This is a genomic window from Streptomyces sp. KPB2, assembly GCF_003950055.1.
GTDB lineage: Bacteria > Actinomycetota > Actinomycetes > Streptomycetales > Streptomycetaceae > Streptomyces > Streptomyces salinarius.
The window spans coordinates 6,793,238-7,701,447 of the sequence record NZ_CP034353.1 but is presented as its reverse complement, the minus strand read 5'-3'; the positions used below and the strand labels follow the sequence as shown (position 1 = coordinate 7,701,447).

The window sequence follows — 908,210 nt, the reverse complement described above, 5'->3', positions numbered from 1 at the left end:
GACCCGGTTGTGACCGGAACGCCGGGGGCGCCTGAAGCGTGCGTCCGGGGCGGGCGGCGCCTCAGCCGAGGGCGCCGGTACGGGCCTGCCGCCACAGGTCGACGTCGCCGTCGACGACCGCGTGCCGGTCGATCTCGGCGAGTTCGTCCTCGCCGAAGGCGAGGTTGCCGAGGGCGGCCACGTTCTCCTCCAGCTGCTCGGGGCGGGAGGCGCCGATGACCAGCGAGGTGACGCGCGGATCGCGCAGCGCCCAGGCGAGCGCCATCTGCGCCAGGCTCTGGCCCCGGCGGGCGGCGATGTCGTCGAGGGCGCGCAGCCGCCGGACGGTGTCCTCGGTGAGCCAGTCGGTCGCGAAGGACTTGCCCTGGGTGGCGCGGGAGCCCTCGGGCACGCCGTCGAGGTAGCGGCCGGTGAGCAGCCCCTGGGCGAGCGCGGTGAAGCCGATGACGCCGAAGCCCTCGTCGGCCGCGGCGTCGAGCAGGCCCTCGGTCTCGATCCACCGGTTGAGCATGTTGTAGGAGGGCTGGTGGATGAGCAGGGGCGTGCCCAGGTCGCGGAGGATGGCGGCGGCCTGCCGGGAGCGTTCGGCGTCGTAGGAGGAGATGCCGACGTAGAGCGCCTTGCCCTGCCGCACCGCCGTGTCCAGCGCCGTCATGGTCTCCTCCAGCGGGGTGGAGGCGTCCAGGCGGTGGGAGTAGAAGATGTCGACGTAGTCGAGGCCCATGCGCTTCAGGGACTGGTCGAGGGAGGCGAGTACGTACTTGCGGGAGCCGCCGCCCTGGCCGTAGGGGCCGGGCCACATGTCCCATCCGGCCTTGGTGGAGACCACCAGCTCGTCGCGGTACGGCGCCAGGTCCTGCCGCATGATCCGGCCGAAGTTGATCTCGGCGGAGCCGTAGGGCGGGCCGTAGTTGTTGGCGAGGTCGTGGTGGGTGATGCCGAGGTCGAAGGCGCGCAGGGCGATCTGCCGCTGGGTCTCGAAGGGCTTGTCGTCGCCGAAGTTGTGCCAGTAGCCCAGGGACAGCGCGGGCAGGTCGAGCCCGGAGCGTCCGGTGCGGCGGTAGTGCATGGTGCCGTCGTAGCGGCTGGGGTCGGCGACGTGGCTCATGGTGCGTTCTCCGGTGTGCGGCGGGTCGGGCGGCCGCGGCGGCTTCGCGGGCCCCGTCAGTTTCTCACCGCCGCCGACCGCCCGATCCACCCGGTCCGCCCGCCCGGTCGCGCCGGGCGGGCGGTGGCTCAGGTGGAGATGGTGGTGACCGCGTCCACGCCGTAGGTGCGGGCGTAGCCGTTCTCGGTGCCGACGAGGAGGTCGACGACCTCGAAGTACCGGTCCCAGAAGGGGGTTTCGCGCAGGGCGTCGACGAGCCGCTGGTAGGCCTGGTGGTCGACCGCCTCCCAGACCCAGACGTCGGTGACGCGGGCGGAGTAGAACTCGGTGTCGTAGAAGCGTGAGCGGACACCGGTGGTCCTCGCCTCGACCACGGGGACGACCTCCGTGGTGAAGGCGTGGATCCGCTCCTCGACGGTCATGGCGAGCCATTCGGGTGTGGTCTTGACGAGCATGAACGCGGTGACCGGGGTTTCGGTGGTGTGTGCGGGCATGGTTGCTTCCCTTTCCGGGACGGTGTTCGGTCGGGGGTGGGGAGTCGCGGGTGGAGGTCAGGGCCGGAGCGCGGGGCCGAGGATCTGGTCGACCCAGTGCTCGAAGGTGGTCGGGGTGGTGGTGTCCGGGGTCCGGGGGACGCCCGCGTCGAGGCCGTCGTCCTTGGCCCGCTTCATGTCGACGACGCCCTGGGCGAAGGCCGGGTCGAGGCCGTAACCGAGGAGTGCGGCATGCAGTTCTTCGAGCGGCCGGCGTTCGTAGCGGACCGGGCGGCCGAGCCGTTCGGTCATGATGCGGGCCAGGTCGTCGGGTGACAGGTCGCACGGACCCAGCACCGGGACGCTGTCGTTGCCGGTCCAGGACCGGTCGAGCAGCAGGCCGGCGGCCACGGCCGCGATGTCTGCGACGGCCACGAAGGGGGCCTTGCGGTCGGCGGCCGTCGTGTCGGTGAAGCAGCCCTCGTCCCGGATGGCGTCGGTGTCCTCGAGGAGGTTCTCGAAGAAGGACGGGTTGGCCAGGGCCCGGTAGGCGACACCGGTCGCCGCGATGAGGTCGTCCATGGCGAGGGACGCGGTGACGAGTCCGGCGCGGCCGGCAACCGGGGTGCCGCGGCCGAGGGCGGAGACGCCGACGACATGGCCCACGCCGTGCGCGGCGAGCGCGTCGGCGGCGGGACGGGTGAACCCCCGGTAGGCGTCGTCCGGGGTGCGGGAGGAGTCCGGCGGGACGAGCCAGAAGACGGCGTCGGCACCGTCGAAGGCCCGGTCGACGACCGCGGGGTCCCCGTGCGAGCCGGGGACCACCTCGACGCGCTCGCGCACCGTGTCGGGGAGTCGTGCGGGGTCGCGCACGATCACGCGCAGTTCCTCGCCGCGGGCGGGGGCGGAGTCCAGGAGCAGGGGCATCAGCCGCCGCCCGATGTTCCCGGTCGGAGCAGTAATGACGATCATGAAAACCTCGTGGATCGTGCCGTTTCGGTACGGCCTCATCCTGGGGAGCCACAAGGTGTTGCCACAATGGGAACTTCAGCAAGGGATTGTTGCCTGGAACGGAATGACACTGGTGAACAGCACGGATCCGGTCGCACCGGTCATCGATGCCAATCTCGCGGTCGCCCTCGACGCCTTGCTCACCGAGCAGAGCGTCACCCGCGCCGCCGCCCGCATGCACACCTCCCCCGCGGCGATGAGCCGCACCCTCGGCCGCCTCCGCCGCATCCTCCAGGACCCTCTCCTGGTCCGCGCCGGTCAGGCCATGGTGCCCACGCCGAGGGCACTGGCCCTGCGGGAGGAGGCGGCCGCCGTGGTACGCGGGCTCGGCGCACTGCTGGCCCCGGCCACCGGCGTCGACCCCGCCACGCTGCGCCGCACCTTCAGCCTCCAGACCGCCGACCTGGTCGGCGCGGCCCTCGCCGCCGGTCTGCTGACGCTGGCCGGGCGGGAGGCGCCGGGGATCTCGCTGCGGTTCAGGGCCGAGGAGCTGGAGGCGGGGCCGGCCCTCCGCGACGGCCGGGTCGACCTGGAGGTCGGGGCGATCGAGCACGTGGATCCGGAAACCCGGGTCGAGGACCTGGTCACCCTGCAAATGACGGCGGCCGTCCGGCCCGGCCACCCGCTCACCGAGGGGCCCCTGACCCCGGCCCGGTTCGCCGCGGCCGAGCATGTCGCGGTCAGCCGCCGCGGCCGCTTCGAGGGCCCCGTCGACACCGCACTCGCCGAGCACGGCCTCGGCCGCCGGGTCGCCGTGGTCCTCCCGTCACACCTGGCCGCCCTCTCCCTCGCCGCCCGCACCGACGTCGTCGCCCTGGTCCCCGCCGTGCCGGACACCGCGGGCCTGCCTCCGAGCCCGCTCACCGAGCAGGCCTCGGCCCTCGGGCTGCGCCTCCTCGACGTTCCGCTCACGCTGCCGCCCGTGTCCATCGGCATGGCCTGGCACCCCCGGCACACCGCCGACGGCGCCCACCACTGGCTGCGCACCGCCGTCCGCCGGGTGCTCGCGCCCGGCGCCGCCTAGTGCGGGAAGGCGCGGGGCGGGCGGGTCACGACGGTCTCCCGGAACTCGGCGATGCGGGACCGCACTTGGCGCATCAGGTGGGTGTCCTCGATACGGTCCAGGTACAGGCGGCGGGCGGCGAGGCCCGGCAGGTCGAAGTCGGCGTTCCGGCGGGCCGCGAGCAGGGCGGTCTCGCGGCCGGTTCGGCGGGCGTGCCGCGTCCAGGGCCGCCGGTCGCGTCACCGCCGCCGCCCGCTCCGCTTGCGAGGGCCGGAAGGCGGCGGAGACTGATACGGACGACGGCACTCCGGAGGGTCCTGGACGGATGGGCGAGGGCGATTGCGCGGTGCGTTCCGGCACCGGGACCCGGCACGGTCCCCGGGCCGACGGGCCCCACCCCGGCCGGCCCCGCCCGGCGGGTCGCCGCACCCCGGCCGGAGCGGCGCGGCCGCCGCGGGGCACGCGTCCTGCGGAGTGCGCGTGAACCGCGGCCCCGGGCACGGCGCGGGCGTCGGCGGGGCCCCTTCGCCGGGCCGGGCGGTGAGGGCCGCTCCGTGTCCCGGGCGCGAGTCGCGCGGTCCCCGGACGTCAGCCACTCCCCCACGAAAGGCAGCCACATGACGGACACCCCGCCCGCCACCACCACGGACGCCGGCGCGCCGGCGGAGAGCGACGAACACTCGCTCACCGCGGGCCCGGCGGGCCCGATCCTCCTCCAGGACGCCTATCTCATCGAGCAGATGGCGCAGTTCAACCGGGAACGCGTCCCCGAGCGGCAGCCGCACGCGAAGGGCAGCGGCGCCTTCGGACACTTCGAGGTCACGCACGACGTGAGCGCCTACACCAAGGCGGCCGTCTTCCAGCCGGGCACCCGCACCGAGCTGGTCGCCCGCTTCTCGACCGTCGCGGGTGAGCGCGGCAGCCCGGACACCTGGCGCGACCCGCGCGGCTTCGCGGTGAAGTTCTACACCAGCCAGGGCAACTACGACGTGGTCGGCAACAACACGCCGGTGTTCTTCGTGAAGGACCCGATGAAGTTCCAGCACTTCATCCGGTCGCAGAAGCGACGGGCGGACAGCAACCTGCGCGACCACGACATGCAGTGGGACTTCTGGACCCTCTCGCCGGAGTCGGCGCACCAGGTCACCTGGCTGATGGGGGACCGCGGCATCCCGCGGAGCTGGCGCCACATGAACGGCTACACCTCCCACACCTACATGTGGATCAACGCCGCGGGCGAGCAGTTCTGGGTCAAGTACCACTTCAAGACCGACCAGGGCGTCGAGTGCTTCACGCAGCACGAGGGCGACCAGATGGCGGCGGCCGACACCGACTACCACACGCGGGACCTCTTCGAGCACATCCGTGACGGCGACTTCCCGAGCTGGACCCTGCACGTGCAGGTCATGCCGTACCAGGACGCCGCGGGCTACCGGTTCAACCCGTTCGACCTGACGAAGGTGTGGCCGCACGGCGACTACCCCCTCATCCCGGTCGGCCGCATGACCCTGGACCGCAACCCGACGGACAACCACGCCGAGATCGAGCAGGCGGCCTTCGCGCCCGCCAACATGGTCCCCGGCATCGGCCCGAGCCCGGACCGCATGCTGCTGGCGCGGCTGTTCTCGTATCCGGACGCCCAGCGCTACCGGATCGGCGCGAACTACCAGCAGCTCCCCGTGAACGCCCCGGTCGTCGACGTCCACAGCTACTCCAAGGACGGCCAGATGGCCTACCGGAAGAAGAGCGACCCGGTCTACGCGCCGAACTCCAAGGGCGGCCCCGCCGCCGACACCGAGCGGTTCGGCACCCCGCCCAGCTGGCAGACGGACGGGGCGATCACCCGCAGCGCCTACGTCGACCACGCCGAGGACGACAACTGGACCCAGCCGGGCACCCTGGTGCGCGACGTCATGGACGACGCCGCCCGTGACCGGCTCGTCGAGAACGTGGTCGACCACCTCCTCAACGAGGTGACCGAGCCCGTGCTCAAGCGGGCCTTCGAGTACTGGTCGAACATCGACAAGACCACCGGTGAACGCATCGAGCGCGGGGTGCGGGCGAAGGCGGGCGAGAAGGACTTCAAGGCCGCCGAGCAGCGCAATCCCGCCCGGCAGTCCATGCAGGGCAAGGCCTGACCCGGACCCTCCGCGGGATCTCCGGTCTCCGTCGACGCGGGGCGTGTGCCACACGGCGCACGCCCCGCGTCGCGTCTTCCGCATCGCGCCCCTCCCCCCACCATGACGACAGTGACTGACATCGCGTGCTACGGTCGATGACAGCGGCTGTCATCAATGGTCGGCCGCCCTTGTACAGGCATGACTGGAGGATTCTCATGCGCGTTTTCGTCACCGGCGCCTCCGGCTGGATCGGCTCAGCCGTCGTTCCCGAGCTCATCGGGGCGGGTCACCAGGTCGTGGGCCTCGCCCGTTCGGACGCCTCGGCCGACGCGCTCACCACGGTCGGCGCCGACGTGGTCCGCGGCACCCTCGACGACCTCGACGTCCTGCGGGGCGCGGCCGCCGACTCGGACGGGGTCGTGCACCTCGCCTTCAAGCACGACATCGCGTTCTCGGGGGACTTCAAGGGCGCGGGAGAGGCGGACCGACGGGCCGTCGAGGTGATCGGGGAGGCGCTCGCGGGCTCCGGCCGGCCGTTCACGATCGCGTCCGGAACTCCCGCGATTCCCGGACGGGTGGCGACCGAGCGCGACGGCCACGACCCGGATCCCGCCGCGGCCGCCCGGGGCGATGCCCAGCACGTCCGGGCCCTCACCGCCGAACTGACCCTGTCCCTGGCGGCCCGCGGTGTCCGCTCCTCGGTGGTGCGGCTGGCCCCGACCAATCACGGCGAGGGCGACAACGGGTTCGTCCCGGCCCTCATCGGGATCGCCCGCGAGAAGGGAGTCTCCGCATACATCGGGGACGGCTCCAACCGCTGGTCGGCCGCGCACCGTCTCGACTCGGCGCACCTGTTCCGCCTGGCCCTGGAGAAGGCTCCCGCGGGCTCGACGCTGCACGCCGTCGCGGAGGAGGGCGTGCCCGTCCGGGACATCGCCGAGGTGATCGGCCGGCGGCTGGGCCTGCCGGTGGTGTCGGTCCCGGCCGCCGAGGCGGGTGCCCACTTCACGTGGCTGGCGGGGCCGTTCGCGGACAACCGCGCCGCGTCCAGCGCCCTGACCCGGGAGCTGCTGGGCTGGCGGCCGCTCCAGCCGGGTCTCGTCGAGGATCTCGAGCAGGGCCACTACTTCAAGTAGCGCCCGGTCCGGGGCTCAGACCAGTTCGGGCTGCGGTTCCGCGGGGCGCGGCGGCTCCGGCTGCCGCACCGCCGCGGCCTCGGACTCCCACCGCCTGGTGGTCCGCAGGTATCCGAGGACCACGGAGGCCATCGCGAGGACGAGCAGCGGCCCGGCGACCCACGGGTACTCGGCCATCCGCTCCGGCAGGTAGCGGTACGACACGAGCAGTACGGCGAACACCGTGGTGCCGTGGGCGAGCAGCACGACGCCCGCGCGGTCCCAGCCCCGGGCGAACGAGCGCATCGCGGCCTCGACGGTGAGCGCGAACACCACGCCGGCGACGAGGTCGGCACCGTAGTGGTAGCCGAAGCCGAGCGTCGCGGTGAGCGTGGCGACCAGCCAGAAGGCGCCCGCGAACCGCATGGGCCCGGAACCCTTGCGGGAGTGGATGAAGAGCGTGGTGGCCCACGCCGTGTGCAGGCTGGGCATGCAGTTGCGCGGGGTGATGTCGTCGAAGGGGATCGCGTGCGGGGCGCCACCCGGCGGCGGCGTGTGCGGCCACAGGTCGGCCACCGCCCACTGGCCGCCGTCGGCGCCGTAGGCGAAGACCGGTCCGACCACCGGGAAGATCATGTAGACGGCGGGTCCGAGCAGGCCGATGACGAGGAAGGTCCGCACGAGGTGGTGGCTCGGGAAGCGGCGCTCGGCCGCCACGTGCCGCAGCTGGTACAGCCCGACGAGCGCCGCGGCCAGGGGCAGCTGACCGTAGACGAGGTGGAGGACGTGACCGCCGACCGGTTCGGTGGCCTCGACGAACCGGCCCACCAGCCAGGAGGGGTCGCCCAGTGCCCGGTCGGCGGTGGCCACGTACGGATCGAGCACCGCCTTGCGGGTCTCCGAGGTGATGAGCAGCCAGGTGTCGCCGGTCTTGTGCCCGGCCACCAGCAGCAGGCCCAGTCCCGAACCCTTCAGCAGCAGGGCCCGCTCGCCGCCCGTGCGGCGCGTCACGGCGACGACCGCACAGCCCAGGACCACCCACAGCGCGCCGTTGCCGAAGTTCATGTCGGCGCCGACCGCCCAGCGCACCAGCCAGAAGACGACGTCGATGCCGATCGCCGCACCCGCCGCGACCAACCGCTGGCGCCAGGTCAGCACCACCATCGTCAGGGCGAGCCCGGCGTACAGCAGCGGCCCCGAGTCGGGCGCGAAGATCACTTCTCGCGCCTGTGCGGTGATCGGACCCCGCTCGCCGTAGTGGCGGGCGGCGAACTCCAGCGCGACGAGGAACCCGAGGGTCACCACACCCGCCGCGGTCCACAGCACGGCCCGCGGCCGGCGCCGGGCGGCGGACAGGGGGCCGAGATCTCGGCGCGAGGATATTCGTGTGGGTGTGGTCTTCACTTGTTTGGCCCGTTTGCTAGGGGGTCGGACACATGGGTCACTCGTACGGCTCGTCCCGAGTTCGAACATGCTAACGGCACAGGTTGCCTAATCATGTTAGGAAAGTCCATAATCTTCCACGGATGCGGCGCAATCGATGCGGAGGACGGGTGTGGCGCGGGTAGGGCTGACGACCGAGGGTCTGATCAGGGCCGGGGCCGAGACGGCCGACGAGATCGGCTTCGAGCGCACCACTCCGACGGAGCTGGCCAGGCGGTTCGGGGTGAAGACCGCCAGCCTGTACTCGCATGTGAAGAACGCCCACGACCTCAAGACCGGGATCGCGCTGTTCGCCCTGGAGGAGCTGGCCGACCGGGCCTCCGAGGCGGTGGCCGGCCGGGCGGGCAAGGACGCGCTGATCGCCTTCGCGAACGTCTACCGCGACTACGCCCTCGAACACCCCGGCCGTTTCGCCGCCACCCGGTTCCCCCTGGACGCGGAGGCGGCGGCCTCCAGCGCGGGTGTGCGGCACGCCCAGATGTCGCGTGCGATCCTGCGCGGATACCACCTGGCGGAACCGCACCAGACGCACGCCGTACGGCTGCTGGGCAGCGTCTTCAGCGGATACGTCGGCCTGGAGACGGCCGGGGGCTTCAGCCACAGTGCCCCCGACTCCCAGGAGAGCTGGACGGAGATCCTCAACGCGCTGGACGCCCTGCTGCGGACCTGGCCGACCAGTTCCTGACCCGCGGGGCCCGACCCCGCCGGTCGACGGGGCCCGTGCCGGAGGTCAGGCCCGCGCCGCGGTGAGGGAGAGCGCGTACAAGGCCGTCGAGGCGAAGTCGTCCGCCGGTTCCACCGTCTGCCAGGCCCGCACGTCGTCGACGTAACCGGCGCCGCGGCCGTCGAACCGCGACCACGGTCCGCCCTCCGGGGCGAAGGAGCAGGGGCGGGCCCCGTCGAAGGTGTCCGCTTCCTTCAGCAGGTCCGCGTCGTTCGGACCGTTGACGACGGCGCCCCGCAGGATGTCGCCGCCGCCGGTGCGGCTCATGGCCAGGTTGGCGACCTGGTGCTGGAGGCAGTGCGGGTAGAGGTCGCCGGCGCCCACGACGAAGCTGGTGCCCCAGGCGTTGGCCCCGAAGACCCACGCCAGTTGCCGCGCGGCGAAGTCGTCGTACCGGTGGTCGCCGGTGACACGGGCGTACAGTTCGGCGGTCGCGAGCAGACCGAAGGTGTTCGGCACCGCGTCGAAGTCACCGGGTACGACGCCCGACCGGAAGGGGTCCGAGGCCGCGCGTTTCCTCCCCGTCTCCACCTGCCGCCGCAGCTCCGCCTTCAGCGCGGCCGCGAGGCCGGCGTCGGGGTCCGCCGAGGTGAGCACGTCGGCGTGGGCGAGGGCGCCGACGTCGGCGGGGCCCAGGGTGCCGCCCCGCTCCTCCCGCAGGGCCGCGCGGGCCCAGGCCGCCGCCTCCTCGCTCCACCGCGAGCGGCGCGCGTCACCCAGCGCGTCGGCGCCGCGGGAGAGTTCGACGGCCGCCCACTCCATGTCGTCGCGCCAGGTGCGCTCCTGGTAGTAGTCCGCGGGCGTGGTGGTGACCAGGGCTCCGCGGTCCGGGCGGGTGTCCGCCCGCGCGTAGACGGCGGCCGCCTTGTCGAGCCAGGCACGGGCCTCGGCGGGATGCTCGGCGGCCTCGGTCTGCGCGGCGAGGGCGAAGGCGGCACTCACCCGGCCCGCGAGGTTGGGGCTGATGGGCTCGCCGGGTTCGTTGGCCCGGAAGACGGGCCGGTACTTGATCAGGTAGTCGGCGTCCCCCGGCGCCACGGTGAGCCGGTCGTCCTCCTCGGGCAGCCGCCACACGTCGTGGTCGCCGCGGATCTCCTCGCCGCCGGACCCGAGCCCGACCTGTGCGTAGAGCGTGCCCGTCGCCCCGTCCCACATCCGGTCCAGCCACCGCAGGCCGTGGCGTGCCTCCTCCCGCAGCCCGGGCACCGAGGGGGTGTCGCGGACGGTGCTCAGCATCTGTGCGACCACGTAGGACGTCGTGTGCGTGAACTTCAGGAAGTCGCCGGCGTCGAACCACCCGCCCGACACGTCCACGGGGCCGGCGGCCTCGGCCGGTTCCGGGCCGGCCGTCGTCCCGTCGGCCGTCGTCCCGTCGGCCTCCGACCCGGTGCGCGGCGGCTCGTAGACGCGGGCCCGCTCGTCCGTCAGGTGCGAGGGCACCCGGCCGGTCGCGTCGGCCAGGACGTCCTCGCCGTCCCGCTGGGTGCCGAAGAAGCGCACGGTGTCCGCGCGCAGCGGGTCCAGCAACCGCCGGGCCGGCGCCACCCGGAAGCGGGTCTCCGCGCCGGCGTCCGCGCCGACCAGGCGCAGCCGGTAGGTGCCGGTGCGGTCGACCGAAGACAGGTCGATGGCTCGCACGGCGGTGTACGTGGTGTTCCAGCCCCCGAGTGAGGGGCCGAGGCGGCCGTGCCCGACCTTGTCCCCCCGCTCGTCCAGGACTTCGAACTCCGCGTCGGCCAGCTGCTTCCCGTCGCCCATGGCGTAGGCGAACTTCTTCTCGCCACTCACGTATCCGACCTGGTTCACGCGGACGGCCGCCGGTGCGTGGTCGCCGCCGGCCCCGGAGCACGCGGTGAGGCAGGAGGCCGCCAGCACGGCGGCGGTCACGGCCGGCACGGTGCGGGCCGACGGCGAGAAGAAGTGGTTCATGGCGGACAGTCTGGTCGACGGCACCACCCCGGTGCGGGCCGAGGCACCGATCCCGGGCCACGGGGCCACGAGAACGGACGTTCGGGCGGGATAGGCTCTGATTTGCCAGCCCACCCGGACCGTCACAGGAGGAGTCGGCCATGGGCCCACAGGACCCGCAGGAGGCACCGGCCGCCCAGGACACGGCCGTGCGACTCCGGGCGATCGGCGCCGAGTTGTCGGACCGCTTCCTCGAACGGGCCGACGTCGTAAGGACGTTGCTGGTGACGCTACTGGCCGGCCGGCACTCGCTGCTGCTCGGCCCGCCGGGGACGGCCAAGTCCGAACTGGCCCGGGAACTCACCGGCCGGATCGTGGGGGCGTCGTACTGGGAGATCCTGCTGTCCAAGTTCACCGCGCCGACGCGGATGTTCGGCCCCGTCGACGTCGCCGCGCTGGCGCGCGGGGAGTACCGCCAGGTCTACGAAGGCCGCGCCACCACCGCGCACGTCGCGTTCATCGACGAGATCTTCAAGTGCTCCACGGCGGCGCTCAACGAGACGCTGGGCTACCTCAACGAGCGGATCTACCACCCCGAGAGCGGTGGCGAGCCCGTCCACTGCCCCCTGATCGGGGCCATCACGGCGAGCAACGAGCTGCCCGACGGCGAGGACTCGGCCGCCATCTACGACCGGCTGCTGGTGCGGATCGAGGTCAAGTACCTCGAAGATCCCTCGAACTTCGCCGCCCTGGTCCGCTCGGCCGTCGACCGCCCGGCGCCGCCGAAGCGGACCACCGTGGAACTGGCCGCGCTGCGGCACGCCGTGGCCGAGGCCGTCCCCGCCGTGGAGGTGCCGGACGGCATCGTGGACGCGGTGTGCACCCTGCGGGCCGCCCTGCGCCGCAAGGAGCTGATCGCCTCCGACCGCCGCTGGCGGCAGGCGGTGCGCCTGCTCCAGGCGTCCGCGTTCCTCGACGGGCGGCCCGCGGTCGCCGAGAGCGACCTGTCGGTGCTGACCCACGTGCTGTGGGACTCCCCCGCCCAGCGCCCGACGGTCGAACGCGAGGTGCTGCACCTGGTCAACCCGGACGCCAAGGAGGCCCTCGACCTCGCCGACACCATCGACGAACTGGAGACCCAGCTCGACGCGATGGCCGGGCAGTCCCGCGAGGCGCTGAGCGAGTGGGTCATCAAGAAGGCCCACCACCAGCTGGCCACGGCGGGCAAGCGGCTGGAGCGGCTGCGCGCGGACGCGGTGGTCGCCGGCCGCTCCACCTCCGCCATCGACCGGGTCACCGGCCGCCAGCGCGCCGTCCGCGCCCGGGTCCTCACCGAGGCTCTCGGCGTGGACGCGAGCACGGTGCAGGCCCAGCTCTGAACGCGGGAGCGGACGGCACCATGGACGACGACGCGCACGCGCACCCGGACGCGGCCGAGGACGGGGCGATGGGCCGGCTCGACGAGCTGGCCGGCCGGGCCGGGACATGGCTGGCCCTGTCGGCCGCCGCTCCGGCACGCCACAGCGGTGCCGTGGTCGCGGACCGTTTCGACCGCATCACCTGGCACGACACCTACGAGCAGTCCGCCGCGCTGCGTGAGCTGGCCGGGGAGCTCGACGAGCGGCACGCGCACACCGCGGACCTCCTCACCGACGTCTTCCTGGCCGCGTACAAGGCCGCCCCGCGGCTGCGCGAGCCCGCCGAGATGGAGCACTCGCGGCTGGTCAACCACCGTGTCGTCGCCGCCCTGCTGGAGTCGCCGGGCTTCGCGGAGCTGCACCGGGAGACGGTCGGCGACCCGTACGCCGCCGCCCTGGCCGTGCTCGCGCAGGGCACCGCGCTGCGCAGGATGCTGGACGACGCCCGGCCCGCCCGGGCCCGGGACGAGCGGGCGGGCCGGGCGCGGCGGGACGCGGGGGACGCGGCGACCGACGTGGCCGAGACGCTGCGGCAGGCCGCCGACGAGGCCGACGAGGACGGCACCGTGCCGGGACCGGCCGCCCACGCCGTACGACGGGCGGTCGAGGCCGCGGAGGCCGCGGCACGCCGGGCCGACGACGAGTCCGGCCGGCCCCTCGCGGCGGCGGCCCCCGGCGTCCGAGCCGCCGCGCGGCAGGCGGTGGCGAGGTCGGCGGCGGCCGTACGGGAGGAGGCCGCGCTGATGCGGGCCTGGGGTGTCGGGTCCGGCGAGCTGGAACGGATGCCCTTCGACGAACGCGCCCGGCTGGCCGAGCGGCTGCGCACCGGCCGGCTCGCCGAGTGGGCCGAACTGATCGGCCGTTTCCGGCAGATGGCCGACGGGGAGCGGGCCCGCAAGGTGGAGAACGCCACCGGAGAGCTGATCGGGGTCACCCTCGGCAACGACCTCTCCCGGGTCGTGCCGTCCGAGCTGGCCAATCTGGGACTGCCGGAACTGCGGGCGGTGTTCGCCGCGCGGTACGCCGCCGGGGAGCTGATGCTCTACGACAGCCAGGGCGAGCAGGCCACCGGCCGGGGCGCCGTCATCGCGTGCGTGGACACCTCGCACTCCATGTACGAGGCGGGGCCCGGCGGCATCACCCGGGAGGCGTGGGCGAAGGCGTGCGCGCTGGCGCTGCTGGACCAGGCCCGCCACGCGGGGCGCGACTTCGTCGGCATCGTGTTCTCCGCCGCCGACAAGCTCCGGGTCTTCCGCTTCCCGGCCGACCGGCCCGCCGGTCTCGGCCGGACGCTCGACTTCGCGGAGACGTTCCTGGGCGGCGGCACCAGTTACCAGCGGCCGCTGACGGCGGCGGGGGAACTGCTCGAGGAGGAGTTCAACGCCGCCGCCCGTACCCGCGGGGACATCGTGATGCTCACCGACGACGACTGCGGCGTCACCGAGGAGTGGATGCGCGGCTGGAACGACGCCAAGCGCCGGCTGGGCTTCCGGGTCTTCGGCGTGGGCATCGGCGCCCCGCGCGTCGCGGCGGCCGGCTCGGTCCTCGATGCCCTGTGCGACAACCTCCGGTCCGTCGAGGACTTCACCGACGTCCACGCCGCGGCCGACCTGTTCCGCGTGATCTGACCGCCCTCCCGACCTGCGGGGCCGTCAGGGTTTGCGGGCGACCGCCCCGTACATCGCGATGTCCTCGTCCCGGATGCCCTGCTCGCCCGAGCCGTCCGGACGCCACTTGTGGACCTGGACGATGCCGGGTTCGGCGAGCTCCAGGCCCTCGAAGAACTCGTGGGCCTCGTCGAGGGTCCGCAGGCGCATCGGCATGTCGCGGGCGGCGTACTCGCGTGCGACCCGGCCCACCTCCTCGGGGGCGAACTCGGCGGTGCCGATGGTCATGGCCAGGTAGCTCCCCGCGGGCAGGGGCTCCAGGAGGCGGCGGACGATGCCGACCGCGTCGTCCTCGTCCAGGACGAAGTGGACGATCGCGATCACGGTGAGCGCGACCGGCTCGCCCAGGTCCAGGGTCTTGCGGAACTCGTCGGACTCCAGGACGGCTTCCGGGTGCTGGAAGTCCGCCTCGATGTACGTCGTGCGTCCCTCGGGCGTACTGGACAGCAGCCCCTGGGACAGGGTGAGGACGATCGGGTCGTTGTCCACGTAGACGACGCGCGACGCGGGGGCCACCGACTGCGCTATCTCGTGCAGGTTGGGCGAGGTGGGGATGCCGGTGCCGATGTCGAGGAACTGGCGGATGCCCGCCTCCTCGGCCAGCCATCGCACGGCGCGGTTCATCCAGTCCCGGTTGGCCCGCATGTGGACGGGCAGGGCGGGCCATTCCCGGGCCATCGCGTCACCCGCCTCGCGGTCGGCGGGGTAGTAGTCCTTGCCTCCCAGGATGTAGTCGTAGATCCGCGCCGAGTGCGCGTGCTCGGTGTCGATTCGGTCGGCAGGCCATCCGCTGTCGGACAACGTCCGCCCCTCTCCGTCGTGTGGTTGGTACGAGTGGGCTCCGGGTGGTGACCTCACAGCTCCTTGCGCAGCGCGCCGAGGAGTTCCTCGGTGCCCCGGGCCGGCACCGCCTGGGCGCCCAGGCGGTCCAGGGCTTCGCGGTAGACGAGCACGTCGTCGGGCTTGTCCAGGTAGACGGCGCCCACGAGCCCGCCGAGGTAGACGATGTCGGGGAGTTCGGGAGCCCGGAACCGGAACAGGTCGTACGCGCCGGCGCGCATGGCCGGGTGCGGGCCGCCCGCGAACGGCATGATCTGGAGCGTCACGTTGGGCAGCCGGCCCACCTCGATCAGATGGTCCACCTGCTGCCGCATCACCTCGGCGCCGCCGACGGGCCAGCGCAGGACCGCTTCGTCCATCACGACCCACAGCCGGGGCGGGAAAGGACGGGTGAGTATCTCCTGGCGCCGCATCCGCAGGGCCACCCGCCGCTCGGTGGCCGCGGAGGAGGCGTGCGGGTTGCCGGCGCTCAGCAGGGCCCGCGCATAGGCCGGGGTCTGCAGCAGGCCGTGCACGAACCCGGACTCGTAGGCGCGGATGTGCAGGGCCGCCTGCTCCAGGCTCAGGTACGCCGCGAACCAGTCCGGCATGACGTCGCGGTAGGTGTGCCACCAGCCTCTCTTGTTGGCCTCCCGCGCCGACTTCAGGAAGGTGTCGATCTCCTGCCGGTCGCGGACGCCGTAGGTCTGGAGCAGCTTCTCCACGTCGGGAAGGCGCAGCCGGGCCACCTTCGCCGCCTCGAGCCGGCGGATCGTGGAGTGGCTCACCCCGATGGCCTCACCGGCCTGCTCGAAGGTGAGTCCGGCACGGGTGCGCAGCTCCTCCAGCTGCCTGCCGAGGATCATCCGCAGCACGGAGGGGGCGCCGCCCCAGTCGGTCTCCGCGGTCACACTGTCACCCTTTCACCGTCCCGCGCCCGGGACCCGGCCCACGAGTCTGTCACGGAAGCCGCTGCCGCAGGAGCATGCATCCGGACAGCTGCAATTTTCAACTTGGCGGTTGCGCACGGTTGTTGAGGGGTGACACAGTGACGACACCGCCCTCTGCCTTCCTCGACCGACGACCAGGACCGTTCTGTTTCGGCCACCCGCCCGACCAGCGGGACGGTCGCGCATGACAACGTTTCCCCGCCGTCCGTCGCGGCCAAAGGACTCACCCCCCATGGACCTGCAGCCCGCCCGTGACCCACGTCCGTCCGCGGCCACCGTCCGCGACCGCTCCCGCCCGCCCGGCACCGCCGCCCGCCCACCCCGCCGACCCGCCCCGGGCCCCGCCTCGCTCCGTCTCCCGGCCGGTGTGCACGCCGGGCTCGGGCACGACGCCGTGGGCACCTCCGCCGCCCACGGGGAACACATCCTGGCCCACCTGCCCCGCGCCGGCTGCGTGTTCGCCGACGGGGAGCGCTGGTGGTGGATCGTCCCGTCCGGCTCCGACATCGGGGTCGTGTGGCCGTTCGGCAGCCACTACGTCGTCGGCGATCCTTCCTGGACACGGCCGCGGCCCGTGGGCGGGCCGACCGGTCCGCGCCTGATCCACGGCCCCGACGGCGACTCGCCCTACACGGCGCCGCTCCCGCTGTACTTCGTCGTCTGCCACCTCGCCGGTGTACCACCTCGCTGGTCCCTCGCTTCACCTTCCGAACCCGGAGGGTCTTCTTCCGATTGATCTCGTTCAACTAGTTGACATGTTCAGGCAACGGCTACGAGGCTGCAACTCCCCCCACACCAAGGAGGACCGTGTGCTTTCCCCACGCAAGCTGACGGCGTCCCTGGCCGTCGCGGCGTCGTTCGGTGCCGTCGCCGTCCTCGTCGGGCCGGCCGAACCGGCTTCGGCGGTGCCGGACACCATCCCTCTCACCCTGAAGAACGACTCGGGCAGTGCCGAACCGGTCTACGTGTACGTGATCGGCACCGAACTCGCCTCGGGGCAGCAGGGATACGCCGACGAGAGCGGCACCTTCCACGCCTGGCCCGCCGGCGGCGCCCCGCCGGTCCCGGCCCCGGACGCCTCGTTCACCGGCCCGGCAAACGGCGGGTCAAAGACCGTTCGGCTTCCGAAGTTCTCGGGTCGGGTCTACTTCTCCTACGGCGAGAAGCTGGACTTCCGGCTCGCCGAGGGCGGGCTCGTGCAGCCCGCCGTCCAGAACGCCGACGACCCCAACCACGACACGCTGTTCAACTGGACGGAGTACACGCTCAACGACTCCGGGCTGTGGATCAACTCCACCCAGGTGGACATGTTCTCGGCGCCCTATTCCGTCGGACTGACCGCGGGCGACGGCTCCACGAAGCAGACCGGTTCACTGAAGCCGGGTGGCTACAAGGCGGTCGTCGACGGCCTCACGCAGCAGGGCGGCGGCTGGCAGGGCCTGGTCCAGACCCGCGGCGACGGCTCGCCGCTGCGCGTCCTGGCCCCCGGGCACGGCATCGGCTCCGGCGATCTGCCCGCCGGCGTGATGGACGACTACATCGACCGCGTATGGCGCAAGTACGCCTCCGAGACGCTGACGGTGACGCCGTTCAAGGAGCAGCCGGACACGAAGTTCTACGGCAGGGTGAACGGCGACCGGATGGACTTCACCGACGGCGGCGGCGCCGTGGTGACGTCGTTCGAGAAGCCGGACTCCGACTCGGTCTTCGGCTGCTACAACAAGCTCGACGCCCCCAACGACCAGGTGCGCGGCCCCATTTCGCGGACGTTGTGCGCCGCCTACAACCGCTCCACGCTGCTCACCCACGCCGAGCAGCCCGACGCAGACGCCTCCGGCTTCTACCAGGACGACGTCACCAACCACTACGCCCGCCTGATCCACGCGCAGATGCGGGACGGCCGGGCGTACGCCTTCGCCTTCGACGACGTGGGCAACCACGAGTCCCTGGTGCACGACGGCGACCCCGAGGACGCCGCGATCACGCTCGAACCGTTCGCCTGACCGGTCCCGGCCGGCCCCACCCGCGCCCGGAACCGCGCACCTCTTCCCCCACCTCGGCGCCCGCTCCCCCACCGTGGGAGCGGGCCCACGAAACGGAGAGACATGGCCTCCCCACGACTGCTTCGCAGTTGCCTTCTCGCCACCCTGTCCGCCACGCTCGTAGCGGCCGCCGCCGTGACCCCCGCGCAGGCGGAGCACCGGCCGGAGTCCGCCGCGGCGGTGACGTTCTCCGACACCTTCGACGGACCCGCCGGATCGGGCGTCGACGCCGCCAAGTGGCAGTTCGAGACCGGCGACAACGTCGACAACCACGAGCGGCAGTACTACACGCCCGGCACCGACAACGCGAAGCTCGACGGCCAGGGCCACCTGGTGATCGAGGCACGGCGCGAGAACCCGGGCAACTACCAGTGCTGGTACGGCACGTGCGAGTACACCTCCGCGCGTCTGAACACCTCCGGCAGGTTCACCGCGACGTACGGCCACGTCGAGGCCCGGATGAAGATCCCGCGCGGGCAGGGCATCTGGCCCGCCTTCTGGATGCTGGGCCAGGACATCGGCGAGGTCGGCTGGCCCGCCTCGGGCGAGATCGACGTCATGGAAAACGTCGGCTTCGAGCCGTCGACCGTCCACGGCACCATCCACGGCCCCGGCTACTCGGGTTCGGACGGCATCGGCGCGGGCTACACGCTGCCGAACGGCGAGGCGTTCGCCGACGCCTTCCACACCTTCGCGGTGGACTGGGCCCCGGACAGCATCACCTGGTCGGTCGACGGCAACGCGTACCAGACCCGTACGCCGGCCGATCTGAACGGCGACGAGTGGGTCTTCGACAAGCCGTTCTTCCTCATCCTGAACCTCGCGGTCGGCGGCTACTGGCCCGGCGACCCCGACGGCTCGACCACGTTCCCGCAGCAGCTGGTGGTCGACGAGGTGAAGGTCAGCACGAGCGACGGCTGACGAACCCCGTCGGCACGCCGCGCGTCGCCCGGTCCGTGACCTGCCGGGTCTCGTGACCGGTCACGTACCGGGCGACGCGCGCCCTCCCCGTCTCGGAGAGAGGCCTCAGGGAGAGTCCTCAGAGAGAGGTCGTTCGAGCGACGTCGGCGGCCGGAGCATCCTCGTCCGGGGCCGCCGGAGGCGGAAAGATCAGGTCTTCGAGCGCGTCCGCGGCGAAGAGGAAGGCCATCATCACGACTGGTAGGAGCAGCGCGAGCAGAATCACAGGACCTCCCGGCGGGTCGGTCTGTGGGCTTCGTGGCCCGGCTTCAAGGATGGACCCGAATGGCGGAACTCGCACGGCGGGAGGGTCCCGGGCCCACGGGGAGGGGCCGACGGCCGTGGCCCGATCGAGGCACCGGCACCACCTGCGGTGATCCTTTGGCCAGTCGTTCACGCATATGCAGAACGAATGTGCGGCGCCACCTCGGCACTACCTCTGCCCAGGGCATGCCGTTGAGTACGTATGGAACCTCCCATCGAGATCAGCCACAGCGACGTCGGAGACTGGACGGTCGTGGAGATCCGCGGAGAGGTGGACGTGTACACCGTGCCGACGATCAAGCAGTTCGTGATCGAGCGGCTGGCCGACGGTCTCCGCCGGTTCGTCGTCGACCTGCGCGGCGTGGCGTTCATCGACTCCATGGGCCTGGGGGTGCTGGTCGGCGCGCTCAAACGGGTCCAGTCCGTGCACGGCGAACTGAAACTGGTCATCACCGACGCCAACACCAAGCAGCTCTTCGCCCTGACCGGCCTGCGGCACGTCTTCCCGATCTACGACTCGGTGTACCAGGCACGACGGACGTCGTAGCCGGGTGATGGCCGAAGACCCACCCGCGCCCGGCGGGGCCGTCTTGACTGGCTGCTCGCCCGCCCCCATTCTCACCAACACCCCGTCGACAACTCCCCAGAGGTGACCGTGAGAAGCCTCAGACCCTGGGCTGCCGTGTGCGCAGCCATCGCCCTCGCCCTTCTCACCACCACGCTCACCCCCAGCTCCTCCCCCGCGGCGGTCTCCCCGCCGGGCGGACCGGCCTTCTCGCCGCACTCCGCCAGGGCGGCACTCGCCCGCCTGCTGCCGCGGCACGCCTCGCAGATCACGCTGGTCCCTGCGCGCCGTCCGGCCTCCGGCGACTGGTTCGGTGTCTCCGGACGGGCCGGCCACGTCCGGGTCACCGGGACCAGCCCGGCCGTGCTCCTCAGCGGGGTCAACTGGTACCTCAAGTACACGGCCCGGGTGGACCTCGGCTGGCCCGGACGCAGTACGGCGAAGCTGCCGCGCACTCTTCCCGCACCGGACGGCACCGTCCGCCGGCAGGCTTCGGTGCCGCATCGCTTCGCGCTCAACGACACCGACGACGGCTACTCGGGTGCCTACCGCGACTGGGCCTCCTACGAGCGGCAGATCGACCTCCTCGCACTGCACGGGGTCAACGAGGTCTTCGTCCAGATGGGCGCCGACGCCGTCTACTACGCAACACTCCAGGAGTTCGGCTACTCGAAGAAGGAACTCAGGGCCTGGATCCCCGGCCCGGCGCACCAACCGTGGTGGCTGATGCAGAACATGTCCGGCTTCGCCGGCCCGGTCTCCGAGCGGCTGATCGAGGACCGGGCGGCGCTCGGCCGCAGGATCGCGAACCGGCTGCGCGAGCTCGGCATGACGCCCGTACTGCCCGGCTACTACGGGACCGTGCCGCCGGGTTTCGCGGAACGCAACCCCGGCGGGACGGTGGTCCCGCAGGGCCAGTGGGTCGGCTTCGAGCGTCCCGATTGGCTGGATCCGCGCACGGGAGTGTTCTCCAGGGTCGCCGCGTCGTTCTACCGCCATCAGCGTGAGCTGTTCGGCGACTCCGCGATGTACAAGATGGATCTGCTGCACGAGGGCGGCCGGCCGGGGGACGTGCCCGTCGGGGACGCCGCCCGGGCCGTGATGAACGCGCTCCAGACCGCGCACCCCGGCGCCGTGTGGACCCTGATCGGCTGGCAGAACAACCCCTCGACGCAGATCATCGACGCCGTCGACAGGAGCAGGCTCCTCATCGTCGACGGTCTGTCCGACCGCTACGACGGCCTCGACCGCGAGACCACCTGGCACGGGGCGCCCTACGCGTTCGGCACGATCCCGAACTTCGGCGGTCACACCACCGTCGGCGCCAACACCGCCGTGTGGGCCGAGCGTTTCGACCGGTGGCGCACCAAGCCCGGCAGCGCGCTCGCGGGCATCGCGTACCTTCCGGAGGGCACGGGCGGCAATCCGGTCGCCTACGAACTGTTCACCGAACTGGCCTGGCGCAGCGCCCCGGTGGACCACTCCGCCTGGTTCGCGGCGTACGCGGAACGCCGGTACGGCCGGGCCGACCCGCACGCGGCCCGGGCCTGGGAGCTGCTGCGCGCGGGCCCGTACAGCATGCCGTCCGGCAAGTGGAGCGAGGCGCAGGACAGCCTCTTCACCGCCCGCCCCCGGCTGACGGCCGCCTCGGCGGCCAGTTGGAGTCCCGGCGCGATGCGCTACGACCCGGACACGGTGCGCGAGGCGCTGGCCGAACTCCTCCAGGTCGCACCGGCGCTGCGGACGACCGACGCCTACCGCTTCGACCTGGTCGACGTCGCCCGCCAGGCGCTGGCCAACCGCAGCCGTTCGCTGCTGCCGGAGATCGAGGAAGCCTACGAGGCCGGGGATCTGCCCGGGTTCCGTGCGGGGGCCGCCGAGTGGAAGAGCGATCTGGCTCTGCTGGACCGGCTGCTCGCCACCGACACCCGCTTCCTCCTCGGCCCCTGGCTGGAGGACGCCAGGTCCTGGGGACGCACCGCGGCGGAGAAGGACGCCGCCGAGTTCGACGCCCGCTCCATCCTCACCACCTGGGGCGACCGGTCGGGCAGCGACGCGGGCGGCCTGCGGGACTACGCCAACCGGGAGTGGTCCGGGCTGGTCCGCGACTTCTACGCGATGCGCTGGACGACGTACCTCGACTCCCTCGACACCGCGCTGGTCACCGGACGGCCACCGGCCGCCGTCGACTGGTTCGCGCTGGAGAACGCCTGGAACCAACGGCACGACCGCTATCCCGTCGAGGCCTCCGGCGATCCCGTGGCGACGGCCGCCGAGGTGCTCGACGCGCTGCCCGCGACGGCGCCGGCGGCGTCCGGGGAGGCACGGTGAGGCGGGTGAGCGGCAGAGCCGCCGGGCTGGTCGTGGCCGTGCTGAGTGGTGTGGTGCTGGCGGTGACGTCGACGCCCGCGCAGGCCGCGACCGACGGCCCCGACGTCATCGCCCACCGCGGCTCCTCCGGCATGGCACCCGAGAACACCGCCGCCGCCATCGACCTCGCCGTCCGCCAACGCGCCGACCACGTCGAAATCGACGTCCAACGCACCAAGGACGGCACACTCGTCAACTTCCACGACTGCACCATGGAACGCACCACCAACGTCGAAGACCTCTACCCCGGACGCCCCAGCTACCGCGTCTCCGACTTCACCTGGAACGAACTGCGCCAACTCGACGCCGGCTCCTGGTTCCACGACAAATACGCCGGGGAGCGGATCATCACCCTCGACACCGTCATCCGCCACCTCCAGCACACCCCCACCGGACTCCTCGCCGAAATCAGCCCCTGCAGCCAATACGGCACCACCATCGCCACCGACCTCGCCCACAACCTCAACGCCAAACCCCGCTACGTCCGCAACGCCCTCGCCCACGACCGACTCGCCGTCCAGTCCTTCCAGACCGACGACGCCCGCACCTTCCACGACCTCATCCCCGACATCCCCATCGGCATCCTCGACGCCGACCGCCCCACCGACACCGAACTCGTCGAACTCAGCCAATGGGCCGACCAGATCAACCCCCAACACACCGTCACCGACCAAACCCTCGTCGACCGCATCCACCAACTCGGCATGACCACCAACGTCTGGACCGTCGACGAACCCGGCACCATCCGCAAAATGCTCAACCTCGGCGTCGACGGCATCATCACCGACTACCCCCAAACCCTCACCCAGCGGGGGTGACACCGCGCCGGCTGCCGCCCGCCGGCATGGTGTGGAATGACCGGATGAGTGATGACGCACCGCGCGCCGAGCGCCCCGAACGTGTCCGTCCCGCCGCGCAGAGCCTCACCGGCGTCGGTCTCGCCGTTCTCGATGCCGCCGGACGGGTGCTGCTGGGGCTCGGTCACGACGGGCGCTGGGAGCTGCCGGGCGGGAAGGTGGACGCGGGCGAGGATTTCGAGAGGGCCGCCGTCCGGGAGCTGGCGGAGGAGACCGGGCTCGTGGCGGCTCCCGCGGACGTGCGGGTGCTCGCGGTACTCGTCGACGGCGTGGGCGGGCTGACCCGGGTGACCGCCGCGGCCGTCACCGACCGGGCGACCGGTGCGCCCCGGGTCACCGAGCCCGACAAGATCGAGCGCTGGCAGTGGTTCGCCCGCGAGGCCGTTCCGTCGGCGCTCTTCCCGCCGTCCGCCTCGGTCCTGGACTGCGTGTGGCCCGGCTCGGAGCGGCGGGGCGCCGAAGGGGTCCGGCACTACGCGCTGGCCGGCCCCGGGGTGAACGGCAGCACGCGCCGTGACGGGGACGCCGGATCGCGGTAGCTCCGTCACCTCGTTCCTGGAGTCCCGGCGCCGGGCAGGACCGCCGCACGCATTGACATGGACGCGTCCTGGCGCAACGCTGAGAGCGCTCTCAGAATCGGTACGGACCAATTCCCCCACACCCGCACGGAGGTGGAGAGTGCTCTCCCGACTCAGACACCGTCTGCTCGCCGTGGCCGCGGCCGCAGGCCTGACCGGCGCCCTGCTCACGTTCGGTGCCGCACCGCCCGCGGACGCCGCGGTGCCCGCCACCATCCCCCTGAAGATCACCAACAACTCCGCCCGCGGCGACGCCGTCCACATCTACAACCTGGGCACCTCGCTGACGACCGGTCAGCAGGGCTGGGCGGACGAGAACGGCACCTTCCACGCCTGGCCCGCCGGCGGCAATCCCCCCACCCCCGCCCCGGACGCGTCCATCCCCGGACCGGCCGCCGGACAGACCAAGACGATCCGCATCCCGAAGCTGTCGGGACGCATCTACTTCTCCTACGGCCAGAAGCTCGACTTCCGGCTGACCACCGGCGGCCTGGTCCAGCCCGCCGTCCAGAACCCGAGCGACCCCAACCGCGACATCCTCTTCAACTGGTCGGAGTACACGCTCAACGACGGCGGGCTGTGGCTGAACAGCACCCAGGTCGACATGTTCTCCGCGCCCTACACGGTCGGCGTGCAACGCGCCGACGGCGGCGTGACCAGCGCCGGGCAGCTCGAGCCCGGTGGCTACCACGGAGTCTTCGACGCGCTGCGGGCGCAGCCCGGCTGGGGCGGACTGATCCAGACCCGGCCCGACGGGACCGTACTGAGAGCACTCGCGCCGCTGTACGGAGTGGAGACGGGGGCGCTGCCCGCCTCGGTCATGGACGACTACATCAACCGGGTGTGGCAGAAGTACGCGACGACCACGCTGACCGTGACACCCTTCGGGGACCGGCCCGACACCAAGTACTTCGGCCGGGTGTCGGGCAACGTCATGAACTTCACCAACACCTCCGGCACGGTCGTCACCAGCTTCCAGAAGCCGGACGCCTCCAGTGTCTTCGGCTGCCACCGGCTCCTGGACGCGCCCAACGACCAGGTGCGCGGGCCGATCTCCCGCACGCTGTGTGCCGGGTTCAACCGCTCGACGCTGCTGAGCAACCCCAACCAGCCCGACCCCTCGTCGGCCGGCTTCTACCAGGACGCCGTGACCAACCACTACGCCCGGATCATCCACGACCGCATGGCCGACGGGAAGGCGTACGCGTTCGCCTTCGACGACGTCGGCAACCACGAGTCGCTGGTGCACGACGGCAACCCGGTCGAGGCCCGGCTCACGCTCGCCCCGCTCGACTGACCCGCCGGCGGGTACGAGTCCGCCCCCGTCCCCCGCCGGTGCGGTGGAGGACGGGGGCGGTGCGGTGTCAGGCGCCGGGCAGTACGCCGGTGCGGGCGACCTCGGAGTACCAGCGGGCGCTGGCCTTGGGGATGCGGGTGCCGGTCGGGTAGTCGACGTAGACGGCACCGAAGCGCTTGCTGTAGCCGTGGGCCCACTCGAAGTTGTCCAGCAGGGACCACAGGAAGTAGCCGCGCACGTCCACGCCGTCCAGGATGGCCTGGTGGACGGCGGCCAGGTGGTCGCGCACGTAGGCGATCCGGGCGGGGTCGTTGACCTGGCCGGCCGGGTCGGCGTAGTCGTCGAAGGCGGCGCCGTTCTCGGTGATGACCAGCGGCAGCCTCGGGAAGTCGGCGGACAGCCGGCGCAGCAGGTCGTAAAGGCCGCTCGGGTCGACGGCCCAGCCCATCGCGGTGGTGTCGCCGGGCGGCTGGTGGAAGGCGACGCGGTCCGCTCCCGGCCAGGGGCTGTGGGCGCTGTTGCCGTGCCCGTCGGAGGTGTGGGTGGCGCTGCCGTCGGTCTCGGACACCACGGTGGGGGTGTAGTAGTTGACGCCGAGGAAGTCCAGCGGCTGGTGGGCCCGGCGCAGGTCGCCGTCCTGGACGAAGGACCAGTCGGTCAGCCCGGCGGTGTCCTTGAGCAGGTCCTCCGGGTAGGCGCCGTTCAGCATGGGGCCGGTGAAGACCCGGTTGGCGAGCGCGTCGATCCGGCGGGCCGCGTCGACGTCGCCGTCGCCGCCGGTGAGCGGGCGGACGTGGTGGACGTTGAGGGTGACGGACACCTGGGCGTCGGCGCGCACGCGGTCGCGCAGGGCCTGGACGGCCAGCCCGTGCGCCAGGTTCAGGTGGTGGGCGGCGCGCAGGGCGGCGACCGGGTCGGTGCGCCCGGGGGCGTGCACCCCGGAGCCGTAACCGAGGAAGGCGCTGCACCAGGGCTCGTTGAGGGTGGTCCAGGTCCGCACCCGGTCGCCGAGGGCGTCGGCGGCGAGGGCCGCGTACTCGGCGAACCGTTCGGCGGTGGCGCGCTCGGGCCAGCCGCCGGCGTCCTCCAGCTCCTGGGGCAGGTCCCAGTGGTAGAGGGTGGCGACGGGCTGGATGCCCTTCTCCAGCAGCTCGTCCACCAGGCGCCGGTAGAAGTCCAGGCCCTTCTGCACGGCGGGGCCGCGGCCGGTGGGCTGGATCCGGGGCCAGGCGAGGGAGAAGCGGTAGGCGCCCAGGCCGAGTTCGGCCATCAGGGCGACGTCCTGGCTGCGCCGGTGGTAGTGGTCGGTGGCGATGTCACCGGTGTCGCCGTTGCGGACCCGGCCGGGCGTGCGGGCGTAGGTGTCCCAGATGGACGGGGTGCGGCCGTCCTCCGCGGCGGCCCCCTCGATCTGGTAGGAGGCGGTCGCGGAACCCCACAGGAAGCCCTTGGGGAAGGTGCGGGCGGCGTGCGGGGCGGATGCGGTCTGCTGTGCTGCGGTGACCACGTAGGTCCTTTCAGTGGTGGGTGAGTGCGCGGGGCGCGCGCCCGACGAAGTGGTGTGCGGCCCGGACGGCGCGGGACCGGGCCGCACGGCGGCCGGTCAGCCCTTGACGGCGCCGGCCATGATGCCGCTGACGATCTGACGGCCGAAGACGACGAACATCGCCAGCAGCGGCAGGGTGCCGAGCAGCGCGCCGGCCATGATCAGCGACTGGTCGCGGACGTATCCCGCGCTGAGCTGGGTGAGCGCGACGGGGACGGTCGGGTTGGTCATGTCGAGGACCACGAACGGCCAGAAGAAGTCGTTCCACGCGTGCACGAACGTGATCATGAACAGTACGGCCATGGCGGGCCGCGCGATGGGCAGCACGATGCTGAAGAAGATCCTGAGCGAGTGCGCCCCGTCCACGCGGCCGGCCTCGACCAGCTCGTCCGGCAGCGCCTCCGTCAGGTACTGCCGCATGAAGAACACACCGACCGCGCTCACCAGCGTCGGGAAGATGACGGCGGGCAGCTGCTGCGACCAGCCGAGGTCGGCCATCATCATGAACAGCGGTACGACGGCGAGCTGCGGCGGCACCATCATGGTGCCGATCACCAGCATGAGCAGGGCGTTGCGTCCCTTGAACCGCAGTTTGGCGAAGGCGAACCCGGCGAGCGTGGCGAACAGCACGGTGGACAGGGCGATCACTCCGGCCACGATCAGACTGTTGATCATGGCCTTGCCCATCGCCGCCTCGTCCCAGGCCCGGGCGAGGTTGCTGAACAGGTTCGGGCCGGGCAGGAACGGGGGCGGGGTCTGGCTGACCCGGGTGTTGTCGGTGGACGCGGCCACCATCGTCCAGTACAGCGGGAAGATCGACAGGATCGCCATGATGGCGAGCAGCACATAGGCGAGGGGTCCGGCGTGGTGCTGGCGGCCCGCGCGCTGGCGCAGCAGCCGGCGGCCGCCGCGGCCGCTCGCCCTCACGGCGGGGGTCCGGTCCGGGGCTTCGGTCCGGGCCGGGAGACTTTGGGTGGTCATGACGGCTCCAGGTCAGGACGTACGGGAGCGCAGGCGCTTGACGACGCGCTGCACGACGAAGACGAGGACCAGCAGCATGAACATCGCCCAGGCGACGGTCGCGGAGCGGCCCATCTGGTAGTTCTTCCAGCCCTCCTCGTACAGCAGCAGGCCCAGCGTCTGGTACTGGTTGTCCGCGCCGCCGGTGACGCCGTTGGGCCCCTGGCCGAAGATCAGCGGCTCGCCGAAGAGCTGGGTGGCGCCGATCGTGGAGAGCACGATGGTGAAGACGATGGTGGAGCGGATCCCGGGCACGGTGACGTGGATGAACTGCTGCCACCGGGAGGCGCCGTCGAGGGAGGCCGCCTCGTACCGGTCGGCGGGGATGGCCTGCATCGCGGCCAGGTAGAGCAGCGCGTTGTAGCCGGTCCAGCGCCAGATGACGATCGTGGAGATGGCGATCTGGGCGGGCCACTTGTCGGCCTCCCAGTCCACCGGGTCGATCCCGACCGAGCCGAGCGCCCAGTTGATCATGCCGAAGTCGCGCTCGAAGATCATGGTGAAGACGAGGGCGGCCGCGGCGACCGAGGTGGCGTAGGGGACCAGGGAGGCGACCCGGAAGAACAGCGAGGCGCGCATCCGGTAGTTGAGCAGGTGTGCCATGCCGAGCGCCATCATGAGCTGCGGCACGGTGGAGATGACACCGATGGTGATGGTGTTCTGCAGCGCGTTCCAGAACCGTGAATCGCCCCACAGCTCCACGTAGTTGTCGAACGCCACCCACTCCATGACATCGAGGGTGGCCAGCTCCACGTCGTGCAGGGAGATCCACGACGTGTAGATCAGGGGGTAGAAGCTGAACGCGGCGAAGATGATGAAGAACGGCGCGACGAACGCGTACGGGGCGCCCTTGATGTCGAGCCGGTGCCAGAGCGCGCCGCGTCGCCGGGCGGTGCCCTCGCCGCCCGTCCGGGGGTTCGGACGCGGAGGCTCGTCCCCGGTCAGCGCCTTGGTGGTGGAGGTGGCCACCGGTCTTCCTTCCTGAGAGCGGATGGGTGGGCCTGGCGCCGGGCCCGCCGGCCAGGACCTGATCCTGGACGCGGGCGGGCCCGGTCGGCCTCGGGAGCGTGCGGTCAGCCGACCGCCTTCTCGATGCGCTCCCCGGTGGTCTTCCACGCCTCGTCACGCGTGGCGTCGCCCTGCTCGATCAGGGCCAGGCCCTGGGAGAAGGTGTCCTTGATGGTGCCGTCCTTGCGGCCGAGGACCTGCTTGTCCGGGATCTCCTGGGCGGCCGCTCCGAAGATCTGGCCGATCGGCGCGCCGCTGAAGTACTCGGACTTGGCGTTCTTCACCTCGGGGCTGTCCAGCGCCGTGCGCGAGGAGGGGATGTTGCCGATCTCCTTGAAGATGTGGGCCTGCTGCTCGGGCGCGGTCAGCCAGGCGACGAGCTTCTTGGCCTCCTCCTTCACCGGGCTCTGCTCGACCACACCGAGGAAGGAGCCGCCCCAGTTGGCGCCCTTGGGGGCCTTGGCGACGTCCCACTTGCCCTTGTTGGCGTCGCCGGCCTTCTCGCTGATGTGGCTGAGCATCCACGCCGGGCACACCGCGGTGGCGAAGGTGCCGTTGGCCAGACCCGGGTCCCAGCCCGGCTGGAACTGGCGGAGCTTGGCGGTCAGACCGTCCTCGGCCGCGTCGGCGGCGAGGTTCCAGGCCTCCTTGACGGCCGGGTTGGTGTTGTAGATCAGGTTGCCGTTCTCGTCGTAGTACTGCTCGGGGTAGCCGTAGACCATGGCGTTGAACAGACCGCTGGCCGCGTCCATGTAGGCCACGTCGCCGCCCTTGAAGCCCTTCTTGAAGGTGCGGCCGACCTCGACGTACTTGCTCCAGTCGCCCTCCCAGAGCTTGGCGACCTCCTCGCGGTCGGTGGGCAGGCCCGCCTTCTCGAAGTAGTCCTTGCGGTAGCAGACGGCCATCGGGCCGATGTCGGTGCCCAGGCCCAGCACCTTGCCGTCCTTGGTGGTGATCTGGGACTCCTTCCACGGCAGGAAGTGGTCGGTTCCCTCGACCTTGGAGAAGTCGGCGAACTTGTCCGCCTGGGTCTCGGTGATCTCCTTGGCGCGGCCGATCTCGATGCCCTGGATGTCCTTCAGGCCCTTGCCCGCGGCGAGCCTGGTCTGCAGCGCGGTGTAGTAGGTCTGCTCGTCACCGGCTATCTCGGCCTTGATGTCGACATTGGGGTTCTCCTTCTCGTACTGCTCGAGGAGGCCCGTCTCCTTGATCCCCATCACCCCGTACATGCCCATGGTGATGGTGACCTTGCCGTCCTTCTTGCCACCGCCGGTGGCCGAGTCGTCGCTGCCGCCGCAGCCGACGACGAGTGCCAGCGCGCCGACGGCCGCGGCCGTCGCCACCGCCCTTCTGCGCAACGAACCGAAAGTGCCCATGGATCTTCCTCCTAGCGACGGCGCTGACACATCGGAGTGACGAGTTCTGCGATGACTACTGCGATGGCTACAGCGATGAGAGACAGCGGCTCGAACACGGGATGGGAACGTTCCCAATTTTCGTGGGCACGTTCCCAACGACGCATCGAAGACTCATGGCTCCGGTGCCGATCTGTCAATGACTTGAACGCAAGTTCCCGCAGCCGTCCGCACGTCGCGTTCGCCTCCCGATGGGCCGGGGGTGCTCGGCCGGCCGCGGTGTCTGCAAGAATTGCCGCAGGTCACCTCCGCGGCAGGCACCCCCGCCGCGGCCGCCGAGGGGGGAGCACATGACCGGCAACCGCCGTCCAACGATCAAAACGGTCGCCGCCCGCGCCGGCGTGGGCCGCACCACGGTCTCCCGTGTCGTCAACGGCTCGGAGCTGGTCAGTGCCGATGCCCGGGAGCGAGTGCTTGCGGCGATCAAGGAACTGAACTACGTTCCCAACTCGGTCGCCCGGGGCCTGGTCACCAACCGCACCAACGCCGTGGCCCTGGTGATCCCGGAATCGGAGAGCCGGCTCGGCTCCGAGCCGTTCTTCGCCGCGCTGATCCGCGGGGTCAGCGGCGCCCTCGCCGAGAGCCGCACCCAGTTGCAGCTGATGCTCGTCCGCGACCAGGCCGAGCGTGACCAGCTGACCGAGTCGGTCGCGACCCGCCGGGTGGACGGCGTGCTGCTGGTCTCCGTGCACTCCGAGGACCGGCTGCCGGGCATGCTGGAGGAGATGGGCCTGCCCACCGTGCTCGCCGGCCGCCGCGACGCGGGCGAACGGCTGAGCTACGTCAACTCCGACAACGCCGGCGGGGCCGCCGCCGCGGTGCGGCATCTGCTGGGCAGCGGACGGCGACGGGTCGCCACCATCACCGGCCCGCTGGACATGGACGTCGGCCGCAGCAGGCTGGCCGGTTGGCGCACCGCGCACACGGAGGCGGGTGTTCCCGCCGCCGAACTGCTCGTCGAGGCCGGTGACTTCACCGAGGAGGGCGGCGCCAACGCCATGCGTTTGCTTCTTGAACGCGCCCCGGATCTGGACGCCGTCTTCGCCGCGTCCGACCTCATGGCCGTCGGCGCGCTGGCCGAACTGCGCCGGTGGAAGCGGCAGGTGCCGGGGGATGTCGCCGTCGTCGGCTTCGAGGACTCCGTCCTGGCCCGGCACACCAACCCGCCGCTGACGACGGTGCGTCAGCCGGTGGAGGAACTGGGCCGGACCATGGCCCGCATCCTCACCGACATCACGCAGCACGGCGCGCCCCGGCAGCAGACGACACTGCCGACGGAGCTGGTGGTGCGCGAGTCGTCGTAGGAACCGACGCCGTCACGACGCGGCCGGCTGCCGTCCGAGCCGCTCCAGGACCCGTCCGCGGAGCAGCTCGTACTCCTCGCGGAGTCTGCGGATCTCGGGCGGCCGGGGAACGACGGTGCCGCCGACGACGGTCTCGTGCGGACCGAACTGCTCGCGGGTCAGGTCGACTTCCAGGTCCGGGCCCAGCCGGTTCCACCAGTGGTAGTCGACCCGCTCGCCCTCGACGTGCACCTCGCCGCGGATCAGCTCGCCGCCCAGCAGGTCGTTGAGCACCATGGCGGTCACGCCGCACTGGTCCCTGGCCGGGTTGTCCGCGGTCCACTGCGACCGGAACTCGGGTGTGCACGTCTCGGCGCTCCAACTGTCGCGCACGGCCCGCTCGATGTCGACGAGAAGCAACGGTGTCATGCGGTCCATTGTGTCGGCGGGCACTGACAGTCGCCCGTGACGAGGACGGCCGGGCCGAGCCCGGGGCTCACGTGCCCGGGACGCAGGCCTCGGCGATGGACAGGCTGTTCTCGTAGAGGTGGTGCCGGGTGATCCGGCCGCCCTCGACGGTCAGGCGCAGCGCGAACGGCCCCTCGAAGGACTTGCCCGTCGCCCGTACGGTCCCGGACAACCGTCCCATCAGGACGGCGTCCGTGCCGTCGACGAGGAACGTGTCGACCGAGGCCCGCGCGTCCTCGGGCACGGTGTGCTCCGCCAGTTCCGTGAACTGGGCGGCCGCCTCGGCTCCGGTGGAGCGGGGCCGTATCCAGGGGACGGCGGGGTTCTCGGCGAGCAGCCAGTCGACCTCGTCGGCGAACAGCTCGACCAGTCGCCCGGTGTCGCCGGCCATACGGGCGGTGAGGAAGTCGCGCACGACGGAACGGGTGACCTCGGCGACCTGGTCCCCCGTGGGTGCGGTGCGGGTGTCGGACATGCTGTGCTCCTCGCTGCGGTGGGCCGTTCCGGCCGGTGTTGCCGTCGGTGTGTCCGATCCTGCCGGGACGGAGGGGTACGGTCGATTACCCGGCGGGTAAGGCGGGCGGCCGGGCCCCCGTCGGGGGTCGTGGCCCGGCGTGCACCCGACTGGCCCAGTCCGCGCCCGGCGGGCGTTTCCCCCGGGTCCTCCGGTCGTTGGGACGGGCATGATCAAGAAGCTCGCCTGTGTCTCCGTCATGGCCGGCGCTCTGCTGGTCTCCGCTCCGGTCGCCGAGGCGGCCCCGGAACCCGGGCCGTCCACGGGTGTTCCCGGTGGTCGGCTCCTCGACAGCCTTCTCGGCTCGCTGGAGGTGGGGCACCCGGCCACCTCCCCGCAGTCACTCCTGCCGCAGGGCATCCTCGGCCGCTGAAAGGCGTGAGGCGGGAGGGACGGTTGCGCGCAATCATCCCCTCCCGCCTCCGATGACCGGTTCGGCGCTCCGCTCCACCGGCCCATCCCGGGACAGCCAGACCGCGGCAGGCTTCCCGTAACCACGGTCCTGGAGCCTCCAGGGAGTCATTCGAACGCGGGAGGCTCCAGTGAAGTTTCCGAGCAAGAGGCGCGCCGGTGCCGTGGTGGCCGTGCTGAGTGGTCTGGCTCTGGCGGTGACGTCGACGCCCGCGCAGGCCGCGACCGACGGCCCCGACGTCATCGCCCACCGCGGCTCCTCCGGCATGGCACCCGAGAACACCGCCGCCGCCATCGACCTCGCCGTCCGCCAACGCGCCGACCACGTCGAAATCGACGTCCAACGCACCAAGGACGGCACACTCGTCAACTTCCACGACTGCACCATGGAACGCACCACCAACGTCGAAGACCTCTACCCCGGACGCCCCAGCTACCGCGTCTCCGACTTCACCTGGAACGAACTGCGCCAACTCGACGCCGGCTCCTGGTTCCACGACAAATACGCCGGGGAGCGGATCATCACCCTCGACACCGTCATCCGCCACCTCCAGCACACCCCCACCGGACTCCTCGCCGAAATCAGCCCCTGCAGCCAATACGGCACCACCATCGCCACCGACCTCGCCGACACCCTGCGCGGCAAGCCCGGTTATGTCCGCAAGGCCCTCGCCCGGAAGCAACTGGCCGTGCAGTCGTTCGAGACGGATGACGCCCGCACCTTCCACACCGCCCAGCCCGACATCCCCATCGGCATCCTCGACGCCGACCGCCCCACCGACACCGAACTCGTCGAACTCAGCCAATGGGCCGACCAGATCAACCCCCAACACACCGTCACCGACCAAACCCTCGTCGACCGCATCCACCAACTCGGCATGACCACCAACGTCTGGACCGTCGACGAACCCGGCGCCATCCGCAAAATGCTCAACCTCGGCGTCGACGGCATCATCACCGACTACCCCCAAACCCTCACCCAGCGCTGAATCCGACGCCGTCCCCGTCGTTGGCGCAGCGGAAGCCGAGGTTGCCGGACGAGGAGTCCGGGGTGTTGGAGGAGCGGGCGGCGACCCGGTAGCGGTTGCAGTAGGAGTCGTGGCACAGGTAGGAGCCGCCGCGCAGCACCCGCGCCGTGCCGGTCTCGGGACCGTGCGGGTCCGCTGCCGGGGACTCGGCGTAGTACGACGGCGAGAACCAGTCGGCGCACCACTCCCACACGTTCCCCGCGGTGTTCCACAGGCCGTGGCCGTTGGGGCGGTAGGACTTGACCGGTGCGGTGGTCAGGTGGCCGTCCTCGACGGTGTTGACGTGGGGGAAACGGCCCTGCCAGATGTTGCAGCGCCACCGGCCGCCCGGAGTCAGCTCGTCGCCCCACGCGTAGCGGCGGCCGGTCAGTCCCCCGCGGGCCGCGTACTCCCACTCGGCCTCGGTGGGCAGGCGCTTGCCGGCCCACCGGGCGTAGGCGGTGGCGTCGTTCCAGGAGACGTGGACGACCGGGTGGTTCTGGCGGCCGGTGATGTCGGAGCGGGCGCCCTCGGGGCGGCGCCAGTGGGCACCCCGGACGTTGATCCACCAGGGGGTGCCAGCCGCCTCGCCGAGGACGTCGGTGCCCGGCGCGGCGACCACGAGGTGGAAGACCGCCGAGGAGCCGAAGCGCTCGGCGTCGGTCACATGGCCCGTGGCCTTGACGAAGGCGGCGAACCGGGCGTTGGTCACGGCGGTCTCGTCGATGTGGAAGGGGTTCAGACGCACCGTGTGGACGGGTGTCTCGCCGTCGGCGGGGTAACCCTCCCCGAAGGCGTCCCCCATGGCGAACTCACCGCCCGGCAGGCGCACCTGGCCGCGGGTCGAACGCGGGCGGGCGGCGGACACCGGCGCCGGAGGGACATCGGCGGCCTTGGCGACGGGTGCTGTCGCGGGGGCGCAGCACGGGCGGTGGGCGCTGGTCATGGGGTCCTCGAATCGGGCTGCGGACGTGTCGGGTGCTACGCCTTGTACGTGGACTCGTCGAGCCCGCTGAGGGTCGGGTCGTGTCCCACCTCGCCGACGTCGTACATCGATGTCATCCAGTGGTAGAAGTTGTCGCCGCGCTCGCGCAGTACGTCGTACAGTCTGCGCATCATGCGGCCGCGGACCTCCGCCTGCTCGGGGTGGGCGTAGACGTTCTGCAGTTCGTCCGGGTCGGTGTGCAGGTCGTACAGCTCGTTGACGGAGTCGGGGTTGACGACGAGCTTGTACCGGTCCTCGCGCAGCATGCGCTGCGGGTAGGGGAAGTGGTGGCCGTGGAACTCGCAGACGATGTCCTCGTCCCACTCCACCGACTCGCCCCGCACCAGGGGCAGCAGGCTGCGGGAGTCGACGGCGGGTTTCGGGTCCAGGCCCGCCAGTTCGAGGATGGTGGCCGTGCAGTCGAGGAGGCTGACGAACTCGTCGCGCACCTGTCCGCCCGGCGCGCCCGGGACGCGGAGCAGGCCGGGGGTGCGGTAGATGTCCTCGTACATCGCGGGGCCCTTGTCGTGCAGCCGGTGGGAGCCGGTGAACTCCCCGTGGTCGCAGGTGAAGAACACCGCGGTGTCGTCGACGAGGCCGAGCCGTTCCATGGCGTCCATGACCCGGCCGATCTGCTTGTCGATGAGGGCCACGTAGCCCCAGTAGACGGCGATGAGCTTGCGGGTCGTCTCGATGGGCATGGTGTCGAAGGTCCAGTGCGCGCTGTAGTTGCGCTGGACCGGCGGCTTGCCCTCGAAGGTCTCGGACACCGACCGCGGCAGTTCCACGTCCGCCGGGTCGACCAGGTCGAAGTACTCGTCGGGCAGGATGTAGGGCAGGTGCGGGCCGAAGAAGTGCAGGGCCAGGAAGAAGGGCCGGTCGTGCTCGTGGGCGTCGGCGGCGTACCGCTCCAGCTGCTCGATGGCGCGGGTGGCCAGGTAGTACTCGAAGGTGGCTTCGACCGGCTGGTGCAGCCGGGCGGCGAGCAGGTTGCCCGGGCCGCCGTTGGGCAGGGTGCCGCGGATGCGGTCGCTGATCTCGTACGGGGGCAGTCCGTGCTCGGCGAGGTGGGCGAGGTAGTCGGGGTGGTCGACGGGGTTGTGCCAGCCGGGCAGGTCGGGCCCGTCGAAGCCGTAGTCGGCCGCGGTGCGCCGGTTGCCGGTGTGCCACTTGCCGAACAGGCCGCAGTTGTAGCCGTGTTCGCGCAGGGCGCGGGAGAAGGCGAACTGGTCCTCGGTCAGGTCCTCCAGGTAGCCGACGTTGCGTTCGTGGTTGGCGAGGAGCTTGTGGCGGAAGGGCGCCTGGCCGGTCAGGAGGCTGGCGCGGGCCGGGGTGCAGATGGCGGTGGGGGTGTACCAGCGGTCGAAACGGGTCCCCGTGGCGGCCAGTTCGTCGAGTACGGGGGTGTGGGCCAGCGGGTTGCCGTAGGCGCCGAGCGTGTCCGTGCGGTGCTGGTCGGTCATGAGGAAGAGGATGTTCTTCCGGGACGCGCCGGACGGGCCGCCGGACTTGCCGCCGGACTCTTCGCCGGGCCGGGGGGCTGTGCTGGTGCTGGACTGGGTCACTTGCCCGCTCCCGTGAAGAGGTCGCCGGTGTAGTAGGTCTTCGGGTCGACGGGCTTCTTCAGCTTGCCCGCGTCGACGAAGTAGTCGTTCATGCCCTTCAGCCACTTGACGACGGTGCCGTCCTCGGTCAGCTTGTCGAGTTCCTCGACGCCGAGCACCTTGTTGTTGGCGGCGTCCGCCTTCACCTGGTCGACGGGGATCTTCAGCTTGGCGGCGGTGAGTTCGATCGCCTCGTCGGTGTGCTCGGAGCGGAACGTCATGGCCTCGCGCAGCACGGCGAGGACCTTCTTGGTCTTCTCCGGCTGGTCGGCCACCACCTTGTTGCCCGCGACGAACGCGGTGGGGAAGGAGACGTCCTGTTCGAAGTCGGTGTTCTTGGCGAGTTCGACCAGGTCGGGAACCTGCTTCTTGATCGTCGCCGCGGCCGGGTACCAGAAGCCGGCGCCGTCGACCTGCCCGGAGGAGAAGGCGGAGACGATGGTGGAGGGGTCCATGGGGACGACCTTCAGGTCCTCCTTGGTCATCCCGGCCTTCTCCAGGGCGAGGGTGAGGATCATGTCGCCGGAGGTGCCCTCGGGTACGGCGACGGTCTTGCCCTTGAGCTGTTGCATCGACGTGATGCCCGGCTGGGCGAGCACCCGGTCGGAGTTGCCGAGGGTGTTGATGGCGACGACCTTGGCCTGGCCGGAGGCGGGCAGCCACATGGCGCCGGGGCCTATGTATCCGAAGTCGAGGTTGTCGGTGCCCAGCGCCTGGATCTGGAGCGGGCCGTTGGTGAAGACCGTGGCTTTCGCCGACAGTCCGTGCTTCTTCCACAGGCCCTTGGCCTCGGCGATGGCGATCAGGCTGGCGCCGTTGAAGTCGTTGATGTATCCGAAGCGCACCTCGTCCGAGGAGCCGCCGGAGGACGAGCCGCCGCCGCACGCCGCGAGCAGCGCCATGGCGGCCGCGCCGGCGAGGGTGGTGGTGAGGCTTCTGCGGGTGAGGACGGGTGGCATGGCGGTGGGTCCCTTCCGGGTCATGACGTGGAGGAGTGGGAACCGGAAAGGGCGGCGGTGCGGCCTTCCTGGTGGTAGACGGAGTGCCACACGCGGTTGCGCAGTGCGGCGAACTCGGGGCTGAGCCGGAAGGCCTCGTCGCGTACGACGGCGGGGTCGACCTCGACGACGTCGTAGACCCGGCCGGGACGGGCGGCCATCACGACGACCCGGTTGGCCAGGAACACGGCCTCGTCGACGTCGTGGGTGATGAACAGGACCGTGCGCCTGTCCTGGCTCCAGGTCTTCAGCAGTTGTTCCTGGAGCTTGACCCGGGTGAGCGCGTCGAGGGCGCCGAAGGGTTCGTCCATCAGCAGGATCGAGGGGTCGACGGCGTAGGCGCGGGCGATGGCGCAGCGCTGGCGCATGCCGCCGGAGAGGGTCTTGGGGAGCGCGTCGGCGAAGCGTTCCAGGCCGACCAGTTCGATGAAGTGCTCTGCCCTGGCCCGGCGTTCCGCCTTGGGCACGCCGGTGGTGCGCAGGCCGAACTCGACGTTCTGGCGCACGGTCAGCCAGGGGAAGAGGGCGTACTGCTGGAAGATGACGCCGCGTTCGGGTCCGGGGCCCGATACGGGGGCGCCGTCCACCAGGGCTCGGCCCGCGGTGGGTGTCTCGAGCCCGGCGAGGATGTTCATCAGGGTGCTCTTGCCGCAGCCCGAGGGGCCGACGACGGTGACGAACTCGTGGTTGGCGATGTCGAGGCTGACGTCGTCGAGGGCGGTGAAGGTCTCCCGGCCCAGCGAGAAGGTCTTGGTGACGTGCTGGACGGAGATCTTGGCGGGTGTGCTGGTCATCGGCGTTCCTGCCATCGGGTGAGCCGGCGTTCGGCGAGGAGGAGGACGCGGTCCATGAGGAGACCGAGGATTCCGATCGAGACGAGTCCGACGAAGATGGTCGGGAGGTCGTAGTAGAGCTGGGCGTTCTGCATGCGGTAGCCGAGGCCCTCCTGGGCGGCGATCAGCTCCGCGGCGACGAGGGTGGCCCAGGCGGAGCCGAGGCCGACCCGCATGCCGACGAGGATGAAGGGCGTGGACGCGGGCACCACGACGCGGGCGAAGATCGTGGCGTCGCCCGCGCCGAGCACCCGGGCGGCGTTGATCAGGGTGCGGTCGACGTTCACCACGCCCTGGAAGGTGGAGATCACGCAGGCCAGGAACGCGGCGAGGAAGATGACGAAGATCTTCGGTGTCTCGTCGATGCCCATGGCGACCACGGCTAGCGGGATGATCGCCAGCGGCGGAATGGTGCGGAAGAACTGGATCCAGGGTTCGATCAGTCCGCGCAGGATGCCGTACCAGCCCATCAGGAAGCCCACCGGGACGGCCACGGCCGTGCCCAGGGCGAAGCCGACGAGGACGCGGGTCAGGCTGGCGAGGGCGTCGTCGGCGAGTGTTCCGTCGCTGATCAGGGTGGCGGCGCGGTCGACGACCTCGGGCGGTGTCGGCAGTTTGAAACCGGCGGACGCGAGGGCCCACCAGACGGCGATGCCGAGCGCGACGGAGACGGCGTTCAGGGCGAGCGGCAGCCCGCGCCGCCTGTCGGAACGGGTGTGCCGCGCAGCGGACTTGGCGTCACCGTCCTTGGTGGCGCCCGCCGCGTCGTCGGCCGCCCCGGCGTCGGGTGAGGGCTCGGGCCGCGGGTGCCGCCGGTCGGCCCTCCGCTTGTCAAGGACGGACATGGGCGGCTCCTTCGGTGGCGGAGTCGGATGCATCGGAACGGCCCTTCACGTCGGCGGTTTCGGGATACCTCGCCAGGAGGGGTGAGCTGTGGAAGACCGCGGCGAGCGCGCCGATGGCGCCGTCGTCGTCGGAGAGCCGGGCCGCGGTGACGACGGGACCGGCCGAGGCGGTCGGGAAGATCTCGGCGGCGAGCGTGGCGGCGACCTGTTCCACGAGGACGGGTGCCAGACGGGTGATCTCGCCGCCGACGACCACCTTCGCCGGGTTCAGCATCATGGTCGCGGCGCCGACCACCCGGCCCAGCGCCCCCGCGGCCTCCCGCAGGACCCGGTCCACGACGGGGTGGGCGCGGCGCACGGCGGCGGCGAGGTCGTCGAGGGTCTCCAGGCGCAGGCCGAACTCCCAGCAGGCGGCGAGGATTCCGGGTACGGATGCCACGGTCTCCAGACATCCCCGCTTGCCGCACCGACAGGGCCGGCCCGCCGGTTCGACGGTCACGTGGCCCAGTTCGCCGGCCAGTCCGGACGAGCCGGTCACCAGCTGGCCGCCGACCACGAGACCGCCGCCGACGCCGTCCGACAGGCGTACGTACACCAGGTCGGCGACGCTGTCGGCGCCGCTGATGGCCTCGGCCAGGGCGGCCAGGCGGGTGTTGTTGTCGACGATCACCGGTGCGTCGAAGCGCTCGGCGAAGGCCACGTCGACGCTTTCTGGTGCCGGGCGGAGCACGGTGGTGCCCGCCGTGGCGCGGGGCCAGGCCGCGCCCTCCGGTGCCGGGTAGGGGCCGGGCACGCCGATGCCGATGCCCTGCAGGGCCCCGTAGTGGACGCCCGCCTCGCCGCTCAGCCGGTCGACGAGTTCCAGGGCCAGTTGGGTCCGGGTCTGCCAGGTGGCGGTGTCCTCGTAGCGGACGGAGCCCGAGACCATGATCTCGTGCGAGGCGTCGGCGACGACGACGTGGACCCGCCGGTGTCCGAAGTCGACGCCCATGAACTGCGCGGAGGCGGGGTCGAGCGCCAGCCGTTCGGCCGGCCGCCCGCTGCCCTCGCGCCAGGAGGCGTCGGTGTCCACGACGACGATGGCGCCCCGTTGCAGGAGGGTGCCGGTGATCTCGGACAGGGTGGTGCGCGACAGGCCCACGACCCGGGCGATCTCGCCGCGGCTCATGGCGCCGTTCTCCTGCAGCGCACGCATCACGCGCTCTTCGTGGGTGCGCCGGACCAGTGCGTGCACTCCGCTGGGCATCTGCATGCCGGTCAAGGTAGGGAGGCTCGATTATTCCGTCAACACTCCGACGGAAAGACGCAACGAAGCGTTCACAATGCCTGGTGGACCGGGCTGCCGGTGAGCGGCTCGGGGCGGATTATTCGTCCGACCTGTTGACGTAAATGTGCGGGCGTTCGCATGCTGTGCGCCATGCCCCCGTCGTGCGGCTCGTCCGCCGCCCCTCGGTTCCCGGACGGGGACGACGAAGGAGAACCCGACTGATGACCGATGCCGAGTACGGACTCCACCGACGATCCCTGCTGGCCGGCGCGGCCGGCGTGGGGGCGGCGTTCACGCTGCCCGCGAGCGCCGCGCAGGCGGCCCCGGCGACCGGCCCCGCCTCCTCCCCCGCGGCCGGGGCGTCACGGCGCCACCCGCGCAACTGGCCCGATCCCGAGCCCTACGGCGCCGCGGACACCCGGGTGGACCTGTGGCCGCGCGAGGACAACTCGTTCGTCCTGCCGCTGGAGTTGCGCCCCCGTGACGAGGAGCGCGGCACGGTGTGGATGCGCGACACCTACGTGAACTGCTTCGTCGTCGACGGCCGCCCGGTGTACGTCGCCACGGGCACCTCCCAGGTGCCCGGACTCGACGCCGCGGGCCCGTGGAACGACGGCATCTTCGTGTGGCTGGCCCCCTCCCTCGAAGGCCCGTGGCGGCTGGCCGACACCACCGGCATCCGGCCCGGAGCCGAGCGGGGCAAGGTGTGGTCGCCCGAGTTCGCCGGGGAGAACCGGCCCGGCCGGACGGTCGTCGCGCCCTGGCAGGAGTACTGGCACGACGAGCGGTTCGGCAAGCGCGGCCAGGCCTGGGCGCCCGAGCTGCACCACTTCCGGGGCACCTGGTACATCGTGGCGTGCATGGGCGACCACTCCCGCAAGGTCGGCTCGTTCATGCTGGTGAGCGAGGGCGGGGTCGAGGGCCCGTACCGGCTGATCGAGGGGAACCTGGAGAAGCCCTTCGGCGACTCGTTCATCGGGGGTCCGAAGTTCATCGAGCCCGGCGCCTACCACCACATCGACGGCGGTCTGTTCACCGAGGGCGACGACGCGTGGCTCGTGCTGCACAACGACCTGTACGCGAAGTTCCGGGACGACATGGAGGACATCGTCACGACGACGGACCTGCCCCGGTTCCGGCAGACGCCGTACGCGCCGGAGCCGTATCTCGAGGGCGCCTACGTGTTCAAGTACCGGGGCAAGTACCACCTCGTCCACGCCGCCTGGGACCGGACCTCCGTCAACGCGGACGGCACCGTCCGCCAGGCCTACGACGTGCCCGCGGCCGGCCGGGTGCAGTACCAGTACGACGCGATCGTCGCCGTGGCCGACCGGTTCGAGGGCCCGTACTCGAAGCGGTACACCGCGGGGGTCGGTGCCGGGCACAACAACTTCTTCGTCGATCACCGGGGCGGCCTGTGGGCGACGTACTTCCTCAACCCCGCCGCCGGCTACTGGTCCGACGCCGCACGCGTCGCCGAGTCCGCCGTACCCGGTGTCGTACGGCTGGAGTGGACCGGACCGGCGGACGGCCGGCTGTATGTGAAGCGAAGGCCGCAGGGACACGGCAGCCGGGACTGAGCGGCAGCGGCCGGTCCCCGCCCGCTACGCCCTCGCATGCCGTCGCGGCGGTACGGGCGTAGTGTCCAGATATGGGTGATGTTCGGGGTGGCCGGCGTCGGGCAGCCCTGTCGGCGCGGACGCGGACGGACGGCTGATGGACTCCGCGATGGCCGCAGTGGTGCGGGCGAGCGGTGCGTACGGAGGAATCCTGTACGTACTGCCGCCGGGCGAGGACGCCGTGTGGCAGGTGCTGATCACGGGGGTCCCGCAGGAGATGGCCGCTCCGTGGCGCCGGGTCGGGCTGAAGGACCCCATGCCCGTCGCGGACGCGGTGCGCGAACGCCGCCTGGTGTGGGCCGGCGGCCGGGAGGACATGGCCCGCCAGTATCCGCGGCTGGCGCTGGTCCTGCCCTACGAGTTCGGGCTGGCGGCCGCGCCGCTGGCCTCGGGCCCCACCGTCCGGGGCGGGCTGGTGCTGCTGTGGGCCGGAAGTCATCCGGCCCGGCTGAGCAAGGGTGAGCAGGACGCCGTCCGGGCGGGCTGCGGCCGTCTGTACGACAGCCTGGAGCGGGCCCTCGACCGCGGCGAGCCGCTGCCGCCGGACCGTCCCCACACCCTGCCGCCGCCGGCCCCGCGCCCGTCCTCCCCCGTCGAGGCGTCCGCGCTGTCCGCGTTCGTGGACCGCCTGCCGGGCGGTTCGTGCGCGCTGGACCTCGACGGACGCCTGACCCTCGTCACCCCGGGGGCGGCCGAGCTGCTCGGGGTCGACCGGTCCCTGCTGATGGGCGCGCTGCCGTGGGAGGCGCTGCCCTGGATGGACGTGCCCCACGTGGAGGACCGCTACCGGGCCGCGCTGGTCAGCCGCAGACCGCAGGCCTTCACGGTGCTGCGCCCGCCGAAGACGTGGCTGACCTTCGAGCTGTACCCGGACGCCACGGGGCTGAGCGTCCGTATCACCCCCGGCGGCCCGGACGCGGACGCGCCCCCGGCCCCGTCGGTGCAGGCCTCCGGGCCCAGCCGCGCCGCGGTGCTGTACCACCTGATGCACCTGGCCTCCACCCTGACCGAGGCTGTCAGCGTGCCGGACGTGGTCGAGCAGACCGCCGACCAGCTGATGCCCGCACTGGGCGCGCAGGGCATGGTGGTGATGGTCCCGGAGGAGGGCCACCTGAGGATCGTCGGACAGCGCGGCTACCGCCCGGAGCTGCTGAAGCAGTTCGACGGCATCCCGCTCTCCTCGGCCGTTCCCGGCGCCGACGTCATGGCGACGGGGGTCCCCGGTTTCTGGCCGACGTTCGAGGAGCTCCGAGCGGCCTATCCGGCCATGACGCACGAGGACGGGATGGCCGCCTGGGCCGTGCTCCCGCTGATCGCCTCCGGCCGGCCCATTGGCTCCCTGCTGCTCTCCTACCGGCGGCCCCATGTCTTCCCGCCCGGCGAGCGGGCCGCCCTCACGTCGCTGGCCGGTCTGGTGGGGCAGGCCCTGGACCGCGCCCGGCTCTACGACGCCAAGCACCATCTCGCCCACCGTCTGCAGTCCGCCCTGCTGCCCCACACCCTCCCGCGCGTGGCGGGGCTGGACGTCGCCGCCTGCTACCTCCCGGCGGCCCGGGGACTGGGCATCGGCGGCGACTTCTACGACGTCATCCGTCTCGACGAGCACTCGGCCGCCGTCGCCATCGGCGACGTACAGGGCCACAACGTCGACGCGGCGGCCCTCATGGGGCAGGTCCGCACCGCCGTGCACGCGCACGCCACCGTGGGCGCGCCCCCGGGCGACGTGCTGGCCCGCACCAACCGCCTGCTCACCGATCTCGACCCCGGTCTCTTCACCAGCTGCGCCTACGTCCACCTCGACCTCGCCACCCACCGTGCCTGTGTGGCCCTCGCCGGGCACCCCCCTCCCCTGCTGCGCCACGCCGACGGGCGCGTCGAGGCCCTGCGCGTCCCGCCCGGTCTGCTGCTGGGCATCGAGCCGGACACCGTGTACCCCTCGCTGGAGTTCCCGCTGCCGCCCGGTTGTGTGCTCGCCCTCTACACCGACGGACTCGTCGAGGCGCCCGGAGTCGACCTCGACGACGCGATCGCGGCCCTCGCCGGGCTGCTGGAGCACGGCGACCCCAGCGACCTCGACGCCATGGCCCACACCCTCATCCGGCACGCGCCCGCTCCGGGCGACGACATCGCCCTGCTCCTGGTCGGTCCCCGCGCCGCGGCGGGGCACTCCGAGGGCCGATCGATCGTTTTCACGGACAAGAAGGACGAACGCCGGTCCGCGCGGACCGGCAGCGGAGGGGAAGACGCTCGATGAAACACCAGAGGGTGCGCGATCTGATGAGCGACGCCGTGGTGCGCGTGCAGCACGGCACACCGTTCAAGGAGATCGCTCACCTGCTGCTGGAATACGACATCACGGCGGTGCCGGTGGTCGACGGGGAGAACCGCCCCGTGGGAGTGGTGTCGGAGGCCGACCTGTTGCAGAAGATGTGGGGCGGGGAGCCCGACGGTTCGCGCGAGCACGCCGAGTGGTCCCGGGCCTCGGCGGGCAAGGCGGACGCCACGGACGCGGCCGGGCTCATGACCTCGCCCGCCGTGTGCGCCCGGGAGAGCTGGAGCGTCGTGGACGCCGCCCGGGTGATGGCCCGGCACCGCATCAAGCGGCTGCTGGTCGTCGACGACGACGGGCGGCTGGCCGGGGTCGTCAGCAGAAGCGACCTGCTGCGGGTATTCCTGCGCACGGACCGCGCGATCCGCACCGAGATCATCGAGGAGGCCCTGGTGAAGGCGCTGGGCCTGGCACCCTCGTCGGTGCAGGTGGATGTGACACACGGCCACGTCGTGCTCAGCGGCCGGCTCCCGGACCATGTGTCCGCCCCGCTCCTCGAGGAGCACTGCCGGGGCGTGGACGGCGTCGTGGCCGTCGAGTTCCGGCCGGCCGGCGAGACCGGCGCGGAGGATTCGGCGATCGTCGGCTCCTGACCGAGGACCGCTCCGTCAACGGCGGTGGTCGCCGTCCCCGTGCCCGCGGGCCGGGTCCGGGGCGGCCAGGGCCTCGATCTCCGGGTGGTCGCGCAGTGCGGCGATCACCGCGTTCACCGCCGCGCGCTGCGGGGCTGCGCGCCGCACCACGACGGCGACGTTGCGGTGCACGGGCGGGCTCAGCCGGCGGGTGACGACGGCGTGGTCGGCCGTGACGGCGAGGGCGGGCAGCAGGGCGACCGACCCCGTGGTCTCGACGTGCCGCAACAGCATGAGGTAGTTGCTGAACCGGCAGGCCACCCGGGGTTCGAACCCGGCCTCGCGGCACAGCCGCACGGTCAGGTCCGCCATGTACGACTGCGGCCGGTCGCAGGCCCAGGTCTCCTCCTTGCAGGCGGCGAGGTCCACCGCGGTGCGGGCGGCCAGCGGATGCTCCCGCGGCAGCACCAGCACGACCGGGTCGCTGCCCAGCGACATGACCTCCAGGTCCGCGCCCGGGGTCAGACCGGCGTAGTCGGTGGTGGTGACGATGACGTCCGCGTCCCCCGAGCGCAGGGCGGGGCCGCTCTCGTGCGGCTCCATCTCGACCAGTTCCAGGTGCAGATGGGGGTGGGTGGTGGCCAGGCGGTCCGCGGCGGGGACGGCGAGGCTGTAGATCGCGCTCTGGAACACGCCGAGCCGGACGGTGCCGATGGGCTCGTCGTTCAGGGCACGCAGTTCGGCCTCGACGTCGGCCATCCGGTCGAGGATCTCCCGGCCCCTGCGGGCCAGGAGGAGCCCGGCCGGTGTCAGCCGCACCCGTCGGCCCGTCCGCTCGATCAGCCGGCACCGGGTCTCGGTCTCGAGGACCGCCAGTTGCTGGGAGACCGTGGAGGCGCTCAGGTGCAGCGTGTCGGCGACCGCGCGGACGGTTCCGAGCGTGTCGAGCCGGCTGAGCAGTTGCAGTCGTCCGGAGTTGAGCACGCGGCGATGGTACGACGACTCGCATCCGCACTGTACGTATCTGACGTACAGCGGCGTCGATTCTGTGCGATGGACGCGCGCAGCGTCCCGTCCCTACCGTCGGTCCCATGCCTTCCGAGACCGCCGGCGCCGACCTGGGGCGCCACCTGATCCGCTACTCCGGCCACGCACCCTTCTCGCCGGAGGTCGTCGTCCGCGCGGCGGGCACCTCCGTGTTCACCGAGAGCGGCCGCGAGCTCCTGGACTTCACGTCCGGCCAGATGAGTGCCATCCTCGGGCACTCCCATCCGGCGATCGTCTCGACGGTGCGCGAGCAGGTGGCCCACCTCGACCACCTGCACAGCGGGATGCTCAGCCGGCCGGTGGTCGAGCTGGCCCGCCGGCTGGCCGGCACCGTGCCCGAGCCGCTGGAAAAGGCGCTGCTGCTGACCACCGGGGCGGAGGCGAACGAGGCCGCGGTGCGGATGGCGAAGCTCGTCACCGGCCGCCACGAGATCGTCTCCTTCGCCCGGTCCTGGCACGGCATGACGCAGGCCGCCGCGAACGCCACCTACAGCGCCGGCCGCAAGGGCTACGGGCCCGCCGCGCCGGGCAACTTCGCGCTGCCGGTGCCGGACCGCTACCGTCCCTCCGTCGTGGACGCGGACGGCGAGCTGGACTGGCGCCGCCAGCTGGACCTGGGCTTCGAGATGATCGACGCCCAGTCGGTCGGCAGTCTGGCCGCGTGCCTGGTCGAGCCGATCCTGTCCTCGGGCGGCGTGGTCGAACTTCCGCCGGGCTATCTCGCCGCGCTGGCGGACAAGTGCCGCGAGCGCGGCATGCTGCTGATCCTCGACGAGGCGCAGACCGGGCTGTGCCGCACCGGCGACTGGTACGCCTTCGAGCACGAGGGGGTCGTCCCGGACATCCTCGTGCTGTCCAAGACGCTCGGCGCGGGTCTGCCGCTGGCCGCGGTGCTGACCAGCGCGGAGATCGAACAGCGGGCGCACGAGCGCGGGTTCCTGTTCTTCACCACCCACGTCAACGACCCGTTGCCGGCCGCCGTGGGCAACACCGTCCTCGACGTCCTGGTCCGCGACCGGCTGGACGAGCGCGCGCGACAGCTCGGCACGGCACTGCGCGAGGGCCTGGACAAGCTCGCCGCCCGCCACGACGTCGTCGGTGACGTCCGCGGCCGGGGGCTGCTGCTGGGCATGGAACTGGTCGGGGACCAGGTGCTGGGCGAGGGCGGCGCCGACCGTCTCGGGGCCGCCGTCACCCGGCGCTGCTTCGAGCTGGGGCTGCACATGAACATCGTCCAGCTCCCCGGAATGGGCGGCATCTTCCGTATCGCGCCGCCGCTGACCGCGAGCGACGAGGAGATCGCCCGCGGCGTGGCCGTCCTCGACCGGGCACTCGCCGACGCGGCCGGCGACCTGTAGTGCCGAAGGCCCCGGTGGCCTGGGGTTCCAGGTCACCGGGGCCGCGCGAGAGGTGTCGGGGGTGTCAGACTCCGGCCGTCTCCGGCTCGCGGGTCGGCTCCGGGGGCGCGGTGGTGTCGCCGAGTTCCCGGTGGAGCTTCTCGCCCTCGACGTCGACGTTGGGCAGGACGCGGTCCAGCCACTTGGGCAGCCACCACGCCTTGGTGCCGAGCAGGGCGAGCACGGCCGGGACGATGGCCATGCGGACCACGAAGGCGTCGAAGAGGACCGCGATCGCGAGGCCGAAGCCCATCATCTTGATCATGGCGTCGTTCTCCAGGATGAAGCCGGAGAAGACGCTGATCATGATGATCGCCGCCGCCGCGACGACCCGGCCGCCGTGGGTGAAGCCCGTGGTGACGGACTCGCCGGCGGACTGCCCGTGGACGTACGCCTCCCGCATGCGGGTGACCAGGAAGACCTCGTAGTCCATGGCCAGGCCGAAGACCACGCCGATCATGAAGATGGGCATCATCGACATGATCGGGCCCGGCTGGTCCACGCCGAACACGTCCGCGAGCCAGCCCCACTGGAAGACCGCGACCACCGCGCCGAGCGCCGCGGCCACCGAGAGCAGGAAGCCCAGGGCCGCCTTCAGCGGGACGAGGACGGAGCGGAAGACCAGCATCAGGAGCAGGAAGGCGAGTCCGACGACCAGGGCCAGGTAGGGGACGAGCGCGTCGTCCAGGGTCTGGGAGAAGTCGATCGTCATCGCGGTCGCGCCGGTGACCAGCATGGTCGCGCCGGTGTCGGCCTTGATCCCGCCGGACAGCGAGCGGATGTCGTGCACCAGTGATTCGGTGGCGGCGTCGCTCGGGCCGGTCCTGGGCACCACGGTGAGGACCGCGGTGTCGCCCTTCTCGTTGAAGGTGGCCGGGGTGACCGCGGCGGCCTTCCCCAGGTCGGTGATCTTCTCGCCGACGGTCTCGGCGGCGGCCTTCGGGTCGTCCGCGTCGCGCGCGTCGACGGCGATCATGAACGGACCGTTGAACCCGGCGCCGAAGGACTCGGACAGCATGTCGTAGGCCTTGCGCTGGGTGGTGTCGGGGGCCGAGCTGCCTTCGTCGGGCAGGCCCAGCTCCATGCCCGCGGCCGGTACCGCGATCACGCCGAGGCCGAGGACCGCGGTCAGCAGTACGGTGACCGGACGCCGCTGCACGAAGCGGGCCCAGCGCGTGCCCAGCTTGGGCTTGCCGGCGGCGGCCCGCACCCCGGCGGGCGCCTTGCGGTCCTTGCGGCTCAGCGCCCTCTTGCCGGCGAAGCCGAGCAGTGCCGGGGTGAGGGTGAGGGCGATCAGCACGGCGATGCCGACGGTGCCCGCGGCGGCCAGGCCCATCTTGGTGAGGATCGGGATGTTGACGATCGCGAGACCCGAGAGGGCCACGACGACGGTCAGTCCGGCGAAGACGACCGCGGAGCCCGCGGTGCCGACCGCGCGTCCCGCCGCTTCCTCGGGCGCCCGGCCCTCGGCTATCTCCGCCCGGTAGCGGGAGACGATGAACAGGGCGTAGTCGATGGCGACCGCGAGGCCGATCATCATGGCGAGGGTGGAGGTGGTGGCGGACAGCTCCAGCGTGCTGCCCAGCGCCCCGATGGCGGAGATGCCGATGCCGACGCCGATGATCGCCGAGAGCAGCGGCATGCCCGCCGCGACCAGTGAGCCGAAGGTCAGCAGGAGCACGACCGCGGCGACTCCGATGCCGATGAGTTCGGCGGTGCCGCCCATCTCCTGCTCGGCCACGACCGCGTCACCGCCGGTCTCGACGGTGTAGCCGCCCTCACGGGCGTCGTCGGTCGCGGCGGTGAGGGCGTCCCGGGCCTCGTCGGTCAGCTCCATCGCGTTGACCTTGTAGGTCACCGAGGCGTAGGCGGTGGTGCCGTCCTCGCTGACGGCGTTCGCCTTGAACGGGTCGTCCACCGAGGAGACCTGCGGGCCCGCGCCGAGCGCCGTCACCAGTTCCTCGACCCGGTCCTTGCCGGCCGGGTCGGAGATCTTCCCGCCCTCGGGGGCGCGGATCACCACACGCGCGGTCGCGCCCTCGGCGCTGGCGGCCGGGAACTGCTCGTCGAGCAGGTCGAACGCCTTCTGGGACTCGGTGCCCGGCATGGAGAAGGAGTCTTCGGGCGGGGCGGGCGCGACGGACGAGGCCGCGCCGGCGCCCACGAGTATGGCCACCCACAGCAGGGCGACGAGGCCGCGGCGCCGGAACGCCCTCCGGCCGAGTCGATAGAGAAACGTAGCCACCTTTTGGACCAATCCGTCGGGTTGCGGGCAGGACGAAGACCCGGCACATGGGGGGAAGGCGGAGGCGCTGACCGGGGTACACGTCCATGCTCGCCCGGTGTTCGGGGCGATTGATCCGCCCCTGGGTCTGGACTGGGGTACTGCGTCGGATGTAGTGGGCCCCCGGGTCCCGCTCCCCCGGGCGTAGGCGACGAAGATGGGTGTACTCCGCATTTCGTTGCCACGGGCAGCCGAATCCTGCGGCTCCGGTCCCGGGGGTCCCCCTCTTCACCGCGCCGTCCGCACCGTGGACGGCCGTTCCCGAGCCGCGAACCGGGCAGGGCCCGGTCGACGTCACACGTCTCGGGTCGGACGACGGCTGACGGGCCGACGGCTGACGGTGGTTGACCTTCACCTTGGGTCAGGCCACAGCATCGGTGTCACCGGGCGACCCGCCCGGTACGAGGAGGAGTGGGCATGGGGCTGCTGACCATCGGGGCGTTCGCGAAGGCCTCCCGGCTCTCGCCGAAGGCGCTGCGTCTCTACGACGAGTTGGGGCTGCTCCCGCCCGCCCACGTCGACCCGGTCACCGGCTACCGGCGCTACGCGCCGGAGCAGGTGGAGCGGGCCCGGCTCGTCGCCTGGCTGCGACGGCTGGGGATGCCGCTGGTCCGCATCCGGCACGTGTGCTCGCTGGACGAGGGGCACGCGGCCCAGGAGATCCGCAGCTTCTGGGCGCGGGCCGAGGCCGACTTCGCCGCACGGCGGGACCTGGTCGCCTTCCTCGTCGGTCATCTGGAACGAGAGGACCCCGCCGTGGCCACCACCGCGAGCCCCCTGAGCATCCGTTACGCCGCCGGTTCCGACGTGGGCCTGGTGCGCGAGGCCAACCAGGACACCGCGTACGCCGGGTCCCGTCTGCTCGCCGTCGCCGACGGTTGCGGCGACGGCGGCGCCCGGGCGAGCGCGGCCGCCGTCGAGGCACTCAAGTACCTGGAGACGGACGGCATTCCGGCGGGCGGGCTCCTCGACGTCCTGGCGGACGCCGTCGAGCAGGCCGAACAGGCGGTGGACGGCGCCGCCCGGACCGGTTCGGCCGCCGAGGGGACCGGAACGACGCTCACCGCGATGCTCTGGACCGGGTCGCAACTGGCCCTCGTCCACATCGGCGACTGCCGCGTCTACCTGCTGCGCGACGGCGACCTGTTCCGGATCACGCACGACCACACCGTGGTGCAGACGATGATCGACGAAGGACGCATCACCCCGGAGGAGGCCGCCTCCCACCCCCAGCGGTCGATGCTGGTGCGGGCCCTGGGCAGCGGTGCCGATGCCACCGCCGACCTGCGCCTGCACGACGCCGGGGACGGGGACCGCTACCTGCTCTGCTCCGACGGGCTGCCGACGGTGGTGCCGGACGGGGAGATCCAGCGGGTGCTCACCGACGCCCCGGAACCCGAGCGGGCCGTCCGGGAACTGGTCGCCCTGGCCAACGGGGCCGGCGGCCCGGACAACGTCAGCTGCGTGGTCGCCGACGTCGTCGCGGGCGCCTGACCCGGTCGGGACGGGCCGTCGCGGGTCGCCCCCGGCTCAGGACGGTGCCGTCCCGACCCGTACCCGGTCGCTCTCGCCGTCGGTGAGGAAGGACGCCAGGGCCCGCCCCTCCTCGGCGACCTCGGTGCGCTCCGGCCGGGTGAGCCGGCGCAGCGGGGTGACGGCCACCGTGCCGTCCGCCACGGTCCAGGTCGCGGCGACCCGGCCGTCGACCAGGACGAAACGGGCGCCGGTGACCGACAGGCCGCGGTGCGCGTCGTCGATGACGCGGCCGCGGTCCTGATAGCCGAGGACCGCGTTGTCGAACGCCGGCAGGAACCGCGCCGGGGCGGGGGTGCCGGGGTCGGGGCGCGGTGCGTCGGGAAGGTCGAGGAGTTCCCGGCCGCGCTCGTCGCGGAAGGCGACCAGTTCGCCGCGTACGGCGGCGACGGCGGCGGGCAGCCCCGCGAGCCCGCACCAGGCGCGCAGGTCCGCCGAGGCGGCCGGTCCGAACGCGGCGAGGTAGCGCCGTACCAGTGCCGCCCCGACCGGATCGGTGCCCGGTGGGGCCGGCGGGTCGACCGCGCGGCCCAGCCAGGCCGCGACCGGGGCGTTGCGGACCGGGGCCCTGACCCGCCACAGGCCGCGCGGCGGGAGTTGCACCGTCGGGATCAGCGCGGCGACCAGCATCTCCCCCAGCGGCCGCGATCCCACCCCGGGCCACCGCTCCGCCACGGCCCGGGCGAGTGCGGCCATCGAGCGGGGCTCGCCGTCGGCCAGTACGGCTCGGCCCGCCGCCGCGAGTTCGTCGAGGTCGACCCCCTCCAGCTCGCGGCGGTAGGTGCCGAGGACGCGTCCGCGCAGCATGGCGTCGTGGCGGGAGCGCCAGGCCAGGACGTCCTCGGCGGTGACGAGGTGGACGGTGCGGCGCATCAGGTGGGTGCGCACCACCCGGCGCCCGGTCAGCAGGTCGTCGAGCGCCCGCGGGGCGAAGTCGCGCAGCCGCGACCACAGTCCCACGAACGGTTCCTGCGGTTCCTGTGCCTGCAGGCCGCCGAGGTGCGCGACGGCGTCCGGGACGGGGAGGTCCGCGCGGTCGAGCAGCAACTGCCGGGCGAGGGCCGCGCGGTTCAGCGACCGGGAGTCGAGCACGCTCACGCGGTGTACTCGCTCACCACGTCGAGGACCCAGGTGACGCCGAACCGGTCCCGCAGCATGCCGTACAGCGGTGCCCACTGAGCGGCGCCCAGCGGCCGCAGTACGGTCGCGCCGTCGGTCAGCCTCTCCCAGTACGCGGTGATCTCCTCCGCGCTCTCGCCCCGGACGGAGACGAAGAAGGCGTTCTCGCCCTGGTCCCACGGCAGGTCCGAGGGCACGTCATAGGCCATCACGCACAGGCCGTCGGCGGTGGACACCTGTCCGAACATCACCTGCTCGGCCTCGGCGGGCTGCTGGACGTTGCCGGCGTCCTCGTACGTCACCAGCATCACGTCCCCGCCGAACGCGGCCTGGTAGAAGGTGAGTGCCTCGCGGGCGTCACCACGGAAGTTCAGGTGGGTCACGGCTTTGGCGGTCACGACGGGCTCCTTGCCTCGTGGAACGTGCGGAACGGAACGTGCGGAACTGCGGAACGGCCCACCGGAGCGGGCCGGCCGCGGGGCCGGTCCGGCCCCGCTGCGCCCACTCTGGTCGAGGTAGCGGTCAGGTTGTGGCCGCTATGTGCGGGAGCATGGGGGCATGCGGAAGACCTCGGCCCGGCTGCTGTCCCTGCTCTCGCTGCTCCAGGCCCGCCGGGACTGGCCGGGCGCGGTGCTGGCCGAGCGGCTGGAGGTGAGCCCGCGCACGCTGCGCCGCGACGTCGAGCGGCTCCGGGAGCTGGGGTATCCCGTCCTGGCGGTGAAGGGGCCCGACGGCGGCTACCGGCTCGACGCCGGAACGCGGCTGCCCCCGCTGCTCTTCGACGACGAGCAGGCGGTCGCCCTCGCCGTCGCGCTGCGGACCGCGGCAGTCAGCGGCGCCGGCATCGAGGACGGTGCGGGACGGGCCCTGGCCACGCTGCGCCAGGTCATGCCCGCCCGGTTGCGGCACCGGATCGACGCCCTCCCCGTCACCTCCGTCGCACCGTCGGCGCCCCCGACGGACACCGGTGTCCTCATGGCGCTCAGTGCCGCCGTCCATGCCCGCGAGGTGGTGCGCTTCGACCACGCCCCGGCCCGCCCGGGGGACGGCGGGCCCGGGGCCCCGCCGCCCTCGCGCCGGGTGGAGCCGCACCGTCTCGTCGCCCGGGGCGGGCGCTGGTACGTGGTCGGCTGGGACCTGGACCGCGAGGACTGGCGGGTCTTCCGCGCCGACCGGATCACTCCGCGCACCCCCACCGGTCCCCGGTTCGTCCCCCGGGAACTGCCCGGCAAGGACGTGGTCGCCTTCCTGACCGCCAGGTTCCGCGGCTCCGACACCTCTCCGGACTGGCCCTGCCAGGGCGAGGCCGTGCTCCACCTGCCCGCCTCCGCGGTGACCCCGCACGCCGGGGACGGGACCGTCGAGGAACTGGGCCCGGACCGCTGCCGGCTCACGCTGGGCTCCTGGTCGTGGCCCTCGCTCGCCGCCGCGTTCTGCCTCTTCGACACGGACGTCGAGGTCGTCGGGCCGCCCGCGCTCAGGGAGGCGTTCGCCGGGCTGGCCGACCGCTGTGCCAGAGCCGCCGCCGGGCCCGCGGACCGTTGACGGGACGCCCGGGCCGGGACGCGGGTCGGGCGGAAGGGGGCGGGGCGTGGGTCGGGCGAAGGGGGGCGGGACGTAGGTCGGGTGAAAGGGGGCGGGGCGACCGGATTCGAACCGGCGTCCTCCGAGATGCTGTCGCGGCGCACTACCTCTGTGCTACGACCCCGCCCTTGCCGGTGATCACATGCCGATCCCGCTCGAACGCCCGCTGGGCGTCCGGGTTACGGTCGGCGTCACACCCGCTGGGTTCGGTCCGAGCCCGCGGGCTCGGCGGCCAGGCCGCCCATCACGACGCGCGACCGGCCGTGCAGCCGCAGGGAGACGGCGACGAAGGCGATCGCGACCAGGGTCATCGCCCCGCCGGCCCAGGCCGTCGCGGCGTAGCCGAAGTCCGCGTCGATCACCGTGCCGCCGAGCCAGGGGCCGCCGGTGTTGCCCAGGTTGAACGCGGCGGTCGTGGTCGCGCCGGCGAGGGTGGGCGCGGCGCCGGCGACGTTGAACATGCGCGCGTTGAGCGCGGGCGCCGTGTAGAACGCGGAGACGCCCAGCAGCAGCGACAGGACGATCACGGCGGCGGGGCTGGAGGCGAACAGCGCGAGTGCGGCCAGCAGGACCGTCGAGGCGGTGATGCCGGAGAGCAGGACGCCGAACAGGTGCGCGTCGGCGACCCGGCCGCCGATCGTCGTGCCGATCAGCGCGCCCACGCCGAACAGCGCCAGCACGGTCGGGACCCAGCCGTCCGCCAGTCCGGCCACATCGGTGAGCAGCGGCGCGAGGTAGGAGAAGGCGCAGAACACGCCGCCGGCGGCGAGCGCGGTCACGACGATGGACAGCCAGACCTGGCGGTCCCGGTAGATCGCCAGCTCGCCGCGCAGCCGGGGCCTCCGCTCGGGCAGCGGAATGCGGGGGATCAGGGTGACCACGCCGACGAGCGCGACGGCGGACGCGCCGCCCACGGCCCAGAACGCGGACCGCCAGCCCAGGTGCTCGCCGAGGAAGGCGCCGGCCGGGACGCCGAGGACGTTGGCGATGGACAGTCCGCCGATCATCACGGCCATCGCGCGGGCCCGCGCGGTCACCGGCACCATGGCGATGGCCACGGCCGCGCCCACGGCCCAGAAGCCGGCGCAGGCGAGCGCGCTCACCACGCGTGAGACGAACAGGACTTCGTAGCTCGTCGCGAGCGCACCCGCGACCTGCCCCAGGCCGAACACCGAGATGAGGGCGACGAGCGTGGTCTTGCGCGGCAGTCGCAGGGTGGCGACGGCGAGCAGCGGCGCGCCGACCACCATGCCGATCGCGAACGCCGATATCAGCAGCCCGGCTTGCGGGATGGACACGTCCATGTCGTCGGCGATGGGCGGCAGCAGCCCGGAGAGCATGAACTCGCTGGTGCCGAGCGCGAAGACGGACAGGCCGAGGATGTAGACGGCGAGCGGCATGCGGCCGGCCGCGGGCCGTGGGGAAGAGTCGGGCATGACAGGTGTCAACGGAGCCGTGCTTCCCGCCATTCCCGCGACGGAATCCGTCTCGGCATGCGGCGCGGCCCGTCGCCACCGCGGGGCCCGTCGTCACGGCGAGGCCCGTCGTCACGGCGAGGCCCGTCGTCACGGCGAGGCCCGTTGTCAGTGGTGGGCGGCATGATTCCGTCCATGACTACTCCTGCAGCAGTGATCGTCGACGCCACCGCCTATGCCCAGGCGGTCGAGGACGCCGCGCGCGCGGCCGCCGCCTATTACGCGGGCGGCTCCTCGCCCCTGGACGACGACGCCTACGACCGGCTGGCGCGAGGGATCGCCGCGTGGGAGGCCGAGCATCCGGACGAGGTGCTGCCCGACTCCCCCACCGGGAAGGTCGCCGGTGGTGCGGCCGAGGGGGACGTTCCGCACACGGTGCCCATGCTCAGCCTGGACAACGTGTTCTCGCCGGAGGAGTTCACCGCCTGGACGGCGTCCCTGGCCCGGCGCGTCGACCGCGAGGTCACCCGGTTCAGCGTGGGTCCCAAGCTGGACGGCCTCGCGGTCGCCGCCCGCTACCACGAGGGCCGCCTCACCCGGCTGATCACCCGGGGCGACGGCACGGCCGGTGAGGACGTCTCGCACGCCATGGGCACCGTGGAAGGGCTTCCCGAGAAGCTGGCCGAGCCGGTGACCGTCGAGGTGCGCGGCGAGATCCTCATGACGACGGCCCAGTTCGAGCACGCCAACGAGGTGCGCATACAGCACGGCGGGCAGCCCTTCGCCAACCCGCGCAACGCCGCCGCGGGCACCCTGCGTGCGAAGGAGCGCGCCTACACGGTGCCGATGACGTTCTTCGGCTACGGCCTGCTGGCGCTGCCCGGCACCGACGCCGTGCTCGCCGAGCGGCTCGGGGAGCTGCCGTACAGCGAGCTGATGTCGACGGCCGCCGGTCTCGGCGTGCACACCAGCGCCGGCACCGCCGTCCCGGACGTGGTCGTCGAGACGCCCGAGCAGGTGGTGGCCCGGGTCCGGGAGATCGCCGCGCTCCGCGCGGAACTGCCCTTCGGCATCGACGGGATCGTCGTCAAGGCCGACCTCGCCGCCGACCGGCGGGCCGCCGGGTCCGGCTCACGGGCGCCGCGCTGGGCGATCGCGTACAAGCTCCCGGCCGTCGAGAAGATCACCCGCCTGCTGGACGTGGAGTGGAACGTCGGCCGCACCGGCATCGTCGCCCCGCGCGGCGTCCTGGAACCGGTGGTCATCGAGGGCTCCACGATCACCTACGCCACGCTGCACAACCCGGCCGACATCACCCGGCGCGGACTGCGCCTGGGCGACCACGTCATGGTGCACCGGGCCGGTGACGTCATCCCGCGCATCGAGGCCCCGGTGGCGCATCTGCGGACGGGCGAGGAGCGGCCGATCGTGTTCCCCGAGGCGTGTCCGCGCTGCGGGTCGGACATCGACACGAGCGAGGAGCGGTGGCGGTGCGCGCAGGGCCGCAACTGCCACCTGGTCGCCTCGCTCGCCTACGCGGCCGGCCGCGACCAGCTCGACATCGAGGGCCTGGGCACCACCCGCGTCGTCCAGCTCGTCGAGGCGGGTCTGGTCGCCGACCTGGCCGACCTGTTCACGCTCCGGCGGGAGCAGCTGCTCGCCCTGGAGCGGATGGGCGAGACCAGCACCGACAACCTGCTGGCCGCGCTCGCGACGGCCAAGGAGCAGCCGCTGTCCCGGGTGCTGTGCGCGCTGGGCGTCCGGGGCACCGGCCGGTCCATGTCCCGGCGCATCGCCCGGTACTTCGCCACCATGGACCACATCCGGGCCGCCGACGCCGAGGCCATGCAGCGGGTCGACGGCATCGGGGTGGAGAAGGCGCCGTCCATCGTCGCCGAGATCGCCGAACTCGCCCCGCTCATCGACAAGCTCGCCGCCGCCGGCGTCAACATGACCGAGCCCGGCGCCACCCCGCCCCCGGCCGCCGACGCGGAGGGCGCCGACGGCGCGGACGCGGCCACGCCCGCCGCGGCCGGGGCCGGCCCCTTGGCGGGCATGAAGGTGGTGGTCACCGGCGCGATGACCGGAAGCCTGGAGCGGCTCAGCCGCAATGAGATGAACGAACTCGTCGAGCGGGCCGGGGGACGTTCCTCGTCCAGCGTCTCCAAGAACACGACGCTCGTCGTCGCGGGCGAGGGAGCGGGCTCGAAGCGGGCCAAGGCGGAACAGCTCGGCATCCGGCTCGCCACTCCCGAGGAGTTCGCCGCGCTCGTCGCCGACCTGCTCGACTGAGGCACCGCGCACGAGCAGGAGTGTACGTTCGTACGCCTCGGCGGTAGGCTCCCTCGCATGACTGTTGACGTACTGCGCCGGCCCGCCCCGGTCGATCGGCGGGCCCGCCTGGCCGTCGCCGTGCTGTTCTTCACCAACGGGGCCCTGTTCGCCAACCTGTTGCCGAGGTATCCGCAGATCAAGGCGGACCTCGGGGTCGGGAACGCCGCCTACGGGCTGGCCGTGGCGGCGTTCCCGGCGGGCGCCGTCGTGGCCGGGCTCGCGGCCGGGGTCCTGGTGCGCCGCTTCGGCTCGGCACGGGTGGCGGTCGGCGGCACGCTGCTGACCGGAGTGGGCATCCTCGCCGCCGGACTCGCCGACTCGGTGGCGGTGTTCGCGGGGGCGCTGTTCCTGGCCGGGGCGATGGACGCGTTCACCGACGTCGCGCAGAACGCCCACGGGCTGCGGGTGCAGCGCCGTTACGGACGGTCCATCATCAACTCCTTCCACGCCATCTGGTCCATCGGCGCCGTCACCGGCGGTTCCATGGCCGCCGCCGCGATCGCGCTCGGCGTTGCCCGGGGTCCGCACCTGCTGTTCTCCGCCGTGGTGTTCGCGGTCGCGGCCTGCGTCGCCCTGCGGTACTGCCTGCCGGGCCCCGAGACCGACGCCGAGCCGGCCGGGGACGGGGACGGCGAGGACCGGGCTCCGGCACCGGCCCGGGGCCCGGCCACGGGTCTGCGGACCGGCTGGGTGCTGGCCGCGCTCGTCCTCATCGCCACGGCCGGCACCCTCGTCGAGGACGCGGGCATGTCCTGGGCCACCCTCTATCTCTCCGACTCGCTGCACGCGACCGCGGCACTCGCCGCCTCCGGGTATGTCGCCCTGGTCGGCGCGCAGTTCGTGGGCCGGATCGTCGGCGACCGGCTCGTGGACCGCTTCGGCCAGCGCGCGGTGGCCCGCTCCGGCGCCCTGATCGCCGCGGTCGGCATGGGATGTGCACTGGCCGTGCCGACGGTGCCCGGCACGGTCCTCGGGTTCGCGGCGGCCGGGTTCGGGGTGGCGACGCTGGTGCCGGCGGCGATGCACGAGGCCGACGAGCTGCCGGGGCTCAGGCCCGGGTCGGGGCTGACGCTCGTCTCCTGGCTGATGCGGCTCGGCTTCCTGCTCTCCCCACCGGTCGTGGGTCTGGTCGCCGACGCGACGAGTCTGCGGGTGGGGCTGCTGGTGGTGCCGCTCGCGGGGATGCTCGTCCTCGTGTGCGCCGGAGTACTCCGGCCCCGCCGGGGCTGAACCGGGCAATCGGCGACATGACCCGCGCGGGAGTGTACGTTCGTACGCTCCCGGGGTAGGATCGGGCGCATGCCGACGGACCACTTCGCGGGCGACTCCCGCACCAACCTCGAACGCATGCTGGCGGGCGACCTCTACATCGCCGACGATCCGGAGATCGCCCGCAGGCAGCAGCAGGCCGTGCGGCTGGCCGCCCGCTACCAGGCGGCGTACGCGGAGGACGCGGAGGCCGCGCGGCCGCTCCTCGCCGAACTGCTCGGCTCCCTGGGCACCGAGGCCCACGTACGGCCGCCGTTGTACGTCGACTACGGCAGCAACATCAGCATCGGGGCGCGCACCTTCGTCAACTACAACCTGACGGCACTGGACGTCGCGGCGATCACCATCGGCGAGGACTGCCAGATCGGTCCGAACGTCCAGTTGCTCACCCCCACGCACCCCCTGGAGCCCGGGCCCCGGCGGGACAAGCTGGAGGCCGCCCGGCCCATCGTCATCGGCGACAACGTCTGGCTCGGCGGGGGCGCGATCGTGCTGCCGGGCGTGACCGTCGGGGACAACGCCGTGATCGGCGCCGGCGCGGTGGTCACGAAGGACGTGCCGGCGAACGTCGTGGCCGTCGGCAACCCTGCCCGGCCGGTGCGGAACGTGTAAGTCTGCTCCCATGGCAACCGGACACACGGACCCGCAGCGGCGCGAACGCATCCTCGCGGCCACCCTCGACCTGATCGCCGAGGAGGGCATCGCGCGCGTCTCCCACCGGAGGATCGCGCAGCGCGCGGGGGTACCGCTCGGCTCGATGACGTACCACTTCAGCGGCATCGAGCAGCTGCTGCGCGAGGCGTTCGGCCGCTTCACCGACCACATCGTCGCGGTCTTCGACGAACACCTCGGCGCCGCGGCCGACCGCGACCAGGCCCGGGAGGCGGTGGCCGACCTCGTGCACGAGCTGTCCGAGGACAGCCAGCGGGACCTGGTGCTCACCCAGGAGCTGTACACCCTCGCCGCGCGGCAGCCGGCCTACCGGGAGCTGACCCACGAGTGGATGCGCCGCAGCCGCGTCCATCTGGAGAAGCACTTCGACCCGGACACGGCCCGCCAGCTCGACGCGCTCATCGAGGGCCTGACGCTGCACCGCGCCCTGGCCCGTGAGCCGCACGGCCGAGCCCTGACCCTGGAGGCCATCGCCCGGGTCACCGCGACGGAGCGGCGCGCGCCGCAGGGAAGCGGCACTCCTTAGCGGCGCCCTCAGCGGCCCGTGCGGCGCAGGCCTGACCCCTGTGCCGCACGGGCATCCCCCGTCAGCAGACGCCGTCGCCCGGCTTGGGGTTGCCCAGCCCGAACAGCGGCCGCAGCCTGAGGCCCACCCAGGTGCCGGCCAGCGCGAAGGCGCCCCACAGCCAGCCGCTGAGGCTGCCGGAGGCGATGCCCGCCAGGTAGGCGCCGATGTTGCAGCCGCCGGCCAGCCGGGCGCCGACGCCCATCAGTACACCGCCGAGCACGGCCGCGACCGCGGTGCGCCAGGGGATGCCCCGGTGCAGCGCCCAGGTGCCGCCGAGCGAGGCGGCGACGGCCGCGCCGATCATGATGCCGATGTCGGTGAGGCTGGTCTTGTCGGCGAGCACCGGGCCGGCCAGCATCTCGGCGTTGCCGGGCCGCTGCCACCAGGTCCAGTTCTCCGGGTGACCGCCGAGCGCGCCCACCAGCTCCGAGCCCCACAGGCTGAAGGCGCTGGTGACCCCCCAGGCACCGCCGGAGACCAGCAGGACGCCCGCGCCGAGCGCGGCCAGCGCCAGGGCACCGACGGCCAGCGGCCAGGAACCGCGGACGGCGCGGACCAGGGCCCGGCGCGCCGAGGGCACGGCACCCAGCGGCGGCGGGTTGCGGCGGGCCTGGACGCGGCGGCTGACCAGCACCACGGCGAGCAGCGCGGCGACGGTCACGCCCCAGGAGCCGAACCAGCCGATGTGCTCGGACAGCACGACGGGCTCCCAGGCGGGGAGGTCCTTCCACAGGTCGAACTGCCAGGCGGCCAGCGTGGCGCCGGCGACGAAGCCGCCGAGCGTCAGCACGATCGAGGTCTGTCCCGAGCCGACCGCGAAGAGGGTGCCCGAGGCGCAGGCCCCGCCGAGCTGCATGCCGATGGCGAAGAGGGCCGAACCGGCGAACAGGCCGACGCCGATCGGTCCGGCGGACGGCGCCGGCTGGGAGCCGAACAGTCCGGTCCCCGTGCCGATGAGCAGTGCGAACAGGGTGGCCGTGGTGCCGAGAAGCAGGGCGTGTGCCCGCAGCCCGGTCCCGTTGCCGACGGCGACCAGCTGCCGCCAGGCGGAGGTGAAGCCGAACCGGGAGTGGAAGAGGGCGACGCCCAGGCCGAGGCCCAGCAGGAGCAGCACACCGGGCTTGGCACCGTGCGCGGACCAGACGTACGCGGTGAGGGCGGCGGCGAGCAGCCCGGACACGGCGAGCGGCGTCCGCCGCACCGGGGGCAGGGGCGGCGCCTCGGGACGTCGCGAGGAGGTGGGCGAGGGGGCGAACAGCGGGGTGGACGCGCGCGGCGGCGCGGCCGGGGCGGACCCGGCCGGGGGTGCGGTGGTCACGGACGAATCTCCGGAGTGGTGTGCACGGGGACGGCGGACGCGGACGGACCGGCGGCGCGGGGAGCGCGGCCGGTCCGGGAGGTCAGCGGCGACAGAGGCCGTCGTCGACGCACCACGCCGAGCACGCGAAGAGCGCGAGGCACAGCAGCGGAGCCGATGCATACATGCGTACGAATATACGGAAGAGGCCGCTCCGGATGCCACGCCGTCTCGCCATGCGGATGACGGACGGCGCGGCATCCGGGCCCTGCCGGAGCCGCGTCCTTCCGGCCGGTTACAGGGTGCGCTCCAGGCGGTCCGCCATCAGCTGCACGAACCGGGCGGGCTCCTTGGGCCGGCCGCCCTCGGCGAGCACCGCGAGGGCGTGCAGCAGTTCGGCGGTCTCCGTGAGCTCCGCGCGGTCCCGCTGGTCGGTCCAGGCCCGGTTCAGGGTCTTCACCAGCTGGTGCTCCGGGTTGAGTTCGAGGATGCGCTTGGCGCTGGGCACCTCCTGCCCCATCGCCCGGTACATGTTCTCCAGGGCCGGCGTCAGCTCACCGGCGTCGGAGACGACGCAGGCCGGCGAGACGGTGAGGCGGGAGGAGAGGCGGACCTCCTTGACGTCCTCGCCCAGGTGCTCGGTCATCCAGCCGAGCAGCCCGGCGTACTCCTCGCCCTGCTTCTCCTTCTCGGCGTCGCTCTTGTCGTCCTCGGTGCCGGAGAGGTCGATCTCGCCCTTGGCCACCGAGCGCAGCGTCCTGCCCTCGTACTCCCCCACCGCGTCGACCCAGACCTCGTCGACGGCGTCGGTGAGCAGGAGGACCTCGACGCCCTTGGCCCGGAACGCCTCCATGTGCGGGGAGTTCTCGAGGGCCGTACGGGACTCGCCCGTCATGTAGTAGATGTCGTCCTGCCCGTCCTTCATCCGCTCCACGTAGTCCTTGAGCGAGGTGGGCTCGTCGGCGTCGTGGGTGGAGGCGAACGAACAGGCGGCGAGGATCGCGTCCCGGTTGTCGGAGTCGGTGACCAGGCCTTCCTTCAGCACCGCGCCGAACTCGCGCCAGAACGTGGCGTAGCGGTCCGGCGCCGACGTCCTGAGGTCCTTGACCGTCGAGAGGACCTTCTTCGTCAGGCGACGCTGGATCATGCGGATGTGACGGTCCTGCTGGAGGATCTCGCGGGAGACGTTGAGCGAGAGGTCCTGCGCGTCGACCACGCCCTTGACGAAACGGAGGTAGGGCGGCAGCAGTTCCTCGCAGTCGTCCATGATGAAGACGCGCTTCACGTAGAGCTGGACGCCGCGCTGGTAGCCCTGGGTGAACAGGTCGTGCGGGGCGTGCGAGGGCACGAAAAGCAGGGCCTGGTACTCGAAGGTGCCCTCCGCCTGGAGCCGGATCGTCTCCAGCGGGTCGCGCCAGTCGTGGGCGATGTGCTTGTACAGCTCGTGGTACTCGTCGTCGGACACCTCGTCGCGCGGGCGCGCCCACAGGGCCTTCATCGAGTTGAGCGTCTCGGCCTCGCGGGCCTCGGCGCCGTCGCCGTCCTCACCCGGTTCCGGCAGCAGGCGGACCGGCCAGGTGATGAAGTCCGAGTACCGCTTGACGATCTCCTTGATCTTCCAGGTGGAGGTGTAGTCGTGCAGCTGGTTCTCGGCGTCGGCCGGCTTGAGGTGCAGGGTGACCGCGGTGCCCTGCGGGGCCTCGGGAATCCGCTCCAGGGTGTACGTGCCCTCGCCCCGCGAGGTCCAGCGGGTGCCCTCGGTCTCGCCGGCGTGCCGGGTGACCAGGGTGACCTCGTCCGCGACCATGAAGCCCGAGTAGAAGCCGACGCCGAACTGGCCGATGAGCCCGTCGGCCCCGGCCCCGTCGCCGTTCCCGTCCCCGTCCTTGGACTCGCGCAGCTCCTGCAGGAACTTGGCGGTGCCCGAGTTGGCGATCGTGCCGATCAGCCGGGTGACCTCGTCGTACGACATGCCGATGCCGTTGTCCCGCACGGTCAGCGTGCGGGCGTCCTTGTCGACCTCCAACTCGATGTGCAGGTCGCTCACATCGGCGCCGGGGGCGTCGTCGCGGAGGGCGGCGAGGCGCAGCTTGTCCAGCGCGTCGGAGGCGTTGGAGACGAGCTCGCGCAGGAAGACATCCTTGTTCGAGTAGACGGAGTGAATCATCAGCTGGAGCAGCTGACGCGCCTCTACCTGGAACTCAAACGTTTCGGTCGTCATGGCTGGTGAGTACCTCACAGGTCCGTCGTGCGACTGGCGGAAGTCACTCTAAAACAGCCCCGGCCCGCCCACAGGCGTCCTTCGGTCAGACCTCCTGGGGTTCGGCGGCCTCGGCCCGCCAGTCGGCCAGGGCCGCGGGCGGGTTCAATCGCAGCGCACGCTCGTCGTTGCCCGGCTCGGACGGCACCTCGACCGTGACCACGACCGCGTCGCGGTCGCGGCCCCTGCCGAACAGGCCCTCGGCGTCCAGCCGGGCCACGGCCGTCTCCATCGCCCGCAGGCGCAGCTCGAACTCCGCGTCCGCCGCGTCGTCCGGCAGGTCGAAGAGGTCTCCCCGGGCGGCGAAGAGGGGCCGGACCGGCGCCAGGTGCTCTTCGCCGTAGCAGCAGAACGGGGAGTCAGCGTACGACCACTTGAGGTCGAGGGGCGCGCAGCCCTGCCGCTCCGACTCCGCCGCCAGGGCCTGGTGGGACCAGGCGGACAGCGCGGGTCCGTAGGCCTCACCGGAGGTCACGAGCGTGACGTAGTAGAACCGGTGACCGGGGTGGCCCCGGAACAGGTCGAGGAGGGCTGCGCGGGTCGCGCGGTGGACGGCATCGGCGAGTTCGGACTCGGTCGGTGGCATGGCGGCGGCTCCGGCGACGGAAGGGCGAAAGGGGCTGTGGAGTCCGGCGAGCATAGCGACGGGCACCGACAGCGCGGCTCGGGGCCGGTCCGTGCCCCGCCCACCTGCGACTCGGCGACTGCGAGAAGTTCCGTCAACAACGTTGACTTGCAGTCAACGGCACTGCACATTACTTAAAAGTAGAACCGCTCGGTAACTCCGCTCCCGCCCTCCCGAAGAAGAGAGAGCACATGCCGAAGCACGCCCTTCGCCGTGTCATGGCCGCGACAACCGCCGCCGTCGGCGCCCTCGCCCTCGGCCTCACGGACGCCACCGCGCACGCCACGCCCGCCACCCTCGACTACGTGGCTCTCGGCGACAGTTACAGCGCCGGATCGGGCGTCCTGCCCATCGACCTCACCAACCTGATCTGTCTGCGCTCGACGGCCAACTACCCCCACGTCATCGCGGACGCGACGGGCGCCCGGCTCAAGGACGTCACCTGCGGCGCCGCCCGGACGGCCGACTTCGCGCAGGCCCAGTACCCGGGCGTGGCCCCGCAGTTGGACGCGCTCAGCAGCGGCACGGACCTGGTCACGCTCACCATCGGCGGCAACGACAACAACACGTTCATCAACGCCATCACGGCCTGCGGCACGGCGGGCGTCCTCAGCGGCGGGCAGGGCAGCCCCTGCAAGGACAAGTACGGCACGTCCTTCGAGGACGAGATCGAGGCCAACACGTACCCCGCGCTCAAGGCCGCGCTGCGCGACGTCGGCGCCAGGGCGCCCCACGCCCGGGTGGCGGCCCTCGGCTACCCGTGGATCACACCGGCCACCGCCGACCCGTCCTGTTTCCTGCGGCTGCCCGTCGCCGCGGACGACGTGCCCTACCTGCGGGACATCCAGGCGCACCTCAACGACGCGGTCCGGCGTGCCGCCGAGGAGACCGGCGCCACGTACGTCGACTTCTCCGGCGTCTCCGACGGTCACGACGCCTGCGAGGCCCCCGGCACCCGCTGGATCGAACCGCTGCTGTTCGGCAGCAACGTCGTTCCCGTCCACCCCAACGCCCTCGGCGAGCGGCGGATGGCCGAGCACACGATGAGCGTCCTCGGGCTGAGCTGACCGCCGTACTCCCCCGTACGCTTCTGCCGTGTGCTCCTCCCGCCTGCGCCGCGTCGCCGTCCTCGTGCTCGAAGGGGCGAAACCCCTCGACGTCGGCATCCCGGCGCAGGTCTTCACGACGCGCGCGAGCATGCCGTACGAGGTGCGGGTGTGCGGCGCGGCTCCCGGCCTGGTGACCGGCGGGGACGGCCTGTCGTACCACGTCGCCCACGGTCTGGAGGCCCTGGACTGGGCCGACGTGGTCTTCCTGCCCGGTTACCGGTCGCCCGACGTCGACGACCCGCCGCCGGCCGTGGTCGAGGCGCTGACGGCGGCCCACGACCGGGGCGCCCGGCTCGCCGCCATCTCCACCGGCGCCTTCGCGCTGGCCGCCACCGGCCTGCTCGACGGCAGGCGGGCCACCACGCACTGGCACTACACGCGGGCGCTCGCGGCGAAGCATCCCCGGGTCCGGGTCGACGAGAACGTGCTGTTCGTGGACGAGGGCAGCGTCCTGACCTCGGCGGGCGCCGCCTCCGGCATCGACCTGTGCCTGCACATCCTGCGCGGCGACCTCGGGGTGGCCGCGTCCAACCACGCGGCCCGGCGCCTGGTGGCGGCCCCCTACCGCAGCGGCGGTCAGGCCCAGTACGTGCCGCGCAGCGTGCCCGAGCCCCTGGGCGAGCGGTTCGCCGCCACCCGCGAGTGGGCGCTGCGCCGGCTGGACGAGCCGCTCACCCTGGAGGCACTGGCCCGGCACGCGGCCGTGTCGGCACGCACCCTCTCCCGGCGCTTCGTCGAGGACACCGGGTACACACCGATGCAGTGGATCATGCGCGCCCGTATCGACATGGCCCGCGAGCTGCTCGAACGCTCGGAGCGCGGGGTCGAGCAGATCGCCGCCGACGTCGGGCTCGGCACCGGTGCGAATCTGCGGCTGCACTTCCAGCGCATCCTCGGCACCACTCCCAGCGAGTACCGGCGCACCTTCGCCCGGGGCGAGTAGCCGGGCGCCGCCGCCCCGTCACGGGTCTGGCGCGATCCTTGCGAACCATGGCTCTCGCGCCGCTGCCACGCCCCTACGTCCTGCGCGAGCCTGAGGGGGAAGGACCTGGTGGCGAACGAAGGGACACACCACTCATGACTCGCATCGGCATCAACGGCTTCGGCCGCATCGGCCGCAACGTGCTGCGGGCGCTGCTGGAGCGCGACACGAAGCTGGAGGTCGTCGCCGTCAACGACCTCACGGAGCCCGCCACCCTGGCCCGTCTGCTCGCCTTCGACTCGACCGCCGGCCGGCTCGGCCGTCCGGTGACCGTCGACGGGGACACCCTGGTCGTGGACGGTCACCGCATCAAGGTGCTCGCCGAGCGCGAGCCGGCCCGGCTGCCCTGGGCCGAGCTGGGCGTCGACATCGTGCTGGAGTCGACCGGCCGTTTCACCTCGGCCGAGGCGGCCCGCGCCCACCTCACCGCGGGCGCGCGCAAGGTCCTGGTCAGCGCCCCGTCGAGCGGTGCGGACGTGACGCTCGCCTACGGCGTGAACACGGACGCCTACGACCCGGCCGCCCACACGATCGTCTCCAACGCGTCCTGCACCACCAACGCCCTCGCGCCGCTCGCCGCTGTGCTCGACGAGCTGGCCGGCATCGAGCACGGCTTCATGACGACGGTGCACGCCTACACGCAGGAGCAGAACCTCCAGGACGGCCCGCACCGCGACGCGCGCCGCGCCCGCGCCGCCGGGGTGAACATCGTGCCGACCACGACGGGCGCCGCCAAGGCGATCGGCCTCGTGCTGCCGGGCCTGGACGGCAAGCTCTCGGGCGACTCGATCCGCGTGCCGGTCCCGGTGGGCTCGATCGTCGAGCTGAACACGACCGTCGCCCGCGACGTGACCCGCGAGGACGTCCTGGCCGCCTACCGCGCCGCCGCCGAGGGGCCGCTCGCCGGTGTGCTGGAGTACTCGGAGGACCCGCTGGTCTCCTCCGACATCACCGGCAACCCGGCCTCGTCGATCTTCGACTCGGCCCTGACCCGCGTCGACGGCCGGCACGTCAAGGTGGTCGCCTGGTACGACAACGAGTGGGGCTTCTCCAACCGCGTGATCGACACCCTCGGACTGCTCGCCACGCGCTGAACGGGCAGCCGATTCGGCATCACCGGGGGTCACACGCAACAATGGTGCGATGAGCAATTCCAAGATTTACTTCGACATCGACATCGACAAGCAGGACGCGGGCCGCATCGTCTTCGAGCTCTTCGAGGACGTCACCCCCAAGACCGCCAAGAACTTCATTGAGCTGGCCACCGGCGAGCACGGCTTCGGCTACGCGGGTTCCAAGTTCCACCGCGTGATCCCGGACTTCATGCTCCAGGGCGGCGACTTCACCGCGGGCAACGGCACCGGGGGCAAGAGCATCTACGGCGAGAAGTTCGCGGACGAGAACTTCCAGCTGAAGCACACCACCCCGGGTCTGCTCTCGATGGCCAACGCGGGTCCGAACACCAACGGCTCGCAGTTCTTCATCACCACGGTTCCCACCCCCTGGCTGGACGGCAAGCACGTCGTCTTCGGCAAGGTCGTCGAGGGCATGGACGTGGTGAAGAAGATCGAGGGCTACGGTTCCTCGCCGGCGGGCAAGACCTCCAAGGTGATCACGGTGCGCGCCTCCGGCAAGCTGTAAGGCCTGATCAGCCCCATTGAGGGGCGGAACCGACGGGGGTCCGCCGCACACGGTGCGGTGGGCCCCCGTTCCCGTCCCGTCTGGTGGGGTGCGCCGGGTGGTGCGACGCTGGGGTGGAGGAGCGTCCGAGGAAGGCAACCCCGGGAGGACCGATGGGACGGGACGTCCCGGCGCTGGTCTTCACCCGCGAGGACCGCCGCCGGTACCGGATCAAGATGCAGGAGTGCCTGGAGGCCTTCGCGCAGATGCTGCGCGAGTCCCGGTTCGAGACCGAGCGGCCCCAGGTCGGCCTGGAGATCGAGCTGAACCTGGTCGACGACCGGGGCGAACCCGCCATGCGCAACAGCGACGCCCTCGAAGCGATCGCGGACCCGGCCTGGTCCACCGAGCTGGGCCGGTTCAACCTGGAGATCAACATCCCGCCCCGGCAGCTGACGGCGGGCGGTCCCGACGCCTGGGAGACCGAGATCCGCGCCGCCCTGAACCACGCCGAGGACCGCGCCGCGTCGGTCGGTGCCCACCTGATCATGGTCGGCACCCTGCCCACGCTGCGCCAGTCCGACGTGGGCGAGGCGGCCCTGTCGGAGAACCCGCGCTACCGGCTGCTCAACGACCAGGTGTTCGCGGCCCGGGGCGAGGACCTGCACATCGAGGTGGACGGCGTCGACCGTCTGCGGACCTACGCGGACACCATCACGCCGGAGGCGGCGTGCACCAGCACGCAGTTCCACCTCCAGGTCGCCCCGGAGGAGTTCCCCGACTACTGGAACGCCGCCCAGGCCATCGCCGGCGTCCAGGTCGCCCTGGCCGCCAACTCGCCGTTCCTGCTGGGCAAGGAGCTGTGGCACGAGAGCCGCATCCCCTTGTTCGAACAGGCCACCGACACCCGGCCGCAGGAGATCAAGGCCCAGGGGGTCAGGCCGCGGGTGTGGTTCGGGGAGCGCTGGATCAACAGCGTCTTCGACCTGTTCGAGGAGAACCTCCGCTACTTCCCGGCGCTGCTGCCGCTGTGCGACGAGCAGGACCCCGCCGAGACCCTCGACCGGGGCGACATCCCGGAACTGGGCGAACTCACCCTCCACAACGGCACCATCTACCGCTGGAACCGGCCCGTCTACGCCGTCGCCCACGACAAGCCGCACGTCCGCGTGGAGAACCGGGTCCTGCCGGCCGGCCCGACCGTCGCCGACACCCTCGCCAACGGCGCCTTCTACTACGGGCTCACCCGCGCCCTGGTGGAGGAGGAGCGGCCGGTGTGGTCGCGGATGTCCTTCTCGGTCGCCGAGGACAACCTGCACACCGCCGCCCGGCACGGCATCGAGGCACATCTGTACTGGCCCGGCGTGGGCGAGGTGACCGTGCCCGAGCTGGTCCTGCGCCGGCTGCTGCCGCTGGCGCACCGGGGGCTGGAGCTGTCGGGCATGGACTCGGCGTGGCGGGAGCCGCTGCTCGGCATCATCGAGCAGCGGTGCGTCACCGGCCGCAACGGCGCGGTCTGGCAGAAGGAGATGTTCCACCACATCGACGCCGGCGCCCGGCCGGGCTGCCACGAGGCGCTGCGCCGGATGACCCAGCAGTACATGGACTACATGCACCTCAACGCCCCGGTCCACACCTGGCCGGTCGACTGACGTCCGGGGCGCCCGGCCACTAGGGAGGCGACGGAGCGATGTGCCGATGGCTCGCCTACTCGGGGACACCCGTACTCCTGGAGACCCTGCTGTACCAGCCCGAGCACTCGCTCATCGACCAGAGCCTGCACGCCCGCATGGGCGTCGAGACGACGAACGGGGACGGCTTCGGAGTCGGCTGGTTCGGGCCGGAGATGACGACGCCCGCGATCGTCCGGGAGGTCGGGCCGGCCTGGAGCAACCGCAACCTGCGGGAGATCGCGAGCCATGTCCGCTCGCCCCTGTTCTTCGCACACATACGGGCCTCGACGGGCAGCCCCGTGCAGCAGACCAACTGCCATCCCTTCCGCCACGGTCGCTGGATGTGGATGCACAACGGCGCCATCGCCGAGTTCCACCGGCTGCGCCGCGACCTCGCGCTGGCCGTCGATCCTCGGCTCTTCCTCGACATCGAGGGATCGACGGACTCGGAGATGATGTTCTACCTGGCGCTCACCCTCGGCCTGGAGAACGACCCTCCCGCGGCCGTGGCCCACATGGCGGGCCTGGTGGAGGAGATCGGCCACGAACACGGCGTGGAGTTCCCACTGCAGATGACGGTCGCCGTGACCGACGGACAGCGGCTGTGGGGCTTCCGCTACTCCAGCCAGGGCCAGTCGCGGTCGCTGTACTACAGCAGCCGGGTGGAGAGCCTGCGCGCGCTGCACCCCGGACTGCCCTTCCTGAAGGAGGCGTCCGACAACAGCCGCCTCATCGTCTCGGAACCGCTGGGCGACCTGCCCGGAGTGTGGAACAAGGTGCCCGAGAGCAGCTACGGCGTCGTCCAGCCGGAGGGCGACGACCTGCGCCCCTTCGTTCCCTGCCACCCCTGACCCCGTTGACAGGAACGAAAGAAGATCACACAATCGGTGGCATGACCACATACCGGTTCGGTACCACCGCGGAGTGTCCCCGCGTGCCCGAGCGCACCGGCTGTGAGCGTTCCGGCCTCTAACGGCCTTCTTCCCACCGACCGTTCGACGCACGTCGCGTCGTAACCCGTCGGACCTCTCTCCGGACCACGGCCCGGAGCACCCTTCACACACCTTCGCGTACCCGGCCACCCGGTGGCGCCTCGCGCGCCGCCGCGCCGGCCGGAGTTCCACGCGTACCCGCAACCCGCTGCCCAAGGGGAGGACTCCCATGACCGTCACGGCCGCCGGCCCGAACACCGTCCTGCGCGAAGCACGCATCCCGGCGGACGGAATGTACGAGGGCCGGCGCATCCTGCGCCGCCTGCCCGACGGGTGGGCGGACCGGCCCTACGCCCACTTCGAGGTCGTCCCGCAGGCCCGCACCATCGGCGCGGAGATCCGCGGCGTCGACCTCTCGCGCCCCCTCACTCCCGCGCTGCGCGAGGAGCTGAACCGCGCCCTGCTGGAGTGGAAGGTGCTGTTCTTCCGGGCGCAGCACCTCACCTCCGGGCAGCAGCGCGACTTCGCCCGCAACTGGGGCGAGTTGGAGACCAACCCCCTGCTCGCCGCCGGCTCCAGCGACGACGTCGTCCGCTTCGACAAGGGCGCCGGCGCCGCACCGACGTACGAGAACGTGTGGCACACCGACGTCACCTTCCGGGAACGGCCCGCGCTCGGTGCGGTGCTCCAGCTGCGCGAGGTGCCGCCGTTCGGCGGGGACACGATGTGGGCGGACATGGCGGCGGCCTACGACAACCTGCCGCAGGAGGTGAAGGACCGCATCGACGGCGCCCGCGCCGTGCACGACTTCATCCCGGGCTTCGCGCGGTTCTACGGCCCCGAGCGGCTGCTGCCGCACCAGGATCTCTTCCCGCCCGTGGAGCACCCGGTCGTGCGCACGCACCCCGAGACGGGGCGGCGCATGCTCTTCGTCAACACGTCCTTCACCACCCACATCACCGGCATGGACCGCGACGAGAGCGACCGGCTGCTGCGCCTCCTCTTCCAGCAGGCGCACGTGCCCGAGTACCAGGTCCGCTGGCGCTGGCAGGCGGGCGACGTCGCCTTCTGGGACAACCGTGCCACCCAGCACTACGCCGTGGGTGACTACGGGACCGAGCGCCGCGTCGCCGAACGCGTCGCCGTCGAGGGCGACCGGCCCTTCTGATCCCGGGCGGGGCCGGCGGCGGAACACCGCCTCCGGCCCCGCACCGGACCGGCCCTCAGTCCTCCGGCTCCTCGATGGCGGCCGGGCGCAGCTGGGCGGCGCGGACGCGGGCGACGTCGAGCTTCTCGCTCCGGTCGAAGCGGTAGATGCCGTTCTGTTCCTGGAAGACGTCGGTCAGCTGGGTGTAGCAGTAGCCGAACATGCCGCGGTCGCCGAGCAGGACCTCGGTGAGGCCGCCGAACCGCTCGTGGAACTCGTCCTCGTTGCGGACGCGTTCGCCGTAGCCCCAGGAGACGGTGCGGTCCTCGCCGGAACGGTCGGCGGCCGCCTCGGGGTCCCACCAGATGCCGCCGAACTCGCTGACGAAGTACGGCTGGCCGCGGTAGGGCTGGGAGTAGGCGGCGCCGCTCTCGTGGGCGTTGACGAACGGCGCGTCCTTGGCGAGGCCGGACATCAACTGCCGGAAGGCGGCGGGGTCCTGCTCGTAGTTGTGGGAGTCGTAGATGTCCGTCTCGGCGACCCGGTGGGCGTAGCCGGACGCGTCGACGACCGGGCGGGTGGTGTCCATCGCCTTGGTGGCGAGGAACATCGCGCGGGTCACGTCGTCGAGCCGGGTGATGCGGTCGTGCAGCTTCTGGTAGGTCTCGTTGAGCGGGCACCAGCCGATGATCGAGGGGTGCGAGTAGTCGCGTTCCAGCGCCTCCAGCCACTGGGCGACGTAGGAGGCGTCGGGCTTCTGGTTGTCGCCCGAGGAGCCGCCGGTCTCGCAGCCCCAGTCGCCGAACTCGCCCCAGACCAGGTAGCCGAGGCGGTCGGCGTGGTGGAGGAAGCGCTCCTCGAAGACCTTCTGGTGCAGCCGGGCCCCGTTGAAGCCGGCCGCCATGGCCAGCTCGATGTCCCGTACCAGGGCCTCGTCGGTGGGCGCCGTCATGAGTCCGTCCGGGTACCAGCCCTGGTCGAGGACGAGGCGCTGGAAGACCGGGCGGCCGTTGAGCAGGACGGCCTTGCCGCGCAGGCCCACGGCGCGCAGTCCGGCGTAGCTCTCGGCGCTGTCGACCACCTGCCCGGCGGCGTCGAGGAGTTCGAGGCGCAGGTCGTACAGGTGGGGGTCGTCCGGGCCCCACTCGCGCCGCCGGTCGTCCGGCACCGGCAGGTGCAGGCGCGGGGCGAGGTCGAGGTCGGCGCGTGCCTCGGCGCGGCTCACCTCGCCGTCGGCGTCGCGGAGGACGGCGCGGACCCGGTGGCCCGGGCGGTTGCCGGACAGGGGCAGTTCGAGGTGGAAGGCGGAGCCGGCCAGGTCGGGGGTGATGCGGGGGCGGCGCAGGTGCGTCTCCGGGACGGGCTCCAGCCAGACGGTCTGCCAGATGCCGGTCACCCGGGTGTAGTTGCAGTCGTGGTTGGCGTACTCGACCGCCTGCTTGCCGCGCGCCTGCGGCCCGGACTTGGGATCGCGGGCGCGCACGGTGATCACGACCTCCTCCCCCGCCCCGGCGATGTCCCCGAGGTCGGCGATGAAGGGCGTGAAGCCGCCGCGGTGCCGGGCGACCTCCTTGCCGTCGGCCCACACGGTGGTGTCGTGGTCGACGGCGCCGAAGTGCAGCAGGACGCGCCGTCCGGCCCAGGCGGCGGGCAGGGTGACGACCCGCCGGTACCAGACGGCCTCCAGGAAGTCGGTGTCGCCGATGCCGGACAGCTCGGACTCGGGCGGGAAGGGGACGAGGATCTCCTCACGCAGCTCGCGGTCGAGCAGACCGCGTTCGAGGCCGCTGTCCCCCCGGTCGGTCTCGAACTGCCAGGCGCCGTTCAGGTTGAGCCAGTCGCGCCGCACGAACTGCGGTCGCGGGTACTCCGGGCGCGGTACGGAGTGAGTGGGCACACATGCTCCAGTCGATCGGTGGGCCGGGCGCGCGAACGCCGGGTCCGTGGGTACGGCCGTGAAGGGTCAGGAACCGCCGAGGCCGGTGGTGGCGACGGAGTTGACGATGCGGCGCTGGAAGAGGAGGAAGACCACGATCAGCGGCAGCGCGGCCAGCAGGGCGGAGGCCATGGACTGCGCGTACTGGATGCCGTAGGCGTCCTTCACCGTGGCCAGGCCCACCGGGAGGGTCATCAGGTCGGGGTCGTTGGTGACGACGAACGGCCACATGAAGTTGTTCCAGGCACCGATGAAGACGAAGATCGCCACGGCGGCCACGATGGGCCGCGAGAGCGGCAGCACGATCGACCGGAAGACCCGGAACTCGGAGGCGCCGTCGATGCGGGCCGCCTCCTCCAGCTCCTTGGGGATGCCGTCGAAGAACCGCTTGAGGATGAACACCATCATCGGCGCGACGACCTGCGGCAGGATGACCGCCGCATAGGTGTCGACCAGGTTGAACAGGGTCATCTGGTCGAACAGCGGGACGACGAGCAGCTGCGGCGGGACCATGATGGCGGCCACGGTGACGCCGAGCAGCGCCTTGCGGCCGCGGAAGGTGCCGCGCGAGAAGCCGTACGCGGCGAGGGTGGAGACCGCGACGGTGATCAGCGTGACCAGGGCGGAGATCAGGAAGCTGTTGAAGGCCCAGAGGGTGACGTGGCCGCGTTCGAGTATCTGCTGGTAGGCGTCCAGGGTGAAGGCGCCCTTGAACGGGGACAGCCCGGTGGTGTTGATGTCCTCCTCGCTCTGCACCGAGGTGATGACCGCCCACACGAAGGGGAGCAGCCACAGGACGGCGAGGACGACGAGGGCGGTCCCGGCCAGGGCGCGGGGCAGCTTTCCGTGGCCGAGGAGGAGGGGCGAGCCGGCCGCTTCGCGGGGTGGACGGCGCCGGGGGCGGAGGGTGGTGGCGGTGGCGGACACGGTCAGTCCTCCCGGCGGAAGAGGCGGAGCTGCACGAGCGAGACGAGGACGATCAGGGCGAAGAAGAGGTACGAGACGGCGGATGCGTAGCCCAGGCGGTAGCCGGTGAAGCCGACGTCGTAGACGTACTCCAGGACCGGCCTGGTGGAGCCGTTGGGTCCGCCCTTGGTGAGGATGTAGATCTGGTCGAACACCTTGAGTGAGGCCAGCACCTGGAGCATGGCGACCAGGCCGGTGGTCCGGCGCAGTTGGGGCAGAGTGACGGACCACAGGCGGCGCCAGGCGCCGGCCCCGTCGAGTGCCGCCGCCTCGTCGAAGGTGGTGGGCAGGGACTGGAGTGCCGCGAGGTAGAGCAGGAAGTTGAAGCCGACCGTCCACCAGACGGTGAGGGCGGCCACCGACCACATGGCGACGGACTCGTCGGACAGCCAGCCGACCGGTGCCATGCCGAGGGTGTCGAGGAGCTGGTTGGCCATGCCCAGTTCGGGCTGGTAGAGCCAGGTCCAGATCATGGTCACGACGGTCACGGGCAGCAGGTAGGGCGCGAAGAACGACAGGCGCCACACCCACTGCCCGGCGAGCCCGCTGTGCACCAGGAGGGCCATCGCGAGCGCGACCAGTACGAGCGGGACGCTGGAGAGGACGGTGAAGAAGACGGTGTTGCCGAGGCTGCTCCACACGTCCGGATCACCGAACGCCTCGGTGTAGTTGTCGAAGCCGACGAAGCTGGTGTCGCGCAGGGCGAGCGAGCTGTCGGTGAAGCTCATCCAGAGCCCCTGCACGATCGGCCACACCATGAAGAGGCCGAACACGAGCAGGAACGGCAGGACGAACACGAGCCCGTTGCCGGTGCGTATGCGGCCCAGGGCGCTGCGGCGGCCGCCGGCGGAGGCAGGGGGTGGACTCGTCTGCGCCTCGGCGCCGAGCGGCGCGGTGGTGGACACGTCGGTCACTCCTTTCACCGGTCAGGCCACCGGGTTGGGCTGCCGCAGCAGCGTGTCGGCCTCGCGGACCATCTGCCGCACCGCCTTCTCGGGGGTGGTGTTGCCCAGCAGCGCCGACTGGAGCGGCTGGCACATCCGGTTCTGGAAGTTCGAGCCGGCGCCCGCGAACCAGTTGGGCGGGTCGAGCACGGCCACCTTCGCGGCGTCGGCGTAGGACGACTGGGGGTCGAGCGCCGCGTACTCGGGCTCCGCGAGGACCGGCTGGTAGGCGGGGATGTGGCCGGCGCCCGCCCAGGTGAGGCTCTGCTTGAGTATCTGCGCGACGTACCGGTGGGCCTCGCGGCGCCGGGCCGGGTCGGGGCTGTCCTGGTGCGGGAGGACGAAGCTGTGGCTGTCGGTGTAGACGGCCGGCTTCTCGAAGACCTGCGGGAACGGCGCGGCGCCCAGCTCCATGCCGGACTTCTTCAGCGTCGGCAGCTCCCACTCGCCGAGCATCGCCATGCCTCCGCGACCGCTGCTGAAGGCGGCCAGCGCGCCGTTGTAGTCCAGGTTGTTGGGGTTGGTCCTCCCGTCGAAGAGCCGCGTCATGAGGGTGACGACGCGTAGGGCGGCGTCGGTGTCGATCTTGGGCGGACCGCCGTCCGGCAGGTCGAACGCGGCGCCGGTCTGTGCGTAGAGCCCGGCGAACAGGCGCCAGTTCTGTGCCGTGTCGGTGACGTGGCCGAAGAGGATGCCCGCCTCTCCGGTCGCCTCGGCGAGGGCCCTGCCCGCCTCCAACAGCGCCTCGGGCGAGCCCATGGGGGCCAGTTCGCCGGAGGTGTCGAGGAGTCCGGCCTGCTCGGCGGCCTTCTTGTCGTAGAACACGATGAAGGGGTGGACGTCCAGCGGGATCGCGTAGACCGTCCCCTCGTGCCGGGTGCGCGACCACACGGCCGGGGCGAAGTCCTTCTCCGTCACGCCGTACTCGGCGAGCAGGTCCAGGTCGAAGGCGTCCACCAGGCCGCCCGGCGCGTAGCCGGCCAGCCGGGACAGATGCATGGCGGCCACGTCGGAGGCCCGTCCGCCGGCCGCGGACATGGCGAGTTTGGTGTAGTACGACGGGCCCCAGTCCAGGATCGTCCGGTCGATGTCGAAGCCCTCGGCTCCCCCGGCCCCCTTGGACACGGCCTCGATCATCTCGTCCATCAGCATGCCGTCGCCGCCCTGGAACAGGTCCCACACGCTCAGCGACGACGCCCCGGAGGCCGAGGCCGGCGAGACGCAGCCGGCCAGCGGGCCGGTGGCGAGCAGGGCTCCCGTCCCGGCCAGGGCGTTGCGCAGCAACCGGCGGCGGCTGGGGCGGCGGACCGGATCGGACACGGCCGGCACCCCCTGGGCAGGCAGACGGGAACTCATCGCGGACCTTTCGACGGCCGGAGCTCATGCGGTGGCTAGTTTTTACATCGATGTACATCGGCTGTAAAGAGCCGGGGCCACCGATCCGCGCTGGTGACGGAGGTGCGGTGCGGGCCTGCGCCGCCGTCCCGGTACCGCCGCCCTCTGCCGTACCGGGACATAGACTCGGGCAGCGCGAGAGAGGCAGGGAGGTCTCGGTGGCACGGCCCAGGATCAAGGACGTCGCACGTCATGCGGGCGTGTCGGAGAAGACGGTGTCCAATGTCATCAACGACTACGCCCATGTCTCCGACCGGACCAGGCAGGTGGTGCGCGAGGCCATCGAACACCTCGGCTACCGGGTGAATCTGGCCGGCCGTCATCTGCGCAGGGGCAGGACCGGCATCATCGCGCTCGTCGTCCCCGAACTGGACATACCGTACTTCGCGGAGCTGGCCCGGCATGTCGTCCGCGCGGCGGAGGAACGGTCCCTGACCGTCCTCATCCATCAGTCCGGCGCGGACCGGGCCCACGAGCTGGCGGCGCTGGCCGGCTTCGGCTCCACCTTCGTGGACGGGATCATCCTCAGTCCGCTCGCGCTGACCGCCGACGACCTGCGGGACCGCGCGGGATTCCCGCCCACGGTGCTGCTCGGGGAACTCCTGGAGGAGGGCGCCGACCATGTGGCCATCGACAACGAGCGCGCGGCGCGTGAGGCGACCCGCCATCTGATCGGGCTCGGACGTCGCACCATCCTCGCCGTCGGCGGGCGCGACGACGCGGGTCTCGGTACGGCCCAGGCCCGCACCCGGGGTTATCGGGCGGCGCTGTCGGAGGCGGGCATCGCCCACGATCCGGCCGCCCTGCTGCCGGTCGGCTCCTTCCGGATGCCCGACGGCGCGCGGGCCGTGGCGCGGGCGCTGTCCGCGGGTGCGCGGCCGGACGCGCTGCTCTGCCTCAACGACCAGCTGGCGCTGGGTGCGCTGCGCGCCCTGCACGAGCACGGGGTACGGGTGCCCGAGGACGTCGCCGTCATCGGCTTCGACGACGTGGAGGGCGGGCGGTTCAGCGTCCCGACGCTGACCACGGTGGCTCCGGACAAGGCGGCGGTGGCCAGGGTCGCCGTGCAGCTGCTCCAGCACCGCATCGAGGAGGCCACGGCGCCGGACGGTGCCGAGTCGGAGGCGCAGGCGCCCCAGGACCTGGTGGTGGACCACCGGCTCGTCCTGCGGGAGAGCACGGAGGGCCCCGGGCGGCACTGAGACGGCAGTGGCTCACAGGGCTGTCCACGGCTCCAAAAATGGTATTCCATTTGCCGCAGACCTCTTGACGGTGCGGTTTGGGCAAAACTACGTTCTGTTCACCGGAAAGCCGCTTCCGCTTTGTGAAAGCCTCCAACTCCCCGCACCTGATCCCAGGAGTCCCGTATGACTGCCCTGGAAGACCGCCGCTCGTCCGCACGGACCGGCGACACCGCCACCAGCTCCGGCCTCTACACCTACGACCTGGCCCCGACGAAGCGGGAAGGGCGCCGCTGGGGCGCCTACAACGTCTTCACGCTGTGGGCCAACGACGTGCACAGCCTGGGCAATTACGCCTTCGCCATCGGACTGTTCGCCCTCGGCCTGAACGTGTGGGGCACCCTCGCCGCCTTCGCGCTCGCCTCGGGCCTGCTGTTCCTCCTGCTCACGCTGTCCGGGTTCATGGGACACAAGACCGGGGTGCCCTTCCCCGTCATGAGCCGCATCGCGTTCGGCATTCGGGGAGCGAAGGTTCCGGCGGCCGTCCGGGGCGCCGTAGCCATCGCCTGGTTTGGTATCCAGACCTATCTGGCCTCCGCCGTACTGAGCGCTCTCCTGGTCGCCATGTTCCCCTCCCTGGCCTCCCTGGACGGGAACTCGCTGCTCGGCCAGTCGACGCTCGGCTGGATCACCTTCCTGGCGCTGTGGGCCCTCCAGGTGCTCATCGTCAGCTACGGGATGCAGATGATCCGCCGGTACATGGCCTTCGCGGCGCCCACCACCCTGCTCACGATGTGCGCCCTGGCGGTGTGGATGTTCGTCCGGGCCGACGGGTCGGTCTCCGTGTCGATCGACGATCCGCTCACCGGCGGCGCGATGTGGCTCCAGGTGCTCCAGGCAGCCGCCCTGTGGGTGGTGATCTACGGGACGTTCGTGCTGAACTTCTGCGACTTCACCCGGTCCGCGCGCAGCCGCGGCTCCATCGTGCGCGGCAACGTGATCGGCATCCCGGTGAACATGCTCTTCTTCGCCGTCATCGTGGCGGTCCTCAGCGGAGCCCAGTTCACCCTCGACGGGCACGTGATCACCAGTCCGACGGACATCGTCCGGACCATCCCCAACATGTTCCTGCTCGCCGTCGCCTCGCTGTGCCTCATCGCCCTGACGGTGGCGGTCAACCTGCTGGCCAACTTCGTCGCGCCCATCTACGCCCTGGTCGACCTCTTCCCGCACCGGCTCGACTTCCGCCGCGCGGGGCTGGTGAGCGCGGTCCTCGGCCTGGTCATCACGCCCTGGAACCTCTACAACAGCCCGGTCGTCGTCAACTACTTCCTCGGCGGGCTCGGCGCGCTGCTCGGCCCCCTGTTCGGCGTGATCATGGCGGACTACTGGCTGCTGCGCAGGTCCCGCGTGAACGTGCCGGCCCTCTACACCGAGGACGCCGGCGCCGAGTACCACTACCGTCGCGGCTACAACCCGCGCGCCGTCGCCGCCTTCGTCCCCAGCGCCGCGATCGCCGTCGTCGTCGCTCTCGTCCCCTTCTTCCACGCCGCGGCCGGGTTCTCCTGGTTCATCGGAGCGGTCATCGCGGCCGCGCTGTACGCGCTGATCGCCGACCGGGCCTCCCTGTTCCGCGACGTGGACGGCGAGTCCATCGCCGTCGCGGCGGAATAGCCCGGCACGCTCCTCCCCCGGCACGCTTCTCCCCGGCGCGCGCCTCCCCCGACCCGCCGCGTCGCGGAACCACCCCGTTCGAGCAGAAGGCCCAGGCCCCCATGCGCATCCTCGTGGTCAACGTCAACACCACGCAGTCCATCACCGACGCGATCGGCAAGCAGGCGGCCGGCGCGGCCTCCCCGGGCACCGAGATCGTGCCGCTGACACCGTCCTTCGGTGCCGAGTCCGTCGAGGGCAACTACGAGAGCTACCTCGCCGCGGTCGCGGTGATGGAGGCCGTCCGCGCCCATCCGGAGCCGTTCGACGCGGTGATCCAGGCCGGCTACGGCGAACACGGGCGCGAAGGGCTCCAGGAGCTGCTCGACGTGCCCGTCGTCGACATCACGGAGGCGGCGGCGAGCACCGCGCAGTACCTGGGCCGCCGCTACTCCGTCGTCACCACCCTCGACCGTACGGTCCCGCTGATCGAGGAGCGGCTGGAGGTGGCCGGGCTGAGCGCCAGGTGTGCCTCGGTGCGGGCCAGCGGGCTCGCCGTACTCGAACTGGAGCGGGACGAACAGGCCGCCGTGGACGCCATCACCGAGCAGGCCGCCCGCGCGGTCGAGGACGACCGGGCCGAGGTGATCTGCCTGGGCTGCGGAGGCATGGCCGGTCTCGCCGAGCGCGTGGTGGAGCGTACCGGTGTCCCCGTGGTCGACGGGGTGGCCGCGGCCGTGACGGTCGCGGAGTCCTTGGTCAGGCTCGGCCTGTCCACGTCCAAGGTGCGCACCTACGCCCGCCCGCGTCCCAAGCGGATCGTCAACTGGCCCCCGCGGGCGGGCTGATCCGGCCTCGCGCCCTCCGGCCCCGGCCGCCCGCGGCCCCCGGGGTATCCTGACGGGCCGCCCGACCGCCGCTCCGCACGGCGCGGTCGGCGTGCCGGGGAACGGGAACAGACGAGGGACGGCGATGGCTGCGTCAGAGGGCTTCATGCCCGAGTCCGAGCGGGTCACGCGGCAATTGCGCGACGAGATCATCGACGGTGTGCGGAGTCCCGGCAGCCGCCTGGTCGAACGGGAGCTGGCCGAGTCCCTCGGGGTGAGCCGGCTCCCGGTCCGCGAGGCCCTCAAGATCCTGGTGTCGGAGGGCCTGGTGACACCGAGGCCGCGGAGCTGGGCGGTGGTGCGGGAGTTCACCACGAGCGACATCGCCGACCTGGACGAGGTCCGCTCGGGCCTGGAGACCCTGGGGTTCCGGCTCGCCGCCCAACGGCACACGCGGGAGGGTCTGGAGCGGCTGCGCGCAACGGTGGACGCCGAACTCGACGCGGCCCGCGCCGACGACGCGGTCCGGGCCCGCCGGGCGGCCGCCGACTTCCACGAGACCGTCGTCTCGCTGGCCGCCAACGAGCTGCTCAACGAGCTGGAGCGGGTCCTGCGCAGCCGGCTGCGCTGGCTCCTGGGCCAGCACGACGACCTGCTCGCCGTCGCATTGGAACACGAGGCCCTCTACCGGGCGATCGCGGCCCGCGACGTGGACCGCGTCCAGGAGCTGGTCCTCCACCATCTGGCGACGAGCCGCACCGCGGCCCTGGGCCACCACGCGCAGGACCGGTCCTAGACCCGGGTGTCCGGTGCGCACGGCCGTTCACCCGGCCGACCGGCGGGGTCAGGCGATCACGGCCTCCCACGTGTCGACACCGAAGTGGACCGTCATGCCGTTGCGGCCGTAGAGCCGCGGGGCGCCCGTCGCGTTGGCGGTGTCGACGCCGAGGCCCACCGTGTCCCTGCCCCGCGCGGCGAAGTGCGCGAAGGCGTGGCGCAGCAGGAAGCCGCCGAGGCCCCGGCCGCGGGCCTCGCGCAATACGCCGATGCTGCGGATCCAGCCCATGGCCTCGCGGTCGTCCCGGGCCAGCAGGAATCCGGCGTCGCCCAGGTCGTCGGTCCCGGCGATCCACACCAGGGACCAGTCCAGCCCCGCGGCGTCGATGTCGGCCAGCCACAGCCGGTACTCGCGCGGCTGGAAGTCGAAGTGCTGGGCGAACGACCGCTGGTACAGCTCGTGCACCTTGAGGCGGTCCGCCTCAGTGGTGCACGCCCGCACCCGCACCCCGGCGGGAACCTCGGGCGGGAGGTCGGCCGTCGGGTCCAGCGGGCGACGCAGTACGTGGTGGGTGCGCACGACGCTCCAGCCGCGCCCGGTGAGCAGCGCGGTGTCGGTCGTGGGCCGGGCGTTGAGATGGAGGTGGACGACGGCACGCTCCGCGCCGTTCGCCCGTGCCGTGGCCAGGGCGCGGGCCTCCATGGCGACCAGCATGTCCAGCCCGGTCCGCTGGTGGTCGGGCAGCACGTAGTGGTCGATGTCGACGCGCTCTGAGCCGGACTCGTCCCACAGCAGTCCGTACGCCACCAGCCGGCCGTCGTCGAAGGCGAGCCACGAGTCCTGGGTGAGGTCCGTGCGCGGGTGCTTCAGATCGGCTTCGACGGTGTGCTGGTCGGTCTCGGGGCGGCCGATCTCGATCCGGTCTATCTCGTTGAGGAGTGCGGTGATGGCGGGCGCGTCGGCGAGCGTGGCCGGCCGCAGGTCGGCAGGGGGCATGAGGAGCAGGTTCGGGGACGGCGGCAGGTGACCGCAACGCAATTTCCGCCGGGCGCGGCAGAGTGCCCCGGCCCGCGATCGAACGCGCGAAGACACGACGCGAGGACGTAGGACGGCGAACCGGGGGCATACGAAGGGCCCGAGCCTTCTCCCCGCCGACCCACGGGAGTTCCCTGTGACGCCGAGTCTGCGCACCGCCCGTGCGTGCCGTGCCGCCGCCGTGCTCCTGCTCGGCGCCGCCGGATACGCGGCCACCCACCATCCCTGGCTCGCCCTGCCCGGCCTGTACGCCGCCGCCGTGTTCGCCTGGTGTGCGGCGCGCGAGGGCGCGATGCACCGGCGCGGTCTCCTCCTGGCGCAGCGGGCCGAGCGCCTGGCCCGCCCGGTCACCGCGCCCGTCCCCGCCCCCGTGAACTGCTGCGAGCGGTGGTGGACCTCTCTGGGTACGCGGCACGACGCGTCCTGCCGTCGGCACACCGGCGCTCCGGACCGGGGCCGCGCCCGCCCGGCACCCCAGTAGGGGCGGCGGGCGCGTGCCGTGGGGGCCCGCCGCCAGAGGGCCGCGCGGGCCCGCGGGGAACGGAGCGGTGGCCGCTCAGCCGACGACCGCGGTCGCCTCGACCTCGATCAGGTGCTCGGGCACGTCGAGTGCCGCGACGCCCAGCAGGGTGGCCGGTGCGGCCGGGGTCACCCCGAGCCTCGCGGCCGCCCGCGCGATGCCCTCCAGCAGGAGGGGCATCTTGTCGGGGGTCCAGTCGACGACGTGGACGTTCAGCTTCGCCACGTCGGCGAAGGACGCCCCGGCCGCGGCCAGGGCGGTGGCGACGTTGAGGTAGCACTGCTCGGCCTGCGCGGCCAGGTCCCCTTCGCCGACGGTGACGCCGTCTGCGTCCCAGGCGACCTGCCCGGCGATGAAGACCAGCTTGGCTCCGGACGCGATCGACACCTGCCGGTACACGTCGATCTCCGGCAACCCGCCGGGGTTCACCAGGGTGACGGCCATGATTTCTGCCTCCTTGCTCTCGCGCTCTCCTGTGGTTACTCGGAAACCGTAGGAGAGTGGGCGCGACCAGGGAAGAACGCACTTTCCGGTGACTCGGGAACCCGAAGGTGACCGTGCGGCTCACCGGCAAGTGGCCACGACGGCCTGGGCTTTGCCTTTCCTTTGCCTTTCGGGAACCCTGTGGTTCCCGGGCGCGTTCATCGTGATGACCGCGGGAAACGCGGCCGAGGACAGACCGATGCACAGCGACAGAAGCCGAGGTGGCACGAGTGGCGATGTGGGACAAGATCAAGGACCAGGCCAAGACCTTCCAGCAGTCCCAGGGCGCCCGGGGAGCGAGCGGATCCGGACAGGGATCGCACGGCGGTCCCCTGGGAGGCGGCAGGTCGGGCTCGTCCTCCGGCGGCTCCAAGGCCCAGCTGATCGGGATGTTCAAGTCCCAGCTCGCCTCCGCCAAGAACGAGCTCAAGAGCGGCGCCTACCGGGACGCCAGCATGGCGATGTGCGCGCTGGTGGCCGCCGCCGACGGGCGGGTGGAGCCGTCGGAGCGGCAGCGCGTGGAGGAGCTGATCGTCTCCAACGAGGTGCTGCAGAACTTCCCGGCGGACCAGCTCCGCCAGCGGTTCAACCAGCATGTGGACCGGCTCCTCGCCAACTTCGAGCAGGGCCGGGCCGAGGCCCTCCAGGTGATCGCCAAGGCCGCCAAGAAGCCCGCGGAGGCCCGCGCCGTCGTCCAGACGGGCATGGTCGTCGCCGGGGCCGACGGGACCTTCGAGCCGTCCGAGCAGTACGCGATCCGAGAGGCCTGCACCGCGCTCAACATCCCGCCCTCGGAGTTCGGCGTCTGATCCCGGCCGGCCCCGCGCCGCCGACGGTAAAGCGGTTGACGGCCGTCGGCGCCGAAGGGTCCGATGACGCCCATGAGTTCAGGGCAGACGCACCGGGGCCCGTACGACCTCGACGACCGCCTCGTACGGCGGCTGGTCGAGGGGCAGTTCCCGCAGTGGGCGGGGCTGCCCCTCGGACGCCACCCCTCCGGCGGCACGGTCAACGCGATGTACCGCCTCGGCGAGGACATGGTCGTACGGCTGCCGCTGGTCAGGGGCGGCGTGGCGGACGTGACGACGGAGCGGGAGTGGCTGCCCCGGCTGTCGCCGCTGCTGCCCACCGCCGTACCCGAGGTCCTCGGGGAAGGCGCGCCGGCCGAGGGCTACCCGTGGCCCTGGTCGGTCTACCGGTGGCTGCCCGGACAGCTCCCCGAGGCCGGAGGGCTGACGGGCCCCGAGTCGCTGGCGGTGGATCTGGCCGGGTTCGTGACGGCGATGCGCGGCATCACCCTGCCGAACGCGCCGAAGGCGTACCGCGGCGGGCCGCTCGCCACGCTCGACGCCTCCACGCGGGCCGCTCTCGGCGCGCTGCGCGGCCTGCCGGAGGAGGACGTCGACTGCGACGCGCTGACCGAGGTGTGGCAGGACTCGCTGCGCGCCCCGGCCTGGGACGGGCCGCCCCGCTGGCTGCACGCGGACCTGATGCCGGGCAACCTGCTGGTGACCGGCGGCAGGCTGTCCGCGGTGATCGACTTCGGGTGCATGGGCGTGGGCGATCCGGCCTGCGACCTCTTCCCGGCGTGGAACCTGCTGCCGGCCGGTGCGCGAGAGATCTTCCGCGAGGCGCTCGGCGTGGACGGGGCGACGTGGCGGCGCGGCCGGGGCCGCACCCTCTCCCAGGCGCTCATCGCCCTGCCCCACTACCGGAGGACCAACCCCGCGATGGCCGGCAACGCCCGCCACGTGATCCGGGCGGTGCTGAGCGAGAGCGGCTGACTAGGGCGCGATCCCCACGCCCTCGATCCTGCTCCACGCCCGCTCCTGAGCGGCCGTCATGGCCGGCCAGGCGAGGCCGCCCGGCCGGGGCCGCACCCGCGAGGCGTACGGGGAGGGGTGGAAGCCGGGGTCGTAGAAGCAGCCCTCGCCGTACGTGGCGTCGAAGGTGCCGCAGGAGGCGGCGATCGAACGCGGGCTCGGCCGGTGGCCGGTGCGCACCCAGGTGTCCAGCGCCGCCATGGAGTTGGCGTACTCGGAGTCGCTCAGCGAGCTGTGCTCGTGTTCCCGCGTGAAGGTCTGGACGAGGTTCCCCTCCCGGCCGGCCCCTCGGAGGGTGGCGCGGTAGGCCGCCTCGTGCTCCACGAAGGCCGTCGGGTCGTCGATGGCGTGCAGGGTGAGGACGGGCAGGGAGACCTTGCCGGTGAGGTCGCTGTCCCAGGACAGATCACGGCGTGCGGTGGGGTCGGCCGAGAAGCGCTCGACACCGGCGTTGAGCGCCTTGTCGTCGTGCGAACCCGTGTAGTGCACGCCCCGGTTGCCGAAGGGGTTCCGCCCGTCGAGCCGGTTGGTCACGATGTCCCGGAAGGTGAAGGTGGCGAACCGCAGATGTGACTCCAGGGTGCGCTCGGGGATGCCCGTGACGGCGAGGATGTCGTCGAGGTTGCGCTGCTGCCGCGCGGTCCGGTCGGCCGGGTCGGAGGCGTAGCCGGTGCACTCCTGGAGGCGGGCGCGCAGACCGGCGGTCGTCATGGTGGAGCCTGCGCGCAGGCCCTGCCACAGCGGGTACGACGGTTCGGTCGGACGCGGATGGTTGTGGCAGTAGTACTGGTAGACCACCCGCAGGTCCACGCGGTAGTCGTAGCCGCGCGAACCGCCGCCGAGCACACCGTTGGTCAGCAGCACCCCGTCGTAGGCGCCGGGCCGGCGACCGTAGGTCTCGGCGACCTTGGCGGCGACGTTCCCGCCCCAGGACTGGCCGTGCAGGTAGGTGTGTTCCGGCCGGCCGAACCGGTCGGTGAACAGGCGGCGCACGTTCTCGGTGTCGGCGGCCGCCATGCGGGCCCCGTAGCCGCCGCGCCGGTAGGAGGAGCCGGCCCAGGCGTACCCCTGGTCGACCATCACCGCCCAGCGTTCCAGGTCCTCGGTGCTGCGGGCGGGGTCGGAGGCGTCACCGAGGTCGGGGCCGCCGTGGGCGTGCACGACGAGCGAGCCGTTCCAGCGGTGGGGCACCGCCATCGCGTAGTGGGCGCCGTTGGCGTCCCGTCCGGTGTAGCAGGTGGCCTTCTTCGCGAGGGCGGGCGGGCAGTCGGCGGCCACCGGCTGCCCGGCCCCCGGCTCCGTCGCGGCCCGCGCGGGGGTCGCGGAGACGTTGCCGAGGGTGCCGAGGAAGACGGCGGCCAGTGCGGCGGCCACCACCGCCGGGCGGCTTCTGCGGTGGGTGCGCCCGGTGTCGTGCGCGGGAGCGTGGGGCGTGGGCAAGGTGCGGCTCCTGTGGGTGCTGCGCCGGTGCTGCGGACCGGCGCGAAGTTGCGCTGCGAGCCGGGATGTTAGGAACCCTCCGGAGCCGGAGCCACCCCTTCCGCCGTTGCGTTCATAGTGTTCGCCCGCTCCCGCCGGCCCTGGCCTTCGGACCTCCCCTGCGTGCCCTCTTGACGGCCCATTGGTCTCTACCTATCGTCACCGCCCAGTCGAACGTTCAGAACACCACTCAGCGTTCACATACTCGAACGGATGGACCCCCCACATGTCCTCTGCTCCGACGCCCTCTGCTCCGACGCACCGTCACCGCAGACACCGCACCGCCCTCCTCGCGACCGTCACCGCCGCGCTCGTCGGCGCCCTGCTGGCCGGCCCCGGGTCGACCGCTCCCCGCGCGGACGCCGCACCCGCTGCGTTCACGCACCCCGGGGTCACCGTCTCCCGGGGCCAGCTCGACTTCGCCCGTGCCAAGGTCGAGGCCGGGGCCCAGCCCTGGAAGGGCGCCTTCGACCGGATGATGGCGAGCAAGTACGCCGACCCGAACCGCGCCCCCAAGCCCCGCGCGGTGGTCGAGTGCGGCTCCTACTCCAACCCCAACCACGGCTGCACCGACGAGCGCGAGGACGCGATCGCGGCCTACACCAACGCGCTGGCCTGGTACATCACCCGTGACGAGCGCTACGCCCGCAAGTCCATCGAGCTGATGGACGCGTGGTCCGCCGTGATCCGGGACCACACCAACAGCAACGCCCCGCTGCAGACGGGCTGGGCGGGCTCCTCCTGGCCCAGGGCCGCCGAGATCATCAAGTACACGTACACCGGAACGTGGGCGAACTCCGGCCGCTTCGCCACCATGCTCCGCGACGTCTACCTGCCCGAGATCGTCAACGGGTCGAACCCCAACGGGAACTGGGAGCTGACGATGACGGAGGCCGCCGTCGGCATCTCCGTCTTCCTGGAGGACAGGGCGGCCTACGACCGGGCCATGGCCAGGTTCCGCACCCGCACGGCCGCCTATGTGTACCTGGAGTCCGACGGGGACCTGCCGAAGACCGTCCCGAGCCAGCACCTCGACACCCGGGACAAGATCGTCAGGTACTGGCAGGGCCAGTCCACCTTCGTCACCGGCCTCACCCAGGAGACCTGCCGGGACTTCACCCACACCGGATACGGCATCTCGTCCATCTCGCACGTCGCCGAGACCAGCCGGATCCAGGGACAGGACCTGTACGGCACCGACGTCGGCGAGCGGCTGCGGCACGCGCTCGGCTTCCAGGCCAAGTACGAGCAGGGCGCCGCGGCGCCGAGTTGGCTGTGCGGCGGCGAACTCGACCTCGGCCTGGGCCCGGTCACCGAGGTCGGCTACAACGCCATGCACAACCGCCTCGGCTTCGCCATGACCAACACCCAGGCCCTGACCGAGCGCACCCGCCCCTCCGGCACGAACAACCTCTTCGTCGCCTGGGAGACGCTCACCCACGGCGACAACCCCGCCTGAGCGGACGGGGTGCGACGCCCGGTCAGCTGTCGTAGTCCACGGTCAGCTTGTCGGAGACCGGGTACGACTGGCAGGTCAGGACGTAGCCCGCGTCGACCTCGGCCGCTTCGAGCGCGTAGTTGCGGCGCATGTCGACACTGCCGTCGGTGACCAGGGCCCGGCAGGTCCCGCAGACCCCGCCCTTGCAGGCGAAGGGCAGGTCGGGGCGGGTCTGCTGGGCCCCGTCGAGGATCGACCGCTCCCGGGAGAGCGGTGCGGTCGTGGAGCGGCCGTCCAGGGTGACGGTGACCTCGCTGACGGGGCCCTCGGGGCCGCTCTCCTCGTGGTGGACCTCCCGCACGGGCTCGTCGTCGGCGAAGAACAGTTCCCGGTGGACGCGCTCCGCCGGGACGCCGAGGCCGGCCAGCACCTGCTGGGCGTCGGCGACCATGCCCTGCGGGCCGCACAGCCACCAGTGGTCCGCGCTCCCCACGTCCACCAGGGACTCGACGAGGGCGGAGAGCCGACCGGCGTCCAGGCGCCCGGAGAGCACCTCGGCCTCGCGGGGCTCGCGGGAGAGCACGTGGGCGAGGTGGAAGCGGGTCGGGTGGAGGTCCTTCAGGTCGGCCAGCTCGTCGGCGAACATCACCGTGTCCGTGCGGCGGTTGCCGTAGAAGAGGGTGACGGTGGAGCGGTCGTCGGCGGCGAGCACCGACTCGGCGATGGACACCATCGGCGTGATGCCCGAGCCGGCCGCGATCAGGACGTGGTGGCCGGGGGTGGTCAGGTCGGGAGTGAAGAGTCCGGTGGGGGCCATCACCTCCACGGAGTCGCCCGGTCGCACGTCGTTGACCAGCCACGCCGAGAACAGTCCGCCCGGCACCACCCGCACCCCGATGCGCGGCGCCGCGCCGGCCGGTGCGCAGATCGAGTACGAGCGGCGCTCGTCCCGGCCGTCCACCTCGCGCCGCAGGGTGAGCGACTGTCCGGGCGCGAAGGCGAACTCCCCGGCCAGCTCGTCGGGGATCTCGAAGCTCACGGCCGCGGCGTCCGCGCACAGCCGCTCGACGGCGGCGACGCGCAGGGTGTGGAAGGCGGGCCGGCGGCGGGTGCGCACCGGGGCCGCCGGGACGGGGGCGGTCGGGGCCATCAGATCTCCTTGACGTACTCGAACGGCTCGCGGCAGGCCCGGCAGCGCCACAGCGCCTTGCAGGACGTGGCGGCGAAGCGGGAGGTCTCCTCGGTGTCCGCCGAGCCGCAGCGGGGGCAGGGCACCGCCGGCCGGGTGGGCGACAGGACGAGGGGGACGGGGCCGCCCCGGGGTGCGGCCCCGGGCGGGGCGATGCCGTGCTCGGCGAGCTTGCGGCGGCCGGCCTCGGTGATCCAGTCGCTGGTCCAGGGCGGGTCCAGGACGGTGCGGATCTCCACGCGCGCGTATCCCGCCTCCCGCAGTCGCGCGGCGACGTCCGCCCGCATCTCGGCCATCGCGGGGCAGCCCGAGTAGGTGGGGGTGAGCCCGGCGACCACGGTGCCGTCCTCGCCGACCTCGACGTCGCGCAGGACCCCGAGGTCGGCGAGGGTGAGCATGGGCAGCTCGGGGTCGGGCACCTGCTCGGCGACGTGCCGGGCGCGGCGGGCGGCGTCCAGGGGGGCGGGGGTGCCGGTCACCACGTCGCCTCCGGATGGGCGCGGGCGATGCCCTGCAGTTCGGTCAGGAGCGGCGCCAGGTGTTCGGTGTGCTCGCCGGCGCGGCCCGAGCCGGGCAGCGGACGGTACACGGGCAGGGTCAGTCCCGCCGCCTCCGTGACCTGGCGCAGGTCGTCGGCGACCTCGTCCCGCACGTCGTACGCCGTGTGCAGCTCGCCCAGGTACGGAGCGACCTCGTCCAGTGCGGCGCGCATCCTGCGGTGCGACTCGTCGGTGCCGTCGCCCAGGCGCACGCACCACTCGGCGGCGTACTGCCGGTGGTAGGTCAGCTCCTTGACGCCCTTGGCGGCGACCGCGGCGAGGACCGGGTCCGGGTGGGCCTCCAGCCGCCGGAAGTGGGCCAGCCGCCAGCTGGAGAGCACCAGCAGCCGCACGACCGCGAACGCGAAGTCGCCGCCGGGGAGTTCGGCCAGCCGGACGTTGCGGAAGTCGTCGGCGTCGCGGAAGTAGGCGTAGGCGTCCTCGTCCCGGCCGGTGCCGTCCACCTGGCCGGCCCGGGAGTAGAGCAGGCGGGCCTGGCCGAGGAGGTCGAGACCGATGTTGGCCAGCGCCACCTCCTCCTCCAGCTCCGGCGCCCGGGTGACCCACTCGGCGAGCCGCTGGGCGCTCACCAGGGCGTCGTCGGCGAGCGCCACGCAGTCCGCGGCCAGCACGCCGGCGTCGACGCCCTCGGGCACGGTGGTGTCGACGCCGTGCAGCGGGTCCTCGAAGCCGGTGCCGTAGGCCCAGCGGGTGTCGTCCTCGTGCCCCTCGGCCAGGGTGAGGTAGACGTGGTCGTCACTCATGCCCTGCTCCTAGATGTGGGGGACGTCGTCGGGGATGTCGTAGAAGGTCGGGTGGCGGTAGACCTTGTCGGCGCTGGGGGCGAAGAAGGGGTCCTTCTCGTCCCGGGTGGAGGCGGCGATGTGCTCGGAGCGCACCACCCAGATGCTCACGCCCTCGTTGCGCCGCGTGTAGAGGTCGCGGGCGTGGGTGAGGGCCATGGCGTCGTCGGCGGCGTGCAGCGAGCCGACGTGGACGTGGTTGAGGCCGCGCTTGCCGCGCACGAAGACCTCGTACAGCGGCCAGCCCTGCTTCCCGGACTGCTCGGCGCTCATGCCGCGGCTCCCTTCTGTGCACGGGCGGCCTGCTTGGCGGCGTGGGCGGTGGCCGCCTCGCGCACCCAGGCGCCCTCCTCGTGGGCGGTCCGCCGCCGCTCCATCCGCCGGTCGTTGCACGGGCCGTCGCCCTTGATGACGCGCATCAGCTCGTCCCAGTCGGGGGTGCCGAAGTCGTGGTGTCCCGCCTCCTCGTTCCAGCGCAGCTCCGGGTCGGGGAGGGTGACGCCGAGCTTCTCGGCCTGCGGGACGGTCATGTCGACGAAGCGGCGGCGCAGTTCGTCGTTGCTGTGCCGCTTGATCTTCCAGGCCATGGAGCGCGCCGAGTTGGGCGAGGCGTCGTCGGGCGGGCCGAACATCATCAGGGACGGCCACCACCAGCGGTTCACCGCGTCCTGGACCATCTCGCGCTGGGCGTCGGTACCGCGCATCATCGTCATCAGCAGCTCGTAGCCCTGCCGCTGGTGGAAGGACTCCTCCTTGCAGATGCGCACCATCGCGCGCGCGTAGGGCCCGTAGGAACTGCGGCACAGCGGCACCTGGTTGCAGATCGCGGCGCCGTCCACGAACCAGCCGATCACGCCGACGTCGGCGAAGCTGAGGGTCGGATAGTTGAAGATCGAGGAGTACTTCTGGCGGCCCTCGATCAGCCGCCGGGTGAGGTCGTCGCGGTCCGCGCCGAGCGTCTCGGCCGCCGAGTACAGGTACAGGCCGTGGCCGGCCTCGTCCTGGACCTTGGCGAAGAGGATCGCCTTGCGGCGCAGGGACGGCGCCCGGGTGATCCACTCGCCCTCCGGCTGCATGCCGATGATCTCCGAGTGCGCGTGCTGGGCGATCTGCCGGATCAGCGTCCTGCGGTAGCCGTCGGGCATCCAGTCCCGCGGCTCGATGCGCTGGTCGCGCGCGATCGTCGCGTCGAAGTGCTCCTGGAGTCCGTCCGGCACGTCCGGGGGCGGCGCCTCGGCGGCGTGTGTCGTGGTCATCGTCACCAGCTTCCCAACCGACCATTCGTTCGGCATCAGTGTGACGTGTTTCCGCGCGCCGGGCAAGAGCCCCGCATGGGCCGGTCACACTCTTGACAGCGCCGTCGCGTGGCTGGATTACTTGACCTTGCCGCGCGCTAACCGAATGGTCGGTCGGGAAACAAGGTGGTGGATATGGTGTCGCAGGCCACTGAGCAGACGCCCACGGAGGCGATGTTCTCCGCGGACGAGGCCTCCCGGGGGCTCGGCATCGAGCTGGTGGAGCACGGCGAGGGGACCGCCGTGGTCCGCATGACCGTGACCCCGGCGATGGTGAACGGCCACCGGATCGCCCACGGCGGCTTCGTGTTCCTGCTCGCCGACACCGCGTTCGCCTGCGCCTGCAACAGCTACGGACCGGTGACCGTCGCGGCCGGCGCCGACATCGTCTTCGTCGCCCCGGCGCACGAGGGCGACGTGCTCGTGGCCCGCGCCGAGGAGCGTGCCCGGTACGGGCGCAGCGGGATCTACGACGTGAGCGTGCACCGCGGCCAGGAGCTGATCGCGGAGTTCCGCGGGCGCAGCCGCAGCGCGCGGGACGACACGGCGCGCGAGGCGCCGGGCACGACGACGAAGGAGTCGCGATGAGCAGCGAGCCGACGACCGGGGCGGCCCCGGCACCCCGACCGGGCGAGCCCCTCCCCCACGACCTGCTCGACGACGCCGAGCGACTCTCCCGCGAGCAGCTCCGGGAGCTGCAGCTCGACCGCCTGCGCGCGACCCTGCGGCACGCCTACGACAACGTGGAGCTGTACCGCAAGAAGTTCGACGCCGCCGGGGTCGTGCCCGACGACTGCCGCAGCCTGGACGACCTGTCCCGGTTCCCCTTCACCACCAAGGCCGACCTGCGGGACACCTACCCCTTCGGCATGTTCGCCGTCCCGATGTCCGAGGTGCGGCGCGTGCACGCCTCCAGCGGCACCACCGGCCGTGCCACCGTCGTCGGGTACACGGACAACGACCTGTCCATGTGGGCGGACGTCATAGCCCGTTCGATCCGCGCCGCCGGCGGCCGCCCGGGCCACAAGGTGCACATCTCCTACGGTTACGGCCTGTTCACCGGCGGACTGGGCGCCCACTACGGCGCCGAGCGCGCCGGCTGCACGGTGATTCCCGCCTCCGGCGGCATGACGGCGCGCCAGGTGCAGATCATCCAGGACTTCCGGCCCGAGATCATCATGGTCACCCCGTCCTACATGCTCACCCTGCTCGACGAGTTCGAGCGCCAGGGCATCGATCCGCGCACGAGTTCCCTCGAGGTCGGCATCTTCGGCGCCGAGCCGTGGACCGAGGAGATGCGGCGCGAGATCGAGGAGCGCATGGACATCCACGCCGTCGACATCTACGGCCTGTCCGAGGTGATCGGCCCGGGCGTGGCCCAGGAGTGCGTCGAGACCAAGGACGGGCTGCACATCTGGGAGGACCACTTCTACCCCGAGGTGGTGGACCCCCTCACGGACGCCGTGCTGCCCGGGGGCGAGGAGGGCGAGATCGTCTTCACCTCCCTCACCAAGGAGGCGCTCCCGGTGATCCGGTACCGCACGCGCGACCTGTCCCGTCTGCTGCCCGGCACCGCGCGTCCCGCGTTCCGCCGGATGCAGAAGGTCACCGGCCGCTGCGACGACATGATCATCCTGCGTGGGGTGAACGTCTTCCCCACCCAGGTCGAGGAGATCGTGCTGCGCACCCCCGGCGTCGCCCCGCACTTCCAGATCCGCCTCACCGAACGCGGCCGCATGGACCACATGACCGTACGGGTCGAGGCCCGCCCCGACGCCGGTCCCGAGCAGCGCGAGGCCGCCGCGCGGGCGATCGGACAGGGCGTCAAGGACGGTGTGGGCGTGAGCGTCGAGGTGGAGGTGGTCGACCCGGAGACCCTGGAGCGCTCGGTGGGCAAGATCCGCCGGGTGTGGGACCTGCGGGGCAAGTGAAACGTGATCACCGACACGCCCGTTCCCCGGCCGTACTGGTGTGCACGGTAATGCGGATGGGCAGGAAGGGCTTGATCGGGGGAGGTTGAGTACATCCTGGGGGGACATCCCGTGCGTGTGTGTGTGATCGGTGCAGGCCTGTCGGGCCTGGCGGTGGGCCATGCCCTGAAGGAGCGCGGCATCTCCTTCGTCTGCCTGGAGAAGGCACCCGACGTCGGCGGGATCTGGCGTCAGCCGGGGGCCGGCGAGCGGGGCCCGGGCTACCGGACGCTGCACCTGAACACCGCCAAGCAGCTGACGGGCTACGCGGACTTCCCGATGCCGGACGCGTACCCGCTCTACCCCCGGCACAGCCAGGTCGCCGCGTACCTGCGGTCCTTCGCCGAGTGGGCGGGACTGCTCGACCACGTCGAGCTGCGGACCGAGGTGGTCTCCGTCCGTCAGGACGCGGACGGCCCGTGGACCGTCGTCAGCCGGGGCGCGGACGGCGCACAGGTCTCGCGCCGGTTCGAGCAGGTGGTCGTCGCCTCGGGACACCACAACGAGCCGGCCCTGCCCGACCCCCTTCCGGCCGGTGCCGATTCTTTCGCCGGAACGATTCTTCACTCCCTCGACTACCGCGACGGCGGCGACTTCGCGGGCCGGCGCGTCGTCGTGGTGGGCCTCGGCGCCTCCGCGGTGGACATCGCGGCGGACCTCTCCCGGCACGCCGAGCGGACCCTGCTGTCGGTGCGCCGGGGACTGCACATCGTGCCCAAGCAGCTCTTCGGGATGTCGGTCGACGAGATCGCCGAGGCCCCCTGGTGGAACGAGATGTCCTTCGACGAGCGACGCCGGTGGGTGGAGCAGGCCCTGCTGGTGGCGCGCGGCAGACTGTCGGACTACGGCCTGCCCGAGCCCGACCACCCGGTCTTCTCCTCCGCGACGACCCTCTCGGACGAGATCCTCAGCCGGATCCGGCACGGCGCGGTGACCCCGAAGCCCGCAATCGCCTCGTTCGACGGCGACCGGGTCGTGTTCACGGACGGCACTTCCGAGCCCGCCGACGCGGTCGTCTACTGCACCGGCTTCCACATGACCTTCCCGTTCCTGCCGGCCGGCTGCCCGGTGTCGGCGGACGGCTCGGTCGAGCTGTACCGACGGGTCGTCCCGGCGGACCGGCCCGGTCTGTACTTCGTCGGGCTGGTCCGCCCCGTGGGCGCGATCACCCGGCTGGTGGAGGCCCAGGCCGAGTGGGTGGCCCGCCTCGTCGACGGTGCCGCCGTCCTGCCCGCGGCCGATCAGATGCGCGAGGAGATCGGCACGTATCTCACCGGCATCGTCCAGCGCTACGGCCGGACGGAGGGCGCCTCGATCCAGGTCGACGTGGGCCCGTACCTGGCCGAGTTCCGGGAGTCGCTGCCCGTGTGAGCGTCCCGCCGGGCGCCGCCGCACGATCGCGGCGCACCCGGCCGCGTCCGTGACGAGGGCTCCCGGTGGATCGCACCGGGAGCCCTCGTCGTGTGCGGACGGCCGGTCAGGCCACCGGCACCGGTCGGCGGACGGTCTCCACGACCGGCGGCCGGACCGCGTACGCCTCCGAGGAGAGGTACGCCGTCACCCTCGGCGCCCGGTCCCGCTGGTGGGCCAGGGCCAGATAGGCGATCAGGCCCACCCCGTCCTCGGGCCGCCGCTCGGTGAGGGCCGCCAGGGCCCGGTCGAGCACGGAGGCGTCCATTCCGTGGTGGCGCAGCACCCGCGACGCCCGGACCAGGGCCTCCCCGTCGTGCCGGACGTAGTCCCTGACGGGGATGTGCAGGGTGAAGCCGCTAGGTCGTGCGGTGCGGGTGTCGGTGAAGGAGTGGCAGGACAGGCCCGGCCTCCCGCCGAGACCCGTCGCGTCCGGGCCGAGGCCCGCGGCCGCGCGGAAGAACCCCTCGACCGCCGCGGGCCCGGGGCCCGAGTCCATCCGGGACAGGCGCCCGGCCTGGCCGGCCGTGAGGTTGTCGTGCCGCACGTAGACCTTCACCCGGGGTTCCGCCCAGTCGCCGAGGTCCAGGGCGAGGAACGGATGTCCGGCGCCCCGGGGCAGACCGTCGTACGCCTGCCGGTGCCCGAGCCGGTGCAGGGCCTCGCGCACCGTCGCGGCGGAACGTTCCTCCCCTCGCGCCGCCGGGTTCAGATAGACCTTGACCCCGGGTGTGCCACCGGGCCGCAGCTCCAGCGCGCACCACAGGGCGAGGGGGCCCTGCGGGTCGGCCGGCAGGAACAGGTCCAGGAGTTCGTCGAGGACGTCGGTGGTGAAGTGCCAGCGCCGCGCCATGCTCCGGATCGCCTCTAGTCCGACGCGGCCGTTGTGAGCCAGGCTGTCTGCGCCGCAGCCGGGTTCGACGAGGACCCTCATGGAGGGTGCCGCGTCCGGTCGGAAGGAGAGGGAGAACTCCACCGGGGTGTGGTCGTCGGACAGGAAGGTGCGGGTGGGCGGCGGCAGGCTCAGCGGCCGCTCGGCCACCGGGCCCAGTGAGTCGGCCAGGACCCGTGCGTAGGTCTCGACGTCGGAGCGGGACAGGCCGGCGACCACCCCGAGTCTTCGCAGCTGACCGCCCGTGAGGGAACCGAGCGTCGGTGTGCTCCGCGGGTCCGTGCCCGTCGGTGCGGCGGTCACCGGCCCCTCCCCGGCCGGAGCCGCACAAAGCGATACCCGCCTCGGGGGGCGGGTATCAGGGGGTCCGGCGCCGGGAAAGCGGCGTTCGTGGATATGTGGTCCACGACACCTCCTTTGACTCGTAAGCAACTTGAGTACCGCGTTGCTCACTACCCGTGCCGTTCGATCATCATGCGAATGGGGCGGGTTGGGGAGGTGTTGCGCAGGTCACCGTGTGAGCCAGTTGAGGAACTGGCTCCACATTCCCTTCTGTTCGGCCGGGCGCGCGGCGTTCGCCGCCTGCTCCCGCTCGGCCGCCGCGGCGGCCTGTCCCGGTTCGGCACGCCGGACGGGGCGGACGGGGGTGAAACGGGCCGGCAGCGTGGCCAGCGCCCGGTTGAACGGCCCCGGACGCCACGTCAGGCTGTCCTCGGGGACGGCGAGTTCGACGTCGGGCAGCTCGTTGAGCAGGTGCTCGACGGCCGTCACCGTGATGTGCCGGGCCGGTTCCTTGGACGGGCAGGCGTGCGGGCCCGCGCTCCAGGCGAGGTGCGCCCGGTTGCTGCCCGCCTGGCGGGACGCCGTGAGGGCCGGGCCGGTGTTGGCCGCGGCGAAGCTGACCAGGACGAGGTCGCCCGCCTGCAGTTGGTGTCCGGCCAGCTCGGTGTCGGCGGCCGGGTAGTGCGGGGCGTAGTTGGCCATGGGCGGGTTCTCCCACAGCGTGTCGTCCAGCGCCTCGTCGATCAGGCCGCCCTCCCGGGCGTACCGCTCGTGGGTGAGCAGCCGGTGCAGGGTGTTGCCGAGGAGGTTGCGCAGCGGCTCGGCGCCGGCGCCGAGGAGCAGGGCGATCTGGTGGACCATCTCCTCGTCGTCGAGACCCGCCTCGTGCCGCATCAGCCAGGAGGTGACGTCGTCGCCGGGCTTGCGCCGCTTGAGCGCGACGAGCTCCCCCGCCGCCTGGAAGAGCACCGCGGTGGCCTTCTCGGCGTTGACGCCGTCGAACATGCCGGAGATGCCGAACAGCACCCGGTCGCCGATGTCGGCGGGGCAGCCGAAGAGTTCGTTGAAGACGAACAGCGGCAGCTGCTTGGCGTAGTCCCCGAGCAGGTCGGCCGAGCCGCGGGCGGCGAACTGGGAGATGAGGTAGCCCGAGATCTGCTCGGTGCTGCGGCTCAGGCGCCGGGTGTCCACCCGCGCCATGCTGTCGGTGACCGCCTGGCGCAGCCTGAGGTGGTCGGCTCCGTCGGCGAACATGCAGTTGGACCGGTAGGCCAGGAGGGGCGCGACCGGACTGTCCGGGCTGATCTTGCCCTCGTTGAACGCCCGCCAGCGGCGCGCGTCCTTGCGGAAGGTCCCGGAGTCCTGCAGCAGTTGGAGCGCCGCCGCGTAGTCCGTGACCAGGGTCGCCTCCACCCCCGGGGCCAGTTCGACGGGGGCCGCGGCCCCGTAGTGGCGCAGGTACTCGTAGTACGCCTGCGGGTCGGCGGCGAACTCCGGCCCGTGCAGCGGCACCCGGGCGCCGGAGCCGTGGGCCGGGCAGCCGGGCGGCGGCACCGGTGCGGTGTCGTGGGGGTTCATGTCTGCTCCCAGCTCCTAGCGGGTGCGGTCCAGCAAGTAGCGGACGAGGGTGGTCAGTGCGGCGGCCGAGGACTTCTCGTCGCGGGCGTCGCAGGTGACGACGGGGGTGTCGTCGAGCAGGTCGAGCGCCTCGCGCAGCGCCCGCTCGTCGCGCAGGGGCGTGCCGTCGAAGTGGTTGACGGCGATGGCGTAGTCGAGTCCGTAGTGCTCGATGAGGTCGATCACGGGGAAGGAGTCCGCCAGCCGCTCGGGGTCGACCAGCACCAGGGCGCCGAGCGCGCCGCGGGCCATGTCCTCCCACATCTGCACGAAGCGCTGCTGGCCGGGGGTGCCGAAGAGGTAGAGCACGACGCGGTCGCTGATGGTCAGGCGGCCGAAGTCCATGGCGACCGTGGTGGTGGTCTTGCCCTGGACGCCCTTGAGGTCGTCGACCGGCTCGGCGGCCTGCGTCATCGTCTCCTCGGTGGACAGCGGCTCGATCTCGGAGATGGAGCCGATGAGGGTGGTCTTGCCCACCGCGAAGTGCCCGACGACGAGGATCTTGACCGCCGTCTGGGTCGCTCCCTCGCGTACGTAGTCCCGCTCACCCAAACTTGGCGCGGAGCCCATGGAGCACCTCCTCCAGGATCTCTCGGTCCGCGAGGCGGGCGCGGGCCACCGGCGGGCGGGTCGTGAGGTGCCCGCCCTCCATCAGGGAGGCCAGCAGGATCCGTACGACGCCCAGCGGGAAGTGGGAGTGTCCGGCGATCTCGGCGACCGAGAGATAGCCGGCGGAGCAGAGGTCGAGCAGGCTCTGCTCCTCGGGGGACAGCCGGGCCGGCCGCTGCTGCTGTTCGGCGGAGGCGGTGACCAGGGTGATGAGGGAGAGGTCGCCGTCGTCGGGCAGGCCGCGCCCCTTGGTGATGACGTACGGCCGTACTAATTCGGGCGCCTCGGGCTGCCAGCCGTCCTGGCCGGTCACGAGCGGGTGCCCAGGTTCTCGCGCGGCGGTGTCGTCAGCCGCTTGCCCAGCTGGGCGACGAGTTGCTGCATCCGGAAGGTGATGTCCGCCATGTCGACCTCGGGGGAGGCGGAGACACCGAGGTAGGCGCCCTCGCCGGCGGAGATCAGGAAGACCCAGCCGCCGTCGAACTCGACCAGGGTCTGCCGCCAGGACTGGCTGGGGTCCTCACAGAAGAAGGCGAGGGTGCGGCTGAGCGACTGCACGCCGCTCATCGCCGCGGCGACCCGGTCGGCGTCGTCCTTGTCGAAGTCCTGCGTCCGGGCCATCAGCAGGCCGTCGGCGGATATCAGGACCGCGTGCAGGGCACCTGGAATCTCCAGGGCGCTGTCGAGCATCCATGACAGATCGTCGTTCACGAGACCTCATGTCCTTCGCTGCTTGCACCAGGTGTTTCGCTCGTCCGTCCGGCGTGGTCCGGGCGGTCCGGCTCGGTGACCCGGCCGGACTGCGTTCCGCGCTGGAAGGCGCCCATGACCTGTGCCTGTTCGGAGTCCGAGCGGCCCGTCGCGCGGGGGGTGGACGCGCTGCCGGGCACGATGGCCATCGGCCGCTTGCGGCGGCGCCGGGGCAGGCCGTCGCCGGTCTGGGAGGAGGTGACCGCGGCCTCCGGTCCGCCGTCGGGGGCCGGCCGGGTCGTGCCGCGGGTGGCCGGGGCGGGGGCGGGGGCCTTCTTCTCCGGCATCGCGGTGAGCAGTTCGTGCGGCAGCAGGACCACCGCCCGTACACCTCCGTAGGGGGAGGAGGAGTCCACCGACACCTCGAAGCCGAATCGTTCGCACAGCAGGCCGATGACGGCGAAGCCGAACTGCGGCGGGTTGCCGAGCCCCGCCACGCCCGAGGCGCGCTCGGTGGCGAGCAGCTTGTCGGCGCGGGTCCGCTCCTCGTCGCTCATGCCGACACCGGCGTCGTCGACCACGACGCAGATGCCCTTGGGCACGGTCCGGATGTTGATCTCGACGACCGTGTCCGGGCTGGAGTAGCTGGTGGCGTTGTCGAGGAGCTCGGCGAGGGCCAGGGCGACGGGCTCGACGGCCCGGCTGGTGATGCCGAAGTCGACCTGGGAGAGGATGTCCACCCGGCGGAAGTGCCGGATGCGGCCCTGGGCGCTGCGCACCACGTCGTACACCGAGGCGGTGTCGCGGCGCCCGCCGAGCCAGCCGTCGCACAGCACGGCGATGGACTGGGCGCGCCGGCCGAACTGCGAGTTGGTGTGGTCGATCTCCAGCAGGTCCTGGAGGAGGGCCGAGTCGCCGTACTTGTTCTGCAGCCGGGAGAGCACCAGCTGCTGTTCGGCCGCGAGGCCCTGAAGGGTCCGCATGGCGGACTTCAGCACCGTCTTCGTCTCGTCCTCGGCCCGTTCCTGGGCGGCCTGCACGGACTTCCCGTAATCGCTCTCCAGCTCGGTGTAGTGATCCCTGAGCCCCTGGATCTGCTGCCGCAACGCCCGGGCCGCCCTGCGCTGGCGGCTGATGAGCACGGCGGCGGCGACGAGGGCGACGAGGGCCACCCAGAGCAAGGGGTTCCCTGTGTATTCCGTCATAAGACTCTCTTCAGGCGACTGGCAGCCGGCTTGCTGAATTCCCGTCCGTGCGGGCGGTCCGGTGGACTGCCCGCACCGGGGGTAGCTGCCCGGGCTGCCCTTTACGTCGGGGATGCCGTCTTTCACCCATCCGCCCGCTCCGCAAACGCGGTGATCGTATCACCGCATGATCAGGTGAATTGACGTCAAGAAGCGCCTGAACGCGACTGGTTGAGACCGGCAAACACGCGACTCGGACCGGTGGGTACAGTCGGCCCCGTGAAAGATGCACAAGACACCTTCCGGCCGGGCGGGGGCCGGGTGCGGGGCGGCACGGGGTGACGCCCGAGGCCATGGCCGCGGTGTTCGCGGCCGGGGTCGGGGCCGGCGCCATCAACAGCGTCGTCGGCTCCGGCACCCTGATCACCTTTCCCGTGCTGCTGGCCACGGGGCTGGCGCCGGTCACCGCCACCGTGTCCAACGCGCTGGGCCTGATCCCCGGCTCGATCAGCGGGGCCATCGGCTACCGCGAGGAGCTGCGCGGCCAGCGCCGGCGCGTCCTGAAGTTCGGTTGTGGAGCACTGCTGGGCGGCCTCTCGGGTGCCACCCTCCTGCTGATGCTGCCCGCCGACGCCTTCGAGACGATCGTGCCGGTCCTGGTGGGCCTCGCCCTGCTGCTGGTGGCGTTCCAGCCGCAGATCGGCCGGCTGGTCCAGCGCCGCCGGGCCCGCACCGGCGCCTCGCCCCGCCGCGACGGCGGCCCGCTGCTCCTCGTCGGCCTGACCCTGGCCAGCGTCTACGGCGGCTACTTCACCGCCGCCCAGGGGATCATCTACCTGTCCCTGATGGGCATGCTCCTGGACGAACCCCTGCAACGTCTCAACGGCGTCAAGAACGTCCTCTCCGCCCTGGTCAACACGGTCGCCGCGGTCTTCTTCCTCTTCGCCGCGGACTTCGAGTGGACCGCCGTCGGGCTCCTCGCGGTCGGCTCGGGCCTCGGCGGCTGGGCCGGTGCCCGGGTGGGCCGCCGCTTCAGCCCCACGGTGCTGCGGATACTGGTCGTGACGGTCGGCACGGTCGCCCTCGTGCAACTGCTGCTCCGCTAGATCCCCTCCAGCCGCCCCGAACGCCGGCCGGCCCCGGCATAACACCGTGTTATGCGAAGCCGGGATTGTTCGGCCGGCGGCCGGGCCCGACATGCTGTGGGCGCCCCCACACATCAGCACGCGCCCGGCGCGCGTGTCGTCGGAATCGAGGAGCCTTGCGAACAACGAGACTCGTCCCCGCCCTGCTGGCCGCCCTCGTGGCCGCGCTGCTGTCCGCCCTGGCGCTCGCCCCCACCGCCTCGGCGGCCGAGCCCCGGCCCGGTGACGGCGGCCCCCAGCCGATCATCGGCGGCGGCTACGCGCAGAACGCCCCCTGGGCGGCACGTCTGTTCTCCAACGGGCAGCAGACCTGCACCTCGACCATCATCTCCCCCACCTGGATCCTCACCGCCAAGCACTGCGTCAGCGGCGGCAACCTCGCCTTCCGCATCGGCAGCCTCGACCAGGGCTCCGGCGGCACGGTGGCCAACGGCGTCCAGACCGTCACCAGTCCCTCGGCGGACCTCGCGCTGGTCCGGCTCGACCGCTCCGTCTCCGCCACCTACGCCCGGCTCGGTCAGCCGGGCACGGTACAAGTCGGCCAGACCGTACAGGTCTACGGCTGGGGCGCGACCTCCCGCTGCGGCTCGGAGATCAACTGCCAGTCCCAGTACCTGAAGGTCGCCAACGTGAGCGTCACCCGCGGCTGTTACGACGCCTACTACGGCCAGGCGATATGCGCCCGGCCCGTCGACGGCATCACCGCGGGCGGCGACTCCGGCGGTCCGATGATGGCCGGCGGCGTCCAGGTGGGTGTCGCCTCGACCAGCGACCGGCAGACCACCACGGCGTACACCAACGTGACCGCCTACCGTTCCTGGATCCAGTCGGTGGCGGGCGTCTGACTCCCCCGCCGCCCGGGTCCTGCGCCTGCCCCCGTCACCCCGGAGGCAGGCGCAGGACCCCGTGCTCGTCCCGGATGTCCGTGAGCACCCGCACGACCTGGGCGTCCCGGCCCGCGGGGTCCGAGGTCACCAGGGCGGCCAGGTCCCCGAGGCACCGCTTGCCGTCGGCGGGCGGCCGCGCGCAGAACAGCACGTAACCGCGCACCCGGTGCACGGTCCCCGGCTCCAGGCGCCACACCCCCATGCCGGCCCCGCCGCTCGTCACGGCGTCCGGGTACGTCGCGCGCAGCTGGGGCAGGACCGACGCGTCGATCCGCCGGGAGAAGGCCTGCCGCTCCTCGAAGGGCGACACGATCCTCAGCCGGACGGAGGCCACGTCGACGGTACGGCCGGGGTCGTCGCCGACCGGGTAGGCGGCCACGTAGTACGGCCTGCCCGCCAGGGCCGCGCGTCTCGGGCCGTGGGTGAACCGCAGGACGGTGGGCAGCGTGCTCTTCGCGGCCGGGAGGTCGTCGGCCGTGCCGGGGGCCGCGACGTTGACGGTCACCCAGCCCTGCGCCGCGCGGGGGTCCTGGTCCGCGCGGGCGGTGACCCAGCGCTGTGCGCAGGCGCCGAGGCGGGTGAGGACGTCGTCCAGCGTCTCGTCGGTCAGGCGTGCCTCGATCCACGGGGCCGTCAGCTTCTCGTCCGTGGCAAGGACCGGATGCCCGCAGCCGTCGAAGGCGTGGCGCATCGCGCGCAGCCGCCCGGCCTCCCGCCGGGCCCGGTCCACCGCCGCGCGGAGGGCGTCCGCGCAGTCCGGGCCGCCGTCGCAGCGGTCCTTGGCCGCGTCCACCCGGAACCTGACGGCGGCGTCCGGGTCGTCGACGACGGACAGGGTGACCTCCGAGCCGGTGGTCTCCGGGACCAGGGTCCGGGCGTCGACGACGTCGAGTTCGCCGGGGTACAGGTCGTCGGCGAGTTCCCGGGCCCGCCGTACGTCGTCGTCCGTGTCGAACACCGCGCAGCCGCCGACCAGCGCCCCCACCAGCAGTGCCACCAGGCCCGCGCCGACGCGCCCCGGCCGCCGCCGTCCGCTCCCCCGTGCCGTGTGCCGACGCCCCATGGCTCCCCCTCCGTCTCCCACCGACGCCGTCACGATAGGAGCCGGGCCAGGTGCCGCGGATGAGTACGGGAACTCATCCGCGCCCTGAGTGCGCCGCTGCCGGCTGCCGCCCGCGCCCCGCTCACCGTCCGCCGTCCGCCGTCCAGGAAGCGGACGGCCCGGCAGGCGTGTGGTGAGTACATCTACTGTGCGAGGTGACCGACCGAGGGTGTCCCGCGCGCGAAGGAGCCACCGCATGACCGGCCAGACTGCCGACTCCCGGGAGAGCGAGCACGGGGCGGCCGTGCTCCGGCTCCAGGACGTGAGCGTCCGCCGCTTCACCACGGACCAGTTGATCCTCGACGCCGTCGACTGGACGGTCCGGCCGGGCGAGCACTGGGCGCTGCTGGGGGCCAACGGCGCCGGGAAGACCACCCTGCTGCGACTGCTCGGCGCGCTCATGCACCCCACCACGGGCACGGTCGAGGTCCTCGGCAGCCGGCTCGGCCGGGTGGACGTCCGCGAGCTGCGGGCGCGCATCGGCCACGTCAACTCCGCCCAGCGGGTGCCGCAGGACCTCACCGCCCACGCGGTCGTGCTCACCGGCCACAGCGGCACGGTGCAGCCGTTGTGGCGGACGTACGACGAGGAGGTGCGCCTGCGCGCCCGCGACCTCCTGACCGAGCTCGGCGTCAAGGAGCTCACCGACCGGCCGTACGGCGTCTGCTCGGGCGGGCAGCGGGCGCGCGTCCTGATCGCGCGGGCGCTGATGGCCGACCCGGCGCTGCTCCTCCTGGACGAGCCGTTCAACGCCCTGGACCTGCCCTCCCGCGAGGACCTCGTCGAGGCGATGCACCAGCTGGCCGAGGGCAGGCCGCAGTTGGCCACCGTGACGGTCACCCACCACCTGGAGGAGCTGTTCCCGGCCGTCAGTCACGCCCTGCTGCTGCGCGAGGGCCGGATCCTGTCCCGGGGTGCGGTGGACGAGGTGCTGACCGACTCCCTGCTGACCGCGTGCTTCGGCCGGGACATCACGGTGGCCCGGCGCGACGGCCGCTGGTCGGCCTACTCGGGGCGGCGCGTTTCCGGAGCATGACCGGACCGCGAAGGTGTCATTGCGGTCCCGGCCGAAGGGGCCGATCCGCCTCGACCACCCATCACGCCCGCCGCGGAGCCCGTCGGCCCGGCGGCGACGGCGGCCCCGGGCGTATCGGCGTACGCAACGTCCGGGACCGCCACTCGGCTCCCCCGGTCGGGGCCTGCCCATCCGCCGCACGGGGGAAACGGGAGCGGCGGTGATCGGCCCCAGGTGCACACCCACGGGTTGGCCCGGTCAACCCGGTGCGGACGGCGCCGTTGTCAGGCGCAGCCCCAGGCACCCATCCCCTGCATGCGGGCCAGGCGTTCCGCCACGGCGATCTGCTCGGCGCGGCTGGCGAGGTCCGCGCGCGGGGCGTACTCGAGGCCGCCGGCCGCGACCCAGCTCGACGGCGCGAACTGCAGTCCGCCGTAGTAGCCGTTGCCGGTGTTCGCCTGCCAGTTGCCGCTGGACTCGCACGCGGCGATGGCGTCCCAGTCGGTGCGCAGGGGCGTCGACGGCGCGGCCACCGCCTGGCCGGTGGCGCCGAGGGCGGTGGCGGCGAGCAGTGCCGCCGCGGCGGTGCCGATCCTGCGGCCACGCGAACCGCGCACGTCGCTCTGACGATCACTTCGTCTACAGATCATAGGATGACTGTTACATCAGGTGATCGGTCATCGCCGCCCGGACTCACCCGTCTTGGGCCGGTCGGAGCACGAACCCGACGCCGCGGGGCCGACGACCGGACCAGGGGCGTGACCGACGCCGACTCGGCGCCGAGCACCCCTCGTTCGTGTGAAGAACCGCGATGGTGTCGTCCGGTCGGGTGACGGCCGGGCAGGTGCGTCGCCGCGCGCGCTTACGGTTTCGCGGTGACCTCGATCTCCACTGACCCGCGCCCCCTGCGAACCGCCGACCTCGGCACGCTCGTCATCATGTGCTGGAGCCGTGAGACGCCCGACGGCGACGTCCCCTTCCTGCTCGCCTGCTCCCTCGGCGACGGGGAGGGCGGCCCCGAGGCGACCCCGGCCGCCGTGGAGGGGCTGCTGAGCCGTTCCGGGCTCGCGGTGGGCGGCGACACGGTGCTCGACGGCACCGTCCTGCCCGACCTGCCGATCGGCCTGCTCGTCGTACCGGGCGCGGCGGCCCTCACCATGCCGGGCATCAACGCCCAGTTCGTTCCCACCCCGCGGTGGCGGGCGGCGGTGGACGAACGGCGGTTCGCCTGTCTCATCTTCGCCACCCGCCCCTGGGCCGGGGGCGAGACCGGCGACGGCGCTGCGGTCGCCGCCTTCGCCAACGACAAGGAGACGCTGGCCACGGCGGCGCAGGTCGTCCTGCCCGTGCGCAGCCTGCGGACCTGACGCCGGCGTCGGCCCCGCTCACCGCGCGGCGGCGGGGCGCCTCACGTCCACAGCTCGCCGCTGTCGCACACCCGGGCGCCCATGTTCCGCTCCATCATGCGCAGTGCCGCGTCCGCCAGATCGGCGTGGATGTGGGCGACCGCGTCGCGCGGCACGATCACCTGCAGATGGCGGATGTGGGCGTCCAGTGCCGAGTAGAGCACGCACTGCTCGGTCACCTGCCCGCACAGCACGAGCCGGTCGATTCCCTGCTGGTGGAGCAGATAGGTCAGCGGGGTCTCGAAGAAGACGGAGTGGCGTGCCTTGACCACGAAGAGGGAGGAGTCGTCGGGCTTCAGCGGCTCGACGAGCCGGGAGTGCGGCCCCGAGAGGGCCTTGTCGAGGATCTCGCCGTGGTGCGAGCGCCACTCCCCGAAGTTGTCGTTGACGTAGATCACGGGGACGCCCTGCCGCCGCGCCCGCTCCAGCAGGCCGGTGACCTGCGGCAGTACGGATTCCACGGCGGGGATCAGGAACTCGGCGTCCTGGTGGTCGTAGGTGTTGATCATGTCGATGACGATCAGCGCGGTCTTGCCCATGCCGCCCAGGTTGCCACCGCGCGGCGCGAAATCCCTGCTCCCAACGCCGACCGCGGGCGGACGGGCGGGCCGGCTCACCACACCGCCCGGTCGTCGAGCTCCACCCCGTCCCCGCCGGGTGGGGGCAGCTCCCAGGGCGCCGGTCCGCCTCCCTGACACCAGTCGCGCAGCCGCTCCTCGTTCACGCAGACTATGCCGCACCGCTCGGCGTAGTCGACCGCGGGTGCGGTGAACTCCGTGCTGGCGACCAGGACCGCCACGTCGGCCCCGTGGACCGTGAAGCAGGTGCCGCCGAAGCGCTGGAGGTCCTGGGAGCCGACCTTGTGGTCCTCGCCGTAGCGCTTGCACTGGATGACGATCCGCCGCCCGTCGGGCGTCACCGCCAGCACGTCGGCACCGAGGTCGCCCGCCCCGCCCACGACCTCGACGTCCAGGCAGCCGTCCCGCCGGCACAGGTCCGCTATCGCCTCCTCGAACTCGTCGGGGCCGAGTTCCTCGTACTCGGTGGTGAGGACCACGGTGGTCTCCTCGCCGCTCGCGCACCGCGCCGGCGCCGCCTCGTGGTCCTCCTCCAGCGCGTCCAGCGTCGTCGCCGTGGCCGCCGCCAGGGCGTCCGTCGTGCGCAGGGCCGCCCGCGCGGCGGTGTGCCGGCCCCGTGCGCGCCGGCCCAGGAGGACGGCCGCGATCACGCCGAGCACCAGGACGAACACCCAGACCGGTCGCCGCTGCGCCGTGTCGTACACCATGCGCACGACCCATCCCGCCAGGACCAGGGCGATGGCGGCGAGGCCGAACGTCACGGTGGTCGCCCGGAGGTCGAATCGCCGCCTCGCACGTCCGTCTCGGACACGGCGTTCAGGCACGGTCACGTTGGTCGCCCCTCCCCGGATGGCGTACATGAAGATCACGTACGCCTTGTGCCCACGAACCGCCGCTTCAGCGCCCGTTCATGACACGCCGTCGGATGGCGGATCCCTGCCATCGGGGAATATTTCAGGCATACCTTTCGGAATATGAAGAAATGCCATGTCGTGTACCTCGTGTGCACCGCAGCGATGATCGGAACGGGGCTCGGTGCGGCCCCGGCGTCCTCCGTCCCCATGACCCACGTGGTCCACCCCGGGCAGTCGATCCAGAAGGCGGTGGACGCCGCCGGCTCGGGCGACACCGTCCTGGTCACTCCCGGCGTCTACCACGAGAGCGTCAAGGTGAGCACCCCCGGGCTGACCCTGCGGGGCGTGGGCCGCAGTACGGTCATCATGCCCAGCACGAAGAAGGCGGCCGACAACACCTGTGCCGAGGGCGGCAACGGCATCTGCGTGATCGGCACGAAGGACGAGAACGTCAAGGGCATCACCGTCGCCGACCTGACGGTGACCGGGTTCACCCGTACCGGTGTGTTCTCCATGGCCACCGACGGGCTGACGGTCCGGAACGTGAACGCGGTGAAGAACGGCGTCTGGGGCATCGCCCAGGAGCGCTCGGTCCACGGCGTCTTCCGCGGCAACACCGCCCGCGACAACGGCGACGCGGGCATCTTCCTCGCCAACAACATCAAGGCCGAGGAAGGCGCCGCCGACACCGAGGGCACGCTCGTCGCGCACAACCGGCTCGAGGGCAACCGCATCGGCGTCACCGTCCGGCGCCTGCGCAACCTCGCCGTGGCGGACAACCACATCGCCGGCAACTGCGCGGGCGTCTTCGTCGTCGGCGACGAGAACACGCCCAAGGCCGGCGACCTGGTCGTGCGCGACAACCACGTCGTGCGCAACAACAAGTCGTGCCCGAAGACCGACCGGCTGGAGGCGCTCCAGGGTTCCGGCATCGTCCTGACCGGTGTCGAGAAGGTCCTGGTCGCCGACAACACGGTCGAGGGCAACGCGGGCAAGTCGTCGATGTCGGGCGGCATCGTCCTGGCCGCGAGCATGGTGGGCACCGCCAACTCGAAGAACGAGATCAACGGAAACCGGCTGAGCGACAACTCCCCCGCCGACCTGGTCAACGCCGGGACCGGTGACACCGCCAAGAGCAACACCTTCAGCGGCAACACCTGCGGCGCCTCCAAGCCCGCGGGCCTGTGCTGAGCCGGCCGTAACGACCGTGGCCCGAAGAAGGCCCATGGACCGAAGAAGGAAGGAAAGCGGCACATGACGACCGCACAGACTGCCCCACCCCCGCCCATGCGGCTGAGGGAGCTCGTGTTCGGGGCGGCATGTGCCGCCGCCCTCCGCGCGGCCGCACGGCTCGGCGTCGCCGACGCCCTCGGTGACGACCCGACGCCCGTGGAGGACCTCGCCGCCGCGGTGAAGACCGAACCCAAGCCGCTGCGCCGGCTGCTGCGCGCCCTGACCTGCTACGGCGTCTTCACCGAGCACAGGAACGGGACGTTCGCGCACACCGACATGTCCCGCCTGCTGCGCGAGGACGACCCGCACAGCCTGCGCAACATCACCCTGTGGTGCACCGAACCATGGACCTGGGACGCCTGGCCCCTGCTCGACGAGGCGGTGCGCACCGGCTCCAACGTCGTCGAGGGCCTGTACGGCAAGGAGTTCTTCACCTACCTCAACGAGGACGCACCCCAGTCCGCCGAGGTCTTCAACCGGGCCATGACGACGTCCAGCCGGCAGTCGGCCCAGGACGTCGCCGCGCTCCTCGACCTGTCGGCGAGCGGCTCGGTCGCCGACATCGGCGGCGGCCAGGGCCACGTGGTGGCGAGCCTGCTGGAGAAGTACCCGGCCATGCGGGGCACCCTGCTCGACCTGCCGCGGGTGGTGGAGAACGCCGACCCCCGGCTGCGCGAGGGCGGTTCGCTCGCGGACCGGGTCCGCATCGTGCCGGGCGACTGCCGCGAGGCCATCCCGGTGCGGGCCGACGTGTACGTCATCAAGAACATCCTGGAGTGGGACGACGACAGCACCGCCCGCGCCCTGCGCAACGTCATGGCGGCGGGCGGCCCGGGTGCCCGGGTCGTCGTCATCGAGAACCTCGTGGACGACTCCCCGTCGATGCGGTTCAGCACCGCCATGGACCTGCTGCTGCTCCTCAACGTCGGCGGTGCCAAGCACACCACCGACAGCATGGTCGGCCGGCTGACCGAGGCGGGCCTCGTCATCGACGACATCCGCCCGGTCAACCCGTACCTGCACGCCTTCGACTGCACGGTGCCGAAGTGAGCTGACCCCCGGACGCACGCGCGTCGGCCGCCGGACCGCCCGGAAGCGGTTGCGGCGGCCGACGCGCGTGCGCCCGTTCAGGCGTCCGGTGCCCGCCGGTCGGTGACCAGCTCCATCCGGGCGCCCTCGAGCGCGCGGACGAGTCCGCCGCCCGTCGGGGAACCGGCGTCCGTGAAGCCGTCCAGGAGGGTCGTCAGCTCGGACACCCGGCCGGGGTCCGGCAGGCCGAGCGTCACGGCGGGGTCGCCGTCGTGGAGGTCGCCCCGTACGTCGACCAGCCGCACGACGACGTCGTCGCGCTGGAAGATGGTGCTGCACAGGACGGGGCTGCGCGGGTCCCTGGCCGCCGCCTCGTCACGCTCGGCGAGCAGCTGAGCCAGCCGCATGCCGCAGCCCGGCCGCGCCGGGTACGACAGCGCGTGCCGCTGTGCCGCGCCGCTCACCTCGCCCGCGGTCACGTGGTGGACGGCGGGCAGCGCCGCCCGCGTGTAGAACACCCGGGCCGACTCCGGGTCGGCGAGGTCCCGGTCCTGCTCCAGGTACGGGTTGATGGCCTCCTCGACGGCCCGCACCTCCGGCTGCTCCGCGACGTGCCGCAGGGCCGCGAGCAGGTCGCCGCGCACCTCGATGGCCCGCACCACCCGGTTGCCGTGCAGGAACAGGGACGTACGGCACAGTCGCGTGGTGTCGTCGACCCGCGGCTCGGGCGAGGCGTAGTCGGCGAGGATCTTGCCGACCGCTTCCTCGCTGCCCGGCTTCACCGTGAAGGTGAGCGCGTGCCGGATGACACCGTCGCCGACGCGGGGCGCGGCCTGCAGCCCGCCCCGGGCCTGTTCTGCGCCGTCCTCCGGGCGGCCGGTCTCGCGGACCACGTGGAAACGGAGCGACCTGGTGTCCCGTACGCAGCTGTGCAGCGGCTTGACCATCCGCACGTGCTCCTCGCTGCTCACCCAGTTCAGGAACGGCGGCGCGCTCTCCCACTCGCTGGTGATGAGCCACTGGGAGGGGTTCTCGATGGACTGGCACAGCTGCTCGCCGATGTGCCCGGGGACGGACTCGACGTGGCTGCGCAGGTTCTCGTAGGTCTCGAGGAACTGCTGCTGGGCCCCGTCGTAGACCTCCACCAGGAGGACGACCCGCAGCCGGGAGCCGTCGAACACGGACTGGGAGACCTGGTGCGACAGCTGACGCGTCAGCGGTTCGGAGGCGGGCTGTTCGGAGGCGAGCTGTTCGGAAGCAGGGGTGGGCGTGGTGGTCATCCTGCGCACATCTCCTTCGCGGGGGCGGTTGGGAACGTCGGCCGCGGTGATGCGACGCCGGCTTGCCTCGATCCTGTGGCGGGCCCGGGCGGCGCGCGACTCGTGTGCGGTGCGCGGGTGACCGGCGCCGCGGAGGGCCGGCGGGCGCGGCCTCGGGCGGGTTCGTCGGGCGGATTCGTCGGGCGGGGTGCCTCAGGTGAGGTGTGCGAAGACGACCAGGTTGTCGGTGTAGTCCTTGACCTTGTGGTCGTAGTCGCCCGCACAGGTGATGAGGCGCACTTCCGGCCGGTCGGCGTCGCCGTAGACGCGATCGCTGGGGAACTCGTCCTTGGCGTAGGTCTCCAGGCTGTCCACCACGAAGGTCGCCTCGCTCCCGTCCGCGCGCTCGACCTGGAACTTGTCGCCCTTGTCGAGCTGGTCGAGGCGGGCGAAGACGGCGGCGGACGTCTTGGTGTCCACGTGGCCGGCGATGATCGAGGTTCCCTTCTCGCCGGGGGAGACGCCCTTGGCGTACCAGCCGACGAGGTTGGTGTTGCCGGCCGGCGGCGGTTCGAGCTGCCCCTTGTCGCCGATGGCGAGGTCGGTGAAGGGGGCGTCGACGGAGATTTCCGGGATGAGCAGGCGCACGGGCTTCGACCGGGGCAGGGCCGGCTCGTCCTCGTCGGCCCCATGGGTCGCGGGCGGGGCGGACGAGGCGGTCGTGCCGGGCTGTGCGGGCAGCGGGGGGCGGGAGGAGTCGGCGGACGTGTCGTTGCCGCCGACCAGGCTCACCGCGAGGATCAGCAGGGCCACGCCGCACAGCACCATCAGGCCGGAGCGGGAACCCTGGCCGGTCGTCGTCTCGTCGTCGGCGGGGGTGGGGGTGGAAGGGGGGACTGGCATCGGGGACGACCTCACTGGGGCACGGCGGCAGGGCGGACGGGTGAGCGCGGGCGAGCCGGGCCGCCCCGTGGTTCCTGGGTGGCGGCCCGGCTGCTATCGCGCCCGGCACGGCTTACGCCACTCCGTGAGCCGACTTCTTGCGTCGGACGGCGTACAGGCCGGTCGCGGCGACGGCCAGGACGGCCAGCCCGCCCGCGGTCGTGGTCGGCGTGGCCAGCGCGCCGCCGCCGGTGTGCATCCCGCCGCGCGGCTTCTCGTGGTCGCCGCCGCCCCGGGAGCTCTCGCCCTCGTCCTGCTGGTAGGTCTGCGAGCCGCCCTCCTTGGACTCACGGCCGCCGCCGTCCCAGTCGCCCTCGTTCACCGCGGCCAGCGCACCGCCGCCGGTGTGCATGCCGCCGCGCGGCTTCTCGTGCTTGCTTCCGTTGTCCTGCTCCTCGCCGGAGTCGTCGTGGTTCCAGCCGCCCTCGTCGACCGCGGCCAGCGCGCCACCACCGGTGTGCATCCCGCCGCGCGGCTCGTCGTGCTTGCTTCCGTTGTCGTGCTCCTTGCTGTAGGAAGAGTCGTCGTGGTCCCAGTCACCACCGACGGCCGCGTAGGCGCCGGGAGTGCCGAGGACGAAGACGGCCGAGGCCGCCGCCGTGGTCAGGAGCATGCGAGCAGAACGCATCTGAGGTTCCTTCCGTCACGGCCGGGCAGCTGGTGCTTCGTCAGCTGAGGTGACCCGGCCCCGACGTGAATTACCGTCAGCCCGCCGTCGGTCTCGCACCACTCAAGGCGATCAGCCGGGTGAACACCCCACCCGTCCGGGCGCCGGGGCAGCGGCGCGCCGAGGGGGTCAACGAATCCGAGCCGTATCGGAGTTGGGCCGACCGGACGGCCTGTCACCCGGGCCCACCCGTCTGCCGGAGCCGCTACTCCTCCGGGTCCGGGTGGGTGGGGTCCCGCACCTCGGCCTTCTGGCGGCGGGAGCCCGGAGCCGCGCGGTCGGGGGTGGCCTCGCTGTGCCCGGACTGGGGCGGCGGGGGCGGTTCGGTGTCGCCGGGGGCGCCCATGCCGGCGGCGGGCAGGCGCAGGGCGAGCAGGGCGACGTCGTCACCGCGGGGCGCGATCCGCGCGAGCAGCTCGTCGCAGAAGTCGTCGACGTTCCACCGGTCCAGCCGACGGACCAGGGCGGCGGCGTGGTGGCGGAGCGTGTCCATGCCCACGTCGATCGGACGGTCGCGGCTCTCCACCAGACCGTCGGTGTAGAGCAGGAGGATGCTCTCGGGCGGGAGGTCCTCGCGGGTGTCGGGCCAGTCCAGGCCGAGGCGCAGGGTGGCGCTCATGCCGATGAGCGGTCCGTGGCCGCCCTCCAGGAAGCGGGTCCCGCCGTCCGGTGTGATCAGCAGGGGCGGAGGGTGCCCCGCGTTGACCCAGTGCAGCCGCCAGGGGCCGCCCTCGGCGCCTTCGACGCGGGCGAAGACGAGGGTGGCCATGGGCGCGTCGCTGGTGTTGGTCACGGCCTCGTCCAGGCGCCGCATGATCACGCTGGGTGGCTCCTGGTGGTCCCAGGCGAGGGCGCGCAGCATGTTGCGGACCTCGGCCATGTGGGCGGCGGCCTGCAGGTCGTGCCCGACGACGTCCCCGATGACCAGGGCCATGACGCCGTCACCGAGGAGGAAGGCGTCGTACCAGTCGCCGCCGACCTCCATGGCGCTCTCGGCGGGCCAGTAGCGGGCGGCCATCCGGAGGTGGTCGACCTGCGGGAGCGGGGTGAGGAGCTGGCGCTGCATGGTCTCGGCGACGTTCTGCTGCTCGTGGTAGAGCCGTGCGTTGTCCAGGACCAGGCCGACGCGGCGGCCGATGTCGGCCAGCAGGGCGACCTCGGCCTCGGTGTGGGCGGGGTGCTCCCCCGTGCGGGCCACGGTGAGGATGCCGTAGGACCGTTGCCGGGTGCGCAGCGGGATGGCGACGGCCGCGTGACCGCCGAGCCGTTCGAACAGCACGCGGTGGGTCGCGGCGAGCGGGTGCTCTGGGTCCCGGCACAGTTCCCCAACCTCCAGCGGGACGGGCCGGTCGCCCTTGATGAGCAGGGTCAGCGCGGCGCGCGCCTGGTCGGGCAGCGCGGTCATCGGCCCGCGCAGTGACCGGGCGCGCTCCGGCCGGGTGCTGCTGCGGACGGCCACCCGTTCCAGTACGTCCGACTGGCCCTGGTACACGTCGACCGCGGCCCACTGGCCCAGTTCCGGCACCAGCAGCCGGACGAGTCGGCGCAGGGTGGTGGAGGGGCGCTCGGTGGGCACCAGCACGGTGGAGATCTCGGCGACCAGGTGCAGCTGGGCGGTGAGGGCCTCCAGGGCGGTGGTCCGCGCCTCGGTCTCCTCGGCGGCGCTGCGGTGGAGGCTGAAGTCGTGGAAGACGAGGACCAGCCCCTCCTGGCGTCCGTCGCGGACGAGAGGGGTGGTCGCCCAGATGATGGGGACCGTGGTGCCGTCGGCCCGCTGGAAGTACTCGTCGCTCCCCTCCTCGGCGGGCACGCCGTGCAGGGGGCTGCGCAGGGCGCACCGTTCGCGCGGCACGGGGCTGCCGTCGGCGTGCCGGTGCAGGAGGTCGTGCGCGTCGTGCCCGAGCATCTCCTGTTCGGTGCGTCCCAGCAGGTGCTCGGCCCAGGGGTTCACCGAGGTGATCCGGGCGGTGGGACCGAGGGTGAGGACGCCGGCGCCGAGGGCGCGCAGGACCGCGCCGGGGAAGTCGGGCTCGGCGGGCTCCGGTGCGCCGTCCACCTCGTCGTGCCCTGGTTCCTCGCCGTCCCGGTGGCCCGCCCAGCGTGACGTCACGACCCTCACAGCCTTCCGATGCCGTCCACCTCGCCAGGTTCCCCCGGCGGGCGCCGATGAACCGCTCCACGCGGCCGAAGGGGGGAGGGCCCGGGCGCGTAAACGGGTCGCTCCGTCCGGCCGGTTCCCGTACGTTCGCCCGATGTCCGTACTTCGCACCGATCGTCTCCTGCTCCGCGACTGGCGGGCGTCCGACCTGGCCCCTTGGGCGGCCATGAACGCCGACCCGGAGGTCCGCGCGTACTTCCCGGGGGTGCTCACGCCCGAGCAGAGCGCGGCGTCCGTGGCCGGTTTTCAGGCCGACCTGGACCGGAGGGGCTGGGGCTGGTGGGCGGTGGAGGTCGCCGCGACCGGCGAGTTCGTCGGGTTCGCCGGGCTGGACCCCGTGGACGAGGGCATGCCGTTCACCGGTGTGGAGGCGGGCTGGCGTCTGGCCCGGCCGGCCTGGGGGCACGGTTATGCCACCGAGGCCGCGCGGACGGTGGTGTCGCACGCCTTCGAGAGCCTGGGGCTGGCGGAGGTGCTCGCGGTGACCGCGGCCGGCAATCTGCGTTCACGGGCGGTGATGGACCGCCTCGGCATGACCCACGATCCGGCCGACGACTTCGACGACCCGGAGGTCCCCGAGGGCCCGCTGCGCCGCTCCGTCGTGTACCGGCTCCGGGCCGGGGGCACCGGTTCGGGGGGCGGTAGGCGCGGAGTGTCCGATGCCGTCGGCCGGGGTGGGTGACGGCTCCGCCGCCGACGCGGGCACGGTGGAGCGAAGCGGAGCGTCGGCAGCCTCCGTCGGTCGTCCCTTCACGCCTGGACTGCCGGGACGGCGGGCGCGTGCGGGAAACGGTGCCGACCGGCGCTTACGGCGAGGCGCGCGGCCCCCCGGCCGACCGGCGATGGGGTCTGTCGAGTGCTCGGCCGGTGCGGCACGGCTGTGGCGTCCGGTGACGGCATGGGCGGACGCAGGGCAGCGGCTCGGCGCAGCGGCGACGACGCCCCGGTGTACGCCGCCGCGCAGGGGGCCTGTCCTCGCGGGCCTTGGCGAAAGGTATCGGTACGGGGCTCGGTCGTCGCGGGGGCCGTTCCCGTCGGGCTGCGGACCGGGAAGGCAAAGTGCCCGTGCGGGGTCAGGCCGTGCGGTCGAGGGTGGCCGTGGTCCGCGGGTCGTCGGCGAGCCCGACCGCGGCCCTCATGCGCTTGCCGACCGTTTCCCTGTGCACCTCGAAGCTCTGGCAGACGGCCATGACTATCTCCAGCCCGTGCCGGCCGATGCGGTCGGGGTCGGGGGTGCCGGGTACCGGGAGCACCGGCTCGCTGTCCCACACCGTGACCTCCACCCGGTCCTCGGCGAGTTCGAGATCGACCGTCGAGGGGCCGGGCGCGTACTTGCAGGCGTTCGTCAGCAGCTCGCTGACCACCAGTTGCACCACTTCCACCGCGCGGTCGGACACCCGGGCCTCCCGCGCCGCCCGCACGCGTGCCAGGAATCCCCGGGCCAGCTCCCTGCCCCGGGCGATGTCGCCGGGAATGCCCTCGTACTGTGCCGAAACCCTGACCCGCTCGTCTCTCAGCCGGTCCCCGATGCGGGCAGCCCCGTCCATCCGATCCGCCCTCTTCCTGAGCCTTGACCGTTTACGCCAGCCCGTCTACCCCCGAATCCGGCAAACATCACCCGTCCCGGCACACGCCCCGAGTGCCGTCGGCGTCAGGCGTCGGTCGGGCGCAGGACCAGGCAGAGGAAGCCGAAGGAGTCCCGGTAGCCCCGCAGCCACCCGTCGCGGTGGGCGGTGGCCGCCTCGAGTGCCTGCGCGCGGTCCGGGTCGGCGGGGTGGTCCAGGGCCCACGCGGCCAGTGTGCCGGTCCAGGACCATTCGTAGGCGTCGAGTTCCCGGCGCGTGCTGATGTGCCCGCCCACGGGTGTCCAGCCGTCCGCGGCCACCCGGTCGAGGGTGGTCGGCAGGTCGGAGAGGTCACCGAGCATCTCGATGGCCTCGGGGGACGGCTCGCGTTCCCAGAATCCGTCGCCGACCAGGACGCGTCCGCCGGGTGCCAGGTGTTCGCGCGCGGCGGCGAGGGTGGCGGTCAGCCCGCCGAAGGCGTGCGTGGCGCCGACGCAGAGGACCAGGTCGAAGCGGTGCGGGGCGGAGAAGCGGGCCGCTTCCCGAGCGTGCAGGGTCAGCCGGTCCCCCACCCCGAGCCGGGCCGCCGCCGCACGGGCGTGGTCGAGCGCGCGCTCGGAGATGTCGACGCCCTCGGCCGTGAGGCGCGGATACTCGGCGAGGGCGCGCAGGAGCCATTCCCCGCCGCCGCAGCCGAGATCGAGGACCCGGGCCGTGTCGTCGGGTATCGCGCGGGCCAGGAGCCGTCCCACGGACTCGTCGTCGAGCGGGGCCGCGATCGGGTGGTCGGCATGGGCGAGTCGGGAGATCTGTTCACGTTCCACCGGCGGAGCCTCGCACGGCGGGGCCCGGCCGCGCACCCGGTTTCCGGGCCGCCGACGCGGACGACTCGGCGGTTTCGGGTCTGGTCGGCGCCGGGCATGTGGCCGATCCTGTTGACCACGTCGTGGAGCCGGGTGGCCACCGGGGCCGCGCGGCCGAGTTGGGGGTGGCCGGGTGACACGGGACGGACGGGTCTCCGCACGGAAGGCGGACCGGGGGCGGCCCCGGCCGGCGTGCCCGGTCGACCGGGCGGCGGACGGTACCTGGCAGGTGCGCGATTTCGCCGTCGCGCGGGCGCTGCTGCGCGCCCCGGGCACCGTGCAGGCGGGTCTCGGCGTCGAGACGGTGGAGAAGCTGCCGCCGCGCGTGCGCCGGCCGGTGCTCTACCGGGACGGCCCCGAGCACCGGGAGCACCGCAGGCAGACCGCCCGCTACTTCACGCCCCGCCGGGTGGACGAGCACTACCGCGAGCCGATGGTCCGGATCGCGGAGGAGCAGTTGGACACCCTGCGCGCGGCCGGTGAGGCGCCGCTCTCCGACCTCGCCTTCGGTCTGGCCATCGGCGTGGTGAGCGAGGTCGTAGGGCTGCGGTACGGCAGGCCCGGCATCCGCCGCAGACTGGAGAGGTTCTTCCCGGAGGAGTTCGGCGAACCGGGACTGACCAGTGTCCGGGGCCTGTACTGGCTGGTGCGGCAGAACACCAACTGGCTCCGCATCCATCTGGCCGACGTGCGCCCCGCGATCCGCGCGCACCGCCGCCGCGCGCACGACGACCTGATCTCCCACCTGCTCGCGGAGGGCTGCTCGGACGTCGAGATCCTCGGTGAGTGCCTGACGTTCGCGGCGGCCGGCATGGTCACCACCCGGGAGTTCGTGTGCCTGGCCGCCTGGCACCTGTTCTCGGACGCCGAGTTGCTCCACCACTACCGGACGGCGGACGAGGCGGGGCGCCTCGCCGTCCTGCGGGAACTGCTGCGGCTGGAACCCGTCATCGGGCGGTTGCGCAGGCGTGCCGTCGAGTCCGTGGAGCTGTCCGGCCCCGACGGTCCGGTGACGGTGTGCCCCGGCGAGTACGTCGAGGTCCACCTGGACGACGCGAACGCGGACCCGGTGGCCGTGGGCGAGGACCCGCTGCTCGTCCGTCCCGACCGCGCCGAGGCCGTCGGTGCGGGGCTCTCCTTCGGTGACGGGCCGCACCGGTGTCCCGGGGCGCACATCGCGCTGCTGGAGACCGACGTGTTCCTCAGTCGCCTGTTCGCCCTGGACGGCGTCCGGATGAGCGGGGAGCCGCGTGTCGCCTTCCAGGAGGCCATCGACGGCTACGAGATCCGGGACCTGACCGTGGCACTGTCCCGGGCCGGCCGCGGCTGACCGGCCCGGGGACCGGCGTACGGCGCCGGCGGTGGGGCGTCAGCCGCCGAGGGCGGCGAGGACGACCTCCTTCGCCTCGTCCTGCACCTGCCGGAGGTGGTCGGCGCCGCGGAACGACTCGCCGTAGATCTTGTAGACGTCCTCGGTGCCGGAGGGGCGGGCCGCGAACCAGGCGTTCTCGGTGGTCACCTTGATGCCGCCGATGGGGGCGCCGTTGCCCGGCGCCTCGGTGAGGACGCCGGTGACCGGCTCCCCGGCCAGGGTGTCGGCGGTGACCTGGGCCGGGGACAGCTTGGCCAGGCGGGCCTTCTCCTCGCGGGTGGCGGGGGCGTCGATGCGGGCGTAGGCGGGCGCGCCGAAGCGGGCGGTGAGCGCGGCGTAGTGCTCGGAGGGCGTCCTGCCGGTGACGGCGGTGATCTCGGAGGCGAGCAGGGCGAGGATGATGCCGTCCTTGTCGGTGGTCCACACGGAGCCGTCCCGGCGCAGGAAGGAGGCGCCGGCCGACTCCTCGCCGCCGAAGCCCAGGGAGCCGTCGACCAGCCCGTCCACGAACCACTTGAAGCCCACGGGGACTTCGACCAGCCGGCGGCCGAGGTCGGCGGCGACCCGGTCGATCATGCCGGAGGACACCAGCGTCTTGCCGACGCCCGCGTCGGTCGGCCAGTCGGTGCGGTGGGCGTAGAGGTGGGCGATGGCGGTGGCGAGGTAGTGGTTGGGGTTCATCAGGCCGCCGTCGGGGGTGACGATGCCGTGGCGGTCGGCGTCGGCGTCGTTGCCCGTGGCGATGGTGAAGCGGTCCCGCTGCTCGATGAGGGAGGCCATGGCGTGCGGCGACGAGCAGTCCATGCGGATCTTGCCGTCCCAGTCCAGCGTCATGAACCGCCAGGTCGGGTCGGCGAGCGGGTTGACCACCGTCAGGTCGAGGCGGTGCTGTTCGGCGATCCGGCCCCAGTAGGCGACGGAGGCGCCGCCCAGCGGGTCCGCGCCGATACGCACGCCGGCCGAGCGGATCGCGTCGAGGTCGAGGACGCTCGGCAGGTCGCGGACGTAGGCGTCGAGGAAGTCGTACCGGCCGGTCCCGGGCGCGGCGAGTGCCCGCGCCCAGGGGATGCGGCGTACGTCCTTCAGTCCCGCCGTGATGATCTCGTTGGCCCGGTCCTGGATCCAGGAGGTGGCGTCCGAGCCCGCGGGGCCGCCGTGCGGCGGGTTGTACTTGAAGCCGCCGTCGGCGGGCGGGTTGTGCGAGGGGGTGACGACCACGCCGTCGGCGAGGCCCGAGGTGCGGCCCCGGTTGTGGGTGAGGATGGCGTGGGAGACCGCCGGCGTGGGGGTGTAGCCGTCCGCGCCGTCGATGAGGACGGTCACGTCGTTGGCGGCGAACACCTCCAGCGCGGTGACCCTCGCGGGCTCCGACAGGGCATGGGTGTCGGCGCCCAGGAAGAGCGGGCCGTCGGTGCCCTGTGCGGTGCGGTACTCGCAGATCGCCTGGCTGGTGGCGGCGATGTGGTCCTCGTTGAACGCCGCCGCCAGGGACGAGCCCCGGTGCCCGGACGTCCCGAAGGCCACGCGCTGCCCCGGCTCGGCCGGATCCGGGTGCAGGGCGTAGTACGCCGTCACCAGCCGGGCGACGTCGATCAGGTCCTCGGGGCCGGCCGGCTTTCCGGCTCGGTCGTGCTGCATGCGCCCACTCCTCCGCATCGGTCGGGACTTCGCTCGCGGGTCCCATCTTCCCCTGTCCCGGCAGCGGCGGCGGCAGTGGCACGGTGTCTTCCGGCCGGTGTCAGATCCGGCCGCCGGTGAGACGGGTGAGGGGCCCCTGCGTGTGCCGTCCGGCGCGGCGGCCCACGGCGTACGACGCGGCGCTCACGGCGGTGAGGCCGGCGCCGACGCCGGCGGCGACGAGTTTGCGGTGGGCGAGGGCGGTCCACGCCGTCTTCGCCGTGGCCGCGACGTGGCCGGAGGTGGTGGCGACGGCCTGGCGGCCGGCCGCGACGCCCTTGGCCGCGGACTGCACGGCCCCGTTCGCGGCGTCGGCGGAACGCCGGGCACCGGCCTTGGCGGCCGACGCGGCGTCACCCGCCTTGCCCGCGGCGGCCTGCCCCGCCCGTGCGGCGGGCGCGGTCGCCTTCTGCGCGGTGCTCCGCGCCTTGGGCTCGGCGGTCCGCGTGCCGGTGTGCTTCTTGCTCGTGTCCTTGTTCGGATCGCTCATGGACATCGCCTTGCCCCTCACCGCGTCGGCAAACGCGGACGTCCCGCCCGAGTGGGCGACGGTCGAGCGGACGCTCAACGGGACTATGCCGCCGGGGTGTTGTGCCGTTCACCGACGCGGACCCGGCAGCGCGCGCGGTTCGATCCTCTCCTCCACCGCGGCGTCACCGTCGCGTACGACCACATAGGCTCCCTTGCCCGGAACCTCCGTGACGGCTTCGGCCAGTTCGGTGCCGCGGTAGACGAGGCCGACGCCGTCGTCCGTGCAGTGGGCCGTCGGGAGGGTGCCCTCGGCGACGAGGCGGTGGGTCAGGGGACGGCGGCCCGGGTCGACGTCGTAATGGACGCCGTTGCCGTAGGGCAGGAAGCCCAACGCGTCGGTGAGCGGGCGCAGTTCGGGCCCGAAGGAGTCGGTCGCCCCGCCCCGGAACCAGCACAGGGAACCAGCGCTCACGCCGCTGAGTACGACGCCCGCCTCCCAGGCCCTGCGCATGATCCGGTCCAGACCGTGCACGCGCCACACGGCCAGCAGGTTGGCCACCGACCCGCCCATGACCCAGACGACGTCCTGGGCGAGCACGGTCTCCTCGACGTCCTCGACGTTGGGCATGGGGAACAGGTGCAGGGGTGTCAGGTCGAACCCGGCGACGCGGGCCGCCTCCGTCATGCGGGCGGTGAAGTGCTCGGCGTCGCCTATGGCGGTGCCCACGTACAGGACGCGGGGACGCCGGCCGTGCGCACCCGAGAGGTCCACCGCGTGGTGGACCAGGGAGTCGAAGGACACCGTGGTCCGGCCGCCCGCGCGGTGGCCGCCCGACGTGGCGAGGATGGTGCGTTCCGGTGCCGTCATGGCGGTGAGCCTATCGACGGCTCGAGGGCGGCAGTTGGGCCACGCTCACCTGCTCGCCCAGCACCTCGGCCAGAAACTGCACCAGCCAGCGCTGCGCCGGGCTGCGCGAGGACTCGTGCCGTGCGTACAGGGCGATCTCGATGGGCTCGGTCTCGAACGGCAGCCGCACCAGCCGTACCCGGTGGGAGGCGGTGAAGACCTCGCCGACGTACTCGGGGACGATGGCCACCAGGTCGGTCTGTTCCAGCAGGTAGGGCAGCATCGAGAAGCGGGTGGCGTCCACGGCCACCCGCTCCAGGAGTCCGTGGGCGCCCAGCAGGGCCCTGGGCGTGACGTGTCCGCTCGGGCCGAACACCGTGGCGTGGTGCTCCGCCGCGAGGTCCGCCGCCGTGACCTCGTCGCCCCGCACCCGCGGATGGTCCGCGGCGACCATCAGGACGTAGCGCTCGCGGAAGAGCGGGATGCGCACGGTCAGGTGCGAGGTGATCACCGGTGTGGCCACGAACGCGTCGAGGTCGCCCCGGCGCAGCTGCCCCTCGGCGTCGTCCACGTCGAAGGGGCGGACGGTGAAGGACACCCCGGGCGCCCGCTCGCGCGCCGCCGCCACGAGCCTCGGCAGCAGCGTCGCCTCGCCGAGGTCGGACAGGGCGATGGTGAAGCGGCCCGACATCGTCCCGGCGTCGAAGACGTCGCCCTGGCGGACCGTCCCGTCGATCTCGGCCAGCGCGCGCTGGAGCGGCAGGTACAGGCGCCGGGCGCCGGCGGTGGGGGTCAGCCCGCGCCCGTTGCGGCGGAACAGCTCGTCGTCGAAGTGCCGCCGCAGCTTGCCCAGGCTGTAGCTGACCGTGGGCTGCGTGACGTGGAGCGTCTCGGCGGTGGCCGTGACGCTGCCGGTCTCGTAGAGCAGCACGAAGACGCGGGCCAGGTTGAGATCGAAGGTCCCCATATCGACGAACTCTATATCGGAGTGGCGAAACATCTATTGGTGCCCATGTCGCGGGGTGCCTAGCGTGTGCCGCGTCACTTCGAAAGGACTGTCCGTGCCATCCGTGCGTCGTGTCTCCCACGATTTCCTGGAGCGCCAGGGACTCACCACCGTCTTCGGCAATCCGGGCTCCAACGAGCTGCCCTTCCTCGCCGACCTGCCCGACGGCTTCCGTTACGTCCTCGGTCTGCACGAGGGCGCCGTCGTCGGCATGGCCGACGGGTACGCCCAGGCGACCGGCCGTCCGGTGCTGGTCAACCTGCACGCCGCCTCCGGTTCCGGCAACGCGATGGGCGCGCTGACGAACGCCGTCGCCTCCCGTACGCCGCTCGTGGTGGTGGCCGGGCAGCAGGTGCGCCCCGCCATCGGTCCCGAGGCCAACCTGGCCAGCGTCGACGCCCCGGCCCTGATGAAGCCGCTGGTCGGCTGGGCGGCGGAGCCGGCGTGCGCCGGGGACGTGCCGCGGGCGCTCGCCCAGGCCGTCTTCGAGGCGCGCCTCCAGCGCCGGCCGACGTACCTGTCCGTGCCGTACGACGACTGGTCGGCGGACGTGGACGACAACGCCCTGGCCGTGCTCGACCGGCAGGTGCTGCGGGCCTCGGCGCCCGGGGAGGAGCAGGGCCGGTGGCTCGTGGAGCGGGTCGCCTCGGCCGAGCGCCCCGCGCTGGTGCTGGGCGGCGACATCGACTCCGCCGGCCGCTTCGACGACGCCGTGCGGCTGGCCGAGCGGCTCGGCGGGCCGGTGTGGGCGGCGCCCTCGCAGTTCCGGCTGCCGTTCCCGAACCGGCATCCGCAGTTCCGGGGCGTGCTGCCCGCCGGGATCGCGCCGATCTCCGAGGCCTTCGAGGGCCATGACCTGGTGCTCGTGCTGGGCGCACCGGTCTTCCGCTACCACGAGCACCTGCCCGGCCGGTACCTGCCCGAGGGCACCCGGCTGATCCAGGTGACCGGGGACGCCTCCGCCGCGGCGCGGGCGCCGATGGGCGAGGCGCTGGTCGCGGACCCGGGCGCGGTCATCGACGTACTCCTGGAGTCGCTCGACGCGGCCGGTGCGCCCGCGGACCCCTACCGTCCCGTGCCCGTGCCGCTGACCGCGGAGGGACCGGGCCTGCACCCCGAGCAGGTCTTCGCCGCGCTGCGCGACGAGATGCCCGGGGACACCGCGTACGTCGTCGAGTCGACGTCGACCAACGCGGCGTGGTGGCGCCAGATGGACCTGCGCCGCCCGGGTTCCTACTACTTCCCGGCGGCGGGCGGGCTGGGTTTCGGTCTGCCCGGCGCGGTCGGCGTGGCGATGGCACAGCCCGACCGCCCGGTGGTCGGCGTGATCGGCGACGGCTCGGCCAACTACGGCATCACCGCCCTGTGGACGGCCGCGCAGCACCGCGTACCGCTGACCGTCGTCCTGCTGCGCAACGGCACGTACGGGGCGCTGCGCTGGTTCGGCGGGCTGCTCGGCGTGCCGGACGCGCCCGGCCTCGACATCCCCGGCCTCGACTTCACCCGTATCGCGGAGGGTTACGGCGTGCGGGCCCAGCACGTGGGCGGGGCCGCGGAGTTGCGCGCCGCGCTCGCCGAGCGACCGGAGGGTCCCCGGCTGATCCAGGTGGACACCGCGCTCACCACGCCCTCCTGAACCGACTCGCACGCGACCGGAAGACCGACCGAAGATCCCGACGAGAGGGAAGACGATGACACTCCTGGACAGCGACGTCTGGGGCGGGAAGTTCCACAGCGACGGCTGGCGGGACTCCCCCACCGAGCAGCCGGTGACCGAGCCCGCCACCGGCGACCGGCTCGGCACGGTGGGCCTGGCCACGGCCGAGGACGTGAACCGCGCAGCCGCCCGGGCCGCCGAGGCCCAGCGCGAGTGGGCGGCGACCTCGCCGCAGCGGCGGGCCGCGGTGCTGCGGCGGGCGGGCGAGCTGTTCACCGAGCACGCCGCCGAGATCGAGGACTGGCTGGTGCGCGAGGCCGGCTCGGTGCGCTCCAAGGCCGCCTTCGAGGCGGGGCTGGCGATCGGCGAGTGCTTCGAGTGCGCCGGGCTTCCCACGCATCCGCAGGGCGAGGTGCTCACCTCGGAGGACGCCCGCTGGTCGCTCGCCCGGCGCCGCCCGGCCGGTGTCGTCAGTGTGATCGCGCCCTTCAACTTCCCGCTCATCCTCGGCCTGCGGTCCGTGGCCCCGGCGCTGGCGCTCGGCAACGCGGTGCTGCTGAAGCCGGACCCGCGCACCGCGGTGAGCGGCGGTGTCGTCATCGCCCGGATCTTCGAGGAGGCGGGGCTTCCGGCCGGTGTCCTGCACCTGCTGCCGGGCGACGGGTCGGTCGGCCGGGCGGTCGTGGAGGCGCCCGAGGTGCGGGTGATCTCGTTCACCGGTTCCACGCCGGTCGGGCGGGCGATCGGTGAGCAGGCCGGGCGGCTGCTGAAGCGGGCGCACCTGGAGCTGGGCGGCAACAACGCACTGGTCGTGCTGCCGGGCGCGGACGTCGCGAAGGCGGCCTCGGCGGGCGCGTTCGGCTCGTATCTGCACCAGGGGCAGATCTGCATGACGACCGGCCGGCACATCGTGCACGAGTCGCTGGTGGAGGAGTACACCGCCGCGCTCGCCGCGAAGGCCGAGGCGCTGCCGGTGGGCGACCCGGCCCGCGAGGACGTGGCGCTGGGTCCGATCATCGACCGCCGGCAGCTGGAGCGGGTGCACGGCATCGTCACCGACAGCGTCGCGGCGGGCGCGAAGGTCGCCGCGGGCGGCGAGATCGACGGTGCCGGCTACCGCGCCACCGTGCTGACCGGCGTGACCACGGACATGCCGGCCTGGCGCGAGGAGATCTTCGGCCCGGTGGCGCCCGTCGTCTCCTTCTCCACCACGGAGGAGGCCGCGCGGATCGTCAACGACTGCGAGTACGGGCTGTCGGTCGGCATCCTCGGCGACGTCGGTACGGCGATGAAGCTCGCCGACCGGATCGACTCCGGCAAGGTGCACATCAACGAGCAGACGGTCAGCGACGAGCCCAACGCCCCCTTCGGCGGGGTCAAGGCCTCCGGGACCGGCTCCCGGTTCGGCGGCGCCGCCGCCAACGTCGAGGCGTTCACCGAGACCCAGTGGCTCACGGTCCGCCCGGACATCGCCGACTACCCGTTCTGATCCCTCCGGTCACCCGTACCGGTCCCTCCCGGCCGCCCCGGCCGGTCCGGCTCCGCTCACTCACACCCGTCCCCCGGGGGGAGAGTCATCATGGCTTCCACCACCACGTCCGGCGCGCCCGCGCAGACCGGCCGCGCCGTCGGCGGCACCTGGACGGTGATCCTTTGCTGGATCACCGTCCTGCTGGAGGGCTACGACCTCGTCGTCCTCGGCGCCATCATCCCCACCCTGCTCAAGACCCACCATCTCGGCATGACCGCGGGCGACGCGACCACCATCGCGACGCTCTCCCTCGTCGGCGTCGCCATCGGCGCGGTCTGCGTCGGACCGCTGGCCGACCGGCTGGGCCGGCGCCGCCTGCTCATCGGCTCGGTCGTGCTCTTCTCGGTCCTCACGATCGTGGTGCCGCTGGCGAACTCCGTCGCGATGTTCGCCGCGCTGCGTCTGCTCGCCGGTCTGGGCCTGGGCGCCTGCATGCCGGTCTCGCTCACGATGATGGCCGAGCACATGCCGGCCAGCCGACGGGCGCGGGCCAGCACGCTCACCATGACCGGCTACCACACCGGTGCGGTCATCACCTCGCTGCTGGCGCTCCAGGTGACCGACAACTGGGAGATCCTCTTCTACCTGCTCGGCGTCGTCGGTCTCGTGATCGCCGCGATCCAGTGGTTCAAGCTGCCGGAGTCGGCGGCCTTCGAGCGGGCCAAGCGGGACGGGGCGCAGCGGGTGCCGTTCACCGAGCTGCTCAAGCCGGCCCACCTGCGCGCGGGCATCGGCATCTGGGTCGCCTCCTTCATGGGCCTGCTGCTGGTCTACGGCCTCAACACCTGGCTGCCGAAGCTGATGAACGACGCCGGCTACCCCGTGCCGACGGCCGTCACCCAGCTCCTGGTGCTCAACATCGGCGGCGTCGTCGGCCTGGTCCTGGGCGGGTTCGTCGCCGACCGGCGGGGCATCAAGGGCACCACCATGGTGTGGTTCGCGGTCTCGGTGCTCATGCTGGGGTGCCTGAGCATCAAGATGGAGAGCGACCTGCTGCTCAACGTCGTCGTCTTCTTCACCGGCGTCTTCGTCTTCTCGGCCATGGTGCTCGTCTACGCCTACGTGACGCACTTCTACCCGGCGTCCGTGCGGAGCACCGCGCTCGGTTCGGCGTCCGGGATCGGCCGGATCGGCTCGATCGTCGGCCCGTCGATCACCGGCGCGCTGGTCGCCTCGGGGGTCGGTCACCCGTGGGGCTTCTACTTCTTCGCGGCGGTGGCGGTGCTCGGATTCCTGGCCGTGGCGACACTGCCGCGCGGCGGTGGGAAGGAGTCGGCCGAGGCCGTACCCGCGGCGCCCGCCGCACCGGCCGGGTGACGCCCCGACCCCACCATGAGGAACGGGAGCAGTGGGCCGCCGTGGCCCGCTGCTCCCGTCGGTGTCCGGGGGGGTCTCTCAGTCCTTGTCGACGCTCAGTCCTTGTCGACGCTCAGTCCTTGTCGACCTTCTGGCTCAGCACCTTGCCGTTGGCCGCGTCGACGACGACGGAGGTCTTGTCCCAGCTCTTCTTGTCGACCACGTCGACGTCCCAGACGACCTGCTGGTCGTCGTTGTCGCCGAGTTCGACATGGGTGACGGTGCCCTTGGCCTTCGCGGTGGCCGCCTTGACCGCCTGCTGCGGCGTCTGCTTGGCCTTGTCCAGCCACTCGGTGATCTGGGTCTTGTCGTCGGGGTCCTGGTCCGGGTCGACCATGGTGCGGAAGACCTTGCCGCTCACCGCGTCGATGTCGATGCGGTGCAGGGTGCCGTCCGACTGGGCGACCTTGGCCTCCCACTCCGGGGCGCCCTCACTGGGGGCGGGGTTCGGCGTGCTGAGACCCGGCGAGCCGGTCGGCGAGGCCGTCGGCGACGCGGTGGCATCGGCCTCCGTGCGCTTGAGTTCGAGGTCCACGAGCTTGCCCTCGGGGACCTCCTTGACGGCGGTGTCGGCGGCCTTGTCCCAGGTGACCTTCGCCTTCGAGACGAGGTCCTTGCGCTCGGTCTTGTCCTCGTTCATCGAGGCCGTCGGCGAGCCGGTGGGGGACGGGGACTGGGTATCGGTGGCGGTCGGGGACGGCGACTCGGTCTGAGCCGCCTCCGCGACGCTGGAACGGGTCGTATCGGCGTTGGTGCAGGCCGTCAGCAGCAGGGCGGAGGCGCCCAGGGCACCCGCGACGGCCAGCGAACGCACGGGGGGAAGTCGTCGTGCAGAGCTCATGATGCTGTCCGTAACCGCTTCGTCACGCAGACACACCGAGCCGGTATGAAAATCACCCTTTTGGCCGGAGGGTGCGACGCCCCTTGGTCACGCACCGGGGCGGCCTCAGCGGGCCCGCACGAACTCCACCCGGTCGCCTCCCCCGGCGGCCACCGGGCACCGGGGCAGCGTCCGGACCCCGCCCCCTTCCAGCCACTCCCGGTACGCCGTGGACTGGCGGGCGACCTCCCAGTACGCGTCCTCCAGCGCCGGGAAGACGGCGTCCAGCTCGGCCCGGGTGCGGGCGGCCAGCAGCAGGCGCACGCCGAGAGGGTCGCCGTACAGGCGCCGTACCGCCAAGTCGGGGCGGGACTGGGAGCTGGGCTGGCAGACGGTGACGACCTCGCCGGTGGCGACGAGGGAGGCGGCGGTGTGGTAGTCGCCGTGCAGTACACGGGGGTTGAGGCCGACGGCGCGGAGCATGCGGTGCACGCCGTCCCATTCGCCGTCGACGGTGGGGTCGATCATCCACCGGTCGTCGGCGAGGTCGGCGAGACGGACGACGGGCCGGGCGGCCGCGGGGTGGTCGGCGTGCAGCATGACGAACTGCGGTTCGCGCTCGACCAGGACGCGTACCCGCAGGCCCTCGGGGACGTGCAGGGGGCTCCCCTCGACCTCGTGCACGAAGGCCACGTCGAGCTGACCCTCGGCGACGCGGCGGAGCAGCGCGTTGGCGGAGACGTCCATCTGCAGGGTGGGTTCCAGGCCCGGCCGTCTGAGCCGGCGCAGCCAGCCCGCCAGGGCGCGGCTGGCCGTGGAGCCGACCCGCAGTCTGCTGTCGCCACCGGCCGCGGCGGCACGGGCCTCGCGGACCAGGGTGCTCATGTCGGCCAGCAGCGGACGGGCCCGGCCGAGGACCGTCCGGCCGAGCGGGGTGGGACGGCAGCCGGTGCGTTCCCGGACGAACAGCGGGCCGCCCAGGGCCTGTTCGATGCGGGTCAGCTGGGTGCTCAACGTGGGCTGGGCGACGCCCAGTTGGCGTGCCGCCCGGTGCAGGCTGCCGGCGTCGGCGATGGCGCACAGCGCGCGTAGGTGCCTCACCTCGAGCTCCATGCAGGGAGCGTAGGGCGGAACAGTTGGTTGCGCCAGGTGAACAAAAGGCGGCGGAACAGGGCGAGTTCTGCACTCTGGTCAAACTCGCAACGACTGGCCGGGCGGTGGGTGATAGCCCCGCCCTATCACCTCTTGCCATCATCACAGCGGGCTTCCGGGCGCCCCACACTCACCGGTGACGGCTTCTCCCCACTCCCCCACTCAAGGAGTCATCGATGCGTATCAGCCTGCCCCTGCTGTCCACCGCGGTCGGTCTCGGCCTGACGGCCGCCGTGCTCGGCACCGGCCCCGCCGCGACGGCCGCGGCGCCCCAGGAGCCGGTCCGGGCGGCCCAGGCGGCCCAGGTCGGCTACCTGCCCTCGGCCGGCTCGGGCGAGGACGCGGCCGCCAACCGCGCGTTCTTCGAGGCGGTCGTCAAGTCCGTCGCCAAGAAGCGCGCCGCCAACCCGTCGCCCTCGGCCGCCGCGGCCGTCACCGTCTACTACAGCGCCGCCAACGCGCCGAGCTTCCGTACCCAGATATCCCGCTCCGCGCAGATCTGGAACAGCTCGGTGTCCAACGTGCGGCTCGCCGAGTCGAGTTCGGGCGCGGACTTCGCGTACTACGAGGGCAACGACTCGCGCGGTTCGTACGCCTCCACGGACGGGCACGGCAGAGGCTACATCTTCCTCGACTACCGGCAGAACCAGCAGTACGACTCGACCCGGGTGACCGCCCACGAGACCGGGCACGTGCTCGGCCTGCCCGACCACTACTCCGGGCCGTGCAGCGAGCTGATGTCGGGCGGCGGCCCCGGCCCGTCCTGCACCAACCCCTACCCCAACTCCAACGAGCGCAGCCGGGTGAACCAGCTGTGGGCCTACGGCTTCCAGGCCGCCCTCGACAAGGCGCTGGAGAAGACCTCCCAGCGCTGACGTCGCGGTGAACGACCGTGCGGGCGGCCCGGCCGGGCCGCCCGCGCGCACGTCTGCGCTCGTCGCGCTCCGCTTGCGCAACGCCCTTGCGGGTACCCGCGGTTCACTGCGAAGTGGCGATTCCGAAGGGGTCGGACGTGGACGAGCGGAAGACAACGGTCGACGACGGTCTGGGCGATCTGGAGCCGGGGACGAGGCAGCGTGCGCAGTTGCGCGTCCGCGTCGCCGACATCGCCTGGACGGCCCTGTGCGTGCTGCTCGCGCTGTGGGCCGTGTGGAGTGCCGTCGATCTGGCGCGGGGCGCGACGGCGTGGGTGTACTGCGCCGTGGCCTGGGTGTTGCTCGCGGCGGCGCTGACCCTGCGTGTGGCGGCGGTCCGGCGCGGGACCTCGCTGTAGCGGCGAGGTCCCGGGCGTCACGGGGTGGAGGGCAGCGCGGCGCCCACGGCCCGGTGGACGGCGCGGGCCAGCCGGGCGCCCCACTCGGAGCGGGGGCCCGCGAAGGCGTGGACCTCGCCGCCGTCGCCCGGGGTTCTGGCGGCGACGCACACCGCGTCGGTCGGGGTGCCGGAGCAGTCGAGACCGTCGTCGAGCAGTGCCTGGACCTTGGCCTCCGTCGCCGTCATCACCGCATTGACGAGGGCGGCGTCACTTAGCGCGACGGGCAGCGCGACGACAATGTTGATCGTTCCGGGTGGTGCGGCCCCGGTGGCGCCCTGCTCGGGCACGGCCGCCCAGCCGCGCACCGAGATGCCGGCCGTCGCCACGGCCTCGACCCCGCCGTCCCGCGCGCGGCCGGGTGCGGTCACGTCGGCCGCCGTCATCAGGCCCACCCCCGGGCCGCCGGCCCCGGCGGCCCGGGCCAGGTCGGCGAGGTGGCGTGCGGGGTCGGTGCGCCGGTAGCCGTGGGCGACCTGGGCGTTGAGCACCCAGGCGCGATCCGCGATCCCGCCGCCCAGTACGGCGCTGCTGGCCATCCGCCAGCCCGGTCCCGGGCGCCACAGCAGGGCGTGCAGGCGTTCGCCGTCCTCCAGCCGGGTCAGGTGTTCCAGGTCCAGCAGGCAGGCGCCCCCGGCTCGGGGCGGAGGCAGGAGGGCGGGCACGTTTCGGGGGCTCCCAGCGGCGTTCGGCGGAGGTCGGAGGCGGACCGGACGATGGTACTCACCGCCCGTGTCGCGGCGGCCGGCCGCCCGGTCGGCCGCGGGGCGCATTGCGGACCCGGGTCCGGGCACCTTCACTGAACACAACTTCGCCACGAGGCGACGGATCGGAGGCCGCGATGCTGTCCCACACCCTGGAGCATGGGGTCCTGGTCATCACGGTGGACCAGGACCCGGGAGTCGACGGGCGGGCCACCCTGACCACGCAGATCACCAACCTGGTCGACGCCCATCGGCCGGCCCCCGTCGTCATCGTCCTGACCGAGCGGGCCGACGGCCATGCCGCGGTCAGTGCGGTGCTCCGGGCGCATCAGTGGTGCGGGCGGCTCGACGTCCTGATGTCCGTCGTGACCCACAGCGCGCCGGCCCGGCGGCTGCTGGAGAACAACGCCGACTCCTCGGGTCCGCGCCTGGTGGTGCACGCCCGCGTCGACACCGCGATCAGCACCGCGTTCACCGCGGCGGTCTAACGCCCCCGCGGGAGTTCCGCGGCGGCCGGGCTCCCCGCGCCCGGCCGCCGTCGAGCCACCGCTGCTACTGCTGTCCGAGCCAGAGGTCGGGGCCGAAGACCTCGTAGTGGACGGCCTCGGCGGGCACCCCTCGGCTCAGCAGGTCGCCGCGGACCGCGCGCATGAAGGGCACCGGTCCGCACAGGTAGGCCGTGAGGCCCTCGGGCAGGTCGAGGCCGGTGAGGTCGGCGCGGCCGGTGGACGCCTCCGGCGCCCCGTCACCGGGCTCCTCGTACCACAGGTGGAGCCGGGCGTCGGGCAGCGCCCGTATCAGGTCGAGCTGCTCCTGCCGGTGGGCGTGGTCGTCGGGGGTGCGGTCGGCGTGGACGACGGTCACCGGGCGGGTCGAGCCGCCGGCGGCCAGGTGGTCGAGCATCGCCAGCACGGGGGTGACGCCGATGCCGGCGGAGGCCAGCAGCAGCGGGCCGTCGTGCTCCGCCAGGGCCAGGTCGCCGAACGGGGCGGACGTGGTCAGCACGTCGCCCTTGCGGGCGTTCGCGTGCAGCCAGGAGGAGACCTCGCCGTCGGGCCGCCCGTCGCCCCGGACGCGCTTGACGGTGATGCGCAGGTCGGGCCGGCCGGGCGCGGCGGACAGGCTGTACTGGCGGATCTGGCGGGCGCCGTCGGGCAGTTCGACCTGGACGCTGACGTACTGGCCCGGACGGAAGGTGGCCGGGGCGCTGTCGTCGGCGGGGCGCAGGACGAGGGAGACGGCGTCGGCGCTCTCCTCGATCCGGTCGACGATCTCCATGGACCGCCAGACGTCGCCGGCCTCGACACCCGTCTGCGCGTAGAGCCGGGCCTCGAGGGCGATGAGCGCGTTGGCCATCAGCCAGTAGACCTCGTCCCAGGCGCGGGCGACCTCGGGGGTGACGGCGTCGCCGAGCACGTCGACGATGGCGGCCATGATGTTCTCGTGGACGATCTTGTACTGGTCGGGGGTGATGCCGAGCGAGGCGTGCTTGTGCGAGATGCGCGAGAGCATCACGTCGGCGCGCTGGTCCGGGTTCTCCAGCAGCATGCCGGCGAACGCGGCGATGGAGCCCGCCAGGGCCCGCTGCTGCTCTCCGTTGGCCTGGTTCCCGCGGTTGAACAGGTCCCGCAGCAGCTCGGGGTGGGCGTCGAACAGCTTGCGGTAGAAGACGTCGGCGATGTCACCGATGGCCGCCCCGACGGCGGGAAGAGTGGCTCGGACCACGGGAACGGACTGTTCGGAGAGCACAGCGACTCCTTAATTGGTAGATGAGATTCGTGTTTTGGGTCACAGCTCGGCGCCCCTTCGGGAGCGCCGCCCGTCACCCCGGAGGACGCTCCGTCAGGCCGATCAGGACCGGTCCGGCCGGCGAGGCCACCAGGTCGGTCACGGTCAGCGGGTCGAGCGCCGCGTAGAACGCCTCCTGGGCCTCGCGCAGCGCGCCGCGCAGTCGGCAGGCCCCGCGCAGCGGGCACGGGTTGTCGCCCTCGCAGTCGACCACCTCGGCCTCCCCCTCGAGTTCGCGGACCAGCCAACCCACCGAGGCGCGCCGCCCCAGACCGGTCAGCGTCAGCCCCCCGCCGCGACCCCGCCGCGCCTCCACCACCCCCAGGTGTTGCAGGCGGGTGATGGCCTTCGCGGCATGCGTGTACGGCACACCGACGACCTCGGCCACCTCTCGGGTGGCCATCGGTTCGTCACCGTCCCGCACCACGGCCAGGCGCATGACGGCACGCAGCGCCAGGTCGGTGAACTTCGTCAGCCGCATGCCGGAAAACTATCAAATGCGCATGCTAGATTCGCCTTTACCCGGGGTACGGGCCCTGTGCAGTGCGTCACTGGACCGGCCGCCCCGGAAGCGGACCGCCCAACAGGGCGGCGCACCGGCACGGTTGGGACAGGGATCGGCGGCATCTGATGGCAGTGCAAGACAGCGGCTCCTCCGACACGGCGGCGGACGCACCCCTCCCCCGGTTGCTGTGCGACACGGCGGAGCTCGTGTCCCTGGGCGGCGACGCGCCGGGCGGCGCCCTGTGGAAGCTGGCGGAACCGGGACGGCAGCTCGACGCCAACGTCGTCCGCCTCCCCGCCGGGGGACGGGTGGACACCCACACCGAGCCCGACCTCGACGTCCTGCTGCTCGTCCTCGACGGTGCGGCCCGCCTGGACTCCGCCGACGGCGGGCATCCCCTGCGCGCGGGCGTCCTGACCTGGCTGCCGCACGGTTCGACCCGGGCCGTGCTCGCCGGGCCGGACGGGGTGACGTACCTGACCGTGCACCGCCGGCGTCCCGGCATGCGCATCCAGCCCCCGGAGGCCGCCGACCGGCTGAGGCGGTCGCTCGACGGCGGCTGACCGGGGGCGGGCGGCGGTCACCGCGTCTCGGCGCGCAGCTCCGTGAGGGACCCGGCCGTCAGGGGGCGGGGCTCCGCACCGGGGTCGACGAGGACCACGGTGCAGGTGGCGGCGTGGGTGAGGGCGCTGGTGAAGCTGCCGTCGGCGAACTGGGTCAGCGGGCCGCGCGGGGAGCGGCCGACCGCGACCGTGCGGGCCCCCGCTTCGGCGGCATGCCGGGCCAGGGCGCGGCCCGCGGCGGCATGGTCTCCGACGCCGGTGAGGATCTGGCCCGTGGCGGCGACACCGAGGCCGCCGAGCCGGTCGAGGTGCGCGGTGACGGCGGCCCTCGCCTCCGCGTCGGTCTCGGTGTCGGCGGCCTGTTCCTCGACGACGGCGGTCTGCCGTACGTGGACGACCTCGAGCGGGCTTCCGGTGTCGCGGGCGAGCCGTGCCGCGGCGTCCACGACGGCGGCCGCCCCGCGGTGCGCGCCCACGGCCACGATGACGGGCGGCGTGCCGGTCGCGGCCGGGGAGCCGACGGGGGTGAGCGTCGGGGTCACGGGTTCTCCCTCGCCGCTGTCCGTCTCGGCCCGGCGGAGCAGTCGGTGACCACTGGCCAGGACGGGGACCGCCAGGAGGAAGGTGGCGGCGCCGAGGTAGAAGGGGACGCTCAGATCGGTGGCGTCGGCGAGCTTTCCGGCGACGTAGGGCGCCAGGCCGCCGCCGATGAAGCGCAGGAAGCCGTACGCGGAGGAGGCCACGGGACGCTCGACCGGGGAGACGAGCATGACGGCCTGGGTGGTGAGGGTGTTGTTGATGCCGATGAAGGCGCCGCTGACGACGACCGCGACGATCACGGTGGTGGGGTCGGTGACGCCGGCGGCTATGACGGCCATGACGACGGCGAGGCCGAGCAGGTTGGCGTAGAGGACGGGCGCGGTGCCGTAGCGGGCCTGGAGGCGCGGGGCGAAGAAGACGCTGAAGGCGGCCACCAGCAGGCCCCAGCCGGTGAAGACCAGGCCGAGCTCGTGGGCCTCCAGCTCCATCGGGTACGGGGCGTAGCCGAGCATGGTGAAGAAGCCCCAGTTGTACAGCAGGGCCATGATGCCCATGGTCAGCAGGCCGCGGTGGCGCAGCGCCTTCAGCGGGGCCAGGGGCGAGGTGACGCGCTTCGGCTTGGGCAGGTCGGGGACGAAGGCGAGGGTGGCGATCAGGGCGACGGCCATCAGGGCGGCGACGCCGAAGAAGGGGCCGCGCCAGCTGATGCCGCCCAGTTCGCCGCCGAGCAGGGGGCCGACCGCGATGCCCAGGCCCAGGGCGGTCTCGTAGAGGATGATCGCGCCGCTGAAGCCGCCGCTGGCGGAGGCCACGATGACCGCGAGCGAGGTGGCGATGAACAGGGCGTTGCCCAGCCCCCAGCCGGCCCGGAAGCCGACGATGCCGTTGATGGAGCCGGTGGCTCCCGCCAGGGCGGCGAAGACGACGATGACGGCGAGGCCGGTGACCAGGGTGCGCTTGGCGCCGATGCGGCTGGAGACCCAGCCGACGAAGAGCATGGCGACGGCGGTGACGATCAGGTAGCTGCTGAACAGCAGGGAGACCTGGCTGGGGGTGGCGTCCAGACTTTCGGCCAGTGCCGGCAGGATCGGGTCGACCAGGCCGATGCCCATGAACGAGATGACACAGGCGAAGGCGACGGCCCAGACCGCCTTGGGCTGCCGGAAGGGACTGGCGGCCTTTCCACGGGGTGCACTCATGCGCGGTCTTCCTCCGAGATTTCCTGACGGTTGTCGATGACCCGGGCCAGGGCCAGGAGCGCCGTGGTGGTGGCCTGCCGCTCCGGTCCGGTCATGTCCTCCATGAGCTGCTGGAGGGCCGCGGCACGCTCGGCGCGCCGCCGGGTCAGAACGTCGAGTCCGGTGGACGTCACCGCCACGAGCACGCCTCGGCCGTCGCTCGCGTCGGCGGTGCGCCGGACCAGTCCCGCCCGTTCCAGGCGCGTGACGAGCTGGGTCATGTTCGGCTGGGAGACGCCCTCGGCCCGGGCCAGCTCGGTCAGGCGCCGGGGGCCCTCACGGCTGAGCCTGGCCAGCGTCGAGGAGGCGGCGGTGCTCAGGCCTCCGGTCCGGGCGCTCTGCCGCACGTACCGGATCATCTGCTCCACGGCGACGATCAGGTCGTCGGGGCCCTCGGGCGAGGTGTCCATAAGCGCATTATGCATTTAGATGCAACGTGAAACAAGATGGACCGGGCGGCCCTTCCCCTGTTGCGTCCCGCCGTCTCAGGGCACTACTCCTGCAGAGAGCGAGGGAGGTACCGGCATGGACGACTGGCGCGGGTTCGCCGAGCAGATGGCCTCGTTGGCCCGTGATCTGCTGGCCCAGGAATCGCTGAACGACACCCTCGGGAGGATCACCGCTTCGGCGACGGAACTGGTGGCGGACTGCGACGCCGCCGGCATCCTCATCCTCCGCGGCAACCACGTGCAGTCGCTGGCCCCCACCGAGCAGGTGGTCGTCGACAGCGACGAACTGCAGGGCCGGGTCGGGGAGGGTCCGTGCTTCGACGCCGCCCGCAGCTCCACGGGGGAGCGGCAGTTCCGGATCGCCGACTTCACGGACGAGGCCCGGCGCTGGCCCAAGTACGTCCCCGAGGCACGCAAGCTGAACCTCGGCAGCATGATGGGCTTCCTGCTGTTCACCGAGGACGAGGACCTCGGCGCACTGAACATGTACTCCTACAGGCCCGGTGCGTTCACCGCCGCCGACGAGACGGCCGGCTGGCTGCTGGCCTCCCACGCGGCGGTCGCCTTCTCCAGTGCCCGTACGCACGCCCAGCTGCAGGAGGCCATCGGCACCCGGCACACCATCGGCGAGGCCATGGGCATCCTCATGGGCCGGCACCGCCTCGACGAGGACCAGGCCTTCGCCGCGCTGCGCCGGTACTCGCAGGACCACAACGTCAAACTGCGGGACGTGGCGGCGCGGGTCTGCGAACGGGGCGGCCTGCCCTGATGAGCGGGCGGCCAGCCCTGATGAGCGGGCGGCCAGCCCTGAACGAACGGGCGGGAAGATGCCGGAGTCTCGCCCGCGGGGCGTTTGCTTCCCGCCACTCGGGTAACTCCGGCATTCCGGACGCCGACCCCCGGGAGTCGCCATGTGGAAGCGCAAGGGCAGAAAGGGCCGTCGGACCGCCAAGCCGGTCCCCATGGAGCTGTGCGACCTGTGCGCCAGGGTCTTCCCCGAGGACGAGGCCGTGAGCGGCTACGTGCCGGACTCCTCGGCGGTGCACGCCACCAACGAGTGGTTCGACGGGCTCCGGCTCATCACCGCGTGCTCGGACGAGCACTTCGACGAGGTCAAGGCGGGATACACCGACCGCCCCTTCGTGGACGAGGAGCTGTGGGCGGCGAAGCTGACCCGGGCCCTGACCACCGGCCCGCCGGCCCTCTCCATGGACCAGCTCGGCTGCCGCACGGGACTCCAGGAGCCCCAGATACGCGCGGCCATCGCCTGGCACAACGAGCGCATGCGGGAAGCCCAGCAGCGCACCGATCCCTGAGGCCGGGACCTCGGCCGGACTCCGTCCGGGTGCACCGACGTTTGCCCGGGCACCGGCCGGGTCACTCAGTTCCCCGTCGCGAGCCGTCGAAAGGACGCCCGAGGAACACCGAGGAGCCCCCGTGAACCGGTTGTGGCGGCCGTTCCACCGTGCGTGGGACTGGTTGGCCGCGTCCGCGCTGGTCCGGCGCGGCCGGGACCTGGAACTGATGCACCGGGCCATGGGCTTCGCCACGCTCGCCCTGGTCACGCTGGCTCCGCTGCTGATCGTGGTGGCGGCGGCCGATCCGCTGGGGCGCGGGGGCTTCGCCTCCTGGCTGGCCGACGGGATGGGGCTGTCCGGACGGTCGGCCCGCGTACTGACCGACATCATCAGCCCACCGACCAAGATCGTCGGCACGACGAGCGTGTGGGGCGGAATCCTGCTCGGAGTGTTCGGCGTGTCCTTCGCGGCGAGTGTCCAGAACGGTTACGAGCGCATCTGGGAGCTGCCCTCGGGCCCGTGGCACCGCATCTGGCGCCAGATGACCTGGGTGATCCTGCTGACCGCCTACCTGTACCAGGAGGTGCAGACACGGACCGCGCTGCACGGCTCGGCGCGGATCGCGCTGTCGACCGCCAGCGGCATGCTGTTCTTCTGGTGGGGCCAGCACTTCCTGCTGGGCGGCCAGGTCCGCTGGCGCGACCTGCTGCCGGGCGCCCTCGCCACGATGGTGGGGCTGGTCGGGCTGCGCGGCTTCTCGTACCTCTTCTTCACTCCGCTCATCCTCGACAACGCGTTCAGCTACGGCGCGGTCGGCATCGTGCTGGTGGTGGAGTCCTGGCTGATCGGGGTCGGGTTCGTCGTCTTCGGCGGCGCGATGGTCGGGCACTGGTTCTGCGAGCACCACTGGTGGGCGCGGAACATCGACCGCAGACCGGACTGACCCGGCCCGGGCCCACCGCCACGAGGGCGGCCGACCGGGCGCGCTCGCGTGCGGTCGGCCGCCCCGGTCAGCAGCCGGCGCGCCCCCTCAGGGCGCCCGCGAGTGCCGCGGCGGCCGCGCCGGTCACGGCGGTGGCCAGGGCCAGCGGCCCGCGGTGCCGGGAGATCCAGAACTGGATGCTGCGCGGATGGGACTCGTCGTCGAAGATGCCGTGGGCACCGTAGTCGTCCGGGGCGGTGTCGTCCGGCGGCTTCCACAGGTTGACCGGCCGTGACGGGTCGACGGGCCGGTCGGTCTGCTGCCCGTCGTAGCCGGTGCGGGCCAGGTAGCGGTCCAGCAGCCCGGGGGCGAGCTTCTGGCCGAGGAGGGTGGCGACGGTGGAGCCGCCGACCCAGTACATGCGCCGCTGGGGGTGGTCGGCGGCGTACAGCACGGCCTCGGCGGCCACCTCGGGCTGGTAGACGGGGGCCACCGGGCGCGGGTGCCGGGGCAGGCGGGTGAGGACCCAGCTGAACTGGGGCGTGTTGAGCCCGGGCATCTGGACCATGGTCACCCGCACCCCGCTGCGGTCGTGCAGCAGTTCGCAGCGCAGCGACTCGGTGAACCCCTGGATGGCGTGCTTGGCCCCGCAGTAGACGGCCTGGAGCGGGACGCTGCGTTCGGCCAGGGCGGACCCGACCTGGACGATGGTGCCGCGATCGCGCGGTGTCATGCGCCGGAGGGCGGCCTGGGTGCCGTGCACGAAGCCGAAGTACGTCACCTCGGTGGCCCGTTTCAGCTCCTCGGGCCGGAGCTCCGCCACGGGCGCGAAGACGGTCGAGAACGCGGCGTTCACCCATACGTCGATGGGGCCCAGCTCTTCCTCGATCCGGCCGGCCGCCGCGTCCACGGCCTCCGCGTCGGCGACATCCACCACCAGGGGCAGTGCCTGCCCGCCGGCCTCGCGGATCTCCTCGGCCGCCCGCTCCAGCGCGTACTCGCCCCGCGCGAGCAGGGCCACCGCGGCCCCCTGGGCGCCGAAGGCCCGGGCTGTGGCCCGGCCCACGCCACCGGTGGCACCGGTGACGACGACGACCCGGCCCCGGCGGTGCGCGCCGCTCACTTCCTGCCCCGGCCGGGGAGGTGCTCGGCGTACTCGGTGAGCTTCTGGCGTACGCCCTTGGTGGCGATCCCGGTGGCCTGCGGGTCGTGCAGCGCGGCCTTGATGGCCTTCTTGCCCTGCTCCTTCATGATGTGCGGCGGGATCGGCGCGATCTCCGCGTCCACCTTGAACTCCAGCACCACGGGGCGGCCGGCGGCGAGCGCCTCGTCCCAGGCGGCGCCGACCTTCTTCGGGTCGTCGCAGACGATGCCCTTGAGGCCGAGCAGTTCGGCGTAGGCGGCGTAGGGCACGTCGGGGATGTCCTGGGAGCCCGGGTACTTCGGGTCGCCGGCCATGGCGCGCTGTTCCCAGGTGACCTGGTTGAGGTCCTGGTTGTTGAAGACGCAGAAGACGAACGGCGCGGGGCCGGACAGGCGGTCCAGGTACCGCTTGACGGTGATCATCTCGTTCATGCCGTTCATCTGGAACGCGCCGTCGCCCACGAAGGCGATCACCGGACGGTCCGGATAGGCGAACCGCGCGGCGATGGCGTACGGCGTCCCGGGGCCCATGGTGGCGAGCGTGCCGGACAGGGAGGCTCGCATGCCGTCGCGGAGCTTGAGGTGGCGGGCCCACCAGTTCGTGCCGGAACCGGAGTCGGCCGACAGGATCGCCCCGTCCGGCAGCCTGGACGAGAGTTCGGCGGCGACCGACTGGGGGTTGATGGTCTTGCCGAAGTGCTCACCGGCCCAGCGGTCGCACAGGTCGTTCCACTCCCGCACGTCCTTCTCGATCTTCTCCCGCCAGCCACGGTCCTTCTTGCGTTCGAGCAGCGGGATCAGCGCCTTCAGCGTCTCCTTGGAGTCGCCGACGAGGTGGGCGTCCATCGGGTAGCGGATGCCGATCATGCGGCCGTCGATGTCGATCTCGACGCCCTTGGCCTGGCCCTCCTCCGGCAGCCACTCCGAGTACGGGAAGCTGCTGCCGATCATGAGCAGGGTGTCGCAGCCCTGGATCATGTTGTCGCTGGCCTTGCTGCCGAGCAGCCCGATCGGACCGGTCACGAACGGCACGTCGTCGGGCAGCACCTCACGGCCGAGCAGAGCCTTGGCGACGCCGGCGCCGAGCAGTTCGGCGACCTCCACGACCTCGCTCTCCGCCTTGGCCGCGCCCTGGCCGACGAGGATGGCGACCTTCTCGCCCGCGTTGAGGACGTCGGCCGCCCTGCGCAGCTCGTCGGGGTCGGGCAGGACGCGGGGCCGGCTCCAGCCGACGCTGGAGAAGACCGAGCCGTGCTCCCTCGGCGGGGACGGCATCGCCTCCTCCTCCTGGATGTCGTTCGGGATGATGATCGTGGCGACGCCCCGGGTGGTCAGCGCGGTCTTGAAGGCCCGGTCGATGACGTGCCGGGCCTGCCCCGGGTGCACGATCATCTGGCAGAACTCGGACACGTCCGCGAACAGTTGGTCGAGGGCGATCTCCTGCTGGTAGTGGGTGCCGAGCGAGAGCCGCTTCTGCTGGCCCACCACCGCGACCACGGGCTGGTGGTCGAGCTTCGCGTCGTACAGGCCGTTCAGCAGGTGCACCGCACCGGGCCCGGACGTGGCGACGCAGCAGCCCACCTCGCCGGTGAACTTGGCGTGCGCGCAGGCCATGAACGCGGCCATCTCCTCGTGCCGGGCCTGGATGAACTCCGGGTCCCCGTCCGCCCGGTCGAAGGCGCCGAGCAGTCCGTTGATGCCGTCACCCGGATAGCCGTACACCCGCTTGACGCCCCACTCGGTCAGGCGCTGGAGGACGAAGTCGGCGACTTGGGTCATGGGGCTCTCCCGGACGTGTGGGGACAACGGTCGGGTTGTGGGGTTACCCTCCCGGCCGCCCCTAAACGGTCCGGTCCGTCCCCCTACGGCCGCTTCCCCGCCCCACCCGTCGGCTACGCGTGCGGCGGCGCCGTGCTCGCCCGGGTCACCAGCCGGGTCGGCACCAGGGTCGTGCCCCGCTCCGGGCCGGTCTCGCGCATCTTGCGCAGCACCGCCGCCACGCACAGCCGCCCGACCTCGGCGAAGTCCTGGTGCACGGTGGTCAGCGGCGGCAGGAAGGAGCCGGCCTCGGGGATGTCGTCGAAGCCGATGACGCTGACGTCCTCGGGCACGCGCCGGCCGCGTGCGTGCAGGGCGCGCAGCAGACCGAGGGCCATCTGGTCGTTGGCCGCGAAGACGGCGGTGCACTCCTCGCGGGCGGCGAGTTCGAGACCGGCCCGGTAGCCGGACTCGGCCGACCAGTCGCCCCGGACGAGGGGCGGCGGGGTGCGGCCGGCCTCGGTGAGCGTGCGCCGCCAGGCGTCGGTGCGGCGCTGGGCGGCGAAGGAGCCCTCGGGGCCCGCGAGGTGCCACACCGTGTCGTGGCCGAGGTCCAGCAGATGACGCACGGCGGCCCGGGAGCCGCCGGCCTGGTCGGTGTCGACGACCGTGTAGTGGTCGCCGGCGTCGGAGTCGACCACGACGACCTGGACGTGGGGCGGCAGGGTGAGGGAGGCCGCGTCCAGGAGGTGGACCTCCATGATCACGATGACCGCGTCGACGGCCAACTCCTCCAGCCGCGAGAACGCGCCGCGCACCTCGTCCTGGGTGGGGACGGCGACCGGCAGCAGCGTCACGGCGTACCCCTCGCTCGCCGCGGAGGTCGCGATGGCCTCCAGGGTGCGGACGTTGCCCGTGGTGGCCAGCGAGAAGGTGATGACGCCGATGGTGCGGAACTCACCGCGTTTGAGGGCCCGGGCCGCGCTGTTGGGCCGGTAGCCGAGTTCCTTCATGGCCGCCAGCACCTGCCGCCGGGTCTCCTCGGTCACCCCGGCGTAGCCGTTCGAGACGCGGGAGACGGTCTGCGAGGAGACGCCGGCCAGCCGGGCCACGTCCGCCATGGAAGCCGTGCGTTCCCGGCCGCGCCGGGCTCGCGCGGGCACGCTCGTCGGGACTTCCTCAGCCGTGCTCACTCGCCGTCAGCCGCCTCTCCGTCGCTGTCGGGCCCGCCGCGCAAGGACCCTTGACCGTCGTCCTCGGGGCAGTGTAGACATGCCGCCATCAAATGTTTACGTAAACATAGCAGCCCTCCCGCAGACCTCGACGGTCCCGTCCGGCGGGTGATGTTTACGCAAACATGAGGGGTCCCACCAGGCTCCGGAAGCTCCAGGACGTGACGAGCGAGGAACGACATGACGACGCTGCAACCGCCGGCCGCCGCCGAGCCGCGGCCTGCCCCGCCCCCGGTGCGGCGAGACCGCCGCTCCTGGACGGGGTGGGGCTTCCTCGGCCCCTTCGTGGCCGTGTTCGCCCTGGTGTTCCTCGCGCCGATCGTGTACTCGGTCTACCTCAGCCTCTTCCGGGACCAGCTCATCGGCGGGACCACCTTCGTCGGCCTGGACAACTACGCCGAGGCGCTGAAGGACGAGCGGTTCTGGGCCTCGCTGGGCCGGGTCTCGCTCTTCCTCGCCGTACAGGTGCCGATCATGCTCGGCATCGCGCTCCTGGTGGCCCTGGCGCTCGACAGCGGACGCCTGTACGGGCGGGACTTCTTCCGCATCTCCATCTTCCTGCCGTACGCCGTCCCCGCCGTGGTGGCCACCCTGATGTGGGGCTTCATGTACGGCACCCGCTTCGGCCTGGTCGGTGACATCAACGACGCGCTGGGCGTCTCGCTGCCCGACCCGCTCTCCCCCGACCTGGTGCTGGCCTCCATCGGCAACATCGTCACCTGGGAGTTCGTCGGCTACAACATGCTGATCTTCTACTCGGCGCTGCGGGTCGTCCCGCACTCGCTGTACGAGGCGGCCCAGATCGACGGCGCCGGCCAGATCCGGGTGATCACCGCGATCAAACTCCCCGCCATCCGCGGGGCCCTGGTGATCGCCACGATCTTCTCGATCATCGGCAGCTTCCAGCTCTTCAACGAGCCCAGCATCCTGCAGCCCCTGGCGCGCAACGCCATCACCACCGACTACACCCCGAACTACTACACGTACGCGCTGTCCTTCAACGGGCAGCAGCACAACTACTCCGCGACCGTCGCCATCGTCATGGGGCTGATCACCATGGTCATCGCCTACGTCGTGCAGCTGCGCGGCATGCGCAAGGGAGTGTGAGGCAGCGATGACCGGTCCCCTCGCCACCGTCCCCGACCGTCGCCCGGCCGAGCCGTCCGGCGCGTCGGGCCCCGCGCCCCGACTGCGCGCGTCCCGGCGCCGCCACTCCGCCGACAGGCCCCGGCGCAGCGTGCTGCTGACCGTGCTCACCTCACTCGTGCTGCTGTACAGCCTGGTGCCGCTGCTCTGGCTGGCCATCAGCTCCACCAAGACGCAGGAGGGGCTGTCCCGTTCCGCCGGTCTCTGGTTCGACGGCGACTTCGCGCTGTGGGACAACATCGCCGAGACGTTCACCTACGACGACGGCGTCTTCACCCGCTGGCTGCTCAACACCCTGCTGTACGTGGGGCTCGGCGCGGGCGGTGCCACCCTCCTCGCGGTGCTCGGCGGCTACGCGCTCGCCAAGTTCGACTTCCCCGGCCGGCGGGCCGTCTTCGCCGTCGTCATCGGCGCGGTGGCCGTCCCCGGTACGGCGCTGGCGGTGCCGACCTTCCTGATGTTCAGCAAGATGGGGCTCACCAACACACCCTGGGCGGTGATCATCCCGTCCCTGATCTCGCCGTTCGGCCTCTACCTGATGTGGGTGTTCGCCACCGAGGCCATCCCGACCGAGCTGATGGAGGCGGCCCGTATCGACGGGGCGGGCGAGGTGCGCACCTTCTTCCGGGTCGCCCTGCCGCTGCTGGCGCCCGGCATCGTCACCGTCCTGCTGTTCACCATGGTCGCCACCTGGAACAACTACTTCCTGCCACTGGTCATGCTCAAGGACCCCGACTGGTATCCGCTGACCCTGGGCCTCAACAGCTGGAACCAGCAGGCGGCGACCGCCGGCGGCGAGGCCGTCTTCAACCTCGTCGTCACCGGGTCGCTGATCACCATCCTGCCGCTCGTCGCCGCGTTCCTGCTGCTCCAGAAGTACTGGCAGTCCGGTCTCGCCGCCGGAAGCGTCAAGGAGTAGCCCCTCCCCCGCTCCCGTCCCCGTCCCCGTCCCCGTCCCTCACCGACAACCCCTCCCACCCTCAACCGGTGCCGGTTCCGGCCACGAAGAAGTGGAAGCACGCCCATGCCCACACACCTGACCAAGCACTCGCGCCGCCTGCTGCGCGGCACGGCCCTCCTCTGCGCGCTCGCCCTGGGCGCGACCGCCTGCGGCGGCTCCGACGACGGCGGATCGAGCGACAAGGCCGTCTCCGAGGCGGACATACAGGCGGCCCTCAAGGAGGGCGGCACCATCACGGTCTGGGCGTGGGAGCCCACCCTCAAGCAGGTGGCCGCCGACTTCGAGAAGGCCCATCCGGGCGTCAAGGTCGACCTCGTCAACGCCGGTACCAACAAGGACGAGTACACGGCGCTGCAGAACGCCATCTCGGCGAAGAAGGGCGTCCCGGACGTCGCCCAGATCGAGTACTACGCGATGGGCCAGTACGCCCTGACCAAGCAGCTCACCGACCTCGAGGCCTTCGGCGCCGACAAGCTCTCCGCCAAGTTCTCCCCCGGTCCGTGGAACGGGGTGAAGGCCGGTTCGGACGGCATCTACGCGCTGCCGATGGACTCGGGCCCGATGGCGCTGTTCTACAACAAGAAGGTCTTCGACAAGTACGACATCAAGGTGCCCACCACCTGGGCCGAGTACCTGGACGCCGCCCGCGACCTGCACAAGGCCGACCCGAAGGCGTACATCACCGCCGACAACGGCGACGCCGGGTTCGCCACCAGCATGCTCTGGCAGGCCGGTTCGCGTCCCTACACGGTCGACGGAACCAAGGTGAAGATCGACTTCTCCGACCAGGGTGCCAAGACCTTCACCGGCACCTGGCAGAAGCTCATCGACGAGAAGCTGCTCGCATCGGTCCCCGCCTGGACCGACGAGTGGTACAAGGGCCTGGCCGACGGCAGCATCGCCACGCTGGCGACCGGCGCCTGGATGCCCGCCAACCTCGAGTCCGGCGCCAAGGCGGCGTCCGGCGACTGGCGTGTCGCCCCGCTGCCCCAGTGGACCGCCGGCGGCAAGGTCAGCGCCGAGAACGGCGGCAGCGCGCTCGCGCTGCCCGAGCTGGGTGAGAACGAGGCGCTGGCGTACGCCTTCGTCGAGTACGCGAACGCCGGGGACGGCGTGCAGACCCGTCTGAAGAACGGCGCGTTCCCGGCGACCACGGCGGATCTGCAGTCCACGAAGTTCCAGGACACCGCGTTCCCGTATTTCGGCGGCCAGAAGGCCAACAAGATCTTCGCCGAGTCGGCCGCGAACGTCCCGGACGACTGGTCGTACCTGCCCTACCAGGTGTACGCGAACTCGGTCTTCAACGACACCGTCGGCAAGGCCTACGTCTCCGGCACCACGCTCGCCGAGGGCCTGGAGGCCTGGCAGGAGGCCTCGGTCAAGTACGGCGAGGAGCAGGGCTTCACCGTCGAGAAGTAGCGCACGCCCCCACCCCGGAAGGACCCCCATGATCTCCACCCTCCACTCCCGCACGCACCGCGGGGCGGACGGTGCCCCCGCCCCCCGTCTCGCCTACGGCGCCGACTACAACCCCGAGCAGTGGCCCCGGGAGGTGTGGGAGGAGGACGTACGGCTGATGCGCGAGGCCGGCGTGAACATCGTGTCGCTCGGCATCTTCTCCTGGGCCCGCATCCAGCCGGGCCCGGACACCTGGGACTTCGCCTGGCTCGACGAGGTGATGGACCTGCTGCACGAGCACGGGGTCGGCGTCGACCTGGCGACCGCCACCGCGTCCCCGCCGCCCTGGCTGACCACGGCCCACCCCGAGATCCTCCCGGTCACCGAGCGGGGCGAGACGCTGTGGCCGGGGGCGCGTCAGCACTGGCGCCCGACCTCGCCCGTCTTCCGCGAGCACGCCCTGCGCCTGGTGCGGAAGCTGGCGACCCGCTACGCCGAGCACCCGGCCCTGGTCGCCTGGCACGTCAACAACGAGCTGGGCTGCCACAACGTCTACGACTACTCCGACGACGCCGCCCGTGCCTTCCGTGCCTGGCTGCGCGCCCGGTACGGCACCACGGAGGCCCTCAACCACGCCTGGGGCACGGCGTTCTGGTCGCAGCGGTACGGCGACTGGGAGGAGATCCTGCCGCCCCGGCTGGCGGCCTCGCACCCGAACCCGACCCAGCAGCTGGACTTCAAGCGGTTCTCCTCGGACGCGCTCAAGGACCACCTGCGCGCGGAGCGCGACCTGCTGCGCGAGCTGACCCCCGACGTCCCCGTCACCACCAACTTCATGGTGATGCCCGGCACCAAGGGCATGAACTACGCGGACTGGGCCGGCGAGGTGGACTTCGTCGCCAACGACCACTACGTGGTGCCGCACCCGCAGGCCCGCGACGAGCTGTCGTTCTCGGCGAACCTCACCAGTGGCATCGCGGGCGGCAAGCCCTGGTTCCTGATGGAGCACTCCACGAGCGCGGTGAACTGGCAGCCCGTCAACCTGGCCAAGCTGCCCGGCGACATGGCCCGGGACTCGCTGACGCACGTGGCGCACGGCGCCGACGCGGTCTGCTTCTTCCAGTGGCGCCAGTCGGCGGCCGGCGCCGAGAAGTACCACTCGGCGATGGTCCCGCACGCCGGCGCGGACAGCGACCTGTTCCGTTCGGTCACGGCGCTCGGCGACACGCTGAAGACTCTCGCGCCGGTCGCCGGGAGCGAGCGGGAGCCCGCCGAGGTCGGCATCCTCTTCGACTGGGAGTCGCGGTGGGCGGCCGAGCAGGACTCGCACCCCACCTCGCTGCTCGACTACCACCAGGAGGCGCTCGACTGGTACTCGGCGCTGCTCTCCCTGGGCATCCGCGCCGACGTCGTCACCACCGGCGCCGATCTGAGCCGTCACCGGGTGCTGATCGCGCCCGTGCTGCACCTGGTCCCGGCCGAGCTGGCCAAGGAGCTGACGCGCTGGGCGGAGCAGGGCGGGCACCTGGTCACCACGTACTTCTCCGGTGTCGTCGACGAGAACGACCACGTGTGGCTCGGCGGCTACCCGGGCGCGCTGCGGGACCTGCTCGGCATCCGCGTCGAGGAGTTCGGCCCGCTGCCCGCCGGGCAGAGCGTGGAGCTGGACGACGACGCCACCGGCGGGCTGTGGACCGACCACGTCACCGTCACCGCCCCCGAGACCGAGGTCCTCGTCCGCTACCGCACCGGTGCGCACGCGGGCCGTCCCGCGGTCACCCGGCGCGGCGCGGGCAGCGGTTCGGCCGCCTACGTCTCCACCCGGCTCGGCGCCGACGGGCTCGCCGCGCTGCTGCCGAGGCTGCTGGAGCCGGCCGGAGTGACGAGCGAGCTGCCGGCCCCGGCCCGGGGGCGGGTCGAGGCCACCGTGCGCCGGGGCCCCGGCGGACGCTTCCTGTTCCTGGTCAACCGCACCGACGAGACCGTGACCGTCCCCGGGCTCGCCGGGGAGGTCCTGGTGGGCACCACCGGCGAGGACGGGGCCGTGGTCCTGGCCGGCCGGGCGGTCGCCGTCCTGCGCACGCCCACCGACTGATCCCCCACCCCCGACTCCCCGGAGCGGCACGCACCCGCTCCGAGGCCGTCCCCTCCTGTCCCGGGCCGGGTGGAGGGGGCCACCGCAGCGACCACACCTTTCCGTTGGGAGCACACGATGGCACGCCGTACCCGCAGCAGACGCCTCCTCGGAGCCGCTGTTCTGACCTCCCTGGCCACCGGGGCCGCCCTGCTCGGCGTTCCCGCCCAGGCCGCCCCGGACGCGGCCGCCGCCTCCGTCACGGTGCGGCCGGACCCGTCCTACCGGCAGGAGGCGTTCGAGGGCTGGGGCACCAGCCTGGTCTGGTTCGCCAACGCCACCGGCGACTACCCGCCCGAGATCCGCGAGAAGCTGGCCCGGCTGCTGTTCGGCGACGACGGGCTGGGCCTGAACATCGCCCGGTACAACATCGGCGGCGGCAACGCGCCGGACGTCGAGGACTACCTGCGCGCCGGTGGCGCCGTCGAGGGCTGGTGGAAGGCGCCCGCGGGCACCACGCGCGAGGACACCGACTGGTGGAGCGCCGACGACCCGGCCGACTGGAACGAGGACGCCGACGCCACCCAGCGCTGGTGGGTCCAGCGCATCAAGGACGACATCGACCACTGGGAGACCTTCAGCAACTCCCCGCCCTGGTTCATGACCGTCAGCGGCTACGTGTCCGGCGGCTTCGACTCCTCCGCCGACCAGCTGAAGCCCGAGTCGGTCGACGACTTCGCCGCCTATCTCGCGGGCGCGACCAGGCGGCTGGAGAAGGCCGAGGGCATCGAGGTCGACACCGTGGACCCGTTCAACGAGCCCAACACCCCGTACTGGGGCACTCGGCTCGGCGCGGACGGCGAGCCCGTCGGCGGCCGGCAGGAAGGGGCCCACATGGGTCCCGAGCTGCAGCGCGAGGTGCTCCGGGCCCTCGCCCCGGCGCTGCGGAAGGCGAAGGTCAAGGCGGACATCTCGGCGATGGACGAGACCAACCCGGGGACCTTCGCGAAGAACTGGAGCGCCTACTCCGAGGCCGACCGCGCCCTGGTCGGGCAGATGAACGTCCACACCTACGGAACGGGGCAGCGCACCACCGTGCGGGACCTCGCCAGGGCCGCGGACAAACCGCTGTGGATGAGCGAGGTGGGCGGCGACTGGGGCGACGGCCAGGACTTCGAGGACATGCGGCCGGGTCTCGGCCTCGCCCAGCAGATCGTCGACGACCTGCGTGAACTGGAGCCCCGTGCCTGGGTGTTCTGGCAGCCCGTCGAGGACTACGACAACATGAAGCCGGGCGGCGAGTCCGCGAAGGGCGGCAACTGGGGCAGCATCCAGCTCCCGTTCGACTGCACCGCCGGGGACACCCTGGAGACCTGCCCGATCCGGACCAACACCAAGTTCGACACCGCCCGCAACTTCACCCACTTCATCAAGCCCGGCGACCGGCTGATCAAGACGGACGACACCTCCAGCGCCGCCGCCGTCACCCGCGACGGCAAGGGCGCCTCCCTCGTCCACGTCAACCGCACCGCCGAGGCCCGCACGGTCACTATCGACCTGTCGAAGTTCCGTGACGTGAGCCGCCGGGCCACCGTCACCCCGGTCGTGACGAGCGCCGACGGCAAGCTGGAGCGGCAGGCCCCGATCCGGGTGAGCGACCGCACGGCCACCTTCACCGTGCCCGCCCGGTCCGTCACCTCCTTCTCGATCGAGGGGGTCTCGGGCGTCGCGAAGGACGCCGCCGAGCTGCGCAAGGGCCACACCTACACGCTGACCGGCGTACAGAGCGGCAAGGCGGTCACCGTGGCCGGGGACGGCACGAACCTGGTCCTCGGCACCGGCGCCGACGCGAGCGCCGAGCAGTGGCGGCTGAGCGCGGTGCGCCAGGACGGCGGCGCCCGCGACCGCTACGTCTTCACCCGGCCCGGGGACGGGACACGACTGGCCGTACGGGACGACGTCCCGGTGGCCGAGCCGGACACCGGCAGGCGCGACCGGGCCGCCGAGTGGATGGCGTCGAGCACCGGCGACGGCACCTGGACCCTGGTCAACGCGGCCACCGGACGGCTGCTCGAAGTCGGGGGCCAGGCGACCCACGCGGGCGCGGCCGTCACGACCTGGCCGCCCAACTCCGGCGCCAACCAGCGCTGGACGCTGACGGACGTGTCCGCCGGCTGACTCCCCCTCGACGGCGGCCCCGTCCGCGGCCACCCGCGGGCGCGGACGGGCCGCCGTCCATCGGTACGGACCCGAGGAGACCGTATGACCACCGACCCCCGTGAGCGGGAGGTCCGCCGCAGGATGGCGGCCCGGGAGCTCTACTCGGACGGCGCCCCGGGCCTGGAGGGCCTGGCGGAGGAGCGGCTGCGCGGCAAGGAGCTGGCCGACGCCTACAACCGGACCGGCGCGCGGGACGAGGAGGGGCGCCGGGCACTGTTGAAGGAGACGTTCGCCTCGGTGGGCACGGGGGTGTGGATCGAGCCGCCGCTGCACGTGGCCTACGGCAGCCGTACGCACCTGGGCGACGACGTGTACGCCAACTTCGGCCTCACCCTCGTCGACGACGTCGAGGTCTTCGTCGGGAACCGGGTGATGTTCGCCCCGCACGTCACGATCAGCACGACCGGCCATCCCGTCCACCCGGACCTGCGCGCGGACGGCACCCAGTTCTCCGCGCCGGTGCGCATCGAGGACGACGTGTGGATCGGGGCCGGCGCGCTGATCATGCCGGGGGTGACCGTCGGCCGGGGTTCGGTGGTCGGCGCGGGCAGCGTGGTGACGGCGCACGTGCCGCCGATGACGGTCGTCGCCGGTACCCCGGCCCGGGTGCTGCGCGAGATCACCGACGCCGACCGCGCGTGGTCCTACCGTCCGCCGCGCACCCTGCGCCACCGCACCGGGTGAGCCGAGGGGGACGGCAACTTCCCCCGTCGGCCGGGCACATGGCACGGTGACACGGCAGTACGATGATCGAAAACTGCGGCGGAGCGTCACCTCCCGGACCACGGAGCCTGCCATGACGACGGACCATTCCCAGCCTCCCCACATCGACACCGGCCGGGCCCACCCCGCGCGTGTCTACGACTGGCTGCTGGGCGGCAAGGACAACTACCCGGTCGACGAGGCGGTGGGCGAGACGCTGCCGCCCGAGGCGCGGGACGCGGCGCGGCAGAACCGCGCGTTCATGAACCGCGCGGTGGCGCACCTCGCCGCGCGGGGCGTCGACCAGTTCCTGGACATCGGCACGGGCATCCCGACCGAGCCCAACCTGCACCAGATCGTCCAGCGGACGGTGCCGACGGCCCGGGTCGTCTACGCCGACAACGACCCGATCGTGCTGCGTCACGCGGAGGCACTGCTGGTCAGCAGCCCCGAGGGGGCCACGGACTACATCCAGGCCGACGTCCGCGAGCCGGACGAGATCGTGCGGCACGCCCGCGGCATCCTGGACTTCGACCGGCCGATCGCGCTCTCGCTGATCGCCCTCATGCACTTCGTCCCGGACGACCAGGACGCCCACGGCATCGTCCGGGGGCTGGTGGAGACGCTTCCGTCCGGCAGCCACCTGGTCCTGTCGCACGCCGCGATCGACCTCTTCCCCGAGCTGGCGGAGCAGGTGATCGCCCAGTACGCCAAGGGCGGCATCCGGCTGGGCTTCCGCACCCGGGCGGAGGTCGCCCGCTTCTTCGACGGCCTCGACCTGGTGCCGCCCGGCCTGGTCACGGCCACCGAGTGGTCCGGCGACGGCGTCCGGCCGCCCGCGCCGGAGGAGTGCGGTATCTACGCGGGTGTGGCGCGCATCCCCTGACCGGTGCGGCTCTGATCCGCCGGCGGGCTCAGCGGCGGCGCCCGCGCGTCGCCCAGCCGCTGCCGATTCCGGCGACGTGCAGGGCCAGCAGGGCGAGGCCGAGGAGCATGACGTTGGTGGAGGTGAAGACGTCGTTGGTCGACACCTCCGCCGCGTTGATCAGCCAGGCGAGGAGGAACAGAACAGCCGCGACGATGGCGAGCACGGTGCACATCCCTTCGGATCGGCGGCACCGGGGCGGTGCCGTGCAGCACGTATGCCCCCGAAGGGCCGTGTGACACGGCCGGGAGGTGCCGCGCGCTTCGTACAGTGGAGGGAACGGACCGCGGCGGAGCCGCCCGGTCACTGCCGCGTCCTCGTCACGGAGCCCTCATGCACGACCCGTCCACCGCGCCGGACGACGGCTCCGGTGCCCTGTTCGGCCTCGACGCCCTGGTGTCCGGTCCGCCGGCCGCCGTACCCGCGGCCGGACCGTGCTTCCGGGACTCGGCCGCCGCCCGCAGGCTGCTGCCGGTGCGCGAGATCCACGCCGAGCCGGCGGCGGCCGCCTCCCCGCGCGGCCGGCAGATCCTCGCCCGGTTCCCCGGGGCCCGCGTGGTCGAGGTGGACTCCCACTGGGGCATCCCCGGTCTGCACGGCAACGAGGGCAACGTCGAGCGCTGGGTCCGGGTCAAGGGCGAGACGCTCGTCCTGGGCGAGCGCAAGACGCTGACCACGCGGCCCAACGGCCGCTCCGCGGACTGGATCGCGCCGGGCGCCTCCAACGGCTGCGCGCTGGCCTGCGCCTACTGCTACGTGCCGCGCCGCAAGGGCTACGCCAATCCGATCACGGTCTTCACCAACGTCGACCGGATCGTCGCCCACCTCGGCCGGCACATCGCCCGGCTGGGGCCCAAGCGCGAGCCGAACCAGTGCGACACCGAGGCCTGGGTCTACGACGTCGGCGAGAACGGCGACTGCTCGGTGGACGCCCTGATCTGCGACAACACCGCGGACCTGGTGCGTGCCTTCAGGCAGTGGCCGACGGCCAAGGCGTCCTTCGCGACCAAGTTCGTCAACCCGGATCTGCTGGCCCTCGACCCGCGCGGCCGGACCCGGGTCCGCTTCTCGCTGATGCCGCCGGACGACTCCCGGCTGCTGGACGTGCGCACCTCCCCGGTCGCGGAGCGGATCGCCGCGGCAGGCGACTTCCTGGACGCGGGCTACGAGGTGCACTTCAACCTCTCCCCCGTGGTGGTGCGGCCGGGCTGGGAGGAGGCGTGGGCGGAGTTGCTGCGGCACCTCGACGACGTCCTGCCGGACCGCGTCAAGCGGCAGGCCGCCGCCGAGGTGATCATGCTGACGCACAACCGGGAGCTGCACGAGGTCAATCTGGGCTGGCATCCGCGCGCCGAGGAGGTGCTGTGGCGGCCGGAGATCCAGGAGGCCAAGCGTTCCGAGAACGGCGCGCTCAACGTGCGCTACCGCGTGGACGTCAAGACCGAGGCGGTCGGCCGGCTCCGTGCTCTGGTCGCCGCTCACGCGCCCTGGCTGCGGATCCGTTACGCCTTCTGAGCGCGGTTCCCCCGGGTTTCCGGGGGCGACGCCCGGTGTTAGGTAAGGCGTACCTAAGATCAGAGCATGTTTAGTGTGCAACAATCACCGGAAGCAGACGCCGCCGGCGCTGCCAGTGAGGAGGGCTGGGTCGAGCTCGGCTCGCGCGAGCGACTGCGCGAACTGCTGGGCGAGCCCTGGCCCGTCGTCATCGACAAGGTCCACGACCGCCTCACGGACGACGACCGGGCCATCCTGACCCGCTCGCCCTTCTGCCTCCTGGCGACCTCCGACGCGGCCGGCAACTGCGACGTGTCGCCACGTGGCGACAGCCCCGGCTTCACCCACGTCCTCGACTCCCGGACCCTCGCCCTGCCCGACCGGCCCGGCAACCGGCGCGGGGACAGCTTCCACAACATCCTCGACAATCCGCACGCCGGCCTGCTCTACCTGATCCCCGGCGGCAAGGAGGTACTGCGGGTCAACGGCCGGGCCCGCATCCTCACCGACGCGCCCTTCTTCCACGCGATGACGCGGGACGGCAGGCGCCCGGACCTCGCGCTGCTCCTGGAGATCGACGAGATCTACCTCCACTGCCCGATGTCCCTGAACCGGGCCGGGCTGTGGAAACCCCAGTCCTGAAGGGCGAGTTGAGCCGTTCGGCCCGGCGAGGGGCGAAGGGGCGGAACGACCGCCGCGGGAGCTGTACGGGCCCCGCCCCCCTACCAGCAGTTTTTAGGTTAGGCTAACCTTCGTCACGTGAGATCAGCTGAAGACGCAGCCGGTACCCCGCGCCTGCGCGGTCATGAGTTGTCGGCGACGGGCGTGACCGTCGCGTACGACGGCGTGGACGTCGTGCACGACGCGGGAGTCAGGCTAGAGCCCGGCCGGGTGACCGTCCTGGTGGGCCCCAACGGCAGTGGGAAGTCGACGCTGCTGCGGACCGTCGCCCGGCTGCAGCGGGCCCGCAGCGCCAGGATCGACATCGACGGCGGCACCGACGCGCTGGCGCTGACGTCCCGTGAGTTCTCGCGGTACGTCGCCCTGCTGACGCAGGGACGGCCGACGCCGGGCGGACTGACCGTGCGGGACGTCGTCGAGTTCGGCCGCTATCCGTACCGGGGCCGCTGGGGGCGGCCCGATCCCGAGGGCCCGGCCGCCGTCGACCGGGCGCTCGCGCTCACCGGCGTCACCGAGCTCGCCGGCCGCGGCGCCGATCACCTCTCCGGCGGTCAGCTCCAGCGGGTGTGGCTGGCGAGCTGTCTCGCCCAGGAGACCGGCGTACTGCTCCTGGACGAACCCACGACCTACCTCGACCTGCGCTACCAGGTCGAACTGCTCGACCTGATCCGCGACCTGGCGGACGACCACGGCATCGCCGTCGGGGTCGTCCTGCACGACCTCGACCAGGCGGCGGCCGTCGCCGACCGGATCACCCTTCTCGAAGCGGGCCGGATCGTCGCCGACGGCCCGCCCGAGGACGTGCTGACGCCGGAGCGGCTGACCGCCGTCTACGGCATCCGCATCGACGTCGAGACCGACCCCCTCACCGGCCGGCTGCGCACCCGCCCGATCGGCCGCCACCACATACGAACCCCCGAAAGGCTCGGCACCACCTCATGAGACGCCTCCTGCTCACCGCGGCCGCCACCACCGCCGCGGCGCTCACCCTCGCCGCCTGCGGCACCACCGAACCCGCCGCCGACAAGACGGAGAAGAAGGCCTCCGAGGCGATCACGCTCAAGGACGGCAAGGGCACCGAGGTGAAGCTCGACGGGCCGGCCAAGAAGGTCGTCGCCACCGAGTGGAACGTCGTCGAGAGCCTCGTCTCGCTCGGCGTCGACCCGGTCGGCGTGGCGGACGTCAAGGGCTACAAGACCTGGGACAGCGCCGTTCCGCTGAAGAACGAGCCGAAGGACATCGGCACCCGCGGCGAGCCGAGCATGGACACCGTCGCCTCCCTCGCCCCCGACCTCATCGTCGCCACCACGGATCTCCCGCCGGCCGCCGTGAAGCAGCTGCGCGAGGTCGCCCCGGTGATCGAGGTGACCTCCGCCGACGGCACCGGTCAGATCGACCGGATGCTGGAGAACGTCGACCTCATCGCCAAGGCCACCGGCACCACGGACCGGGCGAAGTCGCTGCGCGAGGACTTCGGGGCCAAGGTCGCCGAGGGCAAGAAGGCCCTGGCCGACGCCGGGATGGCCGGCAAGGACTTCGCCTTCGCCGACGGCTACGTCACCTCTAACCAGGTCTCGATCCGCCCCTACACGGCCACCTCGCTCATCGGTGAGGTCAACGAGGCCATCGGCCTGAAGAACGCCTGGACGGTGAAGGGCGACGAGGCCTACGGTCTCGGCACCACCGACGTCGAGGGTCTGACCAAGCTGCCCAAGGGCACCCAGTTCGCCTACATCGGCAACGACGAGGACCCCAGCGCCACGCCGTTCACCGGTGAACTGGCCAAGAACGCGGTGTGGAAGTCCCTGCCGTTCGTGAAGGCCGGCGACGTGCACCGGCTCGACGACGGCATCTGGATGTTCGGCGGTCCCGGGTCGATGGAGGCGTACATCGACGCCGTCGTCGGCGCCCTGACGAAGTAGCGGGGTCATGACCGTCACCGCAACCGAACCCACCGCCGCCACCGCGGCGACGGTCCCCACGTCCCGGTCGGGCGCGGCCGCGGTGACGGCCGGAATCGTCCTGCTGGTCGCCGTCCTGGCCGTCGTCGACATCACCCAGGGCACCGCCGCCGTCGGTCCGTCCGAGGTCTTCAAGGCCCTGACCGGGCGGGCCGACCCGGACGACGCGTCCGTGGTCGTCGCCTCGCGGCTGCCCCGGATGACCGCGGGGCTCCTGGTCGGCGCCGTCCTCGGCATGGCCGGCGCCGTGCTCCAGGCGGTCAGCCGCAACGTGCTCGCCTCCCCCGACACCCTCGCGGTGAACGCCGGTTCCTACCTGGCGCTGGGAGTGGCCGGTGCGACCGGCGTGTCGCTGCCGATGCTCGCCTCGTCCGGCGTCGCCTTCGTGGGCGGACTCGCGGCGGCCGCCGTCGTGCTCGGCCTGTCCGGTCTCGGCACGGGCACCGTCCGGCTGGTGCTGGCGGGCACCGCGCTGATGCTGGGCCTCAACTCCATGACGGAGGGCCTGCTGCTGCTCTTCCCCGAGCAGACCGAGGGCCTCTACGCGTGGAACCAGGGCAGCATCGCCCAGAACGGCTTCGACGGCGTCCTGCGGATGCTGCCGATCGCCCTGGCCGGGCTGGCCGGGCTGATGCTGACGGCCCGCCGGGTGGACGCGCTGGCCCTCGGCGACGACGCGGCGCGCGGTCTCGGCGTCCCGGTCCGGGCCACCCGGGTCACGGTCGTCGTGCTCGCGGCACTGTTGTCCGCCGCCGCGGTCACGCTCGCCGGCCCCATCGGCTTCGTCGGCCTGTGCGCGCCCGCCCTGGTGCGCCCGCTCGCCCGCAGGTTCCGCGGCTTCACCCGCTCCCGCGGCGCGATGCCCGCGGCCGCCCTCACCGGCGCGGCCCTGGTGCTGGGTTCGGACGTGCTGCTGCGGGCCCTGGTCGCGGGCGAACGCGCGGTGTCCGTGCCCACGGGCGTGGTCACCAGCCTGGTCGGCGCCGTGTTCCTGGTCGCCATGGCGCTGCGGGTGCGGGACACCGCCGGGGCCGGGGCGCCGGACCGGCTGCGCACTCCCGGGCGGGGAGTGTTCCTGGCCACGGTCACGGTCCTCGTCGTGGTCCTGGTCGGGCTCGTGATCGCCGCCGTGCTGGTGGGCGACACCAAGCTGCTGCTCGGCGACGTCGTCAACTGGGCCCAGGGGCGGGCCGGGCGGGCCGTCTCCTTCGTGCTGGACACGCGGGTGCCGCGGGTGCTCGCCGCGCTGGGCGCGGGTGCGGCGCTCGCCCTGGCGGGCACGCTCGTGCAGGCCGTCACGCGCAATCCGCTCGCCGAGCCGAACGTCCTCGGTGTGACCGGCGGTGGCGCGCTGGGTGCGGTGATCTTCGTGACCACGGTGCCGGCCGCCGGCACGTGGGGCGTCGCGGGCGCCGCGTTCGCGGGGTCCGCCGTCACCGCCGTCCTCGTCTTCGGGCTCGCCGCCCGGGGCGGTTTCCGGCAGAACCGGCTGGTCCTCGTCGGGATCGGCGTGGCGTCCGGGACTGCGGCGCTGATCAGTCTGCTGATCGTGCTCACCGACCCGTTCAACGCGACCAAGGCGCTGACCTGGCTGTCGGGTTCGACCTACGGGCGGACCATGCCGGACGTCGTGCCGGTGGCGCTGGCCCTGGTCGTCGGCATCGGTGTGGCCGTCGCCCGGCGCACCGAGCTGGACCTGATCTCGCTGGACGAGGACACGCCGCGCCTGCTCGGCCTGCGGCTGGCTCCGGGGCGCCTCGGCTTCCTGGTGATGAGCGTCGTCCTCAGCGCGACCGCGGTGGCCTGCGCGGGCACCATCGGGTTCGTCGGGCTGGTGGCTCCGCACGCGGCGCGCGCCCTCGTGGGCCGGCGGCACGTGCGGGTCGTGCCGGTGGCGGTCCTGCTGGGCGCCGTCCTCGTCTGTGCCGCCGACCTCGTCGGCCGCACGGTCATCGCCCCGGCGCAGCTCGGCGCGGGCCTGATGACGGCCGTGATCGGTACGCCGTACTTCCTGTACCTGCTGGTACGGAGCCGTCGCTAGGGAGTCCGCGGGCGGAAAACCGGGTGCCCCCGGATCCGTGCCCCCCGTACGGTGCCGCCATGGACCGGCGCGGCGCGGACGGGGGCCACGCGGGCCTGCTGAACGTCATCGATCTCGAGGCCACCTGCTGGGAGGGGCAGCCGCCGCCCGGCGCGGTGAGCGAGATCATCGAGATCGGTCTCGCGGTGGTGGACCTCGACGCCCGGGAACGGGTGGCCCGGCACCGGATCCTGGTGCGGCCCACCCGCTCCCGGGTCGGCGCGTTCTGCACGGAGCTGACCGGTATCACCCAGGGCGAGGCCGACCGGGGCGTGAGTCTCGCCCGGGCCTGCGACATTCTGGTGCGGGACCACGGCGCCGGCGTACGGCCCTGGGCGAGCTGGGGCGACTACGACCGCAAGCAGTTGGTCCGCCAGTGCGCGGCGGACGGGATCGCCCACCCCTTCGGCCACCCGGCCGAGCGCGCGCACACCAACGCCAAGGCGGTCTTCGCCGAGGCCCACGGGCTGCGCAGGCGTCCCGGCATGGCGCGGGCCCTGGGGATCGCCGGGCTGCCGCTCGAAGGGCGGCACCACCGGGGCGTGGACGACGCCTGGAACATCGCGGCGCTGGTTCTCCGGCTGGCCGGTATGGGCGCCTGGCCCGGCTCTTGTTAGACGCGACGTCAAGTTACTGAACCGTAATGAGTCAGGTGCTACCCCTGGTAACCCCTGTCCGGTTACGGTCCCGTAACCCCACAGGAGCAGCGCGGCCACGGCCCTGACCCCACGGGACCGCGGACGACCGGATCCGGCCCTTCCCCAGGAGGTTCGCGATGCCCCCACGTCCACGCATGCTCGCCGCGGCGATCACCGCCGCGCTCGCCGTCGGCGCCCAGGCCGTCCCGGCCGCCGCGGCCGACGGCGCGGCCACCGGCCCGTCGGCCACCACGTCCCGCGGCGTCGAGATACCCGCCTTCTACACCCCGCCGTCCGAACTCCCGGGCGCCGACGGGACGGTGATCCGCAGCGAGCCGCTCCCCCTGGCGCTGAGCCTGCCCGGGATCGACGGCCCGCTCCCCGGCCGGGCGACCCGGCTGATGTACAAGTCCACCGACGCCAACGGCGAGGCCGTCGCCGTCACCGGCGCCTACATCGAACCGGCCGCGAAGTGGCGCGGCGACGGGCCGCGCCCCCTGGTCGCCGTCGCGCCCGGCACGATGGGCCAGGGCGACCAGTGCGCCGCCTCGATGGCCCTGGAGCACCCGTTGCGGCTCAACGGCCAAACGGTCTCCGTCGGTTACGAGGACCTGTCGGTGTACCGCCTCCTGCTGCGCGGCGTCGCCGTCGTCGTCACCGACTACGTGGGCCTCGGCACCACCGACCGGCTGCACACCTACGTCAACCGCGTCGACGGGGCCCACGCCGTGCTGGACGCCGTACGCGCCGCGCGCTCCCTCGACTCGTCGTCCGTCACCTCCGAGTCCCGGGTGGGGCTGTTCGGGTACAGCCAGGGCGGCGGAGCCACGGCGGCCGCGGCCGAGCTCCAGCCCTCCTACGCCCCGGACGTCGAGCTGTCCGGCACCTACGCCGGTGCCCCGCCCGCCGACCTGACGGAGGTGACGGAGGCGATCGACGGCGGCGACCTGGCGGGCGCGCTGGGCTGGTCGCTGAACGGCTTCCTGCAGACCGAACCGGCCCTGCGGCCCATCGCCGACCGGTACGTCAACGAGGCGGGCGAGAAGGCGCTGAAGGACCTGTCGACCATGTGCGTCGGCGACGCCCTCTTCGCGTACGGTGGCCGGAGCAGCACGGACTGGACGAAGACCGGGCAGTCCCTCGGCGACATCATCCGGGCCGAGCCCGCGCTCCAGGCCTTCCTGGCCGAGCAGCGCATCGGCTCGCGGAAGCCCGGCAGCCCCGTGCGCGTGGCCACCGGCACCAGCGACGACCTGGTCCCCCACGCCCAGGCCCGGCGACTGGCCGTCGAGTGGTGCGACAAGGGCGCGAAGGTCACCTACGTCCCCGTGGTCCTGCCGGGCGTGGGCAGCGGCCTGCTGAACCACTTCGCCCCGTTGCTCGCCGATCAGGGCAACGCCATCTCCTGGCTCACCGACCGGCTCTCCGGCAGGCCGGCCGGCTCCAACTGCTGGAGCATGCCGGTACAGCCCTGAGCCGTACCGCACCGCCGCTGCCCGGGGCAACCGCGCCGCCCCGGGCAGCGGCTCCGGCATGCGCCCCTCCCCGGTTGCGGCACAGAATTCGCTCAGGCGAACCGTGGCGGAGCGACAGGAAGGCAGCGGCGTGGTCGACGCGAAGCCCGACGGCGGGTCCGGTCCCCCGGGCGGGGCGAAGATGCCGAGTACGGTCGCGCGACTGCCGCGGCAGGTGCGCGAGGAGCTGGCCCGCCGGCTCCGCCGCACCAGGCGGGCCTTTCGCGAGGAGGACGTCCAGGTCGTCGAGGCACCGCTGCTCAAGCGGGCGGTCGGGGCCTCGGCGCTCGGCAACTGCATGGAGTGGTTCGACTTCGGCGTCTACAGCTATCTGGCCGCCACCATCGGCAAGGTGTTCTTCCCCGGTGCCTCCCCCGCCGCCCAGGTGATCTCCTCCTTCGCCACCTTCGCCGCGGCCTTCGTCGTACGCCCGCTCGGCGGCCTGTTCTTCGGCCCGCTCGGGGACCGGGTCGGACGGCAGAAGGTGCTCGCCACCACCATGATCATGATGGCGCTCGGCACCTTCTCCATCGGCCTCATCCCCAGCTACGCCACCATCGGCATCGCCGCCCCGATCCTGCTGCTGCTCGCCCGGATGGTCCAGGGCTTCTCCACCGGCGGCGAGTACGGCGGAGCCACCACCTTCGTCGCCGAGTACTCACCCGACCGGCGGCGCGGCTTCCTCTCCAGCTGGCTCGACTTCGGCACCTTCGTCGGCTACGCGCTGGGCTCGGCGCTGGTCACCGTCCTGAACCTGTCGCTGACCGACGATCAGATGCTGCACTGGGGCTGGCGGCTGCCGTTCCTGATCGCGGGCCCGCTCGGCATCATCGGCCTGTACATGCGGCTCAAGCTGGAGGAGTCGCCCGCCTTCCAGCAGCAGCTCGACGAGCACGAGAAGGGCCTGGCGCAGGAGTCGGCGGGCAGCGAGTTCAAGACGATCGTGCGCGAGCACTGGCGCCCGCTGCTGATCTGCATGGGCCTGGTGCTGCTCTACAACGTCACCAACTACATGGTCACCGGCTATCTGCCGACCTACCAGACGGAGACCCTGGACCGCTCCAGCGGCTTCGCGGACGTGCTGGTGCTGATCGGCATGGTCTGGATCGTGCTGCTGATCACCTTCCTCGGCCGGCTCAGCGACCACGTCGGCCGCCGCCCGCTGTACGCCGTCGGCGCGGCGGCGATGATCGTCCTCGCCGTCCCGGCGTTCCTGCTGCTCAAGTCGGACGGCGTCTGGGCCCCGGTCCTCGGGGTGCTGCTGCTGTCCACCCTGCTGGCGTGCTTCGCCGCGCCCAGCGCGGCCACCCTGCCCGCGCTGTTCCCGACCGCCGTGCGCTACGCCGCGATGGCCATCGGCTTCAACTTCGCCGTCGCGGCCTTCGGCGGCACCACACCGCTGGTCGCCGAGGCGCTGGTGAGCATCACCGGCGACGACCTGATGCCCGCGTACTACCTGATGGCCGCCGGCGCCATCGGGCTGGTCACCGTGCGGTTCCTGCCGGAGAGCGCCCAGGTGCCGCTGCACGGCTCGCAGCCCATGGTCGGCTCCCAGCAGGAGCAGCGCGAACTCATCACGACCTCGAAGGACCTCTACAGCTTCTCCAAGGACCGCTCGAAGGCCTCCTGACGCCCGGCCCCGGCTCGCCGCCCGCGCGCAGGCGGCCGCACCGCTCCCGACCCGACGGCGACCCCGGCGAAGACCAGGGCGCTGCCCACGGCCTGCGCCGCGCCGTAGGACCCGGTGCCGACGAGCGGGGCCGTGCAGGCGGCGGCGACCGGGATCAGTCCGGAGAACAGGGTGGCGCGCTCGGCCCCGATCCGCTGCATGCCCATGTACCAGCACACGAACCCGACGACGGTGACCACCACCGCCTGCCACAGCAGCGCGCCCGCCTCCACCGCGTCCGGCCGGGGCAGCCACCCGGTCCCGTCGGCCAGGACGCCGACGACCGCCGACTCGGCCGCCGCGACGCCGCACACCACGGCGGACAGCAGCCGCGGTCCCAGCGGCCGCAGTACGGGCACGGCCAGCACGGCGAACCCGACCTCCCCGGCCAGCGCGCACACCGAGAAGGCGATGCCCGCGCCGTCGGTGCGCCCCCAGCCCTGGACCGTGAAGGCGCCGACGGCCACGAACAACGCCCCGTACAGGACGACCCGTTGCGGTCTGCGCCCCGCCAGGAGGGGAACGACGACGGCGACGACCACGGGCGCGCAGCCCACGAAGACGCCGGGCACCGCGGGTTCCGCCGTGCGTTCCGCGGCGAGGACGGCCAGGTTGAAGCCGACCATGCCCACGGCCGCGAGCAGCGCGAGGCGCACCCACCGGCCGGCGCCGAGCGCGCGCAGCCGGGCCGTGGCGCCGGGGCCGGCCAGCGGCAGGAGCAGCAGGAGGGCCAGGCCGTAGCGCAGGAACTGCCCGCCCGCGTACGGGTAGTCGCCGAGCAGGCTGTTGGCGGTGAAGGACCCTCCGACGAGGACACAGGCGAGCGCGGCGAGCAGGGCCCCGCGCGTGGTGGTGGCGTTCATGCCGACGACGCTAGGAAACGCGGCGGTCCCTTACGGGGTCCACTCGGGGGGCGTCATCGGGGACCAATCGCCGAGCGCTCACCGGTTTGGCGGCCGTCACCGGTCGCCGTTTCCCGGGCCGTCGCGCTCCCGGTCCGAACTCGGCCACACATAGGGCAGGTCGTCCGGGACCCCCGGGAACAGCTCGGCGTACACGGCGGGCTCCTTGCGCACCAGGGCCGAGCGGTGGCTGCGGTGGAAGGCCTCGTCACCGAGCCAGGGCGGCAGTTCCCCGGCGTCGGCCAGCTCCCGCTGGTCCCGCACCGGCTCGCCCGGACGGTACTCGGCGAGCCCCGCGACGAGTGAGGCGGCGCAGCTGTCCTGGTGGCCCTGTTCGCGCCAGACCCGGCAGACGTCGAGGCCGTAGCGGACGAGTGCCTCCTCGTAGCCCGTCCACATCCGCACCGCGGGGTGCCGGCGCCAGCCGTAGCCGGGGACGGTGAGTCCGCGCAGCACCTGGAGCGCCTCCACGCGCTGTTTGCCGAGGCGGCGCCGGTCCAGGGTCAGTGCCGAGTCCCGGAAGCCGGGGTGGGGAAGGAAGGTCTGCATCGCGGTGCCGCTCCGTTCAGCCGGGGAAGAGGCCGCGGGCGCGCAGCCGTGCGCGGCGTTCGGCGTAGGTGAGGTCGTCGCGCCACAGGCGGCCCGCGGCGGCCCGCATCAGTGGCCGCAGCGCCGGTGCCAGGCGGCGGGCCAGGGGGAATCCGGGCCGGTCCGAGGTGGCGAGCACCGCCTCGACGACCGCGGTGCGCGGCCGGCCGTGCGGGTCCGGGCCGAGCGGCGTGGCGTGGCTCTCCACGACGGAGCCGGTGCCCTCGCCCTCGGTGATGCGCATGACGACGGTGCGGGGTCCGGGCACGGTGCACTCGGCCCGGACGGGACGACGAGCCGGCCGGTCAGCCGGAAGGAGATGTCCGCCGTGGTCGACCGTGCTGCGTGGCATCGCGGATCCTCTCGTACGGGTCGGCCCCATGCCTTCCCCCTCGGCCTCCGGCGCGACGCCGTGGGGGCGGGTTCCCGCCCGGCAGTCACCCGCCCGGCGGTATCGCGTCCCCCGGCGGGTACCCGTCTCGCGCCGTCCAGCGCGCCGCACGTCGCACGGACGACGCCGGGCGGAATACTCCGCCGGACCGGACCGGACCTGGCCGGACCGGCGGACGGAAGGGAAGGAGGCGGGCGTGCTCGACGCGGACATCGTGGTCGTCGGCGCGGGGGCGGCGGGTCTCTCCCTGGTGCACCGGCTGGCGGCCGACGCGCGGCCGGGTGCGGCGCCCTCCGTCGTCCTGGTCGATCCGCCGCCGGGTCCGCTGCGGCCCCCGCGGCGCACCTGGTGCTTCTGGGAGGCCGGGGCCGGCCGCTTCGACCGGGCGGCGACGGCGTCGTGGGAGTCGCTGCGGGTGCACGGACGGGACGGCACGGCTGTCCGGCGGCACATCGCGCCCGCCCGCTACAAGATGATCCGCTCGGACGACTTCGAGGCCCTGGTGGAACGGGACCTGAAGGACCGTCCGGGGGTGCGGCGTGTCGAGGCCACCGTCGGTGCCGTGACCGGTCTGCCGGACGACACCGTGCGGGTGGCGGCCACGGACACCGCCGGGGCGGCGGTCGACCTGCGCGCCCGCTGGGTGTACGACTCCCGTCCGCCCGGCCGGCTGCCGGCCGCCCGCACCCGGCTGCTCCAGCACTTCCGGGGCTGGTTCGTCCGCACCGACCGGCCGGTCTTCGACCCCGAGGTGGTCGACCTGATGGACTTCCGCACCGCGCAGCCGCGGCGGGGCCTGTCGTTCGGCTATGTGCTGCCGACCGGTCGGCACACCGCGCTGGTCGAGTACACGGAGTTCGGCCCGGCGCCCCTGTCGACCGAGGCGTACGACGGCGCGCTGGAGGACTACACGCGCCGCGTCCTGCGCACCGGCCCCCCTGGAGGTGCTGTCGACCGAGCAGGGGATCATCCCGATGACCGACGCCGTCTTCGAGCAGCGTGCCGAGGGCGGCGACCGGGTCTTCCGGATCGGTGTCGCGGGCGGCGCGACCCGGGGGTCCACGGGCTACACGTTCGCCGCCGTGCAGCGGCAGTCCGAGGCCGTCGCGCGTGCGCTGCGGGCGGGCCGCCGCCCGGTGCCGCCGCCCCCGCATCCGGCGCGGGCCCGGTGGATGGACGCGGTGCTGCTGCGGGCCCTGGACACGGGCCGGGTCGACGGTCCCGACCTCTTCTTCCGGCTGTTCGACCGCGTCCCCGCCGGGCGGCTGCTGCGCTTCCTCGACGGCCGGTCCCGGCCGTACGAGGACCTCGCGGTCGGGGTGCGCGTCCCCGTCCTGCCGATGCTGCGCACGGCGGCCGAACTGCCGTGGGTGCCGCGCCGCCACCTGTCCGTCCGCTGAGCTCCGACCCACCCGGGAGTCCCCGATGCCCCTGCCGCGCGACGCCGCGCCGACCGCCGGCTCCGACCACGGGCCGGGCCAGTGGACGGTGCCCGACCGGGGCCGCTCCGCGCCACTGCGGGCCCTGGCACGCCGGTTCGGGGCGCCCTGACACCGGCGGGTCACCGAGCCACGGGCCCCGGAGCACGCTCGGGCCGACCGGCCGCGGCGGCACGGGACGCGGCGCTGTGGTTTGCCCGCGGCACTGCGTCCCCCGACACACCGGCCCGGAGCACACGCAAGCCAACCGGCCGCAGCGGCACTCGACGCGGCGATACGGGCACGCGACGCCGCGTCCCCCGACGCACCGGCCGGGAGCGCACCCAAGCCGACCGGCCTCGGCGATACCGGACGACGCACCGACACGGGCGGGCCACAGCGCCGCGGGCACCGGCGCGCCGGTTCGCAGTCCGTTCAAGCCGACCGGCCGCGGCGGCGCGGGACGCACCGACACGGGCAGCCCGCGACGCCGCGTCCCCCGACGCACCGGCCGGGAGCGCACCCAAGCCGACCGGCCTCGGCGATACCGGACGACGCACCGACACGGGCGGGCCACAGCGCCGCGGGCACCGGCGCGCCGGTTCGCAGTCCGTTCGAGCCGACCGGCCGCGGCGGCACGGACCGGGCCCGGTGGTGCCGGGCGCACGGCCCCCGGGGCGCCTCGGGGCCGGGCGGCAGGCCTCGGTGGGGCGGTGGCTACTCCCGCGTGTCGGCCGCTCGGTCGGCCAGGCCGCCCGCGCCCAGCGGGCCGGTGTGGCCCAGCGAGCCCTCGGCCTCCATCCGGGGCAACTCGTGTCGGGACAGCCGTACGACGGCGGGCGGCAGTGTCACGCGTCCCCACTGCACCAGGCGCAGCCAGCCCGGCACGTACACGGCGGTGCGGCGGCGCTCCACGGCGCGTACCAGCCGGGCGGCGACGTCCTCGGGCGGGAACGTGCGGCGGGCCGGGGGCGGCATGTGGGCGCGCAGTTCGCGCAGGACCGGGTAGCGGTCGGCGTCGCGGATCATGTCGGTGTCGATCCAGTTGAGGTAGGCGATGCCCACGGCGACGCCCCGGTGGGCCACCTCGGCGCGCAGCGAGTGGGCGAGGGCCTCCACGCCCGCCTTGGAGGCGCAGTAGGCGCTCATCAGGGGCGCGGCGCCGAGCGAGGCCAGCGAGGCGACCTGGAGGTGGTAGCCCGCCGTGTCGAGCAGGTCCGGCAGGAAGGCGCGGGCCGTGTGGGCGCTGCCGGTCAGGTTGACGTCGACGACGCGGCGCCACTCGGCGGGGTCGGACGTGGCGAACGGGCCGCCGTGCGCCACCCCGGCGTTCGCCACGACGACCGACGGCCTGCCCAGACGCCGGCGGGTCTCGTCGGCCGCGTCGGCCAGCGCGGCGGGGTCGGTGACGTCGGTCTCGACGGCGAGCGCCGGGGTCGGCAGGTCCGCCGCCAGGGCGTCCAGGCGCGGCTTCTCGAGGCCCAGGAGGGCGAGCCGGGCGCCGCGGCGGGCGCAGGCGCGGGCCAGTGCGGCGCCGAGGCCGCGTGCGGCGCCGGTCACCACGACGATGCGGTTCTGGAGGGGACTGTCTGTCACCGGTCGGCCCTTTCCTCGGAGTCGTCACGGGATGCGCGGGCGCTCTCCCGCGCTCAGCACCGGTCGCCGGCCCGGTCCCGACGGGTCAGGGCCCGCTGCACCCGGGCGAGGGCCGCGAACCGGTGCTGGCGCAGGGCGGCTCGCGCGGCGTTGGCGCCGGGTGCTCCGTGCACCCCGCCTCCCGGGTGGGCGCCCGCGGAGGCGAGGAAGAGACCGGTCACCGGCGTCTCCGGCCGTCCGGTGCCGGGCACGGGCCGGAAGACGAGTTGCTGGTGCATGGCGGTGGTGCCGCCGTTGATGGCGCCGCCCTCCAGGTTGGCGTTCATGGCCTGCAGCGTCGGCGGGGCGAGCACGCGGCGGGCCCGGACCAGCGCGCGGAAGCCGGGCGCGAACCGTTCCACCTGGCGTTCGACCCGGTCGGCCATCAGCTCCTGTTCCCCGGCGTCCCAGCTGCCGGTGATGCCCTCGTCGCCCGCGTCGGCACGGATGTCGTGCGGGACGTGGGTGTAGGCCCAGGCGGACTCGGTGCCGCTCGGTGAGCGGGTCGGGTCGGTGGTCGTCATCTGGCCGAACAGCGCGAAGGGGCGGTCGGGGACCTGCCGCATGGCGATCTGGGCGGCGAACCGGGTCAGCTCGTCGAGGCCGTCGGCGAGGTGCACGGTGCCGGCCCGCGCCGCCTCCTCGCACCGCCAGGGCACGGGTCCGTCCAGCGCCCAGTCCACCTTGAAGGTGGCGAAGTCCCACTGGAAGTGCCGCAGGTCGGTGCGGACCTGGTCCGGCAGGTCCGCCGGGGGGACGAGCCGGCCGTAGAGGGCGGGGACGGAGACGTCCGCGAGGACGGCGCGGCGGGCGGCGACCGTCTCCCCGTCGGCGGTGCGCACACCGACCGCGCGCCGGTCGCGGACCAGGACCCGGTCGACCCGCCGCCCGCAGTGCAGGGTGCCGCCCCGGGCGCGCAGCCGGTGGACCAGGGCCTCGGTGAGGGCGCCGGAGCCGCCGACCGGGACGGGGAAGCCGTAGGTCTGGCCGAGCATCGACATCAGCCAGCCGAAGCCGCCGCTGCCGGCCGCTTCGGGGGCGAGGTCGGCGTGCAGGGCGTTGCCGGCCAGGAGCAGTTTGCCGCCCTCGCCCCGGAACTCCTCCTCGCCCAGGCGGCGCACGGGCAGGACCAGGGTGCGGGCGAGCCTGAGTCCGCCCGCGCCGCGCAGCCGCAGGGCCAGCCTGGCGCCGGCGCGCACCGGCGGGAAGGGAGTGAACAGGGCGTCCACGATGTCGGACCGGTAGCGGTCCCAGACCCCGTGGAGGCGTTCCCAGGCGGCGCCGTCCCCGGGTGCGAAGGCGTCGAGCGAGGCGGCGGTGGTGGCGACGTCGCGGTCGAGGACGGCGCAGGTGCCGTCGGTCAGGGGGTGGGCCAGTACGTGGGGCGCGTGGGCCCAGCGCAGCCCGTGGTCCTCCAGCCGCAGACCGCGCAGGATCGGAGAGGCGGCGGCGAGCGGGTAGAAGGAGCTGAACAGGTCGTTGACGAAGCCGGGGGCGACCGCGTCGTCGTGCCGCACGGCGCCGCCCGGCTCGGGCTGCTCCTCCAGGACCGTCACGCTCCAGCCGGCGTCGGCCAGCAGGTTCGCCGCCACCAGGCCGTTGGGCCCGGCTCCGACCACGACGGCGTCCACGGCGTCAGTCACGGCCGGTTCCCCATCGGTAGTTCACGGAGCCCACGGCGTCGGGCGGGTCGGGCCGGCACTGGTCACCGGCGCGGGACTCGCACAGCTTCGCGAGCCTGGCGAGCATGGCGCGGTGCCGCACCTGGATCAGCGCCTCGACGCCGACGTTGTGCACCAGACCGCCGGGGCCCCGCAGGGGGTGCTCGTCCACGATCACCAGGCACTGCTCGCCCCAGGGGCGCAGTTCGACGGCGATCCGGGCCGTGCCGAGCCGGCCCGCCTTGGCCTCCAGCTCCAGTTCGGAGCCCTCCACGCAGCGTCTGACCACCGTCTCGTTGTGCAGCAGCAGCGGCCCGAGCCGCACCTCGTACGCGATCGTGGCGCCGACCTGCGGCCACTGCCCGGCCTTGGGGACGACCTCGGAGGGACCGACCACCCATTCCACGTATCTGTCTCCGTCCGCGAGGACGTCCCAGACGGCCTCCGGGGTCGCCTGGATCAGCCGGTGCCGAACCGCCATGTGTGCCTCCCACGTCCTGTGGCCGCCGCCAGGGGGTTGTCATTGCCGGGACGGAGCCTGAGTGCCCCGTCGGCGACCGGCCAACCGGGGCGAACGGGTCGGGACGCCGGGGCGAACGGGTCGGGGCGCCGGGGCGCGGAGACCGGCGGCACGGAAACCGGCGGCACGGAAACCGGCGGCGCGGAAAGACGCTGCATTGGCATGGACCTGATGACACAGGCTGGCTAAGCTCGAAGCGACCCGATGAGAGCGCTCTCAAACCGCGGTTGTTCCATGCCATCTGTTCCACCCCCACCTTGCTGGAACGACGAAGGGCAACTCCCGTGAGACGCAGCAGACTCAGGCACCTCGGCCTGGCCGGCCTCCTCGTGCTCGGCAGCCTCACCGCGGTCGGCACCCTGCCGGCCTCGGCGGCCGACGCCCCCTCCGCCTCCCCCTCCGCCAACGAGCAGCCCGCCTCCGCCGGCCTCCTGGAGGCCATGCGGCACGACTTCGGCCTCACCCGGGCCGAGGCCGAGCACCGGCTCGCGGCCGAACGCGACGCCACCGCGCTGGAACCGGTGGCACGCCGGGCCGCCGGAAACGCCTTCGGCGGTTCGTGGTTCGACGCCGACGCCGGGAAACTGACCGTGGCCGTCACCTCGGACGCCGCACCCTCGACCCTCCGCGCGGTCCGCGCGACCGGCGCACAGGTGCGCACCGTCGAGCACAGCGCGCGGCAGCTGGACGCGGCCAAGGCACGCGTCGACCGCCTCGACGCACCCGCGGGCGTCAGCAGTTGGCGCGTGGACCAGAGCGCCAACACCGTGGTCGTCGACGTGGTCGCGAGCGACCGTGCTGACAACGATGTCCAGGACTTCCTGAAGCAGGCCCGCGAGGCGGGACCGGTCACCGTGCGCTCGGTGCCGTCGGCCCCGCGGACCTTCGCCGCGGGCACCGTCGGCGGCGACCCGTACTACACCGGCAACGTGCGCTGCTCCATCGGCTTCTCGGTGCACGGCGGGTTCGTCACCGCCGGGCACTGCGGCCGGGCCGGCGCCGGTGTGAGCGGCTGGGACCGCTCGTACATCGGCACGTTCCAGGGCTCGTCCTTCCCCGACAACGACTACGCGTGGGTCAGCGTGGGCAGCGGCTGGTGGACGGTGCCGGTCGTGCTCGGCTGGGGCACGGTCTCCGACCAGCTCGTGCGCGGTTCGAACGTGGCACCCGTGGGCGCCTCGATCTGCCGCTCCGGCTCCACCACGCACTGGCACTGCGGCACCGTGCTCGCCCACAACGAGACGGTCAACTACAGCGACGGCTCGGTGGTGCACCAGCTGACCAAGACCAGTGTGTGCGCCGAGCCCGGCGACTCCGGCGGCTCCTTCATCAGCGGTGACCAGGCGCAGGGCGTCACCTCGGGCGGCTGGGGCAACTGCTCCAGCGGCGGGGAGACCTGGTTCCAGCCGGTCAACGAGATTCTGAACCGCTACGGCCTGACCCTCCACACGGCCTGATCCGGCGGGGTGGGGAGGGGCGGGCCGTTCTCCGGTCCGCCCCTCCCCGCCCCGGTTCCCGGGGGCGTCCCGCCACGGCCCGGCACTCGGGCGGCTCAGACGTCGCCGGGACCGGCCTCCGGCTCCGGTGCGTCGCGGACCGTCGCCGTGGTCAGCCGGCGGTAGGCGGCCCGCGCGTGGACCAGGCGGGCCAGCGCCGTGCCGACGAGGGTCGCGCCGAGCAGGCAGGCCAGCCAGAACGCGTCCCGCCGGCCGGCCCAGGTGAGGACACCGGCCGGCGGTATGGCGAAGCCGTTGAGGGACAGCCAGCACAGGACGGCCGTCCCCGGTGCGGCCGTGAACCGGGCACAGAGTCCGAGCAGGGCCGCCAGCAGGGAGAGCACGACCAGGGCGAGACCCGGACGTCCGGAGCCCACGGTGCCGTTGAGGAGCGCGACCAGGAACAGGGCGCCGCCGAACGCTCCCGCCCACACCAGGGGAGCCGCGACCGGTCTGGGAACCGGTCTGGCACCGCTGCCCAGGGGCACCCACTCGATCATGCTGACGGCTCCTTCCGGTCCCGGACGCGTCCGACCACGGCGTCGTGACTACGGCCCTGTGGGCAGATTGTCCCACCGGGACAGGCGGTGCCCTTCGTCCGGGACGACGACCGGCCACCTGCGTGACATCGCCAGGACACCTCTTTCGGCCAACCGCTCCGCCGCCGCGCGCGGACGACGAGCGTTCTACCGCTCCGCCTCCGCGTGCTCCGAGGAGGGCGAGGAGACGGACGAGGAGGAGGCTCCGGCCGGCACCGGCCCCCTGTCCGCCGCCGTCTCCTCGCCGGTCCCGCCACCCGGCACCGCGACCGGTGCCGTCGTCCCGGGCAGCAGCCGGCCGGCGGCCCGCAGCGCGCCGGCGAGCAGGTGGGCGCGTCCCGCGACGACGGGTCCGAGGACGGCGAGGACGAGCACGTATCCGGCGATGAAGGGCGCGAGCCGCGCGTCCAGTCCGGCGCCCGCGGCCATGGCGGCCAGAATCAGCGCGAACTCCCCTCGCGCGACCAGGGTGGTGGCGATCTCCGCGGCCGGTTCGCTGCCGTAGCGGTACACCCGGGCGACGCACAGTCCCGCGACGACGTTCATGACGACGGTCAGGGCCGCCGCGGCGGCGACCGGACCGGCGACGGAGGCGAGGTCGCCGGGGTCGATGGCCAGCCCGAAGGCGAAGAAGAAGATGGCCGCGAAGGCGTCGCGCAGCGGGTGCACCAGTTCGCGGATCCGCGGCCCCGAGGGAGTGCCGGCGAGGATCAGGCCGACCATGAAGGCGCCGATCGCGTCGGCGACGCCGAGGACTTCGGAGACCCCGGCGACGAGCACCGCGGCGCCGAGGAAGCTGATGACGAGCAGTTCGCTGTCCCGCGTGTCGATCAGGCGGCCCACGAGCCGGGTGCCGTAACGGGCCGCGGCGGCCAGGACCAGCAGGAAGCCGAAGGCCTTGCCGGCCTGCAGCGCCGTGTCGGCCACGCCGTGCGCGCCCGAGACGACCGGTTGCAGGGCGGCCAGGTACAGCGCGAGGAAGATGTCCTCCACGACGATCACGCCGAGGATCAGCCGGGTCTCCGGGCGGCCGATCCGGCCCAGGTCGATGAGGATCTTGGTGACGATCGCGGACGAGGAGATGCCGAGCACACCCGCCAGCACCAGCGCCTCGCGCACACCCCACCCGAGGACGAAGCCGAAGCCGAGCCCCGCGCCGACGTTCAGGAGCAGATAGACGCCCCCGGCGGTGAGCAGTCGTTTGCCTCCGCTCCTGAGGTCGTCGAGGTGGAACTCCAGCCCCAGGTAGAAGAGCAGCAGCACCAGTCCGAGCGCGGAGAGCATCTCGAAGTCGTGCGCGTCCTCCACCAGGACGAAGCCCGGTGTGTGCGGGCCGAGCAGGATGCCGGCGAGCATGAACAGGGGGATCGTCGGAAGTCCGATCCTGCCGCCGAGGCGGGCGAGGAACGCGGCGGCCACGAAGGCACCGCCCATGGCGAGCAGGGTGTCAGCGTGTCCCACGGGTCACCGCCTTCACCCGCGCGGAGGGTCGGGAGGGCTTCACTTGACGGGGATGGATGCGCATTCTCCTTCGTCGGTCGTGCGTCGTCGGGATGTTCGTCAGAAGTCGGTTGTTGTGGAGTCGGTCGTTGCTGGGTCGGTCGTTGCGGGGTCGGCGGCTGCGGGGTCGGTCGTCGCGAAGTCGGTCGTCGTCGGGTGGGGCCCCGTCGGGGATGGGCCACGAGCCGGCGCGGCGCGCACCCGTACGCGGGCCGCGTCCGCTGCCGTACGCCACCACGACCAACCGCCGCCCCGGCACCCCGGGTGCGCACGGCACCCGGCACCCGCACACCGCACCGAACCGTGCGGAAACGCCGGCGAACGGGCCGGACAGGGCTTTCCCGAAACGTCCCCCGGCCCCCGCCCCGAAAAGACCCCCGGGGCGCGGCGTCGGTCCACGGTCACACGCAGGATGGCCGGGCGGCCATCGGGGACGACACCCAAATGGTCCGACGGCCGACACCCATCGGCCGGCCGGACAGGACAGCCCGCGGGGCGGCCCAAGGAGGAGGCACGCCCAAGGAGGAGGCGCCGCGGCCGACTCGGGGATCCCGGCCGCGGCGCGCCCTGCCGCCCCGGGCGCGGGAGGACGGCGCGCGGCGGGGCATGACCGGCGTCTTCCCCCGCTCCCCACCACGACACTGCACCAACCGAGTGATCGTCAGGGACCGCGCTCCGCCTCCCTGCTTCCCGGCCGGCCCCGCCGGGCCGCGGAGGCCCACTGACCCCCCGGAGTCAACCTCGGTGGCGGCGCCCTCCTTTCGACTGACACCCGCCACCGGCTGGCCGGTCTTCCGGCACGTCCCGCGTGTCCGGCGTGGAACTGCCGTCCGCCCCGCCGCGGGAGGCGACGGGGCGGACGGTTTGCGGACGGTCCGTCAGCACGGTGTGGTTGCCATCAACTTCTCGAAGGAAGCCATGCAGTCCGGGCAGTGTCGCGCCCGTTCACCGTCGGATGCTTCTCTGCGTTCGCGGAGCTGCTGTCCGCAGAGTGTGGCCGCGGCCTGTTTGGCCAGTACGTGCCACACCAACGCTCCGCCCGCCTTCTCCGGGCCCACGCACATTTCGTACATGATCGGCCTCCCAGCCTGGACGCCGCTGACACTCTCCAGGAGACACCGGTTCGGCCGTGACCAGTAGCGTGCGGGGGCCATTCGGGTGATGACCGCTTCCGCCGCCCGGGGGCGGCCGCACACCCGGACGACTGCAAACGATCAGCCAACCGGTCCTGCACGGGTGCGCGTGACGTGTCGTCAGGGTGCGCGTACGCCGGTGACGACGAAGCCGCTGCGGGGGCGGGTCGGGATGCGGCGCAGCGGGATCCGCAGGTCCTGCTCGGGGACGGTGCAGTCCAGGCGCGCCAACCGCACGGCCAGCGCCTGGAGCAGGCCGACGGTGATGCGCTCGCCGGGGCAGCGGTGACCGCCGGCGGGGTCGCCGCCGCCCTGCGGGATCAGCTCGTCGGGGCCGGGGGGCCGGTCCAGGAACCGTGCGGGCCGGAAGGAGTACGGGTCGCCCCAGAGGTCCTCGTCGTGGTTCTGCCCGTACACGTCGAGCAGCAGGATGCCGCCGGCCGGGACGGACTCGCCGTGCCAGGACAGTTCGGTGACGGTCCGCGCGCCGAGGAACGGGGCGAACGGGTAGAAGCGGCGGACCTCGTGCGCGAAGGCCGTGGCGAAGGCGTCGTCACCGGTGCGCAGCCGCTCGCGGTGGGCCGGCCACCGGTGCAGGGCGTGGGCGGCGAACGCCACGAACCAGCTCACGGCGACGGTGGGGCGCAGGACGTTCAGCAGTTCCACCGCCGCCGTCCGGGAGTCCAGCGGGCCGTGCGCCGCGTCCTGGTGCCGTGCCACCCGTTGGAGGACCGAGTCGGCGGGGGCGGCGACCGTGCCCGCCCTGACCTCCTCGACGAGGCGGGCCGTGCGGGTCTCCTGGCGGGCGCGGGCGCGGCGGGCCCGCAGATGGCGGGGGCCGGGGGTGGCGAAGCCGTCGACCATCGCGACGAGGTCCCGGGACAGGGTGTCCGCGTCGACGGCCCCGGGCGGGACGCCCGCCCAGTCGCACACCCCGCGGGTGAGCACGACGGCCGCCTCGTCGAACAGCACGACCCGGTCGCGCTCGCTCCAGGCGCGCACGGCCTCGTCCCAGGCCCCGGTGACGTGTTCGGTGAGGCGGGCGACACGGCCGGCGTCGAGCAGCGGCAGGAACAGTTCCTTGCGCGTGCGGTGGGCGGCGCCGTCGAGGGTGTGGACCGCGCCCTGCCCGAACAGGGTGTCCAGGATCGGTGGCGGGATCGCGCCGTGCCGGTGGACGTGCGACTCGTCGTAGAAGAAGCGCACGGCTTCGGGTCCGCGTACGGCCAGCGCGGGCCTGCCCAGCAGCCGGGTGCGCAGTACGGCGCGGGTGCTGTCGCGCATGCGGTTGGGCAGCCAGGCGTAGCCCTCGGTGAGCAGGGCCGGGGTGCGGTCCAGCAGCGGGCGGCGGTGAGCGTCCATGGCGGGTGGGTGCCCCGGGAGTCCGGGCGGACACCCGGGCCGGGGTGGTGCCCGGGCCGTCCGCCGCCCGTTCGGTGCGGCTGGTCGACGGCCCTGCCCGTGGTGGCCCCGAGACCGGCCGGCCGGGGTACGGCGGCAGGTCGGACGGTTCCTGGAAGGCGGGCCTCCCCGGGGCCGGCGCTGGTTCAGCCGGCCGCGTTGTCGGTGCGCATCCTCACCTGCTCCTCGAGGCGCCGCAGGCTGCCGTCGAGCGCCTCGGCCACCGACCGCTCCCCCGGGTCGTGGCTGTCGTCGAAGAACGACAGGTGCACCGTGACCTCGCTGGCCCCGCTGTCGAGCCCGGCGACCTGCAGCCAGCCGGCGTAGCTGCCCTGCTCGCGGGTGCCCCACTCGAGCCGCATCTGCTCGGGCCGGGCGCTCAGCAGGGCCGAGGTGTCCTGGTCGGTGCGGTCCTCGTGCACGGTGACGGCGGGCGGCTCCTCGGGCTCCACGTGCAGGTCCCGGGGCAGCCAGGTCTCCAGCTGTCCGACGTTCGCGGCCTGGTCGAAGACCTGCTCGGGCTGGGCGGGCATGGTGCGGGAACGCTCGTACTCGGTCATGCGGCTCCACTCCTAGGGGGTGTCGTTCGGATCTTGCCGGGGTCGCGGGGCCTGGCACGCACACGCATCGGCGGCGTTGTCGTCACTCGCCGACGCTCGGGGTCGTACGTGGTGACGCGTGCCCCTTCTGCCGGAACCGAAGCGCCGTACGGGCGACCGGCCCGACGGGCGGGGCGGGAAGCCGGGTGCCACCGACGGGCGGGGCGGGGAGCCGGGTGCCAGACTGCTGGGCAGCATCACCCGCCGCGGCGGGCTCCCGACGAGAGGGGACGAGGTGTCCACGGCGGATCCGGGCGACGCGGCGCTGCGGAGGTTCCTCGCCGATCCGGCCCACCTCACCCTGGACCTGCGCACCGCCACGGCGCGGGCCGCCAAGGCGCTCGGGCTGCGGCACGCCGTCGTCTACCTCGTCGACATCCAGCAGCGCCGCCTCGTCCCCCAGACGGCCGTCGCGCCGACGCTCCCGGTGGACGACTCCCTGGCGGGCTGGGCGTACCGCACGCAGTAGTTGCGGGTGGAGGAGTCCGCGGCGGGCGGCGGCATCACCGCCTGGTTCCCGCTCCTCGACGGCGCGGAGCGGCTCGGTGTGCTGGCCGTCGACGAGACCTCCCTCACCGCGTCCTCGCTGAGCCGCGGCCGGGCGCTCGCCTCGCTGCTCGCCATGGTGATCACCTCCAGGCGCCTGTACGAGGACTCCTTCGTCCGGCACACCCGCACCGAGCGGATGCGGCTGCCGGCCGAGCTGCTCCGCGCCCTGCTGCCGCCGCGCACCATCGGCGACGGCAACGTCGTGTCGACGGCCGTGCTCGAACCCGCCTACGAGATCGGCGGCGACGCCTTCGACCACGCGCTCACCGACACCACACTGCACGTGGCCGTGCTGGACGCCATGGGGCACGACCTGGCCTCGGGGCTCACGAGCACCGTCGCGCTGGCGGCCTGTCGCAACGCCCGGCGAACCGGCCTGAACCTCCCCGAACTCGTGCGGAGCGTGGACGAGGCGCTGTCCAGCTGGCTCCCGGACAAGTTCTGCACGGCGGTCGTCGCGCAGCTGGACCTGGTCACCGGCGTGCTGCGCTGGGTCAACTGCGGTCACCCGGCGCCCATCCTGATCCGCGACGAACGGTTGCTCATCGACGCCATGGAGCGCGACCCCGACCCGCCCATGGGCCTGCCGTCCCTGCTCACCTCCCAGGCACGCCGGACGCACGAACTGGCCCTGAAACCCGGGGACCGGGTGCTGATGTACACCGACGGCGTCGTGGAGGCCCGGACCCGGGAGGCCAAACTGCTGGGCCTGGAACGCTTCGCCTACTACGTCATCCGGGCGACGGCCGGGGGAGAACTGGCGCCGGAGTCGTTGCGCCGTCTGATCCACTCGATCCTGGACACGCAGGAGGGGAAGCTGCGGGACGACGCGACGTTGCTGATGTTCGAGTGGCGCCCGCCCCCGAAGGCCGGGCCGGCGCACCCGCGCCCGATCCCGCCGGGCTGACGGCCGGCGGAACGGAGCGGGCCGGGGCGGTGCCCGGCCTCCCTCACACGGCGTGCCCCCGCGCGCGGAGCCAGGCGTGGACGGTGTCCTTGTCCGAGGGCGTGATCCGGACGGCTCCCGCCACGTAGGGGCCCTCGTCCTCGGTGAACCCGGTGTCCGTCACCCTGGCGGTGACCCAGGTGGCCAGGTCCTGCGCGGCCCGTTCGGACAGCGCGCCCCGCTCCCATCCGTCCCGCGCGTGGCCCGCGGCCTCGGGGTCGTGCCGTTCGGTCTCCGCCAGCCACGCCGCCACCAGCCGGGCCACGGTCCGGCGGCCGTCCGGGCCGTTCTCCTGTCGTTCGCGCTCGTCGCTCATGCCGGCCGAGTGCCCGCGATCCCCACACCCCGCACCCCCTCCCGGCGCACCGCGCACCGCGCACCGCGCACCCGGCGACGGACCGCGGTGTCGGCGGTACGGCGCCGGGTACCCGTTCGCGCAGGGTCGGGCCGGTCCGTTCCGCCCGTGACGCGGCGTCGGCCCGGGAAGGGGAGAGCGATGAGGCAGCCCGCCGACGACCACGCCCGGGACAGGCGCGCCGGCGTCTCCGAGCTGCGCCCGGCCGCCGGCGACCCGGGCCCCGGCCGTCCCCGGCACGAGGCACCCCACGACGACCTCCCCCTCGACCGCAATCAGGCGATCCTCCAGGCCGCCAAGCAGGTGGGCTCGATCCTCAAGAAGGCGGAGCACCCCTTCGCGCTGGCCGGCAGCGTCGCCGTGTACGCGCACGGCGGCACCCAGAACCTCCAGCACGACGTCGACTTCTGCATCCGGCCCGAGGACGCGGACGCCGTCGCGGCGACGCTGCGGGAGGCGGGGCTGGTGGTCTACACGCCGCCCGAGGACTGGCTGCTCAAGGCGGACTGCCTGGGGCAGCAGGTCGACCTCATCTTCGAGCTGGCGCACGAACCCGTCACGACGGAACTGCTGTCCCGCGCGCGGGAGCTGTCGGTCGACTCGGTGCTGATGCCGGTCCTGGCGCCGACCGATCTGCTGCGCGGTCTGCTGGCGGCCTTCTCGGAGCACCACTGCGACTTCGGTGCGGTGCTGCCGATCGCCCGCACACTGCGCGAGAAGATCGACTGGGAGGCGCTGCGCCGTGACTGCGGCGACGCCCCGATGCCCGCCGCCTTCTTCTTCATCCTCGAACGGCTGGAGATCATCCCCCCGGCCGGTCCCGCGGCCACCGCCCCGAAGGAGGAGCAGCCATGAGCGACCCCGTCGGACACCAGGGCCCCGCCGCCGGTGGCCCCGCCTCCGCGGGCGGGAGCCCCGAGACGCCCGAGATCCCCGAGAACGTCGAGTACCGGGTGGCCCACCTTCAGGAGCGGCTGGCCGCGGAGGAGCTCGGTGAGCTGGGCGTGCGGGCCGAGATCCGGGCCGGGGCGGTCGCGGTCACGGGCACGGTGCCCTCGGCGCGGTGCCGGGAGACCGTGCTGCGCGTGGCCCGTGAGGAGCTGGCCGGGCTGACCGTGCACACGGACGTCGTGGTGGCGGAGACCAGCAGCCCCGACCACGCCGAGGAGCTGTGATGATCCGCGTCGCCGCCGTCGGGGACATCCACATGGGACCCGACAGTCAGGGGCTGCTGCGGCCCGCGTTCGAGACCCTGCCCGACTGCGCCGACCTGCTGCTCCTCGCCGGGGACCTCACCCGGCACGGCACACCCCAGGAGGCACGGGTGGTCGCCCGGGAGGTACGCGACCTGCCGGTGCCGGTGGTGGCCGTCCTCGGCAACCACGACCACCACGACGAGCGGCCCGAGGAGGTCACCGCCATCCTCCGGGAGGCCGGCGTGACGGTGCTGGAGGGCGAGAACACCGTCCTGGACTGTGCCGGGGGCCGGGTGGGGATCGCGGGCGTCAAGGGGTTCGGCGGCGGGTTCGTCGGCCGCAGCGCGGGCGAGTTCGGCGAACCCGTGATGAAGGAGTTCGTGCGCACCACCCGCCGCTCGGCGGACAGCCTGCACGCCGCCCTGAAGGAACTGGACGAGGCGGACTGTGCGGCGCGGGTGGCCCTGACCCACTTCTCCCCCGTCGCCGACACGCTCGCCGGGGAGCCGCCGGAGATCCATCCGTTCCTCGGCAGCTATCTGCTGGCGGAGGCCATCGACACCGCCGGCGCCGACCTGGCCGTGCACGGTCACGCCCACCTGGGTGCGGAGCACGGGATGACGGCGGGCGGGGTCCGGGTGCGCAACGTGGCGCAGCCGGTCATCCGCCGGGCCTTCAACGTCTACCGGCTGGGCGCGGCCTGACCGTCCCGCCGCCCGTCAGGCCCGGGCCGGGGCCGTGTCCTGCGTCGTACGCCCCAGGCAGGTGACGTCCGCCGGGTCGAGCCCGGCCGCGGCGATCTCGTGGAAGCCCAGCCGGTCGTAGAAGGCCCTGGCCGGTGTGTTGGCCGTGGCCATGACGAGGTGGACGGCGGGGACGCCGCGTTCGCGCAGGGCGCGCCAGAACGTCCGCATCAGGGTCCGGCCGTGGCCCTGCCCCTGCCAGTCGGGAAGCAGGTCGATGTGCAGGTGGGCCGGGTACGCGGCCAGCTCGGGGACGATCATGCGCTCGGGGTCGTGCAGCAGCCCGGCCATGACCTCGTCCGGGGTACGGGTGCCGGGCGGGCCCTGCGGCGCCGGATAGCGGTCCGCCACCCGCGGCAGCCACTCGGTCCGGAACTCCTCGGCGAAGCGCGCGGTGTCCGCCGTACCGAGGATGTAGCCGACGGCGCGGCCCTCCCCGTCGTCCAGCACGAAGGCCAGGTCCGGGTCGAGGTGGACGTAGGGGGCGGCGAAGATGGCGGGGAGGACGGCGGGGTCGGCGTACACGGGCCGGCTGTCCCGGCCGTTGTGCGCGGTCCGGACGCAGATGTCGTCGAGGGCCGGGGCGTCGGCGGGGCGATAGGGGCGCACGGAGGCAGTCGGTGTCACCGCAGCATCCTGCCCGCCTGGGAGCGCTCCCACAAGTGGTTCGCTTCGGTCGGTCGTCCCCGGGCACTGCGCCAGATGCGCTGGACCAACATCATGGTCGAGAACTTGCCGCCCCGGATTCTCACCAGTCTGTGACCTGGTGTTCCCCCTCCGGCGCGGTGCCGGCGGACACCGGGGCCGCGCCGGGCGCCGAATGGCGCCGACCGTCGGGGGCACCTGATGATCCCAGTGGGGCCACACCCCGCTGATGCCCCCTGTCGACCCTGACACCCCCTCGGAGAGAGCGAGACAGCGTCATGAGTCTTCTGCGTCTGGCCGGCCGGCCGATGCTCGCCTCGATGTTCGTCGCGGGCGGCCTGCAGTCGCTGCGCAGGCCGCAGGACGTGGCCCCGGCGGCCGAGCCGATCGTGCGGCCGGTGGCCGACCGCGTGCCGGTGCTGCCGGACAGCACCGAGCAACTCGTACGGCTCAACGGCGCCGTTCACGTGGTGGGCGGCCTGATGCTCGGGCTCGGCCGCTGTCCGCGGCTGGCCGCGCTGGCCCTCGCGGTGACGCTGGTCCCCACCACGCTGGCGGCGCACCGCTACTGGAACGCGGAGGACCCCTCCGACCGCGCCCAGCAGCGCATCCACTTCCTGAAGAACCTGTCCATGATGGGCGGGCTGCTGATCGCCGCCGACGACACGGGCGGCGCGCCGTCGCTGCTGTGGCGCGGCCGGCACGCCGCCCATGACCTGCGGCACGACGCCCACTTGGTGCACCGTTCGGTCCGCGCCACGGCCGGGCCCGCCGCCCGCGCGGGCGGCGTCCGCGCCAGGCTGGGCGCCTGAACCGGGCGTTAGCCCACCGCGCACGGGGGGACCCGGTCGTCCGAATGCTTCCGTGGCGGATCGGTCCCGCGACCGCCACGACCCTCTGGAAGGTGGAACATGGGACACGGAGGAAACGTCATCGACGAGCTGACGACCGATCACCGCGAGGTCGAGGAGCTCTTCGGCAAGATCGAGGCACTGCCGTCCGGTCACAAGGACCGCAAGCTGTACGCCGATCAGGCCACGATCGAGCTGGTCCGGCACTCGGTGGCGGAGGAGGCGTACCTCTACCCGGCCGTTCGGGAGCACGTGGCGAACGGCGGCGCCCTCGCGGACAAGGAGCTCGAGGACCACGCCGAGGCCGAGCAGATCATGAAGGACCTGGAGGGCTGCGCCGCGGACGACGCGGAGTTCGACCGGTTGATCGGCAAGCTGATGAGCGAGATCCGTGCGCACGTCGCCGACGAGGAGGGCAATCTGTTCCCGAGGCTGCGCGAGGCGTGCCCCGCGGACGCCCTGGACCAATTGGGTGAGAAGGTCCGGCAGGCGAAGAAGACCGCGCCGACCCGGCCGCACCCGTCCACCCCGGACAAGCCCCCGATGAACAAGCTGCTCGCCCCCGGTGCGGGCATGGTCGACCGGGTGCGGGACGCGCTGTCGGGGCGGGGCAAGTCCGGCTGAGCGGCCAACGCCCTCACCCGTTGTGAGGGGCCCGTCGCCGTGGCGACGGGCCCCTCGCACGCGCCGGGTGACGACGCCCGTTCCTACGCCCGCCACTCCCCCGTCCGCTCCCGCGCCGGCTCGCCGGTCGCCGTCGGCAGCGGATCGGGCCGTTCACGCAGGGCGGCGACGGTGCGTTCCAGGCCGTCCCGCCAGGTCACGCTCGGCAGCCAGCCGAAGATCTCGCGGGCGAAGCCGGTGACCGGCCGGGGCTCGGCCCGTCCGTCCCCGGTGTCCTCGACGAACTCCAGCGGCGAGTCGGAGCCGGTCAGCTCGATCACCAGCCGGGCGATCTCCGCGGCCGTGGGCTCCTCGTCGCCGCCGATGTCCACCGGCCGCACGGAACGCCCGGCCGCGACCAGCAGGATGCCGTCGACCATGTCGTCGACGTAGCACAGCGGGTGCCTGCGGCCGCCGTCCCCGGGGACGGTGACCGGCCGCCCGGCCAGCGCCTGTTCGATGGCGGCGGCCGGCGTCCCCCCGCCGTCCGTCCGCATGCCGGGTCCGTAGCCGGTGAACAGCCGGACGATCCCGGCGTTCGCGCCGGGGGCGCCCGCGTGGGCGGCGACCAGGGCCTCGGCGAACCGGACGGCGTCGGCGCAGGCACGGTGGGGCCCGACCGGGTCGGCGTCGTCCGGTACGCCGTCGCCGCGGGCGTCGGGGCACAGCGGCGGCGAGGAGGCGAGCAGGAACCGGGCGCCGTCCCGGCCGGCGACGGACAGTGCGGCACGGGTGCCCAGGCTGCCGGCGTCGAGGACGTCCACGGGCCGCTCGGGCCGGGCGGCCGGGGAGGCGGGGCCCGCCAGGTGCAGGACCAGGTCGTACGGGCCGGGGAGCAGGTCCGCGCAGCCGGGTTCGGAGATGTCCCGTTCCAGGAAGCGGAACCCCGGGCGGCCCGCCAGGTGTGCCACCTTCTCCGCGCGCCCGGTGGAGAGGTTGTCCAGGCAGTCGACCTCGGCGCCCGCGTCGAGCAGCCGGGTGCACAGGTGGGAGCCGAGGAATCCGGCGCCGCCGGTCACCAGGACCCGGTCCCAGGGCGCGCGGGACTCCCCCCGTGGGCCGAACGCCGCCGTCGGCATCATGAGGACGACCCTCCTTCCTCGTCGAGGCGCCGCGTGAGCGACGCGGTGTGCGTCCGCGATGTACGTCCACGGTGTGCACACCGCGCGCTCCCTGAGCGCCGAAACGTGCCCCGAGTGCCCCACCGGGGCGCTCACATGCGCCGACGCCCGGCCGCCGGGTCCCCTGGCCGTGACCGCGGTCACGGCCGAAGGTCCCGCCCCGCGGCACCCGGCGCCGCGGTCGAGTGCTGTGATCAAGCCCACTCGGTCCGCCAAGTGCGGCGCGGACGGCGACGGTTGGCCCGCCCGGAGGCCGGGCCGGAGTGCGCGGCGGCGACGACTCGCCGGTCCCTTCTGCCACGATGGTCGGCGCCGTCTCCGGCTCAGTGGAACGGCCGTGCAGCGCAGCCGGCCTACTCGTTCCCGTCCGTATCCCCCTCCGGGTCCCGTGACCCGCCTTCGAGTGGCGCCCTGTGTCTTCTTCCTCCCTCTCCGCCCCGCCGCCTCCCGCCCCCGCGCCGTCCGGGCCCGCGAGCACCTCGCCGTGGCGCTCCCTGAGGTACCGCAGCATGCGCTGGTGGTCGGTCGCGAACTTCGTGTCCAACGCCGGTACGTGGATGCAGCTGACCGTGCAGAACCTGCTGGTCCTGCAGATCACCGGGTCGGCCGCCGCGACGGGCCTGTCCATGTCGGTCCAGGCCGCGCCGGCCCTGTTGATCAGCGTGTTCGGCGGTGCGGCCGTCGACCGCTGGCCGCGCAGGCTGACGGCCGCGGTCAGTCAGGCGCTGCTCGGAACGGTCGCCTTCGTGACCGCGCTCATGGTGGCGCTGGACCGGCTCGACGTGACCTCGCTGATGGTCCTGGCGGCGGTCACCGGTGTCATCGCCACCGTGGACGGCCCGGCGTGTTCCCTGCTGGGCAACGACCTCGTCCCGCGCGAGGACGTGCCCTCCGCGATCGGGGTGGGCGCGCTGGTGCACCAGGCGGGCCGGCTCACGGGCGCGGCGCTCGCCGGCGTGACGGTCGGCTTCCTCGGCACGGCCGCCGCCTACGCCGCCAACGGGCTGTCGTTCCTGTTCGTGGCCTCGGTGATCCCCTTCCTGCGACCGGTGCGCGGTGCGGCCGGGCACGCGGCCGGGCACGCGGCGAAGGCGAAGGACGGCGGTACGGGGGACACCATGAGCGTGCGGGAGGGACTGGCCTTCTTCGCCCGCCGGCCCCGGCTGCTGGCGCTGGCGGGTGTCACGGGGGTGAGCGCGGTCTTCGGGCGCAACTACCAGCTGACCCTGGCCGTGCTGGTCACCGGGCCGCTCGCGGGCGGCGCCGGGTCGTTCGGCACGGTGTCCACGGTGCTGGCGGTCGGCGGCATCGTCGGCGCCGTCCTGGGTGCCCGGCTGCGCCGCCCGTCGGTACGGGTGGTGGGCGCGCTGGCGGCGGCGGGCGGGCTGCTGCAGGTGGTGGCGGGCATGTCGCCGTCGCTGGCCGTCCTGCTGGTGATGGTGCTGCCGATGGCCGTCGTGGAGTCCGTCTCCGACACGGCCGGTACGGCGGTGCTGCAGACCGACCCGCCCGCGCACATGCGGGGCCGGGTGCTCGGCGTGTGGGGCAGCATCGGCACGGTGTGGAGCCTGGGCGGGCCGCCCGCGCTGGGCCTCCTGATGGAGCTGGCCGGTGCGCGCGGCGCCCTGATCGCGGGCGGGCTGATCATCGCCGGCGCCATCGGTGCGGGCCACCTCCTGCGCGAACGCCGGACGACGGTGCCCCGGGTCTCCCCGGTGGCGAACCTGGAGACGGCTGCCTGAGGTCGCTCCCCCCGCAGTCTCCCCCGTCGGGGGGCGCCGTGGCCCCGGCCGGGCTCGCGGTCGCGCCCCGTCCCCGGTCAGGTGGGTGGCGCGCCGGTCCCCCGGTCAGGTGGGGCGCCGTACCCCGGCCGGGCCCGGCTCAGGCGACGAGGGCCTGGCCCGGATCCAGCCGGGCCACGAGCTGGGCGTGGTGCAGGGAGGCGACGGGGGCGACGAGGTCCGGGTGGCGCAGCAGGGCCGCCGCGCGGCGGTCGGCCTCGTCGGGTGCGAGCAGGCGCCGGAACTCCACCGCAGTTCCGGCCGAGGGGCCGCCCTCGGCCAGCGCGACGACGGCGGGCCCGGCCAGCGCCGGGTCGGTCAGCAGACAGGCCGCCCAGCTGGCGAGGACCTCGTCCACCCAGGTCCGCCAGGCGTCCGCGTCCGGGTCGGCGGACGTCGCGCCGTCGGCGCCGGTGATCCAGTCGAGCCGGGCGGACCCGCCGGGGCCCGCGACGCCCAGCAGGGCCACGTCCATCGGGGTGGGATAGCGCAGCCGGGCCGCGACCGTCACCGCCTGCCGGGCCTGCGCCTCGCACAGGGCGTCGGCCAGCGCGCCGCCGGACGCCGGGTAGGCGCGCAGGAGCCACTGTGCGGTCGCCGCGATGACGGGGGAGAGATCTGTGTGCACTGCCGGGCCGTCCGAACTGCTCGTCGTGGGGAACACGGGTCCGTGGAAACGGTAGCCCGCGGCGCACCCGGCGGGACATGGCGCGGCTCTCGCGCGCGGCGTGGCCTCGGCCACACCCCGTCCTGCCGACCGGTGCCCCGGCCCGGGGTGCGACCCTGTACCCCGTTCGCCGATCACCGGGTTCCCGCCCGGCTCACCGGTGTGGAGGAGAAGTCCTGAGTACCGCCGTCCTCTCCGAGGCCGTCCCCGTCGCCCTGCTGCTGGGCGTCCTGGCCTTCGCCGTGCTGCGCCCCCGGGGGCTGCCGGAGGCGGTGGCCGCCGTGCCCGCCGCCGTGCTGGTGGTGGCGCTCGGCGCGGTCACCCCGCACCAGGCGTGGGAACAGACCCGTACGCTGCTGCCGGTCGTCGTCTTTCTCGCGCTGGTGCTGATGCTGGCGTACCTGTGCGCGAAGGAGGGCCTGTTCGAGGCGGTCGGCGCGGCCGTCGCCCGCCGGTGCGGGGGAAGTCCGCGGCGGCTGCTGGGCGGGGTGTTCGCCGTGGCCTGCGTGGTCACCGCCGTGCTCAGCCTGGACGCCACCGCGGTCCTGCTCACGCCCGTCGTCCTGGCCACCGCGTCCCGGGCCGGCGCCCGGGCCCGCCCGCACGTGTACGCGACAGCGCACCTGGCGAACTCCGCCTCGCTGCTGCTGCCGGTGTCGAACCTGACCAACCTGCTGGCGTTCGCGGCGAGCGGGCTGACCTTCACGCGGTTCGCCGCGCTGATGGCGCTGCCCTGGCTGGCCGCGATCGCCGTCGAGTACGCCGTGTTCCGGCGCTTCTTCCGCGCGGACCTGGCCGACCCCGTGTCCGTCGCGCCCGCGCGCGTGGGCCCCGTGCCCGTCACCGGCGCGCGTGGCGGCCCCACGCCGGCGAAGGAGCCGGACGACGCCGCCGGTGCCGGGCCGCCCGCGCCGCCCGCGCCCACGGTGCCCCGTTTCACCGTGGTCGTCGTGGCCCTCACGCTGGCCGGGTTCGCCCTGGCCTCGCCGGCCGGGGTGGAACCCGCCTGGGCGGCGCTCGGGGGCGTGCTGGTGCTCGGTGTGCGGGCGCTGGCCCGGCGCCATGTCACGCCCCGGGAGCTGGTGGGCGCGGCGGCACCGCTGTTCTGCCTGTTCGTCCTGGCCCTCGGCATCGTGGTGCAGGCGGTGGTGGTGAGCGGCCCGGCCTCGGGCCTGGGGCGGCTGCTGCCGGACGGGGACTCGCTGCCGGCGCTGCTGGGGGTGGCGGCGGTCGCCGCGCTGCTGGCCAACCTCGTCAACAACCTGCCGGCCGTGCTCGCCCTGCTCCCGCTGGCCGCGCCCGCCGGTCCCGCCCAGGTCCTCGCCGTACTGATCGGTGTGAACCTGGGCCCCAACCTGACCTACGTCGGTTCGCTGGCGACCCTGCTGTGGCGGCGCATCCTGCACCGGCACGGCATCGAGGTGGAGCTGGGCCGGTTCACCCTGCTGGGGCTGCTCACCGTGCCGGCCACGGTCGCCGCCTCGACGGCTGCCCTGTGGGGGGCGCTGCGCGTCATCGGCGCCTGACGCCCGCGGCCGGGCTCAGCGCCGGGCGGGCGCTCACTGGGTCGCGACGACGAGGCAGCGCCTCAGTTCCGCCACGGCCTCGGGAGCGCCCTCGACGCTCACGCCGCCGTCCCCTTCGTCGCCGGCCCGGTTCCAGAGCGACCTCAGCACGCTCTGGGGGGAGCCGCTCAGCGTCACGTCGGCCGTGCCGTCGCCCGCGCCGTCCGTGACGGTGAACTCGCCCGGACCGGTCCGCACCCGCCACGCCGCGTCGTCGCCGGCCCGCACCAGGAAGGTACGTCCCGGCGAGCCGTCCAGGATCTCGGTGAAGTAGTCGCCCCACTCGGTCACGGCGTACGCCGCGAACACCTTGAGCAGTTCGTCGATCCCGTCCACGGCGAGGTCGTCGGGTACGGCGGTGACGGGACGGCCGGTGGCGAGTTCGGCGTCGATGCGGTGGACGACGGTCTCCTGCGCCATCCGCCGGATCCAGAAGCCGACGCTCTGGTCGGGGCCGTACCAGGTGGCGGCCGGGTCCTCGGGGGCCCGGGCGGCGAACTCGGCGCGCAGCGCGGTGTAGCCACGGTCGAGCAGTGCCGTCGGCGCCTCGTCGGCGAACTCCTTCGGCGGCCAGGGTTCGGGCTCCGCTCCGTCGCGCATGGCGGCGGTCTTGTGCAGGTAGACCTCGCCGACGTGGCGAGTCAGATCGGCCACCGTCCAGCCGGGGCAGGTCGGCACGGGGGCGTCGGCGTCGCTCTCCACGACGGCCCGCAGCCGGTCGTGGTCGGCCGCGAGGCAGTCGAGGAATCGGGTGTACTCCATGGCGTCCGAGCCAAGCACACGTTCAGGGCCGGGGCACGGTGTTTTCCGCCGGTTCGGCGCTCACCAGGCCGGGTTGGGGACCGCTGGGCGGCGGACCGCCTCGGCCGCGTCGCGCAGATGCAGGGCGACGGTGATCAGGGCGCGCAGCGCGGAGGGCCGCAGGCTCTGGGCGCTCTCGGCGGCCAGCACCAGCAGACAGCCCGCGGCCTGCTCGACGACGGGGACGGAGAACGCGAAGTCGTCACCGTCGGCCCCGCGGAACGCGCGCCACGGCGTGGCGGCGCCGTCGATGGCCTTGTGCACCGCCTGCTCCAGGTGCTGAGCGGCCTGTCGGCACACGGGGGCGGGCAGGGTGATCGTGCGATGAAACGCTGAACTGGTCATAGTCCCATTGCTCCCCCGTCTCCGGGGTGCCCGATCGGCTCACCCAGCGCTTTTCACCGTGACGGCGGGCAGCCGCACCACGCTCCGACCGAGGCCCGCACCTCGCCGGGCCACGGCACGACCCCGGCCGGAGCCGACGCAGTCCCGGCCCACGCCGGCCCGGAAACGACCCGACCCCGGGCCCACCACGTCCCCGCCGCACCGAGCACCACGGCACTGACCCCACCCAACACGGCACGAGTCGGTCCGAGACGCACAACCGAGCCGGAGACACACGCAACAGCCAGGTCACGGCACACGTCCGGCCGGACCCGACGCAGTCCCGGCCCACGCCGGCCCGGAAACGGCCCGACCCCGAGCCCGCCGCGACCCGGCCGCACCGAGCGCCGCTGCACGGCCCCGCCCAACACGGCACGAGTCGGTCCGAGACGCACAACCGAGCCGGAGACACACGCAACAGCCAGGTCACGGCACACGTCCGGCCGCAGCCGACGCCCTCCCGGGCCCACAGCAGCCCCGGAAGCGACCCGACCCCGGCCCGCCACGTCCCCGCCGCACCGAGCGCCGCGGCACGGGCCCCGCCCAACGCGGCACGGCCCAGCCGGAGGCGGCCGGGACACCCTTGTCCCGGGCGCGCTCCTGGCCCGTCGCGAGACGGCGTCGTGGCGTGGGCCCGCGCGGCCGGGGTGCGGTCCTAGGCTCGTGGCATGGGTTCCCCCAGTACGTCCTCGGCCGCCGCGGCGGCCCGGTTCACGGGTCGGGCGGTGACCGGTGAGCGCCCGCTGTCCGGGGCGCTCACCGAAGTCGGCCTCGACGACGGCCGCACGGTCGTGGTCAAACGCGCGGACGCCCCGGGCGCGGCGCGGGCGGAGGCGGCGGGACTGCGCTGGCTGGCCGACGCGGGCACGGTGCGGGTCCCGGTGGTGCACGGCGTGGACGGGCGCCGGCTGGTCTGCGACCGGGTGGCACAGGGACCGGCGAGCGCGAGCGCGGCGGCGCGGTTCGGCCGGGATCTGGCCGGGCTGCACGCCGCCGGGGCGCCGGCGTTCGGTGCCGCGCCGCCCGGCGGACCGGAGGAGGCGTACATCGGGCTCGCCCCGATGCGCAACGTCACCGGGGACGACTGGCCCCGCTGGTACGCGGCGCATCGTGTACTGCCGTATCTGCGCCGCGCGGTCGACGCCGGCACCCTCCGGGCGGGCGAGGCGGCCGACGTCGAGCGCGTCTGCGAGCGGCTGCCCGAACTGGCGGGGCCCGCGGAGCCGCCGGCCCGGCTCCACGGCGACCTGTGGAACGGCAACGTGCTGTGGGGCGCCGACGGGCACGTCCGCCTGATCGACCCGGCCGCGCACGGCGGGCACCGGGAGACCGACCTGGCGATGCTGCGCCTCTTCGGCTGTCCCCACCTCGACCGGATCCTGGCGGGTTACGAGGAGGCGGCTCCGCTCGCCGAGGGCTGGACCGGCCGGGTCGCCGTGCACCAGCTCTTCCCGCTGCTGGTGCACGCCGTGCTGTTCGGGCGGGGTTACGCCGAGCAGGCCGGCACGGCGGCGCGCGCGGCGTTGCGGCAGGCGGGGTGAGACCCGCCGCGGGCCCCACGGCGGGCCACCCTTCACCCACCCACGAAATGTCCCAGCGGGTCACATGTCCCACTGGGACATTTCCAGGTGTACGCTCGGAGGCATGACGGCAACGAAGCCCTCCCGCACCGCCGAGGACCCCATCGAGGACCGGCGGCAGCGCAAGGCGCGGCAGACCCGCGACGCGCTGGCCACCGCGGCCTGCGACCTGATCCTGGAGCGCGGGTCGGCGGCCACCACGGTGGAGGCGATCGCCGAGCGGGCGGACGTCACGCGCCGCACGTTCAGCCGGCACTTCGCCGGGAAGGAGGACGCGGCGCTCGACTTCGTCCGCCGGGACGGCGACCGGATCAACGCGCTGCTGCGGTCCCGCCCCGCCGGGGAGCCGCCCCTGCTCGCCTACCGCAGGGCCGTGCGGGACTGGCTGACCGACCCGGAGGACCCGGCCTGGCACGTGCGCCCCCGGATGCGCCGCCTGCTGGCCCTGGCCGGCACCGAGCCCGAACTGTTCGCCGCCTACCAGCGCATCCGGGTCGACGCCCAGGAGGAGTCGATCCGCATCGTCGCCGGCCGGCTCGGCATCGACGACGCCCGGGACGTGCGCCCGGCCGCCGTCGTCGACGCCGCCGCCGGAGTCCTGATCGCCGCCCTGCGCCTGTGGGCGCGCGGGGACGAGCGGGACTCGGGAGCCGCAGACCTCGCCGCCCTCGTGGAGCGGGCCTACGACGCCCTGACCTCGGAGGCCGCGGCCGCGACCCCCGACAGCACCACCGAAGAGTGAGAACAGCACCATGAGCACCACCGACACCACCCCCGCCCCCACCGAGTACGCCGCCGAGTTCGCCGGCCGTACCGCCCTGGTCACCGGCGCCGCCTCCGGCATCGGTCTGGCCACCGCCCGCCGGCTCGGCGCCGGCGGCGCGAACGTCGTCGTCGCCGACTTCAACGCCGAGGGCGCCGAGAAGGCCGCCGCCGACCTCACGGAGCAGGGCGTCCGCGCCGCCGCCGTCGAGCTGGACGTGACCCGCCCGGAGTCCGTGGAGGCGGCCGTCGCCTTCGCCGTCGACACGTACGGCGGCCTGGACCTCGCGGTGAACAACGCCGGCATCGGCGGCCCCAGCGCCCCGACCGGCGAGTACGACGTCGAGGCCTACCAGCGCGTGATCCGCACCAACCTCGACGGCGTCTTCTACTCGATGCGCTACGAGCTGCCCGCCCTCCTCGCCACGGGCCGGGGCGGCGCCGTCGTCAACGTCGCCTCCATCCTCGGCTCGGTCGGTTTCGCCGGCTCCCCCGCCTACGTCGCCGCCAAGCACGGCGTGGTCGGGCTGACCAAGGCGGCCGCCGCCGAGTACGCGGCCCGGGGCATCCGGATCAACGCGGTCGGCCCGGGCTTCATCGACACCCCGCTGCTGAAGACGATGGACGAGGCTGCCTACCAGGGCCTGGTCGCCCTGCACCCGGCCGGCCGCCTCGGACGGTCCGAGGAGGTCGCCGAGCTGATCGCCTTCCTGCTGTCGGACCGCGCGTCCTTCGTCGCCGGCAGCTACCACCTGGTCGACGGCGCCTACACCGCCGTCTGACCACCGGTCGTCCACCCCGGGGGGAACGAGAACAAAGGAGTTCGGTCCATGAAGGCACTGCAGTACCGCACCATCGGGGCCCCGCCCGAGGTCGTCACGGTCCCCGACCCGGAACCCGGCCCCGGCCAGGTGCTGCTGAAGGTGACCGCGGCCGGCGTCTGCCACTCCGACATCGCGGTGATGGGCTGGCCCGCCGAGGGCTTCCCGTACGAGCTGCCGCTCACCCTGGGCCACGAGGGCGTCGGCACCGTGGCCGCGCTCGGCGCCGGGGTGACCGGTCTCGCCGAGGGCGACGCGGTCGCCGTGTACGGGCCCTGGGGCTGCGGCACCTGCGCCAAGTGCGCGGAGGGCAAGGAGAACTACTGCCTGCGCGCCGACGAGCTGGGCATCCGCCCGCCGGGGCTCGGGCGTCCGGGTTCGATGGCGGAGTACCTGCTGATCGACGACCCCCGGCACCTGGTCCCGCTGGACGGGCTCGACCCGGTCGCGGCGGTGCCGCTCACCGACGCCGGGCTGACGCCGTACCACGCGATCAAGCGGTCGCTGCCCAAGCTGGTCCCCGGCTCGACCGCGGTGGTCATCGGCACCGGCGGTCTCGGTCACGTCGCCATCCAGCTGCTGCGCGCCCTGACGTCCGCCCGGGTCGTCGCCCTCGACGTCAGTGAGGAGAAGCTGCGGCTCGCCCGCGAGGTGGGCGCGCACGAGGCGGTGCTGTCGGACGCGAAGGCGGCGGAGGCGGTGCGCGAGCTCACCGGCGGCCTCGGCGCCGAGGCCGTGTTCGACTTCGTCGGCGTGGCGCCCACCGTGAAGACCGCCGGAGCCGTCGCGGCCGTCGAGGGCGATGTCACCCTGGTCGGCATCGGCGGCGGGTCGCTGCCCGTCGGGTTCGGCATGCTGCCGTTCGAGGTGTCGGTCAACGCGCCGTACTGGGGCAGTCGCAGCGAACTGATCGAGGTGCTGAACCTGGCCCGCGCCGGCGCCGTGTCGGTGCACACCGAGACGTACTCGCTGGACGACGCCCCGCTCGCCTACGAGCGGCTGCACGAGGGCAGGGTCAACGGCCGCGCGGTGATCCTGCCCCACGGCTGACCGGCCCCCCCGGGGGGCGCGACCGGTCCCCCGTTCCGGTCGTGCCCCCTGCCCGTCGAACCTACGTGGACGGCTCCGCCGTTGTGAATCGTGCCGGTGCCCGCTGCCGGGCCCGGAGGACTCAGTCGTGCACAGGTGAGTCCGGATGGCCCGGTTTCGTCCCGTGCAGGGGCGGCTGGTCGAGGTCGCCGGTCGCCAGGTGGGCCAGCACGACCTCGTACAGGTCGCTGCCGGCGGCGAGCAGCTCGCGTTCGAGGACGGGTTCGGCGCTGCGGACGTGCTCGCGGACGGTCTGCGCGTGCATGCCGAGCTGGTGCGCGGCGCGCTCGGCGTTGCCGCCGGCGGCGATCCAGGTGCGCAGGGTGCGCCGCAGGTCCCGGCCGTCGGGGTCGAGCCGGCCGAGCAGGTCGTCGGCCCAGGCGCGCAGCGCGGGCCCGGAGAGCAGGTCGGCGAGGCGGGCGGCACCGGTCCGCCGGCCGGCGCCCGGCGGGTTCTCGGCCAGCCCGACCTGGGAGTTCAGCGCGAGATGGACGGCGGCCCGGACGGTCAGGTCGGCGAAGTCGGTGCGCAGCAGCGACTCGACCCGGTCCATCCGGGCACGCACCGTGTTGCGGCTGACGCCGAGGACCTTGGCCGTGTTGACCGCGGTGAACTCCAGGCCGAGCCGGGTGGTGGCGAGCAGTTCGGCGCGCGTGTGGTGCGCCAGGGTGTCGAGCGGGCTCAGCACACCGGCCGTCCAGTCGTGCAGTTCCGCCGGGTTCATCAGCAGCTCGGGGCGGGTGCGCTCGGCGTACAGGGCCGCCTGCTGGGGCCGGAACCGGGCCACGGCCAGGGCGCTGACGGCCTGTCCGTAGGCCGCGGCGGTGCGGGCGAGGCCCTGCCGGGCGCTGCCGCCGAGGAAGACGCCGGGTCGGCGGCGGACGAGTGAGCGCAGCTCCTGCCCGGCCGCCTCGCGCGGCGCGAGGACGATCACGTGTGCGTCCACCGCAGGGCACCGGACGACCAGCGCCCGTTCCCCCGTCGCCGACACGCACTCCTCGGCGAGACGGTCCCGTTCGGCGGGGCTGCTCTCCACGACGTACACGCAGGCCGTGTCGGTGTCCAGGAGGCCGGGCCAGAGTCCGGCGGCCACGCGGCGGGCGGCGACGGTGTCCTCCACCATCAGCAGTTGCAGGATGGCCAGGCGCAGGTCGGAGGTGGCGCGCCGCAGCCGGTGTCCGGCCGCGGTCGACTCGTGGCCGGCCAGCAGCAGTTCGACCACCTGGGCGGTGTGCGTGACGATGTCGGAGACGCGCCGGTCGAAGGGCGCCTCGCGCGCCACCGTCAGGACGGCGGCCCGAGCCGGCTGGGACCGCTCCACCCGGACGAGCCGCAGATGACGGCCCCGGTCCTCCAGCGCGGCCGACGCGATCCGGCCGGAGGTGACGTCGGCGAGCAGTCCCTCGTCGAGCGGGACGCGGGTGCCGGCCAGCAGCCGGCCGGTGCCGTCCTGCAGCGACACGGTGGCGTGCGCGGTGCCGGCGAGCCAGGCCACGACCCGGTTCAGGTCGCGTCCGGCCGGACGCAGGTGCTCGAGCAGTTCCCGCGCCCAGCCCGCGTGCTCACCGGCCCCGGGTGTCCGCTGCCGTTCCGCGTCCTCTCGGCCCGCCACGTCGCCCTTCTCCTCGTCTCGCCCGGTTCCCGCCCCAGGTCGGGGACGTTACCTCATGGCTCTGTGCCCGGGCCCCGTCCCGGCGTCGGCGGCCGGCGACGCCGGGCCTGCCGGGCGGGGCGGCCGAGCGGGCATAAGCTCGGTGAATGGCGAAGTACTTCGACGTGCACCCCGACAACCCCCAGCCGCGCAGCATCGCCCAGGTCGCCGACAGCGTCCGGTCCGGCGCGCTGATCGCGTACCCGACGGACTCCTGCTACGCGCTGGGCTGCCGACTGGGCAGCCGCGACGGCATCGACCGCATCCGGTCGATCCGGCACCTGGACAACCGGCACCACTTCACCCTGGTCTGCCAGGACTTCGCGCAGCTCGGCCGGTTCGTGCAGATCGACAACGACGTGTTCCGGGCGATCAAGGCGTCGACCCCCGGCAGCTACACCTTCATCCTGCCCGCGACGAGGGAGGTGCCGCGCATGCTCCAGCATCCGAAGAAGAAGACCGTGGGCGTGCGCATCCCCGACCACGTCGTCACCCAGGCCCTGCTCGCCGAACTCGGTGAACCGCTGCTGTCCAGCACGCTGTTGCTGCCCGACGAGGAGGAGCCGATGACGCAGGGCTGGGAGATCAAGGACCGGCTCGACCACGTGCTGGACGCGGTCGTCGACTCCGGGGACTGCGGCACCGAGCCGACCACGGTCGTCGACTTCTCCGACGGCGAGGCGGAGATCGTGCGGCGGGGCGCCGGCGACACGAGCCGGTTCGAGTAGCCCCGCGCCGCACGGCACCGCCCGCCCGAGTGAGCGACCGACCGCCGCGACAACCGAGAGAGAGGCACTCCCCCCGATGACCGCCGTAGCAGGAACCGCCGTGGACATCCCCACCGACGACGGCACCGCCGACGCGTATCTGACCCACCCGGCCGACGGGGAACCCCGTCCCGCGGTCCTGCTGTACATGGACGGCTTCGGGCTGCGCCCGTCCCTGCGCGCCATGGCGGACCGGCTGGCCGGGGCCGGCTACACCGTCGTGGTGCCCAATGTCCTCTACCGGGAGGGCCGGGCACCGGTCGTGGACCTGCCCGAGTTCATCGACCAGGCGTCGCGGCCGAAGATCTTCGAGCGCCTCGGACCGATGATGCGGGCCCTCACGCCGGAGCGGGTGGAACGGGACGCCGACGCGTATCTGCGGTGGCTGACCGGTCGCCCGGAGGCGGCCGGCGGCCCGGTGGCGGTGGTCGGCTACTGCATGGGCGCCGGCCTCGCCCTGCGCACCGCCGGCGCGTATCCCGACCGGGTCGCGGCGACGGCCGGCTTCCACGGCGGAAACCTGGCGACCGAGGCACCGGACAGCCCGCACCGGGTGGCCGGGCGCCTGAGGGGCGAGGTGTACTTCGCCCATGCCGACCGGGACCCGGGCATGCCCGCCGAGCAGCAGGAGCGGCTGGAGGCGGCCCTGACCGCGGCGGGCGTGACCCATCGCTGCGAGGTCTACGCCGGGGCGCACCACGGCTACACCCAGGTGGACACCTCCGCCTACGACGAGAAGGCGGCGGAACGCCACTGGGAGGCGCTGCTCGACCAGCTGAACCGGACGTGGTGACCCCGACGCCCACGAGAACGCCCACGAAAACGCCCGCGCCGGGCCGGACTTGGCGCTCCGGCCCCCGTCCGGGCCCCGGGCCGGGCGTTGTTACCGTGCCCGGGTGTCCAACTCCTCACGTGATTCCGCCGAAGGCGCCGGCTGGGGCTCCGCCGAGCCCGGCGCCTACCGGGCCCTGATGCCGCAGCGCACCGAGAAGCTGTCCTGGCTGAACCCGAGAACGCTGTGGGCCGCCCGCAACGGCGTGCTGGCCTCCTGGTTCGGGGACCCCACGGGCAACACCCGCGCCCGCTGGGTGGCACAGCGGGCCGCGGCCGGCGCACCGGCCGACAAGATGATCCGGCGCGACGACCCCGACCGGTTCTCCTTCCTGGTCGTCGGCGACACGGGAGAGGGCGACGACCCCCAGTACGCCGTCGTGCCCGGGCTGTTGAAAGCGGGCGGCGACACCCGGTTCGCGGTCCTCGCGAGCGATGTGATCTACCCGGTGGGCAGCGCCGACGACTACGGCACGAAGTTCTTCCGCCCCTACCGCGACTACCGGGCACCCATATACGCGATACCGGGCAACCACGACTGGTACGAGGACCTCGGCGGCTTCATGCGCGTCTTCTGCGACGACGCCCCGCCCCTGCCGCCGGATCCGGCGCCGCGCCCGTTCACCCCCGCATGGCTGCGGTCCCTGCTGTGGCACCGGCCGCGCCCCGACGACGGCCGGCACCTGGACGAGGCGCGCAAGCTGCGCCCGTCCCCCGCCCAGCAGGCCGTCCAGCCGGGGCCGTACTGGGCCGTCGACGCCGGCCCGGTGCGGATCGTCGGCATCGACACGGGGCTGCTGGGCACGGTCGACGCCGAGCAGGGCGCCTGGCTGCGCGAGGTGTCGGCGGGAGACCGGCCGAAGATCCTCGTCACCGGCTCGCCCCTGTACGTGGACGGCGAGCACCACCCGTGCCCCATCGAGGGCGGCGGCACGGTCGACGAGATCGTGCGCGATCCCGCCCATCGCTACGTCGCCGCGATCGGCGGCGACATCCACAACTACCAGCGCTACCCGGTCGACGTGGACGGCCGCACCGTGCAGTACGTCGTGGCGGGCGGCGGGGGCGCCTTCATGCACGCCACCCACACCATTCCGCGTGTCTCGGTGGCCGGGGTCACCGAGGACGACTTCCGCTCCTACCCGCTGCGCGGCGACTCGCTCGCCTTCTACAGCGCCCTGTACGGACGCCGGCTGCGGCTGCGCCGCTTCTTCACCCTCACGGAGGCCGAGGCGACGGCCGTGATCGCCGAGCGCCTCGGCATCCGCACCGGCCGTGCCCCGGGTGGCGAGGCGCGGGTCACCCGGCGCGTCCGGCTGGTCGCCGGGCTGCTGGGCACGGCACGGCGGCCCGAGCGCCGCAAGCGGTTCCGGCTGCCCGTGCGCAAGATCTACACGCAGTTGTTCTCGCCCGGTTCGGCGACGTACAGCCCGCCCTTCTTCAAGTGCTTCCTGCGCCTGGACGTGACGCCGGAGGCGGTCCGGCTGCGCTGCTACGCGGCCACCGGCAACCGGGCGCAGGAGGAGGACCCGCCGGTCGAGGACGAGGTGACGATCCCGCTCGGGTGAGGAGGTCCCCGCCGTCCGGTTGATCACCCGTCCCGGCGTGGGCGAGGCTGGGACCGGGCGGCACACCGCCGCGCACAGTCGAGGGAAGGTCCCACGGTGATCAGCATCCCGGCGTACACACTCAACGACGGCACCACGCTCCCCGCCCTGGGCCTGGGCACCTGGCCGATGAAGGACGACGAGGCGGAGCGGGCGGTCCGCGAGGCCCTTCGGGCGGGGTACCGCCTGATCGACACGGCGACGAACTACCGCAACGAGACCGGCGTCGGCCGCGGGGTCGCGTCCGCCGGTCTCCCTCGCGAGGAGATCGTCGTGACCACCAAGCTGCCCGGCCGGCACCACGGCTACGAGGAGACCCTCGCCTCGTTCGAGGAGTCCCGCGCCCGTCTCGGCGTGGAGTACGTCGACCTGTACCTGATCCACTGGCCGCTGCCGCGCGTGGACAAGTACGTCGACTCCTGGAAGGCCATGGTGAAGCTGCGCGAGGACGGTCTCGTGCGGTCGGTGGGCGTCTCCAACTTCACGGCCGAGCACATCGAGCGGCTGGAGAAGGAGACGGGTGTCCTGCCGTCCGTCAACCAGATCGAGCTGCACCCGCTCTTCCCGCAGGACGAGCTGCGCGCCTACCACGAGCGCAAGGGCATCCGCACCGAGAGCTGGAGCCCGCTGGGCCGGGGCAGCGACCTGCTGGACGACCCGGCCGTCGCCGCGGTCGCCGAGGCGCACGGGGTGACGCCCGCCCAGGCGGTCCTGCGCTGGCACACCCAGCTGGGCGCGGTGCCGATCCCCAAGTCCGCCGACCCGGCGCGGCAGCGGGCCAACCTGGACGTCTTCGGCTTCGAACTGGACGCGGAGCAGATGCGCACGGTGGCGGACCGCGCGCGGCGCCGGATCGGCGGCGACCCGGAGGTGCACGAGGAGTTCTGAGCGGGGTACCCGTTCCCGGTCGGGGGATCTCCCGGATTTCCGATCTCCCGATCTCCCGATCTCCCGATCTCCCGGAAGGAGCGTCAGGTGGGCGGCGAGAGCGACGGGCTGCGCGAATACCACGGCAAGCGGGACTTCGGCCGGACCGGTGAGCCGGCGGGGGAAGGGACGCCCGGCGAGGGCGGCGAGCCCCGCTTCGTCGTGCAGATCCATGACGCGAGCACCCTGCACTTCGACTTCCGGCTGCAGGTGGCCGACGTGCTCAAGTCCTGGTCGGTGCCGAAGGGGCCGTCCGCGGACCCGAGCGACAAGCGGCTCGCGGTGCCCACGGAGGACCATCCGCTGGAGTACGAGGAGTTCGAGGGCGTGATCCCGGCGGGTGAGTACGGGGGCGGCACGGTCATCGTGTGGGACCACGGCACGTACGAGCCGCTGAGCCACGACCGCCGGGGACGGCCGGTCGACTTCGCCGAGTCGCTGGCGCACGGGCACGCCCGGTTCCGGCTGCACGGGGCGAAGCTGCGCGGCGAGTACGCGCTGACCCGCTTTCGCGGTGGGCCGGACCGCAGCGCCGGTGAGGACGCGGCGTGGCTGCTGGTGAAGACGGCCGGCGGCGGGCGCGGGCACGGCACCCCGGACCCCCGGCGGGCCCGGTCCGCGCGCACCGGTCGCACACTGGCCCGGGTGGCGGCGGAGGACGGCCGGGAATAGCCGGGCGTTCACTGCGCGGGCAGCGGCTGTTCGGCCCAGATGGTCTTGCCGGTGTCCGTCTGGCGGCTGCCCCAGCGCTGGGTGAGCTGGGCGACCAGGAGCAGTCCGCGCCCGCCCTCGTCGTAGGCGTGGGCGCGGCGCAGGTGGGGGGAGGTGGAGCTGGCGTCGGAGACCTCGCAGATGAGGGCGGTGTGGCGGATGAGGCGCAACTGGATGGGCGGCTCGCCGTACCGGATGGCGTTGGTGACGAGTTCGCTGACGACGAGTTCGGTGACGAAGGCCGTGTCGTCCAGTCCCCACGCCGTCAGCTGCTCGCCGACGGACCGTCTTGCGGCCGCCACGCCGACGGGGTCGGGGACGACGTCCCAGGTGCGCACCCGGTCCTCGCCCAGCGCCCGGGTGCGCGCCAGCAGCAGCGCGACGTCGTCGCCGGGCTCCTCGGGCAGTACGGCCTTGAGTACGCCGTCGCACAGGGCGTCGAGCGAGGTCGCGGGCGCGGTGAGGGCCCGGCACAGTTCCGCGGTGGCGTGGTCGACGTCGCGGTCGCGGTCCTCCACCAGTCCGTCGGTGTAGAGGGCGACGACGGAGCCCTCCGGCAGTTCCAGCTCCGTCGCCTCGAAGGGCAGCCCGCCCACCCCGAGCGGCGGCCCGGCGGTCATGGTGACGATCCGGGTGGTGCCGTCGGGCAGGAGGAGGGCGGGTGCGGGGTGACCGGCGGCCGCCAGGGCCAGCCGCCGGGACACCGGGTCGTACACGGCGTAGAGGCAGGTGGCGCCCAGTTCCGCGATCTCCGCTTCGCCCTCCTGCGGGCCGACGGCCGCGAGGTGGGTGACGAGGTCGTCGAGGTGGGTGAGGAGCTCGTCGGGGGGCAGGTCGACGTCGGCGAGGGTGCGCACGGCCGTGCAGAGCCGGCCCATGGTCGCCGTGGACGGGATGCCGTGGCCCACGACGTCGCCGACGACGAGGCCGACGCGGCTGCCGGAGAGCGGGATCACGTCGAACCAGTCGCCGCCGATGCCCGCCGCGGACGCGGAGGGGAGGTAGCGGTGGGCCACCTCGACCGCGGCCTGTCCGGGCAGGTCCCTGGGGAGCAGGCTGCGCTGGATCGCCAGGGCGGTGGAGCGCTCGCGGGCGAAGCGCCGGGCGTTGTCGACGGAGACGGCGGCCCGGCCCGCCAGTTCCTCGGCCAGTACGGCGTCCTCGACGGCGTACGGCTCCCGGGGCGCGGTCCGGACGGCCAGCGCGACGCCCAGGGTGGTGCCGCGGGCCCGCAGGGGCACGGCCAGGACGGAGCAGACGGCTTCGCGGAAGGGGCGGTTGTGCGGGGCCTCGGCCTCGCGGGTGCGCATCCACCGGTCGAACTCCGGGTCCCCCGGACCGGTGAGGACGACACGGCCCTCCCGTATCGCCCGGGCGGGCGGGCTGTCGGTCGGGTGGACCTCGTGTCCGCCGAGGTGCACGGCGGGGGTGGGGAAGTTCTCGGTGGCGGAGGTGTGGGCCACCCGGCGCAGTTCGGCGTGCTCGGGCGGCTTCGCGAGGGGTTCGTCGTCGCCGAGGACCCAGTCGAGCAGGTCGACGGCGGCGAAGCCGGCGAACCGCGGCACGAGGAGCCCGACCAGTTCCTCGGCGGTGCGGACGACGTCGAGGGTGGTGCCGACGGTGGCGGCCGCGTTCAGCAGGGCCAGCCGCTCGCGGGCCCGGTGCTGTTCGGTGCTCTCGAGCGCGGCCAGGGCGACGGCGGTGAGCGCGCCGGACGCGTCGTGGACCGGCCAGATCTCCACGGTCCAGGCGTGCAGCCGGGTACCGGCCGGCGCGGGCCCGTAGCTCTCGTACTGCACGCGCCGTCCGGTCTCGACGACGACGCGCAGGTGGTGCAGGAAGGAACGGGCGTCGCCCTCGAAGTCCGCCAGCGTGTCGGACAGGCGGCGGCCGATCAGTTCGTCGGCCGGCCGGCCCATCATCCGGCACGTGGCCTCGTTGACGTGCACGAAGCGCAGGCCGGGGTCGAGGACGGACATCGACAGGGAGGCCTGCCGTACGGCGTCGTCGACCAGGGTGGGAGCGGGGCCGCCGGGCGGGTCGGCGGTCACCGCCCAGCCGCCCGGTGCTCCGTCGTCGCCCGGCAGCGGACCGGCCCGCAGCCGCAGGCTCACCGGGCGGCCGTCGCGGTGCCGGATCACGGCGGTGCCGGACAGGGTGGTGCCGGCCCGGGTGCCGGAGGGGGCGTCCCGCGCGAGCAGGTCCCGCGCGGGACGCCCCACGACCTCCTCGGCCGTGTATCCGGTCAGGCGCCGCGCGCCGTCGCTCCATCCCGTCACCAGGCCGCGGGCGTCGACGATCACCGTGGCGGAGGAATCCTCCATGCCGTCCAGGATCATCCCAGGACGATGCGGTATCAACCGGGACGGGGCGCGAGTGGCTCGGTCACCGCCGATGGGCGCGGAGCGCGGCGAGCGCGCGGTCGGCGTGCGCGTTCATCCGGATCTCGCTGCGGACGACCTCCAGCAGGGTGCGGTCCTGCCCGATGACGAAGGTGACCCGCTTGGTGGGAGCCAGGGCGAACCCCCGCTTCACCCCGAACCGCTCCCGGACCGCGCCGTCCGCGTCGGACAGCAGCGGCATGCCGAGGGTGTGGCGTCCGGCGAACTCCTGCTGCCGGTCGACGGGGTCGCCGCTCACACCGACCGGCCGCGCGCCGACCGCGGCGAACTCGCCGGCCAGGTCGCGGAAGTGACAGGCCTCCGCGGTGCAGCCGGTGGTGAGGGCGGCCGGGTAGAAGAAGAGGACGACGGGTCCGTCGGCGAGCAGTTCGGACAGGCGGCGCGGGGTGCCGGTCTCGTCCGGCAGGGTGAAGTCCTCGACGGTGTCGCCCACGGCCGGGGCCTGGCTCACGACCGGCCCTCGCTGCCCCGGGCGACGCCGCGCGCCCACAGCACGAGCGGCACCTGCACGGGCAGCCGTCCGAGGGCGGCGGCCTTCTGCGGGGTGGGGCGGTGCCGCCAGTCCCAGGCCATCTTGGCGTTGGCCGGGAACACTCCGACGAAGAACGCGGCGGCACTCAGTGCGGCGGCCCTGCGGGTGCGCGGCACGGCGAGTCCGGCGGCGAGCGCGAGTTCGGCGACGCCGCTGGCGTACGTCCACGCCCGGGGTGTGCCCGGCAGGGAGCGCGGCACGGTGGCGTCGAAGGGCCGGGGCCGGGCGAAATGGGCGACGCCCGCGGTGGCCAGCAGGCCGGCGAGCAGCAGGGGTGAGCGTTCGGACCGTGACACGGTTCCTCCTCATGGGGGCCTGCCGCGCGATATTACTCGACGGTAAGGACGTCGGTGTCCACGTCACTTCCCGCTTCGGGGCGTGACGGGCGCCAGCCACATGCCCACGATCGCGTCGACGAGGCCGTCGGCCGCCTCCCGCCAGCTGGTGCGCGGGGTGGGGCGGTTCTCGGCGAGGGCGCGCTCCCGCTCCTCCGCGGTGTGCACGATGAGGTGGCGGGCCATGTCGCCCCGCTCCGCGACGACCTCGGCCGGCAGCGCCGGCATGCACAGGTTGCGGCCCTCGATGATCGCCCGCAGGGAGACGGAGGCGCGGGACTCCTCGGTCATGATCTGGCGCAGCGCCGGGTCGGTCATGACCTGGGCGCAGAACCGCGCGTACCAGGTGGGGCTGCCCAGCGCCGCCAGGTGGTCGAACTGGGGACGGACCAGGCAGTCCACCCAGTCCCGGAGGTCGGGCGCGTCCCCGAGGGCGGCGAGCTGCCGGGCGCGCAGTTCCTCGACCCGCTCCGAGTGGCGCTGTGCGATGGCCCGCACGAGGTCCGCCTTGGTACCGAAGTGGTAGCCGACGGCGGCGTTGTTCCCCTGCCCGGCGGCCTCGCTGACCTGGCGGTTGGAGACGGCGTACACGCCGTGCTCGGCGAAGAGCCGCTCGGCGGTGGTCAGGATCAGCTGCCGGGTCGCGTTGGCCTGTTCCGTCCGGACCGTCCTGCTCGCCATGATCACCACCGCGCCGGGACCCGCTCCGTACCGCCCACGACGACCGGTCCCTCGAGTCGTCGCAGGTCCGCCGCCGTACGGCGGGCTGTCACGGAAGCCTACGGGGCGGCCGCGCCGGGCCGCCGCCCGGCCCGGACGGGCGTCCCCTCTTCACACCCCTTAGGATACTTCAAGCGACTGACTTAAATGTTCGCGCTCGGCTCTCCCACACACCGCATCACCCGTCGACACTCATCGCTCGAAAGGCTCTTCCATGCCCGCTTCTCCCGCCGCACCGCGGCCGAACGCCGTGGTGGCGGTACTGGCCCTGGCCGGGATCGTCGTCGCGCTCATGCAGACGCTGGTCATTCCGATCATCCCGGAGCTGCCGAAGCTCCTGGACGCGTCGGCCTCGGACGCGGCCTGGGCGGTGACCGCCACGCTGCTCGCCTCCGCGGTGGCCACCCCGGTCGTCGGCCGGCTCGGCGACATGTTCGGCAAGCGGCGGATGCTCCTGCTCAGCCTGGTGCTGCTGATCGGCGGCTCGGTGGTCTGCGGACTGAGCGACGCGCTGGTCCCGATGGTCGTCGGCCGCGCCCTGCAGGGCCTGTCCGCCGCCGTGATCCCGCTCGGCATCAGCATCATGCGCGACGAGCTGCCGGCCGAGCGGCTGGCCGGCGCCACCGCGGTGATGAGCGCCTCCCTCGGGGTCGGCGGCGCGCTCGGCCTGCCCGCGGCCGCGCTGATCGCGGACAAGCTGGACTGGCACATGCTGTTCTGGCTCTCCGGCGCGCTCGGCGCCCTCTCCCTGGTCCTGGTCCTGGCGCTGGTGCCGGAGTCGGCCGTGCGCACCGGCGGCCGGTTCGACCTGCTCGGCGGCGTCGGCATGGCCGCCGGCCTCGCGAGCCTGCTGCTGGCCATCTCCAAGGGCGGCGACTGGGGCTGGTCCTCGGGCACCACCCTCGGTCTGTTCGCGGCGGCCGTCGTGACCCTGCTGGTCTGGGGCTGGTGGGAGCTGCACACCCCGGAGCCACTGGTGGACCTGCGCACCACCGCCCGCCGTCAGGTGCTGTTCACGAACCTGGCGTCCGTCGCGATCGGCTTCTCGATGTTCGCGATGTCCCTGGTGCTGCCGCAGCTGCTGCAGTTGCCCGAGGCCACCGGTTACGGACTCGGCCGCTCCCTGCTGACCACGGGTCTCGTGATGGCGCCGTCCGGCCTGGTGATGATGGCCTTCGCCCCGGTCTCCGCGAAGGTGTCCCGGTCCCACGGCCCGAAGGTGACGCTGATCATCGGCGCCGTGATCGTCGCGGCCGGCTACGGCCTGAACATCGTGCTGATGTCCGAGGTCTGGCACCTGGTCCTGGTCTCCTGCGTGATCAGTGCGGGCATCGGCTTCGCCTACGGCGCCATGCCGTCGCTGATCATGGGCGCGGTGCCGCCGAGCGAGACGGCCGCCGCCAACAGCCTCAACACCCTCATGCGGTCCCTGGGCACCTCGGTCGCCAGCGCCATCGCCGGTGTCGTCCTGGCCCAGATGACCGTCGACCTCGGCGGCTTCGCCCTGCCCTCCGAGAACGCGTTCAAGGCGGTCATGGCCATCGGCGCCGGCGCTGCCCTGCTGGCCGCCGCCATAGCGACCTTCGTCCCCCGGCACCGCCCCGCCGGCCCGGCGGCCCCGGCGCCCGCCGACGGTGCCGCGGCGGAGCCCGCCCCGGTGCGCTGACCGCGACGGCGCCGGCCCCGCCCGGGACCGGCGCCGTTCGGGCGAACCTCGCGGGCAACGCGCGTGCCGACGTCCGGGCCCGTCGAGAACTGACCCGTGGAGCTGCCCCTGATCCCTCCGATGCTCGCCACCCCCGGCACCCTGCCGCCCGCCGCGCAGGACGCGCGCTGGGCCTACGAGACCAAGCAGGACGGCCAGCGCGTCGTGGTCTACCTGCCCGGCGACGGAAGCGTCCTGCTGCGGGCCCGCTCCGGCCAGGACATCACCGCCGCCTACCCCGAGCTGGCCCCGCTCGCCGCCGCGCTCGGCGACACTCCCGCCGTACTGGACGGCGAGGTGCTGGCCCTGGACGAACGGGGCCGCGCCGACTTCCAGTTGCTTCAGTCCCGGATGGGCCTCGCGCACGCCCCGGGCCGGGCGGCGCACCGGGCGGCGAGGGTCCCCGTCCACCTGGTGCTGTTCGACGCCCTGCACCTGGCGGGCCGCTCCCTGCTGCGCACGCCCTACGCCGGCCGCCGCGAGCGGCTGACGGACCTCGCCCTGAACGGGCCGTCGTGGTCGACCCCGGCCGCGCTGGTCGGCCACGGCGAACAGGCCCTGCGGGCCACCCGCGAGCACGGCCTGGAGGGGCTGGTGTGCAAGCGGCTGGACTCGGTGTACGAGCCCGGGTCCCGCTCCCGGGCCTGGATCAAGATCCGCAACATGCGCAGCGAGGACGTCGTGGTCGGCGGCTGGCTGCCCGGCAAGGGGCGGCTCGGCGGCCTGCCCGGCGCCGTGCTGGTCGGCCAGCGCGCCGCGGGCCGGCTGCGCTACGTCGGCGGGGTCGGGACCGGCTGGAGCGAGGGCGAGCGCGCGGAGCTGGCCGGGCTGCTGGCGGCCGCCGCGAGCGACGTCTGTCCCTTCGACCCGGTGCCGAGGGTGCCGGGGGCGCGCTGGGTCGTGCCCCGGCTGGTCGGCGAGGTCCGCTACAGCACCCGCACCCGCGAGGGCATGCTGCGCCAGCCGTCCTGGCTCAGGCTGCGCCCGGACCTGACGCCCGAGGAGTCGGCCGCGGACGTCCCGGACGACCTGGTGTGAGCGGCTGACCGGCTCTCAGAAGTTGGGCCGCCCTTCACCGCGGGGACGCCCGGGCCCCCTTGGCGCGGGAGTGAAAAGAGAGGACCCTGAACTCCCCTTCCCCCCACAGCCGTTGGGCTGCCCGGCCTGAGGAGGACGCGATGCGCTCGCGTACCGCCGCAACGTCCCGCCAAAGATGGCTCACCGCACCGCTCGGTGCCCTGGCTCTCGTCCTCGCCTTCCCCGCCACCGCGTTCGCGGCCCCGCCGCCGGGGCTGCCCGGCAACGCCGACACCCTGGAACGGACGTACCAGCCCGCCTACGACTACGACACCGACGGCTGCTATCCGACCCCGGCGATCGGCGCCGACGGAGCGGTCAACGGCGGACTCAAACCGACCGGCGCCCTCAACGGCAACTGCCGCGACGCCTCCGACCTCGACAACACCAACGGCTACTCGCGTGCCAAGTGCGACGGCGACTGGTGTGCCTACATGTACGGGCTCTACTTCGAGAAGGACCAGGCGCTGCCCGGCAGCAGCCTCGGCGGCCACCGGCACGACTGGGAGCATGTGGTGGTGTGGGTGAACAACGACACGGTGCGGTACGTGTCTACGTCCAACCACGGCTCGTTCAGTGTGCACGAGCGGTCGGCCGTCCGTTTCGAGGGCACCCACCCGAAGATCGTCTACCACAAGGACGGCATCGGCACCCACTGCTTCCGCCTGGCGACCTCGGGCGACGAACCGCCGGAGAACCACAAGGGCGCGTGGCAGTACCCGACCCTGGTGGGCTGGAACGGCTACCCGGCGGGCCTGCGCGACAAGCTCAGCGCCTACGACTTCGGCAGCGCCAACTTCGGCCTGAAGGACGCCGGCTTCGCCTCCCACCTGGCCGCCGCCAAGCCCGCGGGCATCGCCTTCGACCCGTACGCGTGAGACGGAGGGCGAAAACGGGCCGTTCGGGCGGAGCTCGGCCCGTGGACGCCTCCTCGCGCACTATCGTGTCCGCATGTCCGCCCCCGAACTGATCCGCATCGTCTCCCGCGACTCCCCCATGGCGCTGGCTCAGGTCGAGCGCGTCCGGGCCGAGTTGGCGGCCCTCCACCCCGGCGTGCGCACCGAGGTGGTACCCGTGAAGACGACCGGCGACAAGTGGCTCGGTGACCTGTCGCTGGTGGAGGGCAAGGGAGCGTTCACCAAGGAGGTCGACGCCGCGCTGCTGTCGGGCGAGGCCGATCTCGCGGTGCACTGCGTCAAGGACGTGCCCGCCGACCGGCCGCTGCCCGCCGGCACGGTGTTCGCCGCGTTCCTGAAGCGGGACGACGTGCGGGACGCGCTGGTCCACCCGGACGGGCTCACCCTGGACGAACTGCCGGAGGGGACGCGCGTCGGCACGTCCTCGGTGCGCCGGGTCGCCCAACTGGCCGCCACCCACCCGCATCTGCGGTGCGTACCGTTCCGCGGCAACGCCAACCGGCGGCTGGCGAAGCTCGCCGCGGGCGAGGCGGACGCACTGCTGCTCGCGGTCTCCGGCCTGGAGCGCATCGGCCGGGCCGACGTGATCAGCGAGGTCCTCTCCACCGAGGCGATGACGCCGCCGATCGGCGCGGGCATCCTGGCCCTGCAGTGCCGCGAGGGCGACAGCGCCCTGATCGACGCGGTGAGCGGCCTCGGGCACCCCGCGACGCACCGGGAGGCGACGGCGGAGCGCATGTTCCTGCACGTCCTGCAGGGGCACTGCAACAGCCCGATCGCCGGGCACGCGCACGTGGACCGGAGCGGTGAACTCTCGCTGCGGGCCTGTGTCTTCACCCCGGACGGCAAGGTCCGGCTGAACGCCCACGAATGGGCGGGCCGCCTGGACCCGGCGACCCTCGGCACCTCGGTCGCCGTGGCGCTGCTGCGGCAGGGCGCCCGGGAGATCATCGACGGCATCGCGCACTGAGCGCCGGGCTCCCGCGCGGTCGCCCGGCGGATCAGGAGGCGGAGCCCTCCTCCGACTGGCCCCGCAGGAAGGCGCTCACCTGGTGCGCCACACCGTCGTCCCGCACCGTGCCGCAGGGGACGGCGCCGGCCCCGTCGGGCAGCCCGAGGGCGCCGCTCCACAGCCGCCGGTCGGCCCACTCCTCGTCCACCCTCAGCTGCACCTGGACGTCCACCTGGCTCAGGCTCGCCTCCGGACCGGCTCCGTAGAGCACGGCGGTGGCCCGGCGCAGCGGGTAGACGTCGAAGCCCTCGACGAACTGGGAGTTGCGCCAGTCGAGGAAGGCGCTCTCCCCGTCGGGGCCGATCCGCACGTCGATCTGGCCGTCCTCCAGGTGGATGCCGAGAGGGCGCGCGCCCCGGTTCTCGACGGTCACCCGGACCCGGAAGTAGGTCAGCCCCTCGGCGGCGTCGTCACGCCCACGCGGCGGCTCGGCCGGCTCAAGACGGTGCACACGGACCCGCAGGCCGGCGTGCTCGTCGTACTCCTGCCAGTCCCCGACCACGTTCGGCTCGTACACGGTGCCCCTCTCGACCTCTCGACGCTGCTTCCTATCTGTGCGCCGATCGCACTGTCAAATGAGCGGAATGCGCTGTGGCCAGCACCTTCGCCCCTTTTGATCGATGATCAAGCGTTGCGCAGGGACGATCCGCCGGCACCCCTCCGGGCGATCACCCGGAGCGTGCCGCACATCACGTCCCGCGACCGGGCGGCCGCCCGGTCACCGGTATGCAGCCGTTCGAGTGGCCGTTCGGGGCATTCGCGCTCAGTATCCATATATACGAGGACTTGCCAGCTCCCCTGCTGAGGGAGGTGCGCGTGATGCGTGTCGCCGGCAGAACCCAGCCCCACCCGCACGACGACGCCCCCGACACGGCCGCGGCGTTCGACCGGCTCGCCGGGCTGCCCGAGGGACCGGAGCGCAAGGCGTTGCGGGACGAACTCATCCGGGTCTGGCTGCCCATGGCGGAGCGGATCGCCGTCCGCTTCCGGGGCCGCGGCGAGAACCTGGAGGATCTCTATCAGGTGGCGGCCCTGGGCCTGGTCAAGGCCGTCGACCACTACGACCCGGAGCGCGGCCACGCCTTCGAGGCGTACGCGGTGCCGACCGTGACCGGCGAGATCAAACGGCACTTCCGCGACCACATGTGGACGCTGCACGTGCCGCGCCGGATCCAGGACCTGCGCAACCGGGTCCGCAAGTCGGCGAAGGAGCTGGCGCAGACCACACCGGGCCGTGCCCCGACCGTCGAGGAGATCGCCGAGCACGCGCAGCTGACCACGGTCGAGGTGCGGACCGGCATGGAGGCCCTGGAGTGCTTCTCCGCGCTGTCGCTGGAGGCGGAGATGCCCGGCACCGACGGGTACGCCCTCGGCGACGCGCTGGGCGGCCCCGATCCCGCCTTCGACGCGGTCGTGGACCGGGTGGCGGTGCGGCCCTGTCTGGAGGCGCTGCCCGAGCGCGAGCGCACCATCCTCTACCTGCGGTTCTTCGGGGGGATGACGCAGAGCCGCATCGCCCAGCAGCTGGGCATCTCCCAGATGCACGTCTCCCGGCTGCTCACCGGCTGTTTCGACCGGATACGGGAGGAGATCCTGCAGGAGGCCCGCTGAGCGGGCGCCCGCCGCACACGGGCCGCCCCAGGCGGTCTTCCAGGGCGGCCAGGATTTCCGGCGGCATCACTCCGGTGCGCCCCCAGATGAGTATCGTTTCCGCCACATTGCGGAGTTTGATGTTCGTATGCTGGGAAACTTCCTTCAGGACGATCCACCCCTCGTCCGGCGTCACCCCGCCGAGGACGATGATCACACCGATCGCCTGGTCGACGACGGCGTGCGAGACGACCGCCTCCTTGAGCTGCCGGACCTGCTCCTGCAGCCGGAAGATCTGGTCCGAGTCGGCATCCGGGTCCGGGCGGGGGCCCGGGCGCGTGCCGGTGGGGCGCACGGTCGTCACGGGGCCTCCGTTTCGGTACCCCGTCCGGGGTACTCGCCAGGCGCCCGCCGCACTCCCGGCCGGACACTGGTGTCGAGCCGGTGGCTGCCGGTGGACGAGACCAGGACGCGACTGCCATGAACCACGACACGACCTCCTCCACCCGCAAAGAGGGCCTGCTGTCCACGCACTCCGTGTACGGCGCCCCCTGCTGGGTGAGTCTCACCAGCCGTGATGTGAAGGCCACCGAGGAGTTCTACTCCGCCGTGCTGGGCTGGCAGTGGCGGCCCGTCCGGCTGGGCGAGCCCTTCCGGATCGCCCTGGCCGACGGGGTGCCGGTGGCCGGCATCGCGGCCGTCGCCGCGATGTGGCAGATGGCGGTGGCCTGGACGCCGTACTTCGCCGTCCGCAGTGCCGACGAGGCCGCGTCGCGGGCGCAGGAGCGCGGCGGCACGGCGGCGGTCGGGCCGATCTCCCTGCCCCCGGGGCGGGCGGCCCTGCTCGCCGACCGGGACGGCGCGACGTTCGGGGTCTGGGAGGGCGAGCTGTTCTCGGACTGGGACGCCTGGCGCACCAAGCGTCCCGCCTTCATCCGGCTGCACACCCGTGACGCCTTCGACGCCGCGATCTTCTACGGCGAGATCTTCGAGTGGGCGTCGGGGCAGGGCTGCTGCGAGGTCCGGTACGAGGGCGACGAGGTGGTCCTGCGCCACGAGGGCCAGGTCGTGGCCCGCATCGAGTCGGGGGCGCTGGGAGCGGCCCCGGACCCGGCCGTGCGGCCGCACTGGCAGGTGCACTTCGCGGTCGAGGACGTCGCGGCGTGCGCCCGCGCCGCGGAGCTGCACGGCGGCAGCGTGCTCTCCCTGGACGCGGACGAGGCGGTACTCCGCGACGCCGACGGCGCGCAGTTCACGGTGACCGCGCGCCGCCTCGGCAGCTGACCTCACCGGCTCACCGGCCGGTGCGGGACGGCCGGGAGAGCAGCACCAGGCTGCGCTGCTCGACGGTCAGCCTGGTGCCCGCCTTGTGCTCGGCCTCGTCGGGGACGCCCTCCGGGTCGGCGGTGTCGACCAGGGTCGTCCAGCGTTCGCCGTAGGTGACGTCGGGCAGCCGGAAGTCGGCCGGCTCCCAGTGGCTGTTGAGCAGCAGCAGGAAGGAGTCGTCGACGACGGCCCGACCCCGTGGGTCGGGTTCGGCGATGGCGTCGCCGTTGAGGAACACGCCGACGGTGTGCGCGTCGGAGCGCCGCCAGTCGTCGTCGGCCATTTCCCGCGCGTCGGGCAGCAGCCACACCAGGTCGGGCAGCGGCTGGTCCGCGTGGGTGAGGGTCTCCCCGCGGAAGAAGCGGCGCCGGCGCAGCACCGGGTGGTCGGCGCGCAGGGCGATCAGCCGCCGGGCGAAGTCCAGCAGGGCGCGCTGTTCGTCGTCGAGCCGCCAGTCGATCCAGGAGATCTCGTTGTCCTGGCAGTAGGCGTTGTTGTTGCCGCGCTGGGTGCGGCCCAGTTCGTCGCCGTGGCAGATCATCGGGATGCCCTGGGAGAGCAGCAGCGTGGCCAGGAAGTTGCGCTGCTGCCGGCCGCGCAGCTCCCGCACGGCCGGGTCCTTGGTCTCGCCCTCCGCGCCGCAGTTCCAGGACCTGTTGTGGCTCTCGCCGTCCCGGTTGTCCTCGCCGTTGGCCTCGTTGTGCTTGTCGTTGTACGAGACGAGGTCGCGCAGGGTGAACCCGTCGTGCGCGGTGACGAAGTTGACGCTGGCGCGGGGGCGGCGACGGCTGTGCTGGTAGAGGTCGGAGGAGCCGGTCAGCCGGGAGGCGAACTCGCCGAGCGTGTGCTCCTCGGCGCGCCAGAAGTCCCGTACGGCGTCGCGGTACTTGCCGTTCCACTCGGACCACAGCTGCGGGAAGTTGCCCACCTGGTAGCCGCCCTCGCCCACGTCCCAGGGCTCGGCGATCAGCTTGACGCGGCTGATCACCGGGTCCTGCTGGATGAGGTCGAAGAACGCGGACAGCCGGTCCACCTCGTGGAACTGCCGGGCCAGGGTGGCCGCGAGGTCGAAGCGGAAGCCGTCGACGTGCATCTCGGTGACCCAGTACCGCAGCGAGTCCATGATGAGCTGGAGCACGTACGGGTGGCGCATCAGCAGGCTGTTGCCGGTGCCGGTGGTGTCGTAGTAGTGCTGCCAGTCGCCGTCCACCAGGCGGTAGTACGAGGCGTTGTCGATGCCGCGGAAGGAAAGGGTGGGACCCTTCTCGTTGCCCTCGGCGGTGTGGTTGTAGACGACGTCGAGGATCACTTCGAGGCCGGCCTCGTGCAGGGTCTTGACCATCGACTTGAACTCGCTGACCTGCTGGCCGCGGGTGCCGAGGGCGGCGTAGCCGTTGTGGGGCGCGAAGAAGCCGATGGTGTTGTAGCCCCAGTAGTTGGCCAGGCCGCGGTCCTGGAGCACCCCGTCGTGGACGAACTGGTGCACCGGCATCAGCTCCACGGCCGTCACGCCGAGGGACGTCAGGTGCTCGACGACCGCCGGGTGCGCGAGGCCGGCGTAGGTGCCGCGCAGTTCCTCGGGGACGCCGGGGTGGGTGCGGCTGAGTCCGCGGACGTGGGCCTCGTAGATGACGCTCTCCGAGTAGGGGCGCCTGGGCGGGCGGTCGTCGCCCCAGTCGAAGAAGGGGTCGGTGACCACGCCGAGCATGGTGTGCCCGGCGCTGTCGCCCGGGTCGGCCTTGCCCCGGGCCCGCTCGAAGAGGGAGGCGTGGTTGTCCACCAGCCCGTCCACGGCCCGGGTGTACGGGTCGAGGAGCAGCTTCGCCGGGTTGCAGCGGTGACCGACGGCCGGGGCCCACGGGCCGTGGACCCGGTAGCCGTAGCGCTGTCCCGGGCCGACGCCCGGCAGGTAGCAGTGCCAGACGAAGCCGTCCACGTCGGGCAGCGGGACGGTGCTGTGGTTGCCGTCGTCGTCGACGAGCACGAGGTCGACCCGCTCGGCGACCTCGCTGAACAGGGCGAAGTTGGTGCCCTGTCCGTCGTACGAGGCCCCCAGGGGGTAGGGGAGCCCGCTCCACACGGGCGCCCCCTTCCAGTTCGGCCTGGCGCGGGTCACCGGGCCTCCTCCAGCACGCCCTCGCCCGTACGTGCCCAGCCGGCCGCCCGGGCCACCGGCATGATCTCGCGCGGCACTTCCAGCCCCTCCTGGGTGATCGGCTCGGGATCCGTCGCGACCAGCGGGACGCGCTCGCCGGCGCGGGCGCGGCGCGAGAACCAGATGACCTTCGAACCGGTGTCGGTGGCGCAGCAGCCCCAGCCGTCGCTGTTGGCGGCGAGGTGCTGCAGACAGGTGCGCAGGTCCTGGTCGGGACGGAGCGCCTGGTCGTTGCCCCCTACGGCCGTGATGAGGTGCTGGCGGTTCCACCACATCTCGATCGACGTGTTCTTGTCGCTCGCGTGCTCGTCGATCGCCAGCAGCAGCATCTCGGCGCCCGAGCAGACGGGTTCGACGAGGTTCTCCAGGTCCCAGAACCGGAGGTGAGCGGCCAGGATGCGCCTGACCTGTCCGACCCGTTCCGGGCTCACTTCCACGTCGAGGTGGTAGTAGCAGGGCACTGCGGTCTTCATCGTCGTGGCTCCTCACCGCGAGGGCTCTCGCTCCTCCGCGTCCCTTGGGGGACGGGCTCCCCGATCACGAAGCGTGAGCGCTGATCGCTTCTGAGTCACTCCAGAGTGGGAGCGGTAGTCCATTCGTGCAACACGAGCAGCTCGGGGCGGGGATCGGGGCCGGGTTCGGGGCCGGAGCGGGCCCCCGGCAAGCAGTTGAAGATCCAACAAGACGGGGTGTCACCGTCCATGCACCATGTGTGAAGAACTCGATCGTCCGTACCACCGGACCGTCCGGAAGGTGACCGGCCATGCTGCTCCCCGCGAAGAGCGAAGTCGCCCGGCAGCTGCGGCATTACCGCGCCTGGGAACGCTCGATGCTGGCGTCCCCCACGGACGTCACCGTCCGGACCACCTTCGAGGACTCCGGATACACCCTCTGCGTGCTGATGGGGAAGCGGTGCGCACGCGAGGCCGCGGACGCCGCCGAAAGGTATCTGCGGTCGAACCTCGTCACCCATGCGCAGGAGCAACCGGAGCGGTTCGCCCCGTCGGGGCACAAGACCCCGTCCGGCGCGGCCTGACCCGATCGGCCCCACCCGATCGGCCCAACCCAATCGGCCGGGCCCGCGCCCGGCCCCGAGCACGGCGGAGGTGAGACGCGGATGAGTGCGACCGTGGGGATCGGACGTATCCCGGTGCGGGACGTCCATCCGGTGGTGGACAACGGCAGGCGCCCGGCGAAGGCGGTGACGGGGGAGACGTTCGAGGTCACCGCGACCGTGTTCCGGGAGGGGCACGACGCGGTGGCCGCCAACGTCGTCCTGAAGGATCCCGAGGGCCGGCCGGGTCCCTGGACGCCGATGCGGGAGCTGGCCCCGGGCAGCGACCGCTGGGGTGCGGAGGTCACTCCGGGGGCACCGGGCGACTGGACCTACCGGGTGGAGGCGTGGAGCGACCCGGTCGCGACCTGGCGGCACACCGCGCGGATCAAGGTCCCGGCCGGCATCGACACCGGGCTCGTGCTCGAAGAGGGGGCCGAGCTCTTCCGGCGGGCCGCCGCGGGCGTGCCGGCGGACTCCGGGCGGGCGGTGGTGCTGGAGGCCGCCCAGACCCTGCTGGACGAGGAGCTACCGGTGGCCACCCGGCTGGCGGCGGCGTTGACGCCGGAGGTGGACGCGGTCCTGGCCCGGCATCCGCTGCGGGACCTGGTCACCTCCTCCGAGCCCCTGCCCCTGCTGGTCGAGCGGGAACGCGCCCTCTACGGCGCCTGGTACGAGTTCTTCCCCCGCTCCGAGGGCACCCCCGACACCCCCCACGGCACCTTCCGCACCGCCGCCCGACGCCTCCCGGCGATCGCCGCGATGGGCTTCGACGTCGTCTACCTCCCCCCGATCCACCCCATCGGCACCACCCACCGCAAGGGCCGCAACAACACCCTGTCCGCCACCCGCGACGACGTCGGCGTCCCCTGGGCCATCGGCTCCCCCGAAGGCGGCCACGACAGCATCCACCCCGCCCTGGGCACCCTCGACGACTTCGACCACTTCGTGCGTGAGGCCGGCCGCCACGGCCTGGAGATCGCCCTGGACTTCGCCCTCCAGTGCTCCCCGACCACCCCTGGGTCCACAAACACCCCGAGTGGTTCCACCACCGCCCCGACGGTTCGATCGCGTACGCCGAGAACCCGCCCAAGAAGTACCAGGACATCTACCCCCTCGCCTTCGACACCGACCCCGACGGCCTCCACACCGAAACGGTGCGGATCCTGCGGCACTGGATGGACCACGGGGTGCGGATCTTCCGCGTCGACAACCCCCACACCAAACCCGTCGCCTTCTGGGAACGCGTCATCGCCGACATCAACCGCGCCGACCCCGACGTCGTCTTCCTGGCCGAGGCCTTCACCCGCCCCGCGATGATGCACACCCTCGCCCAGATCGGCTTCCAGCAGTCCTACACCTACTTCACCTGGCGCAACACCAAACGCGAACTGACGGAGTACCTCACCGAACTGTCGGGGGACGCCGCCTCCTACATGCGGCCCAACCTCTTCGCCAACACCCCCGACATCCTCCACGCCTACCTCCAGCACGGAGGACGCCCCGCCTTCGAGACCCGCGCCGTCCTCGCCGCCACCCTCTCCCCCACCTGGGGCATCTACAGCGGCTACGAACTGTGCGAGAACACCCCCCTGCGCGACGGCAGCGAGGAATACCTCGACAGCGAGAAGTACCAGCTCAAACCCCGCGACTGGGCCCGCGCCGAACGCGAGGGCACCACCATCGCCCCCCTCATCACCCGCCTCAACACCATCCGGCGCGCCCACCCCGCGCTGCACCGGCTGCGAAACCTCCGCTTCCACCACACCGACAACGACGCGCTCATCGCGTACAGCAAGCGCGTCGGGTCCGACGTCGTCCTGGTGGTCGCCAACCTCGATCCGCATCGCACCCAGGAGGCCACGATCTCGCTCGACATGCCGCAGCTCGGCCTGGACTGGCACGAGTCCGTGCCGGTCCACGACGAACTCACGGGACGGACCTACCACTGGGGCCGGACGAACTACGTGCGCCTCGAGCCCGGCCGGGCTCCCGCCCACGTCTTCCACGTCCGGCGGCCGTCCGCCGGCGCGCCGCAGAACGGAGGGGCAGGAGCCTCATGACCGTCAACGAGCCCGTGCCGGACACCTTCGAGGACACCCCCGCGGGGGAACGGCACCCGGACTGGTTCAAAAGAGCCGTCTTCTACGAGGTCCTCGTCCGCTCCTTCCACGACAGCAACGGCGACGGCGTCGGCGATCTCAAGGGCCTGACCGCCAAACTGGACTACCTGCAATGGCTGGGCGTGGACTGCCTGTGGCTCCCGCCCTTCTTCAAGTCGCCGCTGCGCGACGGCGGCTACGACGTCTCCGACTACACGGCCGTCCTGCCGGAGTTCGGCGACCTCGCCGACTTCGTGGAGTTCGTGGACGCGGCGCACCAGCGCGGCATGCGCGTGATCATCGACTTCGTCATGAACCACACCAGCGACCAGCACCCGTGGTTCCAGGAGTCCCGCAAGAACCCCGACGGCCCCTACGGCGACTACTACGTCTGGGCCGACGACGACACCCGGTACGCCGACGCCCGGATCATCTTCGTCGACACCGAGGCCTCCAACTGGACCTACGACCCGGTACGCGGCCAGTACTACTGGCACCGCTTCTTCTCCCACCAGCCGGACCTCAACTACGAGAACCCGGCCGTCCAGGAGGAGATGCTGGCCGCCCTGAAGTTCTGGCTGGACCTGGGGGTGGACGGCTACCGTCTCGACGCCGTGCCCTATCTGTACGCCGAAGAGGGCACCAACTGCGAGAACCTGCCCGCCAGTCACGCGTTCCTCAAGCGGGTCCGCCGGGAGATCGACGCGCTCTACCCGGACACCGTGCTGCTGGCGGAGGCCAACCAGTGGCCGGAGGACGTCGTCGACTACTTCGGCGACTACGCCACCGGCGGCGACGAGTGCCACATGGCCTTCCACTTCCCGGTCATGCCGCGCATCTTCATGGCGGTCAGAAGGGAGTCCCGCTACCCGGTCTCCGAAATCCTCGCCAAGACCCCGGCCATCCCGTCCGGCTGCCAGTGGGGCATCTTCCTGCGCAACCACGACGAGCTGACCCTGGAAATGGTCACCGACGAAGAGCGCGACTACATGTACGCGGAGTACGCCAAGGACCCGCGCATGCGCGCCAACATCGGCATCCGCCGCCGGCTCGCCACCCTGCTGGACAACGACCGCGACCAGATCGAGCTGTTCACCGCCCTGCTCCTCGCCCTCCCGGGATCGCCGATCCTCTACTACGGCGACGAGATCGGCATGGGCGACAACATCTGGCTCGGCGACCGCGACGCCGTGCGCACCCCCATGCAGTGGACCCCGGACCGCAACGCCGGCTTCTCGACCTGCGACCCGGGCCGCCTCTACCTGCCCACGATCATGGACCCGGTCTACGGCTACCAGGTGACCAACGTCGAGGCGTCCATGGCCTCGCCCTCGTCCCTGCTGCACTGGACCAGGCGCATGATCGAGATCCGCAAGCAGAACCCCGCCTTCGGCCTCGGCACCTACACCGAGCTGCCCTCCTCCAACCCGGCGGTGCTGGCCTTCCTGCGCGAGTACGAGGACGACCTGGTGCTGTGCGTGAACAACTTCGCGCGGTTCGCCCAGCCCACCGAGCTCGACCTGCGCGAGTTCGCCGGACGCCATCCGGTCGAGCTGTTCGGCGGGGTCCGCTTCCCCGCCATCGGTGAACTGCCGTACCTGCTGACCCTCGGGGGCCACGGCTTCTACTGGTTCCGGCTCACCCGAGTCGCATCCCGCATCGGCCGCCGCGCTTGAGCGTGGGCCGAGGAAAGGACGCGTCACCATGCCGAAGACCGCACCCCTGCGCCCCAGACGTGGGCAGCTCGCCGAGCCGATGGCGTCGCTCGGCGAGTTGCTGCGCCAGTGGCTGCCGCGCCAGCGCTGGTTCGCGGGCAAGGACCGGCCCGTGGCCGAGCTGGGTCTGCTGTCGATGACCGAGCTGTTCCCCGGCTGTCTGCACCTCCTGGTGCACACCGGGCAGGGTTCCGTGCCCTCTCCCGGCGGCACTCCCCCGGCCGGGGACTGCTACCAGCTGCTGCTCGGCGTGCGCGAGCAGCCTTCGCCGCGCCTGGGCCGGGCGGTCATCGGGCAGGTGCAGGACGGTCCGCTGGCCGGGCGGACGGTCTACGACGCGCTGCACGACCCGCGCACCGCGCAACTGCTCCTGGAACGGCTCCGGCATCCCGGCAAGGCGGGCCCGCTGCGCTTCGAGGCGGACCCCGCGCGCCCGGTGCCCGGCGGGCTGGCGCCGCGGCTGCTGGACGCCGAGCAGTCCAACTCCTCGCTGATCTACGGCGACGAGTTCATCCTGAAGCTCTTCCGGCGCGTCCAGCCCGGCGTCAACCCCGACCTGGAGGTGCCGGACGCGCTGGCCCGGCAGGGCTGCGGCCGGGTCCCCGCGCCGGTGGCGTGGATGCGCACGACCCATCCGTACGGGGCGACGCTGGGCGTGCTGCAGCCGTTCCTGCCGGGTGCCTCCGACGGCTGGACCCTGGCCCTGAACGCGCTCGCCGCCGGGGACGAGTTCACCGTGCAGGCCCACGAGCTGGGGCGGGCGATGGGCGACGTCCACCTGGCGCTCGCCTCCGCCTTCCCGGTCGGCGCCCCCGGCGAGAACGGCCGCACGGCGGCGGCGATGACCGAGCGCCTCACCGCGGCCGCGCACTGCGTGCCCGCGCTGCAGCCCTTCGTCCCGGGGCTGCGGGCGGCCTTCGCGGCGCTGTCCACCTGCGACTCGGGTCCGCCCGCCCAGCGCATCCACGGCGACCTTCACCTGGGGCAGGTGCTGCGGGCCGGCCGGGACTGGTTCGTCATCGACTTCGAGGGCGAACCCTCCCGTCCGCTCGCCGAACGGCGCAGCGCCCACTCCCCCGTCCGCGACATCGCGGGCATGCTGCGTTCCTTCGACTACGCCGCCCGGCAGCGTCGCCCGTGGCGCCCGGAGTGGGCGCGCCGCTGCCGGGAGGCGTTCTGCGCGGGCTACGCCGCCCGCGCCGGATGGGACCCCCGCAAGAAGCACGGCCTGCTGCGCGCCTACGAGACGGACCGCGCCGTGTACGAGGTGCTGTACGAGGCCCGGCACCGCCCCGACTGGCTTCCCGTACCCATGGCGGCGATCGAACGACTCGCCGTGAGAGGAGACTGACCCGTGGCCCTCCGCGACACCTCGATCCCCGAGCCCTCCGCCCCGGCCCCGCACGCACCCGGTGCGAGCGCGACCGCGCCGCCCCTGGACCCCACCGACCGCGGACGCCTGCTGGCGGGCGCCCACCACGACCCGCACGCCCTGCTCGGCGCCCACCCGGTGCCCGGCGGCATCGCCTTCCGGGCGCTGCGCCCCTTCGCCCGCGAGGTGGGCGTGGTCGTGGACGGCGAGCGCCACGCCCTCGTGTCGGAGGGCGACGGCCTGTTCTCCGCCGTCCTGCCGCTGGCCGCCGTCCCGGCGTACACGCTGGTGGTCGCGTACGAGGACGGCGAGCCGCGGGAGACGCACGACCCCTACCGCTTCCTGCCCGCCCTCGGCGAGCTGGACCTGCACCTGATCGGTGAGGGCCGGCACGAGCAGCTGTGGCGGGCGCTGGGCGCGGAGCCGATGACGCACGAGGGGGTCACCGGCACCCGGTTCACGGTGTGGGCACCGAACGCGCAGGGCGTGCGGGTCGCCACCGACTTCACGCACTGGGACGGCACCGCGTTCCCGATGCGCTCGCTGGGTTCGTCCGGGGTGTGGGAGCTGTTCCTGCCGGGCGTCGGCGAGGGCACCCGGTACAAGTTCGAGATCCACTCCCGCTACGGGCACCGGTTCCTCAAGGCCGACCCGATGGCCCGCGCCGCCGAGGAGCCGCCGAACACCGCGTCCGTGGTGACCGCCTCGCGCTACGAGTGGGGCGACGCCGAGTGGATGCGGACCCGCTCCGAGACGCCGGTGCACGAGGCGCCGTTCTCCGTGTACGAGGTGCACCTGCCGTCCTGGCGGCCGGGGCTGACCTACCGCGAGCTGGCCGAGGAGCTGCCCGCGTACGTGAAGGACCTGGGCTTCACGCACGTCGAGCTGATGCCGGTCGCCGAGCACCCCTACGGCCCGTCCTGGGGCTACCAGGTCACCGGCTTCTACGCCCCGACCGCGCGCCTGGGCACCCCCGACGACTTCCGGTACCTGGTGGACGCGCTGCATCGGGCCGGACTCGGCGTGATCATGGACTGGGTGCCGGCACACTTCCCGAAGGACGACTGGGCGCTGGCCCGCTTCGACGGGGACCCGCTGTACGAGCCCGGGGACGACCGGCGCGCGACCCACCCGGACTGGGGGACGTACACCTTCGACTTCGCGCGGACCGAGGTGCGCAACTTCCTCGTGGCGAACGCCGTGTACTGGTGCGAGGAGTTCCACATCGACGGGCTGCGCGTGGACGCCGTCGCCTCGATGCTCTACCTGGACTACTCGCGCGACTCCGGCCAGTGGGAGCCCAACCAGTACGGCGGCCGGGAGGACCTGGCGGCGATGGCGTTCCTCCAGGAGATGAACGCGACGGTGTACCGGCGCTGCCCCGGCGTGGTGACCATCGCGGAGGAGTCCACCGCGTGGGGCGGGGTGACCCGGCCGACCGACACGGGCGGGCTGGGCTTCGGCCTGAAGTGGAACATGGGGTGGATGCACGACTCGCTGGAGTACGCCGCCCACGAGCCGGTGCACCGCAAGTACCACCACCACGAGATGACGTTCTCGATGGTGTACGCCTACAGCGAGAACTACGTGCTGCCCATCTCGCACGACGAGGTGGTGCACGGCAAGCAGGCACTGGTGTCGAAGATGCCCGGCGACTGGTGGCAGCGGCGCGCGAACGTGCGTGCGTACCTGGGCTTCATGTGGGCGCACCCGGGCAAGCAGCTGCTGTTCATGGGGCAGGAGTTCGCGCAGGGCGCCGAGTGGTCGGAGAAGCAGGGGCCCGAGTGGTGGCTCCTGGACGAGGGGTACCACTCGGCGGGCGACCACCGCGGGGTGCGGGACCTGGTCCGCGAGCTCAACACCCGCTACGCGCGCACTCCCGCGCTGTGGCAGCGCGACACCGACCCGGCCGGTTTCCGGTGGGTCGCGGTGGACGCGGCCGAGGACAACGTCTTCGCGTTCCTGCGGTACTCCGCGGACGGCACCCCGCTGCTGGCGGTGTCGAACTTCTCCCCCGTCGTCCGGCACGACTACGGGCTCGCCGTCGGCGACGAGGCGGTGGCCTGGCAGGAGGTGCTCAACACCGACGCCGAGGAGTACGGCGGCAGCGGCGTGGCCAACGCGGACCCGGTCAAGCCGGAGGACGGGAGCATCCGGATCACGCTGCCTCCGCTGGCGACGGTGTGGCTGATGCCGTACGCCGGGTGAGGCGACCAGGTGTCCGACCGGCTGCACGGGGCAGTCGGTCGATGGCACCGGCCCTCGGAAAGGCGGCATCACGTTGCGCACCGTCGGAGTGGAGGAGGAACTCCTCCTGGTCGATCCCGCGACCGGGGAGCCGCGGGCGCTGTCCGCCCCCGTGCTCGCCCGGGCCTCGCTCGACGACGCCGAGCAGGACGTGTTCGAGAAGGAACTGCACGAGCAGATGCTCGAGTTCGCCACGCATCCGCAGGCGGACATGGAGCGGCTGCACACGGAGATCGTCCGCTGCCGTGAGGAGGCCGGACGGCACGCCGGGGGCACCGGATGCGCCGTCGCCGCGCTCGCCACGTCACCGCTGCCGGTGACGCCGTCCATCGGCGTGAACCGGCGCTACGAGTGGATGGCCGAGCAGTACGGCGTCGTGGTCCACGAGCAGCTCGTCCTGGGCTGCCACGTGCACGTCTCGGTCGAGTCCGACGAGGAGGGCGTCGCGGTGATCGACCGGGTGCGGCCCTGGCTGCCCGTGCTGGCCGCGCTCAGCGCGAACTCGCCGTTCTGGCAGGGCCGGGACTCCTCCTACAGCAGCTATCGCAGCCGGGTCTGGCAGCGCTGGCCGTCGGCCGGTCCCACCGAGCTGTTCGGCTCGGCGGAGCGCTACCACCGGCGGGTCGCGGACATGCTCGCCACCGGGACGATCCTCGACGACGGGATGGTCTACTTCGACGTCCGGCTCTCCCCGCGGTACCCGACGGTCGAGTTCCGGGTCGCGGACGTGTGCCTGGACGCCTCGACGGCCGTCGTGCTGGCCGCGCTGGCCCGCGCGCTGGTCGACACGGCCGCCCGGGAGTGGCGCGCGGGTGCCGAGCCGGCCGACGTCAGTGTGAGCCTGCTCCGCCTCGCGGCCTGGCGGGCCGCCCGGTCCGGGCTGACGAGCGAGCTGCTGCACCCCGCGACGATGCGGCGGATGCCCGCGGAGCGGGTCGTCCGGGCACTGCTGGAGCACACCCGGGAAGCCCTCGCGTCCTCGGGCGACCTCGACCGGGTGCGCGAGGGTGTCGACGCGCTGCTGCGGCACGGCAACGGCGCGCGCGTGCAGCGGGAACTGCTGGCGCGCACGGGCAGTCTGCGGGAGGTCGTCGCCGCGTGTGTGCGCCGCACCCAGGCGGTCTGAGAGGTCAGTAGATCAGGGCGAGGGCGTAGCCCAGGAGACCCACCGCGAAGATCAGCACGACCGCGAGGATCAGGGTCATCGGGCCCTTCGACCAGCCCTTGGCCGGATTGCTGAGCAGGTCCTGGGGGCCGGCCTCCGGCATGCTGCTCTCGGCCGGCGGGGTCTCTCCGGGCGGCACGCCTCCGCCGGGCTCCAGACCGGTGCTGAGTCGGGGTTCGGGATCGGGGTTCACGTAGCTCATGTCCCCCCGGGTCCCCCGATCGGGCCGAATCACCGGGCGGGAACACTTCCGCCGTCCCGGCCCCCCGCCGCCTGCGGCTGGGCTAGCCTCCGAGCACCGTCGGCCACGGTACTCGTCGACGGCGTCACCTTCCGTACACGTCAGGAGCCGGCGCATGCGCGAGACCGCACTCGCTCCCGGGGCCGTCCCGCCGCTGGCCGGCGGGCTCGCCGACAGCCTCTTCGAGACCGCCGCCCGCACCCCGGCCCTGCCGATGCTCGCCCGCCGCCGTGGCCCCGGCTCCCAGGCCTGGGACGAGGTGACGGCCGCGGAGGTCCGCGACGAGGTGGTCGGCGTGGCGAAGGGCCTGATCGCCAGCGGTGTCTCGCCCGGCGACCGGGTGGCGATCCTGGCCCGCACCCGGTACGAGTGGACGGTCTTCAGCTACGCCCTGTGGACGGTGGGCGCCGAGGTGGTGCCGGTCTATCCGACGTCCTCCCGCGACCAGGTCGAGTGGATCCTGCGGGACGCGGGGTGCGTCGGCGTGCTGGTCGAGGACGAGCAGAGCGTGATGACCGTCGGCTCGGTGTGCGCGTCGCTGCCCGCCCTGCGCCACGTCTGGCAGCTGGACGCGGGCGCGCTGGACACGCTGGTGGAGCGCGGCGCGTTCCTGCCGTTCGCCACGGTCGACTCCATGCGCCGCATCGTGCTGCCGGACTCCACCGCCGTGGTCGCCTACACCTCGGGCACCTCCGGCCGCGCCCTGGGCTGTGCGCTGAGCCACCGCGGTCTGGCCGGCCCGTGCGACACGCTGCTCGCGGGCTGGGGCCACACGGTGGCGCCGCCGGGCGAGCAGGCAGCGGTCCTCGCCTTCCTGCCCTTCTCCCACGTGTACGGGCTGATGATCCAGAACCTGTGCGTCCGGGGCGGGTTGCTCATGGCGCACGAGCCCGAGATGACCGCGGACGCCCTCTCCTCGGCCCTGCGTTCCTTCCGGCCGACGTATCTGTACGCCGTCCCGTCGGTCCTGGAGAAGATCTACAAGAATTTCCTGCGCGCGGCTCAGCAGGCGGGGCGGGGCGCCCTGTTCGAGCGGGCCGCGGACACGGCGCGGGACTTCGCCGCCGCGCTGGAGCGCCGGCGCCTCGGCCTCGGCTCCGGGCCCGGCTTCGACCTGCGTCTCCAGCACGCCCTGTACGAGCGGACGGTGTACCGGCGGCTGCGCGACGCGCTCGGCGGCAGGGTGGGCCGGGCGACGTCGGGCGGCTCGCCGCTCAGCCGCGAGCTCTCCCTCTTCTACGAGGGCATCGGTGTCTACGTGCACGACGGCTACGGCCTGACGGAGACCAGCGGCGGGCTGACGATGCAGCCGTGGGGCCGCGAGAAGTCGGGCACCGTCGGGCAGGTGCTGCCCGGCATGGAGATCCGGGTGGCCGACGACGGGGAGATCCTGGTGCGCGGGCCCTGGCTGTTCCAGGGGTACGTCGGTGACGAGTCCGCCACCCGTGAGGTGATGCGCGGCGGCTGGCTGGCCACCGGCGACCTCGGGCACCTGGACGACGAGGAGTACCTGGCGATCACCGGCCGCAAGAAGGACGTCATCATCACCAGCGGCGGCAAGAGCGTCGCCCCGGCCGCCCTGGAGCAGCGGCTGCGGATGCACCCGCTGGTCCACCAGGTGGTGGTGGTGGGCGACAACCGGCCCTGCGTGGGGGCGCTGATCACCCTGGACCCGGAGTTCCTGGCGCACTGGCGGGCGGCCCTGGCCCTGCCGGGCGACGCCCCGGCCCGGGAGGCACGCGAGGAGAACGCGCTGCGGGAGGAGATCGCGCGGGCCGTGGCCGCGGCGAACAGCGCCGTGTCGCGCTCGGAGTCCATCAGGGTCTTCCGTGTCCTGCCCGCCCCCTTCGACGTGGCCGGCGGACTGCTCACCCCGTCGATGAAGCTCCGGCGGGACGAGATCGTACGGACCCACGCCCTGGAGATCGACGCGATGTACGAGGCCCGGTCGCACCGCCGGCCGGCCGGGACGGCGCCCGGGGAGCCGGCCGCCTGGGACGACGCGGACAACGTGTTCCTGCGCTGAACCGGCGTCCGTACCGCTCCTGGCCAGGTGGTCCCGGACGCGACTAGGTTCGGTCGGCACGGGCACTTACAAACGGAGGGAAGGCGAAGGAGAAGGTACGGCGCCCGGCCGGTGCCGGGCCGGGAAGGCGCAATGGCAGCCGAGTCGCGTTGGGACAGGACACTGGCTTCCGAGGAGATCACGAACCGCACCGCCAGCTTCACCGGGGAGCTGCACAATGTGACCGGTGCGCGGCTGGTCGCGGAGGAGTTCCTCTACGACCTGGCCCGTGCGGCGCCGCCCGCGGCGCCCGAGTACTGGGACGACATACTCCTCGTCGTCACCGAGCTGGCGGCCAACGCCGTGCAGTACGCCCCGGGACCGTTCCAGCTCCGATTGCGCCGCACCTTCGACGGCGTGCACGTGGTGATGCACGACACCAGCACGACGGAGCCCGCGCCACGGCCCTTCCATCCCAGCAAGGGGGGCGGCGGCATCGGCTGGCATCTGATCCACACGCTGTCCGACCAGGTGAGCGTCGTCACCGGGGAGCAGGGCAAGGACATCCACGTCTTCCTGCCCTGGTGACCTCGGCCGTCACGGGGCGTCCGCGGCGCGCAGGGGCACCAGCGCGCTGATCGTCTTCCCGCCCCCCGGCCGGGGTTCGACGGCGATGTCCCGGGCGAGGCGGGCGACGATCGGCCAGCCGTATCCGCCGCCGGGATGGGCGGTGGGGAACGCGTGGACGTATTCGGGCACCACCGTGTTGTTGTCGTGGACGGCGATCCACAGTCCCTCGTCCGTGGGCCGGACCTCGAAGCCGGCCAGCCCGTCGCCGTGCCGGATCGCGTTGGTGACCAGTTCCGACACCACGAGCAGCAGGTCGGCGACGTCCTCCTCGCGCGCCACGCGGCCCGGGCCGCCCCACCGCGTCCGCGCCACCGACTCCGCGTACGCCCTCGCGGCCGCCGCGCCCGCCCCGGCGCCCGGCGCCGGTGTGCCGGCGGGCGCGACGTCGGGCGGTGCCGTGACGGCCGTGACGGGCGTGGTGATGCGGTCGGTCGGTCGCATGTCGGTGGTTTCCCCGGTTTCCGCGTGCTGTCGTTCGGTCCGGTCAGGTCGCGGGGCGCTCCCGCGACGGCAGCCGGTGGTAGTAGTCGCCGACGGACGCCAGGTAGTCGCGGTCCATCGTCTCGCTGTCGGTCCGGAACCGGGGCGCGGCCTTGACCTGGGCCCTGGTGCAGTTCAGCGTGACGGTACGGGCCTCGGCGTCGATGCCGCGGACCAGTCCGACCGGCACGAGGACGCTGCGGCCGAACACCCAGACGCCGGTGTCGACGACGAGGTGGCGCATGCCGAAGTGCTCGGCCTGCCGGTCCACGTGCCCGATGGTGCCGTCGTCGGCGACCACGGTGCAGCCCGTCAGGTCCGCTCCGGCCTCCAGGCCGCTGTCCGCCGCGTACGACCAGATGTTCTCCCTCGGCACGCTGTCCTTCCCTCCCGTGTCGGTGACGGCGTCGGGGCCGGGCGGACGCAACGGGCCGGACCGGCTCCACAGCAGCGGATACCCGGCCGGGGCCGCCGCATTCGGGCTCCGGTGGGCCGTGCGGTGGCACTTTCCGCGAACCGTACGGCGGCGGGCTCGGGCCGCTCGCGCCGGGCGCCGCCCGCTCGGCGTGACCCGTCCGGGGGTCCGCCTTCGGCCGGGTGACACATCGCTTTGTCCGCGCCCGGGACCTGGGTTAGCCTCTGACGTATTTTTCTGCTGGGGGAATCCGTGAACTGCGCAGACGCGGACACGGAAGCCGGAACGCGCCCGCGCGGTCCGGAGGGGGTGGTGAGTCCTCGCCGCGAGGACTCCCGGGGAGCGGAACGAGGGTACGCATGACCAGCGACAGCACCGGATCCGTCGACGCGGTTCCGGGCGATCAGGAGTTGCGCCGTCTCCTGGCGGGCCTGACGTCCGTGCGGGACGGCGACTTCGGCACCCGTCTGCCGGACGACGCGGACGGGCTGATGGGCGACATCGCCAAGGTCTTCAACGGCATGGTGGACCAGTTGTCGGTGTTCACCTCGGAGGTCACGCGGGTCTCCCGCGAGGTCGGCACCGACGGACGGCTCGGCGGCCAGGCGCGGGTGCCCGGGGTCTCGGGCACCTGGGCCGACCTGACGGACTCCGTCAACGCCATGGCGGGCAACCTCACCACCCAGGTCCGTGACATCGCCCAGGTGGCCACGGCGGTCGCCCGGGGCGACCTCTCGCAGAAGATCGACGTGGACGCCCGCGGCGAGATCCTGGAACTGAAGAACACCATCAACACCATGGTCGACCAGCTCTCCGCCTTCGCCGACGAAGTCACCCGCGTCGCCCGCGAGGTGGGCACCGACGGACGGCTCGGCGGCCAGGCCGACGTCCAGGGCGTCAAGGGCACGTGGCGCGACCTCACCGACTCGGTGAACTTCATGGCGGGCAACCTGACCAACCAGGTCCGCAACGTCGCCCAGGTGGCCACCGCCGTGGCCAAGGGCGACCTCTCGCAGAAGATCACCGTGGACGCCCGCGGCGAGATCCTGGAACTGAAGAACACCATCAACACGATGGTCGACCAGCTCTCCGCCTTCGCCGACGAGGTCACCCGGGTGGCCCGCGAGGTCGGTACGGCCGGCAACCTGGGCGGGCAGGCCCGGGTGCGCGGGGTGTCGGGCACCTGGAAGGACCTCACCGACAACGTCAACGTCATGGCGTCCAATCTGACCGGCCAGGTCCGCTCCATCGCCCAAGTGGCCACCGCGGTGGCCCGGGGCGACCTGTCGCAGCGGATCACCGTGGACGCCGAGGGCGAGGTCGCGGCGCTGGCCGACGTGATCAACACGATGGTGGACACGCTCTCCGCGTTCGCCGACGAGGTCACCCGCGTCGCCCGCGAGGTCGGCACCGACGGACGGCTCGGCGGCCAGGCACACGTGCCGAACGTCGCCGGGACCTGGAAGGACCTCACCGACAACGTCAACTCGATGGCCAACAACCTCACCAACCAGGTGCGCAACATCGCGCTGGTGACGACCGCGGTGGCCCGGGGCGACCTGTCGAAGAAGATCGACGTCGACGCGCGCGGCGAGATCCTCGAACTCAAGACGACGATCAACACGATGGTCGACCAGCTCTCCGCCTTCGCCGACGAGGTCACCCGGGTGGCCCGCGAGGTCGGCACCGAGGGCCGGCTCGGCGGCCAGGCCGAGGTGGAGGGCGTCTCCGGCACCTGGAAGCGGCTCACGGAGAACGTCAACGAGCTGGCCGGCAACCTCACCCGCCAGGTCCGCGCGATCGCCGAGGTCACGTCCGCCGTCGCGGAGGGCGACCTGACCCGCTCGGTCACCGTGGAGGCGTCCGGCGAGGTCGCCGAGCTGGGGGACAACATCAACGCCATGGTGGAGTCCCTGCGCGAGACCACCCGGGCCAATCAGGAGCAGGACTGGCTCAAGACCAACCTCGCCCGCATCTCCGGCCTGATGCAGGGCCACCGGGACCTGCCCGTCGTCGCCGAGCTGATCATGGACGAGCTGGTGCCGCTGGTGTCGGCCCAGTACGGCGCCTTCTACCTGGCCGAGGACGGGGACGACGGTCCCGAGCTGCGGCTCGTCGGCTCCTACGGCTACCCGGAGGACACGGCAAGACCCACCCGTATCGCCTTCGGCCGCACCCTGGTCGGCCAGGCCGCGCGCAGTCGGCGCACCATCGTGGTGGACGAACTGCCGCCGGGCTACCTGACCATCTCCTCGGGGCTGGGCGAGGTGGTGCCGGCCGCGCTTGTGCTGCTGCCCATCGTGGTCGAGGGGCAGGTGCTCGGGGTCATCGAGCTGGCCTCGGTCACCCCGTTCAGCCAGATCAACCGGGACTTCCTGGACATGCTGATGGAGACCATCGGCGTGAACGTCAACACGATCGTGGCCAACGCCCGTACCGACGAACTCCTCGCCGAGTCGCAGCGGCTGACCGCCGAGCTCCAGGCCCGTTCCGCGGAGCTGCAGACCCAGCAGGAGGAGTTGCAGCACTCCAATGCCGAGCTGGAGGACAAGGCGTCCCTGCTCGCGGCGCAGAACCGGGACATCGAGGCGAAGAACCTGCAGATCGAGCAGGCCCGCCAGGAGCTGGAGGCACGCGCCCAGCAGCTGTCGCTGGCCTCGAAGTACAAGTCGGAGTTCCTGGCCAACATGAGCCACGAGCTGCGCACCCCGCTCAACAGCCTGCTCATCCTGGCCCAGCTGCTCGCCCAGAACCCCTCGCGCAACCTCACCCCGAAGCAGGTCGAGTACGCGGGCATCATCCACTCGGCGGGCTCGGACCTGCTGCAGCTCATCAACGACATCCTGGACCTGTCGAAGGTCGAGGCGGGGAAGATGGACGTCTCCCCCGAGCGCGTGACGCTGCGCCAGCTCATCGAGTACGTCGAGGCCACCTTCCGGCCCATGACCGGCCAGAAGGGCCTGGAGTTCACGGTCACGACGGCCCCCGGGGCCCCGGCGGACCTGCTGACCGACGACTCCCGGCTGCGTCAGGTGCTGCGCAACCTGCTGTCCAACGCGGTGAAGTTCACCGAGCGGGGCGGCGTGGAGCTGTCCGTCGAGCCGGCTCCGGACGACGAGGTGCCCGCCGGTGTGGTCCGGGGCGGGCCCGTGGTCGCCTTCCGGGTGAAGGACACGGGCATCGGCATCCCCGAGCAGAACCTGGAGTCGATCTTCGGCGCCTTCCAGCAGGCGGACGGCACGACGAGCCGCAAGTACGGCGGCACCGGGCTCGGCCTGTCCATCACGCGGGAGATCGCCCAGCTCCTCGGCGGCGCCGTCACGGTGGACAGCACGCCCGACCGGGGCAGCACCTTCACGCTGTACCTGCCCGTGGCCCGGCCGGACTTCGAGGACCTGCTGGCGCGCGGCCCCGGGCACCTCCCGGCCGACGCGTCCGCCGACGTCCTGGACCGTCCGGTGCCGATGGCCGAGCTGACCGGCGGCCACCGGCAGCGGCCGCGGCGCCTGCTCGTCGTGGAGGAGCGTCCGCGCGGCCTGCTCACCCTGGTCGCGGAGAGCGTGGTCGCCGATCTGACGCACGGGCGCGACGACGCGGGCGACCGTCCTCCGCTCGACGTGATCACGGCCGTGGGGGCCGAGGAGGCCGCCGGCGCGCTGGCGGCCGAGCCGTGCCACTGCGTCGTACTGGAGCTGGGCATGCCGGACGGCGAGGCCTCCCGCTTCCTGGACGCCCTGCGGGGCGACTCGGCGCTGGCGAGCGTGCCGGTGCTCGTGCACAGCGGGCACCGCGCGGACGCCGCCGTGGAGGAGGACCTGCGCTCGGGCTCGGCCGGCCGGACGCTGGAGTTCCTGGCCGGCCTCGACGAGCTGCGCGAGCGCATCGCCCTGCACCTGGCCGCCGAGGAACCCGGGGACGTGCTGACCCTGGTCCGGCCGGAGGAACCGCCGCGCCCGGCCCCGCGGGCCGGTGAGGATCCGCCCGCGGGGCGCACCGTCCTCGTCGTCGACGACGACGCGCGCAACCTCTTCGCGCTCAGCGGGATCCTGGAGCTGCACGGGTTCCGGGTCCTGCACGCGGAGAACGGCCGCCGGGGCATCGAGACGCTCGTGGACCACCCGGACGTGGCGCTGGTCCTGATGGACGTGATGATGCCGGAGATGGACGGGTACACGGCGACGGCCGAGATCCGCCGGATGCCGCGGTACGCCGAGCTGCCGATCATCGCGGTCACGGCGAAGGCGATGCCCGGCGACCGGGAGAAGAGCCTCGCCTCGGGCGCCAGCGACTACGTCACCAAGCCCGTCGACACCCAGGACCTCATCGCCTGCGTCCGACGGTGGCTGCCGGCATGAGCGGGTCCGAGCGTCCCGGCGGCGGTGACGTCCGGCGGGAGGAGGCCGATCCGGTCGGCATGACCCCGCTGTCCCCCGTGGGCAGGCTGGCGGCCACGGTCGACCGGCTCAGCCGCGAGGTGCGGGCCGCGCAGGCCGAGGCCGAGGGCCGGGCGCTGGTCGAGCTGGCCAAGGGCATCCTGGTCGCGCGGCTCGGCTGCGGTCCGGCCGAGGCCGCCCGGCAGCTCGCGGAGCTGGCCGAGCAGTCCCGGGCGACGCCGCTGGAGTTCGCGGTCGACGTCATCAACCAGGCCGCCCGCGACCGCATGTCGGAGGTGACGGCGGCGTTCCTCGCGGCCACCGCCGCCGTGCGGGCCACGCCCCCCGACGACGGCGCGGAGGGGGCGCGGGGGGCGGACGCCGCCGAGGCCGGGGAGGCGGCGGCCGAGTCGGCCGCAGTGCGCCTGCGGGCCGCCGAGAGCGGCGCGCTGGCCGCGGACGACACCCAGGCCGTCGCCGACGCGCTGCTGGAGCAGGCGCTGCGCCCGCTCGGCGCGGTCGCGGTGGCCATCTGGGCGGCCGGGTACGACGGGTCGCTCACCCTGGTGGGCAGCGCGGGGTTCCCTCCGGCCGAGGCGGCCCGTTGGCGCTATGTGCCGCCGGACGTGGCGACGGTGGCCCGGTGCGGTCTGACCGAGCGTTCGGGGCAGTGGTTCGCCTCCCTCGCGCGGACGGGGCTGCCGAGTGTGGGCCGGCACCAGTACCCGGACGGCGGCAGGGTCGCCGTGCCCGCCGGCACCGGGGGGCGCATCCACGGCGTGCTGGAGATCGCCTGGCCGGCGCCGCTGGCCCCGCAGCCGCCCCAGGTCGTCCGTCAGGTGGAGGCCCTGGCCGAGCTGTGCGCGCACACGCTGGAGTCGTACACGCCGCCGCGGGAACCCGGGCAGGGCCCTCGGGTCGTCCCGGACGCGGTGGAGCTGATGGACCTGGCCGACGGGCTGCACGACCCCGCCCTGGTCCTGGTGCCGCACCTGGACGCGGCCGGGCACCTGGCGGACTTCCGCATCCAGCACGTGAACAACCGCTTCATGGACCCGGCCGGGCGGCCCCGTGCCGTCGTGGGCGGCGCGCTGCTCCTCGAGGCGTACCCGATGGCCGCCGGGGACAGCGAGCTGTTCCAGAACGTCGAGCGGGTCTACGCCACGGGCGAGCCGTTCCGGGCCCGGCACATGAACCTGACCGCCCTGGTGGACCAGGTGCCGCTGTCGGCGGTGGCGGACATCAGCGTCAGCCGGCACGGCAACGCGGTGCTGCTCATCTGGCGCATCGAGGACGAGACGGCCCGGCTGGCCAGCCTCCTCCAGCACGCCCAGCGGCTCGGCCGCATCGGCGGCTTCGAGGAGAACCTGCTCACCGGCGAGATCACCTGGAACGGGCAGCTGTTCGACCTGTACGGGCGCCCGCACACCAGCACGCCGGTGCCGCTGGAGGAGCTGGCCGCCCACGCCCATCCGGACGACGCCGTCGCCATCGGGCGGTTCCTGCGCACGCTGCTGCACCACCGGCGGCCCGCGTCGGCGGCGTTCCGGCTGCGGCGGCCCGACGGGGTGACCCGGCACGTGCGGGTGGTGGCCGAGCCGGTCCTGGACACCGACGACCGGCTGCTCCTGGTCCGGGGCGCCTGTCAGGACATCTCGGCCCAGCACTGGACGGAGGTGGCGCTCGCCGCGACGCGCGACCAGCTGGCCCAGACCGAGCAGCAGGCCGTCGAACGTGCCCGGCTGACCCTGCAGTTGCAGCACGCCATCATGCCGCCCGCCCAGACGCCCTTGCGGGTGCCGGACCTCCAGGTGGCCGTCCGGTACCGGCCGGCGGAGACGGAGCAGCTGGTGGGCGGTGACTGGTACGACGCGGTGATGCTGCCGAGCGGTCGAGTGCTGCTGTGCGTGGGGGACGTCGCCGGGCACGGGATAGAGGCGGCGACCAGCATGGTGGTGCTGCGCAACGCGCTGCGCGGTCTCGCGGTGACCGGGGCCGGCCCGGGGCAGCTGCTGTCCTGGCTCAACATCGTGGCGCACCATCTGACGGGCGGGGTCACCGCCACGGCGGTGTGCGGCCTGTACGACCCGGCCCGGCGTACGCTGCGCTGGGCCAGGGCGGGACATCTGCCGCCGGTGCTCGTGCGGGGGCCGGGGGCCGCGCCGCTGCCACTGGTCAGGGGCATGCTGCTGGGGGCGGTGGCGGAGGCGGTGTACGAGGAGGCCGAGGCGGAGCTGGCCGCCGGGGACACCCTGCTGATGTACACCGACGGTCTGATCGAGCGCCGCGACCGCCCGGTGGAGGAGGCGCTGACCCAGCTGCTGAGCACGGTGCGTCCGACGCCCCACACCCTGGACCAGCACCTGGACCGGCTGCTCACCTACAGCAGGTCGGACACGGACGACGACACGTGTCTGGTGGGCATCCGGGTCGGCTGACGACACCCGCGCGAGCCGGGCCCCGGTCGGCAGGTGTGAGGTCGGGATTCGGGGGTAACCGCCCGGCGCGGTGGGCCACACGACGGTCCGCCGCGCCGCCGCTTTGTTGGAGGTACACGTGCCCATAGCCCAGAACCCGCTGTCCGTCGAGGTGACGCTGCCCCGGGAGGACGTCGCGCTGCTCAAGGTGGAGGGCTACCTGGACGTCGACACGGCGACCGAGTTCCAGCACCATCTGGCCAACCAGCTCCACCACGGCCGACGGCACTTCCTGCTGGACCTGTCGGAGGTGCCGTTCATGGACTCGTCCGGCATGAACATCATCCTGCGCGTCTACCAGGAGGCCCGGGACCTGCCGGGCAGCGTGCACATCATCTCGCCGGCCCCGGCGGTGCTGCGTGTCCTGGACCTGACGGGGGTGAGCATCACGGTGCCGGTCTCCGGAAGCGTCGAGGAGGCGCTCTCCCGCGTCGACGCGCACCCGGAGGGTCCGCGGGTGCCCGACGCCTGATCACTCCCGCCCCGCGTCTCATCCGGACCGGTCGTGCGGAAGCGGGTGCCGTGCCAGGTCGGCGGGTGGATACAGTTGTCGCCCGGCAGAGTCACGTCGCCGGCGCGTCGCCCCGTGGGGGGTGAGGTGCGGCGCAACGCGGATGAGGAGTGGGACAGGTGCCGGACCAGGCGGAGGGAACGGCGGCAGCGCCGACGCATGAGATCAGGGAATTTCTGCGGCGCCGTCGTGAGCAGATCGCCCAGCGGTGGGCGGACGAGCCGGTCTTCCGGACCGTGTTCACCGTCTCGCGCGACGAGGCGGTCGAGGCGGGCAAGGCCGTCGTGGACGCGCTGGCACAGGTCGCGGACGCGGCGCGGGTGGAGGACCCGGACGCCGCCGGATTCACCACGGTCCGCGAGCAGTTGGCGCGGATGGGCGCGGCCCGCTCGCGCGCCGGGCTGAGCACCGCGCAGGTGTCGAGCGAGCTGGCCGCGCTGCGTCCCCCCGTGGAGAACCTGCTCGTGGCCGACCTGCCGGAGGACGCCTCCGCGGAGCACGTCCGGGCCTGCGTCACCACCCTGAGCGTGCTGATGGGGACCCTTCGGGTCGTGGTCATGCAGACGGCGCTCAGCGAGGGACAGGCGCTCATCGACCGCCAGCGGCTCCAGCTGCTCGAGGTGGCCACGCCGGTCATCAAGCTGTGGGACGGCATCGTGGCCGTGCCGCTGATCGGCACGCTGGACAGCGCGCGCAGCCAGGTGGTGATGGAGACCCTGCTGGAGTCCATCGTCGAGCAGCAGGCGCGCTACGCGATCCTGGACATCACCGGTGTTCCGACCGTCGACTCGCTGGTGGCCCAGCACCTGATGAAGACGGTCGCGGCGGCCCGGCTGATGGGCGCCGAGTGCATCGTCTCCGGTATCCGGCCCGCGATCGCCCAGACCATGGTCCATCTCGGTCTGGACCTGGGCACGGTGGTCACCCGGGCGAGCCTCGCCGACGCGCTGGGGTACGTGCTGCACCAGCTCGGGGTCGGCATCGTCACGCCCGGCACGAAGGGTGCGGTCGTACGGTGAGCCAGGCGTTTCCCGGGGCCCAGGGGGCTCCGGTGACAGGGCATGTTCCGGTGCTCCGGCTCGGTGAGGTGCTTCTGGTCACGCTGCAGGGGGACCTGCACGACAGCACCGCGCAGCAGCTCCAGGAGGACCTCGCCGAGACCATCGTGCGCAGCGGTGCCACCGGTGTGGTCATCGACGTCTCCGGCGTGGAGATCGTCGACTCCTTCCTCGGCCGGATCCTGGCCGAGATCGCGGGGCAGACCGGCCTGCTGGCCGCGCGGACCGTGCTGGTCGGCATGCGGCCGGCGGTCGCCATCACGCTGGTGGAGCTCGGTCTGACGCTGCCGGGCGTGCACACCGCGCTCAGCACCGAGGTGGCCATGGAGCTCCTCAGGCAGCAGGCCCCGTCGTCCCGCTTCGGCGGCCTGCGCCAGGAGAGTCAGTGATGCACACCGCCGCGGGCTCCCAGGCCCGCCTGCCGATCCGCTCGGACATGGATCTGGTGTGGGTACGACAGCATGTGCGGCAGGCCGCCGCCCAGCTCGGCTTCGGTCTGGTCGACCAGACCAAGCTGGTCACCGCGGCCAGTGAGCTGGCCCGCAACACGCTCGTGTACGGCGGTGGCGGCACGATGGAGACGGAGTCGCTGGTCGAGGGCACCACGCACGGGCTGCGGCTGACCTTCAGCGACGAGGGGCCCGGAATCCCGGATCTGGAGCAGGCGCTCAGCGACGGCTTCACCTCCGGCGACGGTCTCGGCATGGGGCTGGGCGGCGCGCGGCGCCTGGTGCACGAGTTCGGGATCGAGAGCGCCCCGGGCGCCGGGACGACCGTGCGGGTGACGTCCTGGGTGGGCCGGCCGCCGCGCCCGCGTGAGGAGTCCTGATGCCGCGTGTGTGGGACGTCCCGGTGCACGACTCGACCCGGGTGCGGGACGCCAGGGTGGCCGCCGAGCACGCGGCGGCCCTGGCCGGTCTCGACGAGCAGCGGACCTCGACGGCGGCGCTGGTGGCGACCGAGCTGGCCACCAACCTGCTCAAGCACGCCGGGGGCGGTCAGGTCCTGATCGACGTGGTGGCGCCGCCCGTCCTCGCGGCCGGCCGGGAGGCGACGCCGCGCGTGCAGATCGCCGCGGTCGACCACGGTCCCGGCATCGCCGACGTGGCCGCCGCGCTGCGCGACGGTTTCACCACCACGGGCTCCCTCGGTGCGGGGCTCGGCACCTGTGCGCGCCTCGCCGACGACTTCGACCTGCACAGCGTCCCCGGCCGGGGCACGGTGGTCGTCGCCCGGGTGGGCGCCGTACCCGAGGTCCGCGCCGCCGATGCCGGGCCGGCGGGCCGGCTGCGGGCCGGCGCGGTGAACGTGCCGTTCGGCGGCGCCGAGTACTCGGGCGACGCCTGGGCCTGGGTCCGGGACGGAGACCTCGTCACGCTGATGCTGGCCGACGGTCTCGGCCACGGCCCGGAGGCGGCGCATGCTTCGACGGCCGCCGTGGAGACGCTGCGCACCTCGGCCCACCTGCGTCCGGCCGAGGCGGTGCGGCGGCTCGACCGGGCGTTGTCCGGCACCCGCGGCGCGGCCGTCGCGGTGGCCCAGGTCGACGCGCGGGCCGGGGTGCTCCGCTTCGCCGGTGTGGGCAACATCGGGGCACGGCTGTGCGAGGGCGGCACCTGGCGGCATCTGGTGTCGCGCCCCGGCATCGTCGGCACCCACCGGCCCACCACGCTGCGCGAGGAGGAGACGGCCTGGGCGGACGACCGGGTCCTGGTGCTGCACAGCGACGGTCTGCCGAGCCGGTGGTCGCCGACGCCCGACACGTGCCGCACCGCGACCGACCCGGCGGTGACCGCCGCCGTGACGGTCCGTGATGCCAGCAGCCCGGCCCGGCCCGTGCGGGACGACACCGCCGTCGCCGTGCTGGCCCCGACCCCGCCGGATGGCCCATGACCCGAACCTGGCAGATCAGCGACGTCACCGAGGCGGCCCGGGCGCGCATCGCCACCGCGCGGCTGGCGGCGGCCTACGGCGTGCCGCCGGTGGAGCGCGCGCGGCTGACCGCCTCGCTCGGTGCCCAGCTGCGGTCGTGCCTGGCCAAGGGCGGCACCTGGCGGCTCACCCTGGAGACGGGCACCGCGTCCCGCGCCGACGCGAGGGCCGGCGAGGAGGTGCTGCACGCCGTGGTGACGCCGTCGCCCGAGGCCGCCGCGGCCGGGCAGCCGCCGTGGCGGGTCACGGTGCCGTGCCCCGAGGCGGTGGCGGACGTCGGCGTCGGTGCCGTCGCGGACGACCCGGCGGAGCTGGCCCAGGCGCTGCTGTGTGCCGACGAGGACACGACGCTGGTCCTGGAGAGACTGGCCGAGCAGGAGGGCCTGGTCGACTTCCACCGGGAGGAGCTCCAGCAGACGAACCAGGGCGTGGTGGCGCTGCACGCCGAACTGGACGCCGCCGGCCGGGCCCAGCGCGAGGCGTTCGCGGCCGAACGCAAGGCGCGCACGGAGGCGGAGAACGCCCGGCGCCGGCTGACCTTCCTGGCGGACGCGAGCGCGGTGCTGACGGCGTCGCTGGACCACCACGAGATCGTGCGCCGGCTGCCGGAGCTGCTGGTGCCGGAGTACGCGGCGAGTGTCGACGTCTGGCTGTTCGACCAGGACGGCGACCGGCCGGGCCCCGCCCACGCGGCCGCCGCGGTGGTCGCCGCGCGCACCGGACGGCCGCAGTACGCCGCCGCGCACCCCGGTGGCCTGCCCGGCGTGGACGACCAGCCGCCCTCGGCGCTGGCCCCGGACCGGCCGCTGCTGTGCATCCCGCTGCCGACCCGGCAGGCGCCCCTGGGTGTGGTGACCCTGTCCCCGCCCGGGGAGCGCTGGGACCCGGACGACGCCGTGATGCTGGTCGAGCTGACCCGTCGGGCCAGCATCGCGATCGACCACGCCCAGCGCTACCAGCACAACCGCGACATCGCCGAGACGCTGCAGCGGGCCCTGCTGACCGAGTTGCCGGCCCCGCCCGGGCTCACGCTGGCCGCGCGCTATCTGCCGGCCACCCACGGGCTGAACATCGGCGGCGACTGGTACGACGCGTTCCGTCAGCCGGACGGCGGTGTCATCGCGGTGGTCGGTGACGTCACCGGGCACGGGCTGCGCGCGGCCGTGATGATGAGTCAGCTGCGCACCGCCCTGCGCGCGTACGCGGTCGACGGCGGCAGCCCCGGGCAGTTGCTGACCCGGCTGCACACCTTCCTGCACCACCTGCAGCCCGACCTGTTCGCCACCGCCGTCATCGCGCGCTTCCACCCCGACGACCCGACCGTGACGTGGGCGGCGGCCGGTCACCCGCCGCCGGTGCTGCGCACGCCGGACGGAGGGGTTCGGACCCTGGACGCCAAGCCCGGTGCGATGCTCGGCATCCCGCTGCGGCAGGAGATCGCGGACCACACGGTGCCCATGGCGCCCGGGTCGACCCTCGCGCTGTACACGGACGGTCTGGTGGAGCGTCGCGCCCGGGGCATAGACCCGGGCATCGCGCGGCTGGCGGACGCGCTCGGCTCGTTCGGCCCGGCGGAACTGGACGCGGACCTGGAGGGTTCGGCGGACGGCATCCTGCGTCCGATGCTGAGCGACTCCGAACGCGACGACGACGTGTGTCTGCTGCTGTGCCACCTGAGCGGTACGGACTGACTCACGGGACCGCGGGAGAAAAGTCCACGCGGTTCGGTCCCGCCCGGTGCGCCGCGGGCCCGGGCGGGGCATGGTGGTGATCAGGGACCGTCGCCTGCCTGCCGCGTCCGGCTGGCCGAGCCCGTGCGGGCACGGTGGGATGGGCGAGGTGCGAAGCGGCGATCCTCGGGCAGGCGAATGGCGTTCGCGGCGGACCGCCGCCCCTGAGCCGCAGAAAGGGATGAACACCGTGACACGACCCAGGATCCTGGTGGTCGGCGCAGGCTTCGCCGGCGTGGAGTGCGTCCGTCGTCTGGAACGCAGGCTCTCGCCGAACGAGGCCGAGATCACCTTGGTGACACCGTTCTCCTACCAGCTCTATCTGCCGCTGCTGCCGCACGTCGCCGCCGGGGTGCTCACCCCCCAGTCGATCGCGCTCTCCCTGCGCCGCAGCAGCAAGTACCGGACCCGCATCATCCCCGGCGGTGCCATCGGGGTGGACCTGAAGTCGAAGGTCTGCGTGGTGCGCACCATCACCGACCGGATCGTCAACGAGCCCTACGACTACATCGTGCTGGCGCCCGGCAGCATCACCCGCACCTTCGACATCCCGGGGCTCACCGACCACGCGTTCGGCATGAAGACGCTGGCGGAGGCCGCGTACATCCGCGACCACGTCATCTCGCAGCTGGACCTCGCCGACGCGAGCCAGGACCCCGTGGAGCGTGCCTCCCGGCTGCAGTTCGTGGTGGTGGGCGGCGGCTACGCGGGCACCGAGACCGCGGCCTGTCTGCAGCGGCTGACGCACGCGGCGGTCAAGCGTTACACGCGGCTGGACCCGGCCCTGATCAAGTGGCATCTGATCGACATCGCGCCGAAGCTGATGCCGGAGCTGGGCGAGCAGCTCGGCCGGGACGCGCAGCGGATCCTGACGCGGCGCGGCATCGAGATCTCCCTGGGCGTCTCCATCGCCAAGGCCGGGGAGGAGGAGGTCACGTTCACGGACGGCCGGGTGGTGCCCACCCGCACTCTGATCTGGACGGCGGGCGTGGTCGCGAGCCCGCTGATCGCCACGCTCGGCGCGGAGACGGTCAAGGGGCGGCTCGCGGTCACCGCGGAGATGTGCCTGCCGGACCACGACGGGGTGTTCGCGCTCGGTGACTCGGCGGCCGTGCCCGACCTCGCCAAGGGTCAGGAGGGTGCGGTCTGTCCGCCCACCGCCCAGCACGCGATGCGGCAGGGCCGGCACGTCGCCGAGAACCTCATCGCCACCCTGCGCAACCAGCCGATGCGGCCGTACGTGCACAAGGACCTCGGTCTCGTCGTCGACCTCGGCGGCACCGACGCGGTCTCCAAGCCGATGGGCGTCGAGCTCAAGGGTCTGCCCGCGCAGGCGGTGGCCCGGGGCTACCACTGGTCGGCGCTGCGCACGGGCGTGGCCAAGGCGCGGGTGGCGGCCGACTGGGCGCTCAACGCCGTCGCGGGGGACGATTTCGTCCGCACCGGCTTCCAGGCCCGCAAGCCGGCCAAGCTGAAGGACTTCGAATACACCGACGCGTATCTGACGCCGGAACAGGTGCGGGAGCGGGTGGAGGGCGCGGACCGGGCTCAGTTGTGATCCCGCCCCCGCGTTGCCCGTGCCGGACCGGGGCATGACATGCTGAGAAGTGGATCTCGGCGTGAACCGGCCGGGACATGGCTGGAACCGGTCGTGAGGGCCGGCGGTGAATCGGGAGAGTGTACGGCGGCGTGAAGGCAGCGGGACGCTCGGGTCGGACACGGCTGCGGGACCGCGTCGCCGCGTCCGACCCGGGGCTGTTGCGGCTGACGGCGGGCTTGCGGACGGTCGGCGCCATCGCGCTGACGCTGGGCGTGCTCGCCGCGTTCGGTGTGGACGTCAAGCACCTGGTGGCGGGCGCCATGACGGCGATGGTCGCGACCTTCGCCATCCGGGAGAAGGAACCGGGCCCGCAGGCCGTGACCCTGGCGCTGGGTCTGCCGGTCACCCTGGCCTCGGTCTCGCTGAGCACACTGCTCGCCTCGCGGGTCGTCGTCGGCGACGCCTTCTTCGTCGTGCTGATCTTCTGCGCGGTCTTCGTCCGCCGGTTCGGCGACCGGGGCACGGCGCTCGGGCTGATCGGTTTCCAGGTCTACTTCGTGTCGCTGTTCGTGGGCGCGAAGGTCTCGGGGCTGCCGGGGCTGTGGGCCGCCGTCGCCGTGGCGTTCGCGTCCAGCGCGGTGGTGCGCTTCGCGGTGGTCCCGGCGACGCCCGCGCGCATCCTGCGCCTGCTGCGGCAGGCCTTCCGGGCCCGGCTGGCCCAGCTGATCGCCACCCAGATCGAGTTGCTGGACGCCGGTCCCGACGCCATCGACAAGACGCTGGAGCGTCTGCGCGACGGCACCGCGCGCCTGCACGAGACGGCCCTGCTGATCCAGTCCCGGCTGGACGAGGGCACGCCCGACGCGTCCACGGCGCGCCTGGTGCAGCGGCGCATCGCGGACGCCGAGATCGCCGCCGAGCGCCTCGGCCTGCTGCTGCTGACCGCGCGCAGCGCCGAACGTGCGGACACCCTGACCCTGCATCTGCCGGGCGCGCCGGCCCCCGCGGTGGGCCACTCCCCCGCGCCCGGCGAGGCCACGGAGACCCTGCGCCGCGATCTCATGGCGCTGCGCACCCTGGTGCTGCGCCCGCCGGCGGAGGCGCGCGGCACCGCGCTGTCCCATCTGCGCAACCGGCTGCTCGGCTACCGCGACGAGGAGAACCTGCCCGAGGCGACCGCCGCCGTCCAGGACGTCTTCCGCGGCATCGGTGAGACGGCGCGGGCGGTCATGGGTCTGAGGATCGCGCTGGACGGGCCGCAGGACGAGTCGGACGACTCACCGGCCACGGCCCGTTCCCGGGAGGAGCTGGACGCCGAGGACGCGGCCATCGACGCCGGTGAGGAGGCGGCGCTCGAGGAGGAGCAGACCGGGCTGCGGCGGCCCACCACGCGTGCCGCGGTGCAGGTGGCCGTGGGGTCCTCGCTGGCCATCGTCGGCGGCGAGTTCCTGTCCACGCAGCGCTGGTACTGGGCGGTGCTCACCTGCTGGATCGTCTTCATCAACACCGCCTCCACCGGTGAGATCCTCGTCAAGGGCTACCGGCGCCTGCTGGGCACCGTGCTGGGCGTGGTGGCGGGCATCGTGCTGGCCGGCCTGGTCGGCAACCACACCTGGACCGCGTTCGGGCTCGTGCTGGTGCTGATCTTCGCGATGTTCTACACCGCGCCGCTGTCCTACACGCTGATGTCGTTCTTCGTCACCGCGATGCTCGGGCTGCTGTACACGCTGCTGCACACCTACAGCATGTCGGTGCTGCTGCTGCGGGTGGAGGAGACGGCGCTGGGCGCGGCCTGCGGGATCGTGGCGGCGGCACTGGTGCTGCCGATCCGCACCGACCGGCGTACGAACGAACTGCTCGGCACGGTGCTGGAGCGGCTCACCGACGTGACGGAGGGCGCCATCGACCAGCTCAGCGGCGGCCCGGAGGCCGACCTGCTGGACACGGCGCGGGAGCTGGACCAGGCGCTCGGCGATCTGCGCGGCGCCACCCAGCCGCTGACCCATCCGATCACGCCGCTGCGGGCCCGGCGCGACACGGCCCAGTACGTGGTGGCGCTGCTGGAGACCTGCGCCTATCACGCGCGCTCGCTCGCGGCGACCGCCGAGCTGCTGCCCACCCATCCGTCGATCGCGGCCGACCCGCGGCTGCGCGGCGCGGTGCGGCGCACGGTGCGCAACATCGAGGCGATCGCCGCCCGTGTCGCCGACGACGACGCGCGGACGGAGGTGGAGACCGGGCCGAGCATCGCCTCGCTGCTGGAGCCGGACGCCGCCGGAGTGCCGCGGTACGGCCGCATCACGGGCCGGGTGCTGCGGCACCTGGAGCGGCTGGACGAGGCGGTGGTCGGCCTCGCCCGGCCGCTGGGTGTTCCCGTCAGGGCGCCGCAGCGCTGACGGTCCCACCGGGGTGGTGAGGGTCAGAAGTCGCTGGGCAGACCGCTGGCCTCGGCGATGCCGCGCAGTTCCTCGTTCTGCTGGTGGCGTTCCTTGAGGTAGTCGGCGATCTCGCCGAGGCGCTCGGGGTCGGAGGCGGTGGCCGCGTCGGTGACGACCCGGACGGGGCCGGTCTCGTCGGTGTCGATCTCGACGACCTCGTTGTCGAGACGTCCGGTGACGGCGGTGGCGATGACGAGTGCGGCCTCGTCCCTGATCTCCTGGGGCAGCGCCTCGGCGCTGTCCCCGTCCAGGGAGAAGTCGATGGTCGGCATCTGCTGCTCGTCGATGGCCCGGAGGACCGGTTCCACCACGCTGAGCAGCAGCTGATAGGCGTCGTCCGGCATGCGGACGCGCAGGAGGTCGAGGTAGACGTCCACGGGACGTCCGTCCGGCGGAGGAATCTCGTGTTCGTTCATTCGCCCCGTGTTCCCCGTGCCGGACCGCTCAGACCCTCCGCCAGCGGGCGAGCGTGAAGGAGAACACGCCGAACAGCACCAGGCCCGCCGCGACGCCGACCAGCAGCCAGGGGCCGAGGGGCGTGTCGGCGAAGGAACGGAGGGTGTCGTCCATCCCCTTGGCCCGGTCGGGTTCGTACTCGACGGCGGCCCGTACCGCGAAGGCACCCGCCCCGGCGAAGACCAGGCCGCGGGCCGCCCCACCGGCGACGCCGGTGACGTCGACCAGCCGCCGGACCCGGGGGCCCAGCGCGCCGAGCTTCATCTTCTTGTGGAAGGTGCGGCGGGCCGCCTGTACGCCGATCACCACTCCGGCGACGACGATCGCGGCGCCGGCGACGCCCACGAGCCAACGGCCCGCGGGCATCTCCATCGCCCTGGCCGTGACGTCGCGGGACTGCCGGTCACTGGAGCCGCCGCCTCCGGCGCCGGCCGCGAAGGCCAGTACGGAGTAGGCGACGAACGCGTAGAACACGCAGCGGGCGGCGGCCGGCAGGCGCTTCCTGGCCGTGTGACCGTCCTTGCCCGTGACGCCGAAGAGCGCCTCGGACAGTCTCCACAGGGCCATGCCGACGAGCCCGGCGCCCAGCGCCCACAGCAGTACGGCGCCGAACGGCTTGTCCGACAGCTCGGCCAGGGCACCGCTCCGGTCGGCCTGCCGGCTCCCGGTGCCGAAGGCGATCTGGAGGGCCAGAGCGCCGACCAGGAGGTAGATGACGCCGCGGGCCGTGAGCCCGGCCCGTGCTGCCCCCTTTGCCGCCGATCCGTTAGCGGCCCGCCGGGCGTTCGCGTGGCCGGTACCTGCAAGGACACGTGCGTTCATGTGGATCCCCTCCCCGATTCCAGCTGCCCCGGTGCGGTCCGGCGTCCGCCCTGCGTCAGTCCGCCACGCCCGCGTGCGCGCCGCCGGGCGCGGGCGTCGGCTCCAGCGCGTCCGCCAGCTGGCGCCGGGCCGCCTCCAGGGCCCGCCGCACGTCACGGGTGCCGGTCGACACGCACAGCGTGTAGGCCAGGTCCCGGGTCCGCGGGCCCGGTTCTCCCGTCGTTCCGGCGGGCTCGTCCACCGCGGCGGCCTCGTACTCCGCCAGGAGCCTGCGCAGTACCTCGGGGTGTGGCATCAGCATCCGTCTCGTCCCTCCCTGGTCCCCTGTCCGTCCGGCGTGCCGTCCGTCCGCGTCATCGGGTCCGCACCGCGTGGCCGGGGCGGGCGGCCCGCTCCCCCATCGCCTCGTCGCGCACCCGGGCGCAGCTGCGGTTGATGAGCCGCGAGACGTGCATCTGCGAGATCCCCAGGCAGTCGGCGATCCGGCTCTGCGTCATGTCCTCGAAGAAGCGCATGTAGAGAATGGCGCGCTCACGCTCGGGCAGCCGGCGCAGGCCCGCCTTGGCGGACTCACGGTCGATCACGGTGTCGTACGAGGTGTCGGCGGCGCCGAGGGTGTCGGCGAGGCTGTAGCCGTCGTCGCCGGCCGACAGTTCGGCGTCCAGCGACAGGGTGCTGAAGCTCTCCAGCGCCTCCATCCCGGCGCCGACCTCCTCCTCGGTCAGCCCGGTGTGGGCGGCGAGGGCGGCCACCGAGGGCTCGGGGCTGCCCGGGCTCTGGGCGAGTTCCCGGCGGGCGACGCGCACCTTGTTGCGCAGTTCCTGGACCCGGCGGGGCACCCTCAGGGCCCACATCCGGTCACGGAAGTGGCGCTTGACCTCGCCGGTGATGGTGGGCACGGCGTAGCTCTCGAAGGCTCCCCGCTCCGGGTCGAAGCGGTCGATGGCCTTGACCAGGCCGAGCGCCGCCACCTGGCGGAGGTCCTCGAGGGACTCGCCCCGGTCCCGGAACCGCCCGGCGATCCGGTGGGCCATGGGCAGCCAGGCCGTGACCAGTTCGTCGCGGACGGCGTCGCGTTCGGGCCCGTCCGCCAGCCCGGCCAGCCGGCCGAAGAGGGCCATGGTGTCGGGGGCGTCGTCGTGCCGGCGGCGGGCCGGCGTGGCGGAGGGTTCGGCGGGCTGGGGGGTGGTACCGGGACGGATGGTGGGCGTTTCTATGAGCATGCGGATCCGCTCCTGAACGGTGGTCTCAGGGGACTTTCCGCGGGAACGGCGCTGTCCGGGTCGCCCCGGCACAGCCGGAGTACCGAAACAGCCGTACCGCTCCCGCTGCTGCGCCTCCGGTCCGAAGCACGATTCTGCGACTGCCCCTGCCCCGGTGGAACAAACTCCGCTTTTCCAAAAGTCATCAGGACAGCGGAACGACCACGGTGATGCACTTGCCTCCCGAGGGAAGATCTGCCACGCGCACCTCCCGGGACAGCCGGCAGACGATGGGCCAGCCCCGGCCGCCCAGGCGCCGGCGGCCGCGGTCGTCGGTGGGCGGCACGGCCACCGGGAGGTCGTGGCTGCGGTCGCACACCGACAGCCGTACGCCGGGCCGCACTCGGGGTCCCACGACGTCGACCCGGAAGTCGGTGACGCCGCCGCCGTGCAGGATGGCGTTGGTGGTCAGTTCCGAGGCCACGAGCACGGCGTCCGACAGGGCGCCCGCGTCGCACGTCGCGGCATCGTGGAGGCCGGCGCACGCGGTGACGGCGTGCTCGACCGCTTCGCGCGCGTCGGCGGGCCGGCACGGCCGGTGGTGGCGGTGCGGGTCCGTGCCGTGCTCTTCGACGGGCGGGGTCGTGTCCCTCTCGCTCATCCGTCGGCTCCCCTGGTCGGTGGACGGTTCGGTCGGGCCGTGCGCGCCGTGCGGCCCTGTCACTCCCGGCTCACCTCTGCCGGTACCGGCAAACCTCCGGTCCTCCTTGCGGCCCAAGGGCCATCCGGCCGCCGTGCCGGGGTACGCGGAGTGCATGACGGATGTTGTGGACTCGGACGAACTGCTGCGTCGCATGCACCGCGCGAGGGCCTGCGCCCTGGAGGAGGGACGGAGCTGGCGGGCGCGCAGCGAGGCGCTGCGCGCGACCGACCCGGAGGGCTCGCGGGAGGCCGCGGTGCGGACGATGGCCTACGAGGCCGTCCTGCGGGTGCTCGACGAGGTGCTGACCCCGGGCCGGAGGGCGCGGTGAGGGACGGCGGCCCGGATTGACGCGCCGCCGGTGGGGAAACCGGGCGGCATGACAGCCGACCACCGCCGCGCACCCGTCCTGGAAGCCCTCGTCGAGTACCGCCGCGAGGGGCGGCTGTCGTTCACGCCGCCCGGACACAAGCAGGCGCGCGGTGCGGACCCCGCGGTGCGCGAGGTGCTGGGCGACGCCGTGTTCCACGGTGACGTGCTGGCGACGGCGGGGCTGGACGACCGGCTCACCCGGGGCCGGGTGCTGCAGCGCGCCCAGGAGCTGATGGCGGACGCCGTGCACGCCGATCACACGTTCTTCTCGACGTGCGGGAGTTCCCTGTCGGTGAAGGCGGCGATGCTGGCGGTCGCGGGGCCGCACGAGAAACTGCTGATCGGCCGGGACGCCCACAAGTCCGTGGTCTCGGGGCTGATCCTGTCCGGCATCGAACCGGTCTGGGTGGAACCGCGCTGGGACGCCGAGCGGCATCTGGCCCACCCGCCGGCCCCGGAGGCGTTCGAGGAGGCGTTCACCGCCCACCCCGACGCCAAGGGCGCCCTGGTCACCAGCCCGACGCCGTACGGTGCGAGTGCCGATCTGCGGGCCGTCGCCGAGGTCTGCCACCGGCGTTCGAGGCCGCTGATCGTCGACGAGGCGTGGGGCGCGCACCTGCCGTTCCATCCCGACCTGCCGTCCTGGGCGATGGACGCGGGCGCCGACATCTGCGTGACGAGCATTCACAAGATGGGCAGCGGTCTGGAGCAGGGCTCCGTGTTCCATCTGCGCGGCGACCTGGTGCAGCCGAAGCTCCTCGGCATGCGCGCCGACCTGCTGAGCACCACGAGCCCTTCGGTCCTGATCTTCGCCGGTCTCGACGGCTGGCGCCGTCAGATGGCGCTCGGCGGGCAGGAGCTGATGGGCGGCGCGCTGGAACTGGCGGCCGACGTGCGCGCGGCGATCGAGAAGATCGACGGCATGCACGTCAACGACCGCGACGACTTCTGCGGCCCCGGCAGGGCCCACGGCTTCGATCCGCTGCCGGTCGTCGTCGACCTCGACGGGCTCGGCGTCTCGGGCTTCCGGGCGGCGGACTGGCTGCGCGAGCACCGCGGCGTGATCGCCCACATCACCGACCACCGCCGCATCGGGGCGCAGATCACCCACGGCGACGACCGGGACACCGCGGACGAACTGCTCACCGCCCTGAAGGACCTCGCCCGCGCCGCCCCCGGCCTGTCCCCCGCTCCGCGCGTCGAGGTGCCGTCCCCGGCGGAGTTGCGGATGCCGCAGGTGTGCCTGCCCCGGGACGCGTTCTTCGGTCCCACCGAGGACGTGCCCGTCGACCGGGCGGCCGGCCGGATCGCGGCGGAGATGATCACGCCGTATCCGCCGGGTATTCCGGCCGTCCTGCCGGGTGAGCGGCTGGCCGAGCCGGTCCTGCGCTATCTGCGCAGCGGCCTGGAGGCCGGGATGTACCTGCCCGATCCGACCGATCCGGCACTGGAGACGATCAGGGTCGTCGCGGAGCGTGACGACTGAGGCGTGCGCCCGGAGGGCGCGAGTGAAACGGGTCACTCGCCCCGGTACCGGATTTCGCGGAACACCCGGAGATGGTTTAGCGTTCATCCATACGTGGCGACGGAGTCGACCGAAACGTCCTCCGCGGTCACCGCTTACGGCCCTGGCCGGCCTCCCCCGTCCGGCCAGGGCTTTTTCACGCCCTTCTCCCCTCCTCGCGCCTCCGTCCCCGGTTCCCGCACGGAATCCGTACGGGATCCGTCGTCCGCCGAGGTGCTCAGGGCGCCGGCAGCGACTGAAATGGGCATAGGGAAAGCCCCGGATCCGAATCGCCGGCGAGGAGCCCCGTGCCATGACCAAAGCGATCAAACTCCTGACCGCCCTCCCCCTCCCCCAGCGCGCGCGGCTGATGGAGCTGGCCCAGGAGGTCGTCTTCCCGGAGGACCACCGGATCTTCGAGGCGGGAGGCAGGGCGGACCGCTTCTGGGTGGTCCGCTCCGGCGCGGTCTCCCTGACCCAGCGGGTGACGTCCCTGCAGCGGGTCACCGTGGCCAGCCTCGGCGTGGGTGACCTGCTCGGCTGGTCCTGGCTGTTCCCGCCCTACGAGTGGGACTTCGGCGCCGAGGCGTTCAGCCCGGTGCGCGCCTACGAGTTCGAGGCGGCCGCGGTGCTCGACCTGTGCGAGCGGGACCCGCAGCTGGGCATCGTGCTGGTGCGCTCGGTCGCGGAGATCCTCGCGCACCGGCTGGAGAACACCCGGGGCCGGCTCATGGAGCACTACGCGCTGCACGGCCGCGGCGCCCTGTGAGCTGCCGTCAGACGCGGTAGCGGCGCAGCGCCGGCATCGCGGCGGCCAGGGCCAGCATCACCGCCACCACCAGCAGACCGCCCCCGGCCACGGCCTCCCGGGCACCGACGGCGGAGCCCGCCCCGCCGTGCAGGACGTCGGCCAGCCGCGGACCGCCCGCCACGACGACGGTGAACACGCCCTGCATCCGCCCGCGCATCTCGTCGGTGGCCGCGGACAGCAGGATCGCCCCCCGGAACACCATGGAGACCATGTCGGCGACTCCGGCCACGGCCAGGAACGCCACCGCGAGCCACAGGCTGCCGCTCAGCCCGAAGCCGGTGATGGCGGCGCCCCACACCACGACCGCGCCGATGACCATCCAGCCGTGCCGGCAGGCCCGTGAGAAGGTGCCGGAGAACAGCCCGCCGGCCACCGCGCCGATGGGTATCGCCGCGAACAGCAGGCCCAGCGCGAGCCCTTCGCCGTAGGACGCGTACGTCTCGGCGGCGAGCTGCGGGAACAGGGCGCGGGGCATGCCGAGGACCATGGCGACGATGTCGGCCAGGAAGGACAGCAGCAGCACCTTGTGCCCGGCGATGTAGCGGAAGCCGGCCACGACCTCGCGCACGCCCGCGCGCCGCACGGCGGTGCCGGTCAGGGGCGGCAGGGCGGGCAGCTTGTAGACCGCCCACACGGTGACGCACAGGGCCAGGGCGTCGATCAGGTACAGCTCGGGCAGTCCGATCAGCGGGATCAGCGCACCGGCGAGCAGCGGCCCGACCACCTGCCCGGTCTGCATCACGGTCGAGCCGAGCGCGTTCGCCGCGGGCAGCTCGTCCTCGGGCACCAGGCGGGCGATGGAGGCGTTGCGGGCCGGGGCGTTGAGGCCCCAGAAGGCCTGCTGCAGGGCGAGCAGCAGCATCAGGGCGGCGACCGACTCCATGCCGGTGACCGCTTGTATCCAGAAGAGCAGCGAGGTCACCGCGATGCCGGTGTTGGTGATCAGCAGCAGCTTGCGGCGGTCCATGGTGTCGGCCACCGCGCCGCCCCACAGCGCGAACACGATGAGCGGCAGCAGGCCGGCGAGGCTCGCGGCGCCCACCCAGGCGGAGGAGCCGGTGATGTCGTAGATCTGCTTGGGCACGGCGACCGCGGTGAGCTGGCTGCCGACGGCGGTGACGATGGTCGAGGACCACAGCCTGCGGTAGGCGGGGCGGCGCAGCGGGCGGGTGTCCATGGCCCAGCGGCGCCACCCCCGCCGGCGTGTTCCGTCCGGCGCGGGATCCTTCGCCGGTGATTCGGTGCCGCTCCCGCTGCTGCTCTCGCTCGTGTCCACGCGCTTCCCACATGCTCGATACATCTTTCGACTGCGGGGATCACTATCGCAGGCCCGTTCGAGTCCGCCCGGACGCGTGTGGCCGGATCCGGCCGCGGTCAGGCTCCGGCGACCAGGGAGACGCCGAGGACGATCATGGTGGCGGCCACCAGGCCGTCGAGGACGCGCCAGGCCGAGGGCCGGGCCAGGAAGCGGCCGAGGTAGCGGGCGCCGAAGCCGAGCGCGGCGAACCAGACCAGGCTGGCGAGAGCGGCACCGAGGCCGAAGGTCCAGCGCAGCGGCCCCCGGTCGGCGGCGACGGAGCCCAGCAGGAAGACGGTGTCCAGGTAGACGTGCGGGTTGAGCCAGGTCAGCGCCAGGCAGGTGAGCACGGCCCGGCGCCGTGAGCCCGCGGCGTCGCCGTCCGCCCGCAGCGCGCCCGCCGGACGCAGCACCCGCCGGGCGGCCAGGGCGCCGTAGCCGAGCAGGAAGGCGCCGCCGATCCAGGCGACGGCGGTCAGGGCGCCCGGCCAGGCCACCACCACGGCGCCGACCCCGCCGACGCCGAGGGCGATGAGCACGGCGTCGGACAGCGCGCAGATGCCGACCACGGCGAGCACCGCGTCGCGGCGGGCCCCCTGCCGCAGGACGAAGGCGTTCTGGGCGCCGATGGCGACGATGAGCGAGAGTCCGGTGCCGAAGCCGGCGGCGGCTGCCGTGAGGGCGTTGTTCATGCCCCCGACGCTAAGCGGACGATCACAGGACGTACAGCTAAAGATTCTTACGTATCATTAGTGAATGTGACGACGACCTTCGCGGATCTCCCGCTGGACCATGTGCGCACCCTGCTGGCCGTCGTGGACGAGGGCACGTTCGACGCGGCGGCGGCCGCCCTGCACGTGACGCCGTCCGCGGTCAGTCAGCGGGTGAAGGCGCTGGAGCAGCGCACCGGCCGGGTGCTGCTGCTGCGCACCAAGCCGGTGCGGGCGACCGAATCCGGCGCCGTGCTGGTGCGGCTGGCCCGCCAGGTGGCGCGGCTGGAGCGGGACGCCTCGGCCGAGCTGGGCCTGCGGGCCGAGGGTGAGCCGACCCGGGTGTCGGTGGCGGTGAACGCGGACTCGCTGGCCACCTGGTTCCTGCCCGCCCTCACCCGCCTCCCCCGGGAACCCGCCCTCTGCTTCGAACTGCGCCGCGAGGACGAGGGCCACACGGCGACGCTGCTGCGGGAGGGGGCGGTGATGGCGGCGGTGACGTCGTCGCCCGAACCGGTGCCGGGCTGCACGGTGCGGGCGCTGGGCCGGATGCGCTATCTCCCCTGCGCCGCCCCGGACTTCGCCGCCCGGCAGCTGGCGGGGCCGCCGCAGGAGGTGGTCGCCGACGCTCCCGTGGTGGTCTTCGACCGGCGGGACGACTTCCAGGACGCCTTCGCCAGACGGCTCGGTCACGGCGGCGCGAGTGCCGCGCGGCACTACGTGCCGACCTCGGAGGGCTTCGTCGAGGCGGTCGCCGCCGGGCTGGGCTGGGGCATGGTCCCGCAGCCGCAGGCGGAGCCCCTGCTGCGCGGCGGCCGGCTCGTCGGCTTCGCCCCGGACCTGGCGGTGGACGTCCCGCTGTACTGGCAGCAGTGGAAGCTCGACTCCCCGGCGCTGGCCGCGGTGGCGGACGCGGTGGTGACGGCCGCCGGGTCGGCGCTGCGGCAGTAGGCCCGGGGCCCACCGGGGGGAGCCGCACCGGTTTCGGCCCGCTGTCGACAGGTCACCCGCAACGGAGTAAGCCATGCACGAGGGCGCGAACGATACCGATCGCAGGTGACTTTGATGGACAACTGGCGAGAGCACGCCGCATGCCGGACGGAGGACCCCGACCTGTTCTTCCCGATCGGCACGACCGGGCCGGCCGCACTGCAGACCGAGCAGGCGAAGGCGGTCTGCCGGACCTGTCCGGTCCAGGAGCAGTGTCTGCGCTGGGCGTTGGACACCGGACAGACCATCGGCGTGTGGGGTGGGACCAGCGAGCTGGAACGCCGGGCGCTGAAGCGGCGCGAGGCGGCGCGCCGCAGGTCCGGCTGACCCGGGCGCCCGCGCCGGACGTAGGCGCGCGAGAGCGTCGTCGGCCACGGGAGAACCCTCATGAGCCTGTGGGTGCGCTGCATCCACGAGCCGCCGCTGGTAGCACGCGGGCGAGGGCTCCCACGAGGAATTCGCACGGCGGTACGAGGCCGAGCCGGCCGCCCCGGTGGCGGCCGGACTCCTCGACCGCGTACGGCAGTCGGCGGGCGAGGGGGACGTGACGCCGCTGACCGCGTCCAGGTCCCCCGACCGGAGCCACGCCGCCGTGCTGCTCCGCCTCCTCGGGCGGCGGTGAGAGGGGCGCAGCGGCCGGCGGCGCGGGCCTGCGTCGCTCAGGCGGTCTGCCGTGCCGCGGCCCGGCCCGCCGCCCGCCCGGAGAACAGGCAGCCGCCGAGGAAGGTGCCCTCCAGCGCGTTGTACCCGTGCACCCCTCCCCCGCCGAAGCCGGCCACCTCTCCGGCCGCGTAGAGGCCCTCGACCGGGGTGCCGTCGGCGCCCAGGGCGCGGGAGTCGAGGTCGGTCTGGATGCCGCCGAGGGTCTTGCGGGTGAGGATGTGCAGTTTGACGCCGATCAGCGGGCCGGCCGCCGGGTCGAGGAGGCGGTGCGGGGTGGCGACGCGGCCGAGGCGGTCGCCGATGTAGCGGCGGGCGTTGCGGATGCCCTGCACCTGGGCGTCCTTGGCGTACGGATTGGCCATCTGCAGGTCCCGCGCCTCGATCTGGCGCCGGAGCGCCGCGGCGTCCAGGAGGGGCTTGTCGGTCAACGCGTTCATCCTGTCGACCAGTTGCTCCAGGCTCGGCGCGGTGACGAAGTCCGCGCCGTGTCGCAGGAACGCGTCCACCGGCCCCGGGGCTCCCTTGCCCAGCACGCGTTCGCGCAGGAAGCCGGCGCGGTCCTTGGCGGTGATGTCGGGGTTCTGCTCGGAGCCGGAGAGCGCGAACTCCTTCTCGACGATCTTCTGGGTGAGGACGAACCAGGAGTGGTCGTGTTCCGCGAGGCCCTCGGCCGTGCGCAGGTGGCGCAGGGTGCCCAGGGTGTCGTAACCGGGCAGGCACGGCGCGGGCAGCCGGCGGCCCAGCGCGTCGAACCACATCGACGACGGTCCGGGCAGGATGCGGATGCCGTGGCCGGGCCAGATCGGGTCCCAGTTGCGCACGCCCTCGGTGTAGTGCCACATGCGGTCGCGGTTGACCAGGCGGGCGCCCGCCTCGGCGCTGATGCCGAGCATCCGTCCGTCGACGTAGGCGGGGACGCCGGTGGCCATCTCGGCGGGCGGCGTGCCCAGGCGCTCGGGCCAGTGCCGGCGGACGATGTCGTGGTCGGCGCCGATGCCGCCGGAGGTGACGATCACGGCCTGGGCGCTGAGTTCGAACTCCCCGGCCGCGTCGCGGTTGGAGGCGACGCCGCGCGGTGAGTCGTCCGGGGCGAGGACGGTGCCGCGCACCCCGCGCGCCGTGCCGCCCTCGACGACCAGGTGGTCGACGCGGTGGCGGTGGTGGAAGGTGAGCAGCCCGTCGCGCACGGCCTGCTTCGCGTACCGCACGAACGGCTCGACGACCCCGGTGCCGGTGCCCCAGGCGATGTGGAACCGGGGCACGGAGTTGCCGTGGCCGCCGGCCCCGAGGTCGCCGCGCTCGGCCCAGCCGACGGTGGGCAGGAAGGTGATGCCGTGCCCGGCGAGCCAGGACCGCTTCTCCCCCGCCGCCCACTCGACGTATGCCCGCGCCCAGCGCACCGCCCAGGAGTCCTCGTCGTCGGTGCGGTCGAAGGCGGCGCTGCCCTGCCAGTCGTTCCAGGCCAGGTCGAAGGAGTCCTTGACGCCGAGGCGGCGCTGCTCCGGGGAGTCGACCAGGAAGAGGCCGCCGAAGGACCAGAAGGCCTGCCCGCCGAGGTTGGCCGCGTTCTCCTGGTCGACCAGGGCGACCCTGCGGCCCCGGCTGGTCAGCTCGTGGGCCGCGACCAGGCCCGCGAGACCCGCTCCGACCACGATGACGTCGGCATCCATGGCGACCGTCCCTTCCTGTTGTGTCGGTGACCCTCGGGTCAGTGACGCGTGCTGCCGTCGGTGAGCAGCGCGGTGAGCAGCTGTCCCAGCCAGACCCGGGCGCGGACGACGTCCCGGTCGAGGAGCAGCTGGGTGGTGACCCCGTCGTACGCGGCGACCACGGCGTGCGCGGCCCCCTCGACGTCGCCCAGCACGGCGGGCAGGGCGGTGTGCCCGCGGGCCCGGGCGAGCCGGTCGGCGATCGCCCGCCTGAGGCGGGCCCGGTGCTCCAGCAGGGTCCGGGCGACCTCCGGGTCGCGTGCGGCGTGCACCAGGAAGTCCGTCTTCACCAGGAGCCAGTCCCGGTCCAGGAGCAGCACCTCGGTCACGCGGTCCACGGCGGCCGGTACGTCCGGGCCGGGGCCGTCGGAGGCGAGGGCGGCGGCCACCTGTTCCGCGATCAGGGCGGCCCGTTGCTCGTAGAGGGCGAAGAACAGCTCGTCGAGGCTGTCGAAGTTCGAGTAGAAGGCGCCCCGGCTGTACCCGGCCGCCTCGCAGACCTCCTCGATCGACACCCGTCCGAACCCCTTGGCGGCGAACACGGCGAACGCGGCGTCCAGGAGGTTGGCGCGGGTGTGCGCGCGCCGCCTGGTCACCCGCCCCCCGGTCGCCTTCGCCGTCATGCCGGCCCCCTCGCTCGATTCGATGCGTGAATGTATCGGATGCACCGGTGTATCGAAAGGGGTGGAGAGGGGTGGAGACGGGAGACCGCAGGAGTTCGCGGTCCCCCGCCGACATGAATAGAACACAGTTTCGATACAGGAGTACGCTGGTCCCATGACCACGCATCTCCAGGGCTCGCTCTTCGACCAGACCGACGAGGTCCGGCTGGGGCCGCTCGACGGGCTGCGCCGCACCCACCTCGGGTCCGGGGCCTGGATCGACCTGCTCCCCGGGTGGCTGAGCGGGGCCGACGCGCTGTTCGAACGGCTGGCCGCCGAGGTCCCCTGGCGCGCGGAGCGGCGCGAGATGTACGAGCGCGTCGTCGACGTGCCCCGGTTGCTGGCGTTCTACGGCGCGGCCGATCCGCTCCCGCACCCGCTGCTGACCGAGGCGCGCGACGCCCTGTCCGCGCACTACGCCGAGGAGCTGGGCGAGCCCTTCACCACCGCCGGTCTGTGCCACTACCGCGACGGCCGGGACAGCGTCGCCTGGCACGGCGACCGGATCGGACGCGGCGCGCGCCGGGACACGATGGTCGCGATCCTCTCCGTCGGCGCACCCCGCGACCTGTTGCTGCGCCCGGCGGGCGGGGGCGGCGAGACCGTGCGCCGCCCGCTGGGTCACGGCGACCTGATCGTGATGGGCGGCTCCTGCCAGCGCACCTGGGAGCACTGCGTCCCCAAGAGCACCCGCGCCGCCGGGCCCCGGATCAGCGTCCAGTTCCGCCCGCACGGCGTGCGCTGAGGGCCGGGCAACCGTCCGCGCCCCGTTTCTGGTTGGCTGTCCCCCGCTGGCGCAGCCAACCTGAATCGCGGGAGACCATGAGCGCGGACGTACGGCAAGTGGCCGACGGCACCTACCTGGTGCACGGCGGCAACACCAACTGGGTCATCCTCACCGACGGCGACGCGGTGACGCTCGTCGACACCGGCTACCCCGGCGACCGCCGGGCGCTGCTCGACTCCCTGGCCGCCGTGGGGAGTTCGCCCGAGGCGGTGGCGGCGGTGCTGATCACCCACGCCCACAACGACCACCTGGGCTCGGCCGAGTACCTGCGGGCCACCCACGGAACCCCGGTCCTCCTGCACGAGGCCGAGGTCCCGCACGCCCGGCGCGACTACCTCCAGCAGGTGTCGGTCGGCACCGTGCTGCGCAACGCCTGGCGGCCCGGCGTACTGCCGTGGATGCGGCACGTGCTGCGCACCGGCGGCACCGAGCAGCACCCGGTGACCGCGCCCGCGGCCTTCCCGGCGGACGGCGCCCTGGACCTGCCCGGCCGTCCCGTACCGGTGCACACCCCCGGGCACACCGACGGCCACTGCGTCTACCACCTCCCGGACGCCGGGGTGGTGATCTCCGGGGACGCGCTGGTCAGCGGGCACGCCATCTCCCGGATCGAGGGACCGCAGCTGCTGCCCGACCTGTTCCACCACGACCGTACGCGCGCGATCGCCTCGCTCGACATCGTCGCCGGCCTGGAGGGCGACCTGCTGCTCCCCGGCCACGGGCCGCTCCACCAGGGGCCGGTGAAGGACGCCGCGGACCTGGCCCGGGAGCGGGCGCTCTAGAGTCGGGGCATGGCCTTGCAGATCAGTGCCACCAATCCGGAGCACCCCGCGCTCCTGCTCGAACTGCCCTGGCAGCTGCCGCTGGAGCAGTGGCCCGAGGAGTACCTCGTGCCGCTGCCCCGCGGCATCTCCCGGCACGTGGTGCGCTACGCGCGCGCCGGCGACGAGGTGATCGCGGTCAAGGAGCTGGCCGAACGGCCCGCGCTGCGCGAGTACCAGCTGCTGCGGGACCTGGACCGGCTCGCCATCCCGGCGGTGGACGCGCTGGCCGTGATCACGGGGCGCACGGACGCCGCCGGCGGTGCGCTGGAGCCGGTGCTGGTCACCCGGCACCTGGGCGGCTCACAGCCGTACCGGTCGATGTTCGAGACGACGCTGCGTCCGGCGACCATGCACCGGCTGATGGACGCCCTCGCGGTGCTGCTGGTGCGGCTGCACCTGGCCGGGTTCGCCTGGGGGGACTGCTCACTGTCCAACACGCTCTTCCGGCGCGACGCGGGCGCCTACGCCGCCTATCTGGTCGACGCCGAGACCGGGGAGCTGCACCCTCGGCTGAGCCCCGGGCAGCGCGACTACGACCTCGACCTGGCCCGGGTCAACATCAGCGGCGAACTGCTCGACCTGGAGGCGTCCGGGGCGCTGCACCCCTCCGTCGACCCGGTCGACTTCGGCACGGAGATATGCGCCCGCTACCGGAGCCTGTGGGAGGAGCTGACCCGCACCTCCGTCTATCCGGCCGGCAAGTACCACTACATCGAGCGCCGGATCCGGCGCCTGAACGACCTCGGCTTCGACGTGGCCGAGATGCAGATCGAGCACGCCTCCAACGGCGACTCGGTCACCTTCGTGCCCAAGGTCGTCGACGCCGGTCACCACCAGCGCCAGTTGCTGCGCCTGACCGGCCTGGACGCCGAGGAGAACCAGGCCAGGCGGCTGCTGAACGACCTGGAGTCCTGGATGGCCACCCAGGACGACTACGCCCCGGGCGACCCCCTCGGTGCCCGCCCCGAGGTCCTCGCCCACCGCTGGGTGCGCGAGGTCTTCCGGCCCACCGTGCGCGCCGTGCCGGTGGAGCTGCGCGGCGCGATGGACCCGGCGGAGATCTACCACGAACTGCTGGAGCACCGCTGGTACCTCTCCGAGCGGGCCCAGCACGACATCGGCCTGGACACGGCGGTCGAGGACTACATCGTCAACATCCTGCCCAGGGCGCGGGAGACGCTTCAGCCCACGGCGGACTGAACGGCGTCCCCCGCCGGGTCCTCACCGGTGCGGGACCACCGCCACCGGGCACTCGGCGTGGTGGAGCACGCCGTGCGCCACCGAGCCGATCCGGGCCCCGACGGCGCTGCGCCGGGCGCGGCGGCCGACGACCATCAGCTGGGCGCCCCCGGACACCGACAGCAGCACCTGGCCGGCGCTGCCCATCTCCACGTGCTCAACCACCGGGACGTCGGGGAAGCGCTCGCGCCACGGTGCGAGCGCCTCGCCGAGCGCCTTGCGCTCGTACTGCTCCAGGCCCCCGGCCTCGTCGGCGAGCGCCATGGAGCCCGGGCTGTAGGTGAAGACGGTCGGCAGCGCCCAGGCCCGCACGGCACGCACGGTGGCGCCCCGCGCGGCGGCGGCCTCGAACGCGAACCCGATGACGTCGGCGCTGTCCTCGGGCTCGCCCTGCTGGCCCACGACGACCTCGCGGCCGGCCGCCTCGGAGCTCGCCTCGTCCCCGGCCCGCACGAGGACGACCGGCCCGGGCGCCTCGGCGATCACCTGCCGGCCGACCGAGCCGAGCAGGAAGCCGACGACCGGCCCGTGGCCGCGCGAGCCGAGGACCAGTGTCTCGGCCTCGCCGGCGGCGGCGAGCAGGGCCGCGACGGCGTCGCCCTCGCGCAGGTCGGTGGTGACCGTGAGGCCGGGGTGGCGCTCGGCGACGGTGCCGACCGCCGAGGCGAGGGCGTCCCGCGCCCACCCCTCCTGGGTCTCGCGGGTCACCGTGCCGGCCACGCCCCGGTCCTGGAACCGCCAGGCGTGCACGGCGTGGAGCGGGGCATCGCGGCGGACCGCCTCCCTCGCCGCCCAGGCCAGTGCGGCCAGGCTCTCCTCCGAACCGTCCAGGCCGGCCGTGATCGGGCGCGTCATGCGGGTCCCTCCCTGTGTCGCGGTCACGTCGTTCATGACGCCCAGTCTTCCCCACGCCGTCCCGGTCGCCGCGCAGGGGAGCCGGTCGGCACCGGTGCCGCTCCGCTGCCTGAGCGGGGCGCGGCGATCGAACATACGATGGGCTGCAGGCCGGTGCGGTGACGGGGACGCCGTGCCGTGAACCCGGCCGCTCGACGTGGGGGACGTATGGCACAGGCCGACGGGGAGACACGGACCGTCATCATGACCGTGGACGACGATCCGGGGGTGTCCCGTGCCGTCGCCCGCGACCTGCGGCGGCGCTACGGCGCGACGTACCGGATCGTGCGCGCGGAGTCCGGGGAGTCGGCGCTCGACGCCCTGCGGGAACTGAAGCTGCGCGGCGACCTGGTGGCCGTGATCCTGGCCGACTACCGGATGCCGCAGATGAACGGCATCGAGTTCCTGGAACAGGCCCTCGACGTGTACCCGGGCGCCCGGCGGGTGCTGCTGACGGCCTACGCGGACACCAACGCGGCGATCGACGCGATCAACGTCGTCGACCTGGACCACTACCTGCTCAAGCCCTGGGACCCGCCCGAGGAGAAGCTCTATCCCGTCCTGGACGACCTGCTCCAAGCCTGGCGCTCGGGCGACCACCGCCCGGTGCCCAGCACGAAGGTCGTCGGGCACCGCTGGTCGGCGCGGTCCTCGGAGGCCCGGGAGTTCCTGGCCCGCAACCAGGTGCCGTACCGGTGGTACTCCTCCGACGAGCCGGAGGGGCGGCGGCTGCTGTCGGCGGCCGGGCAGGACGGACAGCGGCTGCCGGTGGTGATCACGCCGGACGGGACGCCGCTGGTCGAGCCGGAGGCGCCCGAGCTTGCCGCCCGGGTGGGGCTGGCGACCACGCCGACGGCCGACTTCTACGACCTGGTGGTGATCGGCGGCGGCCCGGCCGGGCTCGGCGCGGCCGTGTACGGGGCCTCGGAGGGGCTGCGCACGGTGCTGGTGGAGCGGTCGGCGACCGGGGGTCAGGCCGGGCAGAGCTCGCGCATCGAGAATTATCTGGGCTTCCCCGACGGCGTCTCCGGCGGCCAGCTGACCGAGCGGGCCCGGCGGCAGGCGGCGAAGTTCGGCGCCGAGATCCTCACCGCGCGCGAGGTGACCGGCCTGGAGGCGAACGGCGCGGCGCGCGTCGTGCGGTTCTCGGACGGCTCGGCGATCGCCGCGCACAGCGTCATCCTGGCGACCGGTGTGTCCTACCGGCAGCTGACCGCGCCGGGCACCGAGGACCTGGCCGGCTGCGGGGTGTTCTACGGCTCGGCGCTGACCGAGGCGGCCTCCTGCCAGGGTCACGACGTGTACATCGTGGGCGGGGCCAACTCGGCCGGGCAGGCGGCGATGTACCTGGCCCGGGGCGCCAAGTCGGTGACGCTGCTGGTGCGCGGCGGCTCCCTGGCGGCGTCGATGTCGTACTACCTGATCCAGCAGATCGAGGAGACGCCCAACATCCGGGTGCGCTGCTCCACCGTCGTCGAGGGCGCGCACGGCGACGGCCACCTGGAGCGTCTCACGCTGCGCGACGCGGTCAGCGGCGCCACCGAACTCGTCGACGCGCAGTGGCTGTTCGTGTTCATCGGCGCGGCCCCGCTGACCGACTGGCTGGACGGCACGGTGCTGCGCGACGAGCGCGGGTTCATCCTCGCCGGGCCCGATCTGACGCCGGACGGGCGGCCGCCGGCCGGCTGGGAGCTGGACCGGCCGCCGTACCACCTGGAGACCAGTGTCCCGGGCGTGTTCGTGGCGGGCGACGCCCGCGCGGAGTCCGCCAAGCGGGTCGCGTCCGCCGTTGGAGAGGGAGCCATGGCCGTGATGCTCGTCCACCGTTACCTGGAGCAGTCGTGACCGGCCGGCCGATGCCGTGCAGCCCCGCGGAGATCGGGCAGCTCTTCCTCTTCGAGAAGCTGACCCCCGAGCAGCTGGGCCGGCTGTGCGCCGAGGGCCGGGTGGAGCTGTTCGAGCCCGGTCCGGTGTACACCGAGGGCGAGGACGCCACGTGCTTCTACGTGATGCTGGAGGGTTCGGTCGTGCTGTCCCGCCGGGTCGGCGCGGACGACGTGGAGACCAACCGCACCTCGCAGCCCGGGGTGTACGCGGGAGCGATGCAGGCGTACGTCGGCGACCGGGTGCCGCAGGTCTACACCAACTCGATGCGGGTCACCGAGCCGACGCGGTTCTTCGTGCTCCCGGCGGACACGTTCGCGGCCGTCATGCGGGAGTGGTTCCCCATGGCGGTGCACCTGCTGGAGGGGCTGTTCTTCGGGTCCAAGAACACCCAGCGCACCATCGGGCAGCGCGAGCGGCTGCTGGCGCTGGGCTCGCTGTCCGCCGGGCTCACCCACGAGCTGAACAACCCGGCGGCGGCCGCCGTGCGGGCCACCTCGACGCTGCGGGAACGGGTGGCGAAGATGCGCCACAAGCTCGCCGTGATCGCCGAGGGTCCGTTCTCCCGGGACGCGCTGGCGGGGCTCATCGAGATCCAGGAGCGCACGGCGGAGCGGGTCGCCAAGGCGCCCTCGCTCAGTCCGCTGGAGGCGGCCGACCGGGAGGACGCCCTCTCCGACTGGCTGGAGGACCACGGGATCGAGCAGGGCTGGCAGTTGGCGCCGACCTTCGTGCAGGCCGGCCTCGACACCGAGTGGCTGGAGCAGGTCGCGGCGGCCGTGGACCCGGAGATCCTGCCCGGGGCCGTCGGCTGGCTCAACTACACGGTCGAGACCGAGCTGTTGATGAACGAGATCGCCGACTCCACCGCCCGCATCTCCCATCTGGTGGACGCGGCCAAGCAGTACGCGCAGCTCGACCGGGCGCCCTACCGGACGGTCGACGTGCACGAACTGCTCGACAGCACCCTGCTGATGCTCTCCGGCAAGATCGGCCCGCGGATCGAGGTCGTCAAGGAGTACGACCGCACGGTGCCGCGGATCCCGGCGTACCCGGCGGAGCTGAACCAGGTGTGGACCAACCTGATCGACAACGCGGTCGCCGCGGTGAACGACGCGGGCGGCGAGGGGACGCTGACCGTGCGGACCGCGCTCCACCACGACCGGCTGCTGGTGGAGTTCCGCGACACCGGCACCGGGATCGCCCCGGAGGTCCGGGAGCGGATCTTCGACCCGTTCTTCACCACCAAGCCCGTGGGCGAGGGCACCGGGCTCGGCCTGGACATCTCCTGGCGGATCGTGGTCGACAAGCACCACGGCAGCCTCCATGCCGAGTCCGAGCCGGGCGACACCCGTTTCCAGGTGCTCCTGCCGCTCACCGCCGAGCAGTCCGATCCGACCGATCCAGTCGACGCCACCGAGGAGCCGGTATGACCAGCGACACCGGAATCGACCCCACCGTCCCGCCGAGCGGCACGGGCTGCGCCGAGTGCGACGCGGCCGGCGGCTGGTGGTTCCATCTGCGGCGCTGCGCTAGCTGCGGCCACGTCGGCTGCTGCGACAGCTCCCCCGGGCAGCACGCGACCGGCCACTACCGGTCCACGGGCCACCCGGTGGTGCAGAGCTTCGAACCGGGCGAGGACTGGTACTGGGACTACGCCACCGACGAGGTGCGCGCGTCGGGCCCGGACCTCGCCCCGCCCGCCAGCCACCCGGACGACCAGCCGTCACCCGGCCCGGCGGGCCGGGTCCCGGCCGACTGGGCGAGCGCCCTGCACCGCTGACCCGGCCGCGGGCCCGGGAAACGGGGAGGCCCGCTGTCCGACCCGCGTGTCAGGATGGCGGCGTGCCGCTGACCTCTCTCACCAGCCCGCTCGTCGGCCGCGAGGACGAACTCGCGCGTCTCACCGGCGTACTGGACCGCGCCCGCGCCGGCGAGGCCCGCGCGGTGCTCGTCGCCGGGGACGCCGGGGTCGGCAAGACCCGGCTCCTGGACGAGGTCGCGGGACGCGCCGCCGCGGCCGGGACGACCGTGCTCACCGGTCACTGCGTGGACCTGGGCGACGTGGGCCTGCCGTATCTGCCGTTCACCGAGATCCTGGGCGTGCTGGCGGCCGACGAGCGGTTCGCCTCCGTGCTGGCCGGCCATCCGGTGGCCGAGCGGCTGCTGGGCGGCGGCCCGGACGACGCGACGGACGCCGCGCCCTCGCGGCTGCGGCTCTTCGAGGGCGTGGCCGCCCTGCTGACCGAACTGGCCGACACCGCGCCCCTGCTGCTGGTCCTGGAGGACCTGCACTGGGCCGACCAGTCCTCCCGGGACCTGCTGAGGTTCCTGCTCAGCCGGGGAGTGCTGCAGCGGCCGGCGGGCGGGACGCCCGGCCACCGCCTCGCGCTGTTCGCCTCCTACCGCGCGGACGACCTGCACCGCCGCCATCCGCTGCGCCCGCTGCTGGCGGAGCTGGTGCGCCTGCCCTCGGTGGAGCGGCTGGAGCTGCGTCCGCTCCCGGACGCCGACGTGGCCCGGCTGGTGCGTTCGCTGCGGGAGCAACGGCTGCCGGACACCACCGTGCGCCGGATCGTGGAGCGGGCCGAGGGCAACGCCTTCTACGCCGAGGAACTGGTCGCCGCCACCGACGCGCCCGCCCCGGGGGTGCCCAGCGGGCTGGCCGACGTGCTGCTCATCCGGTTCGAGCAGCTGTCCGAGACCGCCCAGCAGGCGCTGCGCACCGCGGCCGTCGCCGGGCGCCGGGTGGGACACGACCTGTTGCGCGACGCCGTCGGGCTGCCCGAGGAGGAACTGGAGTCGGCGCTGCGCGAGGCGGTGGAGCGCCAGTTGCTGGTGTCCGGCGACGGGGACACCTACTCCTTCCGGCACGCGCTCGCCCGGGAGGCGGTCTACGCCGATCTGCTGCCCGGCGAACGGGCCCGGCTGCACGGCGCGTTCGCCCGGCTGCTCGCCGGTCCCGACCGGCGGCCGGACAGCGCGGCCGAGCGCGCCCACCACTACCGCGAGAGCCACGACCTGCCCGAGGCGCTCGCCGCCTCCCTGGAGGCCGCCGACCACGCGCAGCGGATCGGCGCGCCCGCCGAGGAGTTGCGGCACGTCGAGGCGGCCCTCGACCTGTGGACGGCGGTCGACGCGACCGCGCGCCCGGCCGGACCGGACGCGGTGACGCTCACGCTGCGCGCCTCGGCGGCCGCCGTGCACGCCGGTGAGCTGCACCGCGCGGTCTCCCTCACCCGGTCCGCGCTGGCCGGCCTGGGCCAGGACGCGGACCTGGAGCTGGCCGCCCGGGTCCGCTACACCCTCGCGGGCAATCTGCTGGAGGTCGACAACCTGGAGGCCGCGTACGCCTACAGCAGCGAGGCGCTGGGCCTGATCCCCGCCGAGCCGCCCTCCGCGACGTGGGTGTGGGCGGCGGCCACGCACGTGTCGACGGCCCGCCAGGTCGGGGAGCACGAGACGGCGCGGCGGGTGGCCCGACGGGCGCTGCGGGCCGCCGAGGCGCTGGGGGTCACCGACGCCCGCGCCGATCTGCTGATCTCCCTGACCAGCCTGGAGGGCCACAACCGCGCCACCCCCGAGGGCCGGGAGCGGCTGCTCGAGGCTCGCGAGCTGGCGCGGCGGGCCGGCAACGCGCCGGTGGAGCTGCGGGCCCTGTTCAACCTGGCCATCGGCTGCTTCGAGTCCGGCGACCTGGAGGAGTGCCTGCCCTGGACGTCGGAGGGACTGGACCGGGCCCGCCGCGCCGGGCTGCTGTCCTCGCCGTATCCCCGGGAGATGCGGTATCTGCGGCTGCTGGTGCGGTACACGCTGGGCCACTGGGACGAGGTGCTGCGCGAGTCCGCCGAGGACGCCGGGGAGGGCCGGGCCGTGGACGGCCACGCCCTCGGGCCCGGGCTGTACGTGGCGCTGGCGCGCGGCGACCTCGGGGCGGCCGAGCGGGCCAGGGACCTGCTGAAGGGGCCGTTCGACTGGATGGCGCGGATGGTCGCGGCCGTCGTGCTGACCGACGCGGCGGCGCTGCGCGGGGACGCCGAGGACGCCGTGCGGTGGATGCGGTCCAGCGTCGAGGCGCTCACCGAGGCGGGCACGCGGCCCGCCGTGACCCTCCGGCTCGCCACCCTCGCACTGGCCGCGGTCGCCGACACCGTGTCCGAGCTGCGCCGTGCCGGGGACACGGCCGGGGTGGCCCGCTGGACGGACACGGCGGCCGAACTCCTGGCCGACGCCCGCTGGTCCGCCGAGCACGGTTACGACGACGCCCCGCAGGGGCCGGAGGGCCGGGCCTGGCTGGCGCGGGCGGAGGCCGAGTGGTCCCGGGTCGGCGCCGGCGCACCGGATCCGGCGGCGTGGGAGAGGGCGGTGGCCGCCTTCGCCCACGGCGACACCTACGAACGCGCGCGGTGCCGGCTGCGGCTGGCCGAGGCGCTGCTCGCGGCCGACCGCCGCCAGGAGGCGGCCGCCGAGGCGGACGCCGTACGCCGGGAGGCCGACCGGCTCGGCGCGACGGTGCTGCGGGAGCGGCTCGACGACCTCACCCGCCGCGGCCGCCTCACGGACCCGGCGCCGGCCGGGGCGGGCGCCGCGGTGCTGACCGCCCGCGAGCGGGACGTGCTGCGGCTGCTCGCCCTGGGCCACAGCAACCGGCGGATCGGCGAGGAGCTGTTCATCAGCGCCAAGACGGCGAGCGTCCACGTGTCGAACATCCTCGCCAAACTGGACGCGGCGAGCCGCACGGAGGCGGTCGCGGTCGCCCACCGGCGGGGACTCGTCGCCCCGGAGGCCACGTCGCCGTAACCGGGTCCCGCCCGATCTTGGCGGAATGGAACGCTCCGGGTCAGGATGCCGTCATGAAGGGTGACCTCTTTTCCAGCGAGCACATGGTGCAGCCCGCCACGGCGCCGGGCATGACCGTCGAGAACTCCAAGTGCATCCGGTACGCGGTGAACGGCGAGATGCTCGCCCGGCAGGGCGCGATGATCGCCTACCGGGGCAGTCTCCAGTTCGAGCGCAAGGGCCAGGGCGTGGGCGGCATGCTCAAGCGCGCGGTCACCGGGGAGGGGCTGCCGCTGATGGCGGTGCGCGGACAGGGCGAGGCCTGGTTCGCCAACGAGGCCCAGAACTGCTTCATCGTCGAGGTCGAGCCGGGCGACGAGTTCACGGTCAACGGCCGCAACGTCCTGTGCTTCGACGCTTCGCTGTCGTACCGCATCGCCACCGTGAAGGGATCGGGCATCGCCGGCGGCGGACTGTTCAACAGCGTGTTCACCGGCCACGGCAGGCTGGGCCTGGTGTGCGAGGGCAACCCGCTGGTCATCCCGGTCTCGCACCAGTACCCCGTCTACGTGGACACGGACGCGATCGTCGGCTGGTCCGCGGGGCTGGCGACCTCCCTGCACCGTTCGCAGTCCATCGGCTCGATGCTGCGCGGCGGTTCGGGCGAGGCGGTCCAGCTGGTGCTCCAGGGCGAGGGCTTCGTCGTCGTACGGCCGAGCGAGGCGACGCCGCAGAAGACGCAGCAGCACTGAGCCCTCCCCGCCCCGGGGACTTGTTGACCTTGGGGGCCGCGCGCGAAAGGCTGCGAACGGGCGCGGATCACCGCCCGCGCCGGAAGGAAGACTGCCTTGATCGCGATCACGGAGATCGAAGCCGCGGCCGAGCGGATCGCCGGACATGTCGTGCGCACCCCGACCGTGCCCAGCCCGGGGCTGTCCGCGCTGCTCGGCGTGCCGGTCACCGCGAAGCTGGAGCTGCTCCAGCGGACCGGTTCGTTCAAGGCGCGCGGCGCGACGGCGAAGCTGCTGTCGCTGACCGGGGCCGAGCGGGCCGCCGGTGTCGTCGCGGTCAGCGGCGGCAACCACGGCATCGCGGTGGCGGTGATGGCAGCCGCTCTGCACGTGAAGGCCACGGTGGTCATGCCGCGCACGGCGCCGGCCCGTTCGGTGGAGATCGCCGAGGAGGCGGGCGCCGTGGTGCGCCTCACCGACGGCATGGACAGCGCCTTCGCGCTGGTCACCCGGCTGCGCGAGGAGGGGCTGACCCTGGTGCACCCCTTCGACGACCCCGTGGTGATCGCGGGCCAGGGCACCGTGGGACTGGAGTTCGCCGAGGACGCGTCCGACCTGACCGACGTGCTGGTGAGCATCGGGGGCGGCGGGCTGATCGCGGGCGTGGCGGCGGCGCTGCGGGCGCTGCGGCCGGGGGTGCGGGTCTGGGGCGTGGAGACCGAGGGCGCCGAGGCCATGTCCCGGGCGCTGGCGGCGGGCGGGCCGCTGGCGGTGCCGCTGTCGTCGGTCGTCACGACGCTCAGCGCGCCGTCCGTCTCGCAGCTGACGTACGCCCATGTGGCGGAGCTGGTCACCGAGGTGCTCGTGGTGCCGGACCGGGAGGCGGTCCGGGGTTCGCTCGCGCTCGCCGAGCACGCCAAGGTGTGGACCGAGCCGGCCGCCGGCTGTCTGCTGCCGGCGGCCCGGCGGGTGGTGGAGCGGGTGGGCGAAGACGCCCGGATCGGGCTCGTGGTGTGCGGCGGCAACGCCACGGTGACGGACATGGCGGGGTGGGCGGACCGCTTCGGACTGCGCTGACGCCGGGGCCGGGGCCGCGCGCCGAGACGCCCGCTTTTTGAAGAAGGGTCAGAAAGCGGGCCGGACGGCGCGTTCGCTGAACGCACCCCGGCCCCCTCGACGTACCCCTGGTCGAGCCGAGAGCCGACGGTGCGAACGAGGGATGGCCATGGTCAGGGCGCACGTCTCCCCACACGAGCTGGTCGCCGGGCGCTACCGCCTGTTCGAGGTCGTCCTGCGCGAGACGAACCGCGTCTGCTGGTCCGGCGAGGACGCCACGACCGGCCGTCCGTGCCTGGTCACGCAGATCGCGCTGCCTCAGGACCGGACGGGCGAGACCGGCCGACGGGCTCCGGGCCGGGTGATCCGCACCGGTGAGGCCATGGCGTCGCTGTGCCCCGGGCGGATCGCGGCGGTCTCGGACGCGGTGGTCGTGGACGGCACGCTGTGGACGGTGTCCGAGTGGGTCGGCGGTGTTCCGCTCGGCGACCTCCTCGACCGCCGGGGCGCGTTCGGCCATGCCCGGGCCGCACGCGTCGGCCTGGAGCTGCTCGCCGTGCTGGAGGCGGCGCACGCGCACGGCGTGACGCACGGCGAGCTGAGCCCGGGGCAGGTGTTCGTGCGCGAGGAGGGCTCGGTCGTCGTCACCGGTTTCGGGCTGGCCGGCGCCACCCTCGCCCCCCGGCTGACGGCGCCCGCGTACGCCTCGCCCGAGCAGGCCCGCGACGAGCGGATCGGGCCCGCGGCCGATCTGTGGACGCTGGGCGCGATCCTCTACACGATGGTCGAGGGCCGTCCGCCGTTCCGTGACCGGGGCCGCCCCGAGGCGACGCTGAGGGGCGTGGACCGGCTGCCGCTGCGCACGCCGGTGCGCGCGGGTCCGCTCACCGAGGCCGTGCAGGGGCTGTTGCGCAAGAACTCCCGGGAGCGGCCGACCCGCCCGGTGGTGCGCGCGGCCCTCGTCCGGGCGCTGGCGGAGGATCCCGAGGCGGCCGCGGGCGAGGCGATCCCGCCCGGGCCGCGCGGCCGGTACGCCGTCGCCCGGAGCGCGGGCGGCGACCGGCCGCGCGGGACCGTCGTCGCCGGGATCGCCCTGGCCCTCGTCACGGTCGCGGTCACCGTCCTCGCCGTCACCGGCCGGCTCCCCGGCACGGGCGGCGACGACGCCACCGGCGCCGGCACCGGGCAGCGCCCCTCCTCCCCCACCACCGGCACCGGCACCGGGCAGCGCCCCTCCGCACCCGCCGCCCCGCCCACCGGTTCCGCGTCCTCCTCCCCCACCGGCCCGCCGGGCACGAGCGCCTCGCCCTCGCCGCCCGGCTCCCCACCACCGGCCGGATTCCGCCGCTACGCCGCTCCGGAGGGCTTCTCCGTCGCCCTTCCCGAGGGCTGGCGGCGGCTGGACACCGCACGGGTGCCGGACGGCGCCTACCGGGTCGTCTTCGGTGCCTCCGGCGACCCGCGCACGCTCGCCGTCACCTACAGCAGGCGCGCGGGCGACGACCCGGTGGCCGTCTGGCGCGACGACGTGGAGCCGGGCCTCGCCCGCTCCGGCGGCTACCGGCGGATCGGCGACATCCGCGCCACGACGTACCGGGGGCGCGAGGCGGCGGACATGGAGTGGCTGGCCGGGGACGACGGCGCCCGGGTCCGCACCTTCGGCCGCGGCTTCCTGCTCGGCGGGGGACGCAGCTTCTCGCTGCGCTGGACGACGCCGGCCGGTGACTGGGGCGACACCGGGAACGAGCGGGCGCTGGCCGCCTTCCTCGGCACCTTCCGGGAGGGCGGGAGCTGACCTCTTCCGCCCCGTTTCCTCCGGTTTTCCCTCGCGCCCCGCGGGGACTCGGCCGCCATGGCACACATCGGATACACGATGATGACCGAGCAGGCCGGCCCGCGAGAACTCGTCGGCCATCTGGTGCGCGCCGAGGAGGTGGGGTTCGACTTCTCGGTGACCTCGGACCACTACTTCCCCTGGCTGCGCTCGCAGGGCCACGCGCCGTACGCCTGGAGCGTGCTGGGCGCCGCGGCGCAGGCCACGTCCCGCATCCCGCTGATGACCTACGTGACCTGTCCGACGTTCCGCTACCACCCGGCGGTGGTGGCACAGAAGGCGGCGACGCTGCAACTGCTGTCCGAGGGCCGCTTCCGGCTGGGTCTCGGCAGCGGCGAGAACCTCAACGAGCACGTGGTGGGCGGCGGCTGGCCGTCGGTCGACGTGCGGCACGAGATGCTCCAGGAGGCGGTGGAGATCATCCGCGCGCTGTTCGGGGGCGGCCATGTGAACCACCGCGGCGCGCACTTCGACGTGGAGTCGGCCCGGCTGTGGGACCTGCCGGACAGCCCGCCGCCCATCGGCATCGCCGTCTCCGGGGAGCGCTCCGCCAAGCTGGCGGGCGAATTGGCCGACCTGGTGATCGCCACCGAGCCGAAGGCGGGACTGCTGGAGGCCTTCGGCCGGCACGGCGGCGAGGGCAAGCCGCGCGTGGGCCAACTGCCCGTCTCCTACGACCCCGACCGGGACACGGCGATCAAGCGGGCCCACTCGCAGTTCCGCTGGTTCGGCAGCGGCTGGAAGGTCAACTCCGAACTGCCGCACCCGGACTCCTTCGAGGCCGCCACCCAGTTCGTGACGCCCGACGACGTCGCCGAGTCCATCCCCTGCGGCGACGACCCCGACGCCTTCGTGGCGGCCGTACGCCCGTACGTCGAGGCCGGGTTCACCGAGATCGCCCTGGTGCAGATCGGCGGGGAGTCCCAACCCGCCTTCCTGGACTGGTCGGAGAGCACCCTGCTGCCCGCGCTGCGCGAGGCGTTCGGCCGCGACTGAGACCGGCGGCCGAAACCGACGGACGGTCGAATCACTCGAACGACTGAGCATCTTGCGCGTGAACCGGGTACTAGAGGGCTCTACGTCCGTACCCCTGGAGGCATTAGTGAACACCGTCGTGCACAGGACCATGGTCGTGCAGCTCCAGGCGGGCGACGCCGCCGACCGGTTCCCCGTCCTCGCGCACCTCGGATACGACGCGGCGGACCCGTTCGCCCTCACCGTGGTCTTCAGCCACGACGGACGGGTGCTCGCCGAGTGGACGCTGGACCGGGAGATGGTCGCCGAGGGCCTCACCCGCCCGGTCGGCGTGGGCGACGTGCGGATGCGGCCCGAGTCGCGGGGCATGTGGGACGAGCTGCGCATCGAACTGCTCGGCGACGACCGGGCCGACGGCGAACGCCACCGCGCCGTGGTGTTCGTCTGGGCCGCGGCCGTCGAGGCGTTCCTGCGCGAGACGCACACGGTGGTGCGGCCCGGGGAGGAAGAGGTGCGCGTCGACGACTTCCTCGCGGCGCTGACCGCCGAGGGCTGAGGGCCCCCGCCCGGGCCGCCGGGAGCCGGTGCCTCAGCGGGCCGTGTGGCGGTGCCGGGTCCACAGCGGGATCCCGAACCAGCACAGCAGGTACCAGAGCACCACGCCGGTGACGAGGTAGGGCACGAAGCCGTCGTGGGTCGCGACGCGCAGGATCAGCAGGAGCGAGCAGGCCGTCGTGGCGAGCAGCAGCACGAGGCCGAGCAGCGTCAGCCGGGACGCCCACCGCACCGCCTGGGGTTTAACCCGCCGCCCGGAGACGAGGCGGTGCAGGGACACCGGCCCGATCAGGGCGCCGGTCGTCACGGCCCCGAGGACCACCGTGACCAGGTAGATCGTCTGGTCGGTGTCCGAGAGGGTATCGTACTTGGGCTGGAACACGACGGTGAGCAGGAAGCCGAACAGGATCTGCACGCCCATCTGCGCGACGCGGACCTCCTGGATCAGCTCCGTCCACATCCGGTCGGCCCGCTCCTCCTCGGTCTCGTTGCGCCCCCTGCGCCGGGCCTGTCCCCCGGCCGATCCCGAACCCGAGTCCGAGTGCGTCACGTCTTCCTCCCGTCGACCGCCGCCTGCGTCTCCCTCCCTGTTCCCGGGATCCTCGTACTCAGGCGCCGGTCCGTGCGGGCGACGCCCGGTTTGGGTGATCGGGGGACGGTTACACGGGCCGGGAACGACCCCGGCGCGGCAAGGAAGGCCAAGATGTCCGACACTCAGCTCACCGTGACGTTCGACGGCGGCGGCATCGACGACGCGCGGGCGATCGTCCGCGCACTGGAGGGCGTCTTCGGAGCCCCCGGCGATCTGCCCGCGGACGAGGGGGCGACGGTGCGTACCGCGACCTTCGACGCCCAGGACGCCCCGCGGGCGGCCGCCGCCCCGGCGGGCGGGTCGCTGTCGGCGCCGGTGACGGTCACCGTGCAGGGCACACCGCAGGCCGTGGAGGCGGCGAGCGAGACGCTGGCCCGTGCCTTCGGCGCGCGGGACGAGGGGGCGGCCTCCGGCGACCAGGAGCGGGAACGGCAGTTGCTCCTGGTGCCGTGAGGGACACGGGCCGCCGCCCGGCGGCCCGCTACCAGCGGCTCTCGACCTGGTCCTTGATACGGCGGTCGTAGAGGTCGCGGATCGCCGCGAGGGTGTCCCCGGACAGCTCCGGCAGCCGGGCGGCGTCCGTGTTGGCGCGGGCCTGCTCGGGCGAACGGGCGCCGGGGATCACGCTCGTCACGCCGGGCTGCTGGACGATCCAGCGCAGCGCCAGCTGGGCCGGGGTGTATCCCTCGGGGGCGAGCGCGGCGAACTCGGCGGCGGCTTCCACTCCTGTGGCGAAGTCGACGCCGGAGAAGGTCTCGCCCTGGTCGAAGGCCTCGCCGTGCCGGTTGAAGTTGCGGTGGTCGTTGGCCGCGAAGACCGTGTCCCTGGTGTACTTGCCGGTCAGCAGGCCGGACGCCAGCGGCACCCGGGCGATGATGCCGACGCCGGCCTCGCGGGCCGCGGGCAGGACCTCGCGCAGGGGCTTCATGCGGAACGGGTTGAGGATGATCTGCACGCTGGCCACGTTCGGCCGGGCGATCGCGGTGAGGGCCTCCTCGCACGTCTCCACGCTGACTCCGTACGCGGCGACGCGCTCCTCCTCGACGAGGGTGTCCAGGGCGTCGAACACCTCGTCGCTGGAGTAGACGGGCGTCGGCGGGCAGTGCAGCTGCACCAGGTCGAGGCGGTCCACGCCGAGGTTGCGGCGGGAGCGGTCGTTCCACTCCCGGAAGTTGTCCAGGACGTAGTTCTGCGGGATCTGCTCGACCCGGCGGCCCATCTTGGTGGCGACCAGCACGTGCAGGTCGGGCCTGCTCGCGAGGAAGGTGGAGATGGTCTGCTCGCTGCGGCCGTCGCCGTAGACGTCGGCCGTGTCGAAGAAGGTCACCCCCGACTCGGCCGCCGCCTCCAGTACCGCGAGGGCTTCCTTGTCGTCCACGTCTCCCCAGTCGGCGCCCAGTTGCCAGGTGCCGAGGCCGATCACCGACGCGTGCTGATCCGACCTGCCGAAAGTGCGCTCGTCCATGGCGTCAGTCTGTCATCCGCGGTGGGCCGGCACCGCGTCGGGACGCCCGGCGGCACCAGGCCGTTCCCCTGTGGCGAGCCTGCGTGCCTGGACCGTGCGCGCGAGCACGGGCCCCAGCCGGCGCTTGAGCCGGCGCAGCGTCTCCAGCCGGCCCACCGCCCGGTCCACCCGGTAGTAGAGGCGCGGCGGGAGGTACGGCAGCAGCGGCGAGTGCCGCTGGCCGAGCAGGGCGAACATCTGCTCCGGGGGCAGGTGGATGTAGCGGGGCAGGTTCTCGTACCACTGGGCGCTGAGCCGGGCCGCGCTCTGCACCGGCAGCAGGGCCGCCCGGCGTTCGCGCTCGTAGCGGGCGAGGGCGTCCGGGAGTGTGCCCGGCTCGCGCAGTGCCGTGGCCAGCGCCATGGCGTCCTCCAGCGCGAGCGTGGTGCCGGCGCCGACGGAGTAGTGCGTGGTGTGGGCGGCGTCGCCGAGCAGGACCAGGTTGCCGCGGGACCAGGTGCGGTTGGTGAGGGTGCGGAAGACGGGCCAGGCGGCGCTCGCCCGGCCGGAGGACCGCGCCGTGAGCGGGTGTCCGTCCAGCACGTCGGCGAAGAGCTTCTCCAGCAGGATCAGGCCCTCGGCCTCGTCGGCACGGTCCAGGCCGAGGCCGGTCCAGGTCTCGGGCGCGCACTCGACGACGCAGGTGCTGCCCTCGGGGCCGTAGCCGTAGCCGTACGCCCAGATCCATCCGTGGCCGGTCTCGGCGAAGGCGAAGGTGAAGGCGTCGAAGACCTTGGGGGTGCCGAGCCACACGTAGTGGTTGCGGCCGCCGGTGATCTCGGTGCCGAAGTGGCCGGCGTGCCGGCCGCGCAGGGCGCTGCCCGCGCCGTCGGCCGCCACGACGAGGTCGGCGGCGGGCGGGTTCGCGCCGGTGACCGGGTGCTCGAACTCCAGGCGTACGCCGAGGTCGCGGGCGCGTGCGGCGAGCAGCGCGAGGAGCCGGTGGCGGCCGATGCCGAAGCCCTCGTCGCCGTGGTGCCGGGTGGTCAGGTCGCCGACGTGGGCGACGCCGTCCCGCCAGCGCACGGAGTGCTCCTCGACGGCGCGCGCCGACTCCGGGTCGTGCTCCCGGAGCCGGTCGAGCAGTCCGCGCCAGTAGGTGACGCCCCAGCCGTAGGTGGAGCCCTCCGGGTCGCGTTCGTACACGGTGACGTCGTGGGTCGGGTCCTGCCGCTTCAGCAGGATCGACAGATAGAGTCCGGCGGGTCCACCGCCGACGCAGGCGACCTTCACACACACCCCTGGTATGCACTCATAACGGTCATTCGGGACCGCAGGGTAACAAGGGGAGGGTGGTGGGCCGCCGCTACGCGGCCGTGGCCGGCGCGGATTACCCGGCGGCCGCCGTGCGGCACTCCGGGTGGCCCCAGCCCTGGTCGTTCTTGGCGATGGACTCGCCGGCCGCGTAGGAGCGGCCGCACAGGCAGCGTCCGGGGAACTTCGCCTTGATGGTGCGGGAGGAGGAACCGCTCTTGCGGGCCGCGCCCGACCCGCGGCGCGGCGCCTTGCGGGTCGCCGGGACATCCGGGGCGGGCGGCGGCTCGGGCGAGCCGAGCATGCTGCCCGCGGCTTCCTGGACGACGGCCGCCTGGCTGGCGGCGCGGTCGGCGAAGTCGTTGAGCCGGTCGCCGTCGACCTGGTGGGCGGGCACGTAGCGGAAGTCGACCGAGCGGCCGTCGAGCAGCTCGTCGATGCGCACGACCAGCTCCTGGTTGGCGACCGGCTTGCCGGCGGCCGTCTTCCAGCCGTTGCGCTTCCAGCCCGGCAGCCAGGTGGTGACGGCCTTCATGGCATACTGCGAGTCCATGCGGACCTCGAGCGGCACGTCGGGGTCGGTCGACGCCAGCAGCCGCTCCAGCGCGGTCAGTTCGGCGATGTTGTTGGTGGCCCTGCCGAGCGGGCCGGCCTCCCAGCGGACCGGGGTCTCCGACGCGTCGGCCACCACCCAGGCCCAGCCGGCCGGGCCCGGGTTTCCCTTCGAAGCCCCGTCGCACGCGGCCACTACACGTTCACGCATGCGCTCGATCATGCCATGGTCCGACGGGGCCCCGGGACGTGGTTCAGGGGACCTCCGCGACCTCCGGCATCTCCCCCTCGGTCGTCGTGACGTCGATCACCGAGAAGGAGGCGCCCTGCGGGTCGCTCAGCGCCGCGAACCGGCCGAACGGGGTGGTCATCGGGCCGAACCGCAGGATCCCGCCGAGCTTCGTGGCGCGGGCCACGGCGTCGTCGCAGTCGGCGACGGTGAAGTAGACGTTGATGTACGGCGGTACCTCGGGCGGGAAGTCCTCCGTCATGACCATGCGGCCCAGGACCGGGTCGCCGCCGAGGTCGAACAGGCGGAAGTCCACCTGGTCGTCCCGCATCTGCTTGGCCCCGTAGGAGAAGACCGCTGGGAAGAAGGCGTCCGACTTCGCGGGCTCGCGGGTGAAGACCTCGGCCCAGCAGTACGCGCCGGGCACGGCCGTCGCCTCGAAGCCCTCGTGCTTCTCGCCCTGCCAGACGCCGAAGACGACGCCGCCCGGGTCGCGGGCCAGGCACATGGTGCCGAAGTCGCCTACCCGCATCGGCTCCAGGAGCAGCTCTCCGCCGGCCTCGCGGATCCGGCCGGCGGTCGCCGCCGCGTCCGGGGAGGCGAAGTAGAGGCACCACTGGGACCGGTCCTCGTGACCGGGCGGGGGCGGGACCACGGCGGCCACCGCCTTGCCGTCGGCGTAGCACTGGGTGTAGTCGCCGAACTCGGTCGACGACTCGCCGAAGGTCCAGCCGAGGACGTCGCCGTAGAACCTCTTGGCTCCCTCGACGTCCGTGAACATCGCGTCGGCCCAGCAAGGGGCCCCTTCCGGTGATACGGCCATGTCTGCCGCCTCCTCAGCGAACGTGGGTGTGGGTCGGGTGCGGGCGAGTGGTCACTCCCCGGCGTACGCCTGTTCCAGCGCGGCGATGTCGAGCTTGCGCATCGACATCATGGCCTTGTTGGCGCGGGCCACCTTGGCGGGGTCGGGGTCGCGGAACATCTCCTCGAGCCGGCGCGGGACGACCTGCCAGGACACGCCGAACCGGTCCTTGAGCCAGCCGCAGGGGCCGTCCTCTCCGCCGCCCTCGGTGAGCGCGGTCCAGTAGTGGTCGACCTCGTCCTGGTCCTCGCAGGTGATCTGGAAGGAGATCGCCTCGTTGAACTTGAACTGCGGGCCGCCGTTGAGGCCCACGAACTTCTGGCCGTTGGCGGTGAACTCGACGGTGAGCACCGAGCCGGCGGGCTGCGGCGCTCCCTCGGGATAGCGGGTGACGGCGCCGATGCCGGAGTTCTTGAAGACGGAGACGTAGAAGTGCGCGGCGTCCTCGGCGTCGCCGTCGAACCACAGGCACGTGGTGAACCCGTCGGTGCTCATGACTACCTCCTGGGGGCGGAACACGGTCACCAGTACCGACCGGTGCGGACCGCCGGACTCATCGCTCTGCCCGTGGCGAATCTGCCGCGGGCAGAGAAATGCCCGGCGGGGGCCGCGGCGGGCCGACAGTGGAGGAACCGCGGTGCCGTCGGCCGCGCACCGCTCCCCCACCACTACCACCCCTCACGACTGGCTACGACTCGACAAGGAGTGCCGATGTCTCCACTCATCGCAGGCCCCGCCCCCGCCGCACCGCCCAGGGCCGAGGACGGCGACACCCCCGCGACCCGTTTCGACGACCGGCTCGCCGAGCAGTTGCTGGACCAGCGGATCGTGCTGCTGGGCACCCAGGTGGACGAGGTCTCCGCGAACCGGGTCTGCGCCCAGCTGCTGATCCTGTCCGCGCAGGATCCGCGCACCGACATCAGCCTGTACGTCAACAGCCCCGGCGGCTCCGTGCACGCGGGGCTCGCCATCTACGACACCATGCGGCTGATCCCCAACGACGTCTCGACGCTCGCCATGGGGTTCGCCGCCAGCATGGGGCAGTTCCTGCTGAGCGTGGGCACGGCGGGCAAGCGCTACGCCCTGCCGAACGCGCGGATCATGATGCACCAGCCGTCGGCGGGCATCGGCGGCACCACGGCGGACATCGAGATCCAGGCGGACAACCTGGAGTTCACCAAGCGGACGATCGAGCGGATCACCGCCGAGCACACCGGGCAGAGCCCGGAGACCATCTCCCGGGACGGCGACCGCGACCGCTGGTTCACGGCCGAGGAGGCCAGGGAGTACGGAATGGTGGACCGGGTCGTGCAGTCCCTCGCGGACGTGCGCCCGGCCGCCACCCGGCGACGGATGGGGCTGTGACATGGGGAGCTACACGATTCCGAACGTCGTCGAGCGGACCCCGCAGGGCGAGCGGTCCTACGACGTGTTCAGCCGGCTCCTGTCGGAGCGGATCATCTTCCTGGGGACCGAGATCGACGACGGCGTGGCCAACGTCGTGATCGCGCAGCTCCTGCATCTGGAGTCGTCGGCCCCGGAGAGCGAGATCGCGATCTACATCAACTCCCCCGGCGGCTCGTTCACGTCGCTGATGGCGATCTACGACACGATGACCTTCGTGCAGGCGCCGATCTCGACGTTCTGCGTCGGGCAGGCGGCGTCCACGGCGGCGGTGCTGCTGGCGGGCGGGGACCCCGGGCGGCGGTTCGTCCTGGAGCACGCCCGGGTGCTGCTGGGGCAGCCGGCCAGCGGCGGCCGGCAGGGCACGGTCTCCGACCTGGCGCTCCAGGCCAAGGAGATGGTGCGGATCCGCTCCCAGGTGGAGGAGGTACTGGCCCGCCACACCCGGCACGACGTGGCGACGCTGCGCGCGGACATGGACCGCGACAAGGTGTTCACCGCCGAGGACGCGGTGGCGTACGGACTGGCCGACGAGGTGCTCGTCCGGCGCCTGGCGCGGGTGTGAGCGCACGGGCCGGTGCCCCGCTCCGGGCGGGGCGCCCGGCCCGTGCGCGTCCGCGCGCTCTCAGGCGGCCAGGCACATCCCGTCGAACCGTGCGCCGGACGCCGGCGTGGACCGGCGCGCTCCCGCGCCGGTGTGCCGGGAGGTGAGGCGGACCAGCTCGCCCTGGGCGCGGGCCAGCAGGTCGCCGAGGCCCAGTCCGAGGGCTCCGGCGGCGGCCGCCAGCACCTCCGAGGACGCCTCCTTGCGGCCACGCTCCACTTCCGACAGATAGGGCATGGAGATCCGGGCGGCTTCCGCGACCTCCTTCAGGGTGCGCTCCTGGTCGAGGCGTTCCCGCCGCAGGACGTCCCCGACCAGGTCCCGCCACAGGGGCTCGCGCACGGTGGGCGGCCTTCGCTCCGGGGGCACCGGTGGGGCGGCGGGACGGGCCCCCGGGCGCGCGGCCTGCGGGCGCAGCGGAATGACGCGGGCTTCGTTCGGCACGTGGCTGGTCACCTCCTCAGCCTAGGGTTCCGGACGGATCACGGAAGGGGGCGACGTTCCGCCCTCAGGGAAATCCGGTGCCCTCGGGATTCCCGGCTCCCCGGAGCGTCCCGGATGGCCGTGGACCGTCGGCGGGACTACGCTCGACAGAAACGGGGGCATGAGTCGTCGCGACCCGGGTACCCGCAAGCGCGAAAAGCCTAGGGAGACGTCGAACCGTGACTTTCGTGGGAGAGGCAATGGAGACCGCCGTGGTCCGGCCGGAAACACAGGACGCCGTGGACACCCGCACCGTGGATCCCCGTACCGTGGCGCCGCGCGACGCGCGGCAGCTGTCCCGCCAGTTCTTCCGGCGCCTGACGGAACTCGAAGAGGGCACGCACGAATACCAGTACGCGCGCAACACGCTCATCGAGATGAACATGTCGCTCGTGCGGTTCGCCGCGGGCCGCTTCCGCGGTCGCGGGGACGACATGGAGGACATCGTCCAGACCGGCATGATCGGCCTGATCAAGGCGATCGACCGCTTCGAGCTGTCGCGCGAGGTCGAGTTCACATCCTTCGCGCTGCCGTACATCGTCGGCGAGATCAAGCGCTTCTTCCGTGACACGACCTGGGCGGTGCACGTGCCTCGGCGTCTTCAGGAGCTGCGCGTGGAGCTGGCCAGGGCCCGCGAGGAGCTCTCCTCCCGCCTGGACCGCGAACCCACGGTGGCCGAACTCGCCACGCTGATGAACATCGGCGAGAACGAGGTGATCGAGGGCCAGATCGCGTCCAACGGCTACAACTCCTCCTCGCTGGACGCCGCGCTGACCGGGGACGGCCCCGAGAACGGCGAGTCGGTCCTCGCCGACTTCATCGGCGTGGAGGAGGACGGCCTGCGGCTCGTGGAGGACTTCCACTCGCTGGCCCCGCTGATGGCGGAGCTGAGCGAGCGCGACCGGCAGATCATCCACCTGCGGTTCGTGGAGGAGGCCACGCAGGCGGAGATCGGCGAGCGGCTCGGCTGCTCGCAGATGCACGTGTCCCGGCTGATCAAGCGGATCATCACCAGGCTGCGCGAGGGAATGCTGGGCGAGCTCGGCTGCGCCTGAGCCCCGGCCCTTCCAGCGACGGTGCCCTTCACCCTTCGGTGAGGGGCACCACGGCGCGTACGCGCTTGCCGACCGGGACGCGTTCGACGTCGACCGTCTCCACCAGGGCGTGCACGATCTCCAATCCGTGCCGTCCGATGCGCTCGGGGTCCCGGGGGAAGCGCTCCGGCACCGCTCCGCTGCTGTCGTAGACGGTCACCGCCACCGAGGCGCCCGTGCCCTCCAGCTCCAGGATGTACGGCCCTTTGCTGTGCCGGTCGGCGTTGGTGACCAGCTCGCTCACCACGAGGAGCACCGCGCCGTCGGCGCGGGGACCGATGGTGGCGCACCACTCGGTCCTGAGCTGGTCGAGGAAGAGCGAGGCGAAGGAACGTGCCTGCGCTATGCATCCCGGCTCACCGGAGTAGTGCGCCGCCCGCCTCAGCGGTTCAACGGGTACGTCGAAACCAGTCGGTATCACTGCCCCGTCCAGATACTCGGTCATGCGTTTCTCTCTCGGACGCCGGACTGGCCGGACTCTGCTGCACCTGTCCTCGTACCCCGAGCCGCGCATCGCAGTCCCCGTCTCTTCGCAGTGCGGGCATCGTCACAGTCGTGCGGGGAACCCGTGAGTGCGAGAAGGGTGTGCGAGCGGGTGGGGAAGGGTGTGCGATGAACGAACTGATGGCCGCACGAAGCCTCACCACCCGGCCGGTGGTCACCCTCGGCGGCGATGCCGTCGCCCATGTCAAGGACACCGTATGCGACGCCGCCGCGGGCCGGATCACCGGTTTCACCCTGACCGGACGGGGCCTGCTGTCCGGCCCGCTCAAGGAGGGCCTGCCGTGGCAGGCGGTGTACGCGCTGGGCCACGACGCGGTGATGATCCGGGACCGGCGCGGCCTGGTGAACGCGGCGGCGATGACGGCGCACCAGCAGAACCTGCGGGCCCGGTTGCTGGGGGCCAGGGTGCTGACCGAGGCGGGGAGGGAGATCGGTACGGTGCTCGACGTCGTCGTGGAGGGCGGCACCGGTGGACGGGTCGTCGGCTTCCGGGTGGCGGCCAGCCGGCGGTTCGTGCCCGGGTCCACCCGGCACCGGAGCCGGGTGTACGTGCCGCGCGGCGAGACGCTCACGGTGAACGGCCGTGCCCTGGTCCTGCCCGACGACGCCGTCCGGCACGTCGCGGACGACCTGCCCGGCTTCACCGCCCTGGTCGGCGGTGTGCCCGGCCCCTGGAAGGGCTCGCTGCCGTGATGCTGTTCACCGAGGTGCGCGGGCTGCCGGTGCTGGTGCCGGACGGCGGCGGACCGCTCGGCACCGTGACGTCCCTGACCGTCGACGTCCGGTCCGGTTCGGTCAGTCGTGTCCGGTTCCGCGACGGCAGGTTCGGCCGGGAGAAAGAGGTCTCCTGGGACACGGTGGAGACCGTCGGACCGGGCGCCGTCCGCCTCCGGTCCGCCGCCGACCCCGAGCCGGCGCCGTCGTCCCACCACGAGCTGCTGGGCCACCGGGTCCTCGTCGACACGGGCACCGAGCACGGCACGGTGCTGGACGTCGCGTTCGACACCCGGACCGCCCGCCTCCTCGCGCTCTTCACCACCCGCGGCGAACTGCCGGCCGGCCGGCTGCTCGGCCTCGGCGACTACGCCCTGGTCGTGCGGGCGGACTGAAACCTCGGCCGGTCCAGGACGGCGGCCGATCCAGGACAGCGGCCGATCCAGCACGGCGGCCGATCCATGACGGTCCGTACGCCGCCGACAGGGGCCGTCTCCCGGCGCGGACGGCCCTGTCGGCGGGCGGGCCCGGCGGGCGCTGCTTAGCGTGGCAGCGTGAGTCCGCACCCCCCGTCCGTGCCCCCCGTGCCGCCCGTACCTCCCACGTCTCCCGGACCGTCCGGCCGGGCGGTCGCCCGTCACGGCTGGGCGCAGGCCCTGGGCACGGTGCTGGCCGGGCTGGTCGCCATGGGGGTCGTGGCCGCGCTCGGGCTGTGGGCGGCCGGTGCCGCGGACCTGCCCGACAACGCCTTTCCCCGGGTCGTCGTGGCGACCGTCGTCACCGCCGTGGGCGGCGCCCTGGAGTTGTCCGGCGACGCGGGCGAGCTGGCCGCCACCGACGCGGGGCTGACCGTGATGCCGCTGTCCGTCACCCTGACCGGCGCGCTGGTGATCGCCTGGGGCTTCCTGCGGCCGCTGCGCCGTCGGGCCGTGACCGGCGTCCCGGAACTGGCCGGCTGGGCCGCGCGGATCGCCGTCCTGTGGCTGCTCGCCCTCCTCGGGACGGCGTTCGCCGCGCGGCAGACCTTCGAGGTCTCCCTCGGGGAGGGCCTGCTGAGCGACCTCGGCGACCTGTTCGGCATCACCCCGACGGTCGGTTTCACCACCGACGTACCGCTGACCGTCCTCTTCGGGCTGCTGTGGCTGGCGGGAGTGCTCGTCCTCGCCCTGCTGGTCTCCCCCGGGGCGCCGCTGCCCGGAAGGCTGCTGCGGCTGCGGACGTCGGTGCGGCCGGCCGCCTACGCGATGGTCGCGCTGCTGCTCGCGTACGTGGTCGTCGGCGTCGTGGTCGCCCTGGTCACCGCCGGGACACGGGGCCATCCCGCGGACACCTTCGCCGTCCTGCTGCTCGGGCTGCCGAACCTGGCCTGGCCCGCGCTCACGATCGGCCTCGGAGCGACCTGGAACGGGCGGGTGGAGGGGCCGTTCGGGCTTCCGATGCCGCACGTGCTCGACGAGGTGCTGCGCACGCCCGACGTCTCGACCGTGAACGTGGGGACGCTCGCCGAGCAGGATGGGCGGATGTGGTGGCTCCTGGTCGCCGCGGCGGTGCTGATCCTGGCGGCCGGGTTCCTCATGGCGTCCCGTTCCCCGGCGGAGGTGCCGGCCTGGCTGCTCGCCGTGCACATGGCGATCGCGCTGGGGCTCACGGTGCTCATGATCGGCCTGGTCGGCCGGATCTCCGCCCACTACGGGCTGTCGGTGATCGGCATCGGCGACCTGAGCGGCGGGCTGGCCGGGAAGCTGTTCCTGCGGCCGCGTCTGTGGGGCGCGGTCGGTCTCGGGCTGCTGTGGGGGCTGGTCGCCGGGTTCCTGGGCGCGCTGCTGGCACGGTGGGTGCGCGGACGGTCCGGCCGGGCCGGGTCCTGAAGCGTGGCGGTGCGGCGTCGCGGAGGTCAGGCGACGGGGACGACCAGGAGCGGGGCGGCCCGCTGCATGCGCAGCGCGTCCACGGACTCGGCCATCAGCTCGTACTCGGTGGTCTCGTCGCTGGTCGCGACGCGCACCAGATGCCCTGCGGCCAACTCGTCGGCGACCAGCTCCTGTTGTACGTCGTCGGCGCACCAGGTGCGCAGCATGCGCGGCACGTCGGGCGCGTCGTCGGCGACGGGAGTCAGGGCGCCGCGCGGTAAGTGGGGGGTGTCGGGCTGCGGATCCAGCCGCTGGGCGATCCACGACGCCCGGTCCCGCAGCCACCACAGGGCCAGGGCGAGGGTGGGCGCCCGGTAGGTGCCCAGGGGGACACCGATGCGCCGGCCGTCGCAGACACCGTAGGCCGTGACATGGCACAGGAACTCGTCGTGCACTGCTGCCCTCCCCCGTCACCCAGCGCGCCTGCCGGTCCGGCATGACGTCCGTGCGGCTCGTGTGCTGTGCGTGAGGGCGCTGTCGCGTGGTGTGAGAGGCCCTAGTGGTGAGTATGTTCACGACTGAACCACTGTCACCATGAATTTCCGGCCAGTCTCCTGGCATATTCACGGCGCTGTTTGGCCGAAATGGCGCGCCGACGCCATGACTTGGGGGGTAATCGACGCCGCCCCGCGGGGGCGGCAGGGTGGTCGCACCGGGTCACCGGGACCCGGTCCCGGCCGGCACACCCACCCCATTGGAGGCTGATCGCCATGTCCGCACCCACCCGTCGCTACGAGGACGCCGTCGCCCGCTACTTCGAGGCCTGGAACGCGGCCCCGGACGCGGTGGCCAAGGCGGTCGCCGCTGCCTGGGCCAAGGACGGGGGCTACACCGACCCGCTGGCCGACGTGCGCGGCCACGCGCAGATCGCGGCCGTGGTGGCGGCGGCGCACGAGCAGTTTCCCGGCTTCACCTTCCGGCTGTCGGGCGCCGTCGACGGGCACCACGACACGGCGCGGTTCTCCTGGGAGCTGGTGAGCGAGGCCGACGGTTCGGCGCCGGTCGCCGGCTTCGACGTGATCACGCTGGACGGCGAGAACCGCATCCGGTCGGTGTTCGGCTTCCTGGACCGGGTGCCCGGGGGAGCGTGAGGAGGCCGGGACGCACACGCCCGCGAGCCGGGTCCGGAGGCGGCGCCACCGCCTCCCGGCCCGGCTCGCATCCGTTCGAGCGGTCCCTCAGCCCTTGACGATCTTGTCGATGCGGGCCAGTTCGTCGGCGTCGAAGTCGAGGTTGCCGACGGCCGCGACGCTGTCCTCCAGCTGCCGCGGGCTGCTCGCGCCGACCAGGGCGGAGGTCACCCTGCCCTGCCGCAGCACCCAGGCCAGGGCCATCTGGGCCAGCGACTGTCCGCGGGACCCGGCGATCTCGTGCAGGGTGCGCAGCTTGCCGACCAGTTCCTCGGTGACCGCGTCGGAGTTGAGGAACGGGCTGTCGCTCGCGGCCCGCGAGTCCTCCGGGATGCCGTTGAGGTAGCGGCCGGTCAGCAGACCCTGCTCCAGCGGAGAGTAGGCGATGGAGCCGACCTGCAGTTCGTCGAGGGCGTCCAGCAGTCCGCCGGTCTCGGGGCGGCGGTCGAGCATGGAGTAGCGCGGCTGGTGGATCAGCAGCGGGGTTCCCAGTTCGGCGAGGATGCGGGCGGCCTCGCGGGTCTGCTCCGCCGAGTAGTTGGAGACGCCGACATAGAGCGCCTTGCCCTGCTGCACCGCCGTGTGCAGGGCGCCCATCGTCTCCTCCAGGGGAGTGTCCGGGTCGGGGCGGTGCGAGTAGAAGATGTCGACGTACTCCAGGCCCATCCGGGACAGGCTCTGGTCCAGGGACGACAGCAGGTACTTGCGCGAGCCCCACTCGCCGTACGGGCCGGGCCACATCAGGTAGCCGGCCTTGGTGGAGATCACCAGCTCGTCGCGGTAGGCCGCGAAGTCGGCCCGCAGGGCGTCGCCGAGCGCGGACTCGGCCGAGCCGGGGGGCGGGCCGTAGTTGTTGGCGAGGTCGAAGTGGGTGACGCCGAGGTCGAAGGCGCGGCGCAGGATGGCGCGCTGGGTCTCGACGGGGCGGTCCGGGCCGAAGTTGTGCCACAGGCCGAGCGAGAGCGCGGGGAGCTTCAGGCCGCTGCGTCCGGTGCGCCGGTAGGGCATCTCCGCGTAGCGGTCGGGGTGTGCGGTGTACAACGCGACTCCAGAGGGGTTGGCCCCCGAGGGACGGGGCTTGGGCGGAACCGTCCCCCACTCTCCCGTGACCTGCGGGCAGTGGTCCAACAGAAGAATCCGATGGGATTGCGCGGTTACGCTTCTCAATCATGGAACTGCGTCATCTCCAGCACTTCGTGGCGGTCGCCGAGGACCAGCACTTCACCCGGGCGGCGGAACGGCTGCTGGTGTCCCAGTCCGGGCTGTCGGCGTCGATCCGGGCGCTGGAGCGCGAGCTGCGGGCGCCGCTGTTCGTGCGTACGACCCGCCGGGTGACGCTGACGGAGGCGGGGCGGGCGCTGCTGGTCGAGGCGGAGCGGATCCTCGCGCAGGTGCGGTCGGCGCACGAGGCGGTCGCCGCGGTGCAGGGGGTGCTGCGCGGGACGCTGTCGCTGGGGGCCGAGCAGTGCATCGCCGGGGTGCCGGTGGCGGGGCTGCTGGCCGGCTTCCGGCGGCGCCATCCGGACGTGGAGATCCGGCTGCGGCAGGCGGGCTCCGGGGAGCTGGCGGAGGAGGTCACGGCGGGGCGGCTCGACCTGGCCTTCGCCTACCGCACCCAGGCGGACACGGACCAGCTGCGGTCGGTCTCGCTGGCGGGCGAGCCGATGACCGTGCTGTGCCACCCCGACCACCGGCTCGTGGCCGACGGCGCGGTGCTGACCCCGCACGACCTGGCCGACGAGGTCTTCGTCGACTTCCACCCGGACTGGGGTCCGCGCCGCGTCACGGACGCCGTCTTCGCCGCGGCGGGCGTCCGGCGGACCGTACCGCTGGAGGTGAACGACGTGCACGGGCTGCTCGACCTGATCGACGAGAACCTCGGCATCGCGGTCGTCCCGCGTCACTTCCGGCACAAGCGCGCCGCGCTGACCTCGCTCCCGCTCAAGGACGCGGACGGGACGGAGTACGAGACCGTCGCGCTGCTGCCGCCCGCGCAGGCCACCAGCCCGGCGGCGCGGGCACTGATGGAGCTGTTGGACGCGGGAAGTGTGTGAACGGGGCGCGCGGACGGGCCGACTGCGCGATGGTGGACGTATGCATGCGAAGGACATCCTCATCGAGGGCCACGGCCGCATCCGGGAAGAAGTCCACGCCGCCGTCGAGGGCCTGGACCCGGACGGCCTGAACGCCCGCCCCACCGCCGACGCCAACTCCGTCGCCTGGCTGGTCTGGCATCTCACCCGCGTACAGGACAACCACGTCGCCGACGCCTTCGGGCTCGACCAGGTGTGGCTCACCGGGGAGTGGGAGAAGCGGTTCGGCCTCGACCTCCCCCGCCGGACCACCGGGTACGGTCACGGTTCCGCCGAGGTCGCGAAGGTCCGGGTCGACTCCGGCGACCTGCTGACCGGCTACTACGACGCCGTGCACGAGCAGACGCTCACGGCCCTGCGCTCCCTGACCTCGAAGGACCTGGAGCGGGTGGTCGACGACAGCTGGGATCCGCCGGTCACCCTGGCGGTGCGGCTGGTCAGCGTCCTGTCCGACGATCTCCAGCACGTCGGACAGGCCGCCTATGTGCGCGGGCTCGTTCAGAGCGCGGACGCGTAGCCCGGGAGGACCACGTCCTCGATGAGGGCCTTGCGCTCGTCGAACGGGACGAAGGCGCTCTTGAGGGCGTTCACGGTCACCGTGCGCAGGTCCTCGACGCTCCAGCCCGCCTGCTCGACCAGCAGGGACATCTCGCGCGTCATCGTCGTCCCCGAGACCAGGCGGTTGTCGGTGTTGAGGGTGACGCGGAAGCCGAGGTCCTTCAGCGCGGTGATCGGGTGCTCGGCGATCGAGGTCGCGGCGCCGGTCTGGAGGTTGGAGGTCGGGCACATCTCCAGGGCGATCCGGCGGTCGCGCACCCAGGCGGCGAGCCGGCCGAGCTTGCCGGCGGCGAGGTCGGGGATGTCGTCGGTGATGCGGACGCCGTGGCCGATGCGCTGGGCGCCGCACACCTGGAGGGCCTGGTGGATGCTGGGCAGCCCGTGCGCCTCGCCGGCGTGGATGGTGAAGGGCACGTTCTCGCGGCGCAGGTGCTCGAAGGCGTCGAGGTGGTCGGCGGGCGGGAAGCCGTCCTCGGCGCCGGCGATGTCGAAGCCGACGACACCGGCGTCCCGGAAGGCGACGGCGAGGTCGGCGGCCTCCCGGACCCGGTCGAACATCCGCATGCCGCAGAGCAGGGTGCCGACCCGGACGGGCGTTCCGGCGGCGGCGGCCTTGGCCATGCCGGTGGCTAGCCCCTCCTGGACGGTCTCCACGACCTCCGCCATCGACAGCCCGCCCGCGGTGTTCAGCTCGGGGGCGTAGCGGACCTCGCCGTAGACGACGCCGTCGGCGGCGAGGTCGAGGACGTACTCCTCGGCGGCGCGCAGCAGGCCCTCGCGGTTCTGCAGCACGGCGAGGGTGTGCTCGAAGGTGGCGATGTAGCGCACCAGGTCACCGGAGTTGGCGGCCTCGTAGTACCAGGCGGCCAGCTCGTCGGGGTCGGTGGTGGGCAGGGTGTGTCCGACGCTCTCCGCCAGCTCGACGACGGTGGCGGGACGGAGGCCGCCGTCGAGGTGGTCGTGGAGGACCGCCTTGGGGAGGCGTCGGAGGGTCTCGGCGTCTATGCGCGTAGATGACATGTGCGGTGGTTCCTCGGCGGTTCAGTGCGTGGATGCGGGGACGGGTTCGGGCGGGGACGATCAGGGGGCGGCGGGCTGGAGCAGGTCCCAGCGGTTGCCGTACAGGTCCTGGAAGACGGCAACCGAGCCGTAGGGCTCGTGACGGGACTCCTCCAGGAAGGTCACGCCGGCCGCGGTCATGCGGGCGTGGTCGCGGGCGAAGTCGTCGGTGTACAGGAAGAAGCCGACGCGCCCGCCCGTCTGGTCGCCCACCCGGGCACGCTGGGCCTCGCCCTTGGCGCGGGCCAGCAGCAGGGCGGTGCCCGCGCCCGGGTCGCCGGGTTCGACGACGACCCAGCGGGAGCCGTCGGGCCGGGGCGTGTCCTCGGCGAGGCGGAAACCGAGGGCCTCGGTGTAGAAGCGGATCGCCTCGTCGTAGTCGTCGACGACGAGGGCGACCAGGGCGATGCGACTCATCGGCACCTTCCGGGACGGGCGATTGACGGGAGAGGTTATACGTAAAACCCACCGGACGCCAAGTCCCCGCCCGCGGGACCGGGCCGGTGCGGCGGAGGGTCAGCCCGTACGCGCTCCGTCGAGCCGCGCCAGTTCCTCGTCGGTGAGGCGCAGGGCGCCCGCGGCGACGTTCTCGGCGAGGTGTTCCGGGTCGCCGGTGCCGGGGATGGCGAGGACGTGGGGACCCTGGTGCAGGGTCCAGGCGATCCGCACCTGGGCGGGGCTCGCACCGTGGGCGGCGGCGACCGCGCGGACCTCCTCCTCGTGCGCCGCACCCGCGCCCCGCGGACCGGCCTCGCCCGCGATGGCGTAGAAGGGGACGAAGGCGATGCCCTGGGCGCCGCACTGGGCGAGGAGCGCGTCGGTGGCGGGGTCGTGGAAGCCCAGTCCGTACCGGTTCTGGACGCTCACCACCGGTGCGACGGCCTGCGCCTCGGCGAGGTGCCGTGGCTCCACGTCGGAGAGGCCGAGGTGGCGGATCAGGCCGGCCTCGCGCAGCTCGGCCAGGGCGCCGAAGTGCTCGGCGATCGAGTCCTGGCGCATGCGGCGCAGGTAGACGACGTCGAGGTGGTCGCGGCCGAGCTGGCGCAGGTTCTCCTCGACGTGGGCGCGCAGGTCCTCGGGGCGGGCGGAGGTGCCCCACTCCCCCGACCAGTCGCGGTAGGGCCCGACCTTGGTGGCGACGACCAGGTCGTCGGCGTAGGGCGCGAGCGCGGTGTTGATCAGTTCGTTGGCGGAGCGCAGGGAGGAGAAGTAGAAGGCGGCGGTGTCGATGTGGTTCACGCCGAGTTCGACCGCCCGGCGCAGGACGGCGAGGGAGCGCTCGCGGTCGCTCGGGGTGCCGAGGTGGAAGGCGGCACTGCCCGTCAGCCGCATCGCGCCGAAGCCGACGCGGCGGACGGGCAGGTCGCCGAGGCGGAAGGTGCCCGCGGACTCCGCGGTGATCGTTTCCGAGGTCATCGGCGGAGTTTCGCACACCGGGGGTGGGTCAGCAGTACAGGTTTCCGCCCGGGGAGACGCCGAGGATCTGGGCGAACTGCTGGTACTTGGTGACCCGGCTCTGGACCTGCGCGGGGTTCTTGCCGTCGCACTCCAGCGAGCCGTTGATGGAGCGGATGGTCTGGCCGAAGCCGGCGCCGTTGACCATCGCGTTGTGCGGGGTCATGGTGCCGGGCCCGGACTGGGTGTTCCAGTACCACAGGCCGGTCTTCCAGGCGACGGCCGCGTCGTTCTGCACCAGCCAGGGGTTGCCCAGCAGGTCGATGCCGAGCGCGTCGCCCGCGGCCTTGTAGTTGAAGTTCCAGCTGAGCTGGATCGGACCGCGCCCGTAGTAGGCGGCCTGGCCGGCCGGGCAGCCGTAGGGCTGGTTCCAGTCGCAGTAGTGGGGGTAGTTGGCGGTGTTCTGCTCGACGATGTGCACCAGGCCGCCGGTCTCGTGGCTGACGTTGGCGAGGAAGGCCGCGGCCTCCTGCTTCTTGGTGGTGTCGCTGCCGGTGTTGGCGAAGCCGGGGTAGGCGCTGAGCGCGGCGGTGAGGCCGCTGTAGGTGTAGAAGGAGTTCCGGTTCGGGAACATCTGGTTGAACTGGGCCTCGCTGACGACGAAGTTGCCGACCGGCGTCTGCGATCCGCCGCCGTCGCAGGCGTACGGGTCCCAGTACCAGGTGCTGATGAGCGGGTCGTAGCCCGGGTTGGCGTGCTCGGCGATGTAGGCCTTGCCGTCGGTGTAGCGGACGACGTCGCCCGCGTTGTAGTTCGCGTCGGCCGACCAGGCGGGGTAGCTCGAACACGCGGCGGCGGAAGCCTCGCCCGCGGGCATGAGCAACGGCACTGCGCCGGCGAGGGCGAGAGTGGTCACCAGTGCGGATATACGGCGCCTCGACACAGGTTGTCTCCTTCTGCGGAGCACGGCCGCTCCTGTACCGGGGCAGGGCGGAGCGGAACCTGGTGCGCACGTGCCGGCCGGGCCGGCCACGGCGTGGGGGCGGCCGTGGAGGGGGGTGTGGAGGCACACTCAACCGCTTTGGTCTGTACCAGTCAAGGGTGTAGACCAGTCCAACTCCGCCGACCGGGACGCCCGGTCGACCTCCGCGCGGTGATCACCCGACCGGAACGGACCACCGGGCACCGAACATCCAGCACGAGGCCGCCGGCACTACACATAAGGGAGAAGTAAGAGCAGAATGGACTTATGCGGCGCTACCGCACACCGCACCAGAAGCGGATGGCCCTGCAATTCGAAGGAGGCGACTTATGGCCAACGTCTCGCACCCCCGTGGTGACATCACCAGCCACCCGGATGCCCCGGAAATGCAAGCGCGCTACGCGCGCATGCTCGGTGGTCGTGACGTGGCACTCGTGGACGGGCCGGTGTTCCTGCTCGGCCTCTACTGTGCCGTGTCCCCGTGGATACTCCACTTCACCACCAGCCAGCCGCCACTCGTGGCCCACAATCTGATCGTGGGCATCGCCATTGGCCTGCTGGCCCTCGGATTCACCCGCGCCCCGGAGCGCATGTACGGCCTGAGCTGGGCCATGTGCGCGATCGGCGTCTGGATGATCATCTCGCCATGGATCGTCGGCTCGAACCCGGACGCCGGCGTCATCTGGAACAACGTGGTCATCGGCGCACTGGCCGTGATCCTGGGCATGGTCTGCGCCGGTACGGCGGCGCGGAGCGCCCCCCGCAGGCACTAGACGCACCGGAAGGAGACGGCACGGGCCGGTCCCGCCACAGGCGGACCGGCCCGTCGCTCTCGCCCCGGCACCCAGCCCTCCGGCTCCCCGCCCGTCCCGGCCCCCTGCGACTGCCGTCCGTCGGGCCCCCGCGCGTCCGGCCGCCGGCGGACTGCATCCGCCCGCAGCGGGCAGACGCACCGGTGCGGGGCCTTGACCAAAAGGGGTGGAGATGGAGATCGACGGAATAATCAGTGCCATCGTCATCGGTGTCGTCATCGGCGTACTGGGCCGGCTCGTCGTTCCGGGGCGGCAGCGCATCGGTGTGCTGTGGACGATTCTCGTCGGCATCGTCGCCGCGTTCATCGGATCGTGGATCGCGTCGGCGTTCGACGTGGCCGACACCGACGGCGTCGACTGGGTCGAGTGGCTCATCCAGATCGGCCTGGCCGCGGTCGGCGTGGCCGCGCTGGACCGGTCCCGGCCCCGGTCGGGCCGTCGGGGCAGGGCCTGACGGTCACCGGCTGCGGAGCCACGCCTCGTACCAGGCGACGGTCGCGTCCACGGTGTCCTCGAGCGGCGTCGGGGCGACCCCGAAGAACCGCTCGAAGGCACTGGAGTCCATGATCTGCGGCTCCGTGTGCTGGTAGAACATCTCCTCGTACTCGGCCATCATCCGCGCGTCGAACGGGCCGAAGGGGCGGGGCCGTTCGAGCACCACGACGTTGAGCGGACGGCCCACCCGCCTCTCCACCATCGCGTGGATCTCGCGCGTGCCGACGGCGGGTGCGGTCGGCAGGTGCCACACGCGGCCGTCGCCGTCGGGACGCTCACCGAGCGTGGCGAGGCCGGCCGCCACGTCGGCTATGGCCGTGTAGCTGTGCGGCAGATCGATGTCGCCCATGGCCACGACGTCCCCTCCGGTGAGCGCTCCGGGGAACACGGCCGCCCCCAGTGAGGAGTTGAGGACGCCGGGCCCGACGAAGTCGGCGCTGCGCCCGAGGACCACGCGGGCGCGGCCGGACCGGTGGGCGGCGAGATAGCGCTCGTCCAGCTCGGCGCGCATCCGGCCCTTCCTGCTGGTCGCCTTCCAGGGGCTCTCCTCGGTCATCACCGCTCCCCCGGTCTCGCCGTACGGGTAGAGCGTGTCGAGCACGACCAGCCGGGCGCCGCTCGCCCCGACGGCGGCCAGGACGGCCTCCTGGACCCGGGGCATCACCTCGACCTGCAGGTGATAGGCGACGTTGACGCAGTGGTACACGACGGCGGCGTCACGCACGGCGGCCACGGCGCCCTCGACCGTGCTCACGTCGGCGGCGAACCGCTCGACGCCGTCGATCTCGGGACCCGCGGCCCTGCGGTCCACCAGCCGGACGGGGTGCCCCCTGCGCACCAGCTCACGAGCGAGCGCGGTGCCGGCGGGGCCGGACCCCAGGACGGTGTGCGGGGCCTGCGGCTGCGGGGTTGCGGTGGACATGGCGCTCCTCTGCCTCGACGGGCTATTGCCACTCTCTTTCGTTAGAAACTCTAACGCCAGCGATGGGCGATAGCAAGAGACGTCGGATCGCGGAGACATAGGCTGGGTGGAAACGATCACGTCACGAGGAGGACCGCACCATGGTCGTGAAGGACGCCGAGCTGCCCCACCTGCGCCGTTGCGTGGAACTGGCGGCCGAGGCGCTGGAGGCCGGGGACGAGCCGTTCGGGTCGGTGCTGGTGGGCGGGGACGGCACGGTGCTGGCCGAGGACCGCAACCAGGTGGCCTCCGGCGACCGCACCCGTCACCCGGAGTTCGCGCTCGCGCGCTGGTCCGCCGCCCGGCTGAGCCCCGAGGAGCGGGCCGCGGCCACCGTGTACACGTCCGGCGAGCACTGCCCGATGTGCGCCGCCGCCCATGCGTGGGTGGGCCTGGGGCGCATCGTGTACGTCGCTTCTTCGGAGCAACTGACGGCGTGGCTCACGGAGTTGAGTGTCCCGGCGCCTCCGGTGCTGCCGCTCCCGGTGCGGGAGGTGGCGCCCGGCGTGATCGTGGAGGGCCCGGTGCCGCAACTCACGGAGGAGATCCACGCCCTGCACCGGCGGTTCCACACGGGACGTGTCTGACCCGGGGCGCCCGGCCCGGGGGCGCCCCGATCGGCGGGCTCAGCCCTTGGCGCCCGGACGGAAGCGCCGGTGGAGGGCGGTTCCGCCCAGCACGAGTGCGGCGGCACCGGCGAGGGCCGGCAGGGTCGCGTCCGCCCCGGTGTGGGCGAGGGAGACCTGTTCCCGCGGCGGGGCGGCGTGCGGGGGCGCTTCGGGCCCGGCGCGCTCCTCCTCGGGGGCGGACGGCTCGGGCCGGGCCGGGGGCCGTGCGGGCTCCGGGTGGTCGCCGGAGTCGTTCACCGACTCGTTGCCTACGGCCGGGTTGCCGATGCCGACCACGTTGACGCTGTTGCCGCTGACGTTGACCGGGAGGTGCACCGGCAGCTGCACGCCGTTGCCGGAGAGCACGCCCGGCGAATCCTGTGCGCTTCCCTCGGCCACCGCGCCGCCCGACGCGCCGCCGGAGGCGCTCCCGGACGTGGCGTCCGAGGTGTCCGGCGCGTGGTCCGCCGCGCCCGAGCGCGGCGCCTGCTTCTCCCCGGTGTTGGCGCAGCCGTTGCCCGCGGCCGGGTTGAGGAGCCCCACCACGTTCACCGTGTTGCCGCACACGTCGACCGGCACGTCCACCGGGAGCTGTACGGTGTTGCCGGAGATCAGCCCGGGGGAGCCGGCCGCGGATCCGTCGGCGCCGGCGCCGTCGGACGCGAACGCCGCGTACGCCGGCATCGCCACGGCGAGCGCGCCTGACGCGGCGACGGCGAACACACCGTTTCGGGTAACCCTTCTCATGAGGTTCCCTGCCTTCCAGACATGGTCGCGGGCGTTCGCCCGCACCGGTTAAACCGCGGGCGCACCATCCGAGTTATGGCTTATCGGTCTTTCACCCCATCGAGTGGGCGGTTCATCGAACAAGCGGTGTCCCGACCGGTGTCCCGTCGCCCGGAGGCGCCGGGTGCGAAGCCCGCTTATGGTGAGCGAGGGCGCCGGCCACCGGTCCGCGACGGGGCGCCCGGGAGGCATCGATGCAGGCCAAGCTGGAGACTCGGCGTTCGGTCCGGCGCTGCGCGGTCACCGGAGCGCTCGGCCTGGCCCTGCTGGGCACGGGACTGCCCACCGCGAACGAGGCGAACGCCGCGATCCTGGTCGACTCACCGGCCGTGCGGGACGCCGGATCCGGTCTGTCCCGGTTCTACGACCAGAGGATCAAGTGGTCGGCGTGCGACGGCACGGAGATGCCTAAGGACCTGCAGTGCGGCAAGGTCACCGTCCCCGTCGACTACGCGCGCCCCAAGGGAAGGACCCTCGACATCGCCCTCGCCCGCTACCGGGCGACCGGCGACTCCCGGGGCTCCGTCCTGCTGAACTTCGGCGGCCCCGGCGGTTCCGGCGTCAACGAACTCGCCGTCGGCGGCAAGGAGTTCATGCACCTCACCAACGGCTACGACGTCGTGACCTTCGATCCGCGCGGCGTCGGCCGCTCGTCGCCGGTCTCCTGCGGACCGGCCACCCTGAAGATCATGGAGGCGACGGACACCGACGAGGGAACGGCCGAGCCGGAGGAGGCGCTGGACCGGCTGCGGGACGCGGCGGCCGAATGCGTCAAGTACTCCGGCCCCGTGCTGCCCCACATAGGCACGGTCGACGCCGCGCGCGACATGGACGTGATGCGCGGGGCGCTCGGCGACGACCGGCTCAACTACCTGGGCTTCTCCTACGGGACGCGGCTGGGGGCGGTGTACGCGGCCCAGTTCCCGGACAAGGTCGGCCGGATGGTGCTCGACGGCGTGGACACGCTGACGGAACCGCTGACCGAGCAGGGGCTGGCCGGCGCACGGGGGCAGCAGACCGCGCTGGACAACTTCCTCGACTGGTGCGTCGAGGACGTCGCCTGCCCGTTCGGCCAGGACGCCCGCAGCGCCCGGGACCAGGTCGTGCGGCTGGTCGGCTCCCTCGACTCCGACCCGGTGCCGTCGGCGTTCGGCGAGCCGTTCACCGGGCAGGACATGGTCGGCGCGATCGGTCAGGCGCTGTACAGCCGGGAGCTGTGGCCCTCGCTGGAGCGGGCGCTCGCGCAGTTGCTGGAGGCCGGTGACACCGGCGGCCTGGAGAGCTTCTCGTCCGGCGGCGTCACCTTCCCGGTCCGCACATCGGGACACGCACCGGTCCGCGCACCCGCCCCGCAGGACAAGGGCGGCGCCGGACTCACCGACGAGGAGGACGTCCCCATGGACAACCTCCCGGCCGCCCTGATGGCGATCAACTGCGCGGACGACCCCGACCGCCCCACGGCCGCCCAGGTCACCGCGTCCCTCGGACGACTGCGCGCCCGGTACGAGGAGGCCTCGCCGGTCTTCGGCCGGTACCGGCTCACCCAGGTGCTCATGTGCTACGGCCGGCCCAAGGGCACGGACTACATCCGGGACGAGGTGAAGGACCTCGACACCGCGAAGATGCTGCTGGTCGGCACCCGCGGCGACCCGGCCACGCCGTACCGCTGGACGACGGAGACGGCCGACCGGCTCGGCCCCTCCGCCGTCGTCCTGGACAACCGGGGCGAGGGCCACACCGGCTACGCGTCCTCCGAGTGCGTGCACCGCAAGGTCGACGACTTCCTGCTGTACGACTCCCTGCCGCCCGACGGCAGCTCCTGCGGACCCGAGTCCGCCGCCGAGGGGTCGCACTGATCGGCGGCCCGCTCCGAATGCCCGATATGCCCATGCGGCCTATCGTGCTGACATGGAGCACGATCTGAGTCCCGCCACCCTCGCCGAGCTGCGGCGCCCCCGCCCGTACCCGGCCGTGTCCGTCCTGACGCCGACGCATCGCCGTGAACCGGACAACGCCCAGGACCGGGTCCGGCTGCGCAACGCGGTCGCCGCCGCCAAGAAGCAACTGGAGGAGGATCCGTCGGTCAGCCGCGACCGCCGCGCGGAGGTGTCCCGCGAACTCGACCGGGCCATGGCCGAGGTCGACCTGACGTACGCCGAGGACGGTCTGGCCATCTTCGCCGCCCCCGGCGAGCACCAGGTCTGGACCCTGAGCCGTTCCGTCCCCGAGCGGGTGGTCCTCTCGGACACCTTCCTGACCCGCAACCTCGTCGCCGCGCAGGCCGCCGAGCGGCCGTTCTGGGTCCTGTCGGTCGCCGCCGACCGCGTCAAGCTCTGGAGCGGCGGCGCGGGCCGGGTCGTGGAGGAGCACCTCGGCGGCTTCCCGATGGACCGGCCCGCGGAGGACTTCGACCCCGAGCGCCAGGAGCGGATCGGCGACGCGCCGAGCACGTTCCGGGACGAGGGCACCCGCAGGTTCCTGCGCGACGCCGACGCGGCGATGGACAAGGTGCTGCGCACGCACCCCCGGCCGTTGTACATCACGGGCCCCGAACCGGCCCTCTCCCTGTTCGACGAGGCGGGCGCACTCGCCGCACACTCGGTGCTCGTCCCGCACGGCGGGCTGGCGCACGGCAGCGCCGAGGCGGTGTGGCAGGCGGTGCGGCCGGTGCTCGAGGACGAGGCGCGCGGAGCGGTCCGGGCGGTGGCCAGGGAACTGGACGCGGCTCGCGGCCGCAAGGACTTCGCGGCCGGGGTCGACGAGTTGTGGGAGAGCGCCCACACGGGCCGCGTCCGGCTGCTGGCCGTGGAGGAGAACTTCAAGGTGACGATGCGCGACGACGGCGAGCACCTGCTCCCTGCCGAGGACGGCGATCTCGACGCCCGCGGGGACATCGTGGACGAGATCGTCGAGCAGTGCCTGGAGACGGGCGCCGAGGTGCGCTTCGTGCCGGACGGCACCCTCGGGGACGTGGACGGCATCGCGGGGGTGCTGCGGTACTGACGTCCGCCGCCGCATCCGGGAACCGGCCCTCCCGCGGCTCTTGACGGGCGTGAAAGCCTGTTCGCCGTACACGTACCCGCTGCTCGCGGGTGTGCGGCGGACGGCGAAGGAGCGGGTGCGGCGTGAGTGAACTTCTGGGCGTGGCGGTCCTGGGCGCGGGCCACATGGGCGCCGACCACGTACGACGACTCGACCGGGTGGTGAGCGGCGCCCGGGTCGCCGCGGTGGCGGACCCCGACGCCGAGCGGGCGAAGGAGGCCGTGGGCGGCATCGACGGGGTCGTCGTGCACACGGAGGCCGAGGCCGCGCTGGACGCGCCGGGCGTCGAGGCCGTCCTGATCGCCTCGCCCGGCGAGGCGCACGAGGAGGCGCTGCGGGCCTCCTTCGCGCGGGGACTGCCGGTCCTGTGCGAGAAGCCGATGGTGCCGGACTCCGCGGGCGCGCTGCGGGTGGTGGAGGCCGAGGCGCGCCTGGGCAGGAGGCTGGCGCAGATCGGGTTCATGCGGCGGTACGACGCCGAGTACGTGCGGCTCAAGTCCCTCCTGGACGGCGGGCGGCTGGGCCGGCCGCTGATGCTGCACTGCGTGCACCGCAACGTCTCCTCTCCGCCGCACTTCACCTCGGCGATGCTGATCAACAGTTCCGTCTCGCACGAGATCGACGCGGCCCGCTGGCTGCTCGGCCAGGAGATCGGCGCGGTCACGGTGCTGCGTCCGCGCCCGTCGGCCGGTGCGCCGGGCGGCCTGCTCGATCCTCAGTTCGTGCTCTTCGAGACCGAGGGCGGCGCCGTGGTGGACGTGGAGATCTTCGTCAATTGCGGCTTCGGCTACGAGGTGCGGTGCGAGGCCGTCTGCGAGGCGGGCAGCGCCCGGATCGGCCAGGCGCACACCATGGTGGTGACGGCGGCCGGCGACGCGCGGGAGGAGGTGCCGCAGGACTACCTGGTGCGGTTCGCGGACGCATACGACCGCGAGGTGCAGAGCTGGGTGGACGCCACCCGGCGGGGCCAGGTCACCGGGCCCAGCGCCTGGGACGGTTACGCGGCCGCCGCGGTCGCCGAGGCTGGGGTGGAGGCCCTGGAGACGGGAGCGCGCACGCCCGTCGACCTGGCGCCCCGCCCGGCCCTCCACACTCCGACATAGAACACGGGTCCGTCGAACTCCGGGGCGACGATGCTCCCGGGCCCGAGCCTTCCTCAAGTCCCGTAGCGGGTCTACGACTTGCGCCCGGACCCGGGCATGCCGAATACGTAGGCGCGTCACTCCGGGAAGACTGTGGCATATGCCGGAAGCACCACCGTATCGTGTGTTGCCAAATCACTTACGGGGCGTGGCGGGCTGTGCAACAGTCATAACGGTCCTTCCGCCAGCCTCGGTTCCGCCTTGGTCGTACCGTCAGCACATCGGAGTGCGTCATGTCGTCCCATCTCTCCGCGGACCACCCGGCCGCCCAGCCACCGGAGAACGACTCGGTCGAGGCGCTCATATCGCAGGCGCGGCGGCTGCGGGGCGACGTGGACGCGGTGCGGCGGGACAGCCAGGAGGACGCGGCCGACGCCCGGGGACGCTGGCAGCGCGCCCTGTACGATCTGGCGCTGCACCAACTCACGGACCTCGACGCGCACTTGGCCCAGTTGCGGGACGGCCCGGCACCCGCACCGCGCCCCGGTTCGCTGCTCAGCCGGGTCGGCAGCGCGGAGTGGAACCTGCTGACCGACGAGGCCGAGTGGTCCGGGGAACTCTTCCACATCCTGGGCCGCGACCCCGCGTCCGTCCCGCTGAGCCTGGACGAACTCCCCTCCCTGGTCCTGGCCGAGGACCGCCCGAAACTGACCGCGATGGTCACGGACTGCCTCGTCGACGCCCGCCCCATCGACGGCGAGTTCCGCGTCGTGCACCCCGACGGTGCCGTACGCACCGTGCACATGATGGGCGAACCCGTCCTCGACGCCGACGGCAGCACCGCGTCGATGTGGGCGGTACTGCGGGACGTCAGCGAACTCCGCCGCAGCCAACGGGCGGTGAGCGAGACCCGTGACTCGCTCCGGCACCCTCCGCCGCCGCCCTGGCACGGGCTCCTGCGGTTCCCCGACGAGGGGCGGCCCGGACTGGACCTGGCCGCCGCCCACTTCCCGTCCGCATCGGCGGTGGCCCCGCGGTCCCGGTACGGGGGCTGGTACGACGCGTGTCCGCTCGGCGCCGACGGCGAAACGCTCCTCACCGTGGGCGACTTCGAGCACCCGGGGGCCGAGGCGCACGGTCCCGCGGTGGTCATCGGCGCCCTGCGCGGCCTGGCGCTGGCCGGCGTCCGACCGGCGGGGCTCGGGGACCGGCTCGGCGCATGGGGCGGGGCGACCGCCCTGCCGCCGGTGCGCGCCGGCGTGTACTGCGGCTACCGGCCGCTCACCCGCACCCTGACGTGCGCCCACACCCGAGGCCCCGCCCCGCTGCTGTTCCGCGGCGGGACGGGGCGTGAGCTGCCCGGGCAGGACGGGCCGTCCGGGCAGGCCGAGGCGCCCCTCGAAGCGGGCGACCTGCTGCTCCTGCGCACCGAGGCACTCGAGCCGGACGCCGTGGAGCGCCTCCTCTCGCTGGCCCCCCGCCTCACCGGGGCGGACTCGGCACGGGACGCCGTACGGATCGTGACGCGTGAACTCGGTGAATCGCCGGGACGCCGGGACGTCTGCGTCCTGGTGGCCCGGGTGACGCCCTAGGCGGGCGCGACGGTGCCGTCCGGTCCCTTCCCCCTCGGCGACCTGGCCTTGGGCAGTGCCAGTTTGATCTCCTCGCGCAGCTCCTGGATCTTCGGATAACCGGCGTACTCGGCGGTGAGCCGGTACATCTGGCGCAGCCGGTCCCAGGTGCGCTGGGAGGAGTTGGACCCCATCGAGACCAGGGCGAGGCGGGCGTACCGATCCGCCTGTTCGGGGTCGTCGGCGATGAAGCAGGCGGAGGCCATCGACAGATAGTCGAAGATCTTCGACCGCTGCCGGCCGTCGATCCTCAGGGCCAGGGCCTTGTCCGCGTAGTGCTGTGCGTGCGCGGCGGCCCCCGGCTCGAACTCGGCGAGCGTCCGGTAGGCCAGGGCCTGCATGCCGTACAGGTCCTCCTCCTTGAAGGTCTGCATCCAGTCCGGGGGCGGTACGTCCGCCTTGTCGGAGACGAAGAGGTCCTCGGCCCGTCCCAGGGTGCGGCGCATCGCCTGGCCCTTGCCCATGGAGGCCTGCGCCCAGGCCTCGATGGTGTAGAGCATGGCCTTGGTGCGCGGCAGCACCTGCTCGCCGGAGCCGGACTGGGCGAGCTTCATGAGGTCGAGGGCCTCGTCGGGCTTGCCCAGGTGCACCATCTGACGGGCCGCCCGGGACAGGGCCTCGCCCGCCCGGGGCCGGTCGCCGCCCTCGCGCGCGGCGTGCGCGGCGATGACGAAGTACTTCTGGGCCGTGGGTTCCAGGCCGACGTCGTGCGACATCCAGCCCGCGAGGACGGCGAGGTTGGCGGCGACGCCCCACAGGCGCCGCTGGAGATGGGGTGGGTGGTGGTAGGCGAGCATGCCGCCCACCTCGTTGAGCTGGCCCACCACGGCCTTGCGCTGGAGGCCGCCGCCGCGGGCGGCGTCCCAGGCGCGGAACACCTCGACCGAGCGCTCCAGTTCCTCCACTTCCTGCGACCCGATGGGGGCGGCCTCGTAGCGGTCGAACCCGGCGGGGTCGGCGTGCAGGGGTTGGTGAGGGTCGGGGGCGTCGGCCGCGAGGGCCGGGTCGGTGTGCAGCCAGTCGTGCATGGCGCTGCTGAGTGCGGAGCCCGCGGCGAGCGCGGCGCCCGCGCCCACCAAGCCGCGTCGGTTGAGCATGAGGTCCATTCCCGTGAATTCGGTGAGGACCGCCGCAGTCCGCTCGGGCGCCCACGGCACACCGTCGGGATGCTCTTCACTCCCGCCCTGTGGCCGTTTCCCCGCACGCCCGTGCCGGACCAGACCGAGGTCCTCGATGGTCACGACACGGCCGAGACGCTCGGTGAACAGAGCTGCCAGCACCCGCGGCACCGGATCGCGCGGGATCTCTCCCATGTCGATCCACCGCCGCACCCGCGAGGTGTCGGTCGCCAGCTGGGGGTGGCCCATGGCCGCCGCCTGCCGGTTGACCAGCCTCGCGAGTTCGCCCTTGGACCAGCCGGCCAGGCCGAACAGGTCCGACAGACGGGTGTTGGGTTCTTTGCTCACGTCAAGCCCCCAGGTTCTCGGCTGAGTTGACAGTAGCCCCGTGCGGGTTGCCGGGCGACTATTCGCCACCGTTCGCCAGGGTGCGCCAGATGGTGTGCCACGGGCGGCCGGGTGTCAGGTAGGAATGCGCCACCCCGACCCGGTCGCCGCGGGGACACTCCCCAGGGTGGCCCCGGACGGCCGGTCGGGAGGCGCGACGGCTTTCGGAAGGCGTGCCCCGGCACCGAACGGAACGGTCGGGCACCGCTCTTCAGGCAGGCACAGCAGGCACACGAAGGGATCTGTCTCGCCCATGTACGCAGCATCGTCCTCCGTGTCCGCCCCGCAGCGCTCGCTGCACCCCCGTCCGACGGCGGGCGGCGGCCCCTATCTCGCCCCCGCGCGTCCGGCGGCCCCGGTGCTCGGGGCCGGCAGGGCGCGGCTCGGCGCGGGGCCCGGCACACAGCCGCTCAGCGGAAGAATCGACCTGTCCGGCCCCCAGGGGGCCCAACTGCGCACGGCCATCGCCGCCGTGCACCGGATCTGCCCGGAGTTCTCCCCCGTGCAGGTGCTGCGGCGCAGCGGGCGGTCCGTGCTCCTGGTCGGTACGACCGGGCGCAGCACGGCGGTGGCCAAGTGTTTAGTGGACCACTCCCCCGCGTGGGCGGAGCGCAGCCGGCACGAGATAGGGGCATACCGCTCGTTCGTCCGGCAGCGCCCTCCGGTGCGGGTGCCGAGGCTGATCGCGGCGGATCCGGACAACGGCACACTGGTGATCGAGCGGATGCCCGGGCGGGTGGCGGCCCTGCAGCGCCACCCCCTGGAGGCCCCGCCCCGGGCCGACATCAGGGCGGCGATCGGAGCGGTCTGCCGGCTGAACGCCTGGCGGCCGCCGGCCGGCACCTTCGACGCCCCGCTGGACTACGCGGCCCGGATCTCCCGCTACCACGAGCTGGGGCTGCTCACCGACCGGGACCTGGGCGACCTGCAGAAGCTGCTGCACGGCATCGCCCACGCGGGCGGACGCCAGGGCATGGGCCAGTTCTGCCACGGTGACGCGCTGCTGTCCAACGTCCTCATGTCCCCGGCCGGTCCGGTGCTGGTGGACTGGGAGCACGCGGGCTGGTACCTGCCGGGCTACGACCTGGCGACGCTGTGGGCCGTCCTCGGCGACGCCCCCGCGGCCCGCCGTCAGATCAGCCAGATCGCCCAGGCGACCGGCACGGCGGCGCGCGACGCGTTCCTGGTGAACCTGATGCTCGTCCTGACCAGGGAGATCCGTACGTACGAGACGGCCGTGCAGCGTTCGATGCACGACACGGTCGCGGCGGCGCCGACGCCGGCCCATCCGGGTGCCGCGCCGACCGGCGAGGAGCAGCGGCTGCTGCTGCGCCGGCTGCACGACGACTGCCAGCTGGCCCGGCGGGCCGTGCGGGCGGCGGTCGGCACGCGCTGACGGCAGCCGGCGAGGACGACGACGGTCCGCGGTGCGCCCCCTCGGGAGGGGCGCACCGCGGTTTTCGTGTTCCGGCGGACCGGTCCGCCGGGAGCCATTGGTGTGAGCCACTGACGCCGCGCAGGCCCGTGGGCCGCCGCCGCGAAACTCGCCACACCCCTCGCTGACGTGGGAAATCGCCACTGTGACGGCATGATTGACGGATCGTCGGACCGCCGGGTACCACTGACCCACGCCCGGCCCCGCACGTTGCGCCACGCCCCGTCACGCCCGACCGTCACAGGAGGCCGTTTTGCGAGGATCCCCCGTCGTGCCCGCCCTGGCCACCGCGGCGTTGCTGCTGCCGCTGCTCGGCGCGGCACCGTCCGCCGCCGCGCCCCCGGACGCGCCGCCCGCGCCGGACCGTCTCCAGCGGGCGTTCGCCACCGCGGCGGCCAAGTACCACGTGCCGCAGAGCGTCCTGCTCGGCGTCTCCTATCTGCAGTCCCGCTGGGACGCCCACGACGGCGCGCCGAGCGTGACCGGCGGCTACGGCCCGCTGCACCTCACCGACGCCCGCACGGCGCTGGCCGGGGCGCCCCGGTCCCACCACGGCGAGGGCTCGGAGGACCCGCGCGGCGACGACGCGCGCGCCCCGCTGCACCCGGCGGAAGAGGCCGCGCCGCCGTCCGCCGACCTGCCGGCCCGGCTGACCACGCTGCCGAGGGCCGCCGAGCTGACCGGGCTGAGCCCCGAGGCGCTGCGCACCGACCCGGCCGCGAACGTGTCCGGCGGTGCCGCCCTGCTCGCCGCCGCCCAGCGGGAACTGGGCGAGCCGCTCAGTTCCGACCCGGCGGACTGGTACGCGGCGGTGGCCCGCTTCTCGGGCGCGGAGGACTCCGCGACGGCGGCGGCGTACGCGAACGACGTGTACGAGGTCATCCGTACGGGTGAGCGGCGCACCACGGACGCCGGCCAGCGGGTCACCCTGACCGCCCGCCCCGACGTGGCACCGGACACCTCCCGGCTGGAGGGCGCGGGCCTGCGCACGGCGTCCGCCGCGGGCACGGAGTGCCCGAGGTCGGTGGCCTGCGAGTGGATCCCGGCGCCGTACGAGGAGTTCGGCGACGGCGACTACGGCAACCACGACCTGGGTGACCGGCCTGCCGCCCAGCGCATCCGGTACATCGTCGTGCACGACACGGAGGGCACCTGGAACGGCGTCCTCAACATGGTCCAGGACCCCACCTACGTGTCCTGGAACTACACGCTGCGCTCCACCGACGGCCACATCGCCCAGCACGTGAGGGCGAAGGACGTCGCCTGGCACGCGGGCAACTGGTACGTCAACGCCAAGTCGATCGGCCTGGAGCACGAGGGCTTCCTGGCGGAGCCGGACGCCTGGTACACGGAGGCGATGTACCGGTCGTCGGCGCGGCTGGTGAAGTACCTGGCGAAGAAGTACGACATCCCGCTGGACCGGCAGCACGTCCTCGGCCACGACAACGTGCCCGGCACCACCACCGCGACGATCCCGGGCATGCACACCGACCCGGGGCCCTACTGGGACTGGCGGCACTACTTCCAGCTGCTCGGCCGCCCCTTCGAGCCGACCGCCGGCAAGAACTCCTCCCTGGTGACGATCCGCCCGGCCTACGACGCCAACCGTCCCGAGTACACCGGCTGCGAGACGGCGGGCGAGCCGTGCGCCGCCCACGGTTCCAGCGAGGTGCGGCTGTACTCCGACCACGACGTGAACGCGCCGCTGATCAAGGACATCGGTCTCGGCACCACCCCCACGACGGGGGTGAACGACCTGTCCTCCCGGGTCTCCACGGGCCAGCAGTACGCGGTGGCGGACCGGTGGGGCGAGTGGACGGCCATCTGGTACCTGGGCCAGAAGGCCTGGTTCCACAACCCGCGGAAGAGCCCGGCGGCGGTCCCCGCGTCGGGACGCGTGATCACGCCGAGGAAGGGCCTCACGAGCGTCCCGGTGTACGGGCGCGCGTACCCGGAGAAGGCCGCCTACCCGGCGGGCGTGCCCGCCCAGGCGGTGTCGCCGCTGCCGTACACGCTGCCCGCGGGGCAGAAGTACGTGGTGGGTGAGAAGGTGCCGGGCGAGTACTACTACGCGGTCACCTTCGACGAGGCGTCCCACCGGGTGGTGACCGGCAAGGACCAGTACTACGAGATCCAGTACGGCCACCGGGTGGCGTACGTGCGCGCCGCCGACGTGACGGTCTCGGCCGCCCGCTGACGGCCGGCCTCAGCCCTGCTGGAAAAGCTCCGCCGGGAGCGGCTTCAGCAGGGCGTACAGGTCGTCGGTGATGGGGCGGTCCCAGGCGGCGATGGTCACGAGGACGCCGTCGCTGCGGTCGAACTGCACGCAGGAGATCCGGCTCTCGGAGAGCTTGAGGCGGCGCACGATCAGCAGGTTGTCGCCCTGCATCACGGGGACGTCCTCGGCGCCGACGACGGTGATCTCCTCGTCGTTCTCCAGGGCGAGCAGCAGCTGGGCCACCTCGAAGGGGATCTCTCCCTCGGGGACCTCGCGGGCCGGGGAGCCGTCCGGCAGATTGCCGATGATCATCGCGGGGCCGCGGCCGCCGAACAGGTCGTAGCGCAGGAAGACGCCCTGACAGCTGCCGTCGGGCGCGGGCAGCAGGCCGGCGCCGAGGTTTCCGGGCCAGTCGCCCGGGTCCATGGCCAGTACGTCGAAGTCGGGCCCGGCGGGCGTGGCGCTGCGGCGGCGGAGGAACGACATGCCGCCATGGTACGTGGCCGGACCGGGTGAACGGCGTGCGGGCGGACGCCGACCGGGCTACCCGGCCCGGCGGTGCCGCTCCTGATGGCGGGCCACCCGCGCCCGGTTGCCGCAGGAGGGCTTGCACCACTCCTGACGCGGGTGCTCCTTGAGGAAGTAGCGCACGCAGCGCGGTGCGTGGCAGGCGCGCAGCCGCTGCCGGTCGGGGCCGGCGAGGAAGCCGATCACGGCCTGTGCGAGGACGGCGGCGAGGTCGGTCCCGACGCCCTGCGCGGGTACCGAGCGTACGACGGGGCCTGCGGCGTCGCCCCAGGCCAGCACGGGGACCGTCGGGGTCCGGGCGGCCGCCTCGTTGAGCCGCCCGAGGGCCTCCGGCACGGGCAGCAGCCGGCCGGCGTCGGCGGGGCTGGGCTCGCCGGGGCGTACGGCGCGGGCGAAGAGGGAGCGGGCGGCGGCCCGTACGTCCCGTACGGCGGCCAGGGTGGACGCGTCGGCGGTGAAGGGCTCGCCGTCCGGCACGATCCCGGGGTGATTCCCGGCCCAGGCGGTGAGTCCGGCGAGGTCGGCCAGGTCGTCGGCGACCGAGCCGTGTCCGTCGTGCCGGACGGTCAGCACGAGGTCGAGCGCGATCCGGGAGTCCGCGCCGGGCAAGTCCTGCATGGGCCCGATGATAGGCACCCGGGGACGACTGAGGCTTGGGCGGGCGCCCCCGGCGGCGGGCACCCCGGGAACGGCCACGGACGCGCCCCCGCCCCGAACCGCCGAATGCGCGCGAGGGCAACGGGTACGGGCGAGCACACCAGGCCCGGGACGGGCCCACCGACCGACGCCGTCACCCCACCGGCGGCGCGGGGAACACCACCGGCACGCGGAGACGGACGGGAACCGGGCGGGCATCCCGGGAACGGCGCGGAGGGGGCCCCGCCGCGAACCGCCGAATGCGTGCGAGGGCGACGGGTACGGGCGAGCGCGCCTGGCCCCGGACGGGCCCGCCGGACGGTGTCGTCACTCCTCCGGCGGCGCCGGGGGCACGACGGCGACCGGGGACGCCGCGTGCAGCAGGACGGCGTGGGTGACCGAGCCCATCATGCGGGCCGGGGCCAGCAGGCGCCGACGGTGGCGGCCGACGACGACCAGGTCGGCGTCCCGGGAAGAGGCGACCAGGTGTCCGGCGGCGTCGCCCGGCGCGACGTACGGGTCGGCCCGGACGTCGGGGTGGCGTTCGCGGTAGGGGGCGAGGAAGCCGTCGGCGAGGACCCGGGTCTCGCTCTCCAGGGACACTTCGTCGATCACCGGGGGCACGATCTGACCGGCGGCGGCCCAGGTCTGCACCGGCCACGGGTAGGCGGCGACCACCTGGAGGCGGGCGCCGCGCAGCTCGGCCTCGGTGAAGGCGAAGGACAGGGTGGCGTCGTCGGGGCTGTCCACGTGCAGGCCGACCACCACCCGGGGCCCGGGTTCCTCCGGTGCCTCGCCGTGGACCTCGCGCCCGGGGCGGGGCACCACGACGACGGGGCACTCGGCGTCACGGGCGGCGGCCATGCCGTTGGAGCCGAGCAGCAGGCCGGTGAAGCCACCCCGGCCCCGGGAGCCGAGGACCAGCAGCTGGGCGTCGGCGCCCAGTTCCGGCAGCAGGGCGCCCGGTACGCCCTCCATGCCGACGTACTCCGTCGGCACCGCGTAGGCCCGCCCCTGAAGGTGCGCGCGGGCCTGGTCGAGCGCCGGGTCCTCGGCGGTGTCCGGCGGGCCCGCGACCAGGACGTCGGTCTGGGCCCAGGCGGCGTACTGGCGCACGTGCACCACCCGCAGGGGTGCCTCGCGCCGGTGGGCGGCGTCGAGCGCCCAGTCCAGGGCGCGCAGGCCGTCGTCCGAACCGTCGACCGCCGCGATGACCGGCAGGGTGCTCATGGGTCCTCACCTCCGGAGTACGGACTTCCCCCCGGCGGCGGACCGAACACCCCGGTTCGGCCGGTCGGCGCACCCGCGGTCGCCCCGCGGCTGTCCCGCGGTCGTCCTACGTGAGGTCGAACTCCCCTTCTCGTGCTCCGGACACGAAAGCCCCCCATTCGGCCGGGGTGAAGATCAGGGAGGGGCTTTCCGGGCTGCCGCTGTTGCGCATGGCGATGAACCCCTCGACGAAGGCGATCTGGACATCCCCCAGGCCTCGGCTGCTGGACTGCCACTGCGCGTTGCTGAGATCCAGCTCCGGCTTGTCCCAGCCCATGAGCGGGCGCTGGTGGGTGGTGCTCTCGGCCACGTCCGTGCTCCTCCCGGTGTCGTCTTGCGCGGCCAGCCTAGCGATCCGGTCCGACCGCCGACAGGCCGTCGCGGCGTCAGGAACCGGCGAAGCGGTCCCGCAGCTCGCGCTTGAGGATCTTGCCGCTGGCGTTGCGCGGCAGGGCGTCCACGAACCGGACCCGCTTGGGTGCCTTGAAGGCGGTGAGTTTCTCGCGGGCGTGGGCGATCAGTTCGTCCTCGGTGACCTCGCCGCGCGGGACGACGACGGCGGTGACGGCCTCGATCCACCGTTCGTCGGGCAGGCCGACGACCGCCACCTCGGCGACGGCGTCGTGCGTGTAGAGGGCGTCCTCGACCTGGCGGGAGGCGACCAGCACGCCGCCGGAGTTGATGACGTCCTTCACCCGGTCGACGATCGTGTAGTAGCCCTCGGCGTCCCGTACGGCGAGGTCGCCGGAGTGGAACCAGCCGTCGCGGAAGGCGGCCCCGGTCTCCTCGGGCTTGTCCCAGTACCCCTCGCACAACTGCGGGGAGCGGTAGACGACTTCGCCGGGTGTGCCGTCGGGCACGTCCTTGCCGTCCTCGTCGACCACGCGCGCGTCGACGAACAGGACGGGGCGGCCGCAGGAGTCCATCCGGCCCTCGTGCTCGTCGGGGCCCAGGACGGTGGCGAGGGGGCCGATCTCGCTCTGGCCGAAGCAGTTGTAGAAGGCGAGGTGCGGGAGGCGTGCGCGCAGCCGCTCCAGGACCGGCACCGGCATGATCGACGCGCCGTAGTAGGCCTTGCGCAGGCCGTCGAGGTCCCGGGTGGCGAAGTCGGCGCGGTTGGCGAGGCCGATCCACACGGTGGGCGGTGCGAACACGCTGTCGACGCGGCCCGCCTCGATCAGGTCGAACAGCCGGTCGCCGTCCGGTGCGTCCAGGACGATGTTGGTCGCGCCGACCGCGAGGTAGGGCAGCAGGAACACGTGGGTCTGCGCCGAGTGGTAGAGCGGGAGCGCGTGCACGGGGCGGTCGCCGGCGCGGAGGTCGAGGGCGGTGATGGCGCTCAGGTACTCGTGCACGAGCGCGCGGTGGGTCATCATCGCGCCCTTGGGCAGCGCGGTGGTGCCGGAGGTGTACAGGAGCTGCACCAGGGACTCCGCGGCCGGTTCGGGTCCGTCGTACGGGGGCGCCGACGCGAGGCGGGCGAGGAGCGAGTCGTCGGCGTCGCGCAGCGGCAGGGTGCGGGTGCCGCCGGGGAGCCGGGCGGCGAGGCCGGGGTCGGTGAGGACGAGTGCGCTGCCGGACTGGGTGACGAGGTAGGCGAGGTCGTCGCCGGTGAGGTTCTGGTTGACCGGGACGTGCACCAGGCCGGCGCGGGCGCAGGCGAGGAAGGCGATCAGGTAGGCGTCGGAGTTGTGGCCGTAGGCGCCGACCCGGTCGCCCGGGGACAGCCCTTCGGCCAGCAGGACGCTCGCCGCGCGCGAGACCGCGGCGTCGAGTTCCGCGTACGTCCAGGTGCGGTCGCGGTACTCCACCGCGACGCGGGCCGGAGTGCGTCGGGCGCTGCGCCGCAGCACCCCGTCGACCGTGCTGCCGTGTCCGGGCGTCATGACATGATCCTCGGCCGGTCGCGTGGGCGGGTCAAGCCGTGTGCGATGGTCCGCCGGCTGCTCGTGCCGGGTGCGCACGCCCCATTGACACAGCCCGGCACTGACAGGAAAGTTTCAGTCCGCACGGCGATCCGGGAAAGATACTTTCAGCTTCGGCGGCGGGAGGCTCTTCGATGGCGGGTCAGGCGACGAACGGATGGACGCGGCGTCAACTGGGCGCCGGGGCCCTGGCCCTGGGCGGCGCCCTGGCCATCGCCCCGTTCGCGGCGGGTCCGGCCGCGGCCGTCTCGGACAAGGGCCGCCGTCCCACTCTCCGGCGCGGGTCGGCCGAGCGCGCCGGACTGCTCCCGGGCCATCTGCGCCGGCTGGTCACCGACGCCGAGACGTTCCTCGCCCCGTCGCCCCAGCACCCCTGGTACGCGGGGGCCGTGCTGCTGGCCGGCCGGGGCGGCACGGTGGCGCTGCACGAGCCGATCGGCATGGCGGTGCGCTACCGGGCCTACGACGAGAAGACCGACACCGGTGTGGAGTTCCCCGCGGGGCAGCAGATCCCGATGGCCGAGGACACGGTGTTCGACCTCGCGTCGATCTCCAAGCTGTTCACCTCGATCCTCGCCGTGCAGCAGCTGGAGCGGGGCGCGCTGGAGCTGGAGGCGCCGGTCGCCTCGTATCTGCCGGACTTCGGACGGGCGGGCAAGCAGGGCGTGACGATCCGTCAGCTGCTCACCCATACCTCGGGCTTCCGGGCCTGGATCCCGCTGTACAGCGCGCCCACGTACGAGGAGAGGGTCCGGCTCGTCTACGACGAGGCGCCGGTGAACGACCCCGGCACGGCGTACCTGTACTCGGACCTGAACATGATCTCGCTCCAGCTGGTGCTCGAGAAGGTCACCGGCCGCACCCTGGACGTGCTGCTGCGCGACGGGATCACCCGGCCGCTCGGCCTCGACCGCACCCGCTACAACCCGCCCGCCTCCTGGCGGCCGGGGATCGCGGCCACCGAGGACGCCCGCCTGCCCTGGTCCGGCCTGGACCGCGGCCTCGTGTGGGGCGAGGTGCACGACGAGAACGCCTTCAGCCTGGGCGGGGTGGCCGGTCACGCGGGGGTGTTCTCCTGCGCGTGGGACCTCGCGGTCCTCGGCCGTACGCTCCTCAACGGCGGCTCCTACGGCCGGGTCCGCATCCTGCGGCCGGAGTCGGTGGAGCTGATGTTCACCGACTTCAACACCGATTTTCCCGGCGACGAGCACGGCCTGGGCTTCGAGCTCTACCAGCACTGGTACATGGGCGCGATGGCGACTCCGCGCACGGCCGGGCACACCGGCTTCACGGGCACCTCGCTGGTGCTGGACCCGACGACCGACTCGTTCCTCGTCGTCCTCGGCAACTCCGTCCACCCGGTCCGCAGTTGGCGTTCCGGCTCGGCCCCCCGGGTGGCCGCGGGCACGAACCTGGCGCGGGCGGTGCCGGTGCGGCCCGCACACGGACGCACCGCCTGGTTCTCGGGGACCGCGAGTTCCACCACGGCCACACTGACGCTGCCCGCGCTGGACACCTCGGCCGGAGGGGCGCGGCTGCGCTGCTCGCTGTGGTGGGACACCGAGCCCGGCTCGGACGCCCTCGTCCTGGAGGCCTCGACCGACGACGGAACCTCGTGGCAGCCGGTGCCCTTCACGACGTCCCGGCGGGGCGAGGAGCCCCGGGAGCATCCGGCGGGCTCGGCCACCGGCTGGTCGGGGCGCGTCTGGCACCGGCTGAGCGCCGGCCTCCCGGCCGCACGCGGCCTCACCCTGCGCTGGCGGTACACGACCGACCGGCTGTACGTGGGCCGCGGGGCGTACGTGGACGGGGTGCGCGCGGAGGCGGGCGGCGACGTCCTGTTCCACGACGCGCGCCCGGCGGACGCGGCGCGCGTCGAGGCGGTGGGCTGGTCGGCGTCGGCCGACTAGGACCGGCGTACGACGGACCGCGCGGGTCCGCTAGCCGTTGAAGACTGCCTTCTGCACCTCGTTCGGACCGTCGAAGCTGTTCTCCTTCAGTCCGTCGAGACGGCTCACGACCTTGTCGTCGGCCTTGTTCCTGCGGGCGCGTTCGACGAGCGCCTTCTTGTCGGCCGGGTAGTCCATGCCGTTGAGGGCCTTCTGCAGGTCGATGGGGCTGAGGTCCGCCATGACGGGCTCCTTGTCGTGCGGGGGTGACATGCGAAATGTCCGTTGTGTCGCGGTACCCCGCCCCGTCCCGGGCATGCGCGCCCGACCGTCAGCTCCCGGTCCCCTCCAGCACCGCCATCGCCGCGTTGTGCCCCGGCACCCCGCTCACCCCTCCCCCGCGCACGGCGCCCGCGCCGCACAGCAGGACGTTGGCCCGGCCGGTCTCCACGCCCCAGTGGCCGGTGCCCTCCTGGGCGTGGGGCCAGGACAGTTCGCGGTGGAAGATGTTCCCGCCGGGCAGGCGCAGGTCGCGGTCGAGGTCGAGCGGCGACCTGGCCTCGATGCAGGGCCGCCCGTCGGCGTCGGTCGCCAGGCAGTCCGCGAGGGGCTCGGCGAGGTGGGCGTCGAGCTGGGCGAGGGTCGACTTCAGCAGTTCGTCGCGTACGGCGTCGTTGTCCCGGGCGAAGAGGCGGGCGGGCGTGTGCAGGCCGAACAGGGTGAGGGTGTGCATGCCCTGCGCGGCCGGGTCGGGACCGAGGATGGTCGGGTCGGTCAGCGAGTGGCAGTAGATCTCGGAGGGCGGCGCGTCGGGCAGTTCACCGGCGGCCGCCCGGGCGTGCGCGGCGGCCAGTTGCCCGTAGCCCTCGGCGATGTGGAAGGTGCCGGCGAAGGCCTCGCGCGGGTCGGCGTCGGGGTCGCGCAGCCGCGGGAGCCGGGTCAGCAGCATGTTCACCTTGAGCTGGGCGCCTTCGGCGGGCGGGGGCGGCGCCTGGCCGGTGAGCGCGGCCAGCTCCCGCGGGGAGGCGTTGACCAGGACGTGGCGGGCCGCGCTCACGTGCTCGCCGTCGGCCGAGCGGTGGGTGACCTCGGCCGTCCGCCCGTCGGCCTCGATCCGTACCGCCTCGTGTCCCGTGGCGAGCACGGCACCGGCGGCCCTCGCCGCGTCGGCCAGCGTGTCGGTGAGGGCGCCCATGCCGCCGACCGGCACGTCCCAGGCGCCGGTGCCGCCGCCGATCACGTGGTAGAGGAAGCAGCGGTTCTGGATCAGGGAGGGGTCGTGCGCGTCGGCGAAGGTGCCGATCAGTGCGTCGGTGAGAGCGACGCCCCGGACCAGGTCGTCGGCGAAGTGCTCCTCGATCGCGATGCCGACCGGTTCCTCGAACAGGGCCCGCCAGGCCGCGTCGTCGTCGACCCTGCGGCGCAGTTCGTCCCGGGTGGGCAGCGGTTCGGTGAGGGTCGGGAAGACCCGCTGGGCCACGTGGCCGGTCATGGCGTAGAACCGCTGCCAGGCCGCGTACTCCCGGTCGGAGCCGGTGAGCCGGGCGAAGGACTCGCGCGTGCGCCGCTCGCCCCCGCCGACGAGGAGCCCGGTGGGCCGCCCGCCTCGCTCGACGGGCGTGTACGAGGAGACGGTACGGGTGCGCACCCGGAAGTCCAGGCCGAGGTCCCGCACGATCTTCCGGGGCAGCAGGCTGACCAGGTAGGAGTAGCGCGACAGCCGGGCGTCGATCCCGGCGAACGGACGCGTGGACACGGCCGCTCCGCCGGTGTGGTCCAGCCGTTCGAGCACCAGCACCGACCGGCCGGCCCGGGCCAGGTAGGCGGCGGCGACCAGACCGTTGTGGCCGCCGCCGACGATGACGGCGTCGTAGCTGCGGGAGGTGCGCGCGGTACTGGGCGGGGTCGTCATGGCTCTTGGTAACACGGGCCTGTCGGGGGCGGCCAGCCCGCCGTCGGTCACCGTCCGGCGCCGGCGCCGGCGTCCTGGGCCGGCGTTCCGCACCGGTGTGCCGCCGCCCCGCGCACTCCTGCGACCCTGCGGTACAGCTCCGTGGCCTCGGCGGCGCGGCCGAGTTGTTCCAGGCAGTGGGCCTCGTCGTCGCGGGCGACGAGGGTGTCGGGGTGGTCGGGGCCGAGGGCGCGTTCGCGGGCCGCGGCGACCAGGCGGTACTCGGTGAGGGCGGCGGACCAGCGGCCCAGCCAGCCCAGGGCGACGGCGACCTCGCGGCGGCTGACCAGGGTGTCCGGGTGGCCGGGGCCGAGGACGCGGTCACGGATCGCGCGGACCTCGCGGGCCTCGGCGAGTGCCTCCCCCCAGCGGCCCAGCCTGCCGAGGTTGACGCCCAGGGCGTGCCGGGCGCGCAGTGTCTCGGGGTGTTCGGCGCCCTGGGCGCGCGTCTGGTCCTCGATCAGCTCGGCGTACTCGGTGAGTGCTTCGGCGCAGCGGCCGAGGCGGCCCAGGGCGATGCCGGTCTCGTAGCGGGCGGCGAGGGTGTCGGGGTGGTCCGGGCCGAGCGCTCTCGCGCGGGCGGCGGCGACCTCGCGGTAGGTCGCCAGGGCCTCGTGCCAGCGGTCCAGCCGCCCGAGTTCGTAGGCGACCTCGTAGCGGGTGACGAGGGTGTCGGGATGCTCGGGGCCGAGCACGCGGGCCCGGGCCGCGGCCACCTCGCGGGCCGTCCGGTGGGCTTCCTCGGTACGGCCGAGCCGCCCGAGGTTGAAGGCGAGGTTGTGCCGGCAGCGCAGGGTGTCGGGATGGTCGGGGCCCATCGTGCGTTCACGGGCGGTCAGGACCGACGCGTACACCTGGTGGGCGTCGGCGTACCGGCCCAGCCGGCCCAGGGTGTAGGCCATCTCCTGGCGGACGGCGAGGGTGTCCGCGTGGTCGGCTCCCAGCATCCGGATCCTCGCCTCGGCGACGCCCTTGTACGCGCGCAGGGCGTCGGCGGCGCGACCGGTGCGGCCGAGGACGAAGGCGGCCTCGTAGCGGCTGGCGAGCGTGTCGGGGTGGTCGGGGCCGAGCAGGCGCTCGCGTTCGGCGGCGACCGCGCGGTGCACCTCGCCCGCCTCCGCCCAGCGGCCGAGCCGACCCAGGCTCAGCCCCGCCCTGTGCCGTCCGGCCAGCCTGACGACGGCCTCGGACGCCGGTGCCGGCCGTCCGGCCGGGACGGGTCCGGCGGGCCGGTTCCCGGCGGCCCGGACACCGGCGTCGCGGTCCACGGAGGCCGACGTCTCGACGGTCCGGTCCCCGACGCCACGGTCCACGGAGGCCGACGTCTCGACGGTCCTGCCTCCGGCGCCACGGTTCACGGAGGCCGAGGCTTCGGCGGTCCGGTCATCGGCCGCCGGGGCGGGGGCGGGACGCGGGATCCACTCGCCGGACAGGCCCGCCGCGGGGTCCGGGGGTGTGGTGCGCGGGCCGGTGCCGGTCGCCTTGGGGCCGGCGGTCATGGAGCGGGTCCAGGACGGCAGCGCGGCGCGGCGGCCCCCGGCCGGCTCACGCGCCGGCGTCCGGAACGTCGGCGGAGCGGGCACGGACGCCGGTCCCGCGCGGCCCGTGCCGATCCGGCGGGCCAGTTCACGGGCGTCGTCCGGGCGCTGCTCGGGCCGTTTCGCCAGCAGGTCCAGGATGATCCGGTCCAGGTAGGCGGGTAGTTCAACGCGGTGGGTGCGGGGTGGTGCGGGCTCGGTGTCGCGGTGGCCGACGAGGATCGCCCAGGCGTCGTCGAGGTCGAACGGCGGGGCGCCGGTGGCGATCTCGTAGAGCACGCAGCCCAGGGAGTACAGGTCGCTGCGCCGGTCGACCTCGTCGCCGCCGATCTGTTCGGGCGACATGTAGTGCGGGGTGCCCATGGCGATGCCGGTGCCGGTGAGCCGGGCGGTGAATCCGGCGTCGTGACCGAGCCGGGCGATGCCGAAGTCGCAGATCTTCACGGTGCCGTCGGCGGTCCGCACGATGTTCGCGGGTTTGAGGTCGCGGTGGACGATGCCCTGATCGTGGGTGTAGGCGAGCGCGGCGGTGACCTGCTCGGCGATGTCGACGACGTCGGGGACCGGCAGTGGGTGGCCCTTGTTGTCCTCCAGGAGCCGGCTCAGGTCGTGCCCCTCCAGCAGCTCCATGACCAGGAAGAGCACGCCGTCCCACTCGCCGAAGTCGTGGACGACGGTCACCCCCCGGTGCTGGAGCGCGGCGGCCACCCGCGCCTCGCGCCGGAACCGCTCCCGCAGGACGCGGGTGAAGGAGTGGTCGTGCTGCGTGCCGAGTGGTTTGAGGCACTTGACGGCTATGCGACGGCCCAGTGACTCGTCCCGTGCCCGCCACACCTCGCCCATGCCGCCGCGCCCGATCTTCTCGAGCAGCCGGTACCTGCCCTGGATCAGCGTGCTGTCCCCCATGACTTCGCCGCCCCCGTGGTTCAGTCCGCCGCGCCCTCCCCTGGCGGGTCCAGTATGGCCGCTTGTCGTCCGATTTTGTATGGCGCGGGGCGGGCGGCCGGGCCGAGCCGGTCCATGGCCCGAAGGATGTGCTTGGGCGGCAGTTGCCAGCGCAGCCGGGCGGGGATCGCGCGCAGCACGGCGCCGGTGGCGCGGAGCCGGCGGGTGACGGTGGCGGGCGGGGGCGCCGGCCGGCCGTAGAGCTCGTGCGCGTACGGCGGCAGGGAGTCGTAGGCGAGAGAGGCGACCCGCCGCCACAGCAGCTCGCGGGCCGGGACCAGGAGGGGGTGCGTGGGCGGGCGGCGCAGGAAGTCGTCGACCTCGTGTGCCTCCGGCCCGGCGGCCAGCTCGGGCCGTACACGCGCGAAGTAGGCGGCCAGCTCGGCGCGGTTCGCGGGTACGGAACCGGGGTCCAGGCCGACGAGGCGGGCGCTGTGCCGGTGTTCGGCGAGGTAGCGGTCGGCGTGGGCGGCGGTGAGCGGGAAGCCGGAGCGGCCGAGGACGTGCAGGTAGGAGCCGATCTCGGCGCAGTGCACCCACAGCAGCAGGGCGGGTTCGTCGACGCCGTAGCGCTCGCCCGTGTCGGGGTCGGTGGCACCGAGCATGCGGTGGATCTTCCGCACCCGGGCGCCGGCCCGCTCGGCGGCCTCGGTGGTGCCGTACGTGGTGGTGCCGACGAAGCCCGCGGTGCGCATGAGGCGGCCCCAGGCGTCGCGCCGGAAGTCGCTGTTCTGCATCACACCGCGCACGGCGCGCGGGTACAGGGCCTGGAGGTAGAGGGCGCGGACGCCGGCCACCCACATCATCGGATCGCCGTGCGCCTGCCAGGTCACGGAATCCGGACCGAAGAGCCCCGGATCGCCGCCGGTCCGCGTCGCCGCCATACGGGCAGGCTAACGCGGCGCGGGTCCCGCTCCCAGGCCTCAGCGCAGGGTGGCCAGGAACTCTCCGCAGGCGCGGGCGCAGTCGCGGCAGGCCTTCGCGCTCTCCTCGGCACCCGGGTGGCCGTCGAACACGTGGGCGCTCTCCAGGCACACCTGGCGGCACCACTCCAGCTGGTCGCGGATGACGGCCTCGTCCACCTGGTTCTGTTCGGACAGCACCCGGCAGGTCGCGTCGCAGACCTCCGCGCACATGATGCCCTTGCGCCGCACGAGCTCCTGGTTCTCGGTCCCGTCCGGATCCACGAGGCTCGCCCGCAGGGCGCAGGCCCGGGCGCACTCGGTGCACGCCTGCGCGCACGCGAAGCGGTCCTCGAGGAAGCGGAACAGTTCCTGCTGGGAAGTCGTCGTCGATGTCACACCGGGCGGGTTGCCGCGGGCGGCGGTGCCCAAACCGCCGGACCCGTCGGCGCCAGGGGCTCCGGGCCGTTTTCCGGGCGGGGCGCAGGGGACCCGTGGACCGCCCCCGCGACGGGTGGGGGTGATGCGGCCGAAGACGTACGGAGGTGCACGGACATGCCGGGACGACAGGAACTGCCGTCGACCCTGGAGCGCTCCCCGCAGGAGGCCCGGCGCACCTGGATCAAGGCCCACGACTCCGCCGTCGAGGAGTACGGCGAGGGCGAGCGGGCCCACCGGGTGGCGTACGGGGCGCTCAAGCACAAGTTCGAGAAGGTCGGCGACCACTGGGAGCGCAAGGAGGGCGGTCGCAAGGGCCCCTCAGACCCCCAGTCCGGTCGGCCCCGCGGACGGGGCGGGCGCAGCGGCGAGGGTGTCGACGAGAAGGCCTCGAAGGAGCACCTGTACGGCGTCGCCCGGCGCCTGGGTGTCGAGGGCCGGTCGAAGATGTCGAAGGCGGACCTGCTCGAGGCGATCAGGAAGGCCAACCGTTCGCGGACGCGGGCGTCGCGGTCGGGGTGAGCGGGTTGGTGCCGGGGGCCGCGGGTACCCGCGCTCCATGACCAACGCATGGATGGACCTGGCCGCGGGCTCCGGCGGTTTCCCCGTCTGGCTGATCGTCGCGGCCGTCGTGGTGGTGGGTGTGCTGATCGGCGCGTTCGCGTTCGGCAGCCGGCAAAAGCGCCGCGAGCCCCCGCCGCCGACGGCCGAGGAGCAGCCCCGTCTGCCCGACGAGGGGCCGGTCCACGAGACGCGGGAGCGTCGGGAACCGAACGAGATGCCGCGCACTGACACACGCACGCTGCCGCACGAACTCGGGCACCAGGGCAGCCGGACCGCATCCGATCAGCAACGGCCCCGCTGGGACGAGGGCAGCAGCGGTTCCTTCGGCGGCGGCGGCCCGGGCGCACACTGACGCGCGCCGCGGGATGCCGAAGGGTGACCGGACCCGGTCGGTGCGTAGTTTCCGGCACGGACCTCGGGGAACCCATGCGCCGTGCTGTTGATGCAGAGGAGAAGGGCCCGCGCCGGTGCGCGGGCCCGTCACGCGGCCGAACACACCGTCAACTGGGCCGACGGGCGGCTCCCCGTCTCCGAGGGCGGGGGGCTGCTGCGCAAGGCCTTCCCCGAGCACTGGTCGTTCCTGCTGGGCGAGATCGCCCTGTACAGCTTCGTGGTGCTGCTGCTGACCGGGGTCTGGCTGACGCTCTTCTTCAAGCCCTCGATGACGGAGGTCGTCTACGACGGCTCGTACGAGCCCCTGCTGGGGGTGAGCATGTCGGAGGCCTACCGCTCGACGGTGGACATCAGTTTCGACGTGCGCGGCGGGCTGTTGATCCGGCAGGTGCACCACTGGGCGGCGCTGGTGTTCCTGTCCGCCATCGGGGTGCATCTGCTGCGGATCTTCTTCACCGGGGCGTTCCGCCGGCCGCGTGAGGTCAACTGGCTGATCGGTGTCACGCTGTTCATGCTGGCCCTCGTCGAGGGCTTCGCCGGCTACTCCCTCCCGGACGATCTGCTGTCCGGCACCGGGCTGCGCATCGCGCAGGGGATCATCCAGTCGATCCCGGTCGTGGGGACGTATCTGACCATGTTCGTGTTCGGCAGCCAGTATCCCGGCCACGACATCGTGCCGCGGCTGTACTCGGTCCACATCCTGCTGGTGCCCGCGCTGCTGGTGGCGCTGGTCACGCTCCATCTGATCCTGGTGTTCTACCTCAAGCACACTCAGTGGGCGGGCCGCGGGCGCACCAACCGCAACGCGGTGGGCAAGCCGATGTTCCCGCAGTTCATGACGAACTCCTCGGGCCTGTTCTTCATGGTCTTCGGCGTTCTGACGGTGCTGGCGGCGGTGGCGCAGATCAACCCGATCTGGACGTACGGCCCCTACCGCCCCGACATCATCTCCTCCGGTTCGCAGCCGGACTGGTACGTCGGGTTCCTGGAGGGCTCGCTGCGGCTGATGCCGCCGTTCGAGACGGATGTGGCGGGCCACACGATCATGTGGAACGTCCTGGTGCCCGCGGTCGTGCTGCCCGGCGCCCTGTTCGCGGTGCTGTACGCCTACCCGTCGCCGACGCCGCGGCGGCCGTGCCCGTCGCCGACGGGGCGGCCGGCCCCGCCTGCTGTGGCCGGGCCTCGCGGCCGGGGCCGTCCTGGTGCTCGCCGGCGGTCTGGCGCTCAAGCAGGGCACGGAATCCACCGGCCACTCCACCGGCTCGGCCGGTGCGTCCTCGGTGACGGAGACCGGTGGGACGGAAGCGGCGCGGAAGGGCCCCTCCACGCCCGAGCCGGAGAACGAGGAGAAGCCGGAGAAGGAGGAGAAGGAGGACGCAGGGAAGAAGGACGCCGACGCGGGTGGCGGGGAGGCGGCGGGCGAGAAGCCGGACCCCGACTCGATACCGTCGTCCGGGCCCGGGACCTTCGCCACCGCCGACGGCGGCGGCGACCGGGTCGGCGGCAGCGCGCGGACGCTGACCTATGTGGTGCAGGTCGAGGACGGCATCGGCATCCCGGCGCGGGACGTCGCCGCCGAGGTCGAGCGCGTCCTCGCCGACGAACGGGGCTGGACGGCCGACGGGAAGGTGGGCTTCCGGCGGGTGGCGGACGGCTCGTCCGACTTCCGGGTGCGGCTCGCCACGGCGGGCACGGTGGACGACATATGCGGCCGGTACGGCCTGGACACCGGCGGCGAGGTCAACTGCAACGTGGGCCAGGACGTCATGGTCAACCTCAAGCGGTGGCTGCTGGCGACGCAGTACTACGCGGACGACGTGACGTCGTACCGGGCGCTGATCATCAACCACGAGGTCGGGCACTTCCTCGGCCACGGCCACGAGGGGTGCCCCGGGGCGGGGCGCCCCGCGCCGGTGATGATGCAGCAGATCAAGGGCCTGCACGGCTGCCGGACCAATGTCTGGCCCTACGACGCCGACGGCCGGCCGATCACGGGGCCGGCCGTCGGCTGAGTGCTCACGCGGCGTGGCCCTCGGGGGGCACGCCGTTGGCCCGGGCCGCGTCGGCGAGCGCCTGGGCTGCGGCCTCCGCGGCCTGTGCCGTGTCGCTGGCCGCCTGGGCGGCCCCGTCGTCCGACGGGTGCTCACGGGTGGCCGGCGACTGCGGCAGCGCCTCGGTGAAGGCCCGGGACACTCCCTGGAGCGCGGAGGTGACCTCGCTGGGGATGACCCAGAAGGTACTGCCCGAGCCCTGTGCCAGCTGGGGCAGCACCTGGAGGTACTGGTAGGCCAGCAGTTTGGGGTCCGGGTCGTTGCGGTGGACGGCCTGGAAGACCTCGTCGATGGCCCGGGACTGGCCCTCCGCCTTGAGGATCTCGGCGGTGCGGTTGCCCTCGGCGCGCAGGACGGCGGCCTGCTTGTCGCCCTCGGCGGTGAGGATCTGCGACTGGCGCTGCCCTTCGGCGCCCAGGATCGCGGCCCGCTTGTCCCGCTCGGCCCGCATCTGCTTCTGCATGGCGTCCTTGATGGTCTGCGGCGGGTCGATCGCCTTGATCTCCACCCGGTTCACCCGCAGTCCCCACTTGCCGGTGGCCTCGTCGAGCACACCGCGCAACTGGCTGTTGATGGTGTCGCGCGAGGTGAGGGTCTTCTCCAGGTCCATGGATCCCACGACGTTGCGCAGGGTGGTGACGGTGAGCTGCTCGACGGCCTGGAGGAAGTTCGCGATCTCGTAGAAGGCCGCACGCGGGTCCGTGACCTGGAAGTACAGCACGGTGTCGATCTCGACGACGAGGTTGTCCTCGGTGATGACCGGTTGCGGTTTGAAGGAGACGACCTGTTCGCGCAGGTCGATCACCGGATAGACGCGGTCGATGTACGGGATGACCACGCTGAGTCCGGGTTTCAGGGTGCGGTGGTAGCGGCCGAGCCGTTCGACGTTGCGGGCTCGGGCCTGCGGCACGATGCGCACCGCCCGCACCACGGTGAAAACGGCGAGAAGCGCGACGATCACACCGGCGATGAGGAACGCCGAGGCCTCCATGGTCACTCCCGGGGATAGACGAATGCGGTGGTGCCGCTGATCTCCAGAACGTCGACGGTCGCACCCCGGGGAATCACCAGCGTCTCGTCGTAGGAACGGGCGGTCCATTCCTCACCGCCGATGCGGACCCGGCCCTCCATTCCCGTCACGTCGGAAACGACGTAGGCGGCCTGGCCGACCAGGGCGTCCACCCCGAACCGCTCGGTCTGGGGCTGGTGGAGGTGGCGCACCGCGACGGGGCGCAGGAAAAGGAGGGTGACCGCGGAGACGACCGTGAACACCAGGAACTGAAAGGGCGTGGAAAGGCCGGCCGCCGCGGACGCGGAGGTGATCAGCGCGGCCACTCCGAGCATTCCGAGTGCGGCGGTCAGGGTGAAGATCTCCGCCACGATCAGAACGGCGGAAACGATCAGCCAGATCAGCCACGGATCCATTGCGACCCCCTTCCGCTTTGGAATTATTTTACTGGCTTTCAGGAAAATCGGACCCGTTCGTCGCCCTGGATCGTCGGTGCGCCGGCGGGGGCCGGCACGCGCCCGGATCGGTGCGCGCCGGCCCACCGCGGTCGCACGGCCGGAAGGTCAGGCGGCCGCGCAGACTCCGAGGTCCTCCCAGACACCCCACTCACCGGTGGTACCGGGCTCCTCGCCGGTCACCCACCACTTGGCGCGCCAGGTGTGGCCGCCGTAGGAGACGGTGTCGCCGCCGCCGTAGACGCTGCCGGCGTTCCACAGCGGCGCGTCGCAGGCGCCCGGGTCGCCGTCTCCGCCGCCGTCGCCGCCCCCGTCGCCCCCACCGGTGCCGCCGATGTTGACGTCGATGCAGGAGTAGAACGCGTTGCCGGTGTCCGCCACGTTCCAGACGGCCAGTACCTTCTGACGGCCGGTGAAGCCGCCGAAGTTCACCTGGTGGCTCACGTCCGGGGCGGGCTGCGCCCTGTGGCCGTCGAACTCGGCGATCTTCTGGTTGCCGATGAAGTACTGCCAGCTGGCGGTGGCGTGCCGCGCCGTGTGGTGCCAGGTGAAGGTGTGCGTCGTGCCGACCGGGGTGACGCGCCAGCCCTTGCTGTCGTCGTCGAGCTCGGCGAACTGGCTGTTGCCGCCGCTGCAGCTCTTCAGACCCTTGGGGCCCTCGACGCTCTGGGGCTCGTACTTGATCTGGCCGCAGTCGACGATCCCCGCGGCGCACTGGTCCTGCCGGCTGCCGGGCGAGGTCACCCACCCGTGGGCGTTGGCGGTGCTCGCCGGAAGGCTGACGGCGAGCAGCGGAGCGACCAGCGCCCCGACCGCGAAGGCCACCCGTCTCTTGGTGCGCATCTCGTGCCCCTTTCCATGCTGGTCTAGACCTGACAAGTTCAGGTCTAGACCATAGCGGGGAAGCCGGTCCGGTCAAGGGTCTGCGCAACATCAACCGACGGTCGGTGCTGCTCACTTGGCGCGACGACCCCGAGCGGAAGTCGTTGGGCTATTGGTCTAGACAAGGCTTGCCGGGATGGTTAAAAGTCGAATGGGCCGCGCGTCTCCCCCCTCCCTCGGGACGCCGTCGGGCCCCGCCCCGTGCTGCGCACCATCCCCACCGGCCGCCCGCTTCGCCCGCGGTCGGTGCGCCAGAGAGGAGCACCACCGTTGGAAGCGTTGGAGAAACGCAGGGAGCACGTGATCGCGCTCTTCCGCATCGTCACAGGCCTGCTGTTCGCCTGCCACGGAGCCGCCACCCTGTTCGACGTCCTGGGCGGTCCGCACGGAGCCGCCCCCGACTTCGCCGCGTGGCCCGGCTGGTGGGCCGCCGTGGTGCAACTCGTCGGCGGCACACTGGTCCTGTGCGGCCTCGCGACCCGCCCCGCGGCCATCCTGTGCTCCGGATCCATGGCGTACGCCTACTTCGTCGAGCACCAGCCCGACGGGCTCTTCCCCATCGAGAACGGCGGGGAGGCGGCGGCCATGTTCTGCTGGTCCTTCCTCCTGGTCGCCGCCGTCGGACCGGGCCGCTGGACCCTGGGCTCCCGCCTCCGCCCCCGCCGACGGGACGAAGACCGGCCGGTCACCGGGTCGCTGCCCACGGACACGCCGACGTCCGCCTGAGTCGCCACTCGACGGCGCACACGCCGAGCCGCACCTCGGCGTGTGCGCCGTCTCACGTATCCCGAAGCCATCCAAGTTGCGTGGGTCACTGCGCAAATGCCCTTTTCGCCCCCATGCTCGAAGGAGCAGGGGCCGCTCGCAGCCGCCCGAAGTGGTGTGCTCCGGCGTCGACTTGGTCGCCGACGTGCCCGAGCGTGCGCCGCCCCCTTCCCTCGCAGCTCCGAAGAAAGGTGCCGATCGTGGCCGCATACCTGTGCGCTCCCGCCGTGATACACGGCGAGCACTCCGTGAAGACCGAAGAGATCGTGGCGGAAGTGCACGGCCGGCACCCGGAGGCGGCCTGGGCTCCGCGCGTCGACGGCATCGCGGCCAGCACGGGCATCGAGACCCGCGGCTGGATGCTTCCCCTGGAGGCCGCCGTCGCGCCCGGCAGGGGGAGCGGTCCGGGGTCCGCCGGTCCCGCCCGGGAGGCGCTGATCCGCGAGGGGTTCACCGAGCAGGACGCCGACCGTGTGATCGCCGCTCTCGATGCCGTGCCCGCACCGCAGACCGTGCAGGAGCGCACCGCCCCGGCCTGGGAGGCCGTGCAGTCCTACGGGGAGCGGGCGGCGCGCGGGGCCCTGCAGATCGCCGGGCTGGACGTCGCGGACGTCGACTGCCTGATCACCAGCAACTCCACCACCCCGGCGCTGCCCGGACTGGACGTCGCCCTGGCCAACCGGCTTCCGCTGCGCGGCGACGCCATGCTCCTGCCCGCCACGCAGTGGGCCTGCGTGGCAGGGACCCGTTCCCTGGCGCTGGCGGCGGACCTGGTGGCGGCGGACCCCGACCGGGTGGTCCTGGTCGTGATCTCCGAGGCGCTGAGTACGACCTACCAGCCCGCGGACGACACCCTGGAGTCCCTGATCGTCCGGCTGCTGTTCGCGGACACCGCGGTCGCCGCGGTGGTCACGGGCCGGCCGAGGCCCGAGTCGGTGCTCCGGCTGGACGCCTCCTGGCACCACACCCTGCCGGGCACGCAGGACCTGCACCGCTTGGAGACGCGGGCGGACGGCACCCACTTCGTGATGGACCGGCGCGGGCCGCGGGCGGTGCAGGACACGGTCACCGCGATGTGGGAGTGGCTCCGCGTCCGCTACGAGGACGACCCCGCCGCCTGGCACCCCGACGTGCTGCTCGCGCACCCCGGCGGTACCCGGGTGCTGGAGTACATGGAGCAGACGATGCCCGCCGAGTGGCCGTCGGGACTCCTGCGGTACAGCCGGGACAGCTACACCACCGGCAACCGCGGGGGCGCCGCCGTCTTCGACATCCTGCGCCGGGCGCACGACGCCGGGCAGAAGGCGGGCAGCCGCGCCGTGCTGTACGCGGCTGCGCCCGGCCTGACGGCCACCGCCCTGGAAGGGGAGTGGCTGTAAGGGGGACGGCCGCAAGGGGGGCGACGGTCGAGGCCCGCTCCGTCACTGTCGGTGTTCACCGTGCGTTCGCTGGTGTGGGCGAAGCGTCCGCCGGTGTTATTGAATGGGGTGTGCGGTCCGGGTACTCGGGGCCCTTCCGCACGGGTTCGGGTACGGCCCCGGCACTGCGCCGGGGTGGGCGAGCGAGCTGAGGGAGCCGCATGGACTCCACACCCCCCTCTTCGTCCTCGTCGTCGTTCAACCTGGTCAGCAGCGCCCTGGGGCGCTACATCCCGCGTGGCCAGGCGGCGGGGCCCGACCCCGCCGCGTCGCAGGCCGACCCCGCCGGACAACCGCCGGGGCACGACCTCGCGGCAACGGGCCCCCAGGAGCAGATCCTCGGTGCGGTCAATCTCGACCGGGAGCTGAGAGTCACCCACCGCAATCTCGATGCCCCCGTCTTCGCGGGACTCGACGCCGCGATCGGGAGTCCGTTCGTCGATCTGCTGCCGCAGGGGGACGTGCCGACGGTCACCCGAAGGTTGCGGCAGGTCCTGGAGACCGGTGAGGCGCACGTCGCCCGGGTGCAGCGGCTGCGGCGGGCGGACGGGTCGGAGCTGGTGGTCTCGATGAGCATCCTGCCCGCGGCGGCTCCCCAGGAGGGCCTGACCGTCTCCGTGATCGCCATGGCCAGAAGGCTGCACTTGTACGCCGCCGAGACCGCGATCGGCACGTCGCTGGACATCGGCGAGACCGCGCAGTCGCTCGCGGAGTCCCTGCTGGCCTGGGGAGACGTGGCGGCCATCGACCTCGACTTCGCCGTGTGGACGGGCGAGGGGGTCACCGATCGGGCGCAGGGCCGCATCCGGCTGCGGCGGGCGGCCCTGGTGCCGGACCGGGCGTGGCCGGAGGGCTACGTCACCCTGGGCGAGGACCTTCCCAGCGACGCCAGTCGTCTGCTGGCGCAGGCGATACGGCGTGCCGACGCCCCGCAGTCCATCGTCATCCCCGACCGTGAGGCGATCGAGCGCGTACTGGGCAGTCCGCGACTGGTACGTGCCCTGGTGCCCGGGGAGCGATCGGCGGGGGTGGCGTGCGTGCCGCTGGTCCTGGAAGGCGATCCGCCGGTCGTCCTGGGCGTGGCGGAGGTCTGGCGGCGGGCGGACCGTCCCTTCGCCGACAGCGAGCTGTTCGACCTGCAGGAACTGGTGGCCAGGACCTCCCACCACGTGGACCTGGCCCGCCAGCACCAGCGCGAGCACACGCAGGTCCTGGCCCTGCAGCGCCGGCTGCTGCCGAGGTCCGGCGGCGGCACCGTCCAGACCGCCAGCGTCTACCAGCCCACCACGCCCGACAGCGCGGGCGTCGGCGGTGACTGGGTGAACAGCTTCCCGCTGCCGGACGGACGTACAGCGCTGGTGGTCGGTGACGTCGTCGGCCACGGGCTGGGAGCCGCCGCGACCATGGGCCAGCTGAGCATGGAGGCCCGCGCGCTGCTGTCCGCGGGACTCGCGCCCGACGAGGTGCTGGAGCACCTGGACGAGACCGTGACGCTGCTGGACGACGCGGAGTCCGGGCTGGCGGCCGGCTACAGCGCCCTCGGGTCGACCTGCTGCATCGCGGTCTACGACCCGGTCAGCCACCGGTTGGCGTTGTCCAACGCGGGCCACCTCCCCCCGATCCTGGTGGCGCCGGACGGAGCCGCCGGTCCGCTCGCGGTCCACCCGCATCCCGGTCTGGGCGCCGAGTTCGCCCTGCGGGAGCCGTTCGGCGTGCACACGTTCGCGGCGCCCCCGGGTTCCCTGCTGGCCCTGTACACCGACGGCCTGGTCGAGGACCCGGCCGTGCCGATCGACGAGGGCATCGGCAGGCTGGTGCGGGCCGTGGCCGAGGTGCACCCGTGGGACGCGCTGCCGCAGGCCGCACGGCGGGTGGTCGCCGAGGTGATGCCGGAGCGCCAGCGCGACGACGTGACCCTGCTGCTCGCACGCCTGATCGGCTACCGCAAGGGGGACACGGCGACCTGGCGGCTGCCGGCCCGCGAGGACGCGGCGGCGCGGGCCCGGGCGCTGGTCTCCGCGCTGCTGCGGCAGTGGCGCACCCGGGGCGGCACCCGGGACAGTGTGCTGCTCCTGGTCAGCGAGCTGGTCACCAACGCGGTCCGGCACGCGGGCGGGCCCATCACCGTACGGCTGATCAGGGCCGGCCCCGGTCTGCTGTGCGAGGTCGGCGACACCGGCAACGGCAGGCCTCGGCTGGGCCGGGCCGGGCTGCTCGACGACGGTGGCCGCGGCCTGCACGTGGTGCACCGGCTCACCAGCCGGTGGGGGGTGCGCTGGACGGAGACCGGCAAGGTGGTCTGGGCGGAGGTCGTACGGTGACGCTCCCGGGGAGCCCCGCGCGCGAAGCGTGCGGGAACCGGGGCATGGTGAGCCGGCGTCCGTCGAGGCACAAGATCACCAGTGCGCCCCGAGGAGTCCGCGATGACCGGCACGGCCACCCGTTACCTCTACCTCGCCCGGCACGGCGAGGCGACACCGGACGAGACCGAACTGACGGACGCCGGCCGGCGCCAGGCCACCCTGCTCGGCAGGCGCCTGAGAGACGTCCCGCTCACCTCCCTCCACCACGGTCCGCTGCCTCGGGCGCGGCAGACCGCGCGCCTCGTCGCCGACGAACTGACCGGCGTCACCCCGCACGTCTCGGACATCGCCGGCGACTACGTGCCCCACGTACCGGAACGGGCCGAACTGCCGCCCGAGTCGGCGGACCACTACCTCCGCTTCCTCGCCGGTGTCACCGACGAGGAGCGGCGGCACGGCACGGAGCTCGCCCGCCGGGCGCTGCGCCGGTTCACCGGGCCGGTGACCGAAGGCTCGGAGGACCGGCACGAGTTGGTCGTCACCCACAACTTCCTCGTCGCCTGGCTGGTCCGGGACGCCATGTACGCGCCGAAGTGGCGGTGGCTCGGCCTCAACCACGGCAACGCGGCGCTCACGGTCATCCGTTACACGCCCGGCCGGGCGCCGTCCGTCGTGGTCTCCAACGACATGCGCCACCTGCCCGACGAGCTGCGGTGGACGGGGTTTCCGCCCGAACCGGGCGTCTGAGAGGGGGCGTTCGTCCGCCCTACATGTTGATCATGTGCCCGGCGAGCCCGTGCACCGCTTCCTTGACGGCCTCGCCGAGTGTCGGGTGCGCGTGGACGTTGCGGGCCACCTCGTGCACCGTGAGGTCCCACTGCTGGGCGAGGGTCAGTTCGGGCAGGAGTTCGGTGACGTCCGGGCCGATCAGGTGGCCGCCGAGGAGTTCGCCGTAGGTGGCGTCGCTGATCAGCTTCACGAAGCCGGTCGTGTCGCCGAGGCCGTGCGCCTTGCCGTTCGCGGTGAACGGGAACTTGGCTACCTTGACGTCGTAGCCCTTCTCGCGGGCCTGCGCCTCGGTGTAGCCGAAGCTGGCGATCTGGGGCTGGCAGTAGGTGGCGCGCGGGATCATCGCGTAGTCCAGCTCCATGGTCTCGGCGCCCGCGAGGGTCTCGGCGGCGATCACGCCCATCGCCTCGGCGGCGTGCGCGAGCATCAGCTTCGCGGTCACGTCTCCGATGGCGAAGATGTGCGGGACCGAGGTGCGGCAGCGCCCGTCGACGTCGATCGCGCCGCGCTCGGTGACGCTCACGCCGGTGTTCTCCAGGCCGTAGCCGGCGGTGTTGGGCGCGAAGCCGATGGCCTGGAGGACCTTGTCGGCCTCGATGACCTGTTGCGTGCCGTCCTTGCCGGTGACCGTGACGCGGACCCGCGGGCCCGATTCGTCGATCGACTCGACGCGGGTCGAGGTGAGCACGTCGATACCCGCCCTGCGGTACTGCCTGGCCAGTTCGGCGGAGACCTCGGCGTCCTCCAGCGGGGCGACGCGGTCCAGGAACTCGACGACGGTGACCTTCACGCCGTAGTTGTTCAGCACATAGGCGAATTCGATGCCGATGGCGCCGGCGCCGGCGATCACGACGGACTGCGGCAGGTCGTCGGAGAGGATCTGCTCCTCGTACGTCACCACCCTGGAGCTGCGGCGGGTGCCGGGCAGCAGCTTGGGGGTCGCGCCGGTGGCGATGACGCAGTGGTCGAAGCCGACGGTGCGGACGGTGCCGTCGGGTGCGGCCACCCGGAGCGTGTGCGGGTCGAGGAAGGTGCCGCGGCCGTCGATCTCGGTGATCTTGTTCTTCTTCATCAGGTAGTGGACGCCCTTGACCCGGCCGTCCGCGACCTTGCGGCTGCGCCGGAAGGCCTCCCCGTAGTCGAAGGAGACGGTGCCCTCGACCCTGATGCCGAAGGTCTTCGCCTCCCGGGTGAAGATGTGCGCGAGCTCGGCGTTGCGCAACAGGGCCTTGGTGGGGATGCAGCCCACGTTCAGGCAGACGCCTCCCCAGTACTTCTCCTCGACCACCGCGACGCTCTTGCCGAGCTGCGCGGCCCGGACGGCGGCGACGTAGCCGCCGGGTCCCGCCCCGAGTACGACGACGTCGAAGTGCTCACCCTGCTGGTTCATCGATGGTTCCTCTCTGCCGGACGACCGGACCCTCCGGGTCGGCACGCTAGCGGACTCGGCCGAGGCGCAGCCCTGGCTCGCTGCTTTCGAAGCCGACCGGCTGACATGCGCGGTGCGGCCCTCGATCGCTTCGCCTCACGTGACCTTCACCGGTGCAGGACCGATACTGCCTCTGCGGGACTCGAAGGCCCAACTGGCCGACCTGGTCTCGTCCCCGGGTGGGACCCCCGGAGGGCGTAGTACTGCGGATTCAGTACCGCGCGGTGTCGGCAGCGGGACGACGACAGGACACCCCCTTCTTCAGGAGTCTGGAGGCACCTTCGAGACCCGATGTGGAGACCTCCCCGTGGCTGCTTTTCTGTATCGAATGGGCCGCTTGGCCTTCAGGCGACGCTGGACCGTCGCCCTTGTCTGGGCCGCCGTGCTGGCCGCCGTAGGACTTGCCGGCATGACCGCGCCGGAGGCGGAGGAGGAACCCTTCTCCATGCCGGGGATCGAGTCGCAGGAAGCCTTCGAGCTGATGGAGGACCGGTTCCCCGGCGCCGCCGCCGACGGTGCCACCGCCCGCGTCGTCTTCGTATCGCCGACCGGCGAGAAGGTCACCGCCACCGAGAACAAGGAGGCCGTCGAGGCCGCGATAGCCGAACTCGGGGACGGCACGCAGGTCGCGAGCACCGTCGATCCGTACGAGTCCGGCGCGGTCAGTGAGGACGGCTCCACCGCGTACACGACCGTGACCTACAAGGTCGACGCCGCCGGCCTCACCGACGCCAGCCGCAGCCACCTGGACGAGTCGCTCGAGCACGCCCGTGACTTGGGGCTCACCGTCGAGGCAGGCGGTGACGCGATGGAGGACATGGGCGGACCCAGCGGCACCGCCGAGGCGATCGGCATCTCCGTCGCCGCCGTCGTCCTGCTGATCACCTTCGGCTCACTGGCCGCCGCCGGACTCCCGCTGCTCACCGCGCTCATCGGCGTCGGCATCAGCCTGTTCGCCATCACGGCCCTGGCCGGTCCGCTGGGCCTGGCCGACACCACCAGCACCGTGGCCATCATGCTGGGGCTGGCCGTCGGCATCGACTACGCCCTGTTCATCGTCTCCCGCTACCGCGAGGAGCGTGCCAAGGGGCGGACGCCCGAGGAGGCCGTCGCCCTCGCCACCGGCACCGCGGGCTCCGCCGTGGTCTTCGCCGGGCTCACCGTCGTCATCGCGCTCGCCGGTCTCTCCGTCGTCGGCATCCCGATGCTGACGGAGATGGGCCTGGGCGCGGCGGGCGCGGTCGTCGTCGGCGTCCTCATCGCGCTGACCCTGGTCCCGGCCTTCCTCGGCTTCTGGCCCAACGCCATCCTGGGCCGCAAGGACCGCAAGGACCGCGAGGACCGACGAGCGGGCGGTACGCCGCGGGGGACACGCAAAGTCAACGGCGGCACCCGCTGGGCGAGCTTCGTACTGCGCCGCCCGCTGCCCGTGCTGCTCGCGGCCGTCGCGGGCCTCGGCGCCCTGGCGCTGCCGATGACCGACCTTCAGCTCGGTATGCCCGGCGACGAGGCCAAGTCCACGGAGACCACCCAGCGGCGGGCCTACGACGCGCTCGCCGAGGGCTTCGGGCCCGGCTTCAACGGACCGTTGACCGTGGTCGTGGACGCCAAGGACGCCGACGACCCGAAGGCCGCGGCCGAGACCGTCTCCGAGCGGATCGGCGGCACCGAGGGCGTGGTGTCGGTGTCCCCGGCCCAGTTCAACGAGTCCGGCGACACGGCCGTCTTCTCCGTCGTCCCCACCACCGCGCCGACCGATCAGGAGACCAAGGACCTGGTCAACACGATCCGAGACGACCGGCCCGGCATCGAGTCCGAAGCCGGGGCGAGCTTCGAGGTCACCGGGATCACCGCGATGAACATCGACGTCTCCGAGAAGGTGCAGTCCGCGCTGGTGCCGTACCTGCTCGTGGTGGTCGGGCTCGCCGTGATCCTGCTGCTGGTGGTCTTCCGCTCGATCCTCATCCCGCTGAAGGCGGCCGCCGGCTTCCTGCTCTCGGTGCTCGCCTCGCTCGGCGCGGTGGTCGTGGTCTTCCAGCAGGGCCACGGCGCCGACCTGCTGGGCGTGGAGACCACCGGCCCCATCATGAGCCTGATGCCGATCTTCCTGGTGGGCATCGTCTTCGGCCTCGCGATGGACTACGAGGTCTTCCTGGTCTCGCGGATGCGCGAGGCGCACGTCCACGGCGAGCGGCCCGCCCAGGCCGTGACCTCCGGGTTCCAGCACAGCGCCCGGGTCGTCGTGGCCGCCGCGCTGATCATGATCGCGGTGTTCTCCGGGTTCATCGGGGACAGCGACGCCATGATCAAGATGATCGGCTTCGGCCTCGCCTCGGCCGTCCTGCTCGACGCCTTCGTGGTCCGGATGGCGATCGTGCCGGCCGTCCTCGCCCTGCTCGGTGAGCGGGCCTGGTGGCTGCCGAAGTGGCTGGACCGGATCCTGCCCCGGGTCGACGTGGAGGGCGAGGCCCTGACGCGCCCGGCCGAGCCCGAGGCGCAACCGACCGAAAGGGACCTCGCCCGCGCCTGACCGGGTGCGCAGGAGCCGCCCGGGGTCGCCCCAGCGACCCGGGCGGCGTCGCATCGTCCACCATGGATGCCAGCCCCTCACCGAGAGAGCCCACCATGAACAGCAGCCTGGAGCGCTACACCGAGCGCGTGGAACAGTACGCGTCGCGCTTCCCGCGCTTCCCCCGCTTCCTGGACGTGATGATGGTGCTGGCCCTCATCGGCTGCGCCTTCTTCGGCACCCATCTCAGCCTCCCCGGCGTCAACAGCCCGGACACGGGGAAGTCGCTGGAGGTCATGCTCGGCCTGTCCTGCCTCGTCCTGCTGAAGTACCGCACTCACACCCGCACGGTCGTGGTCGTGGTCGCCGGGGTCACCATCGCCGCGATCGCGCGCGGCTACCTGCTCACCCCGATGCTGCTGGCCCCGCTGCTCGCCGCGATGTACTGGCTGGCCGTCCTGTGCGACCGCCGGACCGTTCGCCTGTACGCGCTCGTCGTCACGGTGTCCCTGCTGACCGTGAACCTGTTCTCCGACGGCATGCGCGACCTCTCCCCCGTCCTGACCGTGATCGGCCCGGTGTTCTGGATGGCCCTGCCGCTCGTCGGAGGCAGCCTGGCCCGACTGCGCGGCGACTATCTGGAAGCGGTCAAGTCCCGCGCCGAGCACGCCGAACGCACCCGGGAGGAGGAGGCCCGACTGCGGGTCACCGAGGAGCGGATGCGCATCGCCCGCGAGTTGCACGACGTTGTGGCCCACCACCTGGCCCTCGCCAACGCCCAGGCCGGTACCGCCGCCCACCTCTCGCGCAGCGACCCCGAACAGAGCCAGAAGATCCTCGACGACCTCACCGGCACCACCTCCGCGGCGCTGCGCGAGCTCAAGGCCACCCTGGGCCTGCTGCGCCAGGACGACCGGCCCAAGGGCGAGGGCCTGGAACCGGCGCCGGGGCTCGCCCGCCTTCCCGAGCTGATCGACTCCTACCGGTCGGCGGGCCTGAAAGTCGTCGTCCACCAAGAGGGCGTGCGCCGCCCGCTGACGCCGGGCGTGGACCTGACCGCGTACCGGATCGTGCAGGAAGCCCTCACCAACGTCGCCAAGCACGCCCCCGAACGCGCCGCCCATGTCGGCTTCACCTACGCCGACTCCCGGCTGCTCATCACCGTCAGCAATGACGGCCCGGCCACTGTCACCGCCGTCAACGGGACGTCCGGCGGTTTCGGGTTGCGGGGCATGCGGGAGCGCGCCCAGTCCATCGGCGGCGACCTGTGCGCGGGGCCCCGCCCCGAGGGTGGTTTCGAGGTCACCACCGCGCTGCCGCTGCAGCCGTCCGCCTCCGTCGAAGGAGAGTCTCCATGACCGTGAAGGTGCTGCTCGCGGACGACCAGGCCCTGCTGCGGGCCACGTTCCGCATCCTGATCGACTCCTGCCCGGACCTGGAGGTCGTCGGAGAGGCGTCCAACGGGGCGGAAGCGCTGGAGCTGGCCCGAACCCACCACCCGGACGTCGTGCTCATGGACATCCGCATGCCCGGGACGGACGGCCTGTCCGGCACGGCGGAGATCTGCGCCGATCCAGAGCTGGCGAGCACCCGGGTGCTGATCCTGACCACCTTCGAGACCGAGGACTACGTCGCTCAGGCGCTGCGGGCCGGGGCCAGCGGCTTCCTCGGCAAGGACGTCACCGCGGACGCCCTGCTGGCCGGCATTCGCACGGTGGCCTCCGGAGAGGCGCGGCTCTCCCCCGGCGCCACCCGCACCCTGATCACCCGCTTCCTCACCTCCCCGGCCCCCGGCACCTACCTGGCGCCCCCGGAACGGCTCGCCGACCTCACCGGACGGGAACGGGAAGTGATGGCGCTGGCGGCCGAGGGCAAGTCCAACGCGGAGATCGCCGAGCTGCTCGTGGTCAGCCCGCTGACGGTACGGACGCACATCCACCGCGCGATGACGAAACTCAACGCCCGCGACCGGGCACAGCTCGTCGTCATCGCATACCAGACGGGCCTGGTTCAACCGGGAGGGGACAACGGGGCCCCGCCGAGGCACGGGAGCTCCAATACGCCTCATGGGTTTCCGGCCTGACGGAACGTCGGCACCAGACGACTGCGGAGTCCCTCCTGCCCTCGACTCACCGCTGAACGGCCGTCCCCAGACCCGAGCGTTCGGCAATGGTCAGGAGCATCACGGTGAGCCCATGGCCGTCCACACGATCTTGTACGCGCGGCGGCACCAGCAGAATCTGCGTCAGGAGCGGAGCAGCTCGACGCACCCCCGAGTCGGCACGACATCCCTCTCCGGCTCCACCTGCCGTCGCAGCGCCCCGGCCGGCAACCGCGCGCGGCGACAGGAAAGCTGTCCAAGCGCCCGTATGGACCGGGACGACGCATTCCGCCCCCCGGTTTTCGGACGTGGACGCGCGGGGCGCGACGCGTCGCCGTGTCAGCCGCTGTCAGGTGGGCGCCGGGTATTCTTGCGAGGTCGCGAAAAACGATGTGCCGCGGTTCCGCCCGTCGGCCGCCGTTCGTACATCGAACAGATGGCTCTGATCGGTGAGCGTCTCCTGCCGGGACCGGGCGATCCTGTCCGCTCCTGGCGCTGGCCATCGCCGACGTGTGTCGGCGCTACACAGGAGCGCACCATGCAGAAGACCATCGCCGTCGCCGGAGCGGGACTGGGCGGGCTGACGCTCGCCCGGGTGCTTCAGGCTCACGGCATCACCGTGACGATCTACGAGAGCGAGACTTCGGCAACGACCCGTGCACAAGGGGGCCTGCTCGACATCCATGAGGAGTCCGGGCAGGTCGCGCTTCGCGCGGCCGGTCTGTACGACGGGTTCCTCGCCATGGTCCGCCCGGGCGAGGACGCCAAACGGGTGGTCGACCGCCACGGCAGGATCCTGTTCGACAAGCCGACGGACCCCCGGTCGACCCGCCCAGAGGTGGATCGGGGCGAACTGCGACGCCTGCTCATCGACTCGCTGGAGCCCGGGACGATCAGGTGGGGTCACAAGCTCGTCTCAGTCCAGCCCCGTACGGCGGGCGACTACGGCCTCACCTTTGCCGAAGGTTCCACCGCGTACGCCGATGTCGTCATCGGTGCGGACGGCGCCTGGTCGAAGGTGCGACCGCTGCTCACTCCGGCCACGCCTGCCTACACCGGAACCTGTTTCGTCGAGATCGCCCTCGCCCCGGACGGCCACAACCTTCGGACGAGCGTGGCCGCGACCGGCAGCGGCACACTGATGGCTGTCGCTCCGGGCAAGGGCATCATCGTCCACCGCTACGCCGAGGGGTACGTGCGCGGATACGCCGCGCTGAACAAGCCGGAGGAGTGGGTGAGGTCGATGGGCTGCGGCGACCCGGCCAGCACCCTCCGTCAGGTCGCCCACGAGTTCGACGGCTGGTCACCCATGCTCACGGCCTTCGTTACTCAGAGCGAGACCGAACCGTGGCTGCGCCCCATCCATGCCCTTCCAGCGGGGCTCGAATGGGAAAGGGTGCCCGGAGTGACGCTCCTCGGCGATGCCGCGCACCTGATGTCGCCCTTCGCCGGCGAGGGCGCGAATCTCGCCATGTTCGACGGCGCCGATCTGGCCGGCAAGCTGGTCGAGGAGCCCGACATCGAGGCCGCGCTCACCGCCTACGAAAGGCGGCTGTTTCCACGGAGCAGCGACGCGGCCCACCGCTCCTCACAGAACCTGGATGTCTTCTTCGGCCAGGGGGCACCGCACAGCGTCGTCGCTCTGTTCGATCCGTCTTGATCAACTCGTAGGCAGGTCAGAGCGGACGCCGTCGGGACTCTTCGGTCCTGCGTCTTCGCGCCATGTGGGCCGGGCCGACCGCACCCGGTTCGTTCCCCCCTGCGTGACGCGACGGCGACGCCCGAGTGCTCGGGGTGCCAGTAGTCATGAAGCACCGCGTCGCAGACCGGGCGGAGGGCGGCAAGCCCGGAGTCAGGCTCTGGACCAGAAGCCCCGGGGCAGCGCCGTTTGACATCGGGACACGATCCGATCATGCTTCTACCAATGAATTAATGAAAGCATGGAAGGTGACGTGGTCGAGTACCGGATCGATCGACAGAGCGGCATCCCGGCCTATGTGCAGATCGTGCGGCAGACCGAGCAGGCGCTCCGGATGGGTGTGCTGCGGGTCGGGGACAAGCTCCCCACAGCCAAAGAAGTCGTCGCCGCCACCGCCATCAACCCCAACACCGTGTTCCGGGCGTACCGCGACATGGAGCAGGCAGGCCTGGTCCGCTCGCGGCGTGGGCTCGGCACCTTCGTTACCCGGTCGCTGGCGCGGCCGGGCGCGGAGGACGACTCGCCCCTGCGGACGGACCTCGCCGCATGGGTCGCCCGGGCCCTGGCAGCCGGACTGGAGCGGGACGACATACTCGCCCTGGTCACGGCAGCCCTCGACGAGCACGACGAGCACGACCCGGGCGACCGGGGACGGAAACAGGAGGACGCATGACCGGGCCTGACGAGCCCGCCGCGCTGCACGCCACGGAGCTGGGCTTCCGTTACCGGGCACGCGGTGACCGGGCGCTGCGGGACTGTGGGTTCATGGTGCCCCGGGGCCGGATCACCGCCCTGGTCGGCCGCAACGGCGCCGGCAAGAGCACCCTGCTGCACCTGGCCGGCGGGCTGCTGCACCCCACGCGCGGACGAATACGGGTCCTGGGCACCGCGCCGGACAGCGCCGGGGCACGCACCCGGGTCGCCCTGCTGACCCAGGACAAGCCGCTCTACCCCCGCTTCACGGTGGCCGACACCCTGCGCATGGGCGGCAAGCTGAACTCCTCGTGGGACCGGCAGGTTGCCGAGCGGGTCGTGCGCGAGGGCGACATCGCCCTGTCCGCCAAGGTGGGCGAGCTGTCCCCGGGCCGGCGCACGCGCGTGGCGCTCGCCCTGGCACTCGGCAAGCGGCCGGACCTGCTCCTGCTGGACGAGCCGCTCGCCGATCTCGACCCGGTGGTACGCACCGAGATCATGGCAACGCTGATGGCCGAGGCGGCGGAACGCGAGCTGAGCATCGTCCTGTCCTCGCACGTCCTGCCCGACCTGGAGCAGACCTGCGACTGGGTGCTGCTGCTGCGGGCGGGCCGAGTCGAGCTGAGCGAGGACGCCGACGCGCTCCGCGAGGGCCACGCCCTGCTCACCGGACACGTCGACGAGGAGCCGACGCTGCGGGAGCACACCGTCGTGCACCGCCGCACGCACGGGCGTCAGCTGACTGCCCTGGTGCGCCCGCGGGGCCCGGTCGGCGGCAGCTGGCACGTCGAGCGGCCCGGCCTGGAGGAGATCCTGCTCGGGCACCTCCAGGACGGCGCGGCCTCGAAGGAGGCGGCGGCGTGAGGGGGACCCTGTGGCTGGCCTGGCGCCAGCAGCGGACACTGATCGGCTGCGGCACGCTGGTCCTCCTGGCCGCCGCCGCGCTCGCCGCGTACTCCCGGGCGGGCCTGGTCGAGGACCTGCGCAGCGGGCTGTTCGACGGCTGCGACCCCGGGCCGCTGTACTGCACCCGCTCCCCGGACGGGCTGCCCCGGTTCCTGGATGTCGAGCCGCTGAGGCTGCTGGGCGCGCTCAACATGACGCTGCCCGTCCTGGTCGGCATGTTCTGGGGGGCGCCGCTGCTGGGCAGGGACCGGGAGCTGGGCACCCACCGGATGATCCTGTCCCAGGGCGTCGGCCGCGCCCAGTGGTTCGCTTCCCGTTTCGCCCTCGCCGCCCTGGGCACCGCAGCGCTGTCCGGGTCGCTCGCGCTGCTGTTCCGCTGGTGGTGGGAGCCCGCCGTCAACCGCAGCTACGGCGTCTTCTGGTACGAGGCCACCGCCCTGACCGGCTCGGGCCCCTCCCTGGTCGCCGCCGCGCTGTTCGGCCTGTCCGTGGGCACCCTCGCAGGTCTGCTGACGCGCCGGGTGCTGTCCGCGGCGGCCTGGACGCTCCTGGTCACCGGTGCGGTGGCGGTGCTGGTGCAGTGGACGCACCGGGCCCGCCTGCTGGTCCCGCCGCAGCGCTACGTCAGCGACGGCTGGCAGCCCAAGGAACCGATGGGCGACAAGTGGTCCACCGGGCACTACGGCCTGATCACCGGCTCCGGCCGCCAGGACTCCGCGCTGGCGTGCCCCTCCCCCTCCGGCCGAGAACTGCGGGAGTGCATGGCCGGGCACGGGTATGTCTCCCGTTACTACGAGGCCAACCCGGCCGGCGACTACTGGGCCTTCCAATGGGCCGACACGGTGCTGCTCGGCGGTCTGGCCGTCGTCCTCGTCCTCGCCACCGCCCTGCTGCTGCGCCGCCGCGTCTGACCCGCCGCCCAGCACCCCTCACTGTCCTCTTCACCGTACGGAGGTAACCTCCCCATGCCCAAGGACGCCAAGTCCCCGAAGAAGCTGCGCAGCAACCGTGCCGCGCTCACCCACAAGGTCGGGTACGCGCTGCGCCACCCCGAGCGCGTCGGCCCGTACGTGCGGCGGGCCGGCCGGGACGCGTGGCTGCGGATCAAGCACCCCGACCACGTCGGCTACTACCGGGCGGTGATGGCGTCCGACACCCGGCGCGACCCGGAGGCCGCGGTCGGCAGCCGGACCCACGAGCGCTGGCTGGCACTCGGTCAGATGCAGTTCGACTACCTGATCGAGCACGGACTGCGTCCCGGACACCGCATGCTCGACATCGGCTGCGGCAACCTGCGCGGCGGCTGGCGCTTCATCGACCACCTCGACACCGGTCACTACTACGGCATCGACATCTCGCCGGACATCCTGATCGCCGCCAAGAAGACCCTCACCGAGCGCGGACTCCAGGCCAAGCTGCCCCACCTGACCCTCACCGGGGACCTGCGGCTGGAGTTCCTGCCCGACGACCACTTCGACGTCATCCACGCGCACAGCGTCTTCTCGCACTCGCCGCTGAGCGTCATCGACGAGTGTCTGGCGCACGTCGGGCGCGTCCTGACGGAGACCGGGTTCTTCGACTTCACCTTCGACCGGACGGAGGGCACCGAGCACCAGGTCCTGCGCGAGGACTTCTACTACCGCACCGACACCCTGCTCACCCTCGCCGCCCAGCACAACCTGCACGCCCGGTTCATGGAGGACTGGGAGAAGCGGCCGCACGGCCAGTCCAAGATCCGGGTGAGCCGCTCGCCACTGCCCTCCTAGTCCAACTCGTTGATCAGTTTCCACGGCTTTCGCTGACGCATCCGCTGTCGACCCCCCGTTTCCGGCCTCGGCCAGTTCTCAATGACTACGTCCGCGTACTGGCCCCGTCCGCGATGCGCAGGGCGAGCAGGGCGATGTCGTCCTCGTTGGCCTCGGGGCGCGCACGGGCAATCAGTTCGTCGGTGAAGGTGTCCAGGGGGTGATGAGCGAGGATGCCGGCCTGGCGGCTCAGCCTGTCGAGTCCGTCGTCGAGTGATGCGCCGGGCTCTTCGATGAGGCCGTCGGTGTACAGCAGCAGTGTGGCGCCGGGTGGCAGGAACAGCGAGGCGTCTGGGCGTGGTTCCAGCAAACCGGTTCCGAGCAGGATGCTGTGCCCGTCGGTGAGGTACCGGGTCTCCCCTTCACGGGTGATGAGCAGTGGTGGCGGGTGGCCGGCGTTGCTCCAGGTCAGCTCCCAGCCGAGGGATGCGACATGAGTGAGCCGAGCCAGGACTAGGGTGGCCATGTCGGATCCGGACAGGTACATGGCCGCTTGGTCCAGCCATTCGACGATCTTGCTGGGGGGCTTCTGCTGGGAGAAGGCGTGGGCGCGCAGCATGCTCCGCAACTGGGCCATGTCCGCCGCTGCGTCGAGATCGTGCCCGACGACGTCCCCGATGACCAATGCGGTTGCACCGTCGGGCAGGACGAACGCGTCGTACCAGTCTCCGCCGACCTGGGAAGCGTCCGGTGCCGGCATGTAGCGAGCTGTCATCCGCAGTTCGGGCACACGCGGCAGCCCTGGCAAGAGGTGACGTTGCATCGTCTCTGACACCCTGCGCTGCCTCTGGTAGAGACGAGCGTTGTCCAAGGCCAGTCCTGCCCGCCGCGTGATCTCTTCCAGCAGCGGCAGATCGACGATCGTGAAAGGGGGCGAGCCCTCGGAGCGGCCCAGCGTCAGGGCACCCAGCACGTCCCGGAGGCCCCGGACCGGGCTGATGATGGCGGACTGGATCCCTGTAACCGCAAAGAGCCGACGCTGTTCAACCGCGATTTCCGAGTCCTGCTCTCCCAGATAGGTCCCGGGGTCTGCCAGGGCTGACGCGGCGCCCCTCAGCGCACGGGACAGTGGGAGCTGGGACTCTTGAGGAACTGCAGGCATGGGCCCGATGAGGTCTTCCCGGTTCTTCAGATCACTGCCGTCGACATGGACAACGGCACGCCGCCGGAGTTCACCCGTCTCGGCGAACAGGTCGACGACCACCCAGTCCGCCAGCCGCGGCACCAGCAGACGCACCAGCCGGTTCAGGACCTCTTCAACGTCCATCGTCGAGGTCAGCTGGGTAGTAAGCTCGGCCAGCAGCGCCAGGCGCTCCAGCTCGGACAGAGGTTCTTGGACCGAACCGGGCTCCGTGTCCTCCAATGGGTGAAAGAGCGCCAGCATGCCCCGTCGGCTGCCGTCGTCGCATCCGGTCACCAGCCACGCCACAGGCGTTACTGAGCCGTCGCCCCGCTCGAACCAGAGCTCTCCACCTTGCGCCGTACGGCTTGCCAGGGTGGCCTGCCGAATCGGGCACTCGCTTCTCGGCTCGGGCTGGCCGAGGGCATTTCGGTGCAGTATTACATGCGCGTCGCGTCCGAGAAGCTCGGCGCCGGATCGGTCGAGAAGCTGTTCCGCCTTTGCGTTGACGGCGGTGATGACGCCGTGTTCGTCCGCCAGGTACGCGGCGGCGGCCAGTGAATCCAGCCAGGCGGACTGAAGTCCCGACCCGTCCGCAGGAGCGTGTCCAGCAGGTTCCGAAGGGTCCTTTCCCTGCATGTCTCTGCCCTCCTCACGGTCAGCATGGAAAAGTGACTCTTTCATGCGCTTTCAACTCGCCAGCGCAGACACACGACATGATCCGCTGGCGGTAGCCCCGACGGCTTGGCAGTGTGCGGCGCGGGAAAGCATGTCCCTCGGTCGAGGCACGACCTCCGGAGAGCGGACCAGGGCGGAGTTCGGCGAGGCCCCCCGGTGACGAGGGCGACTGCCGCACAGTGCCGGCGCCGATCCCGGCGAAGCGCGACTCGTGGGCCTTCCGTTGGGCGGGGCATCCACCGCCTCCGCAGGTCAGCGATCCGCAGCGCTGCCCCGGACGACGCAGGACCGGCTGTTCTCCCAGCCCCACCCGTCGCCGTCGGGGTCGGATGCGCTTCCGTTCACGCAGTACGGGTAGCCGTTGGGCGCGATGTCGCCGGTGCTGCCATCGTCACCGTTGCCCCCGCCTCCGTACACGGTGGCCGTCTTGGACGTGGCGGCGATTCCGTTGCGTCCGTTGAAGACCCGATTGCCCCAAGCGGTCAGCGAATTCGGGTCGAAGGCGTTGAGGTAGTCCCCTGGCTCGGCTCCGAGCCGACAGAAGCCCGGCAAGGGAAGCACTGGCCCAGCAAGGCACCAATGGGGTTGAATGATCTTGCTGAAAATTTCAACGCATCGGGTGTGCTGGGTCTCGCCCGGGGCCGAATGAAACGGGGCAGGCGGCCAATGGACGGACAGCGCGTGATCGACTGGGCAGACGCCGAGTGGCTGAACCCGCCGCTGCGGACCGAGCGGGACGGCCGCGAGCTTGTTGTGACCACCAAGGATCACAGCGACTTCTGGCGTACCACCAGCTACGGTTTCGTGAAGGACGATGGTCACGCACTGCTGGCAGAGTTTCCCCCTGCATCAGCCACGGAAGTGACCTTCGTCGTCGCCCAGTTCGAAACGCTCTACGACCAAGCAGGACTCATGGTACGGGTGGACGAGGGGACGTGGATCAAAGCGGGCGTCGAATTGACCGACGGCGTTCCGCACTTGGGTGCGGTGGTCACTTCCGGGAAGTCGGACTGGTCCTTGTCTCCCGTCCCCGACTGGCTCGGGTGTCGCGTCACCCTTCGAGCAAGCCGCACCGGCAACGCGGTGACCATAAGGGCACGCTGCGAGGAAGGCGCCTGGCAAATGGTCAGACTGGCCCCCCTCGCGCCGGACGCGGACGCCCTGGCGGGGCCCTTCTGCTGTTCTCCCCAGAGGGAGGGCCTTCAGGTGCGTTTCACTCGCTTCGTCCAAGGGCCGGCGGACGCATCACTGCATGTCTGAGGAGACGTACCGGACAGTCCTGAGCACGAGGTCGAACGGGGGCGTAGCCCGGGTGCGGACAGGCACTGGCGGAGGGCATGCCGGGATGCCCGGGCAAGTGGCCAGCCACGCCACCCGTTCGCTGCAGCCCGCGGCCCTCGTTCGTGACGAAGCAGCGGCCTCGCCTCGTTCCCACTCTTGGCAAGGTCCTTTGAGCGGCACAGTCCAGCCGCGGTCACCACACTCCCGACGGACGGACCTGTCGAGTCGGCCACCTCTTCCTGGAGGACGGCATCCGAGCCGTGCGGGAACTGGCCGATCACCTCGTCGCCAGCAGGCACCAGAGACACGACGACATGGCCGTGCTGATTCTCCGTTACGACGGAATGCGGGTCCGACCGATCCGGGCCGGGTGGGCGGTATGGCGTCTCGACATCGTGCTCGCACCGCGGGAGGAGGGCGGTGTCCCTCCTGATTCGCGGCGCGATGCAGGTGCCGACGGTCGTCAGGTCTGACCCAAGTGAGGACATCTGCCGCCGCTACCGAGGCATCAAAGTCGTGGGCCGGACGGGCTTCCAGGGCACACGGAACAATGCCCTGTTTGTTGCCGGGATCAGGCAACAAACAGGGCAGAGTCCTGTGTCACGTGTCGCCCTCTGTCTCCGGCGACGCCTCTGTCATCACTTGTCGGTGAAGACCGCGACGGTGCGGGCCGGCACGGTGAAGGTGCCGGTCTTCGCCGCGTACGCCGACTCCTTCACCACCGGGTCCGCGCCCGCCGCCTGCACCGGGTGCAGCCGGTAGCCGGTCCCGGCCGCCGCGCCGACGCGCTGTTCCTGCTTCTCGGGCGTGGCGTTGAAGACGACGACGAGGTCGCCGAGGCTCATGGTGATCACCCCGGGTGTCTCGTCCTCGCCGGAGAGCGGGAAGGAGAGCCGGGACCGCACCTGCGCGGTCGTGGCGAGGGAGAAGTCCTTCTCGCCGCTGCGGATCCTCAGCAGGTCCCGGTACGCCGCCGAGGCGCCGTTGATCTGCGGGCAGCCGACCCGCACGGTGTCCAGCAGGGGCTTGGCGTAGGGCCACTTGTCCTGGTTGTCGGCGGCCGGTGGCAGGCCCCGGCCGAAGCCGTTGCCGTCGGCGCAGTTCCAGTGCAGGGCGTTGAACCAGTCGCCGCTGTCGTAGGAGTTGCGGTCCAGCGACTTGGAGCGCAGCAGGTCGGTGCCCGCCTGGGAGAGCGCCGGGCCCTGCGAGAGGGTGGCGGTCGCCATGGCGAGGACCTGCATGCGGGCCCGGTCGTCGGCGGAGGTGTCCTTGGGCAGCTTGAAGGCGAGCGCGTCGAACAGGGACTCGTTGTCGTGCGCGTCGGCGTAGGCGAGGGCGTCGCCGGGTGCCGCCGCGTATCCGGCGGGGGCGCCGTTGTAGTCGACCTCGGAGCCCTTGACCTCCTTGCCGTCGGTGTCGGTGAAGGCGTAGTCGGCGAGGTTGCCGGTCAGGCCGACCTTGATCAGGTCCTGGTAGTGCAGGAGGCGGGCCTTCTGCTCGGCCTCGGTGCCGTTGGCCTTCGAGGAGTTGGGGTCGGTGTAGAGGCCGGAGGCGAAGCCCTGCACGCCGGGGTCCTCGTCGAAGGGGCCGCCGCCGCGCACGGCGTCGCGGGCCCGGTCGGAGAAGGTGGCGATGCCGGTGCCGGCCATGTTCTTCTGGGTGGCCTGGACGAAGCGGGCGTCGTCGGCGACCTCGCCGAAGTTCCAGCCCTCGCCGTACAGGATGATCTTCTTGCCGTCGACGCCGTCCTTCTTGAGCGTCAGCTCGTCCAGCGCCTTGCGGACCGCGAGGATGTTGGCCTTGGGATGGTGGCCCATGAGGTCGAAGCGGAAGCCGTCGACCTTGTACTCCTTGGCCCAGGTGACGACCGAGTCGACGACGAGCTTGCCCATCATGGCGTTCTCGGTGGCGGTGTTGGAGCAGCAGGTGCTGTTGGCGACCGAGCCGTCGGCGAGCAGCCGCTGGTAGTAGCCGGGCACGATCCGGTCGAGGACGCTGGTCTTGGCCTGGCCGCTCGCGGCCGTGTGGTTGTAGACGACGTCCATGACGACGCGCAGGCCGTCGTCGTTGAGGGCCTTGACCATCTTGCGGAACTCGACGGTGCGCTCGGTGCCGTCCGGGTCGGTGGCGTAGGAGCCCTCGGGGACCGTGTAGTGGTACGGGTCGTAGCCCCAGTTGAAGGCGTCCTTGGCGGCGGCCTTCGTCACGCACTCCTGCTGCTTGTCGGAGTCGGCAGGGTAGGAGGCGAGGTCGCAGTCGGGCGTCGTCCGCTCGGACTTCTTCTCGGGGATGGTGGCGATGTCGAAGGCGGGCAGCAGGTGCACGTAGGACGTGCCGGCCCCGGCCAGCTCGCGCAGGTGCTTGGAGCCGTCGCTCTTCTCGTCGGTGAAGGCGAGGTAGGTGCCCCGGTGGTTCGCGTCCGCCGTCGGGTCGGCGACGGAGAAGTCGCGGATGTGCAGCTCCTGGATCTGGGCGTCCCTGAGCGGCACCGCCTCGGGCTTGCGGTAGTGCTCCCAGCCGCGCGGGGCGAGGGAGCGGTCGTCCAGGTCGACGACGAGGCTGCGCTCGGAGTCGGTGGTCAGGGCGAGGGAGTACGGGTCGGTGACCTTGTTGGTGACGACCTTCTGGACACTGGGTGCCCACACAGTCACCGCGTACCGGTACTCCTTGCCTCGCCAGGCGGCTGCGGGGCCGGTCACCGACCAAGCACCGCTCGCGTCGTCACGGCGCATGGGGATGGTTCTGCCGTCGAGTTCGAGGGACACCTTGTGAGCCGTCGGTGCCCAGACCGTCAAGGACGCGGTGCGGCCCTTGAACACCGGCCCGAACACCGTCCGTTTCGCCTTCCCCGCGTACACGTCGTCGAGGACACCCTGGATCTGGACGCCGGTCGCGGTGGCCAGAGCACCGTTCGCGAGGCGTTGGGTCAGGATGAGCTGCCCGAAGAGCGCGTCACGCACTCGGTCCCGGTCACGTGGGTCGACCGTGAACGCCGTGTACGCCCTCAGGTGGGGATACGCGGCTTTCTGGGACTCGGTGAGCTGCGCGGGCAGCAGCCGCAGCCAGCGCCCCTCGCTGCTGAGCGCACCGTCGTCGACGGTGATGCCGCCGTCGCGGGAGTACACCAACTGGGTCGACGCGGCAGCCTTGACGTTCAGGGACGGGGGCAGGGCAACGGTGTCGGTGTCGATCCACTGTGCCTGGGCCTTGGTGATGTCGAGGTCCGGGGCCGAACCGACCGAGGGCAGCAAGTAGCCGCTCTCCCCCGCGTTCAGCCAGACTTCGTTGCCGTACACGGCCAGATCCAGGGACCGGTCGCTGGGGATGTCCTTCTCGTCGCCCTTGTGCAGGATGTAGCTCAGTGAGGTCGCGCCTTCGGACAGCGGCACCTCGAAGGTGACCCCGTATGCATCCTTGCCGACGGGCTGCAGTGGCTTCGTCCAGTCCGTCTCCTTGGCGGAGCCGGTCCAGGTGTGCAGGCCCCATCCGTCGTAGTCACCGTCGGAGCGGTGGACGTGGATGACCGCCTTCGTCTTGTCCGGGGACGGGTACACCCCGTCCGGCTTGGTGGTCGCCTGGCCCTCCTTGCCCTGCTCGACCCAGACCTCACCGGTCTGCGCCAGGTCGATGGTGCGCTCGCCGCCCTCCGCCGTGCCGGAGTCCTCGATCGTGTACGTCACCGAGTCCGATCCCTCCGGAACCCTCACCCAGGCGAAGGCACCGTAGGCGTCCCGGCCGACGAAGCGTGCTTCCGTGTCCCCGGACTTGAGCAGGACGTTGTCGTAGTCGCCGTTCGCCCGCTTGTAGTGCACGACTGCGTGTGCGCGGTCCACGGCGCTCGGCTTCTTCGGCGTCGGTGCCTGCCCCGTCACGGTGTCTGCGAGTGTGCTCGCGGTGCGGCCGGCACGGTCGACCACCACGGCCTTGTAGCGCAGAGGCGTCCCGGCTGCCACCGAGTCGGGGATCTTCTGCGTGAACTTGTACGGAGCGTGGTCGGCGGAACCGAGAGTCTGCCATCTGCCGTTGCCCACCTGGGCGGCCAGGACGACCCGCGCACCCGCCGTCCGCCCCGGATCCGCCGAGATCGTCACCGTGCCCGTGGCACCCGCCTCCGGCGCCTGCAGCGACACCGACGGCCGCACCGACGGCCGCTTCAGCTTGTTCTGCGCACGCAGCACCACCGACGACAAAGCCGGCACCGTCACCTCGATGCGCCCGTCCTTCGCCCGCACCTTGCCCGAACCGCCGTACAGGAACCGGAACTTGCCCGACCCACGACTCTCCACCGGCAGCTCGACCGTCTTCGCCGCACTCGCGTTGTTGACCGCGACGACATACTCCCGGCCACCCCCCGTACGCGAGAACGCGTACACGGAATCCTTCGCGTACAGCTCCTTCTGCACCCCGTCCGCCAACGCCGGATTCGCCTTGCGCAGCTTCGACAACGCCGCGATCGACCGGTACAGCGGATGCCGCACGTCATACGCGTCACTCGCATGCGTACGCTCCGTACCGATCTCGTCGTCGTCCAGGTAGTCCGCCACCTTCGACGCGAACATCGTCTGGCGGGCGTCCTTGTCCCCGCCGGCGCCGGTGAAGCCCTGCTCGTCGCCGGAGTAGATCACCGGGTTGCCCCGCGACAGGAACATCAACTCGTGCGCCAGCCGGTCCCGCCGCAACAGTTCCGCGTCCCCGGCCCCTGGGTGATCGGACTTCAGGAAGGAGCCGATGCGGCCCATGTCGTGATTGCCGAGAAACGTGACCTCGTTGTATGCGTTGGCCTTGTCCGTGGTGTACCGGTAGTCCTGTGCGAAGACGTCCGACAGGCCGGAGGCCGGCTTGCCCTGCGAGGCGTAGCCGCGGATGGCGTTCTGGAGCGGGAAGTCGAGCGTCGCGTCGAGGCGGCCCTCGGTCACGTACGGGGCGATGACGGACGGGTCGGCGGAGAGCGTCTCACCGAAGATGAAGAAGTCGTCCCGGCCCCGCTTGGCGGCGTAGGCGTCGAGGGCCGTGGCCCACTGCGTCCAGAACTTCATGTCGACGTTGCGGACGGTGTCCACGCGGAAGCCGTCGATGTCGAAGTCCTTGACCCACCTCTCGTAGATCTTCTCCATGCCCTCGACGACCTCGGGCCGCTCGGTCCACAGATCGTCCAGGCCGGTGTGGTCGCCGTAGAGGCCGCTCTCGCCGACGAAGGTCGAGTCGCCGCGGTTGTGGTACATCGTCGGGTCGTTCAGCCACGCCGGGACTTTGGCCGTCTTCTCCGCAGCCGGGATCTGGGGCGTGTAGGGGAACGAGTCCTCGTCGACCTTGCGGTCGGTCTCCTCGGTGTCGTCGAACGGACGGCCCTCGGTGTCGAGGTAGGGGTAGGCGCCCTTGCTCCGGTAGCCGTACTTCTTCTCGGTGTTGGTGAGGACGTCGGCGGTGTGGTTGGTGATGACGTCGAAGTAGACCTTCATACCCTTGGCATGGGCCTTGGAGACGAGGTTCTTCAGGTCCTGGTTGGTGCCGAAGTGCGGGTCGACCCGGGTGAAGTCGGTGATCCAGTAGCCGTGATATCCGGCGCTCTCGCCGTTGCCCTGGACCGGTTTGTTCTTGAAGATCGGCGCCATCCATATCGCGGTGGTGCCTAGGCCCTTGATGTAGTCGAGCTTCCGGGTCAGACCCTTGAGGTCGCCGCCCTGGTAGAAGCCCTTGTCCGTGGGGTCGAATCCGGTCACCGAGCGGCTGCCGGTGAGACCTCCCCTGTCGTTGGACCGGTCCCCGTTCGCGAACCGGTCGGGCAGGACGAAGTAGAACTGTTCGCGGGTCACATCATGGCGTGCGGGCTCCGCGGCCAGTTTCGCGTCGGAGGGCGGCTTGGGCGGTGTCGGGGCCGCCGAAGCCGGCGTGGCAGTGTGCAGCGCTGCGCCGAGCAGCGCCGCCGCGACCGCTGCGGCGGCCGCCTTCCGTGAGGCGCCGTGCGCGCCATGTCTGCGGTTCACCTGGTCGAACCCTTCTGGACCTGCTGGGGCGTGGAGAACAGTGCTGTCACGCTCGTTGCACCCAACAGAGCTCCGTTGTCGGAACGTTGGGTGGCGATGAGCTGCTTGGCCCGGCGTGCTTCGGGGATGCGGTCGCGGTCGCGCGGGTCGATGGAGAACGCCGTGGTGTCGGCGAGTTCGGGGTGCGCCGCCTGCTGAGCCGCGCTCAGCTCGGTGGGGACGAGACGTAGCCACTGCCCTTCGTCGGACAGGACGCCGTCCCGCAGAGTCAGACCCCCGTCCGCGGCGTAGACGAGTTGCTGGGCGGCGACGCCCGTGCCGGTGCCGTGCCACACGACGGTGTTCTCGTCGATCCAAGTGGCCGCGGAGGCCGCGGGATCGAGATCCATCGGGAAGGCACCGCCGAGGGACGGCGTCAGATAGGGCGCCTCGCCCGCGACGCGCCACACCTCGTGGCCGTACAAGGAGAAGACAAGTGCCTCGTCGGCCGGGACGTCCTTTTCTTCCTTCTTGTGGAAGACGTAGCTCAGGGAAGGCGCACCCGCTTTGAGAGGCACTTCGAATACGAGACCGTAGGCGTCGCGGCGTACCGGCTGGATCGGTTCGTTCCACTCGGACGGGTTCGCGGCTCCGGTCCAGGTGTGCAAGCCCCAGCCGGCGTAGTCGCCGTCCGGACGGTGGTAGTGGAGGACGGCCTTCGTCGTGTCCTGAGGTGGATAGGCGTCCGCGGGACGGACGGCGTCCACGAGGTCCGAGTTCTCCTTCGTCCATACCTCACCGGCCGCGGCGACGTCCACGACACGCTCGGCGCCTTCGGGTTTACCGTCACGCTCGACCGTGAATCGGATCTTCCCGGTCCCCTCCGCGGGGCTGAGCCATGCGAACGCTCCGTAGGCGTCCCGTCCCGAGAAGTCGGCGGTGGTCCCGTTCGCGGTGTGCAGCGTCAGGCCGGTGTAGTCGCCGTCGGCGCGGTGGTAGTGCACGACGACGTGGCGGCGTTCGGCCGTCGGCTTCTTCGGCGTCGGTGCCTGCCCCGTCACGGTGTCGGCGAGTGTGCTCGCGGTGCGGCCGGCACGGTCGACCACCACGGCCTTGTAGCGCAGAGGCGTCCCGGCTGCCACCGAGTCGGGGATCTTCTGCGTGAACTTGTACGGAGCGTGGTCGGCGGAACCGAGAGTCTGCCATCTGCCGTTGCCCACCTGGGCGGCCAGGACGACCCGCGCACCCGCCGTCCGCCCCGGATCCGCCGAGATCGTCACCGTGCCCGTGGCACCCGCCTCCGGCGCCTGCAGCGACACCGACGGCCGCACCGACGGCCGCTTCAGCTTGTTCTGCGCACGCAGCACCACCGACGACAAAGCCGGCACCGTCACCTCGATGCGCCCGTCCTTCGCCCGCACCTTGCCCGAACCGCCGTACAGGAACCGGAACTTGCCCGACCCACGACTCTCCACCGGCAGCTCGACCGTCTTCGCCGCACTCGCGTTGTTGACCGCGACGACATACTCCCGGCCACCCCCCGTACGCGAGAACGCGTACACGGAATCCTTCGCGTACAGCTCCTTCTGCACCCCGTCCGCCAACGCCGGATTCGCCTTGCGCAGCTTCGACAACGCCGCGATCGACCGGTACAGCGGATGCCGCACGTCATACGCGTCACTCGCATGCGTACGCTCCGTACCGATCTCGTCGTCGTCCAGGTAGTCCGCCACCTTCGACGCGAACATCGACTGACGACCGTAGACGTCGTCCCCGGCGCCGGTGAAGCCCTGCTCGTCACCGGAGTAGATCACCGGGTTGCCCCGCGACAGGAACATCAACTCGTGCGCCAGCCGGTCCCGCCGCAACAGTTCCGCGTCCCCGGCCCCCGGATGATCGGACTTCAGGAAGAAGCCGATGCGGCCCATGTCATGGCTGCCGAGAAACGTGACCTGGCTGTACGCGTTCGTCTTGTCCGTGGTGTACCGGTAGTCCTGCGCGAAGACGGTGGCCAGGTCACCGGCGGGGCCGCCTCGTGAGGCATAGTTGCGGATGGCGGACTGGAGCGGGAAGTCGAGAGTTCCGTCGAGGCGGCCCTCGGTGAGGTAGGGAGCGGTGATGGCCGGGTCGGCGGAGAACGCCTCGGCGAACAAGAAGAAGTCCTCACGGCCCTTCTTCGCGGCGTAGGCGTCGAGTGCCGTGGCCCACTGCGTCCAGAATTCCATGTTGACGTTCTTGGCGGTGTCCACGCGGAAACCGTCGACGTCGAAGTCGTCGACCCACTTCTCGTAGATCTTCTCCATGCCCTGGACGACCTCGGGCCGCTCGGTCCACAGATCGTCCAGGCCGTAGAAGTCGCCGTACAGCGCGCTCTCGCCGGCGAAGGTCGAGTCGCCGCGGTTGTGGTACATCGTCGGGTCGTTCAGCCACTCGGGAACCATCTCGCCGGTGTTCTCCGGCGTGTACGGGAAGGAGTCCCGGTCGACCTTCGACATGGCCTCGGCGTCGTCGAAGGGCCGGCCCGACGCGTCCAGGTACGGGTAGGCGCCCTTGCTCCGGTAGCCGTACTTCTTCTCCGCGTAGTCGACGGTGTCGGCGGTGTGATTGGTGATGACGTCGAAGTAGACCTTCATACCCTTGGCATGGGCCTTGGAGATGAGGTCGGTGAGATCGCGTTCCGAACCGAAGTGCGGGTCGACGCTGGTGAAGTCGGTGACGGCGTAGCCATGATAGGAGGCGGTCTTCTTGCCGCCCCGTTCCAGCACCGTCTTGTTGCGGAACACCGGCGTGAGCCAGATCGCGGTGGTGCCCAGTCCCTTGATGTAGTCGAGCCTGCGCGTGATGCCCTTGAGGTCGCCGCCCTGGTAGAAATTCTTGTCCGTCGGGTCGTAGCCCGTGCTGTAGCGGTCGCCGCTGAGGCCTCCCCGGTCGTTGGACGGGTCTGCGTTCGCGAAGCGGTCCGGCATGAGGAGGTAGAACTGTTCCCTGCTCACTGAAGGGCGTGCGGGCTGCGCTGCCAGCCATGCGTCGGGAGGGGGCGCGGGTGCCGTGGGTGCGGACGCCGCGTGCGCGGGTGCGGGCAGGGCCGTGGCCAGAACGGTCGCCAGCGCCGTGGTGAGAACGGATCTTCGCAGAGAGCCGGTCACGCGTGTGTGCTCCTCGTCTGTGCGGTCGGTTGGGATCCGGGGCACGTCCGGCCGCCCGGCGCCTGCGGCGAGGCGCGGCACCGGGCGGCCGTGGGTCGTGGAGGTGCGGGTGTTCAGTCGCGCCAGGTGTCGCCGAGCACGACGGTGCCTGACGACGAGACGGTCGCGGTGCGGTTCGCGCCGCTCTCCCAGGTGACCTTGCCGTTCGCGTCCTTGCGCAGGTACTTGTACTCGAAGGAGGTCCCGGCCGGGAGGCTGACGTCGAGCTTCCAGACCGGGTAGGCGGCCGGGTCGAGCTTGAGTGCGTTGTCGGGGTTCCAGTCGCCGAGCCGGGTGTTGTCGCCGGTGACGTAGATGTTCTCGCCCCAGCTGGTCGTGGCGTTCAAGCGGAACGAGGCGCCGGCGGCCGGCTCGGGGTCGGTGCTGCCGCCACCACAGGTCTTGGCACCGACGTGCAGGGCCAGCGCGGTGTTCGCCCCGAGCGTGGCCGTGAACTGGCCGGCGGAGTTCACCGTGACGCCCTTGCCGCTCTGCACGTCGCAGTAGTCACCGGCGGGCAGGGAGGTCTGGAACGTGCGGGTCAGCGATCCGCCCTCGTGGTTGATGGCGACGTACGCCTTGGATCCGCGGCCGAAGGCGATCTGGTTGTTCCCGTTGTCCCACCAGTCCGTCACGGCCTCGCCGTGGGCGGTGTTGCGCCAGGCGACCATGCTCGCGACCTCGCGCCAGGCGTGCTGGCACTTCCAGCCGTCGGTGTAGCAGGCGTTCACCTGGCCGCCGTTGGGGCCGCCCGCCGCCGTGTCGGTGAAGGAGTAGCCGGAGTGCACGTCCGGAGCACCGTACGGCCAGGCCAGCGAGAAGACCTGGGCGAGCGTGTACGTGGCGCCGTCCTTGTAGGTGAGCGTCCGGCCGTTGCGTTCGGTGTCGTGGTTGGTCACGAACACGGACGCCTTGTCGCTCGGCAGGTACCCCCAGTCCTCCCCGAAGTTCTTCAGGTACGCGAGCTTCTCGCCGCTGAAGACCCGCTTGAGATCATAGGCGTACGTGAACTCCTGCGGGTCGCCGACGCCCAGGTACTCACTGGGCTGCACGGCCTCCCCCGGGGCTCCGATCGTTTCCAGCTTCATGTACGCGTTCGGGTCGGTGAGCCGCGACTTGATGTCCTTGAGATCGTCGACGGCGATGTGCTTGGCGGCGTCGACGCGGAATCCGTCGACGCCCAGGGAGAGCAGGTCGTTCAGGTACCCTGCGATGGTCTTCCGGACGTACTCCTCGCCGGTGTCGAGGTCGGGCAGACTGCCCATCTCGCAGTGCTGGACGTTCCAGCGGTCCCGGTAATCGGTGATGTCGGTGCGGCAGTCGTCCATGTCCGCGCCGGAGTAGGTGCCCGGGTAGTCGTACTTGCTGTACGTGGAGCCGCCGGTACCCGTGCCGGAGGAGTTGGCCATGTGGTTGATGACGGTGTCGGCCACGACCTTCACTCCGGCCGCGTGACAGGTCTCGACCATGCTCTTGAACGCGGCGCGGTCACCGAGCCGGGTGGCGATCTTGTAGCTGACGGGCTGGTAGGCGGTCCACCACTGGCTGCCCTGCACCCGCTCGTTGGGCGGTGAGACCTGGACGTAGCCGTAGCCGGCGGGGCCGAGCGTGTCGGTGCACTCCTTGGCAACCGATGCGAAGTTCCACTCGAACATCACCGCGGTGACGTCCTTGTCTCCGACCGGCGCGGCCTGCGCCGGGGCCGGGACCGTGACGGCGGCAGCGGCTCCCGCCACGACGGCGAGTGCGGCAGCCACGGACTTTCTGGCCATGGTTCCTCCTGAGTCGAAGGGCAACGCGCCATGCCCGTGGGGTTGGTGGGGGGATGGAGTCAACCATCGCATCGATGAATCTTGCTGCAAATGGTTGCGGGCCGACCGTATGGGGAGGCGCCTTCATGGTCAACCCCTTCGACCCCACTCTCGCCAAACCGCCGCATTCAATGGGGAATTCTTCTTGCAAGGACTTACGCAAGAGTTCCGACGGTGTTACCTTCAACCACGCTTCCGGTCCGGTGCCGGTGGCCCGGTCCGCACCGGGCCACACGCGCCCGGCCCGGACCGGAGCGGTACACACCGGCCCCGTTCACGGATCTAGGCGTGCGCCTGGCTCCGCGCCACCTGCGCCGTAGAGCCCCGCACCACCAGCTCGGGCTGGAACACGTACTCCGTCCGCTGGACCGGCGTACCACCGATCTCTTCCAGGAGCGCTCCCACCGCCGCGGTCGCCATGGCCTGTACGGGCTGGCGCACCGTGGTCAGCGGTGGATCGGTGAACGGGATCAGCGGTGAGTCGTCGAACCCGATCACCGACACGTCCCGCGGCACGTCGAGGCCTCGCTCGCGCACCGCCCGGATGACGCCGAGCGCCATCGGATCGCTGCCGCAGACGATGCCGGTGCAGCCCTGGTCGAGCAGCGCGCCGGCGGCCGCATGGCCGCCCTCGACACTGAACAGCGTGCGCTGGATCAGTCTTCCGGCCTCGTCACCGGGAGTACCGAGGAAGGAGTGCAGCGCGGCCACGAAGCCCTCCGCCTTGCGCCGGGACGGTACGAAACGGGTCGGCCCGACGGCCAGGCCGATGCGCTCGTGTCCGAGATCCACGAGGTGACGCACGGCCATTCTCGCCGCCGAGCGGTCGTCCGGGGACACGAACGGCGCGTTGACGTGTTCGTTGAACCCGTTGATGAGGACGAACGGCACCTTCCGCTCGGCGAGCCGGGCATAGCGCAACGCGTCCGCCGTGGTGTCCGCGTGCAGCCCGGAAAGGAACACGATGCCGTTGACACCGCGCTCCTCCAGCTGTTCGACCAGTTCGTCCTCGGTCGCCCCACCCGGCATCTGGGTGCACAACACCGGGGTGTACCCGTATCCCGCGAGGACCTGCTCGATGACCTGGGCGAACGCGGGGAAGATCGGGTTGGTCAGCTCGGGGATGACCAACCCGATGAGTCCGGCGCTGCGCCGGCGCAGCCGTGTCGGCCGCTCGTAGCCGAGCACGTCGAGCGCGGCGAGGACCTTCTGCCGGGTACCGGAGGCGACGCCGGGCTTGCCGTTGAGCACCCGGCTGACGGTGGCCTCACTCACCGCCGCCTGGGCCGCGATGTCGTGGAGGCGCAGCGTGCCGGTCTCGGTTGCGCGAAGCGGCCGCAAGGCCGTCATACCTCCCACCAGACGGCCGTGTCGGCGGGCAGTTCGAACTCGTCGCCGCTTGCCCTGACCGGGCTCGATGCGAGCAGTACGCGGCCGGGTGCCGCGATGCGGACCGCGCTCCCCGTCGTATTGACGGTGCACGCGAAGCCGGGCCGGTCGAACCTCAGGGTTCCGGTCGGGGCGTCGTCGTGCCAGACCACGTCGGTGCCGGCGCCGAGGCCCGGCTGCTCGCGGCGCACGGCGAGGGCGGTGCGGTACAGCTCGAGAGTGGAGCCGGCGACGCCGGTCTGCGCCTCGACGCTCAGCTCGCCCCAGCCCGCCGGCTGCGGCAGCCAGCTGCCGCCGGCGCCGAAACCGTACGAGGAGCCCTCGCGGGTCCACGGGATCGGCACCCGGCAGCCGTCGCGGAAGCCGTCCTGGCCCTGGGCCCGGAAGAAGGACGGGTCCTGGCGCAGTTCGTCGGGCAGGTCGGTGACGTCGGGCAGGCCGAGTTCCTCGCCCTGGTAGATGTAGGCGGAGCCGGGCAGCGCGAGCATCAGCAGCGTCGCGGCGCGGGCACGACGCAGGCCCAGCGCGCGGTCACCGGGAGTGCGGATCTGCGTGCCGAGGCCGGGCGGGTTGGCGTACCGGGTGGCGTGCCGGGTGACGTCGTGGTTGGACAGCACCCAGGTCGCCGGGGCGCCGACCGGGCGCATGGCGTCGAGGGAGCTGTCGATGATCGCGCGGAGTTCGGCGGCGTCCCAGGGTGCGCCCAGGTACTGGAAGTTGAAGGCCTGGTGCAGTTCGTCGGGACGGACGTAGTTGGCGGTGCGCTCGACGGTCGGGGTCCATGCCTCGGCGACGAAGATCCTGTCCCGGTCGTACTCGTTGAGGATGAGGCGCCAGGCGCGGTAGATGTCGTGGACACCGTCCTGGTCGAAGAACGGCATGACGTCGGTGCCGAGCAGCTTGAGCTGGTCGCTTCCGCCGAGGTCGGGCAGGCCCTCGGCCTTGACCATGCCGTGGGCGACATCGATGCGGAAGCCGTCGACGCCCATGTCCAGCCAGAACCGCAGGATGGAGCGGAACTCGTCGGCGACGGCGGGGTGTTCCCAGTTGAGGTCGGGCTGCTCGGGCGCGAAGAGGTGCAGGTACCACTCGCCGTCCGGCAGCCGGGTCCAGGCGGGGCCACCGAAGATGGACTCCCAGTCGTTGGGGGGCAGTTCCCCGTTCTCTCCCTTGCCGGGGCGGAAGTGGTAGCGCTCCCGCAGCGGCGACCCGGGCCCCTCGGCGACCGCGCGCCTGAACCACTCGTGCTGGTCCGAGGAGTGGTTCGGCACCAGGTCGACGATGATGCGCAGGTCCAGGGCGTGGGCGTCGCGGATCAGCGCGTCGGCGTCCAGCAGAGTGCCGAACATGGGGTCGACGGCACGGTAGTCGGCGACGTCGTAGCCGCCGTCCGCCTGCGGGGAGGCGTAGAACGGGCTCAGCCAGACCGCGTCCACGCCAAGATCGCGCAGATACGGGAGGCGCTGCCTGATGCCTTCGAGATCACCGGTGCCGTCGCCGTTGCTGTCGGCGAAGCTGCGCGGGTAGACCTGGTAGATGACGGCGTCTCGCCACCAGTCCGCGGCTTCGCGGGTGGAGGTGACGCGGGCAGGTGCCATGTCGGTCGGGTACTGGCTCATGATGTCCCTTGAGACGTGAGGGGCCGGACAACGGGTCAGTGGTGCGGGCGGGTTCTCAGCCCTTGGTGCCACCGGCTGTCAGACCGGTCACCAGGTTCTTCTGAACGAGGTAGAAGACTGCGGAGATCGGGATGGCGATCAGTACGGCCGTCGCGGCCATGTACTGACGCTGCGCGTCGTGCTCGCTGACGAAGCTCTGCAGGCCGACGGCGAGGGTGTACTTCTGGTCGTCGAGCATGAACGTGGTGGCGAACGCGACCTCGCTCCAGGCCGTGATCATGGTGTAGAACCCAGCGACGGCCAGGCCCGGGCGGGCCAGTGGCAGGATCAGACGGAAGAACGTGCCGAACGGCGAGAGTCCGTCGACCCGGCCGGCCTCGTCGATCTCGACGGGGATCGTGTCGAAGTAGCCCTTCATCAGCCAGGCGCAGTACGGCACCGCGGTCGTGAGATAGACCAGGATGAGCGCCGCGTAGGTGTCGATGAGGCGGAGGTCCGAGAGGATCACGTACATCGGGACCATCAGGACCGCGATGGGGAACATCTGCGTGATCAGCAGGACCCACATGAACTTCTTGTAGCCCGGGAAACGCATCCGTGAGACGGCGTACCCGCTGGTCGCCGCCACGAGTACCCCGATCACGGTGGTACCGAGGGACACGATGAGCGTATTGCCCAGCCACTTGAGGAAGTTGGTGTGCTCGAGCACGAACGAGTAGTTGCTCAGGGTCGCGGTGTCGAGGATGCGGGAGGGGTGGAGGTAGTCGTCCTTGCCCGGGCCGAGCGAGAGGAACACCAGCCAGCCGATCGGGAACAGCGCGACGAGGCTCGCGACGACCAGCACGGCGTGCGTGGCCACCGAAACCCCGCGGCTGCGCCGGCCACGGCGCGGAGCGTTGCGCGGCACGGACGTCTCGACCGGGTCCAGGGCCGGTGAGGTGGAAAGGGTCTGGGTGCTCATGATGGTGGCTGCTCCTGCGGCGTCAGATGGCGGCTTGCACGTCGTTGCGGTTCAGCCAGCGGCGGTAGACGGAGGTGAACACGATGAGGAGGGACAGCAGCAGGACGCCGTACGTCGCGGACTGGGCGTAGTCGCGCGGAGTCTGTCCGAAGCCGAGGTAGTAGGCCCAGGTGACCAGGATCTGCGCGTCCGGCGCGGTGTTGCCGAAGAGCAGGAAGATGATCGCGAACTGGTTGAACGTCCAGATCACGCCGAGCAGCACGACCGTGGAGCTGACCGACCTGAGCCCGGGCAGGGTCACGTTGCGGAACTGCTGCCAGGCGTTCGCGCCGTCCATCTCCGCTGCTTCGTACAGCGTCGAGTCGATCGACTGCAGGCCGCCGAGGAGCGAGACCATCATGAAGGGCACACCGCACCAGGTGTTGACCATGATGGCGGCGATCTGCTGGAAGAGCGGATCCTCCAGCCAGGCCGGCGAGGGCATCCCGAGCGCGTCGAGCGTCGTGTTGACGACGCCGGCATCGGCGAGCATGAAGCGCCAGGCGAAGACGGTGACGAACGTCGGCACGGCCCACGGCAGGATGAGCATCATCCGGTAGGCGGTGCGGCCGCGCAGCCCCTTCTGGTTGAGCAGCAGGGCCAGGCCGAGACCGAGACCGTAGTGCAGCGCGACGCAGGCGGCCGTCCAGACGATGGTCCAGATGAAGTGGGACCAGAAGCGGTCGTACGCCGTCGGTCCCCACAGGATGTCGGCGTAGTTGTCGAGGCCGATGAACTTGTAGGTGGCGTCGATGTGGTTGACGCCGATGGTGCGGGCGGAGTTGAGGCTCGTGGCGTCCGTCAGCGTCAGATAGAAGCCCCGGACCAGCGGATACAGCACGATGACGGCGAGCACGACAACGACCGGGGCGATCATCGCGTAGGCGTACCAGTGCTTCTGGTAGCCGCTCTTGAGACGGGTGATGAGGCCCGGACGCCGGCCGCGGTCGTCACCACTGGGTGCGGCCGGGCGCTCCACGGCGACAGTCATGAGGAAACACCTTCTGGTCTGGGGCGGGTGTAACGGGTGCCGCGGCCCGCCACGCGGGGCGGGCTGTTGGGGCGGGGCCGCGGCACCTGATCGGGGAGCGCTCGATCAGCGCGTCACTTGCTGAAGCCGTCGGGCAGGAGCTTGCCGTACTGGACCTCGACGGAGGACAGGACTGCGTCGAGGCTCTCCTTGCCACTGGCCGCCTTGGGCAGCTCCTGGTCGAGCGGCCCCCACAGCGAGCTGTACTCGGGCAGCTCGGGCCGCGGCTGGGCGGCGGAGAGCACCTTCTGGAATCCGGCGAGGCCGGGGTCGGCGGTCACCTTCTCGGTGTACGCGTCCGACCGCGTGGGCAGCGTCGAGTTCTTCAGGGCGATCTGCTCCTGCGTCTTCGCGGAGGTCATCCACTTGACGAACTGCAGGGCCGCGTCCTGGTGGGCCTTGTCGGATCCGGCGTAGACGGACAGGTTGTGGCCGCCCGTCGGAGCGGCCGCCTTGCCGGTGGAACCGGCCGGGACGGTGGCGACACCGAGGTTGTTCTTGTCCTTGAACGCGGTGCCCTTGTAGAAGTTCGTGATCTCCCAGGGACCCTCGATGGTCATGGCGACCTTGCCGTTGACGAACGCGTCCTGGCGGTGCGCGTACGAGTCGGCCGTGACGTCCGCCTTGTGCAGGCCCTTGCCGTTGAACAGGCTCAGCCAGGTCTCGGCCGCCTTCTGTCCCTTGGCGGAGTTCACCGTGATCTTCTTGGCCTCGGCGTCGACCGTGTCGGTGCCCTCGCCCAGGAGGAACGGCTCGAGGTAGTAGCCCTTCTCGGAACCGAAGAACCCGTCGACGCCGGTCTTGTCCTTGATGGTGGCGGCGGCCTTCTTCAGCTCGTCCCAGGTCTTGGGCGCCTCGCTGATGCCCGCCTTCTCGAAGAGCTCCTTGTTGTACACGAGCGCGAGCGTGTCGGTGAGCAGCGGAACACCGTACGTCTTGCCCTCGTACTGGGCCTGCTTCATCAGGTTCGGCTGGAACTTGTCCTGCTCGTCGAGCGCCACGGTGCCGTCGAGCGGCAGCAGGTAGCTCTTCTTCGCGAAGGCCGGGGTCCAGCCGACCTCGGCACGAATCACGTCGGGTGCGCCGCTGGCGCCGGCCGCCGTGTCGAACTTGTTCTGGGCCTGGTCGAAGGGGACGTTGACGTATTTGACCTTGACGTCCGGGTTGGCCTTCTCGAAGTCCTTGATCAGGGCCTTGTACGTGGGCGCCTCGTTGGTGGCGTTCGACGTGTCCCACCATGTGATGGTCACGGGGCCGGAGGCCTTGCCCCCGTCATCGCTTCCGCCGCAGGCCGTCGCCGCGAGTGCGAGGGACGCCACCACCGCGGTGGTCACTATGCCACGCCGCATGAGATCTCCTAGAGGGTGAAGGCCCGTGAGTGGGCGAGGAACGGTCCCGTCCGTACCTCTGGCCGACTTGCCGACTGAGCCGTCGCGGCCACCGGGCGACGTGAACGTAACAGTGGAGAAAGACTGGCGAAAGACGTTGCGCGAATTTTCTGCAAGAACTGCCCATCGTTACTTCTTCGTATCCCATCGGTTGCCGACGGAATACTTGACGTGGCGCGCATCCTTGAGACGCAGTGGCGCGAATTACCGCAAAACAGATGATGATGGGCCCGGTCCGCCCAACAGCTTCCCTCTTCGTGCCGCACGGGGCTGCAAGGTCTTCCGCAAGGACACCGGCTACACCATCACGGTGGCCGTCCGGTGCTGGTGGGCTTTCCCCCTGGTAACGGGTAGAGTCCCTGTCCATGACCGCGCGGCTCTCCGACATCGCAGCCCAGGCGGGAGTCAGTGAAGCCACCGTCAGCCGCGTGCTCAACGGCAAGCCAGGAGTGGCCACCGGCACCCGCGAGTCCGTCATGGCGGCACTCGACGTACTCGGGTACGAGCGACCGCCGCGGTTGCGCACCCGAAGCGCCGGCCTGGTGGGCCTGATCACCCCCGAGCTGGACAATCCCATTTTCCCCGCGCTCGCCCAGGTCATCGGCCAGGCGCTCACGCGCCAGGGATACACGCCGGTCCTCGCCACCCAGACTCCGGGCGGCTCGACCGAGGACGAACTCACCGAGATGCTGGTGGAACGCAGCGTTTCCGGCATCATCTATGTCTCAGGGCTGCACGCCGACACCACCGCCGACACCCAGAGGTACGACCAACTCCGCGGTCAGGGCATACCGTTCGTGCTCGTCAACGGGTTCTCGGCGCACATCGAGGCCCCTTTCGTATCCACCGACGACCATGCCGCGACGCGCCTGTCCGTGCAGCACCTCGCCTCGCTCGGCCACACGCGGATCGGCCTCGCCGTCGGCCCGCGCCGGTTCGTCCCGGTGCAACGCAAGATCGCGGGCTTCCTGGCCGGGATGTCCGGGTATCTGGGCCTGAGTGAGGAACAGGGCGAGGAGCTTGTGCAGCACTCCCTCTTCACCATGGAGGGCGGCCAGGCAGCGGGTACCGCGCTCCTTGCGCAAGGTTGCACCGCCATCGTCTGCGCCAGCGACATGATGGCGCTGGGCGCCATCCGAGCCGCCCGCCAAGCCGGCTGCCGGGTCCCCCAGGACGTCTCCGTGGTCGGCTTCGACGATTCTCCGCTGATCGCTTTCACCGACCCGCCCCTCACCACCATCCGTCAGCCGGTGCACGCCATGGGCCAGGCCGCCGTCCGCGCGGTTCTCGAGGAGATCGGCGGAACCCCCGCGCCCCACACCGAGTTCATGTTCATGCCCGAGCTCGTGGTACGCGGCTCGACCACCGCGGCGCCCATCACCCGCCCCCGCTGATCCTTCCCGGGGAACCGGTCAGGCTGCCTCGTACAGCGGTCGCCACCAGTGCGGGTGCTCGCGGTACCAGGCCACGGTCCGCGTGAGCGCCCGCTCGAAGTCGCCGGACGGTCGGTAGCCGAGTTCCTGGGTGATACGCGTGTGGTCCACCGCGTAGCGGCGGTCGTGCCCCTTGCGGTCCTCCACGTGCTCAATGCGGTCGGGGCCCGCACCGCACAGTTCGAGCAGCCGGTGAGTCAGGTCGAGGTTGGTCAGTGAGGTACCGCCACCGATGTTGTAGACGCGACCGGCGCGGCCCGCCGTGCGGACGAGTTCGATGCCCCGCACGTGGTCGTCGACCGACAGCCAGTCCCGCACCTGCAGCCCGTCCCCGTAGACCGGGACCTTACCGCCGCTGAACAGCGCCGCCACAAAGCGCGGGATCAGCTTCTCGGGATGCTGGTAGGCACCGAAGTTGTTCGAACAGCGTGTCACCCGGACGTCCAGGCCGTGCGTGCGGTGATGAGCCAGTGCCACGTGGTCGGCGGCGGCCTTGGACGCCGCGTAGGGCGAGTTGGGGCTCAGCGGGGAGTCCTCCGTGGCGGCGCCGGCCGGCAGGTCGCCGTACACCTCGTCGGTGGAGACCTGGACGAAGGTGCGGGTGCCCTGTCGGAGCACGGCGTCGAGGAGAGTCTGGGTGCCCATGACGTTGGTGCGGGTGAAGGCCGCGCCGGAGGCGATCGACCGGTCGACGTGGGACTCGGCCGCGAAGTGCACGATGTCCTCGTGTTGAGCGGCGAGCCGCTCCACCGAACGGGCATCCAGCACGTCGCCGTGTACGAAGGACAGCCGAGGGTCGCCGGTGACGGATTCCAGGCGGGTGAGGCTGCCGGCGTACGTGAGGGCGTCGAGCACGGTCACCTCGATGCCCGGTGGCCCGGCCGGCCCCAGCAGGGCACGAACGTATGCGGAGCCGATGAAGCCGGCTCCGCCGGTGACGAGGATGCGTCGGGTCATGAGGTCGTGTGCACCTTGTCCTTGGAGTGGTCGTCGACGGTGGCGGGGCGCATCGGTGCGTTCCGGCCGGCAGGCCGTCACGAAGTGAGGTGGACCCTGCTGTCGTCCCCGATGACGAGCCTGTGCGAGCGCGACAGCCGCGGGGACGCCACGACGACCGCGCCGCGGCCTATGAGGGAGTCCTCGATGCGTGGGGCGCCCGCGATCCGTGCCCCGGGCAGCAGCACCGAGTGGGCGATCGCGCTGTCCTCGATGCGGCAGTCCTCACCGACCGCGGTATAGGGCCCGATCATGGAGTCGGTGACCACTGTTCCGGCGCCGATGATCGCCGGACCTGTGATCCGTGAGCCCCGCACCACGGCTCCCTCGGCGACGAGGACCCGTCCGCGTACCGTGCTCTCGGCGTCGACCTTGCCCTCGATGCCTCCGGTCACGGTGTCCAGGACGTGCCGGTTGACCTCCAGCATGTCGTCGACGCTGCCGGTGTCCCGCCAGGGCGCCGCCGTGGTCTCCGCGCGCACCGGGAGCCCCTGGTCGATCATCCACTGGACGGCATGGGTGATCTCCAGTTCCCCGCGGGCGGAGGGGGAGATGGACCGGACCGCCTCGTGCACGGCGGCGGTGAAGGCGTAGACGCCCACGAGGGCCAGATCGCTGCGCGGGTGTTCGGGCTTCTCCTCCAGCCGCAGCACCCTGCCTTCGTCACCTCCCTCGACTTCGGCCACACCGAAGGCGGTCGGGTCGGCGACCCGCGTCAACAGCAGCCGGGCCGCCGCCCGTTCGGTCCGGGCTCGCCGCAGGAAACCGGTGATCCCTTCGGGCAGGTAGTTGTCGCCGAGGTAGAGGAGGAAGTCGTCGTCACCCAGGAAGTCGCGGGCGATCCGCACCGCATGGGCGAGGCCCAGGGGGCAGTGCTGGCGCAGGTAGGTGACCCGCAGGCCGAAGGCCGAGCCGTCTCCGACCACCCGGCGGATCTCCCTCTCGTGGGAGCCGACGACGATGCCCGTCTCGGCGATTCCGGCGGCCGCCAGCGCGTCGAGCGCGTAGGAGAGAACCGGCCGGTTGGCTATCGGCATCAGCTGCTTGGCACCGGTGTGGGTGAAGGGACGCAGTCTGCTACCCGTTCCGCCCGCCAGGAGCAGGGCCTTCACACGGACCTCCGGCGGGGCGGTTCTTGCGGTGAGTGCGGTCGCACTGACTCCTCCTCGGTCCAGCTCGGTGAGCGGGCGCGTTTCGACTCAAGCAGAGTTCGCAACACCGTGCAAGGCGCTTCTGAAATTTTCAGAAACTACTTGCTGAGATCGTCGCCACGGTGTTTCACTCGGAGTCCTCACCAACCAAAACCCTTGCTCCACAGCTCAGTTCACACCGTAGGGAGCCGCCGTGAGGCACCAGCACCACCAGCTCGACCAGTTGGAGCGGGAGGAGTTGCGCCTGGCACCCGGAGCCTCCGAGGAGGCGACCGCGGGACGGCGGGTCTTCGCCGAAGGACGCGGCCCCGTACTGACCGACCTGGACGGCAACCAGTACCTCGACTTCGCCGCCGGCACCCTCACTCAGTCCCTCGGGCACACCCATCCCGAGGTGGTCGAGGCGCTCACCGCCCAGGCACACCGGCTGTGGAACGTGCACGACACCGCCACGCCCGACCGGGCGCGACTCCTCGACACCCTGGCCCGGCTGCTTCCCGAACACCTCGACACATACGCGCTGTTCTCCACCGGTGCCGAGGTGGTCGAGGCCGCCCTGCGCGTCGTACAGGCGACCGCGCCGCCGGGACGCAACCGGATCGGCGCGCTGCGGCACGGCTTCCACGGCAAAACGCTGGGGGCACGGATGCTCGTGCACTGGGACATCGGTCACCAGTCGTTCGCGGGCAACAGCGTGCTCGGCTACGCGCCCTACTGCTACCGGTGTCCGCTGGGCCTGGAGTACCCGTCCTGCGGTGTGCGCTGCGCGTCGCTGGTACGCCGCCACATCACCGACAAGCCCAGCACGTCGGCCCTGGTCTTCGAGCCGGTGCTCGGCGCGGCCGGCGTCATCGTGCCGCCGGCCGGCTACTGGGACCAGATCGCCGACGCCTGCCGGGCAAGCGGTGTGCTGCTCGTCGCCGACGAGGTGCTCACGGGCGGCGGTCGCACCGGCGCCTTCCTGGCCAGTGACCGAGTCGGGGTGGAGCCGGATCTGGTGGCCATGTCGAAGGGCATGGCGAACGGCTTCCCCTTCGCCGTGCTCGCGGGCCGCCACGACCTGCTGCACGATCCCGCCGCGGCGACACCGGGTGCGTACGCCTCCACCTATGCGAGCAACCCGCTCGGGATAGCGGCCGCACGCGCGACCCTGGAGGTCATCGAGCGGGACCGCCTGATCGAACAGGTGGACCGTCTCGGCGAGGTGCTCGGTGACCGGCTCCGAGCACTGCACGACCGGTTCGAGAACCTCGGGGAGGTGCGCGGGCTCGGGCTGCTGTGGGGCCTGGAGTTCGTGACCGACCGGGCCAGCCGCACCCCCTCCCCCGCACTCGCCCGCTCCGTGTACACGACCGCGCTGGATCTGGGGCTGCGGGTCGCGCTCGGCGGGCACGTACTGCGCATCGCACCACCCTTCACGATCGACGAGGCGCTGGTGGACGAGGGTGTCGGACTGCTCGCGAAGGCGATCGAACAGGCGGTGGACGCGTGATCGTCGCACACGAACTGGTCAAGGAGTTCAAGATCCCGGAGCGGCGGCCGGGCCTGGCGGGCTCGCTCGCCACCCTCTTCACCCGCAGACACCGGGTGGTCCGCGCCGTGGACGGCGTCTCCTTCGAGATCCCGGCCGGCTCACGCACCGCCTACATCGGCGCGAACGGCGCCGGCAAGTCCACCACCATCAAGATGCTCACCGGCATCACTACGCCCACGGCGGGGTACTGCCGGGTGCGCGGCATAGAGCCGTATCGCCACCGGCAGCGCAACGCCCGGTCCATCGGGGTCGTCTTCGGGCAGCGCAGCCAGCTGTGGTGGGACCTGTCCGTGCCGGACTCGTTCCGCATCCTGCGGCGGATCTACGACATCCCGGACCCCGTCTACCGGCGCAACCTGGCCCTGTACCGCGACCTCCTCGACATCGACGCTCTCGGGACCACACCGGTGCGGCAGCTGAGCCTCGGACAGCGCATGCGCGCGGAGATCGCGGCGAGCCTGCTGCACGACCCGGCGGTGGTGTTCTGGGACGAACCCACGATCGGGCTCGACATGGTGCTCAAGGAGGCCGTGCGCGAACTGGTCAACCACGCTCACCGCGAGCTGGGCACCACCGTCGTACTGACCAGTCACGACATCGCCGACATCGCGGCCATCTGCGACAGCGCCCTGGTGGTGGACCGGGGCCGGGTGGTGCATCAGGGCAGCATCCAGGACCTGTTGCGCTCGGCCGACCGGCGTGCCGTCCTCTTCGACCACCGCGACCCGATCGCGCCGGACACTGCCTGCGCGATCGTGGAGCAGGGACTGCCCGGGGTGCGGGCCACGGTGGTCGACGGCGGCCGCGTCCACGTCGACTACCCCGCGACGGAGTTCACCTCCCGCCGCGTACTCGCCTTCCTCCTGGAACGCTTCGACCTGGCCGACTGCTACGCGCCCGAGCCCGACCTCGAGGACGTGCTGCGCCAGATCTACGGGCAGCGACGTGACGCGGCCCTCCGTGAGGTGGACGCCGCGTGAAGCCACCCACGACGCGCGCGGTGCGGGCCTACCTCCCGTTCGCGACAGGAGGGCTGCAGTCACTTCTGCAGTACCGCTCGATGTTCGTGATCACCGGCATGACCGCGGCCGCGGGCGCGGCCGTCACCGTGTTCCTGTGGCGCGCCGTCTACGCGGACACTCCGGCGGACGGTGGGCCGGGCGGCTTCACCCTCACGGGCATCACCACCTACCTCCTGGTCGCGCAGGTGCTCCAGGTACTGCACACCAACCGGGTGGACGACGAGGTCGCCGCCGAGGTCTACCGCGGGGACGTGGCCGTGATGCTGGTGCGCCCGGTCAGCTATCCGCTGGTGCGGTTCTTCGCCAGCCTGCCGGTCGTCGCGGCGAACGCGGTGCTCGTCGCGGTGCCGGTCCTGGTCCTCTTCGCCCTCCTGGTACCTCTCACGGTGCCGCGTCCCGGTGACGTGGCCCTGTTCGCGCTGTCCACCGTGTTCTCGGTGCTCATCGCGTTCTGCGTCAACCTGCTCACCGGCATGACCGGCTTCGTCACCACGAACACCTGGGGCGTCCGCATGGTCAAGCAGAGTGTGGTCGCCTTCTTCGCCGGGCAGTTGGTGCCGATCGCGCTGATGCCGCAGCCACTGGCGGCTCTCGCCCGTTGGCTGCCGTTCCGGGGCATGGTCGACGGCCCGCTGACGCTGCTCCTGGGCCGCTACGACGGCGCCGCCGGGGCACTGCAGGTCCTGGTGCAGCAGGTGGGCTGGGTCCTGGGGCTCGGGGCCGTGTGTGCCGTGCTGTGGCGGGCGGCACTCGGCCGACTGGAGGTGCTCGGCGGATGAGCGCACGGAGCACGGCGGCGCGGTACGCGCGTCTGTCCTGGTTCCTGGGCGGTGTCGGTCTGCACCGGCTCACCGCCTACCGGTTGGACTTCCTGCTCGGTGCCGGCGCGTTCCTGGTCCGGGTCGGGGTGCAGACGGCCGTGGTCGGCCTGGTGTTCCGGCAGGTGCCGGTGGTGGGCGGCTGGTCGTACCACGAGGTGGTGTTCCTGCTGGGCTTCTCCCTGCTGCCGCGGGGCCTCGACCATCTCTTCACCGACCAGCTGTGGGAGCTGAGCCGCAAGCTGGTGCAGCGCGGTGAGTTCTACCGGCACCTGGTGCGGCCGGTCAGCCCGCTGTTCTCACTGCTTTCCGAGCGGTTCCTGCACCCGGACGGGTTCGGCGAACTGATCGTCGGCGCGGCCCTCGTGGGCTGGTCCGGATCTCATCTCGACCTGGACCTGACCGCCACCCAGTGGGCACTGGCCCCGCTGTTCGTCCTGTGCGGGGCGCTGATCCACTCGGCGGTGAAGCTCCTGTTCGCCTCGCTGTCCTTCTGGACGGTCACCAGCCTGCCCGCCATGTACGCGGCCAACCAGGTCTCCGAGTTCACCTCCTACCCGCTGGACATCTACCACCCGACCCTGCGGGCCCTGCTGACCTGGGTGCTGCCCTTCGCCTTCACCTCGTACGTGCCCTGCACCTATCTGCTGACCGGCGACACCGGGCTGGTGGTGTGGCTGCCGGTGGTGACGGCGGGAGCGGTCGCGCTCGCACTCGCGGTGTGGCGGCGAGGTCTGACCATCCACGACACGACCGGGAGTTGAGAGCACATGCACGGTGCCGAAGCGGATGCGGGCCTGGACGGGCTGCTGCGCGCCGCCCCCTGGATGCCCGAGGACGCGCGCGCCGCCGAGCGTTTCGAGCGAATCGATCACGCGGTACTCGGCGGGGCGGCGTTGCTCCTGATCGTGGCGGCCGTCGGCGGTCCCGCGTCAGGTCGCCGGTTCTTCGTACCGGTGCGCGGAACCGACGGCGGCGGCTTCGAAGCGGCGCACGGCAGCGAGGCATTCGACGTCGCCGCGGTGACCCGCACGCTGACCGGCGGAAAGCTGCCCACGACGCGAGGCGGGTCCGTCGAGTTCCGGGGACCCGGACGCGGTCCGATCGGGGTGCGGCGCCTGCCGTTCGAGCAGGGCTGGTCCTCCAACGCGCTGTCGCTGGTGGACGTGTCGGGCACGGCCTGCATCCACAAGACGTACCGCCGTCTGGACGAGACCATCCACGAGCCGGAGCTGCTGCGCCGCATGAACGGCACCGGCCGCACCCCTCAGTGGGTGGGCGACTACACGTACGTGGCGCCGGACGGCACGTCCCGCAGTCCGCTCGGCGTGATCTACCAGTACGTCCAGGGCGAGGGCATCGACGTCCCGCTGCGCGGGAACCTCCGCTCGATGTGGCCGCGGCTCTCGGGCACCACGTCCGTCGAGGAGGTCGTCCGCTCCCACCTGGGACCGCTGGAAGAACGGTTGCGCCGGGCCTGCGAGTTCCTGGGCGACTTCCACCGGGACCTGGCACACCGGCTGGGCGGCGCCGCCGAGTATCCCGTGCGCGAGGCCCTGGACGACGCGGTGGACCGCGCCGACCGTCTCGCCCGGCACGGCACCGGACTGGCACTGCCGAAGCCCGCGCACGAGGCCGCCTTCGACGCCCTGCACACAGAACTCGCCGCGCTGGCGGCGGAGTTCGACGACGGGAACATTCCCGCGTCCGGACCCTGCCACGGTGACCTGCACCTCTCCCATCTGCTGTGCGCGGCCGACGGCGACAGGGGGGCCGGAACCGGCTGGCGCATGACGGTGCTCGACCTGTCCACGCCGGCGCTCGGCCCCGACGACCCGGACTGGCCCCGGCAGTCGCCCCTGCAGGACCTGGTCGCTCTCGAGCGCGCTCTGGAGTACTTCGCGGCCGACGAGGCGGCGTTCGAGGCCGCGCGGCGACTCGGCGTGGACTCGCTGGAGACGATGCTCGGCTCTCTGGACGGCGCTCCGCACTGGCCCGAAGCCCGGCGGGCGGTGCTGCGGCAGGTGTTCGCGGCGGCCGACGCGTGGCGGCGGCACGTGACGCGGCTGCTGCTCGGTTCCGCCTCCGACCACCCGCTGCGCCGCCTGCTGTACGTCCGCAGGCTGCTGCACGAGCTCACCTACAACCAGGCCCATGCCCGCCCCTACCACGCGGCGATCGACCTGCGTCACGCTCGCGCGCTCGCGCCGGCCGCCGCGTTCGCGAGGAAGTGACCGAGCTATGGAACCGCGTATGCACATCATCGAGACGTACTTCGAATGCTGCGGCTTCGACCACACCTTCATCCAGGGCGGCACGTCCGTCTATCTGTGGAATCTGTCGAAGAAGTTCGCCCAGAGCGGCCACCGGGTCTCCATCGTGACCCCGGCCCACGGGCGCCTCGACGACCTGCGCACCCGTTACGAGGTCGAGGACCTGCCGTACGAGGACGCGTACACGCTGCCCGTCCCGCTCGACCCGGAGGTGTGGCGGGACTTCCCCGCCGAGGCCGCGCTGGCGCTCACCACCACCGCGCACCGCATCCGCCTGGACGGCGTCGACCTGTACTTCCTCGCCAACGACTGGCTGAACCGGCTGCCGGACACCTTCTACCCGCCGTACCAGAGCAAGGGCAGCGACCTGGTCTTCTTCAAGCCCCTGGTCTTCCAGGTGGACGCGGTGCGGTTCCTGCGTACCTGGTTCGGTGACGAGAAGGCGCTCGTCCACGCGCACGAGCCCTACTACCACTATCTGCTGCCCGCGGCGCTGCGCGACGACCCTTCGAAACTGGTCGTGAGCAACGTGCAGAGCAACATGCCCATCGCGAAGAAGGTGTACGAACCCGAGGTGCGGCGGTTGCTCGAACTGCTGGGTGCTCCGCTTCCGGCGCGTGCTCCCGAACCGCCCGTCGCCGTGCCCGCGGCCATGGTCCAGTACCAGCAACTCACCCATCTGCACTACGAGTACGGGCCGGACAACCTCGCCGTCTACGAGCTGACCGCCGACCACTCCGATCTGATCGACTTTCTCTCGCCGGGCCAGCTGGACTTCTACGCCGGTTTCCGTGACACCCCGTTCGAGGATCTCTTCGGACGGCTGCCGATCGCCGACGTGGTGCGTCGCAACGCGCACAAGATGTTCGTCGGCGGCTGCGCCGTCTCGGACCAGTGGCTGGCCTGGGACCCCGCCGGAGTCGACCGCGCCGAGGTGCTCGAAGGGCTGGGCCTGGACCCGGACCTGCCGGCCTTCTTCCACAACGCCCGCTACGCCGTCCACCACAAGGGTCAGCTGGAGCTGGTCCGCGCCGTCGACCGGGTGCTGAGCGAGGGACTCGCGGCCAGCTTCGTCATCCGCTGCATCTCCGGCAGCGGCATCGACGACCCGTTCTTCCACGAGGTCGCCGCCCGGCACAAGGGGAGGCTGCACCTGGAGTGGGAACGGGTCCCGGAGCGGCAGGTGTTCGGGTACGCGGCCGCCTCCGACTTCTGCCTGTTCCCCTCCAAGTTCGAGATGGACACGTTCCTCATCGCACAGGGCGAGGCCATGGCCGTCGGCTCGGTGCCGATCGCCACGGACCAGCGGGGCATGGCGCACTTCGGACACGCGGACCCTCCGGACTCTGCCACCGGCTTCGCCGTGAACCGTTCGTTCGCCGAGGACGACGAGTTGCTGGTCGCCGCTCTCGCCGCCCGCATCCGTCAGGCGGCCGCCCTGTGGCGGGAGGAACCCGAGCGGTACCGGGAGCTGGCCCGGCGGGCGTCCGCCGTCGCCCGAGTGTTCACCTGGGCCCACTGCGCCGATCTGCACCTGACGGAGTTCGCCCGGCTGTGGCAGGGCGAACCCCCTCGGCTCGATCCCGAGCTCGCCCTGCGGCACGGCTGGTTCGACCTGGTGGAGGACCCGGCACGCACTGCGGAGGCGGCCCTTGCCCGCGGTGATGTGGACGCCTACGAGCGCCGTGCACCACTGGACGACGCCGCGGTCCGGCAGTTGTTCGACGCGGCCTGGGCACGCGCCGACTTCGCCGCGTGCGAGCGCGCCGCGGAGCGCGGCCGGCCGGGCGTGATCGGCGCCGACGACCTGACTCGGCTGCGCACGCGCGCCCGCCTCACGCCGGACGGCTCCCTGCTCTACCGGCTCCCGCAGGCGGTCCGGGTCGAGGTCGTGTCGCCGGCCTCCGACAGCGGCCCGCGGGCGCGGCCCGGCGTACGCGCTCTGGAACGCACGGCCCCGGGCACGTTCACGGGTCCGGCACCCGGGCCGGGGGCGCTGCTGCTGCTCACCCTGGACTCCGGTCGCGTGGTCTGGGACGAGGTGCGCCGTGGCTGACCGTACCGGGGTACGCGCCGTCCTCCTCGCCGGTGGGGAGGGCCGGCGCATGGGGCCGCTCGGCACCGGCCGCCTCAAGCCGCTGATCCCCTACGGCGGCGCCTGCCGGCTCATCGACTTCAGCCTCGCCAACGCGCACCGGTCCGGGCTGGGCGAGGTGTTGCTGCTGTCGCAGTTCGAGGAGCGGCAGCTCATGGACGACCTGCACCAGGTGTGGAACGCCCGGCCCGGCCTGCGGGTGCACTTCGGGCCGTACGACTCCGCCTACCGGGACGCGCCCGCCGGCCTCCTTCCACGCCGCCTCCCGCCCCGCTCCGGGGCACCGGAGCGGGGCACGGCCGATGCTCTGATCCGCAAGGCGCCCTACATCTTCGGCCCGGGCACGGAACAGGTGCTCGTGCTGCACGCCGATCACGTCTACCGCTTCGACTACGGCCCTCTCATCGCCTCGCACAGGGCGTCGGGAGCCGCCCTGACCATCGCCTACCAGCGCATCGAGCGACGTTGGGTGCATCTGTTCGGGATGGTCGACTTCGACGCGGACAACCGCCTCACACAGTTCGTCGAGAAGCCCGAGCAGCCCACCTCCGACCTGGTGTTCGCGGCGTTCTGCGTCTTCGACGCCGAGGTGCTCCACCGCCACCTCGAACAGCTCGAGGGCACCGACTGGCAGCACGACATCAGCCGCGACGTCATCCCGGCCATGCTCGCCGCCGGCGAGGACATCCGCGGCTACGAAGTGCACGGGCACTGGGCGGACATCGGCACCGTCGAGCGGTACCACCGGGCGCACCTGGCCCTCGCGGACCATCCGCGCGCCGGTCTCCCGGCGGACCGGATGCCGTGCACCGTGCGCCCCGACGTGCGGCGCGCCTGGATCTCCGACTCCCCCGGCGTTCGTTCGTCCTGGGTGCCCCAGGATCTGGTCAACGAGGGGCAGGTGGAACGCAGTGTGATCTTCCCCGCGGTCCGGATCGGTGCGGGCGCCAGGGTGCGTCGCAGTGTCGTCCTTCCGGGTGCCGCTGTGCCCGCGGGCGCCGACATCGATGCGTCGGTCGTTCTGGAGAACGGGACGATCCAGCCCATAGCGCGGACAGAAGGAGTACTGACGTGACCGTTTCCTCGAGCATGTACGACATCCTGGTGGCGGGCGGGGCCGGTGTGGACACCATCGTCCGGGTGCCCGAACTCAGGGTGCCGCCCGGCGACTCCGTGTTCGTACCACCGGTGCGTGACTACGTGGCTCACACCGGCAACGGCGTCGCCCGCGGCACGCACGCCCTGGGGCTCACCACCAAGTTCATCGACTTCCTCGGCGCCGACGCACAAGGCCACCAGATCCTCGCCGCGTACGCCACGTCCGGGCTCGACTTCAGTCACGTCGTCTCGCCGCACGGCACTCCGCGCGGGGTCAATCTCGTCGACGCGCAGGGGCGGCGCTTCTCCTTCTACGACGGCCGCCATCCGGCCGACCTGCGGCTGCCCCGCGCCTTCTACCTGCCCTTCCTGGAGCGGGCCCGGCACGTGCACCTGTCCATCACGGGCGTCACACTGGACATGTATGCCGACATCCACCGCCTCGGCGTCCCCTGCTCCACGGACCTGCACGACTGGGACGGTGCCAACCCGCACCACCTGGCCTACGCCGTCGCCTCCGACTACGTCTTCATGAGCGCCGCGGCGGTCCACGAACGTCTCGACGAGGTACTGCGTTCCATCCTGGACCGGGGCCGCGCGCGCCTCGTCGTCGCCACCGACGGGGCAGCCGGCTGCCACGTCCTCGAACGCGGCGACACGAGCGTGCGGCGCTACCCCGCCGTACGACCGGAGCGTCCCGTCGTGGACAGCAACGGCGCCGGGGACGCGTTCGTGAGCGCGTTCCTGTACGCACTCGCGCAGGGAAGGCCGGTGGCCGACTGCGTGCTCGCCGGATCGGTGTCCGGAGCGTTCGCATGCACGAGCGCGGGCACGCACACCGAGTTCATCGACCGGGACGGGCTGCGGGCGGGCTGTGCGCGCGCCGGGGCCGACGGCTGACGACGGGAACGCACGACGTGCACATCATCACCTTCTCCTTCGAATGCGGCGGCTTCGACCCACGCCTGATGCGCGGCGGACTGTCTCCACTGGTGTGGCAGCTCTCCCGCCGTTACGCCGCGCACGGCCACCGCGTCTCGCTGGTCACGCCGGGACACGGGCACGTGGACCGGCTGCGGGCCGCCCACGGCATCGAGGACCTGCCGCACCTCACCCGCACCCGCACGGTGCCTCTGGCGCTGGATCCCGAGGTCTGGGCCTCATGGCCGGCCGACCTGGACGTGGACGTGACGACCACGGTGCACCGGCTGCGTCTGGACGGCGTGGACGTGTACTTCCTGTCCAATGCGTATCTCGACCTGCTGCCCGACCGGCTGTATCCGCCACCGGGCGTCGAGGGCAGGGACCTCTCCCACTTCAAGCCGCTGGTGTTCCAGGCCGAGGGACTGCGGTTCGTCCAGGAGTACCTGCGGTCGGAGGACGAACCCGCCGTGGTGCACGCCTTCGAACCCGCCTATCACTACCTCTTGCCCCCGGTTCTCGCCCCCGATCCATTCCTCCACACGGTCAGCACCGTCGCCGCGAATGCCCCGATCGGGCAGAAGGTGTACCGGCCCCAGGTGACGCGGATGCTGAAGCTGTTCGGCGTGGCCGACGTGGACCTGGACGCGCTGGACGGCCCGCCGCCCGAGGAGCGCTCGACGCGGGCGGTACTCTCGCGCGCCCTGGCCGGGACCCGGATGCACGTCGAGTACGGCCCCGACCACGTCGGCCTGTTCCCGTTGATAGCCGCCCACGCCGATCTGGTCGACTTCGTGTCGCCGGGACAGCGCGCGTACTACAGCACATTCCGGGACACGCCCGTGCAGGCGCTCTTCGAGACGCTGCCGGTGGCCCGGACGCTGCGGCAGCGCGCCGACCGCGTCATCACCGGTGGCTGCGCCGTCACGGACTCCTGGCTGGCGCGCGACACGGCCTCGGTCGACCGGCACCAGGTGCTGCGCCGTCTGGGTATCGATCCGGCACTTCCGGTCTTTTACCACGCGGCGCGCTACGCGGTGCACCACAAGGGCCAGTTGGAACTGATGCGGGCTATCGAGGAACTGCTGGACGACGGAGTGGAGGCCGGGTTCCTGCTCCGCTGCTCCACGGGAGACGGCGCCGCGGCGAACGCGTACTTCCAGTCCGTGGCCGACCGCCACCCCGACCGGCTCCGGCTCGCGTGGGATCTCGCGGACGAGGACACCCTCTTCGAGGAGGCGGCGTGCGCCGACTTCTGCGTCTACCCGTCCAAGTTCGAATTGGACGGCTTCCTCATCGCGCAGGCCGAGGCGATGGCCTGCGGGGCCGTGCCGATCGCCACCGACCAGCACGTCACCCGGCACTTCCGGCACGCTCTGCCGAGCGGACATCCCGAGGCGACGGGCTTCTCGGTGCCCGGCTCGTTCCACGACGACGACCCGGCGCTCGCCCGCGGCCTGGCCGCGCGGATCCGCACGGCGGTCGGTGTCTTCGCCGCGCACGTCGACGGTTCCGACCCCACCTATGCCCGACTGTCCGCCAACTCGCGCGCCCTGGCCCGGAGGTTCACCTGGGAACGCGCCGCGCGCACCCGGCTGGACGCCTTCGAGGGGCTTCTCCATGGCCGGGTCCGGCCGTTCCCCGTGCGCGAGGCGATCGCGTACGGCTGGTTCGACGACCTGCCCGCGAGCGCCTGGGACCAGCACCCCGAGGAGATCCGGGAGGCGGCGCTCACCCGCGGGGACCTCGGCGCGTGGGAGCGCGCGGGCGGGGCGGTGGACGCGCAGGCGTGTGAACGGCTCTTCGAGGCCGCGTGGCGGGAGGCCGAGTTCACCACCGCGCTGCACAACGCCGTGGTGGCCGGTCGCTCCGACCTGACCGCCCGGGTTCACGACCGGGGCACCGTTCGACGTACGACGAACGGCCGGTGGGAGGTGACGTACCGGCACGAGCACGTGGCTCGGGTGGAGGCCGTGCTGGAAGGTCGGAGGGGCGCTCGCACCGGACCGGACGCCGTCTCGGGCGGCTCCCGGCCGGCCGCGGGCGAGACCGCCGCGGAGGCCCTCGCGTCCGACGAGCCGGTGCCCCCCGGCACCGGCGCCGTGTTCCACGCCCTGTCTCCGCAGGACGGTCGGCCCGGTTCCTTCCGGGCCGTACTCGACGCCGCTCCGGCGGGGCGCGACCTGTCCGTCATGCTCACGCTGGCCTCCGGTCACGTCCGCTGGGACACCCTGCCGCTGCGCCGGCCACCGTTCCGGCTGGTCGCAACCGATCTAGACGGGACCCTGTTGCGTGACGACCTGACCGTCTCTCCACGAACCCGTGCCGCCCTCGCGGCGGTGACCGACGCGGGAGCGCACCACCTCGTGGCCACCGGACGCCCGGCCTCGGCCTGCGCGCACATCCTCGACGCCCTCGGATACCGCGGTCTGGCCGTCTGCGGACAGGGCGCCCAGCTGTACGACGCCGGCTCGCGACGGCTGCTGTCCTCGGCCTCCCTCGGCCGTACGCTCGCACGCCGCGTCGTGGCGGGCGTGGAGGAGAGGCTCGGTCCCGTCGAGCTGGGCGTCGTCACGGCGCCGCCGGACAGCCGGTTCAAGGTGACCGAAGGCTTCGGGCAACGTGTGCGCCACGGCTGGGACGTGACCACCGACCGGGAACTGTTGTGGGACAGTCCCGTCGACAAGCTGATCCTGCACCATCCCGAGGTCGACGAGGACCGGCTGGCCGCGCTCACCCAGAGTCTGTTCGGCGACGAGGTGACGGTCGTCCACTCCGTGAAGGGCATGGTGGAGGTGCTGCCGCCGGGTACGACCAAGGCCGCCGGGGTCGAACGCGCCGCCCGGCTGCTGGGCTGCGCCGCGAGCGACACCATCGCCTTCGGCGACATGCCCAACGACGTCCCCCTGCTCACCTGGGCGGCGCACGGCGTCGCCGTGGCCAACGCCCACCCGGCCCTGCTCACCGCCGCCGACGAGATCGCACCGCCCAACGAAGAGGACGGGGTTGCGGTGGTCCTGGAGCGGCTCTTCACCCCCGGGGCGCAGAACCGCCGCGCCCCCTCCGAACGTCACGCATGACCGCCCAGAAAGGGCACTTGACCATGGCCGACGCCCTTGTCCGCCTTGCCCGCGCCCACGGCGTGGCGACCTCCTACACCACCGACCGCGGTGTCCGCGTCGACGTCGCGCCCGACACCCTGGTCGCCGTTCTCGCCGCCTGCGGGGTGGACGCCGCCACCCCCGCGGCGGCGCGGGACGCCCTGGCCCGGCACGAATTTCGCTCCCGTACCCGCCTTTTGCCCCCGTGCGTCGTACTCCGGCAGCCCGAGACCGTACGGCTGGAGGCGCTCGGCCTGCCGCGTGACACCGAGGGCCACGTGGAACTGGAGAACGGTGCGGGAAGGGCCGCACTCGACGATCCGCTGCCCGCCGGACTGCACACCCTGCACGTCCAGGGCCCGACCGGTGTCGGCGACTGCGCCCTGCTGGTGGCCCCGGCACGGCTCGCGGTCCCCGAGGGCCGGCACTGGGGCTTCCTCGTCCAGCTGTACTCCGTGCTGTCGCGACGCTCCTGGGGCATGGGCGACCTGGGAGACCTGGCGGACCTCGCCGCATGGTCGGGGCGCACGCTGGGTGCCGGATTCCTCCAGTTGGGTCCCCTGCACGCCGCCGAGCCGGGACCGCTGACCGACCCGTCGCCCTACCGGCCCAGCTCACGCCGCTTCCCAGATCCCCTGCACCTGCGGGTGGAGGCGATACCCGAGTACGCGTATCTGGACCCGGCCGAGCGGCGCGACGTCGACGCCTGCGTGGCACAGGCGCGCGCCCTCAACGACAGGGTGCTGCGGGGACAGTCCCTGATCGACCGGGAGACTGTACGCGCCCTCAAGCTGCGTGCCCTGCGCGGCATCCACGGGGCGGCGCCGCTCAGTCCCGGCCGCGCCGCTTCCTTCGCCTCTTTCGTCCAGCGCGAAGGTGATGAACTCACCGACTTCGCCACCTGGTGCGCCCTCGCGGAGGTACACGCCGGCGACTGGCACACGTGGCCTGCCGACCTGCGCGATCCACGCTCGGCAGCAGTCGCCCGAGCCCGCACCGAACTCGCCGACGACATCGGCTTCCACCAGTGGCTCGCCTGGCTCACCGACGAGCAGCTCGCCGACGCCCAGCACCAGGCCCGCGCCGCGGGCATGCCGATCGGGCTCGTGCACGATCTCGCTGTCGGCGTCTCGCCCCACGGCGCGGACGCCTGGGCGTACCAACGCTTTCTCGCCGCCAGCATGAGCGTGGGCGCGCCACCGGACGACTTCAACCCGCACGGCCAGAACTGGGGACAACCCCCCTGGCGGCCCGACGCGCTGGCGGCCGCGGCCTACCGCCCGCTGGCGGGTCTGCTGCGCGCCGGGCTCCGGCACGCCGGCGCGCTCCGTGTCGACCACGTCATGGGCCTGTTCCGGCTGTGGTGGATCCCCGACGGCTGCGCGCCGGACGCCGGCACCTATGTCCGCTACGACTCCGACGCACTGCTCGCCACACTGATGCTGGAGGCCCACCGGGCCGGCGCCGCCGTCATCGGGGAGGACCTCGGCACGGTGGAGGCCGGCGTCCGGGAGCACCTGGCGGACCTCGGCGTGCTGGGCACCTCCGTGCAGCGCTTCGAGTACGTCGGCGGGTCGGAGGGCCGGCATGGACCGCTTCCGCCCGACCAGTGGCGTCAGGAGTGCCTGGCCACACTCACCACCCACGACCTGCCGACCACCTCCGCGTGGCTGAGCGGCGAGCATGTGGAACTGCGCGCCGGGCTCGGCCTGCTGACCCGCCCCGAGACGGAGGAGAAGGCCGAGGCCGCCGCCGAACGCGATGGCTGGCTCGCGGAGCTGACCCGGCTCGGCCTGCTGCCGGACGGCGCCGATTCCGAGGACCGGGATGCCGCCCTCGTCGCACTGCACGCCTTTCTGCTGCGTACCCCGGCGCGGCTCCTCGGTGTGTGGCTGCCGGACGCAACAGGGGACCTGATGCCGCAGAACCTGCCGGGGACGTCGGCCGCGGTGCACCCCAACTGGAGGCTTCCCGTGGCCGACGCCACCGGGTGCCCGGTCCCGCTGGAGGATCTGCCGGACCACCCGCTGCTCCGGAGAGTCACCGAGTTGTTCACGCCTTCCCACCGTTCACGAGTCCACTGAGCAAGGAGAGAGATGTCAGGCCAGGTTCTTGCCCCGGTCGAGCCGGGCGTGCGCGAGGACGCCACCGGCTTCGACCTGCTGGCGCCCGAGGGCACCGCCTACCGCGTGGACCTCACCACAGGGGTGTTCGACCAGGAGAATCCGCTCCTCGCACGCGCACTCATGGGCCGCAGGGTCGTCGCATTCGTCAGCCCCACGATCGAGGGACTGCACGGTGACCGGCTGCGCGCCTATCTCAACGCCCATGTCGATCCGGGGGACTGGAGTGTCCACACGCTGCGGACCGGCGAGCAGCACAAGACGCTCGCCGCCGCGGAGGACGTCTGCGCCACCGCCAAGGCCGCCGGACTCGACCGTCATGGGGTGATGCTGGCGGTGGGCGGCGGAATAGTCGCAGACGTCGTCGGCTTCGCCGCGTCCATGTACGCGCGCGGTGTCCGCTACGTCAAGGTCAACACGACGCTGGTGGGGCAGGTGGACGTCGGTGTCGGTGTGAAGACCGGTGTCAACGCCCTGCGCACGAAGAACATGCTGGGTGCCTACCACCCGGCTCACGCCTCCATCAATGATCCCGCGTTCCTCACCACGCTGCCCCCGCGTGAGATCCGCTGCGGACTCGCGGAGATCGTGAAGATGGCGGTGATCCTGGACGAGGAGCTGCTGCGGACCCTTGAGGATCACCCGGACGTCTTCCTCGGCCGGCCGTCCGCCGACGGCCGGCTGGAGGAGTATGTGCTGCGGACGTCGATGCGCCTGATGATGGAGGAGCTCTGCCCGAATCTCCGCGAGCACGAGCTGGCGCGCCTCGTCGACTTCGGGCACACCTTCAGTCCGGTGATCGAGACGGCCGGCAACCACCGCCTCGAGCACGGGGAGGCGGTCGCCGTCGACATGGCCCTCTCGGCACACATCGCACGGCTGCTCGGGCTGGCGGACGCGGACACGTGCGAGCGGATCGTGCGCCTGCTGCGGCGCATCGGGCTTCCGGTCTTCGACACCCTCACCTGCACACCCGAACTGATGAACCATGCGTTGCGGGCATCCTGGGAGCGGCGCGGGCGCAAGCTGCACCTGGTCGTGCCGACGGCACCGGGCAAGGCGACGTTTGTCGAAGAGCTGGGGGACGTCCCCGAGTCGTTGCTGCGCACGGCTCTGTCAGCGCTGGCGCGGGATACGGAGGGGCACCATGTCTGAGGCCGTGGACGGCGGGGCGGTGCGCAATCTGCGCGAACTGTTCGCGCCCAAGGAACACGACCACGGTGGCCTCGGCACCATCCTGGCGCACCGGGTCTACGCCCGTCGGAGCGGGCGGCGCGGGGCCGAGTTCGTCGATCTGGCCGTACTGCCGCCCGGCACCTCGATCGGCCGGCACCGGCACGGCGCCGACCGGGAGACGTATGTCGTACTCGACGGCAGCGGGTTGATGTTCCGGGACGGCGAGCACTTCCGGGTCGGCGCGGGCGATGTGATCGCCAATCGCCCGTTCGGCGAGCACGGCCTCGTCAACGACGGCCCGGGGGATCTGCGACTGCTCGTGTTCGAGGAGCCGGAGGCGGCGCGGCCGCGCACCTCCCCCGCCGCGTCCGGGGAGGCGACGGCGTGAACGTCATCGACACCGAGGCTCCTTTCGTCGTGGTGGACGTGGGCGGCACCACCCTGCGCATCGCGGACTACGATCCGATGACCGGCGCCCTGTCCGGTACACGCCGCACGCCCGTCGATGGCATGGCCCGCGACCCGAACGCTCCCGTGCCCGTGCTGCAGGAACGCGTCGTCGAACAGTTGGCCCGAGAGATCGGTGCCCGAATCGCGCGGGACGGCGGCCGTTGCGCACCGCGCACCGTCGGCGTGGCCTTCGCCGGGCCGGTCACCGCCGACGGCCTCGTTCTGGCCGCCCCCACGGTCTGGGGCGGACGGAGCGAGCCACTGCCCCTCGGTGCCCTGCTCACGGCGCGCGTCGGCGCCCCGGTCGTCGTCGTCAATGATCTGACGGCTGCCACCTGGCGCTACGCCGCCACCGAGAGCCGGCCCTTCTGCCTCATCACGGTCAGCTCCGGCATCGGGAACAAGGTCTTCCGCAACGGCGAGGTCCTGCTGGACCCGGGCGGCCACGGCGGGGAGTTGGGGCACTGGACCTACGACGCCTCCCCTGACGCCCTGCCGTGCGACTGCGGGGGCCGCGGCCACCTGGGGGCGATCGCCTCCGGCCGCGGTGTGCTCGCCGCCGCGCGACGGGCCGCGGTGACCGACCGGGGGGCGTTCGCCGCCTCCCGGCTGTCGGCTCTCGCCCACGGCCGTCCCGAGGCGATCGACAACCGTGCCATCGCCTCGGCGGTTCGGGCGGGCGACGCCTTCGCGACTGCCGTCCTGCGCACCACCGTCACTCCCCTCGCCCAGGCGATCGGGTCCGTCTTCACTTCGATCGGCATCTGCCGCTACCTCTTGATGGGCGGCTTCGCGCTGGCCGTCGGTGAGCCCTACCGCAGGCTGCTGGTGGCCGAGTTGACCCGGCTCGGCTGTTTCGGTCTGGACGCGGACGCCATCGACGCGATGGTGGCGCTCGGTGCCGCCGATGACGATCACGGCCTGCTGGGCGTCGGCCGCCTGCTCGGCGCGCGCCTGCCCGCCGGGGCCGGGCAGGTGGTCGGATGAGCACCGTCCTGGTGATAGGCAGCGGCTTCGTCGGTACCGGCATCGCCCGGCATCTCGCAGCCCACGGGCACACCGTCACCCTGGCGTCGCGCGGGCGGCCCTCAACGTCGCCCACGACGTACGGGGCACGCTGGGCGGCGCTGGACGCCACCGTCCCCGAGGCGTGCGACAGGCTTCTGACCCGACTGCGTCCCGACGGCGTGGTCCTGGTGCACGGCCCGTCCGACGTGACCTGGTGCGAGGAGCATCCGGGTGAGGCCGAGCAGGCTCACGCAGCGGTAGCGGGCAACGTGGCATCCCTGGCCCCGGGGGCCCGTGTCGTGCTCATCTCCACGGACAACGTCTTCGACGGCTCCTTGCCGCACAACACCGAGTCCACGCCGGTACGGCCCGCGAACGCATACGGCCGCGCCAAGCTCCGTGCCGAGCAGATCCTGCTGGCCACGGCGGCCGACGCCGTGGTGCTGCGCGTGAGCCTCGTCTACGGCCACGAGCCGGCGGACGCGGGGAAGTGGCTGAACTTCTTCGCGTCCTGCGCTCATCAACTGTTGCTGGGTGAAGCGGTGCACGCGCCCGACGACCATTGGACGACCCCGGTGACCGTCTCCGACGTGGCCCGGGTCACCGCCTCCGTGCTCTTCGCCCCTGCCCCGCTGCCCGAGGTCCTCCACCTCGGCGGTCCGGACCGGGTCACCCGGGCCGAGTGGGCGCTGACGATCGCCGACCTGCTGGGCGCGCCGCGGAGGTTGGTGGTCCCGGTCCCGAAGGCCGCGACGCGGTACGCCTCCCGGCCCGAGAACGCGTGTCTGACAAGCACGTCGCTGCCCGGCCTGCTCGGTCTGACCCCGGTCGACGGTGTCGCCGCCGGGGCGCGAAAGCTCGTCACCGCTTTCACGGGGCGCCACGCGATCAGCCGGACACCTCCGGGGACAGGGCCGGTGTCGACGGAACCGGACCGGGAACGCGGGTGAAGCGGGCACCGGTGAGCTCGAGGGCCGCCGGCCGCCCGTCCTGATCCCGGAGCACCCGCAGTTCCTCTCCCACGTACGCGCCGTCCAGTCCGGTCAGACCGCCCTGCGGAGTGGTACCGAACCGGCTGGCCGGAGCGCGGAAGCGGGAAGGCTTGGTGCGGGTGCTCACCGGTTGCAGCAGCACGCTGCCGTCCGCCTCCATCTGGATGGCGTGCGGACGCGGGCCCTGGTACCAGTAGCCCGTGAGGTCCAGAAGGTGGGGCGGCAGGTTTTGCGGCGCCCACTCGTCGGGCAGGGGCAGCGTCTGCTCACCCACGATGTCGAGCAGTTCCAGGGCCCGGCTCGGGCTCAGCCCGGTGCTGGCGTTGCCGACGATCACTGCCCCCGTCCGGCGTTCTCGGTCCACCCAGATCGTGGCCAGGAATCCCGGTATGCCGCCGGGGTGTCCGATCAGAGTGCGTCCCTGGTGCCGTACCGCCTGCAGGCCCAGTCCGAATCCGGCGCCGGGCTCGTCCTCGTGGGCGGACAGCCGGGTCGGTTCGGCCATTTCGGCCAGCGTGTCCGGGTGGAGCACCTCGGCGCAGTCGCCCAGGAGGAACTCCGCCCACCTGGCGAGGTCCGCCGGCGTGGACCACAGCGCCCCGGCGGCGGCCATGGCGCGGGCGTCCTGGACCTCTTCGGCCACGAGCGTCGGCGCCCACGGGTGCACGCTCCATCCCGGAGCGGCCTCGGCACCAGGGTCCGTGCCCGTCCCTCTCATGCCCAGTGGGGCGAGAACCTCCCTGGCCAGCACGTCTGCCCAGGGCTCCTGCCGAATCCTCTCGATCACCGCGCCCAGAAGGGCGTACCCGACATTCGAGTAGTGGAAGCGCTCCCCCGCCGCGCAGAGAACCCCGGCCCCGCGCCGCAGCGGATCGGCCGGCCCCTGTCCGCTGTACGGCCAGTCACAGCCTGGCGTCATGGTCGTCAACCCCGCGGTGTGACTCAGGAGTTGCTCAAGGGTGCGGTCTCCGATTCCGGTGCCCGGCAGATACCGGTCCAGCGGGTCGTTCGTCCTGAGCTCACCCCGGTCCCGCAACCGCATCACCAGAACGGCTGTGAAGGACTTCGTGAGCGACCCGATCCGGTACTGCGTGTCCAAGGTCGGCGACCCGCCACCCACCCGTCCGCGGACGCCGGTCCAGGCCGTCCGTCCTTCGACCAGGGCACAGCCCACGACGGACGGGACCCGCCCCAGGGCTTGGGCGCGAGCGAGCCGGCTCAGGAGCAACTTCCCGGTTCCGCCCATCGGTTGGGCCGTGGGATCGGCGGACGGCTGAGGCAACGGAGCCATGGGGGACACTCCCGTCGTAGGTCTCGCACGGACGCCCCGACTTAACCAGCGACCACACGACACTGCAAGAGATTCCCAAAAGATGCAGCAAGAACTTGCTCTCGACCATCCACCTCGCGCCCACTCCGGACCGTGACGCAATCGCCGACGAGTCTCGACGTGAGGTAGGAACCAGTTGAAGCGGGACAGTCCATCACCCATGGCCGAAAGTTTTTGCAGCAACTTGCGCAAGGGCGGTCACCGGCTCAAGGATTCGTCGCATGTCCCGCATGAAGCGCGTGAAGCGCACCCTCGCCCTCGCCGCCGTGAGCGCGGCCGGCCTGCTGATGACCGTGGCGGCCACCCCGTCCGTCGCGGCACCCGCCCAATCGCCCGCTCCGGCGTGCGTGGAGTACTACCAGAGCTGGCGTTACACGGACGTCGTCAACAACTGTGCCGAGACCGTGGCCGTCACCGTCGAGTACACGAACGGCCAGGACGCTCCGTGCCGCGTCATCGCACCCGGCGCCTGGGCGACCTTCGCCGGCTACGGCACGGACGGCAACTACGCGATCGCGGTGCGAACGTGCGAGCCGTCCGTTGCCGAGGTAGCCCCGTAAGAACTGCTGAAGCAACCATGCGCCTCACGCGGCCGTCGATGACCGAAGCCGCCTCCTCCTCAGCGTTCGGCCTGCCGGCCAGTGCGGGCGCGGGCGTCGCGACGGCGGCTGGTCATCCGGCCAGGTGCTTGCCGAAGAAGTCGGTGAGCTTGGCGACGGCAGCTGTGACGTGTTCGTCCCTGTCGTACAGGTCGATGTGCGTGGCGCCGTCGATGACGAACAGTTCCTTGGGTTCGGCCGCCCGTTCTATCGCTTCCCGGCTGAAGTACGCGGTCTCCGCCTCGGAACCCACGATCATCAGCAAGGGGCGGGGGGCGATGAGCCGGATCATCGCGTAGGAGTCGTACTGGGCCAGTTGGTCGGCGCTGCGCAGGACCCACCCCTGGACCGCTCGAGGGTGGTATCCGCGCGGGGTCCGGTAGAACTCGTAGGTCTCCCGGAACTGCCGGGTGCCAGTCGCCGGCATGTCTTCGGCGTCGTCGGGGATCCAGGCCACTGTCTCCGGAGCCTCGCCGCGAGCCTCGGCGGTACGCGCCGCCGCGGCCCGGTCGAGCAGGGCCGTGAGGACCGCGGGGTCCTGGGCGCGGCCCAGCCCTTCACGGATCACGGAGCCCATGTCTCCGGCACTGACCGTGGCGACGGCTTTGACCCGGTGGTCGGTCTGCGCGGCGTAGGGGACGTATCCGCCTGACGCGCAGATGCCCAGTGCACCGATCCGGTCAGGGTCGATGTCGTCACGGGTGGTCAGGTGAGTCACGGCGGACTTGATGTCCTCGGCCCGCTGGAAGGGGTTCTCCAGTCCTCGCGGCTCGCCCTCACTCTCCCCCTGGTAGGCGGCATCGAAGACGAGCGCGGCAAATCCCTCCCGGGTCAGGCGCTCGGCGTAGACACTCGGGCTCTGCTCCTTCACACCACCCCCCGGGTGGGAGATCACAATGGCCGGCAGGCGGGCGTCGATGCGCTCGTCGGGGGTGAAGAGAATCCCGGCGACGGCCAGATCGTTGCTGGGAAACGTGACGTCGGTCTTCACGGTCTGTGTCTCCTGTCGTGCGGGTGGGTAAGGAAGTGGCCGCGAACGGCTGGGAACGCTCCGTGCAGTCCTCGTCCTCACCGACAGTGGCACGCGGCTCAGGGTCGGGTAAGGGGCTTCTTCTGTCCCAGGACTGTGCTGTCCTGGGACACGCCAGGCCCCCTGTCACAGGGTCGGCGCGCTGTCACACTGGGGCCCATGAGCAGCAGTAACGGCCATGTCAGCGAACTGGGCGCTTTCCTGAAGGCGCGGCGTACGGAGCTGAGCCCGGCCGAAGCGGGACTCCCTGGTTCCGCCGGCAGGCGCAGGGTCAAGGGTCTGCGCCGCGAAGAGGTGGCGTTGCTCGCATCGATCAGCCCGGACTACTACACGCGCCTCGAACAGGGCCGCCGCCGGGCCTCCGAACCGGTACTGGATGCCCTCGCGCGTGTCCTGCGGCTCGACGACGGTGAGCGCGCCTACCTGCTCGAGTTGTCGGGCCGGGACACAGCGCGGCCGCGTCGGCGCACCTCGCAGAAGGTCCGGCCGCAGCTACGGCGCCTCCTGGACGACCTCTCCACCACACCGGCCGTCGTCCTGGGCCGGCGTACGGACATCCTCGCCTGGAACGCCATGGCGTCCGCGCTGTTCATCGACTTCGCGCGGATTCCGGAAAGGGACCGCAACTTCGTACGACTGATCTTCCGTGAGCCGGCCGTCAGAGCGCTGTACGCGGACTGGGAGTGGGCGGCACGGATGACCCTGGCACAGCTGCGCATGGAGGCCGTCCGCGATCCCGAGGACCCACGTCTCACCGAACTTGTCGGCGAACTGTCGGTGCAGGATCCCGACTTCCGGCGCTGGTGGGGCACCCACCGGGTCGCGGCCCAGAGATCCGGCACGAAAGTGCTGGACCATCCGGTCGTCGGCCCGCTCACCCTCGACTGGTCCTTCCTCACCTCCACCGACGATCCCGACCAGCAGCTCATCACCCTGACCGCCGAACCCGGCACGACGAGTCACGACCGCCTGCGCACCCTCGCCTCACGGACCTCGGGAGCCCACGACCGGCCGTAGGCAGAAGTGCTCGCCCGGACAGCTCCTCCGCGATGGCGGGGGCCTCATGGCCGTCCGCCAGCAGGGTGAGAACCTGACGCTCTCGTCCCGACAGAGGCGGCATCGCCTCGGGGCCCGCCGCGGTGACGCAGCGGCGTGACCGGGGGCGACCTCTCCAGCACGACGACGAGCCCTCCGCGCAGCACGGTTAACGGCATGCGTTCCGGGCGGCTGGTGCCGCTCCCCCTCCCTGGCCGGCGAACCACTGGTCAACGGTATGCCGGAATGCCGCGCGGTCCGGATCAAGTCCGTCTGCACAGGCGACCCTGCGCCGGGAGCCGGACGGCACCTTCCCTCATCCACTGGGACACTGCCGTCCGCGAGATCGCCGCCCGGCTGAAGACCGTGCGGCACCTACGGCGGCCAACCGATCTTCTTCTACGGCGGCGGACAGGGCAACCAGCGCGGCGGCGCTACAGCGGCGCCCTGCTGCGCGGCCTTGGCGCCCGCTACCGTTTCAACTCGGCCAGGACCAGGCCTTGAGAGGGCCGTCGAAGACATCAACGCTCAAACGGAACAGGGCTCGATCAGCTCGCGGCATGGTGAATGATGGACTGGCCGTCGGTGGCGGTGATGTCGATGTCGGACAGGTCCACGTCACCTGTGCCCACCCGGACCGCATCCGCTTCTCGTCCCGTGGCGTGGATGCCGCCGGTGACCCTCAGGGTCCCCACCGCGCCGTCGATCTCGACCGTCGTCAGGTGGTCCCCGCTAGTGGCGATGCGCCCGTCAACCGTGGCCGTACCGATCCGACCACCTTGTTTGACGCTCAGGGCCACCGCGGCCAACTCCGCCTGCATTCCCCCCACCAGGCTGAGCGTGGTGATCGGGGCCTGCACGTCGAGGCTGCCGAGGGCGCCGAAATTGACGAACCCGATTCCGCTGGGGCCGTGCGAGGTCACCGGTGCGGTCGCCGTCCACGTCTGTACCTGACCCCAGTTGTCCAACACCATGTCGTTCTGCCCGTACGTGGTAACCGGCCCGCAGTTGAGCACTTGGCCGACCACGGCACCCGAGATGACAAACACCCCGCCGCTGATCAGGTCCGGTGTCCCGGCGGTGATACCGCCGTCGGTGTGGATCTCTCCGGTACGCAGCGTGTTCACCCGCACCGTGCCCCCGTCTGCGACCCCGTCCCAGTCGCCGTGCCCGCCCGACGAAGACGCCGCTGCCGCGCACCGGACGCTCGGGGCAGCGTACGGTCACGCTCTGCAGAATGTTGTCCCGCGTCAATCGCACGCCCTTGGCGCCGAACTGCAGAACGCCGCCGCGCAACCGTACTCCTGGTGCAAGCGTCACCATCGGCATCCCGCGAACCACACCGTTGACGGACCCCTCACGCTCACGGGAGCGAACACGACCCTGTCGCCGGTATCTCCCTCCGTGTCGAGCTTGTCGTCGGGCGATACAGCGTTGATACGGGCCCGAGCCGTGCCGGATGCCCCGAGACCACGGTTGGAAGGCACAATGCCTTCGGAACGGGATGTCGTCGCGCGCCGACGGTGTCCGGCCGTGGGTGACAGGGAAGGAAGGGCCGGAGTCGGTGAGTGAAGGTGATGCCCCGGTGCCCGTGGCGATTCTCCTGGTCGAGGACGACGAGGTCATCCGCAGGTCGGTCACGATGGCTCTGGAGCGCTACGGCTACCGTGTCGCCTCCGCCGGTGACGGGCTGACCGGGCTGGAGCTGTTCCGGGAGGGCCGCCACGATCTGCTGCTGCTCGACGTGATGCTGCCCGGGCTCGACGGCATCGGCCTGTGCCGTCGCGTCCGGGAGACCAGCATGGTTCCCATTCTGATGATGTCCGCCCGGGGCGATGCCCTGGACGTGGTCTCCGGCCTGGAGGCGGGCGCCGACGACTACGTGGTCAAGCCCGTCGACACCGCCGTGCTGGTGGCCAGGATCCGCTCGCTGCTGCGGCGGGCCGTCTACTCCCCCGGCGCCGCCCCGCCAGCCGCGAGCCCGGAGGAACCGGCCGGCGATCGAGCCGGGGAGCACAACCTGCTCGTCTTCGGCGACCTGTCCATCGACACCGCGGGCCTCGACGTCTCCGTGGCCGGCCGGCCGGTCGCGCTGGCCCCCACCGAGCTGCGCCTGCTGCTGGAGTTCGCCGCGCATCCCGGCACCGTCCTCGACAGGCAGACCCTGCTGCGCAACGTGTGGGACTACGGCTGGGACGGCGACAGCCGCGTCGTCGACCTGTGCGTGCAGCGGCTGCGCAAGAGAATCGGAGCCGAGCGCATCGAGACCGTGCGCGGGTTCGGCTACAAGCTACGGCGCTGACGTGAACGCCGTGCGTGACCTGCTCAACTGGCGTTCGCTCCGCTGGAAGATCGTTCTCCTCGTCGCTGTGTGCTGCGGCGCCGTCGCGCTGACCGTCGGGAGCCTGGTGCACTCCAGCACCCTGGCCCGGTCGATGAACGACGGCGGCGCCAAGGCCGTCACGGCTCTGGCCCGGGCGCTGGAGGACTACGAGCGGGACGGCGTCCCGCCCACCGCACTCAAGGTGTCGCCCGGGGAGATGCCCGACGAGCTGCTGCGCGAGCTCCGCGACCGGCAGGACTTGAGCGACGGATACGCCACCTGGTACGACGCGGACGGCCCAGGCGACCATCCGTCGATGTGGGCGGCGCGGACGTATCGCGGCGAGCCCGTCGCGCTCGAGGTCGACATGACGTCCGACCTGCTCACGAGGCGCGCTTTGGACCGACACATGTGGAAGTACTCGCTGCTCGCCCTGGCCGCCGTCGTCCCCGTGTCGGCGCTCGCCGCGGAACTGCCGCACCGCAGACTGCGGAGGGTGGCACAGACCACACGCCGGATCGCGGCCGGTGACCTGACGGCCAGGACCGCGGACAACCGTGGCAGCGACGAGATCACCGACATCTCGGCCACGGTCGACTCGATGGCCGACAGCCTGCACCAGAGGCTGCTGAGCGAGCAGCGCTTCACCGCGGACGTCGCCCACGAGCTGCGCACCCCGCTGATGGGCCTGCTCACCGCGAGCGAGCTGCTCCCCGAGGGGGAAGCCACCGATCTCGTTCAGGACCGAGTGCGGGCCTTGCGCACGCTGGTCGAGGACCTGCTCGAGATCTCGCGCCTGGACGCGGGTGCCGAGCAGGCCGAGCGAGAGCGCGTTCCGCTCGCCGAGGCGGTTGCGGACTCGCTGGCCCGTACCGGTCTGGAGACCGGCCTCGCCGCGACCGGTGCCGGGTACGCCGAGACCGACCCGCGCCGACTCGACCGGATCGTCACCAACCTGGTCGTCAACGCCCACCGGCACGGCCGCGGACCGGTCACGGTGACAGTCGCGGGCACCACGGTCACGGTGCGCGACCACGGTCCGGGGTTCCCGCCCGAGCTGCTCGCCGACGGACCGCAGCGCTTCCGTACCGGGACGCCGGAGCGCGGTCGGGGACACGGACTCGGGCTGACCATCGCGCTCGGCCAGGCCCGACTCGTCGGAGCCTCTCTGGCCTTCGGCAACGCGCCCGACGGCGGCGCCGTCGCCACCCTCCGCCTGCCGGTCGCCGGCTGACGCGGGTGCCGGGGGACGAGCCCCGTGGCACATCCCTGCCTCGGCACTGATACAGAACCGATGACCGGGTGCGCGGGAGCCGAGACATGGTCACGGCCGCGCGGACATCGGCGCCGCCCACAGTGACACCGTGCGTGAACGCCACGCACGGTGACCCCGTGGAGGTACCGCCCATGCGCCCGCCGACCGACCCCGCCGAGCACGGCACCCTTCCCGGCGCATCGGAGCGGCCCGATCCCGTGCGGCATCCGCACGGCCTGCCCCGCGGGCTCCCGCGCCGTTCCCGGCTCGTCGCCGCAGGAGCCGCGGCTCTGATCACCGTGGCGGTCCTGGGCACCGTGATCAGCGTCGGCGGCAAAGACGGCGGGCCCGGGACCAGCGGCCCCCTCAGTGGCGGGAAGCACGAACCGGGGGTCACGTCGCTGCCCTGGCCGCGCGAGGGCCAGGCCGCCGTACGGGTCGAAGGATTCGGCGACCGCGGTGACCTCGGCACCCACGGCCCGAACCGTCCCGTGCCGATCGCCAGCGTCACGAAGGTGATGACGGCGTACGTGATCCTCCGCGACCACCCGCTGCGCAGGAGCGAGTCCGGCCCCCGGATCACCGTCGACCGCCAGGCCGCGGACGAGTCCGTCTCCGGCATCGAATCCAGCGTTCCGGTCACGCAGGGACAGCGGCTGAGCCAACGGCGGCTGCTGGAGCTGATGCTCGTCCCCTCTGGCAACAACATCGCCAGGCTGCTTGCCCGTTGGGACGCCGGATCACAGGAGGCGTTCGTCGGAAAGATGAACCGGACGGCAGCCGGCCTCGGCATGACCCGGACCACGTACACCGGGGCCAGCGGCTTCGAGCCCACGACGACGAGTACCGCGGCCGACCAGCTGAAGCTGGCCCGGCAGGTCATGCGCGACGAGGTCTTCCGCTCCGTCGTCGCCCAGTCGCACACCGTCGTCCCCGGCACGTCCCGCACTCTCGACAACACCAACGCCCTGCTGGACACACCGGGCGTGGTCGGGATCAAGACCGGCTCCAGCACTCCGGCGGGAGGCGCGCTGATGTGGGCGGTCACCGTCCCCGATCGCCGCGGACGGCAGCACCTCGCCCTCGGTGTGGTCCTGCACCAACGCGCGGGCACCAGCCCGCAGGAGGGCCTGCGAGCAGTCTTCGACTGCAGCCGCGCACTCGTCGAGGCGGTACGGAGCCAGGTGGCCACAGCACCGTCGCCGACGGTCGACGTCGCGTCCGGAAGCCGGTGAGCCGAGCGTGGCCACACTTCCCGCCGCATTCTCCGCCTCCGTCTCTTCATCCGCTTCTGCCATCCTTTCTTCCCCTTCCACCCGTTCCGGCTCCACCGATCACGCAGAACGCGGTTCCACGGCTCCCCAGGGGAAGGACCCCGGCACCCGCCGCCGACGCCGGGGACGGATTATCGCCCTCCTCGCCCTCCTGCACTCGCTCGTGATGCTCGGGCACCGATACATCCCGAACCGGCCGGGTCATCTCGGCAGTCTCGTCGAGACCTTCCTGCCCTGGACCGGCCTGGCGGTGCCGCTGCTCCTCGGGTACGCGGTGATCCGCCGCTCCCCCACCGTCGCCGTGGCGGCACTGCTGCCCGCCGTCGTCTGGTGCGCGCTCTTCAGCGGGACACTCGTCGACAAGCGAGCCGGCGGCGGGAACCTGACGGTCGTGACTCACAACGTCAACGAACACAATCCGGACCCGGCGCACACCGCTCGTGCCCTGGCCGACTCCGGTGCCGACGTGCTCGCCCTCGAAGAACTGGGGGACGACACGCCGGTCTATCGCAGGGTCCTGGCCGCCGAGTACCCGTACCAGTGGGTGAGGGGCACGGTGGGCCTGTGGAGCCGCTATCCCCTCTCCGACGCGCGCACGGTCGACATCGCCCCCTGGCCCCGCGCACTGCGCGCCACCGTCCGCACCCCGAGCGGCCCCGTCGCTGTGTACGTCGCCCACTTGCTGTCCGTGCGGATGAGCACCACGTCGGGTTTCGGGACGAGCGCGCGTGACGACGCCGCCGACCGTCTCACCGCCGCGCTGCGGGCGGAACCACTCCCCCGGGCCCTTCTCGTGGGCGACCTCAACGGCACCACGGACGACCGCGCCCTGTCCGCCCTCACCTCCGGGATGACCTCCGCACAGGACGCTTCGGGCGCCGGGTTCGGGCTGAGCTGGCCGGCGTCCTTCCCTCTGACGCGGATCGACCACATCCTCGTACGCGGCATGCAGCCGCGCTCGGCTTGGACCCTGCCCGCCACCGGCAGCGATCATCTGCCGGTGGCGGCATCCGTGCGGCTGTCCCCCACCACGGCGCGGCCGGACCAGCCCGGCCGCAGCCAACGCGCAGCACCGTGAGACCGCGCGCGCAGCACTGGGGGTACCCGAGGACAGCAGGGTCTTTCTGTAAGTGCCTACGTTCCAGCTTTCCCAGCGCCGCGGTGCAGTTGTGGCGGAAGAATCGCGGTAGAACGGGACTCGTTCGTCGCCTTCGCCGGTCGGAAGCGGGCGGCGGAGCACGCCACCCGAGTCCGAGGAGTTGCGGCGACAGAGGCGCCGCGTGCCGGATCGTGTTCGTCACCAACTCCCCGAGCGTCAGAATGGCCGGCCCGACAGAGGGGTGGTGTGGGTTCACTCCCCACTCGGCCAGCACGGATTCCAGGGTCTGCCTGGCGAGGCGGACCGCGGCCGGGGTGGTCGGCACGGTCAGCGCATGACGGTAGGGCAAGGATTCGAGCTGCGAGGTCCGAGCGACGGCGAGGCCGCTTCAGCAGACGCTCCCGTCCTGACTCACGAACCCGGGACGGAGTGTCTAGACGTACACGGTGTAGACGTGGCAGGCGCTGCATCCCTTGATCTGTGCCCTGTCGAACTTGCCGCTGGGGCTGGTGCGCTTCACGCTCGTGTTGCTGTGCGTCCAGCTCCCCCACGCGTCGCCGTGGACGCGCATCCAGACGTGGCCGTCGCAGGAACCGTTGTTGCCCTTGGCCGCGACTGCCTTGGTGGTGGTGAGGCTGATGGCGTAGGTGGTGTCACAGGAACGCGTGAACTGTCCGAAGCCGTCGGTGAAGTAGACGTCGGTGTCCGCGGACGCCGTGCCGGCGGTGAGCATGACGGCTGTGGCCGCGGCTCCCAAGGTGGCGGCGATGCGCTTGCGCTTGAGGGTTCCTCCCCGTATTGACCATGTGTGGCTGGTGGTCGGACGACCTCGGCCAACGTAGAGGACCTGCCGCTCAGAGAGTGCCTACAACGTTCCAGGATGAGGCCCAGCGGTCACGGGCACGACAGCCGGAGCCGAAAGCCGGCTGTTTCATTGGACGGCATATGGCAGTGACAAAGCAGCTCCGATCGCGTCCTTCTCGCAGACCCCACTGGTCACACGGCACTGGCACCAGCCAAGGCAGCCCAACGACGAAGGGCCGCGACCACGCGGTCGAAGCGGGCCCTGCGCGAATCGCGATGGTGTGCGTGGCGGCCGCCACGGTGCTGGCCGCGTTGGTGACGGGGTGGCGATGAAGGTGATGAGCGATGTCCCCCGCCCGGCATCGCGCCTCTCCGGGCGCCTCCGCACAACCGGCACGACGCCATGACCGGAGTTCTGGGACATTCACCTGTCGGACATCCGTCCGTCGATGGAGAGTTGCCGCCATGTCGCCCGCGCTCCGCGTGCTCTTGTGATCGTTCGGTGGTGTCCCGTCCACTTCTCGACCGAGGAGAAATTCTTGCGCCCGTTCACTAGACGCCGTTTCGGTGCCGTCGCGGTGGCCGCATCCCTCGCTTTCGCCGCTGGTGCGGCATCCGGCACTCCGGCAGGTGCTGCCGCATTGCCCGTGGTCGTCCCTCGGGCCGAGACCGCCGCGCTGTTCGACGACGACGAGGGCGGTAACGCGAACGCCGACGACCCGGCGATCTGGCGCAACTCCGCCGACCCGGACGCCAGTCTCGTCATCGCCACGGCCAAGGAGGGCGGCCTGCGGGTCTACGACCTCGACGCCCGGCAGGTGCAGTCGGTCCCCGCGCCCGCGGCACCCGGCGCGGACGACGCCCCCGGCCGCTTCAACAACGTCGACCTGGTGCACGACATGTCCCTGGGCTCCGGCACCACGGACCTGGCGGTCGTCAGCGACCGCGGCAGCGACAAGCTGCGCATCTACCGCGTCGACGGCGACCGGCCCGGCGCCCCGCTCACCGACGTCACGGACCCCTCGGCGCCGTGGATCTTCTCCGGCTCGCAGGAGGAGGTCAATGAGGAGAGCACCGCCTACGGCCTGACCACCTACACCGACTCCGCGACCGGCAAGTCCTACGCGCTCGTCAGCCAGAACGCGACCACCCGCATCGCGCTGCTGGAACTGACCACGACGAGCCGGGGCACGGTGTCCTACCGGAAGGTCCGCACCCTGGACCTGCCCGCCGTCTTCACGATGCCCGACGGCACGAAGTGGTCCCCCTGTGGCGATCCCGGCGAGGGCCCGCAGGTCGAGGGTATGGTCGTCGACCAGGAGACGGGCACGCTCTTCGCCGGGCAGGAGGACGTGGGCATCTGGCGCCTGCGGGCCGACCTCAAGGGTGATCCCGTCCTGCAGGACAAGGTCCGTGAGTACGGTGTGCCGGCCACGTACGACGAGGCCTCCGACGAGTGCCTGGCGGCTGACGACCCCGGCTTCGGCGGTGACCGGATGTCGGCGGACGTCGAGGGCCTGACCCTGCTGAAGCAGGACGACGGGGACGGCTACCTGCTCGCCTCCAGCCAGGGCGACGACACCTTCGTCGCCTACGACCGTGAACGCTCCGACGACTACGAGTACGAGGGCGGCTTCCGGGTGGGTGCCGCTTCCGGGTCGCTGGACGGCTCCGAGGAGTGCGACGGCGCGGACGTGCTCGCCGAGCCGCTCGGCCGCAGGTACCCGGACGGCCTGCTCGTCGTCCAGGACGGCCACATGGCCCCGGAGGACGGCGACCGGGAGGCCACCGGCTTCAAGTTCGTCGACCTCGGCGACGTCCTGGAGGCGCTCGACGACTGACAGCCGCCCAAGGAGTGAGCGGCGGGCCGCCCGCACGGACGGTCCGCCGCTCACCGTAGCCAAACCCTCGCATGGGACCGCACGCGCTCGACTCACGACGCGACAGCCGTGGAGGGCCACTCGAGCACTGCTGGTCCGCATCCGTGGCGGCCGCCGGCTGCAGAGACCGAGCACCTGCGGCTACTGAAGACCAACGTCGACTTCGTCGCCCTCGCCCGCTACTGGAAGACGCTCCGGCAGGGCGTGCAGCCCGTGGGCGCCACCGCGCATCACGTGACCGAGTACCTGGGCGAGGGTCCGATCAGAGCTCGCGCGCAAGGGTGCCGCGGACCTGGGGCTGAGCATCGGGGCCTACCTGGCCCGACTGGTGCAGGGCGACAGCCGTTCGAGCAGCCGGTCTACGAGGGCGCCTACGCCGGGGCCGCCGCCCTGGTGCACACACTGGGCCCGCACCCCGAGGCGGGCCGTGACCGCGGTTGCCCTGTCGGCGCGGCAACCGCACACACCAGCTTCGGCCGCTGTGCCTCGGCGGCCAGGGATGCCACCGCAGGGCGGCAGGCCCGGGGGCACCGGCTCACGCGTCGAGTGCCGCCCGGTCCTCCGCAGGCTTGGGGCGGTCGACGAGACCGGCGACCTGGACCCGGGAAGTGACGCCCAGCTTCGTGAGGATGTGCTCGACGTGGGTGTCGGCCGTCCGCTTCGAAATGACGAGGCGTTCGGCGATCTGCCGGTTCGTGAGACCCTCGACGATCAGGTCGGCGACCTCGCGCTCGCGCGGCGTGAGGGGTCCCAGCGCGCTGCCGTTGACCACGTCCGGTGGCGGCGACGACGCGGTGCGCTGCCCGTGTCCGCAGGCGATGTTGACGAGTTCCGACACCTCCAGCTTCGTTCCGTGCGCGTAGACCTGGGTGAAGCGCTCGGCTCCCAGGCGGAGCATGAGGGCGTTCTCGGTCTCGGTGCGCAGGTTGGTCAGCGCTCGCACCCCCCACAGGGTGGTGCCGACCTGCCGCCAGAGTGCCGTGGAGCCGCCCAGCAGGATCGCGGCGTGCTCGTGGTCCTGTTCGGCGCACGCGACCCAGGACAGAAACTCCACGGTGGCGGCCAGGCTCATGGTCTCGCCCTGGTCGAGGGCGGACGGCAGCACCCTGCGCCCCAGTTCCCGGCTCTCCGCGAACTTGCCGTCCGCCCACAGCGCCAGCACCTGGGCGATGGTCAGAAAGTTGCGCGCCCATCGCTCACGCGGCAGGTGCTCCAGTTCCCGGAGGCACTCGTCTGCGTCGCTCAGTAGTCGGCGCCTACATCGGGGACAGCACCCGAGCCGAAATCGCCTACGCCCGGTCGCTGGGCAAGCCCGTGCGGTTCACACCCCCGAATCGGCAGCGACCTGCCCGACCTGACCTACTGCTCCCAACAGACCGACCAGCACATGAGCGTCCCGCTACTTTGCACCGTGGGCAGAGATATGAGGCCGGGGCTTTCGGGGACTGCTCATCCGCATCCTGCCCGGACCCTGGCGGCGTACCGTCGTTGAACTGCACGGCTCCATACACCGGGCCCCGGGGGGCCATCTCCCCCGGGGCCCGTAGTGTGTCGGACGCGGGTCAGATCTTCCCAGCCGCCGTACCAACACCAGCTGCCTGCTTCTCGGACCAGTTATTGCCCGCGCCCATGGTCAGACGGTGCTCGTTGAAGTTGCGGTCAGCGCCGCCGTTTTCCGAGAGTTGGCACACCGCCACCTACGGTTCGGATGCTGCGGCTCTGGCCCAGAACCGGCGTCACCTTCTCGAGCGGCGCGTCCCGCCACCCGGGCGCTGGCTCGCTTCAACGCCCCACTCGGCCGGACACGCTTCCGCGACTTGTACGGCCCGGGGACGGGAATGAAAGTGCGCTGAGCAGGCTTCGACCGGTCCTCTTCCAGCGTGCTGCGCTTCATGGACTGCCACGCAGGCCCCTGGAATGGCGTGGTGATCGCCTTCTCCGCGGCCCACCTCGCGTGAATCCTGCGCGCGAGCACACCCTCGGAGACGAGACACCGCTCATCAGCTGCCCAACGTGCAACCGTCTGGTTCTCCCCGAATGCTGAAATAGCCTTGCCGAGCCCCCTCGGTGACGATGACAAGACCGTACCCATTTCCAAAGCCCCGTAGACCAGCTTTCGGGACGCGACGCCAAACCCACCGTCTGCAGGGTCCGCGCCATACTGAATCGCCCCACTGCACAGGCTGAGTCGCGGTCTCGAACGCAGATCGCGCGAGCAGTGTGTCGGCAGGGGCCAAGGGCAGCCCCTTGAGACAGGAGCAGGCGTGACAGCTCCTGCGCTTGGTCGTATCTGCCAGACCGGTACTCCCTGCCCCCTTCAGACGTCGCCTCGCGTGACCTTCACGGTCGCAAGGTCGATACTGCCCTTGCAGGACTCTTGTCGGGCTGTAGTCCGACTCGCCACGAAGACCTGACGATGCGTCACCAAAGTCAGCATTGAGTCAGCATCGGTACCGCCGGAACCCGCTCACGACCGTTCACCCACCATCAAGATCACGAAGCAAGCTCCGCCCCTCTGCCCTGCAAGAGCACAGGTCAACACCCGTCTACTAACCTGCCTAGGAGATACCCTTGAGGATGCTGATCAACGTCCCCGAGACCGTCGTCGCGGACGCGCTGCGCGGAATGGCGGCCGCCCATCCCGAGCTGACCGTGGATGTCGAGAACAGGGTGATCGTGCGGCGCGGCGCCCCCGTGGCCGGGCAGGTCGCGCTGGTGTCGGGGGGTGGTTCCGGGCACGAGCCGCTGCACGGCGGGTTCGTGGGTCCCGGGATGCTGTCGGCGGCGTGTCCGGGTGAGGTGTTCACCTCGCCGGTGCCGGACCAGATGGTGCGGGCCGCGGCGGCCGTGGACAGCGGGGCCGGGGTGCTCTTCGTCGTCAAGAACTACACCGGTGACGTGCTGAACTTCGACATGGCCGCCGAACTGGCCGAGGACGAGGGCATCCAGGTCGCGAAGGTGCTGGTCAACGACGACGTGGCGGTGACGGACAGTCTCTACACCGCCGGCCGGCGCGGCACGGGGGCGACCCTGTTCGTGGAGAAGATCGCCGGGGCGGCGGCGCGGGAGGGACGGCCGCTGGAGCAGGTGGAGGCGATCGCCCGCCGGGTCAACGACAGCTCGCGCAGTTTCGGGGTCGCGCTCAGCGCCGTCACGACGCCGGCCAAGGGCAGCCCCACGTTCGACCTCCCCGCCGGTGAGCTGGAACTGGGCATCGGCATCCACGGGGAGCCCGGCCGGGAGCGGCGGCCCATGATGACGTCGGGCGAGATCGCCGAGGCCGCCGTGGACGCGGTGCTGACCGACCTCGGCCCGCGCAACCCCGTCCTGGTCCTGGTCAACGGCATGGGCGCGACGCCGCTGCTGGAGCTGTACGGCTTCAACGCCGAGGTGCAGCGGGTACTCGGCGAGCGGGGCGTGGCCGTCGCCCGCACCCTGGTCGGCAACTACGTCACCTCCCTCGACATGGCCGGCGCCTCGGTCACCCTGTGCGAGATCGACGAGGAACTGCTCGGACTGTGGGACGCGCCGGTCAGCACCCCGGGTCTGCGGTGGGGCATGTGACGGCGAACGGGGGAAGAATCGCGACGTACCTACCAGGCAAGGAGATCCCGTGCTCGACGCCGACTTCTTCCGCCGTTGGATGACGGCGACCACCGCGCTGGTCGACCGTGAGGCGGAACGTCTCACCGCTCTCGACTCACCCATCGGCGACGCCGACCACGGCAGCAATCTGCAGCGCGGATTCACGGCCGTGGCCGCCGCGCTGGAGAAGGACGCGCCCGACACTCCCGGCGCCGTCCTGATCCTCGCCGGACGGCAGCTCATCTCCACGGTCGGCGGCGCCTCGGGGCCGCTGTATGGGACGCTGCTGCGCCGTACGGGCAAGGCACTCGGGGACTCCGCCGAGGTGAGTGCGGAGCAGTTGGCCGAGGCGCTGCGGGCGGGCGTGGACGCCGTCCGGACGCTCGGCGGTGCCGCGCCGGGCGACAAGACCATGGTCGACGCCCTGGTGCCCGCCGTGGACGCCCTGGGCGACTCGTTCGCCGCGGCCGGCACGGCTGCCGCGGAGGGGGCCGAGGCGACCACGCCGTTGCAGGCCCGCAAGGGCAGGGCGAGCTATCTGGGCGAGCGCAGCATCGGTCACCAGGACCCGGGGGCGACCTCCTCCGCGCTGCTCTTCGAGGCGCTGAGGGAGACGGCCGGTGAGTGACGAGCAGCAGTTGGTGGGGATCGTGCTGGTCTCCCACAGCGCCGAGGTGGCCGCCTCCGTGGCGGAGCTCGCGAAGGCCCTGTCGGGCGGCGCCGGGGCCGTGGCCGTCGCCCCCGCGGGCGGTACCGCATCCGGCGAGTTCGGCACCAGTTCGGAACTGGTCGCGTCCGCCGCCGCGTCGGTGGACCGGGGCGCGGGGGTCGCCGTCCTCACCGACCTCGGCAGTGCGGTCCTCACCGTCAAGGCGCTGATCGCCGAGGGCGACGAACTCCCGGACAACACCCGTCTGGTGGACGCGCCCTTCGTCGAGGGCGCGGTGGCGGCGGTCGTCACGGCCTCGACCGGCGCCGACCTCGCGGCCGTGGAGGCGGCGGCCGCGGAGGCGTACTCGTACCGGAAGACCTGAGCGGAAGACCTGAGCGGACGGCCTGAGCGGACGGCCTGAGCGCACGGCCTGAGCGGCCTCCCGGCCGTCTCCGGGTCGTCCCCCGGCCGTCTCCGGATCGTCCCCCGGCCGTCTCCGGATCGTCCCCGGGTCGTCCCCGGCCGTCCCCGGGTCGTCCCCGGCCGTCTCCGGGTCGGGGCCGTCTCCCGGCCGCTCAGCCCCCGTCCACGAACTTGCGCGCCAGCCGCTCCCCCGCCTTCCCGGCCGCGGCCGTGTCCTCGATGGGCCGCACCTCGGTGTCCTTGAAGACGATGTAGGTCACGTCGGAGGCCACGCCCCCGCCCGCCGGGTCCGCCGGGATGCCGAGGGAGCGTGCGGCGGCGTAGGAGGCCTCGCCGATGAGGTCGGTGGGGCCCACGTCGCCGACGACGGCGTACCGCACCCGGTCCCCGTGGACCAGCGCCGCGAGCGATCCGCCGCGGATGTCGTCCTCCCCGGGGTCCCAGGTGTCGCTGGGCCCGGGCACGACCACGTAGGGCAGGCGCTCGGCGTCCAGCGGGCGGCCGTCCGACTCCGTGTAGGCGGTGGCGGGGGTGAAGTGCGGGTCGGTCCGGCCGTTGCACCGGTCGCCGGGCCGGCCGTCGCAGTCGACGTCGAGGTCGGCCTTCCAGTACACGGCGTCCCGGGTGCCGCAGACCGGGATGTCCGCCGGTGCTCCGGCGTCGCTGCGGTAACGCCCGCGCGAGACGGGGTCGCAGTCCCGCACCCTGGCCAGCAGTTCGGCGGCGCGCACGGGACGGTCGCCCCCGGTCCGCTCCCCACGGGCACCGGTCCCGGCGTCCGGCCGGGCCCGCGAGGAAGGTGCGGGCCGCGCGGCCGGGCCATGGGGAAGGGGGCCGACCCGGACCCCGGACCGGTCCGCCCGCAGCGGCACGGCCCGGTCGGGGGTGCCGGACAGCAGGATCCGCGCCGGGTCGGGCAGTGGCGCGGGCGGTGCGTCGGGGAACGTCGACGGGGCGAGCAGGGCGGCGCTGGCCGCGACCAGTGTCAGCGACTGGACACGCACGATGTGGCCTCTCCTCGGGGGCATGGGCAGCACTCGGCCCCATCTGTCCCCGAAACGCTCGCGCGAGCACCTTTCGCAGGGCCAGACGGTGCACACGCGCCGGCCGGCCGGTGTGTGGAGGGAGCGGTCGACGGGGGCGGGCGGGCCGGGCCCGTTCCGGCTCCGGCCCGTCCGGCCGCCCGCGCCGGCGCGGGGTCAGCGACGACAGCGGTCCACGCGCCATCGGCCCGAACCTCCCGCCGCATGCGGGGAGTTCGGCCGTGAGGAGACTCAGCATACGTAACCCGTCCGAGTGACCGTGACCCGCCGCCCTCTTGATGTGGTCGCGTCACAGGCGTCATATTGGTCCGGACCATTGCCGGTTGGTGGGGAGGCGGAGCCGTGCGAGACGTTCCCGTTGCCGCTCTCGCGCGCCGCTGCGCCCTGCTCTGCGGGGCGCTCGTCCTGCTCACGTCCTGCGGCTGGGGCGCGGACGGGGACGACGGAGACGGCGGTGGGCTGCCCGGGGTGCCCACGGGCGTCACCGCGCAGGCCGGCAGCGCGACGACCGTCCACGTGATGTGGAACGCGGTCGAGGACGTCGAGACCTATGAGGTGTACCGGGGCGGCACGATGGTGAGGGAGGTTCCGGCGGCCGAGCGGATGGTGGACGTCACCCGGCTGCGTCCCTCGACGGCGTACGCCTTCACCGTCCGGGCGCGCGACGCCGACGGGCGGCTCGGGCCGCGCAGCCGGGAGGTGCGGGCGACCACTCCGGCCGCGGTGGCCGACGAGTCCGCTCCGACCCGCCCCGGGGACGTGCGCGGCCGTGCGGTGGGCGGCCGGGCGGTCCAGCTCGGCTGGTCGGCCGCGAAGGACGACCGCGACGTCGTGTCGTACGACGTCTACCAGGGCGACGCCAAGGTGCACAGTGTCGGTGGCGGTCAGACGGCGGCCGTGGTCACGGGGCTGCGGCCGGGCACCCGCTACGCGTTCACCGTCCGGGCACGGGACGCGGCCGACAACGTCTCCCCCGCGAGCGCCGTCGTCCGGCTCACCACCGGGGGCACCGACGACGGGCGCGCCACCGCGCCCACACAGTTGCGCGCCGCCTCCCACCGGGCCGACGGGGCCTATTACCTCGACCTCTCCTGGGTCCCGCCGCGCACCGACGGTCCGGTGACCGAGTACCAGATCCACCTGGACGGCCGTGCGGCGACCTCGCTGGTCTACGGTGCCGACGCGCCGCGCGACCGCGCCGAGTACAGCTTCTACGCCGGACGCGAGGCCGGGGTCACCCACCGGGTCCGGATCCGGGCGAGGCTGGCCGACGGCACCTGGGGCGGGTTCTCGGCGGAGCGGAAGGTGACCACGGGCGCGGGTCGGTGACACCCGGTCGGCCCGGCGTTCGGGCGGGGCGGTGAACGCGTCACCTGGGCGGTCGCGCTCCGCATGCGGGCGCGGCCCGCGCGCTGTTGGCTGCCAGCGGGGGCACGGGCGTTCCCGATCCCGGCGGCGCAAGGGATGTACCGCCGACCGTGCCGCCGGAGGGCAGTCCACATGCGCATCTCATCGCCACTTCTCCGCTCCGGTGCGACCGTGGCAGCCGTCGCCGCGCTGCCCGTCGCCCTGGCCGCGGGACCGGCTCTGGCGGGCCCGGGGATCTCCGTGAGCACCACCGGGACCACGGTGTCGGTCAAGACCACGGCCTGCGCCCAGCTCAACGGCAGTTGGGGCACCGCGTCGCTGCTCACCAGCAGCCAGCGGGACTTCGCGGAGGGGCGTCAGGTGGCGCTCTCCGGCAGCGCTTCGGGGCAGTCCGCGGCCTGGTCGGGCATCACGCCGGGTACGTACACGGTGATCGTCATGTGCTCGAACAACAGCACCGCCGGCACCCAGACGGTCATCGTCTCCTCGGCGCCCTCCCCCTCGCCCTCGCCCAGCCGTTCCGCCGCTCCCTCCCCGTCCGCGTCGCCGGGCGGTGTCATGGGCGGTCTCGGCGGGGCCGTCCAGGACTACGGCACGGCCACCCTGGTGGCGGGTGGCGCGCTGGTGGGGACCGGGGTCATCGCCGCGGCCTGGTTCCTGCGCCGCCGCTCGAAGCCGTACCGCTTCTGAGGGAACACGCCGCACGGCACACGCCCGCACGGCACACGCCCGCACGGCGGCCGACCCGGTCAGGCCGGTTCGTCGTCCGGCAGCTCGGCGAACTCCGCCAGTGCGTGCCGGAGCCACTGGGTCCAGAACGTCTCCAGGTCGATGCCGGCCCGCAGCACCAGGTGGCGCAGCCGGTCCTCGGTGCTGTCCCGGCCGGGCGGGAAGTCCCGCTCCTCGATCTCCTCGTACTCGGCCAACTGCCTTTCGTGCAGCTCCAGATGCCGGCGCAGGTCCGCCCCGAGACCGGCGGTGCCGACCACGGCGGCGGCGCGCAGCCGCAGCAGCATCGTGTCCCGCAGGGGCTTGGGGTCGTGCGGGGCGGCGGTCCAGCGGGCCAGTTCGGCGCGGCCCGCGGGCAGGACCTCGTAGGACTTCTTCTGCCCGCGGGCCGGCTGCTGGCCGGGCAGGGCGCGGATCAGGCCCTCGGCCTCCAGTTTTCCCAGCTCGCGATAGATCTGCTGGTGCGTGGCCGACCAGAAGTAGCCGATCGACCTGTCGAACCGGCGGGTCAGCTCCAGCCCGGACGACGGCTTTTCGACCAGGGCGGTGAGGATCGCGTGCGGGAGGGACATGGGCTCATCCTAGGGACGGCCCGCCCGCCCCCTACAGCGCCGCCGCCAGCTCGGTGCCCTGCTTGACGGCGCGCTTGGCGTCCAGTTCGGCGGCCACGTCGGCGCCGCCGATGAGGTGGGCGCCGACACCGGCGGCGACCAGGTCGTCGTACAGGCTCCGGCTGGGCTCCTGGCCGGTGCACAGGACGACCGTGTCGACCTCCAGGACCGTGGACTCGCCGTCGACGGTGATGTGCAGTCCGGCGTCGTCGATCCGGTCGTAGCGCACGCCCGGCACCATGGTGACGCCGCGGTGCTTCAGCTCGGTGCGGTGGATCCAGCCGGTGGTCCTGCCGAGTCCGGCGCCGACCTTGCTGGTCTTGCGCTGGAGCAGGTGGACGGTGCGGGGCGGGGCCGGGCGTTCGGGCGCGGCGAGGCCGCCGGGGGCGCGGTAGCCGGTGTCGACGCCCCAGAGGCGGAAGTACGTCTCCGGGTCCTCGTGGGCCTTGTCGCCGCCGTCGGTGAGGTACTCGGCGACGTCGAAGCCGATCCCGCCCGCGCCCAGGATCGCGACGCGCTCACCGACGGGGGCGCCGTCGCGCAGGACGTCGAGGTAGCCGACGACGGACGGGTGGTCGACGCCGGGGATGTCGGGCGTGCGGGGGGTGACGCCGGTGGCGACGACGACCTCGTCGTGGCCGGTGAGGTCGTCGGCGCCGACGCGGGTGTTCAGGCGTACGTCCACGCCGTGGGCCGCGAGCTGGGTGCGGAAGTAGCGCAGCGTCTCGTCGAACTCCTGCTTGCCGGGGACCTTGCGGGCGACGTTGAGCTGTCCGCCGATCTCGCTCGCGGCGTCGAACAGGGTGACCTCGTGGCCGCGTTCGGCGGCGCTCACGGCGCAGGCGAGGCCGGCCGGTCCGGCGCCGACGACGGCGACGCGCTTGCGCAGCCTGGTCGGGGTGAGGACGAGTTCGGTCTCGTGGCAGGCGCGCGGGTTGACCAGGCAGGAGGTGATCTTGCCGCTGAAGGTGTGGTCGAGGCAGGCCTGGTTGCAGCCGATGCAGGTGTTGATGGCCTCGGGGCGGCCGGCCTCGGCCTTGGCGACGAAGTCGGGGTCGGCGAGCATCGGGCGGGCCATCGAGACCATGTCGGCGGTGCCCTCGGCCAGCAGCCGTTCGGCGACCTCGGGGGTGTTGATGCGGTTGGTGGTGACGAGCGGGACCGACACCTCGCCCATCAGCCGCTTGGTCACCCAGGTGTACGCGCCGCGCGGCACGGAGGTGGCGATGGTGGGGATGCGGGCCTCGTGCCAGCCGATGCCGGTGTTGATGATCGTGGCTCCGGCGGCCTCGACGGCCTTGGCGAGGGTGATCACCTCGTCGAGGGTGGAGCCGCCGGGCACCAGGTCCAGCATGGACAGCCGGTAGACGAGGATGAAGTCCTCGCCGACGGCCTCGCGCACCCGGCGGACGATCTCGACGGGGAAGCGCATGCGGTTCTCGTACGAGCCGCCCCAGCGGTCGGTGCGGTGGTTGGTGCGGGCGGCGATGAACTCGTTGATCAGGTAGCCCTCGGAGCCCATGATCTCGACGCCGTCGTATCCGGCCTCGCGGGCGAGGCGGGCGGTGCGCACGTAGTCGTCGACGGTGCGCTCGATCTCGGCGTCGGTCAGTTCGCGCGGCACGTGCGGGCTGATCGGGGCCTGGAGCGCGCTCGGGGCGACCAGGTCGGCGTGGTAGGCGTAGCGGCCGAAGTGCAGGATCTGCAGGGCGATGCGGCCGCCCTCGCGGTGCACGGCGTCGGTGACGACCCGGTGCCGCTCGGCCTCCGCCTCGGTGGTGAGCTTGGCGCCGCCCTCGTACGGGCGGCCCTCGTCGTTGGGGGCTATGCCGCCGGTGACGATCAGGCCCACTCCGCCGCGGGCCCGGGCGGCGTAGAAGGCGGCCATGCGCTCGAACCCGCGCTCGGCCTCTTCCAGGCCGACGTGCATGGAGCCCATCAGGACCCGGTTGGGCAGCGTGGTGAAGCCCAGGTCGAGCGGGCTCAGCAGGTGCGGGTATCGGCTCATCGGGCCCTCCGTGCGCGGTGTGGTGCCTCTGTTGTAGAGGACCGCCACCCCATTTTGCAACTAGTTGCATAACGGGGTGGCGCACACCTCACCGCACCCGGCGGGACCGGGTCAGTGGCTTTCGAGCCGTACGTGCAGCTCCCGTTCCTGGTCCCCGGAGGCCGTGCTCAGGTCCTGCACGGTGAACAGGGAGTCCAGGGTGGTGCGGAACCGCTCGATCGCCCAGTAGCCGCCCTGCACGTCGGCCTCCACGGACGCCCCGAGCCGGGCGGGGTCGCACCGGCCGCCCCGGGCGTCGGCCACGTCGAAGGTGCCGAGCCACACGGTCGGGCGCACCTCGTGGTACTCCCGGGTCACGTCGCCCGCGTGCCGGTCGGAGGAGAAGCACGCGCACAAGGTGTCGAACACGGTCCGGGCGTCCTCCTTGCTGCATCCGCTCAGCTCCACCGAGACGGACTCCGGATGCAGTCGCTCACCGTTCATCGTGATCGCTCCCTCTCGTCGGCACGGCCGATACCACCAGAAAAGCACCACCCGCCGCCCGGCGCGAGGGGCCGGGTCAGCCCTGGGTGAACCGGTACGTCTTGCTGTCCGTCAGCACGCAGAAGCCGGGCGACACGACGATCACGCGCAGGGTGCCGGTACGCCGGTCGTAGTCGACGCCCTCCGCCTCGAAGGAGCCCGAGCAGGCGCTGCGCAGGGGCAGCTGCCGCAGGGCGGTGACGTGTCCGGTGACGTCGGCGGCGCCGGTCGGCGGTGCCGACAGGTCGATGCGCAGCAGCGGTTTGGTGATGCCGAAGAGCGTGCCCTCGGGGTCGTCGGAGGAGCAGAGCAGGGTGGTGGCGTCCAGGAAGTCGCAGCCCTGGACGTCGCGCACGGCGTGGTCGAGGTGGACGGTGGCCGCCTGCGGGAGGTTCGCCGAGGGCGAGGTGGCGGGGTTGACGCCGGGGGTCGGGAAGACCAGGAGCCGGTTCATGGTGCCCCACTCCCCCGCCAGCATCCACTGGCCGTCGGGCGAGATCGCGGACCACGAGTTGTTCCGCGCCTCCCCGGCGCTCAGCGTGTGCACGTACTCCGACCAGCCGCCGTCCGGCGCCTGCACGCGGAACATCTTCGTGTTCCCGTCGTCGCGCTGGTACGGCTCGACGTAGTGGCCGTCGTAGGAGGCGTCGGGGTCGCCGACGTGGTTCCAGCCCCGGACGCTCAGGGCGAGCGGGACGGTGCCGATGCCGGTGTAGCGGTTGGGGCTGCCCGCCGGGACCTCGACCGAGGCCAGGCCCTGGCTCTCGGTCAGCGGGTCGGCCCGGTCGGAGCCCACCTCGGTCCAGGTGCCGGCGGCGGGAGCGGCCGCCCGCGAGGGACCGGCGAGGCCGAGGCAGAGGGCCAGGACGGCGAGTCCCGTCAGGGCGGCGTGACAACGTTGCCGGGCGCTCAGGGTCATGGAGGCTCCTCCGTGGGGCGGGCCGGGGCGGCACGGGCGGGGGCGGCGGCACTCGGGGCACAGTCTGGACCGCCCGCACAGTCATGTACAGACCAACTCCGGACGCCTTCGTGCGGCGCTCCCCGTACCGCGGGGAGATGCTGGGAGGAGACGGCGGCGCCCCGCGGAACCGGCTCCGGGCGCGGTGGAACGCGGTACAACAAGGGAGTAACGGCAACGAAGGGTCGTGCCGCGTCGGACGGCGACGGCGGGGCGTGGGATGAGTGCAGCGGGGTCTGCCGGGTTCGAGGGCGAGCCGTCGCCCCGCGGACCCGTGCGGCCCAGTGGACTGCTCGACCTGCTGAACGTGGCCTCGATCGTGCTGGACACCGAGGGCCGGATCGTCCTGTGGAGCCCGCAGGCCGAGGAGCTGTTCGGGTACTCGGCGCCGGAGGCCCTGGGGCAGTACGCCGCCCGCATCATGGTCCACGAGCGCCATCTCGACCTGGTCGTCAGGCTGTTCGGCGACGTCATGAAGACCGGCCGGAGCTGGGCCGGCGCCTTCCCCGTCCGGCACAAGGACGGCAGCACCCGTCTGGTCGAGTTCCGCAACATGCGGCTGCTGGACGACCGCGGTGACGTCTACGCCCTCGGGCTCGCTGCCGACCAGTCGATGGTGCGCCGGCTGGAGCGGGACGTGGCCCTGTCCACGCGGGTGATCATGCAGTCCCCGATCGGCCTGGCCGTCCTGGACACGGAGCTGCGGTACGTGTCGGTCAACCCGGCCCTGGAGCAGCTCAACGGCATCCCCGCCGAGGAGCACCTCGGCCGGACGGTCCGCGAGCTGCTGCCGCAGGTCGACGCCGACCCGCTGGAGGCGGCGGCACGCGAGGTGCTGGAGACCGGGCGGCCGGTCGTCGACCGGCCCGCGACCGGGCGGACGCCCGCCGACCCGGACGAGGAACACGCCTGGTCGGTGTCGCTGTACCGGCTGGAGGACGCCCTGGGTGCCGTACTGGGCGTGGCGGTCTCGATCGTCGACGTGACCGAGCAGTACCGGACGGCCGCCGAGGCCGAGGGCGCCCGGCGCCGGCTGGCCGCGGTGGCGGACGCCTCCGCCCGGATCGGCACCACCCTGCGCCTGGACCGCACGGCGTACGAGCTGGCCGACGTGGCCGTGCCCGGCCTCGCCGACATCGCGGCCGTGGACCTGCTGGACGCCGTGGTGGCGGGCCGGCGCACCACGCTGGGGCCGGCCGAGCCCGCGGTGATCAGGGCGCTGGCCGTGCGGGCCGACGACGCCCACGACGCGCTGCGGGCGGCCGACCGGCCCGGCGAGGTCGCCCGGTACGGACCGGACCGCCTGGTCACCGAGTGCGTGCGCACCGGCCGGCCGGTGATGGTGGCGCGGGTGACGCGCGAGGACCTGGGGCGCATCGCCCGCTCCCCCCGGGCGGCCGAGCTGCTGGGCCGGGCGGGCGTGCACTCCTACCTGGCCGTGCCGCTGATCGCGCGGGGGGAGGTGCTGGGCGCCCTGGACCTGAAACGGACCGCCAATCCCCTGCCGTTCGGCGAGGACGACCTGCTGCTGGCCCGGGAGCTGGCCGCGCGGGCGGCGCTGCAGATCGACAACGCCCGCTGGTACCAGAACGCCCGCGACACCGCGCTCACCCTCCAGCGCAGCCTGCTGCCGAGCCACCCGCCGGTGACGGGCGGGCTCGAGGTCGCCTCCCGCTACCAGCCGGCCGGGGGCACCAGCGAGGTCGGCGGCGACTGGTTCGACGTGATCGAGCTGGCGGACGGCAGGACCGCGCTGGTGGTGGGCGACGTGATGGGCAGCGGTATCGCGGCCGCGGCCTCCATGGGACGGCTGCGCACCGCGACGAACACCCTGGCCGCCCTCGAACTGGATCCGGCGCAGCTGCTCGGGCACCTGGAGCGGACCACGGCCGGCCTGGACCAGGCCATCGCCACCTGTCTGTACGCCGTGCACGATCCGCACCGGCGGCAGTGCCGGATCGCCAACGCGGGGCATCTTCCCCCGGTCCGGCTGCGGGCCGGCCGGCCGCCCGAACTGCTCGACCTGCCCACCGGGGTCCCGCTCGGGGTGGGCGGCGTCGCCTTCTCCACCACCACCGTCGGCCTGGAGCCGGGCGACCGGCTGGTGTTCTACACCGACGGTCTGGTCGAGACCCGCCGGCATCCGCTGGACGAACGGCTGGACGCGCTCCTCGCGCTACTGGAGGGCCCGGACCGTCCGCTGGAGGAGGTCTGCGACCTGCTGCTGCGCACCCTGCACGAGCCGGAGAACTCCGACGACGTGGCCCTGCTCATCGCCCGGGCCACGCCACCGGCGCCGTAGGCCCTGGGGACGACGTGCACGGTCCCACTGCCGCAAGGGCGTGGAAGGTCCCCCGACTCGCCGCAGGGGCGCCGATCGCGTGGTCGGTACACCCACGCCGCACGGGCGCCGACCGCGTACAAGCCGTACGCCGGTCGACGCCCGGCACTCCCCCCCCGGCCTCCGGCCCCGGGGCAACCCCGGAGCACGCACCTCACGCCCCCGGGCCCGCCCGGCCGACGGGCCTGCGACGACAGGACGTGACGGTACGGCGAGCGGGCGGTCAGTTCCTGACGCCGGTCACCACGTGGGCATACAGGTCCTCGCAGACCGCGAGGCGGGGGGTCAGCCCGGCCCGGGCGAAGGCGTCGACGGCGTCGGCCGCCTGGCGTTCGCTCGTCTCGACCAGCAGGCAGCCGCCCGGGGCGAGCCAGTCCGGCGCGGCGGCCGCGACCCTGCGCAGCACGTCGAGGCCGTCACCGCCGCCGTCGAGGGCGACCAGCGGTTCGTGCTCGCGGGCCTCGGCGGGCAGCAGGGCGACCTCGCCGGTGGGGACGTACGGCACATTGGCCGCGAGGATGTCCACCCGGCCGCGCAGCGCGTCGGGCAGCGCGTCGAACAGGTCACCGGCGTGCACCCGGCCGCCCGCGTCGGCGAGGTTGCCGCGGGCGCAGTCCACGGCGACCGGGTCGACGTCGGCGGCGTGCACCTCGGGCCGGTCGAGCGCGGCGGCCAGGGCCGCGCCGACGGCGCCCGACCCGCAGCACAGGTCGACGACGACGTCCGCGTGCGGCGCGTGGGCCAGGGCCTCGGACACCAGGAACTCGGTGCGTCGGCGGGGTACGAAGACACCGGGGGCGACGGCGATGCGCAGACCTCGGAACTCGGCCCAGCCGACGACGAGTTCCAGGGGCAGGCCGCTCACACGGCGCTCGACCAGCGCGGTGAGTTCCGCGGCGGTGCGGGCCGCGTCCAGGATGAGCGCGGCCTCGTCCTCGGCGAAGACGCAGCCGGCGGCGCGCAGCGCGGCCACGACGGCGTCACGCGAGGGAAGCCCCTTCGGGAACGCCGTGAAGGCGCGGGGAGAGGGCGGGGGCGGGGCGGGGAAGGAGGAGGGCATGGAAGCCGAGAGCCTTTCGGGAACCGAAGGGCGCTCTCCCGGTCACTCGTTTCCGGTGACCGTACTGCGGTGAGGTGAGAGCACCCGGGCCGACACAGCGGTAATCGGTCTCACCTCCCAGTCGTCCGGCGGCCGGGGCGGTCCGCGGCCGCCGGTCACATTACCTCAATGATCAGGCGCCGGTGGCGTCCTGAGGCGGGCGACGCACGCGACCCGCCGGCTGAGTTGTAGTCTGCAACCAGCGACACGAGGAGGATCCGTGACGGCTGCCGAGACACCGGACGAGACGACCGCCGTCCTCGACACGACTCCCGCGGACACGGCCGTGGAGACCATCCACCGCGAGATGACGGCCTTCGCCCGCCGCGCCAGGGCCTCGGCGGGTCGCATGCATCCGCAGCTGTCGCTGGTGTCGTACACGCTGCTCGGGCATCTGGAGGAGCGGGACGGCCGCCGGGCCACCGACCTGGCCGCCCACTACGCGCTGGACAAGTCCACCGTCAGCCGCCAGGTGTCCGCGCTGCAGCGCGCGGGGCTGATCGAGCGGCGGGTCGACCCGGAGGACCACCGCGTGCAGGTCCTGCACCTGACGGAGGCGGGGCGGCACATCCTGGGCCAGGTCACCGAGAGCCGCCGGGCCGCCTTCCGGGAGCGGCTCGCCGGCTGGCCCGAGGAGGACCTGCTCCGCTTCGCCGCGTATCTGGAGCGGTACAACGCGTGGCCGGGCGGGGCACCGGACGAGGAGCGTGAAGGTTCGGCGCTCCGGGACACGTACCGTTGACGGGTACGCACTGATCACGCCGGCCGCCGGCGGAGCGCCCCGACGGCCCGAAAGGCACCCACCGCATGAACACCACCCGAGGCTTCACCGGGCGCCCGCGCGCCGCCCGGCCGGGGCTGCCGCCCGGCCAGTACGACGCGGGCGACGACTGGCCCGTGCTGTCCGCCGAGGTCACGCCCGAGATCGCGCCCGCCGACTGGACGTTCCGGGTGGGCGGTCTGGTGGCCGAGCCCCGTACCTGGGACCTGGCCGCCGCGCGCCGGCTGCCGGCGTCCGCGTACGCGGGCGACATCCACTGCGTCACCGGCTGGTCGAAGTTCGGGGTGCGGTTCGGGGGTGTGTCCCTGGACGCCTTCCTGGACGCGGCGGGTCCGCTGCCGTCCGCCACGCACGCCGTCGCCCACGCGCACACCGGCTACACCGCGAACCTGCCGCTCGCCGACCTCACCGGCGGACGGGCCTGGATCGTGTGGGAGTACGACGGGCGGCCGCTCGCCCCCGAGCACGGCGGCCCGGCCCGGCTGGTGGTCCCGCACCTGTACTTCTGGAAGAGCGTCAAGTGGATCGCGGGCCTCGAACTCCTCGACCACGACGAGCCGGGTTTCTGGGAGCAGAACGGCTACCACGCGCGCGGCAACCCCTGGGAGGAGCAGCGGTACTCCGGTGACTGAGACAGCGACGCACACGGCAGGGGCCTTCACTCCTCCGACGCGGTTCGCCGTGCCCGGGCGGATCGAGGTGAACGGCGAGGTGGCGGGGGCGTGGCGGACGGCCGTGCTCACGGAGATCCGCCGTGAGACGCCCCGCGCGTCGACGTTCCGGCTGGCCGTGCCCGGCTGGGCGGGCCACCTGCCCGGTCAGCACCTGATGCTGCGGCTCACCGCCGAGGACGGGTACCGGGCGCAGCGCCACTACTCGCTGGCCTCCGCGCCGGACGACTCCGGGCACATCGAGCTGACCCTCGACCGGGTGCCCGACGGGGAGGTGTCCGGCTGGTTCCACACCGTGGCGCGGCCCGGTGACGAGATCGAGGTCCGCGGCCCGCTCAGCGGCTTCTTCGCCTGGCCCGGCGACCGGCCCGCCCTCCTCCTCGGTGCCGGCTCCGGGGTCGTCCCGCTGATGTCGATGGTGCGGCACCACCGGGCGCGGGGCCTGACGGTGCCGCTGCGCCTCCTGGTGTCGGCGCGCGGCCCCGAGGAGCTGATCTACGCCCGCGAGTACGGCGCGGAGACGACGCCCGTGTTCACCCGGACCGCGCCGGCCGGGACGCCCGTGGGCCGGCTGGCCCCCGCGCACCTGGCGCCGCTGCTGGCCGAGCCGCCCGCCGGCGGCTGGGAGGCCTACGTGTGCGGATCGAACTCGTTCGCGGAGCACGCGTCGCGGCTGCTGGTGGCCGCCGGTCAGCCGGTGGACCGGATCCGGATCGAACGCTTCGGCTGATCCGGCCCGGATCGTGAGCGAGGCCCGCCGGACTGGGTACCAGTCCAGTGCGGGCACTCGCACACGTGGCGCGACACGAAGGCGCGGCGGCCCTCCCCGCACTCGCCCGGCCGTCCGTCCGCTCCTCCGGTCGCGGTGATCGCGGGGAGGTCGACATGCGAACACGGGTACGCGGCTGGCGCTGGCGGCGCAATCCGCTGCGGCGGCGGTGCGACGTCGTCGAGGCCTGGACCCGGGTGGTCGTCGCCCTCCTGCTGGTCGTGGGCGCACCGCTGCTCGGCGCGGCCACCGCCTGGTGGGGCTACGGGCAGGCCCAGGCGATCGTGGCCGAGCAGCGGGCCGAGCGGCACCGGGTCCGCGCCACGGTGGTCGACCCGACCCCCAGTTCCCTGCCGACGGGGCAGCTCGGCGGGCAGCAGTCCTACCGCGCGACCGTCCACTGGAAGACGGCGGACGGCACGGAGAAGAGCACCACGGCCCGGGTGCCGGCCGGCGCCCGGGACGGTGACACCGTCGGCGTGTGGCTGGACTCGCACGGTCAGAGCGTTCCGCCGCCGTCGGACGGGACCGAGATCTGGCAGCACAGCGCCACCGTCGGCTCGTTCACGGCCCTCGGGACGGCGCTCACGGTGCTGCTCGCGCACCGCGCCGTGCGCGCGGTGACCCTGCGGCGCCGCATGGCGGAGTGGGACCGGGACTGGGCGCTCACCGAGCCGCAGTGGACCCACCGCCGGGCCTGACGGCCGACCCTGGCGGGTTCTTCGGCCGCCCACGTACGGTGTGATCATCCGTACGGTCTGCCACCTCCCCGCAAAGGCGGTTTTCGATGGCCCTGTTCGACCTTCCGCTCGACGAACTCCAGGCGTACCGCAGTGCGTCGGCCGAGCCCGAGGACTTCGACGCGTTCTGGAGCAAGACCCTCGCCCAGGCCCGTGAGTACGAGCTGGACGCGCGCTTCGAACCGGTCGACACGGGACTGTCCACGGTGCGGGTGTACGACGTGACGTTCGCCGGGTTCGGCGGTCACCCGGTGAAGGGGTGGCTGACCCTGCCGGCCGCGGCGGCCGAGCCGCTGCCGCTGGTGGTGGAGTTCGTGGGGTACGGAGGCGGGCGCGGGCTGCCGCACGAGCACCTGCTGTGGGCGTCCACCGGCCGGGCCCACTTCGTGATGGACACCCGCGGTCAGGGCAGCGCCTGGGGCGGCGGTGGCGGGACCCCGGACCCCGTCGGCGGCACGCCCGCCTACCCGGGCTTCATGACCCGCGGCCTGGACGCTCCGGAGAACTACTACTACCGCCGGGTCTTCACCGACGCCGTGCGCGCGGTCGAGGCGGCCCGCTCCCACCCGTTGACCGACTCGTCCCGCACGGTGGCGCTGGGCGGAAGCCAGGGCGGCGGCATCACGATAGCGGTGGGCGGTCTGGTGCCGGATCTGGTCGCCGTGGCGCCCGACGTGCCGTTCCTGTGCGACTTCCCGCGCGCGACCACCCTCACCGACCGGCACCCCTACCGGGAGATCGGCCTGTACCTGAAGACGCACCGCGGCCGGACCGAGGACGCGCTGCGCACGCTGTCGTACTTCGACGGCGTGCACTTCGCGGCGCGGGGCCGGACGCCGGCCCTGTTCTCGGCCGCCCTGGAGGACCAGACCTGCCCGCCGTCGACCGTTTTCGCCGCGTTCAACGCGTGGACGCACGAGGACAAGAGGATCGAGGTGTACGACTTCAACGACCACGAGGGCGGCGGGCCGTTCCAGGAGGCCGCCAAGCTGCGCTGGCTGGGCTCGTACGCCTGAGGTCCGGAGGTCGTGACCGTCGTCCGCGGGCGGTGACCGGCGTCCGTGGGTGGTGTTTCGGCCGAACCGGCGGCCCGGCCTTCCCAGCTGGTTTAGACCAATGGTAATTCTGGTGGCGCACCGAGCCCACGCGGCTACCGTACGTCATCAACAGGAGGCGCGGCATGGCCCGCACCACCCCCCACGACGAGTCCACGGCCGACACCCGGCCGCCCCTGTACCGACGGGTGGCGGACCAGTTGCTCACCGGGCTGCGGGACGGCACCGTCCCACCGGGCGAACGGCTGCCCGGCGAGCGCCGGCTGGCGGAGCGGTTCGGGGTCAGCCGGGAGACCGTGCGCCAGGCACTGGACGTGCTGCGCCGGGACGGTCTGCTCAGCACCGACCGGCGGGGCAGTCACGTCGCGCTGCCGGGACCGCCGGCCGGAAGTCCGGCGCCCCTCGTCTTCCCGGTGGGCGCCCGGTCGGCGGAGCCCCGCACCGGGGACCGGGCCACCGTCGTCTGGGGGCCGCCGCCGCCGGAGCACGCCGCGGCGCTGGGGCTGGTGCCGGGCCGGCCGACCCTGGTGCACCGCTACACGTCGGCGGCGGCCGGCGGAAGCGGCAGGCGGACGGCCGTGACATCGTTTTCCGCGGTGGCGCTCGCCGAGGTCGAGGAGCTGGCCCGCTACCGCGACCGCGCCGACGGGGTCGCCTGCGCCCAGCTGCGGCGGACCTACGACTGGATGCGCCGGGCCGGTCTGACCCTGCATCACCGGGACACCATCACCCTCCAGCCCGACACCGCGTCGGTCCGGGTCGTGCGGCGGGTGCACGACCAGTACGCGCGTCCGCTCGAGATCACGGACCTCCTGGTGGACACCCGGCAGGACGCCCTGGTCTACGAGTTCACCCTGCCGGCGGCCGGCTGACCAACCGGCCGGCTACGCGAGGCGCCGGGCCACGACCAGCCGGGCCCGCGGGCTGCCGTCGGGGCGGTGCCCGAACTCCGGCAGGGCGTGCAGGTCCGCCCGGAATCCGGCGCGGGACAGCTCGCGGCCCACGTCCCCGAGCCGGAAGGTCCGGTAGTACATGACGAACGGCGGCCGCCAAAGCGCGTTGCGCACCCGCATCGCCGCGTCGAAGCCGAGCAGCGTCCAGTACCCCGGGGAGCCGGGCCGGGGCGGCGCGGCGACGGGGAAGGCGAAGCAGCCGTTCGGCCGGAGCACGGAACGCACCTGACCGAACAGGCCCGGCAGTTCGCGGGGCAGGAAGTGACCGAACGCCCCGAAGCTCACCACGAGGTCGAAGGCGGGGCCGAACGGCAGGGCGCGGGCGTCCGCGCGCACCCAGGAGACCGCCGGGCCCGGCGGCGGGAGGCGGCGGCGCGCGACCTTCAGCATGCCCGCGCTGAAGTCGACCCCGGTCACGCTCCGACGGCACACCCGGGCCAGGACCCCCACGCCCGCGCCGGTGCCGCAGCACAGGTCGAGTCCGGCGGGGAAGGGCCCCATCGACTCCAGCGCGCGGGCCACGGCGTCCAGCACCCGGTCCGGTGTCCGGTACGGGGTGTGGTCGAACTTCGGGGCGAGCAGGTCGTAGCCCCGCTCGACCGACGACAGCGCCTGGACGGCGAGTTCGCGCAGGGTGGGGCCTTCGGGGCTGAACATCCGGTCAGCCTAGGGGCTGTCCGGCGGGCCCCGCGGGAGCGCGGCGCTCGTCGAGCACGGTGAGCACGCGCTCGCACCAGCGGGCGTTCTCCCGCTCGAACGCGATCCCGGCGGCCAGGGTGAGGTACGGGCCGACGCGGTCGGCGTCCCGGAGGTGTTCCTCCTCGGTGCGGCCGTCCAGGAGGCGTTCCCGCACCCGTTCGTAGCGGGCGAGCTTGCCCAGCGCCCAGGCCCTGCGCTCCTCGACCAGCGCGCGGACGGCCCGGGGCTCGACGCCGTCCATGGCCTGCATCTTGATCAGGAACTCGTCGCGGATGGCGGTGGGCCGCCGGGTCGGCTCGGCGGCGAACACGCCCAGCTGCTCCCGGCCGGCCGCGGTGAGCGAGAACAGCCGCTTGGTGGGCCTGCGTTCCTGCGGCACGGTCCGGGCCTCGATGAGTCCGTCGCCCGCGAGGCGCTCCAGCTCCCGGTAGAGCTGCTGCGGCGTGGCGGGCCAGAAGTTGGCGAGCGACACGTCGAAGATCTTGGACAGCTCGTAGCCCGAGGCCTCGCCCTCCAGGAGGGCGGCCAGGACGGCGTACTTGAGAGACATGTCGACACGCTAGCAAGCACGGATCACGAGGACTACTCTACTCCACACCTATTCAATTAGTTCAGTATGAAGGAGTGACGATGCGGGCTTTCCGCGAGGCGGTCGAGGCACACGACCTGGACGCCGTCGAAGCACTGCTGGCCGACGACGTGGTCTTCTCCAGCCCCGTCGTCTTCAAGCCCTATCGGGGCAGGGCGATCACGGCGGCGATCCTGCGCGCGGTGGAGCGCGTCTTCGAGGACTTCCGCTACGAACGCGTCATCGGCGAGGCGGACGGCCGCGACCACGCCCTGCTCTTCACGGCGCGGGTGGGCGACCGCGAGATCAGCGGCTGCGACTTCCTGCGACTCGACGCGTCCGGCCGGATCGCCGAACTGACGGTGATGGTGCGTCCGCTGTCGGGTGCGCAGGCCCTCCAGGCGGCGATGGCCGCCCAGTTCGAGCGGATCGCGAAGGAGACGGAGGAGACGGAGGAGGCGGCGGAGGTCCGGGAGCGTTCGGCCGGCTGAGCCGGCACGGCATGCGCGGCAGGAAGAGGGGACGTCGTGGTAAGGTGACGGCAGCACTTGTGTACGCCCCCCTTGTTCGGGGCGCCGGTGCTGGTTTCCCTTCGGTTCGCAGACCCGCCCGTCCTGGTGCGACCGGCGCGTCCGCTTCTCGGCACAACCTCCTGAGCAGGGCTTTCGCCCCCGCTGGATCCGAGGTGCCGTTCCGCCGCCCGGAGGCGTGTCGTTTCCGACCCCTCGCGGCTCCCCCTTCCTTCCGCATGTCCCATGCCCGTGTCCTCGAAAGGACCGACCACATGACCACCACACTCGAACACCCCCCTGTACAGCAGTCCCCGGCCGAGATCGCGAGCGGTGTCCTCGACATCGAGGCGGGCGGCAAGGGTCGCCTGCGGGGCGAAAGTCTGCGGCCCGAACCCTCCGACCTCGCCCTCTCCCCCGCCCTGATCCGCCGGCACGGGCTGCGCAGGGGCGACCTCGTCGAGGGCGTGCGCGGCGACCGGCACACCCTGACCGAGGTCGTCCGCGTCAACGGCCGTACGCCCGACCGGCACGGCCGCCGACGGCACTTTGCCGACCTGACCCCGCTGCACCCGCACGAGCGGCTGCGGCTCGAACACCCGGCGGCCGGCCTCACCGGACGCGTCACCGACCTGATGGCCCCGGTCGGCAAGGGGCAGCGCGGCCTGATCGTCGCTCCGCCGAAGACCGGCAAGACCGTCCTCCTGCAGCAGATCGCCGCCGCCGTGGCCGGCAACCACCCCGAGGCCCGGCTGATGGTGGTGCTGCTCGACGAACGGCCCGAGGAGGTCACCGACATGCGGCGCTCGGTGCGCGGGGACGTGTACGCCTCGACCTTCGACCAGGGCGCCAAGCAGCACATCGCGCTCGCCGAGCTGGTGATCGAGCGGGCCAAACGGCTCGTCGAGGCCGGTGAGGACGTCGTGATCCTCCTCGACTCCCTCACCCGGCTGTGCAGGGCGCACAACAACGCCGCCTCGTCCGGCGGCCGCACCCTCAGCGGCGGTGTCGACGCCGGCGCGCTGCTGGGCCCCAAGCGGTTCTTCGGCGCCGCCCGCAAGGCGGAGGAGGGCGGTTCCCTCACCATCCTCGCCACCGCCCTGGTCGAGACGGGCTCGCGCGCCGACGACTTCTACTTCGAGGAACTCAAGAGCACCGGCAACATGGAACTGCGCCTGAGCCGGGAACTGGCCTCCCGCCGCGTCTTCCCGGCCGTGGACCCGACCGGTTCGGGCACCCGACGCGAGGAACTCCTGTTGTCCGCCGCCGAGACGACCGCCGTGCGCGGGCTGCGGCGGGCCCTGGGGACGCGGGACGGGCAGTCGGGTCTGGAGACCCTGCTGGAGCGGCTGCGCCGCACGCCGGACAACGCGACGTTCCTGCGGCAGGTGCAGCCGACGCTGCCCGCGGACTGACCCCGCCACCGACGGCACGCACCGGCACCGCGCTCCGTTACGGCATCCGGGTGCTTGCGGGCGCGACCCGGCCCGGTCAGCGTGGCGGTTCGGGGGGCCATTCCTACGTTTGCGGTATGACTATCGGATTCTCATCCCGGACGGCTCGGTCCACCTGCATGCTCTGCCTGGCAGGGCTGCTGACCCTCATGCCGGCCGCCGCGGCCGCCCGTGCGGGACGGCCGGACCCCGGACCGCCCGGCGGTGCGGCGGACCGGCCGTCGTCGCTGTACCGCTCCGGCACCCAGGTCCGGCCGCACCCCGGAGCTCCCCGGGTTCCCGATGTCTCCGCCCTGTCCTGGGTCGTGGCCGACGCCGGCACGGGCGACGTGCTGGCGGCGAACGACGCGCACCGCAAGCTGCCCCCGGCCAGCACCCTCAAGACGCTGTTCGCCCTCACCGTGCTCCCGGTCCTGCCGGGCGGCCTCCACCACGAGGTCAGCCCCCGGGACCTGTCCGGCATCGGTCCGGGCAGCAGCCTGGTCGGTGTCGTCGAGGGCGAGACGTACCGCGTCTCCGACCTGTGGAACGGCGTCTTCCTCAACTCCGGGAACGACGCCGTGCACGTCCTCGCCGCGCTCACCGGCGGCTGGAGTGCCACGGCCGCCCGGATGCAGGCCGAGGCCCGCGCGCTCGGCGCCCGCGACACCCACGTCCGTTCTCCCGACGGGTACGACGCGCCCGGCCAGGTCTCGTCGGCGTACGACCTCGCCGTCTTCGGCCGGGCGGGGCTGCGCCGGCCCGACTTCGCGCGGTACTGCGCCAAGGTCGACGCGATGTTCCCCGGCCGCGACGGGAGTTCGTACGGGATCATGAACACCAACCGGCTGCTCACCGGGGCCGACGGCGTGGCACCGTATCCGGGGCTGATCGGCGTCAAGAACGGCTACACCAGCAACGCCGGCAACACCCTCATCGCCGCCGCCCGGCGCGACGGACGGACCCTGGTCGTCACGGTGATGAACCCTCAGGAGGGCGGCGGCCACGCCGTCTACGAGGAGGCCCGTGCCCTGCTCGACTGGGGCTTCGAGGCGGACGGGGAGGTCGACCCGGTGGGCTCGCTGCTCCCCGAGGGGTCCCGGCCCCGCCAGGGACCGCAGGCGGTGCCCGCGGCGGCGACCGCGGCGAAGCCGGCCGAGGACGAGCCGGGCTGGCCGGAGACCGGCGCGATCCTGGGCGTCGCGGCGCTCGGCGCGGGCGTCACGGCACTCGCCCTGCGGCTCAAGCTCGTGCGGGACGACGGGAGTTGACCGGGCGGTTCAGAACACCGACAGTCCGGTCAGCGTGGTGAAGCGGTCCAGGGCGGCCACCCCGGCCACCGAGTTGCCCCGTTCGTCCAGGCCGGGGCTCCACACGCACAGCGTGCAGTGGCCCGGCACCACCGCGATGATGCCGCCGCCCACCCCGCTCTTGCCCGGCAGCCCCACCCGGTGCGCGAAGTCGCCGGCCGCGTCGTAGGTCCCGCAGGTCAGCATCACCGCGTTGACCTGCTTGGCCCGGCTGCGGCTCAGCAGCCGGGTGCCGTCGGCGCGGATGCCGTGCCGGGCCAGGAAACCCGTCGCCAGGGCCAGGTCGGCACAGGACGCGGCGACGGAGCACTGGCGGAAGTACTGGTCCAGGAGCACCGGTACGGGGTTGTCGATGTTGCCGTAGGACGCCATGAAGTGCGCCAGCGCCGCGTTGCGGTCGCCGTGCGCGGCCTCGGAGGCGGCGACCTCCTCGTCGTGGGTCAGGTCCGGGTTGCCGCTCTCCGCGCGCAGGAAGGCCAGCAGTTCGCCGGCCGCGTCGCCGGTACGGGTGTGCAGCCGGTCGGTGACGACGAGGGCGCCCGCGTTGATGAACGGGTTGCGCGGGATGCCGTTCTCGTACTCCAGCTGCACCAGGGAGTTGAACGGGTTGCCGGACGGCTCGCGGCCCACGTGCTCCCACAGGGCGTCGCCCTCCCTGGCCAGGTCGAGGGCGAGGGTGAAGACCTTGGTGATGGACTGCGCGGAGAACGGTTCCCGCCAGTCCCCCACCCCGTACACCGTGCCGTCCAACTCGGCGACGGCCATGCCGAAGCGGCGCGGGTCGCGGGCGGCGAGCGCGGGGATGTAGTCGGCGGGCCGGCCACTGCCCGGGGTCCGCTCGATCTCCTCGGCGATGCGCTCCAGGACCGGACGGAAGGTCGTCGGTGTGCTCATGATCGCCATTCTCCCTGCGGGCCGGTCCCGGCGTCGGGAGGCCTGCGGTGGGTGGACCCCCGCACGGGGGTGGTGCTGGCCTCACCCCCGTTTCGGGGGCGGACGCCATTCTGCGCCCGGCGCGCCGTTCACATACTCAAGTGCATGGTCGATTCAACGGTGCTCGTCGAGAGCCTGCCCACGGGCGCACAGGAGAAGAGTCGCGACAAGGGCAGCGACTTTTCCGAACTCTCCCGGCGCATAGCCGACGCGGGGCTGCTCCGGCGCCGCCCGCTGTACTACACGGTGCGTTTCGGCGCCGTCGCCCTCGCGCTGGCGGGCGGTGTCGCCGCGTTCGTCGCCCTGGGGGACATCTGGAGCCAGCTCTTCGTCGCGGTCGGGCTCGCCGTCGTCTTCGGCCAGCTGGGACTGGCGGCCCACGACCTCGCCCACCGGCAGGTCTTCTCGCGCCGGCGCCCCAGCGAGGCGGGCGGCCTGCTGGCGGCCAACCTGCTGCTCGGCATGAGCTACGGCTGGTGGATGAACAAGCACACCCGCCACCACGCCAATCCCAACCACGAGGAGAAGGACCCGGACGTCTCGCCCGACATCCTGGTGTGGTCTCGGGGCCAGGCGAGCCGGGCGACGGGTCTGCCGCGGTTCGTCGGCAGGCACCAGGCGGCCCTGTTCTTCCCGCTGCTGACGCTGGAGGGCCTCAACCTGAGCTTCAACAGCTTCAAGGCGCTGGGCAGCCGGGCCGTGAAGCGGCCGGTCCTGGAGGGCACGCTGCTCGTCGTCCACTTCGCCGTGTACTTCGGCGGCCTGTTCACGGTCCTCTCCCCGGGCAGGGCGCTCGCCTTCCTCGCGGTGCACCAGGGTCTGTTCGGGATCTATCTGGGCTCGGTCTTCGCGCCGAACCACAAGGGCATGCCGATGATCGAGGAGGGCACGCGGCTGGACTTCCTGCGCCGTCAGGTCCTGACCTCCCGCAACGTGCGGGGCGGGGTGCTCGTCGACGCCTTCATGGGCGGCCTCAACTACCAGATCGAGCACCATCTCTTCCCCAGCATGCCGACCCCCGCGCTCGGCCGGGCCCAGGCCCTCACCGAGGCGTACTGCGCCGAGCTGGGCGTGCCGTACCACCAGACGGGGCTGCTGGCCTCGCACCGCGAGGCCCTGCGGCACATGAGGAGCGTCGGGGAGCCGCTGCGCGCCGCACGCTGAGCAGCGGTCAGCCGTGCAGCACGCCGGTGCCGAGCAGCCCGAACAGCAGGACGCCGACCGCGATCCGGTAGACGACGAACGAGTTGAAGGTGTGCTTGGCGACGAACTTCAGCAGCCAGGCGATGGAGGCGTAGGCCACCACGAAGGAGACGAGGGTGCCGACCGCCAGGGGCGCGGCACCCGCTCCCGTGCCCAGGGCGTCCTTCAGCTCGTACAGTCCGGCCCCGGTCAGGGCCGGGATGCCGAGGAAGAAGGACAGCCGGGTGGCGGCGACCCGGTCGAGGTCGAGCATCAGGGCGGTGGACATGGTGGCGCCGGAACGGGAGAAGCCCGGGAAGAGCAGGGCGAGGATCTGGGAGCCGCCGACCAGCATCGCGTCCTTGAAGGACGTGTCGTCCTCGCCCCGCTTGTGCCGGCCGGTGCGGTCGGCCCACCACATCACGCCGCTGCCGACGATCAGCGAGCCGGCGACCACCCACAGCGAGGCGAGCGGGCCCTTGATCAGGGGCTTGGCGGCGAGGCCGACGAGGACGATGGGGATGGTGGCGAAGATGACCCACCAGGCGAACCTGTAGTCGTGGTGGTACCGCTCCTCGCGGTCGCGCAGTCCCCGCGCCCAGGCGGAGACGATCCGCGCGATGTCCTTGGAGAAGTACACGAGCACGGCGGCGATCGCGCCGACCTGGATGACCGCGGAGAAGCCGATGACGGCGTCGTCGTCGACCGGGATGCCCATCAGCCCCTCGACGATCTTGAGGTGTCCGGTGGAGGAGACGGGCAGGAACTCGGTCACCCCCTCGACGGCTCCGAGGACGACGGCCTGACCGATGCTGATGGCGCTCATGGCATCCAGTTCCTACTACACCAAGCTGTGTGCCGGCGTCAGCCCCAGAGCGCGTCGGCCAGAGTCACCCCCGCGAACGCCGCCGCGAGGCCGGCCGCCACGGTCCCCACCACGTTGACGGCGGCCTCCAGGCGGGCGCCGGTCTCGGCGAGCCGGAGGGTCTCGTAGGAGAAGGTCGAGTACGTCGTGAGCGCGCCGCACAGGCCGGTGCCCAGCAGCAGCCGCAGGTCGGAGCCGACCGCTCCGGCGAGGGCGGCGCCGGTCAGCAGGCCGAGGACCATGCTGCCGGTCACGTTCACCGTGAAGGTGCCCCAGGGGAAGACGGAGTCGTGCCGGGACTGCACGGCGCGGTCGGTGAGGTAGCGCAGCGGGGCGCCGACCATGCCGCCGACGACGACCAGCAGCCAGTTCACGACGGCCTCCGGCCCTCGTACCTGACGACCTCGCACGGGTCGAGGGTGACCAGGCCCTCGGTGACGAGTTCGTCGAGCTGCGGCAGGAAGTCCCGGACGCGCTCCTCGGTGTCGACGACGACCACGGCCACCGGCAGGTCCTCGCTCAGGGAGAGCAGCCTGGTGGTGTGGACGATCGAGGAGGCGCCGAAGCCCTCGACGCCCCGGAAGACGCTGGCGCCCGCGAGGCCCGCCGCGTGGGCGCGGTGGACGATCTCCGAGTACAGCGGGCGGTGGTGCCAGGTGTCGTTCTCGCCCACGAAGACGGTCAGGCGCAGGGCGCCGCCGGTCAGCCTCGTCATGTCTGCCTCCACTTCAGGACCCGGCGGGTCGCCCATGCGGCGAGCCACACCGCGGTGAGTGCCGCGAGCGGGGTCGCGGCGAGGTACGCCAGGCCGGTCGGGACCCGGCCGTCGGCGAACAGGGACCGGCTGTCGACGGCGTAGGTGGAGAAGGTGGTGAAGCCGCCGAGCACGCCGGTGCCGAAGAAGGGCCGCACCAGGCGGTGGGCGGACCGGACCTCGGTGATGACCACCATGAACACGCCGATGACGGCACAGCCGACGACGTTGACCCCGAGGGTCGTCCAGGGGAAGCCGCCGGCCTGCGTCGGCCACCACAGGGAGGCCGCGTAACGGGCGGCGGCGCCGGTGCCGCCACCGAGGGCCACGACCGCGACGACCGGTGCCTGGGCGCGCCACCGCGGCCGTCCCGGGGCGCCCGGCCGAACCCGGCCGACGCCCCCGGTCTTCGGGACTGTCATGGTCGTACGTCTCCTACTCGCCGGGCAGGGGGATGCCCCCGGTACGCAAGTAGGGACCGTTGGCGGCGCCTGAGCCGCGGTTCGGGTACGGCGGGCCCCACCGCCGCGCCGCGTCCCTGCGGGCCGCGGCTGATGCTCAGCGTAACGCCGGGGCGGCGCACGGGTCACTCCGGGAGGGGCGCCCGCGCCTGCCAGCCCTTCTCGAACAGCCGCGCCACCTCGGCGATCCGCACCTCGTCGCGCCGGTAGTACGTGCGGCGGCGCAGCCGCGTGGCCCGCAGCAGGCCGAGACGGGTGAGGAGGTCGAGGTGGGTGCGGGCCGCGCGGCGGGACACACCGAGCTTCGCGGCGACGAGGCCGGCGTGGACACCGTGCTCGGCGGGGTCCACGCGACGCTGCCGGGGAAAGTGCGCGGCCGGATCCTTCAACCACTCCAGGATGTCGAGGCGCGTGCCGTGCACGGGACTCCTCGGCATCCCGTCCTCCCTCCGTGCGGTCCCGGCTTCGTACCGTGTCCCCCCACCTTCCCGCAGTCGGCGCCCCGTTGTCCGACAACCGGGCCATTTGCACATTCAACCAATATCGGTTGCGGTGCTACCGTTCAGTCATGGCAGCCAGGACCGCCGGCGCGCGGCTCGAGGAACGATGGCGGGACATCCTCGCGGTGCACGCGCGCACGATGTGCGAGATCGACCGGGCGCTGCATCCGCACGGTCTGGGCGCGAGCGACTTCGAGGTGCTCGACCTCCTCGTGACGGAGGCGCCCGGGGACGGCGACCGCTGCCGGGTGCAGAACCTGGTGGGCCGGGTCCACCTGAGCCAGAGCGCGCTGTCCCGGCTCATCGCCCGCCTGGAGCGGGACGGACTGGTGACGCGCTCGACCTGCGCGGAGGACCGGCGGGGTGTGTACGTCGCGCTCACCCCCAGGGGCCGCGACCTGCACGCGGCGATTCTGCCGCTCCAGCGGGCCGCGCTGGCCCGCACCCTCGGCGACGACGAGGGCCCCCGCCCCTCCTGAGAGGGACGGAGGCCCGTGGGCGAAGTCCTTACGGACGCGCCAGCAGCGTGCGCACGCCGTCCGAGGTGAGGGTGAGGCGGTGCTCCGAACCGGCGTCGATGGACAGGGACAGGTCGTCGGCCGGCCACTGCGCGGCGAGTGCGCCGAGCGGCACCATGCGGTAGCGGGAGACGTACGGCAGCAGGCCGGCCATCTCCAGCTCCGAGGTGAACACGGGCACCACCTGACGGCCGCCCTGCTGTTCCAGCACCGGCAGTGCCAGCATCCCGGGGTCGGCTGCGTCCTGGTCGTTCGCGTCGTCGGGCACCGGCACGAGGACGTCGCTGCTCGCGAGGGTGTCGAGCGCCGCCGTGTTGTCGGCGGTCTCCGGGGACTCGGCCAGCGTGTCCAGCGCTCGCTGAGCGGGCGTGACGGGGTGGTCGTTCGCGGGTGTCTCCATGGCAGATTCCCTGGTAGCGGCGGTGGTACGGCCCGCGCGGACGATCGGCACGGACGCGGTCCAGGCTCGCGTACCCCGGTCCCGCGCAACGCAATCATGTTCGACTCCCGCACCCCGTCCCGCCCGGATCCCGTACTCATCTGATCGGCGAGGGGCCCACTTGATCGATCAGAAATGCGGTCGGGTTAGCATATGAGCGCCGCCTAGCTCGAAAGATAGAGACGTGACTGTCAACGACGACTCGTTCACCAACTGGAAGCACCGCGAAGAGATCGCGGAATCGATGATCCCGATGATCGGGAAGCTGCACCGGGAGCAGGACGTCACGATCCTGCTGCACAGCCGTTCCCTGGTGAACAAGTCTGTGGTCAGCATCCTCAAGACGCACCGCTTCGCCCGCCAGATCGCCGGCGCGGAGCTGTCGGTCACCGAGACGATGCCCTTCCTGCGGGCACTCACCACCCTCGATCTCGGGCCCTCGCAGATCGACATCGGCATGCTCGCCGCGACCTACCGGGGCGACGACCGCGGTCTGTCGGTCGAGGAGTTCACCGCCGAGGCCGTCGCCGGGGCCACCGGCGCCAACAAGATCGACCGGCGTGAGGGCCGCGACGTCGTCCTGTACGGCTTCGGCCGCATCGGCCGGCTCGTCGCCCGGCTGCTCATCGAGAAGGCGGGCTCCGGCAACGGGCTCCGGCTGCGCGCCATCGTCGTCCGGGGCGGTGGGGAGCGGGCCGCCGAGGACATCGTGAAGCGTGCTTCGCTGCTGCGCCGCGACTCCGTGCACGGCCAGTTCCAGGGCACGATCACCGTCGACGAGGACAACAGCACGATCCTCGCCAACGGCAACGCCATCAAGGTGATCTACGCGGACGACCCGACGCAGGTCGACTACACGGCGTACGGCATCAAGGACGCCATCCTCATCGACAACACGGGCAAGTGGCGCGACCGCGAGGGCCTGTCGAAGCACCTGCGTCCGGGCATCGACAAGGTCGTGCTGACCGCGCCGGGCAAGGGCGACGTCCCGAACATCGTCCACGGCGTCAACCACGACACCATCAAGCCGGACGAGCGGATCCTGTCCTGCGCCTCCTGCACCACCAACGCGATCGTCCCGCCGCTCAAGGCGATGGAGGACGAGTACGGCGTGCTGCGCGGTCACGTGGAGACGGTGCACTCCTTCACCAACGACCAGAACCTGCTGGACAACTACCACAAGTCCGAGCGCCGCGGCCGCAGCGCGCCGCTGAACATGGTGATCACGGAGACGGGTGCCGCCTCCGCCGTCGCCAAGGCGCTGCCCGACCTGAAGGCGCGGATCACGGGCAGCTCGATCCGGGTGCCGGTGCCGGACGTGTCGATCGCGATCCTCAACCTCCAGCTGGCCCGCGAGGCGAGCCGCGAGGAGGTCCTGGACCACCTGCGCGAGGTGTCGCTGACCTCGCCGCTCAAGCGCCAGATCGACTTCATCAGCGCCCCGGACGCCGTCTCCAGCGACTTCATCGGCTCGCGCCACGCCTCGATCGTGGACGCCGGCGCGCTGAAGGTCGAGGGCGACAACGCGATCCTCTACCTCTGGTACGACAACGAGTTCGGCTACTCCTGCCAGGTCGTCCGCGTCGTCCAGCACGTCTCCGGCGTGGAGTACCCGACGTACCCGGCTCCGGCGGCCTGATCGCCGCACACCCGGGAAAGGGGCGGTGGGGGACAGTCTCCCGCCGCCCCTCGCGCATGCCGGTCAGGACGTGAGGCCTTCCACGAAGAGCCGGGTCAGCGCGGTCGGCGCCGTGATGGCGGTGCCCACGACGACGCTGTGCGCTCCGGCGGCCAGGGCCCGGGCGGCCTGCTCGGGGGTCGCGATACGGCCCTCGGCGATCACCGGGGTGCCGAGCGCGCCGGCGAGGCCGGTCACGAGCGCGAGGTCGGGCGCGTCCTGCACCGGGGAGCCCGGCACGTAGCCGGACAGGGTGGTGCCGACGAAGTCCGCCCCCCGGCCGGCGGCGGCGCGGCCCTCGCCGAGCGTCGACACGTCGGCCATGACCTGCGCGCCCGCGGCGTGGACGGCCTCGACCAGCTCGGCGAAGGTGCTGCCGTCGGGGCGCGGTCGCGCGGTGGCGTCGGCGGCGACGACCGCGGCGCCGGCCTCCACCAGGGCGAGGGCGTGGCGCACGGTCGGGGTGATGAAGACGCCGCTGTCACCGTCCTTCCACAGGCCGATCACCGGCAGGTCCACGGCCGCGACGGTGGCCGCGACGACCTCCGGGTCGTTGACGCGCACGGCCGCGGCGCCCCCGGCCCGCGCGGCCAGGGCCATCCGGACCAGGGTGTCGGTGTGGCGCATCGGATCACCGGGAGGCGCCTGGCAGGACACGATCAGGCGGCCCTCCAGGCGGTCGGCCAGGGACGGGGACCCGGGGGCGGGCGGGGTCATGACGGTGCTCCGGTGGTGTGGGGGTGGTGCAGGGGCAGGGTGCGGGGCAGCGCGGCCGCCCCGAGGACCGCGGCGTCGGCGCCGCCGCGTGGTGGGCGCGGGCGCAGGGCGCGCAGCGGTGGCATGAGTTCGGCGGCGAAGGCCGCGCACAGGGCGTCCCAGTACAGGGGGCCGATGCGGGGCACGCCGCCGGCCACCACGACGCGGTGCGGGCCGAGCGCGTTGGCGAGGCCGCCCAGGGCGCGGCCCGTCGCACGGGCGCCGAGCGTGATGGCCGCGGTGGCGTGCGGGTCGCCCTCGGCGGCGCGTGCGGCGACGGTCTGGAGCCGGTCGGCCGGTGCCCCGCCGAGCCGTGCGCAGTGGGCGGTGATGGCGGGGCCCGCCGCGACGGCCTCCAGGTGGCCGGTGGCTCCGCAGGTGCAGGGCAGCCCGTCGGCCTCCGGGCTGGGCAGGTGCCCGAGGTGCCCGGCGATTCCGGCGGCGCCGTGCAGCATGCGGCCCGCGGCGGCGACGGCGCCGCCCACTCCGGTGCCGACGGCGGCGTAGAGCAGGCCGGCGTCGTCGTCGGGGCCGTCCAGTTCCGTCGCGGCGGCGGCACGTACGTCGTTGTCGCAGGCCACGGGGAGGCCGGTACGGACGGCGAGGCCGGCCGCGAGGGCGGTGCCGGCCCAGCCGCGAATGGTGTCGGTGGCGCTGGTGACGGTCCCGGTGACGGGGTCGATCACCCCGGCCGCCGCGACGCCGATCGCGGTGGTGCCGTGCACCCGTACCGCGCGGGCGGCGACGGCCAGGGCGTCCAGCACCGCCTCGGCGCCCTCCGTCGCCGGGGTGGGCAGGGTGTGCCGGGCCAGGACGGTGCCGTCGGGGCCGACCAGGGCGGCGGCGATCTTGGTGCCGCCCAGGTCGAGGCCGACGACCGGTGCGTCGAGGTGCCGTGCGGTCATCGGACCGGCAGCAGCCCGGCGCCGCGCAGGTGCCGCTCGACGTGGGCGACGGCGTCCTCGCCCAGCTGGATCTGCGGCGCGGCGGTGGTGCCGTGGGAGAACACGCCGAGCAGCCGCAGGGCGTGCTTGAAGGCGCCGATGGCCGAGGAGTTGCGGCCCATCTCCGCCTCCGGGCCCGCGTCGACCAGCCCGAACAGCTCGACGAGCCGCTCCTGTTCCTTGACGGCCCGGTCCAGGTCGCCGCCGCGCACGGCGTCGTAGAGGCGGACGTAGCCGGCCGGGTCCACGTTGCCGAGGCCCGGTACGACGCCGTCGGCGCCGGCCAGCAGGGCGGCGTCCACGGTCAGTTCGGAGCCGGTGAGGATGCTGAAGGAGGGGGCGGGGCCGTCGGCGCGGCCGTGGCGTCCGCCGAGTTCGACCATGAGGCGGCGCAGACCGCCCTCGTCGCCGCTGCTGTCCTTGAGCCCGGCCAGCGTGCCGTCCACGGCGAGTTCGCGCACCAGGGCGGTGGAAAGCTTGCTGTGCACGGAGACGGGGAGGTCGTAGGCGTACAGGGGCAGGTCAACGGCGGAGCGGACGGCGCGGAAGTGGGCGGCGATCTCGCGCGGGTGGGTGCGGGCGTAGAAGGGGGCGGTGGCCACGAGGGCGTCGGCGCCGGCCTCGCGGGCGGCCTCGGCGTGGACGAGCACCCGGGGGGTGGTCATGTCGATGACCCCGGCGAGGACGGGGACGCGGCCGGCGACCGCCTCGACGACCGTGCCGAGGGCGACGGCCCGCTGCCGGTCGGTGAGGAAGGCGACCTCGCTGCTGGAGCCCAGGGCGAACAGCCCGTGCACTCCCCCGCCGACGAGGTGCTCGACGAGCCGGGTGAGCGAGGCGGTGTCGACTTCGCCCGACGCGTCCAGAGGAGTGCAGACGGGCGGCACGACGCCGCTCAGGGGCTGGGACGAGGACATGGTGTTTCTCCTGGGCTGTGCGGGTGGTGGTACGGGGTGGAACGGGCCGCCGGACGCCGGGGTGCCGGCGTCCGGCGGCCCGTGGCCGGCTACGGCTGGGTGACGGTGAACGTCGTGTCGCCGTAGGAGTGCTGGCGGCCGCGGACCTCGTAGGTGGCGGTGGCCCGCACGTCGCCCGCGGTGGCGTTCGCGGGGACCGTGACGGGGATCTTCATGTTGGCGCCCTGGCCGGGGTCGAGCGCGGGCACGTCGACCGCCGGGGCGCTCCAGCCGTCCGGCAGGTCGAGGGAGACGTTGCCCTCGGGGAGCCGGACGTCGTTCTGGCTGACGACGCGGACGGTGACGGTGGTGGTCCGCCCGGCGGGCAGGGAGGCGGGTGAGGTGACGGTGACCGGCGCGCAGACCCCGCCGAGCCACTGGAGGTCGAAGGAGGAGTAGGTGATGTGGTCGACGTTGCCCCGCTCCCACAGCAGGCCCATGCCCGGGTTGGGTCCCGTGCCGTCGCTGAGCGGGGTGAGCGTGGAGTAGGCGGCGGCGCCGGACTCGACGGTCCTGCGCACCGGCCAGGTCTGCCCGTTGTCGCAGGAGAGGCGGACGGTGAGGTTGCTGCGGCTGTCGGTCGTCGCGGTGTTGCTGAACACCAGCCACGAGGCGCGGGGGTGCGAGGCGTCCACGTCGGGCGCGAAGCGGGTGAGGGAGCCGTTGTTGGCCGGGTCCGGCAGCTCGGTGTCCTGCCGGAAGGGGGTGTAGGTGACGCCGCCGTCGCTGGAGTGGGCGACCGTGCGGTAGGGCTTGGAGCGGTTGTTGAGCATGACGCGGCCGTCGGACAGCTCGACGGTCTTGTTCTCGTCGCCGCCGGGGCCGACGGGGGTGCCCATCTTCCAGGTGACGCCGTGGTCGTCGCTGTAGGCGCTGACGGCGTAGTTGGCGCCGTCCTTGCGGATGGCGTACTGCTGGATCAGACGGCCCTTGTACCTGCCGTGGCGCAGCTGGATGCCCTCGCCGGAGGAGGCGAACATGCCGCCCCAGGAGGGGTCCTTGATGTCGGCGGTGATCCGCTCGTGCTTCCAGGTGAGGCCGTCGTCGTCGGAGTAGCTGTAATCGGCCTGGAGGACGTCCGGGTCGCTCTCGTCGTTGCCGGTGGCCGAGCCGAAGAAGCCCTGGTTCACGGAGGCCGCGTAGAAGAGGAAGATGCGGCCGGTCTCGCGGTCGACGAGGAGGCTGGGGTCGCCGTAGCCCTTGGGGGCCGGGTCCTTGCGGACGACCTGCTGCGCCCGCCAGGTGGCGCCGCCGTCGGTGCTGCGCCGGAGGACGACGCCGATGTTGCTCGGCAGGTCGCCGAGGGTGGGGCGGGCGTCGTACGCGGCGATGAGCGTGCCCTCGGTGGTCCGCGTCAGGGCGGGGATGCGGTAGTAGGGGGAGCCGGTACCGGCGGTGGCGAGGTCCTGTGAGGTGAGGGTTCCGGCGGCCGCGGCGGCCTTGTGGGGGGAGTCGACGCCGTGGGCGGCGGGGACGGTGGTGCCCAGGACGGCCAGGGCGGCGGTGCCGACGGCCAGGGTGACTCTTCGCTGCATGAACGGGCCTCTTCTCGGGTGAGGGGTCAGGCGAGTCGGGGGGCGTGCAGGACGGAGGCGGTAGTGGGGGTCTCGGGGCGGGGTGCGGTGAGCAGTGCGCGAACCCAGTCGAGTTGGACGCGGCGGTGGTGGCCGCCGCCGCCTTCGTGGCCGTTGAACTCGTAGACGCGCAGGTCCTTCGGGCCGCCGTAGCGGTGGTAGGCCGCGAAGCTCGTCGAGGGCGGGCAGATCTCGTCCATCATCGCGATGGAGAAGAGCGAGGGGGCGGTGGCGCGCGCGGCCAGCAGGGCCGCGTCGACGTAGGACAGGGTGGCGAAGACGGTCGCGGTGCGGTCGCGGTGCAGGCGCAGGTACTCGGCGATCTCGGTGTAGGGCGGCCGGGCCGCGATCGTGGCGCCGCGCCGGATGTCGCAGAGGAAGGGGACGTCGGGCATCACCCCGGCCAGGCCCGGCACCAGCCCGGCCACCGCGAGGGCGATGCCGCCGCCCTGGCTGACGCCGGTCACGACGACCCGGTCGGGATCCACGGCCGGGTGCGCGCGGGCGGCGTCGACGAAGCGCACGGCGTCCGTGAACACCCTGCGGTAGTAGTGGTCGTGGGGGCGCTCCACGCCGCGGGTGAGGAACCCGGGGACGGTGCCGTGCAGGGCGGCGGTGTCGGGGGTGTCGCCGCCCGCGGTGGACCAGCCCTGGCCGCGGGTGTCCATGACGACGTGCGCGTAGCCGGCGTTGGCCCAGAGCACCTGCTCGTGCGGCAGGCCGCGGCCGCGGCCGTAGCCGAGGAACTCCACCACGCAGCCGAGCGGACCGTTCGCCCGGGCGGGCAGGTGCAGCCAGCCACGGACGGGCTCGCCGGCGAAGCCGGGCACCGTGACGTCGTGGGTGGCCACCTCCGTCAGGCCGGTGTCCACCGGCGTGAAGCCGGGTGCGCCGCCGGTCCCCCTGGCCTCGCGGAGGGTCTGCTCCCAGAAGGCGTCGAGGTCGGCGGGCTCGTCGAGGTCGGGCCGCAGTGCCAGGCACTGGGCGAGGGTGAGGTCCGTCAGTGGCATGGAGGGGCCCCGGTGGGTGAGGCGTGCGCGCGGCGCAGCGCGGGGGAACGGGCGGGACCGGCTGCGCCGGACCCCACGGAGAGGGCGATTGCTTCCTCAAGAGCAGACGTCTGATGTCTGCTGATCGAGGACACTAGAGACCGGAACGGCGACCGTCAAGTGCCGGCCGGTGGCGCGGGGGTGGGACGGTCCGGCGACGCGGGGGTGGGACGGTCCGGCAGCGCACATGACAGAGGCGCCCCCGGCGGGGGCGCCTCGTTCGTCGGCCGTGGCCGGGTCAGCGCCGGGCGCGGGCCTCCTCGATCCGCCGGCGCACCGGCGCGTAGTGCTCGGCGAGGGCCGCCGCGAACTCGGCCGGATCGCGGTCGCGCACGGCGTCCACGATGCGCTGGTGGTTGGCGATGGTGGTCGCCTCGTGCTCGCGCGTGAACACGTCGAGATGCGGCGCGACGATGACGTACACGTCCCAGAAAGCCGCGGAGAGCTGGCCGATGAGGTCGTTGCCGAGCGGGGCGAGGAGCAGGGTGTGGAAGGCGCGGTCCGCCTCGACGAACCCGTGCCCCTCCCCCGCACCGGCCCTGCGCATCTCGTCGACGTGGGCGTCGAGGCGGGCGATCTGCGCCTCGTCCAGGGAGGAGACCAGCCGCTCGGCCATGCCGCGCTCGAACAGCTCGCGCACCTCGATGAGGTCGCTCATGACCTGGAAGTCGTCGTCGGGACTGAGCAGACCGCGGAAGGCGAGGCTCTCCACCAGGGCGGACAGGCTCAGCCTGCCGACGTAGGTGCCGTGCCCGTGCCGCACCTCGACGATGTCGAGCGCGGTGAGGATCCTGATGGCCTCCCGCACGCTGGAGCGGCTCGCGCCGAGCGCCTCGCACAGGGCGGGCTCGGTCGGCAAGGGATCCCCCGGGCGCAGTTCGTTGCGCAGGATGTAGGCCTTGATGCCGTCCACGACCTCCTGCCGCAACGGTTGTCGTGCCGTCTTGGGCTCCGGCACCGTCTGCCGAATCGCCCTTTGCCCCACCGCCACCTCTTGACCCCTCTCACTTGCCCGGCTACGTTCCCACGTTATCAAGCATCAGACATCAGACGTCTGACGCACTGTCGGTGAGGCGCCGACCACACTCGCCTCCTCCATCCGCTCGACTCTCATTCCCCGCCTGGAGGACTCCTTGTCCGCGCGCAGTGCAGCCGGCGTCGATCGCCGCACCTTCATGAGATACACCGGCGCCGTCGGTGTGGCGACCGCCGTGACCACGGGCTTGACGGCCTGCGGAGGACCGGCCTCCAGTGGAGACGGTACCGGTGACTCGGGCAGCGGCGGCGACACCATCGAAGCCGGCCTCTCCTACGCGCTGTCCACCGGATTCGACCCGATGATCACCTCGGGCGCGACCCCGTACGCGGCCAACATGCACATCTTCGAGGGGCTGGTCGACCTCGACCCCGCCACGCTCGTGGCACGGCCGGCGCTGGCGACCAAAATGCCCGAGAAGATCAACGCGACGACCTACCGGGCCACCCTGCGCAAGGGCGCGACCTTCCACGACGGCTCACCGGTCACCGCGGACGACGTGGTGTTCAGCTTCGAGCGGGTCCTGGACGAGGCGAACGCCTCGCTCATGGCGCAGTTCGTCCCGTTCATCGACCGGGTCACGGCCGTCGACGGGTCGACGGTGGAGTTCAAGCTGAAGTACCCCTTCGCCCTCTTCCCCTCCCGGATATCCGTGGTGCGGATCGTGCCGAAGAAGATCGCGGGAGCCGACGCCAAGTCCTTCGACGCCAGGCCGGTGGGCTCGGGCCCGTACAGGTTCGTGTCGGCGGTCCGCGAGGACAAGATCGTCATGGAGGCGTACGACAAGTACAACGGGCCGCACCCGGCCAGGGCCAAGAAGATGGTCTGGCGGCTGATGTCCGACCCGTCCGCCCGGGTCAGCGCGCTCAAGTCCGGCCGCGTACAGGCCATCGAGGACGTGCCCTACATCGACGTCAAGGGCTTCACCGGCCAGGACAAGGTGGAGTCGGTCCAGTCCTTCGGAATGCTCTTCCTGATGTTCAACTGCGCCGACGAGCGGTTCAAGGACAAGCGGGTGCGACAGGCCCTGCACTACGCGCTGGACACCGAGAAGATCATCTCCACGGCGCTGCTCGGCAACGCCGAGGCCGCCACCGGTTACGTCCAGGCCACGCACCCGGACTATCGCAAGGCGGCCACCGTCTACACCCACGACGTCGCCAGGGCGAAGAAGCTGCTCGCCGAGGCGGGCGTGGCCAAGCTCTCCTTCACACTGATGCTCACCGACACCGGCTGGGTCAAGGACGTCGCGCCGCTGATCAAGGAGAGCTGGGCCGCGGTCGGCGTCGACGCCGAGCTGGACATCCAGCAGTCCGCCGCCCAGTACGCCAAGATCGACCAGGGCGACTTCGAGGCGCTGGCCGCGCCGGGCGACCCGTCCGTCTTCGGCAACGACGCCGACCTGCTGCTGCGCTGGTTCTACTACGGCTTCTGGCCGGAGAACCGTTACGGCTGGAAGGGCAGCGACGCCTACAAGCGGACCAGGTCGCTGCTCGACAGGGCCGCGGCCGAGGCCGACGACGCCAAGCGCAAGGAGCTGTGGGGCCAGGTGACCGACCTGGTCGCCGACGAGGCCGCCCTGTACCCGATCCTGCACCGCAAGCTGCCCACCGCCTGGCGGCAGGGAGCACTGACCGGCTTCAAGCCGCTGCCCACCACCGGGCTGTCCTTCCTCGACGTCGGCCGGGGCTGACTCCGCACGCCCGGCCCGCCGGGCCGCCGCCACGCCACCGCGGGCGGCGGCCCCCGCCCCAATCGCTAGGAACCTCACGATGGTTGCATTTCTCCGGCTCGCGCTGCGCCGCGTCGCGATGATGCCGGTGATGGTCCTCGGCATCGCGCTGCTGGTCTTCGTGGTCCTCCAGTTCTCACCGACCGACCCCGCGTACAACGCGCTGGGCGAGTCGGCGAGCCCCGAGGCCCGAGCGGCGTTCGCCGAGGCCAACGGACTCGACGACCCCCTGCCCGTGCGCTACTTCGCCTTCCTGGGCGATCTGCTGCGGGGGGACCTCGGCGTCACCATGTCGCCCAGTCAGCCCGTCACCGACCGGATCGCCACCGCGTTCCCGCTCACGCTGCAGCTGACCCTGCTCGGCCTCGCGCTCGCCGTCGTGCTGGCGCTGGTCTTCGGTGTCCTCAGCGCCGTCTACCGGGACCGCTGGCCGGACCAGGTCTTCCGGGTGCTGTCGATGGCCGGCATCGCCCTGCCCTCGTTCTGGATCGGTGTGCTGCTCATCCAGCAGTTCGCGCTGAACATGCCGCTCTTCCCGACGGGCGGCTACGTCAACCCGGCCGACTCGTTCTCCGGCTGGCTGGAGAGCATGACGCTGCCCGCGCTCTCCCTGGCCCTGCCGGTCGCCTCGTCGCTGGCCCGTCTCGTGCGCACCTCGATGGTCACCGAACTCGACCGCGACTACGTGCGCACCGCCAGGGGCAGCGGCCTGCCGCCGTTCCTGATCATCCGGTCGGTGCTGCGCAACGCGCTGGTCACCCCGCTGACCGTGCTCGGCGTCAAGGTCGGCTACATGCTCAGCGGTGCCGTCGTCATCGAGGCGATCTTCGACCTGCCCGGCATGGGCAAGCTGATCCTCGAGGGCGTCAACGGAGGCGACGTCGGGCTGGTGCAGGGCACCGTGCTCACCATCGCGATCGCCTTCCTCGTGGTCAACGTCGTCGTCGACCTGCTCTACCTGCTCGTCAACCCGCGCATCAGGACGGTGTGATGTTCGCTCCACGCTCCCTCGCCGGGCACCTCGCCCGGCCCGGCACCCGCCTGCGCCGGCTGCCCGTGCCCTCCCGGATCGCGCTCGGGATCCTCCTCGTGGTGGTGCTGGGCGCGGTCTTCGCGCCGCTGCTCACCCAGGACCCGCTCGCCACCGGCGTCCCCGCGCAGGCGCCGGGCGCCGACCACTGGTTCGGCACCGACCGGGCCGGCCGCGACGTGTTCGCCCGCGTCGTCCACGGTGCGCGCTACTCCCTGGTCATCGGTCTCGGCGCGACCCTGCTCGCCCTGGTCCTCGGCTCGGCGCTGGGCGCGCTGGCGGCCACCTCGCGCAGGCTCGCCGACGAGTCGGTGATGCGCACGCTCGACGTCGTCATGTCCTTCCCGCCGATCGCCCTGGCCGCCGTGCTCGTCGCGGTCTTCGGGCCCAGCGTCCCCGTCATCATCTTCACCATCGCCTTCGTCTACTCGCCCTCGCTGGCCCGCGTGGTGCGGGCCAATGTGCTGGAGCAGTACGGCGAGGACTACGTCGCCGCCGAGCGGGTCATCGGCGCCCGCCGCGGCCACATCGTGGCCCGGCACGTCGCGATCAACTGCGCGGCGCCGGTCCTGGTGTTCGCGACGGTCATGGTCGCCGACTCCATCATCTTCGAGGCGAGCCTGTCCTTCATCGGCGCCGGTGTGCAGGACCCCGACCCGAGCTGGGGCAGCGTGCTGGCCTACGGCCGGCAGATCCTGCTGTCCGGCGGCTGGTGGGCGACCCTGTTCCCCGGTCTGTGCGTGCTGGTCACGGTGCTCGCGCTGAACGTGCTCTCCGAGGGCATGACCGACGCCGCCGCCTCCCCGGACCGCTCCCGCACCGGCGGCACCGGCACCGACGACAACGCCGCCGAGCCCGCGCCCGCGGCCGACGCGGCCGGGGTGGACGCCGCGCTGGCCGAGCTGGCGGCCCGGCTGGAGGCAGTGGAGCCCGCCGTGCGGCCCCTCGCCGAGGACGCGGCCGACCTGCTCGTCGTACGGGACCTGTCCATCCGCTTCCCGGACCGCTACGGCGACACCCGTGTCGTCGACGGCATCTCCTTCACGGTCCGCGAGGGCGAGACCCTCGGTCTGGTCGGCGAGTCGGGCTGCGGCAAGTCCATCACGAGCCTCGCAATCATGGGCCTGCTGGCCCGCAACGCCGAGGCCGAGGGCGAGATCCGCTACCGGGGCCGCGACCTGCTCGACCTGACGCCGAAGGAGCGCCGGGCGCTGATGGGCCCGGAGATCGCGATGGTCTACCAGGACGCCATGTCGTCCCTGAACCCGTCCGTGCTCGTCGGCACCCAGCTCAAGTGGCTCACCTCCCGCGGCGGCACCCGCACCCCCGCCGAGCTGCTGGAACTGGTCGGCCTCTCCCCCGAGCGCACCCTGCGCAGCTACCCGCACGAGCTGTCCGGCGGGCAGCGCCAGCGCGTCCTGATCGCGATGGCCCTCTCACGCAGCCCGCGCCTGCTGATCGCCGACGAGCCGACCACCGCCCTCGACGTCACCGTGCAGGCCCAGGTCGTCGAGCTGCTGGTCCGGCTCCGCGACGAACTCGGCTTCGCGATGGTCCTCGTCTCCCACGACCTGGCCCTGGTCGGCGATCTCGCCCACCGGGTCGCGGTGATGTACGCCGGCCAGGTCGCCGAGGCCGGCGAGACCCGCGCGCTGCTCACCGATCCGGCGCACCACTACAGCCGGGGCCTGCTCGGCTCGGTGGTGTCGCTGGAGTCGGGTGCCGAGCGGCTGCACCAGATCCGCGGTGTCGTTCCGGCACCGAGGGCGTTCGGCGCCGGCTGCCGGTTCGCGTCCCGCTGCGCCGCCGCCACCGAGCTGTGCGCCACCACCCCGCCGCCCGCCACCGACCGCGACGCGGGCCTCGACCACCTCTTCGCCTGCCACCACCCGGCGTCGGTCCGCCGGCCGGCCGCCGCGAACGGCTCCGCCAAGTCGCTGGAGAGTGCCCGATGACCGCCACCGAGGACAGCACCATGGACCCACTCGTCCGGCTCGACCGCATCCACGTACGGCACCGGGCCCGCAGCGGCGGCATCCTGCGCCGGGACGCCGTGCACGCCCTCACCGACGCCTCCCTGGAGGTGCGGCGCGGCGAGATCCTGGGGCTCGTCGGCGAGTCGGGCTGCGGCAAGTCGACGCTGGCCCGCGTGGTCACCGGACTTCAGCGCCCCACCGAGGGACACGTGTACTTCCGGGGCCGGGACCTGTGGACGATGAGTGCCGCCGAGCGCCGTACCGGATTCGGCGCCTCGGTCGGCGTGGTCTTCCAGGACGCCTCCACCGCGCTGAACCCGAGGCTGCCCGTGCGCCGGATCCTGCGCGACCCGCTGGACGTGCACCAGCGCGGTACGCGGGCCGAGCGCGAGGCCCGGGTGGTGGAGCTCCTCGACCTGGTCGGGCTGCCCGGTCACACGCTCGACGCGCTGCCGGGCCGGCTGTCCGGCGGTCAGCGCCAGCGCGTGGCCATCGCCCGTGCGCTGGCCCTGGAGCCGGAGCTGATCGTGGCGGACGAGCCCACCAGCGCCCTGGACGTGTCGGTGCGCGCCCAGATCCTCAACCTGCTGGTGGACCTGCGGGCCCGGCTCGGCCTCGGCATGGTGTTCATCTCCCACGACGTCCAGACCGTGCGCTACCTCGCGGACCGCATCGCGGTGCTGTACCTGGGCCGCGTGGTCGAGGAGGGCGGGGCCGCCGAGGTCTCCGGCGCGTCCCGGCACCCGTACACCGAGGCGCTGCTCTCCGCGACGCCGAGCCTGCTGGAGCGCCCCGAACGGATCGTGCTGCACGGCCCGGTGCCCTCGGCCACCCACCCGCCCTCCGGCTGCCCCTTCCGGACCCGGTGCTGGAAGGCGGACGACGCCTGCGCCACGGTCTTCCCGGCGGCGACGGAGGAACCCGGGGGTCATCGGTGGCACTGCGTCCACCCCCAGCAGAAGACGGCCCCCGAGGAGGTGCCGAGCGGAGGCTGACACGTATCGGCCGGCCGGGGGCGGGGCATGCGTCTGAGGGCACGCCCCTTCCGGACGCCGTACGGCACGGCGGCCGGCCGATACGAGAATGGTTCCATGAACGCACTGGTTCGGCGCTCGCCCTGGGTCGAGGTGCTGGTCTGGTGCGTGGCGGTGCTGAGCCTGACCGTACTGGCCGCCGCGGCCGTCGTCCGCAGTACGGTGCTCGACCCCCACTTCTACGACCAGGCGCTGGAGGACGAGCGGGCCTACCAGCGCTTCTACGACGAGGTGCTGGTGGACCCGGGCAGTACGCCGTTGACCAGCGATCTGCTGGACCGGCTGCCCGTGCCGCAGTCGACCATCACCTCGAACCTCAAGGTGGTGATCCCGCCCGAGACGCTGCGGACCATGGGCGAGGGGCAGATCGCGGAAGTGGTCCACTATCTGGAGGGCGACCGCGACCGGCTGCGGATCAGGGTCGATCTGGAGCCCGTCGTCGCCAACGTCGAACGGCTCAGCCAGGCGTACTTCGGTGATGCCGTCGCCGCGCTGCAGAAGCGGTCCGAGCCCGACTTCCAGGCCTTCGTGCAGCGCCTGTCCGAGCTGGTGGCACGGGTGGTGGCCGGGGAGGCGCCGCTCGACGAACTGCCGACGCTGCCGCTCTCCCACAGCCAGGCGGCCGCGGCCACGGACGCCCTGATGCGTCTGGTGCCGGACGGCGCGGCGCGGGACGGGGTCAGATCCACCGTTCTGACGGCGCTGGACCGCGGCGACGTGGCCTCGGCCCTGGCCGCTATCGCCCCGGTCGCCCTCACCGACCAGGTGCGGGACGCCGCCGCGGAGCTGCTGGCGGAGGCGAGACAGGGCACGTGGGTCGTCACCGTCGACGTCGAGCCGGGCACGGAGGCGCTGGCCCCGCTGGACCGCGCCCGGAACGTGACCCGGCTCTTCCAGGACGTGGTGGAACCGGCGGCGGCCGTGCTGTGCGCCGCCGCGCTCACCCTGCTGTGGTTCCTGACCCCCTCGCCCGCCAAGCGCCGGCTCGTCCCGCTGGGCTGGGTGCCGGCCGCCGCGGCCTCGCTGATGGCGCTCACCGTGCTCCTGCTGCGCCTCACGCTGGGCGACACGCTGTTCGGCACCCCGTCCTCGTGGCCACCGTCGGCCTCGGGTCTGCTCGCCGACGTCGAGGCCGCCGCGCTCGACCGGCTGCTGACCACCGCCGTCGTCGTCGCGGTGATCCTGCTCGCCGCGGGCGCCCTGCTGATCACCGTCGGCTGGGTCTGGCAGACCCGGCCGAGCATGCCGGTCCTCACCGATCCGCGGCACCTGCCGGCGCTGACCTTCACCGTCACCGCCGTCGCCCTCGTCGGGACGATGCTGGCGCCGGTGGCGATCACCGGTTCGTCCCCGCGCATCTGCCAGGGCAGCGCGAAGCTGTGCGACGCCCGCTACGACGAGATCGCCCAGCTCGCGTCGCACAACGCGATGGCGACCACGGCGGACCGGTTCATCGGCCCGCTGCAGGACCCGGACATCGTCGGTCAGCTGGGTGCCGGGTCCCGGGTCCTGCTCCTCGACACCCACCGCTGGGAGCGGCCCGAGGAGGTGGCGGAGCGGCTGAGCACCTCGGACTTCTCCCCCGCCGAGCGCCGCCGGCTGACCGCGATCCTGGAACGGGTGAACCCGCCCCACTCCGGCCTGTGGCTGTGCCATTCGGTGTGCGGCGCCGGCGCTCTCGAACTGGAGCCGACGCTGCGGCAGATCGGTGACTGGCTGCGCGACAACCCCACGGAAATCGTCACCCTGATCCTGCAGGACGGCGTGGACGCGGTGTCGACCCAGGAGGCCTTCGTCCGGGCCGGCCTGTCGGACCTGCTGTACGAGCCGGACCGGGACCCGGACCGTCCGTGGCCGAAGCTCGGGGACATGATCGACAGCGGCCGGCGGCTGGTCGTCTTCGCGGAGAAGGCGGACGGGCCCGCGCCCTGGTACCGGAACCTCTACCGGTACGCCATGGAGACGCCCTTCGCCTTCCGCAGCCCGGACGAGATGTCGTGCCTGCCCAACCGGGGCGGCTCGGACAAGCGGCTGTTCCTGCTCAACCACTTCGTCACGGCGGGCGGCGGGCTGCGCCTGGACGCCGGGGTCGTCAACTCCCGGCAGCGGGTGCTGGAGCGGGCGCACACCTGTGAACGGCAGCGCGGCAGGCCGGTCAACTTCATCGCGGTGGACTACGCGACGATCGGCGACGCGCTGGGCGCGGTGAACGAGCTCAATGCCGAGCGCCTGGAGGAGGACGGCCCCCGCGTTCCCGTCGAGCGCTCGCCGGGCCGGCTGGAGGGGGCGGCGGAGGCCCGGCGGCGCGGTGGTGCTCCGCGCCGCCGGGCGGGCGGCTGCTGACCCGCCGCCGCGGGCCGGCTCCTACTGGTTGATCCTGAACTGGGAGCCGGGTTCGATCCGGATGTCCTCCTCCGCCGAGTTGGTGATCGTGACGTCGGTCAGGGTCGCGCTGCCGCGGGCGCCGCCCATCGCGAGGATGCCGGAGCCGTTGTTCGACCTGTCGATGCGGACGTTCTGGATCTTCACGTCCGGCATCGCACCGCCTCCCGTCTTGAACTGGATGCCGTCGTAGGTCGAGTCGAGGATCTCGGTGTCCCGAATAGTCACGCCCGGGATGTCCTGGCCCTGCGCGAAGAGGGTGATGGCGCCGAACTCCTGCGCCTCGCCCCAGAACGCGCCGCCCGTGCGGTGCAGGGCGTTGCCCGCGATGAGGGTCTGCCCGGAGAAGGGCAGCGGGTCGTGGTCGGTGGCGAGCATGATGCCGGGGTAGTTCATGGTGTCGGAGACGACGTTGTTCTCGATGGTGTTGCCGTAGCCGCCGTACACCGCGATGCCGTTGGCCCGCCAGGGCAGCTGGACGGTGTTGTTGCGGAAGTGGTTGTCGTGGCCGATGTCCACGGACGTGTCCTTCACGTACTTGTTGGCCCAGACCGCGAGCGAGTCGTCGCCGGTGGTGCGGAAGGAGGAGTTGTAGACGCTGGAGTTGCGGGTGCCGTTGGAGAAGTTGATGCCGTCCGCGTAGGTGTCGCGGATGCGCATGCCGGTGAACTCCAGACCGTCGGCGGGGCCCCACAGTTCGGGGATGTTCGAGTAGTCGCGGCCGACCCAGACGCCGACGTTGGCGTGCTCGATCCACACGTTGCTGATCCTGGTGTCCTTGCCGAAGCGGCCGTTGAGCCCGACGCCGCCCTCCGCGTTGCCGTCGCCGCCGCGGATGGTGCCCGAGCCGAAGATGGCGAGGTCGGAGATCTGCGTGTTGTCGTCGATGTCGAAGCCGAAGTTGCCCTCGTGCGGGTGGTTGATGCCGCCGGCCTCCTGCGGCGGGGTCAGGGTGTAGAGCTGGGAGTGCCACATGCCGGCGCCGCGGATCGTGACGTCGCTGATGCCGACCTGGTTGTACTGGCCGCGGTTGAGCGGGTCGTCGGTGAGGATCTTCTGCTCCTGGCGCCACTGCCCGGCGGGGATCCACACGCAGTCGATCCTGCCGTTCTGGTCGTCGGTGACGGCGCGCTGGATGGCGTCGGTGTCGTCGAGCCCGTCGCCGGGGACGGCCCCGTACTCGGTGATGGACGTGCACTCGGCGGGCTTGGTCTTGGCGGGCGCGACCTGCTCCAGGTCGATCAGGTCGATGACGTAGAAGGCGGCCGAGTCGCCCGCGTCGCGCTGGAGGCGGAACTCGGTGCCCTGCGGGAAGGTCCGGTCGAGCAGCGCGTGGGACTCGTCGAAGAGGCGCCGGGCGTCGCCGCCGGGCCGGTTGGTGAGGCCCTCGGGGTCGTCGGTGCTGCCGTAGAGCCAGCTGTGCTTGGACGAGAGGGTGAGCTTCTGCACGAACTCGCCGTCGGCGTAGAGGCTGATGGTGGCCTCGGCTCCGCCGCCGCCGGGGGCGTCGGGGACGGAGTTGCGCACCACGATGGAGTTGGTGGGCGTGGTGGAGGTGAACTCGACGTACTGGCCGGTCGAGTCGAGCCGGACCGACTCGCGGCCCGAGGACTCGGTGCCGAAGTTGGTGTGCCCGAAGGTGCGCTTGGCGTCGGTGCTGAGCAGCGTGCCGTCGTACCGGCCGTCCTCCGCCTCGTACTCGGTGTACGGGACGGCGGCGCCGCGTCCGACGACGAGGGACTTGGCGAGCACGTTGTTGTTCTCGTTGGTCTCGGCGATCCGGGCGGTGGCGTCGGCGGTGGCGGTGAGGGTGACCCCGCCGCTCGTTGCCTTCCAGGTGCCGCTGATCGGCACGTTCACCGTGGCGCCCGCCTCGACCCGCCCGGTGGTGCCGTCCAGGGTGGTCGAGCCGGCCCGGACCCGGGTCACCGTGCCCGCCTCGACGGCGCTGGTGCCGCGGTTGTGCACGGCGACGGCGAAGGAGACCTCGGCGCCCACCGCGGGGTTGGCCGGGTTGGTGGTGAGGGAGCGCACTTCGAGGTCGGGTCCGGGTGCCCGGTCGACGACGAGGCGGTCGGCTGCGGAGCGGCTGTTGTTGGTGTCGTCCAGTTCGGCGACGGTGTCCTTCGGGTCGGCCACGGCGGCGACCGCGTAGCTGCCGGCCGCGTGGGTGCCGGTGGAGACGGGCACTTCGGCGGACTCCCCGGGGTCGAGGGCGGGGACCTCGGCGCTCCCGGCGGTCGTGCCCTCGACGGTGACCTCGGCGGTGGTCGCGGCCGAGGCCGCGGTGCCGGCGTTGCGGACCGTGGCGTTCACGGTGACCTCGTCGCGCTCGTTCGGCGCGGCGGGCGACCAGTAGAGGCCGGTGACGGTGAGGTCGGGGGCGGGTGCCGCGGTGCCGAGGACCTGGAACTCGGCGACCTGGCCGCCGCCGGCGCCGGTGTTGGAGAAGAACCGGAGCCGTACGTCGGAGACCCGGCCGCCGACCGGGATGGTCACCGTGTTGCCCTGGCCGGGGCTGAAGGCGTAGTCGGCGCGGTCGCGCAGCGAGGTGAAGTCGCTCTCGCCCTGGGCCCGTCCGAACACCTGGATGCTCTGGGTGCGGGCGGACCACACCGGGTCGGGGTTGAGCTTGACGACGACACCGCTGACGTCGGCGTCGGCGCCGAGCTTGACGGTGAGGTCGGCCGGGTTGCCGGCGGCCTCCCAGTAGGTGGAGGTGGAGTCGTCGGTGGCGTTGGCGGCGACGTAGTTCTGGGTCGTCGAGGTGGCCTCGACCGGCTTGTTGCGGGCGAGGTTGGTGCCGGTGGGCGGCGGGCCGGTGTCCACGTCGTCGCCGTAGACCTCCAGCTCGGCCAGTTGCGCGGCGTTCCAGCCGGTGTTGCCGGTGATGTCGACGCGGACGTAGCGGGCCTCGGCGGGCGAGTCGAGGTCGATGGCGACGGTGCCCGCCCGCTCCGGACCGAACGCCCGTCCGTCGGAGGCGTCGAGGGTGCGGAAGGTGGTGCCGTCGGTGCTGCCCCGCACGGAGAGCGTCTGGGTCCGGCTCTCCCAGCCCGCGGGCAGTTTGAGCACCACCCGCTCGACGTCGCGGGCGGTGCCGAGGTCGACCTGGAGCCACTCGGGGAAGGTGCCGGCCGGTCCCTCCCAATAGGTGGCCTGCTGTCCGTCGGTGGCGTTGCCGGCCGGGTAGGCGCCGTGCGAACCGCCCGCACTGGCCGGGCGGCCGAGGGCCAGATTGACGTCGGCGGCTGCTGTCACCGGAGCCGGCGCCGCGTGCGCGGAGGCGGCGAGGGGCAGTGGCAGCAGCCCGACCGTCAACAGCCCGGCGACGGCGGCGCCCGTGAGCGTCCGCCGGCCGAGGGATCTCCGTCTCATGGGGTCCTCTGTTCCGTGGGGAGTCGGGGAGGGCGCGACGGACCGGCAGTTGGGGGGAAGCACCGACTCTGCGCGCCAATTGAGCAGGACAGTCGATTCTTTGCGGAAAGCGCGTCATCAGGTTTCTAGCGCGTCACCTGTTTGTCAACGGTCGCGGTTGGGGCCGAAGTTGACACGCAAACCGCTTGCTCTGCTTGCGATCCGCTTGCGTAGCGCCTGAACTGGCCGCCAGATAGGCGAGGGGGCGGAGTGGGTCACGGAAAGCTCGCAACGCACGCAAGTCATGCACGGTGAAGAGAAAACAGAAGGGCCGGCCCGGCGCCCTGAGGCGTCGGGCCGGCCCTTGCCGGTGTGCGGTCCCCTCGGAGCGGGGACGAAGGGATCAGTCGGTGCCGGACTCCATCGCGGCGCGGTCCAGCAGCTCGTCGTCGCCGGAGACCTCGCCGCGGGAGGCGATCGCCTGGGCGCCGCCCTCGGGCATGGCGCCGATCAGCCCGGTCGCGGCGGCCTGCGCGGCGCCGATGGCGGGGTTGGCGGTGCCAATGAGGCCGAGTCCGGCGTACTGCTCCAGCTTGGCGCGGGAGTCGGCGATGTCCAGGTTGCGCATGGTCAGCTGGCCGATCCGGTCCACCGGGCCGAACGCGGAGTCCTCGGTGCGCTCCATGGAGAGCTTGTCCGGGTGGTAGCTGAACGCCGGGCCGGTGGTGTCGAGGATCGAGTAGTCCTCGCCGCGCCGCAGCCGCAGCGTGACCTCGCCGGTGACCGCCGAGCCGACCCAGCGCTGCAGCGACTCCCGGATCATCAGCGACTGGGGGTCGAGCCAGCGGCCCTCGTACATCAGCCGGCCGAGCCGCCGTCCCTCGGTGTGGTACTGGGCGAGGGTGTCCTCGTTGTGAATCGCGTTGACCAGACGCTCGTAGGCGGCGTGCAGCAGGGCCATGCCGGGCGCCTCGTAGATGCCGCGGCTCTTGGCCTCGATGATCCGGTTCTCGATCTGGTCGGACATGCCCAGGCCGTGCCGGCCGCCGATGGCGTTGGCCTCCATCACCAGGTCGACGGCGGAGGCGAACTCCTTGCCGTTGATCGTCACCGGGCGGCCCTGGTCGAAGCCGATGGTCACGTCCTCGGGCGCGATCTCGACCGACGGGTCCCAGAACCGCACGCCCATGATGGGCTCCACGGTCTCCACGCCGGTGTCGAGGTGCTCCAGCGTCTTGGCCTCGTGGGTGGCGCCCCAGATGTTGGCGTCGGTGGAGTACGCCTTCTCCGTGGAGTCCCGGTAGGGCAGGTCGTGGGCGACCAGCCACTCCGACATCTCCTTGCGGCCGCCGAGCTCCGTGACGAAGTCCGCGTCGAGCCACGGCTTGTAGATCCTGAGCTGCGGGTTGGCGAGCAGGCCGTACCGGTAGAACCGCTCGATGTCGTTGCCCTTGAACGTGGAGCCGTCGCCCCAGATCTGGACGTCGTCCTCGAGCATCGCCCGGACGAGGAGGGTGCCCGTGACGGCACGGCCCAGCGGCGTGGTGTTGAAGTAGGCACGCCCGCCCGAGCGGATGTGGAACGCGCCGCAGGTGAGCGCGGCCAGCCCCTCCTCGACCAGCGCCGCCCGGCAGTCGACCAGGCGCGCGACCTCGGCGCCGTACGTCTTGGCACGGTCGGGCACCGAGGCGATGTCGGGCTCGTCGTACTGGCCGATGTCAGCGGTGTACGTGCAGGGGACGGCGCCCTTGTCACGCATCCACGCGACCGCGACCGAGGTGTCGAGGCCGCCCGAGAAGGCGATACCGACGCGCTCGCCGGTGGGGAGGGAGGTGAGGACCTTGGACATAGGAAGAGTATGCATGATTACGCATGACCATGCAAAGCCCCTTCCTGCGTCGTCTGCCTCACCCCGCCCGGCACCGCCCGCGTCACCCGGTCGGCAGCGCCACGTACCGGTACTCCAGGAACTCCTCGATCCCGACCCGGCCGCCCTCCCGGCCGAGTCCCGACTGCTTGACGCCGCCGAAGGGCGCTGCGGGGTTGGAGACCAGGCCGGTGTTGAGCCCGACCATGCCCACCTCCAGGCGCTCGCTGACCCGCAGGGCGCGGTCCAGGCCCTCGGTGAAGACGTAGCCGACGAGCCCCCAGGGGGTGTCGTTGGCCCGGCGGACCACCTCGTCCTCGTCGTCGAAGGTGAGGATGGCGGCGACGGGGCCGAAGATCTCCGTGCCCATCAGGCGGCTGTCCGGGGAGACGTCGGTGAGCACCGTGGGCGGGTAGAAGCAGCCGGGGCCGTCCGGCGTGGTGCCGCCGACCAGTACCCGCGCGCCGCGCTCCACCGCGTCGGCGACCAGCTCCTCGACCTTGGCCCGCCCGGCGGCGTCGATGAGCGGGCCGACGTCGACGCCGTCGCCGGTGCCGGGCCCCACCACCAGCGCGCCCATCCGGCGGGCCAGCCGGTCGGCGAACTCCCCCGCCACCGAGCGGTGCACGAAGAAGCGGTTGGCGGCGGTGCACGCCTCGCCCATGTTGCGCATCTTGGCGACCATCGCGCCGTCCACGGCCGCGTCGAGGTTCGCGTCGTCGAAGACCACGAACGGCGCGTTGCCGCCCAGCTCCATCGAGGTCCGCACGACGGTGTCCGCGCACTGGGCCAGGAGCAGCCGCCCCACGGCCGTCGAACCGGTGAAGGACAGCTTGCGGATGCGCCCGCCGCGCAGGAGCGGTTCGCACACCTCCCCCGCCCGTGAGGTCGTGACGACGTTCAGCACCCCGTCGGGCAGTCCCGCCTCCTTGAGGATCGCGGCCAGGGCCAGGCTGGAGAGCGGGGTCTGCGGGGCCGGCTTGAGCACCATGGTGCAGCCGGCCGCGATCGCCGGGCCGATCTTGCGGGTGCCCATGGCGAGCGGGAAGTTCCACGGGGTGATCAGCAGACAGGGGCCGACCGGGCGCCGGGAGAGCAGCATGCGGTTGCGGCCGTCGGGCAGGACGCCGTGGCCGCCGTCGATCCGGACGGCCTCCTCGGAGAACCAGCGGAAGAACTCCGCCGCGTAGGCGACCTCGCCGCGGGCCTCGGCCAGCGGCTTGCCCATCTCGGAGGTCATCAGGCGGGCCAGCGCGTCCGTGCGCTCCACGATGATCTCGTAGGCGCGGCGCAGGATCTCACTGCGTGCTCTCGGTGCCGTACGGGCCCACTCCTCCTGTGCCTGGACCGCCGCCTCCTCGGCGAGTCGGGCGTCCTTGGGGCCCGCGTCGGCGACGTGGGCCAGGATCTCGCCGGTCGCGGGATCGTCCACGGGCATGACGGCGCCGTCCGCGGCGTCCACCCAGGCACCGCCGAGGAAGAGCTGCGTGGGGGTGTCGGTCATGGGGTCCCTCCTGAGCGCCTGTGTGTGGTCCCCGCGGGGCGGGTCGTGCAGCGGTGCGCGGCGGCCGTCATCGTCCCGCCGCTCCCGACGTACCGGCCTCGACGGCGGCGGCCCACGCCCGCAGGCCCTCGTCGACGGCCGTCTCGTCGATCACCAGGGCCGGGATCATGCGCACCACCTGGTTCCACGCCCCGCACAGCAGCAGGAGCAGGCCCTCGTCGACGGCGGCCCGCTGCACCCGGGCGGCGGTCTCCGGGTCCGGCTCGCCGTCGGCGGTGACGAACTCGCTGGCCAGCATCAGGCCCATGCCCCGTACGTCGCCGACGGCCGGGTTCCGCGACGCGACCGCCTCCAGGCCGTGGCGCAGCCGGGCGCCCATCCTCTCGGCGTTCTCGACGAGTTTCTCGTCGCGTACGACGTCCAGCGTGGCGCAGGCCGCCGCGCACGCGACCGCGTTGGCGCCGTACGTCCCGCCCTGCGAGCCCGCCCAGGCCTTGCGCATCAGCTCCTCGGGTGCGGCGATGCCGGACAGCGGGAAGCCGCTGGCCAGCCCCTTGGCGGTGACCAGGATGTCGGGGGTGACGCCGAAGTGCTCGTGGCCCCAGAACCGGCCGGTGCGGCCCACGCCGGTCTGCACCTCGTCCAGGATCAGCAGGAAGCCGTGCCGGTCGGCGCGCTCGCGCAGGCCTTCGACGAAGGCGCGGTTCGCGGGCACGTACCCGCCCTCGCCCAGGACCGGTTCCACGATGACGGCGGCGGTGTCGGCGGGCGAGGAGATCGTCTGGAGGGTGTAGTCCAGCTCCCGGAGCGCGAAGCGGGTGGCGGTCTCCTCGTCCCAGCCGTAGCGGAAGGCCGTCGGGAAGGGGGTGACGACCACGCCGCTCATCAGCGGTGAGAACCCGGAGCGGAAGCGGGTGCCGGAGGTGGTCATGGAGGCGGCGGCCACCGTACGGCCGTGGAAACCGCCGTGGCAGACCAGCACGTTGGGCCGTCCGGTGGCCTGGCGGGCCAGGCGCAGCGCGGCCTCGACGGCCTCGCTGCCGGAGTTGGTGAAGAAGAGACTGTCCAGCTCCGGCGGCAGCACCTCGCCGAGCTTGTCGACCAGGCGCCGCAGCGGCGGGTGCATGACGGTGGTGTACTGCCCGTGGACCAGGGTGGCGACCTGCTCCTGGGCGGCGGCCACGACCCGGGGGTGGCAGTGACCGGTGCTGGTGACGCCGATGCCGGCGGTGAAGTCCAGATAGCGTCGGCCGTCCTCGCCCTCGATGTGGACCCCCTCGCCCCGGACCGCCACCACGGGGGTGGCCTGGCGAAGGTGCGGCGACAGTGCGGTCATGCTCGTCTCCCGGCCTGCTCGTCGGTCTCCTGCGGTCTCCCGAGCCTTCCCGCCCCGGCGGGCGCGGCAACGCGTGATCTGTCCGGCCGGGGCAGCGTGTCCGGACGATGTGTCAGGCGTTCGGCGTAACGTGAGTACTCAGGGAGGCACCGTGAGCGAGAACCGGGAGCCGGGCCCGGCGGGCCGGTCGCCCACCGTGGCCGACGTGCTGGCCCTGCCCGTGCTGGCCGGGGGCGAGCCGAGGGTGGTCGCCGGCGAGGAGCACGTGGACCGTCCGGTCCGCTGGGTCCACATCACCGAACTGACGGACCCCGCATCCTTCCTCAAGGGCGGCGAACTCGTCCTCACCACCGGCATGCCGCTGCCCGACGACCCCGCCGGGGTGCGCCGCTACGTCGACGAACTCGCCGCCGTCGGTGCCGCCGCCCTGGTCATCGAACTGGTCCGCCGCTATCACCGGCCCCCCGACGCCCTGGTCCGGGCCTGCCGTGCGCGGGAGTTGCCCCTCGTCACGCTGGCCAGGGACGTCAACTTCCTGGAGGTCACCCAGGTGGTCCACACGCTGATCCTCGGCCACCAGGCGGAGGCGATGCGCAGGACGCAGGGCGTCCACGAGGCGTTCACCGCCCTCACCCTGCGCGGCGCGGGCCCGGAAGAGGTGCTGCGTGCCGCGGCCGGGATGAGCGGCCGCACGGTCGTGCTGGAGGACCTGGTGCACCGGGCGCTGGTCTGCGAGGCCTCGGGGTCCACGGCCGGGGCCGCGCTCACGGACTGGGAACGGCGCTCACGCACCACTCCGGTCACCGACCGCGCGGGGGTCTCGGGTCCCGAGGGGTGGCTCACGGCTCCCGTGGAGTACCAGGGCGAGCGGTGGGGCCGGGTGGTCATGCTGCCCGTCGTGCCGTCCGGCCGCGCCTTCGGGCCCGAGGACGTCACGGTGCTGGAGCGGACCGCGATGGCGCTCACCATCGCCCGTCTCACCCGCTCCACGCCGTGGGAGCGCACCGCCCACCGCGACGTCCTGCGCGACCTGGTGGAGCAGCGGCACCGGTCTCCCGGGGACGCGCGAGCCCGGGTCGCGGCCCTCGGGCTGCCCGTGGAGGACGCCCGATTCGCCGCCGTCCTGGCGGACCTGCCCGCCCAGGAGGACACCGGGGCGGCCGAGACACGGCTCTCCGGGGCACTGGCCGCGACGGGGGCGCAGGTCCTGGTCGGTCTGCTCTCCCCCGCCCGGCTCGGCGTGCTGCTGGCGCTGCGGCCGTCCCGGCCGTGGCGCGAGGCCGTGGAGCAGGTGAGCCGCGCCGCCCTGGAGGCGGCCCCGGGCGCGACGGTGTGCGTCGGCTCACCGGCCGGCGACCTCGCCGACGTGGCCCGGTCGTTCCGCGAGGCGGCCCGGGTGGCCGAGGCCACCGCGCCCGGCCTGCCCCTCCCCTCCGGCCGCTCCTTCCACGAGCGGTCCGACATCGGCCTGCGCGGCCTGCTGTTCGCGCTGCGCGACGACCTCCGCGTCCAGGACTACGCGGAACGGCAGTTGGGCCCGCTCCTCGACCACGACGCCCGGCACGGCACCGATCTCGTGCCGACGCTGCGGGGCTATCTGGACGCGGCGGGCAACAAGACGGTCGCCGCCCGCTCGGCGGGTCTGTCCCGGGAGACCGTCTACCAGCGCCTGCGTACCATCGAGCGGCTGCTCGGCCGGGACCTGGAGTCCGGCGAGCAGCGCACCGAACTCCACGCGGCCCTGCACGCCGTCGACGCGCTGCGGGCCCGCCCGCACCCCGGCGACCGGGACCGATGAGTTTTCCGCGGGCCACCGGTCGTAGGGGTGGACCGAACGCACACGAGACATCGAGGAACCCCGCATGCGCACTCTGATCAGCACCGCCTTCGTCTCGCTCGACGGTGTCGTGGAGGCCCCGGGCGGCGAGCCCGGCTACCGGAACACCGGCTGGACCGTCAAGCTGGTGGACTTCCTCCCCGAGGCGTACGAGATCAAGGTCCGGGAGCAGGAAGAGGCCGCGGCGCTGCTCCTGGGCCGGGTCAGCTACGAGGCGTTCAGCCCGGTGTGGCCGGACATGGCGGAGTTCCCCGGGTACCGGGCGATGCCGAAGTACGTCGTCTCCACCACGCTCGCCGAGGACGACCTGGTCACGAACTGGGGCGAGACGACGATCCTGCGCTCGCTGGACGAGGTCGCCGCGCTGAAGGAGACCGAGGGCGGCCCGATCATCGTCCACGGCAGCGCCGCCCTGAACCGGAGCCTGTCGGACGCCGGTCTGATCGACCGCTACCACCTGCTGGTCTTCCCGCTGCTGCTAGGCGCGGGCAAGCGGCTGTTCAGCGACACGGACAAGGACGCCCAGAAGCTGAGGCTCGTCGAGCACGAGGTGTACGCCAACGGCATCCAGAAGAACGTCTTCGACGTCGTCCGCTGAACCGGCGGCGAGCGGTGGTCGCTGCACCACCGCTCGCCGCCGGTTGCGGCTCAGACGCCTTCGACGGCCTCCTGCGTGAACACCGCGTGCAGCCGCCGTGTGTGGTCGACCTGCCGTTCCGCTCCGGTGAGCGCGACCGTCGCCGTGAGGCGCGGCTCGGTGCTGGAGGCGGCGAACCGCAGTTCCAGGTCGCCCGGTTCGACGACCCGGCGGCCGTCGCGGCCGGTGAAGGAGGCGAGGTCGGCCGGGACCTCGACCCGCACCCTGCGGGCCTCGCCGGGGGCCAGCGGCACCCGGGTGTAGCCGATGAGGCGCTGTACGGGCTGGACGACGGAGGCGACCGGGTCGTGCAGGTAGAGCTGCACCACCTCGGTGCCGTGCCGTTCGCCGGTGTTGCGGACGGTCAGTTCCAGCGCGAACGCACCGTCGGTCGGCGCCTCCTCCGCGTGCGCCACGAGGTCGCTCCAGGCGAACGTGGTGTACGTGAGCCCGTGCCCGAAGCCGAAGGCGGGTGTCGGGTCGATGTTGGACACCTCGCTGGCCTGGGCGAGCCGCGCCCCGAGGTAGGTGGTCGGCTGGGCACCCGCGCTGCCGGGCACGCTGACGGGCAGCCTGCCCGTGGGGCTGGTGCGTCCGCTGAGCACGCCGGCGAGCGCCGCGGTGCCCTCCTCGCCGGGGAAGAACGACTGCACGATCGCGGCGGACTCGGCGGTGGCGCGGCCGAGCGCGTAGGGCCGTCCGGCGAGCAGCACGGTGACCACCGGGGTGCCGGAGTCGAGCAGCGCGTCGAGGAGCTGCTGCTGGGCGCCGGGCAGGGTGAGGGACTCCGCGTCGCAGCCCTCGCCGCTGGTGCCCCGGCCGAACAGGCCCGCGCGGTCGCCGAGTACGGCGACGACGACGTCCGCCCCGCGGGCCGCGTCCACCGCCTCGCCGATGCCGGAGACCTCGCCGTCGTCGACGCCGGTGCCGCGGGCGACGGTGATGTCGGCGTCGGGGAACTCGGCGGTCAGGGTGTCGTACAGGGTGGGCAGGTCGATGCCGACCGGGACCTCCGGGTGCCGCACCCCGACGTGGCGCGGGAAGGAGTAGCAGCCGAGTACGGCGGTGGCCTCGGTGGCGTTGGGGCCGACCAGGGCGATGCGGCGGGGCCGGGCGAGCGGCAGGGTGCCGTCGTTGGTGAGCAGGACGACCGCCTTCTCGGCGATCTCGCGGGCCAGTTCCCGGTTCTCGGGCCGGTCCAGGTCGATCCGGCCGCGCAGCGCCTCCGGGTCCGAGAGGTCCACCCCGTCGAGCGCGGGCGGGACCGGGCTCCAGTCCGGGTCGAGCAGTCCGAGCTCCGCCTTCTGCCCGAGGACGCGGCGCAGCGCCCGGTCGACGAGCGCCTCGGGGACCCGGCCCTCGGTGACCGCCTCGACCAGCGGCGCGCCGAAGGTCTTCACGGTGGGCAGTTCGACGTCGACGCCCGCGTGCAGCGCGGCGCCCGCGGCGTCCGCCCAGTCGGCGGCGATGCCGTGCAGGGTCTTGAGGAAGGCGATGCCGAAGTAGTCGGCGACGACGGTCCCCTCGAAGCCCCAGGTGTCGCGCAGCAGTCCGGTCAGCAGCGTCTCGTCGGCCGCGGCCGGCACGCCGTCCATGTCGGTGTAGGCGTGCATGACGGAGCGGGTGCCGCCCTCGCGGACGGCCATCTCGAACGGCGGCAGCAGGACGTCGGCGCGTTCGCGTGTGCCCACGGACGACGGGGCGAGGTTGCGGCCGGCGCGGGAGGCGGAGTAGCCGACGAAGTGCTTGAGGGTGGCGACGATCCCGGCGGACTCCAGGCCCCGTACGTAGGCGGTGCCGATGGTGCCGACGAGGTAGGGGTCCTCTCCGATGGTCTCCTCGACCCGGCCCCAGCGGGCGTCGCGGACCACGTCGAGGACGGGGGCGAGGCCCTGGTGGACGCCGACGGAGCGCATGTCGCGGCCGATGGCGGCGGCCATCCGGCGCACCGCGTCCGGGTCGAAGGTGGCGCCCCAGGACAGGGGGACGGGGTAGGCGGTGGCGCCCCAGGCGGCGAAGCCCGCCAGGCACTCGTCGTGCGCGAGGGCGGGGATGCCGAACCGGTTGGCCGACGTGATGCGGGCCTGGCTGCGCATGAGCGACAGGGCACCCAGCGCGGGGTCGACGGGAACCGTGCCGAACGGGCGGGTCAGCTGGCCCAGCCCGGTGGGGAGCAGCGCCTCGAGGTCGACGGCCTCTTCCATGTCGTGCTGATGCGGGGCGACTTCACCGCCCTGGTCGGAGGCGCCCACCCACACTCCGTAGAGCTGGGCGATCTTCTCCTCGAGGGTCATCGCGGCGACGAGCGCGTCGACTCTGGTGGCGACGGGGTGGTTGGGGTCGTTCCAGAGGGGGATTTCGGGGGTGGTCTCTACGGCCACGTCGGCAGTCACTTTCCTCCGACACCCATCAGCCCCTGGACCAGGGCACGACGGGCGAACAGGTAGACGAGCAGGATGGGCACCATGGACAGCACCACGGCTCCCAGCAGACCGGGGATGTCGATGCCGTGCGCGGTCTGGAAGTTGTACAGGCCCAGGGTGACCACCTTGGTGGACTCGGACTGGGTCAGCACCAGCGGGAACAGGAAGCCGTTCCACGCCTGGAGCGCGGAGAACACCACGATCGTGGAGAGTCCCCCGCGGGACAGCGGCACGACGAGCTGGAAGAACATGCGCCGCGGGCTCGCGCCGTCCATGGCCATGGCCTCGTACAGCTCCGGGGAGATGTCCCGCATGGCGCCGCTGAGGATGAGCGCGGACATCGGCAGGCAGAACGCGGCCGTGGGCAGGATGACGCCGAGCAGGTTGTCGTACAGCCCGGCTTCGCTGATCAGGTAGAACATCGGCACGATCACGGCCTGGGCCGGGATGGCGAGGCCGAGCAGGAAGAGCCGGAAGATCGCCGACGTGGCCCGGCCGCGGCTGCGGACGATGGCGTAGGCGAGCGGCGGGACCAGCAGCAGCACGATGCCGATCACACAGGCGGTGACGACGAGCGTGTTGAAGAAGTACTGGCCGAAGCCCGAGTCGAAGGCGCCGGTGTAGTTGTCGAACGTGAAGCTGTCCGGGAACGACACCGGGCCGTTCTCGGCATAGTCCTGGCGGGTGCGCAGGGTCGCGGCCAGCATCACGTACAGCGGCAGGCCGACCAGGACGAGCCAGACGAGCGAGCCGGCGCCGGCCAGGTAGTTGGGTCGGCGCCTCATGACACACCCTCCATGGAGCTGCGCATCTTGTCGTAGCCGGAGACCCGGACGACGATCAGCGAGATGATCGTGGCCGCGACGACCAGGGCCAGGGCGATCGCCGAGCCGATGCCGTAGTCGAAGCTCTTGAAGGCCTTGTCGTACATGTAGTAGGCGCTGATGGTGGTGTCGGTGCCGGGGCCGCCCTGGGTCAGGATGAGGACGGTCTCGAACGTGGTCAGGCCGCCGACGATCATCAGGATCATCGAGGTGATCATGGAGGTGCGCAGCTGCGGCAGGGTGATGTGGAAGAACTGCCGGTAGCGGCCCGCCCCGTCGATCTCCGCCGCCTGGTAGAGCACCTGCGGGACGGCGCGGGCGGCGCCCTGGTAGATCAGCGTGTGGAACGGGGTGAACTGCCAGGTGCTGACGAACGCCAGCACGCCGATGGCGGTGCTCTGTTCACCGAACAGGTTGCCGTCGCCGAAGAGCCAGGTCGCCTCGGCCGGGATGCCGAAGTTCGGGTCGAGCAGCGCCCGCCAGAGCACGGACACGGCCGTCGCGGACAGCAGCAGCGGGATGAAGTAGATGACGGACAGGACGGCGCGGTTGCGCTGGTGACCGGCGGCCCAGACGCCGAGCAGGATGCTCAGCGGGGTCTGCAGGACCACGCCGAGCGCGGTCAGCAGCAGGGTCAGCCAGATGCTCTTGAGCATCACCGGGTCGTCGATGAGGCGCGACCAGTTGTCCGTGCCGACGAACTCGGGCGAGCTGATCCCGTCCCAGCTCATGAAGGACAGCACCGCCACCATGATCAGCGGGACGATCGCGAAGAGGAAGAAGAACACTGCGGCGGGCACCGCCCAGCCGAAGCCGGGGCGGCCCACCGTCGTCGCGGACGAGGCGGGCGGCCGCCGCCGGGACTCCTTGCGGGGTCCGGCGGCGGGCCGTGCGCTCGTGAGGTGTGTGGTCATGAGCCGTTCGTCACTCGGTCGGGAGGGCCTGCATGGCCTTGATGAAGCCGTCCGTGTCGAGCTGTCCGTTGAAGAACTGCTGGATGGCCTTGTGCAGGTCCGAGCTGGCCTTCTGCGGGTAGGCCTGGTCCCAGGAGAGCTGGAAGGACGGGGCCTTGGACACGAGGTCGTACTGGAAGCGCGAGTACTCGGGGGTGCCCGAGCTGTCGATGAACTTGTCGGTGTTCGTCGTGGTCGGCAGGTTGCCGATGTCCAGCTGCGCCTTGACGAACTCGTCGGAGTACATGAGCTTGAGGAACTCGGCGACGGCCTCGGGGTGCTTGGTCTTCTTCATCACCGAGTAGTAGTTGTTCGTGTTGCCGGCCACGTCGGCCGGGTCGCCCTTGCCGCCCTCGACGCTCGGGAAGGCGGTGTAGCCCAGGTCCTTCTCGGCGAACTCCTTGTGGTCCGTGAGCTGCTGGGAGTAGTACCAGGAGCCCATCAGCTCGAAGCCGGCCTTGCCGGAGGCGACCAGCTGGACCGAACCGCCGTTGGTGTACTTGACGGAGTCGTAGTTCTTGCCGAAGGCGCCGGTGTCGACGAGGTCCTTGATCATGCCCAGGGCCTTCTTGCTGTCCGCGCTCTCCCAGGCGCTCTTGTCGCCGCCGACGGCCTTCGCGAACAGCTCGGGACCGGCTATGCGGTCGTAGAGGTACTGGAACCACATCTGGGTGGGCCAGACGTCGCCGCCGCCGAGCGCGATCGGGGTGACCCCGGCGTCCTTGAGCTTGTCCACCGCGGCGAGCAGCTCGTCCCAGGTCTTAGGCGGCTGGACACCCGCGTCTTCGAGGACCTTCTTGTTGTGGAAGAGCAGGACGGGCTGGGTTCCGCGCATCGGGATGCCGTACGGCTTGCCGTCGACGACCGCGCTGTTGAAGACGGACGGCAGGAACTTGTCCTTCAGGTCCGGGTTCTTCTTGATGAAGTCGTCGAGCGGCAGCAGCAGGTCCGCCTTGACGAACGGCTTGATGCTGCCCCCGCCCCAGTTGAAGAAGACGTCCGGGGCCTGGGGGGTGTTGATGATCGTCTGGAGCTTCGTCTGGTAGTCGGCACCCGGGATGGTGTCGAGCACCGCCTTGACGTCGGACGTCTTGTTGAAGGTGTCGACGATCTGCTGTTCGACCTTGTTGCTGGCGTCCCCGTAGACCAGGACATGGATCTTGCCGTCGTCCGACGACGCCCCGCCGTTCCCGTCACCGCAGGCCGACAGGCTCAGCGCCAGGGCGAGCGTCGCACCGGTGGCGACCAGTCTGGGCAAGCGCGCACGTGTCTTCATCGTTCGCCTTTCGAAAGTTTCGGCACCATCACCGAAAGTCCATGCTGGTCGGACAGTAAAGTGAGACCCGATTTCCGGTCAATGGCCGTGCGGCTGCCGACTCAAAACGTTATCGATCGCATGACCTATCCTGCGTGCATGCACGATGAAGTTGAGGTGGGCGCCAGGGTGACCCTGGCCGAGGTTGCGAAAGAGGCGGGGGTCTCCCCGCCGACAGTTTCGAAGGTCCTCAACGGTCGTTCGGATGTCTCCAGCACCACGCGAGCCCGGGTGGAACGGCTGCTGGAGGTGCACGGCTACCGCCGCCGGAACGCGGGCCGGCCGCGAACGCCGCTGGTCGAACTCGTCTTCCACGAGCTGGACAGCGTCTGGGCGATGGAGCTGGTACGGGGCGTGGAGGACGTCGCCAGGGCGCACCGGACCGAGGTCGTGCTCACCCGCAGCGGCACCCGGCACGCACCCGCGCCGGACTGGATCGAGGGCGTGCTCAGGCGCAGGCCGCTGGGTGTCGTGCTGGTCTTCTCCTCGCTCCCCGCGGAGGTCAAGCAGCGGCTGCGGGCCTGGGACATCCCCTTCGTCATCGTCGACCCGGCCGGCGATCCCGACCCGGACATCCCGTCCGTGGGCTCCGCCAACTGGGCCGGGGGCCTGGCGGCCACCCGGCACCTCACGGACCACGGACACGAACGCGTGGCGATCATCACCGGGTTCGAGGACATGCTGTGCTCGCTGGCCCGGCTCGACGGCTACCGCTCGGCGATGACGATGGCGGGCCTGCCGATAGACCCGGGGCTGATCCGCTACGGCGACTACAGCATGGAGAGCGGTTTCGAGCACGGCACGGACCTGCTCGCGGGCCCCGTCCGGCCCACGGCGATCTTCGCCGGCAGCGACCTCCAGGCGCTCGGCGTGCTGGAGGCTGCCCGCGTCGGCGGCCTGAGGGTGCCTCAGGACCTCTCGGTCGTCGGCTACGACGACGTGCCACTGGCCCAGTGGTCCAGCCCGCCGCTCACCACCGTCCACCAGCCGCTGCGGCACATGGCCCAGGAGGCCACCCGCATGCTCTTCCGCCCGGACGACCCCGGCCGGGCGGGCCGGCGCATCGAGCTGGCGACGCACCTCGTCGTGCGGCAGAGCACGGCGCCACCGGGCGGCGCACGGCAGGCACCCGGTGGCGCGGTCGCGTGAGGGAGTCCCCGGCGGACCCCCTACCGGGCGGGGCCGGCGGGCACGTCGGTCATGCGCTCGTCGTAGCCGGTGGCGGGGTCGACGACGCGGCCGGCGGCCCACCAGTTCTCCCGCGCCGTCTCGACGACCATCAGCATGACGTCCTCCTCGGGGACCCCGGCGCGCAGCCGGAGGTTGGCGACGATCGCCCGGAAGAGTTCCGCCTTCTGCTCGGCGCCGCGCTCGTTGAAGGCCAGCTGGATGAACAGGGTGCGCCGGCTGCGCGGTATGCCGAACACCACCGGCTGCATGACGAAGTTGTCGTCCGTGACCTCGTGGAAGACGTGGAACTGGTCGTCCCGCGGGATCTTCAGGACGTCGACCATGGACTCGTGGAGCGCCTCGGAGACGAGACGACGGTACTCGGGCGTGGTTCCCCTGCGCAGGGAGATGCTGATCAATGGCATGACACCGACGCTAGGAGCCCGCAGGACATTCCGACAGCGAATGTTCGGCATGCCGGATATGCTGCGGCCTCATGGGCATGGCCGATGTGACGCTGGTCGGGCTGCGAGTGCTGCGGGAGGTGGCGGACCGGGGCACCTTCACGGCCGCCGCGCACAGCCTCGGGTACACGCAGTCGGCGGTCTCCCGGCAGGTGGCCGCGCTGGAACAGGCGACGGGCGCCCGGCTCTTCGACCGCTTCCCCGGCGGCGTACGGCCCACCGGCGCGGGCCGCGCCCTGCTGCGCCACGCCGTCGCCGCCCTGGACGCGCTGGAGGCGGCCGACCGGGAACTGCGCGGGGTCCGGGACCCCGCGAGCCTGGTGAAGCTGGGGTACTTCCCCGCCGCGGGCGCGGTGCTGGTGGCCGACGCGCTGACGGCGCTGCGCCGGGAAGGCTCGCGCGTGCGGGTGACGACGCGGGAGGGAAGCACTCCGGCGCTCGTGCGCGCGCTGCGCAGCGGCACCCTCGACCTCGCGCTCCTCACCTCGCGCCCGCCGCACCGCTCCCCCGACACGGACGCCCCGCCGCTGCACGTCGAGCCGCTGCTGGAGACGCGCCTGGCCCTGGCGGTCCCGTCGGACAGCCGCTTCGCCGACCGCGGTACCGCCGACGTGGAGGACATCGCCGCGCAGCCCTGGATCGCCGGGCCCGGCGGCGCGGGCGACCCCCTTCTCGGTGTCTGGCCGGGGCTGCCCGGCCGGCCCCGGATCGTCCACACCGCCCGCGACTGGCTGACCAAGCTGCACCTGGTCGCGTCCGGGGCGGGCATCACCACCGCCACACCTGCGCTGCTGCCCGTCGTCCCGCCCGGCGTGCGCTTCGTCGAGGTCACGGGCGTCGCGGAGGAAGTGCGGCGGATCAGCCTGGTGTCGCTGCCGGACCGGGGCACGGTGCCGCCCGCGGCACTGGTGAACGCCCTGCGCGCGCGGGCCGCGACCCTGGCCGGCTGACGCGGCCCCGACGCCGCACCACCCGCGCACCAGGTGCGCTCCGCGCACGGCACGCCGTCGTCGCCGCCGCCGCGGAAGAGAGAACAGAATTCCCCAGGACCGCCCTCTTTCCCTCAGACATCAACACCCCTACTGTGAGCGCGCGTTGACGGTGCGTGATTCCCTCACGCGCCGCTTCCGACGAGCCGCGGAGGAACGTCACGATGCGTCACCTTCCCTTGCGCATACCGCGCGTCACCGGGCACAGAGCCCTGGGCGCGATCACCGCCGGACTGCTCGCCGCCTCGGGCCTGGGGGCGAGCGCGCAGGCCGCTCCGGCCGCCGCGCCGACCCCGGCACCGGCACCGGCACCGGCACCGGCACCGGCACCGGCGGCGTCGGGCCACGAGGAGCTGGCCCTCACCCCGCCGATGGGCTTCAACAACTGGAACTCCACGCACTGCAGGGCCGAGTTCAACGAGACGATGGTCAAGGGCATCGCCGACCTCTTCGTCGAGCGCGGTCTGAAGGACGCCGGCTACGAGTACGTCAACCTCGACGACTGCTGGGCGCTGCCGGAGCGCGACGCTGACGGCCGACTGGTGCCGGACCCCGAGCGCTTTCCCCACGGCATCGAGGCCGTCGCCGACTACGTCCACTCCAAGGGCCTGAAGTTCGGCATCTACACCAGCGCCGGCACCAAGACGTGCAGCAACATCGGGTTCCCGGGCGCACTGGGACACGAGTACAGCGACGCCCGGCAGTTCGCCGACTGGGGTGTCGACTACCTCAAGTACGACAACTGCAACAACCAGGGCGTCGACGCGAGGCAGCGTTACACCACCATGCGCGACGCGCTGGCGGCGACCGGCCGGCCGATCGTCTACAGCATCTGCGAGTGGGGGCAGAACAAGCCCTGGGAGTGGGCCGGCGACCTGGGCCAGCTCTGGCGCACCACCGGGGACATCAGCGACTCCTGGAGCTCGATGTCGTCGATCATGAAGGCCAACCTCGAACTCGCGCCGTACGCGGGTCCCGGCGGCTGGAACGACCCCGACATGCTGGAGGTCGGCAACGGCGGCATGACGGACACCGAGTACCGTACGCACTTCTCCATGTGGTCGATCATGGCTGCCCCGCTGCTGATCGGCACCGATCTGCGCACGGCGCCCGAGTCGGCGTTCGAGATCCTCACCAACGACGAGGTCATCGCCGTCGACCAGGACCCGCTGGGCAAGCAGGGCGAGGTCGTCTCGTCCGACGGCGGCCGGTGGGTCGTGTCCAAGGAGATGGCTGACGGCAGCCGGGCCGTCGCCCTGTTCAACGAGGGCTCACGGGCCCAGCGGATCGAGACCACCGCGCGGGCCGTCGGCCTGCCGCAGGCGCGGGGTTACACGATGCGGGACCTGTGGAAGCACGCCGACACCAACACGACGGGCACGATCGCCGCGACGGTGCCGGCGCACGGGACCGTGCTGGTGCGGGTGAAGGCCGACCGGAAGTGGGCGCAGCACCCGCCCGCCGTGGACGTGAGCGCCGACGGCGGCACGGTGACCGAGGCCGGGCGGACCGAGCGGATCACCTCCGCGGTCACCGACCTGGGCGGCACCGCGGCCCACTCGGTGAGCGTCGCGCTGACCGGCCCCGAGGGCTGGCGCGTCACGCCGAGGTCCGCCACGTCGGCGCGCGCCCTGAAACCGGGCGGGACCCTGGCGACGGACTGGGACGTCACGGTCCCCGCGGGCATCTCGGCGGGCGACCGGGACCTCACGCTGACGGCCAGACACCGCACACCCTCCGGCACCTGGCTCACCTCCACGGTGCCCGTCACCGTGCGCGTCGGCGTCCCCCTGCCCGCGGGTGAGTCCGCCCTGTCGGACGCCGATCCGCTGAGCTCGTCGAACGGCTGGGGCCCCGTCGAGCGGGACCGGAGCGTGGGCGAGAGCGGCGCCGGTGACGGCGGGCCGATCACCATCGGCGGCCGGACGTTCCCCAAGGGGCTCGGCGTGCACGCGCCGAGCAGCGTGGAGTACTACCTCGGTGGCCGGTGCGCCACGGTGACCGCGCAGGTCGGCGTGGACGACGAGGCGGGCGACCGGGGCAGCGTGGCCTTCGAGGTCTGGGCCGACGGGACCCGAGCCGCGTCGACGGGCACGGTGACCCACGCCGATCCGGCCCGCGCGGTCTCCGCCGACGTCTCCGGGGCGGACGTCGTCCGCCTGGTGGTCACGGACGCCGGGGACGGCAAGGACTACGACCACGCGGACTGGGCGGACGTGCGGGTCACCTGCGTCTGAGCCACCGGCACGGGGTGCTGCCGCCCGTGGGCACGCCCCGTGCCTCAGGCCGGACCGGCGGGCTCGAACCACGCGGGGGCGTCGGACAGGGCCTGCTTGACCCTGGTCTGCCCGAACTCCTTGATGTCGGGCAGCGCGTCCACCGCGAACCAGCCCACCTCCAGCGACTCGTCGTCGTTGACGCGGGCCTCGCCGCCCACGGCCCGGCAGCGGAAGGTGATGTCCATGAACTGGCAGACGTCACCGTTGTCGTACGTGACCGGCTTCAGCGCCTGCACGAGGACCAGCCGCTCGACGACGCACCGGACGGCGGTCTCCTCCTCGACCTCGCGGACGGCGCAGGCGGCGGGCTGCTCCCCCGGTTCCGGGATGCCCCCGATCAGCGACCAGCGCCCGTTGTCGGACCGCCGGCCGAGCAGCACTCTGCCCTCGTCGTCGAAGACGACGGCGGTGACTCCGGGGAGCCACAGCAACTGGTGTCCGGCCGAGGCGCGCAGGTCGCGGATGAAATCGGGAGTAGTCATGGGCCCGACCCTAACGGGGCGGACGGGCCGCTCCCGCCGATGTCACGGGGCGTGCGACGGGCGTACGGCTACACGTCACGGGCGCGTCGCCCGCGCACACCTGCGCCGACGGCCCAGCCCAGCCCGCCGGCGGCGACCAGCACCAGGGCGATCTCGGGGGCGATGCCGAGCCGGGTGGCGGGCGTCTCGGAGGAGCGCAGGGGCACCTCCTGGACCAGGGAGTCCGCCACGAACATGCCCGTCTTCTGGGTGATCCTGCCGTCCGGCATGATGATCGCACTGACGCCGCTGGTCACCGGGACGGTGACGGTACGGCTGTGCTCGACCGCCCGGATCCGGGACATGGCGAGCTGCTGGTAGGTCATCTCGCTGCGGTCGAAGGTCGCGTTGTTGCTGGGCACCGAGATCATCTGGGCGCCGTCGGTGACCTCGGAGCGCACGGCCCAGTCGAAGGCCGCCTCGTAGCAGGTCACCAGGCCGACCTTGGTGCCGGCCATGGTGAAGACGCCGGGCTCGGTGCCCCGGCTGAAGTCCCGGCTGACCATGGTGGTCCAGGTGTCGTTGATCGCTCCGATGAGCGAGCGCAGGGGCAGGTATTCGCCGAAGGGCTGGATCTGCCGCTTGTCGTACGTGTCGACGGGGCCCTTGTCCGGGTCCCAGAGGATCTGCTCGTTGAGCAGCTTGCCGTCGCGTTCCACGACGCCGCCGACCGAGATGGGCACCCCTACGGCCTTGGCGGCCCGGTCGATGGCCGCGCGCGCGTCCGGGTTGGCGAAGGGGTCGATGTCCGACGAGTTCTCGGGCCACAGGACGAAGTCGGGACGTGCCACCTTGCCCGCCTTCACCTCGGCGGCCAGCCGCAGCGTCTCGCGCACGTGGTGGTCGAGGACGGCCCGGCGCTGGGCGTTGAAGCCGAGGCCCGCGCGCGGCACATTGCCCTGGACCACGGCGACGGTCGCGGTGCCGTCCTCCGCCTCGTCGCTGACCAGCGGACGGGCGGCCACGGCGCCCACGACGGGGACGGCCACGCCGAGCAGTGCCACCGCCGCGGCGCCGCGTCGCACCTCGCCGCCCCGGCGGGCCCGGACGGCCAGGCGGACGGCGTCGCAGAGGCCGAAGCCGCACAGGACGACCGCGAAGCCGAGCAGCGGGGTGCCGCCGACCGCCGCGAGCGGCAGGAACACACCGTCCGCCTGACCGAACGCGATCTTGCCCCAGGGGAAGCCCTCGAAGGGCACACGCGCGCGTGCGGCCTCCCCCGCGATCCACAGCGCCGCCGCCCAGACCGGCCAGCCCGGCAGCTTCGACACCGCGGCGACGCCGGCGCCGACCGCCGCGACGAAGAGCGCCTCGATCGCGACCAGGGCGAGCCAGGGGCCGGGGCCGACCTCCACGCCGGTCCACACCAGCAGGGGCAGCAGGAAGCCCAGGCCGAAGAGGTAACCGAGGCCGAGGCCCGCCTTCCAGCCGCGGCCGCGCAGCACCCGGCCGAAGACGGCGAAGGCGGGCAGCGCGAGCCACCACAGGGTGCGCGGCGGGAAGCTGACGTAGAGCAGCACTCCGGAGAGCGCCGCGGCGGCGGCCGGGACGAGGCGCAGGAGCCGCGCGGCGGCCCGCGAGGCGGGCGTGGCCTGCGGCTGCGTACGGTCCGACGCGCCGACGGAGGTTGCGGTGGCTGTCACCCCCCGGAGTGTACGGCGGGTGCCCGGCCCGCTGACAGGACGGTCCCGGGAGGTCGCGGGGCTGTGGGCGGCCCGTGCGGCGTCGTCTGCCACGCCCGCGCGCCGGCGGCCCGGTGCGCCCGGTGGGCTCAGTGCGCCGGGCCCGGTGTCTTCGGGCGCAGCCGGTCCTTGATGACCTGGACGGCGGCCTCGGCGTCGTCCACGGTGACCGTGAAGGTGTGGCCGTCCCACATCCGCAGGATCAGACCCTCCCCGCGTCGCACGACGACGGCGGTGCCCCGCTCGGGCCGCCACCGGTAGCCCCAGCCGCCCCAGTGGCGCGGGGTGACGTGCGGGGCGAACTCGGCGCCGGCGACGTGCGAGAGGGGGATGCGGCGGCGGGGCACGCCGATGTGGCCGCAGCGCACTTCGAGGCAGTCCTCGTCGACTCTCAGCGCGACGTGCACGAACGCGAGCGTGCCGAACAGGACCAGCAGTCCCGCCGCGATGCAGCCGACGACGGCCATGGCGAGCGGGGCGACGCCGGACTCCCAGGCCGATTCGACGGCCAGGGCGATGCCGAGCGCCACGCAGGCGGCGCCGATGAGCGCCAGGAACCACTGGATCCGGCTGGTGGCACGGCCGGTCCAGACGTTCGACTGGGGGACGGTCTCGCCGTGGCGATGCCTCATGGATATGAGGTTACTCATGTTTCGCTGCGCGGGTACCTCGTCGCGCAGGGTGACTGGGCCGACCGGGCGGGCGCGCCCGTCAGCGGGCCGGCGTGACCGCGTGCAGGAGCCTGCCCTCGTCGTAGGCCAGCGCCGGCGCGGGCAGGGTGCCCTCTCGTCCGCTGAGCAGCACGGTCAGGGTGCCGGCCGCCGGGGCGCCGGGGTCGGGCCGGGCACCGATGCGGCGCAGCGCCTGGGCGGCCACGGCCCCGGCGGAGCCGTGCAGGACGAGGCGCGGGGCGCCGGGGCGCTGGACGGCGGCCCGGATGCGCTCGGCGACCAGTTCGTAGTGGGTGCAGCCGAGGACGACGGTCGTCACGTCGTCGGGGGTGAGGGCGGCCGCGGCACCGACGGCCGCGGTGATCGCCGCCTCGTCGGCGTGCTCGACGGCGTCGGCGAGTCCCGGGCACGGCACCTCGGTGACCGACGCCCCGCCCGCGAACTCCTCGATCAGGCCCCGCTGGTAGGGGCTGCCGGTGGTGGCCGGCGTCGCCCAGATCGCCACGGGGCCGCCACCCGCCGCGGCGGGCTTGATCGCCGGGACGGTGCCGATGACGGGGACCCCGGGTTCGAGGCGGGCGCGCAGCGCGGGCAGCGCGTGCACGGTGGCGGTGTTGCAGCCGACGATCAGGGCGTCCGGACGGTGGGCTGCGGCGGCCTCGGCCACGGCGAGGGCGCGTCCGGTCAGGTCCTCGGGGGTGCGCGGGCCCCAGGGCATGCCGTCGGGGTCCAGGGAGAGGATGAGATCGGCGTCCGGTCGCAGCCGTCGTACCGCGGCGGTGGCCGCCAGCAGACCGATTCCGGAGTCCATGAGCGCGATCTTCACCCGGCCACCATAGACGATGGGCCGCCACCGGCCGGTGCCGTGGGGCAGACTGCGCACGTGAGCGCCGATGCGTGGACTTCCGTCGTGACCGTCGTGACCTTCGGGTCAGCCCTCTCCCTCGCCGTCTGGCTGTGGCTGCTGCTCGCCCGGGGCTTCTTCTGGCGTACGGACGTCAGGCTCCCGGCCCGGGAGGAGCCCGGCGTGTGGCCGGCGGTGTGCGTCGTCGTTCCGGCGCGCGACGAGGCGGCGGTGCTGCCCGCGAGCCTGCCCCCGCTGCTCGCCCAGGACTATCCGGGGCGGGCCGAGGTCATCCTGATCGACGACGGCAGCACGGACGGCACGGGTGAGCTGGCCTGCGAGCTGGCCCGGCGGCACGGCGGACTGCCGCTCACCGTGGCCTCGCCCGGGGAGCCGCCCGCCGGCTGGACGGGCAAGCTGTGGGCGGTGCGGCACGGCATCGACCTGGCACGCGCGCGTGAACCCGAGTACCTGCTGCTGACCGACGCCGACATCGCGCACGCGCCGGACAGTCTGCGCGCACTGGTGTCGGCGGCCGGCACCGGAGGGTTCGACGTCGTCTCCCAGATGGCCCGGCTGCGGGTGGAGAGCCTCTGGGAGCGGCTCGTGGTGCCGGCCTTCGTCTACTTCTTCGCCCAGCTGTATCCGTTCCGGTGGATCGGCGGCGGCCGCGCGGGGAGCGAGGGGGAGAAGGGGACGCGGACGGCGGCCGCGGCGGGCGGGTGCGTGCTGCTGCGGGCCGACGCGGCCGAGCGGGCGCGGATCCCGGACGTCATCCGGCAGGCCGTCATCGACGACGTGGCCCTCGCCCGCGCGGTCAAGGGCACGGGCGGCCGGATCTGGCTGGGCCTGGCCGACCGGGTGGACAGCGTGCGTCCGTACCCGCGGCTGCACGACCTGTGGCGGATGGTCTCGCGCAGCGCCTACGCGCAACTGCGGCACAACCCCCTGGTGCTCGCCGGAACGGTGGTCGGCCTGGCTCTGGTCTACCTGGTGCCGCCGGCCTCGGTGTGCGTCGGCCTGGCGGCGGGGCGGGGCACGACGGCCCTGCTGGGCGCCGCCGCCTGGCTGGTGATGGCGGGGACATATCTGCCGATGCTGCGCTACTACCGGCAGCCCCGGTGGCTCGCGCCGCTGCTGCCGTTCACCGCGTTCCTCTATCTGCTGATGACGGTCGACTCGGCGGTGCAGCACTACCGGGGGCGCGGCGCGGCCTGGAAGGGCCGCACCTACGCCCGTCCGGACGCGGTGACCGAGGAGGGCTGAACACCCGCCCCGGAGCGGGTCACTTGCGGCCGGGGGTCCAGTTCATGCCCCAGCCGTAGGCGTAATCGACCGTCCGCTGCGGGCTCACCCCGCGATCGGGCACCAGGTAGCGGGCCTCGCGCTGGACGACGAGGTCGTTTCCGGTGTTGGTGATCAGCGCGAGGGCGCACACCGTCGAGGGCACGGTGCACTCGTCGAGCGAGAAGTCGACCGGGGCGCCGTACTGCGGCTGGAGGGTGACCGTGGCGTGCAGGTCGGCGAAGGAGCGGGCGCCCTCGTAGATGGTCACGAAGACGAGGATGCGCCGGAAGTACTGCTTGTGGTCGAGGCTGATGGTGAGGTTCTCGCCGGTCGACACGGCGCCGGTGCGGTCGTCGCCGTCGAGGTGGATGAACGGCGGCTGGTGCAGCGCCCCGAAGGCGTTGCCGAGTGCCTGGACGACGCCCTTGCTGCCGTCGCTCAGTTCGTACAGGCAGCACAGGTCGAGGTCGAGGTCGTCGTGCATGGCGACCGGGCGGCCGAGCTTGCGGCCCCAGCCCGAGAACTGCTTGCGCACCTGCCAGTTGAGGTTGACGCGCATGGCGCCCGAGGTGCCGCCCTGCTTGGTCAGCGAGACGGAGGGGGCCGACTTGGTGAGCGTGACCTTGGTCAGGCGGACCGGCGCGGCGGAGGGCGGCGCGGCCGACGGGGGCGGCGCGGCGGCCGACGGCCGAGCCGCGGGAGGCGCGGGGGGCGCGGGAGGCGCCGGAGGCGCGGGAGGTGGCATCGTGACCGGCGGTGCGGGTGGTGCGGGCGGTGCGGGTGGTGTCACCGGCGCGGGAGGCACCGGCGGCGGTGCGTGCTGCGGCTCGTCCACGGAGATGCCGTAGTCGGTGGCCAGGCCCTCGAGTCCGCTGTCGTACCCCTGGCCCACGGCGCGGAACTTCCAGGCGCCCTGCCGGCGGTAGAACTCGCCCAGCACGAAGGCGGTCTCGACGGTCGCGCCCGGGTTGTCGAAGCGGGCGACGACGGTGTTCCGCGCGGCGTCGCGGACCTCGATGTACAGGTCGGGGACCTGTCCGAACGGTCCGCCGTCCGAGGAGGCGGCGAGGATCACGGTCTCGATCGCGGGCTCCACGCGCGCGAGGTCGACGAGGAGGCTGTCGGTCACCCGGCCGCCGGCGTCCCGCTTGCCCTCGTGGCGGACCGAGCCGGAGGCGTGGGCCGACTGGTTGTAGAAGACGAAGTCCGCGTCGGAACGGACCTTGCCGCCCACCAGGAGGAGGGCGGAGGCGTCCGCGTCGGGCACGCCGGGGCCGGATCGCCAGCCCAGTTCGACCCGCAGTGCCGTCGTCGGCACCGGGGTGTTCGATCCTTTCGACATTGACATGTCCGCCCCCATCACGTGTCACCGAGCCGGGCCGCTTCCCGGCGAATCGTCGAGTTTTCGACGCCCAACCTATTCTCCGGGCCGCCCGCCCTTGGAGAGGAGTGCGGCAGAAGGTTCGGTCAACCGCCGGTAACCCGCCCGGAACTCCGCCTTTACCGCAAAAACGCGCGGCATGACGCCCCATTTTGCCAAGTTCGCTCGCATTGGGGATGCCGGGTCACTGCGGACACGGAAAACAACCCTCTTATCGGTCTCCCCAACCAGCACATCGTGGGCTTAACTTATGGCCATGACCTCCCCCCGCTCCACTTATGGCGGCGGCTACTACTCCGCCTCCTTCCCGGACACCCCGATCTACGACTCGCTCGTGGCCGAACGGGGCACACCGCAGATCGCCCCGATCCGGGTCCCCGCCGCGTACGACATGCCGAGCAGCAGCCATCTGCCCGCGCTGCCGTCCGCCCTGCCCGCCCTCCCGGCGGGCCCCTCGCAGCCCTCCTACGGATATCCGCAGCAGGCCCCGCAGCCCGCCCCGCTGCAGCAGGCCCCGGCCGCGTACATCCCGCACCAGGCGACCGCCCCGCGCGGATACCCCGGCCCCCAGCAGCCGCAGCAGCCCCGCCCGGCCGCGCCCGGCCCGGCGGGGTACGAGGCGATGCGTCCCGCGGCTCCCCGGCCGGCCCCCGCGCCGTACCAGGACCCGTACAACCAGCAGCAGTACCGCGGCTACTGAGCCGTCCCCGGGGTTGTCGGTGCCACCTGGCACGATGACCCCATGGGGTACGCGCGACTGCGGTCGATCCACGTCCATCCGGTCAAGGCCTTCCGGAGCCTGTCGCTCCAGGAGGCCGTCGTGGAGCCCTGGGGGCCGGCCGGAGACCGACGCTGGATGCTGATCGATGACGGGGGAAAGGTCGTCACGCAACGCACGCAGCCGCGCCTCGCCCTGGCCGCCGCCGAGCTTATGCCCGGCGGCGGCGTACGGCTGTCCGCGCCCGGCATGGCACCGCTCACGGTGCCGGTCCCGCGCGCGCCGGGCAGCGTGACGGTGCGGATCTTCCGGGACAAGGTCGAGGCACTGCCCGCCGAGGACGAGGCCGCGCACGCCTGGTGCAGCGCGCTGCTCGGAGCCGACGTCCGGCTGGTGCACCTGGACGATCCGGCCACCCGCCGCCCCGTGGACCCGGAGTACGCGCGGCCCGGCGAGACCGTCTCCTTCGCGGACGGCTTCCCGCTGCTGCTGACCACCACGGCCTCGCTCGACGCGCTCAACTCGCTGATCGCACGGGGCGAGCACGCGGACGAGGGCCCGCTGCCCATGAACCGCTTCCGGCCGAACCTGGTCGTGTCCGGCACCGCGCCCTGGGCCGAGGACACCTGGTCGCGCGTCGCCGTCGGCGAGGTCGTCCTGCGGGTGGCCAAGCCGTGCGGGCGGTGCGTGGTGACCACCACCGACCAGGAGACCGCCGGCCGCGGCTCCGAGCCCCTGCACAGCCTCGGCCGGCACCGACGCGTCGACGGCAGGCTGGTCTTCGGACAGAACCTGGTCCCCCTCGGCGGCGGCACGGTCAGGGTGGGCGATCCCGTGCGGATCGTCGAGTGACGCGCGGCCGTTCGCACCGGACGCACGGCACCGGCCCGCGTTCCGGACGAACGGCCCTGCGACGGGAACCCGTTGCGGGGTCCGCGCGTTGGGCTTGATGAGAGGTTCATGAGAACCCGTCCGGCCCGGGCCGGCGAGCGGGGGCGGCACGTTCCCGCGGTCCGGCCCGGGCCGGGGTCGGTGTGGACGGCTCGGCGGGGGGGGAGGCGGAGCTGAGCGGGAAGGGGGCGTGGGCGTGCGAGCGATCAGAGGTCTCTGGCGCTGGCGAGGCAATCCCCTGTGCCGCGCGAGCGACCTGGCCGAGGCCTGGGTGGCGCTGACGGCGCTGGTGCTGATGCTGTCCGTGGCTCCTGTGATCGGCGCCCTCGTGGGCGGCGCCGCGCAGAGCGCGCTGCAGCGGTCGGTGCGCGAACAGCACGAGTCCCGGCACCGGGTGACGGCCACCGTGGTCCGTCCCCTGGAGCGTTCGCCCCTGAGTGTCGACCCGGAGGGCACCTCGGGGGAAGACCTGCGCAGCCGTGTCCTGGCCGGCTGGACGGGGCCGGACGGCTCACGGCACGAGGCTCCCGTCCTGGTGGGCCTCGACGACCCGCGCAGCGGCGACCGGTTCGCGATCTGGACGGACGCGCGGGGCCGTGAGGTGGCCCGCCCGCTGGACTCCGCGACCGCGACCACCCACGCCGTGCTCGCCGGGTTCGGCACCGCGGTGGCGGCCGCGGCCCTCGTGGAGGCTCTCCGGCGGATCGTGGTCTGGCGCATGGTCCGCCGCCGGTACGCACGCCTGGAGCAGGAGTGGGAGCGGGCGGGCCCGGACTGGGGCTTGACCGGCGCGGGCAGTTGACGGGCTTCCGCCTCCGGTCAACTCACCACCTGCGCGCACGCTACGGTGGACCGGCCGAACCGAATCGGCGACGACCCGCGTACGACGAGGTGGGGGCACAGCAACGCCATGGCACAGGGCACGGTCCAGGTGACGCACACCGGCACCTCGCGGTGGCGGCGCCGCACGGGTGAGTACGCATCGCTCGCCGCCGCCCTGGAGGCAGCGGCCGACGGTGACGTCCTCACCGTCGCCCCCGGGACCTACCGGGAGAACCTCGTCGTCCAGCGGGCGGTGACCCTGCGCGGACCCGAGGGCGCCCAGGGCTCGGTGCGCATCGCGCCCACCGACGGTGTCCCGCTGACCGTGCGCGCCTCGGCGGTGATCCAGGACCTGCACGTCGAGGGCCAGGACGCGGCGGCCCCCGCGGTGCTGGTCGAGGACGGTACGCCGGAGCTGCTGGGTCTGCGCGTCGTCGCGCGGTCCGCCTCCGGGATAGAGGTGCGCGGCAGCGCGCGTCCCACGGTGCGGCGCTGCACGGTCGACAATCCGGCCGGTGTCGGCATCGCCGTCCTGGACGGCGGTGGCGGCGTGTTCGAGGAGTGCGAGGTCGTGGCGGCCGGGCAGGCGGGCGTCGCGGTGCGCTCCGGCGCCCACCCCCGGCTGGAGCGCTGCCGGGTGCACCACGCCGCGGGTTCCGGACTGACGGCGACGGGCGAGGGCTCCGCGCTGGAGGCGGTGGGCTGCGAGGTCTACGAGGTCCGGGGCAGCGGCGTGCAGGTGACCGGCCGGGCCACGGCCCACCTGACCGACTGCGACGTGCACCGCACCACCGGCGACGGCGTCACCCTGGACACGGACGCGGTGCTCACCCTCGCCGACTGCCGCATCCACGACATCCCGGAGAACGCGGTCGACCTCAGGTCCCGCTCGGTCCTCACCCTGACCCGCACCAGCGTGCGGCAGTTCGGGCGCAACGGCCTGTCGGTGTGGGACCCGGGCACGCGCGTGGACGCCAACCAGTGCGAGATCTTCGACAGCACCGGCGACTACCCGGCGGTCTGGGTCTCCGACGGTGCCACGGCGGTGCTCGACTCCTGCCGGGTGCACGACGTGCCGGACGCACTCTTCGTCCTTGACCGCGGCTCGCGCGCGGACGTCGTCGACAGCGATCTTTCCCAGGTGCGCAACACCGCCGTGTCGGTGAGCGACGGCGCCACCGCGCAGCTCGACGACTGCCGCATCCGGGACGCCGCCACCGGCGCCTGGTTCCGCGACCACGGCAGCGGCGGCACCCTCAACAACTGCACCCTGGACGGCAATCGCACCGGTGTGATCGTCACCAAGGGCGCCGACCCCACCATCGAGCGCTGCACGGTCGACTCCCCCTCCGAGGCGGGCGTCTACGTGTCGGCCGGCGGCCGCGGCAGCTTCCTGAACTGCCGGGTCACCGGCAGCGCGGGGTACGGCTTCCACGTCATCGACGGGTGCCGTACGACGCTGCGCAAGTGCCGCACGGAGCGGTGCGCGCGCGGTGGGTTCGAGTTCGCGGAGGGCGGTCCCGACACGGCGTACGACTCGGGTCCGCTGGTCGAGGACTGCACCAGCGACGAGAGCACCGGTCTGACGGCGCCGGCCGCGGCGCCCGAGCCGGTGGTGCAGACGGCGGCCCAGTCCCCCGGTCTGCTGGGGTCGATCCCCGGGCAGCGCACCACCGAGCAGGAGCCCCTGGTCGCGGCCACCGCCCCGCCGGAGCCCGCCCGGACCTCGAAGGCCGTCCTGGGCGAACTGGACGCCCTGGTGGGCCTGGACAGCGTCAAGCGCGAGGTGCGGGCGCTGACCGACATGATCGAGGTGGGGCGGCGCCGGCAACGGGCGGGCCTGAAGGCCGCGTCGGTCAAGCGGCACCTGGTCTTCACCGGCTCGCCCGGCACGGGCAAGACGACGGTCGCCCGGCTGTACGGCGAGATCCTCGCCTCGCTCGGGGTGCTGGACAAGGGTCACCTGGTCGAGGTGTCCCGGGTGGACCTGGTGGGCGAGCACATCGGCTCGACGGCGATCCGCACCCAGGAGGCGTTCCAGCGGGCGCACGGCGGCGTGCTGTTCATCGACGAGGCGTACGCCCTCTCCCCCGAGGACGCGGGCCGGGACTTCGGCAAGGAAGCCATCGACACGCTGGTCAAGCTGATGGAGGACCAGCGGGAGGCGGTCGTGGTGATCGTCGCCGGGTACACGGCGGAGATGGAGCGCTTCCTGTCCGTCAACCCCGGTGTGGCCTCCCGTTTCTCACGCACCATCACCTTCGGCGACTACGGCCCCGGGGAGCTGCTGCGGATCGTGGAGCAGCAGGCCGACGAGCACGAGTACCGGCTGGGACCGGGCACGTCGGAGGCGCTGACGAAGTACTTCACGGAGATTCCCAAGGGCCCGGCCTTCGGCAACGGCCGCACCGCCCGCCAGACCTTCGAGGCGATGGTGGAGCGGCACGCGAGCCGGGTCGCTCAGTTGTCCGACCCCAGCACGGACGACCTGACGCTGCTGTACCCCGAGGACCTGCCCGAGTTGCCGTAGCGAAACCGACCACGGGCCCCGGCAGGTCTCAGCAGTTCCCGGTCGCGTCGTCCGCCGCCGGGACGGACGTCGCCGCGCCGTCCATGTGGCGGGGCGCCGGCACCTCCGGGCGCAGCCGGGCCAGCAGCCGTGCGCGTTCCTCGGCGAAGGCGGGGTCGGCCTGGTAGTCGGAGTGGCCGAGGATCGGCGCGGGCAGCGGGTGGAGTTCGGTACGGCCGTACGTCAGCGGGTCCTTGAGCGGTGCGCGGTCCACCGCGGGGCCCGCGTCGCCCGGCAGCCGCATCGGGCCGCCGATGGGGTCGGTGCGCCGGTACAGGTTGCGCCAGCAGTCGACCTCCTCGTGCAGCGAGGCGAGCGCGTCGGGACCGAAGTGGGCCGGGAACCAGCGGCCGTACAGCCGCTCCAGCGGGGAGCCGTAGGTGAGCAGGGCGACCCGCTTGCGGGCGGACGGTTCGAGCTGCCAGGACGCGGCGGCGGCGAGGACGCTGCCCTGCGAGTGCCCGGAGATGACCAGCCGCCCGCCGGTGACGCGGGTCCAGGTCGCCATGCGCCAGGTCAGGTCGGGCACCGCGCGCTCGGCGTAGCAGGGCGGTGCGAAGGGGTGCGCGGCGCGCGGCCAGAAGGTGCCGACGTCCCACAGGATGCCGATGGTGCGCCGCGCGGAGGCGTCCTTGTAGGCGCGCCGGCCCCAGGTGACGAACAGTATGAAGCCGAGCCCGATCAGCCAGGAGCCCAGTTCCTGTGCGGTCTGCGCGGCGCCCTGGACGACGGCGTACGTGCCGCGCGCGGCCTCGCCGGGCACCTGGTCGGTCGTCAGGGCGCCCACCAGGGCTCCGGCGCCGAGCAGCAGGGTCGCGGTGGAGATCAGGGCGACGAGGAGGGGCGCCCGGTCGGTGAGCGTGGCCGTGGCCCGGGTCAGCGCGATGCGCCGGGTGCGCGCCGGGTCCCCGGTCTCCCCCGGGTGGTCGTGTTCCACCGCGTCCCGTTCCGCGCGCGCCAGGCGCAGTGTGTGCCGGGCGAGCGCGGCGCACATCAGCAGCAGGACGAGGAGCAGCGGCGGGATGACGGACGCCTGCCAGGTCAGCAGGACGGGCGGGCCTTCGAGGAAGGTGCCGGTGCCGTCCATCCAGTCGGAGACGCGCTGGGCGACGCCGCCGGACATGACCCCGCCCAGCGCGCAGGCCAGCATGGCCACGGCGGGACCGCCCAGCCCCCGGACGGCGGCCCGGGCGTCGGGGCGGCTGCGGTGGAGCAGGTGGGCGACCACGGCCAGCGCGATGACGAGCAGCCCCTGCACCAGGGCGACGGTGCCGAAGGCCAGGTCTCCGGAGAGCCGCCCGTGCGACGTCCACCCGGGGCGGGCCCAGCCGCCGTACAGCAGGGCGAGGACGAACAGGAGGAGGGCGGCGAGCGGCAGGCTGCGCACGAGGTGGGCGTCGAGTTCCCGGTCGAGGCGCCGCTCGCTGCGGCCCCGGCGGCACACCACCGCCACCACGGCGACCGCCCCCGCGGCCAGTGCCCCCAGCAGCACCCATCCCAGCGTGTCGAGCAGCGCGGGTCCGCCCGGCCGGCGGTCGAAGCGGGCCGCGGGGACGCCGACCCCCGCGGCGACGGTCAGCAGCCCGGCGGCGGTGTGAGCGGCACGCAGCCGGGCCACCAGGCGGCGCCCGTACCAGAACCCGGGCCGGCCCAGCGCGCCGCCGCGGGGGGTGTCCTCGTGGTCGGTCTCGCGGGCCATGGGCTGCTGGGACTCGTACGCACGCCAGGTGCGCAGCGACAGGTACCACAGCAGCCCGGTCAGCGCGGCGGGCACCGCGGCCGCGAGGGCGAGCCTGCGGCCGGGCGGGCTCCACCAGCCGCCGTCCGACATCACCGGCGACAGGAAGCCCAGCCAGGAGTGCCGTTCCACGCACGCGCGCGTGCCCGCGCACTGCCAGGCGACGAGGTCGAGGGCGACCTCGCAGGCGGCACCGACCAGGAGCACCGTCAGGGTGAGGCCCGTGAGGCGCAGCAGCAGCCCGTAGAGGCGGACCGTGCGGATCCGGCCGTCGGCGGCGGGCCGCATCCAGTGGGCGATGTTGACCACCATGAAGGGCAGGAGCAGCAGCCACAGGGCGCGGGTGCCGTTGCCGGAGGTGAGGTTGCACCAGACGTAGGCCTCGGGCACCGGTCGGCCGCGGTAGTCCTCGGGCCGGGACTCGGCGTCGGCGTCCTCGGTGCGCCGGAAGACGGCCGCGACGTGGTCGCCGGTGATCCGCACGGTCCGCGGGTCGTCCAGCATCTCGGCGGGTGTCGTACCGCCCACTCCGTGCACCAGGAGTTCCAGGGCGGTGCCGCTTCTGTCGTCCCTCCCGCCCTTCCCGGCCCTTTCCTGCGCCTCTTTCACTGTCCGCACTCCCCCGTGACGCGCCGTCGGCTGTGTCCGTGCGGGCACAAGGATCTCCATTCCGGGGGCGTCCTACACCCCTGGGCACGGAATCTCCCCGAACCGTGTGACCTGTGCGGCCGGGCGGGCGGTGGCGCGGGCCGTCGCGGGGCGTGCGAGGATGGGGCGTCCGCGCACGGGTGCGGGGAGAAGTCCTCATCGGAGCGAGTGCGTCGGCGTGTCGGACGGTTTTGCGGCGAAAGGACCGAAGCGTACGTGAGTGAGAATCCGAACCTCCTCGCGGAGCAGCGACGCGCCCTGATCCTCGACGAGGTGCGCCGCCGGGGCGGGGTCCGGGTCAACGAGCTGACCCGCAAGCTCGGCGTGTCGGACATGACGGTCCGCCGCGACCTGGACGCGCTGTCCCGGCAGGGTGTCCTGGAGAAGGTGCACGGGGGCGCGGTCCCGGTGGCCGAGGCGAGCACCCACGAGCCCGGGTTCGAGGCGAAGTCGGGCCTGGAGCCGACCGCCAAGGAGGACATCGCGCGGGCCGCCGCGGAACTGGTCGCGCCGGGCGCCGCGATCGCCCTGTCCGGCGGCACGACGACGTACGCCCTGGCGCACCGGCTGGTGGACGTGCCGGATCTGACGGTGGTCACCAACTCGGTGCGGGTGGCCGACGTGTTCCACGTGGCGCAGCGCACCTCGGGGGCGCGGCAGGGCTCGGCGACGGTGGTGCTCACCGGCGGTGTGCGCACGCCCTCCGACTCGCTGGTGGGCCCGGTGGCCGACCAGGCGATCGCGACCCTCCACTTCGACGTGCTGTTCCTGGGTGTGCACGGCATATCGGCCGAGGCCGGCCTGTCCACGCCGAACCTCGCGGAGGCCGAGACCAACCGGCGGCTCGTGCAGTCGGCACGGCGTGTCGTGGTGGTGGCGGACCACACCAAGTGGGGCGTGGTGGGCCTGAGTTCGTTCGCGACGCTGGAGCAGGTGGACACGCTGGTGACCGACTCCGGCCTGTCGGCGGGGGCTCGCGCGGAGGTCGCCGAGCACCTCGGGCTGGTCGTGGCGGGCGAGCCGGAGCCCGCGGCCGACTGACGCCGGCGGGGGCTTCGGCTTCCGACTTCCGACTTCGGCTTCGGCTTCGGCTTCGGCTTCGGCTTCGGCTTCGGCTTTGGAACGATGCGCGGCGCCGGGACCCCGTGTGGCGCCCGCCACGCTGACACTCGACGCCCCCGGGGCTATGGTGGCGCCACCCGGCCGATCGTCCGCACGCGCGGCTTCGCACAAGGGGGTGGTGGTCATGGCGCGCCGACTGCGTCCGGTGGGTCTCGACTTCGTCGAGACGGCGCCGGTACGCCTGGTCTTCGCACGGGATATCTCCGCCGCTCCCGACGCGGTCTTCCGCGCCCTGGCCGAGGACGTGCCCGGCTGGACGGCGTGGTTCTCGGCGGTGACGTTCGCCCGGCCCATCGGTGAGGGCGCGGGGCGCGAGATCCGGCTCAGGGGCGGTACCCGCTTCGTGGAGACGGTGCTGGCGGCCGAGCGTCCCGAGGTGTACGCCTACCGGGTCGACGTCACCAACGCACCGGGCGCCCGGGCGATGCTGGAGGAGTGGCGGCTGACGCCGGCCGGTACCGGCACACGGGTGCGGTGGACGTTCGCGGCGGACGGCACCGCGCTGTTCCGTTTCGTGCTCGACCGGGCGCGTCCCGGGCTGGGACGGGCCTTCCGGGGCGCGGTGACGTCACTGGACCGGCGGCTGCGGCGTCCGTAGCCCGGCACGGGCCGTGGCCGGTCAGCGGGGCCAGGTTCCCGTGCGCAGCAGGGACTCGATCGCCGCCGTGTACGGATCGATGTCGAGGCCCTGCTCGGCGAGCCAGTCGTCCGAGTAGTACTTGTCGAGGTACCGGTCCCCCGGGTCGCACAGCAGCGTCACGACGCTGCCCCGCTCCCCCGCGGCCACCATCTCGGCGACGATCTTCAGCGCGCTCCACAGCCCGGTGCCCGTGGAACCGCCCGCCTTGCGCCCGACCGCCCGCTCCAGGGCGCGCACCGCCGCGACGCTCGCCGCGTCCGGCACCTTCATCATGCGGTCGATCGCGCCCGGCACGAAGCTCGGCTCCATCCGGGGCCGGCCGATGCCCTCGATGCGGGAGCCGTGGTCGCAGGAGACGTCGGGGTCCCCGGTGGTCCAGCCCTCGAAGAAGCAGGAGTTGTCCGGGTCGGCGACGCAGACCCGGGTGTCGTACTGCATGTAGTGGACGTAGCGGGCGAGGGTCGCGGAGGTGCCGCCGGTGCCGGCCGTGGCGACGATCCAGGACGGCTCGGGATACCGTTCCAGCCGCAGCTGACGGAAGATCGACTCGGCGATGTTGTTGTTGCCGCGCCAGTCGGTGGCGCGTTCGGCGTAGGTGAACTGGTCCATGTAGTGGCCGCCGGTCTCCGCCGCGAGGCGGGCCGACTCCTCGTACATCCGCCGGGAGTCGTCCACGAAGTGGCACCGTCCGCCGTGGAACTCGATCAGGCGGATCTTCTCGGTGCTCGTCGTGCGGGGCATGACGGCGATGAACGGAACGCCGATCAGCTTCGCGAAGTACGCCTCGGAGACGGCCGTCGAGCCGCTGGACGCCTCGATCACCGGGCGGTCCGGCCGGACCCAGCCGTTGCACAGGCCGTAGAGGAACAGGGAGCGGGCGAGGCGGTGCTTGAGGCTGCCCGTCGGGTGGGTCGACTCGTCCTTCAGGTACAGGTCGATGCCCCAGCGCTCGGGGAGCGGGAACAGGAGCAGGTGGGTGTCGGCCGAGCGGTTGGCGTCGGCCTGGACCTTGCGGACGGCCTCTTTCAGCCAGGCGCGGTAGGCGGCGTCGCTGCGGTCGATGTCGAGGGTGGCGCCGGGGGCGGTCGGCCGGTCAGTGCTCACTTCGGGGCTCCTTACGCTGCGCGCCGACGGCGGAACAGCGCGGCCGACAGCTCGATCATAAACACCTTCCACACGCTTCTCACCTGCATAAACACCTCTTTGGGAGTCCCAAAGACACCCCTGGGGCGGCGCGGTGGACGCGGCGGGGGCGCGGCGGGGGGCGCATTCGCGCGAGTGCTCCGGTCGCCTCCGGAAAGGGGCGGCGCGCACTGGTGCTCGGGGCGCGGTGCGGGCAGACTGCCAGCGGCGGGACCGGATTCCCGTCGCGGGCGCACACTGGAGCACGACACGAGCCGGTACCGGGAGCATCGCGGTCGGTGCACGGTCCGGCAACCGACGGGCACGAGGGGGCGACGGCCATGGCGGAGCCGGAGTTCAGGGCCACGGGGGTGCGGATCGGCAAGCGGCTGCGGTCACTCACCCGGGCCGGGACGGTCCGGATCAGCGGTGGCCGGGTCGAGTTGCTCACCAGCTATGGCAGCGAGATAGACAGCGCGCCGGTGCAGGCGGTGCGCGCCTCCCGCCCGTGGTTCGGTCCCGAGGACCGCGCGCTCGCCGACCTCAACGGCAAGCGGTACCTGCTGACCCTCGGCGAGCGTGACCCCGCCCCCGGCGAGCCGGGTCCGCCGGCGGCCCGCCGCTTCATCGAGGCGGTGCGCAGGGCGGCCGGACGCCGCGTCTGAGAGATGTCCGTAAGTTGCGGTGCCTCACCCCTTGCGTCACGCTGGTCTCACGTCACTCTGGGTTTACCGGCGATAACGCTGCGAACCAGCCCGCCGGCCATGACAGCGGGCGGCGTGCGCCGTGTGCGCCTCGCTGGATCCGAACTCCGTGTTCTTCCGGACCTCTATGTCGGGGAGTCGCAGCCGTGATCAGTCACCCAAGCAGACATTGCACGGTGGAGCTGCAAGCCCTGCCGTCGCGGATCGGCCAGGTCCGCAGAATCGTATCTGCGCAATTGCGCTACTGGCATATGGATCTCCTGATCGACCGGGCGGTGCTCGGCGTGACGGAGTTGCTGACCAACGTCCACCTGCACGCCCGGCCGGACAAGACGTGCACCGTGGAAATAGAACTGCTCCTGGACCGGCTCACGGTCTCCGTGCGCGACCACGATCCGCGACTGCCCGTCGTGGACGACGCCGAGCCCTTGGCCACGTGCGGGCGCGGGCTCGCCATGGTGGCCGCGATGAGCGAGAGCTGGGGCGCACGGCCGGAGGGCGAATCGGGCAAGGTCGTCTGGTTCACGCTCCCGACGGCCGTCACCGCCCCGTCGCCCGCCGCGCCACCCGTGTCGGCCCGCCCGCCGCGTCGTCTGGTCGAAGAGGTGCCGGCCGCCGCGTTCGCCGAGGTCGAGCACGCGGTCGGACTCGGCAGCCCCCAACCCGCTCCCGCCCGGTCGGCCGTTGTCGGCTGACCGGGCGGTGACCGTCCGCTGCCGCGGACCGCGCGTCGCGGTTCCGGCGGTGTCCGGAAGGCGGATTCGCGTCCCCGGCGGTCGGCGACCGGCGGGGCCGGTACCGACTCTGACGGTGCTTCCGCCGCCCGGGGAACGCGGGACGGAGCGGCGGGCGGCGGCACGACACGCGGCGGCATGCGGCAGCGGGTCCGGTCGAGTGGGACGCGCTCCTGCTTGCCGAGCCGCCTTGCCGGACCGGCGCGGAAGGCCACGGGTCCCCTCGCAGATCTCCAGGACGCCGGCCGGGCTGCTCCCGTGCCCTCCGTGACGCTCGCTCTGCTGCCGGCGGTGTGCCCGGGCCTCGACGGGTCCGGCCTTGCCGACCTCGTCCGTACCGGGCCGGTCCCCGTGACCGGGCGGCCCTTGCCCGCCGGGTGGGCGGTCGGCGCGAAACGCGGGACCGCCGTCGACCGGCGTGGCGACCGGCGCGCTCCCCCTGCCGCACCGGCGCCCGGGTTCAGCGGGGGATCGCCGGGCCGGCGCGGGCTACTCCGTGGCGACCGCGCGCAGTACGTCCAGGCGGGAGGCGCGCCGGGCCGGGCGCAGGCCCGCCAGGGCACCGGCCGCGAGACCGACCAGGGCCACCACCGCGAGCCGCACCGGCGGCAGGGCGAAGACGAACGCGCTGTCCGAGGCGCCGTCGGAGGCCGCCACGAGGACCCAGCCGAGGAAGGCGCCGAGCCCGAGCCCGCCGGCCGTGCCGAAGGCGGCGACCAGGACGGACTCCCAACGGACCATGGCGCGCGACTGGGCCCGGGTCTGCCCGACCGCGCGCAGCAGCCCGAGTTCGCGGGTGCGCTCGTGCACCGCCAGGGTGAGGGCGTTGGCGATGCCGAGCAGCGCGATGAGCACCGCGAGGGCGAGCAGCGCGTAGACGAGGGTCAGCATCATGTCGATGCCGCCCGCCGAGGACTCGGCGTACTCGGCGCGGGTCTGCACCTCGGGGTTGCCGTACCGGCCCGCGACCTGCTCGACCGCCGCCTTGCCCGCGGCGACGTCCACGCCGTCCGCGAAGGTGACGGCGACCAGGGTGTCGGAGTCCTGGGTGCGGTGCGGGGCCCAGGCCGCGCGGGTGACGACGTAGTCGCCGGCGAGTTCGGACTCTCCGTAGACCGCGCGGACGGTGAAGGTCTCGCTGCGCCCGTCGGTGAAGGTGAGGCGTGTGGTGTCGCCCGTGGTCAGGCCCTGCTCGTCCGCCTCGCTCGCGGTGACCGCGATGCCGTCGGTGCCGAGGTCGTCGAGCGAGCCGTGGACGGTGCCGAGGTCGAAGGTGCGGTCCAGGGCGGCCGGGTCGGTGACGGTCAGGGCCCGTCCGTCGCCGTCCACCTCCGCCACGCCCCGGCCGAGGCCGACGGCGGTCTCCACCTCGGGCAGCTCCTGGACCGCGCCGGCCAGCCGCGGGCTCAGACCGCTGCCGCCGGCGCCGAAGGACGGCGCGCTGACGGCGACGTCGCCCGCGAAGGAACGGGAGACGGTCTGGTCCATCGTCGCCTTCAGCGAGGCGCCGAACACCGTGAACAGCGACACGACCGCCACGCCGATCATCAGCGCCCCGGCGGTGGCCGCCGTCCGTTTGGGGCTGCGCAGGGCGTTGCGCCGGGCGAGGACGCCGGTGACGCCGCGCAGCCGGCTCAGCGGAGCGCCGAGGACCCTCACCACGGCGGCGGAGGCGACCGGGCCGAGCACCACGAAGGCGGCCAGGGTGAGGACGGCACCCAGTCCCGCAAGCCATACCGACGGGGAGAGCAGGACCCCGACGAGCGTCACCGCGAGGGCGAGCGCGAGCAGCGCCGTGCCGGTGACGGCCCGCGCGCGGGAGGCGCCGGAGGTGTCGACGGCTGTCTCGCGCAGCGCGGCCAGGGGTGCGGTGCGGCCGGCCCGGGCCGCGGGCAGCAGGGCGGAGCCGAGGCAGACCACGACGCCGACGGCGAGCGGGAGCAGCAGCGACAGCGCGCTGATCACCAGGGCACCGTCGGGGAAGGGGAAGCCGATCGCCGGGAAGAGGGCCTGGAGTCCGGCCGCGATGCCGATGCCGCCCGCGAGCCCGGCGGCGGACGCGGTCACGGCCACGACGGCCGCCTCGACGAGGGTGGCGGCGGTGACCTGGCGGCGGGACGCGCCGAGGGCGCGCAGCAGGGCGTTCTCGCGGGTGCGCTGGGCGACCACGATGGCGAAGGTGTTGTGGATCGAGAAGGTCGCGACCAGCAGGGCGATGCCGGAGAAGACGAGCAGGAAGGTCGTGAACAGGGTCAGGAACTGGCTGGAGATCATGTCGGTGTTCTCCGCCGCCGACTCCTGCCCCGTGATGGCCTCGACGCCGTCGGGCAGTACGGGGGTGAGCCGGTCGACGAGTTCCCGCTGGCCGACGCCCGGGCCGGCCCGCACCTGGATGCTCGCCGCCTCGCCCGGCCGTGCGGTGAGGTACTTCTCGGCGTCGGCCCGGGTCATGCCGGTGTAGGTCACCTGGGCCATTCCGTCCTCGCCGCCGAAGGTGGCGAGTCCGACGACGGTGACCCGGACGGGGTCGGGGGTGCGCAGGGTCGTGGTGTCGCCGATCGCCAGGCCGCCCTTCTCCGCGGTGCCGCGATTGACGACGACCTCGCCGGACTTCTGCGGGGCGTGGCCCTCGGCGAGGCGGTACGGGTTCAGCTCCGGGTCGGTGATCCAGTTGCCGGCCAGGGTGGGTGGGCCCTGGCCGCCGATCGGCTCGCCGTTCGCGCCGACGAGCTGGCCCGCGCCCTGGATGCTGGGGGCCGCGGCGGCGACCCCGGGCACCCGCTCGATGGTCCGGACCAGGTCGGTGCCGACGGGCTGCCGTACGCCCTGGCTCTCGCCCGGTGTGGTGATGGCGTCGGCGCTGCGCACCACGGCGTCGGTGCCGTCGGCGGCGTTGCCGAACATGGTGTCGAAGCTCGCGCGGAGCGTGTCGCCCATGACCAGGGTGCCGGCCAGGAAGGCGACGCCGAGGACCACGGCGAGGAACGTCCCGGCGAAGCGGCGTTTGTGGGCCCTGAGCGAGGAGACGCTCAGGCGGACGGGGACGGGGGCGTTCATGACGGCACCTCGAAGGCTTTCATCCGGTCCAGGACCTTGTCGGCACTCGGCGCGTCCATGCGGTCGACGAGGCGTCCGTCGGCGAGGAAGACGACCTCGTCCGCGTGGGCGGCGGCGACGGGGTCGTGGGTGACCATGACGACCGTGCGCCCGGTCTGCCGCACGGTGCGGCCGAGGAGGCCGAGCACCTCGCCGCCGGAGCGGGAGTCGAGGTTGCCGGTGGGCTCGTCGGCGAAGACGACGTCCGGCTGCCCGGCGAAGGCACGGGCGACGGCGACGCGCTGCTGCTGGCCGCCGGAGAGTTCGGCGGGCCGGTGGTGGAGGCGGTCGCGCAGTCCGACGACGTCGATCAGCGCGTCGACCCACTCGGTGTCGCCCCTGCGTCCGGCGAGGTCGAGGGGGAGGGTGATGTTCTCGGCGACGGTCAGCGTCGGCACCAGGTTGAAGGCCTGGAAGACGAAGCCGACGCGGTCGCGGCGCAGCAGGGTGAGCCGCCGGTCGTCGAGGGTGCTCAGGTCGGTCTCGCCGATGCGGGCGGAGCCCGAGGTGAGCGTGTCGAGTCCGGCGGCGCAGTGCATCAGGGTGGACTTGCCGGAGCCGGAGGGCCCCATGATGGCGGTGAAGCGACCGGCCGGGAAGTCGACGCTCACGCCGTCGAGGGCGCGTACGGCGGTGTCGCCACCGCCGTACACCTTCACGGCGTCCACGACCCGGGCGGCGGCCCGGGTGACGGTCGTCGTGGTCATGCCGCACCTCCCCTGCCCGTCCGGCCGAACTGCTCGTCCAGCACGGACAGCCGGCGCCAGTACTCGTCCTCGTCGATCTCGCCGGATGCGAAGCGGTGGCCGAGCACGGTGATGGGCGAGTCGTCCGCGACGGTCGTCGGCCGTCCGGGGCCGCGGCGTCCGCGCCACACCGTGCGGCGCAGCAGGGTGATGCCGCCGCCGATGACCAGTGCCCAGATCACCGGGAAGAGCAGGATCCACGGGCCGGGCCCGCCGTCGCCGAACTGTGCCAGGGTCTCCATGTCGTCCAACTCCTCGGTCGCGATGTCTCTCGTGTCGCTTCCGAGCCTGGCTCCGGGAGGGGGTCCGGGTCGTCGTACGGCCAGCGGCAGTGTGCGTACCCCGCGGGGAGTACGCCGGAGGCCCGCGGCTGCTTCCCCCGGCTGCGCCTCACCGGTTCCCGTCGATCGCTCGACTCTGTAACTACTAGTATGTACAGTGAGTGCATGAGCACCTCGGAACGACTGATCGAGTCCACTCGCGAGCTGCTGTGGGAGCGCGGGTACGTGGGCACCAGCCCCAAGGCGATCCTCGAGCGGGCCGGGGCCGGGCAGGGCAGCATGTACCACCACTTCAAGGGCAAGCCCGATCTCGCGCTCGCCGCGATCCGGCGCACGGCCCAGGAGATGCGCGCCGCCGCCGGTGCCGTGCTCGCCGGTCCGGGGACGCCGTACGAGCGCATCGAGGCGTATCTGCGGCGCGAGCGCGACGTGCTGCGCGGGTGCCCGGTCGGGCGTCTGACGATGGACCCGGACGTGATCGCCGACGACGCCCTGCGCGCCCCCGTGGACGAGACCCTCGACTGGCTGCGCGAGCAGATCGCCCAGCTGGTGGAGGAGGGCCGGGAGCAGGGCGAGTTCGCGCCCTGGCTGGACGGCGAGGAGGTCGCGGCGGCGGTCGTGGCGACCGTCCAGGGCGGCTACGTCCTGGCCCGCGCCTCCGGCTCGCCCGCCGCCTTCGACGCGGGTGTCCGGGGACTGCTCTCGCTGCTCGCGCCGTCGAACGCCCGCGCGCGGTAGCGGACTTCACGCCCGTCCGACTCGACCGGAGGATTCACGACCCGTGCATGCCATGCAGTACGGCTTCACCCTGCCCGCCGACTACTCGATGGACGTCATCAGGGAGCGTGTCGCCCGCACCGGGCACCTGCTGGACGACTGGCCCGGGCTCGGCCTCAAGGCGTATCTGATCCGCGAGCGCGGGAAGGACGGCTCGCCGGTCAACCGGTACGCGCCGTTCTACCTGTGGCACACCGTGGAAGGCATGAACTCCTTCCTCTGGGACGGCGCCTTCCAGCGGCCCACCGACGACTTCGGCCGGCCCTCGGTCCGGCAGTGGACGGGCCTGGCGTACGAGGAGGGCGGTGCCGCCGACTCGCCCGCGCGGGTGGCGGTCCTGCGGCGGCGGCCGGTGCCGGACGGGGTGCCGCTGTCGGAGGTGGCGGAGGGGGCGGTGCGGGAGACCGGACGGCTGGCGGCCGTGGACGGGGCGCTGCTCGCGGCGGCGGTCGTGGACACCGGGCGCTGGGAGCTGGTGCACTTCTCGCTGCACGCGGGCGAGGCGCCGGACGGGGCCGAGGGCGAGGTCTTCCGGGTGCTGCACCTCTCCGCGCCCGGACGGGGTCTGCTGCCGAGGGGACGCCAGTGGTGAGGGCCGTCCGCACGGTCCTCGGGGACGTGCCCGGCGAGGAGTTGGGCGTGTGCGACGCGCACGACCATCTGTTCTTCGCCAGTCCCCGACTGCCCGGCGAGGAACTCGACGACGCGGCGGCGGCCCGGGCGGAGCTGGCCGCGTTCCGGGACCGGGGCGGCGGCGCGGTGGTGCAGTGGACGCCGTACGGACTGGGCCGGCGGGCCGCCGATCTGCCGGGCCTGTCCCGGGAGACCGGCGTGCACGTGGTGGCCGCGACGGGACTTCACCAGGACGTCCACTACGACGAGGACACGCTCGCCACGCTGCGGGGCCGGGCCGCCGGGGTCTTCGTCGCCGAACTGACGCGGGGCATCGGGACGTCGGGCGTGCGCGCCGGGCTGATCAAGGTGGCCGGCGGCTTCCACGGGCTCGACGGACACGCGCGGTGGACCCTGTCGGCGGCGGCCGAGGCGCACCACGCGACGGGGGCGCCGATCGCGGTGCACCTGGAGCTGGGCACCGGCGCCCTGGACGTCCTGGAGTCGCTGTGCGGCGAGTGGGGCGTGCCGCCGGACCGGGTGATCCTCGGCCATCTCAACCGCTCCCCCGACCCCGCCGTGCACCGGCAGGCCGCCGGGTCGGGCTGCTGGCTGGCCTTCGACGGGCCGTCGCGGGCCCATCACGCCACCGACTGGCGGATGCCGGAGGCCGTGCGGGAACTCGCCGAGGCGGGGTTCGGCGACCGGCTGCTGCTCGGCGGCGACACGACGACCGCTGCCGCCCGCTCGGTCGACGGCGGTCCGGGGATGCCGTATCTGCTGCGCCGCGTGGCTCCCCGGCTGGCGCTCGCCGTGGGCGAGGAGCTGGTGCGGCGGATCCTCACCGCGAACCCGGCGCGGGCGTTCGCCGTCGAGTGGCGCTGACGCCCCCTTCCGCGTACCCCGTCCCGGCCCCACCCGACAGGAGGAGTCTCAATGACGAAGTCAAGCCGCTTGCGTGACCGGCGGGGCGGGAGTGAATACCCGGTTGTCACGCAGCAGGGCCCACAACACGCTGGCTCGTCGGCGGGCCAGGGCGATGACGGCCTGGATGTGTTTGCAGCCCTCGCCGCGCTTCTTCAGGTAGAAGTCCCGGTTCGGTCCTTCGCGGGTCATGCTCGTCTGCGCGGACATGTAGAACACCCTGCGCAGGCGTCGGCTGTAGCGCTTGGGCCGGTGGAGGTTGCCGGTCCGGCGACCGGAGTCACGCGGGACGGGCACCAGCCCGGCCGCCGATGCCAGGTGGCCGGCGTCGGCGTAGGCCGACAGGTCGCCGGCGGCCACAACGAACTCGGCTCCGAGTATCGGGCCCATACCGGGCAGCGACTCGATGATCTCCGCCTGCGGATGACTGCGGAACGTCTCGCGGATCTGCTTGTCGATGCGCTTCATCCGGTCGTCCAGGGCCAGGAGCTGCCCGGCCAGTTCGGCCACGATCTGTGCGGCGACGTCCTCACCGGGCAGCGCGGTCTGCTGGGCTTGGGCTGCTGCCAGTGCGGTCTCGGCGACCGCGTCGGCCCCACGCACGCCGCGGTTGGCCAGCCAGGCCGTCAGCCTCGCCCGGCCGCGGCGGCGGATCGCGACCGGGGTCTGGTAGCCCGTCAGCAGGACGAGCGCGCCTTTGTGGGCCGAGTAGTCGAAAGCCCGCTCCAGTGCGGGGAAGACGCCAGTCAGCACGTCGCGCAGGCGGTTGATCATCCGCACGCGGTCGGCCACCAAGTCGGTGCGGTGGGCGGTCATCAGCGCGAGGTCGACGGCCAGCTGGGCGGGCACGTCGATGGCGGTGAAGTCGTTGCGGTGGCGGGCGGTCTCGGCGATGACGTAGGCGTCACGGGCGTCGGTCTTGGCCTCGCCCCGGTATGCGCCCGACATGCGGTTGACCGTGCGGCCAGGCACGTAGACGGCCTGCTGGCCATGGGCCGCGAGCAGGGCCAGCAGCAGCGCGGAGGACGTGCCGGAGATGTCGACCGCCCAGTGGACCTCGTCGGCCAGGTCCAGGATCTCGCCGAGCGCTGTCAGGATCGCCGACTCGTCGTTGTCGACCTTCTTCGACCACAGGGTCGCGCCGGTCTCGTCGACCACCGCCGTCCAGTGGTGGCCCTTGCCGGCATCGACACCGGCCCAGACCTGGGTCTTCCGCTCGTTCACTCGCCCCTCCTCAAACCATCCGGCATGCCGTCGGCCCGAGGAACACCCCGCTGTCATCTCCGTAATCAGCGACCGCACAAGGCGCGCACATCTCAATCAGCAGCCAGGGCGCCCCGGAGAGCCGGGCGGCCACTCCTGCTGAGCCACTGAAGACAAGAACCCATCAGCCACACCCGGCCCTCCCAGGCCGCCCAACAACTTACGGAGAACTCATGCCCTTCGTCCGCATCGACGCGTACGGCGGCGCCGACGACGACCGTCTCGACGCGCTCGGGCGGGCCGTCCACGACGCCCTGGTCGAGACGCTCGGCATCCCGTCCGACGACCGCTTCCAGGTCCTGACCGCCCATGACCCCGCCCGCGGCACCCTGCGCTACGACGGCTACCTCGGCGTGCGCCGGGACGAGGGCATCGTCTTCGTGGCGATCGCGCTGCGGGCGGGGCGGACGACCGACCGGAAGCAGGCGCTGTACCGCCGCATCGCCCAGCTCGCCAAGGAGCGTGCGGGCACGGACCCCCGCAACGTCTTCGTCACGCTGACCGAGAACACCTCCGCCGACTGGTCGCTGGGCGACGGGCTCGCGCAGTACGTAGGGTCGGGATCATGCTGAGACTCGGAATCCCCGTCATCGGTGTCACCGACCTCGCCCGCGCCGTCGCGTTCTGGACGCAGGCGCTGCCCCTGGTCGCCGCGGAGGAGTGGAGCAGCGAGACCTGGCGCACGCTGGAGTACGCCGACGGCTCCGGGCGGGCCCTCGGACTGCTGCGCAGCGACTCCCCGCCCGAACCCCGGCCCCGGCTCCATCTCGACCTGTTCACGGACTCGGCCGAGGAGCAGCAGGCGGAGGTGCGGCGGCTGATCGGCCTCGGTGCGCGGGCCGTCGAGTGGGACCTGTACCCGCCCGACCCCGACTTCGTCGTCCTGGCCGACCCGGACGACAACATCTTCTGCGTCGTCGACCTCGGCCACGCCCCGAGCGGGGGCGACGGGCCCGCCCCGGCCCCGAGCGGGGGCGACGCGCCCGCCGCATGAGGCGCGCGCCGTGCTACGCCGGCACGCCCAGCGGGTCGTCCAGGACCGGCTGCCAGGCCAGCTCGGCGGCGCCGACCAGGCTGTTGTGGTCCAGCCCGCAGGGCAGGATCGGGACACCGCCGCTCTGACCCCACAGGCTGCGCCCGGCGACGACCGCGCGCAGCCGCTCGGGATCGGCGTCGAGGAGCGCCCGGTGCAGTCCGCCGAGGATGATGCGGTCCGGGTTGAGGATGTTCACCAGACCCGCGAGGCCCAGGCCCAGGCGGTCGATGAGGGTCTCGGCGGCGGTGCGGACGGCCGGGTCGGCGTAGTGCTCGCGGATCAGGTCGTAGGACTGCTGGAGCAGGGAAACCTCGGGTCCCGGTTCGCGCCCGGCGGCCGTGAGGAAGGCCAGCGGGTCGGTCTCGACGTCCAGGCAGCCGCGGCTGCCGCAGTGGCAGGGGCGGCCCTCGGGGTTGACGGCGAGGTGGCCGACCTCCAGGGCGAGCCCCGAACTGCCGGTGTGCAGACGGCCGTCGAGGACCAGGGCGCCGCCGACCCCGCGGTGGCCGGTGGCCACGCACAGCAGGTCGCGGGCGCCGCGTCCGGCGCCGTGGCGGTGCTCGGCGAGGGCGGCGAGGTTGACGTCGTTGGCGGCGAACGCGGGTCCCTCGATCCCGGCGGCGCGCACCTGCCGCGCGAAGATCTCCCGCACGGGCGCGCCCGCGGGCCAGGCCAGGTGCAGCGGGTTCAGGGCCAGACCCTCCGGTTCCGCGACGGCGGACGGCACGGCGAGTCCGGCGCCGACGCAGCGCCGCCCGGTCTCCCGCAGGAGTTCCGTGCCCGCCTCGACGACGGAGCCCAGCACCTTCGCCGGGTCGGCGTCGACGACCTCGCAGCCGGGCGCGGTGGCGACGATCCGGCCGCCGAGACCGACCAGGGCCGCGCGGAAGCCGTCGGCGTGGATCTGGGCGGCGAGGGCGACGGGCCCGTCCTCGGCGACCGAGAGGCGGTGCGAGGGGCGGCCCTGGGAGCCGGCCGCCGCGCCGGGCCGGGCGTCCACCCGGATCAGGCCGAGCGCCTCCAGTTCGGCGGCGACCGCGCCGGCCGTGGCCCGGGTCACGCCCAGTTCGGCGGTGAGGACGGCCCGGGTGGGGGCGCGTCCGGTGTGCACGAGCTCCAACGCGGGTCCCAGCGCGCCGCGCCCCCGGTCCAGCCGCGTCCTCGAGGTGGTCCCTTCCCCCGCCGCCCGGGGGTCCGCCTTGCCGCTCATGAGGGGGAGTCTCCCATGATCCGTCCGTGGCGCGGGCCTAGAGGCCGCTGACCCGGAGCGTGATGTTCAGCCGCCCGGTGAGTCCCAACTCGGGCGGCGCGGTGCCCGGGTGCACCCTCGGCACCCCGTGGTACGCGAGCCGGGACGGGCCGCCGAAGACGAACAGGTCGCCGCTGCGCAGCTCGGTGTCGGTGCAGGGGCGGGCACGGGTCTCGGGGTTGCCGAACCGGAAGACGCAGGTGTCGCCGAGGCTCAGGGAGACCACGGGGGCGTCGGAGCGCTCGTCGGCGTCGCGGTGCATGCCCATGCGGGCGTCGGCGTCGTAGAAGTTGATCAGCGCGATGTCGTAGGGCGCCGGCGACAGCGCCTCGGGGCCGAGCGCGTCGGTCACCGCCCGGCGGGCGAGGCCGTCGAGCCACGCCGGGAACGGCTTGACGGGGGCGCCGTCGCCGTCGACGGCGGTGGGGGCGTAGCCGTACGGGTACCAGTGCCGGCCGAGGCAGACCTGCCGGGCGGTCATGGTGCCGCCGCCGGGGGTGCGCACCGTGCGGAGTCCGGCCGGTGGGCGGGCCCACTCGCGACAGGCGTCCAGCAGCTCGCGCTGCCGTTCCGGGGCCAGCCAGTCCGGCACGTGGACGGCGCCGGGCGCGGTCTCGGTGCGGCCCCTGGGAAACAGCTCGGCGTCCATGCCGCCCATCATGCCTCCGGGCCCCGCCGTCCTGCCGGGCGCGACCGGCGCTGAACTGGGGCTGGGCTAGCCTGGGCACACGATGAACGACCGCAGCACGCACGACCGCCGCACGAACGACCCCGGCACGAACGGCCCCGGCGCGAACGACCGCCGCACGAACGACGGCGGCGACCGTATGACCTCGCCGTGGGGCGAGCACGTGCTGTCCCGCTACCCCGCGGACGCGCGCGACCGGCTCCGCGCCTGGGACGCCTCCGACGAGTACCTCCTCGGGCACCTCGCGGAGCGCGAGGTGGCTCTGGACGGCACGGTCGTGGTCGTCGGCGACCGCTGGGGAGCCCTGGTGACGGCGCTGGCGGCGCACCGGCCGGTGCAGATCACCGACTCGCACCTCGCGCGGGAGGCGACGCGGGCCAATCTGGAGCGCGGCGGCGTCGAGCCGGGCTCGGTGGGTCTGCTCACCACGCAGGACCCGCCGCCGGACCGCGTGGACGTGCTGCTCGTGCGGGTACCGAAGAGCCTGGCGCTGCTGGAGGACCAGTTGCTGCGGCTGGCACCCGCGCTGCACGAGGGCACGGTCGTGGTCGGCACCGGGATGGTGAAGGAGATCCACACCTCGACGCTCCGGCTGTTCGAGCGGATCGTCGGCCCGACCCGGACGTCCCTGGCCGTGAAGAAGGCCCGGCTGATCTTCGCGGAGCCCGATCCGGCGCTGAAGCGGCCGGCCAACCCCTGGCCGCTACGCTACCGGCTCCCCGACGACGTCGGACCGCTCCTCTCCGGCCGGCCCGTCGTCAACCACGCCGGTGTCTTCTGCGCCGACCGCCTCGACATCGGCACCCGCTTCTTCCTCCGGCACCTGCCGGACACCGGCGGTTTCGGACGGGTGGTGGACCTCGGCTGCGGCAACGGTGTGGTCGGTACGGCGGTGGCGCTGGCCGACCCGGACGCCGAGGTGCTGTTCACCGACGAGTCGTTCCAGGCCGTGGCCTCGGCCGAGGCCACGTACCGGGCGAACGAGGTGGCGGGCCAGGCGGAGTTCCGGGTCGGCGACGGGCTGGCCGGGGTGCCGGACGGCAGTGTCGACCTGGTGCTGAACAACCCGCCCTTCCATTCCCACCAGGCGACGACCGACGCGACGGCGTGGCGGATGCTCACCGGGGCGCGGCGGGTGCTGCGCCCCGGCGGCGAACTGTGGGTGGTCGGCAACCGGCACCTGGGCTACCACGTCAAGCTGCGGCGCCTGTTCGGCAACAGCCGGCTGGTGGCGGGCGACCGGAAGTTCGTGGTGCTGAAGGCGGTCAAGGAGTAGCGGGAGGCGGGGGCACGGGTGCGGTCCGGGCCACCACCCGGAGGAGTGTCGCCACCGTCCGGACCATGGCCTCGCGCCCCGCGGTGAGGTAGCCGCGCGAGTCGACCGCCTCGGGACGGGCGGCGAGGTGCTCCCTGATCGCGCCGGTCATGGCGATGTTGAGCGCGGTGCCGACGTTGACCTTGGCGATGCCGCCCGCGACGGCCGCCGCGAGTTCGCCGTCGGGGACGCCCGAGGAGCCGTGCAGCACGAGCGGCACGTCCAGGGCGCCGGACAGCTCCTTGAGCAGGTCGTGGTCGAGGGCCGCGGTGCGCGTGGTCATGGCGTGCGAGCTGCCGACGGCGACGGCCAGGGCGTCCACGCCGGAGTCGGCGACGTAGGCGTGTGCCTCGGCGGGGTCGGTGCGGGCGCCGGGGGCGTGCGCGTCGAGCGGCGGGGCGCCGTCCTTGCCGCCGACCTCCCCCAGCTCGGCCTCGATCCACAGTCCTTGGGCGTGCGCCCAGTCGGCGGCGGCCCGGGTCGCCGCGAGGTTCTCGGCGTACGGCAGCCGGGCGGCGTCGTACATCACGGAGCTGAACCCGGCGTCCGGGGCCTGGCGCAGCAGGCCGTCGCTCTGGACGTGGTCGAGGTGCAGGGCGACGGGGACCGCGGCGCCCTCGGCGGCGGCGACGGCCGCGCGGGCCAGGGGCAGCAGTCGGCCGTAGCGGTACTTCACGGCGTTCTCGCTGACCTGGAGGACGACGGGCATCCGCACGGACTCGGCGCCGGCGACGACTGCCTCGATGTGCTCCAGGGTGATGACGTTGAAGGCGGCGACGGCCGAGCGGCCGGCCGCGGCACGGCCGACCAGGTCGCCGGTGGTGGCGAGGGGCACGGTCTGGTTCCTTCCCGGGCGGCGGGTGTCAGGGGGCGAGGATCACCGAGCGGGTCAGGTGGCGCGGCCGGTCCGGGTCGAGCCCCCGGGCGGCGGCGACGGCGACGGCCAGCCGCTGGGCGCGGACCAGTTCGGCCAGCGGGTCCAACTCGCCGGGCACCCACATCGCACCGGTGTCGCGGACCTGCTCGGCCAGACCGTCCGGCGCCTCGCCGAACATCCAGGTCGCCGTGCCGGCGGTGCTGATGCTGATGGGGCCGTGCCGGTACTCCATCGCCGGGTAGGCCTCGGTCCAGGACAGGGAGGCCTCGCGCATCTTCAGGCCCGCCTCGTTGGCCAGTCCGACGGTCCAGCCCCGGCCGAGGAAGGTGAACTGGGTGCGCTCCACGAGCCCTTCGGGCAGCTCGGCCGCGAGTGCGGCGCGGGCGTCGGCGACGACCGCGTCGGTGTGCAGGCCGAGGTGGGCGCGGAGCAGCGTGAGCGCGGTCGTCGCGAACCTCGTCTGCACCACGGACCGTTCGTCGGCGAAGTCGAGGACGACCACGTCGTCGGCGGCGCCCATGACCGGCGTCCGAGGATCGGCGGTGAGCGCGACGGTGCTCGTGCGGCCCTTCAACTCCGTGAGCAGTTCCAGTACTTCGGTGGTGGTACCGGAGCGGGTGAGGGCCACGACCCGGTCGTACGCCCGCCCGCGCGGGAACTCGGAAGCGGCGAAGGCGTCCGTCTCGCCGAGGCCCGCGTCCTCGCGCAGGGCCGCGGCCGACTGCGCCATGAAGTACGAGGTGCCGCACCCCACGATCGCCACCCGCTCGCCCGCCGTCGGCAGCGCCGCCGTGTGGCGTGCCGCCTCCTCGGCGGCGCGCGTCCAGCACTCGGGCTGGCTGTTGAGCTCGTCGTCGACGTACGTCATGTCGCACACTCCCGGAACACGTGGTGATTGTTCCTGCAAGATATAGCGAGCTTTCAAGCACAATCAAGCAATCTGAGGAATGCCGCGGTGCGCTAGGGTCGGCGGAGATCGAGGAACGGAGGCGCGGATGTCGCGCGACGCCCGCTGGAAGGCACTGCTGGAGCTGCTCGTCGAGCGCGGCCGGCTGGACGTCGAGGAGGCGGCGACGGAGCTGGAGGTCTCGGCCGCGACGATCCGCCGCGACTTCGACCGGCTCGCCGAGCAGCAGATGCTCGTGCGCACGCGCGGGGGCGCGGTGGTGCACGGGGTGTCGTACGAACTGCCGCTGCGCTACAAGACCGCCCGCCGCGCCTCGGAGAAGCAGCGCGTCGCACAGGCGGTCGCCGCCCTGGTGGCGCCCGGCGAGGCGGTGGGACTGACCGGGGGCACCACCACCACCGAGGTGGCGCGCGCCCTGGCCGTGCGCTCCGACCTGGCTTCCGGCACCCCCGCGCTGACCGTGGTCACCAACGCGCTCAACATCGCCAACGAGCTGGCCGTCCGGCCGCAGTTCAAGATCGTGGTGACCGGCGGGGTGGCCCGGGCGCAGTCGTACGAGCTGATCGGGCCGCTCGCGGACGGGGTGCTGGGCCAGGTGACGCTCGACGTGGCGGTGCTGGGCGTCGTCGCCTTCGACGTCGCGCACGGCGCCGCGGCCCACGACGAGGCGGAGGCCGCGATCAACCGGCTGCTCTGCGAGCGCGCCGAGCGGGTGGTCGTGGCCGCCGACTCCAGCAAGCTGGGCCGGCGGGCGTTCGCCCGGATCTGCGCGACCGAGTCGGTCGACACGCTGGTGACGGACGGGACGGCCGACCCGGAGCTGGTGCGCGGGTTCGAGGAGGCGGGGGTGCGGGTCGTCACGGCCTGAGGGATGCCCCGGGTGACGGCGCCGCCGGTCAGTGCCCGTGGCCGTCGGAGTGCTCCGGCGCGGCGGCCGGGGCGGACTCCGGCACCCCCGGAGTCGATCCGGCGCGCACGGTGAACGCCGCGGTGTGGACCTCGCCCCCGTGCCGGAAGTCGAGGAAGAGGCGGTAGGTGCCGCCGCTGGGCGCGGTGGCCGTGAAGGAGATCTCCGGACCGGGCGCGGTGGTGCCGTCGCCGGGTTCGCCGTTCGGGTGGACGTGGAGGTAGGCGAGGTCGCCGGAGCGCAGGGCGACCAGGTGGCCGTAGGCGCCCAGGTAGGGCTGGAGGTCGCCCACGGGTTCGCCGCCGCGGGACACCTTCAGCTTCAGCTCGCTCGCCCTGCCGGGGTGCAGGGCGCCGGTGAGTTCGACCTGGTAGCCGTCGGTGCGGGCGGTGCTGCTGGGGGCCGGCGGCCGAGCGGGCTCGTAGGGTCCGGCGGCGGCGAGGTCGGCGCCCAGGGTGAGGTTCTCCGCATCCTTGCCCGCCGGGGTGAAGTCGGCGAAGACGCGGTAGCCGCCCGCCTCGGGAAGTTCGACGGGGGTGCTCCAGGTGCCGTCGGCGGCGCGGGTGGGGTGCAGGTGGCGGTAGGTGGTCAGGTCGCGCGAGGCGATGACGAGGTGGAGTTCAGCGCCGTGCCGCTCGCGTCCCGGATGGTGAAGCGCAGTTCGGTGTGCCGACCGGCGGTGACGCGCGGGGTGGCGAGGTCGAGGGTGTAGCCGTTCGCGGAGATCTCCAGGCCGCCCACCTGGCTGCGCCCGTGCCCCGCGTGCCCTTCACTCTGCTGCTGTCGCCCCGATGACGCGCCGTGCTCGTCGTGCGGCGCGGGTTCGCTCCGCGCGACGATCGGGTCCACTCCCCTGCCCACGCCGTAGGCGGTGCCGAAGGTCGCGGCCAGCGCGGCGGCGAACGCGGTGATCCTCAGTCCGGTGTGCATGGCGGTCGTCTCCTCGCATTCCGGGTCTCCGGCTCAGCCGGAGGCCTCTCCATGCACTTCACCATACCCCTGGGGGGTACTCAGTCAAGCGCGGGAACGGCTTGCGTTTGATACCCCCCAGGGGTATACATGGAGACCGGACGGGGAGATACCCCCGCCCCGTATCCATCACCCTTGACCGGAGGAAGCCATGTCCTCGAACACCACCGCCCCCGCCACCACCACGTACGCCGTCGCCGGCATGACCTGCGGCCACTGCAGCGCGACGCTCACCCGGGTCATCGGCGAGCTGGACGGTGTCACCGGGGTCGACGTCGCGCTCGACACCGGCCGCGTCACCGTGACCTCCGCCGCCGAGCCGGACGACGCCGCGATCGCCGAGGTCGTCGACGAGGCCGGCTACGAGCTGACCGGCCGCGTCTGACCCGACCCGCACCCCCAGTCGACCCGCCGCACGGCCGGGACCCGCACGCCGGGTCCCGGCCGAGGACCCCCGCATCAGGAGCAGCCATGACCACCACCAGTACGACCAGCGCACCAGCCGAGGTGGAACTCGCCATCGGCGGCATGACCTGTGCCTCGTGCGCCGCCCGGATCGAGAAGAAGCTCAACCGGATGGACGGGGTCACCGCCACCGTCAACTACGCGACGGAGAAGGCCAAGGTCAGCTACGCGGCCGATGTGTCCGTCCCGGAGCTGATCGCCACCGTCGAGGCGACCGGGTACACGGCCCGTGAGCCCGAGCCGGTCCGGGCCGAGCCCGCGCCCGGCGCGGAGGGCGCCGGGCCCGCCGACGAGCTGCGGCCCCTGCGGGAGCGGCTGATCACGGCCGTGGTGCTGGCCGTCCCGGTCATCGCGATGGCGATGGTGCCGGCGCTGCAGTTCGAGTACTGGCAGTGGCTGTCGCTGACCCTCGCGGCGCCGGTGGTGACCTACGCCGCCTGGCCCTTCCACAAGGCCGCGTTCACCAACGCCCGGCACGGTGCCGCCACCATGGACACCCTGATCTCGGTCGGCACGTCGGCGGCCTTCCTGTGGTCGCTGTGGGCGCTGTTCTTCGGCAGCGCGGGCATGCCCGGCATGACGCACCCCTTCGAGCTGACCATCGCGCGCAGTGACGGCGCCGGGAACATCTACCTGGAGGCCGCCGCCGGAGTGACCGCCTTCATCCTGGCCGGCCGCTACTTCGAGGCGCGTTCCAAGCGCAAGGCCGGGGCCGCGCTCAAGGCCCTGCTGGAGCTGGGCGCCAAGGACGTGACCGTGCTGCGGGACGGACGCGAGGAGCGCGTCCCGGTCGGCAACCTGAAGACCGGGGACCGTTTCCTGGTCCGTCCCGGCGAGAAGATCGCCACCGACGGCACGGTCGTCGAGGGCACCTCGGCCGTCGACGCGTCGATGCTCACCGGCGAGTCCGTCCCGGTCGAGGTCGGCGTGGGCGACGGTGTCACCGGGGCCACCCTGAACGCGGGCGGCCGGCTGGTGGTCGAGGCGACGCGGGTCGGCGCGGACACGCAGCTGGCGCGGATGGCGAGGCTGGTCGAGGACGCGCAGAACGGCAAGGCCGCCGCCCAGCGGCTCGCCGACCGCATCTCCGGCGTCTTCGTCCCCGTCGTCATCGCCCTGGCGCTGGCCACCCTGGGCTTCTGGATCGGCAACGGCTCCGGACTGACCGCCGCGTTCACCGCCGCCGTGGCCGTCCTGATCATCGCCTGCCCCTGCGCCCTGGGCCTCGCCACCCCGACCGCGCTGATGGTCGGCACCGGGCGCGGCGCCCAGCTCGGCATCCTCATCAAGGGCCCCGAGGTCCTGGAGTCCACCCGCAAGGTCGACACCGTCGTCCTCGACAAGACCGGCACCGTCACCACCGGCCGCATGACGCTGCTCGCCGTGCACACCGCCGGCAACGCCGAGGAAGGCGAAGTGCTGCGGCTGGCGGGCGCGCTGGAGCACGCCTCCGAGCACCCGATCGCCCGGGCGGTGGCCGCGGGAGCCACCGAACGGGTCGGTGCTCTGCCCGCCCCCGAGGACTTCGCCAACGTCCCCGGTCTCGGTGTCCAGGGCGTCGTCGAGGGCCACGCGGTCCTGGTCGGGCGCGAGAAGCTGCTCGCCGAGTGGGCCATGGAACTGCCCGCCGCCCTGGCCCGCGCCAAGGCCGAGGCGGAGGCGGCCGGCCGCACCGCGATCACCGTCGCCTGGGACGGCGAGGCCCGAGCGGTCCTGGAGGTCGCCGACGCGGTCAAGGACACCAGCGCCGAGGCGATCGCCCGGCTGCGCGCCCTGGGCCTGACGCCGGTCCTGCTGACCGGTGACAACGAGGCGGTGGCCCACTCCGTCGCCCGCGAGGTCGGCATCGACGCCGAGCACGTCGTCGCCGAGGTCATGCCCGAGGACAAGGTCGACGTCGTCAAGCGCCTCCAGGACGAGGGACGTTCGGTCGCGATGGTCGGCGACGGAGTCAACGACGCCGCCGCGCTCGCCCAGGCCGACCTGGGGCTCGCCATGGGCACCGGCACCGACGCCGCCATCGAGGCCGGCGACCTCACCCTCGTACGCGGCGACCTGCGCGCCGCCGCCGACGCCATCCGGCTCGCCCGCAGGACCCTCGGCACCATCAAGTCCAACCTGTTCTGGGCCTTCGCCTACAACGTCGCCGCCCTGCCGCTCGCCGCGGCCGGACTCCTCAACCCGATGATCGCCGGAGCCGCCATGGCCTTCTCCTCCGTCTTCGTCGTCGGCAACAGCCTGCGCCTGCGGGGCTTCAGGGCCGCGGCCTGACCCACCGCCACGGCGCCGAGCCGCCGGCCGACCCGCACGGGGCCGGCCGGCGGCTCGGCGCCGAGCGCCCGACCGGACCACACCCCCCTGACCGAAACCCCACCGCCCGACCGGGACCGCACCGCCCGGTCGGAACGGCACCACCCGACCGGAACCGCACCGCCCGACACCGGGACCGCTCCCGCCGCCCCCCTGGACGGTTCCCGCCGCCGTCCCCCGGACGGGTCCCGCCCACGGGCCGTCGGGTCCGCGCGCGACCAGCATGGTCAGGGTCCGGTCTCCCCGCGGAGCAGGAGCCCATGACCGAACCGACCAACGCCGACGGCGACACCCGCGGCCCGCTCGCGCCGGCTCCCACTCCAGGGCCTGCTCGCAGGCGGACCGTCGCGGCCGTGCTCGCCGATCTGCGTGCCGTGGACGGCGCGCTGTACGCGGCGGTGGCCGCCACGCCCACGCCCACGCTCGACCGGGCGCTGCGCCGCCTGTCCCACGCCGCGGACCGCTCGAAGGTCTCGCTGGGGATCGCGGCCGCGCTCGCGCTGGGCGGGGACCGGGCACGGCGGGCCGCCCTCGTCGGGGTGGGCGCGGTCGCCGTGGCCTCGGCCTCGACGAACCTGCTGGGCAAACACCTGGTGCACCGGGCGCGGCCGGACCGGGAGGCGGCGCGGGTGACGGTGGACCGGTACGTGCCCATGCCCGCGTCGGCGTCGTTCCCGTCGGGACACACGGCCGCGGCGGTCGCGTTCGCCACGGCCGTCGGCGTCGTCCTGCCCGAGGCCGCCGTGCCGCTCGGCGCGCTGGCGAGCGCCGTAGGCTACTCCCGGGTCCACACCGGCGTGCACTACCCCGGTGACGTCGCCGCGGGCGCCGTCCTGGGCATCGCCAGCGCGGCGGCCGCGCTGGCGGCGGCGCCCCGTCAGCCGAACACCTTCACCGCCTGGTAGTACGTCCAGGCCGTGCTGTTGCAGGCGGTCCTGGTGGCGCCGCCGTAGCGGGCGCAGACCCGCTTGAGGTCCTCGTAGAAGGCGCTGTCGAGACGGGACTTGTTGGCGTCGAAGGTGCCCGCGTCCTTGTAGTTGCGGTAGCCGAAGTCGTGCCGTGCGCAGGAGGTGCTGAAGGGGAAGCCGAACGGGTTGTCCGGCGAGGAGGAGCAGTAGTCGGTGGTCCAGTCGAACCCGTAGGCGGACCAGGCGGACTTGTTGGCCCGCGCCGCGGTCCAGGCGTTGTAGCTGGACGCGCTGGTCTGCGTCCAACTGGCGAGCACCTGGGCCTTGTCGGAGGGAGCGGCGTCGGCGGCCGCGGCGGTGGCGACGACGGTGGTCACGGCCAGCGTGGCGGCGGTGAGTCCGGTGGCGAGTCTGCGGTGCATCCCACACCTCCATGAGGCTGCGGCCCGCCCCTCGGGCCGCAGGTTCATGTCAAGATGATGCGCACCTGGACCACCTGTTCACACCTCCGGCGGCCCAACTCCCTGTGAACATCCCGGTTTCCGCGCTACGCGCGTCCTCCCGGCACCCAGTCGGGGTGGTCGCCGTGCATGGCGGCGTGGAACGGGTCACCGGGAGCGATCTCACCGGCCCGCACCGGCCGCCCGCTGAACGCCGCCTTGTACAGGGCCGCGGCGAACTCCAGCGTGGCGCGGGCCTCCTGGCCGCTGCCGGGCGGCCGGGCCCCGGCGTCCCAGGCGTCCAGGACGGCGCCGAGCTGCGCCGTGTGGGAGCTGGGCACGTCGGCGGGAGGGGTGCGCCAGGCGGCGGCACGTCCGGGGGCGACGTGCCGGGCCGGCGTGTAGGCCCAGTCGGCGTTGCGATGCCCGTACAGGTGGGTCAACTCGACCGTCGCGTCGGCACAGTCGACGCGTATCCGGCTCGTCTCGTCCGGGGAGAGCACGCTGTTGACGACGGTGGCGAGGGCCCCGTTCTCGAAGCGCACCAGGGCGGTGGAGACGTCCTCGCTCTCGGTGTCGTGCACCAGGCGCGACGCCATGGCCCGTATCTCCGCCCAGGGGCCCAGCAGATGGAGCAGCAGGTCGTACTGGTGGATGCCGTGGCCCATGGTCGGGCCGCCGCCCTCGGTGGACCAGCGCCCGCGCCAGGGCACCGCGTAGTAGGCGGCGTCGCGGTGCCAGGTCGTCTGGCAGTGGGCGACCAGCGGGGCGCCCAGCTCGCCGCTCGCGATCAGTTGGCGGGCGTGCGCGGCGCCGGAGCCGTACCGGTGCTGGAAGACCACGGACGCGTACGCCCCGGACGCCTCCTCGGCCGCCGCGATGTCGTCGTACTCGGCGAGGGAGAGACACAGCGGCTTCTCGCACAGCACCCAGGCACCGGCCTTCAGCGCGGCCACCGTCTGCTCCCGGTGCAGCGACGGCGGCGTGCCGACCAGGACGAGGTCGGGGCGTACGGCGTCCAGCATGGCGTCCGTCGACGCGTACCCGGCGATGTCGCCGGGCGCCTGCGCGCGGAACGCGTCGAGCCGCGAGGGGTCGACGTCGACGGCGGCGACCAGCTCGGTGCGGTCGGCGTGGGCGGCGAGCGCGGGCAGGTGGCCGCCGGTGACGATGGCACCGGTGCCGATCACCGCGACCCGGCGGCGGGCGGGGCGTGGGGACATGCGGTCCTCCTCGGAGTGCGAGGCGCACGCGCACGCCGTGCCGCGCGGCGCCACGTCGATAGAAAGCGCTTTCAAGCAGGGTCGACCATAGGCGGACGGCGATGGCCCGGACAACCCCCACCGTTTGCGGGCCGGGCGCACGGCTGGTCGACTGTCGCGGGGGGAACCGGGTCCGGCGGTGAGCCGGCCCGCTCTTCAGTCCTCTCCGGAAGGAGTCCAGGCGTGAGTTCCCCGAAGCCGAATCCCTCGTCGTCCGCGGAGCAGCGGTCGGACGGCAGCCAGCCCTGGCTGCACCAGAAGGGCCGGACCATTCAGGAGTTCGGCACCGTCAAGCAGTTCCCCGTGGCACTCACCATGGAGACCCGCCTCTACTCCTGCCAGCGGCTCAACAAGGTCCTGGCGGACACCCGGATCCTGCACGACCTGTACAAGAAGTACCACTGGCTGATGCGCGGGGCGACGTTCTACCAACTGCACCTGTTGCTGGACAAGCACGCCGGCGAACAGCTGGAGCTGATCGACACCGTCGCCGAACGCGTCCAGACGCTCGGCGGCGTCGCGGTGGGCGACCCCCGGCACGTCGCGGAGATCACCACCGTGCCGCGTCCGCCGGACGGGGTGGAGGAGGTGCCGTCGATGCTCTCGCGGCTGTTGGAGGCGCACGAGCTGATCCTGACCGAGTGCCACGACGCGGCGGCCCGCACCCAGGAGTACGGGGACGACGGCACCAACGACCTCCTGGTCTCCGAGGTCGTGCGGACCAACGAACTCCAGGCGTGGTTCGTGGCGGAGCACCTCGTGGACACGCCGCTGATCCACGCCTGACCGTCGGACATGGCGCACACGTCCCGGGACGCCGACGGGAGCACCCCGGTGCACGGGCGGTGGTCCGCGTTCCGGCAGACGCCGTTCTGGCCGGCCACCGTCCTGGTGCTGATCCTCGCGGCCGCGGCGGGTCTCTTCGCGGGCTCGTACACCTACTCCATGGCGAACCCGACGCCGCGCCTGATCCCCACGGCCGTGGTCGGCTCGTACGAGAAGGCGGGCGCGCAGGCCTATCTTCGCGGTCTGGAGAAGGCGCTTGACACCTCGGTGAAGGTGCATCCCTACGAGACCCGCGCGGCCGCCCGCGAGGCGATCGAGCAGCAGGAGGTCTTCGCGGTCTTCGAGCTGCGCGACGACGGGCGGACCGCCGCTCTCGACGTGTCCGGCGCGTCCGGCTCGTCGGTCGCCGAGCTGCTCTCGCAGACGGCACCGGCCGTGGGGAAGAAGCTCGGCGTCCGGGTCACCGTCCGGGACGTCAACCCGTTGCAGAAGGGCGACCCGCGCGGGCTGGCGATCTTCTACATCTCGCTGGCCGCCGTGATCATCGGTTTCGTCGGGGCGATCCAGCTGAGCGTGCACGCGCGCTCGCTCACGCCGTTCGAGCGCATCCTGTTCACGGCGGCCTACGCGCTGCTCGGCGGCTTCGTCATCGCCGCCACGGTGGACTGGCTGCTGGGCGCGCTGAACCTTCCGTTCGCCGAGTCGTGGCTCATCCTGGCGCTCACGATGTTCGTGTCCGGCATGGTCTTCACCATGTTCAACACCCTGTTCGGCCGCTGGGCGATGCTGCCCACCTGGGGCCTGATGGTGATCATCGGCAACCCCTCCTCCGGCGGCGCGGTGTCCTGGCCGCTGCTGCCGTCGCCGCTGGGGACGATCGGCCGGTGGCTGCCGCCCGGCGGCTCGGTCAACGCGCAGCACACCGCGGTGTACTTCCAGGGTCACCAGCACGCCTTCCCGTTCCTGGTGCTGGGCGGGTGGGCGCTGCTGTCCTGCACGGTCTTCTGGGTCTGGCGGCACCGGCACCCCGGCGGCCGCGACAAGGATCCGACGGGGGCGGAGGAGTCCTGAGCGGACCGTCGCGGACCTCTGTCCCGATCGGCGGCCTGCTGCGATCATGAGGCGAGATTCCCCGCTTCCCGGGGGTCCCGGGTCCGGGGGCCCCTGCCACCGGGAGCTCCCGCCTTCGTTTGGAGTGCGTACATGGCCCTCGACGTAGACGCGATCCGCGCGCAGATACCCGCCCTGAAGTCCGGCTCCGCCCGCTTCGACGCGCCCGGCGGCACCCAGACCCCGCAGCCCGTCATCGACGCGATCGCCGAGGCACTGGCCAACCCGCTGGCCAACCGCGGCCGGACGACCGAGGGCGAGCGCAACGCGGACGGCATCGTCGCGGACGCCCGCGGCGCGCTGGCCGACCTGCTGGGCACCGAGCCGCAGGGGATCGTCCTGGGCCGCAGCGCGACCCAGCTCGCCTACGACCTGTCCCGGACGCTCGCCAAGTCCTGGGGCCCCGGGGACGAGGTGGTCGTCACCCGGCTGGACCACGATTCCAACATCCGGCCCTGGATCCAGGCGGCGGAGGCGGTCGGCGCGACCGTGCGGTGGGCCGACTTCGACCCGGCCACCGGTGAACTGCGCCCCGAGCACGTCGAGGCGGTCCTCTCCCCGCGCACCAGGCTGGTGGCGGTGACGGCCGCCTCCAACCTGATCGGCACGATGCCCGACCTGCCGGCGATCGCCCGGCTGGCGCACGGTGTGGGCGCGCTGTGCCACGTCGACGCGGTGCACTACGCCTCGCACGCCGTCGTCGACCCGTCGGCCCTCGGCGCGGACACGCTGGTGTGCTCGCCGTACAAGTTCCTCGGGCCGCACCTCGGGGTGCTGGCGGCCCGGCCGGAGTTCCTCCAGACCCTGCGGCCGGACAAGCTGCTGCCCTCCAGCGACGCCGTCCCGGAGCGGTTCGAGCTGGGCACGCTGCCGTACGAGCTGCTGGCCGGCACCCGTGCCGCGGTGGACTTCCTGGCCGGGCTGGAGCCGGAGGCGCGCGGCACGCGCCGGGACCGGCTCGTCGCCTCGTTCGCCGCGCTGGAGGCCCACGAGCACGTGCTGCGCGAGCGGATCGAGCGGGGGCTGGCCGGTCTGGACGGCGTCACCGTGTACGCGCGGGCCGCCCGGCGCACGCCGACGCTGCTGTTCACCGTGGCGGGTCTGCGCCCGGGCGACGTGTACCGGCAGCTGGCCGAGCGGGGGGTCGACGCGCCCGCCGGGTCGTTCTACGCCCTGGAGGCCTCGCGCCGCCTCGGTCTGGGCGACGAGGGCGCCGTCCGGGTGGGACTGGCGCCCTACACCAGCGCGGCCGACGTGGACCGCCTCCTGACCGCGCTGGCCGGCCTCGACCGCTGAGCCCGCGGCCTCACGACAGCGGTACGGTCACCTCCCCTTCGCCCTCCGCGCTCGCGCCGCCCGCGACCCGGACGGTGAAGGGGCGGTCGGTGCCGCCGGCGGTGACCCGCAGGACGTCTTGCTCGCGCCGCACCCGGAAGGTCGCGGCCGGGGTGCCCAGCAGGTCGGGCACGCTGACCTCGGCCGCGTAGCCGGCGTCGGCGGTCGGGTGGACCAGCAGGGTCGGGGCGTCCAGCCAGTCGCCGTCGGGCCGCCGGTCGTCGGAGGCCAGCGGCAGGACGGCGCCCTCGCGGACGTACAGCGGCAGGCTGTCGTAGCCGTGCCGTTCGGTGCGCCAGGCCGGGCCGGTGACGCGCTCGCCGGACAGGAGGTGGGTCCAGGTGCCCTCGGGGAGGTAGACCTCGACCTCGCCGTCCTCGGTGAAGACCGGGGCGACCAGGACGTCGGAGCCGAGCATGTACTGGCGGTCCAGCGTCCGGCAGCCCGGGTCGTGCGGGTACTCCAGGACCATCGGCCGCATCATCGGCACGCCGGTGCGGTGGGCCTCGGCGGCGACGCCGTACAGGTAGGGCATCAGGCGGTGCTTGAGGAGGGTGAAGCGGCGGGCGACGTCGACGGCCTCCTCGCCGAACTCCCACGGCACCCGGTACGACGAGGAGCCGTGCAGCCGGCTGTGCGAGGAGAGCAGGCCGAAGGCGAGCCAGCGCTTGAAGACCGCCGGGTCGGGCGTGCCCTCGAAGCCGCCGATGTCGTGGCTCCAGAAGCCGAAGCCGCTCAGGGACAGGGACAGGCCGCCCCGCAGTGACTCGGCCATCGCCTCGAAGGACGACCAGCAGTCGCCGCCCCAGTGGACGGGGTACTGCTGGCCCCCTGCGGTCGCGGAGCGGGCGAAGAGGACGGCCTCGCCCTGCCCGCGCTCCTTCTCCAGAAGTTCGAAGACGGTGCGGTTGAACAGGTGCGTGTAGTAGTTGTGCATGCGCTCCGGGTCGGAGCCGTCGTGCCAGACCACGTCGGTGGGGACGCGCTCGCCGAAGTCGGTCTTGAAGCAGTCCACGCCCTGGTCGAGCAGCGGCTTGAGCTTCCCGGCGTACCAGTCGCGGGCGGCCGGGCTGGTGAAGTCGACCAGGCCCATGCCGGCCTGCCACAGGTCCCACTGCCAGATGTCCCCGTCCGGCCTGCGCACCAGGTGCCCGAGGGCGGCGGCCTCGTCGAACAGCGGGGACTTCTGGGCGATGTAGGGGTTGATCCAGGCGCTGACCTTCAGCCCCTTGGCCTTGAGCCGGGCGAGCATGCCGTCCGGGTCCGGGAAGACGTCCGGGTCCCATTCGAAGTCGCACCACTGGTACTCGCGCATCCAGAAGCAGTCGAAGTGGAAGACCGAGAGCGGGATGCCGCGCTCGGCCATGCCGTCCACGAAGGACGTCACCGTGCGCTCGTCGTAGGAGGTGGTGAAGGACGTGGTGAGCCACAGGCCGAAGGACCAGGCCGGCGGCAGGGCGGGGCGGCCGGTGAGGGCCGTGTAGCGGGTGAGGACGTCCTTGGGGGTGGGCCCGGCGACGACGTAGTACTCCAGCGTCTGGTCCTCGACGCTGAACTGCACCTGGCCGACGGACTCGGAGCCGACCTCGAAGGAGACCGCGCCGGGATGGTTGACGAAGACGCCGTAGCCGCGCGAGGAGAGGTAGAACGGGATGTTCTTGTACGCCTGCTCGCTGCTGGTGCCGCCGTCGGCCTGCCACATGTCGACGACCTGGCCGTTCTTGACGAACGGGGTGAACCGCTCGCCGAGGCCGTAGATCTGCTCGCCGACGCCGAGGGTGAGGCGGCCGAGCATGTGGTGGGCGCCGTCGCCGGTGGTGGCGAAGGCGGTGCTCTTGGCGTCGGCGCGGGTCAGCTCGCGTCCGTCCGCGTCGCGGAAGGTGAGGCCCCAGGGCCCCTCGCGGTCCAGGCGGAGGGTGAGCGGGCCGCTGGTCAGCTCGGTGACGGTCCCCTCCTGGCGCACCTCGCCGGCGCCGTCCTCCGCCTCGGTGAGCGCGAAGTCGGGGCCCGGCCGGCGCTTGCCGGCGTGGTGGGTGACGCGGACGCCGATGACGCCCTCGGCGGGAGAGAAGCACTCGACCGTGAGGAGCGGCGCGTTGAGCGTGTCCCCCCTCCGCGTCACCTTCTTCACGGCGGCATGGGTGGTGAAGCGCTTCGATTGCGGACGTACATCGCGTACCTCGGTGGCGTACGAGAGATGCACGCCCTCACGGATGAGCCAGAAGCCGTCGGTGAACTTCATGATCTTCCTCGGGTGGGGCGGGAGCTGTCGGATGGGGAGCACGGAGGCCGTCTCACAGCGATTTGATCGTACACAAGACAAATCCCCGCGCCGAGGCGTTTGTGGCACTCTCACCGCTTCGACCAGGAACTATTACGTCGGAGAACAACTTCGTCACCGCACGGAGCCACGAGAGAGGGGCCACTTTGCTCTAGCGCGGAAGCGGGTCCGTGACGTATTAGTCATCACACCAAACAAATCGGTCCGGCGAGGAAGCCGGACGGTACGACAGCAAGGGCCGCACCATGTCGAAGCGCTTCACCTCGCTCGCCTTGACAGCACACCCTCCGGCTGCCACGGGCCGCGGGCGAGGACGCTCACGCCGAGTCCTCGCCCCCGTCACCGCCGTGTCCGTGCTGGTCGCCGGAGCGGCGCTGGCCGGCTGCGGACAGCAGCGCGACGCCGGCACGTACACCGTGATGAACTCCTCGACCGACGAGTCGTACCACCGCTGGGACGCGGAGGCGATGGCCCGCTGCGGCAAGGAGCTGGGCGTCACCATCGAGCAGCAGAGCGTCCCCGCCTCGCAGGTGATGACGAAGGCGCTGCGCATGGCGTCGTCCAAGTCGCTGCCCGACATCGTGCAGTTCGACGCGTCCGAGATGCCGACCTTCGCCGACGCGGGCGGCCTGGTGGACCTGAGGACCCTCGGCCTGAGCACCGACGACATCCCCGACGGGATCGTCGACTTCGGCTCCTACAAGGGCACGTACTACGGCGCGGCCCGCTCCGTGAACACCCTCGCCCTCTTCTACAACAAGGACGTCCTCGACAAGGCGGGCGTGAAGGTGCCCACCACCTGGGCCGAGCTGCGGGCGACGGCGAAGCAGCTCACGCAGGGCAAGCGGTACGGCCTGGCGCTCAGCGCGGGCGGCGCGGAGGACGGGGTCTTCCAGTTCACGCCGTTCATGTGGTCCAACGGCGGCGACGAGACCGACCTGGACGGCCCGAAGGTGGTCGAGGCCCTGGACTACTGGAAGAGCCTGCTGAAGGACGGTTCGCTGTCGAAGTCGACGGTCAACTGGACGCAGGCGGACGTCAACGACCAGTTCATGGCCGGCAACGCGGCGATGATGATCAATGGTCCGTGGCAGGTGGAGACGCTCAACAGCGACAAGTCGCTGCACTGGGGCATCGCGCCGATCCCGGTGCCCGAGGCGGGCGACGACTCGGTGGGCCCGCTCGGCGGTGCCGTGCTGACCGTGCCCAACACCGGTGACGAGGCCCGGGAGAAGACGGCCGGGAAGATCGTCGCGTGTCTGGCGAGCGAGAAGGAGCAGCTCACCTACGCGCTCAACAGCTGGATGGTCCCGGCCAATGCCGAGGCCGCCGCCGTCTGGCGCGAGAAGGTGCCCGAGCTGGACTCCCTCGCCGACCAGGTGGCCGTCGCCCGGTCCCGGACGGCGAAGCTCGGCGCCGGCTGGTCGAGCGTGTCGCTCGCGCTGCAGAGCGCCTTCCAGTCCGCCCTGACCGGCCAGTCCAGTGAGACCGCCCTGAAGCGCGCCCAGCAGCGGGCCACGAGCGGGAACTGAGGTACGCCCCCATGACCACGCCCATGCCCACGTCCACCGTCTCCGCGCAGGCGCCCGCCAAGGCGTCCACGTCACCCGCCGCGCCGGACCCCGGCCGGATCGCGCGCCGCCGCAGGCTCACCCAGTGGGGGTTCGTCGCCCCCGCCGTCGTCTTCATGCTGCTGTTCTTCGGCTACCCGCTCGTGCGCAACGTCGTGATGAGCTTCCAGGACTACACGCCGAAGACCTTCTTCACCGGTGAGGCGCCCTTCAACGGCGCCGACAACTGGTCCAACGTGTTCCAGGACGCCCTGTTCGGCAAGGCGCTGTGGCACACGCTCGTCTTCACGGCGGGCTCCCTGCTCGGCCAGTTCTGCATCGGCCTGGCGCTCGCGGTGTTCTTCAGCCGCCGCTTCCCGCTCAACGGGGTGCTGCGCTCGCTGATCCTGCTGCCCTGGCTGGTGCCCATGGTGGTGTCCGGCATCGTCTGGCGCCGCATCCTCGACCAGGACACCGGCGTACTCAACTCGTTCCTGGACACGCTCGGGATCGGCGGTCACACGCCCTGGCTGACCAGCCCGGAGATGGCCCTGCTGTCCGTCATCCTGGTCAACATCTGGATCGGCATCCCCTTCAACATGGTCATCCTGTACGGCGGTCTCCAGGAGATCCCGAAGGAGCTGCACGAGGCGGCCGCGCTGGACGGCGCCTCGGCCTGGCGGACCTTCCGTTCGGTCACCCTGCCGATGCTCAAGCCCGTCGTCACGGTCGTCCTCGTGCTGGGCTTCATGTCGACGGTGAAGATCCTCGACCTGATCCTCGCCCTGACCGACGGCGGCCCGGCCGACGCCACCCAGACGCTGGGCACCCTGACCTACCAGAACTCGTTCGTCCAGCTGGACTTCGGCGCGGGCGCCGTGGTCGGCAACGTACTCATCCTGATCTCCGCCGTGTTCGCGGTGTTCTACCTGCGGGCCAACCGCACCGAGGGGAAGTGACGTCCATGGCCTCCCACACGCCCACCGCCTCCCGGCGCCGCTGGGGTTCCACCGTCGCCGGCGTTCTGATCCTGTGCGTGATGCTGTTCCCGCTGTACTGGATGCTCAACACCGCGCTCCAGCCCGACTCCGGGCTGCTCCAGGTCGATCCGGTGCCGGGCAGCCTGGACTTCTCCGGCTTCTCCAAGGCGATCAGCGACCAGGGCGGGCACCTGCTGACGTCGCTGGCGGTCTCGCTCGGCGCGGTCGCCATCTGCCTGGCGATCTCGGCGCCCGCCGCGTACGGTCTCGCGCGGTTCGGGCTGCGCGGCTCGCGGACCATCGTGTTCGGCACGCTGATCACCCAGATGGTGCCGGGCATCGTCATCGCCAACGCCCTCTACAACTCCTACGTCGACCTGGGGCTGGTCAACTCCTACTTCGGCCTGATGCTGGCGGACGCCTCGCTGGGCATCCCGTTCTCCATCGTGCTGATGCGCTCCTTCATGGTGTCGATCCCGGGCGAGGTGATCGAGGCCGCGCAGATCGACGGGGCCGGTCCGGTGCGCGCCTTCGTGCGGGTGGTGCTGCCGATGAGCCGCAACTCCCTGATCACGTCGGGGCTGTTCGCGTTCCTGTTCTCGTGGAGCGACTTCATGTTCGCGCTCACCCTGAACACGACCGACGACGTCAAGCCCATCACCCTGGGCATCTACCAGTACATCGGCGCGCACGTCGGCGACTGGGGCTCGGTGATGGCCGCCTCGGTGCTGTCGGCGGTGCCCGCCGCGATCCTCCTCGTCCTCGCCCAGAAGTACATCGCCGCCGGCATCACCGGCGGTTCCGTCAAGTGAACCCCGCACGCCCCGCAAGCACGGAGATGACAGCACAGCATGAGTGAGTACCCCGGTTTCCCGCCCGGCTTCGTCTTCGGCGCCGCGACCGCCTCGTACCAGATCGAGGGCGCGGCGACCGAGGACGGCCGCGGACCGTCGATCTGGGACACCTACAGCCACACCCCCGGCCTGGTGGTGAACGGCGACACCGGTGACGTCGCCTGCGACCACTACCACCGCTACCCGGAGGACGTGGCCCTGCTGCGCGACCTGGGCGTGGACTCGTACCGGTTCTCGATCGCCTGGCCGCGCGTCGTGCCGGACGGCTCGGGCGCGGTGAACCCCAAGGGGCTCGACTTCTACTCCCGCCTGGTGGACGAGCTGCTCGCGGCGGGCATCGAGCCGGCCGCCACCCTGTACCACTGGGACCTGCCGCAGGCCCTGGAGGACCGGGGCGGCTGGCGGGTGCGGGAGACGGCGGAGCGGTTCGCCGAGTACACGGCGGTGGTCGCGGAGCACCTGGGCGACCGGGTGCCGCGCTGGATCACCCTCAACGAGCCGTGGTGCAGTTCCTTCCTCGGCTACTCCATCGGCCGGCACGCGCCCGGCGCCAAGGAGGGCCGGGGCGCGCTGGCCGCCGCCCACCACCTGCTGGTCGGCCACGGGCTGGCGGTGCGGGCGCTGCGGGCGGCCGGGGTGCGCGAGGTCGGCATCACGCTCAACCTGGACCGCAACCTGCCCGCCACCGGCTCCCCGGCCGACCTGGAGGCGGTGGTCCGCGCGGACACCCAGCACAACCTGGTGTGGACCGAGCCGATCCTCGCCGGCCGCTACCCGGCCACCGAGGAGGAGACCTGGGGCGAGCTGATCACCGGCGAGGACTTCCGGCGGGACGGCGACCTGGAGCTGATCTCCCAGCCTCTGGACTTCCTGGGCGTCAACTACTACCGGCCGATCGTGGTCGCCGACGCGCCGCACCGCGAGAGCGACCCGGCGCGGCGGGTGGCCACGGACAACCGGTACGAGGAGGTACGGCTCCCCGGGGTGCGGCACACGGCGATGGACTGGCCGGTCGTGCCGGACAGCTTCACCGACCTGCTCGTCGCCCTGAAGAAGCGGTACGGCGACGCGCTGCCGCCGGTCCACATCACGGAGAACGGCTCGGCGGAGGACGACGCGGCCGCCGCCGACGGCACGGTGCACGACACCGACCGGGTCGCCTACCTGCGCGACCACCTCACCGCGCTGCGGGCGGCGATCGACGCGGGCGTGGACGTGCGCGGGTACTACGTGTGGTCGCTGCTGGACAACTTCGAGTGGGCGTACGGCTACGACAAGCGCTTCGGCATCGTGCGGGTCGACTACGACACGCAGGAGCGCACCCCGAAGGACAGCTACCACTGGTACCGGGAGCTGATCGCCGCCCACCGCGGGTGAGGTGAGGAGGGCGCGCCCCGCGGACGGTCACGCGGGGAGCGCCCTCGGTGCTCCCGGGGTCAGGCCGGCAGGTTCCACTTCTGGGTGCCGAGGCCGTTGCAGTCGTAGATCTGCAGTTTGGTGCCGTTGGCGGTGCCGCCCGAGGGGATGTCCAGGCAGCGGCCGGACTGCGGGTTGAACAGCGAGCCGTCGCTCCGGTGCCGCCACTGCTGGCCGCCGACGCCCGGGGCGCAGTCCCAGACCTGGACCTTGGTGAAGTTGGCCGTGCCGTTGCCGTCGATGTCCAGGCACTTGCCGAACGCGCGCACCGTGCCGTCGGGGGCGACGGACCAGCGCTGTCCGGTGGCGGTGTTGCAGTCCCACAGCTGGGCGGCGTTGCCGTTGCCGCTGGTGTTGGTGTCGACGTCGAGGCACTTGCCGGCGACCCACGGCGTGGTGACCTGGCCGACCGGTCCGCCGAGACCGCCGGTGCCGAAGCGGACCTGGCACTGGTTGCCGGTGCCGAGCCAGGTGGCGGTCAGGTAGAGGAAGGAGCTGCCGTCGGCGCGCGGCACGATCGGCGAGCTGTAGCCCGGGCAGGAGGGCTCACCGGGGTTGTAGCCGCCGGTGGGGTCGGTCAGGACCGGGGCCTCGATCTCGGTCCACTCCCCCGCGCCGAGGCGGGTGTTGGCGAAGACCACGGTGCCGGACTCCGACAGCACCGTCTTGTTGCCGGTGGGTCCGCTCACCACGCGCTGGCCGGACATCAGCAGCGTGCCGTCGGGGCCGCCGCCCGGTACCCAGGCGAGGTAGGGGGTGTGCAGCAGTTCCCTGCCGTCGGCGGTGCGCACCAGGGTGCCCGGGTTGTCGGCGGGCGCCCAGTTCAGGCCGTCGGGGCTGGTCTTGGTGTACACCTCGCAGGCGTGGTCGGCGTCGGTGGCGTCCCGGCACATCTCGTACGCCATCATGAACCGCCCGTCGGGCAGCGGGACGACGATCGACATGCCCGGGCGGGCGAGATTGTCGGCGGGGAAGGCGACGTCCTGGGTGAGGGTCCCGCTCCAGGTGCGGCCGCCGTCGGTGGAGGTGTAGTGGCCGATGACCTGGTTGTTGGTGGGGCTGTTCGCGGGCCGCTCGTCGGAGATGAAGCAGGCCAGGGTGTTGTCGGGGGCCAGCAGGAACCAGGGTTCCCAGATGCCGTGCCCGATGGTGTCGGGCAGCCCGCTGGTGCGGGTGCAGTCGGAGAGGTACTGCCAGCTCCGGCCGTGGTCGGTGCTCTTGAAGACCTCGACGCGCTGGGTGGTGTAGTCGCCGGCCTGCCAGGCGGTGCCGGCGGCGAGGAGGTCGCCCTGGTTCAGGCCGTTCGCGGTGCGCGGGACCTCGTAGAGGACGGGTGCCTCGATGTCCCAGCCCGGGGTGTGCGAGGTGATGGTGGAGATCGGGGCGGCGCTCCAGGTGCGGCCGCCGTCGGTGCTGCGGTGGACGGGCAGGGTGTTGGCGGCGCCCTGTTCGCGCCGGGCGTAGGTGGCCAGCATGGTCTGGCCCGCCGAGCCGTCGTGGTCGAGGCGGACGGCGCGGGGGTAGCTGTTGTCGCCCTGCGGGTGGGCCGCGAGGTCGGGTGAGGCCAGGACCTGGCCGGCGGGCGCGGCCGAGGCGGGCTGCGACCACAGGGACAGCAGGGCGGTCACTAGGGCCAGGACGGCGAGCAGGGCCGGTGATCGTCTGCGGGCGGGTGACGGGTTGCGCACGGATCGACTCCTTGGTGGTGGGGAGGCCGGGTGGTGCGGGGTCGGGTGTACGGGTGGTGGTCGGGGGGAGGGGGCCGCGCCCGACGGCCGGTGGCAGCGGGCGCGGTCGCCGGCCGGGGTCAGGCGGTGGGGCGGGCCAGTGGGTCGTCGCCGATGTGGGGTGCGGTCCGCGTGTCCACGTCCAGCGCGGTCCGGGCGGCGACGGTGCCGTCCACGACCAGCGCCAGGTGCAGCCGGCCGCTGGTCCAGCCCTCGGGCAGCGTGGCGGGCACGGTGACGGGGGCGCCCAGGAGGTACGGCTTGGCCTCCGCGCGGCAGCCGGGGACGGCGTCGCCGGGTGCGTCGGGCGTCCTGGCGTACACGGGGGTCCAGGTGGTGTGCAGGGTGCCCGCGACCGGGTCGGTGCCGTGGTGGGAGACGTGGACGTCGACCGTGAAGTCCCGGTCGGCGGTGAGCAGGTCGCGGCCGGGCGCCACCGGTGTGACGTCCAGAACGAGGGTGGTCGGCGCGTTGGCGTGGGCCGGGTCGACGCCCGCGAGGTCCTTCGCGCCGCGTGCGAAGTCCAGCAGTCCGGCGCTCTCGTGCTCGATGTCGTACAGCTCCGTGTACACGTACCCGGCGAGCCGGTCGTGCCGGCGCAGTTCCTGGGTCTGCCAGCGCAGGTGCCAGGCGCGGTCCAGGCCGGTGAAGCCGCCGCCGTACTCGCTGTTGAGGTTGGGCAGGCCGCGCAGCGGCTGTCCGGGGACGGCGAGCTTCTTGTGGACGACGAAGTCGGGGCCGAGCTTGACGGGGAAGTCGTCGCGTTCGCCGGAGAGCAGGTCGGTGACGGTGGTGGCCCAGGAGGCGGCGCTCTCGTCGTAGTAGTGCCAGTCCAGCAGGTCGGTCCTGACGTGGGTCCAGCCGGAGTTGTCGACGACCGGGCGGGTGGCGTCGAGCGCCTTGAGGCGGTCGTAGGCGTCGGCGGTGGCGCGCTGTTTGGCCGGGTCGCCGGGGATGTCCCAGTCCAGGCCCCACTCCTCGTTGTACAGGCCCCAGATGACGATGGCGGGGCTGTTGCCGTCGCGCTCGACCATGGGCTCGATCTGCTCGGCGAAGGCGGTGACCGAGGCGGGCGAGAAGCGGCCGGGCGAGGCGGGTTCGGCCCACAGGAGCATGCCGAGGGTGTCGGCGTGGTGGACGAAGCGGGGGTCCTCCAGCTTGAGGTGCTTGCGGACGAGGTTGTAGCCGGCCTCGGCCGCGAGTTCGAGGTCGCGGCGCAGGGCGGTGTCGTCGGGGGCGGTGATGCCGGTCCCGGGCCAGTAGCCCTGGTCGAGCACGCCGCGCACGAACAGCCGCCGCCCGTTGAGGTACAGGGCTTCGCCGTCGACGGCGATGGTGCGCAGGCCGGTGTACGCGGCGACCCGGTCGGTGCCGTCGGCGGAGGTCAGCTCCGCGTCCACGTGGTAGAGGTGCGGGTCCTCGGGCGACCACAGCCTGGGTACGGGGAGCGGGAGTTCGGTACGGAGTCGTCCGTCGGGGTCCACGGTCGCCGTGACGGCGGTGTCCTCGTCGCGTACGCGCAGCCGGAGTTCGGCGCGGTCGGCCGCGGGGCCGTGCACGACGGCTTCGACGGTGATGCCGGTCAGGTCGTCGTTCGGGCGCAGCCGGAGGGCGGCGAGGTGGGTGGCGGGGCGGGCCTCGAGCCAGACGCTCTGCCAGATGCCGGAGGACGGGGTGAAGCAGACGCCGTCGTAGTCGTCGCGGGGCATGCTGCGCTGCTTGCCGTGGGCGATGTCGAGCTTGTCGGCGGGCGCGTGCACCCGCACCGTGAGCCGCTGCTCTCCCTCGCCGAGGGCGTCGGTGACGTCGGCGGCGAAGGGGGTGTAGCCGCCCTCGTGGTGGGCGACCTCGGCGCCGTTCACCCAGACCGTGGCGGCGTGGTGCACGGCGCCGAAGTGCAGGACGACGCGCTGCCCGGCCCAGTCGGCAGGCACGGTGAACGTGCGCCGGTACCAGGCGGTCTGCAGCCAGTGTTCGGCGATGCCGGAAGCGGGAGTCTCCCAGGCGAAGGGCACGGTGATCGCCCGGTCGTAGCCGTCGGGCGCGTCGGCGGAGTACCGCTCGGCGGGGTCGGCGCGGAACTCCCAGGTGCCGTTGAGGGTGAGCCAGGAGTGGGACCGGTCGAAGTGGGGGCGGGGGTATTCGGGACGGGGGGTGGTCATGGGCGTGAGTGCTCCGATTCGGTGCGGCTGCGGGAGAGTCAGCGGTGTAGGGCGGGAGGTCAGCCCTTGACGCTGCCCGCGAGGATCCCGTTGATGAAGTGGCGTTGCAGCAGGACGAACAGGGCGAGCACGGGCAGCATCGCGATGCTTCCGGCGGCGAGCAGTTCGCCCCAGACGGTCGCGAAGTCGGCGCCGACGCGGTTGCCGGTGACGTTCTGCGCGAGGGTGGACAGGACGACCTGGAGCGTCTGGTGGCTCTCGTCGTTGACGGCGACGACCGGCCAGACGAAGTCGTTGTAGATGTTCATGGCCGTCAGCACGCCGAGCGCGGCGATGCCCGGCCGGATGACCGGCACCACGATCCGGGCGAAGATGCCGAACTCGCCCGCCCCGTCCACGCGTCCGGCGTCGAGGAGTTCGTCGGGGACGGCCGCGATGGTCTGCCGCATCCAGAAGATGCTGAAGGCGTCGATGCTGCCGGGCAGGATCAGCGCCTGGTACGTGTTGACCCAGCCCAGTTGGCTCATCTCCAGCAGCAGCGGGATGACCAGCACGAGGGTCGGCAGCATCAGCGTGAGCATCAGCACGCCGAAGAGCAGGTTCTTGCCGGGGAAGCGGTACTTGGCGAAGGCGTAGCCGGCCAGCGGGCAGAAGAACATGGTCATCGCGCCCTTGACGGCCACGACGAGCACGGTGTTGACGAAGCCGGTGCCGATCGGCACGTCGTCGAACATCGCCCGGTAGTTGTCGAGCGTGGCCGAGCCGAGCGAGAAGGACAGCGGGTCGCGGACGATGTCGGCCGGCGGCTTCAGCGAGGAGCTGACGGCCCACCAGATGGGGTAGACGAACACGAGGGCGAGCAGGCCGAGCACGAGGTACTGCAGCGGCCCCGGCCCGGGCTGGGACAGACTCCGGCCCGTCTTCTTGGTCCGGCTGGTCATGCCCGTCGTCTTGGTCTGGCTGGTCATGGTCACGCGTCCTTGGAGCGGAGCAGGCGCACGGACAGCAGGGACAGGGCGAACACCAGCAGCACGAGCAGGAAGGAGTTCGCGGCGCCGGTCCCGAGGTCGGACGCCAGGATGTGGTTGTAGAGGTACAGCCCGCCGGTGGTGGTCGAGCCGTACGGGCCGCCCTGGGTGACGACGAACGGTTCGGCGAACATCTGGAACACCGCGAGGGTCTGCACCACGACGAGGAAGGCGATGCTGCGCCGCATCAGCGGCAGGGTCAGCGACCAGAACTGCCGTTTGCGGGAGGCGCCGTCGAGGTCGGCGGCCTCGTACACGTCGGCGGGCACGGCCTGGAGCCCGGCGAGCAGGATGATGATCGCGAACCCGGTGGTCTTCCACAGGAACAGCAGCGCGAGCGTCGGTTTGGCCCAGGCGGTCGACTGGAGCCAGTCGACGTCCGGCAGACCGACCAGGTTGAACAGGTGGTTGACCAGCCCGTAGTCGGTGTCGAAGGCGACGATCCAGACCTGGGCCATCGCCACCAGCGGGGTGACGAACGGTGTGATGAAGGCGACCCGGAACATGCCGCGCAGCCGCAGCTTCGCGTTGGCGAGCAGGACCGCGGCGGCCAGGCCCCCGACGATCTGGAGGGGCACGATCAGCAGCCACATCACCGCGCTGTTGCCCAGCGAGGACCAGAACTCCTCGCTGGTGAGCAGGTAGGTGTAGTTCTCCAGGCCGATGAAGTTCGCCTGGCCGGCGCCCTTCCAGTCGGTGAAGCTCAACTGGAGCGCGAAGACGAGGGGGTAGAGGCCGAAGGCCGCGAAGACGAGGTAGAACGGCGCGACGAAGAGGTAGGGCGCGAGGAAGGGCTTGCGGCGTGAGCGGGTGGGGCGCGGCGCGGCCGGTGCCGCCCGTTCCTTGCGCGGCGGGGTGAGGGTGCCGGAGGTCATGCGCGGTCCACCAGGTTGCGCTGGATCTTCTTGGTGGAGTCGTCGATGACGTCGTCGGGGGCCATCTTGCCCTCGATGAGCCGCTGGAGGTTGTTGCCGAGGTAGTCGACGGACTTGGCCCACCAGGCCGGGATCGGCGCGGCGGACGGGATGGTGTCGGCGGCGTCCACGGCGACCTTCCACAGGTCCTGTCCGCCGAGCGCGGCCACCGGTTCGAACAGCGGCTTGTCGGGACGGCACGCGGGTCCGTAGCTGGGCACGGAGGTGGTCAGTCCGTCCGGGTAGACCTCGCTCGGCCCGTACACGGCGCTGTAGCCCGGCTCCTTGAAGCACAGGAACTCGTAGAGCAGCCAGGCCAGTTCGGGGTTCTTCGCCTTGGCCGGGATGATGAAGCTGCTGCCGCCCATGGCACCGCTGCGCGCTCCGCCCGGGGTCCAGGCCGGGAGCGGTGCGGCCCGCCACTTGCCCTTGCCCTTCTTCAGCAGCTGCTGGGGGGCGAAGGACCACCACACCGCCCACGGGACCAGGGCCTGCTGCCCGTTCTCCAGGGCGGCGAGGTCGGCCTGCTTGAGGTATTCGGCGTGGGTGACCAGGTCGTCGTCGACGGCGTCGCGGACCCAGTTGAGGATGTTGCGGTACTCCTTGGAGTCCAGCCTCACCTGTCCGTCGGCGTCGGCGAGGCTGGTGCCCTGCTGGCCCGCGAGCATCTCCAGCCAGAGCTGGCCGAGGAAGGGGTCCTTCTCCATGTGCAGGGGGCGGGCCTTGGGGTTCTTCTCCCTCAGCGCCCGGGCCGCCGCCAGCAGGTCGTCGTAGGTCTTCAGTCCGGCCGGGTCGACTCCGGCGTCCTCCAGCAGGTCCTCGCGGTACCAGAGCAGCCCGGGGTCGAGGTCCCAGGGCACGCCGTAGATCCGGCCGTCCACGGTGTTGACCGAGAGCTTGTACGCCGAGGTCTTGTCGCGGTAGGGCGCTATCAGGTCCGTCAGGTCGTACAGGTGCTCCGCCTGGCCGCCGATCTTGGCGTCGTCCCAGAAGCTGCCGTCGGGCAGGTCGGCGCCGCTGATCAGGGTGTTGGCGAGCTTGGCGTCGATGTCGACGGCCTGGTGATTGACCTTGATGTCCGGATGGGCCTTGCGGAATGCGTCGATCGCCGCGTCGAAGACCTTGAACAGGTCGCCCGAGCGGCTCCAGATGGTGATCTCGCCCTTGGCCGACGCACTGGGCGTCCCGGCGAGCTTGCGCGGCTCGGACCCGGAGGAGCCGGGGGCACACGCCGCGAGGGGACCGGCGGCCGCGGCGAGCGCGCCGGCGCCGAGCGCGCCGCGCAGAACGCTGCGCCGTGGGACGAATGATCTGGACATGAGCACGGCTCCTCGGTCGGAAATGCGGGCTGGGGTGCGCGAGACGGAGTGGCTGATCAGGGGTGGACGTGGACGCGCGCAGGCGTCGTCGGCGGCGCGACGGCGGGCACCAGGTCCCGGCCGCCGCCCACGCTTTGCAACGATGCAGAGATGATGCGTCGCCTTTTGCAACGATGCAATAGCTGAGTAACATCAACCTGCATCAGTGCCGGTCCGCACCGGCGCACACACGAGATGCTGCCGACCGATGCCCCGCGGGGGCCGTGAGGGGGAACTGGATGGCCGGCTCCACGCTCCGCGACGTCGCCCGACGCGCCGGAGTCTCGATCCGCACCGTGTCCAACGTGGTCAACGGTTCGGTGCCCGTCTCCGACGAGTTGCGGGTCCGGGTGCAGGCCGCGCTCGACGAGCTCGACTACCGGCCGAACCTGGTGGCCCGCAATCTCCGCCGGGGCCGCAGCGGCATGATCGCCCTGGTCGTTCCGGAGCTGGACGTGCCGTACTTCGCCGAACTGGCCCGCGAGGTGATCACCGCGGCCCGCGCCCACGGTTACGTGGTCATGCTCGACCAGACCGACGGCGACGGAGAGCGCGAGCGGGAGCTGCTGGGCCGGGAGTCGCGTGCCACGATGTTCGACGGCCTGCTGCTGAGCCCGCTGGCCATCTCCGCGGACGAGCTGCGCCGGCGCACCAACCGGGTGCCCGTCGTGCTGCTCGGCGAGCACATCTTCAACGGCAGCTTCCATCACGTGGCGATCGACAACGTCGTCGCGGCCCGGGAGGCGACGGAACACCTCCTCGGCCTCGGCCGCCGGCGCGTCGCGGCCATCGGCGATCAGCCCTACAGCACCGGCGAGACCGCGCAGTTGCGCACGACCGGGTACCGGCAGGCGCTGGAGCGCGCGGGGATCGCGGTGGACGAGGAGCTGATCGTCCCCACGCCGCGCTTCCACCGCCACCTCGGCGCCCAGGCCATGGAGCGGCTGCTCGCCCTTCCGGAACCGCCCGACGCGGTCTTCTGCTACAACGACCTGCTGGCCATCGGTGCCATGCACACCCTGACCCGCGCGGGGGTGCGGGTGCCCGACGACATCGCCGTCGTCGGTGTGGACGGCATCCAGGAGGGCCGGTACAGCTCGCCGTCGCTGACCACCGTCGCCCCGGACAAGGCCGCCATCGCGCGCACGGCGGTCAGCACCCTGCTCGGCGTCATCGACGGCTCGGCACCCGCACCGACGGAGGCCAAGGCGCCGCACCGGCTGGTGGTGCGGGAGAGCACGACGGGGGCACGGGCCGACTGACGGACGCCCTTGCCGCGGGCCCGCCCGGCGCCTAGCCTCCTTTTGTGCCGCAAATAAACAAAGCCCGTTCGCACAGCGCCGTGCCGGGCTCCCGTACCGATCTCACCCGTCTCCGCATCGCTCTGACCGCCTTCTTCGCCCTCGACGGCTTCGTCTTCGCCGGCTGGGTGGTCCGCATCACCGCCATCAAGGAACAGACCGGCGCCTCCGCCAGCGCCCTCGGGCTCGCCCTGCTCGGTGTCTCGGCGGGCGCCGTCGTCACCATGACGCTCACCGGACGGCTGGTCCGGCGCTACGGCAGCCACCCCGTCACCGTCGCCTGCGCGGTGCTGCTCTGCCTCAGCATCGCCCTGCCCCCGCTCACCCACTCCGCCCTCGCCCTCGGCCTCGTCCTGCTGGTCTTCGGCAGCGCGTACGGCGGGATCAACGTCGCCTTCAACAGCGCCGCCGTCGACCTGGTCGCCGTACTGGGGCGTCCCATCATGCCCAGCTTCCACGCGGCGTTCAGCCTCGGCGGGATGGTCGGCGCGGGGCTCGGCGGTCTGGTCGCCGGGGCGCTGTCGCCGACGCGGCACCTGCTCGCCCTCACCGTGACCGGTCTGCTGGTCACCCTGTTCGCGGGCCGGGCCCTGCTGCGCTGCGAGCCCGCCGTCCCACCGGACCGCGCCCCGGACGAGGACGACGCCCCGCGCCGCCGTGACCGTCGTACCCGCCGCCTCGTCGTCACCTTCGGCCTGATCGCCCTGTGCACGGCGTACGGCGAGGGCGCGATGGCCGACTGGGGCGCCCTGCACCTGGAGCAGGACCTCGACGCCTCCCCGGGGCTGGCGGCGGTGGGCTACTCCTGTTTCGCGCTCGCCATGACCGCGGGCCGGCTGACCGGGACGACGCTGCTGGAGCGGCTGGGCCGGACGGCCACGGTGGTGGCGGGCGGCACCACCGCGGTGGCCGGCATGCTGCTCGGGTCGCTCGCCCCGTCCGTGTGGGCGGCGCTGTTCGGCTTCGCGATCACCGGCCTCGGACTGGCCAACATCTTCCCGGTCGCGGTCGAGCGGGCCGGTGCGCTCGGCGGCCCGAGCGGTGTCGCGACCGCGTCCACCCTGGGCTACGGCGGCATGCTGCTCGGACCGCCCGCGATCGGTTTCATGGCCGACTGGTTCTCCCTGCCGGCCGCCCTCACCAGTGTGGCGGCGCTCGCCGCGGTGGCCGTGCTGGTCGCGGTCGCGACCCGACGCGCGGGGGTGCCGGGCTGAGGCGGGCCCCGGAGGTGCCGCACGGCGTGCCGTCGAGCGCACTCCATGCGGCACACTGCCTGCCATGAAGACCGCCGCGTACGTCGAGACCCTGGACCGTGAAGGAGCGTTGCTGGCCGCGGCCGCCGAGGCGGCGGGCACCGACGCCGAGGTGCCGACCTGCCCGGACTGGCGGGTGCGGGACCTGCTGCGGCACACGGGAATGGTGCACCGCTGGGCGACGGCGTTCGTCGCCGAGGGGCACACCGGCCCCCGGCGGGCCGACGACCCGCCCGCCCTCGACGGCGGCCCGCTGCTGAGCTGGTTCCGGGAGGGACACGAACGGCTCGTCGACGCCCTCGCCGGCGCCGAGCCCGACGTGCGGTGCTGGCACTTCCTGCCCGCGCCGTCGCCGCTGGCCTTCTGGGCCAGGCGGCAGGCGCACGAGACGACCGTGCACCGGATCGACGCCGAGTCGGCCCGCGGCGGTGAACCCACCGCCGTCGGTGTGGACTTCGCGCTGGACGGCATCGACGAGTTGCTGTGCGCCTTCCACGCCCGCCCGAAGAGCGCGGTGCGCACCGAGGAGCCCCGCACGCTGCGGGTGCGGGCGACGGACGCGCCGCACGCGGTGTGGACCGTACGGCTGTCCGCCCAGCCGCCGGTGACCGTGCGGGCGGAGGAGGCAGACGCCGACTGCGAGCTGTCCGGCCCCGCCGCGCAGCTCTATCCGGCGCTGTGGAACCGCCGGCCCTTCCCGGAGGTGACCGGCGACGGCGCGCTCGCCGCGTTGTGGCGCGAGCGGTCGGGCGTCACCTGGAAGTGAGCCGTGCGCCCGGGGCGTCGGTCAGCCGGTCAGCATCCGGTGCAGCACCGCCCGCTGCACCGGGAGCGCCTCGCCGTGCCTGGCGCGCCCTTCCGGGGTGAGCGCCACCCGCACGCCCCGCCGGTCCTCGGCGCACATGGAGCGCTCGACGAGACCGTCCTTCTCCAGCCGGGCGACCAGCCGCGACAACGCGCTCTGACTGAGGTGGACCCGCTCGGAGATCTCCTGGACCCGGTATCCGAAGGAGCCGGGACCGTCCTCGTCCGGGGTGCCGGCCAGGACGTCCAGGACCTCGAAGTCGCTTGCGCACAGGCCGTGTCCGTGCAGCGCGCGGTCCAGTTCGCACTGGACACGGGCGTGGAGGACCAGGATCGAGCGCCACCGGTTCACGAGCACCTGTTCGGCCTTCTTCGCCGCCATCCGCGCACCGTAGCAGAGCCCTTCGCGACGGTCACCGCGCTGACGGAACCCCGCCCGTTCTGGGAGACTCGGCGCCATGGAGACCCACGGAGGACGGCGCACGCAGGGCGAGCGGGACGCCATCACGATCGAGATCGGCTACGCGCTGTGCAGCGCGGCGTTCGCGGCGGCGGTGCTGTTCGGCGCGGTGACGGGGCCGGCGTATCTCTTCGATCTGACGGGCGCGCCGCGCACCGCGCTCGTCCGGTCGGGCGTGGTGCTCGCCGTGGTGGTGTTCGCCGTCCGGGTGGTGAGCGTGCTGGTCCGGTTCGCGCGCGGCGGTCAGCCGAGCCAGCCCGGGCGTACGAGCCCCGACTCGTAGGCGAGGACGACCAGTTGGGCCCGGTCGCGGGCGCCCAGCTTCACCATGGTCCGGCTGACGTGGGTCTTGGCGGTCAGCGGGCTGACGACCAGCCGGCGGGCGATCTCCTCGTTGGACAGTCCGATGCCGACCAGCGCCATCACCTCGCGCTCCCGCTCGGTCAGCCGGGCCATCTCGGCGGCCGCCGCGGGTTCCTTGGAGCGGGCCGCGAACTCGGCGATCAGCCGGCGGGTCACCCCGGGTGACAGCAGCGCGTCGCCGTCCACCACGGCCCGCACGGCGCGCAGGAGTTCCTCGGGTTCGGTGTCCTTGACCAGGAAGCCGGAGGCGCCGGAGCGGATCGCCTCGAAGACGTACTCGTCGAGTTCGAAGGTGGTGAGCATGACCACCTTCACGTCGTGCAGCCCCGGGTCGCCGGTGACCTCGCGGGTCGCGGCGAGGCCGTCCCGCAGGGGCATACGGATGTCCATGAGGACGACGTCGGGGCGCAGTTCGCGGATGGAGCGCACCGCCTCCTCGCCGTCGGCGGCCTCCGCGACCACCTCGATGTCCGGCTGCGCGTCCAGCAGCGCCCGGAAGCCGGCCCGTACCAACGACTGGTCGTCGGCGAGCAGTACGCGGATCACCGGTCGTCCTCCTTGGGGTGTGTCGTGTGCTTCACGTCGATCGGCAGGGTCGCCAGCACCCGGAAGCCGCCGTCGGGGCGCGGGCCCGCGTCGATGGTGCCACCGAGGGCCGCCGCGCGCTCCCGCATCCCGGCCAGCCCGTTGCCGCTGCCGCCCGCCTCGGCGCCCGTCGCGGGGCCGTCGTCGTCGACGCGCAGCAGCAGCGTGTTCCCGTCCCGGTCGAGGCGGACGTGCGCGCGCCGGGAACCCGAGTGCCGTACGACGTTGGTGAGCGCCTCCTGCACGATGCGGAACGCGGCCAGGTCGCTACCGGGCGACAGGCGTGGCGGTTTGCCCGCCACCTCGACGATGAGGCCCGCGCTCGCCGCCTGCTCGACCAGTTCGGGGAGCCGGTCCAGGCCGGGGGCCGGAGCGCGCGGCGCGTCCCCCGGGCTGCGCAGGGTGTCGAGCACCTGCCGCACCTCGCCGAGCGCCTCCTTGCTCTGGTCCTTGATGGTGGTGAGCGCGGTGCGGGCCTGTTCCGGATCGGTGTCCAGGAGGGCCAGTCCGACACCGGCCTGCACGTTGATGACGGAGATGCTGTGCGCGAGGACGTCGTGCAGCTCGCGGGCGATCCGCAGCCGCTCCTCGTCCGCGCGCCGGCGTGCCGCCTGTGCCCGCTCCGCCCGCTCCCGCGCCCACTGCTCGCGGCGGGCCCGGGCGAGTTCCGACAGGGCCGCGACGGCCACCACCCAGGTGGCGATCACGAGCTCCTGTCCCCAGGACGCGGCCGAGTCCCCGGACGGCGGCAGCCACCGGTAGAGCCAGTGCGCCACCAGGGCGTGCCCGGCCCACAGGGTCCCCATCGCGGCCCACGCCGCCTTGCGGTGCCCGGCGACCACGGCACTGAAGCAGGCCACCGCGACGGCCACGAACACCGGGCCGTACGGGTATCCGGCGCCCAGATAGACCAGGGTGGTGACGGCCGTGCCGAACACGACCGGCACGGGGTACCGCTGCCGCCACAGCAGGGCGGCGCCGGTCACGAACAGCAGCACGCGCGCGAAGGGGTCCAGGGCGGCCCGGTCCCCCGCCTGGGCGTGGGCGGCGAAGTTCGAGCCGAACAGCACGAACGCCGTGATGAGCACGGTGGAGCGCCAGGGCCACCGGGGGGCGCGTTCCTCGTCGCCCCGCCGGTCCCACCACGCGGGCCCGTGCCGCCACCACCGCGGTGCCCGGCGCCCGGGATCGTGCTGTCCGTCCATGTCCGCCACGCTAGACGCCGGGCGCGCCGGGCGGCGTCACCCGCGCGTGGTCATCACGCGTACTCCCGGCGAAGTACGCCCGCGCACGGCCGCGGGGCGTCGGAGCGTCGAGGGCCCCGGGCCGGCCCGGGCCTGCCGCGTGGGCGAGCCCGTCCGCCGCGAACAGCCGGTCCGCCGCGAACAGCGGCTCCGCAGCGGCGCCGGTCCGGCGTGCCCCGTGCGCAGTGCTCGGGTGCGCGCGTGCGCAGGTGCACAGGTGCGCGCCGGTGCGCCGGTGTGCAGGTGACGAGGAGTGCGCCGCCCACTCGGGCGGCGGCCGGCACGGTGTCCTCGGGCGCGGTGCCCGGCACCGGCGGCCCGTGGGTCGGCGCGCACGCGGCGGGGCGGGCGAGCAGGCAGGCGGGGCTGCGAGCAGGCGAGCAGGCAGGCGGGCTGCGAGCGGGCGGAGGCGTACCGTCCGGCCCGGGCGGGCACCGGGCTCCGGGCTCGGACGGACCGCCGCCGACGGTCAGGCGCCGGTCTCCTCCCCGGCGGACGGCGCGGACGGCGCGGCCGGCTCGGGCCGCCGGTCCATCGCCGCCAGCGCCCGCTGCGCCAGCGGATGGCCGCGGACCAGCTCGCCCAGCGAGGTCGAGCCTTGCGTGATGTCCTTGAACGCCTTCCACGCCGGGCGGAACCCGGTCAGGGCCGCGTGGAAGAGCCCGGGCCGGCGCTCGAACACCGCCAGCATGCGCTTGCCGACGCTCATCTCCACGCCGAGACCGGCCTTGATGGCGAACGCGTAGTTCAGGGCCTGCTTGCGGGCGTCCACCGCGTCGTGCGCCTCGGAGATGCGCACCGCCCACTCCCCCGCGAGCCGTCCCGAGCGCAGCGCGAAGGAGATGCCCTCGCGGGTCCACGGCTCCAGGAGCCCGGCCGCGTCCCCGCACACCAGGACCCGGCCGCGCGAGAGCGGCGAGTCGTCGGCGCGGCAGCGGGTCAGGTGGCCGGAGGAGATGCTGGGTTCGAACCCGGCCAGTCCGAGCCGGGCGACGAAGTCCTCCAGGTACCGCTTGGTCGCCGCGCCCTCGCCACGCGCCGAGATGACCCCGACGGTGAGCGTGTCGCCCTTGGGGAAGACCCAGCCGTAACTGCCGGGGATCGGGCCCCAGTCGATGAGCACCCGGCCCTTCCAGTCCTCGGCGACCGTCTCGGGCACCGGGATCTCCGCCTCCAGGCCGAGGTCGACCTGGTCCAGCTTCACCCCGACGTGGGCGCCTATCCGGCTGGCGCTGCCGTCCGCGCCGACGACGGCCCGGGCCAGCACGGTCTCCCCGCCCTGGAGGACGACGGCGACCGTGCGCCGGTCCGGGACCGCCGACCCGTGCTGCTCCACCCGGGTCACCGTCGCTCCGGTGCGCAGTTCGGCGCCCGCCTTCTGGGCGTGCTCGACGAGCTGCAGGTCGAACTCGGGCCGGTTGATCAGCCCGAACAGCATCTGCCGGGAGCGCCGGGTCCGGGTGAAGCGCCCGTTGTTCGAGAAGGTCACCGCGTGCACCCGGTCCTGGAAGGGCAGCTCGAAGCCGGGCGGGAGGGTGTCGCGCGAGGGGCCGATGATGCCGCCGCCGCACGTTTTGTAGCGGGGCAGCTCGGCCTTCTCCAGCAACAGGACGCGCCGCCCCGCGACCGCCGCCGCGTAGGCGGCCGAGGCCCCCGCCGGTCCCGCGCCCACCACGACCACGTCCCAGACCTGACGCGCGTCGTCCGCCGAAGAGTTCTCGCTGCTCACGATGGTCTACTGCTCCGATCAAACCGCATGCCGCACCTGACCCCCGCATCCTACGGCGGGCATCGCCGCAGGCCACTGTGGGAGGATCGGCCCGTCATTCCAAGTACTCCTTGGTACAACGTCGCACCCACAAGGAGCGTGCCCATGTCGCCGAATCCGGTCGCCGAGACCGTCGCTTCGCTGATGCCCCGCGCGAAGGAGGAACTCGCCGCGCTGGTGGCCTTCAAATCGGTGGCCGACTTCGACCAGTTCCCGCGCAGCGAGAGCGAGGGCGCCGCAGACTGGATAGCGACGGCCCTGCGCGCCGAGGGCTTCGAGGACGTGGCCCTGCTGGACACCCCGGACGGCACGCAGTCGGTGTACGGGTACCTGCCGGGACCCGAGGGCGCGAAGACGGTGCTGCTCTACGCCCACTACGACGTGCAGCCGCCGCTGGACGAGGCGGGCTGGGCCACGCCGCCGTTCGAGCTGACCGAGCGCGACGGCCGCTGGTACGGACGGGGCACCGCGGACTGCAAGGGCGGTGTGCTGATGCACCTGCTGGCGCTGCGCGCGCTGAAGGCGAACGGCGGCGTGCCGGTGCACGTCAAGGTGATCGCCGAGGGTTCCGAGGAGCAGGGCACGGGCGGCCTGGAGCGGTACGCCGAGGCGCACCCCGAGCTGCTGGCCGCCGACACCATCGTCATCGGCGACGCGGGCAACTTCCGGGTCGGCCTGCCGACGGTCACCTCCACGCTGCGCGGCATGACGCTGCTGCGCGTGAAGGTCGACACGCTCGAAGGCAACCTGCACTCCGGTCAGTTCGGCGGTGCGGCGCCCGACGCGCTGGCCGCCCTGATCCGGGCACTGGACTCGCTGCGCGCCGAGGACGGCTCGACGACCGTCGACGGCCTGGCGGCGGACAGCACCTGGGAGGGCCTGGCCTACGACGAGGAGCAGTTCCGCAAGGACGCGCGCGTGCTGGACGGCGTGGAGCTGATCGGTTCCGGTTCGGTCGCCGACCGGATCTGGGCGCGGCCCGCCGTCACGGTGCTCGGCATCGACTGCCCGCCGGTCGTCGGCGCCACCCCGTCGGTGCAGGCGGGCGCCCGGGCGCTGGTGAGCCTGCGGGTGCCGCCGGGCGTGGACGCGGCCGAGGCCACCAAGCTGCTCCAGGCCCACCTGGAGACGCGGACGCCGTGGGGTGCCCGGGTCGCCGTCGAACAGATCGGCCAGGGCCAGGCGTTCCGCGCCGACACCACGAGCCCGGCGTACCAGGCCATGGCGGACGCGATGGCGGTGGCGTACCCGGGTGAGGAGATGCAGTACGCCGGTCAGGGCGGCTCCATCCCGCTGTGCAACACCCTGGCGGCCCTCTACCCGCAGGCGGAGATCCTGCTGATCGGCCTGAGCGAGCCGGAGGCGCAGATCCACGCCGTGAACGAGAGCGTGTCCCCGGAGGAGCTGGAGCGGTTGTCGGTGGCGGAGGCGCACTTCCTGCGCAACTACGCGGCGGGCTGAGCCCGCTCCCGCCCCGCGCTCTGCCGTCGGCAGAGGGGCCTCGCCACCCGGTGGGGCCCTGCCTACGGTCGTCGTATGGACGTCGTGGAGATCCTTCCGTGCCTGCACCTGCTGCGCTTTTCGGTCGGTCAGGCGTATCTGTGGCGTGACGGCGACGAGGTGACGCTGATCGACGCCGGACCGGCCGGGTACGGCGCGCGCGTCGTCGAGACCGCGCGGGCCGCCGGCCGGGTACGGCGGGTCGTGCTCACCCACTTCCACGAGGACCACGCGGGCGGGGCGCAGGAGGTGGCCGCGCTCACCGGGGCCGAGGTGGTGGCGCACGCCGTCGAGGCGCCCGTCGTACGGGGCGAGGAGCCCGGTCCGCCGCCCGTGCTCGAGGACTGGGAGCGTCCGCTGCACGAGAACGCCGTGCGTCGGCTCCCGCGAGGCGGCTTCGCCCGGCCGGCGCGGGTGACCGGGGTGGTGGACGGTGACGTCCTGGACTTCGGCGGCGGGGCCCGGATCGTGCACGCGCCGGGCCACACGGACGGGAGCATCGCGCTGCACCTCCCGTCCCACGGCGTGCTGTGCACGGGGGACGCGGTCGCCGCCTCGCCGGTCGACGGCGCGGTGCTGCTCGGCGTGTTCAACATCGACCGGGACCGGGCGGTGGCGTCCTTCGGGCGGCTGGCGGCCCTCGACACGGAGGTGGCCTGCTTCGGTCACGGGGATCCGGTGACCGCGCGGGCCGGGGAGGTGCTGAGGGCTTCGGCGCGGACGTACGGGGCGGCGGGCTGACGTCAGCCGACCGGCGTGCCCGCCTCCAGGTAGTGGGCGGCGCCGCGCTCGCGGGCCCGCAGTGCCCAGCGCAGCCGCTCGTAGCGGACCGGGGGCAGCAGGGCGGCGGCCTCGTCCTCGGTGGCGAAGCGCCAGGCGCGCAGCTCGGCGCCGGGCAGCAGGACCCGGTCGGCGTCCGCGGAGTCGAGCCGGCCGCCGTCGAAGAGCAGCCTCAGACCGCCGTGGGCGGGGGGCGCCGGGGGTTCCCAGTCGACGACCAGCAGGGCGGGCACGTCCCGCAGGTGGAGGCCGGTCTCCTCGGCGACCTCGCGCATACCGGCGCGGGCGGGTGCCTCGCCGGGTTCGACCACGCCGCCGGGGAACTCCCAGCCGGGCTTGTAGGTGGGGTCGACGAGCAGGACCCGGTCCCGGTCGTCGAAGAGCAGGACACCGGCGGCGACGGTCTCGCCGGTGGGTTCCGGGGTCTGCACGATCTCGCAGGCCGGCACGGCGCCCGTGCCGACGGCCTCGGCGACCCGGGCGGCGGCCTCGTAGGGGGTGAGGGCGCCGGTGTCGACGGGATGGGCGTCGGCGGTGAGCCAGGAGGCGAGGGCCGCGCGGTAGGGCTCGATGTGGTCGTAGGACCACTGTCGTACCCGCATCTCGCCGTCCGGCAGGCCCTCGGGTATCTCGCGGCTCGCTATGCGGTCCCGCAGGATCGTTTCGGCCGGGGCCAGCAGGATGTGCCGGACGTCGATCCGGCGGGCGGCGAGACCGCCGAAGATCTCGTCCCGGTACTCCTGGCGCAGCAGGGTCATCGGGACCACGAGCGTCCCGCCGAGGTCGGCGAGGAGCGCGGCCGCCGTGTCGATCACCAGCCGGCGCCAGATCGGCAGGTCCTGGAAGTCGCCCACCTCGGCCAGGCGTTTGGGCGGCAGGAGGTGCGCGAGCGCCCCGCCGACGACCTCGGGGTCGAAGAGTGTGCTGTTCGGGATCAGTTCGATCAGTTCCCGTGCGGTGGTGGTCTTCCCCGCACCGAACGCGCCGTTGATCCAGACGACGGTCACAGGTCCCCCTCTTCTGTTGGCCCCCTGTGGCTTGCCCGCTTCACCCTGCCACGGAAACCAGGCGGAGTTGAGGGCGCGCGAAAGGGCATATGACAACGGCGCCGGCGCCCCTCGGGGGCACCGGCGCCTTCAGGTTCGGGCAGGGCGCGTCGCCCCGGCCGAGGGCGTCAGCCCAGCGGTCCCAGGGCGTCCTTGTCCAGGGTCAGGCTGTCGGTGGCGACGGTGTCCTGCACGGTGCTGACGGTGTCGTCCACGTCCAGGTTGAGCGGGAGGTCGCTCGGGGCGGCGTGGGACGGGCTGACGGCCGCGACGACGAAGCCGGTGGCCAGGGACGCGAGGGCGAGCATGCTGCGCTTCTTCATGCCCCGTTCAACTACGCCGACGCGCCGGGGTCACGGGCACGGCCGGGAAAGCGCACGAACACACCGGCGCTCCCACCGGCTCCCGGCCTCAGCCGTGCGTGGGGGCCGCTCCGCCGTGCCCGAACGGGCGTGCGCGCCGCCACGCGCCGAACCCGGACGCGTTCGACCCTCAGACCACCGCACGGCGACGCGCTCGGGGCCACGGCACCACCACCGCACCGCACCCGGACGCCCGCGCCCGCCGCAACCTCGTGGCCGGACGCGCCCCGCCGCACCCCCCGTACCCGGCCGCCCGCGCCCGCCGCAACGTCGTGATCGGACGCGCACCCTGCGCACCACCCGTCCTCGGACGCGTCCGCCCGTCGCCCCGCCGGCGTTCTCCCGACGCGCGCCCGCCGCCCCACCGCACCCAGCCGCGCACCGGCCGCGCCCCGCGCTCAGACGTGCGCGGCCGGCGCCCCCGCCGTCCGTGACAGGGCCGCCGCGGCCGCGCCGACCAGCCCGGCGTCCGTGCCCATCTGGGCGGGGACGACCACCAGCCGCTGGACGAAGGACAGCGTCGCGTAGTCGGTGAGCGCCTTGCGCAAGGGGGCGAAGAGGACCTCGCCCGCCTTCCCCACCCCTCCGCCCACCACGGCGATGTCGATCTCGACAAGGGTCGCGGTGGCCGCGATACCGGCGGCCAGCGCCTGCGCGGCCCGCTCGAAGGAGGCGACGGCGACGGGGTCGCCCAGTCGCGCGGCGGCGGCGACCGCGGCGGCGGAGGTGTCGCCGTCCGGGCCGGGCAGCCAGCCGGCGTCGAGGGCGCGGCGGGCGATGTTGGGGCCGCTCGCTATGCGCTCCACGCAGCCGCGCGCACCGCACGGACAGGGGTCGCCGTCGAGGTCGACACTGATGTGACCGATGTGGCCGGCGTTGCCGGTCGGTCCGGGGTGCAGCCGGCCGCCCAGCACGAGACCGCCGCCGACGCCCGTCGACACCACCATGCACAGCGCGTTGTCGTGGCCTCGGGCGGCACCCTGCCAGTGTTCGGCGGCCGTGATGGCCACCCCGTCCCCGATCAGCTCCACGGGCAGCCCGCCCACGGCGTCCCGGACCCGCCGGACCAGCGGGTAGTCGCGCCAGCCGGGCACGTTCACCGGGCTGACCGTACCGGCCGAGGCGTCCACCGGGCCCGCGCTGCCGATGCCGACGGCCGTGGCCCTGCCCCACAGGGGCGACGCGATCAGCTCCGCGAGGACGGCCTCGACGGCCCCCATCACGGTGTCACCGTCCTTGCGGGCGGGTGTCGCACGCTGCGCGCGCGCCTGGATACGGCCGTGGCCGTCCACCAGCGCGCCGGCGATCTTGGTGCCGCCGATGTCCAGCGCTGCCACGAGGTCGGTGTGCATCAGAGTCGGATCTCCCCGTCGGACCGAAAGCGATAAAGCCGTACACAAGAGCGCGCGGCGACCGGCCCCACGGTGGGGACGAGGGCCGGAGAGTGCGATGGACAGTGTCTCCCGCATCTGACAACGTTGTCCAGGCTCTATGCTCGACGCCACATCCTCATACAAGCCCATCACCGACACATCCCCCCGGACAGCAGGAGCCGACGCATTCCCGTGGACGACAGGACAGGACACCGCATCGTGCCCGACACGACCCGCCGCGCAGACCGCCTCCCCGGGAACCGTTACGGCAACCGCCCGACGATGAAGGACGTCGCCGCCCGGGCGGGTGTCGGCCTCAAGACCGTCTCCCGGGTGGTCAACGGGGAGCCCGGCGTCACCCCGGAGACCGAGCGCCGCGTCCAGGAGGCCATCGACGCGCTGGGCTTCCGCCGCAACGACAGCGCGCGGGTCCTGCGCAAGGGCCGCACCGCGAGCATCGGCCTGGTCCTGGAGGATCTGGCCGACCCGTTCTACGGGCCGCTCAGCCGTGCCGTCGAGGAGGTGGCCCGCGCCCACGGCGCCCTGCTGATCAACGGGTCGAGTGCGGAGGACCCGGACCGCGAGCAGGAGCTGGTGCTGGCGCTGTGCGCACGCCGCGTGGACGGGCTGGTCGTGATCCCCGCCGGGGACGACCACCGGTATCTGGAGCCCGAGCTGAAGGCGGGCGTCGCCACCGTGTTCGTGGACCGTCCTGCGGGGCAGATCGACGCGGACGTGGTGGTCTCCGACAACTTCGGCGGTGCCCGCGACGGCGTGGCCCACCTGATCGCGCACGGACACCGCAGGATCGGCTTCATCGGCGACATGCCCCGCATCCACACCGCCGCCGAGCGGCTGCGCGGCTACCGGGCCGCCATGGAGGACGCGGGCATACCGGTCAAGGACTCCTGGATGTCCCTGGGTGTCACCGACCCGGTGCGGGTGCGCCGGGCGGCCGAGGAGATGCTCGCCGACCCGCACCCGGTGACCGCGATCTTCACGGGCAACAACCGGGTGACGGTCACCGTGATCCGGGTCCTGGCCGAGCACACCCGGGGCGTGGCCCTGGTCGGCTTCGACGACATCGAGCTGGCCGACCTGCTCCGGCCGGGCGTCACCGTGGTCGCGCAGGACGCGGCCGCCCTCGGCCGCACCGCCGCCGAGCGGCTCTTCCGCCAGCTGGACGGCACTCTCCTCGCCCCCGACCGCATCGAACTGCCGACCAGACTGGTCACCCGGGGCTCGGGCGAGCTGCCGCCGGCCGACTGAGCCGGCCGCGACGGACGACCGTACCGGCCCGGGCCGGCCGGACCCGGCCGGGCGTATGAGCCGGCCCGCACGCGGGCGGTCCGACGCCCCGTCCCACCCCCACCGTCGGGAGGAAGCACACCGTGTCCCCACCACCGAGCGAGGAGCGCGCACCCGCCGCAGGGCCGCCCGGCGAGGACCGGACGCTGCGCGCGCTCGGGCTGGACGGGGTGCCGCGCGAGGAGCCGCTGCTGTATCCGGGCGCGTGGCCCCGCGAGTCCGGGCTGCTGGTCGGGGACCGGCTGCTGCCGCTGGACCGGCCGGCGCGCGAGGAGTGGGAGGAGGCGGACGGCCGCGTCCCGGTGCTGGCGATCGGCTCCAACGCGAGCCCGGCCCAGCTGCGGCACAAGATGGCCGAGTTCGGGATCGACTCGCCGGTCCCGATGGTCAGGTCGCGGGTCACCGGACTGGACATCGGCGTCTCCGCGCACGTGAGCCGCATGGGCTACGTGTCCGCCTCGCCGGTGGGCGCCCCCGGCGTCGTACGGGAGCTGTTCGTGCTGTGGCTCGACGCCGAGCAGCTCGCCGTGATCGACGCCAGCGAGGGCGTGCCGATGGCGGGCGGCAACTTCGACCGCGTCCGGCTGCCCGCGCCGGACGTCCGCGTCGAGCCGGGGGACGGCTCGGTGCCGGCCGGCGTGTACGCGTACGTCAACCGCCACGGCGTCCTGCACGACGGCACCGGCGTGCCGCGGCGGCATCCGGGCGAGCAGCGGCCCCTGATCACCGGGTTGCTGCACGAGTCGGCACGGCTGCGGAAGCTGTTCGGCGAGACGCCGGAGGAGTTCTGTGCGCGGGCACGCGCGGACCGGCGGCTGTGCCACCGGGGGACGCGGCTGTTCGCCGAGGAGGGGCGGGTGACGGCGTCCGGCCTGGAGCGGTACGTGGGCGCGGATCCCGAGGAGCCCCTTGCCGGGGGCCGGACGCCGTCTTCGGGACCTACTGCGCCGATGCCGTGAGGTCGCCGCGCCGCGGGCCCGAGAAGCCCTCCAGGTCGGCGCGTGTCAGGCCGGTCAGCCGGGCGACCTCGCCGATGTCGAGGGCGCCGCAGTCCAGACCGCGCAGCAGGTAGCCGCTGAGGGCCTTGGCGGTGGCGGGCTCGTCCATGACGTCGCCGCCGGTGCGGTTGGCGTAGCGGGCGAGACGGGCGGCGGCCTGCTCGAACCCCTCGCGGTAGAAGGCGAAGACGGCCGCGTACCGGGTGGGGATGTGGCCGGGGTGCATGTCCCAGCCCTGGTAGTAGGCGCGGGCCAGGGCGCGGCGGGTGAGGCCGTAGTGCAGCCGCCAGGCATCGTGGACCTGGGCGGTCGGGCCGACCGGCAGGACGTTGGTCGAGCCGTCCGAGACGCGTACGCCGGTGCCGGCGGCGGCGACCTGCATGACCGCCTTGGCGTGGTCGGCGGCCGGGTGGTCGCTGGCCTGGTGGGCGGCGGAGACGCCGAGGCAGGCGCTGTAGTCGAAGGTGCCGTAGTGCAGGCCGGTGGCGCGGCCCTCGGCGGCCTGGATCATGCGGGCGACGGTGGCGGTGCCGTCGGCGGCGAGGATCGACTGGCTGGTCTCGATCTGGATCTCGAAGCCGATCCGGCCGGGCGTGAGACCGCGCGCCTTCTCGAAGGCCTCCAGGAGCCGCACCATGGCGGTGACCTGCTCGGGATAGGTCACCTTGGGCAGGGTGAGGACCAGTCCGTCGGGCAGGCCGCCGGCCTCCATCAGGCCGCTGAGGAAGACGTCGAGGGTGCGGATGCCCCGGGCGCGCACCGGAGCCTCCATGCACTTCATGCGGATGCCCATGTACGGGGCCGCCGTGCCCTGCTCGTACGCCTCGGCGACCAGCCGCGCGGCGCGGGCGGCCGCCTCGTCCTCCTCGGCGTCCGTACGGTTGCCGTAACCGTCCTCGAAGTCGACACGCAGGTCCTCGATCGGCTCGCGCTCCAGCTTGGCGCGTACGCGGGTGTACACGGGCTCGGCGAGGTCGTCGGCGAGCCCGAGGACGGCGGCGAAGGAGGCGGCGTCGGGGGCGTGTTCGTCGAGGGCGGCGAGGGCCCGGTCGCCCCAGGAGCGGATCGTGCCGGCGGCGAAGACGTCACCGGGGACGTAGACGGTGTGGACGGGCTGGCGGGTGCCCGGGTCTCCGGGGTAGCGGCGCTCCAGCTCCGCGTCGACCGGCGCGAGGGAGGCACTGATCTCCTCGCCGACGGCGCCCGCGAGGCTCGTTGCCACCTTCTCCTGCTGACCCATTCGACACCCTCCTGATGTTCATTTTTCCGCTGACCGGAATCAGTTATCCGTAGTGCGAAGTTATCTGTCGGTCTCTCGCCGGTCAACACCCATCCTGCGCAGACGCCGAGGCCCCCGCGACCACGGACGGTCACGGGGGCCTCGGCACGGCGTTGCCGCCGGGAGGGTCAGCCCTTGCGGGACTTCACTTCCTCGGTGAGCTGCGGGACGACGTCGAAGAGGTCGCCGACGACGCCGTAGTCGACCAGCTCGAAGATCGGGGCCTCGGCGTCCTTGTTGATCGCCACGATCGTCTTCGAGGTCTGCATGCCGGCCCGGTGCTGGATCGCGCCCGAGATGCCGGAGGCGATGTACAGCTGCGGGGAGACCGACTTGCCCGTCTGGCCCACCTGGTTGGTGTGCGGGTACCAGCCCGCGTCCACCGCGGCGCGCGAGGCGCCGACGGCCGCGCCGAGGGAGTCGGCGAGGGCCTCGATGATCGCGAAGTTCTCCGCGCCGTTGACGCCGCGGCCGCCGGAGACGACGATCGCGGCCTCGGTCAGCTCCGGACGGCCGGTCGACTCGCGCGGCGTGCGCGAGGTGACCTTGGTGCCGGTCGCGGCGGCGGAGAAGGTGACCGACAGGGCCTCGACGGCACCGGCGGCCGGGGCGGGCTCCACGGAGGCCGAGTTCGGCTTGACCGTGATGACCGGGGTGCCCTTGGAGACGCGGGACTTGGTGGTGAAGGCAGCGGCGAACACCGACTGGGTGGCCACCGGGCCCTCGTCGCCGGACTCCAGGTCGACGGCGTCGGTGATGATGCCCGAGCCCAGGCGCAGCGCCAGGCGGGCGGCGATCTCCTTGCCCTCGGCGGAGGAGGGGACCAGCACGGCGGCCGGGGAGACGGCCTCGACGGCGGCCTGGAGGGCGTCGACCTTCGGCACGACCAGGTAGTCGGCGTACTCGGCGGCCTCGTGGGTGAGGACCTTCACCGCACCGTGCTCGGCGAGGACGGCGGCGGTGTCACCGGCACCGGCGCCCAGCGCGACGGCGACGGGCTCGCCGACGCGGCGGGCCAGCGTGAGCAGCTCCAGGGTCGGCTTGCGGACGGCACCGTCCACGTGATCGACGTAGACGAGAACTTCAGCCATGGGACTTCTTCTCTCCTGCTTGCGAAAGATGAGGGGCGGTCAGCGGGGCGCGGCTCAGATGAACTTCTGGCCCGCGAGGAACTCGGCGAGCTGCTTGCCGCCCTCGCCCTCGTCCTTGACGATCGTGCCCGCGGTGCGCGCCGGACGCTCGGCGGCCGACTCGACGACCGTGTAGGCGTTCTCCAGGCCGACCTCGTCCTCGTCGATGTCGAGGTCGGACAGGTCCCAGGACTCCACCGGCTTCTTCTTGGCCGCCATGATGCCCTTGAAGGAGGGGTAACGCGCCTCGCCCGACTGGTCGGTGACCGACACGACCGCCGGCAGGGAGGCCTCCAGCTGCTCGGTGGCCGAGTCGCCGTCGCGGCGGCCCTTGACCGTGCCGCCCTCGACCGAGACCTCGGACAGCAGCGTCACCTGCGGCACGCCCAGGCGCTCGGCGAGCAGCGCGGGGACGACGCCCATGGTGCCGTCGGTGGAGGCCATGCCGGAGACGACCAGGTCGTAGCCGGCCTTCTCGACGGCCTTGGCCAGGACCAGGGAGGTGCCGATGGCGTCGGTGCCGTGCAGGTCGTCGTCCTCGACGTGGATCGCCTTGTCCGCGCCCATGGACAGCGCCTTGCGCAGGGCGTCCTTGGCGTCCTCGGGGCCCACGGTCAGGACGGTGACCTCGACGTCGTCGTCGGAGTTCTCGGAGATCTGCAGCGCCTGCTCGACCGCATACTCGTCCAGCTCGGAGAGCAGACCGTCCACGTCGTCCCGGTCGACGGTCAGGTCATCGGCGAAGTGCCGGTCGCCAGTGGCGTCGGGCACGTACTTCACAGTGACAACGATCCTCAAGCTCACGCCGGCTCTCCTACTGCGTCGACATTTCCAGTGCTGCCTCTTGCAGGCAGCATAGGCGCCCCAAGCGGCCGATCCCGGTCGGGGCGACCTGCGCTCCGCCCGGAATATTACTCGTCAGTACACCCAGTTCCTGCCCGCTAAGCAAGCGCTTTGAACTGTGACCTTCGCAACGCAGCGTAACCGGAACTCGACGCCTGCGCAGAAGGCGTCCCGCCGACCGGTCAGTCGCGCAGACCGCGGTAACGCCCCTGGTGGTACAGCAGCGGCTCGCCGACTCCGGCGGGGTCGCCGAGGAGGACTTCGGCCAGCACGATGCGATGGTCCCCCGCAGGCACCCGGCCGACCACCCGGCACACGAGCCAGGCGAGCACGCCGTCCAGCACGGGCACGCCCTCGGGCCCCTCCCGCCAGGCGGTGGGAGCGGCGAAACGGTCGGCGCCGCTGCGGGCGAAGGTGGCCGCCAGTTCCTCCTGGTGCTCGCCGAGCAGGTGGACGCCGACGTACTCCGCCTCCGACACCGCGGGCCAGCACGAGGAACCGGTGCCGATGCCGAAGGAGAGCAGCGGCGGGCGGGCGGAGACGGAGGTGAGGGACGTGGCCGTGAAACCGGCCGGACCGCCGGCCCCCCGCGCGGTGATCACGGCGACGCCCGCCGCGTGCCGCCGGAAGACGGACCGCAGCAGGTCGTCGGTGGCGGGCCGCGGCGCGGCGAGGTCCGGTGTGGCCGTCATGCGGGGTGGTCCTTCTGCGTTGCGCCTCGGTCCCGGGAACCTGGAGCGGGGCACGGGGGCGGGCTGACGACGGGTGGCACACACAGTCAATTACGTCCCGGATGTCGAAGCTGTGGAGAAGACCTCACCACCGAGGTGGCGCTTGTCACACCGCCTCGCCCAGCGCGGCGATCACGTCCGCCGTACGCGGCTGCCCGACGGCACGCCGTACGACACGGCCGTCGGCGTCCAGTACCAGCACGGTGGGGGTCTTGAGCACGTCGAGGGCGCGGACCAGTTCCAGGCGGCCCTCGGCGTCGATCTCGACGTGGGCGACGCCGGGGACCATGCCGGCCACCTCGCCGAGCACGCGCCGGGTGGCCCGGCAGGGCGCGCAGAAGGCGCTGGAGAACTGCACGAGCGTGGCGCGGGCCCCGAGTTCGGCACCCAGGTCCGCCGCGTCCAGCCGCGGGGCGCCGGTCTCCGGCCGCCCGCCGTCGTCCTGCTCGCGCACCAGCGCACTCCCGTCCCGCCGCCACCGCGGCTGTCCTGGGCACGCGTACCCCGCGCGCCACCGATCCTGTCCCGTCAAGGTGCAGCGCCCCCGAAGGGACCGGGATTCCCGCCCACCGTCGCATTTCGGCCACGAAACGGCCGAGCGAGTGATGAGGATCTCGCCGCACACGGGCACCAAGGCTGGTACACCGGCCGTTCTTGGGGCACGATCTGCGACAAGCCCGTAAACCTACGGCTGCGTAACTTTCGACTGGGAGCCCCCTTCCCAGGCTGACAAGGAAGGGTCCGACCCGCCCATGGCAGAACTCGTCTACCGTCCGGTCATCGGTCTCGCCCGCACCATGTTCAAGGTGTGGGACCTCAAGATCGACTGCCGTGGATCGGAGAACATCCCGCGCACGGGCGGCGCCGTACTGGTGAGCAACCACATCAGCTACCTGGACTTCATCTTCGACGGCCTGGCCGCGCTGCCGCAGAAGCGGCTGGTGCGCTTCATGGCGAAGGAGTCGGTCTTCCGGCACCGCGTCTCCGGCCCGCTGATGCGCGGGATGAAGCACATCCCGGTGGACCGCAAGCAGGGCGAGGCGGCGTACGCGCATGCCCTGGACTCGCTCAAGTCCGGCGAAATCGTCGGGGTCTTCCCCGAGGCGACGATCTCCGAGTCCTTCACCCTGAAGAGCTTCAAGTCGGGTGCCGCGCGGCTCGCGCAGGAAGCGGGCGTCCCGCTGGTCCCGATGGCACTGTGGGGCACCCAGCGCCTGTGGACCAAGGGGCACCCGCGCAACTTCAAGCGCAGCCACACCCCCATCACCATCCGGGTCGGCGAGGCGATGGAGGCCTCGCGCGAGCAGTACGCGGGCGCCATCACCCGGCGGCTGCGCGAGCGGGTGCAGGAGCTGCTGGAGGCGGCCCAGCGCGCCTACCCGGTACGCCCCAAGGGGGCCGACGACACCTGGTGGATGCCGGCCCACCTCGGCGGCACGGCCCCGACGCCCGAGCAGCTGCGCACGGCCCAGGCACACTGAACCGGACGGATCACAGGGCGGTGGGGAGGCTCTCCCACAGGTGCGGGCGGTCGACGGCCCCCTTGAGGGCGTCCAGCACCTTCGGATGCGGCGCCGCGTACAGCTCCGGGTAGTCCGCCTCGCCCGCCGCGCGGTCCGGCGTGAAGGCCAGCCGCTCCCGCCCCAGGGAGAACCGCGCGTTCACGCCGGGCTTGTTCCCGCGCGGATCCTGCCGGTGCCAGGCGCCGTCCAGTCGTACCGCGACCAGCCCGTGCACCACGTCGAAGCGCTGATAGCACAGCGCCGTGGGGATGTCCTCGGCCCGCAGCAGCGCGGCCAGCGCGTGGGCCTTGGCGTAGCAGATGCCGGTGCGCTGCTCCAGGACGTCGGAGGCCCGCCAGGTGACGCGCGGGTCCCCCGAGTCCTGTGAGTGCGGGATGGTGTCGCGCACGAACTCGAACGCCAGCCGTGCATAGGCATACGAGTCCTCCGCCTCCCTGGCGAGTCGGCCGGCCACCTCTCGCACGTGCGGATGCTCATGATTGATGGCCTCGTCGGCAGCGAGATAGGCAGACAGGTCAGAGGTCTTCTGGATCAGCTCCATGCCCGCAGAGCATAGGAAAGCGATCACCCGTCAGTCAATGACTTTTCAGGTGACCGCATACCTATGCATACCCCGAGGGTGCCGCGATCGAGGGCCCGTCAGCGCGCCATCTCCTCCTTGACGGCGGCCACGAACGCGTCGACGTCGTCCTCGGTGGTGTCGAAGGCGCACATCCAGCGCACGTCCCCGGCGGCCTCGTCCCAGAAGTAGAAGCGGAAGCGCTTCTGCAGGCGCTCGCTCACCTCGTGCGGCAGCCGGGCGAAGACCGCGTTGGCCTGCACCGGGTAGAGGACCTCCACACCGTGCACGGCCCGCACGCCCTCGGCCAGGCGCCGGGCCATCTCGTTGGAGTGCCGGGCGTTGCGCAGCCACAGGTCCTTGGCCAGCAGCGCCTCCAACTGGACGGACACGAAGCGCATCTTGGAGGCGAGCTGCATGGACAGCTTGCGCAGGTGCTTCATGTGCCGCACCGCGTCCTGGTTCAGCACCACGACCGCCTCGCCGAACAGCGCGCCGTTCTTGGTGCCGCCGAGGGAGAGGAGGTCGACGCCGACCGCGTTGGTGAACGTGCGCATGGGCACGTTCAGCGAGGCGGCGGCGTTGGCTATCCGGGAGCCGTCCAGGTGCACCTTCATGCCGTGCGCGTGGGCGTGCTCGCAGATGGCGCGGATCTCGTCGGGCGTGTAGAGGGTGCCCAGCTCGGTGCTCTGGGTGATCGAGACGACCTGCGGCATCGCGCGGTGCTCGTCGTCCCAGCCGTACGCCTGCCGGTCGATCAGGTCCGGCGTGAGCTTGCCGTCCGGGGTGGGGACGGTGAGCAGCTTGAGGCCGCCCATGCGCTCGGGGGCGCCGCCCTCGTCGACGTTGATGTGCGCGCTCTCGGCGCAGATCACCGCGCCCCAGCGGTCGGTGACCGCCTGGAGCGCGACGACGTTGGCGCCGGTGCCGTTGAAGACCGGGAACGCCTCGGCGGTGGAACCGAAGTGGCTGCGGATCACGCGCTGGAGGTTCTCGGTGTAGTCGTCCTCGCCGTACGCGACCTGGTGACCGCCGTTGGCCAGGGCCAGGGCGGCGAGCACCTCCGGGTGGGCCCCGGCGTAGTTGTCACTGGCGAAACCGCGGACCTCGGGGTCGTGATGGCGACGCGCGTCGGTCTTCGGGGGGTTCACGGCTTCTCGGTCAGCCACAGACGGTTTCCGTTCACTTCCGCGGCGGGCTCGTCCCAGACGCCGGCGACGGCCTCGGCGAGGTCACGCACGTCCGTGAAGCCCGCGAACTTCGCGTTGGGGCGCTCGGCGCGCATCGCGTCGTGCACCAACGCCTTGACCACCAGGATCGCAGCCGCCGATGTCGGCCCCTGCTCGCCCCCCGCCTTGCGGAAGTAGTCCGCCATGGCCAGCGTCCACGCCTCGGCGGCGGCCTTGGCGGCGGAGTAGGCGGCGTTGCCCGCGGTGGGGCTGGACGCGCCGGCCGCGCTGATCAGGACGTAGCGGCCGCGGTCGCTGCGCTGGAGCGCCTCGTGGAAGGCGAGGGAGGTGTGCTGCACGGTGCGGACGAGCAGCTTCTCCAGGAGGTCCCAGTCGCCGAGTTCGGTCTTGGTGAAGGTCTTGCTGCCGCGCCAGCCGCCCACGAGGTGGACCATGCCGTCGATCCGGCCGAACTCCTTCTCGGTGCGGTCGGCCCAGGCCCGGGTGGAGTCCAGGTCGAGCAGGTCGACGGTCTCGCCCGTGACGGTGGCGCCGCCGTGCGCGTAGCGCGCCGCGTCCACGGCTTCGGCCAGCCGTTGCGGGTCGTTGTCCGCGCCGACGACGGTCGCACCCGCCTCGGCGAGCCGCAGCAGCGCGGCCCGTCCGGCGGGTCCGCCCGCCCCCGCCACCGCGATCACCGCGCCGTCGAGCGCCCCGTTCCCCATGGTCCTCGCCTCCCGAGCCTGCTGAGCCTGTGTCTGCCGTGCGTGTTCCTGCCCGTTGCCGCCGTCGCTCACGCGGCGGCCCGCTCGGTGCCGTCCGCGGCCCGGGTGATGCCCCGGGTCGAGGCGATCACCTTCTTGAGCTTCTTGGACAGGGCCTCGTAGAACATGCTCAGCGGAAACTCGTCGGGAAGCACGTCGTCGACGAGTTTGCGCGGCGGGAGGGTCAGGTCCAGGGCGTCGGGACCCTTGGCCCACTTCGAGCCGGGGTGCGGTGCGAGGTAGGTGGAGACCAGCTCGTAGCCGGCGAACCAGTGGACGATCTTCGGGCGGTCGATGCCGTCGCGGTAGAGCTTCTCGATCTCGCCGCACAGCTGGTTGGTGACCTGCGGGGCGCGCTGCCAGTCGATGAACAGCTTGTTGTCCGTCCAGCGGACCACGTCGTGCTTGTGCAGGTAGGCGAAGAGGAGCTGGCCGCCGAGGCCGTCGTAGTTGCGCACCCGCTCGCCGGTGACCGGGAAGCGGAACATGCGGTCGAAGAGCACCGCGTACTGCACGTCGCGGGCCTGCGGGACGCCGTCGTCCGCCAGCTTCACGGCCTCCTTGAAGGCGGTGAGGTCGCAGCGCAGCTCCTCCAGGCCGTACATCCAGAACGGCTGGCGCTGCTTGATCATGAAGGGGTCGAAGGGCAGGTCTCCGTGGCTGTGGGTGCGGTCGTGGACCATGTCCCACAGGACGAACGCCTCTTCGCAGCGCTTCTGGTCGTGCACCATCGCGGCCACGTCCTCGGGCAGCTCCAGGCCCAGCAGGTCCACGGCGGCCTCGGTGACGCGGCGGAAGCGGGCGGCCTCGCGGTCGCAGAAGATGCCGCCCCAGGAGAAGCGCTCGGGGGCCTCGCGCACGGCGATGGTCTCCGGGAAGAGGACGGCCGAGTTGGTGTCGTAGCCGGCCGTGAAGTCCTCGAAGGTGATGCCGCAGAACAGCGGGTTGTCGTAGCGGGTGCGCTCCAGTTCGGCCAGCCAGTCGGGCCAGAACATGCGCAGCACGACCGCTTCGAGGTTGCGGTCCGGGTTGCCGTTCTGCGTGTACATCGGGAAGACGACCAGGTGCTGGAGGCCGTCCGCGCGGTTCGCGGCGGGCTGGAAGGCCAGCAGCGAGTCGAGGAAGTCGGGCACCTCGAAGCCGCCGTCGGCCCAGCGGCCGAGGTCGCTCACGAGGGCCTCGTGGTACGCGCGGTCGTGCGGCAGCAGCGGGGACAGCTCGCGCACGGCCTCGGTGACCCGGCGTACCGCGTCCCGGACGCCGGCCGGGTCCGGGGCACCCTCGGCGTCGAAGTCGATCGACCCGTCCGCGGACTGCCATGGCCGGATCTGCTCCACGGCATCCTTGAGCACGGGCCACGCCGGGTGCTCAACCACCCTGCTCGCCGGAGGAATACTCTCCTCCGCACCCACCTGCACAAGAATTTCCGTCATGTCCCATCCTCCACGGGAGAAGCTAGCGTGACGACACCGTAGACATACGACGTTTCTCCAATCAAGGGGTGGCTCCGTAAATTATCCTGCCGCACCCCGGACTTCGCCGCACTTTTTCCTGTCGAGCGCCGGATTCGTATACCCGGCGCGGCACGGGGGAAACGGTCCGGCAGGGCCGTTAGGCTGCGCCCTGCCCACGCCGACGTCGACGGAAGCGAGTCGAGCCTTGAACTTCCTCACCATCGGTCACCGCGGAGCGATGGGTGTCGAACCCGAGAACACCCTGCGCTCCTTCGTCGCCGCCGAGCAGGCCGGCCTCGACGTCGTCGAGCTGGACCTGCACCTGAGCAAGGACGGCGCGCTCGTCGTCATGCACGACGCCGACGTGGACCGCACCACCGACGGCACCGGCGCGATCGCCGACAAGACGCTGGAGGAGCTGCGCGCCCTGGACGCCGGGCGCGGGGAGCGGATCCCGGTCTTCGAGGAGGCACTGGACGCCGTGTCGGTGCCGTTGCAGGCCGAGATCAAGGACGCTGCGGCCGCGCGCGTCCTCGCCGAGGTGATGCTCCGCCGGGACCTGGTGGACCGGGTGGAGGTGATCTCGTTCCACGACGAGGCCATCGTCGAGATCGCCCGGCTGGTGCCGGGGGTGCGGACCGCCCTCGTCGCGCAGTACTACGGCCCCGAGGTCGTGGACCGTGCCGTGGCGGCGGGGGCCCGGACCCTGTGCCTCGACATCAACCGCATCACGCTGGAGATCGTGAAGAAGGCCCGCAAGGCGGGGTTGCGCGTCTTCTCCTGGACCGTGAACACCCAGGACCACCTGCGGCTGGTGCGTGCCCTGGGGCTGGACGGCGCCACCACCGACTACCCGGAGATCAAGCGCACCGGCCGCTTCACCGCCTGAGCGGCCGGAGACGGCCGCGTGCGCGTCAGGCCAGCGGCTTGACCAGCAGCTCGAACCGGAGGTCGTCGCGCTGCGGGATGCCGAAGCGCTCGTCGCCGTACGGGAAGGGGGTCGTCCGTCCCGTACGGCGGTAGCCGCGGCGTTCGTACCAGGCGATGAGGTCCTCACGCACGGAGATCACGGTCATGTGCATCTCCGTGACGCCCCACGTCGTGCGGGCCTGCCGTTCCGCCTCCGCGATGATCGTCTTGCCCAGCCCCTCGCCCTGGAGCGCCGGGCTGACGGCGAACATCCCGAAGTAGGCGTGCGCCCCGCGGTGCTCGAGCTGGCAGCAGGCCACGATCACGCCCTCCCGCTCCACCGTCAGCAGACGGCTGTCGGGCGCCTCGACGACGTCCAGCACGCCCTGCGGGTCGGTGCGCTGCCCCTGGAGGATGTCCGCCTCGGTGGTCCACCCGGCCCGGCTGGACTCGCCCCGGTACGCGGACTCTATGAGGGCAACGAGCGCGTCCACGTCGTCGGCGGTGGCGTCGCGGTAGGTCAGTGGGCTGGGCGCGGTGTCCATGTGGGGCCACTCCGGTTCGTTCTCGGGCGCGTCGCGGGCACCGATGAGCGTAACGCCGCCGGCGTGCGCCACTACGCTCGGGACGCATGGTGCACGTACTCAGCAGCCGGACCCTGCTCCGCCCCACCGACCCCGACCGCTCGCGCGCCTTCTACGGCGAGCAGCTCGGCCTCGCCGTCCACCGGGAGTTCGGCACGGGCCCGGATCGGGGCACCGTCTACTTCCTCGGCGGCGGCTTCCTGGAGGTCTCGGGGCGTGCCGAAGCCCCCGTCACCCCCGCGCTCGCCCTCTGGCTCCAGGTCGAGGACGCGGCGGCGGCCCACGAGGAACTGCGCGCCAAGGGGGTCGAGATCGTGCGTCCGCCGGTCAAGGAGCCGTGGGGCCTGGTGGAGATGTGGATCGCGGACCCGGACGGCACCCGGATCGTGCTGGTGGAAGTGCCCGCCGAGCATCCGCTGCGCTACCGGCCGGGGATCTGAGCCGCCCGGGACGCACGGCGACCGGGGCTCGCACCCGCCGGATGGCCGCGGCCCCGGCCCGGCCTTAGCGTGCTGAGGGGGACGGACGGTCCGCGGCCCCGGCGGAAGGACGCCACCACGATGAAGCTCCACGAACCGGTGACCGGCGGGCCCTGCTGGGCGGAGCTGGGGACCACCGACCTGGAAGCCGCCAAGAGGTTCTACACCAAGCTGTTCGGCTGGCGCCCCGAGACGGACCGGCGGCAGCAGGCGGGCGGCTACACGATCGCCCGGATCGGCGACGCGGCGGTCGCCGCTCTGACGCCGCTTTACCAGCCGGGTCAGCCCGTCGCGTGGAACGTGTCCTTCGCCGTGCGCGACGCGGACGCCACCGTGCGGGCGGTGACGGCGGCCGGCGGGGCGGCGTTGCAGGGGCCCACGGACGTCTTCGACGCGGGCCGGTTCGCGGTGGCCGCCGATCCGACCGGGGCGGTGTTCCAGCTGTGGCAGGGCCGCTCGTTCCCGGGGGCCGGGCTGTTCAACGCGCCCGGCTCACTGGGCTGGGTGGAGCTGCTGACCCGGGAGCCCGACCGGGCCGCCGACTTCTACGAGACGGTGTTCGGCTGGAGCGTCACCGCCTCGCGGCGCTATCCGCAGTGGGGCATCGACGGGGCGGACTTCGGCGGCATGGTGACGATGGACGACAAGTTCCCGCACGAGGTGCCGGCGCACTGGCTGCCGTACTTCGCGGTGGCGGACGTGAACGCCGCCGCCGTCGACACGACCGACGGCGGCGGCAGCGTGCTCATGGAGCCGACCTCGGTACCCGACCAGCCACGCATCGCGGTGCTGCGGGACCCGCAGGGCGCGATGTTCGGCGTGTACCGGGCGGGCGCGGAGCGCTGATCGCCCGGCGCGTGAGAGGCCGGCGCGCGGGAGGCCTGCACGGGAGGCCGGCGCGCGGGAGGCCGGCGGGAGCCCGGCGCGCGGGAGGCCGGCACGCGGGAGCCCGGGGCGCGAGGGGCCGGCGCGGGAGGCCGGCACGCGGGAGCCCGGGGCGCGAGGGGCCGGCGCGGGAGGCCGGCACGCGAGAGGCCGGGGCGCGAGGGGCCGGCGCGGGAGGCCGGCACGCGAGAGGCCGGCGGGAGCCCGGGGCGCGAGGGGCCGGCGCCGTGCGGGCGGCGATCAGGTCCGCAGCGCGTCCAGGCGGCCCTCCAGCTGGCCGAGGAGCCCGCCGAGGAGCGCCGCCAGCTCGTCCTGCCGGGGCCCGTCCACGCCGGACAGGACGGCGGACTCGTAGGCGAGCTGTTCCGGCAGGATGCCGTCGACGAGCTCGCGCCCGGCGTCCGTGAGGCGGAGGTGGGCGACCCGGCGGTCCCGCGTGTCGCCGCGCCGCTCGACGAGGCCGCGCTCGGTGAGCTGCTTGAGGCGCTTGGTGACGGCGGCGCCGGAGGAGAAGGTCTCCCGGGCCAGCTCGCCCGGAGTCAGCTCGTGGCCCGTGCGGCGCAGCGCGCCGAGCAGGTCGAACTCGGCGCGGCTGAGGCCCGCCCGGCGCAGCGGTGCGTCCTCGGCCTGCTGGAGCAGGGCGGCGCAGCGGTTGATGCGCCCGATGATCTCCATCGGCCCGGTGTCGAGGTCCGGGCGGACGGCACGCCACTGGCGCACGACGGCGGCCACGGTGTCCCCGCCCGGTCCCGTCCTGCCGTCGCCGGCCGGCCCCTCGTGGGCTCCGTGGGCTCCCCCGTCGGTTGTGGTCATGGCCGTACGTCCTCCGTTCTCGTGCCCGTGTCCCGGTCCGGACGCGTTGTCTGGCGTCGCACCGCCTCGGCGAGCGTACGGTGTCCGGACTGCTCGGCGAGCACGACCCTCTCCTGGGGCAGTGCGCGTCCCCACCATTCGCCGGCCGCGCCGTCGGCGGTGGCCCGCAGGTCGGTCAGCGCGGCGGCCAGGCCGCGGCGGGCGGCCTCCAGGGCACCGGGGGCGGGGGCGGGCTCCGCGAGGAGGCGCGCGGTGCGCTCCCGGGCGCGGTCGGCCGCGGTCACCGCCTGCTCGACGCGACCGCCGGCGCGCCGGTTGGTGACGACCACGGCGGCCAGGAACCCGACCAGGGCCCCGACGAGGGTGTCCACGGCCCGCTCGGTCATCAGGTCCCCGGGGGCCTGGTGGCCGGCGAACTCGGTGACGAGCAGGGCCATCGGGGTCACGCAGACGGTGCCGAGCCAGTAGTTGCGGGTGATGAGGGCCTCGGCGCCGAAGTTGAGGGCGACACAGCACAGGACGAGGAGCACCTGCCCGAGGTGGGCGAGTGGGGCTATGGCGGCGAAGAGCAGCACGCCCGCGAGGTTGCCGACGACGCGCTGCACGGCCCGGCTCCAGGTCAGAGTGATGTTGGCCTGGTAGAGCGCGGCGGCGGTGACCAGGGCCCAGTAGGGGCGGCCGATGCCGAGGGCGAGGGAGGCGTAACCGGCCAGCGCGCAGCCGAGGGCGGTGCGGACGGCGATCGGGGTCAGCGGACCGAGCCGGTGCCGCAGGGATGCGGGGCGGGCGGCGAGTTCGGCGTCCGCGCCGAGGAGTTCGTCGGTGTCGGCCGGGGCGTCGCCGGTACGGGGGATCCGGCCGCCGCCGCGCAGGGCGTGGGCCCAGGCACGCAGCCGCTCGGGGTCGGTGTCGGCCGGTGCGGCCAGAGCCACCTCGGCGCGGACGACGAGGCGTTCCAGGGCGCGCCGGGTGGTGGCGCGGGCGCCCGTCGCGGGCAGGGACAGCAGCGTCTGCCAGGCGGCCTGTACGGCGGCGTACCCGGCGGCGCGCAGCGGGGCGTGGCCGTCGCCGGTGCCGCGGGTGGCGGCGTACGCGGCGGCGGCGTTCAGTGCCTGGGCGGTGGCCCGGCGTTCCGGGCCGTGCGGGCGGACCAGGGCGGGTGCCATGCCGACCAGCCAGGCCCAGACGCCGGCGGCGGTGGCCAGCGCCAGGTGCCCGGGGACCTGGGCGAGGGTCTGCGGGGCGAAGAGGGCGGCGGAGGTGATGAAGGCCGGGATCACGTGGCCCGGCGGGCCGACACGGGTGGCGTCGCACACTGCCTTCTGCACGGCCGCCAGCAGGGCGCCGACGGTGACGAGGACGACGGCGTCGCGGGTGAGCGAGGCGGCGACCAGGGCGACTGCGAGGCCGCCGATCATGCCGAGCACCACCCCGGCCAGGGTGCGGGCGCGGGCGGCGTAGGGGCGGTTGTGGGCATAGAGCGCGCACAGGGACCCGGCCATCGTGTACATCGCCAGGTCGAGCCGGCCGAACGCCAGCAGGAGCAGGTTGGGCGGGGCCACGGCGGCGACCGAGCTCAGGGCGGGTTTGAACCAGATCTCGGAGGGACGGCGCAGGCGCAGCACGCCGGCCAGGGACAGACGTCGGGCCGGTGAGGTGCCGGGGGTGGGGGTCGCACTGCTCATGGACATGAGATTAACAAGTGTTTTACCTGTAAATCAAATACCGCCTGTGGGCCAGCCTGCCCCACCGACCAGCGGCGATCCACTGCGGCAGGCGCGCACGCTCCCCCTGATGCCCCCGCGTACACCCTTGCGCTCGCGTGCGCGCCGCATGGCCCGGGCAGTCCTTGACGGACCGTGGACCGCGGAACGGGGAGGTGCGTGTGCACGGACCGGCGTCGTCCGGATGGCTGCTGGTCGCGCTGTGCGCGGCGACCGGCGCCTACTGTCTGCTGCGGATGCGCAGCAGTGTCGAGGAACAGCGCAGTGCCGCGGGCGGTGAGGCCCTGATGGGGTTCGGCATGGCGGCCATGGCCGTGCCCGCGGCGGTGTTCACGCCGCCGGCCTGGGTCTGGCCCGGCTACGCGGTGGTGTTCGGCGCGGCGGGGCTGCGGGCGTTGTGGGCGGCGCGGTCCGGGCGCCATCATCTGCACCACTTGGTGGGCGCCGCGGCGATGGTCTACATGGCGGTGGTGATGGCCGGCTCCCCCGCCCACGCGCACGCCCACGGCGCGTCCGGCACCCCGGTGCTGACCGGGGCGCTGCTGCTCTACTTCACGGGATACGTCCTGCTGACCGGCGTACGTCTGATACCCGTCGTGGCAGTGGCGGGAAGCGGCGCGGGGGCACCACCCGTGCCCCTGCCCGGGCAGGGCCCGGGTACCGACGGCCCCGTCGCGGCGGGCGGGTGGGGCGACCGACCGGAGCTGGCGCGCGCCTGCCGGCTCTCCATGGCAATCGGAATGCTGGCCATGCTGCTGCCCCTGTGACACCGGCGGCGGGCTCGGGCCCACGGTCCGGCCGGTCCCGCCCGGGGCCCGGCGCCCGACCAGGGGGCCACGGATCTGCCCTGGGGCCCACGGTCCGCCCGGGGCCCGGGGGTGGTCTGGGCCCGGGGGTGGTCCGGGGCCCGCCCGGCGCCCGAGGCCCGCTGAGGGGGCACGCTCTGCCGTGGGGCCCACAATCACGGTCCCGCCCGGGGCCGACGGTCCCGCCCGGGGCCCGGGGTCGGTCCGGGTCTCACCCGGCGCCCGAGGCCCGCCCGGGGCCCGGCGCCCATCCAGGGGCCACAGATCTGCCCTGGGGCACACGGTCCGCCCGGGGCCAAGGGTCGTTCCGGGCCCCGCCCGGCGCCCGAAGCTCGTTGAGGGGGCACGGTCTGCCCGTGGGGCCCACCATCACGGTCCCGCCCGGGGCCCGGCAGTCCGGCCCGGGGCCGACGGTCCCGCCCGGCGCCCGACCAGGGGCCACGGATCTGCCCCGGGGCACACGGTCCGTCCCGGGCCGCGGTCGGGCGCCGGCCCGTAGTCCCTTCAGGGGCCGGGTTCCGTCCTGGGCCCGAGGTCCGCCCCGGGGGCCGGGGTCCGTCCAGGGCCCGGCCTGCCCAGGGTTCGCCGTGGGCAATCGTTGCCTGCGTCACTTTGCGCCTGCGGCCGTACTGCTGACGGCGCCGCGCTCATAGGCTGCCCCCATGATTCTCCCCGCGGCACTGCTGCTGCTCGGCGCGCTGACCGCCGTGCTCGCCCCCAGGCTGCTCGCCCGGGCCGACTGGCCGGACCGTGAACCGGTGGTCGCGCTGTGGGTCTGGCAGTGCGTGGTGGCGGCGGTGATCGTGTGCTGCGCGCTGTCGATGACGTTCAGCGCGGCGGCGGCCTGGCACGCGGTGGGCGGGCCCGTCTTCGCGACCGCTCCCGGCCCGGTGGTCGAGGCCTACGCGCTGGGCACCTCCGGCCTCTGGGCGGACACGACCGCCGTCACGCTGGCCTGCGGCGGCCTGTGGAGCGTCGCCATGCTGACCCGGGAGGTCGTGCGGGCCCGTTCCCGGCGCCGGCTGCGCCGGGCCGAGCTGAGGCACCGCGCTCCGCTGCTGCCCGGCGAGGAGCCCGGCACGAGCCGGCTCGTCGTCCTGGAGGGCGAGCGGCCGGACGCCTGGTGGCTGCCCGGCACTCCCCCGCAGCTGGTGGTCACCACCGCGGCGCTGCGCCGCCTGGAGGGCCGCCAGTTGGACGCGGTGCTCGCCCACGAGAAGGGCCACGCGCAGGCGCGGCACGACTGGCTGCTGAACTGCTCCACCGCGCTGGCGGACGGCTTCCCGCAGGTTCCGGTCTTCGCGGCGTTCCGCGACGAGATGCACCGCCTGGTCGAACTCGCCGCCGACGACGTGGCCTCCCGCCGCTTCGGCCGGCTGACGACCGCCCTCGCGCTGGTCGAACTCAACGAGGACCGCGGCGTCTTCGGCCCGTGCCCCACCGGCGGGGCCCACGTCCCGCAGCGGGTCCACCGCCTGCTCACCCCGCCGAACCGGCTGACGGCGGGCCGGAGACTGCGGCTGACGGCCGCCGCCGCGCTGGTACCGGTGATCCCTGTCCTGGTGGCCTTCGCGCCGGGGCTGAGCGCACTCGGCTGACCGGGGAACTGGCCCCGGAACCACCGGTTCGGGGAGGATCGCAGCATGCAGACGCCGCCGGTCGACTCCCCGCCCGCCCCGCCGCAGCCGCCGCGCACCGTCCTCCGCGTCACCTGGGTGCTGAGTGTGTGCTCCGCGCTCCTGCTCGCCCTGGTGGCCGTCGACTGGGGCCCGTTGGTGCGGCTGGACGACGACATCGCCGTCACCACCCACCGCTGGGCCGTCGACGAAGGCGGCGTCACCCACGCGATGCGGATCCTCACCGACTGGGTGTGGGACACCTGGACGATGCGTCTGCTGTGCGCGGCGGTGGTGCTGTGGCTGTGGTGGCGCCGGGCCGACCGGTGGACGGCCGTGTGGCTGGGGGCGACGTGCCTGCTGGGCAGCCTCCTGCAACAGGCCCTCAAGGCCGCGGTGGACCGCCCCCGCCCGGTGTGGCCCGACCCCGTGGACTCCGCGCACTACGCGGCCTTCCCCTCCGGGCACGCCATGACCGCGACGTTCGTGTGCGGCCTGCTGGTCTGGCTGCTGCACCACTACGGCGCCGGCCGCGACCTGCGCCGGGCCGGCCTCGCCGTGGCCGTGGTCTCCGTGGCCGGGGTCGGCGTGACGCGGGTGTGGCTCGGCGTCCACTGGGCCACGGACGTCCTCGGCGGCTGGCTGATGGGCGCCCTGATCGTGGCGCTGGCGGTGCTGGTGCACCGGCGATGGCATCCGTGAGCGGGGCGATCCACCGGGCCGCCCCACCCGAACCGCCGCACCACTCCCGGCGCCCCCACCCCCCGCCTAGGATCCGGTCCATGACCGCCGTTCTGTTCGACTTCTCGGGCACGCTGTTCCGTGTCGAATCCACCGAGTCCTGGCTGCGCGCGACGCTCGACGACGCCGGTCTGCGGCTGCCCGCGCCGGAGTTGGCCGAGACGGCCGAGGCGCTCCAGCGGGCGGGAGCCCTGCCCGGCGGCGCCCCGCCGCTGCGGGTGCCGGAGGAGCTCGCGGAGGCGTGGGAGACCCGCGACGAGAGTTCGGAGCTGCACCGGGCCGCGTACACCGGACTGTCCCGGCAGGTACCGCTGCCGGACCCCGGCCTGCACGACGCGCTGTACGAGCGGCACATGTCACCGGGTGCGTGGAGTGCCTACCCCGACGCCGCCGAGGTGCTGGGCACGCTGCGCGGGCGCGGAATCGCCGTGGGGGTGGTCAGCAACATCGGCTGGGACCTGCGGCCGGTCTTCCGGGCGCACGACCTCGACCGGTACGTGGACGCCTACGTCCTGTCGTACGAGCACGGCATCCGCAAGCCCGATCCCAGGCTGTTCGGGGTCGCCTGCGCGGCGCTGGGCGTGGAGCCGGGACGGACGCTGATGGTCGGGGACGACCGGCGTGCGGACGGCGGCGCGACGGCGCTGGGCTGCGGGGTGCACTTCGTGGACCACCTGCCGGTGGCCGAGCGTCCGGCGGGGCTGCGGCCGGTGCTGGACCTGGTCCCATAGCCCGAGGCAACCAACCGAGTGGTGCCGCCCGCCTCGGACGATCCCCCGTGTCGCCCGAGGCAGACGGTAGCCGGAGCAGCCCTGGAGGCCCCTCCGTCTGCGCCGAGTATAGTTGGCTGGCAGCCAGTCAACGCAGGAGTACAGGATGTCCCCGCGCAGCGCCTCGGTCAATGAAGAATTGCGGCGGCGCTCGAAGGAGCGTCTCCTGCAGGCCGCCGTGGAGCTCGTGGGCGAGCGCGGGTACGAGGCGACGACGCTGGGCGACATCGCGGACCGGGCGGGCTCGGCACGCGGACTGGTCTCGTACTACTTCCCCGGCAAGCGCCAGCTGGTGCAGTCCGCCGTGCACCGGCTGATGCACCGCACCCTGGAGGAGGCCCTGGAGCGCGAGCCGCGCACCACCGAGGGGCGCGAGCGGCTGGCACGGGCCATCGACGCGATCCTGGGGCTCGCCCGGGACCGTCCGGTGCTCATGCGCCAGCACATGGCGGGACTGCTCCAGGCCGAGGTGGGTTTCGTGCCCTGCCCGGAGCAGCGGCGGCTGGCGGAGCTGCTGCGGGACACGGTGGTCCGGCACGGCTCGCGGGACGTCGACCGCGACTATCCGATGCTGCGCGCCCAGCTGATGGGCGCCGTCTTCGCGGCGCTCGTGCCCGGGGTGCCGATGCCGGTGCCGGAGCTGCGCGCCGAGTTGTTCGAACGCTATCGGCTGGACTGGAAGCTGGGTGTCCCGCCGGACGCCGAGGCGCCCGGCGGGACGGAGTGCGACCCGGACCTGTCGCGGTTCTTCGCGACCGGCGTTTCGGACCGGCCGGCCCGGAGCGACGGGACCGGCCGGGCGGACCGCACGGATCCGGCGGGCCGGACCGCTCAGTCGAAGTAGTCCGGCTGCGTCTGCGTGTTGAGCTCCCGCAGGTGGACCCGCTTGGCCGGGTCGGTGCGCCGGTCGCTGAGCTTGAGGACGTCGAATCCCTTGGCGATGTCGTTCGAGTAGATGTAGCCGTTGTAGTAGTACGCCGACCACGAACCGCCGGTGTTCATCGTGTCGGTGCTCAGCGGTCCCCGCTCGAAGTAGGCGATCTCCCTGGGCCGCGAAGAGTCGGTGAAGTCCCAGACGGAGACACCGCCCTGGTACCAGGCCTGGACCATGATGTCCTTGCCCTTGACCGGGATCAGCGAACCGTTGTGGGCCACGCAGTTCTCGGTGTCCGCCTGGTGGCGCGGGATCTTGAAGTAGCTGCGGAAGACCAGCTTGCGGTGGTCGCCCCGGCCGACGATGTCGTAGATGCCGTCGGCGCCGCGGTTCGGGCCGATCTCCGCGTTGCAGGTGGCGGCGCCGCCGCCGCCCAGTTCGTCGGTGAAGACGACCTTGTTCGCGCGCTGGTTGAAGGTGGCCGAGTGCCAGAACGCGAAGTTCACGTTGTCCTGGACGCGGTCGATGACCTTCGGGTGCTCGGGGTCCTTGATGGAGAACAGGATGCCGTCACCCATGCAGGCGCCGGCGGCCAGGTCCTCGGAGGGCAGGACGGTGATGTCGTGGCAGCCGGTGGTCTTGGAGACGCCCGGGTTGGTGGGCCCGCCCGGGTTGCCGCCGCCGTCGGGCCCCTCGCCGGGGAAGAGCACCGGGAAGCCCACGAGGGCCGCCCGCTCGGGGGCCTTGCGCGGCACCTTGATCACGGAGATCCCGTCGTGCGGCGGCTGGCAGTCGGGGTAGGCGGCGTTCGGCGAGTAGGAGGAGACGTAGATGTAGACGTTGCTGCGCTCGGGCACCAGCGTGTGAGTGTGCGAGCCGCAGGCGGTCTCGACGGCGGCGACGTACTTCGGGTTCCGCTTGTCGCTGATGTCGAAGACCTTCATGCCCTCCCAGGAGGACTTCTCGGTCGCGGGCTGCGTGGTGCTGTTGCAACTGCTGTCGCTGCGCGAGGAGTCGGTCGACAGGAAGAGCAGGTCGCCGGAGACCGAGATGTCGTTCTGCGAGCCGGGGCACAGCACCTGGGCGACGGTCTTCGGCTTCTTCGGGTTCTTGATGTCGAAGATGCGGAAGCCGTCGTAGTTGCCGGCGAAGGCGTACCGGCCCTGGAAGGCCAGGTCCGAGTTGAAGCCGGACAGCGCGTCCTTGGGGATGTTGGTCAGGTGCTCGATGTTGTCGGAGTGGACCACCTCGTCCTGGCCGGGTATCCCACCGCTCTCGATGGCGTCGCGGACCTCGGCCCGCGCGCTCTTGGACACCTCCTTCGACGTGGCCGGACCGTCCCCGGGGTCGGGGGTCGCCATGGCCGGGCCGGCGGTGAGCAGCGCGGACAGGAGTCCGGCGGCGGCGGCCGCGACTCCCAGACGTCTGCGCCGCGTTCGCGGGTCGTTCAACAGGGTCACTGTTTCCTCCCAACGTCCGTTCCGGTTGGAACGGTTCACGCTCCCGGCAGTATCGTCTTCGCCATGCCCATATCAACAGAGGGCAACAAACACGCAATGAAGTTTTTTGATCACGGACGCGCGGAAGCGCGCTAGGACGGTCACCGCACCCACAAGGTGCCCCGCTTCCCTCCACCCAGAGGGGCCCCCGCAGTCACAGGAGGTCGTTGTGTCCTTTCGCCCCGCGATGTCCGGCGCTTCGCTCGTCACGGCCTCGTTGACCGCCTTGGCGGTGCTCGGGCTGGGGGCCTGCGACTCGGGCCCGGACACCGGTTCGGCGGCTGCCGCCGGGCCCTCGGTGATCGCCCCGGGCAAGCCGGGCGAGGGCAACCGGACCCTGTCCGCCGAAGACGCCGAGAAGCGGCGGGCCGACGACTCCCCCAACTCCGCGGACGTCTCCTACGCGCGGATGATGATCCAGCACCACGCCCAGGCGCTGGAGATGACCGAACTGGTGCCCAAGCAGGCCGAGTCCGGCCAGGTCAAGAAGCTGGCCGAACGGATCGCCGCCGCCCAGGGCCCGGAGATCAAGGCGATGGAGGGCTGGCTCGTGACCCACGGCGAGAAGGTGGCGGGCGGCGGACACGATCACTCCGCGATGCCGGGCATGGCGACCGAGGCACAGCTGAAGAAGCTCCGGGCGGCACGGGGGAAGGCGTTCGACCAGCTCTTCCTCACGCTGATGATCACTCACCACGAGGGCGCGATCAGCATGGCCACGGACGTGAAGTCCGAGGGCAACAACGTGCTGGTCGAGGAGATGGCCGACGACGTGGTCGCCCAGCAGACGAGCGAGATCACCCGGATGCGCGCGATGCTGTGACGGCGCGGCGGTCCGGTGGCCGGCTCGGCACCCGGCCCGGCGCCCGGGCGCGACTCAGCGACGCGCGCGACGGGGCGCCAGGAAACCCTCGTCGCGCGCCTGGCCGATCAGCCTGAGCGACTTGCGCCTGCTGTGCCCGGTCGCTCGCATCACCGCGAGGACCGGGTCACCGCCCTCCTCCCGGGCCGCCGTGTACTCCCGAGCGACGAGCCTGCGCCCCTCCCGGCCGCGCGGCCACGCGGGCCGGGCCCGCCGCGACCCGGCCGGCAGGCCACGGGCGGGAGCGGGCACGCAGGCCTCGAAGAGCGGGTCCTCCAGCCACTCGGCCAGTACGGCCAGGTCGTCGAGGGACAGCGGCGGCCGGGCCCGTACGTCCTCGACCCGCACGTCCTCACCGGACAGCACGGCGAGCGCGTCCACCCGGGCGCCGTCGGCGAAGGTGAGCCGGACATCGAACCACGAGGTCGTGGTGGAGCCCTCACTCACCACCCAGGCGTGCCGCACGGACATCTCACCGTCGTCCGGACAGCGGTCGGAAAGCTGAAGAGAACGATCAACGAAGGATGCTTCGAGCACATACGCAACGTAACCGAATGATCACATTCCATACGAACAGAACACGCTTCGTTCACCGCGGGCGACACCCCGTCAGCGGAGCGGGCCCGCGCGACCCGGCCGGAGTCAGTCGCTCCGCAGGGCCGCGGCCTGGCGGGCGGCCGCGGCCAGCAGGGCGTCGAGCAGCCCGGGGAAGAGGGCGTCCAGGTCGTCCCTGCGCAGGCCGTTCATCTTGGCCGTGCCCCGGTAGGCCTGCCGCACCACCCCGCTCTCGCGCAGCACCCGGAAGTGATGGGTGGTCGTGGACTTGGTGACCGGCAGGTCGAAGTACGAGCACGCGAACAGGGCGTCACTGTCGGCGGCAAGGTCCCGCACGATGCTCAGCCGTACCGGATCGGACAGCGCGTGCAGCACTCCTTCGAGCCGGATCTCCGCACGCGTCGGGTGGGGCAGCTCGCGGGTGCCGGCGGCAGTGGCGGCGGGGGGCACGGCGACTCCAGTTCGTTCGTCGGGGGTCTCACCGGTCGGGAGGGATTCTCATTGTACGAGGAACGCCGTAGTTTGACACCTGACGTACTACGAGAGCTATCGTATGAGCCGTTCGCCCCGCCTCGACCCAGGGAGCAGCCCGCCATGAGCGCCCTCTTCCAGCCCTTCCGGCTCCGTGACACCACGATCCCCAACCGGATCTGGATGTCGCCGATGTGCCAGTACTCGGCCGCCCCGGAGGGCCCGTCGGCGGGCGTGCCCGGCGACTGGCACTTCGCGCACTACGGAGCCCGCGCGGCGGGCGGCACGGGCCTGATCGTCGTGGAGGCCACCGGCGTGTCGCCCGAGGGCCGCATCTCCCCGCAGGACCTCGGACTGTGGAACGACACCCAGGTCGAGGCGTTCCGCCGGCTCACGGGCTTCCTCCGTTCCCAGGGCACGGTTCCCGGGATCCAGCTGGCCCACGCGGGCCGCAAGGCATCGACCGCGCAGCCCTGGAAGGGCGGGACGCCGGTCGGGCCGGACGCGCACGGCTGGCAGCCGCTGGCACCGAGCGCCCTGGCCTTCGCCGAGCGGCACCCGGTGCCGACCGAGCTGACGGTCGCGCAGATCCAGGAGGTCGTCGGCCGGTTCGCGGACGCCGCGCGCCGGGCACTGGCCGCCGGTTTCGAGATCGCCGAGATCCACGGCGCCCACGGCTACCTGATCCACGAGTTCCTGTCGCCGCACTCCAACCACCGCACCGACGCCTACGGCGGCTCCTACGAGAACCGCACCCGGTTCGCGCTGGAGGTCGTCGACGCGGTCCGGGAGGTCTGGCCCGACGACAAGCCGCTGTTCTTCCGCGTCTCGGCCACCGACTGGCTGGAGGAGGGCGGCTGGACCCCGGACGACACCGTCCGCTTCGCCCGCGACCTCCAGGGACACGGCATCGACCTGCTCGACGTGTCCACCGGCGGCAACGCCCCGCGCGTCCGGATCCCGACCGGGCCCGGCTACCAGGCCCCCTTCGCCGCGCGCGTGAAGGCCGAGACCACGCTGCCGGCCGCCGCCGTCGGCCTGATCACCGACGTCGAGCAGGCCGAGAAGATCCTGGCCAACGGCGAGGCCGACGCGGTACTGCTGGGCCGCGAGCTGCTGCGCAACCCGTTCTGGGCCCAGCACGCGGCACGCGAGCTCGGCGCGACCGTCCGGGTGCCGGACCAGTACGGCTGGGCCGTGTAGGGCGGGCGGACAGGGGCGGGGGTTTCGCGCGAGGCGTTGACCAGAAAGCGCTTACCCTCTACGGTCCGTTCATCAGCATGACCGATGCGAGCGCCGCGGCTGCACCTTTCCACGCAACCGCGGTCGCGCGTGCTCGCCATCGGTCATGTTGACGGACAACATTCACGTACATGTTCCGTTCCACCCCCACTCCCTATGGAAGGGACCAGAACATGACCCCTGTGACCCGCCCGCGCGCACGGCGCGCCGTGACCGGCGCGCTGGGCGCGCTCGGGCTCTCGGTTGGCATGCTCATGACCTCCGGAGCCTCCTCGGCCCAGGCCGCCACCTGGCCCACCCCCAACGGCAGCGAAGGCGTCTCCTCCACCATCTCCGTGTCCGGCACCAAGGACTACGGGATGAAGCGCCTGTACGGCACCGGCGACCTGGGCACCGGCGGCCAGGACGAGGACCAGGGCCCGATCCTGGAACTCGCCCCCGGCGCCGTCCTCAAGAACGTGATCATCGGCGCCCCCGCCGCGGACGGCGTCCACTGCAAGGGCAGCTGCACGCTCCAGAACGTCTGGTGGGAGGACGTCGGCGAGGACGCGGCGACCTTCCGGGGCTCCTCGTCGTCGAACGTCTACACGGTCTCCGGCGGCGGCGCCAAGGAGGCCGGCGACAAGGTGTTCCAGTTCAACGGCGCCGGCACGCTGAACATCTCCGGCTTCGCCGTCAAGAACTTCGGCACCTTCGTCCGGTCCTGCGGCAACTGCTCGACCCAGTACAAGCGGACCATCAACCTCAGCGGCATCGAGGTCAACTGGAAGGGCGGCCGGATCGCCGGGATCAACACCAACTACGGCGACAGCGCGACCCTGCGCAACATCACGATCGTCGGGGACAGCAGCAGGAAGATCGTCCCGTGCCAGAAGTACATCGGCAACGACGACGGCGACGAGCCGGACTCGAACGGCTCGGGCGCCGACGGCACGTACTGCAAGTACTCCTCGTCCAACATCACCTACAAGTGAGGCGTCAGGTCCGGGTGCCGTGCGCCCGGACCCGACCGGACTGCTCCCGCTGGTAGCGCGCGTAGGCGTCCCGCAGGGCCGCCCCCGGCCAGTGCGGCGGGAGCAGCTCCGCGGGCAGCACCGGGTCGGCGAGCAGGTGCCGTACGACGGCCGCGAAGACCGTGAGACGGTCGGCCGGACGCCGGACGAGGTCGATGTGGGCGAGCAGCGCCCGGGCCGTGTCCGCCCAGTCGGCCAGCGGCCACAGGCGCGCGGCGAGTTCCGCGGCCGGGGAGCCGGGGCGCGAGACGAGGCACTCGGCCACCCGGTCGAGGTCTGCGGGCAACGGGCGGTCGAGGTTGGCGGGGCGCAGCCAGACACCCTCGCGGAGTTCGGCCAGGCGCAGGGCGGTCAGCCGGGTCCGCAGCTCGGCACGGGCGGCGGGGCCGCGCCCCGTCGCGGTGATCACGAGCGTCTCCCAGTCGCCGTCCCACGCGCGCGTGTGCGGGCCGAGCGCCTCGTCCTGGCGCCGCTGGCGCTCCAGCAGCCGCTCGCTGAGCCGGTAGCCGGTGTCCGTGCGCCGCAGGTCCCCGGCGGCGGCCATCCGGCTGAGCGCCGCGCGCGCGGTGGAGGCGCCGACGTCGAAACCTTCCACCAGTCGCACCAGTTCGCGCGCCGGCAGCTCCGGCGGGTGGGTGCCGAGCAGCAGGCTCAGGACCACCGACCGCGCGGACAGCGGACGCAGCGTGAGCCCGTCGAAGGCCCCGGAACCGTTCATCCGCGCGGGCACGTGTCGTTCGTCCACATGGGCACGTACTGTACGTGCGTCCACCGTGTTGCACTATTGCTGCGGTCGCACGGAAAGTGCAACACTCGGGTCATGACGACACTCGCGCAGGAGCCGCCGTACGAGTCCCACGAGCCGTCCGGGGAGTCCGGGGGCGGCCCGGAGGGGTACGCGACGCACGACGTCACCAATCAGCCCCCTCCCCTGCCGCCCTACGACGCGTCCGACGACGCCGCGCTGCTGGAGGGCGTCCGGCGGGAGGGCGCCGGGAGGGCCGAGGACGGGCTGCGGCGGCTGGGCCGGCGGGCGGGCAGCGCGGAGGCGCAGGAGTGGGGCGACCTCGCGAACCGGCACGAGCCCGTGCTGCGCACGCACGACCGGTACGGCAACCGGATCGACGAGGTCGAGTACCACCCGAGCTGGCACCACCTGATGCGGGTGGCGGTCGGCGAGGGCCTGGCCGGAGCGGCCTGGGCCGACGACCGGCCGGGCGCCCACGTGGCACGGACCGCCGGCGGACTCGTCTGGGGGCACACGGAGGCGGGGCACGGGTGCCCGACGTCGATGACGTACGCGGCCGTCCCGGCCCTGCGCGCCCAGCCCGAGCTGGCGAAGGTCTACGAGCCGCTGCTGACCTCCCGGGAGTACGAGCCGGGGCTGCGCAGGCCCACGGAGAAGCGCGGTCTGCTGGCCGGCATGGGGATGACCGAGAAGCAGGGCGGCTCGGACGTCCGCACGAACGCCACGACGGCGACCGCGACCGCCGAGCCCGGCGTGTACACGCTGCGCGGGCACAAGTGGTTCACGTCGGCGCCGATGTGCGACGTGTTCCTGGTGCTGGCCCAGGCGGCCGGCGGGCTCTCCTGCTTCCTGGTGCCGCGCGTGCTGCCGGACGGCACCCGCAACACCTTCCGCATCCAGCGCCTCAAGGACAAGCTCGGCAACCGGTCCAACGCCTCCTCGGAACCCGAGTTCGACGGGACGGTGGCCTGGCTGGTCGGGCCCGAGGGACAGGGCGTCAAGACGATCATCGAGATGGTCAACTGCACCCGGCTGGACTGCGTGATGTCGTCGGCGACGCTGATGCGCAAGACCCTCGTCGAGGCCGGCCATCACGTACGGCACCGCAGCGCCTTCGGTGCCCGGCTGGTCCACCAGCCGTTGATGCGCAACGTCCTGGCCGACCTCGCGCTGGAGTCCGAGGCCGCGACGACGCTCACCCTGCGACTGGCCGGCGCGGCCGACCGTGCCGTACGCGGGGACGAGGGGGAGGCGGCGTTCCGGCGGATCGCCACCGCCGTCGGCAAGTACTGGGTGACCAAGCGCGGACCGGCGTTCACCGCGGAGGCCCTGGAGTGCCTGGGCGGCAACGGCTACGTGGAGGAGTCGGGCATGCCCCGCCACTACCGCGAGGCGCCGCTGCTGTCGATCTGGGAGGGCTCGGGGAACGTCAACGCCCTCGACGTGCTGCGGGCGCTGCGCCGCTCCCCCGCCACGGCGCACGCCCTCTTCGGCGAACTCGCCCTGGCGCGCGGGGCGGACGCCCGGCTGGACGCGGCGGTGGCCCGGCTGGAGACGGGGCTCGGCGCGGCGTCCGAGACCGGTGCCCGCCGGCTGGTGGAGCTGATGGCGCTCACCCTCCAGGGCTCCCTCCTGGTCCGGCACGCCCCGCCCGCCGTCGCCGACGCGTTCTGCGCGACCCGGCTCGGCGGCGACTGGGGGCACGCGTTCGGCACCCTGCCGGACTCGGCCGACCTCGACGGCGTCCTGGCCCGGGCCCTGCCGCGGGAGGGCTGACCGAGCACCCCTGCCAAGCCACCTCACCGGACCCGACACCACCGCCCTGACCTGCGGCGACGCCCTTTCCAGGGGTGACTGTCAGTGGCTGGGTGCAGACTGGCCCGTGTCCGAGACTAAGGCGTCGACGAGGACGCCGCGGAGGTGATCGGCATGACCGAGGTACTGCTCGCCGTGGGCACCCGCAAGGGCCTGTTCATCGGGCGCCGGCGGGGTGGCACCTGGGAGTTCGACGAGAGTCCCTACTTCAACGCGCAGGCGGTCTACTCGGTCGCCCTCGACACCCGCGGCGACACCCCGCGGCTGCTGGCCGGCGGCGACAGCGCGCACTGGGGGCCGTCGGTGTTCCACTCCGACGACCTGGGCCGGACCTGGACCGAACCGGCCGCGCCCGCCGTCAAGTTCCCCAAGGAGACCGGCGCCTCCCTGGAGCGGGTGTGGCAGTTGCACCCGGCGGCGGCCGAGCCGGACGTGGTGTACGCGGGGACGGAACCGGCGGCGTTGTACCGCTCGGAGGACCGCGGTGAGAGCTTCGAGCTGGTCCGCCCGCTGTGGGAGCACCCGACGAGGTCGAAGTGGGTGCCGGGCGGTGGTGGCGAGGGGCTGCACACGGTCCTCACCGACGCCCGCGACCCCGGGTCCGTGACGGTCGCCGTCTCCACCGCGGGCGTGTTCCGCACGGCCGACGGCGGCGCGAGCTGGACGCCGTCGAACTCCGGTGTCTCCGCCGTCTTCCTGCCGGACCCCGACCCGGAGTTCGGCCAGTGCGTGCACAAGGTCGCGCGGGACGCGGCCAACCCGGACCGCCTGTACCTGCAGAACCACTGGGGGGTGTACCGCAGCGACGACGCCGGCGCGCACTGGACGGACATCGGCGAGGGCCTGCCCTCCACGTTCGGTTTCGCGGTGGCCGCCCACCCGCACCGCGGCGACACGGCGTACGTCTTCCCGATCAACGCCGACGCCGACCGGGTGCCAGCGGACCACAGGTGCCGGGTCTTCCGCACCGCGGACGCCGGCAAGAGCTGGGAGCCGCTCTCGGCGGGCCTGCCCCAGGAGGACCACTACGGCACGGTGCTGCGCGACGCGCTGTCCACGGACGACGCGGAACGGGCGGGCGTGTACTTCGGCAACCGCAACGGCGAGGTGTTCGCGTCGGCCGACGACGGCGACAGCTGGCGGCAGTTGGCCTCCCACCTGCCGGACGTGCTGTGCGTGCGGGCCGCGGTCGTCGCGTGAACCGCACCGGGGGGACGGGCCTTGGCCACCGGTTGATCGGCGTCACCCGTACGGCAGTAGGGTGACGCCCGTGGCACCACGACCCTTGAATGAAATCGTCGAAGCGGGCTGGGCGAAGGCCCTGGAACCCGTCGCCGGACGGATCACCGCGATGGGTGAGTTCCTGCGCGCGGAGATCGCCGCCGGACGCACCTATCTCCCGGCCGGGGCGAACGTCCTGCGGGCCTTCCAGCAGCCGTTCGACGACGTACGGGTCCTGATCGTCGGACAGGACCCGTATCCCACCCCGGGGCACGCGGTGGGGCTGTCGTTCTCCGTCGCGCCCGAGGTGCGCCCGCTGCCGGGCAGCCTGGTCAACATCTTCCGGGAGCTGAACACCGACCTGAATCTGCCGCAGCCGTCCAACGGGGACCTGACGCCCTGGACCCGCCAGGGCGTGCTGCTGCTCAACAGGGCGCTCACCACGGCCCCGCGCAAGCCCGCGGCCCACCGCGGCAAGGGCTGGGAAGAGGTCACCGAACAGGCGATACGGGCGCTGGCGGCGCGCGGCAAGCCGATGGTGTCCATCCTCTGGGGCCGCGACGCCCGCAATCTGCGGCCGCTGCTCGGTGATCTGCCGGCCGTGGAGTCCGCGCACCCGTCGCCGATGTCGGCCGACCGGGGCTTCTTCGGCTCCCGTCCGTTCAGCCGGGCCAACGACCTGCTGATGCGTCTGGGAGGTCAGCCGGTCGACTGGCGTCTGCCGTGAGCGGCGCCGGCTTCCTGGCCGTTGACTCCGGCGGCTCGGGGCTGCGCGTCGTCGTCGGCACCGCCGTCGGCGACGGGTCCGGTCCGCCCGGCCCGCGAGGCCGGCGCGTCTCGGGGGAACCCGTCCGCACCGGCCCGCGCGGGATCGACCCCGGGCATCTCCTGGGGCAACTTCTGCCCATGGCCCGGTCGTTGGCCGAGGAGACCGGGGTGGTCCGGCTCGACACCGTCGTCGTCGGGGCCGCGGGGCTGGCCACGCTGGGCGACGCGCTGCGCGCCGAACTGCCGGGTGCGCTGGCCCGGGAGCTGGGCGTGCGGACGGTGGCGCTGGCCGCCGACGCCGTCACCGCGTACGTGGGCGCCCTGGGTCCGCGGGCCGGGGCGGTGGTGGCCGCCGGCACCGGCCTGATCGCCGTCGGCACCGATCTGTCCCGCTGGCGCCGGGCGGACGGCTGGGGACATCTGCTGGGCGACTGCGGCAGCGGCGCCTGGATCGGGCGGGCCGGTCTCGAGGCGGCGCTGCGCGCTCACGACGGGCGGGAGGGCGGCTCGGCGCCACTGCTGGCCCGGGCCGAGGAGTGCTTCGGACCGGCGGCGGGACTGCCGGGGCGGGTGTATCCGCGTTCCGACCGTCCCGCCGTTCTCGCCTCCTTCGCGCCCGAAGTGGCCGGGTGCGCGGCCGACGACCCCGTCGCCGCGGACATCCTGCGTGCCGCCGCGCGGCACATGGCCGACTCGGCCGCGGCCGTCTGCCCGGTCGGCGGCGAGCCCCGGGTCGCGGTCACCGGCGGACTGCTGCGCATGGGCGATCCGCTTCTCGTACCCCTGGGAGAGGAACTGGCGAGGCGGCTGCCGCAGGCGCGGCGGACTTCGGCGGAGGGTGATCCGCTCGACGGCTCGGTCCGGCTCGCGACCGACCTGACGACCGACTCGCTCACCCTTCCGAGTGACGAGAGGATGCTGTGGGTGACGAGCCTGCCGAGCGGCTGAGAAGTGATCGCCCGACGAGGTGAATCGTGCCGATGTCGGCCGATCCGTACATCACTCATCAGACAAAACCGGACGGATACCGCTCACCTGCACCCTCCCCGAACAGGGAAACCCCGGAAACCAGTAACATGCGGCGCCATGAGCTCCCCCACTGGGCCCGCGTCCGGCCTGCCAGTACGAATGCCGCGCCCCCGCCAGCCCGGACGGCACCGCCGTCCCGAACCCCTGGTGGCTCCCGAGGGCGCGCCGGCGCTCGTCCTCGCGGTGCCGGGGACGCCCAGCAGCGCCACCCGTAGCCTCGCCGACGAGGTCATCAGCATCGCCCGTTCCGAGCTGCCCGGGCTCGACGCCCGGGTCGGTCACCTCGACGGGGACGACGACGCCGAGTTCCCCTCCCTGACCAGCGTGCTCGTGCGCGCCGCCGAGGAGCGCACCGCCCGCTTCGAGCAGGCGCGGCTGGCCGGCCTGGACGTGAAGGAGCCCGAGGGCCCCGTCGCGGTCGTCGTGCCGCTGCTCGCCGGCCCGGACAACGCGCTGCTGCGCCGGATCCGGCAGGCCGTCATGGACAGCAAGATCGCGGCCGAGCTGACCGATGTGCTCGGACCGCACCCGCTGCTGGCCGAGGCGCTGCACGTGCGGCTCTCCGAGGCCGGTCTCGCCCGTGCCGACCGTGCCCGCCTGTTCACCGTGGCGACCGCCGCGGACGGCATCATCCTGGCTTCCGTCGGCGGTGACGAGGCCGTCCAGGCGGCCGGGATCACCGGCATGCTGCTCGCCGCGCGCCTCGCCGTACCGGTGATCGCGGCGGCGCTGGACGAGGAGGGCTCGATCGCGTCCGTGGCCGAGCAGCTGCGTTCCTCGGGCTCCCAGCAGCTGGCGCTCGCCCCGTATCTGATCGGGCCGGAGATCGAGGCGTCCGTGCTGGAGGAGGCGGCCAAGGAGGCGGGCTGCTCCACCGCCGAGCCGCTCGGTCCGTACCCGGCGATCGGCAAGCTGGCGCTGGCCAAGTACACGTCGGCGCTCGGGATCTCGCCGCAGCAGGTGCAGGGGGCGCCGGTTCGGTGACAGGCGCGTGCGCTTGCGTTTTCAGGCGCTTGTGAAGGGGGCCGCTCCGGTGGAGGAGCGGCCCCCTTCGGCGTTGCGGGGCCGTCGGTCGTGGACGCGCCCTGCCGGCCGGCGAGCCGGGGGTGGGTCGCGCTGCCCGGCGTCGGCAGGGTACCGCCCGCGCCCACCCGTGCCGCCCCAGCGGCACGACTGCCCGCGGCTGGAGCGGGCTGGAGCGGGGCGGCGGCTGCCCGCAGCTACGGCGGCGCCGCGGCTGTCCGGGGCTTATGGGGCGAAGACGACGCAGGAAGCCGCCGGGACTGCCAGGGAGCCCGTGCGGCGGGGGATGCCTGTGGTGGGGTCCAGGGCGAACCAGGTCACGTTTCCGGAGCGTTCGTTGGCCGCGTAGAGGAAGCCGTCGGACACGGTGATGTCGCGGGGCCAGTGGCCGCCGCAGGACACCGTGGCGGACAGGCGCAGTCCGTCCGGCTCGACGACGAACACGGACAGGACGTCCTCGCCGCGGGTCGCCGTCCACACGAAGCGGCCGTCGGGCGAGACGGCGATGCCGGACGGGTAGGCGTCGCCCGCCGGGGCGCCCGGCAGCACCGGAACCTCCGTGAGGGGCTTGAGGGTGCCGTCGGCGGGGTCCCAGTGGCAGACGGTGACGGTGGGCGCCAGTTCGTTCACGACGTAGACGTGGGACCCGTCCGGATGGAAGGCCAGGTGCCGCGGTCCCGAACCCGGCCGCAGCGCGATCTCCCGGTGCACTGCGAGGACACCGTCGGCGAGGGTGCAGACGCGCACCGAGTCGGTGCCCAGGTCCACACTCACGGCCCACCGCCCGCTGGGGTCGGGCCGCACCTGGTGGGCGTGCGGTCCCTGCTGGCGCTGGGCGTGCGGGCCGGAGCCGGTGTGCCGCAGGACGCCGGAAGCGGTCCGGGCGAGGGTGCCGTCGGCGCGGACCGGCACGGCGGTGACGGTGCCGGAGCCGTAGTTCGCGGTCAGCACGTGCCCGGCGTACAGACTCAGGTGGGTCGGTCCGTCGCCCTCCACGGGCACCGGGCGCCCGGCGGGCTCGGGCTTCCCCCCGCTCACGCGATAGGCCGCCACCGCGCCCTCGGACGTCTCACTGACGGCGTAGAGCGTGTTCCCGTCGGGAGCGAGGGCCAGGTAGGAGGGGTCGGCCAGGCCGTCCGTGCCGCTCACGACCGTGAGGGCGCCGCTGTCGGGGGCGACGGTCGCCGTCAGGATCCCGGGCCCGCCGGCCGCCGTGAACGATCCGATGTATGCCCGCCGCTGCCGCCTGCCGCCGTCCGTCACCGCTGCCCCTCTCGTCCCGCTTCCTCTGCCCGCTCCGTTGTACGCCGCGTCCAGTGCCGACCCGGTCGTCGCGTGCGGTGCCGGTTGCCCGGTCGGCCGACCCATTCGCCCGGCTCGACCGAACCGACTGATCGTCGCCGGGAGCGACGGTAGCAGTCGATCAGCTGCGGTCTAGACCAAACGGGTGTGGCGGTGGGAGACGGTGCGGCCGGGTCAGGCGCCGGCCAGTCGCGAACCGGAAGGACTGCGCAGGGGCGCGGCGAGTTCGGCGAGGGCGTGTTCCAGGCCGTGGAGGTGGGCCAACGCGGGTTCGGCGGCGCGGGGCCCGCCCGCGTGGGCGGGGACGGAGCCCCCGCCGGTGAGTGCCTCGACCGCGGCCTCGACACGCCAGCAGGCGGCGGCCAGCCGGGCGTCGTGCGAGGCCTCGGGGTCGGCGGCGACGGCGACCAGGCCGCGGATCTCGCGGGCGCAGTCGTCGAGCAGGTCGAGGACCCGGCGGGCCCGTCGCCTGCGGCCGTACATCGGGCTCAGCGGGTGCACGAGCGGGGCGACCGACAGCCGTACCCGGCCGAGCATCTGCTCCAGTTCGGCCACGCGCGGCGTCGGATCGGCGCCCTCGGTCCCGGCGAGGCGTGCGGCGGCCTCGGCGGTGCAGGCGTGCACGCAGCGCAGCGCGCGCTGGATCCAGACGTCGGTGACGGCGTGCGTGGTGACGGGCAGGACGAAGAGCACGGCGAGCGCGGCGCCGAGCGCGCCCACGCCGGTCTCGGCGATCCGCAGGGCGAGCAGGCCGGGGCTGAGGACGCCCAGGAGGCCGTAGAGCAGCTCGGCGAGCAGGGTCACGCAGAGCATCATCCAGGTGTAGGAGACCGCGGCGGTGTAGAAGATGCCGAACACGCAGGCCGCGGCGAGGACCGCGGTGGGCACCGGCGAACCGGCCACCGGTACGGCGATCAGGAAGCCCAGGCCGATGCCGACGACCGTGCCGAGGACCCGGCGGAAGCCGCGCACCAGCGTCTCGCCGCGCGAGGTGGTGTTGACGAACACCCACCAGGTGGCGCCGACGGCCCAGTACCAGCGGTCGCCCGACACCAGCTGGCCCACGACCAGGGCGAAGCCGGCGCCCGCGGTGGCCTGCACGGCCTGGCGGGTGGTGATGCGGGCCAGACCGGTACCGGCGGGCGGCCCGGGGACGGCGGGCGCGGGCCGGCGGCGCTCGTAGCACCACAGGCCGAACCGCACCGCCGCCGCGGTGGCCACGGACAGCAGGACGGCCGCGTACATCTCGGGCAGCCGGTCCGTGGTCGCGTGCAGGAACTGGGCGATGAAGAAGGTCATGAAGGCGAAGACGCCCAGGCTGTGCCCGCGCGGCCCCCAGCGGCGCGCGTACACGCCCGCGCCGACGACCGCGAGGAACGTGAGGTCCCGTGCCACGGGAAGGTCGTGCAGCGCCGCGGCGGCGGTGAGCACGGGCAGTCCGGCCACCGGCAGCAGTGCGGTGGTGAGGGCCTGGCCGCGCACGGTGGCGTCGGTGACGGTGAACAGGGCGAGCAGGGCGGCGAGGCCGCCGATGATCGCGCCCACCAGGGAGGTACCGGCCAGCCCGCACACCGCGACGGCCAGCCCGATGCCGAGGACGGCCCGGGCGGCGAACCGCAGCCGGGACCGTCCCGGGTCCGGGCTCACGAACACCTTCTTCAGCACTGATTACCGCCCCCTCGCTCACTCACGCCCACTGGTCCGGAAGTCGTCGCATGCAAAAGGCGCCGCGGAGTCCGCAGCGCCATCGACACGTCTATAGGAGCATCTCCACCGCCAGTGGCTCAACACGCCGCTGAGCGACTGGTCCATTGGTACAGTGATCACGACTTTTCCACAGCCACGGACGGGCCAATGGCCGACTTGCCGACCGAAGGGGGCCGGAGCCGCGATGGCCGTCGACGAGCTCGACACCCGCATCCTGCGGCTGCTGCTGGAGCAGCCGCGCACCAGCGTGCGCGAGTACGCCCGGATCCTCGGGATCGCCCGGGGCACGCTCCAGGCCAGGCTGGACCGCCTGGAGCGCGACGGCGTGATCACCGGCACCGCCCCCGCCCTGTCCCCCGCCGCCCTGGGCCACCCGGTGCTCGCGTTCGTGCACATCGAGGTCACCCAGGGCCATCTGGACGAGGTGGGCGAGGCGCTGGCGGCGGTGCCGGAGATCGTCGAGGCCTTCTCGATCACGGGCGGCGGGGACCTGCTGACCCGCGTCGTGGCCCGCGACAACGCGCACCTGGAGGACGTGGTGCAGAAGCTGATCAGCCTGCCCGGCGTGGTCCGCACCCGCAGCGAGGTGGCGCTGCGCGAGCGGGTGCCGCACCGGCTGCTGCCGCTCGTGGAGTCGATCGGGCGCTCGGCCCGCAGGTGATCCTTGGCATCCTGGACCCCATGAGCAGCATGGGCGCACTCGACGGCACCGCGGTCGTCTTCGATCTCGACGGAACGCTCGTGGACAGCGAGCCGAACTACTACGAAGCGGGCCGGCGCACCCTCGCCGCGTACGGCGTCCCGGACTTCACCTGGGCCGACCACCAGGCGTACGTGGGCATCAGCACCCGCGAGACGGTCGCCGACTGGAAGCGGCGGCACGGGCTGCGAGCGACGGTCGAGGAACTGCTCGCCGTCAAGAACCGCCACTACCTGGCGCTCGCCCGCACCTCGGCCCGCGCGTACCCCGAGATGCGGAAGTTCGTCGAGCTGCTGGCGGGTGAGGGTGTGCCGATGGCGGTGGCGTCGGGTTCGTCGCCCGAGGCGATCGGGACGATCCTCGCCCGCACCGGCCTGGACGCGCACCTGCGCACGGTCGTCTCGGCCGACGAGGTGGCGCGGGGCAAGCCCGCCCCCGACGTGTTCCTGGAGGCGGCCCGCCGGCTGGGGGCGCGACCGGCCCGCTGCGTGGTCCTGGAGGACGCCGCTCCGGGGGCCGCCGCCGCACATGCGGCCGGGATGCGCTGCATCGCCATCCCGTACGTCGCGGACCAGGCCGGCGCCCCGGAGTTCGCCACCGCGGACCTGCTCCTGCCCGGGGGCCAGGAGGAGTTCACCGCGCGGCTGGCTCACGACTGGCTGGTGCGAGCGGCAGGGACGCGAGGGGAAAAGAATTGAGCAACTGCCCGGGACGGTGATCAGAACGCCGCCCGTATCCGTACCTCCTGGCGTCCGAGCCTGTCTTCGTCCCGGGAGGCACGATGCGCATCACGCGCGCCACGGCAGGGACCGCCTTCGTGGCCGGTGCCCTGGTCCTCACTCTGACCGCGCTCGCCTACCCGACGATGCTCGGGGTGCAGAACGCGGGAAGCGACCAGGCCCGGGTCGTCACCAACACGCGATACGGGCCGCTCACTGAGCAGGACCGGGACTTCGTGGTGAAGGTGCGTGCCGCGGGGCTCTGGGAGCATCCGCTGGGGCTGATGGCCATGGAACGGGGCACGACACCGGAGATGAGGGAGGCCGGCGAGCACCTGGTCGTCGGCCACTCCCGGCTGGACGCCACCTGCCGCAGGATCGCGCCGGAGCTGGGCATCACCCTGCCCAATCTGGCCTCGCCGCAACAGCAGCAGTTCGTGTCGACCGTGGACGGGACCACGGGCAAGCAGTTCGACACCACGGCGGTCAACATCATGCGGATCACGCACGGCCAGATCTTCCCGGCCATCGCCAAGATCCGCGCCAACACCAAGAACTCCCTGGTGCGGCAGCTCGCCGACCAGGCCAACGACACCGTGCTCGACCACATCACCGTGCTGGAGAAGACCGGGCTGGTCAATTTCGACCAGGTCAACTTCCAGCAGACCGCCCCGCCGAACCTGCCCAAGGTGCAGCTCACTCCGCCGGCTCCGCAGCCGGGCGAGCCGGTGCTCTCGCTCACCGCGCCGCCCGGCCTCGAGGTCAACACGTCGGCGCCGACGCCGAGCCCGACGGTGCGCTGACGGTTCAGCCGTCGACGGGGTCAGCGGTGCCGGGGCCGGCCGCCGCGCCCGCCGCCCTTGCCCTTGCTCGCGCTGCCGCCCCGGCGGTTGCCGCCGGTGCCGCGCCCGGCCGCGCCGCCGGTCTGCCTTCCGCCGGTCGTCCCGCCCGTCCTGCCGCCGCCCGTCCCGCCGCCGGCCGCTTTGCGGCGCGCGGAGCCGGCCGCTTCCCCGCGCCCGTCCTTGGAGCGCCCGGGTTCGGGCTGCCGGCCCCGGGTGCTGTTGACGGTCCGCCCCCGGACGATGCCGATGAAGTCCTCGACGTGGTCCGTGTGCGCGGCCTCGGGCCAGGACAGGGCCACGCTCGATTCCGGGGCGTCCGTGACCGTGCGGTACGTGAGGTCCTTGCGGTGGTGCAGCCGGGCCAGCGACAGCGGCACGAGCAGCACGCCGATCCCGGCCGCCACGAGCTCCACGGCGTCCGCGGTGGTGGCCGGACGCTCCAGCGCGGGCCTGCCCGGCGGCCGGTCCCAGCCGAGGACGTCGTCCAGGGGGTGCAGCACGATCTCGTCGGCGAGATCCTCGACGGTCACCTCGTCGGCCGCGGTGACGAGATGGTCCCTGGGGATCAGCACGACCGTCGTCTCGGTGTAGAGGGGGATGGCGCTGAGCAATGTCCGGTCGACGGGCAGCCGCACCAGTCCGGCGTCGGCGTCGCCGTCCAGCAGCACGCGGCCGGCCCCGGCGGCCGGGACCTGGGTCAGGGCGAGGGGGACGTCCGGCAGCCGCTCGTTCCAGATGCGCACCCATTTGTCGGGCGTCACCCCCGGGACGTACGCGAGCCGAAACGAGGGGGGAGCTTCCGAGCCTGTCACCCGGCCAGGTTACCGGGCGTGGTCGGGAGCCACTCACACGATCGATACCCTTGACGGCATGACGTCGCACCAGAACACCCAGACCATGAAGCCCGCGACCGCGGCGAAGAAGCTGGGTGTGTACCTCGAAGCCACACCCGCCGAGTTCCGGGAGGGCGTCGTCACGCGTGCCGAGCTGAACGCGCTCCAGGCCGACCCGCCCGCGTGGCTGCGCGAGCTGCGGCGCGACGGTCCGCACCCGCGGCCGGTGGTCGCGGCCAAGCTGGGCGTCTCCATCGCGGGCCTGCACCGGGGCGGGGTCGCCGAGCCGCTCACCACGGCGCAGATCGACGCGCTGAAGCAGGAACGCCCGGAGTGGCTGGAGCGGGAGCAGGCCGTCCAGGCGGACGTGCGCAAGGAGGCGGCCCGCGTGAAGAAGCTGCACGCCGAGCGGGCGGAGCGGGCCGAGGACGCCCGGCGCGACTGACCGGCCGCCCGGCGCGGGGACCGGGCCGCCCGCTCCCCGGCCCCGCCCGGCGCGGCGGTCACTCCGAGTGTGTCTCGGCGCCTCCGGTCCGCGGACACCGCTCGTGCGGCACCGCTCATGCGCCACCGCTCATTCCTCGGCCTTCTGGGCCGTCAGGCTCCACGCGTACTGCAACCAGTCCGACACCACGACCGCGCTGAGGCCCGCGCTCAGCAGCCGCCCCGCCCGGGGCGCGACGGCGTAGGTGCCGACGAGTCCGCCGGCCACCCAGGCCGAGGTGCAGAACGGGCAGGAGACCAGGTCCCCGATCGCACGGCGCAGACCCGTGCCGCGCCCGGCGTCCATCACCTCGTTGGCGTTGCCCTCGCCCTCCCGGCTGGTGAAGGGCGCCCGCAGGAAGCTGGTGACCTTGTCCTTGGTCAGCAGCCGGGAGGCCTTGAACGTCGCCGTGCCGAGCAGGGCCACGTCCCAGGCGGGGACGGTGTCGGGCAGCCGGACCCCGCGGCGCCGGGCCGTGACCGCGAACACGGCGGCGCTCGCCGCGAAGGTCGCCGCGAGTGTCGCGTACCCGGCCAGGGGCGTCTCCTCCTCGTCGGCGTAGCGCTGGGCGGCGTCGTCCGTCATGGGTGTCTCCTCGGTCTTCCTCGGTCTCAGTGGGGCGCTCCGGTGGGCCGTTCTCCGTGGGACACCGGGCCGCCGAAGAGGTCGGCACAGTCCGCGGGCAGGTGGGCCAGAAGGCGGTCGATCCGTTCGCGGGGCACCGCTTCGGCGAGGGTGGCCAGCACCGCGCCCGCGTCCCACTCGGCGGTGCGCGGCCGGGCGCCGGTCTGCTGGGCCACCCGCCGGAGGAACTCCGCACGGCCGAAGGACTCGGGGCGACCGCGTTCGGGGCGGAGCGCGTCGTCCAGCGGTGCGGGCAACTCGGCGGCCAGACCGGCGGCCTCCTCCGGTGCGACGCGGGACGCGATCACCCACAGGACGGCCGTGGTGACCTGCTCCGCCTCGTCGTCGCTGTGGAACTCGCCGCGGTCGCGGACCCGGGTCAGGAATTCGTCGAGCCGCACGGCGTCGCCTCCTTGTGCCGGTTCGCGCTCCGGGCCGGGTGCCCAGGGGCGGCAGGCGAAAACGGGCGGCGGCGCCCCGCGTACGCGCCGTCAGCGTGCCGTGCGCGCACGGGCGGCGTCGGCGACGTCGGTCACCCGGGTCAGGGCGTCCGCGCTCCGGGTGAACAGCGCACGTCCGGCGGCGATCCGCTGCCCGCGGGCCGGGCCCGGTGCGGTGAGCCGTCGCAACGCGTCCAGCAGCGCGGCCTCGTCCTCGGCGACCTCGGACACGCCGAGCGCGGCCATCCGCCGGACGCCGTCGGCGCCGTGGCCGGGGATCGGACGGTGACCCACGACCGGCAGTCCGGCCGCGAGCGCCTGTACGGCGGTCTGTCCGGCCGCGTTGTCGACGAGTGCCCGGGCGGCGTGGAGCAGGCCGGGCATGTCCGTCACCCAGCCCAGGGCGAGGACGCCCGGTGTGCCGGACAGCCTGTGCCGCAGCCGCCGGTTGTCGCCGCAGAGCACGACGGGGAGGAAGCCGTGGTCCGTCAGGAGCCGGACCGTGGCGTCCAGGTGTGAGCCGACGCCCCAGGCACCGGCGGACAGCACCACGGCGGGCCGGCCGGGCCCGAGCCGGCCGAACATGTCCCGCCACTCGGCGGCGCCCGGCGCGTCGGGAGGGCCGGCGGAGAACTCCGGCGCCACGACGGGACCGCACACATCCGCCGGCGTGCCGGTACTCGCCCGCACCTCGCGTGCCGCGTCCTCGGTGAGGCACAGGCAGTGGTCGTTGCCGGGATGGAGCCACTGCCGGTGCGTCTCGAAGTCGATCACCAGGACGACGGCGGGCACGGGCAGCAGTCCGCGCTCCCTCAGGTGACCGGTCAGCTGGGCGCCCAGGTGGAAGACGGGCACGACGACGTCCGCTCCCGTGCGCTCGGCCAGCTCGCGCAGTCTGCCCCCGGCGAGCCGGGCCAGGGGTGTCCCGCTGGGGCGGCGTCCGGCGCCGGGCCGCAGGAAGAGGCGGTACACGGCGGCGTACGCCCAGGGAAAGTGCCGTACCGATCCGCGGTAGAAGTACCGGAGCACCGTGCCCAGGCCGTACGGCAGAAGGGCGAGGACGTCGACGACCTGGGCGGCGTCGCCGCGTTCGCGGGCCCGGCGGGCCAGTTCGGCGGCGACCGTGTCGTGACCGGCGCCCATGCTCGCGCTGATCACCAGCAGGTTCCTGCCGCCCCGTGGACCGCGCGGGACACCGGAGTGGCGGGGCTCTGACGAGCTGCGAGGATGCACAGCGGACCAGGTTGCCGACACCGCGGGTTCCAAACCACCTCACATATCCGCATAAGGGCGTTTCGGACGCGCCGCCAGGGATACTCCGTGACCGCCCGTCCGGCCGGACGGCGAAGCCCGACCGCCCGGTCGGCCGCTTCGCGGTGCCCGCCCCGAGCCAAGGTGGTCCTCATGGTCCATGCGTTCTCCCGTCCCCGCTCCGTCGCGGGACCGCAGGTCGCCGCCCCCGACGCGGACGACGCGAGGCCCCGGCGACGGCCCGTCGGGATCCGGGACCTGCGGACCCGTACGGCGCTGGTGACCGGGGCGTCCTCCGGCATCGGCGCGGCCGTGGCCCGCCGGCTCGGTGACGAGGACGGCTGGCGGCTGGTGCTCACGGGACGTGACCCGGTGCGGCTGCGTCAGGTGGCCGACGACACCTCGGCCACCGCCTTCGCGGCGGATCTCACCCTTCCCGGGGCCGACCGGCAGCTCACCGACTTCACGACGGCCACCTCGGGCCCGGTGGACCTGCTGGTGGCCGGGGCCGGCGTGGGCTGGGCCGGGGAGTTCCTGGACATGCCCCCGCACCGCATCGACGAGGTCCTCGACATCAACGTGCTGGCCACGTTGCGCCTGGTGCGGCTGCTGCTGCCCGGGATGGTGGCGGCGGGCTCGGGTCGGGTGGTGCTCATCGGCTCGCTGGCGGGCAGTGTCGCGGTGCGCGACGAGGCCGTGTACTCCGCCGCCAAGGCCGCGATCGGCGCCTTCGCCGACTCGCTGCGCTACGAACTGCGGGGCACCGGCGTGGGGGTCACCCATGTGGTGCCGGGTGTCGTCGACACCCCGTTCTTCGAGCGCCGCGGCACCCCCTACCGGCGGTCCAGGCCGCGTCCGGTGCCTCCCGAGCAGGTGGCCGACGCGGTGCGCAGCGCGGTGCTGCGGGGCCGGGACGAGGTGTACGTGCCCTCGTGGCTGCGGCTGCCGTGCCGCGTGCGGGGTGCGGCTCCGGGACTCTACCGACGGCTGGCCGCACGGTTCGGATGACCGGGAGCCCGTCGCGGTGAGCGTCCTCACCGTCGTCCTCGCCCTGTTCGCGGCGCTGTCCAACGCGGCGGCGTCCGTACTGCAGCGCCGGGCCGCGGCCCAGGACGAGGACCGGGCGGGAGCCCGGCACACGGTGCTGCGCTCGCTGCTGCGGATGGTGCGCGACCGGTACTGGATCGGCGGGGCGGCGCTGCTCGCGCTGACGACGGTGCTGCAGGCGTCCGCGCTGGCGGTGGGCAGTCTGGCCGTCGTCCAGCCGCTGATGGCCACCGAACTGCTGTTCACGCTGGTGGTGGGCAGCGCGGTCTTCCACCGGCGGCCTGACTCTCGCACCTGGCTGGCGTTCGCGGCCCTGGCCGTGGGGCTGGCGCTGTTCCTGGGCTCCGCCGCTCCGGCGGCCGGTCACGACACCGCCACCCAGGGCCGGTGGATCTGGGCGGGGCTGGCGCTGTTCGTGCTGATCACGGTCCTCGCCTCGGTCGGCAGCCTGGTGCACGGCGCGCCCCGCGCCGCACTGTTCGGGTCGGCGTCCGCCGTGGGGTTCGGCGGTACGGCGGCGCTGCTCAAGGAACTCACGGGCCGGCTCCCCCAGGGGGTGGGCGAGGTGCTGACCCAGTGGCCGCCGTACGCCACGGCGGTGGTGGGCGTGGTCAGCTTCCTGCTGCTGCAGAGCGCCCTGCGGGCCGGGACCCTCGCGGCCTCGCAGCCGGCGCTGACCCTCGGCGACGCGCTGACCAGCGTCGCGCTGGGCTGGGCCCTGTTCGGCGAGGAGATCCTGCTCGGCGTGCGGGTGCTGCCCGAGCTGATCGGCGTGGCGCTGATCGGCCTCGGCAGCGTCGGACTGGCCCGGGCTCCGTCGGTCCACGGCGCCTGGGACACGGCCCCGGCGGCGCGGGACGGACCCGGGCGGCCGGTGAAGCGGTGAGCGGTGAGCGGTGAGCGGTCCGGGACGGGCGAACCGAGACCGGCGAACCGGGATCGGCGAACCGAGATCAGGTAGCCGGGGAGCAGATACCCGGTGAGCAACGAGACATCAGCGAACGGAACGGGCCGGAGGCATCAGGATGCGTCAGGGGTTTCCCGTCGGACGGGCGGTGTACGTCGCCGCACCGGTCGTCGCCGCCGCGCTGGCCCACATCGGACCGGCCGCGACCTGGCTGCCGGGGCTGCGCCGGCGCCGGTTCCCCGGGCTCGCCGGGCAGGGCAGTCCGACTCACGTGGCGCTCACCTTCGACGACGGCCCGGACCCCGCGTCCACACCGCGCTTCCTCGACGTACTGGACGTGCTCGGCGTACGGGCGACGTTCTTCGTCCTGGGCGAGAACGTCGTGCGGCACCCGGAGGTGGCCCTCGAACTGGTCCGGCGCGGACACGAACTCGCCGTCCACGGCTGGACGCACGACCGTCCCTGGTGGCCTTCGCCGGCCCGGGACGCGCGCGAGCTGCTGCGTACCGTCCGGGTGGTGGGCGAGGTGGCCGGCCGGGCTCCCCACTGGTACCGGCCGCCGTACGGCATCCTCACCTCCGGACGCTGGGCGGCCGCCCGCCGGGCCGGGCTGCGGCCCGTGCTGTGGACGGCCTGGGGCAAGGACTGGCGGCACGACGCCACGCCCGCCTCGGTACGCGCGACCGTCGCGGCGGACCTGCGCGGCGGCGGCACGATCCTCCTCCACGACACCGATCACGCCTCGGCTCCGGGCAGCTGGCGGGCCACGCTCGGCGCACTGCCGGACCTCGTGCGCGACTGCCGTGCGGCGGGCCTGACGGTGGGGCCGCTGGGCGAGCACGGGACGGGGCGCGGCGGGGCGGACGGGGACTCGTTGACGGCGGGGACCGGGCGGAGCGGGTGGAGTGCGCGGCCCGCACCGTTTCGGTCACCGGCGCCGGGATAGCCGTAGCGGCATGAAGGACAGCGACGAGGAGCGCGCGGCGGCACCGGACACCTCGTGCCCGCCCTGGGCGCTGCGCGAGTACGCCGTGCTCGCCGACGGTGAGCGCGGGGCGGTCCTGGACCCCCGGGGCCGGATCGTGTGGCTGTGCGCCCCGCGGTGGCACGACGACGCGGTGTTCTCCGCGCTGATCGGCGGGGCCGGTCACTTCACCGTGGAGCCCGCGGACCCCTGGCACGTCTGGGGCGGCTCCTACGAGGAGGGCACGCTGATCCGGGTGAGCCGGTGGGTGACCTCCGGCTGCGTGATCGAGTGCCGCGAGGCCCTGGCCATGCCGTCCCGCACGGACCGGCTCGTGCTGCTGCGCCGCATGCGGGTGGAGCGGGGCGAGGCCCGGCTGAAGCTGGATCTGGACCCGCGGCCCGGCTTCGGCGAGTTCCGGATGCGCGAGCCCCGGCGGGAGGGTGGCGTGTGGACGGCCGAGGCGGAGGGTCTGCGGATGCGGCTCGCCGGGGCGCCGGACGCGGTGTGGCGGGACCCGGCCGGACTGTGCGGCGATTTCCGGCTGGGCGAGGGCCAGACGCACGACCTCGTACTGGAACTGTCCACGCAACGGGAGACCGAGCCGCTCGACGCCGACGCGTTGTGGCGGGCGACGGAACGTGAGTGGCGGCAGGCGGTCCCGGACTGCTCGCGGCTGGTGGCGCCGCGCGACGCCAGGCACGCGTACGCCGTGCTGCGCGGACTGACCAGCGTCTCCGGGGGGATGGTCGCGGCGGCCACCACGTCGCTGCCGGAGCGGGCCAACAGCGGGCGCAACTACGACTACCGCTACGCCTGGCTGCGCGACCAGTGCTACGCCGGTCTGGCGGTCGCCGCGCACGGGCCGCACCCGCTGGTCGACGACGCCGTGCGCTTCGTGGCCGAGCGCATCCTCGCCGACGGCGACGAGGTGCGCCCCGCGTACACGGTCGACGGCCGGCCGGTCGGGCCCGAGCGCTCCCTGCGGCTGCCGGGCTATCCCGGCGGCAACGACCACGTCGGCAACGACGCGGGGGCCCAGTTCCAGCTGGACACCTTCGGCGAGGCACTGCAGCTGTTCGCCGCGGCGGCCGCGCACGACCGGCTGACCGAGGAGGCGCGGCGGGCCGCGATCCTCTCGGTGGACGTCGTGGAGCGGCAGTGGCTGAAGCCGGATGCCGGTCTCTGGGAGCTGGAGGACCGGTGGTGGACCCACTCCAGACTGGGCGTGGTGTGCGGACTGCGGCGGATGGCCGAAGTGCTGCCCGGGAAGGACGGGCGCCGGTGCGCCGACCTCGCCGACACGGTCCTGCGGGAGACCCGGCGCCGGTGCCTGCTCCCCGACGGCCGCTGGCGGCGGGCCGAGGACGACGACGGGCCCGAGGCCGCCCTGCTGGTACCGATGGCCCGCGGCTGCACGTTCGGGGACCACCACGACGCGGCGACCCGCGCCTACATCGAGTCCCGCCTGACCGAGGACGGCTATCTGTTCCGCTTCGAACATCCCGGCGAGTCGCTCGGGGAGGCCGAGGGGGCGTTCCTGCTCTGCGGCTTCACCATGGCGCTCGCCACGCACCGCGTCGGCGACCGGGTCGGCGCGTTCCGCTGGTTCGAGCGCACCCGGGCGGCCTGCGGACCGCCCGGGCTGTTCGCCGAGGAGTACGACGTGCGCCAGCGCCAGCTCCGCGGCAATCTGCCGCAGGCCTTCGTGCACGCCATGATGCTGGAGTGCGCGGTACGCCTGGCCGGCGAGTCGACGCTGCCCTGACCCTCGGGCCTGTGTGGCCGGTCCGAACCTGATGACGACTCGCCTGGCGCCCCCCTTCTTGAGGGGCGGTAGCCCGGCTGGGGCGGCGAGTCCGGCGGATGCCGCCCCCTTCCCTCAAGCGGCAGCCCCCGTCACCTCCCGGTGGATCGGTGCGGCTCCGCCCGTCAGGGGGACACCCGTGCCGCCGCGGCGGAGGGCGACGATCTCCGCCGCGATGGACAGGGCCGTCTCCTCGGGGGTGCGGGCGCCCAGGTCGAGGCCGATCGGTGAGCGCAGCCGCGCGAGCTCGTCCTCGGTCAGGCCCGCCTCGCGCAGCCGTCGGGCGCGGTCCTCGTGGGTGCGGCGCGAGCCCATCGCGCCGACGAACGCGACCGGCATCCGCAGTGCCTCCGTGAGCAGCGGCACGTCGAACTTGGCGTCGTGGGTGAGCACGCACAGCATCGTGCGCCCGTCGGTCGGGGTGCTGCCCAGGTAGCGGTGCGGCCAGTCGACGACGACCTCGTCGGCCTCGGGGAAACGGGCCCGCGTGGCGAAGACGGGCCGGGCGTCGCACACGGTGACGTGGTGTCCGAGGAACTTCCCCGCCCGCACCAGCGCCGCCGCGAAGTCGACGGCGCCGAAGACGATCATGCGGGGCGGCGGCACGCTGGACTCGACGAGCAGGGTGAGACCTCCGGGGCAGTGCGACCCGTCCTCCGAGAGCCCGACCGTGCCGGTCCGTCCGGCGTCCAGCAGGGCACCGGCCTCGGCCGCCGCCGTGCGGTCCAGGTCCGGGTGGCCGCCGAGACCGCCCTCGCGGGTGCCGTCGGACCGGACCAGCAACGCCCGGCCCAGCAGGTCGGACGGGCCCCGCACGACCCGGGCGAGGGCCGCGGTCCCGCCCCTGGCGGCGGTGGCCAGCGCCGCCCGGAGCACCTCCCGCGCCGGCGCGTCGACGCCGATCGGAGTGACCAGGACGTCGACGATCCCGCCGCAGGTCAGGCCTACCGCGAAGGCGTCCTCGTCGCTGTAGCCGAAGCGTTCGCGGACCGTCTCGCCGCTGCGCAGGGCGTCGGTGCACAGCTCGTACACCGCGCCCTCCACGCAGCCGCCGGAGACCGAGCCGATCGCCGTGCCGTCGCTGTCGACGGCGAGGGCGGCGCCCGGCCCGCGCGGTGCGCTGCCGCCGACGGAGACGACGGTGGCGACGGCGAACTCCCGGCCCTCGGCGAGCCAGCGGTTCAGCTCGTCGGCGATGTCAAGCATCCGTGCCGCCCCCGGCCCCGGGCACCCCCGCCGCCAGCACGCGGTCGGGCCGGATCGGCAGGTTGCGGTGGCGGACGCCGGTCGCATGGCGCACCGCGTTGGCGACGGCCGCCGCGGCGCCCACGATGCCGATCTCACCGACGCCCTTGATGCCCACCGGGTCGTCCGGGTCGGGGTCGTCGACCCAGTCCGCCTGGATGTCGCCCACGTCGGCGTTGGTGGCGACGTGGTAGCCGGCGAGGTCGGGGGCGTAGAGGGCGCCGCTGGCCCGGTCCCGTACCGCCTCCTCGTGCAGGGCCATGGAGATGCCCCAGACCATGCCGCCGACGAGCTGGTTGCGGGCGGTGAGCGGGTTGACGATCCGGCCCGCCGCGAAGATGCCGAGCATGCGGCGCACCCGTACCTCGCCGGTGGCGGTGTCCACTGCGACCTCGGCGAACTGCGCCCCGAAGGAGTGCCGCTCCTTCTGTGCGAGGCGGCCGAGGGCCTCGGTGGTGTCGGACCGCACGGTGATGCCGTCGGCCGGGATGTCGGCGCCCAGGGCGAGGCGTTCGCGCAGTTCGGCGGCCGCGGCGGTGATCGCCCAGGCCCAGGAGCGGGTGCCCATCGAACCGCCCGCGATCATCGCCGGCCCGAAGTCGCTGTCGCCGATGCGGACCCGGACCCGCTCGGGCGCGACCTCCAGCGCGTCGGCGGCGACCAGGGTGAGCGCGGTGCGGGCGCCGGTGCCGATGTCGGCGGCGGCGATCCGCACGGTGAAACTCCCGTCCGCCTCGGCGGTCACCAGGGCCGTGGAGGGGCCGGCGCCCGAGTGGAAGGAGGCGGCGGCGGTGCCCGTGCCCAGTAGCCAGCGTCCGTCGCGGCGCATGCCGGGGCGCGGGTCGCGCTCGGCCCAGCCGAACCGCCGGGCGCCCTCGCGGAAGCAGGCCTCCAGATTGCGGCTGCTGAACGGCAGCCCGGAGACCGGGCCGACCTCGGGCTCGTTGCGCAGGCGCAGCTCGATCGGGTCGACGCCGCAGCGCTCAGCCAGTTCGTCGAGGGCCGACTCGATGGCGAAGGAGCCCGGTGCCTCGCCCGGCGCGCGCATGAACGTCGGCGACGGCACATCGAGTGGCGTGACCTCGTTGGCCGTGTGGTGCGCGTCGGCGTCGTACATCACCCGGGCCACGCCCGCGCTGGGCTCGACGAACTCGTAGACGGTGGACGTCTGGTTCAGCGACCGGTGCTCCAGGGCACGCAGCCGGCCGTCGGCGTCGGCGCCGAGCCGCACGCGCTGGACGGTGGGGCTGCGGTAGCCGGCCAGCGAGAACATCTGGCGCCGCGTCATCACCACGCGTACCGGCCGCTGCAGTTCGGTCGCGGCCATCACGGCGGCGACCTGGTGGGCGCGCAGTCCCTTGCTGCCGAAGCCGCCGCCGATGTGCTCGGAGCGCACCCGTACCGCGGACGCGTCCAGCGAGAACATGCTGGCCAGTTCGCTCTGGACCCAGGTGGTGCCCTGGTTGGAGTCGACGACCTCCAGCCGGCCGCCGTCCCACCGGGCCGTGGCGGCGTGCGGTTCCATCATGCTGTGGTGCTCTTCGGGCGTGGTGTACTCCTCGTCCACCACGACGGCGGACGCGGCGAGGCCGGCCGTCAGGTCGCCCTTGGCGGTCTCGCCGGGCATGACGCCGCCGGCCGGGTGGGCGCCCGGGTGGCCGGTGGTGAGTTCGGTGTCGTGCGGCTCCTCGTCGTAGGTGACGACGAGTGCCTCGGCGGCCTCCCGGGCCTGCTCGGACGTCTCGGCGACGACGAGGGCGACCGGCCAGCCCGCGTGCGCCACCCGGTCCTGCTGGAAGACGGCGGCGGTCGGGTCCGGCGGCATGCCCAGCAGACCGATGTAGTCGGTCTCGACGCGCGGAGCGTTCCCGTGGTGCAGGACGGCGAGCACGCCGGGCATGGCGAGGACGGGCTCGGTCTCGACCGCGCGGACGCGGCCGCGGGCCACGGTGGACAGCACAAGCCAGCCGTGCGCGAGGTCGGCGAAGGGGATCTCACCGGCGTAGCGAGCGGCTCCGGTGACCTTGTCGCGGCCCTCGACTCGGGTGTGGGCGGTGCCGACGGCGCCCCGGGCCGTCGTGGGGCCGGTCGTGGCGGTGGTCATCGGGCGGCCTCCCCGGCGAGTTCGGTCAGGACGGCCACGACGAGGTTGCGCATGAGGGTCACCTTGTATCCGTTGTCGGGCAGCGGCCTGGCGGCCGCGAGTTCGGCGTCCGCGGCGGCGGCGAAGGTCTCGCCGTCGGCCGGTGCTCCGGTGAGCACGGCCTCGGCCGCGCGGGCCCGCCAGGGCCGCGATGCGACGGCGCCGAAGGCCAGCCGGGCCTCGCGCACGACGCCGTCCTCGATGTCGAGCGCGGCGGCGACCGAGCCGATCGCGAAGGCGTACGAGGCACGCTCGCGCACCTTGCGGTAGCGGGAGCGGGCGGCGACCGGGGCGGGCGGCAGGGTGACGCCGGTGATCAGTGCGCCGGGCGGCAGGGCGGTCTCCCGGTGCGGGGTGTCCCCGACGGGGAGGTAGAAGTCGGCCAGCGGCAACTCACCGGGTCCGTCGAGGGTTTCGTAGCCGACGACGGCGTCGAAGGCGGCGAGGGCCACGCCCATGTCGGAGGGGTGGACGGCCACGCAGTGGTCGGAGGCGCCCAGGATGGCGTGGTTGTGGTGCTCGCCGGTGAGCGCGGGGCAACCGCTGCCGGGGGCGCGCTTGTTGCAGGGCTTGCTGAGGTCGGTGAAGTAGCCGCAGCGGGTGCGCTGGAGGAGGTTGCCGCCGACGGTGGCCATGTTGCGCAGCTGGCCGGAGGCGCCGGCCAGGACCGCCTGGGTCAGGGCCGGGTAGCGGCGGCGTACTTCTGGGTGGGCGGCCAGGTCGCTGTTGGTGACGGTGGCGCCGATGCGCAGGCCGCCGTCCGCGGTCTCCTCGATGCCGTCCAGAGGGAGTTCACGGACGTCGACGAGCCGGGCGGGGCGTTCGACGCCGGTCTTCATCAGGTCGACCAGGTTGGTGCCGCCGCCGAGGAAGCGGGCGTCCGGGTCGGCGGCGAGCAGGGCCACGGCGCCGGAGACGTCGTCGGCGCGCTGGTATCCGAACTCCCTCATGCCGCGGTCTCCTTCTCCGTCTCGGCGGACAGGTCGCCGTCGTCGTCCCGGGCGGCAGCGGCCTCGTGGGCCTCGGCCGCGCGGGTGACCGCCTGGACGATGGAGACGTAGGCGCCGCAGCGGCACAGGTTGCCGCTCATCCGTTCGCGGATCTCGTCCGGTGTCAGGGGTGGGGGCCCGGCCTCGGGACGTACGTCCTCGGTGGCGGCGCTGGGCCAGCCGGCCGCGTGCTCCTCGATGACGGCGATCGCGGAGCAGATCTGTCCGGGTGTGCAGTAGCCGCACTGGTATCCGTCGAGGTCGAGGAAGGCCTGTTGGACCGGGTGCAGCCGGTCGCCGTCGGCCATGCCCTCGATGGTGGTGATCTCGCGGCCCTCGGCGGCGACGGCGAGGTTCAGGCAGGAGACGGCGCGGCGTCCGTCGACCAGGACGGTGCAGGCTCCGCACTGGCCCTGGTCACAGCCCTTCTTGGTGCCGGTCAGATCCAGTCGCTCGCGCAGGGCGTCGAGCAGGGTGGTGCGGTGGTCGACGGTCAGCTGGTGCTTCTCGCCGTTGATGTTCAGGGTGACGGCGCTGGACGTCGACGAGGGCGTTGGGGCCATGGTCAGCCTTCTTTGGTGTCCGGTGACAGCGGGATGTCTGTTGACAGGGAGAAACGGGCTGTAGGCAGTGGGGGTCGTTCGCGGCCGGTCGACCACCGGCCGGGGTCGCGCGGCCGCGTCCGCCGCTAGACTGGGCGGGTAACCGGACAACTGTCCGCTGCCGAAAACGTAACGGACAGCTGTCCGCTTAGCAAGGTCGGGATTCGGCCACAACCCGAAAGGGGGACGAGTGCCGCTGCCGAAGAAGGACAAGCCGGACACTCCCTTGCGCTCGGACGCCCAGCGCAACCGCGAACGCATCCTGGCAGTGGCCACCGAGGAGCTGACGCACTGCGCGAACGCCCCGTTGAGCGCCATCGCCAAGAAGGCCGGGGTCGGGCAGGGCACCTTCTACCGCAATTTCCCGAACCGCGAGGCGCTCGTCCTGGAGATCTACCGCTACGGGATGCAGCAGGTCGCCCAGGCCGCACCCGAGATGCTGGCCACCCGGGAACCCGACCTGGCCCTGCGCGAGTGGATGGACCGCCTCGCCGAGTTCGCCATGACCAAGGCGGGCCTGGCGGACGCGATCCGGCTGGTCACCAGCGCACCCGGGGCGCCGGAGAAGCCGCGCCCCACCCCGCTGGAGGAAGCGGCCGAGCTGCTGCTCCGCGCCAACCACGAGGCCGGCACGATCCGCCCCGGGGTGACCGGGGACGACTTCTTCCTCGTCCTCGGCGGTCTGTGGCTGATCGGCCCCGGCGAGGACCGGCAGTCGCGGGTCACCCGGTTCCTGGACTTCGTCATGGACGCCCTGCGCGCGGGAGCGCCAGGCCGGTGACCGCACCCCGGAAGCGGTAGCGGCGCTCGGGGCGGCCCGCCACGCCGTAGCGCAGCGAGACCTCCGCGCTGCCCACGGTGTGGAAGTACTCCAGGTACCTGCGCGCGCTCACCCGGGAGATCCCGGTCAGCGCCGCGCATTCGCTGGCCGACAGGGTGCCGTCCGCCTCCCGCAGGGTGCGCTCGACCAGTTCGGCGGTCTCCACGCTCATGCCCTTGGGCAGCGCGGGGGCCGTGGCCGTCTGCGCCGCGGCCCCGGCCAGTACGCGGTCGACGTCGGCCTGGCTGCGCACGACCGTGCCGAGCAGCCGGCCCCGCTGGACGGCGTAGCGCTCGAGCCGGACCCGCAGGTCCTCGAACTCGAACGGTTTGAGCAGGTAGTCGACGACGCCCTGCCGTACCGCGCCGCGCACCGCGTCCGCCTCGCGGGCCGCGCTGATCACCATGACGTCGCAGTCGTGGCCCGCTGCGCGCAGCCGCGGGATGACGTCGAGGCCGAAGACGTCCGGCAGGTACAGGTCGAGCAGGACCAGGTCGGGGCGCAGCTCCCCGACGGCGGTGAGCGCCTGTTCCCCGGTGCCGGCGACACCGAGGACCCGGAAGGGCTCGACCCGTTCGACGAACGCGCGGTGGACGCGGGCGACCATGAAGTCGTCGTCGACGACGAGCACGCCGATCGGGGCGGCGGCACCGGGCGCCTCCGGGTCCGCGGCGTTCGGGGTGGCCGGGTGGGCGGCGCCCGCGGAACCGGCCGCGGCGAACGTGCCGGCCTGGGCGGTCGCGTCGGACGTGCCGCTCGTAGCCGTCATGGTGCTGCTCCTTCCGCCACCGCGTCGGTGAGGTGGCTGACGGTCATGCGTGCGGTGAACATGGCACCCTCGGGGGTGTTGGTCACCGAGATCTCACCGCCGTGACGTTCGCAGACCAGCCGGGTCAGCGCCAGGCCGATGCCGCGCTCGCCCTGCCGGGCGGCCTTGGTGGTGAAGCCGTGGGAGAAGACCTCCCGGGCCAGTTCGGGCGCCACGCCGGGCCCGGAGTCGCGGACCACGATCTCGACGCTGGCGGCGTCCTGCCGCAGCTCGACCTCGACCCAGGCCTCGTGTTCGCCACCCGGGGCCGCGGCGGCGTCCACGGCGTTGTCGACGAGGTTGCCGACCACGGTCGCCACGTCGGCGGCGTCCGCCGGCTCCAGCCGGTCCAGCGCCGTGCGGTCCGAGACCCGCAGGGCGACCCGGCGCTCGGCGGCGAGGGAGGACTTCGCGGTGATCAGCGCGGCCACGGCGGTGTCCCGGACCCGGCGGCTGAGAGTGACGTCCAGGGACTGGCGGCGCTGGTTGAGGCCGCGAATGTAGCGCACCACCTCCTCCTGCTCACCGATCTGGATGAGCCCGGAGATGGTGTGCAGCTGGTTGGCGAACTCGTGGGCCTGGGCGCGCAGCAGCTCGGAGGTGCTCCGGAAGGAGCCGATCTCGCGCTCCAGGCGGGCCAGTTCGGTGCGGTCGCGCAGGGTGGTGACCGAGCCGAGCGGCCGGCCGTGCTTGGTGACGGTCATGCGGTTCATGACCAGGACCCGGCCGTTGCGGACGACGACCTCGTCGCGCGGCCCGGCGGCTTCGGGCGTGACACCGGCCAGGACGTCGCGCAGCCGTCCGTCGATGCCGAGCCCGTCCAGGCTCTGGCCCACGCAGTCGGCGGGGAGGTCGAGCAGGCGCCTGCCCATCTCGTTGACCAGGGTGAGCCGGTGCTGCGGGTCGAGCGCGACGACGCCCTCCGCGATGCCGTAGAGCATGGCCTCCCGGTGCTCGGCGAGGCCCGCGATCTCGCGCGGCTCCAGGCCGAGGGTCTGCCGTTTGACGCGCCGGGCCAGCAGCCAGGAGCCGGCCACGCCGAGGCCGCTGGCGATGCCGAGGTAGGCGAGGAGGTAGGAGGAGGCGCCGCTGAGGCGCTGCCACACCGTCGGGTCGGCCTCGCCGACCATCACCGTGCCGAGATGCCGGCCGAGGGTCTGCCCGGTCGCCCCGATCACCGGGACCTGGGCGACGAGCTCCCGGCTGCCCTTCACGGTCAGCGGCCCCGACCAGCCGCTCCCGGCACCGGCGCCCTCACCGCGCGGCAGCCGGGCACCGATCAGCGTGGGGTCGGTGGAACTGACGACGCGGCCGTCGGCGTCGGCCACGGTGACGGAGGTGACCCCGGACTGCGTCTGCGTGGAGTTGACCAGCGGGGCGAGGGCCTCCTGCGGCACCGGGCGCAGCAGCTGGCTGCGGACCAGCGGCGTGGCGGCCAGCTGTTCGGCGAGGGCGGTGACCCGGCGGCCCTCGACTCGGTTGAAGGTGGCCCTGGACTGGGCGAGCGAGACGGCGGCGACCGCGAGCAGGACGACCACGACGATGGCGAGCTGGAGGACCAGCATCTCGCCCGCGAGGGTCTGACGGCGGAAGGTGGGGGCCACGGCGGTCTCGTTCTCGGCTCACGGAGGGGGCTGGGGAGGGGACGGGGATGCGGTGACCGGCGGGGGGGCCGGTGGGTGTGCCGGGTCGCCATCATGGCGCCCACCTGCGGCGAGGGAAAGGGCCGCGCCCTCGATGTGCCTGCTTCGCAATGAACCGGCGATCCGACGGCGATGTGACGCCGCGCGTCGGTCACGGGGTTGCGGCGACCGCAATGAACACAACCTCCCTTGGTTCCGCAAGGAAGACACGAGGCAGGCCCGCGGGCACCATGTGGCCCACGTCACCCTCCCCCACAGGGCCCCCCGTACCGCTCTACCCAACCGACAGGTGGTGTCATACGTGCGCCTGCGCACCCCCCTTGCCCTGCTCGGGGCCGCCGTGCTCGTGCTGGCCGGACCGCCGTTGCTCTCCTCCGGCGACGACTCGGACTCCGGCACCCAGATCCCGGGCCTGCGCTTCATGGTTCCCAACACGCCCGGCGGCGGTTACGACATCACCGCCCGTACGGCCGCGAAGAACGCCGAGGACGCCGGGCTCACGCACAACATCGAGGTGTTCAACCTGCCCGGGGCGGGCGGCACCGTGGGCCTCAGCCGGCTGGTGAGCGAGCACGGCAACGGCAAGCTCGCCATGTCCATGGGCCTCGGCGTCGTGGGCGCCGTCCGCTCCAACCACGCCCCCAAGACCCTCGCCGACGCCACGCCGATCGCGCGGCTCACCGAGGAGCAGGACGTCGTCGTGGTCGCCAAGGACTCGCCGTACAAGACGATCGACGAGCTGATCGGTGCCTGGAAGAAGGACCCGGGCAAGATCCCCGTCGGCGGTGGTTCGTCGCCGGGCGGGCCCGACCACCTCGCGCCGATGCTGATGGCGCAGGCCGCCGGGATCCAGCCGAAGTCGGTCAACTACATCCCCTTCGACGGCGGCGGCGAACTGCTCGCCTCGATCCTCGGCAACAAGGTCGGCTTCGGGGTGTCCGGCGTCGGCGAGTACCTGGACCAGATCAAGGCCGGGGAGCTGCGGGTGCTCGCGGTGACCGGCCCCGAGCGGGTGGACGACCTGAAGGACGCGCCCACGCTCAAGGAGTCCGGCTACGACGTCAACTTCACCAACTGGCGCGGCATCGTCGCCCCGCCGGGCCTGTCCGAGGCCCAGCGCAACAAGCTCACCCGCCTGTTCGAGGAACTGCACGACTCGCCCGAGTGGAAGAAGTCCATGGACCAGAACGGCTGGGACGACGCCTTCCTGACCGGCGAGAAGTTCGGCGACTTCCTGGACACCCAGGACAAGCGCGTGGTGTCGGTACTGAAGGAGCTGGGACTGTGACGACGCGGACCGAACTCCCCGAGGACCGGGAGAAGACGGCCGACGGCCGGCGCTCGTGGCTGCGCGAGCACTCCGAACTCGGCGTGTGCGCCCTGCTGCTGGCGCTCGGTGTGCTCGTCCTGACCGACGCGCTCACCATGGACGTCGACATCACCCAGCGCGGCCCGGTCGGCCCCAAGACCGTGCCGATCGTGGTCGGCGCCGGCCTGCTGGTGATCGCGGCGCTGCTCGCCGTCGACGTGCTGCGCGGCGGCCGGGGCGAGGCCGAGGGCGGCGAGGACATCGACCTGTCCGAACCGGCGGACTGGCGCACGGTGCTGCTGCTGTCCGGGATCTTCCTGGGCGCCGCGGCCCTGATCGAGCCGGCCGGCTTCCCCGTGGCGGGGGCGCTGCTCTTCTGGGGCGCCGCCTTCGCTCTCGGCAGCCGCCGCGTGGACCGCGATCCGCTGATCGCCGCGGTGCTGTCCCTGATCACCTACGTCGTCTTCGACAAGCTGCTCGGAGTGCCGCTGCCCGGCGGTCCGCTGATGGGAGTGCTCTGACATGAACGCCCTCAACTCCCTCATGGACGGGTTCGGTACGGCCCTCACCCCGCTCAACCTGCTGTGGGCCGCTCTCGGCGTGCTGCTCGGCACGGCCATCGGCGTGCTGCCCGGCATCGGCCCGGCGATGGCGGTGGCGCTGCTGCTGCCGGTGACGTACGGCCTTGACCCGGTCGCGGCGTTCATCATGTTCGCCGGCATCTACTACGGCGCGATGTTCGGCGGTTCGACCACCTCCATCCTGCTCAACACCCCCGGCGAGAGTGCCGCCGTGGTCGCGGCCATGGAGGGCAACCCCATGGCCAAGGCGGGGCGCGGCGCGCAGGCGCTGGCGGCCGCGGCCATCGGTCACTTCGCGGGCGGCATGATCGGCACGATCCTGCTGGTGGCGCTTGCCCCGACGGTCGCCGACCTGGCCGTGGACATCGGCGCGCCGGACTACTTCGCCATCATGGTGCTGGCCTTCATCGCCGTCACGTCGGTGCTGGGCTCCTCGCGGGTCAGAGGCCTGGCCTCGCTGCTGATCGGTCTGACGATCGGCCTGGTGGGTCTGGACCAGATGACGGGCCAGCAGCGGCTGACCTTCGGTTCGCTGCAACTCGCCGACGGCGTGGACGTGGTGATCGTGGCGGTCGGTCTGTTCGCGATCGGCGAGGCGCTGTGGGTCGCGGCCCATCTGCGGCGCGGGGCGGCCGAGCCGATCCCGGTGGGCCGTCCCTGGCTCGGCCGCGGTGACGTGAAGCGCACCTGGAAGTCCTGGCTGCGCGGTCCGCTCATCGGCTTCCCGTTCGGCGCGATCCCGGCGGGCGGCGCGGAGATACCGACGTTCCTGTCGTACGTCACGGAGAAGCGGCTGTCCAAGCACAAGGACGAGTGGGGCAAGGGCGCCATCGAGGGCGTGGCGGGGCCCGAGTCGGCCGCGTCCGCATCGGCGGCGGGCACGCTGGTGTCCATGCTGACGCTGGGCCTGCCGACCACCGCGGTCGCGGCGGTCATGCTGGCCGCCTTCCAGCAGTACGGCATCCAGCCGGGCCCGCTGCTCTTCGAACGCGAGCCCGAGCTGGTGTGGGGTCTGATCGCCTCGCTGTTCGTCGGCATGGTGCTGCTGCTCGCCCTGAACCTGCCGCTGGCGCCGGTGTGGGCGAAGCTGCTGCGCATCCCGCGGCCGTACCTCTACGCGGGGATCATGTTCTTCGCGGCGGTCGGCGCCTACGCCGTCGGCGGTGAGGTGATCGACCTGGTGATCCTGCTGGTCATCGGTCTGATCGGGTTCGGCATGCGGCGCTACGGGCTGCCCATCCTGCCCGCCGTGATCGGCGTCATCCTCGGCCCGAACGCCGAGCAGCAGCTGCGCCGCGCCCTGCAGATCAGCGACGGCAGCGTCTCGGGCCTGGTCAACACGCCCTTCTCGGTGACGGTGTACGCGGTGATCGTGCTGCTGCTGGCCTGGCCGCTGGTGAAGCGGCTGTTCAGCCGCGGGCGGGCACGGGCGAACGCCTGATCCCCGAGCCGGTCCGGCGGCGCGTGCGCGGCTCAGGACCGCTGTGCGCGGCCCGGTACGCCGATCCCGTACCGGGCCGTTTCGCGGTGGAGGGTGGCGCGGCTCATGCCGAGCCGCCGGGCGGCCTGCGCCACGGTGGTGCCGGGCTCGGTGAGGCAGCGCGCGATCCCGTCGCGCTCCAGTTCCCGCAGCCGGCTCAGCCGGTGCCGGGCGCCGGTGAGCACCTCCGCCGGCAGGTGCCGCACGTCGACCACGTCCGCCCGGGACGCCGCCGCCCGCACCACCCTCCTCAGCCGACGCACGTTCTCGGGCCATTCGTACGCGGTCAGGGCCCGTACGGCACCCGGCCGGTGCCGGCGCGCGAAGCGGTCGGTGACACAGCGGGTGTCGCCCTTGGCCGGTTCGGGCGTCCACAGCGTCAGCCACGCCCGCAGGTCGTCGGGCGCCGGTGGGCGTGCCGCCGGAGACCAGGTCGAGCACGTGCCGGAGCCGACCGGCGGGCACGGCGCCGAGGTCGTCGTCGACTTCGTCGGCGAGAGGGCGCTACCCGGGACAGCGTCCGGATGCTGCGCCGGGCCGGCGACTACCACGTCGTCGGGTACGGCGAAAACATCGGCAGCCCCACGATCGACGTCATTTCGTCCGAGATCAACTTCATCGGTAACCTCGTTGGCGGCTACACCGACCTGTGCGAGCTGGTGCTCGCCGCGCAGGGACGGGTAAGGCTGCACACGGTGACGTACCCGCTCGACCGCTTCCGGGACGCCCTGACCGGTCTGGACGCCGGCCGGGTCCGCGTACGCGCCGTCCTCGTGCCGTACCGGAACGTCCGGTCCCGGCCACGCCCTCACAGAAAGCGAACCGAATCAATGATCTTCATCACCGCGAAGTTCCAGGTCCTCCCCGAACACGCGGACCAGTGGCCCGAGATCGCCGGCGACTTCACCCGGGCCACTCGGGCGGAACCCGGCTGCCTCTGGTTCGACTGGTCGCGCAGCGTCGACGACCCCACGGAGTACGTCCTGGTCGAGGCGTTCCGCGACGACGAGGCGGGCGCCGCCCACGTCCAGTCCGCCCACTTCCGCGCCGCGCAGGAGAAGCTGCCGCGCCACCTCGCCCGCACGCCGCGCATCGTGAACACGACGGTCGACCAGGAGGGCTGGTCGGAGCTGGGCGAGATGGCGGTGAAGTAGGACGCCGGAGCTCCGCGAACGGCCGACGTCAGCCGAGGAAGCTCAGCCGGACCCGGCGGTCGGGGTTGTCCCGGTTGGTGTCCACGAGGCACACCGACTGCCAGGTCCCGAGCTTCAGGCGGCCTCCGATCACCGGCAGCGTCGCGTGCGGCGGTACGAAGGCGGGCAGGACGTGGTCGCGGCCGTGGCCGGGGCTGCCGTGGCGGTGCTGCCAGCGGTCGTCGGCCGGGAGCAGGGTGTGCAGGGCGGAGAGCAGGTCGTCGTCGCTGCCGGCACCGGTCTCGATGATCGCGATGCCGGCGGTGGCGTGCGGGACGAAGACGTTGAGGAGGCCGTCGCGGCCGGACGCCGCCTCGCGCAGGAAGGACTCGCAGTCACCGGTGATGTCGGCGACCCGCTCCGCCGAGCCGGTGGCGAGGTTGAGGACTCGGGTGGTGAAGGCATCTGGCATGGACCCATCCTGACACCGGGGGAAGATCGGGGCCTCCGGCGCCGTTGGTAGAAGCGTGAACAACACGCGCGAGGTCGAGGTCGTCGTCATCGGTGCCGGTCAGGCCGGACTCGCCGCCGCCTACCATCTGCGGCGCACGGGGTTCGAGCCGGAGCGCGACTTCGTGGTGCTCGACCACTCCCCCGGGCCCGGCGGCGCCTGGCAGTTCCGCTGGCCGTCGCTGACGTACGGCAAGGTGCACGGCATGCACGCCCTGCCGGGCATGGAGCTGACCGGCGCGGATCCGGGGCGGCCGTCCGCCGAGGTGGTGAGCGGGTACTTCGCCCAGTACGAGCGGACCTTCGACCTGCGGGTGCTGCGGCCGGTCGACGTGCGCGCCGTGACCGAGGGGACGGACGGGCGGCTGCTCGTCGAGACCTCGGCCGGGTCCTGGTCGACGCGTGCGCTGATCAACGCGACCGGCACCTGGGACCGCCCCTTCTGGCCGCGCTACCCGGGTCAGGAGACCTTCCGGGGACGGCAACTGCACACCGCGCAGTACGCCGGGCCGGAGGAGTTCGCCGGGCAGCGCGTGATCGTGGTGGGCGGCGGTGCCTCGGGCACGCAGCACCTGCTGGAGATCGCGCCGTACGCCGCGGCCACCACGTGGGTGACCCGAAGGCCCCCCGTCTTCCGCGAGGGGCCCTTCGACGAGGAGGCGGGCCGGGCCGCGGTGGCGCTCGTGGAGGAACGGGTGCGGCAGGGGCTGCCGCCGAGGAGTGTCGTGTCGGTGACGGGGCTGCCTGTCTTGGGTGTTTGACAACACACCCCCGTGACCTGCGCTGATGACTGTCTGTACATCCGGGCATAAGTAAGGGCCCTGGTCATCGGCGAACCAGGGCCCCTCTGTCTGTGGGTGTGGAGTGCTCCCTACTCGATGCCGTCTAGCCGCTCCCCCCGCAGCTCTGCCACATCAACGGCAGCCTTGGCCGAGTACAGGAGGAAGTGCAGGGCCTGTACCAACTCGGCTTTGGTCGTCTTCTCCCCGGACGTCAGTAGGGCAGTGATGCGGTCAATGTCGTTGTGCGCCACCCGCAGGAGGTGCGCCTCCCTGGTCTCAGCTAGGGCAGCCATCATCCCGCCGGGCTGGCAGTAGCCCCGCTTCACTGGCTCACCCTCTGCCGGCATACGCATCAGTTCCATGTCCGCTCCCCGGTTGTAGCCCTTGTTGTATCAAGCCATTCGCGCATACCGAGGATAGCGCGGGTGCGGTATCTAGTGCACTGACCGAGCATGATCAGCATGGATGCAGCTCAACCACCATGGCGACGCGTAGCAGAGGCGCTTGAACAACGGATCAAGGACGGCACCTACGCCAAGGGAGCACGGCTACCGGGGGCCGTGCCTCTGAGTCATGAGTTCAACGTTGCTCCGTCGACCGTGGCCAAGGCTGTCCAGGATCTCAAGAGGCGTGGTCTCGTCACTGCCAGTCCAGGTTGGGGAACGTTCGTCGTCTGACGCTAGGTGCTACGCAGGGTCTGCGCCGCTCTGTCGACACCACGGCATGAAAGAATGAATGATCTAGGCAGCAACAGCGTTGCTGTCGCTTGGATACTTCATTCATTACCGGCCCCATTGACGGGGGCCGGCATGACCGGGAGTTTATTCCTACGCTTTATCCATGAAATACCCGGGGTAATGCGTATGTTCATTGAAAGGGAACCCGCCGGGAAGCCCTGCATTCGACCGTGTACGGGTAATGAATCTTAACCGATTCGTTATTCTGGCGTAGTTCTCAAACTTCCCCGGGACCAAAAACCCTACTGTCAATCCCTAAAAAGCTCTGCTTCCAGTGACATTGGCCCCAATTCAGAGCCTGCTGTCCTTTATCTCAGGAAATGACCCCTACTGTCACCACGGTGACAATGAACAAATGAAAGAAGGGGCCCCTAGCGTCTCGCCAACACCAGGGGCCCCAATGGCACGGATTAACCATGCCTTTGTGAGGTAAAGCCTATCGGCGCAGCATCCGAACTGCGCCTACTTTCAGTGGTAGTTGCCAGGGTTCCAGACTGTCTCTGTCCGAACATTCGTCATGACAGTTTCGGAATCATCCTTTGTCGGCTTGTCTTCAATCAGTCCCGGGACATTCACCAGGTCATAATTGATGAACCCAAGCCGTTCCGCGGCAGCATAGGACAAGAGGCCATTGGGAAGAACTTCCCACGCTTCATTGTGGTTGCCATCACCCCACCCCTTCCAGACACTGCGCCCAATGGCACCGGCAGAGACAACCCAACTGAAGTTGTCTACCGCATGACCAAGACGCGCCTTGGCTTCCTCGGCGGCTTCCAGGGCCTTGACATAGTCCTGGTGTGCCTTGGTCGCCTTATCCATCTCAGAGCGTCCTACGGTCGCCAGTTCGGCATACAGAGCCTCTGAGAACTCCCTCTGAGCCAGGGTCACGGCACGCCGTAGTGCCGGCGTCATACGCTCATACTCGGCAACAGCGGCCTTGACTGGACCAAGGAATTCATCCTTATCAGGCAGGGGCTTTCCAGCCTGTACCGCGGCAGTCTCCGCATCCTGGAGAGCCTTCTCTGCACTCACCAGGGCAGGAACAATGAACCTTGGTGAGTGGTGATTGTAGGGCGTCACATTCCGTGAACGATAAATGTCGTTTTCCCGCTGGTACTTCTGAAACGCAGCAGAGGCGTCCGAAAACGCCTTCTTCAACTTCCTGAGCCGAGCAGAAAGCGTCAGATCAGCAGGAGGTGCCACAGTGAAAATGTCGTCATACATAGAAATACTCCTTCATCGTTCGAATGTCTCTGGTGTCCTTGATAAACGTCGCCAACGCAGCAACAAGCTGGATGAGATAGCCAATGGTCATGTCACGCCGCCATAAGCTGCGACATGTAGCGGTGTCCGGTCCTCTTGCTGACACCGAACCAGTCTGCAAGAGCCTCTGCATTCACCTTGCGCCCCGTGGCATCGAGATTCTGCGCAGCGTCACGGATGGCAACAAGAGTTGCCTTGGGAGTCGCACCCTTCTTACGAGTAACTGACTCGTAAGAGACGCTAGGCGCAGCAATGGCATTGTCACCAGGGGCCTGCGTTGAACGCACCCCCTGTACGTCCTCAGGCTCTCCAGGGGTACCCGTTTCCGGGGTACCCTTGTCATCCTCTACTGCGTTCTCTCGTGGCATGGACGCCAGGTGGAGCATGTGACAAGCAGCCAGAGCCGGCACAGAAGACACCAGGGACACCAGGACAGGACCGGAAGTCATGTAGCCACTGGAAATCAGGTGACCAACCACCTGGGCGCTGAGAGCCATACCGAGAGCTACGCCGCTACCGACAATGGCAGAGACGCGTCCCTTACTGCCACGGGGACGGTTGGCAGCGATGATGGCAGAGGCCGCGGAATAGGCCGAGAGCGTCAGAGGCATAAGGAACTCAAAGCCACCAGTGAAGCCACTGGCACGGGCTAGCTGAACCTCTGCCGGCACTGAGATGATCAGGGCCGCAAGCAGGACCAGGGGACGAGAAAGAGTCGCAGTAAGTCTTGCGTAGAGTGGTGCCGTGTGAGAGTTGTTCATGTCGTGTGGGTGTCCAATCGTTAGAGGATGACGGAGCGAATAGCCGCTCGCACATCAGGATCAGTGATGTTCTTGAGAGCCTGCGTCAGGGGAATACCGAGGCACTTGGCCATAAGGATCTGAGAGCGCAAGGATGGGGTGCGCTCACCGTAGAACCACTTGGTTACGGCCTTATAAGTAATGCCGGTAGCCTCGGCAATCTCTGCATAGCCAACGCCGCGGGCACGTCGAATTGCGTCCCACGTCTCACGGTCCCAGATATCAATGTTGTTGGGCATGTTTCGCTCCTTGGGATGATGTCGAATGAGTCGTGTGCAAATGAAAGAGCCCCTCTGCGCCACACGACGAACACAGAGGGGCCAATCACGATGCAAGCGCTGCTTGCACCTAACCGGGCAGAACCAGCCTTGGTGCGCTGCAAGCGTTGCTTGCATCTGGCCAGACCAAAGCTCCAGAGACCCGGGATGCCGTAATGAGTCGTTACGGCAGGAGGAAGAACCAGACGAGACTACGAACCGCGGGAGTACTGCGTAGAGGAGAGCAGAGAGAACCTGTTTTCTGCTCTCTACCTATGACGTACGGGTCACCAGAGGGGGTTTTGTGACGTCAGATTCAGTCACAGATAGATAACGTCTATAAAGCTGCTGATCAGAGCTATCGGCACGGCCTGTCGTTCCGCGCCTACCCTCGCCATCAGAGCCGGCAGACCAGCAGTGACTACAGTCATCGCAGACCAGGACCAGGGGGTAACTCCTGTTACGTGCTCTGACCTGCGGTGTCTGTAGACATCGCACCACCAGGACCAAGAGCACAGTCGCCCTATACGGCTAGCGGCGCAGCGCAGGTGTGCTCAGCGCCTACCAGAGGCCCCAGGAAGCCGCGGGATGACCAAGGAGACGTTCCAGGGCTCCAGAGAGCCGCAGAACGGCGCACAGAGGCTTACAGAGCCCTGTCTGAACCAGGGCTCCAACCACCTGAACCAGACACCAGGAACACAGATAGCCCTAGAAAGCTCTGTACCGCCTTCTAAGCGCCTTACAGGCGCCCCCCGGACAAGGAGACCAGGAAGGTGATCAGAGGCCGTTAGAGAGCCATACAGAGCCCTTGCCGGGGGCGGGACAAAGGTTGGTCGAAGTAACTTCTCCAACTCGAAGTAACTTCTCGTGTGTCGTTGCCAGTCTCCTAAAGAGACTGGCTAACTCCACTAGGTCGTCTCTCCGTTCCTCCCTGCCATGGCTGTCTAGGAACAACCCCTCCCCTGGTTCCAGCTCAGAACTGGAACCAGGTAAAGAGCCTTGGTCAGATGATCTTGAAATGACTATGGCCAAGGAACCTTCAAGACTCCTTGGCCAACTGATCATGTTCTTACTAACCCTGGTAAATACTCCTAGTCTCTGTAAGGAGACTAGGAGGAAGTTAGGTTTAGAAGTTAGTACGCCACTTCTGACGTACACCCCCCGTCAGATCTGACGTACACCCTAGGCGTCTGGCATGGCTCCAAGGCGGTAGGTAACGGGTCCATTGAAGGTTCGGCTCTGCTCTCGGATGAGATCTGCCTCTCTGAGAGCTTCGAATCCCCGCTCCACAGTTCGCCGGCCTTTAGGCAGCATCTCTGTAACCGTGTCGATAGTGGGGAACACGCCTTGGGTATTCCCGTTCCCTCCAAAGCTAGCCAGGGCCACGGCTACGCGTACCGCGGAATCCTTGACGTCCTGTCGATTGACTATCTGAAGCCATTCATTAGGCCGTGTGGTCATGTCGACCCATGACGCCTTACGGCGTTCTTCCTCCCTGGCTTCCTTGGCTACCTGGTCCCTGTACGTCGACAGCTTGGCATTGAATTCCCAAATGGTAGGTCGACCCCATACCGCGTGAGGGTCGTACCCAAGTGCCTTAATCTCGTCTTCTGTGGCGTCCCCAAAAACTTCAGTGTCCAACACGCTTGTCCCCAATCTTCTTAAGTCCGTACTCCAGTTCATCAACCATGTGATTTGCCATGGCCTCTGTCACCATGTCGTCTGCCGTTCCAAGGTCAACCTTGTAAAGTCGCATGACGAACCAAATGGCAGGGTGTTCCTCTATGACGCCTTCCCAGAGCATGCGGCCAATGTCGTCAATCGCCTGCGCCTTCTCTGCCTTTGTCACGTCACTGTCCTTTCCGTGGCCATAGAAAAGCCCCTGCCAATGACAGGGGCTATACTCGGTACTGCTTATTCAGTTAGCGGCGCACACGTGCGCTTAGTGCCTATGTCAGACATGACATAGGGGCCATGCCCTGATGACATGACCCCTTGGTCCTGGTGGTGCTGGCGACAGGGCACTACTCGCCCTGTCATAGAGTCCAACAACCGTGGTGGTGCTGGTTATTCCCCTGCCCATGTCCCGAGACGGATGCCACGGGCCCTACGCTCTTCCGGTGTCTCCGGTACAGGGTCCGTGACCTCGAACGTTCCGTTGGACAACTCCACACGGAAGCCGGAGCGCACAAGTTGCTTGCGCCGGCCTTCCTCGTCGAGAGTCGGCCACAGTTCCCCGTACGTCTTTCCCGTGGGTACCTCTGACCAGTGACCCTCTACGACAGGTTCCGCGGACAGTTCGTCCCTACGGGTCCTGAGAGCGTGCAGCCGGCTCTTATAGCCTTCCGGGTCATCGTCGTATGCCCCGGATTCATAGTTGTCTCTGAGACGCACGATGCGCTTGCGCACGTCCTCTAGCTCTCGGCTGTGGTCCGTGCCCGGCACCCACACCTTTTCTGTCACCGGCTCATGAAACCATCGTTGGAGGAAGAGCACTTCCAACCACTCTTCCAGCTCATACGCGTTGACAGAGCCTTTGCACCTGTCTTCTTTCGGGAAAGATCCACAGATGTAATAGCGCCAGGTACGGTCGCCGCGGGTGTGGCTCTTCTGTACGGCCTTGGCTCCGCAGATGCCGCAGAACGTGACCCCGTACAGGGGGTTGGTCCTGTTAACCCTCTTGGCCTTGGTCATGGTCCGTTGTTGGATCGCGGCTTGGAGGGACGTCCACTCGTCGTCTGTGAAGATGGGCTCTGCCAGCCGGACCGGTGCCCCTTCCGGGTCGTACAGTAGCTTCCCCTGATACTTCTTGAGTCCCTGGGTTGACTCATTGGTCAGTACGCTCTTGACCGTGGTCTCTGACCACCGCTCCTGTACGCCTTCACCCTTACGGCTCTTGACCGGCTTCCCCTTACGGAGTCTCGCGCGGTCCCTGGCAGTCAGGATCTTGTTCGAGTTGAGCCACTTGGAGACACCCAAGAACGACTGTCCGTCGATGATCTGCCGGCGCATCTCCTGTAGCACGGCCACCATGTCGGGACAGTGCTCCAGGTACGCGGCTGTCTTGCCATCCTCGAATCGACTGACGGGACGGAAGCCGAACGGAGGGAAGCCACCGTGCCAGCGTGCGGTGAACCTGCGCCGCTCGTGGCTCTCCGCTACACGGATTTTGATGCGCTCCAACTCCATGGCAGGACCCATGGCCCTTACCTGAATCATGGTCCTGCCCGCGGCAGTACTCATGTTCTTGTTGAAGTCGGGGTCATCCAAGATGATGACCTTTTTGTTGTTCTTCAGGCACCAGTCAACGAACAAGTAGACGTGTCGGTCGTCGCGGCTCAGCCGGTCCTGAGTTGAAACCCACAGTTCATCCCACTTAGACAGGTTCTCTTCTGCCAGCCACGGACCAAGGCTCTTCCTCTGGAACGGGTCAACGTCGCCAGAGACACTGACATCCTGCGCCACCCCAGCAATGGTGGCGCCCTCTGACTCCGCATGCCGGCGCAACTTCTCGTCCTGCGCCTCAATGCTCTCTGAGCGCTCCCCCTTGGCATCTGAGATGCGCTCCAAGAGCAGTACCCGTCGCATGCCGTCCCCTCCCCTGGTGGTGCAGCCTGGAAGCTGCGCCTATCTCTCGGGGACTGACTGACACGTCCCCTCCACTCTCAACTATCGGTGGAGGCATGCATAGTTGTCAATCACACTTGAGACGACTGCCGCTGAACGACGCGATCCGGGCCGGGCTGGAGTCGGGCGTACTGGACCGGCAGCCCATGTTCGACCGGGTCACGTCCGAGGGGGTGGAGTGGGGCGACGGGCGGCGGGTGGCCGCGGACGTCATCCTGTGGGCGACCGGGTTCCGTCCCGCCATCGACCATCTGCGGCCGCTGCGGCTGCGGGAGGCGGGCGGCGGCATCCGGGTCGAGGGGACGCGTGCGGTCGCCGACCCGCGGATCCATCTCGTCGGCTACGGACCGTCCGCCAGCACCATCGGCGCCAACCGGGCGGGGCGGGCGGCCGTACGGGACATCAGGCGGCTGCTGGCCGAGGGGGCGCCGGTCGCCGCGTGACGCCCCGACCGGTCACTTGGCGGCCTCGGCCTTCTTCGAGGCGCTCTGCTGGAGGCGGTTGAACTCGTCCACGTTGCGCTGGTGTTCGGCGTAGTCGGCGGTGAAGCGGGTGTCGCCCGGCTTGACCGTGACGAAGTACAGCCAGTCGCCCGGGGTCGGATTGATCGCCGCGCTCATCGCCTCGTCGCCCGGATTGGCGATGGGGGTGGGCGGCAGACCCATGCGCTGGTACGAGTTGTAGGGACTGTCGATCTTCGTGTCCTCGGCCGTGGTCTTCAGGGTGGAACGGCCCAGGGCGTAGTTGATGGTGGAGTCCATCTGCAGCGGCATGCCGCGTTCCAGCCGGTTGAAGACGACCCGGGCCACCTTGCCCATGTCCTCCTCGGTGGCGGCCTCCGCCTGCACGATGCTGGCGATGGTGACCGCCTGATAGACGTTCAGCGCGTTGCGCTGGGCGCCCGCGGCGACCGGCGCGCCGGTGAACCTCTTGTTGGCCTTCTCGACCATGGCCGTCAGCAGCTTCTCCGGGGTGGGGTTCTCACCGAGCGGATAGGTCGCGGGGAAGAGATAGCCCTCGGGGTTGCCCTCGGCGTCGTTCGGCAGCTTGAGGTTGGCCTTGGCCAGGGACTTCTTGGTGGTACCCGCGGGCAGGGCGAGGACCTTGTCGACGGCCGCGTAGACCTGGGTCGCGCGCCAGCCCTCCGGGATCACGAGGGACGTGGGCCGGGACTCGCCCTCGTCGTCCGTCGTCAGCAGCGGCACGGCCACCGCGGTACCGGCCACGACGGCGCCGACCGCGATCAGCGCGACACGGCCCCGGCGCGTCAGCCGGACCGCTCTCCTGGGGCTTCTGGGACCTCTGACACCTCTGGGGCTCCGGAGGCTCCTTCTGGGGCCTCTGGCGCTCCCCGCGCTTCTCGCGCTCCGTGGCGGAGTGTTCATCTGCATGCGGGCACGGTAACCCCGATATACAGACAAACCCGGCATATCTTCATCTTGTCGGCTCCAGTCGGGCGTCCCGGCGGACCAGTGCGGCATACCTCCCGTCCTGCGCGAGCAGCGCCTCGTGCGTGCCCTGTTCGGCCAGGTGTCCGGAGTCGAGGACCACGATCCGGTCGGCGTCCCGGACGGTGGACAGACGGTGGGCGATGGTGATCGTGGTGCGGTTGGCGGACAGGGCGTCGATGGCCCCCTGCACGGCGGCCTCGGTACGGGTGTCCAGGGCACTGGTCGCCTCGTCCAGGACGAGGACGGGCGGATCGCGCAGGATGGTGCGGGCGATGGCCAGGCGCTGCTTCTCGCCGCCGGAGAACCGGTGGCCGCGCTCGCCGACCACGGTGTCGTAGCCGTCGGGCAGGGCGGCGATGTGGTCGTGGATCTGGGCCGCCCTCGCCGCGGCCTCCAGCTCGGCGTCCGTGGCGTCCGGCTTGGCGAAGCGCAGGTTCTCGGCGACGGAGGCGTGGAAGAGGTACGTCTCCTGCGACACGACGCCGACCGCGCGAGCGAGGGTGTCGAAGTCGAGGTCGCGCACGTCAATCCCGTCGAGGGTGACCCGGCCGCCCGTCACGTCGTAGAGCCGCGGCACGAGGTGGCCGAGCGTGGACTTGCCGGCGCCGGTGGGACCGACGACGGCGAGGCTGCTGCCGGCGGGGACGGTGATGTCGATGCCGTCGAGCACCGGGCCGCCCTTGCCGTCGTAGCCGAACCGGACGTTCTCGAAGCGGACCTCGCCCTTGACGTGGTCGAGGTGGACGGGGTCCTGCCGCTCGGTGATGTCGATCGGCAGGTCGAGGTATTCGAAGATGCGCTGGAACAGCGCGAGCGAGGTCTGGATCTGGACGCCGGTCGACAGCAGGCTCACGGTCGGACGGAACAGCCCCTGCTGGAGCGAGACGAAGGCGACGATCGTACCGAGGGAGACGTCGGGGCCGCCCAGTTGCAGGGCGATGCCCGCGGTCCAGTAGATGACGGCCGGCATGGCGGCCATGACGATCGTGATGACCGCCATCCGCCAGCGGCCCGCCATGTTCGACTTCACTTCCAGGTCGACCAGGCTCTCGGACTCGTCCGCGAAGGCGCGGGTGAGCGAGTCGGAGCGACCCATGGTGCGGCCGAGCAGGATGCCGCTGACGGAGAGCGACTCGGTGACCGTGGCGGCCATCGCGGCCATCTGTTTCTGGCGCCGGGTGGTGATCTTCCTGCGTTCCCTGCCGACCCGGCGGCTGATCCACACGAACACCGGGAGGAGAAGGAGTGAGACGACGGTCAGGCGCCAGTCGAGGACGACCATGGCGACGATCGTGGCGACCACGCTGGTGAGGTTGGAGACCAGGGAGGTGGCCGTGGAGGTGACGGTGGCCTGCATGCCGCCGATGTCGTTGGCGATGCGGGACTGGACCTCGCCGGTGCGGGTGCGGGTGAAGAAGGCGAGGGACATCTGCTGCAGCCGGCCGTAGACGGCGGTGCGCAGATCGTGCATGACGCGCTGGCCCACGGTGGTGGAGATCAGGGTCTGCAGCACGCCGAAGACGCTGGTGAGGACGGCGCCGAAGATCATGCCGAGGGCGAGCAGGCTCAGCAGGCCCGTGCGGCCCTCGGGGATCGCGACGTCGAGGATCTCCTTGAGCAGGAAGGGCGTGGCGACCGACACCAGGGACGCGGCGCCGACCAGCAGGCCGACGACCGCGAGGCGGCCGCGATAGGGGCGGAACAGCTTGAGGATGCGGCGCACCTGCCGGGGCTGTTCCTTGGCGTCGGCGGGTGCGGTCCAGGCGGATTCGCGATCGGGGTGCATGGGCTCCTTCGACAGGCGGCGAGGGGAGGTCCGCGAAGCCCTCCGGACGGCAGACCTGCGGGTACTGCCAGGGGCTGGCGCGGACCTTACGGATCACAGGTCATTGTTACCTATACTCACAATGAACGTCATCCTGATATTGTTCCCGTATGACCGCCCCCGATCCCGACGGCCTGCTCGCCGAGCAGCTGCTGCGGCTCACCCGCCGGGTGCACCGCATCCAGAAGCGCCATCTCGAGCACCGCGCCCTCGGCATCACTCCGGCCCAGTCCCGGCTGCTGCGCACGCTGGCGCACTACGGCTCGCCCCCGCGCATGGCCGACCTCGCCGAGCGCCTCGAGGTCGTGCCCCGGGCGGTGACGACCCTGGTCGACGGGCTGGAGACGGCCGGAAAGGTGCGCCGCGTCCCGGATCCGGCCAACCGCCGCGTCATCCGGATCGAGCTGACCGACGACGGGCGCGCGGCCCTGAGGGAGTTGCGCACCGCACGCAGGTCCGCCGCCGAGGAGATCCTCGCCCCGCTGACCGACGAGCAGCGCGCGGTGCTGGGCGGGCTACTGGACACGCTGATCGACGGCCCCGACGGCGACCGGGGGCACCGGCACCCGGCCTGACCCGGATACCTGGACGCCCGCGCTCAGGCCTTCAGGTTCGCCCTGTCCCCCATGACCACCACGGGGTGCAGGTCCGGGTCGAGCGTGCGCAACAGATACTCCATCGCCGGCTTGGGCAGACTGACGCACGCCGACGTACCACTGCCGTGGTCCATGTGGAGCCAGATCGAACCGCCCTTGGCCGAACCCTCGGGACGGGTCGGGTCGTTCGGCGGGGTGCCCTTGACGCGGTTGTAGTCGATGGCGATGACGTAGTCGAAGTCGTGCCAGTACGACTTCGCCCACCAGCGCGGCGCCGCGAAGCTCGCCGACCGGCTGTAGGGCAGGCCGGTACCGGGGGCCGGATCCGGGTCCGGGAGCACACCGCCCGCGTCGCTCAGCGTGAACACGCCGACAGGACTGCGCTTGTCGTTCTCGTGGTGGTCGGTCGTCCACCCCTTCGTACCGTTGTGCGCCGCCCAACTGCGGGCGCGGTGCCAGACGGAGCCGTGCTTCGTGTAGAGCACGGCTGTGGAGTCGGCGGAGTTTCGGCCGTCGCCGTACACGGCGACGACCTGGCGCGAGTCGGCGGGGATGCGGCGCTGGAGCCGGTCGCCGACGCCGGGGATCGTGGCCGGGTCGGCCGTCGCACTGCTCCGCCCGGCCCCGCCGGGGGGCGCGCTCGCCCCGGTGTCCGTTCCGTGCCCCGACGGGCCGCCGCACGCCGACAGCGCCGACACCGCCACCAGGGAGCCCAGGGCCGCCATCGCGACCGCCGCACGCCGTACGCCACCACTCGCCATCCGTCCATCGTCGCACCCGTTTCGGGCCTGCCGTCAGGACTGCGGCGGGCGGACGCGGGTGCGACGGCCCGGACGGGCACGGGCGGGGCGCCGCGGACGCGTGCCAATGACGTGCCGCGGGCTGCAGCCGGATTCGTGTCCCCCTGCGGAAAACCGCTTGATTTTGGGCACGCGGCGACGCGAACCTGTCACGGTTTGCAGCCTCTTGATGCCGCCTGGCAACGGCACTTCCTGACACGAGCCACTGGGACGTCATGCAGATCCAAGACCTTCCGTATCCCGACCCGGGTGTGCCGGACGCACGCTCGGGCCCCCGATTCCTGTGGTGGCTGTTCCGCAACCAGCTCGGTGGCCAACTCAAGTCACTGGCCTGGGGCCTGCTGCACTTCGCTTCCGTCTCCGCCCTGCCCTTCTGCGTCGGTCTCGCCATCCAGGCGGTCGTCGACCGCTCCGGCACCGGGCTCGCCGTCGCGGGCGGTCTCATGGTGCTGTGCTGCGCCGGCAACGCGATCGGCGACACCTTCCTGCACCGCGCCGCCGTCACCAACTGGATCACCGCCGCGGCCCGCGTCCAGCAACTCCTGGCCCGCAAGACGGCCCTGCTGGGCTCGGCGCTGACCCGGCGTGTGGCGGCCGGTGAGGTCGTGGCCGTGTCCACCGGCGACGTCGAGAAGATCGGCTGGTTCGTGGAGGCCGTCTCCCGTTTCACCGCGGCCGCGCTCACCGTCGTGCTGGTCTGTGTGGCCCTGGTCGTCTACCAGCCGGCGCTCGGTGTCGTCGTGATCGTGGGGCTGCCGGTGCTGGCCCTCGCGGTCCTGCCTCTGCTGCCCCGCGCCACCCGGCGGGCCGACGTCCAGCGGGACAAGGCCGGCCGGGCCACCGAACTCGCCTCGGACACCGTCGCCGGACTGCGCGTGCTGCGCGGCATCGGCGGCGAGGAACTCTTCCTCGACCGCTACCGCGGCGCCTCCCAGGAGGTGCGCCACGCGGCCGTGCGCAGCGCCCGCATGTGGGCCCTGATCTCCGCGATCCAGGTGCTGCTGCCCGGCCTGCTGCTGATCGCGGTGGTCTGGCGCGGCGTCCACCTGGCCCGCGAGGGTCGCATCGAGGTCGGCGAACTCGTCGCCGTCTACAGCTCCGTCATGATCCTCACCTACCCCCTGCGGCACTTCGAGGAGATCGCCATGGCGTACTCCTTCTCCCGGCCCTCGGCCAAGCGGGCCGCGCGGGTGCTGGCCCTGGAGCGCGCCACGGACACCACGGGTTCACGCGCCGCCGAGATCCCCACCGGGGACCTGTACGACCCGGCCACCGGTCTCCTGGCTCCCGCGGGCCGGTTCACCGCCGTGGTGTGCGGCGACCCGGACGCCGCCGGACGGCTGGCCGAACGGCTCGGCGGGCATCCCCCGGAGCAGGGCACGTCGGCCCTGCTGGGCGGGGTGCCGCTGGACGAGCTGCCCCTGAAGTCCGCGCGCACCGCCGTGCTGGTCCAGGACAAGGACCCGGTGCTGCTCTCCGGCACGCTCCGGGAACTGCTCGACGTGCCCGCGTCCGGTGCCGTGGGCGCCGAGGACGCGCTGGCCGCCGCGCAGTGCGGTGACGTGCTGACGGCGCTCGCGCAGGGCTCGCTCGGCGCCGACGACCCGATGGACGCCCGCATCACCGAGCGGGGCCGGTCGCTGTCGGGCGGCCAGCGCCAGCGGCTGGCGCTGGCGAGGTCCCTGATCACGGACCCGGAGGTGCTGGTCCTGGACGAACCGACCTCGGCCGTGGACTCGCACACCGAGGCGCGGATCGCGCAGGGCGTGCGGACGCTGCGCGCGGGGCGCACCACGGTGGTGTTCACCTCGTCCCCGCTGCTGCTGGACCGCGCGGACCGGATCGTGTTCCTCCACGACGGCGAGGTCGCGGCGGTCGGCGCCCACCGGGAGCTGCTGCACACGGAGCCCGGGTACCGGGCGGTGGTGACCCGCGAGACCGACGAGGAGTCCGCACCCCACCGCGACGGCGGCCCGGCCGCGGGAGAGCCGGCGAAGTACCCGGCCGACGACGACCGCGGTGTCAGCCGTGGCGAGGGCCCCGGTGAGGGCCGTGCCGACGCCCTGAGTGACGACGCCCTCAGTGACGACGACGTACTGCACCGACTGGAAGAGATCGAGGAAACGGCATGATCGGCGTCGCGCCCCCGTCCTACGACCCGGCGGCTCCCACGACGGCGAGCACCCTGCCCGTCGGCGCGCGCCCGACCGTGCGCGCCTACGTGGGAGAACTGCTGCGCCGGCACCGTCGCGCGTTCCTCTTCCTCGTCACCGTCAACACCGTCGCCGTGATCGCCTCCATGGCGGGCCCCTACCTGCTGGGCGGGCTCGTGGAGCGGGTCTCGGACGACACCCGCGAGTTGCGTCTCGGCCTCACGGCCGCGCTCTTCGTGCTCGCCCTCCTCGTGCAGGCCGTGTTCGTGCGCGAGGTACGGCTGCGCGGGGCCGTGCTCGGCGAGCGGATGCTGGCCGATCTGCGCGAGGACTTCCTCGTGCGGTCGGTCGGACTGCCGCCCGGGGTGCTCGAGCGGGCCGGCACGGGCGACCTGCTCTCCCGGATCACCACGGACATCGACCGGCTCGCCAACGCCATGCGCGAGGCCGTGCCCCAGCTGGCGATCGGTGCCGTGTGGGTGGTGCTGCTGCTGGGCGGCCTGGTGGTCACGGCACCGCCCCTGGCGCCCGCAGTGCTGATCGCGGTACCGCTCCTGGTGATCGGCTGCCGCTGGTACTTCCGCAGGGCGCCCGCGGCCTACCGTTCGGAAGCCGCCGGGTACGCCGCGGTGGCCGCCGCGCTCGCCGAGACGGTGGACGCCGGGCGCACGGTCGAGTCCCACCGCCTCGACACCCGCCGCATCGAACTGTCGGAGCGCCGGATCAGGGAGTGGACGGCCTGGGAGCGCTACACCCTCTGGCTGCGGTCGGTGCTGTTCCCGGTCATCAACATCACCCATGTGACCGTGCTCGCCTCCGTCCTGCTCATCGGCGGTGTGTTCGTCCTCCAGGGCTGGATCGGGGTCGGTCAGCTGACCACGGCGGCACTGATCGCGCAGATGCTCGTCGACCCGGTCGGCATCATCCTGCGCTGGTACGACGAGTTGCAGGTGGCCCAGGTGTCGCTGGCCCGGCTGGTGGGAGTGCGGGACATCGAGCCGGACGCCGGTGACGGCACGTTGTCCCCCGACGGGCGGCACGTGCACGCCGAACGGGTGCACTTCGGCTACCTCGAGGGGGTGGACGTCCTGCGCAAGGTGTCGCTGGAGGTCGCCCCCGGCACCAGGCTCGCCCTGGTCGGCCCCTCGGGCGCCGGCAAGTCCACCCTGGGCAGGCTGCTCGCCGGTATCTACGGTCCCCGCGAGGGCCGGATCACCCTGGGCGGCGCGGAACTGTCCCGGATGTCCGCGGAGCGGGTCCGCTCGCATGTCGCCCTGGTCAACCAGGAGCATCACGTCTTCGTGGGCTCCCTGCGCGACAATCTCCGGCTCGCCAGGACCGGCGCCACCGACGCCGAGCTGTGGACGGCGCTGGGCGCGGTCGACGCGGACGACTGGTCCCGGGGGCTGGACGAGGGCCTGGACACCGAGGTCGGGTCGGGCGGCTTCGCGCTCACCCCGGCGCAGGCGCAGCAGATCGCGCTGGCCCGCCTGGTGCTGGCCGATCCGCACACGCTGGTGCTGGACGAGGCGACGTCGCTGCTCGATCCGCGGGCCGCGCGCCATCTCGAACGGTCCCTGTCCCGGGTCCTGGAAGGCCGCACGGTGATCGCGATCGCCCATCGCCTGCACACGGCCCACGACGCCGACGTCATCGCCGTGGTCGAGAACGGCCGGATCAGCGAGCTGGGCAGTCACGACGAACTCGTCGCGGCGGACGGCGCCTACGCGGCACTGTGGCGGTCCTGGCACGGATAGCCGTGTCGCACCTCCCTTCGCCGGCGGGACGGTCCCGGGCCGGACGACCGGGGCGGGGCCGGCCGGGGCCGGTCGCGTGCGGGGCGGCTCGGGGCCGGCGGGCCGCCGGTGCCGGGCCGGTCCGCCCGGGTCGGCCCGGCCGGTGCACCCGGAGGAGCAGGCCCTGGAGGTCCCCCGGCGGAGTCCGTGCCGTTGCGCGGTCCCGAACGGGAGTGGAAGGCTGGGAACAGGCACCGGCTCGAGGCAGGCCCTGGAACCGCGCGGTTCCGCGACGGGTGACGCCTGTGCCCCGTGCAGCGGCAGCCCGCCGCGGTGCACGGCGAGAAGGGGCCGGTCCCCACCCCCTGGAGGTACCCGTGAACAGCGTCGACGGATGGGGAGATGACGTCTACCAGCCCGACGGCTCCGAGCAGAGGGAGGACACCGGCCTGCTCGACGGCGAGGACACCCTCGAGGAGGACGGTGTCGACGATCCGCTCGATCGTGGCTGGTCCCCGCCCGAGCGTCCCTGGGCGGTGGAGCACACCGGCGTGACGGCCGCCGAACGTCGCCGCGGCGAAACGCTGGACCAGCGGCTCGCCGAGGAGCGGCCGGACGAGCTCGCTCCCGACGGTGACGGACTGGGCGACTCCGACGGCACCGATGGTGAGCTGCTGGACAACGAGGTCGGCGCGGACCGTTCCGGCCGGCTCGTGGCCCCGGACGAGGGGGCGCACGAGGACGAGGAGCCGGCGCTGGTCGCCATGGACGTGGGCATCGACGGCGCGGCCGCCTCCGCCGAGGAGGCCGCGATGCACGTGGTCGACGAGGACTCCCTGCCGGGCTGACGCCACTGGCGACGGCGGGCCCGTGCCGTCGCTCCGATGATCCCTGCCGTACGAGGAGCAGCCATGCAGCAGGACAAGCACCCCGACTACCGGCCCGTCGTCTTCCGCGACCGCGGCGCCGGGTACGCCTTCCTGACCCGGTCCACCGCGACCAGCGACCGGACCATCGAGTGGGACGACGGCGAGACGTACCCCGTGGTGGACGTGGAGATCTCCTCGGAGAGCCACCCCTTCTACACGGGCAAGGCGCGAACGGTGGACTCGGAGGGGCGCGTCGCACGCTTCGAGCGGCGTTACGGCGCGGGCGAGGGCCAGGACACCGGCGAAACCGGCTGAGCCGGACGGGTCCGCGTCACTCAGATGAAGTTGAGTGCGGCGGCGCCGCCCACTCCCCCGAGCAGCATGAACGCCGGCATCAGCACCTTCAGCTCCACCCAGCTGCCCGCCCGGAACCGCATGGCCTTCGGCGGGCCGATGGGGTACCAGCGCTTGCGGCCCACCGGTATCGGCCAGAGTATCGGGCAGCCGGACACGGTCAGAGCGTCCCCGATGTCGTGCACCAGGGCGCCGAGCACGATCGGCAGCCCCAGCCACAGGTACTCCTGGCCCGGTGCGGTGAACAGCCAGTCCGCACCGCCGTCCGGCTTGTCCAGGATTCCGGCGAGGATCCACGCACTGGTCCCGGCCAGCAGCCAGACCAGCACGTCGCTGCTGGAACCGCGGGTGGCCCGCCAGAGCAGGCCCTCGATGGCCAGCACCATGTGCACGAAGAGGATCGCCAGGACCGCCCAGCGGCCGCCCACGATCGCCAGCACCGAAGTGCCCCCGCCGATCAGGACCGCCCACAGCCAGGTGTGCGTCAGCGTGCGGTGTCCGCCGGAACGGCGCGGGTCGCCCGGCTTCCTGGTGGCCTTGTAGACGGCGGCGGACAGCTTGTCGACGATCTCGCACAGGCCTCGTGAGACCGGCCCGAAGGCCCGGGAGATGGTGGCCGCCTTGTGGTCGAGGTCGGGGGCGAGCGCCGCTCCGGCACAGATCAGGGCTCCGGCGAGCAGCACCGGCCAGGGCATCGGGTGTCCCGCGGCGGCGGTCGCCGCTCCGACGCCGAGCCACGCCGCGGCGCCCGACAGTGAGTGTGCTGGTCCCATCATCGCCGTTGCCCGCCCCATTCCTCGTGTGTCGCTGTGCAGTTGTCCGGGTCCGCTGTTGCCGCGCCGGCGACCCAGCGTAGCGTTCGTGATCTTCACGCGGACAGCCGATTCCCCCATCGCGACCCGGGACAGGCAAGATGGGGGCGTGACCCTCATCGATCAGCTGCCGCGGACCGCCGACCCCGATGCCTTGTACGAAGCCTTCGAGGCGTGGGCCCAGGAACGCGGTCTCACGCTCTACCCCCATCAGGAGGAGGCGCTGATCGAGGTGGTCTCCGGCGCGAACGTGATCGTGTCGACGCCCACCGGCTCCGGCAAGAGCATGATCGCGGCGGGCGCGCACTTCGCCGCGCTGGCCCGGGACGAGGTCACCTTCTACACGGCTCCGATCAAGGCGCTGGTGTCGGAGAAGTTCTTCGAGCTGTGCAAGATCTTCGGCACCGAGAACGTGGGCATGCTCACCGGCGACGCCTCGGTGAACTCCGACGCCCCCGTCATCTGCTGCACCGCCGAGGTTCTGGCGTCGATCGCGCTGCGTGACGGCAAGCACGCGGACATCGGCCAGGTCGTCATGGACGAGTTCCACTTCTACGCGGAGCCGGACCGCGGCTGGGCCTGGCAGATTCCCCTGCTGGAACTTCCGCAGGCCCAGTTCGTCCTGATGTCGGCGACCCTCGGTGACGTCTCCTTCTTCGAGAAGGACCTCGCGCGCCGCACGGGCCGGCCCACCGCGGTGGTCCGCTCGGCCACCCGTCCCGTGCCGCTGTCCTACGAGTTCCGCTACACCCCGCTCACCGAGACGCTCACCGATCTGCTGTCGGCCCGGCAGGCCCCGGTGTACATCGTGCACTTCACCCAGGCGCAGGCCGTGGAGCGGGCGCAGGCGCTGATGAGCATCAACATGTGTACGCGCGAGGAGAAGGAGCGGATCGCCGAGCTGATCGGCAACTTCCGCTTCACCACGAAGTTCGGCCGCAACCTCTCCCGCTACGTGCGGCACGGCATCGGGGTCCACCACGCCGGCATGCTGCCCAAGTACCGGCGGCTGGTGGAGAAGCTCGCGCAGGCCGGTCTGCTGAAGGTGATCTGCGGAACGGACACCCTCGGCGTGGGCGTCAACGTCCCCATCCGTACCGTGCTGTTCACGGCGCTGACGAAGTACGACGGCACCCGGGTGCGGACGCTGAGGGCCCGGGAGTTCCACCAGATCGCCGGCCGGGCCGGGCGCGCCGGGTTCGACACGGAGGGCTTCGTCGTCGCCCAGGCACCCGAGCACGTCGTCGAGAACGAGAAGGCGCTCGCCAAGGCCGGGGACGACCCGAAGAAGCGGCGGAAGGTCGTGCGGAAGAAGGCTCCCGAGGGCTTCGTGGCCTGGTCGGAGAGCACGTTCGACAAACTCATCGGCTCCGAGCCGGAGCCGCTGACATCCCGGTTCCGCGTCACGCACACCATGCTGCTGTCGGTGATCGCCCGCCCCGGCGACGCCTTCTCCGCGATGCGGCACCTGCTGGAGGACAACCACGAGCCGCGCAGGCAGCAGCTCAGGCACATCCGGCGGGCGATCGCCATCTACCGCTCGCTGCTGGACGGCGGGATCGTGGAGAAGCTCGACGAGCCGGACGCCGAGGGACGCATCGTGCGTCTTACGGTGGACCTGCAGCAGGACTTCGCGCTGAACCAGCCGCTGTCCACGTTCGCGCTGGCCGCCTTCGAGTTGCTGGACCCCGAGTCGCCGTCGTACGCGCTGGACATGGTGTCGGTCGTGGAGTCCACGCTGGACGATCCGCGGCAGATCCTCGCCGCCCAGCAGAACAAGGCGCGCGGTGAGGCCGTGGCCGCGATGAAGGCGGACGGCGTCGAGTACGAGGAGCGCATGGAGCGCCTCCAGGACATCACGTACCCGAAGCCGTTGGAGGAGCTGCTCTTCCACGCCTACGACACGTACCGCCGGAGCCACCCCTGGGTCGGTGACCACCCGCTGTCCCCGAAGTCGGTCATCCGCGACATGTACGAGCGGGCACTCACCTTCACCGAGCTGGTCTCCCACTACGAACTCGCCCGCACCGAGGGCATCGTGCTGCGCTACCTGGCCAGTGCCTACAAGGCCCTCGACCACACCGTCCCGGACGACCTGAAGTCCGAGGATCTGCAGGACCTGATCGAATGGCTGGGCGAGATGGTGCGCCAGGTGGACTCCAGCCTCCTCGACGAGTGGGAGCAGCTCGCCAACCCGGAGGAGATGACCGCCGAGGAGGCTCAGGAGAAGGCCGACCAGGTACGGCCGGTCACCGCCAACGCGCGCGCCTTCCGTGTCCTGGTCCGCAACGCCATGTTCCGCCGCGTCGAACTCGCCGCCCTCGACCAGGTCGGCGAGCTGGGCGAGATGGACGCCGACGCCGGCTGGGACGCCGACGCGTGGGGCGAGGCCATGGACGCGTACTGGGACGAGTACGACGACCTCGGCACCGGCCCCGACGCCCGCGGCCCGAAGCTGCTGGTCATCGAGGAGGAGCCGCAGAACGGCCTGTGGCGCGTGCGGCAGATCTTCGACGACCCGAACGACGACCACGACTGGGGCATCAGTGCGGAGGTGGACCTCACCGCCTCCGACGCGGAAGGCCGTGCCGTCGTCCGCGTCACCGATGTCGGCCAGTTGTGAGCACAGGAGAACCCCACCGATGACGAATCCGGCCGAGAGCCTCGTCGCCCTGCTCGACCTGGAGCAGATCGAGGTCAACATCTTCCGTGGCCGCAGCCCCGAGGAGTCGCTGCAGCGGGTCTTCGGCGGCCAGGTGGCGGGCCAGGCGCTGGTCGCCGCGGGCCGCACCACCGACGGCGATCGCCCGGTGCACTCGCTGCACGCGTACTTCTTGCGCCCCGGCCGCCCCGGGGTGCCGATCGTGTACCAGGTCGAACGGGACCGCGACGGGCGGTCGTTCACGACCCGCAGGGTCACCGCCGTGCAGCAGGGCCGCACGATCTTCACGCTCACCGCCTCCTTTCACAAGCCTGAGCAGGGGAGTTTCGAGCACCAGTTGCCGCCGGCCCGCGAGGTCCCCGACCCCGAGTCCCTGCCGACGGTCGCCGAAGAGGTGCGGGAGCACCTGGGCGCGTTGCCGGAGCAGCTGGAGCGCATGGCCCGCCGTCAGCCCTTCGACATCCGGTACGTCGACCGGCTGCGCTGGAGCGCCGAGGAGGTCCAGGGTGCCGAGCCCCGCAGCGCCGTGTGGATGCGCGCGGTCGGGCCGCTCGGCGACGACCCGCTCGTGCACACCTGCGCCCTGACCTACGCCAGCGACATGACTCTCCTGGACGCCGTGCGCATCCCGGTGGAGCCGCTGTGGGGTCCGCGGGGGTTCGACATGGCGTCGCTGGACCACGCCATGTGGTTCCACCGGCCGTTTCGGGCGGACGAGTGGTTCCTGTACGACCAGGAGTCTCCGATCGCCACCGGCGGGCGCGGACTGGCCCGTGGGCGGATCTACGACAGGGAAGGACGGATGCTGGTGTCGGTCGTCCAGGAAGGGCTCTTCCGGTCCCTGTAGGTCAGGAGCCTCTGCGCCACAGTCGGCCCACTAGGCCGCTCAGCCAGCCGGGTTGCTCTGCTTCGCACGGTTTCCGGCTCTCCGCTTGGCGTGGCTCCCGGCTCTCGGATTCGCGCACGGCGTGCGGGGCCGGGCGCGGGGCGGGACACTGCCGGCGTGCCGCTTCCACCGCTTCCGCGAGGTCCGAGCGGAGCCAGTCGATCTCGTCCTGGTCGGCGGCCGTCGCGATCTCCTCGGCGAGTTGTGCGGCGGGAGAGCCCGGCGCACCGTGCGCCGGCCGTGCGGGCCGGAACCGGCCCAGATGAGAGCGCTCGTAGGGGTCGGTGACGACGTCCGAGACCTCGGCGGCGTCGAGCAGCGACGCCACGGCCGCAGCCCGGGCCCAGGGGTCGTCGGCCGCCTGGCGGAGCAGGAAGCCCAGGTGCCGTCCCCGCCAGTTGCGGGGCCGCAGGTCCACCCCCTCCCCCAGTTGGTCACGGAGGGCTGCGGGCGTGCGGCCCTTGAGCAGCGCCGCGTTGCGTTCGTCGGCTGTGAACCGTCGTAGCTCCTCGGCCGGATACAGCCAGACGACGGCGCGGTAGCGGTTGACGTAGAACTTCACCGGCACCAGCAGCCCCAGGCGTGCCAGACGGGTGAAGCGGGCTTTGGTCACGTCCATGAGGGCCGCGCCCTCTGTGGTGCCGACGGCCCGGACAGCGGCGCGAAGTCCCTCGGGGAAGCCGTCCGCCGCCCGGATCCTGTCGATCTCGTCGCGCGGGACCCGCCGTCCGCCGCCTCCGTCGTCGGGTACCGTGCGGATGCGGCCGAGGCGCACCGCGAGGTCGAATTCGCTTCGCTTGAGGCCCAGTTCCCGAGCGGCGCGGCTCGGCGCGACAGCGGCGGTCCGAGTGGGGCCGGTCCGCTCGGCGGCCAGGGCGGTCTGGTGCGTGACGGTGTTGCCGGACATGGTTCGTCTCCCCCGTGGAGTGTGTGGCAGGCGCGCTCCGCACCCGCTGACACAAGACCGTAGCCGCAACCGCGATTTCGGTGGCAGGCCTGTGGAAAACCCTGCAGCCACTCCCAAATGCGCACCGAAAGCGCAGGTCAGAGCTCGGTCGGCGATATGCCTCCCGGCTGCCGCGCATCGACGTCGAGGTGCTCGCCCACCCGGTTCACGAGCAGCGTCATCTCGTACGCGATCTGTCCGATGTCGACCTCCGCGCCGCTGAGCACGCACAGGCAACTGCCCGTACCCGCCGCGGTGACGAACAGCACGGCGTCGTCGAACTCCACCATCGTCTGCCGTACCCGGCCGGCACCGAAGTGGCGGCCCGAGCCCTTGGCCAGGCTGTGCAGTCCGGACGAGACGGCCGCGAGGTGCTCGGCGTCCTCGCGTCGCAGGCCCGTGCTCGCTCCGGTCACCAAGCCGTCATTGGACAGGACCAACGCGTGCCGTACGTGTTCGACGCGCGCCGTCAGGTCGTCAAGCAGCCAGCCGAGTCCCTGGTTCTGCACCATGGTCCGATATCTCCCCGTGTCTTCCCGTACGCGTTGTCTCCCCCTGGCCGGGGGATCCGTCCGCCAGCCTTCACCACGCCTGTGCTGCGGGCAAGGAGGATGGGGGCATGGCACAGAAGATGATCGACGAGGAATGGCGGGCGTTCGTCTCGGACGGCACCCGCACCGGAAAGCTTTCGACCGTTCGGGCCGACGGCAGCCCGCATGTGGCGCCCATCTGGTTCCTGCTGGACGGGGACGACTTGGTGTTCAACACCGGCAAGGACACCGTGAAGGGGCGCAATCTGGTCCGTGACGGCCGCATCGCCCTGTGTGTGGACGACGACCGGCCGCCCTTCGACTTCGTCGTGCTGCAGGGCCGGGCGCGGATCTCGGAGGACCCCGGCGAGCTGCGGCACTGGGCCGCCCGCATCGCTGCCCGGTACATGGGTGAGGAACGGGCCGAGGAGTTCGGGGCGCGCAACGGCGTCCCGGGCGAACTCCTGGTCCGTGTCACCGTGGACAAGGTCCTGGCCCAGAAGTCGGTGGCGGACTGAGGACCGCCTGCCGGGACGCCGGCCGCCGGGTCAGCGGACCGAGTCCAGGAGCCGGGCGGTGTGCATCCGCCCGGCGTACTCGACGAGCCGGATCAGCACCTCCTTGCCCGATTCCCGGTCCCGGGCGTCGCAGAGGACCACGGGCGTCCCCGGGTCGAGGTCGAGCGCGCGCAGGACGCTGTCGGCGTCGTGCCTGCGTGCCCCGCTGAAGCAGTTCACGGCGACGACGAACGGAATGTGCCGGTGCTCGAAATAGTCCACCGCGGGGAAGCAGTCCGCCATGCGCCGGGTGTCCGCGAGTACGACGGCGCCGAGCGCGCCCTGCGCGAGTTCGTCCCAGAGGAACCAGAAGCGGTCCTGTCCCGGCGTGCCGAAGAGGTACAGGGAGAGGCCGGACCGGATGGTGATGCGGCCGAAGTCCATGGCGACGGTCGTGGTGACCTTCCGGTCGATGCCGTCGGTGTCGTCCACCAGCCGGCCGGCCTCGCTGAGCAGTTCCTCCGTGCGCAGGGGCCTGATCTCGCTGACCGCGCCCACCAGAGTGGTCTTGCCCACGCCGAATCCTCCGGCGACCAGGATTTTCAACGCCAGCGCGGTCGTGTCGCCGTCCGTGGCGTCGGAGCGTTCGGAGACCATCGATCACTTCTCTCGGTGCGTGCGGTCGTGCACGTGCGTGCCGGTCATGGTCTTTCGGGCTTCTCTAGAGTGCGCGCAGTCCGTCGATCACTTCGCGCAGGATCCGTTCGTCGGGCAACTGTGCGGGCGGCACGGGACGGCTGACGGTCACACACCCCAGTTCCACCAGGTCGCCCACGAGCACCCTGACGACGCCCACGGGCAGATCCGCGTCGGCGGCGAGCTCGGCGACCGACTGGGTTTCCGTGCCGCACAGGCGGATCAGTGTCCGGTGTTCCGGTCCGAGCGCGCCGTCGCCGACGTCCGGTCCGCCGGCGGCACGCGCGACGAGGGCGATCAGATCGAACCGGACGCCCGTGGGGCCCGGCCGGGTGCGGCCGCCGGTCATCGCGTAGGGGCGGACCAGGGGCCCGGCCTCGTTGTCGTACCACTGGCTGCCCGGCCCTTCCCGGCCGCCGCCCGTGATGTCGTCGGTCATCCGTGGGGACCTTCCGGGTCATCCGCCGAAGGGCGGCCGGGCGGCTGCACGGGGTGCAGTACCGAGGTGCTCGCCGACGCGTCTGACCAGCCGTGCCATCTCGTAGGCCACGAGACCGATGTCGGCGGTCACGCCGGTGAGGACGGCGATGCAGGAGCCGTCCCCGCCGCGGCCACGAACAGGAACCCGTCGTCCATTTCGACCATGGTCTGGTGCACGCCGCCGGCACCGAAGTGCCGGCCCGCTCCCTTGGCCAGGCTGTGGAAGCCGGAGGCGACGGCGGCGAGGTGTTCGGCGTCCTCCCGGTCGAGTCCGTTCGACGCTCCCACGGCGAGTCCGTCGTTCGACAGCACCACGGCGTGCCGCACCTCGGGGACGCGTCCGACCAGGTCGTCCAGCAGCCAGTCGAGTTCGCGGGTCCGCCGGGTGGTCCCCGTGCCGGAGTCATGGATCATGCGGGATCTCCTTCGGTGCTGTCGCCGGACGGCGGCTGCGGCGGTGCTGTCCGGCCGGGACGACGGCCGCCGCCGCGCGACCAGCCGTCGCGGTATGCGGCCATGCGGTCCCGCACGGCTTCGGGGGTGCGCTCCTCGTCATCGCGCGCCCGGGCCGGGCGCACCGGGGCACCCGGGCTCTCGCCGCGCAGTTGGGGAGCGAGGCTGGCCTGCCGTACACGCCGGGGCAGGTCGCCCGACTCCCCTGCCGTCGGCTGCGGCGGGTGGGGACCGTCCCGCTCCGCGGATGCGCCGGCGGCGTCGGAAGCGTCGGATCGGTGCAACCGCAGAGTGGGGCCTCCCGGAGGCCGCGCCGTCGTAGAGGTGCGGCCGGCCGCCGGTACGGCGGCTGTCAACGCGGGCCGGTCGACGGTGGCCGGCACGGGCTCCTGCCGTCCCACGCCGTCGGACACGCGCGCGTGGAAGTGCTCCTCGGGCCGGGCCGCCTCATGCGCGGCTCCTGGGCGAGTTTCGGCCGTTGTGCCGTCCAGCAGGGCGGTGGGCAGCAGGACGACGGCCGTCGTTCCGCCGTAGGGAGAGGTTTTGAGGTGCACCCCGATGTCCTGCCGGGCGGCGAGCCGGCTCACGACGAACAGGCCGAGCCGGTCGCTGTCGAACAGGTCGAGCGTCTCGGACCGTGCGATGCGGTGGTTGGCTTCCGCGAGGGCGTCCTTGCCCATGCCGAGGCCACGGTCCTCGACCTCGATCGCGTAGCCGTTGCCGACGGGTTCACCGGTGACCCGCACGCGCGTGTGGGGCGGGGAGAACTGGGCGGCGTTCTCGATGATCTCGGCCAGCAGGTGGGTGACGTCGGCGACGGCGGCGCCGACGACGGACGCCTCGGGGAGCTGCCGTACCTCTACGCGCGCGTAGTCCTCGACCTCGGAGACGGCGGCACGGACCACGTCGGTCAGGGAGACCGGCATGCGCCAGGCCCGTCCGGGCGCCGCGCCGGAGAGGATGATCAGGCTTTCGGCGTGGCGCCGCATCCGGGTGGTGAGGTGGTCGAGCCGGAAGAGGTCACCGAGTTCGTTCGGATCGTCGGAGCGGCGTTCCATGCTGTCCAGAAGGCTCAGTTGACGGTGGACGAGGACCTGGCTGCGGCGGGCGAGGTTGACGAAGACACCGGCGATGCCGCCGGCGAGTTCCGCGCGCTCCACCGCGGCGCGCAGGGCGGCCCGGTGCACGGTGCCCAGTGCCTCGGCGACCTGTCCTGCCTCGTCCTCGGCGTGCGGCAGCGGTGGTGCCTCGGACCGGATGTCTATCTCGTCCCCGGCGCGGAGCCTGCGCATCGCCTCGGGGAGTTTGTGCCGGGCGATCTCCAGAGCGCTGTTGCGCAGGCTCACCAGTTCCACCACCAGGCCGCGACCGATACGGACGGAGATGACGAGCGATGCGGCGACGGCGAGGAGACCGAACAGGACCGCGGCCCCGGCGGGGGTGAGCGCGCCTCGGGTGAACGGGTCGGACCGGTCGGTGGCCGAGCGTCCGGCTTCCCGCTCGATCGCCCGCATGCCGTCACGCACGCGCGCGTGAGCGCCGTTCCAGGTGGAGGGCACCCTCAACTCGCCGGCCCGCCCCCGCGAGGCGCTGTCGAGCAGCCGGTCCTCCGTCGCGTCCACGGTCACGTACGCGCTGCTGCCGGCCAGTTCCCGCCAGGCTGCGTGCTCCGGGCCGCGCAGGTCGGCGACGGCGGACTCGGTCAGCGTGCGGCGCGTGGCGACAGCGCCGGTGAACAGGCGCAGACGCTCCCCACCGAGCCCGTCGGCCGGTCCGGCACCGGCCAGCAGGGCGTCCTCCTGGGCCAGTGCCTCGCCGGCGCGCACGAATTCGACCAGCACGCGTGCGTCGGACCCCGGATCGGCGTCCTGGACCTCGCTGAGCGCGCCGCCCACGGGGAAGGCCGCCGAGATGGCCGCTGTATACCGGCGGTAGACCTCCTCCCAGTCCGTGCGGTGGTCGAGTACGGCGGTGCGCAGCGACCCCAGACCCTCGGCGCCGCTGACGAACGCCTCGAGCCGCCGGGCCACTCCGGCGGGCAGTTCCTCGCTGTCGGCGACGGTGTGGCGGTCGCCGAGCCGCAGCTCCCCGACCGCCCGGTCGGTGCGCGCGGCAAGGTCCCGGTAGTCGGCCCCGGGCACCGACGACGGGTCGGTGGCGAGCCGGACGGCCGCGGACCGTTCGGCCTGCAGGGCGGCGACGGCGTCGCTGACGGGCGCCCGGACGCGGGCGTCCAGCCGCTGCACCTGCCGCAGCCGGGAGATGTCCTGGGCGGTGGTGACGGTGGCGTACGCCCACAGGGCCAGCAGGGAGACGACGGGCACCATGAGGAGGCAGACGATCCGGGCGCGCACGGTGCGGGGCCGTACGCGCGCCCGCCACGCGCGCGTGGCGGGCGCGTCGGGTGCCTCGCCCACGGGCTCCGCCGGGCCTTCGTCCGCCGGCGGGCCGGCGTGCGCGCGACGGCCGCGCAGGGATGGCTGGGGCGGCGTCCGGGCGCCTGCTTCGGGGACGGTACGGGCGGGGCTGGTACGGGGTGGGCGCATGGCTTCCTCGCTCGGGACGTCGGTGCGCTGTCGCCGGACCCTGACGCCCGGACCCGCGTTACGGGGCGTTGGTCCCGGCGGGCTGTTGCTGCCGTGCCGAGGCGGACGCCTCGCGCTCCCCGGCCGTCGGCGACAGTGCGACGAAGGCGGAGGTCAGAAAGAGGTAGGACCCGAGGCCGACGGCGAGGGGGAAGATGAACTGCATCGCCGTGGCCCCGGGCAGCGTCTCGCCGGAGGGCGTGACCCGCACGCTCACCGCGAACATGCCCGTGTAGTGCATACTGCTCACCGCCGCTCCCATGATCAGTGAGGCGAGGGTGACCGCGAGGGGTGACTCGGTGTTGAGCGCCGCCCAGAGGGCCGCGGTGGCGGCCGCGACGGCTATGAGCACGGAGAGTCCGACACGTAGCGGGTCGTAGCTCACCTCGCCGTGCAGGCGCATGGCCGCCATGCCGAGATAGTGCATGCTCGCGACGCCGACCCCCGTGGTGAGGCCGCCGAGCAGGAGTGCGCGCGCACGGTTGCGGCCGTAGCCGACGGCGAAGACACCGGCGCAGACGACGAGTACGGCGACGAGAAGGCTCACGAGGGTGAGCGGTACGTCGTAGCGGATGTCGGTGCCGCTGACCCGGAAACCGAGCATGGCGACGAAGTGCATCGTCCAGATGCCCGTCCCGATCGCCGAAGCAGCGGTCAGGAGCCAGTTGCGGCGGGTGTGCCCGGTGGCGGCCAGGGCGCGCACGGTGCAGCGCAGCCCGAGGGCCGCGCCGGTACAGGCCATCGCGTACGACAGCACGGGGGTCAGCCAGCCGAGGGCGGCGTGGTCCAGGTGTCCCATGGCCCCGGGACGGTAGTCCCAGAGCGGGCGCACAACGGGGGCGCATTTCGAAAGGTGTTGCTATCTGACACGGAGGAGCACTGGAACGATCGCGTCACGCTCGAACGTGTGCGCTGCGGCATCTTCCGTGTCCTCCGGGGGGATCATGGGAGGCATGAGCGACGACCACACGCACGTCCAGGAATTCTTCGGCTCCCGGGCCGCCGACTGGGACCGCCGCTTTCCCGACGACGGACCGGCCTACGCCGCCGCGCTCGCCGAGTTGGGGCTTCGGCCGGGTGATCGTGTGCTCGACGCGGGATGCGGCACCGGACGCGCCCTGACCCCTTTGCGTGCGGCCGTGGGACCGTCCGGGCTGGTCCTCGGCGCCGATCTCACACCTGCCATGCTCCAGGCCGCCGTACGGGCCGGGAGGGATCGTGACGGGCGCCTGCTGCTGGCCGACGTGGCCGCGCTGCCACTGCGTTCGCGGTCGCTCGACGCGGTGTTCGCGGCGGGCCTCATCGCCCACCTGCCCGATCCTGCCGGGAATCTGCGGGAGCTGGCGCGCGTCGTGCGCCCCGGCGGTGTGCTGGCGCTCTTTCACCCGATCGGTCGTGCGGCGCTCGCGGCCCGGCAGGGCCGGCAACTCACTCCGGACGACTTGCGTGCCGAGCCCAACCTTCGTCCGCTGCTGGCCGGTTCCGGGTGGAACACGACGGCGTACATCGACGAGGAGGCGCGCTTCCTGGCCCTGGCGGTCCGCACGGGCTGAGTCGCCCCTCCCCCGGCCACCGCCGACGCATGCGTCCCTACTGTCGCACGGGCCGTGCCCCGGGCCGGACTCGGCCGGCTGCGGGGGACGATCGGCTCACTCGACGACCGAGGTGTCGATGTGGCGGACCGGGCAGCCCCGGACGCCGGGGACCGGGCGGGTGCCCAGCTCTGCCAGCCGGTAGCCGTTCGGATATCCCTTGATCTCCCTGTTCTGCCGGGCGTGGTGCGGAGCACGCCTCGGCGGCAGCAGACGAACCACGCGCCCGCGCAGTCTGACGGCGCGACGCACGACCGCGCGGGTGGCAGGGCTCGGCGGCGCGTAGTCGAACGCCCGCAGGAGGGGTTCGTCCAGCAGGGCGAGGGTCCCGGCGCGCAGGAGCGGTGCCAGGGGGCGCGGATACCAGGAGGCCATGAGGTCGAGTGTGGCGTCCGAGACACGACGCCCGCCCTCGTCCCAGGCGAAGTGGGCCTCCTCGTAGGCGTCGAGGCAGGCTTCGAACTCCTCGTAGGAACCGGGGATGTCCTTGATGCCCATGTACCGCCCCAGCGTGCGGTAGTGGACGGCCGAGGCCACGGTCTCGTGGCGCGACATCCGGCGCCAGCCGTAGGCGTCGATCCAGCGTTTGGGGATCACGACGAACGTGCACAGGACGTACCGCATGTCGTCGTTGGTGATGTCGTAGCTGCGGTGCATCCCGTTGATGCGCCGGATCGCCGTGCGGCCCTGCTCACTGTCGAAACCGTGCTCGACGACGGTGTCGAGCAGCAGCGCCGTGTCGTCGTACCGCTTCTGGGGCCGGTCGGTGAACTCGGCCGTTTCGGCCAGCAGCCGACCGATGCTCGGCACGGCGTAGGTGCGGTAGAGCGCCAGCTCCAACGCGCGGGCGAAGTCCCAGGGGAACTCGTAGGCCGAGGACAGCCGGTAGATCTCCGAGGCGTTCTCGTAGGGATCCATGCGCCTGATCCGTGCCAGTAGTTCGAAGCGCCGCGCCATGGCCGCCCCCTTCTGCAGTCGGGGCTTCAACTCTACGTTGAGCAGCAGGACATGTTGTCTCAGACAGGGTGATCGCAAGGGGAGGGTGATCCACTTGTTCGACAGGATCCGCGAGGCTTGGGACAGATCCCGCACCGCTCGGCGTACGGGAGCGGCCAGGGAGGGGGACACGGGAGGCGGGTCGCGTTCGCACAATCTGTTCGAGGCCGCGGCCGCCTACGTCTCGGCGTGCGTGGACGACGACCAGGACCGGATCGACGAGGCGGCGGGCCGGGTGTCGCCGGAGGCTCTGTCCTTCGGGGTCAACGAACTCGCGTGCCGGGCCGTGATCGCGCTCGCGCGGGAACGGGACGAGCCTCCGCAGGACGTGGCTCGCGCCCTCCTGGGACTGCCCCGGAGCTGAGTGCCGCTCCCCGGATCAGCGTGGTCGATTCGCCCCCGTCCAACCGGAAAGCTGCAGCTCGGGTGCGTCTGGGAGTCGTGACAAGGACTTCCCGGGCACACTAGGGTGCCCGCCATTGGACGAACCGATGGGGAGGCTGGGATGGCCGGGACGGACGAGGACACCGTCGCCGCCGCGGACGATGCGCTCTATGTGCTCACGGCGGTGCTGCTGACGCCGGCGAAGTTTCCGAGTGTGCTGGGCGACGACTACCCGGAGGCGTGCGCCGCGCTCGGTCTCCCACCGCTGGCCGACGGCTACGGCCTCGTGCTCGGTCAGGACGGTGACGGCGCCCGCTGGACCGTCGTCGTCGACGACGTCTCACTGGTCGCGGTGGCCGTGGCGTCCTGGGACTGCGGCATGGAGTACGACCTGTCCCCGGACGAGCGAACGGTCGTCACCGCGCTCCCCGGCTGGCCTCTCGCGGTCGCGGTGGCGGCACCCGGCGTGCCCGCACCGCACGACCCGGGACCCGAGTCCGCCGACCGACCCGCGCTGCGCCCGCCGGACACCACGGTCTGGGGTCCGGCCCAGCGCCGCCTGGGGGCCGACGAGATCGCCCTGCAGTGGGCACAGTGGCGGGCGCAGATCGACGACGCGGAATTCCCGACGCCGGCCGGCAGTACCGATTCTGCGGCCGATGCCTCCGACGGTGGCGGCGAAGGCGCTGCGAGCACCGGCGAGGGCGCGCAGGCCGACGGCGAGGGGGTACCGGCCGACGCCGAGGAAGCGACCGCTGCCACGGAGGACCGGGCCGGCGTGGAGCTCCCCGGGCACGTCGGCGTCCGGCGGGTTCTCGCGGAAGCGCGTGCCTATGTCCGCACGCCGCCGCCGCTCGGCCGGGTGCGGTCGTCCTTCGCACCGGGGGACGCACGGACACTGCGAGCGGACGGCCCCGGCTGGTCGCTCGTCGCCAGGACCGACGACATCGCGTTCATCCTGCTCGACGAGGAGCCCGGCGAGGTGCTGCCGGTGGGGCGTGGTCCGGCGCTGCCCGGACTCCTGGCCGCACTCGACAAGATGGCCGTACGGCCGAGCTGAGCCTCCGGCGACGACGTACTCGCTCCCTGTCCCACCGAGCCGGGCACGGCGCGGCGTCAGCGCCTCAACGGCCTATCTCCTTGCGTGAGACACGGCGCAGCCTGCGCCGCTGCGAGGGATCCAGGGCGAGGTACGCAGCGGCCGGGACTCCCAGCACTATCAGCAGGGCGGCCCACCAGGGCAGCCAGATGAGCAGGATGAGCCCGGCCGCCACACCCCCCGCCGCGACCTTCGCATTGTTCGACATGGTGTCGCCTCCTTCTCGGCCACTGCCGCTCTCTGTCCTGAAAACGGGCCCGCGCTCCCGGCGGTTCCGAACCCCGACCCTGAGAACCCCCTGAGGAACGACCCCTACGCGCCCCCGAGAGCTCGTCGCCGACCTGGTCCGGAGGGGCACCGAAGAGACCCCTCCCCTTCTGAATGGTGACTCATGCCACAGCCTGGTCGCAGCCCACGACTTCCGCGATCGGGTACGATCGGCCGCCGCGCCCCGGCTAGTCAAATTTGAGGAATACGTCATCGCTGCACAGAACGCCTTCCCCACCCCCTCCGAGATCTCCGCACTGGTCGACTGCTGTGCCGTTTTCCTGCCCGGCGACCCGGGCCGCACCGGCACGGTCGCGTTCTGGCGGCCCGACGGCGCAGCGCCCGGCACCCTCACGTCGGCGACCCCGGAAAGCCTGACGGTCGTGGTGCCCGACGGCGACGGCGTGGACGCGGTGAGCGTGCCGGCGGTGCTGTTGCCGGTACGGGCCGCCCTGCCGGTGCTCACACGGGCTCGGGTCGCCGCCGACGGACACCGGGCGTCGGTCTTCTGGGGTGCGGTCGCCGTCGAGGCCCTGCACCTCGTGGCGCGCGGCCTGCTGCTGCCCGGTCTGTCGGAGGCCGGCCACGACGTGTGGCGCGCGGGCCCGCTGGACGCGGAGGGGACCGAGCGCGTCCGCCATCTCGCCGCCGCCATGCCGCCCGAGGCGCACGCGGTCCCGGCGGACGACGCGAGGGGGCGTACGCATCCGCTGCGACTGCCCGACCCGGAACTCCTGGTGCGGTCCTTCCTGGACGCCGTCGCGGACACGCTGCCCCGCTCCCCCGCCGCCGCCCTCCTGACAGCCGGACCCGCCTACTCCTCGTGGGAGCCCCGGCGGTCGCCCGAGTTCCGTGAGTGGGCCACGGACGTGTCCGCCGGACACGACTCCGGCGTGCGGCTGTCGCTGCGCGTCGAGGTGCGCGGACTGTCGACGTCGGCTTCCGCGGACGCCCGGCCGACGTTCCGAGTGGTGCCCCAGGTGCACAGCGTCAGCGATCCCGCGCTCGTCGCGGACACCGCCCGGGTGTGGGCCGGCGCCGTGGGCGAGGCGTTCGGCACGCGCGCGCGGATGGACACCCTGCTGTCCCTGCGTCGGGCGGCACGGGCCTGGCCCTCCCTCTCGCCCCTGCTGTCGGCGGCCGTACCGGACGCCGTGGAGCTCACCGACGAAGAGGTCACGGAGCTTCTCGGAGCCGGTTCCCGGGCGCTCGCCGGCGCGGGGGTCGACGTGCACTGGCCGAGGGAACTGGCCCGCGACCTGACGGAGCGTGCCGAGGTCGGGCCGCTCGACGGCGACCCGGCGTCGCGCACGGCCGCCGTGTCCGAGGCCGGCCGCTCGCTCCTGTCGGCCGACGCGCTGCTCGCCTTCAACTGGACCGTCGCCCTGGGCGGCAAGGGGCTCACGCGCGAGGAGCTGGACCTGCTCGCAGAGGCCAACCGCCCCGTGGTGCGCCTGCGCGACCAGTGGGTGCTCGTCGACCCCGAGGAGGCCCACCGCGCCCGTGCCCGGCAGGACCACAAGGTCACGCCGGTCGACGCGCTCACCGCTGCCCTGACCGGCTCGACGGAGGTAGACGGACGGCGCGTGGAGGTGCGCCCGACGGGATGGCTGGCGACCCTGCGGGAGCGCCTCGCCGACCCCGAGGCGCAGGAGGCCGTGGCGCAGCCCGCCGCCCTCGACGCCACGCTGCGCGACTACCAGCGACGGGGCCTCGGCTGGCTGGTGCGCATGACGTCCCTGGGACTCGGCTGCTGTCTCGCCGACGACATGGGGCTCGGGAAGACCATCACCCTCATCGCCCTGCATCTGCACCGGCAGGCGGACGCGGACGCCGCCGGTCCCACCCTGGTGGTCTGCCCGACCTCCCTGATGGGCAACTGGCAGCGGGAGATCGAGCGGTTCGCGCCCGGCACGCCGGTGCGCCGCTTCCACGGCGCCCGCCGCGACCTCGACGACCTGGCGGACGGCGAGTTCGTGCTGACCACCTACGGCACCATGCGTCTGGACGCCGACCGGCTCTCCGCCGTGCCGTGGGGCATGGTCGTGGCGGACGAGGCGCAGCACGTGAAGAACCCCTACTCCGAAACCGCGCGGCAACTGCGCTCCATCGGCGCACGCGCGCGCGTGGCGCTCACCGGCACACCTGTGGAGAACAACCTCTCGGAACTCTGGGCCGTGCTCGACTGGGCCACCCCGGGGCTGCTGGGCCGCCTCGGCACCTTCCGCCGGCACTACGCCCAGGCCGTCGAGGGCGGGCAGGACCCCGCCGCGGCGGAGCGACTGGCCCGGCTCGTAAGGCCCTTCCTGCTGCGGCGCCGCAAGTCCGACCCCGGAATCGCGCCGGAGCTGCCGCCCAAGACCGAGACCGACCATCCTGTCTCGCTGACCACGGAGCAGACGGGCCTGTACGAGGCGGTGGTGCGCGAGGCGCTCGCGGACATCGCCGGGGCCGACCACATGGCGCGGCGCGGCATGATCGTGAAACTGCTGACAAGCCTCAAGCAGATCTGCAACCACCCGGCACAGTTCCTCAAGGAGGAACGGCCGAAGATCGCCGGCCGGTCCGGAAAGCTTGAGCTGCTGGACGAACTGCTCGACACGATCCTCGCCGAGGAGGCGAGCGTGCTGGTCTTCACCCAGTACGTGCAGATGGCGCGGCTCCTCGAGCAGCATCTGGCCGCGCGGGGCGTGTCGTCGCTGTTCCTGCACGGCGGCACCTCCGTCACGGCGCGGGATTCGCTGGTGCGGCGGTTCCAGGACGGCGAGGTCCCGGTCTTCCTGCTGTCTCTGAAGGCGGCGGGCACAGGGCTGAACCTCACGCGCGCGGAGCACGTCGTGCACTACGACCGCTGGTGGAACCCGGCCGTCGAGGCACAGGCCACCGACCGCGCCCACCGCATCGGGCAGACCCGCCCCGTGCAGGTGCACCGGTTGGTCGCCGAGGGGACCATCGAGGACCGCATCGCCGCGCTGCTGAACCGCAAGAAGGAACTCGCCGACGCCGTTCTGGGCACGGGCGAGGTGGCGCTCACGGAACTGACGGACGCGGAACTGGCCGACCTGGTCGAGCTGCGAGGGGGTACGCGATGACCCGGTACGACAACGACGCGGAACGAACGTTCGTCGCGCTGCCGCCCGCGCAGGGACGTGGCTTCGCGCAGACCTGGTGGGGCCGCGCCTGGCTGAAGGCGCTGGAGGACGCCGCCATGGACACGGCGCAGGTGAAGACGGGCCGCCGCCTCGCCCGTGCGGGAGCGGTCGGCGCGGTTTCGGCTCGGCCGGGACGCATCACCGCGGTCGTCCAGGACCGGGACCGTACGGCGCATCGGGCCGACGTGCTGCTGGAACGGCTCTCGGACGCACAGTGGGATCGCTTCGTCGACATGGCGATCGAGCGGTCCGGGCATGTCGCGGCACTGCTGGACCGCGACATGCCGCCGCATCTGTTGGAGGACGCCGCGGCCGCGGGCATCGACCTGCTGCCGGGCATGGGAGACCTGGAACCGGAGTGCGACTGCGGCGCCTGGGACCACTGCGGTCACACCGCCGCGCTCTGCTACCAGGTCGCCAGACTGCTGGACCAGGACCCCTTCGTGCTGCTGTTGATGCGGGGGCGGACGGAGAGCGCCGTTCTCGACGCCCTCCAGACACACGGCTCCCCACCCGCGGAGGAAGCGGCTTCCCTGACCGAGGGCGTGGACGCCGCCGAAGCGTACGCGACGGGCCAGTTGCTGCCTCCGCTGCCCGCGCCGCCCGGCCTCCGGGAAGGTCCCGGTGCGCCACCGTCCCTGGAGACCGAGGCGGCGCCCCCGCCCGGCATCGACCCGGCCGGCCTGGCCTTCCTGGCCTCCCGGACGGCGGCGGAAGCTCACCGCCTGCTCGCCGAAACCCTGCGGAGCGGGCACGACCGGCAGGCCGTGGGCCCGGAGCCGACCGTGGCGCAGGACGCGGTGCGCCTAGCCGCGGGAGATCCCGGGCCGGACGCGCTGGACCGTCTCGGCGAGGGCTCCGGGCGCACACGGGAGGAGCTGGCCGAGGCCGTACACGCGTGGCGCCTCGGCGGCGCGGCCGCTCTGTACGTGCTCGAGGAAGAGTGGGCGGTGGCGGGCGACACGCTCGCACGCGCGCGTGCGGCACTGGAGTCGGCCTGGGAGGAGGACGAGCGGCCCTCGTTGCGGGTGCGGGCCAACCGCTGGACCGTCGTCGGCGCGCCGCACCAGCTCCGCCTGGACCGGGAGGGGCGCTGGTGGCCGTACCGCAGGGAGGGCGGCCGATGGGTCCCCGTCGGCGGAGCGACCCAGGACCCGGCCACGGCCCTCGCCTCGGCGGCCCTCGCCACGGGGGACGAGCCCTGACGCCCCCGTCCCGACCTGTACCGCCCCGTGTCCCGGCCTGTCCGATGCAGGCCTGCCCCGCCTCGCCTTGCCTCTTCCTCTTGCCTCCTCGTCATCTCTCTTCGCCTCTTTCCGGTCCCGTCCGACGGGCCCGGTTCGGGACGCTGTTGACGCCCCGCACGAGCTCCGGCCCCGTCCACGAGGGAGGGGGCCGGAGCGTGCGTATCGGGACCGGCCCGGTCAGCGGGCGCCGAGCAGGTGGTCCATGGCGAGCTGGTCGAGGCGCTCGAAGGCCATGCCGCGCGCGGCGGCCGCGTCCACGTCGAAGGTGTCGTAGGCACTCCGGTCGGCCAGCAGGGCGGCGAGGCCGTCCTCGGCGGTCGGGCGGGCCAGTTCGTCCAGCCGGGACGCGGCCAGGGCCTCCTGCACCTGCGGGTCGGCGCGGAAGGCGGCCGCCCTGTCCTTGAGGATCAGGTAGTTGCGCATGCAGCCGGCCGCGGACGCCCACACGCCGTCGAGGTCCTCGGTCCGCGGCGGCTTGAAGTCGAAGTGCCGCGGGCCCGCGTACCCGGCCCGCTCCAGCAGGTCGACGAGCCAGAACGCGGCCCGCAGATCGCCCGCGCCGAACCTCAGGTCCTGGTCGTACTTGATGCCCGACTGGCCGTTGAGGTCGATGTGGAAGAGCTTGCCCGCCCACAGCGCTTGGGCGATCCCGTGGGGGAAGTTGAGACCGGCCATCTGCTCGTGGCCGACCTCCGGGTTCACGCCGTACAGCTCCGGCCGCTCGAGGCGCTCGATGAACGCCAGGGCGTGTCCCACCGTGGGGAGCAGGATGTCACCGCGCGGCTCGTTCGGCTTCGGCTCGATCGCGAACTTGAGGTCGTAGCCCTGCTCGGTGACGTACTCGCCCAGCAGGTCGAAGGCCTCCTTCATCCGGTCGAGCGCGTCCCGCACGTCCTTGGCCGCGCCGGACTCCGCGCCCTCCCGGCCGCCCCAGGCCACGTAGACGCTCGCGCCCAGTTCGACCGCGAGGTCGATGTTGCGGATCGTCTTGCGCAGGGCGTAACGGCGCACGTCCCGGTCGTTGGCCGTGAAGGCGCCGTCCTTGAAGACCGGGTGCGTGAACAGGTTCGTGGTCGCCATCGGCACCTTCATGCCGGTCGCGTCCAGCGCCTGCCGGAACCGCTTGATGTGCGACTCCCGCTCCGTGTCGCTCGACCCGAAGGGGATCAGGTCGTCGTCGTGGAACGTGACGCCGTACGCCCCCAGCTCGGACAGACGCCGCACCGACTCGGCGGGGTCCAGGGCCTGCCGGGTGGCGTCACCGAACGGGTCACGGCCCTGCCAGCCGACCGTCCACAAACCGAACGTGAACCTGTCCTCGGGAGTGGGCTGGTAGTTCATTCCGCGGCTCCTCACTCGCTGCCGATCAATCGCTGCCGACTATTTCGTCATGGCGCTTTACAAATTAGTATGCACACACGGTCCTGGGAAGGGACAAGGTGTCCCCGAAGGAGTGAGTCCGGGTCCGAGCACCCGCGGAAGAGGGAGAAGCCCGATGTCAGCAGCCGAGGGTCCGCTCGTCGTCGGCGTGGACACGTCCACCCAGTCCACCAAGGCCCTGGTCGTCGACGCGGCCACCGGCCGGGTCGTCGCGAGCGGCCAGGCGCCCCACACCGTGTCCTCCGGCGCGGGCCGGGAGAGCGATCCCCGCGAGTGGTGGGACGCGCTGGGCGAGGCCCTGAACCAGTGCGGCGAGGCCGCCCACGAGGCCGCCGCGGTGTCCATCGGCGGGCAGCAGCACGGGCTGGTCACGCTGGACGGCCAGGGCGAGCCGGTGCGCCCCGCCCTGTTGTGGAACGACGTGCGCTCGGCCCCGCAGGCCCGCCGCCTGATCGACGAACTGGGCGGGGCCAAGGCCTGGGCGGAGCGCACGGGGAGCGTGCCCAGCGCCTCCTTCACGGTCACCAAGTGGGCCTGGCTGGCCGAGCACGAGCCGGAGGCGGCGCGCGCGGTCAAGGCCGTGCGCCTCCCCCACGACTACCTCACCGAGCGCCTCACCGGCGAGGGGACCACCGACCGCGGCGACGTGTCCGGCACCGGGTGGTGGGCATCGGGCACGGAGGAGTACGACGAGGGGATCCTCGCGCGCGTGGGGCTCGATCCGGCGTTGCTGCCCCGGGTGGTACGGCCCGGTGAAGTGGCCGGGACCGTGCGCGACGGCCACGGCCTGCCGTTCTCCAAGGGAACCCTGGTCGCCGCCGGCACCGGGGACAACGCGGCCGCCGCACTGGGGCTCGGGCTGCGCCCCGGCGTACCGGTGATGAGCCTCGGCACGTCGGGGACGGTGTACGCCGTCTCGCAGCGCCGGCCCGCCGACCCGACCGGGACCGTGGCGGGCTTCGCCGACGCGCGCGGCGACTGGCTGCCGCTGGCCTGCACCCTGAACTGCACGCTCGCCGTCGACCGCGTGGCGGCCCTGCTGCACCTGGACCGGGAAGCCGTCGAGCCGGGCACCGACGCCACTTTCCTGCCCTTCCTGGACGGCGAGCGCACCCCGAACCTCCCGCACTCGTCCGGCCTCCTGCACGGGCTGCGCCACGACACGACCGCCGGCCAGCTGCTCCAGGCCGCGTACGACGGCGCCGTCCACTCGTTGCTCGGCGCGCTCGACCTGGTCCTCGACGCCGACGCGGACCCGTCCGCACCGCTGCTGCTGATCGGCGGCGGCGCCCGGGGTTCGGCCTGGCAGCAGACGGTACGGCGACTGTCGGGGCGCCCGGTCCAGATCCCGGAGGCGAGGGAGCTGGTCGCGCTCGGCGCCGCGGCACAGGCGGCCGGTCTGCTGACCGGCGAGGACGCGGCCGCGGTCGCCCGACGCTGGAACACGGCCGCCGGGCCGGTGCTCGACGCGGTGGAACGGGACGAGGCGACGCTGAACCGGATCACCGGGGTACTCTCCGACGCGGCACCACTGCTGGAACGGGACGCGACCTCCCACTGAGGACGCGCTCGCGCCGCGAGGTGCCGCCGACCGACAGCGCGAACCGTCCCGGCCGGACACCGCGGGAAGAGGGCGCGCCCGGATCGCGGACGAGGCGGCACCACGACCGGCGCGTCCCGCCGTCGGCCGGCCGGCACCCTGGCCACGACCAGTGGTCACCGGCGAGGTTCCGTTCCCGGGTGTCGCCCGCGCCCCGCTCCAGCAGGGCCGCGGTGCGGGACCCGGACCGAGCGACGACAGACCGAGGATTGACGGAGGCATGACCGCACCGCCGCACGAAGCCCACCCGGCCCGCCCCGGGCGCCCGCTGCCGGACACCCAGCAGGGAATGCGCCGTCGCAATCTCGCACGGGTGATGCACACCGTCAGCGCCGAGGGCCCGCTGTCCCGGGCCGCCGTCGCCTCACGGATCGGTCTGACGCGAGCCGCGGTGTCCACCCTCGTGGACGAACTCATTCGCTCGGGCCTGCTGGAGGAACTGGGACCGGAGCGCCCCGGCCGCGTGGGACGGCCCGGGTCCGCACTCGCCGTCAGCGGGCAGGGCCCGGCCGGTATCGGGGCGGAGGTCGGCGTCGACCACCTCGCCGTCTGCGCGGTCGACCTGCGCGGGCGGGTACGCGCGCGTGCCGTGCGGTACGGAAGCAACCGGGGCCGTTCCCCGGAGCCGGTGGTCGAGCAGCTCACCGGCCTGGTGGGACAGGTCGTCTCCGAGGCGGAGACCGAGGGCCTGTGGCCGGCGGGACTCGCCGTCGCCGTGCCGGGTCTCGTGGCACGCGACGGCCGGACCGTGGTACGCGCGCCGAACCTGGACTGGCACGACGCGGACCTCGGCGCGCTGCTGCCCGCGGATCTGCCGCTGACCGTGGACAACGAAGCCAACTTCGGTGCGCTCGCCGAGCTGTGGCTCGGTGACGGCACTCCCCGGGACTTCCTGCACGTCTCGGCCGAGATCGGCATCGGTGCGGCCGTCGTGTTCGACGGCCGGCTGCTGCGCGGTACCCGCGGGTTCGCCGGTGAGCTCGGCCATGTGCCGGTCCGTCCCGACGGTCCGGAGTGCCCGTGCGGCGGGCGGGGGTGCCTGGAGCAGTACGCCGGTGAGAAGGCGGTACTGCGCGCGGCGGGTGTGGAGCCCGGGGAGGACCGGGTCGGGCTGCTCGCCGGGCGTGCCACCGAGGGCGACGAGGACGTACGCCGTGCCCTGCGCGAGGCGGGCACGGCGCTCGGCATCGCCCTTACCGGTGCGGTCAACCTGCTGGACCCCGAGGGAGTGGTGCTGGGCGGCGCCCTCGCCGGACTCGCGCCCTGGATGGTGCCGTCGCTGCGCGAGGAACTCGCCGGGCGCACGGCGGGCCCCGCCTGCCCGGTCGCCGTGTCGGAACTGGGTCCGCAGGGACCCCTGCTCGGCGCCGCGCACTCCGTGGTGCGGGCCGTCCTGGACGACCCGGGCGCGGTGGCCGAGCGGGCCTGACACCCATCACGCCCCGCGGCCGGCGACAACGGCACGGCCGCGGGCACCACACCACACGCCCGCCACGCGAAGCGGCGACCGCTGTGGCGACCAATGTCGCGCCCGCTGCGGCGACGACGGCCCCGCCCCGAAGGGTGGTTCCTCGAAGCGCCCGGCGGCCGGGCCTCGCCTGTCCTGCCCCCACCCCGTTCACTCGAACGAGTGAGGGCGGTGTCCACAAGGCGGTGGCTGTCCACGGAACGGCGCGGCGCTCTACTGCGCAACCCCCGCTCCCCGTACGGTGATTCACGCGGACGCACCTCGCCCTGGGGGCGCTCGGACGTCCGCGTCGGCGTTCCGCTCCGCAGCCATGTCGCTCCGTCATGTCGAACAGCTGAGCACTCACCCCCCACCGGGCCCAGAGCCCACCGACGAAAGGGCAATCCCCATGGACAGGGAAAGGACAGCACCCGTTCCCACCAGGCGGCGGCTCCTGAAGGGCGCCGCGCTGGCCGCGGTCCCCTACACCCTGCTCTCCGGTACACGGGCCGCCGCACAGGTCCGTGCCGCCGACTACCTCTCCGCCGAGTGGCAGCCGGCGAGCGCGTCCAACTACAGCCGGTCGAGCCGCCCCACGGCCTATCCCCTCGACTACGTGGTCGTCCACGTGACACAGGAGACGTACGCCGACACCCTGTCGATCTTCCGTGATCCGGAGAGACAAGTGTCCGCGCACTATGTGGTCCGGTCCTCCGACGGGCACGTGGCGCAGTGTGTCCGGGAGGCGGACATCGCCTGGCACGCGGGCAACTGGGACTACAACACCCGCAGCATCGGGATCGAACACGAGGGGTGGGTGGACCGGCCCGAGTACTTCACCGACGCCCTGTACGAGCAGTCGGCCCGGCTCACCGCGGCGATCTGCACCGCGTACGGCATCCCCAAGGACCGCGCGCACATCATCGCGCACCACGAGGTGCCCGGCAGCGACCACACGGATCCGGGCCCCTTCTGGGACTGGACCCGCTACATCAGACTGGTCAACTTCGCCTGACCGCTCACCGCCCTTCGTCCCGTTCCCCCGGAACGCCGCGTTCGGGTGATCCGGCCGGCCGAAGTGGTTGTCCGCGCGTACCCGCGGAGTCACGATGTCCCAAACCGCAACACCGTCCGGGGAGGCCGAGTTGACCGATTCATGGCTGGCTCTGGAACCGGGGGCCGATCCCGTGGAGCGTGCGCGCACACTGCGTCGCGCCCACGACACGTTCACCGAGGCGGGGACGGTGCCGCGCCCCGTGCGGGCCGTGGTGGCGGATTCGTGGAGACGATCCGTCCGGGCGGGTGTCGGCCCGGACGGCACCGCGAGCGTGGAGCTGACGGACGGCGACCTCGGCGCCTACCGGTCCGAACATCCGCTGGCGCGGGTGATGCCGCTGGTCCGGGAGCTGTTGGGGACGTTCGCCTCCGACGGCGAGCACCTGCTCGCGGTGTGCGACGCGCACGGCAGGCTGTTGTGGGTGGAGGGTCATCCGGCCACCCGGCGCCGGGCGGGACGGATGAACTTCGTACCCGGGGCCCGCTGGGCGGAGTCGGCCGTCGGCACGAACGCTCCGGGCACGGCCGTTGCCGTCGGCCGACCGGTGCAGGTATTCGCCGCCGAGCACTTCATACGCCAGGTCCAGCCCTGGACCTGCGCCGCCGCCCCAGTGCACGATCCGCGCACCGGGCGAGTGCTCGGAGCCGTGGACATCACCGGCGGGGACGGCCTGGCCCATCCGCACAGCCTGGGTTTCGTACAGGCCGTGGCACGTGCCGCGGAGTCGCAGTTGGCGCTGCTCACCCCCGAGCGGTCCGGGACCGAGTCCGCCGAGCTGACCGTGCTGGGCCGCGACGAGGCCCTGCTGAGCGCGGAGGGCCGCCGGATCCGGCTGAGTCGGCGGCACAGCGAGATCGTCGTGCTGCTGGCCCACCACCCGGAGGGCCTCACCGGCGACGAATTGCTGTGTGCGCTGTACGAGGACGAAACGGTGACGCCGGTGACCCTGCGGGCCGAAATGGCCCGGCTGCGCGGCATCCTGGGGCCCGGCCGGCTGGCCTCCCGCCCCTACCGGCTCACGATGCCCGTCGAGTCCGACGCCACCGTCGTCGAACGCCGTCTGCGGGCCGGTGCGGTCACGGCGGCCGCCACGGCGTACGCCGGTCCCCTGCTGCCGGGGTCCCAGGCTCCGGCGGTGGCACGGCTCAGGCGCCGGCTCGCCGACGGTCTGCGGGCGGCGCTGATCTCCTGTGGCGATCCCGACCTGCTGGCCGACTGGGCGCACGCGCCCTGGGGGGAGGACGATCTCGACGTGTGGCGCGCACTCGCGGCGGTCCGGCCCACGGCCGCGACCGGCTCCCGGCTCGCGGCGCTGGAGTCCGAGCTGACGGCGGCGGACACATGGTGAGCGTCCGCCCGCGAGCGGCGAGCCGGGCGACCGGACGGTGACGAGGGCGCACGCAACGTCACTGCAACGTCCCGCTTCCTAGCCTCACGCGCAGCGCTGTCCAACGGCGGGCAGCGCTCGTCGAGGGAGGCACTCAGGATGACCCGTTACGCGGCGCCCGGCACCGAGGGCGCGATCGTCTCCTACCAGTCGCGCTACGACCACTTCATCGGCGGGGAGTACGTGCCGCCCGCGCGGGGGCAGTACTTCGAGAACCCGTCCCCGGTGAACGGCCTGCCGTTCACCGAGATCGCGCGCGGCACCGCGGACGACGTCGAGCGGGCGCTCGACGCCGCACACGAGGCCGCTCCGGGCTGGGGCCGTACGTCGGTGACCGAGCGATCCGGCATCCTGCTGAAGATCGCCGACCGCATGGAGGCGAACCTGGAGCGCCTGGCGGTCGCCGAGAGCTGGGAGAACGGCAAGCCGGTGCGCGAGACACTGGCGGCGGACATCCCGCTCGCCATCGACCACTTCCGCTACTTCGCGGGCGCGATCCGGGCCCAGGAGGGGTCGCTCGGCGAGGTCGACGACGACACCGTGGCGTACCACTTCCACGAGCCGCTGGGGGTCGTGGCGCAGATCATCCCGTGGAACTTCCCGATCCTGATGGCGGCCTGGAAGCTCGCCCCCGCCCTCGCCGCCGGAAACGCGGTGGTCCTGAAGCCCGCGGAGCAGACCCCCGCCTCGATCCACTACTGGCTGAGCCTGGTGGCGGACCTGCTGCCGCCCGGCGTCCTGAACGTCGTCAACGGCTTCGGCGCGGAGGCGGGCAAACCGCTGGCGTCGAGCCCCCGGGTGGCGAAGGTGGCGTTCACCGGGGAGACCACCACCGGGCGGCTGATCATGCAGTACGCCTCCGAGAACATCAAACCGGTCACGCTGGAGCTGGGCGGCAAGTCGCCGAACATCTTCTTCGACGACGTCTGGGCGCAGGACGACGACTTCCGTGACAAGGCGCTCGAGGGCTTCACGATGTTCGCGCTCAACCAGGGCGAGGTCTGCACCTGTCCGTCCCGTGCGCTCGTCCAGCGTGGCAACTACGCCGAGTTCATGGAGGCGGCCGTCGCCCGCACCGAGCTGATCGTGCCGGGCCACCCCCTGGACACCGACACGATGATCGGCGCTCAGGCCTCCAACGACCAGTTGGAGAAGATCCTCTCCTACCTGGACATCGGCAGGCAGGAGGGCGCCAAGGTGCTCACCGGCGGCGAACGGATCGAGCACGACGGCGAGTTGAAGGGCGGCTATTACGTCCAGCCGACGATCTTCGAGGGCCACAACCGCATGCGGATCTTCCAGGAGGAGATCTTCGGCCCGGTCGTGTCGGTCACGTCCTTCGACGACTTCGACGACGCGATCAAGACCGCCAACGACACCCTGTACGGCCTCGGCGCCGGTGTGTGGACCCGCGACATGAACACCGCCTACCGCGCGGGCCGCGCCGTCCAGGCGGGACGCGTGTGGACGAACTGCTACCACGCCTACCCCGCACACGCCGCCTTCGGCGGCTACAAGCAGTCGGGCATCGGCAGGGAGAACCACAAGATGATGCTGGAGCACTACCAGCAGACCAAGAATCTTCTGGTGTCGTACTCGCCGAAGAAGCTCGGGTTCTTCTAGAGCCTGAAGTCGGGTTGCCTGGGACGATATTTGCGCTCAGGCAACCCGACACCACGGGCACCCACTGCAATCGCTGAGTTCTTCGAGTTGTCATCCGGCATCCGAGGGAGCTCCCGCCGGGCCAGTAGCGGAACAAGTGGCGCCTCGCGACGATACGCTCGGTCGGCTTGTGACCGCTGGAGCCGTATCCCGGAGCGACACCCTCTTCGCGCTGCGGGCACGTGCCGTCCGGCCGGAAGGTCGAGCCACGCCAGAGGGTGCCGTGCGGATGGTGCGTGCCGAGACGTCGAGATCACGTTGAACGACCTTGGAGATCGTCTCAACTGGCTTGATCTCTGAGCCGGCGGCGATCGTGTTCGTGGTCACGACCGGCTGACCTGGAGACAGCCACTGCCGGGCCTCGGCCCGTCCGGGTCGGCCGCACACCGCCGCTTTACCAAGTGGAGGCGAGCCCGGTCAAAAAACTATGGGTCGTGCTGGAGCAGCAACCCAAAAAGGGCAGCATCGGACTGGCGGCCGCCTCAACCCAACCGAGGCTGGACACCGGCCCGCGCCGGCTGAAGTGTCCAGCGATGCGACGCGAGATCATGATCTACGGCTGGTGTATTGGGCTATGATCCAACGGGCAGCCAAGTCGCCACGGCCGCAGTACGGGACTTCGGCCGCAAGATCATCGCACTGTGTCACTACATCGGAAGCAACGTCTTTCCTTTGTCGAGCCCAGCCTTCTGTTGGATAGCCCAATGGCCCGCGGGAGGTTATTTCCGCAGGAGCCTGGGGGATGCGTTCCATGTCGAAGTCTCTTCCCGTATCGGATGCGGACGATGTCGTGAGGGTGGTTCAGGACCTGTCGCAGCGGGTCTTGAACGTCTACCGAGCGGATCCTGGTCACGTCTTGGAGCACGCGAACAACGAGCGACGTATCACTCAGGGGGGCTACGGAGAGCGGCAGATTTACGAGCTCGTCCAAAACGGCGCGGACGAGAACATGGAACGCACGCCTGGAGTCGTGGGCACGATCCACGTGCTCCTCACTGCCGACCACCTTTACTGCGCCAACACCGGCGCACCGATGACACCGGCCGGTACCGACACGATTCTGCGCATGGCCGTGTCCCGGAAACGGACCGGAAAGATCGGTCGCTTCGGAGTCGGTGTCAAGTCGGTGCTGAGCGTGTCCGACACGCCTCGTTTCTACAGCAGGACCGGGTCGTTCGGCTTCGACAAGGAGTGGTCGGCCCGCGTCATCAGGGAGACGCTCCCGGACCTGCTGGCGTCGGATCCCACCCCGGTGCTACGGATGGCCCAGCCACTGGATCTGGACTCGGAGCGTCGAAGTGACGAACTTCTCGACGAACTGATGGGGTGGGCCTCGACGACGGTGGTGCTCCCGCTGCATCCCGGCGCCGACGACCGACTGGGTCGGGACCTGAGGAACTTTCCCGCGCACTTCATGCTCTTCTCCCCTCACGTGAACCGCCTTGTCCTGGAGGACACCCGTGCGGGCCACGGACTGCGACGGGAGATCACGCAGGAGACTCGCGGCGTCGAGCACCAAGTCGTGGAGCATCGCAACGATGTCCGTCACAGCAGCGAGCGCTGGTTCGTCTTCAGCGTGGACCACGAACCCAGCCCGACCGCCGCACGGACAGCGGGAGAACTCCACGAACGGCCTGTCGTCACCATCTCCTGGGCAGTCCCCGACAAGGGCGTTCCACAGCGTGGCAAGCGCGGGACCTTCTGGGCCTACTTCCCCACCCATTACGACACGACCCTGACCGGCATCCTCAACGCACCGTGGAAGACCCCCGAGGATCGGCAGAACCTCACCAAGAGCGATTTCAACGAGGAGTTGGTGACCAGGGCGGCGGAGCTCGTGGTCGACTCCATCCCGGATCTGATCGAGGAGAAGGATCCCGGGTCCTACCTCACCCTGCTGACGGCGCGTGGCCGGGAGGCCTCGCAGTGGGGCGACGAGATACTGAGCCAGAAGGTACTGCGGGCGGCAGCCCACCGGCCTTCCCTTCCCGACCAGGACGGGTCCCTGCGCCTACCCACAGACCTGCAGTTGCACCCGGAGAATCTCGCGCCGGCCTGGCTCGAACAATGGGCGACCCACCCGGGTCGTCCCAAGAACTGGTGCCACCACACTGTGGAAAGCCGCGAGAGGCGATCGAGGACGCGGGACATCCTCCACCAGGCCGACGTGGCAACATCCTCGCTGCGTACGTGGCTGGAGGCACTCGTCGCGGATCGCAGCGTGAACGGAGCCAAATGCGCGCTGACCCTGGCCGCCTCCATCGTCGAAACAGGAAGCCAGCTTCAAGCGACCGAGGCCCGGACCGCCCGGGTACTGCTCACCGAGCGGGGCGACTTCCGTTCGCCTTCCGAAGGCAAGGTCTTCCGCCGGCATGACGGTGTCCGGCTTCCCGACGAAACCACGCGGTACCTGCACGACGCGATCGCGCAGGACCCCGAGATGCTGCACGCACTGCAGGTCTTGGGGGTGGAGGAGGCCAACGCGGTCGGTCGACTTCGGGCCGCCGTCGCATCAGGGTTCGCCCGGTACCGGAACAACGACTGGGAGGACTTCTGGGCTCTGGCACGTACAGTCGACTGCGACGAGATGGTCTCGACGGTCAAGGACCGCCTGGACGAACCGAAGCGGGTACTCAAGGTACGCACCGCCACCGGTCAGTTCCGTCTCGTCCACGATTGCATCCTGGCCGGGCCGGTCGTGCCCCAGGACGGACGGCGTGACGCCGCGCTGCTCATCGACCCCGTCTTCCACGCGGCCGACACCGACATGCTCAAGGCTCTCGGCGCCATGGATCGTCCGGCACTGCGCATGAACCCTCGCCTTGATGCCTGGTTCAGCGACTACGGCAGCGTCATGTACCACCAGTTCTGCGCCACCCTGCCGCCCCAGGTCTCTCGTCCTCGCCCCTCCTCGGTGAGCCTGGTCGGCCAGGACACCGCCGGCCCCCTGCACCTGCTGCCGGAGCTCTCCCAGGAGGGACGGGCGGCCTTCACGCGGGAACTGCCCGACCCCGGGATCGTGCCCGACTGGAGGTGCATTCGGACCACAGGTCAAGGTGGTGATCTACGCGTCGAGTCGCCCCTGGTCTGGATGCTCCGTCAAAAGGGCATGCTCTGCACCTCGATCGGCGCGAGGCGGCCGAACGCCGCGGTAAGCAGCGAGTTGGCGGTCGATGACCGCTTCCTGCCGGTCGCCGACATCGCCACCGCCTACGCGCGTGCGCTGCGGCTGCCCTCCACGCTGCAGGACGTGCCCGCAGCATTGTGGAGCGAACTGGCCCAGCGCGCGGACGCTGGAACGGACGCCTCCTTCGTGGGAGCTGCCTACGCCTTCCTCGCCGATTCGGCCCCCTCTGGCACGCTCGGCGACGGGACGCGCCTGTTCCGTTGCCAGGTGGGCGAGGACTGGACGATGCACCACGGCGAAAGTATCGCCGTCACCTTCGACGAGGATCAGTACGAGGTCCTGCTTCGTGAGCGCGTGCCGGCCCTCTTGGTCGCCACCGAGGACGATGCGCAGCTCTTGATCGACCGGCTCCGCTTCCGCGCTCCTTCCGACCTTCTGGTGGAGGAGATTCACTACGTCCCGCTGACGGCGCCGGTCCCGCTGACAGACGTCTATCCACGGCTGCGACAAGTACTCGCACGGGGGGCAGCGTGGAGTCTGGCGCACTGCTCGGAACTGGCGAGGGTCATTCGTGGTCCCGAGGGACGACGCGAGCAGATGCTCACCGAGACGCTCGACGGGCTCACGGTGGTGCTGTGCGGAGAGCACGACGAGGAGGCGACCCTGCAGGCCGTGGACCGGCTCCTCGGTCTGCGGCTGGGGGCAGAAGGATGCCGGAGCCTGCTCCGTCAACAAGCCCGGGACCGGGACGACAAGAAGTTGCAGGCGGTCCGTCAGGAGGTCGATCTCGCCCACAAGTTCCTGCTCGCCCTTGGCGACAACCGCCTGACGGCCGAACTGCCGCCGGGGCTGGCACTCGCCGACGCGAGACTACGGCAGCGCCCGATCGACGGGCTGCGCGCGGCACAACTGCTGCTCGCCGCTCATGGAGAGGACGTCCTGCGCGTTCTGGCTCCAGCGCTCACCGAGGCGGGTTTCGATGTGCCGCAGATCTGGACCGGCGGTCCTTCCGCACGGCGTTTCGTGCGCACGTACGGCTTCCCGGAGTCCTGGGCCGGTGATCCTCAGACCCCCGGCAACCCCAAGCCGTACGAGACGGTGCCGGGCCCCCGGAAACCGCTGAAGTTGCACGCCTATCAGGAAGCCCTGGTCGAGCGCATGTACGATCACCTCGCCCAGAACGAGGAGAAGCGGGCCATGCTGCAGATCCCCACCGGATCGGGCAAAACCCGGATCGCCGCCGAGGCAGGAGTGCGGGCGTTGCGCGATGGCCTCCTCAACGGACCGATCCTGTGGATCTCGCAGAGCCAGGAGTTGGCGGAACAAGCCATCGAGACCTGGGCCTACGTCTGGCAGAGCGAGGGGACGAACAAGCCGCTGCGCATCACCCGCTTGTGGGGCGGCATCCCCGACGCCGTTCCCGTCTCCGACGGGCCGCAGGTGGTGGTCGCCATCGACGACACCGCTGTGAAGCGGCTGCCCAAGGAGGACTACGCCTGGCTACGCGCTTGCGCCCTGGTCATCGTGGATGAGGCCCACTTCGCCGTGCCGAAGACCTATACCCGCATCCTCGACGCCCTCGGCATCGACCAGTACAAGACCTCACGCCACCTGATCGGGCTGACGGCCACAGCGTTCCGGGGAGACAGCGACGACGAGACACGGACTCTGGCCTCCCGCTTCGGGCACAAGCGTCTGGACTACGGCGTGTTCGACAACGACGACCCCCATCGTCACCTGCAGTCGTTGAAGGTGCTGGCCGACGTCCGCCACGAGGAACTCCTCGGTGGCTCCTACGTGCTGTCCCCCCAGCAGGTGGCCGAGGTGCGCAGCACACACTCGATGACCCTGCCGGCCGACGTGGTCAGCGACCTCGCCAAAGACGTGGAACGCACCCGGCGCATCGTGGACAGGATCGAGAATCTCCCCAGCGATTGGCCGGTCCTGGTCTTCGCCACGTCGGTGGAGCACGCCCAGGTCCTCGCCGCGCTCCTGCAGGATCGCGGCATCACAGCAGCCTCGATCGACGGACGGACGCCACCGAGCATCAGACGACGCCGCATCGCCGCGTTCAAGGACAACAGGATCAGAGTCCTGACCAACTACAAGGTACTGACGCAAGGATTCGACGCCCCGGCCGTCCGTGCCGTCGTGGTCGCCCGCCCGACCTTCAGCCCCAACACCTACATCCAGATGATCGGCCGAGGCCTGCGGGGTGAGCTCAACGGAGGCAAGGACTCCTGCCTGATCCTCAACGTGGCGGACAACATCGAGAACTTCGGTCGCGGACTGGCCTACACACGCATGGAACACCTGTGGCGGCAGACGGGCCGATGACCTGAATCCGACGGCGTGACGCCGAGCCCTCGCGTCGCGGTGTGTCGATGCGGCCCTCCGCGGGCTCGTTGATCTCCGTGGTCAGTACAGTGATCGCCACTGGTGTCGGCAGACAGTGGGGGTGCATGGCGTCATGGCGCGGCTGGGTATACACCGCGACTTCCTCATGGAGTTCGCGGGACTCGAGAAGCACGTGCAAAAACGCGTCTTCGAGGTCTTCGAGAAGTTCGCCGCCGCCACGCACGCCGGGCTCCATCTGGAGAAGCTGACGCATCAGCGTGATCCGCGGTTGCGGACGATCCGGATCACCGGCTTCTGGCGCGGTGTCGTGCTCAAGTCCGATCAGGGCGACGGCTACCTGCTGCTGAAGGTATTGCCGCACGACAAGGCCAACCATTGGGCAGCCAACCATCGCGCGTCCGTGAACGCGGCGAGCCAGGGCATCGAGATCCGCGACGATGTCGCTCTGGAGCGGGCGACCACCGAACTCTGGGCGGTGAGTCGGCAGGAGTCGACACGGCTGTTCCCGGAGACGGCATACCCGGAGAAGGTGCTGCGCAGCCTCGGCGTGGACCCGGAGATCATCCCCATCGTTCGGCTCATCCCCGACGAGGCTCACCTGGAGGCCCTGCATCGGGTCCTTCCCGAGCAGCAGTACGACGTCCTGCTGGGATTGGCCAGCGGAATGTCCCCCGAAGCCGTGGACCGCGAGGTGGTGCAGGTATATGCGGCGGCAGCGCGAGACGTGACCGAGCAGCAGGCCGACCCTTTGGATACGGCCATGGTCCACGCGCGCGGCCGCGTTGCCCTGGTGTCGGGCACGGAGGAGCTGCGGGAAATCCTGGAGCGGCCGTTCGACGCCTGGCGAGTGTTCCTGCACCCCAGCCAGTACCGGATCGCCCATCAGGACTCCTATCGCGGTCCCGCGCAGGTCACCGGCGGCCCGGGCACGGGCAAAACGGTGGTGGCACTGCACCGCGCCTGGTACCTGGCCCGGCGACTGCCGGCCGACGCACCGGACGGCAGCATCCTGCTCACCACCTACACCCGGGCGCTGGCGACCGAACTGGAACGTTCCCTGACACTGCTGATCTCGGACGAACGTCTTCGGGCGAAGATCACCGTGATCAACGTGGATGCGCTCGCGTACGACATCGTGCGCGGCACGCAGGGTGGCCGCCCGATCAAGGTGGTCTCCGACCACAAAGAGCTCAAGGCCCGCTGGGCGCGCATCGCGCGCCGGCTGAACCTGGACTTCGCCGAGGTCTTCCTGGACCAGGAGTGGCGGCATGTCGTCCTGGCTCAGGACGTGCGCACCCCGGAGGCGTACCTCAAGACCGCCCGCCACGGACGCGGCACGGCCCTGCCGCCCATCCGGCGTCTGCAGGTGTGGCGCGCCGTCGAGGCTTTTCAGCAGCAGCTGGACCAATCCGGTGAGCGCACCTTTCTACAGATCTGCGCGGAAGCGACGAGCCGCCTGGCCGAATCGGCCGAACGACCGTTCCGTCACGTGATCGTGGACGAGGCACAGGATCTGCACCCGGCCCAGTGGCGGTTCTTGCGCGCCCTCGTCGCCGAAGGGCGCGACGATCTGTTCATCGCAGGCGATGCCCACCAGCGCATCTACGGCAACAAGGTGTCGCTGCGCTCCCTGGGCATCTCGATCACCGGACGATCCCACCGGTTGCGCATCAACTACCGGACCACGCACGAGATCCTCGACTGGTCCTCATCCCTGCTCACCGGTACTTCCGTCGCCCTCGGCGACGGCGACTCGCTGACCGACCATCGCTCCACTCTCCACGGGCGCCGCCCCACCTTCGCACCGCACCGTTCCAAGGCCGAGGAAATCACTGCGGCCGTCGCCCGGATCGCAAAGTGGACGGCCTCGGGAGTGGCCCCCGAGGACATCGGTGTGGCCGTACGCTTCATCCAGCTGGGCCGGGACGTGGCCACCGCTTTGGAGCAGGCCGGGTTGTCCACCCATGTCCTGGGCAACTCCGCACCCGGACCCGGCGTGCGTATCGCAACGATGCACCGGATGAAGGGGCTGGAGTTCCGCTGCGTCGCTGTTCTGGGCGTAAGCGAGGGCACGGTGCCGATGCGTGCCGCGATCACCCCCGTCGAGGTGGACCCGCAACAGCACCAGGAGGACATCGCTACCGAGCTGAGTCTGCTGTTCGTGGCCTGCACACGCGCCCGAGAGGACTTGCTCGTCTCCTGCCACGGCGCCCCCAGCTCCTTCCTCGCTCCCGTCGACAAGGATGGGAAAGCAGCCACGCAATGACCGCAGCCGCCACAGCGTGATGGGGCCCTCACCGATGCCGTGGGCGAGGAGGCGAGCGCCGGCGGCCAAGCCGGCCTCGACTGTGGCAACGTCCTTGCGCAGCGGCGCTTGGCTGACCGCGTCGGATCAATGGGGTCCAGGCCCGCGCAGCCGCCAGGGGTGCCGGGCTAGTCTCGGCAGGGTCCACCAAGATCCCCAAGCTGGTCAGAAGAGGTGCACAGGCCATGACGATGGCAGGACGCGACGACGTCGAGAAGCCGCGGGAGCAGCACCCGACCGACCGCCTGCTTCCTCGCCTGCGTTCCCTTCAGATCTGTGCCGGTGCCGGTGGCCTTGCCCTCGGCCTTGAACGTGCGGGTTTCGACCCGGTACTGCTCTTGGACAACCGGCCTGTGGCCTGCGAAACATTGCGCGCAAATCGTCCCGAATGGGATGTACGAGACATAGACCTGGTCGCATTCGACCCCGCGGAAGAGCGGCAGGTGTACGACGTCGATCTCCTCGCCGGCGGTCTTCCGCGGGTCAAGGGAACCGCGGCGGTCAACCGCACCCGGGGCAGTGACGTGGAACTGGGCCTGTTCAGGGCTGCGATCGAGTTGATCTACGGGGTGCAGCCGCGGGCTCTACTGCTGGAGAACGTGCCGGACGTGGTGACCAAGGAGGCGTACGCGCCGTTGCGTGATTTCGTGGCCGAGGAATTGCGACATTTGGGCTACGAGAACACCTGGTTCGTCCTCAACGCCGCCGATTACGGTGTGCCGCAGGACCGGGCCGAGGGCGTACTCGTGGCGTTCAAGGGCGACGGCCTGGGCCGCTTTCGTCTCCCCGAGCGCCTGCTCGACCCACCGCTCACGGTGGGGATGGCATTGGGTGAGTCAATGGCCGGTGGCGGGTGGCAGGGCGCGACCCAGTGGGCTGCGCAGGCCGACCGCCTGGCCCCGACCATCGTCGGGGGGTCGTGGGACCGTGGTGGCCCCGATCTCGGCATGACGGGTTCCAAGCGGGCGTGGGCGCGCATGGGCGTGGACGGGGGCACGATCGCGGACGCCGTGCCGGGGCCGGACTTTCACTGGGATCCCGAGTTGGGTCGCAAGGGCATGATGCCGCTCACCGTGGAGCAGGTCGCTCTGCTGCAGGGCTTTCCGGAGGACTGGAAGATCATGGGGCGCAAGACCGCCCGCTACCGGCAGGTGGGCAACGCCACTCCGCCTCCGCTCGCCGAGGCTTTGGGGCTGTCGATCCGAGCTGCGCTCCTGGGGCAATAGGCGGGCGCGGCTCCGCCACCCGCCGCGGTCGCTATACACTTCCACATCATGACCGCCGCGCAGCCTCAACCGTCTTCATCTGCACCTTTGCGTATTGTGGACTTGTTCGCGGGGCCCGGAGGTCTGGACATGGCCGCCAAGATCCTCGAGCAGGACGCCATCGGCATCGAGTGGGACGGCGACGCCTACCAGACGCGGAAGGCCGCCCGGCTGCTCACCGTGCACGGTGATGTCCGTGACTACGGACCGAACAGCGAGGAAGTTCGCGAAGCCACCGTGCTGGCGGGCGGGCCACCGTGCCAGACCTTCACCGTGGCGGGCTCGGGCGCCGGGCGCCGGGCGCTCGATCGTGTCCTGTCGTTGGTGGACGATCTGGGCAAGGCAGAGGACGTCAGCGACCTCGACCTTGTCATCAAGAAGGCCGAGGGCTTCGACGACGAGCGGACCGCCCTGGTTCTGCAGCCGCTGAAGTGGGCGCTGGAGGCCCATTTCCGAGGCCGGCCGTACGAGGCCATCGTCCTGGAGCAGGTGCCCGCCGTACTTCCCGTCTGGGAGGCGATGGGTGAAGTCCTGGAGCGGATCGGCTACCGGTTCCCTCGGGTCGAGGCGGCGGAGCCGGACGAGGATGGCCAGCTTCTCCTGGGCGAGGTCATCCGTGCCCGCCGGCCGGCCAAGCCCTCTCCGCGCGCCTTCGTGCTGCACACCGAAGAGTACGGCGTGCCGCAGACCCGCCGCCGTGCCGTCCTTTTGGCCCGTCGCGACGAACGCCCACGTTTTCCCGCCCCCACCCACCGCCGCTACCGCAAGGGGGTTGCGTCGTCCGTAGGCGCCCCGGAGCTCGAGCCGTGGGTGTCGATGAGGACGGCGCTGGGGCGCAAGGACCACTTCGTGGTCGTATCGAACTACGGGACCGGCGGTGATCCCAAAGCGCGCGGTCGGCGAGATGCAACGACACCGTCGGCGACGGTGACGGGAAAGATCTCCCGGAACCGGCTACAGACCCGGGACGGCCGGGACATCGGCCGCTTCACCCATGCGGAGGCGGGCCAACTCCAGTCGTTCCCGCGGGCGTACCCGTGGCGGGGCGGTAATATCGCCCAGCAGATCGGCAACGCCATCCCGCCACGGCTGGGTGTGCACATCCTCAGTGCCGCTCTCGGACTCGAGCCACCCACCCGGGAAATTTGGAAGCGTCTGGAGGCGTGGACCCCATCCCCGTCGCCCGGCCACGCAGCGGCGCCGGCCGCAGCGGATTGATCATCTTCTGTCGCGGCGGCATCGTTCGGCTGCTACGAGCCGACGTCGATGTCCGTTTGCCGGCGGGTGGGGCGCTGCCTCCTGGGCGCCTCCGCCAGGAGCTTGTCAAACAACGCGACGAGGACGTCCACGGAGTCCGCGCTCACGCGTCCGTCGTCGGGTCCGTCCGGCAGCCGCTCGAAGGGAACCGCCGGAGCGTCCTGGGCCTGGGCGATCCAGTCCGAGACCGCTTCGCCGTCTCCCCCACCGTCGGGTGCCAGGACGTCGTAGACGAGCGTGCTGCCCGCGGTGTTGACGGCGGACGACAGCGCGTTGACGTGATCACCCAGGCGCGGGGTGGCGTCGGCGATCAGCCGGTCGAGGATCCTGACGATCGCCAGGGCGGTCGGGCGGTGGTCGATGACGTCCAGCCGTAGCGTGGTGTTCAGGACGTCCTGCACACGGCAGGCCGTCTCCACCGGGCGGTAGTCGGCGCCGTCGCGGAAGAGTTCCGCCGCCCACCACAGGCGGGAGAACGCCTGGGTGTAATGCGCGCCGCTGAAGCGGGAGGTGGCTGTGGCTTCGCTGCCCCGGTGCCGCCAGACCACGTAGTCCGGAGCGATCAGTAGGGCGAGGTAGTTCCACAGCCGGCTGTCGGCGGCCTCGGCCCTGGTCAGACGGAGGGTGGCGTGCAGGCGGGGGGCGAGCCAGGCGTCGGCGGCGGTGTGCTGGTGGTCGAAGCGTCGCATCGCCTCCTCCAGCAGGTGCCGCAGGGGAGCCGTGTGCCGGTGTGCCTCGGACGGTGGGAACAGGGTTGCGGCCTTGCGCAGGGCGACCTGCGGAGGCGTATTTTGCCCGGTTCGCACGTCCTGGGAGAGGTACTTGGCCACGACCGTGTCGGGGAGCAGTCCGAGAACGGAAGGAATCTCGTCGGGGGTCGTCCGGGGCATCGGCTCACACCCTTTCCGCGCGGTCGACGGTGCGGACGGCGTTGGTGAGTTTCTTGGTGACGCGGCTGCGCTTTCCGGCCGCGTACTGGATCGCGGTCTGCAGTTGGGACCAGCCATGCCCCTGGGTGCGGCGCTCGTTGATGTCGAAGAGGGCGTCGGTGAGTGGGTGGCCCGGCAGGACCTCGGGGAGCATTGCGGTGAGTACCGCCTCACGCCAACCGGTGGGCATGACGGGGGTGCCGTCGTCGTCGACGTCGAGGTCGCTGACGGCGGTGTGGAACATGGCCGTCCAGGCATCCTGAGCGATGTGGCTGGCCGTCATGTCGCGCAGCACGCGCTCTGCCGTTGTGCCCCCCTTGGCGGCCAAAACCTCCATCAGGCCTTCGACGGCCGTGGTGTTGAGGTAGACGGTCGGGGTGTCGGCACTGGTCTCGACGATCCAGGGAGCCTCCTGGAAGGGACGCAGCCAGTCGTGCGGGCCGTCGCGGAAGTCGACCTCGACAATGTCGATCTCGCGGCGTCTTACCGGGACGGACTCGCGCAGGTCCACATACCAGTCCTGCTCGGCGGAGCCGATGAGCCGGCCCGCCATGCCCTCGACGGTGGCGACCACGTGCACGGTGAGAGTGGCGCGGCGCAGATGGTGGTTCCTGCTCAGATCGATGGTGCCCTGCCAGTCGCCGTCAGGCATACGGGCCAGACGGGCGGTGACGCGTGTGTTGGTCGCCTTCTCGGCGAGAACGGCCAGGCAGGTGACATCCCGCCAGGGCCCCTCGGCGAGCTCGGGCTCGGGTGGATGGGCCTTGAGACGCAGTGTGGCCCGCCCCCAGTGCTCACGGCCGGCTCGGTGCAGGGCGACCGTGCGTTCGGTCGTCGACACGTGCGCGTACGGAAGCGGGGCGCCGTCCACGGCGACGGAGACGATGTCGACGGCGATGTCGCCGAACAGGGTCGGGTAGGGAAAGACGGACCTCACGCGGCGCCTCCCCGAGGCTGGAGGATGTCGACGGCCAGGCGCGCGAAAGCGCCCTTGACGGGATGGGTGGCCGGGTCCGTTACGCCGGTGAAGACGGCGGTGCGCACGCCGGGTTCGACGATGATGTGACCGTCCTCGGCCCGGCAGCTTTCGGATCCCACCAGCAGGGACCACTCTATGGTCGGCCTGCCGCCGGAGCGGACGTCGAATTTGGCGACGGGCCGGAGCAGCCAGGGGTCGTCTGCGTCGGGAAGTCTGAGGGTGACAGTGACGTTCCACGCTCCGGTCTCCTCCAGGTGGGCGCTGAGGTTGCGAACCGTGGGAAAGGAGTGCGTGCGCCCCCGGCCGGAGCTCGCGGCATCGGTCTCCAGCGTGAGCAGTTCGCGCAGGACACTCGGACCGCCGGTGCGGGTGGCCTCGCGGCGCACCGCAAGGGCCCGTGCCATCTTGTCGATGCTCTGCCGGAATTCCTTGATGCGGCTGAGTGCGCCGCGCTCGTAACTGGTGGTGAGTTCCTCGGTGCGGTCCCAGCGGTCGTGTTCCGGCGGTTCCGAGGCCCGCAGGAACGCCTCCGCCAAATCGACGTCCTCGCCGGTGCGGCCGGTCGCATAGCCGGCCAAAAGGACGCCCTGGAACGGCATGGTCCCCAACGGCAGGTCGCGGGGCCGCTGCTCGGCGATCGTCATGCGGTTGCCGCGCATGCACACGATGCGGTTGAAGCGTTCGTCGGCGTCGTCCGCCGGGGTGAGCAGCAGGACGGCCAGGTGTTCGCGACCTTTGTCACGGGCACGGCCGGTGCCTTTGAGGGGGGTGACGATGAGGGGGACCTCGGCGTGGGCGACCTGGTCGCCGGCGGTGAGTTCGGGAACGGTCCCGCCGTCGAGGTAGGCCTGCAGAGCACGGCTGAGGGACGCGTGATGGGCGTGGGGATCGACCCGCTCCTCGGCGATGACCACCTGACCGTTGCGCAGCGTGGTGACCCGGGCATCCAGCAGGGGGCCGGCGTCGCGGCCGCCGATCATCGCGGCCCAGAATCCGTCGGAGAGAGAGCGGACGCACTTGTCGTGCATCTCCTGCAGTGTCTCGGCGTCTCCCGAGGCGTCGTGGGCACCTACGATGAGGAAGGACGTGCCGGGTTCGTCGCTCGTGCGGTCCAAGTGGAGGCCATGCACGGTTCGTTCGTCGGCCCACCAGGATCGCGCGACGTCCTTGCGTTCGGGATCGGTGTCGGGTTCACCGAACCATGCGGGTCCGGCGTAGGCCTCGCCGTCGAGCGTGTGCCAGGGGAGGTCGAGGCGGCCCACGACACGCCGTTGGGTGCGTCCCTCGTGGGGCTCACTGAGCGTGGAGTTGACCAGGACGAGACCGAAGCGGCTGGTGGCCCAGAGGGTCGCTTTGCCCAGTCCGTAGGAGCCACCCGCGCGGCCCCCTTGGCTCTTGTGGGAGTCCAGGGTGCGGCGGACGACGGCAGCGTAACGACCGTCGCCGTATTCGGGACCGGTGAGTCCGCATGCGTTGTAGTCGTCGATGCGCAGCAGCAAGAGCGAGCGGCTCGAGGTCAGTTCGTCGAGGGCGGCGCGCAGACCGCGCGAGACCTTCTGGGTGCCAGCGGCCGCCTGCTCGTAGTGCGCGCTCAGTTCCTCCCAGTGCACGCACGTGAGGAAGGCGTCCAGGTGCTCGCCGCTGAGCTCGTGGAGCGTGTAGTGCACGCGCACCGGCTGTTGCGGGTCGAAACGCTCGTCGAGGGAGTTCTGTGTGGCCTCGCGGGCGAGGACGGACAGGTCGGCGTCGAAGGCGAAGGCGGCAACATTGCCGTACTCGCGGCCGCCGTCGGAGTGAGCCGGCCGGTGCTGCCAGAAGAGAGGCAGAGTTAGAGGGACGTCGGCCGTCCTGGTCACCAGCGAGGCCAGATCGGTGCCAAGGATGTGCGCGATCTGCGCCTTGACGTCCTCTCGCGGCTCGGCTCGTCCGGTGATCCAGGCCGAGACGGCGGCGCGCGTCTTGCCCAGTTCGCCGGCGAGCTGGGCCTGGCTCATGCCCGCGCGCCGCAGTTGACGCCCCAGCCACGGCCCGAATGCTTCTGCCTGCTGCCCCGTCATGGCGGTGGATCGACCTCCGTCGGCCTTGTCATTCGTCCCGGATGGGCAGTGCACCGGTAGCCTACCAGGCACCTTTGACATCCATGCTGGCGTCAAATCTTGTTAGACGGTGCTGCTGCCGGTGCCCGTCCATAGCAGCCACCACTGACAACGCCACCCCCAGCAGACCCGGCCACGACAGTTGGTGGACATGACGGGTCGCACGGGTATAGCGTCCGGGCTTGCGACGAGGAGAACTCTCCGGTCGGGCTTGGGGAAGCCCGCGGAACGCATCCCTTTCGTCGCCATGCCAAGACGCGGCTAAGGGGGGCCCTCGTGCGCAGCCATCGATTCCTTGCAGGACGTCGGCAACCGTCAAGCCGCCTCGCGCTCGCGTAACTACCGCAGTTCAGCGCTTCACACAACCTTCCGCGCACACCGTGCGCCCGTACCGTGCGCCACACCCTCAGGGGTGAGCCACTCGTCTCACGTTTTTCTCCCGGCATCGGACCGTTGGCCCGCCTCGCACGCGGATGGTCCGTGCCGGTGCGCCACCCGCCTTCGAGGAGTACACACCTTCGTGAACAGACATGCGGACAGTGCCGTCCTGACGAAGATCGCCGAGCTCACCGAGCTGGCTTTGGGCACCTACGCCTTCAATCCCGACCGTGTCGAGGAGGACGCCAACGGCGAGCGTCGCATCCACCAGGGCGGATACGGCGACCGGCAACTCTTCGAGCTGGTGCAGAACGCCGCCGACGAACTGCGCGAGCAGCAGGGCGGCAAGATCCACGTGATCTTGACCGACGACCACCTGTACTGCGCGAACGAGGGAACTCCGATCACGACGGACGGCGCGGACACCATCTTGCGCATGGGCGTCTCCCGTAAGCGCGGTGGGCAGATCGGCCGTTTCGGGGTGGGCGTGAAGTCCGTCCTGTCGGTCACCCGTACCCCGCAGTTCTTCAGCACATCCGGATCGTTCGGATTCGACGCGGACTGGTCGGCGGCCGAGATCCTCGCGGCCGTCAACAAGGGACGCGTCGAGCGGGGATTGGCATCGGTGGACACGGTCGGCGAAACGCCGGTGCTCCGCCTGGCCCGGCCCCTGGACGTGGAGTGGGAGTGCGCCCGAGACGAGCGCCTGCGCGAACTACTGTCCTGGGCCACGACCGTCGTGCGGCTGCCCCTGCTGCCGGGGGCGGCCGGGCGTTTGGGCCTGGACATCCATCAATCGGGCCGGGGACGCAACGACGGCACCCGCGAGGAGTTCCCCCGCCTGTTCCAGCTCTTCTCCCACCATGTGGGCACGGTGGTGCTGGAGGACGTCCGGGTGATGCCGAAGGTACGCCGCGAGATCACCGTGGAGCACGAGGGCGTCTTCCACACCGTCCGTGAGACGCGCGGCGGCTCCCACGCCCAGATGGAGAGGTTCCGTGTCTTCACGGTGCCGCACCAGGTGACCGACGAGTCCCGCAACGCCGCCGGTGAGCTGCACGCCCGCGTCACCATCGACGTCTCTTGGGCGGTCCCCGAGTACAAGGTCAACGACCAGGGCATCCGGCAGGTCCCCAACGAGCGCGGATGGTTCTGGTCGTTCTTTCCGACCAAGTACGCCACCACGCTCAGCGGTGCGCTCAACGCGGCCTGGAAGACCAACGAGGACCGGCAGAACCTGCTCACCGGCAGCGCGCTCAACGACGAGCTGCTTCGGGTCGCGGCCAACCTGGTGGTCGGCTCCCTGCCGGAGCTGGCCGAGCCCGAGGATCCGGCGGCCTACCTGCCGCTGCTGCCCGGCCGCACCAAGGAGTCGCCGAACTGGGCCTGCGCTCGACTGACCGAGCTGGTGTGGAGGTTGACGGCCCAAAATCCGTCCCTGCCCGACCAGGACGGCACGTTGCGTGTCCCGGCCGAACTCCGCATCCACCCGGAGGGACTGCCGAAGGAGGCACTGCAACGCTGGCGCGCGTACCCCGGTCGACCCCGCAACTGGGTGCACCACTCAGTGGAGGCCGGCGGGCGCCGCGGCAAGCTGACCCACTTCCTGACCGCCGCGGACAAGCCGGTGGAGTCGGTGCGCGACTGGTTGGAGGCACTGGTCGAGGACGGCACCGTCGAGGCCTCTGCCGCCGCGATCCGTCTTCTGTCCCAGCTCTTGGACAAGCCGTCCGATCACGCACAGGAGGCCCGCCGTGCGCGGATCGTCCTGACCGCCGATCACGGTTTCGTCGCGCCCGTCCCGGGCAGCGTGTTTCGCAACTCCGGTGTCGACGGCCTGCCCGACGACCTGGTGTACGTCGACGAGCGGATCGCCTCCGACACGTCCCTGCTCCCGCACCTCGACCGTCTGGGAATCCGCGACGCAGACAGCCGTGGCCGATTCGAGAGCGTGCTCGACCAGGGCTTCACCGGCTACACCGCCGAGTCGTGGGCCCGCTTTTGGGAGCTGCTGCGCAGCGCCGGCGGCACCGCGCAGGTGCTGACCGTCCGCGCGAAGGTGCCGAACCTCGACCAGACGCTGCACGTCAAAACGGTCGCCGGTGCGTTCATCCCCATGAAGGACTGCCTGTTGCCCGGCAAGGTCGTCCCGCCGGACGGTTCGCGGGATGCGGAGATCACAGTCGACCTGTCCTTCCACGATGCCTCCGTCCTGCGGGATCTGGGCATGAAGGACCGCCCCACACGGGGCCACCGCCCCGAGCGGGACCCCTGGTTCGAGGCCTACCACCACGCACTGCACGACGAGTACCTGGAGAGCCTCGACAAGAAGGCCAGTCGTGTCCAGATGCACACCGTGCTCCTGGAGGGCTCGCCGACGGCCGGTCCGCTCCACCTCTTCGAGCGTCTTTCTCCCGAGGGCAGGGCCGCATTCCTCGACGCCATGCCGACCGAGGGACTGGTGGAGTCCTGGACTCGGCAGATCGGCCGCAACGTGAGCACCCGCACCCGGGTGGTCTCGCCCATCCTCTGGCTGCTGCGCCGCAGCGGGACCGTGCACACCTCCAAGGGACTGGTGTCGGTGCGTGACGCCGTCGGTCCGCAGCTGGCCGCCTACGCGCAGGTCCTGCCCGTGGCAACCATGCTCGAGCAGGACAAGGCGCGCCGTCTGGGACTGCCGACCTCGGTGGAGGAGGTCGCGCCAGGACGCTGGTCCCACCTTCTGGATCTGGCCAAGAACAGTGAGGACGACGCCCTGGTCGGCCGCACGTACGCCACGTTGATCCGCGTCGCCCTGGAACTGGTGGAGGTCGAGGAGACGGTGCGCTGCCGGGTGGGTGACGAGTGGCAGATGCGCCCGGACAACGAGATCGCTGTGGCCCTGACGCGCGCCGAGTACGAGGAGTTGATCCGGGAGAAGCACCCTGCGCTCCTCGTCGACGCCGAAGGCGACCGCGAGCAGGCGGAATACATGATCACCGAATGGGGGATGCGGCGGGTTTCGGACGTCGTCGAAAAGCGGGTGCGTGCCGTGCCGGTCGGCCTGCCGGTACCGCTGGTCGACGAGTATCCGCCCTTGCGTCAGCGGCTGGGCAGCCGCGCCAACGGGACCTTGTTGCAACGTTGTTCCGAGCTGGAAGAGGTCGTCCGCACGCCCAACGGCAGCCGGACCGAGCCGCTGGACGGGACCCGGCAGGAGCACACGGTGCTGGTGCCGGACAGTTTGTCGGTCGAGGAGGCACTCGTCATCGCCGACCGCGAGTTCGGCTGGCACATGGGGGTGGCCGGATGCCGGGCCCTGATCCAGAAGTACGAAGCGGACAAGGCCGACCGCGCCTATCAGGCCCGCCTGGCCGCCATCCGCCGCAGCGACAGCGTCATCGACAAGATCTCCATGATGATCGACGAAGAGGACATCAAGAGGGAGTTGCCCACCGGTCTGCTGGCCAGTGAGATCTCCGAGACCGGCAGCACGCCCGATGCCCGCAGGCTGGCCGAGATGGCCTACAACGCGCACGACGAGTCCGTGCTGAGGGTGCATGCCAAGGACATCGCCGCCCAGTACGCCAACGCGCCGCGCTACTTCGACGGCAGTGCCTCGGCGCTGCGGTTCGTGACCGATCTGGGATTTCCCGACTCGTTCGCCGGCGCACGCGTGCCCTCGCCACCGGCCAGGGAGGAGGCGCAGGGTCCCACGGAGTTCCCCGCTCTGCATCCCTACCAGGAGCGCCTGGCGTCGAAGCTGACCGAGCTGTTGACGCTGCCGTCGCCGCAGCGGGCCATGCTCAGCCTGCCGACCGGAGCGGGCAAGACCCGTGTCACGGCCGAAGGCGTCATCCGCTGGATCCGCGAAGCGGGCACCCCCCGAGGGCCGATCCTGTGGATCGCCCAGACCGAGGAACTGTGCGAACAGGCCGTCCAGTCCTGGAGGTTCGTCTGGGAGAAGGTCGGTGCGGATCAGCCCCTGGTCATCGACCGACTGTGGAGCAGCAACTCCGCCACTCCGGTCACCGGCCGCCCGCATCTGGTCGTGGCGACGGACGCAAAGTTGGGTGTGTGTCTGCACTCGGACGAGTACGCGTGGCTGCGCCGGGCGTCCCTCGCACTGGTCGACGAGGCGCATGTGGCCACGTCGCCCGAGTACACCAAGATTTTCGAGCAGCTCGGCCTGACCCGTTGGGAGACTTCCCGTCACCTGGTCGGTCTGACCGCAACCCCGTTCCGCAACGACGCCGAGCGCACCCGGCAACTCGCTCAGCGGTTCGGCAACCGCCGCCTGGACGAAGGGGTCTTCCTCGACGAGCCCATTGCGAGCCTGCAGCAGTTGGGCGTGTTGTCGCAGGTCGAGCATCGCGAGCTGGCCGGTGCCCGGATGCAGCTCAACCCCGACGAGCTGCGGGCGGTCGAGCAGTTCAACGGCTTCTTGCCCAAGGGCGCGGAGCAGCGTCTGGCCGAGGACGAGACGCGCAACCAGATGCTGCTGGACCAGATCGCGACGATGCCCGACGACTGGCCGGTGCTGGTGTTCGCCACGTCCGTCTCGCATGCCAAGTTCCTCGCCGCCAAACTCGGCGACCGCGGCATCCGGGCGGCGGCGATCGACTCGGCGACTCCGACCGCGGAGCGGCGCAAGCGAGTGGAGGCGTTCCGCAAGGGCCAGGTCCGGGTCATCACCAATTACGGCGTGCTCACGCAGGGATTCGACGCGCCCGCGACCCGGGCCGTGGTCATCGCCCGTCCCGTCTACAGCGCCAACAGCTACCAGCAGATGATCGGCCGTGGTCTGCGCGGACCCCGCAACGGCGGCAAGGACACCTGCCTGATCCTCGACGTGCGCGACAACATCGTCAACTACGACGCCGGTCTTGCCTTCACCGAGTTCGAGTACCTGTGGAAGAAGGGACAGCGGTGACCGTCACGCAGGGAGTGGGTCTCTCCCTCACCTCCGCGCAGCTGTCCGTCGTGGCGCAGCCCTGGGATGCCAGGACGCTCGTCACAGCGGGCGCGGGCGCGGGCAAGACCACCACCCTCACCCACCGGCTTGAACATCTGACCGGCACCGAGGAACTTCAGGCGGGCGAGATCCTCGTGTTGAGCTTCTCCCGCGCCGCCGTGCGGGAACTGCGTGAGCGTGTCGACAAGCTCGCCACCACCGCCCGCCAGGTGCGCGCCCAGACCTTCGACGGTTGGGCACTGTCCGTGCTGCTGCTGGAAAACCCCCAGCGTGACGACCTGGCCGGTACCAGCTTCGATCAGCGCATCGCGATGGCCACGCAGGCCATCGAGCGGGGCGTGCTCGACGCCTCGGAGCAGGGGGTGCCCGCGCACGTCGTCATCGACGAAGTGCAGGACCTGGTGGGCGTGCGTCGCGACATGGTCGAGGCACTCCTCGATCGGTACGCGGACGATTGCGGCTTCACGGTGGTCGGCGACGCCGCGCAGGCGATCTACGGCTTCCAGGTCGCCGACCCCGAGGAGCGTGCGAGCGAGACGAACCTCTTCTTCCGATGGGTGCGCGGTTCGTTCGGCGACGACCTCGTCGAAGTCGTCCTCTCCGACAACTTCCGAGCCCGCACGGAAGAGGCCCGTCTCGCGCTGCCGTACGGGCCGAGACTGCAAAACCTGCCCGGCGACCGTGCGGAGGCAGCCACAGAAGCGGAGGCGGTGTACACCGAGCTGTGCGCCCGGCTCGCGTTCACTCCCGACTTCGGCGAGCTCGACGATGCGTTCACTTTGGCTTCGTTGCGGGAGTTTCAGGGCACGACGGCGATCCTGTGTCGCGACAACGGCCAGGTCCTGCGCCTGTCGGAACGGCTGCAGCAACTGGGCGTGGATCACCGCATCCAGCGTTCGCCCCGCTCGCGTCCGGCACCGCCGTGGGTGGCCCAACTGCTGCAGGCGACCAGCGCAGCGCAGTTGACCGAGGACCGTTTTCTCGACCTGGCGGTGCTGCCGCCCACCTGGGACAGCTCGCGCACGTGGCACTCGCTGCGGCGCTGCGCCGCAGGTACCCGGGGCACCCTCGACCTGGAGGCGCTTGGCCGGGCGGTCGTCGATGGACGGCTGCCCGACGAACTGACGGCACCGCCCGCCCATCCGCTCATCCTGTCCACGGTGCACCGGGCCAAGGGCTTGGAGTTCGACCGCGTCCTGATCGTCGAGCCGCCCGCCCCGTCCGAATGGCGTGGTGCGCATCCGGATGCGCCGGCCGAGGCACGTCTGTTGTACGTGGCGATGACCCGGCCGCGTGACGACGTCTACCGACTCGAGCGCCCTCCCACCTGGATGATGCGCAAGCACAAGCAGATCGACCGCTGGTACATCGGTGGCCGGCAGACGTACGTACGTGCCGGTATCGAGGCGACCGATCTGGACGTCTGCCACGAGGCTCCCGCGGGTGCCGGGGAGCCGATCGGCGACCCCCTGGCCATCCAGCAGTACGTGCGAGAGGGTGTGCGCGACGGCGACCCGGTGGAGCTGCGCAGGCTCCACGACCTGCCCGCCTCCGCCGTGGAGACGCCCCCGTACGGGGTCTTCCACGACGACCGGCCGATCGGAAGCGTCTCCGAGCGCTTCCGCCACGACCTGTGGCGCCTTTTGAAGATCAATGCCGGGTGGAAGGTCGAGCGGTGGCCGTGCCGCATCACGGACCTGCGCATCGACACCGTCGAGAGTGTCGCCGGCTTCCCTGCTCTCACCCAGCGCCTGGGCCTGGGCGACAGAGGGCTCTGGCTCGCCCCGCGTCTGTGCGGTCTGGGCCACTTCGACTGGACCCACGCCGAATCCGTTCCGGAAGGACACCACCACTCGTGACCGCACCGTCGCCGCACACGGCGCACTACCAACTGCGCTCCGACCTGCGCGCCGCGCTGCGCAAGGATCTGCTCGGCCCCCACGGGGGCGAGCAGGAGACCCTCACCGACGACGCGCCGATCACCGCTTACCCGATCGGCGTTCTCTTCCCCCAAGCCTCCGCCGGCGACGACGGCACGCAGCCGTCCTTGTCGCTCGGCGACGAGGACGGTGTCGACACACCACCCGACGTCGTCCTGGGAGACGACGCCGAACAGGGCGCCTCCGACCTGGGTATCGCGCTGGCCAATCTGCGCAAGCCCTCCTCCATGGGACTGACCTTCGCCGTCGACCCTGCGGTGTCCCCTCAGGTGACGGTCACGGTCACCGCGGCACGCTACGTCCCCGAGGACGAGGCGGGTCGGCGCATCGAGCCGCGCCGCAGCGAAGCCCGCAGCACCGAGCGGCAAAAGGAACGCTGGCGCCGCGAGCCCCTGGCGTGCGAGCCGGGCCGCATCGACGTCCGATGGCCGGGTTCGGTCAAGGGCCTGTCATGTGAGGGCCTGGAATGGCGAGCTCTGGTGCGCCCGGCCGTCGAGGGCACCGTCACGGTCACGGTGACAGTGGTGAACACGCTGACGGCCGGCGAGTTCGACCTGCAGGACGCCTACTGCTTCTTCCAGCCGGAAGTGAGCGTCCACGGCGAGGAGGGCACCCGCCCCTTCGTGGAGCGCCCCGCCCGCCTCGGCGCCGCCGACGACGAGCAGGCTCTCAGCCGGCTTCTGAACCGCCATGCTCCCGTGTTCGCCACCGGCCACGGCACGTCGGTCGCCTGGAAGTGGCAGGCGTCGCCGCTGCGTACACCCATGCCTGACCGCGCCGCGGTCGCGTCGGTGCGCACCGAGTTCGTGCCCACGCACGAGGTGCTGCTGACCGACTCCAACCCTCACATCGACGACCAGGCGCTGACCATGCACGGCCTGGGGCATGGCTCGCGCGAGGACGTGGTCGCCGCCCTCACCCGCCTGCTCAAGGGGTACGAGGAATGGATCGAGGCGCGCGAGGAAGAAGCTCTCACCCTGGCCGGCACGGCCCACGAGGCCTCCGCGCGACGGCAGCTCGAGTTGTGTCGCCTGGCCTTGGGACGGATGCGGCGGGGCGTGGCCCTGCTGGCCGACGAACGGCAACCCAACGTCCTCCCCGCCTTCCGGTGGGCCAACCAGGCCATGGCTCAGCAGCGTGCCCGCACGGCCTGGATCAAGGAAGGCAGAAGCGGTGAACCGCAGGTCGACAAGGGCAAGTGGCGGCCCTTCCAGATCGCGTTCATGCTGTTGTGCCTGGAGGGGATCGTCAATCCGAACCACGAAGACCGCGAGGTCGCTGACCTGCTGTGGTTCCCCACCGGCGGCGGCAAGACCGAGGCCTACCTCGGCTTGATCGCATTCACCACGTTCTGGCGCAGACTGCGCGACGGGGCACGCGGCCATGGCGTGACCGTGGTGATGCGCTACACCCTGCGTCTGCTCACGCTCCAGCAGTTCGAACGGGCCGCGGCACTGATCTGCGCGATGGAGCGGGTGCGCGCCGAGCAGGAGACGCAGTTGGGCACCGAGCCGGTGTCGCTGGGCATGTGGGTGGGCAAGTCGGCCACCCCCAACGATCTGGAGAGTGCCCAGGACCGCCTGGACAAGCTGCGCCGTGAGCCGGGCAAGTCCCTGCAGAAGGAGAATCCGGTCCAACTGCAGGCCTGCCCGTGGTGTGGAGAGCCGCTGACCGCCTTCGACTACGAGGTCCGTGAAAGTGCCCACCGCATGATCGTGCGATGCCCGAGCACGAGCTGCGCCTTCAACACCGATGACGGACTGCCCGTTCACCTGGTCGACGAGGCGGTCTACGACGCGCATCCCACTCTCGTCATCGCCACCGTCGACAAGTTCGCCTCCATGCCGTGGCGCCCGGCCACAGCGGCCTTGTTCAACCGGGACGAACCGGGCGGCCCGCTCCCGCCGGAGCTGATCGTCCAGGACGAGCTGCATCTCATCTCCGGGCCGCTGGGGACGTTGACCGGCCTGTACGAGACGGCCGTGGACGTGCTGGCGGACCGTCCCAAGGTGGTGGCGTCCACGGCGACCATCCGCCGGGCCACGGAACAGGTCGGAGCCCTGTTCGACCGTCGCACCGCCCAGTTCCCGCCGGCCGGGCTGGACGCACGCGACTCATGGTTCGCGGTGGAGACCCCGCGCGAGGACAAGGCCTCCCGCCGCTACATCGGACTGCTCACCCCGAGCACCAGCCAGGCGACCCTCCTGGTGCGCACCTACGCCGCCTTGCTGGACGCGGCCGCCCGCACCGACGCCGAGGACGAGGTCAAGGACGCCTACTGGACCCTGGTCGGCTACTTCAACAGTCTGCGCCTGTTGTCGGCCGCCGAGCTGCAGGTCCTCGACGACGTCCAGGACCGCCTGGAGCTGCTCGGCACGCGCGCCGCGGCCGCCCCCCGTACGGCGGCCCAGCTGATCGAGCTGAGCAGTCGGGCCGACTCCAGCGCTGTCCCCCGACATCTGCGCCAGCTGGGGCGGCAGTTGCCCGACCCCGACACCCTGGACGTCTTGCTCGCCACAAACATGATTTCCGTAGGGGTCGACATCGATCGGCTCGGTCTGATGGCGGTCATGGGTCAGCCGCAGACCACCGCCGAATACATCCAGGCCACCAGTCGCGTCGGCCGCCGACACCCGGGCCTGGTCGCGGTCATGTACAACTCGGCACGCTCCAGGGACCGTTCGCACTACGAGTCCTTCCCCTCCTTCCACTCGGCCCTGTACCGCGAGGTGGAATCGACCAGCGTCACACCCTTCTCCTCGCGCGCCCGCGACCGAGGACTGCACGCCGTCGTCGTCGCCCTGACCCGACTGATGCTGCCCGCCGCCCGCCCCAACGAGGCCGCCGCCCACATCGCGGGCTTCATCGACGACGTCAACGCTCTCGTCCGCCCCTGCGTCCTCGCCCGCGTAGACAAAGTGAACGATCTCGAACGCAAGGCGACGGCCCAGAGCTTTGATCAGTTCGTGCGGTGGTGGCTCGCCGAAGCCGCCGACAACCCGGAGTTGGTCTACGAAGCTCGGCGCGGCTCGCACCAACCCGCCCTCCTCGCCGGCTTCGACGACGAGGACACCGAGACAGCCGGCTGGTCCACCCTGTGGAGCCTGCGCGACGTCGATGCCGAATCCACCCTTTTCCTGGAGCGCTGACCGCCATGACCCCGCCCCCGCCCCCGCGCCGCCGACGCGGCACCGGCGCCGCCGTCGTCCGTCCTCGCAAGCTCGGCGGCGTACGACGCTCCCAGATGGTGACGACCTACGGCGTCGGCGCGATGATCGCCGTGGACAACGAGTCGTTCATCGTCGCCGGCCTCGACTCCTGGGACATCTCCGACGCCCCCGAGGTCCTGGAGCGTCGTCTGGCCCGACTGCTGAAGGTGCGCTCCTTCCGCCAGCCACCCGCCCCGGACCCGGACAGGGCAACCGACGGCGTGCGCGTGCGACGCTTCCCGAACATGTACTCCTGCCCCAAGTGCGCGACACTACAGTCTTTCCACAAGTTCAACTCCGCACCTCGCACAGCCCGTTGCGGCCAGTGCGAGGAGGATCTCGTCCCCTCCCGCTTCGTGCTCGCCTGCAACAACGGCCACATCTCGGACTTCCCGTACTGGCGGTGGGTGCACCGCGGCAGCGGACACATCGGTGGCCTGTGCGGCGGTGCCCTGTCGCTGGGCACCAACGGCAGCACGGCGTCGCTTCGTTCCATCGTCGTCTCGTGCAGCTGCGGCGTGCCGGATGTGTCCATGGAGGGCGCCTTCCGCAGCCGCGTCCTCAAAGATCTCGGCATTCGTTGCGAGGGGGGTCGCCCGTGGTTGAAGGACGCCCCAGTCGAGGGATGCGACCAGACGCCGCGGGCCATGCAGCGAGGCTCCTCGGCCGTCTGGCATCCTCTGGTCGCCAGCGCCCTGTCCATTCCGCCGTGGGGTGAGGGCCTGCACAAGCTGGTGGAGAAGCACAAGCTGCTCGGCGCTTCCGAGGACGTTGTCCGCTGGTTCGCCAAGAACCACGTTGCCCTGCTGAAGAGCGTCGATGCGACGGCCGAGGACCTCATCCAGCTCGTCCGAGCCATCGAGGAGGACGACCCGCAGGCCGACCAGGACGACACTCCCGGGCCCAAGGCCCGCAGCGCGCTGCGACAGGAGGAGTACACCCGGCTGGTGCGCGGCAATCCTGAGCAATACACCGCCGAGTGGCAGCCTTTCGTGTGTGAGAAACCGCTGGGTTCGCCATCCGTCCTCAAGCCTCTGGGGCTGCGGGACACCATGCTGGTCAAGCGGCTGCGCGAGGTGCGGGCCCTGGCATCCTTCATGCGCGGCGACCTGCCGAGCGAGGCGGATCCGGCCCATCGCATGGCACCGCTGACCCTTTCCGAGGACGTCGACTGGCTCCCGGCGGTGGAGGTGCTCGGCGAGGGTGTGTTCGTGCGCCTGAACGAGGACAGACTGCGGTCCTGGGAGACCGATCCGACGGTGATCGCCCGGGCCCAGCGCATCCGCGACAATCACCTGATGCTGCTCAGGCGTCGCGCCAGTGGGTCCAAGACCGCCGAGCAGCCCCAGGAGAACGAGAACGCGATCGACTCACCAGTCACTCCCCGCTACCTGATGCTCCACACTCTCGCGCACATCCTGATCAACGAGTGGAGCCTGGACGGTGGCTATCCGGCCTCCGCCCTGCGCGAGCGCGTCTACTGCGACGACGACATGGCAGGCCTGCTGCTCTACACCGCCACCAGCGACTCTGCCGGCAGCCTCGGCGGCATCGTCGCCCAGGGCGAACCCGAGCGGCTGGCCCACAGCCTGCAAGCCGCCATCGCCCGCACCGCTTGGTGCTCCAACGACCCGCTGTGCATGGAATCGGAGGCCGCGGGCGTCGACAACGTCAACCTCGCCGCCTGCCACGCCTGCGTCCTGCTGCCCGAGACCAGCTGCGAAACCAACAACAGCTTCCTCGACCGGGCCCTGCTGATCGGCACGCCTACCGGCACGGTGCCGGGATACTTCCAGGACCATATGTAACGCCGGCCCGGGGTGGGGCGAGGTGGAACCACCGCGCCCCACCCCGTCGACATCCCCGCAAGGCACTGACTCGATTCGGCCGGCCGCAACGGCTCCTGCGAGGTGCGGCCGCGGGGCTCAGGTCGGCGTTCCGTAGCGGGACGCGACCATCGCCGCGCGGTCGTGCAGGGCGGTGCGCAGCCACTGCGGGGCCAGGACCTCCGTGTACATCACGTGCTGCCACACCGCCCATTCGGCGTGTCGTGCGTCCTGGAACTCGACGTTCAGCCGGAGCCAGCCGTCCGCGTCGGCCTCCTCTGCGCGGACCGCGAGGACGGTGCCGACCACCTGTTCCCGGTGGGCGGGGTCCACCCGTATCAGTACGGCGCTTCTGTCGCCGCCGGTGCGGAACCGTGCGTTGCGGTCGCGCCAGGCGCGGTCGAGGTCGACCGTGTCCGGTCGCTGCGCGGCCTCGTCGAGTTCCTCGGCGGCCAGGACCCGGCACAACCGGTAGGTGCGGTCCTCGGCGCCGCGCTTGGCCAGCAGATAGCCCTGGTCCCTGACGGTGACCAGACCGATGGGGTCCACCGTGCGCCACTTCGGGGGCCGGCCCACGGCCTCGTAGTGAATGCGCAGTCTGTGGCCGGCGAACACCGCCCGACGGACCTCGGCGACGATGGATTCGGGGACCTCCTCGGGGGCCACTCGACGCGAGAGCAGGTCGGTCTCCGGGTCGACGAGCAAGCGCTGCGCCGCTCCGGCCGCGGTGTCGCGCAGCCCCTCGGGCAGGGCGTCGACCACTTTGAGCATGGCCGAGGCCAGCGCCGACCCGAGGCCGAACAGCTGTGCTCCGCGCCGTGATCCGGCGACCAGAAGGGCGAGAGCCTCGTCGTGATTCAGGCCGGTGAGCGCCGTCTGGAAGTCCGGCAACAGGGCGAACCCGCCGTGGCGACCGCGCTCCGCGTACACCGGGACACCCGCCGCGGACAGGGCTTCCATGTCGCGGAGCACCGTCCTCGTGGACACCTCCAGCTCACGGGCGAGGCTGTCCGCGGTCGTCCGGCCCCGCTGACGCAGCAGGAGCACCAGGGAAACCAACCGATCGGCCCGCATATGAGGACCCTAGCGAAAATACATGACCAAGGATGTCATGTTTTGTTGGAAGGCTCTCTCAACACGGCGTCACCGCGCGGCGGTTGCCGACGCGGTGGACGTGGTCAGTGTCAGTGTCAGTGTCAGTGAGACGAAGAGGGCAGGTGCGGCGATGGAACGCAGCGCGGTCAACCCGGTGTCGTGGTCGGTCGACATGGGCTTCAACCAGGGGGAGGTGGTCTCCGGGCACTCGCGCACCCTGTACATCTCGGGCCAGACGTCGATGAGCAAGGAAGGCAGGCCCGAGCACGAGGGTGACATGGCGGCGCAGCTCGCGCTGAGCGTCGACAACGTCGAGGCGGTGCTCGCCGAGGCACGCATGTCCTTGTCGAACCTGGTCCGGCTGAACGTCTACACGACCGACGTCGACCTGCTCTTCCAGCACTACGGTGTGCTGGCGGGCCGGCTGGGCGCCGCCGGCGTCGCGCCCGCCACCACCATGCTGGGTGTCACACGCCTGGCCGTCCCGGGTCAGCTGGTCGAACTCGAGGGCACCGCCGTTTCCTGACGCGACCGCGGGTCCGCCGGGACCGGGTACGTGCCTCACTCACGGCGGACTTCGGTGTTCTGGCCGACGTGCAGCAGCCAGCGGCCGTCGGCCTGTCTGGTCATGACGTACAGCGGTGTGCCCTCCGTGTCGCCCTCGGGCGAGTGGTAGACCTGCCGGACCTTGACCGCCGCCACGTCGGGGCGCAGGAACCGCGTGTGGGCCACCTCGTAGGTGACCTCGCCGTCCCAGACCGCGTCGGGCAGTACCTTGCGGGTGAACGCGGCGATCGCGTCCAGGCCCAGCAGCACCTTGCCGTGGGCGGTGGTCCAGAGCGCGTCGGGATGGAAGAGGGCGAGGAATCCCTCGGCGTCCTTGGCGCGCTGGGTGCGTTCGACGGTGGCCACCACGCCTTCGATGGCTTCGAGGTCGACGGTCTCTGCTTCGGTGGGTACGGCCTTCGGGTCCATGCGGATCACTGTCGTACCTCGACCGCGCTTGAGGTCAAGCGGCGAGTGGCCGGGGAGCCGGCCGGGCCGGGCGCCCGAGGCGGACCGGTACTCCCGGCGAGTAGAGGACGCTGACCGGACCGGCCGTCGGGGCGGGTATGCCGGCGCTCTCGACCAGGTCCTCGTCGCACGAGAGGAGTCGGGCCCGGTGCAGGGGCCAGCGGGGGTGGTCGTTGGGCAGGTACGCGGCCCCGCCGAAGAACGTGTTGTGCATGCCCCAGCGGGCGGTGAGGAAGTGTTCCAGGGCCGTTGGCTCGTGGATGCGCTCCCCGGGCCGTACGGTGATGCGGCTGTACGCGCCGCGCGGACCGGGCCAGCGGCGGGTACTGGTGTAGGTCACGGTGTCGCCCACCGGGCGGACGGTCATGCGTGACCACAGGTAGGGCAGCCGGAAGCCGACACGTCCCATCACCACCGGCAGCAGCCGCGCGGCGTCCATGGACCGGAAGACCACGCCGCGCCGCCCGTGCGCGTCCACGCTGTACAGACGCACGTTCGTCTCCGGAAACGACCCGAAGTAGGGGACCCCGGGCAGCCGGAGCCAGCCGACCCGGTGCATGCGGAACGCGACGAGCCCCACGTACGTGCGCCCGTCGTGCGTGTCGGGCACCGTGCCACTCGGCATCAGTCCCGCCACGGCGGTGGGCTCGACGGCCCAGTGGATGAAGGCGAGGTCGAGCCACTCCTGGGTGAGGAGCGGCGTCCGTATCGCCGTGGGGGCGTCCGGGGTGACGGCGCTGGGATTCTGCACGACGCAAGAATGACAGGCGCGGGGGTCGCGCCGGCCGGCAGGCCGCCAGGGCGGCAGGCCCGGCAGGCCCGGCAGGCCGGCAGGCCGGCAGGCCGCTGCGGGAACGCCCCGCGTTTGACCCTCGACCTGGTCGAGGACCCAGGCTTTCGGACGTGGAGAGCGAGATGCGCAGCATTGGGGAGATGGCCCGCGACAGCGGACTGGGCGTGAGCGCCCTGCGGTTCTACGACCGTGCCGGTGTGCTGGTCCCCGCCCGGGTCGATCCGGTGAGCGGCTACCGCTGGTATGCCCCCGAGCAGCTGGAGGAGGCCAGGGTGCTCGCCCGGCTGCGAAGGGCCGGCATGCCGCTGGCGGACATCCGGCTGGCCCTGGCCGGCTGGTCCGGCGCGGACGCCGACCTGGTGCGCAGGCTGCTCCGGGCGCACGTGCGCCGTCTCGAACAAGGGCTGGCCGAGGCACGCAGCGAGTTCTTCACTCTCCGAGCCCTACTCGATCACAGGGAGAACCCCATGACCGCTTCGCCGCGTACCGGCACCGTCCGACTGTCCCTTTCCGCGCCCCGACTGGCGAGCGCGCTCGACGCGGTGCGGTTCGCCGTCGGCGAGGACCCCGAGCTGCCGATGCTCGGCGGGGTCCTGTTCGACGTCGAGGACGACGCGCTCCGCCTCGTGGCGACCGACCGCTACCGGATGGCCGTCGCCCGCAGCACCTGCGCCGGACACGGCGGAGGGCGTGAACAGGTCGTCGTGCCCACCCCGCTCGTCGACGCGATGCGCGCGCTGCTCGGGGACGAAGAACCCGTCCGTATCGCTGTGGACGCCGACCGTGTGACGCTGGAGGCCGGGGAGCGTCAGGTGTCGGGGCGGCGTCTGACCCACGACTTCCCCGACTACCGCCGTCTCGTCCAGCTGCCGGCCGGGCGTCGGGTCGTCGTCGATGCGCCCGCGCTCCGGGAGGCGTTGGAGGCCGGCCCCGTCCGCGCGGCCGGGGCGAGCGAGCCCGGCCGGTCCGCGCGCGACGTCAGTGTGCTGGCGACGGCGGACGACGGCACGGTGACCGTCCGCGGGGACGGCGACGAGGACGAAAACAGCGTCGGCGTCGACCGCGGGTTCCTGCTGGACGCGCTCGCCGCCGCCGACCGGGACCGTCTCGTCCTGGAGTTCGGCGCCGCGCCCACGGCACCGCTGGCGGTCCGCCGGACGGACGACCAGGAGACGTTCTCGCTGCTCATGCCGGTCCGCCTGGACGACTGACGGCGAGCCGGCCGCCCTCCCCCATTCCGTGCACACCGCCGTGTACACCGCCGTGCACCCCGCCGTACTCGCCCGGCGCGGCCCGACCCGGCCACGGAACCCGGGATCGGCCGGCACCACCCTCACGATCGCCCCGCCGGGACGGGGCGGGTCACCGTAGTATCGGATGATCTCGTGGGGGAAGGCGGGCGGACATGGGCAGGCAGCGTCCCGGTACGCCGACGCTGGAGGAGGTGGCCGCCCTCGCCGGCGTGGGCCGAGGCACCGTCTCGAGGGTCGTCAACAACGCCGCGGGCGTGCGGGACTCGACACGCCGCGCCGTGCAGCGGGCCATCGCGGAACTGGGCTACGTTCCGAATCTCGCGGCCCGTTCCCTGGCGGGGCACCGTGCCGACGCGGTCGCGCTGGTGATGACGGAGCCCGACTGGCGGCTGTTCGGGGAGCCGTTCTTCACCGCGATCGTCCACGCGGTCGGCGACGCCCTGACCGACACGCCGGTGCAGTTGCTGCTCACCCTGGTCCGCACGGACACCGAGCGGCAACGGTTCGTGGAGTACGCGCGCGGCGGCCGGGTCGACGGAGTGCTGCTCATGTCCGTGCACGCCGAGGACCCGCTGCCGGACATGCTCGCCGAGGCGGGACTGCCCACCGTCATGCTGGGCCGGCGTTCCGGCGAGGAGAGCGTCACCTATGTCGACGCCGACAACGCGGGCGGTGCGCGCGGCGCGGTCGCGTATCTGCTGGACGCCGGCCGGAGCACGATCGGGGCCGTCAGCGGACCGCTCGACATGTACGTCGCCCAGTGCCGCCTGCGCGGGTACCGGGAGGCGCTGGAGTCGGCCGGCGTGGCGGCCGAGGATTCGCTGGTCGTCGAGGGGAGCGACTTCACGGAGGAGAGCGGGCACCGGGCGACGGCCGAGCTGCTCACCCGGCACCCGGAGCTCGACGCGGTGTTCGCCGCGTCGGACACCCTGGCCGCCGGGGCGCTCAGTGCGCTGCGGGCAGCGGGCCGCCGGGTGCCGCAGGACGTGGCGGTGATCGGTTTCGACGACTTCCATCCGGCCCGGCCCACGGACCCGCCGCTGACGACGGTCCGCCAGCCGCTGCAGGAGATCGGCCGCACGATGGTGCGGCTGCTGCAGGAGGAGATGGAGGACTCCCCCGTCGCCTGGCGACACGTCATCCTCCGTACGGAACTGGTGGTCCGGGACTCCGCCTGACCGCCCGGCCCGCCGGGAGCGCTCCCGGCGGAGACGTCTGCGACCTGGGGCTTCGAGATTTGTTCGACAACGCGGGCGTGCACAGTCTTGTCAGGAACATGAACCGCTCCTACAGTCCTCAATCAACCGGTAAGTGGGAGCGCTCCCATCAGTGGGGAGTTGGGAGCGCTCCCGCACCGGCCCCTCCTTCCCCCCGCACCCCCCGGAGAGGCCCGATGCGAACGTTACGGCCGTTACGGCCCCGAGTCCGCGCCCCGCGTGGCCTCTTGGGCGTCCTGAGCGCGACCCTGGCGACCTTCGCCCTCGCCGCGTCGATGGTCACCGCCGCGGCGCCGGCCCAGGCGGACACCACCCTCTGCGAACCCTTCGGGACGACGACGATCCAGGGACGGTACGTCGTCCAGAACAACCGCTGGGGCTCGAGCGCCACCCAGTGCGTCACCGCCACCGACACCGGCTTCCGGGTCACGCAGGCCGACGGCTCGGTACCGACCAACGGGGCGCCCAAGTCGTACCCGTCGGTCTTCAACGGCTGCCACTACACGAACTGTTCGCCGGGCACCAGCCTCCCCGCCCGGCTCGACACCGTCTCCCGGGCGCCGTCCAGCATCTCCTACGGCTTCGTCGACAACGCCGTCTACAACGCCTCGTACGACATCTGGCTGGACCCGACCGCCCGGACCGACGGGGTCAACCAGACCGAGATCATGATCTGGTTCAACAAGGTGGGCCCCATCCAGCCCATCGGCTCCCCGGTGGGCACGGCGACCGTCGGTGGACGGACCTGGGAGGTCTGGAGCGGCGGCAACGGCACCAACGACGTGCTGTCGTTCGTGGCGCCGTCGGCGATCAGCGGCTGGAGCTTCGACGTCATGGACTTCGTCCGGGCGACCGTGGCGCGCGGACTGGCCGAGGAAGACTGGTACCTGACGAGTGTGCAGGCAGGGTTCGAGCCCTGGCAGAACGGCGCCGGGCTGGCCGTGAACTCCTTCTCCTCCACCGTCGAGACCGGCGGCACCCCGGGCGGCACGGACCCCGGTCCGGACCCCGGCGATCCGGGTGACGCGTCGGCGTGCGAGGTGTCGTACGGCACGAACGTGTGGCAGGACGGTTTCACCGCCGACGTCACCGTCACCAACACGGGCACGGAGCCCGTCGACGGCTGGCAGCTCGCCTTCACCCTGCCCTCCGGTCAGCGGATCGCCAACGCCTGGAACGCCTCCGTCACGCCCGCCACGGGCAGCGTCACGGCGACCGGCCTGAGCCACAACGCCCGGATCGCACCCGGCGGCAGCCTGTCGTTCGGTTTCCAGGGCACCTACAGCGGCACGTTCGCCGAGCCGGCCGGCTTCCGCCTGAACGGCACCGCCTGCACCGCAGACTAGCGGCGCCGCCCCACCGCCTCCCCGCCCGTCCGGTCGAAGCGCCCGCCCCGGACGGGCGGGGTTTCCACCACGATCCCCGTGCTCGCCACGGCCTGCTTGTCATGACCTGATCACCAATGGAAATCATCGAAATCACCCATGGGACCAACGGGAGACTCCCTATGGCTCGACGCAGCAGATTCCTGTCCTTGACGGCGGTACTGGCCACCTTGCTCAGCGCGCTCGGCATGACCTTCCTGCTCGGGCAGGGGCGGGCCGAGGCGCACGGCGTGGCCATGATGCCCGGCTCCCGCACCTATCTGTGCCAGCTGGACGCCAAGACCGGCACGGGTGCCCTCGACCCGACGAACCCGGCCTGTCAGGCCGCGCTCGACCAGAGCGGGGCGACGGCTCTCTACAACTGGTTCGCCGTGCTCGACTCCAACGCGGGTGGCCGCGGCGCCGGTTACGTACCGGACGGCACCCTGTGCAGCGCGGGCGACCGTTCCCCGTACGACTTCTCCGCCTACAACGCGCCCCGCGGGGACTGGCCCCGTACGCACCTGACGTCGGGGGCGACGATCCCGGTGCAGTACAGCAACTGGGCTGCCCACCCGGGTGACTTCCGGGTGTACCTGACCAAGCCGGGCTGGTCGCCCACGTCCGAGCTGGGCTGGGACGACCTGGAGCTGATCCAGACGGTGACCAACCCGCCCCAGCAGGGCTCGCCCGGGACCGACGGCGGCCACTACTACTGGGACCTCGCGCTGCCCTCGGGCCGCTCGGGCGACGCGCTGATCTTCATGCAGTGGGTGCGTTCGGACAGCCAGGAGAACTTCTTCTCCTGCTCGGACGTCGTCTTCGACGGCGGCAACGGCGAGGTCACCGGCATCCGCGGCTCGGGCACCACTCCGGACCCGGACCCGACCGACCCCACGGACCCGACGGACCCGACGGACCCGCCGACGCACACCGGTTCCTGCATGGCCGTGTACTCCGTGGAGAACTCCTGGAGCGGCGGCTTCCAGGGCTCGGTCGAGGTGATGAACCACGGCACCGAGTCGCTGAACGGCTGGGCCGTGCAGTGGAAGCCGGGCAGCGGGACCACGCTCGGCGGGGTGTGGAACGGTTCGCTGTCCAGCGGCGCCGACGGCACGGTCACGGTCCGGAACGTGGACCACAACCGCGTCATTCCACCGGACGGGAGCGTGACCTTCGGCTTCACCGCCACGTCGACGGGCAATGACTTCCCGGTCGACTCGATCGGCTGCGTCACCTCCTGACGCAGCCCGACGTTCCCCGGCACTCCCCGGCCCGGGCCGGGACACGGTCGGCGGGGCCCCGGCAGGGTCCCCGCCGACCTCACGCGCCGGTTACAAATCGCTCAACCCCTGGTTGCGAAGCGGTGATCGGGCGACGATAGGGCCATGACTCTGGCCCAGCGCGCCTTTGAGCGGCTGCACGCCTGGCCCGACCTCTCCGCGGGTCCGGCCAGTTGCCGAACCGGACGGGCGCTGCGCTCCGTCCGCGACGAGATCGTCCACTTCCACTCGGACCGGGACGTGGACCTCCACCTCACCCACCGGGCCATCCAGCGCTTCCAGTACGACCTCGGCGGCTCCACCGCCATCCGGCTGGTGCCCGGTTCCCGTTGGGTGACCGTGCACCTGGACTGCGACGCGGACGTGGACCTGCTGCTGAGCCTGACGAGCATCGCGCTCAAGGCCCATCAGTCCCGGCCCCCGACCGACCTCGGCGCGGGCTCCTCCGGACCGTCGGGGCCGGCGGGGTGCAACTACCGCCGGGTCACGGTGCTTCCGCGCGCCGCGGCCGAGGAGGCCTGAGTCCGGCCGCGGCGAGGGCCGCGCCGAGCACGCAGAGGGCGCCGGTGACGACCACGGCCACGTGGACGCCGTTCATGAACGCCTGCCCGCTACCCTCCACCACCGCGGCCCGCAGCCCGGCCGGCATGTCGCCGGAGACGGGCGCCACGCCCATCGCCACGGCGTCCTCGGCCGCCCGGAGACCGTCGGCCACGGCCGGGGGCACGCCCGCCCCGGTCAGCTCACCGGTGAGCGTGGCGCCGACCCTGGCGCTGATCAGGGAGACCAGCACGGAGGTGCCGAGCGCACCGCCGATCTGCAGGGTCGTCGCCTGGAGGCCGCCCGCGACACCACCGTCCCGGACGGGGGCGTTGCCCACGATCGCGTCGGAGGAGGCGGACATCACCATGCCGACGCCGAGGCCGAGCGCGATGAACGGCGGCCACATCGTGGCGTAGGAGGAGTCGGTCTGCCAGGTGAGCATGCCGAAGCAGGAGGCGGCCTGAAGCAGCATACCCAGCGGCATGGTCAGCCGGGGGCCGTAGCGCTGGGTGAGGGCCGCGCCCAGCGGCGAGGCCACCAGCGAGGCGAGGCTGAGCGGCAGGGTCCGCACACCCGCCTCGACCGGCGTGAAGCCGCGCACGTTCTGCAGGTACAGCATGACGAAGAAGATCACGCCGAGCATCACGAAGAAGTTCAGCGCGGTGACGATCGCGCCGATGGTCAGCGCACGGCTGCGGAACAGGCGCATCGGCAGCAGCGGATGCGCCACGCGGGTCTCGTGCCGGCCGAACACGAGCAGCAGTACGAGGCCCGCGGCGACCGCGCCGAGGGTGCCCGCGGAGGTCCAGCCCCAGGTCTCGCCCTTGACGACGCCGAAGACGACGGCCAGGAGGCCGAGGGCGAGCAGGACGAGGCCGGGTATGTCGAACCGTTCGCGGCCCGCGGAGTCGCGGCTTTCCGGGAGCACGAGGGCGCCGAAGACGACGGCCGCGACACCGATGGGGGCGTTGATGTAGAAGACCGACTCCCAGTCGACGTGCTCCACGAGGAGGCCGCCGACGATGGGTCCGAGGGCGGTCGCGACGGCGGAGACCATGGCCCAGATGCCCACGGCCATGGCGAACTTCTTCGCCGGGAAGACGGAGCGCAGCAGGCCGAGGGTGTTGGGCATCAGCAGTCCGCCGAAGGCGCCCTGGACGGCGCGGAAGGCGACCACGCCCTCGATCGAACCGGACAGGCCGATGGCGACCGAGGCGAGCGTGAAGCCGGCGACGCCGGCCAGGTAGTAGGTGCGGCGGCCGAACCGGTCGCCGAGCTTGCCGCCCAGGATGAGGGTGGCGGCGAGCGCGAGCAGGTAGGCGTTGGTCACCCACTGGAGTTGGGCGGTGGACGCGTGCAGGTCGCTGCCGATCTCGGGGTTGGCGATGGCGACGACGGACCCGTCGAGCTGGACCATGAACAGTCCGAACGCGACGGCGAGGAGGGTGATCCACGGGTTGGACCGCGGGCGCCCGGCCGCCGGTGGGGCGGGGGCGGGGGCGATCTCGGACGCGGACGTGACGGAGTGATCCACGGACGTGGACGGCATGGAGCAGCCTTCTCTTCCGGATTCGGGGCGGTGCGGGAAGGGAACGGCGCGCCGCGAGGGGCGGGCACGTGTGTCAGCGAGCGCTGGGGTGAAGGTTCCGCGTCAACGCGTCGAGGGCGTCCAGGGCGGAGCCCAGCGCGCCCTGCTGGCCCTCGGTGAGCGAGGTCAGGGCGTGACGGATGAACGCGGTCTCCAGTTCCCGCACCTCCGACACCCGCTCACGGGCCGTGGCCGTGAGGTGGAGGTGGGCGACCCGTTTGTCGGCGCTGTCCCGCCTGCGCTCCAGGTCGCCCCGCTCGGTGAGCTGGGAGACCAGGGCGCTGACGTTGTTCGGCTTCATCAGCAGGGCCTCGGCGGCCTCGCGCACCGTGGCGCCCTCGTGCTGGGCGACGAACCGCAGCAGGGCGAGCTGCCCCTCGGAGGGCTTGGGGTGCGGGTACCGGGCGGCGACCTGTCGGTCCAGCGCCCTGTGCAGCGCGGGAAGGCACGCCGCGAGCCCGGAGGCCACGCGGTCGATGTCCCGGCGAGGGGTGCTGGAGTCGGTCACCCGGGGACATTAGATATGACCCTATAAGTATGTCAAAAGAGGTAGTGCTGAACGGAGCGCCGCCACCTCCGCCGCCATCGCCGGCGACCCCACGCCACGCAACGCACTCGCAACGTTCCCTCTGCTGACATGGCGGCATGGGTGACACATACGAGGAGATCCCGCGCGTCGCGCTGACCGCCGAGGCCTCCGGACTGCTGCGGCGGCTCCGCGAGGCGCACGGCCCGCTGATGTTCCACCAGTCCGGCGGCTGCTGCGACGGCAGCGCCCCCATGTGCTACCCGGCCGGCGAGTTCCGCACCGGCTCCTCGGACGTCCTGCTCGCCGAACTGACGGTCGACGGCGTCGAGGAGCCCGTGGAGTTCTGGATGTCGCGCAGCCAGTACGCGGTGTGGGCCCACACCCGGCTGACCGTGGACGTCGTCCCGGGCCGGGGCAGCGGCTTCTCGCTGGAGGCACCCGAGGGGGTGCGCTTCCTCATCCGCTCCCGGGTCGTGGACGCCTAGGCCTCGGTCGCCTCCGCGATGTCCTACGGCCTGAGGCTGCTCACGATCTCCGCGGTCGCGGTCAGGCCGCTGCTGATGGTCGGGGCGATGCTCGTGCTCGCCAGGTAGAAGCCGAGCAGCAGGCACACCAGTGCGTGCGAGATCTTCAGCCCGCCGTTGCGCAGGAAGAGCACCGCGAGGATGAACAGCAAGAGCACCACAGAGATGGAAACGGCCATCGTCAACCTCCTCCGCCACGTCCACTTCGCGGCGTTCGGCCGCAAGTGTGGCGTAGCGGAGGGTTCGTCCGGGCGGCTGACCTGTCCTCCGAACGAGTGGTGTCCCGCTGCCGCCCCTATCGCTCCCGGTGGGCGTCGAGGAAGGCCTCGAGACCGGCGAGGTCGTCGGTGTTGAGATGGTCGACTCCGGCGGCGAGCAGTTCGGCCCACACGGCGTCCCGCGCGGGCCCGGCCGCGTCGGGCGTGGCCCAGAAGCGCACCCGCTGCCCGCGGGCGTGGGCCGCGCCCACGATCCCGCGGAGCTTGCGCCGCTCGGCCGCCGGGAAGGCGCCCACGCCCTGCCAGGTGAAGTTCAGCGTCCAGTTGTCGCTGATCAGTGGCACGAAGGAGGCCGGTGCGGCGGTGCCGAGGTCGGTGAGCCGGCCGTCGTAGAAGGCCCGGCGGGTGCGCTGGGCCTCCATGGGCGCGCGGGCGGCCCGGTCCCCGGAAACCACCGCCGTGACCGCGCCCGGGAACACCCGGCCATGGGCGTAGGAGGTGAACAGGTGCGGGTAGCGGCGCAGCCGGCGGTCGAGTTCGAGGTACGTCGACTCGCCCTCGGTCTTGATGTCGATCAGGAGCTGGAGGGAGCCGCGGTCCCGGCGGTACACGCGGCCGTGGTGCGCGCGGACGCGGGCGGCGAGCGGGTCGAGGTAGAGCGACTCCAGGGTGCGGGACGGGTCGAGGTCCTCGGGGTCGTGGGCGACGAGGAGTTGGCCGTCGACCAGGTAGATGTCGGCCTCGACGCTGCCGAAGCGGTGGTCGAGGGCGTCGAGGAGGGGACGGGGGTGCTCGTAGTCGTTGTGGGCGTGCGCGCGCCACAACGGGCGCGGCCAGTGCCTGCCTTCGGACGCCGACGCGGCGCCGGCGGGCAGGGCGACCGCGCCCGCAAGGGCGGCGCCGAGGGTGGTGAGGGCTCTGCGTCGGGTGGTGAGGGCCATGCTCTGCCTCCCTGGAAGTGCCGTACGGGACCCCAGTGAGTATGGGGTCCCGTGGCCCTCGGGGAGCAGAGCCCTGCGGGGAGTTGTCCGGACCGCCGCCGGTCGTTCACCTCCGGTGGCGCACTCGGCCGGCGGGGTCCGCGGACAGGGCGTCAGGGCGCCCGCAGGTCGACCAGTTCGGCCAGGACCGTGCGGTGGCGGCCCGCGGCTCCGTATGCGATCGAGTCGGCCTTGGCCCGCTTGAGGTACAGGTGGACCGGGTGCTCCCACGTCATGCCGATGCCGCCGTGCAGTTGCAGCGCCTCCTCGGCGGCGTGGACGGCGACCTGCGCCGCGTACGCCTGGGCCACGGCGACCGCCACGTCGGTGTCCGCGCCGGTCGCCAGGGCGTCGGCGGCGTTGCGGGCGGCGGCGCGCAGGCCCGCGATCTCCAGCCACAGCCGGGCGAGCCGGTGCTTGAGCGCCTGGAACCCGCCGACCGGACGGTTGAACTGCTTGCGTTCCTTGAGGTAGCGGACCGTCTCGGTCAGCAGCCAGTCGGCGAGGCCCAGTTGCTCGGAGGCGAGCAGCCCGGCACCGGCCCGCAGGGCGCGGCGCACGGCGGGCTCCGCGTCGCCGAGCCGGCGCCCGGCCACGCCGTCGAGGGTGACTCGCGCCAGGGGCCTGGTGGAGTCGAGCGAGACCTGGGGCGTCACCGTCGCGTCGGCGGCCCCGACCGCGTACAGGCCCCCGTCGTCGGCCGGGACCAGCAGCACGTCGGCGACGGAGGCGTCCGCGATGCCCGTCAACTCCCCGTGCAGCAGACCGCTGTCCAGGCGCACGCTCGCGACGGCACCGCCCGGCGCGACGTGCAGCCCGACGGCGAGCACGGCGACGGTCGTGGCGGCCGCCAGCTCGCCGAGCAGGTCCTCGGTCCCGCAGGCCAGCAGCGCCTCGGTGGCGACGACGGAGCTCGTCAGGTACGGCACCGGTGCGACCGCGCGTCCCAACTCCTCCAGGACCACGGCGGCTTCCCGGTGCGTGGCACCCTGTCCGCCCAGTTCCTCGGGGATCAGCAGGCCCGCGAGGCCGATCGAGCCGGCGAGGGACTTCCACAGCGGCACGTCGTGCGGGGCGGCCGACTCGGTGCGGGTGACGACGTCCGCCGGGTCGCAGTGGTCGGTGAGCAGGTCCCGGACGGCGGCGCGCAGCGCCTCTTCCTCCTCCGAGTAGAGGAGAGCGGGTTCGGGCTGTGCGCTCATCGGGCGAGGTCCTTCCATGCGACGTCCTTGTCGGTGCGCGGCTCGGCGGGCAGGCCCAGGACGCGCTCGGCGACGATGTTCAGCAGGACCTCGCTGGTCCCGCCCTCGATGCTGTTGCCCTTGGACCGCAGGTAGCGGTACCCGGCGTCGCGTCCGGTGAAGTCGACCAGTTCGGGGCGGCGCATGGTCCAGTCGTCGTAGAGCAGGCCCTCCTCGCCGAGGAGTTCCACCTCCAGGCCGCTGATCTCCTGGTTGAGCCGGGCGAAGTTCAGCTTCATGCCGGCGCCCTCGGGGCCGGGCTGGCCCGCCACCAGTTGCTGGCGCAGGCGCACGCCGGTGAGGCGGGCGACCTCGGCCTCGACCCACAGGCCGAGCAGTCGCTGGTGCAGGTCGTGGGTGCGCAGTTCGGGGCGCTCCCGCCAGGTCGCCGCGACCTTGCCGATCATGCCGCCCTCGCGGGGGATCGGGGTGCCGCCGATGGCGACGCGCTCGTTGTTGAGCGTGGTCTGCGCGACCCGCCAGCCGTCGCCGACGTCTCCGAGGCGCCGGGAGTCGGGGATACGGACGTCGGTGAGGAAGACCTCGTTGAACTCGGCCTCGCCGGTGATCTGGCGCAGCGGCCGCACCTCGACGCCGGGGTCGGTCATGTCGCACACGAAGTAGGTGATGCCCCGGTGCTTGGGCACGTCCGGGTCGGTGCGGGCGATGAGGATGGCCCAGCGGGCGAGGTGCGCGCTGGAGGTCCATACCTTCTGCCCGTTGACCACCCAGTCATCACCGTCCCGCACCGCGCGCGTGCCGAGGGCGGCCAGGTCGGACCCGGCGCCCGGCTCGCTGAAGAGCTGGCACCAGACCTCCTCGCCGGTCCACAGCGGGCGCAGCAGCCGGCGCTTCTGTTCGTCGGTGCCGTACTGGAGGATGGTCGGGGCGGCCATGCCGAGGCCGATGCCGATGCGCCGCGGGTCGTTGTCGGGGGCGCCTTCGGCCGCCAACTCGGCGTCCACGACGGCCTGGAGGGAGCGCGGGGCACCGAGTCCGCCGAGCCCTTCGGGGTAGTGCACCCAGGCGAGGCCGGCGTCGAAGCGGGCCCGCAGGAAGTCCAGGCGGTCCGTGCCGGCAGGGGGGTGCGCGGTCAGCAACTCACGGGTACGGCGGCGCAGTTCCGCTGCGTCGGTCATGCGACGATTCCCTTCTCCAGCTTCTCTCCGGTCCGGCCTCGTCCGGTCATGCCTTCTCCGGTACGACGGCCACCCGGCCGGTCGTGCTGCCGTCGGCGACGCGCTGCACGGCGTCCGCCGCCCCGTCGAGCGGTACCCGCTCGCTCACCAGCGGCTTGATCGCGCCCCGCGCGGCCAGTTCGGTGAGCTGCTCGTGGCAGTGCCGGACCAGTTGGGGGTTCTTGGTGTTGTACAGGCCCCAGTGCAGGCCGAGGATCGTGTAGTTCTTCACCAGCGCGTGGTTCAGGGCCGGGCTGGGGATGGTGCCGCTCGCGAAGCCGACGACGACGATCCGCCCCTCGAAGGCGACGACCTTGGTGGACTGGGTGTACGCCGCGCCGCCCACCGGGTCGTAGATCACGTCGGCGCCCCGACCGCCGGTGGCCTCCTTCACGGCCGCGACGACGTCCTCGGCGCGCCGGTCGACGACCACGTCGCAGCCCAGCTCCCGGGCGACGGCCGCCTTCTCCGGCCCGCCGACGACGCCGATGACGGTGGCGCCGGCCGCCTTGCCGAGCTGTACGGCGGCGCTTCCGACCCCTCCAGCGGCGGCGTGGACGAGCAGGGTCTCGCCGGCCTCCAGGCGGGCCCGGCGGTGCAGGCCGAACCAGCCGGTCTGGTAGCCGATGTGCAGGGCGGCGGCCTCGGCGTCGTCCAGGGCGTCCGGCGCGGGCAGCAGGGCGCGGGCGTCGGCGAGGGCGTACTCGGCGAAGCCGCCGTGCGGCAGCGCCGGGTTGGCCAGGACGCGGCGGCCGTCCTCGGTCTCGCCGCAGATCTCCACGCCCGGCGTGAACGGCAGCGGCGGCCGGACCTGGTACTGGCCCCGGCACATCAGGGCGTCCGGGAAGTTGATGTTGGCGGCCCGCACCTTCAGCAGGACCTGGCCCTCGCCGGGCACCGGCGACGGCACGTCCGCGAGGCGCATCACCTCGCCCGGCTCGCCGTTCTCGTGCACCTGCCATGCCTGCATGCGGGACCTCCACCGACTGCGTCGTCCGACCGGTCCTCCGCATACTAAGCGGTCGCTTGCCCATCAGGGAACAGGTTGAGGCACCCGTCAGGGAACAGGCTTGGGCGACCGTCAGGGAACAGGCTCGGGTGCCCATCGGGGAACAGGCCGGGGCTCACGCCCGCGCGGGCCGCGCCCGTACGTGCATCCGCTCGCCCTGCGGGCCGAAGAGGCTCAGGAACTCGGCCGGCCCCTCCCCCGTCGATCCGAACCAGTGCGGCACCCGGGTGTCGAACTCGGCCGCCTCCCCCGCCGACAGCACCACGTCGTGCTCTCCGAGCACGAGCCGCAGCCGGCCGGAGAGGACATAGAGCCACTCGTACCCCTCGTGGGTGCGCGGGTCGGGCTCCTCGTTCCGCTGGGGCTCCAACACCTTGAACGCCTGGAGGCCGCCCGCCTGGCGGGTGAGCGGCCAGTGGGTGCGGCCGTGCCGCACGACGGGCTTGGCGCGCACCCGGGGGTCGCCGACCTGCGGGGCACCGACCAGTTCGTCCAGCGGCACCTGGTGGGCCTGGGCGATCGGCAGCAGCAGTTCGAGGCTCGGCTTGCGCAGGCCGGACTCCAGCCGCGACAGGGTACTCACCGAAATACCGGTCGACTCGGACAGCGCCGCCAGGGTCACCTCGCGCTCCTTGCGCACCTGGCGGAGCCGCGGCCCGACACCGGCGAGGACATCGTCTGCGGTCGTCATGCGTTTATTGCAGTTCCGGCAAACAAGTTTGTCAATCCCGCGGTGTCCGAGCGACCTTCTACGTGGAGGTGGTCACCATGACCCGCAACAAGGACGTCACGCAGAGCAAGGACCTGACCGGCATCCACGACGTGGTGGTCGTCGGCGGTGGCGCGGCGGGGCTCTCCGCCGCGCTCGTCCTGGGCCGCTCGCGCCTGCGCACCCTGGTCGTCGACGCCGGCGAGCCGCGCAACGCGCCCTCGGACCACATGCAGGGCTACATGACCCGGGACGGCATGTCCCCCGCCGAGTTCCTGGCCCTCGGCCGGGAGGAGATCGCGCGCTACGGGGTGGAGCTGGTCCGCGACCGTGCCGTGGACGTCTCGCGCGGCGAGGACTTCGCGGTGCGGCTGGCCGGCGGCGACACCGTGCACGCCCGCCGGCTGATCGTCACCACCGGACTCAGGGACGAGCTGCCGGCCGTCGAGGGGGTCGCCGAGCGGTTCGGCCGGGACGTACTGCACTGCCCGTTCTGCCACGGCTGGGAGGTGCGGGACGAGCGCTTCGGCGTGCTGGCCACCAGCCCGCTCAGCGTGCACCAGGCGCTGATGGTGTCCGGCTGGTCGGACGACGTGACGCTCTTCCTGCACACGGTCGCCGAGAGCGAACTGTCCGACGACGACCTGCGGCGGCTCGCGGCGGCCGGGGTCAAGGTGGTCCCCGGCGAGGTCGCGGGCCTGCGGGTCGAGGACGACCGGCTCACCGGGGTCCGGCTCGCGGACGGCACGGCGCACGACCGCACGGTGCTGTTCGTGGCCCCGAGGGCGGTCCCGCAGACCGGTCTGATGGAGCGGCTGGGGGCGGAGCTGCAGGAGACGCCGTTCGGCGCCTATCCCGTGGTGGACCCGACGGGCCGGACGACCGTGCCGGGCGTGTGGACCGCCGGAAACGCCCTCGGCTTCGCCGAGCAGGTCGTCCACGCGGCCAGCGGCGGCTACCGCGCGGCGGCGGCGATCGTCGGCGACCTGATCATGTCGGGCCTGGACGCGGCCCTCACGGACTGAGGGCACCCCGGCACCCGGAAGTACGTGGAGCACCCGTAGCGCGCACGGCGGGCGTACGCCGCACCCCGGCCCGTGCCCCGCGAGGGCGTACGGCACTCGCGGGTGTACACCGGCCCTCTCCGGTGCACCATGACTGCATGCTGCTTGCCCGGTTGGCCCAGGTGTCCCGGGAGGTCGCCGCCACATCGGCGCGGTCCCGGAAGACCGTCCTGCTCGCGGAGCTGTTCCGTGAGGCGGAGGCGGCGGACGTGCCGGTCGTCATCCCGTACCTGGCGGGGCGGCTCCCGCAGGGCCGGATCGGCATCGGCTGGAAGGTGCTGAGCCGCCGGGTACCGCCGGCCGACGCGCCGACCCTGACGGTGCGCGACGTCGACGCCCGGCTCACCCGGCTCGGCGCGGTGTCCGGCGCCGGGTCGCAGGCCGAGCGGGCCCGGCTGGTGGGCGAGCTGATGGGCGCCGCCACCGAGGACGAGCAGCGCTTCCTGATCGGGCTGCTCACCGGGGAGGTCCGCCAGGGCGCCCTGGACGCGGTCGCCGTCGAGGGCCTGGCCGCGGCGACCGACGCGCCCCCGGCGGACGTACGGCGCGCGGTGATGCTCGCGGGGTCGCTCCAGACGGTGGCCGAGGCCCTGCTGGCCGACGGTCCCGCCGCACTGGAGGGCTTCCGGCTCACCGTCGGCCGGCCCGTGCTGCCGATGCTGGCCCACAGCGCGTCGTCGGTCGGCGAGGCGGTCGGCAAGCTGGGCGCCGCGGCCGTGGAGGAGAAGCTGGACGGCATCCGCGTGCAGGTGCACCGCGACGGCGCCACCGTGCGGATCTACACCCGCACCCTGGACGAGATCACCGACCGGCTCCCCGAGGTCACGGAGGCGGCCCTGGCGCTGCCCGGTGAGCGGTTCGTCCTGGACGGCGAGGCGATCTCCCTCGACGCGGACGGGCGCCCCCGCTCCTTCCAGGAGACCGCCGGCCGGGTCGGGTCGCGCACCGACGTGGCCACGGCGGCACGGGCGGTCCCGGTCTCCGCGGTCTTCTTCGACGTGCTGTCCGTCGACGGCCGCGACCTGCTCGACCTGCCGCTGACCGAGCGGCACGCGGAACTGGCCCGGCTGGTCCCCGGGCCCCTGCGGGTGCGGCGCACGCTGGTGCGCGGCCCGGAGGAGACCGGTGCCGCGGAGGAGTTCCTGGCCGAGGCGCTGGCACGCGGGCACGAGGGCGTCGTCGTCAAGGGGCTGGACGCCGCGTACAGCGCGGGCCGGCGCGGCGCGTCCTGGCTGAAGGTCAAGCCGGTCCACACGCTCGACCTGGTGGTGCTGGCCGCCGAGTGGGGCCACGGCCGCCGCACCGGCAGGCTCTCCAACCTCCACCTGGGCGCCCGCACCGCCGACGGCTCCTTCGCGATGCTCGGCAAGACCTTCAAGGGCATGACCGACGCTCTGCTGGCCTGGCAGACCGAGCGCCTGCGGGAGCTGGCCGTCGAGGAGCACGGCTGGGGTGTGACCGTACGGCCCGAACTCGTCGTCGAGATCGCCTACGACGGCCTCCAGCGCTCCAGCCGCTACCCGGCCGGTGTCACCCTCCGCTTCGCCCGCGTGGTCCGCTACCGCGAGGACAAGCGCCCCGAGGACGCGGACACCGTGGAGACCCTGCTCGCCGCACACCCCGGGGTCACTCCGTGAGACGGAGCGCGGGCCTGCTGCTGCACCGGCGCGGTCCCACGGGTGAGCTCCAGGTGCTGCTCGGCCACATGGGCGGCCCCTTCTACACCCGCCGCGACGCCGGGGCGTGGACCGTCCCCAAGGGCGAGTACGACCCGGAGGAGCCGGCCTGGGAGGCGGCCCGGCGCGAGTTCGAGGAGGAGCTGGGGCTGCCGCCGCCCGAGGGCGAGGCCGTGCCGCTCGGGGAGGTGCGGCAGGCGGGCGGGAAGCTCGTCACGGTCTGGGCCCTGGAGGCCGACCTCGATCCGGCGACGGTCGTCCCCGGCACCTTCCGCATGGAGTGGCCGCCGAGGTCGGGACGGACCGAGGAGTTCCCCGAGCTGGACCGGGTGGCGTGGTTCCCGCTGGACCGGGCGCGCGAGGTGATCGTGAAGGCCCAGTCCGCGTTTCTCGACCGCTTGGCGGAGCACTCGCACTGACGAGACACCACCAGGAACCACGACGAACGATGCGACCCGTCCGCGTTGCGGCACCCCGCGCCGCGCGCCAAGGTCGAAGCACGAATGCACCCAGGGAGGTCGGCCATGCCCATCGCGACGGTGAACCCGGCGAACGGCGAGACGCTCAGGACGTACGAGGCCATGGGCGAGGAGGAGATCGAGCGCCGGATCGAGCTCGCGGAGGCCACCTTCCGCACCTACCGGACCACGGGGTTCTACGAGCGGGCCGGGCTGATGCGCCGGGCCGCCGACCTCTTGGAGGCGGACCAGAAGGAGATCGGCAGGGTCATCACCACGGAGATGGGCAAGCCGGTCAAGCAGGCCCGCGCGGAGGCGGCCAAGTGCGCCAAGGCGATGCGCTGGTACGCCGATCACGCGGCCGAGCTGCTGGCCGACGAGGAGCCGGACGACGCCGACGTGAAGGACTCCGGCGCCTCCCGGGCCCTGGTCCGCTACCGCCCGCTCGGCCCGGTACTCGCGGTGATGCCGTGGAACTTCCCGCTCTGGCAGGTGATCCGGTTCGCGGCGCCCGCGCTGATGGCGGGCAACGTCGGGCTGCTCAAGCACGCCTCGAACGTGCCGCAGACCGCCCTGTACCTGGAGGACCTGTTCCACCGGGCGGGCTTCCCCGAGGGCTGCTTCCAGACCCTGCTGATCGGCTCCGCCCAGGTCGACGACGTCCTGCGCGACGAGCGGGTGCGGGCCGCCACCCTCACCGGCAGCGAGCCGGCGGGCCGCGCGGTGGCCTCCACAGCCGGGGAGATGATCAAGAAGACGGTGCTGGAACTGGGCGGCAGCGACCCGTTCGTCGTCATGCCGTCCGCGGACGTCGAGCGGGCCGCCGCGGTGGCGGTGACCGCGCGCACCCAGAACGCCGGGCAGTCGTGCATCGCCGCCAAGCGGTTCATCGTGCACACGGACGTGTACGACGCCTTCGCCGAGCGCTTCACCGAGGGCATGCGGGCCCTGAGGGTCGGAGACCCGATGGACGAGGAGACCGAGGTCGGTCCGCTCTCCAGCGAGCAGGGCCTCAACGACCTGGTGGAGCTGGTCGACGACGCGGTGCGCGGCGGCGCGGACGTGCTGTGCGGCGGCGAACGCCCGGACGGGCCGGGCTGGTACTACCCGCCGACCGTCCTGGCCGGCGTCACCCGCGAGATGCGCATCCACCGCGAGGAGGCCTTCGGGCCGGTCGCCACGCTGTACCGGGCGGCCGACCTGGACGAGGCGGTACTGATCGCCAACGACACGGACTTCGGGCTCAGTTCCAACGTGTGGACGCGCGACGACGCCGACGTGGACCGGTTCGTCCGGGACCTGGAGGCGGGCGGCGTGTACGTCAACGGGATGACGGCGTCCCATCCGGCGTTCCCGTTCGGCGGGGTCAAGCGGTCGGGCTACGGGCGTGAGCTGTCCGGGCACGGAATCCGCGAGTTCTGCAACATCACCACCGTATGGCACGGAGCGTGAGCCTTCCGCGACTACGATCCCCTTTGTGAACCGCGAAGTGACCCTGCCTCTGATCGTCGACGACCGCGGCACGCTCCAGGTCGCCGCGTCCGACGTGAGCAAGCTGCTGCGCACGGTCGGCGGGCGGTGGCTGCGGCTGGTGGAGACCGGCGAGGAGAGGCTGGACGAGGACACCGTCGCGGCCCTCACCATCGAGCTGGCCAAGCTGGCCGACCGGATCGACGTGGCGTGCATCGCCCACAGCAGCGGCCGCTCCTCCTGACGCCTTCGGCACGCCTCCCGGCGACGTCGCCTTCCCCGAGACGGAGTAACCCGGCGAGAGATCACCGCCCCGGTGAGTGATCGTGGATGGGCACCCCTGAGAAGGTGCAGCACTTTCCGGCCGGGGGGCGCAAGCCTTCCGCGAGGCGAAAGCAGGCACGGTTCATGGCGACTTTGTGCAGACCCTCGGTGTCCGTCCCGGAGCATGTGATCACGATGGAGGAGACGCTGGAGCTGGCGCGCCGGCGCCACACCGACCATCCCCAACTGCCGCTCGCGCTCCGGCTGATAGAGAACACCGGGGTCCGCACCCGGCACATCGTGCAGCCCATCGAGAAGACACTGGAACACCCCGGCTTCGAGGACCGCAACAAGGTCTACGAGCGGGAGGCGAAGTCCCGCGTCCCGGCCGTGATCCAGCGCGCCCTGGACGACGCGGAGCTGCTCACCACCGACATCGACGTGATCATCTACGTCTCGTGCACGGGCTTCATGATGCCCTCGCTCACAGCCTGGCTGATCAACGAGATGGGCTTCGACAGCACCACCCGGCAGATACCCATCGCCCAGCTGGGCTGTGCGGCCGGAGGTGCGGCGATCAACCGCGCCCACGACTTCTGCACCGCCTACCCCGAGGCCAACGCGCTCATCGTGGCCTGCGAGTTCTGCTCGCTGTGCTACCAGCCCACCGACATCGGCGTGGGCTCCCTGCTCTCCAACGGTCTCTTCGGCGACGGCATCGCCGCCGCGGTGGTCCGCGGCCGGGGCGGCACCGGAGTGCGCCTGGAGCGCAACGGCTCGTACCTGATCCCCAAGACCGAAGAGTGGATCATGTACGACGTGAAGGCGACCGGTTTCCACTTCCTGCTGGACAAGCGGGTGCCGGCCACCATGGAGCCGCTCGCGCCGGCCCTCAAGAGCCTGGCGGGCGAGCACGGTTGGGACGCCGCCGACCTGGACTTCTACATCGTGCACGCGGGCGGCCCCCGGATCCTCGACGACCTGAGCAAGTTCCTGCAGGTCGACCCGTACGCGTTCCGCTTCAGCCGGGCCACGCTCACCGAGTACGGCAACATCGCCAGCGCCGTCGTCCTGGACGCGCTGCGCAGGCTCTTCGACGAGGGCGGCGTCGAGGCGGGGGCACGCGGGCTGCTGGCCGGTTTCGGTCCGGGCATCACCGCGGAGATGTCCCTGGGCTGCTGGCAGACGGCGGATGTGCGGCCGAGCGTGCGGCAGGGCATGACGCGGGACGTGTCCCGAGGTGCGACGCGGAGTGTGAGGCAGACATGAACGAAGAAACGATTTCTCAGGCCGTGCCGCCCGTCCGGGACTGGCCGGCCGTCGACCTGCCCGGCAGCGACTTCGACCCGGTGCTGACCGAGTTGATGCGCGAGGGCCCCGTCACCCGCATCTCGCTCCCCAACGGCGAGGGCTGGGCCTGGCTGGTCACCCGCCACGACGACGTCCGCATGGTCACCAACGACCCCCGGTTCGGGCGCGAGGCCGTCATGGACCGGCAGGTCACCCGGCTGGCCCCGCACTTCATTCCCGAGCGCGGCGCGGTCGGCTTCCTCGACCCGCCGGACCACACCCGGCTGCGCCGCACGGTGGCCGCGGCCTTCACCGCACGGGGCGTGGAGCGCGTGCGCGAGCGGTCCCGCGGCATGCTGGACGAACTGGTCGACGCCATGCTGCGGGCCGGGCCGCCCGCCGACCTCACCGAGGCCGTGCTGAGCCCCTTCCCCATCGCGGTCATCTGCGAGCTGATGGGGGTGCCGGCCACCGACCGCCACGCCATGCACACCTGGACCCAGCTGATCCTGTCCTCCTCGCACGGCGCGGAGGTCAGCGAGCGGGCCAAGAACGACATGAACACCTACTTCTCGGACCTCATCGGGCTCCGCGCGGACAGCACCGGCGAGGACGTCACCTCGCTGCTGGGTGCCGCGGTGGGGCGCGACGAGATCACCCTGGCGGAGGCGGTGGGGCTCGCGGTCCTGCTGCAGATCGGCGGCGAGGCGGTCACCAACAACAGCGGGCAGATGTTCCACCTGCTGCTGAGCCGGCCCGAACTCGCCGAACGCCTGCGTTCCGAACCGGAGATCCGTCCCCGCGCCATCGACGAACTGCTGCGCTGGATCCCCCACCGCAACGCCGTCGGGCTCTCCCGGATCGCGCTGGAGGACGTGGAGATCAGGGGCGTGCGGATCCGCGCGGGCGACGCGATCTACGTGTCGTACCTGGCGGCCAACCGCGACCCGGAGGTCTTCCCCGACCCGGACACGATCGACTTCGAGCGCAGCCCCAACCCGCACGTGTCCTTCGGCTTCGGCCCGCACTACTGCCCCGGCGGCATGCTGGCCCGGCTGGAGTCGGAGCTGCTCGTCGACGCGATCCTGGACCGGGTGCCGGGGCTGAAGCTCGCGGTGGCGCCCGAGGACGTGCCCTTCAAGAAGGGTGCGCTGATCCGCGGGCCCGAGGCCCTCCCGGTGACCTGGTGAGCGCGCTCGCCGCGGCGACGGAGGGCCTGTTGGTGCCACCGGGCCAGGGCCGGGTGGTGCAGGCGCCGGCCCAGCACGTGACCTTCAAGGTGACCGGCTCGCACTCGCGCATGGCGTCCACCTTCGAGGTGATCGTGCCGCCCGGGTTCGACGTCGGCGCCCACGTGCACACCCGCAGCGAGGAGCTGTTCTACGTATTGGAGGGCGAGCTGGACGTGCTCGCCTTCGAGCCGAGGGTCCGTACGCCGGACGGCTGGAGGAACTGGGAGTCGCCCTCGGGCAACCGGGTGGTGCGCGCCACCCCGGGCACGGTCGTCGTCGTGCCCCCCGGCTGCCCGCACGCCTTCGCCAACCCGACGGGCGAGCCGGCCAAGATGTTCTTCCAGGCCGCCCCGCCGCCGGACCACGAGCGCTACTTCGAGGAACTGCTGGACATCCTCGGCGACGGAGGCCCGCCGGACCACGAGGCCATCGAGGCACTGCGGGCCAAGTACGACATCGAGCAGCTCACACCTTTGCAGCACCGGTGAGCGTGCCAAACCCAGGGGCGCGGGGAACTGCGCGACCGGCCACAACGCTCAACGAATCGGCATCCCCGCCAGCGTCCGCGCAATAACCAGCCGCTGGATCTCACTCGTACCCTCGAAGATCGTGTAGATCGCGGAGTCCCGGTGCATCCGCTCCACCGGGTACTCCCGCGTGTAGCCGTTGCCGCCCAGGATCTGGACCGCCTGGGCGGTCACCTTCTTCGCGGTCTCGCTCGCGAACAGCTTGGACATCGAGCCCTCGGCCGCCGTGAACGGCTTGCCGTTGATCGCCATCCAGGAGGCCCGCCACACCAGCAGCCGCGCCGCGTCGATGGACGTGCGCATGTCGGCGAGCTGGAAGGCGACGCCCTGGTTGTCGATGATCGGGCGCCCGAACTGCTCACGGGTCTGCGCGTACTCCAGCGCCACCTCGTACGCGGCCCGGGCCGTGCCGACCGCCATCGCGCCGACCGCCGGACGGGACGCCTCGAAGGTGGCCATCGCGGCGTTCTTCACACGCTCGCCGCCCTTCTTGGCCTTCTCCCGGGCGCGGGCGAGGCGGGCGTCCAGCTTCTCCTTGCCGCCGAGCAGGCAGGAGCCGGGCACCCGCACGTTGTCGAGGACGACCTCGGCGGTGTGCGAGGCGCGGATGCCGTGCTTCTTGAACTTCTGGCCCTGGGACAGCCCCGGCGTGTTCGGCGGCACGATGAAGGAGGCGTGGCCCTTGGAGCCCAGCTCCGGGTCGACGACCGCGACGACGACGTGGACGTTGGCGATGCCGCCGTTGGTCGCCCAGGTCTTGGTGCCGTTGAGGACCCACTCGTCCTTGGCCTCGTCGTAGACGGCACGGGTGCGCATGGAGGCGACGTCGGAGCCGGCGTCGGGCTCGGAGGAGCAGAAGGCGGCGACCTTGACGTCGTTGGCGTCGCCGTACATCTGGGGGATCCAGGTGCCGATCTGCTCCTCGGTGCCGTTGGCGAGGACGCCGACGGCGGCGAGGCCGGTGCCGACGATCGACAGGGCGATGCCCGCGTCGCCCCAGAACAGCTCCTCCATCGCCATGGGGATGCCGAGGCCGGTGGGGTCGAAGTACTGCTGGGCGTAGAAGTCCAGGGAGTAGATGCCGACCTTGGCGGCCTCCTGGATCACCGGCCAGGGGGTCTCCTCGCGCTCGTCCCATTCGGCGGCCGCGGGACGGATGACGTCGGCCGCGAAGCCGTGCAGCCAGTCCCGGACCTCCTTCTGTTCGTCGCTCAGCTCCATGGTGAACTCGGCCATGTCCCCTCCAGTGACGCCCATGCATGTTACTTGCGGTAACCCCGAGTCTGTTACCGGTGGGTAGGAAAAGTCAACTCCCCGGATGACCTCGCCCTCCCGTTCGATGTCACGCCCCCCGTGGGTGTTAGTTTGCGCAGGCGTCACCGAAACAGCACGGGTGGGGAGAGCACATGAACACCACGCAGCGGACCGATCAGCAGACGTCCGCCGACCGCAGACGGCGCGAGCTGCTCGAGGCCGCCGACCGGGTGGTGCTGCGCGACGGTCCGCACGCCTCGATGAACGCCATCGCCGCCGAGGCCGGCATCACCAAGCCGATCCTCTACCGCCACTTCGGCGACAAGGGCGGACTCTACGCCGCCCTCGCCGTCCGGCACACGGACGCGCTCCTCGCCTCGCTGCGGGCCGCCCTGGACGCCCCGGCGGAGCGGCGGCAGCGCGTCGAGGCCACCCTGGACACCTATCTGGCGGCCATCGAGGCCCGCCCGCAGGTGTACCGCTTCCTGATGCATCCGGCGGAGAGCGCCGGCGCCCCCGGCGACCAGTCCGAGCAGGGCTTCGACGTCGGCAGGCACTCGGCGCCCCTGCTGCGCCGGATGGGCGAGGAGCTGGCCCAGGTCATCGAGGAGCGGCTCGACGTCGGACCGGGCACCCAGCAGCTGGCCCGGGTCTGGGGGCACGGGATCGTCGGCATGATGCACGCCGCCGGGGACTGGTGGCTGGGCGAACGGCCCTGTCCCCGGGAGGAATTGGTCCGCAGCCTGGCCGACCTGCTGTGGGGCCGCCTCGCCGAGGCCGGCGACAAGGCGGGCGGGCCGGGCTTCTGACCGCCCGGCCGCCGCACCCTCGGGCCGTCCACGGAGCGGGCGCTCAGCGGTGCCAGGACGCCCGGGCCACCTGGCGCATCAGCTTCCGGTGGCGCCGGCCCGTCAGGCGATCGGCGTAGATCCGCCCCTCCAGATGGTCGCACTCGTGCTGGAGGCACCGGGCGAAGAACCCCGTGCCGCGCACGGTGACCGGCTCCCCGGCCACCGTGAAGCCCGTCACGACCGCCTCGTCGTACCGCTCGGTCCCCGCCTCCAGGCCCGGCAGCGACAGACAGCCCTCCGGACCGCGCACCACCACCCCGCCGGTCTCCACCGGCCGGGGGTTCACCACGTGCCCGAGATGCCGCTCGTCCTCGTCGTCCGGGCAGTCGTACACGAAGACCCGCAGCGCCTCGCCGACCTGGTTCGCGGCCAGCCCCACCCCGTGGGCGGCGTACATGGTCGCGAACAAGTCCTCCACGAGCGCCGCGAGTTGTGGACCGAAGTCCGTCACCTCCGCGCAGGGGGCGTTCAGGACCGGGTCGCCGAGGAGGCGGAGGGGACGGACGCGCCCGTGGGCGCCCGGGATGGAGCCTTGTCGCATGGCGGTCAGAGTAAGGTCCCTGTGTCCCCCGGCGGCACGCGCCCACCGCCGGAACCCGGTGGCCGGTGCCGCGATTCGGGAGTGCGAATGGATCTCGATAGGCTGAGGTCCACACCACGTGGCCGTCAGGCTTCACAGGCTTCAGGCGCGGCGCGTACGGCAAGGAGGATCGAGAACTGATGGCAGGCAACTCGGACCCGCTCACGCCGCGGGCCAAGATCGCCGTGACCGCGGGCAAGGCGGTCGCGGCGGCATCGCGCGCCGCGGGGCGCGGCAGCGGTTCGGTGATCGGCGGCCGGGTCGCGCTGAAACTCGACCCCGACCTCCTCCACCGGCTCGCCGGGCACCTGGACGTGACCCTCGTCTCGGCGACCAACGGCAAGACCACCACCACCCGGCTCATCGCCGAGGCACTCAAGGCGGCCGGTCCGGTCGTCTCCAACGCGCTCGGCGCCAACATGCCGGCCGGCATCACCTCGGCGCTCGCGGGCGGCGCGGACGCCCGGTACGGGGTCATCGAGGTCGACGAGAAGTACCTCGTCGGCGTCGCCCAGGCCACCGACCCGAAGTGCATCGCGCTGCTCAACCTCTCCCGCGACCAGCTGGACCGCGCCGCCGAGACCCGGATGCTCGCCGAGGCGTGGCGCGAGGGCCTGGCCGGTTCGAAGGCCGTGGTCGTCGCCAACGCCGACGACCCGCTGGTGGTGTGGGCCGCCTCCTCCTCCCCCAACGTGATCTGGGTCGCCGCGGGCCAGATGTGGAAGGACGACGCCTGGTCCTGCCCGTCCTGCGGCGGCGTCATGCAGCGCCCCGGCGACGACTGGTTCTGCGGCGAGTGCGGCTTCCGCCGGCCCACGCCGAGCTGGGCGCTCTCCGGCGACCACGTCCTCGACCCGCACGGCTCCGCCTGGCCGATCCACCTCCAGCTGCCGGGCCGCGCCAACAAGGCCAACGCCGCCTCCTCGGCCGCCGTCGCCGCCGTCTTCGGGGTGCCGCCGCAGGTCGCCCTGGAGCGGATGTACCAGGTGCAGGCGGTCGCCGGGCGCTACGACGTCGTCCAGTTCCAGGGCCGCGACCTGCGCCTGCTGCTCGCCAAGAACCCGGCGGGCTGGCTGGAGACCTTCTCCCTGATCGACCCGCCGCCGGCTCCGGTGATCCTCTCGGTGAACGCGCGCGGCGCCGACGGCACCGACACCTCCTGGCTGTGGGACGTGGACTACACCCGGCTGACCGGCCACCCGATCTGCGTGATCGGCGACCGGAAGCTGGACCTCGCGGTACGCCTGGAGGTCGCGAACCAGCAGTTCCAGGTGTGCGAGGACCTCGACCAGGCGGTGCAGCTGTGCCCGCCGGGACGCATCGAGGTCATCGCGAACTACACCGCCTTCCAGGACCTGCGCCGCCGCGTCGGCAACTGACCGCGAGACTTCAGGGGATTTTCGTGAGCGACAACCAACTGCGGATCGTCTGGATCTACCCGGACCTGCTCAGCACCTACGGCGACCAGGGCAACGCCCTCGTCGTGGAGCGCCGCGCCCGCCAGCGCGGCCTCGACGTGGCCCGCCTCGACGTGCGCAGCGACCAGCCGATCCCGACCTCCGGCGACATCTACCTGATCGGCGGCGGCGAGGACCGGCCGCAGCGGCTCGCGGCCGAGCGGCTGCGCCGCGACGGCGGCCTGCACCGGGCCGTGGAGAACGGCGCGATCGTCTTCTCCGTCTGCGCCGGCTACCAGATCCTGGGCCAGGAGTTCATCAACGACCTGGGCCAGCGCGAGCCGGGCCTCGGCCTGCTCGACGTGGTCTCGACCCGCGGCGAGGGCGCGCGCTGCGTCGGCGACGTCCTCGGCGACATCGACCCGCGTCTCGGGCTGCCCCCGCTGACCGGCTTCGAGAACCACCAGGGCGTCACCCACATCGGGCCGGGCGCCCGCCCGCTCGCCCAGGTCCGCTTCGGCAACGGCAACGGCACGGGCGACGGCACCGAGGGCGCGTACAACGACACGGTCTTCGGTACGTACATGCACGGCCCCGTGCTGGCCCGCAACCCGCAGATCGCGGACCTGCTGCTCAAGCTGGCCCTCGACGTGAACGCGCTGCCGCCGACCGACGACCGCTGGTACGAGGCGCTCCGCAACGAGCGCATCGCGGCCGCGCAGCAGCCCGCCTGAGCCCCTGACCCAGGGCCCGTCTGATGGGGCATCCGCACAGGTGAGCGGGTGCGTCCAGCAGGCGGACGCATGGTTCGGCCCCGCCCTCCGGTACCGCTAGGGTGGCGGGGAATCGAACCGGACAGCGCGGTCCGGACCCGTGCCACGTTGAGAAGGTATTTCGGGCTATGCGCATTGGTGTCCTCACGTCCGGCGGCGACTGCCCCGGCCTGAACGCCGTCATCCGGTCCGTCGTGCACCGTGCCGTCGTCGACCACGGCGACGAGGTCATCGGTTTCCGGGACGGCTGGAAGGGCCTCCTGGAGTGCGACTACCTCAAGCTCGACCTCGACGCGGTCGGCGGCATCCTGGCCCGCGGCGGCACCATCCTCGGCTCCTCCCGGGTCCGTCCCGAGCACCTGCGGGACGGCGTCGAGCGGGCCCGCGGCCACGTCGAGGAACTCGGCCTCGACGCGATCATCCCGATCGGCGGCGAGGGCACGCTGAAGGCGGCCCGGCTGCTGTCCGACAACGGCCTGCCGATCGTGGGCGTGCCGAAGACCATCGACAACGACATAGCGGTCACCGACGTCACCTTCGGCTTCGACACCGCGGTGACCGTCGCCACCGAGGCCCTGGACCGGCTGAAGACCACCGCCGAGTCGCACCAGCGGGTGCTGATCGTCGAGGTCATGGGCCGGCACACCGGCTGGATCGCGCTGCACTCGGGCATGGCGGCCGGCGCGCACGCCGTCGTCGTCCCGGAGCGGCCCTTCGACATCGACGAGCTGACCGCGAAGGTCGGTGCGCGTTTCTCGGCCGGCAAGCGGTTCGCGATCGTGGTGGCCGCGGAGGGTGCCAAGCCGAAGGCCGGGACCATGGACTTCGACGAGGGCGGCAAGGACGTCTACGGCCACGAGCGGTTCGCCGGGATCGCCCGCCAGCTCTCCATCGAGCTGGAGGACCGGCTCGGCAAGGAGGCCCGGCCGGTGATACTCGGGCACGTCCAGCGCGGGGGCACGCCGACGGCGTACGACCGGGTGCTGGCGACGCGGTTCGGGTGGCACGCGGTGGAGGCGGTGCATCGCGGGGAGTTCGGGATGATGACGGCGCTGCGCGGGACGGACATCGAGATGGTGTCGCTCGGCGACGCGGTGGAGTCGCTGAAGACGGTGCCGGGTGCGCGGTACGCGGAGGCGGAGTGCGTTCTTTGAGGTTGCTGTCGTACTCCGTCCGCGGGTAGTCCGTGGTTGCTCGCGCAGTTCCCCGCGCCCCTGACGGGGCGCTGCACCGCCCCCGGTGGAAAATACCGCCGGGGGCGGTTCTACGCTTGCCTTCGGACAAGCGGTGTTCAACCGCGCTCAACCCCCATGAAACAGGAGCGGGCGGATGGATCACAGCGGGCACGGCATGACGATGGATCTGCCGCCGTTCACGCTGGGGCGGGGGCTCGGCTGGTCGGCGGACCCCTTCTTCCTCGTCGCCTGCCTCCTGGGTCTGGCGCTGTACGGCTGGGGCGTCGTCCGTCTGGTGCGGCGCGGTGACAAGTGGCCGGTCGGCCGGACCGCGGCCTTCGTGGCCGGCGTGCTGAGCGTCGCCCTGATGATGTGCACCAAGCTGAACGACTACGGCATGGTCATGTTCAGCGTGCACATGGTGCAGCACATGGTGATCAGCATGGTGTCGCCGATCCTGCTGCTGCTCGGCGCCCCGATCACGCTGGCGCTGCGTGCGCTGCCCCCGGCGGGCCGCGGCCGCAAGGGGCCCCGCGAGGTGCTGCTGATGCTGCTGCACAGCCGGTACATGCGGATCATCACGCATCCGGCGTTCACCATCCCGCTGTTCATCGCGAGCCTGTACGCGCTGTACTTCACCCCCCTCTTCGACACGCTGATGGGCTCGCCGGCCGGGCACATCGGGATGATGGTGCACTTCCTCGCGGTCGGCCTGGTCTTCTTCTGGCCGATCATGGGCGTTGACCCCGGCCCGCACCGGCCGGGCTACCTGATGCGGATGCTGGAGCTGTTCGCGGGCATGCCGTTCCACGCGTTCTTCGGCATCGCGCTGATGATGGCCTCCTCCCCGATGGTCGAGACGTTCGAGAACCCGCCCGCCTCCCTCGGCATCGACGCCCTCTCCGACCAGAACGCGGCCGGTGGCATCGCCTGGGCGTTCAGCGAGGTCCCGTCCGTCCTCGTACTGCTCGCGCTGCTGTTCCAGTGGTACGCCTCCGAGGAGCGGCAGGCGCGGCGCAGCGACCGGGCCGCCGACCGCGACGGCGACAAGGAACTGGCGGCGTACAACGCCTATCTGGCCTCACTGAACACACGCGGCGGCTGAACGGGGCACCATGGAGGGCAACGGACACGAGGAGGGTGTTGCGATGCCCGGTTCCACGGACAGTTCGACGAAGACGATGGGGGCGCTCACCATCGGCGGCCTGGTCGCGGTGACGGCCTACACGGTGGCGCTCGGAAGCAACGGCTGGTTGTGGTTCGGCTGGGTCGTCCTCGGCCTGATCACCCTGGGGCTGGTGGCCGGCCGCCGGGCCTGAGCCCCGCCCGGGGCGCCCCGGCTCACTCGCGGCCGATCCGGGCCGCCGAGTGCACGCCCGGCTGGTACTTCGGCAGCCGGACCGTGATCTTCATGCCCGCGCCGACGGCCGTCTCGATGACGAGGCCGTGGTCGTCTCCGTAGACCTGGCGGAGGCGGTCGTCGACGTTGGACAGCCCGATGCCGCCCGAGGGACTGACCTCGCGCGCCAGGATGCGACGCAGCAGTTCCGGGTCCATGCCGGCACCGTCGTCCTCGATGACGACCAGGGCTTCGGCGCCCGCGTCCTGCGCGGTGATCTGGATGCGGCACCGGTCGGACTTTCCCTCCAGGCCGTGCTTGACGGCGTTCTCGACGAGCGGCTGGAGGCAGAGGAAGGGCAGCGCGACCGGCAGCACCTCGGGGGCGACCTGGAGGGTGACGGCGAGGCGGTCGCCGAAGCGGGCCCGCACCAGCGCCAGGTAGTGGTCGATGGCGTGCAGCTCGTCGGCGAGGGTGGTGAAGTCGCCGTGCCGACGGAACGAGTAGCGGGTGAAGTCGGCGAACTCCAGGAGCAGCTCGCGGGCCCGCTCGGGGTCGGTGCGGACGAAGGACGCGATCACCGCGAGCGAGTTGAAGATGAAGTGCGGGGAGATCTGGGCGCGCAGCGCCTTGATCTCGGCCTCGATGAGACGGGTGCGGGACTGGTCCAGGTCGGCGAGTTCCAGCTGGACCGAGACCCAGCGGGCCACCTCGCCGGCCGCACGGACCAGGACGGCGGACTCGCGGGGCGCGCAGGCGACGAGGGCGCCGTGCACCCGGTCGTCGACGGTGAGCGGGGCGACGACGGCCCAGCGCACCGTGCAGTCCGGGGTGTCGCAGGTGAGGCGGAACGCCTCGCCGCGGCCGGTGGCCAGCGGTCCCGCGAGGCGTTCCATGATCTCGGCGCGGTGGTGGGCGCCCACGCCGTCCCAGACCAGGACCTTTTCGAGGTCGGTCAGGCACAGCGCGTCCGTGCCCAGCAGGGAGCGCAGCTTGCGGGCCGACTTGCCGGCGGTCTCCTCGGTCAGTCCCGCCCGTAGCGGGGGTGTCGCCAGCGAGGCGGTGTGCAGGGTCTGGAAGGTGGCGTGCTCGACGGGGGTGCCGAGTCCGCCGAGGTGCTGCGGACGGGCCGTGCGCCGGCCCAGCCAGAAGCCGGCGGCCAGCAGCGGGAGCAGGGCGACGGCCAGGCCCGCCAGGAATCCGCCCAGGGAGCCGCTCACCGCGTCCTCTCCTCGCTCAGTGCTTCCGTCCGCAGCCCGTCCGTGCGCAGCCCGTCCGTGCGCAGTTCCTCCGTGCCCAGCTCCTCGGGCAGGTGGAAGCGGGCCAGGATCGCCGCCGTTCTGGCCGGGACCCGGGCCGGGGTGGCCAGGGAGACCAGCACCATCGTGAGGAAGCCCAGCGGCACCGACCACAGGGCGGGCCAGGCCAGCAGGGCGTGCAGCGCCCCGCCGCCGCCCGGGAAGCCGCCCATGGTGGCGGCGACTGCGAGCAGGGCGGAGCCGCCGCCCACCAGCATCCCGGCGGCCGCGCCGGGCGGGGTCAGCCGCCGCCACCAGATGCCGAGGACGAGCAGGGGGCAGAAGGAGGAGGCGGACACGGCGAAGGCGAGACCGACCGCGTCGGCGACGGGCAGCCCGCCGACCAGCGCGCTCGCCGCCAGCGGCACGGCCATGGCGAGCAGGGTGCCGAGCCGGAAGTGGGACACGGCACGGGACGGCAGCACGTCCTGGGTGAGCACGCCCGCGACGGCCATGGTGAGTCCCGACGCGGTGGACAGGAACGCGGCGAAGGCCCCGCCCGCGACCAGCGCGCCGAGCAGGTCGCCGCCGACGCCCCCGATCACCCGGTCGGGCAGCAGCAGGACCGCGGCGTCGGCCTTCCCGGTCAGGGTCAGCTCGGGGGCGTACAGCCGGCCGAGGGCGCCGTAGAGGGGTGGCAGCAGGTAGAAGGCGCCGATCAGGCCGAGGACGGCGACGGTGGTGCGGCGGGCGGCGACGCCGGTCGGGCTGGTGTAGAAGCGGACCACCACGTGCGGCAGGCCCATGGTGCCCAGGAACGTGGCCAGGATCAGGCCGTACGTGGCGTACAGCGGGCGTTCCGTGCGGCTCTCGGCCCGGGAGGGCGACAGGGCGTCGTCGGCGCCGCGTCCGGCGGCCGGAACGCGGGTGTCCGCGGCGAAGGTGAGGCGGGTGCCGGCCTCGATGCGGTGGCTGCCGGCGGGCAGGGTGACGCGAGCGCCGTCTCGGGCGCGGTCGTCCACGGTTCCGTCGACGGTGACCGTCAGTGGCTCCTCCAGCTTGAGGGTGAGGGTGTCGTCGACGCGGACCGAGCGCTGCTCGCGGAAGGTGGCGGGTTCCTCGAAGGGCCGGCCGGGCGCCCCGTCGCCCTGCCAGGCCAGCACCAGGAAGAGGGCGGGGACGAGCAGGGCGGTGAGTTTGAGCCAGAACTGGAAGGCCTGCACGAAGGTGATGCTGCGCATGCCGCCGGCGGCGACGATGGCGGTGACGACGACGGCGACGATCACCCCGCCCAGCCAGTCGGGCGCCCCGCTGAGCACGGTGAGGGTCAGCCCGGCGCCCTGGAGCTGGGGCAGCAGGTAGAGCCAGCCGACCCCGACGACGAAGGCCCCCGCGAGCCGCCGTACCCCCTGGGAGGCGAGCCGGGCCTCGGCGAAGTCGGGCAGCGTGTAGGCGCCCGAGCGGCGCAGCGGGGCGGCGACGAAGAGGAGCAGGACCAGGTACCCGGCGGTGTAGCCGACCGGGTACCAGAGCATGTCGGGCCCCTGGACGAGGACCAGTCCCGCGATGCCGAGGAAGGAGGCGGCGGAGAGGTACTCGCCGCTGATGGCGGCGGCGTTCAGACGGGGTCCGACGGTGCGGGAGGCGACGTAGAAGTCGGAGGTGGTCCGGGAGATGCGCAGGCCGAAGGCGCCGACGAGGACGGTGGCCACGACCACGAGGGCGACGGCGGGTATGGCGTAGCCGGAGTTCATCGGTCCTCGACGAGGCGTACGAAGTCGCGTTCGTTGCGCTCGGCGCGGCGCACGTACCAGCGGGCGAGGAGGACCAGCGGGGCGTACAGGCCGAAGCCGAGGACGGCCCACTCCAGGTGGCGGGCGTCGGGCAGCGCCGCGAACAGCAGCGGGAGCGGACCGACGAGGAGGCCGAGGACCGCGAGGGCGGTGAGCCCGGCGCGCAGCTGGCTGCGCATCAGGGAACGGACGTAGGTGTGGCCGAGGGTGGTCTGCTCGTCGATCTCGGTGCGCGGGCGGTAGGAGCCGGAGGCCTGGGGGTGCCGCCCGCGCGAGCGGTTCCGGGCGTGGGGGACGGTGCGTCTGGGCGGCCCGGTGACGGTGACGCGGCGTTCGGTGGGGTCCTGGGGCACGGCTCACGGCCTCCGCATGAGCAGGTCCCGCAGTTCGCGGGCGTGGCGTCGGCTGACCTGCAGTTCCTCGGCGCCGACCAGGACGCTGACGCTGCCCGCGTCCAGGCGCAGCTCGCCGATGTGGCGCAGGGCGACGAGGTGGCGGCGGTGGATGCGGACGAAGCCGCGGGCGCGCCAGCGCTCCTCCAGCGTGGACAGGGGGATGCGGACGAGGTGGCTGCCCCGGTCGGTGTGGAGGCGGGCGTAGTCGCCCTGGGCCTCGACGTGGGTGATCTCGTCGACGGCGACGAAGCGGGTGACGCCGCCGAGTTCGACGGTGATGTGGTCGGGGTCGGGTTCGTGCACGGGGATGCGCGGGGTGGGCACGGCGGCGGTGCCGCGCCGTTCGGCGGCCCGGCGGACCGCTTCCGCCAGCCGCTCCCTGCGCACCGGTTTGAGCACGTAGTCGACGGCCTTGAGGTCGAAGGCCTGGACGGCGAAGTCCTCGTGCGCGGTGACGAACACGACCAGCGGCGGCCGGGCGAACCCGGTGAGCAGCCGGGCGAGGTCCAGTCCGTCGAGGCCGGGCATCTGGATGTCGAGGAAGACGACGTCGATGGCGTCGGGCCCGTCGGGGCCGGACTCCAGGGCCCGGTTGATGCGGCGCAGCGCCTCGGTCGCGTCGCTCGCCCCCTCCGCGGTGCCGATGCGGGGGTCGGCGTTCAGCAGGTACACGAGTTCCTCGAGGGTGGGGCGTTCGTCGTCGACGGCCAGGGCGCGCAGCATGAAGGTGGAGTGTAGGGGCGATCCGGGCGCCTGCACACGTCTGCGACGTGGCCGTATCCGCTGGATACAGTGCCCGCATGAACAGCAGGCCCGCTTCCTTCGACGAACTCGACCGGAAGATCGTCACCGCTCTGATGGAGAACGCCAGGACGTCCTTCGCCGAGATCGGCGCGGAGATCGGACTGTCCTCGACGGCGGTCAAGCGCCGGGTGGACCGGCTGCGCGAGACGGACGTGATCACCGGGTTCACGGCGACGGTGCGGCCCTCCGCGCTGGGGTGGCGCACGGAGGCGTACGTGGAGGTGTACTGCGAGGGGGCGGCGCCGCCGCGGCGGCTCGCGGAGGTCGTGCGGGGCTATCCGGAGATCACCGCGGCGATGACGGTGACCGGCGGCGCGGACGCGCTGCTGCACGTGCGGGCCCGGGACGTGGAGCACTTCGAGGAGGTGCTGGAGCGGATTCGTGCGGAGCCGTTCATCCGCAAGACGATCAGTGTGATGGTGCTGTCCCACCTGATCCCGGACAGTCCGGAGGCGGGAGCGGCCCTGCTTGCTCCGGACGGCGCAGCAGACGTGCGCTGACCGGGCGGAGAACGCAGCGATCCTGCGGGAACACGCAGCTTTCATCGCTTGTCGGGCTCGGGCGTCACTTCCTACCGTGGTGTCAACACCCCGTCACACACCGTGAAAAGCGGAGGTACCCCTCTGTGATCGAGTCCCGTGTGCCGCGCCGGCGGCGCTTCCTCGTCTGCGAACCCAGACACTTCGCCGTGCAGTACGCGATCAACCCGTGGATGAGCACCGACCGACCCGTCGACGTCATCCGCGCCCTCGACCAGTGGCAGGCGCTCGTCGACACCTACCGGGCCCACGGCCACACCGTGGACACCGTCGCTCCGGTCCCCGGTCTGCCCGACATGGTCTTCGCCGCCAACTGCGCGGTGGTGGTCGGGGGCCGGGTCTTCGGCTCCCTCTTCCACGCGCCCGAGCGGCGTCCCGAGTCCGTGCCCTTCGAAGCGTGGTTCAAGACGGAGGGCTTCGAGGTCCACCACCCCGAGTCGGTCTGCGAGGGCGAGGGCGACCTGGTCCCGGCCGGCCGCTGGATCCTGGCCGGCACCGGGTTCCGTACGACCCGGGACGCGCACCGCGAGGTGCAGGAGTTCTTCGGCGTGCCGGTGATCTCGCTGACGTTGGTGGACCCTTACTTCTACCACCTGGACACGGCGCTGTTCGTCCTCGACGACGGGACTGGGGGGAGCGGGGGCGACGGCGGGAACATCGCCTACTACCCGGGTGCGTTCTCGCCCGGCAGCCGCGAGGTGCTGGAGCGGCTCTACCCGAACGCGGTGCTCGCCACCCGCGAGGACGCGATGGCGTTCGGGCTCAACTCCGTGTCCGACGGACGGAACGTGTTCATCGCCCCCGGGGCCCGGGAACTGGCCGACCGGCTCGCCGGCCGCGGCTATGTGCCCGTACCCGTCGACCTGTCCGAGTTCCACAAGGCCGGTGGCGGCATCAAGTGCTGCACCCAGGAGATCCGGGAGACCCACTCATGACCGCACCCGCCCGCGCCGGCCGCGGCTCCGAGGAACTGATCCGCGCCGAGGAGCCCGTCCTCGCGCACAACTACCACCCGCTGCCCGTCGTGGTCGCGCGCGCGGAGGGTGCCTGGGTGGAGGACGTGGAGGGGCGCCGATATCTGGACATGCTGGCCGGCTACTCCGCGCTCAACTTCGGCCACCGCCACCCGGCGCTGATCGACGCCGCCCACCGGCAGCTGGACCGGCTCACCCTCACCTCCCGCGCCTTCCACAACGACCGGCTCGCGGGCTTCGCCGAACGGCTGGCCGCGCTGACCGGCACGGACATGGTGCTGCCGATGAACACCGGCGCGGAGGCCGTGGAGAGCGGCATCAAGGTGGCCCGCAAGTGGGCCTACGACGTCAAGGGCGTCCCGGCCGACCGGGCGACGATCGTGGTCGCCGCGGACAACTTCCACGGCCGTACGACGACGATCGTCGGCTTCTCCACCGACGAGACGGCCCGCTCGGGCTTCGGCCCGTTCACCCCCGGTTTCCGGATCGTGCCGTACAACGACCTGGCCGCGATGGAGGCGGCGGTCGACGAGACGACGGCGGCCGTGCTGATCGAGCCGATCCAGGGCGAGGCGGGCGTGCTGATCCCGGACGACGGCTATCTGGCGGGCGTGCGGGAGCTAACCCGCCGCAAGGGCTGCCTGTTCGTCGCCGACGAGATCCAGTCGGGTCTGGGCCGCACGGGGCACACCCTGGCCGTCGAGCACGAGTCGGTGGTGCCGGACGTGGTGCTGCTCGGCAAGGCGCTGGGCGGCGGCATCGTCCCGGTGTCGGCGGTCGTGGGCCGGCGTGAGGTGCTGGGCGTGCTGCACCCGGGCGAGCACGGTTCGACGTTCGGCGGCAATCCGCTGGCCGCCGCGGTGGGCACGGCGGTGGTGGAGCTGCTGGAGACCGGCGAGTTCCAGCGCCGGGCGGCCGAGCTGGGCGGGGTGCTGCGCGAGGGCCTGGCCGCCCTGGTCGGCAAGGGCGTCGTCGGTTTCCGGGCCCGGGGGCTGTGGGCGGGCGTCGACGTGGACCCGGCGCTGGGCACCGGGCGCGAGGTCAGCGAGCGGCTGATGCGCGAGGGCATCCTGGTCAAGGACACCCACGGCTCGACGATCCGGCTGGCCCCGCCGCTGACCGTCACGGCCGACGAGCTGGCGGGCGCCCTCGGGACGCTGGAGAAGGTCCTGACCTCCTCCTGACCGGCCCGCGGGGGTTCACCGGGCGGCTCGGCGTCCCGCGTCGAGCCGCTCCACGTGCGTGACGTTGTCCCGGTCCTCGGCGTCCTGGGCCGGCTCGCCCGCGAACCAGGCGTCGAGGATCTCCCGCAGCAGCGGCCCGGACGTCAGCCGCAGACTCAGGGCGAGCACGTTGGCGTCGTTCCAGCGGCGGGCCCCGTCCGCGGTGTACCCGTCGGTGCACAGGGCCGCGCGCACGCCCGGGACCTTGTTGGCGGCGATGGACGCGCCGGTGCCGGTCCAGCAGCACACCACGGCCTGGTCGGCCCGGCCCTCGGCGACCTCGCGCGCCGCCCGCTCGGAGCAGACCGCCCACCGCGCGTCCGCGCCGGGGCTCAGCGCGCCGTACGCGTGCACGTCGTGGCCGCGTGCGCGCAGCTCCTCGACGAGGAGACGGGCGACGGGTTCGTCCATGTCGGAGGAGACGGAGATACGCATGTGCGAAGCGTACTCACCGGCCGCTCACCTCATCGGCCCAGTCACATGACCGAAGTCACGACCATACCCAGCATGATCGGGGGAACGGGTACGAGCTGAGACACGTACGACCGAGCAGTACTCCTCCCGGAGTGTCTGCGCGTGGAAAGGGAGGCCGCCACGTCCCCCACCGAGAACGGCCCAGAGACCGACGTCGCGGCGGTGCGCCGCCACCCCGCCCTGTTCCGGGCGATCAAGCGGCGGAAGAACCCCCGACTGCGCCGGTCCGACATCACCGTCACGGACGAGGCCGCGGTCAAGCGTGCCGTCAAGGCGGCCTCTCTCGGCAATGCCATGGAGTGGTTCGACTTCGGCATCTACGCCTATCTCGCGGGCACCATCGGCCGCGTGTTCTTCCCGTCCGGGAGCGACACGGCGCAGCTGCTCTCCTCGTTCGCCACGTTCGCCGTGGCGTTCCTGGTGCGTCCGATCGGCGGCATGGTCTTCGGACCGATGGGCGACAAGATCGGCCGCAAGAAGGTGCTCGCGCTGACGATGATCCTCATGGCGATCGGCACCGCCGCCATCGGGTTCATCCCCAGCTACGACTCGATCGGCTTCTGGTCGCCGCTGCTGCTGATCCTCTTCCGCCTGCTCCAGGGCTTCTCCACGGGCGGTGAGTACGGCGGCGCGTCCACCTTCATCGCGGAGTACGCGCCGGACAAGCGGCGCGGTTTCTTCGGCAGCTTCCTGGAGCTGGGCACGCTGGCCGGTTACACCGGTGCCGCGAGCCTCGTGACCGCCCTGACGGCGGGGCTGGGCAGCGACACCATGGACGCGTGGGGCTGGCGGATCCCCTTCCTCGTCGCGGCGCCGCTGGGCATCGTGGGTATCTATCTGCGGCTGAAGCTGGACGACACGCCCGCCTTCCTGAAGCTGGAGGACTCCAACGTCCACGTCTCGGAGGCGGCGAACGCGGTGGAGACCACCGCGCGGGGCGACCTCGCCAAGATCTTCCGCACGCACTGGCGGTCGCTGGTGCTGTGCATCGCGCTGGTCGGCGCCTACAACATCACCGACTACATGCTGCTGTCGTACATGCCGACGTACCTGTCGGACGAGCTGGACTACAGCGAGAGCCACGGGCTGATGATCCTGGTGGCGACGATGGTGCTGCTGATGCTGATCATCAACCAGGTGGGCCGGCTGTCGGACCACTTCGGCCGCAAGCCCGTCCTGATGACCGGCATGATCGGGTTCTTCGTGCTGTCCGCGCCGGCCTTCGTGCTGGTGCGGGAGGGCAGTCTGCTCGCCGTCTCGGGCGGCATGCTGATGCTCGGCCTGTCGCTGGTCTGTCTGCTGGGCACGATGTCGGCGGCGCTGCCGGCGATGTTCCCGACCAACGTCCGGTACGGGTCCCTGTCGGTCGGCTACAACCTGTCGGCGTCCTTGTTCGGCGGCACCACGCCGCTGGTGATCACCGCCCTGATCAGCGTGACCGGCTCCGAGATGATGCCGGCCTACTACTCGATGGCGGCGGCCCTGATCGGTGTCGTGGCCGTGGCCTGCATGCGGGAGACGGCCCAGAAGCCGCTGGCGGGCTCGCCGCCGTCGGTGGGGACCGAGGAGGAGGCCGCGGAGATCGTCGAGGCGCAGGCGCCGACGCCGAAGTTCTGACGCCCGGGGCGTGGGCACGCGCCGGAAGGGGCGGCGGGGTTCTGTGCGAACCCCGCCGCCCCTCGGCGTGTCAGGCGTGTCCGTGGCTGATCAGCCGGGTGTCACAGGCGCTGCCAGAGCGCGGGAACGTTCGGCGGCTCCCAGCCGGGGTAGGCGGTGTGGCCCTGGATGCACCGGTAGCTGACGCCGTCGTAGCTGACCACGTCGCCGGCCGCGTAGGTGGCTCCCAGCTGCCAGGTGGTCTCACCGCCTCCGTCGCCGGAGACGGTGAGGGTGTACGTGGTGGTGTGGGTGACGGTGCCCGTGCCCGTGAGGGTCAGGGTGTAGGTGCCGGCGGCCGTGCCCGCAGCGACCTGGACGGTGGCGGTCGAGGACTGGCCGGAGGTGACCGAGTCCGGGGTGAAGGTCACGCTCACGCCGGTCGGCGCGCCGGAGGCCGACAACCGGACGTTCTGCGCGTCACCGCTGGTCGTGGTGGTGTTCACGGTGACGCTCGCGGAGTTGCCCGGCTGGACCGTGCCCGAGGACGGGTTGGCGGAGATGGAGAAGTCGTCCTGCGGGTTGGGGGCGTCCCCGACGGCGGTCTTCCAGATCGTGTACGCGATGCCGTCGGCGCTGCGGTTCAGCGCGGTGGCGTTGATGTTGGAGGTGGTGTCGCAGGCGGAGTGGTAGCACGGGTCGTAGGACCGGCCCGCGGTGCCGCCCCACTTGGCGGCCTCCGTGGCCGACTTGATCGCGGAGGCGCCGGTGGCGTAGCCGGAGGTGGGGATGCCGACCTGCTGGAACGAGTAGTCGTCGGAGCGGCCCTGGCCCTCGACGTTCTCCTGCGGGGCGAGGCCGAGGGAGGTCCAGTACTCCCGCATCGGGGCGGAGGCCGAGGAGGTCAGGTTGTTGATGAAGTAGCCGCCGTTGACGGAGGCGACCATGTCGAAGTTGTAGTACGCCTTGATCCGCGAGCGCTCGGTGGAGCCGAGGCTGCGGGCGTAGAAGTCGGAGCCGTTCAGGCCCTTCTCCTCGTCGGTCCACCAGGCGAAGCGGACGCGGTTCTTCATGGTCGGGTTCTGCTCGGCGAGGGTGAGCGCCGTCTGAAGGAGCGCGGCGGAACCGGAGCCGTTGTCGTTGATGCCGGGGCCCGCCGACACGCCGTCGAGGTGGGCGCCGAACATGTAGACGCTGTTCGCGTCGCCCTTCGGCCACTCGGCGATCAGGTTGTTGCCCGCGCCGGCGGAGCAGCCGGAGGTGCAGGTCTGCTCGGTGACGGTGTAGCCGGCCGCCTGCAGCTTGCCCTTCACGTACGCGAGGGAGGCGTCGTATCCGGAGCCGGTGGCGCGGCGGTTGCCGCCGTTCTGCGCGGCGATCGAGCCGAACTGCGCGAGGTGGGCCTGGACCTGGGCGACGTCGACGTCGGGCGGCGTGCCCGGCTGGTTGCCGCCACCGACGGTGAGGGTGTACTGGGCGGTGTGGTTCTTGCTGCCCGCCGTGCCCCTGACGGTGATCGAGTAGGTCCCGGCGGCCGTCCCGGACGTGGTGGAGACCCGCATCGAGGAGTTGGAACCGGAGGTGACCGTCGACGGGCTGAAGGTGACGCTCACGCCGGGCGGGGTGCCGGTGGCGGTCAGCGACACCTGCTGGGCGCTGCCGGTGACGGTGGTGGTGTTGACGGTGGCGTCGACCGCGGAGCCGGCCTCGACGTTGCCGCTCGCCGGGCTGAGGGCGAGCGAGAAGTCGGTCTCCTGCCGGGCGCAGGTCGGGTCACCGGGCTGGGCCGGGATGTCGATCGCGTTCCAGGCCGCCTTGGTGGCGTCGAACAGGTCGCAGGACGCGTCCAGGTTCTTGGCCGCGGTGAGAGTGGTGGTGCGGTACCGCTTGTAGGTCATGCCGCTGGTCTTGAGCAGCATGCCGCCGTAGAAGATCTTGCCTGCGTTCTGGATGCCGATGCCGGTGACCCGGCTGCCGTCGCAGGTCGGGCTGGAGGGCTTGCCGCCGCCGGGGCTGGAGCCCTCGGCGAGGAGGTAGAACCAGTGGTTCATGGGCCCGGCCGCCGCGTGCTCCTCGGTGCGCGGGATGGCGGAGGAGTAGCAGTTGGGGTCGTTGTTGACCAGCTGGGGGTTGTACATGTTGCGGATCGGGCCGCGGCCCTGGAGGTCGATCTCCTCGCCGACGGTGTAGTCGGGGGAGTCGTACCCGGAGGGCTGGTTGGCGTAGGCCTCGGTCAGGGCGCCCATGATGTCGCCGGTGGCCTCGCCCAGGCCGCTCTCGTGGTTGGCGCCGCCGGGGGTGTAGCTGTCCAGGCCGTGGCCGTACTCGTGGCCCACCACGTCCATGCCGGCGATCCACTTGCCGGCGCTGTTGTGGCCGATGGTGACCCGTGAGCCGTCCCAGTAGGCGTTGAGCTGGTTGAGCCCGACGGATGCGGGCCAGCTGCCGCCGTTGCCGTTGTGGCCGTTGCGGCCGAGCCAGTCGCGGAGCATGTCCGACTCCTTCTGCGCCGCGTACATGACGTCGACGCAGCCGGTCTCGCGGCTGGAGGCGTTGCCGGTGCCCCAGTCGTCGTCCGGGCCGGTGAACAGGCCGCCGTTGTAGTCCGAGCACTGCAGGCCGGGGCGGGTGGTGTCGCGCAGGGCGTACTGGCTGCCGGAGCGGGAGGTGTCGATGGTCAGCGGGTCGGGGCCGTTCCACTCGCTGTGGCCGGTGCCGGCCTTCACGTCGTCGTACTTGTCGACGACCTTGCCGGTGCGGGCGTCCACGAACACGTGCAGCCTGCTGGGCACGTGGTCCTTGGTGGTGCCGACGAGCACGGTCTCCCAGGCGAGGGTCTGGACGTCGTCCTTGACGCGTACCACCAGGCGCTTGGAGTCGACCTTGTCGACCTCGGCGAGCTGCTTGCGGCTGGTTCTCACCGCCTGCGCGGCCTCGATCCCTGCCTCGGTGGGCACGGCTACCGCGCCCTCGGTGGCGGACTGGACGGCGCGGACCCTGCCCTTGCCGTCGGCGAGGACGACGGCGTCGCCGCCGACCACCGGCAGACCGTGGTAGGTGCGCTCGTAGGCGACCGAGAAGAGGTTGTCGTCCCAGGGGGTGACCTGGTGACGGTCGTACTGCTCGTCGGGGCCGCCGGCGACGAGGGCGTCCAGGCCGCTGCGGACGGCCTGGTCGGCCGCGGCGACGGCCCTCTCGACGGGGGTGGGTTCCGCCGCGGAGGGCGCGGACCGCTCCGACGCCGAGGCGAGGGAGGCGGGTACCACCACCCCTGCGAGTGTCATGGCCAGGACTGTCCCGGCCACCGCGGTCTGTCTGAGCATCGTGGCTCCTTGTGAGAGTGGGGGGCTCCTTGCGGGCCGGCCCGGCCAGGACATGCCGGACGCGCAGCCTGGGGTGCCAAGACGCGTCCGTCGGAGGTTCGAGTGTCGGTTGCATGTCATGTCGCGGGCTGGCGGAACCCTCACACCCCGCCGCACCGGAATCAACGGCTCCGCGAGCTTGGTCCAGACCTGGCAAATTCCGGCAAGTACGGGTGCGTGCGGGAGGGCCCCGCCCTCACGGAACCGGCGCGGAAGGGGCCCCGCCCTCACGGGACGGCGCCCTGCCCCTCACTCCCCCGCGGCCAGCAGCCGCTCCCGGTACTCCCGGACCTCCGGCAGGTCGGCCCACTCCCCGGTGAGCCGGCTGTGCAGTCCGCGCAGTTCGGCGGTGACCATCGACTCGCGTGAGCGCACCGCCTCGGGCAGGACCTCCGAGGCGAGGGCGACGGCGGCCCCGGGATCGCCGGCGCAGGCCCAGCTGTCCGCCAGGCGGAGGGTGAGCAGCAGCCGGGCGCCCCGCATCTGGGGCGGCACCTGCGCGCGCGAGCGTGCGGTGGCGTCGACCGCGCGCCGGGCCGCCGTACGGTCCCCGGTCGCCACCGCGAGGTCGCGCAGCGCTCCGCCGATCGCCGAGTCGACCCGCATCGCGCCCTCGGCCCCGGCCATCCACGGCGCCTCCAGGTGATCCCGCCGGTCGAGGCGGGCGAATCCCCGCCGGGCCAGGGCGATGTGGCGACGGCACTGCGCGGCGTCGCCCGCCAGGGCGTGGCCCCGCGCCTGGTACAGGTGCGACAGGGTGGCCGTCCACCGGCGCCGCCCGTCCACCGCGCCGATGCCCTGTGCGTAGCCGAGCATCAGCGAGGGGTCTCCGTCGAGCCGGACCAGGGTGCACATGTCGCTGAGCAGCGTCGCGCGGGCGGGCGCGTCCTGGACGGCGTCCGCCCAGCGCAGTCCGTGGCCGAACCAGGCCATCGCGACGCCGATCTGCCCGCGCTCCATGCGCAGCCTGCCGGCGACCTGGGCGTACTGCGCGCCGAGCCGCAACTGCCCGTAGGGCAGCCGTCCGGCGGAGTTGACCTCGTCGGCCCAGCGGGCCAGGGTCCGCAGCAGGCCCTCCACGGCCGTCACCCGGCCCTCGTGCCCGAACGCCTCGCGGATCAGACAGGCCAGGACGGCGGTGAGGCCGTGCAGCAGCTCAGCCTCGGCGACCACTGCTCCGGCGCCGGCGCCCCACCCGGGTGCCGGACCGCCGGCCGGACCCGGCCCGTCGAGCAGCGCCGGTAACTCGCCCGGATCGGGCACCGCGCACCCGGCGGTGCCGTGCAACGGGCACACCAGCCCCTCGGCGGGCAGCCGCGCGGGCCACATCCGGGGGTCCGGCGGCCCCTGTCCGGCGAGGGTGTCCGCGCCGGGCAGCGGTGCGAACAGCGCCGGGTCGGCCGGGGACCGGCCGGCTCGCCGCGGCACCTCGCGCGGCGCGGCGACGATCGCGGCCAGCTCTCCGCCCGTCCGCAGCACCGTGTCGAGCCGGCGCACCAGCTCCCCGGGCGGCTCGCGCAGGCCCGCCTCGAGCTTGCTCACGGCCGAGTGGTGGTAGCCCACCCGCAGGCCGAGTTGCAGCTGGGTGAGCCCGGCCGCCCTGCGCAGGGTGCGCAACCGCCGCCCGAACTCCGCCCAGCGGGCCCCGGCCGCCCGTGCCGATCCACCGGTCATCCGCCCTCCCCCCGGTCGCGCCCCGCCCCGGGCCGTGCGCCGCCCGGTCTTCGCGCATGCCGCCACCCGACAGCACAGAGGACGGGGTGTGCCGCGTCAATCGAGTTGACCGAAGCGCGACCGAACCGCTCCCGGCCGGTTTCGGCGCGGTCGGGCTACGATCGATCACCGGTCGCGGACGACCGGCCGGGAGCCCGGAGAACTGGAGACACACCGTGTTCTACTACGTGCTCAAGTACGTCCTGCTGGGCCCGCTGCTGAGGGTCGTCTTCCGCCCGCGGATCGAGGGCCTGGACCATGTGCCGGGGTCGGGGGCGGCCATCGTCGCGGGCAACCACCTCTCCTTCTCGGACCACTTCCTGATGCCCGCGGTGCTCAAGCGCCGCATCACCTTCCTCGCCAAGGCGGAGTACTTCACGGGGCCGGGCCTCAAGGGCAGGCTGACGGCGTTCTTCTTCCGCAGCGCCGGGCAGATTCCCGTGGACCGCTCCGGCAAGGAGGCGGGGCAGGCCGCGATCCGCGAGGGGCTCGGTGTGCTGGGCCGGGGCGAGTTGCTCGGCATCTATCCGGAGGGCACCCGCTCGCACGACGGCCGACTGTACAAGGGCAAGGTGGGCGTCGCGGTGATGGCGCTCAGGGCCGGGGTGCCCGTCGTGCCCTGTGCGATGATCGGCACCTTCGAGGCGCAGCCGCCGGGCCGGAAGATCCCGAAGCTGCACCCGGTGGTGATCCGCTTCGGCGAGCCCCTCGACTTCTCCCGGTACGCCGGCATGGAGGGCGAGAAGGCCGTGCTGCGCGCCGTCACCGACGAGATCGTCTACGCCATCCTGTCCCTGTCCGGCCAGGAGTACGTGGACCGCTACGCGGCGGACGTGAAGGCGGAGGAGGCCCGGAAGGCGGCCGAGGGACGGAAGTTCCCCAGGCTGCCGCGCCGTTAGCCGCGGGGCCTTCCGGGTTTCGGTCGTCTGCCGTCGGCAGAAGGACGTGGCCGGCCGGTGACGGGACGCCTACGGTCGCCGTATGACACGTGCGGTGGTGGTCGGGGCGACGGGACAGATCGGGCGGGCGGCGGTGGACGCGCTGGCCCGGGACGGCTGGGAGGTGACGGCCGTCTCGCGCGGCGGCGACCGGGACGCGCGGTGGCCCGGGGAGGTGAGGGTGGCACGGGCCGACCGGGAGGACGACGCGGCGCTGTCGGCGGCGGTGGGCGAGGGCTGCGACGTCCTGGTGGACGTGGTGGCGTACGGGGAAGGCCACGCACGGCAGTTGGTCTCGCTCGCCGGCCGGGTCGGCTCGGCGGTGGTGATCTCCAGCGTGTCGGTCTACGAGGACGACGAGGGCCGCAACTTCGACACCCAGACCGAGCCCGGCGGCTTCCCCCGGTACCCGGTGCCGGTCACCGAGGCGCAGCGCACGATCCGCCCGGGCGACGCCTCGTACAGCACCCGCAAGGCGGCGCTGGAGCGGGAACTCCTCGCGGCGGGCGACCGGTTGCCGGTGACGCTGCTGCGGGCGGGCGCGATCCACGGGCCGTACTGCCGCACGCCCCGCGAGCTGTACTTCGTCAAGCGCAACCTCGACGGCAGGCGCCGGCGCGTACTCGCGTACGGCGGTGCGAGCCGCTTCCACCCGGCGAGCGTGCGCAACATCGCCGAGCTGATCCGGCTGGCCGCCCCGCGGCCCGGCACACGCGTCCTGAACGCGGTGGACCCGGACGCCCCGACCGTGGCGGAGATCGCGGCGGCGATCGACGCGGTGATGGGCGTCGAGACCGAGGACGTGCCGATGGACGGCCCGCCGGTGGACGGCGTGGGCGACACGCCGTGGAGCGTGCCCGCGCCGGTGGTGTGCGACATGAGCGCGGCCCGGGAGCAGTTGGGCTACCGCCCGGTGGCCCGGTACGCGGACACCCTGCCGGAGACGGTGGCCTTCATCGAGCAGCGGCTGGCCGGGCGGGACTGGCGGGAGGCGTACCCGGAGATGTTCGCGGCGTACGGCGACCTCTTCGACTACGCGGCGGAGGACGCCTGGGCCGAGCGACGGTAGCGGAACGGGGAGGGGGCGACCGGTCGGACCGGTCGCCCCCTCCCTTCGTGTCGGCCGGCCGGGCTACGGCTTGGGCGTGGCGTGCGGCGCGCAGGTCACGTCACGGGCGTCCAGCTTGCCGGTGAGCAGGTAGGCGTCCACACGGTCGTTGACGCACGGGTTGACCAGCCCGGTGACGCCGTGCGAACCGGCGTCCCGCTCGGTGATCAGACGCGAGCCCTTGAACCGCTGATGCAGTTCGACGGCGCCCGCGTACGGGGTGGCCGCGTCCCGCTCGGACTGGACGATCAGCACCGGCGGAAGTCCCTTGCCGGTCTTGACGTCCAGCGGGGTCTGCTGCTTGACCGGCCAGGTGGCGCACGGCAGGTTCATCCAGGCGTTGGCCCAGGTCATGAACGGGTGGTCGCGGTGCAGGCGGGTGTTGTCCCGGTCCCAGGTGTTCCAGTCGGTGGGCCACTTGGCGTCGGTGCACTCGACGGCCGTGTAGACGGCGTTGCCGTTCTCCGCGGAGGCGTTGCCCGCGGTGTCGGACAGGTCGGGTGCGGCGGCGTCGACGAGGGCCTGGGTGTCACCGGCGACGTACTTGCTGAAGGTCGCGGCGATCGGTGCCCAGGCGGAGTCGTAGTACGGGGCGCTCTGGAAGAAGGAGATCAGCTCCGCCGGTCCGACGACGCCGCCCAGCGGCTCCTTCGCCGCGGTGGCGCGCAGCTTCAGCCACTGGTCCTGGACCTCGGCGCGGGTGTCGCCGAGGTGGTAGGTGGCGTCGTTCGCGGCGACCCAGTCCTGCCAGTCCTTCCAGCGGCCCTCGAAGGCGACGTCCTGGTCCAGGTTGGCCTGGTACCAGATCTTGTCGCGGGACGGGTTGACGACGCTGTCGACGACCATGCGGCGGACGTGGTCCGGGAAGAGCGTGCCGTAGACGGCACCGAGGTAGGTGCCGTAGGAGACACCGAGGTAGTTGAGCTTCTTCTCGCCGAGCGCGGCGCGGATGACGTCGAGGTCGCGCGCGGTGTTCGGCGTGGTCATGTGCGGCAGCATCTCGCCGCTGCGCTCGAAGCAGCCCTCGGCGTACTCGCGGGCGAGCTTGCGCTGGGCGAGCTTGTCCGCCTCGGACCCGGGCACGGGGTCGGCCTTGGGCGCCTTGACGAACTCCTGCGGGTCGACGCAGGAGATGGGCGCGGAGTGGCCGACGCCTCGGGGGTCGAAGCCGACGAAGTCGTAGGCCTTGGCGGCGTTCGCCCACACCGCGCTCTTGCCGGTCACGCGCGCCGGGAACCGCAGGCCGGAGCCGCCGGGCCCGCCGGGGTTGTAGATGAGCGCGCCCTGGCGCTCGCTCTTGCCCCCGGTGTTGCCGATGCGGTCGACGGCCAGCTTGATCTGCTTGCCGAACGGCTTGGCGTAGTCCAGCGGCACCGTGACGTAGCCGCACTGGATGGGCTTCGGCAGGTTCCAGCCGGCGTCGCAGTCCTCCCAGTCAACGCCGGCCCGGGCGGCGCGGGCGGCGGCGATGGTGACACCGCGCGCCTCCTTGTCCCAGCCTCGTGCGTGCGACTGCCCCCGGCCGTCGGCCGGGGCGGCGCTCGCGGCGGGCGCCGAGACGGCGCCGGCTATCAGCGTGGCGGTGACCAGCGCTCCGGCCGAGCCGAAGGCGGTCGCCCTCCGCCGCATGCTGCTCTTGCTCAAGTGGCCCTCCCCGTACGTGTTCGCGACAAGTACGGGGATCCTCCCGGCTGTGGGATTCCTGAGAACAGAGCCAGTACTACTTCTTTGCCAATCCGATAAACGGAGAAACGCGTTCGATCGACGGACTCGCCGACGCGATCCTCAATCCAGCGTGGCCAGAGCCCCGTCCAGCAGCCGCCGCAGCCGCAGCCCGTCCGGTGCCACGGCGGTCACCAGCGCGGCGGACCCTCCGAGCGGCATGACGGCCGCACTCTCCTCGAAGACCCGCGCCGCCGGTGGTGCATGGCCGAACTCCGGCCGCACGACGACCAGCTGGCCGACGGCACGGTGTCCCGCCAGCCCGGCCGGTCCGTCCCAGCCGCCCGGCGCACCGGGACCGCAGGCCAGCTCCTGGTCGAGGACGCAGCTCCCGTCGATCCGCACGGTCAGACGGCTGGTGAGGCGGCCGGGTCCCTCTCCGGCCCGCCCCAGCACCTGCTCCTCGCGCAGCAGCAGCCGTGCCCCGGCGGCGAGGTCGACGGACGTGGTGACGTGCAGTTCGCTGCCGCCGGCGGAGATCAACTGCTCCGGCAGCCAGCACAACTCGGCGTCGTCGTCGACGGTGATCCGGACGTCGTAGCGGGCCCCGGCCCTGACCTGCCCGGGCAGCGCGAGCGTGGCGGCGGCCGAGCCCACGCGCAGGCGGGCGCCGTGCTCCGCGTGGACCCCGACCGTGAAGTGGTCGCCGCCGAGCGGTCCGCTCATCGCGCCGACCAGCATCACCCGGGCCTCGGCTCCGCTCCCCCGGGTCCGGCGCACGGCGAGGGGCCCTTCGCCCTCCAGCACCGGCAGTGCGGTGCCGCCGCGCCCGTCGCCGCGGGCGAGCACGCGTGCGCTCGCCCGGACGCCGCCCGGCGCGGTGGTCACGAGGTCCACGCGGCGATCCGCTCCCGCACCCAGTCGGCGACCTCGCGCACCCCGTCCTCGCTCCGCAACGACTGGAGGACGACGGGCAGTTCACCGCGCACCGTCTTGGCGTCCGAGGCCATCCGCCCGAGGTCTGAACCGACGTACGGCGCGAGGTCGGTCTTGTTGACGATCAGCAGGTCGGCGGTGGCGACTCCGGGTCCGCCCTTGCGCGGGATGTCGTCGCCGCCCGCCACGTCGATCACGAACACCTGCGCGTCGACGAGCCCCTTGGAGAAGGTGGCGGTGAGGTTGTCCCCACCGGACTCCACCAGGACCAGGTCGAGCGGCCCGACCTCGTCCTCCAGGTCCTCGACGGCCTCCAGGTTGGCGGAGATGTCGTCCCGGATCGCGGTGTGCGGGCAGGCGCCGGTCTCCACGGCGGTGATCCGCTCGGGCGGCAGTACGGCCTCGCGGAGCAGGAACTCGGCGTCCTCCCGGGTGTAGATGTCGTTGGTCACCACGGCGAGGGACAACTCCTCCCGCAACGCCCGGCACAAGGCGGCAACGGTGGCGGTCTTCCCGGACCCGACGGGCCCACCGAGCCCGATCCGCAGCGCACGCCGACTCCCGTCGGGCCGCCGGGCATCGGCGGAGACGGCGGCGGGGGATTCGAGATGATGATCAAGATGCACGAACAGCTCCTGTCAAAGTCGGGATCGGCCCTGTCAGCCCGTCCGGCGCTTGAGGACGAGGCCGTTCAGGCCGAAAGGGGTCCAGGGGGCAGAGCCCCCTGGCGGGGTGGAAGGGGCGGAGCCCCTGGGGTCGGGAACGGGAAGGGGCGGCGGGGGCGAATCCACCTACGAGGCGAACAACCGCACAGCCCAAGCGGCATGCGCTTCCGCCCCGATCTCCAGCAACGGCGCGGACCCCGCAGGCAACACGTCGACCCCGTCGGTCACGACGCACTCGGCTGTCTCCACGGCCTCCTGGGCCACTTGGTCCAACTCGTCCGCGAGCCGCGCCAGCACCCCCGTCGCGTCGAACGGATCGAGACCGAGCAGCCGCACGACGGCGGTCGCGGGCCCGCTCACCCCCTCGTAGAGGGAGCAGTGCGCGGCGTCGAGCGCCCCGAGGCCGGCCGCACGCGCGGCCAGCCCCAGCACGACGGGCTGATGCGCGCCCTTGGGGAACTGCGCCGCCACGGCGTCGAGTTCGGGGCTCGGCCAGGTCGCCCGGGCGGCCCGCATCAGCTGCCGCCCCAGCCTGCGCCCGGCCACCCGCAGGGCGGGCGACGGGGTGCGGGCGTCGACGGCGCGGTCGAGGTCCCCGGGATCGGCCCCGAGTGCGGCGGCCGCCGCGACGCAGGCCGCGACGACCCCGTTCGTGTGCAACCGCCCCCGGCAGAACGCCTCCAGGCTCCCGGCGTCGGTGATGCGTCCCGCCCGGACGGCGGCCTCCGCCCCGCCGGAGTGGGCGTGCCCTCCGGCGGGGAAGCGGCCGTCCGCGAGGACGAGCAGTGCTGCGCGGCTCATCCCGGCGCTCAGAAGAGGAAGTACCGCTGGGCCAGCGGCAGCTCGGCGACGGGAGCGGGCTCGACGAGTTCGCCGTCGATGGTCACCGCGAAGGAGTCCGCGGCGACCTCCACCCGGGGCAGCGCGTCGTTCTGCCGCATGTCCGCCTTGGTCCGGCCGCGCGTCGACCGGATGGGCACGAACGCCCGCCCGAGCCCGAGCCGCTCGGCCAGCCCGTCCTCGACGGCCTGCTCGGAGACGAAGTTGACCGAGTTGGTGGCGGGAGCGGCCCCGAGCGCCCCGTACATCGGGCGCGGCAGGACCGGCTGCGGCGTGGGGATGGAGGCGTTCGCGTCGCCCATCTGCGCGTACGCGATCTGGCCGCCCTTGATGACGAGCTGCGGCTTCACGCCGAAGAAGCGGGGGTCCCAGAGCACCAGGTCGGCGAGCTTGCCGGTCTCGACGGAACCGACCTCGTGCTCGATGCCCTGGGCGACGGCGGGGTTGATGGTGTACTTGGCGACATAGCGACGGGCGCGGAGGTTGTCCGCGCGGGTGTCGCCGGGCAGGAGGCCGCGCCTGCGCTTCATCACGTGCGCGGTCTGCCAGGTCCGCAGGATCACCTCGCCGATGCGCCCCATGGCCTGGGCGTCGGACGACATGATGGAGATCGCCCCCATGTCGTGCAGGATGTCCTCGGCCGCGATGGTGCTGGGCCGGATCCGGGACTCGGCGAAGGCCAGGTCCTCGGGGACGGCGGGGTTCAGGTGGTGGCAGACCATCAGCATGTCGAGGTGTTCCTCGACCGTGTTGACGGTGTGCGGCCGGGTGGGGTTGGTGGACGCCGGCAGCATGTTGGGCAGCGAAACCGCCGTGATCATGTCAGGTGCGTGGCCGCCACCGGCGCCCTCGACGTGGAAGGCGTGCAGGGTGCGGCCCGCGACCGCGTCGAAGGTGTCACCGACGAAGCCGGCCTCGTTCAGGGTGTCGGAGTGGACGGCCAGCTGGACGCCGGACTCCTCGCACACGTCCAGGCAGGCGGAGATGACGGCGGGGGTCGCGCCCCAGTCCTCGTGGATCTTGAAGCCGAGGACGCCGGCGCGCAGTTGGTCGCGCATGGACTCCTTCGACATGGTGCTGCCCTTGCCGAGGAAGCCGATGTTGACGGGGCTGGACTCCAGGGCGGCGAACATCCGCGCGAGATGCCAGGCGCCGGGCGTGACGGTGGTCGCCTTGCTGCCCTCGGCCGGGCCCGTGCCACCGCCGATGAGCGTGGTGATGCCGGACGCCAGGGCCTCGTCGACGGCGTTCGGCGCGATGAAGTGGACGTGGGTGTCGATGCCGCCCGCGGTGACGATCTTGCCGTTGCCCGCGACGACCTCGGTCTCGGGGCCGATGACCAGGTCGGGGTGGACGCCGTCCATGGTGTCCGGGTTGCCGGACTTGCCGATGCCGGTGATCCGGCCGTCGCGGATGCCGATGTCGGCCTTGACGATTCCCCAGTGGTCGATGATCACGGCTCCGGTGATCACCGTGTCGGGGGCGCCCTCGGCCCGGGTGGTGCGCGCCTGCCCCATGGACTCGCGCAGTACCTTGCCGCCGCCGAAGACGGCTTCGTCGCCGGAGCGGCCGGGGCCGCCCGAGCGGTCCTCCTCGATCTCGACGAGGAGGTCGGTGTCGGCGAGGCGGATGCGGTCGCCGGTGGTCGGGCCGAACAGGTCGGCGTAGGCGGGGCGGGACAGCTCAGGCATCGAGGGCACCTCCGGTCGCGCCGCGCAGACCGACGACGACGCGGGCCCCCGCGAGGGGGATCAGCGGTACGTCGACGGGGATGCCCGGCTCGAACCGGACGGCGGTGCCGGCGGCGATGTCCAGCCGCCTGCCGCGCGCCGCGCCGCGGTCGAACTCGAGACCGGGGTTGACCTCGGCGAAGTGGTAGTGGGAGCCGACCTGGACGGGCCGGTCGGCGGTGTTGAGCACGGTCAGGCGGGTGACTTCGCGGCCTCCGTTGAAAGCGACCGGCTCGTCCGCGAACAGGATCTCTCCGGGGATCACGACTGCGGCCCCCGTCAGATGATCGGGTCGTGGACGGTGACCAGCTTGGTGCCGTCGGGGAAAGTGGCCTCGACCTGCACGTCGTGGATCATCTCGGGGACACCCTCCATGACCTCGTGGCGCTGGATGAGCTTGCGTCCGGAGGACATGAGTTCACCGACGCCGCGCCCGTCCCGGGCACCTTCGAGGATGTGCGCGGTGATCAGCGCGACGACCTCGGGATGGTTGAGCTTCACGCCTCGTGCGCGGCGCTTCTCCGCCACGTCGGCGGCCACATGGATGAGCAGTCTCTCCTGCTCGTGCGGGGTCAGTTGCATTTACCACCTCACAGGGCATGACGCCGGGACCGGACGGTCCGGCTGTCGCGGCTGCCGCGACGGCTCTAGATGTAACACACAGGAACAGACCGGAATTCACCTACCGGTGCGCGGAAAACCGCAGGTGGATCGGGGTGCAGACTAGGGCTAGAGTGTTACGGCCACGTCACCCGGTTTTGACCGAGTGATTACCGATGCCGTCGGCGGTTTCCGGCATGCCCACTCTCGGCCGGCGACGTCCCGCATGTCCGCTTCACCGATCTCGACTCACAACGAACCGGTCCGAAACGGACCAAAAGTCGTACCCTCTATCGGCCTAGGAACACATCCGATTCGCCACCGGCCGAAGTTGCGGCGCCCGCCCCGCGGACGTGTGGCATGCGCCACTGCGCCGCTGGTCCCGGCGCCGCCACCGCGGTCGACGGCCCCCCGGACCCGGGGGCGTCAACCCGAACGGATGAGTGGCACGTAACAACACAAAGAGCACGTTCCGTTGGGAATTTCCCCCGGGGCGGGACAAGATCCGTGACTGACGACAAGCCCCCGCCGCAGCGGCGGGGCGGTCCGGGCGGACGCCGAGTCCTGCCGCCGTCCGGACGACCGGTCGCAAGGGAAGTGGATCGGCAGGAGTGGAGGACCCGAGCACGACGGGTCGCCGGCACGGCCGCCTCCGCGAGAGGCACCGGACCGAGCGGTCCTTGGGGTGAAGCCGCACTCGTGCGGCCGGGCAACTTCGCCAGCCCGAATCCGACAGGTCATCCTTCACAGGCGGCTGACGAAGGGTTGCGCATGTCCGCGCTCAATCGTGTCCCGTCCCTGATGGCCCGTGCCGGTACGGCCTCGGCCCTCACCCTCGCCGCCGTGGGCGGCTCCGTCGTGGTCCCCGGTGTCGCCTCCGAGGCGGCCGCGGCGAGCCATGCGGCGAAAGCCCTCAAGGTCGCGGCCTCGAAGAAGGGCTCCCCGTACCGCTGGGGCGCCACCGGCCCCCACCGGTTCGACTGTTCCGGCCTGACGCTGTACTCGTTCAAGAAGGCCGGCAAGAAGCTGCCGCGCACCGCGGCCCAGCAGTACAACAAGACCCGCCACGTCTCCGCCAAGAGCCGCAGAGCCGGAGATCTGGTGTTCTTCCACTCGGGTCGCAGCGTCTACCACGTCGGCATCTACGCGGGGAAGGGCAAGCTCTGGCACGCCCCGAAGACCGGGGACGTGGTGCGCCTGCAGAAGATCTGGACGTCAAGCGTCTGGTACGGCCGGGTCAAGTAGCCCGCCCGCGGGGGTGACGGCGCTCTCCCCCGCCGTCACCCCCGCGGGTGCGCTCGGCCGCGTCCAGGGCAGTTCGATCGAGACGGTCTTGCCGCCCTCGCGCGTGGGCCGGACCCTGAGCCTGCCGCCGCACTCGGCGGTCAGCCAGCGGATGATCACCATGCCCCGCCCGTTGTCCTGCTGGACGGCGGCCGGCAGGCGCTTGGGGAAGCGCGGGTGACTGTCGGTGACCCCGATGCGCAGGCGCTCGTCGCGGTCCAGGACGAGGTCGACCGTGAAGGTGGGCGACTGCCCCAGTGTGTGCTGGACCGCGTTGGTCGCCAGTTCGGAGACGATGAGGCGGACGGTCTCGGACAGGTCGGCGTCGGCGGGCAGCCCCCATTCCGCCAGGGTGCCGACGGTGTAGGTCCGCGCGGCGGCCACCGAGGCCGGATCGCTCGGCAGAGTGACGGATGCTTCCAGATGGTCTGCCATGGCGACGTCGTCCCTTTCTCACGGCACCGCGGGCCCGACACGGAGCGGACGGTTCGAGTACGGTCCCGGACTGGTGCTTCGCCGCCAGACTGCCATTACCAGGCCCGCGAAGGGCGGCGATCCACCAAGATATGCATATATCTGTCGCTCGAAGCGGTGAACTCTGCGACGGCAGAGCGTATTCGGGCGGCTCATAGGGAGTAGGGGAGTTGTCCCATGCAGCACGGTCCCGTGGTGCGCCGTCGGAAGCTGGGCGCGGAACTGCGCGCCCTGCGCACGTCGGCGGGCATCACCAGCGGCGAGGCGGCCCGGCTCGTGGGCTGGCACCAGTCGAAGGTCAGCCGGATCGAGACCGGGACGAGCGGGGCGAAACCGGCCGACGTGCGGTTACTGCTGGACGTCTACGGCGTGCACGACGAGCAGTTGCGGGGGCTGCTGGTGATGCTGGCGCGCTCCGAGGACGCTGCGGGACGCAACCACTGGTGGCACGCCTACCGCGGGGTGCTGCCCCCGACCTACCGCGACTTCATCAGCCTGGAGTCGCAGGCCAGCGCGATGCGCACGCTGGAGACCACGGTGGTGCCCGGGCTGCTCCAGACGCCGGAGTACGCCCGCGCGGTGACGCGGGCCGCGGTGGACGGACTGCCGGAAGAACGGCTGGACACGCTGGTGGAGGTCCGGCTGGCCCGGCAGGACGTGCTGCGGGCCCAACCGCCGTTGGCGCTGAGCGCGGTCCTGGACGAGGCGGTGCTGCGCCGTGAGGTGGGCGGGACCGAGGTGATGGCCCGTCAACTGGCCCGGCTGGTCGAGGCCGCGCGGCTCCCCCATGTGCGGCTGCAGGTCCTGCCGTTTGCCGCCGGGGCGCACATCGGTGTCACCGGCCCTTTCGTAATCTTCTCATTTTCGAGCACTTCTGATCTCGACGTGGTTGTTCTCGACCACTTGACGAGTAGCCTGCACCTCGAACGGAAAGAAGACCTAGAGGCCTATACCGAGGCCTTCAACGCCCTTCTGATCCATGCCCTTTCGCCCGAGGACTCGTTGGACTTCATCGCCGCGACCGCGGCAGGCGCGTAAGGAGGCACCATGTCAGGCTTCATGTCCGAACGTCCCCGGAACATCCCTGTCAGCACCGATCTGCCCGATGTCCGGTGGCTGCGCAGCAGCTACAGCACCGGAGCGAACAACTGCGTGGAGACGGCCCGGCCGTCGTCCGGCCCGCGGGCCGGACTGCTCGCCGTGCGCGACTCCAAGAACCCGGCCGGGCCCGCCCTGCTCTTCTCCCCCGGGAGCTGGACGGCGTTCACCGCGGGCGTCCGCGACTGACCACGCCGGGCGCCGGACGACGCACGGCCGTGTCACGCCGACTCATGGCCGCGTTTCGCCGATCACCCGTACAGCGCGTTCGATCTGTTCCCCGGAGAGGTCCCCCCGAGCGGTCAGCCTGAGCCGTGAGATCCCGTCGGGCACGGAAGGAGGGCGGAAGCAGCCCACGGACAGGCCGGCCGCACGGCAGTCGGCCGCCCATCGCACGGCCCCCTCCGGGGAGGGCGCGCGCACCGAGACGACCGCGGCGTCCGGACGTACCGCGTCCAGACCCGCGGCGGTCAGGCGTGCGTGCAGTTCGGCGGCGACGGCACAGGCCCGCGCCGCGCGCTCCGGCTCGCGGCCGAGCAGCCTGAGCGCCGCCAGGGCCGCCCCGGCCGCGGCGGGGGCGAGTCCGGTGTCGAAGATGAACGTCCGGGCGGTGTTGACCAAGTGGTCGATCACGCGGGCCGGGCCCAGTACGGCGCCGCCCTGGGCGCCGAGCGACTTGGACAGCGTGACGGTCACCACGACGTCGGCGCGGCCCGCGAGCCCCGCCCCCTGCGGGGCGCCCCGGCCGCCGTCGCCGAGGACACCGAGGCCGTGGGCGTCGTCGACGACCAGTCCCGCGCCGTGCTCCCGGCACGCCCCGGCGAGCGCGGCCAGGGGCGCGGCGTCGCCGTCGACCGAGAAGACCGTGTCGGAGACGACGACGGCGGGTCCGTCGTGCGTCGTCAGCGCCTTGCGCACGGCGTCCGGGTCGGCGTGCCCCACGACCTGGGTGGTGCCCCTGGCGAGCCGGCAACCGTCGATCAGCGAGGCGTGGTTGCCCGCGTCGGAGACGACGAGGCTGCCGTGCGGCGCCAGCGCGGTGACCGCGGCGAGGTTGGCCGCGTAGCCGGAGGACAGCACGAGCGCGGCCTCGAACCCGCAGAACTCGGCCAGCTCACGCTCGAGTTCGGTGTGCAGCCGGGTCGTGCCGGTCACGAGCCGCGAGCCGGTCGCGCCGCCGCCCCAGGTCCGCGCGGCCCGGACCGCCCCTTCGACGACCTCCGGGTGCCGGGCCAGTCCCAGGTAGTCGTTGCTCGCCAGATCCAGCAGCGGCGAGGCCGCCGGGCGGGGCCGCAGCACCCGTACGAGGCCCGCCTCGCGGCGCGCCCGGTCCTGCTCGTCGATCCAGCCGAACGCCATGGGCGGCCCTCCGGGGTTTTGTAGGCAATGAACAGACATTAGCGGTCCGGCCACCCCCGCGAGGTGTGGCAATACCCACACGTCGATCTGTCAGTGTTGTGCAAAGTCTCCTTGGCCGCGGACGGCCCCTTAGGACAGGATCGGCTCTCATGGACCTGCTGAACACGCTGGTGGACAAGGGGCTTCGGCGCGAGTCGCCGACCCGCGAGGAGGCGCTCGCCGTCCTCGCCACTTCCGACGACGACCTGCTCGATGTGGTGGCCGCGGCCGGCAAGGTACGCCGTCACTGGTTCGGCCGACGGGTGAAACTCAACTATCTCGTCAACCTCAAGTCGGGCCTGTGCCCCGAGGACTGCTCGTACTGTTCGCAACGGCTGGGCTCCAAGGCGGAGATCCTCAAGTACACCTGGCTCAAGCCCGACCAGGCCTCCGCGGCCGCCGCGGCGGGGGTGTCCGGGGGCGCCAAGCGGGTGTGCCTGGTGGCCAGCGGGCGCGGTCCGACCGACCGGGACGTGGACCGGGTCTCCGACACCATCAAGGCCATCAAGGAGCAGAACGGGGACGTCGAGGTGTGCGCCTGCCTGGGGCTGCTCTCCGACGGCCAGGCGGAGCGGCTGCGGGAGGCCGGTGCCGACGCCTACAACCACAACCTCAACACCTCCGAGGCGACCTACGGCGACATCACCACGACGCACACGTACGCCGACCGGGTGGACACGGTGAACAAGGCGCACGCGGCCGGTCTGTCCGCCTGTTCCGGTCTCATCGCGGGCATGGGAGAGAGCGACGAGGACCTCGTCGACGTGGTCTTCTCGCTGCGCGAACTGGACCCGGACTCGGTGCCGGTCAACTTCCTGATCCCGATGGAGGGCACCCCGCTGGCCAAGGAGTGGCACCTCACCCCGCAGCGGTGCCTGCGCATCCTGGCGATGACGCGGTTCGTCTGCCCGGACGTCGAGGTGCGCATCGCGGGCGGGCGGGAGGTCCATCTGCGCACGATGCAGCCGCTGGCCCTGCACCTGGCCAACTCGATCTTCCTCGGCGACTACCTCACCAGTGAGGGCCAGGCGGGCCACGCGGACCTGGAGATGATCGCGGACGCCGGCTTCGAGGTGGAGGGCGCCGGCGAGGTCACGCTGCCGGAGCACCGGGCTTCGGCGCGGGGCGGCGGCTGCGGGTCGCACGCGGACGGCGGCGGCTGTGGGTCGCACGCGGACGCCGACGGCGCGGGTGCCGGGGGTTGTGGCTCACACGCGGGCGGCGGGGTGTGCGCCCCGGCGTCCGCGTCCACGCCCGCGCCGGTCCGCCCCGCCGAGGAGCCCCGCACGGACCTGGTGGCGGTACGCCGCCGCGGCGCCGGGACGGACCTCGCGCCCAATGCCTGAGCCCGCACTGAACGTCGCCGAGCTGCTGGCGCTGGACCGGCGGCACGTCTGGCACCCGTACGGGCCCATGCCCGGCCGGCAGGATCCGCTCGTCGTGGAGTCGGCGAGCGGGGTACGGCTGCGGCCGGCCGACGGCTCCGGGGAGCTGGTCGACGGGATGTCGTCCTGGTGGTCGGCGATCCACGGCTACAACCACCCGGTGCTGAACGAGGCCGCCCGGGAGCAGTTGGAGCGGATGAGCCACGTGATGTTCGGCGGGCTCACCCACGAGCCCGCCGTGCGGCTGGCGAAGCTCCTTGTCGACATGTCGCCCGAGGGCCTGGAGCATGTGTTCCTCGCCGACTCCGGGTCGGTGTCGGTCGAGGTCGCCGTGAAGATGTGCCTCCAGTACTGGCGTTCGCTCGGCCGCCCCGGCAAGCAGCGCCTGCTCACCTGGCGCGGCGGCTACCACGGCGACACCTGGCAGCCCATGTCGGTGTGCGACCCCGAGGGCGGCATGCACGAACTGTGGTCCGGCGTCCTGCCGCGCCAGGTCTTCGCCGACGCGCCCCCGGCGGAGTACGAGGAGACGTACGCCGACCACCTGCGGTCGATGGTCGAGCGGCACGCCGGCGAACTGGCCGCGGTGATCGTGGAGCCGGTGGTGCAGGGCGCGGGCGGGATGCGGTTCCACTCCCCCGCCTACCTGCGGGTGCTGCGGGAGGCGTGCGACGCGCACGACGTACTGCTGGTGTTCGACGAGATCGCGACGGGCTTCGGCCGGACGGGTGCGCTGTTCGCGGCGGAGCACGCGGCGGTGACGCCGGACGTGATGTGCGTGGGCAAGGCGCTGACCGGCGGCTATCTGACCATGGCGGCCACGCTGTGCACGTCGCGGGTGGCCGAGGGCATCTCGCGGGGCGAGGTGCCGGTGCTGGCCCACGGGCCGACGTTCATGGGCAACCCGCTGGCGGCGGCCGTGGCGTGCGCGTCGATCGGGCTGCTGCTCGGGCAGGACTGGCTCGCCGAGGTCAAGCGGATCGAGGCGGGCCTGGGCGAAGGACTCGCGCCCGCCGCCGAGCTGCCGGGTGTGCGGGACGTACGCGTGCTCGGCGCGATCGGGGTGGTGCAGCTGGACCACGACGTCGACATGCGGGCGGCGACGGCGGCGGCCGTGCGGGAGGGCGTGTGGCTGCGCCCGTTCCGCGACCTGGTCTACACCATGCCGCCGTACGTCACGGGCGACGCGGACGTGGCACGGATCGCCCGCGCGGTGTGCGCGGCGGCTCGGGAGGGATGACATGCCGGTACTGGTGATCACGGGCACGGGCACGGAGGTCGGCAAGACGGTCGTGACCGCCGCCGTCGCCGCGGCGGCCCTGGCGGGCGGCCGGTCGGTGGCCGTGCTGAAGGCCGCGCAGACGGGCGTGGGCCCGGACGAGGCCGGGGACGCGCGGGAGGTGGCGCGGCTCGCGGGTGACGTGACGGTCGCCGAAGTGGCCCGCTTCCCGGAGCCGTTGGCGCCGGGCACGGCCGCGCGCCGGGCCGGGCGGGCGCCGGTGCACCCGCCGCAGGTGGCGGAGGCCGCGGCCAAGCTGGCCACCGAGCACGACCTGGTCCTGGTCGAGGGCGCGGGCGGGCTCCTCGTACGCTTCGACGCGGCCGGCGGGACACTGGCGGACGTGGCCGGTCTGCTGGGCGCGCCGGTGCTGGTGGTGACGTCGGCGGGCCTGGGCACGCTGAACACGACCGAGCTGACCGCGCGCGAACTGCGGTCCCGCGGCCTGGAGTTGCCGGGGCTGGTGATCGGCAGCTGGCCCGGGTCCCCGGACCTCGCCGCCCGCTGCAACCTCGCGGACCTCCCGGACGTCTCCGGCGCTCCCCTCCTCGGCGCGGTCCCGGCCGGGGCGGGGGCCCTGCCCCCGGCCGGCTTCCGGTCGGCGGCACGGCACTGGCTGGCTCCGCCGCTGGAGGGCACGTGGGACGCGGACACGTTCACCGAAGTGCACGGCCCCTGACCGGGGGTGCGTTCGGGACGACGGTACGTCCCGGACGGGCGGCGCGTTCGCGCGGCGGTGCCTTGTGACCGGCGGCGGCGCGCCGTATCCGGCGGTGCGGCCGTGACGATGGCGGGCCCCGTGACCGGCGGCGCGTCCGGGGCAGCGGGGCGTCCGTGACCGGCGGTGCGTTCGGGACGGCGGTGCTTGTGACGAGAGCCCACCGTCCGCGACGAGGCTGGGGCCCCGGAACGGTGCGACTTCCGGGTGGCGCCCGGCCTCCGCGGGGTCGCCCCGGAAGAGTCGTCGGCGCGGTGGGTGCGCGGGGCCCGGGCGGGGGAGAATCGCGGTAAGGCGTCGCCTCGTGAGGGAGGTCCCATGCCGCTGCGATCCGTCCGGGCCCGCGACCGGATGCCGCGGGACACCGTGCACCATCCGCTGTTCGCCCGTTGCTACGCCCGGATGAGTGTGGGCGCCGAGACCCGGATGGGCATGGCGCGCGTGCGCGAACGGCTGCTCGCCGGGCTCTCCGGGCGGGTGATCGAGGTCGGCGCGGGCAACGGGCTGAACTTCTCGCACTACCCGGGCACCGTCTCCGAGGTCGTCGCCATCGAGCCGGAGCGCGTGCTGCGGCGATTGGCGGTGGATGCGGCACAGCACGCGCGGGTGCCGGTGGACGTGGCGCCCGGCGCGGCGGAGGCACTGCCGGTCAAGAGCGAGGCCTTCGACGCGGCCGTGGTCTCGCTGGTGCTGTGCAGCGTCCGGGACGTGCCCCGGGCGCTCGCGGAGCTGCGGCGGGTTCTGCGCCCCGGCGGACAGGTGCGGTTCTTCGAGCACGGACGGGGCGGCGGGCGGGTGATGACCTTCACCCAGAGCGCCCTGGACCGGACGCTGTGGCCTCCCCTGTCCGGCGGCTGCCACCTCTCCCGCGAACCGGTGGCCGCGCTGCGGGAGGCCGGGTTCACGCTCGGGCCCTACCGGCGGGTGATGATGCCGGAGAACGGGCCGACGCTGCCGAGTTCGTACTGCGTGCTGGGCACGGCCTGGCGGCCGTCCTGAGCCGCGGCCGCGGTCACGCGCTCCACCGGCGCAGTTCGTCCGCGATCTCCTCGACCGACGCCTCGCCCCTCTTGACCAGCAGCGCGAGGTCCCGTACCTGCTCGGGCTCGGGGGCTGCCTTGACGCCGCTCGCGACCAGGTAGGCGTAGGCGACCGCGGAGGCGAACAGGGCGTTGGAGCGCTCCAGCGCCGGGACGTGGATCAGCAGCTGGAGCAGGGCGGCGGCGCGGGCGTGCGGGGTGGTGTAGACCGGCGTGTCGAATATCTCGGCCCGGTGGCGGGCCACGGCCGCGACGAGCGCGCCCCAGTCGGTGACCTGAGGGTCGCCGGGAGTGCGCTGCTCGGCGAGCATCAGCAGCCAGGCGAGATCGATGGTGAGGTCGTTCATCCGGGGGCGTGAGGGCTCAGCGACGGCCCTCGCCGACCTCCTCGGCGAAGACCTTCTCGTACTGCCGCATGAAGTCGGCGGCGGCCTCCACGAAGGTGTGGCCGGCCTCCCCGGTGTCCTGCCGGACCAGTTCCTCGATGTAGCGGTTGACGCTCATCCCCCGGGCCAGGGCCTTCTCGCGGGCCGCCCGCGCGGTGCCCTCGTCCACCCGCACGTTCAGCTGGGCCTTCTGGGTCTTCGCCATACCTCGAAGCTAGCGCCGAAACGCTAGCAGCGGCAAGGCCGGCCGCCGGTCGTTCGACCGGTCGGCCGGGGCTTCCTGCCCGGCACGCGGAGGTGATTGACTCCTCGTGACCACAGGGCACCCGTGTGTGAGGAGAGTTCATGCCGCGTCCGTTCCGCTTCGGCGTCAACCTCATGAGCGCCGCCCCGGCAGACGAGTGGGACGCCAAGTGCCGGCGGGCCGAGGAGCTCGGGTACGACGTGATCCTGGTGCCGGACCACCTCGGCATGCCGGCGCCGTTCCCCGCGCTGGTCGCCGCGGCCCGGGCCACCGAGCGGCCCCGGCTCGGCACGTTCGTGCTCAACACGGGTTTCTGGAACCCGGCGCTGCTCGCCCGGGAGGTGGCGACCACGGACGCCCTGACGGGCGGGCGCCTGGAACTCGGGCTCGGCACCGGCTACGTACGCGCGGAGCACGACACCGCCGGCCTGGCCTTCGGTTCGCCGGGCGAGCGGGTGGACCACCTGCGGCGCACCGTGGAGGAGCTGGAGCGGCTGCTGGGCGACGCGGACCACCTGCCCCGGCCCGTGCAGCGGCCCGGGGTCCCGCTGCTGATCGGCGCGAACGGCGACCGGATGCTGGAGCTGGCCGCCCGGCACGCCGCCGTCGCCGCGTTCACCGGCGGGCGCACCGTGCGGGGCAGCTCGACGGGGCAGCTGGCCCCGCTCACCGCCGAGGAGCTCGACGAGCGCGTCGCCCGCTACCGGGAGCTGGCGGTGGACCGCGAGGAACCGGCGGAGCTGAACCTGCTCATCCAGATGGTCGTCGTCACCGAGGACCGGGCCGCCGCCGTCCGTCCCTATCTGGAGTACCTGCCCCACCTCACCCCCGGCCAGGCGCTGGAGCTGCCCATCTTCCTGGCCGGCACCCTGGAGCAGATCACCGCGCAGGTGCGGGCGCAGCGCGAGCGGTACGGCTTCACCTACCTGACCGTGCTGGAGCCGTCCATGGAGGCCTTCGCCCCGGTGCTGCGGGCCCTGCGCGAGGACTGACCGCCGCCGACTCGCGCACGGCGCCGGTCCGCATGCCGGAAATACCGCACCGGGGTCCGGCGCGCGTGGTGGGATCGCGGACATGAGTGATCTGCGCATACGGCCCGCCGGGCCCGAGGACCTGGACACCGTGCTGACCTTCTGGAGGACGGCCGCCGAGGGGACGAGCATCAGCGACGACCGGGACGGCGTGGAGCGGCTGGTGGCGCGCGACCCGGAGGCGCTGCTCCTGGCCGAGCGCGGCGGGGAGCTGGTGGGCACGGTGATCGCGGGCTTCGACGGCTGGCGCTGTCATCTGTACCGGCTGGCGGTGCACCCGGACCACCGGCGCCGGGGCATCGGCTCGGCCCTGCTCACCGCGGCCGACGAGCGGTTCGTCCGGCTCGGGGGGCGCCGCGGGGACGCGATGGTGCTGGTGCGCAACGAGCGGGCCCAGCATGCCTGGCGGGCAGCCGGGTACGAGCCGCAGGAGCAGTGGCGGCGCTGGGTGAAACCCCTCACCGGCTGAGCGTCCCCGAGCGAAAGGTTGAAGGGTTGAACATCGGGCGAACCTCCGGTTCCTGGTCGATCATGGATCCGAGGTGACCCGATGACGGAAGTGCTCCTGCTGCTGGTGGCGATCCTGCTCTCGCTCGCGTGCGGTGCCTTCGTCGCGGCCGAGTTCTCGCTGACCACCGTCGAACGGGGCGAGCTGGAGCGGGCCGCGGCGCGGGGCGAGCGGGGCGCGACGAGCGCCCTCAAGGGCGTACGGAACCTGACCTTCCAGCTCTCCGGCGCGCAGCTCGGCATCACGGTCACCAACCTGGTCGTCGGCATGCTGGCCGAGCCGTCGGTCGCGGCGCTGATCTCCGGGCCGCTGGAGGACCTGGGCATGTCCCGTTCGGCGGCCTCCTCGCTGGCGCTGGTGCTCGGCACGGCCCTGTCGACGGTCTTCCTGATGATCGTCGGCGAGCTGGTGCCGAAGAACTGGGCGATCTCCTCGCCGCTGGCCGTGGCCAAGCGGGTGGGCGGCCCGCAGCGCTGGTTCAGCACCGCCTTCCGGCCCTTCATCACCCACCTGAACAACACCGCCAACCGCGTCGTGCGCCGCTTCGGCGTGGAGCCCGCCGAGGAACTGGCCTCGGCGCGCGGGCCGCAGGAGCTGGCGGCGCTCGCCCGGCACTCGGCGAAGGAGGGCGCGCTGGAGCCCGACACCGCCGAGTTGTTCGTGCGCACGCTGAACCTGGCCGACCTGACGGCGCAGCAGGTCATGACCCCGCGGGTCCAGGTCGTGGCGCTGGAGGCGCGGGCGACCTGCCAGGACGTGGCGAACGCGACGCGGGCGACGGGACTGTCCCGGTTCCCCGTCTACCGGGAGACCCTCGACGCCGTGGTCGGCACGGCGCACGTCAAGGACGTCCTGGCGGTGCCCGCCGAGCGGCGGCCCGGGATGCCGGTGGCCGACCTGATGCGCGAGCCGTTGCTCGTGCCCGAGTCACTGACCGTGGACCGGCTCCTGGACCGGCTGTCCGGGCGGCGCACGATGGCCGTGGTGATCGACGAGTACGGCGGTACGGCGGGGGTGGCCACGCTGGAGGACATCGTCGAGGAGGTCGTCGGCCAGGTGCGGGACGAGCACGATCCGCACGAGACGCCCGACCTCGACCCGGCTGGCACGGACGACGAGGGACACGCCCTGTACTGGGCCGACGGCTCGGCACGCGTGGACCGGCTGGAGCGGCTGGGGCTGCGGGTGCCCGAGGGGCCGTACGAGACGGTCGCGGGGCTGATCGCGGCCGGTCTCGGGCGCATCCCCGCCGTCGGCGACCGTCTCGACGTGGCCGGCTGGCGGCTGGACGTCGTGGACGCCACGGGGCGCCGGGCGGCCCGGGTGCTGATGCACGCTCCCCTCGACGACGCGGCCGGTCCGGGCTCCGGCTCCGGCTCCGGCTCCGGCTCCGGCTCCGGCGGGGAGGACGAAGGGGAGTCCGGCCGGTGACCGCCGTACAGCTGCTGATCGGTCTGGCGACGCTGGTCGTCAACGCGTTCTTCGTGGGCGCCGAGTTCGCGCTGATCTCGGTGCGCCGCAGCCAGGTGGAGCCGTACGCCGAAGAGGGCGACGCCCGTGCCAAGCGCGTGCTGTGGGGGCTGGAGCACGTGTCGGCGCTGCTGGCCGCGGCCCAGCTCGGCATCACCCTGTGCACGCTGGTCCTCGGCATCGTCGCGGAACCGGCGATCGCGCACCTGCTGGAGCCGGTGTTCCACGCGATGGGTGTGCCGTCGGGCGCGGGGCACGCCGTGTCCTTCGTGATCGCCCTGGCGCTGGCGACGTATCTGCACATGCTGCTCGGCGAAATGGTGCCGAAGAACATCGCGCTGGCCGAGCCGGTCCGTAGCGCGCTGATCCTCGGGCCCCCGCTGGTGGCGCTGTCCCGGGCGCTGCGCCCGGTGATCTTCACGGTCAACGCCTTCGCGAACGGGCTGCTCAAGCTGCTCAGGGTCGAGGCGAAGAACGAGGTGGCGGCGACCTTCACGGACGCGGAGCTGGCGGAGATCGTCAAGGACGCCGGCGAGGCCGGGCTGATCGACGACCGGGCCCGGGAGCGGCTGCACGACGCCCTGGAGCTGGGCCGGCGGCCGGTGCGGGACGTGGTGCTGCCGCTGGAGCGCGTCGTCCACGCGCGCGTGGGCATCACCCCGGAGCAGCTGGAGCGGCTCTCGGCGCGGTCGGGGTTCTCCCGTTTCCCGGTGGTCGACGAGGGGCGGCGGATCGTCGGCTACCTGCACGTGAAGGACGCCCTGGACGCCTCGCCGCGGGACGTGCCGTTCCGGCTGCGGGACATGCGTCCCATCGCCCGGGTGCGCGAGCGCACCCCGCTGGACGACGTGCTCACCGCCATGCGGCGCAGCCGCACCCACCTGGCGGCGGTGCTCGGCTCGGACGGGCGGCTCGCGGGACTGGTGACCATGGAGGACGTGCTGCGGGAGCTGTTCGGGCAACGGACGTGAGCGGGGTCCGCGCGGACCCGGGCCGCGGACCCGGGCCGCGGGCCCGGAGGGTGACCGACCGGCGGGTATGTGCGGGGGATAGCATTTCCGTCGCCATGCAGACGAATCCCACGTACACCAGTCTCGTCGCCGTCGGCGACTCCTTCACCGAGGGCATGTCGGACCTGCTGCCCGACGGCTCCTACCGGGGCTGGGCCGACCTCCTCGCCGCGCGGATGGCGGCCCGCTCCCCCGGCTTCCGGTACGCCAACCTCGCGGTGCGCGGGAAGCTGATCGGGCAGATCGTCGACGAGCAGGTGGACGTGGCCGCGGCCATGGGCGCCGACGTGATCACGCTGGTCGGCGGGCTCAACGACACGCTGCGGCCCAAGTGCGACATGGCCCGGGTGCGGGACCTGCTGACCCAGGCCGTGGAGCGGCTCGCCCCCCACTGCGAGCAGCTGGTGCTGATGCGCAGCCCGGGCCGTCAGGGGCCGGTCCTGGAGCGGTTCCGGCCGCGCATGGAGGCGCTGTTCGCCGTCATCGACGACCTGGCGAAGCAGCACGGTACCGTGGTCGTCGACCTCTACTCGGCCCGGTCGCTGGCCGACCCCCGGATGTGGGACGTGGACCGGCTGCACCTGACCGCCGAGGGCCACCGCCGGGTGGCGGAGGCGGTGTGGCAGTCGCTCGGGTACGAACCCGAGGACCCCGAGTGGCACGCGCCGATCCCGGCGACGCCGCCGCCGGGCTGGACGGCGCGCAGGACCGCGGACGTCCGGTTCGCCCGGCAGCACCTGCTGCCCTGGATAGGCCGCAGGCTGACCGGCCGCTCCTCCGGGGACGGCCTGCCGCCCAAGCGCCCGGACCTGCTCCCCTACGAGGGCCCCGCGCGGTGATCCCCGGCGCCTCGGGCCCTTCGTAGCTTCCGACGAACGGCCCCGCGGCGCCGACCTGCACGAATCGCCAGTAGAATCCGTCCACGTGACTTCCGCTCCCGCCAAGCCCCGCATCCCGAACGTCCTCGCCGGACGCTACGCCTCCGCCGAGCTCGCCACGCTCTGGTCGCCCGAGCAGAAGGTGAAGCTGGAGCGGCAGCTCTGGCTCGCCGTGCTGCGGGCCCAGAAGGACCTGGGCATCGAGGTGCCCGACGCCGCGATCGCCGACTACGAGCGCGTCCTGGACCAGGTCGACCTGGCCTCGATCGCCGAGCGCGAGAAGGTCACCCGGCACGACGTGAAGGCGCGGATCGAGGAGTTCAACGACCTCGCCGGGCACGAGCACGTGCACAAGGGCATGACCTCCCGCGACCTCACGGAGAACGTGGAGCAGCTGCAGATCCGGCTGTCGCTCGAGCTGATCCGGGACCGTTCGGTGGCCGTCCTGGCCCGCCTGGGCAAGCTGGCCGGCGAGTACGGCGAGCTGGTCATGGCCGGCCGCTCCCACAACGTCGCCGCCCAGGCCACGACGCTGGGCAAGCGGTTCGCCACCGCCGCCGACGAGCTGCTCGTCGCGTACGGCCGGGTGGAGGAGCTGCTCGGCCGCTACCCGCTGCGCGGCATCAAGGGCCCGGTCGGCACCGCCCAGGACATGCTGGACCTGCTCGGCGGTGACGCCGGCAAGCTCGCCGAGCTGGAGCAGCGGATCGCCGGGCACCTCGGCTTCTCGCAGGCGTTCACCTCGGTCGGCCAGGTCTACCCGCGCTCCCTGGACTACGAGGTCGTCACCGCGCTGGTGCAGCTGGCGGCGGCGCCGTCGTCGCTGGCCAAGACCATCCGGCTGATGGCGGGGCACGAGCTGGTCACCGAGGGCTTCAAGCCCGGCCAGGTCGGCTCGTCCGCGATGCCGCACAAGATGAACACCCGCTCCTGCGAGCGCGTCAACGGCCTGATGGTGATCCTGCGCGGCTACGCCTCGATGACCGGCGAGCTGGCGGGCGACCAGTGGAACGAGGGCGACGTGTCCTGCTCGGTGGTGCGCCGGGTGGCGCTCCCCGACGCGTTCTTCGCGCTGGACGGCCTCCTGGAGACGTTCCTGACCGTCCTCGACGAGTTCGGTGCCTTCCCGGCCGTCGTGGCCCGGGAGCTGGACCGCTACCTGCCGTTCCTGGCCACCACCAAGGTGCTGATGGGCGCGGTGCGGGGCGGTGTGGGCCGCGAGGTCGCGCACGAGGCGATCAAGGAGAACGCGGTCGCCTCCGCGCTGGCCATGCGCGAGCAGGGCGCCGAGCGCAACGAGCTGCTGGACAAGCTGGCCGCCGACGAGCGCATCCCGCTGGACCGGGCCGCCCTGGACGCCCTGATGGCCGACAAGCTCTCCTTCACCGGCGCCGCCGCCGACCAGGTCGGTGTCGTCGTCGGCCGGATCGAGGAGATCGTCAAGCGCCACCCGGAGGCCGCCGGATACACCCCCGGAGCCATCCTCTGACCCGCTTCACCCGGGCCGAGCTGGAGGCCGCCCGCGACCGTCTCGTACCGGACGTCGTCGCGGACGGCCTCCGTGTGCTGTTCTGCGGCATCAATCCCGGCCTGATGACGGCGGTGACGGGCCACCACTTCGCCCGTCCGGGCAACCGCTTCTGGCCGGTCCTGCATCTGTCCGGGTTCACGCCCCGGCTGCTGAAGCCGTCGGAGCAGGGGCTGTTGCCCTCGTACGGGCTCGGCATCACGAACGTCGTGGCGCGGGCCAGTGCGCGGGCGGACGAACTGACCGCCGAGGAGTACCGGGAGGGCGGGCGGCTGCTGGTGGCGAAGGTGGCGCGGCTGCGTCCCCGCTGGCTGGCCGTGGTCGGTGTCACCGCGTACCGGACCGCTTTCGACGAGCGGAGGGCACAAGTCGGGCCGCAGGAGCGTATGTTCGGGAGTACCCGGGTGTGGGTGCTGCCCAACCCCAGTGGGCTGAACGCGCACTGGACGGCGGGGACGATGGCGGAGGAGTTCGCCCGGCTGCGGGTCGCGGCCCAGGCACGGCCGGGGTCGTAGGCGGGACGGTCACGGTGGTGCCTCCGCCGTGACCACCGCCAGCAGCCGCACCTCGTCCGCCCCGTCGCGGTCGGCGACGGCCACCGCGACCCAGCGGCCGGTGCCCGCCACCTCCCACAGGTACGCCACGCGCGCGTGGGCGCTCAGGGCGGCCCACGGCTCGGGTATCTCCTCCCGCTCGGTCCGCAGCAGGACCGTCTGCAGGTTCCAGGGGGCCGTCCGGCCCCAGCGCGGAGCGAGCCGTTCGTAGAGCGCGTCCCGCTCCTTCTCGTACTGCTCCACCGTCACCGCCCGCTCCGCCGGGTCGCGACCGCCGAGACCGTGGCTGCCCGCCAGCACCGCCCAGAAGCACCCGGGGCCCGCGAAGCCCTCGGCCGACGGGCCGTGCTCCGCCGGGAAGGGCCGGAAGCACAGCTCGTCGACGAGGGCGAGGTGCCGTGCGATGTCCATGTGTCCAGTAAACCCGCCGCCACTGACAATTGGCGGGGTGTCAGCCTGGCCTCGCCGGCCGCGCGTGCTCAGGCGTCCCGGCTGCGCAGTCGCCAGAACCCGGCCAGGAGGGCTGCCGCCGCCCAGAGCGCGGTCACCACGAGTCCGGTCCAGGGTCCCAACGTCCCGTCGTACGTCTGGTGGAGGACGATCTGACCCGCCTTGTCCGGCAGGAAGTCGGCGACGGTGCCGGCCGCGTCCCCGATCACGAAGGAGACGACGAGGATGAACGGGATCAGGGTGGACAGGGTGGCCACGCCACTGCGGAAGAGGGCGGTGAGGCCGGCCGCGAACAGGGCCATGAGCATGAGGTAGAGCCCGCAGCCCACGACGCCACGGACCTGCTCGCCGGCGGTGAGTTCGTCCGCCGCCGTGCCGAGGCCGGCCCGGGCGGCGAGCAGCGCGGCGAGTGCGGTGACCAGCCCCACCCCGAGGGCCGGTACGGCGACGACCACCAGCTTCGCCGCGAACCACCGGCCCCGCTGCGGAACCGCGGCCAGAGTGAGCCGGATCCCGTTGCCCTGGTACTCGCTGGAGACGACGACGGCTCCGAAGGCGATGGCCGCGATCTGGCCCGGCATGACCCCGGACAGGGCCGTGAACAGCGGATCGAAGTCCGGGTCGGAGGCGTCGGACGCCCCCGCCAGCGCGGAGAACGCCGTGGTGGCGGCGAACAGGGCCAGCAGGGTGCCGCACAGCGAGCGCAGGGTGAGCACCTTGAGCGCCTCCGCGCGGAGGACGGGCGTGAGGTTCATGGTCGGGCCTCCTGGGGCTGTGCGGTGAACTCGGTCTCGGTGGCGGTCAGGTCGAGGTAGGCCTGTTCCAGCGTTCCCTCGTCCGCGGCCAGTTCGAGGACGGGCACACCCGCGCCGGACACGATCCGGCCGATGTCCTCCACGCGCGCGTCGTGCACGGTCCAGTGGCCGGAGTCGTGTTCCACCGCGTCATGGCCGTGCCGGGCGAGTGCGGCCTTCAGCGCGGTCGCGTCCGGCGTCCGGACGCGGACCCGTGGCCGCACGCGCGCGTCAATGAACTCCCGCATGGGTGTGTCGGCCAGCAGGCGGCCCCGGCCCAGGACGATCAGGTGGTCGGCGAAGGACGCGGTCTCGTTCATCAGGTGACTGGAGACCAGGACCGTGCGCCCCTCGGCCGCCAGTCGGCGCAGCAGTTCCCGGATCCAGATGATCCCCTCGGGATCCAGCCCGTTGGACGGCTCGTCCAGCAGCAGCACTTCGGGATCGGCCAGCAGCGCGGCGGCGATGCCCAGCCGCTGGCGCATGCCCAGGGAGTACGTCTTCACCCGGCGGCGGGCCACGGCGGCGATGCCCGTCTCCTCCATCACCTCGTCGACCCGGCGGTGGGGGACGCGGTTGCTCGCCGCCAGGACGCGCAGGTGGTTCCGGGCGGTGCGCGAGCCGTGAGCGGCGTCCGCGTCGAGCAGGGCGCCCACGTGCCGCAGCGGTTCGTACAGGGTGGTGTAGGCGCGTCCGCCGACGGTCGCGGTGCCGGAGGTGGGCCGGTCCAGGCCCAGCACGAGCCGCATGGTGGTGGACTTGCCCGCGCCGTTGGGGCCGAGGAAGCCGGTGACGCGACCGGGGCGCACGGTGAAGGTGAGGTCGTCGACGGCTCGTCGGGTGCCGTACTCCTTGGTGAGGTTCCGGACGTCGATGCTGGTCATGGCAGCAGCCTGGCGGACCGCACCACGCGAGGGCCTCCCCCACCCGTGGAGCATGCCTCCCCCGTGCGGGGGAGCCCCGCTGTCGGTGCCGGGTGACACGATGACGGGATGGTTCGCCTGCTGCGCCCGCTGGTACGCGGGAGGACGTACACCCGGCTGCTGCACCTGTGGGTGCCGGTGGCCGCGATCAGTGTGTGGTTGTGGGTGGAACCGCGGCTGCCCTGGGTGCCGCTGCTCGTACTGGTGCCGGTGGGTCTGATCCCGGCGGTGCGGGTGGGCGAGGTGATGCAGGCCCGGCTGCTGCTGACGCCGGACGAGGCCGAGGCGGACTTCTCCACCCGGCCCGCCACGGCCTGGCGGGACCGCTGGCGGACCGTGCTGTGGCTGGAAATACGGACGCTGCTCGGCGGAGTGGCCGCCTACCTCTCGATCTGGCTGCCGATCGTGGCGTACGCCCTCGCCGCGCGCGCGGTGGGGCACGAGACCGAGGACCTGCCCGCCCTGTCGGGCGAGCCGCAGTGGGCGTACGGCCTGCTGGCGCCGCTCCCGCTCATCGCGCTGTACGGGGTGGTGGTCGGCCTCGGCGAGGTGCTGACCGCCGCCGCGCGCCGCCTGCTCGGCCCGTCCGCCGCCGAACGGCTCTCCGCCCTGGAGGAGCGCACCGAGCAACTCCTGGAACGCAATCGCATCGCGCGCGAGCTGCACGACTCCATCGGCCACGCGCTGACCGTCGCCGTCGTCCAGGCGGGGGCCGCGCGGGCGGCGAACAGCGCGGAGTTCACCGACCGGGCCCTGACCGCCATCGAGGAGACCGGCAGGGCGGCCCTGGAGGATCTGGAGCGGGTGCTCGGCGTGCTGCGCGAGTCGGAGCGGCCGGCCGGCAGCAGACCGACGCTCGCGGACGCCGGCCGGCTGCTGGAGTCCGCGCGGGCCTCGGGGGCCAAGGTCGACGCCGAGGTCGTGGGCCCGCTGGAGACGCTGCCGGGCCATGTCTCCCGTGAGGGCTACCGCATGCTGCAGGAGGCGCTGACCAATGTGCTGCGGCACGCGGGTGCCGTGCCCGCGCGCGTGCGCATCGAGGTGGCGGACGGCGCGCTCTCCCTGGACGTGCGCAACCCGCTGCCGGACGCGAGTGTCGCGCCGGGACGGGGCGGCGGGCTGCGGGGCATACGCGAACGGGCCGCGCTCCTGGGCGGCCGGGCGCACACGGGACCGGACGACGCCGGTGACTGGGCGGTGCGCGTCGAGCTGCCGCGGGGCTGATCTAGGCTGGCGAAATGCCGGTCAGAGTGCTCCTCGTCGACGACGAACCCCTCGTACGCGCGGGCCTTCGGGCCGTGCTGGAGGCGCAGCCGGACATCGAGGTGGTCGGGGAGGCGGCCGACGGAGCGGCGGTGATTCCGCTGGTGCGGCAGGTGCGGCCGGACGTGGTCGCCATGGACGTCCGGATGCCGCTGCTGGACGGCATCGAGGCCACGCGCGCGCTGCTGCGGACGGTGGCCGAACCGCCGAAGATCCTCGTGGTGACGACCTTCGAGAACGACGAGTACGTGTACGAAGCGCTGCGTGCGGGCGCGGACGGGTTCCTGCTCAAGCGCGCCCGCCCGGCCGAGATCGTGCATGCGGTACGGCTGATCGCCGAGGGCGAGTCCCTGCTGTTCCCCGCCTCGGTGCGGCAGCTGGCCGCCGAGTACGGCGACGGGGGCGGCAACCGGGCGGCCCGCGCGGTGCTGGAGCGGGCGCGGCTGACCGAGCGGGAGGGCGAGGTGCTGCGCCTGATGGCGCGGGGGCTGTCGAACGCCGAGATCGCGGTGCGGCTGATCGTCGGCACCGAGACGGTGAAGTCGCATGTGAGCGCCGTACTGGCGAAGCTGGGCGCGCGGGACCGCACCCAGGCGGTGATCACGGCGTACGAGTCGGGGTTCGTGGCACCCGGTTGAGGAACCGTCGCGGGCGGGGAAGCGGCGGACCGGAGCTCGCCGGGGGTCGGCGGGCCGAGTACCATCCGGCCAACACGCGCACTAGCTGGGAGGACGGACCTTGGCAGGCCTGACCGGCGGGGATCCGTCGCTGTTGCGGCGGATCAACTCCGCCGTGGTACTGCACGCGTTGCGTGCGACGGACTCCGCGACGCTGACCGAGATCACCCGGGTGACGGGACTCTCCCGGCCGACCGTCGAGGGCGTCGTGGAGGGGCTGATCGAGGCCGGCCTGGTCGTCGAGGCCGCCGCCGACGGGGGCACCGCCCGGCGGCAGGGCCGCCCCGCGCGGCGGTTCCGGTTCCGGGCGGAGGCCGGGCATCTGCTGGGCCTGGAGATCGGTCCGCACCGCGTCGCCGCGCTCCTGTCCGACCTGGACGGCCGGGTGATCGGCGCCCAGGCGAAGGACGTGGACGAGAACGCGTCGGCCGACGAGCGCCTGGAGCGGCTGCGCACGGCCGTCGCCGACCTGCTGCGCCGGGCCGGTGTGGCGCGCGGTTCGCTGCGGGCGGTCGGCGCGGCCACGCCGGGCATCGTCGAGGCGGACGGCACGGTGCGCCTGGGCACGGCGCTGCCGGGGTGGACGGGGCTCGGGCTCGGTGAGCGACTGAGCCGTTCCTTCAAGTGCCCGGTGCTGGTCGAGAACGACGCGAACGCGGCGGCGGTCGCCGAGCACTGGAAGGGCTCCGCCACCGAGTGCGAGGACATCGTGTTCGTGCTGGCCGGGCTCAGCCCCGGGGCCGGTGCGCTGATCGGCGGCCGGTTGCACCGGGGGTACGGCGGGGCGGCCGGGGAGATCGGCGCGCTGCACCTGCTGGGCCGGGACGTGACGCCGGAGACGCTGTTGTCGACCACGGACCAGCCGCTGCACCCGCTGGACGAGCAGGCCGTCGCCAAGGTCTTCGCCCAGGCCCGGGAGGGCGACGAGCGCGCCCGCGCGGCCGTCGAGCGCTTCATCCAGCGGCTGGTGCACGACGTGGCGGCGCTGGCGCTGGCGCTCGATCCCGAGATGGTCGTCATCGGCGGCTGGGCGGCCGGGCTGGACGGCGTGCTGGAGCCGTTGCGCCGGGAGCTGGCCCGCTACTGCCTGCGCCCGCCGCGGGTGGCCCTGTCCCTGCTCGGCGAGGCCGCCGTGGCCACGGGCGCGCTGCGGCTGGCCCTCGACCATGTGGAGGAGCAGCTCTTCGCGGTCGAGGGCGCGACGGCCCGCCGCTGACCCCGACGACGGCCGTACGGCCTGGTGGCACTGGGCGTGCGGCCCCGCCTCGGCCGCACGGGTGCCACCACGCTCGGCGAGGCGCCGGCACCCGTGCGGCCGTCGGGGACCGGCCCGGTGGACGTGCAGCCGCGAGACAGTGATGACACGCGCCGAAGCCGCCCGGCCCCGGCGGCGGGCGGTGGCCCGTCAGGGCGCGCTCTCACCGGTCAGCGTCAACACACGCGCCGGAGCGCCGGCGCCGACAGCCGGTGAGCACGCCCACCCGGCATGCGCAATCCACGGCCCACCCGGGGCGAGGCCCGCTGCGGCGGGTCGTGGGGCGGGGTGGTCAGGAGGCCTGGGTCTGGGGGCCGTGGTGGATCTCCACGTCGCCGAGGTCGCCGAACGTCAGCCGGCAGGTGTCCGCGCGGTAGGTGGCGACGGAGAGCGCGGCGGTGCGTCCCTCGGCGAAGTAGCGGGTGGTGACCACGAGGACGGGCGCGCCCGGGAGACGGTCCAGCTCCTTCGCGTCGTCCGCGCCGGCCGAGCCCAGCTCGACGGCGCTCTCCCGGCGCTCCAGTGCCCCGCGCTGCAGTTCACGCAGCACGGCACGCGCGCGTGCGGCGCCCGAGGGGGCGTCGATGGCGGGGAGGCCGGGTACCGAGGACGACGGGACGTACAGCAGTTCGGCGGCGACGGGCCGCCCGTGACTCACGCGCAGGCGACGGACGGTGTGGACGGGCTCGTCGCGGCCCGTCTCCAGGACGTCGGCCACGGCCGCGGGAGGTGCCGCGAGGGCGCAGTCGCCCGGTTGCCAGGCGTCGTCGGCCGTCCCGGGCCAGGCGTGCTCCCGGGTGTCGACGGCCACGCCGACGCGCGGCGGGGCCACGGTCGTGCCGACGCCGCGCCGACGCTGGAGCCTGCCCTCCAGTTCGAGCTGCTCCAGGGCCTGGCGCAGGGTCGCGCGGGCCACGCCGAAGCGGGCGGCGAGGTCGCGTTCGTTGGGCAGGATCTCGCCCACCTCGAACTCCGAGTCCAGGGCCTCGCTGAGCACGGTCCTGAGGTGCCAGTACTTGGGCTCCGGCACCGATTCCAACTGCGTGGTCCCCACCCTGTCCTCCGCAATCGCCGTGGTCCGGCGGCGTTTTGACGCCCTTGTTTATTAAAGGTTGTTGCAGTTCTCTGCGACCATAAAACGCCCCACCCCCTTGGTCAAGACCAATCCCGCGAACAGGACGGCCCCGGCTCCCGCCGGAGAACGGGACCGGGGCCGCGAGGTGACGGCGGGGCGGCGGGAGTCAGGTGGCGTCGGCCAGGGACACCAGTTTGTCCGGGTTGCGGATGATGTACACCGCCTGGATGCGCCCGTCGGCGACGTCCACCTGGACGACGGAATCGGGCTTGCCGCCGGAGCGGACCAGAGCGGCGGGGCCGCCGTTGAGCTCCAGGAAGTCGAAGGACATGTCGGGAATGCCCTGCCGGGCGACGCCGAACAGGAAGCGCCCCACCTTGTCGGAGCTCTCCAGCACGCGCAGCGGCGCCTTGGAACGGCCCCCGCTGTCGCCCACGAGCCGGACGTCCGGCGCGAGCGTGGCCAGCAGGCCGGCCAGGTCGCCCTCGACCGCGGCGGCGAGGAAGCGCTCGGTGAGGTCGCGGCGCAGCGCCGGGTCCACGTCGTAGCGGGGCCGCCGCTCGTCGACGTGCTTGCGGGCGCGTCCGGCGAGCTGGCGCACCGCGGCCTCGCCGCGCTCCAGCATGGCGGCGATCTCCGCGTACGGGTACCCGAAGGCCTCCCTGAGGACGAACACCGCCCGTTCCAGCGGCGACAGCGACTCCAGGACGACGAGGACGGCGAGGGAGACGGAGTCGGCGAGGACGGCCCGCTCGGCGGTGTCCGGCACCGCGTCCCCGAAGTCGGTGACGTAGGGCTCGGGCAGCCACGGGCCCACGTAGGTCTCGCCGCGCGACTTGACCTGGCGCAGCCGGTCGATGGCGAGCCGGGTGGTGACGCGCACCAGGTAGCCGCGGGGTTCGCGCACGGCGGCGCGGTCGGCACCGGACCAGCGCAGCCACGCCTCCTGGACCACGTCCTCCGCGTCGGCCAGGCGGCCCAGCATGCGGTAGGCGACGCCCAGGAGGACGGGCCGGTGTGCTTCGAAGACGTCGGTCGCGGTGTCGGTGCTCACCGCTCCATCCCAGCGGACGCGTCCCGCCGTGTCCAGGCGGAATCGCCCCCGCCCGAGGCCGACCGGCGACCGGGGGCTACCGGTCGGTAGCTCTTACTGACAAGGTGTCTACGCAACGTCGTCGTTCATTCGTTCCCGACGACATGTGTTCCCACGACACATGTTCGCGGCAAGGAACAACAAGGAGCCCCGTGTCCGCAACGCTCTCCTTCACGGCCCCCACCGAGCACGGTCCGCAGGACATCACCCTCGCCTACGCGCGCGTGGGTGAGGGCGAGCCGCTGCTCCTGCTGCACGGCATAGGTCACCACCGGCAGGCCTGGGACCCGGTGGTCGACATCCTCGCGACCGAGCGCGAGGTGATAGCCGTGGACCTGCCCGGGTTCGGGCAGTCGCCCGCGCTGCCGCACGGCCTGCCGCACGATCTGCCGACGACGAACGCGGTACTCGGCGCCTTCTGCGCGGCGCTGGGGCTCGACCGGCCGCACGTGGCCGGCAACTCGCTCGGCGGTCTGCTGGCCCTGGAGCTCGGCCGCGAGAACCTGGTGCGGTCGGTGACGGCCCTGTCCCCGGCCGGCTTCTGGACCCGGGCCGAGCGGCGTTACGCCTTCGGCGTCCTGATGGGGATGCGCCGGACCGCGCGGAGCCTGCCCCTCCCGCTGGTCGAGCGGCTGTCCCGCACCGCGGTCGGCCGCACCGCGCTGACGAGTACGATCTACGCCCGTCCCGGCCGCCGCTCCCCCGAGGCGGTCGTCGCCGAGACACTGGCGCTCGCACACGCGCAGGGATTCTCCGAGACGCTCCGGGCCGGACGGAGCGTGCTGTTCACCGACGACGTGCCCGGCGTCCCCGTCACCGTGGCGTGGGGCGACCGGGACCGGCTGCTCCTGCCCCGGCAGGGCATACGCGCCAAGCGCGCCATTCCGCGGGCCCGCCTGGTGCGGCTGCCCGGCTGCGGCCATGTCCCGATGAACGACGACCCGGCGCTGGTCGCCCGCGTTCTCCTGGACGGCAGCAGGACTCAGTCGGCCAGGGCCTTGAGGACCTCGTTCAGCACGGTCGCGTTGTAGGGCATGCTCACGTGCGGGGTGTGGTCGTCCGGGTCGATGTCCTGGAGGACGATGTTGTTGACGTAGCGGCCCTCGGTCTGCGCGAGGGCGCACGACGTGTACGGAGTGACCACGTCGTCGTACCGGGTGGCGATGACGGTGTGGCGGACGCCCTCCGTCGTCTCGCCCAGATCGGTCAGCTCGCGCTGGAAGGGGTGGTCGTGCTGCAGTTGCGGCCAGGCCGGCACGACCTCCTCGACGGCCCCCTGCTCCAGCAGTTCCACCGCTCCGGGGATCTGGCGGGCGAGGTTCATCAGCCCCTGGGCGGTGACGCCGTGGTTGCTGGGTGAGATGCCGACGAAGTTGTGCACCTTGGGCCCGCCGCCCAGCGCGTTGAGGTAGTAGCGCGGCATCATGCCGCCCTGCGAGAAGCCGACGAGGTCGACCTGCTGGGCGCCGGTGCGGCGCAGCACCTCGTCGACGAAGTCGGCGAGCTGCCGGGCCGAGCGCTTGACGTCGCCGAGACCGAAGATCACGGGGTGGCCGTGATGGCCGTAGTCGAGCCGGAAGACCCGGTGACCGTGCTGTCGCAGCAGCGGTGTCGCCGTGTTCCAGGTGTAGCCCCGGTTGCCGAAGGTGCCGTGCACGAGCACCACCGGACGCGGATGTTCCTCGGTGGACGGCACGTTCCAGTCGTCCTCTCCCGCCTGTACGTCGACGGTGGCGACGACCTGCGCTCCGCAGGCCTCGGCGACCGCACGCAGGCGGTGCGGGGCCTCGGTGATGTCCGTGACGACATCGTCCGAGTTGGCACCGGGGAGGCGGGGATTGAGGAAGCTCATGGTGTTCTCCCTTTCGTCGGGAGTGGCGCGGAGTTCGAACCGTCTGGCTCCCGGGCCGGTTCGGTGGGGCAGCTTCTGAAGGCGAGTACGGCGTTGTGGCCGCCGAAGCCGAAGGAATGGCTCAGGGCGAGGTCGACGGGCTGGTCCCGGCTGGTGCCGGTGACGGCGTTGATCTCGGCGTCCCCTTCCTGTTTCTCGAGGTTGGCCACGGGAGGCACCCGGCCGTGGGCCACGGACAGGGCGGTGATCGCCGCCTCGACCGCTCCGGCCGCGCCGAGCAGGTGGCCGAGGGTGCCCTTGACCGAGGTCACGGAGGGCCGGTGAGGGAAGAGGCGGCGGATCAGACGGGCCTCGGCGGCGTCGTTGAGCGGGGTGCTGGTGCCGTGCGCGTTGATGTGCTGCACGTCGGCGGGGCGGGCTCCGGCGTCGTCGAGGGCCCGCCGCACGGCGAGTGCGGCACCCTTGCCCTCGGGGTCGGGTGCCACGGGATGGTGGGCGTCGGACGATGCCCCGTAGCCCGCCAGCAGGGCGTAGCCGGCCCGTCCGCGGGCCCTGGCCGCACTCGCCGGCTCCAGGACCAGGGCCGCACCGCCCTCGGCCATGACGAAGCCGTCCCGGGCGGTGTCGAAGGGCCGGGAGGCGGCCTGCGGGTCGTCGCCGCGCCGGGACAGCGCGCCCATCCGGTCGAAGCCGGTGACCCAGAGGGGCTGTACGACCGCGTCGGAGGCGCCCGCGACGGCGATGTCGCAGGCCCCGGAGCGCAGCAGTTGCAGGGCGGTGCCGATGGCGGTGGCGCCGGAGGCACAGGCGGTGACCGTGCACAGTGCCGGGCCCCGGGCCCGCAGGTGGATGGTGAGCTGTCCGGTGGCCATGTTGGGCAGGAACATCGGCAGCAGCAGCGGTGAGACGCGTGCCGTGCCCGCCTCCAGCAGTTTGCGGTGCTGGTCCAGCATGGTGCCGGTGCCGCCGGCCGAGCTGCCGAAGACCACCGCGACGCGGTCCGCGTCCCAGTCGGCCGGGTCCAGGCCGGCGTCGGAGACCGCTTCCAGGGCGGCGCGGAGGGCGAACTGGGTGAAGCGGTCGTACTGCCAGGGGCGTGCGCCGGGGACGTGAGCGCGAGGGGAGAAATCCGGTACGAGGCAGGCGAAGTCGACCGGGAGACCCTTGAGCTCGGGGACGTGCCGGGCGGTGGGGCGGCCCGCGCACACGCCGTCCCAGGTGGCCTCGCGGCCGGTGCCGGCCGGAGTGACCAGGCCGATCCCGGTGACGGCGACGTCGGGACGGGCGCCGGTCACGACTTGACGGCCTCGACCATGAGGTCGGCCACGCCGGCCAGGGTGAGGTCCGGGTCGGCCTCGCCGTCCTGTACTTCGATGCCCAGTTCCTCGGTGAGCACGACGAAGAGCTCCACCACGGCCAGCGAGTCGAGGTCCAGCTGCTCGAAGGTCGCGGTGGGGACGATGGCCTCGGGGGGCACTTCGAACTTGTTGCTGAGAACCGAGGCGAGCAGCTCGTAGGCGCGGCTGTGGGGGGTGGTGTCGGTGGTCATGTCGGGGTGTCCTTTCCAGTCCGACGGGCGGTACCCCGGGGGTGGTGGGGTTCCGTGTGGTGTGGGGTTCCGTGTGGTGGGGTTCCGTGGCGGCGGGTCGGCGGTCAGCCGAGCGCGGCCGGTGCCTCCAGCTCCTCCTTGACGTCCTTGAGCAGGGCCATCGCATCCCTGCCGTTGACCACCCGGTGGTCGTAGACCAGGCCGAGGTGGACGAACCGGTGGGTGCGGGGAGTGCCCTGCGCGTCCAGGCGCACCTGGTCGTCGACGGCGCCGACGGAGAGCACGCAGGTCTGGCCGGGGAAGACGATGGGGGTGGCCAGGACCGTGCCCTCGGTGGTGTGCGGGGCGACCATGATGTTGGCCCCGGCGAGTTCGGCGGCCTGGAACGTGCCCCGGAACGCCTTGCTCCTGAAGCCGGTCAGCAGGTCGGCGATCCGGTCGCTGCTCAGCTCGGCGGCGTCGTGCACCACCGGGGTGTACAGACCTCGGCCCGCGTCCATGGTGACGCCCACATGGGCCCGTTCGCTCTCGCGCACCGCGCCGTCGTCGGTGAGCGCGGCGAACATCAGGGGATGTGCCGCGTGCCCGCGCGCCACCGCCTTGATCAGCAGGACGGGCAGGGAGACGAAACTGCCGGTGCGCTCGGACAGCTGCCGGGCCAGTTCCTCCGCCCGTCCGACGTCGACCTTGGCGTAGGCGGCCGCGGCCGGGACGGTCCGCATCGACTCGGTCACCACCGCCCCCACCGTCCGCTGCCGCTTGGACAGTTGGCGCTCGGCGGAGGCGGGAGCCGACGCGGCGGCGGCCTGGCGCACCAGGGCCTCGACATCGGCCGTACGGATGACCGTGCGCCCGAGACCGCGCAGCTCGGCCTCGGACACGCCGTGGCGGTCGGCGAGCTCACGGGCCGCGTTGGTGATGCTCAGCTCCGCGCCGGGGGATGCGGATGCCGCCGCCGGGGTGGCGGCCGACGCCCGGTAGGAGTCGCGCTCCTCGGCCGACTCGAAGAGGTAGGCGATGGTCTGCCCCGGCCGGCAGTCCTGGCCGCCGCCGACGAGGACGTGCAGGATTCCGGGGCCGGTGCTCTCGATCTCCTCACTGGCCTTGGAGGTCTCCACGACCGCCAGCGGCTCCTCGCCCTCGATGCTGCTGCCGTCGGGGACGAGCCACTCGACCAGGGTGTAGCTGGAGTCGTTCGTGTTGAGCGTGGGCAGCTCGATGCCGATCACTTCGTCGCCTCCATGATCGCGCGGTGGATGGTGGCCGGCTGGAGCAGCACGTCGTGCTCCAGGTGCGCCGCGGTCGGCACGATGCTCGGCTCGGCGCTCAGCAGCAGCACCGGGCGGGTCAGTCGGCTCCACAGCTGCTCGTGGAGTTGCTGTGCGAGCAGCTCGCCCCAGGTCCCGTCGGCCGTGGAGTCCTCCATGACGCAGATGCGGTCGGCACGGGACAGCACCGGGAGCAGCGCCTTGGTGTCGAAGGGGTAGAGCTGGGAGGGCACCAGCAGTTCACAGGTGATCTCCTCTTCGAGGAGCAGGCTGCGCAGGGCGGCGACAGCCCGTTCGGTGAGCCCGCCCGGGGCCAGGAGGATCCAGTCGGGGGGCCCGCAGTCCGGCGCGAACACCCGGGCGGTCTCGCTGGGATCGGCCAGCACCTCGTAGCGGAAGAGATCGTCCACGACCCCGTCCCGGTACATGGCGCGGGTGTAGAGCACCTTGTCCTCGAAGAGCACACCGGGCTCCTCGCGGTCGAGCATCGCGGTCAGTACGCGCCGGTTGTCGTGGAACGGGGAGACCTCCCGCAGGTGCAGTGAGGGAATGCCGAGGAAGTGCTTCTGCAGGCTCTGGCTGTGCGTCGGGCCGTACCCCCGGTTGCCGCCGGTGGGGCAGCGGACGACCATGCTCATCGGGACCCTGCGGCCGTACATCGACACGGACTTGGCGGCGAAGTTGAGCAGCGGGTCGAAGGCCAGCGCGGCGAAGTCCGAGAACATCATCTCGACCACGGACCGGTTGCCGGCCAGGGCCAGGCCCGCGCCCACGCCGGCGATGCCGCCTTCGCTCAGCGGTGAGGACAGCACCCGGCCCGGGAAGCGGTCGGAGAGCCCCCGGGTCACCTTGAACGCCCCGCCGTAGGGGTCGGCGACGTCCTCGCCGATCAGATACGTGCCGGGGTGGGTGCCGAGCAGGTGGTGCAGTGCGCTGTTGAGGTTCTCGGCCACGCGCTGGCGCCTGGTCATCGGGCCTCCCATCGGGACGCCGGGCGCGCGCCGACCTCTCGTACGACGGCGGCGACGGCCTCCGCCTGCGCCCGGTCGGCGGCGGCGAACTGTGCGGGATGGTCCTGTCGGTAGCGGCGGTACCAGTCGTGCCGGGCGGCTCGCTCGCGGACCTCGGGCGCGCGGGTGTCGTCCCCCTTGCTGTGCGGGCCCACGCGGTGGGTGACGCACTCGACCACGTACGGCCGGTGCCGGTCGCGGACCTGCTCGACCACGGGGGTGAGGGCGGCGCGTACGTCGGTGACGTCCACGGAGTCGATCCGCAGGTGGCCGACACCGAAGGCCGCCGCCCGGGCCGCGACGGTGCCGGACATCTGGCGCTCGGTCGGTGTCGACTGGGCGATCCCGTTGTGCTCCACCACGACGAGCACCGGGGCCTGCCACAGCTGCGCCATGTTGAGCGCCTCGTACACGGCGCCCTCGCCCCAGGTGCCGTCGCCGATGTGGACCACCGCGATCCGGCCCGGCTCGGCCCGCTTCAGGTGCAGGCCGACTCCCACGGCGACGGGCAGGCTCTGGCCCTGTACGCCGGTCGACAGGTAGCGGTCGCGGTAGATGTGCTGGCTGCCGCCCACGCCGTGGCAGACGGCACCGGCCCGCCCCATGATCTCCGCGAGCAGACCGCGCGGGTCGTGGAAGCGGGCCAGGTAGTGGCCGTGCCCGCGGTGGTTGCTGAAGACGTAGTCGCCCTCGTCCAGCAGCGGATAGAGCGCGACGGGGATGTACTCCTGGCCGAGGCAGGTGTGCGTGGTGCCGTGCAGCCGACCCTGGGAGAACAGCTCCAGCACGGCCAGTTCGAAGTGGCGGATCATCAGCAGGGTGCCGAGATCGGCGTCGGACAGACGGGACAGCGGGCGGCCCACGACAGCGGCTTCGGGTTCGCCGACGGGCCCGAGGTCGACCGCGGGGGACGCGGACGTGACGTTCATGAGGTGCTCCTTACGGAAGTTCGACCACCTGGGCGCACCAGGTCAGCCCGGCGCCGAAGCCCAGGAGCAGCGCCTTGTCGCCGGGCCGTACGGTGGCCGAGGCGAGCAGCGACTCCAGAGCCAGCGGGATGGACGCCGAACTGGTGTTGCCGTCGGTGACGATGCTGCGGGCGATGGCCACGTGCTCGGGCGGGCGCAGTCGGCGCACCATCGCGTCGATCAGCCGCCCGTTGCACTGGTGCGGCACGAAGGCGCCGATGTCGTCCCAGGTGAGCCCGGCCGCGTCGAGTGCCTCCCGGGCCACTTGCGGCATGTGTGAACCGAACCAGCGGACCACCCGGGTGCCGTCCATGTGCATGTACGGCTGGACGGCACCGGGCTTGGGCGGGGCGCTGGTCATCCAGGGCTCACCGGGGCCGTGGGTCCCCCACACCGCAGGTCCGATCCCGGGGTGCTCCCCGGCGCTGACCACCGCGGCCCCGGCGGCATCGCCGAAGATCATGACGGTCGCGCAGTCGTCGGGGTCGGTGATGTCGCTCAGCCGCTCGGCGGCGACGACCAGGATCTGACGCGCCTGCTGTGCGGCGATCAGTCCGGAGGCCAGGGTCAGCCCGTAACCGAACCCGGCGCACCCGCCGTTGAGGTCGAACCCGCCGGCCCGGCCGGCGCCGAGGCGGTGGGTGAGACCGGCGGCCCGGCACGATGCCCGGCCGACGCTGCTGGCGGAGGAGAACAGGACACAGTCCAGGTCCTCGGCGAGCACGCCCGCGTGGGCCAGGGCCTTGTCCGCCGCCTGCGCGGCCATCTCGACGAAGGTGTCGTCGGGGTCGGCCTTCAGCCTGGTCCGGATTCCGGTGATCTGCTCGATATGGCCTTCCTCATGGCCGAACCTGGTGTCGAGTTCGGCGCTGGTGAGCAGGCCACCGGGGCGGTAGACGCCGATGCCGGTCAGCCTGCCCGCGCCCCGGGCCATCAGCGGGCTCCGTCCGCCGCGGCGGCCGCCCGGCCGTTCACGTAGTCGAGGGTCCGCCGGACGGTGCGCAGGTCGTGCACCGCCTCGTCCGGGATGGGAACGCTGTAGCGCTCCTGGATCCGCTCGGCCAGTTCGATGACGGCCATCGAGTCGAACCCCAGCGATGTGAAGGGCGCGTCGGCCGGCTGCTCCGAGATCGCCCGGGCCGCTTCGGCGCCGGCGATCTCGGCCACCATCGCCGTCAGGTCTTCCAGGGTGAAAGGGGACATGCGGGAAACTCCAGCTGATGAGATACGGGGAGGGGTGACGGGAGGGACGGGAGGGGAGGACCGCGCGTGGGTCACTGGGCGGGCAGCACGGCGTCGCGGTTCAGGAAGGCGAGCATCCTGCCGAAGTAGTCGGTGTCGAGCACGGGCGGTGCGCGGTGCGCGGTCGCCGCGGTTGGGCCGGGGGTGTCCTGCCCGGGGGCCGGGATCATCTGCCGGAGGGTCTCGCCGGCCAGCCGCAGGGTGCTGCGGGGGACCTCGTCGCCCAGGTCGCGAAGCCGCTCCAGCCAGGTGTCGAACGGAACGAGCGGAAGGTCGACACCCGCGTCCGCGAAGCCCTGGAAGTACGACCGGAAGGGCAGCGGTTCGGGATCGATCACGTGGAACACCTGTCCTCGGGCACGTCGGCCCAGGGACAGGTCGACGATGGCGCGGCTGGTGAAGTCGACCGTGCCCACCGGCAGGAGACCGGGGTGGTCGGGGGCGCAGCCGGCGCGGATGCTCGCGGTCGTCAGGTGGACGAACCAGTCCGACTTCCCCACCAGGCCGGTGCGCGAGTCCGCCAGGATCACACCGGGCCGGTGCACCATCGTGGGCGATCCGCGGTCCGCGGCCTGCGCGACCAACTGCTCGGCGACCCATTTGGTGGCGCAGTAACCGGAGACACCGCTCCCGGCCGTGCGGGCCGCCGGGATCACCCCCATCGTCGAGATGTAATGCACGGGAATGCGGCGGGCCCGGGTCGCCAGTCTCAGGATTTCCAGGACCCCCGACACATTGGAGCCGCGCAGGATCGGGTAACTCGCCAGAAGGTTGACCCAGGCACCGCAGTGATAAATGACGTCGATCTCGCGCGAGAGGTCCGAGAACTCCTTGTCGGTCAAGCCGAACCGCGGCTTCGCCAGGCTGCCGGGTACGACGTCGATCCGGGACATGTGGTGCTCCGGCACATTCCGGGCGCGTAACTGACCGGCGAGCCGCTCCCGGGCCTCAGCGGCCGACTCCGCTCTCACCAGGCAGTGGATTCGAGCGCCGGTGGCATCCAGCAGGTCGGCGAGCAGGAACCCGCCGAGAAATCCTGTGGCCCCCGTGAGCAGAATATTCTCGGGTGGCCCATCGGGAACATCCGGCAGAGCCGACGCATCGATTTCCGCCGGAAGTCGCAAATCGTCGCCGATCGGAAAACTGGCCATACCAACACCGCATTTCAGCACAGACGAGATTCGGTCCTGTCCTGAACACTCCCCGTGCCTCACGAGGTTTACTACAGAAATCTTCCACCAGTAGGAGCGCAGGGCGCATCCTCCCGGCCATAACCCGCACCCGCACCGCCACAACGGGTGAGTAGGGCTCATTCATTCGAACAGGCCACGGCTCGGCATGGACGGCCGCGACGTACGCCCGGCGCACGTCACCGGTATCGCGCGCCGACGGTTGCACGCCAACGCGCTTACGCGGACGCAGCGTTGCGAAACGGGGAGCGGGGGGCGCGGGCGGCACGAGCGTAAAGACAGGTGAGAAGGACACAGCCAATAGGTCGTGAGGCAAGGGGGGTTGAGCCATGGCCGCAGGGCCTGAGATGCCGGAGGTTCCCGATCCCGGTGGGAGCGGGGCGAGTTCACACTCGGATCCACCGAAGGCGTTGCCCGCGGCCTGGCAGCCTCTGCTCGGCCGCCCGGCCCTCGCGGAGCTGCTCGGTCACCCCCTCGCGGGCGCCGCGCTGAGGGAGATGAGCCGGCTCCTGCCACCCCGCGTCGCCGTGCACTCCCTGCGGACGTTCCTGCTGGCCGACGCCTGTGCGCGGACCCACGGGACCGCCTACGACCGGGTCGGCCTGCTGGCCGCCGCGGCGTTCCACGACGCCGGGCTGGTGGGGCGTACTCCGCTCGGTCGCGGTGGATTCCCGTGCCGCTCCGCCCAGTTGCTCGACCACTTCCTGGCCCTGCACCAGGTGGGAACGGTGCGGCGCACGACCCTCACGCGTGCGGTGCGCGAGCACATGCGGCCGTTCCCCGCTCGCGACGCCGGACCCGAGGCGCGGCTGCTGCACTTCGGTGTGTGGCTGGACGTCACCGGGCGCGGCGAGCGGCAAGTGCCGGGCGACCGACGCCTGTTGACCCGACTGGCGCCCACCCCCTGGTTCGCCGCGTCCTTCTCCGCCCGGTTGGTGGCCTGCGGGCTGCGCCGGGTGCTGCCGGGCTCCCCGGTCACCCACGGGTGACCGGGGAGCCCGGCGGCTCGCCCTTCCCGTCGCGAAAGGAACCGCAGACATGCAAGAAGACCAGCGTGTTTTCGATGTCGCCATCGTCGGAGGCGGCATCGGCGGGACGATGCTGGGGACCGTGCTCGCACGTCACGGCGTGCGGGTGCTGCTGCTCGAGGGCAGCGGCCACCCCCGGTTCGCCATCGGAGAGTCCACCGTCCCCGAGACCACGTTCGGGCTCCGGGTCCTGGCCGGCCGCTACGACGTCCCCGAGCTGGACCACCTGGCGACCAACGCGGCACTGCGCCGCCACGTGTCGTCGAACAGCGGGGTCAAGCGGAACTTCAGCTTCGTCTACCACCGGGAAGGTGAGCCCACCCGGCCCGACGAGTGCACCCAGTACCCCACCTGGGGACCTCCGCTCGGTCCCGACTCGCACTACTTCCGGCAGGACGTGGACGCGTACATGTTCCACGTCGCCGTGTCCTACGGCGTGACCGCGTACACCCACACCATGGTCGACGACGTGAAGTTCGAGGAGGACGGCGCGACTCTCGTCACCCGGGACCGGGGCACCTTCCGGGCCTCCTACGTGGTCGACGCCGGCGGCATGCGGGCGGTCCTGCCCGAGCGCCTCGGGCTGCGGCAGGAACCGCCCTACCGCACGAGGTCGCGCACGATCTTCACGCACATGGTGGACGTGCGCCCCTTCGACGCCGTGGCGCCCTCGCGGGCACAGCACGGCATGCCCAGCCCGTTCAGCCAGGGAACGCTCCACCACATGTTCCCGGGCGGCTGGTTCTGGGTCATCCCGTTCGACAACCAGACGGCCGGCACGAACCAGTTGTGCAGTGTCGGCCTCAACCTCGACATCGACCGGCACCCCCGGCCGGAGGACATCTCGGCGGAGGAGGAGTTCTGGCAGTACGTGCGCCGGTTCCCCAGTGTGGCCCGGCAGTTCGAGCGGGCGCGGGCGGTCCGGCCGTACGTGTCCACCGACCGCACCCAGTTCGCCTCGCAGAAGGTCGTCGGCGACCGGTGGTGCCTGCTGCCGCACGCCAGTGACTTCGTCGACCCGCTCTTCTCCAGCGGACTCGCCGTCACCGTGATGGCGCTCAACGCCCTGGGCCACCGGCTGATCGACGCGGTGCGCCAGAACGACTTCGACACCGCCCGGTTCGCGTACCTGGACCACTGGACCAAGCGCATGTTCCGGTTCTACGACGACCTGGTGTCCTGCAGCTACATCGCGTTCGACGACTTCGACCTGTGGAACGCCTGGAACCGCGTGTGGACCATCACCACGCTGTACGGCACGAACGCCCAGAACCAGGCCGCCGTGACGTTCGACAAGACGCACGACCCGGCCTGTTTCGACATGCTGGAGCAGCCGCCGTACCGAGGTCTCCAGGGTATGGACAACCCCTGGGTGGAGCGGATGTTCGACCAGTCGCGGGACGCCGTACTCGCCTATCGTGCGGGCGAGTTGTCGAAGGAGCAGACGATCGCGCGCATCTACGAGCTGCTGGGCGAGAGCGGACTGGTCCCGTCGGTGTGGGGCACCCTGGACCCCGAAGACCGTTGCCCGTCCGGGGTGTTCACCCTCTGGCCGCTGATGAAGATCCTGCTGTGGGGCAAGTACCGCTCACCGCAGCACGTCCGGGGCTCCTACTTCACCGGTGGAGCGCGGCTGGTGGGCAAGGAAGCGGTCCAGGCGTACACCAACGAACTGCGCGCCGGCAGCTCCCAAGTGCACCAGATCGTACGGGACATGTGGCGCAACTGGAACCGCGACTGGGCGCGGCGGCCCGCTCCTCGGAAATGAGCACGGAAAAACATTTCTGCCGACCGACGGAGGCACATATTCCGGTTTGCCGCTCCAGGGCCTCGGGTAGGAAATCCACATGGCCGAACAAATGGAAAGTCGGCCGCGGTTCTCCCTGCTCAATCCGAGAGACAACGGGCTGCAATCCACGATGGTGCGACATTCCACCTGCCAATCGCCCGCTGAATGCTCCTGGGAAGAAATCTTCCAGCATCAGGACCGCCTCATGCGGCTGGTTCGGCGAAGACTACCAAGTTTTCAGGACGCCGAGGACTGCGTCCAGGAAACCATGGCCCGGGCAGCCGCCCACGCCACGTTGGACAGGAATCGACTCGGCGCCTTTCTGACGTCCGTGGCGCTTCGCCTCTGCATCGACTTCTACCGTGACATGGACCGCCGCAGCAGACTCCTCCAGCGTGCGGCGCTCGCGGAAACCCCGGGTACGACCGAGGAGGACGTCTGCGACGAGGACTTCGGCAGATGGCTTCTGGGCCAGGTGCAACACCTGCGGGGGCGGGAGCAGGAGGTCATACTCGCCCGTGCCAAAGGAATCTCCACCGCGGAATTCGCCCGCATGCACAACATCTCCGTCAAGGCGGCCGAAGCCGCCTTCACCAGGGGCCGCGCGCGATTGAAGAATGTCTGCGCGAAAGCCTTGGAAGGCTGCGCCCGGTAACACCCGAAAACCGCACCTCTCCCATCGCAGAGAAACGGAAAGGGACCACACTCATGGGCAACAGCAAGAACGTCCAGGACATCTTCAAGGATTTGGTCGGTGATATGACCGACAGCTGGAAGGAGGCTTTCGACGACCTCCTGAACCGAGACGACGACTCGGGATCGTCGCGCGGCTCGGGATCGTCGCGCGACTCCGGCAACGCGGTCAGCACGCTGGCCGGGCTACCCCCGAACGCCCTCGCCGCACTGGCCGGGGCCGTCAACCCGGCGACCGCGCTCGCGGGTGTCACCAATCCGCTGGCCGCCCTCGGCGGGGCCGGCGCGGCCGGCAACCCGCTCGCCGGCCTCACAGCGCAGAACCCCCTGGCCGCGCTCACCGGTGCCGCGGGCGGCGGCAATCCCCTCGCCGCCGCTCTGGGCGGTGCGGGCAACCCCCTGGCCGCGCTGGGCGGGGCGGCCAATCCGCTCGCCGCGGTCGGCGGCGCGGCCGGCGCACTCGGCGGGCTCGGTCAACTGGCCGGCGGCCTCGGACACGCGGCGAGCGGGGCGGGCGACCTGATGGCGCTCCCGGGCCAGCTCACCCAGCTGCTCCAGGTGCTGCCCAAGCTCCTCGAGGCGGTCCAGGGCCTGCAGAACCTGACCAACCTGCCGGCCCAGGCCGGTCAGCAGGGGCTGGCGGCCCTGCAGGGCCTGACCGGCCAGCAGGGGCAGGGCGGAAGGCCGTCCCAGGGCGGACAGTCCTCGACCTCGGGCTGACCGTCCGTGCCACCGTCCCGTCCGGCCGTCTCCGGGGTGCACGCCGACCGCCGTTCCGTACCCGGGTCCCGATCTGAGGAGGATCACACACGATGACGTCCGTCGTCGGCGATCGGCTGCGTCTCGTGGTCAGGGTCCTGGGCAGCCTCGTGGCCGACGAGGTGGGACAGGCGACCCGGCTGCGGAGGCGTACGAAGCGGGACACGCGGTCCCCGGCGGAGGGCCTCGCCGACTCCGCCGGGTCCGCGGCCGAGGCCACCGCCGGGGCGGAGCAGCGCCGTGCCAAGGCGGTACGGCATGCCCTGGAGAGCCTCGGGCCCTTCTACGTGAAACTCGGCCAGGTCCTCTCCACCCGGCCCGACATGGTCCCCCAGTCCATCCGGGACGAACTGCAGAACCTGCACGACGAGGTCGACGTCCAGCCGTTCTCGGAGTTCGAGCCGGTACTGGCCCGGGATCTCGGGCCGAACTGGAAGCTGCGCTTCGACGACATCGAGACCGTCGCCCCGCTCGGGGCGGCGTCCCTCGCCCAGGTCTACCGCGTGACCCTGCCCGGCGGGCGCGCGGCCGTGGTGAAGATCCAGCGACCCGGCATCCGCGACGGCGTACTCGCGGACATGGCCCTGATGCGCCGGGCGTCGAAGATCGTGGCCCGCGTCGCTCCCCGGTTCAACGAGGTCATCGACATCGAGGCGATGCTCGGCTCGGTCTTCGACGCCATGGAGCCGGAGTTGGACTTCACCGGCGAGGCCCGCAACATGGACGAGGCCCGTGACCACGTCCGCCCGTTCCGCTCCCTGGAGGTGCCCCGGGTCCTGCACGCCAGCCCCCGGGTCCTGGTCCAGTCGCTGGCCGACGGGAAGTCGGTGCGGCACGTCGACCCCGACCACTTCACGGACGACGAGCGCGTGGAGATCGGCAAGGACCTGCTGCGGTTCATGTACCACGGGTACTTCGTCCATCGCTTCTTCCACGCCGACCCGCACGCCGGCAACGTCTTCGCCGCTCCCGGCGGCCCCGCGACGCTGATCGACTGGGGCATGGTCGGCCGCCTGGACCGCAGGACCAGTCTTCAGCTGCTGCCGCTGTTCATGGCCATGGCCCAGAACGACGGGGCCGGGCTGGCCCAGCACTGGGCGGAGATGGGCCGGCTGACGCCGTGGGCCAACATGCCCGCGTTCGCCGCCGACATGGCCGCGTTCGTGCCCACGGTCTCCCATCTCTCGCTGGAGGACATGAACTTCGGCGTCGCGCTCACCACGGTGCTGGCCAAGGCGACCAAACGCGGAATCGGTTCGCCGCCGGCCGTCTCGCTGCTGGGCAAGTCCTTCGCGAACCTCGACGGTTCGGTGCGGTGCCTGGCTCCCGAGATCACACTGCCCGAGGTGTTCCAGGCGGAGGTGCCGAAGATCCTTTTCGCACTGGGCCGCGACTTCCTCGGCCGCAACCAGTTCGCCCGGAACTCCATGGAGCTTCTGCTGGCCGCCGTCACCAGTCCGGAACAGGTCCGGGGCGTCCTCTCCGACGTGGCCAACCGTCAGTTCGCGCTGAACATCCACGAGCCGCGCACCCCCGCCGCGATGGGCGGCCAGCGGCCCACCCGCCCCTCCGGAAGCCTGCTCGCGCTGGGTGCCGCGGCCTTCCTGCTCGGCCGTCGCCGCTCCGGATGATCCGGGTCCGCACGGCCACCCCGCCCCACCTCAAGGAGATCCATGCCGGAATCCACACGTCCGCAGTCACCGTTCGCGCCGGCCGCCGCGACCCCGCACGGCATTTCCCGCGCGGCGCTCTGGACGGCCGCCGCGCACGCGGCGGAGAACCTCCGGCCCGCGCCGCTCGTCCGCGACCCGTGGGCCGCCGACTTCCTCCACGCGGCCGGGTTCGACGGGGGCCCGCCCGGTGACGGACCGCTGCAGCGCATGCTGCCCGACTATCAGGTGGTACGCACCCGCTTCTTCGACGACTACGCTCTGGCCGCGGCCCGTTCGGGCTGCCGCCAGGTGGTGCTGCTCGGCGCCGGTCTCGACACCCGTGCCTTCCGGCTCGACTGGCCGACCGGGGTGCACGTCTTCGAGGTGGAGGACGCGGCCGTACATGCCTTCAAGGAGCGCGTACTGGACGGGAGCCGGCTCTCCTGCGGACGCCGCACCGTCGTCGAAGCCGACGGTGCGGCACCCTGGAACGAGGAACTCGGGGCGACGGGATACGACCCCGGCAGGCCCACCGCATGGCTCTGCGAGGCACCCCTGTACTTCCTCCCGCCCCCGGAGGTGGCGGCCGTCGTCGCCGCGATGACCGAACTCTCCGCCTCCGGCAGCATGTTCGGCGCCGAGTGCGTGAACTCGGCGACCATGTCCTCCCCGTTCGTCGCGCCTTTCATGGACGCCCTGTCGACGATCGGACTGGCCTGGAAGTGGCAGATCGCCGATCCGGAGCGCTGGTGGGCCGAGCACGGCTGGGACGCGGCGGCCGCCGACCTGTACACGCTGCCGTACGCGGTCGAGCGCCTCACGCCGTATCTGCCGCTGATCGGCACGTCCGCCGCGGAGAGCGTCTTCCTCACCACCGGAACGCTGCGCGGCACCCGCTGACACGCACCACGCGCAGGCCCCGGACGGTGCGTCCGGGGCCTGCGCGTGGTGCCGCGGCTACGGCCGCTCCAGCTCCAGCAGCGCCGCCAGCCACAGGTCGGGGAGTTCGTCCGCGGTCGCCAGGGCCTCGTCGTGAACGACGGTCAGGCAGGCGGTGTCGTGCTGGCTCGTCAGCGTCGTCACACACCGGATGCCCGACGCGACGCCGGCGAAGACGGCCGCGCGACGGGCGGCGACCCCCTGGTGGACGAGGGCCGTGCCGAAGTTCACGCTGCTCACCGGGCCGGCCACGAACGACCCGCGGACCAGGCGGGTGCCGACGGTGGCGCCGAGCGACCGCGGCGAGGCGGCCAGCAGCAGGCGCATGGCGTCGCGCCGCCGGCTCTCCCGCAGCCGGCCCGTGCGGGCGACGACCCGGGCCAGGGCCCGCCGGGGCGACTCCTCGTCGCAGGGCAGCAGGAGCCGGGCGGTGACCATGCGGTTGCCCGGAGCGTACTCCTCCCCGGGGGCCCGGACCGACATCGGGATCGACACGGGCAGCGGCGGATGGGCCGAGCCGGTGTCCTTCAGGTACCAGGTGCGGACGGCGTGGGACAGGGCCGCGAGGTAGACGTCCGTGACCGTGCCGCCGTGGGCGCGGGCGATGGCGCGCAGCCGGACCAGCGGGGTGTCGGCGTGGCAGACGTCGACGCGGCCCGTGGACGCTCCGTCGAACGCCGGTTTCGGGGTGGGCGCGCGGAAGGCGGCCACCACCTCGCGCAGGGCGTCGGCGAGACCGTGTGCGGTGGGCCGGGCGGGATGCCGTGGGGCCGGTCCGCCTTCGGGGTCGTCTCCGAGGAGAGCACGGGCGGTGTAGGCGGCGCCCACTCCGTCCTGGAAGGTGTGGTCGGTCCGGTAGACCAGGGTGTGGCGGTCGGCCGGGCCGTGGACCAGCCACACGTCCCAGGGCGGCCGGTCGTCCGTGCTCATCGGCCGGGACAGCATCAGGCGGCTGGTCGCCGACCCGTCGGTGTCCTCGGGCAGCCACGCCTCGTGCACGTGCCGGTCCACCGCGATCCGGTCCACGCGCCGGAATTTCCCCCGGTCCCGTGCGATGCGGTAGCGCAACGTCGGGACGCGGTGGACGCGTTCGGCGACCCGCGCGCGTACGGAGTCCAGGGTGGGGGCACGGCCTTCGAACCCGAACGTGAACGCGAGGGGTACCGGGTTGCCGCCCGTCGCCAGGTGGAAGGCGACGTCCGCGGTTCCCATGGACAGGGCCGACGGCAGACGGCCGTTCGTACCGAAGTCGGGTCGCATGGTGGAACCTCCTGGTCGGGTTGAGGGTGGTCTGTGGGCCCGCGGGGCCGGGGTCTGCGGAGCCGGGGCACGGATGCGGGCCGCGCCCGCCGTCAGCACGTGTGCCGCGCGGTCCGCCCCAGTGCGTCCACGTACGCCCGCAGCAGGTGCCCCGCTGGTCCGCGTGCGGGCAGGCGCGGGGCCCGGGAACGGTGCCACGGCATCGGTTCGCCGGGTTCCGGCTCGCCCAGCAGGGCCGCGGCCACGCGCGCGCCGTGCGCCACGGACAGGGCGAGTCCGTGCCCGCAGCAGCCGCCGATGTACCAGACGTCGTCGAAGCCCGGCACCGGCCCCACCACCGGCAGGTCGTCGCCCGTCATGCCGATGCGGCCGGACCAGCGGTGGGTGACCCGTACCCGGGCGAGGTCCGGATGCAGGGATCGCAGCCATCTCTCCAGCCAGGCCCAGGCACGTTCCCTGACGGCCTGGAGACGGGGAGCGCCGATGCCCGCCGGGACCGTGGCGGTACCGCCGCCCGCCACCAGTCCCCGGTCCGGGAGCAGCCGGAAATACGGCGCCATCGGGACGGCGTCGACGACGGAGTGTCCGGCGCGCCCGCCCAGGGCCTCGTAGGCCGGGGCGCTCAGCGGTTCGGTGGCGACGGCGTACACCTCGAGCGGCAGGACGGTGCCGACCGGCAGGTCCAGTGCCTGCGCGGCCGAGTTGACGGCCAGTACCGCCTGACCGGCGTAGAGCCTGCCGTGCGGGAGGACCAGTTCGGGGCCGACCAGATCGCCGGGGCGCAGGGCCAGCAGCGGGCTGCGGCCGTAGAACCGCACGCCCTTGTCGGCGCAGGCACGGGCGAGGGCGCAGGTCAGGGCGGCAGGGTCGAGGGTCGCGGCGGGGCGGTGCAGGAGGGCCGCCCGGTAGGGCACGCCGACCCGGTCGCGGATGCCGGCCGGGGTGAGGACGAGGACGTCCAGACCGAGTTCGCGGCAGGCGCGGGCCTGGCGGGCGAGTGCCGCCAGGCCCGCGGACGACCGCGTGGCCACCAGCTGCTCGCCGGGCCGCAGCCCGCAGGGCACGTCGAGGCGGGCACACAGGGCGAGGACGTCCCGCACCGCCCGCTCACTGGCCCGGTGCATCCTGCGCGCCGTCTGCGGGCCGAAGCGGCGCACCGCGCGGTCGATCGCCGGGCCGGCCCGGGGGCCCAGCAGACCGGTGCCCCGGCCGCTGGCGCCGGCGGCCGGGTGCTCGGCGTCCACCACGGCGATGTCGAGCCCGGGGGCACGCTCCGCCAGGTGGTAGGCGCAGGACAGCCCGGCCAGCCCGGCCCCGACGACGGCCACGTCCGCGGTGACCACGCCGTGCAACTGGGGCTGCGTCGGCAGCTCCGCGGGGTCCCAGCACGGCGTGCCGGCCGGCGGCCCGGTCATCCCGCGGCGTCCGGCACCGGCTCGGTCAGCACACCGAACCGGCGGTCGTGCCACAGCAGCGGGCGGCCGCCGCCCACGTGCACGGCGGCGACCCGGCCGACGACGAGGTGGTGGTCGCCGTAGCGGCGCACGTCCTCGGTCAGGCACACCGACCAGGCGAGCGCGCCGGCCAGCACCGGGACGCCCAGGACCTGCCGGGTGTCGGTTCCGGCGAACCGCTCCGCCGCGGTCGTGGTGGGGGACGCGAACCGGCCGGCGAGCTCCTGCTGTTCCTCGCGCAACAGGTGCACGGCGAAGGACCGGCGGGCGCGGACGGCGGCGAGGGTGCGGGAGCCGTCGCGCAGACAGGCGAGCAGCAGCGGCGGGCGGGCGGAGAGCGAGGTGACGGCGGACACCGTCATGCCCAGCGGGCCGTCCTCGCCGCGGGCGGTCACGACGGTCACGCCGGCGGCCAGCTTGGCGTAGAGGCCGAGACAGCGGGCGGCGCCGGGCCCCGGTTCCTCGTGCAGCGGGTCGGCGGCCTGCGGCGGGGCGTCCGCAACGGCTGCCCGGTCAGTCACCAGCCGCAGCCGCGCGCTCATCGATCACCTCCGCGCCCGCGAGGCCCCGCAGCACGCGGGCGACGTTGGTCCGCAGGGTCGACTCCGCCACCGGGTCGAGGATCTCGGCCATTGAGGGGATGCCGAGGTCGAAGGCCGCGGTGTAGACGACGAGCGTGCCGCCGTCCCTCGCTTCGCAGCGCCAGCTCCCCTCGAAGGCCTGGAAGTCGCCGCTGACCTGTTCGAAGGCGATGGAGTACGTCTCGGGCGAGTAGGTGTCGCGTTCCCGCCACCGCATCAGGCCGCCCCGGAACTCGACGGTCCAGTCCGAGACCGTGGTGCCGTCGGGCTGCGGAGGCTCGACGTGCACCTCGCGGAAGGTGTCACTGTGCTCGGGATAGCGGCGGAAGTCGCTGATACGGGCGTAGACGTCGGCGGGTGCCAGTCCGTCGGCGAGGGCGTGCAGGACCACGTGGCGCATGGTTCGTTCGGTTCCTTCCCGGAGGGTTTCCGGACGCTGGTGTCCGGAGTCGGTGGCTGGCGCCGGCGCCAGGAGCCGGTGTCAGCCGGTCATACGGTCGGCCGTGCTGCGCAGGGCCGCGCCGAGGGTGGTGAGGAACAGGTCGAGCGCGGAGTCCTCGACCACGGCCGGCGGGGTCAGCCGCAGCACCCGGGTCGAGTTGAGGGAGTTGTTGACGAGCACACCGCGCGAGATCAGCTCCAGCATGAGTTCGCCGACCGCCTGTTCCTCGGCGAACTCGACGCCGATCAGCAGACCCCGGCCGCGCACTTCGCGGACCAGTCCGCCCCGGTACGGCGCGCACACGTCCCGTACGGCGGCGAGGATGCGCGGGCCGAGCGCGGCGGCCCGGGCCACGGTGTCCTCCTTCTCCATGGCCCGTACGGTGGCGAGGGCGGCGGCGCAGGCGATCGGCGAGGCGCCGAAGGTGGAGGTGTGCAGGTAGGGGTCGCGGCTGAAGGGGGCGTAGGCCTCCGCGGTGGCGACCATCGCGGCGACCGGTACGACACCGCCGCTGAGTCCCTTGCCGACGAGCAGCACGTCCGGACGCACGCCCTCGGCATCGACGCCCCACCAGGTGCCCAGCCGTCCCATGCCGGTCTGGATCTCGTCGACGACCAGCAGGGCGCCGTACGCCCGGCACAGCGCCCGCACCCGGCCGAGGTAGCCGGGGTTGGGGATGCGTACGCCGCCCTCGCCCTGGACGGGTTCGACGATGACGCAGGCCCGGTCGCGTTGGGCGGCCAGCGCCTGTTCGAGGTCGGCCGGGTCGTCGTAGGCCACCTGGGTGACGTCCGGGAGCAGGGGCTGGAAGGGCGTCTGGTACGTGGCGTTGGCGGTGACGCTCAGCGCGCCGAGGGTCTTGCCGTGGAAGCCGCTGCGGGTGGTGATCACCGAGGTGAGTCCGTGGGCGCGGGCCAGTTTCAGGGCCGCCTCGGTGGCCTCGGCGCCGGAGTTGACGAAGTGGACGTAGTCGAGGCCGGGCGGGGTGTGGGCGGCCAGGGCCTGGGCGGCCCGGGCGGCGACGGGTTCGAGGAGGACGCGGCTGGCCAGCGGGTGGGTGTCGATCTGTTGGTGCACCGCTTCGACGACGGCCGGGTGGCGGTGGCCCATGATGAAGACGCCGTAGCCGCCGAAGTCCAGGAAGCGGCGGCCGTCGTCGGTGTGGATCCAGACCCCCTCGGAGCGGACCTCGGCCATGCCGCCCATGACACGGCCCATCACGGCGCGGCCGGAGCCGATGTGCTTCTGGTAGAGGTCGACGGTGTCGGGCCGGTCGCTCGGCGCGGCGGTTCCGGCGCGCGGGGCGGAGGGCTCGGAGGGCGGGGCGGAGGAGGGCGTGGCGGTCCCGGAGCGCGGCGTGGCGGCCCCGTTGCACGAAGCGGGGGATCCGGAGGTCGAGGCGGCGAACCCGGCGGACGGCCCGGTGGTCCGGGTGGTCCCGGTAGTCCCGGTAGTCCCGGTGGACGGGGGTGACACGGTCATGACGCCACCTCCATGGGGGCGGTCGTGGCGGATCGGTTCCGGCTGAGCAGGCCGGCCCTGTCGCCGGCCCAGCGCTCCGCGTTGCGTACGAGTGCGGCCCGGATGTCGGTCCGGGTCAGGCGGGTGCCGCAGTCGGGCTCGCCGAGGGAGGTGGCGAACGGCAGGTCCCGCTGGAACACCGGCAGCAGTTCCGCGCAGTACTCCAGCCGCCGCCGGAGCGACGCGGGCAGCGCGGTGCCCTCCGGCATGGGCAGGAGCAGCCGGTGCACGGCATCGACGGGAACGAACCGGGGCCGCCGGGGCCGGGGCAGGCCGTGGCGTACGGCGACGTCCGCGCAGACGTCGGCGAACTCCCGCAGGCAGATGGCCTCCTTGCCGGCCGTCAGCCAGTACTCCCCGTCGGCCACACCGCCCCGGACCAGGTCGCCGATGGCCCGCGAGACGTGGTCCCGGGGCACCATGTCGATCCGGGCGTCGGGGGTTCCGGGCAGCACCGGGGCCTGCCCCAGGACCATCGAGCCGATCGCCTTGGTCAGTCCCTGCTGACCGGCGATCCGCCCGCTGACGGAGTCACCCATGACGGCCGAGGGCCGGACGATGGCGCCGGGCACGCCCGCCTCACGTGTCAGCTGTTCGGCCCCGGCCCTGGAGTCGAGGTGGGCGGCCGCACCCGGGAAGCGCCGACGGTCCTCCTCCGTGGGGGTGTTGGCCACGAACGCGGTACTCACCAGGTACAGCGGGGCGTCGGCGCGGGCCGCCAGGTCGAGCATGGTGTCGGCACCGCGCAGATTGGTGCGCGTGATGTCCTGCGGCCGGGCCCGCCAGTTGGTCTCGGCGGCGCAGTGCAGCACCACGTCCACCTCGAGGGCCAGTTCGTGCCAGGCCAGTGGGCTCAGACCGAGCCGGGGAGCGACCAGGTCGCCCCGCAGCTCGCGCACCCGCGGATCGCCCAACGGTGTGTCGCGGCGCAGGCACAGCAGGTCGAAGTCGGGTGACAGCTCGTCGATCAGGGCACGTCCGAGCACTCCGGAACCGCCGGTGAGCAGCAGGGAGGGGCGGTCGGGCCGTCCCGTACGGCCGACGGGCAGGAGGGCGAGACGCTGGTTGTCTGACGGCATGGGGGTGGGTACTCCCAACGGGTCTCGGCCCACCGATGGACGGTGGGGCGCGGTCAGGCGATGGCGAGTGGCCCGTCCGCCAGGTACGCGGAGAGCTGGGCGGTCATCCGGGAGCGCGACGGCGGGTGCAGGGAGAGGCCGTTGGCGCAGGCGGCCAGGTGGCCCACCTCGTCGGACGTCATGAAGTTGAGGCCGCCGAGGAGTTCGACCGCGCGCGGGACGACTCGGGCGATGGCGTCCTGGACGCCGTAGCGCGCGTACAACGCCTGTGCGAGCGCCGACTCGTCGAGGTCACCGGCGTCGATGCGCCGGGCGACGCACTCGGCGGTGGCCATGGCGGCCTCGGTCTCGACGAAGAGGCGTACGCGCTCGTGCTCGGGGATGCGGTCGTTCAGCAGCACCCGCTCCACCAGCGCGCTCGCGGCGCCGAGGTAGCTGCCCGTCATCAGTGTCTCGAACCAGATCAGCCCGGCCGTCTGAAGTTCGTCGAGCTGTTCACCGGAGGTCGTCCCGGTGCGCAGCAGGAGTTCCGGTGGGACGAGGACGTCGGTGAGCGTGACCTGTTCGCTCTCTGCGCCGGCGAGGAAGGCGCTGGACCAGAAGCCGCTGACACTCATCCCCTCGCTCTCCGCGGGCACGAGGGCCACGGCGAGTTCGTCGCCCTGCCCGTCCTCGCGCGGGATCGTCACGCTGGCGGTGAGCACGTCCATGGAGTGGGCCAGGCTGCACGGCCGTTTGACGCCGTTGATCCGGACGCCGTCCGCGGTCACCGTGGCGGTCATCGACGGGTCGAGGATGCCCGCGCCGCTGCGGCCCTCGGCGAAGCCGGAGGCGATCACGCGGTTGGACGAGGCCACGCCCTCGATCAGCATCCACTCCAAGCCGTCGCCGAGGCCACCGATCCCGACCAGGGTGGCCATGGAGAAGTGGTGCATGGTCGTGGCCACGGCCAGGGACGGCGAGCGGCTGCCGATGGCCCGCTGGACGCGCAGGGCGTCGAGCGCGGTGGCGCCCCGGCCCTGGTGGGACTCGGGGACGAGCAGTCCTGGACCGCCGCTGTCCCGGAAGTGCCGGATGCCCGGGCTGCCCGGCCGTTCCAGTTCCATCAGCGGGGCCTCGCGCAGGGCGGGGTCCAGTTCGGGCAGCAGCTTCGCGAGGGTGGCGCGTTCACGCTCTAGGAATCTCATGGGCGTGCGGTCCTCCAGGGTGGGATGAAGACGGAATCGGCGCGGCACTCGCGCGGCCGTGGACGCGGTGCCTCAGAGGGCGTTGGTGGCGCGCAGCAACTGCCAGACCGCGCCGGGGCGGGGCCGGCCGCGGAAGGCGATGTACTCCGGCAGGACCACGTGCGGGGCCCACTTCTGCTTGTACTCGAGCTGGGAGGCCGCCGGGTAGATCACGTCGCCGTGCTCGGCCAGGAGACGGGCCAGCCGGGCGAACATTCGGCTGGCACCGGGCAGTTCGTGCTCCGGGTCGAGCCCGGTGAACGGGGTGAAGCCGAAGTGCAGCCAGCCCGCTCCTTCGGCGGTGAGCCGTTCCATGACGGTGGCGTTGAGCGCCTCCATCACGCCGGGCGGAGCGTCGGGACGGCGCCGGCTGAGGTCGTGCAGCCAGCCGGATCGGCTGCCGTAGACCGGCGAGTAGTTGATGTAGCCGGCCGTCTCGCCGTCGATCCGGCCGACGAACAGCCGGCGGTGCCGCTGCAGGCTCCCGTTGCGCTGGCCGACCAGGAAGCGCAGCTCCTTGACGTGCCGGCCCTTGTCCCGCAGCCAGCACTGGTCGATCCGGTCCAGTTCGGAGCAGTCGTCGCCGGCCATGACCTCGGCGACCTCCAGGCCCGCCCGCCGGGCGCGCGAGATCTTGTTCCGCAGCCGGACGAACCGTGAGCCGCGCAGCGTGAAACGGCTCAGGTCGACCGCGTACGACGCCCCGAGCTGGTTGACCGTGAAGCCGTGCGCCGCGTACAGCTCGGCGTCCGCCCGCTGCAGTTGCACGGCGACCAGACGGCGGCCGGCGTGGGCGGCGAACGCGTCCAGCAGGCGCGCACGGTGCTCCGGCGCGGTGAACGGGCCGCCGAATTGCAGTACGTAGCGGCCCGAGGTGCGATAGGCGCAGGCGCCGTCGAACCCGCTGTCGTGGAAGTACGCGTTCCCGCTGTTGAGGGCGAGAAACGAACTGGGGTTGTCGCTGTGCGCGGCGAGTGTGTCAAGCACGGAGGGCATCGGCGTCCTCCACGGAAGTCCGCACGGCGGCGCTTTCGCCGGAATCCGCCGCCGATTGGTATCGCTGCTCGAACCTGCGGAACTCCGGGGTGGTTTCCGGCTCGAAGGCGACACCGAAGGGTTTGAGGGAGTTCCCGAAGAGGGCGCGGTCGCCCATGAGGTGGATCGGGAGGGCCAGCAGGGCCCATTCCGGCCGGACGAACAGCGCCCACGCCCCGGCCAGGACACCCGCTGTGACCAGGCTGTGCATGGTGTTGTAGGCCACGTAGCAGGCGCGCGGAACGTGTCCGTCCGGGCTGCGCCGGAAGGCGATCGCGCCGGGCAGGTATCCGACGACGTCGATCACCGCGAACAGCAGCACGAAGACGGCCCAGCGGATTTCCGCGAGGTGCTGGAATGCGAGCACGACCGATACGGTGAGAAAGCCCAGCCATTCGAGTCGGGTGAGAGCGAAGGTGGTCTTCGTCTCGAAACGGTTCTTGGCGTCCACGAGCGCTCCTGGATTGCGCGTACGATTCCGGGGCGCGACCTCGGCCTGCCCCCTCGCTGTGGTCTGTCACTCCTGTTTACGCACCAGCGGGTCCAACCCCTCGTAAAGTGGAGGCGATTGAGAAGACGTGGTGCGGACGTGATGTTCGGGGGGACTTCTTTCATGACGCCGTCGACCGGTCCGGGCGGCCCTCCTGGCTCCGCCGCAGGCAGCGCGGCCTGGGAGTTGCTGCTGCCCGCCGCCTCGGCACCGGCACGCGCGCGTGGCCGCGCCTTGCAGGAGGCCCTGCGCGACGCGGTCCGCTCGGGCCGGCTCCCGCCGGGCACCCGCCTGCCGTCCAGCCGGAACCTGGCGGCCGACCTCAAGGTGTCGCGGGGGCTGGTGACGGAGGCATACGAGCAGCTGACCGCCGAGGGCTATCTGCGCAGCGGGCGGGGCGCGGGGACGTGGGTGGGGGACGCCGTACGGGCCGCGCGTCCGCGCGCGCGTGACCTCGCCCCGCGCTCCCCCGCCGATCGCGTCGACTTCGTGCCGGGGACACCGGATCTGTCGCTGTTCCCGCGCTCGGCGTGGGCCGCCGCGCAACGGGGCGTGCTGACGGAGCTGCCGCACGAGAGCCTCGGCTACCCCGACCCGCGCGGGCTGCCCCGGCTGCGGACCGCGCTGGCCGAGCTGCTCGCGCGGCGCCGGGGCGTGGTGGCCGACCCGGAGCGGATCATGGTGGTCTCCGGCGTGGCACAGGCCACCTCGCTGCTGGCGGGCGTGCTCCACGCGCGCGGGACGCGCACCGCCGGTGTCGAGGACCCCGGCAGCCCTCAGCACCACGCCCTGTACGCCGCGGCGGGCCTCGACACGGTGGCCCTCCCCCTGGACGACGAGGGCCTCGCCACGGACCCGCTGTACGCGTCGGGCGTCCGGCTCGTGGTGACGACGCCGGCCCACCAGTTCCCCACCGGGATCGCCTACTCGGCGCGGCGACGCGCCGAACTGCTCGGCTGGGCACGGTCCGTGGACGGTCTCGTCCTGGAGGACGACTACGACGGCGACTTCCGCTACGACCGTGCCCCCGTGGGCGCGCTCCAGGGGCTCGATCCGGAACGCGTCGCCTATACGGGCTCGGTGAGCAAGTCCCTCGCCCCGGGGCTGCGGCTGGGCTGGCTGCTGGTGCCGGACTGGCTGGCGGACGACGTCGTCGAGCGCAAGCGCACCACCGACCTGGGGCACCCGGCCCTCGACCAGGCGCTCTTCGCCCGCTTCGTCGAGCGCGGCGACTACGACCGCCAGCTCCGCGCCTGTCAGCGCGCCTACCGAGAGCGCCGTGACGCCCTGGTCACGGCGCTGGCGCAGCACTTCCCCGGCGCCCGCGTTACCGGCATCGCCGCCGGGCTGCACGCCATCGCCACGCTTCCCGGGCGGCACGGTCCCGAGGAGAGCTTCCTCGCGCGCGTGAGGGAGGCGGGCGTCGCGGTGCGCTCGCTGGCGGCCTACGGGCACGGCGGGTCGGCCGGAGCACGGGCGCAGGAGGTGCGGCTGGTCCTGGGGTACGCCCATCTGTCGCCGGGACGGATCCGGGCGGGGGTGGCGAGGATGGCGCGGGCCGTGTGACGTGGCGCGCCTGCCTCGCGCGGATGCACGGCCGGAGGGCCGCGGGTCACTCGCTCGTCCGGGTCGGGGTCCGGGTCCAGGTCCAGGTCCGGGTCCAGGTCTGGGTCGGGGTCCACGTCTGGGCCGGGGCCCGGGTCCGGGGCCGGGTCGGGGTCCAGGTCGGGGTCCGGGTCCGGTCGGGGTCCACGTCTGGGCCGGGGCCCGGGTCCGGGGCCGGGTCGGGGTCCAGGTCGGGGTCCGGGTCCGGTCGGGGTCCACGTCTGGGCCCGGGCCCGGGTCCAGGTCCGGGTCGGGGTCCGGGTCGGGGTCCGGGTCCGGGTCCGGGTCCAGGTCGGGGTCCAGGTCCGGGGCCCGGGTCGGGGTCCAGGTCCGGGTCCAGGTCCGGGTCCGGGTCGGGGTCCAGGTCCGGGGCCGGGTCCGGGTCCGGGGCCCGGGTCGGGGTCCAGGTCCGGGGCCGGGTCCGGGTCGGGGTCCGGGCCGGTTGTTCACCCGGAATTTCCGTGGGCGCCGCGCCGTGCCAGTAGGTCTGGCTCTGCACCATGGCCCGAACGCACCCCGGCAGCGGGCCGGATCCCGTCCCCTGGAGGCACCTCCATGTCACCACGTCCGTTGCCCGGCCGTCGCAGCGTGCTGCGCGGTTCGCTCGCCGCGTCGGCGGCCTTGACCCTGCCCACCGCCCTCGGGGCGGCGCCGGCCTTCGCCCGTTCGGGACGGCCGGGGGCGGGCTGGGGCGTGCAGCCGGGAGACGTGACCTCCCACTCCGGTCTGGTGTGGGTGCGGTCCGACCGGCCGGCCCGGATGATCGTCGAGACGTCCGCGACCGAGTCGTTCCGCCGCCCGCACCGCTGGCACGGCCCGCTGCTGGGAGGCGACACCGACTTCACCGGCACCACGCGGCTGCGCGGGCTGCCGCCGGGCGAGCAGATCCACTACCGGGTGCTCCTCGCCGACCCGGACGATCCGCGCCGCACCGGCGAGCCGGTCACCGGCACCTTCCGCACCGTGCCGGTCCGCCGGCGCGACGGCGTGCGGTTCGTGTGGTCCGGCGACCTCGCGGGCCAGGGCTGGGGCATCAACCCCGACCTCGGCGGCTACCGCATCTACGACGCCATGGGCGCCCTGGACCCCGACTTCTTCCTGTGCAGCGGGGACAACATCTACGCCGACGGACCCATCCCGGAGACGGCCGCCCTGCCCGGCGGCGGCACCTGGCGGAACATCACGACCGAGGAGAAGTCCAAGGTCGCCGAGACGCTCGCCGAGTTCCGGGGCAACTTCCGCTACAACCTGCTCGACGAGAACCTGCGGCGCTTCAACGCCAGGGTTCCGTCGATCGTCCAGTGGGACGACCACGAGGTCCGCAACAACTGGTACCCGGGCCAGGTGATCGCGGACACGGACGACCGGTACACCGAGAAGAGCGTCGACGTCCTGGCCGCCCGTGCTCGGCGCGCGTTCGGCGAGTACTTCCCGATCTCCACCCTGCGCCCCGGCGCGCGTGAGGGGCGGGTGCACCGGGTGCTGCGCCAGGGGCCGCTGCTCGACGTGTTCGTGCTGGACATGCGGACGTATCGCAACGCCAACTCCCCCGGCGGCCAGACCGTGGACCCGCAGGGCATCCTGGGGCGCGAGCAGTTGGAGTGGCTCAAGCGGGAGCTGGCCCGGTCGCGGGCGGTGTGGAAGGTGATCGCGGCGGACATGCCCATCGGGCTGGTCGTGCCGGACGCGACCGAGGGTGCGCCCAACATCGAGGCGGTCGCGCAGGGCGACCCCGGCGCACCGCTGGGGCGCGAGCTGCAGATCGCCGAGCTGCTGCGCTTCGTCAAGCATCGCCGGATCACCGGCACGGTGTGGCTGACGGCGGACGTGCACCACACCTCGGCCCAGCACTACCAGCCCTCGCGGGCCGCGTTCGACGACTTCGAGCCGTTCTGGGAGTTCGTGTCCGGGCCGCTCAACGCGGGCGCGTTCCCGGCCAGCGCGCTGGACGGCACCTTCGGTCCCGAACGGGTCTTCGTGAAGGCGCCGACCGCCTCGAACGTCTCGCCCGCGGGCGGCTACCAGTTCTTCGGCGAGGTCGACATCGACGGCGACAGCGCCGAGATGACGGTGCGGCTGCGCGAGCAGGACGGCACGGTGCTGTTCACGAAGGTGCTGCGGCCGGGCCGGGTCGGCCAGTAGTCCCGTAGCCTGTCGGTGGGCCGCGCACCGGCGTCATCCCCCGGTGCGCGGCCCCGCGTCCTCGTGCGAGGCGCGCCGCAACTTCCCGGCCCTGGCGGCTGTTTCCGCAGGTCGGAGCGATTGTCAGTGGGCGCCTCTACGGTTTTTCCATGACGCGATCTTTGCAGGCCGTGGCCTATCGACGACCCTCCGTACTGGAGTCCGCGGCGGGCGGACAGCGCCTGGGACTGGAGACCTCCCAGGGTGCGACGCCCGCCGGTGCCGTGGACCATCCGCGGTTCTTCGCGGGGTTCCTGACATCCCCCCAGAAGGCGTCCGCGGGCCTGCTCGCGGTGGCCGACGTGGCCGCCGCACGGTACTACCAGCCGCAGCTGCGCGCCTCGCTCGACCCGGTGGTGACGGGCAGCGGCGACCGGCTCCGTTTCGAGTCCTTCTCCGGCTGCGGCGGGGTCTACGCCCGTCTGGACGTGCTGGAGGCGGGCCTCGACGGCGGCGAGGTCGGGCACGGCACGACGAACGTCGACGTCAACGACCCGTTGCGCGAGGCCCTGTCCCGGATGGGTGCCGACGATCCGCTGCACCTGCGGGTGGGCCCCGAGGAGATGGCGGTGACCACGCTGGACGGCCCGGTCGTGGAGAAGAAGGTGCCGCTGCCCGACCGGTGGCTGCGCGGATTCGCCGAGGCCCAGGTCATAGCGGCCGGCTTCGACCTGCGGGCCGAACTGGACGCGGCCGAGGCGGTGCGTTTCCTGCGGGCGCTGCCCCGCGGCGGCAGGAGCGGGGCGGCCGGGCCCCGGTGGGTGGTGCCCTCCGGGCGTTCGCTGCGGCCGACGACGCGAGCGGTGCCCGGCGCGGTGTGTCTGCCCGGTCCGGAGCGATTGGCCGCCCTGCGCCGCGTGCTGCGCCATGCCACGGCGCTGCGGGTCTACGGGCCCACGATCGCCTCGGGCGCCGCCGCCACGGCCTCCGCCTGGGAGGTGCTCATGCCGGGCATGCGCCTCACCCTCACCCTTTCCCCCGACGCCGCGCGCGGGTTCTCCGGAGAGGGCGGGGTCCTGGACGCGCTCGCCACCGACGAGGCCGCGGCGGACGCGGAACTGGTCTCGGTGCTCCTCGCCTGGGAGCCGCGGATCGACATCGCCGACCTGGCCGCCGCCTCGGGACTGACCGCGGAGCGGGTGCGCGCGGCGCTGGTCCGCCTGGGCACGTCCGGGCGCGTCGGGTACGACACGGCGGAGGCGGCCTACTTCCACCGGGAGCTGCCGTACGACGCGGAGCGCGTGGAGCGCCACAATCCCCGGCTGCGTTCGGCCCGCGCCCTGGTGGCGGCGGGCGCGGTCGCTCTGGACGGCCCGATCGCGACGGTCACGGCCGACGACGGTCATGTGCACCGGGTGCGCGAGAAGGCGGGGGTGCTCTCGTGCAGCTGCCTGTGGTGGGCCAAGTACCGGGGCGGGCGCGGTCCGTGCAAGCACGCGCTGGCGGTGCGGATGGTACGGCGGGGAGCCGGCGAGGCGCAGGGGACGGTTCGGATCGACGGGGGTGCGCGATGACGGCGACGGTGACGGCTGCGGGTACGGCTGCGACAGCGACAGCGACTACAGCTACGAGCACGGACACGGCGGGGCTGCTGGTGGAGGCGGTGCGAGCGGGGCGGACGGCCGAGGTCGTGTCGCTGCTCGACGGCATGACCGACACCGAGCGGCGCGCTTGTTTCCCCGAGTTGAAGGCCCTCCGCCAGGAGCTGCGGACGGAGCGCTGGTCCGCGGAGTCCCGCCGGGCCCACCCGGCCCTGCATGCCGCCGGGGCGGCCTGCCAGACCGGTGCGGCGGCCGTGGCGAACTGGCTCGCGGCCGTCGACCTGCGCTGGTCGCAGGCGTCACCGGCGGTTCTGCTGCACGTACTGGGCGACCGGGATGCCGGGTGGCTGGCCGACGTGGTGGCCCGGCTCGCCCAACGTCCGGCCACGTCCAACGTGTCGTACGAGCTGATGGCCGGCCTCGTGCGGTTGTCCGGCTGTCCGGTGCCGACGACGGAGGCGTATGTCCAGGGCTGGTTGCTCCACATCGGTGGCGGCTGGCAACGCGGTGGCACGCTCCGCGACCGCCTGCGCCGGGACCCGCACCTGGCGGAGATGGTCGCCGCCCTCTTCCGCACCGAAGGCGTCGGCGCCCGGTTGGGGTGGCTGTCCGGCGACGGACCGGACGGCTGGACCAGCGCGCTGGCCGAGCTGACCGCCGAGGGCGCGCTCGACCGGCGGACGATGGTCGACGCGTGCGTGGCCCGACTGCTGCGCGGTGGCGCGCCGACCGAACTGCGGGTGTTCCTCCGTCTGTTGCAGGCCCTCTCGCTCACCCTCGACGAGGAGCGGCAGCGGACGGCCGACTGGACGGCGCTCGCCTCGGACGCCCAGCCGGCGGTTGCCTCTCACGCCCAGTCGGTGCTGGGCGCCCTGGCCCTGGCCGGAGAGCTGCCGCCGCGGCAGTTGGCGGAGGTGACCGAGGCGGTGCTGTTCCGCACGGAGAAGAAGCTCGTGCGGGCGCAGCTCGTGCTGCTGGGCAAGGTACTGGTCCGGGACGGCGCCACGGCGACGGTGCTGCTGCCGGCCGCCGCCCAGGCGTTCGGGCACGAGGACTCCGATGTCCAGGACCGGGCCCTGAAGCTGATCGAACGGCATCTCGGCAAGGTCACCGCCCCGGAGGTCCGGGAGGAACTGGCGCAAGCGGCGGAGCAGTTGGTGCCCGCCCTGCGTTCGCGGGCGGTGCGCAGCCTGGGCGCGGCCCCGGCGGACGCCCGGCCCGTGGCTCACGAGGAGGTGCTGCCCGCCGTCCCGGAGCGGGTGCGGCTGGCTCCCGCTCCCGCCACGGCGGTCGAGGTCGCCGAGGAGGTCAGCGCGCTGCTGGCCTCGGGCGGTGACGTGTCCGGCTTCGAGCGTGCCCTGGACGGGCTGGTCCGGCACGCGCACCGGGACCGGGAGGCCCTGCTGGACGCCCTCGAACCGGTCGTCGCCCGTCGCTGGTGGGCCGAGCGGGAACAGCGGCCCGGCCACCCGTCGGACGACTTCTTCGCTCGCCGTCACGAACTCTTCGACGCTGCGCGCGCCCTCGACCTCCTCCTCGCGACCCTGTACGGGAAGGTGCGCACGGACACCTTGCACCGGGTGGTCCGGGACGGGGTCCCGAATTCCGGCTGCGTGCACAACTCGCTCGCCCGCCCCTTCGAGGCCCGTGTGTGGGAGGTGGCGCACCGGCTGCGCACCGATCCCCTGCCGTTCCTGCTGGCCACCCCCACCTGGGGCACGGGTCTGCTCGAACCGGGCGAACTGGTGGACCGTCTGGACGCCTACCGGCGCGCGGGCGTCCGGGTCGCCGCGGTCGACTTCGGCCAGGCACTGCTGCGGGTGTGCCGGGGCGACCGGACGGCGGCGGTGGCGGCGGCCGAACGCGCGGCGGCGCTCGGGACCGGGGAAGGTGAGCGGCTCGCCCGCCTGCTGACCGGCGAGCGGACCGCCCCTGTCACGACCCGGCGGACGGCGGACGCCCGCATCCTGGTGGAACTCGGCGAGGTGCCCGAACTGGGGGCCGAGGAGTTCCCCGCCGCCCTCCGGCTGTTGGGCCGCCCGGCGAGCCCCTCCGTGGACCGGTGGTATTGCAGCCACTGGAGCGACGCGATACGGCAGCACTGGCTCGCCCTGCTGCCCGAACGGCCGGAGCTGGTGGCCGCCCGGCTGCTGCGGGACGTGTCCCAGGTGGCCGTGGACGACCAGCGGGGCGCCGCCGCGGCGGTACTGCCCCACCTCGCCGACGCGGACGGCGAGGCGGGCGAATCCGTGCACCTGTGCGTGGCGTACGGGCTGGGTGCGCGGCACGCCGAGGACCGGCTCGCCGCCGTGGACGCGCTGCTGATGCTCGCGGCGCGCGGTCGGCTGGAGCCGGACCGGCTGGGCGCGGACCTCGGGCAGCTGGTGCGGCGCGGTGCGGTGAAGCCGGTGCGGCTCGCCGACGCGGTGCGCACCGCCGCGGCGACGGGCGCGCAGGCCACGGTGTGGGCTGTTCTGCGGCAGGTGCTGCCCGTGCTGCTCGCCGACCTCGTCACCGGCGGCGCGACGACGCCCTCGGCCCGTGGGCTCGGTGAGCTGCTGGCCGTGGCGGCCGAGTGTGCGGAACGGACGGGCGCACAGGGGGAACTGCCCCACCTGTCGGGGGTGGCGGGCCGGCGTGGCACGTCACGGCTGGTGACGCAGGCGCGGCGCCTGCGGGAGGCGCTGGCCACGGCGCCCGCGGCGGCCTGATCCCACCTGCCCGAAAGGGTGGAAAACGCCCCAGAAGCCTTCTTTACCCATCGGTCACAGAGCGTTCGCGATCACGCAACACCGTTCCCTCACAGTGGGTGCATGAGTCGAGACATGTCTGATGTGACGGATGCCGTGGCACACCTCGCCGGGCACGGCACGGCGGTGCCCGCCATGGTGCTGGCCTCGGTGGCGGCCCTGATGGTCACGGCGGGCCTGCGTTCCCGGTGGTCACGACGCCACGGGCACGCGCCGCCCGCGGACGATACCGGCGCCCGGCCACCGACCGACGAGCGGCCGGCCGGGCTCGGGCGGACCGAACGTGAGGGCGGCGGGAGCGCGTTGTGGCGGATGCGGACGACGGTGCGGGACGAGCCGGGATCGCTGGCCGAGCTGTGCGCGGCCCTCGCCGAGCGGCGGATCGACATCCTGAGTCTGCAGACGCACCCGCTGGCCGAGGGCACGGTGGACGAGTTCCTGCTCCGTGCCCCGGGTGAGCTGAGCGGGACGGAGCTGGCCGGCGTGGTGACGGCGGCGGGCGGTGCGCGGACCTGGACGGAGCGTGCGGACGCCCACGACCTGGTGGACGCGCCGACCCGGGTGCTGGGCCTGGCCACCCGCACGGCCCTGGACGCGGCCGAGCTGCCGCTGGCGCTCAGGCAGTTGCTGGGCAGGTGCACCATCCGGTCCCTGCCCGCCACGGCCGGGGCGGAGGCCGTCGAGGCCGTACCTCCGGAGGGTGCGCTGGAGGACACCGTGCTGCGCCTGCGCGCCCCGGAGGGCGGGGTGATCAGCGTGGAGCGCCCCCATCTGCCCTTCACCCCGGCCGAGTTCGCCCGGGCGCGGGCGCTGGTCGAGCTGGACGCCCGGCTCGGTCCGCGGATCCCGCGCGGCCGGGACGTGCTGACGCTCGCCGAGGGCAGCGACATCACGGTCCGCCGGGCCGACACGCGTGACGTCCCGGCCGCCAAGGCGATGCACGAGCGCTGCTCGGCACGGACCCTCGGGCTGCGGTATCACGGCCCGGTCGGGGACGCCGACCGGTATCTCGGCCACCTGCTGAGCCCGCGCTTCGGTCGCACCCTCGCCGCGCAGACCGCCTCGGGGCGGATCGTCGGACTCGGTCACCTGCTGTGGGACGGGGACGAGACGGAGGTGGCGCTGCTCGTCGAGGACGCCTGGCAGCGCCGCGGCATCGGTGGCGAACTCCTGGGCCGGCTCGTCGCGATGGCGGCGGAGACGGGCTGCGAGAGCGTGTACGCGGTGACGCAGGCGTCCAACACCGGCATGGTCGCCGCGATGCGCGGCCTGGGCCTCCCCCTCGACTACCAGATCGAGGAGGGGACCCTGGTCGTCACGGCCCGTCTGGACCCGTCCGCCCGAGCCGCGGCACACCTGCCGCAGGGGGACCCGGTCGGCCGCGAGTGAGTGCCGGCGGGCGCGGTCACTCGGCCCGTGACAGCGCCTCCCGCAGCGGAATCGCGCCGGACGGCCGCTCTCCCAGCGCCCGGTCTAGGTCGGCCCACAGGTCGTCGACGTCCTCGAGGCCGACCGACATCCGCAGCAGCCGGTCGCCGACCCCGGCGTCCCGGCGGTCGTCCGCGTCCACGATGCGGTGGCTGATGGACGCCGGGTGCTGGATGAGCGTGTCGACGCTGCCGAGGCTCACGGCCGGGGTGATCAGGCGGACGCCTCCGATGACCGCGTGCGGGTCGCCGTGGACCTCGAAGGAGACCATCGCGCCGCCGATGCGCGGATAGTGGACGCGGGCCACCCGCGGATCGGCGGCCAGCCGTCCGGCCAGCTCGGCGGCGCTCGCGGAGGCGGCGCGCACCCGGACGGGCAGGGTGGACAGTCCCCGCAGCAGCAGGTAGCCGGCCAGCGGGTGCAGCACGCCGCCGGTGGCGAAGCGGACCTGCCGCAGCCGCCCCGCGAACTCCTCGTCGCAGGCGACCACTCCGGCCAGCACGTCCCCGTGCCCACCGAGGTACTTGGTGGCACTGTGCAGCACCAGCCGGGCGCCGTGCTCGGCGGGACGCTGGAGCACGGGTGTGGCGAAGGTGTTGTCCACGAGCAGCGGCACCGATCCGCAGGCGTGGGCGACGGCCCGCAGATCGACCTCGGCCAGGGTCGGGTTGGCCGGCGACTCGACGAGCACCAGACCCGTGTCGGGACGCAGCGCGTCCGCGACGCCCGCCGGGTCGGTCCAGGTGACCTCGGTTCCGAGCAGTCCGGCGGTCAGCAGGTGGTCGCTGCAGCCGTACAGGGGCCGTACGGCGACGACGTGCCGCAGCCCCATCGAGCCGCGGACCAGCAGGACCGCGCTCAGCGCGGCCATGCCGCTGGCGAAGGCGACGGCGGCCTCGGTCCCCTCCAGCCGGGCCAGCGCCGTCTCGAAGCGGGCGACGGTCGGGTTGCCCAGCCGGCCGTAGACCGGCGGTCCGTCCGGCTCGGCACCGGTCGTGGCGAACGCGTCGATGCGGGCGGCCTCGCCGCGGCTGTCGTACGACGGGTAGGTCGTGGACAGGTCGATGGGCGGGGCGTGCAGTCCCTGGCCGGCGAGATCGTCGCGGCCGGCGTGCACGGCCTCGGTGGCCAGTGCCCGCCCGGTGGGTGCGGTGATGCGTACGTCGTCGGATGGTGACGTGTGCGTGCGCGCTGAGTCCATGGCCGAAGAGTGAACACCGACCGGGTCAGTGGGGCGCGACACCGTGTTACGTTCGGGACATGGGCGAATCCGTCGTACTGGATCCGGTCGATCTCCATCTGCTGCGGCTGTTGCAGAACGACGCCCGGACCACCTACCGCGATCTCGCCGCCCAGGTCGGTGTCGCCCCGTCGACGTGTCTGGACCGGGTGGCCCGGCTGCGGCGGGCCGGGGTGATCCTCGGCCATCGGCTCGAGCTGGACCCGGCGAAGCTGGGGCGCGGCCTCCAGGCACTGCTGCTGGTGCAGGTGCGCCCGCACCGGCGGGAGCTGGTCGGCCCGTTCGTGGACCGGATCCGGGCCCTGCCCGAGTCGCGCACCGTCTTCCACCTCACCGGCCCGGACGACTACCTCGTGCATGTCGCGGTCGCGGACATGACGGATCTGCAACGGCTGGTCCTGGACGAGTTCACGTCCCAGCGGGAGGTGGCCCGGGTCGAGACCCGGTTGATCTTCCAGCAGTGGGAGTGCGGCCCCCTCCTGCCGTCGGCCCCGTCGGCTCCCGGGGCCACGCCCTGAGCGAAATCCGGCCGCCCGGGGCGTCGGGGCCGCCCCGCAGGGCTGACGCGGCACCGGTATCCGTATGAGGATGTCCGCATGTCAGAGACGAACAGCCCGCTGCCCCGCGAGGTCGCCGACACCTATGTCGACGAGCTCATCGCCCTCGACCCGGTCACCGGTACCTATCTCGGTGTCGCGGAGAGTTCCAGCCGTCTGCCCGACTTCTCGCCCGCCGGGCAGGAGGCCCTCGCGGAGTTGGCCCGCACCACCCTGGCCCGGCTGGACGAGGCGGAGCGCCGGCCCGGCGGCGACAGCGACGTGGAGCGGCGCTGCGCGCGGCTGCTGCGCGAGCGTCTGACGGCCGAACTCGCGGTGCACGAGGCCGACGAGGGCCTGCGCTCGGTCGGAAACATGGGTACCGCCGCCCATTCCGTGCGCGAGGTCTTCACCCTCACCCCGACCGGGACCGACGAGGACTGGGCCCGCGTCGCGGAGCGGCTGCGGGCGGTGCCGGCGGCGTTCGCGGGCTACCGCGAGTCCCTGTCGCTGGGCCTGGAGCGCGAGTTGTACGCGGCGCCGCGTCCGACCGCCACGTTCGTCGAGCAGCTCGGCGAGTGGGCGGACACGGGTGAGGGGCGTGGCTGGTTCGAGGACTTCGCCGCCGACGGCCCCGAGGCACTGCGCCCGGAGCTGGACGAGGCCGCGCGGGCCGCGACCGCGGCCGTGGTCGAGCTGCGGGACTGGATGCGCGACGTGTACGCCCCGGCGATCGAGGGCGCCCCGAACACGGTGGGCCGCGAGCGCTACGCCCGCTGGTCGCGCTACTACAACGGCACGGACCTCGACCTGGACGAGGCGTACGCGTACGGCTGGGCCGAGTACCACCGCCTGCTGGCCGAGATGAAGGCGGAGGCCGAGAAGATCCTGCCGGGCGCCGAGACCCCGTGGGTGGCGCTGGCGCACCTGGACGAGCACGGCAGGCACATCGAGGGCGTCGACGAGGTCCGGGACTGGTTGCAGGGCCTGATGGACCAGGCCATCGAGCAGTTGGACGGCACCCACTTCGAACTCGCCGAGCGGGTGCGGCGGGTGGAGTCGCGCATCGCCCCGCCCGGCAGCGCGGCGGCGCCGTACTACACGTCCCCGTCGGAGGACTTCTCCCGCCCCGGCCGCACCTGGCTGCCGACGATGGGCCAGACCCGCTTCCCCGTGTACGACCTGGTCTCGACCTGGTACCACGAGGGCGTCCCGGGCCACCACCTCCAGCTGGCGCAGTGGACGCACGTCGCGGACGACCTCTCCCGCTACCAGGCATCGGTCGGCATGGTCAGCGCCAACGCCGAGGGCTGGGCGCTGTACGCGGAGCGGCTGATGGACGAGCTGGGCTACCTCACGGACGCCGAGCAGCGCCTCGGGTACCTGGACGCGCAGATGATGCGGGCCGCCCGCGTCATCGTGGACATCGGCATGCACCTGGAGCTGGAGATCCCGGCGGACTCCCCCTTCCACCCGGGTGAGCGCTGGACGCCGAAGCTGGCGCAGGAGTTCTTCGGCGCGCACAGCAGCCGCCCGGCGGACTTCGTGGAGAGCGAGCTGACCCGGTACCTGACGATCCCGGGCCAGGCGATCGGCTACAAGCTCGGCGAGCGGGCGTGGCTCCTCGGCCGGGAGAAGGCCCAGGAGCGGCACGGCGACTCCTTCGACCTGAAGGCGTGGCACATGGCGGCCCTTTCGCAGGGTTCGCTGGGCCTGGACGACCTGGTGGACGAACTGTCGCGGCTGTGAAGCCCGTTGGGGCCGACGCTCAGCGCCGGAAGCCGCCCTCCGAGTCGACGACCTGACCGGTGACCCACTCCGCCTCGTCCGTGGCCAGCCACGCGATGAGGCGGGCCGGGTCGTCGGGCATGCCCCACCGGCCGGCGGGGAAGAGCGCGGCGATCGCGTCGTAGTCCTCGCCGGTGAGGTAATCGGTGTCCACGGGGCCGGGGTTGACCGTGTTCACGGTGACGGCGTGCTCGGCGAGGGCGGTGGACAGGGAGCGCGTGACCGACGCCAGCGCGCCCTTCTGCAGCGCGTAGGCGATCTCGCCGGGCATGCCGCCCGCGATGTCCTGGCCGGAGGTCATCATCACGACGCGTCCGCCGGGGGTGCGCGGCGGCAGGGCGGCGCGGCGTCGGGCGTAGGCCTGGATCAGCAGCAGCACCGAGCGGGTGTCGACCTGCCAGTGCGCGTCGAGCATGGCGGCGTCGATGGTGTCGAGGGTGCCGTCGGAGCCGCTGAGCGCGTGGTTGGCGACGAGGATGTCCAGCCGTCCGCCGAGCGCTTCGGCGGCGGCGTCGACGAGTTCGCCGGGGGCCTCGGACCGGGTGAGGTCACCGGGACCCGCGTGCACGACGGCCTCGGGGTCGCCGAGCGCCGCCCGCACGGAGGCGGCCACGTCCTCGGGGCGGTCGGCGCCCCAGGGCATGGCGGCGTCGTGCGGGACGTGGTGGTGGAGGTAGACGCTCGCTCCGTACGCGGCGAGCCGCCGGGCCACGGCATGACCGATGCCGCTGCGCCGACTGGCTCCGGTGACGAGGGCGGTGCGGCCGCGCAGCGGCAACGGGTCGCGGCGCAGGTCTTCGGGGGTGGGCTGGGGAAGTCGTGGCATGGGCACCCATGATGAACGGGCCGCGACCTCCCCGCACCTCAATATCGTTCCCGGCCCAGTCCCCGCCGGCCGCCGAGCCGCCGCAGACGGCCCGCACGCCGACGTCGCCCCCGGCGGCACCCAGCGAGCCCACGCGAGTGGCCCGCACTTCAGAGTTTTCTCCTGCCACCGCTCGACGAGCCCCACGGACGACTCGCTCGCCCCAGCCGGCGCCGACGAGTCCCGCAGTCGACCCCGTATCACGGTCGTCCCGGCTACCGGTCGGCGAGCCGCCGCAGGTGTACGAGGCTCAGCCAGGTCTCCGGCCCGGGGCGCACCTCCGCCGCGCGCACCGCGTACCGGCCGGACTCCAGCGCGACCCGCGCCCGGCCGGCGCGGTCCGATGCGGCGCCGGGCCAGGCGGCGTCGAACAGGAGCACGGGCCCGGGCACCCGCCAGGACACCTCGGGCTCCCACTCGGCCGCGGCCAGGGCGGCGGGGACACCGGCCAGCACCTCGTCCTCGGAGTCGGCGGCACACCAGCGCACGAAGGTGCCGTGGTCGGGCAGGTACGCGGTGGCGGCGGGTTCGTCGCCGAGCACCAGGGCGGTGGAGTCGCCGACGGGAAGCAGCCCGACGTAGCCGTCGACCTCGCAGGCCCGGTCGTAGTCGGAGTCCGTCTCCTCGCCGTCGGCGCCGGTCCAGAACGGCAGGACCGTCTCCGGGACCGCGATCAGCGGCCCTCCGCCCGACTCGACCCACTCCACCCGGCCCGGCTCCGCGTATCGCACCATGCGGCAGAACCTACACGCCGCTCAGCAACCGCAGTCGGCCGCGTCCACCGGAGCGGTCAGGGGGTCGGCGGCGCGGTGCTCGACGCCCTGCCACGACTCGAACTCGAAGCCCTCGCGCACCCAGTACTCGAAGCCCCCGAGCATCTCCTTGACCGGGTAACCGAGTTCGGCGAGGGCCAGGGCGGCACGCGTCGCGCCGTTGCAGGCGGGGCCCCAGCAGTAGGTGACGACCGGCACGGCCGGGTCGAGGAGTTGACCGGCCCGTTCGGCGACGAGCGCGGTGGGCAGGTGGACGGCGCCGGGGACGTGCCCCTGGTCCCAGGACTCGGTGGACCGGCAGTCGACGAGCACGAATCCCGGGTCGCCGTCGGCCGTGAGTGCGGCGGCCACGTCGGATACGTCGGTGTGGAAGGCGAGGCTCGCCCGGAAGTACGCGGCGGCCTCGGCGGAGGGTGCGGGCGCGACGCGCAGGACGGGGTTGGCGTGCGGGACGGCGTGGGTGGTGGTGCCAGTGCTCATGGTCCGGGCTCTCCTCGGTGGATCTGCCGGTCAGGGACGTGCGTCGTGAATGTGCCGTTCAGGAACGCGTCGTTCAGGAATCTGTCACTCACGAATCCGCAGTTCAGGAATCTACGGTTCACCTCACCCCGCCTGAAGGGCGATTCCCCGGCCCACTCCTTGTGTCACCGGGGATTCCCTGCTATCCATCCCGGATGACCGAGTATTCCCCGGACAGTACCGACTGGCTCATCCTGGACGCCCTCCAGCGGGACGGGCGGGCCAGCTTCGCCGAGCTGGCCCGCGCCGTCTCGATGTCCGCGAGCGCGGTGACGGAGCGCGTACGGCGGTTGGAGGAGGCCGGGATCATCCAGGGGTACACGGCGGTCGTCGACCCCGAACGGCTGGGGCTGCCGATCCTGGCGTTCGTGCGGCTGCGCTACCCGGTAGCCAACTACAAGCCGTTCCACGACCTGGTCGCGGTCATGCCGGAGATCCTGGAGGCACACCACGTCACGGGCGACGACTGCTTCGTCGTCAAGGTCGCGGCCCGCTCGATGCGGCACCTGGAGGAGGTGTCCGGCCGGATCAGCGCCCTCGGCTCGGTCACTACCAGCGTCGTCTACTCCTCACCGCTCCCCCGCCGCCCCCTGGGCCGCTGACCCCGGCGCGGCCGACGGGACGAGGACGCTCAGCCGGCGCCCCGCTGCCGCAGGGCCGACCCGGACCGCCCCTTCACGACCTCGAGTTGGGCGTGGATGCGGCGCCGCAGGTCGGCGACGTGGCTGACGATGCCGACGCTGCGGTCCCGCTCACGCAGGGCGTCGAGGACGTCCAGGACCTCGTCGAGGGTCTGGTCGTCGAGGCTGCCGAATCCCTCGTCGATGAAGAGGGTGTCGAGGCGGACGCCCCCCGCCTCGTCGGTGACGACGTCGGCGAGCCCGAGCGCGAGGGCGAGCGACGCGAAGAACGTCTCGCCTCCGGACAGCGTGGCCGTGTCGCGTTCGCGCCCGGTCCAGGCGTCGACGACGTGCAGGCCGAGACCGCTGCGACCGCGCCCGGTGCGGTCGTCGGAGTGGACGAGCGTGTAGCGGCCGGAGGACATGCGCAGCAGCCGGGCGGAGGCCGCGGCGGCGACCTGTTCGAGGCGGGCCGCGAGGACGTACGACTCCAGGCGCATCCGGCGTTCGTTCTCCGCCGAGGTGCCCGCGGCGAGGGCGGCCAGCCGGGCGACCCGGGTGTGTTCCTCGCGCAGCGGGGCGAGCCGGCGCACGGCGGCGGTGGCCTGCGCGGACAGGCGGTCCAGCTCGGCGCAGCACCGGGCGGCGGCGTCGCGGGCCGAGGAGGCCTCGCGCAGGCGCCGGCCCGCGTCGGCCGCCGCCCGTTCCGCCGCGGCGAGGTCGGCCGGCGGTCGCCGGGCGGCGTCGGCCGTGTCGGCCTCGGCGAGGACCGCACGGACGGCGGCGTCCTCCGACTGCCAGGCGTCGAGGCGGCGTTGCAGCTCGCGGTGAGCGGTGTCGTCGAGCAGGGCGGCTGCCGCGTCCGCCGGGGTGTCGAAACCGGCCCGGAAGGCGGCGTCGGCGAGCCGGGCGTCGGCGTCCTTGAGCCGCTGGGCGGTGTCGGCGGCGACGCGGGCAGTGTCGGCGGCCTCCGTGAGCAGTGCGGCCTGCCGCTCCAGCTGCACCGCCCGCGCCTCGACGCTCTCGGCGGTGCCGCGCGCCCGCGCCAACTCCTCCTCCAGGGCGGCCTGTTCGCGCTCCAGCCGCTCGCGTCCCGCGACCCGGGAGGCGGACCGGACGGCGGCCTGCTGCCGGGCGGCGACGCGCTCCTCGCGCTCGTGTTCGGCCCGCCGCAGCTCCTCCTGCGCGGTGTGCAGTCCCGAGGCGACCGCCCGCGCCCGCGTGTACTCCCGTTCGAGTTCCCCGGCCTCTTCGGCCAGCCGGGCCGTGGGCGCGTCGCCGGCTTCCGCGGTGGCGGCGGCGAGTGCCTCCCGTACGCTGCCCAGGTGCCGTTCGGCCCGTACGCGCCGCTCGTCGGCGGCCTGGTGGGTGGCCAGGGCGCGCTCCTCCGCGTCGCGGTCGACGTGACCGGCGCTCTTGCGGGCGGGCGCGGGGTGTTCGGTGGCTCCGCACACCGCGCAGGGCGTGCCGTCGGTGAGGTTCGCGGCGAGTTCCGCGGCGATGCCGTGCAGCCGCTGTTCCTTGAGGTCGAGCCAGTGGCCGCGGGTCTCGACCGCTTCTTCGGCCGAGGCGAGCGCTTGGCGCCGCGCCTCTTCCACGTCGTCGGTGAGCCGGTCCCGCTGCCGGGCGGCGTCGAGCCGCCGCTGTGCCGGATCCCGCTGCACGGCGAGCTGTTCGGCGCGGGTCGCGGCCTCCTGCGCGGCGTCGACGCGGCCCTGGAGTGCGGTGCGGGTGGTCTCCCAGTCGGCGAGCCAGGTCTCCGCCTCCTGCCGGGCGTCGTCGTCGGCGCGTTCCTGGCGGTCGAGGGCGGCCCGCTCCTCGACCAGTTCGGTCAGGCGTCGTTCGGCGCGCCGGGCCGACTCAAGGCCCCCCAGTTCCTCGGCGGCCCGGCGTGCGGCGGTGGCGAGCCCCGCGGCACCCGCGTCGGCGAGGGCCTGCGGCAGCCGGTCCCGCGCGCGTGCTTCCGCGGTCGCCGCCGCCCGGTGTTCCGTCTCGGCGGCGTCCCGCAGCTCCAGCGCGGGGGCCACCGCCGCTGCCTTGCGGCCCCGCTCCATGCGCTGCTGCGCGGCGTGATGGGTGTCGGCCCGCTCCGCCAGCCGTGCGGCACGCTCCCGTGCCTCGGCGAACCGGCGTTGCAGCCGGTCGAGTTCGCGGGTGTCGGCCAGGTCGCGTTCCGCCGCGGCCTGGGCCGACTCGGTGGCCGTGAGCCGGCCGTCGGCGACCGCCAGCAGTTCCCGGGCGGTGCCGCGGGCGACGGCGGCGGCTTCCAGCACCGCCTCGGCCAGGCCCGGTTCGCCCGGCGCCAGTTCGGGCAGTTCCATGGCGCTGCCCGCGGCCTGCTGCATCCGGTGCGCGTCGGCCAGCAGCGCGGCGTCCCCTTCGCGCACCCGGGCCTCGGTCGTCCGGCGCCGTTCGGCGAGGTGCTTCTCGACCTCGGCGAAGCGCCGGGTGTCGAAGAGCCGGCCGAGCAGCTTGCCGCGCGCCTCGGCGTCGGCGCGCAGGAAGCGGGCGAAGTCGCCCTGGGGCAGCAGCACGACCTGGCAGAACTGCTCGCGGCTCATGCCGAGCAGTTGCGTGATCTCCTCGCCGATCTCCTGGTGGGAGCGGCTGAGGTCCTTCCAGGCGCCGGCCGTGACGTCGTACTCGCGCAGCCAGGTCTGGGCCTTGTCGACGGTCGTGCCCTTGCCGCGCAGCTTCGGCCGTTCCCACGGCGGCTGCCGGGTGATCTCCAACCGGCGGCCCGCGACGGTCAGTTCGAGGCGCACCTCGGTCCGGGTGCCGATCGCCGCGTGGTCGCTGCGCAGCGTGCTGCCCTGGCCGCTGCCGCTCTGCCGGGCGCCCGGGACCGAGCCGTACAGCGCGTAGCAGACGGCGTCGAGGACGGAGGTCTTGCCGGCGCCGGTGGGGCCGTGCAGCAGGAACAGGCCGGCGGTCGAGAGGGCGTCGAAGTCGACTCCGTGGGAGGCGCCGAAGGGGCCGAAGGCGGTGATGTCGAGCCGGTGCAGCCTCACCGGGCCACCTCCCGCACGGTGTCGTCCGCGCGCACCGCGTCGAAGGCGTCCCGCAGCACGCCCTGTTCGTGGACGTCGGGCCCGGCGCCGCGCACGTGCGCCACGAAGTCCTCCGCGATCTCCCGGTCGCTGCGGTCGGCGAGGCGCCGGGCGTAGGACACACCCGGCTCCTCGGGGGCGCGCTCCGGGTCGAAGACGAGGCTGAGGGTGTGCGGGAACCGCTCGGTGAGCCGGGCCATGGGCTCGTCCGGCCGGACCGGGTCGGTGAGGGTCGCCTCGACCCACGCGTCCTCGTGCGGGGTCAGCTCCGGGTCGGCGAGCAGGTCCGCCAGCGTGCCGCGCAGCCGGGCCAGGGCACGCGGCACCGGGCAGTCGACCCGCTCGGCGGTCAACGATCCCGTCGCGTCCAGGTCGACGAGCCACATGCTCTTGCGGTGCCGGTGCTCGGAGAAGGAGTACGGCAGCGGGGAGCCGGAGTAGCGGACGCGCTCGGTGAGGGTCTGGCAGCCGTGCAGGTGCCCGAGCGCCACGTAGTCGACGCCGTCGAAGACACCGGAGGGCACGGCGGCGACCCCGCCGACGGTGATGTCCCGCTCGCTGTCGCTCTGCTCGCCGCCGGTGACGAAGGCGTGCGCGAGGACGACGGAACGGGTGCCGGGTGCGCGCGTGGCGAGGTCGGCGCGCACCCGGTCCATGGCGGCGGCGAGCACGGCCTCGTGCCCCGCCTGCTCCACGCCGAACTCGGCCTTGACCAGCGCCGGTTCGAGATACGGCAGCCCGTAGAAGGCGACGTCTCCGTGGGCGTCGGTCAGCACCACCGGGGTGCCGCAGCCCGCCGGGTCGGTGCGCAGGTGGATGCCGGCCCGGTCGATGAGCCCGGCACCGACGCCGAGACGGCGGGCGGAGTCGTGGTTGCCGGAGATCATGACCGTCGGCACACCGAGGTCGGCGAGGCGGTGCAGGGCGTCGTCGAACAGCTCGACGGCGGCGAGCGGCGGCACCGCCCGGTCGTACACGTCTCCCGACACGACCACGGCGTCGACGGCGTGCGCGCGCACGGTCTCGACGAGGTGGCCGATGAACCCGGCCTGCGCCCCGAGCATGTTCACCCGGTGGAACGCCCGGCCGAGGTGCCAGTCGGACGTGTGCAGCAATCTCATGAAATGACCCTGACCCGCATGTTTCTCTCGGTGACGCCCCGAAGAGCCCGCCCAGGCCGGCTCGGGGGACCCGGGCAGGCGCCCACCACGCTAGCGCCTGCCGGTACCCGGTTCACCACTGACCGCATTGGTCACGAGTTCGCGCGCGTACGCGGCGTCCAGCCGGCCGGGGCGGAAGAGGATGCGGTACATGATCGGCGCCACGACGCGGTCGATCAGCAGTTCCGTCTCGGGCACCGGCTCACCGCGTCGTACCGCACGGGCCAGCACGGTGTCGATCTGCTCCGCGGCGTACGCCGAACACTGACCGGCATGGGTGCCGTCCGGGTCGCCGAGCAGGGCGTCCCGGATGTAGGCGCGCCCGGGCGGCGAGGCCATCTCGTCGAGGAACTGTTCCGCCCACGCGTCGAGGTCCGCCCGCAGGCTTCCGAGGTCGGCCGGCTCCGTTTCCGGGCGCAGTCGTTCGACGGCCACGTCGGACAGGAGTTCCTGCAGGTCGCCCCAGCGACGGTAGATCGTGGACGGGGTCACGCCCGCCCGAGCGGCCACCATCGGGACGGTGAGCGCGTCGCGGCCCACCTCCCCCACGAGTTCGCGCACCGCCGCGTGGACGGACTTCTGCACGCGTGCGCTGCGCCCGCCGGGACGGACCATGGGCCTGGGACTCATGCGCACCACCTTAATGCGAATGAGTCGCTTCTAGGCGGTGGCCGACGGCCGGGGGTCCGCCTCCCGTCAGGCCGCGAGGGGAGCGAGCCGCCCCACGCCGGTCACCGACTCCTCGTAGGCCCGGCCCACCCGGAGCACGGCGGCGTCGCAAAAGGGGCGCGCCATCAGCTGCATGCCGATCGGCAGTCCGGCGCGGTCGTGACCGACCGGCAGGGTGAGGGCCGGGACGCCGGTGATGTTGGCGGGGGCACAGAGGCGCACGTAGGCGTCCGACACGGACTCGGTCGTGCCGTCGGCCCACTCGACGGTTTCCCGCCCCGCCTCGGCGGCGGTCATCGGTACCGTCGGCGCGGCGAGGACGTCGACTCCGTCGAGCATGCGGGCCCAGGCCTCTCGCATCATGGTGCGGGCCCGCTGGGCGCGGAGGTAGTCGCCCGCCGAGGTGAGTGCGCCGGCCTCCAGCAGGACGCGGACGTCCGCCGCGTAGAGGTCGGGCGTGGCCCGCAACGAACGCTCGTGGTAGGCGGTGGCCTCGGGGACCATCAGCCCCCACTGCACGGCCTGGATGTGGCGCGCCATCGGGATCTCGACGTCGACGAGCTCCGCCCCCAGCTCCGCCAGCCGCTCGATCGCGCCGCGTAGGGATTCCTCGACCTCGGGCACGACCCGGTCGAAGTAGTAGTTCCGCGGGACGCCGACCCTCAGTCCTCGCAGGTCGCCTTCCGGGAAGCGGTCCGGCGCGGGGCCGGGCACGCTCGCCGGGTCGCGCGGGTCGTGGCCGGCGGTCGCCGACAGCACCAGCTCGGCGTCCCGGACGGTGCGGGTGAGGGGGCCCACATGGTCCAGGGACCAGGACAGCGAGGTCACGCCCGTGCGGGGGACCAGGCCGTAGGTCGGCTTGAGGCCCACCACACCGTTCAGGGCCGCGGGGACCCGGACGGAGCCGCCCGTGTCCGTGCCCATGGCGAACGTCGCCCCGCCGGCGGCGACGGCCACGGCCGAGCCACCGCTCGACCCGCCCGCGACCCGGCCGTGGTCCCAGGCGTTGTTCGTCTGCGGTGTGATCAGGCCGTAGGCGAACTCGTGCGTGTGTGTCTTGCCCAGGAGCACGGCCCCGGCGGCGCGGAGCCGTTCGGCCACCCCGCTGTCGTGTTCCGCCACGTGCCCGGCCCGCACGTGCGAGCTCGCGGTGGTGGGCAGCCCCTCCGCGTCGATCAGGTCCTTGAGCGCCATGGGGATCCCGTGCAGCGGCCCGCGCGGTCCGCTTTCGGAGATCTCGCGCTCGGCGCGGACCGCTGCGACCAGGGCCGTGTCGGCGGCGACGGTGACGTAGGCGCCCAGCCGTCCTTCGACGGCGGCGACACGGGCGAGCACCGATTCGGTGAGTTCGACGGGGGACAGCTCCCGGGTGCGCACCGCACGGGCGGCCTCGGTCAGCGACAGCTCAAACGGTTGCATCGGTGTCCTTCTCTCCGGCTCGGAAGGAGGACGCGGGGCAGGTCTCGCCGAAGTCGAGCTCGCGCAGCGTGCTGATCACGGAGTGGATGTGGTTGGCGGTCGCGGCCACTTCCTCGTGCCGGCCGTCCGCTAGGGGCAGCCCCGCCCGCAGCGCCCCTCGGGCTGCCTCTTGGGGGGTGAGTTCGCTGGTCATGGCTTCCTTCCGTGCAGTAAAAGCGAATCGTTTGCTTTAGCAGAACCGTAGGACTTACGGTGACTTAAAGCAAACGAATCGCTTTAGTGCGCGGAAGCGGTTCTCCCCGAGACCCACACAGACAAGGGAAATCGCCGTGTTCACCTCATCGCAGACGACCGAGCCCCCCACTCCCCCCGCCCCTTCGTGGGCGGTGGGCGACCACACCGTGCGACGCGTCGACGAGGTGCTCCTGCCCGCCGGGACCGGTCCGTGGCTGCTGCCCGGGGCGACCCCCGGGCTCGTGGCCCGGTCCCCCTGGCTGAGCCCCGAGTTCGCCGACGGACAAGGCGTCCTGCGCCTGGCGAGTCACAGCTTCGCCGTCGAGGCGGACGGCATGCGCGTACTGGTGGACACCGGCATCGGAAACGGGAAGCGGCGCGCCAACCCGGCCTGGCACGACCTGAACAGCGACTACGAAGCACGGCTGCGGGCGGCGGGCTTCGCGCCGGAGAGTGTCGACCTGGTGATTCTGACCCACCTCCACGCCGACCACGTGGGGTGGAACACGCGTGCCGACGGCGACGCCTGGGTGCCCACCTTCCCGAACGCGCGCTACCTCACCTCACGCACCGAGTGGGACCACTGGGCGGGCGTGGACATGGAGGAGGCGCGTCGGCAGATGTTCCGGGACTCGGTGCACCCCGTGCGGGAGGCGGGTCTGCTCGACCTCGTCGACGTCGCGGACGAGGGGACGGACGTCGCGCCGGGCGTCCGTCTGCTGCCCACCCCCGGCCACACGCCGGGGCAGGTGGCGGTGGCCCTGAGCAGCCTCGGCGAGAGCGCGCTGATCACCGGCGACAGCATCCACCACCCGGTCCAGATGGCGCATCCGGAGCTCTGCAGCTGTGTGGACGTCGCTCCCGGGCTCGCGGCCAGGACCCGGAACCAGGTGCTCGACTCGCTGGCCGGTACGTCGACGCTCCTGCTGGGGAGCCACTTCCCGGCACCGACCGCCGGACACGTGCGGCGCGAGGACGGCGGATACCGACTGGTCCCGGTTGCCCCGCGGGGCACGCGCGGGTGACACGAAGGACGGCCGGCGGGCCCGGCTCCCCCGCCCACGGGGCGAAGCCGCCCGCCGGACCGACGGCTGGCGGCCGGGTCACGTCCGACGCCGTGTGTACACCGGGCGGACCCGCGGGCACAGTGGAGGGGAGTGGGTGCCGAGGACGAGGGGGACGTCATGGGCAGCGAGCCGGTCGCGGGCTCCCGCATCCTGTCGGAACAGAACGGGGAGGCGGCCCGGCAGCGGTTGCGCGCGATGACGGTGTCCCATCGGCGGGCCCAGCGGCTCGCCAACGCCCGTATGGGGGTGTCGGTGCTGCTCGCGGCCGCCGGACTCCTCACCGTCTTCCTTCCCGGGCTCACGGTGGCGGTGACCGTGCTGGGCGGAGTCTGGGCCGTGGCGCATTCGGTGGGCCTCACCTCGTGGGAGAGCAGCGAGGCGCGCCGCGCGGCGCTGCTGCAGGAGTCGTTCGACGTACGGCTGTTCCGGCTGGAGTGGAACGGCGCGATGGCGGGATCCCCGCCCTCCCCGCAGTTGATCAGCAGTCTCGGCCGGCGTTTCACGGGCGACGAGGCCGAGCTGCGCGACTACTACGAGATTCCCGAACTGCCGCACCCCTACGACGTGCTGGCCTGCCAGCAGCAGAACCTCGGATGGGGCGCCCGGGTCCGCCGCCGCTATGCCCGCACCGTGCTCGCCTCCCTGCTGGCATGGCTGGGACTGGGGCTCGTCGTCGGTCTCTCGACCGGTATGAGCGTGCTCGACCTGCTGCTGCTGTGGTACGTGCCCTCCCTCGGCGCGGTGATGATGGGCGTGGAGGTGTGCCGTACGCAGTGGGAGGTGATCAAGGACCGGGAGCGCGTGCTGGAGTTGCTGGAGGCCAGGGTCGCCGCCGGGGGTGACCCGGGCGCCCTGCTGGTCTTCGCCCGGCAGGTCCAGGACGTGATCTTCCAGTCCCGCCAGCGGCACACCCGGGTGCCCGGCTGGTTCTTCCGCCGCTTCAAGAGCGCGGACCGTGCCGATTTCCAGGCCGCGATGCGCGACCTGCAGTCCGTCGTCGCCCGGATCGCACCCCAACCGGGCTGAGACCGGGCCCGGTTCGGCGCCGCGGGCGGGCCGGGGCGACCTCGTGGTTTCCGTACCGGCGCTCCCGCGGGGTGAGGTACCGTCGGCGTCTGCTCACGTGGACGCGACGTCCGGACACCCGCGAAGCCGATCGATGCGGAGCGCGGCGACGGGCGGGGGCGGTCCCTGGACGGGGGAAGACCCGGTGGAGTACGAGGACGACCTCGAAGACCCGCACGCATCGAAGGATCTGCGGGACCTGGGAGAACTGTTCGACGAGAAGGCGGTCTCCGACGCCCTGGTCCAATGGGCCCGCAACGGAGCGCACGGCGGTACCGTCCGGCCGCTCGTGCCGCCCTGGCGCCCGTCCGGAACGAGCGCCAGCGGGGCCCTGCTGACGGCGGTGCTGGTCACCCCGCGCCCCGGTGCCGTGGTGGTCAAGGTGTCCACCGCCGACCAGGCCGGGGAGGGGCACGCCCACGCGCGCGCCCGGCTCACGGCACCGGACCGCGTCGTCCCGCTGCGGTGGACGTGGCCGGTGGGCGACGGGCGCATGCTGACGTTCCAGTCCCCGGCCGGCGACAGCCTGTACGACGTGGACACGCTGGCGTCCCTGAGCGGCCGTGAACTGCCGGACGCCGTCGCCTATGTGACCCGGTGGCTGCTGACCGGCTGGAACGACGGACTCCAGGTCCGGCAGACCACGCCAACGAACCTCTCGGCACTCCTGCGCGGCGAACTGGGCGCGCTCGTCGCGCGCGGCGGCTCGGTGCTGCTGTACGGCGCACGGATCGAGGGCCTGGAGCCGGACACGGCCCGCCTCCGGATCGACGGCCGGGACCTGCCGAACCCCCTCGCCCTGGCCGCCGGACATCCCCGGCTGCCCGACCCCGCCCTCTACCTCGCGCGCGGACGGGCCCACGGCGACCTCCACCCGCACAACATCATGCTGCCGCACCGGGAGGGCCGTCCCCGGTACGAGGACTTCCGGCTCATCGACCTGGCGACCTTCGCGGAGGACGCCCCGCTCTCCCGTGACGTCGCGACGCTGCTCCTGTCCGCCCTGGCCCCGGAGGTCCCGGCGGAGGCCGCCAGGGGCGACGACACCCTGCTCCGGTATCTCGTGCGCCCGCACGAGGATCTCTCCGAGCGGATCCCGCCCGCGACGAGCCGCCTGGTGCGGGCGGTGCGCGAAGTCTGCGCGCAGGCCGCCGAAGGTGGCCTGTACGACGTGTGGAACGCCCAGTTCCTGCTCTCCCTCGTCGCCACGGGACTGCGCTTCAGCACGTACGAAAATCTGGGGGACGCCGGACGCTGGTGGTACTTCCGGCTCGCCGCCCACGCCGGTGGTGAACTGCTCCGGCGGCACGAGGACGGTCCGAGCCCCGCCGGGCTCCCGGTCGAGGCGCCGCCACCGGCCTCCCCCGCCGCACGCGAACCGCGACCCGAACGGCCCCCGCAGCCCGTCCCGCACCCCCCGGCGCCGGCCCCGCCCACCGCGCTCCCCACCGCGCCGGCCTCCCCCACGGCCCCGCCCACCGCGCTCCTGCGCCTCGAGAGCTACAGCCGTACCGCCGTCGTCGCCGCCGGACACCAGGGCGCTTCCGGTGCCGGGGCCCAGCCCCTGGACCTGGCCGCGCTGGCCGTTCCCAGGGATCTGGAGCGGTCGCTGCTGGGGCTGCTGGGCGAGGGCCGTTCGGTGTGTGTGACCGGTGAGCCCGGCACCGGCAAGACCACTCTGTTGTGGCGGCTCCACGGCGAGCTGTCCCGGGACCCCGGCGGACCGACGCCGTACTTCCTGCGCTCCGGCGACCTGTGGAACCCCTCGCCCGGCGCCGGACTCACCCTGGAGACCGTACGCGAGGCCTGCGGGGCTCTGCCCGGCCCGGCGGTCTTCCTGCTCGACACCGCCGACCTGCTGGTCTCCGACACCTCGGGGCTCGTCCTGCTGCACGAACTGCTCACCGTCGCCGCCGAGCACTCCGTGCCGGTTCTGATGACGTGTCGCCGTGAGGAGGCCCGCGCCCTGCGGCCGTACGTCGGCGACTTCGCCCTCGAAGGGAAGATGCTCGGCCCGTACAGCCCGCGCGAGCAGGAGGCGGCCATCCGCTCCCACGCCCGGTACTTCTACGAGGGCCTGGCCGAGGTCTCCGTGGACGAGGTCTGCCGTACGGTCTCCCACGCGGCGGTGCGGGGCCTGCCGATGCGGGAGGTGTGCCGGGCCCCGCTCACCCTGCGCATGCTGTTCGAGACGTTCGCGCCCAAGGTGCCACTGGTGGAGGAGATCGACGCCACCACGCTCTACGACCTCTACTGGCAGCACCGTGTCGGCCGCGACCAGCGGGCCGGAGACACCGCCGCGCCCGGCGCGACGCCGCCACCCGACCTCTCCGACGCCGGTGAGGAGGTGGCCCGGCTGATGCTGGAGGAGGGCCGGCTGGACCTGACGGCCGCGGAGGTGGGGGCGCACCGCCCGGGCGGCTCAGGGAGCCCCGGCCCGGTCGACGGCCTCCAGGGGCTGGTGGCCCGCGGGGTGGTCGAACGCCAGGGCGTGAACGCCACCGAGCGGTACTCCTACTTCCACCAGACCCTGTTCGAGTACGCCGCCGGACGCCGGCTCGCCCGGACGGCCTCTCCTGGTAGGCCCTCCCACCTGGGGCTGCTGCTCGACTGGTTGAAGGAGCACCCCGACGACCAGTTCCGGCTGGCCGTCGCCGAGCAGGCCCTCGTCCAGGCCGGCCGGGCCGGCGGCCGGGCGGCCGAGGCGGGCACCGCGCTGCTGACCGCTCTCCTCGCCGAGACCGGTCAGGGCTCGCCCGAACTGCACGGCCTGCGGGCCATGCAGGTGCGCGTCTACGCACGGCTGCCCGCACCCGATCCAGGACTGCGCCGGCACTTCGGTCCCGCCGTGGCCGCACTGCCGCCGATCCTGGGCCGGGTCTATCTGGAGGCCCTGCCGACGGTCTGCCACCAGGACCAGGCCCGGATCGTCGAGGAACTGCTCGGCATCTGGCGGGGCGGACACGAGGAACTGAGACAACCCCTGATCGTCGCCCTGAGCTGGCTGGCGGAGACGCTGCCCGAGAGCGTGATCGACGTCATCGACAGGGCCTGCCCGTCCCCGGGACGCGAGGGCGGCTGCCGCGGCACCGAGTGTGCGCCCCGCGCGTGTCTGTGGGCCTGGTTGCTGACCCGGGAGAAGTCCGAGGTCTTCAAGTTCCTCGCCGTGCTGGAGGCGTTGGCGCCCAAGCGGCCCGACTGGGTGTGGCCCCGGCTGCGCACGCTGATGACGGACCCGCACAGCGACCTGGTCCCGATGGCCCGCTGTCTGCGGCTCGCGGCCCGGCGGCAGGACTGGCCGGAGCGCCCCTACCCGACGGTCCGGCCGGTCGTCCGGCACCGCTGGGGCCGGGAACGCCCCCGGAACAAGGAGGGCTTCGAACTCCAGGTCGCGCTCGGCCGGTTGATGGCCGCCGCCTGGGCGACCCGCGAGGAGCAGCCCTCGCTGGAGGCCGTCCTGACGGCGGCGGTCCGGCGTCCGGCGGAGCCGATGTCGTACCCGCAGGTACGGGCCGTCGGCGAGATGGCGGTCCGGGCGTCGTCGGACGAGGTGCGCCATCTGCTCGACACCGTGGCGCGCTGCGCGGGCCCCGCGGCGATGACCCTGCTCACCGATCAACTGCTGCTGCCCCTCCTCACCGCCACGTCGGGCAGCGTCGACACGATCGGCGGTGACACGCCGTCGAGCCGGACCCCCGGAGCCGAACCCGTGGCCACCGGCACGGTCCGCGCCTGGCTGGCCCGCAGTCTGCGCGCACTGGAGCATCCGGGCCCCGCCGACTTCGCCCACCTGCTGGCGGAGCACACCTGGAGCCGCGGCCTCGACGTGGCCACCACGGCCCGGCTGGTGGACGAGGCCTGGCCGCACGACGACGCCGGTCCGGGCCGTGGACGCGCCGAGCCGCCGGACGACGAACGGGACGAGGCGCGGCTCCGCCGGATCTGGCTCTCCGAACAGAGCGCCGTCCACCTGCTGGTGGCCGCCGTCGCGGCCGGACATCCGCACGCCCGGCGGGCCCTGCGGCTGTGGCGCGCCGACCGTGCGGTGAAGGGGCAGGTCACGGGCCACACCCGGAACCAGGGGGTGACGCAGGAGGACCAGAAGATCGGGATCAATCTGCAGCGGCTGGTGCCCGAGCACCCCGAACTGCTCGACGAGTTGCTCGCGGGAGGCACCCTCGACCCGCGGCTGGACCCCGGCTGGCTGAACGAGGCCCTGCGGCGCGCCGGGGTGGACGAGGACCGGCGGCTGACCGCCGCGCTGCTCCGGCACGCCCGCACGCTGGAGCGGCTGTGCGATCTCACCTGGACCGGCGACTACGGCTCGGCGAACGCCAAGAGCTCCCTCCATCTGCGGGCCAGACTCGTCGTCCGGGGCGTCCTGCCCGCCCCGGGCGCGGCGCGTCTCGAGGAGATCCTCGCCCGGGGTGGCCATCCGCATCACGTCAGGGCGGCGTTGTTCCTGGTCGCGACCGTCATCGACCACAGTCCGAGCGGGTCACTGGACACGGCCGAGTGGCGGCGACTGGAGGTCGTCCTGCGCGACTTCGCCCGCCCCGCCGCCACGGACGCGCGGGAGGGGGCCGGCCGGCACGAGGACACGCGGTCGGTGGCCCGCCGCTGTCTCACCGGCCTGGTGTGCCGGCACCACCCCCTGGACACGCCCCGGCGTGTCGCCACGGCGCGTGCGAGCGCGCGGGCGCACCTGGCGAGCGCCGCCGAGGTGGACGAGGTCAAGGTGCTCGGGTGGCTCGTCGAGCGGCTCGCCGACGTGTCGCCCGAGGACGCCGTCGACCTGGTCGGGGCCGCCTGCGACACGCTGCGCCGTCTGCCCAGGGGAAAGGTGATGTCGCTGGCCCAGCGCTGGTACCGCCCGCTGTCCCGGCTGGCCGAACGCGCCACGCCCCGGCAGTGGGAGGAACTCCTCGCGGGGTCCTGGGAAGGCCCCAAGGAGATCCTGCGCGTGCTGATCCGGGCCGGTATCCGCAAGCGCCCCGAGGACCCGGGGGCGCATCTGCTGGCGATCGCCGACACCAGTCCCTGGCCCGACGTGATCCGGGAGACGGTCCGCGTGGGCACCCTCCTGCACACCGAGCGCAGTCACCGGCGCTGGCTCCCGCCCCTCGATCCCGCCGACCACACCCGCTGACCCGGGCCTCGGTGAGCGCCTTCGGCGGCCGGATCACCGCCGGACACGGCCCGACGGGTTCTGTGGGGCTCGCCCCGGCGCACAGCCGTGGCAGGGGAGGTGCGGCAGGCCGCCGTGCCGCCGTGCGCCGTGCCGGCCCGGCCGGTCGGCGAAGGCCGCGGTCACCCCCGGCGCCCCCCCCCGCTCGCCCCTCTAGGCGTCTCCGTACGCCTCTCCGCCCAGTTCGAACCCGGCCGATCCCGCGGTGGCGTCCGCGAGCCAGGAGCGGAAGGCGTCCACGTCGGCCTCCGGCAGGCCGACCTCGATGGTGACGGTCTCGCCGTACCGCACGTCGCGTACCGCGCGGCCCGACGTGCGCAGGTCGTTCTGCAGCTTGCCGGCCCGCTGGTGGTCGACGGTGACCGTGGCCAGACGGAACCGGCGGCGGGTGAGGGTGCCCAGGTCGTCCAGGGCTTCGCCGACCGCACCGCCGTAGGCGCGGATGAGCCCGCCCGCGCCGAGTTTGACGCCGCCGTAGTAGCGGGTGACGACGGCGACGACGTACCGCATGTCGCGGCGCAGCAGCATCTGGAGCATCGGGACGCCGGCGGTGCCGCCCGGCTCGCCGTCGTCGCTCGCCTTCTGGACGGCGGCGTCGGCGCCGATCACGTAGGCCCAACAGTTGTGGGTGGCGTCCGCGTGCTCCTTGCGCACGCCCGCGACGAACGCCTGGGCGTCCTGTTCGGTGGCGGCCGGGGCGAGGGAGCACAGGAAGCGCGAGCGGTTGATCTCGGTTTCGTGCACACCCGCGCGGGCGACCGTGCGGTACTCGTCCTGCATCCGGCCAGCCTATGCGCTCGCCGTGCCGGACCCTCGGCCCGGTCGTCCCGGCCCGGGTCGGGGCGTGCGGTCAGTACGAGGTGCCGACGTCGCGGGTGAGGTGGAGGCCGAGGAACCGGTCGGCGTACGCGCAGATCTCGAACCGGGCTCCGTGCGGGAGGTCCGGGTCGGTCTCCACCTCCCGCAGCACCCGCAGCACTCCGGGGGCGTCCAGGTCGTCCTCCCAGGCGGCCCGCAGCCGGTCGCGCACCTCGCCCGGGACGGGTCGCGAGGGGTGCCGGGCCCAGTCGGCCACCGCCCGGCGCCACCGGGCGAGGGTGTCCCGGGCCTCGTCCAGCGCGGGCGCGTCGAGCTCCACGCGCGCGTGACGGCTCCGTTCCAGCAGGGCGAGGCGCACCGCGTCGGGGTCGGCGAGGTCGGGTTCGGCCGGGTGCGCGGGGCCGACGGCGACCGTGACCACGTCCCGGGCTCCCCCGGCCCCGCTCGCGCCCACGACGCGGACTCTCTGTCCGGTGCCCGGCCCGTGGCCGGCGGTGTCGCCGTCCTCGAAGGGCCGGATGCCGAGGGCGGCGGCGTCCTTGCGCAACCGCTCCCCCTCCTCCGCACCGGTGAGCACGGCCCACACCGGGGTGCCGTCGAGTTCCAGGGCGCGCGCCAGAAGGTCCGCGACGAGCATGACGCGCAGGGCGCCGGCGTCACGCCCCGGCGCATGCGCCTCGACGCGGGTCGGCGCCCGGCGGGTGGGGGCGGCGGGGGCGGGGTCTCCGGTCCGGGCGTCGATGATGCGCAGCACGAGGCGAGCGTAGGCGGCATGGCTCGACGGCGCACAGGGGCGCGCACGGGCCCTCGCGCCCGCCGCGGCGGGAATCCCGGCACGGCGCCGTCCGTTGTGCCGATCGGGTGGCGCGAGCCGCGGGCCGCCCCGAGAGCGCAAGGAGGCCGCCGGTGTACGGCGACGAGGCAACCGTTCGCAAGATCCTCACCGAGTCGGGCGACACCTGGGCCGTGGTGGGCCTGTCGAACAACCGGCAGCGTGCCGCGTACGGCGTGGCCGAGGTGCTGCGGCGCTTCGGCAAGCGTGTGGTGCCCGTGCATCCCAAGGCGGAGCCGGTGCACGGCGAGCAGGGGTACGCCTCGCTCGCGGACATTCCGTTCGACGTGGACGTCGTCGACGTCTTCGTCAACAGCGACCTGGCCGGTCCGGTCGCCGACGAGGCGGTCGCCAAGGGCGCCAAGGCGGTCTGGTTCCAGCTCGGCGTGGTCGACGAGGCGGCGTACGAGCGGACCCGGTCCGCCGGCCTGGACATGGTGATGGACCGCTGCCCGGCGATCGAACTGCCCGCCCTGCGGTAGCGGCCCGCGGGCCCTCGCTCGGTTCTCTCCCGGCCCCCGCTCAGTCGTGGAGCGGCCGGTCGCCGAGCCGGTGGTCGGCCACGTTGAGCGCCTCGTCGACCAGGCGGCGCAGGTGGCCGTCGCGCAGTGAGTACACGACCCGGCGTCCCTCCTTGCGGGTGCCGACCAGCCCCGCGAGCCGCAGCCGGGCCAGATGCTGACTGACCGCGGGCCGGGCCGCCCCGCACACCTCGGTGAGCGTGGTGACGTCGGCCTCGCCGCCGGTCAGGGCGTGCAGCAGGGTCAGGCGGGTGCGGTCGCCGAGCAGGGCGAGAAGCTCCGCGGCGAGGGCGAACTGCTCCTCGCCCGGGGTGTGCGGGTGCGCATCGTCCGCAGGTGACAGGTGCATGCGTGCGCTCATACGCACATAATGACGGAGTGGACCGCGAACGTCCATCCATCGCACCGGCACCGCACCGCCGGTCACCGGGACACCGGAAGACCGAAGCACCGGAAGGGGCACCCATGAGCGACCCGCACCGGCATCACCACCACGACGAGCACCCCGGCCACGACCACCACTCCCCCGCCGGCCGCCGGCGCCGCGTCGGGCACCGGCTCGCGCACCGGCTCACCCCCCACTCCCACGAGAGCGCCGACAAGCTGGATCCCGCCCTGGAGTCCTCGGCCCGCGGGCTGCGCGCGCTGTGGGTGTCGCTGGCGGTGCTGGGCGCGACGGCGCTCGCCCAGGCGGCCGTGGTGGTGCTCTCCGGATCGGTGGCGCTGCTCGGCGACACGGTGCACAACACCGCGGACGCGCTGACCGCCGTGCCCCTGGGCGTCGCCTTCCTCCTGGGCCGGCGCGCGGCCACCCGGCACTTCACGTACGGCTACGGGCGGGCGGAGGACCTGGCCGGCGTCGTGATCGTCCTGACGATCACCGCGTCCGCGGTCCTCGCGGCGTGGACGGCGGTGGACCGGCTGCTCGACCCGCGCCCGGTCACGCACGTTCCGGCGGTCGCCGTGGCCGCCCTGGTCGGCTTCGCCGGCAACGAGTGGGTGGCCCGCCACCGGATCCGCGTGGGCCGGGAGATCGGCTCCGCCGCGCTGGTCGCCGACGGGCTGCACGCCCGCACCGACGGCTACACCTCGCTGGCCGTGCTGCTGGGCGCCGGGGGCGCTGCGCTCGGCTGGCAACTCGCCGACCCGGTCGTGGGGTTGGCGATCACGGTTGCGATCGTCCTGGTGCTGCGGGACGCGGCGCGCGAGGTGTTCCGGCGGCTGATGGACGCCGTCGACCCGGCGCTGGTGGACCGGGCCGAGCAAGTGCTGGGTGAGGTCCCGGGCGTGCGCGGGGTGGGCGAGCTGCGGCTGCGCTGGATCGGGCACCGGCTGCGCGCGGAGGTCGCGCTGGTGGTGGACGGCGAGGCGACCGTGCGCGAGGCCCACCGCATCGCCGTGGCGGCCGAGCACGCCCTGCTGCACGCCGTACCGCGGCTCACCGCCGCCCTGGTCCACGCCGACCCGGCGCCGTCCCCGGGCGAGGCGGATCCGCATCTGGCGATCGCCCACCACGCCTCCGCGTGACGGTCAGGCGACGCCGAGCCCGTCCAGGACCTCCGCGCCGGGCAGCTGGGCGAAGGCCTTGCCCGGCACCAGCAGCTTGCCGCGCCGGCGTCCGCTGCCGACCAGGACGTACGGCAGGTCGACGACGGCCGAGTCCACCAGCACGGGCCAGTCGCCGGGCAGGCCGACCGGCGTGATGCCGCCGTACTCCATGCCGGTCTCGCCGGTGGCGGTGTCCATCGGGGCGAAGGAGGCCTTGCGCGCCCCGAGGTGACGGCGTACGACGCCGTTGACGTCGACGCGGGTGGTGGAGAGCACGACGCAGGCGGCCAGTGTCGTTCCGCCCCCGCGCTTGCCGGTGACGACGACGCAGTTGGCGGACTGTTCGAGCAGCTCACGGCCGTAGTGCTCGACGAAGGTGGCGGTGTCGGCCCAGTCCGGTTCGGTGTCGACGTAGAGGATCTGGTCGGCGGGGACGGTTCCGCTCCAGTGGCGTACGGCGTCGGCGACCGGGCGGGTCAGTTCGTCGAGGCGGTCCGGGGCGGGCGTGGCGCTGTCGAAGTTCCCGATGGGTGCGTGCATGACCGCACGCTAACAACGGCGGGCGGCACCGTGAACGGCCGTCTCAGCGGACGGGCGGCACCGAGACCGCCATGATCATCTCCATCGGCGCGTCGCCCTCGTTGCCGTACGTGTGCGGGGTGTCGGACGCGAAGGAGGCGCTCGCGCCCGTCGGGACGCGGTGGGCCACTCCGTCGACGGTGAGCGTCAGCTCCCCCGCCCTCACGTGCACCAACTCGACCGTGCCGACGGGGTGCGGGTCGGAGGGGCTGCTCTCGCCCGGCATCAGCCGCCACTCCCACATCTCCAGCGGGCCGGGCGCCTCCGCTCCGGCGAGGAGCCGGCTGAAGCTGCCGGCGTCGGTGTGCCAGAGGCGCACGGTCTGTTCGGCGGGGACGACACGGACCGTGGGGCCCTGCTCGTAGTCGAGCAGGGTGGTGATGCTGACGCCCAGCGCGTCGCCGATCTTCACGACGGTGCCGAGGCTGGGGTTGGTGCGGGCCTGTTCGATCTGGATGAGCATGCCGCGGCTGACCCCGGCGCGCGCCGCCAGCGCCTCCAGGGTGAAGCCGCGTTCGGTGCGCCAGCGCTTGACGTTGCGCGCGAGGGAATGGGTCAGCAGGTCGAGGTCCGCCACGTTCCGTCCAGGGACTTGTGCATCACTGTGCCTCACAGGGTGCACCCCAACCGCATGGTGGTCCGCCGCACCCGAAGATCCACCGAACTGTACTGCGAGCCGCCGTGGCGGTGCCGTGCGCCCCGGCTCGCGCTCAGCTCTCCGCGGCCGGTTCGGCGAGCCTGCCCGCCGCTTCCCCCGGGTCGTCCAGCTCGGCGAGCCGGGCCACCGCCTCGTCGTCCAGCTTGGACAGCTCCCGCAGCTGCCCCGGCGTGATCCCGTCGGGGATCGGTACGGGTGCCGGGGTCCTGAGCGGCGGTTGCCAGCCGTCGGCGGGGGTCCAGCGCCGTACGACGCGGGCCGGGGCGCCGGCCACCACGGCGTGGTCGGGGACCGTGCCCCGGACCACGGCACCGGCGGCCACGACCACGTTCCGCCCGATCCGCGCACCCGGCAGGATCACCGCGCCGGTGCCGATCCAGCAGCCGGGACCGATCTCCACCGGGTCCATCCGCGGCCACTGCTTGCCGATGGGCTGGTGCGGGTCGTCGTAGGAGTGGTTGGTGGAGGTGACGTAGACGTACGGGCCGAAGTAGCAGTCGCTGCCGATGGTGACGGTGGTGTCCGCGATGACGTGGCTGCCGCGGCCGAGGACGACTCCGTCGCCGATGCGCAGGATGGGCTCCGGACCGAGGTCGAGGTCGGGCATGAGTCCGGCGGTCAGCGTGACCTGCTCGCCGATGATGCAGTGGGCGCCGACGTGGATCCAGGGTTCGCCGAAGACCGTGCCGAGCGGGAAGGCGAGCCGGGTGCCGGTGCCCAGCGCGCCGAAGCGGAAGCGCCCGGGGTGCGCCGCGGTGACGGAGCCGGTGCGCTGCACCCAGGCCCAGCCCGCGTGGACGGCCCGCTGCGCGAGGCGGCTCCGCCAGGACGAGAACGTGTTCTTGCGCTTCGGCACCCGCTCACGGTAGTCCGCGTGCGGTGCGGCCATGCCGCGGGAGGGCTGTGATCTTCACCCCACCGGGTGGCGTACGGTGCCGTACATCACCCGGCGGCCACCCGAGCAGGAGGCGAAGATGACGCAGAAGGCGCTGATCATGGGCATCGGCGGCAAGGACCCGAAGGTGGACGCCGAGGCCTTCGTGGCACCGACGGCCTCGGTCGTCGGGGACGTGACGCTGCACGCCGGGGCCGGCGTCTGGTACGGCGCCGTGCTGCGCGGCGACGTCGAGCGGATCTCCGTGGGCGCGAGCAGCAACGTCCAGGACAACTGCACCCTCCACGCCGACCCCGGTTTCCCGGTCACGGTGGGCGAGCGGGTCTCCATCGGGCACAACGCCGTGGTGCACGGCGCCACCGTCGAGGACGACTGCCTGATCGGCATGGGCGCCACGGTCCTCAACGGCGCGGTGATCGGCGCCGGTTCCCTGGTCGCCGCCCAGGCGCTGGTCCCGCAGGGCATGCGGGTGCCGCCGGGGTCACTGGTCGCGGGGGTGCCGGCGAAGGTGAAGCGGGAACTGACGGAGGAGGAGCGTCAGGGGGTCACGCTCAACGGCACGATGTACGCGGCGCTGGCCGGGCAGCATCGGGATGCGGTGGAGGAGGCTCGCTGAGACGCCGGCTGCGGGCTGTCTGCGGCCGGTCGCGCCCGCGCGGCGGAGCCGCACATCGACACGGCCCCGCGCCCCTTCGGGGCGCGCCTCACTCCCCGGCGACGACCGGCTCGGTCTCCGGCTGGACCTTGGCCGCCCGGCGCTTGACGATCAGCATCGAGGCGACGCCGATGGCGACGGCCACCACCAGGCCCAGCCAGGAGAAGCGCTTGAGCCAGTCCTCCGCGACGACGCCGACGTAATAGATGACGGCGGTGGTGCCGCCCGCCCAGACGATGCCGCCGAGGAGGTTGGCGATCAGGAACTTCCAGTACGGCATCCGCAGCACACCGGCCAGCGGGCCCGCGAAGATCCGCAGCAGGGCGACGAAGCGGCCGAAGAACACGGCCCACATGCCCCACTTCTGGAAGGACCGCTCGGCGGTGGCGACGTGTCCCTCACTGAAGTGCTTGGGGAACTTTCGCCCCAGCCAGGCCAGCAGCGGCCGGCCGCCCTTGCGGCCGATGGCGTATCCGATGGAGTCGCCGATCACCGCGCCCGCGCTGGCGCAGACACCGAGGACCAGCGGGTCGATCCCGCCGTGCTGGGACGACAGCAGGGCCGCCGACACCAGGATGATCTCGCCGGGCAACGGGATGCCGAGGCTCTCCAGACCGATGACGAGCGCGACGACGGCGTAGACGGCCGCCGCGGGCACCGTGTCGAGCCATTCCTGGACGTGCAACGCCCCACCCTCCGCTTCGGACCTGTTCCCGGTGCGCCTCGAACGAGGCGCACCGGGAAGCGTACCGGGTCGGCGGGGGTCAGCTGTTGGGGCGCAGGGTCCATATGACGGTCATCTCACCGGTGACGGCACCGTCCTCGCGCCGGATGGCGACGCTCACCGGGAATTCGGGGCGGTTGCCGGCGTCCAGTTCGGCGACGACCTCGGCGGCGGGGCGGCCGAGGGTCGCGGTGGCGGTGACCGGGCCGAGGGCGATCTTCTTGAAGGCGATCTCCGCGGTCACCGGCAGCGGCACCGCCCGGGAGAGCTGGTCGCCGAAGGCGGCGAGCACGATCGCGCCGCTGGCCGACTCGCCCAGCGTGAACATGGCTCCGGCGTGCGGCCCGCCGACGTGGTTGCGGTACTCGCTCTGGTCCGGGAGGGCGAGGACGGCCTTCTCCGATGTGGTCTCCAGGTACTCGAGGTTCAGGGTCCGGACCATCGGCACCGTGGCGGCGAGCAACTCGCCGATCGACATCTGATCTGCGCTCATGACGGCAGGTTACCCGCCAGTAGCATCCAGGACCAGACACCCGTGAAGATCGCCGTATGCTGGATCGCCATGCGGCCAGGAGAGCAGTCACCGACCGGCGGACCGGATCCGCGACAGCCCAACCCGTATGTGCGGCCCGGCTACCAGCAGCCGTCGCCGTACACGGGACAGCGGCAGCCCGGCCCCGCCCCCTGGGACGCCCCCACCGTCACGTCCGGGGGACCGGCCGGGCGCGGGCCCGGCAACGGCCGTACGAAGGTGGTGGCGATCGTCGCCGCCGCGGTCGTGGTGGTCGCCGCCGCCGTGACCGGGGCCGTACTCCTGGGCGGCGGTGGGGACGACGAGGCCCGGCCCGACCCGACCGCCTCCTCCGCGTCGGCCTCTTCCCCTTCCGCGTCCGCCGCCGACCCGCGCGGTGGTGACGGCTCGCCGAAGGCCACCGTCGAGGGCTGGACGGTCGTGGCCAACCCCGATCAGGGCCTCGCGTTCGACGTACCGGCCTCCTGGGTGCCGCAGTCGCGCGGCTGGGTCACCTACGTCGCCGAGGACGACGACCCCGAGGAGAAGCCCTTGGTCGCGATGAAGGCCCCCGCCGTCCTGAAGGAGAAGTGGTGCGGGTCGGACGGCGACCGGGACGGCTCGGTGGACTACACGCCCCTGGCCAGTGCGGGCACCCGTGGCAACAACGGCGCGCGGAGCACCGAGGAGATCGCCCGGACCGACTCCGCGGCCTGGGTCTACGGCGCCTTCACCCAGCCGGACCACGACAAGGTCGCCACGGGACCGGTGACGTCCTTCACCACCGCCTCCGGCATCGAGGGCAGCCTCGCCACCTCCCGGTCGTCCGGGGTGGCGAAGAAGGGCAAGTGCGACGTGAACGGCAAGGCGACCACCTTCGCCTTCAAGTCGGCCGACGGCTCCTTGGTCTCGTGGTCGTTCTTCGGGGCGGCGGGTGTCGCCGACGAGGTGCCCGACGCCACCGTGCGCAAGATTCTGGCCACCGTGAGGGAGTACATGCCCTCGGAGTCCTAGGCCGCCGGGTTTCGGTACGTCCCTGACAAGGGCCGGTGACCGAATCGTGTCCTCGGCGGCATTAGGGTGACTGCTCATGTGGCCAGGACAGCAGCCGCCCGGGGGCGAGCAGAACCCGCAGAACCAGAACAACCCGTACCAGCAGCCGGGGTATCAGCAGCCGAATCCCTATCAGCAGCCGGGCTATCAGCAGCAGCCCGGCGCGTACGGGCAGCAGCAGTGGAGCACGCCGCAGCCGGCCACCGCCGTGCAGTCGGCGACGGGCGGCGGTGGCGGAGGCGGCAACCGGACGAAGCTGGTCGCGATCATCGCGTCCCTCGCCGTGGTGGTGGCCGCCGGTGTCACCGGCTTCCTGGTGCTGGGCGGTGACAAGGACGACCAGGCGGACGACGGCAAGGACAAGAAGACGTCCGCCAGCCCGACCGTGGAGAAGTCCGAGTCCCCCAGCGCCGACCCGAGCGCGTCCGGCGGCGACGACAATCCGCGCGGCGGCGAGGGGGCGAAGGCCACCATCGACGGCTGGAAGGTCGTCGCCAACCCGCGCTTCGGCACCATGTTCGACGTGCCCGCGGACTGGGAGATCGAGAGCACCGACACCAGCGTCGGCTTCGAGTGGGAAGAGGACGGCAAGACCGACCGCACCACCGTGACCGCCCCGGCCTACCTGAAGTCCGAGTGGTGCACGACCGACGAGAACAAGGACGGCCGCAAGGAGAGCACCGCGCTCGCCACCGCCGGCACCCGTGGTGAGAGCGGCGCCAAGAACACCGACCAGGCGGCCGAGACGCGCGTGCCGTGGTGGATCTTCGGCGGTTACACGCAGCCCGACAAGAAGAGCGTGAAGTACGGCAAGCCGAAGGCGTACACGACCACGTCCGGCATCAAGGGCAGCGTCATCACCGCGCACTCGGAGGGCACGCCCCAGAAGGGCAAGTGCGACAGCGAGGGCAAGGCGATCACCTTCGCCTTCAAGAACGGCGCCGGCGACTTCGTCACCTGGAACCTGTACGGCGCCAAGGGCGTCAAGGACGAGGTCCCGGAGGCGACGGTCCAGAAGATCCTCAGCACCGTGCGCCTCACCGAGGAACCGCCGACCGAGTCGTAGGCCGGAGGGGCCCGGGGGCCTCGGGGCCTCGGGGCCTCGCTCAGCCGATGCCGAACGCCCCGGCGGGCGGCTCGGGCGAGGGCACGGCCTCCTCGTCGCGCACCGGACGGGCGTCGCCGGTGAACTCCCGCAGGGCGGGCCCGTGCTCGACCCTGGCCGGGAAGGCGTCGGCGGCGGTGCGCCGGGCCAGCGACGCGGTGTCCAGCGGCCGGTGCGCGGCGACCAGCACCGCGTTGCCGAAGCGGCGTCCGCGCAGCACGCCCGGTTCGGCGATCAGCGCCAGCTCCTCGAAGAACAGGGCGAATCCGGCCAGTTGGCCGCGCAGGAAGCCGAACGGCGCCCCGTCGGCCAGGTTGGCCACGTACACGCCGTCGGCGCGCAGCACCCGGGCCGCCTCGCGCACGTAGCCGACCGAGGTCAGGTGCGCGGGCACCCGTGAGCCCCCGAAGACGTCGGCGACGAGTACGTCGGCCGAGTCCGCGGGGGCGGCTTCCAGCCAGGCGCGGGCGTCGGCCCCGTGGGGGGTGACACCCGCACCCGGCGGCAGCGGCAGGTGCTCGGCGACCAGGTCGAGCAGCCCCCGGTCGGCCTCCACAACGTCCTGCCGCGAGCCGGGCCGGGTCGCGGCCACGTACCGGGGCAGGGTGAACGCGCCGCCGCCCAGGTGCAGGACGTCCAGCGGGCGTCCCGGCTCGGCGACGGTGTCCAGGACGTGGCCGAGCCGGCGCGTGTACTCGAACTCCAGGTGCGCCGGCTCGTCGAGGTCGACGTACGACTGCGGCGCCCCGTCGACGGTGAGCAGCCAGGCCCGTTCCCGGTCGACGTCGGGCATGAGCTTGGCGGTGCCGTGGTCGGTGACGCGGCTGACGGGTATGGCTTCGTTCACCCGCCCATTGTGCCGGTGCCCGACGGGGCGCTCACCCGGCCGCGGTCACCCGACCGCGGTCACGGTGCCCGCCCCCACGGTGCGGCCGCCCTCGCGGATCGCGAAGCCGAGCCCCGTCTCCAGCGGCACGTCCCGCCCCAGCTCGACCGTCATGGTGACGGTGTCCCCGGGCCGGGCGACGGCCGCCTCGCCGAGGTCCACGTCGCCGACCACGTCCGCGGTCCGGATGTAGAACTGCGGCCGGTAGCCGGTGGACAGTGGTGTGGAGCGGCCGCCCTCGCGCGTCGACAGCACGTACACCCGAGCGGTGAAGCGCCGCGCGGGCACGACGCTGCCGGGCGCGGCGACGATGTGCCCCCGGCGCACCGTGTCGCGGGCGACTCCGCGCAGCAGCAGCGCCACGTTGTCCCCGGCCTGGGCCTCCTCCATCGGCTTGCCGAAGGTCTCCAGGCCGGTGACGACCGTCTCCACCGACGCGCCGAGCACCTCGACGCGGTCGCCGACACGCACGGTGCCGCGCTCGACGGCGCCGGTGACGACGGTGCCGCGGCCGGTGATGGTGAGGACGTTCTCCACCGGTAGCAGGAACGGCGCGTCCAGGTACCGCTCGGGCATGGGCACGTAGGTGTCCACGGCGTCGAGCAGCGCCTCGACGGACGCCGTCCACCGCGGGTCGCCCTCCAGGGCCTTCAGCCCCGAGACCCGTACGACGGGCACGGCGTCGCCGCCGTAGCCGTGCGCGGTGAGCAGCTCCCGTACCTCCAGTTCCACCAGATCGGTCAGCTCCTCGTCACCCGCGTCGGCCTTGTTGAGCGCGACCACGATGTGGTCGACGCCCACCTGCCGGGCGAGCAGCACGTGTTCGGCGGTCTGCGGCATGATCCCGTCCAGCGCGGAGACGACGAGGATCGCCCCGTCGAGCTGGGCGGCGCCGGTGACCATGTTCTTGACGTAGTCGGCGTGGCCGGGCATGTCGACGTGGGCGTAGTGCCGGGTGTCGGTCTCGTACTCGACGTGCGCGATGTTGATGGTGATGCCGCGCGCCGCCTCCTCCGGGGCCCGGTCGATGCGGTCGAACGGCACGAACGTGCCGGCCCCGCGCTCGGCGAGGACCTTGGTGATGGCGGCGGTCAGGGTGGTCTTGCCGTGGTCGACATGGCCCATCGTGCCGATGTTCAGGTGCGGTTTGGTGCGGACGTACGCCGTCTTGGACATGGCGGTACCTCGAAGCCTCGTGGCGGTGGTGGGGACCCCTGGGGCCGGCCGACCCTCCCCCTGCGGGGTCCGCCGGACGATCCGGGGAGGGTCAGCTTCGGGCGCCGTCGACTGCGGCGGTGAAGTGGGCGACGGCAGCCTTCGGGGCATCCGCGACCGCGGATGCTGCGAGGTGGAAGGCGTACCGGAACATGACGCCGATCATTGCCGACGCTTCGTCCCACGTCGAATGGTTTTTGAGGGAACGGGAGTTCGAGGGCGGCGGCCTCCGGAACTACGGCCCGACGGTCCGCAGTGCCTCCCGCACGGACAGCGGTGCCAGCCGGGTCCGGTGCTCGGCCACGAAGGCGCGTACGGCGTCCGGGTCGGTCTTGGCGTACTCGCGCAGGGACCAGCCGACGGCCTTGCGGACGAAGAAGTCGCCGTGGCCCGACTGCCGCGCGCAGTAGCCGAAGAGGCGGTCGGTGTCGGTGCGCTCTTTGTAGCGCAGCTGGTGGAGGAGGGCCGCGCGGACCAGCCAGAGGTCCTCGTCCCCGATCCAGGCGTCCATGTCCCGCGCGAGGTCGCGGTCGGCGGCGACCAGGCCCCCGACGACGTGCGCGGCGAGCAGGTCGACGGTGTCCCACCAGGGCACCGTGGTGAGCAGGTGGCGGACCACGGGCAGGAAACCGGACGAGCAGTGCGTCACATGCCGGCGCAGGTAGTCGACGGCGAAGTAGTGGTACTCGCGCTCGGGCAGCCGCCAGCAACGCATCGCGACGGCGGCACAGTCCGCCTCGTCCGGGCGGGGCAGGCCCGCCAGGACGGTGCGGGACAGCGAGCGGCGAACGGGCGAGGTCATGCCCAGGAACGGAGCCACGTCCCTCATGTACGACCGCAGCCCCGCGGCCCGCTCGGGGTCGGCCGCGGTGGGGTACTCGGCGGTGAGCCGCTCGAGTACCGTGTTGGCGAGAGCGCTGCGCGGCGGGTCCGGAACCGGCCGGGCTGTGACGCTCATGAGACGCAGCATACGGCGATCACACACATTTGTCGGTTAGTGTCACCGGATGCTCGATGCCACCACCCGCTCTGGGGGCACCGCCACGGTCACTCCCCGGACCGCCGCCACGGAACTCGCCGTCGCCACCACCGCCGGACCGGTCCCGCCGACCGGCCTCGCCCGTGTGACCAGAGTGCTGCTGTCCCCGTGGTCGCGGCTGTCCCTGCTCGTCGCCCTGCTGGCCTCGGCCGCGACGACGGTGGTGCTGTTCCAGCCGCAGCAATTGCTGACCAACGGCTGGCCGCCGCAGCTCGGGGGTGCCGCCGCGGCACTCGCCTACGCGGTGGCGTACGGGTTGTGCACGGTCGCCTTCGTGCCGCGTCCGCTGCTCAACCTGGCGGCCGGCGCCCTGTTCGGCTCACAGCTGGGCCTGGCCTCCGCGCTGGCGGGGACGGTGCTCGGTTCCGGAATCGCCTTCTGCCTCGGCCGGGTCCTCGGCCAGGAGGCGCTGCGTCCGCTGCTGCGGGGCAAGTGGCTGAAGGCCGCGGACGGGCAGCTCAGCCGGCACGGTTTCCGGACCATGCTGGCGATGCGACTGTTTCCGGGGGTGCCCTTCGCGGCGTCCAACTACTGCGCCGCCGTCTCCCGCATGGGCCTGCTGCCCTTCCTGCTGGCGACCGGGCTCGGTTCGATCCCCAACACCGCCGCCTACGTCGTCGCCGGCGCCCGCGCCTCGACGCCCACTTCCCCCGCCTTCCTGATCGCGCTGGCCTGCATCGCCCTGCCGGGGCTCGCCGGGGCGGTGGTGGCCTGGCGCAAGCGGCACCGACTGCGTGGGCACTGATGGGGCGTCGACGCCGACCGCCCGGAGGGACGCGCCCGTGGCGGGACGCAGTGTCCGGGCACTGCTCACCCCCCGTCCGCCGGGGGTTCATTTCGGGGCGCTACGCTGCCCCTCGGCGCGCCAGGTCCCGATCACCGCACACGAAGGTTCGGCGTGTCCGCCGACCGTTTCTCGATCGCCACTTGGACTGACGCAACTCCATGTCTTGGTTTGAATCCCTCGTCCTCGGACTCGTCCAGGGGCTGACCGAGTTCCTCCCCGTGTCCTCCAGCGCGCACCTGCGGCTGACCGCGGCGTTCTCCGGCTGGCACGACCCGGGCGCGGCCTTCACCGCGATCACGCAGATCGGCACCGAGGCCGCGGTGCTCATCTACTTCCGCAAGGACATCGGGCGGATCATCGCCGCTTGGACGCGCTCGCTCACCGACAAGTCGATGCGCCACGACCCCGACGCGCGCATGGGCTGGCTGGTGATCGTCGGCTCGATCCCGATCGGCGTGCTCGGCCTGACGCTGAAGGACCAGATCGAGGGCCCCTTCCGCGACCTGCGGATCACCGCGACGATGCTGATCGTCGTCGGCGTGATCATCGGCATCGCCGACCGCATGGCCGCCCGCGACGAGAAGGGGGGCCGGCACCGTGCGCCGCAGCAGCGCAAGGAGCTGGAGAACCTGGGTGTGCGGGACGGCCTGATCTACGGCCTGTGCCAGGCGGCGGCCCTGATCCCCGGCGTCTCCCGCTCCGGCGCGACCATCAGTGGCGGCCTCTTCATGGGCTACCGGCGCGAGGCGGCCGCCCGGTACTCGTTCCTGCTCGCGATCCCGGCGGTGCTCGCCTCGGGCGTGTTCGAGCTGAAGGACGCGATGGAGAGCGACCACGTCTCCTGGGGACCGACGCTCTTCGCGACCGTCATCGCCTTCGCCACCGGGTACGCGGTCATCGCCTGGTTCATGAAGTTCATCTCGACCAAGAGCTTCATGCCGTTCGTCTGGTACCGCATCGCGCTCGGCATCCTGCTGGTCGTGCTGGTCGGGGCCGGTGTACTGAGCCCGCACGCGGGCGAGTCCGGCGGCTGAGCCAGGGCCGCACGGGTAGCGCTGTCTCGCATTTCCCAACGCCCGAATTGCGGCACCAGGCCGTGATCGTCTCCAGGAATCTCAGCCGATGGCGATCCGGGGGTGGGCGGACGGTTCGATCCAGTTCATGAATCGATCCATGGTGGCCCGGGGGACGGATACGCACCCCGCCGTGGCGCCGCTGCCGTTGACGTGGAGGAAGATGCCGGCGCCGCGGCCGGGGGTGGCGGGCCACCGGTTGAAGTTGATGACGAGCGCTTCGGCGTACTGGGTGGGGTAGTCGACGAGGTGTTCGCTGCCTCGGTCGCCGGACTCGGTCAGCGGGAAGTCCGCGCCCTGTGCGCTGTGCATGGAGTTGTAGAACTTCGACTCGGGGTCCTCCACCCACCAGTCGTCGTCCGTGACGACGTGGTACGGCATGCTCGTGCCGCTCGCCTCCACGCCGAACCCTTCCGTGATCGTGTACGTCCCGGTGGGGGTGGTCCAGGTGCCCTGCCGCCGCGTCGCCCCGTTCGTGACCCCGTTGGACCCGACCCGCCCGGCAGCGGTGGAGAACCGCGCCTTCCATCCGGCGGACCCCTTGGCCCACGCGGTGACCGTGGCGTAGGAGCCGCGGGCCTCGACCGTGATGACCTGCGTGGCGTTGCCTACCTCGTCGCCGTCGTCCGCATCGCCGGCTTCACCGGCCTTGGAGGCGGCTGCCCCGGTGCTCGGCGAGGCGCTGTCGCTCGGCGTGGCCGACGGCGAGGGGGAGGCCGACGCGGTTCCGGAGGCACTGGGGGACGCCGTGGCCGGCGCGCCGGATTCGGTCGAGCCCGATCCCGCGTCTGCTGCCACCTGCTCCGCCGCTGTGTCTCCTTCGTCCGCACCGCAGCCCGTGGTGAGGAGCAGCGCCCCGCAGGTGGCGACGGCGACGGCGAGTTTGTGGGGGCGTACGGGCAGGGTGGCGTGTTCGGACAGCACGAAGGGGTTCCTTCTTCGAGAGTATGAGTACGAGTACGTGATCAGGTGCCGGCGGCGGGCAGTTCACCCGTGCAGGTGGCGCGCCCGAACTCACCCATGGCGGTGGCACGTTGCACGTGCTTGCCGCGGATCGCGAGGGTGCAGGCGGCCTGTCCGCCCTTCTCGCCGAGCACGACGGCCACGGTGGGGGTTTCGCCGAGCGGCACCTGGACGGTGTGTTTCCAGGGCAGTTCGGCGTCCCGCACGACGGTGGCTCTGCCGTCCTCGTCCGGGCCGAGGTAGGAGATCTCGGCCGCGCCGTCGCCGGTGACTTCGTAGGTGACGGCGGCGGTCGGGGTCGTGGACTGCTTCGGCTCGTCCTCGGTGTCGTCGAGCAGTCCGTAGCCGACGAGCCCGACGCAGGCGAGCAGCAGGACGGCAGCGATCAACACCCCGGCCCGGCCGCCACCACTCAAGGTGCTCTCGATGTTCCCCGTGCTCTCCGTGCTCTCCGCTGAATCCTTGGCTGACATGTACGGGGCTCGGCTTTCGACGGTCCGGATCAATTGCGGGGCGGTTATACACCATGGCGAGTCGGCGACGCCATCGAGCGGACAAACGCGGGCGAAACAGCGGCGTTTCCGTCAGCCAATTGCCCGATTTGAGTGATCGCTTGACAGGCCGTCAGTCGCCCGGTCGATAATCCCGCCGCCGCGCCCCGCGAGCCGATGTTTCGCCTGCTCGCCGGGTGCTGCACAGCTATGCACCAAGCCGTGCGGAACTCTCCGCGACGGCTCGTTCGGCGCGCCCGATTCGCGTTCGGCGGAGTGGGTCGCCGATGGCGAAAGGTATGCACGTGAAGGTGCCTTACAGGAGATATTTCTCCTGTCTGGTGGCCGCGGCGATTGCGGGCACGCTATTGCCGCAAGTCGCCTATGCGGCTCCACCGTCGAATTCCGGCAAGGACGGTGACAAGGGATTCTTCGACACCGTCTCCGACTGGCTCGGGGACGACGAGAAGGAGACCCCCAAGCCGCCGTCGTACGGCGGTCTCGGCATGGCCGACCGGCAGAAGCTCCCCAAGGGGAAGAACGCGCCGAAGGCGAAGAGGGTCAAGGAACTGACCTCGCACCGCACCCCGACGGCTCGCTTCTGGCAGCTGTCCGACGGGCGGGTGGAGGCGGAACTGACGGCCGCGCCGACCTCCTACAGGGACCCGGCGGGCAAGTCCTGGAAGACGATCGACACCCGGGTGGCCGCCACCAGGGCCAAGGGGTTCGACTTCGCCAACACGGCCAACACCGGTCGCAGCTGGTTCGGGTCCGACCCGGACCGGCTGCTGCGTTTCGAGGCCGGTGACGGGGGCCGGTCGGTCACCCTCGGTCTGGAGGGCACGAGCGGCCGGCTGAAGCCGGAGGCCGAGGACTCCACCGTGACCTACAAGGACGCGGTCGGCGGAGCCGATCTGTCCTACGTGGTCGGTCCGGGCCGGGTGAAGGAGAACATCACCCTGCCCGAGCGGCCCGCGGGTCCCGTGACGTACACGTTCACGCTGGACACCGAAGGGCTGACGCCGAAGGCCCGCGAGGACGGCTCGATCGCGTTCTTCGGGGAGCTGCCCAACACCCCGGTGCTGGTCATCCCGGCCCCGTACATGACGGACGCGAAGAAGTCGGCGTCGTCGCCGTACGGGTACGCGTACAGCGCCGAAGTCACGCAGAAGCTCCGGCGGGACGGTGACGGCTGGAAGCTGACCGTCACGCCGGACGCGAAGTGGCTGGCGGCGAAGGAGCGGCAGTATCCGGTCGTGGTCGACCCGACGATCACGATCGCGCCGTCGCCGTCGGGTTCGCAGGACACCATGGTTCTGTCCGACCAGCCGGGGGTGAACTTCAACTCCTCGTGGAAGCTGGCGGCGGGCAAGACGTCCGCGTCGGCCACCTCCCGTTCGCTGCTGAAGTTCCCGCTGGACGAGATTCCGGACGGGGTGAAGATCGACGGCGCCCGGCTGGGCGTCTACTTCGACCAGTCGCACACGACGAACGGCAACGACGTCACCATCGAGGCGCACCGCGCGACCGGCGCCTGGGACGAGTCGACGGCGACCTGGTCCAACACGTCCGGTCTGGTCGGTGAGTTGTCCGGCACCAGCGTCCAGGTGGACGACGGGGACGCGGGCACCACGGCGGCGAAGGGTTCGTGGCCGTCCTCGGGCTCGACGCTGACGCAGTACGCGATCGGCGACGACTACCGCTACAACAAGGACACCGTCGCCGGGGACACCTACACCTGGCAGCCGAAGGTCACCGACAGCGGCACCTACCGCGTCGACGTGCACTACGTCGCGGCCACCGACCGGGCGACGAACGCCCCCTACACGGTCACGCACCGGGACGGCACCCAGACGTTCACCGTCGACCAGTCGGCCGGTACCAACGGGGTGTGGACGTCGCTGAACGGCGGCGGCCAGCTGCCCTTCACCAAGGGCACGGTCGGCAAGGTCGTCCTCGGTGATGGACCGGCGTCGTCCTCGACCGCGGTGATCGCGGACGCCGTACGACTGGTGAACCCCGCCCAGATCGTGAAGAACAAGGGCGAGTACAACCAGTGGCACGAGTTCCCCGTCGCGGACACGGTGCAGAAGTGGGTGAGCGGCACCGCCGCCAACCACGGCTTCGTGCTGATGGCGAAGGACGAGTCGTCCACCGGCCCGCTCGGCGGCCCCCGCTACGAGGCCGGTGACGGCGCCTACGGCGGCGAGACGTCCACCATCCCCCGGCTGACGGTGACCTACGGCAAGGTCGGCACGTCGCTCAACTCGCCGACCGTGGTGCACTCCACCGGCCCGGAGCTGTCCTGGAAGGCGTACTCCAACACCACCGGTGACGCCGGCCTGGACATCGTGGAGTACCAGCTGCACCGCTCCACCCAGCAGGCCTTCACCCCGTCGGCGGCGACCCTGATCGCGCCGATCAGCGCGTCGGAGACCACGTACACGGACACCACCGCGGTCCCGACGCCCGACTCGGCCGCCAACGAGATCGACAAGTCGTACTACTACCAGATCGCGGTGAAGACGAAGAGCGGGGAACTGCTCGGCTCCCCGACCCGCATCGTCGGCATCCCCAAGGCCGGCCGGACGATGAAGATCATCCAGGGCAGCCAGGGCGGCGTCACCGACACCACCCTGTCCTCCGCCCAGCCGTCCACCAACCAGGATGCCATCCGCTCCTGGGACGTCGACCAGAAGTGGCTCAGCGTCGGCAACAACTCCGGCACCTACGGCAAGACCCGGGCCGTGCTGAAGTTCCCCACGGACGACATCCCGTCCACCGCCACGGTGATCAACAACCGCATGTACATGTGGGGCGCGGAGACCACCACCGACACCGACGGCGCGATCTACGAACTCCACGCCCTCACCCGGGACTTCTCCGAAACCCAGGCCACGTGGAACAACGCGACCTCCACCACCGCCTGGAGCAGCGCCGGCGGTGACATGTCCGCCGCCGTCTCCGACACCGTGGCCAGCGTGTCGGACGTCGGCCGCCACTGGTGGGACGCCACCGGCCTGATGCAGAGCTGGATCGACGACCCGGCCGGCAACAAGGGCGTCGCGGTGAAGCTCAAGGACGAGTCCGCCGCCGGCCCGCAGGAGCGCACCCTGTTCCTGTCCGCCGAGGCCGCCGACCCGCAGCTGCGCCCGTACATGCAGGTCATCTACGTCGACTCCACCACCGAGGACACGTACTACGCCCCGCAGACCCCGTCCCGGATGACCCCGAACACCACCTACACGGTGGACTTCACGGTCACCAACACCACCTCCGCCCAGTGGGCCGCGGGCGAGCGGGAGCTGTCCTACACCTGGAAGCTCCCCGACGGCACCGACGTCACCACCGGCGGCAACCAGCTCGCCACCCCGATCCCGGCCCTGCTGCCGGGCAAGTCGGCCACGATCCAGGCGAAGGTCTCCACGCCGGTCAACTCGGACTCGGGCAACAAGCGCGGCGAGTACGTGCTCGGCTGGGACGTCCGCAAGAGTGCCGACGGCAGCTGGCTCTCGGCCGGCACGAACGGCATCCCGCCGCTGAAGCAGAGCGTGGCGGTCGAGGACCCCACCTCCAACCAGCTGGGCCTGGAGAAGTTCTACTCCTACGCCGGCAAGAACACCGGCGCCGGTTCCACGGTCATGAACAACCTGGCCTCCGGCAACAGCGTGTGGTCGTACAACGCGTTCACCAACCCGGGCCGCGGCCTGACCACGTTCGCGCGCTTCTCCTACAACTCGCTCGACACCTCCGACACCGTCTCGGGCGCGGGCTGGTCCGCACAACTCGCCGGTCCCATCCGTCTCGGCGCGCCCCTGGACTTCCACCCCAACCCGAACCCGACCGAGGTCCGCCTCCCCGACGGCGACGGCACCACACACGTCTTCCGCCTCCAGGGCGACGGCACCTGGAAGGCCCCGGCGGGCGTCCACTACCGGCTGTCCATGAAGCCGGGCCTGGACTGCAAGCCCAACAAGGACCCCGTCCCGGACGCCTGGACCCTGCTGCGCCCGGACGGCACCCGCTTCCTCTTCGGCTGCGACGGCTACCTGACCTCGACGGTCGACAAGAACGGCAACACGCAGACGTACACGTACGAGGAACGCAAGTCCAACAACAAGCCGACCAAGTTCCTCAAGTACATCACCGACCCCGCGGGCCGGACGTCTCTCACCGTCGATTACTACGACAAGGCCGACGCGCCGTTCCCGAAGGTCGCGGACCACGTCCGGTCCATGACCGACATCTCGGGCCGCAAGCTGACCTTCGAGTACTCCGACAAGGCGCTGCTGACCAAGCTGACCGACGGTGCGGGCTCCGCCCAGCCGAAGGTGTTCGCCTTCACCTACGACGCCACCCAGGGCAACAAGAACGTCAAGCTGGTCACCGCCACCGACCCGCGCGGCAACGGCACCGACCTGGCGTACTACGCGCCGCAGACCGGCGACGACCCGAAGTACCACTGGTGGACGAAGACCCTCACCGACCGCCTCGGCGGTGACACGGGCTTCACCTACGCGGCGGACACGGCGAACCCCAAGTTCACGGACGCCACCGTCACCGACGCCGAGTCCCACGCGACGCGGTACGTCACCGACGACTACGGCCGCCCCGTCCAGACCACCAACGCCAAGTCCCAGACCACGAAGATGAGCTGGGACGCGGACAACAACGTCACCTACCTGGAGGAGGCCAACGGCGCGAAGACCGCCTACTGCTACGACCAGAAGACCGGCTACCCCCTCTGGCAGCGCGACGCCGAGAACAACAAGAACGGCGTACCGCCGGCCACGGACTGCGCGCCCGGCACCCACCCGGCGAACGCGGCCACGTACGACTACCAGACCCGCGCCGACGGCTACGCCGCCGACCTGTGGCGCAAGACCTCGCCCGAGGGCCGCGCCTGGCAGTTCGGCTACGACAGCTTCGGCAACCTGAAGACGGTCACCGACCCCAAGGGTGTGGCGACGGCCACCGCCGACGACTACACCACGACCTACGAGTACAACTCCTACGGACAGCTGACCAAGGCCGTCGACGCCAACGGCAACCCGACGACGTACAGCGCCTTCGACGCGACCGGCAACCCGGAGACGATCACCGACGCGCTGGCCAACGCCACGAAGTTCGTCTACGACGAACGCGGTCAGGTCACCAAGGTGACCGACGCCGACGACAAGGTCACCACGCAGACGTACGACACCTTCGGCCGCCCGCTGGTCAGAACCGTGCCCAAGGAGCAGGACAAGGGCGACCTGATCACCACGCCCGCCCTCGAGTACGACGCCAACGACAACGTCACCACGTCGACGGCGCCCAACGGAGCGGTGTCCACCGCCGTGTACGACGCCGCGGACCAGATCACCTCGGCGACCGCGCCGAAGGACACCACCACCTCGGACGAACGCAGGACCACCTACACCTACGACAAGGCCGGCAACCTCACCACGACCACCGAGCCCAAGGGCACGCTGACCACGTCGGACCCGGCCGACCACGTCACGACGAACCACTACGACGAGATCTACCAGCTCACCTCCGTGGTCAACGCGGACGGCGACACGATCAGTTACGGGTACGACGACGTCGGCAACACCACCAAGGTCGTCGACCCGAAGAAGAACGCCACGGCCGACACCACCGACTACACCACCAAGACCGCCTACGACCTGAACCACCGCGTCACCTCGGTCACGGACGCCGCGGGCCACACCACCAAGCGGGCCTACGACAAGGACTCCCTGGTCACCTCGACCACGGACGCGGAGAACAACACCACGCTCATCACTTACGACGAGCGCGGCAAGACCGCAGAGGTCAAGGTCCCGCACAGCGGCACCACGACGATCACCTACCGCACGACCCGGTACGAGTACGACGAGGTCGGCAACACCACCAAGGTGATCACCCCGCGGGCCGTCGCGGCGGACACGACCACGGCGTTCACCGCCCGTACCGAATACGACGCGCTGAACCGGCCCGTCAAGCAGTACCAGCCCTACGACCCGGCGGACACCCGCCACAACGACCCGAACGTCTACACCGAGACCGTGTACGACAAGGTCGGCCGGGTGGCGAAGACCTCGCTGCCGCCCTCCGAGGGGCAGACGGTCCGCAACACCACGGTGTTCGACTACTTCGACAACGGCTGGGTGAGGTCCTCCACGGACCCGTGGGACATCGCCACGACCTACGACTACAACGACCTGGGCCTGCAGACGGCCCGCACCCTCACATCGGCGGGCGGTTCCTCCAACCGCACGATGACGTGGTCGTACTACCCCGACGGCAAACTCAGGTCCAAGGCGGACGACGGTGTCCCGGTGGGCAGGTCGGTGGTCCTGGTGGACAACTCCGACACCCAGAACACCGCCGCCACCGGCACCTGGACGCAGGGGGACAGCACCGGCCAGCAGGGCTACGACCACCGTACCCACGCCGCCGGCACGGGCACGGACGCCTTCACGTGGACGCTGAACATCCCCGAGGACGGCACGTACACCGCGTACGTGAAGTACCCGGAGGTGACCGGCGCCGCCACGGCCGCCGAGTACACCCTCACCCACGGGACCACCACCGAACCGGCCGTCACCAAGAACCAGACGACCGGCCCCGGCACCTGGGTCGCCCTCGGCGACTACGCCCTCAAGCAGGGCGAGGACACCGAACTGAAGCTGACGCAGAGCGACACCGGCACCGTGGTCGCCGACGCGGTCAAGCTGGTCCGCGACAACTCCGCCGACACGGACACCGAACAGAAGACGTTCACCTACGGCTACGACGTCAACGGCAACCTGACCTCGATCGACGACACGTCCTCCGGGGCGCGGACCGACGTCTACACGGTCGCGTACACGGGCCTCAACCAGGTCCAGAAGGTCACCGAGTCCCTGTCCGGCACGGAGCAGAAGGCGACGTCGTACACGTACGACGCGAACGGGCAGCCGGAGACGGTCACCCACCCCAGCCAGTTCTCCCAGTACACCTACGACCTGCGCGAACTGGTCAAGACCGTCTCGGTCGGCAAGACGGCGACGGACACCGACCCGAAGGTGACGTCGTACACGTACACGGCCCGCGGCAAGAAGCTGAAGGAGACCAAGGCCAACGACAACACCGTCGACTACACCTACTACCTCGACGGCGCCCTGAAGTCGACGACGGAGAAGAAGGCGGACGGCACCACGCTGGTCGCCTCCCACACCTACGCCTACGACCCCAACGGCAACAAGGCGCAGGACGTCGTGAAGAAGATGAACGCCGACAACCACGCGGCGTACCTCGACTCCACGACCGACTACACCTACGACCCCGCCAACCGGCTCACCAAGTCCGTCAAGACGGGGAACGGCGCGGGCACGGAAACCTACGTCCACGACGACAACGCCAACGTCGTCAGCCAGACGGTCAAGGGCACGACGACCGCCTACCACTACGACCGCAACCGCCTCCTGACCGCGACGACCTCCGGCGTCACGGCCGACTACACCTACGACCCCTTCGGCCGCCAGCAGTCGGTGACGTCACAGGGGCAGGTCATCTCCCGGAGCGTGTACGACGGCTTCGACCACGTCGTGGAGTCCCAGAAGATGGACGACACCGGCGCGATGAAGTCCACGACGTACACCTTCGACCCGCTGGACCGCACCGCCTCGAAGACGGCGGACGGCAAGACCACCGACTTCGAGTACCTCGGCCTGTCCAGCGAGGTCCTCGACGAGAAGGTCGCCGGCGAGCTGACCAAGTCGTACCAGTACAGCCCGTGGGGCCAGCGTCTGTCGCAGGTCAAGCACAACACCGACGGGACGACCGAGGACGGCTACTACGGCTACAACAGCCACACCGACGTCGAAACCCTGACGGACGACAACGGCGACACCAAGGCCACCTACGGCTACACCGCCTACGGCTCCAACGACGAGTCCGAGTTCACCGGCATCGACAAGCCCGAGACCACCGACCCCACCAAGGAGGACTACAACCCCTACCGCTACAACTCCAAGCGCTGGGACGCCCGGTCCGGCACCTACGACATGGGCTTCCGTGACTACAACCCGGGCCTCAACCGCTTCACCACCCGGGACATGTACAACGGCGCCCTCGCGGACATGGGTCTGGGAACCGACCCGTTCACCGGCAACCGGTACGCGTTCACCGGCGGAAACCCGGTCAGCAACGTGGAACTCGACGGCCACATGCCCGCGCCGATGGACGGCGGTAGCAGCACTCCGGCGCCGGGTGGCTGCGGGACGCCGGGGTTCATCGGGCCGTGTGCCACAAGCAGCGGCTCGACATCTACAAAAGCGGCTGCGGCCGGTACGAGCATGCACAACGCGGCTCAGGACATCATGTGGCTGTACCTGGTGGGGCTGGCCGAAGCCAAGTACGGTCCGTCGGGGATCACGCGTGTCCAGATGGAGACCCCGGTGCTGGGAGGCTCCAAGGAGGGTACTGGCGAAGACGGAGGTGCGGATATCACGTACCGAGACGGGAACACACTCTATGTGTGGGAACTCAAACACAAGGCTCGAATGCCGTGGACGAACGACCGTTTTGCGCCGGCCGAAGGCTACGGAAAGGATGACGTGGAATGGTACATAGATTTCATGCGTCGCGATCCGCAGTACGCCGGTCTTGACATCAAGCCCGGCTTCCGGCTTCCGCACCCGCTGGTTGGACCCGGAGTGAAGCGGGGCCAGTTCCTTGAACTGGATAATTCCGATTTCTTCGGCGGCATGGCCACTGAGCACGGCGTAGTCAATTACCAAGAGTTCTATATGGCGACCTCGCGTCCGGAGCCCAAACCCGTACGAGTGCCTGAGCCGGTGAAGGTCGGCGCAGGTGTCGCAGCTCTTGGTACCGCGCTCTGGTGGGGTGCGAAGGTACTTTCCCCGCTGTGCGGACCGGCAGCACCTGCTTGCGCGATTGCCTTCTAATAGGGCACACTGACGGGCGGGTGCGCTTTCCACCCTTGCACCCGCCCGTCGTCGCAATAATGAGCTGTTCCGAGAAATGGAGAACTGACTTGGGGGCATCTCGGTGGCATTACTTCATCGAAGGCCAGAACGACGCACAGTCCGCATTGGACGATTTGCGTGAGCGTGAATTTGCCAAATCCTGGAGCGACTACGATCCTTCCATTACATCGCTTTCTGAACTGGTGAACAGTGGTGCACTCGAGGAAGAGGGTGCGCACTCGATCATCGACGTCGATCGCGTTATCGAATCCGACGATCCTGAATACGATGAAGACGGAACGGTTCGACTGCTCCTTCCGCAGGAGGTTGTTGAATATTTCGGCACGGAGAAGCCTACGCGGGAAACTGTGGAATCTGTCTATTCGACCGCGAGGCGGCGGCTTCCTCCATTGCTTCGAGGGTCCGGTTGCTGCACGGCCATCTATGAGCAGGGCGCACCCTGCGGATTCGCCTTCTGGGGGATGACGGGTGATTGACCTGGATTCCTGCTCGCCGGCCACACCGCCGGTAATCGCCTGGGGCGTGAACGCCCGTGGAGACCTGCGGTGTTGGGTGACCAGCGAGCGGGACTCCGGACGCTGGCCGGTCGCCGTATGGAGTCGTGGGTCTCTCGCCTGGCACGTACATGGCTGCGGAATGCTGGAGTACCTCGTGCGTCTCTTCCGCGGGGAGTTCGACGACATGTGGGCGGACGACGGGGTACGGCGTTTCGTACAAGTTCGAGAGGCCCAACGCCTCCTCGCAGCCGGCGACGCGAACAAGGCCGTTCTCGGGTGGATGACGGGCGGCCCGTACGATGTTGGAAGCGGCGACAAGGTATTGGGCCCCCGAAGAGGGGGCAGTCATCTATGGACGACAGTCCAACAAGAAACTTCATATTCGGCGGTTGGTTACGGCGATTATCAATAATTTCCTTCGGGAGTATGCGACTCCCGCGCTGAGCGCAGCCGGGTTCAAGAAACCTTCTCGACCACTCGGATCGACCCCGAAGCGTGCGTCTTCTTCGCCACCTGCTCCTTCGTTCCCGAGCCTTACTGGGCGTGGCTGAACAGGCGGCAGGCGGAGGCCAAATTTCCGCCGACCGACGCGTCCGGCGTCCTTGCCGCCTACTCCGTGCTGCCGCCCGACGCCTTTGCCCATGCCCCGGCATCCTCCGGGCTGGCCCGCGCCCGCTGGGCTTTCTCGGACCGGAACCGGTCCGACGTGGGTACGGGACTCGCCGGCCGGTTGAAGACGGAGGAACTCCCCAGGATCGAGCGCCTTCTGATGCGGCCCGGGCTCCTGGCGGAGATCACCTCGTCCCGGTCGCCGTCCGTCCGGTGCTGGGGCGCGGTCCAGTCCGAACTGGTGCTCATGGCCGACCACTACACGACTCAGCAGCAGGAGATGCTGCGGGCCACGTCGGGCGGGTGATCGTGCGTGCACGCCGCCAAGTCTCCGGCCGACCGGAACCGATTGTGTAGCCGTCCGGTAGCGCAGCGTCAGTGCTTGCCCCTAGGCTGGTCCGCATGTCCCCCGATTACGCGACCCCTGGTTCCGTGCGGTCCGCCGCGGAACTGAACGATCAGATCCGTGCGCTGTGGCGGCGCGCGGGCGGGACCCTGTCGGCGCAGGAGCGCGTGGAGTACGAGCTGCTGGTGGTCGAGTGGGCGACCGCGATCCGCGGCGAGGTCATCGAAGCGGCCTGAGCCGGGCCGGGCCGTCTCCCCGGGCGGCCGTCAGCGTCCGCCCGCCACCCGGAGCACCGTTCCCGTCGTGTACGACGCCTCGGGTGACAGCAGCCAGGCGATCGCCGCGGCGATCTCCTCCGTCCGCCCGGCGCGCCCCATCGGCACCGCCGCTCCCATTCGCGCCGCCCGCCCCGCGTCGCCCGCCGCCGCGTGCATCTCGGTGTCGATCACGCCGGGCGCGACGGCGTTGACCCGGATCCCGTCCGGGCCGAGCTCCTTGGCCAGGCCCAGCGTCAGCGCGTCGACGCCCGCCTTGCTCGCGGCGTAGTGCACGTACTCCCCCGGACTGCCGAGGGTCGCGGCGCCCGACGACACGTTCACGATCGCGCCGCTGCCCCGCGGCGTCATCAGCCGCGCCGCCCGCCGGGCGCACAGCAGCACGCCCAGGAGGTTGACGTCGAGGACCCGGCGCAGGTCCGCGGTGTCGCTGTCGGCGAGCCGCCCCAGCGGGCCGGTCACTGCCGCGTTGTTCACCAGTCCCGTCACCGGGCCCAGCTCTGCCTCCGCCACGTCGAAGAGGCGCTCGACGTCGGTCTCGACGGACGTGTCCGCGCGCACCGGGATTCCTCGGCCTCCCGCCTCGCGCACTCCCGCCGCGACCGTTTCGGCGGCCGCCGAGTCGCGCGCGTAGCCCACGACGACGTCGTGCCCGTCCGCCGCGAGGCGCAGACAGGTGGCGGCGCCGATCCCCCGGCTGCCGCCGGTGACCACCGTGATGGGTCGCGTCATCGAAACCTCCACGAGCTCGTTTGATCGATCATCGATCATCCTAGGGGAGGTCCGGGGAAAGTCTCCCGTGCCGGCCGGACCTCTGTGTGATCAACTGAATTCGCCGTCGTCGGGGGCGCACACTGTGCGGATCACCGGGTAGGCACCAACGGTAAGGAGGCGCCCATGCACAAGTCCGACCACTGGCTCGCCTCCCCGTGGCGGCGCTCGGTTCTCGCCGTGCTCGCCGGAGCCCTGCCCGTCCTCGCCTTCCCGGGCCCCGCCCTGTGGTGGTGGGCCTGGTTCGCGCTGGTCCCCTGGATCCTGCTGACCCGTACCGCGCCGGGCGGGAAGCGGGCGGCGTACGACGGGTGGTGCGGCGGCTTCGGGTTCGTACTGGCCATGCACCACTGGCTGCTGCCGAACCTGCACGTGTTCACCTTCGTCATCGCCGCGCTGCTCGGCGCCCTGTGGGTGCCGTGGGGCTGGCTGGTCCGCAGGACACTGGGCGGGACGCCGTCCGGCGGCCGGGTCGCGGCGGCCCTCGTGGTGCTGCCGTCGGGCTGGCTGCTGGCGGAGCTGGTCCGCTCCTGGCAGGGACTGGGCGGCCCCTGGGGGATGCTCGGCGCCAGTCAGTGGCAGGTCGCCCCGGCGCTGCGGCTCGCCTCGGTGGGCGGGGTGTGGCTGCTCAGCTTCCTGGTGGTGGCCGTCAACGTCGCCGTCGCCGTCCTGGTCGCCGTGCGCCGGGCGAGGGTGCCGGCCCTGGCCGGGCTGGTCGCCACGGCCGCGGCCACCTCGGCGGTCTGGGTCTGGTCCCCGCGCCCCGACCCCGAGGGGCGGGCGGCGATCGCCGTGGTGCAGCCGGGCGTCGTCGCCGGGGCGGACAGCGCCGACCGCCGGTTCGACCGCGAGGAGCAGCTCACCCGGCGGCTCGCGGACCGGGACCTCGACCTGATCGTGTGGGGCGAGAGCAGCGTCGGCTTCGACCTGGGCGACCGGCCGGACCTCTCCCGGCGGCTCGCCGCGCTGTCCCGCGAGACCGGCGCGGACATCCTGGTCAACGTGGACGCGCGGCGCTCCGACAAGCCCGGCATCTACAAGAGTTCGGTGCTCGTCGGCCCCCGGGGCCCGACCGGCGACCGGTACGACAAGATGCGGCTGGTCCCCTTCGGGGAGTACGTGCCGTTCCGCTCGCTGCTCGGCTGGGCCACCTCCGTCGGCAAGGCGGCGGGCGAGGACCGCAGGCAGGGCACCGAGCAGGTGGTGATGGACGTCGGCGACGGCCTGCGGATCGGGCCGATGGTGTGCTTCGAGAGCACGTTCCCCGACATGAGCCGCAGCCTCGCCGCCGACGGCGCGGACGTGCTGGTCGCCCAGTCCTCGACCTCGACCTTCCAGCACACCTGGGCCCCTGAGCAGCACGCCTCGCTCGCCGCGCTGCGCGCCGCCGAGACCGGCCGGCCGATGGTGCACGCGACGCTGACCGGCGTCTCCGCCGTCTACGACGCGAACGGCGCCCGGATCGGCTCGTGGCTCGGCACCGACGCGAGCGCGTCACGGGTGTACGAGGTCCCCGTCACCCACGGCACCACACCCTACGTGCGCTACGGCGACTGGACGGTGTACGCGGCGCTGGGGACCCTCGCGGCCTGGGGCGCCGCCGAGGGCGTACGCGTGGTGCGGCTCAGGCGGGGGCGTCCAGCACGGCCCGGACCACCCGCTCGCACAGCTCATGGGTCTCCAGCGCGTCCCGGGCGCTGAGCATCTCGCCGGAGCGCACCGCGTCGAGGAAGGCCAGTACCGCCTGCTCGATGCCGCGCTGCCGGGCCACCGGGACCCAGTCGCCACGCCGCCGCACGGTGGGCTGGCCCTTGTGGTCGATCACCTCGGCGAGGTTGACCACCTGGCGCTTGGTGTCCTGGCCGGAGACCTCCAGGATCTCCTCGGCCGAGCCGCTGAGCCGGTTCATCACGCCGAGCGCGGTGAAGCCGTCCCCGGCGAGCTGGAGCACGACGTGGTGGAGCAGGCCGTCCTCGGCACGGGCGCGCACGGTCACGTCGTCGACCGGCCCCGGCACCAGGAACCTCAGCGTGTCGACGACGTGGATGAAGTCGTCGAGGATCATCGTGCGCGGGTCCTCGGGCAGGCCGGTGCGGTTCTTCTGCATGAGGATCAGCTCGCGCGGGTGCTCGGCGCACTGCGCGTACCCGGGCGCGTGGCGCCGGTTGAAGCCGACGGCGAGGCTGGTGCCGCGCTCCTCGGCGAGGGTGACCAGGCGCTCGGAGTCGGCGAGTTCGTAGGCGAGGGGCTTGTCGACGTAGGTGGGGACGCCGGCTTCCAGCAGCCGGGTCACGATCTCGGGGTGGGCGGCGGTCGGCGCGTGCACGAAGGCGGCGTCGAGCCCCTCGGCGAGGAGCGCGTCGAGGCCGGCGTGGCGCTGCGCGGGCGGGATGCGCAGCTGGTCGGCGACGCGGGTGAGGGTGGCGGGGGTGCGGGTCTGCAGGTGCAGTTCGATGCCGGGGAGGGCGCCGAGTACCGGCAGGTAGGCCTTCTGCGCGATGTCGCCGAGTCCGATGCAGCCGACCTTCACGGGATGTGCTCCTCTAACGCTCGTTGTGCTCGCCGACGTGGGTCCGCCGGGAAGCATACGGGGGCTGCGGGGGCCGCCAGTCGGCGATGCCGTCGAAGCCGCGCAGGAACAGGGCGGGGCCGGTCTTGGACAGGGTGGCGATCACGGCGTCCCGGACGGCGATCCCCGCGCGGTTGCTCATCAGGTTGAGGCGGGCGACCCTGACGGCCTGGCGGGCGATCGCGGTCGTGCGGGGCAGCCGGGCGGCCGTGTAGGCGGCGAGGTCCTGGCGGTGGTGGGCGAGCACGACCGCGTCCTCGATGGCCTGGTTGCCGCCCTGGCCGAGGTTGGGCGGCATGGCGTGCGCGGCGTCCCCCAGGAGGGCGACCCGGCCCCGGTGGTAGGCGGGCAGCGGCTCGGCGATGTGGTGCACGTCGTGGCGCAGCACGTCGTCGGGGCGCGCGGCGGCGAGGACGGCGGGGATGGGGTCGTGCCAGTCGCCGTAGCGGTGCAGCAGCTCGGCCCGCTCGTCGGCCGCGTGGCCGCCGGCCGGGGTGACGGCGGCGGCGTAGGCGTAGACCCGGCCGTCCTTGAGCGGGTGCGTGCCCCAGATGCGGCCCCTTCCCCAGGTCTCGTGGGAGGCGAACTCGACGCCGGGGACCGGGATCACGATCCGCCAGGTGGTGAAGCCCGAGTAGACCGTGCCGGGGTGGCGCGGGAACAGCGTGCGGCGTACGGCGGAGTGGATGCCGTCGGCCCCGACGACCAGGTCGGCCGCCAGCTCGCCGTCAGGCGTGCGCACCCTGGCCGGGCGGTCGTCGTCGCCCGGGTCGGCGAGCTGCGCGTCTGCGCCGGTGCGGACGGCGTCCGGCGGCAGCAGTGCCGACAGGCGGTCGGCGAGGGTGGAGCGGTGCAGCAGCACCAGCGGACCGCCGAAGCGCGCCTCGGCGGCCTCGGCACTGGACCGGGAGAGCCAGCGCCCGCCGGGGGTGCGCAGTCCGCCGTCGCCCTGCCAGGCGGCGAGGTCGCGGATCTCGTCGCCGAGGCCGATCACGTCCAGGGCGCGCAGGGCGTTGGGCGACAGCGAGATGGCCGCGCCGACCGGCCGGAGCGAGGGGGCGCGCTCCAGCACGGTGACCCGCAGGCCGCTCTGGTGCAGGGCGGCCGCCGCGGTCAGGCCGCCGATGCCGCCGCCGATCACGACGGCCGTCCTCGTCCTTGTCATGACTCTCCTCGACGCTCTGCCCTGCGCCGTGCTCGGCGCGGAACTCACTACATCTGTAGTAACAGCTGCTGCCGACTGTACTACAGCCGTAGTGAGGCCGGTAGATTGATCTCCATGTCCGCTCCTGCCGCATCCTCGGGGCCCTCCGGGTCCGCGTCCGGCGCCTCCCGCGCCGACCTGGTCGCCGACGCCGCTCTGGCACTGCTCGCCGAGCGCGGCATGCGCGGGCTCACGCACCGGGCGGTCGACGGGCTGGCCGGGCTCCCGCAGGGCTCCACGTCCAATGTCGCGCGGACCCGGCAGGCACTGCTGGAACTGGCGGTGCGCCGCCTGGCCGACCGGGAGGCGCGGGTGCTGGCCCTGCACGAGATGCCGGATCCGCGCGCCGGCCTCGACGCCCTGGTCGACGCGCTGGCACTGGCGACCCACCGCGCCCTGACCCGCAACCGCGCGCTGACGCTGGCCCGCTACGAACTGGCCCTGGAGGCCACGCGCCGCCCGGAACTGCGGGCGCACTTCGACGCGGCGGGCGCCCGCTTCCGCGAGCAACTGGGCGCCCTCGTCACGGCGATGGGCTCGGCCGACCCGGCCCGGCACGTGCTCTCCCTGGTCGCCTGGGCGGACGGCCTGATGTTCAGCTGCGTGGCCGGGACCTTCCACGCCGAGGTGCCGAGCCTCCAGGACGTGCGGTCGGGACTGCGGGAGCTTCTGGACGGCATGCTGGGCGACCGGCGTCGCGGCCTGCGCGAGGGTCCCTCCCGGGGCTGAAATTCCCTGGTGGGACGGGCCGGTCTGGGCGAGGATGCCGCCATGACGACCGAACGCCGTGAACCCCCTGTAGACGCCGACGAACGCGCCATGCTGGAGGGCTGGGTCGAGTATCACCGCCAGACCCTGGCCTGGAAGTGCGAGGGGCTGACCGACGAGCAGTTGAGGACGGCCGCCGTGGCACCGTCGACGCTGTCCCTGATGGGACTGGTCCGGCACATGGCGGAGGTGGAGCGCAGCTGGTACCGCAGGGTGCTGGCGGCCGAGGACGCCGGCCCGATCTACTACTCCGACGAGGACCCGGAGGGCGAGTTCCGGCTCACCGAGGCGGACACGTTCGCCGAGGCGTACGCCACCTGGCAGGCGGAGATCGAGGCGGCCCGGCGCAACGCGGCCGGCGTCCCCCTGGGCGAGCCGACCCGGGGCAGGCACCTGCGCACCGGTGAGCGCTACACCCTGCGCTGGATCCACACCCACATCATCGAGGAGTACGCGCGTCACAACGGGCACGCGGACCTGATCCGCGAGCGCCTGGACGGAGCCACGGGAGACTGACGTCACCTCCCGTCGCGCACGGGCATCCGTACGGGGCCGGAGATCACCCGTGTGGGGCAACCTCCGCTTGTCCGGCTCCGGTTGAGCGGCCCGAAGCAGCAGAGTGGCGCGGGTGCATCGAACGACGACCACCGCAACGCTTCTGCTGACCGTGGCTGTCTCGGCCCTGACCGGCTGTACGACGGTCAGGGGCCCGGCCGTGGACGACCCCTCCGGGGCCGGCGCCCGCTCGTCCGCGCCCCGCCCGGAGGGCCCGGCCGAGCCACGGGTCGTCCAGGCGCCGGCCCGGGAGGCGCTGGAGATGATCGCCCCCTCCCCCGGCCCCGAGCGAGCCACCGGGGAGCCGCGCCGCACGCCGCCGCCGGCGCACCGGTCCGCGCCGCACGATCCGCCGGCCACCCGTGCCCCCGCCGCCCGCCCTGCGGCACCCGGGCCCACCCGCGCCCCCGCGGCGCCCCGGCCCCGGGTGCCCGACCTGCCCGGCAGGTCCGACGCCGGCGCCGGCGGAAAGGCGGACGTGTGCTCCCTCGGCAAGCAGTACGGCGGCTGGCGGCCGGGCAGCCCCGAGGCCCGCATCTGCGAGCAGGCCTACGGCCGCTGAGGCCGGCCGGCGCCCACCGGGCCGGCGGTCACGGCCGCGGGCGCGGCGGCCGCCCCCATCCCTCGGTCCCGTCACGCCCGTCGAGGCGCAGCTCCAGCCGGTCGATCGAGGCGCGGACGCCCGCTCCGTAGCGGCCGGGGGCGAGGGACTCGGCGGCGGTGCGGGCGCGCCGCAGGTGCAGACGGGCCGCCTCGCGGTGACCGAGCCGGTCGTAGTCCGCGGCCAGGTTCAGGTGGAGCGAGGGGTACAGGGCGCGGGCGGCGGACGTGGCCTCGTGCCGGTCGGCGAACCGGTCCTCCGTCAGCTCTTCGGCTGCCGACAGCGCCCTCAGGTCCCAGGCCAGCTCCTCGGCCGGGTCGTCCTGGGTGTCGGCGAGGTAGTGGGCCAGCGTGCAGCGGTGCAGGGGGTCGCCGTGCTCGCCGATCTCCGCCCACAGGGCGAGGAAGCGGTGCCGGGCCTCCTCGCGGTCCCCCGCGTGATGCAGCATGACCACCTGGCCGATCCGCGTCGGCACGGCGTCCGGCGCCGCCTGCTCCTGTCCCTTCGCCACCGCGTCCTCCGTGCCCGTGTCGGCTGTCCCGACGACGCTAACCGCACGCGCCCGCATTCCCGGTCAGGCGGCACCGGACGCGCCCGGGCCGGTCCGCTGCCGGCCGGCCCGGGCGGCCGGGGTCAGCCCAGGTTCGGGATGGTCCAGTCGATCGGCTCGTGGCCCTGCGCGGCGACCGCCTCGTTGATCTGCGTGAACGGCCGGGAACCGAAGAACTTCTTCGCGGACAGCGGCGACGGGTGGGCGCCCTTGACCACGGCGTGCCGCGACTCGTCGATCAGCGGCAGCTTCTTCTGCGCGTAGTTGCCCCACAGCACGAAGACCGCCGGGTCGGTCCGGCCCGCCACCGCGCGGATCACCGCGTCGGTGAACAGCTCCCAGCCGCGTGCCTTGTGCGAGTTCGCCTCACCGGCACGGACCGTGAGCACCGCGTTGAGCAGCAGGACGCCCTGCTTCGCCCACGGCATCAGATAGCCGTTGTCCGGGATCGGGGTGTCCAGCTCCGCGTGCATCTCCTTGTAGATGTTCCGCAGGGACGGCGGGACCTTCACGCCGGGCCGCACCGAGAAGCACAGCCCGTGCCCCTGGCCCTCGCCGTGGTACGGGTCCTGGCCGAGGACCAGCACCTTCACCCGGTCGAAGGGGGTGGCCTCCAGCGCGGCGAAGACCTCCTCGCGCGGCGGGTAGACGGGGCCGTTCGCCCGCTCCTCCTCGACGAACTCCATCAGCTCCTTGAAGTAGGGCTCTTGCAGTTCGCCGCCCAGCACCTCGCGCCAGGACTCGGGCAGCATGGCGATGTCGGTCACGTCAACTTCCTTACGCTGTGCGGTGGCTTCCAGTCCCGTAGAACCTACCGGCGCCCACTGACAACGCGACCGCCGGCAGGCACCCGGAAAAGCGTTGTCCCGCGGCGGAGCGGGGCTGGTAGGAAGTGGGAATGACCGCTGAAGCGATGACTCCCACGGAACGCCTGCTCGCGGAGCGGGCCTGCGAACGTCTGATCGTGGACCTGGTCCACCGTCTCGATCTCGGTGACCCCGGGTCGGCGGCCGACCTGTTCACGGTGGACGGGGTGTGGGAGTGGCCTCGCGGCGACCGCCGGGTCGAGGGCCGGGAAGCGCTGCGGACGTACTTCGGTTCCCGGCCGGCGGACCGGCTGTCGCGCCGTCTGATGACGAACATCCTCGTCACCGTGGACTCCGCGACGACGGCGACCGCGACGTCCTACCTGACGACCTACCGTGTCGACGGACACGTCGAGGGGATGGTCGCGCCGCGGCTCCCCGCCAACGTCGGTCATTACGAGGACACCTTCCGCAAGGTCGACGGCGAGTGGCTGCTCGCCGCGCGAACCCTGTACCTCGCCTTCGGCGGTGCCACGGAGCGGCTGCCCGCCCCGGTGGCGGCTACCAGCTCGTCTTCCGGTGGAGCTGCCACATCATCATGATCGTCGACGGGTCCAGGGCCTGCTCCGCACCCGAGATGTCCGTGCTGGCGGCGACGTACTGCTTGCCCTGCCACAGCGGGAGCAGCCGCGCGTCGTTCACCATGATCTGCTGCGCCCGCTCGAAGTCCCGCTCCACGTTGCCGCGGTCGCTCTCGCGGCGGGAGCGCGGCAGCAGTTCGCCGGTGATCTCCGGGGTGAGGTAGGGCGTGCCGAGCGCGTTCTGCTCGCCGACGAAGGGGGCGATGAAGTTCTCGGCGTCGGGGAAGTCCGGGGACCAGCCGCGTCCGAACACCGGGTACTCGCCCTTCTGGTAGCCGGCGACGTACGTCTTCCAGGGGCGGCTCTTGAGGGTGACCTCGAACAGGCCCGAGGCGTCCAGCTGCCGCTTGATCTCCTTGAACTCCTTGGCCGTCTCGGAGCCGTAGCGGTCGGTGGTGTACCAGAGGGTCAGCGGGACGGGGTCGGTGATGCCGGCGTCCTCGAGCAGCTCGCGGGCCTTGGGGACGCTGGGGTCGCCGTAGTCGTCGAAGAAGCCCGTGGTGTGACCGGTGAGGCCCTTGGGGACCATCGAGTACAGCGGATCGACGGTGTCCTGGTAGATCTTGTGCGCGATCGCCGCCCGGTCGATCACCTGGGCGACGGCCTGGCGCACTTCCTTGCGCCCCGCCCACGGGTCCTCGGGGTTGAAGACGAGGTAGCTGATCTCCGTACCGCTGCCCTCGACCAGCTGGAGGTTCTCCTCCTTGCCCGCCTTGCCCTGGAGCGTGATCACGTCGTCGGCGGCGAGGCCCCGGTAGGTCACCTGGATGTCGCCGTCGCGCAGGGCCTTCACCATGCCGGCGGAGTCCTTGAAGTAGCGGATGGTCACCGCCTTGTTGTGCCGTTCGGCGAAGCCCTTGTAGCGGTCGTTGCGCACGAGTTCGGCGCGTCCACCGTCCTCGTACGACTGGAGCGTGTACGGGCCCGAGCCCACGACACTGCCGCCCTCGCGCAGGGCGTCCGCGGGGTAGTCGTCGGGGTCGACGATCGACATGGCGGGCGTGGCGAGCACGAACGGGAAGGTGGCGTCGGGCTTGTTGAGGTGGAAGACCACCTCGCGCTCACTGGGCGCCTGGACGCGTTCGAGGCTGCCGAGCAGACCGGCCGGACCACCGTTGACGTTGATGTCCTTGATGCGGTCGATCGAGTACTTGACGGCCTGGGCGTCGAGGGCGTCGCCGTTGGAGAAGGTCAGGCCCTCGCGCAGCTCGCAGCGGTACACCTGGTTCGTGGTGTCGGTGAACGCGCACTGCTCGGCGGCGTCGGGCTGGGGTGCGGTGGCACCACTGGGGTAACTGAGCAGCGTCTGGTAGATATTCCGGAACAGCTCCCAGGAGCCGTCCCACGAAGCGGCCGGATCGAGGGTGCTGGGGGCACTGGTCGTCCCCACCACGATCGGCTCCTCGTCCTCCGAACTGTCGGACGACAGGATGCCGCACCCGGTGACCAGTGACGATATGGACACGATGACCGCGACCCTCCGCAGGCCCCGCTTCCGGTTGAACACGCGCACGCTCCTCGATCCGCCGTACCAAGGGTCGGCAGACCATACCGCAGCACCATGTCCCCTGAACCCCCTTCTGAACAGGGGTTTTGATCATTTGGCGATGACTACGTTGTCATCGTGCACCGGGTTCCGATACGCGGACACGGGCACCGTTCTCGTCGACGGCGCCCGTGTCCGGGATCGATCTTGAGAGTCCTCGTGGGCGAGATCAGGCCACGCCGGCGTTCAGGAAGATGCCGCCGTCGACGACGAGCGTCTGACCGGTGACCCAGGCGGACTGCTCCGAGGTGAGGAACGCCGCGGCGCCGCCGATGTCGGAGGGCACGCCGAGCCGGCCCAGCGGGTAGCCCGAGGCGGCCTCCTCCTCGCGGCCCTCGTACAGGGCTGCGGCGAACTTGGTCTTCACGACCGCCGGGGCGATCGCGTTGACCCGCACCCCGGGCGCGAACTCGTGCGCCAGCTGGGCGGTCAGGTTGATCAGCGCGGCCTTGCTCACGCCGTACGCGGCGATGAAGGGCGAGGGCGAAAGGCCCGCGACCGAGGCGATGTTGACGATCGCGCCGCCGTTGTCCTTCTGCCAGGCGTGCCAGGTGCGCTGGGCGAAGCCGAGCGCCGAGATCACGTTGGTCTCGAAGACCTTGCGCGCCACGTTCAGGTCGAGGTCGGCGATCGGCCCGAACACCGGGTTGGTGCCGGCGTTGTTGACCAGGAAGTCGACGCGCCCGAAGGCCTCCATCACGCGCTCGACGGCGACGGCCTGGTGGGCCTCGTCGTGCGCCTTGCCGGCGACGCCGATGACCCGGTCGGCGCCGAGCTTCTCGACGGCCTCCTTCAGGGCGTCCTCGTTGCGGCCGGTGATGCAGACCCGGTCGCCGCGTGCGACGAGGGCCTCGGCGACGCCGTAGCCGATGCCGCGGCTGGCGCCCGTGACGAGCGCGACCTTGCCGGAGAGGGCGGGGAGTTCAGTCATGTCAGTGGTCCCTAATCCCAGTGTTCCCTAGTCTCCGCGCGCCCTAGTCGAGCGGCCCGCCGGCCACATACAGCACCTGGCCGGAGACGAAGCCGGCGGCCTCGCCGGTGAAGAAGGCGATGGCGTTGGCGATGTCGTCGGGCTCACCGACGCGCGCGACCGGGATCTGGGTGGCGGCGGCGGCCTTGAAGTCGTCGAAGCCCATGCCGACGCGGTCGGCGGTGGCCTTGGTCATCTCGGTGGCGATGAAGCCGGGGGCGACGGCGTTGGCGGTGACGCCGAACTTGCCCAGCTCCTTGGCGAGGGTCTTGGTGAAGCCCTGGAGACCGGCCTTGGCGGCGGAGTAGTTGACCTGGCCGCGGTTGCCGAGCGCGGAGGAGGAGGACAGGTTGACGATGCGGCCGAACTTGGCGTCCACCATGTGCTTCTGGCAGGCCTTCGACATCAGGAAGGCACCGCGCAGGTGCACGTTCATGACGGTGTCCCAGTCGGAGACGCTCATCTTGAACAGCAGGTTGTCGCGCAGCACGCCCGCGTTGTTGACGAGGATCGTCGGCGCGCCCAGCTCCTCGGCGATCCGCGCGACGGCCGCCTCGACCTGCGCCTCGTCGGAGACGTCGCAGCCGACCGCGATGGCCCTGCCGCCCGCCGCGGTGATCTTCTCCACGGTGTCCTTGCAGGCGGCCTCGTCGAGGTCGATGACGGCGACGGCACGGCCCTCGGCGGCCAGTCGTACGGCGGTGGCGGCACCGATGCCGCGCGCGGCTCCGGTGACTACGGCGACCCGCTGCTCAGTGGTGGACATTCGCTGCTTCTCCTCGTCCTGGGGATGCGGCCCGTGCGGAGCGTGCGCCCTCGGGTGAGCGACCGCTTAGTACCTTCCGCAGACGTGACGCTAGAAGCCCTGGCACCCGGTGTCAACGGGACACCGGGCCGGTGTGATCCATTACCCGCCCTCCCCGGCGTGCCGGCCGCCCCCGGTCGCCCGATCGGCCCAGCGCTGCGGGCCGCCGGACCGCCGGGCCCCTAGCGTCGAAGCGCGAGCCACTCGTGGCCGGAAAGGAGGCGTCCATGCGCCGTCGTACCGGTGCAGCAGGCATAGCCGTCGCGATCGCCGCGATCGTGCCGCTGGCCGACCCCGCACCCGCCCAGGACCTCTACTCGAGCCTGGAACAGGACTGCCGGAGCTCCACCTACCAGGAAGCGGTACCGATCGGGCTGAACGAGGATCCGGGCAACCCGGACCCGCTGTGCCCGGACGCGCTGTACGAAGACCCGTCCGGCGATGCGTCGTGGGACGAAGGCACGCTCGACGACGGCACGTTCGACGACGGCCGACTCGACGGGGGCGGAGTCGACGACGGGCGGCTGGACGGGGGTCTGCCCGAGGGAGGCGGATCGGGCCAGGTCCGGCCGGAAGGGAACGGCCCCGACGGAGGCGGCCTCGATCCCGGTCGGCCGGGAGACGGCCGACTCGACGAGGGCCGCACCGACCAGAACCAGGACCAGAACCGGCCCGGGACGTCACACTCCACTGGCTTGGGCTCGTTCGACCAGGGCGGCATCCGTGAGATCCGGGACGGTGACGGCGGCGCGGGCGGCGGTGCCGCGCATCCGCGCGGGGACCAGCTCCCGACGATCTCCGCCACCTCGCTGCCGCGTCCGGCCCCCACGACGCCGGCCCCGGTCGTCACCACGCCCGCGCCCGTGGCCTCCCCCGCCGTGACGCCGACGCTCGGCACCCAGGGCGGCCTGGGCGGCGCCTCGGGCACCGGTCCCAGCGACTGGGACATCGGCATCGGCCTGAGCTTCGTGACCGCCGCCGCGCTCGCGACGGGCTGGGTGGTCCGGCGCCGTCGGCGCGCCTGACCGTCCGGCGGGCCGGTCCGCGGGAGGGACCCGGTGCTCGTCGGCGCCGCGGCCTACCGCACCAGCAGGTCGAGGAGCCGTTCCGTCTCGGCGGCCGGGTCGGTGGTGAGGCCGGTGTGGACGGGGCCCGGCTGGACGATGGTCGAGCGGGGCGCGATCAGCCAGCGGAACCGGCGGCCGGGATCGTCCCCGGCCGCCTGTCCCGCCGCGTCCCCTCCGGCGCACACCCCCTCCACGGCACGCAGCGCCGCCCGCACCCCGGGCAGGTCCGCCCGCGGGTCCAGGGCCCGCAGCCGGCCCTCGTCGAGGTGGGTGCGGGCACCGACGTAGGACCTGGCCCGGCAGTAGACGAGTACGCCGGCGTTGACGCACTCCCCGCGTTCGACGCGGGGCACGACGCGCAGCAGCGCGTACTCGAAGACGTGGCGGTCGCTCACCGCTCCCCCTTGGCTCACTTGACGCGTTCGTGGATCGTGGCGGCCCGCGCGAGCAGTGGCGCGGCGTAGGCCCTGCGCAGGTCGTCGGGGGTGGCGAAGCCGGGTTCGTCACGCAGCCAGACGTCCGGGATCTCGGCGGTGACCTCGGCGAGGAGTTCCTCGGTGACCAGCGGTGCGAGCGCGGCGGCGGCCGAGCGGACGTCCGGCGCGAAGCGGGCGAGGGCGTGGTCGGCGGCGTCGTAGGGGCGGGCGGCGGAGGCCTCGGCGCCGGGCCAGTTGTGGTGCCAGATCATGGTGGCGCCGTGGTCGATCAGCCATGTCTCGCCGTGCAGGCGCAGCAGGTTGGGGTTGCGCCAGGAACGGTCGACGTTGTTGACCAGTGCGTCGAACCAGACGATCCGGCCGGCCTCCTCGGCGCTCACCTCGAAGGCGAGCGGGTCGAACCCGAGCGCCCCGGAGAGGAACTCCATGCCGAGGTTGGTGCCGCCGCTCGACTTGAGCAGTTCCTGCACCTGCGGGTCGGGTTCGCCGAGACCGAGCACCGGATCGACGTCGACCGTCACCAGCCGTGGCACCCGGAAGCCCAGCCGGCGGGCGAGTTCGCCGCAGACCACCTCGGCGACGAGCGTCTTGCGGCCCTGTCCCGCGCCGGTGAACTTCAGGACGTAGGTCCCGAGGTCGTCCCCCTCGACGAGTCCCGGCAGCGAGCCGCCCTCACGCAACGGCGTGATGTAGCGGGTCGCGATGACTTCCTTGAGCATCGCCCCAGGCTACCGGCGTGACGCGGGTGCGCGGTGCGTGGCCGGTACGTGGCCGGTGCCCGGCGGGTGCGCGGCCGACAGCGAATCGACAGCCGTGTTTTACGCCCGTCAGACCGCCGGCGCGACAGCATCTCGGCACGGTCTGAACAGCACGTGCCACGGGGCCGTACCTCTCGGCAGATCATCACGCCCCCACCCCGGAAGGGAACCCCAGCATGACCAGCGCACCGTTTCATCCCGCAGCGGGACCGGCCCGTCGTACCGTCGTGGCGGCGGCCGGAGCGGCGGGGCTCACCGCCGTGCTGGCCGCCTGCTCGGGCTCGGACGACGACGCTTCGAGCGACACGGGCACCGCCCCCTCCGGTTCCGCCTCCCAGGAGGCGGGCAGCGGCGGTTCGGGCGGCGGCGAGAACGCGGGGGCGGGGCCGGCGCTCGCGGCGACCGCCGACATCCCCGAGGGCGGCGGGAAGGTGTTCCCCGACCAGAAGGTGGTGGTCACCCAGCCCGCGGCGGGCGAGTTCAAGGCGTTCTCCGCCACCTGCACCCATCAGGGCTGCGCCGTGAAGAGCGTGTCCGACGGGGTCATCAACTGCCCCTGCCACAACAGCAACTTCTCGATCACCGACGGCAGTGTGCAGGGCGGTCCCGCGCCCAAGCCGCTGCCCGCCGTACAGATCACGGTCAGCGGGGACTCGATCCGGCTGGCCGGATGACCGTGACGCAGCGCCGGGGGCGCCGGATCATGATGACGCCCGGCGAGCTGGAGGCGTTCCTCACCACCCAGCGCACCTGCCGGGTCGCCACCGTCTCGGCCGGCGGGGCCCCGCACGTGAGCACGCTCTGGTTCGTCTGGGACGGCTCGTCGATGTGGCTGTACTCGGTGGTGCGCAGCCGGCGCTGGACGGACCTGCGGCGCGATCCGCGGGTGGCGATCGTCGTCGACACCGGCGAGGAGTACGACGAGTTGCGGGGCGTGGAGCTGTCCGGCCGGGCGGAGTTCGTGGGCGAGGCGCCGCGCACCGGCGAGCTGTGCGCGGAACTCGACTTCCCCGAGACGCTGTTCGCCCGCAAGAACTTCGGCCTGCAGGAGATGCCGCACGACGGCCGGCACGCCTGGCTGCGGCTGACGCCGGAGAAGGTCGTCTCCTGGGACTTCCGCAAGCTGGCGTCTCCGTAGGCGCACCCGCCCGGAGGTGCGGGGTCCGGCTACGCCGCCTGTCCGACCTCCCGCGCCGTCGCCCGCAGCGCGTCCACCGCCGCCCGGATCGACGGGCGGCGGTCGGCGTCGGCGCGCCAGACGACGTACACGTGCCGGCGCACCCGCTGCTTCAGCGGCACGGTGACGACCTCCGCGGGCATCGGGTGGCGGCCGAGCAGCGGGGCGATGCACACGCCGAGCCCCGCGGCGACCAGCCCGAGCTGGGTGTGGGTCTCGGCGGCGCGGTGACCGACGATCGGCTCGATGCCCTTCGAGCGCAGCGTGAACATCAGCCACTCGTGGCAGAACTCGCCCTCGCCCCACGTGATCCACTCGTCCTCGGCGAACTCGGCGAGGTCCACCTCGTCCCGGCCCGCGAGCCGGTGGCCCACCGGCATGGCGACGTCGGCGGGGTCGTCGAGGAGGGGCGCCTTGACCAGGCCGTCGGGCAGCGGGATCGGCTTGTTGTACCAGTCGAGCACGACGGCGAGGTCCAGGTCCCCGCGCACCACGCCGCTGATGCCGCGCTCCGGCTCCAGTTCCGAGGAGCGCAGGCGCAGCGCGGGGTGCTCGGCGCGCAGGGTGGCCAGCGCTGCGGGGAAGAGTCCGCGGGCGGCCGTGGGGAACGCCGACAGCCGCAGCTCGCCCGCCACCTGCCCGCGCTGCGCCTCCAGGTCCGCCTGGGCCAGCTCGACCTGGGAGAGGATGCGGGCCGCGTGCTCGGCCAGCAGCCGGCCGGCGTCCGTGAGGCGAACGCCGCGCCCGTTCTTGGCGAGGAGCCGCTGACCGGCTTCGCGCTCCAGCTTGGCCATCTGCTGGGAGACGGCCGAGGTGGTGATGTGCAGGCCGGCGGCGGCGCCGCTGACCGAACCGTGCCGGGCCAGGGCGTCGAGGGTCCGCAGGCGCTCCAGGTTCAACATGTAAGCGATACTACGAGATATTCGGTGCGAAATCTCGATTGTGCTACGAGGACGGTTGACTCATCGTTGGCTGCATGAGCAGCAGCGTCCCGGCCTCCGCCTCCTCCGCCGCCGTCCCCTCCACGCCCCGCCGCGTCGTCGACTGGCGGCTGCGCTTCGGGCTCCTCTCCCTCGTGTGGGGCTTCAGCTTCCTCTTCATGAAGGTGGGCACCGAGAGTTTCGCCCCGTTCCAGGTGACGCTCGGGCGGCTGGCGTTCGGTACGGCGGTGGTCGCGGCGGCGATGGCGGTGAAGCGGGAGCGGCTTCCGCGCGGGGCGTGGACGTGGGTGCATCTGGCGGTCGCCGGGTTCCTGCTCAACGCGCTGCCGTTCTCCCTGTTCGCCTTCTCCGAGCTGACGATCCCGTCGTCGCTCGCGGGCATCTGCAACGCGACCTCACCGCTGTGGGGCATGGCCCTGTCGCTGGTCGCGCTGTCCGAGGACCGGCCGACGCGCCGCCGGGTGGCCGGTCTCGGCATCGGCTTCCTCGGCGTCCTGACGGTGCTGGGCGTCTGGCAGGGCTTCCACGGCCTCGACGTCACGGGCACGGCGCTGGCCCTGCTGGCCTCCCTCAGCTACCCCGTCGGCTGGATCTACGTCCGCCGCACCCTGGCCGGCTCCAGCCACTCCCACCTCTCGCTGACCGGCGCCCAGCTGGGTCTGGCCACGGTGCAACTGGCCGTCGTGACACCGCTGTTCACCTCGGTGCCGAGCAGCTTCCCGGTGCTCCCGCTGCTGGCGGTGGCTGCCCTCGGTGTGCTCGGCACCGGCGTCGCCTTCCTCATCCAGTACGACCTGGTCGCCGAGGTCGGCCCGACGACGGCCCAGATGGTCACCTACTTCACCCCGGTCATCGCCACGGCCGCGGGCGTCGTGCTCCTCGGCGAGTCGCTGTCCTGGTCGACCCCGGTCGGCGCGGCGATCGTCCTCGCCGGCGCGGCACTGACCCAGTCCCGGCCCAGGACCGACCGGGGCAAGGCAGCGCCCGCACCCGCACCCGCGCCTCGGGACTCCGCGCCGGCACGGCAGGGGACGCGGGTCTGAGGGTCGGGGCCGCTCAGACGTAGCTCCGCGGCGGCCCCGACCCCGGCCCCACCGCCGCCGCGACCGCCGCCGCCAACGGCCCGAAGTCGTCCTCCCCCAGCGTCGAGACGGTGATCCTGATGCCGGGCGGGGCGCTCAGCCGGAAGCGGGCGCCGGGGGCCACCGCCCAGCCGGCGTGCAGCAGCCGGGCGACGGCGCCGGTCTCGTCCGGCACCGGGATCCACACGTTCATGCCGCTGCGCCCGTACCCGGTGACCCCCTGTTCCGCGAGGGCGCCGAGGAGCGCGTCCCGGCGTCGCCCGTACACTCCCGCGACCGCGCGGGCGTCCACCGCGCCGTCCGTCCACAGCCGGGCGACGGCTCGCTGGGTGATGCGGCTGACCCAGCCGGGGCCGAGCCGCTGCCGCCCCCGGACCCGGTCAAGGGTGACGGGGTCGCCGGTGAGCACGGCGAGCCGCAGGTCGGGGCCGCAGGCCTTGGCGGCGGAGCGGACGAAGGCCCAGCCGCTGGTCGTACCGGCGAGGGGGTGCAGCGGCAGGTCGACGATGCCGTGGCCGTGGTCGTCCTCGATGAGCAGGGTCCCGGGGTGCTCGCGCAGCACGGACCGCAGGGCACGCGCGCGTGCCGCGTCCACCGCCGCGCCCGTCGGGTTGTGCGCGCGGTCCGTGACCACCAGGGCGCGGGCGCCGGCCGCGAGGACCCGGCGTACGTCCTCGGGCAACGGTCCCCGGTCGTCGACGCCGAAGGGAACCGTGCGCAGCCCGAGCGCGGGTACCAGGTCGAGGAGGCTGCCCCAGCCCGGGTCCTCGACGGCGACGGCGTCCCCGGGCTTGAGATGGGCGGCGAGAACCCGCTCCATCGCGTCCAGCGAGCCGGACGTCACCGCCACGGGCCCGTCCGGCACTCCGTCGGCGTCCAGTTCGGTCCGGGCGACGCGGGCCAGCTCCGGATCGACGGGCTCGTGCCCGTACAGCACCGGTTCGCGGTCGCCCTGCTCCGCCGCCGCGGCGAACACCGGGCCGAGCGCGGGCAGCAGCGCCGGGTCCGGGTTGCCGTCGGAGACGTCGCGCACGCCCTCGGGCACGTCGACGCGCACGAAGTCCCGTCCGGTGGTGGCCGGCTTCGCGCGCACCCGGCTGCCCCGTCGCCCGGCCGTCTCGATGACCCCGCGCTCGCGCAAGGTGCGGTAGGCGGCGGCGACCGTGTTCGGATTCACGCCCAGCCGCTGCGCCAACTCCCGCATCGGCGGCAGGGGTTGCCCCGGCTCCAGCTCTCCCGACCCCACCGCGCGCTCGACGCTCGCGGAAATCTCCGCTGCGCCGCGCCCTGTGATCCGATATTCTCCTAGCACAAAGCCAATTATGCACTAGTGCAATGGAGAACGCCATGCAGGGGACCACGGGGACGCCGTCGCGGCCCACCGGCACCTACCCGCCCACCGACCGCACTGTCCCCACCCGCGCCCCCGAGCGGGCCGGGTACGACAAGGAGCTGGTGCACTCGATACTCGACGAGGGCTACGTCTGCCATCTCGGCTTCGTCCGCGACGGCGCCCCGGTGGTCCTGCCGACCCTGTACGGACGGGTGGGCGAGCGGCTCTACGTGCACGGCTCGACGGGCTCGCGCCCACTGCGGATGACGGGTGCGGCGGACCCGGGGCTGCCGGTGTGCCTGACGGTGACGCACGTGGACGCGCTGGTGCTGGCCCGCTCGGCCTTCCACCACTCGATCAACTACCGGTCGGTGGTGGTGCACGGCACGGCGTACGAGGTGACGGACCCCGAGGAGCGGCGCACGGCCCTGGACGCCCTGGTCGACCACGTCGTCCCGGGCCGCTCCCGCGACTCCCGCCCGGCCAGCAAGAAGGAGCTGGCCGCCACCGCCGTGATCCGCCTCGACCTGAACGAGGTCTCCGCCAAGCTCCGCACCGGCGGGGTGAACGACGAACCGGAGGACCTCGCCCTCCCGCACTGGGCCGGCCTCGTCCCGTTGCGCAAGGGGTACGAGGCCCCGGTCGCCGACCCGGCCCTGGACCCCGCCACCGCGCTGCCGGACTATCTGCCGGCCCGCTGACCCCGCGCCCGCGGTGGGCGCGGGGTCCCTCACCGGCCCGCCGTCAGGCCGGCGTCGGTCGCGTCCGCGACTGCCGTGCCTCCCGCGCCGCCCGGGTCTCCGCCACCGCGAGACCGGCGACCGAGCCGAGCATCAGCAGGGTGCCGGCCAGGGTCGCCGCCGTGAGGTGCTCGCCGAGCAGCAGGACGGCGAGCGCCGCCGCGCTGACCGGTTCGAGGAGCATGATCACCGAGACGGTCGCGGACCGCACGACGGCCGCGCCGGCGAAGTAGAGCCCGTAGGCGAGGGCGGTCGGGACGGCCGCGACGTAGGCGAGGAGCCACAGGAGCCGGACCGGTTCGGCGGTGTGCGGCACCAGGCCCTCGGCCAGGGCGAGCGGCAGCAGGCACAGGCTCGTGACGGCGAACGCCCCGACGGACGTACTGGCGGCGTCCGCCCCGCCGTCCCTCCCCCAGCGGCGGGTGAGCAGCGTCATCACCGAGTATCCGGCGGCGGACAGCAGGGCGAGGAGCACGCCCGGCAGTCGTACGGTCGCACTCCCGCCGCCGAGGACGAGCACCGCGAGCCCGGCGAGGGCGCCGACGACGGCCGCGGCGCCGCCGAGCCCCAGGTGTTCACCGAGGGCCAGGCGCGCACCGAGGGCGATCAGCACGGGCCCCGCGCCGAGGGTGACGACCGTGGCCACGGCGAGCCCGGTGGACTGCACGGCGGCGAAGTAGGCGGTCTGGAACACAGCGAGTCCGAGCCCGGTGACGACGGCCCGCAACGCCTTGCGCCGGAAGGGTTCACGGACGGCCGGGCGCACCCGCGGGCGCAGCGGACGGGCGGCGAGGAGCAGGACGAGCCCCACCGCGCAGCGCCAGAACGACAGGGCGACGGGGCCCATGTCACTGGCGCGGTAGACCAGCGAGGCGGCGGCACCGGCGGTGCCCCAGGCGACACCGGCGACGATCAGATAGAGGAGGCCACGCCCGACGGGCAGGCCGGAGACGGCATTCGACACGAGTTCTCTCCGCAGACGCGCACGAGGCGCGGAAGTTCGAGGCGGCCCGGAATCACCGGGGCGCGGGGACTCTCGTCCGCGGGCAGCACCGTCCGGCCCGGCGACCGTGCGCCGGGCTCGTCACAGGGGCCCGCCTCAGGCGGCCGGAGGCGGGAGGACGAGTGCGTCGGAATGCATGATCGGCAGCCTATGTCGCCGTTCCGCGGCGCGACAACTCCCGCTCGGGTCCCCCGCCGGCCACCGGGGCCGCCGAGCCCTTCGAGGGGGTCGAGGACTGGGCGATGAGGGCACCGGCCAGCACCACGACGCCGCCGACGATCTGCGGGGCGGAGAGGTGCTCGCCGAGCAGCACCCAGGCCAGGACGGTCGCGATGACCGCTTCGAGGCAGGCCACGACCCCGGCGACCTGCGGCGACAGCCGACGCACGGCGACGATTCCGGTGACGTAGGCGAGCACCGTGGCGATGAGCACGATCCAGGCCAGCAGCAGGGCCGCGGCGACGGAGGTGCCGTCCATGGAGGCGGTGCCGGCGAGGACGGACCAGTCCATCGACCAGGGCCGGGCGACGAAAGTGAGCACCGCGGCCCCGACGAGCAGGCCGTAGGCGATGACGCCGAGCGGGTCGGGCGCCTCGTCGCCGGCGTCGCTGCCCTGGTCGGACAGGACGAAGTAGCCGACCTGGCAGCAGGCGGCGCCGAGCGCGAGCAGCAGTCCGAGGGCGTCGAAGCCCAGTCCCGACCAGACCTCGACCACGCAGGCGAGCCCGCCGACCGCCAGGACCACGCCGAGCGCGGCGGCCCGTGTGACCGGCCGTCGCTGCACGAACCGCACCCAGCCGAGGACCAGGGCGGGGGCCAGGTACTCGACGAGCAGCGCGACGCCGACGGGGATGCGGGAGATGGCGGCGAAGTAGCAGGCCTGCACACCGGCCACGGCGAGCAGCCCGTACCCGGCGACCAGTGCCGGACGGCGGCGCGGCAGTGAGCGGTGCCGCACGGCGAGCGGCAGCATCACCAGGGCCGCGCCGGCCACCCGCAGCCAGACCACGTGGAGCGGATCGAGTCCGGCCTCGATCAGCGGTTTGGCCGCGACCCCGGAACCGCCGAAGGCGACGGCGGAGGCGAGTGCCAGGCCGAGTCCGGTGCCCTTGCCGCGGTTGCCGCGGGCGCTGTCAGACGTATGCACCGGCACATGATGACAGGGGTCGACATGACCGTCACCCCCAATGACACCTGTCTCACCGACTGGACGGGCGGCAGAGCACCCGCCAGGGGGCAAGCGGAACCCGAGACGGCCTGGGGGGCGTCGCGAGCATCGGCGCGGGCCGCCCGGTCCGGGGAGCGGGCACCGGCAGCGACGCGCATGACTCCCGGGGGGGCGCGAGCAGCGGCGCGGACCCGATCCGTGGGACCGTCGCGGGCAGCAACGCGGCACCGGCTCAGGGAGCCGTCGCGAGCCGTCGCCGGCGGCGCGGGCCGGCTCAGGGAGCCGTCGCCGACAGCGACCCGGGACCGCCCCGGAGAGCGGTCACCGGAAGCGGCACGGTGTCTGCTCAGGGGGTCGGCTCGAAGTGGTTCTCCACCCGGGCGAGCACGGCGTGCGGCTCGACGGCGGCGCGGGCCAGCACCTCGGCGGCGCGCGTGTGCGGGTCCGAGACCAGGGCGGCGAGCAGATCCGGGCCACCGGCGCGGGCCGCCCCGCGCCGGACCGCGCGGGCGCACGCGTGCTCCATGGCCGCCGCGGCCGGCGGGGAGAACCCGGCGGCGCCGGTCATGACGGGTACGGCGCCGGAGTCCTCGACGGTGCTCTGCCAGCGCAGGCCGTAGCCGATGCTGCGCTGCACCAGGTACCCGAGGACGCGGGCTACCCGGGCCCCGTCCCCGAGGAGCGCCCGGGCCTCGGCGTCGCACTCCAGCAGCGAGTGCAGCAGATGGGCGGTGTCGATCTGCCGGTCCCCGTCCCGCACCGCCCGGCGGCGGGCACCGGAGACCGCCGAGGCCAGTTCCGCGCTGAACCGGTCGTCGAGGTCGGTGCCGTCCGGCCACCGGCCGCCTTGCTCGCCGGCCGACTGCCGGGGGATACGGGGTTGCACGCCTCCCAGCACACCAGTCCCTCGGGGCCCGGTCATCCCCGAGGGGAAGCATTTCGTCGTCCCACGGGGAGTGGACCCGCCCGGACGGAATCTCCTCCTTGGGGATGAGATCAGGTCGTTTTGGCCGTCCCGGCGCGCGCCGCGTTGCCATACGCCCCCCGGGGCAACCCAAACGGCGCCTCGTGGGTCGAACAGGGACATGAGGAGCAGGTGCTGGCTGGTGGCACTGCCCGCCGTGGACGGCAGGCAGTACGTGTACCGGGTGGACGCCCCGGCGGAGGCGCTGCTCGCCGACCTGTTCTGGGAGGCGTGGCACTGCCACGACGAGAGCGCCTTCCCGCGCGCGTGGGACGTCTTCGACGCGGCGGTGATAAGGCGGGTGGACTGAACGGCCCCGCGGCCGGTCCACCTCGAACGCCTCCCGGACACCGCACCGCGCACACGAAGGGGCCCCGCGGACGGAATCCGCGGGGCCCCTTCGTCCGGTCCGGCGTCAGTCCTCGTCGGCGAGGATCAGGTACAGCTTCTTGCGGGCGTCGCCGATGACGGCGAGCGCCTTCTCCCGCTGCTCCTTGCTGCCGGTCTTCCAGACCTGGCCGAAGGCCTCCATCAGCCCGAAACCGGCCTGGCGGATGTCGTTGAGAGCCTCCCAGTCGACACCCCGCGAGGCCTCTTCCCAGGGCGCCTCCGGGCCTTCCTCGGCCGCGGTGCGGCCCGCCTCGGTGAGTGCGAAGAGCTTCTTGCCGCCCTCGCTCTCACTGGCGATCAGCCCCTCGTCCTCCAGCAGCTGGAGGGTGGGGTACACCGAACCGGGGCTGGGCTTCCACGCCCCGCCGCTGCGCTCGGCGATCTCCTGGATCATCTCGTAGCCGTGCATCGGCCGGTCCTTCAGGAGGGCCAGGATCGACGCCCGTACGTCGCCTCGCCGTGCCCTTCCCCTGGGTCCGCCGCGTCCTCGGCCGCCCCAGGGGCCCCCGTGACCGAAGCCCGGTCCGAAGGGACCGCCGGGGCCGCCGCCGGGACCACCCGGCCCGAAGGGGCCGAACGCCGCACGCCGGCCGTCGAAGCCGCCGCGGCCGAAGGCCCCGAAGGGACCGCCCTCTCCACGGCCGTGCCCACCGTGTCCGCCGTGGCCGCGCTCGTATCCGTGGCTGTGCATCGCCATCACTCCATTCAGTCGTTGATCTGTCGCGATGCCTCAACGATATATCGTAACGTATCGCACGGCAAGCCCCGTCGAATATCTCCGTTCCTCGTCGGCGAAACCGGGCCGCCCCGCCCGCGCCCGCCGCGTCAGCGGGCCGACGCCGACTCGCGCAGCCGGCCGTCGTGGACCTCGGCGATCCGGTCGACGGCCGTGAGGTGGGTGCGGTCGTGGGTGACCAGCACGGTGGCGCTCGCCCGCTGGTGGGTGAGGCGGGTGATCAGGTCGATGACGGCGGCGCCGCGCTCGTGGTCGAGGGCGCTGGTGGGCTCGTCGACCAGGAGGACGGTGGGGTCGTTCATCAGGGCGCGTGCGAGCGCGACGCGCTGTCGCTGGCCGCCGGAGAGCTGGTGGGGACGGCGGCCCGCCTGGCCGGCCAGCCCGACGGCGTCGAGGAGCTCCATCGCCCGGCCCCTGGCGGTACGGGCCCTGCGGCCGTCGATCTGCGCCATGACCTGCAGCTGTTCGACGGCGGTGAGGGACGGCAGCAGGTTGGGCTGCTGGAAGACGATGCCGATCCTGTCCCGGCGCAGTGCGGTCAGCTCGCCGCGGCTGAGGCCGGTGGTGGGGATGCCGTCGACGGTGACGGTCCCGGCGTCGGGGGTGATGAGGGTGGCGGCGACGGCCAGCAGGCTGGACTTGCCGGATCCGGAGGGGCCGACCACGGCGGTCATGCTGCCCCTGGGGACCTCCAGGCCGACGCGGTCGAGCGCGGTCAGGCGGTCCTCGCCGTCGGCGTAGGTGAGGGTGACGTCGGTCAGGTTCAGGCTCATCGGGCGCTCCCCAGGGCGGTCAGCGGGTCGACGGAGGTGATCCGGCGGATGGACAGGGCGGCCCCGAGGGCGCCGAGGAGGACCATCACGGCGGCCGGGAACAGGACGGTGGCGGGGGTGAGCAGGAACGGCACGGCCGAGCCCGCGACGAGCGCCCCCAGGGCGGCGGCGACGCCGGTACCGAGCGCGGTGCCGCCGACCAGCAGGACGAGGGCCTGACCGAGGGCGTCCTTGAGCAGGCCGGCCGTCGAGGCACCGAGCGCCTTGAGGACGGCGACGTCACCGCTGCGCTGGATCGTCCACACGGTGAAGAAGGCGCCGATGACGAGGGCGGAGATGGCGAACAGGAAGCCGCGCATCAGTTGCAGGGAGCCGTTCTCCGAGGTGTACGAGCCGATCGCGGCCAGGGAGTCGTCGGTGGCGACGGTCCTGGTCCCGGCCCGCTCGTCGAGGGCCGTCACGTCGGCCTCCGAGGTGGTGCTCAGGGCGATCACGGTGGCGGTGGGCCCGTCCGCGCCGGCGGCGGGAGGCGCGGCCTTCCGCCACACGTCCAGGCTGGTCCAGACGACCGGGGTGTGGCTGAAGAAGGCGTCTCCCGACACGGCGGCCACCCTCATCCGCTGCCCGGCCAGGTCGAAGGAGTCGCCGGTCCGCACCCCGAGGTCGTCGGCGGCCGAGGCGGACAGCACCGCCGCGCGGTCGTCGATGCGCGCGCCCTCGGGGGCCAGCCGGGAGCCGGGCCGCACACCGAAGGCGGAGACACCGCCGCTGCGGTCGCCCGCGGTGGCCTTGGTGGTGGTGATGCCCAGCGGCTCGGCGCGCTCGACGCCGGGGGCCTCGGACCACTGCCGCCACTGCCGCTCGGTGACCGTAGAGTCGGCGTACGACGGGTCGCCGCCGCCGCGGGGCGCCTGGAAGGCGATCCGGTCGGCGGGCAGTCCCGTGATCGCGGAGGTGTTCTGCCGGCCGAGGCCCGCCGTCAGTCCGGACAGCAGGCCCACCAGCAGGGTGATCAGCACGATGACGGTCCCCATCAGGGCGAAGCGCCCCTTGGCGAACTTGAGGTCTCTCCAGGCGACGAACACGGTCTGGGCCTGTCCTTTCCGGCGGTGGAAGCAGTAGGCCCCCACCGTCGCCGCCCGCCCCCCGCCCGCGCGTCCGGCGCAGGACGGCACTTCAGGGGCCGGAAGGCGGCACGCGGGTTGTAACTTTCGACGGAGGCCGCCGGGCGCCCGCCTTTCGTAGCCTGGGACGCACTGTGAACGTTTCCGCCCCCGCCCTGACCCCGACCACCCGCGCCCTGGCCTGGTGCCTGCACCTGCTGGTGGTCGGTCTGCTCGTCCTGGTCGCCGCCCGGGCCGTGACGGACGGCCGGTCCCATGCTGGGGCGATCGCCGCCGTGGCGGCGGCGTGCGGCCTGGTGTACGCGGCCGGGCCGGTGCTGCCCCGCGTCCGTCTCGTCCGGCGGGCAGCCGCCTGGTGGCTGGCCGCCGTGGGTGCCGTATGGCTGGTGCTGCTGGCGCTGTCCCCCGAGGCGGTGTGGGTGGCGTTCCCGCTCTACTTCCTCCAGCTCCACCTGCTGTCGCGCCGGGCGGGCTTGGCCGCCGTGAGCCTCACCGCCGTGGCGGCCGTCGCCGGGTACGCCGCCCACACCGGCTCCTTCGGCCCGGCCATGGTGATCGGTCCCACGCTCGGCGCCGCCGTCGCCGTCGCGGTGGTGTGGGGATACCAGGCCCTGTACCGCGAGAGCGAGCAGCGCAGGCGGCTGATCGAGGAGCTCACCGCCACCCGCGCCGACCTGGCCCGCGCCCAGCACACCGCCGGGGTGCTCGCCGAGCGCGAGCGGCTGGCCCGCGAGATCCACGACACCCTCGCCCAGGGCCTGTCCAGCATCCAGTTGCTGCTGCGCGCCGCCGAGCGCGCCCTGCCCGGGCGGCCGGACGCCGCCGCCGGACATGTCGTGGCGGCCCGGCAGGCCGCCGTGGACAACCTCGCCGAGGCCCGCCGCTTCGTCGCCGCCCTGACCCCGCCCACCCTGGAGGGCACGACCCTGGCCGGCGCCCTGGAGCGCCTGTGTGCCACGACGTCCGCCCGGCACCGGATCACCGCCCGCTTCCACCTCACCGGCGCCCCGGTCCCGCTGCCGACCGCCCACGAGGTCGCCCTGCTGCGCATCGCCCAGTCGGCCCTCGCCAACACGGTCCGCCACGCCGACGCCGGCACGGCCGAGATCACCCTCAGCCACCTCGGCGACCAGGTCGCCCTCGACGTCGTCGACGACGGCGTCGGTTTCGATCCGGACGAGCTGCCCCCTGCCGACCCCGAGGCGGGCGGCTTCGGCCTGGCCGCCATGCGCGCCCGCCTGGACGCCCTCGGCGGCACCCTGACCATCGAGTCCGCGCCCGGCCACGGCACCGCCCTGGCCGCCCGGCTCCCTCTCCCGCCGCCCACCGAACCCGAGGCCCGCCCGTGACCGACACCCCCATCCGCCTGCTCCTGGCCGACGACCACCCCGTGGTGCGGGCCGGCCTGCGCGCCGTGCTGGAGACCGAACCGGGCATCGTGGTGGTGGCCGAGGCCGCCACCGCCGAGGAGGCCGTCGCACGTGCCGCGGGCGGCGACATCGACGTCGTGCTCATGGACCTCCAGTTCGGCAAGGGCATGAACGGCGCCGAGGCCACCGCCGCCATCGCCGCCCGCACCGGGGCGCCGCGCGTGCTGATCGTCACGACGTACGACTCGGACGCCGACACCCTGCCCGCCATCGAAGCGGGCGCGACCGGCTATCTCCTCAAGGACGCTCCGCCCGAGGACCTGGCCGACGCCGTGCGCACGGCCGCCGCCGGACGCACCGCCCTCGCCCCCGCCGTCGCCGACCGGCTCATGAACCGGCTGCGGACCCCCGGCACCACGCTGACCCGGCGCGAGACCGAGGTCCTGGCGCTCGTGGCCGGCGGACTGTCCAACCAGGCCATCGGGCACCGGCTCCACCTCACCGAGGGCACCGTCAAGTCCCATCTGGCCCGCATCTACGCCAAGCTCGACGTCGACTCGCGCACCGCCGCCGTGGCCACCGCGACGTCCCTCGGGCTGATCCGCCGCTGACCCATCGCGGGCACCCCGCGGACCGCCGCCGAAAACGGTCCGGCGGAGCCGAATTGGCCTTGGTACGCCGCTCCGGACGGTCCTAGCGTCGGGGCATGCGCATCCGAATCGTCGACGCCTTCACCGACCGGCCCTTCGCCGGCAACCCCGCCGGAGTCCTGCTCCTCGACGCCTTCCCCGACGACGACCGGCTCCAGCGGGTCGCCCTCGAGGTCAACCACTCCGAGACGGCGTTCGCCCACCGGCTGCCCGCGGGCGGCGAGGCCGACTGGGCCCTGCGCTGGTTCACGCCGGCCACCGAGGTCGCGATGTGCGGCCACGCCACGCTCGCCACGGCCCACGTCCTGCACACCACCGGCGCCCACTCGGGACCGGTGCGGTTCGCCACCCGCAGCGGTGTCCTGACCGCGGCACCCCGCGAGGACGGCTCGATCACCCTGGACTTCCCGACCGCGCCGCTCACCCCGGTCGAGGCCCCGGCGGGCGTCGGCGCGGCCCTGGGCACCGAACCGCTCACCGTCCTGGACACCGGGCCGAACATCGGCGACCTGCTGGTCGAGGTCGCCGACGAGAGGACGGTCCGCGCTCTGGCGCCGGACCTCGTGGCACTGGCCGCCCACTCCGAGCGCGGTGTCATCGCGACCGCGCTCGCGGAGGATCCCGCCCGTGGCTACGACTACGTCTCCCGCTGCTTCTTCCCCAACGTCGGCATCGACGAGGACCCGGTCACCGGCAGCGCCCACACGGCACTGGCCCCCTTCTGGTCCGAGCGTCTGGGCCGCCCGCACCTCACCGGGCTCCAGGCCTCCGCCCGCTCCGGCCGGGTGCGCACGGAACTGCGCGGCGGGCGCACGCTGCTGAGCGGGCACGCGGTGACGGTCGTCGACGGCGAGCTGCTGGCCTGACCGCGCCCGGGCGGGCGCCGGCGCTCAGGCCGTCGGCAGCCAGTCCACCTTCCCGGCGAGCAGCCCGTAACCGACGAAGGCCCCGATGTCGAGCAGCGCGTGCGCCACCACCAGCGGACCCACACGTCCCCAGCGGCGGTACAGATAGACGAACACGACGCCCATCACCATGTTGCCGACGAATCCGCCGATCCCCTGGTAGAGGTGGTACGACCCGCGCAGTACCGAACTGGCCGCCAGCGAGGCACCCGCGCCCCAGCCGAGCTGGTCGAGCCGGCGCAGCAGGTAGCCGACGACGATGACCTCCTCCAGGACGGAGTTCTGCACCGCCGAGAGGATCAGGACGGGGTACTTCCACCACACGTCGGGCAGGGCCTCGGGCACCACGGTGAGGTTGAAGCCGAGGCCGCGCGCGGCGAGGTAGAAGGCGATGCCGGTGCTGCCGATGACGGCGGCGACGGCGGCTCCGCGGCCCAGGTCGGGCCACGGGCGGGTGCGGTCGAAGCCGAGGGTGCGCAGACTGCGCCCCTCACGCAGCAGGAAGTGCGCGACGAGGGCGACCGGGACCAGTGCCGTGGTGATCCCGAAGAGCTGCCAGGCCAGGTCGAGCCAGGGACGTCCGGGCGCCGCCGAGGCGTTGAGCGTGGCCGCCTGGTCCTTGAGTCCGCCGGGCCGGGTGACCGAGCCGATGAAGCTGATGAGGGCGGATACGCCGCTCGCGCCGAGCGAGAGCGCGAGGACGAGCAGCGTCTCGTCCCGCAGGATCCGCCGCGAGAGCGGCTCGCCGTTCCATGACTGCTCGTCGAGTCGCTTGTGAGGGAACGCATCGTCCACCGGGCCCGCCTCCGCCATGCGCACCTGCCTCCAGCTGGGACGTCACAGCTTGCCCGATCAGTATGGGGCGGCGCGCGGCGGGGGCGGGCCCGGCGGCGGTCGGCTCAGCGGCACCGGCGACGGTCAGCTCAGCGGCACCGGCTCCGGCAGTCCCACCGGCCACAGGTGCACGGGTTCGCCCTCGCGCATCAGCTCGACGTAGCGGCGGGTCGTGGCGGCGAGCGCGGCCTCCCGGGACAGGCCCGCCTCCAGCGCCCGGTGGAACGTGGCCGCCTGCCAGGAGGCGCCGTTGACCCGGCGCCGGCACCGCTCGTCGATCACGCCGAGGTAGAAGTCCCGGTCGGCGGGCTCCACCCCCCACGCGTCGAGGCCCGCCTCGGCGAGCGGCAACAGCTCGTCGCGTACGAGGACGGCGGCGTCGACCTCGGTGATGCCGCCGAGGCGACCGCGCCGGGGCCACTCGAAGCGGGCATCGATGCCGTGCCGGCACGCGGCCTCGAAGTTGGCGGCGGCGGCCTCGAACGGCAGCCGGGTCCACACCGGCCGGGGCTCCTCGGCGAGCGCGCGGACGACCCCGTAGTAGAAGGCCGCGTTGGCGATGACGTCGGTGACGGTGGGGCCCGCGGGCAGGACCCGGTTCTCGACGCGCAGGTGGGGGACGCCGTCCGCGATGTCGTAGACGGGGCGGTTCCAGCGGTAGACGGTGCCGTTGTGCAGGACGAGTTCGGAGAGCGAGGGCACCCCGCCCGCGTCGAGGACGTCGAGCGGGTCCTCGTCGTCGCAGATCGGCAGGAGCGCCGGGAAGTAGCGCCGGTTCTCCTCGAAGAGGTCGTACGCCGAGGTCACCCACCGCTCCCCGAACCAGGTGCGCGGCCGCACGCCCTGGGCCTGGAGTTCGGGCGGGCGGGTGTCGGTGGACTGCTGGAACAGCGGGGGCCGCGACTCGCGCCACAGTTCGCGGCCGAAGAGGAAGGGCGCGTTGGCGCCGAGGGCGATCTGCGCGGCGGTGACGGCCTGGGCCGCGTTCCACACGTCCGCGAAGCGGTCCGGGGTGACCTGGAGGTGCAGTTGCACGGACGTGCAGGCGGCCTCGGGGGCGATGGACTTCGAGGTGCAGGTCAGACGCTCGACGCCCTCGATGTCGAGGGTGAAGTCCTCCCCGCGGGCGGCCACGATCTGTTCGTTGAGCAGCGCGTAGCGGTCGACGGCGGAGAGATTGGACGAGACCAGGTCGTCCCGGTCCAGCGTCGGCAGAATACCGATCATCGCGATTCCCGCGTCGACCTCGCCGGCCTTGCGGTCCGCATATGCCAAAGAGGTGCGGATCTCCTCCGCGAGCCGGTCGAATACCCGGCCACCCAGGCGGTGCGGGGCTATGTTGACCTCCAGGTTGAACATGGCCAGTTCGGTCTGGAAGTCGCGGCTCGCGATGCGCTCGAGGACTTGCGCATTCAACATTTTCGGCATCCCGTCGGCACCGACGAGATTCAATTCGATCTCCAGCCCCATCAGGTTCTTGGGACGGTCGAACCGCTTCTCCGCCAGAAGTCGCTCCAGGCCCGTCAGGCACCGCTGGAGCTTCTCGCGGTAGCGCTGGCGATCGGACAGGTCGAACTGACCTGCCACGACCTTCTCCCCCATGGAAGAGTCCCTTCTCGGAGCGATGCGTGGAAGATCCGGCTGCCGGTGTCCGGCCGCCGGTCAGGTGGGATGATGCCCAGCCGAAGCGATCGATAACGTCCCCGTAGCGGCCCGGCAGCCGCTACGCTGTGCCGATGTGACCGCTGGCACATTCGTCGGGCATGGCACGTGGAGCAGTTTCCCGGGCCGGCAACTCGTGAAAAACGCCGACGACAATTGGCCGACCGCTCGGTGAACATTCCCCGAGGTCACCGCCTTACACCCGGTCCGGAATCCGGAGGATTCCCACAAATCGACGGCCGAGTTCAACCTTGTACGTCTTACCGGAATCGGGTAGCCGAAACACAGTCTGAACACATGTCGTATAAACTCCGCGGACAGGCAGCGGACCGGCTCCCAGGGCCGAAGGATCCTGCCGTCGAGCTGATGCGCGGCAGACCTGTCCCACTTCTCGTTTCCCGGACCCGGCCCCTGCCTCTCCCAGCCCCGTGAGCCGACAGTGTCGTCCGCCCGCTCCGCCCTCGCGCCACCGTGCCTTCGAATGAGAGGCGACCCATCATGTCCCTGCGTGTTCCCCAGGCCCCCGCGCCCGCCCTGCGCTCCGTCCTCACCGCCCTCTCCTCGCCCACCGCGGTCCGCGAGGCCCGGACCCCCGCCCTGCTCGGCGCCCAGGGACCCGCCACACCGGAACTTCCGCTGCCCGTGCACGTCCTCGACCGGGTCACGGCGGAGGGCGTGCCGGCGACGCGACTGACCGGATGGCGGTTCCACATCCGGTGCGCGGACCTGGTGGTGGCGGCCGCGGAGACGATGCTGACCGCCGACGGCTGGGCCTTCTCGCACTTCTTCGAGGGCCCCTACGTCGCCTCGACCGAGCGCGCGTTGCGGCAGGCCGAGTCGCTGCCCCAGCCGTACCAGCCGCGCCTGCTGTCGGTTCCCGAGCTGTACATGCTCACGCTGTGGCTGCACGGCGACTGTGCCGCGCACGCGGCCACCGGGCATCCCGCGGCCACCGACCTGCTGGTGCCGCTGGCGCCGGCGCCGCCCGGGATCGCGGCCCATCTGCCGCACCGGGTCGCCGAACTGCTGCCGGTCCTCACGCACCGGATGACGCCGACCCGGCTGCTGGGGTCTCCCGCCTGATCCGGCCCGGCGCCCGGCCGGCACGCCGCCTCGTCCCGGTCGCCGGCGCGCCGGCCGGCCCCTGTCCACCCGCTCCACCCACCACCCGCGCGGACTAGTCCCGATCGGCCATGCCGAACCATCCGAAAGGACAGTGCAGTTGGGCTGAACCGTCCGCGCGGGTGACGCGTCCTCAACCTGTGAGAAGCGGTGCCGCGAAATACCTGCGGATCGACGCCCAGGGGGCAACACTGGGTCCGGACCGACTCGAACAACGGGGGGCGGCCATGAACGAGGCTTCACGCCGCGGTACAGACAAGTCAGCAGAGTCAGCGAACTCACCCGTCATCACAGACCGAGAGACCCCACCCATGTGCCAGCACCAGCCACCGTGCCCGTCAGCCGTGTCCGCCGACCGGGAGTCCGCCCGTCTCGTGGCGCACCACCCGGAGCAGGGGTGGAGCCTGCTGTGCAACGGTGTCGTCCTCTTCGAGGACACCGGTGAGCTACTGCCGGACGGTCAGGTCGTCGCCCCGCACCGCCCCGTCGGCGCGGGTCTGACGACCGCCGCCTGACCTCGGGCCGGGCCGTGTGACGCCACGAGACGCCACCGCGCCCGGCACCTCACGGGGCCGGCCCGCAGCCACGGCTGCGCACCGGCCCTCACGTGTGTCCGGGACCGGTCACTCCCCGTGGGCCGCCCGCGTCGGCACGGTGACGGCCCGGGTCTCCACGGCCGGTACGCCTTCCCCGGAGCGCCGGGTTTCCGGAAGACTCCGGGGAAGGTTCGTGGTCGGTGTCGGTGGAGGTGCGGGAAGTGGCGGTGGACGGGGCCCGGGCGGGGACATCTTCCGGCGGCCGGGGCAGGGTCACGATTACGGACATCGCCCGCCGCGCGGGTGTCTCGGTGCCGACCGTGTCCCGGGTCGTGAACGGCCGGTCGGACGTCTCTCCCGGGACCAGGGCGCGGGTGGAGGAACTGCTGCGCCGGCACGGGTACCGCAAGCGCGCCGCCGCGCCCGGCCGCCGGGCGGCCCTGCTCGACCTGGTCTTCAACGACCTGGACAGCCCCTGGGCCGTGGAGATCATCCGGGGCGTCGAGGAGGTGGCCCACGCGGCCGGGGCCGGCACCGTGGTCTCCGCGGTCCACGGACGCTCGGGCGGCGCCCGCCAGTGGATGCGCAATCTGCGGGCGCGGGCCTCGGACGGCGTCGTCCTCGTCACCTCGGCCCTGGACCCCGTGCTCCACCAGGAGTTGCGGGTCCTCGGCGTGCCCCTGGTCGTGGTCGACCCGGCGGGCTCCCCCGCCCTGGACGTGCCCACCGTCGGCGCGGCCAACCACGCGGGTGGCAGGGCGGCCACGGAACACCTGCTGGCGCTGGGGCATCGCCGGATCGGCCTGATCGCCGGGCCGCCGCGGCTGCTGTGCTCGCGGGCCCGTCGCGACGGCTACCGCGCCGCTCTGCGGGGCGCCGGCCTCGCCGTGGACGGCTCCCTCGTCGTCCCCGGCGACTTCCGCCACGAGTCCGGCTTCGCGGCCTGCGACGCCCTGCTCGGCGTGCCCGAACCGCCGACGGCCGTCTTCGCGGCCAGCGACCAGATGGCGCTCGGCGCGATCGAGGCGCTGCGCAGGCGTGGTCTGCGGGTGCCGCAGGACGTGAGTGTCGTCGGCTTCGACGACCTTCCGGAGGTCCGCTGGTCGGCGCCGCCGCTGACGACCGTGCGCCAGCCGCTCGCCGAGATGGGCAGGGTGGCCGCCCGCACGGTGCTCCGCCCGGCCCGCGACGAACGGCCGGACCCGCCACGGGTCGAACTGGGCACGGAGCTGATCGTCCGCTCCAGCACGGCGCCCCCGCCCCGTCGCGCGGCACGGTGCGATTGATCCCGCCCGCGATCTCCCCCCGGCTCCACGGCCGCCCCAGGACCGACGGCCCTCGGGGTCCTCACCTCGTGCGCGCCCTCCCCTGGCTCCATATCGCGTTGTACCCAACGGCCAGCCCCGCGGCCACCGTCGCCCTCCCGCGGCCTATGGTGACCGGCATGCAGTCCTACACGATCGGCCAGGCGGCGCGGCTGCTCGGCGTCAGTCCGGACACCGCGCGCCGCTGGGCCGACGCGGGCCGGATCACCACCCGTCGCGACGAGGGCGGGCGGCGCGTCGTCGACGGGCGCGACCTGGCCGCGTTCTCGGTCGAGCTCGCCCGCTCCGACGGCGCCGACGAGGAGACCCCGCACACCTCGGTCCGCAACGCGTTCCCCGGGATCGTCACCGCGATCAAGCTCGGCGACGTCGCGGCCCAGGTCGAGATCCAGGCCGGTCCGCACCGGCTCGTCTCCCTGCTGACCAGGGAGGCGGTGGAGGAACTCGGCCTGGAGGTCGGCGTGGAGGCCACGGCCCGGGTGAAGTCGACGAATGTCCATGTCGACAGAACCTGACCGCCCGACACCGCCTCAGCCACCTGAGCAACCCGAGCAACCGTGCGAACGCACATGCCAGGCTTTCTCTCCACCGAGCTTGCTCATGCGATGCGACAGGAGACTTACACCTGGCAGATGCGGAAGTATGATCGGCGCAATGGGGGTCGCCCACGCTCGGTAGCCGCACGTCCGGTCGCCGCACGCCCGGTCGCCGAGCCCGTCGGCCCCCGCCCGGAGACGCCGAGGGAGTACCCGTGATGACCCGTTCCGTGCGCAGGACGCGCCGCATCCGCCGTACCGCGCGGATGGGCGGTGCGGGAGCCGCCGCGCTGCTGGCCCTGAGCGCCTGCTCGTCGTCCTCGGACCCGGGTACGGACTCCGACTCCGCCGGCGGCTCGTCGTCCTCGGCGAAGGTGTCCGGCCAGGTCACCGTGTTCGCGGCGGCCTCGCTCAAGGAGAGCTTCACGACGCTCGGCGAGACCTTCGAGAAGCAGCACCCGGGCACCGAGGTCACGTTCAACTTCGCCGGCAGCGACACCCTCGCCGCCAGCATCACCAGCGGCGCACCGGCGGACGTGTTCGCCTCCGCCAGCCCGAAGACGATGGCGACCGTCACGGACGCCGGGGCCGCGGCCGGCACCCCGGTCACCTTCGTGCGCAACCAGCTGGAGATCGCCACGCTGCCCGGCAACCCCGACCGCGTCTCCTCCCTGAAGGACCTCACCGGATCCGGCCTCAAGGTCGTGCTGTGCGACAAGACGGTGCCGTGCGGTGCCGCGGCCCGGAAGGCGCTGGACGCCAGTGGCCTCGAGCTCACCCCGGTCTCGTACGAGCAGGACGTCAAGGCCGCCCTCACCAAGGTCGAGCTGAAGGAGGCCGACGCCGCCGTCGTCTACAAGACGGATGTGAAGGCGGCCGGTGACAAGGTGACGGGCGTGGACTTCCCGGAGTCGGCCGAGGCGGTCAACGACTACCCGATCACCCTCCTCAAGAACGCCCCGAACACCGACGCGGCCAAGGCGTTCATCGAGCTGGTGAAATCCGCCGAGGGACAGCGGGTGCTCACCGGGGCCGGGTTCCGCACGCCGTGAGCAAGTCCACCGGAACGACGCCCACGCCCCCCGGCGCCGACCTGGTGACCGCCGGGCCGCGCCGCCCCCGGCACCGGGGACGCATGGTGCCGGTGCCGCTGCTGGTGCCCGCCCTGATCGGCCTGGCGTTCCTGCTGCTGCCGCTGCTCGCCCTGGTGGTCCGCGCCCCGTGGAGCGGACTGCCGGATCAGCTGAGCAGCCCGGAGGTGTGGCAGGCGCTGCGCCTGTCGCTGCTGTGCGCGACGTCCGCGACCGTGCTGAGCCTGCTCGTCGGCGTGCCCCTGGCCTGGCTGCTGGCCCGTACCGACTTCCCCGGCCGGGGCTTCGTCCGCGCCCTGGTGACGCTGCCGCTGGTGCTGCCGCCGGTGGTGGGCGGCGTCGCGCTCCTCCTGGCGTTCGGGCGCAACGGGGTCGTCGGACAGTGGCTGGACGCGTGGTTCGGGATCACGCTGCCGTTCACGACGACGGGCGTGGTACTCGCGGAGACGTTCGTGGCGATGCCGTTCCTGGTCATCAGCGTGGAGGGCACCCTGCGCGCCGCCGACCCGCGCTACGAGGAGGCCGCCACGACGCTGGGCGCCTCCCGCTTCACCGCGTTCCGCCGGGTGACCCTGCCGCTGATCGCGCCGGGCATCGCGGCGGGCGCCGTGCTGGCCTGGGCGCGGGCGCTCGGCGAGTTCGGGGCGACGATCACCTTCGCGGGCAACTTCCCCGGCCGGACCCAGACCATGCCGCTGGCCGTCTACCTGGCCCTGCAGAACGACCCGGCGGCGGCGATCGCCCTCAGCCTGGTGCTGCTGGCCGTCTCCATCGCCGTACTGGCCGGGCTGCGGGACCGCTGGATGAGTGCGTCATGACCGACACCGGTGAACGGAAGGCCGCCATGGACTGCCCCGCCCCCGACGGCCACCGGCCCGGGGAAGGCCTCGACGCCCGGCTCGTCGTGGCACGCGGCGCCTTCCGCCTGGACGTCGCCCTCACCGCCGCGCCCGGCGAGGTCGTGGCCCTGCTGGGTCCCAACGGCGCGGGCAAGACCACCGCCCTGCGCGCGCTCGCCGGTCTGGTCCCGCTCGCCGACGGTCATCTGCGCCTCGACGGCGCCGAGCTGGACCGTACGCCGCCGGAGTCCCGCCCGGTCGGGGTGGTCTTCCAGGACTACCTGCTCTTCCCGCACCTGACCGCCCTCGACAACGTCGCGTTCGGGCCGCGCTGCCGGGGTGCGGGCAAGGCGGAGGCCCGGGCGCGGGCTGCCGTGTGGCTGGACCGGATGGGCCTGGCCGCGCACGCGGGCACCAAGCCGCGCCGCCTCTCCGGCGGTCAGGCCCAGCGCGTCGCCCTCGCCCGCGCGCTGGCCACCGGCCCCCGGCTGCTCCTGCTGGACGAGCCGCTCGCGGCCCTCGACGCCCGGACCCGGCTGGAGGTGCGCGCCCGGCTCCGCCGCCATCTCGCCGAGTTCGAGGCCGTCGCCGTACTGGTCACGCACGACCCGCTGGACGCCATGGTGCTGGCCGACCGCCTGGTGGTGGTCGAGGACGGCGCGGTCGTCCAGGAGGGCGCCCCCGCCGACATCGCCCGCCGGCCCCGCACGGACTACATCGCCCAGCTGGTCGGCCTGAACCTCTACCGGGGGCGGGCCGAGGGCCACACCGTGCGGCTCGACGCCGGCCCCGGCATCACCACGACGGAGGAGCTGTCCGGTCCCGTCTTCGTGGCCTTCCCGCCGAGCGCCGTGACGCTGTACGACGAGCGTCCCGCCGGTTCCAGCGCCCGCAACCTCTGGCAGTGCGAGGTCGCGGGCCTGGAGAGCCACGGCGACCAGATCCGCGTGGACCTCACGGGTGAACTCCCGCTCGCCGCCGACCTCACCACGGTCGCCGCGGCCGAGCTGGGCCTCCATCCGGGCGCCCGGGTGTGGGCGGCGGTCAAGGCGACGCAGACCCACGCGTACCCGGCGTGACGCCTGCGCCGGGCTACGGTGCCCCCATGAGCCTGAGCATCCGCAACCAGCTCCCCGGCACCGTCACCGCTGTCACCCCGGGCGAGGCCATGGCGACGGTCCGGGTCCGTCTCTCCGGCGGCCAGGACCTCACCGCGGCCATCACCCGGGAGGCCGCCGACGATCTCGGCCTGAGCCCCGGAACGGCCGTCCGCGGCCTGGTGAAGTCGACGGAGATCTCCCTGGCCACCGGCCCGACCGCCGGCCTCTCGATCCGCAACCGGCTGCCCGGCACGGTCACCCGCCTCGTGGTCGGCGACGTCATGGCGGTCGCGCACATCGCCATGGTGGACGCCGAACTCACCGCCGTGATCACCAAGGAGGCGGCCGAGGAGCTGGGCCTCTTCGTGGGTTCCGACGTCATCGCGCTCGTCAAGTCCACCGAGGTGGCGCTCGCCACGGCCTAGCCGGCCCGGCAACGGCGGAGCCCCGCCCCCGAGGACGGGGGCGGGGCTCCGGGCGCGGACGGCTCAGTCCTCGTACGCGTCCAGCGGCGGGCAGGAGCAGACGAGGTTCCGGTCGCCGTAGGCCTGGTCGATGCGGCGCACCGGCGGCCAGTACTTGTCGGCGGCGGAGACCCCGGCCGGGAAGACGGCCTCCTCGCGCGTGTACGCGTGGTCCCAGTCGCCGCCGAGCGCGCCGGCGGTGTGCGGGGCGCCGCGCAGCGGGTTGTCGTCGGCGGGCCAGGCGCCGGAACCGACCTTCTCGATCTCCGCGCGGATGGCGATCATCGCCTCGCAGAACCGGTCCAGCTCGGCCAGGTCCTCGGACTCGGTCGGCTCGATCATCAGCGTGCCGGCCACCGGGAAGGACATCGTCGGCGCGTGGAAGCCGTAGTCGATCAGCCGCTTGGCGACGTCGTCGACGCTCACGCCGGTCGCCTTGGTCAGCGGGCGCAGGTCGATGATGCACTCGTGCGCGACCAGACCGCCCGGGCCGGTGTACAGCACGGGGAAGTGCGGCTCCAGGCGCTTGGCGATGTAGTTGGCGGACAGCACGGCCACCTGCGTGGCCCGCTTGAGGCCCTCGCCGCCCATCAGACGGACGTACGACCACGAGATCGGCAGGATGCCCGCTGAGCCCCACGGCGCCGCCGAGATCGGCCCGACGCCGGTCTGCGGCCCGGCCGCGGGCTGCAGCGGGTGGTTGGGCAGGTACGGCGCCAGGTGCGACCGCACGCCCACGGGGCCCACGCCGGGGCCGCCGCCGCCGTGCGGGATGCAGAAGGTCTTGTGCAGGTTCAGGTGGGAGACGTCGCCGCCGAAGTGGCCGGGCTTGGCGAGGCCGACCAGGGCGTTGAGGTTGGCGCCGTCCACGTAGACCTGGCCGCCCGCGTCGTGCACCTGCGCGCAGATGTCGGCGACGTGCTCCTCGAACACGCCGTGCGTGGAGGGGTACGTGATCATCAGCACGGCCAGCTCGTCGCGGTGCTTCTCGATCTTGGCGCGGAGGTCCTCGACGTCGATCTCGCCGTCCTCGGCGGTCTTGACGACGACGACCTTCATGCCGGCCATCACGGCGCTGGCGGCGTTGGTGCCGTGCGCGGAGGACGGGATGAGGCACACGGTGCGCTGCTCGTCGCCGTTGGCCCGGTGGTAGCCGCGTACGGCGAGCAGGCCCGCGAACTCGCCCTGGGAGCCGGCGTTGGGCTGGAGCGAGACCTTGTCGTACCCGGTGACCTCGGCGAGCCTCTCCTCCAGCTCACGGATGAGGGTGAGGTAGCCCTGCGCCTGCCCGGCGGGCGCGAAGGGGTGCAGCGCGCCGAACTCGGGCCAGGTGACCGGCTCCATCTCGGTGGTCGCGTTGAGCTTCATGGTGCAGGAGCCCAGCGGGATCATGCCGCGGTCCAGCGCGTAGTCCCGGTCGGCGAGGCGGCGCAGGTAGCGCAGCATCGCGGTCTCGGAGCGGTGCTGGTGGAAGACGGGGTGGGTCAGGAAGTCGTCGGTGCGCAGCAGCGCCTCGGGCAGCGTGTCCCCGGCCTCCGCGTCCAGCGTCTCGACGTCGCCCTCGACGCCGAACGCGTTCCACACGCCGCCCACCTGGGCCCGCGTGGTGGTCTCGTCGCAGGCGAAGGAGACGTGGTCGGCGTCGACGAGCCGCAGGTTGATGCCGTTCTCGCGGGCGGCGTGCACGATGGCGTCGGCCCGGCCGGGCACCCGCGCGGTGACGGTGTCGAAGTAGGCACCGTGGACGATCTCGACGCCGCCGGCGGCGAGACCGGCCGCGGTGATCGTGGCGTACCGGTGGGTGCGCCGCGCGATGGCCCGCAGGCCCTCAGGGCCGTGGTAGACGGCGTACATGCCGGCCATGACGGCGAGCAGCACCTGCGCGGTGCAGATGTTGCTGGTGGCCTTCTCGCGGCGGATGTGCTGCTCGCGGGTCTGCAGGGCCAGGCGGTAGGCCTTGTTGCCGTCGGCGTCCACGGAGACGCCGACCAGACGGCCGGGGAGGCTGCGGGCGAACTTCTCGTGCACCGCCATGTAGCCGGCGTGCGGTCCACCGAAGCCCATCGGCACGCCGAAGCGCTGGGTGGTGCCCACGGCGATGTCCGCGCCCAGCTCGCCGGGCGAGGTGAGCAGCGTGAGGGCGAGCAGGTCGGCGGCGACGGTGACGAGCGCGCCGAGCTCGTGCGCCCGGTCGATCACCGGCTTGATGTCGCGGACGGCTCCGGAGGCGCCCGGGTACTGGATGAGGACGCCGTTGATCTCGCGCTCGGCGATCTCGGCCGGGATGCCCCCGCTCAGGTCGGCGACGACGACCTCGACGCCGGTCGGCTCGGCGCGGGTCTGTATCACGGCGACGGTCTGCGGCAGGGCGTCCGCGTCGACCAGGAAGAGGCCCTTCTTGTTCTTGCCCATGCGCCGGGACAGCGCCATCGCCTCGGCGGCGGCGGTGCCCTCGTCGAGCAGCGAGGCGCCGGAGGTGGGCAGGCCGGTCAGCTCGGCGACCATCGTCTGGAAGTTCAGCAGGGCCTCGAGCCGGCCCTGGGAGATCTCCGGCTGGTAGGGCGTGTACGCCGTGTACCAGGACGGGTTCTCCATGACGTTGCGCAGGATGACCGGCGGGGTGAAGGTCCCGTAGTAGCCGAGGCCGATCATGGAGTCGAGGACCTGGTTGCGGTCGGCCAGGGAGCGCAGCTCGGCCAGCACCTCGGCCTCGGAGCGCGCGCCCGGCAGGTCGAGCCGGTCGGCGTTCTTGATCACATCCGGCACCGCGGCGGCCGTCAGTTCGTCGAGCGAACCGTAACCGACCTGCGCGAGCATCTTGGCCCGGGCCTCGTGGTCGGGGCCGATGTGGCGCTGCTCGAAGGGCATGGCCCGTTCGAGCTCGGAGAGCGGAGTGCGGTGGGCGGTCATTGCGGAGGCCTCCTGGTCTGACGACCTTCGAGGGGCACCACGGCGCGGGTACCCGGACGGCCTCCCCCTCTGTCATCTCAACCTGAGAGCTTCACCGGGCGAGCCCTGGGGCTCTCCCGGCTTTCACCGTCGGTGAGAGCGGAAGCCGTCGACACCCGCCCTGCTTTCCAGAGTGACCTCGTCCGTGCGGTACGTGAGCCTGAGAGATTCCGGGGAGGATTTGCTCCTTCGGCGCCTCCGGTGGTGTCCGGAGGACTCTCCCGCGCGGGGTCAGCGGCCGTTTGCCAGCGTACCAGCGAGGCACCCGCCCGACTCTCGAGTGGCCGACCGGCCACTTGTGCTCTTTTGTAGTACTTACGGATGATTAGGCGGCTGGTGTGCGACCCCAGTGCGGCCCAGTGGTGCGATCAAGTGGAGGGCCCCGTGCGTACTGACATCGATCCGCGGAACCTGATCGGCCGCAAGGCGTTCGACCGCGACGGCACGAGGATCGGCACCGTGGACGAGGTGTACCTCGACGATGCCACCGGCGTGCCCGAGTGGGCGGCGATACGCACCGGCCTCTTCAGCCGGGACGCCTTCGTCCCCCTGGAGCCCAGCGAGCTGGTCGACGGCACCCTGCGCGTGCCCTTCGACCGCTCCCTGATCAAGGAGGCGCCGGACTTCGGCGTCGGCCGGCACCTCTCGCCGGAACAGGAGCTCCAGCTCTACCACCACTACGGCCTGGACGTGGCCGCCTCTCCCCCGCCGCCCGACCACGACTTCGGCAAGCTGGCCGGCAAGGGCAAGGACGACGGCTGACGCACCGCCCGCGCCATCCGGGCCCCCTTACCCGGCCGCCCGTCTCGCGGCCCCGTCCGCACCGGCTCCGCCACCGGGCCGGCGGTCGGGATCCCCGCTCGGTCTTCGCACCTCGGGGGCGACCAGCGGCAGCGGGTCCGCCGGGACCAGATCGGGGTCGTCCACCGGGAAGGTCCGCACCCGGCCGACCTCGGAGTACGGCGTCTCGAACCGGACGGTGACCCGGCCGAGTCCGCTGCCCTGCACCCACCCGTGCCCCAGCTCCGCATGGCGTACGTCGTGCCCCGCGGGCCACCGGCGCTCCGCGGGCGAGGGGCTGTGCTGCTCGACCGGCACGGTCTCGGGCTCCTCGGCCGGTTCCTCGGGGCGGTCCCCCGCCGCCTGGGCGAACAGGTCCTCCTGCGTGTAGTCGGCGAGGCCGCTCACCCCCACCCCGAGCAGCCGCACGCCGCCCGTGGTGTCCACCGAGTCCAGCAGTCTCGCGGCGGCCTCCCGGATCACCGCCGGGTCGTCGGTGGGCCCGCGCAGCGTCTCGGAGCGCGTCAGCGTCGAGAAGTCGTATCTGCGGACCTTGAGCACGATCGTCCGCCCGGACAGCCCGGAGGCGCGCAGCCGCCGCACGCAGCGGTCCGCCAACCGTCCCACCTCCACGCCGACCCGCACCCGGTCGTGGATGTCCACGTCGTAGGTGTCCTCGACCGACACCGACTTGGTCTCCCGCTCGGCCACCACCGGCCGCTCGTCCCGCGCCAGTGCCATGGCGTACAGCGCGTGGCCGTGTGCCTTGCCCAGCAGCCGCACCAGCTCGTCCTCGCCGGCCTCGGCGATCTCGCCGACTGTGGTGATCCCCGCCCGGCGCAGGTGGTCCCCCGTGGCCGGTCCCACCCCGGGGAGCGTCCGCACGGTCATCGGCTCCAGCATGGCCCGCTCCGTCCCCGGCGGGATGAGGACCAGTCCGTCGGGCTTGGCCTCCTCCGAGGCGATCTTGGCGAGCATTTTGGAGGCGGCGAGCCCGACGGAGCCGGTGAGGCCCGTGACGGCGCGGATGTCCGCACGCAGTTTCGTCCCGGCGAGCCGCGCCGACGCCGCGTCCCAGGCCGTCCGGCCGGCCTCCAGGTCCACGAAGGCCTCGTCCAGGCTCAGCGGCTCCACCAGGGGCGACAGCTCCCGCAGCAGCCGCATGACCTGCTCGCTGATCGACCGGTAGAGCTCGAAGCGGGGAACGAGATAGGCGGCGTGGGGAGCGAGCCGGCGCGCCTGGCCCATGGGCATCGCGGAGTGCACCCCGAACACCCGCGCCTCGTACGAGCAGGTGGCGACCACGCCGCGGGGCCCGAGGCCGCCCACGACGACAGCTTTCCCGCGCAGGCTCGGCTTGGACGCCTGCTCCACCGAGGCGAAGAAGGCATCCATGTCGAGATGCAGGATCGTGGGCGCGGTTCTCACATCTCCGATGCTGCCCTACGCCACTGACAATGCCGCCGCCACCCGCGGGAGGAGGCCCCGCCGGAAGAGATCGGTGCGCGCGGCGGCGTTCAGACCGCCCGGTTGTTGCGCCGCCGGGCCAGTTCGTCGGCCGGATTGTGCCCGACCAGGGTCTCGCCGGTGTCGATCCGCTCCCCGTGCAGTTGGGACAGCGCGCTCTCCACGTCCCGCCACACCACTCCGACGGCGATCCCGAAGATGCCCTGGCCGCCCTGGAGCAGTGCGTGCACCTCGTCGGGAGAGGTGCACTCGTAGACCGTGGCGCCGTCGCTCATCAGCGTCATCCGCTCCAGGTCGCGAAAGCCCCGCTCCCTGAGGTGCTGGACGGCGGTGCGGATGTTCTGCAGCGACACCCCGGTGTCGAGGAAGCGCTTGACGATCTTCAGCACGACCACGTCGCGGAAGCTGTACAACCGCTGCGTTCCGGATCCGTGCGCGGGCCGCACACTGGGCTCGACGAGGCTCGTGCGGGCCCAGTAGTCGAGTTGCCTGTAGGTGATGCCCGCGGCCGCGCAGGCCGTCGGCCCGCGATAGCCGATCTGCTCGGACGCCATGGACGTCGCCCCTCCGCTGGTCGGCACCGCTGCCGGTCGCTGCGGACCGGGATCGGCCGCGCCACCGTGATGGGCGTGGCTCGCGCCTGCGCGAAGCCGGGAGCCCGGGGGAGGGTACGGACCGCCTGCCCCGAGGCTGTGCCCGGGGCCACCCCCAACCGTACCGTCGCCGCTGGTTCTCACGCCGACCTCCGTCCTTGACCTGCCTCCTCGAAGGTAGGCAGTCACCAAGGGTGCGTCAACGATCGCCACACTCGGCACGCCGAGTGATAATCACCTTACGAGTGGTTTCCCGTGCCCAGTTCCGGGAAAGGCTAGTCGGATGTGCCCGTGCAGGGCCGCGCGCAGCCGCGGACCCGCACCCGTCCTCACTGGTTGCTGCTTCCGAAGTCCTCGGGCGAGATCTGGTCGAGGAACTCGCGGAACTTCTCCACCTCGTCCTCCTGCTCGTCCGGAATCGAGATGCCGGCGTCGTCCAGCAGCGTCTCGCTGCCGTAGATCGGCGTGCCGGTGCGCAGGGCCAGCGCTATGGCGTCGGACGGCCTGGCACTCACCTCGACCCCGCTCGCGAAGACCAGCTCGGCGTAGAAGACGTTGTCCCGCAGGTCGGTGATGCGGACTTCCGTGAGCTCCTGCCCGACCGCTTCCAGCACGTCCTTGAACAGGTCGTGGGTCAGCGGACGTGCGGGAGCCATGCCCTGCTGGGCGAAGGCGATCGCCGTCGCCTCCCCCGGTCCGATCCAGATGGGAAGGTAACGGTCGCCGCCCACCTCGCGCAGCAGCACGATCGGCTGGTTGGAGGGCATCTCGACCCGGACACCTACGACATCGAGCTCGTTCACACAGCAACCCTAGGCCGTGTTCGGGACGTTTGGGTAGTCGGGCCGGGCTCGGGTGGGCGATCCGGGTCCGGTTCGGGGCGATCCGCGTCCGGACCGGGCGGGCGGCCCGGATGCTCGGCCCCGCCCGTTTCAGGGCAGCCGCACGCCCAGGGCGGTCTGCACCAGCGCCGCGTGCAGCCTCACCGCGAGACCCGCCAGCTCCTTGGTGCGGTCTTCCGCATGCGCCCTGGTCTGCGGGTTGCGATGCCGCTTCAGCGGGGCCACGACCTGCTCCACGAGCCCGGCCTCCCGGTCGGCGGCGGCCTTCATCACCCGCAGGTGCCGGGGCTCGATCCCGAACCGTCCCAGCTGCACCACCAGCGACGCCACGGTGACCGCCTCGGCGTCGTACGCCCCGTCGGCCAGCGGGGCGAGGAGTCCGTACGACTCCCACTCCGCCAGCTCCTGGTCGCCGATCCCGGCCGTGGCGAGCAGCTCGTCACGGCCGATCCTGGCCACCGTCGGGCTCTCGGCCGGCTCCGGTACCGCCGCCTCGCCCTCCCGCTGACGGCCGACCCGGGGCAGGGACACCGCCTCACCGCGCTCCACGGCGTCCAGGTGCTCGCGGATCACCTTGAGCGGCAGATAGTGGTCCCGCTGCATGCGCAGCACCTCGCCGAGGCGCTCGACGTCGTGCGCGCTGAACTTGCGATACCCGGCCGGGGTCCGCCGCGGCTCGACGAGCCCCTCCGACTCCAGGAACCGGATCTTGGAGATGGTGATGTCGGGGAACTCGTCACGCAGCGCGTTCAGCACTGCGCCGATGCTCATCAGCCCACTGTCCGTGGCGACGGCGCCTTGCCCGGCGCCGCCGCTCGGTGTTTGAAACATGGACCTTCCCTGGAGGTTCCCCGGGCGGGCGGCCCGGGGGCGGTCAGTAACCCCGCTGGCTCGCGTAGAACACCAGCCGGTACTTGCCGATCTGCACCTCGTCACCGTTGGACAGGGCGACCTGGTCGATGCGCTCCCGGTTGACGTACGTGCCGTTCAGACTGCCGACGTCGGCGACCGTGAACGAACCGTCCGGGCTGCGGCGGAACTCCACGTGTCGGCGCGAGACCGTCACGTCGTCCAGGAAGATGTCGCTCTGCGGATGCCGTCCGGCGGTGGTCAGCTCGCCGTCCAGCAGGAAGCGGCTGCCCGAGTTCGGCCCCCGGCGCACGACCAGGAGCGCGGAGCCCAGCGGCAGCGCGTCCACGGCCGCCTGCGCCTCGGGAGACAGCGCCGGCATCGCCGTCTGGCCGGTGGCCTCGGCGTCGTAGGCCTCCAGACCGGAGATGGAGATCGTGGAGGTCGTCTCGGACGCGCGCTCCGGGACCGCGCCGGCCCGCAGTGGAGCGCCGCAGTTGGAGCAGAAGCGGCTGTTCTCCGCATTGCGGTTGCCGCACCTCGTACACACCAGGGCCGCCATGGACGGATCCTCCTGCCGCGCCTGCCCCGCCGGGGCGTTCGACGCGTACGGGTCGGGGTGGAAGCCTCCACCCGCACCCGGGGCCGAGGGCTGGCCGAAACCTATGCCGCCGGACTGAGCAGGGTCAACAGACGGCGCGCCGGGACCACCCACCTGGTCCCGGAACATCGGGCGCGAGCCCTCCGCGTCGGGCTGTGCGCGATGGCGGGCGGTCGCGTTCTCGCCGCCGCCCTCTCGCGCGCTCTTGCCGAACAACTTCGCAAACAACTTCACGGGCGATTCCCCTTGACCGAAACAGACCCGCCCGTGGGGCAGGACGAACCCTTGCTGAACGCACTGACCGACCCGGACACCTTCACAACGTCCGTCTCCACCAGACAGTTTCCACCACGCACCACCCAATCGGTGCGCCGACCCCCCGCAACCTCATGCCCTCGCCGGACGCCCCCCATGCACCGCCGGTTCACTGGGAGGACGACCGAGCGTAGTCAGGCCGCTTCGCCGCTCGCAAGGCGTCCACGACGATCTTGCTCGACCGCTCAACGGTAACGGTGGCCTGTTCCTTCTCCAGAGTCTGCACCACTCCTCCAGGAATGTTGAGAGCCGGTTCGAGGTCCTGCGGCTTGCCGATGACCTGGAAACGATAGGGCGCGTTGATCTTGTTCCCGTCGACGCTGACGGAGTTGTCGGCCTCGGCGAAGTACGTGCCGGCGACGACCCGTACGCCGTTCACCTGGATCGCCTCCGCGCCCGCGGCGCGCAGCTCCTGGATCGCGTCGAGCAGCATGTCCGCCTCGACCGTCCCCTTCGTGTCCTCGATGGTCACCGTGATGCCGGGCCCCTGCGCGGCCACGGTGCCCGCGAGAATGCCCAGTTGCCGCTCCTTCTCCAGCGTCTGCTTGCGGGCCTCTTCCGCCTGGTCGGAGCTGTTCTCCAGCTCGTCGCGCTGCTTCTCGAGGCCCTGCTTCTCGTCTTCAAGACGCTGAGTCCGGTCGTCCAGTTCATCGAGGATGCGGACCAGATCCTCCTGGCGGGCGCCCCGCAGCGCGCTGTCGCTGTCACTGTTGGACGCCACCTGGACCGCGAGGCCGAAACCGAGCCCGAACAGGAGCAGGGCGACGATGAGTTGGGCCCGGGTGAGGCGCGGCGGCCACAGCCCCTTCAGGAGCCGCTGTCTGCCGGTCACCCCGTTCCGCTCCCCCTGCGCGTCCTGCGGCGGATCGCCCGCCGGGGCGTCCGCGCCGGCCTGTGCCGCCGGCGCCACCTCCTCGGGCAGCTCCCTGCGCAGCCGGTTGGCGTTCTGCTCGTCGTGCTCGCTCATCGGCCTCACGCCCGGAAGACGTGCCGGCGGATCGCCGCGGCGTTGGAGAAGATGCGGATGCCGAGGACCACCACGACACCGGTGGACAGCTGGGCGCCGACGCCCAGCTTGTCGCCCAGGAACACGATCAGCGCGGCGACGACGACGTTCGACAGGAACGACACCACGAAGACCTTGTCGTCGAAGATCCCGTCGAGCATGGCCCGCAGACCGCCGAAGACGGCGTCCAGCGCCGCCACGACGGCGATCGGAAGATACGGCTCCACGGCCGCCGGCACCTCGGGCCGGACCAGCAATCCGGCCACGACTCCCACGACGAGGCCCAGTACGGCGATCACGATGTGCCCTTCTCGGTTATCGGCTGTGCTGTACGTACGATCAGACTCGGTGCGGCCGGCAGCTCGAGGTCGTCCGCGACGGAGATGGCGGTCCGGATGCCGTAGCTCTCCTGCAGCGCGTGCAGATACAGCCCGTCGGCGCTGTCCTGGAACGCGGCGCTCAGCCGCTCACCGTCCCCCACCGCGAGCACCGTGTACGGCGGCACCAGCGGCCTGTTGTCGACCAGTATCGCGTCACCCGCGGCCCTGATCGCCGACAGCGCCGTCAGACGCTGCCCGTTGATGGAGATCGCCTCGGCGCCCGACTCCCACAGCCCGTTGACCACGCGCTGCATGTCCCGGTCCCGTACCCGGCCCGTGTCGGAGAAGCCCGAGGTGCCGCGCGGCTTCCCGTCGGCGCCGGCGCCCACGTCCTTGGCGTCGTCGACCACGAGCTTCACACCCGGGCCGTGCACCTCGACCGCGCCCGCCAGGACTCCCACCAGGTCGGACCGGTCGCCCTCGCCGCTCTTCTCCAGCGCCTCGCGCCGGCGCGCGTTCACGTCGTCGCGCAGTTCGTCGACGCTCTTCTCCAGCTTGTCGGCCGCCGAGGTCTCCCCCTCTATGCGGTCGACGAGCTCCTCACGTTCCTTCGCCACGACGGGCGCGGCGACCCGTGCCTGGGCCGCCCCGACCGTCACGACCAGGGCCGCGAGCACCAGGCCGACCGCGAGGCCCAGCTTGGCGCGGAGTGTCTTGGGCAGTCCGCCGCTGCCGTCGGCCTTCTTCCGCGCGGCGGCCTCGGCATAGCCGTCGTCGAGGCTGTGGTCCATGACGTTGGTGAGCAACGACATGGACGCGTCCGGACGCGCGGGCCGCGTGGATGTGCTCCGAACGGGGGGTGGCTGCGGCATGCCGCACATCGTCGCACGCCACCGCCACTACCTCCGAATGGCCCCACCGGCGTGCCGGACAGGCCCCCTTGGGGACACTTGTCCGGCACGCGCGCGTGCGGTGCGTTTTACCGGCCCGCGCTGTCCACCACCGCGGCCCACTCGTCGAGCAGCGCCTGTGCGGAGGCGTCGTCGGGGCCCTCGGCCCACAGATGGGTGACCGCCTCCGCCGGGTCGGGCAGCACCATCACCCAGCGCCCGTCGGTCTCGACCACCCGCACCCCGTCCGTGGTGTCCACGAACCGGTCGCCGGCCGCCTCCACGACCCGCCGCATCACCAGGCCCTTGACGGCCCACGGGGTGGCCAGATCACGCTTGAGCACGTGCGCCCGCGGAATCCGCGCGTCGATCTGGCTCAACGTGAGCTGCGTGCGCGCCACCAATCCGATCAGCCGCACGAAGGCCGCCGTGCCGTCGTAGACGCTGCTGAACTCGGGGACGATGAAGCCGCCCTTGCCGTCGCCGCCGAAGATCGCGCCCTCCTCACCTCCGACCCGCGTCAGGTCGTCCGGCGAGGTGGTCGTCCACTCGACCTGCGTGCCGTGGTAGGCGGCGACCTGCTCGGCGATCCTGGTCGTCGTCACCGGGAGCGCGACGCGGCCGCTGCGCCGCTCGGCCGCGATCAGGTCGAGCATCACCAGCAGAGCCCGGTCGTCCTCGATGATGCGGCCCTTCTCGTCGACGAGCGACAGCCGCTCACCGACCGGGTCGAACCGCACGCCGAACGCGGCCCGCGAGGACGCCACGATCTCCCCGAGGCGCACCAGCCCGGACCGTCGCATGTCGGCCGACTCCGTGGGCCTGGCCTCGTCGAGACCGGGATTGATCGTCAGCGAGTCCACGCCCAGCTTCCCGAGCAGGCTGGGCAGCACCAGCCCCGCGCTGCCGTTGGAGGCGTCGACGACCACCTTGAGCCCGGAATCGGCGATACCGGTGATGTCGACGTTGCGCAGGAGCGATCCGGTGTACGAGTCGAACACGCTGGACGGGAAGTGCAGGTCCCCGATCTCGCCGGGGAACGCCCGCCGGTACTCCTGCCGCGCGAACACCCGGTCCAGCTTCCGCTGGCTGCCCTGGGACAGATCGGCGCCCTGTCCGTCGAAGAACATGATGTCGACGGAGTCCGGCACGCCGAGGGTCGTCCGGATCATGATCCCGCCGGCACTGCCCCGCGCGGTCTGCTGCCGCGCCACGGGCAGCGGTACGTTCTCCAGGTCGCGTACGTCGATGGCGCTGGCCTGCAGCGCGGAGATCACCGCCCGCTTCAGCGCACGGGCACCGCGGGAGTGGTCGCGGGCCGTGGTGACGGTGGACCCCTTCTTCAGGGTGGTCGCGTACGCCCCGGCCAGCCGCACGGCGAGCTCCGGAGTGATCTCGACGTTCAGGATGCCGGAGACTCCGCGAGCACCGAAGAGATGGGCCTGCCCACGGGATTCCCAGATGACCGAGGTGTTGACGAAGGCACCGGCCTCGATGGTCTTGAACGGGTAGACCCGCACGTTCCCCTGGATGATCGATTCTTCACCGACCAGGCACTCGTCGCCGATGACCGCGCCGTCCTCGATCCGCGCGGCCCGCATGATGTCGGTGTTCTTGCCGACCACACAGCCCCGCAGATTGCTGTGCGGTCCGACGTACACGTTGTCCGCGACCACGGCCTTGTGCAGGAAGGCACCGCTCTTCACGACGACGTTGGACCCGACGACCGTGTGCTCCCGGAGCTCGGCGCCGGCCTCGATCTTGGCGTAGTCGCCGACGTACAGGGGCCCGCGCAGCACGGCGTCGGGATGTACCTCCGCGCCTTCGGCGACCCACACTCCGGGCGAGATCTCGAAGCCGTCGATGTCCACGTCGACCTTGCGTTCCAGAACGTCGGCCTGGGCCTTCACATAGCTCTCGTGGGTACCGACGTCCTCCCAGTAGCCCTCGGCGACATAGCCGTAGATGGGCTTGCCTTCCTTCATCAGCTGCGGGAAGACGTCACCGGACCAGTCCACGGGCACATCGGGGTCGACGTAGTCGAAGACCTCCGGCTCCATGACGTAGATCCCGGTGTTCACGGTGTCCGAGAAGACCTGGCCCCAGGTCGGCTTCTCCAGGAAGCGTTCGACCTTGCCCTCTTCGTCGACGATGGTGATGCCGAATTCCAGCGGGTTGGGCACGCGCGTCAGGCACACGGTGACGAGCGAACCCTTTTCCTTGTGGAAATTGATCAGGTCGGTGAGGTCGAAGTCGGTCAGGGCATCGCCGGAAATGACGAGGAAGGCATCGTCCTTCAACGCCTCCTCGGCGTTCTTGACGCTTCCGGCGGTACCGAGTGGCTTCTCCTCGTTGGCATAGGTGAGCTCCATTCCGAGCTCCTCGCCGTCACCGAAGTAGTTCTTGACCAGCGAGGCCAGGAACTGGACGGTGACGACGGTCTCGTTGAGCCCATGCCTTTTGAGCAACCTGAGCACATGCTCCATGATCGGCCGGTTGACCACCGGCAGGAGCGGCTTGGGCATGCTCGAGGTCATGGGACGAAGGCGCGTGCCTTCGCCTCCAGCCATCACGACGGCCTTCATGTCGGAAGCGTCCTCCTCTGAGAGACGACGGTTTAGCCGACTTCACCCGTCCAGGGTCCCGCACTTTTCCAGCGGGGGCCATCCGGCCACCGGGACCACACAATCAGCGAGTTCAATCGGCTGCGACGTCCGCACGAACCAGGCGGCGGACCTGCACCACGTAGAGAACACCTGCCCACCAATACAGGGTTGTACCCCATCCGGCGAACGCCCATCCGAAAACCGCGGCGAGTGACGCGATCCATCCGCTTCCGTCGCTCAGCAGAAGCAGCGGGAAGGCGTACATGAGGTTGAAGGTGGCGGCCTTGCCCAGGAAGTTCACCTGCGGCGGCGGATAGCCGTGCCGCCGGAGGATGCCCACCATCACCAGCAGCATCGCTTCCCGGGCCAGCAGTACAAGGGTCAACCAGAGCGGGAGAATCTCGCGCCAGGTGAGCCCCACCAGCGTGGAGAGGATATAGAGCCGGTCGGCCGCCGGGTCCAGGAGCCGGCCGAGGCTGCTGATCTGATTCCAACGCCGTGCGAGTTTGCCGTCCAGGTAGTCGCTGACCCCGCTGAGGGCCAGCACCAACAGCGCCCAGCCGTCGCTCTGCGGGCCGCCGAACTCGGGCCGCAGGATGAGCCACAGGAACACGGGCACGCCGACCAGGCGCGCCATGCTGAGGATGTTCGGGATGGTGAGGACCCGGTCGGTCTGCACGCGGGTCTCCTGGACCTCCACGCGGGGGCCTCCTGGGGGAAACGAGCCAATGATGCTCACTGACCTTACCTCAACGCAAAAAAGCTCTGGCTCTCGGGCTGTATGCCCAAGAGCCAGAGCTCTAAAAGGAGTTCGGCGGCGTCCTACTCTCCCACAGGGTCCCCCCTGCAGTACCATCGGCGCTGTAAGGCTTAGCTTCCGGGTTCGAAATGTAACCGGGCGTTTCCCCTACGCTATGACCACCGAAACACTATGAAACACTCAACCGCACCACGCTGTGGACGTGGGGTTGTTCGTGGTTTCAGAACCAACACAGTGGACGCGAGCAACTGAGGACAAGCCCTCGGCCTATTAGTACCGGTCACCTCCACACCTCACGGTGCTTCCAGATCCGGCCTATCAACCCAGTCGTCTACTGGGAGCCTTACCCCATCAAGTGGGTGGGAGTCCTCATCTCGAAGCAGGCTTCCCGCTTAGATGCTTTCAGCGGTTATCCCTCCCGAACGTAGCCAACCAGCCATGCCCTTGGCAGAACAACTGGCACACCAGAGGTTCGTCCGTCCCGGTCCTCTCGTACTAGGGACAGCCCTTCTCAAGACTCCTACGCGCACAGCGGATAGGGACCGAACTGTCTCACGACGTTCTAAACCCAGCTCGCGTACCGCTTTAATGGGCGAACAGCCCAACCCTTGGGACCGACTCCAGCCCCAGGATGCGACGAGCCGACATCGAGGTGCCAAACCATCCCGTCGATATGGACTCTTGGGGAAGATCAGCCTGTTATCCCCGGGGTACCTTTTATCCGTTGAGCGACGGCGCTTCCACAAGCCACCGCCGGATCACTAGTCCCGACTTTCGTCCCTGCTCGACCCGTCGGTCTCACAGTCAAGCTCCCTTGTGCACTTACACTCAACACCTGATTGCCAACCAGGCTGAGGGAACCTTTGGGCGCCTCCGTTACTCTTTAGGAGGCAACCGCCCCAGTTAAACTACCCATCAGACACTGTCCCTGATCCGGATCACGGACCCAGGTTAGACATCCAGCACGACCAGACTGGTATTTCAACGACGACTCCACCCACACTGGCGTGCGAGCTTCACAGTCTCCCAGCTATCCTACACAAGCCGAACCGAACACCAATATCAAACTGTAGTAAAGGTCCCGGGGTCTTTCCGTCCTGCTGCGCGAAACGAGCATCTTTACTCGTAGTGCAATTTCACCGGGCCTATGGTTGAGACAGTCGAGAAGTCGTTACGCCATTCGTGCAGGTCGGAACTTACCCGACAAGGAATTTCGCTACCTTAGGATGGTTATAGTTACCACCGCCGTTTACTGGCGCTTAAGTTCTCAGCTTCGCCTGGACGAATCCAAGCTAACCGGTCCCCTTAACGTTCCAGCACCGGGCAGGCGTCAGTCCGTATACATCGCCTTACGGCTTCGCACGGACCTGTGTTTTTAGTAAACAGTCGCTTCTCGCTGGTCTCTGCGGCCACCCCAGCTCACGGAGTAAATCCGGTCACCAGGTGTGGCCCCCCTTCTCCCGAAGTTACGGGGGCATTTTGCCGAGTTCCTTAACCATAGTTCACCCGAACGCCTCGGTATTCTCTACCTGACCACCTGAGTCGGTTTAGGGTACGGGCCGCCATGAAACTCGCTAGAGGCTTTTCTCGACAGCATAGGATCATCCACTTCACCACAATCGGCTCGGCATCAGGTCTCAGCCACAAGGTGTGCGGATTTACCTACACACCGGCCTACACCCTTACCCCGGGACAACCACCGCCCGGGATGGACTACCTTCCTGCGTCACCCCATCACTCACCTACTACAGGTCTGGTTCGTCGGCTCCACCACTCCCACTGACGGCAAAGCCGGCAGCAGGCGGTCTCACGGACTTAGCATCGCCTGGTTCGATGTTTGACGCTTCACAGCGGGTACCGGAATATCAACCGGTTATCCATCGACTACGCCTGTCGGCCTCGCCTTAGGTCCCGACTTACCCTGGGCAGATCAGCTTGACCCAGGAACCCTTAGTCAATCGGCGCAAACGTTTCTCACGTTTGTATCGCTACTCATGCCTGCATTCTCACTCGTCAACCGTCCACAACTACCTTCCGGTGCTGCTTCACCCGGCAGACGACGCTCCCCTACCCATCCATACAGGCGTTGGCCCTATTGTATGAATGACACGACTTCGGCGGTACGCTTGAGCCCCGCTACATTGTCGGCGCGGAATCACTAGACCAGTGAGCTATTACGCACTCTTTCAAGGGTGGCTGCTTCTAAGCCAACCTCCTGGTTGTCTGTGCGACTCCACATCCTTTCCCACTTAGCGTACGCTTAGGGGCCTTAGTCGATGCTCTGGGCTGTTTCCCTCTCGACCATGGAGCTTATCCCCCACAGTCTCACTGCCGCGCTCTCACTTACCGGCATTCGGAGTTTGGCTAAGGTCAGTAACCCGGTAGGGCCCATCGCCTATCCAGTGCTCTACCTCCGGCAAGAAACACACGACGCTGCACCTAAATGCATTTCGGGGAGAACCAGCTATCACGGAGTTTGATTGGCCTTTCACCCCTAACCACAGGTCATCCCCCAGGTTTTCAACCCTGGTGGGTTCGGTCCTCCACGACCTCTTACAGCCGCTTCAACCTGCCCATGGCTAGATCACTCCGCTTCGGGTCTTGAGCGTGCTACTGAATCGCCCTGTTCGGACTCGCTTTCGCTACGGCTTCCCCACCCGGGTTAACCTCGCAACACACCGCAAACTCGCAGGCTCATTCTTCAAAAGGCACGCAGTCACGAGACACCAAGCAAGCTTGATGTCCGACGCTCCCACGGCTTGTAGGCACACGGTTTCAGGTACTATTTCACTCCGCTCCCGCGGTACTTTTCACCATTCCCTCACGGTACTATCCGCTATCGGTCACCAGGGAATATTTAGGCTTAGCGGGTGGTCCCGCCAGATTCACACGGGATTTCTCGGGCCCCGTGCTACTTGGGTGTCTCACAAGCAAGCCGCTGACATTTCGACTACGGGGGTCTTACCCTCTACGCCGGACCTTTCGCATGTCCTTCGCCTACATCAACGGTTTCTGACTCGCCCTGTTGCCGGCAGACAACAGAAGTGAGATCCCACAACCCCGCACACGCAACCCCTGCCGGGTCTCACACGTGAACGGTTTAGCCTCATCCGGTTTCGCTCGCCACTACTCCCGGAATCACGGTTGTTTTCTCTTCCTGCGGGTACTGAGATGTTTCACTTCCCCGCGTTCCCTCCACACTGCCTATGTGTTCAGCAGCGGGTGACAGCCCATGACGACTGCCGGGTTTCCCCATTCGGACACCCCCGGATCAAAGCCTGGTTGACGACTCCCCGGGGCCTATCGTGGCCTCCCACGTCCTTCATCGGTTCCTGGTGCCAAGGCATCCACCGTGCGCCCTTAAAAACTTGGCCACAGATGCTCGCGTCCACTGTGCAGTTCTCAAACAACGACCAACCACCCATCACCCTGCCGCAAGCAGCAAGTTCACTGGGGCCGGCAACCGAAGACCCAGCCTCACGGCCGTGCCCTCAGACACCCAACAGCGTGCCCGACACGTTCAGTCAAGATCCTGCGTTCCACGCCGAAGCAGTACTAGCAGTCCTCATCCCGATCGTGCCGAGTAGTCAACGTTCCACCCATGAGCAACCAGTGCGAGACGTTCGCTCGCATGCTGGCCTCTGACCAGCCCGAGGGCCGGTAAGAAGTGCTCCTTAGAAAGGAGGTGATCCAGCCGCACCTTCCGGTACGGCTACCTTGTTACGACTTCGTCCCAATCGCCAGTCCCACCTTCGACAGCTCCCTCCCACAAGGGGTTGGGCCACCGGCTTCGGGTGTTACCGACTTTCGTGACGTGACGGGCGGTGTGTACAAGGCCCGGGAACGTATTCACCGCAGCAATGCTGATCTGCGATTACTAGCGACTCCGACTTCATGGGGTCGAGTTGCAGACCCCAATCCGAACTGAGACCGGCTTTTTGAGATTCGCTCCACCTTGCGGTATCGCAGCTCATTGTACCGGCCATTGTAGCACGTGTGCAGCCCAAGACATAAGGGGCATGATGACTTGACGTCGTCCCCACCTTCCTCCGAGTTGACCCCGGCGGTCTCCCGTGAGTCCCCAACCTCCGAAGAGTTGCTGGCAACACGGGACAAGGGTTGCGCTCGTTGCGGGACTTAACCCAACATCTCACGACACGAGCTGACGACAGCCATGCACCACCTGTACACCGACCACAAGGGGGGCACCATCTCTGATGCTTTCCGGTGTATGTCAAGCCTTGGTAAGGTTCTTCGCGTTGCGTCGAATTAAGCCACATGCTCCGCCGCTTGTGCGGGCCCCCGTCAATTCCTTTGAGTTTTAGCCTTGCGGCCGTACTCCCCAGGCGGGGCACTTAATGCGTTAGCTGCGGCACGGACAACGTGGAATGTTGCCCACACCTAGTGCCCACCGTTTACGGCGTGGACTACCAGGGTATCTAATCCTGTTCGCTCCCCACGCTTTCGCTCCTCAGCGTCAGTATCGGCCCAGAGATCCGCCTTCGCCACCGGTGTTCCTCCTGATATCTGCGCATTTCACCGCTACACCAGGAATTCCGATCTCCCCTACCGAACTCTAGCCTGCCCGTATCGACTGCAGACCCGGGGTTAAGCCCCGGGCTTTCACAACCGACGCGACAAGCCGCCTACGAGCTCTTTACGCCCAATAATTCCGGACAACGCTTGCGCCCTACGTATTACCGCGGCTGCTGGCACGTAGTTAGCCGGCGCTTCTTCTGCAGGTACCGTCACTTTCGCTTCTTCCCTGCTGAAAGAGGTTTACAACCCGAAGGCCGTCATCCCTCACGCGGCGTCGCTGCATCAGGCTTTCGCCCATTGTGCAATATTCCCCACTGCTGCCTCCCGTAGGAGTCTGGGCCGTGTCTCAGTCCCAGTGTGGCCGGTCGCCCTCTCAGGCCGGCTACCCGTCGTCGCCTTGGTGAGCCATTACCTCACCAACAAGCTGATAGGCCGCGGGCTCATCCTGCACCGCCGGAGCTTTCGACCCGCCAAGATGCCTTGGCAGGTCAGTATCCGGTATTAGACCCCGTTTCCAGGGCTTGTCCCAGAGTGCAGGGCAGATTGCCCACGTGTTACTCACCCGTTCGCCACTAATCCCCACCCGAAGGTGGTTCATCGTTCGACTTGCATGTGTTAAGCACGCCGCCAGCGTTCGTCCTGAGCCAGGATCAAACTCTCCGTGAATGTTTGCCGGTTATCCGGCGTACACCACGAGAGCGGAACATCGGGAGGAATAGTCCCGACGTTCACAGCGTCCTCGCTGTGTGTTTCAAAGGAACCTCGTCCCAGCCGAATGGCCGGAGACGGGGTATCAACATATCTGGCGTTGACTTTTGGCACGCTGTTGAGTTCTCAAGGAACGGACGCTTCCTTTGTACTCACCCTCTCGGGCTTTCCTCCGGGCGCTTCCCTTCGGTGTTTCCAACACTATCAGGCTTTTCCGGTCCCTCTGACCACCGTCCTGCGGACATGCAGAAGGCGATTGAGAGATAGGATCTGATGAGTTGGGTACTGCCGGGGCGAGGACGCGTTGCTTCGCACCGCTCAACCTCAGGCAGGAGTAACGACTGTACACGCGGCCGCCGAACGGGTGCAAATCCGTGGCGAGTGTGGTCTAGACCTCTATTGGTAAGACTCATGCGGAACCGGTACTTCCTATGACATACCCTGCTGCTCAGTGTGCCGTCCGGGACAAGCAGTGACGGCCCGTACAGATCTCCGCCCTGGGAGGCTTCCCATGACCACCGTCTCGTCCCCGCTCGCAGGACGCGCCATCGGCCTGGCCGCCGTGCCCGATCCCGTCTTCTCCGGGGCCATGGTCGGCCCGGGCACCGCCATCGACCCCGTGCGGGAGCCCTCCGAGGCGGTCGCTCCCGTGGACGGCGTCATCGTTTCTCTGCACCCGCACGCCTTCGTCGTCGTCGACGACAGCGGGCACGGTGTGCTGACCCATCTCGGCATCGACACCGTGCAGCTCAACGGCGAGGGTTTCGAGCTGCTGGTGAACAAGGGCGACACCGTCGTTCGCGGTCAGGCCGTGGTCCGCTGGGACCCGGCCGCGGTCGAGGCGGCGGGAAAGTCGCCGGTCTGCCCGATCGTGGCCCTGGAGGCCACGGCCGAGGCGCTCACCGAGCTCCGTGAGGACGGCGACGTGAAGGCCGGCGAGAGTCTCTTCCTCTGGAAGTGACGTCGGCGCCGTCGCACGGCGGCATCGACGGCTGGTAGGACAACCACCGCGGCGGCGGGACCCGCCGCACTATCGGGACGGGTGAGATGGAGACAACGCTGCGAGGCGTCGGTGTGAGCCACGGTGTGGCGATCGGCGAGGTTCGGCACATGGGGACGGCGGTCCTGGAGCCGCCGGCGAAGCAGATTCCGGCCGAGGACGCGGAGCGTGAGCAGGGACGCGCCCGCAAGGCCGTGGAAGCTGTGGCGGCCGATCTGATGGCGCGCGGCAATCTGGCGGGGGGCGAGGCCCAGGCCGTGCTCGAAGCTCAGGCCATGATGGCCCAGGACCCCGAGCTGATGGCCGACGTCGAGCGGCGGATCACCGTCGGGAGCACGGCCGAGCGTGCGGTGTACGACGCCTTCGCGGCGTATCGCGCTCTGCTGGCCGGTGCCGGTGAGTACCTGGCCGGTCGCGTGGCGGACCTCGACGACGTGCGGAATCGTATCGTCGCCCGTCTGCTCGGGGTGCCGATGCCGGGAGTGCCGGACAGCGACGAGCCGTACGTGCTCATCGCGCGAGACCTGGCGCCGGCCGACACGGCGCTGCTCGACCCGACGCTCGTCCTGGGTTTCGTCACCGAGGAGGGTGGGCCGACCAGTCACAGCGCGATCCTCGCGCGGGCGCTCGGTGTGCCTGCCGTGGTGGCCCTGCCGGGCGCCGGTGAGCTTCCCGAGGGCACGGTCGTCGCCGTCGACGGCAGCACCGGCGAGATCTTCGTGAACCCGGGTGAGGAGAAGAAGGCACGGCTGACGGCCGAGGCCGCCGAGCGCAAGGCCGCACTCGCCGCGGCGACGGGACCGGGGGCGACCTCGGACGGTCACAAGGTGCCGCTGCTGGCCAACATCGGCGGTCCCGCGGACGTGCCCGCGGCGGTCGAGGCGGGCGCGGAGGGCGTCGGTCTGTTCCGGACCGAGTTCCTCTTCCTCGACGACAGCGAGAACGCGCCGTCGGAGGAGAAGCAGGTCACCGCCTACCGGCAGGTGCTGGAGGCGTTTCCGGAGGGCCGGGTCGTCGTGCGGGTGCTCGACGCCGGCGCCGACAAGCCGCTGGACTTCCTCACCCCGGGCGACGAGCCGAACCCGGCGCTCGGCGTGCGTGGCCTGCGGACGCTGCTCGACCACCCCGATGTCCTGCGTACGCAGCTGACCGCGCTGGCCAAGGCGGCCGAGGGGCTGCCGGTCTACCTCGAGGTCATGGCTCCGATGGTGGCGGACCGGGCCGATGCCAAGGCGTTCGCCGACGCCTGCCGCGAGGCCGGGCTGCGGGCGAAGTTCGGCGCCATGGTGGAGATCCCGTCGGCGGCGCTGCGGGCCCGCTCGGTGCTGCAGGAGGTCGAGTTCCTGTCGCTGGGGACGAACGACCTCGCGCAGTACACCTTCGCCGCCGACCGTCAGGTGGGCGCGGTGTCCCGGCTGCAGGACCCGTGGCAGCCGGCGCTGCTCGACCTGGTCGCGCTGTCGGCCGAGGCGGCGAAGGCCGAGGGCAAGAGCTGCGGTGTCTGCGGTGAGGCCGCTTCGGATCCGCTGCTGGCGTGTGTGCTGACCGGTCTCGGTGTCACCTCCCTGTCCATGGGTGCGGCGTCGCTGCCGTACGTGCGGGCGACGCTGGCCAAGTTCACGCTGGCGCAGTGCGAGCGTGCCGCGGCTGCCGCCCGGGCTGCGGACAGTGCCGAGGAGGCGCGGAACGCCGCGCAGGCGGTGCTGTCCGGCGAGTAGGACGGCTGCGGTTGCCGCCGTGGCTGTGGTGCGGGGCGTTCCACCTTCGGGTGGGGCGCCCCGCTCGCGCTTTCAGTGGTGGTGTCCGGGTGGCAGGCGGTCGTCTCCAAGGTCGGGCGGTGCGCAGTAGTCGACGTTGGATTCCGGGGAGATGAGGTCGCCGGACTCGACGTCCGTGCAGTAGGCGTCGAAGACCTCGGCGGCGGTGAGGGGTTCGAGGCCGTAGCCGCGCAGGCGCCAGCCGTGGATGCGGTCGGGGCCGTTGGGCGGGCTGATGCGCATGACGAGTCCGCCGGGGCTGTGGGTCGCCAGGCCGAGGGCGAGGACGCTGGTGAACTCCAGGGCCTCGGCCTCGTCGATGTGCGGGGTGCCGTCGCTCTCCTCCTCGACGAGCAGGACGGCGAGGAGGGTCTCGGCCGGGTGGCCCTTGACGCTGCAGACCAGGTGCCGACTGCCCGGTGGGGCCGTTTCGAGGACCCGGTGCAGGAGGCGGTGGGCGCGGGTGAAGGCGGCCCGGCCGAGGTCCTCGCCGCAGGTGGCGCAGCTGCCGAGGGTGGCGAGGAGGGTCGAGGTGTACTCCCAGGTGGCCTGGCGGACGGCCTCGTCGACGAGGGCCGGGAGCAGGTCGGCGAGGGACTGGCCCTCGTACGGCACGGTGGGGCCGTGGGCGGCCAGTTCGGCGGTGAACCGGGCGCGGGTGGCGGGGGCGTCGGCGTCGAGGCCCGCGGCCGTGCAGAAGGCGGCGTACTCCTCCGGGTCGAAGAGCGCGATCGTGGTGTGGGTGCCCTGTGCCGCCCGTGTCTTGAGCAGGGATTCCACCTGGCGCAGGTAGGCGGCGTGGTCGTGGAAGGTGAAGCTTCGGTAGCGCCGCATGGCTCGGAAGTCGTGTTCGTCGGTGAGCAGGCCGATGGTGCCCGCGATCTCGCGGCGCAGGACGCGTCGCATGGTGTGGTCGGTCTGGTCGGTGTGCGCCATTTCTTCCCCCTGTGCACGGTCGATCAATGCTCACTCACAGTAATCGGCGGCACTGACAACGGCGTCGGGGCGGGCGCGGGGAGCCGGCCGCCTGCGGGGCGGCCGGCTCGTCGGTGTGCTGGTCAGGAGCGCTTGCGGGCGAGTTCCTCGTAGAAGTGGAGCAGGTCGAGGTTGTCGATGGAGCCGGGGTTGACGGCCTTGTCGAGCGGGGTGCCCTGGAGGAGGCGCTTGACCGGGACCTCGATGCGTTTGCCGGTGAGGGTGTGCGGGATGCCGGGGACCTCGATGACCTCGTCGGGGACGTGGCGCGGGGAGAGGTTGGCGCGGATGGTCCGCTTGATGCGGTCCAGGAGGGCGTCGTCGAGGGTGGCTCCGGGCGCCAGGTGCACGAAGAGGGGCATCCAGTAGCCGCCGTCGGGCTGTTCGATGCCGATGACGAGGGATTCCTTGATCTCGGGGAGTCGCTCGACGGCTTCGTAGATGTCGGCGGAGCCCATGCGGACGCCTTGGCGGTTGAGGGTGGAGTCGGAGCGGCCGTGGATGACGACGGAGCCTCGGGAGGTGAGGGTGATCCAGTCGCCGTGCCGCCAGACGCCGGGGTAGGTGTCGAAGTAGCTGTCGTGGTAGCGGCTGCCGTCGGGGTCGTTCCAGAAGCGGATCGGCATCGAGGGCATGGGGTTGGCGACGACCAGCTCGCCCACCTCGTCGGTGAGCGGGTTGCCGTTCGGGTCCCAGGACTGGAGGTCGGTGCCGAGGCCGGGGGCCTGGAGTTCGCCGATGTGGACGGGGAGGGTGGGGACGGCGCCGGCGAAGCAGGAGCAGACGTCGGTGCCGCCGCTGACGGAGGCGATCCACAGGTCGGAGCCGTTCGCGGCGAATTCGTCGTGCAGCCAGCGGAAGCCGTCGGGCGGGAGCGGGGAGCCGGTGGTGGCGACGCACTGGATCGCGGAGAGGTCCAGGTCGCGGGCCGGGTGGACGTCGGCCTTGCGGCAGGCCATGACGTAGGCGGCCGAGGTGCCGAAGAGGGTGGCGCCGGTGCGTTCCGCGATGCGCCACTGGGCGTCCGTGGCGGGGAAGCCGGGGCTGCCGTCGTACAGGACGATCGTGGTGCCGGTGAGCAGGCTGGAGACGAGGAAGTTCCACATCATCCAGCCGGTCGAGGTGTACCAGAAGAAGCGGTCCTCGGGCCCGAGGTCGCAGTGCAGGCCGAGCTGTTTGAGGTGCTCGACCAGGATGCCGCCCTGGGACTGGACGATGGCCTTGGGCAGGCCGGTGGTGCCGGAGGAGTAGAGCACCCACAGGGGGTGGTCGAAGGGCACCTGCTCGAACTCGGGCTCCGTGTCCGCGGCGGTCAGGCTCTGCCAGTCCAGCGCGCCGTCGGGGGCCTCGGTGCCGAGGAGCGGGATGTGGATCACCGCGCGCAGCGTGGGCAGCTCCCGGCGGAGTTCGGCGACGGTGTCGCGGCGGTCGTGCTCCTTGCCGCCGTAGCGGTAGCCGTCGACGGTGAACAGGACGACGGGTTCGACCTGCTGGAAGCGGTCCAGGACGCTGCGGGCGCCGAAGTCGGGTGCGCAGGAGGTCCAGACGCCGCCCACGGCGGCCGTGGCGAGGAGGGCGACGACGGCCTGGGGGATGTTGGGGAGGTAGCCGCTGACGCGGTCGCCGGGGCGTACGCCGAGGGCGCGCAGTTCGGCGGCGAGGGAGCCGACCTGGCGGCGCAGCTCGGCCCATGTGACGGGGGTCGGCTCGTGGGTCTCGTCGACGTGGAGGAGGGCCGTTTCGTCCGGGCGGGTGTCGGCCGCGCGCAGGGCGTGTTCGGCGTAGTTCAGGGTGGCGCCGGGGAACCACTGGGCGCCGGGCATCGTGCGGTCGCCCAGCACGCGCGTGCAGGGGGTCGAGAAGCGGACGTCGAACCACTCCGTGACGGCTTTCCAGAAGGTGTCCAGGTCGTCGACGGACCAGCGGTGCAGCGCGGCGTACCCGCCCTCGGCGGGGGCTCCGTGGTGCTCGGCCGCCCAGGTCTGGAACCTGGTGATGCGGGCCTGGGCGATGCGTGATGCATCCGGCTGCCAGAGCGGCTGGGGGTTCTCGGTCGACATGGGGCGGCTCCCGGACTGTGCGCGTCGTGTGCGTCCTGCGCGCACGGGCTGGGGTGTGCGCGTGACGCGGCTGACAGGGACGATGCCATGTGATCGACTTCCGCACCAGGGTGCGCCTCACATAGCCGGTGGCATGAAGATGTGGTCCGGTCACGGGTGAACGGCAGTTGAACGACGCCCACGCGCGCGGTGGTGGATGGCAGGGTGATCGGCATGGACGGTCGTGACCTGGTGCGTTCGATGAAGACGGTGGGTTCCGCGGGGGTGGCGCACGGGTGGCGTACGGTGCGGGCGGCCTGGCGCGGACGGCGTGCCGACGCCGCGGCGCTGCCGCCGCGGGGCGCGGAGCGGGCGCGGGTGCCGGGGACGATGCTTGAGGTGGAGTCCGGGCCGGGGGGCGGTGTCGTCCGGTTCGGGCGGTCGGAGTTGCGGGTCCTCGTCGCGGTGAACGGCGCCGTGTTCTGGGGCTGGGACGGGGCGGGGCCGGAGCCTTCCCACGCGTTGGCGGGCCGCTGTCCCGAGCCGGATCCGCGGGCGGTGCTGGAGCCGGACAAGGACGGCGGCTGGCGGGTGGTGGCGGAGCGGGCGACGGTGGCCGTGTCCCGGAACGGGGCGGTCGAGGTGCGTACGCCCGGTGGTGTGGTGCTGCGTCGTGAGCTGCCGCCCCGTTGGTGGGAGCCGGTCGAGGGCGGGCCGGCGCGCTGGACGCAGCGCTCGGAGGTGGCGGCCGACGCCCGGTTCTTCGGGCTCGGTGGGCGGTCCGTGGGTCCCCGGCTGCGCGACGGCACGTACCGCCTGTGGAATACCGGTCAAGGTCTGCCCCGCGCGGGCGGTGCGGACGCGGCGTCCGTCACGATGCCGGTGCAGATGGTGGTGGCGGACGCGGGGACGCACCTGGTGTTCCACGACACCTCGTGGGACGGCACGGTGGCGTTGCGGGAGGGTGAGGAGGGAGCCGGGTCCGGGCACGACCGGCCGGGGCGGAGCGTGCTGCGGATGGAGGGCGGTCCGCTGCGGTGCTGGGTGATGGTGGGGACCCCCGCGCGCGTGCTGCTGGCCTGGGCGTCGCTGACGGGTGCGCCCGCGCTGCCGCCGGCGTGGGCGCTCGGGCACCATCACGTGCGGTCCGGGTTCGGGGACGAGCAGGACGTGCGGCGGGTGGTGGCCGGTCACCGGGAGCGCGGCCTGCCGCTGGACGCGGTGCATCTGGGTCTCGGGCACGCCGATGCCCGGCAGGCGTTCACCGTCGACGAGGAGCGGTTCCCGAAGCTGCCCGTGCTGGCGGAGGAGCTGCGCAGGGAGGGCGTGCGGCTGGTGTCGGCGGTCGAGCCGGCGGTTGCGGCCGTGCCCGGCGGCGCCGTGTACGACGCGGGGACGCGCGGGGGCGTGTTCGTGCCGGACGCTGCGGGGACGGTGGTCCGGGGTGTGGGGCGGGCCGGGGACGTGGTCTTCCCGGATTTCACGCACGCGCGTGTGCGCGCGTGGTGGGGCGGGCTCTACGAGGAACGGCTCGGGCAGGGGTTCGCCGGGTTCTGGCACGACCTGGACGAGCCCACGTCGTTCACCGCGTTCGGGGAGCCGACACTGCCGCGGTCGGCCCGGCACGCGCTGGAGGGCGGGGGCGGCGACCACAGGGAGGCGCACAACGTCTACGCGCTGGGCATGGCCCGGAGCGCGTACGAGGGGCTGCGGGCGCTGGCGCCGGGTGAGCGGCCGTTCGTCCTGTCCCGTTCCGGTTGGGCCGGGCTGCAGCGCTACGGCGGCACGTGGTCCGGGGAGGTGGTGGCGGGCTGGGCGGGGCTGCGGTCGTCGCTGGCGCGGGTGCTGGGGCTCGGGTTGTGCGGGGTGCCGTATGCGGGGACCGATGTGGCCGGCGCGGAGGGGAGTCCGTCGCCGGAGCTGTATCTGCGGTGGCTCCAGCTGGCCGCCCACCTGCCGCTGTTGCGCACGCACGGGGAGCCGTGGGAGTTCGGCGACGAGGTCCTGGAGCACGCGCGCGTGGTGCTCGTCGAGCGGTGGCGGCTGCTGCCGTACTTCGTGACGCTGGCGCATCTGGCCCGGCGCACGGGGGCTCCCTATGTGCGTCCCCTGTGGTGGTCGGCGCCGGAGGACCGGGCGTTGCGGGACTGCGAGGACGCCTTTCTGCTGGGCGACTGTCTGCTGGTGGCCCCGGTGCTCCGTCCGGGCGCGGACCGGCGGGCGGTACGGTTGCCGCGGGGGCGCTGGTACGACGTGGTGACGGAGCGGGCGTACGAGGGACCCGCGCGGGTGGTCGTCGACGCCCCGCCGGCCCGGATTCCGGTGTTCGCGCGGGCGGGGGCGGTGGTTCCGGTGCGCGGCGAGGACGGCGCGCCGGAACTGGAGGTGTGGGCGCCCGCGCGGGGGCGGACCGGCGGCGGCCTGGTCGTGCCGGACGCGGGCGACGGCTGGGTGGAACCGGAGATCGAACGGTATGCGTCCCGCTGGGAGGGGCGGCGGGTGGTCGTGGAGCGGTCGGGCGAGGACGGGGTGAGCGAGCCGTCCTGCCCGGTCCGCGTCCGTGGGCTCGCGGAGCGGTCGGCTCCTCAGATGTAGCGGCCCTCGAAGAACGCTCGTACGGCGCGGGTGTGCAGCGGGAAGGCGAGCTCTTCCGGCCGGCGCAGGAGGTGCCATCCCTCGGTCTCGTCCGTGACGGCGGAGGGCGGCAGGTTCTCGGCGGGCCGCTCGGGCAGCAGCCCGAAGAGCAGCAGATGGCCGTCGGGCGAGCTCATGGCGTCGGCGAGCCGTACGTCGCGGCTCGCGGCGTCGATGCCCGTCTCCTCCTTGAGTTCGCGGACGACGGCCTGCCGCCAGTCCTCCCGGTCGTCGACGTAGCCGCCGGGCAGGGCGACGCCGCCGCGCGCGGGGGTCACGGTGCGGGTGATGACGACCAGGGCGGTGCCCTGGGTGTCGTACACGGGCTGGAGGGCCACCGCGACCGGCAGCGGGTTGCGGTAGGCCACGGTGCCGCACGCGGGGCAGGTGCGGGGCCAGCCGGAGACGCCCTCTCCGTAGGGCGATCCGCAGCTCGAACAGTGGGAGTCGGGCGCGGAGTTGGGAACGGAGGTTTCAGTTTCGGACACGCGGCGGACTGTATCCGATCACGGAGGGGGCGGCTCCGGCAGGCCCGTCAGCGACGGCCGGCGAGCGACTTCGCGGAGACCGGGAAGTCGAAGTAGGTGTCCGGGTGGGGCTCGGGCCGGTAGGTGAAGTGCCACCACTCCTCGGGCAGGTTCACCAGGCCGACGTCCTCCAGGGTGTCCTTGAGCAGCATCCGGTTGGCGTGCTGGACGCCCTGGATGCGGGGGTCGAGGGTGTGCGAGCGGGTGTCGAAGCAGTCGTAACCGGTGCCCATGTCGACGGAGTTGTCGGGGAAGCGCTCGTCCTGCGGCGCGAAGCAGGACACCAGGGTCTGTCCGGGGTGGTACGGACGGGTGGGCTTCGCGGGGAGCCGCACGAGGGTGAGGTCCACGGTCGAGCCGCGGCTGTGGCCGGACTTCTCCGCGATGTAGCCGTCGGCGAACAGACGGGTCTTGTCGACCTCCGGGTAGAACTCGGCCTTCATCTTCTGGTCGCCGAGGTCCTCGGCCCAGCGGACGAAGTGGTCGACGGCGCGCTGGGGCCGGTAGCAGTCGTACACCTTGAGGGAGTAGCCCTGGCGCAGCAGCCGGGTCTGGGCGCGGTGGAGGGCCTCGGCCGCGGGGCGGGTGAGGATGCACAGGGGCTGCCGGTAGCCGTCGACACGCTCGCCGACGAAGTTGTGCGCGGTGGCGTAGCGCATCTCCTCGATGATCGTCGGGTCGACGCTGCGCAGCGCCACGAAGTCCTCCGGGGCCCTCGGTTCGGGCCGTGCCTGCGCGGTGGCGGGGACGGCCGTGACGGCGAGCACGGCGGCGAAGGCGGTGACCAGACCGCGGAGGGTGGTGGAGAGTCGTGTCATGTTCCCTGCATCTATCAGGGGTGGGGCGGACAGGGGAAGGGGCCGGGCGCGTTCAGGTCGTGACGGCCCGGCGGCGGTCCGACGCCTGGGCCATCGCGTGCTGAACGACCCCGATGAGGATCTCCTTGACGGACTCCCGGTCGCGCGCGTCGCACATCACCAGGGGCACGTCCGCGTCGAGGTCGAGCGCCCGGCGGACGGTTTCGGCCGGGTAGCGTGCCGATCCCTCGAAGCAGTTGACGCCGATCACGAACGGGATGGAGCGCCGCTCGAAGTAGTCGACGGCGGCGAAGCAGTCCTCCAAGCGCCGGGTGTCGGCCAGCACGACGGCGCCGAGCGCGCCCTCGGACAGCTCGTCCCACATGAACCAGAACCGCTCCTGGCCGGGTGTGCCGAAGAGGTACAGCACCAGGTCCTCGCGCAGAGTGATCCGCCCGAAGTCCATGGCCACGGTGGTGGTGTGCTTGCCCTCCACGCCGCTGACGTCGTCGACGGGCCGTCCGGCCTCGGTGAGCAGTTCCTCGGTGCGCAGCGGCCTGATCTCGCTGACCGCGCCGACGAGGGTGGTCTTGCCCACGCCGAACCCGCCGGCCACCAGGATCTTGAGCGTGACGGGCTCTACCGGCGGCTTGCCGCGCTGGGAACGCCCGAAGATCATCGGTCTCTTCTCCTTAACCTGCCGCCGCCCGACGTGACCGGGGAGCGGCTCACAGTGCCCTCAAGCCGTTGATCACGTCGCGCAGGATGTTCTCGTCGGGCAGTTCGGCCGGGGGCACGGGCCGGTTCACATGAACGAGTTCGCTGTCCACGAGGTCGCCGACCAGCACCCGCACCACTCCGACGGGAAGGTCGAGTTCGGCGGCGAGTTCGGCGACCGACTGCGGGGTCCCGCGGCACAGCCCGACGATGTCCACGTGCTCCGGGGAGAGGGTGACGTCCGCCTCCGCCTCGTCCGCGTGGGGTTCCGTGACGACCACCGCGATCAGGTCGAGGCGGTGCTGGGCCGCGCTGGTGGTGCGGCCGCGTGTCATGGCGTACGGACGGACGACGGGGCCTGCCTCGTCGTCGAACCAGTGGTTTGTTCCCTGACCGTCTGCGCTCATGTCATCCCACTTACCCGCCGGAGGACAGATCGGTGCGCGGAGCGGTGCCCAGGTGCACTCCGACCCGCTTGACCAGCAGGGTCATCTCGTAGGCGACCTGGCCGACGTCCGAGTCGGCGTCGGACAGGACGGCCAGGCAGCTCCCGTCGCCGGCGGCCGTGACGAAGAGGAAGGCCTCGTCGAGTTCGACGACCGTCTGCCGGACGCTGCCCGCCTCGAAGTGCCGGCCCACGCCCTTGGCGAGGCTGTGGAATCCGGACGCGACGGCTGCCAGGTGCTCGCTGTCCTCCCTGGTGAGGTCCTTGGACACGCCCGTCGCCAGCCCGTCGCCGGACAGGACGACGGCTTTGCGGATGCTCGCGACCCGGTCCACCAGGTCGTCGAGGAGCCAGTTCAGCTCCCCGGACTTGGTCGCGGTGTGGCCGGTCGTCTTCGGTGCGGTCATCGACCGTCCCCCTTAGTCGTTCCTCGTGGTGCGGATGGTGCTGTGCCGCCGGGTGGGTGCTCGGTCGCGGCGTTCTCCTTGCGGCCGCGCTGCCAGCCCCGCTGGAGCGAGGCCATGCGGCTGCGCACCTCGTCGGCGTCGCGGTCGGCGGGGTCGGGGCCGTCCTCGGCGGGTGGTTCGGGGCTCTGCCGGAGCTGAGGGGCCAGGCTGGCCTGCCGTACGCGCCTGGGCAGCGCGCCGGGCTCGGCGTCGGCGGACGGAGTGCCCTCGCGCGCGGGGGGCATGCCGCCGTCGCGGCCCTCGGCGCGGTCTCCCGTGCGGTCGCCGCGGCGGCGGGCGGGCAGGGCCGGGAGGTCGTCCGTCCGGGTTTTGGGTGCGGCGGGATGTCCGGTCCGGTCCGTGCCGGTCGCGGGCGGCTCGTCGGCGGTGTCCCGGGCGGGCCGCTCGGGGACCGGGCGCCCGTGCGAGCTGACCAGCTTGGGGGTTCGACGGCGCGGCAGCGCGACCGGTTCGTTCGCTCCGGTCCCGTCCTCGTCCGGTTCGTCGCCGTGCCGGGGCTCGGGGCGTCGCCGTCCGGGCCGGCGGGCCTGGTCGTCGTCGGCCGCGGCCAGTGAGCGGCGCGGGCGGAACAGCCCGCCGCGTTCGCTGTCCTGGTCGTCGAGGACGCCCGGCAGGTCGAGGGCGTCGAGGTCGACGGGCGCCTCCAGTTCGACCGGGCCGTCCAGCATCGCGGCCGGCCGCTCGGGGAGCCGGGCGGGCACGTGGGAGAGCGCGGCACGACGGCTCTCCTCACGCTCCTTCTTCTTGGCGGGCTGCGGGCGGTCGAGGCGGAAGCCGACACCGTTGGTGTCCGGGGCGTCGTCGGTGAGCAGGGCGTCGGGGACGAAGACGACCGCGGTGGTGCCCCCGTAGGGCGAGGGCTGCAGGGACACCCGGACGTTCTGGCGCTGGGCGAGCCGGCTGACGACGAACAGGCCGAGCCGGTCGGTGTCGGACAGCTCGAACTCGGGTGTCTCGGCCAGCCGGAGGTTGGCGTCGAGGAGGGCGTCGGCGGCCATGCCGAGACCCCGGTCGTGGATCTCCAGGGTGAAGCCGTTGGCGACGCGCTCGCCGAGCACCTGGACCGCGGTGTGCGGCGGCGAGAACACCGTGGCGTTCTCCAGGAGTTCGGCCACCAGGTGGGTGAGGTCGGCGACCGCGGGGCCGGTGACGGCGACGCGCGGCAGCCTGCGCACCTCGATGCGCTCGTAGTCCTCGACCTCGGCGACGGCGGCCCGCACCACGTCCATGAGCTGGACGGGCTTGCGCCACTGCCGGGAGGGCGCGGCGCCGGAGAGGATGACCAGGCCCTCGGCGTGCCGGCGCATGCGGGTGGTCAGGTGGTCGAGGCGGAACAGGTCGGCGAGTTCCTCGGTGTCCTCGGTCCTGCGCTCCATGGTGTCGAGGAGGGTGAGCTGCTTGTGCAGGAGCACCTGGCTGCGGCGCGCGAGGTTGACGAAGACCTCGGAGACGCCCGCGCGGAGTTCGGCCTGCTTGACGGCGGCCTCCACGGCGGCCCGCTGGAGGGTGTTGAGGGCCTGGCCGACCTCGCCCATCTCGTTCTTGTCGTACTCCAGGCGCGGCACCTCGGTCTCGACGTCCACCTCCTCGCCGGCCGACAGGCGGCGCATCACGCTGGGCAGGCGGACGCCGGAGGCCTCGTGCGCCTCCAGACGCAGCTGCTTCAGGTCGCGGATGAGGGAACGGCCGACGCGCACGGACAGGAAGAGGGAGTACAGCAGGGCGATCAGGCCGAGCGCTCCGGCGATGACGACCTTGGCGATGGTGTTGGTGGCGACCGGGTCGACACGGTCCTGGTAGCGGTCGGCGGCGTTGTCGTCGAGTTCGCCGAGTTCCTTGAGGACGCTCCCGGCGGCGGTGTCCCAGCTCTGGGCGGTGACGCCGCGCGGCGTGCCGGTGTCGGAGGAGACGGCGGCCTGCTCGGCGACCCGGAGGGGGGCGGAGGACGCGTTCTTCCAGAACCGCTGGTACCGGCCGCGTTCGGTGGCGGGCAGCTGCGGCAGGTTGATGTCGTACATCATGGTGCGCTGTGCCACGAGGTCGGAGACGTCCCGTATCTCCGTGCGCGTGAGCCGTCCGGTGACCAGGGCGGAGCCGAGGAGGGCGTCCTCGCGGGAGAGCAGTTCGCGGGCGCGGGCGACGTTGACGAGCGCGCGGTACTGCTTGTCCAGGCCCACGTCGTCGACGACGTCGAGGTTGGCGAGCAGATCGTGGCAGGGGTCGACCAGGCGGTTGTAGAGGCCGAGGGCCTGCGCGCGGTTGACGGTGCCGTCCTCGACGCTGCGGCGCAGGGAGCCGATGCCGTCGAAGGCGTCCAGTACGGCGGTGAGCCGTTCCTCCCCGGCCGGGCCGAGGTCGTCCCGGACGTCGGCGTCGGCGGCGTTGCGGCGGATCTCGGCGACGGCCTCGTCGGTGGCGGTGCGGCTGCGCTGCAGGGCGGCGAGTCCGTCGGAGGCCCGCGGGTCGGCGAGGTGGACGAGGGTCTGGCGGCGTTCCTGCTGGAGGACGCGGACGGTGTCCTCGATCGGGTAGCCGATCTCCTCGACGACGGTCGAGACGCTGAACAGCTGCGCCGCCTCACGTCCCGTCAGTACCGTGGCGAAGGCCCAGATCGCGGTCAGGGACACCAGCGGCACGAGGAGCAGCGCCACGATCTTCCGGCGGATCGACTTCCCGCGAAAGCGCATGGCCTCCCCCAGCTCGGCCCCCACCGGTGGGGGTACACATGTGCGTCAACAAACGGCGCGAGCCTACTACCGACCCACAGGTAACTCGAAGACCCATCCGGAGGCCGAACTTCCGTACCCGGCGTCGGTGATGGTCAGTTGTCCGGTCATTGCGGGAGATTGCGCCCCCGGATCCGGGCGACGGCCGGGAGGCCTTCGCTCCGTCGTGGCGGGCGGATTGGCCGAATTTTTTCGACCGGGCAGGATTCCGGGAATCTTGGGTACCCGTCGTTCGTCCTTCACTACGGGAAATGGAGGCGGATTCGGCAACAGGAGCCGCATCCTGCCCCCGGGTGGCGTAAAGCGGCGCAAGCCGGGCAGCCAGAGGGGAGCCGTGTCCTGGGACACGGGCGAGCTGTCTGCCGGCGGTGGGGAGTGACATGTCGATGGGCACGGCGGAGCGGCGCGAGGGGCCGGCGGACACGAGTGCGGGTGAACGACGGCCGGGGTATCGGCCGTTGTGGACCGAGGAGCCCGCGCGACGCCGACGGATGCCGGATCCGGTGCGTACGGCGGCCGTGCGCGCGGTGCTGGTCGTCGCCGTGACGCTGATACTGGCGATGGTGGCCTTCCTGTGCACGCTGGCGGAGTCCTGGCTGGCGTTCCCGATGGTGCTCGCGAGTGTCGCGGGCACGGTGGTGGCCACCTGGGGCGTGCTGGACGTGTGGGTGACGCGGCAGGTGTGGAACCAGCGGCACGGCGTGGTGTCGGTGCCGAGCAGCACCGCGCGGGCCGTGCGCCGTGAACGTCGGCGGGCGCGACGGCAGACTCGGGCCGCCGAGCGGGGCCAGGAGCGGATAGGCCGGCGGGGCGGCGCGGGGCAGCTGTCGCATCCCCGAGCGGCCGGGTGACGGTCGCCCGGCCGCTCCTGGTTCCACCGCTTCCCGACGCCCCCTCAGTTCTCGTCGCGCAGCCGGGCGGCCAGTGACGTCAGCGGCTCGGTCTCCTCGCTGTGCCCCAGGTTGGTCAGGTGGGAGACGGCCGCGTCCAGGCGGGCGAGGGCGGGGGCGGGGCGTTTCAGATAGACGCCCTCCATGGCGGCCGCGAAGCGGACGCATTCGGCCCACTCGCCGGCCCGGTCGTTGTCCGGACCCGGCTCGCCGACCAGGGCGAGGGCCTTCTCCAGGGCGGTCAGGGCGTCCTCGTGGGCGCCGGCGTAGGCGTGGACCCTGCCGTACTCGTAGGCCAGCGCGGAGTCCAGGGGGCGCCCGTGGGCCTGGTACCCGGCGGCGCGGGCTCCGTCGGCGACCCGGCCCGCGTCGGCGAGGAAGGCGAGCGCGTCGGCCAGGCCGTCGGAACCCTGCCGCTGGGCCTGGAGGCGGGCCAGTTCGCGCAGGCAGTTGCTCAGCGCCTCGTGGCGCGGGTCGCGGGCATGGGCGGCCAGCGCCTGGTCGGCCGCCTCGCGGGCCCGGCCGAACTCACCGGCCTCGGCGAGGAGTACGGCGGTCTCCGAGGCGATCATGGCGTGGCTTCCCGGGTCGTCGTCCCAGCCGGCCGACTCGGCCGCGAGGGCGAGGAACTCGGCCGTGGCCGCCTTGAGGTCCTCCCCCGCGTGCAGCGCCCGGGCGCGGGTCAGGCGCAGTTGGGCGACCAGCCGGTCGTCCGGCTCTCCGGCGGCGACGTCCGGTTCGGCCAGCAGGGAGTCGAGCAGCGCGATGCAGTCCTCGACGCGGCCGAGGTCCAGGCTGAGCGTGGCGGCGTTGCTGTAGGTGCAGTACGCGTCGAAGCGGTCGCCGCGCCTCAGGTTCAGCTCCGCGGAGCGGGTCAGGTGCCGCAGCGCCTCGTCGGGACGGCCCAGGTGCATGCAGGCCTCGGCGAGGTCGCCGTGGAGGCGGGCGGTGTCGACGGCACCGGCCGGCCAGTCCGCGGCCAGGCGCAGCGCCTCGCCCAGGTCCGCGTGGGCGGCCCGCGCGTCCTGGAGCCCGAGCTTGAGCCGGGCGCGCAGGCCCAGCGCCCGGGGCAGGTGCCAGGCGGGACCGTGCGCCTTCAGCCGGTCCAGGAGCGCGTCGGTCTCGGCGAGGGCGGCGGGCAGGTCGCCGGCGATGGCGTAGGTGCTGGCCCGCAGCATCAGGGCGCCGGCGATCTGTCCGAGGACGTCGTGCCGGGTGGCGAAGGCGTGCAGCAGCTCGACCTCGTCGAGGACCGCGGTGACGTGCCCGTCGCTCCCGGACGTCTGCAGGCGCAGGCCCAGCGCGGTGGCCCGGAGCCGCAGCAGGCGGGCCTCCTGGTACGGGGCCAGGCCCGGGGTCTCCTCGTACAGGCGGACCATGGCCGCGTGGGCGGCGGTCAGCGCGGCGATCCTGGCCGGGGTGGCATCGGCGCGGTCCGCCGGGGGCTGGGAAGGAGCAGGAGAGGCGGCGTCCGCGGCAGCACCGGGGGAACCCGGCACGCCGGTTGCGGCGGCGCCGTCGGCGCCGTCCTGGAGGGCGGCTTCCGTCGGCGAGTGGGCGACGCCTTCCGTGGCGGGCGCGGCCCCGGACCCCGCGGGCTCCCCGGTGGGAGCACCCGTGCGGGCCGGTGCCACCGCTTCCGTCGGCGGCGCGGCGGCGGGCTCACCGGTTGGGGCGGGCTCGCGGGCCGGGGCTTCCCGGGCACTGGGGGTCCCGGCCGTCGCGGGCGGCTCGGCCGCAGATCCCGAAGGGGACTGTGCCGGGGCCTCGGCGGTGGCGAGGAGGGCGTGGGCGCGGGCGAGTGCCGCGTGGGCCGGCGCTCCGGCGTCGTCGTACAGGTCCGCGGCCTCTTCGTAGAGGGCGGCCGCCTCGGTGAAGTCGTCCTTCTCGCCCAGTCGGCTCGCCTCGTCGGCCAGCAGGTCGGCGCGCAGCCGCTCGAGCGGGCCCACGGCGGGGTCGTCGGGGTGCGTGTAGTCACGGGCGGCGACCCGGGTGCGCAGCTCCGCCCAGCAGGACCGCGCGTCCGGGTGTCCCTGTTCGTCCAGCTCCCGTGCCCGGGCGACGAGTTCGGGCAGCGATTCGGGGACGGCGGGGGCGGTACGGGCGGCGGGAGCGGAGACCGGGGCGGCCGGGGCCACGTCGTCGAGGTGGCGGGTGCGCAGGGTCAGTTCCAGCGACTGGAGGAGCGGGGCACGCTCGAGGCGGGCCGCGCGGCGCTCCGTGTGGGTCGTGGTGCCGTTGCGGGCGTCGAAGCGGGCGGCGAGATCGTCGGCGCGGTCGTGCACCTCGGCGCGCAGTCCGGTCACCGTCCAGGTGCGGCCCGGGTGGCCGGCGGCGGGCAGTTCGCCGTGGCCGAGTTGTTCGACGCGCTGGAGGAGGACCTCGACGCCGGTGAGGAAGTCGAGGAGTTCCAGCGGCGAGTCGACCTCGTCGAACAGGGCGCGGTTCTCGGCGAGCAGTTCGAGACCGCGCGCCTCGTTGCCGGTCAGCGCGCAGAACTCCAGGTGCCGGCCGACCTCGCCGGACATCGAGGGGTTGCGGCGGCAGCCGCGGTATCCGGCGAGGTGCAGTTCCCGCGCCCGGTCGGTGTGGCCGGTGCGCAGCAGGGGCAGCAGGGCGTACGCCATGGAGCGGGCGGGTTCCTCCTGGCACGACTCCTTGCCGGCCAGGACGGGTTCCCAGGTGCGCAGCGCCCGCTCGTCGTCCCCCGACGCGAGGTGGTACAGGGCGCGTTCGCAGATCTCGCAGGCCTCGCAGTCGCTGAGCCGGGTGCGGGTGCGGCCCGCCCACAGTTCGTAGGCGAGGTCCGCGTCCTCGCCGATGTGGGCGGCGAGCCGGTAGGCCTGTCCGTAGTAGGGCTGGAGGCCGTATCCGGCCTTCTCGTACCGGTCGCGCATCTCGGTCAGCCACTGGCGCAGGCTGGTCAGCGGTATCTCCGGCAGCGCGCGCAGGGCGGCCGCCACCCACTTGAACCGCCAGAACACCAGGTGGCGCAGGTTCTCGTCGAACACGTCGGGCTGCTCGTCGAAGAGGGTGAGCAGCCGGGCGAAGGTCACGGGCGACTTACGGGGCTCGGAGCCGTACGTGTACGCCTCCTGAAGTTCGAGCAGCGTACGGACGAGCGGCAGGGGCTCGTCGAACTGCTCGGCGGCGTCGACGAGTTCCTCGGCGGTGACGGTGCGCGTACGGCCGTAGGGGCGCCGCTGGTTGGCCTGGAGCGCCTCGTACAGCTCGTCGATGGTCTGGAGTGTGGTCGGCATCGTCAGTTGTCCTTGCGGAGGGCGTGGGCGAGGAGGTCGAGGAAGGAGCGGTTGATGAGGCTCGACTCGGCGGGCCTGAGCGGGCGCCGGGACAGCAGTGCCGCCTGTCCGTAGAGGGCTTCGGCGCTGGTGCGGGCCAGTTCGGGCTCGTCGATGGCGACGGCGGTGCGGACCAGCGGGTTGAGCTGGTTGAGGATGAGCTGGGCGCGCGGGGCCTCCTGGCGCAGGGCGCCGAGGATGTCGCCCCACAGGCCGCCCTCCTGCTCGCGGGCGAGCTGGGAGCGGGTGCGCTCGTGCCGGGCCTCGCGGCTGTCGACGAGGAGGGCGGGGGCGGAGGCGGGCTGGAAGGTGCGCAGCGCGACGTCGCAGTCGAAGACGGCCAGGGCTTCGCGGGCCCGGGCGAGATAGGCCGCCGCCGCGAGTTCCGTCTCCCGGTCGACCGGGTCGAGGTGGGCGGTGAGGGTCGCCGGGTCGAGGTCGGCGACGCTGCTCTCAGGCCTGATCTCGGGCAGCCGGTGGACCAGTTCGCGGTCGTAGGTGTAGCCGCCGTTGACGACGCCGAGCCCCGCGGCCGAGGCGATCGCGGCGACCTGCCGGAACTCCTCCACGCTCGACGTCACGAGCACGGTGCGGTGGGTGCGGGCGAACTCGTCGAGGGTGGTGTGCCCGTCGGTGGTCTCGAACGGCAGCCAGGGCAGCAGCATCCGCAGGATCTCGTCGTCGTGCACGGCGAGCGACTTCACGGCCAGGTGGTGGGCGTGGAGGAAGCGGGCGAGCAGGTCGGGGTCGCTGGCGGCGGCCCGGGCGATCCAGGCGCGCAGCCGCTCGGCGAGGGCGTCGCGGACCGCGGCGAGGGTGTCGTCCTCGTACAGGGACTCGCGGGAGGCCGTCGGGCGCAGGCTCTCGGCATCGACGACGCAGCGGACGAAGAACGCCCACTCGGGCAGGATCTCCTCGGCCTGTTCGGACAGCAGCATGCCCTTGACGTGCACGCGGTGGCCGTGGCGCCGGCCGGCCGGTACCGCCTGCGGCAGGACGCAGGCGATGCCCTTCAGGCCCACGGCCGGCAGGTCCAGCTCGATGGTGTCGAGCGGCGTGAACCCGAAGACCTCCTCGCCGTACGCGGCCAGGGCGCGGGAGCGGGCTCCCGGGGTGGGGTATGTACGGGCCCAGGGTGCGGGCTCGGGGTTCACGGGAGCGCCCGCACCGCCCGTGCCGTCGTCGAAGGTCACGGGGTGCCGCAGCAGGGAGCCGAAGTGCCGGGCCAGCGCCTGCACCCGCGCCGGCCGGGTCCACTCGCCGGCGTCGGCGCGGGGCGTCAGGGTGACGGTGGTGCCGGGGCGGGACCGGGCGGAGGCGCGCAGGGTGCGAATGGTGTAGCTGCCGTCACCGCGTCCGCGCCACTCCACGGCGGGTGCGTCGGGGGTGCGGGCGGAGCGGCTCACGACGTGGATCTCGTCGGCGACCAGGAAGCAGGAGAGCAGTCCGATGCCGAACTGGCCGATGAAGTCGCCGCGTTGTTCCGCGACCTGCTCGGCGCGCTTGCTGCTGCGCCCGATGGTGGCGAGGAAGGTGTGCACGTCGGCCTCGGTGAGGCCGACACCGTCGTCCTCGACCCGGACGACCGAACCGTCGGCGTACAGCCGGATGCCGTGGGCGCCCGCCGGGGCGTCCGGTTCGAGAGCGTGCCGGGCGGTCAGCGCGTCCACCGCGTTCTGCAGGAGTTCGCGCAGGTAGACGCGGGGGCTGGAGTAGAGGTGGTGGGAGAGGAGGTCGACGAGGCCGCGCAGATCCACCTGGAAGGTGCGGTCGGCGCCGGCGGGGTGCGAAGAAGCGTCGGACAGAGTCATCGGGCAGTCCCGGGGTGGCGTGGCGGAGGAGTGAAGCGCGCGAGGAGCGCGGGAAGCGCGAGGAGCGCGACTGGCGCCGGGGTGGCGTGCCGGAGGCCGGAGCGCGGCCCGGCCGGATCGGCGTCGCGGCGGCCGGAGTACGACCCGACCGGCTCACGCGTCGCGGCGGCCGGAGTGCGGCTCGGGCGGTTCAGGCGTGGCGGCGGAAGCGGGCGTAGGCCTTCTCGGGCTGTGCCATGTAGCGCCAGGGCCACGGCGTGCAGGCGCCGCCCAGCTCGTGGAAGACCCGCGGGGCGACGACGCTCTCCGAGGCCAGCGACAGGGCCATGGCGAACATGTTGAAGTCCTGCTGCCAGCCCGGGCGCCGCTCATAGGCGGGGTGGAGGATGCTGTGCCGTGCCGCGTCCCGCAGTTCCTTCTGGATGTACGGCAGGTCCAGGCAGCTCGGGCTGTCCGACTCCACCCAGTCCTCGATGTGGGCCATGGCCACCACGCAGCCGAGGCGGTGCCCCTCGGGTGCTCGGGTGAACGCCTCGCGGGCGTACCTCATCGCCTCTCCCGGTTCGCCTCCCCAACGGGGCTGGAGCTGGGACACCCGCTCGACATGGGTCTCCAGGTCCAGCGGGTCACGGCGCAGCGCGGCCTCGTACCGAGTGTGTTTGACGTCGTCCGGCAGCGACATGCCGCGGGCGGAGGTGAGGAGGCGGCACCAGGGGGTGATCCAGTCCGGCCGCAGCTCGGCGGCGAGCAGCAGTTGTTCCTCGGCGATCTCGAGCCGCTCGTGGAAGACGCGCCACTGCTCCTGCGTGACGTTCACGGCGCGATCGGCGGTCCGTGCCTCCCAGCCCCAGGCGATGTGGCGCGCCCCGGAGATGAGCAGCGCGGTCGCCCGGTGCTCCGCGTCCTGCTCGACGGCCCGGCCGATCCAGTCCTGCACGCCGTCCAGGTCGGCCAGCTCACCGAGCACCTGGTGGTCACGGCCGAGGTCGAACGGGCTCAGCGCCGCCTTCACCCCGTCCCAGTCCCCCGCGTCGGCCGCTTCCACCAGCGCCAGCACCCGCGTGTCGCCGAGAGCGCGGAGCATGTACGTCCCGTTCCTGCGCCCGGGCAGGACCGGCATGGCGTGCGGATCCGCCGCCGGTCTCTCCCCCGCCCTGCCGAACAGCTTGCCGAACATGTCGCGCCCTCCCCAGGTGCCGCTTGATCAACTGGAGCAGCATAAGGGGAAGCTCTGACATCGCCTCCACTTCGTTTCCACACCGGCTTCACGTCCTGCGCGGTCAGGCGTCGGCAGGCTGCGGCAGGCGTGGACCGTGTTTACGCGGGCGACTGTGCGGGGCGCTTGAACATGCGGGTCGCCGTGATCTCGCTGTGCACCGCCTCGCCCTCTCCCTCGGCGGCGGGGGCGGGCTGGGGCAGGCCGGGCCTCAGGTGTTCCTCCACGCTGATGTACTTCAGGCCCGCCCTGAGGTCGGCGTCGTTGCGCAGCCGGATGACCAGCGGGAACTCGGCCAGCGCGGTCGTGTCGAACAGGCCGGTGGTGTACAGGAGCTGGACGCCGAGCGCGTCGGACACGGCCCGCTGGAGCTCCAGCAGGTAGGTGGCGTTGGCGCGGCCGATGGGATTGTCGAGGAACAGCGTCCCCGCGTGACGGTGCCGGTCTCGGCCGCGGTCGTTGCTGCGCAGCGCGGCCATCGTGCAGTACAGGGCGATGGCGGCGGTGAGCAGCTGGCCGCCGGAGAAGACGTCGCCCATCTGGCCGACGGGGACGCGCTCGGCGCGCAGCACGGCGTCGGGCTTGAGGATCTCGACGGCGACGCCCTTGGGCTGCAGGGCGGCGGCGACGCCCCGCAGCAGCAGGGACATGCCGTCGCGGCGCAGGTCGGAGTTCTTCTTGACGGCCGCGCGGGTGGCCTCGTCGACGACCTCGCCGAGCCGCTCGGTGAGGGTGGCCTGGTCGGGCTCCTCGAAGCGGATGCGCAGGAACTCCTGCCCGGACCACTCTCCGAGGCCCTCCGGCAGCCGGGACAGGCGCTGGGCGGAGCGGAGCGTGGCGAGGGCGGACTCGACCAGTCCGCGCAGCCGGTCCACGATCGAGTCGCGGTTGCGCTCGAGCTGGGACAGCTCGTCGGTGAGGACGCGCAGCCGGGGCGCGAATGCGTCCGCCCACTTGGCGGCGTGCTCGGGCAGCGCGGCGGCGGGCAGTTCGCGGATCTGCTGACGGGCGGGGGTGCGGACCTGCTCGTAGCGGGTGGAGTTGGCGTGCCGGACGAGGACGTCGCTCGCCTCGCGTACGGCGGCCTCGGCGGCGGACAGGTCGGCGGCGCAGCCGCGCAGCGAACGGCGGGCCTCGGCGGCGGCCCTGCGGGCCTCCTCCAGGTCGCCGGCATAGGGCTCGGGCTCCTCCGGCTCCTCCTCGGGCGCGTGGTCGCGCAGCAGGTCGCGGAGCATGGCGGCGATCTCGTCGAAGCCGCCGGCCGCGTCCTCGGCGGCGCGGTGCGCGTCGAGCAGTTCGGCGTGGGCCTCGCGGGCCCGGGCGAGCGCCTCGGTGCGGGTGGCGAGTTCGGTGGTCGCCGTGCGCAGCAGGGTCTGGGCGTGCTCGGTGTCGCGGGGCTGGAGCTCCTCGGGCAGGTCGGTGTGGGTGTCGCCGTCCTCGGGTGCGTGCCGTTCGGCTTCGCCGCGCAGCCGGCCGAGCTGTTCGCTCGCGCTGGACATGCGGGTCTCCAGGAGCTGCACCAGTTCCTCGGCGCGGGCGGCGGCGGCCTGCCGGGAGGGCCCGTCGGAGCCGTCGGGCGACTCCAGGAGCTGCCCGGCGCGGGTACGGACCTTGTTGCTGAGCCGGTCCAGCTCGGCACGGGCGGCGCTCTCGTCGCTCTCGGCGCGGGCCTGTTCGGCGCGCAGGTCGGCGCCGACGCCGACCTTCTCGTACACCTGGGAGGCGGCGCGGTAGGCCTCGCGGAGGTCGGGCAGGGACGCCTTCGCCTTCTGCGCCTCGGCGCCGTCCCCGGGGGTCTCGTCCGGTACGTCGTCGGGGGCGCCGGCGATCTCGGAGCGCTCGGCGCGCAGGGCGCGGGCGGTGCGGCGGGCGTCGTCGGCGGCGCGCTGGGCGGCGCGCCGGTCCTCGTCGGCGGCGCGGGCCCGCTCCAGGCAGGCCTGGGCGCGGGCCTCGGCCTCGGCTCCCTCGTCGGCGAGCTCACGGACCCTGGCCTGCCAGCCGGCGCGTTCGCGCAGCCGGAAGGCGAGGCCGGCGAGGGCGTCGGCGGCACGGCGGGCCTTCTGCGCGGCCTCCTGCCGCTCGTCCCGCAGGTGGACGGCCTCGGCGGCGCTCTCGTCGGCCTCGGCCCGCAGGGTGCGGGCCTCGGTCAGCTCGGCCTCGGTCTCCTCGGCGAAGGCGCGGGCCTCCTCGGCGGTGCGGGCCAGCTCCGCGAGGCGTCCGGCGGGGCAGCCGGTGCGCCAGGAGGCGAGCCGGGCCGCCAGTTCCCGGTCCTTTCCGAGGCGGGCGGCGAGCGTGCGGATCTCCTCGTCCCGCTCGCCGGCCCGGGCGCGCAGCGCGTGCCGCTCCTCGTCGGCGGCGTGCTCGTCGTGCATGGCCGGGTTCGGCGGTACGAGGAAGACGTCCCCGGTTCCGGACTCGGGGGCCGGGGTCGGCGCGAGGAGGGCGGCGGCCGTGCCGACGGCGACGGCGGAGCGCGGCAGCAGGGCCGCGTCGCCGAGGACCTCGCGGGCGCGGGTGTGCGAGTCCGGGTCGGTGATGATCACGCCGTCGACCAGCTCGGGCCGGGCGGCCAGCACGCGCGCGTGGTCGGCGGGGTCGACGGCCTGGGCGAGGTAGCGCCAGCCGGGCAGGGCGGGGATGCCGTGCTCGCCGAGGAACTCGACGGTGGCCAGCACGTCGGGGCCGGGCGGCAGGAGCCCGCCGTCGCCGAGCGCGCCGAGGATGCGGGAGTCGTCGGCGGCGGCGGTGCGCAGCTCGAACAGCTGGCGCTCGGCGGAGGTGACGGTGTCGTCGAGCAGTTCGCGCAGTTCGTCGGCGAAGCGGTCGAGTTCCTCGGGGGTGAGGGCGCCGTCGGATCCCCTCGGGGCGGCGGCCCGGTCGTCCCGGTCCGTGTCCCGGCGGGGCTGGGGGATGCCGGGGCGGGAGTCGGCGGCGAGGCCGAGCAGTTCCGCGAGCCGTTCCTCCGCGGCCAGTGCCTCGGCGGTGCGCCGTTCGCCCTCGTGGGCGCGCTCGGCCGCGGTGGCCGCGTCCGCCGCGCGGGCCGCGGTCAGTTCGGCGCGGCTCTCCGCGGCGGCGGCCTCACGGGCGTGCTCGGTGGCCCGGCGGGCCGCCTCACGGGCGGTGTCCCAGGCGGCGACGGTCGTCTTCTCCGCGTCGCTGGCCGCGAGAGCGGCGCGGGCCGGGTCGGCGTCGGGCGTGCTGTCGTCCAGCCAGCCGGCCCGGACGGCCTCGGCGGTCTCCTGCTCCACCTCGGTGAGGCGCTGGCGCAGGTGTCCCGCCTCGCTGCGGGCGCGTTGGGCCTCGGTGGCGGCGGTGGTGGAGTCCCGGTGGGCGGCGTCGCTGACCTCCTGGAGGGCGGCGGACCTCGCCTCCTCCTCGTTGGAGTGGTGCTCGGCCTTGCCGGCCGCCGCGTGCAGGGCGCGGACGAGGTCGACGGCGGCCTTGGTACGGGCGGCGAGGGCCGGGGCCGCGTCCCGCTCGGCCTCCTGGATGGCGGCGGACACGCGGGCGACGCGGTCGGCGGCGGCCCGGTGGCGCAGCACGGCCTCGGCGGCCTGCCAGGCGGAGTGCAGGGTGCGGGCGTCGGCCAGTTCGCGCTTCTGCGCGGCGGCGGACTTCTCGGCGCCGGTGAGGGCCAGCGACGCGTGCCGGTAGGCGAGTTCGGCGGCGACGAGACCGCTGCGGTCCCGGGCGGACTCGGCGTGGGTGACGGCGTACGCGGCGGCCGTGACCCGTTGGGCGAGGTCCCCCGCCCGGACCCGCTCACGGGCACCGCGGGCGGAGAGCCGGCGGGCCAGGTTCCTGGTGCGGCGTTCGGCGGCGGTGTGGATGTCGCGGGCGCGGGTGCGCGCCTCGGCGGCCTCGACGATCCGGCCGAGGAGGTCGACGGACCCGGCGGTGAAGTCGCGTTCGGCGATCAGCTCGGCACGCCGGCCCAGCTTGTTGCCGAAGCCGCCGACCAGGTCGGCGAGGCCGTCGGTGTCGCGGGTGTCGGTGACGGCCCGCAGCAGCAGGTCGGTGAAGTCGGAGTCCTTCTTGACCGCGAAGAGGCCGGCGGCCTCGCCCTCGTCGGCGTTCATCTCGCGCTGGTAGCGGAAGAGTTCGGGGTCGAGTCCGAGGTCGCCGAGGTGCTCGATCCAGCGGTCGTGGATCTCCTCCCAGTGCACCTCCAGGTGCGGGTAGGCCTTGCCGGCCTCGGTGAGCGCGTCGCGGAAGCCCTTCATGGTGCGTCGCCTGCCCTGCGCGCCGGAGGCGCCCTCGACGGGCGGGCGTACGGCGGTGGCCTCGGCGACCGGCAGGTTGTCCAGGGTCAGTCCGGGGCCGGGCCGGAAGGAGTACCAGGCTTCGGCGAACTTCCGCGGGTCGCCCGAGACCTGCCGTCCGCGCCACTCGCTGACCTTGCCGACGACGACGCACTCGCCGGTCTGCACGTGCTGCCACTCCAGCGCCACGTGTCCGCAGTCGTCGGCGAGCAGGAACTTGCGCAGCACGCCGGAGCTGGCGCCGCCCAGGGTGTTGCGGTGGCCCGGCAGCATCACCGAGAAGATCAGCTTGAGGAGTACGGACTTGCCGCCGCCGTTCTCCAGGAAGAGCACGCCCGCGGGCGCGGGCCGGCGCGGCGGGCCGACCGGCTCCTCCTCGAAGAACTCCGCCTGCGTGGGCGCGGGGTCGGGCACGGGTTCGCCCACACCGCGCAGGTCAAGCACGGTGTCGGCGTAGCGCGCACCGGCGGGTCCGATGGAGTAGAGGCGGACCCGGGACAGCTCGTACATGGCGGACTCTCGTAAGTCTTCGGAAGTCGGGGACGTTCGGACGGGCGGGGTGAAGCGGCCTTCTGGCAGGGCCGGGTGGTCAGGAGGAGTGGAAGGGCAGTCCGGCGTCGGCGACCAGCTCCAGGTCGTCCGTCTCCTCGGCGGGCAGCAGGGTCGCGGTGCCGTCGGTGACCGGGACGACGCCCAGGTCCAGGAGCTCGGCCATGGCGGCGCTGCCCGCCATGTCGCGCACCTGGAGCTGGTAGCGGGCCGTCGTGCGGTAGGTGCCGCCGTGGTCGTCACCGGTGCGCTGGAGGAAGCCGGACTCGGTGAGGAAGGCGGCGGCCTTGCCGACGATGCCGGTGGTGGAGCCCGGGAGTCTGCGCGCGTCCTTGGTGGCGCCGGTGGCGCTGCGTCTGACCCAGATCCGCCAGGCGGCCTCCAGGCCCGGGGCGTCGGTGGCCGGGTCGGTGTTCTCGCCCTGCTGCTCCGCCCGCTCCTCGAGTCTGCGGCAGGCCTGGCGGACGAACGCGTCCACGCCGTTGACCGTGACGCGGCCGATGTAGCCGTCGTCGGCGAGGTCTTCGGGGCGCGGATAGGCCATGGCCGCGACGGCGAGGTGGGCGAGGCCGTGCAGGAAGCGGTCGCCGGAGTCGGTGGCGGCGCGGCGCGCGTAGTCGCCCATGCGGACGGCGAACACCGAGTCCTCGGCGGCGGTGACAGCCATCCCGGCGCGCGGGGAGACCTCCAGGACCACCAGTCCCAGGCCTGCCGCCACGGCGTCGGCGAGCCGCGCGAAGGGCGGGTCCTCGCGGTAGCGGCGCAGCAGGTCGGCGTACTCCTGGTCGCGGGCGGGCAGCAGCTTGGGCTGGAGGCCGAAGGCGACGAGCCGCGCCGCGTCGGCGGCGTCGGCGGGCGTGACGGCCGCGGTGGCCGGCGCGGCACCCGCCTCCGGTTCGCTCCGGTCGACGTGCTCGGTCACGGTCGGTACTCCTTGCTGTGCTGCCGCTCTGTGCCTCGGTTCCGGGCCGGGCGGTGGGTGGGTCGGTGGTCGGGGCGGCGCGGGCCGGTCATGCCGCCTCCGTACGGTCCGCGGCCATGCCGGCCGCGTCCAGCAGCGCCGTGCCGACGATGAGGTCGGCGCCGCCGAATTCGGGGTCGTCCAGCTCGGTGCCGTCGTCCACGGCGAACAGCAGCTTCGGCTCGCCCTGGCGGTAGGCGGTGCCGACCGGTGGACTGGCCGCGTGGACGGCGAGCAGGGCGACGAGGTAGGGCAGCTCCGGGTCCCGGCCGCGGGCGTCCGCCAGCAGCCCCGAGAGCCGGCGCGGTGCGTCGTGCGGCAGGTCGAGCAGCTCCATGGCGGCGGCGAGCTGCTCCTCGCTGAACCGGCTGTCGTCCGGCGTGGCGATCAGGTCGGGCTCGGGCATCTCGGCGCCGAGGTGCTCCCGCTCCACCGGCGGGGTGAGGAGTATGTCGACGAGGTCGGCGACCCGGACGGAGACGGGCGTGCGCAGGCCGGTGCCGCGGGCGAAGAAGGCGTCGGTGACGCGCAGCGCGCTCTCCACGGGCAACGGCAGCACGGGCGCGACGAGGTGGCCGTACAGGTCGAGGCCGGAGGTGGTCAGCGGGGTGGCGAAGGCCTGCCGGTCCTGTTCGGCGCGGAAGAGCGGGCCGGCCTCCAGGAGGCGGGACTGGAGCTGGGTGTGGCGGCGGATGCAGTCCTTGACGATGTCGACCAGCTCGGCGGCGCGGCGCTTGTGCTCGGCGTCCTCGGTCTCGTCGCGGGCCTTGCGGATGTTGGTGAGGATGGCGTTCTCGTGCCGGTACCGGTCGGCGACGTGGTCCAGGGCCTCGGCGATCATGTCCGGAACGGCGCTGAGCCAGTCCACCGCGCGGACGTTGCGCCGAGTGGCGTCCAGGGCCTTGCGCAGGGTCTCGGAGTACTGCACGGTCCGGTACCGGGCCTGTTCGGCGGCGAGCTGGGCGTCGGCGAGGCGACCGCGGCTGATCAGCACCTCGAGCTTGACCTCGGCGGCGATCTGGGCGCTGGTGACGTCGGTGTCCAGGGCGCCGACGAGGACGTTGACCGCTTCGTCCGTGGTGCGCAGGTAGACGGTGCCGCCCGGTCCCGGGACCTCTTCGAGCAGCTTGAAGTCGTAGTCGCGGCGGACGTAGGTGCCGTCGGGGCCGAAGGTGCCGTACACGGCGCGGAAGCCGCGGTCGACGCTGCCGACGTTGATCAGGTTCTCCAGGACCCAGCGGGCCACCCGCTCGTGCTCGGCGGCGGGGCGGTGCGGGGCCTGGGCGGCGACGCGCGGGATCAGCCTGGCCACTATCTGGTCGTGGTCGGCGCCGGTGTCGAAGTCCATGTTCAGCGTGACGAGGTCGATGGCGGCGAGGGCGACCTCCGCCATGCCGTAGACCGAGTACTCGCCGGCGAGGTTGGCCTTGCGTGCGTCGAGGTCGTGCAGCGGCGCCGTGCAGGCGAGCGCGCGCAGCCGCCGCGCCAGCCCCTCGTCGGCGGCCGGGCCCGGGGCGGGGCGCGGCCCCGCGCTGAGCTGGGGCGGAACGCTGTCCGTCGGTGCAGGCGAAGTCACGGTGCACAGACTAGGTCCTCGGTCTGACATCGACCCAAACGACGCAGATGGCCCGCTTGCCGGCCGGGGCCGCCCCCGCCCCGCGCCCCTGCCCTACGCGTCGTCCCCGACCCGCCGCAGGTAGACCTCGACGACCCGCTCGAGCGAGTTCTCGAGGTAGACCGCGAGCAGGCGCGCCGCCGTCTCCCGCTCGCCGTTCCGCAGCGTCTCGAGGAGCTCCGCGTTCCGGGCGATGTACGGCTCGTGCAGGCGCCGCGGGTCGTCCACGACGTGGAAGGCGAGGCGCAGTTCGGCGAAGACGCTGCGCATCAGTTCGTCGGTGCGTTCGCTGCCGGCGAGGGCGACCAGCTCCCGGTGGAAGTGGATGTTGGCCGTACCCACACCTTTCCAGTCACCTTCACGGGCCGACCGGCGCCCCTCCTCGACGGCCTCGGCGAGCCCGTCCAGCGGATACGGCGGCTCCCCCAGGCCGCGGACCACGGCGCACTCGACGAGGGAGCGGGTGCGGTAGATGTCCTCGACGTCCTCGGCCGTCAGGACCCGGACGAAGACGCCCCGGTTCAGCTCGTGGACCAGCAGGCGTTCGTGCGTGAGCAGGCGGAACGACTCGCGCAGGGTGTTGCGGGAGACGCCGAGGGCGCCGCCGATGCTGTCCTCCGACAGCCGGGTTCCGGGTGGGAAGTAGCCCTCGGCTATCCGGCTCCT

Annotated in this window: 801 protein-coding genes, 1 tRNA gene, 3 rRNA genes, 12 pseudogenes and 2 riboswitches (2 of these 819 running past the window's edge); of the genes and pseudogenes, 421 read left to right on the top strand and 396 right to left on the bottom strand. The window is 72.4% G+C overall.

Annotated features, from left to right (window positions below):
- A protein-coding gene (locus tag D1J63_RS34875) for an anhydro-N-acetylmuramic acid kinase (protein ID WP_125634536.1) crosses the window boundary here: on the top strand, positions 1-35 show its 3' end. Its footprint begins 1,168 nt before the window's first position; 35 of the gene's 1,203 nt are visible here — the last part of the coding sequence; its start codon lies off the left edge, out of view; its stop codon occupies positions 33-35.
- Positions 36-61: 26 nt separating this feature from the next.
- Here the strand turns inward: D1J63_RS34875 and mgrA (D1J63_RS34870) are convergent, their stop codons facing one another.
- The 3 genes from mgrA (D1J63_RS34870) to D1J63_RS34860 form a co-directional block, all read right to left on the bottom strand.
- Positions 62-1,108 carry an L-glyceraldehyde 3-phosphate reductase gene (mgrA, locus tag D1J63_RS34870; RefSeq protein ID WP_125634534.1) on the bottom strand — a complete coding sequence of 349 codons (1,047 nt, stop codon included), beginning with the start codon at positions 1,106-1,108 and terminating at the stop codon, positions 62-64.
- 128 nt (positions 1,109-1,236) lie between these two features.
- On the bottom strand, positions 1,237-1,602 hold the full coding sequence (locus D1J63_RS34865) for a darcynin family protein (protein ID WP_102932380.1): 366 nt from the start codon (positions 1,600-1,602) through the stop codon (positions 1,237-1,239).
- A 57-nt stretch (positions 1,603-1,659) separates the two neighbouring features.
- Complete coding sequence (locus tag D1J63_RS34860; RefSeq protein WP_125634532.1) at positions 1,660-2,553, bottom strand: NAD(P)H-binding protein; 894 nt, start codon at positions 2,551-2,553, stop codon at positions 1,660-1,662.
- Between the two features lie 103 nt (positions 2,554-2,656).
- On the opposite strand from D1J63_RS34860, the gene D1J63_RS34855 reads away from it, so the two are divergent.
- The 3 genes from D1J63_RS34855 (at position 2,657) to D1J63_RS34845 (ending at position 6,851) form a co-directional block, all read left to right on the top strand.
- Positions 2,657-3,616, top strand: coding sequence for a LysR family transcriptional regulator (locus tag D1J63_RS34855; protein WP_164713111.1), 960 nt, complete (start codon positions 2,657-2,659; stop codon positions 3,614-3,616).
- Positions 3,617-4,212: 596 nt separating this feature from the next.
- Positions 4,213-5,733: a catalase gene (locus tag D1J63_RS34850; RefSeq protein ID WP_125634528.1), complete on the top strand. Its 1,521-nt coding sequence runs from the start codon at positions 4,213-4,215 to the stop codon at positions 5,731-5,733.
- A gap of 197 nt (positions 5,734-5,930) precedes the next feature.
- On the top strand, positions 5,931-6,851 hold the full coding sequence (locus tag D1J63_RS34845) for an SDR family oxidoreductase (RefSeq protein ID WP_125634526.1): 921 nt from the start codon (positions 5,931-5,933) through the stop codon (positions 6,849-6,851).
- A gap of 15 nt (positions 6,852-6,866) precedes the next feature.
- Here D1J63_RS34845 and D1J63_RS34840 read toward each other — a convergent pair whose 3' ends face one another.
- Positions 6,867-8,156, bottom strand: a complete 1,290-nt coding sequence (locus tag D1J63_RS34840) for a phosphatase PAP2 family protein (protein WP_197925183.1) — start codon at positions 8,154-8,156, stop codon at positions 6,867-6,869.
- A 229-nt stretch (positions 8,157-8,385) separates the two neighbouring features.
- On the opposite strand from D1J63_RS34840, the gene D1J63_RS34835 reads away from it, so the two are divergent.
- Entirely contained in the window at positions 8,386-8,958 is a 573-nt protein-coding gene (locus D1J63_RS34835) for a TetR/AcrR family transcriptional regulator (RefSeq protein ID WP_102931085.1), read from the top strand.
- A 45-nt stretch (positions 8,959-9,003) separates the two neighbouring features.
- On the opposite strand, the gene D1J63_RS34830 is transcribed toward D1J63_RS34835, so the two are convergent.
- On the bottom strand, positions 9,004-10,926 hold the full coding sequence (locus tag D1J63_RS34830) for a glycoside hydrolase family 9 protein (protein ID WP_164713110.1): 1,923 nt from the start codon (positions 10,924-10,926) through the stop codon (positions 9,004-9,006).
- A 140-nt stretch (positions 10,927-11,066) separates the two neighbouring features.
- Between D1J63_RS34830 and D1J63_RS34825 the strand changes: the two genes are divergently transcribed.
- Positions 11,067-12,284, top strand: a complete 1,218-nt coding sequence (locus tag D1J63_RS34825; protein ID WP_125634522.1) for an AAA family ATPase — start codon at positions 11,067-11,069, stop codon at positions 12,282-12,284.
- Positions 12,285-12,304: 20 nt separating this feature from the next.
- Positions 12,305-13,951 (top strand): VWA domain-containing protein, encoded by a 1,647-nt coding sequence (locus D1J63_RS34820; protein ID WP_232250451.1) that lies wholly within the window; start codon positions 12,305-12,307, stop codon positions 13,949-13,951.
- A 24-nt stretch (positions 13,952-13,975) separates the two neighbouring features.
- On the opposite strand, the gene D1J63_RS34815 is transcribed toward D1J63_RS34820, so the two are convergent.
- A complete protein-coding gene (locus D1J63_RS34815; RefSeq protein ID WP_125634520.1) occupies positions 13,976-14,791 on the bottom strand; it encodes an SAM-dependent methyltransferase in 816 nt (271 codons plus the stop codon).
- Between the two features lie 53 nt (positions 14,792-14,844).
- The gene (locus D1J63_RS34810; protein WP_125634518.1) at positions 14,845-15,720 is read right to left on the bottom strand and encodes a helix-turn-helix transcriptional regulator; all 876 of its coding nucleotides are present in this window, start codon (positions 15,718-15,720) and stop codon (positions 14,845-14,847) included.
- Between the two features lie 271 nt (positions 15,721-15,991).
- Between D1J63_RS34810 and D1J63_RS34805 the strand changes: the two genes are divergently transcribed.
- The 3 genes and pseudogenes from D1J63_RS34805 to D1J63_RS34795 form a co-directional block, all read left to right on the top strand.
- The gene (locus tag D1J63_RS34805) at positions 15,992-16,495 is read left to right on the top strand and encodes a hypothetical protein (RefSeq protein WP_125634516.1); all 504 of its coding nucleotides are present in this window, start codon (positions 15,992-15,994) and stop codon (positions 16,493-16,495) included.
- 73 nt (positions 16,496-16,568) lie between these two features.
- Complete coding sequence (locus tag D1J63_RS34800) at positions 16,569-17,762, top strand: glycoside hydrolase family 64 protein (protein WP_125634514.1); 1,194 nt, start codon at positions 16,569-16,571, stop codon at positions 17,760-17,762.
- Positions 17,763-17,864: 102 nt separating this feature from the next.
- Positions 17,865-18,716, top strand: a pseudogene (locus tag D1J63_RS34795) (glycoside hydrolase family 16 protein); the annotation flags it as partial.
- A gap of 124 nt (positions 18,717-18,840) precedes the next feature.
- On the opposite strand, the gene D1J63_RS34790 reads toward D1J63_RS34795, so the two are convergent.
- On the bottom strand, positions 18,841-18,987 hold the full coding sequence (locus D1J63_RS34790; RefSeq protein ID WP_102928769.1) for a hypothetical protein: 147 nt from the start codon (positions 18,985-18,987) through the stop codon (positions 18,841-18,843).
- A gap of 240 nt (positions 18,988-19,227) precedes the next feature.
- Here D1J63_RS34790 and D1J63_RS34785 point away from each other — a divergent pair, with 240 nt between their 5' ends.
- From D1J63_RS34785 to D1J63_RS34765, 5 genes are all read left to right on the top strand, one after another.
- Complete coding sequence (locus tag D1J63_RS34785; protein WP_125634510.1) at positions 19,228-19,572, top strand: STAS domain-containing protein; 345 nt, start codon at positions 19,228-19,230, stop codon at positions 19,570-19,572.
- A gap of 135 nt (positions 19,573-19,707) precedes the next feature.
- Positions 19,708-21,921, top strand: a complete 2,214-nt coding sequence (locus D1J63_RS34780; protein WP_164713109.1) for an alpha-N-acetylglucosaminidase — start codon at positions 19,708-19,710, stop codon at positions 21,919-21,921.
- 5 nt (positions 21,922-21,926) lie between these two features.
- Positions 21,927-22,778 carry a glycerophosphodiester phosphodiesterase family protein gene (locus D1J63_RS34775; protein ID WP_241235641.1) on the top strand — a complete coding sequence of 284 codons (852 nt, stop codon included), beginning with the start codon at positions 21,927-21,929 and terminating at the stop codon, positions 22,776-22,778.
- A 44-nt stretch (positions 22,779-22,822) separates the two neighbouring features.
- Positions 22,823-23,356: an NUDIX domain-containing protein gene (locus D1J63_RS34770; RefSeq protein ID WP_125634504.1), complete on the top strand. Its 534-nt coding sequence runs from the start codon at positions 22,823-22,825 to the stop codon at positions 23,354-23,356.
- A 139-nt stretch (positions 23,357-23,495) separates the two neighbouring features.
- Positions 23,496-24,692 (top strand): glycoside hydrolase family 64 protein, encoded by a 1,197-nt coding sequence (locus D1J63_RS34765; RefSeq protein WP_102928774.1) that lies wholly within the window; start codon positions 23,496-23,498, stop codon positions 24,690-24,692.
- 67 nt (positions 24,693-24,759) lie between these two features.
- Here the strand turns inward: D1J63_RS34765 and D1J63_RS34760 are convergent, their stop codons facing one another.
- The 4 genes from D1J63_RS34760 to D1J63_RS34745 all read right to left on the bottom strand — a co-directional run bounded on the left by D1J63_RS34760 (position 24,760) and on the right by D1J63_RS34745 (position 29,642).
- Positions 24,760-26,199, bottom strand: coding sequence for a GH1 family beta-glucosidase (locus tag D1J63_RS34760; RefSeq protein ID WP_125634502.1), 1,440 nt, complete (start codon positions 26,197-26,199; stop codon positions 24,760-24,762).
- A gap of 96 nt (positions 26,200-26,295) precedes the next feature.
- The gene (locus D1J63_RS34755; RefSeq protein ID WP_125634500.1) at positions 26,296-27,219 is read right to left on the bottom strand and encodes a carbohydrate ABC transporter permease; all 924 of its coding nucleotides are present in this window, start codon (positions 27,217-27,219) and stop codon (positions 26,296-26,298) included.
- A gap of 12 nt (positions 27,220-27,231) precedes the next feature.
- Complete coding sequence (locus D1J63_RS34750) at positions 27,232-28,227, bottom strand: sugar ABC transporter permease (RefSeq protein WP_102928777.1); 996 nt, start codon at positions 28,225-28,227, stop codon at positions 27,232-27,234.
- Positions 28,228-28,331: 104 nt separating this feature from the next.
- Complete coding sequence (locus tag D1J63_RS34745; protein WP_102928778.1) at positions 28,332-29,642, bottom strand: ABC transporter substrate-binding protein; 1,311 nt, start codon at positions 29,640-29,642, stop codon at positions 28,332-28,334.
- A gap of 329 nt (positions 29,643-29,971) precedes the next feature.
- On the opposite strand from D1J63_RS34745, the gene D1J63_RS34740 reads away from it, so the two are divergent.
- Positions 29,972-30,985 (top strand): LacI family DNA-binding transcriptional regulator, encoded by a 1,014-nt coding sequence (locus D1J63_RS34740; RefSeq protein ID WP_125634498.1) that lies wholly within the window; start codon positions 29,972-29,974, stop codon positions 30,983-30,985.
- Positions 30,986-30,997: 12 nt separating this feature from the next.
- Here the strand turns inward: D1J63_RS34740 and D1J63_RS34735 are convergent, their stop codons facing one another.
- Positions 30,998-31,393 (bottom strand): hypothetical protein, encoded by a 396-nt coding sequence (locus D1J63_RS34735; protein ID WP_125634495.1) that lies wholly within the window; start codon positions 31,391-31,393, stop codon positions 30,998-31,000.
- Between the two features lie 67 nt (positions 31,394-31,460).
- Complete coding sequence (locus D1J63_RS34730) at positions 31,461-31,907, bottom strand: nuclear transport factor 2 family protein (protein WP_125634493.1); 447 nt, start codon at positions 31,905-31,907, stop codon at positions 31,461-31,463.
- 208 nt (positions 31,908-32,115) lie between these two features.
- Here D1J63_RS34730 and D1J63_RS34725 point away from each other — a divergent pair, with 208 nt between their 5' ends.
- On the top strand, positions 32,116-32,319 hold the full coding sequence (locus D1J63_RS34725; protein ID WP_061446499.1) for a hypothetical protein: 204 nt from the start codon (positions 32,116-32,118) through the stop codon (positions 32,317-32,319).
- A gap of 169 nt (positions 32,320-32,488) precedes the next feature.
- On the top strand, positions 32,489-33,346 hold the full coding sequence (locus tag D1J63_RS34720; protein ID WP_125634491.1) for a glycerophosphodiester phosphodiesterase family protein: 858 nt from the start codon (positions 32,489-32,491) through the stop codon (positions 33,344-33,346).
- On the opposite strand, the gene D1J63_RS34715 is transcribed toward D1J63_RS34720, so the two are convergent.
- The 6 genes from D1J63_RS34715 to D1J63_RS34690 all read right to left on the bottom strand — a co-directional run bounded on the left by D1J63_RS34715 (position 33,333) and on the right by D1J63_RS34690 (position 39,881).
- On the bottom strand, positions 33,333-34,310 hold the full coding sequence (locus tag D1J63_RS34715; RefSeq protein WP_206436801.1) for a formylglycine-generating enzyme family protein: 978 nt from the start codon (positions 34,308-34,310) through the stop codon (positions 33,333-33,335). The genes D1J63_RS34720 and D1J63_RS34715 overlap by 14 nt on opposite strands.
- Positions 34,311-34,345: 35 nt before the next feature.
- Complete coding sequence (locus D1J63_RS34710) at positions 34,346-35,824, bottom strand: sulfatase-like hydrolase/transferase (protein WP_277601478.1); 1,479 nt, start codon at positions 35,822-35,824, stop codon at positions 34,346-34,348.
- Between the two features lie 86 nt (positions 35,825-35,910).
- Positions 35,911-36,912, bottom strand: coding sequence for an aliphatic sulfonate ABC transporter substrate-binding protein (locus tag D1J63_RS34705; protein WP_164713268.1), 1,002 nt, complete (start codon positions 36,910-36,912; stop codon positions 35,911-35,913).
- Positions 36,913-36,932: 20 nt separating this feature from the next.
- Positions 36,933-37,745 carry an ABC transporter ATP-binding protein gene (locus D1J63_RS34700; RefSeq protein ID WP_125634485.1) on the bottom strand — a complete coding sequence of 271 codons (813 nt, stop codon included), beginning with the start codon at positions 37,743-37,745 and terminating at the stop codon, positions 36,933-36,935.
- Entirely contained in the window at positions 37,742-38,629 is an 888-nt protein-coding gene (locus D1J63_RS34695; protein WP_125634483.1) for an ABC transporter permease, read from the bottom strand. The genes D1J63_RS34700 and D1J63_RS34695 overlap by 4 nt, the downstream gene beginning before the upstream one ends.
- Entirely contained in the window at positions 38,616-39,881 is a 1,266-nt protein-coding gene (locus tag D1J63_RS34690) for an ROK family transcriptional regulator (protein WP_164713108.1), read from the bottom strand. Before D1J63_RS34690 ends, D1J63_RS34695 begins: the two co-directional genes overlap by 14 nt.
- Before the next feature lie 236 nt (positions 39,882-40,117).
- Between D1J63_RS34690 and D1J63_RS34685 the strand changes: the two genes are divergently transcribed.
- From D1J63_RS34685 to D1J63_RS34675, 3 genes are all read left to right on the top strand, one after another.
- Positions 40,118-41,476, top strand: a complete 1,359-nt coding sequence (locus D1J63_RS34685) for a family 43 glycosylhydrolase (protein WP_125634479.1) — start codon at positions 40,118-40,120, stop codon at positions 41,474-41,476.
- Between the two features lie 136 nt (positions 41,477-41,612).
- The gene (locus D1J63_RS34680) at positions 41,613-43,769 is read left to right on the top strand and encodes a SpoIIE family protein phosphatase (protein ID WP_125634477.1); all 2,157 of its coding nucleotides are present in this window, start codon (positions 41,613-41,615) and stop codon (positions 43,767-43,769) included.
- Positions 43,766-44,437 carry a CBS domain-containing protein gene (locus tag D1J63_RS34675; protein WP_102931463.1) on the top strand — a complete coding sequence of 224 codons (672 nt, stop codon included), beginning with the start codon at positions 43,766-43,768 and terminating at the stop codon, positions 44,435-44,437. Before D1J63_RS34680 ends, D1J63_RS34675 begins: the two co-directional genes overlap by 4 nt.
- A 15-nt stretch (positions 44,438-44,452) precedes the next feature.
- On the opposite strand, the gene D1J63_RS34670 is transcribed toward D1J63_RS34675, so the two are convergent.
- On the bottom strand, positions 44,453-45,400 hold the full coding sequence (locus D1J63_RS34670; protein WP_102931462.1) for a LysR substrate-binding domain-containing protein: 948 nt from the start codon (positions 45,398-45,400) through the stop codon (positions 44,453-44,455).
- A 107-nt stretch (positions 45,401-45,507) separates the two neighbouring features.
- On the opposite strand from D1J63_RS34670, the gene D1J63_RS34665 reads away from it, so the two are divergent.
- On the top strand, positions 45,508-46,821 hold the full coding sequence (locus D1J63_RS34665) for an aspartate aminotransferase family protein (RefSeq protein ID WP_125634474.1): 1,314 nt from the start codon (positions 45,508-45,510) through the stop codon (positions 46,819-46,821).
- Positions 46,822-46,885: 64 nt separating this feature from the next.
- Here the strand turns inward: D1J63_RS34665 and D1J63_RS34660 are convergent, their stop codons facing one another.
- On the bottom strand, positions 46,886-49,105 hold the full coding sequence (locus D1J63_RS34660; protein WP_125634472.1) for an MMPL family transporter: 2,220 nt from the start codon (positions 49,103-49,105) through the stop codon (positions 46,886-46,888).
- A gap of 456 nt (positions 49,106-49,561) precedes the next feature.
- Here D1J63_RS34660 and D1J63_RS34655 point away from each other — a divergent pair, with 456 nt between their 5' ends.
- The gene (locus D1J63_RS34655) at positions 49,562-50,638 is read left to right on the top strand and encodes a MerR family transcriptional regulator (protein WP_197925142.1); all 1,077 of its coding nucleotides are present in this window, start codon (positions 49,562-49,564) and stop codon (positions 50,636-50,638) included.
- A 36-nt stretch (positions 50,639-50,674) separates the two neighbouring features.
- On the opposite strand, the gene D1J63_RS34650 is transcribed toward D1J63_RS34655, so the two are convergent.
- Positions 50,675-51,775 (bottom strand): winged helix DNA-binding domain-containing protein, encoded by a 1,101-nt coding sequence (locus D1J63_RS34650; protein ID WP_125634468.1) that lies wholly within the window; start codon positions 51,773-51,775, stop codon positions 50,675-50,677.
- Entirely contained in the window at positions 51,772-52,194 is a 423-nt protein-coding gene (locus D1J63_RS34645; protein WP_125634466.1) for a VOC family protein, read from the bottom strand. The genes D1J63_RS34650 and D1J63_RS34645 overlap by 4 nt, the downstream gene beginning before the upstream one ends.
- Positions 52,195-52,354: 160 nt before the next feature.
- Here D1J63_RS34645 and D1J63_RS34640 point away from each other — a divergent pair, with 160 nt between their 5' ends.
- The gene (locus tag D1J63_RS34640) at positions 52,355-53,341 is read left to right on the top strand and encodes a WYL domain-containing protein (RefSeq protein ID WP_125634464.1); all 987 of its coding nucleotides are present in this window, start codon (positions 52,355-52,357) and stop codon (positions 53,339-53,341) included.
- A 90-nt stretch (positions 53,342-53,431) separates the two neighbouring features.
- On the opposite strand, the gene D1J63_RS34635 is transcribed toward D1J63_RS34640, so the two are convergent.
- Together D1J63_RS34635 and D1J63_RS34630 are read right to left on the bottom strand one after the other, a co-directional pair.
- Positions 53,432-53,506: transfer RNA gene (locus tag D1J63_RS34635), tRNA-Leu, on the bottom strand.
- Between the two features lie 65 nt (positions 53,507-53,571).
- Positions 53,572-54,780 (bottom strand): Cmx/CmrA family chloramphenicol efflux MFS transporter, encoded by a 1,209-nt coding sequence (locus D1J63_RS34630; RefSeq protein WP_125636028.1) that lies wholly within the window; start codon positions 54,778-54,780, stop codon positions 53,572-53,574.
- A 210-nt stretch (positions 54,781-54,990) separates the two neighbouring features.
- Between D1J63_RS34630 and ligA the strand changes: the two genes are divergently transcribed.
- From ligA to D1J63_RS34610, 4 genes are all read left to right on the top strand, one after another.
- The gene (gene ligA / locus D1J63_RS34625; protein ID WP_164713107.1) at positions 54,991-57,087 is read left to right on the top strand and encodes an NAD-dependent DNA ligase LigA; all 2,097 of its coding nucleotides are present in this window, start codon (positions 54,991-54,993) and stop codon (positions 57,085-57,087) included.
- A gap of 57 nt (positions 57,088-57,144) precedes the next feature.
- Positions 57,145-58,359, top strand: a complete 1,215-nt coding sequence (locus D1J63_RS34620; RefSeq protein WP_125634460.1) for an MFS transporter — start codon at positions 57,145-57,147, stop codon at positions 58,357-58,359.
- Between the two features lie 69 nt (positions 58,360-58,428).
- Positions 58,429-59,010: a sugar O-acetyltransferase gene (locus D1J63_RS34615; RefSeq protein WP_125634458.1), complete on the top strand. Its 582-nt coding sequence runs from the start codon at positions 58,429-58,431 to the stop codon at positions 59,008-59,010.
- 10 nt (positions 59,011-59,020) lie between these two features.
- Positions 59,021-59,596, top strand: coding sequence for a TetR family transcriptional regulator (locus tag D1J63_RS34610; RefSeq protein WP_125634456.1), 576 nt, complete (start codon positions 59,021-59,023; stop codon positions 59,594-59,596).
- Between the two features lie 61 nt (positions 59,597-59,657).
- Here D1J63_RS34610 and D1J63_RS34605 read toward each other — a convergent pair whose 3' ends face one another.
- From D1J63_RS34605 to D1J63_RS34595, 3 genes are all read right to left on the bottom strand, one after another.
- Positions 59,658-60,956 carry a YeeE/YedE family protein gene (locus tag D1J63_RS34605; protein ID WP_125634454.1) on the bottom strand — a complete coding sequence of 433 codons (1,299 nt, stop codon included), beginning with the start codon at positions 60,954-60,956 and terminating at the stop codon, positions 59,658-59,660.
- Between the two features lie 274 nt (positions 60,957-61,230).
- Entirely contained in the window at positions 61,231-63,156 is a 1,926-nt protein-coding gene (gene htpG / locus D1J63_RS34600; protein WP_125634452.1) for a molecular chaperone HtpG, read from the bottom strand.
- A gap of 85 nt (positions 63,157-63,241) precedes the next feature.
- Positions 63,242-63,781 carry a DUF4303 domain-containing protein gene (locus tag D1J63_RS34595; protein ID WP_125634450.1) on the bottom strand — a complete coding sequence of 180 codons (540 nt, stop codon included), beginning with the start codon at positions 63,779-63,781 and terminating at the stop codon, positions 63,242-63,244.
- A gap of 230 nt (positions 63,782-64,011) precedes the next feature.
- Between D1J63_RS34595 and D1J63_RS34590 the strand changes: the two genes are divergently transcribed.
- The 7 genes from D1J63_RS34590 (at position 64,012) to D1J63_RS34560 (ending at position 71,304) form a co-directional block, all read left to right on the top strand.
- On the top strand, positions 64,012-64,887 hold the full coding sequence (locus tag D1J63_RS34590; RefSeq protein WP_125634448.1) for an SGNH/GDSL hydrolase family protein: 876 nt from the start codon (positions 64,012-64,014) through the stop codon (positions 64,885-64,887).
- Positions 64,888-64,915: 28 nt separating this feature from the next.
- Entirely contained in the window at positions 64,916-65,872 is a 957-nt protein-coding gene (locus D1J63_RS34585) for a helix-turn-helix domain-containing protein (protein WP_102930021.1), read from the top strand.
- Between the two features lie 134 nt (positions 65,873-66,006).
- The gene (gene gap / locus D1J63_RS34580) at positions 66,007-67,005 is read left to right on the top strand and encodes a type I glyceraldehyde-3-phosphate dehydrogenase (RefSeq protein WP_102930020.1); all 999 of its coding nucleotides are present in this window, start codon (positions 66,007-66,009) and stop codon (positions 67,003-67,005) included.
- A 49-nt stretch (positions 67,006-67,054) separates the two neighbouring features.
- Positions 67,055-67,552 carry a peptidylprolyl isomerase gene (locus tag D1J63_RS34575; RefSeq protein ID WP_125634446.1) on the top strand — a complete coding sequence of 166 codons (498 nt, stop codon included), beginning with the start codon at positions 67,055-67,057 and terminating at the stop codon, positions 67,550-67,552.
- 152 nt (positions 67,553-67,704) lie between these two features.
- Positions 67,705-69,183 (top strand): glutamate-cysteine ligase family protein, encoded by a 1,479-nt coding sequence (locus D1J63_RS34570; RefSeq protein ID WP_125634444.1) that lies wholly within the window; start codon positions 67,705-67,707, stop codon positions 69,181-69,183.
- Between the two features lie 38 nt (positions 69,184-69,221).
- On the top strand, positions 69,222-70,055 hold the full coding sequence (locus D1J63_RS34565; RefSeq protein WP_102930017.1) for a class II glutamine amidotransferase: 834 nt from the start codon (positions 69,222-69,224) through the stop codon (positions 70,053-70,055).
- 310 nt (positions 70,056-70,365) lie between these two features.
- On the top strand, positions 70,366-71,304 hold the full coding sequence (locus D1J63_RS34560; protein WP_125634442.1) for a TauD/TfdA family dioxygenase: 939 nt from the start codon (positions 70,366-70,368) through the stop codon (positions 71,302-71,304).
- A gap of 55 nt (positions 71,305-71,359) precedes the next feature.
- On the opposite strand, the gene D1J63_RS34555 is transcribed toward D1J63_RS34560, so the two are convergent.
- From D1J63_RS34555 to D1J63_RS34540, 4 genes are all read right to left on the bottom strand, one after another.
- Positions 71,360-73,180 carry a sugar-binding domain-containing protein gene (locus D1J63_RS34555; protein ID WP_125634440.1) on the bottom strand — a complete coding sequence of 607 codons (1,821 nt, stop codon included), beginning with the start codon at positions 73,178-73,180 and terminating at the stop codon, positions 71,360-71,362.
- 66 nt (positions 73,181-73,246) lie between these two features.
- Positions 73,247-74,146: a carbohydrate ABC transporter permease gene (locus D1J63_RS34550; RefSeq protein WP_125634438.1), complete on the bottom strand. Its 900-nt coding sequence runs from the start codon at positions 74,144-74,146 to the stop codon at positions 73,247-73,249.
- A 2-nt stretch (positions 74,147-74,148) separates the two neighbouring features.
- The gene (locus D1J63_RS34545) at positions 74,149-75,090 is read right to left on the bottom strand and encodes a sugar ABC transporter permease (RefSeq protein ID WP_164713106.1); all 942 of its coding nucleotides are present in this window, start codon (positions 75,088-75,090) and stop codon (positions 74,149-74,151) included.
- Between the two features lie 21 nt (positions 75,091-75,111).
- On the bottom strand, positions 75,112-76,485 hold the full coding sequence (locus D1J63_RS34540) for an extracellular solute-binding protein (RefSeq protein WP_164713105.1): 1,374 nt from the start codon (positions 76,483-76,485) through the stop codon (positions 75,112-75,114).
- A gap of 197 nt (positions 76,486-76,682) precedes the next feature.
- Here D1J63_RS34540 and D1J63_RS34535 point away from each other — a divergent pair, with 197 nt between their 5' ends.
- The 4 genes from D1J63_RS34535 (at position 76,683) to D1J63_RS34520 (ending at position 80,981) form a co-directional block, all read left to right on the top strand.
- Positions 76,683-77,726, top strand: a complete 1,044-nt coding sequence (locus D1J63_RS34535) for a LacI family DNA-binding transcriptional regulator (RefSeq protein ID WP_125634431.1) — start codon at positions 76,683-76,685, stop codon at positions 77,724-77,726.
- Between the two features lie 165 nt (positions 77,727-77,891).
- Positions 77,892-79,379, top strand: coding sequence for an NCS1 family nucleobase:cation symporter-1 (locus tag D1J63_RS34530; protein WP_125634429.1), 1,488 nt, complete (start codon positions 77,892-77,894; stop codon positions 79,377-79,379).
- Positions 79,380-79,480: 101 nt separating this feature from the next.
- Positions 79,481-80,206 carry an aspartate/glutamate racemase family protein gene (locus tag D1J63_RS34525; RefSeq protein ID WP_125634427.1) on the top strand — a complete coding sequence of 242 codons (726 nt, stop codon included), beginning with the start codon at positions 79,481-79,483 and terminating at the stop codon, positions 80,204-80,206.
- 124 nt (positions 80,207-80,330) lie between these two features.
- On the top strand, positions 80,331-80,981 hold the full coding sequence (locus tag D1J63_RS34520) for a GntR family transcriptional regulator (RefSeq protein WP_102930009.1): 651 nt from the start codon (positions 80,331-80,333) through the stop codon (positions 80,979-80,981).
- Between the two features lie 48 nt (positions 80,982-81,029).
- Here the strand turns inward: D1J63_RS34520 and D1J63_RS34515 are convergent, their stop codons facing one another.
- Positions 81,030-81,959 carry a GNAT family N-acetyltransferase gene (locus D1J63_RS34515; RefSeq protein ID WP_125634425.1) on the bottom strand — a complete coding sequence of 310 codons (930 nt, stop codon included), beginning with the start codon at positions 81,957-81,959 and terminating at the stop codon, positions 81,030-81,032.
- 175 nt (positions 81,960-82,134) lie between these two features.
- Here D1J63_RS34515 and D1J63_RS34510 point away from each other — a divergent pair, with 175 nt between their 5' ends.
- On the top strand, positions 82,135-82,479 hold the full coding sequence (locus tag D1J63_RS34510; RefSeq protein ID WP_125634423.1) for a hypothetical protein: 345 nt from the start codon (positions 82,135-82,137) through the stop codon (positions 82,477-82,479).
- 75 nt (positions 82,480-82,554) lie between these two features.
- On the opposite strand, the gene D1J63_RS34505 is transcribed toward D1J63_RS34510, so the two are convergent.
- Entirely contained in the window at positions 82,555-82,962 is a 408-nt protein-coding gene (locus tag D1J63_RS34505; protein WP_125634421.1) for a RidA family protein, read from the bottom strand.
- Positions 82,963-83,231: 269 nt separating this feature from the next.
- Between D1J63_RS34505 and D1J63_RS34500 the strand changes: the two genes are divergently transcribed.
- Positions 83,232-83,810: a TerB family tellurite resistance protein gene (locus D1J63_RS34500; RefSeq protein ID WP_125636026.1), complete on the top strand. Its 579-nt coding sequence runs from the start codon at positions 83,232-83,234 to the stop codon at positions 83,808-83,810.
- A gap of 72 nt (positions 83,811-83,882) precedes the next feature.
- Entirely contained in the window at positions 83,883-84,785 is a 903-nt protein-coding gene (locus tag D1J63_RS34495) for an aminoglycoside phosphotransferase family protein (RefSeq protein ID WP_125634419.1), read from the top strand.
- Here the strand turns inward: D1J63_RS34495 and D1J63_RS34490 are convergent, their stop codons facing one another.
- A complete protein-coding gene (locus D1J63_RS34490) occupies positions 84,786-86,264 on the bottom strand; it encodes a DUF6351 family protein (RefSeq protein ID WP_125634417.1) in 1,479 nt (492 codons plus the stop codon).
- Between the two features lie 265 nt (positions 86,265-86,529).
- Between D1J63_RS34490 and D1J63_RS34485 the strand changes: the two genes are divergently transcribed.
- The gene (locus D1J63_RS34485) at positions 86,530-87,762 is read left to right on the top strand and encodes an alginate lyase family protein (protein WP_125634415.1); all 1,233 of its coding nucleotides are present in this window, start codon (positions 86,530-86,532) and stop codon (positions 87,760-87,762) included.
- A gap of 22 nt (positions 87,763-87,784) precedes the next feature.
- On the opposite strand, the gene paaE is transcribed toward D1J63_RS34485, so the two are convergent.
- The 5 genes from paaE to paaA are packed head-to-tail and all read right to left on the bottom strand — an operon-like array spanning position 87,785 to position 91,528.
- On the bottom strand, positions 87,785-88,891 hold the full coding sequence (gene paaE, locus D1J63_RS34480) for a 1,2-phenylacetyl-CoA epoxidase subunit PaaE (protein ID WP_125634413.1): 1,107 nt from the start codon (positions 88,889-88,891) through the stop codon (positions 87,785-87,787).
- Positions 88,891-89,412, bottom strand: a complete 522-nt coding sequence (gene paaD / locus D1J63_RS34475; protein WP_164713104.1) for a 1,2-phenylacetyl-CoA epoxidase subunit PaaD — start codon at positions 89,410-89,412, stop codon at positions 88,891-88,893. The genes paaE and paaD overlap by 1 nt, the downstream gene beginning before the upstream one ends.
- Positions 89,406-90,233: a 1,2-phenylacetyl-CoA epoxidase subunit PaaC gene (paaC, locus tag D1J63_RS34470; protein WP_125634409.1), complete on the bottom strand. Its 828-nt coding sequence runs from the start codon at positions 90,231-90,233 to the stop codon at positions 89,406-89,408. Before paaC ends, paaD begins: the two co-directional genes overlap by 7 nt.
- A gap of 9 nt (positions 90,234-90,242) precedes the next feature.
- A complete protein-coding gene (gene paaB / locus D1J63_RS34465) occupies positions 90,243-90,545 on the bottom strand; it encodes a 1,2-phenylacetyl-CoA epoxidase subunit PaaB (RefSeq protein WP_061446455.1) in 303 nt (100 codons plus the stop codon).
- Positions 90,542-91,528 (bottom strand): 1,2-phenylacetyl-CoA epoxidase subunit PaaA, encoded by a 987-nt coding sequence (gene paaA / locus D1J63_RS34460; protein WP_102929681.1) that lies wholly within the window; start codon positions 91,526-91,528, stop codon positions 90,542-90,544. The genes paaB and paaA overlap by 4 nt, the downstream gene beginning before the upstream one ends.
- Before the next feature lie 174 nt (positions 91,529-91,702).
- On the opposite strand from paaA, the gene paaI reads away from it, so the two are divergent.
- The 3 genes from paaI (at position 91,703) to D1J63_RS34445 (ending at position 94,908) form a co-directional block, all read left to right on the top strand.
- Positions 91,703-92,155, top strand: coding sequence for a hydroxyphenylacetyl-CoA thioesterase PaaI (paaI, locus tag D1J63_RS34455; RefSeq protein WP_197924527.1), 453 nt, complete (start codon positions 91,703-91,705; stop codon positions 92,153-92,155).
- Positions 92,152-93,498 (top strand): phenylacetate--CoA ligase PaaK, encoded by a 1,347-nt coding sequence (paaK, locus tag D1J63_RS34450; RefSeq protein ID WP_125634405.1) that lies wholly within the window; start codon positions 92,152-92,154, stop codon positions 93,496-93,498. Before paaI ends, paaK begins: the two co-directional genes overlap by 4 nt.
- A 111-nt stretch (positions 93,499-93,609) precedes the next feature.
- On the top strand, positions 93,610-94,908 hold the full coding sequence (locus D1J63_RS34445) for an NAD(P)-binding domain-containing protein (protein ID WP_125634403.1): 1,299 nt from the start codon (positions 93,610-93,612) through the stop codon (positions 94,906-94,908).
- Between the two features lie 106 nt (positions 94,909-95,014).
- Here D1J63_RS34445 and D1J63_RS34440 read toward each other — a convergent pair whose 3' ends face one another.
- The 6 genes from D1J63_RS34440 to D1J63_RS34415 form a co-directional block, all read right to left on the bottom strand.
- A complete protein-coding gene (locus D1J63_RS34440; RefSeq protein ID WP_125634401.1) occupies positions 95,015-96,142 on the bottom strand; it encodes a tryptophan dimethylallyltransferase family protein in 1,128 nt (375 codons plus the stop codon).
- A 207-nt stretch (positions 96,143-96,349) separates the two neighbouring features.
- Positions 96,350-97,699, bottom strand: coding sequence for a cytochrome P450 (locus tag D1J63_RS34435; protein ID WP_125634399.1), 1,350 nt, complete (start codon positions 97,697-97,699; stop codon positions 96,350-96,352).
- Between the two features lie 15 nt (positions 97,700-97,714).
- Positions 97,715-98,308 carry an ATP/GTP-binding protein gene (locus D1J63_RS34430; protein WP_061446450.1) on the bottom strand — a complete coding sequence of 198 codons (594 nt, stop codon included), beginning with the start codon at positions 98,306-98,308 and terminating at the stop codon, positions 97,715-97,717.
- Entirely contained in the window at positions 98,283-98,660 is a 378-nt protein-coding gene (locus tag D1J63_RS34425; RefSeq protein WP_125634397.1) for a DUF742 domain-containing protein, read from the bottom strand. Before D1J63_RS34425 ends, D1J63_RS34430 begins: the two co-directional genes overlap by 26 nt.
- Positions 98,657-99,058 carry a roadblock/LC7 domain-containing protein gene (locus D1J63_RS34420; protein WP_102929688.1) on the bottom strand — a complete coding sequence of 134 codons (402 nt, stop codon included), beginning with the start codon at positions 99,056-99,058 and terminating at the stop codon, positions 98,657-98,659. Before D1J63_RS34420 ends, D1J63_RS34425 begins: the two co-directional genes overlap by 4 nt.
- Positions 99,055-100,242, bottom strand: a complete 1,188-nt coding sequence (locus D1J63_RS34415; RefSeq protein WP_125634395.1) for an ATP-binding protein — start codon at positions 100,240-100,242, stop codon at positions 99,055-99,057. Before D1J63_RS34415 ends, D1J63_RS34420 begins: the two co-directional genes overlap by 4 nt.
- Before the next feature lie 332 nt (positions 100,243-100,574).
- Here D1J63_RS34415 and D1J63_RS34410 point away from each other — a divergent pair, with 332 nt between their 5' ends.
- Entirely contained in the window at positions 100,575-101,327 is a 753-nt protein-coding gene (locus tag D1J63_RS34410) for a sulfite exporter TauE/SafE family protein (protein WP_176156295.1), read from the top strand.
- A gap of 155 nt (positions 101,328-101,482) precedes the next feature.
- Complete coding sequence (locus D1J63_RS34405; protein WP_164713103.1) at positions 101,483-102,211, top strand: trypsin-like serine protease; 729 nt, start codon at positions 101,483-101,485, stop codon at positions 102,209-102,211.
- A gap of 34 nt (positions 102,212-102,245) precedes the next feature.
- Here the strand turns inward: D1J63_RS34405 and D1J63_RS34400 are convergent, their stop codons facing one another.
- Positions 102,246-103,316 (bottom strand): hypothetical protein, encoded by a 1,071-nt coding sequence (locus D1J63_RS34400; RefSeq protein ID WP_125634393.1) that lies wholly within the window; start codon positions 103,314-103,316, stop codon positions 102,246-102,248.
- Positions 103,317-103,551: 235 nt separating this feature from the next.
- Here D1J63_RS34400 and D1J63_RS34395 point away from each other — a divergent pair, with 235 nt between their 5' ends.
- Positions 103,552-104,391, top strand: coding sequence for an ATP-binding cassette domain-containing protein (locus D1J63_RS34395; RefSeq protein WP_102929693.1), 840 nt, complete (start codon positions 103,552-103,554; stop codon positions 104,389-104,391).
- Positions 104,392-104,654: 263 nt separating this feature from the next.
- Here D1J63_RS34395 and D1J63_RS34390 read toward each other — a convergent pair whose 3' ends face one another.
- Positions 104,655-105,020 (bottom strand): transglycosylase family protein, encoded by a 366-nt coding sequence (locus tag D1J63_RS34390; protein WP_125634391.1) that lies wholly within the window; start codon positions 105,018-105,020, stop codon positions 104,655-104,657.
- A gap of 225 nt (positions 105,021-105,245) precedes the next feature.
- Here D1J63_RS34390 and D1J63_RS34385 point away from each other — a divergent pair, with 225 nt between their 5' ends.
- A complete protein-coding gene (locus tag D1J63_RS34385) occupies positions 105,246-105,737 on the top strand; it encodes a DUF5949 family protein (protein WP_102929695.1) in 492 nt (163 codons plus the stop codon).
- A gap of 41 nt (positions 105,738-105,778) precedes the next feature.
- On the opposite strand, the gene D1J63_RS34380 is transcribed toward D1J63_RS34385, so the two are convergent.
- A complete protein-coding gene (locus D1J63_RS34380) occupies positions 105,779-106,315 on the bottom strand; it encodes an isochorismatase family cysteine hydrolase (protein ID WP_102929696.1) in 537 nt (178 codons plus the stop codon).
- Between the two features lie 74 nt (positions 106,316-106,389).
- On the bottom strand, positions 106,390-107,184 hold the full coding sequence (locus tag D1J63_RS34375; RefSeq protein ID WP_125634389.1) for a restriction endonuclease: 795 nt from the start codon (positions 107,182-107,184) through the stop codon (positions 106,390-106,392).
- 144 nt (positions 107,185-107,328) lie between these two features.
- On the opposite strand from D1J63_RS34375, the gene D1J63_RS34370 reads away from it, so the two are divergent.
- Entirely contained in the window at positions 107,329-108,399 is a 1,071-nt protein-coding gene (locus tag D1J63_RS34370; protein WP_125634387.1) for a right-handed parallel beta-helix repeat-containing protein, read from the top strand.
- Between the two features lie 63 nt (positions 108,400-108,462).
- Complete coding sequence (locus tag D1J63_RS34365) at positions 108,463-109,491, top strand: methyltransferase (RefSeq protein WP_125634385.1); 1,029 nt, start codon at positions 108,463-108,465, stop codon at positions 109,489-109,491.
- 77 nt (positions 109,492-109,568) lie between these two features.
- Here D1J63_RS34365 and D1J63_RS34360 read toward each other — a convergent pair whose 3' ends face one another.
- From D1J63_RS34360 to D1J63_RS34345, 4 genes are all read right to left on the bottom strand, one after another.
- The gene (locus D1J63_RS34360) at positions 109,569-110,750 is read right to left on the bottom strand and encodes a SchA/CurD-like domain-containing protein (protein WP_125634383.1); all 1,182 of its coding nucleotides are present in this window, start codon (positions 110,748-110,750) and stop codon (positions 109,569-109,571) included.
- Positions 110,751-110,942: 192 nt separating this feature from the next.
- The gene (locus D1J63_RS34355) at positions 110,943-111,632 is read right to left on the bottom strand and encodes a class F sortase (RefSeq protein ID WP_164713102.1); all 690 of its coding nucleotides are present in this window, start codon (positions 111,630-111,632) and stop codon (positions 110,943-110,945) included.
- 112 nt (positions 111,633-111,744) lie between these two features.
- Entirely contained in the window at positions 111,745-112,299 is a 555-nt protein-coding gene (locus D1J63_RS34350) for a hypothetical protein (RefSeq protein ID WP_125634381.1), read from the bottom strand.
- A 244-nt stretch (positions 112,300-112,543) separates the two neighbouring features.
- Positions 112,544-114,448 (bottom strand): SpoIIE family protein phosphatase, encoded by a 1,905-nt coding sequence (locus D1J63_RS34345; protein WP_241235640.1) that lies wholly within the window; start codon positions 114,446-114,448, stop codon positions 112,544-112,546.
- A gap of 142 nt (positions 114,449-114,590) precedes the next feature.
- Between D1J63_RS34345 and D1J63_RS34340 the strand changes: the two genes are divergently transcribed.
- Complete coding sequence (locus tag D1J63_RS34340) at positions 114,591-115,178, top strand: GNAT family N-acetyltransferase (RefSeq protein ID WP_125634377.1); 588 nt, start codon at positions 114,591-114,593, stop codon at positions 115,176-115,178.
- A gap of 391 nt (positions 115,179-115,569) precedes the next feature.
- Here D1J63_RS34340 and D1J63_RS34335 read toward each other — a convergent pair whose 3' ends face one another.
- Both D1J63_RS34335 and D1J63_RS34330 read right to left on the bottom strand, forming a co-directional pair.
- On the bottom strand, positions 115,570-116,043 hold the full coding sequence (locus D1J63_RS34335) for an ATP-binding protein (protein WP_125634375.1): 474 nt from the start codon (positions 116,041-116,043) through the stop codon (positions 115,570-115,572).
- 104 nt (positions 116,044-116,147) lie between these two features.
- Positions 116,148-116,885: a class I SAM-dependent methyltransferase gene (locus tag D1J63_RS34330; RefSeq protein ID WP_125634373.1), complete on the bottom strand. Its 738-nt coding sequence runs from the start codon at positions 116,883-116,885 to the stop codon at positions 116,148-116,150.
- A gap of 172 nt (positions 116,886-117,057) precedes the next feature.
- Here D1J63_RS34330 and D1J63_RS34325 point away from each other — a divergent pair, with 172 nt between their 5' ends.
- Entirely contained in the window at positions 117,058-118,254 is a 1,197-nt protein-coding gene (locus tag D1J63_RS34325) for a cytochrome P450 (protein ID WP_125634370.1), read from the top strand.
- 39 nt (positions 118,255-118,293) lie between these two features.
- Here D1J63_RS34325 and pgm read toward each other — a convergent pair whose 3' ends face one another.
- From pgm to D1J63_RS34305, 4 genes are all read right to left on the bottom strand, one after another.
- Positions 118,294-119,934, bottom strand: a complete 1,641-nt coding sequence (pgm, locus tag D1J63_RS34320) for a phosphoglucomutase (alpha-D-glucose-1,6-bisphosphate-dependent) (protein WP_125634368.1) — start codon at positions 119,932-119,934, stop codon at positions 118,294-118,296.
- 100 nt (positions 119,935-120,034) lie between these two features.
- Positions 120,035-120,469, bottom strand: coding sequence for a hypothetical protein (locus D1J63_RS34315; protein ID WP_125634366.1), 435 nt, complete (start codon positions 120,467-120,469; stop codon positions 120,035-120,037).
- Positions 120,470-120,571: 102 nt separating this feature from the next.
- Entirely contained in the window at positions 120,572-121,312 is a 741-nt protein-coding gene (locus D1J63_RS34310; protein ID WP_125634364.1) for a peptidase E, read from the bottom strand.
- A gap of 10 nt (positions 121,313-121,322) precedes the next feature.
- Positions 121,323-122,258: a LysR family transcriptional regulator gene (locus D1J63_RS34305; RefSeq protein ID WP_102931974.1), complete on the bottom strand. Its 936-nt coding sequence runs from the start codon at positions 122,256-122,258 to the stop codon at positions 121,323-121,325.
- 94 nt (positions 122,259-122,352) lie between these two features.
- On the opposite strand from D1J63_RS34305, the gene mdlC reads away from it, so the two are divergent.
- The 3 genes from mdlC (at position 122,353) to D1J63_RS34290 (ending at position 126,802) form a co-directional block, all read left to right on the top strand.
- The gene (gene mdlC / locus D1J63_RS34300; RefSeq protein ID WP_125634362.1) at positions 122,353-123,933 is read left to right on the top strand and encodes a benzoylformate decarboxylase; all 1,581 of its coding nucleotides are present in this window, start codon (positions 122,353-122,355) and stop codon (positions 123,931-123,933) included.
- Between the two features lie 55 nt (positions 123,934-123,988).
- Positions 123,989-125,443, top strand: coding sequence for a benzaldehyde dehydrogenase (locus tag D1J63_RS34295; protein WP_125634360.1), 1,455 nt, complete (start codon positions 123,989-123,991; stop codon positions 125,441-125,443).
- A gap of 90 nt (positions 125,444-125,533) precedes the next feature.
- Positions 125,534-126,802, top strand: a complete 1,269-nt coding sequence (locus D1J63_RS34290) for an aromatic acid/H+ symport family MFS transporter (protein WP_125634358.1) — start codon at positions 125,534-125,536, stop codon at positions 126,800-126,802.
- Between the two features lie 112 nt (positions 126,803-126,914).
- On the opposite strand, the gene D1J63_RS34285 is transcribed toward D1J63_RS34290, so the two are convergent.
- Positions 126,915-127,682 (bottom strand): PepSY domain-containing protein, encoded by a 768-nt coding sequence (locus D1J63_RS34285; protein WP_125634354.1) that lies wholly within the window; start codon positions 127,680-127,682, stop codon positions 126,915-126,917.
- A gap of 105 nt (positions 127,683-127,787) precedes the next feature.
- On the bottom strand, positions 127,788-128,774 hold the full coding sequence (locus D1J63_RS34280; protein ID WP_125634352.1) for a LysR family transcriptional regulator: 987 nt from the start codon (positions 128,772-128,774) through the stop codon (positions 127,788-127,790).
- Positions 128,775-128,989: 215 nt separating this feature from the next.
- Here D1J63_RS34280 and snpA point away from each other — a divergent pair, with 215 nt between their 5' ends.
- Together snpA and D1J63_RS34270 are read left to right on the top strand one after the other, a co-directional pair.
- On the top strand, positions 128,990-129,688 hold the full coding sequence (gene snpA, locus D1J63_RS34275) for a snapalysin (protein WP_102931968.1): 699 nt from the start codon (positions 128,990-128,992) through the stop codon (positions 129,686-129,688).
- A gap of 137 nt (positions 129,689-129,825) precedes the next feature.
- Positions 129,826-130,086, top strand: a complete 261-nt coding sequence (locus D1J63_RS34270) for a hypothetical protein (RefSeq protein WP_125634350.1) — start codon at positions 129,826-129,828, stop codon at positions 130,084-130,086.
- 17 nt (positions 130,087-130,103) lie between these two features.
- Here D1J63_RS34270 and D1J63_RS34265 read toward each other — a convergent pair whose 3' ends face one another.
- Positions 130,104-130,790 (bottom strand): adenosylcobinamide amidohydrolase, encoded by a 687-nt coding sequence (locus D1J63_RS34265; RefSeq protein ID WP_125634348.1) that lies wholly within the window; start codon positions 130,788-130,790, stop codon positions 130,104-130,106.
- A gap of 176 nt (positions 130,791-130,966) precedes the next feature.
- Between D1J63_RS34265 and D1J63_RS34260 the strand changes: the two genes are divergently transcribed.
- Positions 130,967-131,317 carry a hypothetical protein gene (locus tag D1J63_RS34260; RefSeq protein ID WP_125634346.1) on the top strand — a complete coding sequence of 117 codons (351 nt, stop codon included), beginning with the start codon at positions 130,967-130,969 and terminating at the stop codon, positions 131,315-131,317.
- Between the two features lie 64 nt (positions 131,318-131,381).
- Here the strand turns inward: D1J63_RS34260 and D1J63_RS34255 are convergent, their stop codons facing one another.
- Together D1J63_RS34255 and nsrR are read right to left on the bottom strand one after the other, a co-directional pair.
- The gene (locus D1J63_RS34255; protein WP_125634344.1) at positions 131,382-132,578 is read right to left on the bottom strand and encodes a globin domain-containing protein; all 1,197 of its coding nucleotides are present in this window, start codon (positions 132,576-132,578) and stop codon (positions 131,382-131,384) included.
- A 73-nt stretch (positions 132,579-132,651) separates the two neighbouring features.
- Positions 132,652-133,098, bottom strand: coding sequence for a nitric oxide-sensing transcriptional repressor NsrR (gene nsrR / locus D1J63_RS34250; RefSeq protein WP_125634342.1), 447 nt, complete (start codon positions 133,096-133,098; stop codon positions 132,652-132,654).
- A 149-nt stretch (positions 133,099-133,247) separates the two neighbouring features.
- Here nsrR and D1J63_RS34245 point away from each other — a divergent pair, with 149 nt between their 5' ends.
- Positions 133,248-133,685 carry a hypothetical protein gene (locus D1J63_RS34245; RefSeq protein ID WP_125634340.1) on the top strand — a complete coding sequence of 146 codons (438 nt, stop codon included), beginning with the start codon at positions 133,248-133,250 and terminating at the stop codon, positions 133,683-133,685.
- Positions 133,686-133,702: 17 nt separating this feature from the next.
- Here the strand turns inward: D1J63_RS34245 and D1J63_RS34240 are convergent, their stop codons facing one another.
- Positions 133,703-135,424: an MFS transporter gene (locus tag D1J63_RS34240; RefSeq protein WP_125634338.1), complete on the bottom strand. Its 1,722-nt coding sequence runs from the start codon at positions 135,422-135,424 to the stop codon at positions 133,703-133,705.
- Positions 135,421-135,873: a MarR family transcriptional regulator gene (locus D1J63_RS34235; RefSeq protein ID WP_232250093.1), complete on the bottom strand. Its 453-nt coding sequence runs from the start codon at positions 135,871-135,873 to the stop codon at positions 135,421-135,423. Before D1J63_RS34235 ends, D1J63_RS34240 begins: the two co-directional genes overlap by 4 nt.
- 115 nt (positions 135,874-135,988) lie before the next feature.
- Here D1J63_RS34235 and D1J63_RS34230 point away from each other — a divergent pair, with 115 nt between their 5' ends.
- From D1J63_RS34230 to D1J63_RS34220, 3 genes are all read left to right on the top strand, one after another.
- Complete coding sequence (locus D1J63_RS34230) at positions 135,989-136,681, top strand: GAF and ANTAR domain-containing protein (RefSeq protein ID WP_102929992.1); 693 nt, start codon at positions 135,989-135,991, stop codon at positions 136,679-136,681.
- Positions 136,682-136,823: 142 nt separating this feature from the next.
- Positions 136,824-137,228 (top strand): hypothetical protein, encoded by a 405-nt coding sequence (locus tag D1J63_RS34225; RefSeq protein WP_125634333.1) that lies wholly within the window; start codon positions 136,824-136,826, stop codon positions 137,226-137,228.
- Positions 137,229-137,349: 121 nt separating this feature from the next.
- Entirely contained in the window at positions 137,350-138,153 is an 804-nt protein-coding gene (locus tag D1J63_RS34220; protein WP_125634331.1) for a ribonuclease BN, read from the top strand.
- Between the two features lie 67 nt (positions 138,154-138,220).
- On the opposite strand, the gene D1J63_RS34215 is transcribed toward D1J63_RS34220, so the two are convergent.
- The 3 genes from D1J63_RS34215 to D1J63_RS34205 all read right to left on the bottom strand — a co-directional run bounded on the left by D1J63_RS34215 (position 138,221) and on the right by D1J63_RS34205 (position 142,154).
- The gene (locus D1J63_RS34215; protein WP_125634329.1) at positions 138,221-139,255 is read right to left on the bottom strand and encodes an SDR family oxidoreductase; all 1,035 of its coding nucleotides are present in this window, start codon (positions 139,253-139,255) and stop codon (positions 138,221-138,223) included.
- Positions 139,252-141,054: a thiamine pyrophosphate-requiring protein gene (locus D1J63_RS34210; RefSeq protein ID WP_125634327.1), complete on the bottom strand. Its 1,803-nt coding sequence runs from the start codon at positions 141,052-141,054 to the stop codon at positions 139,252-139,254. Before D1J63_RS34210 ends, D1J63_RS34215 begins: the two co-directional genes overlap by 4 nt.
- A gap of 113 nt (positions 141,055-141,167) precedes the next feature.
- Positions 141,168-142,154, bottom strand: a complete 987-nt coding sequence (locus tag D1J63_RS34205) for a LacI family DNA-binding transcriptional regulator (RefSeq protein WP_164713265.1) — start codon at positions 142,152-142,154, stop codon at positions 141,168-141,170.
- A gap of 291 nt (positions 142,155-142,445) precedes the next feature.
- Here D1J63_RS34205 and D1J63_RS34200 point away from each other — a divergent pair, with 291 nt between their 5' ends.
- The 7 genes from D1J63_RS34200 (at position 142,446) to D1J63_RS34170 (ending at position 151,652) form a co-directional block, all read left to right on the top strand.
- Positions 142,446-143,372, top strand: coding sequence for a sugar ABC transporter permease (locus D1J63_RS34200; protein WP_125634323.1), 927 nt, complete (start codon positions 142,446-142,448; stop codon positions 143,370-143,372).
- Between the two features lie 7 nt (positions 143,373-143,379).
- The gene (locus D1J63_RS34195) at positions 143,380-144,330 is read left to right on the top strand and encodes a carbohydrate ABC transporter permease (RefSeq protein WP_125634321.1); all 951 of its coding nucleotides are present in this window, start codon (positions 143,380-143,382) and stop codon (positions 144,328-144,330) included.
- A 105-nt stretch (positions 144,331-144,435) separates the two neighbouring features.
- Positions 144,436-145,791: a sugar ABC transporter substrate-binding protein gene (locus D1J63_RS34190; protein WP_125634319.1), complete on the top strand. Its 1,356-nt coding sequence runs from the start codon at positions 144,436-144,438 to the stop codon at positions 145,789-145,791.
- Positions 145,792-145,819: 28 nt separating this feature from the next.
- On the top strand, positions 145,820-147,865 hold the full coding sequence (locus D1J63_RS34185; protein ID WP_125634317.1) for a beta-galactosidase: 2,046 nt from the start codon (positions 145,820-145,822) through the stop codon (positions 147,863-147,865).
- 117 nt (positions 147,866-147,982) lie between these two features.
- A complete protein-coding gene (locus tag D1J63_RS34180; RefSeq protein WP_125634315.1) occupies positions 147,983-150,022 on the top strand; it encodes a glycoside hydrolase in 2,040 nt (679 codons plus the stop codon).
- Positions 150,023-150,106: 84 nt separating this feature from the next.
- Positions 150,107-150,748 carry a sugar O-acetyltransferase gene (locus D1J63_RS34175; RefSeq protein WP_125634313.1) on the top strand — a complete coding sequence of 214 codons (642 nt, stop codon included), beginning with the start codon at positions 150,107-150,109 and terminating at the stop codon, positions 150,746-150,748.
- 112 nt (positions 150,749-150,860) lie between these two features.
- The gene (locus D1J63_RS34170; protein WP_125634311.1) at positions 150,861-151,652 is read left to right on the top strand and encodes an SAM-dependent methyltransferase; all 792 of its coding nucleotides are present in this window, start codon (positions 150,861-150,863) and stop codon (positions 151,650-151,652) included.
- Positions 151,653-151,680: 28 nt separating this feature from the next.
- Here the strand turns inward: D1J63_RS34170 and D1J63_RS34165 are convergent, their stop codons facing one another.
- Complete coding sequence (locus D1J63_RS34165; protein ID WP_125634309.1) at positions 151,681-151,866, bottom strand: hypothetical protein; 186 nt, start codon at positions 151,864-151,866, stop codon at positions 151,681-151,683.
- Between the two features lie 158 nt (positions 151,867-152,024).
- On the opposite strand from D1J63_RS34165, the gene D1J63_RS34160 reads away from it, so the two are divergent.
- The 8 genes from D1J63_RS34160 to proP all read left to right on the top strand — a co-directional run bounded on the left by D1J63_RS34160 (position 152,025) and on the right by proP (position 161,689).
- Entirely contained in the window at positions 152,025-153,206 is a 1,182-nt protein-coding gene (locus D1J63_RS34160) for a spore photoproduct lyase family protein (RefSeq protein ID WP_125634307.1), read from the top strand.
- A 66-nt stretch (positions 153,207-153,272) separates the two neighbouring features.
- Positions 153,273-153,827 carry an MSMEG_1061 family FMN-dependent PPOX-type flavoprotein gene (locus D1J63_RS34155; protein WP_125634305.1) on the top strand — a complete coding sequence of 185 codons (555 nt, stop codon included), beginning with the start codon at positions 153,273-153,275 and terminating at the stop codon, positions 153,825-153,827.
- Positions 153,828-153,944: 117 nt separating this feature from the next.
- A complete protein-coding gene (locus D1J63_RS34150; protein WP_125634303.1) occupies positions 153,945-154,808 on the top strand; it encodes an ABC transporter ATP-binding protein in 864 nt (287 codons plus the stop codon).
- Entirely contained in the window at positions 154,805-155,788 is a 984-nt protein-coding gene (gene cdtB, locus D1J63_RS34145; protein WP_125634301.1) for a siderophore ABC transporter substrate-binding protein CdtB, read from the top strand. Before D1J63_RS34150 ends, cdtB begins: the two co-directional genes overlap by 4 nt.
- 7 nt (positions 155,789-155,795) lie before the next feature.
- Entirely contained in the window at positions 155,796-157,868 is a 2,073-nt protein-coding gene (gene cdtC, locus D1J63_RS34140) for a siderophore ABC transporter permease CdtC (protein WP_125634298.1), read from the top strand.
- Positions 157,869-157,927: 59 nt separating this feature from the next.
- Positions 157,928-158,524: a 3'-5' exonuclease gene (locus D1J63_RS34135; protein ID WP_125634296.1), complete on the top strand. Its 597-nt coding sequence runs from the start codon at positions 157,928-157,930 to the stop codon at positions 158,522-158,524.
- A 158-nt stretch (positions 158,525-158,682) separates the two neighbouring features.
- Complete coding sequence (locus tag D1J63_RS34130; RefSeq protein WP_125634294.1) at positions 158,683-160,020, top strand: lipase family protein; 1,338 nt, start codon at positions 158,683-158,685, stop codon at positions 160,018-160,020.
- A 181-nt stretch (positions 160,021-160,201) separates the two neighbouring features.
- The gene (gene proP / locus D1J63_RS34125) at positions 160,202-161,689 is read left to right on the top strand and encodes a glycine betaine/L-proline transporter ProP (RefSeq protein ID WP_125636020.1); all 1,488 of its coding nucleotides are present in this window, start codon (positions 160,202-160,204) and stop codon (positions 161,687-161,689) included.
- On the opposite strand, the gene D1J63_RS34120 is transcribed toward proP, so the two are convergent.
- The 3 genes and pseudogenes from D1J63_RS34120 to D1J63_RS34110 all read right to left on the bottom strand — a co-directional run.
- Complete coding sequence (locus D1J63_RS34120; RefSeq protein WP_125634292.1) at positions 161,653-162,591, bottom strand: EamA family transporter; 939 nt, start codon at positions 162,589-162,591, stop codon at positions 161,653-161,655. The two genes, proP and D1J63_RS34120, sit on opposite strands and share 37 nt — an antisense overlap.
- A 96-nt stretch (positions 162,592-162,687) precedes the next feature.
- On the bottom strand, positions 162,688-163,179 hold the full coding sequence (locus D1J63_RS34115) for an MSMEG_6728 family protein (RefSeq protein WP_125634290.1): 492 nt from the start codon (positions 163,177-163,179) through the stop codon (positions 162,688-162,690).
- A gap of 16 nt (positions 163,180-163,195) precedes the next feature.
- A pseudogene (locus D1J63_RS34110) lies at positions 163,196-163,542 on the bottom strand (DUF5914 domain-containing protein); the annotation flags it as partial.
- A gap of 263 nt (positions 163,543-163,805) precedes the next feature.
- Here D1J63_RS34110 and D1J63_RS34105 point away from each other — a divergent pair.
- Both D1J63_RS34105 and D1J63_RS37615 read left to right on the top strand, forming a co-directional pair.
- Positions 163,806-165,009: pseudogene (locus tag D1J63_RS34105) on the top strand (lycopene cyclase family protein).
- A gap of 25 nt (positions 165,010-165,034) precedes the next feature.
- Positions 165,035-165,160, top strand: a complete 126-nt coding sequence (locus tag D1J63_RS37615; protein WP_269671295.1) for a hypothetical protein — start codon at positions 165,035-165,037, stop codon at positions 165,158-165,160.
- 584 nt (positions 165,161-165,744) lie between these two features.
- On the opposite strand, the gene D1J63_RS34100 is transcribed toward D1J63_RS37615, so the two are convergent.
- Genes D1J63_RS34100 through D1J63_RS34090 form a run of 3 tightly spaced genes read right to left on the bottom strand, consistent with a single transcriptional unit; the run spans position 165,745 to position 168,804 of the window.
- Positions 165,745-166,623 carry an SDR family oxidoreductase gene (locus D1J63_RS34100; protein ID WP_125634288.1) on the bottom strand — a complete coding sequence of 293 codons (879 nt, stop codon included), beginning with the start codon at positions 166,621-166,623 and terminating at the stop codon, positions 165,745-165,747.
- A gap of 53 nt (positions 166,624-166,676) precedes the next feature.
- Positions 166,677-168,305 (bottom strand): NAD(P)/FAD-dependent oxidoreductase, encoded by a 1,629-nt coding sequence (locus D1J63_RS34095; protein ID WP_233647901.1) that lies wholly within the window; start codon positions 168,303-168,305, stop codon positions 166,677-166,679.
- Positions 168,298-168,804 carry an SRPBCC family protein gene (locus tag D1J63_RS34090; protein ID WP_125634286.1) on the bottom strand — a complete coding sequence of 169 codons (507 nt, stop codon included), beginning with the start codon at positions 168,802-168,804 and terminating at the stop codon, positions 168,298-168,300. The genes D1J63_RS34095 and D1J63_RS34090 overlap by 8 nt, the downstream gene beginning before the upstream one ends.
- 323 nt (positions 168,805-169,127) lie before the next feature.
- Here D1J63_RS34090 and D1J63_RS34085 point away from each other — a divergent pair, with 323 nt between their 5' ends.
- Complete coding sequence (locus D1J63_RS34085; protein ID WP_125634284.1) at positions 169,128-170,300, top strand: alpha-lytic protease prodomain-containing protein; 1,173 nt, start codon at positions 169,128-169,130, stop codon at positions 170,298-170,300.
- Between the two features lie 95 nt (positions 170,301-170,395).
- Here D1J63_RS34085 and D1J63_RS34080 read toward each other — a convergent pair whose 3' ends face one another.
- The 4 genes from D1J63_RS34080 to D1J63_RS34060 form a co-directional block, all read right to left on the bottom strand.
- Positions 170,396-170,839, bottom strand: coding sequence for a hypothetical protein (locus D1J63_RS34080; RefSeq protein ID WP_125634282.1), 444 nt, complete (start codon positions 170,837-170,839; stop codon positions 170,396-170,398).
- Between the two features lie 186 nt (positions 170,840-171,025).
- Positions 171,026-172,339 carry a cation:proton antiporter gene (locus D1J63_RS34075; RefSeq protein ID WP_125634280.1) on the bottom strand — a complete coding sequence of 438 codons (1,314 nt, stop codon included), beginning with the start codon at positions 172,337-172,339 and terminating at the stop codon, positions 171,026-171,028.
- A 1,292-nt stretch (positions 172,340-173,631) separates the two neighbouring features.
- A complete protein-coding gene (locus tag D1J63_RS34065) occupies positions 173,632-174,873 on the bottom strand; it encodes a cytochrome P450 (protein WP_125634278.1) in 1,242 nt (413 codons plus the stop codon).
- A gap of 185 nt (positions 174,874-175,058) precedes the next feature.
- Positions 175,059-175,472, bottom strand: a complete 414-nt coding sequence (locus tag D1J63_RS34060) for an SRPBCC family protein (protein WP_061446379.1) — start codon at positions 175,470-175,472, stop codon at positions 175,059-175,061.
- Between the two features lie 118 nt (positions 175,473-175,590).
- Between D1J63_RS34060 and D1J63_RS37405 the strand changes: the two genes are divergently transcribed.
- Positions 175,591-175,980, top strand: coding sequence for a hypothetical protein (locus tag D1J63_RS37405; RefSeq protein WP_241235639.1), 390 nt, complete (start codon positions 175,591-175,593; stop codon positions 175,978-175,980).
- A 6-nt stretch (positions 175,981-175,986) separates the two neighbouring features.
- Complete coding sequence (locus D1J63_RS34055) at positions 175,987-176,967, top strand: PP2C family protein-serine/threonine phosphatase (protein ID WP_241235638.1); 981 nt, start codon at positions 175,987-175,989, stop codon at positions 176,965-176,967.
- A gap of 43 nt (positions 176,968-177,010) precedes the next feature.
- On the opposite strand, the gene D1J63_RS34050 is transcribed toward D1J63_RS34055, so the two are convergent.
- Entirely contained in the window at positions 177,011-177,322 is a 312-nt protein-coding gene (locus D1J63_RS34050; protein ID WP_125634276.1) for a hypothetical protein, read from the bottom strand.
- 180 nt (positions 177,323-177,502) lie between these two features.
- Here D1J63_RS34050 and D1J63_RS34045 point away from each other — a divergent pair, with 180 nt between their 5' ends.
- Genes D1J63_RS34045 through D1J63_RS34035 form a run of 3 tightly spaced genes read left to right on the top strand, consistent with a single transcriptional unit; the run spans position 177,503 to position 179,261 of the window.
- Positions 177,503-178,216 (top strand): nucleotidyltransferase family protein, encoded by a 714-nt coding sequence (locus D1J63_RS34045; protein WP_125634274.1) that lies wholly within the window; start codon positions 177,503-177,505, stop codon positions 178,214-178,216.
- On the top strand, positions 178,213-178,536 hold the full coding sequence (locus D1J63_RS34040) for a BON domain-containing protein (RefSeq protein WP_241235637.1): 324 nt from the start codon (positions 178,213-178,215) through the stop codon (positions 178,534-178,536). Before D1J63_RS34045 ends, D1J63_RS34040 begins: the two co-directional genes overlap by 4 nt.
- Entirely contained in the window at positions 178,536-179,261 is a 726-nt protein-coding gene (locus D1J63_RS34035) for a metallophosphoesterase (RefSeq protein ID WP_164713100.1), read from the top strand. Before D1J63_RS34040 ends, D1J63_RS34035 begins: the two co-directional genes overlap by 1 nt.
- A gap of 15 nt (positions 179,262-179,276) precedes the next feature.
- On the opposite strand, the gene D1J63_RS34030 is transcribed toward D1J63_RS34035, so the two are convergent.
- Entirely contained in the window at positions 179,277-179,927 is a 651-nt protein-coding gene (locus D1J63_RS34030; protein WP_164713099.1) for an N-acetyltransferase, read from the bottom strand.
- A 296-nt stretch (positions 179,928-180,223) separates the two neighbouring features.
- On the opposite strand from D1J63_RS34030, the gene D1J63_RS34025 reads away from it, so the two are divergent.
- Positions 180,224-180,757 carry a DoxX family protein gene (locus D1J63_RS34025; protein WP_125634268.1) on the top strand — a complete coding sequence of 178 codons (534 nt, stop codon included), beginning with the start codon at positions 180,224-180,226 and terminating at the stop codon, positions 180,755-180,757.
- Positions 180,758-180,856: 99 nt separating this feature from the next.
- Entirely contained in the window at positions 180,857-181,420 is a 564-nt protein-coding gene (locus tag D1J63_RS34020; RefSeq protein WP_125634266.1) for a hemerythrin domain-containing protein, read from the top strand.
- An 83-nt stretch (positions 181,421-181,503) separates the two neighbouring features.
- Here the strand turns inward: D1J63_RS34020 and D1J63_RS34015 are convergent, their stop codons facing one another.
- On the bottom strand, positions 181,504-182,541 hold the full coding sequence (locus tag D1J63_RS34015; RefSeq protein ID WP_125634264.1) for an NAD-dependent epimerase/dehydratase family protein: 1,038 nt from the start codon (positions 182,539-182,541) through the stop codon (positions 181,504-181,506).
- 452 nt (positions 182,542-182,993) lie between these two features.
- Here D1J63_RS34015 and D1J63_RS34010 point away from each other — a divergent pair, with 452 nt between their 5' ends.
- Positions 182,994-184,322: an MFS transporter gene (locus D1J63_RS34010; protein ID WP_125634262.1), complete on the top strand. Its 1,329-nt coding sequence runs from the start codon at positions 182,994-182,996 to the stop codon at positions 184,320-184,322.
- 139 nt (positions 184,323-184,461) lie between these two features.
- Here D1J63_RS34010 and D1J63_RS34005 read toward each other — a convergent pair whose 3' ends face one another.
- Positions 184,462-184,989, bottom strand: a complete 528-nt coding sequence (locus D1J63_RS34005) for a hypothetical protein (protein ID WP_164713098.1) — start codon at positions 184,987-184,989, stop codon at positions 184,462-184,464.
- 77 nt (positions 184,990-185,066) lie between these two features.
- Between D1J63_RS34005 and D1J63_RS34000 the strand changes: the two genes are divergently transcribed.
- Positions 185,067-186,554, top strand: coding sequence for an SLC13 family permease (locus D1J63_RS34000; RefSeq protein WP_232249974.1), 1,488 nt, complete (start codon positions 185,067-185,069; stop codon positions 186,552-186,554).
- Between the two features lie 33 nt (positions 186,555-186,587).
- Here D1J63_RS34000 and D1J63_RS33995 read toward each other — a convergent pair whose 3' ends face one another.
- Both D1J63_RS33995 and D1J63_RS33990 read right to left on the bottom strand, forming a co-directional pair.
- Positions 186,588-187,355: a maleylpyruvate isomerase family mycothiol-dependent enzyme gene (locus D1J63_RS33995; protein ID WP_125634258.1), complete on the bottom strand. Its 768-nt coding sequence runs from the start codon at positions 187,353-187,355 to the stop codon at positions 186,588-186,590.
- Between the two features lie 60 nt (positions 187,356-187,415).
- On the bottom strand, positions 187,416-187,739 hold the full coding sequence (locus tag D1J63_RS33990) for a hypothetical protein (RefSeq protein WP_102928094.1): 324 nt from the start codon (positions 187,737-187,739) through the stop codon (positions 187,416-187,418).
- 707 nt (positions 187,740-188,446) lie between these two features.
- Here D1J63_RS33990 and D1J63_RS33985 point away from each other — a divergent pair.
- From D1J63_RS33985 to D1J63_RS33970, 4 genes are all read left to right on the top strand, one after another.
- Positions 188,447-189,319 carry a fructosamine kinase family protein gene (locus D1J63_RS33985; protein ID WP_125634256.1) on the top strand — a complete coding sequence of 291 codons (873 nt, stop codon included), beginning with the start codon at positions 188,447-188,449 and terminating at the stop codon, positions 189,317-189,319.
- Between the two features lie 103 nt (positions 189,320-189,422).
- The gene (locus tag D1J63_RS33980) at positions 189,423-190,100 is read left to right on the top strand and encodes a TetR/AcrR family transcriptional regulator (RefSeq protein WP_164713097.1); all 678 of its coding nucleotides are present in this window, start codon (positions 189,423-189,425) and stop codon (positions 190,098-190,100) included.
- Positions 190,101-190,110: 10 nt separating this feature from the next.
- Positions 190,111-190,902, top strand: coding sequence for an SDR family NAD(P)-dependent oxidoreductase (locus D1J63_RS33975; protein WP_125634252.1), 792 nt, complete (start codon positions 190,111-190,113; stop codon positions 190,900-190,902).
- 48 nt (positions 190,903-190,950) lie between these two features.
- Positions 190,951-191,991 (top strand): NAD(P)-dependent alcohol dehydrogenase, encoded by a 1,041-nt coding sequence (locus tag D1J63_RS33970; protein ID WP_125634250.1) that lies wholly within the window; start codon positions 190,951-190,953, stop codon positions 191,989-191,991.
- A gap of 121 nt (positions 191,992-192,112) precedes the next feature.
- On the opposite strand, the gene D1J63_RS33965 is transcribed toward D1J63_RS33970, so the two are convergent.
- Complete coding sequence (locus D1J63_RS33965) at positions 192,113-193,642, bottom strand: helix-turn-helix domain-containing protein (RefSeq protein WP_125634248.1); 1,530 nt, start codon at positions 193,640-193,642, stop codon at positions 192,113-192,115.
- 146 nt (positions 193,643-193,788) lie between these two features.
- Between D1J63_RS33965 and D1J63_RS33960 the strand changes: the two genes are divergently transcribed.
- The 5 genes from D1J63_RS33960 (at position 193,789) to D1J63_RS33940 (ending at position 198,485) form a co-directional block, all read left to right on the top strand.
- The gene (locus D1J63_RS33960; protein WP_164713096.1) at positions 193,789-194,409 is read left to right on the top strand and encodes an L-threonylcarbamoyladenylate synthase; all 621 of its coding nucleotides are present in this window, start codon (positions 193,789-193,791) and stop codon (positions 194,407-194,409) included.
- A 76-nt stretch (positions 194,410-194,485) separates the two neighbouring features.
- Positions 194,486-195,241 carry a dienelactone hydrolase family protein gene (locus tag D1J63_RS33955; protein ID WP_125634246.1) on the top strand — a complete coding sequence of 252 codons (756 nt, stop codon included), beginning with the start codon at positions 194,486-194,488 and terminating at the stop codon, positions 195,239-195,241.
- 103 nt (positions 195,242-195,344) lie between these two features.
- On the top strand, positions 195,345-196,847 hold the full coding sequence (locus D1J63_RS33950; RefSeq protein ID WP_125634244.1) for a metallophosphoesterase: 1,503 nt from the start codon (positions 195,345-195,347) through the stop codon (positions 196,845-196,847).
- Between the two features lie 96 nt (positions 196,848-196,943).
- Positions 196,944-197,774 (top strand): aldo/keto reductase, encoded by an 831-nt coding sequence (locus D1J63_RS33945; protein WP_125634241.1) that lies wholly within the window; start codon positions 196,944-196,946, stop codon positions 197,772-197,774.
- 87 nt (positions 197,775-197,861) lie between these two features.
- Positions 197,862-198,485 (top strand): DNA polymerase ligase N-terminal domain-containing protein, encoded by a 624-nt coding sequence (locus D1J63_RS33940; RefSeq protein WP_125634239.1) that lies wholly within the window; start codon positions 197,862-197,864, stop codon positions 198,483-198,485.
- 8 nt (positions 198,486-198,493) lie between these two features.
- On the opposite strand, the gene D1J63_RS33935 is transcribed toward D1J63_RS33940, so the two are convergent.
- The 4 genes from D1J63_RS33935 to D1J63_RS33920 all read right to left on the bottom strand — a co-directional run bounded on the left by D1J63_RS33935 (position 198,494) and on the right by D1J63_RS33920 (position 202,474).
- On the bottom strand, positions 198,494-200,848 hold the full coding sequence (locus D1J63_RS33935; RefSeq protein ID WP_164713095.1) for a SpoIIE family protein phosphatase: 2,355 nt from the start codon (positions 200,846-200,848) through the stop codon (positions 198,494-198,496).
- Positions 200,849-200,909: 61 nt separating this feature from the next.
- Positions 200,910-201,377, bottom strand: coding sequence for a peroxiredoxin (locus D1J63_RS33930; protein WP_125634235.1), 468 nt, complete (start codon positions 201,375-201,377; stop codon positions 200,910-200,912).
- Positions 201,374-201,754, bottom strand: a complete 381-nt coding sequence (locus D1J63_RS33925) for a DoxX family protein (protein WP_102929215.1) — start codon at positions 201,752-201,754, stop codon at positions 201,374-201,376. Before D1J63_RS33925 ends, D1J63_RS33930 begins: the two co-directional genes overlap by 4 nt.
- A gap of 63 nt (positions 201,755-201,817) precedes the next feature.
- Positions 201,818-202,474, bottom strand: coding sequence for a TetR family transcriptional regulator (locus D1J63_RS33920; protein WP_125634233.1), 657 nt, complete (start codon positions 202,472-202,474; stop codon positions 201,818-201,820).
- A 253-nt stretch (positions 202,475-202,727) separates the two neighbouring features.
- Between D1J63_RS33920 and D1J63_RS33915 the strand changes: the two genes are divergently transcribed.
- The 4 genes from D1J63_RS33915 (at position 202,728) to hemC (ending at position 207,182) form a co-directional block, all read left to right on the top strand.
- Complete coding sequence (locus tag D1J63_RS33915) at positions 202,728-204,179, top strand: MFS transporter (RefSeq protein ID WP_125634231.1); 1,452 nt, start codon at positions 202,728-202,730, stop codon at positions 204,177-204,179.
- Between the two features lie 96 nt (positions 204,180-204,275).
- Positions 204,276-205,256 (top strand): ATP-dependent DNA ligase, encoded by a 981-nt coding sequence (locus tag D1J63_RS33910; RefSeq protein ID WP_125634229.1) that lies wholly within the window; start codon positions 204,276-204,278, stop codon positions 205,254-205,256.
- Between the two features lie 140 nt (positions 205,257-205,396).
- Positions 205,397-206,173 (top strand): NPP1 family protein, encoded by a 777-nt coding sequence (locus tag D1J63_RS33905; RefSeq protein ID WP_125634227.1) that lies wholly within the window; start codon positions 205,397-205,399, stop codon positions 206,171-206,173.
- 73 nt (positions 206,174-206,246) lie between these two features.
- Positions 206,247-207,182 carry a hydroxymethylbilane synthase gene (hemC, locus tag D1J63_RS33900; protein WP_125634225.1) on the top strand — a complete coding sequence of 312 codons (936 nt, stop codon included), beginning with the start codon at positions 206,247-206,249 and terminating at the stop codon, positions 207,180-207,182.
- Positions 207,183-207,213: 31 nt separating this feature from the next.
- Here hemC and D1J63_RS33895 read toward each other — a convergent pair whose 3' ends face one another.
- A complete protein-coding gene (locus D1J63_RS33895) occupies positions 207,214-207,741 on the bottom strand; it encodes a hypothetical protein (RefSeq protein WP_125634223.1) in 528 nt (175 codons plus the stop codon).
- Positions 207,742-208,043: 302 nt separating this feature from the next.
- Between D1J63_RS33895 and D1J63_RS33890 the strand changes: the two genes are divergently transcribed.
- On the top strand, positions 208,044-208,835 hold the full coding sequence (locus D1J63_RS33890; RefSeq protein WP_125636014.1) for a SigB/SigF/SigG family RNA polymerase sigma factor: 792 nt from the start codon (positions 208,044-208,046) through the stop codon (positions 208,833-208,835).
- Here D1J63_RS33890 and D1J63_RS33885 read toward each other — a convergent pair.
- Positions 208,783-209,178, bottom strand: a complete 396-nt coding sequence (locus D1J63_RS33885) for an ANTAR domain-containing protein (RefSeq protein WP_241235636.1) — start codon at positions 209,176-209,178, stop codon at positions 208,783-208,785. The two genes, D1J63_RS33890 and D1J63_RS33885, sit on opposite strands and share 53 nt — an antisense overlap.
- A 116-nt stretch (positions 209,179-209,294) precedes the next feature.
- Here D1J63_RS33885 and D1J63_RS33880 point away from each other — a divergent pair, with 116 nt between their 5' ends.
- On the top strand, positions 209,295-210,098 hold the full coding sequence (locus tag D1J63_RS33880) for a VOC family protein (protein WP_164713094.1): 804 nt from the start codon (positions 209,295-209,297) through the stop codon (positions 210,096-210,098).
- Between the two features lie 10 nt (positions 210,099-210,108).
- Here D1J63_RS33880 and glgX read toward each other — a convergent pair whose 3' ends face one another.
- On the bottom strand, positions 210,109-212,256 hold the full coding sequence (glgX, locus tag D1J63_RS33875; RefSeq protein ID WP_125634219.1) for a glycogen debranching protein GlgX: 2,148 nt from the start codon (positions 212,254-212,256) through the stop codon (positions 210,109-210,111).
- Positions 212,253-212,768 (bottom strand): pep a2, encoded by a 516-nt coding sequence (locus D1J63_RS33870; protein WP_102928505.1) that lies wholly within the window; start codon positions 212,766-212,768, stop codon positions 212,253-212,255. The genes glgX and D1J63_RS33870 overlap by 4 nt, the downstream gene beginning before the upstream one ends.
- A gap of 290 nt (positions 212,769-213,058) precedes the next feature.
- On the opposite strand from D1J63_RS33870, the gene D1J63_RS33865 reads away from it, so the two are divergent.
- The 6 genes and pseudogenes from D1J63_RS33865 (at position 213,059) to D1J63_RS33840 (ending at position 221,911) form a co-directional block, all read left to right on the top strand.
- Entirely contained in the window at positions 213,059-213,331 is a 273-nt protein-coding gene (locus tag D1J63_RS33865; protein ID WP_125634217.1) for a DUF5133 domain-containing protein, read from the top strand.
- 81 nt (positions 213,332-213,412) lie between these two features.
- Positions 213,413-215,412 (top strand): annotated as a pseudogene (locus tag D1J63_RS33860) (alpha-1,4-glucan--maltose-1-phosphate maltosyltransferase).
- Positions 215,409-217,127, top strand: coding sequence for a maltose alpha-D-glucosyltransferase (treS, locus tag D1J63_RS33855; protein WP_125634215.1), 1,719 nt, complete (start codon positions 215,409-215,411; stop codon positions 217,125-217,127). Before D1J63_RS33860 ends, treS begins: the two are co-directional and overlap by 4 nt.
- A gap of 28 nt (positions 217,128-217,155) precedes the next feature.
- Positions 217,156-218,517 (top strand): maltokinase, encoded by a 1,362-nt coding sequence (locus D1J63_RS33850; RefSeq protein WP_125634213.1) that lies wholly within the window; start codon positions 217,156-217,158, stop codon positions 218,515-218,517.
- Between the two features lie 3 nt (positions 218,518-218,520).
- Positions 218,521-220,746 carry a 1,4-alpha-glucan branching enzyme gene (gene glgB / locus D1J63_RS33845; protein ID WP_125634211.1) on the top strand — a complete coding sequence of 742 codons (2,226 nt, stop codon included), beginning with the start codon at positions 218,521-218,523 and terminating at the stop codon, positions 220,744-220,746.
- 73 nt (positions 220,747-220,819) lie between these two features.
- Positions 220,820-221,911 (top strand): glutamate--cysteine ligase, encoded by a 1,092-nt coding sequence (locus tag D1J63_RS33840; protein ID WP_125634209.1) that lies wholly within the window; start codon positions 220,820-220,822, stop codon positions 221,909-221,911.
- Positions 221,912-221,915: 4 nt separating this feature from the next.
- Here D1J63_RS33840 and D1J63_RS33835 read toward each other — a convergent pair whose 3' ends face one another.
- Positions 221,916-222,152 (bottom strand): DUF6480 family protein, encoded by a 237-nt coding sequence (locus tag D1J63_RS33835; RefSeq protein ID WP_125634207.1) that lies wholly within the window; start codon positions 222,150-222,152, stop codon positions 221,916-221,918.
- A 154-nt stretch (positions 222,153-222,306) separates the two neighbouring features.
- On the opposite strand from D1J63_RS33835, the gene D1J63_RS33830 reads away from it, so the two are divergent.
- Together D1J63_RS33830 and D1J63_RS33825 are read left to right on the top strand one after the other, a co-directional pair.
- Positions 222,307-224,217, top strand: a complete 1,911-nt coding sequence (locus D1J63_RS33830) for an AMP-dependent synthetase/ligase (RefSeq protein ID WP_125634205.1) — start codon at positions 222,307-222,309, stop codon at positions 224,215-224,217.
- Between the two features lie 132 nt (positions 224,218-224,349).
- Positions 224,350-224,784 carry an ATP-binding protein gene (locus D1J63_RS33825; protein WP_030403918.1) on the top strand — a complete coding sequence of 145 codons (435 nt, stop codon included), beginning with the start codon at positions 224,350-224,352 and terminating at the stop codon, positions 224,782-224,784.
- A gap of 9 nt (positions 224,785-224,793) precedes the next feature.
- Here D1J63_RS33825 and D1J63_RS33820 read toward each other — a convergent pair whose 3' ends face one another.
- A complete protein-coding gene (locus D1J63_RS33820) occupies positions 224,794-225,267 on the bottom strand; it encodes an ATP-binding protein (RefSeq protein ID WP_125634203.1) in 474 nt (157 codons plus the stop codon).
- A 43-nt stretch (positions 225,268-225,310) separates the two neighbouring features.
- Positions 225,311-225,682, bottom strand: coding sequence for a PRC-barrel domain-containing protein (locus tag D1J63_RS33815; protein WP_125634201.1), 372 nt, complete (start codon positions 225,680-225,682; stop codon positions 225,311-225,313).
- Positions 225,683-226,080: 398 nt separating this feature from the next.
- On the opposite strand from D1J63_RS33815, the gene D1J63_RS33810 reads away from it, so the two are divergent.
- The 10 genes from D1J63_RS33810 (at position 226,081) to D1J63_RS33765 (ending at position 241,738) form a co-directional block, all read left to right on the top strand.
- A complete protein-coding gene (locus D1J63_RS33810; RefSeq protein ID WP_125634198.1) occupies positions 226,081-230,076 on the top strand; it encodes a HAMP domain-containing protein in 3,996 nt (1,331 codons plus the stop codon).
- Positions 230,073-232,532: a SpoIIE family protein phosphatase gene (locus tag D1J63_RS33805; RefSeq protein WP_125634196.1), complete on the top strand. Its 2,460-nt coding sequence runs from the start codon at positions 230,073-230,075 to the stop codon at positions 232,530-232,532. The genes D1J63_RS33810 and D1J63_RS33805 overlap by 4 nt, the downstream gene beginning before the upstream one ends.
- 118 nt (positions 232,533-232,650) lie before the next feature.
- Positions 232,651-233,043, top strand: a complete 393-nt coding sequence (locus D1J63_RS33800) for an STAS domain-containing protein (protein ID WP_125634194.1) — start codon at positions 232,651-232,653, stop codon at positions 233,041-233,043.
- 158 nt (positions 233,044-233,201) lie between these two features.
- The gene (locus D1J63_RS33795; protein WP_125634192.1) at positions 233,202-234,101 is read left to right on the top strand and encodes an STAS domain-containing protein; all 900 of its coding nucleotides are present in this window, start codon (positions 233,202-233,204) and stop codon (positions 234,099-234,101) included.
- Complete coding sequence (locus D1J63_RS33790; RefSeq protein WP_102929892.1) at positions 234,098-234,529, top strand: STAS domain-containing protein; 432 nt, start codon at positions 234,098-234,100, stop codon at positions 234,527-234,529. The genes D1J63_RS33795 and D1J63_RS33790 overlap by 4 nt, the downstream gene beginning before the upstream one ends.
- Entirely contained in the window at positions 234,529-234,969 is a 441-nt protein-coding gene (locus D1J63_RS33785; protein WP_102929893.1) for an anti-sigma regulatory factor, read from the top strand. Before D1J63_RS33790 ends, D1J63_RS33785 begins: the two co-directional genes overlap by 1 nt.
- On the top strand, positions 234,969-236,033 hold the full coding sequence (locus D1J63_RS33780; protein WP_125634190.1) for an ATP-binding SpoIIE family protein phosphatase: 1,065 nt from the start codon (positions 234,969-234,971) through the stop codon (positions 236,031-236,033). The genes D1J63_RS33785 and D1J63_RS33780 overlap by 1 nt, the downstream gene beginning before the upstream one ends.
- Positions 236,030-237,763, top strand: coding sequence for a SpoIIE family protein phosphatase (locus tag D1J63_RS33775; RefSeq protein ID WP_125634188.1), 1,734 nt, complete (start codon positions 236,030-236,032; stop codon positions 237,761-237,763). The genes D1J63_RS33780 and D1J63_RS33775 overlap by 4 nt, the downstream gene beginning before the upstream one ends.
- A 220-nt stretch (positions 237,764-237,983) precedes the next feature.
- Complete coding sequence (locus D1J63_RS33770) at positions 237,984-239,360, top strand: NAD(P)/FAD-dependent oxidoreductase (protein ID WP_164713093.1); 1,377 nt, start codon at positions 237,984-237,986, stop codon at positions 239,358-239,360.
- A 131-nt stretch (positions 239,361-239,491) separates the two neighbouring features.
- Positions 239,492-241,738 (top strand): FUSC family protein, encoded by a 2,247-nt coding sequence (locus tag D1J63_RS33765; RefSeq protein ID WP_164713092.1) that lies wholly within the window; start codon positions 239,492-239,494, stop codon positions 241,736-241,738.
- A gap of 23 nt (positions 241,739-241,761) precedes the next feature.
- Here the strand turns inward: D1J63_RS33765 and D1J63_RS33760 are convergent, their stop codons facing one another.
- The 5 genes from D1J63_RS33760 to D1J63_RS33740 all read right to left on the bottom strand — a co-directional run bounded on the left by D1J63_RS33760 (position 241,762) and on the right by D1J63_RS33740 (position 244,921).
- A complete protein-coding gene (locus D1J63_RS33760; RefSeq protein WP_102927285.1) occupies positions 241,762-242,196 on the bottom strand; it encodes a hypothetical protein in 435 nt (144 codons plus the stop codon).
- A 28-nt stretch (positions 242,197-242,224) separates the two neighbouring features.
- The gene (locus D1J63_RS33755; protein ID WP_125634184.1) at positions 242,225-243,058 is read right to left on the bottom strand and encodes a DUF1206 domain-containing protein; all 834 of its coding nucleotides are present in this window, start codon (positions 243,056-243,058) and stop codon (positions 242,225-242,227) included.
- 55 nt (positions 243,059-243,113) lie between these two features.
- Positions 243,114-243,359 (bottom strand): DUF5133 domain-containing protein, encoded by a 246-nt coding sequence (locus D1J63_RS33750; protein WP_125634182.1) that lies wholly within the window; start codon positions 243,357-243,359, stop codon positions 243,114-243,116.
- A 52-nt stretch (positions 243,360-243,411) separates the two neighbouring features.
- A complete protein-coding gene (locus D1J63_RS33745) occupies positions 243,412-244,281 on the bottom strand; it encodes a SigB/SigF/SigG family RNA polymerase sigma factor (RefSeq protein WP_125634180.1) in 870 nt (289 codons plus the stop codon).
- Positions 244,282-244,465: 184 nt separating this feature from the next.
- A complete protein-coding gene (locus tag D1J63_RS33740) occupies positions 244,466-244,921 on the bottom strand; it encodes an ATP-binding protein (protein ID WP_102927269.1) in 456 nt (151 codons plus the stop codon).
- A gap of 154 nt (positions 244,922-245,075) precedes the next feature.
- Here D1J63_RS33740 and D1J63_RS33735 point away from each other — a divergent pair, with 154 nt between their 5' ends.
- From D1J63_RS33735 to D1J63_RS33725, 3 genes are all read left to right on the top strand, one after another.
- Positions 245,076-245,291: a hypothetical protein gene (locus tag D1J63_RS33735; RefSeq protein ID WP_102927270.1), complete on the top strand. Its 216-nt coding sequence runs from the start codon at positions 245,076-245,078 to the stop codon at positions 245,289-245,291.
- A gap of 48 nt (positions 245,292-245,339) precedes the next feature.
- A complete protein-coding gene (locus tag D1J63_RS33730) occupies positions 245,340-246,818 on the top strand; it encodes an aminotransferase class I/II-fold pyridoxal phosphate-dependent enzyme (protein ID WP_125634178.1) in 1,479 nt (492 codons plus the stop codon).
- 331 nt (positions 246,819-247,149) lie between these two features.
- Positions 247,150-247,605 (top strand): cyclic nucleotide-binding domain-containing protein, encoded by a 456-nt coding sequence (locus D1J63_RS33725; RefSeq protein WP_102927272.1) that lies wholly within the window; start codon positions 247,150-247,152, stop codon positions 247,603-247,605.
- Between the two features lie 7 nt (positions 247,606-247,612).
- Here D1J63_RS33725 and D1J63_RS33720 read toward each other — a convergent pair whose 3' ends face one another.
- Both D1J63_RS33720 and D1J63_RS33715 read right to left on the bottom strand, forming a co-directional pair.
- Positions 247,613-248,947, bottom strand: coding sequence for an MFS transporter (locus D1J63_RS33720; RefSeq protein ID WP_125634175.1), 1,335 nt, complete (start codon positions 248,945-248,947; stop codon positions 247,613-247,615).
- A 74-nt stretch (positions 248,948-249,021) separates the two neighbouring features.
- Complete coding sequence (locus tag D1J63_RS33715) at positions 249,022-249,636, bottom strand: LysE/ArgO family amino acid transporter (RefSeq protein WP_125634173.1); 615 nt, start codon at positions 249,634-249,636, stop codon at positions 249,022-249,024.
- A gap of 66 nt (positions 249,637-249,702) precedes the next feature.
- On the opposite strand from D1J63_RS33715, the gene D1J63_RS33710 reads away from it, so the two are divergent.
- From D1J63_RS33710 to D1J63_RS33700, 3 genes and pseudogenes are all read left to right on the top strand, one after another.
- Positions 249,703-250,605 carry a LysR family transcriptional regulator ArgP gene (locus D1J63_RS33710; RefSeq protein WP_125634171.1) on the top strand — a complete coding sequence of 301 codons (903 nt, stop codon included), beginning with the start codon at positions 249,703-249,705 and terminating at the stop codon, positions 250,603-250,605.
- A gap of 114 nt (positions 250,606-250,719) precedes the next feature.
- The gene (locus D1J63_RS33705; RefSeq protein WP_061446314.1) at positions 250,720-250,971 is read left to right on the top strand and encodes a WhiB family transcriptional regulator; all 252 of its coding nucleotides are present in this window, start codon (positions 250,720-250,722) and stop codon (positions 250,969-250,971) included.
- A gap of 91 nt (positions 250,972-251,062) precedes the next feature.
- Positions 251,063-251,266, top strand: a pseudogene (locus tag D1J63_RS33700) (DUF488 family protein); the annotation flags it as partial.
- Positions 251,267-251,303: 37 nt separating this feature from the next.
- Here the strand turns inward: D1J63_RS33700 and D1J63_RS33695 are convergent.
- Positions 251,304-252,977, bottom strand: coding sequence for an FAD-binding dehydrogenase (locus D1J63_RS33695; protein WP_125634169.1), 1,674 nt, complete (start codon positions 252,975-252,977; stop codon positions 251,304-251,306).
- Positions 252,978-253,015: 38 nt separating this feature from the next.
- Positions 253,016-253,639: a TetR/AcrR family transcriptional regulator gene (locus D1J63_RS33690; protein WP_102928600.1), complete on the bottom strand. Its 624-nt coding sequence runs from the start codon at positions 253,637-253,639 to the stop codon at positions 253,016-253,018.
- 154 nt (positions 253,640-253,793) lie between these two features.
- Here D1J63_RS33690 and D1J63_RS33685 point away from each other — a divergent pair, with 154 nt between their 5' ends.
- The 3 genes from D1J63_RS33685 (at position 253,794) to D1J63_RS33675 (ending at position 256,489) form a co-directional block, all read left to right on the top strand.
- The gene (locus D1J63_RS33685; RefSeq protein ID WP_125634167.1) at positions 253,794-254,423 is read left to right on the top strand and encodes an alpha-ketoglutarate-dependent dioxygenase AlkB; all 630 of its coding nucleotides are present in this window, start codon (positions 253,794-253,796) and stop codon (positions 254,421-254,423) included.
- A 77-nt stretch (positions 254,424-254,500) separates the two neighbouring features.
- On the top strand, positions 254,501-255,247 hold the full coding sequence (locus tag D1J63_RS33680; RefSeq protein WP_125634165.1) for an MBL fold metallo-hydrolase: 747 nt from the start codon (positions 254,501-254,503) through the stop codon (positions 255,245-255,247).
- Positions 255,248-255,256: 9 nt separating this feature from the next.
- The gene (locus D1J63_RS33675; RefSeq protein WP_102928603.1) at positions 255,257-256,489 is read left to right on the top strand and encodes a DUF4032 domain-containing protein; all 1,233 of its coding nucleotides are present in this window, start codon (positions 255,257-255,259) and stop codon (positions 256,487-256,489) included.
- 21 nt (positions 256,490-256,510) lie between these two features.
- On the opposite strand, the gene D1J63_RS33670 is transcribed toward D1J63_RS33675, so the two are convergent.
- Positions 256,511-257,383, bottom strand: a complete 873-nt coding sequence (locus D1J63_RS33670; protein ID WP_164713091.1) for a universal stress protein — start codon at positions 257,381-257,383, stop codon at positions 256,511-256,513.
- Between the two features lie 207 nt (positions 257,384-257,590).
- Here D1J63_RS33670 and D1J63_RS33665 point away from each other — a divergent pair, with 207 nt between their 5' ends.
- The 9 genes from D1J63_RS33665 (at position 257,591) to D1J63_RS33625 (ending at position 269,237) form a co-directional block, all read left to right on the top strand.
- On the top strand, positions 257,591-259,267 hold the full coding sequence (locus D1J63_RS33665) for an FAD-dependent oxidoreductase (RefSeq protein ID WP_125634161.1): 1,677 nt from the start codon (positions 257,591-257,593) through the stop codon (positions 259,265-259,267).
- Positions 259,264-260,739, top strand: a complete 1,476-nt coding sequence (locus tag D1J63_RS33660; RefSeq protein WP_125634159.1) for an ATP-binding protein — start codon at positions 259,264-259,266, stop codon at positions 260,737-260,739. The genes D1J63_RS33665 and D1J63_RS33660 overlap by 4 nt, the downstream gene beginning before the upstream one ends.
- Positions 260,736-261,089: a UBP-type zinc finger domain-containing protein gene (locus tag D1J63_RS33655; protein ID WP_061446306.1), complete on the top strand. Its 354-nt coding sequence runs from the start codon at positions 260,736-260,738 to the stop codon at positions 261,087-261,089. Before D1J63_RS33660 ends, D1J63_RS33655 begins: the two co-directional genes overlap by 4 nt.
- Before the next feature lie 62 nt (positions 261,090-261,151).
- On the top strand, positions 261,152-264,106 hold the full coding sequence (locus tag D1J63_RS33650) for a helix-turn-helix transcriptional regulator (protein ID WP_164713090.1): 2,955 nt from the start codon (positions 261,152-261,154) through the stop codon (positions 264,104-264,106).
- 53 nt (positions 264,107-264,159) lie between these two features.
- Positions 264,160-264,837: an AIM24 family protein gene (locus D1J63_RS33645; RefSeq protein ID WP_061446304.1), complete on the top strand. Its 678-nt coding sequence runs from the start codon at positions 264,160-264,162 to the stop codon at positions 264,835-264,837.
- 96 nt (positions 264,838-264,933) lie between these two features.
- Positions 264,934-265,893 carry a threonine/serine dehydratase gene (locus D1J63_RS33640; protein WP_125634155.1) on the top strand — a complete coding sequence of 320 codons (960 nt, stop codon included), beginning with the start codon at positions 264,934-264,936 and terminating at the stop codon, positions 265,891-265,893.
- Positions 265,894-266,035: 142 nt separating this feature from the next.
- The gene (locus D1J63_RS33635; protein ID WP_125634153.1) at positions 266,036-267,667 is read left to right on the top strand and encodes a serine/threonine-protein kinase; all 1,632 of its coding nucleotides are present in this window, start codon (positions 266,036-266,038) and stop codon (positions 267,665-267,667) included.
- Positions 267,668-267,724: 57 nt separating this feature from the next.
- Entirely contained in the window at positions 267,725-268,702 is a 978-nt protein-coding gene (locus D1J63_RS33630) for an LLM class F420-dependent oxidoreductase (RefSeq protein WP_125634151.1), read from the top strand.
- Positions 268,703-268,808: 106 nt separating this feature from the next.
- A complete protein-coding gene (locus D1J63_RS33625; protein WP_125634149.1) occupies positions 268,809-269,237 on the top strand; it encodes an SsgA family sporulation/cell division regulator in 429 nt (142 codons plus the stop codon).
- A 33-nt stretch (positions 269,238-269,270) separates the two neighbouring features.
- Here the strand turns inward: D1J63_RS33625 and D1J63_RS33620 are convergent, their stop codons facing one another.
- Positions 269,271-269,696 (bottom strand): DUF6328 family protein, encoded by a 426-nt coding sequence (locus tag D1J63_RS33620; RefSeq protein WP_241235713.1) that lies wholly within the window; start codon positions 269,694-269,696, stop codon positions 269,271-269,273.
- 243 nt (positions 269,697-269,939) lie between these two features.
- Here D1J63_RS33620 and D1J63_RS33615 point away from each other — a divergent pair, with 243 nt between their 5' ends.
- Entirely contained in the window at positions 269,940-270,281 is a 342-nt protein-coding gene (locus tag D1J63_RS33615; RefSeq protein WP_125634145.1) for a hypothetical protein, read from the top strand.
- Positions 270,282-270,309: 28 nt separating this feature from the next.
- Here D1J63_RS33615 and D1J63_RS33610 read toward each other — a convergent pair whose 3' ends face one another.
- The 5 genes from D1J63_RS33610 to D1J63_RS33590 form a co-directional block, all read right to left on the bottom strand.
- Entirely contained in the window at positions 270,310-271,293 is a 984-nt protein-coding gene (locus tag D1J63_RS33610; RefSeq protein WP_125634143.1) for an aldo/keto reductase, read from the bottom strand.
- A gap of 12 nt (positions 271,294-271,305) precedes the next feature.
- Complete coding sequence (locus D1J63_RS33605) at positions 271,306-272,565, bottom strand: FAD-dependent monooxygenase (protein WP_176155880.1); 1,260 nt, start codon at positions 272,563-272,565, stop codon at positions 271,306-271,308.
- Positions 272,566-272,662: 97 nt separating this feature from the next.
- On the bottom strand, positions 272,663-273,361 hold the full coding sequence (locus D1J63_RS33600; protein WP_125634138.1) for a ribonuclease H: 699 nt from the start codon (positions 273,359-273,361) through the stop codon (positions 272,663-272,665).
- 31 nt (positions 273,362-273,392) lie between these two features.
- On the bottom strand, positions 273,393-274,190 hold the full coding sequence (locus tag D1J63_RS33595; RefSeq protein ID WP_125634136.1) for a VOC family protein: 798 nt from the start codon (positions 274,188-274,190) through the stop codon (positions 273,393-273,395).
- A gap of 51 nt (positions 274,191-274,241) precedes the next feature.
- Complete coding sequence (locus D1J63_RS33590; RefSeq protein ID WP_125634134.1) at positions 274,242-274,724, bottom strand: VOC family protein; 483 nt, start codon at positions 274,722-274,724, stop codon at positions 274,242-274,244.
- 216 nt (positions 274,725-274,940) lie between these two features.
- Between D1J63_RS33590 and D1J63_RS33585 the strand changes: the two genes are divergently transcribed.
- Together D1J63_RS33585 and D1J63_RS33580 are read left to right on the top strand one after the other, a co-directional pair.
- The gene (locus tag D1J63_RS33585) at positions 274,941-275,594 is read left to right on the top strand and encodes an ATP-dependent Clp protease proteolytic subunit (RefSeq protein WP_031034445.1); all 654 of its coding nucleotides are present in this window, start codon (positions 274,941-274,943) and stop codon (positions 275,592-275,594) included.
- 1 nt (position 275,595) lies between these two features.
- Positions 275,596-276,198 (top strand): ATP-dependent Clp protease proteolytic subunit, encoded by a 603-nt coding sequence (locus D1J63_RS33580; protein ID WP_061446291.1) that lies wholly within the window; start codon positions 275,596-275,598, stop codon positions 276,196-276,198.
- 60 nt (positions 276,199-276,258) lie between these two features.
- On the opposite strand, the gene D1J63_RS33575 is transcribed toward D1J63_RS33580, so the two are convergent.
- Entirely contained in the window at positions 276,259-276,693 is a 435-nt protein-coding gene (locus D1J63_RS33575) for a helix-turn-helix transcriptional regulator (protein ID WP_125634132.1), read from the bottom strand.
- Between the two features lie 227 nt (positions 276,694-276,920).
- Between D1J63_RS33575 and D1J63_RS33570 the strand changes: the two genes are divergently transcribed.
- Positions 276,921-277,775 carry an RNA polymerase sigma factor SigF gene (locus D1J63_RS33570; protein ID WP_102932147.1) on the top strand — a complete coding sequence of 285 codons (855 nt, stop codon included), beginning with the start codon at positions 276,921-276,923 and terminating at the stop codon, positions 277,773-277,775.
- Positions 277,776-277,803: 28 nt separating this feature from the next.
- On the opposite strand, the gene D1J63_RS33565 is transcribed toward D1J63_RS33570, so the two are convergent.
- On the bottom strand, positions 277,804-278,259 hold the full coding sequence (locus D1J63_RS33565; protein ID WP_125634130.1) for an ATP-binding protein: 456 nt from the start codon (positions 278,257-278,259) through the stop codon (positions 277,804-277,806).
- Positions 278,260-278,426: 167 nt separating this feature from the next.
- Between D1J63_RS33565 and D1J63_RS33560 the strand changes: the two genes are divergently transcribed.
- The 3 genes from D1J63_RS33560 (at position 278,427) to D1J63_RS33550 (ending at position 280,900) form a co-directional block, all read left to right on the top strand.
- Positions 278,427-279,011 (top strand): PRC-barrel domain-containing protein, encoded by a 585-nt coding sequence (locus D1J63_RS33560; protein WP_125634128.1) that lies wholly within the window; start codon positions 278,427-278,429, stop codon positions 279,009-279,011.
- Positions 279,008-279,427, top strand: coding sequence for a PRC-barrel domain-containing protein (locus tag D1J63_RS33555; RefSeq protein ID WP_125634126.1), 420 nt, complete (start codon positions 279,008-279,010; stop codon positions 279,425-279,427). The genes D1J63_RS33560 and D1J63_RS33555 overlap by 4 nt, the downstream gene beginning before the upstream one ends.
- Positions 279,428-279,616: 189 nt before the next feature.
- Complete coding sequence (locus D1J63_RS33550) at positions 279,617-280,900, top strand: streptophobe family protein (RefSeq protein WP_176156291.1); 1,284 nt, start codon at positions 279,617-279,619, stop codon at positions 280,898-280,900.
- 26 nt (positions 280,901-280,926) lie between these two features.
- On the opposite strand, the gene D1J63_RS33545 is transcribed toward D1J63_RS33550, so the two are convergent.
- A complete protein-coding gene (locus D1J63_RS33545) occupies positions 280,927-281,337 on the bottom strand; it encodes a hypothetical protein (protein ID WP_102932151.1) in 411 nt (136 codons plus the stop codon).
- Between the two features lie 315 nt (positions 281,338-281,652).
- Here D1J63_RS33545 and D1J63_RS33540 point away from each other — a divergent pair, with 315 nt between their 5' ends.
- Positions 281,653-282,033 (top strand): nuclear transport factor 2 family protein, encoded by a 381-nt coding sequence (locus tag D1J63_RS33540; RefSeq protein ID WP_125634124.1) that lies wholly within the window; start codon positions 281,653-281,655, stop codon positions 282,031-282,033.
- An 87-nt stretch (positions 282,034-282,120) separates the two neighbouring features.
- Here the strand turns inward: D1J63_RS33540 and mgrA (D1J63_RS33535) are convergent, their stop codons facing one another.
- Positions 282,121-283,113 carry an L-glyceraldehyde 3-phosphate reductase gene (mgrA, locus tag D1J63_RS33535; RefSeq protein WP_125634122.1) on the bottom strand — a complete coding sequence of 331 codons (993 nt, stop codon included), beginning with the start codon at positions 283,111-283,113 and terminating at the stop codon, positions 282,121-282,123.
- Between the two features lie 128 nt (positions 283,114-283,241).
- Between mgrA (D1J63_RS33535) and D1J63_RS33530 the strand changes: the two genes are divergently transcribed.
- Complete coding sequence (locus tag D1J63_RS33530) at positions 283,242-284,126, top strand: LysR substrate-binding domain-containing protein (RefSeq protein WP_125634120.1); 885 nt, start codon at positions 283,242-283,244, stop codon at positions 284,124-284,126.
- Positions 284,127-284,166: 40 nt separating this feature from the next.
- On the top strand, positions 284,167-284,682 hold the full coding sequence (locus D1J63_RS33525; protein WP_125634118.1) for a DUF664 domain-containing protein: 516 nt from the start codon (positions 284,167-284,169) through the stop codon (positions 284,680-284,682).
- Here D1J63_RS33525 and D1J63_RS33520 read toward each other — a convergent pair.
- From D1J63_RS33520 to D1J63_RS33505, 4 genes are all read right to left on the bottom strand, one after another.
- Complete coding sequence (locus D1J63_RS33520) at positions 284,664-285,743, bottom strand: adenosine deaminase (protein WP_125634116.1); 1,080 nt, start codon at positions 285,741-285,743, stop codon at positions 284,664-284,666. The genes D1J63_RS33525 and D1J63_RS33520 overlap by 19 nt on opposite strands.
- A gap of 60 nt (positions 285,744-285,803) precedes the next feature.
- A complete protein-coding gene (locus D1J63_RS33515) occupies positions 285,804-286,199 on the bottom strand; it encodes a VOC family protein (protein ID WP_125634114.1) in 396 nt (131 codons plus the stop codon).
- Positions 286,200-286,298: 99 nt separating this feature from the next.
- A complete protein-coding gene (locus D1J63_RS33510; protein ID WP_197923625.1) occupies positions 286,299-287,198 on the bottom strand; it encodes an aldo/keto reductase in 900 nt (299 codons plus the stop codon).
- A gap of 28 nt (positions 287,199-287,226) precedes the next feature.
- Positions 287,227-288,120, bottom strand: coding sequence for a glycoside hydrolase family 19 protein (locus D1J63_RS33505; RefSeq protein WP_125634110.1), 894 nt, complete (start codon positions 288,118-288,120; stop codon positions 287,227-287,229).
- Between the two features lie 368 nt (positions 288,121-288,488).
- On the opposite strand from D1J63_RS33505, the gene D1J63_RS33500 reads away from it, so the two are divergent.
- Positions 288,489-288,932, top strand: a complete 444-nt coding sequence (locus tag D1J63_RS33500; protein ID WP_125634108.1) for an SPW repeat protein — start codon at positions 288,489-288,491, stop codon at positions 288,930-288,932.
- Positions 288,933-289,143: 211 nt separating this feature from the next.
- Positions 289,144-289,425: a GlsB/YeaQ/YmgE family stress response membrane protein gene (locus D1J63_RS33490; protein WP_102932160.1), complete on the top strand. Its 282-nt coding sequence runs from the start codon at positions 289,144-289,146 to the stop codon at positions 289,423-289,425.
- A gap of 3 nt (positions 289,426-289,428) precedes the next feature.
- On the opposite strand, the gene D1J63_RS33485 is transcribed toward D1J63_RS33490, so the two are convergent.
- Positions 289,429-290,388, bottom strand: coding sequence for an NAD-dependent epimerase/dehydratase family protein (locus D1J63_RS33485; protein WP_125634106.1), 960 nt, complete (start codon positions 290,386-290,388; stop codon positions 289,429-289,431).
- Positions 290,389-290,528: 140 nt separating this feature from the next.
- Between D1J63_RS33485 and D1J63_RS33480 the strand changes: the two genes are divergently transcribed.
- Positions 290,529-291,014, top strand: coding sequence for a nucleoside deaminase (locus tag D1J63_RS33480; RefSeq protein WP_125634104.1), 486 nt, complete (start codon positions 290,529-290,531; stop codon positions 291,012-291,014).
- A gap of 39 nt (positions 291,015-291,053) precedes the next feature.
- On the opposite strand, the gene D1J63_RS33475 is transcribed toward D1J63_RS33480, so the two are convergent.
- A complete protein-coding gene (locus D1J63_RS33475; protein ID WP_125634102.1) occupies positions 291,054-291,782 on the bottom strand; it encodes a chaplin in 729 nt (242 codons plus the stop codon).
- Positions 291,783-292,015: 233 nt separating this feature from the next.
- On the opposite strand from D1J63_RS33475, the gene D1J63_RS33470 reads away from it, so the two are divergent.
- The 4 genes from D1J63_RS33470 to D1J63_RS33455 all read left to right on the top strand — a co-directional run bounded on the left by D1J63_RS33470 (position 292,016) and on the right by D1J63_RS33455 (position 297,537).
- A complete protein-coding gene (locus tag D1J63_RS33470) occupies positions 292,016-293,677 on the top strand; it encodes an alpha/beta hydrolase (protein WP_125634100.1) in 1,662 nt (553 codons plus the stop codon).
- A 52-nt stretch (positions 293,678-293,729) separates the two neighbouring features.
- The gene (locus D1J63_RS33465) at positions 293,730-294,824 is read left to right on the top strand and encodes a chemotaxis protein (protein WP_125634098.1); all 1,095 of its coding nucleotides are present in this window, start codon (positions 293,730-293,732) and stop codon (positions 294,822-294,824) included.
- 122 nt (positions 294,825-294,946) lie between these two features.
- A complete protein-coding gene (locus D1J63_RS33460) occupies positions 294,947-295,966 on the top strand; it encodes a Gfo/Idh/MocA family oxidoreductase (RefSeq protein WP_125634096.1) in 1,020 nt (339 codons plus the stop codon).
- A gap of 272 nt (positions 295,967-296,238) precedes the next feature.
- A complete protein-coding gene (locus D1J63_RS33455) occupies positions 296,239-297,537 on the top strand; it encodes a PAS domain-containing protein (RefSeq protein ID WP_125634094.1) in 1,299 nt (432 codons plus the stop codon).
- Here D1J63_RS33455 and D1J63_RS33450 read toward each other — a convergent pair.
- Positions 297,534-299,042, bottom strand: coding sequence for a hypothetical protein (locus D1J63_RS33450; protein WP_125634092.1), 1,509 nt, complete (start codon positions 299,040-299,042; stop codon positions 297,534-297,536). The two genes, D1J63_RS33455 and D1J63_RS33450, sit on opposite strands and share 4 nt — an antisense overlap.
- Positions 299,043-299,334: 292 nt before the next feature.
- On the opposite strand from D1J63_RS33450, the gene D1J63_RS33445 reads away from it, so the two are divergent.
- Together D1J63_RS33445 and D1J63_RS33440 are read left to right on the top strand one after the other, a co-directional pair.
- Positions 299,335-300,477: an aminoglycoside phosphotransferase family protein gene (locus D1J63_RS33445; protein ID WP_164413886.1), complete on the top strand. Its 1,143-nt coding sequence runs from the start codon at positions 299,335-299,337 to the stop codon at positions 300,475-300,477.
- A gap of 292 nt (positions 300,478-300,769) precedes the next feature.
- Positions 300,770-302,713, top strand: a complete 1,944-nt coding sequence (locus D1J63_RS33440) for an N-acetylmuramoyl-L-alanine amidase (RefSeq protein WP_241235635.1) — start codon at positions 300,770-300,772, stop codon at positions 302,711-302,713.
- A gap of 9 nt (positions 302,714-302,722) precedes the next feature.
- On the opposite strand, the gene D1J63_RS33435 is transcribed toward D1J63_RS33440, so the two are convergent.
- From D1J63_RS33435 to D1J63_RS33415, 5 genes are all read right to left on the bottom strand, one after another.
- Entirely contained in the window at positions 302,723-303,220 is a 498-nt protein-coding gene (locus tag D1J63_RS33435; RefSeq protein WP_003971896.1) for a hypothetical protein, read from the bottom strand.
- Between the two features lie 57 nt (positions 303,221-303,277).
- On the bottom strand, positions 303,278-303,880 hold the full coding sequence (locus D1J63_RS33430) for a CGNR zinc finger domain-containing protein (protein WP_197923630.1): 603 nt from the start codon (positions 303,878-303,880) through the stop codon (positions 303,278-303,280).
- A 345-nt stretch (positions 303,881-304,225) separates the two neighbouring features.
- Positions 304,226-305,128: a universal stress protein gene (locus D1J63_RS33425; protein WP_102932751.1), complete on the bottom strand. Its 903-nt coding sequence runs from the start codon at positions 305,126-305,128 to the stop codon at positions 304,226-304,228.
- A gap of 106 nt (positions 305,129-305,234) precedes the next feature.
- Positions 305,235-305,477, bottom strand: a complete 243-nt coding sequence (locus D1J63_RS33420) for a DUF397 domain-containing protein (RefSeq protein WP_043377340.1) — start codon at positions 305,475-305,477, stop codon at positions 305,235-305,237.
- Between the two features lie 76 nt (positions 305,478-305,553).
- Positions 305,554-307,053, bottom strand: coding sequence for an acyl-CoA synthetase (locus D1J63_RS33415; RefSeq protein ID WP_125634088.1), 1,500 nt, complete (start codon positions 307,051-307,053; stop codon positions 305,554-305,556).
- Between the two features lie 173 nt (positions 307,054-307,226).
- On the opposite strand from D1J63_RS33415, the gene D1J63_RS33410 reads away from it, so the two are divergent.
- Positions 307,227-309,002, top strand: coding sequence for a serine hydrolase domain-containing protein (locus D1J63_RS33410; protein WP_125634086.1), 1,776 nt, complete (start codon positions 307,227-307,229; stop codon positions 309,000-309,002).
- Positions 309,003-309,032: 30 nt separating this feature from the next.
- On the opposite strand, the gene D1J63_RS33405 is transcribed toward D1J63_RS33410, so the two are convergent.
- The 5 genes from D1J63_RS33405 to D1J63_RS33385 form a co-directional block, all read right to left on the bottom strand.
- Positions 309,033-309,224, bottom strand: a complete 192-nt coding sequence (locus D1J63_RS33405; RefSeq protein ID WP_164713088.1) for a DUF2795 domain-containing protein — start codon at positions 309,222-309,224, stop codon at positions 309,033-309,035.
- Positions 309,225-309,312: 88 nt separating this feature from the next.
- Entirely contained in the window at positions 309,313-310,893 is a 1,581-nt protein-coding gene (locus D1J63_RS33400; RefSeq protein ID WP_164713087.1) for an NAD(P)/FAD-dependent oxidoreductase, read from the bottom strand.
- 47 nt (positions 310,894-310,940) lie between these two features.
- A complete protein-coding gene (locus tag D1J63_RS33395; protein WP_125634082.1) occupies positions 310,941-313,376 on the bottom strand; it encodes a serine/threonine-protein kinase in 2,436 nt (811 codons plus the stop codon).
- 20 nt (positions 313,377-313,396) lie between these two features.
- Positions 313,397-314,299, bottom strand: a complete 903-nt coding sequence (locus D1J63_RS33390; RefSeq protein ID WP_125634080.1) for an oxygenase MpaB family protein — start codon at positions 314,297-314,299, stop codon at positions 313,397-313,399.
- A 39-nt stretch (positions 314,300-314,338) separates the two neighbouring features.
- Positions 314,339-314,716: a four-helix bundle copper-binding protein gene (locus tag D1J63_RS33385; protein ID WP_102928077.1), complete on the bottom strand. Its 378-nt coding sequence runs from the start codon at positions 314,714-314,716 to the stop codon at positions 314,339-314,341.
- A 156-nt stretch (positions 314,717-314,872) separates the two neighbouring features.
- On the opposite strand from D1J63_RS33385, the gene D1J63_RS33380 reads away from it, so the two are divergent.
- The 4 genes and pseudogenes from D1J63_RS33380 (at position 314,873) to D1J63_RS36835 (ending at position 317,724) form a co-directional block, all read left to right on the top strand.
- Positions 314,873-315,277: a ChaB family protein gene (locus tag D1J63_RS33380; RefSeq protein WP_102928075.1), complete on the top strand. Its 405-nt coding sequence runs from the start codon at positions 314,873-314,875 to the stop codon at positions 315,275-315,277.
- A gap of 37 nt (positions 315,278-315,314) precedes the next feature.
- Positions 315,315-315,671: a DUF6479 family protein gene (locus tag D1J63_RS33375; RefSeq protein WP_125634078.1), complete on the top strand. Its 357-nt coding sequence runs from the start codon at positions 315,315-315,317 to the stop codon at positions 315,669-315,671.
- Positions 315,672-315,761: 90 nt separating this feature from the next.
- Positions 315,762-316,826: pseudogene (locus D1J63_RS33370) on the top strand (cytochrome b); the annotation flags it as partial.
- 88 nt (positions 316,827-316,914) lie between these two features.
- Positions 316,915-317,724, top strand: coding sequence for a DUF3152 domain-containing protein (locus D1J63_RS36835; RefSeq protein WP_241235634.1), 810 nt, complete (start codon positions 316,915-316,917; stop codon positions 317,722-317,724).
- A gap of 4 nt (positions 317,725-317,728) precedes the next feature.
- Here the strand turns inward: D1J63_RS36835 and D1J63_RS33365 are convergent, their stop codons facing one another.
- The 3 genes from D1J63_RS33365 to D1J63_RS33355 form a co-directional block, all read right to left on the bottom strand.
- Positions 317,729-318,754, bottom strand: coding sequence for an SPFH domain-containing protein (locus tag D1J63_RS33365; RefSeq protein ID WP_164413918.1), 1,026 nt, complete (start codon positions 318,752-318,754; stop codon positions 317,729-317,731).
- A 2-nt stretch (positions 318,755-318,756) separates the two neighbouring features.
- Positions 318,757-319,188, bottom strand: coding sequence for an NfeD family protein (locus tag D1J63_RS33360; RefSeq protein ID WP_007388222.1), 432 nt, complete (start codon positions 319,186-319,188; stop codon positions 318,757-318,759).
- A 147-nt stretch (positions 319,189-319,335) separates the two neighbouring features.
- The gene (locus D1J63_RS33355; protein WP_125634076.1) at positions 319,336-320,070 is read right to left on the bottom strand and encodes a lytic polysaccharide monooxygenase; all 735 of its coding nucleotides are present in this window, start codon (positions 320,068-320,070) and stop codon (positions 319,336-319,338) included.
- A 309-nt stretch (positions 320,071-320,379) separates the two neighbouring features.
- Between D1J63_RS33355 and D1J63_RS33350 the strand changes: the two genes are divergently transcribed.
- From D1J63_RS33350 to D1J63_RS33335, 4 genes are all read left to right on the top strand, one after another.
- Positions 320,380-320,835, top strand: coding sequence for a DoxX family protein (locus D1J63_RS33350; protein WP_125634074.1), 456 nt, complete (start codon positions 320,380-320,382; stop codon positions 320,833-320,835).
- Between the two features lie 239 nt (positions 320,836-321,074).
- Positions 321,075-322,253 (top strand): type III polyketide synthase, encoded by a 1,179-nt coding sequence (locus D1J63_RS33345; RefSeq protein WP_125634072.1) that lies wholly within the window; start codon positions 321,075-321,077, stop codon positions 322,251-322,253.
- A 200-nt stretch (positions 322,254-322,453) separates the two neighbouring features.
- Positions 322,454-324,613, top strand: coding sequence for a SpoIIE family protein phosphatase (locus D1J63_RS33340; protein WP_164713086.1), 2,160 nt, complete (start codon positions 322,454-322,456; stop codon positions 324,611-324,613).
- Between the two features lie 102 nt (positions 324,614-324,715).
- On the top strand, positions 324,716-325,342 hold the full coding sequence (locus D1J63_RS33335) for a histidine phosphatase family protein (RefSeq protein ID WP_125634070.1): 627 nt from the start codon (positions 324,716-324,718) through the stop codon (positions 325,340-325,342).
- A gap of 19 nt (positions 325,343-325,361) precedes the next feature.
- Here the strand turns inward: D1J63_RS33335 and lpdA are convergent, their stop codons facing one another.
- Complete coding sequence (gene lpdA / locus D1J63_RS33330; protein ID WP_125634068.1) at positions 325,362-326,774, bottom strand: dihydrolipoyl dehydrogenase; 1,413 nt, start codon at positions 326,772-326,774, stop codon at positions 325,362-325,364.
- 346 nt (positions 326,775-327,120) lie between these two features.
- Between lpdA and D1J63_RS33325 the strand changes: the two genes are divergently transcribed.
- From D1J63_RS33325 to D1J63_RS33285, 8 genes are all read left to right on the top strand, one after another.
- Positions 327,121-329,343: an MMPL family transporter gene (locus D1J63_RS33325; protein ID WP_164713085.1), complete on the top strand. Its 2,223-nt coding sequence runs from the start codon at positions 327,121-327,123 to the stop codon at positions 329,341-329,343.
- A gap of 95 nt (positions 329,344-329,438) precedes the next feature.
- Positions 329,439-330,680, top strand: a complete 1,242-nt coding sequence (locus D1J63_RS33320; protein WP_125634066.1) for a sensor histidine kinase — start codon at positions 329,439-329,441, stop codon at positions 330,678-330,680.
- Positions 330,677-331,405, top strand: coding sequence for a response regulator transcription factor (locus tag D1J63_RS33315; protein ID WP_125634064.1), 729 nt, complete (start codon positions 330,677-330,679; stop codon positions 331,403-331,405). Before D1J63_RS33320 ends, D1J63_RS33315 begins: the two co-directional genes overlap by 4 nt.
- A gap of 556 nt (positions 331,406-331,961) precedes the next feature.
- Entirely contained in the window at positions 331,962-333,083 is a 1,122-nt protein-coding gene (locus tag D1J63_RS33310; protein ID WP_125634062.1) for an NAD(P)/FAD-dependent oxidoreductase, read from the top strand.
- 280 nt (positions 333,084-333,363) lie between these two features.
- Complete coding sequence (locus tag D1J63_RS33300; RefSeq protein ID WP_125634060.1) at positions 333,364-333,795, top strand: GntR family transcriptional regulator; 432 nt, start codon at positions 333,364-333,366, stop codon at positions 333,793-333,795.
- Complete coding sequence (locus D1J63_RS33295) at positions 333,792-334,679, top strand: ATP-binding cassette domain-containing protein (protein ID WP_125634058.1); 888 nt, start codon at positions 333,792-333,794, stop codon at positions 334,677-334,679. Before D1J63_RS33300 ends, D1J63_RS33295 begins: the two co-directional genes overlap by 4 nt.
- The gene (locus D1J63_RS33290; protein ID WP_125634056.1) at positions 334,676-335,632 is read left to right on the top strand and encodes a transporter; all 957 of its coding nucleotides are present in this window, start codon (positions 334,676-334,678) and stop codon (positions 335,630-335,632) included. Before D1J63_RS33295 ends, D1J63_RS33290 begins: the two co-directional genes overlap by 4 nt.
- 54 nt (positions 335,633-335,686) lie before the next feature.
- Positions 335,687-336,487 carry a class I SAM-dependent methyltransferase gene (locus D1J63_RS33285; protein WP_125634054.1) on the top strand — a complete coding sequence of 267 codons (801 nt, stop codon included), beginning with the start codon at positions 335,687-335,689 and terminating at the stop codon, positions 336,485-336,487.
- 85 nt (positions 336,488-336,572) lie between these two features.
- Here the strand turns inward: D1J63_RS33285 and D1J63_RS33280 are convergent, their stop codons facing one another.
- Positions 336,573-338,285, bottom strand: coding sequence for a SpoIIE family protein phosphatase (locus D1J63_RS33280; RefSeq protein ID WP_125634052.1), 1,713 nt, complete (start codon positions 338,283-338,285; stop codon positions 336,573-336,575).
- Between the two features lie 291 nt (positions 338,286-338,576).
- Positions 338,577-338,840, bottom strand: a pseudogene (locus D1J63_RS33275) (carbohydrate-binding domain-containing protein); the annotation flags it as partial.
- Positions 338,841-338,990: 150 nt separating this feature from the next.
- Here D1J63_RS33275 and D1J63_RS33270 point away from each other — a divergent pair.
- The gene (locus D1J63_RS33270) at positions 338,991-339,584 is read left to right on the top strand and encodes a DUF1349 domain-containing protein (protein ID WP_125634050.1); all 594 of its coding nucleotides are present in this window, start codon (positions 338,991-338,993) and stop codon (positions 339,582-339,584) included.
- A gap of 659 nt (positions 339,585-340,243) precedes the next feature.
- Here D1J63_RS33270 and pulA read toward each other — a convergent pair.
- The 8 genes and pseudogenes from pulA to D1J63_RS33230 form a co-directional block, all read right to left on the bottom strand.
- Positions 340,244-345,589: a pullulanase-type alpha-1,6-glucosidase gene (pulA, locus tag D1J63_RS33265; RefSeq protein WP_125634048.1), complete on the bottom strand. Its 5,346-nt coding sequence runs from the start codon at positions 345,587-345,589 to the stop codon at positions 340,244-340,246.
- Positions 345,590-345,636: 47 nt separating this feature from the next.
- Positions 345,637-348,663, bottom strand: a pseudogene (locus tag D1J63_RS37610) (alpha-amylase family glycosyl hydrolase); the annotation flags it as partial.
- Positions 348,664-348,827: 164 nt separating this feature from the next.
- The gene (locus D1J63_RS33255; RefSeq protein ID WP_125634046.1) at positions 348,828-350,525 is read right to left on the bottom strand and encodes a carbohydrate-binding module family 20 domain-containing protein; all 1,698 of its coding nucleotides are present in this window, start codon (positions 350,523-350,525) and stop codon (positions 348,828-348,830) included.
- 321 nt (positions 350,526-350,846) lie between these two features.
- Entirely contained in the window at positions 350,847-351,914 is a 1,068-nt protein-coding gene (locus tag D1J63_RS33250) for a LacI family DNA-binding transcriptional regulator (protein ID WP_007388230.1), read from the bottom strand.
- Positions 351,911-353,551: an alpha-amylase family glycosyl hydrolase gene (locus D1J63_RS33245; RefSeq protein WP_228956019.1), complete on the bottom strand. Its 1,641-nt coding sequence runs from the start codon at positions 353,549-353,551 to the stop codon at positions 351,911-351,913. Before D1J63_RS33245 ends, D1J63_RS33250 begins: the two co-directional genes overlap by 4 nt.
- 76 nt (positions 353,552-353,627) lie before the next feature.
- Positions 353,628-354,533 carry an ABC transporter permease subunit gene (locus D1J63_RS33240; protein WP_007388232.1) on the bottom strand — a complete coding sequence of 302 codons (906 nt, stop codon included), beginning with the start codon at positions 354,531-354,533 and terminating at the stop codon, positions 353,628-353,630.
- A gap of 22 nt (positions 354,534-354,555) precedes the next feature.
- On the bottom strand, positions 354,556-355,563 hold the full coding sequence (locus D1J63_RS33235; RefSeq protein WP_007388233.1) for a sugar ABC transporter permease: 1,008 nt from the start codon (positions 355,561-355,563) through the stop codon (positions 354,556-354,558).
- A gap of 113 nt (positions 355,564-355,676) precedes the next feature.
- Complete coding sequence (locus tag D1J63_RS33230; RefSeq protein WP_087788914.1) at positions 355,677-356,951, bottom strand: extracellular solute-binding protein; 1,275 nt, start codon at positions 356,949-356,951, stop codon at positions 355,677-355,679.
- Positions 356,952-357,355: 404 nt separating this feature from the next.
- Here D1J63_RS33230 and D1J63_RS33225 point away from each other — a divergent pair, with 404 nt between their 5' ends.
- Complete coding sequence (locus D1J63_RS33225) at positions 357,356-358,384, top strand: LacI family DNA-binding transcriptional regulator (RefSeq protein WP_125634044.1); 1,029 nt, start codon at positions 357,356-357,358, stop codon at positions 358,382-358,384.
- Between the two features lie 18 nt (positions 358,385-358,402).
- On the opposite strand, the gene rfbB is transcribed toward D1J63_RS33225, so the two are convergent.
- Positions 358,403-359,380 carry a dTDP-glucose 4,6-dehydratase gene (gene rfbB / locus D1J63_RS33220; RefSeq protein ID WP_007388235.1) on the bottom strand — a complete coding sequence of 326 codons (978 nt, stop codon included), beginning with the start codon at positions 359,378-359,380 and terminating at the stop codon, positions 358,403-358,405.
- Positions 359,381-359,457: 77 nt separating this feature from the next.
- Positions 359,458-360,531 (bottom strand): glucose-1-phosphate thymidylyltransferase, encoded by a 1,074-nt coding sequence (locus D1J63_RS33215; protein ID WP_125634042.1) that lies wholly within the window; start codon positions 360,529-360,531, stop codon positions 359,458-359,460.
- A gap of 232 nt (positions 360,532-360,763) precedes the next feature.
- On the opposite strand from D1J63_RS33215, the gene D1J63_RS33210 reads away from it, so the two are divergent.
- From D1J63_RS33210 to D1J63_RS33145, 14 genes are read left to right on the top strand one after another with little or no spacing between them, the layout of a single operon-like run.
- Positions 360,764-362,062: an aminotransferase class III-fold pyridoxal phosphate-dependent enzyme gene (locus tag D1J63_RS33210; RefSeq protein WP_007388258.1), complete on the top strand. Its 1,299-nt coding sequence runs from the start codon at positions 360,764-360,766 to the stop codon at positions 362,060-362,062.
- The gene (locus D1J63_RS33205; protein WP_007388259.1) at positions 362,059-363,084 is read left to right on the top strand and encodes an ATP-binding cassette domain-containing protein; all 1,026 of its coding nucleotides are present in this window, start codon (positions 362,059-362,061) and stop codon (positions 363,082-363,084) included. The genes D1J63_RS33210 and D1J63_RS33205 overlap by 4 nt, the downstream gene beginning before the upstream one ends.
- Entirely contained in the window at positions 363,081-363,905 is an 825-nt protein-coding gene (locus tag D1J63_RS33200) for an ABC-2 family transporter protein (RefSeq protein WP_125634041.1), read from the top strand. The genes D1J63_RS33205 and D1J63_RS33200 overlap by 4 nt, the downstream gene beginning before the upstream one ends.
- On the top strand, positions 363,902-364,708 hold the full coding sequence (locus tag D1J63_RS33195; protein WP_125634039.1) for an ABC-2 family transporter protein: 807 nt from the start codon (positions 363,902-363,904) through the stop codon (positions 364,706-364,708). The genes D1J63_RS33200 and D1J63_RS33195 overlap by 4 nt, the downstream gene beginning before the upstream one ends.
- Positions 364,709-364,714: 6 nt before the next feature.
- Entirely contained in the window at positions 364,715-366,178 is a 1,464-nt protein-coding gene (locus D1J63_RS33190) for a hypothetical protein (RefSeq protein ID WP_125634037.1), read from the top strand.
- A 7-nt stretch (positions 366,179-366,185) separates the two neighbouring features.
- Positions 366,186-368,273: a glycogen/starch synthase gene (locus tag D1J63_RS33185; RefSeq protein WP_241235633.1), complete on the top strand. Its 2,088-nt coding sequence runs from the start codon at positions 366,186-366,188 to the stop codon at positions 368,271-368,273.
- Positions 368,266-369,387, top strand: a complete 1,122-nt coding sequence (locus D1J63_RS33180; protein ID WP_042822082.1) for a sugar phosphate nucleotidyltransferase — start codon at positions 368,266-368,268, stop codon at positions 369,385-369,387. The genes D1J63_RS33185 and D1J63_RS33180 overlap by 8 nt, the downstream gene beginning before the upstream one ends.
- A gap of 14 nt (positions 369,388-369,401) precedes the next feature.
- A complete protein-coding gene (locus D1J63_RS33175; protein WP_042822098.1) occupies positions 369,402-370,310 on the top strand; it encodes a PfkB family carbohydrate kinase in 909 nt (302 codons plus the stop codon).
- A gap of 17 nt (positions 370,311-370,327) precedes the next feature.
- Complete coding sequence (locus tag D1J63_RS37690; RefSeq protein ID WP_164713084.1) at positions 370,328-373,411, top strand: HAD-IIB family hydrolase; 3,084 nt, start codon at positions 370,328-370,330, stop codon at positions 373,409-373,411.
- 23 nt (positions 373,412-373,434) lie between these two features.
- On the top strand, positions 373,435-375,516 hold the full coding sequence (gene malQ, locus D1J63_RS33165; protein ID WP_241235632.1) for a 4-alpha-glucanotransferase: 2,082 nt from the start codon (positions 373,435-373,437) through the stop codon (positions 375,514-375,516).
- A gap of 12 nt (positions 375,517-375,528) precedes the next feature.
- Positions 375,529-376,710, top strand: coding sequence for a sedoheptulose 7-phosphate cyclase (locus D1J63_RS33160; protein ID WP_054101757.1), 1,182 nt, complete (start codon positions 375,529-375,531; stop codon positions 376,708-376,710).
- Positions 376,703-377,119 (top strand): cupin domain-containing protein, encoded by a 417-nt coding sequence (locus D1J63_RS33155; RefSeq protein WP_125634031.1) that lies wholly within the window; start codon positions 376,703-376,705, stop codon positions 377,117-377,119. Before D1J63_RS33160 ends, D1J63_RS33155 begins: the two co-directional genes overlap by 8 nt.
- The gene (locus tag D1J63_RS33150) at positions 377,116-378,168 is read left to right on the top strand and encodes an ROK family protein (RefSeq protein ID WP_125634029.1); all 1,053 of its coding nucleotides are present in this window, start codon (positions 377,116-377,118) and stop codon (positions 378,166-378,168) included. The genes D1J63_RS33155 and D1J63_RS33150 overlap by 4 nt, the downstream gene beginning before the upstream one ends.
- Positions 378,165-379,139, top strand: coding sequence for an FAD-dependent oxidoreductase (locus D1J63_RS33145; protein WP_125634027.1), 975 nt, complete (start codon positions 378,165-378,167; stop codon positions 379,137-379,139). The genes D1J63_RS33150 and D1J63_RS33145 overlap by 4 nt, the downstream gene beginning before the upstream one ends.
- On the opposite strand, the gene D1J63_RS33140 is transcribed toward D1J63_RS33145, so the two are convergent.
- The gene (locus tag D1J63_RS33140; RefSeq protein WP_164713083.1) at positions 379,078-380,427 is read right to left on the bottom strand and encodes a serine hydrolase domain-containing protein; all 1,350 of its coding nucleotides are present in this window, start codon (positions 380,425-380,427) and stop codon (positions 379,078-379,080) included. The genes D1J63_RS33145 and D1J63_RS33140 overlap by 62 nt on opposite strands.
- 305 nt (positions 380,428-380,732) lie before the next feature.
- Here D1J63_RS33140 and D1J63_RS33135 point away from each other — a divergent pair, with 305 nt between their 5' ends.
- Entirely contained in the window at positions 380,733-381,071 is a 339-nt protein-coding gene (locus tag D1J63_RS33135; RefSeq protein WP_007388238.1) for an alpha-amylase, read from the top strand.
- Between the two features lie 112 nt (positions 381,072-381,183).
- On the opposite strand, the gene D1J63_RS33130 is transcribed toward D1J63_RS33135, so the two are convergent.
- Positions 381,184-382,101: an alpha/beta hydrolase gene (locus D1J63_RS33130; RefSeq protein WP_007388216.1), complete on the bottom strand. Its 918-nt coding sequence runs from the start codon at positions 382,099-382,101 to the stop codon at positions 381,184-381,186.
- Positions 382,102-382,299: 198 nt separating this feature from the next.
- On the opposite strand from D1J63_RS33130, the gene D1J63_RS33125 reads away from it, so the two are divergent.
- Positions 382,300-383,157 carry a helix-turn-helix domain-containing protein gene (locus D1J63_RS33125; protein ID WP_125634023.1) on the top strand — a complete coding sequence of 286 codons (858 nt, stop codon included), beginning with the start codon at positions 382,300-382,302 and terminating at the stop codon, positions 383,155-383,157.
- A gap of 566 nt (positions 383,158-383,723) precedes the next feature.
- Here the strand turns inward: D1J63_RS33125 and D1J63_RS33120 are convergent.
- Entirely contained in the window at positions 383,724-384,302 is a 579-nt protein-coding gene (locus D1J63_RS33120) for a hypothetical protein (RefSeq protein ID WP_176155852.1), read from the bottom strand.
- Between the two features lie 464 nt (positions 384,303-384,766).
- On the opposite strand from D1J63_RS33120, the gene cseB reads away from it, so the two are divergent.
- The 4 genes from cseB to D1J63_RS33100 all read left to right on the top strand — a co-directional run bounded on the left by cseB (position 384,767) and on the right by D1J63_RS33100 (position 389,105).
- A complete protein-coding gene (cseB, locus tag D1J63_RS33115; RefSeq protein WP_176156289.1) occupies positions 384,767-385,477 on the top strand; it encodes a two-component system response regulator CseB in 711 nt (236 codons plus the stop codon).
- A gap of 1 nt (position 385,478) precedes the next feature.
- On the top strand, positions 385,479-386,732 hold the full coding sequence (locus tag D1J63_RS33110; protein WP_007388241.1) for a HAMP domain-containing sensor histidine kinase: 1,254 nt from the start codon (positions 385,479-385,481) through the stop codon (positions 386,730-386,732).
- Between the two features lie 173 nt (positions 386,733-386,905).
- Positions 386,906-387,988 (top strand): serine hydrolase, encoded by a 1,083-nt coding sequence (locus D1J63_RS33105; RefSeq protein ID WP_125635995.1) that lies wholly within the window; start codon positions 386,906-386,908, stop codon positions 387,986-387,988.
- 7 nt (positions 387,989-387,995) lie between these two features.
- Positions 387,996-389,105 (top strand): endonuclease/exonuclease/phosphatase family protein, encoded by a 1,110-nt coding sequence (locus tag D1J63_RS33100; RefSeq protein ID WP_125634019.1) that lies wholly within the window; start codon positions 387,996-387,998, stop codon positions 389,103-389,105.
- A gap of 454 nt (positions 389,106-389,559) precedes the next feature.
- Here D1J63_RS33100 and D1J63_RS33095 read toward each other — a convergent pair whose 3' ends face one another.
- A complete protein-coding gene (locus D1J63_RS33095; protein ID WP_241235631.1) occupies positions 389,560-389,883 on the bottom strand; it encodes a hypothetical protein in 324 nt (107 codons plus the stop codon).
- 586 nt (positions 389,884-390,469) lie between these two features.
- On the opposite strand from D1J63_RS33095, the gene D1J63_RS33090 reads away from it, so the two are divergent.
- Positions 390,470-391,771 carry a phytase gene (locus D1J63_RS33090; protein WP_125634015.1) on the top strand — a complete coding sequence of 434 codons (1,302 nt, stop codon included), beginning with the start codon at positions 390,470-390,472 and terminating at the stop codon, positions 391,769-391,771.
- Between the two features lie 574 nt (positions 391,772-392,345).
- Here D1J63_RS33090 and D1J63_RS33080 read toward each other — a convergent pair.
- Complete coding sequence (locus D1J63_RS33080; RefSeq protein WP_241235630.1) at positions 392,346-392,972, bottom strand: helix-turn-helix transcriptional regulator; 627 nt, start codon at positions 392,970-392,972, stop codon at positions 392,346-392,348.
- 1,409 nt (positions 392,973-394,381) lie between these two features.
- Here D1J63_RS33080 and dhaK point away from each other — a divergent pair.
- From dhaK to D1J63_RS33065, 3 genes are read left to right on the top strand one after another with little or no spacing between them, the layout of a single operon-like run.
- Entirely contained in the window at positions 394,382-395,374 is a 993-nt protein-coding gene (dhaK, locus tag D1J63_RS33075) for a dihydroxyacetone kinase subunit DhaK (RefSeq protein WP_125634013.1), read from the top strand.
- 49 nt (positions 395,375-395,423) lie between these two features.
- Positions 395,424-396,023: a dihydroxyacetone kinase subunit DhaL gene (gene dhaL / locus D1J63_RS33070; protein WP_007388248.1), complete on the top strand. Its 600-nt coding sequence runs from the start codon at positions 395,424-395,426 to the stop codon at positions 396,021-396,023.
- On the top strand, positions 396,016-396,429 hold the full coding sequence (locus D1J63_RS33065) for a PTS fructose transporter subunit IIA (protein WP_007388249.1): 414 nt from the start codon (positions 396,016-396,018) through the stop codon (positions 396,427-396,429). The genes dhaL and D1J63_RS33065 overlap by 8 nt, the downstream gene beginning before the upstream one ends.
- A gap of 193 nt (positions 396,430-396,622) precedes the next feature.
- On the opposite strand, the gene D1J63_RS33060 is transcribed toward D1J63_RS33065, so the two are convergent.
- Positions 396,623-397,474 carry a glycoside hydrolase family 75 protein gene (locus D1J63_RS33060; RefSeq protein WP_125634011.1) on the bottom strand — a complete coding sequence of 284 codons (852 nt, stop codon included), beginning with the start codon at positions 397,472-397,474 and terminating at the stop codon, positions 396,623-396,625.
- Positions 397,475-397,855: 381 nt separating this feature from the next.
- Between D1J63_RS33060 and D1J63_RS33055 the strand changes: the two genes are divergently transcribed.
- Together D1J63_RS33055 and D1J63_RS33050 are read left to right on the top strand one after the other, a co-directional pair.
- Complete coding sequence (locus D1J63_RS33055) at positions 397,856-398,842, top strand: fibronectin type III domain-containing protein (protein WP_125634009.1); 987 nt, start codon at positions 397,856-397,858, stop codon at positions 398,840-398,842.
- Between the two features lie 171 nt (positions 398,843-399,013).
- Positions 399,014-399,571, top strand: a complete 558-nt coding sequence (locus tag D1J63_RS33050) for a hypothetical protein (RefSeq protein ID WP_164713081.1) — start codon at positions 399,014-399,016, stop codon at positions 399,569-399,571.
- A gap of 59 nt (positions 399,572-399,630) precedes the next feature.
- On the opposite strand, the gene D1J63_RS33045 is transcribed toward D1J63_RS33050, so the two are convergent.
- The 4 genes from D1J63_RS33045 to D1J63_RS33030 all read right to left on the bottom strand — a co-directional run bounded on the left by D1J63_RS33045 (position 399,631) and on the right by D1J63_RS33030 (position 403,670).
- A complete protein-coding gene (locus D1J63_RS33045) occupies positions 399,631-400,182 on the bottom strand; it encodes a PadR family transcriptional regulator (RefSeq protein ID WP_125634006.1) in 552 nt (183 codons plus the stop codon).
- A gap of 31 nt (positions 400,183-400,213) precedes the next feature.
- Positions 400,214-402,229: an NADPH-dependent 2,4-dienoyl-CoA reductase gene (locus D1J63_RS33040; protein ID WP_125634004.1), complete on the bottom strand. Its 2,016-nt coding sequence runs from the start codon at positions 402,227-402,229 to the stop codon at positions 400,214-400,216.
- A gap of 111 nt (positions 402,230-402,340) precedes the next feature.
- On the bottom strand, positions 402,341-402,712 hold the full coding sequence (locus tag D1J63_RS33035; protein ID WP_125634002.1) for a hypothetical protein: 372 nt from the start codon (positions 402,710-402,712) through the stop codon (positions 402,341-402,343).
- Positions 402,713-402,788: 76 nt separating this feature from the next.
- Positions 402,789-403,670, bottom strand: a complete 882-nt coding sequence (locus D1J63_RS33030) for a hypothetical protein (protein ID WP_125634000.1) — start codon at positions 403,668-403,670, stop codon at positions 402,789-402,791.
- Positions 403,671-403,929: 259 nt separating this feature from the next.
- On the opposite strand from D1J63_RS33030, the gene D1J63_RS33025 reads away from it, so the two are divergent.
- Positions 403,930-406,011 carry a SpoIIE family protein phosphatase gene (locus D1J63_RS33025; protein WP_125633998.1) on the top strand — a complete coding sequence of 694 codons (2,082 nt, stop codon included), beginning with the start codon at positions 403,930-403,932 and terminating at the stop codon, positions 406,009-406,011.
- A 262-nt stretch (positions 406,012-406,273) separates the two neighbouring features.
- Here the strand turns inward: D1J63_RS33025 and D1J63_RS33020 are convergent, their stop codons facing one another.
- Positions 406,274-407,110: a putative protein N(5)-glutamine methyltransferase gene (locus tag D1J63_RS33020; protein ID WP_125633996.1), complete on the bottom strand. Its 837-nt coding sequence runs from the start codon at positions 407,108-407,110 to the stop codon at positions 406,274-406,276.
- Positions 407,111-407,369: 259 nt separating this feature from the next.
- Between D1J63_RS33020 and D1J63_RS33015 the strand changes: the two genes are divergently transcribed.
- The 6 genes from D1J63_RS33015 (at position 407,370) to D1J63_RS32990 (ending at position 412,037) form a co-directional block, all read left to right on the top strand.
- On the top strand, positions 407,370-407,891 hold the full coding sequence (locus tag D1J63_RS33015; protein ID WP_125633995.1) for a MarR family winged helix-turn-helix transcriptional regulator: 522 nt from the start codon (positions 407,370-407,372) through the stop codon (positions 407,889-407,891).
- Between the two features lie 65 nt (positions 407,892-407,956).
- The gene (locus D1J63_RS33010; protein WP_102931674.1) at positions 407,957-408,562 is read left to right on the top strand and encodes a sulfite oxidase-like oxidoreductase; all 606 of its coding nucleotides are present in this window, start codon (positions 407,957-407,959) and stop codon (positions 408,560-408,562) included.
- A complete protein-coding gene (locus D1J63_RS33005) occupies positions 408,555-409,331 on the top strand; it encodes a ferredoxin reductase (protein ID WP_241235629.1) in 777 nt (258 codons plus the stop codon). The genes D1J63_RS33010 and D1J63_RS33005 overlap by 8 nt, the downstream gene beginning before the upstream one ends.
- Positions 409,332-409,486: 155 nt before the next feature.
- On the top strand, positions 409,487-410,071 hold the full coding sequence (locus D1J63_RS33000; protein ID WP_125633993.1) for a hypothetical protein: 585 nt from the start codon (positions 409,487-409,489) through the stop codon (positions 410,069-410,071).
- A gap of 86 nt (positions 410,072-410,157) precedes the next feature.
- Positions 410,158-411,126, top strand: a complete 969-nt coding sequence (locus D1J63_RS32995; protein WP_102929753.1) for an acetylxylan esterase — start codon at positions 410,158-410,160, stop codon at positions 411,124-411,126.
- Between the two features lie 164 nt (positions 411,127-411,290).
- Positions 411,291-412,037: a GntR family transcriptional regulator gene (locus D1J63_RS32990; protein WP_102929754.1), complete on the top strand. Its 747-nt coding sequence runs from the start codon at positions 411,291-411,293 to the stop codon at positions 412,035-412,037.
- Between the two features lie 12 nt (positions 412,038-412,049).
- Here D1J63_RS32990 and D1J63_RS32985 read toward each other — a convergent pair whose 3' ends face one another.
- Positions 412,050-412,775 (bottom strand): class I SAM-dependent methyltransferase, encoded by a 726-nt coding sequence (locus D1J63_RS32985; protein WP_125633991.1) that lies wholly within the window; start codon positions 412,773-412,775, stop codon positions 412,050-412,052.
- A 4-nt stretch (positions 412,776-412,779) separates the two neighbouring features.
- A complete protein-coding gene (locus D1J63_RS32980; RefSeq protein WP_102929756.1) occupies positions 412,780-413,367 on the bottom strand; it encodes a PadR family transcriptional regulator in 588 nt (195 codons plus the stop codon).
- Between the two features lie 80 nt (positions 413,368-413,447).
- Here D1J63_RS32980 and D1J63_RS32975 point away from each other — a divergent pair, with 80 nt between their 5' ends.
- The 3 genes from D1J63_RS32975 to D1J63_RS32965 all read left to right on the top strand — a co-directional run bounded on the left by D1J63_RS32975 (position 413,448) and on the right by D1J63_RS32965 (position 416,598).
- Positions 413,448-413,876: a nuclear transport factor 2 family protein gene (locus D1J63_RS32975; RefSeq protein ID WP_125633989.1), complete on the top strand. Its 429-nt coding sequence runs from the start codon at positions 413,448-413,450 to the stop codon at positions 413,874-413,876.
- Between the two features lie 194 nt (positions 413,877-414,070).
- The gene (gene rho, locus D1J63_RS32970) at positions 414,071-415,309 is read left to right on the top strand and encodes a transcription termination factor Rho (RefSeq protein WP_125633987.1); all 1,239 of its coding nucleotides are present in this window, start codon (positions 414,071-414,073) and stop codon (positions 415,307-415,309) included.
- A 116-nt stretch (positions 415,310-415,425) separates the two neighbouring features.
- Positions 415,426-416,598 carry a D-alanyl-D-alanine carboxypeptidase gene (locus D1J63_RS32965; RefSeq protein WP_164713079.1) on the top strand — a complete coding sequence of 391 codons (1,173 nt, stop codon included), beginning with the start codon at positions 415,426-415,428 and terminating at the stop codon, positions 416,596-416,598.
- A 9-nt stretch (positions 416,599-416,607) separates the two neighbouring features.
- Here D1J63_RS32965 and D1J63_RS32960 read toward each other — a convergent pair whose 3' ends face one another.
- A complete protein-coding gene (locus D1J63_RS32960; protein WP_164414001.1) occupies positions 416,608-417,540 on the bottom strand; it encodes a glutaminase in 933 nt (310 codons plus the stop codon).
- Between the two features lie 135 nt (positions 417,541-417,675).
- Between D1J63_RS32960 and D1J63_RS32955 the strand changes: the two genes are divergently transcribed.
- Complete coding sequence (locus D1J63_RS32955; RefSeq protein ID WP_206436799.1) at positions 417,676-418,734, top strand: acyl-CoA desaturase; 1,059 nt, start codon at positions 417,676-417,678, stop codon at positions 418,732-418,734.
- Between the two features lie 7 nt (positions 418,735-418,741).
- Here the strand turns inward: D1J63_RS32955 and D1J63_RS32950 are convergent, their stop codons facing one another.
- The 5 genes from D1J63_RS32950 to D1J63_RS32930 form a co-directional block, all read right to left on the bottom strand.
- The gene (locus D1J63_RS32950) at positions 418,742-419,578 is read right to left on the bottom strand and encodes an undecaprenyl-diphosphate phosphatase (protein WP_125633983.1); all 837 of its coding nucleotides are present in this window, start codon (positions 419,576-419,578) and stop codon (positions 418,742-418,744) included.
- Between the two features lie 38 nt (positions 419,579-419,616).
- Positions 419,617-419,991, bottom strand: coding sequence for a fluoride efflux transporter CrcB (gene crcB / locus D1J63_RS32945; RefSeq protein ID WP_102929762.1), 375 nt, complete (start codon positions 419,989-419,991; stop codon positions 419,617-419,619).
- Positions 419,988-420,332, bottom strand: coding sequence for a DUF190 domain-containing protein (locus tag D1J63_RS32940; protein ID WP_102929763.1), 345 nt, complete (start codon positions 420,330-420,332; stop codon positions 419,988-419,990). Before D1J63_RS32940 ends, crcB (D1J63_RS32945) begins: the two co-directional genes overlap by 4 nt.
- Entirely contained in the window at positions 420,329-420,793 is a 465-nt protein-coding gene (crcB, locus tag D1J63_RS32935; protein WP_125633980.1) for a fluoride efflux transporter CrcB, read from the bottom strand. The genes D1J63_RS32940 and crcB (D1J63_RS32935) overlap by 4 nt, the downstream gene beginning before the upstream one ends.
- 164 nt (positions 420,794-420,957) lie before the next feature.
- Positions 420,958-421,269 carry an ArsR family transcriptional regulator gene (locus tag D1J63_RS32930; protein ID WP_125633978.1) on the bottom strand — a complete coding sequence of 104 codons (312 nt, stop codon included), beginning with the start codon at positions 421,267-421,269 and terminating at the stop codon, positions 420,958-420,960.
- Positions 421,270-421,400: 131 nt separating this feature from the next.
- On the opposite strand from D1J63_RS32930, the gene D1J63_RS32925 reads away from it, so the two are divergent.
- Complete coding sequence (locus D1J63_RS32925; RefSeq protein WP_102929766.1) at positions 421,401-421,811, top strand: MarR family transcriptional regulator; 411 nt, start codon at positions 421,401-421,403, stop codon at positions 421,809-421,811.
- 28 nt (positions 421,812-421,839) lie between these two features.
- On the opposite strand, the gene D1J63_RS32920 is transcribed toward D1J63_RS32925, so the two are convergent.
- Complete coding sequence (locus D1J63_RS32920; protein ID WP_102929767.1) at positions 421,840-422,250, bottom strand: SseB family protein; 411 nt, start codon at positions 422,248-422,250, stop codon at positions 421,840-421,842.
- A gap of 223 nt (positions 422,251-422,473) precedes the next feature.
- On the opposite strand from D1J63_RS32920, the gene D1J63_RS32915 reads away from it, so the two are divergent.
- A complete protein-coding gene (locus D1J63_RS32915) occupies positions 422,474-423,928 on the top strand; it encodes a glyceraldehyde-3-phosphate dehydrogenase (RefSeq protein ID WP_102929768.1) in 1,455 nt (484 codons plus the stop codon).
- Between the two features lie 63 nt (positions 423,929-423,991).
- On the opposite strand, the gene D1J63_RS32910 is transcribed toward D1J63_RS32915, so the two are convergent.
- From D1J63_RS32910 to D1J63_RS32885, 6 genes are all read right to left on the bottom strand, one after another.
- On the bottom strand, positions 423,992-424,684 hold the full coding sequence (locus tag D1J63_RS32910) for a putative N-acetylmannosamine-6-phosphate 2-epimerase (protein WP_125633976.1): 693 nt from the start codon (positions 424,682-424,684) through the stop codon (positions 423,992-423,994).
- Positions 424,681-425,628, bottom strand: coding sequence for an ROK family protein (locus D1J63_RS32905; RefSeq protein WP_125633974.1), 948 nt, complete (start codon positions 425,626-425,628; stop codon positions 424,681-424,683). Before D1J63_RS32905 ends, D1J63_RS32910 begins: the two co-directional genes overlap by 4 nt.
- Complete coding sequence (locus D1J63_RS32900) at positions 425,625-426,584, bottom strand: dihydrodipicolinate synthase family protein (RefSeq protein ID WP_125633972.1); 960 nt, start codon at positions 426,582-426,584, stop codon at positions 425,625-425,627. The genes D1J63_RS32905 and D1J63_RS32900 overlap by 4 nt, the downstream gene beginning before the upstream one ends.
- An 89-nt stretch (positions 426,585-426,673) precedes the next feature.
- Positions 426,674-428,158, bottom strand: coding sequence for an exo-alpha-sialidase (locus D1J63_RS32895; RefSeq protein WP_125633970.1), 1,485 nt, complete (start codon positions 428,156-428,158; stop codon positions 426,674-426,676).
- Positions 428,159-428,184: 26 nt separating this feature from the next.
- Positions 428,185-429,207, bottom strand: coding sequence for an acetylxylan esterase (locus D1J63_RS32890; RefSeq protein ID WP_125633968.1), 1,023 nt, complete (start codon positions 429,205-429,207; stop codon positions 428,185-428,187).
- A 277-nt stretch (positions 429,208-429,484) separates the two neighbouring features.
- Complete coding sequence (locus D1J63_RS32885) at positions 429,485-430,204, bottom strand: FadR/GntR family transcriptional regulator (protein WP_176155827.1); 720 nt, start codon at positions 430,202-430,204, stop codon at positions 429,485-429,487.
- A gap of 217 nt (positions 430,205-430,421) precedes the next feature.
- Between D1J63_RS32885 and D1J63_RS32880 the strand changes: the two genes are divergently transcribed.
- The 5 genes from D1J63_RS32880 (at position 430,422) to D1J63_RS32855 (ending at position 438,397) form a co-directional block, all read left to right on the top strand.
- A complete protein-coding gene (locus D1J63_RS32880) occupies positions 430,422-431,975 on the top strand; it encodes an ABC transporter substrate-binding protein (RefSeq protein WP_125635989.1) in 1,554 nt (517 codons plus the stop codon).
- A gap of 79 nt (positions 431,976-432,054) precedes the next feature.
- Positions 432,055-433,005, top strand: a complete 951-nt coding sequence (locus D1J63_RS32875; protein ID WP_061446196.1) for an ABC transporter permease — start codon at positions 432,055-432,057, stop codon at positions 433,003-433,005.
- The gene (locus D1J63_RS32870) at positions 433,005-434,999 is read left to right on the top strand and encodes a dipeptide/oligopeptide/nickel ABC transporter permease/ATP-binding protein (RefSeq protein WP_125633964.1); all 1,995 of its coding nucleotides are present in this window, start codon (positions 433,005-433,007) and stop codon (positions 434,997-434,999) included. Before D1J63_RS32875 ends, D1J63_RS32870 begins: the two co-directional genes overlap by 1 nt.
- Entirely contained in the window at positions 434,996-436,015 is a 1,020-nt protein-coding gene (locus D1J63_RS32865; RefSeq protein ID WP_125633962.1) for an ABC transporter ATP-binding protein, read from the top strand. Before D1J63_RS32870 ends, D1J63_RS32865 begins: the two co-directional genes overlap by 4 nt.
- Before the next feature lie 96 nt (positions 436,016-436,111).
- A complete protein-coding gene (locus D1J63_RS32855; RefSeq protein ID WP_125633960.1) occupies positions 436,112-438,397 on the top strand; it encodes a PI-PLC domain-containing protein in 2,286 nt (761 codons plus the stop codon).
- Positions 438,398-438,418: 21 nt separating this feature from the next.
- Here D1J63_RS32855 and D1J63_RS32850 read toward each other — a convergent pair whose 3' ends face one another.
- From D1J63_RS32850 to D1J63_RS32835, 4 genes are all read right to left on the bottom strand, one after another.
- Entirely contained in the window at positions 438,419-441,814 is a 3,396-nt protein-coding gene (locus D1J63_RS32850; RefSeq protein WP_125633958.1) for a CARDB domain-containing protein, read from the bottom strand.
- Positions 441,815-442,196: 382 nt separating this feature from the next.
- Complete coding sequence (argG, locus tag D1J63_RS32845) at positions 442,197-443,642, bottom strand: argininosuccinate synthase (protein ID WP_061446191.1); 1,446 nt, start codon at positions 443,640-443,642, stop codon at positions 442,197-442,199.
- 82 nt (positions 443,643-443,724) lie between these two features.
- Entirely contained in the window at positions 443,725-445,164 is a 1,440-nt protein-coding gene (locus D1J63_RS32840) for an NAD-dependent succinate-semialdehyde dehydrogenase (RefSeq protein ID WP_125633956.1), read from the bottom strand.
- Between the two features lie 67 nt (positions 445,165-445,231).
- Positions 445,232-446,500, bottom strand: coding sequence for an aminotransferase class III-fold pyridoxal phosphate-dependent enzyme (locus tag D1J63_RS32835; RefSeq protein WP_125633954.1), 1,269 nt, complete (start codon positions 446,498-446,500; stop codon positions 445,232-445,234).
- 151 nt (positions 446,501-446,651) lie between these two features.
- Here D1J63_RS32835 and D1J63_RS32830 point away from each other — a divergent pair, with 151 nt between their 5' ends.
- Positions 446,652-448,298, top strand: coding sequence for a PucR family transcriptional regulator ligand-binding domain-containing protein (locus tag D1J63_RS32830; RefSeq protein ID WP_164713078.1), 1,647 nt, complete (start codon positions 446,652-446,654; stop codon positions 448,296-448,298).
- Positions 448,299-448,362: 64 nt separating this feature from the next.
- Positions 448,363-448,935: a dihydrofolate reductase family protein gene (locus D1J63_RS32825; RefSeq protein ID WP_125633950.1), complete on the top strand. Its 573-nt coding sequence runs from the start codon at positions 448,363-448,365 to the stop codon at positions 448,933-448,935.
- 50 nt (positions 448,936-448,985) lie between these two features.
- Here the strand turns inward: D1J63_RS32825 and D1J63_RS32820 are convergent, their stop codons facing one another.
- The 4 genes from D1J63_RS32820 to D1J63_RS32805 are packed head-to-tail and all read right to left on the bottom strand — an operon-like array spanning position 448,986 to position 454,450.
- A complete protein-coding gene (locus D1J63_RS32820; RefSeq protein ID WP_125633948.1) occupies positions 448,986-451,367 on the bottom strand; it encodes a glycoside hydrolase family 3 N-terminal domain-containing protein in 2,382 nt (793 codons plus the stop codon).
- Positions 451,364-452,182: a carbohydrate ABC transporter permease gene (locus D1J63_RS32815; protein WP_125633946.1), complete on the bottom strand. Its 819-nt coding sequence runs from the start codon at positions 452,180-452,182 to the stop codon at positions 451,364-451,366. The genes D1J63_RS32820 and D1J63_RS32815 overlap by 4 nt, the downstream gene beginning before the upstream one ends.
- Positions 452,179-453,135: a sugar ABC transporter permease gene (locus D1J63_RS32810; RefSeq protein ID WP_125633944.1), complete on the bottom strand. Its 957-nt coding sequence runs from the start codon at positions 453,133-453,135 to the stop codon at positions 452,179-452,181. Before D1J63_RS32810 ends, D1J63_RS32815 begins: the two co-directional genes overlap by 4 nt.
- Before the next feature lie 10 nt (positions 453,136-453,145).
- Positions 453,146-454,450, bottom strand: a complete 1,305-nt coding sequence (locus D1J63_RS32805; RefSeq protein WP_125633942.1) for an extracellular solute-binding protein — start codon at positions 454,448-454,450, stop codon at positions 453,146-453,148.
- Positions 454,451-454,588: 138 nt separating this feature from the next.
- Here D1J63_RS32805 and D1J63_RS32800 point away from each other — a divergent pair, with 138 nt between their 5' ends.
- Entirely contained in the window at positions 454,589-455,638 is a 1,050-nt protein-coding gene (locus tag D1J63_RS32800) for a LacI family DNA-binding transcriptional regulator (protein ID WP_206436798.1), read from the top strand.
- 20 nt (positions 455,639-455,658) lie between these two features.
- On the opposite strand, the gene D1J63_RS32795 is transcribed toward D1J63_RS32800, so the two are convergent.
- Positions 455,659-456,084, bottom strand: a complete 426-nt coding sequence (locus tag D1J63_RS32795) for a tautomerase family protein (RefSeq protein WP_125633940.1) — start codon at positions 456,082-456,084, stop codon at positions 455,659-455,661.
- Between the two features lie 77 nt (positions 456,085-456,161).
- Between D1J63_RS32795 and D1J63_RS32790 the strand changes: the two genes are divergently transcribed.
- Both D1J63_RS32790 and D1J63_RS32785 read left to right on the top strand, forming a co-directional pair.
- Positions 456,162-457,073 carry a LysR family transcriptional regulator gene (locus D1J63_RS32790; RefSeq protein ID WP_197924083.1) on the top strand — a complete coding sequence of 304 codons (912 nt, stop codon included), beginning with the start codon at positions 456,162-456,164 and terminating at the stop codon, positions 457,071-457,073.
- 203 nt (positions 457,074-457,276) lie between these two features.
- Positions 457,277-459,349 (top strand): NPCBM/NEW2 domain-containing protein, encoded by a 2,073-nt coding sequence (locus D1J63_RS32785; protein ID WP_125633938.1) that lies wholly within the window; start codon positions 457,277-457,279, stop codon positions 459,347-459,349.
- Between the two features lie 44 nt (positions 459,350-459,393).
- Here D1J63_RS32785 and D1J63_RS32780 read toward each other — a convergent pair whose 3' ends face one another.
- The 4 genes from D1J63_RS32780 to D1J63_RS32765 form a co-directional block, all read right to left on the bottom strand.
- Positions 459,394-459,873, bottom strand: coding sequence for an NUDIX domain-containing protein (locus D1J63_RS32780; RefSeq protein WP_102931862.1), 480 nt, complete (start codon positions 459,871-459,873; stop codon positions 459,394-459,396).
- A 68-nt stretch (positions 459,874-459,941) separates the two neighbouring features.
- Positions 459,942-461,555 (bottom strand): apolipoprotein N-acyltransferase, encoded by a 1,614-nt coding sequence (lnt, locus tag D1J63_RS32775; RefSeq protein ID WP_125633936.1) that lies wholly within the window; start codon positions 461,553-461,555, stop codon positions 459,942-459,944.
- A 128-nt stretch (positions 461,556-461,683) separates the two neighbouring features.
- Positions 461,684-462,226, bottom strand: coding sequence for a hypothetical protein (locus tag D1J63_RS32770; RefSeq protein ID WP_102931861.1), 543 nt, complete (start codon positions 462,224-462,226; stop codon positions 461,684-461,686).
- A 79-nt stretch (positions 462,227-462,305) separates the two neighbouring features.
- Positions 462,306-463,091, bottom strand: a complete 786-nt coding sequence (locus D1J63_RS32765; RefSeq protein WP_164713075.1) for an aspartate/glutamate racemase family protein — start codon at positions 463,089-463,091, stop codon at positions 462,306-462,308.
- A gap of 84 nt (positions 463,092-463,175) precedes the next feature.
- On the opposite strand from D1J63_RS32765, the gene D1J63_RS32760 reads away from it, so the two are divergent.
- Positions 463,176-464,375, top strand: a complete 1,200-nt coding sequence (locus tag D1J63_RS32760) for a glycosyltransferase (RefSeq protein WP_164713074.1) — start codon at positions 463,176-463,178, stop codon at positions 464,373-464,375.
- Between the two features lie 19 nt (positions 464,376-464,394).
- Here the strand turns inward: D1J63_RS32760 and D1J63_RS32755 are convergent, their stop codons facing one another.
- Complete coding sequence (locus D1J63_RS32755; RefSeq protein WP_125633930.1) at positions 464,395-465,738, bottom strand: TerD family protein; 1,344 nt, start codon at positions 465,736-465,738, stop codon at positions 464,395-464,397.
- 295 nt (positions 465,739-466,033) lie between these two features.
- Between D1J63_RS32755 and D1J63_RS32750 the strand changes: the two genes are divergently transcribed.
- The 4 genes from D1J63_RS32750 (at position 466,034) to D1J63_RS32735 (ending at position 470,738) form a co-directional block, all read left to right on the top strand.
- Positions 466,034-466,477 (top strand): DUF6643 family protein, encoded by a 444-nt coding sequence (locus D1J63_RS32750; protein ID WP_061447215.1) that lies wholly within the window; start codon positions 466,034-466,036, stop codon positions 466,475-466,477.
- Between the two features lie 42 nt (positions 466,478-466,519).
- The gene (locus D1J63_RS32745) at positions 466,520-467,347 is read left to right on the top strand and encodes an MOSC N-terminal beta barrel domain-containing protein (protein WP_125633928.1); all 828 of its coding nucleotides are present in this window, start codon (positions 466,520-466,522) and stop codon (positions 467,345-467,347) included.
- A gap of 235 nt (positions 467,348-467,582) precedes the next feature.
- A complete protein-coding gene (locus D1J63_RS32740; RefSeq protein WP_102931865.1) occupies positions 467,583-468,188 on the top strand; it encodes a hypothetical protein in 606 nt (201 codons plus the stop codon).
- A gap of 108 nt (positions 468,189-468,296) precedes the next feature.
- Positions 468,297-470,738 carry a right-handed parallel beta-helix repeat-containing protein gene (locus D1J63_RS32735; protein ID WP_164713073.1) on the top strand — a complete coding sequence of 814 codons (2,442 nt, stop codon included), beginning with the start codon at positions 468,297-468,299 and terminating at the stop codon, positions 470,736-470,738.
- Positions 470,739-470,766: 28 nt separating this feature from the next.
- Here the strand turns inward: D1J63_RS32735 and D1J63_RS32730 are convergent, their stop codons facing one another.
- Complete coding sequence (locus D1J63_RS32730) at positions 470,767-473,124, bottom strand: hypothetical protein (protein WP_125633926.1); 2,358 nt, start codon at positions 473,122-473,124, stop codon at positions 470,767-470,769.
- Between the two features lie 255 nt (positions 473,125-473,379).
- Between D1J63_RS32730 and D1J63_RS32725 the strand changes: the two genes are divergently transcribed.
- Both D1J63_RS32725 and D1J63_RS32720 read left to right on the top strand, forming a co-directional pair.
- Entirely contained in the window at positions 473,380-474,204 is an 825-nt protein-coding gene (locus D1J63_RS32725; protein ID WP_102931853.1) for a DeoR/GlpR family DNA-binding transcription regulator, read from the top strand.
- A 205-nt stretch (positions 474,205-474,409) separates the two neighbouring features.
- Entirely contained in the window at positions 474,410-474,883 is a 474-nt protein-coding gene (locus D1J63_RS32720) for an SRPBCC family protein (protein WP_125633924.1), read from the top strand.
- 21 nt (positions 474,884-474,904) lie between these two features.
- On the opposite strand, the gene D1J63_RS32715 is transcribed toward D1J63_RS32720, so the two are convergent.
- Positions 474,905-476,029 (bottom strand): PLP-dependent cysteine synthase family protein, encoded by a 1,125-nt coding sequence (locus tag D1J63_RS32715; protein WP_125633922.1) that lies wholly within the window; start codon positions 476,027-476,029, stop codon positions 474,905-474,907.
- 359 nt (positions 476,030-476,388) lie between these two features.
- Between D1J63_RS32715 and D1J63_RS32710 the strand changes: the two genes are divergently transcribed.
- On the top strand, positions 476,389-476,712 hold the full coding sequence (locus D1J63_RS32710; protein WP_007446867.1) for a hypothetical protein: 324 nt from the start codon (positions 476,389-476,391) through the stop codon (positions 476,710-476,712).
- 185 nt (positions 476,713-476,897) lie between these two features.
- Entirely contained in the window at positions 476,898-477,446 is a 549-nt protein-coding gene (locus D1J63_RS32705) for an ATP-binding protein (RefSeq protein WP_206436797.1), read from the top strand.
- A gap of 528 nt (positions 477,447-477,974) precedes the next feature.
- Here D1J63_RS32705 and D1J63_RS32700 read toward each other — a convergent pair.
- From D1J63_RS32700 to D1J63_RS32690, 3 genes are read right to left on the bottom strand one after another with little or no spacing between them, the layout of a single operon-like run.
- Positions 477,975-480,542, bottom strand: a complete 2,568-nt coding sequence (locus D1J63_RS32700; RefSeq protein ID WP_125633918.1) for an FtsX-like permease family protein — start codon at positions 480,540-480,542, stop codon at positions 477,975-477,977.
- On the bottom strand, positions 480,539-481,288 hold the full coding sequence (locus tag D1J63_RS32695) for an ABC transporter ATP-binding protein (RefSeq protein ID WP_125633916.1): 750 nt from the start codon (positions 481,286-481,288) through the stop codon (positions 480,539-480,541). The genes D1J63_RS32700 and D1J63_RS32695 overlap by 4 nt, the downstream gene beginning before the upstream one ends.
- On the bottom strand, positions 481,285-481,569 hold the full coding sequence (locus tag D1J63_RS32690) for an SHOCT domain-containing protein (RefSeq protein WP_125633915.1): 285 nt from the start codon (positions 481,567-481,569) through the stop codon (positions 481,285-481,287). The genes D1J63_RS32695 and D1J63_RS32690 overlap by 4 nt, the downstream gene beginning before the upstream one ends.
- A 189-nt stretch (positions 481,570-481,758) precedes the next feature.
- Here D1J63_RS32690 and D1J63_RS32685 point away from each other — a divergent pair, with 189 nt between their 5' ends.
- The 3 genes from D1J63_RS32685 to D1J63_RS32675 are packed head-to-tail and all read left to right on the top strand — an operon-like array spanning position 481,759 to position 483,882.
- Positions 481,759-482,346, top strand: a complete 588-nt coding sequence (locus D1J63_RS32685) for a TetR/AcrR family transcriptional regulator (protein WP_164713072.1) — start codon at positions 481,759-481,761, stop codon at positions 482,344-482,346.
- A 43-nt stretch (positions 482,347-482,389) separates the two neighbouring features.
- The gene (locus tag D1J63_RS32680; protein ID WP_125633914.1) at positions 482,390-482,977 is read left to right on the top strand and encodes a DUF4865 family protein; all 588 of its coding nucleotides are present in this window, start codon (positions 482,390-482,392) and stop codon (positions 482,975-482,977) included.
- Positions 482,974-483,882 carry a phosphotriesterase gene (locus tag D1J63_RS32675; protein WP_125635981.1) on the top strand — a complete coding sequence of 303 codons (909 nt, stop codon included), beginning with the start codon at positions 482,974-482,976 and terminating at the stop codon, positions 483,880-483,882. Before D1J63_RS32680 ends, D1J63_RS32675 begins: the two co-directional genes overlap by 4 nt.
- A gap of 60 nt (positions 483,883-483,942) precedes the next feature.
- Here D1J63_RS32675 and D1J63_RS32670 read toward each other — a convergent pair whose 3' ends face one another.
- On the bottom strand, positions 483,943-485,145 hold the full coding sequence (locus D1J63_RS32670; protein WP_125628222.1) for an IS110 family transposase: 1,203 nt from the start codon (positions 485,143-485,145) through the stop codon (positions 483,943-483,945).
- Between the two features lie 212 nt (positions 485,146-485,357).
- On the opposite strand from D1J63_RS32670, the gene D1J63_RS32660 reads away from it, so the two are divergent.
- Together D1J63_RS32660 and D1J63_RS32655 are read left to right on the top strand one after the other, a co-directional pair.
- The gene (locus D1J63_RS32660; RefSeq protein WP_125633912.1) at positions 485,358-485,756 is read left to right on the top strand and encodes a tautomerase family protein; all 399 of its coding nucleotides are present in this window, start codon (positions 485,358-485,360) and stop codon (positions 485,754-485,756) included.
- Positions 485,750-486,178, top strand: a complete 429-nt coding sequence (locus D1J63_RS32655) for a VOC family protein (protein WP_125633910.1) — start codon at positions 485,750-485,752, stop codon at positions 486,176-486,178. Before D1J63_RS32660 ends, D1J63_RS32655 begins: the two co-directional genes overlap by 7 nt.
- Positions 486,179-486,191: 13 nt before the next feature.
- On the opposite strand, the gene D1J63_RS32650 is transcribed toward D1J63_RS32655, so the two are convergent.
- Positions 486,192-487,430: an ROK family protein gene (locus D1J63_RS32650; protein WP_125633908.1), complete on the bottom strand. Its 1,239-nt coding sequence runs from the start codon at positions 487,428-487,430 to the stop codon at positions 486,192-486,194.
- Between the two features lie 37 nt (positions 487,431-487,467).
- Positions 487,468-488,118, bottom strand: coding sequence for an alpha-ketoglutarate-dependent dioxygenase AlkB (locus D1J63_RS32645; protein WP_125633906.1), 651 nt, complete (start codon positions 488,116-488,118; stop codon positions 487,468-487,470).
- 178 nt (positions 488,119-488,296) lie between these two features.
- Between D1J63_RS32645 and D1J63_RS32640 the strand changes: the two genes are divergently transcribed.
- Positions 488,297-489,433 carry a methyltransferase gene (locus tag D1J63_RS32640; protein WP_164713261.1) on the top strand — a complete coding sequence of 379 codons (1,137 nt, stop codon included), beginning with the start codon at positions 488,297-488,299 and terminating at the stop codon, positions 489,431-489,433.
- Here D1J63_RS32640 and D1J63_RS32635 read toward each other — a convergent pair.
- Positions 489,423-490,307 carry a ketose-bisphosphate aldolase gene (locus D1J63_RS32635; protein ID WP_125633902.1) on the bottom strand — a complete coding sequence of 295 codons (885 nt, stop codon included), beginning with the start codon at positions 490,305-490,307 and terminating at the stop codon, positions 489,423-489,425. The two genes, D1J63_RS32640 and D1J63_RS32635, sit on opposite strands and share 11 nt — an antisense overlap.
- Positions 490,308-490,335: 28 nt before the next feature.
- A complete protein-coding gene (locus D1J63_RS32630; RefSeq protein ID WP_125633900.1) occupies positions 490,336-491,217 on the bottom strand; it encodes a sugar isomerase in 882 nt (293 codons plus the stop codon).
- A 127-nt stretch (positions 491,218-491,344) separates the two neighbouring features.
- On the opposite strand from D1J63_RS32630, the gene D1J63_RS32625 reads away from it, so the two are divergent.
- Entirely contained in the window at positions 491,345-492,124 is a 780-nt protein-coding gene (locus D1J63_RS32625; RefSeq protein WP_125633898.1) for a DeoR/GlpR family DNA-binding transcription regulator, read from the top strand.
- 28 nt (positions 492,125-492,152) lie between these two features.
- Here the strand turns inward: D1J63_RS32625 and D1J63_RS32620 are convergent.
- Positions 492,153-493,093 (bottom strand): annotated as a pseudogene (locus tag D1J63_RS32620) (hypothetical protein).
- Positions 493,094-493,283: 190 nt separating this feature from the next.
- On the opposite strand from D1J63_RS32620, the gene D1J63_RS32615 reads away from it, so the two are divergent.
- From D1J63_RS32615 to D1J63_RS32605, 3 genes are all read left to right on the top strand, one after another.
- Positions 493,284-493,517 carry a heavy-metal-associated domain-containing protein gene (locus tag D1J63_RS32615; protein WP_061446155.1) on the top strand — a complete coding sequence of 78 codons (234 nt, stop codon included), beginning with the start codon at positions 493,284-493,286 and terminating at the stop codon, positions 493,515-493,517.
- An 86-nt stretch (positions 493,518-493,603) separates the two neighbouring features.
- Positions 493,604-495,868 (top strand): heavy metal translocating P-type ATPase, encoded by a 2,265-nt coding sequence (locus D1J63_RS32610; protein WP_125633896.1) that lies wholly within the window; start codon positions 493,604-493,606, stop codon positions 495,866-495,868.
- A gap of 299 nt (positions 495,869-496,167) precedes the next feature.
- Positions 496,168-496,812: a phosphatase PAP2 family protein gene (locus D1J63_RS32605; RefSeq protein WP_125633894.1), complete on the top strand. Its 645-nt coding sequence runs from the start codon at positions 496,168-496,170 to the stop codon at positions 496,810-496,812.
- Here the strand turns inward: D1J63_RS32605 and D1J63_RS32600 are convergent.
- Together D1J63_RS32600 and D1J63_RS32595 are read right to left on the bottom strand one after the other, a co-directional pair.
- On the bottom strand, positions 496,785-497,237 hold the full coding sequence (locus D1J63_RS32600; RefSeq protein ID WP_102931555.1) for a phospholipase: 453 nt from the start codon (positions 497,235-497,237) through the stop codon (positions 496,785-496,787). The genes D1J63_RS32605 and D1J63_RS32600 overlap by 28 nt on opposite strands.
- A 125-nt stretch (positions 497,238-497,362) precedes the next feature.
- The gene (locus D1J63_RS32595) at positions 497,363-498,478 is read right to left on the bottom strand and encodes a Gfo/Idh/MocA family oxidoreductase (protein ID WP_125633892.1); all 1,116 of its coding nucleotides are present in this window, start codon (positions 498,476-498,478) and stop codon (positions 497,363-497,365) included.
- 222 nt (positions 498,479-498,700) lie between these two features.
- Here D1J63_RS32595 and D1J63_RS32590 point away from each other — a divergent pair, with 222 nt between their 5' ends.
- From D1J63_RS32590 to D1J63_RS32580, 3 genes are all read left to right on the top strand, one after another.
- On the top strand, positions 498,701-499,303 hold the full coding sequence (locus D1J63_RS32590) for a DNA starvation/stationary phase protection protein (protein WP_102931557.1): 603 nt from the start codon (positions 498,701-498,703) through the stop codon (positions 499,301-499,303).
- Between the two features lie 9 nt (positions 499,304-499,312).
- On the top strand, positions 499,313-500,374 hold the full coding sequence (locus D1J63_RS32585; RefSeq protein WP_125633890.1) for an ABC transporter permease: 1,062 nt from the start codon (positions 499,313-499,315) through the stop codon (positions 500,372-500,374).
- A gap of 132 nt (positions 500,375-500,506) precedes the next feature.
- Positions 500,507-501,709 (top strand): cysteine desulfurase-like protein, encoded by a 1,203-nt coding sequence (locus D1J63_RS32580; RefSeq protein WP_125633888.1) that lies wholly within the window; start codon positions 500,507-500,509, stop codon positions 501,707-501,709.
- A gap of 10 nt (positions 501,710-501,719) precedes the next feature.
- Here the strand turns inward: D1J63_RS32580 and yicI are convergent, their stop codons facing one another.
- Positions 501,720-503,990 (bottom strand): alpha-xylosidase, encoded by a 2,271-nt coding sequence (gene yicI / locus D1J63_RS32575; protein ID WP_125633886.1) that lies wholly within the window; start codon positions 503,988-503,990, stop codon positions 501,720-501,722.
- A gap of 284 nt (positions 503,991-504,274) precedes the next feature.
- On the opposite strand from yicI, the gene D1J63_RS32570 reads away from it, so the two are divergent.
- The 4 genes from D1J63_RS32570 to D1J63_RS32555 are packed head-to-tail and all read left to right on the top strand — an operon-like array spanning position 504,275 to position 508,790.
- Positions 504,275-505,561, top strand: a complete 1,287-nt coding sequence (locus D1J63_RS32570) for a sugar ABC transporter substrate-binding protein (RefSeq protein WP_164713071.1) — start codon at positions 504,275-504,277, stop codon at positions 505,559-505,561.
- 23 nt (positions 505,562-505,584) lie between these two features.
- Positions 505,585-506,538, top strand: coding sequence for a sugar ABC transporter permease (locus D1J63_RS32565; RefSeq protein WP_164713259.1), 954 nt, complete (start codon positions 505,585-505,587; stop codon positions 506,536-506,538).
- 5 nt (positions 506,539-506,543) lie between these two features.
- On the top strand, positions 506,544-507,371 hold the full coding sequence (locus D1J63_RS32560; RefSeq protein WP_125633881.1) for a carbohydrate ABC transporter permease: 828 nt from the start codon (positions 506,544-506,546) through the stop codon (positions 507,369-507,371).
- A 39-nt stretch (positions 507,372-507,410) separates the two neighbouring features.
- On the top strand, positions 507,411-508,790 hold the full coding sequence (locus tag D1J63_RS32555) for a GH1 family beta-glucosidase (RefSeq protein WP_125633879.1): 1,380 nt from the start codon (positions 507,411-507,413) through the stop codon (positions 508,788-508,790).
- A gap of 59 nt (positions 508,791-508,849) precedes the next feature.
- On the opposite strand, the gene D1J63_RS32550 is transcribed toward D1J63_RS32555, so the two are convergent.
- The 5 genes from D1J63_RS32550 to D1J63_RS32530 all read right to left on the bottom strand — a co-directional run bounded on the left by D1J63_RS32550 (position 508,850) and on the right by D1J63_RS32530 (position 515,979).
- The gene (locus D1J63_RS32550; protein WP_125633877.1) at positions 508,850-510,517 is read right to left on the bottom strand and encodes a sialidase family protein; all 1,668 of its coding nucleotides are present in this window, start codon (positions 510,515-510,517) and stop codon (positions 508,850-508,852) included.
- A 119-nt stretch (positions 510,518-510,636) separates the two neighbouring features.
- Positions 510,637-512,718, bottom strand: a complete 2,082-nt coding sequence (locus D1J63_RS32545) for a sugar-binding domain-containing protein (protein ID WP_125633875.1) — start codon at positions 512,716-512,718, stop codon at positions 510,637-510,639.
- A gap of 59 nt (positions 512,719-512,777) precedes the next feature.
- Positions 512,778-513,686: a carbohydrate ABC transporter permease gene (locus tag D1J63_RS32540; RefSeq protein WP_125633873.1), complete on the bottom strand. Its 909-nt coding sequence runs from the start codon at positions 513,684-513,686 to the stop codon at positions 512,778-512,780.
- Between the two features lie 2 nt (positions 513,687-513,688).
- A complete protein-coding gene (locus D1J63_RS32535) occupies positions 513,689-514,621 on the bottom strand; it encodes a sugar ABC transporter permease (RefSeq protein WP_125633871.1) in 933 nt (310 codons plus the stop codon).
- Entirely contained in the window at positions 514,618-515,979 is a 1,362-nt protein-coding gene (locus tag D1J63_RS32530; protein ID WP_125633869.1) for a sugar ABC transporter substrate-binding protein, read from the bottom strand. The genes D1J63_RS32535 and D1J63_RS32530 overlap by 4 nt, the downstream gene beginning before the upstream one ends.
- A 278-nt stretch (positions 515,980-516,257) precedes the next feature.
- Here D1J63_RS32530 and D1J63_RS32525 point away from each other — a divergent pair, with 278 nt between their 5' ends.
- The 3 genes from D1J63_RS32525 to D1J63_RS32515 all read left to right on the top strand — a co-directional run bounded on the left by D1J63_RS32525 (position 516,258) and on the right by D1J63_RS32515 (position 519,338).
- Positions 516,258-517,280 carry a LacI family DNA-binding transcriptional regulator gene (locus tag D1J63_RS32525; protein WP_125633867.1) on the top strand — a complete coding sequence of 341 codons (1,023 nt, stop codon included), beginning with the start codon at positions 516,258-516,260 and terminating at the stop codon, positions 517,278-517,280.
- 80 nt (positions 517,281-517,360) lie between these two features.
- Positions 517,361-518,533: an MFS transporter gene (locus D1J63_RS32520; RefSeq protein WP_125635977.1), complete on the top strand. Its 1,173-nt coding sequence runs from the start codon at positions 517,361-517,363 to the stop codon at positions 518,531-518,533.
- A gap of 64 nt (positions 518,534-518,597) precedes the next feature.
- A complete protein-coding gene (locus tag D1J63_RS32515) occupies positions 518,598-519,338 on the top strand; it encodes a maleylpyruvate isomerase family mycothiol-dependent enzyme (protein ID WP_125633865.1) in 741 nt (246 codons plus the stop codon).
- Positions 519,339-519,359: 21 nt separating this feature from the next.
- Here the strand turns inward: D1J63_RS32515 and D1J63_RS32510 are convergent, their stop codons facing one another.
- Complete coding sequence (locus D1J63_RS32510) at positions 519,360-519,758, bottom strand: MarR family transcriptional regulator (protein WP_125633863.1); 399 nt, start codon at positions 519,756-519,758, stop codon at positions 519,360-519,362.
- A 76-nt stretch (positions 519,759-519,834) separates the two neighbouring features.
- Between D1J63_RS32510 and D1J63_RS32505 the strand changes: the two genes are divergently transcribed.
- The gene (locus D1J63_RS32505) at positions 519,835-520,119 is read left to right on the top strand and encodes a DUF6332 family protein (protein WP_125633861.1); all 285 of its coding nucleotides are present in this window, start codon (positions 519,835-519,837) and stop codon (positions 520,117-520,119) included.
- Here D1J63_RS32505 and D1J63_RS32500 read toward each other — a convergent pair.
- From D1J63_RS32500 to D1J63_RS32490, 3 genes are all read right to left on the bottom strand, one after another.
- Positions 520,080-520,745 (bottom strand): response regulator transcription factor, encoded by a 666-nt coding sequence (locus tag D1J63_RS32500; RefSeq protein ID WP_102931572.1) that lies wholly within the window; start codon positions 520,743-520,745, stop codon positions 520,080-520,082. The genes D1J63_RS32505 and D1J63_RS32500 overlap by 40 nt on opposite strands.
- A complete protein-coding gene (locus tag D1J63_RS32495; protein ID WP_125633859.1) occupies positions 520,742-521,989 on the bottom strand; it encodes a sensor histidine kinase in 1,248 nt (415 codons plus the stop codon). The genes D1J63_RS32500 and D1J63_RS32495 overlap by 4 nt, the downstream gene beginning before the upstream one ends.
- A 508-nt stretch (positions 521,990-522,497) precedes the next feature.
- Positions 522,498-523,757 (bottom strand): geranylgeranyl reductase family protein, encoded by a 1,260-nt coding sequence (locus D1J63_RS32490; protein WP_125633857.1) that lies wholly within the window; start codon positions 523,755-523,757, stop codon positions 522,498-522,500.
- Positions 523,758-523,901: 144 nt separating this feature from the next.
- Here D1J63_RS32490 and D1J63_RS32485 point away from each other — a divergent pair, with 144 nt between their 5' ends.
- Both D1J63_RS32485 and D1J63_RS32480 read left to right on the top strand, forming a co-directional pair.
- Positions 523,902-525,257 (top strand): dipeptidase, encoded by a 1,356-nt coding sequence (locus tag D1J63_RS32485; protein ID WP_125633855.1) that lies wholly within the window; start codon positions 523,902-523,904, stop codon positions 525,255-525,257.
- Between the two features lie 75 nt (positions 525,258-525,332).
- Complete coding sequence (locus D1J63_RS32480) at positions 525,333-526,037, top strand: MBL fold metallo-hydrolase (protein WP_125633853.1); 705 nt, start codon at positions 525,333-525,335, stop codon at positions 526,035-526,037.
- 2 nt (positions 526,038-526,039) lie between these two features.
- Here the strand turns inward: D1J63_RS32480 and D1J63_RS32475 are convergent, their stop codons facing one another.
- The 3 genes from D1J63_RS32475 to D1J63_RS32465 form a co-directional block, all read right to left on the bottom strand.
- A complete protein-coding gene (locus D1J63_RS32475; protein ID WP_125633851.1) occupies positions 526,040-527,083 on the bottom strand; it encodes an NUDIX hydrolase in 1,044 nt (347 codons plus the stop codon).
- A 167-nt stretch (positions 527,084-527,250) separates the two neighbouring features.
- Positions 527,251-527,445: a hypothetical protein gene (locus tag D1J63_RS32470; RefSeq protein WP_102932761.1), complete on the bottom strand. Its 195-nt coding sequence runs from the start codon at positions 527,443-527,445 to the stop codon at positions 527,251-527,253.
- 437 nt (positions 527,446-527,882) lie between these two features.
- Positions 527,883-528,836, bottom strand: a complete 954-nt coding sequence (locus D1J63_RS32465; RefSeq protein ID WP_125633849.1) for an ROK family protein — start codon at positions 528,834-528,836, stop codon at positions 527,883-527,885.
- Between the two features lie 213 nt (positions 528,837-529,049).
- Here D1J63_RS32465 and D1J63_RS32460 point away from each other — a divergent pair, with 213 nt between their 5' ends.
- Both D1J63_RS32460 and D1J63_RS32455 read left to right on the top strand, forming a co-directional pair.
- Positions 529,050-530,126: a LacI family DNA-binding transcriptional regulator gene (locus D1J63_RS32460; RefSeq protein WP_061446126.1), complete on the top strand. Its 1,077-nt coding sequence runs from the start codon at positions 529,050-529,052 to the stop codon at positions 530,124-530,126.
- A gap of 122 nt (positions 530,127-530,248) precedes the next feature.
- Positions 530,249-531,124 carry a hypothetical protein gene (locus D1J63_RS32455; protein WP_125633846.1) on the top strand — a complete coding sequence of 292 codons (876 nt, stop codon included), beginning with the start codon at positions 530,249-530,251 and terminating at the stop codon, positions 531,122-531,124.
- Here D1J63_RS32455 and D1J63_RS32450 read toward each other — a convergent pair.
- From D1J63_RS32450 to D1J63_RS32430, 5 genes are all read right to left on the bottom strand, one after another.
- Positions 531,105-532,403 (bottom strand): aldolase/citrate lyase family protein, encoded by a 1,299-nt coding sequence (locus D1J63_RS32450; protein WP_125633844.1) that lies wholly within the window; start codon positions 532,401-532,403, stop codon positions 531,105-531,107. The genes D1J63_RS32455 and D1J63_RS32450 overlap by 20 nt on opposite strands.
- Positions 532,404-532,570: 167 nt before the next feature.
- The gene (locus D1J63_RS32445; RefSeq protein WP_125633842.1) at positions 532,571-533,533 is read right to left on the bottom strand and encodes an electron transfer flavoprotein subunit alpha/FixB family protein; all 963 of its coding nucleotides are present in this window, start codon (positions 533,531-533,533) and stop codon (positions 532,571-532,573) included.
- A gap of 54 nt (positions 533,534-533,587) precedes the next feature.
- A complete protein-coding gene (locus tag D1J63_RS32440) occupies positions 533,588-534,376 on the bottom strand; it encodes an electron transfer flavoprotein subunit beta/FixA family protein (RefSeq protein WP_102928853.1) in 789 nt (262 codons plus the stop codon).
- 221 nt (positions 534,377-534,597) lie between these two features.
- The gene (locus tag D1J63_RS32435; protein WP_125633840.1) at positions 534,598-535,107 is read right to left on the bottom strand and encodes a flavin reductase family protein; all 510 of its coding nucleotides are present in this window, start codon (positions 535,105-535,107) and stop codon (positions 534,598-534,600) included.
- Positions 535,108-535,252: 145 nt separating this feature from the next.
- Positions 535,253-535,600 carry a thioredoxin family protein gene (locus tag D1J63_RS32430; protein ID WP_164713069.1) on the bottom strand — a complete coding sequence of 116 codons (348 nt, stop codon included), beginning with the start codon at positions 535,598-535,600 and terminating at the stop codon, positions 535,253-535,255.
- Between the two features lie 298 nt (positions 535,601-535,898).
- On the opposite strand from D1J63_RS32430, the gene D1J63_RS32425 reads away from it, so the two are divergent.
- Positions 535,899-536,627: a lysophospholipid acyltransferase family protein gene (locus D1J63_RS32425; protein WP_125633838.1), complete on the top strand. Its 729-nt coding sequence runs from the start codon at positions 535,899-535,901 to the stop codon at positions 536,625-536,627.
- A 10-nt stretch (positions 536,628-536,637) separates the two neighbouring features.
- On the opposite strand, the gene D1J63_RS32420 is transcribed toward D1J63_RS32425, so the two are convergent.
- From D1J63_RS32420 to D1J63_RS32405, 4 genes are all read right to left on the bottom strand, one after another.
- Positions 536,638-537,210 carry a transglutaminase domain-containing protein gene (locus D1J63_RS32420; protein WP_164713068.1) on the bottom strand — a complete coding sequence of 191 codons (573 nt, stop codon included), beginning with the start codon at positions 537,208-537,210 and terminating at the stop codon, positions 536,638-536,640.
- A 98-nt stretch (positions 537,211-537,308) separates the two neighbouring features.
- A complete protein-coding gene (locus D1J63_RS32415; protein WP_125633834.1) occupies positions 537,309-538,379 on the bottom strand; it encodes a low specificity L-threonine aldolase in 1,071 nt (356 codons plus the stop codon).
- Positions 538,376-539,122 (bottom strand): SDR family NAD(P)-dependent oxidoreductase, encoded by a 747-nt coding sequence (locus tag D1J63_RS32410; protein WP_164713067.1) that lies wholly within the window; start codon positions 539,120-539,122, stop codon positions 538,376-538,378. Before D1J63_RS32410 ends, D1J63_RS32415 begins: the two co-directional genes overlap by 4 nt.
- A gap of 68 nt (positions 539,123-539,190) precedes the next feature.
- Entirely contained in the window at positions 539,191-540,594 is a 1,404-nt protein-coding gene (locus tag D1J63_RS32405) for a DUF6421 family protein (protein ID WP_125633830.1), read from the bottom strand.
- Positions 540,595-540,820: 226 nt separating this feature from the next.
- Here D1J63_RS32405 and D1J63_RS32400 point away from each other — a divergent pair, with 226 nt between their 5' ends.
- Positions 540,821-541,504, top strand: coding sequence for a glycerophosphodiester phosphodiesterase family protein (locus D1J63_RS32400; protein ID WP_102928846.1), 684 nt, complete (start codon positions 540,821-540,823; stop codon positions 541,502-541,504).
- A 25-nt stretch (positions 541,505-541,529) separates the two neighbouring features.
- Here D1J63_RS32400 and D1J63_RS32395 read toward each other — a convergent pair whose 3' ends face one another.
- Entirely contained in the window at positions 541,530-542,069 is a 540-nt protein-coding gene (locus D1J63_RS32395) for a GNAT family N-acetyltransferase (protein WP_125633827.1), read from the bottom strand.
- An 86-nt stretch (positions 542,070-542,155) separates the two neighbouring features.
- Between D1J63_RS32395 and D1J63_RS32390 the strand changes: the two genes are divergently transcribed.
- Both D1J63_RS32390 and D1J63_RS32385 read left to right on the top strand, forming a co-directional pair.
- Complete coding sequence (locus tag D1J63_RS32390; RefSeq protein ID WP_125633825.1) at positions 542,156-542,548, top strand: VOC family protein; 393 nt, start codon at positions 542,156-542,158, stop codon at positions 542,546-542,548.
- Positions 542,549-542,668: 120 nt separating this feature from the next.
- Complete coding sequence (locus tag D1J63_RS32385) at positions 542,669-543,433, top strand: VOC family protein (RefSeq protein ID WP_125633823.1); 765 nt, start codon at positions 542,669-542,671, stop codon at positions 543,431-543,433.
- Positions 543,434-543,712: 279 nt separating this feature from the next.
- On the opposite strand, the gene D1J63_RS32380 is transcribed toward D1J63_RS32385, so the two are convergent.
- Positions 543,713-544,285, bottom strand: a complete 573-nt coding sequence (locus D1J63_RS32380; RefSeq protein ID WP_125633821.1) for a MarR family transcriptional regulator — start codon at positions 544,283-544,285, stop codon at positions 543,713-543,715.
- A complete protein-coding gene (locus D1J63_RS32375; protein WP_164713066.1) occupies positions 544,282-545,970 on the bottom strand; it encodes an FUSC family protein in 1,689 nt (562 codons plus the stop codon). Before D1J63_RS32375 ends, D1J63_RS32380 begins: the two co-directional genes overlap by 4 nt.
- 200 nt (positions 545,971-546,170) lie before the next feature.
- On the opposite strand from D1J63_RS32375, the gene D1J63_RS32370 reads away from it, so the two are divergent.
- The 5 genes from D1J63_RS32370 to D1J63_RS32350 all read left to right on the top strand — a co-directional run bounded on the left by D1J63_RS32370 (position 546,171) and on the right by D1J63_RS32350 (position 550,786).
- The gene (locus D1J63_RS32370) at positions 546,171-546,776 is read left to right on the top strand and encodes a DUF5134 domain-containing protein (protein ID WP_125633817.1); all 606 of its coding nucleotides are present in this window, start codon (positions 546,171-546,173) and stop codon (positions 546,774-546,776) included.
- Positions 546,777-547,477: 701 nt separating this feature from the next.
- Positions 547,478-548,413 carry a M56 family metallopeptidase gene (locus D1J63_RS32365; RefSeq protein WP_125633815.1) on the top strand — a complete coding sequence of 312 codons (936 nt, stop codon included), beginning with the start codon at positions 547,478-547,480 and terminating at the stop codon, positions 548,411-548,413.
- Positions 548,414-548,458: 45 nt separating this feature from the next.
- Complete coding sequence (locus D1J63_RS32360; protein ID WP_125633813.1) at positions 548,459-549,133, top strand: phosphatase PAP2 family protein; 675 nt, start codon at positions 548,459-548,461, stop codon at positions 549,131-549,133.
- An 80-nt stretch (positions 549,134-549,213) separates the two neighbouring features.
- Positions 549,214-549,903, top strand: coding sequence for an HAD-IA family hydrolase (locus tag D1J63_RS32355; RefSeq protein ID WP_125633811.1), 690 nt, complete (start codon positions 549,214-549,216; stop codon positions 549,901-549,903).
- Between the two features lie 145 nt (positions 549,904-550,048).
- A complete protein-coding gene (locus D1J63_RS32350; RefSeq protein WP_102931106.1) occupies positions 550,049-550,786 on the top strand; it encodes a TetR/AcrR family transcriptional regulator in 738 nt (245 codons plus the stop codon).
- Here D1J63_RS32350 and D1J63_RS32345 read toward each other — a convergent pair.
- Positions 550,774-552,276 carry a hypothetical protein gene (locus D1J63_RS32345; protein WP_125633809.1) on the bottom strand — a complete coding sequence of 501 codons (1,503 nt, stop codon included), beginning with the start codon at positions 552,274-552,276 and terminating at the stop codon, positions 550,774-550,776. The genes D1J63_RS32350 and D1J63_RS32345 overlap by 13 nt on opposite strands.
- A gap of 208 nt (positions 552,277-552,484) precedes the next feature.
- On the opposite strand from D1J63_RS32345, the gene D1J63_RS32340 reads away from it, so the two are divergent.
- Entirely contained in the window at positions 552,485-553,138 is a 654-nt protein-coding gene (locus D1J63_RS32340) for a DUF305 domain-containing protein (RefSeq protein ID WP_125633807.1), read from the top strand.
- Between the two features lie 54 nt (positions 553,139-553,192).
- Here the strand turns inward: D1J63_RS32340 and D1J63_RS32335 are convergent, their stop codons facing one another.
- A complete protein-coding gene (locus D1J63_RS32335) occupies positions 553,193-553,648 on the bottom strand; it encodes a DUF6214 family protein (protein ID WP_125633805.1) in 456 nt (151 codons plus the stop codon).
- Positions 553,649-553,819: 171 nt separating this feature from the next.
- The gene (locus D1J63_RS32330; RefSeq protein WP_125633803.1) at positions 553,820-554,182 is read right to left on the bottom strand and encodes a helix-turn-helix transcriptional regulator; all 363 of its coding nucleotides are present in this window, start codon (positions 554,180-554,182) and stop codon (positions 553,820-553,822) included.
- A gap of 144 nt (positions 554,183-554,326) precedes the next feature.
- Between D1J63_RS32330 and D1J63_RS32325 the strand changes: the two genes are divergently transcribed.
- Positions 554,327-555,406, top strand: a complete 1,080-nt coding sequence (locus D1J63_RS32325; RefSeq protein ID WP_125633801.1) for an NADH:flavin oxidoreductase/NADH oxidase — start codon at positions 554,327-554,329, stop codon at positions 555,404-555,406.
- 212 nt (positions 555,407-555,618) lie between these two features.
- Positions 555,619-556,419: a pectate lyase gene (locus tag D1J63_RS32320; protein WP_125633799.1), complete on the top strand. Its 801-nt coding sequence runs from the start codon at positions 555,619-555,621 to the stop codon at positions 556,417-556,419.
- 4 nt (positions 556,420-556,423) lie between these two features.
- Here D1J63_RS32320 and D1J63_RS32315 read toward each other — a convergent pair whose 3' ends face one another.
- Entirely contained in the window at positions 556,424-557,176 is a 753-nt protein-coding gene (locus D1J63_RS32315; RefSeq protein WP_164713258.1) for a PaaX family transcriptional regulator C-terminal domain-containing protein, read from the bottom strand.
- A gap of 102 nt (positions 557,177-557,278) precedes the next feature.
- Between D1J63_RS32315 and D1J63_RS32310 the strand changes: the two genes are divergently transcribed.
- The 5 genes from D1J63_RS32310 to D1J63_RS32290 all read left to right on the top strand — a co-directional run bounded on the left by D1J63_RS32310 (position 557,279) and on the right by D1J63_RS32290 (position 563,023).
- Positions 557,279-558,982 (top strand): DNA alkylation response protein, encoded by a 1,704-nt coding sequence (locus D1J63_RS32310; protein ID WP_125633795.1) that lies wholly within the window; start codon positions 557,279-557,281, stop codon positions 558,980-558,982.
- 153 nt (positions 558,983-559,135) lie between these two features.
- Positions 559,136-560,221 (top strand): sialidase family protein, encoded by a 1,086-nt coding sequence (locus tag D1J63_RS32305; protein WP_164713065.1) that lies wholly within the window; start codon positions 559,136-559,138, stop codon positions 560,219-560,221.
- Between the two features lie 70 nt (positions 560,222-560,291).
- A complete protein-coding gene (locus D1J63_RS32300) occupies positions 560,292-560,969 on the top strand; it encodes a uracil-DNA glycosylase (RefSeq protein WP_102932712.1) in 678 nt (225 codons plus the stop codon).
- Positions 560,966-561,958 (top strand): BadF/BadG/BcrA/BcrD ATPase family protein, encoded by a 993-nt coding sequence (locus tag D1J63_RS32295; protein WP_125633791.1) that lies wholly within the window; start codon positions 560,966-560,968, stop codon positions 561,956-561,958. The genes D1J63_RS32300 and D1J63_RS32295 overlap by 4 nt, the downstream gene beginning before the upstream one ends.
- A 138-nt stretch (positions 561,959-562,096) precedes the next feature.
- Entirely contained in the window at positions 562,097-563,023 is a 927-nt protein-coding gene (locus D1J63_RS32290; protein ID WP_102929879.1) for a hypothetical protein, read from the top strand.
- Between the two features lie 264 nt (positions 563,024-563,287).
- Here D1J63_RS32290 and D1J63_RS32285 read toward each other — a convergent pair whose 3' ends face one another.
- Both D1J63_RS32285 and D1J63_RS32280 read right to left on the bottom strand, forming a co-directional pair.
- A complete protein-coding gene (locus tag D1J63_RS32285) occupies positions 563,288-564,325 on the bottom strand; it encodes a lactonase family protein (protein ID WP_125633789.1) in 1,038 nt (345 codons plus the stop codon).
- 213 nt (positions 564,326-564,538) lie between these two features.
- A complete protein-coding gene (locus D1J63_RS32280) occupies positions 564,539-566,029 on the bottom strand; it encodes an FUSC family protein (RefSeq protein ID WP_125633787.1) in 1,491 nt (496 codons plus the stop codon).
- A gap of 226 nt (positions 566,030-566,255) precedes the next feature.
- Here D1J63_RS32280 and D1J63_RS32275 point away from each other — a divergent pair, with 226 nt between their 5' ends.
- From D1J63_RS32275 to D1J63_RS32265, 3 genes are all read left to right on the top strand, one after another.
- Entirely contained in the window at positions 566,256-566,732 is a 477-nt protein-coding gene (locus D1J63_RS32275; protein ID WP_102929264.1) for an Lrp/AsnC family transcriptional regulator, read from the top strand.
- Positions 566,733-566,752: 20 nt separating this feature from the next.
- Positions 566,753-567,469 (top strand): HAD family phosphatase, encoded by a 717-nt coding sequence (locus tag D1J63_RS32270; protein WP_125633785.1) that lies wholly within the window; start codon positions 566,753-566,755, stop codon positions 567,467-567,469.
- Positions 567,470-567,552: 83 nt separating this feature from the next.
- The gene (locus D1J63_RS32265) at positions 567,553-568,293 is read left to right on the top strand and encodes a DUF4142 domain-containing protein (protein WP_125633783.1); all 741 of its coding nucleotides are present in this window, start codon (positions 567,553-567,555) and stop codon (positions 568,291-568,293) included.
- A 20-nt stretch (positions 568,294-568,313) separates the two neighbouring features.
- On the opposite strand, the gene D1J63_RS32260 is transcribed toward D1J63_RS32265, so the two are convergent.
- Entirely contained in the window at positions 568,314-569,144 is an 831-nt protein-coding gene (locus D1J63_RS32260) for a LysR substrate-binding domain-containing protein (RefSeq protein ID WP_125633781.1), read from the bottom strand.
- Positions 569,145-569,202: 58 nt separating this feature from the next.
- Between D1J63_RS32260 and D1J63_RS32255 the strand changes: the two genes are divergently transcribed.
- Positions 569,203-569,610 (top strand): DUF5997 family protein, encoded by a 408-nt coding sequence (locus D1J63_RS32255; RefSeq protein WP_102932307.1) that lies wholly within the window; start codon positions 569,203-569,205, stop codon positions 569,608-569,610.
- A gap of 129 nt (positions 569,611-569,739) precedes the next feature.
- Here the strand turns inward: D1J63_RS32255 and D1J63_RS32250 are convergent, their stop codons facing one another.
- The 3 genes from D1J63_RS32250 to D1J63_RS32240 all read right to left on the bottom strand — a co-directional run bounded on the left by D1J63_RS32250 (position 569,740) and on the right by D1J63_RS32240 (position 571,856).
- The gene (locus D1J63_RS32250; RefSeq protein WP_125633779.1) at positions 569,740-570,234 is read right to left on the bottom strand and encodes a DUF1360 domain-containing protein; all 495 of its coding nucleotides are present in this window, start codon (positions 570,232-570,234) and stop codon (positions 569,740-569,742) included.
- Between the two features lie 26 nt (positions 570,235-570,260).
- Positions 570,261-570,674 carry a DUF2267 domain-containing protein gene (locus tag D1J63_RS32245; RefSeq protein ID WP_125633777.1) on the bottom strand — a complete coding sequence of 138 codons (414 nt, stop codon included), beginning with the start codon at positions 570,672-570,674 and terminating at the stop codon, positions 570,261-570,263.
- A gap of 90 nt (positions 570,675-570,764) precedes the next feature.
- Positions 570,765-571,856 carry a glycosyltransferase gene (locus D1J63_RS32240; protein ID WP_125635975.1) on the bottom strand — a complete coding sequence of 364 codons (1,092 nt, stop codon included), beginning with the start codon at positions 571,854-571,856 and terminating at the stop codon, positions 570,765-570,767.
- Between the two features lie 261 nt (positions 571,857-572,117).
- Here D1J63_RS32240 and D1J63_RS32235 point away from each other — a divergent pair, with 261 nt between their 5' ends.
- The 4 genes from D1J63_RS32235 (at position 572,118) to D1J63_RS32220 (ending at position 576,650) form a co-directional block, all read left to right on the top strand.
- Positions 572,118-572,972 (top strand): SDR family NAD(P)-dependent oxidoreductase, encoded by an 855-nt coding sequence (locus D1J63_RS32235; RefSeq protein ID WP_164713064.1) that lies wholly within the window; start codon positions 572,118-572,120, stop codon positions 572,970-572,972.
- A gap of 16 nt (positions 572,973-572,988) precedes the next feature.
- Positions 572,989-573,897: a DMT family transporter gene (locus D1J63_RS32230; RefSeq protein WP_102930060.1), complete on the top strand. Its 909-nt coding sequence runs from the start codon at positions 572,989-572,991 to the stop codon at positions 573,895-573,897.
- 139 nt (positions 573,898-574,036) lie between these two features.
- Complete coding sequence (locus D1J63_RS32225) at positions 574,037-574,864, top strand: polysaccharide deacetylase family protein (protein WP_125633772.1); 828 nt, start codon at positions 574,037-574,039, stop codon at positions 574,862-574,864.
- Positions 574,865-574,874: 10 nt separating this feature from the next.
- Complete coding sequence (locus D1J63_RS32220) at positions 574,875-576,650, top strand: glycoside hydrolase family 15 protein (protein ID WP_125633770.1); 1,776 nt, start codon at positions 574,875-574,877, stop codon at positions 576,648-576,650.
- A 114-nt stretch (positions 576,651-576,764) separates the two neighbouring features.
- On the opposite strand, the gene D1J63_RS32215 is transcribed toward D1J63_RS32220, so the two are convergent.
- The 4 genes from D1J63_RS32215 to D1J63_RS32200 are packed head-to-tail and all read right to left on the bottom strand — an operon-like array spanning position 576,765 to position 581,629.
- On the bottom strand, positions 576,765-577,895 hold the full coding sequence (locus D1J63_RS32215; RefSeq protein WP_125633768.1) for an XdhC/CoxI family protein: 1,131 nt from the start codon (positions 577,893-577,895) through the stop codon (positions 576,765-576,767).
- Positions 577,888-580,038 carry a xanthine dehydrogenase family protein molybdopterin-binding subunit gene (locus D1J63_RS32210; protein ID WP_125633766.1) on the bottom strand — a complete coding sequence of 717 codons (2,151 nt, stop codon included), beginning with the start codon at positions 580,036-580,038 and terminating at the stop codon, positions 577,888-577,890. Before D1J63_RS32210 ends, D1J63_RS32215 begins: the two co-directional genes overlap by 8 nt.
- Positions 580,035-581,027: a xanthine dehydrogenase family protein subunit M gene (locus D1J63_RS32205; protein WP_125633764.1), complete on the bottom strand. Its 993-nt coding sequence runs from the start codon at positions 581,025-581,027 to the stop codon at positions 580,035-580,037. Before D1J63_RS32205 ends, D1J63_RS32210 begins: the two co-directional genes overlap by 4 nt.
- Positions 581,024-581,629, bottom strand: coding sequence for a 2Fe-2S iron-sulfur cluster-binding protein (locus tag D1J63_RS32200; protein WP_125633762.1), 606 nt, complete (start codon positions 581,627-581,629; stop codon positions 581,024-581,026). Before D1J63_RS32200 ends, D1J63_RS32205 begins: the two co-directional genes overlap by 4 nt.
- A gap of 229 nt (positions 581,630-581,858) precedes the next feature.
- Here D1J63_RS32200 and xdhR point away from each other — a divergent pair, with 229 nt between their 5' ends.
- Entirely contained in the window at positions 581,859-582,449 is a 591-nt protein-coding gene (gene xdhR / locus D1J63_RS32195) for a purine salvage operon transcriptional regulator XdhR (RefSeq protein ID WP_125633760.1), read from the top strand.
- Here xdhR and D1J63_RS32190 read toward each other — a convergent pair.
- Together D1J63_RS32190 and D1J63_RS32185 are read right to left on the bottom strand one after the other, a co-directional pair.
- Positions 582,412-583,257: a response regulator gene (locus tag D1J63_RS32190; RefSeq protein WP_125633757.1), complete on the bottom strand. Its 846-nt coding sequence runs from the start codon at positions 583,255-583,257 to the stop codon at positions 582,412-582,414. The two genes, xdhR and D1J63_RS32190, sit on opposite strands and share 38 nt — an antisense overlap.
- Positions 583,254-584,900, bottom strand: coding sequence for an ATP-binding protein (locus tag D1J63_RS32185; protein ID WP_125633755.1), 1,647 nt, complete (start codon positions 584,898-584,900; stop codon positions 583,254-583,256). The genes D1J63_RS32190 and D1J63_RS32185 overlap by 4 nt, the downstream gene beginning before the upstream one ends.
- 340 nt (positions 584,901-585,240) lie before the next feature.
- On the opposite strand from D1J63_RS32185, the gene D1J63_RS32180 reads away from it, so the two are divergent.
- From D1J63_RS32180 to D1J63_RS32170, 3 genes are read left to right on the top strand one after another with little or no spacing between them, the layout of a single operon-like run.
- Entirely contained in the window at positions 585,241-586,227 is a 987-nt protein-coding gene (locus D1J63_RS32180; RefSeq protein ID WP_164713063.1) for a tripartite tricarboxylate transporter substrate binding protein, read from the top strand.
- On the top strand, positions 586,224-586,769 hold the full coding sequence (locus D1J63_RS32175; RefSeq protein WP_125633751.1) for a tripartite tricarboxylate transporter TctB family protein: 546 nt from the start codon (positions 586,224-586,226) through the stop codon (positions 586,767-586,769). The genes D1J63_RS32180 and D1J63_RS32175 overlap by 4 nt, the downstream gene beginning before the upstream one ends.
- Position 586,770: 1 nt before the next feature.
- Positions 586,771-588,270, top strand: coding sequence for a tripartite tricarboxylate transporter permease (locus D1J63_RS32170; RefSeq protein ID WP_125633748.1), 1,500 nt, complete (start codon positions 586,771-586,773; stop codon positions 588,268-588,270).
- Between the two features lie 32 nt (positions 588,271-588,302).
- On the opposite strand, the gene D1J63_RS32165 is transcribed toward D1J63_RS32170, so the two are convergent.
- Positions 588,303-588,860 carry a helix-turn-helix domain-containing protein gene (locus tag D1J63_RS32165; RefSeq protein ID WP_241235628.1) on the bottom strand — a complete coding sequence of 186 codons (558 nt, stop codon included), beginning with the start codon at positions 588,858-588,860 and terminating at the stop codon, positions 588,303-588,305.
- Positions 588,861-589,139: 279 nt separating this feature from the next.
- Between D1J63_RS32165 and D1J63_RS32160 the strand changes: the two genes are divergently transcribed.
- Positions 589,140-589,463, top strand: a complete 324-nt coding sequence (locus D1J63_RS32160) for a putative quinol monooxygenase (RefSeq protein WP_102928269.1) — start codon at positions 589,140-589,142, stop codon at positions 589,461-589,463.
- A gap of 28 nt (positions 589,464-589,491) precedes the next feature.
- Here the strand turns inward: D1J63_RS32160 and D1J63_RS32155 are convergent, their stop codons facing one another.
- Positions 589,492-589,914 carry a secondary thiamine-phosphate synthase enzyme YjbQ gene (locus tag D1J63_RS32155; RefSeq protein ID WP_125633744.1) on the bottom strand — a complete coding sequence of 141 codons (423 nt, stop codon included), beginning with the start codon at positions 589,912-589,914 and terminating at the stop codon, positions 589,492-589,494.
- 55 nt (positions 589,915-589,969) lie between these two features.
- Here D1J63_RS32155 and D1J63_RS32150 point away from each other — a divergent pair.
- A pseudogene (locus D1J63_RS32150) lies at positions 589,970-590,701 on the top strand (NAD(P)-binding domain-containing protein); the annotation flags it as partial.
- 122 nt (positions 590,702-590,823) lie between these two features.
- Here the strand turns inward: D1J63_RS32150 and D1J63_RS32145 are convergent.
- The 5 genes from D1J63_RS32145 to D1J63_RS32120 form a co-directional block, all read right to left on the bottom strand.
- On the bottom strand, positions 590,824-591,096 hold the full coding sequence (locus D1J63_RS32145; RefSeq protein ID WP_125633742.1) for a hypothetical protein: 273 nt from the start codon (positions 591,094-591,096) through the stop codon (positions 590,824-590,826).
- Between the two features lie 843 nt (positions 591,097-591,939).
- The gene (locus D1J63_RS32135) at positions 591,940-592,695 is read right to left on the bottom strand and encodes a hypothetical protein (protein WP_125633740.1); all 756 of its coding nucleotides are present in this window, start codon (positions 592,693-592,695) and stop codon (positions 591,940-591,942) included.
- Positions 592,696-593,515: 820 nt separating this feature from the next.
- A complete protein-coding gene (locus tag D1J63_RS36830) occupies positions 593,516-593,773 on the bottom strand; it encodes a helix-turn-helix transcriptional regulator (RefSeq protein ID WP_164713062.1) in 258 nt (85 codons plus the stop codon).
- 1,648 nt (positions 593,774-595,421) lie between these two features.
- Positions 595,422-595,640, bottom strand: coding sequence for a hypothetical protein (locus tag D1J63_RS32125; RefSeq protein WP_125633736.1), 219 nt, complete (start codon positions 595,638-595,640; stop codon positions 595,422-595,424).
- Positions 595,641-595,858: 218 nt separating this feature from the next.
- The gene (locus D1J63_RS32120; RefSeq protein WP_125633734.1) at positions 595,859-597,379 is read right to left on the bottom strand and encodes a recombinase family protein; all 1,521 of its coding nucleotides are present in this window, start codon (positions 597,377-597,379) and stop codon (positions 595,859-595,861) included.
- Between the two features lie 125 nt (positions 597,380-597,504).
- On the opposite strand from D1J63_RS32120, the pseudogene D1J63_RS32115 reads away from it, so the two are divergent.
- A pseudogene (locus D1J63_RS32115) lies at positions 597,505-597,861 on the top strand (pyridine nucleotide-disulfide oxidoreductase); the annotation flags it as partial.
- Between the two features lie 12 nt (positions 597,862-597,873).
- Here D1J63_RS32115 and mltG read toward each other — a convergent pair.
- Both mltG and D1J63_RS32105 read right to left on the bottom strand, forming a co-directional pair.
- Positions 597,874-598,644: an endolytic transglycosylase MltG gene (mltG, locus tag D1J63_RS32110; protein WP_241235627.1), complete on the bottom strand. Its 771-nt coding sequence runs from the start codon at positions 598,642-598,644 to the stop codon at positions 597,874-597,876.
- 208 nt (positions 598,645-598,852) lie between these two features.
- Positions 598,853-600,655: an ABC transporter ATP-binding protein gene (locus tag D1J63_RS32105; RefSeq protein ID WP_125633732.1), complete on the bottom strand. Its 1,803-nt coding sequence runs from the start codon at positions 600,653-600,655 to the stop codon at positions 598,853-598,855.
- Positions 600,656-600,804: 149 nt separating this feature from the next.
- On the opposite strand from D1J63_RS32105, the gene D1J63_RS32100 reads away from it, so the two are divergent.
- On the top strand, positions 600,805-601,269 hold the full coding sequence (locus D1J63_RS32100) for a MarR family transcriptional regulator (RefSeq protein ID WP_102928273.1): 465 nt from the start codon (positions 600,805-600,807) through the stop codon (positions 601,267-601,269).
- A 23-nt stretch (positions 601,270-601,292) separates the two neighbouring features.
- On the opposite strand, the gene D1J63_RS32095 is transcribed toward D1J63_RS32100, so the two are convergent.
- Entirely contained in the window at positions 601,293-602,051 is a 759-nt protein-coding gene (locus D1J63_RS32095) for a hypothetical protein (protein ID WP_125633730.1), read from the bottom strand.
- A gap of 254 nt (positions 602,052-602,305) precedes the next feature.
- Here D1J63_RS32095 and D1J63_RS32090 point away from each other — a divergent pair, with 254 nt between their 5' ends.
- From D1J63_RS32090 to D1J63_RS32075, 4 genes are all read left to right on the top strand, one after another.
- Positions 602,306-604,222, top strand: coding sequence for an ABC transporter ATP-binding protein (locus tag D1J63_RS32090; protein WP_125633728.1), 1,917 nt, complete (start codon positions 602,306-602,308; stop codon positions 604,220-604,222).
- On the top strand, positions 604,219-606,000 hold the full coding sequence (locus D1J63_RS32085; RefSeq protein ID WP_125633726.1) for an ABC transporter ATP-binding protein: 1,782 nt from the start codon (positions 604,219-604,221) through the stop codon (positions 605,998-606,000). The genes D1J63_RS32090 and D1J63_RS32085 overlap by 4 nt, the downstream gene beginning before the upstream one ends.
- A gap of 356 nt (positions 606,001-606,356) precedes the next feature.
- The gene (locus tag D1J63_RS32080; RefSeq protein WP_059297801.1) at positions 606,357-606,827 is read left to right on the top strand and encodes a DUF5709 domain-containing protein; all 471 of its coding nucleotides are present in this window, start codon (positions 606,357-606,359) and stop codon (positions 606,825-606,827) included.
- Between the two features lie 63 nt (positions 606,828-606,890).
- Positions 606,891-607,163: a type B 50S ribosomal protein L31 gene (locus tag D1J63_RS32075; protein ID WP_125633724.1), complete on the top strand. Its 273-nt coding sequence runs from the start codon at positions 606,891-606,893 to the stop codon at positions 607,161-607,163.
- 20 nt (positions 607,164-607,183) lie between these two features.
- Here D1J63_RS32075 and D1J63_RS32070 read toward each other — a convergent pair whose 3' ends face one another.
- A complete protein-coding gene (locus D1J63_RS32070) occupies positions 607,184-607,978 on the bottom strand; it encodes a metal-dependent hydrolase (protein ID WP_125633722.1) in 795 nt (264 codons plus the stop codon).
- A 145-nt stretch (positions 607,979-608,123) separates the two neighbouring features.
- On the opposite strand from D1J63_RS32070, the gene D1J63_RS32065 reads away from it, so the two are divergent.
- Together D1J63_RS32065 and D1J63_RS32060 are read left to right on the top strand one after the other, a co-directional pair.
- Complete coding sequence (locus D1J63_RS32065; RefSeq protein WP_164713061.1) at positions 608,124-610,637, top strand: DEAD/DEAH box helicase; 2,514 nt, start codon at positions 608,124-608,126, stop codon at positions 610,635-610,637.
- A gap of 19 nt (positions 610,638-610,656) precedes the next feature.
- Positions 610,657-611,523 carry an acyl-CoA thioesterase II gene (locus tag D1J63_RS32060; protein ID WP_102928477.1) on the top strand — a complete coding sequence of 289 codons (867 nt, stop codon included), beginning with the start codon at positions 610,657-610,659 and terminating at the stop codon, positions 611,521-611,523.
- A gap of 1 nt (position 611,524) precedes the next feature.
- Here D1J63_RS32060 and D1J63_RS32055 read toward each other — a convergent pair whose 3' ends face one another.
- The gene (locus tag D1J63_RS32055; protein WP_125633720.1) at positions 611,525-612,469 is read right to left on the bottom strand and encodes a DUF6397 family protein; all 945 of its coding nucleotides are present in this window, start codon (positions 612,467-612,469) and stop codon (positions 611,525-611,527) included.
- A gap of 137 nt (positions 612,470-612,606) precedes the next feature.
- Positions 612,607-613,020 carry a roadblock/LC7 domain-containing protein gene (locus tag D1J63_RS32050; protein ID WP_125633718.1) on the bottom strand — a complete coding sequence of 138 codons (414 nt, stop codon included), beginning with the start codon at positions 613,018-613,020 and terminating at the stop codon, positions 612,607-612,609.
- 107 nt (positions 613,021-613,127) lie between these two features.
- Here D1J63_RS32050 and D1J63_RS32045 point away from each other — a divergent pair, with 107 nt between their 5' ends.
- Complete coding sequence (locus D1J63_RS32045) at positions 613,128-613,556, top strand: PPOX class F420-dependent oxidoreductase (protein WP_125633716.1); 429 nt, start codon at positions 613,128-613,130, stop codon at positions 613,554-613,556.
- A gap of 30 nt (positions 613,557-613,586) precedes the next feature.
- On the opposite strand, the gene D1J63_RS32040 is transcribed toward D1J63_RS32045, so the two are convergent.
- The 5 genes and pseudogenes from D1J63_RS32040 to D1J63_RS32020 all read right to left on the bottom strand — a co-directional run bounded on the left by D1J63_RS32040 (position 613,587) and on the right by D1J63_RS32020 (position 618,548).
- Positions 613,587-614,192 carry an ATP/GTP-binding protein gene (locus D1J63_RS32040; RefSeq protein ID WP_125633714.1) on the bottom strand — a complete coding sequence of 202 codons (606 nt, stop codon included), beginning with the start codon at positions 614,190-614,192 and terminating at the stop codon, positions 613,587-613,589.
- Positions 614,193-614,256: 64 nt separating this feature from the next.
- A complete protein-coding gene (locus D1J63_RS32035) occupies positions 614,257-614,670 on the bottom strand; it encodes a DUF742 domain-containing protein (RefSeq protein ID WP_125633712.1) in 414 nt (137 codons plus the stop codon).
- An 18-nt stretch (positions 614,671-614,688) separates the two neighbouring features.
- Positions 614,689-615,125 (bottom strand): annotated as a pseudogene (locus tag D1J63_RS32030) (roadblock/LC7 domain-containing protein).
- Positions 615,122-617,710, bottom strand: coding sequence for a nitrate- and nitrite sensing domain-containing protein (locus tag D1J63_RS32025; RefSeq protein ID WP_125633710.1), 2,589 nt, complete (start codon positions 617,708-617,710; stop codon positions 615,122-615,124). The pseudogene D1J63_RS32030 and the gene D1J63_RS32025 overlap by 4 nt, the downstream one beginning before the upstream one ends.
- A 58-nt stretch (positions 617,711-617,768) precedes the next feature.
- Positions 617,769-618,548 carry an MHYT domain-containing protein gene (locus D1J63_RS32020; protein ID WP_164713060.1) on the bottom strand — a complete coding sequence of 260 codons (780 nt, stop codon included), beginning with the start codon at positions 618,546-618,548 and terminating at the stop codon, positions 617,769-617,771.
- A 154-nt stretch (positions 618,549-618,702) separates the two neighbouring features.
- Between D1J63_RS32020 and D1J63_RS32015 the strand changes: the two genes are divergently transcribed.
- The gene (locus tag D1J63_RS32015; RefSeq protein ID WP_125633708.1) at positions 618,703-619,302 is read left to right on the top strand and encodes a class I SAM-dependent methyltransferase; all 600 of its coding nucleotides are present in this window, start codon (positions 618,703-618,705) and stop codon (positions 619,300-619,302) included.
- A 96-nt stretch (positions 619,303-619,398) separates the two neighbouring features.
- On the opposite strand, the gene D1J63_RS32010 is transcribed toward D1J63_RS32015, so the two are convergent.
- Complete coding sequence (locus D1J63_RS32010) at positions 619,399-620,298, bottom strand: oxygenase MpaB family protein (RefSeq protein WP_125633705.1); 900 nt, start codon at positions 620,296-620,298, stop codon at positions 619,399-619,401.
- 94 nt (positions 620,299-620,392) lie between these two features.
- On the opposite strand from D1J63_RS32010, the gene D1J63_RS32005 reads away from it, so the two are divergent.
- Both D1J63_RS32005 and D1J63_RS32000 read left to right on the top strand, forming a co-directional pair.
- Positions 620,393-620,701 carry a hypothetical protein gene (locus D1J63_RS32005; protein ID WP_164713059.1) on the top strand — a complete coding sequence of 103 codons (309 nt, stop codon included), beginning with the start codon at positions 620,393-620,395 and terminating at the stop codon, positions 620,699-620,701.
- Positions 620,702-620,842: 141 nt separating this feature from the next.
- Positions 620,843-621,781 carry a hypothetical protein gene (locus tag D1J63_RS32000; protein WP_125633701.1) on the top strand — a complete coding sequence of 313 codons (939 nt, stop codon included), beginning with the start codon at positions 620,843-620,845 and terminating at the stop codon, positions 621,779-621,781.
- A gap of 64 nt (positions 621,782-621,845) precedes the next feature.
- Here the strand turns inward: D1J63_RS32000 and D1J63_RS31995 are convergent, their stop codons facing one another.
- Positions 621,846-622,028, bottom strand: a complete 183-nt coding sequence (locus D1J63_RS31995) for a hypothetical protein (protein WP_061446050.1) — start codon at positions 622,026-622,028, stop codon at positions 621,846-621,848.
- Between the two features lie 442 nt (positions 622,029-622,470).
- On the opposite strand from D1J63_RS31995, the gene D1J63_RS31990 reads away from it, so the two are divergent.
- Together D1J63_RS31990 and D1J63_RS31985 are read left to right on the top strand one after the other, a co-directional pair.
- Positions 622,471-625,179 carry a DEAD/DEAH box helicase gene (locus D1J63_RS31990; protein ID WP_125633699.1) on the top strand — a complete coding sequence of 903 codons (2,709 nt, stop codon included), beginning with the start codon at positions 622,471-622,473 and terminating at the stop codon, positions 625,177-625,179.
- Positions 625,176-626,444 (top strand): SWF or SNF family helicase, encoded by a 1,269-nt coding sequence (locus D1J63_RS31985; protein WP_125633697.1) that lies wholly within the window; start codon positions 625,176-625,178, stop codon positions 626,442-626,444. Before D1J63_RS31990 ends, D1J63_RS31985 begins: the two co-directional genes overlap by 4 nt.
- Positions 626,445-626,663: 219 nt before the next feature.
- On the opposite strand, the gene xylA is transcribed toward D1J63_RS31985, so the two are convergent.
- Complete coding sequence (gene xylA / locus D1J63_RS31980; protein WP_125633695.1) at positions 626,664-627,827, bottom strand: xylose isomerase; 1,164 nt, start codon at positions 627,825-627,827, stop codon at positions 626,664-626,666.
- 154 nt (positions 627,828-627,981) lie between these two features.
- On the opposite strand from xylA, the gene xylB reads away from it, so the two are divergent.
- From xylB to D1J63_RS31935, 9 genes are all read left to right on the top strand, one after another.
- Positions 627,982-629,427 carry a xylulokinase gene (gene xylB, locus D1J63_RS31975; RefSeq protein ID WP_125633693.1) on the top strand — a complete coding sequence of 482 codons (1,446 nt, stop codon included), beginning with the start codon at positions 627,982-627,984 and terminating at the stop codon, positions 629,425-629,427.
- 259 nt (positions 629,428-629,686) lie between these two features.
- A complete protein-coding gene (locus D1J63_RS31970; RefSeq protein ID WP_125633691.1) occupies positions 629,687-630,895 on the top strand; it encodes an ROK family transcriptional regulator in 1,209 nt (402 codons plus the stop codon).
- Between the two features lie 427 nt (positions 630,896-631,322).
- Entirely contained in the window at positions 631,323-631,928 is a 606-nt protein-coding gene (locus tag D1J63_RS31965) for an N-acetylmuramoyl-L-alanine amidase (protein WP_125633689.1), read from the top strand.
- 130 nt (positions 631,929-632,058) lie between these two features.
- The gene (locus D1J63_RS31960) at positions 632,059-633,318 is read left to right on the top strand and encodes a GAF domain-containing protein (RefSeq protein WP_125635967.1); all 1,260 of its coding nucleotides are present in this window, start codon (positions 632,059-632,061) and stop codon (positions 633,316-633,318) included.
- A gap of 138 nt (positions 633,319-633,456) precedes the next feature.
- Complete coding sequence (locus D1J63_RS31955) at positions 633,457-634,980, top strand: aldehyde dehydrogenase family protein (protein WP_125633687.1); 1,524 nt, start codon at positions 633,457-633,459, stop codon at positions 634,978-634,980.
- 781 nt (positions 634,981-635,761) lie between these two features.
- Positions 635,762-640,483, top strand: a complete 4,722-nt coding sequence (locus tag D1J63_RS31950) for a helicase-related protein (RefSeq protein ID WP_125633685.1) — start codon at positions 635,762-635,764, stop codon at positions 640,481-640,483.
- A gap of 133 nt (positions 640,484-640,616) precedes the next feature.
- On the top strand, positions 640,617-642,770 hold the full coding sequence (locus D1J63_RS31945; RefSeq protein ID WP_125633683.1) for a UvrD-helicase domain-containing protein: 2,154 nt from the start codon (positions 640,617-640,619) through the stop codon (positions 642,768-642,770).
- Between the two features lie 230 nt (positions 642,771-643,000).
- Positions 643,001-644,035 (top strand): DNA cytosine methyltransferase, encoded by a 1,035-nt coding sequence (locus D1J63_RS31940; RefSeq protein WP_125635965.1) that lies wholly within the window; start codon positions 643,001-643,003, stop codon positions 644,033-644,035.
- Between the two features lie 48 nt (positions 644,036-644,083).
- A complete protein-coding gene (locus D1J63_RS31935; RefSeq protein WP_125633681.1) occupies positions 644,084-645,292 on the top strand; it encodes a DNA cytosine methyltransferase in 1,209 nt (402 codons plus the stop codon).
- A gap of 32 nt (positions 645,293-645,324) precedes the next feature.
- Here D1J63_RS31935 and D1J63_RS31930 read toward each other — a convergent pair whose 3' ends face one another.
- From D1J63_RS31930 to D1J63_RS31920, 3 genes are read right to left on the bottom strand one after another with little or no spacing between them, the layout of a single operon-like run.
- On the bottom strand, positions 645,325-646,221 hold the full coding sequence (locus tag D1J63_RS31930) for a DUF6339 family protein (RefSeq protein ID WP_197923418.1): 897 nt from the start codon (positions 646,219-646,221) through the stop codon (positions 645,325-645,327).
- A 4-nt stretch (positions 646,222-646,225) separates the two neighbouring features.
- The gene (locus D1J63_RS31925) at positions 646,226-647,197 is read right to left on the bottom strand and encodes a hypothetical protein (protein ID WP_125633679.1); all 972 of its coding nucleotides are present in this window, start codon (positions 647,195-647,197) and stop codon (positions 646,226-646,228) included.
- Positions 647,194-649,296 (bottom strand): helix-turn-helix transcriptional regulator, encoded by a 2,103-nt coding sequence (locus D1J63_RS31920; protein ID WP_125633677.1) that lies wholly within the window; start codon positions 649,294-649,296, stop codon positions 647,194-647,196. Before D1J63_RS31920 ends, D1J63_RS31925 begins: the two co-directional genes overlap by 4 nt.
- 559 nt (positions 649,297-649,855) lie before the next feature.
- Here D1J63_RS31920 and D1J63_RS31915 point away from each other — a divergent pair.
- The 4 genes from D1J63_RS31915 to D1J63_RS31900 are packed head-to-tail and all read left to right on the top strand — an operon-like array spanning position 649,856 to position 661,624.
- Positions 649,856-654,625: a DEAD/DEAH box helicase gene (locus D1J63_RS31915; protein ID WP_125633675.1), complete on the top strand. Its 4,770-nt coding sequence runs from the start codon at positions 649,856-649,858 to the stop codon at positions 654,623-654,625.
- Complete coding sequence (locus D1J63_RS31910; protein WP_125633673.1) at positions 654,622-656,526, top strand: UvrD-helicase domain-containing protein; 1,905 nt, start codon at positions 654,622-654,624, stop codon at positions 656,524-656,526. Before D1J63_RS31915 ends, D1J63_RS31910 begins: the two co-directional genes overlap by 4 nt.
- Complete coding sequence (locus tag D1J63_RS31905) at positions 656,523-659,756, top strand: helicase-related protein (RefSeq protein WP_125633671.1); 3,234 nt, start codon at positions 656,523-656,525, stop codon at positions 659,754-659,756. The genes D1J63_RS31910 and D1J63_RS31905 overlap by 4 nt, the downstream gene beginning before the upstream one ends.
- Positions 659,757-659,761: 5 nt before the next feature.
- Positions 659,762-661,624, top strand: coding sequence for a DUF1998 domain-containing protein (locus D1J63_RS31900; RefSeq protein WP_125633669.1), 1,863 nt, complete (start codon positions 659,762-659,764; stop codon positions 661,622-661,624).
- 117 nt (positions 661,625-661,741) lie between these two features.
- On the opposite strand, the gene D1J63_RS31895 is transcribed toward D1J63_RS31900, so the two are convergent.
- On the bottom strand, positions 661,742-662,716 hold the full coding sequence (locus D1J63_RS31895; protein WP_125633667.1) for a WYL domain-containing protein: 975 nt from the start codon (positions 662,714-662,716) through the stop codon (positions 661,742-661,744).
- A gap of 151 nt (positions 662,717-662,867) precedes the next feature.
- On the opposite strand from D1J63_RS31895, the gene D1J63_RS31890 reads away from it, so the two are divergent.
- Positions 662,868-663,263, top strand: a complete 396-nt coding sequence (locus tag D1J63_RS31890) for a RidA family protein (RefSeq protein ID WP_125633665.1) — start codon at positions 662,868-662,870, stop codon at positions 663,261-663,263.
- 35 nt (positions 663,264-663,298) lie between these two features.
- Here the strand turns inward: D1J63_RS31890 and D1J63_RS31885 are convergent, their stop codons facing one another.
- Both D1J63_RS31885 and D1J63_RS31880 read right to left on the bottom strand, forming a co-directional pair.
- Positions 663,299-663,712: an SgcJ/EcaC family oxidoreductase gene (locus D1J63_RS31885; protein WP_125633663.1), complete on the bottom strand. Its 414-nt coding sequence runs from the start codon at positions 663,710-663,712 to the stop codon at positions 663,299-663,301.
- 34 nt (positions 663,713-663,746) lie between these two features.
- Positions 663,747-664,502 (bottom strand): DUF2071 domain-containing protein, encoded by a 756-nt coding sequence (locus tag D1J63_RS31880; RefSeq protein WP_125633661.1) that lies wholly within the window; start codon positions 664,500-664,502, stop codon positions 663,747-663,749.
- A 164-nt stretch (positions 664,503-664,666) separates the two neighbouring features.
- Between D1J63_RS31880 and D1J63_RS31875 the strand changes: the two genes are divergently transcribed.
- The 5 genes from D1J63_RS31875 (at position 664,667) to D1J63_RS31850 (ending at position 670,183) form a co-directional block, all read left to right on the top strand.
- Positions 664,667-665,755 carry a MerR family transcriptional regulator gene (locus tag D1J63_RS31875; protein WP_125633659.1) on the top strand — a complete coding sequence of 363 codons (1,089 nt, stop codon included), beginning with the start codon at positions 664,667-664,669 and terminating at the stop codon, positions 665,753-665,755.
- A 194-nt stretch (positions 665,756-665,949) separates the two neighbouring features.
- The gene (locus tag D1J63_RS31870) at positions 665,950-666,975 is read left to right on the top strand and encodes a LacI family DNA-binding transcriptional regulator (protein ID WP_125633657.1); all 1,026 of its coding nucleotides are present in this window, start codon (positions 665,950-665,952) and stop codon (positions 666,973-666,975) included.
- Between the two features lie 215 nt (positions 666,976-667,190).
- Complete coding sequence (locus D1J63_RS31860; protein WP_125633655.1) at positions 667,191-668,360, top strand: cellulose binding domain-containing protein; 1,170 nt, start codon at positions 667,191-667,193, stop codon at positions 668,358-668,360.
- Positions 668,361-668,521: 161 nt separating this feature from the next.
- Positions 668,522-669,622: a lytic polysaccharide monooxygenase gene (locus D1J63_RS31855; RefSeq protein ID WP_125633653.1), complete on the top strand. Its 1,101-nt coding sequence runs from the start codon at positions 668,522-668,524 to the stop codon at positions 669,620-669,622.
- A gap of 144 nt (positions 669,623-669,766) precedes the next feature.
- Positions 669,767-670,183 (top strand): luciferase family protein, encoded by a 417-nt coding sequence (locus tag D1J63_RS31850; protein WP_125633651.1) that lies wholly within the window; start codon positions 669,767-669,769, stop codon positions 670,181-670,183.
- Here the strand turns inward: D1J63_RS31850 and D1J63_RS31845 are convergent.
- Together D1J63_RS31845 and D1J63_RS31840 are read right to left on the bottom strand one after the other, a co-directional pair.
- Positions 670,146-671,753 carry an MFS transporter gene (locus D1J63_RS31845; RefSeq protein ID WP_125633649.1) on the bottom strand — a complete coding sequence of 536 codons (1,608 nt, stop codon included), beginning with the start codon at positions 671,751-671,753 and terminating at the stop codon, positions 670,146-670,148. The two genes, D1J63_RS31850 and D1J63_RS31845, sit on opposite strands and share 38 nt — an antisense overlap.
- Positions 671,754-671,826: 73 nt before the next feature.
- A complete protein-coding gene (locus tag D1J63_RS31840; protein WP_125633647.1) occupies positions 671,827-672,300 on the bottom strand; it encodes a MarR family winged helix-turn-helix transcriptional regulator in 474 nt (157 codons plus the stop codon).
- 137 nt (positions 672,301-672,437) lie between these two features.
- Here D1J63_RS31840 and D1J63_RS31835 point away from each other — a divergent pair, with 137 nt between their 5' ends.
- Positions 672,438-672,806 (top strand): DUF779 domain-containing protein, encoded by a 369-nt coding sequence (locus D1J63_RS31835; RefSeq protein WP_125633645.1) that lies wholly within the window; start codon positions 672,438-672,440, stop codon positions 672,804-672,806.
- A 23-nt stretch (positions 672,807-672,829) separates the two neighbouring features.
- On the opposite strand, the gene D1J63_RS31830 is transcribed toward D1J63_RS31835, so the two are convergent.
- The 6 genes from D1J63_RS31830 to D1J63_RS31805 all read right to left on the bottom strand — a co-directional run bounded on the left by D1J63_RS31830 (position 672,830) and on the right by D1J63_RS31805 (position 678,162).
- A complete protein-coding gene (locus D1J63_RS31830) occupies positions 672,830-673,024 on the bottom strand; it encodes a hypothetical protein (RefSeq protein ID WP_007388144.1) in 195 nt (64 codons plus the stop codon).
- A 116-nt stretch (positions 673,025-673,140) separates the two neighbouring features.
- Positions 673,141-674,004: a phosphatidylinositol-specific phospholipase C/glycerophosphodiester phosphodiesterase family protein gene (locus D1J63_RS31825; protein WP_125633643.1), complete on the bottom strand. Its 864-nt coding sequence runs from the start codon at positions 674,002-674,004 to the stop codon at positions 673,141-673,143.
- Positions 674,005-674,156: 152 nt separating this feature from the next.
- Positions 674,157-675,245, bottom strand: a complete 1,089-nt coding sequence (locus D1J63_RS31820; protein ID WP_125633641.1) for an acyl-CoA dehydrogenase family protein — start codon at positions 675,243-675,245, stop codon at positions 674,157-674,159.
- The gene (locus D1J63_RS31815) at positions 675,242-676,423 is read right to left on the bottom strand and encodes an acyl-CoA dehydrogenase (protein ID WP_125633639.1); all 1,182 of its coding nucleotides are present in this window, start codon (positions 676,421-676,423) and stop codon (positions 675,242-675,244) included. Before D1J63_RS31815 ends, D1J63_RS31820 begins: the two co-directional genes overlap by 4 nt.
- Positions 676,424-676,469: 46 nt before the next feature.
- Entirely contained in the window at positions 676,470-677,432 is a 963-nt protein-coding gene (locus D1J63_RS31810) for an NADPH:quinone oxidoreductase family protein (protein ID WP_125633637.1), read from the bottom strand.
- A 154-nt stretch (positions 677,433-677,586) separates the two neighbouring features.
- A complete protein-coding gene (locus D1J63_RS31805) occupies positions 677,587-678,162 on the bottom strand; it encodes an XRE family transcriptional regulator (RefSeq protein WP_125633635.1) in 576 nt (191 codons plus the stop codon).
- A 77-nt stretch (positions 678,163-678,239) separates the two neighbouring features.
- Between D1J63_RS31805 and D1J63_RS31800 the strand changes: the two genes are divergently transcribed.
- The 8 genes from D1J63_RS31800 (at position 678,240) to D1J63_RS31765 (ending at position 686,122) form a co-directional block, all read left to right on the top strand.
- Entirely contained in the window at positions 678,240-679,205 is a 966-nt protein-coding gene (locus D1J63_RS31800) for an NAD(P)/FAD-dependent oxidoreductase (RefSeq protein WP_125633633.1), read from the top strand.
- Positions 679,206-679,342: 137 nt separating this feature from the next.
- The gene (locus D1J63_RS31795) at positions 679,343-680,881 is read left to right on the top strand and encodes an ATP-dependent DNA ligase (protein ID WP_125633631.1); all 1,539 of its coding nucleotides are present in this window, start codon (positions 679,343-679,345) and stop codon (positions 680,879-680,881) included.
- The gene (locus D1J63_RS31790; protein ID WP_125633629.1) at positions 680,878-681,339 is read left to right on the top strand and encodes an NUDIX domain-containing protein; all 462 of its coding nucleotides are present in this window, start codon (positions 680,878-680,880) and stop codon (positions 681,337-681,339) included. Before D1J63_RS31795 ends, D1J63_RS31790 begins: the two co-directional genes overlap by 4 nt.
- 105 nt (positions 681,340-681,444) lie before the next feature.
- The gene (locus tag D1J63_RS31785; RefSeq protein ID WP_125633627.1) at positions 681,445-682,830 is read left to right on the top strand and encodes an NADP-dependent succinic semialdehyde dehydrogenase; all 1,386 of its coding nucleotides are present in this window, start codon (positions 681,445-681,447) and stop codon (positions 682,828-682,830) included.
- Between the two features lie 25 nt (positions 682,831-682,855).
- Positions 682,856-683,092, top strand: coding sequence for a DUF6213 family protein (locus D1J63_RS31780; RefSeq protein WP_164418885.1), 237 nt, complete (start codon positions 682,856-682,858; stop codon positions 683,090-683,092).
- A gap of 86 nt (positions 683,093-683,178) precedes the next feature.
- Positions 683,179-684,381, top strand: coding sequence for a 1,3,6,8-tetrahydroxynaphthalene synthase (locus tag D1J63_RS31775; RefSeq protein ID WP_269671171.1), 1,203 nt, complete (start codon positions 683,179-683,181; stop codon positions 684,379-684,381).
- Positions 684,378-685,592 (top strand): cytochrome P450, encoded by a 1,215-nt coding sequence (locus tag D1J63_RS31770; protein WP_125633623.1) that lies wholly within the window; start codon positions 684,378-684,380, stop codon positions 685,590-685,592. The genes D1J63_RS31775 and D1J63_RS31770 overlap by 4 nt, the downstream gene beginning before the upstream one ends.
- Entirely contained in the window at positions 685,589-686,122 is a 534-nt protein-coding gene (locus tag D1J63_RS31765) for a cupin domain-containing protein (RefSeq protein ID WP_125633621.1), read from the top strand. Before D1J63_RS31770 ends, D1J63_RS31765 begins: the two co-directional genes overlap by 4 nt.
- A 48-nt stretch (positions 686,123-686,170) precedes the next feature.
- On the opposite strand, the gene D1J63_RS31760 is transcribed toward D1J63_RS31765, so the two are convergent.
- Complete coding sequence (locus tag D1J63_RS31760) at positions 686,171-687,397, bottom strand: acyl-CoA dehydrogenase family protein (RefSeq protein ID WP_102928227.1); 1,227 nt, start codon at positions 687,395-687,397, stop codon at positions 686,171-686,173.
- A gap of 170 nt (positions 687,398-687,567) precedes the next feature.
- On the opposite strand from D1J63_RS31760, the gene D1J63_RS31755 reads away from it, so the two are divergent.
- Positions 687,568-688,224, top strand: coding sequence for a TetR family transcriptional regulator (locus tag D1J63_RS31755; protein ID WP_102928228.1), 657 nt, complete (start codon positions 687,568-687,570; stop codon positions 688,222-688,224).
- A 43-nt stretch (positions 688,225-688,267) separates the two neighbouring features.
- Here the strand turns inward: D1J63_RS31755 and def are convergent, their stop codons facing one another.
- Positions 688,268-688,807: a peptide deformylase gene (def, locus tag D1J63_RS31750; protein WP_125633619.1), complete on the bottom strand. Its 540-nt coding sequence runs from the start codon at positions 688,805-688,807 to the stop codon at positions 688,268-688,270.
- 179 nt (positions 688,808-688,986) lie between these two features.
- On the opposite strand from def, the gene D1J63_RS31745 reads away from it, so the two are divergent.
- The 5 genes from D1J63_RS31745 (at position 688,987) to D1J63_RS31725 (ending at position 693,510) form a co-directional block, all read left to right on the top strand.
- Entirely contained in the window at positions 688,987-690,225 is a 1,239-nt protein-coding gene (locus D1J63_RS31745) for a MurT ligase domain-containing protein (RefSeq protein WP_125633617.1), read from the top strand.
- A gap of 23 nt (positions 690,226-690,248) precedes the next feature.
- The gene (locus tag D1J63_RS31740) at positions 690,249-690,977 is read left to right on the top strand and encodes a glutamine amidotransferase (protein WP_102928231.1); all 729 of its coding nucleotides are present in this window, start codon (positions 690,249-690,251) and stop codon (positions 690,975-690,977) included.
- Between the two features lie 167 nt (positions 690,978-691,144).
- Positions 691,145-692,170 carry a 6-phosphofructokinase gene (locus D1J63_RS31735; protein WP_125633615.1) on the top strand — a complete coding sequence of 342 codons (1,026 nt, stop codon included), beginning with the start codon at positions 691,145-691,147 and terminating at the stop codon, positions 692,168-692,170.
- A gap of 175 nt (positions 692,171-692,345) precedes the next feature.
- Positions 692,346-693,296 carry a cytochrome c oxidase assembly protein gene (locus D1J63_RS31730; protein ID WP_125633613.1) on the top strand — a complete coding sequence of 317 codons (951 nt, stop codon included), beginning with the start codon at positions 692,346-692,348 and terminating at the stop codon, positions 693,294-693,296.
- 43 nt (positions 693,297-693,339) lie between these two features.
- The gene (locus D1J63_RS31725) at positions 693,340-693,510 is read left to right on the top strand and encodes a hypothetical protein (RefSeq protein WP_164713058.1); all 171 of its coding nucleotides are present in this window, start codon (positions 693,340-693,342) and stop codon (positions 693,508-693,510) included.
- A gap of 22 nt (positions 693,511-693,532) precedes the next feature.
- Here D1J63_RS31725 and D1J63_RS31720 read toward each other — a convergent pair whose 3' ends face one another.
- From D1J63_RS31720 to D1J63_RS31705, 4 genes are read right to left on the bottom strand one after another with little or no spacing between them, the layout of a single operon-like run.
- Positions 693,533-694,738 carry a histidine kinase gene (locus D1J63_RS31720; RefSeq protein WP_164713255.1) on the bottom strand — a complete coding sequence of 402 codons (1,206 nt, stop codon included), beginning with the start codon at positions 694,736-694,738 and terminating at the stop codon, positions 693,533-693,535.
- Between the two features lie 8 nt (positions 694,739-694,746).
- Positions 694,747-696,522 (bottom strand): cation acetate symporter, encoded by a 1,776-nt coding sequence (locus D1J63_RS31715; protein WP_125633609.1) that lies wholly within the window; start codon positions 696,520-696,522, stop codon positions 694,747-694,749.
- A complete protein-coding gene (locus tag D1J63_RS31710; RefSeq protein WP_102928237.1) occupies positions 696,519-696,914 on the bottom strand; it encodes a hypothetical protein in 396 nt (131 codons plus the stop codon). Before D1J63_RS31710 ends, D1J63_RS31715 begins: the two co-directional genes overlap by 4 nt.
- A 3-nt stretch (positions 696,915-696,917) precedes the next feature.
- Positions 696,918-697,679 (bottom strand): LytTR family DNA-binding domain-containing protein, encoded by a 762-nt coding sequence (locus D1J63_RS31705; RefSeq protein WP_125633607.1) that lies wholly within the window; start codon positions 697,677-697,679, stop codon positions 696,918-696,920.
- A 77-nt stretch (positions 697,680-697,756) separates the two neighbouring features.
- Here D1J63_RS31705 and D1J63_RS31700 point away from each other — a divergent pair, with 77 nt between their 5' ends.
- The 3 genes from D1J63_RS31700 (at position 697,757) to rocD (ending at position 700,457) form a co-directional block, all read left to right on the top strand.
- The gene (locus D1J63_RS31700; RefSeq protein ID WP_061446010.1) at positions 697,757-698,260 is read left to right on the top strand and encodes an Lrp/AsnC family transcriptional regulator; all 504 of its coding nucleotides are present in this window, start codon (positions 697,757-697,759) and stop codon (positions 698,258-698,260) included.
- 125 nt (positions 698,261-698,385) lie between these two features.
- A complete protein-coding gene (gene ddaH, locus D1J63_RS31695; RefSeq protein WP_125633605.1) occupies positions 698,386-699,234 on the top strand; it encodes a dimethylargininase in 849 nt (282 codons plus the stop codon).
- A complete protein-coding gene (gene rocD / locus D1J63_RS31690; RefSeq protein ID WP_125633603.1) occupies positions 699,231-700,457 on the top strand; it encodes an ornithine--oxo-acid transaminase in 1,227 nt (408 codons plus the stop codon). Before ddaH ends, rocD begins: the two co-directional genes overlap by 4 nt.
- A 15-nt stretch (positions 700,458-700,472) precedes the next feature.
- Here rocD and D1J63_RS31685 read toward each other — a convergent pair whose 3' ends face one another.
- Positions 700,473-700,931, bottom strand: coding sequence for an RpiB/LacA/LacB family sugar-phosphate isomerase (locus D1J63_RS31685; protein WP_125633601.1), 459 nt, complete (start codon positions 700,929-700,931; stop codon positions 700,473-700,475).
- Positions 700,932-701,072: 141 nt separating this feature from the next.
- Here D1J63_RS31685 and D1J63_RS31680 point away from each other — a divergent pair, with 141 nt between their 5' ends.
- Complete coding sequence (locus D1J63_RS31680; RefSeq protein ID WP_125633599.1) at positions 701,073-702,587, top strand: MFS transporter; 1,515 nt, start codon at positions 701,073-701,075, stop codon at positions 702,585-702,587.
- A 101-nt stretch (positions 702,588-702,688) separates the two neighbouring features.
- Here D1J63_RS31680 and D1J63_RS31675 read toward each other — a convergent pair whose 3' ends face one another.
- Both D1J63_RS31675 and D1J63_RS31670 read right to left on the bottom strand, forming a co-directional pair.
- Positions 702,689-705,889, bottom strand: a complete 3,201-nt coding sequence (locus tag D1J63_RS31675; RefSeq protein ID WP_125633597.1) for a M20/M25/M40 family metallo-hydrolase — start codon at positions 705,887-705,889, stop codon at positions 702,689-702,691.
- A 288-nt stretch (positions 705,890-706,177) separates the two neighbouring features.
- Entirely contained in the window at positions 706,178-707,602 is a 1,425-nt protein-coding gene (locus tag D1J63_RS31670) for a helix-turn-helix transcriptional regulator (RefSeq protein ID WP_125633595.1), read from the bottom strand.
- A 215-nt stretch (positions 707,603-707,817) separates the two neighbouring features.
- Here D1J63_RS31670 and D1J63_RS31665 point away from each other — a divergent pair, with 215 nt between their 5' ends.
- Positions 707,818-708,540, top strand: a complete 723-nt coding sequence (locus D1J63_RS31665) for a lysophospholipid acyltransferase family protein (protein ID WP_102927885.1) — start codon at positions 707,818-707,820, stop codon at positions 708,538-708,540.
- Positions 708,541-708,622: 82 nt separating this feature from the next.
- Positions 708,623-709,648 (top strand): NAD-dependent epimerase/dehydratase family protein, encoded by a 1,026-nt coding sequence (locus D1J63_RS31660; RefSeq protein ID WP_125633593.1) that lies wholly within the window; start codon positions 708,623-708,625, stop codon positions 709,646-709,648.
- 63 nt (positions 709,649-709,711) lie between these two features.
- On the opposite strand, the gene D1J63_RS31655 is transcribed toward D1J63_RS31660, so the two are convergent.
- The 7 genes from D1J63_RS31655 to D1J63_RS31625 all read right to left on the bottom strand — a co-directional run bounded on the left by D1J63_RS31655 (position 709,712) and on the right by D1J63_RS31625 (position 716,102).
- The gene (locus tag D1J63_RS31655; protein ID WP_102927887.1) at positions 709,712-711,331 is read right to left on the bottom strand and encodes an alpha/beta hydrolase; all 1,620 of its coding nucleotides are present in this window, start codon (positions 711,329-711,331) and stop codon (positions 709,712-709,714) included.
- Between the two features lie 141 nt (positions 711,332-711,472).
- A complete protein-coding gene (locus D1J63_RS31650; RefSeq protein ID WP_125635962.1) occupies positions 711,473-712,237 on the bottom strand; it encodes an urease accessory protein UreD in 765 nt (254 codons plus the stop codon).
- Entirely contained in the window at positions 712,234-712,911 is a 678-nt protein-coding gene (gene ureG, locus D1J63_RS31645; RefSeq protein ID WP_125633591.1) for an urease accessory protein UreG, read from the bottom strand. Before ureG ends, D1J63_RS31650 begins: the two co-directional genes overlap by 4 nt.
- A 165-nt stretch (positions 712,912-713,076) precedes the next feature.
- On the bottom strand, positions 713,077-713,751 hold the full coding sequence (locus D1J63_RS31640) for an urease accessory UreF family protein (protein WP_125633589.1): 675 nt from the start codon (positions 713,749-713,751) through the stop codon (positions 713,077-713,079).
- An 8-nt stretch (positions 713,752-713,759) separates the two neighbouring features.
- Entirely contained in the window at positions 713,760-715,481 is a 1,722-nt protein-coding gene (locus D1J63_RS31635) for an urease subunit alpha (protein WP_125633587.1), read from the bottom strand.
- Complete coding sequence (locus D1J63_RS31630; protein WP_125633585.1) at positions 715,474-715,785, bottom strand: urease subunit beta; 312 nt, start codon at positions 715,783-715,785, stop codon at positions 715,474-715,476. Before D1J63_RS31630 ends, D1J63_RS31635 begins: the two co-directional genes overlap by 8 nt.
- A 14-nt stretch (positions 715,786-715,799) precedes the next feature.
- Entirely contained in the window at positions 715,800-716,102 is a 303-nt protein-coding gene (locus D1J63_RS31625) for an urease subunit gamma (protein ID WP_125633583.1), read from the bottom strand.
- Positions 716,103-716,745: 643 nt separating this feature from the next.
- Positions 716,746-716,888: riboswitch (cyclic di-AMP (ydaO/yuaA leader) on the top strand.
- Positions 716,889-716,891: 3 nt separating this feature from the next.
- Here D1J63_RS31625 and D1J63_RS31620 point away from each other — a divergent pair.
- Positions 716,892-717,365, top strand: coding sequence for a C40 family peptidase (locus D1J63_RS31620; protein ID WP_125633581.1), 474 nt, complete (start codon positions 716,892-716,894; stop codon positions 717,363-717,365).
- On the opposite strand, the gene D1J63_RS31615 is transcribed toward D1J63_RS31620, so the two are convergent.
- Complete coding sequence (locus tag D1J63_RS31615) at positions 717,336-717,839, bottom strand: ATP-binding protein (protein ID WP_125633579.1); 504 nt, start codon at positions 717,837-717,839, stop codon at positions 717,336-717,338. The genes D1J63_RS31620 and D1J63_RS31615 overlap by 30 nt on opposite strands.
- A gap of 216 nt (positions 717,840-718,055) precedes the next feature.
- Between D1J63_RS31615 and D1J63_RS31610 the strand changes: the two genes are divergently transcribed.
- Positions 718,056-718,916 carry a helix-turn-helix transcriptional regulator gene (locus tag D1J63_RS31610; protein ID WP_125633577.1) on the top strand — a complete coding sequence of 287 codons (861 nt, stop codon included), beginning with the start codon at positions 718,056-718,058 and terminating at the stop codon, positions 718,914-718,916.
- A gap of 21 nt (positions 718,917-718,937) precedes the next feature.
- The gene (locus D1J63_RS31605) at positions 718,938-719,165 is read left to right on the top strand and encodes a DUF397 domain-containing protein (protein ID WP_125635960.1); all 228 of its coding nucleotides are present in this window, start codon (positions 718,938-718,940) and stop codon (positions 719,163-719,165) included.
- 42 nt (positions 719,166-719,207) lie between these two features.
- Here the strand turns inward: D1J63_RS31605 and D1J63_RS31600 are convergent, their stop codons facing one another.
- Positions 719,208-720,335, bottom strand: a complete 1,128-nt coding sequence (locus D1J63_RS31600) for an 8-amino-7-oxononanoate synthase (protein ID WP_125633575.1) — start codon at positions 720,333-720,335, stop codon at positions 719,208-719,210.
- Between the two features lie 149 nt (positions 720,336-720,484).
- Between D1J63_RS31600 and bioB the strand changes: the two genes are divergently transcribed.
- From bioB to D1J63_RS31580, 4 genes are all read left to right on the top strand, one after another.
- Positions 720,485-721,720 (top strand): biotin synthase BioB, encoded by a 1,236-nt coding sequence (bioB, locus tag D1J63_RS31595; RefSeq protein WP_125633573.1) that lies wholly within the window; start codon positions 720,485-720,487, stop codon positions 721,718-721,720.
- Positions 721,713-722,999 (top strand): adenosylmethionine--8-amino-7-oxononanoate transaminase, encoded by a 1,287-nt coding sequence (locus D1J63_RS31590; RefSeq protein ID WP_125633571.1) that lies wholly within the window; start codon positions 721,713-721,715, stop codon positions 722,997-722,999. The genes bioB and D1J63_RS31590 overlap by 8 nt, the downstream gene beginning before the upstream one ends.
- A gap of 1 nt (position 723,000) precedes the next feature.
- Positions 723,001-723,717 carry a dethiobiotin synthase gene (gene bioD, locus D1J63_RS31585; protein WP_125633568.1) on the top strand — a complete coding sequence of 239 codons (717 nt, stop codon included), beginning with the start codon at positions 723,001-723,003 and terminating at the stop codon, positions 723,715-723,717.
- A 357-nt stretch (positions 723,718-724,074) separates the two neighbouring features.
- A complete protein-coding gene (locus D1J63_RS31580; RefSeq protein WP_125633566.1) occupies positions 724,075-724,755 on the top strand; it encodes a class I SAM-dependent methyltransferase in 681 nt (226 codons plus the stop codon).
- Positions 724,756-724,768: 13 nt separating this feature from the next.
- Here the strand turns inward: D1J63_RS31580 and D1J63_RS31575 are convergent, their stop codons facing one another.
- Together D1J63_RS31575 and D1J63_RS31570 are read right to left on the bottom strand one after the other, a co-directional pair.
- On the bottom strand, positions 724,769-725,143 hold the full coding sequence (locus D1J63_RS31575; protein WP_125633564.1) for a fic family toxin-antitoxin system, toxin component: 375 nt from the start codon (positions 725,141-725,143) through the stop codon (positions 724,769-724,771).
- Positions 725,144-725,159: 16 nt separating this feature from the next.
- Positions 725,160-725,387: a toxin-antitoxin system HicB family antitoxin gene (locus D1J63_RS31570; RefSeq protein WP_102929527.1), complete on the bottom strand. Its 228-nt coding sequence runs from the start codon at positions 725,385-725,387 to the stop codon at positions 725,160-725,162.
- A gap of 140 nt (positions 725,388-725,527) precedes the next feature.
- On the opposite strand from D1J63_RS31570, the gene D1J63_RS31565 reads away from it, so the two are divergent.
- From D1J63_RS31565 to mug, 7 genes are all read left to right on the top strand, one after another.
- Positions 725,528-726,418, top strand: coding sequence for an LLM class F420-dependent oxidoreductase (locus D1J63_RS31565; protein ID WP_125633562.1), 891 nt, complete (start codon positions 725,528-725,530; stop codon positions 726,416-726,418).
- Positions 726,419-726,500: 82 nt separating this feature from the next.
- The gene (locus D1J63_RS31560) at positions 726,501-726,926 is read left to right on the top strand and encodes a GNAT family N-acetyltransferase (RefSeq protein ID WP_125633560.1); all 426 of its coding nucleotides are present in this window, start codon (positions 726,501-726,503) and stop codon (positions 726,924-726,926) included.
- Positions 726,927-727,007: 81 nt separating this feature from the next.
- Positions 727,008-728,396, top strand: coding sequence for a hemolysin family protein (locus D1J63_RS31555; RefSeq protein ID WP_125633558.1), 1,389 nt, complete (start codon positions 727,008-727,010; stop codon positions 728,394-728,396).
- A complete protein-coding gene (locus tag D1J63_RS31550; RefSeq protein WP_125633556.1) occupies positions 728,393-729,406 on the top strand; it encodes a hemolysin family protein in 1,014 nt (337 codons plus the stop codon). The genes D1J63_RS31555 and D1J63_RS31550 overlap by 4 nt, the downstream gene beginning before the upstream one ends.
- A gap of 95 nt (positions 729,407-729,501) precedes the next feature.
- On the top strand, positions 729,502-730,284 hold the full coding sequence (locus tag D1J63_RS31545) for an SGNH/GDSL hydrolase family protein (RefSeq protein WP_125633554.1): 783 nt from the start codon (positions 729,502-729,504) through the stop codon (positions 730,282-730,284).
- Positions 730,285-730,369: 85 nt separating this feature from the next.
- On the top strand, positions 730,370-731,812 hold the full coding sequence (gene purB, locus D1J63_RS31540) for an adenylosuccinate lyase (RefSeq protein WP_102929533.1): 1,443 nt from the start codon (positions 730,370-730,372) through the stop codon (positions 731,810-731,812).
- Positions 731,809-732,366 (top strand): G/U mismatch-specific DNA glycosylase, encoded by a 558-nt coding sequence (mug, locus tag D1J63_RS31535; RefSeq protein WP_164713254.1) that lies wholly within the window; start codon positions 731,809-731,811, stop codon positions 732,364-732,366. The genes purB and mug overlap by 4 nt, the downstream gene beginning before the upstream one ends.
- Before the next feature lie 9 nt (positions 732,367-732,375).
- On the opposite strand, the gene D1J63_RS31530 is transcribed toward mug, so the two are convergent.
- The 3 genes from D1J63_RS31530 to D1J63_RS31520 form a co-directional block, all read right to left on the bottom strand.
- Positions 732,376-732,816 carry a hypothetical protein gene (locus D1J63_RS31530; RefSeq protein ID WP_125633552.1) on the bottom strand — a complete coding sequence of 147 codons (441 nt, stop codon included), beginning with the start codon at positions 732,814-732,816 and terminating at the stop codon, positions 732,376-732,378.
- A gap of 68 nt (positions 732,817-732,884) precedes the next feature.
- A complete protein-coding gene (locus D1J63_RS31525) occupies positions 732,885-733,610 on the bottom strand; it encodes an ABC transporter permease (protein ID WP_125633550.1) in 726 nt (241 codons plus the stop codon).
- Positions 733,607-734,533, bottom strand: coding sequence for an ABC transporter ATP-binding protein (locus D1J63_RS31520; RefSeq protein ID WP_125633548.1), 927 nt, complete (start codon positions 734,531-734,533; stop codon positions 733,607-733,609). Before D1J63_RS31520 ends, D1J63_RS31525 begins: the two co-directional genes overlap by 4 nt.
- Before the next feature lie 108 nt (positions 734,534-734,641).
- Here D1J63_RS31520 and D1J63_RS31515 point away from each other — a divergent pair, with 108 nt between their 5' ends.
- From D1J63_RS31515 to D1J63_RS31505, 3 genes are all read left to right on the top strand, one after another.
- Positions 734,642-735,796 (top strand): histidine kinase, encoded by a 1,155-nt coding sequence (locus D1J63_RS31515; RefSeq protein WP_125633546.1) that lies wholly within the window; start codon positions 734,642-734,644, stop codon positions 735,794-735,796.
- A gap of 14 nt (positions 735,797-735,810) precedes the next feature.
- Positions 735,811-736,473, top strand: coding sequence for a response regulator transcription factor (locus D1J63_RS31510; RefSeq protein WP_125633544.1), 663 nt, complete (start codon positions 735,811-735,813; stop codon positions 736,471-736,473).
- A gap of 100 nt (positions 736,474-736,573) precedes the next feature.
- Positions 736,574-737,728: an ROK family transcriptional regulator gene (locus tag D1J63_RS31505; protein ID WP_125633542.1), complete on the top strand. Its 1,155-nt coding sequence runs from the start codon at positions 736,574-736,576 to the stop codon at positions 737,726-737,728.
- 331 nt (positions 737,729-738,059) lie between these two features.
- Here the strand turns inward: D1J63_RS31505 and D1J63_RS31500 are convergent, their stop codons facing one another.
- Together D1J63_RS31500 and D1J63_RS31495 are read right to left on the bottom strand one after the other, a co-directional pair.
- Positions 738,060-738,821: a GntR family transcriptional regulator gene (locus D1J63_RS31500; protein ID WP_125633540.1), complete on the bottom strand. Its 762-nt coding sequence runs from the start codon at positions 738,819-738,821 to the stop codon at positions 738,060-738,062.
- A gap of 187 nt (positions 738,822-739,008) precedes the next feature.
- Positions 739,009-739,896 (bottom strand): RNA polymerase sigma-70 factor, encoded by an 888-nt coding sequence (locus D1J63_RS31495; RefSeq protein WP_125633538.1) that lies wholly within the window; start codon positions 739,894-739,896, stop codon positions 739,009-739,011.
- 191 nt (positions 739,897-740,087) lie between these two features.
- Between D1J63_RS31495 and D1J63_RS31490 the strand changes: the two genes are divergently transcribed.
- Positions 740,088-740,966: an alpha/beta fold hydrolase gene (locus D1J63_RS31490; protein WP_164713057.1), complete on the top strand. Its 879-nt coding sequence runs from the start codon at positions 740,088-740,090 to the stop codon at positions 740,964-740,966.
- On the opposite strand, the gene D1J63_RS31485 is transcribed toward D1J63_RS31490, so the two are convergent.
- The 9 genes from D1J63_RS31485 to D1J63_RS31445 form a co-directional block, all read right to left on the bottom strand.
- Positions 740,918-741,787, bottom strand: coding sequence for an alpha/beta fold hydrolase (locus D1J63_RS31485; protein ID WP_125633534.1), 870 nt, complete (start codon positions 741,785-741,787; stop codon positions 740,918-740,920). The two genes, D1J63_RS31490 and D1J63_RS31485, sit on opposite strands and share 49 nt — an antisense overlap.
- Positions 741,784-743,082 carry a beta-ketoacyl-[acyl-carrier-protein] synthase family protein gene (locus D1J63_RS31480; RefSeq protein WP_125633532.1) on the bottom strand — a complete coding sequence of 433 codons (1,299 nt, stop codon included), beginning with the start codon at positions 743,080-743,082 and terminating at the stop codon, positions 741,784-741,786. The genes D1J63_RS31485 and D1J63_RS31480 overlap by 4 nt, the downstream gene beginning before the upstream one ends.
- Complete coding sequence (locus D1J63_RS31475) at positions 743,079-743,336, bottom strand: phosphopantetheine-binding protein (protein ID WP_125633529.1); 258 nt, start codon at positions 743,334-743,336, stop codon at positions 743,079-743,081. Before D1J63_RS31475 ends, D1J63_RS31480 begins: the two co-directional genes overlap by 4 nt.
- Positions 743,337-743,440: 104 nt before the next feature.
- Positions 743,441-744,565 carry a 2-oxo acid dehydrogenase subunit E2 gene (locus tag D1J63_RS31470; protein WP_125633527.1) on the bottom strand — a complete coding sequence of 375 codons (1,125 nt, stop codon included), beginning with the start codon at positions 744,563-744,565 and terminating at the stop codon, positions 743,441-743,443.
- Entirely contained in the window at positions 744,562-745,575 is a 1,014-nt protein-coding gene (locus D1J63_RS31465) for a transketolase C-terminal domain-containing protein (protein WP_125633525.1), read from the bottom strand. Before D1J63_RS31465 ends, D1J63_RS31470 begins: the two co-directional genes overlap by 4 nt.
- Positions 745,572-746,543 (bottom strand): thiamine pyrophosphate-dependent dehydrogenase E1 component subunit alpha, encoded by a 972-nt coding sequence (locus tag D1J63_RS31460; RefSeq protein WP_125633523.1) that lies wholly within the window; start codon positions 746,541-746,543, stop codon positions 745,572-745,574. The genes D1J63_RS31465 and D1J63_RS31460 overlap by 4 nt, the downstream gene beginning before the upstream one ends.
- 10 nt (positions 746,544-746,553) lie before the next feature.
- On the bottom strand, positions 746,554-747,516 hold the full coding sequence (locus tag D1J63_RS31455; protein ID WP_125633521.1) for a ketoacyl-ACP synthase III: 963 nt from the start codon (positions 747,514-747,516) through the stop codon (positions 746,554-746,556).
- The gene (locus D1J63_RS31450) at positions 747,516-747,785 is read right to left on the bottom strand and encodes an acyl carrier protein (protein ID WP_125633519.1); all 270 of its coding nucleotides are present in this window, start codon (positions 747,783-747,785) and stop codon (positions 747,516-747,518) included. The genes D1J63_RS31455 and D1J63_RS31450 overlap by 1 nt, the downstream gene beginning before the upstream one ends.
- A gap of 71 nt (positions 747,786-747,856) precedes the next feature.
- Positions 747,857-749,038 (bottom strand): thioester reductase domain-containing protein, encoded by a 1,182-nt coding sequence (locus tag D1J63_RS31445; RefSeq protein WP_241235626.1) that lies wholly within the window; start codon positions 749,036-749,038, stop codon positions 747,857-747,859.
- Between the two features lie 305 nt (positions 749,039-749,343).
- Between D1J63_RS31445 and D1J63_RS31440 the strand changes: the two genes are divergently transcribed.
- The 6 genes from D1J63_RS31440 to D1J63_RS31415 all read left to right on the top strand — a co-directional run bounded on the left by D1J63_RS31440 (position 749,344) and on the right by D1J63_RS31415 (position 755,835).
- Complete coding sequence (locus D1J63_RS31440; RefSeq protein WP_125633517.1) at positions 749,344-750,003, top strand: hypothetical protein; 660 nt, start codon at positions 749,344-749,346, stop codon at positions 750,001-750,003.
- Positions 750,004-750,052: 49 nt separating this feature from the next.
- Positions 750,053-751,810, top strand: coding sequence for a tryptophan 7-halogenase (locus D1J63_RS31435; protein WP_125633516.1), 1,758 nt, complete (start codon positions 750,053-750,055; stop codon positions 751,808-751,810).
- A 79-nt stretch (positions 751,811-751,889) separates the two neighbouring features.
- Positions 751,890-752,486, top strand: coding sequence for a sigma-70 family RNA polymerase sigma factor (locus tag D1J63_RS31430; RefSeq protein WP_125633514.1), 597 nt, complete (start codon positions 751,890-751,892; stop codon positions 752,484-752,486).
- A 53-nt stretch (positions 752,487-752,539) separates the two neighbouring features.
- On the top strand, positions 752,540-753,244 hold the full coding sequence (locus tag D1J63_RS31425; RefSeq protein ID WP_125633512.1) for a hypothetical protein: 705 nt from the start codon (positions 752,540-752,542) through the stop codon (positions 753,242-753,244).
- A gap of 92 nt (positions 753,245-753,336) precedes the next feature.
- Complete coding sequence (locus D1J63_RS31420) at positions 753,337-754,914, top strand: AarF/UbiB family protein (RefSeq protein ID WP_125633510.1); 1,578 nt, start codon at positions 753,337-753,339, stop codon at positions 754,912-754,914.
- A 42-nt stretch (positions 754,915-754,956) separates the two neighbouring features.
- Positions 754,957-755,835, top strand: coding sequence for an SAM-dependent methyltransferase (locus D1J63_RS31415; RefSeq protein WP_125633508.1), 879 nt, complete (start codon positions 754,957-754,959; stop codon positions 755,833-755,835).
- A gap of 57 nt (positions 755,836-755,892) precedes the next feature.
- Here the strand turns inward: D1J63_RS31415 and D1J63_RS31410 are convergent, their stop codons facing one another.
- The 9 genes from D1J63_RS31410 to D1J63_RS31370 form a co-directional block, all read right to left on the bottom strand.
- Positions 755,893-757,134, bottom strand: a complete 1,242-nt coding sequence (locus tag D1J63_RS31410) for a wax ester/triacylglycerol synthase domain-containing protein (protein WP_125633506.1) — start codon at positions 757,132-757,134, stop codon at positions 755,893-755,895.
- A 92-nt stretch (positions 757,135-757,226) separates the two neighbouring features.
- Positions 757,227-758,549 (bottom strand): FAD-binding oxidoreductase, encoded by a 1,323-nt coding sequence (locus D1J63_RS31405; RefSeq protein WP_125633504.1) that lies wholly within the window; start codon positions 758,547-758,549, stop codon positions 757,227-757,229.
- A complete protein-coding gene (locus tag D1J63_RS31400; protein WP_197923375.1) occupies positions 758,546-759,130 on the bottom strand; it encodes a flavin reductase family protein in 585 nt (194 codons plus the stop codon). Before D1J63_RS31400 ends, D1J63_RS31405 begins: the two co-directional genes overlap by 4 nt.
- Entirely contained in the window at positions 759,102-759,569 is a 468-nt protein-coding gene (locus tag D1J63_RS31395) for an aromatase/cyclase (RefSeq protein ID WP_125633502.1), read from the bottom strand. The genes D1J63_RS31400 and D1J63_RS31395 overlap by 29 nt, the downstream gene beginning before the upstream one ends.
- 81 nt (positions 759,570-759,650) lie before the next feature.
- On the bottom strand, positions 759,651-761,093 hold the full coding sequence (locus D1J63_RS31390; protein WP_125633500.1) for an aminotransferase class III-fold pyridoxal phosphate-dependent enzyme: 1,443 nt from the start codon (positions 761,091-761,093) through the stop codon (positions 759,651-759,653).
- Positions 761,090-762,211: an SDR family oxidoreductase gene (locus tag D1J63_RS31385; RefSeq protein ID WP_125633498.1), complete on the bottom strand. Its 1,122-nt coding sequence runs from the start codon at positions 762,209-762,211 to the stop codon at positions 761,090-761,092. Before D1J63_RS31385 ends, D1J63_RS31390 begins: the two co-directional genes overlap by 4 nt.
- Positions 762,212-762,264: 53 nt before the next feature.
- Entirely contained in the window at positions 762,265-763,398 is a 1,134-nt protein-coding gene (locus tag D1J63_RS31380) for an acyl-CoA dehydrogenase family protein (protein WP_125633496.1), read from the bottom strand.
- A gap of 72 nt (positions 763,399-763,470) precedes the next feature.
- Positions 763,471-764,433, bottom strand: a complete 963-nt coding sequence (locus D1J63_RS31375; protein WP_102931689.1) for a DUF2156 domain-containing protein — start codon at positions 764,431-764,433, stop codon at positions 763,471-763,473.
- A complete protein-coding gene (locus D1J63_RS31370) occupies positions 764,417-764,923 on the bottom strand; it encodes a hypothetical protein (protein ID WP_125633494.1) in 507 nt (168 codons plus the stop codon). The genes D1J63_RS31375 and D1J63_RS31370 overlap by 17 nt, the downstream gene beginning before the upstream one ends.
- Positions 764,924-765,085: 162 nt before the next feature.
- Between D1J63_RS31370 and D1J63_RS31365 the strand changes: the two genes are divergently transcribed.
- From D1J63_RS31365 to D1J63_RS31345, 5 genes are all read left to right on the top strand, one after another.
- Positions 765,086-766,528, top strand: coding sequence for a PLP-dependent aminotransferase family protein (locus D1J63_RS31365; RefSeq protein WP_125633492.1), 1,443 nt, complete (start codon positions 765,086-765,088; stop codon positions 766,526-766,528).
- A 594-nt stretch (positions 766,529-767,122) separates the two neighbouring features.
- A complete protein-coding gene (locus tag D1J63_RS31360) occupies positions 767,123-768,709 on the top strand; it encodes an alkaline phosphatase D family protein (RefSeq protein ID WP_125633490.1) in 1,587 nt (528 codons plus the stop codon).
- A 149-nt stretch (positions 768,710-768,858) separates the two neighbouring features.
- The gene (locus D1J63_RS31355) at positions 768,859-770,262 is read left to right on the top strand and encodes an SWIM zinc finger family protein (RefSeq protein ID WP_125633488.1); all 1,404 of its coding nucleotides are present in this window, start codon (positions 768,859-768,861) and stop codon (positions 770,260-770,262) included.
- 80 nt (positions 770,263-770,342) lie between these two features.
- A complete protein-coding gene (locus D1J63_RS31350; RefSeq protein WP_277601473.1) occupies positions 770,343-773,000 on the top strand; it encodes a DUF6493 family protein in 2,658 nt (885 codons plus the stop codon).
- Between the two features lie 114 nt (positions 773,001-773,114).
- Complete coding sequence (locus D1J63_RS31345) at positions 773,115-774,428, top strand: GNAT family N-acetyltransferase (RefSeq protein WP_125633486.1); 1,314 nt, start codon at positions 773,115-773,117, stop codon at positions 774,426-774,428.
- A gap of 16 nt (positions 774,429-774,444) precedes the next feature.
- On the opposite strand, the gene D1J63_RS31340 is transcribed toward D1J63_RS31345, so the two are convergent.
- Positions 774,445-775,668, bottom strand: coding sequence for a PLP-dependent transferase (locus D1J63_RS31340; RefSeq protein WP_125633484.1), 1,224 nt, complete (start codon positions 775,666-775,668; stop codon positions 774,445-774,447).
- A 59-nt stretch (positions 775,669-775,727) separates the two neighbouring features.
- Here D1J63_RS31340 and D1J63_RS31335 point away from each other — a divergent pair, with 59 nt between their 5' ends.
- Both D1J63_RS31335 and D1J63_RS31330 read left to right on the top strand, forming a co-directional pair.
- Entirely contained in the window at positions 775,728-776,225 is a 498-nt protein-coding gene (locus D1J63_RS31335; protein ID WP_102931155.1) for an Lrp/AsnC family transcriptional regulator, read from the top strand.
- A 78-nt stretch (positions 776,226-776,303) separates the two neighbouring features.
- Complete coding sequence (locus tag D1J63_RS31330) at positions 776,304-777,992, top strand: DUF885 domain-containing protein (RefSeq protein WP_125633482.1); 1,689 nt, start codon at positions 776,304-776,306, stop codon at positions 777,990-777,992.
- Positions 777,993-778,011: 19 nt separating this feature from the next.
- On the opposite strand, the gene D1J63_RS31325 is transcribed toward D1J63_RS31330, so the two are convergent.
- From D1J63_RS31325 to D1J63_RS31315, 3 genes are all read right to left on the bottom strand, one after another.
- Positions 778,012-778,857, bottom strand: a complete 846-nt coding sequence (locus D1J63_RS31325; protein WP_125633480.1) for an SDR family oxidoreductase — start codon at positions 778,855-778,857, stop codon at positions 778,012-778,014.
- Positions 778,858-779,111: 254 nt separating this feature from the next.
- Complete coding sequence (locus D1J63_RS31320) at positions 779,112-779,630, bottom strand: immunity 21 family protein (protein WP_125633478.1); 519 nt, start codon at positions 779,628-779,630, stop codon at positions 779,112-779,114.
- Between the two features lie 21 nt (positions 779,631-779,651).
- Complete coding sequence (locus D1J63_RS31315; protein ID WP_125633476.1) at positions 779,652-780,149, bottom strand: rhodanese-like domain-containing protein; 498 nt, start codon at positions 780,147-780,149, stop codon at positions 779,652-779,654.
- Positions 780,150-780,343: 194 nt separating this feature from the next.
- Here D1J63_RS31315 and D1J63_RS31310 point away from each other — a divergent pair, with 194 nt between their 5' ends.
- Positions 780,344-780,790 carry an Lrp/AsnC family transcriptional regulator gene (locus D1J63_RS31310; protein WP_125633474.1) on the top strand — a complete coding sequence of 149 codons (447 nt, stop codon included), beginning with the start codon at positions 780,344-780,346 and terminating at the stop codon, positions 780,788-780,790.
- A 29-nt stretch (positions 780,791-780,819) separates the two neighbouring features.
- On the opposite strand, the gene D1J63_RS31305 is transcribed toward D1J63_RS31310, so the two are convergent.
- The 5 genes from D1J63_RS31305 to D1J63_RS31285 form a co-directional block, all read right to left on the bottom strand.
- Positions 780,820-783,819: an SMC family ATPase gene (locus D1J63_RS31305; protein WP_125633472.1), complete on the bottom strand. Its 3,000-nt coding sequence runs from the start codon at positions 783,817-783,819 to the stop codon at positions 780,820-780,822.
- The gene (locus D1J63_RS31300; protein WP_125633470.1) at positions 783,816-784,979 is read right to left on the bottom strand and encodes an exonuclease SbcCD subunit D; all 1,164 of its coding nucleotides are present in this window, start codon (positions 784,977-784,979) and stop codon (positions 783,816-783,818) included. Before D1J63_RS31300 ends, D1J63_RS31305 begins: the two co-directional genes overlap by 4 nt.
- Before the next feature lie 90 nt (positions 784,980-785,069).
- Positions 785,070-785,648, bottom strand: coding sequence for a TetR/AcrR family transcriptional regulator (locus D1J63_RS31295; protein WP_125633468.1), 579 nt, complete (start codon positions 785,646-785,648; stop codon positions 785,070-785,072).
- A 66-nt stretch (positions 785,649-785,714) separates the two neighbouring features.
- Positions 785,715-787,106: an amidase gene (locus tag D1J63_RS31290; protein ID WP_125633466.1), complete on the bottom strand. Its 1,392-nt coding sequence runs from the start codon at positions 787,104-787,106 to the stop codon at positions 785,715-785,717.
- Complete coding sequence (locus D1J63_RS31285) at positions 787,093-787,299, bottom strand: hypothetical protein (RefSeq protein WP_125633464.1); 207 nt, start codon at positions 787,297-787,299, stop codon at positions 787,093-787,095. The genes D1J63_RS31290 and D1J63_RS31285 overlap by 14 nt, the downstream gene beginning before the upstream one ends.
- A gap of 136 nt (positions 787,300-787,435) precedes the next feature.
- Here D1J63_RS31285 and D1J63_RS31280 point away from each other — a divergent pair, with 136 nt between their 5' ends.
- The 3 genes from D1J63_RS31280 to D1J63_RS31270 all read left to right on the top strand — a co-directional run bounded on the left by D1J63_RS31280 (position 787,436) and on the right by D1J63_RS31270 (position 794,621).
- Positions 787,436-788,365 carry an MBL fold metallo-hydrolase gene (locus D1J63_RS31280; protein WP_241235625.1) on the top strand — a complete coding sequence of 310 codons (930 nt, stop codon included), beginning with the start codon at positions 787,436-787,438 and terminating at the stop codon, positions 788,363-788,365.
- A 132-nt stretch (positions 788,366-788,497) separates the two neighbouring features.
- Positions 788,498-789,433 carry an S-4TM family putative pore-forming effector gene (locus D1J63_RS31275; protein ID WP_125633462.1) on the top strand — a complete coding sequence of 312 codons (936 nt, stop codon included), beginning with the start codon at positions 788,498-788,500 and terminating at the stop codon, positions 789,431-789,433.
- Positions 789,434-789,617: 184 nt separating this feature from the next.
- Complete coding sequence (locus D1J63_RS31270) at positions 789,618-794,621, top strand: ATP-binding protein (protein ID WP_125633460.1); 5,004 nt, start codon at positions 789,618-789,620, stop codon at positions 794,619-794,621.
- A 192-nt stretch (positions 794,622-794,813) separates the two neighbouring features.
- Here D1J63_RS31270 and D1J63_RS31265 read toward each other — a convergent pair whose 3' ends face one another.
- Both D1J63_RS31265 and D1J63_RS31260 read right to left on the bottom strand, forming a co-directional pair.
- Entirely contained in the window at positions 794,814-795,440 is a 627-nt protein-coding gene (locus tag D1J63_RS31265; protein WP_125633458.1) for a YigZ family protein, read from the bottom strand.
- 70 nt (positions 795,441-795,510) lie between these two features.
- Complete coding sequence (locus D1J63_RS31260) at positions 795,511-796,233, bottom strand: hypothetical protein (protein ID WP_164713056.1); 723 nt, start codon at positions 796,231-796,233, stop codon at positions 795,511-795,513.
- Positions 796,234-796,385: 152 nt separating this feature from the next.
- Between D1J63_RS31260 and D1J63_RS31255 the strand changes: the two genes are divergently transcribed.
- A complete protein-coding gene (locus tag D1J63_RS31255) occupies positions 796,386-796,793 on the top strand; it encodes a CoA-binding protein (RefSeq protein WP_125633456.1) in 408 nt (135 codons plus the stop codon).
- A 40-nt stretch (positions 796,794-796,833) separates the two neighbouring features.
- On the opposite strand, the gene D1J63_RS31250 is transcribed toward D1J63_RS31255, so the two are convergent.
- Positions 796,834-797,193: a metalloregulator ArsR/SmtB family transcription factor gene (locus tag D1J63_RS31250; protein WP_164713055.1), complete on the bottom strand. Its 360-nt coding sequence runs from the start codon at positions 797,191-797,193 to the stop codon at positions 796,834-796,836.
- 104 nt (positions 797,194-797,297) lie between these two features.
- Between D1J63_RS31250 and D1J63_RS31245 the strand changes: the two genes are divergently transcribed.
- The gene (locus D1J63_RS31245; RefSeq protein WP_125633454.1) at positions 797,298-798,359 is read left to right on the top strand and encodes a cation diffusion facilitator family transporter; all 1,062 of its coding nucleotides are present in this window, start codon (positions 797,298-797,300) and stop codon (positions 798,357-798,359) included.
- 3 nt (positions 798,360-798,362) lie between these two features.
- Here the strand turns inward: D1J63_RS31245 and D1J63_RS31240 are convergent, their stop codons facing one another.
- The 3 genes from D1J63_RS31240 to D1J63_RS31230 all read right to left on the bottom strand — a co-directional run bounded on the left by D1J63_RS31240 (position 798,363) and on the right by D1J63_RS31230 (position 800,473).
- Positions 798,363-798,920, bottom strand: coding sequence for a YbaK/EbsC family protein (locus D1J63_RS31240; RefSeq protein ID WP_125633452.1), 558 nt, complete (start codon positions 798,918-798,920; stop codon positions 798,363-798,365).
- Between the two features lie 43 nt (positions 798,921-798,963).
- On the bottom strand, positions 798,964-799,536 hold the full coding sequence (locus D1J63_RS31235) for an XRE family transcriptional regulator (protein ID WP_125633450.1): 573 nt from the start codon (positions 799,534-799,536) through the stop codon (positions 798,964-798,966).
- Positions 799,537-799,669: 133 nt separating this feature from the next.
- A complete protein-coding gene (locus D1J63_RS31230; RefSeq protein WP_125633448.1) occupies positions 799,670-800,473 on the bottom strand; it encodes an acyltransferase in 804 nt (267 codons plus the stop codon).
- A gap of 118 nt (positions 800,474-800,591) precedes the next feature.
- Between D1J63_RS31230 and D1J63_RS31225 the strand changes: the two genes are divergently transcribed.
- Positions 800,592-801,128, top strand: a complete 537-nt coding sequence (locus D1J63_RS31225) for a gamma carbonic anhydrase family protein (RefSeq protein ID WP_125633446.1) — start codon at positions 800,592-800,594, stop codon at positions 801,126-801,128.
- Positions 801,129-801,216: 88 nt separating this feature from the next.
- On the opposite strand, the gene D1J63_RS31220 is transcribed toward D1J63_RS31225, so the two are convergent.
- Complete coding sequence (locus tag D1J63_RS31220) at positions 801,217-801,852, bottom strand: DedA family protein (protein ID WP_125633444.1); 636 nt, start codon at positions 801,850-801,852, stop codon at positions 801,217-801,219.
- Positions 801,853-801,931: 79 nt separating this feature from the next.
- Complete coding sequence (locus D1J63_RS31215; protein ID WP_125635947.1) at positions 801,932-802,369, bottom strand: DUF4442 domain-containing protein; 438 nt, start codon at positions 802,367-802,369, stop codon at positions 801,932-801,934.
- A gap of 84 nt (positions 802,370-802,453) precedes the next feature.
- Here D1J63_RS31215 and D1J63_RS31210 point away from each other — a divergent pair, with 84 nt between their 5' ends.
- On the top strand, positions 802,454-803,416 hold the full coding sequence (locus D1J63_RS31210; protein ID WP_125635945.1) for a hypothetical protein: 963 nt from the start codon (positions 802,454-802,456) through the stop codon (positions 803,414-803,416).
- Positions 803,417-803,492: 76 nt separating this feature from the next.
- Positions 803,493-804,521, top strand: a complete 1,029-nt coding sequence (locus D1J63_RS31205) for a hypothetical protein (protein ID WP_125633442.1) — start codon at positions 803,493-803,495, stop codon at positions 804,519-804,521.
- A 40-nt stretch (positions 804,522-804,561) separates the two neighbouring features.
- Here D1J63_RS31205 and D1J63_RS31200 read toward each other — a convergent pair whose 3' ends face one another.
- From D1J63_RS31200 to D1J63_RS31190, 3 genes are all read right to left on the bottom strand, one after another.
- Complete coding sequence (locus D1J63_RS31200) at positions 804,562-805,407, bottom strand: fused MFS/spermidine synthase (protein WP_125633440.1); 846 nt, start codon at positions 805,405-805,407, stop codon at positions 804,562-804,564.
- A 45-nt stretch (positions 805,408-805,452) separates the two neighbouring features.
- Positions 805,453-806,622, bottom strand: a complete 1,170-nt coding sequence (gene tuf / locus D1J63_RS31195) for an elongation factor Tu (RefSeq protein WP_102931313.1) — start codon at positions 806,620-806,622, stop codon at positions 805,453-805,455.
- A 274-nt stretch (positions 806,623-806,896) separates the two neighbouring features.
- Complete coding sequence (locus D1J63_RS31190) at positions 806,897-807,619, bottom strand: DNA alkylation repair protein (RefSeq protein WP_125633438.1); 723 nt, start codon at positions 807,617-807,619, stop codon at positions 806,897-806,899.
- A 49-nt stretch (positions 807,620-807,668) separates the two neighbouring features.
- Between D1J63_RS31190 and D1J63_RS31185 the strand changes: the two genes are divergently transcribed.
- Both D1J63_RS31185 and D1J63_RS31180 read left to right on the top strand, forming a co-directional pair.
- Entirely contained in the window at positions 807,669-808,445 is a 777-nt protein-coding gene (locus tag D1J63_RS31185; protein ID WP_125633436.1) for a TVP38/TMEM64 family protein, read from the top strand.
- A 200-nt stretch (positions 808,446-808,645) separates the two neighbouring features.
- Positions 808,646-809,521 (top strand): undecaprenyl-diphosphate phosphatase, encoded by an 876-nt coding sequence (locus D1J63_RS31180; protein WP_125633434.1) that lies wholly within the window; start codon positions 808,646-808,648, stop codon positions 809,519-809,521.
- A gap of 81 nt (positions 809,522-809,602) precedes the next feature.
- Here the strand turns inward: D1J63_RS31180 and D1J63_RS31175 are convergent, their stop codons facing one another.
- Positions 809,603-810,484 (bottom strand): L,D-transpeptidase family protein, encoded by an 882-nt coding sequence (locus tag D1J63_RS31175; RefSeq protein WP_125633432.1) that lies wholly within the window; start codon positions 810,482-810,484, stop codon positions 809,603-809,605.
- Positions 810,485-810,525: 41 nt separating this feature from the next.
- On the bottom strand, positions 810,526-810,996 hold the full coding sequence (locus tag D1J63_RS31170; RefSeq protein WP_125633430.1) for an MmpS family transport accessory protein: 471 nt from the start codon (positions 810,994-810,996) through the stop codon (positions 810,526-810,528).
- Positions 810,997-811,301: 305 nt separating this feature from the next.
- On the opposite strand from D1J63_RS31170, the gene D1J63_RS31165 reads away from it, so the two are divergent.
- The 4 genes from D1J63_RS31165 to D1J63_RS31150 all read left to right on the top strand — a co-directional run bounded on the left by D1J63_RS31165 (position 811,302) and on the right by D1J63_RS31150 (position 821,680).
- Entirely contained in the window at positions 811,302-819,950 is an 8,649-nt protein-coding gene (locus D1J63_RS31165; protein ID WP_125633428.1) for a DNRLRE domain-containing protein, read from the top strand.
- Between the two features lie 89 nt (positions 819,951-820,039).
- Positions 820,040-820,468, top strand: a complete 429-nt coding sequence (locus D1J63_RS31160; RefSeq protein WP_164713054.1) for a hypothetical protein — start codon at positions 820,040-820,042, stop codon at positions 820,466-820,468.
- 727 nt (positions 820,469-821,195) lie between these two features.
- Positions 821,196-821,405 (top strand): hypothetical protein, encoded by a 210-nt coding sequence (locus tag D1J63_RS31155; protein ID WP_125633424.1) that lies wholly within the window; start codon positions 821,196-821,198, stop codon positions 821,403-821,405.
- A gap of 95 nt (positions 821,406-821,500) precedes the next feature.
- Positions 821,501-821,680 carry a hypothetical protein gene (locus D1J63_RS31150; protein ID WP_102929323.1) on the top strand — a complete coding sequence of 60 codons (180 nt, stop codon included), beginning with the start codon at positions 821,501-821,503 and terminating at the stop codon, positions 821,678-821,680.
- A 30-nt stretch (positions 821,681-821,710) separates the two neighbouring features.
- On the opposite strand, the gene D1J63_RS31145 is transcribed toward D1J63_RS31150, so the two are convergent.
- Entirely contained in the window at positions 821,711-822,451 is a 741-nt protein-coding gene (locus D1J63_RS31145) for an SDR family oxidoreductase (RefSeq protein WP_125633422.1), read from the bottom strand.
- A 165-nt stretch (positions 822,452-822,616) separates the two neighbouring features.
- On the opposite strand from D1J63_RS31145, the gene lnt (D1J63_RS31140) reads away from it, so the two are divergent.
- Positions 822,617-824,191: an apolipoprotein N-acyltransferase gene (gene lnt, locus D1J63_RS31140; RefSeq protein ID WP_125633420.1), complete on the top strand. Its 1,575-nt coding sequence runs from the start codon at positions 822,617-822,619 to the stop codon at positions 824,189-824,191.
- Here the strand turns inward: lnt (D1J63_RS31140) and D1J63_RS31135 are convergent.
- Together D1J63_RS31135 and D1J63_RS31130 are read right to left on the bottom strand one after the other, a co-directional pair.
- A complete protein-coding gene (locus D1J63_RS31135) occupies positions 824,115-825,020 on the bottom strand; it encodes a Gfo/Idh/MocA family oxidoreductase (RefSeq protein WP_125633418.1) in 906 nt (301 codons plus the stop codon). The genes lnt (D1J63_RS31140) and D1J63_RS31135 overlap by 77 nt on opposite strands.
- Before the next feature lie 13 nt (positions 825,021-825,033).
- Positions 825,034-826,224, bottom strand: a complete 1,191-nt coding sequence (locus D1J63_RS31130; protein ID WP_125633416.1) for an FAD-dependent monooxygenase — start codon at positions 826,222-826,224, stop codon at positions 825,034-825,036.
- Positions 826,225-826,338: 114 nt separating this feature from the next.
- Here D1J63_RS31130 and D1J63_RS31125 point away from each other — a divergent pair, with 114 nt between their 5' ends.
- From D1J63_RS31125 to D1J63_RS31115, 3 genes are all read left to right on the top strand, one after another.
- Positions 826,339-826,992 (top strand): TetR/AcrR family transcriptional regulator, encoded by a 654-nt coding sequence (locus tag D1J63_RS31125; protein WP_125633414.1) that lies wholly within the window; start codon positions 826,339-826,341, stop codon positions 826,990-826,992.
- Positions 826,993-827,034: 42 nt separating this feature from the next.
- Positions 827,035-827,547 carry a DinB family protein gene (locus D1J63_RS31120; RefSeq protein ID WP_125633412.1) on the top strand — a complete coding sequence of 171 codons (513 nt, stop codon included), beginning with the start codon at positions 827,035-827,037 and terminating at the stop codon, positions 827,545-827,547.
- Between the two features lie 112 nt (positions 827,548-827,659).
- Positions 827,660-828,148: a hypothetical protein gene (locus tag D1J63_RS31115; RefSeq protein WP_315978246.1), complete on the top strand. Its 489-nt coding sequence runs from the start codon at positions 827,660-827,662 to the stop codon at positions 828,146-828,148.
- 28 nt (positions 828,149-828,176) lie between these two features.
- Here the strand turns inward: D1J63_RS31115 and D1J63_RS31110 are convergent, their stop codons facing one another.
- Both D1J63_RS31110 and ung read right to left on the bottom strand, forming a co-directional pair.
- Entirely contained in the window at positions 828,177-828,698 is a 522-nt protein-coding gene (locus tag D1J63_RS31110) for a hypothetical protein (protein ID WP_125633408.1), read from the bottom strand.
- Positions 828,699-828,820: 122 nt separating this feature from the next.
- Positions 828,821-829,504 carry a uracil-DNA glycosylase gene (ung, locus tag D1J63_RS31105; RefSeq protein ID WP_125633406.1) on the bottom strand — a complete coding sequence of 228 codons (684 nt, stop codon included), beginning with the start codon at positions 829,502-829,504 and terminating at the stop codon, positions 828,821-828,823.
- Between the two features lie 131 nt (positions 829,505-829,635).
- On the opposite strand from ung, the gene D1J63_RS31100 reads away from it, so the two are divergent.
- A complete protein-coding gene (locus D1J63_RS31100; RefSeq protein WP_125633404.1) occupies positions 829,636-830,145 on the top strand; it encodes a nuclear transport factor 2 family protein in 510 nt (169 codons plus the stop codon).
- Here D1J63_RS31100 and D1J63_RS31095 read toward each other — a convergent pair.
- The 3 genes from D1J63_RS31095 to fabG all read right to left on the bottom strand — a co-directional run bounded on the left by D1J63_RS31095 (position 830,105) and on the right by fabG (position 833,466).
- Entirely contained in the window at positions 830,105-831,691 is a 1,587-nt protein-coding gene (locus D1J63_RS31095) for an ABC transporter substrate-binding protein (protein ID WP_164713053.1), read from the bottom strand. The two genes, D1J63_RS31100 and D1J63_RS31095, sit on opposite strands and share 41 nt — an antisense overlap.
- A 208-nt stretch (positions 831,692-831,899) precedes the next feature.
- Positions 831,900-832,661 (bottom strand): SDR family oxidoreductase, encoded by a 762-nt coding sequence (locus D1J63_RS31090; protein ID WP_125633400.1) that lies wholly within the window; start codon positions 832,659-832,661, stop codon positions 831,900-831,902.
- A gap of 43 nt (positions 832,662-832,704) precedes the next feature.
- Positions 832,705-833,466: a 3-oxoacyl-ACP reductase FabG gene (gene fabG / locus D1J63_RS31085; protein ID WP_125633398.1), complete on the bottom strand. Its 762-nt coding sequence runs from the start codon at positions 833,464-833,466 to the stop codon at positions 832,705-832,707.
- Between the two features lie 266 nt (positions 833,467-833,732).
- Between fabG and D1J63_RS31080 the strand changes: the two genes are divergently transcribed.
- Complete coding sequence (locus D1J63_RS31080; RefSeq protein ID WP_125633396.1) at positions 833,733-834,530, top strand: hypothetical protein; 798 nt, start codon at positions 833,733-833,735, stop codon at positions 834,528-834,530.
- A gap of 53 nt (positions 834,531-834,583) precedes the next feature.
- Here D1J63_RS31080 and D1J63_RS31075 read toward each other — a convergent pair whose 3' ends face one another.
- Positions 834,584-834,967: a DUF3037 domain-containing protein gene (locus tag D1J63_RS31075; protein ID WP_125633394.1), complete on the bottom strand. Its 384-nt coding sequence runs from the start codon at positions 834,965-834,967 to the stop codon at positions 834,584-834,586.
- Between the two features lie 14 nt (positions 834,968-834,981).
- A complete protein-coding gene (locus D1J63_RS31070) occupies positions 834,982-835,728 on the bottom strand; it encodes a HipA family kinase (protein ID WP_125633392.1) in 747 nt (248 codons plus the stop codon).
- A gap of 215 nt (positions 835,729-835,943) precedes the next feature.
- Here D1J63_RS31070 and D1J63_RS31065 point away from each other — a divergent pair, with 215 nt between their 5' ends.
- Complete coding sequence (locus D1J63_RS31065) at positions 835,944-836,441, top strand: Rieske (2Fe-2S) protein (protein WP_102930746.1); 498 nt, start codon at positions 835,944-835,946, stop codon at positions 836,439-836,441.
- On the top strand, positions 836,438-836,905 hold the full coding sequence (locus tag D1J63_RS31060) for a pyridoxamine 5'-phosphate oxidase family protein (protein WP_164418649.1): 468 nt from the start codon (positions 836,438-836,440) through the stop codon (positions 836,903-836,905). The genes D1J63_RS31065 and D1J63_RS31060 overlap by 4 nt, the downstream gene beginning before the upstream one ends.
- A gap of 29 nt (positions 836,906-836,934) precedes the next feature.
- Here the strand turns inward: D1J63_RS31060 and D1J63_RS31055 are convergent, their stop codons facing one another.
- Positions 836,935-837,846: a LysR family transcriptional regulator gene (locus D1J63_RS31055; protein ID WP_125633390.1), complete on the bottom strand. Its 912-nt coding sequence runs from the start codon at positions 837,844-837,846 to the stop codon at positions 836,935-836,937.
- Positions 837,847-837,920: 74 nt separating this feature from the next.
- On the opposite strand from D1J63_RS31055, the gene D1J63_RS31050 reads away from it, so the two are divergent.
- Entirely contained in the window at positions 837,921-838,928 is a 1,008-nt protein-coding gene (locus tag D1J63_RS31050; protein WP_125633388.1) for a DMT family transporter, read from the top strand.
- Between the two features lie 13 nt (positions 838,929-838,941).
- Here D1J63_RS31050 and D1J63_RS31045 read toward each other — a convergent pair whose 3' ends face one another.
- Positions 838,942-840,279 (bottom strand): aminotransferase class I/II-fold pyridoxal phosphate-dependent enzyme, encoded by a 1,338-nt coding sequence (locus D1J63_RS31045; RefSeq protein ID WP_125633386.1) that lies wholly within the window; start codon positions 840,277-840,279, stop codon positions 838,942-838,944.
- A gap of 35 nt (positions 840,280-840,314) precedes the next feature.
- Here D1J63_RS31045 and D1J63_RS31040 point away from each other — a divergent pair, with 35 nt between their 5' ends.
- Complete coding sequence (locus D1J63_RS31040; RefSeq protein ID WP_125633384.1) at positions 840,315-841,001, top strand: pyridoxamine 5'-phosphate oxidase family protein; 687 nt, start codon at positions 840,315-840,317, stop codon at positions 840,999-841,001.
- Between the two features lie 43 nt (positions 841,002-841,044).
- On the opposite strand, the gene D1J63_RS31035 is transcribed toward D1J63_RS31040, so the two are convergent.
- The 3 genes from D1J63_RS31035 to D1J63_RS31025 all read right to left on the bottom strand — a co-directional run bounded on the left by D1J63_RS31035 (position 841,045) and on the right by D1J63_RS31025 (position 844,097).
- A complete protein-coding gene (locus D1J63_RS31035) occupies positions 841,045-842,004 on the bottom strand; it encodes an EamA family transporter (RefSeq protein ID WP_125633382.1) in 960 nt (319 codons plus the stop codon).
- Between the two features lie 187 nt (positions 842,005-842,191).
- Positions 842,192-843,196, bottom strand: a complete 1,005-nt coding sequence (locus tag D1J63_RS31030; protein ID WP_125633380.1) for an EamA family transporter — start codon at positions 843,194-843,196, stop codon at positions 842,192-842,194.
- A gap of 361 nt (positions 843,197-843,557) precedes the next feature.
- A complete protein-coding gene (locus D1J63_RS31025) occupies positions 843,558-844,097 on the bottom strand; it encodes a Clp protease N-terminal domain-containing protein (protein WP_125633378.1) in 540 nt (179 codons plus the stop codon).
- A 220-nt stretch (positions 844,098-844,317) separates the two neighbouring features.
- Here D1J63_RS31025 and D1J63_RS31020 point away from each other — a divergent pair, with 220 nt between their 5' ends.
- Positions 844,318-844,485 carry a hypothetical protein gene (locus D1J63_RS31020; protein ID WP_003977461.1) on the top strand — a complete coding sequence of 56 codons (168 nt, stop codon included), beginning with the start codon at positions 844,318-844,320 and terminating at the stop codon, positions 844,483-844,485.
- Between the two features lie 105 nt (positions 844,486-844,590).
- Here the strand turns inward: D1J63_RS31020 and D1J63_RS31015 are convergent, their stop codons facing one another.
- From D1J63_RS31015 to D1J63_RS31005, 3 genes are all read right to left on the bottom strand, one after another.
- Complete coding sequence (locus tag D1J63_RS31015; protein WP_125633376.1) at positions 844,591-845,256, bottom strand: PadR family transcriptional regulator; 666 nt, start codon at positions 845,254-845,256, stop codon at positions 844,591-844,593.
- Between the two features lie 134 nt (positions 845,257-845,390).
- Entirely contained in the window at positions 845,391-846,074 is a 684-nt protein-coding gene (locus D1J63_RS31010) for an ABC transporter ATP-binding protein (RefSeq protein WP_125633374.1), read from the bottom strand.
- Positions 846,071-847,159 carry an ABC transporter permease gene (locus D1J63_RS31005; RefSeq protein ID WP_125633372.1) on the bottom strand — a complete coding sequence of 363 codons (1,089 nt, stop codon included), beginning with the start codon at positions 847,157-847,159 and terminating at the stop codon, positions 846,071-846,073. The genes D1J63_RS31010 and D1J63_RS31005 overlap by 4 nt, the downstream gene beginning before the upstream one ends.
- A gap of 173 nt (positions 847,160-847,332) precedes the next feature.
- Here D1J63_RS31005 and D1J63_RS31000 point away from each other — a divergent pair, with 173 nt between their 5' ends.
- The 3 genes from D1J63_RS31000 to D1J63_RS30990 all read left to right on the top strand — a co-directional run bounded on the left by D1J63_RS31000 (position 847,333) and on the right by D1J63_RS30990 (position 850,084).
- The gene (locus D1J63_RS31000) at positions 847,333-848,547 is read left to right on the top strand and encodes a sensor histidine kinase (protein ID WP_125633370.1); all 1,215 of its coding nucleotides are present in this window, start codon (positions 847,333-847,335) and stop codon (positions 848,545-848,547) included.
- Positions 848,544-849,179 (top strand): response regulator transcription factor, encoded by a 636-nt coding sequence (locus D1J63_RS30995; RefSeq protein WP_061445872.1) that lies wholly within the window; start codon positions 848,544-848,546, stop codon positions 849,177-849,179. Before D1J63_RS31000 ends, D1J63_RS30995 begins: the two co-directional genes overlap by 4 nt.
- Before the next feature lie 95 nt (positions 849,180-849,274).
- Positions 849,275-850,084 carry a PhzF family phenazine biosynthesis protein gene (locus D1J63_RS30990; RefSeq protein WP_125633368.1) on the top strand — a complete coding sequence of 270 codons (810 nt, stop codon included), beginning with the start codon at positions 849,275-849,277 and terminating at the stop codon, positions 850,082-850,084.
- A 24-nt stretch (positions 850,085-850,108) separates the two neighbouring features.
- On the opposite strand, the gene D1J63_RS30985 is transcribed toward D1J63_RS30990, so the two are convergent.
- Positions 850,109-850,936, bottom strand: coding sequence for a type II CAAX endopeptidase family protein (locus D1J63_RS30985; RefSeq protein WP_102928899.1), 828 nt, complete (start codon positions 850,934-850,936; stop codon positions 850,109-850,111).
- Between the two features lie 105 nt (positions 850,937-851,041).
- Positions 851,042-852,559, bottom strand: a complete 1,518-nt coding sequence (locus D1J63_RS30980) for a glutamate-cysteine ligase family protein (protein WP_125633366.1) — start codon at positions 852,557-852,559, stop codon at positions 851,042-851,044.
- 558 nt (positions 852,560-853,117) lie between these two features.
- On the opposite strand from D1J63_RS30980, the gene D1J63_RS30975 reads away from it, so the two are divergent.
- The 8 genes from D1J63_RS30975 (at position 853,118) to D1J63_RS30940 (ending at position 859,593) form a co-directional block, all read left to right on the top strand.
- Positions 853,118-853,702 carry a hypothetical protein gene (locus D1J63_RS30975; protein WP_164713052.1) on the top strand — a complete coding sequence of 195 codons (585 nt, stop codon included), beginning with the start codon at positions 853,118-853,120 and terminating at the stop codon, positions 853,700-853,702.
- A 350-nt stretch (positions 853,703-854,052) separates the two neighbouring features.
- Positions 854,053-854,256 carry a DUF5999 family protein gene (locus D1J63_RS30970; protein WP_125633362.1) on the top strand — a complete coding sequence of 68 codons (204 nt, stop codon included), beginning with the start codon at positions 854,053-854,055 and terminating at the stop codon, positions 854,254-854,256.
- A gap of 242 nt (positions 854,257-854,498) precedes the next feature.
- Complete coding sequence (locus tag D1J63_RS30965; RefSeq protein WP_125633360.1) at positions 854,499-855,563, top strand: LacI family DNA-binding transcriptional regulator; 1,065 nt, start codon at positions 854,499-854,501, stop codon at positions 855,561-855,563.
- A 158-nt stretch (positions 855,564-855,721) separates the two neighbouring features.
- Positions 855,722-856,117: a helix-turn-helix transcriptional regulator gene (locus tag D1J63_RS30960; RefSeq protein ID WP_102928904.1), complete on the top strand. Its 396-nt coding sequence runs from the start codon at positions 855,722-855,724 to the stop codon at positions 856,115-856,117.
- A gap of 239 nt (positions 856,118-856,356) precedes the next feature.
- Positions 856,357-857,190: a molybdate ABC transporter substrate-binding protein gene (gene modA / locus D1J63_RS30955; protein WP_125633358.1), complete on the top strand. Its 834-nt coding sequence runs from the start codon at positions 856,357-856,359 to the stop codon at positions 857,188-857,190.
- An 83-nt stretch (positions 857,191-857,273) separates the two neighbouring features.
- Entirely contained in the window at positions 857,274-858,047 is a 774-nt protein-coding gene (locus D1J63_RS30950) for an ABC transporter permease (protein ID WP_241235710.1), read from the top strand.
- Between the two features lie 26 nt (positions 858,048-858,073).
- Positions 858,074-859,147 (top strand): ABC transporter ATP-binding protein, encoded by a 1,074-nt coding sequence (locus D1J63_RS30945; protein WP_125635941.1) that lies wholly within the window; start codon positions 858,074-858,076, stop codon positions 859,145-859,147.
- 26 nt (positions 859,148-859,173) lie between these two features.
- Positions 859,174-859,593, top strand: a complete 420-nt coding sequence (locus D1J63_RS30940) for a TOBE domain-containing protein (RefSeq protein ID WP_125633356.1) — start codon at positions 859,174-859,176, stop codon at positions 859,591-859,593.
- Positions 859,594-859,656: 63 nt separating this feature from the next.
- On the opposite strand, the gene gcvP is transcribed toward D1J63_RS30940, so the two are convergent.
- The gene (gene gcvP / locus D1J63_RS30935) at positions 859,657-862,542 is read right to left on the bottom strand and encodes an aminomethyl-transferring glycine dehydrogenase (protein ID WP_125633354.1); all 2,886 of its coding nucleotides are present in this window, start codon (positions 862,540-862,542) and stop codon (positions 859,657-859,659) included.
- Positions 862,543-862,719: 177 nt separating this feature from the next.
- Positions 862,720-862,815, bottom strand: a riboswitch (glycine riboswitch).
- Between the two features lie 150 nt (positions 862,816-862,965).
- On the opposite strand from gcvP, the gene D1J63_RS30930 reads away from it, so the two are divergent.
- Positions 862,966-863,343, top strand: coding sequence for a PRC-barrel domain-containing protein (locus D1J63_RS30930; protein WP_176155696.1), 378 nt, complete (start codon positions 862,966-862,968; stop codon positions 863,341-863,343).
- A 27-nt stretch (positions 863,344-863,370) separates the two neighbouring features.
- On the opposite strand, the gene D1J63_RS30925 is transcribed toward D1J63_RS30930, so the two are convergent.
- From D1J63_RS30925 to D1J63_RS30860, 13 genes are all read right to left on the bottom strand, one after another.
- Positions 863,371-864,789: a DNA polymerase IV gene (locus tag D1J63_RS30925; RefSeq protein ID WP_125633350.1), complete on the bottom strand. Its 1,419-nt coding sequence runs from the start codon at positions 864,787-864,789 to the stop codon at positions 863,371-863,373.
- An 89-nt stretch (positions 864,790-864,878) separates the two neighbouring features.
- Positions 864,879-865,565 carry a MerR family transcriptional regulator gene (locus D1J63_RS30920; RefSeq protein ID WP_176155694.1) on the bottom strand — a complete coding sequence of 229 codons (687 nt, stop codon included), beginning with the start codon at positions 865,563-865,565 and terminating at the stop codon, positions 864,879-864,881.
- Between the two features lie 185 nt (positions 865,566-865,750).
- On the bottom strand, positions 865,751-866,224 hold the full coding sequence (locus D1J63_RS30915; protein ID WP_102928911.1) for a bifunctional nuclease family protein: 474 nt from the start codon (positions 866,222-866,224) through the stop codon (positions 865,751-865,753).
- Between the two features lie 129 nt (positions 866,225-866,353).
- Positions 866,354-867,094 (bottom strand): MerR family transcriptional regulator, encoded by a 741-nt coding sequence (locus tag D1J63_RS30910; RefSeq protein ID WP_102928912.1) that lies wholly within the window; start codon positions 867,092-867,094, stop codon positions 866,354-866,356.
- Positions 867,095-867,137: 43 nt separating this feature from the next.
- The gene (locus tag D1J63_RS30905; protein ID WP_164713051.1) at positions 867,138-868,076 is read right to left on the bottom strand and encodes an FHA domain-containing protein; all 939 of its coding nucleotides are present in this window, start codon (positions 868,074-868,076) and stop codon (positions 867,138-867,140) included.
- Between the two features lie 61 nt (positions 868,077-868,137).
- On the bottom strand, positions 868,138-868,995 hold the full coding sequence (locus D1J63_RS30895) for a DUF881 domain-containing protein (protein WP_125633346.1): 858 nt from the start codon (positions 868,993-868,995) through the stop codon (positions 868,138-868,140).
- A gap of 5 nt (positions 868,996-869,000) precedes the next feature.
- Positions 869,001-869,333: a small basic family protein gene (locus D1J63_RS30890; protein WP_003977440.1), complete on the bottom strand. Its 333-nt coding sequence runs from the start codon at positions 869,331-869,333 to the stop codon at positions 869,001-869,003.
- Positions 869,330-870,226, bottom strand: coding sequence for a DUF881 domain-containing protein (locus D1J63_RS30885; RefSeq protein ID WP_176155693.1), 897 nt, complete (start codon positions 870,224-870,226; stop codon positions 869,330-869,332). The genes D1J63_RS30890 and D1J63_RS30885 overlap by 4 nt, the downstream gene beginning before the upstream one ends.
- 107 nt (positions 870,227-870,333) lie before the next feature.
- A complete protein-coding gene (locus D1J63_RS30880) occupies positions 870,334-872,829 on the bottom strand; it encodes a mannose-1-phosphate guanyltransferase (protein WP_102928916.1) in 2,496 nt (831 codons plus the stop codon).
- A 112-nt stretch (positions 872,830-872,941) separates the two neighbouring features.
- Positions 872,942-873,550: a CDP-alcohol phosphatidyltransferase family protein gene (locus tag D1J63_RS30875; RefSeq protein ID WP_102928917.1), complete on the bottom strand. Its 609-nt coding sequence runs from the start codon at positions 873,548-873,550 to the stop codon at positions 872,942-872,944.
- A 109-nt stretch (positions 873,551-873,659) separates the two neighbouring features.
- Positions 873,660-873,776 (bottom strand): 5S ribosomal RNA (gene rrf, locus D1J63_RS30870).
- A gap of 84 nt (positions 873,777-873,860) precedes the next feature.
- Positions 873,861-876,984, bottom strand: a 23S ribosomal RNA gene (locus D1J63_RS30865).
- 304 nt (positions 876,985-877,288) lie between these two features.
- Positions 877,289-878,815: ribosomal RNA gene (locus D1J63_RS30860) — 16S ribosomal RNA — on the bottom strand.
- Together the 16S, 23S and 5S rRNA genes form the textbook arrangement of a ribosomal RNA operon.
- Positions 878,816-879,368: 553 nt before the next feature.
- Between D1J63_RS30860 and D1J63_RS30850 the strand changes: the two genes are divergently transcribed.
- Positions 879,369-879,818: a PTS glucose transporter subunit IIA gene (locus tag D1J63_RS30850; protein WP_102930187.1), complete on the top strand. Its 450-nt coding sequence runs from the start codon at positions 879,369-879,371 to the stop codon at positions 879,816-879,818.
- A gap of 86 nt (positions 879,819-879,904) precedes the next feature.
- The gene (gene ptsP / locus D1J63_RS30845) at positions 879,905-881,575 is read left to right on the top strand and encodes a phosphoenolpyruvate--protein phosphotransferase (RefSeq protein ID WP_087812196.1); all 1,671 of its coding nucleotides are present in this window, start codon (positions 879,905-879,907) and stop codon (positions 881,573-881,575) included.
- A 72-nt stretch (positions 881,576-881,647) separates the two neighbouring features.
- On the opposite strand, the gene D1J63_RS30840 is transcribed toward ptsP, so the two are convergent.
- Positions 881,648-882,550, bottom strand: coding sequence for a hypothetical protein (locus D1J63_RS30840; protein ID WP_125633342.1), 903 nt, complete (start codon positions 882,548-882,550; stop codon positions 881,648-881,650).
- 122 nt (positions 882,551-882,672) lie between these two features.
- Positions 882,673-884,649 (bottom strand): acetoacetate--CoA ligase, encoded by a 1,977-nt coding sequence (locus D1J63_RS30835; RefSeq protein WP_125633340.1) that lies wholly within the window; start codon positions 884,647-884,649, stop codon positions 882,673-882,675.
- A 213-nt stretch (positions 884,650-884,862) separates the two neighbouring features.
- Here D1J63_RS30835 and D1J63_RS30830 point away from each other — a divergent pair, with 213 nt between their 5' ends.
- On the top strand, positions 884,863-887,223 hold the full coding sequence (locus D1J63_RS30830; protein ID WP_125633338.1) for a glycoside hydrolase family 31 protein: 2,361 nt from the start codon (positions 884,863-884,865) through the stop codon (positions 887,221-887,223).
- On the opposite strand, the gene D1J63_RS30825 is transcribed toward D1J63_RS30830, so the two are convergent.
- From D1J63_RS30825 to D1J63_RS30800, 6 genes are read right to left on the bottom strand one after another with little or no spacing between them, the layout of a single operon-like run.
- Positions 887,214-887,750 carry an NUDIX domain-containing protein gene (locus tag D1J63_RS30825; protein ID WP_125633336.1) on the bottom strand — a complete coding sequence of 179 codons (537 nt, stop codon included), beginning with the start codon at positions 887,748-887,750 and terminating at the stop codon, positions 887,214-887,216. The two genes, D1J63_RS30830 and D1J63_RS30825, sit on opposite strands and share 10 nt — an antisense overlap.
- Positions 887,751-887,797: 47 nt before the next feature.
- Positions 887,798-888,607 carry a M15 family metallopeptidase gene (locus D1J63_RS30820; RefSeq protein ID WP_125633334.1) on the bottom strand — a complete coding sequence of 270 codons (810 nt, stop codon included), beginning with the start codon at positions 888,605-888,607 and terminating at the stop codon, positions 887,798-887,800.
- A gap of 52 nt (positions 888,608-888,659) precedes the next feature.
- Positions 888,660-889,265, bottom strand: a complete 606-nt coding sequence (locus D1J63_RS30815) for an ATP/GTP-binding protein (RefSeq protein WP_102930782.1) — start codon at positions 889,263-889,265, stop codon at positions 888,660-888,662.
- A 49-nt stretch (positions 889,266-889,314) separates the two neighbouring features.
- Positions 889,315-889,710 (bottom strand): DUF742 domain-containing protein, encoded by a 396-nt coding sequence (locus D1J63_RS30810; RefSeq protein ID WP_102930781.1) that lies wholly within the window; start codon positions 889,708-889,710, stop codon positions 889,315-889,317.
- Between the two features lie 10 nt (positions 889,711-889,720).
- Positions 889,721-890,155, bottom strand: a complete 435-nt coding sequence (locus D1J63_RS30805; RefSeq protein WP_102930780.1) for a roadblock/LC7 domain-containing protein — start codon at positions 890,153-890,155, stop codon at positions 889,721-889,723.
- Positions 890,152-892,902 (bottom strand): nitrate- and nitrite sensing domain-containing protein, encoded by a 2,751-nt coding sequence (locus D1J63_RS30800; RefSeq protein WP_125633332.1) that lies wholly within the window; start codon positions 892,900-892,902, stop codon positions 890,152-890,154. The genes D1J63_RS30805 and D1J63_RS30800 overlap by 4 nt, the downstream gene beginning before the upstream one ends.
- Before the next feature lie 425 nt (positions 892,903-893,327).
- Between D1J63_RS30800 and D1J63_RS30795 the strand changes: the two genes are divergently transcribed.
- Complete coding sequence (locus tag D1J63_RS30795) at positions 893,328-893,792, top strand: hypothetical protein (protein ID WP_164713251.1); 465 nt, start codon at positions 893,328-893,330, stop codon at positions 893,790-893,792.
- Between the two features lie 44 nt (positions 893,793-893,836).
- Here D1J63_RS30795 and D1J63_RS30790 read toward each other — a convergent pair whose 3' ends face one another.
- From D1J63_RS30790 to D1J63_RS30760, 7 genes are all read right to left on the bottom strand, one after another.
- Positions 893,837-897,091, bottom strand: coding sequence for a hypothetical protein (locus D1J63_RS30790; protein WP_125633328.1), 3,255 nt, complete (start codon positions 897,089-897,091; stop codon positions 893,837-893,839).
- 2 nt (positions 897,092-897,093) lie between these two features.
- Positions 897,094-898,941, bottom strand: coding sequence for an HSP90 family protein (locus D1J63_RS30785; RefSeq protein ID WP_125633326.1), 1,848 nt, complete (start codon positions 898,939-898,941; stop codon positions 897,094-897,096).
- 190 nt (positions 898,942-899,131) lie between these two features.
- Entirely contained in the window at positions 899,132-900,118 is a 987-nt protein-coding gene (locus D1J63_RS30780; RefSeq protein ID WP_125633324.1) for a hypothetical protein, read from the bottom strand.
- 140 nt (positions 900,119-900,258) lie between these two features.
- Positions 900,259-904,929: a hypothetical protein gene (locus D1J63_RS30775; RefSeq protein WP_125633323.1), complete on the bottom strand. Its 4,671-nt coding sequence runs from the start codon at positions 904,927-904,929 to the stop codon at positions 900,259-900,261.
- Between the two features lie 79 nt (positions 904,930-905,008).
- Positions 905,009-905,890 carry a hypothetical protein gene (locus D1J63_RS30770; protein ID WP_030398991.1) on the bottom strand — a complete coding sequence of 294 codons (882 nt, stop codon included), beginning with the start codon at positions 905,888-905,890 and terminating at the stop codon, positions 905,009-905,011.
- An 88-nt stretch (positions 905,891-905,978) separates the two neighbouring features.
- A complete protein-coding gene (locus D1J63_RS30765; protein ID WP_102930734.1) occupies positions 905,979-907,505 on the bottom strand; it encodes a hypothetical protein in 1,527 nt (508 codons plus the stop codon).
- A gap of 93 nt (positions 907,506-907,598) precedes the next feature.
- Positions 907,599-908,210, bottom strand: partial view of a GntR family transcriptional regulator gene (locus tag D1J63_RS30760; protein WP_125633321.1) — the 3' portion only. It continues 84 nt past the right edge of the window; 612 of the gene's 696 nt are visible here — the last part of the coding sequence; its start codon lies off the right edge, out of view; its stop codon occupies positions 907,599-907,601.

Excerpts from the sequence above, each read along its gene's own strand:
- mgrA (WP_125634534.1), bottom strand. The coding sequence starts at position 1,108 with ATGAGCCACGTCGCCGACCCCAGCCGCTACGACGGCACCATGCACTAC.
- D1J63_RS34865 (WP_102932380.1), bottom strand. The coding sequence starts at position 1,602 with ATGCCCGCACACACCACCGAAACCCCGGTCACCGCGTTCATGCTCGTC.
- D1J63_RS34860 (WP_125634532.1), bottom strand. The coding sequence starts at position 2,553 with ATGATCGTCATTACTGCTCCGACCGGGAACATCGGGCGGCGGCTGATG.
- D1J63_RS34855 (WP_164713111.1), top strand. The coding sequence starts at position 2,657 with ATGACACTGGTGAACAGCACGGATCCGGTCGCACCGGTCATCGATGCC.
- D1J63_RS34850 (WP_125634528.1), top strand. The coding sequence starts at position 4,213 with ATGACGGACACCCCGCCCGCCACCACCACGGACGCCGGCGCGCCGGCG.
- D1J63_RS34845 (WP_125634526.1), top strand. The coding sequence starts at position 5,931 with ATGCGCGTTTTCGTCACCGGCGCCTCCGGCTGGATCGGCTCAGCCGTC.
- D1J63_RS34830 (WP_164713110.1), bottom strand. The coding sequence starts at position 10,926 with ATGAACCACTTCTTCTCGCCGTCGGCCCGCACCGTGCCGGCCGTGACC.
- D1J63_RS34825 (WP_125634522.1), top strand. The coding sequence starts at position 11,067 with ATGGGCCCACAGGACCCGCAGGAGGCACCGGCCGCCCAGGACACGGCC.
- D1J63_RS34820 (WP_232250451.1), top strand. The coding sequence starts at position 12,305 with ATGGACGACGACGCGCACGCGCACCCGGACGCGGCCGAGGACGGGGCG.
- D1J63_RS34805 (WP_125634516.1), top strand. The coding sequence starts at position 15,992 with ATGGACCTGCAGCCCGCCCGTGACCCACGTCCGTCCGCGGCCACCGTC.
- D1J63_RS34785 (WP_125634510.1), top strand. The coding sequence starts at position 19,228 with ATGGAACCTCCCATCGAGATCAGCCACAGCGACGTCGGAGACTGGACG.
- D1J63_RS34770 (WP_125634504.1), top strand. The coding sequence starts at position 22,823 with ATGAGTGATGACGCACCGCGCGCCGAGCGCCCCGAACGTGTCCGTCCC.
- D1J63_RS34755 (WP_125634500.1), bottom strand. The coding sequence starts at position 27,219 with ATGACCACCCAAAGTCTCCCGGCCCGGACCGAAGCCCCGGACCGGACC.
- D1J63_RS34745 (WP_102928778.1), bottom strand. The coding sequence starts at position 29,642 with ATGGGCACTTTCGGTTCGTTGCGCAGAAGGGCGGTGGCGACGGCCGCG.
- D1J63_RS34740 (WP_125634498.1), top strand. The coding sequence starts at position 29,972 with ATGACCGGCAACCGCCGTCCAACGATCAAAACGGTCGCCGCCCGCGCC.
- D1J63_RS34735 (WP_125634495.1), bottom strand. The coding sequence starts at position 31,393 with ATGACACCGTTGCTTCTCGTCGACATCGAGCGGGCCGTGCGCGACAGT.
- D1J63_RS34730 (WP_125634493.1), bottom strand. The coding sequence starts at position 31,907 with ATGTCCGACACCCGCACCGCACCCACGGGGGACCAGGTCGCCGAGGTC.
- D1J63_RS34725 (WP_061446499.1), top strand. The coding sequence starts at position 32,116 with ATGATCAAGAAGCTCGCCTGTGTCTCCGTCATGGCCGGCGCTCTGCTG.
- D1J63_RS34715 (WP_206436801.1), bottom strand. The coding sequence starts at position 34,310 with ATGACCAGCGCCCACCGCCCGTGCTGCGCCCCCGCGACAGCACCCGTC.
- D1J63_RS34705 (WP_164713268.1), bottom strand. The coding sequence starts at position 36,912 with ATGCCACCCGTCCTCACCCGCAGAAGCCTCACCACCACCCTCGCCGGC.
- D1J63_RS34700 (WP_125634485.1), bottom strand. The coding sequence starts at position 37,745 with ATGACCAGCACACCCGCCAAGATCTCCGTCCAGCACGTCACCAAGACC.
- D1J63_RS34695 (WP_125634483.1), bottom strand. The coding sequence starts at position 38,629 with ATGTCCGTCCTTGACAAGCGGAGGGCCGACCGGCGGCACCCGCGGCCC.
- D1J63_RS34690 (WP_164713108.1), bottom strand. The coding sequence starts at position 39,881 with ATGCAGATGCCCAGCGGAGTGCACGCACTGGTCCGGCGCACCCACGAA.
- D1J63_RS34685 (WP_125634479.1), top strand. The coding sequence starts at position 40,118 with ATGACCGATGCCGAGTACGGACTCCACCGACGATCCCTGCTGGCCGGC.
- D1J63_RS34680 (WP_125634477.1), top strand. The coding sequence starts at position 41,613 with ATGGACTCCGCGATGGCCGCAGTGGTGCGGGCGAGCGGTGCGTACGGA.
- D1J63_RS34675 (WP_102931463.1), top strand. The coding sequence starts at position 43,766 with ATGAAACACCAGAGGGTGCGCGATCTGATGAGCGACGCCGTGGTGCGC.
- D1J63_RS34665 (WP_125634474.1), top strand. The coding sequence starts at position 45,508 with ATGCCTTCCGAGACCGCCGGCGCCGACCTGGGGCGCCACCTGATCCGC.
- D1J63_RS34655 (WP_197925142.1), top strand. The coding sequence starts at position 49,562 with ATGGGGCTGCTGACCATCGGGGCGTTCGCGAAGGCCTCCCGGCTCTCG.
- D1J63_RS34640 (WP_125634464.1), top strand. The coding sequence starts at position 52,355 with ATGCGGAAGACCTCGGCCCGGCTGCTGTCCCTGCTCTCGCTGCTCCAG.
- D1J63_RS34630 (WP_125636028.1), bottom strand. The coding sequence starts at position 54,780 with ATGCCGCTCGCCGTCTACATCCTCGGCCTGTCCGTCTTCGCGCTCGGC.
- ligA (WP_164713107.1), top strand. The coding sequence starts at position 54,991 with ATGACTACTCCTGCAGCAGTGATCGTCGACGCCACCGCCTATGCCCAG.
- D1J63_RS34620 (WP_125634460.1), top strand. The coding sequence starts at position 57,145 with ATGACTGTTGACGTACTGCGCCGGCCCGCCCCGGTCGATCGGCGGGCC.
- D1J63_RS34615 (WP_125634458.1), top strand. The coding sequence starts at position 58,429 with ATGCCGACGGACCACTTCGCGGGCGACTCCCGCACCAACCTCGAACGC.
- D1J63_RS34610 (WP_125634456.1), top strand. The coding sequence starts at position 59,021 with ATGGCAACCGGACACACGGACCCGCAGCGGCGCGAACGCATCCTCGCG.
- htpG (WP_125634452.1), bottom strand. The coding sequence starts at position 63,156 with ATGACGACCGAAACGTTTGAGTTCCAGGTAGAGGCGCGTCAGCTGCTC.
- D1J63_RS34595 (WP_125634450.1), bottom strand. The coding sequence starts at position 63,781 with ATGCCACCGACCGAGTCCGAACTCGCCGATGCCGTCCACCGCGCGACC.
- D1J63_RS34590 (WP_125634448.1), top strand. The coding sequence starts at position 64,012 with ATGCCGAAGCACGCCCTTCGCCGTGTCATGGCCGCGACAACCGCCGCC.
- gap (WP_102930020.1), top strand. The coding sequence starts at position 66,007 with ATGACTCGCATCGGCATCAACGGCTTCGGCCGCATCGGCCGCAACGTG.
- D1J63_RS34575 (WP_125634446.1), top strand. The coding sequence starts at position 67,055 with ATGAGCAATTCCAAGATTTACTTCGACATCGACATCGACAAGCAGGAC.
- D1J63_RS34570 (WP_125634444.1), top strand. The coding sequence starts at position 67,705 with ATGGGACGGGACGTCCCGGCGCTGGTCTTCACCCGCGAGGACCGCCGC.
- D1J63_RS34565 (WP_102930017.1), top strand. The coding sequence starts at position 69,222 with ATGTGCCGATGGCTCGCCTACTCGGGGACACCCGTACTCCTGGAGACC.
- D1J63_RS34560 (WP_125634442.1), top strand. The coding sequence starts at position 70,366 with ATGACCGTCACGGCCGCCGGCCCGAACACCGTCCTGCGCGAAGCACGC.
- D1J63_RS34540 (WP_164713105.1), bottom strand. The coding sequence starts at position 76,485 with ATGAGTTCCCGTCTGCCTGCCCAGGGGGTGCCGGCCGTGTCCGATCCG.
- D1J63_RS34530 (WP_125634429.1), top strand. The coding sequence starts at position 77,892 with ATGACTGCCCTGGAAGACCGCCGCTCGTCCGCACGGACCGGCGACACC.
- D1J63_RS34525 (WP_125634427.1), top strand. The coding sequence starts at position 79,481 with ATGCGCATCCTCGTGGTCAACGTCAACACCACGCAGTCCATCACCGAC.
- D1J63_RS34520 (WP_102930009.1), top strand. The coding sequence starts at position 80,331 with ATGGCTGCGTCAGAGGGCTTCATGCCCGAGTCCGAGCGGGTCACGCGG.
- D1J63_RS34515 (WP_125634425.1), bottom strand. The coding sequence starts at position 81,959 with ATGCCCCCTGCCGACCTGCGGCCGGCCACGCTCGCCGACGCGCCCGCC.
- D1J63_RS34505 (WP_125634421.1), bottom strand. The coding sequence starts at position 82,962 with ATGGCCGTCACCCTGGTGAACCCCGGCGGGTTGCCGGAGATCGACGTG.
- D1J63_RS34495 (WP_125634419.1), top strand. The coding sequence starts at position 83,883 with ATGAGTTCAGGGCAGACGCACCGGGGCCCGTACGACCTCGACGACCGC.
- D1J63_RS34485 (WP_125634415.1), top strand. The coding sequence starts at position 86,530 with ATGTCCTCTGCTCCGACGCCCTCTGCTCCGACGCACCGTCACCGCAGA.
- paaE (WP_125634413.1), bottom strand. The coding sequence starts at position 88,891 with ATGGCCCCGACCGCCCCCGTCCCGGCGGCCCCGGTGCGCACCCGCCGC.
- paaC (WP_125634409.1), bottom strand. The coding sequence starts at position 90,233 with ATGAGTGACGACCACGTCTACCTCACCCTGGCCGAGGGGCACGAGGAC.
- paaB (WP_061446455.1), bottom strand. The coding sequence starts at position 90,545 with ATGAGCGCCGAGCAGTCCGGGAAGCAGGGCTGGCCGCTGTACGAGGTC.
- paaA (WP_102929681.1), bottom strand. The coding sequence starts at position 91,528 with ATGACCACGACACACGCCGCCGAGGCGCCGCCCCCGGACGTGCCGGAC.
- paaI (WP_197924527.1), top strand. The coding sequence starts at position 91,703 with ATGGTGTCGCAGGCCACTGAGCAGACGCCCACGGAGGCGATGTTCTCC.
- paaK (WP_125634405.1), top strand. The coding sequence starts at position 92,152 with ATGAGCAGCGAGCCGACGACCGGGGCGGCCCCGGCACCCCGACCGGGC.
- D1J63_RS34435 (WP_125634399.1), bottom strand. The coding sequence starts at position 97,699 with ATGAACCCCCACGACACCGCACCGGTGCCGCCGCCCGGCTGCCCGGCC.
- D1J63_RS34430 (WP_061446450.1), bottom strand. The coding sequence starts at position 98,308 with ATGGGCTCCGCGCCAAGTTTGGGTGAGCGGGACTACGTACGCGAGGGA.
- D1J63_RS34415 (WP_125634395.1), bottom strand. The coding sequence starts at position 100,242 with ATGACGGAATACACAGGGAACCCCTTGCTCTGGGTGGCCCTCGTCGCC.
- D1J63_RS34410 (WP_176156295.1), top strand. The coding sequence starts at position 100,575 with ATGGCCGCGGTGTTCGCGGCCGGGGTCGGGGCCGGCGCCATCAACAGC.
- D1J63_RS34400 (WP_125634393.1), bottom strand. The coding sequence starts at position 103,316 with ATGGGGCGTCGGCACACGGCACGGGGGAGCGGACGGCGGCGGCCGGGG.
- D1J63_RS34395 (WP_102929693.1), top strand. The coding sequence starts at position 103,552 with ATGACCGGCCAGACTGCCGACTCCCGGGAGAGCGAGCACGGGGCGGCC.
- D1J63_RS34390 (WP_125634391.1), bottom strand. The coding sequence starts at position 105,020 with ATGATCTGTAGACGAAGTGATCGTCAGAGCGACGTGCGCGGTTCGCGT.
- D1J63_RS34380 (WP_102929696.1), bottom strand. The coding sequence starts at position 106,315 with ATGGGCAAGACCGCGCTGATCGTCATCGACATGATCAACACCTACGAC.
- D1J63_RS34370 (WP_125634387.1), top strand. The coding sequence starts at position 107,329 with ATGAAGAAATGCCATGTCGTGTACCTCGTGTGCACCGCAGCGATGATC.
- D1J63_RS34365 (WP_125634385.1), top strand. The coding sequence starts at position 108,463 with ATGACGACCGCACAGACTGCCCCACCCCCGCCCATGCGGCTGAGGGAG.
- D1J63_RS34360 (WP_125634383.1), bottom strand. The coding sequence starts at position 110,750 with ATGACCACCACGCCCACCCCTGCTTCCGAACAGCTCGCCTCCGAACAG.
- D1J63_RS34355 (WP_164713102.1), bottom strand. The coding sequence starts at position 111,632 with ATGCCAGTCCCCCCTTCCACCCCCACCCCCGCCGACGACGAGACGACG.
- D1J63_RS34350 (WP_125634381.1), bottom strand. The coding sequence starts at position 112,299 with ATGCGTTCTGCTCGCATGCTCCTGACCACGGCGGCGGCCTCGGCCGTC.
- D1J63_RS34340 (WP_125634377.1), top strand. The coding sequence starts at position 114,591 with ATGTCCGTACTTCGCACCGATCGTCTCCTGCTCCGCGACTGGCGGGCG.
- D1J63_RS34335 (WP_125634375.1), bottom strand. The coding sequence starts at position 116,043 with ATGGACGGGGCTGCCCGCATCGGGGACCGGCTGAGAGACGAGCGGGTC.
- pgm (WP_125634368.1), bottom strand. The coding sequence starts at position 119,934 with ATGCAGCACGACCGAGCCGGAAAGCCGGCCGGCCCCGAGGACCTGATC.
- D1J63_RS34315 (WP_125634366.1), bottom strand. The coding sequence starts at position 120,469 with ATGTCCATGAGCGATCCGAACAAGGACACGAGCAAGAAGCACACCGGC.
- D1J63_RS34310 (WP_125634364.1), bottom strand. The coding sequence starts at position 121,312 with ATGACGGCACCGGAACGCACCATCCTCGCCACGTCGGGCGGCCACCGC.
- D1J63_RS34305 (WP_102931974.1), bottom strand. The coding sequence starts at position 122,258 with ATGGGGACCTTCGATCTCAACCTGGCCCGCGTCTTCGTGCTGCTCTAC.
- D1J63_RS34295 (WP_125634360.1), top strand. The coding sequence starts at position 123,989 with ATGACACTCCTGGACAGCGACGTCTGGGGCGGGAAGTTCCACAGCGAC.
- D1J63_RS34290 (WP_125634358.1), top strand. The coding sequence starts at position 125,534 with ATGGCTTCCACCACCACGTCCGGCGCGCCCGCGCAGACCGGCCGCGCC.
- D1J63_RS34285 (WP_125634354.1), bottom strand. The coding sequence starts at position 127,682 with ATGAGCTCTGCACGACGACTTCCCCCCGTGCGTTCGCTGGCCGTCGCG.
- D1J63_RS34280 (WP_125634352.1), bottom strand. The coding sequence starts at position 128,774 with ATGGAGCTCGAGGTGAGGCACCTACGCGCGCTGTGCGCCATCGCCGAC.
- snpA (WP_102931968.1), top strand. The coding sequence starts at position 128,990 with ATGCGTATCAGCCTGCCCCTGCTGTCCACCGCGGTCGGTCTCGGCCTG.
- D1J63_RS34260 (WP_125634346.1), top strand. The coding sequence starts at position 130,967 with ATGCTGTCCCACACCCTGGAGCATGGGGTCCTGGTCATCACGGTGGAC.
- nsrR (WP_125634342.1), bottom strand. The coding sequence starts at position 133,098 with ATGCGGCTGACGAAGTTCACCGACCTGGCGCTGCGTGCCGTCATGCGC.
- D1J63_RS34245 (WP_125634340.1), top strand. The coding sequence starts at position 133,248 with ATGGCAGTGCAAGACAGCGGCTCCTCCGACACGGCGGCGGACGCACCC.
- D1J63_RS34240 (WP_125634338.1), bottom strand. The coding sequence starts at position 135,424 with ATGAGTGCACCCCGTGGAAAGGCCGCCAGTCCCTTCCGGCAGCCCAAG.
- D1J63_RS34235 (WP_232250093.1), bottom strand. The coding sequence starts at position 135,873 with ATGGACACCTCGCCCGAGGGCCCCGACGACCTGATCGTCGCCGTGGAG.
- D1J63_RS34230 (WP_102929992.1), top strand. The coding sequence starts at position 135,989 with ATGGACGACTGGCGCGGGTTCGCCGAGCAGATGGCCTCGTTGGCCCGT.
- D1J63_RS34225 (WP_125634333.1), top strand. The coding sequence starts at position 136,824 with ATGTGGAAGCGCAAGGGCAGAAAGGGCCGTCGGACCGCCAAGCCGGTC.
- D1J63_RS34210 (WP_125634327.1), bottom strand. The coding sequence starts at position 141,054 with ATGACCCAAGTCGCCGACTTCGTCCTCCAGCGCCTGACCGAGTGGGGC.
- D1J63_RS34205 (WP_164713265.1), bottom strand. The coding sequence starts at position 142,154 with ATGGCGGACGTGGCCCGGCTGGCCGGCGTCTCCTCGCAGACCGTCTCC.
- D1J63_RS34200 (WP_125634323.1), top strand. The coding sequence starts at position 142,446 with ATGACGACGCTGCAACCGCCGGCCGCCGCCGAGCCGCGGCCTGCCCCG.
- D1J63_RS34195 (WP_125634321.1), top strand. The coding sequence starts at position 143,380 with ATGACCGGTCCCCTCGCCACCGTCCCCGACCGTCGCCCGGCCGAGCCG.
- D1J63_RS34190 (WP_125634319.1), top strand. The coding sequence starts at position 144,436 with ATGCCCACACACCTGACCAAGCACTCGCGCCGCCTGCTGCGCGGCACG.
- D1J63_RS34185 (WP_125634317.1), top strand. The coding sequence starts at position 145,820 with ATGATCTCCACCCTCCACTCCCGCACGCACCGCGGGGCGGACGGTGCC.
- D1J63_RS34180 (WP_125634315.1), top strand. The coding sequence starts at position 147,983 with ATGGCACGCCGTACCCGCAGCAGACGCCTCCTCGGAGCCGCTGTTCTG.
- D1J63_RS34175 (WP_125634313.1), top strand. The coding sequence starts at position 150,107 with ATGACCACCGACCCCCGTGAGCGGGAGGTCCGCCGCAGGATGGCGGCC.
- D1J63_RS34170 (WP_125634311.1), top strand. The coding sequence starts at position 150,861 with ATGACGACGGACCATTCCCAGCCTCCCCACATCGACACCGGCCGGGCC.
- D1J63_RS34165 (WP_125634309.1), bottom strand. The coding sequence starts at position 151,866 with ATGTGCACCGTGCTCGCCATCGTCGCGGCTGTTCTGTTCCTCCTCGCC.
- D1J63_RS34160 (WP_125634307.1), top strand. The coding sequence starts at position 152,025 with ATGCACGACCCGTCCACCGCGCCGGACGACGGCTCCGGTGCCCTGTTC.
- D1J63_RS34155 (WP_125634305.1), top strand. The coding sequence starts at position 153,273 with ATGTTTAGTGTGCAACAATCACCGGAAGCAGACGCCGCCGGCGCTGCC.
- cdtB (WP_125634301.1), top strand. The coding sequence starts at position 154,805 with ATGAGACGCCTCCTGCTCACCGCGGCCGCCACCACCGCCGCGGCGCTC.
- cdtC (WP_125634298.1), top strand. The coding sequence starts at position 155,796 with ATGACCGTCACCGCAACCGAACCCACCGCCGCCACCGCGGCGACGGTC.
- D1J63_RS34135 (WP_125634296.1), top strand. The coding sequence starts at position 157,928 with ATGGACCGGCGCGGCGCGGACGGGGGCCACGCGGGCCTGCTGAACGTC.
- D1J63_RS34130 (WP_125634294.1), top strand. The coding sequence starts at position 158,683 with ATGCCCCCACGTCCACGCATGCTCGCCGCGGCGATCACCGCCGCGCTC.
- proP (WP_125636020.1), top strand. The coding sequence starts at position 160,202 with ATGCCGAGTACGGTCGCGCGACTGCCGCGGCAGGTGCGCGAGGAGCTG.
- D1J63_RS34120 (WP_125634292.1), bottom strand. The coding sequence starts at position 162,591 with ATGAACGCCACCACCACGCGCGGGGCCCTGCTCGCCGCGCTCGCCTGT.
- D1J63_RS34115 (WP_125634290.1), bottom strand. The coding sequence starts at position 163,179 with ATGCAGACCTTCCTTCCCCACCCCGGCTTCCGGGACTCGGCACTGACC.
- D1J63_RS37615 (WP_269671295.1), top strand. The coding sequence starts at position 165,035 with ATGCCCCTGCCGCGCGACGCCGCGCCGACCGCCGGCTCCGACCACGGG.
- D1J63_RS34090 (WP_125634286.1), bottom strand. The coding sequence starts at position 168,804 with ATGGCGGTTCGGCACCGGCTGATCCAGGCGACCCCGGAGGCCGTCTGG.
- D1J63_RS34080 (WP_125634282.1), bottom strand. The coding sequence starts at position 170,839 with ATGATCGAGTGGGTGCCCCTGGGCAGCGGTGCCAGACCGGTTCCCAGA.
- D1J63_RS34065 (WP_125634278.1), bottom strand. The coding sequence starts at position 174,873 with ATGGACGCTCACCGCCGCCCGCTGCTGGACCGCACCCCGGCCCTGCTC.
- D1J63_RS34060 (WP_061446379.1), bottom strand. The coding sequence starts at position 175,472 with ATGACCGAGTACGAGCGTTCCCGCACCATGCCCGCCCAGCCCGAGCAG.
- D1J63_RS34050 (WP_125634276.1), bottom strand. The coding sequence starts at position 177,322 with ATGAGCGACGAGCGCGAACGACAGGAGAACGGCCCGGACGGCCGCCGG.
- D1J63_RS34045 (WP_125634274.1), top strand. The coding sequence starts at position 177,503 with ATGAGGCAGCCCGCCGACGACCACGCCCGGGACAGGCGCGCCGGCGTC.
- D1J63_RS34040 (WP_241235637.1), top strand. The coding sequence starts at position 178,213 with ATGAGCGACCCCGTCGGACACCAGGGCCCCGCCGCCGGTGGCCCCGCC.
- D1J63_RS34035 (WP_164713100.1), top strand. The coding sequence starts at position 178,536 with ATGATCCGCGTCGCCGCCGTCGGGGACATCCACATGGGACCCGACAGT.
- D1J63_RS34025 (WP_125634268.1), top strand. The coding sequence starts at position 180,224 with ATGAGTCTTCTGCGTCTGGCCGGCCGGCCGATGCTCGCCTCGATGTTC.
- D1J63_RS34020 (WP_125634266.1), top strand. The coding sequence starts at position 180,857 with ATGGGACACGGAGGAAACGTCATCGACGAGCTGACGACCGATCACCGC.
- D1J63_RS34015 (WP_125634264.1), bottom strand. The coding sequence starts at position 182,541 with ATGATGCCGACGGCGGCGTTCGGCCCACGGGGGGAGTCCCGCGCGCCC.
- D1J63_RS34000 (WP_232249974.1), top strand. The coding sequence starts at position 185,067 with ATGGCGCGGCTCTCGCGCGCGGCGTGGCCTCGGCCACACCCCGTCCTG.
- D1J63_RS33995 (WP_125634258.1), bottom strand. The coding sequence starts at position 187,355 with ATGGAGTACACCCGATTCCTCGACTGCCTCGCGGCCGACCACGACCGG.
- D1J63_RS33990 (WP_102928094.1), bottom strand. The coding sequence starts at position 187,739 with ATGACCAGTTCAGCGTTTCATCGCACGATCACCCTGCCCGCCCCCGTG.
- D1J63_RS33985 (WP_125634256.1), top strand. The coding sequence starts at position 188,447 with ATGGGTTCCCCCAGTACGTCCTCGGCCGCCGCGGCGGCCCGGTTCACG.
- D1J63_RS33980 (WP_164713097.1), top strand. The coding sequence starts at position 189,423 with ATGACGGCAACGAAGCCCTCCCGCACCGCCGAGGACCCCATCGAGGAC.
- D1J63_RS33975 (WP_125634252.1), top strand. The coding sequence starts at position 190,111 with ATGAGCACCACCGACACCACCCCCGCCCCCACCGAGTACGCCGCCGAG.
- D1J63_RS33970 (WP_125634250.1), top strand. The coding sequence starts at position 190,951 with ATGAAGGCACTGCAGTACCGCACCATCGGGGCCCCGCCCGAGGTCGTC.
- D1J63_RS33960 (WP_164713096.1), top strand. The coding sequence starts at position 193,789 with ATGGCGAAGTACTTCGACGTGCACCCCGACAACCCCCAGCCGCGCAGC.
- D1J63_RS33955 (WP_125634246.1), top strand. The coding sequence starts at position 194,486 with ATGACCGCCGTAGCAGGAACCGCCGTGGACATCCCCACCGACGACGGC.
- D1J63_RS33935 (WP_164713095.1), bottom strand. The coding sequence starts at position 200,848 with ATGGAGGATTCCTCCGCCACGGTGATCGTCGACGCCCGCGGCCTGGTG.
- D1J63_RS33920 (WP_125634233.1), bottom strand. The coding sequence starts at position 202,474 with ATGGCGAGCAGGACGGTCCGGACGGAACAGGCCAACGCGACCCGGCAG.
- D1J63_RS33915 (WP_125634231.1), top strand. The coding sequence starts at position 202,728 with ATGCCCGCTTCTCCCGCCGCACCGCGGCCGAACGCCGTGGTGGCGGTA.
- D1J63_RS33905 (WP_125634227.1), top strand. The coding sequence starts at position 205,397 with ATGCGCTCGCGTACCGCCGCAACGTCCCGCCAAAGATGGCTCACCGCA.
- hemC (WP_125634225.1), top strand. The coding sequence starts at position 206,247 with ATGTCCGCCCCCGAACTGATCCGCATCGTCTCCCGCGACTCCCCCATG.
- D1J63_RS33890 (WP_125636014.1), top strand. The coding sequence starts at position 208,044 with ATGCGTGTCGCCGGCAGAACCCAGCCCCACCCGCACGACGACGCCCCC.
- D1J63_RS33880 (WP_164713094.1), top strand. The coding sequence starts at position 209,295 with ATGAACCACGACACGACCTCCTCCACCCGCAAAGAGGGCCTGCTGTCC.
- D1J63_RS33870 (WP_102928505.1), bottom strand. The coding sequence starts at position 212,768 with ATGAAGACCGCAGTGCCCTGCTACTACCACCTCGACGTGGAAGTGAGC.
- D1J63_RS33865 (WP_125634217.1), top strand. The coding sequence starts at position 213,059 with ATGCTGCTCCCCGCGAAGAGCGAAGTCGCCCGGCAGCTGCGGCATTAC.
- treS (WP_125634215.1), top strand. The coding sequence starts at position 215,409 with ATGACCGTCAACGAGCCCGTGCCGGACACCTTCGAGGACACCCCCGCG.
- D1J63_RS33850 (WP_125634213.1), top strand. The coding sequence starts at position 217,156 with ATGCCGAAGACCGCACCCCTGCGCCCCAGACGTGGGCAGCTCGCCGAG.
- D1J63_RS33835 (WP_125634207.1), bottom strand. The coding sequence starts at position 222,152 with ATGAGCTACGTGAACCCCGATCCCGAACCCCGACTCAGCACCGGTCTG.
- D1J63_RS33830 (WP_125634205.1), top strand. The coding sequence starts at position 222,307 with ATGCGCGAGACCGCACTCGCTCCCGGGGCCGTCCCGCCGCTGGCCGGC.
- D1J63_RS33825 (WP_030403918.1), top strand. The coding sequence starts at position 224,350 with ATGGCAGCCGAGTCGCGTTGGGACAGGACACTGGCTTCCGAGGAGATC.
- D1J63_RS33820 (WP_125634203.1), bottom strand. The coding sequence starts at position 225,267 with ATGCGACCGACCGACCGCATCACCACGCCCGTCACGGCCGTCACGGCA.
- D1J63_RS33810 (WP_125634198.1), top strand. The coding sequence starts at position 226,081 with ATGACCAGCGACAGCACCGGATCCGTCGACGCGGTTCCGGGCGATCAG.
- D1J63_RS33805 (WP_125634196.1), top strand. The coding sequence starts at position 230,073 with ATGAGCGGGTCCGAGCGTCCCGGCGGCGGTGACGTCCGGCGGGAGGAG.
- D1J63_RS33785 (WP_102929893.1), top strand. The coding sequence starts at position 234,529 with ATGCACACCGCCGCGGGCTCCCAGGCCCGCCTGCCGATCCGCTCGGAC.
- D1J63_RS33780 (WP_125634190.1), top strand. The coding sequence starts at position 234,969 with ATGCCGCGTGTGTGGGACGTCCCGGTGCACGACTCGACCCGGGTGCGG.
- D1J63_RS33775 (WP_125634188.1), top strand. The coding sequence starts at position 236,030 with ATGACCCGAACCTGGCAGATCAGCGACGTCACCGAGGCGGCCCGGGCG.
- D1J63_RS33770 (WP_164713093.1), top strand. The coding sequence starts at position 237,984 with ATGAACACCGTGACACGACCCAGGATCCTGGTGGTCGGCGCAGGCTTC.
- D1J63_RS33760 (WP_102927285.1), bottom strand. The coding sequence starts at position 242,196 with ATGAACGAACACGAGATTCCTCCGCCGGACGGACGTCCCGTGGACGTC.
- D1J63_RS33755 (WP_125634184.1), bottom strand. The coding sequence starts at position 243,058 with ATGAACGCACGTGTCCTTGCAGGTACCGGCCACGCGAACGCCCGGCGG.
- D1J63_RS33750 (WP_125634182.1), bottom strand. The coding sequence starts at position 243,359 with ATGCTGATGCCACACCCCGAGGTACTGCGCAGGCTCCTGGCGGAGTAC.
- D1J63_RS33745 (WP_125634180.1), bottom strand. The coding sequence starts at position 244,281 with ATGCTCATAGAAACGCCCACCATCCGTCCCGGTACCACCCCCCAGCCC.
- D1J63_RS33740 (WP_102927269.1), bottom strand. The coding sequence starts at position 244,921 with ATGAGCGAGAGGGACACGACCCCGCCCGTCGAAGAGCACGGCACGGAC.
- D1J63_RS33735 (WP_102927270.1), top strand. The coding sequence starts at position 245,076 with ATGACGGATGTTGTGGACTCGGACGAACTGCTGCGTCGCATGCACCGC.
- D1J63_RS33730 (WP_125634178.1), top strand. The coding sequence starts at position 245,340 with ATGACAGCCGACCACCGCCGCGCACCCGTCCTGGAAGCCCTCGTCGAG.
- D1J63_RS33725 (WP_102927272.1), top strand. The coding sequence starts at position 247,150 with ATGACCAAAGCGATCAAACTCCTGACCGCCCTCCCCCTCCCCCAGCGC.
- D1J63_RS33720 (WP_125634175.1), bottom strand. The coding sequence starts at position 248,947 with ATGTATCGAGCATGTGGGAAGCGCGTGGACACGAGCGAGAGCAGCAGC.
- D1J63_RS33715 (WP_125634173.1), bottom strand. The coding sequence starts at position 249,636 with ATGAACAACGCCCTCACGGCAGCCGCCGCCGGCTTCGGCACCGGACTC.
- D1J63_RS33705 (WP_061446314.1), top strand. The coding sequence starts at position 250,720 with ATGGACAACTGGCGAGAGCACGCCGCATGCCGGACGGAGGACCCCGAC.
- D1J63_RS33695 (WP_125634169.1), bottom strand. The coding sequence starts at position 252,977 with ATGGATGCCGACGTCATCGTGGTCGGAGCGGGTCTCGCGGGCCTGGTC.
- D1J63_RS33690 (WP_102928600.1), bottom strand. The coding sequence starts at position 253,639 with ATGACGGCGAAGGCGACCGGGGGGCGGGTGACCAGGCGGCGCGCGCAC.
- D1J63_RS33685 (WP_125634167.1), top strand. The coding sequence starts at position 253,794 with ATGACCACGCATCTCCAGGGCTCGCTCTTCGACCAGACCGACGAGGTC.
- D1J63_RS33680 (WP_125634165.1), top strand. The coding sequence starts at position 254,501 with ATGAGCGCGGACGTACGGCAAGTGGCCGACGGCACCTACCTGGTGCAC.
- D1J63_RS33675 (WP_102928603.1), top strand. The coding sequence starts at position 255,257 with ATGGCCTTGCAGATCAGTGCCACCAATCCGGAGCACCCCGCGCTCCTG.
- D1J63_RS33670 (WP_164713091.1), bottom strand. The coding sequence starts at position 257,383 with ATGACGCGCCCGATCACGGCCGGCCTGGACGGTTCGGAGGAGAGCCTG.
- D1J63_RS33665 (WP_125634161.1), top strand. The coding sequence starts at position 257,591 with ATGGCACAGGCCGACGGGGAGACACGGACCGTCATCATGACCGTGGAC.
- D1J63_RS33655 (WP_061446306.1), top strand. The coding sequence starts at position 260,736 with ATGACCAGCGACACCGGAATCGACCCCACCGTCCCGCCGAGCGGCACG.
- D1J63_RS33645 (WP_061446304.1), top strand. The coding sequence starts at position 264,160 with ATGAAGGGTGACCTCTTTTCCAGCGAGCACATGGTGCAGCCCGCCACG.
- D1J63_RS33635 (WP_125634153.1), top strand. The coding sequence starts at position 266,036 with ATGGCCATGGTCAGGGCGCACGTCTCCCCACACGAGCTGGTCGCCGGG.
- D1J63_RS33630 (WP_125634151.1), top strand. The coding sequence starts at position 267,725 with ATGGCACACATCGGATACACGATGATGACCGAGCAGGCCGGCCCGCGA.
- D1J63_RS33620 (WP_241235713.1), bottom strand. The coding sequence starts at position 269,696 with ATGTGGACGGAGCTGATCCAGGAGGTCCGCGTCGCGCAGATGGGCGTG.
- D1J63_RS33615 (WP_125634145.1), top strand. The coding sequence starts at position 269,940 with ATGTCCGACACTCAGCTCACCGTGACGTTCGACGGCGGCGGCATCGAC.
- D1J63_RS33610 (WP_125634143.1), bottom strand. The coding sequence starts at position 271,293 with ATGGACGAGCGCACTTTCGGCAGGTCGGATCAGCACGCGTCGGTGATC.
- D1J63_RS33600 (WP_125634138.1), bottom strand. The coding sequence starts at position 273,361 with ATGATCGAGCGCATGCGTGAACGTGTAGTGGCCGCGTGCGACGGGGCT.
- D1J63_RS33595 (WP_125634136.1), bottom strand. The coding sequence starts at position 274,190 with ATGGCCGTATCACCGGAAGGGGCCCCTTGCTGGGCCGACGCGATGTTC.
- D1J63_RS33590 (WP_125634134.1), bottom strand. The coding sequence starts at position 274,724 with ATGAGCACCGACGGGTTCACCACGTGCCTGTGGTTCGACGGCGACGCC.
- D1J63_RS33585 (WP_031034445.1), top strand. The coding sequence starts at position 274,941 with ATGTCTCCACTCATCGCAGGCCCCGCCCCCGCCGCACCGCCCAGGGCC.
- D1J63_RS33580 (WP_061446291.1), top strand. The coding sequence starts at position 275,596 with ATGGGGAGCTACACGATTCCGAACGTCGTCGAGCGGACCCCGCAGGGC.
- D1J63_RS33570 (WP_102932147.1), top strand. The coding sequence starts at position 276,921 with ATGGAGACCGCCGTGGTCCGGCCGGAAACACAGGACGCCGTGGACACC.
- D1J63_RS33565 (WP_125634130.1), bottom strand. The coding sequence starts at position 278,259 with ATGACCGAGTATCTGGACGGGGCAGTGATACCGACTGGTTTCGACGTA.
- D1J63_RS33560 (WP_125634128.1), top strand. The coding sequence starts at position 278,427 with ATGAACGAACTGATGGCCGCACGAAGCCTCACCACCCGGCCGGTGGTC.
- D1J63_RS33540 (WP_125634124.1), top strand. The coding sequence starts at position 281,653 with ATGTCCGCACCCACCCGTCGCTACGAGGACGCCGTCGCCCGCTACTTC.
- D1J63_RS33530 (WP_125634120.1), top strand. The coding sequence starts at position 283,242 with ATGGAACTGCGTCATCTCCAGCACTTCGTGGCGGTCGCCGAGGACCAG.
- D1J63_RS33525 (WP_125634118.1), top strand. The coding sequence starts at position 284,167 with ATGCATGCGAAGGACATCCTCATCGAGGGCCACGGCCGCATCCGGGAA.
- D1J63_RS33520 (WP_125634116.1), bottom strand. The coding sequence starts at position 285,743 with ATGTCATCTACGCGCATAGACGCCGAGACCCTCCGACGCCTCCCCAAG.
- D1J63_RS33515 (WP_125634114.1), bottom strand. The coding sequence starts at position 286,199 with ATGAGTCGCATCGCCCTGGTCGCCCTCGTCGTCGACGACTACGACGAG.
- D1J63_RS33510 (WP_197923625.1), bottom strand. The coding sequence starts at position 287,198 with ATGACCTCGGAAACGATCACCGCGGAGTCCGCGGGCACCTTCCGCCTC.
- D1J63_RS33500 (WP_125634108.1), top strand. The coding sequence starts at position 288,489 with ATGGCCAACGTCTCGCACCCCCGTGGTGACATCACCAGCCACCCGGAT.
- D1J63_RS33490 (WP_102932160.1), top strand. The coding sequence starts at position 289,144 with ATGGAGATCGACGGAATAATCAGTGCCATCGTCATCGGTGTCGTCATC.
- D1J63_RS33485 (WP_125634106.1), bottom strand. The coding sequence starts at position 290,388 with ATGTCCACCGCAACCCCGCAGCCGCAGGCCCCGCACACCGTCCTGGGG.
- D1J63_RS33480 (WP_125634104.1), top strand. The coding sequence starts at position 290,529 with ATGGTCGTGAAGGACGCCGAGCTGCCCCACCTGCGCCGTTGCGTGGAA.
- D1J63_RS33475 (WP_125634102.1), bottom strand. The coding sequence starts at position 291,782 with ATGAGAAGGGTTACCCGAAACGGTGTGTTCGCCGTCGCCGCGTCAGGC.
- D1J63_RS33470 (WP_125634100.1), top strand. The coding sequence starts at position 292,016 with ATGCAGGCCAAGCTGGAGACTCGGCGTTCGGTCCGGCGCTGCGCGGTC.
- D1J63_RS33465 (WP_125634098.1), top strand. The coding sequence starts at position 293,730 with ATGGAGCACGATCTGAGTCCCGCCACCCTCGCCGAGCTGCGGCGCCCC.
- D1J63_RS33455 (WP_125634094.1), top strand. The coding sequence starts at position 296,239 with ATGTCGTCCCATCTCTCCGCGGACCACCCGGCCGCCCAGCCACCGGAG.
- D1J63_RS33445 (WP_164413886.1), top strand. The coding sequence starts at position 299,335 with ATGTACGCAGCATCGTCCTCCGTGTCCGCCCCGCAGCGCTCGCTGCAC.
- D1J63_RS33435 (WP_003971896.1), bottom strand. The coding sequence starts at position 303,220 with ATGTCGTTCCTCCGCCGCCGCAGCGCCACGCCCGCCGGGCCCGACTTC.
- D1J63_RS33430 (WP_197923630.1), bottom strand. The coding sequence starts at position 303,880 with ATGCAGGACTTGCCCGGCGCGGACTCCCGGATCGCGCTCGACCTCGTG.
- D1J63_RS33425 (WP_102932751.1), bottom strand. The coding sequence starts at position 305,128 with ATGAGCACCCTGCCGGTCATCGCGGCGGTCGACGGTTCGGACGACGGC.
- D1J63_RS33415 (WP_125634088.1), bottom strand. The coding sequence starts at position 307,053 with ATGACGCCCGGACACGGCAGCACGGTCGACGGGGTGCTGCGGCGCAGC.
- D1J63_RS33410 (WP_125634086.1), top strand. The coding sequence starts at position 307,227 with ATGGCGGGTCAGGCGACGAACGGATGGACGCGGCGTCAACTGGGCGCC.
- D1J63_RS33405 (WP_164713088.1), bottom strand. The coding sequence starts at position 309,224 with ATGGCGGACCTCAGCCCCATCGACCTGCAGAAGGCCCTCAACGGCATG.
- D1J63_RS33400 (WP_164713087.1), bottom strand. The coding sequence starts at position 310,893 with ATGACGACCCCGCCCAGTACCGCGCGCACCTCCCGCAGCTACGACGCC.
- D1J63_RS33395 (WP_125634082.1), bottom strand. The coding sequence starts at position 313,376 with ATGGGGGACAGCACGCTGATCCAGGGCAGGTACCGGCTGCTCGAGAAG.
- D1J63_RS33390 (WP_125634080.1), bottom strand. The coding sequence starts at position 314,299 with ATGGCGGCGACGCGGACCGGCGGCGATCCGGGGCTCTTCGGTCCGGAT.
- D1J63_RS33380 (WP_102928075.1), top strand. The coding sequence starts at position 314,873 with ATGCCGGGACGACAGGAACTGCCGTCGACCCTGGAGCGCTCCCCGCAG.
- D1J63_RS33375 (WP_125634078.1), top strand. The coding sequence starts at position 315,315 with ATGACCAACGCATGGATGGACCTGGCCGCGGGCTCCGGCGGTTTCCCC.
- D1J63_RS33365 (WP_164413918.1), bottom strand. The coding sequence starts at position 318,754 with ATGGAGGCCTCGGCGTTCCTCATCGCCGGTGTGATCGTCGCGCTTCTC.
- D1J63_RS33360 (WP_007388222.1), bottom strand. The coding sequence starts at position 319,188 with ATGGATCCGTGGCTGATCTGGCTGATCGTTTCCGCCGTTCTGATCGTG.
- D1J63_RS33355 (WP_125634076.1), bottom strand. The coding sequence starts at position 320,070 with ATGCGCACCAAGAGACGGGTGGCCTTCGCGGTCGGGGCGCTGGTCGCT.
- D1J63_RS33340 (WP_164713086.1), top strand. The coding sequence starts at position 322,454 with ATGGACTCCACACCCCCCTCTTCGTCCTCGTCGTCGTTCAACCTGGTC.
- D1J63_RS33335 (WP_125634070.1), top strand. The coding sequence starts at position 324,716 with ATGACCGGCACGGCCACCCGTTACCTCTACCTCGCCCGGCACGGCGAG.
- lpdA (WP_125634068.1), bottom strand. The coding sequence starts at position 326,774 with ATGAACCAGCAGGGTGAGCACTTCGACGTCGTCGTACTCGGGGCGGGA.
- D1J63_RS33320 (WP_125634066.1), top strand. The coding sequence starts at position 329,439 with ATGAACAGCAGCCTGGAGCGCTACACCGAGCGCGTGGAACAGTACGCG.
- D1J63_RS33315 (WP_125634064.1), top strand. The coding sequence starts at position 330,677 with ATGACCGTGAAGGTGCTGCTCGCGGACGACCAGGCCCTGCTGCGGGCC.
- D1J63_RS33310 (WP_125634062.1), top strand. The coding sequence starts at position 331,962 with ATGCAGAAGACCATCGCCGTCGCCGGAGCGGGACTGGGCGGGCTGACG.
- D1J63_RS33300 (WP_125634060.1), top strand. The coding sequence starts at position 333,364 with ATGGAAGGTGACGTGGTCGAGTACCGGATCGATCGACAGAGCGGCATC.
- D1J63_RS33295 (WP_125634058.1), top strand. The coding sequence starts at position 333,792 with ATGACCGGGCCTGACGAGCCCGCCGCGCTGCACGCCACGGAGCTGGGC.
- D1J63_RS33285 (WP_125634054.1), top strand. The coding sequence starts at position 335,687 with ATGCCCAAGGACGCCAAGTCCCCGAAGAAGCTGCGCAGCAACCGTGCC.
- D1J63_RS33280 (WP_125634052.1), bottom strand. The coding sequence starts at position 338,285 with ATGCAGGGAAAGGACCCTTCGGAACCTGCTGGACACGCTCCTGCGGAC.
- D1J63_RS33270 (WP_125634050.1), top strand. The coding sequence starts at position 338,991 with ATGGACGGACAGCGCGTGATCGACTGGGCAGACGCCGAGTGGCTGAAC.
- D1J63_RS33255 (WP_125634046.1), bottom strand. The coding sequence starts at position 350,525 with ATGGCCAGAAAGTCCGTGGCTGCCGCACTCGCCGTCGTGGCGGGAGCC.
- D1J63_RS33250 (WP_007388230.1), bottom strand. The coding sequence starts at position 351,914 with ATGACGGCCTTGCGGCCGCTTCGCGCAACCGAGACCGGCACGCTGCGC.
- D1J63_RS33245 (WP_228956019.1), bottom strand. The coding sequence starts at position 353,551 with ATGGCACCTGCCCGCGTCACCTCCACCCGCGAAGCCGCGGACTGGTGG.
- D1J63_RS33240 (WP_007388232.1), bottom strand. The coding sequence starts at position 354,533 with ATGAGCACCCAGACCCTTTCCACCTCACCGGCCCTGGACCCGGTCGAG.
- D1J63_RS33235 (WP_007388233.1), bottom strand. The coding sequence starts at position 355,563 with ATGACTGTCGCCGTGGAGCGCCCGGCCGCACCCAGTGGTGACGACCGC.
- D1J63_RS33230 (WP_087788914.1), bottom strand. The coding sequence starts at position 356,951 with ATGCGGCGTGGCATAGTGACCACCGCGGTGGTGGCGTCCCTCGCACTC.
- D1J63_RS33225 (WP_125634044.1), top strand. The coding sequence starts at position 357,356 with ATGACCGCGCGGCTCTCCGACATCGCAGCCCAGGCGGGAGTCAGTGAA.
- rfbB (WP_007388235.1), bottom strand. The coding sequence starts at position 359,380 with ATGACCCGACGCATCCTCGTCACCGGCGGAGCCGGCTTCATCGGCTCC.
- D1J63_RS33195 (WP_125634039.1), top strand. The coding sequence starts at position 363,902 with ATGAGCGCACGGAGCACGGCGGCGCGGTACGCGCGTCTGTCCTGGTTC.
- D1J63_RS33190 (WP_125634037.1), top strand. The coding sequence starts at position 364,715 with ATGCACGGTGCCGAAGCGGATGCGGGCCTGGACGGGCTGCTGCGCGCC.
- D1J63_RS33185 (WP_241235633.1), top strand. The coding sequence starts at position 366,186 with ATGGAACCGCGTATGCACATCATCGAGACGTACTTCGAATGCTGCGGC.
- D1J63_RS33175 (WP_042822098.1), top strand. The coding sequence starts at position 369,402 with ATGTACGACATCCTGGTGGCGGGCGGGGCCGGTGTGGACACCATCGTC.
- malQ (WP_241235632.1), top strand. The coding sequence starts at position 373,435 with ATGGCCGACGCCCTTGTCCGCCTTGCCCGCGCCCACGGCGTGGCGACC.
- D1J63_RS33160 (WP_054101757.1), top strand. The coding sequence starts at position 375,529 with ATGTCAGGCCAGGTTCTTGCCCCGGTCGAGCCGGGCGTGCGCGAGGAC.
- D1J63_RS33155 (WP_125634031.1), top strand. The coding sequence starts at position 376,703 with ATGTCTGAGGCCGTGGACGGCGGGGCGGTGCGCAATCTGCGCGAACTG.
- D1J63_RS33145 (WP_125634027.1), top strand. The coding sequence starts at position 378,165 with ATGAGCACCGTCCTGGTGATAGGCAGCGGCTTCGTCGGTACCGGCATC.
- D1J63_RS33140 (WP_164713083.1), bottom strand. The coding sequence starts at position 380,427 with ATGGGCGGAACCGGGAAGTTGCTCCTGAGCCGGCTCGCTCGCGCCCAA.
- D1J63_RS33135 (WP_007388238.1), top strand. The coding sequence starts at position 380,733 with ATGTCCCGCATGAAGCGCGTGAAGCGCACCCTCGCCCTCGCCGCCGTG.
- D1J63_RS33125 (WP_125634023.1), top strand. The coding sequence starts at position 382,300 with ATGAGCAGCAGTAACGGCCATGTCAGCGAACTGGGCGCTTTCCTGAAG.
- D1J63_RS33105 (WP_125635995.1), top strand. The coding sequence starts at position 386,906 with ATGCGCCCGCCGACCGACCCCGCCGAGCACGGCACCCTTCCCGGCGCA.
- D1J63_RS33050 (WP_164713081.1), top strand. The coding sequence starts at position 399,014 with ATGCGCATCTCATCGCCACTTCTCCGCTCCGGTGCGACCGTGGCAGCC.
- D1J63_RS33045 (WP_125634006.1), bottom strand. The coding sequence starts at position 400,182 with ATGTCCCTCCCGCACGCGATCCTCACCGCCCTGGTCGAAAAGCCGTCG.
- D1J63_RS33040 (WP_125634004.1), bottom strand. The coding sequence starts at position 402,229 with ATGAGCCGATACCCGCACCTGCTGAGCCCGCTCGACCTGGGCTTCACC.
- D1J63_RS33035 (WP_125634002.1), bottom strand. The coding sequence starts at position 402,712 with ATGAACGGTGAGCGACTGCATCCGGAGTCCGTCTCGGTGGAGCTGAGC.
- D1J63_RS33030 (WP_125634000.1), bottom strand. The coding sequence starts at position 403,670 with ATGACCCTGAGCGCCCGGCAACGTTGTCACGCCGCCCTGACGGGACTC.
- D1J63_RS33025 (WP_125633998.1), top strand. The coding sequence starts at position 403,930 with ATGAGTGCAGCGGGGTCTGCCGGGTTCGAGGGCGAGCCGTCGCCCCGC.
- D1J63_RS33020 (WP_125633996.1), bottom strand. The coding sequence starts at position 407,110 with ATGCCCTCCTCCTTCCCCGCCCCGCCCCCGCCCTCTCCCCGCGCCTTC.
- D1J63_RS33010 (WP_102931674.1), top strand. The coding sequence starts at position 407,957 with ATGAACACCACCCGAGGCTTCACCGGGCGCCCGCGCGCCGCCCGGCCG.
- D1J63_RS33000 (WP_125633993.1), top strand. The coding sequence starts at position 409,487 with ATGCGAACACGGGTACGCGGCTGGCGCTGGCGGCGCAATCCGCTGCGG.
- D1J63_RS32995 (WP_102929753.1), top strand. The coding sequence starts at position 410,158 with ATGGCCCTGTTCGACCTTCCGCTCGACGAACTCCAGGCGTACCGCAGT.
- D1J63_RS32990 (WP_102929754.1), top strand. The coding sequence starts at position 411,291 with ATGGCCCGCACCACCCCCCACGACGAGTCCACGGCCGACACCCGGCCG.
- D1J63_RS32985 (WP_125633991.1), bottom strand. The coding sequence starts at position 412,775 with ATGTTCAGCCCCGAAGGCCCCACCCTGCGCGAACTCGCCGTCCAGGCG.
- D1J63_RS32980 (WP_102929756.1), bottom strand. The coding sequence starts at position 413,367 with ATGTCTCTCAAGTACGCCGTCCTGGCCGCCCTCCTGGAGGGCGAGGCC.
- D1J63_RS32975 (WP_125633989.1), top strand. The coding sequence starts at position 413,448 with ATGCGGGCTTTCCGCGAGGCGGTCGAGGCACACGACCTGGACGCCGTC.
- D1J63_RS32965 (WP_164713079.1), top strand. The coding sequence starts at position 415,426 with ATGACTATCGGATTCTCATCCCGGACGGCTCGGTCCACCTGCATGCTC.
- D1J63_RS32960 (WP_164414001.1), bottom strand. The coding sequence starts at position 417,540 with ATGGCGATCATGAGCACACCGACGACCTTCCGTCCGGTCCTGGAGCGC.
- D1J63_RS32955 (WP_206436799.1), top strand. The coding sequence starts at position 417,676 with ATGGTCGATTCAACGGTGCTCGTCGAGAGCCTGCCCACGGGCGCACAG.
- D1J63_RS32950 (WP_125633983.1), bottom strand. The coding sequence starts at position 419,578 with ATGAGCGCCATCAGCATCGGTCAGGCCGTCGTCCTCGGAGCCGTCGAG.
- D1J63_RS32940 (WP_102929763.1), bottom strand. The coding sequence starts at position 420,332 with ATGACGAGGCTGACCGGCGGCGCCCTGCGCCTGACCGTCTTCGTGGGC.
- crcB (WP_125633980.1), bottom strand. The coding sequence starts at position 420,793 with ATGACAGTCCCGAAGACCGGGGGCGTCGGCCGGGTTCGGCCGGGCGCC.
- D1J63_RS32930 (WP_125633978.1), bottom strand. The coding sequence starts at position 421,269 with ATGCCGAGGAGTCCCGTGCACGGCACGCGCCTCGACATCCTGGAGTGG.
- D1J63_RS32925 (WP_102929766.1), top strand. The coding sequence starts at position 421,401 with ATGGCAGCCAGGACCGCCGGCGCGCGGCTCGAGGAACGATGGCGGGAC.
- D1J63_RS32920 (WP_102929767.1), bottom strand. The coding sequence starts at position 422,250 with ATGGAGACACCCGCGAACGACCACCCCGTCACGCCCGCTCAGCGAGCG.
- D1J63_RS32910 (WP_125633976.1), bottom strand. The coding sequence starts at position 424,684 with ATGACCCCGCCCGCCCCCGGGTCCCCGTCCCTGGCCGACCGCCTGGAG.
- D1J63_RS32905 (WP_125633974.1), bottom strand. The coding sequence starts at position 425,628 with ATGACCGCACGGCACCTCGACGCACCGGTCGTCGGCCTCGACCTGGGC.
- D1J63_RS32900 (WP_125633972.1), bottom strand. The coding sequence starts at position 426,584 with ATGTCCTCGTCCCAGCCCCTGAGCGGCGTCGTGCCGCCCGTCTGCACT.
- D1J63_RS32895 (WP_125633970.1), bottom strand. The coding sequence starts at position 428,158 with ATGCAGCGAAGAGTCACCCTGGCCGTCGGCACCGCCGCCCTGGCCGTC.
- D1J63_RS32890 (WP_125633968.1), bottom strand. The coding sequence starts at position 429,207 with ATGCCACTGACGGACCTCACCCTCGCCCAGTGCCTGGCACTGCGGCCC.
- D1J63_RS32880 (WP_125635989.1), top strand. The coding sequence starts at position 430,422 with ATGAGATACACCGGCGCCGTCGGTGTGGCGACCGCCGTGACCACGGGC.
- D1J63_RS32875 (WP_061446196.1), top strand. The coding sequence starts at position 432,055 with ATGGTTGCATTTCTCCGGCTCGCGCTGCGCCGCGTCGCGATGATGCCG.
- D1J63_RS32870 (WP_125633964.1), top strand. The coding sequence starts at position 433,005 with ATGTTCGCTCCACGCTCCCTCGCCGGGCACCTCGCCCGGCCCGGCACC.
- D1J63_RS32865 (WP_125633962.1), top strand. The coding sequence starts at position 434,996 with ATGACCGCCACCGAGGACAGCACCATGGACCCACTCGTCCGGCTCGAC.
- D1J63_RS32855 (WP_125633960.1), top strand. The coding sequence starts at position 436,112 with ATGAACGCACTGGTTCGGCGCTCGCCCTGGGTCGAGGTGCTGGTCTGG.
- D1J63_RS32850 (WP_125633958.1), bottom strand. The coding sequence starts at position 441,814 with ATGAGACGGAGATCCCTCGGCCGGCGGACGCTCACGGGCGCCGCCGTC.
- argG (WP_061446191.1), bottom strand. The coding sequence starts at position 443,642 with ATGTCCAAGGTCCTCACCTCCCTCCCCACCGGCGAGCGCGTCGGTATC.
- D1J63_RS32840 (WP_125633956.1), bottom strand. The coding sequence starts at position 445,164 with ATGACCGACACCCCCACGCAGCTCTTCCTCGGCGGTGCCTGGGTGGAC.
- D1J63_RS32835 (WP_125633954.1), bottom strand. The coding sequence starts at position 446,500 with ATGACCGCACTGTCGCCGCACCTTCGCCAGGCCACCCCCGTGGTGGCG.
- D1J63_RS32825 (WP_125633950.1), top strand. The coding sequence starts at position 448,363 with ATGCGCACTCTGATCAGCACCGCCTTCGTCTCGCTCGACGGTGTCGTG.
- D1J63_RS32815 (WP_125633946.1), bottom strand. The coding sequence starts at position 452,182 with ATGAGGCGCCGACCCAACTACCTGGCCGGCGCCGGCTCGCTCGTCTGG.
- D1J63_RS32810 (WP_125633944.1), bottom strand. The coding sequence starts at position 453,135 with ATGACCACACACCTCACGAGCGCACGGCCCGCCGCCGGACCCCGCAAG.
- D1J63_RS32805 (WP_125633942.1), bottom strand. The coding sequence starts at position 454,450 with ATGAAGACACGTGCGCGCTTGCCCAGACTGGTCGCCACCGGTGCGACG.
- D1J63_RS32800 (WP_206436798.1), top strand. The coding sequence starts at position 454,589 with ATGCACGATGAAGTTGAGGTGGGCGCCAGGGTGACCCTGGCCGAGGTT.
- D1J63_RS32795 (WP_125633940.1), bottom strand. The coding sequence starts at position 456,084 with ATGCCATTGATCAGCATCTCCCTGCGCAGGGGAACCACGCCCGAGTAC.
- D1J63_RS32790 (WP_197924083.1), top strand. The coding sequence starts at position 456,162 with ATGGCCGATGTGACGCTGGTCGGGCTGCGAGTGCTGCGGGAGGTGGCG.
- D1J63_RS32785 (WP_125633938.1), top strand. The coding sequence starts at position 457,277 with ATGCGTCACCTTCCCTTGCGCATACCGCGCGTCACCGGGCACAGAGCC.
- D1J63_RS32780 (WP_102931862.1), bottom strand. The coding sequence starts at position 459,873 with ATGACTACTCCCGATTTCATCCGCGACCTGCGCGCCTCGGCCGGACAC.
- D1J63_RS32770 (WP_102931861.1), bottom strand. The coding sequence starts at position 462,226 with ATGAGGCATCGCCACGGCGAGACCGTCCCCCAGTCGAACGTCTGGACC.
- D1J63_RS32755 (WP_125633930.1), bottom strand. The coding sequence starts at position 465,738 with ATGTCGAAAGGATCGAACACCCCGGTGCCGACGACGGCACTGCGGGTC.
- D1J63_RS32750 (WP_061447215.1), top strand. The coding sequence starts at position 466,034 with ATGACCTCCCCCCGCTCCACTTATGGCGGCGGCTACTACTCCGCCTCC.
- D1J63_RS32745 (WP_125633928.1), top strand. The coding sequence starts at position 466,520 with ATGGGGTACGCGCGACTGCGGTCGATCCACGTCCATCCGGTCAAGGCC.
- D1J63_RS32735 (WP_164713073.1), top strand. The coding sequence starts at position 468,297 with ATGGCACAGGGCACGGTCCAGGTGACGCACACCGGCACCTCGCGGTGG.
- D1J63_RS32720 (WP_125633924.1), top strand. The coding sequence starts at position 474,410 with ATGGCGCGCCGACTGCGTCCGGTGGGTCTCGACTTCGTCGAGACGGCG.
- D1J63_RS32710 (WP_007446867.1), top strand. The coding sequence starts at position 476,389 with ATGGCGGAGCCGGAGTTCAGGGCCACGGGGGTGCGGATCGGCAAGCGG.
- D1J63_RS32700 (WP_125633918.1), bottom strand. The coding sequence starts at position 480,542 with ATGAACGCCCCCGTCCCCGTCCGCCTGAGCGTCTCCTCGCTCAGGGCC.
- D1J63_RS32695 (WP_125633916.1), bottom strand. The coding sequence starts at position 481,288 with ATGACCACGACGACCGTCACCCGGGCCGCCGCCCGGGTCGTGGACGCC.
- D1J63_RS32690 (WP_125633915.1), bottom strand. The coding sequence starts at position 481,569 with ATGGAGACCCTGGCACAGTTCGGCGACGGCGGGCCCGGCCCGTGGATC.
- D1J63_RS32685 (WP_164713072.1), top strand. The coding sequence starts at position 481,759 with ATGTACAGTGAGTGCATGAGCACCTCGGAACGACTGATCGAGTCCACT.
- D1J63_RS32660 (WP_125633912.1), top strand. The coding sequence starts at position 485,358 with ATGCCCTTCGTCCGCATCGACGCGTACGGCGGCGCCGACGACGACCGT.
- D1J63_RS32655 (WP_125633910.1), top strand. The coding sequence starts at position 485,750 with ATGCTGAGACTCGGAATCCCCGTCATCGGTGTCACCGACCTCGCCCGC.
- D1J63_RS32650 (WP_125633908.1), bottom strand. The coding sequence starts at position 487,430 with ATGAGCGGCAAGGCGGACCCCCGGGCGGCGGGGGAAGGGACCACCTCG.
- D1J63_RS32645 (WP_125633906.1), bottom strand. The coding sequence starts at position 488,118 with ATGGACGCCGAGCTGTTTCCCAGGGGCCGCACCGAGACCGCGCCCGGC.
- D1J63_RS32640 (WP_164713261.1), top strand. The coding sequence starts at position 488,297 with ATGACCTCGCCGTGGGGCGAGCACGTGCTGTCCCGCTACCCCGCGGAC.
- D1J63_RS32630 (WP_125633900.1), bottom strand. The coding sequence starts at position 491,217 with ATGACGTACGTCGACGACGAGCTCAACAGCCAGCCCGAGTGCTGGACG.
- D1J63_RS32625 (WP_125633898.1), top strand. The coding sequence starts at position 491,345 with ATGTCGCGCGACGCCCGCTGGAAGGCACTGCTGGAGCTGCTCGTCGAG.
- D1J63_RS32615 (WP_061446155.1), top strand. The coding sequence starts at position 493,284 with ATGTCCTCGAACACCACCGCCCCCGCCACCACCACGTACGCCGTCGCC.
- D1J63_RS32610 (WP_125633896.1), top strand. The coding sequence starts at position 493,604 with ATGACCACCACCAGTACGACCAGCGCACCAGCCGAGGTGGAACTCGCC.
- D1J63_RS32605 (WP_125633894.1), top strand. The coding sequence starts at position 496,168 with ATGACCGAACCGACCAACGCCGACGGCGACACCCGCGGCCCGCTCGCG.
- D1J63_RS32600 (WP_102931555.1), bottom strand. The coding sequence starts at position 497,237 with ATGCACCGCAGACTCGCCACCGGACTCACCGCCGCCACGCTGGCCGTG.
- D1J63_RS32595 (WP_125633892.1), bottom strand. The coding sequence starts at position 498,478 with ATGTCCCCACGCCCCGCCCGCCGCCGGGTCGCGGTGATCGGCACCGGT.
- D1J63_RS32585 (WP_125633890.1), top strand. The coding sequence starts at position 499,313 with ATGGCGCACACGTCCCGGGACGCCGACGGGAGCACCCCGGTGCACGGG.
- D1J63_RS32580 (WP_125633888.1), top strand. The coding sequence starts at position 500,507 with ATGGCCCTCGACGTAGACGCGATCCGCGCGCAGATACCCGCCCTGAAG.
- yicI (WP_125633886.1), bottom strand. The coding sequence starts at position 503,990 with ATGAAGTTCACCGACGGCTTCTGGCTCATCCGTGAGGGCGTGCATCTC.
- D1J63_RS32570 (WP_164713071.1), top strand. The coding sequence starts at position 504,275 with ATGTCGAAGCGCTTCACCTCGCTCGCCTTGACAGCACACCCTCCGGCT.
- D1J63_RS32565 (WP_164713259.1), top strand. The coding sequence starts at position 505,585 with ATGCCCACGTCCACCGTCTCCGCGCAGGCGCCCGCCAAGGCGTCCACG.
- D1J63_RS32560 (WP_125633881.1), top strand. The coding sequence starts at position 506,544 with ATGGCCTCCCACACGCCCACCGCCTCCCGGCGCCGCTGGGGTTCCACC.
- D1J63_RS32555 (WP_125633879.1), top strand. The coding sequence starts at position 507,411 with ATGAGTGAGTACCCCGGTTTCCCGCCCGGCTTCGTCTTCGGCGCCGCG.
- D1J63_RS32545 (WP_125633875.1), bottom strand. The coding sequence starts at position 512,718 with ATGACCACCCCCCGTCCCGAATACCCCCGCCCCCACTTCGACCGGTCC.
- D1J63_RS32540 (WP_125633873.1), bottom strand. The coding sequence starts at position 513,686 with ATGACCAGCCAGACCAAGACGACGGGCATGACCAGCCGGACCAAGAAG.
- D1J63_RS32535 (WP_125633871.1), bottom strand. The coding sequence starts at position 514,621 with ATGACCTCCGGCACCCTCACCCCGCCGCGCAAGGAACGGGCGGCACCG.
- D1J63_RS32530 (WP_125633869.1), bottom strand. The coding sequence starts at position 515,979 with ATGTCCAGATCATTCGTCCCACGGCGCAGCGTTCTGCGCGGCGCGCTC.
- D1J63_RS32525 (WP_125633867.1), top strand. The coding sequence starts at position 516,258 with ATGGCCGGCTCCACGCTCCGCGACGTCGCCCGACGCGCCGGAGTCTCG.
- D1J63_RS32515 (WP_125633865.1), top strand. The coding sequence starts at position 518,598 with ATGAAGACCGCCGCGTACGTCGAGACCCTGGACCGTGAAGGAGCGTTG.
- D1J63_RS32510 (WP_125633863.1), bottom strand. The coding sequence starts at position 519,758 with ATGGCGGCGAAGAAGGCCGAACAGGTGCTCGTGAACCGGTGGCGCTCG.
- D1J63_RS32505 (WP_125633861.1), top strand. The coding sequence starts at position 519,835 with ATGGAGACCCACGGAGGACGGCGCACGCAGGGCGAGCGGGACGCCATC.
- D1J63_RS32495 (WP_125633859.1), bottom strand. The coding sequence starts at position 521,989 with ATGGACGGACAGCACGATCCCGGGCGCCGGGCACCGCGGTGGTGGCGG.
- D1J63_RS32485 (WP_125633855.1), top strand. The coding sequence starts at position 523,902 with ATGTCGCCGAATCCGGTCGCCGAGACCGTCGCTTCGCTGATGCCCCGC.
- D1J63_RS32480 (WP_125633853.1), top strand. The coding sequence starts at position 525,333 with ATGGACGTCGTGGAGATCCTTCCGTGCCTGCACCTGCTGCGCTTTTCG.
- D1J63_RS32470 (WP_102932761.1), bottom strand. The coding sequence starts at position 527,445 with ATGAAGAAGCGCAGCATGCTCGCCCTCGCGTCCCTGGCCACCGGCTTC.
- D1J63_RS32465 (WP_125633849.1), bottom strand. The coding sequence starts at position 528,836 with ATGCACACCGACCTCGTGGCAGCGCTGGACATCGGCGGCACCAAGATC.
- D1J63_RS32450 (WP_125633844.1), bottom strand. The coding sequence starts at position 532,403 with ATGGGTCAGCAGGAGAAGGTGGCAACGAGCCTCGCGGGCGCCGTCGGC.
- D1J63_RS32445 (WP_125633842.1), bottom strand. The coding sequence starts at position 533,533 with ATGGCTGAAGTTCTCGTCTACGTCGATCACGTGGACGGTGCCGTCCGC.
- D1J63_RS32435 (WP_125633840.1), bottom strand. The coding sequence starts at position 535,107 with ATGACGGCCACACCGGACCTCGCCGCGCCGCGGCCCGCCACCGACGAC.
- D1J63_RS32425 (WP_125633838.1), top strand. The coding sequence starts at position 535,899 with ATGGCAGAACTCGTCTACCGTCCGGTCATCGGTCTCGCCCGCACCATG.
- D1J63_RS32420 (WP_164713068.1), bottom strand. The coding sequence starts at position 537,210 with ATGGAGCTGATCCAGAAGACCTCTGACCTGTCTGCCTATCTCGCTGCC.
- D1J63_RS32410 (WP_164713067.1), bottom strand. The coding sequence starts at position 539,122 with ATGGGGAACGGGGCGCTCGACGGCGCGGTGATCGCGGTGGCGGGGGCG.
- D1J63_RS32405 (WP_125633830.1), bottom strand. The coding sequence starts at position 540,594 with ATGACGGAAATTCTTGTGCAGGTGGGTGCGGAGGAGAGTATTCCTCCG.
- D1J63_RS32395 (WP_125633827.1), bottom strand. The coding sequence starts at position 542,069 with ATGGACACCGCGCCCAGCCCACTGACCTACCGCGACGCCACCGCCGAC.
- D1J63_RS32390 (WP_125633825.1), top strand. The coding sequence starts at position 542,156 with ATGGTGCACGTACTCAGCAGCCGGACCCTGCTCCGCCCCACCGACCCC.
- D1J63_RS32385 (WP_125633823.1), top strand. The coding sequence starts at position 542,669 with ATGAAGCTCCACGAACCGGTGACCGGCGGGCCCTGCTGGGCGGAGCTG.
- D1J63_RS32380 (WP_125633821.1), bottom strand. The coding sequence starts at position 544,285 with ATGACCACAACCGACGGGGGAGCCCACGGAGCCCACGAGGGGCCGGCC.
- D1J63_RS32375 (WP_164713066.1), bottom strand. The coding sequence starts at position 545,970 with ATGAGCAGTGCGACCCCCACCCCCGGCACCTCACCGGCCCGACGTCTG.
- D1J63_RS32365 (WP_125633815.1), top strand. The coding sequence starts at position 547,478 with ATGATTCTCCCCGCGGCACTGCTGCTGCTCGGCGCGCTGACCGCCGTG.
- D1J63_RS32360 (WP_125633813.1), top strand. The coding sequence starts at position 548,459 with ATGCAGACGCCGCCGGTCGACTCCCCGCCCGCCCCGCCGCAGCCGCCG.
- D1J63_RS32355 (WP_125633811.1), top strand. The coding sequence starts at position 549,214 with ATGACCGCCGTTCTGTTCGACTTCTCGGGCACGCTGTTCCGTGTCGAA.
- D1J63_RS32350 (WP_102931106.1), top strand. The coding sequence starts at position 550,049 with ATGTCCCCGCGCAGCGCCTCGGTCAATGAAGAATTGCGGCGGCGCTCG.
- D1J63_RS32335 (WP_125633805.1), bottom strand. The coding sequence starts at position 553,648 with ATGTCCGTGCGGCACGCCTGGGTGGTGAGTGAGGGCTCCACCACGACC.
- D1J63_RS32325 (WP_125633801.1), top strand. The coding sequence starts at position 554,327 with ATGAGCGCCCTCTTCCAGCCCTTCCGGCTCCGTGACACCACGATCCCC.
- D1J63_RS32320 (WP_125633799.1), top strand. The coding sequence starts at position 555,619 with ATGACCCCTGTGACCCGCCCGCGCGCACGGCGCGCCGTGACCGGCGCG.
- D1J63_RS32315 (WP_164713258.1), bottom strand. The coding sequence starts at position 557,176 with ATGAACGGTTCCGGGGCCTTCGACGGGCTCACGCTGCGTCCGCTGTCC.
- D1J63_RS32310 (WP_125633795.1), top strand. The coding sequence starts at position 557,279 with ATGACGACACTCGCGCAGGAGCCGCCGTACGAGTCCCACGAGCCGTCC.
- D1J63_RS32305 (WP_164713065.1), top strand. The coding sequence starts at position 559,136 with ATGACCGAGGTACTGCTCGCCGTGGGCACCCGCAAGGGCCTGTTCATC.
- D1J63_RS32290 (WP_102929879.1), top strand. The coding sequence starts at position 562,097 with ATGAGCTCCCCCACTGGGCCCGCGTCCGGCCTGCCAGTACGAATGCCG.
- D1J63_RS32275 (WP_102929264.1), top strand. The coding sequence starts at position 566,256 with ATGGCCGTCGACGAGCTCGACACCCGCATCCTGCGGCTGCTGCTGGAG.
- D1J63_RS32270 (WP_125633785.1), top strand. The coding sequence starts at position 566,753 with ATGAGCAGCATGGGCGCACTCGACGGCACCGCGGTCGTCTTCGATCTC.
- D1J63_RS32265 (WP_125633783.1), top strand. The coding sequence starts at position 567,553 with ATGCGCATCACGCGCGCCACGGCAGGGACCGCCTTCGTGGCCGGTGCC.
- D1J63_RS32255 (WP_102932307.1), top strand. The coding sequence starts at position 569,203 with ATGACGTCGCACCAGAACACCCAGACCATGAAGCCCGCGACCGCGGCG.
- D1J63_RS32250 (WP_125633779.1), bottom strand. The coding sequence starts at position 570,234 with ATGACGGACGACGCCGCCCAGCGCTACGCCGACGAGGAGGAGACGCCC.
- D1J63_RS32240 (WP_125635975.1), bottom strand. The coding sequence starts at position 571,856 with ATGGGCGCCGGTCACGACACGGTCGCCGCCGAACTGGCCCGCCGGGCC.
- D1J63_RS32235 (WP_164713064.1), top strand. The coding sequence starts at position 572,118 with ATGGTCCATGCGTTCTCCCGTCCCCGCTCCGTCGCGGGACCGCAGGTC.
- D1J63_RS32225 (WP_125633772.1), top strand. The coding sequence starts at position 574,037 with ATGCGTCAGGGGTTTCCCGTCGGACGGGCGGTGTACGTCGCCGCACCG.
- D1J63_RS32220 (WP_125633770.1), top strand. The coding sequence starts at position 574,875 with ATGAAGGACAGCGACGAGGAGCGCGCGGCGGCACCGGACACCTCGTGC.
- D1J63_RS32215 (WP_125633768.1), bottom strand. The coding sequence starts at position 577,895 with ATGCTTGACATCGCCGACGAGCTGAACCGCTGGCTCGCCGAGGGCCGG.
- D1J63_RS32210 (WP_125633766.1), bottom strand. The coding sequence starts at position 580,038 with ATGACCACCGCCACGACCGGCCCCACGACGGCCCGGGGCGCCGTCGGC.
- D1J63_RS32205 (WP_125633764.1), bottom strand. The coding sequence starts at position 581,027 with ATGAGGGAGTTCGGATACCAGCGCGCCGACGACGTCTCCGGCGCCGTG.
- D1J63_RS32200 (WP_125633762.1), bottom strand. The coding sequence starts at position 581,629 with ATGGCCCCAACGCCCTCGTCGACGTCCAGCGCCGTCACCCTGAACATC.
- D1J63_RS32190 (WP_125633757.1), bottom strand. The coding sequence starts at position 583,257 with ATGACGGCTACGAGCGGCACGTCCGACGCGACCGCCCAGGCCGGCACG.
- D1J63_RS32170 (WP_125633748.1), top strand. The coding sequence starts at position 586,771 with ATGAACGCCCTCAACTCCCTCATGGACGGGTTCGGTACGGCCCTCACC.
- D1J63_RS32160 (WP_102928269.1), top strand. The coding sequence starts at position 589,140 with ATGATCTTCATCACCGCGAAGTTCCAGGTCCTCCCCGAACACGCGGAC.
- D1J63_RS32155 (WP_125633744.1), bottom strand. The coding sequence starts at position 589,914 with ATGCCAGATGCCTTCACCACCCGAGTCCTCAACCTCGCCACCGGCTCG.
- D1J63_RS32145 (WP_125633742.1), bottom strand. The coding sequence starts at position 591,096 with ATGGAACTGATGCGTATGCCGGCAGAGGGTGAGCCAGTGAAGCGGGGC.
- D1J63_RS32135 (WP_125633740.1), bottom strand. The coding sequence starts at position 592,695 with ATGTATGACGACATTTTCACTGTGGCACCTCCTGCTGATCTGACGCTT.
- D1J63_RS36830 (WP_164713062.1), bottom strand. The coding sequence starts at position 593,773 with ATGCCCAACAACATTGATATCTGGGACCGTGAGACGTGGGACGCAATT.
- D1J63_RS32120 (WP_125633734.1), bottom strand. The coding sequence starts at position 597,379 with ATGCGACGGGTACTGCTCTTGGAGCGCATCTCAGATGCCAAGGGGGAG.
- D1J63_RS32105 (WP_125633732.1), bottom strand. The coding sequence starts at position 600,655 with ATGCACCCCGATCGCGAATCCGCCTGGACCGCACCCGCCGACGCCAAG.
- D1J63_RS32100 (WP_102928273.1), top strand. The coding sequence starts at position 600,805 with ATGACCGCCCCCGATCCCGACGGCCTGCTCGCCGAGCAGCTGCTGCGG.
- D1J63_RS32095 (WP_125633730.1), bottom strand. The coding sequence starts at position 602,051 with ATGGCGAGTGGTGGCGTACGGCGTGCGGCGGTCGCGATGGCGGCCCTG.
- D1J63_RS32090 (WP_125633728.1), top strand. The coding sequence starts at position 602,306 with ATGCAGATCCAAGACCTTCCGTATCCCGACCCGGGTGTGCCGGACGCA.
- D1J63_RS32085 (WP_125633726.1), top strand. The coding sequence starts at position 604,219 with ATGATCGGCGTCGCGCCCCCGTCCTACGACCCGGCGGCTCCCACGACG.
- D1J63_RS32075 (WP_125633724.1), top strand. The coding sequence starts at position 606,891 with ATGCAGCAGGACAAGCACCCCGACTACCGGCCCGTCGTCTTCCGCGAC.
- D1J63_RS32070 (WP_125633722.1), bottom strand. The coding sequence starts at position 607,978 with ATGATGGGACCAGCACACTCACTGTCGGGCGCCGCGGCGTGGCTCGGC.
- D1J63_RS32060 (WP_102928477.1), top strand. The coding sequence starts at position 610,657 with ATGACGAATCCGGCCGAGAGCCTCGTCGCCCTGCTCGACCTGGAGCAG.
- D1J63_RS32055 (WP_125633720.1), bottom strand. The coding sequence starts at position 612,469 with ATGTCCGGCAACACCGTCACGCACCAGACCGCCCTGGCCGCCGAGCGG.
- D1J63_RS32050 (WP_125633718.1), bottom strand. The coding sequence starts at position 613,020 with ATGGTGCAGAACCAGGGACTCGGCTGGCTGCTTGACGACCTGACGGCG.
- D1J63_RS32045 (WP_125633716.1), top strand. The coding sequence starts at position 613,128 with ATGGCACAGAAGATGATCGACGAGGAATGGCGGGCGTTCGTCTCGGAC.
- D1J63_RS32040 (WP_125633714.1), bottom strand. The coding sequence starts at position 614,192 with ATGGTCTCCGAACGCTCCGACGCCACGGACGGCGACACGACCGCGCTG.
- D1J63_RS32035 (WP_125633712.1), bottom strand. The coding sequence starts at position 614,670 with ATGACCGACGACATCACGGGCGGCGGCCGGGAAGGGCCGGGCAGCCAG.
- D1J63_RS32025 (WP_125633710.1), bottom strand. The coding sequence starts at position 617,710 with ATGCGCCCACCCCGTACCAGCCCCGCCCGTACCGTCCCCGAAGCAGGC.
- D1J63_RS32020 (WP_164713060.1), bottom strand. The coding sequence starts at position 618,548 with ATGGGACACCTGGACCACGCCGCCCTCGGCTGGCTGACCCCCGTGCTG.
- D1J63_RS32015 (WP_125633708.1), top strand. The coding sequence starts at position 618,703 with ATGAGCGACGACCACACGCACGTCCAGGAATTCTTCGGCTCCCGGGCC.
- D1J63_RS32010 (WP_125633705.1), bottom strand. The coding sequence starts at position 620,298 with ATGGCGCGGCGCTTCGAACTACTGGCACGGATCAGGCGCATGGATCCC.
- D1J63_RS32000 (WP_125633701.1), top strand. The coding sequence starts at position 620,843 with ATGGCCGGGACGGACGAGGACACCGTCGCCGCCGCGGACGATGCGCTC.
- D1J63_RS31995 (WP_061446050.1), bottom strand. The coding sequence starts at position 622,028 with ATGTCGAACAATGCGAAGGTCGCGGCGGGGGGTGTGGCGGCCGGGCTC.
- D1J63_RS31985 (WP_125633697.1), top strand. The coding sequence starts at position 625,176 with ATGACCCGGTACGACAACGACGCGGAACGAACGTTCGTCGCGCTGCCG.
- xylA (WP_125633695.1), bottom strand. The coding sequence starts at position 627,827 with ATGAACTACCAGCCCACTCCCGAGGACAGGTTCACGTTCGGTTTGTGG.
- xylB (WP_125633693.1), top strand. The coding sequence starts at position 627,982 with ATGTCAGCAGCCGAGGGTCCGCTCGTCGTCGGCGTGGACACGTCCACC.
- D1J63_RS31970 (WP_125633691.1), top strand. The coding sequence starts at position 629,687 with ATGACCGCACCGCCGCACGAAGCCCACCCGGCCCGCCCCGGGCGCCCG.
- D1J63_RS31965 (WP_125633689.1), top strand. The coding sequence starts at position 631,323 with ATGGACAGGGAAAGGACAGCACCCGTTCCCACCAGGCGGCGGCTCCTG.
- D1J63_RS31955 (WP_125633687.1), top strand. The coding sequence starts at position 633,457 with ATGACCCGTTACGCGGCGCCCGGCACCGAGGGCGCGATCGTCTCCTAC.
- D1J63_RS31950 (WP_125633685.1), top strand. The coding sequence starts at position 635,762 with ATGCGTTCCATGTCGAAGTCTCTTCCCGTATCGGATGCGGACGATGTC.
- D1J63_RS31945 (WP_125633683.1), top strand. The coding sequence starts at position 640,617 with ATGGCGCGGCTGGGTATACACCGCGACTTCCTCATGGAGTTCGCGGGA.
- D1J63_RS31940 (WP_125635965.1), top strand. The coding sequence starts at position 643,001 with ATGGCAGGACGCGACGACGTCGAGAAGCCGCGGGAGCAGCACCCGACC.
- D1J63_RS31935 (WP_125633681.1), top strand. The coding sequence starts at position 644,084 with ATGACCGCCGCGCAGCCTCAACCGTCTTCATCTGCACCTTTGCGTATT.
- D1J63_RS31930 (WP_197923418.1), bottom strand. The coding sequence starts at position 646,221 with ATGCCCCGGACGACCCCCGACGAGATTCCTTCCGTTCTCGGACTGCTC.
- D1J63_RS31920 (WP_125633677.1), bottom strand. The coding sequence starts at position 649,296 with ATGACGGGGCAGCAGGCAGAAGCATTCGGGCCGTGGCTGGGGCGTCAA.
- D1J63_RS31900 (WP_125633669.1), top strand. The coding sequence starts at position 659,762 with ATGACCCCGCCCCCGCCCCCGCGCCGCCGACGCGGCACCGGCGCCGCC.
- D1J63_RS31895 (WP_125633667.1), bottom strand. The coding sequence starts at position 662,716 with ATGCGGGCCGATCGGTTGGTTTCCCTGGTGCTCCTGCTGCGTCAGCGG.
- D1J63_RS31890 (WP_125633665.1), top strand. The coding sequence starts at position 662,868 with ATGGAACGCAGCGCGGTCAACCCGGTGTCGTGGTCGGTCGACATGGGC.
- D1J63_RS31885 (WP_125633663.1), bottom strand. The coding sequence starts at position 663,712 with ATGGACCCGAAGGCCGTACCCACCGAAGCAGAGACCGTCGACCTCGAA.
- D1J63_RS31875 (WP_125633659.1), top strand. The coding sequence starts at position 664,667 with ATGCGCAGCATTGGGGAGATGGCCCGCGACAGCGGACTGGGCGTGAGC.
- D1J63_RS31870 (WP_125633657.1), top strand. The coding sequence starts at position 665,950 with ATGGGCAGGCAGCGTCCCGGTACGCCGACGCTGGAGGAGGTGGCCGCC.
- D1J63_RS31860 (WP_125633655.1), top strand. The coding sequence starts at position 667,191 with ATGCGAACGTTACGGCCGTTACGGCCCCGAGTCCGCGCCCCGCGTGGC.
- D1J63_RS31855 (WP_125633653.1), top strand. The coding sequence starts at position 668,522 with ATGGCTCGACGCAGCAGATTCCTGTCCTTGACGGCGGTACTGGCCACC.
- D1J63_RS31850 (WP_125633651.1), top strand. The coding sequence starts at position 669,767 with ATGACTCTGGCCCAGCGCGCCTTTGAGCGGCTGCACGCCTGGCCCGAC.
- D1J63_RS31845 (WP_125633649.1), bottom strand. The coding sequence starts at position 671,753 with ATGCCGTCCACGTCCGTGGATCACTCCGTCACGTCCGCGTCCGAGATC.
- D1J63_RS31835 (WP_125633645.1), top strand. The coding sequence starts at position 672,438 with ATGGGTGACACATACGAGGAGATCCCGCGCGTCGCGCTGACCGCCGAG.
- D1J63_RS31830 (WP_007388144.1), bottom strand. The coding sequence starts at position 673,024 with ATGGCCGTTTCCATCTCTGTGGTGCTCTTGCTGTTCATCCTCGCGGTG.
- D1J63_RS31825 (WP_125633643.1), bottom strand. The coding sequence starts at position 674,004 with ATGGCCCTCACCACCCGACGCAGAGCCCTCACCACCCTCGGCGCCGCC.
- D1J63_RS31820 (WP_125633641.1), bottom strand. The coding sequence starts at position 675,245 with ATGAGCGCACAGCCCGAACCCGCTCTCCTCTACTCGGAGGAGGAAGAG.
- D1J63_RS31815 (WP_125633639.1), bottom strand. The coding sequence starts at position 676,423 with ATGACCGACGCAGCGGAACTGCGCCGCCGTACCCGTGAGTTGCTGACC.
- D1J63_RS31810 (WP_125633637.1), bottom strand. The coding sequence starts at position 677,432 with ATGCAGGCATGGCAGGTGCACGAGAACGGCGAGCCGGGCGAGGTGATG.
- D1J63_RS31805 (WP_125633635.1), bottom strand. The coding sequence starts at position 678,162 with ATGACGACCGCAGACGATGTCCTCGCCGGTGTCGGGCCGCGGCTCCGC.
- D1J63_RS31800 (WP_125633633.1), top strand. The coding sequence starts at position 678,240 with ATGACCCGCAACAAGGACGTCACGCAGAGCAAGGACCTGACCGGCATC.
- D1J63_RS31795 (WP_125633631.1), top strand. The coding sequence starts at position 679,343 with ATGCTGCTTGCCCGGTTGGCCCAGGTGTCCCGGGAGGTCGCCGCCACA.
- D1J63_RS31785 (WP_125633627.1), top strand. The coding sequence starts at position 681,445 with ATGCCCATCGCGACGGTGAACCCGGCGAACGGCGAGACGCTCAGGACG.
- D1J63_RS31775 (WP_269671171.1), top strand. The coding sequence starts at position 683,179 with ATGGGCACCCCTGAGAAGGTGCAGCACTTTCCGGCCGGGGGGCGCAAG.
- D1J63_RS31770 (WP_125633623.1), top strand. The coding sequence starts at position 684,378 with ATGAACGAAGAAACGATTTCTCAGGCCGTGCCGCCCGTCCGGGACTGG.
- D1J63_RS31760 (WP_102928227.1), bottom strand. The coding sequence starts at position 687,397 with ATGGCCGAGTTCACCATGGAGCTGAGCGACGAACAGAAGGAGGTCCGG.
- D1J63_RS31755 (WP_102928228.1), top strand. The coding sequence starts at position 687,568 with ATGAACACCACGCAGCGGACCGATCAGCAGACGTCCGCCGACCGCAGA.
- def (WP_125633619.1), bottom strand. The coding sequence starts at position 688,807 with ATGCGACAAGGCTCCATCCCGGGCGCCCACGGGCGCGTCCGTCCCCTC.
- D1J63_RS31745 (WP_125633617.1), top strand. The coding sequence starts at position 688,987 with ATGGCAGGCAACTCGGACCCGCTCACGCCGCGGGCCAAGATCGCCGTG.
- D1J63_RS31735 (WP_125633615.1), top strand. The coding sequence starts at position 691,145 with ATGCGCATTGGTGTCCTCACGTCCGGCGGCGACTGCCCCGGCCTGAAC.
- D1J63_RS31730 (WP_125633613.1), top strand. The coding sequence starts at position 692,346 with ATGGATCACAGCGGGCACGGCATGACGATGGATCTGCCGCCGTTCACG.
- D1J63_RS31725 (WP_164713058.1), top strand. The coding sequence starts at position 693,340 with ATGCCCGGTTCCACGGACAGTTCGACGAAGACGATGGGGGCGCTCACC.
- D1J63_RS31715 (WP_125633609.1), bottom strand. The coding sequence starts at position 696,522 with ATGAACTCCGGCTACGCCATACCCGCCGTCGCCCTCGTGGTCGTGGCC.
- D1J63_RS31705 (WP_125633607.1), bottom strand. The coding sequence starts at position 697,679 with ATGCTGCGCGCCCTGGCCGTCGACGACGAACGCCCCACCCTCGAGGAA.
- D1J63_RS31700 (WP_061446010.1), top strand. The coding sequence starts at position 697,757 with ATGAACAGCAGGCCCGCTTCCTTCGACGAACTCGACCGGAAGATCGTC.
- rocD (WP_125633603.1), top strand. The coding sequence starts at position 699,231 with ATGACCGCACCCGCCCGCGCCGGCCGCGGCTCCGAGGAACTGATCCGC.
- D1J63_RS31685 (WP_125633601.1), bottom strand. The coding sequence starts at position 700,931 with ATGCGTATCTCCGTCTCCTCCGACATGGACGAACCCGTCGCCCGTCTC.
- D1J63_RS31675 (WP_125633597.1), bottom strand. The coding sequence starts at position 705,889 with ATGCTCAGACAGACCGCGGTGGCCGGGACAGTCCTGGCCATGACACTC.
- D1J63_RS31670 (WP_125633595.1), bottom strand. The coding sequence starts at position 707,602 with ATGACCGGTGGATCGGCACGGGCGGCCGGGGCCCGCTGGGCGGAGTTC.
- D1J63_RS31660 (WP_125633593.1), top strand. The coding sequence starts at position 708,623 with ATGACACGTGCGGTGGTGGTCGGGGCGACGGGACAGATCGGGCGGGCG.
- D1J63_RS31640 (WP_125633589.1), bottom strand. The coding sequence starts at position 713,751 with ATGAGCCGCGCAGCACTGCTCGTCCTCGCGGACGGCCGCTTCCCCGCC.
- D1J63_RS31635 (WP_125633587.1), bottom strand. The coding sequence starts at position 715,481 with ATGCCTGAGCTGTCCCGCCCCGCCTACGCCGACCTGTTCGGCCCGACC.
- D1J63_RS31625 (WP_125633583.1), bottom strand. The coding sequence starts at position 716,102 with ATGCAACTGACCCCGCACGAGCAGGAGAGACTGCTCATCCATGTGGCC.
- D1J63_RS31620 (WP_125633581.1), top strand. The coding sequence starts at position 716,892 with ATGTCCGCGCTCAATCGTGTCCCGTCCCTGATGGCCCGTGCCGGTACG.
- D1J63_RS31615 (WP_125633579.1), bottom strand. The coding sequence starts at position 717,839 with ATGGCAGACCATCTGGAAGCATCCGTCACTCTGCCGAGCGATCCGGCC.
- D1J63_RS31610 (WP_125633577.1), top strand. The coding sequence starts at position 718,056 with ATGCAGCACGGTCCCGTGGTGCGCCGTCGGAAGCTGGGCGCGGAACTG.
- D1J63_RS31605 (WP_125635960.1), top strand. The coding sequence starts at position 718,938 with ATGTCCGAACGTCCCCGGAACATCCCTGTCAGCACCGATCTGCCCGAT.
- D1J63_RS31600 (WP_125633575.1), bottom strand. The coding sequence starts at position 720,335 with ATGGCGTTCGGCTGGATCGACGAGCAGGACCGGGCGCGCCGCGAGGCG.
- bioB (WP_125633573.1), top strand. The coding sequence starts at position 720,485 with ATGGACCTGCTGAACACGCTGGTGGACAAGGGGCTTCGGCGCGAGTCG.
- D1J63_RS31590 (WP_125633571.1), top strand. The coding sequence starts at position 721,713 with ATGCCTGAGCCCGCACTGAACGTCGCCGAGCTGCTGGCGCTGGACCGG.
- bioD (WP_125633568.1), top strand. The coding sequence starts at position 723,001 with ATGCCGGTACTGGTGATCACGGGCACGGGCACGGAGGTCGGCAAGACG.
- D1J63_RS31580 (WP_125633566.1), top strand. The coding sequence starts at position 724,075 with ATGCCGCTGCGATCCGTCCGGGCCCGCGACCGGATGCCGCGGGACACC.
- D1J63_RS31575 (WP_125633564.1), bottom strand. The coding sequence starts at position 725,143 with ATGAACGACCTCACCATCGATCTCGCCTGGCTGCTGATGCTCGCCGAG.
- D1J63_RS31570 (WP_102929527.1), bottom strand. The coding sequence starts at position 725,387 with ATGGCGAAGACCCAGAAGGCCCAGCTGAACGTGCGGGTGGACGAGGGC.
- D1J63_RS31565 (WP_125633562.1), top strand. The coding sequence starts at position 725,528 with ATGCCGCGTCCGTTCCGCTTCGGCGTCAACCTCATGAGCGCCGCCCCG.
- D1J63_RS31560 (WP_125633560.1), top strand. The coding sequence starts at position 726,501 with ATGAGTGATCTGCGCATACGGCCCGCCGGGCCCGAGGACCTGGACACC.
- D1J63_RS31555 (WP_125633558.1), top strand. The coding sequence starts at position 727,008 with ATGACGGAAGTGCTCCTGCTGCTGGTGGCGATCCTGCTCTCGCTCGCG.
- D1J63_RS31545 (WP_125633554.1), top strand. The coding sequence starts at position 729,502 with ATGCAGACGAATCCCACGTACACCAGTCTCGTCGCCGTCGGCGACTCC.
- D1J63_RS31530 (WP_125633552.1), bottom strand. The coding sequence starts at position 732,816 with ATGGACATCGCACGGCACCTCGCCCTCGTCGACGAGCTGTGCTTCCGG.
- D1J63_RS31525 (WP_125633550.1), bottom strand. The coding sequence starts at position 733,610 with ATGAACCTCACGCCCGTCCTCCGCGCGGAGGCGCTCAAGGTGCTCACC.
- D1J63_RS31520 (WP_125633548.1), bottom strand. The coding sequence starts at position 734,533 with ATGACCAGCATCGACGTCCGGAACCTCACCAAGGAGTACGGCACCCGA.
- D1J63_RS31515 (WP_125633546.1), top strand. The coding sequence starts at position 734,642 with ATGGTTCGCCTGCTGCGCCCGCTGGTACGCGGGAGGACGTACACCCGG.
- D1J63_RS31510 (WP_125633544.1), top strand. The coding sequence starts at position 735,811 with ATGCCGGTCAGAGTGCTCCTCGTCGACGACGAACCCCTCGTACGCGCG.
- D1J63_RS31485 (WP_125633534.1), bottom strand. The coding sequence starts at position 741,787 with ATGAGCTTCCTCAATCCCCGCCTCCCCGGTGCCAACTCGGACGATGTC.
- D1J63_RS31475 (WP_125633529.1), bottom strand. The coding sequence starts at position 743,336 with ATGACCACCGACACCACCCCCCACAGCCGCGCCTACGAGCTGCTCGCC.
- D1J63_RS31465 (WP_125633525.1), bottom strand. The coding sequence starts at position 745,575 with ATGACCAGGCGCCAGCGCGTGGCCGAGAACCTCAACAGCGCACTGCAC.
- D1J63_RS31460 (WP_125633523.1), bottom strand. The coding sequence starts at position 746,543 with ATGAACGTCACGTCCGCGTCCCCCGCGGTCGACCTCGGGCCCGTCGGC.
- D1J63_RS31455 (WP_125633521.1), bottom strand. The coding sequence starts at position 747,516 with ATGGCCCGGGGCGCGGGCAGGCTGACCGGCATCGGCGTCTACCGCCCC.
- D1J63_RS31450 (WP_125633519.1), bottom strand. The coding sequence starts at position 747,785 with ATGTCCCCTTTCACCCTGGAAGACCTGACGGCGATGGTGGCCGAGATC.
- D1J63_RS31440 (WP_125633517.1), top strand. The coding sequence starts at position 749,344 with ATGGCCGCAGGGCCTGAGATGCCGGAGGTTCCCGATCCCGGTGGGAGC.
- D1J63_RS31435 (WP_125633516.1), top strand. The coding sequence starts at position 750,053 with ATGCAAGAAGACCAGCGTGTTTTCGATGTCGCCATCGTCGGAGGCGGC.
- D1J63_RS31430 (WP_125633514.1), top strand. The coding sequence starts at position 751,890 with ATGGCCGAACAAATGGAAAGTCGGCCGCGGTTCTCCCTGCTCAATCCG.
- D1J63_RS31425 (WP_125633512.1), top strand. The coding sequence starts at position 752,540 with ATGGGCAACAGCAAGAACGTCCAGGACATCTTCAAGGATTTGGTCGGT.
- D1J63_RS31420 (WP_125633510.1), top strand. The coding sequence starts at position 753,337 with ATGACGTCCGTCGTCGGCGATCGGCTGCGTCTCGTGGTCAGGGTCCTG.
- D1J63_RS31415 (WP_125633508.1), top strand. The coding sequence starts at position 754,957 with ATGCCGGAATCCACACGTCCGCAGTCACCGTTCGCGCCGGCCGCCGCG.
- D1J63_RS31410 (WP_125633506.1), bottom strand. The coding sequence starts at position 757,134 with ATGCGACCCGACTTCGGTACGAACGGCCGTCTGCCGTCGGCCCTGTCC.
- D1J63_RS31405 (WP_125633504.1), bottom strand. The coding sequence starts at position 758,549 with ATGACCGGGCCGCCGGCCGGCACGCCGTGCTGGGACCCCGCGGAGCTG.
- D1J63_RS31400 (WP_197923375.1), bottom strand. The coding sequence starts at position 759,130 with ATGAGCGCGCGGCTGCGGCTGGTGACTGACCGGGCAGCCGTTGCGGAC.
- D1J63_RS31395 (WP_125633502.1), bottom strand. The coding sequence starts at position 759,569 with ATGCGCCACGTGGTCCTGCACGCCCTCGCCGACGGACTGGCACCCGCC.
- D1J63_RS31390 (WP_125633500.1), bottom strand. The coding sequence starts at position 761,093 with ATGACCGTGTCACCCCCGTCCACCGGGACTACCGGGACTACCGGGACC.
- D1J63_RS31385 (WP_125633498.1), bottom strand. The coding sequence starts at position 762,211 with ATGCCGTCAGACAACCAGCGTCTCGCCCTCCTGCCCGTCGGCCGTACG.
- D1J63_RS31380 (WP_125633496.1), bottom strand. The coding sequence starts at position 763,398 with ATGAGATTCCTAGAGCGTGAACGCGCCACCCTCGCGAAGCTGCTGCCC.
- D1J63_RS31375 (WP_102931689.1), bottom strand. The coding sequence starts at position 764,433 with ATGCCCTCCGTGCTTGACACACTCGCCGCGCACAGCGACAACCCCAGT.
- D1J63_RS31365 (WP_125633492.1), top strand. The coding sequence starts at position 765,086 with ATGACGCCGTCGACCGGTCCGGGCGGCCCTCCTGGCTCCGCCGCAGGC.
- D1J63_RS31360 (WP_125633490.1), top strand. The coding sequence starts at position 767,123 with ATGTCACCACGTCCGTTGCCCGGCCGTCGCAGCGTGCTGCGCGGTTCG.
- D1J63_RS31355 (WP_125633488.1), top strand. The coding sequence starts at position 768,859 with ATGACGCGATCTTTGCAGGCCGTGGCCTATCGACGACCCTCCGTACTG.
- D1J63_RS31345 (WP_125633486.1), top strand. The coding sequence starts at position 773,115 with ATGTCTGATGTGACGGATGCCGTGGCACACCTCGCCGGGCACGGCACG.
- D1J63_RS31340 (WP_125633484.1), bottom strand. The coding sequence starts at position 775,668 with ATGGACTCAGCGCGCACGCACACGTCACCATCCGACGACGTACGCATC.
- D1J63_RS31335 (WP_102931155.1), top strand. The coding sequence starts at position 775,728 with ATGGGCGAATCCGTCGTACTGGATCCGGTCGATCTCCATCTGCTGCGG.
- D1J63_RS31330 (WP_125633482.1), top strand. The coding sequence starts at position 776,304 with ATGTCAGAGACGAACAGCCCGCTGCCCCGCGAGGTCGCCGACACCTAT.
- D1J63_RS31325 (WP_125633480.1), bottom strand. The coding sequence starts at position 778,857 with ATGCCACGACTTCCCCAGCCCACCCCCGAAGACCTGCGCCGCGACCCG.
- D1J63_RS31320 (WP_125633478.1), bottom strand. The coding sequence starts at position 779,630 with ATGGTGCGATACGCGGAGCCGGGCCGGGTGGAGTGGGTCGAGTCGGGC.
- D1J63_RS31315 (WP_125633476.1), bottom strand. The coding sequence starts at position 780,149 with ATGAGCACTGGCACCACCACCCACGCCGTCCCGCACGCCAACCCCGTC.
- D1J63_RS31310 (WP_125633474.1), top strand. The coding sequence starts at position 780,344 with ATGACCGAGTATTCCCCGGACAGTACCGACTGGCTCATCCTGGACGCC.
- D1J63_RS31300 (WP_125633470.1), bottom strand. The coding sequence starts at position 784,979 with ATGAGATTGCTGCACACGTCCGACTGGCACCTCGGCCGGGCGTTCCAC.
- D1J63_RS31295 (WP_125633468.1), bottom strand. The coding sequence starts at position 785,648 with ATGAGTCCCAGGCCCATGGTCCGTCCCGGCGGGCGCAGCGCACGCGTG.
- D1J63_RS31290 (WP_125633466.1), bottom strand. The coding sequence starts at position 787,106 with ATGCAACCGTTTGAGCTGTCGCTGACCGAGGCCGCCCGTGCGGTGCGC.
- D1J63_RS31285 (WP_125633464.1), bottom strand. The coding sequence starts at position 787,299 with ATGACCAGCGAACTCACCCCCCAAGAGGCAGCCCGAGGGGCGCTGCGG.
- D1J63_RS31265 (WP_125633458.1), bottom strand. The coding sequence starts at position 795,440 with ATGCAGGACGAGTACCGCACGGTCGCCCGCGCGGGTGTGCACGAAACC.
- D1J63_RS31250 (WP_164713055.1), bottom strand. The coding sequence starts at position 797,193 with ATGAGCGCACGCATGCACCTGTCACCTGCGGACGATGCGCACCCGCAC.
- D1J63_RS31245 (WP_125633454.1), top strand. The coding sequence starts at position 797,298 with ATGAGCGACCCGCACCGGCATCACCACCACGACGAGCACCCCGGCCAC.
- D1J63_RS31240 (WP_125633452.1), bottom strand. The coding sequence starts at position 798,920 with ATGCACGCACCCATCGGGAACTTCGACAGCGCCACGCCCGCCCCGGAC.
- D1J63_RS31225 (WP_125633446.1), top strand. The coding sequence starts at position 800,592 with ATGACGCAGAAGGCGCTGATCATGGGCATCGGCGGCAAGGACCCGAAG.
- D1J63_RS31215 (WP_125635947.1), bottom strand. The coding sequence starts at position 802,369 with ATGTCGATCGGCGAGTTGCTCGCCGCCACGGTGCCGATGGTCCGGACC.
- D1J63_RS31210 (WP_125635945.1), top strand. The coding sequence starts at position 802,454 with ATGCGGCCAGGAGAGCAGTCACCGACCGGCGGACCGGATCCGCGACAG.
- D1J63_RS31205 (WP_125633442.1), top strand. The coding sequence starts at position 803,493 with ATGTGGCCAGGACAGCAGCCGCCCGGGGGCGAGCAGAACCCGCAGAAC.
- tuf (WP_102931313.1), bottom strand. The coding sequence starts at position 806,622 with ATGTCCAAGACGGCGTACGTCCGCACCAAACCGCACCTGAACATCGGC.
- D1J63_RS31190 (WP_125633438.1), bottom strand. The coding sequence starts at position 807,619 with ATGAGCGTCACAGCCCGGCCGGTTCCGGACCCGCCGCGCAGCGCTCTC.
- D1J63_RS31185 (WP_125633436.1), top strand. The coding sequence starts at position 807,669 with ATGCTCGATGCCACCACCCGCTCTGGGGGCACCGCCACGGTCACTCCC.
- D1J63_RS31180 (WP_125633434.1), top strand. The coding sequence starts at position 808,646 with ATGTCTTGGTTTGAATCCCTCGTCCTCGGACTCGTCCAGGGGCTGACC.
- D1J63_RS31170 (WP_125633430.1), bottom strand. The coding sequence starts at position 810,996 with ATGTCAGCCAAGGATTCAGCGGAGAGCACGGAGAGCACGGGGAACATC.
- D1J63_RS31165 (WP_125633428.1), top strand. The coding sequence starts at position 811,302 with ATGGCGAAAGGTATGCACGTGAAGGTGCCTTACAGGAGATATTTCTCC.
- D1J63_RS31150 (WP_102929323.1), top strand. The coding sequence starts at position 821,501 with ATGTCCCCCGATTACGCGACCCCTGGTTCCGTGCGGTCCGCCGCGGAA.
- D1J63_RS31145 (WP_125633422.1), bottom strand. The coding sequence starts at position 822,451 with ATGACGCGACCCATCACGGTGGTCACCGGCGGCAGCCGGGGGATCGGC.
- lnt (WP_125633420.1), top strand. The coding sequence starts at position 822,617 with ATGCACAAGTCCGACCACTGGCTCGCCTCCCCGTGGCGGCGCTCGGTT.
- D1J63_RS31130 (WP_125633416.1), bottom strand. The coding sequence starts at position 826,224 with ATGACAAGGACGAGGACGGCCGTCGTGATCGGCGGCGGCATCGGCGGC.
- D1J63_RS31125 (WP_125633414.1), top strand. The coding sequence starts at position 826,339 with ATGTCCGCTCCTGCCGCATCCTCGGGGCCCTCCGGGTCCGCGTCCGGC.
- D1J63_RS31120 (WP_125633412.1), top strand. The coding sequence starts at position 827,035 with ATGACGACCGAACGCCGTGAACCCCCTGTAGACGCCGACGAACGCGCC.
- D1J63_RS31100 (WP_125633404.1), top strand. The coding sequence starts at position 829,636 with ATGACCGCTGAAGCGATGACTCCCACGGAACGCCTGCTCGCGGAGCGG.
- D1J63_RS31090 (WP_125633400.1), bottom strand. The coding sequence starts at position 832,661 with ATGACTGAACTCCCCGCCCTCTCCGGCAAGGTCGCGCTCGTCACGGGC.
- fabG (WP_125633398.1), bottom strand. The coding sequence starts at position 833,466 with ATGTCCACCACTGAGCAGCGGGTCGCCGTAGTCACCGGAGCCGCGCGC.
- D1J63_RS31080 (WP_125633396.1), top strand. The coding sequence starts at position 833,733 with ATGCGCCGTCGTACCGGTGCAGCAGGCATAGCCGTCGCGATCGCCGCG.
- D1J63_RS31070 (WP_125633392.1), bottom strand. The coding sequence starts at position 835,728 with ATGCTCAAGGAAGTCATCGCGACCCGCTACATCACGCCGTTGCGTGAG.
- D1J63_RS31065 (WP_102930746.1), top strand. The coding sequence starts at position 835,944 with ATGACCAGCGCACCGTTTCATCCCGCAGCGGGACCGGCCCGTCGTACC.
- D1J63_RS31060 (WP_164418649.1), top strand. The coding sequence starts at position 836,438 with ATGACCGTGACGCAGCGCCGGGGGCGCCGGATCATGATGACGCCCGGC.
- D1J63_RS31055 (WP_125633390.1), bottom strand. The coding sequence starts at position 837,846 with ATGTTGAACCTGGAGCGCCTGCGGACCCTCGACGCCCTGGCCCGGCAC.
- D1J63_RS31050 (WP_125633388.1), top strand. The coding sequence starts at position 837,921 with ATGAGCAGCAGCGTCCCGGCCTCCGCCTCCTCCGCCGCCGTCCCCTCC.
- D1J63_RS31040 (WP_125633384.1), top strand. The coding sequence starts at position 840,315 with ATGCAGGGGACCACGGGGACGCCGTCGCGGCCCACCGGCACCTACCCG.
- D1J63_RS31015 (WP_125633376.1), bottom strand. The coding sequence starts at position 845,256 with ATGCACAGCCACGGATACGAGCGCGGCCACGGCGGACACGGTGGGCAC.
- D1J63_RS31010 (WP_125633374.1), bottom strand. The coding sequence starts at position 846,074 with ATGAGCCTGAACCTGACCGACGTCACCCTCACCTACGCCGACGGCGAG.
- D1J63_RS30990 (WP_125633368.1), top strand. The coding sequence starts at position 849,275 with ATGCGCATCCGAATCGTCGACGCCTTCACCGACCGGCCCTTCGCCGGC.
- D1J63_RS30985 (WP_102928899.1), bottom strand. The coding sequence starts at position 850,936 with ATGGCGGAGGCGGGCCCGGTGGACGATGCGTTCCCTCACAAGCGACTC.
- D1J63_RS30980 (WP_125633366.1), bottom strand. The coding sequence starts at position 852,559 with ATGGGGGAGAAGGTCGTGGCAGGTCAGTTCGACCTGTCCGATCGCCAG.
- D1J63_RS30975 (WP_164713052.1), top strand. The coding sequence starts at position 853,118 with ATGTCCCTGCGTGTTCCCCAGGCCCCCGCGCCCGCCCTGCGCTCCGTC.
- D1J63_RS30970 (WP_125633362.1), top strand. The coding sequence starts at position 854,053 with ATGTGCCAGCACCAGCCACCGTGCCCGTCAGCCGTGTCCGCCGACCGG.
- D1J63_RS30960 (WP_102928904.1), top strand. The coding sequence starts at position 855,722 with ATGCAGTCCTACACGATCGGCCAGGCGGCGCGGCTGCTCGGCGTCAGT.
- modA (WP_125633358.1), top strand. The coding sequence starts at position 856,357 with ATGACCCGTTCCGTGCGCAGGACGCGCCGCATCCGCCGTACCGCGCGG.
- D1J63_RS30950 (WP_241235710.1), top strand. The coding sequence starts at position 857,274 with ATGGTGCCGGTGCCGCTGCTGGTGCCCGCCCTGATCGGCCTGGCGTTC.
- D1J63_RS30945 (WP_125635941.1), top strand. The coding sequence starts at position 858,074 with ATGGACTGCCCCGCCCCCGACGGCCACCGGCCCGGGGAAGGCCTCGAC.
- D1J63_RS30940 (WP_125633356.1), top strand. The coding sequence starts at position 859,174 with ATGAGCCTGAGCATCCGCAACCAGCTCCCCGGCACCGTCACCGCTGTC.
- gcvP (WP_125633354.1), bottom strand. The coding sequence starts at position 862,542 with ATGACCGCCCACCGCACTCCGCTCTCCGAGCTCGAACGGGCCATGCCC.
- D1J63_RS30910 (WP_102928912.1), bottom strand. The coding sequence starts at position 867,094 with ATGTTTCAAACACCGAGCGGCGGCGCCGGGCAAGGCGCCGTCGCCACG.
- D1J63_RS30895 (WP_125633346.1), bottom strand. The coding sequence starts at position 868,995 with ATGAGCGAGCACGACGAGCAGAACGCCAACCGGCTGCGCAGGGAGCTG.
- D1J63_RS30885 (WP_176155693.1), bottom strand. The coding sequence starts at position 870,226 with ATGCCGCAGCCACCCCCCGTTCGGAGCACATCCACGCGGCCCGCGCGT.
- D1J63_RS30880 (WP_102928916.1), bottom strand. The coding sequence starts at position 872,829 with ATGAAGGCCGTCGTGATGGCTGGAGGCGAAGGCACGCGCCTTCGTCCC.
- D1J63_RS30850 (WP_102930187.1), top strand. The coding sequence starts at position 879,369 with ATGACCACCGTCTCGTCCCCGCTCGCAGGACGCGCCATCGGCCTGGCC.
- ptsP (WP_087812196.1), top strand. The coding sequence starts at position 879,905 with ATGGAGACAACGCTGCGAGGCGTCGGTGTGAGCCACGGTGTGGCGATC.
- D1J63_RS30840 (WP_125633342.1), bottom strand. The coding sequence starts at position 882,550 with ATGGCGCACACCGACCAGACCGACCACACCATGCGACGCGTCCTGCGC.
- D1J63_RS30835 (WP_125633340.1), bottom strand. The coding sequence starts at position 884,649 with ATGTCGACCGAGAACCCCCAGCCGCTCTGGCAGCCGGATGCATCACGC.
- D1J63_RS30830 (WP_125633338.1), top strand. The coding sequence starts at position 884,863 with ATGGACGGTCGTGACCTGGTGCGTTCGATGAAGACGGTGGGTTCCGCG.
- D1J63_RS30820 (WP_125633334.1), bottom strand. The coding sequence starts at position 888,607 with ATGACACGACTCTCCACCACCCTCCGCGGTCTGGTCACCGCCTTCGCC.
- D1J63_RS30815 (WP_102930782.1), bottom strand. The coding sequence starts at position 889,265 with ATGATCTTCGGGCGTTCCCAGCGCGGCAAGCCGCCGGTAGAGCCCGTC.
- D1J63_RS30810 (WP_102930781.1), bottom strand. The coding sequence starts at position 889,710 with ATGAGCGCAGACGGTCAGGGAACAAACCACTGGTTCGACGACGAGGCA.
- D1J63_RS30805 (WP_102930780.1), bottom strand. The coding sequence starts at position 890,155 with ATGACCGCACCGAAGACGACCGGCCACACCGCGACCAAGTCCGGGGAG.
- D1J63_RS30800 (WP_125633332.1), bottom strand. The coding sequence starts at position 892,902 with ATGCGCTTTCGCGGGAAGTCGATCCGCCGGAAGATCGTGGCGCTGCTC.
- D1J63_RS30795 (WP_164713251.1), top strand. The coding sequence starts at position 893,328 with ATGGGCACGGCGGAGCGGCGCGAGGGGCCGGCGGACACGAGTGCGGGT.
- D1J63_RS30790 (WP_125633328.1), bottom strand. The coding sequence starts at position 897,091 with ATGCCGACCACACTCCAGACCATCGACGAGCTGTACGAGGCGCTCCAG.
- D1J63_RS30785 (WP_125633326.1), bottom strand. The coding sequence starts at position 898,941 with ATGACTCTGTCCGACGCTTCTTCGCACCCCGCCGGCGCCGACCGCACC.
- D1J63_RS30780 (WP_125633324.1), bottom strand. The coding sequence starts at position 900,118 with ATGTTCGGCAAGCTGTTCGGCAGGGCGGGGGAGAGACCGGCGGCGGAT.
- D1J63_RS30775 (WP_125633323.1), bottom strand. The coding sequence starts at position 904,929 with ATGTACGAGCTGTCCCGGGTCCGCCTCTACTCCATCGGACCCGCCGGT.